We start from the raw sequence: 922746 nt of genomic DNA, 5'->3' as shown, positions 1-922746 counted from the left end.
GGGTAAGGTGATGACTGCTGTTATGCCGAAAGTAAAAGGTAAAACAGACGGATCACTTGTGAATAAGTTGGTTATCCAGCTATTAGCATAAAAAAACGTCTCATTTCGTATGAGACGTTTTTTTATGCTTTTTTTCAGTTTGGACGTGATATTACAAGCTCTTTTTTCATACATATGGGATGAGAGGGGGTCTTTTGAGATGAAAAAATTAGAACAAATGAAGAATTGGTTAACAAAGCAAATAGACCTGCCAGTGGATGTGCTAATGGATCTACCTCGGATCACGCTTGTTGGGCAAGTGCATATCTATATAGAAAATCATCGGGGTTTATTAGTGTTTTCAGATAAAGAAGTAAGATTGTTATTAAAGCACGGTCAATTATTAATTAAAGGGCAATCCTTTATTATTAAAACAATCCTTCCAGAAGAACTTTTGCTTGAAGGAATAATTGAGCAAGTGACATTTTTAGAAAACGAAAAAAAAGAGGAGTGAGGGAAACTTCCATATGTGAAGTTTTTCTTCGTTATTTTCGTGATTCGACCTTACTATTCAGTTTATCTCGCTATTTATGGGTGGTAGAACTCTTTATTTCATTTTCGTACGAGCTATTTTGCTAATTAAAGTGAAAAAAGTAGTGTGTATACTTTTGGAAAGGTAGTGGAGATAGTAGATGAAAAATAAATGGTTTATAAAGTGGCTTGGATATGTAAAAGTACGAATTGAAGGTAGAGGTGCAGAACGGTTCGTTAACGAATGTGTACGTAGAAAATTATTAGTTTGGGATGTTAAGAAAATTGCTGATGAAACGTTAGTTTTTTGTATGTTATTACGAGATGTGAAGAAAATAAAACCAATTTATAGAAAAAATGAATGTAAATTATATTTTATTGGGCGTTACGGTTTTCCTTTTTTGAATAAGCGTTTAATTAAAAATAGTGGATTCTTAATTGGTTTTTTAATTTTCTTTTTTGGCATGATTGCATTATCCAATATGGTTTGGAAAATTGAAATTACAGGAGCGAAACCTGAAACAGAATATATATTGATGAAAGAATTGGACAAAATGGGTATTAAAAAAGGAAAATTACAATTCCAAATGCCTAATGTAGAAGATGTACAACGTCATTTGACAGACAATATTAATGCGATTACTTGGGCGGGATTAGAAATAAGAGGAACGACGTACCATTTTAAAATTGTTGAAAAAAACGAGCCGAAAAAAGAAAAGGAACAAAGACCGCAAAATTTAGTTGCAAAAAAAGAAGCGATTGTGACAAAAACATTTGTTGAAGTAGGAAAACCAGTTGTCTTGAAAAATGACCATGTCGAAAAAGGACAGCTTCTCGTATCAGGGATATACGGTAATGAGGAGAGTCCGACGATTGTTTCGGCGAAAGGTATTGTATATGGAGAAACGTGGTACACATCTGAGGTGAGTGTACCACTAAAGACGCAATTTCAAGTATATACTGGCAATGCGTATAATGAGCATTACCTTACATTTGGGAGTGCGAAAATAAAAATATGGGGATTTCAACATGATAAGTATAAACGCTCTCGTACTGAAAGTGTAAAACACGATGTGAAACTATTTGGTTTTACACTGCCGATCGCGTATGAAAAAGATATTGTACGAGAAGAGGAAGAAGCGAATCGGGAATATACAGAAAAACAGGCAATGAAAGTAGCGAAAGAGATGGCTGAAAAAGAACTAAAGAAAAAATTGGATGAACATGCTATGATTGTAAGTGATAAGATTTTGAGTAAAGAGGTTGAGGCGGATCAACTAAAAGTCACATTGCATTATACTGTGATCGAAAATATTGCAGAGCCACAACCAATATCCGAATCCGATATTCAAGGAGACTGAGTAATGGCAGAACAATTAGTAGAAATGAACCAACAATTGGAAAATGCTAACGAAGCAATCGCTCTTTTTGGAGTCAATGATGCTCATTTGAAAGTAATTGAACGGGAATTGAATGTATCGATTGTAACTAGAGGTGAAACTGTTCATGCATCTGGAGCAGTTGAAACTGTGACACTCGTAGAAAAAATCTTACAGCAATTACTTGTTGTTATTCGAAAAGGTATATCAATTACTGAAAGAGATGTTGCGTATGCAATTCAGCTCGCACAACAAGGGAAAATTGCTCAATTTGAAGAGTTATATGAAGAAGAAATCTTTAAAACGGCAAAAGGTAAATCCATTCGTGTAAAAACAATGGGGCAAAGAAGATATATTCATGCAATGAAGAAGAATGATATTGTATTTGGAATGGGACCTGCTGGGACTGGGAAAACATACTTAGCTGTAGTAATGGCTGTGAGAGCTTTAAAGCAAGGGTATGTAAAGAAAATTATTTTAACGAGACCGGCTGTAGAAGCTGGAGAAAGTTTAGGTTTTTTACCAGGAGATTTGAAAGAGAAGGTAGATCCGTATTTACGTCCATTGTATGATGCTTTGCACGATATTCTTGGACAAGAATATACGCAACGTATGATGGAGCGAGGGGTAATTGAAATTGCACCTCTTGCTTATATGAGAGGGCGTACGCTCGATGATTCATTTGTTATTTTAGATGAAGCGCAAAATACAACGGGTGCACAAATAAAAATGTTTTTAACTAGATTAGGTTTTAGTTCTAAAATGGTTATTACGGGGGACCCTTCACAAGTAGACTTACCAAAAGGGGTAAAATCAGGGCTTTCGCTAGCTTCTAACATTTTATCTGGTGTATCAGGTCTTTCATTCATTACATTAGAACAAACGGACGTTGTGAGGCATCCGCTGGTGCAACGTATTATTGAGGCATATGATAAAATGGAATGATCCTATTTGTCAGGATCATTTCTTTTTGTATTAAGGTTGGCGAACGGCATATTTTTTACTATCATAAAAGATAAGAGAAATAAACTATAGGTGCTGGTGTATCAAAATGTTACTTAAAAGTATTGTTGGCTAGAAGAAATGAAAGCTATAAATAGTTTCACTTTATTTCTGGAGAGGAGAAGGTATTGAAATCATGTTAAGATCTGAAGAAATTTCTAAGTGGTTTCGTAATTTACAACATTCGAAAAAACTAAGTTGGATTTCTTACGTTTTATTAGGAGCAGTGCTGTTTTTTGCACTTATGAATAATGTAAAACCAGAGCAATTAGATGTTGATATGTATTCTATTGCAAAAAAAACAATTCATTCTCCTATTAAAATTGAAGATAAGGTTATAACGGACAGAAAAAAACAAGAGGCCGCTCAAAAAGTTGGAGATCAATATACATATAGAAGTGAATATAAACAAAATAGAGTAGATATTGTAAATGATGTTTTTGCTAAGGTAAATGAAGCAATTCAAGAGATGAAAGCTGCTGGACCTGAAGAGCAAAAAAAGATGACCGATGCAAATAAATTAGAAAAATTGAAGAAGAAGTTGCCATCTAATTTAACAAAGGAATTATCTGATGAGAATTTATTATATTTTATTAATGCAGAACCGGATCAATTAGAATTAGCAAAGAACGCGGCTCTAACGTCTATTAGTGTTATTATGGGTGGAAATATTAAAATGTCCGAAGAAATAGCAGCAAAAGAGCGATTTGTTAATGAAATGAAAAGCCTCAATGTGAATAGTGGATTGAAGGAAGCTGTGAACGCGCTAGGATCATATGCGATTACAGCAAATTATTTTTATGATCCGGCTGTAACGAAAGAGAAGAAGAAAGCGGAAGAAGATTTAATTCCACCTGTTTATATTCTTCAAGGACAAGTTATTGTTAGAGAAGGTGAAACAATTTCAAGTGATATGTATAATCAGTTGAAATTAGTCGGTTTATTAGAGAAAGGTAATAGTTTTCAGCCTTATGTTGGATTAGCAGTGCTCATTGGTGTGTTACTGTACTTTATGCATAAGCAGTTTGAAGTATTTTTACAGCGTAAAAGAGAAGATAGACCGTATATTTTAGCGTATATTACAATTTTATCTATCACGATTGTTTTAATGAAAACGATTAGTTTGTTTCAAAAGCTTGAATATGCAGGAATTGCGTATGTTGTCCCGGTTGCGATGGGAACAATACTTGTAAAACTAATGATTGGCGACCGATTTGTATTTTTAACAAGTATGATTTTTTCTGTGTGCGGAAGTATTATGTTTAATGAAGGGGTAACAAGTACACTGAATTATAGTGTAGGTATTTATGTGTTGTTAAGTTCATTATCAGTAAGCATTTTCTTAAGAGAAAAAAATCGTCGTACGATGATTTTGCAAGCTGGTATACTCGTTTCTATCTTAAATGTGGTCGTCTTAGCGGCGTTATTATTATTACGTAATGGGAATTTTTCACCTCTTGAAATTGGAACGCAATTATTGATGGCTTCCGTTTCAGGAATTATCTCATCCGTTTTGGCTATGGGGATATTACCATATTTAGAGAGTGGACTTGGAATTGTATCAAGCATGAAGCTTATGGAACTATCAAGTCCGAATCATCCGCTTTTACGTAGAATTTTGTTAGAAGCGCCAGGAACGTATCACCACAGTGTAATGGTAGCGAATCTTTCTGAGGCAGCGTGTGAAGCGGTTGGAGCAAATGGTGTATTAGCACGTGTAGGGGCGTATTATCATGATGTAGGAAAAACAGTACAACCGCAATTCTTTATTGAAAACCAGATGGGAATTGAAAATCCACATGATAAATTAGATCCTGTGACGAGTAAAGATATTATCATTGCTCATGTAACAGATGGAGTCAGAATGCTCGAAGAATACCATATTCCGCAAGAAATTATCGATATTGCTGGACAACACCATGGTACAACATTACTTAAATATTTTTATTATAAGGCGATTAAAGAAGATAAAGAAAAATATACAGAAGAGATGTTTCGCTATCCAGGATCAAAAGCAACTTCTAAAGAGTCGGCAATTGTTGGTATTGCTGATAGTGTTGAGGCGGCAGTACGTTCTATGAATCACCCAACGCCAGATCAAATTAATAATTTAGTACAAAGTATTATTAAAGATCGCCTGCAAGATGGGCAATTTAGTGAATGTGATTTGACGTTTAAGGAACTACAAATCGTTGGAAAAACGTTATGTGAAACGTTAAATGGTATTTTCCATTCGCGTATTACATATCCGGAACCACCGGAAGAGAAGGAGAAAGAATGAGTTTATTAATTGATTTCATTGATGAAACAGAAGAAGTGAAAGAAGAATATGTGAATTTAATTCGTGAGATATTAGAAAAAGCAGCTCAAATGGAAAAAATAGAGGATGGTGCGGAGTTATCAGTGACATTTGTAGATAACGAACGCATTCGCGAGATTAATCGTGATTACCGAGATAAGGATCAGCCTACTGATGTCATTTCCTTTGCTATGGAAGAAATGGGAGAAGGAGAAATGGAAATTGTAGGTGCAGAGATGCCTCGTATGTTAGGTGACCTTATTATTTCTATTCCGAGAGCGAGAGAACAAGCTGAAGAGTATGGACATTCTTTTGATCGTGAACTTGGCTTTTTAGCGTTACATGGCTTTTTACATTTACTTGGTTATGACCACATGACAGAAGAGGATGAAAAAGAAATGTTTGGAAGACAAAAAGAAATTTTAGAGGCATTTGGATTAGGTCGATGAAAAAAGGAAAACTTATAAATAGTTTTGGATATGCTATAGCAGGTATATTCTTTTGTCTTCGTCATGAACGCAATATGAAAATTCATTATGTAGCCGCAGTTATTGTTATATGCTGCGGCTTTTATTTCCATATTACGAAAGTAGAGTGGATGGTATTACTTATTGTAATAGGAATTGTAATGAGTTTAGAGATGGTAAATACGGCTGTGGAAAAAACAGTAGATTTAGCGACTACCGATATACATCCGTTTGCGAAAATTGCAAAGGATGTCGCAGCCGGATCGGTTTTATTGTTTGCGATAATAGCCGTTATAATTGGTGCTATTATCTTTTTGCCGTATGTGGTATAGTTGCATTCCAAAGCTTTTATGAAGCTTTGAAAGTGCCGTAAAGGCCTTTAATGAGAGAGTGTATCTATTCACAGCTGTGGACAGGAAGGATGCGGGAATATGAATAGTAAACAATTAATTCAAGAAGCAATCGAAGCGCGTAAACAAGCGTACGTACCATATTCTAAATTTCAAGTAGGTGCAGCATTATTAACACAGGATGGAAAAGTATATCGTGGATGTAATGTTGAGAATGCATCATATGGCTTATGTAACTGTGCAGAAAGAACAGCTTTATTTAAGGCGGTTTCTGAAGGAGATAAAGAGTTTGTAGCTATCGCGATTGTGGCGGATACAAAGCGTCCAGTACCTCCTTGTGGAGCATGTCGACAAGTTATGGTAGAATTATGTAAACAGGATACGAAAGTATACCTATCAAATTTACATGGTGACGTTCAAGAGACGACAGTCGGAGAATTGTTACCAGGAGCATTTTTAGCGGAGGATTTACATGAATAGAAAAGGTTATAAATCAGGTTTTGTCTCTATTATTGGCAGACCGAATGTTGGGAAATCTACATTTTTAAATCGTATTATCGGCCAGAAAATTGCCATTATGAGTGATAAGCCACAAACAACTCGTAATAAAATTCAAGGCGTATATACAGAAAATGATTCACAAGTAATTTTTATTGATACACCAGGAATACATAAACCTAAACATAAATTAGGCGACTTCATGGTGAAGATGGCTCAAACGACATTAAAAGAAGTTGATATTGTTCTGTTTATGGTCAATGCAGTTGAAGGATTTGGTCGCGGTGAGGAATTCATTATTGAGAAATTAAAAGAAACGAAACAACCAGTATTTTTAGTAATTAATAAAATTGACCAACTTCATCCAGAGCAATTATTAGAGTTAATTGATCAATACCGTAAACTATATGAGTTTGCAGAGATTGTACCAATTTCTGCATTAGACGGCAATAATGTGGATGCTTTAATTGGAACAATTAAAAAGTATTTACCAGAAGGACCGCAATACTATCCAGATAATCAAGTAACGGATCATCCAGAGCGATTTATTATTTCAGAGCTTATTCGTGAAAAAGTATTACATTTAACACGTGAAGAAGTGCCGCACTCTGTAGCGGTTGTTATTGATGCAATTCAAAAACGTGAGGGCGGAGCGGTTTATATAAACGCAACGATTGTTGTTGAACGTGCATCACAAAAAGGAATTATTATAGGTAAGCAAGGAAAGATGTTAAAAGAAGTCGGTAAGCGAGCTCGTTTTGACATTGAAGCATTACTTGGTTCTAAAGTATTTTTAGAAGTATGGGTAAAAGTGCAAAAAGATTGGCGTAATAAAATGTCTCAGCTTCGTGACCTTGGTTTCCGCGAAGACGAGTACTAAAATAGAGTAAATCTGTAATCAGCGGATGTTTTGTTCATCCGCTGATTATTGGTTTTTATGAGTTTTGATAAATTAGGAAAAATTTTTCTCACATGAAAATGGACAAAATGGGTCAATTTAATAACAACAAAGGAAATTGGTTTATAGGCTACGCTTATTGAGAAAGGTGGATTCTTATGCTAGATTTTACCTGGAAGTTTTTCTCCAAAACAGGAAGCATTGAAACGTACTTGCTTTTGAAAGAAATGGAAAAAGACGTAAACGATGAGATGGATCAACATGAAGAGGAGCTAGCGCATCTAGACTCTCCAATTTCTTGACCCGTTTTGTTCAAACCTTGGATGGTGACGAACATGTTTCAAAAAGTTGAGGGCATCGTTATCCGTACGACAGATTACGGAGAAACGAACAAGATTGTTACAATATTCTCAAGAGAATTGGGTAAGGTAAGTGCAATGGCAAGAGGAGCGAAAAAACCGAAAAGCCGGTTAGCATCTGTTTCGCAACTTATGACCCATGGTAATTTTCTTATTCAAATGGGATCTGGACTTGGAACTTTGCAACAAGGCGAGATTATTTCAACTATGAAAGAAATTCGCGAGGATATATTTTTAACTGCTTATGCATCATTTATTGTTGAGTTAACTGATAAAGCAACAGAAGATAAAAAACATAATCCATATTTATTTGAAATGTTATATCAAACGTTGCATTATATGTGTGAGGGTGTTGATTCAGAAGTATTATCATTAATTTATCAAACGAAAATGCTTCCGGTATTAGGGATGCGCCCGTACTTTGATACATGTGCGATTTGTCATCAAGAAACAGATTTTGTCGCCTTCTCTGTCCGGGAAGGCGGTTTTCTGTGCTCGCGTCATGCTGAGCAAGACCAGTATCGTATACCAGTGGGGGAAGCTGTTCATAAATTATTACGTCTTTTCTACCACTTCGATTTACATAGACTTGGTAATGTATCGGTGAAGGATAGCACAAAAAAACAAATGCGTTTAGTATTGAATACATATTATGATGAATATTGCGGGATTTATTTGAAGTCAAGACGTTTCTTAGAACAACTTGATAAGTTTCAAATATAATTTGGGGCCGTATACGGTCCTTTTTACATCCTATCTTTTTCAAATAGCATATTTAGTATATAATATTTAAGAGATAGTATAACTTTTTTCGTTGTGCATTAAAGGTGGTGATTATCATAGAGCTGAATAAACGGCAAGAACATATCATTCAGATTGTAAAAGATCACGGTCCTATTACAGGGGAGTCAATTGCTGCGCAATTAGGATTAACACGTGCAACACTAAGACCAGACTTAGCAATTTTAACGATGGCTGGTTATTTAGAAGCGCGTCCACGCGTAGGTTATTTTTATACGGGTAAAACCGGGGGGCAGCTATTATCTGAGGCTGTTAAGAAAATTAAAGTACAAGATTATCAATCTAGACCAGCTGTAATTGATAAAAATGTATCAGTATACGATGCGATTTGTACAATGTTTTTAGAGGACGTAGGTACCTTATTTGTTGTAGATCAGGCGATTCTATTAGTTGGTGTTGTGTCTCGTAAAGATTTATTAAGAGCTAGCCTTGGAAAGCAGGATTTAACCTCTCTTCCGGTTAATATTATCATGACAAGGATGCCAAACATTGCGATGTGTCGTAGAGAGGATTCTTTGTATGATATTGCGATGGAATTAATAGAAAGACAGATTGATGCGATGCCGGTTGTGAAAGATACGAAGCAAGGTTTAGAAGTGATTGGACGAATTACAAAAACAAATATTACACGTGCGTTTGTAAACTTAGTAAATAACGAATAAGTGTAATTTGTTTAAAGTGAGGTAATATAATGGATAATAAAATCGTATATGTCGTATCTGACTCTGTTGGAGAAACGGCTGATTTGGTTGTTCGAGCAGCGATGGGGCAATTCCCATTTGCTCCTGATATTAGACGTGTACCGTATGTAGAAGATACAGGGACATTAAAAGAAGTGATTTCGATTGCTAAGAGCAATCAAGCGCTTATTTGTTTTACGTTAGTAAAGCCTGACATGCGTCAGTATTTAGTGACAGAGGCTGCGAAAGAAGGCGTAGAGGCATATGATATTATCGGGCCTCTTATCGATCAAATTGAAGAAATTACAGGGCAAGTACCAAGATATGAGCCGGGTGTTGTTCGTAGATTAGATGAAGAATACTTTAAAAAGATTGAAGCGATTGAGTTTGCTGTAAAGTATGATGATGGTAGAGACGCGCGTGGTATTTTAAAAGCAGATATCGTGTTGATTGGGATTTCGCGCACATCAAAAACACCACTTTCTCAATATTTAGCTCATAACAAACGTTTGAAAGTTGCTAATGTACCGCTCGTACCAGAAGTAGATCCGCCTGAAGAGTTATATCAAGTGGCTAAAGAAAAATGCTTCGGTTTGAAAATTACGCCAGAGAAGTTGAATCATATTCGAAAAGAGCGATTGAAATCACTTGGACTAAGTGATGGTGCAACATATGCCAATATTAATCGTATTAAAGAAGAAATTGATCACTTTGAGAATGTAGTTGGTAAAATAAATTGTCAAGTAATTGATGTATCGAATAAAGCGATTGAAGAAACAGCCAACATTATTGTGAATGCAGTGCAAAACCAAAAATTGTTTTAGCACATTTACCAAAGGTGAATGTGCTTTTTTCGCTCGTGAGAAACACAATACCTGTTAATTTCGTAATAGATTATAGCGGAGTGGTTATACTTATATTCTTCTGTCTTTTTATTATGCTAAAGGCAGGGTTTCGTTATCCTGAAATAGAAGATGAAAAAATAAAGGGATATGTAGCGTAGTTGAAGAAAATATATTATAATAAAAAATTGTGATAAAAACCTATATTTTACGTTTAGACTTTAATTTTTCAGAATAAACTAGGGATAGGATTTACGAAAAGACATGTAATTACGTTAAATCGACAAAATCTATACAAGAAAACGCACATTATGGAAGGATTCGCAGAAGGGATGTAGAATACAGAAATATGCAAAACATCAATATCGTATTAGTTGATGCAGATGCATAGCCTGTGAATGCTGAAAATTGTGCAAGTTGGAACGAAAGTTCATGTCGAAATTTTGTTTGTCACATCGTATGCTCATCGTTTAAGGAAGTAGCAAGGGAAATTGGATCTACGTAGATACTGAATAAGCTACAGTTGATTTTTTATATGTATCAACATGCAAAAAAAACAGATCTCGTGATCACATAGGATATGGTGCTTGCTAGTCTTCTTGTAAAAAGTGTATATGTATTGTCTCCAGGAGGTACATTTGTAACAGGTGAGCAAATGGATACAATTTTATATAGTAGGTACGTATCTGCGAAATTACGCAGAAAAGGGCCTACAAAATCGTTTGATAACGTGATCGACAACACTTTCTAATAAGTTTAGAAAAAATATTGTCGAATTATAAAGGAATTTTTTAATTTTTATCGAATACAAAATACGACACGGAGATGGATTTATGGGGAACAGAATTCCCGAAGAAGTTGTTGAACAGATTCGGACGTCATCGGATATTGTAGAAGTGATTGGTGAATACGTTCAACTTAGAAAACAGGGGCGTAACTATTTTGGCCTTTGTCCATTTCATGGTGAGAATTCTCCTTCATTCTCTGTTTCATCTGATAAGCAAATTTTTCATTGCTTCGGATGTGGAGAAGGTGGAAATGTATTTTCCTTTCTAATGAAAATGGAAGGATTGGCTTTTACCGAGGCTGTTCAAAAGCTAGGTGAAAGAAATGGAATGGCGGTTGCAGAGTATACATCAGGGCAAGGACAACAAGAAGACATATCTGATGACACTGTCATCATGCAACAGGCTCATGAACTTTTGAAAAAGTACTATCATCATTTATTAGTAAATACAGAAGAAGGAAATGAAGCACTTTCGTATTTGTTAAAACGTGGTATTACGAAAGAGATGATTGAGAAGTTTGAAATTGGTTATGCGTCACCTGCTTGGGATGCAGCAACGAAAATTTTACAAAAAAGAGGTTTATCGCTGTCTAGTATGGAACAAGCTGGTCTTCTCATAAGAAGCGAGAAGGATGGTAGTCATTATGATCGCTTCCGTGGAAGAGTTATGTTTCCAATCTATACGTTACAAGGTAAAGTGATAGCGTTTAGTGGAAGGGCATTAGGAGATGACACTCCAAAATATTTAAATAGCCCTGAAACACCGATTTTTCATAAAAGTAAATTGTTGTATAACTTCCACCAAGCGAGGCCGTTTATTAGAAAGCGTGGGCAAGTGGTCCTTTTTGAAGGGTATGCCGACGTAATGGCTGCGGTAAAAAGTGGTGTGGAAGAAGCTGTCGCGACAATGGGAACAGCTTTAACTGAAGAACAAGCAAAACTTCTGCGACGTAACGTTGAAACTGTTGTTCTTTGCTATGATGGTGATAAAGCAGGGCGAGAAGCAACGATGAAAGCAGGGCAATTATTGCTAAAAGTTGGTTGCCAAGTGAAAGTTACATCCTTGCCAGATAAGCTTGATCCTGATGAATATGTGCAACAATATGGGACAACTGCTTTTGAAAATCTTGTGAAATCAAGTATAAGTTTTGTTGGTTTTAAAATAAATTATTTGCGTTTAGGGAAAAATTTGCAAGATGAGTCTGGCAAAGAAGAATATGTGAAAAGTGTTTTAAAAGAGTTATCGTTGCTACAGGATGCGATGCAGGCAGAATCATATTTGAAGTCATTATCGCAAGAATTTTCGTATTCAATGGAAACTCTTTTGAATCAATTGCACCAATATCGCAAAGAACAAAAGGTACAGCAAAAACAAGTAAAGCAGGTTTCTAAGCCGTCTCAAATTGTTCAAACAAAACCGAAGTTAACAGGTTTTGAAAGGGCAGAAAGAGAAATTATTTATCATATGTTGCAAAGTCCAGAAGTGGCTGTTCGTATGGAATCCCACATAGAAGATTTTCATACAGAAGAACATAAAGGGATTTTATATGAACTATACGCATATTATGAAAAGGGAAATGAACCTTCAGTCGGAACATTTTTAAGTTGGCTCTCTGATGAGAAGTTGAAAAATATTATCACTGATATTTCGACGGATGAATTTATTAATCCAGAATACACAGAAGAAGTGTTACAAGGCCATTTGGAGACGCTCAGCCGTCATCAAGAAAAACTTGAAAAGATGGAAATCATCTTTAAGGTAAAACAAATGGAAAAAACAGATCCTGTAGAGGCTGCTAAATATTATGTAGCATATTTACAAAATCAAAAAGCGAGAAAATAGCTTTTTTGATAAATTTTTAGTATAATGAATGTTTGTATCTCGCGTAAGGAGGGGAACAGATGGCTGACAAACCAGCTCGTTCTAAACAAATTGAAACTGAAATGACCCTTGAGCAAGTGAAAGAACAACTCACTGAGCTCGGAAAAAAACGTGGCGTTCTTACATATGAAGAGATTGCAGAACGCATGAATGGATTTGAAATTGAATCCGATCAAATGGATGAATACTATGAATATTTAGGTGAACAAGGGATTGACTTAGTTGGTGACAATGATAACGACGAAGGTCCTAATAATCGCCAAATTACAAAAGCGGAAGAAGAATTTGACCTTAATGATTTAAGTGTACCACCTGGGGTTAAAATCAATGATCCCGTTCGTATGTATTTAAAAGAAATTGGTCGTGTAGATTTACTATCTGCAGAAGAAGAAATTCGACTTGCAACGCGTATTGAAGAAGGCGATGAAGAAGCGAAACGTCGTCTTGCAGAAGCAAACTTACGTCTTGTAGTAAGTATTGCAAAGCGCTACGTGGGCCGTGGTATGCTTTTCTTAGACTTAATCCAAGAAGGGAATATGGGTCTAATTAAAGCGGTTGAAAAGTTCGATTATCGTAAAGGTTTCAAATTTAGTACGTATGCAACTTGGTGGATTCGCCAAGCGATTACACGTGCGATTGCAGACCAAGCACGAACAATTCGTATCCCAGTTCATATGGTTGAAACGATTAATAAGTTAATTCGTGTACAACGTCAATTACTACAAGATTTAGGACGCGAACCATCTCCTGAAGAGATTGGTGAAGAAATGGATCTTGCTCCAGAAAAAGTACGCGAAATCTTAAAAATTGCACAGGAGCCAGTTTCTCTTGAAACACCGATCGGTGAAGAAGATGACTCCCATTTAGGTGATTTTATTGAAGACCAAGAAGCAACATCGCCTGCGGACCATGCAGCGTATGAATTGCTAAAAGAACAATTAGAAGATGTGTTAGATACACTAACAGATCGTGAAGAAAATGTTCTACGTCTTCGTTTTGGTTTAGATGATGGACGAACTCGTACGCTTGAAGAAGTTGGGAAAGTATTCGGCGTAACGAGAGAACGTATCCGTCAAATTGAAGCAAAAGCACTTCGTAAATTAAGACATCCAAGCCGTAGTAAGCGTCTTAAGGATTTCTTAGAATAGGCTACCTTTAAGTTTACTTCACCTTTGTGAAGTAAACTTTTTTATTTTGTTAACTTTTGTTAAACTTTAGCTATCAGCAACGATTACAATTTCTTGTAATTTATTTTACAGAATTGTCTTTTGATTTGCAAATGCTCATTTTTCGATTTTTCGATTAATTTTGTGTATTCTATACAAAAATATATGTAGAAAAGTGAAAAATATGATGAGAAACGTTAATAATTATCGAAATAATAAGCGATATAACAATAAAAAACAATAAACTGAATGTATGGAATATTTTTAACGATTAGTAGTTTACTCTTTTCTGATAGAGCGTTTTCAAGTACAATGGAAATGACTGAATCATCTAACTATTTAGGGGTATAGAGGGGGGAGAAGAGATATGAAACGTAATCCGCTGATTCCGTTCGCTCTTATTGCAGCATTAGGTATTATCGTTATGTTTGTATTTTCATTTCAGGGGCTAAATAAATCTAAAGAGTTAGCTGATGCAAAAAATGGCGGGAAGCCAGCACAAACAGCATCAAAACCAGAGGATATTGTGAAGCAAAGCTGTACGAGCTGCCACGGTGATCAGTTACAAGGGGCAGTAGGACCTAATTTACAAAAAATTGGTGGAAAACTTTCAAAAGATGAAATTAAAGAAATTCTTTCGAAAGGAAAAGGAAATATGCCTGCCAATATAGTTCCAGCTGATCAAGCCGCTAAAGTAGCTGATTGGTTATCGAAGAAAAAATAAAGTTCCGTATGACAAGCCTTTTGCTTATGCAAAGGGCTTGTTTTTCTATATTTTCTAAAATACGATGAGTGATAGAGAAGTGAATTGTTTTTATAGGCTTGCAACAACGACTATAAATTCATTATCATGGAGACAGACTGACAAGAGAAGGAGTAATGGAAATACATGAATGAAGTAAAGCTTTCAAAACGATTAGAAGAAGTAGTGCGTGAAATACCGGTAGGATCTACAGTAGCTGATATTGGATCGGATCATGCGTATTTACCGTGTTATACAATTATAAATAATATTGCTACAAAAGCAGTTGCTGGAGAGGTTGTAGATGGACCATTTCGCTCTGCACAAGCAACTGTAGCTGAAAGTGGCTTACAAGATAAAGTAGATGTGCGTAAAGGGAATGGATTAGCTGTTATCGCGCCAGGAGAAGTAGATGTAATTACGGTTGCTGGAATGGGCGGAGCGTTAATTCGTGACATTTTAGAAAGTGGTAAAGAAAAATTAGAAGGGGTAACTCGTTTAATTTTACAGCCGAATATTGCAGCGCATCACATTCGTGAATGGTTTATTGAGAATGGATGGGAGCTTATCCATGAAAAAATCGTAAAAGAAGATGGGAAAATTTACGAGATTTTAGTAGGCGAGCGAGGAGACGTTGCGGTGCCTTATTCTGAAAATAAACAAGCGGAATTATTTATGGGACCATTTTTAATAAAAGAAAAAGGTGAAGCTTTCGTTGAAAAATGGGAAGGGGAATTGAAAAACTTCCAAAATATTTTAAAGCAGTTAGAACGTGCGGCTGATTCTGAAGAAACAAAAGCGAAGCGTGCGGAAGTAGAAGCGAAAATGAAAATGATACGGGAGGTTTTATCATGAGTAAAATTCCAAATGGCCATGAAATTATTTCTTTATTTGAAAGTATGTATCCGAAGCATTTGGCGATGGAAGGAGATAAGATTGGCCTGCAAATTGGAGCGCTTAATAAACCCGTACAACACGTATTGATTGCGTTAGATGTAACGGAGGAAGTTGTGGATGAAGCAATTCAATTAGGGGCGAATGTCATTATTGCGCATCACCCTTTAATTTTTAATCCGTTAAAAGCGATTCATACAGATAAAGCGTACGGAAGAATTGTTGAAACGTGTATTAAAAATGATATTGCCATTTATGCAGCACATACAAATGTGGATGTTGCTAAGGGTGGGGTAAATGATTTACTTGCTGAGGCGTTAGGATTGCAAAATACAGAAGTTTTGGCACCGACATATGCAGAAGAAATGAAAAAAGTTGTTGTGTTTGTGCCAGTAACTCATGCAGAAGAAGTACGAAAAGCATTAGGAGACGCAGGTGCTGGTCATATCGGCAATTATAGCCACTGTACGTTTAATAGCGAGGGTACAGGTACGTTTGTACCTCAAGAGGGAACAAATCCTTATATCGGGGAAACTGGGCAGTTAGAACGCGTAGAAGAAGTGCGAATCGAAACGATAATTCCAGCTTCACTACAGCGAAAAGTGATTAAAGCAATGGTAACGGCACATCCATATGAAGAAGTAGCATATGATGTGTATCCACTTGATAACAAAGGTGAAACATTAGGGCTTGGAAAAATAGGATATTTACAAGAAGAAATGACACTTGGACAGTTTGCGGAACATGTAAAGAAATCATTAGATGTAAAGGGTGCACGAGTTGTTGGGGATTTAAATGATAAAGTGCGCAAAGTAGCTGTACTTGGTGGCGATGGTAACAAATACATCAATCAAGCTAAATTTAAAGGAGCGGATGTATATGTAACAGGTGACATGTATTATCATGTTGCTCATGATGCGATGATGCTCGGTTTAAATATAGTTGACCCAGGACATAACGTTGAAAAAGTAATGAAGCAAGGTGTACAAAAGCAATTACAAGAAAAATTGGATGACAAGAAACTCAATGTACACATTCATGCTTCGCAATTACATACAGATCCATTTACATTTGTATAAGAAAAATAAAAACCGTTGCTTATAGGCAACGGTTTTTATTATTGTTCTTTTTTCACTTTTACACGAGGCAATATTTTTTGTAATGGTACTTTTCGAACTCTCTCCCATGTAGCGGGATTCATTGGATCATATTGATCTAAGAAAGCGATAACTTCTTTTGTAATTGGAGTTGGAGTAGAAGCACCTGCTGTAACAGCTACGTTTTCTACACCTTGTAGCCACTCTAATTTAATCTCACTTACGTCTGCAACGCGGTATGCTTTCGTACCAGCGATTTCTTGTGATACTTGTGCTAAACGGTTTGAGTTGTTACTTTTCGGATCACCGACAACAATTGTTAAGTCTGCAACATCAGCTTGTTTAGCGACAGCTTCTTGGCGAACTTGAGTTGCTAAACAAATTTCCTTATGGAATTCTGCTGTTGGGAATTTCTTCTGAATGTCCTCCATTAAATGTTGAACATCCCATTGGCTCATCGTTGTTTGATTTGTAACTAAAATTTTATCTGTTGGAATTTCTAATGTTTTTAAATCATCAGCTCTTTCGATAAGGTGAACGATGTCAGGTGCAATACCAACTGCACCTTCTGGTTCTGGATGATTTTTTTTGCCGATATAAATGACATGGTAACCTTCAGCTTTCTTTGCTTCAATAAGGTCATGTGTTTTTGTAACATCTGGACAAGTGGCATCGATTGTCGTTAAACCTTTTTCTTTTGCACGTTGTTTAACTTCTGGAGAAACACCGTGTGCAGTGAAAATAACAGTACCAGAATCGATTTTATCTAAAATTTCTAATCGACTTGGACCGTCTAATGTAATGATGCCATCTTCTTCGAATGCATCTGTTACATGTTTGTTGTGAACAATCATACCTAAAATATAAATAGGTCTTGGTAATGATGTATCTAATGCGGCGTTACGTGCAATAACCATCGCGTCCACAACACCGTAGCAATAACCACGAGGGGAAATTTTAACAATTTTCATATGAGTAATCCTCTCCTTCTAAACAAGGGATACTTTTGTGCATAGTCTTTTACATTATAAAGGAGGAATGGATAGAAAACAAAGGATTGTTACACATATAGTTTTGGTTTTGTTGCTATTTTTTGAACAGGCTCCTCTCGTAATTCTTTTTCTATGACAGGCTCAATCACTATTTTTTTTCTTTTTCTTTTTTTTTGTGGAGGAGGCGGAGTTGCTACCTCAACCTTTTCTGTTATGTCTTCAGTTGGATTTTTAGTTGGATCTTCTTCCGTACTTTTTCCAGAGGTGAGGATTTTAACAATGCTTGGTAGGTTACGCATAATAGGACCGTACTGTTCGACGACAGGGCTTACAGATTGAACGACTTGGGATACTTTTTCAATATTGTTTATCATATTAGTTGGATTCGAAATTAAATTTGCAAAAAAACTGCCGATGCCGCTACTTGATGCTGCTGTAGTTGCTGCACCGCCGCGCGTTTCATTTGATTCATACATTTGAGGGGGAATCATTTGCTCTGGATGTTGCTGCATGTATGGTTGATATTGTTGTGAGTATTGCTGCGGGTATTGTTGTTGGTATTGGTATTGTTGTTGGTATTGGGGCGGCGGTTGCTGGTGCATCATTGGCGGCGGTCCATCCATTTGTCGATAAGGTGGAACCATTTGCATGAAAGGCTCGGTTGGATCGTGTTTTTTAAAGAGTTTAGCAAGGAACCCTTTCTTTTTTTGTGCCATCGGTGGTAGTTGTGGAATTGGATATGGTGTATAAGGTTGCTGTCCTTGATTCGGATACATTTGCCTTGTGTGGGATTTTGGAAACATGTGAGAAATCCTCCTTTCTTCAGTTAGGTATATACACATACAATATGCAATAAGAGGGAAGAAGGTTAGTTTTTGAAGTAAAAACCTAAACTAAAGATGGATTTTACTTGTAGATTTCGATATAATGTAGACTTGGCTGATTTGTGCGCGCAGTAGAAATTTAGAAAGAAGGTGTAACTTATGACACAACAAACTTTTACACAGTATGATTTTAAACCATTTTTAATAGATGCAGTTCGTGAACTACGCTTTACAGAGCCGACAGGAATTCAAAAGAAAATTTTCCCGGTCGTGAAAAAAGGTGTAAGTGTAATTGGACAATCCCAAACAGGTTCTGGGAAAACACATGCATACTTACTTCCTACATTGAACAGAATTAATGCAAGTCGTGAAGAAGTACAACTTGTTATTACAGCGCCTACTCGTGAGTTAGCACAACAAATTTACGAAGAAATCGTGAAATTAACAAAGTTTTGTGCGGAAGATCAAATGATTACAGCACGTTGTTTAATTGGTGGAACTGATAAACAACGATCAATTGAAAAGTTGAAAAAACAACCTCATATTGTAGTTGGAACACCAGGACGTATTAAAGATTTAGTGGAAGCACAAGCATTATTTGTTCATAAAGCAAATACTATTATTGTCGATGAAGCAGACTTAATGCTTGATATGGGATTCATTCATGATGTAGACAAAATTGCATCACGCATGCCTAGAAACCTGCAAATGCTAGTTTTCTCTGCAACAATTCCTCAAAAACTAAAACCGTTTCTGAAGAAATATATGGAGAATCCAGAGCATATTCATATCAATCCAAAACAAGTTGCGGCTGGGAATATTGAGCATTATTTAGTACCTTCTAAACATCGTAACAAAATCGATTTAGTGAACAAAATGTTGCTACAATTTAAACCGTATTTAGCAGTTGTTTTCACGAATACGAAGAAGATGGCGGATCAGGTTGCTGACGGATTAATGGAACGTGGCTTAAAAGTTGGACGAATTCACGGAGATTTATCACCGCGTGATCGTAAAAAAATGATGAAACAAATTCGTGATCTTGAATTCCAATATATTGTTGCAACTGATTTAGCAGCACGTGGTATTGATATTGAAGGAATTAGTCATGTTATTAACTACGAACTTCCATCAGATTTAGATTTCTTCGTTCACCGCGTTGGAAGAACAGCACGTGCGGGGCATTCAGGTATTGCAGTGACGATTTATGATCCAGCAAACGAAGAAGCGTTAGATAGTTTAGAAAAACAACGTCATATTGAGTTCAAGCATGTAGAGTTACGCGGAGATGAGTGGGCGGATTTAGGTGAACGTCGTCGTCGTAAGAGCCGTAAAAAACCAAATGATGAACTTGATGTTATGGCAACGAAAGTTATTAAAAAGCCGAAAAAAGTAAAACCAAACTATAAACGTAAACTTGCAACAGAACGTGATAAAGTGAAGAAAAAATATAGCAATAAAAAAAGATAAGGGGAGCCCCCTTATCTTTTTTTATCCGGATATTTGCGGGATAATAATCGGTGGGGAATGAAAAAACACTGATTAAAGTTTCGGTGTAGCTAGTTACAATTTGCGTAGTGTTTTAGGAACAAACAATTCGCTACATATTTCTACAAATTATGCTATCATTATATCTATTGTATATTGAAGAGGTGATTGTATGTTAAAGATTGGATCTCATGTTTCTATGAGTGGTAAGAAAATGTTATTAGCAGCAAGTGAAGAGGCTGTTTCATACGGTGCAACGACGTTTATGATTTATACAGGTGCACCGCAAAATACACGAAGAAAACCAATTGAAGAATTGAACATAGAAGCAGGAAGAAAACATATGGAACTAAACGGTATTGAGGAAATTATCGTACATGCGCCATATATTATTAATCTTGGGAATACGACGAAGCCAGAAACATTCCAATTAGGTGTAGACTTCCTTCGCATGGAAATTGAAAGAACATCGGCATTAGGTGTAGCGAAACAAATCGTTCTTCACCCAGGTGCGCACGTTGGTGCAGGAGCGGATGCTGGTATTCAACAAATTATTAAAGGGCTTAATGAAGTATTAATGCCAGAGCAGACGGTTAACATTGCGTTAGAAACGATGGCAGGAAAAGGAACAGAATGCGGTCGTAGCTTTGAAGAAATTGCAAAGATTATTGATGGTGTAAAATATAATGAAAAATTATCAGTATGCTTTGATACGTGTCATACGCACGATGCAGGATATGATATTGTAAATGATTTTGACGGCGTATTAAATAAATTTGATAAGATTGTTGGTATGGATCGTTTGCAAGTACTTCATATTAATGATAGTAAAAATGTATGCGGCGCAGGAAAGGACCGTCATGAAAATATCGGCTTCGGTCATATCGGTTATAAAGCGTTACATCATATTGTGCATCATCCGCAGTTAATGCACGTACCAAAAATTCTTGAAACGCCATATGTAGGTGAAGATAAAAAAGATAAGAAGCCACCATATAAATTAGAAATCGAAATGCTGAAAAATGGTACTTTTGATGAAGGAATTCTTGAGAAAATTAAAGCGCAATAAGCAATAAGGAGGGGATTTTCCCCTCCTTATTTTAGTAGTTGCTGAAATAAAGTATTTACTTGTTGGGCAGTAGCAGGGGAGGTTACTTTTGCTATTTGTTTTAAGAGATCTAGCCGTTCGTCATTATCGTAAATGTTAATATTCTTTCCTTTCATAAGTAAAACAATTTGATCCGCTTGTGCAGTCGTAATAGAAACTTCATATTCTTTACTATATTTCAATAACTCTTTTGTAGAAATATGATTTAATTTTTTATTTACAAGTTGTTTAATGAGGTTCATCGAGTTATCCTCCTTCACACGTTCTTCTATCGAAATATATGAGTACGTAGCTTGTACATATTCGTATAGAGTTTCTTTTTCCATGAGAAAAAGAAGCGTATGTTATAATATAAGGACAAAACTATAGAAAAAGAGTATAAGGAGGACCTATGGAACAAAAGCAACATCGAAAAGAAAGTGTTATCCATCTTATTTATCGTTTAGTTATGATTATTTTTGGGGCAGCATGCGCAGCGGTAGCGATTGAACTATTTTTAATGCCAAATAAAATTATTGATGGTGGAATTATTGGTATTTCTCTTATATTAGATTATCTTACTCCTAATATTTGGTGGTTAAGTTTCTCTACTTTAGTCGTTATTCTCAATATCCCATTTATGTATTCAGGTTATAAGCAAATCGGGAAAACGTTCATGTTATCTTCGGCGTTCGGTATTGTAGCTTTAGCGTTTATTGAATCAACGTTACATGCTGTTCCGCCATTTACAACAGAGCCGATTTTAGCAACAGTGTTTGGTGGTCTTATTTTAGGTATTGGTGTAGGGCTCGTTATTCGCCATGGTGGATCAATGGACGGAACAGAAATTATGGGTATTTTATTAACGAAGAAATTACCTTTCTCTGTTGGCGAATTTGTAATGTTTGTGAACTTATTCATTTTTGCATGGGCAGCATTTGTATTTGGTGTTGAACAAGCTATGTATTCTGTTATGACGTACTATATCGCATTCAAAACAATTGATACAGTCATTCAAGGTTTAGATGAAACGAAAGCAGTTTTAATTGTATCAGATCAATATGAGGAAGTATCAAATGCGATTTTGCATCGTCTTGGTCGTGGAACTACAAAGCTTGTAGCGAAAGGCGGTTACACGGATAAAGAAAAAGAAGTTATTTATGCAGTTGTAACGCGTCTGGAAGTGACGAAGTTAAAATCAATTGTGTATGAAATTGATGCGAATGCGTTTGTTACGATTATGAATACACAAGAGACAAATGGTGGTAAGTTTAAATCGGCTATCCACTAGAAAATTTATCCAGTAAAAACCCTCGCCAATCGTTAGGGGATGGCCTCATCTGATTAAGGTTTCATTTTATAGGAATATTTTTCGGAAGCAGAGAATTTTTCTCTGCTTTTTGTTATAATAGTAAGGTTTCTTGAAAAAATTGATATATTTTAGGCAGATTGGTTTACAACTATAATAAGCTGTACTATAATTCAAATAGATATAAATCGGAATCATTCTGAATTAAAATAGGTGAGATGCTATGAATAATATATTAGAAATAGAAGGATTGTCATTTCGATATGAAGATCGAAATGTGTTAGAAGATATTAATTTGCAAGTTCCGAAGGGAGCTTTTTTAGGTTTAGTTGGGCCAAATGGTTCTGGGAAATCTACTTTGCTAAAATGTTTATTAGGCGTTTTAAAGCCAAAACAGGGAAGTATTCGTTTGTTTGGTGTTGACAGTAAGAAGTTTAAAGAATGGAACAAAGTTGGTTATGTGTCGCAAAAGGCAAATAGCTTTAATTCTGGTTTTCCGGCCACTGTTTTTGAAGTTGTATCAATGGGACTCGTTTCGAAAAAAGGGCTGTTTCGCTTTTTCACGAAAAACGATAAGGAAAAGGTAGAAAAAGCGATTGCTGATGTAGGGATGAGTGCGTTTCAAGGGCGCAATATCGGAGAACTTTCTGGTGGACAACAACAGCGTGTATTTATTGCTCGTGCGCTCGTTAGTGATCCTGAATTACTTATTTTGGACGAGCCCACTGTTGGAATCGATGTGAAGAATGTAGAAAGTTTTTATGAGATATTAGAGGATTTAAACAAAAGGTTAGGAATCACATTAATTCTCGTTACTCATGATATGGGAGCTGTTACAGAGAAGGTAACACATGTTGCATGCTTAAACCAACATCTACATTTCCATGGAAATGTAGAGAAGTTCCGAGAGTTAGAAGATGCAGAAATGTCCGTCTTATATGGACATCATGTTCATCGTTTAGAACACGAGCATGAGCATCACGGGAGGATATAATGATACAAGATTTTTTACAATATGACTTTTTACGGAACTCTTTATATGCAGGGATTTTAATAGGACTTGTTGCGCCGCTTATCGGTGTATTTGTTGTCATTCGCCGAATGTCGCTTATTGCGGATGCTTTAAGTCACGTGACATTATCGGGTATTGCTGCAAGTTTACTACTAGAAAAAACAATTTTCACAGGAGGATTTTTAAATCCGTTATATATGGGAATGATTTTTTCTATTGGTGGGGCGTTACTAATTGAAAAATTACGTACTGTATATAAACATTATCAAGAATTAGCAATTCCGATTATTCTTTCAGCAGGAATGGGGATTGGGGTTATTTTTATATCACTTGCAAATGGATTTAACACTGATTTATTTAGTTATTTATTTGGGAGTGTAAGTGCTGTAACAAGTACGGATTTAATAATCATCGGCATTGTAGCAATTGTTGTTATTGTAACGATCACTTTATTATACAAAGAGTTATTTTTACTATCGTTTGATGAGGAATATGCTGTATCAACCGGTTTGAGTGCAAAGTGGATTCACTTTATTTTCATTATATTGGTTGCTCTTGTTATTGCAGTATCAATGCGTGTAGTAGGGGTTCTTCTCGTATCATCATTAATGACGTTACCAGTTGCAGCAAGTATTCGTATTGCGAATGGATTTAAACAAACAATTTTCTTTTCCATTTTATTTGGTGAAATTGCAGTAATTGGTGGAATGTTTGCTTCATATCAACTTGATCTAGCACCAGGTGGTACAATTGTTATGATAGCAGTTCTTATTTTAATTGGTGCGATTTTATGGAAAAAGAAAAAAACTGCATAAAGTAGGGATAGATATGAATCTAACAGAAGCTTTACGCCTAATGAAAGATAAAGGATACAAACATACGGGGAAAAGGGAAGAAATGCTCAGGTTATTTGCAGCTCACAATCGTTATTTAACGGCGAAAGACGTTTTAGAGCATATGAAGGATGATTATCCAGGTCTTAGCTTTGATACGATTTATCGTAACTTAACGGTGTTTGCTGAAATCGGTGTTTTAGAACAAACGGAATTAAATGGTGAAAAACATTTTCGTTTTACATGTTCTATTATGGAACATCATCATCATTTTATTTGTTTAGATTGCGGGGGAACGAAAGAGATTACTTCCTGCCCGATGGATTTTATGAATAAAGATTTTAACGGTTATGAAGTAACCGGTCATAAGTTTGAAATATATGGCCGTTGTCCAAAATGTGCAAAATAAGAACTCGTCGGTTACATAACTGACGAGCTTTTTTACGTAAAAAAGAAGGTTGCCCACAAATATTGTGGCAACCTTCTTTTTATTGTTCTTGTGTTTCTTTTTCTTTTTCTCGTTCAGCAGCCATTTCAGCAGCAATTACATCAATTTCTTTTTTCAGTTCTTCTACCATTATTTCTTCTGGTACTTTACGAACAACTTGCCCTTTACGGAATAATAATCCTTCTCCACGTGCACCGGCAATACCGATATCAGCTTCACGAGCTTCACCAGGACCGTTTACAGCGCAACCAAGTACTGCAACTTTAATTGGTACTTTTAGTGTAGAGATGTATTCTTCCACCTCGTTAGCGATGCTAATTAAATCAATTTCAATACGACCACAAGTTGGACAAGAAATAAGTGTTGCTGCATTAGATGCAAGACCGAATGACTTTAATAGTTCACGCGCAACTTTTACTTCTTCAACTGGGTCAGCACTTAATGAAATGCGTAGTGTATTTCCGATGCCTTTATTTAAGATTGCGCCAAGACCAGCGGCACTTTTTACAGTTCCGGCAAATAATGTTCCGGATTCTGTAATACCTAAATGTAATGGGTAATCAAAAGCACGAGCAGCTTTTTCATATGCTTCAATTGCTAAGTTAACATCAGAGGCTTTCATAGATACGATAATATCGTGGAAATCTAAATCCTCTAAAATTTTAATGTGATGTAGGGCGCTCTCGACCATACCATCTGCAGTTGGGTATCCGTACTTTTCTAAAATGTGACGTTCTAATGAACCTGCGTTTACACCGATACGGATTGGAATACCGCGTTCTTTTGCTGCATTTACAACAGCTTCTACTTTATGGCGACGACCAATGTTACCTGGATTGATACGTACTTTATCAATGCCACCTTCAATTGCTTTTAAAGCAAGACGATAATCAAAATGAATATCAGCAACAAGTGGAATGTTGATTTGTTTTTTAATATCAGCAATAGCATTTGCTGCGCGTTCGTCTGGAACAGCAACACGGACGACTTGACAGCCAGCTTCTTCTAAACGTTTAATTTCAGCAACTGTTGCTTCAACATCATGTGTTTTTGTTGTTGTCATACTTTGTATAATTAATTCATTATTACCGCCAATTGTTAAATTACCGACTTTAACTGGACGTGTTTTTGTACGATGAGTCATTTCATTCACGAATAGATCGCTCTCCTTATAAAAGAAGTTTCTTATTTAGTCCCTCATATCAATGAAAGTATACGTGATACAGGGCTATAGAAACCGAAGTGCTCGGTTTCACTTTTACTATTGTATCAGCGCCTTTATGTAATTGACAAGGATTAAGTGATTGCTCATTGATATAACGGGAATTTATAAGACTTTCCAATTTGTATTTTTGTAGCAGATGTACTTTTGTTTAGTTGTTTAAAGTCATCAATTACCTTTTCAATGGAAGGGATTTTTTTCTTATTGATTTGTTCGGTAATAGAAAGAACTGTCTCACCTGTTTTGACTTCGATTGTTTTATAAGTTACATCTGTTTCTTTTTCTGCTTTGTTCTCTTTCTTTTGTTTTGTATCTGTATTTTCTTGCTTTATCGTTTGGGCAGCGGTTGTTTTTTTATATGAACTTAACATCGGTAAAGTGCCGATTTTTATATCGTAATAAAATATATAACCAAGAACAAGCACGAATAAGAATATACCTAATCTTTTCATATTCTTCACTCCTTTGCTAGGAATATATGCTTGTCCAAAAAAAAAATGCCTATTTAGGCATTTTTTCGTTTTTATTTTTCTTTCGGTTTTGGAACTTCTTTAATCGTTAAGTAAAGAACAATTAAAACAACTGCGATATAAATGAATGTTGAACCAGGTACAACAATTTTGAATAGATCCATAATCATAAAGAAGATTGTTGGAATTGTGTAGCTGTATGCAGTTAACGTCCATACTTGCTTATAAGATAATTTACGTTGACCGCTCATAGCAGAACCTATAAACGCAAGTAAAGTAATTCCTAAGAAAGTAATAAACAATTGGAATAGATATACTAACACGCCGATAACAGCTAGTAAAATTGGATAAATACTATCGAATACAGAAATGAAATCTTGCAAGTCTTTCTTCTCAAGAGATGTCCCTAATAAATCATTATAGGAGTATGTTTGTGTTTGACCATTTCCTATAGAAACTACTTTATCTTTTAAAATAAATAAACCAGTTTTGTTTTGATATGTTTCTATATCTGTTGTATTGGGATCAAATACGAAAAGAGCATCTCCTTCTTCCTTTAGAATAGGTTGTTCAATATCTGCTTTTAGTTCACCGTTTTCGATTTTAAAATCAGGTAAATCTTTTTCAATTGCTTGATTTACCATGGTAACACTATCTTGAATAAAGCTGCCGTAAAAGAATGTTCTTGGAATAGTAGTGATTAGACAAAGTAGCATAATATACAAAATGGTTTTTCCGATTTTTTGAAAACGGAATAACGCCATATCTTTAGGCGAATATACGCTTTTTGCTAATTGGGTAAATATGGACATAGATTCACTTCCTTTATGTATGTATAAAATCATTGTAACGTAGGAATCTAGAGAATCTCAAGATATATTATATTTACATATAGTGGAGATAACTAAATTTCTTTTTATTAATTTTCTTCTTTTATATGAGAAAAATACAATTGACACTTTTCTTTGCCATATGGTAAATTTATCTTACATTTCTTAAAGGATATATCCGATAGGAATTCCTTTATTTGATATGTTGTTACATACATAATTGTGGACCCTTAGCTCAGCTGGTTAGAGCAGACGGCTCATAACCGTCCGGTCGTAGGTTCGAGTCCTACAGGGTCCATATCCATTTCGCATGTTTATTATGTCAGTGGGAAGCTTCCTTGTAGAAGGGAGCTTTTTTTACGGAATATATGAGCATTTTAATTGAAAAGAAGTGGGATTTTTGCTACGTTAATGATAGCAAGACAATGTGATTTATTTGTTTGCACCCTATGGCAATTAGGGTAGAATGAAGTTGTATGTCACTTAAGTGGCAATACATAAACTGGGAGGAATATAACAATGGCAAAACACGAATTACCAAATTTACCTTATGCGTATGATGCTTTAGAGCCTCACTTTGACAAAGAAACAATGAACATCCATCATACAAAACATCATAACACTTACATTACAAACTTAAACGCTGCTTTAGAAGGTCATGCAGAATTAGCTGACAAAAGCGTAGAAGAATTAGTTGCAAACTTAAACGAAGTACCAGAAGCAATCCGTACAGCAGTACGTAACAATGGTGGCGGACATGCTAACCATACATTCTTCTGGACAATCTTATCTCCAAACGGCGGCGGACAACCAGTAGGCGAACTTGCAACTGCAATTGAAGCGAAATTCGGTAGCTTCGATGCATTCAAAGAAGAATTCGCAAAAGCTGGCGCAACTCGTTTCGGTTCTGGTTGGGCTTGGTTAGTAGTAAACAATGGTGAGCTAGAAGTAACAAGCACGCCAAACCAAGATTCTCCTCTAACTGAAGGTAAAACTCCAGTTGTAGGTTTAGATGTTTGGGAACATGCTTACTACCTAAATTACCAAAACCGTCGTCCTGACTACATCGGTGCATTCTGGAACGTTGTAGATTGGAACGCTGCTGAAAAACGTTACCAAGAAGCAAAATAATTGTAATAACGATAGAAAAAGCTAGGAGAATGCTCCTAGCTTTTTTCTATGCTTCCTTTTACATAATTGGGCTTGTCTTTGGAAGACTAGAACATGAAGTAAAGGAGAGTTGTGTATGAAGTGGAAACATATAATTGGTGACGTTGAAGTGAATCGGGATTTAGTGTTGTTGCTCCTTATTGGAGGTTTATACACGCTCGCAATTTCTTTATCGAATACGTTTGTTAACATTTATTTATGGAAACAAACACAAAATTATGTGAATCTTGGCTTGTATAATTTGGCCAGCGTTGTATTACAGCCTCTCACATTTCTTATAGGTGGGAAATTAGCGAAGCGTATTGATCGCTCAATCTTGTTACGAATAGGCGTAGGCACGTTAGCTATTTTTTTTATCGTTGTTTTAGTAGCGGGAAAAAGCGCTTCTCACTATATTTTATTAATGGGGGCTCTTTTAGGAGTCGGATATGGTTTTTACTGGCTCGCGTTTAACTTATTAACATTTGAGATTACAGAACCAGAAACAAGAGATTTCTTTAATGGGTTTCTTGGACTTCTTACATCCTTCTCTGGCATGATTGGACCGATAGCAGCTGGATACACAATTTCACGTATGGAAAAATGGAGCGGCTATACGGTCATATTCTTTCTTTCGTTAGTGTTATTTGCAATTGCTGTTATTTTAAGCTTTTTTGTATCTAAGAGAGAATGTGAAGGACGGTATGAAATTGTACAAGTATTGAAAGAGCGGCAGATTGATAAAAATTGGGGAAGAATTACACGTGCTCATTTTTTCCAAGGGTTGAGAGAGGGAACGTTTATTTTTGTGATTTCCGTGTACGTGTATTTAGCGACGGATAGCGAACTCGCCTTAGGAAAATATAGCTTAGTAAATTCTGCTGTATCATTTGTATGTTACTACTTAGTCACTCGTATGTTAAAGAAAGAGTGGCGGAAAAAAGCAATTTTGCTTGGAGGCATTATTTTATATGCTGTCGTATTTTTAGTTATATTCGACGTTACATACGCAAAATTACTTATTTATGCAGCGTGTATTGCGGTTGCATACCCTATTTTGCTCGTTCCGTACGGGTCCATGACATATGATGTAATTGGCAGAGCGAAAAATGCGAGAGAGTGGCGTGTAGAGTATGTAGTTGTCCGGGAATTATGGTTAAATGCAGGAAGAATTTGTTCGATTTTAAGTTTTTTATGTGCTGTATTATTCTTTCCGCCTGAAAAAAGTTTACCTTACTTATTATGTATTTTAGGTGCAGGACATTTCCTTATTTATTTTGCAGTTAAAAATGTCAAATATGATGAGGGAAATGCAAGTAAAACAAGTGTTGTAAGGCAAGGGACTGCGCAGAATCAAACAGAACCAGAAGGTTAACTTCTCGGTTGTTTTATGCTAGAATAGAAAAAGATGTAAGACAGCAGTGAGGACACCTGTATGAAGGTGTCCCTTTCACATTACATAGCTGTTGGTAGAGGGGGTTTGTATGAGCAAGAAGCAGAAACAACAAAAGAAAAAGACTCACGTTCCTTTTCGGTTAAACGTGCTGTTTTTCTGCGTGTTTTTAATGTTCTCCGCGGTTATTGTAAGGCTTGGATATGTACAAATTGTTCGCGGTGAGGAATATAAGAATGAAGTGGAGAGGAAAGAGAACTCGACGATAAGTAATCCTGTACCACGTGGGAAAATATTTGACCGTTATGGGCGAGCTGTAGTAGATAATGCAGCTGTACGTACGATTACATTTACAAAAATGAAAGGGTCAACTGCAGAGGCTCGCTTAGAAACAGCGGAAAAGTTAGCAGATTTGATTGAAGTCCCGACAGATAAATTAACAGATCGCGATAAAAAAGACTATTGGCTTGCTACGCACAAAGAGGAAGCTAAAGAAAAAATTACGAATAAAGATCGTCAAGAGTTAAAAGATAAAAAAATTGACGATAAAGAAGTAGATGAGCGTCAACGAAATCGCGTGACAGAAGAAGAAGTGAATCAATTATCCGCAAAAGATTTAGAAGTGCTAGCGATTAAAAGCAAAATGGACGGCGGATATGCGATGACGCCACAAGTCATTAAAAAGGATGCTACAGAAAAAGAATACGCGATTATTAGTGAAAATCTAGCAACATTACCGGGTGTAGATACAAATGTTGATTGGGATCGAAAGTATATTTATGATGATTTATTCCGAAGTGTACTTGGCGGGGTGTCAACGTCTGATGAAGGTTTACCGAGAGAAAGACTAGATTACTATCTTGTTCGTGATTATAATCGAAATGACCGCGTAGGGAAAAGTTATCTTGAGCAGCAATATGAAGATAGTTTGCACGGTAATAAAGCGGAAGTGAGAAATATTACAGATAAAAACGGTAATATTTTAGAAACGATTAATGTATCAAAAGGGCAAAGTGGTAACAATCTGAATTTAACAATTGATATGGAATTACAAAAGCGTGTAGAAGAAATTATCACTAAAAATTTATTGAGATATAAAGGGGGACAACCTCTTTTAGATCGTGCATTTGTTGTAATGATGAATCCGAAAAATGGTGAAGTTTTATCTATGGCAGGGAAACAGTTAGTGGAAGAAAATGGCGAAACGAAAGTGCAAGATTTCGCATTAGGAACGATGACAAGCTCTTATCCGATGGGATCAACTGTAAAAGGTGCGACGGTACTTACAGGATATCAAACAAATGCCATTCAACCAGGTTCCTACCAACTTGATGAACCAATCGTATTGAAAGGAACGCCGAAAAAATCTTCTTGGAAGACGATGGGATCTATTAATGATTTGACAGCATTAAAAATGTCTTCTAACGTTTATATGTTTAAAACGGCGATGAATCTCGCAGGTGTTCAATATGTGAGAGGTGGTACGTTAGATATACCACAAAAAGCATTTGATACGATGCGTTATTATTTCGGACAGTTTGGACTTGGTGTGAAAACAGGTATTGATTTACCGAATGAATCAGCGGGCCAAACAGGTAAAGGAATTCAGCCAGGTTTCTTATTAGATTTATCAATTGGACAGTATGATACGTATACACCACTTCAATTAGCGCAATATGTTTCAACAATTGCAAATGGTGGTTACCGTATGCAGCCGCAAGTTGTGAAAGAAATTCGTCAACCGGCAGTGAAACCAGACGAAGTTGGAAAAGTGGTTCATTCAATGGAACCGAAAGTACTAAATCGTATTGATATGCCTGAATCACAAATTAAACGTGTTCAAGAAGGATTTAGACAAGTATTTAACGATTCTGGTGGTACAGCTACGAAATACTTTACAGGTGCACCATATAAAGCTGCTGGTAAAACAGGTACAGCTCAAACTGTGTATGGCGGAGATAAAGAGATAGGTAGAAAGGCAAACGGTGAGCGTAAAGAAACATATAACTTAACGTTAGTAGGTTATGCGCCACTTGAAGACCCTGAAGTAGCATTTTCTGTTGTTGTACCTTGGGTGGATGATAAATCAGGTATTAACGGATATATTAGTCGTGATATTATGGACGCGTACTTTGATTTGAAAAAAATAGAAAATGGCGAAGCTTCAAAAGAGGAAATAGATAATAAAAAGAAAAAGAAAAATCAAGATCAAGATGACGAATAAAAAAGTTGTAAAAAAAGCACACTATCTGAAAAGATAGTGTGCTTTTTTTTATGGTTCATGCATACGTTTTAATAAAATGGACAAGCATATCATATCGGAAAATTGAGGAATCTCACAAATGATATGTATGTATCTCCTCTGAAGGAGAACGGTTTTATAGACCAATCATCAGTGAAGATGAACGGTGGCTACGGATTCAAGTTTCCCCTTATGTTGATTCTTGTGGAACTTTACAAAACTTTTACAAACAATTAAAACCGAATTAATAGTTTAGCAGTATTCTTATATCTGTAATCCTGTTATTTCCGGTTACTTCTAGGAGGAAGAACACGTGAAATGGATAAGTGCATCGATTAAAGTTTTCATGCTGTCGACATGTTTTCTTTATGTTGGCACGTCTACTGTATTTGCTGTGAATGAAATGGGAGAAGTGAGAGTTGATGGATCCTCAACAGTTTTCCCTATTATAGAAGCAGTAGCGGAGGAATATACAAAGGCGCATCCAAACGTGAAAATTTCTATCAGTGTTTCTGGAACAGGAGGAGGATTTAATCGTTTCAGTAAAGGAGAAGTAGATATAAATAATGCTTCGAGAGCAATGAAACAAGTGGAAGAAAATGAAATGAAGAAAAACTCTATTCAGTTTACACCGTTTGAAGTCGCTTACGATGGTCTTACGATCGTTGTGAGTCGCCAAAATACTTGGGTAAACAATATGAAGGTAGACGAGTTACGTCTATTATGGAGTGAAGATGGAAACGAAAAGCGATGGTCACAAATTCATTCTTCATGGCCACGTGAACAGGTGAAGTTTTATGCGCCAGGTGTAGACTCTGGTACGTATGATTATTTTCAAAATGTCATCTTACAAAATAGTCGCATTGTAAAAAAAGTCTCTTTGTCTGAAGATGATCAAGTTATTATGCAAGGGGTAATGAATGATAAAAATGCCATTGCTTTTGTAGGATATGCTTATTATATGGCCAATCGAGATAAGGTGAGAGCAATAAAAGTGAATGGTGTACTTCCGACGAAAGATACCATTCAATCAGGTAAGTATAAGCCATTATCTAGGCCACTATTTGCTTATGTGAATGATGCATCTATCCGAAATAAAATGAATGTAGCAAATTATATTGAGTTTATGATTCAGCATGTTGGTAATCTCGCTGAAGAGGTTGGATATGTAAAATTACCAAAAGAAAAATATAATGAACAGCTGCGGATGTTAACAGAAATAAAAAGGTAATGTCAGGGTGGAAAGGGGTTTTCATCTTTGGCTCATAATGACAAAAGTCAAATTACATTTTCTGTACAAAATTTGATTGAAAGAAATACAAAACAAAGAAAAAAAACGCAGCGAATCAATCGAATAGTTCCGTTATTACTAAAAATAATTGCTAGCGTGTCTATTGTAACGACACTTGGAATTATTTTTACATTGGCAAATGAAACAATGATGTTTTTTCAAAAAATACCATTACACTCCTTTTTGACGGGAAAAGAATGGTTACCTTTTTTTGAAAATCCTAAATTCGGTATATTACCACTTATATGTGGAACGTTCCTTGTAACAGCAATTGCCATGTTCGTAGCAATTCCTATCGGTTTAGCGTGTGCCGTATTTTTAAGCGAATATGCTTCAAGCAGTGCAAGGAAAGTATTAAAACCGATGTTAGAACTATTAGCAGGTATCCCGACAATTGTATATGGTTTTTTTGCATTAACAGTTGTCACACCACTTTTACAACGGATTATACCAGATTTACAGTTTTTTAATGCGATTAGTCCAGGTATTGTTATTGGCTTTATGATGATACCTACAATTGCATCTCTATCTGAAGACGCGATGAGAGCTGTAGCGAAAGGAACGAAAGAAGCTTCGTTAGCACTTGGAGCAACTCGGTTTGAGATGGTAAAACAAGTCGTGTTTCCTTCGGCTTTTACAGGGATTATCGCAGCAATCCTATTAGCTGCTTCCAGAGCAATTGGCGAAACGATGATAGTTGTAATTGCAGCGGGATCCACGCCGAATGTATCGCTCGATCCGACACACTCTATTCAAACGCTAACAGCCTATATTGTGCAAGTGAGCTTAGGTGATGCTCCGCATGGAACAATTACGTATTACAGCATGTATGCTGTAGGCGCAACGTTATTCTTGTTTACTCTTATAATGAACATCATTTCACACTCTATTATGCGCCGCTTTAGGAGGGTGACATAATATGCGAATGTTGAATCATAAAAAAATACAAGAAAATATGGCATCACGTTTTTTTAAAGACCGAGTTTACAAGTTGTTATTTTATATAGCAATTTTGTTTTCAATAGTAATACTGCTTATTTTGCTTTTTCAAATTTTTGAAAAAGGTATAAGTTACCTTTCGTTAGATTTCTTTACAAACTTCGCTTCGCGTAATCCGAAAGAAGCTGGGATTGCTGCAGCTTTGTCAGGAACAATATTATTTATGAGTATTGTTATACCAGTCTCCTTTATATTTGGAGTTGGAACTGCTCTTTATTTGGAGCAATATGCGAAGGAATCTATATTTAAAAAGGTAATAGAAATTAATAATCAAACGTTAGCAGGAGTACCTTCCGTTGTATTTGGATTACTCGGCTTAACTATTTTTGTATATGCTCTTCATTTAGGAGAGAGTATTATTGCGGCGGCACTGACGATGAGTTTACTCGTTTTACCGACAGTTGTTGTAGCGAGTCAAGAAGCGATACGATCTGTACCAAGTTCATTATTAGAAGCCTCTTACGGATTAGGTGCTACGAAGTGGCAAACGATGTATCAAATTGTATTGCCATCTGCTTTCCCAGGAATTATAACGGGTTGTACGTTAGCGATATCAAGGGCGATTGGAGAAGCGGCACCGCTATTAGTTATCGGGGCACTTGCATTTGCAAATTATGTTCCATTTAGTATGTTTGATAGATTTACAGTTTTACCAATTCAAATTTTTAATTGGATGAGTAGACCGCAAGAAGAATTTCAGTATGTAGCAGCTGCTGGGATGATTGTTTTGTTAGGTTTATTACTCTTTATCAATATATTTGTCTTATGGTTACGAAATCGAAAATAAGTTGGAAATGGATGAAAGGGGAATTCAAATGGTAGCAACAGTAGTAAATGTACAGGTGAAAAACGAGGAGAAAATCGAGACTGCACCAAAGAAAGTAGTATTTGATACGAAAAACTTAAATTTATGGTACGGAGAAGACCATGCTTTAAAAGATATTAACTTAAGCATTCATGAGAATGAAGTTACAGCAATTATCGGGCCAAGTGGTTGTGGTAAATCAACGTACTTAAAAACATTAAATCGTATGGTAGAGTTAGTACCAATCGTGCGAACTACAGGTGTAATTGAATATAGAGAGCGCAATATATTTGAAAAATCATACCCAGTTGAAGAATTAAGAACTCATGTGGGAATGGTGTTCCAAAAGCCAAACCCATTTCCGAAATCTATTTATGAAAATGTAGCATATGGCCCGAAAATCCATGGTATTCGTGATAAAAAAACATTGGATGAAATTGTTGAAAAAAGTTTACGTGGAGCAGCGATTTGGGATGAGTTAAAAGATCGTTTGCATGATAATGCATACGGTTTATCTGGTGGACAGCAACAGCGTCTATGTATCGCACGTTGTTTAGCAATTGAACCAGACGTTATTTTAATGGATGAGCCAACATCGGCACTAGATCCAATTTCAACATTAAAAGTAGAAGAATTAATTCAAGAGTTAAAGAAAGACTTTAGTATTGTGATCGTAACGCATAACATGCAACAAGCGGCACGTATTTCAGATAAAACTGCTTTCTTCTTAAGTGGAGAAGTTGTGGAGTATACAGATACAAATAAATTATTTACGACACCTTCAGATAAGCGTACAGAAGATTATATTACAGGCCGATTCGGTTGATATCGTTGCAAGGCTAAGAGCAAATACCCTCTTAACAGAGGGTATTTCTTATTTTTACCTCATTTAATTAGAGAAGTAATACTTCTCCTATCTTAAGGCTTATTACAAGTAGGCTAGGTAGGAGATCTATATATAATGGCACATAATATTGAGGGGGAAGAAACAATGGTAAGAGAACAGTTTCAATGTGATTTAAAAATGTTACAGCAAAAGGTGATTGAGCTTGGAGAGCTAGCGAGGGAAGCTTTATTGCTTGCTATGGAAGGTCTTCATAAAAGGGATGTAGAGAAAGCGTTAGAGGTAATAGATGGTGATTATCGTATGGATAATTTAGAAGAGGAAATAAATGATCTTGCGCTTATGCTTATTACGAAGCAGCAACCTGTAGCAAGTGATTTAAGAAGGATTTTCATTTCAATTAAAACAGCGACAGATTTAGAGCGTATTGCAGATCATGCTGTTAATATTGCGAAATCAACAATTCGTCTTGGGGAAAAAGAGGTGGTTGTTAGTTTGCACAATCTTGATGAAATGTTTGCAATTGCAAATAAGATGCTACAGTTAGCGCTAGAAGCATATGAGCAAGAAAATTTAACTTTTGCGAAACAAATTGCCGAAATGGATGATTCAGTTGATGAAATATATGGGAAAGCGATTCGTGAATTTATATCTTCAGTTCCAGAACAACCAGAAGCAATTACACAAATTACACAATTATCCTTTGTGGCGAGATATATCGAGCGTGTAGCAGATCATATTACAAATATTGCTGAAAATGTTTTTTATTTAGTAAAAGGAAAGCATTACTTATTAAATGAATAAAGAAAAAAGGCAGGTGAAACATCACCTGCTTTTTTTAGTCAAAACATGACAAAAAAAGCTCGTTGTTTCCTTTAGTTTATGATGATAAGATGTATCATAATATAATGGAAAAAATAGGACATATATGTTGTTCACTTATTAAGGGATATTTTACTAAGTTAATGGTAAGCGCTTTCTTTTGTGGTGTTGAAAAGGTACATGTATATAGGGAGTTTTACTGCCTGTAAAAGCCCGAGTCGAGTGGTCAAGGCTAATAATCAGTGGGAGATGCACAAAATCCCTACTAATTAAAGTTTCATTTTATACTGCTAGTTAATGCGGGGGAGATAATATACATATCGTATATGAAGTTACTGATCATTATATAAGTGGAGGCTGAAGTATATGAAGGGGGTTATTTTAGCTGGAGGAAAAGGACGACGCCTTAGACCATTAACATGTAATACTCCAAAGCCGATGTTACCGTTATTAGAAAAGCCAGTTTTGGAATACAATATTGAATTATTACGTCAGCATGGGATTCGTGAAATTGCAATTACAGTTCAGTATATGAGTACGGCCATTAAGCAATATTTTGGAGACGGTAGCAAATGGGGAGTTAACTTGTACTACTTTGAAGATTCTCCCCCGCTTGGAACCGCAGGGAGTATTAAACAAGCGGAAACATTTTTAGATGAAACGTTTGTTGTGATAAGCGGGGATGCGTTAACTGATTTTCAATTATCAGAAGGAATTACGTTTCATGAACAAAAGAAAAGAATGGTAACTATGTTTGTAAAGGAAGTAGAAAACCCACTCTCATTCGGTTTAGTTGTAATGAACAAAGAACAAGAGGTTACACGATATATAGAAAAACCGAGCTGGAATGAAGTAGTCTCTAATATTGTGAATACAGGTATATATATTATGGAGCCAGAAATTTTTTCTTACATACCGCCCCGAGAGTTTTTTGATTTCAGTCAAGATGTGTTTCCGCTCTTGGCAAATAAGAACGCGTTATTTGCATATTTGTCAGAAGGTTATTGGTTAGATATCGGTACATTTGATCAATATCGACAAGCACAATTTGATTTGTTAACGAAAAAATTGCAAGTACCTATTCCTTACACGGAAGTATTGCCGATGGTATGGATGGGGGAAGGTGTGACGATTGGAAAAGGAACGAAAATTCACGGTCCTTCTTTTATTGGAGAAGGAGCAAAGATTGGTGTTGGAGCTGTAATTGAGCCATACTCTATTATCGGGAAAAATAGTGTTGTTTCAAGTTATTCTCATCTTCAAAAAAGTATTGTTTTTGCAAATGCGCACATTGGTCAGTATTGCGAGCTATTAGAAACGACCATAGGAGAGCATACAATGGTGGAAGATGACGTTACACTGTTTCAAAAAAGCATTGTAGCGGATCATTGTCATATAGGGAAAAGTACGGTAATTAAGCAAAAGGGAAAACTATGGCCATATAAGGCAATTGACAGCTATTCAGTAGTAGGATCGGCTGGTGTTCAAGAAAGTGAAAAGAGTGCAGGATGGTTGCAAAAAAGCCGCATTGTAGGAAGAGGTAATGTTGAAATCACTCCTCAATTTATTGTGAAGGTTGCGATGGCGTATGGATCTCTTTTTGCCAAAGGAGAAAGTATATTAATTGGGAGTCAAGAACATATAGAAACGACTTCTTATAAAAATCTCTTTCTTCATGCGATTCATGGTATCGGGGTTCATACGATGGAATGCAAAGAAATGAACGAATCGCTTTTTCAGTATAGCATTCAGGATTTACAATGTGCTGGTGGGGTTTTCATTCAAGTAGAAAATGAAAAAGAGGTTGTTATAAAGTTATATGGTAAGGATGGGGTACAATTAACGTATAAGCAGCAAAAAGCGATAGAACAAGTATATATGTCTGAGTCGTTTTATTACGTATGTGAGAAAGAAATGGGACGGAATAAGCTAGTCCACGTTTCTTTACATGATTATATAGAGGCTGTATTAGAGCGCGTTGATATTGAGAAAATACAAAAACAAAAGTTTCATCTTCTTATTAATAAGAGGAATGATATGTTACAACATTTATTGATGCTCTTTTTACAAAGGCTCGGATGCACAGTTACATGGATTTATGCGGGCGAACAAAAGGATCATGTGAAAGCTTTGATGAAATCAAGTAAAGCAAATATGGCACTTATGTTTTCAGAGCAAGGAAATTATTTCGAGTTATATGATAATCATAGTAATATTTACCAAGGAACAGATTTTGAAGAGGTGGATATTCCAGATTTATTACTTGAATCGGCAGGAAATATTTACCCGATGTCTTTGAAATTAGGAGAATGTTACCTTCTATTTTATACGCAGGATGAAAAAAAGTCGTTTCAAGCGAGATGGAAGCGAGATATTTTATATCGAATTGGAAAATTATTCGAGTTAATAGCATTGCAGGGGAAAACATTTCTCAGCATAGTAGAGCAATCACCGCCGCTCTATCTACTTTGTGATGAAGTTGTATGTTCATGGAATGAAAAAGGAAAAGTAATGAGGAAATTATTGGCTGATATGGAAAGAAAGGAAGAAGGTATATTTGAAGGAGTACAGTTCAAATATACCGAAAAAGAGTGGTCTTATATCGTTTCTGACACAAAACAACCGAAATTTTTAGTGTATTCGCATGCCAGAAACCCAGTAATAGCAAGGGAAAACATGAAAAATCTTATAGAAAAAATTAGACAATATCAAAAGGTGTAGAATTTTTATTTTAAAAGTGGTATTATAGTATAGTCTGATTTAAGTTATTAGTACTGGAGGGAATAAGAATGCGTGTGAATATTACTCTAGCATGTACAGAATGCGGAGATCGTAACTATATCTCAAAGAAAAACAAACGTAACAACGCTGAGCGTATCGAGCTTAAAAAGTATTGCAAGCGTGACAAGAAGTCTACGTTACACCGTGAAACAAAGTAAGCAGTAGGAATATTTTCCTACTGTTTCTTTTTTTATTCGATTCCTCTGTTAAAAGTGATACACTATCATCGTAGAGCAAAGTATCACTGTGAGGGGGAAAGTGTGTGAGAGAAGAGAAAGTACGTTTACGTAAACAAATAATAGAGCACATGAATTCTTTATCAGAAGAACGGTATACAACTTTATCAGAGCAAATTGCATTTTCGTTGTATGCGCAAAAAGAGTGGGCTGAAGCTAAAACAATTGGAATCACTCTCTCAATGGAAAATGAAGTGAATACATATGCTATTATCGAAAAAGCTTGGGAAGAAGGAAAGAAAGTTGTTGTTCCAAAGTGTAACAAAGGAACACGAACAATGTCTTTCCGGCAAATTAGTAATTTTGATCAATTAGAAATAGTGTATATGAATTTACGTGAACCAATTCCAGCGCGTACGGAAGAAGTGAATGCAGATGACATTGATCTTCAAATCGTGCCAGGCGTAGCTTATACAGAGCGAGGAGAACGGATTGGATATGGCGGTGGGTATTATGATCGTTATCTCGTGCATTATAAAGGGAAAACGCTATCATTAGCTTATAGTTTTCAAATAGTAGAACATATTCCAGTAGAGCCGTTTGATAAAAACGTAGAAAAAATTATTACAGAAAAAGGAACAGTGGTTAAAAATGGGCTTGTATAGACAAATAAAAATTGACGAGACTTTTTCTTCTTGATTATAATAAAATATGTGAACGTTTTCTTATTATAATTTTTTATAGTAAGTGAGCATAGAGGGTGATAAAATGGTATCTATTTATGATATTCAGCAATTGCTAAAGAAATTTGGTACGATTATTTATACGGGTGATCGAATTGCAGATTTACAATTAATGCAAGATGAATTGCGTGAATTAAATCAATCACAGTTAATCGATCCACAAGACTATCAAACAGCTTTATTTTTATTGAAGCAAGAAATTCAAAAAGAGCTAAATAAGAATTAGATAAAGGTAGGTAAGCAACATGGAAGAGAAATGGTTAGTTGGGGTTGACCTTGGTGGTACAACAATTAAATTAGCATTTATTAATGTGTACGGTGAAATTTTACATAAGTGGGAAATCCCTACGAATACAAATGAGCAAGGAAAACATATTACGCTTGATGTAGCGAAAGCTATTGATAAAAAGTTAGAAGAGTTAGGTGAATTGAAAAGCAAGTTAATCGGTATTGGTATGGGAGCTCCTGGTCCTGTACACGTGGCGTCTGGAATGATTTATGAAGCGGTCAATTTAGGATGGAAAAACTATCCGTTAAAAGATTTATTAGAAGTAGAAACAGGATTACCTGTTGTTATTGATAATGATGCAAACTTAGCAGCACTTGGTGAAATGTGGAAAGGTGCTGGTGAAGGAGCAAAAGATTTAATCTGTATGACACTTGGCACTGGTGTTGGTGGTGGTGTAATCGCCAATGGTGAGATTGTACACGGCGTAAGCGGGGCTGCTGGTGAGATTGGACATATTACAGTAGTTACAGAGAATGCTTTCCCATGTAATTGCGGGAAGTCTGGTTGCTTAGAAACTGTAGCATCTGCAACGGGTATTGTGCGTGTTGCTATGCAAAAAATACAAGAGACTAATAAAGAGAGTGTTCTACGTTCTATGTTAGCAGAAGAAGGGCGTATTACATCAAAAGATGTGTTTGAAGCACTTGGACAAGGTGACGAGCTAGCAGGCGAAGTAGTAGAAAAAGTAGCTTCTTATTTAGGGTTAGCTGTAGCGAACCTTGCTAGTACGTTGAACCCAGAGAAAATTGTTATTGGCGGGGGCGTGTCTAAAGCTGGAGATGCACTATTAGAGCCAATTCAACGTTATTTCGAGCAATATGCTTTCTCACGTGCTGTAAAGAGCACAAAGTTAGCGATTGCAATACTTGGTAATGATGCAGGTGTTATCGGAGGAGCTTGGCTTGTAAAAAAGCACAAATACGAAGCGAAGATGGTATAAGTTGTGAAATATGAAAAGAGGAAGGGGAAACCCTTCCTCTTTTTGTGTGAAATCTTGATGAAGAATAACATGTAAATGAATTAAGCTGCTGGTGGGTACCCGTTATATAGAACAGTCATGATCGTAAACCATCCGAAAACGAGTACAGTTGCAATTGCAAAGCCGCCCGCGAATAAGTTTTTTTCGCGAAGAGTTCTAAGCGTAGCGAATACAGCTAACAGAGTGACTAGCGCAAAAATAATAACAAGGCCCATACAATATCCTCCTCTGTCTACCCATTCCTCAATATGAGTTTTTAGAATATTAACTCTTTTATATTGTACATGTTTTAAAAATGATTGTCGAGATAGCATCCTTTCTTTTCCTAAGAGAAAAAAATGTTGTATCATTGAAAGTAAGTTTAATAATTGGAGGAGATTTTCATATGAAATGGATACAAATGCCGTTAGGCCCATTACAAACGAATGCTTATATTTTAACGAATGATCAAAATGAGTGTATTATCTTTGATCCTGGTCACGAAGGAGAGAAGCTCGTTACATATTTACAAGAAGAACAATTAAAGCCACTTGCTGTTTTATTAACACATGCTCACTTTGATCATATTGGTGCTGTTGACGCGGTAAGAGACGCTTTTCATATTCCTGTGTACGTACATAAAGAAGAAGCAGATTGGTTAGGCGATGCAACTGTAAATGGCTCTCAAATTTTTATGATGAATCGCAGTATTACAGCAAAACCAGCAGATCATATTATTGATGCAGAAGGTGCATTAGCAATTGGTTCATTTAATTTTGAGATTTTTGAGACGCCAGGACATTCTCCAGGCAGTATTTCTTATTATTGTAAAGAGGCGAATGCTGTATTTTCTGGTGATGTATTGTTCCAAATGAGCATCGGAAGAACAGATTTACCCGGTGGAAGTTTTGCTGAATTGATTGGAAGTATTGAAGAAAAATTATTTGTATTACCAGATGAAACAGCGGTGCTATGTGGACATGGTCCAGAAACAAGCATTGGTTTTGAAAAAGAAAATAATCCATTTTTACAGTAAGGAGCTAGTATGGAGATGGAGCTCATTTTAAAAGAATGGATGGAGAAAGAGAAGGATTATTCAATTTCATATAGTACGTATATGAACCTCGTATTGTACACAGAGGGACATGGCTATTATATGAAGGAACGTGAAAAAATTGGAAGACAAGGGGATTTTTTTACAAGTAGCAACGTATCCTCTGTTTTTGCAAAAACATTTGTTAAATTTTTTATTCGTCTTGTTGAAAATGGTGAAGTTGCTCCGAATATTTGTGAGATTGGTGGGGGAACAGGAAGGTTTGCCTATGATGTTTTACAAGAGTGGAAGCAAGTATCTCCAGAAACCTTTATTGATTTAAACTATTCAATGATTGAAATGAGCCCTTTTCATAGAAACTTACAGCAGAAAAATCTTTGTTCGTTTTCTAATGTGTCGTATTATACGTCGCATAGTGAAATGGGAGAATCGTTCGAAGGGATTCTTTTTTCGAATGAGTTATTTGATGCATTTCCTGTTGAAGTAATTGAGAAGAGAAATGGAATATTGTATGAAGTACGTGTTACGTACACAGAGGAAGGGAAACTCGCAGAAGTATGTAGACCGCTACAGAAAAGTATTGGTCGATACTTATTGAAATATAATATTCATCTTGCTGAAGGTCAGCGTTTTGAAGTGCCACTTGCGATGGAAGAATATATAGAAGAAATTGCGAAATGGTTTCAACGAGGTGTATGTATTACCGTTGATTATGGATACACAAAAGAAGAATGGATGCATCCTGCACATCAAGAAGGAAGTTTACGAGGATATTACGAGCATAAGTTAATCCGTAATCCTTTAGCGCATCCAGGTGAAATGGATCTTACTACTCATATTCATTGGGACGAGCTGAAAGAGATGTTTAGCCTGCAAGGCATGAATATAGTATGGCATAAGAAGCAATCTGAGTTTTTGTTAGCAGCAGGAATATTAGATCAGCTTACGGGTCACCAAGATCGAAATCCTTTTTCTGAAACTCAAAAACAAAATCGTGCAGTTCGTTCTATGATTTTGAGCGGAGGATTAGGGAGTGCATTTGATGTTGTGATACATACGAAACATATGCAACAGTTACACTTGGATCAGTATTTAAAAATATAAAAAAACAAGACACAGCATATTTCTGTGTCTTGTTTTTTAATACGACTTTTTAATTATGTAGCATCATATATTTTCTCTCATGATATATATTTATATTAAAGATATGAGATGAAAAATATAAAATACGCCCTTTTTCTCTGTTTATGAGCTCTTAACCTAATAATACGCGAACGAGTTGAATGATTGTCTCGTTTTCTACTTTGTAATAAATTTCTAATCCTTTTCTTTCACTGGAAACGATTTTAGCACTTTTTAATTTTGCTAAATGCTGTGAAATTGTAGATTGTGGCATATTTAAGCCAGTGTACATTGTAGAAACGTTGCTTGGACCACGTTCAATTAATCCTTTTACAATACATAAGCGAACAGGATGAGCAAGTACTTTCAATAATTCTGCATTGCTTTCATATAGTTCTATTTCTTTTTGAAAGGTTTCTAACATGTTCTTTTCCACCTCCGTGTGAGCTGTTATACCATACTATACATACCAAAAAATTAAAGAAAAGAAAACAGTTGTTGCAGAAAAAAAGTCCTAAAGTAAAGAAATTGTAAGAAAAGAGACCCTGATGTAAATAAAGTAGATAAATTTGCATGGTTTTGTAAAATGACATTTTTGGGTGAAAATTTTAATGCGTTTTAAAAATTGAAAGATATAGATATATTTGTAACACAATTTTATCATGATTTTCTTATTCTTTCAAATGAATATACAAAATTTTTAAAATAATAAGAAAAAGGAATTATAATGTTATATATAGAATATAAAACAGGTTAAAAGAAAAGAAGCTGAATGTAGTCAGCTTCTTTATGGTGATAACAAAATATTTGAGTATAGCTGATAAATTTTAGAATTACCAAGACATTAGTTATATATTCTAGATTTCATCTTTTATCAGCTTTAAAAATCTGCAGTTCCATATATTTTCATAAAAATCAATTGTCTCTTTTGCGGACATAAATGGATTATTTAACGTAGAGGTTGCTTTCTGTACCATGAAGTTTTCGTATTCTAGTCCATGGGAAAATTTAATCGTAGCATCCATACAGTACTCTGTTTGGGCACCACAAAATTCAATACGGTGTACAGATAATTGTTCTAAAATCTCTTTCAAGTTTGTTTTATAAAATGAATTGGCATGTGTTTTTCTTACAAAAAAATCTTGTTCCTGAACATCTAGATCAGCATGAATAGCCCAAAGTTCTTTTTCGGGTACTAAATCATCATCACAATGTTGAATAAAAATGATTGGTTTATTTGATTTTCTGTATGAAGAAATTCTTTTATTTACTTTTGTAAGTAAATTTTGTAAATCGAATAAATGCTCTTCGCTATAACATACTCCATTTTGTAAATCGATAACGATTAAAACATCTGCACAAGTATCCATTATTTTTGCCCCTTTTTTACTTCTTAATATATCAATTAATTCATTATTTAGAAATAGATGGTGCTCTTTCGTTTTTTTATGAACTATACGAAAAGTAAAAAATATACTTAATGGCATAAAACAGAAGATATGAAAAATTAATTTCATATCTTCTGTTCGTTCTATGCATTGACAGGTTCTTCTACATAAGAAAGGGCATTTTCAAAATCGGATATTAAATCGTCAACATTTTCAAGGCCGACAGATAACCGAAGTAATGAATTAGAAATCCCTCTTTCATCACGAGCTTCTTGCGACAGTGCTGCATGTGACATTTTAGCTGGGTAGGAAAGAATCGATTCGACAGCTCCTAAACTCACTGCAAAGACAGGTAATTTTACTTTTGATAAAAATTGGCGGAGTGCGTCTTCTGATTGTAAAGTGAAAGATAGGACAGCTCCGGCTGATGTAGCTTGAGATTGTTGAATATCAAATCCAAGATGTGTTTGTAAGCCAGGATAATAGACATTTTTAACTTTAGTGTGCTCTTGTAAATAATGTGCAATTTTATTGGCGTTTGCAGCTGAATGCTCAAGACGTACATGCAATGTTTTTAGACCGCGAAGTACTAGAGAACAATCTTGAGGACCTAAAATAGCGCCGAATGCATTTTGTAAAAATCCAAGTTTTTGAGCGAGTTCGGCATCTTTTACAACCGCTAATCCGGCAGTAACATCACTATGACCGGCAATGAATTTTGTGGCACTATGAAGAACGACATCGGCACCAAGATCAAGTGGTTTCTGGAATAGTGGTGTCAAAAATGTATTATCAACAAAAGTAAGGGCGTCAATAGATTTTGCAAGTTTAGAAACAGCACAAATATCTGTCACTTTTAAAAGTGGATTAGAGGGTGTTTCCACATAAAAGAGTTTTGTGTTTGGCTTAATGTTTTGCTTTATTTCTTCTACATTTGTCATATCAACAAATGTATGTGACACACCGTAACGGGAGAGCACTTCAGTTATAATTCGGTAAGTTCCTCCATATACGTCTTCTGAAATGAGTACGTGATCGCCTTGTGAAAGAAGGAGGAATGCAGTAGAAATCGCTGCAATTCCTGATGCGAAGGCAAATCCCTTTGTTCCTCCTTCTAATAAAGCAATGATATCTTCAAGAGCTTCACGAGTTGGATTACCAGAGCGACTATAGTCATATTTTCCGAACGTATCTACATCAAACTGGTGGAATGTTGATGTATTATAGATGGGAACGTTAACAGCTCCTGTTTGTGAGTCATGTTTATATTGGTTGTGCAGTAAGAGTGTATCTATAGAATAACTCATATTCTTACACCTTCTTTTACAAGTTTAATGGCTTGCTTTAAGTCTTGAATTAAATCGTTACTATTTTCAATGCCAACGGAAAATCGCAGAAGACGATTACATACACCGTTTGCTGTTCTGATTTCTTCAGGAATATCAGCGTGTGTTTGCGTTGCTGGATACGTCATTAAACTTTCAACACCACCAAGACTTTCAGCAAATGTAATTAAGGATAAAGATTGTAAGAATGGATTAATCCATGTTTCATCTTTCAGACGAAATGAGATCATGCCACCTCTTCCAGGATAAAATACATCTGTCACCCCGTCTTCATCATTTAAATAAGCAACAACTGCTTTTGCATTTTCTTCATGTTGTCTCATGCGAAGCGCTAACGTTTTCATACCACGAATTAATAGCCATGAGTCAAATGGACTTAAGACCGCACCAGAGGCATTATGATAATGAGCGATTTCCTCACAAAGTTCCTTTCCTTTTGCAACGACAAGTCCGCTTAGGACATCGTTATGTCCCCCTAAATATTTCGTTGCGCTATGAAGTACAATGTTGGCACCTTCTGTTAATGGCTGCTGTATATAAGGCGTATAGAATGTGTTGTCTACAATAAGAAGTAGTCCGTGTCTTTTCGCTACAGTTGCGACAGCGGCAATATCAGTAACTTGCATTAACGGATTAGTTGGAGTTTCTATGAAAATAGCTTTCGTTTCAGTTGTGATAGCTTGCTCAATTTGTTTAATAGATTGTGTATTTACGTATCTACATCGAACATTCCACTTTTTTTCGTGCTCAGAAAATAATCGATAAGTGCCCCCGTATAAATCTTCGGATACAATAAGTTCGTCTCCAGAACGGAATAGGGAGAGGACGAGGAGAACAGCTGCCATCCCTGAACTACAGGCATAACCTTGTTCACCATATTCTAAGTCTGCGATTGCCTGCTCTAAAAGACCACGAGTTGGATTGCCAGTTCGTGAATAGTCAAAGCCAGTAGAGTTACCAATTCCTTCATGACGATAAGCAGTTGAAAAATAAACAGGTGGGTTAACAGTTCCTGTTGTAGTTTCGCTCCGGTTTCCGATTTGTGCTAGTTTTGTTTCAATAGTTGACATGTGAAAATTCCTCCTTTTTAAATTAACAATTAAGTGAATGTAAAGTGAAACTTTAATAAGTGAGGGGGGCATCCCCCACTGATTATCAGCCCTCACCAATCGGGCTTTTACGGGCAGTTGATTCCCACCTAACTTCTTTGTTCCAGCTGAATTTTGAGTTGGGAATCTTACTGCCCTCAAATAGCGGGGTAAAATAAAAAAAGCCTTCTAAAGAAGAAGGCTTTCGGTTTGAATAGAGTCTTCTTCTCATCTGTCAAATCTTTCACAATTTGCTGGAATTAGCACCTTATTAACAAATGTTAATGGTTGCTGAGGCGTCATAGGGCCAGTCCCTCTACCTCTCTAGATAAGAATGTTCGTATGAAATTTTTATTATGTTTTTAACTTTACAACAAAAGATAATTGAATTGCAACTTTATTTTAAATAATTTTTATTTTTCCGCAAGTGTCATTGACTTTTGCATTTGTGCATGCTAAATTTATTAAAAAATTAACAAACATTGTTAAAAGGGGAACGTATTTCCTTTTAGCTACATAAATAAAATAATAAAGACAAACTCTTATTGAGAGCGGTGGAGGGAAAGGCCCTGTGAAACCCAGCAACCTTCAAACGAAATGTTTGAAACGGTGCTAATACCTGCAAAACGAATGTTTTGCATAATAAGAGGAGGAACAATTATGTCCCCCTCTTCAAAGTGAAGAGGGGGTTTTTATATTGATAGAAATGAGGGAGATTTGTGAAATTACTAGATTTATTATCAAAAGGAATTGTAATAGGTGATGGTGCGGTTGGGACGTTATTACATTCACATGGTTTGCAAAGTAGTTTTGAAGAATTGAATATATCTGATCCAGATTTAATTATATCGATTCATAAGCAATATGTAGCTGCTGGGGCTGATGTGATTCAAACAAATACGTACGGAGCAAATGAAGCGAAATTACGTATTTATGGTTTAGAAAATCAAGTTACTGAAATTAATAGAGCCGCAGTAAAACTGGCGAAAGCATCTGTTACAGACAGAAATGCAATTTTAGGAACAATTGGTGGTATGAAACATATCGGAGCTGTTACGACAACTGATATGGAAAGAGAATTTATGTTACTGGAACAGGCAAGTGCATTACTAGAAGAACAGGTTGATGGACTGCTATTAGAAACTTTCTATGATGAGTTTGAATTACTTCATGCTGTTCAGGTGTTACGAAAACAAACGAATATTCCAATTGTAGCTCAATTAGCATTGCATGAGGCAGGTACAACTCAAAATGGAAATGATGTAAATGAAATATTAAAACAGCTTTTAGATTACGGTGCAAATGTCGTTGGATTGAACTGTCAACTAGGGCCACTTCACATGACGGAAGCTTTTAAAATGATATCGATTCCGCAAAATGGCTACTTGTCAGCATATCCGAATGCAGGTCTCCCAAATTATGTGGAGGGACGTTACGTATATGAGGGAAGTCCAGCTTATTTCGAAGCGATGACACCGAAATTTATTGAGCAAGGTATTCGGTTATTAGGTGGTTGTTGTGGCACGACTCCAGAACATATTGAAAGTATGAAACGTGCAATTGCAAATGTTACACCTGTAATAGAAAAGGATACGATTCAAAGACCGAAAGTAGTTCATACACACGAGAAACGTTCAAAAGCTCATGTCACATTAGCAGAGAAAGCAAAAAAACAAACGACAGTAGTAGTGGAATTAGATCCACCGAAAACGTTAGATACGCAGCGATTTTTTGAAGGCGCAAGAGCATTGAAAAGAGCTGGGGCAGATGCTATTACTCTAGCAGATAATTCATTAGCATCGCCTCGCATCTCGAATATGGCAATGGGGGCATTATTAACGAAGCACGATATTCCGGTATTGACGCACTTAACGTGTAGAGACCATAACGTCATCGGACTACAATCTCATTTACTAGGCCTATCAGCGTTAGGTATGGAAGAGGTGTTAGCTTTAACTGGGGATCCAGCACGCGTTGGTGATTTTCCAGGTGCCACTTCTGTATATGATTTGTCCTCTATTGAGCTCATTAAAATGATTAAAGAAATGAACGACGGGCGCTCGATTTTAGGGAAATCAATTGGTCCAGCAACAAGGTTTTCAGTGGGAGGTGCGTTTAATCCGCATGTAAGACATTTAAAAGCAGCGGTTAAGCGAATGGAACGGAAAATAGATGCTGGAGCGGAATATTTCTTAACTCAGCCAATTTATGATATCGCGTTAATTGAAGAAGTGTATGAAGCGACAAAGCATTTGGAACAACCTATTTTTATTGGGATTATGCCATTAATAAGTAAAAGGAATGCAGATTTCCTTCATTTTGAGGTACCGGGTATTACTCTACCTGAAGAAATAAGGGAGAGAATGGATGGACATGAAACGAAAGAGGCAGCAATTGAAGAAGGGATTCGCATTTCACAAGAATTGATCGATGCGGCGATGAAATATTTTAACGGCATTTATCTTATTACACCATTTCTAAAATATGAAATTACAGAACATCTTGTTAAATATGTGAGAGAAAAGCAAGAAGTGAAAGAAGGTATTAATTGATGAAATGTATAGAAGAAAAATTACAAAATAACATCTTAATATTAGATGGTGCAATGGGAACAATGATCCAGCAAGAGGACTTAACTGCGGAAGATTTCGGAGGAGAAGAGTACGAAGGTTGTAATGAATATTTAGTAGAAACAAGGCCTGATGTCATTTTAAAGATTCATAAAGCTTATATTGAAGCTGGAGCAGATATTATTGAAACAAATACATTTGGGGCGACAAACATTGTATTAAGTGATTATGAGTTGTCTCATTTAGATGAGGAATTAAATGAGAAGGCAGCACGTTTAGCGAAGCAAGCGGTCAAAGCAAGCGGGAAGGAAGTATATGTTGCGGGAGCAATGGGACCAACAACGAAAGCGATTAGTGTTACAGGTGGTGTGACGTTTGAAGAATTAATTGAAGCCTATACACGGCAGGCTAGAGGCTTATTGAATGGCGACGTAGATGTATTACTCGTTGAGACGAGTCAAGATATGCGTAACGTGAAGGCTGCTTATATTGGAATTCAAGCAGCTTTTGATGAGCTAAATAAAATTGTACCTATTATGATTTCAGGAACGATTGAACCGATGGGAACGACTCTGGCCGGGCAAACAATTGAGGCTTTTTACTTATCAGTAGAACATATGAAGCCATTATCTGTTGGATTAAACTGTGCGACCGGTCCGGAGTTTATGAGAGACCATATTCGTTCACTATCTGAGTTGTCGGAGTGTTACATTTCTTGTTATCCAAATGCAGGTCTTCCTGATGAAGATGGACATTATCATGAATCTCCATCTTCTCTCGCTGAAAAAGTGAAGCGATTTGCTGAAGAAGGATGGGTTAATATTATCGGTGGTTGTTGTGGCACAACACCAGAACATATAAAAGCAATAAAATCCGCGTTAGCTTCTCTTAATCCACGTGAACACCACGAAAGAGCTGGACACGGGGTTAGTGGATTAGAGGCACTTCAATATGATGACTCTATGAGACCATTATTTGTTGGTGAAAGAACAAACGTTATTGGGTCACGTAAATTTAAACGATTAGTAGCAGAAGGGAAATTTGAAGAGGCTGCTGAAGTCGCAAGAGCGCAAGTGAAGAAAAATGCTCATATTATTGATATTTGTATGGCAGATCCTGATCGCGATGAAATAGAAGATATGGAAAACTTCTTGGCAGAAGTTACGAAAGTGTTAAAAGTACCAATTATGATTGATTCAACAGATGAAAATGTGATGGAGCGAGCTCTTACTTATATTCAAGGAAAAGCTGTTATTAATTCAATTAATTTAGAAGATGGAGAAGAACGATTTAAAAAAGTGACGCCGCTTCTTCGGAAATATGGTGCTGCTATTGTTGTAGGAACAATTGATGAAGATGGTATGGCGGTTAGTGCAGAACGAAAACTCGAAATCGCGAAAAGAAGTTATGAGTTATTGACGACGAAATATGGTATACGCCCGTCAGATATTATTTTTGATGCACTTGTATTTCCTGTAGGTACAGGTGATGAAGAATATATTGGTTCAGCGGCAGCGACGATAGAAGGAATTCGCCTTATTAAAGAAGCCTTGCCAGAGTGTTTAACGATTTTAGGTGTAAGTAACATATCTTTTGGTTTACCACCAGCTGGCCGAGAAGTATTAAATTCCGTCTTTTTATACCATGCAACGAAAGCAGGATTAGATTACGCAATTGTGAATACGGAAAAATTAGAACGGTATGCGTCAATTCCAGAGGAAGAAAAACGTCTTGCTGATGCACTACTTTTTGAAACGACGCAAGAGACGTTAGAAGAATTTACAAATTTTTATCGCGCGGCAAAAAAGAAAGATGTCGTTACCCAAGAAACATTAACTCTTGATGAAAGGCTGGCAAATTACATTGTAGAAGGTACGAAACAAGGACTACAAGAAGATTTAAGCCTTGCACTTACAGAAGGAAGAAAACCTTTGGATATTATTAATGGCCCACTTATGACAGGAATGGATGAGGTGGGACGATTATTTAATAATAATGAGCTTATCGTTGCCGAAGTATTGCAAAGTGCTGAAAGTATGAAAGCTGCCGTAAGCTATTTAGAGCCACATATGGAATCTAGCGAGAGTGCGAAAAAGGGGAAAGTATTATTAGCAACTGTTAAAGGTGACGTACATGATATTGGGAAAAACCTCGTTGAAATTATTTTATCGAATAACGGATATGAGATTATTAATTTAGGAATCAATGTTCGTTCGGATCGAATTGTTCAAGAAGTACAAGAAAAGAAGCCTGACATTATTGGTCTTTCTGGTTTATTAGTAAAATCAGCGCAACAAATGGTAACGACTGCTGAAGATTTAAAAGCTGCAAATATTGATGTTCCAATCGTTGTAGGCGGGGCAGCGTTAACGAGAAAATTTACAGAAAATCGTATTTCACCATCATATAAAGGGCTCGTATGTTATGCGAGTGATGCGATGACTGGTCTTGATATTATTAATAAGCTTCAAAAAGAAGAAGAGCGTGAGAAGATGAAACAAGATAAAAAAGAGCGTCATCTTCATATCGTAAAAAAAGAGGAGAAGAAAGTAGAAATTCCAGCAGTAATTGAGCCATTAGCGAAGGCAGAGGTTATGATACCTGATTCAACAAAACGAATTGTATTACGTGATATTCCAGTTGCACATCTCGCTCCATTTTTAAATAGACAAATGCTACTTGGACATCACCTTGGATTAAAAGGAAATGTGAAGAAGCTTTTGCGAGAGGGAGATAAGAGAGCACACGAATTAAATGATTTAATAGATGAATTATTGCAGGAAGGACAATTTTGGTTAAAACCGAAAGCGGTGTATCAATTTTTCCCAGCGCAAAGTGACGGACAAAACATTGTAATATATGATCCAGAAGATCATACGCGTGTTATAGAGCGTTTCACATTCCCAAGACAAGGAAAAGCACCATATCGTACTTTAGGTGATTATTTACGACCAGTTGGAGATGAGATGGACTATGTTGCTTTCCTATCTGTTACGGTTGGGGAAGGCGTTCGGGACATTGCTGAAGAGTGGAAGGCGAAGGGTGATTATTTACGCAGCCATGCGATCCAATCGTTAGCGCTTGAACTAGCAGAAGGTCTTGCTGAAAAAACACATATGCTCATTCGTGATCGCTGGGGTATTCCAGATTCACTAGAACTGACGATGGAAGAACGTTTCCGTACGAAATATAGAGGGATACGAGTGTCTTTCGGTTATCCAGCATGTCCAGAACTTGCGGATCAAGAAAAGTTATTTCGCCTTATTCATCCAGAAGAAATAGGTATTTCATTAACAGAAGGATTTATGATGGAGCCAGAAGCATCTGTGACGGCTATGGTATTTTCTCACCCTGAGGCAAGATATTTTAGTGTATTATAGTGTAGAAGGGGGAGACGTATGAAGAAAATAGTCTTTACAGGTGGCGGTTCGGCAGGGCATGTAACACCTAATTTAGCCATCATTCCACATTTACAAGAACAGAATTGGGATATCTCGTATATTGGTTCTCATCAAGGGATTGAGAAAACGATTATAGAAAAGGAAGGCATTCCGTACTATAGTATTTCAAGTGGAAAGCTACGTCGTTATTTTGATTTAAAAAATATAAAAGATCCTTTTCTTGTAATGAAGGGTGTTATGGATGCGTATGTAAGGATTCGAAAACTAAAACCGGATGTGATTTTTTCAAAAGGTGGTTTCGTATCTGTACCAGTCGTAATTGGAGGCTGGCTAAATAGAGTCCCTGTTTTATTACATGAATCTGATATGACGCCAGGACTAGCAAACAAAATTGCGCTCCGTTTCGCTTCGAAAATATTTGTTACATTTGAAGAAGCTGCGAAACATTTACCGAAAGAAAAAGTAATCTATACAGGATCTCCTGTACGTGAAGAAGTGCTAAAGGGAAATCGTGAAAAAGGTTTAGTGTTTTTAGGTTTTTCACGTAAAAAGCCAGTTATTACAATTATGGGAGGAAGTTTGGGCGCAAAGAAAATTAATGAAACGGTTCGAGAAGCGTTACCAGAACTTCTGAAAAAATATCAAATTGTTCATCTTTGCGGAAAAGGTAATCTTGATGAAAGCTTACAAAATAAAGAAGGATATAAACAATTTGAATATATACATGGGGAACTGCCAGACATATTAGCGATAACAGATTTTGTTATTTCACGTGCGGGCTCTAATGCCATTTTTGAGTTTTTAACATTGCAAAAGCCGATGGTTTTAATTCCGCTATCGAAATTTGCAAGTCGTGGAGATCAAATACTAAATGCAGAGTCTTTTGAAAGACAAGGATATGCTTCCGTATTGTATGAGGAAGATGTGACTGTGAAATCACTTATAAAGCATGTCGAAGAATTAAATCAAAATAATGAGATGTATAAAACAGCACTAAAAAAATATAATGGAAAAGAAGCAATTCAAACAATCATTCAACATATTTCAGAGGCATGATGAAACAATCATGTCTTTTTTAGTAGGATGAAAGATTCCAAGGATTGATATTTTTATGTTACAATAACAAATGGATTAGTAGGGAAATTCCAATTAATGAAGCGTGAAAATACGAATGGATTAGGAGTGACTGTGTTGGAGCTAAGTCTCTATGAAAATACTGCACTTATTATATGCTTTGTGTTGTACGTTGGTAGTGTTATTGTTTATATTTCAAGGAAATTTTCGCAAGAAAGAGAGCTTGAAAAATCAGAAATAACAGCTGAACTAGAAATGTTAGCTGATGAAAGTTATAAAAAGAAGAAAATAAAAGAAGAGCATGAAGAATCCCATCATTTAAACGCAAATAAGTTTTAAAGATGGGGATTTTTTTTGAAGTCGTTCTTTATTATGTTTATAGCAAGTAACGCTAAAAGGAGTTTCCCGTACATAATGAAGGAGTGTATATAAATGAATTTTTATGTCGCCTCAGGATTCCAAAATAAACATCTTGTACGTTCTATAGCAAATGAACTGAAACATGCAGGATGGCACCATACATATGATTGGACAAGAAACGAAAGAGCAGTGAATCAAGATCAATTAAGAGAAATTGGGCAGGCAGAAAAGAATGCTATTAAAGAAGCGGATGTCTTTTTACTTATATTAGATGGCGGAAACGGGAGCCATACAGAGTTTGGAATGGCGATTGCGCTAGAGAAAAAGATATATGTATATCATGAAAGAAACCCGCTTCAAACAACGTTCTATCATTTGCCAGAAATAAATATTTTTGAAGGAGATGCAACTGAATTTGCATCTTATGTTATGAATCATGTGAAATAATAGTAACGACCTAAAAGGTTATAAAAGTGATCTTTTGGGAACAGTGATGATAAGAAACGTATATAAAGGAGTATATAATATGAAATTAGAAAATGGATGGGAAACGAGCTTTTTAGAAGTTGTACAAAATAGTGAATTTAAGAAAGAGGCCGTTCTTAGTCAATTGCTTTGTGAGGATAGTGAAGAAGTAGAAGAGCTTGTGGATGATTACGGATATGAAGAGATTATTGAACGCGAACATGATGATGAATTAGCAGAAGTTTTAGGTGAAGAACTTTTCGATGAGATGGAACGACACGTATTCTTATCTTCACAGCCAGAAGAAAAACTTATTTCATTCGTAAACGGATTAGGTTTTCATGTGTTAGATTGGATCGTTCTTCTTGAAACAGAATTTGGCATTGATAGTGTACACTTTACGTCGGACGCCGTGAAAATGTTAGAAAAGCGCTTTAGACAATTTCCATACATAGAGGATAAGACGATATTTGATATGACATTTGGAGAAGCAATGGATGTATTAGAATCCATTACAGGATTACAACTGAAGGAAAAGATGAACGTATAATGTAAAAAAAAGAACGTGATATTCTCACGTTCTTTTTTTTACATTATAATAATTTTGTCATCTAGTTTTGTTTGTCCGCTAAGAAGTGCGTTTAAATATTCCACTTTTCTTATACAGGCCTGTATATGTCTTTCAACCTCTTGTAACTCTGCTTGGTGATGTGTTTCAATCGGATGAATTTGTACGTTGAATTTTTCAAATTGACTACTATATGTTATTTCTGCATAGCCGCTCATAATATCCATTTCGTTATGAAATAAAAATTGTTTCGTTTTGTCACAGAATGATACATTCTGAAAGCCATATACTTTTAATGCGTCAATTACTTTTTTAATCATTTTTGTATTCATTTTTTTAACCCTCTTTGCGAAGTTCTACTTATATATTATAACATAAAAAATTACATAGAAAGCGCTTCCAAGTGTATTTTATTATAAACTTTACGTTTCAATCACAAAAATGAAACAAAGAAAAAATAATTGTAAAGAAGGGAGGACTCTTTTATTGTTTCGTCATATATATAGAGAAATAGTGCAAGGAAAGGAAAATTTCCGAATTTGAGTTCGTATTTCAAATTTAAGCGCAATAAAAGAGGTGAGAGACTTGAACTTTGATATTGTAGGACAAAAAGCATATATAAAAGATGGACCGCATCGGAACCGAATTGGAATTGTAAAGAACAGCGAGACAAAATTAGAATCGCAGTTTGCTATTGTAATTGGAGAACAAATCATTGATGTAGAGCTAAAGGATATCGTGTTAGTTGGAGTAGACGTAGGACAATTTCATAAATGGTGCGAACAAAATGGTTATTTGTGAAAAGGACGGGCTGTGAGATAATGAAGTATATTTGAGAAAAGAGAATATGTTATTGTATTCTCTTTTTCTATGTGTAAGGAGATAGAAATGAAGTATAAAGAACGAGATTTTACATAGTGTTTGAAACAATATGTTATGCCTTATGTATAAAAGACAAAGAGGAAGATGAAAAGAACTAAAAAAGGACGCTAACAGTTTTTGTTAGCGTCCTTTTTATTATGAAGCAATTTCACCAGTTTTTGTATCATCTTGATTGTACGTATCTTGATCTAATTCACCAAGCCATTTACTAGAAATAAGACCTGCTGTCATAGAACCACTTACGTTAAGAGCTGTACGACCCATATCGATTAATGGTTCAACTGAGATAACAAGAGCGACAATACCGATTGGTAAGTTCATTGTAGATAGTACGATTAACGCTGCGAATGTTGCACCACCACCAACACCGGCAACACCGAATGAGCTAATCGCAACGACAGCGATTAAAGTTAAAATAAATTGTGGTTGTAATGGATCGATTCCTACAGTTGGAGCGACCATCATTGCAAGCATTGCTGGATAAATACCTGCGCAACCGTTTTGTCCGATAGATACTCCAAATGATGCTGCGAAGTTTGCAATCCCTTCGGAAATACCAAGCTTTTCTTTTTGCGCTTCAATATTTAATGGCATTGCACCAGCACTAGAGCGAGATGTGAATGCAAATGTTAATACAGGGAACACCTTTTTTAAATATTGAATTGGATTTAAACCAGATAGAGCAATTAATAATAAGTGGATAACGAACATTACGATAAGTGCCACGTAAGACGCTAACACGAAGTTACCAAGTTTTAAAATAGCATTAATGTCGCTACCAGCAACTGTTTTTGCCATAAGAGCTAATACGCCGTATGGAGTAAGACGTAAAATTAATGTTACCATACGCATTACGATTGCATATACAGCATCAAGCATTTTCTTAAATAGTTCTGCTTGTTCTGGATATTTTCGTTTTACACCTATAAAGGCGATACCGATAAAGGCTGCAAATATTACAACAGAAATTGTTGATGTTGGACGAGCTCCTGTTAAATCAAGAAACGGATTTGTAGGTAACAGCTCTAATAATTTATCTGGAATTGTTGTTTTTTCAATAGAAGTAAATCTTTCTTCAACTAGTTTCAGACGAGCAGATTCTGCATCACCTTGTTGCAGGCCTGTTGCAGATACATCAAATCCTGCACTTGCGGCGATACCGACAGCTGCAGCGATTCCTGTAGTAAGAATTAAAATTCCGATAATAAGACCACTAATTTTACCAAGGTTTTTCGTTAACTGTAATTTTGTAAAGGCTGAAATAATAGATACTAAAATAAGTGGCATAACGATCATTTGAAGTAATTTCACATAACCGTTACCGATCAAGCTAAACCAAGTATTTGATTCAATAATTACTTTAGAAGTTGGCTCATAAATAAATTGTAATATAAGACCGAATATAATTCCGACTCCTAAAGCAGTAAATACACGTTTATTAAAAGATACATGCTTACGTTGCATATAATATAATACGCCAACTAAGATGAGCATGACTGCAACGTTAATTCCGACAAGCAGTGTATTCATGTTGATTCCCCCTAATTCCAATCTGTTATATAGAATATAAGGTAATAAAACCTATAAGTCAACTAGGGAATTGCGGAATTAAAAAAAAGATGGCAAAATGCCATCTTTAATGTCCAGCTCCAGGGACAAGTAAAAACGTCGTGTAGTATGTAAATCCTATGAAGAAAACAGTTAAATATGCCCCGAATACGTATATATACATACGCTCTGTTAAATTTAAATAGCTTAAAAGTACGAAGAAACCTGTTTGTCCTAAAAATAGTAGTGCGGCCTGTTGCATATCCCCTACGTAAAACATAACCGAGAAAATTCCAGTCCAAAAGCCGAGAACGCGAAACATGCGCTCCATGCCATCTCCCTCCTTTTCTAAAAAAAGTAAACCTCTCCTCATTATAGTTTATTTTTCTTACTATTGTAAATATTCATTCATATAAAAAGAAGCCAATTATAATTGGCTTCTTTTTATATGAGAAATTAAATTGTTAGTTTATAATTACAAGATTTACATCCATCTAGTAGACTATCGTTTCGAGTTAATTCCGTGTTAGGGAATAGGATTTCAAAAATCCCTTTCATCATATCTCCGTGCATATTACAAATTTCAGTTGGGTGATGAACAGCAACTTCTTTAAATGGACAATTGTGCACATCATAGAAAATTTTCGTTCCATCTGCACTTAATTCAAATGCAGGTGATAAACCAGCTGTTGAGAAAGCTTCTTTTGCAATTTGGACTTTTTGCTCTACTGTTAAAGCATCTTCGTTCACATGTAAATGCTGCATATGTTGTTGCATTAACTCGGCCCCGAATTGTTTTCCCGTTTCGTATAGCGCTTTTTCACCAGCGGCGCCAAGGCTAAGTAAAGAATTAAATGCTATTCTTGCTAACAATTGATAATCGCGGAATGGAAATTGTAATTGAATCACATCTTCAGATAATACATATAATCTACTTGGTCTTCCGCCTTTTCCAGTTTTCTTCGTTTCCGATTTCAGCATATGAACATCTTCTAATTTAGATAAATGTAAACGTGCTACGTTTGGATGAATGTCAAACTCATCTGCAATTTCTTGTACAGTTACGTAACTATGTTTTTGAGAAATATATTTATAAATGTAATAACGAGTTGGGTCAGATAATACGCCTGTAATTTTTAAAGCTTGTTCCATGAGGATCTCCACCTTTATCACTTTATCCAAGATAATAACATTATAATACAGATAAACTTCCATATAGGTAATTTCAGACAATAATTCGGAAATTGTTCATAATTTCACAAACATATTTTTCCTTTTTCCTCTATTGAAAATACAAAAATACCGATTTTTCTTATGAATTTTTTCATGCTATATACATAGTGGGGAGGGAAAAATGATGAATGGAATTGAAATTTTTGCGAATACGATTTTGAAAGAGGCGTGCAGGGTACAAGCTTCGGATTTACATATTGTGCCCCGGAAGAAGGATGTAGCGGTTCAACTGCGTATAGGAAAAGATTTAATGACGAAACACTGTATCGAAAAGGAATTTGGAGAAAAACTTGTTTCACACTTTAAATTTTTAGCATCCATGGATATAGGGGAGAGACGGAAGCCACAAAATGGTTCACTGTATTTACAAATGGATGGACAAGAAGTGTATTTACGCCTTTCCACGCTTCCAACCGTATACCAAGAAAGTCTCGTTATTCGTCTTCATTTACAAGCATCTATTCAGCCGTTATCTCATCTTTCGTTATTTCCAAGTACAGTGAAAAAACTACTCTCTTTTTTACACTATTCACATGGGTTACTCGTATTTACTGGACCGACTGGTTCGGGGAAGACAACAACAATGTATGCATTATTAGAGGTAATTAAAAAAAAGAAAACACGTCGCATCGTTACACTTGAAGATCCAGTTGAAAAAAGAAATGACGATGTATTACAAATTCAAATAAATGAAAAAGCAGGTATCACATATGAGGCGGGACTAAAGGCCATTTTACGTCATGATCCAGATATTATTTTAGTCGGTGAAATTCGTGATGAAGAAACAGCGAAAATCGCTATAAGAGCAAGTTTGACTGGACATTTAGTAATGACGACACTGCATACTAGTGATGCGAAAGGGGCGATACTCCGATTTATGGATTTCGGTATAACGAGGCAAGAGATTGAACAATCTTTATTGGCTATAGCTGCACAGCGACTTGTCGAATTGAAATGTCCGTTTTGCCAAAGAAAGTGCTCAACTTTATGTAAATCAATGAGGCAGGTAAGACAAGCGAGTATTTATGAGTTGTTATATGGATATGAGTTAAAACAAGCAATTAAAGAAGCAAACGGGGAGTGTGTCACGTACAAGCACGAAACATTAGAATCTTCGATACGAAAAGGATACGCTTTAGGATTTTTAGAAGAGGATGTGTATGTTTAAGAAAATATGGAGTTTAAGTGATCAAGTAGTATTGCTGAAACGATTAGGAGAACTATTAGAAAAAGGATACTCCCTTTTGCAGGCATTAGAATTTTTACAGTTTCAATTACCTTTAGAAAAGAAAGTACAATTGCAGCGCATGATTGATGGATTAAAAGATGGAAAAAGTCTACATGATTCTTTTCATCAATTAATGTTTCATCAGGAGGTGTTAAGTTATTTATTTTATGCTGAGCAACATGGTGATATTTCTTTTGCGTTGCAACAAGGGAGCGCACTTCTTTATAAAAAGGATAAGTATAGGAAAGATATGATGAAAATAATGCAGTATCCTATGTTTTTGGCGTTCTTTTTAATAATCATGATTTTTGTTTTTAACCGCATTTTATTACCGCAGGTTGACATGGTATATAGTTCATTCGGTTCTACAGCACCGTTACTTACAGAACAAATATTAAGTGCAATTAAGCTGCTACCCAGCCTTATTTTTAGCACTATTTTTATCATTATGATTGGATGTAGTGTATATATGTTTTACTTTCGGAAACTCCCGCATATGAAGCAGGTAAAAATTATGCTTCGTATCCCCCTCGTAAAAACATTTCTTATTTTAAAGCATTCACATTATTTCGCCACTCAATTGAGCGGTTTATTACAAGGTGGACTATCAGTACTTGAGGCCCTAACAATAATGATGGAGCAAAATTATCATCCGTTCTTTCAATATGAAGCGGGTCGAATTGAACGCCAATTAATTGCAGGAGAACCGTTGCAATCTATTATTGCTAAAAGCGGATATTATGAGGAAGAACTTTCTTATATTATTACGCATGGACAAGCAAACGGTAATTTGGCGCTTGAATTAGGTGACTATAGCGATCTTATTATGGAAAAGATGGAGCAAAAAGTTAAACGTATGTTAGTGATCATTCAACCAATTTTATTTACGTGTATTGGAGGAATAGTCGTTCTTATGTATTTAGCGATGATTATGCCAATGTTTCAAATGATGAATTCTATTTAGGAGGCATTTACATGCAGAATGAAGAAGGGTTTACCCTTTTAGAAATGTTATTAGTTATGGTCGTCATAACTGTACTATTACTATTAATTATTCCGAATGTAGTTACACAGCGTTCATCCGTCGAAGGAAAAGGATGTAAAGCCTATGTGAAATCTATAGAAGCTCAAATACAAGCATACCATTTACAACATAATAAAATTCCCTCGCTAAAAGAGCTAAGGGATGAAAAATATATTACAGCTGATGAGTGTCCGAATGGTGAAGCCATTCATATTTCAAATGATGGCACAGTAACAACTGGGAAACTGTGAAACAAAAAGGTTTTACTCTGTTAGAAATGCTACTCGTTCTATTTGCAATTTCTGTACTAAGTATGGTCACGTATTTTAACGTACATTCATTACATGAAAAACAAAAAGTGGAACAATTTTTAAGACAGTTTTCAAACGATATTTTGTATATGCAACAATTAGCGATAAACCGTCAAAAACACTATACATTACGATGGTATAAAGATAGACATACGTATTATATAGGGGAGCTAAGTGAGAATCTTACTATCATTAAAAGAGAATATGATAGCGATATACAAATTGATTTGAATACTTTTCCAAATCCGATGACATATAATCCGAGTGGAAATATTAATAGAGGTGGCACTATTTTACTTTCGTATCGAAGTTATAAATATGAGATTGTATTTCAGCTTGGGAGAGGGAGATTTACGTATCGTGAAATGTCAAAAAGGGTCAGTGATGGCTGAGATGCTTGTAGCATTAAGTATAGTAATGATGGCAGTATCTTTACTACTTCCGCAAACAGTATTCGTTATGCAAGAACGAAAAAACATACAAATTCGTTATAAAGCATTTGTATTATTAAAAAGGGAAGCAGCTTTATATATGTATGAGAATGGGGCGAAACGACCGCAAGAAAAAGTCGTAAACGGAAATGTATATTACACATATTGGGGAGGAAATGAAGTTTGTGCTATGTGGAAAGATGTGAAAGGAAGAATGATGGAACAATGCTTTTATGCAGGAGAAAAAATAAATTAGAAGTTGGGTTTACATTAATAGAAATGATCGTATGTTTTTTTCTGTTATCACTGTTCTTTTTACTCTTGCCACGTTTAAATTTTATTGGAATAGAAAACAACCAATCAAAAGGATTAAATAATTGGGAATGGGATGTGTTTATAGGACAGATACAATTAATTATTTTCCTTGTCTTGATTGTAATTGAATTAAACACTACATGCACTGGTGCATAAGGGTTTTGCGGGTTCGTTTTCAGTTGTTTAGGGAGGGGTAATCTTTTTTTGGAAACTGATTTGCCCCGCTTTTGCCCCGCTTTTTCTAAAAAATAAATTCTTGCCCCACATAAGCCTCATATTTACTTTGTTCATTTTCTATTATTTTAGGTGTGACATGCGAATAAATGTTAGAAGTAATTTCGATACTTTTATGCCCCAATCTTTCTTGGATATATTTCATTTCTACTCCAGCTTCTAAAAGAAGAACAGCATGAGTATGTCTTAATCCATGAACACTGATTTGAGGTAATTCTGCATTTTTTAGAATGCGGTCTAAAACATTTTTCAATGTTGATTTTGGTATTGGTTTACCTGTAGTTGTAAATACAAAATCAAAAGTCTTATCATACCTAGCACCGAGTTTTAGCTTGCGCTCATTTTGATAAGTTTTAAATGTTTTTAGTACAGAGACAAGTCTATCTGAAATAGTAATTGAACGCACAGAATCATAGGTTTTTGTTTTACCTATTAGGTCTTTACTATTCTTCTGTCCTGTAGGAGTATAAGCGTGATAATTTATAGTTCTATCGATGTGAATCATTTTGTTATCTAAATCAATATTTGTGTCCCACTCTAATGCTGTCGCTTCGCCTTTACGCATACCAGTTTCTACTAAAGTATAAAATAATACATAATATATCATTTTGTCTTTGTGGGCCGTATTTAGTAATTTCGATACTTGTTCTTTTGTTAGATAATTTTCTTTTATAGAATGTTGGTTGAAACGATCTGCAGCAATTAGAATCCTGTTTGTGAAATCCTTGTAAACCATTTCTAAATCAATAGCGCGTTTTATCGCATTTGACATTGTTGAATTAACAATTTCTACTGTTCGTTTGGAATAACCTTTGTTTATAAGGTGATTAATAAATTTTTGGTATTCGATTTTATTCATATCCGCTAATTTGATGTTTTTAAAATACGGGATTATGTGATTGTTAATATTGTTTTTATGGAGAATATAAGTGCTTTGCCCCACTTTTCCTTTTTTATAAGTCTCTAGCCACTCAATTAGATATTCACTTAATAGAGTTTTTTTGCTGTCAGCAGCCATTCCATGGAACAATTGACGCTCTCGTTCATTAGCATGAAAGGTAGCTTCTTTTTTTGAATCAAATCCACCTTTACTTATTTCTCGTTTTTTACCAGTAGTTTTATCGACATATCGGATTCGATATTCCCATTTTTTGCCCCGCTTTCTGAAAGTCGCCATAAAAATCCTCCTTTATATCGTGACATAACACTTGATCTGGGATATGTCACTCTCAAACTTAATTAGAATAATACCACGACAACCTAATTAGCGTAAAAGGAAATCTAATTGTAAAACGTACAGACTGTAATATTTATATGTTCTAAAAGTTAGAAGGAAATAGAAACCAGTTTTCTGGATATATATTACTATTTAGAAAGCCAAAGTTTATGATTTGAGTTATAATGTTTATGAACTAATATATATTTTTATAGGGGATGAAAGTGTGAATAAAACGTTCGAATTTAAAGGTTCTGGGAAGTCTATTATTACTATTGATGGTAACTTTATCCGTATAAAGAGAAAAGGTTTTGTTAACTTTATGAATCATGGTTTGGATGGGGAGAAAACTATTGATATTAATAACTTAACAGGCATTCAAGTTAAAAAGGCTGGATTTACAAGTGGTTATATACAATTCATTTTCATGGGAAGTCAAGAAAGTAAAAAAGGTGTGTTTGCAGCAACTCAAGATGAAAATACAGTTATGTTTGTAAAAAAGGAACAAAAAATGGCTGATGAAATTAAAGAATACATAGAAACTTTTCTAGCTAAAAAGAATAATTCGCAAGTGGCAGCAACAATAAGTGGAGCTGATGAAATCTTAAAATACAAAGAATTATTAGATCAAGGTATTATTACGGACGAAGAGTTTCAAGCTAAGAAGAAACAAGTATTAGGCATTTAAAAAAGCACTCATAAGAGTGCTTTTTATTTTTGAATTCAAGAGAGCAAAATAGCTCTCTTGCTCAAATTGTAAAAAGAAGAAATTTGAGCAATTTGAAATTGGAAATGATTTCTTTTATTATGAAATCAAATCATAGTATTTCATTATTCTCACCAAGGAAACGTACATAATAATCTAGTTGCTTACAGAAATTTTTTCTTTGAGTTTCAGATAACACCCCATATGTTTTCTGAACACCAATCAAGGTATTATGTAACATTTCATCATCCGAATTATCAACGCGACCTGTAAGCACATCTAGTGTTACATTGAAATAGGAAGCGAGGCGAAATAATGTAGTAAGATCCGGCTCAGAAAAACCATTTTCGTAATTGTTTATTTGGCTTCTACTAAGGTTTAGTTCATGAGCTAAATCTTCTTGCCTTAACGAACGACTTTTTCTTAACGTTTTTAAAGTTTCACTAAATGTTTTCATAGTACAAGTATAATTATAGACATATTGATATACTATAAATGATAGATTTATTGTCATTTATGTTATATTGATAGTAAATATGTTTTAAATTTAAAACAAAACAGAACAAAAGTTCGGTTTCGTAGTAAAATATGCATAAGAGGTCTTCATCCGTTAAATGCATAATTGCATATTTATTTTTATTTAATTTGAGATACGTTGATATGTAGCACTTTTTCAACTTTCTCAATAGTTATCTGATAACTACACGACTGAATTTTGGGAAAAATGTGATATTATGATAATAATAAAATAAACGGACGTAAAAAAAGACCCACGGTGTAAGTAGTGTTGGACGCACTCTTACACTGCCCCCTACCATCCTAGGGAACATTGTCGCGGATCTCTTACATAATTATAACACATCTTAGATTAATAGTGGCGCGTTTTCCTTTATATGTAATAAAATGGGGTTTACGTGTCTTTTTTGTCCAAAGGGAGGACAAAGATTGTGATTAATACTTTAACAATCAGTAAAGAAGAAAACGAGACTTTGTTGAAAAAGAAAAAAACAACAACTTTAAAAAAACTAATTAGTATATTAGATACAGAGTTGGCATCTCAAAAAATCACTTACACACAGTTATCTAAATTGTGGGGAATTAGCGTTAGTGGTGTATCTTATGTATTTCGAGGAGAAAGAGAAATCAGTCTTTGTTATTTGGCTAAAACTTTGGTTCTTTTATACGAAAACCATAGTACTAGGCGGAATCTATTAGAAATGTATTTAGATGTAGCAAAACCTGAAAACGCTCGTGAAGCTATGGAATATTTATCGCTGAGAGGCGAATTTGATTTGCTAAAAACTTTGGTGGATCGAGAAAAGAATTCAAATACAGAAGAAAATGTGAAATGGGCAGATGTATATGACTTAATATGCCTTGAATCAAAAAAAGAAATCAAGATATTAGATTATCACGAAATGCTTGAAGAAATGAAAGAAAAAAATCAAAATCCAGAAATGCAAATATTAATGAATATTTTACTTTGTTATACCTCTTATAAATTGGGAGATTATAGGTTATTAACGAAACGCATGACAAAATTAGAAAAAAAAGTGTTCAAAATTAAAAATAAGTTTATAAAAAAGTGTCACAATGTTCGTATCAAGGAAGGTTTGGCATCTATTAGACTAACAAGTGATGAACTTTGTGAAGTTAGAAGGATATGTGATGATGTTATTAGTTTATGCGAAAACGAACCACATCTTTTAATTAACAAAGCTAGAGCTCTTTGGCTAAAAGCCGAATCTTTTATATTTGATGATTATAAAAAATCATTGATGTTCTTTAATGAGGCATTAGAAATTTTAAAGGACAATATTAATCCTGAAATTCTTAGGAAGAAACAAGCGATTTTAAAAACAGTGCAGTTCCTGAAAATTTACCATAAACGTGATTTAGATACACTTGGAATCATGGAAGATGGAGAACGAGCGTTTTATGAAGTGAGAATAGGGAATTTAGAACGAGCGATTGAAATATTAAAAAGTATCGAAAAGAGGAACGGCGGACTATCAGCATTTCAATTAGTCTATCTTGGAATGGCAAAGAATGATCGAGAAATCATCAAACAAGGACTAAGGAAATTCGAAGAAAAAAACTCGCTATTTTATGCTAGATTCGCCAAAAAAGAGTTGGGGCTTATTTGAATAAATGGTATAATATACTTATGAGAGGTGAGGTCTAGTGAAAAAGATTTTAGCTGTTATTTCAACTTTAGCAGTAGCTGGAGCATTAATATTTTCTCCTATTGCGGATAAAGACGAAAAGCCGACGGTGGCACCAAAAGAAAATATAGTTATGATGTCTGATCCTGGCGTAGGCTGGTAAGATATATACTAATGGAAATGCGATTATCTTGAAAAAGATGGTCGCATTTCGTGCGTTATAGGGATTTTCTGTTTTTGCTAAAAAAAACAAAAAGAGGAAGAATGTGAAATGTTCACAATCTAACATAGAGAAAGAGGATGGGGGATTTAAAATGGAGGATTGCAAAAGAGGAATTCAATCATTAATTGACATGGTTAAAAATGGGGATGAACAAGCAACTTTAATTTTAAAGGAAATAGATAACATTTTAGATGAATGTGAAATGAATATGCTAAAGAAAAAAGGATGATTGTTAGCAATAGCTATCAATCATCCTTAATATTTATTGTCTTCTATATCTAATCCAGAAATTAATGCTTTTATTTTTTTAATAGCGAATTCTTTCGTTTCATCATCGAATGTTTCCATGCGATCTATATAATACTTTAGTTCTAACATAACGTCTGAAGCCGAAGATTTTTCGTTAGTTTTATTATCAGATAAGCCCATAATGTAGTCAGTTGATACATTTGCCAAATTAGAAATTTTAGAAACAGTTTCTCTGGATGGAGTCTTTTTACCTGATTCGATATAGGATACCATCGGTTTACTGATATCTACACTATCTGCAAATTGTTGCTGTGTATACCCGATTGACATTCTTATCTCTTTTATTCTTTTCCCAATTATATTCTCCATAACGTTCCCCTTTTTATTACCTTAGTATTACCTCATACATAAAATATAACAGAAAAGTTGACTCTAAGACAACTTAGTTTTTGAATTTGATTTTTTTATGAAATGTTGTTGACTTGTAGTTAACAACTTGGTATTATGAAGACATCGAAAGAAACAAGGGTGATGCTAATGACGAAACTTAATACAGATCGTGCTAAAGAATTAAGGATATCACTCGGTTACACACAGCAATTTGTAGCAGAATACCTAAGTTGTTCCAAAAGTGGTTATTGTTATATGGAACAAGGTAAAAGGCAGCCGAGTTTAGAAAAATTAGGAAAGTTATCAACATTATATAATGTGACAACTGATGAACTGTTAGAACAAAGTTAACTATAGGTTGTCATTTTTTTAAAATATCAAGTTAACCTTATGTTAACTTGATGAGGAGGGAAGAAAATGAATCAATTGAAAATTATGCAACATCCAGTAAGTGAATTTGTTTTTATGGAAGGAAATCAAGTGGTTACAGACAGTTTAACAATGGCTCTAATGTTTGGGAAAGAACACAAAAATGTTATTCGAGATATTGAGGTCCAGCTAGAGAAACTGATTGAAGCTAATGAAATGGAATGGGGGCAGCTCAACTTTGAGCATACCCAATACCGGCATTATCAAAATAAGCAATTGTATCCAAAGTTCAATCTTACAGAAGATGCATTTGCGATTGTTGCAATGAGCTACATAACACCAGAGGCAATGAAAATGAAAATTAAGTTCTTACAAGAATTTAAGCGAATGAAAGAACACATACAAAATTTACAGCAACAACCTAAAAGTGTTGAAGATGCAATCATCTACAGTATGACTGAATTAAAACAAATAAAATCACGACAAGATCAAACGGAAGAAGAAATGAACAAAATGAAATTGCTAGTAGATAACGAGCTATGGCTTACTGAGCAACACAAAGGAGCTGTGCAGAGAAAAGTAAAACAGCGTGTTTTTGAACTTAAAAAAGAAGGCTATGACAATGCATCATATCAAGGGATTTATGGCGCGCTAAAAAGACATTTCGGTGTGGCTAAATACGATAAAATCCCGAGAAAATTTTATCAAAATGCTATGCGATTTATCGCGGGATGGTATCCGCCAGAAAGACCAAGTGTATTAGATGATTATATTTCTTAATAGATAAAATAAAAAATCGATAGAAAAGGAGATATGAAAATGATTAGTGTTCAAGTAGATGAAAAAGAAGTAAGAAATCTTTATCTTACAAAAGTTGAAGAAGTAGTTAAAGAAATTGATGCAGAGTTAGTGTATTGGGACGCAAACGAGTTAAAAAGAAGAACTTGTATGGGATGGAATACCATTCAAAAAACATTCTTTTTTGATCCTAGATTTCCGAAACACAAAGTAGGAGGGAAATGGTATTTCCCAGCTCAACAAGTAAAAGAGTTCTTGTTGCAATGGATATCTGAACAATAAGGAGGTGGTATTGTGGAAGATTTAACATCATTAGCTATATTCGGATTTTCAATCACAGGTAGTTTATGGCTGTTTTATATCACTTATGAGCCGATAAGAAAATGGGCTTGGAGTGATGTAGAACAAAATAAAAAGACCCATGGCAGTGGGTCCGTTAGAAAAAACAAATTTCTATAAGTATACCACGGAAAGTAGGGAAATAGCACATTGGATTTACGAAAAGGAGTGAAGGTTATGAACAACAAGGTATTGCAAATAGGACAAATACATTTTCGCGGTAATGTTATAGACCATGGATGGTTTAAAACACTTACGTTAGATAATGGCAAACCTAATATTGTCGCGATTACTATATTAGGAGAAATCGTCTATTGGTATAAGCCGACTGAGGTAAGAAGTGAACAATCTACTCAAATTGAATATAAGCAAAAATTCAAGGCAGACATGCTTCAAAAGAGTTATCAACAATTAGCCGATTCATTTGGATTTACAAAAAGACAAGTAAAGGAAGCTTGTGATTTCTTAAAAGAACGTGGTCTTATAAAAATTGAATTTAGGACAATTGTTGTCAACGGAACTAGGTGCAATAACGTTATGTATGTGGAACCTATACCTAAAATGATTCAACAAATATCTGTTATGTATTGGGGAAATGGCACCCCTCCTACGATGAAACGTAATAGCCCTATTACTTTAGAAAGTAAAGGGGTCGTACATTCTAAAGTAGCACCCTCTTACGATAAAACGGAAGAGACTCTTACATTAGAACGGAAGACAAATACAGAGATTACTACAAATATTACTACAGAGATTACTACAAATATAAATGATGATGATAACGCCGCTTCAACTCTGAAATTAATTGATCAGGAATTTAAAATCAGTTACAACTTTTTACTTAAAAAGGGAATCCCATTAAGTGAAATTGCAATCCAAGAATTAGGTGAGTTTTGCGATAGATTCGGTAATGAATTAATTACTCACGCTGTTAATAAAGCAATTGATGAAAATGTACCAAAGTGGAGATATATCCGCAGTATTTTAAGTAGTTGGGACAAGGCGAAAGTAAAAACATTACATGATGTTGCTGCATTAGATACTCGATTTGAGATGAGTAAGAAAAATAATAAACGTACTGGTAAAGGCTATGCTAATCGAACTGAGGCTGTGCCAGGTTGGTTACATCAACAGGAAGGACCTGAACCAATGCAACAACCGCAGCAATCCCAAAGTGATGATATTGAGGAAAACAAAAAGCGTTTAGATGAGATATTAAACAAATATAAAAATACTAAAGGGGAGTAAGGTATGAAAAACATAGGTGTTGTAATTCCGGTAGAGTTACGCAGAACTTTAGGAATCGCTGAAGGAACAGCATTAGACTTTCATGTTGAGGGGGAAAACATCGTTTTAAGAAAACAAGAAAAGTCATGTTTTGTAACGGGTGCAGTGTCTGAATCAAACATCGAATTGCTAGGCGGGCGAATGTTTTTGAGTAAGACGGGAGCAAATGAATTACTTAATGCTCTTGAAAAGAGCGTGAAGGTACATGCCTAAGCAATTAAATATTTTCGATGTAGAGCCAGCAATTTGTGAGTTCGATGTAATGAAAGCCAATGTAAAAAAAGGAGATGGACGCGTTACATATGCAGATGTACGTGTCCAAGTTCCAAGAAATGCAAAGGGTACGGATGAATTACCACGCACGACTAAACAAGATGATCGTTATGACATCTTTGAACAATATGTAATGGCAATTTGGAGGTTTCAACGAGCTGTAGATAAGTTCTTTAGTTGGGAAACAGCGGAAGAGTTATGTAAGGCAGCAAGAGATAAAAAAGAAATAATTCCGGTACGGATTTACTTAGGAAGTGGATTTAAACCTGATGTTGTCGAGTACATGCGGTAGTAAAAGGGAGAGGAACATATGAAAAAAATAGAAATCGATGTTAGCAGCAACAAGCTTTTAATAGTGAAGGATGGAAATGTAACAGCAGTAAATCCACCAATGAGCGGATTTGGTGAACAAGTTGCAGTTTGGGTAAACGGTAAAGTTGATCGTGTGGATACTAAGTTTACTGAAAAGATAAAATAATCATTTTTAGAAAGTAGGTTCGCTTATGAGTGTAGCAAGAAATCATGAAGCGATGAAAGAATCACGCTTGAAAATATACATTGCTTTAGAAGAAGCTAACTTCATTTGGGATGAAAGAGATGTAATTCGTTTTCGTGAAATGTGGAATCAAGGTATGAGTTTACCAGATATGGCAGAAGCACTAAGGAGACACCAAGCTGAGGTTGCTCTCCTTGTAATAGATCAGGCTGATAAGTATTTGATTGAAAATCGTCCGATAGGATTAGGAATTTGCTAAATAGGAAGGGGAAAACAAAATGAACTTAACTAGAATATTTGGAATGCAAAAGGTGTTAGATACAAGAATCATCAAGGAACACGGATTGGAAGGGCAAAATCTATTTTACAATATGATCCTTGCTTTACAGGTTGAAATTGGAGAACTTGCAAATGAAGCAAGATGCTTTAAGCATTGGAGCAATAAAGGTCCTAGTGAAAGAGAAGTCATTTTAATGGAGTATGTAGACGGGTTGCATTTTATAGCTTCATTAGGAAATGGAATTGGATTTAAACCTGAAAATTATAACTTAGCAATGTTAGAGCTTAAATCAAGAGTTTACGCATCGAATTCGCTAGTCAATCAATTTAATAATGTATATGAAGCTGTATCGGAATTTCGTGCAACTCAAGATATTGAGCTGTATGAAGAGTTACTATACTCATTCTTAGGATTAGGTAGGAAATTAGGATTCACATTTGAAGAAATTGAACAAGGATATTGCAAGAAGAACGAAGTAAATCATCAACGCCAGAATAACGGGTATTAAGAAAGAAAGTAAAAAGTCCTAGCGTTTCACTCTAGGACTCAAGGCAGTAAAGCTGTTGCAATTGTCGATTCCATATTTATGACTGTAAGGAACTTTCATAGTATAACTAATTATTTATTATAAGTATATATAAATTTTAAAAAATTCTACAAAATCGTTGTTTTAGTAGATTGCTATAAAATTTGAATTTTGTAGAAAAGTAGGTGTGGATATGCCTAAAACAAAAGCTGAGTTAATAAGTAAAGCAAGTGAAGCAGCTGAAAAATGGTTAGATGCAGAAGAAGGAGTAGGTGGAGGGTTCGATATACAGCCTATGGACTTTATAAGGTTTGTAAATAGAGAACTTGCCCCACATATGACAAAAGAAGCATTACAAAAATTAATACGTGAGTATGAAGGTTGGCTCAATATTTAAACAAAAGCGTTATTTTAATCGGAAAAGGGAACGCGAATATGAAATAAGACCGTTCCCTTTATAGGAACGGCTGTACAAATATCATGTGCTGGAGGTCGCTCCAAATGGCATAAGACGTTTTCTCTAAACATTATAGACAAGAATTTTTACGATTATACGCAAAAACGGCAGGCAACCGATTAAGTTACCCGCTACGTTCTTGCACATTAAGGAGGAGCGTCTCCGATTGGAAAGAGTACAGCCGGTGGGAAGTCGGCTCAGATGTAGTATGTGTAATACAAAAAAGATTATTCGTAAAGGGGAATGAGAGATGGAATACATTGAAAAAGCAAATGGAGAAATTAGAAAAGGTTGGTTCAAAGATCATGTGGCTGAAATTCAAGGTGAAGAAGGATTGCAGATTATTTACTGGGGCAAGCCTGGGACAGGAATGTATCGCGCTAAATTTGTTCTTTCAGGATATAACGTTTTTGTTTCTGGTGATATTGGCGAAGCAGTGTATAGCCTTACATGTCCAGCAACATTAGAAAACATTAAAGGATTCAATTTAGGGTACTTCACTGAAAAGTTAACAGCATTTTGTGGAAAGCGTTGGGATTTTGATCAAGACAAAGCAAAAGAGGAACTCAATGACTTTTGGGAAGAGTATGAGATGAACGAAATAGAAGGTGGACAAGAAATCTATGATGATATAGTTTCAGCAATTGATGAAAGTTCGTCCATGGAATCTTTTCACTTTTGGGTGGGGAATGTTTACCGCAATAGCTCATTAGAGTCCGACACAATGGAATACATTTGGGATTTCGGAAAAAGGTTACCACGTCGTTTAATAGGTTATTGGTTGGGGCTACAAATGGCAATAGAGCAATTAGAGAAAAGTAAACCTGCAGCAGAAGCAGTGACTTTATAACAAAATAGTTATTTTAATAAAAAACGGGGAAATGAGGGGAGTGAAAGAAAAAGAACCCTTTATATAAAGGGTTCTTCTGGTGATTTAATCTATTAATTACATTCGTGGTAATATTCATCACATGAATCGTTATTATCGTTACAGCAGATACAAAATGTTTTTTGAACAAATAAACTAACTGCACTATTAGGACCTTCCTGCTTTGTAAGAGTAAGACTTTGAAAATCTTCAACTTGAAATATTTTTGTTTGAACGGGTTGTAATGTAGTAGTAATTGGTATGCTAGATCTTCTTGTTAGAATAGTTACTTGAACGGGTGCACTCATACCGACAACGAATAACTGAATTAATGTTTTATTGTGATTGTTGGTGAAATCTTCAAATACTGTTTGTGGAGTGGTATTTAGGAGGTCAATAGATATAGGTATATTTCCATTTAAATTTTCTCCTGAACCACTAATTGTATGAGTCTCAACAAAACAGTTATTTTTTTGGTGGTCCGAATGCGATTGGTTTTTATAATACTTTTTACCATCTTTATAAAAGTAATCAGCCATATGAATTTAAAGCTCCCTTCTTTTAGATGTCTATATAGTCTATTTAATAAAGCGAAGTAGTGCTTGTACAACATAATAAAATCCGCTCTCGTAATTATTTGAAAATGTTATTTGAAAATTAAAGAGCGCCATTCAAGGCGCTCTCGGATAAAAAATAATATTGAAAAAGAATACCACATTATATTTTATGCATGTTCTTAATAAATGTGCAGTTTTTTAACAAAATTCTTATTGTATGACCAAAAATAAAAGAACCCGTTTGTTATAAACGGATTCTTCTCTCAAGGTCTGCAAGAAATTCAAGGTAACTGGACCAGAGCACCATATAGAATTTCTTGTGATATTAATGTATTCAAAGAAATCTAAAAGATGAATGGGAATTAAATAAAATCCTTATTGTAAATAAAAAGAGATAGGGTTCACAACCCCATCTCTTTCAACAAAGCCGAGTGTAATTTTGCTTCTTCACAATTTGGATTAGTACAGTAATGAATAAACGAATGTTCATCGTGTTGTATGAGAGGTTGATCACAAGATACACATGTATATGGTGAAAGCATTTTAAATACCTCCTTACAAATTATGGGTTAATTTTAACACAGTTTTATCTGGTTGAGGAGTAAGACAAAATCGTTATTTAAAAACAAAAAGCCCTAGAGTTAGGGCTCTAGGGCTTCTTGTTTTGGTATTCTCACATGGTTCTTCAAAAAGAATAGAACATACTGAAGATAACATGTGAATGTTTCATAAATGTATCAAAAAAGTGAACAAAATTGCTATTGCAGAAGATGCAGAAATGAAGTTTCTAATACGTAAGTACGTGAAAGGTATTATTTCCAATGGATAAAATGCGCATGGGACACCTAATCATTATTTTATCGGAGGAAAAGAATATGTTATGAACTCGGTTGAATGAAAAAATGACAATTTTACTTTTAGAGTGAAACTGAACAAAATTCTTATTGTATGACCAAAAATAAAAGAACCCGTTTGTTATAAACGGATTCTTCTCTCAAGGTCTGCAAGAAATTCAAGGTAACTGGACCAGAGCACCATATAGAATTTCTTGTGATATTAATGTATTCAAAGAAATCTAAAAGATGAATGGGAATTAAATAAAATCCTTATTTTAAAGTTAAAGAGCGCCTTGTAGAGCGCTCCTTATAGCTAATTATGAATGTTTATGTTCAATCTTAGATTTCTTGCTTGGAGGAATAAAATGCTCTTGAACAAAGTTTTGATAGACAATACCGCCAATAATTACAATATAAAACACCGCACAAAAGAAGATTAAAATGTATTTTAATGCCTTGTTCATATTAGTACCGTCCTAAAAGAGAATTATTTGGATTTTAATATGGTATGTAAAAAAGGTGCATTTATACAAGGGAAGGGTAGCTAGCCAAAGTAAAACAAAATCTTTATTTAAATAAAAAAGAGCGCTTTGTAAGGCGCTCTATGACAAAGATTCATATAGAAAAAAAGGTGAACATGATATTGTATGTATGTTTTTTATGGCTGTGAAACTTTTAAACAAAATCGTTATTTTAATTAAAAGAGCAGCTAGCAAAAGCTAACTGCTTGTTAAAAAAGAATCCACTCTAGGTTATTTACTGCCAGAGTTTCAAGAAATAAATGATTAAATTAATTTAATTTTTCAATTACAATCGAAGCATTTATATTTGTTTGTGTTCCACCTGCTAAAGTCTGCAAAGTAACCGCAGCAGCGGAAGTATGATTATTAAGGGTAATAATATCACCTGCAGCTAAAGCGAGGATTGTTTGGCCGTTGTTTGGTTGAGTCCCTGCACCTGATCCATAAACTGCGCTGGTAACCGGAGCACCATTTAAAAAAAGTGTGAATTGATTAGGCTCAACTCCTGATACAGAAAAAGAAATTTTATAATCTCCTGCATTAAGAACCATTAATTGAGAAGTTCCCAGTGTATGAGTAAAACCAGATGTCATTCTACCATGTGAATTAAAAAGAATAGGTGCTTCTAAAGCAACAACTTGAGCTGCTGTATTGAAAACATAAGCATAATGAGATAACCCGGATACTGTAAGTCCGGTAGGTCCAGTAGGCCCAGTAGCTCCAACAATTCCTGATAATCCGGTAGGCCCAGTAGGCCCCGGAGGTCCAACAGTTCCTGGCAATCCGGTAGGTCCAGTAGGCCCCGGAGGTCCAACAGTTCCTGGCAATCCGGTAGGCCCAGTAGGCCCTGGAGGTCCACCAGAAGGTCCGGTTGCTCCAGTTATGCCGGTAGGTCCAGTAGGCCCTGGAGGTCCACCAGAAGGTCCGGTTGCTCCAGTTATGCCGGTAGGTCCAGTTATGCCGGTAGGTCCAGTAGGCCCCGGAGGTCCACCAGAAGGTCCGGTTGCTCCAGTTATGCCGGTAGGCCCAGTAGGCCCCGGAGGTCCACCAGAAGGTCCGGTTGCTCCAGTTATGCCGGTAGGCCCAGTAGGCCCCGGAGGTCCACCAGAAGGTCCGGTTGCTCCAGTTATGCCAGTAGGCCCAGTAGGCCCCGGAGGTCCACCAGAAGGTCCGGTTGCTCCAGTTATGCCGGAAGGTCCAGTAGGCCCAGTAGGTCCACCAGAAGGTCCGGTTGCTCCAGTTATGCCGGTAGGCCCAGTAGGCCCCGGAGGTCCAACGGTTCCTGGCAATCCGGAAGGTCCAGTAGGCCCAGTAGGCCCTATTTGAGGCAAAGGAAAGGAACATGGAAAGGGTATGTGACATTTCTTTTTAAATTTACTCATTTTTACACCTCCCTTATAAATTAACTAACAATTTATATTTATACTTTAACAACTTATGAGTAAACAGACACACGGGTGTAAGGAAAAACCCTACAATAATTACATAAAAGGTTTTAAGAGCAAGCCTTTATTTCACATTCCATACCAAAAAGAGCACTATATATAAGTGCTCTTCGGATTAAAGCTCTTAGTGTAAAAGAGTACGTGATACCAAATGTAATTTTTTCATGGGCGTGAAGTATTTGAACAAAAAAGCTATTTTAGTAGGGAACAAGTTTAAAAGGCCCTGGTTGACACAGGACCTTTTAAAAGGGAACAACAATTGACATGTTAATAATTATGACTGAAAGTTACTTTCATATTACCATTATTGGGATTTTAATTCTAATAATGGTTGTTGAGAAATAAAAAATTATTTGGCACAACAAAGCAGCTAGCTGAAGTAGCTAACTGCTCCATTGTACGCTTTTAGAAGTAGCATAGGATACAACTATAGTATAAACGGATATCGAAATATTATGCAGGAAAGAAAACTAAACAAAAATTTCATTTTGTAGAAAACCGCCAAAGTAAAAAGAGCACTTGTTCCAGAGTGCTCGCTTAAAAAATATTCTGTGTATTTGAGGTTATGTTTGTGAGTGATGAACCAATGGATGTCGGTAAAGATAAGGTTCAAGATAGTTTATTCATCTTAAAGTAAATGGGTACTTGTACTTCCAAAAAAGAGCAGCTAGCAAAAGCTAACTGCTCCATTACCAAAAAGGTTTCAGGCTGCAATCACTGTTAAGAAAGCAGCTTACAGATAGTATGTACAGAATTGTAATGATTATTCGGATGAATAAAAAAAGAGCACCTTCGAAAAGTGCTCTTTCATGAAGGTTATGCGGAAATACAATGACGAGATCCCCTAGTAGAAAGGAAGGCACAAAATAATATATGAACGTTTATCTAATGGGTGACAGTGAAATAAAAAGAGCAGCTAGCAAAAGCTAACTGCTTCAATCAGGGATGTAATTCTAGATGTATATATATTATTGACGGAATGTTGAGTTTTATTCAGGGGAGGAAAAGAAATGGTTCAAATTTGTCCTATGTGCAACAAGGAAACATGCGATCCAAATGATGAAGGAACCGATGTTGATTTCTGTGATAAATGCATGACAGCAGCAATTGATATGGAGGATGAGAAACAACGCAAACAAATGATAATAGGAATGGATTGGGGTAGTCCTGATGGTTCGTTTAGTGCCACTATTACTATCCCATATAAAAGAAACTCAACAAAATAATCCTTTGTGCGACACGTTTCCTCATAAGTGTGTAAACACGAAAGAGGAGGATTATCAATTTTGATAATAACAACCGATTGACTGAAAGTAGGAATGAAAGCCGTCAGGTTGAGCTGAAACTACTTATCTGATACTCCTACATGCAAGGCGTGGTAGTAGTCACAAATTGTATGAAGCTAGGTGAAGTCGGCTGAACAAAACCTAAGTGAGAAATCATATGGTAATGGATAGGTCGGGGTGCTACAAAATATCTAAGGTGAGAATGTCCTAAATAACGGACTGGCGAACTTGCGAATGTACGGGTCTAAATTATTAATACACAAGAAATGTGTATGTCGTCAATGACGATGCTATCTACCGAAAAGTAAGATTAAAGGATATGAAATTCGGAACATCTAACGATGAGGATGTAAAGATAACAGGCTTAAAGCAAGCACCTAAGGATATATGAATAGCTAGGTCAATCGGAACGTGGTAAGCAAGAAACTGTCACCAACGCCTACTAGCGGACAGGTGCATATAAGGTTCTAACGAACCGAAGTTGCTTCATTCTTGTGAAGGTGGGGACACAGTACCGATGAAGCATGTAACGGATGTGGAGGGATAGTCCCTAGTCTTGTTCTTTGAAAACTAAATCAACTGGATGTAACTCACAGGATCGAGTAAGATGATGTGACTTTTCGTAAGAAAAGGGAATGAATACGTTGGTGAGTACAACATTGTTTGTAATCTAGTTGCTTTAGTATAAAAGGATAAGATGGGGCGCTGTATGCGATGAAAGTCGCACGTACAGTGCTAAGCGGGGGAAAAGATGGAGATAACTTCAAAGTCTTACCTATCGCAACTAAAGCGAGGTTGGGAGAATGAAAGGTTTGAAGAAAAGAAAAATTAGAAAAGCAATCGCTCGTCGCGCGAAGGCAGTAGAGAAACATCAAGTCGATAACGCTTGGAGAAACATTTTTGTTCAAGCTGGAATAATAAAATAACAGTACTGGAGGAATAAAAAATGAATAGTAAACAGTTTTTCGGAATGTATTGGGCTCTTTACTTAATCATTATGTTCGTGACCTTTAGTAATTCAAAAAGCTTCATACAAGTGGGAATCATTATGGCACTTGTAATCTTTATTTCAGAGGTTGATCATCGGTATGGATTTTATAAGGGAAGTAAAAAAGCTAAATTAAAGTGAAAAACAAATACAGTCCGGCTAGAAAACTAGAGGACACCAATTCATTAGAACAGCAATTAAAGCTGTTTTAGGAATAGGTGTCCTTTTTATTTTGAAAAGGGAGATGGGGAAATGAAGGTGCTAAGAGATCAGTTACGCGAGTGGGAAAAGCAATCGAAACAAGCAAAGAAGAAAAATAAGAAAAAACAAAGAGAGAAATTAAGTACTCGTGATATTGAAGATTTAATGGGGATTCGTGGACCACGATATGAACGTAGACGTGGAGCATTAAGACAAAAGTAATTTAAAAATAAAAAGGAGTGGTCTTACATGACTAAACAATTATTTTTCTTACCAAAAATCGATAGAGTAGCGACACAAGAGGAATTAGAAGGTGTGTTGGAAAGCGTACGTATACATAGACAATTTGGGATGATGCGTAAAGAAATGAAAGTCACTCCTTCTTATGAAATACGTGAGCATTGCCCTACATGTTCAGTTGGAAAGCCGTTAGAAGATGTTGCTATATCAAATATCCAACAAAGTAAACGAGAAGAGTGGCTTGAAAGAATGTCAGTACGTATTGATCAGTTTCTAAATCGATTAGGGAACGGACGTGCAGGAAGCATTCAAAGAGATATTATTTATAAACGTTATTTAGAAGAAGAGGACGTATGTGATTACATGGTTTATAACGAAATAGGGATGTCAGAGCGTACTTATCGACGTTGGAAGTCTAAAGCATTTTATAAGCTTGCTTTTGCACTTGGATTAGAAGTTTACGAGACAGAAGAGACTGGAGGTAATGAATAATGAATTTTGTTCAGCCAATACGTGATCCAGAAGAAATACAGCAGCTAAAAGATTATTTTAAGGAGAAGAGCTTACGTAATTACATTCTCTTTATTATGGGAATCAATACAGGTCTAAGAATCTCGGACATTTTGAAATTGAAGGTAGGAGATGTCAAAGGTAGTCATATATCTATGAGAGAAAAGAAAACGGGGAAACAGAAACGAATACAAATTACTGCAGCACTAAAAAGAGAACTTAAATGGTTCATTGAAGAAAGAGAAGATAATGAGTACCTATTGCAAAGTAGACAAGGTAAAAATCGTCCAATCGGTCGTAGCATGGCATATAAGATACTAAGTGGAGCGGCAGCAGAGTTTGGGTTAGATGAAATAGGAACACATACGCTCAGAAAGACGTACGGTTATCATATGTACATGCAAACAAAAAACATAGCATTACTCATGGAGATATTTAATCATTCGTCAGAGAAGGTCACGTTACGTTATATAGGTGTAAACCAAGATGCAATGGATAAAGCAATGACTAGGTTTAAAATATAATCATTGCTTATTTCTTTTTTAGTCTAGGGGTATCGCAGCATTTTGGAAAAAAACTACGCTAAGAGTATGCAAGATTTTATACAGTTCCAGTAACAAACAAGAGCCCTAAAACCGCACTAGGATAGGAATGTATAAAAAAATGCATAGATCCATAGAACAAAAAAAGAAGGTTCCTTGGTGAGCGTACGATTTCCTCTTTTCATTGCTACCGATAATGAGACGTTATGTTAACTTGACGTGAATATGTTATACATCAAAACTCCCCATCCAGCGTTCCCACCACATGGTACAATTAGGAAAAGAAGGAGGAGTTCAAAATGATTTTAGAAGCAGTCATGTTGCAAGTAAAAGACGGTATGGAGACGGAGTATGAATCAGTATTTAAGCAAGCATCCTCAATCATCTCTTCCATGCAAGGATACATAAATCATGAATTACAACGCTGTATGGAGCAGAAAGGAAAGTATTTGCTCCTTGTGCAATGGGAAACTTTAGAAGACCACACGATAGGATTTCGTCAATCTGAACAATATCAAGAGTGGAAAGCATTATTGCATCACTTTTATGATCCATTTCCAACAGTTGAACACTTTGAGCGTGTAGATTTATCACGAAACTGAACTTGACCGTCTATTAATACTTGAAAAGTAACTACCAATAACGATAATTATGTAAATAAGCTGTCCACATGGGCAGCTTATTTTATTTTTGTGCATAGCGTAGGTTATTTTGCAAAATGTTGGTGGTATCCCTATACAGTTACTCATAATTTTCGTACTGTGTAACTCAAAAGAGAAAGTTAAATGAAACCATTGATACCAAGGGATTCAGCGAAGGGGTCAGTTACACACAATATAAGATATGGGTAACTGGTAGTATCAAGGAATTGCATGGTGTATATACATAAATATAAAATATAAGGGGGAGGTAATTGTGATTCATGTTAAATGAAGAGCTATTAGAAGCAATAATTAAATATAAAAGGAATACTGGAAGGAATCCTAATATGTTAAAGCTAAATCCAACTTATTTTAGAAGTATTTTAGAAGAATTGAATTATCCAGAATGGATTATTAAAAAGAAGATGACAGAAATGAAAAAAAGTATCTTCGGTGTACCAGTTGAATTAACGGATGAGGTTAAAGAGTTTGAAATATAAAATAAGTGGCAGAGTCGTGACCGCTTTTTGGCAGTAAATGTGCCGGTTGTTTTGGGATTTACGTGATATATTTGTAATGTGAGAAGTGGCGGAAAACATTTTTCACGTTCCTTTATAATTCAAATGGATCGTTAGGCTATGGGTGATGGTTGAGGTTTGAATGAGATGTTGATTCTTGTTTTTAATGCCAAGGTCAAAATCTGTTGTGTAAACGGGGGAGAGCTTTTGCTCTTCTTCCAGTTACTTAATATTGTTGATGCATATCAGCGGTTCATCATTAGGTGACTGGAAGAAGAATAAAACTTCACGTACCGCAATTAAAGTACAAATTAATAATCTGTAAAAAAGCATCCATTCGGGTGCTTTTTATTTTGGAGGGGGATGAAGGATGGAAGATAAAGATGTTATAAATCATAGGCTTGAAGTCTTAGAAACAACAGCACAACAAATGTATATGGAGAAAATGATCATGCAAGGAAAAATTAACACTTTGAGTGAAACTGTAGATACATTAAGGAAATATGTTGGCGATTTAGAAAAAAGGTTGCTTCAAAGGTAGATGAAGGTGACATTACAGCTATGAGTGAACAAGCATGCGAACATGAGTGGATTCAGATACCACTTGATGGTGATATTTTTGTAGGTTGTCCTAAATGTAAAACTGTTGATAAGGAAGAGACGATGAGGTTAAGTAGAGAGTTAACGGCTCAAAAGGAGGAAGAACAGAATGGCTAATAACAAATTAATTGTTGAGGTAACTGCTGATACAACTGAAGCGTTAGAAAAGATTAAAGAAGTAACAGAAGCTGCTAATGAATGTGCGGAAGCGTTGGAGAAGTTAGAAAAGGTTATGGATAAGTTTACAAATAGAAGTGATACAGTGAGAATCTATTGTGGAGGTAAATTGTTATCAAAGTCTACAGTTAATCATACAGCTGATTCAATCCAATGTCGGGTAATTAAAGGAAGTGAAATAAATGAAGCTAACTAAACAAGAACAAGCAGTTATAATCAGCACATTCATTTCGATGTTAGGAACAGATCTTGTAAATGAGCGTATCGATAAACAAAAATTAGAAAGTGTGCTTCCTATCTTTAATGAGATGGAAGATAATACAACGCCAAAGCAAAAGAGAGAAGCGATGGTTAGTTTACTTGAAAAAACGATGGATGAATTTTTAAAGCAATAGCCATAAAAAAGGAAAAGCAACTCGCATGGGGGCGAATCGCTTTTCCTGATGGCAATGTTAATTTTATTATAGCAATTTGTATTTATTTGTAAATGTATAATCGGAATATTCTTTCTAAAGGAGTGAGGTTAGATGCAAGTCTATTGTTCTAACTGTAATAAAGACTACAATATGCAACCGAAAGTAGTACAGCTACCTAATCGTATTGAGAAGTGTTACTTCACGTGTCCTCATTGTGGCCATGAACATGTTGCTGCATATGTGAACGATAAGATTCGTAAGCATCAAGCTGATATTGCAAAGTGTCATGAGCGTATTAACAAGAGGAACCTAGACATCGAGAATGAAATGAAACGGTTGAGGAAGAAGATGGAGGGAAGTAAATGATAATGATATTAGCCTATCTTATTATTGGTTTACTTTATAGTTCCATTACGATGTATCCAGTTGCGAGAGACGTTGGACAACGGAAGAAACATGATGGTGTATATATAGTGAGTACATTTATTATTTCTATTATATTTGCCATTTGTCTCGCTCCTTTCTGGATTATTCTTCTTGGGTTTAATATAGCGAAGTTGTTTTATAAATGGAAGAATAGAAACCAAATGAACTGTGAATGTTTTAATTGCGGTTATGAATCAACAATAGATATAGTAACAGGTGCTGGTAAACGTTGTTCTAAATGCAATGGTATAACGATACCTAAAGCGTCAGGTGATACACATGCCAAGTAAACCATTCAAGCCCTGCAAGTCGTTAGGTTGCAACGAACTAACACGGGATAAGTATTGTACTAAACATATCGAAAATGAAAATGAAACTGTAAGATATTACGACAAACATATTCGAAACAAAAGCTCACGTTCATTCTACAACTCAAGATTGTGGAAGGATATGCGTGAGTTTATTTATCGTAGAGATCATGGCTTATGTGTTCAATGTAGAAGCAATGACATCATTAAGATAGGTGATGTAGTCGATCATATCATACCTATTAGAGTGGATTGGTCAAAACGATTAGAGACATCTAATTTACAAACACTCTGTCATGCTTGCCACAATAAGAAAACAAAAGAAGATGAGAAGAAAAACGGAAAATGATTCGAAAGAAAAAAATTCACAAACAACCCCCCACTATGAAAAAGCAAAAGGCGACTCCCTGGAGACCGCCGCCTAGCTTTCTGTGCAAAAAGTTCGTTTTATTCCATAAAAGGGGGTTCGCTTGAAGGAGGTGGTTCTCATAGGAAGAAAAGCGAAACCGATTCATCTACATTTGTTAGAAGGAAATACAAATCGATTAACAAAAGAAGAAATCGATCAAAGATTAGCGGCTGAAAAGAAGTTGCAAGCAAAAAAGGATAAAGTAAAACCACCAATATGGTTAGATTCAGCCGCTAAGAAAGAGTTCAAACGAATTGCAGGTGAATTATTGGAATTGGATGTTATTACAAACATAGATGTAAATGCACTAGCAACCTATTGTGATGCTTTTTCTGACTATGTTGAATGCACTAAGATCATTCGAGAAGAAGGACTACTTGTTGAATATACCAATAAGGCAGCTGAAACCAATAAAGTGCCACATCCACTACTCACAAAGAAGAAGCAGTTACATGAGCAAATGAAGGCCCTGGCTGTTGAGTTTGGTCTTACACCAAGTGCAAGAGCAAAAATAGTAATTCCAAATATAAAACAAGGACCGAAAACTAACGTAGAAAAGGAGTTTGACGTATAACGTGATTAGACAATGGATGTTGGACTATTGTGATGATGTATTAAGTGGTGAGGTCGTTGCCTGTCAAAAACATAAACAAGCTTGTAAACGATTTCTAAGAGATATCGATCGTGAAGGTTCTGAAGATTTCCCTTATGTCTTCAATGAAGAAAAGGCACTTCGTTTTTTAAAATGGATGTCTTTATTTAAACATACAAAAGGGAAATTGGCTGGGAAAAGGATTGAACCACATTCTATACAAATCTTTGTATTTAGCAATATTTATGGATGGATGCATAGAAATACGGGATTACGTCGATTTAAAAAAGCTTATTGGCAAGTAGGTCGTAAAAATGCAAAGTCGCAATCTTTAGCGTGCGTTGGTTCATATGAAGCAATGGCCTTTGGTGAGAATATGTCTGAAGTATATGTTGGTGCCACAAAAACAGAGCAAAGTAAAATCGTTTGGAATGAGATTAAAGCACAGATGAATGGATGCGATGATTTAAAAGGAAAATTTAATATCGCTTATGGGAAAATTGAACATTTAAAGACAAACTCTTTTATTTCAGCATTATCAAAAGATGCCGGCAAGTCTGGTGACGGTTTAAATGTTCAATGCGGGATTATTGATGAATATCATGCTCATGCTACTTCTGAGATTTATGATGTCCTTGTATCAGGTTCAGGTGCGCGACCAAATCCTTTAATGATGATTATTACAACGGCAGGATTCAATTTGAATAATCCATGCTATCGTGTGGAATATCAATATGTTTCTAAGATTCTAGATCCGAATATTGATATTGAAAATGAAGAGTATTTTGTAATGGTCAATGAATTAGATAAAAATGATGAAATCACAAATCCAAATGTATGGGAAAAGGCAAACCCTATTTTATGTAGCTATGAAGAAGGGCGCTCTTTTTTAAAAGGGGAGCTACAATCAGCGTTAGATGTACCTGAGAAAATGCGGAATTTCCTTACTAAAAATATGAATCGATGGGTTGATATGAAGGAAAACGGCTACATGGATATGAAAAAGTGGAAAGATTGCGATGGAACGGTTGAATTATCTGAATTAAAAGGTTTGGAATGTACAGTAGGAGTCGACTTATCAGCCAAAATTGATTTAACAAGCATTTCATTTGAGTTTAAGAAAGATGATAAGTACATTGTTTTAAGTCATAGCTTTATGCCGGAAGATACATTAGCTGAGAAGAGACAAACGGATAAAGTTCCTTATGATCTGTGGGTACAACAAAAATGGATTACGACAACTCCTGGTGCGGTAGTTGATTATGAATTTATCAAAACACATATTAGAAACATGGAGAAAGAGAATAAGTTCAAAATTAAAGAAATATGTGCTGATCCATGGAATGCAACACAGTTTATGCAAGACATGGAAGCTGAAGGCTATACGATGATAGAGATACGCCAAGGAATGGCGACTTTATCAGGTCCTACAAAAGATTTTCGAGAACAAGTGTATCTAAATAAAGTTATCCATAATAACAACCCTGTATTAAATTGGGCAACTAGTAATGCTATAACAAGGCAGGATGCTAACGAAAACATTATGTTGGACAAGTCAAAAGCAACAGAAAGAATTGATCCAATTGCGGCTGTAATAAATTCACATGTTCGTTGTATGCTTAATTCTGGTGAGATGAACTTAAATTCATATATATTAAGTCAAGATTTCTCATTCTAGGAGGAATTACATGAGGTTTTTATTGTTTTTTATCAGTATTTTAGATGATATTTTATTCATTTCAGGGTTGTCCATCATTATCGGGACGACCTTTTTTATTAATCCCATTTTTGGATGGTATTTGTTAGGAGTTATTCTCACAATGTTGGGGGTGATAATGATCAGAAGATAGGAAGGAGGTGAAATTTTTGATTTTTCGGCAGTTATTTAGAAACCAGGATACAACAGATTTAAGAAATCCGGCTCCTTGGTTTAAAAGTTTGTTTGGTTATCAAGCCGCAAGCGGTGAAAAAGTAACAGTTGAGTCATCTTTAAGTGTTCCAACAGTTTACCGATGTATTAATATCCTTGCAAATAGTGTTGCAATGCTTCCATTTCAAACATTTAAAAAGACAGCAAAGGGAAGAGAACGAGATAAGATGCATCAGGTTTCCTTTGTTTTAGAAAGAAGACCAAATCCATTTCAAAGCCCATTTAAATTCAAACATTTAATCGAAACACACCGTAATACATGGGGAAATGCTTACATCAATATCCATTGGGGTGTGGATGGCAGACCAAAGGAATTATGGGGATTAAATCCGGCGGTTACAACCCCCACTGTGGACTTAAAGACGAATAAATTATGGTATTTTACGAGTTTGCCAGATGGTACACCTGTAAAAATACCTGATGATGACATAATTCATCTTACTACATTGTCCACTGATGGTTTGAAAGGGAAACCGCCTATTCAGATTGCAAGAGAGTCTATAGGTAGCTCACAAGCAGCACAAAAGTTTAAAGGTAAATTCTTTACGAATGGTGCAGCGCATAGTGGGATATTGAAAACTCAACAAGCCCTTGGAAAAGAAGCAAAGGATGTACTTCGTGATGCTTGGGAAGAGGCAAATACAGGATTAAATAACGCTCAAAGGATTGCAATTTTAGATGCTGGTTTAGAGTTTGAAAAGGTTGGAATGCCTTTGAAAGACGCTCAATTTATTGAAGGTATGAAATTTGATAAAGGCGAGATTGCAAATATCTTTAATATTCCGTTGCACATGATTAATGAGCTAGATCGTGCTACTTTCTCCAATATTGAGCAACAAGCGTTGGATTTTATTCAAAATACATTGAGTCCAATTCTTATTCAGTATGAAGAAGAGTTTTCTTATAAAGCATTTTCATTTAATGAGCAAAAACGATATTACTTAAAGTTTAATCTAACAAGTTTACTCCGTGCTGATTCTAAATCAAGAGCAGAATTCTATAAGATTATGTTAGATGCTGGTGCTTTTTCGATCAATAAAGTATTAGAGCTTGAAGACATAGATGGAATTGGAGAATACGGTGATAAACACCGTGTTGATCTAAATCATGTATCTATTGAAATTGCGGATGAATACCAATTAGCGAAAGCAAGTGGAGGTTTGTCGCTGAAAGGAGGTGAGGACAATTAAAGACGTGTTTACTATTAAAAATCAGACAAATTCTTCAGCCGATCTATTCATTTATGGCGACATCATAAATAATTCCGGATGGAAATGGGACGATTCTGATGTTATGCCTGATGATGTGAAAAACATTTTAGGACAATTAGATGATAAAAGTAACTTAAATATCTATGTAAATAGTGGTGGGGGCTCAGTATTTGCTGGTTTGGCTATTTATAATATGCTCAAGCGCAATAAAGCTCAAAAAACTGTCTATGTGGATGGTGTTGCAGCATCAATTGCTTCTGTAATCGCCCTAGCCGGTGATCGTGTTGTTGTCCCTTCTAACGCTTTCTTGATGATTCATAAACCTTGGACGTATGCAGCTGGAAATGCAATTGATTTCCGAAAGGCAGCAGAAGATTTGGATAACATTGAGTCTGGAATCATGAATGTGTACAAAGAAAATTTGAAAGAAGGCATTGCAATTGAAGAAATTCAACAATTAGTAGATGCTGAGACCTGGTTAAGTGGTGAAGAAGCTGAAAAATACTTCAATATAGAGGTTGTGGAAGCAAAAGACGTTGCAGCATGTACGAGTGATTACTTTGATAAATATCAAAAAACACCAAGTAAAGTAGTAGCAAAAGCTCTTTCTATTCCAAAGAAGGATAATAAAGAACGATTAAAAATTCAAAATGCAATAGACCTGTTAGAACTATAGGTCTATTTTTTGTGCCAATACAAGGAGGAAATACCTAATGGATAAACATGAACAAGAGTTACGTCAAAAAGTTGCTGATTTAAAAGCGAAGGCTGAAGAGTTTAACAATAGCGGTAAATATGAAGATGCAAAAGCAAAAATTGAGGAAGCGAAAAATGCAAAAAACGAACTAGATAACTATCTAGCGATGAAGCAAATTCAAGTTCCTGAACCTGTAAACTCGCAAACGGGTGCATTAGTCCCAGATTCAATTAAAAATGAAGATGCATCATATAAAGAAGTATTTATGAAAGCAATTCGCGGTCAAAATCTAACTCATGAAGAAGCAAGTATCATGCAAGAATATAAAGCGGCACTATCTGAAAATAAAGGTGAAGATGGCGGATACATCGTTCCAGAAGATATCACAACTACAATTAATCAGTTAAAACAAACAACTGATAGCTTAGAACAATATGTAAATGTACAACCAGTTTCAACAAATAAAGGTGCTCGTACATTAGAAAAACGTGCAGCATCTACACCATTTGCTCCATTATCAGAGTATGGAAATCCAAATGCGATGAAAGAAATTCCTTCTCCACAATTTGACCGTATACCTTATGCAATTGATGATTATGCTGGATTCTTACCTGTACCAAATGATTTATTAAGCGATACAGATCAAGCTTTAGAAAATTATTTACGTCAATGGATTGCTAAAAAGTCTGTTGCGACTCGAAATTATCTAATTTTACAAGAAATCAACAAACTTACAAAGGTTGATTTAAAAGATTATAACGGGCTAAAAACAACACTAAACGTTACACTTGATCCAATCTTTGCAGCATCAGCTAACATTATTACAAACCAGGATGGATTCAATTACTTAGATCAACTAGAAGATAAGAATGGTCGTCCGCTTCTACAACCGGATCCAACAAACCCAACTCGTAAATTATTTTCTGGCAAGCCTGTTGTTGTCTTATCAAATAAAACAATCGCAACAGATGGCGCAGGGAAAGCACCATTCATTGTTGGTGATTTAAAAGAAGCGATTGTACTTTGGGATAGACAACAATTGTCTATTGATATGACCAAAGAGGGCGGAAACGCTTGGAGAAGTAATACAACTGAGTTCCGAGCTATTGAGCGTGAGGACGTTACATTATGGGATGCAGAAGCGGTTGTGTATGGACAAATTATCGTTGTACCTAAAACAGGAGCTTAATAAATTAGGGGGTGTCCTTCTTGGCACTTACATTAGAAGAAGCAAAAAAGTATCTTCGTGTGGATGGTGATGAGGAGGACGAGCTCATTACATCTTTCATAGCAGCAGCTGAAATATATATTAAGAATGCCACAAGTAAAAATGTAGATTTGAAGAGCGAGCTTGCTAAATTAGCAGCTCGTATTTTAATTGCTCATTGGTATGAAAATCGGGAAGTGGTTGGAAAAGCTGAACAACTAGCATTTAGTTTGCAGTCAATATTAGTCCAATTGCAATATTGTGTAGGTGATTCCACATGAATCCAGGTAAATTAGATAAACGTCTTACGTTCCAAGTAATAGACGAGGATGCAAAGAGCCCAGATGGTGATCCGATAGAAGGATATAAAGATTCTTTTACTGTGTGGGGCTCTTTTATTTTTTTAAAAGGTAGAAAATACTTTGAAGCAGCAGCGGCTAATAGCGAAGTTCAGGGTGAAACAGAAATCCGCTTACGTTCTGATGTGAATGCTGATATGAGAATTAAGTATAAAAACACGATTTATGACATTGTTTCGGTCATTCCGACTGAAAAACACACGTTGTCAATCATGTGGAAGCGTGGTGGGATGAATGGCTGATGGTGTAGATTTTCTAGGTTTTGATCGTTTAATCACTGAATTAGAGCAAATGGGTTTACGTGGAGAAAAGATTGAAGATAAAGCTCTTGCAGCAGGTGGAGAACCTATTCGAAAAGCCATTTCTGAAATAGCTCCAAGAAGTGATAGTCCTAAAAAAGCAACGAAAAGCGAACCGTGGCGTACAGGACAACATTTGGCTGATAATATACGAGTTACAAAAGCTAAGATGGAAGGCGGCATAAAAACTATTAAAATTGGGATAGACAAAGCGGATCGTTCTCCGTATTTATATGGAAAGTTTGTAGAATGGGGAACATCTAAAATGCCAGCTCAACCATTTATAGAACCGGGTTTTAATTCTTCAAAAGAAGCAGCAATTCGTGCTATGACAGACATTTTGAAGAATGAAATGAGGTTGAATTTATGATAAATTTACGTCCCGAAATTGTACAAGCTCTTGAAAATAATCAGGAGCTTGTTTCTTTATTAGGTGGAAAACGTGTTTATTATCGTAAAGCCAAAAACGCTGAAGAGTTTCCGCGTATTACGTTTTTTGAATTAGACAATAGGCCAGATGGATTTGCAGATAATGATGAAAGCGAAAGTGAAATCACATTCCAAATCGATATTTGGTCAAAAGGTAGTACAACAGCAATTCATCAAAAGGTGAATGAAATCATGAAAAGTATTGGTTTCTCACGTTATGCAGTTGCTGATTTATATGAAGATGATACAAAAATTTTTCATTACGCGATGCGATTCGCGAAAGGAGTGGAGTTATAGATGGCTGGAGAAGTTATTAAAATTAGTTCGACTGTCGGTGTTGATAGCCTAGTTTATGCAAAAACATTAAAAGATGATTCGACAGGTGTTGACTACACTACAGTTAAAAAGATGGAAGGCGCAGTGAAGGTTAAAACGTCTAAAAAAGTAGCTACCGAGATTATGTGGAGTGACAATAAAAAATCGGAAATCGCTGAGTCTGACAGTGAGGTTGAAGTTGAAATTGAAGTTCGAGGTCTTTCGTTATCAACAAAAGCAGACATTGAGGGATTTCCAGAAGTTACAGATGGTGTATTAGATGAAAAACGAGAGGGCGAAAAACCATATTTAGCAATTGGATGGCGCTTTTTAAAGGCTAATGGAAAATATCGATATGTTTGGTTATTAAAAGGGAAACTTTCGCAGGAAGAGGAAGAAGCTGAAACTAAAAAAGATAAGCCAAACTTCCAAACAACGAAACTGAAAGGTTCATTCATAGAACGTGATTTTGATGATAGAACTAAGTTTACAGCGGATGAAGATGAACCTACGTTTACAAAAGTTATTGGAGATAATTGGTTCAAAAAGGTATACGAGAAACCTGTAGTACAACCACCAGCAGGAAAGTAAGAGGGGGCAAAAGCTCTCTCTTTTTTATTAAATTTAGGAGGAAAAAACTATGAAATTAACTTTAATAATTAATAAAGAAAAACAAATCTTTAATATGCCAGAATTTATTCCGGCCCGTCTTATCCGTCAGGCTCCTGAACTTGCTGAAATCCCAAATAATCCTGGTCCAGAAGATATGGATAAAATGGTTCAATTCGTGGTGAAAGTGTATGACGGTCAATTTACATTAGATCAGTATTGGGATGGTGTGGATGCCCGCAAATTCTTATCTACAACTTCAGATGTAATCAATGCAATTATTAGTGAAACTGTCGAAGCGGCTGGTGGTAATCCTGTATCTGGAGAAGAAGAAAACCCAAACGCGTAGAGGGAGGAGGGCTAACGTTCAGTGAATTTATGGACGAGCTTTACCTCTCTTTATTACGTCAGGGATATAAACACCATCATATCGATAACGAAATGGATATTTGGCATTATTTACGGTTGAATCAGAAAAGTCGTGAACAAGGTAATTCAAATGATGGAAGCCAAAATTCAAACGAGATTGAAGTGCCAGCCGAAAATATTATCTAGCAAGGGGGTGAGACATTGGCGAATGAAATGAATAATTTAGTAGTTAGACTTTCGCTTGATAATGTTAATTTCCGTCAAGGCATTGCAAATTCAGGACGTGCAGTAAAGACATTACAGAATGAATTGAAATCTGTAAGTACAGGTATGGGCGGTTTCGCTAGTGCTAGCCAACAAACACAAGCAAAAATGGATACTTTAAGCAGGCTCATTGACGCGCAAAAAGAGAAAGTTAAAGCGTTACGGCAAGCTTATGATCAGAATAAGGCTAAATTAGGTGAAAATGATGCAGCAACACAACGATACGCTTCACAAGTTAATAAGGCTGTTGCAGATTTAAATAGATTTGAAAATGAATTAAAGCAAGTAAATAAGCAAGCTGAACAAAAGGGAATTGATAAGTTAAACAATTCTTTAAAGTCTCTACAAGCTGAATTCCAGTCTATTACATCCGGTATGGGCGGTTTTTCTAATGCAACTGAACAAACCCGCGCTAAAGTAGATGTTTTAACTAGAATGGTAGATAAGCAAAAGGAGAAGATTAGGGAACTTCAACAGGCTTACAATCGTGCCAAAACAGAAGAAGGCGAAGCGAGTCAGTCAGCGCAACGATATGCCGAACAAATTCATCGGGCAACGGCTGAACTTAATCAATTCGAAAATGGATTACAACAGTCAAATCGAGAATTAGAGCAGCAAGGTAATCGTCTATTGAACTTTGGTAATCGTATGGAGACATTAGGTAATCATTTGCAAAATGCCGGAATGCAGATCGGCATGGTATTCGGTGGTATGACTTATGCAATTGGTCGAGGTCTGAAATCAGCTGTGGAAGAATCCATGAACTTTGAACAACAGATGGCTAACATAAAAGCAGTATCTGGTGCAACAGGACAAGAAATGAGTAAACTCTCCGAATTAGCTGTTAAATACGGAGAAGATACGAAATATTCTTCTGTAGAAGCCGGAAAAGGGATTGAAGAATTAATCAAAGCTGGGGTTAGTTTAAAGGATATTATCAATGGTGGATTAGAAGGAGCCCTAAATTTAGCAGCCGCAGGTGAATTAGAACTAGGAGAAGCAGCTGAAATTGCTTCAACCGCCTTAAATGCATTTAAAAAGGATGGTTTAAGCGTTACGGATGCAGCTAACTTACTTGCAGGTGCAGCTAACGCATCAGCGACTGATGTACATGAACTGAAATACGGTTTATCAGCAGTTGCAGCAGTTGCAGCAGGAGCAGGTATGACATTTAAAGATACATCAACAGCTTTAGCGGTATTCGCTCAAAATGGTTTAAAAGGTTCGGATGCAGGTACTTCGTTGAAAACTATGCTTATGAGGTTAAATCCATCAACTAAGGAAGCGTATAACAAAATGAAAGATTTGGGTTTAATCACATACAATGCACAAGCTGGTTTTGATTTCTTGGTTAAAAATGGCATCCAACCAGCCTCCAGAAATGTAGGGGATATAGAAGTTGCTTTAGAAAAATATGTAATGAAAACAGAAGGTGTAACGAAATGGAATGATAAATGTGATACTACATTCCGTGAGTTAGCAACTAGTTCGGCTTTCTTATCATCAAAATTTTACGATCAACAAGGGAAAATCCAAAGTTTAGAGAATATATCAGGAATTCTTCATGAATCCATGAAAGATTTAACAGATCAACAACGAAGCATGGCTTTAGAAACGTTATTCGGTTCGGATGCAGTCCGTGGTGCGACAATTTTGTTTAATGAAAGCGCACAAGGTGTAAATAAAATGTATAGTGAGATGTCTAAAGTAACTGCTTTAGAAACCGCTAATACGAAAATGAACACTTTGAAAGGTCGTATTGAACAATTGAGTGGAGCATTCGATACAATGAAAAAGACAATTGGTGACGCGCTTGCCCCTGTGGTTAGTGCTTTTGTTGCTGGATTACAGAAACTTGTGGATGGCTTTAATGCATTACCTGGTCCAGTACAAAAGGCAATTGCAATTACAGGCGGTATCGTTCTTGCTATAACGGCCATTGTAACAGCTATAGGAATATTTCTTGGAGCAGTTGGAATGGTTGTTTCAGGAATTGGCGCTTTATCTTTAGCATTGGCACCAATTGGTGGGATTGCTGGAATTGCGGCTGGATCAGTTGGATTCCTAGGAAGTGCGCTTGCCGTTTTAACAGGCCCAATCGGTCTAGTAGCAGCCGCTCTTATCGGAACTGGAGTTGTTGCATATAAAGCATATCAAAAAGCAACTGAAGACAGTATCGCTTCAGTAGATCGTTTTGCTACGAATACAGAAGGGAAAGTAAGCTCATCGACAAAGAAAGTTCTTGGCGAGTATTTCAAGTTGTCTGATGGCATTAGACAAAAGTTAACTGAAATTAGATTGAATCATGAAGTGATAACAGAAGAACAGTCACAAAAGTTAATTGGTCAATATGACAAGTTAGGTAACACGATTATAGAAAAAACAAATGCAAGACAACAAAAAGAAGTTGAAGGACTTAAAAAGTTTTTTGCGGATTCTTATGTATTAACCGCGGAAGAAGAAAATAAGCGGATTGAACAAATGAATCAACATTACGAGCAAGAAAAGCTAAAAACACAAGAAAAAGAAAACAAAATTAAAGAAATCCTACAAACGGCAGCTAGGGAAAATAGAGAATTAACAACATCCGAACGTATTTCTTTACAGGCATTACAGGATGAAATGGACAGAGTTGCTGTAGAGCATATGTCTAAAAATCAAATGGAACAAAAGGTTATTCTTGAAAATATGCGAGTGCAAGCTAGTGAGATATCAGCTAGACAAGCAGCTGAAGTTGTTCAACATAGTGCAGAAACTAGAGATAAAGTTATAGCAGATGCTAAGAAAACTCGTGACGATAAAATTGCAGAAGCAATTCGACAACGAGATGAAAATAAAACCATTAACGCTGAAGAAGCCAATGCAATTATTGCAGAAGCAAAACGTCAATATGATAGCACAGTTTCCACAGCAAGAGATAAACATCGAGAAATCGTAAGCGAAGCTCAGGCGCAAGCTGGTGAACATGCTAATCAGGTAGATTGGGAGACTGGTCAAGTAAAGTCAAAATATCAAGTTATGAAAGATGATGTTGTTCGAAAAATGAAAGAAATGGGTTCGGATATTTCCAACAAATATGACGAAATGAAAAATGCAGCCAGCAATAAAGTAGAAGAAATAAAAAATACAGTTTCAAGGAAATTTGAAGAAAAGAAAAAAGCTGTTTTAGATAAGATGTCAGAAATAAAAAGCGGTATTGAAGATAAGTGGAATACAGTTGAAAAATTCTTCAGTACAATCAATCTTTATTCAATAGGCAAGAGTATTCTGGAAGGACTTGGAAGAGGTATCGATGATGCATCTGGTGGTTTATTTAGTAAAGCGGCTGGAATTGCAAGCGAGATAAAAAACACCATTTCAGGGGCTCTTGAAATAAACAGTCCATCGAAAGTAATGATACCCGTTGGTAGTGCGGTTCCAGAAGGTGTTGGAGTTGGTATGGATAAAGGGAAACGGTTTGTTGTCGATGCAGCAAAAAATGTAGTCGGAACCGTTAAGAAGCAGATGGGGAATATGCCATCTGTTTTTGATTTTGGCTTCCAAACAAATCAATATAGTATCCCGCGTAATAACTTTGGCGATTTCAACGGATATGCACAACCGCAATTATCTTATAACAATTCACCTACAGCAAAAACAATATTCCCAAATAGACCAGATGGAGAACAAGAACTGAAGTTAACTGTAAACATGACCAATGTTTTAGATGGAAAAGAGCTTGCAAATGGTAGTTATACTTATACTACAAAGCTTCAAGATCGTGAACAAAAAAGAAAATCGGAATTTTAAGGGGGGAAAGCACGTTGGGGAAACTCAATTTTACTTTTAATAATATTAGAAAAGATTATATTCAAATGCTAGTTGGAAGAAAACGTCCTTCATGGGCTCCATTAAAAAGAAGATTAGTAAGAGTCCCTCATCGCGCAGGGGCTCTTTTACTTAATACAGAAACGGAGGAACGTCGCATTGATGTTCCTCTTGTAATTAAGGCAGCAAAAGATATGGCTGATTTGCAAAAGTTAAAAGAAGATTTAGCGGATTGGTTATATACAGAGCAACCCGCTGAACTTATTTTTGATGATGAGTTAGACAGGACTTATTTAGCATTAATTGATGGTTCTGTCGATTTGGACGAAATAGTCAATAGAGGTAGAGGTGTTATTACTTTTGTTTGTCCAATGCCGTATAAATTAGGGAAAATCAATACTCACAAATTTACGCAAGAGTGGTCTACAGAAACAACTTCTTATTTTACTAATAAAGGAAGTGTAGAAGCTCCAGCGTTAATTGAAATGACGGTGAAAAAACCAAGTACCTTTTTAGATGTATGGTTTGGAGAGTATCCGCATAATCGTGATTATTTCAGAATAGGCTACCCTCTGACTGTGGAAGAAACCACGGTACAAGAACGAGAGAGAGTCATGTGGGATGAAATGGCTACTCCTATAGGATGGACACCTGTTACTGGACAATTCGATGATATGAAAGGGACAGGTAGTTTTAAATCGAGGGGGGGTTATGCACTATATTGCGAAGATTATGGAAAAGAGGTAGGGTTCTACGGTGCTATAGCCAAGAAAAACATTCCGGGCGGCCCATTACAAGACTTTGAAATGGAGGCATGGATGACTTTAAAGTCCAAAAATATAGGTGAAATGGGTCGTGTTGAAGTTCTTCTTCTAGATGAGGCTAGTAATGTGGTATCCCGCATCAATATGAATGATCTATATGCGACTGCTGAAATTACAAGGGCACATATGAAAATTGGAAATAGCGGAACACCCAATAGTTTTCGAAAATTAGTTGATACAAGTGGATATTATTCGACTACATTTAACCAATTCCGTGGGCGTTTGCGTATCGCTAGGCGGGGTAAGGTGTGGTCTGTATATGTGGCTAAGTTTATAGATGGTACAGAAAAAGATGGCGCTTCGCTTGTAGAACGTTGGATTGATGAAACGGGAAATCCAATGACAGAACGTAAAATTGCACAAGTTATGATTGCAATTTGCAAGTGGGATAATCACCAGCCTGTTAACGAAATACAAATTGATGATTTGAAATTTTGGAAGGTAAACAAAGTTCCATCTAATGCACAACCATATATCTTTGATACTGGAGATAAAATTGTTATCGATACTGAGAAAAGTCTTGTCACAATCAACGGGAAGAATGCAATCAATATAAAAGAAATCTTTAGTAATTTTCCTGTCATAATACGTGGTGACAATCGTATCGATATTATGCCGCCAGATGTAAACGCAACAATCAGTTATAGGGAGAGATATAGATGAGAACACCAAGCGGGATTTTGCATGTTGTGGATTTTAAAACGGATCAAATCGTCGCAGCTATCCAGCCAGAGGACTATTGGGATGACAAACGGCATTGGGAACTTAAAAATAATGTTGACACGTTGGATTTCACCGCTTTTGATGGAACAGACCATGCAGTTACGTTACAACAACAGAATCTTGTTTTAAAAGAAGTTCGCGACGGAAGGATTGTCCCATATGTTATTACAGAGATTGAGAACAGTTCTGATAAACGATCTATTACCACATATGCTTCAGGAGCTTGGGTTCAAATTGCTAAATCAGGGATTATAAAACCACAACGGATAGAGAGTAAGACGGTTAATGAGTTTATTGATTTAGCACTCTTAGGTATGAAGTGGCAACGCGGAATTACTGAATATGCTGGATTTCATACAATGACCATCGATGAATATATTGACCCACTCACTTTTTTAAAGAAGATTGCATCTTTATTTAAACTGGAAATTCGATATCGTGTTGAGATTAAAGGTTCAAGAATCATCGGTTGGTATGTAGATATGATCCAAAAACGTGGGCATGATACAGGCAAAGAAATAGAGTTAGGAAAAGATTTAGTCGGTGTTACGCGTATTGAACATACACGTAATATTTGCTCTGCTTTAGTTGGATTTGTAAAAGGTGAAGGTGACAAAGTAATCACTATTGAAAGCATTAATAAAGGTCTACCCTATATCGTAGATGCAGATGCGTTTCAAAGATGGAATGAACACGGACAACATAAATTCGGTTTTTATACACCAGAAACAGAAGAATTAGACATGACTCCAAAACGTTTATTGACGCTTATGGAAATAGAATTGAAAAAACGTGTCAATTCCTCAATCTCTTATGAAGTGGAAGCACAATCGATTGGTCGTATTTTCGGCCTAGAACACGAATTAATTAACGAAGGCGATACAATTAAAATTAAAGATACAGGATTTACACCTAAATTGTACTTAGAAGCTCGTGTTATAGCTGGTGATGAATCATTTACTGATCCTACACAAGATAAATATGTATTTGGTGACTATCGTGAGATAGTTAATCAAAATGAAGAGCTACGAAAGATTTACAATCGTATCCTTAGTTCACTTGGCAATAAACAAGAAATGATAGATCAGCTAGATAAATTAGTTCAAGAAGCTAACGAAACCGCTAGTAATGCAAAGAAGGAGTCAGAAGCAGCAAAAGCACTGGCTGAAAAAGTACAAGAGAATATTAAAAATAATACCGTTGAAATTATAGAATCCAAGAATCCACCGACAACAGGACTGAAACCTTATAAAACGCTTTGGCGTGATATTAGTAACGGAAAGCCCGGTATTTTAAAAATATGGACAGGTACAGCGTGGGAATCGGTTGTACCCGATGTTGAATCTGTAAAAAAAGAAACATTAGATCAGGTTAATAAAGATATCGAAACCACAAAAACAGAGTTAAATCAAAAGGTTCAAGAAGCACAGAATCAAGCAACAGGACAGTTTAACAAAGTACAGGAAGGCTTACAAGGTGTCAGCCGTACAATTTCTAATATCGAAAATAAACAAGGTGAAATCGATAAGAAAGTAACTAAGTTTGAACAAGATTCAAGTGGATTTAAAACTTCTATTGAATCGTTAACGAAAAAAGATACTGAAATTAGTAATAAATTAAATACAGTTGAGTCTACTGTGGAGGGTACGAAAAAGACGATTTCGGATGTACAGCAAACAACAAACGATTTAAAGAAAACAACAACTGAGATCACAGAAAAAGCTGGGGAAATCAGTGAGAAGTTAGAGAGCATAGAACAGAAAAATAATGATGCTAAGGTGGCGGAGCGGAATTTAATTCCCAACTCAAATTTTTATACAGGTAATACGTCAGGATGGACAGTTTGGGATCAGCAGAGTGGCAATGGAATTGTAGAGAAAGCAGTAGATATACCAGAGTTTGAATACATGGCAAAATTAACAAGAAAAAATAACGTAGCTGACCTTTGGTTTTTGCGAGATATTAAAGTTAGCCCTGGTAAGTATATTTTATCTGCATTCTTAAAATCGAGTAATGTAACAATGGCGCTAGGAGTTCGTGATGGTAGCACTTCATCTACTTATAAGATTGTTGATTTACCGAAAAGTTTATCTGATGGGAAATGGCACCATTTTAAACTAGAAGTAGAATTTAAAACTAATGAAGCTCGTATTTATTTTGGAACTGCAAAAAAGAAAGAGAATGAAGGAGAAGTATTCATTACAGGTACGAAATTAGCTGAAGGCACTGTATTTTCTACTTGGTCACCAGCGCCAGAAGAACAAGTTTCCACTGTAGATTTCACTAAGAAAACAACCGAGATTGAAAAAAGTGTGGATGGTGTAAAAACCACTGTAACAAATGTCCAAAATAGCCAAGCTGAATTTGAAAAACGCATGAGTAATGTGGAGCAAACAGCAACTGGATTATCTTCTACCGTAAGTAATTTAAACAATGTAGTATCTGATCAAGGAAAAAAGCTTACTGAAGCAAATACAAAACTTGAACAGCAGGCAACAGCAATCGGGGCAAAAGTTGAACTTAAACAAGTAGAGGATTATGTTGCTGATTTTAAGATACCTGATTTGAAACAAACAGTTGATAAAAATAAACAAGATTTATTAAATGAATTAGCCAATAAGCTTGCAACTGAACAATTTAACCAGAAGATGACTCTGATTGATAACCGTTTCACTATCAATGAACAGGGTATCAATGCCGCAGCAAAAAAGACAGAAGTATATACGAAGACGCAAGCAGATGGGCAATTTGCTGCAGATTCCTATGTAAGAGATATGGAATCACGCCTTCAAATAACAGAAAAGGGCGTTAGCATATCTGTAAAAGAAAATGATGTAATCGCAGCTTTTAACATGAGTAAAGAAAACATTAAGTTAAATGCCGCACGAATAGATTTAGTTGGTAAAGTTAATGCTGAGTGGATTAAAGCGGGAATGCTAAGTGGTTGCCAAATTAGAACATCAAATACAGATAACTACGTAAGCTTAGATGACCAATTTATACGTCTCTATGAAAAAGGGGTTGCTAGATCATTTCTAGGACATTACAGAAGAACAGATGGTTCAGTACAACCAACTTTTATTTTAGGAACAGATGAAAAGACTAGCGCTCCAGCAGGCGCTTTATTTATGTCTCAAGCAGGTGCAGGATGGTCAGGGGCGTATGCGAGCATTGGTATTAGCGATGGCATAGTTGATGGTACAGTCCAAAAATCTGTGTACTGGGAGTTGCAAAGAAACGGACTAAGTGTTCTAAATGCTAATGATTACCATGTTTTTTATGCTGGTAATGGGAGTTGGTATTTTAGACGGGGAAAACCGGGGTTATATCAAACTTCGTTAGTCGTTGAAGATAATAGTACAGATTCTGATTTAAGACTACCTAACATCACTTTACGTAATAGCCGTGCAGCAGGATATACAGGTATCATTCAAGTCAAGTCACCTGTTACTCAGAATGGATGGGGTTCTGTTCAAGGTAATTTTATGAGCCCTTCATTACGGGAATATAAATCTAACATTCGTGATGTTTCTTTTTCCGCCCTAGAAAAAATCAGGAATGTACGAGTGAGACAATTTAACTATAAGAATGCAGTAAACGAGCTTTATAAAATGAGAGAAGAGAGAGATCCTAATGAGCCACCATTGACAACAGAAGATATTAAAACATACTACGGGGCAATTGTAGATGAATGTGATGAATCATTTATTGATGAAAGTGGTAAAGGGATTCACTTATACTCATATTCGTCACTTACAATCAAAGCTTTACAGGAATTGGAAGTTAAGCATGATGAAGAAATTAAAGCATTAGAAGAGAGACACACGACGAATATGGAGCAGATGAACCGTAGAATTGAAGTGTTAGAACAATTATTAGTTCAAAAATTAATAAATGAGAAACCAGAGCAGCAGTTATAAGCTGTTTTTTATTTTCGCAAAATACGGCTTTTATAAGAAAAGAGGGACAAATAGATGTCTCTCTTTTTATTTTGAAATGAGGTGGTCAAAGTGGAAGGGTTACAAGAAGTAAGAAGTGATGTTCAAGAAATAAAGCAAGAAATTAAGGAAATAAGGTTAGAGGTTAAAAGTTTGGAAATGCGTACAACAGGTAACGAGAAAGATATTGATAATATCAACAAGCAACTAGATAAAATCAGCGCAAATACTACCTGGATTTTACGACTTATTGTCGGTGGAATTGTAGGAGCAGCTCTCACCTTCTTCTTGAAGGGGGGTGGTATGTAATGGTTAGTTTAGCTGTAATGATTGGAATTGTTGTTGGTCTTTCACAAATCGCAAAAACAATTGGATTACAAACAAAATATGTTCCGTTATTGAATTTAACGCTTGGCATTGTGCTAGGCGTTTTATTTTTTGGTGGAAATATCAAAACAAATGTATTTCAAGGAATCATCATTGGACTATCAGCAAGTGGATTATTTGACCACACAAAAATTATGAAAAAGGATGTTGATGCTAAATGAAAAAGAAAATGAAACACGTTATCTCATTTCTTATGATTCTAGTACTTGTTGGTTCTTTTGCAACAGGTGCTTTTGCTGATAGAACGCTTATTATTCCTGATTTACCAAAACAACCATACCGTTATGGTGTTGGTGCTTATGAGGGCGTTGTGGCGCATAGTACAGCAACTCCAGAAGCTCCAGCTATTAATATTCAAAAGTATGAAACTCGTACATGGAGAAACGCATTTGTTCACTACGCAGTCGATTGGAACGAAGCAATTCAAATTGCTGATACTAAGTATATTGCTTATGGCGGTGGACCTGCTGCAAATAAACGCTTTGTACACGTAGAATTATGTGAGACATCGGATTACGCGAAATTTAAACGCTCCTATGATAAATACGTGAAGTTATTAGCTAAAATCTTACGTGATCGCGGAATTAGCGTAGAAAAGGGATTGTGGACGCATAGCGATGTAACGCATTATTTAGGCGGTACAGACCACGAAGACCCATTAGACTACTTACGTAGTCACGGTGTTTCTGAGGCGCAGTTTAGAGCGGATGTACAATGTGCCTATAATAACTCTGATATTTCAGTTCCAGAGCAACCTTCTAAACCAGCAGAAGTTCCAACTGCTGTAACAGATGGTATCACTTATATCGAGGGATACAATGTTAATTTACGTAAAGGACCAGGCACAAGTTATTCTAAGATTCGCCAATTAAACAAGCCGGAGGCGTACCAAGTATGGGGAGAAAAAGACGGATGGCTTAACTTAGGTGGAGAACAATGGATTAAAAACGATCCATCTTATGTGAAATTCGATAAGAAAAGCACAGTGGATTCATCGGTAGGTAAACGAGTTGTTTCTAAAGTGAGTAATCTTAGATTTTACAGTGTTCCATCTTGGCAGGATAAAGATGTTGCTGGTACTGTAAATACAGGTGAGGGATTTACAATTGATGAGAAGGTAAATGTAGATGGTTCATTACAATTTAGGGTACACAATAGCAAAGGGAAAACATATTATATAACGATAAATGAAGTTTATGTATATGTAAGGTAACCGTATATATTACTACAATACAGTATACCTATAGGAGGCAGTTATGTGTTTGATAGAATTGAAATACAAAAAATAAATGAGGTACTTCAAGCTAATGCATTAGATCCAAATTTAATTGGACCTACGCTTCCCTCTATTCCACCATTTACTTTACCAACAGGTTCAACGGGCGCAACAGGTCCAACAGGTTCAACAGGTTCAACGGGGATAACCGGTCCAACAGGTTCAACAGGTTCAACGGGGATAACCGGTCCAACAGGTTCAACAGGTCCAACGGGGATAACCGGTCCAACAGGTTCAACAGGTCCAACGGGCGCAACAGGTCCAACAGGTCCAACAGGTCCAACAGGTTCAACAGGTTCAACGGGGATAACCGGTCCAACGGGTTCAACCGGTCCAACGGGCGCAACAGGTTCAACAGGTTCAACAGGTTCAACGGGGATAACCGGTCCAACAGGAGAGACAGGCCCAACAGGAGCAACTGAAGGTTGTCTTTGTGATTGCTGTGTTTCACCTATGCAGAACGTTTTACAACAACTTATTGGGGAAACTGTGATTCTTGGCACAATTGCAGATACACCAAACGTACCCCCTCTTTTCTTTTTATTTACTATCACTTCCGTGAATGATTTTTTAGTTACAGTTACAGATGGCGTCACATCCTTCGTGGTCAATATTTCTGATGTAACAGGGGTAGGTTTTTTACCGCCAGGACCACCTATAACATTACTTCCACCTGCAGATTCAGGATGCGAATGTGATTGTCGTGAACGACCAATTAGACAATTACTAGATACACTTATCGGTTCTACAGTGAATCTTTTAGCAAGTAATGGTTCTATTGCAACAGATTTTAACGTGGAACAAACTGGTCTTGGTATAGTGATAGGTACTTTACCTATAAGTCCAACTACAATCGTTAGGTTTGCTATTTCAACTTGCAAAATTACAGCTGTGAATATAATATAACCCCTGCTACGAAGTAGTTCATTTTTTTAGAAGAAAATTTACTCATAAAGAAAGTGCTAACAAGTTTGCAAAGTGGATTCTTCTATTGTAGGTAAGCGTGTTGTTGGTTCTGTAGATGCAGGTTTAGGGTTTAATATTGATACGAAAGTAAGTGTGAATGGTTCACCGCAATACAAAGTGCACAATAACAAAGAAAAAGCATACTATGTAACAGCAAATGAAGCCTATGTGTATGTGAAGTGTTTTTTTGACAAAAGAATAGTTTTATGAATAAAAATTATTACCTGATTCTATATGTAGATAATTATATCTTGAATTCCGTATTTATAAATGTTAATGTAAATATACACCGGTTCTTATTTATCTATGAATAGTGTCTGTAGAACGAATAGAATAATTTGAAAAAAATCCCCTTCCGCGCCCATATGCAGAAGGGGATTTTTATTTTTATGAAATTTAAAATTTACTTTTAGATAATGCCTTTAGTATTGGATTAACAATCCTCCCGATCAAACGAAATCCTCTAAATATTGACTGGACAATCTTCATATAATAATCCCCCTTAAATTAAGTGAATCATACCAATTTATACAATATTTTAAAAGTGTGATTTGATATAGTTTTTTTGTTCCTCAATTTAATAAAAAAGAGCTGAATGTAAACTCAGCTCTTTTGCCCCTCTTTTTTAGCAATGCCCCACCTTTGCCCCGCTTTATATAAAAAGATAGAAAACATTTGAAAAAGGTCATGAGTAAAAATGCTGATATAACAAGGTATTTGCAATGGTAAAAAAGCAAAGAAAACGGGTGTATCTATTTATAGGACAAGTACAGTTAGAGTTTCGTAAAGTATCTTTTGTAGAAAAAATAGTCCCTGAAAATAAAGATAATCTTTTGCGCTTCCGTCTTCGCACTGGAGATGAAGTGACGTATGAAAAATTGAATAATCATCTTATAAGAAAAGTGAATATGCGCGGAAGAGAAGTTATATTGCAAAATGTTGAAATGGTTTCGTATGAAGTAACACCTCATTTGCTCTTTATAAATGTGAAAGATATGAGTGGGAAAATATATGAAGGTGTAGCTGTCAGGTATAGCGAAATGGAAATAAATATATGAGAAAACAAGATGGATTTACGATGCCAGGAACAATCATTTTTCTTGTATTATTAACTTCGTTCTTTGTATACGAAACGAATATGTTGCTTATAGATAAAAAATTTTATATTGAAATAGAGCAAAAGTTTGTACTGGAGGAACTACTAAATCGATCTATTACAAATATAAAAAAAGACTTACAGCAAAAAGAAAAGGAAGATACTTTTTTCTTTCAATATGAAAAGGGCGAAGCAAGTGGGAATTACGTCTTTGAAAACGATGTTATACTCGTTTCGTTGCAGTGCAAAATAAAACAAGAAGTTTTCTACAAGGTTAGTTTCCGGTATAGAAAAAAGGATGAGAAAATATTCGATTGGATAGAAGGATAGCATGTAAAATATACGGATGAAAACCATAATTTCTTATTTTAAAATAGGTTATTTTTTTATAGGAAATGGATAAATAAAACAATTGAAAGTTTAAATTTTCTCAAAAAAGAGAAAGGTAGAAAGAATATGATATATTCAAGCTATCCAAACATATTTTTTAGGGAGAATAGGGAAATGACAAATAACAATCAAATAGGTGAAAATAAGGAACAAACTATTTTTGATCATAAAGGAAATGCAATTATGACGGAAGATAGGGAAATACACATTATTTCAAAATTCGAAGAACCTCTTATTGTCGTGTTAGGAAATGTATTAAGTGATGAAGAATGCGACGAATTGATTGAATTGTCTAAAAGTAAAATGAAACGTTCTAAAGTTGGTTCATCACGTGATGTAAATGATATTCGAACGAGTAGCGGTGCATTTTTGGAAGACAATGAGCTTACTGTAAAGATTGAAAAACGAATTTCATCTATCATGAATGTTCCTGTAGCGCATGGAGAAGGATTGCACATTTTAAATTATGAAGTGGATCAACAATATAAAGCGCACTATGATTATTTTGCGGAACATAGTAGATCAGCTGCTAATAATCGTATCAGTACGCTTATCATGTACTTAAATGATGTAGAAGAAGGCGGAGAAACGTTCTTCCCGAAATTAAATCTTTCTGTGCACCCTAGAAAGGGAATGGCAGTATACTTTGAGTATTTTTATCAAGATCAATCACTAAATGAGCTTACGTTACATGGAGGGGCACCTGTAACGAAAGGTGAGAAATGGATTGCAACGCAGTGGGTGAGAAGAGGCACTTATAAGTAAAAACGTGTATGTGACGTTTTGTTCTTCATTGTACAAGGAGAACAAAACGTTTTTTTATTAAATAATGTAATCTTTCGTTATAATAACAAATAATAACGGATGATTGAGAGGAACGAACATGAAAACTATATACATAACCGGTTATATGGGAGCTGGGAAAACAACAATTGGAAAAGAATTAAGTAAAGAACTTCATATGGATGTTGTCGATACCGACCAAAAGATTGAAGAGAAGCAAGAGAAGGCAATTCGTGATATTTTTGCCGAAGAAGGGGAAATCGCTTTTCGGGAATATGAAAGTGAAATGTTACGTTCACTACCCAGTTGTAATGTAATTATTACAACTGGTGGTGGAATCATTGAGCGAGAGGAAAACCGAAAGTGGATGAAGGAAAATGGAACTGTCGTGTATTTATATTGTGATCCACATGTAATTGCAGAAAGGCTTCGTGAAGATACGACACGTCCACTATTTCAGAAGAAAGATATAGAGGCATTTGTGGCAAAATTTGAATCGCGCCGAGCTCAATATGAAGAGGCTCATATTCATATCGATACGACGAATAAATCGGTAAAACAAATCATGAATGAATTAAAAGAAAAGATTAATGAATAAAAAAGTGGACATACTAATCAAGTAGAGGTGATGATAATATGTCTACTAATGATTATGTTCGCTTTGTGACACAGCAGTTTGTGTCGTATATGGATGCTCCAAAAGAAGATCGTAAACAAAAGAAAGAACAACGCCGTGCTGAAAAAGAGCCATTTATGAATAAGTGGTTTGGTGTTATGCCGCTTAGTGCTGCTTTGTTTTATCGAAACGTAAAAAATAAAAGAAAAAAATCAAGTTAACGATTTCTTAATATGTGTAGTAAAATGAAAATCCCCTAGTAGTATGATGCTACTAGGGGATTTTCATTTACTGTACAGATTCTTTTTCTTCTGTAACAGCATGTATTTTGTTGTTTACCCAAACAAATCCAATTCCGATACAAATGGAAATGCCCCATCCAACAGCGGTCATAATCGCTCTCATTTCACCATAGCCATCTACACCGAAAACAGAGATGAAATAAATTTTTAAGAAGCTTTTTAATATGAATTGTAGCCCGAAAAATAGCGTTAAATATTTTAGTGCTGGATAGATACGACTATCACGATACAGTTCACGACTTTTATCACGGTCATGGCCTTGCAATGCGGCAATATCTGCTGCGAAATATAACATAAGTGGTTTTTTTATAAAAATGGTACATATAACGATAATACCGAGCACGATGTGATAATACGCATCGTTCCATAACATTCGTTCAGCTGATCCAGATAATAGGTCTACCGTTGTATTAGAAATGAGTGTAATTAAAATAAAGAATCCTGTTACGTTAAACTGTTTTTCTTTTTTAAAGGTATACAGTGTATAAATAATCCCCGGAACAGAGGAAAGTAACATCGCGTAATAAGGATCGATATAAGGTTTTGCAAATTTCCAAATGAGGAATGGGATTACGAGATAAAAGACAAGATCTAATATAGCTTTTTTATTTTGATTCATATAAATCCTCCTTAAGTCATACATATATTTTATAATATAATTTCTGAAAATTGTATAATGTTTAATGGGAAAAGAAAAAATATATCACTTTTTGAGGGATTAGTAGATTGAAAAAATTGCCCCTAGCGTAGTAAGTTTTTTTAGTATATAATAAAGGAAACGCTTTCATTTTTTTGGTTTGTTCACAAAATGGACGGAAAATCACATATTTACTATCGATATGTTGCTTTATAATGAAACTAATTAAATATACATGCATACAATATTGTGAAATAAATAACATAAATAATCTATATAAATGTAAACGTTATCAAAATAGAGAGGTGGAGACAATGAGTAAATTTTTCTTCAATCATAATCCAGCAACAGTAGAGGATGGAAGGCTTGTTAAGTATGCTGAAATTATTTATGGAGAAGGTGGCCGTTCTGTATTAGAAAATTTAATGGTGAAGGCATCTATCAGATTGCGTGATCGTTATCCGAATAAATCTGACGAGCAGATCTCGAACCTCGTAAATAAAGGCATCCATGATATGTTTCAAAAATATGTGAGTGAGTAAGAGTAGCCAATGGCTGCTCTTATTTTTTTGTATAAGGATTGTATCTCTAGCTGAAAATAAGGATGTATTTTGAAAGATATAAAAAGGAGTGATAAAGATGAGTAATGGAATTGGTCGTTCAAAAGAAAATCTTCCAACTGATGCTAATCATGTGAGCGCAAAGGATCGTGCGCATCAAAAACGTATGGCAAAGCAAAAACAACAAGAGCGTAATGGCGATAGAGGATAACTCAAAAAAAGCTCCTTCTAAAACAGAAGGGGCTTTTTAAGAAAGAAAATGATTCGCGGTAACATAAAAGAGTCCGCCGTTAATAATTTGTACTGTAATGCGTGGTTCATATTGCTCTTGCAAGGCTTGTTTTTCAATTTCATAGCTTTCGGGGAGTTCATCACTTTCTTCATAAAAACGATTTAAAAGATCTAAATCGTGATTCCAGCGCACTCTTGCTTCTTTCGCCCACGTATGGTCATCTTCTGCAATAATATTTTTTAAAGCATCCTCTATACGTTGTAAACCGCTTTGCGGTTTAATGATAGGCGAGAGCGTAAAGCAAAAGTCAGGTATTTTCGGTGTAAGTTTAATTTTAGCTAATGTTTCATGAAAGTTTGCAATCATTGTGCCAGAAATGAGATGAATCCCAATGGAGTGAAGGATGTCTTTTTTTCGATCACATTGATAGGAAACTTTAATATTTACACCGAGCCAAGGATGGAGTGGTGTATGTGTCGCTCCGCTATGCCGTACTTCCTCATATAAACGTATGTAAGAGCCTAATTCTTTTGTCGTTTGGAAAATTTGATGAAGACGTGGTGAACCGTAGTGAATAAGCTCACCATCGCTTTCTTCACTTTCTGGATTTGTAAGAAGAGTAAGGCGCATCGGATTCGGTACGCCTCCTGTTTTCTCAAGATAGTGCCAATAAAAAGGACGGTTCATTAATAATTTATCCATCTCAATTGTTAACTGCACATCTAATAGATGAGGGGAGCGCTTTAAAATTTCGCAGTTATTCGCCTCAAAAAAATTGTATAAGTAATTATGAATTTCATGTTGCTGCATAGCCTTGCACCTCAGCTTCATTTCGTTTCGCGAAGTCGATAATAGATGTTAAGTTTTCCATCTTAATTCGGATTTCTCCTTCGCTTTTTGATTGCGCAAATATTTCTTGAATATGTGCGTCGATGTTTTTCATATTAATTCTCGTTAAAATTTCATCAAGTTCACCGATAACACGCTCAAATAAATTGATTTTTTCATATAACAGTTTCAAAATATGTTCTTCAACAGTATGTTTTGTAGCTAAGTTATAAATATGAACATCATTCTTTTGACCAAGACGGTGAATACGTCCGATTCTTTGTTCAAGACGCATTGGATTCCACGGTAAGTCATAATTAATCATATGGCTACAAAACTGTAAGTTAATCCCTTCACCACCAGCTTCGGTTGCAATTAATACTTGTGCGTGGTTTTGGAAAAGCTCCTTCATCCAATCTTTCTTCCCACGTTTAAACCCGCCGCGGAATGGAACGGAAGAAATACCGTGTTGTTGTAAAAACCATTGTAAATACATTTGTGAAGCTCTATATTCAGTGAAAATAATGACTTTATCGTCAATTTCTTTTATAAGTTCTAGTGCTTTATTCGCTTTTGAGTTGAAAGGAATATGATTAATTTTGTCCATTAGCACATCAATATGCGGGTCTTTTATGTAATGCTCATTTTCTTTCTGCCTTTTTTCCACATGTTTTTTTAATGAATAGTAAACAGCTTCACGACTACTACACGCTTCCCGTTTTAAAGTTAACGATGAGAAAGCAGATGTGAAGGCATCTTGTCCTCGCCAATTTTCAATACCATTATACAAAGCTTGCTCTTCTTCATTAAACTCAACAAAAATTGTACGTACATGTCTCTTTGGCCAATCAATTCCGGTATTATGACGTCGATTTCGGACCATCACTTTGTTAATAAGAGATTTTAAATCTTCATCAGATTCGGCGGAACGATTTTTTGAAGCATAATATTCTTCAAAGTTGGATTGATTGCCTAAATGTCCTGGCTTTAATAAAGAAACGAGGTTGAAAATTTCATCAATCTTATTTTGAACAGGCGTAGCGGTTAATAATAAGCAAAATTTCTTTTTTAATCGTTGTGCAAATTCATAGTTTTTTGTTTTATTATTTTTAAGTTTATGTGCTTCATCGATAATAATAAGGTCATATTCTAAATTCAAAACGATATCGCGATGCGGTGAACGTTTTGCAGTATCAATTGATGATACAATCACATCGGCTTGTTCCCACGAGTAGCTTTTCTTTTGGGCTACAGCTGGAATAAAAAACTTTGTATTTAATTCGTATGCCCATTGTGATACGAGAGAGGCAGGGACGAGTATAAGTACTTTTTTCACAAGGCCGCGGACCATATATTCTTTTAAAATCAGCCCAGCTTCAATCGTTTTCCCAAGTCCCACTTCATCTGCTAGTATCGCTTTACCATTCATTTGTTCAATGACATTTTGAGCGACTTCTAATTGATGAGGAAGTGGTGTGAAATGAGATAAATGCTTCGGTGCTTGTAATCCATCGAAAGTAGGAACAAGTAACGATTTTTCTGTTTTATAAGCTAAATGATATAAATCCCAATTTGTCCAAGGACCATCTTCGTTAATTCTATTTAAAAAATTGTTTTGCCACGTTCGATCTACGGAAATATCGACATTCATTACGACTCTCCCACCTTTTATAAACTAAAGTAATTATTAAAAAAATCTTTATTATATAAGCCTTGTAATAAGGCTCTATTACACTTGCTGAAAGTTAAAGAATAGGCAAAGATAAAGGGCTAAATTTTGAAAATTGTATTTAATAAGATTAAGAATGAAAAATTCTAAATTATTTTTTATGCTAGAATATTGATGAAATATAGCGAATAATGTTAGGATAATGGTGTGAAATGTGTGGAATCTTTCGTATTTTATCCAAGAAAGTGATTTTTTATTTACGCTTTCATAAAAAAATATAATGAGATTCCGTATATCCTATCTTTTCAGAGTGAAAATGTTTAGATATGGCGAGCAACTTTTATTGATTTGTCAAAGCATAAGGGGGAGAGAGCATGATTACATTACAACGTACACCGTTATTTGATGTATACGCGAAGTATGGTGGAAAAACAATCGACTTCGGTGGTTGGGAATTACCAGTTCAATTTTCAAGCATTAAAGAAGAACATGAAGCTGTACGTACGGCTGCAGGTTTGTTCGATGTGTCTCATATGGGAGAAGTTGAGGTAAAAGGTGTAGATAGTTTAGCATTTTTACAACGTGTTGTTACAAATGACGTTTCTACCTTAAAGGTAGGAGGCGCACAATATACAGCTATGTGCTACGAAAATGGTGGTACAGTAGATGATTTATTAATCTACAAACGTGGTGAAGAAGACTATTTATTAGTAATCAATGCATCAAATATCGAGAAAGATTACGAATGGTTAGCTAGCCATGTAATTGGCGATGCGACAGTAGTCAATGTTTCTAGTGAAGTTGCACAGCTTGCAATTCAAGGTCCAAAAGCAGAAGGCATTTTACAAAAAGTTGTGTCAGAAGATTTGAAAGAAATTAAGTTCTTTAAATTTAAAAACGATATTCTTGTAGATGGAATTCCAGCACTTGTATCTCGTACAGGTTACACAGGTGAAGATGGATTTGAAATTTACTGTAAGAGTGAAGATGCTGCAAAACTTTGGGAGAAACTTCTTGAAGTTGGAGCAGAAGAAGGCTTAAAAGCATGTGGTTTAGGTGCTCGCGATACACTTCGCTTCGAAGCAACATTACCACTTTATGGTCAAGAATTATCAAAAGATATTACACCGATTGAAGCTGGCATTGGCTTTGCGGTAAAACCAAATAAAGAAGCAGACTTCTATGGAAAAGAAACGTTAAAAGAGCAAAAAGAAAACGGTGCGTCTCGTAAGTTAGTCGGCATTGAAGTAATCGAACGTGGAATTCCTCGTACACATTACCCTGTATTTATTGGAGAAGAAAAAATCGGGGAAGTAACGAGTGGTACACAATCTCCAACGTTAAAGAAAAGCATTGGTTTAGCACTAATTGATGTAAAATACGCAGCAGTTGATACAGAAGTAGAAATTGAAATTCGTAATAAACGCGTCAAAGCAGTAGTTGTTCCAACACCATTTTATAAACGTTCAAAGTAACGGGGAGAGGGGTAGATTTCATGTTGCATCGTTATCTTCCAATGACAGAAGAAGACAAAAAAGAAATGTTACAAACGATCGGCGTTCAAACGATTGATGAGTTATTCTCTGATATTCCAGAGAGTGTTCGTTTTAAAGGGGATTTAAAAATTAAAGAAGCAAAATCAGAGCCGGAGCTTTTAAAAGAGTTAACTCAAATGGCTAGTAAAAATGCTAACTTAAAAGAATACGCTTCTTTCTTAGGAGCAGGTGTATACGATCATTACGCTCCAGTAATTGTAGATCACGTTATCTCTCGCTCAGAATTTTATACAGCTTACACGCCATACCAACCAGAAATTTCACAAGGGGAATTACAAGCGATCTTTGAATTCCAAACAATGATTTGTGAATTAACAGGAATGGATGTAGCAAACTCTTCTATGTACGACGGAGGTACAGCTTTAGCTGAAGCGGCAATGCTAGCAGCTGGCCATACTCGCAAAAAGAAAATCCTTGTATCTAGTGCAGTTCATCCAGAATCAAGAGCAGTACTTGAAACGTATGCAAAAGGTCAACATCTTGAAGTTGTTGAAATTAATCATAAAGATGGTGTAACAGATTTAGACGTATTACAAAGTGAAGTAGATGATACAGTTGCTTGTGTAATCGTTCAATATCCAAACTTCTTCGGACAAGTTGAAAAATTAGCTGATATTGAAAAAATCGTTCATCAACAAAAATCATTATTTATCGTTTCTTCAAATCCATTATCATTAGGCGCATTAACACCACCAGGAAAATTTGGTGCTGATGTTGTAATCGGTGATGCACAACCATTTGGTATTCCAACGCAGTTTGGTGGACCACACTGTGGTTACTTTGCAACAACGAAAGCATTTATGCGTAAAATTCCAGGACGTCTTGTTGGACAAACTGTAGATTCAGATGGTAAACGTGGATTTGTATTAACGTTACAAGCACGTGAACAGCATATTCGCCGTGATAAAGCGACGTCTAACATTTGTTCAAACCAAGCGTTAAATGCATTAGCAGCATCAGTTGCAATGACGGCACTTGGTAAACAAGGTGTGAAAGAAATGGCACGTCAAAACATTTCTAAAGCACAATATGCAAAACGTCAATTTGAAGCGAAAGGCTTCACTGTAACATTTGCTGGACCATTCTTCAATGAGTTTGTTGTAGATTGCAAGCGTCCAGTGAAAGAAGTAAACGATGCATTATTACAAAAGAATATTATCGGCGGTTACGACCTAGGCCGTGATTATAAAGAGCATGAGAACCATATGCTTGTAGCAGTAACTGAGCTTCGTACAAAAGAGGAAATTGACACACTTGTAAACGAAATGGGGGCTATCCAATGAAGAACCAAGACCAAGCACTTATCTTTGAAGTGAGTAAAGAAGGACGCATAGGATATAGCCTACCAAAATTAGATGTAGAAGAAGTGAAACTAGAAGATGTGTTTGAGAGCGATTATATTCGAGTAGAAGATGCAGAGCTACCAGAAGTATCTGAACTTGACATTATGCGCCACTATACAGCACTTTCAAACCGTAACCACGGTGTAGATTCTGGATTCTATCCACTTGGATCTTGTACGATGAAATATAATCCGAAAATTAATGAGAATGTAGCTCGTTTCGCAGGATTTGCAAATATTCATCCATTACAAGATGAAAAGACAGTACAAGGTGCAATGGAATTAATGTACGACTTACAAGAGCACTTAATTGAGATTACAGGTATGGATACTGTTACATTGCAACCAGCAGCGGGTGCACACGGAGAATGGACAGGTTTAATGTTAATTCGTGCATACCATGAAGCAAATGGTGACTTTAACCGTACGAAAGTAATTGTTCCTGACTCTGCTCACGGAACGAATCCAGCATCTGCAACTGTAGCTGGTTTTGAAACAATTACAGTAAAATCAAATGAACATGGTCTTGTTGACTTAGAAGATTTAAAACGTGTTGTAAACGAAGAAACAGCAGCACTTATGTTAACAAATCCTAATACATTAGGTCTATTCGAAGAAAATATTTTAGAAATGGCAGAAATCGTCCATAACGCAGGCGGTAAATTATACTATGATGGTGCAAACTTAAATGCGGTATTAAGCCAAGCGCGCCCAGGAGATATGGGATTTGACGTTGTGCATTTAAACCTTCATAAAACATTTACAGGTCCTCACGGCGGCGGTGGCCCAGGTTCGGGTCCAGTAGGTGTGAAAGCTGATTTAATTCCGTACTTACCAAAACCAATTTTAGAGAAAACGGAAAATGGCTATCACTTTAATTATGATCGTCCAGAAGCAATTGGGCGCGTAAAACCATTCTATGGTAACTTCGGAATTAACGTTCGTGCATACACATACATTCGTTCTATGGGTCCAGATGGACTACGTGCAGTAACGGAGTATGCGGTATTAAATGCGAACTATATGATGAGAAGATTAGCACCATTCTATGATCTTCCGTTCGATAGACATTGTAAGCATGAGTTTGTATTATCAGGTCGTCGCCAAAAGAAACTTGGCGTACGTACATTAGATATCGCAAAGCGCCTGCTTGATTTCGGTTACCATCCACCGACAATTTACTTCCCATTAAATGTGGAAGAATGTATTATGATTGAGCCGACAGAAACAGAATCAAAAGAAACATTAGATGGTTTCATTGATAAGATGATTCAAATTGCTAAAGAAGTAGAAGAAAATCCAGAAGTTGTACAAGAAGCGCCACATACAACGGTAATTAAACGTTTGGATGAAACATTGGCTGCTCGTAAACCAGTTTTACGTTATGAAAAGCTAGCTCCTGTACAAGTTTAATTAGAATAAAAAAGGAAGAACTCGCTATATGCGGGTTCTTTTTTTGTATGGAGAATTTGTCCCGCGATTTGTGGGCGGATAATCAATGGGGATGAACAAAAATCCCCCGCTGATTAAAGTTTCACTTTATGCAGAACTAGTGAAGAAAATGTTAAAATTTTATATTTTTTGTTTCATAATGGTGTAAAGAAGTAGTTTCATAGGTGATTTTGTTGAAAAAGTCAGTTTGATAAAAGTATTTATTTTTGTTAGAATTTTATTGAAATTAAGAAGATGCAATGAGATAGGAATGACTCATTTTTATGTATATGTGAAAAAACGAGCAAGTTGGGGGTGAAAATGTGGGATATCGGTGTTATAGAATGATATACCATTTAGAAAACGGAAAAACGATTAAAGATGTAAAAGAATTTTGTTATCGAGATCAAGGAAAAGTATTAGAAAGAGTAGCACATCGTGTAATGGATAATAGAGAAGTGACGGCAATTGATAAGAAAGGAACAATCATTTCAATAGCATGTGAGGACATTGTAAAGGTGGAACTTGATTACATAACAGAAAGTTAACCTTGAGTCATATCGAATTATTCGATACAATATACTGTTGAATGGTGACGAGAGAAGAGAGGAGTTTATTATGGGTAGTACAAGACACTTTTATATGTTTATCTTAGCGTTTGTTCTTGTTGTAGCATTAACGATTTATTTAATTGTTGATAGCACTTGGTACAACACAGTTCATCCGGCGTTCCTTCTGTTTATGTATGTAGGAATTGCGGTAGTGAGTTTCGGAATGAGAGATGAGATGTTAGATCGCTTTGAAAAGTGATACATATACGAAAGACCAACAGGAAAATGTTGGTCTTTTTTTCTTGCCAAAAATAGGATGGTGTGTATATACTGTGTATATAAGGTATATACAGTATATACACACTGGAGGAAAACATGAATATTATTATTTCGAATTCTTCCCAAGACCCTATTTATGTACAAATAAGAAAACAATTAAGCCAGCTTATTTTAAATGGTGGTTTAAAGGGTGGAGACCAATTACCGTCTATTCGTAGCTTAGCGAAGGAATTACAAATTAGTGTAATTACAACGAAGCGTGCGTACGAGGAGCTTGAAAAAGAAGGATATATAGAAACTGTTGCTGGGAAGGGGACTTATGTTTCACGTAAAAATAATGAACTACTAAAAGAACAAAGGCTTCGTCTATTGGAAAGTAAAGCGGAAGAGATTGTAAATGAAAGTAAAGCGTTGCAGCTTTCACTTGAAGATTTACAGCAGATGATTGCGTGTTTATATGAGGGGGAATAAGAGATGTTAGAGCTAAAAAATGTTTGTAAAAGTTATCAAGATTTTGCAGTGAAAAATATAAGTTTTACGTTACCACGCGGATATATTATGGGATTTGTCGGACCGAATGGCGCAGGGAAAAGTACGACAATCAAAATGATTATGAATTTAATTCGAAAAGATAGCGGCGATATAAAAATTTTTGGCAAAGACAATAAGAAAGCTGAAAAGGAAATAAAACAAAATATTGGTTTTGTATATGATGAAAATCATTACTACGAAGATTTAACGTGTGAACAAATGAAACGTATTATTGCACCATTATATAAAAAGTGGGACGAAGAGCAGTATCAATCGTATATGCACAGATTACAAGTTCCGAAGTATAAAAAAATTAAAGAACTATCAAAAGGGATGAAAATGAAATTTGCGATTGCTATCGCACTTTCACATCACGCAGAGTTTATCATTATGGATGAACCGACAGCAGGATTAGATCCAGTTGTTCGAAGTGAATTACTTGATATTTTGCAAGAAATTGTAATGGAGGATGAAGTATCTGTATTATTCTCAACGCACATTACAACAGATTTAGAGCGCATCGCAGATTATATCACGTTCATCAATGATGGAGAAATTATATTTACTGGTGAGAAAGATGAACTAATGGAGAACTACGTAATCGTAAAAGGAAGTAATGATTTATTAGACCGAGAAGGAAAAGAATTATTTATTGGATTACGAAAAAATAAATTTGGTTTCGAAGGTTTAGCGAAGGATAAACAAGCAATTATCGATTGGTTTGGAAATGAGGTTGTACTAGAAAAGCCTACATTAGATGATATTATCGTTTACACCGCAAAAGGGAGAGGTGCCTGTGCGTCAGCTCATATATAAAGATTTGTTCTTTTTTAGGGTAACGTGGTTAGTGAATCTAATTATGCCTCTTGTATTATTTATGTTAGATCCAAGTGGTGAATTGTTATTTTCGATGAGTTGTCTATTTATAACCCTTTCTTCCGTTATGACGTTAACTTTTATGGATGAAAGGAATAACAGTGACATTATTATAAATAGTTTACCGGTAAGCCGAAAGGATATCATAATTGCTAGATATGTTTCCAGTGCAATATTTATTGTTGTTGGCATACTCTCTACGATGTTAGTTGTTTTTCTTGTAAGAGGCATTGTGGTCATTGGTGATATCGGTGCCTATCATCCGAATCTATACATTGAAATTCCATGGTATGAAGTAATAAATGGAGCTGTTTACGCCGTATTTTTTGTTGTAACATTCTTTCCTAGTTATTATATTACAAGGTCAAAGATAGCACGAAGTATAGTGTCAGGAGCATCAATGGCAGTTGGTGGAATTGCTTGGATATTCATAGGAGATGGATTGGATGAAACAACACCTTCATTCATTGAGTGGATTATGAATCCAGTGCATATCGGTGTACTTATAGTTGGAGGAATGATATTAGCTAGTGTCTATATCGTTTCTATGTTTCTTACAATTAAAATTTATGAAGCACGTGATTTGTAGGGGAGGAATTGTATGCAACAGTTAATTTTGAAAGAGTTTTTCTTACAAAGAAAAATGTTTCTTATCTATTTAATCTTACCAATATACGGAGCATTCCAAAACACTATAGAACCATTTCAATTAGCATATGTTTGTTTTGCTATATGTCTTTTGATGATTTCAATCTCTTTATCAAATGAGGAGAAAAATAGTACGGAAAAAGTGTTAGTAAGTCTACCTTTTACTAGGAAAGATCTTGTCATTGCGAAATACATATCGACACTATTATTTATGGCATTCAGCTTAATCATTACATTCGTTTTCTTTGTACTACCTGTATTTGTATTAAAAGAAAATATAAATATTCCTTGGTATGCAGCATTTATAGCTATTTTCTTTTCTATTCTGTATGCTGTTATGATCCTTCCCATAAAATATAGTGAGGATAAGCGAATGGTTACTATGTTGGGATTAGTTATGCTTTTTCCTATAATAGGCTTACTAGGATTTATGTGCAATATATTTACGGATGAAAGGCTTATGCTAATAATTTTTCGAACTTCCGATGTGCTATTAGTCATAAGTATTTTAAGTATAGGCGCTTGTGTAAGTTATTTAGCTTCAATGTTTGTAGCTATTGTGAGTTTTAAAAAGAAAGAGCTTTAATCCTTCTTATATAAAAATTAATAAGTGATGTTAAGGAATTGGTTTAGTGAGGTGTAATACATGATTAAGCAACTAGTTTTAAAAGATATGATGTTGCAAAGAAAGTTGGGATTTATTAGTTTTATATGTTTGTTTTTCCTTACAATTGTTGATTTTGGTAGCGAAAATCTTCTTTTGAAGCTTAGCATATCTATACCTATCCTTGGAACAATATGGTCGACGAGTTATGAGGCTAGAAGTAAGAGTGAAAAAATATTAAATAGTTTACCGTTTGATCGTAAAGACATTGTCGTAGCAAAATACATATTTGTAAGCATTTTAGTTTTTTTAGGTGTGGTTTTCTCACTTTTAGTTGGTCTAATTCAGTTGCAAAATGAACATATAAATGGATTTATGCTGTGGGGAGCGATTGTTGGCGGAATAACGGGAGGATTGGTTTATAGCACGATCGTACTTCCAATTGAATTTTCGGTAGAATATAGCAGTTCGAAACAGGCTGCTTATTTTATGGGAATTATAGTTGGTGGATTAAGTGGAGTGATTGTAAGTAACGTCTGGTTAGATGTAGAAAATGCTTGGAACACGAGTTTAGTCGTAAATATTTGTTTTATAGCAGGGCTGCTTCTTTTATATGTTATGTCCATGTTTTTCTCAATTCATTTTTATAATGAGCGTGATCTGTGAGGGGGGAATAGCATTGAAACAACTAATTTTAAAAGATTTCATCATTCAATGGAAATTTTTAATTTGGTACATACTGTATCCTGTTTTCTTTTATATGGCCTTAACAGATACGAAAAATCTGTTCATAATTATGTCAGTAATTTTTACAATTGGGGCAACAGTAAAAACATTTGAAGCAGATAGTAAAAATGAGAGTGAAGTTATAGTAAATAGCTTACCAATATGGAGAAAACAAATTGTGTATGCAAAATATATAGTAGCAATGATTATTCTTTTTATAAGCGCAACGGTCGGTTGTTTCACGATGGGAATGAAGAGTGGGGTTAACCTATTTGAATTTATTGAAACGACAATGGTTGCTAGTATTAGCTTTATTTTAATGTATTTAAGTTTTGTTTTACCAATATCGTTTTGGTTAGCGTATAAAAAAACTATTTTTATTGCGATTTTTATATTGATAGCACCTATGGCTGTTTCCTCTATTTTCTTTGGAATCAACCTAGAACAAATTCAACTATATAACAGCATGTTATTCGTTAGTTCAATATGCATGTTCATAATATCTATCTTCGTTTCAGTCAAATTGTATGAGAAAAGAGAATTTTAAAAGGTGCCTTATATAAGGCACCTTCTTCAATAACGACAATATGAAAGTAAAAGTTTATAAACAGAGAGGCTATTCGGTACAACATCTTTTGGAGTATGTAATATAAAGCTGAAAATGATAACGAGAATGAGAAAGAAGAAAAATAAAAATAGGATCTGCTTATGTATAGAATTTTGCATATTATCCACTCCTTTTTTAGGTAGTATGTCCAAAAGAAAGGAGTGTATGAAAAATGTTAGGGGGAGAATGATGAACAAAAGAAAATGGTTATATAGAATAGGGGTACTTTTATTTTCAATCGGTCTCATATTAGCAAATTTCTATTCAGATATACCATCACCAATTCCTAATTTACATAAAGGAATTGGTATAAGTATTGTCATAGTTGGTCTTCTTTGTCTTATCACATCAAACTTCTACAGAAAGTCTGAATGAATGTAAAAAAGGACAGTTACTCTTTTTCAGAAGTACTGTCCTTTTTAAATAATTTATTCCATAGTTTGGCGATACTCCATATAATGACGATTGCAATGGAGGCAATAACTGACCAAGCAATAGATGCAATTTCAAGTGCCATGCTAGGAAGGAAGGTAAGAATGGATACTATTTTATGAAACAACCATTCTATTATATGAAAACTGATTTGCAATAGAATGACACTCCCGAGTGTAATCCATGCTAACATTTGTTTTCCTTTTTCTTTCCACATGACATTCACCTCACGTTAGCTTAATAGTTTTAAGCCAACAGCGCCGCATAGAATGCAACTTAAGAAGGCAAGACGACGCCAATCCGCTGATTCGCGGAAAATAAGAATACCTAGAAGTGCACTTCCCGCAGTTCCGATTCCAGTCCAAATCGCGTAAGCAGTTCCCATCGGTAACGTGTTCATCGCAAGGGATAAGAAGAAGAAACTTACGCCGAAGTTAGCGATTAAAATAACTTTTGGTGCCCAGCCTTTCTTTTCAGTGGCTACTTTCATAAAGAGTACACCAATAATTTCACAAATACCAGCTAGAATTAAAAATACCCAAGCCATTTTATGCGGCCTCCTTCGCTTCTTTTTCTTCTGTTACTCGTTTTAGCCCAATTACTCCGAAGAAGATTAAACCGATTAATAAAACTTTTACAATAGAGAAAGGTTCTCCGAAGACGAAAATCTCTGTAAGAACGATCCCACCAGCTCCAATTCCTGTAAAGACTGCATATACAGTGCCGACAGGTAAATCTTTATAAGCTCTAAATAATAAGACGAAACTAATTGTAATTAATAACGCAACACCAGCCCATTCAAGTGGTGCCTCCGCTTTTTTAAGTCCAATAACCCAAAAGATTTCAATAATACCAGCTATGATTACATAAATCCATGCCATATGTCATTTCTCCTTCCTACCAGTCGTTAGGTAAAGGGCTTAAAAACGACGCATTGCAAAGGAGCAATCCGTCAGTTTGAAAGACCTCGCCAAAATACTTGCCAAGAGGCGTTTAAACGAGTCTCAAAGCGATTTAAACCTGCGAATAGTAGTTCCACCATAAGTCCGTCCAGTAAGCATAGAAAAGCTTCTAGAGCGTCTTTTACTTCAATGTTATGCAGTTCACTTTGCTCGTTTGCCTGTTTAAATATAGGGAATAAAAGTTTTCCGACGTTTTCAATGTGTGCATTCGCTTTTTTGATAATTTGTACGCGGAATGCATCAGGCGGAAAATAAGAAGTTCGTAACCAAAACATTGATTCTTCACTTTCACCAAATCGTTTTGCGTAGCCCTTTAGTAACTGTAAGAGCAATTCTTCAGTAGACGAATTTGAAAATTTTTCGATATCGTCTGTGAAGCTCTGTAAATCTTTTTGAAGAGCAGATTCTAAACATATAAAATATAGCTCTTCTTTTCCTTTAAAGTGTGCGTAAATCGATGGTTTTTTAATCCCAACTTCTTGAGCAATATTTGCCAATGAAGTTCCTTCGTAGCCGTAGCGTGCGAAATGAGAAAGTGCTACAGCTTTAATGCGGTTTGCTGTCATTTTCATCCCCTACCTACCGTTCGTTAGGTTCATTATATGAGATGGAAAATATAAAGTCAATAGGTGAAGAGCTGAAAAAGAGCGCTACAGGTAACGCTCTTTTTTTAGACAGTATCTCGCTCAATTAAATGGAATGAAAGCTCTTCTGCCTTCCCGGCAATTTGCTCGCTTTGGATTTGTTTATGGAATAAAGAAAAAGCATGTGAGCCCATTGCGAGACCGGGGTGTTCAATTGTGGAAATTTCTAACGCCTTTGAAATTTCATGATTATCAAATCCAAGGATAGCAAGTTCTTCAGGGACCCGAATGCCATGTTTTCGCGCCTCTGTTAATAAACCAGCTGCAACTTGATCGTTCGCTGTAAAAATAGCGGTTGGGCGATTTTTCATGTTTAAAATGCGATGAAGTATTTTTGCACCATCCTGCATCGTATAGCATTGATGAAAAATCCAATCTGGATGTACCGTTTTACCTTCGTTATGCAGCGTATCAGCAAATGCTTTTTCGCGCTCCATAGAATTTGCACTCGTTTTTCTTGCTAAACAGATTCCGATTTTTTCATGGCCTTTACTGAGTAAATAGGCAGTGCCGAGACGGAAGCCTTCATAGTGATCTACGTAGACGGATGAAATGAGGGGATGCTTTATCTTTTCACATGAAATAATAGGGGCAAATTTTGCGAAAGGTTCAATTTGTTCCCAAGAACTCGTTCGAGAGCAAATAATCATTCCGTCGAATTGTTTCATTTTCATCATTTCAAGAACACGAATCTCTTCGAGGCTATCGTAATTTGTTTGACATAAATTAATGTGATATCCAGCTGTTAACGCTTCGTTTCCGATTCCTTCAATAATTGTACTGAAGTATGGAAGATTAATGAAAGGGAGCATAACCCCGATTGTATATGTTTTTCCCTTTATTAAATGAATAGCATTTATATTTTTTGCATAGTTCAATTCTTCAACAGCATCTAGAACACGCTTACGTTTTTCTTTTTTTACGTAAGGGTGATTATTAAGGACGCGGGAAACAGTTGATATGGATACACCAGCGGTTTTTGCAATTTGTTTTATATTGGCCATATGTATCACCTCTCTCCCTTATTATAAGGGGAAAATAATAAGAATGAAAAAATCTTGACCTGAAAAGCTTTTCACAAACTATGGTATGAATAAGGCTTCTTTTTATTCGCGTAACCTTTTCACTTGGGCGTAAGAATGATAGGGGTCTTTTTGTTTGCAAAATAGTTTTGTCAAAATGTGTGAGAATAACGTGGAAAGTTTTCAAAGGTGGAGTTTGGTAGCGAAGCGAATATGAAGAGCATATAAACGCTTCGTTCGTTAAGAGGGCGGTATGAAAGGGCGGAAACAAATTGAAAAAAAGAATCATTTGTTTCGTGTTTTCTAGTTTCGTACTAAGTTCATGTTCGTTTCAGCAAACGATGCAAGAAGAAAAACACTTTGTGGGAACAACAGGAGGAACTATGGATCGTGTTACGGATCCAATTCCGCTGAAGGAGCTTCCAAAATATTTTCCAGTGAAATTTAAAGTGCCAGCGTTTTTACCGTATGACATTACGAGTGATGTGAAGGGGGAAGTCAGAACGATTGGAAAAAAGAAGGCTGTTGTCATGATTAAATATAAACAGCAGGAGCCAGGTAGACATGAATATATTGAGTTAAATGTTGCGAACTTTCCTTATAGTTTTCCAAATCTCGTGGAAGAGAAGCGAGTTCAAGAACAAATGAAATTGAATAATGGAGCACTCGCTTATTTTAAAAATAAGGATGATTCTGAGCGAGGGGACGAATTTGCCACGCTTATCTGGAAAGAGAAAGGACTTGAATATCAGATTTTGTATCGTAATGCACAAGAGAATGATAAAGATGTGATTAAGCAAAATTTATTATACATTGCGAATAATATGGAATGAAAAAACTAGCTGAATGATTCAGCTAGTTTTTGTATGTTATTATTTCTTTTTAATTTTTCCAGTCCACGTTTTGAATCCACCTTGTAATTGGTAGAAATCTTTGTAGCCTTGTTTTTTTAAGTATTGAGCTGCACGACCAGTACGGAATCCGCTTTGGCAGTATAAGTAAACTGGTTGATCTTTGCGAAGTTCTTTATGACGAAGGCGAATTTGTGATAACGGAATGTTACGTGCGCCTAAAATATGTCCTGCAGTATATTCGTCTGCTTCGCGAATATCGATAAGCTGTGCTTTACGGTAGCCAGCGCGAAACTCTTCTTCTGAAAGTGTTTTAATTAATTTTCTCTGATAGAAATACATCCATACAGTGTAGCCGATGAACGCTACGATTACGGCTAATAAAATAATCCAAGTTGTTGACACGGTTCTATCGCTCCCTTTTTTCTTATCCTACTTTCAATATTATAATGCCCGTATGTATTTATGCAACAGATTCATTTGCATATAAGAAGAAATTTCGTATTCTTTCACAAATTTTGTCGAATTTGGTAGACTAGAGAATGTGAAAAATAATTGGTTATATGAGGTGCAGGATGGGAAAAGAAAAATGGTGTTATATTAACTCTGGTCAATGTTCACCGGCATTTAATATGGCGTTAGATGAATGTTTATTAAATTGGCAAAGTGAAAAGAAAATGCCACCAACCATTCGTTTTTATGAATGGGAAGTACCAACATTAACAGTTGGGTATTTCCAGCGTGTTGAAAAAGATATTAATATGGATGTAGTTAACGAAAAGAAATATGGATTCGTTCGTCGTCAAACAGGCGGCAGGGGTGTACTACATGATAAAGAATTAACGTACAGTGTTATTGTGTCTGAAGATCATCCAAATATGCCAAAAACAGTTACAGAAGCGTATCGTATTATTTCGCAAGGTTTATTAGACGGTTTTAAGGCATTAGGATTAGAAGCATATTATGCAGTTCCAAAAACAGAAGCAGACCGTGAAAATTTAAAAAATCCACGTTCAGGAGTATGCTTTGATGCACCATCTTGGTATGAAATTGTAGTAGAGGGAAGAAAAATCGCAGGTAGTGCTCAAACACGTCAAAAAGGTGTGATTTTACAGCACGGATCGATTCCGTTAGAAATAGATTTAGATGAATTATACGATCTGTTTTTATTCCCGAATGAACGTGTAAAAGAGCGTATGAAGAGTATGTTCTCTTCTAAAGCGGTAGCAATTAATGAATTAACAGACCGTACGTTTACAATTGAACAGTTAATTAAAGCGTTTGAGGTTGGGTTTGAAAAAGGATTAGATGTAGAGCTTGTTCCGTATGAATTAACAGAAGAACAGTTACATGAAGTGCAAACATTAGCAAAAGAGAAGTATGAGAGTAAGGAATGGAATTATAAAAAATAAGAGGTGGCAATTGCCACCTCTTATTATTTTATAGTAAATTAAGTACTTTTTCTACTTTGATTCCTTTATCTTGTAAAGAACGAAGGCGATTTACAACGTCCATAATTTCTTTGTCAAATGTAACGCTAATACCTTGGCTTTGTAGTTCTTTTTTTAAGCTTTCAATAGAATCATCTATGTCGATGCCAAGCTCGTAATCTTGACAAACTTCAATTGTCTTTTTCACAAGTTTCACATAATTTTCTTGTAGTTTTGTATTTGTTTCAGTCAAAGCAGGTTGCTTCGGTTTTGCAGGAGCGACCGGTGCTGTCTCTTGCTTTGTAACTGGAGTTGGTGCTGCTTTTTTCACAGGTGCTGGAGTAGATAATTCCACAGCTGCTTCTACACTTACTGGCTTCGGTGTCGGTACCGGAGTAGGTTTAGATGCTGCAGGTGTTTCTACTCGCGTAACAGGTTTTGGAGCAGGTGTAACTGCTTTTGGAGCTTCTACAACTACTTCTTTTTTCGGAGTAGCTTCTACAACAGTTTCTTCTTGCTCAGCAGCTTCTTTATTTTCTTTGCTCCACATAACGCGTTCAACTTCTAGAGAAACATTATTTTTGTTCATCGCTGTTAATGTAACTTTACCAACCTCAGCGTTCCCAGTGAAATCAACAATTTTATAAATAACACTCTTGTTCCAATCCACGTTTCCGCTCAAAAATAATTCTTCGTTACATTTCGGCGTTAAGCCCTCGATTTTAATTTCTGCGTTTACACCGTTTTCACTATATACCATAATTAGCGAAGCATTTACATCTTCGTCTGCTAACATTAGTTCACGTACCATTTTGCCGGTGCGTACTTGCGTTTTCTTCTTAACTGACATTTAATTTCTCCTCTCAAAAATTCAGTAATAATAAAAAAATCGTATAACGAAAAATAATTGCTCACGAAGATTTATGATACCGATAATAAAAGCATCACGTCAACAATTAACTTTAATTATTTTGCATTTTTCTTATTTTCTTTATGAAATTTTTCAATTTGTAAAATTAGACAGAAGAAAAACAGCCTTTTGAAAGGCTGTTAAAAATTTGATTTTTTATATAGTAATTTATATAAAACAAAAAATAAGATAGCGATTAAGGCGTTTTGCCAAAAGGTTAGATGATAAATGAGATAAGGTTGTTTTTTAAAATAAATATTTAAGAATATAGCGGAACAAAATGGGATAGCAAATGCGAATCCAGATAGAATTCTTCTTTTCCAATTCATTTTCTGATCAAAGGAGTACCGCTTTAATAAATATAAAATGAATAGTATACCTAGTATAATTATTGAAACCGACAAAGTAGTTCCAAGGATACTAAAAGGTGGACTTATTATTTCGGTGTTCTTTTCAAAAAAGAAAATGAAAAGAGAAGCAATGGTGTCCATTCCAAACTGTATAGCGAGAAGTAAGCTAATAACAAAGCCGATTAAAGAAGTTTTTTCTGACATTGTTTGAACCGGCAAAGCCGATATGAGTTCATCACAATAAGATTGTAAGTCATCACCAAAAATGTCATAAGCATTTTTATTTTCTGTTTGTGCTTCGATGAGATGGTCTAATATTTCTAGTAATAGTTCTTCTACTTGTTGTTCTGGCACGTTAGATAAACTAACATATCGCTATAAACAACTTCATTTTCAGGTGTTAGAAGTTCGCGTTTTTTGTTGTTCAATTTAATCATGTCTTGCGCATTCATCCTCATCACTCTCCCTGTAATAAATTGTTCACCGTTGTTGAAACCATTCCCCAGCTTTGTTTAAATTCTTCAAGCTGTTCTAATCCTTTATCGGTTACGTGATAATATTTACGTTTTGGACCGAGTGAGGAGGCTTTTAATGTTCCTTCAATCAATTTTTCTTTTTGCATACGTAACAATAACGGATATATGCTTCCTTCGCTTACGAATGTAAATCCGTGTTTATTTAATTTTGTACTCAGTTCATATCCGTACACTTCTTCTTGTGAAATGATGTATAGGATGCAACCTTCGAGCACACCTTTTAACATTTGGCTGTGCATGATTTCACCACCTTTTACTCAGGTAACTTGCGTTGCAAGGTAGCTGTTATCCAAATTATAACATTCAGTAACTTGCAACGCAAGTTACTGAAGTGGAAAACTTTAATGAGTGTTAATTTTTCATCGTTTCCCATACTAACGAGAGGAGGGAAGTATATGAAACCATTTATGCCAAAACTCGTTTACTTTGAACCGAAGGCACTCGAATATCCGCTTGGAAAAGAGCTGTATGAGAAGTTTACGAAGATGGGATTAGAAATTCGTGAAACGACATCCCATAATCAAATTAGAAATTTGCCAGGTGAAAATGACTTGCAAAAGTATCGTAATGCAAAGGCAACACTTGTCGTTGGGGTGAGGAAAACATTAAAGTTTGATACGTCAAAACCGTCAGCTGAATATGCAATCCCGCTCGCAACGGGGTGTATGGGACATTGTCATTATTGCTATTTGCAAACAACACTTGGGAGTAAGCCTTACGTTCGCGTGTATGTCAATCTTGATGAAATATTTGAGAAGGCAAAGCAGTATATGGATGAAAGAGCACCAGAAATAACAAGGTTTGAAGCGGCTTGTACATCAGATATTGTTGGAATTGATCATTTAACACATGCATTAAAGCGGGCGATTGAATTCATTGGAGAAAGTGAGCATGGGCGTTTACGTTTCGTTACGAAATATTCGCACGTTGATCATTTATTAGATGCAAAACATAACGGGAAAACTCGTTTTCGATTTAGTATTAATTCACGGTATGTAATCAAAAATTTTGAGCCGGGGACATCACCTTTTGAAGAACGAATTGAAGCAGCTCGTAAAGTAGCGGGCGCGGGTTATCCACTTGGGTTTATAGTTGCGCCACTTTATATGCATGAAGGATGGGAAGAAGGATACCGTGAACTATTTGAGCGACTGTACAATGCGCTAAAAGATTTGTCGATACCGAATTTAACATTTGAATTAATTCAACATCGCTTTACAAAACCAGCAAAAAAGGTCATTCAAGAGCGTTATCCGAATACGAAGCTTGAAATGGATGAAGAGAAGCGCAAATATAAATGGGGACGATATGGCATCGGGAAATACGTATATAAAAAAGATGATGCAGAAGTATTAGAAGAAACGATTAGAGGATATATTCATCACTTTTTTCCTAACGCAGAAATTCAATATTTTACATGAAAAGAACTTGTATTGGAATGCAAGTTCTTTTTTCTTTTAAATATTTAGGCTTGTTTTCAACTTGTCACGTTATTCTTTCTGGTGTATCATTTTATTGATTGCTTCGTACGGAATGAGCAAAATGAAATTGGATGGAGGAAACCGATGCCTACCCCTAGTATGGAAGATTATATTGAACAAATTTATTTGTTGATTGATGAAAAGGGTTATGCCCGCGTATCTGATATTGCTGAAGCGCTGAGTGTACATCCATCCTCTGTAACAAAAATGGTGCAAAAATTAGACAAAGATGAATATCTAATTTATGAAAAATATAGAGGGCTTGTATTAACATCAAAAGGTAAAAAAATCGGAGAGCGTCTCGTATACCGTCATGACTTGCTAGAGCAATTTATGCGTATTATCGGTTTGGATGAAAGTAAAATTTACAATGATGTAGAAGGAATTGAACATCATTTAAGTTGGGAAGCAATTGACCGCATTGGTGATCTAGTGCAATATTTTGAACAAGATGAGATTCGAGTGGAAACACTTCGTGGCGTTCAAAAAGCAAATGAAGAGAAAAGTAATTAAGGGGGAACGTATGTCGTTTCCTTTTTTATTTCAACCGAAAAGGATGGGGAAATTATGAAAGCAATTATTTTTGATTTTGATGGATTAATTGTGGACACAGAAACAATATGGTTTCACTCTTTCAGAGACGCCGTTCGTGAGTACGGTGGGGAGTTACCTTTAGAGGAATTTGCAAAATGTATTGGAACGACAGATGATGTACTATATGCATATTTAAATGAGCAATTAAAAGAGAAGTTTAACAAGGATGCATTAAAAGAAAAAGTGAAAACTTTACATAAAGAGAAAATGAAAATACCAGAAGCTCGTGACGGGGTAAAAGAATATTTAGAGGAAGCGAAAGAAATGGGATTGAAAATCGCATTAGCTTCCAGTTCATCTAGAGAATGGGTTACTTCTTTTTTGGAAGAGCTACAAATTCGAGATTATTTTGAAGTCATTAAAACAAGAGAAGATGTTGAGAAGGTAAAACCGGATCCAGCACTTTATCGAATTGCGATAGAAGATTTAGGGATTGATCCGTCTGAAGCTGTTGTATTTGAAGACTCGTTAAACGGATTAAAAGCAGCGATTGCAGCAGGATTAAAGTGCGTTGTTGTACCTAATGATGTGACACGGAATTTACCATTTGAAAATCATCATCTTCGAATTGAAAGTATGAAAGATAAAAGTTTGAAAGAAGTACTACAAAATATAAAAAAAGACCGTATTTCCTAAAAGGAAGCACGGTCTTTCTTTTTGTTTTTTTTACCTTCAATGACAGTTAAATGAGATTGTTTTCTTTTTCGCTTCAAAGTGGAAGGAGCGCCTTTCTTACCTTTGTCATTAGAAGCGTTTGATTTCAAGAAAGAATTGCTTAGGGGTGCTACATTTTGTTTCCCATGTTTGCGGTTCGATTGTTTCGCTGCACGCTTATAAGAGCTTTGCGAATTTGCAGAACCACTAGAATTTGTAAACATCTTGTATAGCAAATAAAAGATACCGACAACAAGTAACATGTACCCAATATTTCTTAATACACCCATTGGATTTGTAATGACAGATGAGACAAGGCCGAATATTGCTAATCCGATAATAAGCATAACTATAGCGAATGTAAACGAACGACCGTTCATAAGGGACACCTCCTAAAAACATATATTAAAATTAGTATATTAACGATGAGGAAAGGAGTTGAACACCAATTTTAAATAATTATTGTTTGTTTTCTAAACGTAATAATTCTTCAAACGATGCAATGGCTACTTCCACTTGATCATCTGTTGGTTCTTTCGTTGTTAATAGTTGCAGCCATAATCCGGGATATCCAAGTATGCGTAATACTGGAATATCGCGTAATCGATTTGTAAATTGTAACACTTCAAAAGAAATGCCGAGAACGACTGGAATTAATAAAATTCGGTTTACGACTCTGGCCCAAAGTGGATCTGTAGGGACAAGGAAATAAACAAACATTCCAATAATGACTGTAAATATAATAAAGCTACTGCCACAGCGATAATGAAGGCGAGTTTGTTTTTGAACATTTTCTACAGTCATTGGAAGATTATTCTCATAGGCATTAATTACTTTATGCTCCGCACCATGGTACTGAAATACCCGCTTAATAAGTGGGGTTAAAGAAATAAAGTATATATAGCTCAATAATAGCATGAGCTTAATGACACTTTCGACAATGATTTGCCCTGTATGAGAAGGGAAAATCGGTCTCGTTAATTCAGCTAGTAGTGCAGGAACTGCTGTGAAAATGACTTTACCGAATATGAAAGATAAAACGCCAACTGCTGCAACTCCTAATACCATCGTTAATTTCGATTGTTCTTCTTTGTTATTTGCAATTTGTTCGTCTTCTTCTGGGTGGACATCAAATCGTTCTGAAGCAAAGTTTAAATGTTTTGCTCCATTCGCACTTGCATCCACAATAGCGGCAATCCCTCGTAAAAATGGAATTTTTTTCAGGATAGATAATGCTTTATTACGAACGCGTGGTAATCGATAAAATTCAATCGATTTGTCTTTACGACGAACCGCTGTAACAGTATATTCTCTACCGCCAAACATAACTCCTTCTATGACTGCTTGCCCGCCATATATTTGTTTTGACTCTTCTGCCATGTTAACACCAACCTGTATTTGTTTCTCTCTTATGTAGAAAAAGAGGCAATTGTCATACTGGGTTCTGTCATTTTGAAATAAGACAATCACCGAGTTTCCTTTATTTTATCGACAAATACAAGTATATGACAAGGAAAAACGTTACGAGAGTCGGACATTTCTTATTCTTTTTATAGACAAATTTCGCAGTATTTAAACATGGTTCAAAATAGTTTCGGGCATACTATTGAGCGGAGGTGTCGATGTGAGTCAAGAACAATTAGGAACAAGGAATTTTGTACAAATTGGTTTATTTGGTGGAATCTTTTGGGGGGGGATATGGTATTTCCTTCATATATTTTCATTTACGGAAGCAGGACCGAACTATTTACTTTTACCATTTGCCTTTGGAAGCTGGAAAGAAGGGGTATGGGGCAATGTGTCAGGAATTGTTTGTATGGGACTACTTTCGATTTTAATTGCCTTTTTGTATAAAGCGTTTTTGGCAAAGTTTGAAGGAATTATTCCAGGGATGATTTATGGGCTATTTTGGTGGGCGTTACTATTTTTCGGAATGGGATTAATAGCGCCTGCCATTAAAAGTGCACTCCATTTACCGAAAGAAACAATTGTGACGACGATATGTATTTTTATATTGTATGGTGTGTTTATAGCATACTCTGTTTCCTACGCAGTAAATACCAATAAAGCTGAGCGAGAAGGGGAAGAGAAGACAAACTATTCAAATAAGTGACTCCTATGTTAAAATGTTGTATAGATATTTAATATTAAGGAGTTTTAAACATATGAAAAAGGTACTCCTCGTAAACGGTCCTAACCTAAATCGCCTCGGTGTCAGGGAGGTAAATGTATATGGAAAGGGCACGCTAGCGACACTTGAAGCAGATATGAAGCAAGAAGCAGAAACAATGGGAGTGGAGTTAGAATGTTTCCAATCGAATCATGAAGGTGCGATTATCGATCGTATTCATGAGGCGGAAGATATATATGAAGGGATCATTTTAAATCCTGGAGCATTTACGCATTATAGCTATGCGATTCGAGATGCAATTGCGAGCATTTCGATTCCTGTTATTGAAGTACATATTTCTAACATTCACCAGCGTGAGTCGTTCCGTCACGAATCTGTGACGGCAGCTGTTTGTGCGGGACAAATTGTTGGATTTGGTTTTTATGGCTATAAGTTAGCGTTATTTGCATTAATGGAGAAATTGAGGGAGGCATAAAGTAATGGAGAAAATCGAAAGAGTAAGAAGTGCATTTGATGAGGCTGGTATTGACGGTATTTTGTTAACAAATGAACATAGTCGTAGATATATGGCTAACTTCACAGGAACAGCTGGTGTTGTACTGATTTCGAAAAATCGTGCTCAATTTATTACAGATTTCCGTTATGTAGAGCAGGCTAGTAAACAAGCGGTTGGATATGAGATTGTACAGCATGCAGGATTAATCATTGATGAAGTTGCAAAGCAAGTGAAGGAACTGGGAATTCAAAAGCTTGGCTTTGAGCAAGATACTCTTACATATAGTTCTTATTCAGCGCATAAAGAAGTAATCGATGCTGAATTTATCCCAACTTCTGGGCTTGTAGAAAAGTTACGCTTGATAAAGACTGATTCAGAGATTAAGATATTAAAGGAAGCTGCACAGATTGCAGATGCTGCCTTTGAACATATTCTATCATTCATTCGCCCGGGAGTATCTGAAATTGAAGTGTCAAATGAACTTGAATTTTTCATGAGAAAACAAGGAGCAACATCTTCTTCGTTTGATATTATCGTTGCTTCAGGTCTTCGTTCGGCATTACCGCACGGCGTGGCATCTGAAAAAGTGATAGAAACAGGAGATTTCGTTACATTAGACTTCGGCGCTTATTACAAAGGATATTGTTCTGATATTACTCGTACGATTGCAGTTGGTGAACCATCTGATAAATTGAAAGAAATTTATAATATCGTTTTAGAAGCACAATTACGTGGTGTGAACGGTATTAAAGCTGGTTTAACAGGCCGTGAAGCGGATGCGTTAACGCGCGATTACATAACGGAAAAAGGATATGGTGAATACTTTGGACACTCTACTGGTCATGGAATTGGTCTTGAAATCCATGAAGCACCAGGTTTAGCGTTCCGTTCTGATACAGTACTTGAACCAGGAATGGCTGTAACAGTAGAACCAGGTATTTATATTCCAGGTATTGGCGGCGTACGTATTGAAGATGATATCATTGTAACAAGTGAAGGTAATGAAGTAATTACGAAATCACCAAAAGAACTTATTATTTTGTAATATACAGGAGGATTTTTTTACATGATTTCAGTAAACGATTTTCGTACAGGTTTAACAATTTCAGTGGACAATGCCCTTTGGCAAGTAATGGATTTCCAACACGTAAAGCCAGGTAAAGGTGCTGCATTCGTTCGCTCTAAACTACGTAACCTTCGCACAGGATCTGTTCAAGAGAAAACATTCCGTGCAGGTGAAAAAGTAGAAAAAGCACACATCGAAAACCGTCGTATGCAATACTTATACGCGAGCGGTGAGTCTCACGTATTTATGGATAACGGAACTTACGAGCAAATCGAACTTGGTGAAAACCAAATCGAGCGCGAACTTAAATTCCTAAAAGAAAACATGGAAGTATCTATTATGACATACCAAGATGAAGTACTTGGTGTTGAACTTCCGAACACAGTTGAATTAAAAGTGTCAGAAACAGAGCCTGGTATTAAAGGCGATACAGCTTCTAACGTAACAAAACCAGCTACATTAGAAACTGGTCTTGTTGTACAAGTACCAATCTTCATTAACGAAGGCGAAATGCTTATCATCAACACTGGTGAAGGTAAATACGTTTCTCGTGCATAGTAGAAAAGCACTCGTGATCATCACGAGTGCTTTTTTTTATAGGAAATAGGGTAGATAGTAAATAGCAGTGATAATAAAACTAACTAAAATAAGTGAAAGAGTACCCGCCATATATGGAGTGAAAACAATTTGAAATGGTTTTATTTCGCCAGTCTCAACGCCAGTCAGTGTTTTACTTATTGCGTGATCCGTAATGTTGTTTCTATGAGTATTCATAATAATTAACCACATAATTGCAAATATCGCTAAACTACCAAGGAAAAAGGTCTCCATAAATGACCAACCGACCAATTTTGAAAAAAGATAAATAAGAGCTAATTCTACTACGACTGTTAAACTAATTTTTACTACCTTCATATTTTTCCTTCTCCTTTTGTAGGTCTAGCCAATTTAGAAATTTTTCACGTGACACGACATGTAGTACACAAGAAGATTTTACTTCATTCTCTAAGGCAGAATGTTCACCAGGGAATCTATCTTCCACATGCAATGAAATATAAGGCAGTTTTTCTTGTGCTTTTAACGAGCGGACATTATTCGTTTTAGCTCCAGCAAATACGTAGGAAAGTTGTAAGTCCAAAAAAGCAATTTTAAAGATTTCTTTTTTAGCAGCCTCATTATATCCTTTTCCCCAGTATGGATAGCCGAGCCAACTACCAATGTGAGATTGTTTCTTCTCATAATTAATATGTTTAAGTGTGGTGAGACCAATTATTTCGTTTTCTTCATTTACAATCATTCTCGATAAAGACCTCTTTTGGCGCTCTTCTTCTATTGCGAAAAGAAGAAATGCTTTCGTGTCTTCGATCTTTTCTACTTTTATTCCTAATGCATTTTTTATGTGTGGATCACTTGATAGCTTGAAAATCACATTTGCATAGCGTAAATCGAGTGGTACTAAAGTAACGTGTTGCATCGTCTATACCCCTTTTAAATTAAATATACCATAAAATAATAGGAATATTCAGATTTAATAAAAGTGTTAGAGAAAAGTTATGTTTTTAATTCTGAAATAGACAACCCCTGCATATGGTTGTACAAATATATTCTTTTTTGGAATGTAGCAATAGTAACCGTTATGGGAGAAGGTGGGAGAATGAAACAGTGGCTAGCGGCAATGGAAACATCCGTGCTTGTAATGGGGTTACTTCGGTTGTTTTCAGGTAGCGCGGAAATATTCGCCGCTTTGCTTATGCTTTATGTGAATGATGCGAAGAAAGCATTGTTTATAAATGGTATGTTGGCGTTTGTTGGACCGACCGTATTAATTTTAACAATGACAATAGGCATAGCGAGTGTGGCAAGTGAGATTTCTTTCTTGAAACTCTTTTTTCTAGCGCTTGGAATTGGCTGCATTTTTATCGCGTTGTTGAAATAGTAAGTCGAGTATAGTGGGGAGAAGCTGATGAAAGAAGTATTAGAAGTTTTACCGAAAACGATGAAGCAGCTAGTGGAAAGTTGTAAGCAATACGATGCTCTAGAGGAAATTCGTGTTCGAATTGGAAGACCGCTAGAGTGTATTGCTCATGGCGAAGTGTTTTTTTATGACTATATCGTTACAGCAGAGGATGCCATTTACTTATTGAATAAGTTAAGTCAATTCTCAATTTATACGATGGAAGAGGAATTAAAACGTGGGTATGTGACACTTCGAGGAGGACATAGAATCGGCTTAGCTGGAAAAGTCATTACAGAAAAAAGCGCAGTGAAAATGATTCGAGATGTCTCTTCCTTTAATATTCGTATCGCTCGTCAAAAAATAGGAATTGCTGAACCACTTTTGCCGTATTTGTATGAATCACGATGGTTAAACACGATGGTAATTGGCCCACCGCAAACGGGGAAAACAACACTTTTAAGAGATGTAGCACGTTGCATGAGTCAAGGTGTAAGTGCTTCGAAAATTCCTTCTTGTAAAGTGGGGATTGTTGATGAGCGGTCAGAAATTGCAGGCTGCGTGAAAGGTATTCCGCAATATGACTTCGGCACACGAGTAGATGTGTTAGACGCATGTCCAAAAGCTGAAGGAATGATGATGATGATTCGTTCTATGAGTCCAGATGTTTTGATTGTAGATGAAATTGGACGTAAAGAAGATAGTGAAGCAATTATGGAGGCGGTGCATGCTGGGGTTCAGCTTTTTATAAGCGCACATGGATTTTCTTATGATGATGTTGTGAAACGTCCATCACTAAAAGCGGTGCTGGAGCTCGGTATATTTGATAGGTTTGTGGAGCTATCAAAAGCAAGAGGGCCAGGAACAGTTATGCAAGTAAAAGATAAATATGGAAAATCGGTATTACCTCATAGAAAGGCTGAGGGCGTATGGTGAAAATATTTGGTGCAGTGTTAATCGTTGCGGTCAGCACCTTTTTCGGATTTTCATACGCTAAAAGATACAGTGAGAGACCAAGGCAACTTAGATTATTAAAAGCGGCACTTCAATCATTAGAGGCAGAAATTATGTATGGGCACACACCTTTGTCTGAAGCTGCCGAGCGATTAGTGAAACAAATGCCTAAGCCGTTAAATTGGATATTTCAAAGTTTTGCTAGAAGGCTAGAAGGCGGAGAACAAACAGTAAGAGAAGCTTGGATAGATAGTTTGAAAGAAAATTGGAAGCTAACAGCATTTCAACAAACTGAGTACGAAATTTTGCAGCAATTTGGCGAAACGCTCGGACAACATGATCGAGAATCACAACAAAAACATATTCGCTTATGTATTACACATTTAGAGAGAGAAGAAGAGGAAGCGAAAGCATTACAACTGCAATACGAAAAAATGATCAAGAGCTTAGGGGTACTAGCGGGTCTACTTATCGTAATTTTACTGCTATAGGAGGGAGAAAGGCGATGTCCATTGATGTTGGATTAATATTTCAAATCGCCGGAATCGGCATTGTTTTAGCTTTTATTCATACCGTACTAAAAGAATTAAAGCGAGAGGATATTGCAAATTGGGTTATCCTTGTCGGTTTTGTCGTTATTTTATTTCATGTGGCATTTTTAATTAATACGCTATTCGACAAGATTAAGAGTGTCTTTCTCTTCCAGTAAAGGAGGCGGTTCGAATCGAAATTATACAAATTGTCGGATTAGGCCTCGTTGCTACGTTTTTAGCAGCTGTATTGAATCAGCATAAATCTAGCATTACGTCGTTATTTATTGTGTTCGTAGGTAGCGTGATGTTTCTTCTTTTAATTGATCAAATTCACTCTATTTTACAAATGATTGAGAGAGTAGCGAGTGAAGCAAAAGTTAGCAACGTATATGTAGAAACGTTGCTAAAAATTATTGGAATTGCTTATATTGCTGAGTTTGGAGCACAAATTACAAAAGATGCAGGGCAGGGGGCAATCGCTTCGAAAATTGAATTAGCTGGAAAAATCTTAATTTTAGTAATGGCGATTCCTATTTTGACGGTTGTCATTGAAACTATTCTCGGATTTTTACCGACGGGATAAGGGGGAGTGAATGTTGAGGGGGTTTGGAGCTAAGCTGCTATTTGCTTGCTTCCTTTTCTTTTCTTTACCGGTTGTTGTACAAGCTTCTCCTGTAGAAACAAACGTCGTTGATCAACAATTGGATAAGCTCGGAATTGAAGATGTGAAGCAATTTTGGGACGGGCTTGTTACAAAATATGGAGGTTATTTACCAGAGAGTCAAAAAGGTAGTTTTATGGAGTTTGTAAAGGGAGAAAAAGAAATTTCTATAAAAGAGTGGATGCTAGGTTTATTAAAGTATTTATTTCACGAGCTTGTTGCAAATGGGAAGCTGCTGGGAACGCTCATTATGCTTACAATTTTTAGTGCATTGTTGCAATCACTGCAATCTGCATTTTCAAAGAGTAGTGTAAGTAAAATTGCGGATGCAGTTGTATATATGGTACTTATTATTTTCGCTTTAAATAGTTTTTATGTCGTCATGACATATGCAAGAGAAACGATACAAACAATGGTAGATTTCATATTAGCGCTATTGCCAATCTTGCTTGCACTCATAGCAACTGGAGGTGGTGTTGTATCTGTATCGTTTTTTCATCCGATTATCATCTTTTTAATGAACACGAGCGGGCTTTTGATGAATTATATCGTTCTACCACTTTTATTACTTGCAACGATATTAAGTATTGTAAGTACGATGAGTGATCAATATAAAGTTACGAAATTGTCCAAGCTTCTGCAAAATGTTAGCGTTGGGATTATCGGTATTTTTTTAACGATTTTTTTAGGGGTATTATCTGTACAAGGAACAGCGACAGCTGTTGCTGATGGAATAGCTGTGAAAACTGCTAAATTTGTAACAGGGAACTTTATTCCCGTAGTAGGAAGAATGTTTACAGAGGCGGCGGATACTGTTATTAGTGCATCGGGATTATTAAAAAACACAGTCGGAATTATCGGGCTCGTCATTCTATGCTTAATTGTTGCTTTTCCAGCGATTCAAATTTTTTGTATCGCGTTTATTTATAAATTCGCAGCAGCAGTATTACAGCCAGTTGGCAGCGGAGCAATTATTCAATGTTTAGATATTATCGGGCGAAGCATCATTTATGTATTTGCTTGCTTAGCTATCGTATCATTTATGTTCTTTTTAAGTATCACAATTATTATTGCTGCGGGGAACATTACACTTATGATGCGGTAGGAGGTGAAGGGTATGCAATTTGTTACAGAGTGGATTAGAAATATTATCGTTTTTTTACTCTTAGCGACAATGCTTCATCTTATTCTTCCAAATTCAAATTTGCAAAAGTACGTTAAATTCGTTGTAAGTCTATTATTAGTTGTTTTAATCTTAACGCCTCTTTTTAAACTACTGCAAACAGATGTGAATGAAGTAATCGCAAATTTTAATGAAGAGAAGTACGTAGCAGAAGGATCTGTAAAAAATTCAATAGATTCGAAGAAAAAAGAAATACAAGCTCTAACACGTGCATATAGTTTAGAAGAGATGGCTACCAAAATGAAAAAAGAAGTAGGAAAAGAATTCGAGAAAAAGTATGGTATGACAGTCTCTGAAATACAAATAGTCGCAGCGGAAAGTACAGCGGAAGTAAAGTCAGCAAAAGATATTCAAACTGTTGTTGTGACGTTGAAAGAAAAAGAACGTAGTAAAAATGATGCAATCGAAACAGTAAAACCAGTTGAAATTAACACGAAGGAACCTCCGAAAAAGGTAGAAGAAACGAATGTGGAAATGAAAGATTTCTTTTCAAGCAGATGGCAACTAGAGAATAAACAAATCCAAGTTCAAATGGAAGGGAGGACAGGTAGAGTAAATGGACAATAAAGATAAAAATTCGAAGTTCTCATTTTTTCGAAACTTATTGAATGGGGATGAAAAAGAAAGCAATGAGAAGGGAAAAAAGATAACACCTAAGTTTTTACTTGTCCTACTCATACTTGGGATTTTGCTTATGTTTTCTAGTAGTCTTTTTTCAAGTAAAAAAGAAGAAGTACCTGTATTTAAAGAACAAAAAACGCAAAACCAAGAAAAAGACGTACCAACTTTTGGACAAAAAAATAATGATAGTATGTCAAATGTAGAAAAGTATGAAAAAGCGTATGAACAAGAATTAAAAGCAGCTTTAGAAGAAATAGCGGGAGTAAAAAATGTAACGATTAAAGTAAATTTAGATTCATCTGAAGAAAAAATATTAGAAAAAAATACAGTGAAACGTTCACAAACAACAGGTGAAACAGATAAAACAGGCGGTCAGAGGAAAGTAGAAGATGAGTCCCTTGATGAAAAGACCGTCATTATACGTGAAGGGGATAAAGAAACTCCCGTTGTTTTACGAACAGAGAAACCGAAAGTGCGAGGTGTTCTTGTCGTAGCAAAGGGAGTGGATAATATACAAGTTAAAGCGATGGTAAAAGAAGCTGTCATACGGCTGCTAGATGTACCAGCCCATCGCGTTTCAGTTTCACCGAAAAATTGATAGGGAGGAAATAAAGTGTTAAAAAAACAAACGGTTTGGCTATTAACGATGTTAAGTTTAGTTGTTGTACTATCTGTTTATTACGTAACAACTCCTGACAAAATGAATACAGCATCGCCAGCAACAGGTGAAAAGATTGGACAAGAAAAACAAGGTACTGACAAAGCAGTAACAAATGAAGCACCTAAAGAAACGCCAAAAAAAGAAAATACAAGCAAGGAAACATCAAATAAAGAAACAGACAAAAAAGAGAATGCTAACAAAGAAACAAGTAAAAAAGATGCTAACGTAACAGTTCAATCAAGTGATGAAAATTTCACAGCGTTACGTATGCAAATGGAAGATCAGCTAAGTGAACAAAAATCAAGATTACAAGAAGTGATGAATTCAGCAAAATCTTCAGCAACAGAAAAGAGTAAAGCGAAAGATAATTTTGATGCAATTACTACAATGGAAACGAAGCAAGAATTACTTGAGACAGTGATTAAGTCTCAAGGAGGATATAAAGATGCCCTTGTAAGAGCTGATGGAACTGACATTAAAGTAACTGTGAAAGCAGCAAAGCATTCACAAAAAGAAGCGAATAAAATTATACAGCTTGTAAGAAGTGAAGGCGGATCAAAAGATGTAGGTGTGAAATTTGATCCACCAACAAAATAAAAACTAATAATCCGCGGGGGAATCCCTCGCGGATTATTAGTTTTTACGAATCGGATTGTTTGAAAATAGTTATAGAAAAAAAGCTATCATTTTCGATAGCTTTTTTCTGTTTCGTCTTTGTAGTTGTTTTTATTATGTTCAACTCGGAACGGAGAAATACGCTGTGAGTAAAAGATTAGCGGTTCATGGTAATGATGATTACTTTTTCCGGATTTGACGTGGATGAAGAGAACGAATGCCCAGACCATTACGGCAGGTAAGAAGAGAATGAGCCATATCATATGTCCACACCTCGATACGATATATTTTCTACACTTTGAACATACTATTCTTATATGAAGGAATGATGAACGGTGTGTAAACAAAAAAATAATATTTGGTAAAAATATGTTGTTGACTATAGATGAGGTGAAGAGTGGAGCGGTAATGATTTGTTTATTGTGTAGCATTGTGAAAAAAGTAAGGAATGTTTTTTTAGAAGTGGTCTTGCCAATTTTGTGTGAAACTTGGTATTATTACTAGGTAATAAATTTTTATTGGAATAATATTTTTACAGGAGTTTCGATTTATTATAAAGAAATATAAATTGGAATGTTTAAAAAATTTATCGTAAGATGGAAATAGCAATTATTTCTATTAGTAAATGAAATGCATTTTCTAATAGAGTACATCGTATTTTTACAGTCAATCTAGTTTTAGTGACGATAATCTGTAAAAACGGGACAAACAAGAGTATGGGAGTGGATTTTACATGTTTAAAATTCAAGAAGTTCGTGAATTAATTAAATTAATTGATAGCTCTAATATTGATGAATTTGAATACAAAAAAGATGGTACGACAATCAAAATGAAAAAGCGTGGTAATGAAGTTGTTGCGGTGCAAGCACCTGTAGCAAAACAAGTCGTGCAACCAGTAGCACCTGTTGAAGTTGAAACAACAGTAGCGGCAGCACAAGTGGAAGTACCAAAACAAGAAGAGCAAAAAGTGGTTCAAAATGAAAACCTACATAAAATTACATCACCGATGGTAGGTACATTCTATTCTTCATCTTCGCCTGATACACCTGCATATGTAAGTGTAGGAGACAGAGTATCAAAAGATTCTATCGTATGCATTGTTGAGGCTATGAAGTTATTTAATGAAATCGATGCAGATGTAGATGGGGAAATTGTTGAGATTCTTGTTAATAATGGACAGCTTGTTGAGTATGGACAACCGCTATTTCTTGTAAAAGCGTAATAAGGGAGTCTTTGTGATGATAAAAAAAGTATTAATAGCCAATCGTGGGGAAATTGCTGTACGAATTATTCGTGCTTGTAAAGAAATGGATATTGAAACAGTCGCAATTTATTCAGAAGCAGATAAAGAGTCACTTCACGTACAAATTGCTGATGAGGCGTATTGTGTAGGACCAACGATTTCGAAAGAAAGCTATTTAAATTTGACGAACATTATTAGTGTTGCGAAGTTAACAGGCTGCGATGCTATTCATCCAGGATACGGATTTTTAGCAGAGAATGCAGATTTTGCAGAGCTATGCCGTGAATGTAACTTGATTTTTATCGGTCCAAGTCCAGAAGCTATTTCAAAGATGGGCACAAAAGACGTTGCTCGTGATACAATGAAAGAAGCAGGGGTTCCGATTGTACCAGGTTCACAAGGGATTATTAAAAATACCGAAGAAGCGATCGAGCTTGCTAATCAAATTGGATATCCAGTTATTATTAAAGCAACTGCAGGTGGCGGCGGAAAAGGTATTCGTGTTGCACGCCATGAAGAAGAGCTTGTAAAAGGAATTCAAATTACACAGCAAGAAGCTAGTACCGCTTTTGGGAACCCTGGTGTATACTTAGAAAAGTACGTTGAAGATTTCCGCCATGTTGAGATTCAAATAATGGCAGATACACATGGAAATGCCATTCATTTAGGAGAGCGTGATTGTACAATTCAGCGCCGCTTGCAAAAACTACTAGAAGAAAGTCCATCACCTGCACTTGATGAAAATGTTCGCAAGCAGATGGGTGATGCGGCAGTTAAAGCGGCGGTAGCGGTTGATTATACAGGTGCTGGTACGGTTGAGTTTATTTATGAATATAGAACGAAAAGCTTTTATTTCATGGAGATGAATACGAGAATTCAAGTTGAGCATCCAGTTACTGAAATGGTAACAGGGATGGATTTAATTAAAGAACAAATTCGTGTTGCTTCTGGAGAAAAGTTATCGTTACAGCAAGAAGAAGTACAATTTAATGGTTGGGCAATTGAATGCCGAATTAATGCGGAAAACCCTGTCAAAAAATTTATGCCATCCCCAGGTAAAGTAGAAATGTACTTGCCACCAGGCGGATTTGGTATTCGCGTCGATTCAGCTGTATATCCGGGATATTCAATCCCACCTTTCTATGATTCGATGGTTGCTAAATTAATTGTTCACGGAAAAACACGTGAAGAGGCAATTGCAAAAATGAAGCGTGCACTCAGTGAGTTTGTCATTGAAGGCGTACATACAACAATCCCGTTCCATTTGCAATTGCTAGATCATCCTGATTTTGTAAAAGGTGAGTTTAATACGAAGTTTTTGGAAGAGCATGAACTTGTGACGCAGTGATACATTAAAGGAGGTTTTTTTTCATGGCTGAACATATGTTAGATATGGGTCAAGATACAACTCTTGGTAAAGTAGAAATTGCACCAGAAGTAATTGAAGTAATCGCAGGTATTGCAGCTGCTGAAGTAGAAGGTGTAGCGGCAATGCGTGGTAATTTTGCTACAGATGTTGTTGAGAAGTTAGGTAAGAAAAATCATGGTAAAGGTGTAAAGGTTGAATTAGCAAACGAAGATATTATCGTTGACCTTTATGTTGTAATGTATTTTGGCGTAGCAATTCCAGTTGTTGCACAAAAGATTCAAGACAACATTCGCCAGGCACTCTTTACAATGACAGGGCTTGAGCCAAAAGAAGTGAATGTTCACATCGTTGGCGTAACATTCGAAACACAAAAAACAGAAATTGAACCAGTGTAAGAATGAAAAAGGTGCCTAGTAACATAGGCATCTTTTTTATCGTTTCATTTCTTCACAAATTAAAACCCTCTAATTATTATACTATTTCAAAAAATAAGAAATCAAAAAGAAGATGTTTCGTTTTTCCAAAAAACGTACATTGTGATAAGATATGGAACTTGAAGTTAATCTTTTTATTATTTTTCAGCCTTGTAACCCGTGTATGAAACGATAAATTGTGTTATTATCATTGTATTATAAGGTTGGAAAATCAATGAAAACTGTAAGAGTAAGTGAATTGACGGCTTATAAATTATAATAATATAACAAAGCATAAGGAAAGACTTGAAGCATAAAGGAGAGTTACAATGAAACGTAGGACGGCTAGAGAAAGAGCTATGCAAGCATTATACCAAATGGATATTACAGGTGAATTAGAACCGAAAGTGGCGGTGGAAAACACGCTAGATGAAGGTGAAGAAACAAATGATTTTCTAGAATCACTTGTAGTAGGTTTTGTAGAAAATAAAGAAGTAATTGATGAAGCGATTCGTCAAAACTTAAAAAAATGGAAGCTGGAGCGTATTAGTATTGTTGATCGCAGTATTTTACGTGTAGCTGTGTATGAAATGAAATACATGGAAGAAATTCCACACAACGTAACAATTAACGAAGCGATTGAAATTGCTAAAACATTTGGGGATGAGGAATCTCGTCGTTTTATTAACGGCGTTTTATCTAATATAAAAGATACACTGTAATTTCTTTAAGGGGGAATCTTAAAATGGTAGCAGTAATCATCAAAGGAAATGAAGTTGCGGAGAAAAAACGAGCACAATTAACAGAAGAAGTTGTGAAGTTGAAAGAGCAAGGGATTGTACCAGGATTAGCAGTTATTCTAGTTGGAGAAGATCCAGCATCTCGTTCTTATGTAAAAGGAAAAGAAAAGGGCTGTGAACAAGTAGGAATCTATTCAGAGCTAATTGAACTTCCTGAAACAATTACTGAGGAGCGTTTGCTTGCTGAAATCGATCGCTTAAATGGCGATGACCGTATTAATGGCATTTTAGTGCAATTACCTTTACCAAAACATATTGAAGAAAAAGCTATCATTGAAAGAATTTCACCAGAAAAAGATGTAGATGGATTTCACCCAATCAGCGTGGGACGTATGATGACGGGACAAGATACATTCCTTCCATGTACACCGCACGGTATCGTAGAATTAGTAAAAGAAACAAATCTTGATATCTCAGGAAAACATGTTGTAGTAATTGGAAGAAGTAATATTGTCGGCAAGCCAGTGGGGCAATTGTTCTTAAATGAAAATGCAACTGTCACATATTGTCATTCTAAAACGCAAAATATGAAAGAGTTAACGAAGTTAGCTGATATTTTAATCGTAGCTGTTGGACGACCTAAAATGGTAACAGCTGATTATATTAAAGAAGGAGCGGTTGTAATCGACGTTGGTGTGAACCGTTTAGAAACAGGTAAACTTTGTGGTGATGTTGACTTTGACAACGTGTTAGATGTTGCAGGTTACATTACACCTGTGCCAAAGGGTGTTGGTCCAATGACGATCACAATGCTTCTTCATAATACTGTTGAATCTGCTAAGCGTGCAGGTGTCGTTTGTAAATAATTTGAGTCGGCTATGAGGAGAGAGAAATGGAAAAACAATATTTAACCGTTACAGCGTTAACACGCTATATAAAAACAAAAATAGAATATGATCCGCATTTGCAGTCTGTTTGGTTAAAAGGTGAAATTTCCAACTTTAAAAATCATAGTCGTGGCCACATGTACTTTACATTGAAAGATGAAAATGCAAGAATCGCAGCGGTTATGTTTGCGGGTCATAATCGTAATATTAAATTCAGACCTGAAAATGGGATGAAGGTACTTGTGAAAGGGAAAATTTCCGTTTACGAGGCGAGTGGTTCTTATCAAATTTATATTCAAGACATGCAGCCTGACGGAGTCGGAAACCTGCATTTAGCTTACGAACAATTAAAGGTTCGTTTAGAGGAAGAAGGTTTGTTTTCTCAAGTTTATAAAAAAACAATTCCTCCTTACGCTAAAACAATAGGTGTGATTACGTCGCCAACAGGGGCAGCGATTCGTGATGTTATAACAACGATTAAACGTCGTTATCCAATTGGAAATGTTATTGTGTTTCCGGTACTTGTACAGGGGGAGTCAGCAGCTCCCTCAATTGTACAAGCGATTCGTACAGCGAATGAAATGGGAGAGATAGATGTCCTAATCGTTGGGCGAGGGGGAGGCTCTATTGAAGAGTTATGGGCTTTCAATGAAGAAATGGTAGCAAGGGCAATCTTTAAGAGTGAGATCCCTATTATTTCGGCAGTAGGCCATGAAACGGACTTTACAATCGCGGATTTTGTTGCCGATTTACGTGCGCCAACACCGACTGCAGCAGCTGAGCTGGCAGTGCCTAACATTATAGAGTTACAAGAAAAGGTATTACAAAGAACTCTAAGATTGCAAAGAGCAATGAGAGAGTTAGTACATAAAAAAGAAGAAAAACTACAAGTATTGCAAAAATCTTATGCGTTCCGTTATCCAAGACAAGTATATGAGCAAAAAGAAGAGCAATTAGATAGAGCGTTAGAACAGCTTGTTTTAGCGAAAGAGCGCTATATTGATAAAAAGGTAAATCAGTTAAAACAGCTTTCATTTTATTTAGAGAAGCACCACCCAGCTCAAAAAATTATGCAAACGAAGGTAGCGGTTGAAACATTGCAAAAGCAATTGCAACGTGAAATGCAAACATTACTTCAAACGAAAGAATTTGCCTTTGTAAGAGCTGCTCAAAAACTTGAAGCGTTAAGTCCGCTTAAAGTAATGATGAGAGGGTACGGGCTTGTATATGATGAAGAGAAGCAAGTGTTAAAAAGTGTGAAAGATGTCAGCCTTGGAGATGCTGTTTCAGTTCAATTACAAGATGGAATACTAGATTGTAGCGTATCAGGCATAGAGGAGCGTGAATTGAATAATGGAAAATAAATTAAGCTTTGAAGAGGCAATTTCGCAACTTGAGCACCTCGTTTCTAAGCTAGAGCAAGGTGACGTACCTTTAGAAGAAGCAATTTCTTATTTTAAAGAGGGTATGGAATTATCTAAGCTTTGTGATGAGAAATTGAAGAACGTACAAGAACAAATGGCAGTTATTCTTGGGGAAGATGGAGAGCTTGAACCGTTTACTGCTTTAGGAGATGAAGCATAGTGACTATTGCTTTTGATACTTTTTTGAAAGAAAGTAAAACTTTCGTAGAAGAGAAGCTTGTAAGCTATGCAAATGAATTACAATGTCCAAATGTACTTCGTGAAGCGATGGCATATTCTTTGGAAGCGGGTGGAAAGCGTCTCCGCCCGTTACTTTTATTTGCGACATTACAAGCGTTTGGTAAAGAAAGAAATCTTGGAATAGGTGCAGCTTGTGCTCTTGAAATGATACATACATACTCGTTAGTTCATGATGATTTACCTTGTATGGATGATGATGATTTAAGAAGAGGTAAGCCCACAAATCATAAAGTATTTGGTGAAGCGATGGCAGTTTTAGCAGGCGATGGTTTGTTGACGTATGCTTTTCAAGTTATTATGGCATATGAACAAAAGGAAATCTCTGCTGAAAAAAAAGTAAGACTTGTACTTGAGCTTGCAAAAGCGGCAGGACCAGAAGGAATGGTTGGCGGACAAGTGGCAGATATGGAAGCTGAAGGGAAACAGCTTACGATTGATGAGTTGGAGTATATTCATAAGCATAAGACTGGGAAACTACTTGAATTCGCTGTACTTGCAGGATCGATACTTTCTGATGCCACAGAAGAACAAGAAGAGAAGTTACTTGCGTTTGCAAAATATATCGGCCTAGCTTTCCAAATTCGAGATGATATTTTAGATGTGGAAGGAACCGAAGAAGAGATTGGAAAACCGATTGGTAGTGATGTTTCCAACGAAAAGAGCACATATACGACGTTATTTACTGTAGATAGAGCAAAGGATATTTTAGAAGAAACAATTGCAAAAGCAAAAGGTGCTATTGGTTCCTTGCAATTACAAGATGAATATTTACTATCTATTTGCGATTTGATTGCAAAACGTAATAACTAATATAACAGCGTTTCCATTTGTTGAGTCATTCATCATTTTATGATATAAATGTAGGAAAAGGTTTTTCTTTTCTTGTTATTGGCAAAAATATATGTAGATTACATTGCCGTTATCACTTCGTGTTAGCGGCTATTTTTTTCATCGCCTAAAGAAATATGGTTTATAATAGGATTAGGGCGCAATAGACTGGTTAATTGCAGGACAAGGTGAAAAATAAAAAAAGATAATTTCTTGTTTTGTGTAAATGTTTTTTATAATATTTGACATGTTGACAGATTATGAAATGAAAGTGAGTGATCCATGTGGATCTAACGCAAATTCAAAACCCTAGTTTTTTGAAAGATATGTCTATCGGTGAACTAGAGGGATTGAGTGAGGATATTCGTAAGTTTTTAATTGAAGAGCTCTCTCAAACAGGTGGACATATTGCACCTAATTTAGGTGTAGTAGAACTCACAATTGCTCTGCATAAATTATTTGATAGTCCGAAAGATAAATTTTTATGGGACGTAGGACATCAATCCTATGTACATAAAATTTTAACAGGACGTGCAAAGGAATTCGGTACATTAAGGCAATATCAAGGTCTATGTGGTTTCCCAAAACGTTGCGAGAGTGAGCATGATGTATGGGAAACTGGCCATAGCTCAACATCTTTATCTGCTGCAATGGGAATGGCTCTAGCACGTGATTTAAAGAAAACGAAAGAATATGTTATACCAATCATTGGAGATGGTGCTCTAACCGGCGGAATGGCTTTAGAGGCATTGAACCATATTGGACATGAAAAAACAGACATGATTGTTATTTTGAATGATAATGAAATGTCAATTGCACCAAACGTTGGTGCGCTTCATAATGTACTTGGACGTCTACGTACCGCAGGGAAATACCATTGGGTAAAAGATGAACTAGAGTATATATTAAAGAAAATCCCAGCAGTCGGTGGGAAAGTTGCTGCGACAGCAGAGAAAATAAAAGATAGTCTTAAATATTTACTAGTATCCGGTGTCTTTTTCGAAGAATTAGGCTTTACATATTTAGGTCCAGTTGATGGGCACGATTATGAAAAGTTATTCGAAACGTTGCAATATGCAAAGAAAACAAAAGGCCCAGTGCTTGTTCATGTTATTACGAAAAAAGGAAAAGGTTATAAACCAGCTGAGAGTGATGTTATTGGAACTTGGCATGGAACAGGACCTTATAAAATTGAATCAGGTGACTTCGTTAAACCGAAAGAATTTGCACCAGCATGGAGTGCTGTTGTTAGTGATACAGTACTTAAGCTAGCGAGAACGGATGAGCGTATCGTTGCAATTACACCTGCAATGCCTGTTGGATCGAAACTTGAGAAATTCCAAAAAGAATTCCCGGATCGTATGATTGATGTAGGTATTGCAGAACAGCATGCTACAACAATGGCGGCGGGTATGGCAACGCAAGGAATGAAGCCATTCTTAGCGATTTATTCAACATTTTTACAAAGAGCATATGATCAAGTTGTTCATGATATATGTCGCCAAAATTTAAACGTCTTCATCGGAATCGATCGCTCTGGTTTAGTAGGAGCAGATGGTGAAACGCATCAAGGTGTATTTGACATCTCATTCTTACGTCATTTGCCGAATATGGTACTTATGATGCCGAAAGATGAAAATGAAGGGCAACATTTAGTATATACGGCGATGCAATATGAAGATGGACCAATCGCATTACGTTATGCGCGCGGTAATGGACTTGGTGTTCATATGGATGAAGAACTAAAGGCGATTCCAATCGGTACTTGGGAAACGTTAAAAGAAGGTACACAAGCGGCTATTTTAACATTTGGTACGACAATACCAATGGCAATGGAAGCAGCTGAGCGTCTTGAAAAGGCTGGAGTTTCAGTGAAAGTAGTGAACGCTCGCTTTATTAAACCGATGGATGAAGCATATTTACATGATCTCTTAGGGAAAAATATACCGATTTTAACGATTGAAGAAGCTTGCTTAATTGGTGGTTTTGGAACGGGAGTAGTTGAATTTGCATCTGAGAACGGGTACCATAGTGCGTTAATTGAACGAATGGGTATTCCAGACCGTTTCATAGAGCACGGTAGTGTAACAAAATTATTAGAAGAAATTGGTTTAACGACAGATGCTGTTGTAGACCGTATTCATACAATGATTCCATCAAAACAAAAAAGGGCGTAACAAATGAGTGCAAAAAAAGAAAGAGTAGATGTACTATTAGTAGAGCGAGGACTTATAGAAACACGTGAGAAAGCAAAACGCGCCGTTATGGCCGGACTTGTATATGCGAATGAGATGAGACTTGATAAGCCAGGAGAGAAGATCCCACAAGATACAGAGATTACGGTGAAGGGACAAGTTATGCCGTATGTAAGCCGTGGTGGTTATAAACTTGAAAAGGCATTGGAGACATTTCACCTGGATTTACAAGATAAAGTTATGATAGATATTGGTTCATCAACTGGTGGCTTTACAGATTGTGCGCTTCAAAACGGAGCGAAATTATCTTATGCATTAGATGTAGGATACAATCAACTTGCGTGGAAATTGCGTCAAGATGAGCGTGTTGTCGTAATGGAACGGACAAACTTCCGTTACGTGACACCAGCAGACTTAGAACGTGGTTTACCGCAATTTGCTAGTATCGATGTTTCATTTATATCATTAAAGCTTATACTGCCGGTTTTAAAAACAATGCTTATGCCTAATGGGGATGTAGCAGCGTTAATTAAACCACAGTTTGAAGCTGGAAGAGAGCAAGTTGGGAAAAAAGGTATCGTTCGTGATCGAAAAGTACATGAGGCTGTCGTAGAAATGATTGTCGACTTTGCTATAAAAGAAGGATACGACGTAGAAGGTTTAACATTCTCACCAATTACGGGCGGGGATGGTAATATTGAATTTTTAATTCATCTGAAATGGCATGGTGAACGTGAGAATGGCGAAAATCATTCTCCAGTTTCTGTTGAGCAAGTAGTTACAGAGGCGCATGATGTCCTAAAGCAAAAAGGAAAAGGGGAATAACATATGTTGTTCCTCTTTTTGTTGTAATTGTATAATGATTGTAAAAACAATTGTGTACAAGCAACGAATAATAAGTTAACATAAATAAGTGAAGTATACCAATGTTTAAACTATGGTAAGAGATAGTGTGAGGTGCAAATGTATGAATAAAGGTCAGCGCCATATTAAAATCAGGGAAATTATTGCGAACAAAGAAATTGAAACACAAGATGAATTAGTTGATATTTTACGTAATGAGGGATTTAATGTAACGCAAGCAACAGTATCGCGCGATATTAAAGAACTGCACTTAGTGAAAGTGCCATTACATGATGGGCGCTATAAATATAGCTTGCCAGCAGATCAACGATTTAACCCGTTACAAAAATTAAAACGCAATCTAGTGGATTCATTTGTAAAATTAGACACGGCAGGACATATGCTTGTGCTAAAAACATTGCCTGGTAACGCTCATTCACTTGGAGCACTTATTGATCATTTAGAGTGGGATGAGATCATCGGAACCATCTGTGGTGATGATACTTGCTTAATTATTTGCCGTACACCTGAAGATACAGGTGTTGTCTCTGATCGTTTCTTAAATATGTTGTAAAAAAAAATCTTGTTTGCTTTCCTCTGTAAAGTGGAAAGTGAACAGGATTTTTTTATTGGTTAAAAATGTGAATTCTTAATTGTAATATAATATTTTCTTTGAATAAAATTAGAAAATAGGTGGATTGACCCGTAAAACGAATGTTTGGTACAATGGAGCGGTTAGAAAAGTAATTTATACATACAAACATATAGTTTGACTATTTGAATGAAGAACTGAGAAAAGCCCTTAATAGGGGATTAGTTTATAACGAGGTGAATGGGGCATTGTTATCGGAATTATCGATTAGAAACTTTGCTATTATTGAGGCATTAAATATTTCTTTTCAAAAAGGGTTAACGGTTTTAAGTGGTGAAACAGGGGCCGGAAAATCGATTATTATTGATGCGATTAGTTTACTTGTAGGTGGCCGTGGTTCAGCGGAATTTGTTCGATACGGAACAGAAAAAGCTGAGATAGAAGGGCTATTTTATGTAGAAGATGATAAGCATCCGTGTATTGAAAAGGCAGAAGAGTTGGATATAGAAATAGAAGACGGCATGATTATTTTGAAGCGTGATATCGCTGCAAACGGAAAAAGTGTATGTCGTGTAAATGGGAAACTGGTCACCCTTAGTATATTAAAGGAAATTGGAAAAACACTTGTTGATATTCATGGGCAGCACGAAACACAAGATTTAATGAATGAAGAGCGTCATATGTTTATGCTTGATCATTTTGATGGAGATCGCATTGTTAAACAATTGGGTATATATCAAAATGTATACGCTGACTATGAGAAATTAAAAAAACAGTTAAAATCGTTAAGTGAAAATGAACAACAAATGGCGCATCGCTTAGATTTAATTCAATTCCAGCATGAAGAAATCAGTAAGGCGGATTTAAAGATGGATGAAGAAATTGAATTAACTGAAGAACGATTGCAAATTTCTAATTTCGAAAAAATTTACAAAGCATTAGGCGATGCATATCGCTCATTAAGCGCTGACGGACAAGGGTTAGATAATGTACGAAGCGCAATGGGACAAATGGAGAGTATTACACATTTAGATGAAGTTTATCAAGAAAATCATGATTCAATTGCAAATAGCTACTACTTATTAGAAGAAGTTGCATATCAACTTAGAGAAAAGCTCGATATGATGGAATATGATCCGAAGCGTTTAGACGAAATTGAAACGCGTTTAAATGAAATTCGTATGCTAAAGAGAAAATATGGAAATACTGTAGAAGAGATTTTAGCGTATGCTGATAAAATTGAACAAGAAATTTTTACGATTGAAAATAAAGACGTTCATATTGAAACGACGAAGAAGCAATTAAAGGAATTAGAAAGTGTTATTCTGCAAGAAGCAACGTCGTTAAGTAATATGCGTCATGAGCTTGCAGAGCATCTTACAAATGCCATTCATCAGGAATTAAAAGAATTATATATGGAGAAAACAAAATTTGAAGTGAGAATCATGAAGAGAGAAGGAAATGCTGAAGAGCCTCTTGTTGAGGGTGCCCCGGTAAGACTTACGGCGGATGGCTACGATCATGTGGAATTTTATATTTCAACAAATCCAGGTGAGCCGCTAAAACCACTTTCAAAGGTCGCTTCTGGCGGAGAGTTATCTCGTATTATTTTAGCTTTAAAAAGCATTTTTTCTAAGCATCAAGGTGTTGCATCTGTTATTTTTGATGAAGTGGATACTGGTGTAAGTGGTCGGGTTGCACAGGCTATTGCGGAAAAAATTTATCGAGTATCAGTAAACTCGCAAGTACTTTGTATTACGCACTTACCTCAAGTAGCTTCAATGGCGGATTCACATTTATTTATTCGAAAACAAGTAGCGAATGATCGGACAATTACATCAGTTACCGTTTTAACTATGGAGGATAAAGTAACAGAAATAGCTCGAATGATTTCTGGTGTGGAAATTACAGATTTAACGACAGAACATGCGAAAGAATTACTTACGCAAGCGCATCATTTTAAACAGACAGCAGAGGCTATCCAGTAATGGATAGCTTTTTTTCTCAAATAATGATTTCTTAATTCTTCCGGTTATAAATAAAGCACTGCAAGGAGAGATTAAAAAGTGAAGCCAAGAGGCTGAATGTGGGGTAGGAGCGAGGAGAGTGAACAAATTGAGATTAGAAAGATTTCGCAAAATAATAGGTCTTTGTCTCCTTGTTTCTTTAGTTTTTATTGGGTGTTTTAAACCGCTTCGGACGTTTATTTCATCCCCGAAGCAACTTGTTGTTTTTGAAGGGCAACAATCAGAAATAGCTTCATTACCAGTTTTTCACGCTTCATCTACAGATCGTCATGTGTTTACAGTAAGTTCCAATGAACAAAAACAAGGACTTATGGTAAATCCTCATCAAAATGGTGAAGCAGATATGGTGTTTCAGCTTGCTGGTTTTCCAGTGAAAAAAGTAAATGTGAAAGTATTGAAAGATTTTAAAGTTATTCCAGGTGGACAATCAATTGGTGTGAAGTTAAATACAAAAGGGGTACTTGTTGTAGGCCATCATTTAATTCAAACTGAAAAAGGGAAAGTATCTCCTGGTGAAACAGCTGGTGTGCAAATTGGAGATATGATTACTGAAATTAATGGTAAAACAATTGAAAGAATGAGTGATGTAGCACCATTTATTCATAATAGTGGTGAAACAGGTGAACCGCTTAATCTTGTTTTGTTAAGAGATGGAAAACATATCCGCACTAAGTTAACACCACAAAAAGACAGTGGAGAATCGTCTTATCGTATTGGTTTATATATTCGTGATTCGGCAGCTGGAATCGGAACAATGACATTTGTTCATCCTGATTCTATGAAATATGGGGCACTTGGTCATGTCATTTCTGATAACGATACGAAAAAGCCGATTCAAGTCGAAGATGGACAAATTATGCGTTCGACAGTTACATCAATTGAAAGAGGTAGTCATGGGAATCCAGGAGAGAAATTAGCGAGGTTCTCACCAGATCGTGAAGTGATTGGTAATATTACAATAAATAGTCCATTTGGTATATTCGGGAAATTGAATACAAATATACCAAATGGTGTAATGGATAAAGCGATGCCTATTGCACTATCTCATCAAGTAAAAGAGGGACCGGCAAAAATATTAACAGTTATTGATAAAGATAAAGTGGAAGCGTTTGATATTGAAGTTGTAAGTACAGTACCGCAAAAGTTTCCAGCTACAAAAGGCATGGTAATAAAAGTAACAGACAAACGTTTATTAGCGAAAACGGGTGGTATCGTACAAGGCATGAGCGGAAGTCCAATTGTACAAAACGGGAAAGTAATTGGTGCTGTTACACATGTATTTGTAAATGATCCAACGTCAGGATATGGTGTTCATATTGAATGGATGTTACATGAGGCTGGAATTAACATTTATGAACAAGAAAGAAAAGCGAGCTAATTATTAATTAGCTCGCTTTTCTTTTGAAAAATTCGTTGAAATTTTGTAAAAGCTCCGCAAGAGGTGTTTTTTGTTGTAAAATAAAAGAAAAGGGTTGAACGTTTCGTTGTATTTCTATGATGGAATGTGTTGCGAAAGGGAATAAATGAACGATAAACATATTTTTTTGTGATTTTATCGGAAAGTAACAAACTTTAAAAGGGAATTTTCACACAATTGTCGAACAATTCATGTAGCCTAGAAGGATACACATGTCGGAGAATCGATTCGGTAAGGGAGGAAAAGCTGTGGAGAAAATTAAAGTCTGTCTTGTAGATGATAATAAAGAATTAGTATCAATGCTAGAGAGTTACGTAGCTGCTCAAGATGATATGGAAGTAATCGGTACTGCTTATAATGGTCAAGAGTGTTTAAATTTATTAAATGATAAGCAGCCGGATGTACTTGTTTTAGACATTATTATGCCACATTTAGATGGTTTAGCTGTACTAGAGAAAATGCGAAATATTGAAAGGCTAAGACAGCCTAGCGTAATTATGTTGACAGCATTTGGACAAGAAGATGTGACGACAAAAGCTGTTGACTTAGGTGCTTCATATTTCATATTAAAACCATTTGATATGGAGAATTTAACGAGTCATATTCGTCAAGTGAGCGGTAAGGCGAACGCTACCATTAAACGTCCACTTCCATCTTTCCGTTCAGCAACTACAATAGATGGAAAACCGAAAAACTTAGACGCGAGCATTACGAGTATCATTCATGAAATCGGTGTGCCTGCTCATATTAAAGGGTATATGTACTTAAGGGAAGCAATCTCTATGGTGTACAATGATATCGAATTACTTGGATCTATTACGAAAGTATTGTATCCAGATATCGCGAAGAAATATAATACAACAGCAAGCCGCGTCGAGCGTGCAATCCGTCACGCAATTGAAGTAGCATGGAGTCGTGGGAATATTGATTCTATTTCGTCCTTATTCGGTTATACAGTATCCATGTCAAAAGCAAAACCTACGAATTCCGAGTTCATCGCAATGGTTGCGGATAAGCTGAGACTTGAACATAAGGCTAGCTGAGAGTAAAGATAGTAAGGGATTTAAGTTTTAGTAAAGCTTAATCATTCTTTAAATTTATACTCGATATTAAATGTAAAACCAATGAACTTTTTATTTAATGACCAATGAATTTTGGAATTCGTTGGTCTTTTTATTTTATTGAGAACAAGAGATCATTTGATATCATGGAAGATAAATCCTGTTTTTAGTAATATTACATATAAGTGAGTTTTTTTATAAGATAATTAAATAGGTATAGATAGGGAGAAGGGGAATGAAAAATAAAATATTAACTTGGCTAGGAATAGTAGCAGCTATGGGAGTTCTTGCTGTTGCAGTTACATTTGGAAAGTTAGAGATATAGGAGAATGGATGAATGACTTTTAAAAAAATAGTGAATCGAGCTTACCCAATCATTGTTATGACGGTGTTTTTATCTATATTTTCAATGATAGTAAGTAAATTTTTTATCCCCAAAACAATTTTGATGAGTGGTGAATTTCCTTATCCGACTGAGGAGTACACTCCCCAAAAAGTCGGTGCTGTTCTAGCGGCGACGTTGCTTTTATTTGCGCTCTTCTTTATGTATTATAAATGGGTTATTAATAAAATGAAAAGAACGTACACAAATATTATGATTGCTTTAGGTATCGTAATCATTTTGACGACGGAAATAATGATTACTTCTATCGCATTTAACCCTGTTGTAGGAGATTATGCCATCCTTAAACAAGGAATTGTCTCTGTGTTTAATGGAGATAATCAATTTTTAGAAATGGGACAGCTTCTATTTTATCCATATAATACACATATTGTATTATTAGGAGGATATTTTGCTAAATTGGTAGGAAGCGTAGATGTGGCGATAAAAATATTACCAATAGTATGTATAACAGGTAGTATTATTTTAAATGTATTGATTGTAAGGAAAATTACAAACTTTAAAGTTGCTCACATATCGATCGTGTTATCTGTGCTAAACATTTTTATATATTGGCAGGCGCCAGTTTTCTATACGCATACATTAGTAATATTTTTTATTTCAGCAACGATGTATACATATTTATGTTTGAAAACAGCGGAAACAAAAAGGTTGAAGATTATTTTATGGATTTTATTAGGAGTTTTTGCGGCTTGTACTTATATTATAAGACCGACAGCATTGGCGTTAGCGTTAGCGATTTTAATTGAGAATATTTTTAAATTTCGTAAGAAGTATTCTGTAAAGGTGTTAAGTAGTGTTTTATTTTGTTTAATCCTTATTGTAAGTTTTAAAAGTATAACGACAAAGCTAAATCTCAGTACCGATAATGAAATTGAAAAAATTCCATTCACTCATTGGGTGAAAATGGGGTTGAACAAAGATACGTACGGTGTGTGGAATCAGGCAGATGCAGATTATATTGATGATGAAAACATAAAGAATACGAAGGATTTAAATGAACACAATAAAGGAGTTATAGTGCAGCGTTTCAGTGAATTTGGTGTAACGGGTTATGTACACCATTTAAATGAAAAAATAACTAGAGAATGGGTATCAAGTCAGTTCTCCATGTACCGTATTGGACAATGGTTTGAGCAGAAGAACGACACGATAACTAATTACGTATCGAACTATAGTACAACGAAGTATAAAATCGTTACTGTATATTCGTATGTTATCAAATTATTTGTTTATGTAGCTGTTCTGGCGGCTGTTATACTTTATAAAAAGAAAGATGAAAATGAATCGGAAGTTATACGAATTGCGATGATTAGTACGTTAGGGGTGTTTACTTTCTTATTACTATGGGAAACAGCTCCTCATTATACTTATGAAGCATTTGCATTTATGAATATTCCAGCTTCTTTAGGGTTGTATAAATTGTTTATGATTTTTAATAAAGAAAAGAAACATGCATAATTTGAGTAACTGAAATGAGTAGTAAGAAACCCCTCTTTTATTAAAAGAGGGGTTTTAATTTATTGATTATAAATGTTTGAAAAAAAGATTAAATGGAATCATAGTATATCTGTTAAAGGATTTTAGTAGGGAAGTCATCCGTGATATAATAGAAAATAATAAAAAGCCCTGCAAAACAGGACTGTATTATTCCTCGTCTTTATTTTGTTTTTCTAATTCAACTAACTTTTGAATTAGAATGTGCTGCGGCATATGCATAAGTTGTTCAAGTGGAACACCTAATGCTTTTGATAGGCGGACTGCAGTGTCTGGAGAAATTTGTAATGGTCTCATAGAAGTACCTCCTTTTTCGTATAGTATAGCATAAGATTGGGGGAGTGAGGATGACTCTTATATTTGCACATCGTGGTGCAGCGGGAACGTACCCAGAAAATACAATGATTTCATTTGAAGCAGCTGAATCTTTTAGAGCAGATGGAATTGAGCTTGATGTTCAATTAACGAAAGATGGAAAAGTTGTCGTCATTCATGATGAAACAGTGGACCGGACAACAAATGGAAAAGGTGCGGTTCGTAATTATTTATATGAGGATTTATGTAAATTAGATGCGAGCTATAAATTCGGTGATAAAGTAGGCTTTTGTAAAATACCTCTTTTAGAAGAGGTGTTAGAATGGATTGATAAAACAGAGTTGCTACTTAATATTGAACTGAAAAATAATAAAATTCCATACAGAGGTTTAGAGGAAGAAGTTATAACGCTTGTACGGAAATGTAATCTAGAAGATCGTGTTATATTTTCTTCATTTAATCACTACAGTATGAAAAGGTGTCATATGATGGCTCCTGATATTCAAACAGCGATTTTATATCGTGAAGGTTTGCATAGTCCGTGGGCGTATGCGAAAAAAATGGGCGCTACAGCAGTGCACCCTAATTATCGTTATCTTCAAGATGCTGTTGCTGAATTAACGATGGAAAGTGGTGTAGAGGTTCGGCCCTATACAATAAATGAAGAAACGCTTATGCGTAAATATTTTGATATGAATATTTCGGCGATTATTACTGATTACCCCGAAACAGCAAGAATGTTATTGCCAATAAAAAAATGAGACCGCGTGTAACGGTCTCATTTTTTATTTATAAATAGTGGGGCCTTCCTACCTTCTAAAGCGAGCTTGTACTTTATTTCGTTTACGGTCTCGGTGTAAGACGAAGCCTCCGAAGATATAAAACCCGAGCCCGAAGCAGAGAGCGCCGATTAAAAATTGTAACCATAGTATAGAGAGTGGAGGAAATAGAATCCCGAATACAGTATCTCTCATTAACTTAATGCCAAACACAGCTAATGAAATAGGGATGAGTGCTAATGATAGAGCAAGGTAACGCTGCATATAAACGCTCCTTTTCAGATTATTTTGTTTATTTCAATGATGTTATATGAAAAGGGGGTTTGTCAAGAGGGGGCTGAACGAGTAAGATAAGGGTGTGAAAAATTTTGCAGAGATACTTCGAGAGGAAGTGTAATATATGAAACAAAAAGTTTTAATTGTTGGTGCAGGTGAAGGTGGTAGTACACTGCTGAATCTGTTACAAAGTTCAAATATATTTCAAATTATAGGGATTATTGATATAAATCCGATAGCAAAGGGATTACAAATGGCTAAGGAATATGGGGTTACAATTGGAGAGAGTGTAACGCCGTTTCTTTCTATGCATATTGATGTAATGTTTGATATGACGGGTGACGATGATTTACATAAAGATTTAATAAAGAAAAAGCATAAAGATACTCTTCTTATACCAGGTGATATTGCGAAAATTGTTACGAGATTAGCACATGAGAAGGAAAGTTTAATTGGAAAATTAGAAGAACAGACGCAGCAAGGGGATTTAATTTTAAATTCTACGCATGACGGTATGATTGTGATTGATCGAGAGGGACAAGTACGCCTATTTAATAAAAGTGCAGAGCGTATTATCGGATATAAAAAAGAAGATGCGGTAGGGAAATATATTTTAGAAGTTATTCCGACTAGTAAGTTGCTTCGTATTATACGTACGAAACAAATAGAAGTAAATTATGAACTGACATTAGAGAATGAAAAGAAAATTATTACAACCCGTATTCCAATATTAAAAGAGGGAGGAGAGGTACAAGGGGCATTTGCGATTTTTAAAGATATAACAGAGGTTGTAGATCTTGCGGAAGAAGTTACAGATTTAAAGGAGATTCAAACGTTACTTGAGGCGATTATCAACTCGTCTGAGGAAGCAATTTCGGTCGTGGATGAAAAGGGAAGAGGATTAGTAATTAACCCTGCGTATACGAAATTAACAGGTTTAACAGAAGAGGACATTATTGGGAAACCGGCTACAACTGATATTGTAGAAGGTGAAAGTATGCATATGAAAGTACTTCGAACGCGTAGGGCGGTACGCGGAATACATATGAAGATTGGACAAAAGAAGCGTGATGTAATTGTAAACGTAGCGCCAGTTATAGTGGATGGGATATTGAAAGGAAGCGTTGGTGTAATTCGTGACGTATCAGAAATTCAAAAGTTAACAAATGAATTGAATAGAGCAAGGCAAATTATTCGAACGTTAGAAGCGAAATATTCATTTGATGACATTGTCGGAAATTCAGATGAAACAACGGCCGCTATTGAACAGGCGAAACTTGGAGCGAATACACCGGCAACAGTATTACTACGCGGAGAATCTGGAACGGGTAAAGAATTGTTTGCACATGCAATTCATAATGGAAGTAATCGAAAATATAATAAATTCGTCCGGGTAAACTGTGCTGCTATTTCCGAGACTTTATTAGAAAGTGAATTATTCGGTTATGAGGAAGGTGCATTTTCAGGAGCAAAAAGAGGCGGAAAACGAGGTTTTTTTGAGGAAGCGAATAACGGTAGTATCTTTTTAGATGAAATAGGAGAATTGTCTGCAAATACGCAAGCGAAACTCCTTCGCGTGTTGCAAGAAAAAGAAATTGTAAAAGTTGGTGGAACGAAAGCGATACCTATAAATGTCCGGGTAATTGCAGCGACACATGTGAATTTAGAAAAGGGCATTCTAGAAGGAGAGTTTAGAGAGGATTTATATTATCGATTAAATAAAATTCCAATTCAAATTCCGTCTCTTCGTCAGCGAAAAGGAGATATACCGGCAATTGCAGACAGATTGATTCAAAAAATTAACCAAGATTATGGTCGGAATGTAGAGGGGCTCACTGATTCGGCTATTTCATATTTACAATCATATGAATGGCCAGGAAATGTGAGGGAGCTTGAAAACATTTTAGGACGAGCTATTATCTTTATGAATTATAACGAAATATATATTGATGTCCATCATTTACCACCTTTACATACAGAGGAGCAGACTGAGGTAAAACAAAATAACTTATTACCTGAATTAGAAGAAAAGCCACTTGAACAATTAGTGACAGAGTTTGAAGGGCATATCATTCATGAATGTTTAGAGAGGTTTGATGGAAATAAAACAAAAACTGCAAGAGCATTAGGAATTTCGGTTCGAAATTTATATTACAAGCTAGAAAAGTATGAGTGTGCAAAAAATAGCATGCAATAAATTGCGTACCGTGCAATTTATTGCATGGTATACAAAAAGCGACAAAACAAGACAGAATGTTTCGTTATTTTCCAAAGTATTGATTTTACTGCATTTTGAATGCGTTTTCATTATTGGTAAGACCACTTTTGAAAGTTGGCACGGTATTTGCTTTATAAATAGACGAGGGACGACGGAAAGGGTTGATTACAAAATATGAAGTTAGAACACTTAATTGATCAAGCAGCAGGACAGCCTAAAAAAACTGTGGCTGTAGCAGTAGCTGAAGATCATGAAGTAATTGAAGCTGTAGCGAAAGCAATTAAATTACAGCTAGCTCAATTTCGTCTATATGGAAATCAAGAAAAAATAATGGGGATGCTACAAGAACATGGTTTACAAACTTCAGAACACATTGAAGTGATTGCAGCAGCGTCAAGTGCTGAGGCTGCAGAACTTTCTGTTAAAGCTGTAAGAAATGGCGAAGCAGATGTGCTTATGAAGGGAAACATCCCAACAGCAAATATTTTGAAAGCTGTATTAAATAAAGAGTGGGGACTTCGTAAAGGTAGCGCACTTTCACACGTTGCAGCATTTGAAGTTCCAAATTACGATCGTCTTATCTTTGTTACAGATGCAGCGATGAACATTGCACCTGATGTAACACAAAAAGCTGCTATTATACAGAATACTGTAGAAGTTGCCCAGGCAATAGGAATAGATTTGCCAAAGGTAGCACCAATTGCAGCAGTAGAGGTTGTGAATCCTGCGATGCAAGCGACAATTGATGCCGCGATGTTAACTCAAATGAATCGCCGCGGACAAATTAAAAATTGTGTCGTTGATGGACCACTTGCTTTAGATAATGCAGTATCACAAATTGCAGCAGAACATAAAGGCATAGTAAGTGATGTAGCAGGTAAAGCAGACATTTTACTCGTCCCAACGATTGAAGCTGGAAATGTGCTGTACAAATCACTCGTATACTTTGCGGATGCAAAAGTAGGAGCTATGATTGCTGGCGCAAAAGCACCGATTGTTTTAACATCTCGTGCTGATTCAGCAGAAACAAAAGTATATTCATTAGCATTGGCAGTTACGACTGCTTCAAAATAAACCAAACAGGGTAAAACACTAGGGGGAAACGACAATGACATTAGAAATCTTCGAATACTTAGAAAAATATGATTATGAGCAAGTAGTATTTTGTCAAGATAAAGAATCTGGTTTAAAAGCAATCATCGCAATTCATGATACAACACTTGGACCAGCTCTTGGTGGAACAAGAATGTGGACATATGATTCTGAAGAAGCGGCGATTGAAGATGCATTGCGTCTTGCAAAAGGGATGACATACAAAAACGCAGCAGCTGGCTTAAACTTAGGTGGTGCGAAAACAGTAATTATCGGTGATCCACGTAAAGATAAGAGCGAAGCGATGTTCCGTGCATTAGGACGATACATTCAAGGACTAAACGGACGTTACATTACAGCTGAAGATGTTGGTACAACAGTAGATGATATGGATATTATTCACGAAGAAACTGATTTTGTAACAGGTATTTCACCATCATTCGGTTCTTCTGGTAACCCATCTCCAGTAACTGCATACGGTGTTTATCGTGGTATGAAAGCAGCTGCGAAAGAGGCTTTCGGTACTGATAATTTAGAAGGAAAAGTAATTGCTGTTCAAGGTGTTGGTAACGTAGCGTATCACCTATGCAAACATTTACATGCTGAAGGAGCAAAATTAATCGTTACAGATATTAATAAAGAAGCTGTACAACGCGCGGTAGAAGAATTCGGTGCATCAGCAGTTGAGCCAAATGAAATTTACGGTGTTGAATGTGATATTTACGCACCATGTGCATTAGGCGCAACAGTTAATGACGAAACTATTCCACAACTTAAAGCAAAAGTAATCGCAGGTTCTGCAAATAACCAATTAAAAGAAAATCGTCACGGCGACATGATTCATGAAATGGGTATTGTATACGCACCAGACTATGTTATTAATGCTGGTGGTGTAATTAACGTAGCAGACGAATTATATGGATACAATAGAGAACGTGCACTAAAACGTGTTGAGTCTATTTATGACACAATTGCAAAAGTAATCGAAATTTCAAAACGTGATGGCATTGCAACTTATGTAGCAGCAGATCGTTTAGCTGAAGAGCGCATTGCAAGCTTGAAAAACTCTCGTAGCACATACTTACGCAACGGTCACGACATTATTAGCCGTCGCTAATCATTCATATATTACTTTTACAAAAGGTGTGGTTACCTCTTATGAGGTTTCCACCTCCTTTTGAATTTATTAGTGGAGGTAGCAACAGTGTCTTTAAATCGAATTCTTGTTATTAATCCGGGTAGTACATCCACAAAAATTGGTGTTTTTGATAATGAAAGGCCCGTTTTAGAAGAAACTATTCGTCATGACGAAGAACAAATTGGAAAATATAAGAGAATTATCGATCAATATGAGTTTCGCAAAGAAACGATTTTAGAAGTTCTACATTCTCACGGTATTAACATTTCAAAGTTAAACGCAGTTTGTGGGCGTGGGGGATTACTTCGTCCAATCGAAGGCGGAACATACACAGTAAACGATTCGATGTTAGAAGATTTGAAAAATGGGTTTAGCGGTCATCATGCTTCAAACCTTGGAGGTATTTTAGCATATGAAATCGCTTCTGGATTAAATATTCCGGCATTCATAGTAGATCCTGTCGTTGTAGATGAAATGGAGCCGGTTGCTCGTATAAGTGGTATTGCTGGTATGGAACGTAAAAGTATTTTCCATGCATTAAACCAAAAAGCAGTTGCTCGTAAAGTGGCTGAAGAATTAAATCACAAATACGAGGATTTAAATTTATTAGTTACACATATGGGTGGCGGTATTACAGTTGGTGCTCATAAAAAAGGAAAAGTTATTGATGTGAATAACGGCTTAAACGGAGAAGGCCCATTTAGTCCAGAGCGTGCGGGTACAGTACCGGTAGGGCAATTAGTGGAGATGTGTTTCTCTGGTGAGTATTACCGTGACGAAATGGTTAAAAAACTTGTTGGACAAGGTGGACTTGTAAGCCTAATCGGTACAAATGATGCGATCAAAGTAGAACAAATGGTTGAAAAAGGTGATCCGGAAGCAACTCTTATTTATAAAGCAATGGCATATCAAGTTGCAAAAGAGATTGGCGGAGCTAGCGCTGTACTTCACGGGAAAATTGATGCAATCGTTTTAACTGGTGGACTTGCGTACAGTAAAATTCTTGTTGATGAAATAAAAGAACGTGTTGACTGGATTGCAGATGTTATCGTACATCCAGGGGAAGATGAATTACAAGCATTAGCAGAAGGAGCACTTCGTGTATTACGTGAAGAAGAAGCGCCGAAAGAGTATGTTGTACGAGAAAAACAAACAGTAGCTAGGGGTTGAGATAATGGCAAGAGAATATGATTTAGTCATCGTTGGCGGCGGTACTGGTGGATATGTTGCTGCTATTCGAGCATCACAACTAGGTTTAAAAACTGCACTTGTTGAAAAAGAAAATCTTGGTGGTACTTGTTTGCACAAAGGATGTATTCCTAGTAAAGCTCTTTTACGTAGTGCGGAAGTATACGCAACTGCTAAAAAAAGCGAAGAGTTCGGAGTTATTGCAAGTAATGTAGAACTAAACTTTGCGAAAGTGCAAGAGCGTAAAGAGAAGATTGTAACGCAACTTCATAAAGGTGTTCAACACTTAATGAAACAAGGTAAAATTGATGTGTTTGAAGGTATCGGCCGTATTCTTGGCCCATCTATTTTCTCTCCAATGCCAGGGACAATTTCAGTTGAACTTGCAAGTGGAGAAGAGAATGAAATGTTAATTCCAAAAAATGTACTTGTTGCAACAGGTTCTCGTCCGAATTCGTTACCAGGTTTAGAATTAGACGGAGAGTATGTAATGTCTTCCGATCATGCCCTAAAAATGGAAACGCTTCCTAGCTCAATTATTATCGTTGGTGGCGGTGTAATCGGTATTGAGTGGGCATCTATGCTTGCTGACTTCGGTGTAGAAGTTACAGTATTAGAGTATGCGAAAACGATATTACCACTAGAAGATCAGGACGTTTCAAAAGAAATGCAACGTCTATTCAAGAAAAAAGGTATTAAAGTGGTAACTGGTGCAAAAGTATTACCAGAAACATTGGTAAAAGATAACGGAGTAACAATTCAAGCTGAACATAACGGTGAGAATAAAGAATTTAAAGCAGAAAAAATGCTTGTATCTGTAGGAAGACAAGCCAATACGCAAAATATTGGTTTAGAGAATACGGATATCGTTGTGGAAAAAGGATACATTCAAACAAATGAGTTTTATCAAACGAAAGAATCTCATATTTACGCAATCGGAGATGTAATCGGCGGCTTACAACTTGCTCACGTTGCTTCTCATGAAGGAATTGTTGCAGTGGAACATATTGCTGGTAAAGAAGTTACACCAATTGATTACTCTATGGTATCAAAATGCGTATATAGCAGTCCAGAAGTTGCTTCTGTCGGTTTAACAGAACAAGAAGCGAAAGAAAAAGGCTATAAGTTAAAAGTAGGTAAGTTCTCATTCCGTGCAATCGGAAAAGCACTTGTATACGGCGAATCAGATGGTTTCGTAAAACTTGTAGTTGATGAAGAAACAAATGACATTCTTGGTGTTCATATGATTGGACCACATGTAACAGATATGATTTCTGAAGCTGGTCTTGCAAGAGTACTTGATGCAACACCGTGGGAAGTAGCACATACAATTCATCCGCATCCATCATTATCTGAGGCGATTGGTGAAGCAGCATTAGCTGTAGATGGAAAAGCGTTACACGCATAAAAATGTGGATTTAGGAGGTTATGAAAAATGGCAGAAGTAAAAGAAAAGCGCCATGAAGAGCTTGGCTTAAGTGATGAGCAAGTATTAGAAATGTTCCGTACGATGTTACTTGCACGTAAAATCGACGAACGTATGTGGTTATTAAACCGTGCGGGTAAAATTCCATTCGTAATTTCTTGTCAAGGACAAGAGGCTGCACAAGTTGGAGCAGCATTCGCTCTTGATAGAGAGAAAGATTATGCATTACCATACTACCGTGATATGGGTGTTGTACTAGCGTTCGGTATGACAGCTAAAGAGCTTATGTTGTCTGCTTTCGCGAAAGCTGGAGATCCAAACTCTGGTGGTCGTCAAATGCCTGGTCACTTCGGTCAAAAGAAAAATCGTATTGTGACAGGATCATCTCCAGTAACAACGCAAGTACCACATGCAGTTGGTATTGCATTAGCTGGAAAAATGGAAAAGAAAGATTTAGTAACGTTTGTTACATTTGGAGAAGGTTCTTCAAACCAAGGTGACTTCCATGAAGGGGCAAACTTTGCTGGTGTACACAAACTACCTGTTATTTTCATGTGTGAAAATAATAAATACGCAATCTCTATTCCAGTTGAAAAACAATTAGCATGTAAAAACGTATCAGACCGTGCAATTGGTTACGGTATGCCTGGATATACAATAGACGGAAACGATCCACTTGCAGTATATAAAGCTGTAAAAGAGGCAGCAGACCGCGGCCGTCGTGGTGAAGGCCCAACTTTAATTGAAACAGTATCATATCGTTTAACAGCACATTCTAGTGACGACGATGATCGTGTTTATCGTGATAAAGAAGAAGTAGAAGAAGCAAAGAAAAAAGATTCAATCATAACATTTGCAGCTTATTTAAAAGAAGCTGGCGTGTTAACTGAGGAATTTGAAAAACAAATGTTAGACGAAATTATGCATATCGTAAATGAAGCAACAGAATATGCAGAAAATGCTCCGTATGCAGCACCTGAAGATGCATTGAAGCACGTATACGCAGAATAGGGGGGAACGTTTCATGGCTGTAATGTCTTATATTGATGCTATTACATTAGCAATGCGCGAAGAAATGGAACGCGATGAGAAAGTATTTGTTTTAGGTGAAGATGTTGGTAAAAAAGGTGGCGTATTTAAAGCGACACACGGATTATATGATCAATTTGGTGAAGATCGTGCGCTTGATGCACCGCTTGCAGAATCTGCAATTGCTGGGGTAGCAATTGGTGCGGCAATGTATGGTATGCGTCCAATCGCTGAAATGCAGTTTGCTGATTTCATCATGCCAGCAGTAAACCAAATTGTTTCTGAGGCAGCAAAAATTCGTTATCGTTCTAATAACGATTGGACTTGTCCAGTTACAATTCGTGCGCCATTTGGCGGCGGTGTTCACGGTGCATTGTATCATTCACAATCTGTGGAAGCGATGTTTGCGAACCAACCAGGTTTAAAAATTGTCATTCCTTCTACACCGTATGATGCAAAAGGTTTATTAAAAGCAGCAATTCGTGATGAAGATCCAGTATTATTCTTTGAGCATAAGCGTGCATATCGCTTAATTAAAGGTGAAGTGCCAGAGGATGATTACGTATTACCAATCGGAAAAGCAGATGTAAAACGCGAAGGTGATGATATTACTGTTATCACATACGGATTATGTGTTCACTTTGCTCTTCAAGCAGCTGAAAAGTTAGCGCAAGATGGCATCTCTGCACATGTTCTTGATTTACGTACTGTATATCCATTAGATAAAGAAGCAATCATTGAAGCAGCTTCTAAAACAGGTAAAGTTCTTCTTGTAACAGAGGACAATAAAGAAGGAAGTATTATAAGTGAAGTGGCAGCAATTATTGCTGAAAACTGTCTGTTTGATTTAGATGCGCCAATCGCACGTCTTGCAGGTCCAGACGTTCCAGCAATGCCATATGCACCAACAATGGAAAAATTCTTTATGGTAAATCCAGATAAAGTTGAAAAAGCAATGCGTGAACTTGCGGAATTTTAATCGGGGGGACTATACATGGCTGTAGAAAATATCACAATGCCTCAGCTCGGGGAGAGCGTTACAGAGGGTACAATTAGTAAATGGCTCGTTAATGTTGGCGATCATGTAAACAAGTATGATCCACTTGCAGAAGTAATGACTGATAAAGTAAATGCTGAAGTACCATCTTCTTTCACTGGTATTGTGAAAGAATTAATTGCTGGTGAAGGTGAGACGTTAGCTGTAGGTGAAGTAGTTTGTGTTATTCAAGTAGAAGGCGCAGATGAAGTAGCAGCGACAGCTGTTGAGGAAAAAACTAAAGAAGAACCAAAGTTAGAAGTAGCTACGTCTGAAAAAGCACCGAAAGCAAAACAATCAACTGATGGAAAACCACGTTTTTCACCAGCTGTTTTAAAACTTGCAGGTGAGCATAATGTTGATTTAGATTTAGTAGAAGGTACGGGAGCAAATGGCCGTATCACTCGTAAAGATATTTTAAAGCTAGTGGAATCTGGAAATATTCCGCAAGCAGGTGCGAAGAAAGAGGAAGCGGTAGCAGCAGTAGTAGAAGAGCGTCCAGAAGCACCAAAAGCAGCGCCAGTAGCACAAAAAGTAGAAACTGCAAAACCAGTTTCTGTACCAACAATGCCTGGCGATATCGAAATTCCAGTAACAGGTGTGCGTAAAGCAATTGCAGCGAACATGTTACGTAGTAAACACGAAGCGCCACATGCTTGGATGATGATTGAAGTAGATGTGACAAACCTTGTGTCATACCGTAATTCAATTAAAGGTGATTTCAAAAAGAGCGAAGGCTTTAATTTAACGTTCTTTGCTTTCTTCGTAAAAGCAGTAGCGCAAGCGTTAAAAGAGTATCCTCAAATCAATTCAATGTGGGCTGGCGATAAGATCGTTCAGAAGAAAGATATTAACCTTTCTATCGCTGTTGCAACAGAGGACGAACTATTTGTACCAGTAATTAAACACGCGGATGAGAAGACGATTAAAGGTATTGCTCGTGAAATTACAGAGCTTGCAGGAAAAGTACGTACGAAATCGTTAAAAGCGGACGAAATGCAAGGTGGAACATTTACAATTAATAACACAGGATCATTTGGTTCTGTTCAATCTATGGGTATTATTAATCATCCACAAGCGGCTATTTTACAAGTTGAATCAATTGTAAAACGCCCAGTAATTATGGATAATGGTATGTTCGGTGCTCGCGACATGGTTAACTTATGTTTATCACTTGATCACCGTGTACTAGATGGCTTAATTTGTGGTAAGTTCTTAGGACGTGTAAAAGAAATTTTAGAAAATACGTCAGAAAATAATACATCTGTATATTAATAAAAAGCTCGCTTATGCGAGCTTTTTATCATCTTATTTCTTCATCTACATCCTACTATATGTATAATATCTTCCCCAGTAATCTTACAATGAACGATTATGTATTAGGAATTTATGAAAATACATTGCTGATATATGGTATATGGATATAAAATAAGAAAAGAATAATTTTTTTGGCAAATCTTACTGACGAAACTGTAGTATAATATATTGTATTGTATGAAAAAGAGAGTTATTCTATATAAGTGTTTTATAGATAATGTGTAATCAGTCGTCAAAACATGAAGAATGTTGACTCCTGGTTTTTTATTTTGCTGTAACAATGTTTCAGGAGGATGTCATGAAAAGAAGTACCGAGTTTCTAAAAAGTTTAGATGTAAAATTAATATTAATTTTGTTAGCATTATGTGTTACGAGTATAGCTGCTATATATAGCAGTCAGCAAACTGGACAATATGGGGCTGAGAATTTTGCTCTGAAACAAGGTGTTAACTACATAATTGGGATTGTAATGTTACTTCTTGTTGCAAGTGTTGATTCAGATCAGCTACAAAAACTATCTTGGCCATTGTATATTGCTACATTTGCTTCGATTATTTTGTTGAAGATATTACCAGTTTCAAACTTTACACCTGAAATACTTGGGGCGAAAAGATGGTTTAGGTTTCCGGTAATTGGATCTATTCAACCGTCGGAGTTTTTCAAAATTGCACTGGTTATGTTAGTAGCAAATTTAGCAGTAAAACATAATGCACAGTATATGGTTCGAACATTTAAAACAGACCTAATATTAATAGGAAAGGTAATGTTAGTAGCTATTCCTCCTACGGCTGTTGTATATAGCCAACCGGATACAGGTATGGTGTTCTTATATGCTGCTGCAATTGCATGTATTTTATTTATGTCAGGTATTCAGAAGAAATTGATAGCGTTATGTACAATTATTCCGGTGACCATAGTATCGGCGTTAATATTTATTTACGTAAGGTATGAGGATTTCTTCTTTAATAATTTAGTTACTTTACTAAAACCTCACCAACAATCACGTATTTTAGGTTGGTTAGATCCATTTGAACATACAGATCAAGGTTATCAAACACAGCAATCGATCTTAGCTGTAGGTAGTGGCGGTATGGAAGGGAAAGGATTTGGCGAAGGGAACGTCTATATCCCTGAGAAGCATACTGACTTTATTTTTGCTACAATTGCCGAAGAAGGTGGATTTATCGTAGCAGCGTTAGTTGTATTCTTGTTCCTATTACTACTATATCGAACAATTATTATCGGTTATTCTGCTGATAATTTATTCGGTACATTATTATGTGCTGGATCAATCGGAATATTAACGGTTCAAATATTCCAAAACATCGGTATGATCGTTGGATTAATGCCTGTAAAAGGGATTGCATTACCGTTCTTATCGTATGGGGGAAGTTCCTTGTTCTCGAATATGATTATGATGGGTCTCATATTATCGGTACGGAAAACGTATAAAAAGTATATGTTTTCTGTTAAGTAAAAAAGCTGGTTCGTGTAAATACGAACCAGCTTTTTTACATATATGCTCTTAAACGTTGCAAACTAAAACAAAGTAGCAGTTTGAGACGGGTAAGGAGTGCAAAGTGATGCATATGCATATTTTTGAAGGGGCACGGCATCTTTCCAATAGTGAATGGGTTATTCGGGCTATTATAGCATACATATTTTTAATATTAGTTGCGAAAGCGATGGGACAAAGATCCATCGCGCAACTTCGTTTTTTAGATGTCGTATTAGTATTATTGCTTGGTGGAAATATTTCTAACGCATTATCTGATGAAAAAGTAGGATTACTCGGATCAATGATTACAACGTTCATACTCGTTGTACTTCACATTATAAGCTCAGTCTTAATGTTGAAATGGGATAGATGGAGACGCTTTTTAGAGCCAGCACCTATTATTCTTATACACAATGGTTCCATTGATTTTAGCAATTTGAAAAAAGCGAGAATTACGGTGGAATATTTATTTTCGGAACTTCGTATGCGAAATGTGAGTGATATTCAAAAGATTAAATTAGCATTATGGGAAGCGAACGGTGTCGTTTCTATATTTCAGTATCCAGAATATGAAGCAGTTTCGCGGCTTGATCTGAAAGTGGCGGGAAAAAAATCTCCAGTTTCATTTGTATTAGTAAAGGATGGGAGCATTCAGAAAGATGTTCTTGCTTTATTAGGGAAAACAGAAGAATGGGCGAGAGAATTTCTAGAGAAAAACGCAGAAGTTGAATCCATTATGTTAGCTACAGTAGATGAAGCACATAAAATAAATATTTTGTTAAAAAAATGAAAAATATACGCATTTTGTCGTTTCATACATATGATACAATAGTGTGGACAACGAAAAAGGAGGCGATACGATGGGATATGTAGAAGAATTACGAAAAATAGTTGGTCATCGCCCTTTAATTTTAGTTGGTGCTGTTGTACTCGTTATAAATGAAAATGGGGATGTTTTATTACAGCAAAGAACAGAGCCTTACGGAAAATGGGGATTGCCTGGCGGATTAATGGAGCTTGGCGAATCACCAGAAGAAACAGCTTGCCGTGAAGTATATGAAGAGACAGGAATAGAAGTGAAGAACTTGCGATTAATTAATGTATTTTCGGGAGCGAATTATTTTACAAAACTAGCAAATGGTGATGAATTTCAATCCGTAACGACAGCCTATTATACGGATGAATATGAAGGGGAGTTTGTTATGAATAAAGAAGAAGCGGTTCAGCTTACATTCTTCCCACTAACAGAACTACCTGACTATATTGTAGGATCGCATAAAAAAATGATTGGTGAATATATGAAGATTATGGAAAAAGAGATATAATAATAGTGAAAGAAATACAAAAACACAGTTCTGGTCGGTAGTCCAGACGCATGATTTCATGTCAGTAACCTTCCCCTCCGGGATGTCCAGTATTTCTAATTTTTTTAAAGGAGGGGCTGTCAATGGATTTGACAGTATATCACGATGGTCAATTTTTCGTAGGAATTATTACGCATAAAGAAAAAGGAAAATTGTATGGAGCAAGGTATATTTTTGGAATGGAACCTTCAGATGAAGAAGTACTTATATTTGTGAATGGTCCAATGTTAGCATATTTCCAGCATGTTGCAAAATGCGGTGTGGAAGTGGAAGAAAAACAGCGTCCAAAAAATATAAAACGTATCATACGACAAGCGGCAAAAGAAGTAAATGTAAAGCGTTTTACTAAGGCACAAGAAGCGATTAGTTTATCTTATGAATTGTATAAACAAGAAAAGAAAGTGCAGTCTAAAGAGAAGCGAGAAGCTGAAAAACAAAGAAGACGTTTAATTAAAGTACAAAAAGCAAAGCAAAAGCATCGTGGCCATTAAAAAAAAGGTGTTAGAGCAAGGGCTCTAACACCTTTTCTATGCCTAAATACAAGTAAACTTACTTGTATTTCATAAACATTAACTGGTAAGATACAAATAGATAGTTTTAGAGGAGGGAAAAGATTGATTAATTTTAACTTTTTTATGAATGATGTTGTCCGCCAAGCGCGTGAAGAGATTGTCTCTGCTGGATATACAGAATTGACGACGCCGGAAGCAGTAGAAGAAGCGTTTAAAAGAAATGGAACAACACTTGTAATGATAAACTCTGTATGTGGTTGTGCAGGTGGTATTGCTCGTCCTGCTGCTGCGCATTCCGTACATTATGATAAACGTCCTAACCATCTTGTAACGGTGTTTGCAGGTCAAGATAAAGAAGCGACAGCAAAAGCTCGTGAATATTTCGAAGGATATCCACCTTCTTCTCCATCATTCGCTTTATTAAAAGATGGAAAAATTGTAACGATGGTAGAACGTCATGAAATTGAAGGTCATGAACCAATGCAAGTTATTGCAAAACTACAATCTTATTTCGAAGAGAATTGTGAAGAACTATAAATATAAGCGAAAAGGCGGTACGTCCACAATGAAGTGGATGTACCGCCTTTTTTTATTTAGTATTAAAATTTATGGGATATGCATAGTTATGTTGATTTATGCAAAGTTTTATACATAACAAACGTTGTTTGTATTGATATTTTATTTATTTTTATTTTATATATTGCATAAAAATTAAAGTGCTGATACAATACAAACATCGAATAAATATTCTATTAAACTTTTAAATATACATCATTAGGGGGAAGAAAGATGAAGAAGTTATTATCAATATCGTTTGCACTTATTTTAATTGTAAGTATGTTCAGTGCTTGTAGTAATGGGGAAGAAAAGGCTACTGGAAAAAATAAGAAAGTACTGGTTATGGGGACTTCAGCAGATTATAAACCATATGAATACGTAGAAGCTTCAAAAAGTGATGAAATTATCGGCTTTGATGTTGATGTTGCTAAATATATCGGAAAAGAACTTGGTTATGAAGTGAAAGTGAAAGATATGGATTTTGGTGGTTTATTAGCATCCCTTAGCTCAGGAAAAGTTGATTTCGTAATGGCAGGTATGACGCCAACGGCAGAGCGTAAAAATAATGTTGACTTCACAGATATATATTTTGTTGCGAAAAACATGGTCGTTTCTAAAAAGGATTCTAATATTCAATCTGTAGAGGATTTAAAAGGGAAAAAAGTAGGGGTACAAACAGGATCTATCCAAGAAGAGAAAGCAGCAGAATTTAAAAAACAAGTAGATTTCAAAGTTGAGGGACGTGACCGTATACCAGAAATCGTACAAGAAATTAAAGCTGGTCGTTTTGACGCTGCAATTATAGAAGACACAGTTGCTAAAAATTATTTAGAAAAAATGAAAGAATTACAAGGAATTGAAATTAAAGAAGCACCAGAAGAAGTAGGAGCAGCAATTGCCCTTCCGAAAAACAGTGATAAAACAGCAGAATTTAATAAAGTAATTAAAAAAATGCAAGAAAATGGAGAAATGGATAAATTAGTGAAGAAATGGTTTGGCAGCGAAAAATAAGCTGCCTTTCACTTTTCTGTGAGGGGAATGAAAAGAATGAACTTAGATTTTTCGGCGATTACGCCTTCGATACCATATATACTAAAAGGCCTAGAAGTTACTTTAAAAATTGTAGCAGTATCAGCGTTAGTTGGGTTTATTTTAGGAACGTTATTAGCGCTTTGCAAAATTGCTAGAATACGAGCATTAAATATAGCGGCAGATTTTTATACATCAATTTTCCGTGGTACACCACTTGTATTGCAATTAATGATTATTTATTTCGGTGTCCCGCAAATAATTGGTTATGAAATACCAGCATTCGTAGCAGCTGTATTAGCATTTAGCTTAAATTCAGGTGCATATATGTCAGAGGTAATTCGTGCCGGCATTCAAGCGGTTGATAAAGGACAAACAGAAGCAGCGATGGCTTTAGGAATTCCTTACGGGAAAATGATGCGAAATATCATTTTCCCTCAAGCATTAAAAAATATATTACCAGCGCTTGTGAACGAGTTTGCGACACTTACGAAAGAATCGGCTGTAGTAACAGTAATAGGAGCGACCGATTTAATGCGCCGTGCTTACATTGTAGGCGGTGAAACGTTTAAATATCTTGAACCATTACTTTTTGTTGGACTCATTTATTATATGCTAGTCATTATTCTTACATTAGTCGGGAAGGCAATTGAAGGGAGAATGAAGAAAAGTGATTAAAATTGAAAACCTTCATAAATCATTTGGAAAAAACGAAGTATTAAAAGGGATTACAACAACGATTGAAAAAGGGGAAGTAGTAGCAATTATTGGACCGTCTGGATCAGGGAAATCAACATTTTTACGTTGTATGAATGTGCTAGAAGCACCGACAAATGGTCACATTTGGATTGGAACGGAAGAAGTAACGAATCCGAAAACGAATATTATGCACGTTCGTGAAAATGTCGGAATGGTATTTCAGCATTTTCACCTATTTCCTCATATGACTGTATTAGAAAATATTACGTATGCTCCTATCAATGTAAAAGGAGTAACGAAACAAGAAGCTGACAAGAAAGCCGAGAAACTTTTAGAAAAGGTCGGTTTATTAGATAAAAAAGATACGTATCCGAATCGTCTTTCGGGGGGACAAAAGCAACGTGTAGCAATTGCGAGAGCGTTAGCGATGGAACCAGAAGTGATGTTATTTGATGAACCAACATCAGCACTAGATCCAGAGATGGTAAAAGAAGTGTTAGAAGTTATGAAATCATTAGTTACGACAGGAATGACAATGGTGATTGTTACACATGAAATGGGATTTGCAAAAGAAGTAGCAGATCGTGTTCTCTTTTTAGATGGTGGAAAGCTTGTAGAAGATAGCGCGCCAACAGAATTTTTTGTAGCACCGAAAAGTGAACGTGCGCAACAATTTTTACAAAAAATATTGTAATATGTAAAGGTTGCGTGAATAATAAGTAGAAAAGGATGACATTGTGTCATCCTTTTTTTATACTAACTGTAAATACGTTTATACATATAGGAGCAGTGCTATGTTCAAAATTGGATACCGTACAGTAAAAACAGCAATAGGGACAGGCGCAGCCGTTTTTATTGCGCAGTTATTAGGATTAGAATTTTATAGTTCAGCGGGCATTTTAGTTATATTATGTGTACAAAATACGAAACGTAAATCACTTCAAGTGTCGTTACATCGTTTTTTAGCTTGTGTATTATCAATGGTATTCGCTTTTTGTATTTTTGAAACAATTGGATATACACCACTTGCAATTAGTATATTATTACTTACATTTATTCCGACTGCAGTTATGCTTAAAATTCAAGAAGGTATTGTCACGAGTTCAGTTATTGTGATGCATCTATATTCATTGAAACAAATTACATGGCTTATTGTTGGGAATGAAATTGCGATATTAACGATAGGAATTAGCGTGGCTTTATTAGTGAATATGTATATGCCAAGTAGTGAAAATAAGCTAAAAGAGTATCAGGATACAATAGAAAGTAACTTTAAAACAATTTTGTTTGAAATGGTCGTGTATTTACGAAACAGAGAAAGTAGCTGGAGCGGGGCAGAACTTATTGAAACTGAAAATATGCTAAATGAAGCAAGGGATTTATCGTTTAAGAAACTTGAGAATGCATTTATGCGAGAAGATGGCTATTACTATCGTTATTTTAATATGCGCATGCAACAATTCGAAATTTTAGAACGGATGATACCATTAGCAGCTTCTTTATCATGGACATATGAACAAGCTGATATGATTGCGGATGTGGTTGAAAACATTGGAAATGCTATTAGCCCTGAGAGTACTGGGGTTATTTCCTTAAGACAGCTTCAAGAAATGAGAGAATTATTTAGAGACATGCCATTGCCCGTTACACGTGAAGAATTTGAGATACGTGCGAAGCTTGTTCAACTTGTGTATGAAATGGAACAATATTTACTCATTAAAAGCCGTTTTAAGGGAAAGGATAATATAAAAGAACTTATATAGAAGGTAGGAATTATTATGCCGTATCTTCTCTCTTTCATATTATGTCTTTCTTTATCACCTATTTGGCCTCTTGGTGATAATCCACGTGCCGGAGATCCTTTTATTATTGTAAATAAAGCGACGAATAAACTAGCTTATATTGACGATGGAAAGATCCAAAAGGTTTTTCCAGTAGCGACAGGGAAAACAAATGAATTAACTCCAGAGGGAACTTTTGATGTTGTAATGAAAGCGAAGGATCCGTATTATATTGCGAAGGATATTCCAGGTGGGTCACCGAAAAATCCACTTGGGTCAAGGTGGATTGGATTTAATGCAAGAGGAACTGATGGAAGTAAATATGGAATACATGGAACAAACCAACCTAGTTCAATTGGAAAGTATATTTCACAAGGATGTATAAGAATGAAGAAAAACGATGTGGAGTATTTATTTGATCGCATTCCAATTGGAACGAAAGTATGGATTGTGAAGTCGAAAAAATCATTTCAGCAATTGGCAAAACAAAAAGGAGCCATTGCATATGAAAAAGCCAACAAAGGTTGGCTTTTTCTATTGTAATAAGTTGTCTTGACATGTGTACATAACCATGAGTTAATGAGAGTATAGAAAGATAAAGTGAAACTTTAATCAGTGGGATGTTTTTTACCCGCGGATTATCAGCCCTCACCGATCAGGATAAAAAATTAGATAAAGGGGTTGCTCATATGTACTTGAATCCAAAAATTTCGTATATGCAATTTTTTATGGGATTTCTATTTGTTATTACATTCATATTGGCAACTTTTAATATATGTTCTTATCTTGTAGCAATTGTATGTATGGCATTACTCAATCTTACTTTTGTTATTGGAGCATTTCAGCAGAAACAATATACAAGTTTTATAACAGCACTTGTAATGTCATTCTCCTTTAGTATTGTAGCGATTGTGCTTTATATAAAATAAACCATCTCGATATCGAGATGGTTTATTTTATTATGTTATGTGTAAAAAGTAAAAAAAGGACGAACACATCGTCCTTTTTACCAAAACATACTTGCGCCAGCAAGTAATGTTGTTACAAGCATAGAAATTAGCATTACATAAATCATAACTTTTTGAGCTTTTTTATGCATCGTTAAGCCTCCTTGCAAATCAGTACAATATTATTGTAACGAGAAATGATATTGTGGACAAGGGGAGAGAAGTGACAAAATTCGAGAAGTGCGTGTAAAGTATAACAGGAAATTTGTATGTATGTAGAGAATATATAATTAATGATAGAGTATAAGTTTTTTGTTATGCAAGCTGAAGAATGGAGATACGATGATGAAAATATATGAAACAAATCGTTTACATTTAAGGGAAATTGATGAGTCGTATGCTGAAAAAGTTCTTCAATATTACGACAGAAATCGTGAATTTTTAAAAGCTTGGGAAGAGTATAGACCGGATGATTTTTTTACGTTAGATTATCAGAAGAAAAAGTTACAAAAGGATAGAAAAGAGTTTGCAGAAGGTAAAATCATCAGGCTTTGGATTTTTAAAAAGGGTGATGATACGAAAATAATTGGATGTATTTCATTTAATTTAATTGTTCGCGGAATTTATCAATCTTGTGTACTCGGCTATAAATTAGATAAGGCAGAGTTAAACAAAGGTTATACGACAGAAGCGCTTAGAAAAGCGATTCAAGTTGCTTTTGAGGAATTTCAGTTACATCGTATAGAAGCACCGATTATGCCACGAAATTTAGCATCTATACAAGTAGTGACGAAGATAGGCTTTCAATATGAGGGCGTGTCTAGGAAAATGTTAATGGTTAATGGAGTATGGGAAGATCATATGCGCTGGGTATTGTTAAATGAGTAATAGAAAGCAGATGGTTATCTAGACATATAAACCGTCTGTTTTTTGTCTTGTATTTCGAAACTTTTGCGAAATTCTGTTATAATTAATAGTGTTACATACATAATGGTAGTGCAGGAGGCGCAGTCTTATGATTAATCAAGAACGTTTAGTAAATGAATTTATGGAATTAGTACAAGTAGATTCTGAAACGAAATTTGAAGCAGAAATTTGTAAAGTATTAACAAAGAATTTTACAGATTTAGGTGTAGAAGTATTTGAAGATGACACAATGGCTGTTACTGGGCATGGTGCAGGTAATTTAATTTGTACTTTACCAGCAACAAAAGATGGTGTTGATACAATTTACTTTACTTCTCATATGGATACAGTAGTTCCTGGTAATGGAATTAAGCCTTCTATTAAAGATGGATATATCGTATCAGATGGTACTACGATTTTAGGTGCGGATGATAAAGCTGGATTAGCATCAATGTTCGAAGCAATTCGTGTTTTAAAAGAGAAAAACATCCCTCATGGTAAAATTGAATTTATTATTACAGTTGGAGAAGAATCTGGTCTTGTTGGTGCAAAAGCATTAGATCGTGAGCGCATTACAGCGAAATACGGTTACGCATTAGATAGCGATGGAAAAGTTGGTGAAATCGTTGTTGCAGCTCCAACACAAGCGAAAGTGAATGCAATTATTCGTGGGAAAACAGCTCATGCTGGTGTAGCACCAGAAAAAGGTGTATCTGCAATTACTATCGCAGCGAAAGCAATTGCGAAGATGCCACTTGGTCGTATTGATTCTGAAACAACTGCAAATATTGGACGTTTTGAAGGTGGTACACAAACAAATATCGTTTGCGATCATGTACAAATCTTTGCAGAAGCGCGTTCTTTAATCAATGAAAAAATGGAAGCACAAGTTGCGAAAATGAAAGAAGCATTTGAAACAACTGCAAAAGAAATGGGTGGTCATGCAGACGTTGAAGTAAACGTTATGTACCCAGGATTTAAATTTGCTGAGGGCGATCACGTTGTAGAAGTTGCAAAACGTGCAGCTGAAAACATTGGTCGTACACCTTCTCTTCACCAAAGTGGTGGCGGAAGTGATGCAAACGTAATTGCAGGACACGGTATTCCAACAGTTAACTTAGCGGTTGGTTATGAAGAAATTCATACAACAAACGAAAAGATTCCTGTTGAAGAATTAGCGAAAACAGCAGAATTAGTTATAGCAATTATTGAAGAAGTAGCGAAGTAATGTAATAGAAAAAGCGTGTAAATCACAATTGATTTACACGCTTTTTATTTTGATTCGATTGCTTTTACAAGGCGGATCAGCCAATACAAGAAAATCCATGGCAATATATAAGTTGTTGCTATATGTACTAGACGAGGGAAGAATCCAAATGTATTAAAGTTGAAAATAGGAAGCAGTAAATAATTAATGGCTATGATTAATATAATCACAAGGAACGTATAGTTGAGTTTATTAGTTGATTTCATCATAATCACCCCTTTTTGTAATTTGATACATTTTATGTAAATTGTATCAAATGTATGAAAGGAAAAGAACAAGTAATTATTATAACTATTATGCAAAATTTGATATAATGAAAGAACGAACGTTCTGATTAGGGAGTGAGTACTATGCGAGAAATGTATCCGAAAAATGGTCGTGTTATTTTGCATGTAGATATGAATTGTTTTTTCGCATCTGTTGAAATTGCTCATGACCCATCATTACAAGGGAAGCCGTTAGCAGTTGCTGGAAATGAAAAAGAAAGAAAAGGAATTATTATAACATGTAGTTATGAGGCAAGAGACTATGGAATACGTACAACGATGCCTCTTTGGGAAGCAAAAAGGTTATGCCCGCAATTAGTTGTAATGCGTCCTAATTTTACATTATATCGTGAAGCTTCATTTCAAATGTTTCAAATTCTTTCACGTTTTACGGAAAAAATACAACCAGTCTCTATAGATGAGGGGTATTTAGATATTACAGATTGCTACGCACTCGGTTCACCTCTTGAAATAGCAAAGATGATTCAGCAGGCGTTATTAACAGAGTTACAGCTTCCGTGTAGCATCGGAATTGCTCCTAACCTTTTCCTAGCAAAAACAGCTTCTGATATGAAAAAGCCTCTCGGTATTACCGTGCTTCGAAAACGAGATATTCCAGAAATGATTTGGCCACTTCCAGTTGAAGCAATGCATGGAATTGGAGAAAAAACAGCTGAAAAATTAAATGATATTCATATACAAACAATTGAGCAGTTAGCAAAAGGGAACGAACATATCATTCGCGCTAAAATTGGAAAGCATGGCGTTGATTTACAAAGGCGGGCAAAAGGTATGGATGATAGGGAAGTTGACCCGAGTCAAATGGGACAACATAAAAGTGTCGGTAATTCGATGACTTTTTCAAAGGATATGGATGAAGAGAAAGAATTACTTGATATGTTAGAACGGCTATCAAAATCAGTGAGTAAAAGATTACAAAAGCGAACTCTTGTCAGCTATAATATTCAAATTATGATTAAATATCATGATAGGCGGACAGTAACACGGAGTAAGCAATTGAAAAATGCGATTTGGGAAGAACGAGATATTTTTCAGGCAGCATCTCGTTTATGGAAGCAACATTGGGACGGTGATTCTGTTCGTTTACTAGGTGTTACAGCCACTGAAATAGAGTGGAAGACAGAATCGGTGAAACAATTAGATTTGTTTTCATTTGAAGAAGATGCGAAAGAAGAGCCGCTACTTGCTGTCATCGATCAAATTAATGATAAGTATGGAATGCCGATTTTACAACGAGGTAGTCAATTATTACGTAAGCAAGAAAAGTCTTTTCAGCAAAAATTAGAAAATAAGTTTATGTAGAAGGTGTCATGAAGCTGTAAATATCATGACACCTTTTATTTTTACAATTAACTATGAAATTTTTTACTATAAAGTTTTTATAGAAAATAAATTGTTTCTTTTGCACTACAAGCAAAAGAATTATTTAATAAATCAAGTGAAAGGATAAATTTAGATGAGTTTGATCAAAGTATGTATACAAATTTTTTGACGGAATATGACGATTTGCTAAATAAGTATAAATAAAAAAAGCACTGTAACCAGTGCTTTTTATTATAGATTATGAGATTGTAGCATTTTCAAAAATAACAATTTCTGAACTGTTTGTTGTTGAAACGCGTTGTGCGTAATATGTTAAAGCTGAAGAAATATATGTTGGTAATGAATCATTTGTATGTGTTGTTGTATATTCATGGATTAATTCTTTCAAAGTCGTCCATTCTAATTGTGCTGGGTGATCAGAAACGAAAGAACTTACCCAGCGATCAAATGAAGATGAAAAATCAGTTTGTAAACGAAATGCTTCTTTCATAATAAAACGCTCCCTTAAAATGTAGTATAATCATTTTAACATAAAACACGAACGATTACTAAGTTTTTTGAGTATAACGTTCGTGATATATAGTTGTCTAGATGATCGGTTATGTAAATTCGATTTGCCATTTGAAATAACATTCCGTAAGATGAAAGGTAGATTATATAAAGAGCTGGAGGAAAGAAAGTGGAATTTGTATTTTTAGGAACTGGTGCAGGTGTTCCTTCGAAAGGAAGGAACGTTTCGGCAATTGCTTTGCAATTGTTAGAAGAACGAGGACAGACTTGGTTATTTGATTGTGGCGAGGCGACGCAACATCAAATATTACATACATCAGTACGCCCACGCCGCATTGAAAAAATATTTATTACGCATTTACATGGTGATCATATTTTTGGCTTGCCTGGTTTATTAGGAAGCCGTTCATTTCAAGGAGGGACTACACCTTTAACAGTGTATGGACCAAAAGGAATTAAACAATTTATTGAAGTGGCATTATCAGTAAGTACGACACATGTAAAATACCCACTTGAAATTGTGGAGATAATAGAAGAAGGTACTGTATTTGAAGATAATGAATTTCACGTGGAAACGAAAAGATTGTCACATGGTATTGAATGTTTTGGGTATCGTATTGTAGAGAAAGATATACAAGGTGCTCTTTTAGTCGATAAATTACTGGAGATGGGTGTGAAACCTGGCCCGCTCTTTAAACGTTTAAAAGATGGAGAAGTAGTTGAATTAGAAAATGGTACGATACTAAATGGAAAAGACTTTATTGGTCCACCTCAAAAGGGAAGAATTATTACCATTTTAGGTGATACAAGATATTGTGAAGCGAGTAGAGAGCTGGCACAAGACGCTGACGTACTTGTTCATGAAGCCACTTTTGCAGCAGAGGATGAACAACAAGCATATGATTATTTTCATTCTACATCTAAGCAAGCTGCGAGTATTGCACTTCAGGCAAATGCAAAACGATTAATATTGACTCATATTAGTTCTCGTTATCAAGGAGATACATATAAGGAATTATGGAAAGAGGCAAGAGAGCTATTTTCTAATACAGAAATAGCTACGGATTTGAAATCATTTCCAGTAGATAGATAATAATGGTGTGAAAAAATGGTGACGAAAGGTTGCCATTTTTTTATTTCTAAAAAAAAATTAAAATAAAACTGTTATCATTTTATGTTTATATTGGATGAAACAGAAAGTTTTAATGATGTGAAGAAATAGGATAAAAATACATAGTACCGATTGTTTAGAGAAACTGTTATATAAGTCAGACGACATACGAGTGGTACAAATAGCAAAAACGGATCGTTATTCAGAACTTTTAAAATTTATTAAAAGTAAGCGTTTTATTAAAAACAAGATATAATGAGGGCAGATTATAATTTATTGTAGGCTACATGCGTTTTAGCCATTTGTCGTAACAAGTGGAGTTGACTAAATCGTGAGAGGGAAACATGAGAATTACAAATAAGAAGGATATTACTATTATTTGTACTAAGTCTTTTTTCATTTTTTAGCTTTAAAGCACTAAAAGGTATGAAAGCAATGGGAGTTTCACTTGTTTATGCTATGCTTGTAAGGGGTTCTGTGTTAAACTTTGGATTGCTACAAGACTTTATTGTGGATTAGCTTATATGATTAGTAAATGAAGGTAATGCTAAGTTTCTTATTTATTATGATAATTGGTATTATTTCAGGATATATTGTTTCACTGTTATTCAAAAACTATCCAATTCGTATAGTGGAACAAATTCGTCGTACAACTGGAAAAGCAACCGATTCGGTAGCTTAATAGAATAGTAAAAAATTTTTGCACAGAGGTTTAGGGGGAGTTATGATGAAGTATCGCTCAGTATTTGATATTATTGGTCCAGTTATGATTGGTCCATCAAGTTCACATACAGCAGGCGCAGCAAGAATGGGGCAAGTTGCTCGCCAGCTGTTTCGTCATGAACCAGAAAGAGTAAGCATTTCATTATATGGATCATTTGCAAAGACGTATCGTGGGCATGGTACAGATGTAGCGTTAATAGGTGGGATATTAGGGTTTGAAACAGATGACTTACGTATTCCAGAAGCGCTAGACATAGCAAAAGAGCGCAAAATCGAAGTAGAATTTATTGAAGAAGATGCAAATGCACCTCACCCAAATACAGCGAGAATTCGTTTGTATAAAGGTGAAGAAGAAATTGAAGTTGTTGCTTGCTCAATTGGTGGCGGTAAAATTGAAGTTGTAGAATTAAACGGATTCGATCTTCAATTAACAGGCACGAGTCCAGCACTACTTATTGTAAATAACGATCGCTTCGGTGCTATTGCAGCAGTAGCTTCAATCCTTGCGAAACATGAAATTAACATTAGTACAATGAGTGTTTCTCGTAAAGAAAAAGGAAGAAGAGCGCTTATGGTTATCGAAACAGATGAATTATTAGCAGATGAAGTGATTGAAGAAATAAACGCGCAACAAAATATTTGTCAAGTAACTATTATGGAATAATTGCAGGGGGGACACACCATGTTTCGGAACGCAGCGGAACTAGTGGCGCAAGCTAAAGAACAAAATGTAAAAATCGCAGAAATTATGATTCAATGTGAAATGAAAACAAGAAGTATTTCACGTGAAGAAGTAATTGCTGGTATGGAAAAGAACTTAGTCGTGATGGAGCAAGCAGTAGAACGTGGTATTCGCGGAGTGAAATCACCAACTGGTTTAACTGGCGGAGATGCTGTAAAAGTTCAGGCGTATATGAATAGCGGAAAAGGCTTATCTGGAGATACGATTTTGGACGCGGTGAGTAAAGCTGTTGCAACAAATGAAGTAAACGCAGCGATGGGAATTATTTGTGCAACACCAACAGCAGGGTCTGCTGGAACAGTGCCAGGTGTACTGTTTGCACTGCAAGAAAAATTACAGCCGACACGCGAAGAGATGATCGAATTTTTATTTACAGCAGGAGCTTTCGGTATGGTTGTTGCGAATAATGCTTGTATTTCCGGCGCGGCAGGAGGTTGCCAAGCTGAAGTAGGTTCAGCAAGTGGAATGGCAGCAGCAGCAGCAGTTGAGATGGCTGGTGGAACACAAGATCAAGCAGCTACAGCGATGGCGATTTCATTAAAGAATATGCTTGGTTTAGTATGTGATCCTGTTGCAGGGCTTGTAGAAGTACCTTGTGTAAAACGTAATGCAGCAGGAGCTGCGAATGCGATGATTTCAGCTGATTTAGCATTAGCTGGCGTAACGAGTACAATTCCATGTGATGAAGTGATTGAGGCGATGTTTAGAATCGGACAAACGATGCCAGTAGCACTTCGTGAAACAGCTGAAGGTGGACTTGCAGCAACACCAACTGGTCGCCGTCTGCAAGAAGAGATTTTTGGGAAGACTAATAACTAAACAATATATGTTAATAAAAAAATGGAGCTCAAGTAAGATTGAGCTCCATTTTTATTTTTCTTTTGTTAGTTGTTCTAATGTTTTCCCAAGATTATGTGATCGTTGTGTAGCCTGTGTAATACAAGAAATAAGTGCTTGTTGAAATTTATGTTCTTGTAATACTTCAATGCCTGCTTCGGTCGTTCCGCCAGGAGAAGTAATTTCCTTTCGCAAAACAGAAGGGTGTTTTTCACTTGCTTTTAGCATTTCAGCAGCACCAATCATCGTCTGAAGAATAAGTGACTTTGCAACATCTTCTTTTAAACCAATTGTTTTTGCGGCTTCTTCCATCGCTTCCACTACGTAATAAATATAAGCAGGCCCACTTCCAGATAATGCAGTGACAGCATGCATATCTTCTTCCTCTACAACAGAGACGAGACCGATCGTTTCAAATAAAGCTATGGCAGTCTGAATATGTTCCGCTGTTGCATGTTTTGAAGGCGAGATAGCAGTAGCTGATTTTAAAATAGCTGCAGATGTATTTGGCATCGCACGAATAATCGGAACATCTTTTTGAAGTAGGTTTCTAATCGAGTGAGTAGAAACACCTGCTAATAAGGAAATAATAAGCAGGTTATTATGTATATCTTCTTTAAAAGGAGTAAGCGCTTCTGCAACATCCTTTGGTTTCATTGCTAGAAAAAGAATAGTTGTATCAGTAAGTAGCTCTTTTTTATTATGCGTACCTTTTACGCCATATTTTTTATGTAGCTCCTGCAATCTTGTCTCGTTAGAACGATTACTTACAGTAATTTGTTCGCCTTTCACAACATTTGCATGTAACAAGCCACCAATAATAGCTTCAGCAATAGAGCCTGCACCGAGAAAGGAAATGTTTTGAATAGACATGATGTTCCTCCTTTAAATTTGGTTAGAAATTCTTATAAATGTACATACATTCGTTTTTTTACAGGAAACACCTCTTTTTATCTGAAAATAATGACAAATATATATAGAAGTTGTAAACTGAAGAAGTATTCATTTTTGAACCGGAAAGAGACAGGGGGGCTAAGCATGACGGCGATTCACCGAATGGAGATTCCTGTGCCATTTGCAGTTGAAACTGTGAATGTGTTTTTAGTTGAGGGGGAGACATTAACATTAATTGATACAGGGACGAATACAGAAGAGGCAAGAAGTGCTTTAGAAAGGCAATTAGGTACATTAGGATATGCGATAGAAGATATTAAAACAGTAGTCATTACGCATCATCATGCGGATCATTGTGGGCTTTTAAATATATTTTCTGAGAAAACGAACATTATTGGACATCCTTGGAATGAGCCTTGGATCACGCAAAATCCAGAATTTTTAAAGTGGTATCATGAGTTTTTTAGAGAGACAGCTTTGCAATTTGGTGTTCCAGCGGCATTTTTGAAAGACGAGGCGTTATTGACGACGAAGACACTTAAATATTCTTGTAATAGATCGTTAACGCATACTGTGAGAGAGGGAGATCGTATTGATTCTTTACCTGGGTTTACAGTAATCGAAACACCAGGTCATGCTTCCACTCATATTTCATTATATAGAGAATCTGATGGAATATTAATTGGCGGGGATGCTCTCATTAGCCATATTTCTTCGAATCCCATATTAGAACCACCATATGAAGGACAAACAGAAAGGGCGCGCCCGTTATTACAATATAATCAAACATTAAAGCGTTTAAGTGAAATGAATATTTCGCGCATTTTATCAGGACATGGAGAAGATGTTCTAAATGTGAAACAACTTATTGAAACGAGATTACAAAAGCAAGAAACACGTGCGTTTAAAGTGCTTGAGTTATTAAAGGAAAAACCAATGACAGCATTTGAAGTATGTGTAAAACTATTTCCGGTATTATATAAGGAGCAATTGCCGCTTACTATTTCAGAAACTGTTGGACAATTAGACTTTTTAGCATATAATCAACAAGTGATGATTGATGAATCTTCGCAACAATTGATTTATTATGCAAAGTAGGTGACAGCAATGACGGGACGTTTACAAGATAAAGTAATCGTCATTACAGGTGCTTCTAGTGGAATTGGAGAGCAAGTTGCAATGCAAGTTGCAGAGCAGGGGGCGACTCCAGTATTAATGGCTAGAACAGAAGAGAAATTAAAAGTGTTAGCAGAGAAAATTAAAGAAACTTATAATACGCCTTGCTATTATTATGTATTAGATGTAAGTGAAGAGATAGAAGTACAATCTGTTTTTTCAAAGGTATTACAAGAAGTGGGACGTATTGATATATTAGTAAACAATGCGGGATTTGGTATTTTTAAAACATTTGAAGATGCGTCAATGGATGAAGTGAAAGATATGTTCCAAGTAAATGTATTTGGATTAGTAGCTTGTACGAAAGCGGTACTACCCTATATGGTGAAAAGGAACGAAGGACATATTATTAATATTGCTTCACTTGCTGGGAAAATTGCAACTCCAAAATCGAGTGCGTATGCAGCGACGAAACATGCAGTATTAGGATTTACGAATAGTTTACGCATGGAGTTGTCTAGTACAAATATTTTCGTAACAGCGATTAATCCAGGTCCGATAGATACAAACTTTTTTGAAATAGCGGATCAATCCGGTACATATGTGAAAAATATGGGACGGTACATGTTAAAACCAACATATGTAGCAGAGCAGATCGTAAAATCGATGCAAACGAAAAAGCGTGAAGTAAACTTACCGAAGTGGATGGGCATTGGTCCGAAACTTTATGCACTATTCCCAGGTTTATTTGAGCGTGTTGCAGGTAAATCATTAAATAAAAAATAGGAGATTTCCATATGGAAATCTCCTATTTTTTATTTTCCAGTCACATAATCGTAAACGATATCCTCAACTGCCTCGTATACATCAATTTCAGTATTTGAATGAATTATCGTTTGAGTATGTTTAATAAGCATTTCCTGATCCTCATTTGACATAGGATTACATTGATATTGCTGAAAACTTTTTATAATCATTTTCTCAATTAATTTCTCATTCATGTTTTCCCCCGCCTGTATGTATACATGTATTGTTTTACCCGGCATTAACGGGCAGTAAAACCCCACCTTAAAATTCGGCTAGAGCAAAGAAGTTAGGTGGGAGATCGACTGCCCCTAAACGCCCGATTGGTGTGGGCTAATAATCAGGGAGGATGAACAAAACCCCACTGATTATAGTTTCACTTTATTGTACTTGAAGTGAAATGAAAAAACTACTATACACTATTTGTGTATAAAAATTCTATTGTGTATATTGTTTTTCTAGTAAAATTAAGTTTTTTAAGTTTGTAAAATTTATAAATATTTAATTGACTCTATAAATATACAATATTATAATCATACTTAATTTAAAGAATTGATATGAGGAGGAGCATATGAAAGTCGCGATTATTGGAGCAACTGGGTATGGAGGTATTGAGTTAATTCGGTTATTAGAGCAACATCCATATTTTTCGATAGCATCTCTTCATTCTTTTTCGCAAGTTGGCGAGTGTATAACAAATGTATATCCGCATTTTCAAAATGTTCTTGTTCATACGTTACAAGAAATTGATGCGGAAGAAATAGTGAAAGAAGCAGAAATTGTATTTTTGGCAACCCCAGCAGGAGTATCAGCAGAGCTAACTCCAAAATTATTAGCAGTAGGTTTAAAAGTAATTGACCTATCTGGAGACTTTCGTATGAAAGATCCTTTCATATATGAACAGTGGTATAAAAGGACAGCTGCAAAAGAAGCAGTTCTTAGTAAAGCTGTATATGGGTTAAGTGAATGGAAAAGGTCCGAGATTCAAAATGCAAATTTAATTGCAAACCCAGGATGCTTTGCTACAGCTGCATTATTAGCGGTATTGCCGTTAGTTCGTAGCGACATAATTGAAGAAGATTCCATTATTATTGATGCGAAATCAGGAGTATCTGGAGCAGGCAAAACGCCAACGACAATGACTCACTTTCCTGAGTTATACGATAACCTGCGTATTTATAAAGTAAATGAGCATCAACATGTTCCTGAGATTGAGCAAATGCTCGCGGAGTGGAATAGGGAAACGAAGCCAATCACGTTTAGTACACATTTAATACCGATATCACGGGGAATTATGGTTACACTTTATGCGAAAGTAAAACGAGAAATGGAAATAGGGAAACTTCAAAAATTATATGAAGAAACGTATGAACAATCGCCTTTCATTCGAATTCGTACGCAAGGAGAGTTTCCAAGTCCGAAAGAAGTGAGGGGCTCAAATTATTGTGATATGGGGATAGCTTACGATGAAAGAACCGGAAGAGTGACAGTCGTTTCTGTTATAGACAATATGATGAAAGGTGCGGCTGGGCAAGCGATTCAAAATGCAAATATAGTAGCGGGACTAGAAGAAACAACAGGTTTACAGCATATGCCGCTTTATTTATAAGGGGGACATGATGATTAAAGTAGAGTCTATTACAAAATTAGATAATGGTTCAATTGTAACGCCAAAAGGCTTTTCGGCAGTCGGTACTGCAAATGGTTTGAAAAAAGACAAAAAGGATTTAGGTGTAATCATTTGTGAAGTGCCAGCATCATGTGCTGCCGTTTATACAACGAATCAAATACAAGCAGCTCCCCTGCAAGTAACGAAAGACAGTATAACAGCTGAGGGGAAATTGCAGGCAATTATCGTCAATAGTGGAAATGCAAATGCTTGTACAGGAATGAAAGGGTTACAAGATGCTTACGAGATGCGTGCATTAGGAGCGGAACATTTTGGATTGAAAGAAAATTACGTTGCAGTAGCTTCAACAGGTGTAATTGGTGTCCCTTTACCGATGGATATAATCCGAAAGGGAATTGCAACTCTTATCCCGACGAAGGAAGAAAGTGAAGCTCATTCTTTTTCTGAAGCAATCTTAACGACGGATCTTATAACGAAAGAAACTTGCTATGAAATGATGATTGATGGGAAGAAAGTGACGATTGCTGGTGTTGCGAAAGGTTCAGGGATGATTCATCCAAATATGGCGACGATGCTAAGTTTTATTACGACAGACGCTCATATAGAGCATGACGTATTACAAACAGCATTATCACAAATAACGAATCGTACATTTAATCAAATTACGGTAGATGGAGATACTTCTACGAATGATATGGTCATCGTTATGGCAAGTGGATTATCAGAAACGAAACCAATCAATATGGAACATGCAGATTGGGAAACTTTCGTATTTGCTTTACAGAAGGTATGTGAAGATTTAGCGAAAAAAATCGCACAAGATGGTGAGGGCGCTACGAAGTTAATAGAAGTAAATGTGTTAGGAGCTCGAACGAATGAAGAGGCAAAGAAAATTGCAAAGCAAATAGTCGGTTCGAGTCTTGTGAAAACAGCAATACATGGTGAAGATCCAAACTGGGGGCGAATTATTAGCAGTATTGGACAAAGTGAAGTCACGATTAATCCAAATACAATTGATATTACTCTTCAATCTATTACGGTGCTGAAAAATAGTGAACCTCAAATGTTTTCTGAAGAGGAAATGAAAAAGAAATTAAAAGAACATGAAATTATGATTGATGTGTATTTACATTTAGGAGAAGAGACAGGATCAGCTTGGGGCTGTGACTTAAGCTATGAATATGTGAAAATAAACGCTTGTTATCGTACATAAGGAGAGGGAAGATGAGCGATTATATTGTAGTGAAATGCGGCGGTAGTATGTTGGATCAATTAAATGATGTGTTTTTTGATTGCATAAAGAAATTGCAACAGAAGTATAAAGTAGTGATTGTCCATGGTGGTGGCCCAGAAATTGATGCGCAATTAAGAGGTTGTAACATCAAAGTAGAAAAAAGAGATGGGTTACGAGTAACACCAAAAGAAGTTATGGATATTGTTCAAATGGTGCTATGCGGAAGTACGAATAAAAAATTTGTAATGAAGTTGCAAAGGCATAATTTACTTGCGGTAGGTTGTTCAGGGTGTGACGGCAATTTACTTCAAGTTCAACCTGTCAGCGAAGAAATAGGATATGTGGGAGAAGTAAGTTATGTCGAAACAACCTTACTAAAAGGATTGATAAATTTGAATTATATTCCTGTTATTGCTCCGGTCGGGATACATGATAATGAGATTTATAACATAAATGCGGATACAGCTGCAGCTGGAATTGCGGCCGCATTATCCGCAAAAGAACTCATTTTTATTACGGATGTAGATGGGATATTACATGAAGGGAAATTAGTAAAGAAAACGGATGAATCGGAAATTACTACTTTAATAGAAAAAGGAGTTATTACAGGCGGGATGATTCCGAAAGTACAGGCGGCACTAACGTCATTAAAAATGGGAGTGCAAAAGATAAGTATTGTGAACGGTACAAAAGATTTTACTGAAGTTACGGGCGAGTGTATCGGAACGACGGTAACGAAAGGAGTAAGTATCGTATGACAAGTCATCTTTTTCAAACGTATGGGAGAAGAAATATTGAGCTTGTAAAGGGAAGTGGAACGGAAGTTATTGATGAAAATGGTAAGCAATATTTAGATTTCACATCAGGAATTGGCGTATGTAATTTAGGCCATTGTCATCCTAAGGTTATGAAAGCTGTCCAAGAGCAACTTCATGATATATGGCATATATCTAACCTGTTTACAAACAGCTTACAAGAAGAAGTAGCGTCATTATTAACAGAAAATACAGCGTTAGATTCTGTTTTTTTCTGTAATAGCGGGGCAGAGGCGAATGAAGCTGCTTTGAAGCTAGCTCGTAAGCATACTGGAAAATCTCTCGTCATAACATGTCAGCAGTCTTTTCATGGTAGAACATTCGGAACGATGAGTGCGACGGGGCAAAATAAAGTGAAAGAAGGATTTGGTCCGCTCCTTCCGTCTTTTTTACATACCCCGTTTAACGATATAAAGGCATTAGAGGAAGTAATGAATGAAGAAGTAGCGGCGGTAATGGTAGAAGTTGTTCAAGGAGAGGGAGGAGTCATTCCTGCTGATTTATCTTTTTTGAAAGCAATTGAAACATTATGTAATAAGTTCGGTTCCTTATTTATTATAGACGAAGTACAAACAGGGATTGGAAGAACAGGGACATTATTTGCTTACGAACAAATGGGAATAGATCCTCATATCGTTACTGCCGCTAAGGCGCTTGGAAATGGCATTCCCGTTGGAGCGATGATTGGCCGGAAGGAACTTGGAACATCGTTTACTGCAGGATCACATGGTTCAACGTTTGGTGGGAATTATATTGCAATGGCTGCAGCGAAAGAAGTATTGCAAGTAAGTAAGAAACCATCGTTTTTAAAAGAAGTAAAGGAAAAGAGCGAATACGTATTAGAGAAGTTGCGAGAGGAATTACGACATGTTGAATGTATTCAAAATATACGTGGTAAGGGGCTTATGATTGGGATTGAGTGTAAGCATGAAGTTGCAAGTTGTATAGAACAACTAGAGAAAGAAGGACTTCTCGTATTACAAGCAGGACCTAATGTGATTAGACTATTACCACCACTTATTGTAACGAATGAAGAGTTAGAACAGGCAGTATATATGATAAAAAAAGTAGTTTGTACAAAAAACGTATCAATCATATAAGGGGGAAATTCTATGTCAACTGTACAAGTACCGAAATTAAATACGAAAGATTTTTTAACATTAGAAGAACTGACACAAGAAGAAATCATTTCTTTAATTGAGTTCGCTATCTATTTAAAAAAGAATAAGCAAGAGCCTTTATTACAAGGAAAAATATTAGGGCTTATCTTTGATAAACATTCGACTCGTACTCGCGTATCTTTTGAAGCAGGAATGGTACAGCTCGGAGGACATGGTATGTTTTTAAGTGGGAAAGAGATGCAAATTGGAAGAGGGGAGAGCGTTTCAGATACTGCGAAAGTATTATCTCATTATATTGATGGGATCATGATACGTACATTCTCACATGCCGATGTAGAAGAGCTTGCAAAAGAATCGAGCATACCTGTAATTAATGGTTTAACGGACGATCATCATCCTTGTCAAGCACTGGCGGATCTAATGACAATATATGAAGAAATAAATACATTTAAAGGAATAAAATTGGCTTATGTAGGTGATGGAAATAACGTATGTCATTCATTGTTGCTAGCAAGTGCGAAAGTTGGAATGCATATGACTGTTGCAACGCCTGTAGGATATGAACCAAATGAGGAAATTGTAAAAAAAGCGTTAACGATTGCTGAAGAAACAGGAGCGAAAATTGAAATTTTGCATAACCCTGAACTAGCGGTGAGTGAAGCAGATTTCATTTATACTGACGTTTGGATGAGCATGGGGCAAGAGGGAGAAGAAGAGAAATATACTTTATTTCAACCTTACCAAATCAATAAAGAACTTGTTATGCATGCGAAGCAAACATATCGTTTCTTACACTGTTTACCTGCCCATCGTGAAGAGGAAGTAACAGGAGAAATTATAGATGGACCACAGTCTATCGTCTTTGAGCAAGCGGGTAATCGATTGCATGCGCAAAAAGCATTATTAGTAAGTTTATTTAAAAATGTAGAAGAGCTTTCTTAAATGAAGTGCACCTCAATTGTTAGATACGAATAACAATTGGGGTGTTTTTTATGGTTAAATTCTTTTTAGAAGAGAAAGTAAATACAATAAAAAGATATTACTTTGAGTATATACTGAATGTACTTAATTATATGGGTAGAGGGGGGATATCTATTAGAGAAACAGCTACTAAATTTTTTGTATAACCTTTTGTGCCTAGTTTACTAAGAAGACTCTTTACTTCACATACACATAGGCTTCATTTGCTGTTAAGCAGGCTTTATGTTGTATAAAGATTTTTGGATGTTCTAAAATTTCTGTATTTACATTTTTTTCTTTTTATCTCATAATTTTAATTGGGAGAGGGAGGAAAAAAATGGTTCAAATTAAAGTTACACCTGAAATGCTAGAAGAAGTTGCGAATCGTGCAAGCAATACCCGAATCGCATTAGAATCTATACATAATAATTTATGTAATGAAATAGATCAATTGTGTTTTCAGTGGATTGGTGCCTCTAATCAACAGTTCATTCAAATGTTCAATGATGCGAGACTAAAAGCTTTTACATCTATTCATTCACTTGTAAAAGTAGAAGAAGATTTGAAACGAATTGCTGAAAAATTCCGCAATACAGATAATCAAGATGTTACAATGGAACAAGGAGCGATGTGTGGACCACTATCATCAGAAAAAGAGGATTTTGATGGTGAAAAACTTGCTAGGGATATAGTAGGTGAAATAAGTGGTGAGTATGATATTCGTCGTGCTTGGGATGGGATTGATCCATCTACTGGCGAAAAACTATCTACTTTGGATAGAGTATTTGCTGGAGGAATGGCAGTAGCAGGGATTACACCCTTTGGGAAGATAGCTAAAGTAGGCAAAGGAGTTAAAATGACTGCTAAGGCTACTGAGGCTGTGAATAAAGCTAAAAAAGTACCTGTGGAGAAAGTCAATGGAGTTAAGGGGGCCGGTAAAGCTGGGGGACCTGTAGAGGTCAAAGCACCTCCTGGAGCGACAGATGAACAGATAGCGCAAGTTAAGGCTTATGTTGAGGGATCTAATAAAGCCTTAGAAGCTGGTGCTTTATCACCAACAGGAAGGGTATCAACTAAAGGTAAATTAAGACAAGAAGCTTCACGTGCGGCAAGGCTAGAAGGTAAGCGAGCTGCTGATAATGGAGAAGCATACAAGGGACATGTTGGTCATGTTCCTGATACAACTTGGATGGGGAAACCGGAGCCTCATAGTTGGTTAGACCTTGATCCAAAAGTTAATATGAGCATAGGTGGACAGGCTAATAAATATCCAATTGGTTATAAACCTACAAAATTTAAGTTTGTAGAGGAGGAGTAGATGATGAATAATTGGAAAGATAAGATAGCTACAATGATTTTAGTGAAGCAGGAGCTAATGAAACAAGATGTAGAAAAAATATGGCCACACCATTTTCCAGAGGTGGGAGCAAATGAAAAATCTATTCGCATTATTGAACAAGAATTGGGATATAAGCTTGATTTAATGTATCGAGAATTTCTTCAATATGCCAATGGTTGGGCAGGCTTTTATCAAACGGTGGATTTATTTGGTACGGAGCAATTAAAGGAATCATCTATAATGGATTATGCTCAGGTATTATTAGAAGCTATAGATGATGTTGTTTTAGAAGAAAGCGGTGTTTTAAGACAGGAGCTATTACCAATAGCAGTTTCTGAATTTGATAGGGATTTATTTGTTTTATGTTTACCTAATTCTTCTAGACCAGGAGAGATAATTTGGTTTGCGGGTGAAGAAATAGATAGATTTGAGAATTTTGACGAGTACTTTTTAGCAATGATCGACTATAATAGAGAAGAGATATTAGCTTTAAAGGGGTAGTTTATGCAATCGTGTTTTTTAAGTGTATGTTAATGTGCGGCTATAAAAACATAAATACTAATACGGCTAAAGCAAAATATATTTGAAGTGAACAGAAAAGAAAATGAATATTAATCGTCAAGATATACAAGTTTTAAGGTTACGATAAAATCTAGAGCAATTTAAAAACAATATGAACTGAAAGTACTTGATTGTCGATTAAAGGCAACAAGTGCTTTTTTCGTCTTGATATAAAAATAAATGAAATGGGACAAACATTAGGAGAATAAATAAGAACAAAGCTGCTCAATTTGAACTGCACCGCAATTGTTAGACACGAATAACAATTTGAGGTGCACTTTTTATATTGAAATGTCATATGTATATTTAGTTAACCATTTTGATATCATTTATAATAAAAGAGGAAACTAAATTTGTTTTTCAGAGTGTGTAAGGGCATACTACATATAAAAATATAGTTAAAGAGATGATGAGGGATGAAGACAACTAAGAAAACATATTCGTTTTTTCAGCGGATGTGGAGAATATTAAAGTTTCAATATTATAAGTTACTTCGATCGCCAGAAGGAGCAAAGAAAGTATCATTAGGCTTTGCGATAGGTTTTGGTTTAGAGATGCTGGTCTTATATACGGCATCGCTCGTATATGTAATATTTTATCCGATCGTTCGATTGGCAAAGGGATCTTTTCCTGCGGCGGTTATTGGCAATATTATTGGGAAAATATCATTTTTACCAGTATTTTTATTTCCATTTGCATATGCGTTAGGAAAAATGATTTATCCATTTCATGTGAAAAAGATACATCATGAACCATTTACGATCTCTGACTTGTTTTCAAGCCATATTTTCACAATGTTAAAGAGCTTGTTACAGAGTGAAGTGTATGTATTAATTGGTATGACGATAATAGGAGTTGTGTTTGGGGTAATTTCATATTTTGTTGTGCATTATTTATATGAAAAGAACCGTAAGCTACGTTTGAAGAACAGAAAGAAACGAGTGAGAGAACCACTCGTGCAAATATAAAGAGTGTCACATTCATTTTCTCCTTGGAATATGTTTAAGAAAAAGGAGGAGAGAATGAATGTATTATTATTACGTACCGCAAGTATATCCATATGTAAATTATTATCCGGTAAATGATATGAGGCAGCAATTTGGAGTGTATCAGCAGCAGCAATTACCACAAATACCACAACAACAGCCTACGCAAGAACAAAAACCATATTTAACGACATGGCCATATTCAAATGTATACTATGGTAATTATTACGAATCATAAAGCTGCTTCTATGTAGAAGCAGCTTTATGCGTTTGTTTTCAAAATTAAATTTTGAATGGTTTGAAGAGAGTGAATGAGCTTTTCGCGCTCTTCCTCAGATAATGTTTGGAAATTTTCTTTTAATTTGTCTAAAATGAATTGTTGATACTGATTTACTAACAATTTCCCTTCAGCTGTTAGGGAAATTAAAATGACCCGTCGATCTTTTTCGCTATAATGACGCTCTATTAGTTCTTCTTGAATCAGTTTGTTTAATAGAGGTGTCATGTTAGGCCGTGAAATCGCTAGCCGCTTGCCGATTTCGGAAACTGCTAATGTACCATTTTCATGCAGAAGTAGCAATACTTGTGTATGTGATGGCGGCATATGTCTTTGAGAAGAAAATTCTCCAGGAAGCATAAATTTGCGATAAAAAAGAGGCACTAGCGAAAGAAGATGATCAACAATACGTTCCCACTCGCGTGATTCCATATAAAGGCCCCCTTCCACTATCATTGTAACAAAAAAGACATGTTATAAAAATAGAATTGTTTCATGGAAATTTTAATATTTGTAGGCCAACACTTTTTTTGTAAATGAATCGGCAATAATCGCGTAGCCATTATCATTTGGATGCACTTGGTCAAAGAGTAAATCTTTTTTATCATTTGATATTAATTTACGAATTGGTAAAACGATAGATGGTTGATTTGCTTTTGAAATGGAATAAACGGATTCATTCCATCCATCTAAAAACATATCTGCATAACTGGCGATGGAGTCATCGAGTTGTAACGGATTATAGAGTTCTGAGAGAATGAGTAAAGCGTTCGGATTTTGATCTCGAACTGTCTTTACAATATTTTTTATATCCGCTTCAAAATGAGCTTTTTCTTTATTTAACATTTTAATACCATCTATAACACCGACATCACGATTTAAACGGAATAAATTATTTCCTCCAATATTAATTGTAATGATATTTGCTGCTCTAATTTTTTGCTTTACATCTTCTGATTGCACTTTTTTAGCTAGACGATCTGTTGTAAGACCGTTTATCCCAAGGTTTTCTACTGTAATTGGCTTATGAATTTGTGCTTCTATTTGTCTAGAAGCTAATTCAGCAAATCCTCCTTGTGTCGATCCATATCCTTTGGCGAGTGAATCACCTAGTACGAGATGATAAAAGGAATCGTTTGTTTGCTTATCAATCCAACTTGGAGTAGATGTTTTTTCTGTGTTTTCTTCGGGTTCATTTTGTTTTGTCTCATCGTTCTTTTCAAAATAAGAATAAGAAATGATTAGAAGGAGGAGACAAACAATTGTTAAGATGACTTTTTTCATATATTCATCCTCCTTGTAATTGGTAATTGTATCATATTCAGCAGTATTAACAATGTAAGGGCATATTATATGTTTATGAAAAGTTTACAACAACTTTACAGAAAATTTGTAGAAGTATGTCAAAAAATATTGACGATATGAAAGTACATTATATATGATAATGTCAGATAAGGTGAAGTTTTAATGAGTAGGGCTTTATTTCCCACTAATTAAAGTTTCACTAATCAGGCGTTTAAGGGGACTACTCATTAGCGCAGGATGAAATGAAAATCTTGTCTCTAATAGAAGAAAAAAGGTATGTGGTTAGAGGCAAATAGAAGTTTATTTCATTATTTTTGGTAATTGTATAAGGGGGATTTTTTGTGAAAAAGTCAAAAAAAATGCTAGCTGGAGCAACTCTTGCTATAGGTGTAATAGCGCCGCAAGTATTGCCAGCAACAGCTCATGCGGATGAGAACAATGGGGAGAGTACGGTTAACTTACGAATTCTAGAAACATCAGATATTCACGTTAACTTAATGAATTACGATTATTATCAAACGAAAACAGATAATAAAGTAGGTCTCGTGCAAACGGCAACACTTGTTAATAAAGCACGTGAAGAAGCGAAGAACTCTGTCCTATTTGATGATGGGGATGCATTGCAAGGGACACCACTTGGAGATTATGTAGCGAATAAAATAAATGATCCGAAGAAGCCTGTGGATCCTAGTTATACACATCCATTATATCGTTTAATGAATTTAATGAAGTATGACGTCATCTCTCTTGGGAATCATGAATTTAACTACGGTTTAGACTATTTAAACAAAGTAATTAGTAAAACAGAGTTCCCGGTTATTAACTCCAACGTCTATAAAGATGATAAAGATACTAATGAAGAGAACGACCAAAATTACTTTAAACCATATCATGTTTTTGAAAAAGAAGTAGAAGATGAATCAGGACAAAAACAAAAAGTGAAAATTGGCGTAATGGGATTTGTTCCACCTCAAGTTATGAACTGGGATAAAGCAAATTTAGAAGGAAAAGTGAAAGCGAAAGATATAGTTGAAACAGCGAAGAAAATGGTGCCAAAAATGAAAGCAGAAGGTGCAGATGTTATCGTTGCACTAGCGCATTCGGGCGTTGATAAGAGTGGATACAACGTTGGCATGGAAAACGCTTCGTATTATTTAACAGAAGTTCCTGGTGTAGATGCAGTATTAATGGGACATTCACATACTGAAGTGAAGGATGTATTTAATGGTGTTCCAGTTGTAATGCCTGGTGTCTTTGGAAGTAACTTAGGTATTATTGATATGCAATTGAAAAAGGTAAACGGAAAATGGGAAATACAAAAAGAGCAATCGAAGCCGCAACTTCGTCCGATTGCTGATAGTAAAGGGAACCCATTAGTACAATCTGATCAAGAATTAGTTAATGAAATTAAAGATGATCATCAAGCGACAATTGATTATGTGAATACAGCTGTAGGAAAAACGACAGCGCCAATTAATAGTTATTTCTCATTAGTACAAGATGATCCTTCTGTACAACTTGTGACAAATGCACAAAAATGGTATGTAGAAAAGTTATTTGCTGAAAATGGACAGTATAGCAAATATAAAGGAATTCCAGTTTTATCTGCAGGCGCACCATTTAAAGCAGGTGGCCGAAACGGTGCTACATATTATACGGATATTCCAGCTGGAACGTTAGCGATTAAAAACGTTGCAGATTTATACGTATATCCAAATACGTTATATGCTGTAAAAGTAAATGGGGCACAAGTGAAAGAATGGCTTGAAATGTCTGCAGGTCAGTTTAACCAAATTGATCCAAAGAAAACAGAAGAACAGCCGTTAGTAAATATAAGCTATCCTACATATAACTTCGATATTTTAGATGGCTTAAAATACGAAATTGATGTAACACAACCAACGAAATACGATAAAGATGGAAAAGTTGTAAATGCAAATACGAATCGTATTATAAATATGACATATGAAGGTAAGCCAGTAGCTGACAATCAAGAGTTCATCGTCGCTACAAATAACTATCGCGGAAGTAGCCAAACGTTCCCAGGTGTAAGTAAAGGCGAAGTTGTATACCAATCACAAGATGAAACACGTCAAATCATTGTGAAGTATATGCAAGAAACACCAGTTATTAATCCAGCAGCAGATAAAAATTGGACGTTTAAACCGATTGTTGCAGATAAATTACATACAACATTCGATTCTTCACCAAATGCACAAAAGTATATAAAGAAAGATGGGAAAATATCATATGTTGGACCATCTGAAAATGAATTTGCTAAATATGCAATTGATATAACGAAGAAGAACGATGATGATAAGGAAACTGGTGGAGAGAATCCAACGACACCGCCAACAGGTGAAGGGAATAATGGAGGAAATCCAACGACACCACCAACAGGTGAAGGGAATAATGGAGGAAATCCAATGACACCACCAACAGGTGAAGGAAATAATGGAGGAAATCCAACGACACCACCAACAGATGAAGGTAGTAATGGAGAAAATCCAACGACACCACCAACAAATGAAGCAAATAATGCAGGATCTGGACAAACTACAACGGATAATCAAAACTCAAAAGAAACAACAACTGTAAGTGAAAATAAAGAAGACCGTGATTTACCGAAAACAGGTACAAGTGTTGCTTCTACAATTGGAGCAGGCTTGGCGTTTGTTGGAGCGGGATTACTTCTGTTATTTAGAAGAAAGAAAGCAAATAGATAGTGGAGAAATATAAAAAGGATTACCGATTCAGGTAATCCTTTTTAGTATATTATGAAATTGTTACTGCTTTTTCTTTCTTCCATGAAAGACCAAATCCAGTGAAACCAACAATAATTGTTAAGACTGGGCAAGCTAAACAGAAAATTGCGAATGGAAGGTAATCAAATGTCGGAACGCCAAGGACGTTCGATAAGAATACACCACTTACTCCCCATGGTACGAGAGGGTTAATAACTGTACCTGCATCTTCTAGTACTCGTGATAAATTCCGACGTTCTAAACCGACTTCATCGTATTTATTAGCAAATGCTTGTCCTGTTAAAACGATGGATAAGTACTGCTCACCAAGTAAGAAGTTTACACCAATTGCAGTTGAAGCAGTAGAAATAATTAAACGTGTGCTATTTTTTACGAAGCTAGAGATGATATTCATGAGCTGCGTAATAATACCCATTCCTTGTAATAATCCTCCCATACAAAGAGCCAGGAAAATAAGTGCAATCGACATCATCATACTTTGTAGACCACCGCGAGATAGTAAGCTATCAATGTCTTTAATACCAGTTTTAGAAACGTATCCGTCTTGCATAATTTTCATTAAATCAGCTAAAGAAGTGCTAGGTTTAAAAATAAAGAGAATAATAATTCCTACCACAATTCCTGCAAGTAATGTTGGAACTGCTGGAACTTTTTTAAATGCGAATAGGAACAGTAATAAAATTGGAATTAGTGTAACGATAGAAATCGTCGTATTTTTCTCTAAAGTGCTAATAAAGTTTGTGAAGTCAACGTCTCCGCTAGTACCGCCTCCTAAAATGAAAAATGCGATAAAAGCAATAATGAAAGCTGGAACTGTTGTCCAAAGCATGTTACGAATATGCTCAAATAAATCTACACCCGTTACAGCAGGAGCTAAGTTTGTTGTATCAGATAAAGGAGACATTTTATCTCCAAAGAATGCACCAGAAATAATTGCACCAGCGATTAGAGCTGGATCGTATCCGAGAGCACTACCCATACCCATAAAGGCAAGTCCTACAGTTGCGGCAGTTGTAAAGGCACTACCGATACTTGTTCCAACAATTGCACAAACAACAAAAACAGTTGGAACGAAAATCTTTGGAGATACAAGCTGGAAGCCGTATACCATTAAAGTTGGAATTGTTCCAGCAGCGATCCAAACACTAATTAATACGCCTACAAGCAAGAAAATAAAAATAGATGGAATACCAGCTGAAATACTACTGATCATCCCTTTTTCCATAGTAGACCAAGAGATTTTTTTCATAAATCCAAATGCTAATAAAAGAACGATACCAAATAAAATTGGGATGTGTGGTGAAACTTCTAATTGAATAACACTAAAGCCAATACAGAAAAAGATAAATAATGTTAAAAGAACAGATTCAATTTTTGAAACCATTGTTTTCCCCTCCTAAGTAATTTAAAATAGCTCTTTTTTATATAAAATTCGCCAATATTGTGTATTTCCTTCTAAAATTTAGAATTTTGTGACAAATTATCGGTAATTGTTGGTCCTTCAATATGATACGGAAATGATTGGATAAAAAAACGTCCCTGCATATAATTATGCAGGGACGAAGATATCGCGGTACCACCCTAGCTTGTGAAATGAATGTATCACAAAATAAAGGGTCGTATGATATGCGCTAATAAAATAAAAACGCCCCTGCAATATATGCAGGGACGAAAAATTCGCGGTACCACCCTAAATTGTGAAACAGTTTCGTTTCACCACTCTTTAGATATAACGGTCTATAACCGTCTTTCACTACTCCTTACGTTTCGCAAAAGAAGCTCCAGGGGGTAATTCATAATTCGCTCTGTACTGGTTCGCACCGACCACCAGCTCTCTGAAATCAGAAATCGAAATACTACTAAATCCTATCAATGCCGATTCATATGATGTTAGTTAAATTTTTATCACATTTTCATCTTATATGTCAATAAAAATGTTCAATATTTTTTTAGGGAAATAAAGGTTAAATGTTTTTAATGTTCTAAATTTGTACGTTATAATGAATTTGAAAGGGGAGGAAAGAGTGAAGAAAAAAATAATTCTTTTTACCACCTTACTAGTCATTGGCGGAAGTGCTGGAATTTACACAGCTTTTGCAGCTGAATCAGAGCAGGCGAAACAAAAGCAAATACAGCAGTTAGAAGTGAAGAAAGCGAAAGAAACGGAAGAGAAGAAGTCGATGGAAAAAGCAGCTGAGAAACTAGGAGTTTCTACTGAAGGGAAAACAAAAGAAGAGGTTACGAAAGAAGTAAATACCGCAAGATTTGAGAAGCGCCATGATTTATTAATTGAACATGCAAAACAACTTGGAATTGATACAGAAGGAAAAAAAGATGAAGAGATTATTTTAGAAATCGGAAAGGTACAACACGGAAAGTAGAACAACTTATCGTATGATAAGTTGTTCTTTTTTAAGAACTATTTGATTTAAAAATAATTGACAGTCATTTAAATTTAATGTTAACTTTATTTATAAATTAGTTAACATTAGGGGTGACAATTGTGACTGTTAATAGTAATACGACTGAAAAATCGTCTTATACATATGAAGAATTATCGGAGAAAAATAAAGCTTATGTATGGCATCCGTTTACACAAATGAAAGATTATTTAGAAGAAGACCCTGTCATTATTGAACGTGGAGAGGGAAGAAAGCTATACGATGTAAATGGAAATGAATATTGGGATGGTGTTTCATCTATTTGGTTAAATGTTCACGGACATCAAGTACCAGAATTAGATGAAGCAATTCGTGAGCAATTAAATAAAATTGCCCATTCTACTATGTTAGGACTTGCTAACGTTCCATCTATTTTATTAGCAGAAAAAATAATTGAAGTTGTGCCAGAAGGTTTGAAGAAAGTATTCTATTCAGACTCCGGTTCTAGCGCCGTTGAAATTGCAATTAAGATGGCCTTTCAATATTGGCAGCATAAAGGAAAACCGAAGAAACAAAGATTTGTTACATTAAAAGAAGCGTATCACGGTGATACAATTGGAGCTGTTTCAGTAGGAGCGATAGACTTGTTTCACCAAGTGTATAGTTCACTTTTATTTGAGGCAATTAAAATGCCGTATCCATATACATATCGTTCTCCTTATGGAAATAATAAGGAGGAAATTGTGAAAAAACATTTAGAAGAAATGGAAGAGCTGCTGAAAGAAAAGCATGAAGAAATTGCGGCGATTATTGTAGAGCCTTTAATGCAAGGTGCTGGCGGTATGATTACAATGCCAAAAGGATACTTAAGAGGGCTCCGTAATTTATGTACAAAATATAATGTTTTATTTATTACAGATGAGGTAGCGACTGGATTTGGGCGTACCGGGAAAATGTTTGCATGTGAACATGAAAATGTAACGCCGGACATTTTAACAGCCGGAAAAGGTTTAACAGGTGGATATTTACCAGTTGCAATCACCGTAACGACAGATGAAATTTATAATGCCTTTTTAGGAGACTATGAAGAACAAAAAACATTTTTCCACGGTCATAGTTATACAGGGAATCCGTTAGGGTGTGCGGTAGCCATTGCGAATCTAGAGCTATACGAGAAAACAAATTTAATAGAAGAAGTGGCAAGTAAGACAGAATATGTAGCGACGCAATTAGAATCGCTCTTTGCGTATAAACATGTAGGGGATATTCGTCAGTGCGGGTTAATGGTTGGAATTGAACTTGTGAAGAATAAAGTAACGAAAGAAGCGTTTGAATGGACAGAGAGAGTCGGTGTTCAAGTATGTAAACGTTCAAGAGAGCTGGGCATGATTTTGCGACCACTCGGTAATACGATTGTATTTATGCCTCCTCTTGCTTCTACAATTGATGAGATTGATGATATGTTACGTATTTTGTATAAAGCAATCTCGGATGTTACGGAGGGAGAATAATGGGCGGTTTTTTTGTTACAGCAACGGATACTGAAGTGGGGAAAACTGTAGTTGCGGGTGCATTAGCAGGTGTATTTAGAGAATTGGGATATAACATCGGGGTATATAAACCGTTGCAAAGTGGACATGTTGCATCAAATCCAGAGGGAGATGCAGCAAGGTTAAAAGCATTATCGGGTGTACCAACAAAAGAAGATGAAATTTGCCCTTATTCTATTGAAGAACCTCTTGCTCCGAGACTTGCCATGAAAAGAGCTGGAAGAGTAGTACATTTAAAAGACATTATGGATCATTATAATGAACTATTGAAAGAGTTTAATAGCCTATTTGTAGAAGGAGCAGGTGGACTGGCTGTTCCATATACAGAAGACGCTTTAGTAATTGATTTCGCAAAGGAATTACAGCTTCCTCTTATTATAGTCGCACGCCCTACATTAGGAACAGTAAATCATACAGTTTTAACAATTGCTTATGCAAAGGCACAGGGCTTAACAGTAGCAGGTGTAATTTTATCCGGCCGCAAAGAATGTGAAATGGAAAGAGTACAAGAAAATAAAGAAATGATTGAAGAGCTAAGTGGGGTACCGGTTTTAGGTTTATTACCATTCTTTGAAGGTGCGTTTACAAAAGAAGAAGTCTTGGAATCTGCAAAAGAGTATATAATGATTTCAAAATTAGAGGAGTTCATCCGAAATGAATCAAACGTGGCGCACACATCTTCAATCTAAATTGCAACAATTAAATGAACAAGGACAGTATCGCAATTTGCATGTAACAGAACAAGCAGAAGAGACATGGCTTATTCGAGATGAAAAAAGGATGCTAAATTTAGCGTCAAATAATTATTTAGGGTTAGCTGGAGATGAGAGGTTAAAAGAAGCTGCTATTGCATGCACAAGAAAATATGGAACTGGAGCGACAGCATCAAGGCTCGTTGTAGGAAATTATTCACTGTATGAAGAGGTTGAGAGAAGTATATGCGAATGGAAAGGCACTGAAAAAGCCTTAGTTGTAAATAGTGGATATACCGCAAATGTTGGAGTGATTTCTTCATTAGCCTGTCGTCACGATATTGTGTTTAGTGACAAATTAAATCACGCAAGCATCGTTGATGGGATTATATTAAGCGGAGCAGAGCATAAAAGGTATCGTCATAATGATTTAGATCATTTAGAGAAGCTGTTGCAAGCAGCGCCGCCCAAAAAGAAGAAATTAATCGTAACGGATACTGTTTTTAGTATGGATGGTGATACTGCGTATTTGAGAGAGTTAGTGGAGCTGAAAGAGAAATACGGGGCAATCATTATAGTCGATGAAGCACATGCGAGTGGAATATATGGAATTGATGGAGCAGGGTTGTCTCATATAGAAAAAGATATTGCTCAAAAAATTGATATACATATGGGGACGTTTAGCAAAGCTCTAGGGTGTTATGGCGCGTATTTGACAGGTGATGCAATGTATATAGAGTATTTACAAAATATGATGAGAAGCTTTATTTTTACAACAGCTTTACCACCAGGAACGTTAGGAGCAGTGCAAAAAGCAATTGAAATTGTGAAAGAAGATAATGAAAGAAGAGAGAGGCTTATAGAGAATGGAGCATATTTTAGGACACATTTGCAAGAAGCTGGTTTTGATATTGGGAATAGCTCAACTCATATTGTACCGATTGTAGTCGGTTCAAATGAAGCAGCTTTACGGTTTAGTAGAAGGCTGCAAGAGGTAGGTATTGCAGCAATTGCAATTCGTCCACCAACGGTTCCAGTTAATAGTTCACGGGTCCGTTTTGCAGTTACGTCCCAACATACAATAGCTGATTTGAAATGGGCTATTCAGCATATTATACGCATTGGTAAAGAAGAGGGGTTTTTCGTATGAAAGAGCTAAAGGTTATTTTTATTCCTGGATGGGGAATGGAAGAAGGTGTTTGGACTTTAGTTCTGCCGTATTTTAAAGGATATTCTGTTCAATGTATCAATTGGCGTAATGTGAAAGAACAAAGTGAATTTGCGGGGCGAATAATAGATGTAGCAAAAGATGAAAATGTAATTTTAGTTGGATGGTCACTAGGAGCGTTAGCAGCAGTTCAAGCTCATAAAAAGGTTAAGGCAAAAGGTATCGTACTAATTGGTGGTACTGCCAAATTTACAAATACGAGCGATTATACGAGTGGATGGAATACTCTGCATGTAGAACGGCTGAAAAAGAATTTAGCGAGAAAGAAAGAAGATACGCTCAAGCGGTTTTATGAAAATATGTTTACAAAAGATGAGCTGAAAGAGAATAAAAGGTTTGAAGATATGATAAAACGCTTTAAAGGTGATTCTATTCAGTCTTTGCAATTAGGTTTGGAGTATTTAATAGAAGCAGATATGAGAGAAGAACTGAAAGAAATTAAAGTCCCTATACTACTTATTCACGGAGAGCAGGATGTAATTTGTCCATTGTCTGCAGCGCGTAGTATGGCTGAGAATGAGACTGCCACGCTCAAGGTAGTAAGTGAGGCTGGACACGCATTATGCGTAACGAATTTCGAATATTGCGGAAATGAGATAATTCAATTTGTAGAGGGGATACGACATGATCAACAAAACGTTACTTCAAAAACGGTTTAACGCGGCATCTGTATCCTACGATCAATATGCAAATGTACAAAAAAAGATGGCACATTCATTACTTTCTACATTGAATCGGCGATATAGTGCAAATTCATCGATACGTATTTTAGAACTTGGATGCGGAACAGGATATGTTACAGAGCAATTATCAAACTTATTTCCGAAAGCACATATTACAGCCATTGATTTTGCTGAAAGTATGATTGCAGTTGCGAAAACTAGACAAAATGTGAAAAATGTAACGTTTTACTGTGAGGATATCGAAAGATTACGACTAGAAGAAACATATGATGTCATTATTTCAAATGCCACATTTCAATGGCTAAATGATTTAAAACAAGTGATAAGAAATTTATTTCATCATTTGTCTATAGATGGGATATTACTCTTTTCAACGTTTGGACATGAAACATTTCAAGAATTGCATGCTTCGTTCCAGCGGGCGAAAGAAGAAAAAAATATACAAAATGAAACATCGATTGGGCAACTTTTTTATTCGAAAAATCAGTTGCGCCATATGTGTGAAATAGAAACAGGGGATGTGCATGTTTCTGAAACATGTTACATAGAGAGATTTACAGAAGTTAGGGAGTTTCTACACTCTATTCGAAAAGTAGGAGCGACCAATAGTAATGAAGAATCATATTGTCAAAGTCCCTCACTCTTTCGTGCGATGCTTCGCATATACGAAAGAGACTTCACGGAAAATGAAGGGATAATGGCGACGTATCATGCTTTATTTATGCATATAACAAAAGAGGGGAAGAGATGAAATGAAACAAGTACAAACAAAAAGGGATTGGAAAAAACTTGCACATGACGTAGTAGAAGAGAAAATGATTACGAAAGAGGATGCAATTGCAATATTAGAAGCTGATGATACAGAAGTGTTAGAAATTATGAATGCAGCTTACATCATTCGCCATCATCACTTTGGTAAGAAAGTAAAATTGAATATGATTATTAATACGAAATCTGGATTATGTCCTGAAGATTGCGGATATTGTTCACAGTCTATTATTTCAGAGGCGCCGATTGATAAATATGCATGGCTAACGCAGGAAAAGATTGTAGAAGGAGCACACGAAGCAATTCGCCGTAAAGCGGGTACATATTGTATTGTAGCATCTGGTCGTCGCCCGACGGATAAAGAGGTGAATCACGTAATTGGAGCAGTTAAGGAGATTCGTGAAACGACAGATTTGAAGATTTGTTGTTGTTTAGGTTTCTTAAACGAAGATCAAGCAGGACGTTTAGCAGAAGCGGGTGTACATCGTTATAACCACAACTTAAATACACATGCAAATAATTACGAAAGTATTTGCTCCACTCATACGTATGACGATCGTGTTGATACAGTTCAAAAAGCGAAACAAGCAGGCATTTCACCATGCTCTGGGGCAATTTTTGGAATGGGGGAGACAATAGAAGAACGTGCTGAAATTGCATTTGAATTACAACGTATAGATGCAGATTCAATTCCATGTAATTTCCTTGTTGCTGTAAAGGGTACGCCGCTTGAAGGACAAAAAGAATTAACGCCGATAGAATGTTTAAAAGTACTGGCGATGATGCGTTTTGTAAACCCAACGAAAGAAATTCGTATTTCAGGAGGACGTGAAATCAATTTACGCTCTGTGCAGCCAATCGGTTTATTTGCAGCAAATTCTATTTTTGTTGGAGATTACTTAACGACAGCTGGACAAGAACCGACTGCAGACTGGGGTATGATTGAAGATTTAGGGTTTGAGATTGAAGAATGTGCATTATAAGATAGATAAAAAGCAAACTTGTAAAAGAGTTTGCTTTTTTTGTAAATAAAATGTAATAAATAGTTTTGAAAGCTTGATACTATTGGTTTTTGAGCGGAAAAAAGAATTTTGGTGGACGAATTTTCCAAGCCCCAATTGTACATAGTAAATATGTAATTTATATTGGGTTGGAGGATTTTACATGCACAAATATATATTAGCGATTATGACTTGTCTAATTTTACTAAAAGCAATAAGTGCTGATCCAGTTAAGGCTGCCGAAAATCCTGAACAAAAAGAAATGCAACAACGAATTGAACAACATTTTCGAACGAAAGCTGAACATTTTGGATTGAAAACAGAAGGGAAAGATTTAAAGGAAGTGCGAAAAGAAATTACTATTATAGAAGAAGCGAAGAAAAGAGAGAATGTATGGAGAACAGCACAAACGCTTCGTATACAAACAGAAGGAAAAACAATGGATGAATTAATAAAAGATGTACGGAAAAAAGTAAAAAAATAAAAAAGAGGCCGCAGCCTCTTTTTTATTTTTTATGCCCATTGTTTTGATAAATGAGCCATTTCAATCGCAGCAACGGCGGATTCATAGCCTTTATTACCTGCTTTCGTGCCCGCGCGTTCAATCGCTTGCTCGATCGTTTCAGTCGTTAATACACCGAAAATAACTGGGATGTCTGTTTGTAGTGATAAAGATGCAACTCCTTTTGCTACTTCATTACAAACGTAATCGTAATGTGTTGTAGCACCACGAATTACAGTACCTAACGTAATTACAGCATCATACTTTCCGCTATTAGCCATCTTTTTAGCGATTAAAGGAATTTCGAATGCGCCAGGAACCCAAGCAACATCGATATCAGTTTCTTCTACACCGTGACGCTTTAATCCATCTAAAGCTCCGCCGAGTAACTTACTTGTAATAAATTCATTAAAACGTCCAACAACAACCCCAACTTTTAATCCTGTACCAACTAAATGACCTTCGAATACCATAATAAACCTCTCCCTTAATTATAAGTTTAATAAATGTCCTAATTTGTTTACTTTCGTTTGTAAATACGTTTTATTCTCTTCTTTTGTTGGCATTTGCAATGGTACACGCTCGATTACTTCTAAATCGTAACCTTGTAAGCCAGCAATTTTTCGTGGATTATTCGTTAATAATCGTAAATGTTGTAAACCTAAATCTTTTAAAATTTGAGCGCCAATACCGTAATCACGCAAATCAGCTGGGAACCCAAGTTTTTCGTTTGCTTCTACAGTATCGAATCCTTCTTCTTGTAACTTATAAGCGCGAAGCTTATTAAGAAGGCCAATGCCTCGTCCTTCTTGTCTCATATAGAGAAGAACGCCTTTTCCTTCACGCTCAATTTGAGCAAGTGCAGCATGGAGTTGTGGTCCGCAATCACAGCGGCACGAGCCAAATACATCTCCTGTTAAGCACTCTGAATGAACGCGTACAAGTACAGGCTCTCCTGTTGAAATATCACCTTTTACGAGTGCGATATGTTCTTTCGTATCTAATGAATTAGAATAGCCAATTGCATGGAAAGTACCGAAATCTGTAGGCAATGTAATTTCCACTTCTCGCGTCACTAGTGTTTCATGGTGGCGGCGGTAAGCAATTAAATCTTCTATTGTAATCATTTTTATATCAAATTGTTTTGCACACTGTAGTAAATCAGGTACGCGTGCCATCGTACCGTCCTCATTAATAATCTCGCAAATGACTCCAGCTGGTTCTGCTCCGCAAAGTCTGGCTAAATCGACAGCAGCTTCTGTATGACCAGCTCGGCGTAGGACACCGCCTTCTTTCGCGATTAATGGAAAGATATGTCCAGGACGATTGAAATCAGCACCTTTTGATGCAGGGTTTAATAATTCTTGTATCGTAGTTGCCCGTTCGTGAGCGCTAATCCCTGTTGTTGTAGAAACATGATCAATACTCACTGTAAATGCAGTATGATGCGAATCTGTATTATGAGCTACCATTGGTTCTAATTGTAGACGTTCTGCGTATTCTTCCGTAATCGGTACACAAACGAGACCACGCCCATGTGTAATCATAAAGTTAATCGTTTCTGGCGTAATATACTCTGCTAAAGCGATAAAGTCGCCTTCATTTTCACGGTTTTCATCATCGCATACGATAACGACTTTTCCTTGTTTTAAATCTTCTAGAGCTTCTTCAATACGATGAAACATAATGCTTCCCCCTTATAGAAATCCGTTTTCTTGTAAAAAGCTTTCGCTCATTGAACCTGTTCGTTTTACAGGTTTAGAAATAAAGCGTTCGATATATTTACCGATCATGTCACACTCAATGTTTACGATGTCACCGGCATTCTTTGCTCCGATAACAGATTCACTTACTGTGTGCGGGATGAGTGAGATTGTGATGGAAGATTCGTCTATATCAAATATTGTTAAACTCGTTCCATCAACAGCAACGGAACCTTTATGCAAACAATAGCGCAGCAATTCATCAGAAATAGCTATTTTGTAATAGACGGCATTATAGTGCTGTTTTTTGTTTAATATCGTTCCAATGCCATCAATATGTCCTGAAACGAAATGCCCACCGAATCGTCCGTTTGCAGCTATCGCCCGCTCTAAATTTACTTTAGAGTGTTGTTTAAGCATGCGAAGTGATGTTGATTGCATCGTTTCAGGCATTGCATCCACTGTGAATGAAGCTGTTGTGAAACTCGTTACAGTTAAGCAAATACCGTTAACCGCGATACTATCACCTAAGTGAACATCTGATAAAATTTTATTCGCATGGATCGTTAACTTCATCGCTTCTCCGCTTTGTTGCATGTTTGCAATCGTTCCTAATTCTTCTACAATTCCTGTAAACATTCCGTCACCTCACTTCGGGCATTCGCAACGATTTTTATATCATCACCAATTTGTTTCATCTCTTGAATTTCCAAGGAAAGTGCATCTTGCAATGCTGCGAAACCATTTCCACCAAATAAAGTAGGGGCATCATTCCCACCAATTAATATCGGGCTTATATAAGTTATAATTTCATTGAAATGCTTTGTTTGTAAGAAGCTTGCGTGAACTGTTTGACCACCTTCAACGAATAGAGAAAGAATTTGCTTCTCTCCAAGAAAGAAAAGGAGGTCCTTGATTTCTATATGTTTTGTTTTCATTTGGAATATAGCTATATTTTCAGATTCATAAGAAGCTATTTTCTCTTTATTTACATCCTTACCGACAATAATCCATGTCGGTGCTAAACCATCTGTTATGACATGAGAAGATGGTGGCGTTCGTAAATGGGTATCTAAAATAACACGAATAGGATTTTTACCTCCGTTAGGAATTCTTGTCGTTAAATGCGGATTATCAGCTATAACTGTATTCACTCCAACGAGAATCGCATCATGTGTATGACGATATTGGTGAACATCAGCTCGTGCTTCTTCACCTGTAATCCACTTACTTTCACCCGTGACAGTTGCTGTTTTTCCATCTAAGCTCATCGCTGTTTTTATTGTTACAAATGGACGCTTCGTTTTCATGTAGTGAAAAAAGAAACGATTTAGTAAAACTGCTTCCGCTTCAAGAACACCAGTCGTTACTTCGATTCCAGCTTCTTCTAATCTCCTTTTTCCATTACCAGAAACGAGCGGATTACAATCAAGAGTAGCGATTACAACGCGCTTAACTTCTTTTTTGATGAGTAATTCACAGCAAGGTGGTGTTTTTCCAAAATGGCTACACGGTTCAAGTGTTACATACACGGTAGCTCCTTTTGCTTTTTCACCAGCCATATGAAGCGCGTGAACTTCTGCGTGTTCTTCACCAGCACGTAAATGAGCGCCAATACCGACGATGTTTCCTTCTTTTACAACAACAGCACCAACCATAGGGTTTGGACTTGTTTGTCCAGATGTCCCTTCTGCTAACTGTAGGGCAATCCTCATATATTCTTGATCTGTCATTCTCTTCACCTCTCCTGAAAAAATCAAAAAACCCCAAGGATTTTATATCCTTGGGGTTTGGGAGACGTGATTTCTAGAAATATAGTTCGAATACGAAAGTACAGGAAAGAAACCTAACGTTGATTGGTATTTTTGCATAAGGAAAAAACCTAGCAAAAATATCGAATTTTTCAAACGCTAGTCGTATCTTTTTATTTCAGTATAGAAACATAAGTATACAAAATAAAACATATATAAAGATTCAAAACGAAACTTTAAAAATATGCATACTGAAATAAAAGTGTATTCGCTATATAAAATTACTAGAAAACATATCCTTCTCCCATCCAGACTATACTGTCGGCCCTAGAGTTTCACTAGATCCACCGTTTTCGAGTTGAAAACGGGTCACGGACTTAGAAGTTTGCACTTCATCACCGCCGGTTGGGAATTTCACCCGACCCCGAAGGATGTTGTTTGCTCAAATTATAGCACAAAAAAAATAAAAGGCTAGAAAAAAATATTCGAATGTGAAGAATTGTGTGAAAATATATGTAAGTTGGAATGAGGACAAAAGTACGAGGAATGTTGTAAGGAAAAGGGGGACGAGAGTTAATGAAAAGAAAAAACATGCACAAAAAAATGTGCATGTCACATGTAAAATTATTCTGCCTCTGGTGCTCTAACGACAGACTCGAATTTCCCTTTATGCGAAGCATCACAATAAGGCATATTTTTTGATAAACCACAACGGCATAAAGAAAATGCCGGTTTTGCTGGGAATACATTCCCTTGTGAATCGACTAATTCCACGTCCCCTGTAACGCGAAAAGAGCCATTATCATTTACTTTAATTTGTACTTTCGCCAACGCTATCCCTCCTTCCCAAACGCTTAATTTCATCATATAATTAAGAGAAGTACTTGACAATATAAAATGAGCACTTTCTTTGGGAGAGAAGAGAGTGTTATAATGTTTTTTATAACTGACTAGAGTAAGGTGACGAGAGATGGATAAACAATTACATACATTACGAAACATTGCAAATGAGCGCACGTGGGCATCATTTTTGAATGATAATCATCCATATAGTTTGTTACATTGGTCCATTGCAGGTGTAGGGCAAGAGGCAAAGGATGTTTGGTTACTTCAAGATGAAGTAACATTTCAAACGACAGAATTTCCAACGTTAGATGATGCAATGCAATGGATTTCTGTAAATATGGAACAAGTTACAGACGTTTTAGCGCAATAAAAAAACAGGCTTATGCAAGCCTGTTTTTTGTTTCTTTTACATATGAGTTTAAAAATTGATCAACGGCTGCTTCATACTCTTCTTTATTTTCGTTATAAGAGCAAGCGTGTGCACCGCGTTCTGCAATATAAAGTTGTTTATTGTTTTCTTTTGCTTCATATAGTGATTTCGTCATATCAGCTAAAATATAATCATCATCTTTACTATGAATAAAGAGGACGGGATTATTAATATTTTTTATACAATCGATTGGTGAAACTTCGCGAATCGTATAACCGTCACGTACTTTTAAAAAAGCATTTGCTAAAGGTAATAAAGGCCATTTAGGTAAATGGAATTCAACCTTTAAACGGTGTTGTAATTGCCCGTAGAAATCAGAAAAAGGACAATCTGCAATATAGAAATCAGCACCATCTTCTACAAGTCCTGCGTATTGAAGAAGTGTTGCAGCTCCCATAGATTCACCATGAATACCGAGTGTTATATTTGTTCCAAAGCGACTTTTTAGCCAGTCAACTACAGATTTTAAATCATGTTTTTCATAGTATCCATAGCTTGTTGTTTTTCCACCAGTTTTACCATGACGACGATGATCATAAATAACGACATTATACCCTCTGTTTAAAAATAACCTTGCATATTTTACAGAGTTCATTTTATTTACAGTTACGCCGTGACAAAAAATCATAAACTTATTGGAATGACCAGCAGGAATGTAATATCCGTGAAGATCATATCCGAATTGCGAAGGAATATGAATTTCTTCTTTATGAAGAGCATCAAAATCCTCTAAACGAAAATGTTTTTTCGTTTCTCTTTCGAGTACTTCTTCCTCTGTTTTTTTCTTTAAGTACATCACTTTATTTGTAAAGAAAATCCCAAGGGCAGTTATCGCACCTAGTATAGTAAACAATGCTGCAAAAAAACGTTTCATACTTTACCTCATCCTCCAAATACCGTTACATGTGATACACTTACATTGTATCACAATGATAGAAAAGGGGAGAAATAGGAAATGGTGTATATACAAAAAATTACGCCAGCGATGAAAGAAACAATCCGAATGTTCATGTGTGAGAACTGGGGGAGTTCATTGATGGTTTCACGTGGTAAGGGGCATCAGTTAGAAGAGTTGCCAGGATTTGTTGCGCTCTTGGATGACAGAATAATCGGAATTATAACGTATGAAGTGACCGGAAATATTTGTGAAATTGTATCGTTAGATAGCTTTGAAGAAAGAAAAGGAATAGGGACGAAACTTGTAGATTGTGTATTACAATTTGCAGAAGAAGAACGGTGCGGGCGGGTTTGGCTCATAACAACAAATGATAATATGAATGCGTTACGTTTTTACCAAAAACGTAATTTTGTGATGACTAATTTATATGTGAATGCAGTGGAAGAGGCACGAAAAATAAAGAAAGAAATTCCGCGTATCGGATATGATAACATCCCAATTTTACATGAAATACAGTTGGAGTATCGTTTAATAAATTGATGTAACAATTTTCAGAAATATAAGTTATTAACCTTGACGAATATTGTAATTTAGGTTACCGTAAAATTGTAATCTATTACCATATTAAGGGGTGACGATGTGGCAACTATACGTGATGTTGCAAAATTGGCAGGTGTTTCAGTCGCAACCGTTTCACGAGTTATTAATGAAAAAGGATACGTTCATGAGGACACAGTAAAACAAGTAAAGGAAGCAATTGGGGAATTACGTTATAGGCCAAATAATGCAGCAAAGCCATTATTTAAAGAGAATTCAACGATAATTGCATTACTTGTAGATAATCTATATGACCTATCAAACATCCCTTTGCTACATTGTATTGAGGAAATAGCATATAAAGAAGGATATCAAATCATTGTTTGTAATATAGAGAATAAAGATAGATACATATATATGTTGAAGGAAAATAACGTTGCAGGTGTTATTTTAACAAGATCCGTTTTTAAAAGTATAGGAGAAATTCCACTTCCATTTGTTGTGATTGATGAACAAAAATCCCATGCAAATTATTATGAAAGTGGACAAAGAACGGTTTCTTTATTAAAAGAAAAAGGCTGTCAATTTCTTGCTTATTTCGATGAGGGAGAAGATAGTGAAGAAATGGAAGAGCGCATATCAGGATTTTTAGACGCTGTTTGGGAGGAAGGGATCTCTTATCGAGAAGTATGTGTACAAGGGTATACGAATAAACAGTTTATTACATTCTTACAAACTTACCCGTATATAGATGGAATTGTAACTTCAAGTGAAAAGGTTACTTTTGAGTTAATTCAAGCAGCGAAAAATTTCAATATCCGTATACCGGATAAGTTGAAAATTATTGGACCGAACGGGAGCATAGACAGTGAATGGATAGGCTCGTCACTCATGAAAATTGAAAGTTGCGCCGAAGAAAATGGGAAAATAGCTTTACAACAATTAAAAGAAAAAATAAAAAAGTAAAAGGTGCGTATAAAACGCACCTTTTATAATGTAATTGCGGCAATAAAGCCGAATATAAGTAACGGTATATTATAATGCAGAAAAGTTGGTACACATGTATCCCATATATGATGGTGTTGACCATCAGCATTTAAACCGGATGTTGGCCCAAGTGTACTATCTGATGCTGGAGATCCCGCATCGCCTAGCGCTCCAGCTGTACCGATAATTGCAATTGTGGCCATTGGACTAAATCCAAGCTGCATGCAAAGAGGCACAAAAATTGTTGTTAAAATAGGGATGGTTGAAAAGGATGAACCAATTCCCATCGTAACGAGAAGTCCAATCACAAGCATAAGAAATGCAGCGAGTGGTTTGTTATTTCCAATTATATGTGCACTCGTTTGCACAAGAGATTCAACATGTCCTGTTTTTCGAAGAACAGCGCCAAATCCAGCGGCAGCGATCATAACAAAACCGATAAAGGACATCATGCGCATTCCGCTTGTTAATATCGCATCTGCTTCTTTAAGAGGTAGACTACCACTTACTGATAAGACGATAATCCCCGCTAAAGCACCGAAAATCATTGATTCTGTTGCTAATTGAACAGTTAATGTGGCTATGATAGATAACAATCCGAAAGTAATGCTACGTTTTGTATAGGGAACGATTTCATTTGCGGTAGTATGAACTTGTTCTGTTTCATACGTACGAGGTTTCCGGTACGTAATGAATACCGCTACACATAATCCAATAATCATACCGATTGCTGGAATAGTCATTGCTTTTGGAATAAGTGCGACATCAAATGTAAGACCACTTTGCGCAGCATTTGTTTGCAATACGTCATGATAAATTTTTCCGAACCCTGCTGGAATCCACATATAAGGAGTAATCAATCCGAATGTAATAATACATGTAACAAGTCGGCGATCCACTTTCAGCTCATTTAATACTTTTAAAAGTGCTGGAATTAAGATAGGGATGAAAGCGATATGAACAGGAATCACATTTTGTGAGAAACAAGCCATCGTTAAAATGATGAATAAAATAAGTATTTTAGAATAAACTTGTTTTTTCGTGTCTTGTTCATTGCCAATCCATTTTAGTGCAGTTTGAATCATGGCATCTGGAAGTCCTGTTTTGGAAAGGGAAATAGCGAAACCGCCAAGCATTGCATAACTTAAAGCGATTGGAGCACTGTTTCCAAGGCCAGTTGTAAAAGTGTTAATAGTTTCTGAAATACCGAGTCCACCGATAATTCCGCCTGTTAAAGCTCCAACAATGATGGCGACAATGACCTGGACACGTAACAAACTAAGCAATAGCATAACTGCTACTGCGACGAGTACAGCATTCATAATAAATGTAATCTCCCTAAAATTTTATTGTGTTAAGGCAAGTAAATATGAAGCACTTTGCTAGATTTATACATAGTTGCGACATATTATTATAAATTGTTTTCTATGAAATGTAAAAGAGCCTTTTGTTACTAATGTTGAAAAGCTAGCTCTTGTTTAATTGATTGTAAAGAATTGGCGAATAATTCTGGTTCTTCTAAATCAGGAGAATGTGCTGAATTTGGGAACCAAATCATTTTTTTTATGGGGGCTTCTATCACATCACAATATTCCTGAACGAGAGCATAAGGAGTTTGATAATCATAGCGACCAGAACAAAAATAAACCGGAATAGATAAGCTTGAAATAGAAGAAAAGAAATCGATTGTCAACATTTCTTCCCATAAAACGCCAGATTTTAAATTTCCTGCGAGAAACTTGAACCAATCTAATAGCGTATATTCAGGGGAAAAGAAGCCTTTTCGTATGAAAGAAAAGGAAGATCCGTTTTGGATTGCTCCGCCGAATGTGCCAAGCCACTTTCTTTGAATAATAAGGCGTCTTGTATCTAAAAATGGTGGTTTGCCTAATTTCAAAAGGGACGCTAATGCTTTTTTATGATCATGTTTTTTTGCAGAACGAATTAAATGCTGATATAGCAATTCTTCGTTTTGTTTCATATGTACAATCTGCCCAATACCGATGTAAGCCTCGATATACTGTGGATATTGATGTGCTATGTTAAGCCCAATAATGCTTCCCCAAGAATGACCAGCGAGAAATAGTTTCTGTTTATTGAACTTTTTAAGTACATATTGAATCACTTCTTTTGCATCGGAAACGAATTGTTCGATTGTAAAATTTGCTCCGAAATCTTTCATTGAAAAGGATTTACCTGCCCCGCGCTGATCCCAATTAATAACGATGAAGTGTTTCTCCAATTCTTTTTGAAAATGACGAATAAATCCAATTTGTGCCATGCCAGGTCCGCCATGACAGCATAATAAAATTGGCTGCTCTATGTTTTGCCCGCGCATAAGGAGAGTTTGTTTTCGATTATGGATCATAACGCTTTCCATCGTAGCAATACTATTAGGAATGAGTTGTTTATTTTCATTATAAAACTGTGGGGTATAGCTACGAAAAAGCATATGGAAATCCTCCTTTTCTGAAATCGTATGAATCGCACAGGCTATTCGTTTTGCATATACTGTTAGAAAATCATTGTAACATACCATACTAGTGTCATTTCAACACGGGAGGAGGGAAATTGTGACGATTGGAGAAATTATAGATTGCTTAAATAGACGTGAATCCATCGCTATTATAGCAAAACGTCTTGAAATAAGCCCATATACATTATCAAAGAAATTAAGATTGATTGGATACGAATATGATGGAGAACAGAAGAAACGTATTTTTGTAGGAGATGGAGAAGAACCGCGTCACTTACAACTCCAAGAAGCGACAGCCCTTCAATATGCGAAAACGGATTATCAATTATTAATTTATGAGCAATTACAAAGTATTTATGATTTATTAAGAAAGAGAGAAGAAGTAATTGTGCCCATTATGAGTATAAGTACAGAGAAAAAGAAACGTACCTTTACTATTAATAAAGAAATATTAGCAAAACTAGACGTTATATCAGAAGCGAAAGGAATTCAAAAATCTAAACTTGTAGAAGAGGCGTTACAACAATTTTTACAACAATATGATTTTAACAAAACATCACATTTTGATAACTAAAGAAAAGGATACTATGTTCATTGTAAGAACGAGTATCCTTTTTAGGTTTTACTAATATTGTGGATTAAGTATAAGTGCGTATCCTTTACAATAAAAATCTGGATCGCATATGAGGGAAATACTTAATTTATCTTTTGAATTCTTCCATCAATAACTGGCTGAATTGGTTCTTTTAATTGTTTTACATAATCGACTAGCGCTTCAAAGTCGTTTGGACCAGTTTCTGAATTCTTCCCATTTTTAAATGATACGAATCCGTCACCGCCAGAAGCTAAGAAAGCATTCGCAACTACGCTATACGTTTTAGATGGAGATAACTCTTCGCCATTTGTTAAGCGTATATTCGTAACCTTTTCACCGCTTGGTTTATTTGCATCCCACGTATATTGAATACCTGAAATTTGAAGCATTCTTGTTGTTCCTTTTTGCCATTGTTGATTTAAAATGTCGCGAATATCTTGACCTGTTAAATCTACTTTAATCAATTGGTTTCCAAAAGGCTGAATGCCATATAATTCGCCCCAAGTAATATCGCCAGCATCTAAGTCATTACGAATGCCACCAGGATTCATAAGTGCGATTTGAGCTTGCATCGTTTGACGCTGTGCGTCGGCAATTACATTCCCAAGAGTAGATTCACCAGCATCATTTTGTTTACGGTCGATAGGTGCTGTAGATTTTCCTACAACTTCATTTACAAGTGGTGCGATTGTTTCTTTATATTGATCTATTTTTTGTTTTACTTGTTTATCAGGTTCCACACCTTCATGATATGTTGTAATCACTTCAGCTTTTTTCTTTACAATATCTTTTGTTTTACGATCAATTGTTACATCTACGTCTGAGAAAGCTGTTCCATAAGAGTTCGCTTGGACGATTAGTTTATTATTTACAGTACCATTTACATACGTGTGACTATGTCCACCGAAAATAACATCAACTTCCGAGTCTGTTTCATTTGCAATTCGAGTAAGGTCTCCATTTGTCACGCCAGACTCATCAGTTGTTCCGCCGACATGGGCAAGGACGACGATGGATTTAACACCGAGACGCTTTAATTGTTGCGCTGATTTATTAATTGCTTCTACTTCGTCAGTGATCTGTACATTTTTAAGCATAGTAGGCATCACGACATTTGGCGTATCGGTTGTAACAACGCCAATGAATCCTACAGGAACACCATCTACCATTTTTACAGTAAATGGTGGTAAAAATAAGCGGCCAGTTGATTTGTTATAGAAGTTAGCAGCGACATAAGGGAAGTTAGCACCTTTGAAATTACCTGTTTTCTCGTGATATCCACCGTAAATGAGGCGTTTCATTTCATCGATACCTTCATCAAATTCATGGTTTCCGATTGTACCAACATCGAATTTTAAGTCATTTAAAAATTCAATTGTTGGTTCATCTTGTAACAACGCTGAAACTGGTGGACTAGCTCCGACGATATCGCCAGCATGTACGAGAAGTGTATTAGGGTTTTGTTTTTTACGTTCTTTTAAATAAGTAGCTAAGTACTCAGCGCCACCAGCTTCTTTGTTATTAATTTTTTTAACAGTATCTAGTTGTCCATGGAAATCATTAATACCAAGCATTTGTACGTCTACGTAGCGGTTTTGTTCAGCTGGAGTCTGGGATGGGGGAGCGGCAAATACGCTTGAAAAAGTAATGGTGCTTAAAACGGCAACAGCAGGAATGATTTTTTTCCACATAATTTAATTCTCCTTTTTTATAATCTGACATCATACGACATAATTTTAATAGATTCATAGGATTATATCTATATAAAAATTTAGTTTTTTTTGAAAAATCAACATATTTACAAAAAGTGAATAATAGAGTAACGAACCTTTTTTATTGTCGAGTTCATTGTGTATCTACTATAATGGAGAAAAAAGTAAAAGGTGAGTAGCATGAAGAAAAAGAAACAAAGACAAATGCAAAGACAATCGCAAGTGAATAGACCAGAGAAAGAGTCGCTTACATTAGGCGATCAATTAAATGATTCACTCATGCAGCAATTAAAGAATAAGAAGAAAGAATTGCAAGTGAGAGAAGAAGAAAAAGAGGCAGCTGAACTGGAAAGAAAGCGCCGAGAACAAAAAGAACGTGAAAAAAATAAATCATTTGAAGAACTGTTAAGTGAAAGTAGCCTTACTTGGAAAGACTTTAAATAATATAAAAAATGATCAGTGCATACCGCTGATCATTTTTTTGACGAGCTTGTAAGAAAAGGGGAGTTTTAATGAGAAAAATTGTAGTCGTCCCGCATGAAAATCATTGGAATGAAAAATTTCAAATAGAGGCCGAACGATTAAAATCGGCGATGCCAGAAATGGTGAAAGTCCATCATATTGGAAGTACATCAGTGCCAGGACTGGCAGCTAAACCAATTATAGATATGATTATGGAAGTAGAGTGTATCGACAGAGTAGATCATTGGAATGAACGTTTTGAAGAGCTTGGTTATATCGTAAAAGGGGAAAATGGTATTTCAAGACGTCGTTATTTTATTCATGGAACTGAGGAGAAACGCTCGTATCACTTACACGTTTTTGAAAAAGGAAATCCTGAGATAGTAAGGCATTTAGCGTTTCGTGATTATATGATGGCTCATTGTGAAGAAGCAGAGGCATATGCAACCTTAAAGAAAGAATTAGCCGAAAAATATACATATGATGGCACGTTATATACGGAAGGAAAAAATGAGTTTGTGCGTAGTGTTGATGAAAAAGCGAAAGAATGGAGAGAAGGAAATATGAATAATTGAGTTTGCGTTTTAGTGTATAAAATTATTATGTAAACTGTACATATGTTTTGACTTTTTGGTTGAATCTTGTTGAAATAAAGTGGTAGCTTATAAAAAATGTAAGAATGAAAGGGAGACGACTGTGCACATTCCAACAACTACACTTCATAATGGCGTAAAAATGCCGATGATTGGTCTAGGTGTTTATAAAGCGAAAGAAGGCGATGAAGTAAAACAAGCAGTAAAAACAGCGTTAGAAGTTGGATATCGTTCGATTGATACAGCAACTGTATATGAAAATGAAAGCGGTGTCGGAGAAGCGGTTCGTGAATCAGGGATTCCGAGAGAAGACATATTTATTACAACAAAAGTTTGGAACGACGATCAAGGATACGAGGAAACACTTGAGGCGTTTGAAAAAAGCTTAAAGAAATTACAAATGGACTATGTAGATTTATATTTAATACATTGGCCAATAAGAGGGAAGTATGTCGATACGTACCGAGCGCTAGAAAAACTGTATGAAGAAGGTAAAGTGCGCGCAATTGGTGTTTCAAATTTTCATAAACATCATTTAGAACTGTTATTACCAAATTGTAAAGTGAAGCCGATGGTCAACCAAGTGGAACTTCATCCGATGTTAGCGCAATTTGAATTGCGTAATTTCTGTCAAGGTGAGCAAATTCAAATGGAAGCATGGAGCCCATTAATGAGAGGCGGGGAAGTATTCAAGAACCCGATTATTCAGGCCATTGCTACGAAATATGAAAAAACACCTGCGCAAGTTATATTAAGATGGGATATTCAGAGCGGGGTAGTGACGATTCCTAAATCTGTTACACCATCTCGCATTAAGGAGAATTTTTCTATCTTTGATTTTTCATTAACGGAAGAAGAGATGACTCAAATTAATACGTTAAATCGTAATTTACATGTAGGAACGAATCCGGATAAATATGATACGCTATAAAAAGACGCTACCAGTATGGTAGCGTCTTTTTAACGATGTAAAGCGTAAGTATCACATTTAGCAATTTGCTGAAGTTGTATATATTGAGCTGTTGTTAACCGTGTTTGTTTACTAGCCTGGGCATTTTCTTTCAATTGCCCAATAGAGCTTGCACCAGGTATAACAGCTGCAACAGTTTCGTTATGTAAGCAATATTGAATAGCTGTTCCTGTTAAAGAGCTTTCTCCGATTATTTCTTTTACATTCGCAAGTGTCGCATATAATTCATCGTAAGAATAAGAAAGATAATTCTTTTCTTTTACTCTTTCTATCTTTCTTGCATTATTATCAGTTAAAATTCCTTTTGCAAGTGGCCCACGAGCAATAATGCTAATTTGATGTTCACTTAGAAGTGGGAACCATTCTTCAGGGCGACGATTTAAAAGGCTATATTCCATTAGCACACTAACGATATTGGAACGTTTAGCATATTCACGGATAACATTTGGACGTATAGAAGAAATACCGTAATGACGAATAATACCTTCTTTTTTTAATTCTTCAAAGGCTTCAATTGTTTCATCTATTGGATCTTCAATCGTCCCGCCGTGAAGTTGATAAAGATCAATATAATCAGTTTGAAGTCTACGTAAACTTTCTTTCACTTCAGCCTTTATGTAACTTTTAGAAGGATCCCAAGACCACCCGTTTTTTTCTTCTGTCCATCGATTTCCAACTTTTGTTGTAAGAACAATTTGGTCTCGTTTCCCTTTTAAGGCTTTTCCAACAAATTCTTCGTTTAATCCATAATCATATAAATCCGCTGTATCAAAAAAATTGATTCCTAAATCGATTGCTTCATCGATAATACGCATAGCTTCTGTTTCAGATGTACCGAGAGACATACAGCCAAGTCCCATTTCTGTCACAAACAAATCTGAGTTTCCTAATTGACGTTTTTTCATAGGTCAACCTCCTTACCTTTATTGTACGCAAGGGAAAAGAGGTTGACAAACGTTTACTTTTTATTTGCTGTAATCCACTCTTGTACAGTTGTATACTCTTTTCCATATTGTTTTAGCTTATGGCGAATTTGCCATGCTTTTCCGACTAAAGTGACGCGATTTGGTAAAATATAAACTTTCATTTCTATCACGCTCCTTTCAATGTGGTAAAATGTATGAGGAAAGAATAGGAAATAGAACAGGGAGATGAAGTAGAATGAGTAATCTTGCAGAGAGAACAGTAAAAACTGAACCGATTTTTGATGGTAGAGTTATAAAAGTTCGTGTTGATGATGTAGTATTACCAAATGGAGCAATGAGTAAACGTGAAATTGTAAATCACCCTGGTGCAGTTGCTATTATTGCTATTACTGATGAGGGGAAAATTGTGCTTGTCGAGCAGTATCGTAAAGCGCTTGAAAAGGCGATTATAGAAATTCCGGCCGGCAAGTTAGAACCTGGTGAAAAACCTGAGGTGACAGCAGTTCGTGAATTAGAAGAGGAAACAGGATATGTATGTGAAAATATGGAGCTTATTACTTCTTTCTATACATCTCCAGGATTTGCAGATGAAATTTTATATGTATATAAAGCGACAGGTTTGACGAAAAAAGAAAATAAAGCCGAGTTAGATGAAGATGAATTCGTGGAATTGATGGAAGTATCGTTAGAAGAAGCGATTATTCTTATGAAAGATCTTCGTATTCATGATGCGAAGACGATGTTTGCAGTACAATATTTACAACTACAAAAATAAACACTCGCCAAAGGCGAGTGTTTTTTAATTGATTTTTGCGTATACGCGTGCATCACGTAAGCTACCATCTGGTGCTATGAAATCATTTTCCATTGTACCTTCTAGAATAAATTCTAAACGTTCTGCTAGGTTACATGCATTTGCATTTGTTGCATCAGTACGAATTTCAATTCTTCTAGCACTTAGCTTATCAAAGGCAAATTGGATGGCACCTTTAATGGCTTCAGTCATATAGCCTTGTTTTGTATAAGCACTATGCAGCCAGAAGTGAAGTGAAAACTTTGGAATATCCCAGTTTTCAGGCTTGAGCGTTATAGCTCCGATGAATGTACCAGATACTTTATCGTATAAGTGAAAATCAAGTGTTTCACGAAGTAAAAACTGCCCGTGAGCGTTACGAACGATTTCTTCAGCACTTTCTTCTGTTTCAGCGTTAATTGGCATCCACGGTACTAAGTCTTCTAGAGAAGCTTGGATTGCTTCATACACTTCTGCACCATCACCTGGAAATGGCTTACGAACTTGTAAGCGTTCAGTTTGAAATAATGTTGGAAAATCTAATAATAATGGTTTCAAGAGAAATCCCTCCTATTCTCTACTTTTTAGTTTAGCAAAGTAGAGCGGAATTTCAATGTTAATTCGTCATACTTTTTTCTTTCTTTCATACATTTTTAGTAAGAGTGTGAACGGAGGGAAGAAAAATGTGGAGAAAAACTTGGCAAGACCGTGTAATGTCTCACATACAGGAAAACTCTTCATTATATATATTTAACGCTGTTTTATTATTGATGGGAGTAATATTTGGGGCCATTCTTGTAAATAGTTTACAATTAAATCAAAAACAAGATTTATCATTTTATTTACAACGTTTTTTTGGACAAGTTTCTAAAGGAGAATTTGCTATTGCAAGCGAAATGTTTCGAGAAAGTTACTTTTCACAATTAAAATACATTGGATTTATTTGGATTTTAGGGATTTCAATTATTGGATTGCCACTTATTTTTATTTTATTGTTTGTAAAAGGAGTAGTTGTCGGATTTACAGTAGGTTTTTTAGTAAGTCAGCATGGATGGAATGGATTATTATTAGCATTCGTTTCTGTATTGCCGCAAAATCTCATTATCATTCCAGTATTTCTCGTTATGACAACAATTGCTGCAAGCTTTTCCTTACGAATGATTAGACATCAATTTATACGGAAAATAACCGAGCCGCTATTCCCATTATTAATTCGTTATACATGCTTCTTTCTTATCATTGGAGCGGTGCTCGCTCTCGCTTCTAGTGTAGAAGCTTATGCATCACCAGTTTTAATGAAAGAAGTCGTTGAGGCTATTAATAAACAATAAATACTTTTTGAGAATAATTATCAATTTGTTTTTATTGTTTTTCTTTTGACAGAAGCCCTTCTTCTGATATAATGGTGTAAGAGTGGCGAGGAGGGAGTAGTACCGAATGGAAGAAAGAATTGAACGAATTAAGAAGCAATTACATGCAGCGAGCTACAAATTAACACCGCAACGTGAAGCAACAGTTCGTGTGCTGCTAGAAAATGAAGAAGATCATTTAAGCGCAGAAGATGTTTACCTCCTTGTAAAAGAAAAGTCGCCAGAGATCGGATTAGCAACCGTCTATCGAACTTTAGAACTATTATCTGAGTTAAAAGTTGTCGATAAGATTAACTTCGGAGACGGTGTTTCACGCTATGACTTACGCCAAGAAGGTGCGCAGCGTTTCCACCATCATTTGATTTGTACACAATGTGGTGCTGTACAAGAAATACAAGAAGATTTACTTGGTGAAGTGGAAAGGAAAGTAGAACATGACTGGAGCTTTAAGGTGAAGGATCATCGTTTAACATTCCATGGGATTTGTAAAAATTGTCAAGAAAATGAAACGGATGAAAAATAACCTTTTCCTATTTAACTAGGAAGAGGTTTTTTATTTGAATAAGGTATAAATTGGTGAAAGCTTGGCATATGTTGTAATAACTTATATTTTGGAGGAATTTACAATGCGCCGAGCTTTAAAATTAACTTTTGATGGGATAAAAGTATTTTTATTATTTACAAGTTGTACGATTTTGTTTTATTTCGCTATACTATGGATAAATGAAGAATATGAAAGCTATCATCGTTATGAAAAGCCAAAAGAAGAGACTGTAGAAAAAGTATCAGGGAATGAAGAGCCGGCAAAGGATGCTTTCGTAAATAGAATGATGTTTTTCTATGAAAATGGGGAGTAGTGTAGATTGGAAGATCAATTAAAAGATTTTATTCATTATATGGTTGTCGAAAAAGGACTAGCGAAAAATACAGTAGTATCTTATGAACGTGATTTAAAAAGTTATGTAAAGTATTTGCAAAATGTAGAACAGGCGAAAAGCTTTCATGAAGTAACACGCTTGCACATTGTTAATTTTCTGCAGCACTTAAAAGAAAACGGAAAATCTTCGAAAACATTAGCACGTCATATTGCATCGATTCGTTCGTTTCACCAATTTTTACTTCGTGAACGGGCGGTAGAGCACGACCCATCCGTACATATTGAAACGCCGCAAGGAGAACGGAAATTACCGAAAGTACTATCAATCGATGAAGTAGAGGCGTTACTTCAGACACCGAAAATGACGAGTGCTTTTGGGGTTCGTGACAAAGCGATGCTAGAGTTATTGTATGCAACAGGACTTCGTGTTTCGGAATTAATTGCCTTAAATTTAGAAGATGTACATTTAACGATGGGATTTGTTCGTTGCATAGGGAAAGGGAATAAAGAAAGAATTATTCCACTAGGAAGTTTAGCGACGGAAGCGATTCAAAAGTATATTGAAAAGGGAAGAAGAGAATTGATGGGTAAAAAAGTAGTAGATGCACTCTTTTTAAACCATCATGGGAATCGATTATCAAGACAAGGATTTTGGAAAATTTTAAAACGATTGGCGAAAGAAGCAAATATTGAAAAAGAGCTTACACCGCATACGTTGCGCCATTCTTTTGCTACGCATTTATTAGAAAATGGAGCAGACTTGCGTGCTGTGCAAGAAATGCTTGGACATGCAGATATTTCAACGACGCAAATTTATACGCATGTTTCAAAAGCTAGATTAAAAGATGTATATAAACAGTTTCATCCGAGAGCATAGTTACTATGCTCTTTTTTCATAGATTCAAAAGGCTACAGTACTTCACAAAAACTTCACAAACATTTCGTACATTGTTTTCAGCAGAAGACTAGAATATTACAATGTATTTCCTCTATACTAAATAAGGTATGAAGGAGGAAATGATGATGAAAAAACTTATTATGACTTTATTTATCGCGATGCTAGCATTGGCTGGCTGTAATACAAACAAAGAAGAACCGAAAAAAGAACAGAAACTAGAAGCTGTAAAAGTAGCAGTTCAAACAAATCCGAAAGAAATTAAACCTGGTGAAAAAACAGAAGTACAAGCACTTGTTACACAAGGAAAAGAAAAAGTAACAGATGCTGATGATGTAAAGTTTGAAATTTGGAAAGCTGGCGACGAAAAGCACGAGATGTTAGATGGTAAGCATAAAGGAAAAGGTGTTTATGCAGTAGAGAAAACGTTCGAGACGGATGGAGTATACCATATTATCGCTCACACAAATGCACGTGAAATGCATGTTATGCCAGAAGTAAAAGTGGCTGTAGGAAATGCGAAAGTAGAAGATGCGAAAAAAGAAAATAGTCATCACGGTGCAGGGCATGGCGATCATAAAAGCGATACAATGATCCATCTTATGGCTGGTGATATAAAAGCAAATGCTGAATCGACTATGAAAGTTCATTTAAAACAAAAAGAAGAAGCGTTAACTGGTGCTGAAGTACAACTTGAGATTTGGAAAGATGGTGTTGAAAAACACGAATTTATTCCAGCGAAAGAAGGAAATAAAGGAGAGTATGAAACGAAACATACTTTCAAAGAAAATGGTTCTTACAAAGTGAAAGTTCATGTTAAAAAAGGCGAACTACATGAACATAAAGAAGAAACAGTAGAAGTAAAATAAAAAGCAGCTCTTTAGAGCTGCTTTTTATTTTTATTCCGTAAACGTCCAATTGATGAGGGCTTATAATCAGTGGAGAAGAACTAAACTCCTACTAATCAAAGTTTCACTTTATATGAAGAAATAAATCATAAAATAATTAGCACTTATTTGCATAATGGATTACAATAGAAGTGTGAAGAAAATGAGAAATTCTACGAAAATGTATTAAAAAGAAAGCGTAAACATGTTATGATATCTGTATCAGATGTCTGACATCTGACTTAGAAAAAACTAGAAATGTTTTTGAGTCGTTTCGAAGTAAACGAAATAGGTTAGAGAATCAATTAAAGAAGTACTGTTTGACAATGAGAACGAAAGAGAATTCTTATGGAGAACAGTTTCACTTTATAGCGTTTTGAACATACTACAAGAAGTAGAACTGAACTTATAGGAGGTCGCAGTTATGAATAAATATAAACGTATATTCCTAGTCGTAATGGATTCTGTTGGAATCGGTGAAGCACCAGATGCTGAGCAATTTGGTGATTTAGGATCTGACACAATTGGTCACATTGCTGAACATATGAATGGGTTACAAATGCCTAACATGGTGAAATTAGGTCTTGGTAACATTCGTGAAATGAAAGGTATCTCTAAAGTAGAAAAACCACTTGGATATTATACAAAAATGGAAGAGAAATCTACTGGTAAAGATACAATGACAGGTCACTGGGAAATTATGGGTCTTTACATTGATACACCATTCCAAGTTTTCCCTGAAGGCTTCCCGAAAGAATTACTTGATGAATTAGAAGAAAAAACAGGTCGTAAAATCATCGGTAATAAACCAGCTTCTGGAACTGAGATTCTTGATGAGCTTGGTCAAGAGCAAATGGAAACAGGATCTTTAATCGTTTACACTTCTGCTGATAGCGTATTACAAATCGCAGCACACGAAGAAGTAGTGCCGCTTGATGAGTTATATAAAATTTGTAAAATTGCACGTGAATTAACATTAGATGAGAAATACATGGTAGGTCGCGTTATCGCTCGTCCATTCGTTGGTGAGCCTGGAAACTTTACACGTACACCAAACCGTCATGATTATGCATTAAAACCATTCGGCCGTACGGTAATGAATGAATTAAAAGATAGTGACTACGATGTTATTGCTATCGGTAAAATCTCTGACATATATGATGGTGAAGGTGTAACTGAGTCACTTCGTACGAAGTCTAATATGGATGGAATGGATAAGCTTGTAGATACATTAAATATGGACTTTACAGGTCTTAGCTTCTTGAACTTAGTTGACTTTGATGCATTATTTGGACACCGCCGTGATCCACAAGGGTACGGAGAAGCTCTGCAGGAGTATGATGCTCGTCTTCCAGAAGTATTCGAAAAACTAAAAGAAGATGATTTATTATTAATTACAGCAGACCACGGTAATGATCCAGTTCACCACGGTACTGATCATACACGTGAATATGTACCGTTATTAGCATATAGCCCAAGCATGAAAGATGGCGGACAAGAATTATCAATTCGCCAAACATTTGCTGATATTGGTGCAACGGTAGCAGAAAACTTCGGCGTGAAAATGCCAGAACACGGAACAAGCTTCTTAAACGAGCTAAAGAAATAGGGGGATAAACAAATGAATCGTGAACTTATTACAAAATCAGCTTCATACTTAAAAGAGAAATTTCAAGAAACGCCACAAGTAGGACTAATCCTTGGATCTGGACTAGGTGTATTAGCAGATGAAATCGAGAACGCAGTAACAGTACCTTACAGTGAAATCCCTGAATTCCCAGTATCAACTGTAGAAGGTCATGCAGGTCAACTAGTATTCGGTACACTTCAAGGTGTAACAGTAGTAGCAATGCAAGGACGTTTCCACTTCTATGAAGGATACGACATGCAAAAAGTAACATTCCCAGTTCGTGTTATGAAAGAACTAGGTGTAGAAACAGTTGTTGTAACAAATGCAGCTGGTGGTGTAAATACATCATTTGAGCCAGGCGATCTTATGTTAATTTCAGACCACATTAACTTCATGGGTACAAATCCATTAATCGGACCGAATGATTCTGAAATGGGCGTACGTTTCCCTGATATGTCTACATCATATACGACAGAACTTCGTGAAATAGCGAAACAAGTTGCAGCGGACTTAAATATTAAAGTACAAGAAGGTGTATACGTTGGAATGACAGGTCCTGTATATGAAACACCTGCTGAAATTCGTATGCTTCGTACACTTGGCGGAGATGCAGTTGGTATGTCAACAGTACCTGAAGTAATTGTAGCGCGTCATGCTGGTATGAAAGTACTTGGTATTTCTTGTATTTCAAATATGGCAGCTGGTATTTTAGATCAGCCACTTCATCACGATGAAGTAATCGAAACGACAGAACGTGTTAAAGCTAACTTCTTAGCATTAGTAAAAGCAATCGTAAAACAAATGAAGGGGTGACCTCACAATGAGAATGGTGGACCTAATTGCAAAAAAACGTGACGGACATGCATTAACGACAGAAGAAATTAACTTTATTGTTGAAGGATATACGAATGGTGATATTCCTGATTACCAAGTAAGTTCACTTGCAATGGCAATTTTCTTCCAAGATATGAACGATCAAGAACGTGCTGATTTAACTATGGCAATGGTAAATAGCGGTGATACAATCGACTTATCAGCTATTGAAGGGGTAAAAGTAGATAAGCACTCAACAGGTGGTGTTGGTGATACAACAACACTTGTGTTAGGTCCATTAGTAGCCGCTTTAGGTGTACCGGTTGCAAAAATGTCTGGACGTGGGTTAGGACATACTGGTGGTACAATTGATAAATTAGAAGCAGTTCCAGGATTCCATGTTGAAATCGAAAATGATGAATTCATGCGACTTGTAAATGAAAACAAAATCGCAGTTATTGGTCAAAGTGGAAACTTAACACCTGCGGATAAAAAGTTATATGCACTTCGTGATGTAACGGCAACAGTAAACTCAATTCCGCTTATTGCAAGTTCGATTATGAGTAAAAAAATTGCTGCTGGTGCAGATGCAATTGTTCTTGATGTAAAAACTGGAGCAGGTGCATTTATGAAAACAGATGAAGATGCAAAACGTTTAGCAGAAGCAATGGTGCGCATTGGTAATAACGTTGGTCGTAATACGATGGCTGTTATTTCTGATATGAGTCAACCACTTGGTGAGGCGATTGGTAACGCACTTGAAGTACAAGAAGCAATTGATACATTACAAGGTAAGGGGCCGAAAGATTTAGAAGAGTTATGTTTAACACTTGGAAGTCAAATGGTATACCTTGCTGGACAAGCTTCATCTTTAGAAGATGCACGTGAGAAATTAATTGAAGTAATGAACAACGGTAAAGCGCTAGAATCATTTAAAACGTTCTTATCAGCGCAAGGCGGCGATGCTTCTGTTGTTGATGATCCTTCTAAATTACCACAAGCACAGTTTAAAATTGAAGTAGAAGCGAAGGAAGACGGTTATGTATCAGAAATCGTTGCAGATGAAATCGGAACAGCAGCAATGCTTTTAGGAGCAGGACGTGCGACGAAGGAATCTGAAATTGATTTAGCAGTTGGCTTAATGCTTCGCAAAAAAGTAGGGGACAGCGTGAAAAAAGGTGAATCCCTTGTTACAATTTACGCAAACCGTGAAAATGTGGACGATGTAAAAGCAAAAATTTATGAGAACATGAAGATTGCTAACGAACATGTAGATGCACCAACATTAGTGCACGGCATCGTTACCGAATAATAAAAAAGGGCCAAGGAGTATTTCTCCTTGGCTTTTTTTGCTATTTTTTGTTTATAATAATAATGGGTGAAATTATGATTAGAATTTGTGCAATAACAAAAACAGATGAAGTATTATATGATGTTTCGCTAGAAGAAACAACGAAAGACCATATTGTATGGTATTGGCTAGATTTATATAAGCCAACGAAAGAAGAGTATACATACATTTTGCAAGATCATTTTAAGTTCCATCCCCTTGCAATTGAAGACTGTATAGAATATGTACAGAGACCAAAAGTTGATTTTTATGATGGATATAACTTTTTAGTTCTTCATGCATTTGGTGAGGATGGATTAGAACCGCACGAGATTGATTTATTTATTAGTGATCGTTTTATTGTTTCTTTCCACTTCTCTCATAACAATGCAATCGAAAGAGTATGGAAAACACTTGGGGAAAAGAAGCGTATTAAAAATAGTCCTTTACACGTAGCGCATACAATTATCGACCAAATTGTAGATGACTATTTTGCGCCTGTATATTACATTGAGGATCATTTAAATGCAATTGATGATAATTTAACGGGTGAGACAGCAGGAAGTGTATTAGAAGAAGTATTTGATATACGTACAGATTTATCGAAGCTAAGGCGCACAATCATTCCGATGCGTGATTTATTGTATCGTATTTTAAATTCGACTCGTTTTTACGGTATAAGTGATCATGAGATTTACTTTAAAGATATACATGACCATTTGCTTAAACTGACAGAAATGATTGAAGCAAGCCGCGAGTTAACGGCAGATATTCGGGATAGCTATTTTTCATTAAACTCACATCATATGAATAACATTATGAAAACATTAACTGTATTCTCGACTATTTTCATGCCATTAACATTTATTGCGGGAGTATACGGAATGAACTTTACGCATATGCCAGAGCTTGGTGGACAATATAGTTATTTTATTTGTCTACTTCTAATGGCGCTAATTGGCGGTGGGATGATGGCTTGGTTTTATAAAAAAGGATGGTTTAAGTAAAAAAACACCGAGGAAAATTCCTCGGTGTTTTTACTTAACCAATAGCATGTAATACGAACATGGCTAAGAATAAGCATGTAACGATATACATAGACGGTGCGACTTCTTTACGCTTTCCAAGAGCAACTTTTAAGATAGGATAAGCAATAAATCCGAACGCAATGCCATCAGCGATACTATATGTGAGCGGGATCATGACGATAATTAAGAACGCTGGAAATCCTTCTGAAAAATCGTTCAGAGGAATTTGCTGAATGCTTGTAATCATCAGGCCGCCAATAATAATTAAGATTGGTGCAATGGCACTATCAGGAATTAGTTTCACAAACGGAAGTGCAAACAGTGATGCGAAGAATAACAACCCTGTAACGATAGACGTCAGACCTGTCTTTCCGCCTGCAGTAATACCTGCAGCACTCTCTACTGTTGATACGGTAGGGCTTGTGCCAAATAGACCACATGTCATTGCTGAAATTGCATTGGCTTGGTAAGCACGTGGGAATTTACGGTCATCTTCTAATAAACCGTGCAGAAGTCCCATGTTCTCAAAAATAAGCACCATGCTTAAGGAGAATGTTGCAATCCAAAACGGTAAGGAAGAAAGTTTGCCAAATGACATAGCTCCAAACACATCGCCGTAATTAGCGAATGAGAATGAACTATTTCCGATTTGACTTGTATCAACAAGACCAAATAGCCATGCAATACCAGTTCCTATTGCAATCGTCCATAAAAAGCTTCCACGTACGTTACGAATAAATAGTACAAGTGCAACGATAAGAGTAAGTAGTGTCGCAAGAACGACAGGGTTACTTAATTTACCCATTGCAACAGCAGTATTTGGATTCGAAACGACTAAACCACCTTTTTGCAATCCGATAAATGCTAAAAATAATCCGATGCCGACAGTAATAGCTTCCTTTAATGACTTTGGAATCGATACTGAAAGCAAGCGAGCGATTGGTGTAAACGCAGCAATTGCAAAAATAATACCAGAGATGAAGACAGCTGCTAATGCTTCCTGCCAAGCTAATCCGAGCGTATGCACAGCAGTGTACGTGAAGAATGCATTTACGCCCATACCAGGGACAAGAATAGCAGGTGCATTTGCCCAAAATGCCATGAGCAGACATCCGACAAATGAACTGAAAACAGTTGCTAAAATTCCAGCTTCAAGAGGAATGCCAGCATCCGATAAAATTGATGCATTTACAATCATAATATATACGATTGTGAAAAATGACGTAACTCCAGCTAAAACTTCTTGTTTTGGTGATGTTTCGTGTAAACCTAATTTAAATGTTCTTTCAAGTATTCCTTTCATGTTAAACCTTCTTTTTCATATCCCTCTCCCACCCGTGATATCTCTTTTGTAAGAGCTCACCGTCCTTTATTATATCAGAACATCATGTTTTTACAACAAGGAAAATGATAACGTTTACTTATAAAAGAAATTATTTATAAATACGTAAAAATGGCTCGTATTGTTGAAATGATTTCTAATTCTCCTGATTGAATGGGCGGAGCTGCTTGCGCATGTAAAGTAGCATAGGACGTCACTTCCCGTGGTAATTGGGCGGATTCTTCAACGAATGAGAGTGGAACTGGATTAATGTTTAAATTGTATGTACTCGCAATAGCACGAGCTTTTTCTACCGCTTGTTGCAGAGCTTGAATAAGAGCTTGCTCATAATATTTATTTGGATGAGATATTCGAAAACGTAACCCTTTTGCTAAGTTTGCTCCATTTGAAACGGCTATATCATATACTTCCCCTGCTTTTTGTACATTTAAAACGGTAATTTCATACAAATGTTCCACACGATATCCTTGTAGTAATGCTTTATCATTTACATATTCGTACTGGGGCGTAATCGTATATGAAATGGTTTCTATATTTTTTTCGGCAATACCTAGTTGTTTTAGTGCATCCAATAATTGTTTTGATTGCACTGCATTCTCTTCTTGTGCCTGTTTTACATTTTTATGATCTGTACGAATACCAATCGTTAATATAACAACATTTGGTTTTGCTTTTACAACGCCTTCACCTTGCACCGTAATGGTAGCTTCTTTACCAGTATTAGCTGTACGTACGTTGTGTAAATAAGGATTCATTCCACCTTGCATCTTCCATCACCATCCTTATTTATATGTATATGTGTGAACAAAAAAGAAATTTGTATGAAAAAGTTACATAAATGAGAATGTTAAAGAAAGAAAGCATATACAATAAGGGTATTTATAGATTATAATATGTGTAAATATGATAAAAAAGGGACGAGGCTAGTGAACGAAAAAAGAGAAACACTGATTTTAGAGTTATCCGGATCATTTCGAAAGATGATACGTTTATTACAAAATGATATTAATACACGTTTTGCAGAACATATGCCATACAATGAATTTTCTGTATTACGCGCGTTATTTTTAAAGAGTCCACAGATGGCTTCGCAAATTGCGAGTGAAGTAAACGTAACCTCTAGTCATATTACAGCTGTTACTGATCGTCTCGTACGAAAAGGGTTTGTAGAAAGAAAGCGTTCAAATTCAGACCGTCGTATCGTGTACCTAGAAATTACAGAACACGGAAGAGAAGTAACTGAAAAACTTGAAGCTGTGCGTAAAGAATATTATAAAGAGAAATTTAAAGGTTGGAGCGACCAAGAAATCGAAATGGTGTTAGAGCTATTTGGCCGCGTATTATAATAAATGAGGATAGGAAGCGAAAGCTTTCCTATCCTTTTTCTTTTGAATAAAAACATTTTGAAACTCCAATACTTTAATTAAAAAGAATCGGAGTGAAAGATTATGAAACGTATTTGTATGCTTTTCATTATGATTGGAAGTTTTTTCTGCTTTAATCAATTCGTGGACGCTGCAACGCCTCTTCAAGTCGTTCAGAAAGAATTACAACATATTTCAAATAAGCAACCTGTTTTATATTCAAAACTATGGATTCGTTCTATGCAGAATGCTATTTTATTTCATCATAGTGATAACATTCGGCATGAAGATACGATAAGCAATGTGACAAAGTCTTCTCTTATAAAAGTAAAACAACTTCCACTTCAGAAAGCATCACAGTACATCCCGAGATTATCGCAATATATTTCTAAGTTTCAAGCTGAGAATGTGCAAGTGTATTATGTTGCAGCTCGTTATGAAGTGAAAAAAGAAAATCCGTATCAGTTAAATGGCATGAATTATTTTATGCAAGTGTTTATTCAACAAGGAGGAGAATGGAGAATTGCTGAAAGCATAGTTGCTCCAACAGATCAAATCGTCGCAAATGGTGACGGGTTTGGAACGAAGCAAGAAAAAGAGTATGGGAAAAGAAGAGAGAATGTGAAATAACCTCTTTATTTAGATCGGGATATATATAATAAAAAAAGCATTGCTCTTGTGCAATGCCTTTTTTATTTAGTTCATATAAGAGTTAAATAATTCCTAACATCTTTCTTTTGTCATTGTATGACTTTTTTCGTCAGCTTCTATTAATGCCATTGTTCCGTGTTTATAGTTTCACATCTATAATGCTTTTTGAAACATGTATCCACCACCTTAATGCATATTTATTTCCCTACAAAAGCAAACTTCAATTTTAATAGACGTGTAAAAATGAAGTAACTTATGATAGCGAATAGGAAAAATCCAACATAATAAGACAGTAGTGCATCTCGTCCGCCTAATATTCTACCGCCAAGCAGTCCGAAGCATAGAACAGTGCAAATCATGAACCATTTTTGCAAGTTAGGAAACAATAGTATTTTTCCGTTTTGTTCGTTAGGTGTACGTGTGTATAGAAAGGTTGCCATTGATAAAAAGATAATGATGTAAGCAAATGGTGTTAATAGTGTCCAAGGAGAAGGTACAGAAGTATGCTCCATTGGATTGTCCTGTGGTACACTAGAAAGTTTATTGCCATAGTCATCAAATGTTTCTATTGGGTGGTAATCATAAGTAATAGAAAAAGATTCTAATGGTGAAATGATACCTATATGTTGTAAGTACTCATGAGTATGGTTCTCTATTTCTCCCATTGCATCTAAAGACCATTGTGTATGGGAATAAATGAATCCGGAAATTAACAATCCCAAACCGTATGGTAAAAATAATAGAATGATAGTTAAACTACTTTGAGAGAATATATGTCCAGTAATGGTTCCGATAAATAAGGTGAATGTATAAATAGCGATAAGTACAACCGTAGCATATAGAAAGTAACTATAGAACGGAGTAAAGATTTGATGCTCATTGTGAAACGACATGTTCTTTATTCCGTACATGCTAATCCAGCAAACAATTTGCACTGTAATAATATTCAAAACACCAAGCAACCATTTTGTTAAAAAAATATCTTTTCGTTTAAAAGGCATCGAGAATAGAAAATCAGTTGATTGATTGTTACGTTCCCATCCAATTAAAAGACAAGCAAGTGCAATAAGAGTAGCTCCTTGAAAGAAGACGGCACCATCAGATGTCTGAAAATAGTAGGAGTAGTAATATGCATAGTCACCAAACTTCATTTGTGATTGTTTTAGCTGCATTTGCGCTTCTTGATAATATTTATAAGGTAGTTGATATAAACTAATTAACCAAAATAATAGAATTATATATTTTCCTTGCTTCCATTGCCTCATCCATAAAGCTTTATGAAACATGCGAATCCTCCTCAAACGTTGTGATAAAAATATCTTCGAGCGACATGGTTAATTCCTCAATGAGCAGTGGCTGTTCTTTATAAAACTTCTCCAATGTTGCAGCCACATTTCCCTCAATTAAGATTGTAAATACTTTTCCTGTTTGATTTAATATTTTAATATTGCTTAAGTTTTCTAGTTTTTGAGGTAATGAACGTTCGTAAGCTACTTGTATTTTTGCAAATCGTGATTTGGCATCGTCTAGTGATGTAATAGACGAGATAGTATGGCCTTTTAATATAATAATTGTATCTGCAATTTGTTCCACTTCATCTAAATGGTGAGTTGAGATGAAAATGGTAATATCTTTTTCTGCCACTTCTCCAACGAGAAACTGTAAAATCTGCCTTTTAACGATAGGATCAAGTCCGTTTGTCGGTTCATCCAAAATGATATATTCTGCTTTTGTAGAAACGGCTAAAATGATGGCAAGCAATGCTTTCATCCCTTTTGAATAATTACGAATTCGTTTGTTTGGTAAGTTAAAACGTTCTAACAGTTCATAGAAATATGCTTCATCAAATGCGTTATAAACTTCTTTATAAAACTTTACAATTTCTTTTACCGTATATCCGTTCAATATGTTAGTAGAATCCGGAACATATACGATTTTTTGCTTTATTTCAGGACAATGATGAATGTTTGTATCCTCATATGTAACAGTCCCTGCATCAGGGTCTAAAATGCCGACCATCGTTCGTAATAAAGTTGTTTTGCCCGCACCGTTTCTTCCAAGTAATCCGATGATACTTCCTTTTTGTAATGTGAAAGAAACATCGTCTAAAATTGTTTGATTATCAATTGTTTTCTTGAGGCTTGTCACTTTCAGCATCCGTATTTCCTCCAATCTCTTTATAGTATGAATCTATCCAATCATGAATTTTATCTTTCGTAATACCAAGATAAGAGGCTTCTAATAGTAATTGATGAAATTGCTTTTCAACCATAGCGATTTTCCTTTCGTCTAATGTTGGGGTAATCGATTGGGATACAAATGTTCCTTTTCCTCGTAATGTTTCAATAATCCCTTGTCGCTCTAACTCTTGATACGCTTTACTCACTGTATTTGGATTTATAACGAGTAAAGAAGCGAGTTCGCGTACAGAAGGAAGTTTATCACTTGGAGCTAACATGTTTTTCAATACGAGTTCTTTTATATTTTGAACAATTTGTTCCCATATCGGAGTGTTGCTTCTTGGATCAAGTTGAATATGCAAGAGCAATGTCTCCTTTCTGACTTGTATTAAGTGTACTACTGTATGTAGTACACTTAATACAATATAGGTGATGAATATATTTGTCAACTGAAAATATTAGAAAAATATGGTATTAAAAAATAATAAATTGGAAAAAATAGGTTTGATATAGAATGGAGGGTTAGTCATGAAGCGAGTTTTTGGAATACTTGTTTGTTTCATGTTATTGCTTTCTGGTACTTCAGTTAGTTTCGCACAATCTGAGAAGACGAAGCAGGAAAAAACAGAAGAAACAACGCCGAAGTTAGCGGAACAAGCGTCATCAGCAATTGTAATTGAACAAGATACAGGTAAAGTTTTGTTTGATAAAAATCCAAATGAGAAGTTACCACCTGCTAGTATGACGAAGATTATGACAATGCTATTAATTATGGAACAAGTTGAAAAAGGAAAACTAAAACTGACCGATAAAGTTAGAGCAAGTGAGCATGCAGCTTCAATGGGTGGATCACAAATCTTTTTAGAGCCTGGAGAAGAGATGACTGTAAATGAAATGCTAAAAGGTATTGCTATTGCATCTGGAAATGATGCGTCTGTTGCAGTAGCGGAGCATATCGCGGGTTCAGAAGAAGGTTTTGTAAATATGATGAACAAAAAAGCGAAAGATTTAGGACTGAAAAATACTCATTTTCAAAATCCAACAGGTCTTCCGGCTAAAGACCATTATTCCACAGCAAATGATATGGCTATAATGGCAAAAGAATTGATGAAGTACCCACTTATTCGCAAATATACAGGTAAATACGAAGACTATTTACGAGAAGATACGGATAAGAAGTTTTGGCTCGTGAATACGAATAAGTTAGTACGTTTTTATCCTGGAGTAGATGGTGTGAAAACGGGCTTTACGACAGAAGCAAAATATTGTTTAACAGCATCGGCTGAAAAAAATGGCATGCGTGTTATTTCAGTTGTTATGGGAGCACCTACATCGAAAGAACGGAATAATCAAGTAACAAAGCTTCTTGACTATGCATTTGGACAATATATGACAAAGAAATTGTATACACGTGGGGAAAAAATTAAGACTGTACAAGTAGGAAAAGGGAAAAAAGAAAAAGTAGATTTAGTTGCGTCAGACAATGTGTCTCTTCTTATGAAGAAGGGCGAAAATATGGACAAAGTAAAGCAAGAAGTAATTGCTGAAAAGAAAGTGAAAGCGCCGATTAAAAAAGGTGACGCGCTTGGTACACTTGTTATTAAAAAAGATAAAGATGTTTTATTAAAACAAACAATTGTAGCAAAAGAAGATGTTGCTGCAGCGAGCTGGTGGGAGTTATTTAAAAGAAGTTTTGGGATGTTTTCAACATCAAAATAGCGGCAAACATTTTGCCGCTTTTCTATTCGTATGAAAGTAAATAATTGCCGAATGTTTTCACTTTATGGCGAAATAGTTCTTCTTTTGTCAGCAGGAAGGATTCTTATGTTGTATCACGAAAATCTTTATGTATGTAAATGAGTAAAGTTTGAGCATAAGGAGGAAATCGTGTGAGTCTTTCCATGCAATTAGAAGTAAAGCGTGACGTCCTATGTGTGAGACTAGCGGGTGAATTAGATCATCATACTGCTGAAGAGTTGCGAACGAAAGTAACAGATATGATTGAGACACATGGTGTTCATCATATTGTTTTGAGCCTAGAGAACTTATCGTTTATGGATAGTTCTGGTTTAGGTGTTATATTAGGCCGATATAAGCATGTAAAGGGATTAGGTGGAGAAATGGTTGTTTGTGCAATTTCACCGCCTGTTAAGCGTTTATTTGAAATGTCGGGCTTATTTAAAATTGTTCGCTTAGAAGAAAGTGAAGCGCATGCGCTCGCGACGTTGGGGGTGGCATAAATGAGAAATGAAATGAACCTTCAATTTTCAGCATTAAGTCAAAATGAATCATTCGCTCGCGTTACAGTAGCTGCTTTCATTGCGCAACTAGATCCAACGATGGAAGAACTTACGGAGATTAAAACAGTTGTGTCAGAAGCAGTTACGAATGCAATTATTCATGGATACGATGGAAATGCAGAAGGTGTTGTTTATATTTCTGTAATTTTGGAAGAAGCAATGGTGAAACTCACGATTCGAGATGAAGGGATTGGCATCTTTGATTTAGATGAAGCAAGACAACCCCTTTTTACAACTAAACCTGAATTAGAGCGTTCCGGAATGGGATTTACTATCATGGAAAATTTTATGGATGAAGTAGAAGTTATTTCAAACGAATCTTTCGGGACAACAATCCATTTGACAAAATACTTATCAAATAGTAACGCTCTATGCAATTAAGGAGAATAGCCTATGGACATAGAGGTCAAAAATGAGAAGAAGAAACCTCAGTTAAAGGACCACGAGCTAAAAGCGTTAATTCAACAAAGTCAAGATGGAGATCAACAAGCGAGAGATACAATCGTTCAAAGTAATATGCGTCTCGTATGGTCGGTTGTGCAGCGTTTTCTTAATCGAGGATACGAACCAGACGATTTATTTCAAATTGGATGTATTGGGCTCTTAAAATCGGTAGATAAATTTGATTTATCTTTCGACGTGAAATTTTCAACATATGCAGTTCCAATGATTATTGGAGAAATACAACGATTTTTACGTGATGATGGATCAGTGAAAGTAAGTAGATCTTTAAAAGAAACAGGAAATAAAATTCGAAAGATGAGAGACGAGCTTTCGAAAGAATTCGGAAGGGCACCAACGATTAACGAAGTAGCCGAAGCGTTAGAACTAACGCCAGAAGAAGTGGTTCTGGCGCAAGAAGCGAGTCGTGCTCCTTCATCCATACATGAAACGGTGTATGAAAACGATGGAGATCCAATCACTATTTTAGATCAAATTGCTGATCAATCTGAAACGAAATGGTTTGATAAAATTGCTTTAAAAGAAGCAATTAGAGAATTAGATGATCGAGAACGTTTAATTGTATATTTACGCTACTATAAAGACCAAACCCAATCAGAAGTAGCGGAGCGCATAGGTATTTCGCAAGTACAAGTTTCAAGACTTGAAAAGAAAATATTAAAACAGATGAAAGATCGAATAGATGAGTAGCTATCTATTCGATTTTTTTTATGACTTTAATTTAGTAGGGATTGTAAACTTTCGTAAAAATTAACAGAATTTATTGATAATTTAGTAAATTTAAAATATAATCCAAGTATGAACTTGTCACAAAGGGGGAAGGAAATATGGAAACGAGGCAACAATGGGGAACGAGGGCCGGATTCATTTTCGCAGCGGTCGGCTCTGCCGTTGGATTAGGAAACATATGGCGTTTTCCTTATACAGCGTATGAAAATGGGGGAGGCGCATTCTTTTTACCGTACTTATTCGCATTATTAACGACTGGTATTTCATTATTGGCGTTTGAATTTGCTCTTGGGCATCGTCATCGTGGTTCAGCGCCACTTACATTCTTCCGTATTAGTCCGCGTGCTGAATTTATCGGATGGTGGCAAATGTGTGTAACGTTTATCGTTTCAACATATTATGCAGTAATTATTGCTTGGTCTATTTCCTATACGTACTTTGCAATTACTGGAGCATGGGGGAAAGACACGCAATCATTTTTATTTAAAGAGTATTTGCATGTTGCAGATAAGCCTGGACAGTTTGGAGGGCTCGTACCGGAAGTATTAATTCCATTAGCTCTCGTTTGGATTATCGTGCTCGGTGTAGCATTTAAAGGAGTTAAAAAAGGAATCGAAGTTGTTAATCGTATTTTCATCCCTTTATTAGTTGTTATGTTCCTTATTATCGTAGTTCGTGCAGTGACGATGGAAGGTGCAATGCAAGGGTTGGATGCATTCTTCAAACCAGATTGGAGTCGTATTTTTGATGGGAAAGTATGGCTTGCTGCTTATGGTCAAATTTTCTTTAGCTTATCTTTAGCATTTGGAATTATGATTACGTATTCTAGTTATTTACCGAAAAACTCAGATACAACAAATAATGCCTTTATTACTGGCTTTGCAAACTCAGGATTTGAATTGTTAGCTGGGATTGGGGTCTTTGCAGCTCTTGGATTTATGGCAAATAATATGGGAGTACCAGTTGATAAAGTAGCAAGTGCTGGTGTAGGACTTGCGTTCGTAGTATTCCCGCAAATCATTAATGAGTTACCGATGTCACCGTTATTTGGCGTATTATTTTTCTTATCATTAACGGTTGCTGGAATTACATCCCTCATTTCACTTGCGGAAGTATGTTTTGCTGCCGTATCTGAAAAGTTCAGCTTAAGTCGCCAAAAAACAATTGGAATTATGGGGACGCTTCTCGTACTAGTTTCTCTTGTTTTTGCAACACGTGGCGGGCTTATGTTCCTAGATGTTGTTGATTATTTCGCTAATAACTTCGGATTAATTTCAATTGCATTAGCGGAAGTGGTTACGATAGGGCTCATTCTACGCCGTTTACCAGTTTACCAAAATCATGCAAACTTCGTATCTGATATTAAGTTAGGGACGTTTTGGAGAGTAAGTTTACTCGTTATTACCCCGCTTATGTTAGGGTACATGTTAATTGATGGCACAATCCAAAATATTAAAAAGAACTACGGAGATTATCCAACGGAGTTTGTCGTAACATATGGTTGGTCAATTGCAGCAGCCTTCCTTATCGTTGCACTAATCATTAGTATAAAGAAATGGAATGCACAAATACATTCAGATTCTGCTAAGCTTGAAAAAGAATGGAAAGATCGGGGTGTTTCATAATGAGCGGATCAGCGATTATGATGATGGTGATTGGTATGGTAGTCATTTGGGGAGGACTCGCATTAAGTATTGCAAATTTATTTAAGAAAAAGGCATAAACTAAAAAACATCTGTACCGAAACGGTACAGATGTTTTTTTATGAAAAAATTGTATTAGAAAAAAATTCAATAACCATACTACAACTACGAGGAAGAGTGAAGAGGTGAATAGAAATTGGAACAAACAATTTATATTAAAATGCGTAATCGATTAAAAGTTTCTCCTACGTATGAAGTGAAACTACGTGATGTCGCTCAACTTGCCGGAGATACTGAGGTAGTTGAGTCGTTACAGGATGAGGTAGTTTACAAAATAACAGCGCATGATAAGACACATGTTGTAATTGATGTTATGAAAATTATTGAGATTATTAGGCGAAAAGCGGCTCATATACAAATTAATTTACTCGGTTCTGGACAAACTCTTGTTGAAATTATATATGAAAAAAAGAAAGTACATCCGGTTTTCTTCGGACTTGTATGGTTGTTACTTTTTATTGGAGCGGCTCTTGCGATCATTTATTTCCATGAAGATGTAAGCATGCAACAAGTGCACCAGCGGTTATATTACATGATTACGGGAGAATTTAAGGCGCAGCCACTGCTATTTCAAATTCCTTATTCAGTAGGTCTTGGGTTAGGTATGGTCTTATTTTTTAATCATGTATTTCAAAAGCGAATTAATGAAGAGCCGAGTCCGTTAGAAGTGGAGATGTTCCAATATCAGCAGTCACTTGACCAATATGTAATTGTTCATGAAAACAAGGACAATATGAAACAACTTGCCGATGATTGAGTCTGGGCTTGTTATTTTAATTGGTTTAGCGGGAGGAATTGCAGTGGGTAGCGGATATGTCGCATTTTTAGCTGTACTTGGTATAATCCCCCGTCTAGCTCAATTAACGAGAAGTGGAAAGCACATTCAATATTTTGAGTGGGCAGTTATTGCAGGTACGTTAACAGGAGCTTGGTGTAGTTTGAAAAACATTACATTTCAAACGTCGCAATATTGGCTTGTTATATTAGGAATATTTTGTGGCACATTCATTGGAATGCTTGCAGCCGCATTAACAGAAGTGTTAAATGTTTTACCTATTTTAGCGAAACGAGTAGGGGTAGAAGGGAAAATCGTTGTTTTACTCGTTGCTCTTGTACTTGGCAAAGTAATAGGCTCATTGTTTCACTGGATTTATTTCGTAAAGTAGGAGGCAGTATATAAATGACAGGGCGAAAACTAAAGGATGATTACATAAATAAAGTGAAGGAGTACCATCCAAAACCAAACTATTTCCTAAATTGTGTCAAGGCATTTCTTGTAGGTGGATTCATTTGTACTGTCGGAGAAGTATTGATGAAATTTTATATACATTATTTTCATTTCAGTGAACAAGAGGCAGGAAATCCGACAGTTGCAACGCTTGTATTATTATCGGCGATTTTAACAGGTTGTGGTGTATATGATAAAATCGGTCAATTTGCTGGAGCGGGATCGGCCGTACCTGTTACGGGATTTGCGAATTCTATGGCGAGCGCTGCGCTAGAACATAAGAGTGAAGGAATCGTGCTTGGGGTTGCTACAAATATGTTTAAGCTAGCGGGAAGTGTTATCGTTTTTGGGGTCGTTGGTGCATACGTTATTGGATTAATAAGATATACTTTTAACATTTTTATGTCTTAAAGGAGGGGCTAGTATGAGGTTGACCGGAAAACAAACGTGGGTATTTCAAAATGATATTTATGTGAATGCAACCGGTACTGCTGTCGGTCCAAAAGAAGCTGAGGGCCCTCTTTGGAAGGATTTTGATATTTCATATGATGATTTACATTGCGGAGAGGAAAACTGGGAACTTGCTGAACGAAGATTAATGTCAGATTCAATTCAACAAGTCTTGCAAAAAGGAAATGTAAAAACATCACAAATTGATTTCTTTTTAGCGGGTGATTTATTAAATCAGACAGTGACAGCAAATTATGTTGCGCGTAAGTGGGGGATTCCCTTTTTAGGGATGTTTAGCGCTTGTGCAACCTCGATGGAGACTTTAGCGGTTGGATCAGCCTTTATAGATGGTGGATTCGCAAATCGTGTTTTAGCGACGGTAAGTAGTCATAATGCAACGGCTGAAAGACAGTTCCGTTATCCAACAGAGTATGGGGGACAAAAACCAGGAACAGCAAATTCCACTGTTACAGGTGCGGGATCCATATTAATTAGTAAAGAAAAAAGTGCTATTAAAATTACGGCAGCTACGATTGGAAAAGTGCAAGATTTAGGGATTGCGAATCCTTTAGATATGGGGTCGGCGATGGCACCTGCTGCTGCTCATACAATTCAACAACACTTTGAAGATTTGAAGAGAAGTGCAGCAGATTATGATTTGATTGTTACCGGTGATTTATCAGCTATTGGGACACCAATAGCAAAACAACTGTTACTGGAAGAAGGTTATGATCTTGGGCATATATATAATGATTGCGGATTAATGATTTATGATCCCGGTCAAGAAGAAGTATTTGCCGGTGGTAGTGGTTGTGCTTGTTCAGCTGTTGTCACATATGGTCATTTATTAAGCGAGATGCAAAAAGGGAATTTACAACGAATTTTTGTCGTTGCTACTGGTGCGTTATTAAGTCCGATGATGATGCAGCAGAAAGAAACCATTCCAACAATTGCACACGGTGTCGTATTTGAGAGAGTGAAGGGAGAGTGAATTGTGGATTTTATATATGCATTTCTTGTAGGAGGCGCCATTTGTGTAATTGGACAGGTATTGTTAGATTTCGCAAAGTTAACACCAGCCCATTTAATGGCTACCTTTGTAGTTATAGGAGCAGTTTTAGATGGATTCGGATTGTACGATAAGCTTATAAAGTTTGCTGGTGCTGGGGCGACAGTTCCTATTACAAGTTTTGGACATTCACTATTACATGGGGCAATGCATGCGGCAGAAAAACACGGATATATTGGGATTGGTATGGGTATGTTTAGTTTAACGTCTGCAGGCATTTCTGCAGCGATATTATTTTCATTTTTTGTAGCACTTATATGTAAACCGAAAGGATAAATCAAATGAGACGAAGGGTTGTTTTGGTCACAGATGGAGATGAATATGCAAAGCGAACAATTGAGCTTTTAACGAAGGAATTTGGGGGAAGGTGTATTTCAGCATCACAAAGTAATCCAACCAAATTGACAGGGAAGAAAGTTGTTGAGCTTATTATGCAAACGCCATATGACCCTGTATTTGTCATGTTTGATGACAGTGGATTTATTGGAGAAGGATCTGGTGAAAAGGCTTTAAAATATGTAGCCACACATAAACAAATTGATGTACTGGGGATTTTGGCAGTAGCGTCTAATACACATCATTGGGAATGGGCACGTGTAGATGTCAGTGTAGATCGAAACGGGAATTTAACCGAATACGGTGTTGATAAATTTGGACTTCCAGATGGTGAAATTGGCAGAATTAGCGGAGATACAATTTATTGTTTAGATGATCTGAATGTTCCTGTCATTGTGGGAGTTGGTGATATTGGTAAGATGTGTGGAAACGATGAATGGGAGAGAGGATCACCTATTACTAGAAAAGCGATTCAATTAATTTTGGAAAGGAGTGGTTTTTATGACGAAGCCTAAAAAAGTGGATATCCCTATTTCATCTTTCATAAGTGATAATGAAAATTACTTAAAGCAAACAGCTGGACTGGGTGTTACATACGACGTTGGCATTCGTAAATTTCAAATTTTAAATAAAGAAATTGGTGTGTTATTTGTAAACGGACTTTGTGATACAAATTATATTATCCCTATTTTAGAAGAAGCGGTGGATACAAATGAGATAAGGGATGTAGAAGAAGATACAGTGAAGCTTTTAGAGAATCGTTTAATCCATCAACAAGTAAGCAAAGTGAAAACGATGGATGAGGTAATGCTCCAAGTATTATCAGGACTTATCGTTATATTTGTGGAAGGTAAAACGGAAGCGTTCGCAATAGATGTTCGCAGCTATCCAGGACGAACACCGACAGAACCTGATACTGAAAAAGTAGTACGCGGTGCGAGGGATGGATTTGTTGAAAATATCGTTGTAAATACAGCGTTAATTCGTAGGAGAATTCGAGATCCACGTCTTCGAAATGAAATGATTCGAGTAGGAGATAGATCCCAAACTGATATTTGTATTACATATGTTCAAGATGTTGCAAATCCAGATTTAGTAAAGATTATAAAGCAAGAATTAAATAACATTGATGTCGATGGAATTACGATGGCGGATAAAACAGTGGAAGAATTTGTTGTAAAGCAAAGCTATAATCCATTCCCGCTTATTCGATATACAGAAAGACCGGATGTAGCGGCGAATCATTTATTAGAAGGACATGTGTTAGTACTAGTTGATACATCACCGAGTGCTATGATTACTCCAACAACATATTTCCACCATTTACAGCATGCGGAAGAGTTTAGACAAAATCCAGCTGTCGGTACATTTTTACGTTGGGTACGCTTTTTAGGTGTCTTATTCTCCTTATTTTTACTACCATTTTGGTTAGTGTTTGTATTTGATCCAACTCTTTTACCAGAAAAACTTGCTTTCATTGGACCGACTAAGATGACACATTTACCAATTCTATTACAGGTGTTGATGGCCGAAATCGGACTTGAGTTTTTAAGGATGGCAGCCATTCATACGCCAACGCCGTTATCTTCTGCTGCAGGGTTAATTTCCGCCATATTAATTGGTCAAATAGCAATCGATGTAGGTTTGTTTGTACCAGAAGTTATTTTGTATGTAGCAGTTTCTATGATCGGTGCATATGCAACACCGAGTTATGAATTAGGATTAGGAAATAAAGTTGGAAAATTGTTTGTTATTATTTTAACAGGTCTCTTCCATGAGATGGGATTTGTAATTGGTATGACGATATTGATTTTATTTTTAACGTCTATAAAAAGTTTACAAACGCCTTATTTATGGCCGTTTTTACCATTTGATTGGGGTGCATTAACAAAAATTCTACTTCGCCCGACGATGTCTAGTTTAAAAGTACGACCAAGTATTGTAAGACCTCAAAATGTAAAAAGACAAAAATAAACGGGATTATACACCCGTTTATTTTTTTAGCAAAAATTTATTGTTTTTTAACAAAAATCAAACATTTTTTGTGTACACTTAGAGTAGATATTGTGTATGGAAGGGGAAGAGGACATGATTAAATTATTTGTAAGTGATTTAGATGATACGCTCGTTTACAATGTGAATCATATGCAAAAAGAAGATGAACGTGCACTTTGTTGGTTAGCTGAAAAAGGGACAAATATTTGTTTTGCCTCTGGCCGCTTTACTCATCGAATTGATGAAGTCGTAAATAGGTTTGCATTCCCGTATTACACCACTAGTTTAAATGGAGCAACGATGTTACTGCCGGATGGAAAAATATTTCATGAATCAAGTTTTGAAGATGGGATTGCCCAGGAAATATATCGATATATCCATAAAAAGGGACTAGCAGATATTGTTTGTGCAAATGAGCAACGGTATACAAAAAGAAAGAATGAACATCATCATACTTTTGAAACGTATATGGGCGTGCATATTGCTGAGATAGAAGCATTAGAAGAGGAATTTGGTAAGACTGTACATCCTGCGAAATTGTTTGTTTTTGGGGAAGAAGAGACAATTGCAGCATTAGATCAAGAGTTACGAGATACATTTCAGAGCGAAGCGGAAGTTTTTATGTCTGGTAAACGCTATGTTGACATTATGCCAAGGGGAGTAAGTAAAGGGAGTGCTTTAAGGCGACTAATGGAACATTTACAAATTGAAGCAAATGAAGTTGCATGCATTGGAGATTCTTTCAATGATATTTCTATGTTTGAAGTAACTCCGCATTCATTTACTCTACATCATGCTCATCCATATGTGAAGAATAAGGCAAATCATATTGTTCGTTCGGTCGAAGAAGCTGTTATGAAATTGCCATTACTTGTATAAAAAAAGAAGCTCGTCACTGACGAGCTTCTTTTTACTTGAATAACGATTTAACAAAATCAATGATACTTGAGAAGAAATCTTTAACTTTATCTAGGAAACCTTGCCCTTCTTCAGATCCTAAAAAGGCAGAAACGTGTTCTTTTGCTTTATTTAACTGACTGCCAACTTGATTCCAATCGATATTAAGATTTTTCATTTTATCAAATAGCGCAACTAAGTTATCTAACTGTTCATCCGTTAATGTAATACCAAGTTGATCCGCAATTTTTTTAATTAATGAACGTAAATCTTCAGTCGTTTTTGGCTGTTCTTTGGCAATTTCTTCTTTAATTTTTGCAACAAGTTGAACTGCTTTTTCTTCACCAATTTTATCGCCGAGCTGGGCTGTTTGCACCATTTCTTCATTGGCTACTTTTTTTACTTCCTCAGGAATTGCTTTGTTCGATGTTGTTTCATAGGCTTTCATTAAACCGGTTAAAGCAGCAGTTCCTGAAACTTTAAATGGTGCAGTAATTTGAATTTCTGCATCTTTCACACCTGCTGTAATAAGTGCGTTTGTGTACATTGCATCTGTTATCGAATTAATGTTTTTTGAACGTACAATGAGACCAGAACCTGGCTTTGTGTATGTAATCATAGAAGAGGAAATTGCTCTCGTACCAATTTGGGCTTTTGGAACAATCCCTTCTAGAAATTTATGTTCTTCCGCATTAGACACAGTAATGATTGTAGCATCTTTTGGTGCTTTCATTTCTTTTAACAGATCTTGTTTTTGTTGTTCAGACAAGTTTTCTCCTAGTGTAACAATTGATTCTCCTTCGATGATGTCTGCAAACGAAGCTGTTGGCATCATAAATACCGTTACAGCCAATAGCAGAGCTAGTAATTTCGTTTTCACGAAAAATCGCTCCCTTTCTCTTTCTAAAATTTTCGGGCAACACAGTTATTATAGTATATATTTCTTATTTGTCACCTAGCTTTTTCCACATTTCGAAAAAGAAGTATCTAGATTGTCGGATTCTTTTTGTTTCTAGTCATGAATGTGGTAATATAGTGCTGAGATAGTTGAAAGGAGACATATACGTATGAAAACTTTAGGATACATATTAATGGAAAATGGTGAAAAAATCGAGTTAGAATTTTTCCCAGAAGAGGCACCAAAAACAGTAGAAAACTTTAAAAAACTAGCAGAGCAAGGATTTTATGATGGTGTGACATTCCACCGCGTTATTCCTGGCTTCGTAAGCCAAGGTGGAGATCCAACAGGAACAGGTGCAGGTGGCCCAGGTTACTCTATCCCATGTGAAACTGATGGAAATCCTCATAGACACCTTGTAGGTTCACTTTCTATGGCTCATGCTGGCCGTAATACAGGCGGTAGCCAATTCTTTGTTGTTCATGAGCCACAACCGCATTTAGATGGTGTACATACTGTATTCGGTAAAGCAACAAGCGGTATTGAAACAGTATTAAACATGCGTCAAGGCGATGTAATGAAAGAAGTTAAAGTTTGGGAAGAATAAGTTAATGGAAAAGAGAGCTATGGCTCTCTTTTTTGTTTTTTAATAGGAACGGGTATTTCGTTTGCAGTACATGATACAAGTAGTACTGTTATTGTAGCGAAAATATGGCGCTTATAAGAACAAAATTTTAACAAATTACATAGAATACATTAGATTTCATGTTTCAATAAATATTTTTATTACATTAATTTTGCTAGAATTCATTTGCTCTCAGGTGATGAATATTGGAGTGGTAATGAGCGGTGGATGTTTCTTTTTACTTTCATATAACAGCGTTTCTTTGTTAATCTACTTAGAAAAAATAGTACTGAAACATATATTTGACTTTCTTCTTTTTGCTTTGTATGATTATCAAGTTGTTTTAGGCCCTTCTCACTCTGTTGAAAATATTGTAAAATGAATGTGATATGAAAAGAGTGGTTGAGGGGATTAATAGTTTGTAACTTTTGTAAGAAGGGATAAGGGTTATGTTAATTCGTTTTAAAAAAAGTTATGAAAAGATTGCAATGGGGCTTCTTTCATTTATGCCAACTGAAAAAGATGTGAAAACATTACAATTGACTATGAAAGATTATGAGGCAAAGGATGATTGGCAATTGTATTTGTGGAAACAAAACGAAGATTTTGTTGGGATAATGGGGATTGTAAAAAAAGAGAATCAAGTGATGGAAATTCAGCATTTGAGTGTGAACCCGTCTCATCGTCATATGGGTATTGGAACGAAGATGGTTCAAGAGTTAAAGAGTAAATTTCTTGAGTTTACAATTTGCGGAAATGAGCAAACAGCAAGTTTTTGCAAAAAGTGTAAAGGGCTAGAACAAAATATACATTCGTAAAAGCAGAGATAAGTGGTTTATTATCTCTGCTTTCTTTTTTGTAATTGTTCGTTTCGTTCAGCGATGACCTCTGTTCGATCACGTAATGTGTGCTTATGTATTATATATTCATTAGAAGTAGCATTCACGTCTTTCCAAGGAAGGTTTTGTTTCTGACATAATTCCATGCAGTGCTTTTCTAATGCTGTATCCGATAACGGTAAAAATAACGGTGTAAAACTCTCTTCTTTCTGTATAGATTGCAATCTATCCTGGAGTAAGCATATAAGTTGTGTCTGATTTATTCCTAAACGTAGTAAAGGTGCACTGTTTTTTTCTAAAATCGTTATGGCGCTTTTCATCATCTTCTCTGAGCCATTCCAGTTAGAGCGTCTTTGATGGTATAAAGAAACTGCAATTTGAATAAGTCCGACTAAATAATTATCACGACTTCCTCTCGGTTTTGTTTTCCAATATTCTTCCAGTGTTTCGTGGCATTCAAAATAATCATAATCTCCGTGAAAATGAATTAAAAATTGTATGTATTCGGTAGGATACATTTTCTTCACCCCTGTTTAACGGTTATAAATACAAGTGTATCATAGAAATATAAACAATAAACGACTAGGGAATTGTCCCTAGTCGTTATTGTTCATATTAGCAGAAGCAAGCTGCCCCTACAATAATTAGTAAAATAAACAATACAACAAGTAATGCGAACCCACCGCTAAAACCGCAATCAACGTGACCCATAGTTTTTTGACCTCCTACATTGTTCTTACTACACTGTTATCATATGAAGCGGTGGGCATGATGATATAGGCATAGGTCTATTTTTAATTAAATTTCTTAAAAAGGTTGGATAGAACATGAGTATGCTCTATACTTATGTTGTTATAGAAAAAATGTGGTGGGATGCTTTGTGCAGTATAATTTTAAAGTAGAGGCTTTTGAAGGGCCTTTAGATTTATTGTTACATTTAATACATCGTTATGAAATTGACATATATAATATTCCTGTAGCGGAAATTACAGAGCAATATTTATCTTATGTTCATACGATGAAAGAACTACAATTAGATGTTGCAAGTGAGTATTTAGTAATGGCTGCGACTTTATTACAAATTAAAAGTAAAATGTTGTTGCCGAAACATGAAGAAGATGTACTTGATAACGGTGATGACTTTATAGATGATCCTCGTCAAGAATTGATGGAGAGGTTAATTGAATATAAGAAATATAAGCAAGTTGCTACTGAGCTAAAAGAAAGAGAACAAGAAAGAGCACAGCTATATACACGTCCGCCAATTGATTTTACATCGTTACAACAAGAAGAGGAGACAAACTTGCCTCTTGATGTTACGTTATATGATATGCTAGCGGCATTTCAAAAATTAATGCGCCGTAAAAAAGCAAAGAAACCTGTAACAACACGTATTACTCGTCAAGAAATACCAATTGAAAAGCGCATGATTGATATTTTAAAACAGTTAGAAATACAAGGTGGTCGTCAAAGTTTTTATGATTTGTTTGTTGATGATGAACGGGAGATAATGGTTGTAACATTTTTAGCGGTTCTTGAGCTTATGAAAAATCAACAAATCATAATTGAACAAGAACATAATTTTGATGAAATTTTCGTATCAAGCTCTACTAAATCTGCATAGATTTAGTATGGAAAATGGGATGGAAATAATATATCTCATGCTAGGTTTGAATGTATCGTTTGGAACAAGAGAAAAAATATTGAACCGAACGCATTGATTGTGATTCGGTTTTTTGATGTGTATTTTTATGGAGAAAATTGGAGGAAGGAGCTCGTAAAATGGATAGAAAAGAACAGAAATCAATCATTGAAGGGCTTTTATTTGTTTCTGGTGATGAAGGGATTTATCCAGAACAAATAGCGAAAGTGCTTGAAATTGAAGGAAATGAAGTAATCGATATTTTAGAAGAAATGCAAAAAGAATGTGAAGGTGCACACCGCGGTTTGCAAATTGTACAGTATGCAAAAGTATATCGTTTTGCTACAAAGAAAGAACATGCTTCGTACTATCAAAAATTAATAGATATCCCAACAGCTGCTTCACTTTCTCAGGCTGCTTTAGAAACGTTAGCGATTGTGGCATATCGTCAACCTATTACAAGGACTGAAATGGAAGAGATTAGAGGGGTGAAAACCGATAAGGCGTTACAAACGTTAGTTTCACACTTACTTATAAAAGAAATGGGAAGAGCAGAAGGGCCAGGGCGTCCTATTTTATATGGAACAACGAAAGAATTTTTGGATACATTTGGATTGAAAACATTAGATGATTTACCGGCACTTTCTGAAGAGAATGAACAAATGAATGAAGCAGATTTATTCTTTGGTTCTTTACAGGAGATATCGAAATAAAAGCTTAGCATTTTGAAGTGAACCCCGAAAACGGGACACCTATCAAAACACCTAAACCACTTGTTCCCTAAATTCTTTAGGGGATAGGTGGTTTAATTTTTCTTGAATTCGCACACAATTGTAGTAATGAATGTATTCTAGCACAATCTTTCGCACAGTTGTGTTGGATACTTTTGTTATCTATTGTGAATAGAAAGCTTCACTTTTCAAATGACCAAAGAAGCTTTCCATGACGGCATTATCATGGCAATTTCCTCTCCGGGACATGCTGGTGATAATGCCGTTTTCTTTGGCATACGCTTGAAATTCTTTTGCTGTATAAATACTTCCTTGATCCGAGTGAAGAAGGACATCTTTTACTCTTCGCCCTCTCATTGCTTGTTTCAATGTCTTCATCGCTAATGTCAGTGTTTGTGATTCGCTGATGACACAACTAATAATTTCACGATTAAAGGCATCCATGATCGTTGATAAATACAAGGTACGCTCTCCAAATAAGAGATACGTCACATCTGTAAACCACTTTTCATTTGGTCTGGATGCATCGAATTCACGCTCCAATCGATGAGGGGCTACCATTGGTTCCGCACCATTGATATATTTCTTTTTCTTTCGACGTACTTTTGAAAGAATGTGATTTCGTCTCATGATTCGTAATACTTTTTTATGATTCACACACAGCCCCATTTTCCGAAGAGTTGCGGTCACTCTTCGATATCCATATCGTAATTTATGCCGAAGACAAACATCCTTTATTTTCTCTTCTATCTCATCTCTCAGGTCCACTGTTCGTTGTAACCAACGATAAAATGTAGACCGGGGTAATTCTAATACATTACACAATTCTTTTACCGTTAGTTTTGTTTTTAAATCGGTCCATAAAGTAACTACAGTTTCTGGTTTCAGCCCCTTTCGATTTCCAGATACTTTCCCCATACAAGTAATTTTGTTTTTAGATGCTTATTTTCTAAACGTAGTTGTTCTAATTCACTGAGCTCTTTTGGTCCTTTTCCATAAGAATATTGTTTTCCTACAGGTTGTTGAAAACGATACGTTTGATCTGTACGATACCATTTCATCCATGTCTTAATTTGGGAAACATTTTTAATTCCGAGTTTCTCCATAATTGTACGATTTGAATAACCATCTTTCTTCATTTCAATTACTTTCCACTTTGTTTCTTCTGGGTAATGAACTCTTGTCGTCATACGAAAAAACACCTCCATTGAATTTGCATACTTAGTATGCGAATTCAGGAGGTGTTTTTTTCATGTACCACTATTCGGGTTCACTTCATTTTGCTAAGCTTTTTTTGTATATCAATTATATACCGTGCCATACTAATTGAAAAAAGGAGACGAGTTATGAGAAGTATGCGAGGTATTTTATTGTTAGTTTCTGTTTTGTTATGCTTTTCTTTAAATAGTGCATCGGCTAAAAGATATATGATGTCTATTCATACCGCGTCTCCTTTACATATGCAGCGGCAACATTTTGGTAAAATGAAAGTGAGTTTTTTAAAAGTTGGACAAGGTGATGCGACACTTATCACATTGCCAAATGGACAAACGATGTTAATTGACGGGGGACCTTATGAAGCCGGAGAGGTTATCATTCAAAAACTAATCGAAAAAGGGATTAACCATTTAGATGCTATCGTCAGTACGCATCCTGATATGGATCACATTGGAGGACTTATTCCGATTGTAGAGCAAATGCCGGTATCGCTTATATTAGATAGTGGAAAAACATATAGTTCTTTTACGTATCATACATACCGGAATCATATTAAAAAAAGAGGAATTCCTTTCGTTTCAGTAAAAGAGGGACAATACATACCGCTAGATCCGCATGTTTCCATACAAGTATTAAACAATGGGAAATCAAAAGATGAAAATAATGAATCTTCAATTGTGTTGAAGGTACGATACGGAAAAGCGGATTTTTTACTAATGGGTGATGCTGATGTGCGGACGGAAACTGAAATATTAAAGCAGTTTGATGTACATGCAGATGTGTTAAAGGTGGGACATCATGGCTCCTATACTTCAACAAGTGAAATGTTTATAAAAAAAGTAGAACCACAGTTTGCGATTCTTTCATATGGAAGCAGAAATCCATATGGACATCCGCATCAAAGTGTAGTGAGACGCTTAAAACAGCATGGTATAATGATATATGGAACAAATAAACGTACAGTAGAAATGGAAACAGACGGCGAGCATATTACAATAGGCTCTAGTGGATTAATGCCATTACTTAAGTGAGTAATATGATAGGGGATATTCTCCCTTTTTGGAAAACTGAATAACATATATTATAATTGCAAGAGACGTACTAAGTTTCCTTTTTGTTAAACAAAGAGGAAATTTCATTCGAATGTCTAGACAACTACTCGTGCATATATTAAGATGGAATTAGGCGAATAAGGTAATAATAACAAGTAGGTATTTCATGGGAAAGGATCGATGAAAATGAAAACGCAAGTTGTCATCAATGCCAAAATTTATACAGGTCAAGAAGTAGTGGAAAACGGATTTATTCGTTACGCAGAAACAATTAAAGAAATTGGTTTGATGGCTCAATATGTATCACAAGAAAATGAAGCGGTTTTAGATGCAGCAGGGAAGATTGTGATTCCAGGTATGATTGATGTTCATATTCATGGTGGATACGATATTGATGCGATGGATGCAAATAGCGATGGATTAGTAACTCTAGGTAAAGAAATGTTAAAAGAAGGAGTTACAACTTACTTTCCAACAACAATGACACAAGCTCCAGAAGCAATCGAAGCGGCACTACATGCTGCGAAGGAAGCAAAAGAAAAAGGAGCACATTTCGAATATATTCACTTAGAAGGACCGTATGTTTCAAAAAAACGTGCAGGTGCACAACCACTTGAACATATTGTTCCTGCGAATATTGAACAATTTAAACAATGGCAGGAAGCAAGCGGGAATCTAATTAAATTAGTAACATATGCACCTGAAGAAGAAGGTGCGTTAGAGTTTGAGCAGTATCTTGCTGAAACTGGTGTTGTTGGCACAATGGGGCATACAGATGCAATTGATGCGCAACTAAAAAATAGAAACATTACACATGCAACGCATTTATACAATCAAATGCGTGGATTACATCACCGAGAACCAGGAGTTGTTGGTCATGTGTTATTAAATCCAGATGTAATGGTTGAAGTAATTACAGATGGTATTCATATTCACCCTGATATGGTGAAATTAGCATATAAATTAAAAGGACCGAAAAAAGTAAGTGTTATTACTGACGCAATGCGTGCAAAAGGTCTTGAAGATGGATTATATGAGCTTGGCGGACAGCCAGTACATGTAAAAGATGGTAGTGCTCGATTAGAAGATGGAACGTTAGCTGGTAGTATTCTAAAAATGGATCAAGCTTTTCGAAATGTAATTGAATTTACAGGTTGTTCAATCGAAGATGCAGTACTGATGACATCAGTTAACCAAGCAGAAGAGTTTGGATTAAATCATAAAGGTGCATTAGCGGTAGGAAAAGATGCAGACTTTGTTGTGATGAATGAAGATTTACATGTATATGATACGGTTCGTTTAGGAATTCATATGAAGGAAGGGAAGTAATTAAATGAATATTCTTGTTGTAAAAACTCCAGAAGAACTAGCAGAAGCAGGATATAAATTAATTGAAGAAGTTGTAAAAACAAAAGAAAATCCAACATTAGGAATGGCTACAGGAAGCTCTCCATTAGGTATTTATGCAGAAATGCGAAAAAATAAACTTGATACAAGCCGTGTAACCACTGTAAACTTAGATGAGTACGTAAATTTACCACATGAAGATAAAAACAGCTATCACTATTTCATGCAAGAACAGTTGTTTGATCATCTTCCATTTAAACAAACTTATGTACCAAACGGGATGGCAAGTGATTTAGAGGAAGAGTGCAAACGTTACGAGGGCATTCTAGCTGCTAACCCAGTTGACCTACAGATTCTTGGAATCGGTGAAAACGGTCACATCGGATTTAACGAACCAGGAACACTGTTTAATTCTCCAACAAACATTGTTGAATTAACAGAATCTACACGCCAAGCAAACCTTCGCTTCTTCGAAAAAGAAGAAGATGTGCCAACGCATGCGATTACAATGGGAATTGGAAGCATTATGAAAGCGAAACAAATTCTACTTGTTGCTATGGGTTCTAAAAAGGCAGAAGCTGTGAAAGAATTATTGCAAGGTGAATATAGCGAAGCGTGTCCTGCTACAGTTTTACAACGTCATCCGAATGTAACCGTAATCGCTGATCAAGAAGCTCTATCTTTATGCAGTGAGGCGATTGCTGATGAACATCGACAAGTATTCACCATTTCCGATCTATTATCAGATTCAAGAGTGGGTGAAACAGCTAATTGAGGACGGCGAATGGAAGCCGGGAGATAAAATCCCATCTGAGAATGAACTTTGCGATAAGTTCGAAGTGAGTCGTATGACAATCAGACAGGCGATTAATAATTTAGTGGAACAAGGTTATTTATATCGGAAACGTGGAATCGGTACGTTTGTCCAACTTCCGAAAGTGGAACAAAAATTGCAAGGAATGACGGGATTCACAGAAGATATGATTTCTCGTGGGATGAACCCAAGTAGTCAATTACTTAGTTTCCGCCTAGTTCCAGCTACTGCGAAAATAGCAGACCGGTTGAGAATACAGGAGGGAGAGTCGGTTTATGAAGTGAGGCGTATACGTTTAGCTGATGATGAACCGATTGCTTTTGAGACGACATATTTGTCGCCAGCTCTTGTAAAAGATATTAACGAAGAAATATTGCAACAATCTTTATATGAACATTTAGAGAAAAAACTGGGCTTTAAACTTGTTAGCGCTACTCAATCAATTGAAGCTTCAATTGCAACGGATAATGAAGCTGAACATCTGCATATTCCTAAAAAGGCGCCAGTGCTTGTAATGCGTCAATGGTCATATTCAGAAGGTGAAGTACCGTTAGAGTATGTGAAATGTATTTATCGTGGGGATCGTTATAAGTTTATTACAAACATCGCACGTAACAAATAATATATTTCAGTTCGTGAAGTACAGTTAATGTCAAATTGTTTAACATGTAAAGAAAAAATACGACTCATCCTTACAAGGAGTGAGTCGTATTTTTATTATGAGTAATTACGTGGTTAACAGCATCTTTAACTGTATTTACTACATAGTGAGCGTGTTCTTTTACTGCTTCATCTGCTTGAGACATAGCAAAACTGTGAGGAGTTAAAGAAAACATCGGGATATCATTATAAGAATCCCCTATGCAAGCAACTTCCTCTGGTTGTAGTTGAAACTCTTTTAATAAAACAGAAATAGCAGCCCCTTTACTAATATTAGGTGGCATTACATCTAAACATTGTTCTGCTGAAATGAATGTACTAACTTTTCCGTGGAATTTTTCATCAATTTTTTTCTGAAGGAGTTGTAAGCTTTCCTTTGTTCCACCGACAGAGATTTTATTTGGGAAAATTGTATCATCAATTTTCTGTAATAGATGCGGTTCTTCAACAGAAGTCATCGTTACTTGTTGTTCAAGCTCTTGAATGAACGGTGTTTTCTCTTCAATGTAATAATTATGCTCATCACTTACATAACGAAAATAAGGATCTTCATTTGTCATTGCTAACAGATCAGGTAGAATACTCGAATCGAATGTTGCGGATAATAGTTGCTTGTTTTCATGTGTGTACACGAAAACACCATTTACACTAATACGATGGAAATTTGTATTTACAGCTTTCATTAAGTCTGCAATTTCATTATCCAATCGGCCAGAAGCGAAACAAAGAATAACATTTTGCTCAGCAAGACTACGAAGTGCTACAATATCTTGTTCGTCAATTAACCCTCCGTGTTGCATCATTGTACCATCGATATCACTTACAAACATTTTAATCATGTTGTTATCTCCTTTCTATGTACAGTTGCTCTTACATTATACGCATCATATATAAACATGTCTAAAAAATGAATTTTTATAAAATGGTAGATGTTTTACATTGACGACAAAGAAGAATGTTCTGTAACATAAAAGCAGGCTATTTAAGTACGAGGGTGGTGTTATATGAATAATTATCTAGAAATTAAAAAAGTTTTAAATAATAATGTCATCATTGCTAGCCATCCTGAACATGAGGAAGTAGTAGTGATTGGTAAAGGAATTGGATTTGGGAAAAAAGCGAAAGATGTATTGGAGCAAGAACAAATTGAAAAAATGTTTGTTTTAAAAAATGAACGTGATCGTGAACAATACAAACTGTTAGTGCCGCATGTGAGTGAAAAACTAATTGAATTAATGAATGATATTATGTTCTACATTCAAGAAAAAGCAAAATCACCATTGAATGAACATATTCATATCGCTTTAACAGATCATATTTCTTTTGCGATTAAGCGGTTAAAACAAGGACTTACAATTGATAATCCTTTTTTAGTTGAAACGAAAATGCTCTATCCAGAGGAATATGAAATTGCTGAAGGTGTTGTAGACCTTTTAAATTCTCGTTTACAAATTACATTGCCAGAAGGAGAAATTGGTTTTATTGCACTCCATATTTACAGTTCGCTTACAAATTCAGATTTATCTTCAGTTAATCAAAACTCCCGTCTCATTGCACAGCTCGTATCTTTAATTGAGACAAACTTACAAATTACATTAGACCAAGAAAGTATCCACTATTTACGCCTTATCCGTCATTTACAATACGCAATTGAACGGGTAAAAAAAGGGGAAAAAGTAGAGGAATCACAAAGTTTTGCTGATTTATTAAAGGCAGAATATCCTGTCTGTTATAATTTAGCTTGGAAGCTAGTTAAGGTCATGCAAAAAGAATTGCAACTTCCTGTGTATGAAGCAGAGAGCATATATTTAACGATGCACCTGCAGCGCTTAGTGAAAGCAGAGCATGTGTAAAAAGACATATATTTTTGTCTAAAATGAAAACGTTAAAAAAAATCATTGAATCGCTTACAATAGTTATGTATAATAACTATTGCAAAGTTATACAAATTTCGACAAACACATTAAGGTAAGTAACGAAAACGTTTGCCTTAATTATAGTGAACTTATACGTAAACCTATTTTTGACACGTGTTACTGATTCGATCAGGCATGAGTGGAGAAAAGCAAGGAATGTAAGCTTGAGAAAGGGATATACTACCCTTTGTATAGCTATCGTTCTATCTTTTTTTCCTCATGTCTTTTTGGCGTTTGTCGGAAGGTATCAATATAGATAAGAGAGGAAGGGTTTCCATGTTTAAGAAGATCTTTGGTGTTCTTCAAAAAGTCGGAAAAGCGTTAATGCTTCCAGTAGCGATTTTACCGGCAGCAGGTATTTTACTTGGATTTGGTAATGCATTTCAAAATCCACAGTTAACAAATGTTATTCCTGCTTTAAAAGCAGATTGGTTCGTAATGGTAGCAAAAATTATGGAACAATCTGGTGATATTATTTTCGCGAACCTTGCATTATTATTCGCAGTTGGGGTAGCAATTGGTTTAGCTGGTGGAGACGGAGTAGCTGGATTAGCAGCGTTCGTCGGCTACTTAATTATGAACAAAACGATGAGTGTGTTCTTAGAAGTAGATAAGCTAGTGAAAGTAACAAGCTCTGGAGCAGACCCAGTAAAAATTGGATTTACAGATCCAGCATATGCAAATGTATTAGGAATTCCAACGCTACAAACGGGAGTGTTTGGTGGTATTATCGTCGGTATAGTAGCGGCATATTGCTACAATAAATACTTCAACATTGAATTACCATCATACTTAGGTTTCTTCGCAGGTAAGCGTTTCGTACCGATCGCAACTGCAACATTCTCTTTAGTAGTAGGTATAATCATGTGTTTCATTTGGCCATACATTCAAGGTGGCTTAAATACGTTCTCACATCAAATGATTGATGCAAATAGAACATTAGCAGCATTCATATTCGGTTTAATTGAACGTTCATTAATTCCATTTGGATTACATCATATTTTCTATTCACCGTTCTGGTTCGAATTCGGTCAGTATACAAATGCAGCTGGCGAATTAATCCGTGGTGACCAAAAAATCTTTATGGCACAGTTAAAAGACGGTGTAGAATTAACAGCAGGTACATTTACAACTGGTAAGTATCCGTTCATGATGTTCGGTCTTCCAGCAGCAGCATTAGCAATGTACCATGAAGCACGTCCAGAAAATAAAAAATTAGCAGCTGGTATTTTAGGTTCTGCTGCATTAACATCTTTCTTAACAGGTATTACAGAACCACTTGAATTTTCATTCTTATTCGTAGCACCAGTACTATTCGGAATTCACGCAGTATTCGCTGGTCTATCATTTATGACAATGCAAATTTTAGGTGTTAAAATTGGTATGACATTCTCTGGTGGTTTAATCGACTTTATGTTATTCGGTGTACTGCCAGGCCGTACAGCATGGTGGTGGGTAATTATTGTTGGTCTTGTACTAGCAGTTATTTACTACTTCGGATTCCGCTTTGCAATCCGTAAATGGGATTTAAAAACACCTGGTCGTGAAGTAGCAAATGCAAATGACGGCGCAGGTAAAACAGAAGCAGGAGAACTTCCACGTGAAGTATTAGTAGCACTTGGTGGTAAAGAAAACATTGCTTCTTTAGACGCTTGTATTACTCGTTTACGTGTTCAAGTTAACGAACAAAAGAATGTAAACAAAGATCGCTTAAAAGAGCTTGGAGCAGCTGGTGTACTTGAAGTTGGAAATAACATTCAAGCTATTTTTGGACCGAAATCTGACACATTAAAATCACAAATTCATGATATTATGTCAGGTCGTACACCTCATGTTGAAAAAGAAGAGCCTGTAAAGGTAGAAGAAACTCCTAAACAAGTTGATGAAAACGAAACAATCGTATCACCAATTGAAGGGAAAATCTTACCGATTACAGAAGTACCTGATCAAGTATTCTCAGGAAAAATGATGGGAGACGGATTTGCAATCGAGCCAACAGAAGGAACAGTAGTTTCTCCAGTTAACGGTGAGATCGTCAACGTATTCCCTACAAAGCATGCGATTGGTATTCAATCTGAAGGCGGAAAAGAAATTTTAATCCACTTCGGTATTGATACTGTAAAATTAAATGGTGAAGGTTTTGAAGCACTTGTAGCACAAGGCGACAAAGTGAAACAAGGACAACCATTATTAAAAGTAGATCTTGCATTTGTAAAAGAAAATGCACCATCTATCATTACACCAATTGTCTTTACGAATTTACAACAAGGACAACAAGTCGAATTGAAAAAAGATGGAAATGTTAAGAAGGGCGAAAACGCTATTATTGACATTCAGTAGGAATTTGACGCAAAATGTTTATAATTATAATAGGCGATGTGGTTGACCGAACATCGCCTATTATATACAATAGATGATGTAGTACTCACGTCTATACAACTAAAAAAATACTGTAATTTAAAGGAGATAAATTATCATGGAAAAAATCTTTAAAGTAACTAGCGACTCAGGAATTCATGCTCGTCCAGCAACTCTACTTGTAAACACTGCAAGCAAATTTGGTTCTGACATTAACTTAGAGTATAACGGAAAAAACGTTAACTTAAAATCAATCATGGGCGTTATGTCTTTAGGCATTCAACAAAACGCAGAAATTAAAATCACTGCAAATGGTGATGATGCAGCTCAAGCACTAGCAGCTATCGAAGAAACTATGAAAAACGAAGGATTAGGAGAATAATGACTCTTAACATTCAAGGGATCGCTGCATCAAGTGGGATTGCTATTGCAAAGGCTTTCAGACTTGAGAATCCTGAATTTAACATCGAAAAGAAATCAATTACAAACGAAGCTGCTGAAATTGCACGCTTAGACGCTGCGCTTGAGAAAGCAAAAACTGAATTAGAAGCAATTAAGGACCATGCTTTTGCTGAGCTGGGTGCCGATAAAGCTGCGATCTTTGAAGCACATTTATTAGTGTTAAATGATCCAGAACTAGTAAACCCAGTAAAAGATAAAGTAAATAGTGAAAAAGTAAATGCTGAATTTGCAATGGATGAAGTTGCATCAATGTTTATTTCTATGTTTGAAAACATGGATAACGAATATATGAAAGAACGTGCTGCGGACATTCGTGACGTAACAAAACGCGTTCTTGCACATTTACTAGGAATTAACTTCTCAAACCCTGGTACAATTTCTGAAGAAGTAATCATCATTGCTGAAGATTTAACACCATCTGATACAGCTCAGTTAAACCGTAAGTATGCAAAAGGTTTTACAACTGATATCGGTGGACGTACATCTCACTCTGCAATTATGGCTCGTTCTATGGAAATTCCTGCAGTTGTTGGTACGAAAGTTGTTATGGAGAAAATCCAAAACGGCGATATCGTAATCATCGACGGTTTAGATGGAGAAGTAATTGTAAATCCATCAGAAGAAACTCTTCGTTCTTTTGAAGAAAAGAAAGCGAAATTTGAAGAGCAAAAAACTGAATGGGCAAAATTAAAAGACCAAGCTACTGTAACAAGTGATGGACATCACGTTGAGCTTGTTGCAAATATCGGAACACCAAATGATGTACAAGGTATTATCGATAATGGCGGAGAAGGCGTTGGTTTATACCGTACAGAATTCTTATACATGGGCCGTGACAATCTTCCAACAGAAGAAGAGCAGTTCGAAGCGTATAAAGCAGTTCTTGAAGGTGTAAAAGAAGGTCAACCTGTTGTTGTTCGTACACTTGACATCGGTGGAGATAAAGAGCTTCCATACTTACATTTACCAAAAGAAATGAACCCATTCTTAGGATACCGTGCAATTCGCTTATGTCTTGATGAGCAAGATGTGTTCCGCACACAACTTCGTGCATTACTTCGTGCTAGCGTATACGGTAACTTAAAAATTATGTTCCCAATGATTGCAACTCTTGATGAGTTCCGTCAAGCGAAAGCAATCTTATTAGAAGAGAAAGCGAAACTTGTAGAAGCGGGTACAACTGTTTCTGATTCTATTGAAGTCGGTATGATGGTTGAAATCCCAGCTTCAGCAGTATTAGCAGATCAATTCGCAAAAGAAGTTGATTTCTTCTCTATCGGAACAAATGACTTAATCCAATACACAATGGCTGCAGACCGTATGAACGAACAAGTAGCTTACTTATACCAACCATATAACCCATCTATTTTACGTCTTGTAAAAATGGTTATCGATGCGGCTCATAAAGAAGGCAAATGGGCTGGTATGTGTGGTGAGATGGCGGGAGATTCACTTGCTATCCCATTATTATTAGGATTAGGTTTAGATGAGTTCAGTATGAGTGCAACATCTATTCTTCCTGCAAGAACACAACTAAGCAAGTTGTCAAAAGCAGAAATGGAAACATTAGCAGAAAAAGCATTAATGATGTCAACTGCAGAAGAAGTTGTTGAACTAGTTAAAAGCATATAATCAATAAAAAAACCTGAGTCGATTTGAAATCGGTCTCAGGTTTTTTCTATGAGAAAAGTAAATCTTATTTTCTTACTATAGAGGATAAGGAACGGAATTAGATAGCGATAGCAACGATATCAGTTGGGCATACACGTAAAATACCAGTAAAAGTATTTCGATTTTGATTGTTCTTATCGTCTTTATTATTATCTTTATCGTCTTTGTTATTACGAGCTAAAGCAGAGAAAAGAGCAACGCCGTTAGCGAAACCTTCAAAAATTACATTGTTGAATGTTCCGTTACCTCTAATGCTTAAAAGAGAAAGTTCTGTTCCAACTGAAATGTTAGCAAGCACGTTACATACAGCAGGTCGTTGTGGTCTAACTTCCTCTCTCTCTTTCTCGCGATGGTCACGATGGTCGCACTCTCTTTCACGATGATGACAGTCTCTAAAGTTATCACAGCATCCAAATGATCCAAACATAATCCTCATCACCCCCTTCACACTTATAATCTATGTAAGTTCGGTAGTGAGTGACTGGACAGAGAGTGGAATTTTTTCTGGGGGATTTTCTCATTTTAAAAGACTAGCTGGGTGTTTAGTACGGAATGATGTTTAAAATAGGGGAAATATCACAAAAAAGTGTAAAGACCACCGAAATGAATGAAATAGGTAGGCTTTACACTTTTTTACTTTTATATAAAACGATGATATATACAGGGAGAGCTAAGAGTAGTGGTGCAATGGATCTTGCAGTATATTTTTCTGCGTCTAATTTGAACGCTTCTTCTTTTGGGAATTGTAACACTGATATGTTTGTAGCATCGCCAATAAAATATAACAGCAGTACAGTTACTATGTAACTTAAAAGTGCGATAAAGCTTCCGTATGAACTCAATGAAAATCCCTCTCTTGTTATCTATTTGTTATCATTGTATCATAATTGTAACAAAAACACACGGTTATATTTCGATACTTTAACAAAATTCGACACGAAACGCCATTTATGTGTATGGGAATAGCATGAAGTTTACTGTTTTTTTATGTATAGATGTCGAATAATACATTGTAATATTACGGATGTGTGACAGGATAAAAAAGAAACGAAGGTAATGAAATTACCTTCGTTTCTTTTTTATTCTGTATTAAAGAGCAGTAAGCCCCCCACCTCAAAATTCAGCGAAAGCAAAGAAGTTAGGCGGAGGATTAACTGTCCATAAAAACCGATTATAGTTTCACTTTATTATTTTGCCCATTCACTCACTTGTTCTACGCTCATTCGTGGTGCAGGATGACCTTTTAAAGTTGATTCACCAATTGTAATAAGCATAATTGGTACGTAACGGGATGAAACATTGAATTCTTCTGTAAGTGCTTGTGGGTTGAAACCACCAATAGCACAAGTATCCCAGCCAGTTGCTTTAGCCGCAAGCATAAGTTGCATTGCTGCTAAAGATGCATTTGAAAAGGCTGCATCTCTTGGAAATTGCTCACGAGCATATGCAGACTCAATATTTTTAGCTAAGCGTTCTTTTGCTTCTTCTTTCATAAATCCTTGTTCTACAATTGGACCATAAACTGGTTCAACGTTTTTATAAGCTTCTAAATCACCTAAAATAGCGACTACAGCAGAAGCATCAAGTATTTGTTGCTGGTTATAAGCAATTGGATGCAATCGTTTCTGTACATCTTCACCTTGGAATACAAGGAATTTCCAGTGCTGCAAGTTCCAAGCAGAAGGTGCTTGAGCAGCTCCCTTTAAAATCTCGTGTAACTCTGTAGATGAAATTTCTTTCTCTGGGTTGAATGCACGTGTAGATGTGCGTTCGTATAGAACATTAAAAAAGTTGTCGTTTGTCATTATATATCCTCCAAGTAACATATCAAATTATAAAAAAATACATGTAATATATTCTACTTACATTTTGTAAGTTGTCGAATTTAAGAATATAATATCTTTATTTTAATTGTCAAGTTTTAAAGAGGAAGCTAGGGCATTCATACAAACGATACAATTCCTATAATCATACACTAGAAAAGGAATTTATAGAGAAAAAGCGAAGAGAGCATTCTCAATTAGCTTGTTAATATGTATCCCTCACTCATTAAAGTATTTAGAGAACAGTCTTTTTATAAAATGTTTGTGAGGAATGCAGTAGAACAAGATATATGAAGTGAGTGAAGACTAGTGATGAACATACTACATTTTTTATTAGAGAATACGGTTTTCCAAAATGTATTACAAGATCTTCAGTTAAATGTCCTTTATATAGAAAATGGATGTACACATCAACAAACGATAGAAAATATTCATCCAAAATGTATGTTTATAGCAAATAGTTTTGAAGAAGGAGAATTATTGTTTCAGAGAACAAAACCACATATTGTAATTATGTATGTAACAGAGTTTTCTCAAATAAAATATATAAAGAATATGTATAATCCACAGAGTACATTTATTGTCATTTGGGATCAACAGATAACAAGCGAGTTTGCAGAGGTGCTTACGTTAGGAATACGTAATATTGTGATAGCTCCTGTGACTCCACAAATGGTGTTAGAGGAAGTGAATAAGAGTTTGTATCAGCTTTCTTTAGTGCGGCAAGTAAGTTTGCAACAAGAATTACTTCAAACGATGTTTGATTTTCAAAATGATCTATTATTTATAGTAGAAGACGATGAGATTGTTGATTGTAATACAAATTTTTTAGAGTTTTTCGGATATGAAAATTTATTTGCCTATCGTGAGCAACATTTAGTATTTGCTGAACATTTTATTAGAGAAAACGGATACTATTCAACAACTCACGATATAACATGGTTAGATGATACATTATCATATGATAGAAGAATTAAGATGTCCAATTATGAAGGGGAAGTGTCAACTTTTTTATTGCGCGCGACACCACTGCCAGAAGATTTATCAAGATTTATTGTGAAGTGTACAGAGATTACAGAATTAGATGAAATCTATCAAGAACAAGAAAGGCTTGCTATGATAGATTCGTTAACAGAGATTTATAATCGTTTGAAGTTCCAACAAATACTAGAGGCAGAATGGGATAATGCAATGCGTAACGATGAAAAAATAGCACTTATTTTATTTGACATAGATAATTTTAAAATAGTAAATGACACGTATGGCCATGATTTTGGTGACTTAGCATTAATTCAGCTTGCAGAGCTTATGAAATCTAAAGTGGAGCAGCAACATGTATTTGCAAGGTGGGGAGGAGAAGAATTTATTATATTAGTAACTAACACAGTAGAAAAAGAAGCATTTCAGGTTGCGGAATCATTACGATTTTTCATTGAAACAAAGCAGTTCTCCGGAATTTCGAAATTAACAGCGAGTTTTGGAGTTGCGTTATATGAACAAGGGATTACAAGAGAAGAATTAATGCAACGAGCGGATATTGCATTATATGAAGCGAAAAAAAATGGAAAAAATCAAGTGTGTGTATATAGAAAAGAAAAAATGTAATTTTTCGCAACAAATTGTTGCGATTTTTTTTTATTGTTTGATAATAGAATAGGGGGACAATTTTTAGCGAAGGAATTATGGAGGATTAATATGATAAAAAAAGTAATGGTCATGGCTTCACTGTCTGCTATAGTTGGCGGCGGAGTATACTATTTTCTTGTTAACCCCAATATAAAGGAAAACACTGTATTAACAACTAAAGTGAATCCTACTATTGAAACGGAAGTACAAGGGAATATAGAAGAAAAAGAAGAGCAACAAATTGATTATGTTAGCATATCTCAAAAATTAGATCAATATTTAGTCGGAAAGCAATTCAATGGAACAGTTTTGGTAACAGATAAAGAGCATGTTATATTGAATAAAGGATATGGGTATGCTGATGTTCAAAATAAAATAGAAAATACGCCTCACACAAAATATCGTATCGGTTCTATTACGAAAACAGTTGTTGCCACATCTATTTTACAGCTGCAAGAACAAGGGAAATTGAATATTCAAGATAATGTAAATAAATATATTCCTTCATTTCCGGAGAATAAAAATATTACGCTGTATCATTTATTAACGCATACCTCTGGTTTACCTGAACATGCAAAAGGCAATGTTAATGCTGCTTCCCGTTTACAGTTAATTAATTGGATTGGACGTCAAAATTTAGAATTTCCTGCAGGAACAGGTTGGAGATATACAGATTATAATTATATGGTGCTTGCTTATATAATAGAACATATATCGAAAAAACCTTTAGGAGATTACATAAAAGAAAACATATTTGTAAAAGCAGATATGTATGAATCTGGTATGGGAAATATGGTACCTGGAGATAAAAATTTTACAAAGGGTTATGTGAAAAAAAATCAAGAGCTTGTACCAGCGCAGAAGTTAGGCATGGATTGGCTATATGGTTGTGGTGAGATGTATACGACAGTTGGAGATATGAAGAAATTAGACGAAGCAATTATAAATGGAAAACTTCTTTCTGAACAAAGTATACAAGCAATGTTTTCACCTTCAGCAGAACGGAAATATGCATTTAGTTTTTATATATATCCAGATTATTTTCATAATCATGGTGTATTATCTGGTTGGAACACTTTCAATAATTTTAATAAAGAAAAAGGAACTTTTGTTATGTTATTTTCAAATGTGAAAAATAGTATGGATGATGACTTTAATAAAGAGTTCCGAAAGATGGTAAATGATTTATTAGAACAAAGGGGATGAGAAAATGGAACATAAAACTTTATCAATAGGTTTCATTGGTATTGGCGTAATGGGAAAAAGTATGGTTTATCACTTAATGCAAGATGGTCATAAAGTATATGTATATAATAGAACGAAAGCAAAAACAGATTCTTTAGTGCAAGATGGTGCACATTGGTGTGATACACCGAAAGAGTTAGTGAAGCAAGTTGATGTTGTAATGACGATGGTTGGGTATCCACATGATGTAGAAGAAGTATACTTTGGGATAGATGGAATTTTGGAGAATGCAAATGAAGGCACGATAGCAATTGATTTCACGACATCTACACCAACATTGGCAAAACGTATTAACGAAACCGGTAAAAGTAAGAATGTATATACGTTAGATGCGCCTGTATCTGGAGGAGACGTTGGTGCGAAAGAAGCAAGGCTCGCAATTATGGTCGGTGGCGAAAAAGAAATATATGAAAAATGTTTACCGTTATTTGAAAAACTAGGGACAAATATTCAGTTGCAAGGACCAGCTGGAAGTGGACAACATACAAAAATGTGCAATCAAATTGCGATTGCTTCTAACATGATTGGAGTATGTGAAGCTGTTGCTTATGCGAAAAAAGCTGGACTAGACCCAGATAAAGTATTAGAGAGTATTTCAACGGGAGCAGCAGGTAGCTGGTCATTGAGTAACTTAGCTCCCCGAATGTTAAAGGGAGATTTTGAACCAGGGTTTTATGTAAAGCATTTTATGAAAGATATGAAGATAGCTTTAGATGAGGCTGAAAAATTGCAATTGCCAGTGCCAGGTTTAAGTTTGGCGAAGGAATTGTATGAGGAGTTAATGAAAGATGGGGAAGAGAATAGCGGAACACAAGTTTTATACAAAAAATACATAAGGGGGTAAATGAGATGGATCTTCAAAAATTTGATGAGATGATTGATACTGTTCAGCGAACAACTTGTATACAAATTAGTGCAAAACAAAAAGAAGCTTTTAAACAAAAATATGATTTTGAGCCGGAATTCGAATATGGAAGAGATGAGAAGGGGCATTATGTTATTCGAGCTTCAAAAAAGATGTTAGAAGAAATGGATTTTTATTTGGCATTGAAATATGATCGAGATGGGGTTGATCTTTATATGCAAGCAGAGATTGACGGTATATGTCACGTATCTGTTAGCTATAGTGAAGATGTCCTACATTTACAAGAATTGTTTCAATTTCTAGAAGAAAATAAATAAAAGTCCTCATTTGAGGACTTTTATTTATTTAGGTATATTTAATTTTTATAATTATAAGCTAGAAGCTCGGCGGCATCGTTCAATTGGGAATGGAATAACTTGCGCGATGTGATTAGGACCAAATTGTTTTGCACGAGCATGGCGTACTATATAAAATGCACACAGAATTGAAACAGGAATAGCGCCGAATAAACCGAAAAATAAAGCGCTTACACAAGATGCGACAAAACCTAAAACACCAACTTCTAACTCTTCCATAATAGCTCCTAGAATAACAGGAAGTGCTCCACACGTAACCCCTAGTATAAGTGCGATAAGTAAACTCATGATTATCCCCCTCTGTTTGCGATATTCTTTTCCTTTTTATTTAATAGTAGTATACCATACGTAAAACAGAATTTTCAGAAAAAATTCAAAAAAAGTTCAATAAATGTTCAAAAAGTGTTCAGAAATACACTTAAAAAATAGAAGGGGGAGGTTGTTTTTTTTGAACGAAAGGAATCGTATAGTTAGGTACATAAAAAATCAGGCTTATTTCATTTTTTGAAATAAGCCTGTTCCATAGGAGGATGTATATATGTAGAGTGAATAAAAGGTTGGAAAAGGGGATCCAAGTCCTTTTATTCAACTAACTACCTTAATAAATTGGAACCCAGCCTTCAGTTGTAACAAAAATACGAATAGCTACAACTTGACGATCATCTTGCAAGGTAAAATAGTGTCTTGCATTTTCTGGAACAGATATGAGATCGCCTGGCTCAAGTTCAACGTCAAAGAATTTGCCATCTTTTCCTTCAATGGCAAAGATGCCATGTCCACTAACAATAAAGCGAACTTCATCATCGGTATGATGGTGTTCTTTTTGGAAATTAATTAATAATTCGTCAAGGTTAGGTGTGCTATTTGAAAGTGAAATTACATCATGTGCTTTATAACCTCGGCGCGCTGAAACATCAGCGATTTCTTTTGAAAACACAGCTAATATTTCAGCCTTGTTTTCATCTGTTAACGAATAATTTTCATTTAAATAAGTAGGAAGTTTAGAGATGTTCCATTTCTCATATAAAACGCCTTCCTCTTGTAGAAATTTAGATACTTCTACTTCATTTTCTATGCGAGTATTTACTTCATGAATACGAATTTGCACCATTAGAAACGCCTCCTTGAATTGATAATAGTTTTATATGAAATTGGAATAAAAACTCATAAGCTTCTAATCTTTTCTTTGCATCAAAGCTATCTCGGCCCCATACGGTAATACCGTGGTTACGAATTAATACTGCTCCCGAATCTCCTTGTATGTGCTTTCGGAAGTTTTCTCCAAGCGTTGGGATATGGGCATGGTTTTCGATAATAGGAATGTGAATTGTTGCACCTTCTTCCCAAATATCGAGAGCTTTAATAATTTCTTGATTTTGAAGGGTGACTGCATCACTATATAAATTTGTGATGACATTATTATCAGTTGTATGAACATGAAGTACGCACCCAGCATTCGTATTGTTATAAATATGTGTATGCAATATTGTTTCTGCTGAAGGGCGTAATTCAGTCTCTAATACGGGAACCCCTAGATGATCTACTAATAGAAAATCATCTGGAGTAGTTTTTGTTTTATCTTTACCACTTGCTGTAATAAGAAAAGTAAGTGGCTCATGACTAACCTTTATAGAAATATTACCACTCGTTGCTGGAAACCAATTTCGTGTTGTTAATTCTTTTTTTATCTCGCTTAAGTCATACCATTGACGAAAAAGTTGTTTCATGATTTCACCTCCAACAAATGTTTTAATTGGGTTTGAACATCGTGAAATGTTTCAAACGGTGTATAAGCAATATAATTCTCTTCACACTTTGTAATAAGGAAGTCGCGAGCGAATACTTTATCTGCTTGTTTCGCAGCTTGTAAATCAGTAATTGAATCACCAATCACAATATGGAAGTCATTCGTATCACTTAACTTACGGATTAAAGATGATTTGCATAATCCGCAATGATTTTGACAATGATGATCACAAGGATGAGGCCACTTAACTGTAATGAATTCACTTGAAAAGTCTGTTTCATTACAGTAAATTTGCTCTTTTGGAATGATTCCTTGTAAGAGTGGATAGACGAAGAAATCCATTCCACCTGATATAACGTAAAAAGAAATGTTATTTTCATTTACAAATTGTATAAATTCATGAAAACCACTACGGATTTCAGCAGTTTTTATTAAAAATTGAATCATATCATCGTGTAGACTAGTAGGTATTAATTGAAATAATTGAGAAACACCTTCTTGAATAGACAGCTCTTGTGATAAAATTCTATTCTTTACTTCTTCGGCTTCTGGTGGTGCGAATTTTTCCATAATGGACATAATGTTATCATTATTTGTAATCGTGCCATCGAAATCACAAAATATTTGAATACTCATAATTTCACCCCATGAGAGGGATTTCCCCATATTTGTAGTGCACTATGCAAATTTATGTCATCTACTTCATGGAGTGGTGTATTTTGCAAAGTAGCATTAATTGCAGTACGGAAAGCTTTACCGCCCCCTTGCGCCCCACTTGGATGTCCATGTATCCCGCCGCCAGCATTAATAACAACATCTTTACCGAAATCTCGTAGAATAAAGGGAACGAAACCAGGGTGAATACCAGCAGACGGAACAGAAAAACTCTTCTTGAAAAATGCATCGTCTTCAGTTAAATGTTTTGAGATGGCAAGAGCCTCCTCTTTTTCTAGTGCAACACTTCCGTATGGAGATGGGAATAATGAAAAGTCAGCCCCAGCATAACGTAGTAGCTTTCCTAGTAATAATGGAGAGGAAACTCCATATAACTTGGATGATGAATAAGCACCACTTACAGCAGGGTGTGCCATAATAGGAACTGGGATTTCATCATCTTCTGCAAGTGATTGTAGTACATCTAGTCCGTAAGCAAATACATTAAATAATAGAATATCTGCCCCAGCTTGCACTGCGCGTTTCGCATTTTCTTTTAAATCAAAAGTTCGTCCTGTTAAATTTACGGCATATAACGTTTTATGTCCGTATGTTTCATATACGGATTGTAAAACTTCTTTTCCAGATACAATGCGTTTCGTAAGTGGTGTTAATGTATTCTCAAATAATATTTCATCATCTTTTACTATATCTACACCACCAATTGCTTGATCGCGTAATTGCGTTTTTAAATACCCAATATTTCGTCCAATCATTCCTTTAAAAATACTCATTAAAAGGGGACGCTCATGCACTTGTAAAAGATTTCGAATACCATCTATCCCGAATTTTGGACCAGGGAAATATTGTTTTAACTCGTCTGAAAATGTTAAGTCGATTAATTTCACTTCACCATCAAGTGATAGCTTTCCGAATGTAGTTGTTAAAATTGCTGGTAAGTCCGGACTGAAGTTTAATAACGGATATTCGATTTTAATAATCCCGCGTTTAACTTTTTTACGTAAATAAGAATTGGTATGTTCTTGTTCAGCTAGTTCCTCAACATGAATGACGTTGCCTTTATGCTGTTTTAATTGTTCTTGCAATAAGTGTGGCAAATGAGTCCAAGAGCCAATTGTTAAACCGAGTGCAATTTGCTCGGCTTTTTTTTCTAAGTTATGTGAATCATCATGGATTAAATACGTTGCTATAATTCCGCTCATTGTTAAAACCTCCTAGTTAAATAAAAAAACCTCTCAGCTAAGGAGAGGTTTTTTTACAACCAGCTCCTTATCTGTCAGCATAATGCTGCGAGAATTAGCACCGTGTCTACAATTGTAGATCGGTTGCCGGGTTTCGTCGGGCTCGTCCCTCCACCTGCTCTTGATAAGAAGTATTTAGAAATGTTTAAATTTTTAAGATAACTGAATTTTGTCAGATATTTTTCATGTTGTCAATTACTTTTTGAAAAAATTTAATTTATCAATTCGATTAATGGCTTCTCTTAATCTATCTTCTGTATGCAAGAGACCAACACGGACATACCCTTCGCCATGTTCACCAAATCCAACACCAGGAGCAACTGCAACGTGTGCTTTTTCTAGTAAAATATTAGAAAATTGCTCAGATGTATATCCTTTCGGAACAGGAAGCCATGCAAAGAATGAGCCTGTTGGAATGTCTACATTCCAACCAATTGAGTGACAAGCTGAAACAAGAGCGTTTCTTCGAGATTCGTAACTATTTACAAGGTCTATTACGCAAGACTGTGAACTTAATAGTGCTTCGCGGGCAGCATCTTGAACTGCACCAAAAATACTAACATACATATGATCTTGTAATAAGTTAATTGTCTCAATCACACTTTCATTCCCCACAGCAAAAGCGATGCGCCATCCAGCCATATTGAAAGTTTTCGATAGAGTGTAAATTTCAATACCTGTATTTTTAGCACCGTCTGCTTGCAAGAAACTAACAGGTTTTTGACCATCGAATCCAATAGCACCGTAAGCAAAATCATGAACGACTAATATATTATGTTCATTAGCAAAATGAATGGTTTCATCAAAGAAACCTTTTGATGCAGTAGCACCGGTAGGATTATTTGGATAGTTTAAAAACATTAACTTTGCACGCTTAGCGGTAGTGGCATCAATTTTTGTATAATCTGGTAAAAAATTATTTTCTGTAATAAGCGGCATTGTTTCAAATTGTGCTTTTGCTAAAGCAACTCCTGATAAATAATCTGGATAGCCTGGATCTGGAACGAGAATAGTATCACCAGGGTTTGTAAAACAAAGTGGTAATTCTACTAATCCAGCTTTTCCACCAAACAAAATAGCAACTTCTGTTTTTGGATTTACTACTACATCATATTCGCGTTGATAGAATGTTGCCACGGCTTCTTTTAAACTTTCGTGTCCGCGAAATGGTGGGTATTTATGATGAATGGTCTTTTCAGCAGCATCTTGTAAAGCTTTTACGATATGCTGCGGTGTTGGTTGATCTGGATTACCTTGACCTAGATTAATAACATCGTGACCATCTGCAACGACTTTGTTAACTTTTGCAACAAGTGAAGCAAAAAATTGTGTAGGCAATGATGTTACTATCTCAGAAGGTTGAAATAATTTCATACTTTCCACCTCTTTTGAAAGTTGTTACAATTCTAGTGACAAATGATATAATCTTTCCAGTATTTTGTAAAGAAAAAATTAAGAATGGGGCTGACAAAATGAAAGTCGCATGTATTCAAATGGATATTGTCTTTGGAGATGTAGAAAAAAATATTGAGAATGCTAAAAATAAAATAAGCGAAGCGATGAAGGAAAGACCAGATGTGATTGTCTTACCAGAACTATGGACAACGGGATATGATTTAACGAGGCTTACTGAAATTGCAGATAGGGATGGATTGCAAACGAAAGAAAAGCTGAAAGAATGGTCGAAGCAATATGGTGTACATATTGTCGGTGGGTCTATAGCGAAGCAAACAGAGCAAGGTGTTACAAATACAATGTATGTGGTAAACAAGGAAGGAGAACTGGTCAATGAATATAGTAAAGTGCATTTATTTCAGCTTATGGATGAACATAAATATTTAATCGCTGGAAATAGTACAGGTGAATTTAAGTTAGATGATGTAGAGTGCGCCGGCACAATTTGTTATGATATTCGTTTTCCAGAGTGGATGCGCGTTCATACTGCGAAAGGTGCAAAAGTTTTATTTGTTGTAGCAGAATGGCCATTGGTTCGTTTAGCGCATTGGCGTTTGTTATTGCAAGCAAGAGCAGTTGAAAATCAGTGTTATGTTGTTGCATGTAATAGGGCAGGAAAGGATCCGAATAATGAGTTTGCCGGTCATTCTTTAATTGTCGATCCTTGGGGCGAATTTGTTGTAGAAGCGAATGAAGAAGAATCAATTTTATTTGGAGAGCTTCATTTTGAGAAAATTAAAGAAGTACGCAAAGGAATTCCAGTTTTTGCAGATCGTCGTCCAGAATTATACAAATAAAATGTTGACAAGTGATTTTTATTCTTGGTATAGTCTTCAACATAAAGTTAAAAATTCAAAAAATTATACAACTCTTATCAAGAGCAGGTGGAGGGATTTGGCCCGATGAAGCCCAGCAACCGACCGTAATACCATTGTGAAATGGGGCGTTTATTTACGCCAAAAGGCACGGTGCTAATTCCAGCAGAAAGTAAATCTTTCTGGCAGATAAGAGGGGAGAAGATAAACTTCAAACCTCTTTCTTTGTGGAAAGAGGTTTTTCTACGTCAGAAAAACCTCTGAATTAAAAAAAGGGGGAGAAGACGATGGGATATTATTCATTAACTGAAACGACAGTTATACAATATGCGAAAGAACACGGTTATTTTGAAAAGAAAGCAAATGTAGTTTGTCATGAAATTGGAGATGGAAATTTAAATTACGTGTTCAAATTAGATGATGGAGAGAAGTCTATTATAATAAAACAAGCACTGCCATATGCGAAAGTAGTTGGTGAGAGCTGGCCACTGTCTATAAAAAGAGCGACGATTGAAAGTAAAGCATTACAAATTTTTGCGAAGTATGTGCCGGAATATGTGCCGGTAGTGTACAGTCATGATGAAGAGTTAGCAGTAACAGTCATAGAAGATCTATCAAGGCTAACAATTACAAGAAAAGGATTAATAGATGGAGAGGAGTACCCGCTTTTATCCCAACATATTGGTCGCTTTCTAGCACATGTGTTGTTTTATACTTCAGATTTCGGTTTACAATCAGAAGAGAAAAGAGTGTTAGATAGTGAATTTGTTAATCCAGATCTTAGTAAAATCACGGAAGATTTAGTGTTTACAGATCCGTTTAGTCATTATGATACGAATGATTATGAACCAGAGTTACAACTAGCGGTGGATGAACTGTGGAGTGACAAAAATTTGAAATTAAAAGTAGCACAGTATAAATATAAATTTTTAACGAGAAAAGAAGCGCTTATTCATGGTGATTTACATACTGGTAGTATTTTTTCATCACCTGCTGAAACGAAAGTAATTGATCCAGAATTTGCAACATATGGTCCATTTGGATTTGATCTTGGCCAATTTATTGCAAATTTATTATTAAATGCACTATCCCGTGAAGAGGAAAAAAGAAGTGTGCTATTTTTCCATATTGAGAAAACATGGAGTTATTTTGTAGAAGCTTTTACGAAGTTATGGATTGGAGAAGGTGTAGAAGCATATACGAAAGAGAAACAATGGTTGCCAATTATTTTGCAAAATATTTTTACGGATGCCGTTGGATTTGCCGGATGTGAGCTTATCCGTAGAACAATTGGCTTAGCGCATGTAGCTGATTTAGATGGAATAGCAAATAAAGAAACGAGGATTCAAGCTAAGAAACAAGCGTTATCCTTAGGTAAAGAACTAATAAAATATGAATCTAAGAGTGCTGATATTCAACTGTTCCGAACATTATTTCAACAGACAGTTTCTGGAGGGATAAAAGCATGAGTACAATTGTTACTGTTCCGAGATCTGTCAGTTGGAAAGGTGATGCCATTGCAGTATTAAATCAAACAAAGTTGCCGCATAGTACAGAATACAAAACATTAACGACGATTGAAGAGGTATGGAAAAGTATTGTCATGCTAGAAGTACGAGGAGCACCTGCAATTGGAATTTTAGCTGCATTTAGCTTGGCACTTGCATCAAAAAAATATAATACTGTACATATGGAAGAATTTCAAAAGAAGTTTAATAGAGATTGTAATTATTTAGGAACGTCACGCCCGACAGCAGTCAATTTATTTTGGGCAATCGATCGTATGAGAGAATCCATTCGAGAAATTACTACAATAAAAGAAGCACAAAAAATATTAGAAGAAGAAGCGCTTCTCATTCAGAAAGAAGATGAAGCGGTATGCCGGAGTATTGGAGAACATGCATTAACATGCTTTAAAGACGGTGATAACATCTTAACAATTTGTAACGCTGGAAGTATTGCAACTGCTAGATATGGTACTGCATTAGCACCGTTTTATATTGGGAAAGAAAAAGGTGTACGTTTACATGCGTATGCGTGTGAAACGAGACCGGTTTTACAAGGCGGGCGTTTAACGACCTGGGAATTAAAACAGGCAAATATTGATGTAACACTTATTACCGATAATACGGCAGCTCATGCTATTCAAACGAAAGAAATAAACGCGATTATTGTAGGAGCGGACCGAATTGTCGCAAATGGAGATACAGCAAATAAAATCGGAACAATGAATTTAGCTATATTAGCAAATTATTTCGATATTCCATTTTACGTTGCAGCTCCGTTATCTACGTTTGATATTACGAAACAAACAGGTACAGAAATTGTTATTGAAGAAAGAGATGAAACCGAAGTTACGAAAATTTTTGGAAAACAAGTGGCGCCAATTGGAACTGATGTTTATAATCCTGCATTTGACGTAACACCGAATGAATTAATTACAGGTATTATTACTGAAAAAGGCATCATATACGGAGATTATAAACGGGAAATTGCATCATTATTTGAAAGACAAGCTAATACATAATAGCTTGTTTTTTTATGCCTAAATGTTTTCTTTTCTCTTATTTATATAATGGAAGGAGGCGGAAAAGATGGAAGAGTGGATCAGGATGGTAGGTAATGTAGGGTTTCCGATTGTTGTAACATTATATTTACTCCATCGTATTGAAAGTAAATTAGATGGGGTAATTGTTGCAATCGAGAAACTCCCTAAACAATTACTAAAGTAGGAAGGTCCTCGCGATAGAAAGTAAAATAAAGTTTGCTCTTCGTGAGCAAACTTTATTTTTTACCCCGCATTAATGGGCAGTAAAAGCCTTCACTTTATTGAGCAGTATAACCACCATCGATAACAACGGCTTGTCCAGTTATACCTCTTGCTTTTTCACTCGCTAAAAACATAGCATAATCAGAGATTTCTTGTACTTGCAATAAGCGTTTTTGTGGTACAAGTGGATAAATAACATCTTCTAAAACATTTTCAAGTGGTACATTTCGTGTAGTAGCTAAATCTTGTAGTTGATTACGTACAAGTGGGGTATCGACATAACCAGGACAAAGCGCATTAACGGTAATTCCGTGAGTAGCGCCTTCTAAAGCGGCAACTTTTGTTAATCCGATTACGCCATGCTTCGCGCTATTGTAGGCGGATTTTCCTGCAAATCCAACGAGGCCATTAATGGAGGCTACATTAATAATTCGGCCATACTTTTGTTTTTTCATGATTGGGAAGGCATGCTTAATTGCGATAAAAGGAGCGATTTGCATAATTTTAATAAGTAGTTCAAACTTTTCAGTTGGAAAATCTTCAATTGGTGAAACGTGCTGCATTCCTGCGTTGTTAATTAATATATGTAATGAACCGAAATGAGTAACGGTTTGAGAAATTGCAGCGGTAATTTCTTCTTCAGATGTAACATCACATTTTAAACCGATAGCTTGATAGCCTTCTTTTTGTAATTGTTCAGCAGCTTCTTTTGCACGTTCTTCAAGACGATCGGTAATGACAACTTTTGCACCTTCTTTTGCGAAAGCGTTTCCCATTTCATAACCAATACCGCTTGCAGCACCTGTTAAAAAGACAACTCGATTTGTAACCATGGTGAAAAACATCCCTTCGTAATAAAGTTCTCATATTGCTCTATTTAGAGAGTAGATAATAAAAATCCTGCAAAGATTTGGAAAAATATTGTTAGCTATCTTGTTTTGCAAAATAGCCTCTGCTATACTATTTTGTAAAGCAAGATACTTACGCTTATCTATCTTGTAAAACAAGATAGTGGGAGGATTTGAATTATGTCGACAAGTCAAATGCTGAAAGGGATTTTAGAAGGATGCTTACTTGCTATTATTTCTGAAGGTGAAATATACGGTTATGAAATGAGTGAAAAGCTAGCGAAGTATGGCTTTACTATGGCGAGTGAGGGAAGTATTTATCCGCTATTAATACGAATGCAAAAGGAAGGATTAATAACAAGTGTAATGAAGGAATCTCCATCTGGTCCAAAGCGGAAATATTATACATTAACAGAAAAAGGCGAGGAAGCACTTAATGAATTTATGGATCGCTGGGAAACGATGCAAAGTAGTGTAGAGCGTCTACTTGAGGGGAAGGGGAGAAAAAAATAATGTTATCAAGTGAAGCACGAAAGTTTTTATTAGATATGAGATTATTTTTAGTAGCAAAGGGTGTGAAAGAAAGCGATATTGAAAATTTTATAGAAGATGCAGAACTTCATTTAATCGAGGGTGAGAGTGATGGGAAAAGTGTAGAAGATATTTTCGGAAGCTCACCGAAAGAATATGCAAATGAACTTGTAAAAGTAATGGAAAGAGATAGACAGGAAACGTGGAGACAAATTGGTTTTACAGTAATGAATATCGTATCGTTTTGGATTATTGCTTCTATCCTAATAGTGAATAACGGATTATTACAGATCTCACTTATTCAGTGCGTTGGGTATAGTTTGTCATTGATTTTAGTTGTTATAGGTCCTAATTTTTTACTTCGCAAAATGACCTTCGTAACAAGCTTTACAAAAACGTGGTTTTCTATGTGGTTTTTAGTTATGGTAGCGCCAATGTTTTTAATGGGGGCTGTTACGATATTAGATGTAATCTATCCTACCAAAACGTTTACATTCACCCAAACGCAAAGTTATATATTAGCTGGAGCTATTTTTATGATCACAGTAGCGATAAATATATATTTTGAAGAATGGTTTAAAAACTTATATTTAATTATTCCACTTTCGATTATGTTACTGTTTAAAACATTTACATCAGAAGATCTCGTGCCAATGTTATTTCAAATTATATGTTTATACGGAAGTTTGTTTATTTTAATTTTCCTTGAAATTATGATGAAGACGAATAGAAGAGAAACGGTTAAATAAGGGAGGGGTTATCATGCAGATTTCTAAAGAAGGAGAAAAGTTTTTAATCGATACGAAAGTGTATTTAATAACAAAAGGAATGAAAGAAGAAGATGTGGACGCTTTTATAGAAGATGCAGAGCTTCATTTAATAGAAGGTGAGAAAGAGGGAAAGACGGTAACGGATATATTTGGTGATTCACCAAAAGAGTATGCGGAAGAATTGGCGAAAGAGATGGAGAAGGATAAAGGTGGGAGTATAAAGAGTATTCTTGCGATGATAATTGGTATTGGCGGGTATTGGATATTAACTCATATTTTATTTAATAATCCAAATCAGCAATTTACACTAACGAATATACAGTTAATTGGCTATCCTATCGTCTTAATCATTACGATTATTGGAACCATTGTTGCGTTTAGAATGTCTTCTTTTAAAAATAAATTTGTAGAGTTCGGAATTATTTACATAATAGTAATGGTTCCCATTTTATTATTAGTATTATTGATGTTTGTTGATAAATGGTACGGTACACCTATTTTGCAATTATCGACAATGCAAACATATATATTAGCAGCAAGTATCTTTTTATTACTTTTCGTTGGAGAAGTGTATGTCCTTGGTTGGATGGGTGTTTTGGTGCTAATTGTTCCTTTAGCGATTATGTTTATATTTAAAGGATTAGAAGAAAAAAATGTATTTTGGGGAATTGCAAAGATATTACTTATGTATGGAGGTATATATGGGTTAATGAGATGGTCTTTAAAAATTGAAGAGAGAAAAAGTGTAAACTAGTATTTCAAAAAAGTGGCTGCTCTGGATATACAAAAAATTATTTCCAAAGAAATACTATATTTTGATTTTTAGAGGGATTCGTTTTAGGTGTATAGTGTATCCTTTGCAGCCGGTATATCGTTTATTAATTGGAATAAATTGTTTTAAACAGTAACATGACAGTTACTGTTTTTTTCTTTGTAATAAAGAACTTTGTAAAGAGAGTGCTTTTTGTTCGTTTGTTAATAAGGATTGAATATGGACGTTTTCAGGACGAGGTACGATAGGGTACATAAGATTTGTTGGAGAAGGATGGTGCTCCGAGCCGGTTAGGGAATGAGGATCTGCGTGAGTAAGTTTTCCGTGAACACGTCTTGTAAATAAAATATGACCGACTTCGTGAGCGAGCGTATATATATTTTTCATGGGAGCAGCCGAATTTGTTAAAACGATATAACCAGTAAGTTGCTGTTGTTTGGCTAAAGAGTACGCGCAGGCAATTACGGCTGTTTCTTTGAAATAATCACTGCCAATATAACAAATGTAAAGGTCGCATTCAGGAGCTTCATTTACACATGTTTGGAAAAAGGATGCTAATTTTTCCTGACTTTGAATAGAATTTTTATAACTAATTTCACGGTCAGAAAAACGAAAAAGTTCATTTAAAATAATTACGTCTTTAATTTGAAATGTAATGGGGTGCCAAATTGATTCTGCAACTGCTAAATCTTTTGCGATACGGTCATCAGAAATATCGGCGCCTGGAGTAATGCAAATACATATATTGACGTATGGATCCATAAGGAACACCTCAACTGAAAAAATTCTTTCTATAATATATGTTGGGAAAAGACCCTATGTATGGATAAAAACCTTGTTTATTACAAGTCGAAAAAATTTCATAGTTCTATAACATGGTGTGGTCATCTTTTTGATATAGTAAAGAAAAGGGGGAGAATATATGTATACATTAAAAATCGTTTCAGACAGAGAAGCACTTTATCAATTTGCGAGTTATGTAAGAGTTGTACAAGGGGTTGAAGATGTATATGTAGAGGTGGGAGAACCTTTATATGAACATCCATTAATGAAGTTTTATGTACATATTAAGCTGGAGGAAACATATGAGCAACATAAAGCGTTACAAGAAATAGCAAGATTAGTAGAATTAGGGCGTTTTACATACGTTCATTATCGTAATGATGAAATTGAAGAAGCTTTTGAAGCTGTAAAATATGAAAGTTTTAAGAAATAAAAATGGAAAAAAGGAAGCGAAAGCTTCCTTTTTTTTCTTGGAAATTACATCAACAAAAGGAGAAGAATTTTGTTATGATAAGGGAGGGTGAGGAAAGGAGAATTTACATAATGGGGTATATTGAAGAGTTACGCAAAGTTGTTGGGACAAGACCACTTATTCTCGTTGGATCAGCAATAATTATACTAAATGATAATCAGGAAGTATTGCTTCAATATCGTTCAGATACATATGATTGGGGTGTACCTGGCGGCGCGATGGAACTAGGAGAAACGACGGAAGAAACTGCTCGCCGAGAATTATTCGAGGAGACGGGATTAACTGCAAAAATAATGCAATTTCTAGGTGTCTTATCAGGAAAGGAAGTATATTTCCGTTATCCTAATGGGGATGAAATTTTTAATGTTATTCATCTGTATCAGGGGCATCATGTGAGTGGAGAATTAAGGCTTGATCATGAGGGATTGAAGCTTCAATATTTTCCGGTAGATAAGTTACCAAAATTGAATGAAACGACAGAGAAAATTTTACAAAAATTTTTATATGCATTAACAGAATAGAAGGTTAATTCCTTCTATTTTTATTATATTAAATATTTTGATTTTTTAGTATGTTTATAGTATGATAGATGCAGACATACATCTTATGGAATTTCACCTAAAAACTGACTAGGGTACATAAGAGAGGGGCAAGTGCAAAATGCATAATGTTGTTATTACAGCTGCAGTTCGTTCGCCAATTGGAACTTTTGGAGGAGCGCTAAAAAATGTAACGCCAGTAGAATTAGCGGTTCCTGTACTTCAGGAAGCTGTAAAACGAGGCGGGGTAGAACCACACGAAGTTGATGAAGTAATTTTAGGTCATTGTATTCAAAGAACTGATGAAGCAAATACTGCAAGAACAGCTGCATTAGCGGCAGGATTTCCTGACACAGTTACGGGTTATACAATCCAACGCCAATGTTCTTCAGGTATGCAAGCAATTATGTCAGCTGCAATGCAAATTCAATTAGGTGTAAGTGATGTTGTTATTGCAGGTGGAGTAGAAGCAATGAGTTCAAGCCCTTATGCATTAAAACAGCACCGCTGGGGACAACGTCTACAGCACGGAGAAATTCGTGATACGGTGTGGGAAGTACTAGAAGATCCGATTCATCATATTATGATGGGTGAAACGGCTGAAAATTTAGTTGACCAATATGAAATTACAAGAGAGGAACAAGATGAAGTTGCGCTTCGTAGTCATACATTGGCACTGCAAGCCATCGAGTCTGGATATTTTGACGAGCAAATTGTTCCTATTACGATAAAAGAACGTAGAAAAGAAATAGTATTTTCGAAGGATGAACATCCACGTGCAGATATTACAGCGGAAAAATTAGCAGGATTAAAACCAGCTTTCCGTAAAGATGGATCTGTAACGGCAGGGAATGCATCTGGCCTTAATGATGGAAGTGCGGTTCTAGTATTAATGAGCGAAGAAAAAGCGAAAGAAAAAGGCTTACAACCGTTAGCTAGAATTGTTGGATATTCAGTAGCTGGAGTAGATCCGAAAATTATGGGTATTGGACCAGCACCAGCAATTCGTAAAGGGTTAGAAAAAGTAGATTGGTCATTAGAAGATGCTGATTTACTGGAAATTAATGAAGCTTTCGCGGCTCAATACCTAGCTGTAGAGAAAGAATTAGGTTTAGACCGTGAAAAAGTGAATGTAAACGGTAGCGGTGTAGGACTTGGACATCCAATCGGTTGTACAGGAGCTCGTATTACTGTAAGTTTAATTCATGAATTGAAGAGACGCGGTTTAGAAAAAGGAATTGCTTCTCTATGCGTCGGTGGCGGTATTGGGGTAGCATTATTTATAGAAGCACTATAAAAAAGAAGCAGCAATCGCTGCTTCTTTTTTATTAAGAATCAAATAAATGATGAAATAATCGATCACGATTTTCAAAGAAAAGTTTTGTCGTTTGGTAATGCTCGGTTTCTTCTAATGTGGATTCATGAATCCCTTCTTGTGTTAAAGAATATATAGTGGATTCAGGATAAGCCATTAAAATAGGAGAGTGCGTCGCGATAACAAATTGTGAACCTTGTTCCGCTAGTTCGTGCATTCGAATAAGCATGGAAAGTTGCCTCATTGGTGATAGAGCGGCCTCAGGCTCATCTAAAATGTATAAACCTTGTCCTGAAAAACGGTTCATAAATAAGGAAAAGAATGATTCACCATGGGATTGTTCGTGAAGTGAAACACCGCCATAAGATTTTATAGCGTCTATCTCATCAATATAAGAAGCAACGTTATAAAATGATTCAGCACGAAGAAAGAAACCGTCGTTTGGTGTATTGAAACTTTTAGAAATTCGAAGGTATTCATGTAAAGATGAATGTGAATCGTTTGTGCTAAAGCGGAAATTCTTCGTTCCACCTTCTGCATTAAATCCTAAAGCGATTGCAATTGCTTCGAGTAATGTTGATTTTCCCGTTCCGTTTTCTCCAATAATGAATGTTACATTTGGATGGAAGGCAAGTGATTGTAAAGTTCGGATAGCGGGTAGACAGTAAGGATATGCGGAAAAACTAGGGATATTTTCTTTTTTTAATGTGACATTTTTTAAAAAGGGTACGTCAATCAATATATAAACCTCAATTCATAACGGATTTTGATTCTAAAAAAGCAGCAAATACAAGGGTAAGACAGCTTGCAAATAGTATTGTATATTGAAGTGCGCCAAAGCCAAGACCTTCCCAGCCTAAAGTCATTCTCTTCCATATGAAAATAAAAAAAACGCTTATAAAACCAACGAGAGCAGGCATATATTTTATAATTTTTAAGTGCTTCCACAGAAAAAAGCCGATGTATGTAAGTACAAAGAAGATAAGCAGAATGAGAAAAAAGGCAAGTGTTAATGACACGTGAACCTCTCCTTATTTTCTGAATATTTCATGTGGATTATAACATGTAAACTATCATATTCCAATGTGAAAATAAATATTGCATCAAGATCAATTCTCTCGTTATGATAGATGGTATTCTATTGAAGATATGAAAAGGAGTTAAAACATGCCGTTTACATTTGCGCATCCAGCAGCAGTTCTTCCTTTTGTGAAAAAGCGTTCTCAATATATTTCAGTAACGGCTCTTATATTAGGCAGTATGGCGCCTGATTTTGAATATTTTTTACACTTTAGACCGTATGGTGTTATTGGGCATACATGGCTTGGATTCTTATATTTAAATTTACCACTTGTATTTCTGTTAGCATATATGTATCATTACATTTTAAAAAAGCCGTTTATAACACATTTACCTAAACCATTTGCTGGCTATTTTGCATATGCAGTAGATGAGAGGTGGGGGCTTCATACATGGAAGGATTTCTTTGTATTTTGCTATTCTGCTTTATTTGGTATGCTCACGCATGTCGTTTGGGATGCATTTACTCATAATACAGGCTATTTTGTTACGAAGATACCATTGTTACAAAGAGGATTACATAGTATCCCGGTGTATAAATATATGCAACACGGGAGTACATGTGTTGGTTTCTTATTACTATTATACGTACTATGGAAGTATAAAGATGAAACAGGGAAAGATTTTATGATAGCTTCAGAAAAAAGGAAGTATTGGGTTTCGGCAATCATTTTCGCAGCTCTAGTATTTATCGTTCACGCATTAGTAGATCCCTATTTTCATATTTTCCAAATAGGGGGTATAATAGTATCTGGACTGACAAGTTCCTTTTGTGGAATTCTCATTGTTTCTATAGTCTACAAAGCAAAGGACTAATTTATATTAATGAATGATAGTGTTAGGAGAAATTATATGATGAAAGCATGGAAAAATATTTTTGTTTTATGTAGTTTTCTTCTTATGTTAAGTGGTTGCTTCCATCAAGAAGAAAAGAAAGTTGAACCGAAGAAGAAAGAATCTATTCCTGAAACAAAAGAATATGGTGGGCGTGAGCTGAAAAAAGTAGGACAAAAAGTGAAAGAAACAGGGTGGGGTACTTTTAAGTTAGAACAGATTCAATCTGTAAATCAAACATTTGAAGTAGCACCAATGAAAATTCACATACAAGATGTAAAAGTAATCTCTTTATCGCAGATGAGTAAAGATGCAAAAAATGCATTAAAAGTATTTACGGCATTAACTCCTGAAGAAGTAAAGCGTAGATTAGGAGATAAAGTAAGTCAAGAAGATGCGGAGTTATATGCATCGATAAGTGGTACAGAGATTAGTGATACGATTCGTTACGTTGAAATTACATATAAGGTGGAAAATAGCGGGAATAAAAATATGCAATTTTTCTCTATGAATGATGTTACGATTAATGATAAGCAACATTTTAAAGTAGCAACTCAAAACTTTTTATATGATGAAGATACGCTCGTTGGTACAAAAAATGTATCAAGGGAAGACTATAAGCCTGGTGAAACAAGAGATGGTATTATCGGCTTAATACTTGATGATGGAAAAGAAAAGGTAAAGGATATTAAGTTTACAACAGATAATGTAGTCGCAGCAGATACAGAAACGCAAGATGTTGTAAAAGAGGCACAAACTTTTAATATCTCACTTTCTGAGTAGGGGATTTTTAAAAACATAAAAGAAAAAACAGTCAGCGTTAAAAATATTATGCTGACTGTTTTTTCTTTTCTTTTATGTATGAATCTACATTTTGAAAAGGTACCTTAATTTTAAATGCATCTTTTTGTTCATTAAATTGCTTTTCATTATAAGGACCAAAACGTTTATTATGCTTTACGTCAATAATCCAATAATGCTCACTTTTTTTATTTGCAATTGCTCCGTCAGGGTTATTCGGATCTGACTTTTCCTCAATTTGTTTTGCAATAATGTATTTATCATCCCAAGCTATGTCTGTAATTTTTGCAGGAATGTATTGTGTGGCATATACAGCATCTTGCGATGGGAAAAGTTCAAATGCATTTCCAGAAGTACGTATGAGTTCGTATTCATCGTTAATCGTATAAGTTATATGATTTGTATTTCCAGCACAACCGGCTAATAGGAATGCGACGAATAGGATTATCCATTTTTTCAATATGGGAACCTCCTTTACAATGCTGTTGTAACACATTGTACAAGAAAAGTAAGAGAAACGCTAGTTTACAATGTTTTTTAGAAGTGGTACGATGAGACGGGTAAAGAAGGATATGAAGGAGTCGACATAAAATGAAGTTAAAGATGCATCGTCCAGCGCTTGTAATGAATCGCATAGGTGCTTCCCTAATTGACATGTTTTTAATCTCGGTTATGTATGGTGCAGTAGTAGCTATTATGACCGGAAATTATAGTGCTATTTTTAATCGCTTTAATATTAGTTTTGGTGATTATAGATATGATCTCGCAGTAGTTTTTATATTAATGGCGATATATTTTATTTTGGTACCCTTTATTTGGAACGGTGTTACACTTGGTAAAAAGGTAACGAGAATAAAATTAATTTCATTGAAGAGTGAAAAGTTAACATTACAAACATTAATTATAAGATTTTTTGTATTGTTATTACCGAACATATTGCTACTTGGAATTCCGATATTATGTAACGTATATATGATGTTATTCCGCAAAGATAATTGTGGTTTTCAAGATTTAATTACAAAAACAAAAGTGATAAGTCTTGTATAATAAAACAGAGACCTTTTTATACATAAAATAAGAAGGTCTTTTTTAATTATATAAATATATTTTAAAGGATATATAATAAGAAAAAGTTAATCCATATCATTTTTGATTTCAATAGATTGAAAATTAAGAAAATGTTATAATGATTAAAATAATATCTTTATATAATAAGGGGGAAATTGAAATGACTAGGGGTAGCGTAATCTTTTGGGGGATTTTAATTTTCATCGGTTTAGTTTTCGATCAGCGTAATAGTAAGAAAAAAGAAGGAGTAAAAAAGTAATCGCTTACAAATTAATAAGCAACTTTTCTTGCTTGCAGACTAATCTCATAAAGGAGTATACTGAATGACGGTAAGACTTACAGAAGGGGTAATGAAAATGAAGCTTGCAGGAAAAGTTGCTATCGTAACTGGCGGTGGCATCGGTATTGGACGTAATACAGCTCTTTTGTTGGCTAAACAAGGCGCAAAAGTAATTGTGACGGACATTGATCAAGAAAGTGGACAAGCAACAGTGGAGGAAATTACGAATCTAGGCGGAGAAGCACTTTTTGTATCCTATGATATGGGAAAGCAAGGAGATTGGCAACGCGTTATCAGTATTACTTTGAATGCATTTAGTCGCATTGATATGCTTTTTCAAAATGCTGGTTTATATAAAATAGATTCTATTTTTTCTCGCCAACAAGAGAACGATTCCAATGTACTTTGTATTAATGACGTTTGGATAGAGATAAAACAATTAACGTCATCTTTTATGAAAAAGCAAGAAGAAGTGGTGCTGAGTGACTTACCGATTTTCGGTATTATTGGCACGAAAGGACAATCATTTCATACAGTAGAAGCCCTCGTATAATAATGAAAACCGCCCTCAAAGTATGTGGACGGTTTTTTTGTATGTTATACAGAGGAAAATTATTTTTTAACGAATACGTTGTTCAGTTTGATTATCAAAGAAATGTGCTTTATTCATATCAAATGCTAGTTTAATTTGATCTCCAGGTGAAAATGTATGTCTTGCATCAACACGTGCTGCAAAATCTTGATCTCCAAGTTTCATATATAAAATAGATTCAGCACCTAGTAACTCAGCAACTTCGATTTTTGTTGTGAAGGCAGTAGATTGTGAAGCTTCTAAAAATAATAGTTCATCATGAATGTCTTCAGGACGAATCCCTAAAACAATTTCCTTATTTACATAGCCTTGTTCACGTAACATCTTCATTTTTCCTTCAGTTACTTTGACTTTTAATGAATTATCTATAACGAAATCGGTTTCAGTCAATTTACCACGGAAGAAATTCATTGCTGGAGAGCCAATAAATCCACCAACGAAAATATTTTCAGGTGTTTCATATACTTCTTTTGGAGTTCCGATTTGTTGAATTTTTCCGTCTTTCATAACAACGAGACGTGAAGCCATTGTCATTGCTTCTGTTTGATCATGTGTTACGTAAATTGTTGTCGTTCCAAGACGGTGATGTAATTTAGAAATTTCTGAGCGCATTGCAACACGTAATTTAGCGTCTAAGTTGGATAAAGGCTCATCCATTAAGAATACTTTCGCGTCTCGAACAATCGCTCTCCCTAACGCAACACGTTGACGTTGTCCACCAGATAACGCTTTCGGTTTTCTATCTAAATATTGTTCCAGGCCTAAAATTTTTGCTGCATCTTTCACACGACGATCGATTTCATCTTTTGGTATTTTTCTAAGTTTTAATCCAAATGCCATATTATCATACACACTCATATGTGGATATAAAGCATAGTTTTGGAAGACCATTGCGATATCGCGATCTTTTGGAGGGACATCATTCATTAGCTTACCATCAATTGAAAACTCTCCTTTTGAAATATCTTCAAGTCCAGCCACCATTCGTAATGTTGTAGATTTTCCGCATCCAGAAGGACCGACAAATACGATAAACTCTTTATCTTGAATGTGTAAATTAAAATCTGTTACAGCTGTTACATTATTATCATATATTTTATAAATGTTTTCTAATTTCAATTCTGCCATGGTATTGCCCCCTAGAAAAAATTATGCAAACGTTTTCTTTGAGTTCATTATAAACTAATAGATTCAAAAAATAAACAAAAAAATAAAACGTTTTCATTTGTTAGAGGAATATTAGTAATTTGCGTATGTTTTCTTAGAAAAATAAGAATAAAAGTTGTAAGCGCTATTTTAAATTAAGAGAGAATCTGTTATCATTCATTAATGAAAACGTTTGCGCCTTAAAAAACAGAGAAAATCGAATTATTAATGAAATGGGGTAGCATAATGGAAAAACAGTGGTGGAAAGAAAGTGTAGTATATCAAATTTATCCTCGTAGCTTTATGGATAGTAACGGTGATGGTATTGGGGATCTTCGTGGGATTATTTCAAAGCTAGATTACTTAAAAGAATTAGGGATTGATGTCATTTGGTTATCACCGGTCTATGAATCTCCAAATGATGATAATGGTTATGATATAAGTGATTATTGTAAAATTATGAATGAGTTCGGAACAATGGAAGATTGGGATGAGCTATTACATGAAATGCATGAACGTAATATGAAACTTATGATGGACTTAGTTGTTAACCATACTTCTGATGAACATAATTGGTTTATTGAATCACGTAAATCAAAAGATAATAAATATAGAGATTACTATATATGGCGTCCTGGAAAAGAAGGAAAAGAGCCGAACAACTGGGGAGCAGCTTTTAGTGGATCTGCATGGAAGTATGATGAAATGACAGATGAATATTATTTGCATCTGTTTTCTAAAAAACAGCCGGATTTAAATTGGGATAATGAAAAGGTAAGACAAGATGTTTATGAAATGATGAAGTTTTGGTTAGAAAAAGGAATTGATGGCTTCCGTATGGATGTTATTAATTTTATTTCTAAAGAAGAGGGATTACCAGCTGTTGAAACCGAAGAAGAGGGGTATGTTTCAGGTCATAAGCATTTTATGAACGGTCCAAACATTCATAAATATTTACATGAAATGAATGAAGAAGTATTGTCTCATTATGATATTATGACGGTTGGTGAAATGCCTGGTGTAACGACAGAAGAAGCGAAAATGTATACTGGAGAAGAACGAAAAGAACTGCAGATGGTATTCCAATTTGAACATATGGATTTAGATTCGGGAGAAGGCGGAAAATGGGATGTAAAACCATGCTCACTTCTTACTTTAAAAGAGAATTTAACGAAGTGGCAAAAAGCATTAGAGCATACAGGGTGGAATAGCCTGTATTGGAATAACCATGATCAGCCACGCGTTGTATCTCGTTTTGGTAATGATGGAATGTATCGCATTGAATCTGCGAAAATGTTAGCGACGGTGCTTCATATGATGAAAGGAACACCGTATATTTATCAAGGAGAAGAAATCGGAATGACGAACGTTCGATTTGAGTCGATTGATGAATATCGAGATATTGAAACGTTAAATATGTATAAGGAAAAAGTGATAGAGTGCGGTGAAGATATAGATAAAGTGATGCAGTCTATCTATATAAAAGGCCGAGATAATGCTAGAACACCGATGCAGTGGAATGATAAAGATCATGCTGGATTCACAACAGGTGAGCCTTGGATTACGGTAAACCCTAACTACAAAGAAATCAATGTGAAACAAGCGATCCAAAATAAAGATTCAATTTTTTATTACTATAAAAAATTAATTGACCTACGCAAAAATAATGAAATAGTTGTGTACGGATCATATGATTTAATATTAGATAATAATCCTTCTATTTTTGCATATGTAAGAACATATGAAGAAGAAAAACTTCTTGTTATTGCAAACTTTACGGCGGAAGAATGTGTATTTGAATTGCCTAAGGACATTAGTTATAGTGAATCAGAGTTATTAATACACAATTACGACGTAGAGAGTGGATCGATAGACAACATTGTATTACGTCCATATGAAGCGATGGTATTTAAATTAAAATAAGAAAAATCCTTATGCCACATCTTGGCATAAGGATTTTTTATTACCATTTTAAGATTGAGAATCCGTATGGAGGAAGTGTAACTTGTAATACACTTGCTTCCGCTGAAAATTCTTCGTTTGTATAAATGTTAATAATTTTCTTTCCAGTAACATGGAGAGGGAGTGAAGCTGTAACATCACTATTAGTCGGATTTAAAACGAAAAAGATAGTTTCATCTTCATATGTTTTCGTATAAGAAATATAATTATGTTCATCATTTGCTTCGATGAATTGGAAAGTACCATGTCCTCCAAATGCTTTATATTGCTTTCGTAATGAAATTAATGTTTGTATATGTGTAAATAATAGATGATCTTGTTCTTTCGTATCCCAAACCATACATTTGCGACAATCTGGGTCCATACCACCGTCCATACCAATTTCGTCTCCATAATAAATACAAGGAGAGCCGATGAAGGAAAGATGGAATACATAAAGTAACAGTAACTTATTTTTATCTCCGTTACATGTTGTCAATATTCTTGGTGTATCATGACTGTCTAATAAATGAAACGCTGCTTCATTTACATTCATAGAGTAGGAATGTAGAGATTCTGTAATTTGTTTCATAAATTCATTTGCTTTAATGGAATCATTAGCAAAGTAAGACAGTAGAGCGTTTGTAACAGGGTAGCTCATTACAGCATCAAATTGATCTCCTTGTAGCCATGGAAGTGCATCGTGCCAAATTTCTCCTAAAATATATACTTCAGGATTTAATGCCTTTATCTCACTTCGGAATTCTCTCCAAAAGCTGTGGTCTACTTCATTTGCTACATCAAGGCGCCAACCATCTATATTGAATTCTCTTACCCAATAACGCCCTACTTCAAGTAAGTATTCTTTTACATCTGGGTGTGCTGTATTTAATTTAGGCATATACGGTGTAAACGCGAAAGTATCATAATTCGGGAGTGGCTCCGTTACAATTGGAAATTCATGAATATGGAACCACTCTTTATAAGCAGACTTCTCACCGTTTTCTAGTACGTCTTGGAATTTATCGAAAAAGTATCCACTATGATTAAACACGGCATCGAGCATTACTTTTATACCGTGTGTATGACATGCCTGAACGAGTTCTTTGAACGTTTCTTTCGTCCCGAATTGCGGATCGATTTCCATGTAGTCAATTGTGTCATATTTATGGTTTGAATGTGCTTTGAAAATAGGTGTGAAGTATATTCCCGAAATTCCAAGCTTAACAAGATAATCGAGGTTTTGAATAATACCAGCAAAATCTCCGCCGAAAAAATTAGTTGGAGTTGGCTCAGCGCTTCCCCAAGGAAGAGTGTTTTCTGGATTTAGTGCACGATCTCCATTAGCGAACCGTTCTGGGAAAATTTGATACCAAACGGTGTCTTTAATCCAAGAAGGTGCTTGAAACACATCATTTGCATGAATAAATGGCAAACAGAAAAAGTTACCAACGTCATCATTTGGAATACTGGAAAAAAATCCTCGCTCTGCATAAATAAGCGTTTCTGTATCATTTTTTAATTCGAATCCATAACGTAAGCGCTTAAATTTAGGCTCGATGGAAATGGACCAATAATCAAACAATGCAGTAGAACCAGTTTTTTTCATCGGTGTGCTTGATGTAATCCATTTCCCGTCTTTCCATTCATAAGGATCACCGTAAATAAGAGTGGCGCTTTGAACATCTTCTCTTTTAGTACGTATTCGGATATGAATCGTTTTTTCATCATAAGCGTATGCGTAATTATCTTTTGGCCTATGATAAATAGCTTCTTTAAGCATATAGAAAATCCCCCTTTAATATCTCCATGCATATTGTTCCCTTAAGTATAATAATAAAGTATATGTTGCAAACGATTGCTTTTTGCATAGCTTTAATATTGCTTATAAGAGTAGTATTCATTTCATATAAAGTCAATGTATAAGGAGTGTAGTAATAATATTTTAAAATTAATATTTGCAAAATGAATAAAAGAATGTATAATGAGAGACAAATAGCGCAAACGTTTTCATAGATTGAGATATTGTTTGTGCTTCTATTAAACCATTTAATGCAAACGTTTTCAATTAGTAAGGTACATATACAATTTAGGGAGGTTTTTGGGATGAAGAAAGCATTATCATTATTAACGGTTTCAGCATTATCAATTGGTATGTTATCTGCATGTGGGCCGAAAGATTCAGGGAAGAAAGAAGAAAGTAAAGCGAAGAAAGATTACGATCTTCTCGTTTGGGAAGATGATAAAAAAGGTGTTGGTTTAGAACCAGCAGTGAAAAGTTTTGAGGAAAAATATAAAGTAAAAGTAAAAGTCGTTGAAATGCAAATGACAGATCAAGTGAAGAAGTTACGCCTTGATGGACCAGCGGGGACGGGACCAGATGTTGTAACATTGCCACATGATCAAATTGGAAACGCAGTAACAGAAGGTTTACTTTCTGAAGTGAAAGCTGATGATGCTGTGAAGAGTAGATTTACTGAATCATCAATAGAAGCACAGACATATAACGGGAAATTATATGGTTTACCAAAAGCAATTGAGACACCAGTCTTTATTTACAATAAAAAATTAATGCCAAAGGCACCAGAAACGATGGACGAGCTGTTTAACTTCTCAAAAGAATTTACGAAGGATGGCAAGTATGGATTTTTAACACTAGGAGATAACTTCTACTTTGCTAATGCATTCATGGCAGGTATGGGTGGTTATGTGTTTGGTGAAAAAGATGGAAAGCCAAATGCAAGTGATGTTGGATTAAATAATAGTGGGGCAGTACAAGGTGCTGAATATCTTCAAAAATGGTACAAAGAAAAGTTATTCCCGAAAGGTATTATCGGTGAATCTGGTGGACCTGCTGCTGATGGACTATTTAACGAAGGAAAAGCAGCATCTATCATGAATGGTCCATGGGCGTTCCAAGCAATGGAAAAGAACGGAATTGATTATGGCGTTGCTCCAATGCCGAAATTACCAAACGGTCAACCAATGAAAACATTTGTTGGGGTTAAAGGGTGGCATGTAACAAGTTTCTCTAAACAAAATGATTTAGCTACAAAGTTCACTGAATGGGTAACAAATGAAGAGAACGCAAAAATTCGATTTGAGAAAACAAAAGAAATTCCTCCAGTAAAAGCAGTAATGGAAGATCCAATCATTAAAGATAATGAAGCTGCAAAAGCAGTTGCAACACAATCTGAAAATGGAATTCCAATGCCGAACATTCCAGAAATGCAAGAAGTATGGAAACCAGCTGGAGATGCGCTTCAATTAGTTGTTACGGAAAAAGAGGCACCAAAAGCAGCACTTGACAATGCAGTGAAGCAAATTAAAGGTAATATTGAGGCAAATCATAGTAAGAAAAAATAAGGTGAAATTCGTGCCTCTCATATGAGGGGCATGAATTCTCTCCCAGAAAAAAGGGGGAAGGAACATGCAAACATCTATGGAACCAGCAAACGGTTTAAACGGTTCAAAGCATAGGAAAATGGCAACCATGTTATCTATCATTCCAGGCGTGGGCCAAATGTATAATAAGCAATTTGTAAAAGGGCTTATTTTTCTAGTATTAACAGGTTCATTTATTGTAGCCTTTGCTGATTTATTAAATATGGGATTATGGGGAATTGTAACGCTAGGTACAGAAGTTCCACGTGATCATTCTGTCTTTCTATTAGTAGAAGGAATCTTGGCACTCATCGTCATCGTTTTTGGACTCGGAATATATGCATTTAATTTATATGATGCATACCAAAATGGGAAGAAACGTGATATAGGAACACCTTTAAACTCTGTAAAAGAGCAATACCGTAATTTACTAGATCAAGGTTTTCCATATTTAATGGTTTCACCAGGTTTTCTATTACTTATCTTTGTAGTTGTATTTCCAATCATCTTCGTAATTTTAATTGGATTTACGAATTATGATTTATACCACTCTCCTCCAGCTAAATTAGTAGATTGGGTGGGCTTCAAAAACTTTATTGATATCTTTACATTACCGATGTGGAGAGAGACATTTTTAAGCGTATTTTCTTGGACTGTCATTTGGACATTCGTTGCAACGACATTACAAGTTGCGCTTGGTATTTTCTTAGCGATTATCGTAAATCAGCCTGGTATTAAAGGGAAGGCAATTATTCGAACAATCTTCATTTTACCGTGGGCGGTTCCAGCATTCGTATCTATTCTTGTTTTCTCTGGTATGTTTAATGAGACATTTGGAGCAATTAACAATCAAGTATTAGTTTTATTTGGAATCGAAAAGATTGCTTGGATGACAGATCCATTTTGGGCAAAAATTGCTTTAATTATGATTCAAACGTGGCTTGGATTCCCGTTCGTCTTTGCAATGACAACAGGTATACTGCAATCGATTCCAGGGGAGTTATATGAAGCTGCTACAGTAGATGGAGCTACAGCTTGGCAACAGTTTCGTAAAATTACATTGCCACTTGTTCTATATGCAACAGCACCAATATTAATTACGCAATATACGTTTAACTTTAACAACTTTAGTATCATCTATCTATTTAACGGCGGAGGTCCTGCTGTAGCTGGACAAGACGCAGGTGGAACAGATATTTTAATTTCATGGATTTATAAGTTAACGATGACTTCGGCGCAGTACGGGAAAGCGGCAGCTCTTACAATGATCTTATCGTTAATCGTTATTACAGTTGCGTTATGGCAATTTAAGAGAACAAAATCATTCCAAGAAGAGGATATGATGTAAATGAATATTAAAAGACAAAAGATGTTACGTCTCTCATTAAGTTATCTCGTTATTTTCGTAATGTGTGCCATCATTTTCTATCCATTATTATGGATTATTGGCTCATCGTTTAATCCGGGTGATAGTTTATCTGGATCAAGTATTATTCCGCAAAATGCAACGTTAGATCATTATCGTAAGTTATTAGATTTAGAGAATAGTAATTATTTACTATGGTATAAAAACACATTAAAAGTAAGTGTTATAACGATGATTTTCTCAGTGTTAGCAATTAGTTTTACTGCTTATGCATTTTCAAGATACCGTTTTGTTGGAAGAAAAAATGGTTTATTAACATTTTTAATTCTGCAAATGATTCCAAACTTTGCGGCGCTAATCGCTCTATACGTATTAGCACAGTTAACAGGGTTAATCGATACGCACCTCGCATTAATTTTAATTTATGTAGGCGGAGCAATTCCAATGAATACATGGCTTATGAAAGGATATTTTGATACGATTCCGAAAGAATTGGATGAGTCAGCTCGTATGGATGGGGCAGGACATTTCCGTATTTTTTGGCAAATCATTATGCCACTTGCAAAGCCAATCGTAGCGGTTGTGGCGTTATTCACTTTCATCGGTCCATTTACAGATTTCATTTTAGCGAGTGTTATTTTGCGCACACCAGAAAATTATACGTTAGCAGTTGGGTTATATGAAATGGTAGCGAAGAAATTTGGTAATGAATTCACAACGTTCGCAGCGGGTTCAGTATTGATTGCAATCCCAATTTCAATTTTATTCCTATCACTACAAAAATACTTTATCTCTGGTTTAACTGCTGGAGGTACGAAAGGATGAAAAATGGGACATTATGTCCCATTTTTCTTTTCATCTCCCTATAAAAAGCTTTATAGGGAGATGAAAAGAGATTTGACATCACATATGAAAAGAAGTGAAATAAATAGTATATTATAGTATAGGAAAAAAGAGCTATATCCCTTACAATACATGGAGAGGGAGAATATGATAGGTATTACAAGATAGAATCAATGAAAGTTTATGATTGCTCCTATTACTTGCAACGGGTGCAAGATTAAAATATATAACAAAATGGCAGAGAAGTGAGAGGAGGGGGATTTTTATGACAGTTACAATTAAAGATGTGGCGAAGAAGGCGAATGTAGCACCATCTACCGTTTCTCGTGTAATTGCTGATAATCCAAGTATAAGTGAAAAAACAAAGCGTCGTGTTCGGAAAGTAATGAGTGAACTAGGGTATCATCCCAATTTAAACGCAAGAAACCTAGCTAACCAAACAACAAAAACACTTGGTCTTGTTATGCCAAGTTCTGCAAGTAAAGCTTTTCAAAATCCGTTTTTCCCAGAAGTTATAAGAGGGATTAGTTCATTTGCACATGTGGAAGGGTATGCGCTTTATATGTCGACAGGTGAGACGGAAGATGAAATTTTTAATGGTGTTGTAAAGATGGTACAGGGGCGCCAAATTGGTGGCATTATTCTTTTATATTCAAGAGAGAATGATCGGATTATTCAATATTTGCATAAACAAAATTTCCCGTTTGTTTTAATTGGGAAACCGTATGATCGAAAAGATGAAATTACATATGTAGATAATGACAATTATACAGCTGCAAGAGAAGTAGCAGAATATTTGATTTCATTAGGTCATAAACAAATCGCGTTCATCGGCGGTGGATCAGATTTACTTGTAACGAGAGATCGTTTGGCTGGTATGAGTGATGCTTTAAAATTAGCGGACATTGTATTACCAAAAGAGTATATTTTACATTTTGATTTTTCGAGGGAAAGTGGTCAACAAGCCGTTGAGGAGTTAATGGGACTACAGCAACCACCGACAGCAATTGTGGCAACGGATGATTTAATTGGACTTGGTGTGTTAAGTGCTCTTTCTAAAAAAGGATTCGTTGTACCAAAGGATGTTTCCATTATAAGCTTTAACAATGCTTTATTATCAGAAATTGCGAGTCCGCCACTTTCGACAGTTGATGTGAATATTTATCAACTAGGATATGAGGCAGCAAAAGCTTTAGTGGATAAAGTAGAGAATGCAGAGTCTACTGCAAAGTGTATTATTATTCCTCATAAATTACTAAAGCGCCAAACTTGCGATCATTATGCAACAAAAAGCTGAGAGTTTAACTCTTAGCTTTTTGTTGCAGAAAGGCCTCTAATCGATCACAGCCTTCTTTTAAAGTTTCAATACTATACGCATAGGACAAGCGAAGATAGCCTTCACCATATTCAGAAAATGCAGTTCCAGGAACGACAGCTAGTCCAGCTTCTTTGACAAGGTCAAGTGCAAAATCAAATGATGAAGATGTTAAATGACCAACATATGGGAATAAGTAAAATGCACCTGTTGGCTTTTCAACTGTTAAGCCCATTTGAATGAGTCGATTATATACATAATCGCGGCGTTTCTTGTATTGATGACGCATCATTTTTGGTGCATCTTTAGCAGCTGTTAATGCTTCAATTGCAGCATATTGAGCGATTGAAGTAGCACACGTTACGTTGTATTGATGAACTTTTAGTATATGTCCTGCTAAATAGCTTGGTGCGAATAATAGACCGATACGCCAGCCAGTCATAGAATGAGATTTTGATAAACCGTTAATGACGATAGTCTTTTCACGCATTTCTGGGAAATGAGCGATAGATGTATGCTTTTGTTCATATACAAGTTCGCTATAAATTTCATCAGAAAGGACGAAAATATTTTTATCTTTTAAAACAGTTACAATACCCTGTAATTCTTCTTTTGATAAAGTTACACCAGTTGGATTAGAAGGATATGGCAGTACGACGCATCTTGTTTTTTCTGTAATAGCATTTTCTAGCGCTTCGGCTGTTAAACGGAAGCCAGTTTCACGAACATCGATAAAAATAGGTGTAGCACCGCATAATCGAATAATTGGTTCGTATCCTGGATAAATAGGGGCAGGTAAAATAACTTCTGTTCCTGGCTCTAAAATCGTTCGGAATGCAATATCAATTGCTTCACTAGCACCGATTGTAACGATGGTTTCGTTTTCAGGTGAATACTGTAAATCGTAGTTATCTTTTACAAAGTTACAAGCTGCCTTGCGTAATTCTAGTAAACCAGCGTTATGTGTATAGCTTGTATAATTTTCTGTAATAGCCCGTTTTGCCGCTTCTTTTACGAGAGAAGGCGTAGGGAAATCGGGTTGTCCAATTGTTAAAGAGATAAGATTATCATAGTTTTGAATCATGTTAGAGAATTGACGGATTCCAGAAATTTGGATGTCTTTCACTCTAGGATTAATGAATTGTTCCATTGTATCTCCCTTTCTTCCGTTTGAAAATTAAGTTCATTTTAACATATTTTCTATGATTTCGCTTGCGTATATGTTATGTAGAAAGAGAGGGATAATAGAAAAAAAGCCGCTGTAAGCGACTTTTTAATATCCGTACTCCCAATCTATTTCATCTTCATTCCAAAGTACAGAGGATACTTTGCCAAGGTGAACAACTGATTCATTCACAGCACATGTGCAATTTTCTTCTCCGGTTTTATGCTGTAACTCTTCATATACTGATTTTTCAACATTTTCTAGAACGACCAAATTTTCTTCTTTTAAAACAAGCGTAGTACCCGCCATATTTATCTTCCTCCTACTAAAATAATGATCACTTATTTGTAAACATAGATAGTATGGATTATATGCTGTATTTTGCTATAGTTGTCCGTCTCATGAAGTATTTTTTATTTTCTTTGTAATCCGTATTCATTGTATACTGTCAGGCAGAAATTTGGTACAGGGTTTACATTCATTTCGAAAATCTGTAACAATTATTATGTGCTGTTAACAAAGAATTAACAAATATGTTAAGAAAAATCAAAATTTTAAAACAAATAAACCCGTAAAATGATATAATCATATCAAAATACATATAGGGGATGAGAGGCTATGGAGCTGATCCGTGATTTAATGATCCAAATTGCCATCATTATTTTGCCACTATTTTTATATGAAGCGATTCGTTTAAATCGTTATCAAGAAATGCCTCCGAAGCCGAACCGCTACTTTATTATGTTTTTATCCAGCATTACACTCATTCTCTCCATGACATACTCTATTTGTTTTGGTGACATTTGTGGGTATAATTTTCACCCAATCCCGATTGTTAGTGGTTTTTTATATGGTGGGATTGTTGGTTTAATCCCGGCCGTTATTTTTGTTGCATATGAATGGGCGCTAAAGGGAATGAGCCTTCTTCCGGTCATAGAAGTAATATTTCTATTGATAGTTCCATTATTTTTATCAAAGAAATGGTCTCTATTTTCAAGGGATAAGAAGCTAATTTTAGCATTTATGATTTCATCATTGTACGTACTTGTTTCTTTAGTGATTGGTATGATTAACGTTCTGTTAGAAACGGGGTTTACACCACACATTTCACACTTATATAGCGGATATATATTTGCTTCGCTTATTATGGTTATGACTATGGTATTTCAAGTGTACTTAACAGAATATTTAAACGAAAATGCAATATTACGTACAGAGATGCAAAAGTCAGAAAAGCTTAATATTGTAAGTGAGTTGGCAGCAAGTGTTGCACATGAGGTTCGAAATCCGCTCACTGTTGTTCGTGGTTTTATTCAATTGTTAGAAAGTACGGAAGATGTGAAGAATAAGGATTATATGCGTCTCGTATTAGCCGAATTGGATCGGGCAGAACAAATTATTTCAGATTATTTGAATTTAGCAAGGCCGCAAATTGAGAAAAAAGAACACATTTGCTTATCCGCTCAATTAATTGAAATGACAACTCTTATGTCATCATTTGCAGCGATGCAAGGTGTATATTTGCAAGTTGAGATTTCTGAAAGTCTTTATACGATCGGTGATAAGACGAAATTGAAGCAAGCTATTATGAATGTTGTTAAAAATGGTATTGAAGCAATCCAAGGAAATAAAGGATATTTAAAAGTAACGGCTATGCAAAAAGATGAAACGATAGTAATAAGAGTTAAAGATAGTGGTGTTGGAATGACGAAAGAACAGTTAGTAAGACTGGGACAACCGTATTATTCTTTAAAAGAAAAAGGGACAGGATTAGGACTTATGGTAACATTTAGTATTTTACAAGCGCATAATGGTACGCTGGAATATAAAAGCGAAAGTGGGAAAGGAACTGAAGCGATTATTATATTGCCAGCTGTAAGAAATAAGGAATAAAAGTTACCGATGGAAGGTAACTTTTTATTTTATATAGGAAAAAAATATTATTTTATTCAGATGTTTTTTCTTGTTTTGATCGGCTAAATAAACTTCTAAATGATTGAAAAAAACTTTGTTCTTTCGAAGCTGCGACTAATCTTTTTGTTTCTTGAATTTCGCGAATCACTTGCATAAGTTGTGCATCCCGATTGCTGTCTTTATTATAAATTTGATTTACGAGTTTATTCATTTTTTCCTCTTGCTTGGATTCTCGTTTATACATATGATTCATTAATAAGTCCATCTTTTCTTTTTGCAGGGCATCTGTTTGAGCGGCATGATCTACTAACTCTTGTAGCATTTTTTCTTGAGAGCCTTCTTTTACATAAACTTGTTGCATCAATTCATCTAGCTTTTCATCTTTTAAACGATTTTGGGTAATAAGGGTAGAATTTTGATGAATAATTGCTTCATTTAATTGAGCGAGCATTTCAAGTTTTAACATGAACTCCTCAAAGTTACGCCCATCTTCTTTTTCTTTCGTTTGTATTTCTTGCTTATCTTGTATAGCGGGTACAGGCGGGGCCTCTTTTTCTTTTAAAATAATAGGTATCGTTTCTGAAATATCTTCTTGCAGTTTAGCAGCTCTTTCATGTATAGATTTCAATAGTTTTAAATCATCCAGTTTATAAATACGAGCATCAGCTGTTTTTGAAATGATATAACCATGTTCCTCTAACAGTTGGCTATATTTACGGACTATATGTTTTGGGATGCCTGTTTTATTCGTGACATCTTTCGTTTTATAGATAGCTTCCATGTTATTTCCTCCCCAAAAAGTATCGTATATATCATTTCAATCTTTTATGAGGACTTCCTTTAAAAAAGAATGTCGGAAGGTTATTAGTTTTCTACAGCATTAGTGAAAAGATGAAGAAAAATGAGAGTTTTTGGCGGAATGGCGAAGAAGAGCTAAAATAATGTCTGAAAACATATACAGGAGAAGTTTGTTATAATAACTGAGGAAAAGAAACTGGTAGAAGCATGGAGGTATACATGAAGCAATTAAAAGGTATTATCATTTCAATTATTGCAATTCTTTCTATTGTAGTAGCGGTTTATGAAGTACTTGTTCCAGAGGAAACAAGTATCAAAAAAACGAATGCATATGATCAAGTTCTAGAATTTCCGAAAGAGCGATATCCAGAGACAGGGAAACATATTACGGATGCTATAAAAGAAGGACATTCAGAAGTTTGTACAATCGACCGTGGTGGTGCTGCGGATAGAAGAAAATTATCGTTAGCTCCATACCCATCAAAAAAAGGGTATGATCGTGATGAATGGCCAATGGCGATGTGTAAAGAAGGCGGAAAAGGAGCACATATTGAATATATAAGTCCAGCAGATAACCGCGGAGCAGGGTCTTGGGTAGGAAATAAGTTAGATAAATACCCAGATGGTACGCGTGTGAAATTTGACGTAAAGTAGTAGTTGCATATTTCATAATGAAGGAGAAGGGGAACGATGGAGTTAACAATTTCTTATTCGCAATTAATGTTGATGAACTATGACGGTGATCAGCCTTACGTAGACTGGACGGATGAAGATTTTGAAAGAGGTTATGCGAAGGTGGATGGAACTGTTATTTTTGAAGCACTCTCTGATTATACTTGTGAAGTAAAAGTGACCCCTGGGAAACATATTGAGAAAGAAGAGGTGATTAGAACGGTTACAGTTCCTTTTACAGTTAAAAATGAATGTATCGTTGTAACAAGTATTCTTTCGAATAAATTCCAAATCCCTATTCCGAATGGTGAGTATACGGTTGTATTACAGGCAACTCCTCTTGAAGAACCAACGGATGATGAATTATATAAAATACAATACGAATTCTTTTTTGAAAGTAAAGAATAAAAAATGGGTTATCCTCAAAAAGGATAACCCATTTTTGTTATGCGTTTGTTTTTAGCAGGGAACGAGCATCTTTTGCTGCTTGCACCATGTGTTCTAAAGCCGGGATAACTTCTTTCGTTCTTCTCGTTTTTAAACCACAATCAGGATTAATCCAGAAATATTTAGGATCACATACTTCTAAAGATTGTTCTACGATTTTATACATTTCATCTTTACTCGGTACACGTGGGCTATGAATATCATATACACCTAGACCGATGCCTTTTTCGTATGTTGTATGTTTTAATGTGTCAATAAATTCACCGTGACTTCTTGATGTTTCGATAGAAATCACATCTGCATCTAATGCGCGAATCGCATCAACAATATCTTCGAAGTTACTGTAACACATATGCGTATGAATTTGTGTTTCATTTGCTACAGAAGAAGTTGCTAAAAGGAAGGATTGTACTGCCCATGTAATATAAGCATCCCAATCTTTTTCTTTTAGTGGCATTCCTTCACGAAGTGCTGGCTCATCGACTTGGATTACTCGAATTCCGGAAGATTCAAGTAGTTCAATTTCGTGACGAAGAGCTAATGCAATTTGATACGAAACTTCTTTTCTTGGAATGTCATTTCGAACGAAGGACCAATTTAAAATCGTAACAGGTCCAGTTAACATTCCTTTTACAACTTTCTCTGTTAAGCTTTGTGCATAAACTGTTTCCTTAATAGTCATTCCGTTAATAAAGGCAACATCGCCATAAATAACAGGTGGTTTTACGCAGCGAGAACCGTATGATTGTACCCAACCGTTTTTAGTGAATGAGAAACCAGCAAGGCGCTCACCAAAATATTCGACCATGTCAGTTCTTTCGAATTCACCATGTACAAGAACATCAAGACCAATTTCTTCTTGGTAACGAATCCATTTTTCTGTCTCTTTTTCAATAAATTGTTCATATTGTTCATTTGAAATAACACCGTTACGCCATTCTTTTCGAGTTTGACGAACTTCAGTTGTTTGCGGGAAGCTACCAATAGTCGTTGTTGGTAATAACGGTAACTCCAGGGCAACTTGTTGTAATTCGTATCGTTTTTCAAATGGAAGAGGACGTGAAAAATCTTCTTCTTTTAGTGCTGTTCGTGCTGCTTTAACATCTTCTCGGTTACGTGCAGCAGATGAACGAATTGTATGATGTACATTTCGGTATGTTTCCAGCTCATTACTAATGCTTTCTGTACCTTGAGTAAGAGCGGAATGAATAAGAACTAACTCTTCTAATTTTTGATTTGCAAATGCTAACGCATCGAATAGCTCAGTTGATAAGTGAGTTTCTTCTGTTTTATCAATTGGCGTATGCAATAAGCTACAAGAAGGCTGAACGATGAAATCTTTCGTTTGGACTTGTTTTTGTAACGTTGTAAATAACGTAAGAACTTCATCAAGGTCAGCTCTCCAAATGTTACGGCCATCTATACAACCGACAGCTAAAGTTTTATCAGCTGGGAATCCATATTTTGAAATAGCATTTAGATTACCTTCTTTACCATGAACGAAATCTAATCCAATACCGGATACAGGGAATGTAATAATTTCTTCATAGTTTTCTTCTACACTATCAAAATATGTTTGTAAAAGAAGATTCGCATTTGGAACTTCTTTACGAATAGCTTCATAAATTTCTTTTGCTTGTTGAACTTCTTCTTTCGTTAAAGAAGCAAAAATCGGTTCATCAACTTGAATGACTTGTGCACCAGCTGCATGTAGTTCTGAAATCAGTTGTACGTAAGGTGCAACTAACTGTTTTAAAATCGTAGCAAATTGCTCTTGTGTGTAGCCTTTAGCTAATTTTAAGAAAGTATATGGTCCTAAAATAACAGGTTTTCCATCTACTCCTAATTCTTGTTTTGCCTCTTCGTATAAGCGAAGTGGACGATTATCTTTTAAAGAGATTTGTAATCCCTCTTCATATTCAGGAACGATATAATGATAGTTTGTGTTAAACCATTTTGTCATTTCAGAAGCTACGTGATCTTTAGAGCCACGCGCCATTGCGAAATATACATCAAGGTAAGATGTAAACTCAGAAAAACGTGATGGGATAAATCCTAGCATATAAGCAGTATCCAAAACGTGATCATAATATGTAAAGTCGCCAATTGGAATGAGTTCAATCCCTTTTTCTTGCTGTACTTTTACGTGTTGAAGGCGAATTGTTTTCATCTTTGTTAAAAATTGTTCTTCATCGATTTTATTGGACCAAAAAGCTTCCAATGTCTTTTTCCACTCTCGTTGTAGTCCGATACGTGGATAACCTAAGTTACTTGTTTGAATTGCCATTTTAAATTCCTCCCTAATTGAAAGTAAGCATTTCCGTTTACTAGGAAATACCTATAACAAAAAGCATAAAGGCATAGAAAATAAGCCTTCCTTTTTGTTTTAACACCTCATCATCATCCGTGAATCTATCAGTGTTGTTAAAACAGGCAGGTCTCCTGACTTATGCTTCATATAATCTCTTTTACCTTCCCGTTTTCACAGTGGCATAGAAAAGAAATCTCAGCATTTACAGTGGCGGGACCGTGTTGGAGTTTCACCAAGCTTCCCTTTTAAACACGAAACAAAATTTTCGTGTACCTATTTTCCTTTTGAAAGGAAGTTAACAAGCGATATGATATTGAAACAAATTCTAACACAATTTTTGGAATTTTGTCTACTGTTTTAAAATAAGAAAATTCTAAAGTTTTTTATTTTTATTATTCGGATTATTCTGGTTTTTATAAGGCGAAGAAAAGTAAGAGGAATTGAAAGTAAGTACGATTAAACATACAAAAAAGTATGTACTTGTACAGAGCTAAGATGCTAGTTATGTTATTTGAAAATTAATCCATATTCTGGAATGAGGAAGGGGATTGAATGGTTCATTTTGAAATAGTAAGTTATCACAAGAAAGAAAAAGGTTTCTGTATAAAGATACATATACTAAGTTTATAGAAATGGGGAATTTCAATTGGAACAAAGTACACAAAATATTTATTCACCACCAAAACATATAGTTTCAGCAGCGACAATTGTAATTAATGAACAAAAAGAAATCTTATTAATTAAGGGACCTAGAAGAGGATGGGAAATGCCAGGTGGACAAGTTGAAGAAGGAGAGTCTTTGAAGGATGCTGCAATAAGGGAGACTAAAGAGGAGACAGGTGTTGATATTGAAGTTTTAAAATTTTGTGGAGTATTCCAAAATGTGAACCATTCAATATGTAATACGTTGTTTTTAGCTAGACCAGTTGGAGGTAAATTAACGACTACACCAGAAAGTTTGGAAGTAGGGTTCTATCCTATTGAGCAGGCGTTAGAGATGGTGAATTTTATGAATTTCAGACAAAGAATTGAATACAGTTTGGATGAAAATCAACAACCTTTTTATATAGAATTTTAAGAAATAATCTTCTATTATGGGATGCCGGTGATAAATAAATCTTTGTTATATTTTTGAGTGCAGTGAAATAAGTATCTTATAGCGAAAATAAAACAAGCATCCCCGTCCTAAATTAGAACGGGGCTATGCTTGTTTTAGGGTGTAAAAAGAAATAACTTTATTGTCTTTTTACAGTTTCTTCTTTATAAGTTTAATTTGTATCTATATCAATTTCCGACAGTCGCCCTGCAACTGCATCTGTAAGGAGGGTGTTTAACCATTGCAATTCAACTGTAATATGTTCAATAACGCTTTGTAAAATATATAGTTGTGCACGTGGAATTTGTCCTTTACTACAATCATATATAGTTTGCATTTTATGTAAATATTGAACGGTATCATTTTTCTTTTTTTCTAAAATAGGAATTAACTCTTGATCATCACCAAAATGAGCGAAAGAGAGTGCTGAATAAATTGGTTTATATATTTGATTTTTTGCCTCGAATTGTTTTAATAGTAACGTGTGAAATAACCGTTTACCTTCTTCTGTTATATGAAAGATTGTTTTATCGGGTCTATTCGTATCCCGAACAATCGTGGTAATACGAATTGCACCCTGCTTTTCTAATTGCTCGAAGGCGTAGTAAAGTGATCCTTTTGCATATTTAATATAACAATCCATTTGTCGTTCTTTCATGATGTGCTGCACTTCATATGGATGTTTATCCCCTTCGAGTAGCAAGCCGAGAATGACTAGTTTCATGCTCATGCTGTCTCAACTCCTATAAATAAAAACTTTATACATAGTATAAACGGCATATCCGTTTTCATAAAGGGATATGCCGTTTCTTTTCTCTATATTAACTTACTTGCTTTTGTTTTTGTTTCGTTTTTGGACCTGTAAAGAGGCGTTCATTTCCCATAAGTAAAATACAAATAACACTTAGTACAGCCGGGATCAGTGCCCAGAAGAATGTACTGGCAATAGAGGTAGCGAGAGCATCTTTAATACCAGTTAATATTTCAGCTGGAATCTTCTCGGTAGCACCTTGTGATAATAAGAAACTTGTGTCTCCGCCTTTTGGAGCTAATTTAGCTAGTTCTGGAGGGAACACAGTGTTTAATTTAGTAGTAAAAATATGGTTTTGAATTGTACCAAAAATCGTTACACCAAGAGTCATACCGAGTGAACGGAAGAATGAGTTTGTTGATGTAGCAGAACCACGGTCTCGCATTTCTAACTTGTGGATAGAAGACATACTTAAAACTGAGAACGAGAAACCAACTCCAAGTCCAGTGAGAACCATAAATAGCGTTACAAGTAGACGAGGTGTATCCATTGTTAAAGTGCTTAGTAAATAAATACCAATTACGAAGAAAATGCCAGATACCATCATGATGTTACGATAGCTTGTTCGAGAAGCTAACTGTCCACCTGTTTGACTTCCAATTACAGAGCCAACCATCATAGGTGTTAAAATTAATCCAGCATTGGAGGCTGAACCACCGAGAACGCCTTGAACGAAGATTGGGATATAAACTGTACAGATAATAAAAGCGGCACCATAGAAAAAGGCAACGCCTTGGCTAGCTGCGAATAAAGGTTTTTTAAATAGATGGAAAGAAATGATAGGCTCAGTTGCTTTTCGTTCTACGAAGAAGAAAATAATAAGCATAATAACAACTGTTGTAAATAAACCGATAATTACAGTGGAATTCCATGCGTATTCTTTACCACCAAGTTCTAAGGCGAACATTAAGCAAACGATACTAATAACAAGTGTAATAGCGCCAGCCCAATCAATTTTTTGTTTTCTAAATTCTAGAGATTCACTGTAGTATTTAGTAATGAAGAAGAAGGAGATAATTCCTAATGGAATATTAATATAGAAGACCCAATGCCAACTTATATAGTCTGTAATATAAGCACCTAATAAAGGGCCAAATACACTAGATGTCCCGAAAACCGCACCAAATAGCCCTGTCATTTTTCCTCGCTTTTCTGGTGGGAATATATCGTACATAATCGTGAAGGCGATAGGCATAAGAGCACCGCCACCGATCCCTTGAATTGCTCTATAAATACTTAGTTGCTCAATACTAGATGCTGTCCCGCAAAGTGCAGAACCGAATAAGAAAAGAATGAGACCACCAATATAAAAGCGTTTCCGTCCGTACATATCAGAAAGTTTTCCGAAGATAGGCATCCCTGCCATTGTTGCTACCATATATGCAGACGTGACCCAAACAAACTTGTCAAATCCTCCTAGGTCTCCAACAATCGTTGCCATTGCTGTTGCAACGATTGTATTATCCATTGCCGCCATTAAAATACCAAGTAATAAACCTGCAACAACAAATTTTGTATTGTTAGAGTCTTTTTTTGATAATTGAGATTCCAAATATAACCCTCCTTTAATAATAAGTAAACTATATGAAGTTTTGAGTGCAGCGCATAAAAATTTGAAATATAGTTTTTAAAATTAATTTACATAAGTGCACTGACAAAGCCATAAAGAATATTATAGTCAAATTTGACTAAAAGGCAAACTTTTTCTTCCGCCAAAATATTCTGTTGTATGGACAGAGAAAGAGTGAGCAATACTTAGTATTGGTTTAAAGTCAATGAAGGAAATTGTAAAAAAATATTTCAGTAAGAATACCTTCTGTTAACAGAGGAAAAATGGTTTTTTCTTTATATTGTCGAATAGGATAAAAGAAAGAGTAATAACTATATATCGTTTGTAACAAGCTTTATTAATATTGTGTGGAGAGGCAGAATAAGGTCGTATGGATATGATGCATCTGAAATGGGGTGAATATTATTATGAAAATATGGAAACGAATTTCAGATCAAGGTAGGCGTTCAATGCCGCTACAACCGGTGTTATGGATTGATGGCTCAAAAAAAGAAAACGAATGTCCTAATGTAGCAGTTACATTGCAAATCCGTAGTATGTATAAAGAAAAATTTGCATATGAACTGACCTATGATGTAAATGACATACTTATTATTCGAATTGAAGTTGAAAATAAAGGAATGGAAATGATTTCACGAGTTGTAGTAAGTCATATGATTCGAGATTATTTTGCCTATATTCCAAACTCATTAAAGGCTGATAAGGGGATGAGTGAGTTCCTGTTCCAGCTTGTAAGGTGGCGGATTGATAATTTATTACCGAATGAGAAGGTAGAACTAATTTGTAAAATAAAAGCAAATAAAGATAAAGCACTTAAAAACGCATTATTTCAGGCTACATATACATTTCAATATAAAGGAGTATCATATGGTCCACTGCAAACAAATGAAGTTGTTGTGCGGCAATGATAAAAAGGAACCTGTAAGAAAGGTTCCTTTTTTAATGAAGATTGTGTTTTTTGAGTACTTTTTTTTGCTCGATTCCTTTTTTTCCTACATAATTATTTTTATAACCAAAATATAAAATGAAAAGAAAGGAAGCAACATTTACAATAGCATCAATTTGATCGTTTGTAATAAAGTTCACTCCGAAAGAATTAAACAGTAATTTTAATGATAATAGAAAACCTGCTAGTAAACGTATAATATCTGATAGATTCTCTTTTTGTAGCATATAAGTCACCTCTTTCTAAAACGATATATAGTATATATATGAAATAGAATAGAAATGGTAGACAAGCTTAAGCGGAAATGTACACTCAATATGTACATTTTTTATTTTGTAGAAAAACATAATTGTTATAGAAACATATATTGGTATAGAAAGGAGGGGAAGTATGAAACATAAAGGGAAAATTAGTGGGTTATTACTTGGGAATACAGTGGCAGTTACAGAATGGATTGCGCTTCAGGATGTAATTACAAAACTGGATTCGCGATCATTTTATACCGTCTTTATTATTTATATATTGCAAATGATACTCAGCTATTATTTTGGACATTGGTATGATAAAAGAGCGAGTGGGCGTATGGATACGGAAGTAGGGGGAATGGCAAGTAATGATTTTGTAGTTGATTTCTTTGAGAAAGTAGCTGCTTTATCAGAACGGGATTCTCATAATATTACAGTGTACATTCTTTCTGTGAAAGAATGGAAAGAACTAAAAGAAACAGTGCAAGAAAAAAAATTGGAGGTGTTAGTACAAAAATTGGAGAGTACGATTGTAAAGACAATTCGTAAAGGAGATGTCGTTACTAGGTGGGATGAAAATAAGTATGTTATTGTGGCGATTGATAACGGACATGAAAAGTCGACAATAACAAATCGATTAATGAAAAATATTGAAAGTGAAATAGAAAATGGTTTGTTAAGTATGACGCTATTATTTGGAGCTGCTAGTTATCCAATAGGAGGAAAAACTTTTGAAGAATTGTTAAGAAAGGCACAAAATCAATTGTACCAGCATAGGGATTTGTAAGAAAATGAGTGAAACTTTGATTTAAAGAAATATGATATGAAGAAGTTTTTAATGTAACATTTTTTTGACTTTTATTACAAAAAGAACTTTTATTGTAATAAAAGTCTTTAAAAATATATGGAATAAGCATATAATTATGATGGATGTGTCAATGCATTTTGCACAATGTGTTTCATTTTAAAAGTGTAGAGGGAAGCATGCTCTACACTTTTCCTTTTTAGGGAATGACAAGAATAATTGTAAGTTGTTGCAAGTTAGCATTTAAACTGTGTAAAATGAACAAAGAAATTATTTGATAGAAAGCGGAAAGGGAATGATAGAATGATAGACGTGAGAGAACAACGAACATCTTTTATCAGGTGAATTATTACTGTTGTTCTTCAAATTATTATGGCTGTGATGAATTCCGTTGTACTTTTATGTAATACATAGTATGAACAAGTTTTAAAAAGTACCAAGTAAAAGTATATGTAAAGATGGATACGAAACTGCTATTGAGTTCAAAGACGTAAAATGTAATTTCAAGTAATACAATTTGACAAGTATAATAAATAATATCAATGATTTTCGTAAAAAAGGTGCGAGTGTGGAGTTTATAGAAGGGTATATAATTTTCATAGCTTTTTACACGATGATCGTATATAAGTAGGAGGAAAAAGATGTTGAAGTATAGTAAATTAGCAATTGTAACTGCATTATCAATGACTTTATTAGCTGGTTGTTTCGGGCCGAAACCAGAAGAGGAATTATATGTTGCGTTTGAAAATGCTGCAAAGCAAGAAAAAACAATGTTTGAAGATGCAAAGAAACTTGAAACTTTAGAGAAAGAAGGACAAGAATTATATAACCAGATTGTTCAAGAAGGAAAAGATAATAATCAAACTGTTAAGGAAAAACTGAACCAAGCAGTGAAAAATACAGATGAACGAGAAAAAGTGCTAAAAAAAGAAAAAGAATCTTTAAATAAGGCACAAGAAGAAGTGAAATCAGTAGATAAATATGTGAAGAAAATTGAAGATAAGAAATTGAAAGATCAAGCAGGTAAAGTGAAAAGCGCATATGAGAAACGACAAGATTCATTTAACAAGATGTATGATAGCTATAATAAATCGTTAAAACAAGAAAAAGAATTATATACAATGTTACAAGATAAAGGTACAAAATTAAAAGATATTAGTGAAAAGGTAAAAGTAGTAAATCAATCTTATAAGGATATTGAATCAGAAAAAGACAAGTTTAATGAATTTACGAAATCTTATAATACAGAAAAAATAGCTTTTTATAAACAAGCAAATATTAAAATTAAAGAAGAGAAAAAATAAAACAGTTTGGCCTACAATTGGCCAAACTGTTTTATTTTTTTGTATAAGTACGACTATACCATGGAACAGGTTCACTTAATTTTTTTTCTTGTTTCAATGCTTCAGGACCAATATAATCTTGAAGTGTTTTTTTTGCTACTGTTAAAGATAAGGTTGTTTTCGGATTTCGATAGGAGGATTCAAGATGACCAAGATGTGGTAGGATTCGAAAATCTTCTTTGGTAGGAGGAATATGGAAAAAATAATCACCTAAACGTATAAGAACATCAGATTGTTGTTGGCTAAAACGTGGATTTCTAGAAAAATGTAATCCTTCTTTAATAGCTTTTTTCTCAGCAATTAAGCGTTCTAAAGCCGTCTTTTTTAACCAGTATAAATACTTCGGATTAGTTGCAGCTTTAGCATGACGATTCACAACGAAAATAGATTGAGCTAGTCGATTAATAGAATGTTGGTTTTGTAATTGAGATTGTGGTTGTGAAGGCTTCATATTGAATCTCCTTTCAATTTTTCATTATTATAACATAAATAAAAGAGGTTTTTATTATATGCAAAAAGTGATTGTATATATTTTCAATATTAAAGCAATATTGTTACAAAAAACAACTATTTTGTATAATAGTAATAGAACGTGTTTTAGAAATTTGATAATGAAAGAGTGAGAAGTTTGAAAGAAATATTAAAACAGCAATATGCCATTATAGATATTGGATCTAATACAATGCGTTTAGTTATTTATGAAAAGCAAAACGGAGGTTTTTATAAGGAGATTGAAAATACGAAAGTGGTTGCTCGGCTAAGGAATTACTTAATTGATGGTGTGTTAAATGAAGAAGGAATAGAGGTATTGTTACAAACGTTATTTCAATTTCAAGAAAGTACACGATTCCACCAGTTGCATCATGTACTTTGTGTTGCAACAGCAACAATTAGACAGGCTGAGAATCAAGAGGCAATTAAAAAACTGGTTGAAGGACAAACAGACTTTACTCTTAGAGTCTTATCAGAATATGAAGAAGCACGTTACGGCTATTTAGCGGTTATGAATTCAACTTCGTTCTCTGAAGGAATTACAGTAGATATTGGTGGAGGAAGTACAGAAGTTACATATTTTCGAAATAGAGAGATTCTAGAGTACCATAGCTTTCCCTTTGGAGCACTTTCTTTAAAGCAACAATTTATTAAAGAGGATATACCTACTGAAGACGAGTTGGAAAAGATTCAAACGTACTTAGAATATCAATTTCGAACATTACCATGGTTAATTGATAAGAAATTGCCTCTTATTGCAATTGGTGGTAGTGCGAGGAACTTAGTGAAAATCCATCAAAATTTAATTTGTTATCCTATAGCAGGGGTACATTTATATAAAATGAAAGAAGAAGATATTAAAAATGTGAAAGAAGAATTGGAAGCATTGTCGTTCATAGAACTTCAAAAATTGGAAGGATTGGCAAAAGATCGAGCAGATACAATTATTCCAGCAGTCGAAGTTTTTCATACGCTTGTTAATGTTATAGAGGCACCAGCATTTGTGTTAAGTAGAAAAGGGTTACGAGAAGGTGTTTTCTATGAAGAGTTGACAAAAGATTTGGGGATTTCATATTATCCGAACGTAGTCGAAGAAAGTTTGTATTTATTATCACATGAATATGAAATGGATATGGAATTTGTAATGCAGCTTATTAAACATGGAAGACTCATTTGTCAACAACTTGAAGAAACAGGGCTGATTTCTATGTCAGTAAAAGACTGGGAAGTATTCCATCAAGCAGCGAAAGTATTTAATATAGGTAAATATATAGACGAAGAAGCGAGCCGCTTACATACGTTTTATTTATTAGCGAATAAAACAATTGATGGGATGATGCATAAAGAGCGAGTTAGATTAGCGCTTATTGCGTCTTATAAATCAAAAATGTTATTCAAACAACATTTGTCCCCATTTGAAGGATGGTTTGATAAAAATGAACAAAAAAAAATCCGCCTATTAGGGGCTGTTTTACAGTTTTCAGCAGCTCTGAATATAAGACAAAGATCGCTTGTTGAATCGATATCTATAACAGAAAGTAAAGAAGGATTAACATTTAAAATTGTATGTGAGCAATCGGCATTAGCGGAAAAAGTGCAAGCTGAAAAACAAAAAAAGCAGCTGGAAAGAGTGTTGAAAACGACTATTAATTTATCCTTCGAATCAAAACGTTAAGTTGTACGGATGTCTTTACAAAAAATTAACACCTTGGAATATTGTAATTTGCTAAAATAAAAGTAACTAAATTATAGTAAAAAAGTTTCAGGGGAAGTGTGAAGAGGATGGAAATGTTGATGGGGAATATAGTGAATTTAAATGATACAGCTTATTACAATAATCGAGAATTAAGTTGGTTAGCATTTAATGAACGTGTACTACAAGAAGCGCAGGATGAAACAAATCCGCTCTTGGAAAGGTTAAAGTTTATTAGCATTTTCGGTTCCAATTTAGATGAATTCTTTATGGTACGCGTAGCAGGATTGAAAGATCAAGTGAGTGCTGGGTTTAACCAACCAGAAAATAAGGCTGGCTTAACACCAAAAAAGCAATTAAATAAAATTGCGATAAAGGCCCATGAATTAATGACTGTACAATATGATACGTTTAAAAATTATGTGTTGCCAGCGCTGGAGTTAGAGGGGATTGAACGTTTAACATTCCACGATTTGACGAAAGAACAGAGGGAATTTATAGAAGAGTATTTTGATGAGCAGATTTTTCCAGTCTTAACACCTGTAGCTATTGATGCATATCGTCCATTTCCGATGTTATTAAATAAAAGTTTGAATTTAGCTACTCTTTTATATGATGAGAAACAAGTGGAGGAAGAAAACCGCACGAAGTTAGGAATTGTACAAGTTCCTTCATTACTTGAACGTTTCATATTTTTACCGAGTGAGGGGCAAAAGCATAAATTTATTTTATTAGAAGATGTAATTAGTGGTTTTACTCATAAATTATTTACAGGATATAAAGTATCGTCTGTTACTCGTTTCCGTATTACACGCAATGCGGATTTAACGATTCATGAAGAAGGTGCGAGGGATTTATTAAAGGTAATTGAAAAAGAATTAAAAAAGCGTAAGTGGGGAGCTGCTGTACGTTTAGAAGTTGGCAAAGAGCATATTGATGAAAGAGTATTAGCATTATTATATGAGGTGTTGGAAGTAAAAGATGAAGATGTGTATATAATGGATGGACCATTAGATTTAACATGTCTATTTTCTTTATATAAAAAACTAGCTCCTTTATATGAACATCTAGTATATCCGGCTCTTATTCCGCAACGGCCTCAAGACTTGGGGGATGCGGAAGATGTATTCGAAAAAGCAATTGAGCATGATATTTTATTACATCATCCTTTTGAATCATTTCAGCCAGTAGTTGATTTTGTCCGTGATGCGGCAGACGATCCGAATGTACTTGCAATCAAACAAACATTATATCGAGTAAGTGGGGATTCACCGATTATTCAGGCGCTAAAGGTAGCAGCTGAAAAAGGGAAGCAAGTTACGGTATTAGTTGAATTGAAGGCAAGATTTGATGAAGAAAATAATGTGCATTGGGCTAAAGAATTAGAAAAGGCAGGCTGTCACGTTATTTACGGTGTAAGTCATTTAAAAACACATAGTAAAATTACGCTAGTTGTAAGAAGAAAAAACGGAAAAATCGAAAGGTTCGTACATCTCGGGACTGGAAATTATAATGACGCAACAGCAAAGTTATATACTGATTTTGGGTATATTACATCACGAAAAGACTTTGGGGTCGATGCAACAAATTTCTTTAATTATTTGAGTGGTTATACAACCAAGCCACATTTTCATCATTTATCGGTTGCACCATTTGATATAAGAGAGCAATTTATGGATTTAATAGATGAAGAAATCCGTTATCATAGGCAATATGGAAATGGATATATTATCGCTAAGATGAATTCATTAACAGATAAACCATTAATCAAAAAAATGTATGAAGCATCACAAGCTGGAGTAAAGGTAGAGCTCATCGTTCGAGGAACTTGTTGTTTAAGGCCTGGTATTCCAAATGTAAGTGAAAATATTCGGGTAGTTAGTGTTGTCGGGAGATATTTAGAACATAGCCGAATTTATTATTTCCATCATAATGGAGAAGAGAAAATATACTTATCTTCAGCTGACTGGATGACGCGGAATATGGAGAAGAGAGTAGAAATATCTTTCCCGATATTAGATATTGAAATGAAGGCGAGAATTAAGGCGATTTTACAACTTATATTAGCTGATAATGTGAAAACACGTGAACAGAATAAATCTGGTGAGTACTACTATGTTATTAATAGTAGTACAGAAGAAATTGATAGCCAAGTGAAGTTGTTTAAGATGGCGTATCAAAACACGGATGCTGAATAATGAGAACAAAGTAAAAAAACCTCTTTTTTTAAGAGGTTTTTTTACTTTGTTCTCTACTTATTATACATTCTCTAAATAGAAGGATGCGTAGAGAGAATAGTTTTTATTGTAAGCATGTTAATGGATCAGTTAAGAGAGGGAATAACATTGGTAGGATTGTTGGAGTACATTAATAATAGAATGGTTGTTGACAAGGTCCGCCATAACAAGGATAAGGTGTTGGCGGTGGGAAAGGTGGTGGATATGGTGGGTAATACGGTCTAGGACCGAAAGCTAATGCTCCACCGAGCAGTCCACCAGCAATCCCAGCTAGAAATGGAACACCAAAAAACGGAAAGAAGCGTGAGTCGCCTACTGGACCAATAGGTGCTGAACGGACTGGGATTGGTTGATAATATGGATACATGAACAAACCTCCTTTATTGGACTCATTTTTATCATATGGTAAATGAAACGTGGATGAGCGCGTACAAGAAAGGATATGTAAGAAAATAGGCGAATTATTACGAATGTTGGAGCGTAAAAATTGTAATTTCAGGTTTTGCCATAAATCGGAATGGGACGCGTGTTCTGCCAAGACCTCGATTGACATAGAGAGCTAAATCTTGAATCGTATAGAAACCTTCAACATAGTTTTTAGCAAGTGATGGGGTAATAATAGCACCTAAAAAGGGAATTTGTACTTGTCCGCCATGGCTATGACCAGAAAGTTGTAAGTTAACTGGATATTTAGCGATTTGTGGTGCAATATCTGGCTCGTGAACAAGAACAATGTTATAAGTGTTTTGCCTCGCGTGCTGTAGTGTTTTCTCTATTTTGGGTTTGCCTAGTAGTATATCATCAAGACCGAAAATTGAAATTTCACTATTATCCAGTAGACGAATTCTCTTTTCGCTATTTAGTAGTAGTTCAAATCCAGATTCACGCATGATGTGCTCGTAGTATTCCGTTCCATATCCGCCGTGATCATGGTTACCATAAATAGAAAATTTACCGAAGGGTGCTTGTATATTTTTTAAAATAGATGGAACGAAAGGAGTGTCAGTATATGTTTGATAATTATCAATGAGATCACCAGTGAAAAGAACAATGTCAGGTTTTACAGCATTAATTTTAGAAACGATTTGAGATAAATGTTGGAGAGAGAAATAGTATCCGAGATGTAAATCGCTAAATTGAAGAATCTTCATACCATGAAAACTTTTGGGTATGAGTTGTGATTTAAGTGTATGCTCTGTAAAAGAGAGTAAATGAGGCTCAATATATTTAGCGTAATAGTATCCGATGCTAGTGGTTATAAATGAATATAGACAAGTGCGCATTCCAGCTTTAAAAAAATCTCTTCTTGTAATTTTCTTCATAAAAATATGAGTATACCTATTTAACTTATATCACATGTTTTCGTTACATTTATAGGTTACTCAAATCTCCTTTCAGTTTATTTAAAATATATTTTAAATAATAAAAAAGTAGTATAGATTACGAAAAAAACGAATAAAAAGAAACCTCTTTACGTTAAAATATCAGAAAAGTTTAAAAATATAAAGATTTCTATTAAATAAAATGATAAAATGAATGTGTATTCATTTTTGGGAGGGGATGTATGTGAAAGAAAAGGTAGTTATTATAACAGGTGGATCGAGCGGAATGGGAAAAGGAATGGCGACCCGTTTTGCAAAAGAAGGGGCACGAGTTGTTATTACAGGACGTACAAAGGAAAAACTAGAGGAAACAAAGTTGGAAATTGAACAATTTCCGGGGCAAGTATTACCCGTACAAATGGATGTAAGAAATACTGATGACATTCAGAAAATGATTGAAGAGATTGATGAGAAGTTTGGTCGAATTGATGTTTTAATAAACAATGCAGCTGGAAACTTTATTTGTCCAGCAGAAGATTTATCCGTGAATGGCTGGAATTCAGTCATTAATATTGTATTAAACGGTACATTTTACTGCAGCCATGCTGTCGGAAAATATTGGATTGAAAAAGGCATAAAAGGGAATATCATTAACATGGTAGCAACATATGCATGGGATGCAGGTCCGGGAGTTATTCATTCGGCTGCTGCGAAGGCTGGAGTATTAGCAATGACGAAGACACTCGCTGTTGAGTGGGGCCGTAAATATGGAATACGAGTTAATGCTATCGCGCCAGGACCAATTGAACGTACGGGCGGTGCTGATAAATTATGGATTTCAGAAGAAATGGCTAAGCGTACGATACAAAGTGTTCCGCTTGGAAGACTGGGCACGCCAGAAGAAATTGCAGGTCTAGCTTATTATTTATGTTCAGATGAAGCTGCGTACATAAATGGAACTTGCATGACAATGGATGGAGGACAACATTTACATCAATATCCATTTTAAAAGGGATAAGAAAATGAATGTTTGATTCATATTCTCACGGTTAAATGTGACGGAATTGTGACATGTGAAAGAAAAGTGTTTACAAGAGGTCATATATACGTTATATTTAAGACCTCTTTTTTCTTCATAGTAGAATTGCTAATTCCCCTTAGCATTTTACCCCTCTAATCCCTTCAGGAAAACTGAAGGGATTTTTTATTATTTTTCCGTAAATATCATGTTATAATTTTTGAAAAGTAAAGGGAGGGAAGTACATTGATAGATGCATTAGATGTAATGAGTAACTTGGATAAAGTCCTTCCTTATTATCAAGCTATTTTTAGTGCTGATGAGCATACTGTAATTGGATATGAGGTAGTAGGACGTATTCAAACAGAAGAGGGCATACAAAGTTTAGCTTCTTTCTTTCATGATGATTCTATTCCGAGTGAGTTTCAACTGGAAGCGGATAACATTATAGTAGAAAAAGCTTTAAATCGTTATTTAGAAAGTGATCAAAAACTATTATTATTCATACATCGGAATGCTAACGTATTAATGAACGATGATGATGAAAGTTTACTTCAACTTTTATTGATGTATGAAGAGCAAGGTTTAAATTTGAAACACATTGTTTTAGAAATTACAGAACATGAATGTAAAGAAGATATAGAGCAATTTAATCATTTGCTTATGTATTATCGTACATATGGTATTCAAATTTCGATTAATAAAGTCGGAACGGGTACAAGTAATTTAGAACGTATTAGCGTGTTAGCACCGGATATTTTAAAAGTAGATTTAACAAACTTAAGGCAAACTGCACTTTTACAATCTTATCAAGATATTTTATATTCTTTATCATTACTTGCTAGAAGAATTGGTGCAACATTGTTATATGAAGAAATAGATGCTTTTTATCAACTACAATATGCTTGGAAAAACGGTGGTAGATATTATCAAGGGAATTATTTGAAAGAGTGCTTACCTGATTTTATTGAAACGAATGTTTTGAAAGAACGACTTGGTAATGAGTGTCATCAATTTATTCAACATGAGAAGAAGAAATTACAAAAAATTTATAATTTAACAGAAATGTTACGTGATCGAATTGGTGATGTTCTAGCCAAACAGAAAAAGAATGAAGATATAAATGATTGGTTATTACAATTTAGCCAAAGTGTATCACAGTGTAGTTTCCGCATATTTATTTGTAACGAAGATGGTTTCCAACAATCAGGAAACGTTATGAAAAAAGATGGGGAATGGATTGTGATGCCTGAGTATTATATGAAGAACTGGAGTTGGCGTCCGTATTTTCTAGAAAATATTATGAAAATGCGTTTTGAGAATAAGGCAAGACTTTCAGATTTATATGCTGATATTGAAACCGGTGAGATGGTACGAACATTTTCCTTCCCAATTGATGATGAAAACTTTTTATTTATAGATTTATCGTATGAATATTTATATGAAGAAGATGTTTTATTTTAATGCACGAAGAGATTCGTGCATTTTTTGTTTGTTTTTATCATAAATTGGTAATAGTGAAAATGGTGATGAAAATGCTGTCTATCGTTGTAAAGATTTTACGAACGAAACCACCCCTGTCTTTGCATAATCATTGTTACAATGAATACTACAAAGACAAGTTTTCTTAAAAGGAAGGTGAAAAAATGAGGAAATATGGAATATGGTTAGTTCTATTTGTATGCGTTGCCTTTCTAGTTGGTTATAGTGTCACAACTGTTTTAGGAAAAGAGGAAGTGAAAGTCGATCGGGAAGAAGTGTTTACAACGATACAAAAGGGCTATGAAACCCAATTTTCAATTCGTGGGAAGCATTTGCCGATGAATAAGATGATAGAAACGTTATCACCATATTTTACAGAGAATTTCCTTCAAGTATTTACAGATGAAAATAGTAGAAGTGATAAACAAAGTGGTGAATATTTACTTCCAGCAAAAGAAGCGCCGTTTTCTTTTCATTCAGAAACGAAAATGTCATATGATGAAGAGCATAAAATTTTATATGTATATGAGCGGGCGAAAAGTGGACAATATCAAATTGTAACATTGCAAAGAGATCAAGGGAAATGGAAATTGGCCGGATATCATGAAAGCCAAGAACTTTTAACTGAAATAAAACGATTACAACAATTATAAAGTGAAACTGTAATTGGTGGGGGATGTTTATCTCTCACTGATTAATAGCTCGCACCAATCGGGCTATTACTGCCCACAAATAGTGGGATAAAAATAAGAATAGGTCTTTACCTATTCTTATTCAATATTGAGTAGCTGTTGTAATTTTTCAATTTGAAAACCAGCAACAACTTCTCCATCAATTACAACTGTTGGAGTTGAATACGAATCATAGTCGTATAAAAGACGATTGCGTGCAGCAGCGTCTTTTTTTACGTCAAATTCTTCATATACAACGTTATTATGCTTTAAAAATTCTTTCACAATGACACATGGCGGACAATCAGGTTGTGTGTAAACCTCAATTTTTCTCATTGTAATTCCTCCTTTTTTCTGTTTTTTATTATATTCTTCCAGTATAAAAATCGCAATAAAGAAGGGAAAAGATGTTCTTTCTGTTTTTTCCTTCGCATTTCGACAAATTTTTAGTTGAGTTTCTGGCCAATAACCTTTATCCTAGACTGTGGAACATTTTTTCTGTTATGACGGATAGAATGAGTATAGCTGTAAAACCTATTGGTAGGAAGATCAGAGAAAGGAGAGATTTCATGTCTCTACTCCAAGGAATTTTAACTCGACTTGTTAGTCTACAAGAACAAGCTGAAAGCGGTGAAGTAGCACAACGCTATTTTGAAGTGAACGGTGAGCGCAAATGTAGCGTGAAATTTTTCGATAAAAGTGAAATGTATGAGTTAGAAGTGTATCAACAAGGTGAAAAACCTCAAGTGTATCAATTCGATAATATCGATATGGTTGCAATTGAGATTTACGATATCATTTCTTGATACATATAAAAAAGGTGTTGCCATATGGCAACACCTTTTTTAGTTCTATTACTTTTTAGCATATATGTATAGGGAGTTTTCATTTTTCCTACAATGGTAATAAAGTGAAATTGTAATCAGTGGGGCTTCTTCGTCCTATACTGAATATTAGTCATCACCAATTGGTTGTTTACAGATAGCAAAAGCGAGATAAAAATAACGAGGAGGTGTGTTGTATGGAACGTTTACCAGTTGTGCTTTGTCCTAAATGTCACAATTCTGCTGAGATTATTCATGTATTAACAGCTCAATCGAATCAAAATGTAATTTATACGTGCCAAGTTTGCCATTATGTAATTCGAAATATTGAAACGAATAAAGGATAGGAAGTTATAATTTTTATTTTTGTCCCATACAATGAGAATACGAAAAGTCTGTCTAATTGAAAGGACGTGACTATGTGGCCGGTGAACATACATTTTATAATGTTTCAGAGAGACATTTAAATTTTGATATGGTCTTTAGCCGTATTTGTAGTTTTATTGAAAAGGATCCACGAAATTTATATCGCTTATCCATTGGGACAGACTCACAAGCACATCAAAAGGATACGAGGTTTATTACGGCAATTCATATTCATCGCGTTGGAAAAGGTGCCTGGGGGTGTTTACACCATAAATCAGTGAAAGATAAGCCAGCAACTTTACGTGAGAAAATATATTTAGAAACGCAGTTTAGCCAAGAGATCGCATGCCTATTTACTCCAAATCATATACAAACAATATGGGATTTATTGCATCCATATGCTCAAGAGGGAGCTGGATTTATAATGGAAATTCACTTGGATATCGGAAATGATGGTTTAACAAAAGAATTTATTCTAGATATGACAGCGAAAATTCAAGCGATGGGATTAACTGCAAAAATTAAGCCAGATGCTTATGCGGCGTTTAGTTATGCAAATCGATATACGAAATAAAAAACAATTTTTATATATCCTTTGCTAAAAACTGAATATTACATCTATTAAATAGGTTGGAAATTATATATAATAAGAGTAACGATGCGAGTATAAGGAGAGGGGTATATGAAAAGGGAATTTGTTTTAACAGAAGAAGAAGAGAGTTTGTTACTAGATATTCTATTTCAGCAAAATTATGCGAGTGAAATTTTAGCTGTGGAAATTACAGATATTGAGAATGGTTTAAAACAGACAGATGTGACACAATATAAAAAAATCACAAGGTTATTTTACAGATTAAAAAATAAGGGGTATTAAGCGCTACCGGGATGGTAGTCTTTTTTTTGTGTTGTATGCTAAAATAGCTGTGTAATTTTGTTTTTATTGAAATAAAGTAAGGACAAAATAATAATATGAAAACGCTGTCATAAAATATGAATAGATTCGGTGATTAAAAGTAGGAAAATGGGGGATGTAATATGATTAGTATTCCGAAAGACGAGTTTCAACAAATTTTTGTGAAAGATTTAATGATTTCATCAGAAAAAGTAGCACATGTCCAAATGGGGAATGGTTTAGAGCATGCTTTACTCGTTCTTGTGAAATCTGGATATTCGGCGATACCTGTTTTGGACCCGATGTATAAATTGCATGGGTTAATTAGTACTGCTATGATTTTAGATGGTATGTTAGGGTTAGAACGTATTGAGTTTGAAAGACTTGACGAAATGAAAGTAGAACAGGTGATGAAGGAAGACATTCCGGTTCTTAAGTTAGAAGATTCGTTTGCAAAAGCTTTAGAAATGACAATTGATCATCCTTTTATTTGCGCTGTCAATGAAGATGGGTATTTTGAGGGGATTTTAACACGTCGGGCTATTTTAAAATTGTTGAATAAAAAAGTAAGGCAACATAATCGATAATGTGAGAAAAGTGACTTCATAGAAGCGGAGAAGTCACTTTTTTTTCGTGCATATCAGTTGTGTATGTATTATATTTAAAAAGATAAAAAATATAAGAGTATATAGTTAAATTAAGGATGAAAAGCTTATTGAGATAAGGTGTATGGAAGCTAAGGAAAGAGGGAGAAAGTTGCAAATTGATGATTTTCAAATGATGGTTGTGTTAGCTCAGGAATCAAATATGAGAAAAGCGGCGGAACGTTTATTTGTTTCACAACCTGCGCTTAGTCAACGATTACAATCTATGGAGAAACAATGGGGAATGAAGTTTTTTATTCGCTCACAAAAAGGATTGACAATTACACCTGAAGGGGAAAAAGTCGCAAATTATGCAAAAGAAATGCTGCAAAAGGAAGAGGATATTAAAAGTGAGCTAGCTGTTTTTAGAACAGAAACTCACGGAACGTTAAAAATAGCTGTTGCATCAGTTATTGGTCAATATTGGCTTCCTCCTGTTTTGAAGAAGTTTGTACATAAATACCCTTCTGTGAAAATATCGCTGTTTACTGGCTGGAGTAGTGAAGTACAAAAGCAATTTTATGAAGGGGACGTTCATGTTGCTATATTGAGAGGAACACAAGAATATAAAGGTCAGAAGCAACAATTATTTGAAGATGAACTTTATTTAGTGGATAAAGAAATAAAAGATATTACGATGTTAAAAGAAACAAATAGACCATTTATTCAATTTAAAAGTGATTCGACTTATTATGGACAAATACAAAATTGGTGGTATGGTTTATTTTCTAATCCACCTAAGAGAACAATTGTGGTTGATCAAATTGAGACTTGCAAGCAACTCGTTTTAAATGGTATAGGTTATGCTCTTTTACCTTCTACTGTTTTAAAAGAAGTACAGGAAAATATGTATAAAACACCTGTTCAATTAACGAGAGAAACATGGTTATTGACGAGTGAATCGGCCAGACAATTGAAGCAAGTAAGGGCATTTTTAGAAATTATAGAAGAAATTCAAATGGAAAAATAGGATTATTATCTTGCTACTCGCTCTATCGTTTGGTAGAGTAACATTATAAATGGATTTAGGAGGCAACAAGAATGAAAATGATGGACGCTAACGAAATTATTTCGTTTATTCAAAAAAGTGAAAAGAAAACTCCTGTAAAGGTATACATAAAAGGGGATTTAAAAGAAGTAACATTCCCTGAAACGGTACAAGCATTTGTAAATAAAAAGTCTGGTGTATTATTTGGAGAATGGTCTGAAATTAAGACAATTCTTGATGAAAATAGCAAGCACATCGTTGATTACGTTGTTGAAAATGACCGTCGTAATTCTGCAATTCCAATGCTTGATTTAAAAGGTATTAAAGCTCGTATTGAGCCAGGCGCGATTATTCGTGATCACGTTGAAATCGGCGACAACGCTGTTATTATGATGAATGCAACAATTAATATCGGTGCTGTAATTGGTGAAGGTACTATGATTGACATGAACGCGGTACTTGGTGGACGTGCAACTGTTGGTAAGAACTGTCACGTAGGTGCAGGTGCAGTACTTGCAGGTGTTATTGAGCCGCCTTCAGCAAAACCAGTTATCGTTGAAGATGATGTTGTAATTGGTGCAAACGTAGTTGTGTTAGAGGGAGTTACAGTAGGTAAGGGTGCAGTTGTAGCAGCAGGAGCTGTTGTAACAGAAGATGTACCTCCATATACAGTTGTTGCCGGTACTCCAGCACGTGTAATTAAAGAGATTGATGAGAAGACAAAAGCAAAAACTGAAATTAAACAAGAGCTTCGTCAATTAAACCCAGAGAAATAAACACAAAAAAAGCGTAAGAGCATAACAGGCTCTTGCGCTTTTTATAGATAGAGGTGCAAAAATGGCAGTAAGCAAATTCGTTCAAATTCGTAGAGACTTACACAAAATACCGGAAATTGGATTTAAAGAGTGGAAAACACAACAGTATATTTTAGATTACATAGGAACGCTTTCGAATGAATATGTGGAAGTGAAAGTATGGAAAACGGGTGTCATTGTTAAAGTAAATGGAAAAAATCCAGAAAAAATTATCGGTTATCGCGCAGATATAGACGGTTTACCAATTACCGAAGAAACTGGATATGAGTTTGCTTCTATTCATGAAGGAATGATGCATGCATGTGGACACGATTTGCATACAACAATCGGTTTAGGCCTTCTAACAGCAGCTGTAACAGAAAGAATAGATGATGACCTTGTGTTTCTATTCCAACCAGCTGAAGAAGGGCCAGGAGGGGCTCTTCCTATGTTAGAGAGTGAAGAGTTAAAAGAATGGAAGCCGAATATAATTCTTGGTCTTCATATTGCACCTGAATACGCTGTAGGAACAATTGCCACAAAAGAGGGGCTATTATTTGCAAATACATCAGAGTTATATGTTGATTTGAAAGGGAAAGGTGGACATGCAGCCTACCCGCATACTGCAAATGATATGATTGTAGCGGCAAGTCACCTTGTTACACAACTTCAATCCGTTATTAGTCGTAATGTGAATCCTCTTGATAGTGCAGTGATTACAATCGGAAAAATAACAGGTGGTACAGTTCAAAATATCATAGCAGAAAAGTCTCGGTTAGAAGGAACGATTCGAACTTTATCAGTGGAATCAATGAGGCGTGTTAAAAGTAGGATTGAGGCAATTGTTGCAGGTATAGAAGCTTCCTTCCAATGTGAAGCTGTTATTGACTATGGAGCGATGTATCATCAAGTATATAACCATGAAGTATTAACGAGAGAGTTTATGCAGTTTGTAAGTGAACAAACTGATATGAATGTAATTACATGTACTGAGGCAATGACAGGGGAAGATTTTGGTTATATGCTTCAAGAGATTCCTGGATTTATGTTTTGGCTTGGGGTAAATTCAGAATATGGTTTACATCATGCAAAATTAAAACCAGATGAAGAGGTTATTGAGAAAGCTATCGCATTTTTAGATCAATATGTAAAGTGGAAAGGAACTAGAAAGTAAACTCGCTCGCCAACTTTGAAAAAACTTACAGTGGGTACTTGTTAGTTCCAAGACGAAAACATCTTTCATATTTGTTTTGGATACACATGGGCATACAAATGGATAAAGTAATGAGCAGCGGTTTTGAGCCGCTGCTCATTATTCATTATCGCTTATTGAGAAGATGATTAGTTAACTAGCTTATATATGTTTACATTTCGTGTAGAAAGTGTGTAAAATCAAGGTGAAACATAGAAAAAAGGGTGGGGAATTACGTGCAAATTAGCAGTGCAATGTTGTGTTTCGTCTTATATGCGTATGTTATTATTGCGGCGGTGTATTTTGGGATAAGTTTTTATGCCTACCGTTTAGTAGATAATCACGAATATGACGAAACATATAAATGGGTGAAAAGATATTTATCACCTGTATTAGAAATTATGAATGGGTTTGTGCTCTTTTTATTTATTGGATTAATTGCTTTCTCGACGAGTTTAGTAGGGAATAAAACGACATTATTTGTACTAGGTATCATTATTTTTATGTTGTTAGGGATACGGATTGGTAACACAGTGTTTTGGAATGAAAGAAAAGTAGATGGTTGGACTGGAATGTTAATCCCGTGTATGTTAGCGGCTATCGTGACAAACATAGAGCATGAGTATTATCAATTACATTTTTGGCTTATTATCGTTTTAACAATTCTTTCAGTTTTGTACATAAGTACGGTAGTACTCACATACATTGCACATGAAAAAGGTGATGTTAAAGGAACACGCTTCTTTAGAGGGCGAGCATTATTTTGGAGTGTGCCAACGATGGCTGTTATAGGAATTATTGCGATATTAGTAAATGGATATCAATTTACTAATTGGCAACTGTTTTTAGAAAATTGGTGGATTTTCATTATTTCGTTTATCGCTTTTTTAGGTGCAACACATTATTTATTCCATCAACATCATTATATATTGGCATTGCTATTCGCATTTACACAACTATTATTTGCTTTCTTCGGACAAGAAACGTTATTATTCGTTTTTGAAACATTTAGTTCATTTGGAAATATATTTGTATTTGGTATGTTAATTTTCAGTATCGCATTTTATTTACAACAGTATTTTTATATGCAAAAACAAAAATAAGAATGATATACAGGTTTTTGTAGCAAATCTAAAGTATGTTACAATAAAAATACATAGTATTCGATGTTATTGGAGGAATTCCTGTGGGTGAAAAAGAGAAAGAATTTGCTGTCATTGGCCTTGGACGTTTTGGTGGAAGCATTTGCCGAGAACTCGCTCAATTAGGTATGGAAGTAATGGCAATTGATTCAGATGAAGATAAAATTAATGAGTTTGCAAATATAGCTTCACATGCTGTAATTGCAGATTCAACAGATGAGATGGTATTAAAAAGTCTTGGTATTCGTAATTTTGATCATGTAGTCGTTGCTATTGGAGACAATTTAAATTCAAGTATTTTAACAACATTAATTTTAAAAGAGTTAGGTGTAAAAAATATTACTGTAAAAGCTCAAAATGATTACCATGAAAAAGTGTTAAGTAAAATAGGGGCAGATCACATTGTGCACCCCGAGCGTGATATGGGAAAAAGGATTGCTAATAATATTGCATCAAGTAATGTATTAGACTATCTTGAGCTTTCAGATGAGCATAGTATTGTAGAGATTATTGCAAATAAAAAAATTGATGGTCATTCTTTAATCGAATTAGATATTCGTGCGAAGTTTGGATTGAATATTGTAGCGATTAAACGTGGTAAAGAAGTTATTGTATCTCCTCGAGCTACGGAAAATATTCAAGCGGGAGATATATTAATTGTAATTGGTCATGACGATGAAGTAGATCGTTTTAAACACTTTTTAAGATAAGAGAAAAGGACAATACCATGAAGGTATTGTCCTTTTTCTTATATTTCCATAATGATTGGTAAAATCATTGGGCGACGTTTCGTTTTCTCATATAGGAATGGTGCTAATGTATCTGTAATTTCATTTTTAATTTCAGACCATTGTGTTGTTTTACGCTCCATTACTTTTTCTAAATGAGTTGTAATTAATGTTTGAGCATCATTAATTAAATCACTACTTTCGCGCATATACACAAAACCACGTGAGATAATATCAGGTCCTGCTGCAACTTTAAACTCTTTCATATCAATGCTTACAACTACAATAACAAGTCCTTCTTCAGAAAGAATACGACGATCGCGTAACACGATATTACCGATATCTCCAATACCATTTCCGTCAATATAGACAGATCCAGATGGTATTTTACCAGCTACGCTTGCTTCATCAGAACGAAGAGCAAGAACATCTCCATTATCCATGATGAAACAGTTTTCTTCTGGAATACCACAATCGTTTGCTAACTTCATATGCATACGTTGCATGCGGTATTCACCATGAATTGGCATGAAATACTTCGGTTTAATTAGACGAAGCATTAGTTTTTGTTCTTCTTGTCCACCGTGTCCACTCGTATGAATGTTTGACAGTTTTCCGTGGATTACATCAGCACCAGCACGATACAACATGTTAATTGTACGGCTTACACTAATTGTATTACCAGGGATTGGTGAAGAAGAGAAAACAACTGTGTCGCCAGGAATGATTTGAATTTGACGATGAGTACCGTTAGCAATACGTGAAAGTGCTGCCATTGGCTCACCTTGACTACCTGTACATAAAATAACAACTTTATTAGCCGGTAGGCGGTTTAGTTGAGCTGTATCTATGAATGTATCCTTCGGACAGCGAATATAACCAAGGTTTTGTCCGATTTCAATCGCCGCTTCCATACTGCGACCGAACACAGCCACTTTACGATTGTTTTCAACAGCCGCTTCAACAACTTGTTGTAGACGATGGATATTTGATGCAAAGGTTGCAAAGATAATACGACCTTCTACTTTGCGGAAAATATCTTGAATACTATCACCAACACGGCGCTCAGACATTGTAAAGTTTGGAACTTCACTGTTTGTACTGTCAGATAAGAGACAAAGTACGCCGTCTTTTCCGATTTCAGCCATTTTTGTTAAGTCCGCTGGTTCACCGACTGGTGTGAAATCAAATTTGAAATCGCCAGTATGAACAACTTGTCCTTGAGGTGTTTTCACAACAACTCCGTATGAATCTGGGATACTGTGAGTTGTACGGAAGAAGGAAACAGATGTCTTTTTAAATTTAATAACATCATCTTCTTGAATTTCATAAAGTTTTGCTTTACGAAGTAATCCGTGCTCTTCTAATTTGTTTTTGATTAGTGCAATTGCTAATTTTCCGCCATAAATCGGGATGTTTACTTGACGTAATAAGTAAGGAATTCCACCGATATGATCTTCGTGACCATGTGTAATGAATAATCCTTTAATTTTATCTTCGTTTCGCACAAAATAAGTGTAATCTGGTATTACATAATCGATTCCGAGGAGTTCGTCTTCTGGAAATTTAATTCCAGCATCAATAATAATAATTTCATCTTGAAATTGAACAGCATATGTATTTTTACCGATTTCACCAAGTCCACCTAAAGCAAAAACGGCAGCTTGATCATTCTTTAGAAATTTCATATGACTATACGATTTCCGCTAATATTAAATCAGCGTTTTCTTTTTCATATTCAAGATGAGCACCAGTAACAGACTGAACGAACTCGATATTATATGCGAACTTATTTAATTTCTTACGAACATCCTTTTCAGACGTAGCCTCTAAATATAAAACTTTTGTATTTTCACGTACTGGAACCTCAGTCAATTTTACTTGATAAAATACTTTAAAAATCATTTGGAAAACCTCTCCTTGTCTATGTTTTGCATTATCTGTTACTTATTATAAAGCAAACAGTCACGATTTTCATGTTTTTTCGAATGAGAATGAAGAAAAAGCCCGAAATGGGCACAATTTAAGCGATTGTCTTTTTACGGACTAGATCTTTTAAATAACGCTTGAGCTTTTTCTTCAGCTTCTTCAGCATGATTACTCCTTCCTTTCCTTATTTAAAACATGCATATTACTAGTGAAAACTCCGTCTCTGATATAAGAAAGAAGACAAAAGTGAATGTTGAATCTTGTCCTTTCGCATACAGGGAAAGTTATTCTATAGTAACGATTAGTAGCCGTTAGTTATAGGTATAGTATGAGAAAGAATAGAAAAGAAAATTCATACGAACAAGTATCCACATTTTTTACTAATATATATATGCAGGTTTCATAAATAAGGTCAGAAAGTGAACGCTTTCTTCACAGATGTTTAATATGTTATACTTTTTTTTAGAATTTGAAAAGCGATAATCAAAATAGGAATATAGAGTAACAGAAAGGATTTTGACAAATGAATGATAAAATTGTCTTTTTTGATATTGATGGAACATTATTAGATCATGATAAGAAGATTCCACAATCTACACGAGATGCAGTAAGACATTTACAAGAGAAAGGTGTGCATGTAGCAATTGCGACAGGACGTGCGCCATTTATGTTTGAAGATATTCGTGAGGAACTCAATATACATAATTATGTTAGCTTTAATGGACAGTACGTTGTATTTGAAGATGAGGTAATATTTAATAACCCGTTACATCCAGCTGCCTTACATAAGTTTACTCAGTTTGCAAAACAAGAAGGATATCCACTTGTATATCTTGATCATCAAGAAATGAGAGCATCGGTGGAATATCATGATTATGTGAAGGAAGGTTTTGGAAGCTTAAATTTTGAGCATCCGGCATATGAACCTGATTTCTATGAGAAACGTAATATTTATCAAACACTTCTTTTCTGTGAAGTGAATGAAGAAGAAAAGTTTATTAATCATTATCCAGACTTTCATTTTATTCGCTGGCATGCATATTCAATGGATATTATTCCGAATGGTGGTTCGAAGGCAAAAGGAATTGAGAAATTCATTGAAAAATTAGGATTTAACCGTGAACAAGTGTATGCATTTGGAGATGGTTTAAATGATTTAGAAATGATCGAAGCAGTTGGGACAGGTATTGTGATGGGTAATGGTCATGAAGACTTGAAAAAACTTGCAAATCACGTGACAAAGGATGTTAGTGAAGACGGCATATATCATGGATTAAAATGGGCTGGATTGCTATAAGTGAATATGGAACCCATTTCATATAAAAAAAGGCGGAAGATTAACTTCCGCCTTTTTTTATTATCGCTCTAAAGGTTTTGAATCGTCAGGAGCAGCAAATGGATTTTCTTTATTAATGTGATCATAGAACATAACACCATTTAAATGGTCAATCTCATGCTGAAATACGATTGCTGGTAAACCTTTTAAACGTAATTTTACTTCTTCGCCGTTGATAGATGTTGCTTTCACTGTAATTCTTGTGTAACGAGGGACATAACCAGGTACTTCGCGGTCTACTGATAGACAGCCTTCTCCACTTTGTAAATATGTACGTTCAACAGAATGACTAATGATTTTTGGGTTGAATAATGCATGACTATATAACGTACCGTCCGTATCAGTTACATGAACCGCAATCATTTTCTTCGAAATACCGATTTGTGGAGCCGCTAATCCGATTCCAGGGCGCAAACTATATTTTTCAGCCATTTCAGGATCTTGGCTATTTATTACAAATTCAATCATTTCTTTAAGGGTAGTTGTATCTTCTTCGCTCGCCGGCATTGATACCTCTTCTGCAACGTTTCGCAAAATAGAATCTCCTTCGCGAATTACATCTTTCATTGTAAGCATATGTAATCTCTCCTTTCTTCTTTAGTCTACCAAAGGAGGTGGAAAAAGTCATCGACAAGTAGGGAAGCACTTTGGAAAGTGTTTTACTATAGAATATTTATGTATGTAATAAAAAGAAAAGACGGCAAAGCCGTCTGTTTCTTTCCATAGTTGTTTCATTTTACATTAGCGAATGCAAGCAGCACCAACGATAATTAAAAGAATAAACAACACAACGATTAAGGCGAAGCCGCGTCCAGACCCGCCACAAGAACCGCCATAACCGTAGGATGGATTTGAACAAGTTGGATAGCAATATGAGTATCCGTACATGAGATGACCTCCTTTATCATTTCCCGCTAACACTGCGGTTACTATAATGTATGGAGGGAAGGATAGAAATGTATGGGTAATTACCTATAAAAGGAAGAAGAGTTTGTATATTTTTGCTAAGAAGAGAGAAAAACTAAAGAGAATTAAATCGTTTACATATTATTCTAAGAGAAAAAATAAGTTGAAAAGGGAATAATATAACAGTAGGTTAATGCTTACTAATACAGATGTGAAAAATAAAAACACGTTTGTGTAGAAGAAACCTGCAGATTATTTATAAAAAAACGTATCCAAAGTAATTGACATCGTAATTAGAATAGTTGTAAACTAAAAAACGTGATCAAGATTGTATTAATATGTTTCTGAAAAAACATTAGTACAGATTGTTAGGTACACAAAATTATTCTCAACCGACAGATAAATTTGTTGGTTTACATTGTTGCGTTTTCAGTCTAGCTAATAGATAGTGAAAGCGTTTCAGAATATGGTTCAAGAGAGGAAGAGGTGAACGGAATGGGTACTAAAACAAAAAAGACCCTATTTAATGTTGATGAGCAAATGAAAGCTATCGCAGCTCAATTTGAGACATTACAAATTTTAAATGAAAAAGGCGAAGTTGTGAATGAAGCGGCTATGCCTGAATTATCTGATGATCAATTAAAAGAATTAATGCGCCGTATGGTGTATACTCGCGTACTAGATCAACGTTCTATTTCTTTAAACCGTCAAGGACGTTTAGGTTTCTACGCACCAACAGCTGGACAAGAGGCTTCTCAATTAGCAAGTCATTTCGCACTTGAAGCAGAAGATTTCATCTTACCAGGATATCGTGATGTGCCACAATTAGTATGGCACGGTTTACCATTATACCAAGCATTCTTATTCTCTCGTGGACATTTCATGGGTAACCAAATGCCTGAGAATGTAAATGCACTTGCTCCACAAATCATTATCGGTGCGCAAATCATCCAAACTGCTGGTGTTGCGTTAGGTATGAAACTACGTGGGAAAAAATCTGTTGCAATTACTTACACTGGTGACGGTGGTGCTTCACAAGGTGACTTCTACGAAGGTATGAACTTTGCGGGTGCATTCAAAGCTCCAGCAATCTTCGTTGTACAAAACAACCGTTATGCAATCTCTACTCCAGTAGAAAAGCAATCTGCAGCTAAAACTGTAGCACAAAAAGCAGTAGCAGCAGGTATTTACGGAATTCAAGTAGACGGTATGGATCCATTAGCTGTATACGCAGCAACTGCTTTCGCTCGTGAGCGTGCAGTAAACGGAGAAGGCCCTACTTTAATCGAGACTTTAACATTCCGTTACGGTCCACATACAATGGCTGGTGATGACCCAACTCGTTACCGTACAAAAGATATCGAGAACGAATGGGAACAAAAAGATCCAATCGTACGCTTCCGTGCATTCTTAGAAAACAAAGGCCTATGGTCTCAAGAAGTTGAAGAGAAAGTAATCGAAGAAGCAAAAGAAGATATCAAACAAGCAATTGCTAAGGCTGACCAAGCTCCAAAACAAAAAGTTACTGATTTAATGGAAATCATGTACGAAAAAATGCCTTACAACTTAGCTGAACAATATGAAATTTACAAAGAAAAGGAGTCGAAGTAAGCCATGGCTCAAATGACAATGATTCAAGCAATCACTGATGCTTTACGCGTTGAAATGAAAAATGACCCTAACGTACTTGTGTTTGGTGAAGACGTTGGTGTAAACGGCGGTGTATTCCGTGCTACTGAAGGTTTACAAGCTGAATTCGGTGAAGATCGTGTAATGGATACTCCACTTGCAGAGTCTGGTATTGGTGGACTTGCAGTTGGACTTGCATTAGAAGGCTTCCGTCCAGTTCCAGAAATCCAATTCTTCGGTTTCATTTATGAAGTAATGGATTCAGTTTCTGGTCAATTAGCTCGTATGCGTTACCGTTCTGGTGGACGTTGGACTGCTCCAGTAACAATTCGTTCTCCATTCGGTGGCGGTGTTCATACTCCTGAACTACATGCTGATAGCTTAGAAGGATTAGTGGCTCAACAACCTGGTCTAAAAGTTGTTATTCCATCTACTCCATACGATGCAAAAGGTCTTTTAATCTCTGCGATTCGTGACAACGATCCAGTTATCTACTTAGAGCATATGAAATTGTACCGTTCATTCCGTCAAGATGTACCAGAAGGCGATTACACAATTGATTTAGGTAAAGCTGATATCAAACGTGAAGGTACAGATGTATCTGTTATCGCTTACGGTGCTATGGTTCATGCTGCATTAAAAGCTGCTGAAGAACTTGAAAAAGAAGGTATCTCTTTAGAGGTAGTTGACTTACGTACAGTTCAACCATTAGATATCGAAACAATCATCGCTTCTGTTGAAAAAACAGGCCGCGTAGTTGTAGTTCAAGAAGCACAAAAACAAGCTGGTATTGCAGCTAACGTTGTAGCGGAAATTAACGACCGTGCAATCTTAAACTTAGAAGCTCCAGTTGTACGTGTTGCAGCTGCTGATACAGTATTCCCATTCTCTCAAGCTGAGAGCGTATGGTTACCAAACCATAAAGATATTGTTGAAGCTGTTAACAAAGTAATGAACTTCTAATTTTTAGCTTTTCATGTGCAAAAGAAATCAGCACATGCTGGTTTCTTTTGTACATATTCCATAATAATGAAATGAATCAGGGGGCTGAATTCCGTGGCATTTGAATTTAAACTACCAGATATCGGTGAAGGTATCCACGAAGGTGAAATCGTAAAATGGTTTATTAAACCAGGCGATGAAGTAAACGAAGACGATGTACTTCTTGAAGTACAAAATGATAAAGCAGTAGTAGAAATCCCTTCTCCTGTTAAAGGTAAAGTACTTGAAGTACTTGTAGAAGAAGGAACAGTTGCAATTGTAGGAGATACATTAATTAAATTTGATGCTCCTGGATACGAAAACCTTAAATTTAAAGGTGACGATCATGATGCAGCTCCAAAAGCTGAAGAAGCAGCAGTAGAAGCTCCAGCAGCGGAAGCTACTCCAGCAGCAACTGCAGAAGTAGTAAATGAGCGCGTAATCGCTATGCCATCTGTTCGTAAATATGCTCGTGAGAACGGCGTAGACATTCATAAAGTAGCTGGTTCTGGTAAGAACGGCCGTATCGTAAAAGCTGACATCGATGCATTTGCAAATGGTGGACAAGCAGTAGCAGCAACTGAGGCTCCAGCAGCAGTAGAAGCTACTCCAGCAGCAGCGAAAGAAGAAGCACCAAAAGCACAACCAATCCCAGCTGGTGAATATCCAGAAACTCGTGAGAAAATGAGTGGTATCCGTAAAGCGATTGCTAAAGCAATGGTTAACTCTAAGCATACAGCTCCTCACGTAACATTAATGGATGAAGTAGATGTAACAGAACTTGTTGCTCACCGTAAGAAGTTCAAAGCTGTTGCAGCTGACAAAGGTATTAAATTAACTTACCTTCCATACGTTGTTAAAGCTTTAACATCTGCATTACGTGAATACCCAATGTTAAACACTTCTTTAGATGATGCTTCTCAAGAAGTAGTTCATAAACATTACTTCAACATCGGTATCGCAGCTGATACAGACAAAGGTCTATTAGTACCAGTTGTTAAAGATACAGATCGCAAGTCTATCTTCACTATTTCTAACGAGATCAATGATCTTGCTGGTAAAGCACGTGATGGTCGTTTAGCTCCGGCTGAAATGAAAGGTGCTTCTTGCACAATCACAAACATTGGTTCTGCAGGTGGACAATGGTTCACTCCAGTTATCAATCACCCAGAAGTAGCAATCCTTGGTATCGGCCGTATCGCTGAGAAGCCAGTTGTGAAAAACGGTGAAATCGTTGCAGCTCCAGTATTAGCATTATCTCTAAGCTTTGACCATCGTTTAATTGACGGCGCAACTGCTCAAAAAGCATTAAACCAAATTAAACGTCTATTGAATGACCCACAATTATTAGTAATGGAGGCGTAATAACAATGGTAGTAGGAGATTTCCCAATTGAATTAGATACAGTCGTTGTTGGTGCAGGTCCTGGTGGATACGTTGCGGCAATTCGTGCAGCACAATTAGGTCAAAAGGTAGCAATTATCGAAAAAGCTAACCTTGGTGGCGTATGCTTAAACGTTGGATGTATTCCTTCAAAAGCGTTAATCAATGCAGGTCATCGTTATGAGAATGCAATGCATTCTGATGACATGGGTATCACTGCAGAGAACGTAAAAGTTGACTTTACAAAAGTTCAAGAATGGAAAAACGGCGTAGTTAAGAAATTAACTGGCGGTGTTGAAGGCCTTCTTAAAGGTAACAAAGTTGAAATCATTCGCGGTGAAGCTTACTTCGTAGATGCTAACACATTACGCGTAATGACTGAAGATGCAGCACAAACGTATACGTTTAAAAATGCTGTTCTTGCAACTGGTTCTACACCAATCGAAATTCCAGGATTCAAATACTCTAAACGTGTTATCAACTCTACAGGTGCTTTAAGCTTACCTGAAATTCCTAAAAAACTTGTTGTAATCGGCGGCGGTTACATCGGTATGGAATTAGGAACTGCATATGCTAACTTCGGTACAGAAGTTACTGTAGTAGAAGCTGGCGACGAAATCTTAGCTGGTTTCGAAAAAGCTATGAGCTCTGTTGTTAAACGTGCTCTTCAAAAGAAAGGTAACGTAAATATCCATACAAAAGCTATGGCTAAAGGCGTTGAAGAAACAGAAACTGGCGTAAAAGTTAGCTTTGAAGTTAAAGGTGAAATCCAAACTGTAGAAGCAGATTACGTATTAGTAACTGTAGGTCGTCGTCCAAACACTCAAGAAATTGGTCTTGAGCAAGTTGGAGTTAAAATGACTGACCGCGGCATCATCGAAATCGATGAGCAATGTCGTACAAACGTATCAAACATCTATGCAATCGGTGATATCGTTCCTGGACCACCATTAGCTCACAAAGCTTCTTACGAAGGTAAAGTAGCTGTTGAAGCAATTAGTGGCCATGCATCAGCAATCGATTATATCGGAATTCCTGCAGTATGCTTCACTGATCCTGAATTAGCATCTGTTGGTTACACTAAGAAACAAGCTGAAGAAGCAGGAATGACAGTAGCTGTATCTAAGTTCCCATTCGCTGCTAACGGTCGTGCATTATCATTAAACAGCACTGACGGTTTCCTACAACTTGTAACACGTAAAGAAGATGGTCTTCTTGTAGGTGCTCAAGTTGCAGGTGCAGGCGCTTCTGATATTATCTCTGAGATTGGTTTAGCTATCGAAGCTGGAATGACAGCAGAAGATATCGCTCAAACAATCCACGCTCACCCAACATTAGGTGAGATCACAATGGAAGCAGCTGAAGTTGCTCTTGGAATGCCAATTCACATTGTAAAATAATTATAAAAAAACGTCTTCTAAATTTAGAAGACGTTTTTTTTATTCTTTATTTTCAAATTGATACATTTTTTATTTGTACTAGTGTCATTATAAAGGAATAACACGATATCAGCATTTAGTTTTTCGAGTTCTTGTTTTACATTTTTGCTTGCCGCAAATCGTGGATCAATAAATGTTGTTTGTTCAAACTCTTGTGCAAATAAAGGATAAGTTGCATCTGCATAAGAATCTTTAATAATGACAGCATGTAGTTTGGTTTTTGCATCTGGATTTAAAATATTTATCTGTGCATAGTCTGTTTTGTAAACGGAACTATAGTCTGGTGAAAGCTTATTTTTGTCCACTGCAAAGAATTCCTTCATCGGCATTTTCATCGATTCTTCTGATTTTGGACCGAGATATACAGTGTAATTATCCCACATATTTGGGTTTTGCTTTAATTGTACATATGGGATTGTTTCAGGTGTTGCTATTAAATTATACAGTTGTTTATTCCAACTACCGATAAAGTGTCCATTCGGTTTTTCTATAGTTATTTTATAATCATCTCGATTAACAGCATTACCTTTAAATGTTTTAGATTCATTAGCAATGTGCTTCATTGTTTGCTCGTATGCATAAAATGCACCTTTCATATTCCAATGATGATCGGTCTTAAAGTATAGATCTTCTAATTGTTCATGAGTAAATTCCTTTAGTGAAATTTTTCATAGTTAGCCCTCCTTTAGAAGCGGAAGTAAATAAATGGATTGTAAGTTGCATTCGTTAAATACATCATAGTTATGATTAAGACACTCAAGTAATAAAGTGGAGATAAAATGACTACCTTTTTATTTGCTAATTGATTCTTGATCCAAGAGAAAAATGGAGCGGATGTAATAATAGCAAGTATTAAAGATTCCCCAATAATTCATCACATAGAAATAACTCGTAATGTCAGTCAACGATCTATTTAATCCGAACATTGCTTGTGAAAATTTAGAACAGTAGCTAAAATTATCAGCGCGGAAGAACATCCAACCAATAATCACTAAAAACATAACGTATACGTGTTGAATCGGCCAACATAATTTTTGTAATAATTTTTCGAAACCAGCCTTTTCTAAAGCGATTAAACATCCGTAATAAATACCCCAAATCATAAATGTCCAACTAGCTCCATGCCAAAATCCGGTTAACGCCCATACAATGAAGAGATTACGATAGATTTTCCAAGTGGATACGCGATTCCAACCTAATGGAATATAAACATAATCACGGAACCAAGAACGAAGTGAAATGTGCCAATGACACCAAAATTCAGAGATGGATTTTGAAATATATGGGTAATTGAAATTTTTTAAGAAATCAAATCCGAACATTTTTCCTAATCCGATTGTTATATCACTGTAACCTGAAAAATCGAAATAAATTTGTAATGTGTAAGCGATCGCACCAATCCAAGCGGTAGATACGCTCATTGTTGCTGGATCCATCGCAAATATTTCATCGGCAATAGCTCCTAATTGATTCGCAATTAAAACCTTCTTTCCTAATCCAATGATAAAATGACGAATTCCTTCTGAAAACTTATCAGCAGTAACTGTTCTAACATGTAATTGAAAAGCGATTGTATTATATCGAACAATGGGTCCTGCTACTAATTGTGGGAAAATAGTAAAGTATAGTGCAAGGTCAAATAGATTTCGCTGAGCTTCTACTTTTTTCTTATATATGTCAATAATATAACTCATTGCATGGAAAGTGAAAAATGAAATCCCAATTGTAAGGGGATTTTTTCTAGTACAATGTTTGTATGAAAAATGTCATTTATATTATCTACTAAGAAATTAGCGTATTTAAAATATCCGAGTATAGCAGTATTGACAACGATTGCTATAGTCAGAATAACTGTTCTATTTGTACTAGACAGTCGGTCTTTATTAAGCCATATTTCGAACCAATAGTTGATGAAAATAGAAAAAAGCATTAGGAAGACATATATTGGTTCTCCCCAAGCATAAAATAATAAACTAAATAATAGAAGAACTATGTTTTGTAATTCTTTCCGTACTGAGTAGTACACGAAAAGAATTGCAGGTGAAAAAAGGAATAAGAAAAACAAATTGCTAAATAACATGTATCATTAAATCCTTTCTATCTTTTCTCTTTAAGGAGTATGCCATGCGATGAATGAATAATCTATCTTATAGGAGATATGAGAGAATGTATTGTTAAAAACGAGGAATATTCGCATTAGAATAGTTGGAGAATTTGAAAAAGAAAAATACAACGATGAATTAGGTGGGATTTGGAAAAGTCTACCTTCAAAATGTTAAGAGGGAAGAGCTGAAGCATATAATAGGAAGAAAAAGGAGGTAACGCTATGAAAATTACACTAGCTTCATTTTTTCATCTAGTTTTATGGAGTGGATTTTCAGTAGTGTTATTATTGTCAAGTCGTGATAAACTTCATTATAAAATTTTTCTTTTTCTTATATTTTTGTACTTAGCGTATGTAATAGCGTATGTCATACTAAGTGCAAGGAGAAAAGCGATGCTTCTTACTTGCACAAATAGTATGATCTTTCTAATCATTTATTTTTGTTTTTAAATTAACGTTTATAGAAATACATTGTTCTTCCATTAAATAATTGTAATTCTCCTTCTAATTTCTTCGCTAGAAAACGGCAAAATTCATTTGCTTTTCCTTTATCACCGAATGTTGCATTAGGTGGTAAAGAAATCTGAATAAAAGATTGTTCCTTTTCTATACCAACACCAACATATATGGAGTCATATCGATCGTGAGTAGCTTGTAGTTTTAATGTTGTTGCTGATGTATCTAAAATTTCATAAGGAAAAGCGGTATTTGTATAAGCGTAATTAATTTGAACACCAGTTTTGGAAGTAACTGTTTTATAGTACTGAAAAAGTTGTTTTATATCATCTGTTGAAACAGTTTGTTGATTGGATTTAGGTACAAGCGTAATAAAGGCATGTTGCATATAAGTTCCTCCTAACTTAGTAGAATACTATCATTCTACATCCTACTGAATTTTTTGACAATTAAAAGGAGTATTCCTTTTTTTGTTTAATATACTAATGAAAGGTGATGTAGAAAGGTGGAAACCGATGTTTGAAAAATTGTATGATGAGCATGAAAGTGTGAAGGTACGATTTTTGGGGTTTATGACACATGATACTCGTTATGATTTTGGTGTTATTTATACAAATATGTTTTTTGGAAAGCTGCTCATTGTTTGTATGCAAACAGGAAGGTCTACTTTACTTGGAAGAGATGATGTAGAGAATGTGCAACATATACAGGAAGTTTTTAAATTAGGGTCAGAAGAGGAAGCAGCAGAGTTAGCTCAGTTTTTTAAATTTTTAGTCCCATCTACTTCTTTGCATGCGGAATATGAAGAATAATTAATGTAAAACAGTCGTACGTATAAATATGGCTGTTTTTTTGTTCGAATATCGCATACTAATTTAAATTAAAAATATTTAATGTGTTATACTAAAAACCTATTGACGTAAAAAGTATAACATATTAAAATAAAGACAGAAAGTTAAGCGGTTACAAAAGTTTTTGGGATTATAAACTTAGGGGGAAATGAAAAATGGGAACGATCGTATGTCAAGATTGTGAAGGTACAATTGCACACTTCGAGGATGAGAAAGTAACGGTACTTTACGGGAAATGTGGATCTTGCGGATGTGATCACACAGAGCATACAAAAGCCCAATAATTGATAGGAAATGGACAGCTAAAAGTTTTTAGGACCATAAACTTAGGGGGAAATGAAAAATGGGAACAATCGTATGCCAAGTATGTGAAGGAACAATCGGACATTTTGAAGATGAAAAAACGACAGTGCTTTACGGAAAATGTGGTACAAATTGTGACTGTGCTAATAGAGACAAGGCGAAAGCTTAATTATAAATAAGTAGATTATTATTAAAACTCAGGGGGAAATGAAAAGTGGGAACAATCGTATGCCAAGTATGTGAAGGAACAATCGGACATTTTGAAGATGAAAAATCAACAGTACTATACGGAAAATGTGGATCTCATTGCGAATGTGACCATAAAGAACATACAAAAGCTTAAATAAGAAGAAGCGCCTACATATGTAGGCGCTTTTTTTAATAAATTGTAGTTGTATGGCCAACTGTTGCAACGATTGCATCATCTCTAATCGGAATAAATCCTATCGATGTCTGTGGAGTGCTAGGAGAGGCGTAGTGGCTCATGAGACGGCTATCAATACGGGTAATAGTATCGGTCAAGAAAGCTGAAATAAAAGCGTAAGGGACTCGTCGTTCATTTAATGAGTATATAATTTCCTCTTTTGTTTTTACACCTACGCCATGTCCGTAAAAAAAGAAATTTCCTAGATAGATTGTATTTTCTCCTTGCCACTCGATCGTAGCTGGATTCACTTGTGGATTTTTAAAATAAACGAGATCACCTGGAACAAGATCGCCACCCGTTTTTGTTATGAGCTTTAAATCTTGATCGTAGTCCCACGTATAAAGTAAAAGGTTTGCAAAGAGACGGTTGAAAGTTTCTTCCTCATATAATGATAGTAAAGCTTTGTAAAAAATAATGATCATAGCGGTGGCGCATTCAGTTCCATATAGTTTTCCGTTTTTGAAAATATCTTGTATGGCAATGGAAGGGGGTATGTTTGGTAGTAGCTCGAATCCTCCAAGTGGTGTTCTTTTCCAATACTGGGGGTTGCAAAAGGATTGTTGAAATGTGCGAAACTGGAATCCACTTTGAAAAAGTTCTAATGCAGAAGTAATAATATTCACTCGCAAATTTAGATCAAAGCTGAGTTCATCAGATGTTCGGAAGGAATAAATTTCTTGATTTCCTGCCATTATCGATAAAATTTGTTGTTTCTCAGCTGCAAATGGCTCATATTCATTTGTGATATAAGGATGTACAATAGAACGGCCTATTACAATCATAATAGTATCCCCACCTATACGTTACATTACTTAATATCGTATGGGAAAAGAGAAAAAAGGTGAAAGAAAAGCCTATCAACTGATAGGCTTGTACTCTTTAATCACACGTAATGTTTGTAATGTCATATCTTCAGGACCTTGTACAGGCAAACCCGCTTCTAAGTTTTTACGAATATACTCTAAGTTATCTTGTGTAATAATTTCCCCCGGAGTAAAGATTGGAATCCCTGGCGGATAAACCATAACGAAATCAGCTATAATACGACCTGCTGCATTTTCAAACGGAATGACTTCTGTTTCCGAATAAAAAGCATCTCGAGGAGAAAGTGCTAGCACTGGTATTTCTGGAATTTCTACTTGTATTTGAACACCTTTATCGGCTTTATTTCTAAATGTTGCTGCTAAATCTTGTAATGCTGCAATAAGTGTATTTGTCTCACTTTCTGTATCCCCAAAAGTGACAAGACATAGTATGTTGTATAAATCCGAGAGTTCTACTTCAATGTTATATTGCTCTCTAAGCCATACTTCAGCCTGATGGCCTGTAATACCTAAATCTTTTACAGATACAATTATCTTTGTAGGATCGTAGTTAAAAGTAGCATCTGTACCTAGCATTTCTTTCCCAGGACAGTAAAGATCCTCAACAGCATTAATAGCATCACGAACTTGTTCCGCTAATTGAATTGTTTGTTCTATGAGTGCTGTTCCTTCTGTAGCAAGACGTTTTCTAGCAACATCTAGGGATGCTAACAAGATGTAAGAAGTTGATGTAGTCGTAAGCATGCTAATAATAGATTGAACATGTTTAACGTTCACAAGGCCTTCCTTCACGTTAAGAATAGAACTTTGCGTTAAAGATCCTCCTAATTTGTGAACACTTGTTGCTGCCATATCTGCACCGGCTTGCATCGCTGACATCGGCAATTCATCGTGAAAATGAATATGAACACCATGAGCCTCATCAACTAGTACAGGGATATCATAAGAATGGGCTAATTGGACAATCTGTTCTAAGTCCGCAGCAAAGCCAAAGTATGTTGGATTAATAACAAGTAAGCCTTTCGCATCTGAATGCTCTTCAAGTGCCTTTTTGACAGATTGAATTGTGATTCCGTGTGAAATACCAAGTTTTGGATCGATTTCAGGATGCATGAAAATCGGTTTTGCACCTGAGAAAATAATAGCTGACATTACTGATTTATGCACGTTTCGTGGCACTAGGATTTTGTCACCAGGACCGCACACGCTCATCACCATTGTCATTATTGCACCACTTGTACCTTGAATAGAAAAGAAAGTATGATCTGCACCAAATGCAGCGGCTGCTAAATCTTGTGCTTCTTTAATCATACCTTTTGGATGATGTAAATCATCGAGCGGCGCAATATTAATTAAATCAATTGCTAATGCATTATGCCCAATAAATTCGCGAAATGTAGGATCCATGCCCTGTCCTTTTTTGTGACCAGGAATATGGAATTGAATTGGATTTCGCTTACTGTGCTCAACTAAAGCGGTAAACAATGGTGTTTCGTATTGGGACAATCTATACACCCCTTCTTTTTCATAATATTTATTAGAGTTTGTTTTATATAATCTTGTTCTAAAAAAGTTAAGTGCTTTTTAGAATGAGACTTGTTTTTCTGCCAATCACAAAAGCATTTTTGAGATGGTAGGTTCACTTTATTTTCTATAAAACAAAAGCATTATATCACCAATAATTATAGATGTATAGAAAAAAATATTTTTACAGTGAGCATGTTAAATAGTTATTTCCAATTAACTTATAGAGGAAGACAATTCCATCACAATGAATAAATAGTGTATAATGCAAAGTGGCTATAGTGAAGAAGAAAAAAATCCCTTTAAGATAGCATATTGAAATAAGAAGAAATGATAAATGAGGTGCGAAATGGAATATCAATATCCGTTAGATTATAATTGGTCAAATGAGGAAATGGTTGTAATTGTGAAGTTTTATGAAGCAATTGAGAAAGCATATGAAAAAGGAATTATAAGAGAAGAATTAATGGGATTATATCGTCGTTTTAAAGAGATTGTTCCATCTAAAGCAGAAGAGAAGAAAATTGATAAAGAGTTTCAAGAAGTAAGTGGATATTCTATATACCGTGCGATTCAAAGGGCGAAAGAAACTGAAGAACAAAAGCTTGTGAAAATGTAAAAAAATTTTGAAAAATGAAAACTGAAGTGATATAATGTGATAACAACTAAAAACGGACAATATAAATTGTCCGTTTTCTACTATCGATTACAAAGTGCATATAAAGGAAGGAGTGATTGCATCGTAGATTCAATCTTAGCAAGGAATTGTTCGTTGGTCATTGCTGAAAACTCCTCTGGTGATATATGAATACCAACTAATAATTCTGCTTTTTTCACAGTAGCTAGACGTTCAATCATCTTTTGTAAGTCTTCTGTTTCAAGTGTTTTATGTAATTTTACACTTGGTTTAGTATGGTCAATGGACCAAACGAAGTCATTTGGAATATTTGTTTTTAAATCATTTAAATGTTCTAAGAAGGCGTGAGCCGTCTCCACTTTTTGTGGACACTCATAGATTAAACCAAAGTATATGAAGGCATGAGTACCCCATAATCCAATTTGGAAATGTGGCAGCATTTTATAACCGCGTTTATTTGTTGAAAAAGCAACCCAAGTATCGTTTGGTGGATTGACTTTGCGGCGTGCATGTTTTGCTACATGATAAAAAAAGTTCTCATCAGTTTGTTTGGATAAATACGTTGCAAACTGTTCCCCTAAAGCTTCAAGCTTAGGATGAATGTTCGTTTTAATTGCACTCATTCGTTCTTCGAGACCATCAACTGTAAAGACCTCAAAATCAGTTGACTTGAATGTTTGTAGTGTCATGATTGTTCCTCCAACTCCTATTTTGCTTTTATTTTAGCATAGCTTGTACTATTCATAAAAAAAACAGCACAAAAAAATTTAAATAAAAAAATATAATTTTGTTGCATAGATGATTTATCCAACATAGTATAGTATAAAACAAAAAATCAGAAAATTGAATCAATTCTAGTCCGAGGGCAGACGAATATTGGGAGGAGGCAAATAATATGAGACAGGTGATTAATGCGTTAAAGAGAACAGATGCTGAAAAGAGAATACCGGTGCTACGTTTGGAGCTAGATTATGAATTAGCAACTTTATATGATGCGATGATGGAAAATGATAAACTGAAAAAAGAAGAGTGTGTACAAAAGTTAGAAGTGTTAAGACTTGAAATGATTCGTTTAGAAGCGTAATAATAGTATATGTATAAAAAATTAGTTGGTGCGAACCTTATAAAGGGTTCGTTTTTTCTGTGAACAGTATAGATCGGAGTGTTTAAACATGCAAGAAGTATGGAAAGACATCGATGCACACGCCAAACAGTGGATTCGAGATGCAGGAGAGTTTTTAATGGCATCAATGGAAAAAGCACTTATTATAGAAACGAAATCCAATGCAGCTGATTTAGTAACAAATATGGACCGAGAAATAGAACAGTTTTTAATTGGGAAAATTAAAGAAACATTCCCGAACCATAATATTTTAGGAGAAGAAGGTTATGGAGATGAGGTAACTTCTTCTGATGGGGTTGTTTGGTTAATTGATCCAATTGATGGCACGATGAACTTTGTTCATCAAAAAAGAAATTTCGCAATTTCAATTGGAATTTATGAGAACGGTATCGGAAAGGTTGGACTCATTTATGATCCAGTTCATGATGAATTATACCATTCGGTAAAGGGAGCTGGAGCATTTTGTAATGAAGTACCAATACCTTTATTGGAAAAAGGAACTGTAGAGCAAGGTATTGTAGCTTTAAATGCGATATGGCTTACTGACAATCCAATGCTTAATAAGGAAAGTATGATGGCACTGGTTAAGAAAGCAAGAGGCACGAGATCATATGGCTGTGCAGCGTTAGAGATGGTATACGTTGCAACAGGAAGAATAGATGCATATGTAACGCCGAGATTATCACCATGGGATTTTGGTGGGGGACAGATAATTGTAGAGGAAGTTGGAGGCAAGGTGACAACTTTTTCTGGATCCCCGCTTTCTATCGTAGAGAAGAGCAGCGTATTAGTTGCAAAACCAGGAGTGTATGAAGAGTTGTTACGATTTATAGCGGAGTAACAAAAAAAGTAAGAGGCTGTATAAGCGCTTCTTACTTTTTGACGTTATTTCGATTTACGCATTTTTCTTTTTGTTACAAAACCGTATCCAACTGTAACAAATGTGCCGATAATGCAAATAATAATACCGATGGGACTATTTTCAGCAACCATAATGCCGATACCGATTAAGAAAATAACACCGATAATTGCAGTTAATAAAAAGCGATATTGAATGTGTTCCATTTCTTCACCCTCCAATCTCATTTTACTTTCACAAAAGTAAGAATACAACTATATTTTCATTCTTGATTTTATTTTGATTGCCATTGTATCCCCTTCGCTCTTATAATAGAGAAGGATTAAAAAGACATTAGGAGTTGGACATGTTGAAAAAACGACAAGATTTACGAAATATAGCAATTATTGCCCACGTTGACCATGGTAAAACAACACTTGTTGACCAGTTATTACGTCAAGCGGGGACGTTCCGTGCGAATGAACATATTGAAGAACGCGCAATGGACTCAAACGATCTAGAAAGAGAACGTGGTATTACAATTTTAGCGAAGAATACTGCGATTCACTATGAAGATAAAAGAATTAACATTTTAGATACACCTGGTCACGCTGACTTCGGTGGAGAAGTAGAACGTATCATGAAAATGGTTGATGGTGTTCTACTTGTTGTTGATGCATATGAAGGTTGTATGCCACAAACACGATTTGTTTTAAAGAAAGCTCTTGAGCAAAACTTAACTCCAATCGTTGTTGTAAACAAAATTGACCGTGACTTCGCTCGCCCTGATGAAGTAGTTGATGAAGTAGTTGACTTATTCATCGAACTTGGTGCAAACGAAGATCAATTAGAGTTCCCAGTTGTATTTGCATCAGCAATGAACGGAACAGCAAGCTTAGATTCAAATCCAGCAAATCAAGAAGAGAATATGAAATCATTGTTTGACACAATTATTGAACATATTCCAGCACCAGTTGATAACAGCGAAGAGCCACTTCAATTCCAAGTAGCACTTCTTGATTACAATGACTATGTTGGTCGTATCGGGGTTGGACGCGTATTCCGTGGTACAATGAAAGTAGGACAACAAGTTGCATTAATGAAAGTTGATGGAACTGTAAAACAATTCCGTGTAACGAAATTATTTGGTTACATTGGATTAAAACGTCAAGAAATTGAAGAAGCAAAAGCTGGAGATTTAGTAGCTGTTTCGGGTATGGAAGACATTAACGTAGGTGAAACGGTATGTCCGGTTGAGCATGAAGAGGCTTTACCATTATTACGTATTGATGAGCCAACACTACAAATGACATTCCTTGTAAATAACAGCCCATTTGCAGGTCGTGAAGGTAAATTCATTACATCTCGTAAAATTGAAGAGCGTCTTCGTTCACAATTAGAAACAGATGTAAGTTTACGTGTAGATAATACAGATTCTCCTGATGCGTGGATCGTATCTGGACGCGGGGAATTACATTTATCTATCCTAATTGAAAACATGCGTCGTGAAGGTTATGAACTACAAGTATCTAAGCCTGAAGTAATTATTAAAGAAGTTGATGGCGTAAGATGTGAGCCTGTAGAGCGCGTGCAAATCGATGTACCTGAAGAATACACTGGTTCTATTATGGAATCTATGGGTGCACGTAAAGGTGAAATGTTAGATATGGTGAATAACGGAAACGGTCAAGTTCGCCTTACTTTCATGGTTCCAGCACGTGGTTTAATTGGTTACACAACAGAATTCTTAACATTAACTCGTGGTTACGGTATTTTAAACCATACATTCGATTGCTACCAACCAGTACACGCTGGACAAGTTGGTGGACGTCGCCAAGGTGTTCTAGTTTCACTTGAAACAGGAAAAGCATCACAATACGGTATTATGCAAGTTGAAGACCGTGGTGTAATCTTCGTTGAACCAGGTACAGAAGTATATGCTGGTATGATTGTTGGAGAACATACTCGTGAGAATGACTTAACAGTTAACGTTGTAAAAATGAAACAACAAACTAATATTCGTTCTGCGACGAAAGATCAAACTTCAACAATGAAAAAACCACGCTTAATGACTTTAGAAGAGTCATTAGAGTACTTAAACGATGACGAGTTCTGTGAAGTAACTCCAGAATCAATTCGTCTACGTAAAAAGATTCTTGATAAGAGCGAGCGCGAAAGAGCTGCTAAGAAAAAGAAATCTGTAGAAGCGTAAAATAATAGAACAGCTACCTTTGAGGGGTGGCTGTTTTTTATTGTATTTATTTTTGGAATATTTACTCTTTTTTGTGGACAGTATTTTTTTTGCGGGTTACTCTTGTATTAAGTACATAAATAAAATTTGTTTCTTGTGAGAAAGGGGGATGAATGATGTTAGAAAGAATGTCGTTTTTTGCGAAATTATGTAAAGTTGATGAAAATCCGGAACTAGGGATGTGGTTGCTGTATGGCATCATTATTATATTAAGTGCACTTGTGTATAATTTAGGTTTTGCAAGAAAACTATCAATAATAAAAAATATAGTGATATATATATCGTTAGCGATTGGATGTACAGTTTTAACTTTCTTTGCAGTTTTTTTACCTGTTGGAGAGGGCCTTGTTGTAGCGGCAATTGTACTTGGGATTTATAGGTTGCGTTTACGTCAAGCGAGACAACAAAAAGCAGGGTGAGGGGGCAAATTTTTATGCGTTCAGTACAAGATGCGTTATATAATTGGTTAACAATTAAAACAGTTGCCGAAGCACGTCCAGATGATCGTGCTGCACAAGAAACGTATTTGTTATTTGAAAATATGATATATGAAGAACATAAATTAAAGAATGTGGAAGTTAAAAAGAATGAAGAAATGTATTTGATTACATATGAAATGAATGGAGAAAGAAAATCTGCAAGGTTTCCGTTAGAAGCTATTGATTGTTTTGTGGATCAAATGAATCGTGAACCTGAAAAATATAAATAAGTCCTTATCTATATGATTAAGGACTTATTTACATTTTACCAATCGTCTTCGACTTTTTTATCACGGTATAATCGGAAATTACCACTTGCATGACGTTCCATCGTACGTTCTGCAATTCGTTCCGAACATTCCATGCACATATATGTATGAATAGGGCGGTTACGTAGTTTTTTTGCCATAGGATTTTCATCATCTAACATATCTTTTTTATCACAAATCATACACTTGACTCTCATTTCGTCACCTCAATACGAATTCTATCAGTATAAGTATATCATGGAAGTGTAATATTTTTGAATAATAGCGGGAAAAAATAATATTTTCGCAATTCGAAAAATAAGTTATGATAAGGATATAGTAAGTATATTTGGAGGTGGAAATATGGCGAATGTAGTAGATCCTACATTAACAGATGATTTAGTACAAACGTTACGTAAAGAATGTATTGTTATGGTAGCAACAACAGACTTCGAAAAACAAGTTCCTAACGTAAGTGCTATTTCTTGGGTGTATGCAGTGAGTAAAACTAGTATTCGATTTGCAGTAGATCAACGTTCACGTATTGTGGAAAATATACGGCATAGTACTGGGCTAGTATTGACTATAATGGCGAATGAATCCGTATTTTCCATAAGTGGTGCAGGTGAAATTTTGACTGATAGAATGGAAGGCATTCCTCTAAAATTAACTGTAATAGAAGTAAATGTACAAGAAGTACGTGATGTTATGTTTTATGGAGCGAAGCTTGCAACTGAGCCAACCTATGAAAAAACATATGATATTCGCGCAGCGAAAAAGCTGGATAACCAAGTGTTAGTAGGAATAAAAGAATTATAAATGTGATAAATAAGAAAATAAGTTATTAACTTTTGTAATCAGTTATTGTGATTTTATGTTAATAATTATAATTAAAAGTAATATATTGAATAGAAATGAATAAAAAATAAATAAAAGGTTTCATGGTTATGAATTTCGATTCTACCTCGTTTATACGGTACATATAATTATAACAATGGTTCGTCCATATTTTATGGATGAAACCCTTGTTCTACAAATTTAAAAGTGGAGTCAGGGGGTAACAGGTTGGATAAAATTTATGTGTTAGATACGAATGTACTTTTGCAGGATCCTTTATCTATTTTTTCATTTGAAACAAATGAAGTAGTGATTCCAGCAGTTGTATTAGAAGAGGTTGATTCGAAAAAACGTTATATGGATGAAGTAGGACGAAACGCTCGTTATGTATCTAAGTTAATAGACAAATTTCGTGAAATAGGAAAGCTGCATGAAAGTATTCCGTTAGAAAACGGCGGTACATTTCGTATTGAATTAAATCATCGTTCATTTGTTCAACTACAAGATATTTTTGTAGAAAAAACAAATGATAATCGAATTTTAGCTGTAGCAAAAAATCTATCTTTAGAAGAACAAGAAAAAGAGGACGGGAAGTCTGTTATTTTAGTAAGTAAAGACGTGCTCGTAAGGGTAAAAGCTGATGCAATTGGTTTGAAGGCGGAAGATTATTTAAGTGATCGTGTAATTGAAGTAGATAATATATATTCAGGATTTTTAGAAGGGTATATATCAAAAGAGCAATTAGATTATTTTTATGAAAAAGGTGAATTGCCTTTATCCGAAATTGCAAATCACCCTTTTTATCCAAATCAGTTTGTAGTAATGAAAGATGCATTAGGGGGATCTAGTTCAGCACTTGGCATTGTGGATCATTTAGGTAAGAAGGTAAAGAAACTTATTTTTCACAATGAACAAGTATGGGGGATACGACCACGAAATGTGCAGCAAATTATGGGGTTAGAATTGTTGCTTCGTGAAGATATTCCGCTAGTAACGTTAACGGGGAAAGCTGGTACAGGAAAAACATTACTCGCGTTGGCTTCAGGACTCATGCAAACGGAAGATTTAGGACTATATAAAAAACTACTCGTTGCAAGGCCAATTGTTCCAGTCGGAAAAGATATCGGTTATTTACCAGGAGAAAAAGAAGAAAAGTTAAGACCATGGATGCAACCGATTTTTGATAATCTAGAGTACTTATTTAATACGAAAAAGCCAGGAGAGTTAGATGCTATTTTAGCTGGAATGGGTTCGATTGAAGTAGAGGCCCTTACCTATATACGTGGGAGAAGTATTCCAGATCAGTTCATTATAATTGATGAAGCACAAAATTTAACGAAGCATGAAGTGAAAACGATATTAACAAGGGTAGGAGAAAAAAGTAAAATTGTATTAATGGGGGATCCTCAGCAAATTGATCACCCGTATTTGGATGAATATAATAATGGTTTAACATATGTTGTAGAGAAGTTTAAAGAGCAACGTATTAGTGGTCATGTAAAGTTTGTTAAAGGGGAGCGGTCTAATTTAGCTCAACTTGCAGCGGATTTATTATAAAAGGAGTGAGCTGAGGCTCACTCCTTTTTCTTCCAAGTATACACTTTAAATAATTGTAAATTTACGGATGTTACGGATTGGATTTTGTCTATTAGATCCATCATTGTAATATAGATGAACAGGTCCATCCTCTTTTAATGGCTTTCCTTCTTTTGAAAAACCAAGAATAGCATTTTCTACAGTTTCTAATGGAAGTATTATTGTTTGATCTACTGTTTCAATTTCGACTTGCGTAGCGTCCTCTGAAATTTCGGCGTTAGCAAGAAATGGATGAAATGGTATACCGAACGTTCCAGTAATTAGTTGTTCTTTTTTATATTTCTTTACACTTTGTTGTATCGGTGGAAACGCAGCACCATCACGGATTTCGCGATCCCAATGCTCTGAAGTGTTTTTTAAATAAGCTTCTAGTTCTGAAGTGTTTTCTCTTGTTTCATCAAAGTAAGTTGTCAAATCTACTTTTCGATCATCAAAGATCCAAACAGTTGGATCGATAGTGATTGGAAAACGAACTTTTCCATTAATAAATAAAATTTCGCTCATTGTTGTTCCCCCATTTGTGTTATACTCCCACTTTTCAGTATAATAGCATTAGACACGGTTGTCACAAAAAATGTTTCTATTGCAATTTACTAAAACTATCGCTAATATTAATAGATAGGAGAGAGTAGGACGGAAACGGAGGGAATCAATTTGGCGTCTGAGACAGTATCAAATCATCAGGAAAAGGCACTAGCCCTTCTACAAGCGGATGCGGAGAAGATTTTAAGACTTATTAAGGTGCAAATGGACAATCTTACAATGCCGCAATGTCCATTATATGAAGAAGTGTTAGACACACAAATGTTTGGACTATCCCGCGAGGTCGATTTTGCAGTTCGCCTTGGTCTTATTGCAGAAGAACAAGGGAAAGCAATGTTAGGAGAGCTTGAACGTGAGTTATCTGCACTTCATGAAGCATTTACGAACAAACAACAATAACGGGTTCAAATAGGGGGGCTCAAACTGAAATAGTTTGGGCTTTTTATTTGTATAATAAAGCAGGAAGAATCAATGTACATATGGAATACAACAATAATTAAATTGAAACAGAAAGAGGAAATGAAATGAAAAGAGTATGGAAATCAATGGATTATTCATTATTACTTCCTCTTGTTATCTTATGTGTGTTGGGAGTTATAATGGTATATAGTTCTAGTTCCATTGTCGCGATTTCGTCGAAATATAACTGGCCAGCAGATCACTTTTTTAAAAAACAATTAGTTGCTCTTGCTATTGGAACCGTAATACTTGTGATTGCCGTTATAATCCCTTACAAATTGTGGAGGAAAAAAATAGTTCTTGCAGCGATGGGGTTAGGGAGTATTGGATTACTAACAGCAGCTTTCCTTTTCGGTAAGGTAATCAATGGTGCAAAAGGATGGATACTAGGTATACAACCAGCTGAGTTTGTAAAAATAGCAGTTATTATTACGTTAGCAAGTTTTTTTGCTAAGAAACAAGAGAGGCAAACCCCTTTTTTCCAAGGGATAATACCTCCCTTATTTGTTGTCGGTGGATCGATGGTGTTAATTTTATTACAAAATGACTTAGGAACTGACATATTAATAGGTGGAACAGTGTTAATTATGTTCTTCTGTTCAGGAGTTAATGTTAACTTGTGGATAAAAAGATTTTTATTAACATCTGTCGTGTGGATACCGGCGTTGTATTTTATTGGGGACTATAAATTAAGTAAATACCAAAAAGCTCGATTTTCAGTTTTTCTTGATCCATTTAGTGATCCTCAAAATGATGGATTTCAATTAGTTAATTCCTTTATTGGAATAGCTTCAGGTGGGTTAAATGGTAGAGGATTGGGAAATAGTATACAAAAGTATGGCTACTTACCAGAGCCGCAAACGGATTTTATTATGGCGATTATATCTGAAGAACTAGGTTTTATAGGTGTAGCTATCATTTTAATCTGTTTACTACTTATTATCATTCGTTCGTTTAGAGTAGCGCAAAAATGTAAAGATCCATTTGGAAGTTTAATTGCAATCGGAATTGCAAGTTTAATTGGGATACAAACTTTTGTTAATGTTGGTGGTATGTCTGGATTAATACCACTTACAGGAGTACCTTTACCGTTTATTAGTTATGGTGGTAGTTCTTTATTGGCTAATCTAATTGCGATGGGTATATTATTAAATGTTGCTAGTCATGTAAAACGACAAGAGAAACAACAAAATGAGATAATGAAAGAAAGAGAGCAAGATGGACCGCGTCTTGTTGTAGTAAAATAAAAAACACATTGCACTTTAGAGCGCGATGTGTTTTTTTATGTGCAAGAAACATTAAATAGGATACATTAATTGGTATATACACTAAAAAATATATCACATTAAATTAAATGTGATATACAATTAAGTTGTTAGAAAAGGAAGAGGTATGCTATACTATTTTTGTGAAACAAATTGATCAGAAAACTTATCATTTGTTAAAAAATAAGGTATGATGGATAAAAATAAAGTGAAGCTTTCTAAGTATAATATAATGTAGAAAGTGAAGAACTTCACGCTCTTTAGGGTGTGTATATATTTTATCTCTAGAGTGGTAGGAAAGTAGAGGGGGAAAATCATGACAAAGCTGCAACGTATTCAAAAAGTATTGGTAGCTAACCGTGGAGAGATTGCAATTCGTGTGTTTCGAGCTTGTTCGGAACTTGGATTAAAAACAGTTGCAATCTATTCTAAAGAGGATAGTGGTTCTTATCATCGTTATAAAGCCGATGAGTCCTATTTAGTTGGGGAAGGGAAAAAGCCAATTGATGCTTATCTAGATATTGAGGGCATTATTGAGATTGCGAAAAGTAATCATGTAGATGCAATCCACCCTGGATATGGTTTCTTGTCAGAAAATATTCAATTCGCAAAACGTTGTGAAGAAGAAGGGATTATCTTTATTGGTCCAAAGAGTAAGCATTTAGATATGTTTGGAGATAAAGTGAAAGCAAGAACACAAGCGCAGCTAGCACAAATTCCAGTTATTCCTGGTAGTGATGGGCCGGTAAATTCAGTAGAAGAAGTTGGAGAATTTGCTGAAAAGTATGATTACCCGATTATTATTAAAGCTTCCCTTGGTGGTGGCGGTCGTGGTATGCGTATTGTACGTAGTAGTGAAGAATTAAGAGAATCGTATAATCGAGCGAAGTCAGAAGCGAAAGCAGCCTTTGGTAATGATGAAGTATACGTTGAAAAATTCGTTGAAAAACCTAAACATATAGAAGTTCAAATTTTAGCAGATGAAGAGGGCAATGTTGTTCATTTATACGAGCGTGACTGTTCTGTACAACGTCGTCACCAAAAAGTGGTAGAAATCGCACCTAGTGTGTCGCTTTCAGATGATTTGCGTCAGCGTATTTGTGATGCTGCTGTGAAATTAACGAAAAATGTAAATTATTTAAACGCAGGAACAGTAGAATTTCTTGTAAAAGGTGATGAGTTTTACTTTATTGAAGTAAATCCGCGTGTTCAAGTTGAACATACAATTACAGAAATGATCACAGGGGTAGATATCGTTCAATCGCAAATTTTAATAGCTGATGGACATGCATTACATAGTAAAATGGTAGGTGTTCCGAAGCAAGAGGAAGTAGTTGTTCATGGATTTGCGATCCAATCTCGTGTAACGACTGAGGACCCACTAAATAATTTCATGCCGGATACAGGGAAAATTATGGCATACCGATCAGGCGGTGGTTTCGGTGTTCGTCTTGATACAGGTAATAGTTTCCAAGGTGCTGTTATTACACCGTACTATGATTCTTTACTCGTAAAAGTTACAACATGGGCACTTACTTTTGAACAAGCTGCTGCGAAAATGGAACGTAACTTAAAAGAATTCCGTATTCGTGGTATTAAAACAAATATTCCATTCCTAGAGAATGTAGTAAAACATAAAAACTTCTTATCAGGAGAATATGACACTTCATTTATTGATGCGTCACCTGAACTATTCCTGTTCCCGAAACGTAAAGACCGCGGAACAAAAATGTTAAATTACATTGGGTCAGTAACAGTAAATGGCTTCCCAGGAGTAGGGAAAAAAGAGAAACCAATTTTCCCGGATGCTCGTATACCGAATGTATTACACTCAGAGCCGGTTCAAAATGGAACGAAACAAATTTTGGATGAGCGTGGAGCGGACGGATTAGTAAAATGGGTACAAGATCAAAAGCGTGTACTTTTAACGGATACAACATTCCGTGATGCGCATCAGTCATTACTGGCGACGCGTATTCGTACAAAAGATTTACATCAAATTGCAGAGCCGACAGCGAGAATGTTACCGAACCTATTCTCAGCGGAAATGTGGGGTGGTGCAACGTTTGATGTTGCATATCGTTTCTTAAAGGAAGATCCATGGGAACGATTACTAGATCTTCGTGAAAAAATGCCAAACGTTTTATTCCAAATGTTACTTCGTTCTTCAAACGCAGTTGGTTATAAAAACTATCCGGATAATTTAATTCAAAAATTTGTGGAATGTTCTGCTCAAGCTGGAATTGATGTGTTCCGTATTTTTGATAGCTTAAACTGGGTAGAAGGTATGAGAGTTGCGATTGATGCTGTACGAGATACTGGTAAAATTGCAGAAGCAACAATGTGCTACACAGGAGATATTCATGATCCGTTACGTAGTAAATATGATTTAAATTACTATAAAAACTTAGCAAAAGAGTTAGAAGCATCAGGAGCACATATATTAGGAATTAAAGATATGGCAGGCTTATTAAAACCTAATGCGGCATATGATTTAGTTTCTGCATTAAAAGAGACGGTATCGATTCCGATTCACTTGCATACACACGATACGAGTGGAAATGGTATATTAACGTATACAAAGGCAATTGAAGCAGGTGTTGACATTGTCGATGTAGCAGTAAGTTCTATGGCTGGTCAAACGTCACAACCAAGTGCGAACACGCTATACTATGCATTAGGTGGAAACGAAAGACAGCCAGACGTTAATATAGATTCATTAGAAAAACTATCTCATTATTGGGAAGATGTACGTAAATACTACGCACCGTTTGAAAGTGGTATGAATGCACCTCATACAGAGGTATATATGCACGAAATGCCAGGCGGACAGTATAGTAATCTACAACAACAAGCGAAAGCGGTTGGTTTAGGAGATCGCTTCGATGAAGTGAAAGTAATGTACCGCCGTGTGAATGACATGTTTGGCGATATTGTTAAAGTAACGCCATCATCTAAAGTTGTCGGTGATATGGCATTATTTATGGTTCAAAATCACTTAACAGAACAAGATGTTTTAGAGCGTGGGCATTCTATGGACTTCCCAGGATCTGTTGTTGAAATGTTCTCAGGAGATTTAGGACAGCCATATGGTGGTTTCCCGAAAAAGTTGCAAGAAATTATTTTAAAAGGGAAAGAGCCATTAACAGTAAGACCGGGTGAATTATTAGAGCCAGTAGATTTCGACGCGTTAAAAGAAGAGCTATTCCATAAGCTTGGACGCGAAGTGACGATTTTTGATGTAGTTGCATATGCATTATATCCAAAAGTATTTATGGATTACGAAAAAGTTGCTGAGCTTTATGGAAGTGTATCTGTGCTTGATACACCGACATTCTTCTATGGTATGAGACTTGGTGAAGAAATCAATGTGGAAATCGAACAAGGTAAAACATTGATGGTTAAACTAGTATCAATCGGAGAGCCTCAGCCAGATGGAAATCGTGTTCTTTACTTGGAGTTTAACGGTCAACCACGTGAGATAGTTGTGAAAGACGAAAGTGTGAAAGCAACAGTGGCACAACGTGTGAAAGGAAACCGTGAAAACCCAAACCACATTAGTGCAACAATGCCAGGAACGGTTATTAAAGTAGTTGTTAAAGAAGGCGATGAAGTGAAAAAAGGCGATTCTATGGCAATTACAGAAGCGATGAAAATGGAAACGACAGTTCAAGCGCCGTTCAATGGTAAAGTGAAAAAAGTATATGTTAACGATGGAGATGCAATTCAAACGGGTGACTTACTGATTGAATTAGATCACTAAAAAAGAAAAAGAGCTGTGTAAATGCAGCTCTTTTTCTTTATCCCGCTATTCGCCGGGCAGTAAGACACCCGCCTCAAAATTCAGCGAAAACAAAGAAGTTAGATGGGGGATCAACTGCCCATAAAAGCCTGATTGGTGCGGGCTAATAATCAGTGGGGGATGAAGACCCCCACTGATTAAAGTTTCACTTTATTGCAAAAAATACCTTGCCAATTCAGCAAGGTATTTTAATTTAAATTTATTTTGTTTGTTTAGAAGTTGATTCAGCTTCTTTTGCATTCACTTTACTTCGTGTACCTAACATAACTAAATAGCATAGTACAGCAAACAAGCAAGAAATGAATAGTGAATGTAGTAATGCCATTACTAAATTAGCATTTGTAAATACGACTAAAATTCCTACGATAGCTTGAAGTGTAACAAGGATAAATGAAATGATCCATCCCCAGTATACGACAGGCTGCTGCTTGTAATGGCGAATAGCGAGAATCATCGCGTATAGTATCCAAGCGAAAATTAACATCGCTGCAACTCTATGTCCCATTTGAACCCATTCATGTAGTTGAGTTGGCATAGGTCTATTTTTGCTACATAAAGGAAAGTCTGGACAGGCTAAGCTAGCTCGTTCGTGACGTACTAAAGCACCTGTGTAGACGACAATATAACTGTAAATTGTTACACCATAAATATGAAATTTCATTTTTTTGTCCATAATAAGTGAACGTGCATCAAATTTCTGATCAATTTCAAAGATAAGACACGTTAATAAAATGACAGAAGCAAATGAAATTAAGGAAATACCGAAATGGATAGCAAGTACAGCTGGCATTTGTCCCCAAACAACTGCTGCCGCTCCCATTAATGCTTGCGCAACTAAAAATACGAAGGATAAAATTGCTAACGTTTTTGTTTCGCGCACATGTTTATAATATTTCCAGGACAAAATACAAAGGAGAGTGACAAGAATTCCTGCTGATCCTGATGTAAGGCGGTGACTTAGTTCAATAATAGTTTCCATTGATAAATTAGATGGAACAAATTCACCGTTACAAAGTGGCCATGATTTACCGCACCCTTGGCCAGAACCTGTTTTTGTAACTAAGGCGCCTCCTAGTAAAACTATTAATAAATCAAGACTCGTAATGACTGCTAACCATTTAATAAAGCGTTGCAATCTATTTCACCATCTTTCTGCTATGAAGTTATTGCGAAATATTTTCATTCCATTATGTATAGAATAAAAAGCGCTAGTTCCTATGATATATAAAAAATAATAAAATAGCAAAGAAATGGCGGGGGCAGACAGGGGAGAGAAAATGGGTGTGGAAATAGGATATATAAGGGAATTTTTAGGTGGAAAACAGGCTATTTTGAAAAGATATGGGGAGAATACGTGTTAAATATGACAAAAAAGTTTATTATAGAAGGTAACATCATGTTATGATAAGGACAAGTAAGAATTAAGTTTTTATATTCGACACAAAAAGTTCATGTTTTCTTCACAAAATGTTCGGGAAATATGATTTAATATATTGGAGTATGGGCGTAGATTAGTAGTAGAATGGATTAACAATATTTCTACTGTAATAATATTGCTATATAGAAGCGAAATATTTCATTCGAAATAGGCGCAAAAAGAAAGATGAAAGTTTTAAGAGGGGGTTAAAGTGATGAGCCATGCAACAAGTGAGCTGCATGATGAGTCAGCTGTTACAAGTGTACCGGAAACAACTCGGCTACAAGATTTATCAGCGCTCGTTAAAATGGGGATTGTAAACTCAAATACACTTACTGTATTTACAGGATTTTGGTTGGCATTACATTTTAATGGATTAAGTGTGATGGACAATCTGGATAAGTTATTCTTTACAATCGTTGGTTCTGGATTAATTATGGCAGGGGTATGTTGTTTAAATAACTACATTGATCGAGACATCGACCCGTTAATGGAAAGAACAAAAACCCGTCCAACAGTTACTGGGAAGTATAAACCGGGATTTGCACTTACATTTGGACTAGTTATATTACTTCTTGGATTTGTATTTTTATTATTAACAACACCAATGGCAGTATTAATGGGATTTATTGGTGCTTTCACATATGTTGTCTTATATACGTTATGGACAAAGAGAAAGTATACACTAAATACTGTTGTAGGTAGTATATCTGGAGCAGTTCCACCTTTAATTGGATGGGCAGCAATCGATCCATCTTTAGGCCATCCAATTGCTTGGATGTTATTTTTAATTATGTTTATTTGGCAAATCCCACATTTCCTCGCATTAGCGATGAAACGTGTTGATGAATATCGAAATGCAGGAATTCCAATGCTTCCTGTAGTTCATGGATTTGAAATTACGAAACGCCAAATTATGATTTGGACAGTATGTTTATTACCACTACCATTTTATATGAGTGGACTAGGGATAACATTTATGGTAATTGCAACATTGTTAAACATCGGATGGATCGTTTTAGGATTTTATGGCTTCCGTAAGCAAGATGACATCAAATGGTCCGTACAAATGTTTGTTTATTCCCTAAATTATTTAACAATCTTATTTGTATCAATGATTGTAGTTACATTCTTCTAAGACAACGACATAATTGGATTTCTTTACGTTGAGATTTACTTTACTTAACTATAAAGTACAATCTAATTCACAAGGAAAGTGGGGGTTGTTTGTATGAAGAAACAGTGGCGACTGCTTTCGTTCGTTTCACTGCTGGCTTTACTGTTAGGGGGATGCGGTAAAGCCTTTCAATCTACTTTAATTCCGCAAGGAGAAGTAGCAAAAATGCAATATGATTTGCTCTTACTAGCAACTGCGATTATGGTAGGAGTAGTACTAGTAGTTACTATTATTTTCTTATATGTAATTGTGCGTTTCCGACAAAAGAAAGGTCAGGAAGATTATATTCCAGAGCAAGTTGAAGGGAATCACAAACTAGAAATTATTTGGACAGTTATTCCGATTATTCTTTTGTTAATCTTAGCTGTTCCGACGGTTACATATACATTCAAACTTGCTGATGTAAGTGCGATGGAGAAAAAGAATATTGATAAAGATACTATCGTTGTTGATGTAACAGCGAATCTTTATTGGTGGGAATTTTCTTATAAATCAGAAAAAATAGTGACTTCTCAAGATTTAGTCATCCCCACAGGTAAGAAAGTGTATTTGAATTTGAAGGGTGCCGATATTAAACATTCGTTTTGGGTTCCATCTTTAGCTGGGAAAATGGATACAAATACAGACAATGTGAACAAAATGTGGTTAAAGGCAGATAAATCGGGCACTTATAATGGTTTTTGTACAGAATTTTGCGGCCCATCACATTCTTTAATGCAATTCAAAGTGAAAGCTTTAGATGAAAGCGAGTACAAAAAGTGGCTTGCTGATATGAAGAAGATTGATGGGAAGAAAGAAGTAGCTTCAACAAAGGCGCAAGAGGGCCAAGAAATATTTAATAAAAGCTGTATTGGTTGTCACGCAGTTGGATCTAATGATAGTAGACCACCTTCCGCTCGTATCGCACCAAACTTAGCAAACTTTGCGGATCGCGATATGGTTGCCGGTATTGCCGAAAACAATGAAGAAAACTTAAAAAAATGGCTGAAAGATCCTGAAAATATGAAACCAGGAAATAAAATGACTGGTAAATATGGCAACTTAACGGATGATCAAATTGATGCATTAAATGCATACTTACAAACGTTAAAAGTTGAAAAGTAAAGAGGGATTATTCGCGAAGGGGAGGTTGAAAACGTGAGTTCTGTAGCAAAAAAACAGGGGATGGGTGCTGTCATATGGGATTATTTAACGACAGTAGACCATAAAAAGATTGCCATTCTCTATTTAATTGCAGGTGGATTGTTTTTTATAATAGGCGGAATAGAAGCTCTATTTATTCGCCTTCAATTAGCGATTCCTAACAACGCTTTTCTTGTTGGGGATGCTTATAATCAAGTATTAACGATGCACGGTACAACAATGATTTTCCTCGCAGCTATGCCACTCGTGTTTGCATTTATGAACGCCGCTGTACCACTTCAAATTGGTGCACGTGATGTAGCGTTCCCGTTTTTGAATTCACTCGGATTTTGGTTATTTTTCTTTGGTGGAGTATTTTTAAATTTAAGTTGGTTTTTAGGTGGAGCACCTGATGCAGGCTGGACATCTTATGCATCTTTAGCTTTAGCCTCTAAAGGCCATGGTGTTGATTTTTATGTACTCGGCTTGCAAATTTCCGGTATTGGTACATTAATTGGAGGTATTAACTTCCTTGTAACCATTATTAATATGCGTGCGCCAGGAATGACGTATATGCGTATGCCGATGTTTACATGGACGACATTTGTAACATCTTCTCTAATATTATTCGCTTTTCCACCGTTAACTGTAGGATTAGGACTTTTAATGTTAGATCGTTTATTTGGAACAAGTTTCTTTAATCCAGCATTGGGCGGGAATACAATTATATGGGAGCATTTATTCTGGATTTTCGGTCATCCAGAAGTATACATTCTTATACTCCCAGCTTTCGGAATATTCTCAGAAATCTTCGCGACATTTTCGAAAAAACGATTATTTGGTTATTCGTCGATGGTGTTCGCGACAGTATTAATTGGATTCTTAGGATTTATGGTATGGGCGCATCATATGTTTACTGTTGGACTTGGTCCAGTTGCAAATGCTATTTTCTCAGTTGCAACAATGGCGATTGCAGTACCGACCGGTATTAAAATATTCAACTGGCTCTTTACGATGTGGGGAGGAAGTATTCGTTTTACGACACCGATGATGTGGGCAGTAGCTTTCATTCCATCATTCGTAATGGGTGGAGTTACAGGTGTTATGCTAGCATCTGCACCAGCGGATTATCAATTTCATGATAACTATTTCGTAGTAGCTCACTTTCATTATGTAATTGTCGGCGGTGTTGTATTTGGTTTACTTGCAGGAGCTCATTATTATTGGCCACTGATGTTTAATAAAGTATTGAATGAAACGTTAGGAAAGATAACATTTTGGCTATTCTTTATCGGTTTCCATTTAACGTTCTTCATACAGCATTTCCTTGGTTTAATTGGTATGCCACGTCGTTACTACACATATCTTGAAGGCCAAGGGCTGGAAATGGGGAATATGATTAGTTCTATTGGAGCGGTATTTATGGCTCTTGGAACGATTGTTCTTCTATTCAATGTAATTAAAACGACAGTTTCAAAAGAAAAGGCTGGTCGTGATCCATGGGATGCACGTACATTAGAATGGACAATGCCAGCACCAACACCAGAATATAACTTTAAACAATTGCCATTTGTTCGCGGGTTAGATCCGTTTTGGATTGAAAAACGTGAAGGGAATAAAGAGATGACAGCGGCGGAACCAATTGGTGATATTCATATGCCAAATCCATCGTTTTCACCATTTATCATTTCTTTAGGATTGTTTATAGCGGCATTCGGTGCAATGTATATGCAGGGTGGAAAAGATAAGTTTTGGTTATTAGTAGCAATTATCGGTTTAATCATTACATTTGGTACAATGTTCCTACGTTCAGTAATCGATGATCATGGATATCATATTCATAAGGAAGATTTAGAAGATAAGGGGGGCAAGGCATAATGCATGTAGATGAAAAATTAACGAATGAAACATTTCCAGCAGAGCCTGAAAAAGCAACCCTTGAGGGAAAAAATAAGTTTGTCGGTTTTTGGTTATTTCTTGGAGGCGAAACAGTATTGTTCGCTTCCTTGTTTGGCACATATTTAGCGTTAAAGAATTCTACAAATGGTGGACCAACATCTCAAGAGATGTTCCAAATGCCACTCGTTTTCATTATGACGATGCTTTTATTAACGAGTAGCTTAACGAGCGTATATGCGATGTATCATATGAAAAACTTTAACTTTAAGAAAATGCAACTTTGGCTATTAGTAACAGTGTTGCTAGGTTTAGGGTTTTTAGCATTTGAGATATATGAGTTTTATCATTATACGCATGAATTTAAGCATACTATGAGAAGTAGTGCATTTGGTTCCGCGTTTTATGCTCTTGTTGGTACACATGGTCTCCACGTATTGTTTGGATTATGTTGGATTTTAACATTAATCTTTAGAAATGCGAAGAGAGGTCTAAATTTATACAATGCACCGAAGTTTTATGTTGCATCGATTTATTGGCACTTTATTGACGTAGTTTGGGTGTTTATTTTCACTGTAGTATATTTGATGGGAATGGTGGGATAAACAATGGCGATAAAGCAAATGAATAATCCTAAAGTTGATCTTGTTTATCGGAAGAGAAAAAGTGCGGAGGAAATGAAGCATCAAGTTATTACATTTGCATTAATGATTTTTTTAACATTAGTTGCATTTGCAGCAGTCGCATATCCGAAAACTTTTAGTCCGACTTTCTCAGTACCATTTATTTTACTATTAGCAGTGGTACAAGTAATTTTTCAATTGTATTATTTTATGCATATGAGTCATAAAGGACATGAAGCGGCAAGTTTCTTTCTTTATTCTGGTCTGTTGATCGGGTTAATTACAATTTTAGCTTTTATGACAATTGTGTGGATTTGAAAAGTGAAGAATAAGGGAGCTTGTGTCGTCACAGCTCCCTCTTCATGTTATGTGAAAGGATAACCTTAAGAAGGTAGGTGTGACAATGAGTAACTTGTGGATATTTGGTTTTCAAGCTCTATGGAGTCCAATCTTTTTACTATTTATGCTTTCGATCCTTATCGGGTACTTTTTAATTATTGGGCCATATAGAATGCGATTTGAACATGCGAAAAAGGTAAGTAAGAAGCAAGTTTTTTATTTTACGACCGGGATTGTTCTTTTGTATTTTGTAAAGGGAGGGCCTATTGATTTAATTGGTCATATTATATTTAGTGCACATATGTTTGAAATGGCAGTTATGTATATTGCAGTTCCACCGTTATTGTTGCTTGGTATACCAGTTTGGTTATATCGTTATATTACTTCTTTTAAGTTCGTTCAAATTATATTGAAGATATTTGCTAAGCCACTTATTGCATTGTTTGTATTTAATGGCCTGTTTTCTTTTTATCATTTACCAGTTGTTTTTGATACAGTAAAACAAAGTCAAATTGCTCATCCTATTTGTCTCGCTATATTGTTCTTTACGGCAATCATGATGTGGTGGCCGATGCTAAATCCATTACCAGAATATCAAACGTTAAGTGATATAAAGAAACTGGGTTATATGTTTGCTAACGGTATATTATTAACGCCAGCTTGCGCGTTAATCATTTTTGCGACGGCGCCATTATTTGCAACGTATACGGATCCGGCTGCTTGGATGAAGGCGATGGAACTATGTGTACCAGCGGGAACTTTATCTGATTTAAATATAACTGGACCAGAATTTTTACACTGGATGCCAGTCGTACAAGATCAACAAACAGGTGGCATCATTATGAAAATTGTCCAGGAAATAGTGTACGGTACGATTATTGGTTATGTATTTTTTAGGTGGGCACGTAGAGAGCGTGAAAAAGATAAAGAGCAGTTGCAACAATTACCGCCATATTTACAGACTAAGTAAAAAAGTGTATGGGTTTCCATACACTTTTATAGTTTTAGTAAACTATAAAAGATTGAATTTTCAATTTATTCATGTTAAGTTAGTGTAGGCATGTACTAAAAGTGGATATAAGATTTACTACTAGCTTTAATACGTAATGATTCCATGTGTAGTGCAAGTTTTTTAGAGAGTTACAAATTTATATTGTTATCTTTAATAAACAAGAACTATTTTAAGGGGGAATTTAAATGGGTAGTAGTGGAAGTATGGTAAAGCCAATTAGTGGTTTTTTAACAGCATTAATACAATATCCAGTACCGGTAGTAGAGTCACGTGCAGACATTGATAAACAAATTAAACAGATCATAAAAACAATTCATTCAACTAAATCAGGGTATCCTGGATTGGAATTGATAGTGTTTCCAGAATATAGTACACAAGGGCTTAATACAAAAAAATGGACTACAGAAGAGTTTTTATGTACAGTTCCTGGGCCAGAAACAGACTTGTTTGCTGAGGCATGTAAAGAGTCTGAGGTATATGGTGTTTTTTCTATAATGGAAAGAAACCCTGATGGTGGAGAACCGTATAATACAGCAATAATTATTGATCCACAAGGTGAAATGATTTTGAAGTATCGTAAGCTAAATCCTTGGGTGCCAGTCGAACCTTGGAAAGCTGGAGATTTAGGCTTACCTGTTTGTGATGGACCTGGAGGAAGTAAATTAGCTGTTTGTATTTGTCATGATGGTATGTTTCCTGAAGTAGCTCGTGAAGCAGCTTATAAAGGTGCAAATGTCTTGATTCGTATTTCTGGATATAGCACACAAGTTAGTGAACAATGGATGTTAACTAATCGTTCGAATGCATGGCAAAACTTAATGTATACATTGTCAGTGAACTTAGCGGGTTATGATGGGGTATTTTATTACTTTGGTGAAGGACAAGTTTGTAATTTTGATGGGACTACTTTAGTGCAGGGACACCGAAATCCTTGGGAGATTGTTACTGCCGAAGTATATCCAGAGCTAGCAGATCAGGCTAGATTAGGATGGGGTCTCGAAAATAATATATATAATTTAGGTTCAAGGGGATATGTAGCGACTCCTGGAGGGGTGAAAGAAAACCCGTATACGTTTGTAAAAGATTTAGCTGAAGGTAAATATAAGGTTCCTTGGGAAGATGAGATTAAAGTAAAGGATGGAACTATTTATGGGTATCCAGTCAAAAAGACGATTCATTCTTAAGTAAGATAAATAGAAAAAGCGCATCAATATGATGCGCTTTTTCTATTTACTCAATGATTTGGAACTCTTTTAACTCTTTTTCGATATTTTGTAGGAGTTGTTCGCTTTTTTGAAGTACATTCGTTGGGAAAGTTTCACCATCACCATATTCAACGCCGTGAGGATAATAATGTTTTCCTAATAAGGGAGGAAGTAGCTTTATTTCAGCGTGTCTGCTACCAACATCACCTTCAACAGCCAAACCTTGTACGCGCAAATAATAAATATCATTTAATATTTCAAATTTATAATCGTATGTAACTCGTTCATAATCCCACTGTCCAGCAAGTACAAAATGGTTCTTTTCCATAATCTCTGTTAATAGTGTTAAATCAACGACTGCCCCATTAAATTTCGTATTTGTAAATTGCATATAATACCTCCTCTTTTCATGTTACATCATTATTTTTATAATAGTATGAATAATAAGAAAGTGCAATTCATATTGAGAGAAAAGGTAGAATCCAGACTTTTTTTGCGAAAATATGATATAGTGAAAAGAGTACGGTACACACAAAAAAGGAAAGAAAAGGATTTGTGTATATCTCAATTTTATGTTTTGTGCAGGAGGTATATCGATTGAAGAAATTATTGCGTATCGTAATGATTACATTTTTAATTTTAGCTGTTGATTTATACGGGAAATTACTCGTTTCACAATATATATTAACCCCATCTCAATCAAAGCAAGAAAATAAAATTGTGAAAAAGAAAAAACAAGTAAATGAAGACTCTTCCGATACTGTTTTAAATATGATTGGTGGGGACTCTGAAAATTTATTAGCAAAATGGGGCGAACCATCTCGAATAGAGCCATCTGCTTACGGATATGAATGGTGGGTATATAATCAAGATTTAACTAAGTATGTTCAATTTGGAGTTGCAGAACGAAAAGTTGTAACGGCGTATGTTGCTGGTGAGCAGGTTAAGGTGCCGCCTTATTATATAAATGAAAAGTATGAAGAAGTGTATAAAAAGAATCCACTCTCGCATGAGATTTCGTTAAAAAGAGGGAAAAATAGTTATCAATTTGAGTTATCTGACACGGAAGTGATGGAACAACCATTAATACCTGTAGAAGATGGCTGGGCACAATTATATTTTGATCATTTTACACATGAGCTTGTTGGTGTTCGTTATATGGATGATGAAACGTTATTACGCCAAAGACCGTATCAGCTTGTTTATTCGGGTGAATTACTAGCTGAACAACCATTGACTCCAGATAAAATGAAACAAATAGAGAATGGGAATATGCAACAAATTTTTGATTTAACAAATATTATTCGAAGTCGCCATAAGTTACCGCTGTTAGCTTGGGATCAACAAACAGCAGAGGTGGCTATAGGGCATAGTAAAGATATGAAGGATAATAATTACTTTTCACACGATTCACCTACACTAGGTACGTTAGGAGATCGTTTACAGCGCGGGAAAGTAGGGTTTCAACTTGCTGGTGAGAACATAGCGGCGCAACATAGTGATGGAATTGCGGCGGTGCAAGGTTGGTTAAATAGTGAAGGGCATAGAAAGAATGTATTAAATGAACAATTTACAGGATTAGGTGTTGGGGTATACGATAAGTTTTATACACAAAACTTTATTCGAAAATAAAGTGAAATTTTAAGTTGTGTAGGGGAAACCTCACGTTTAAGTACTTCGTATTCACTGAAGTGTAGGTCGGAATCTTACCGTATGCAAATAGCAGGATAAAAAGGTGCATGAATCGTCTAAAAATAGGCGAACCATGTGCCTTTTTTTTCTTACTATATAGTAGATATACATGAAGAGGTGAGGATTATGCCAACAACAAAAGGACCGTTACATCCATCGGTTCAACAGTTTAAAGAGTTTGTAAACCATCACCCTAAAATGGTTCATGAGGTTAGAAGTGGTCACAAAACTTGGCAACAGTTTTATGAAGAATGGTACTTACTTGGTGAAGAAGATCCGATATGGGCAACTTTTAGGCCTGATGGAGCGCCAGCTTTTTCTTCGGTAAAAGAAAATAAACAAGAAAAAGAAAAAGAAAAAGATAATCGAACTGAAGAGGAAAAAACTGCTGATGTGATGGGACAAATGCTTTCTTTCTTTAAAAAGCTAGATGTGGAACAGATGCAACACCATTTAGCTAATGTGACGAGTGCTATTGGTAGTGTGCAACAAGTTTTTCAACAATTTCAAGGGAAGCCCGCGCGGCAAGAAGAAAGTACTTCCGAAAATAATCCATTTTTCTTTCAGAAGGATTAGGGGGAAAGCGGATGAGAGCAGAAATTATGGAGTTTATAAAGGCTGATGAGGATTTATCTCGCTATATTAGGGAGCAACCGTACTGGTATAGAAAACTAACGCGAAACCCTGAAGAAAAAGAGGCATTTGAGTTAGCGGCTATGCAGCATTTCAAAAAAACGATACCAGATAAAGTTGAGAAATTTCAAAACCAATTGGCAGTTGCCTCCATTATGATCGATATGTTTCAGTATATGAAGCAGCAAAATACAACATAATTGGAAGGGAAAACTATGTCCGTCATGCAGAACTTTTGATACAATAGAAGCGGATTATTTAAAAAGGAGTTGCAGCATGAGCATGACGGAAATTTGTTTAGTACGACATGGACAAACTGATTGGAATTTTCAAGAGATTATTCAGGGACGTGAAGATATTCCACTTAATGAAGTGGGAAAGAAGCAAGCAAGTCAAAGTGCAGTTGCTTTGCAAGCGGAAGCATGGGATGTAATTATAAGTAGCCCATTAATTAGAGCGCACGAAACAGCTAAGGAAATTGCAGGGGCTGCAGGATTGCAATCGATTTTATTAGATGAGCGATTTGTTGAACGTAATTTTGGTGAAGCTTCTGGGAAGCCGGTTGCGACTGTTAGGGAGCTAATTGCAGAAGGTAAAGTAGAAGGTATGGAGCAAGATGAAGAGATTGTAACCCGTTGCTTTGCTGCTATAAAAGATGTTGCAGAAACCCATTCTGGCAAACGTATTATCATTGTAGCTCATTCACATGCGATAAAAGCAATTTTACATGCAATTGCACCGGAAGATATTTCGTTTAAGACACCATTAAAAAATGCATGTATTAGTTATGTGAAAGAAAATAGTGGGAAATGGGATGTTCTGAAATATAATATTGCGGAACATATTAATGTATAAGTATGTGCTGGGATTATACGGAAAATAGTTAGAGTGATATCTTTCTGTTTAGTGAGACACTTCAATTAGTAGTTCTATTCTAAATGTGGTATGATGAATACTCGGAGGTGTCTCTCATGATTGTAGCGACGCTGGAAAGCGTATTGATATTAGATAAGGCAGAGCAGCTTGCAAAAGCGATTATCTGTTCAGATATAGCAGAAGACTATCGTAAGTGTTATAAAGAATTGCATGAAGATATGGAAGTTCAGACGTTAATTCAGCAATTTACAGCGATGAAAGAACGATATGAAGAAGTGCAACGTTTCGGTAAATACCATCCTGATTATACTTTCGTTTCGACGAAAATGAGGGAGTTAAAGCGTTCTGTAGACTTACATGATAAGGTTGCAGCTTTTAAACGAGTAGAAACAGCTTTGCAAAAGTTGTTAGATGAAGTTAGTGTAGCAATCGGTTCTGAGGTGTCTTCTTCCATCAAAGTTCCAACAGGAAATCCATTTTTTGATGCTGGTGGCTGTGGTGGCGGTTGTGGTACCGGCGGAGGTTGTGGCTGTAAAACGGGGTAAATTACCCCGTTTTTTAGAAGATAGAAGAAAACGTATACAGAGTTTGTCCTGTAATGTCATAAATTTCTGATTGGTTTTCATAAAATATAAAATATATGTTTTTAAAAGGAGAAGATGGAGAAGATTATGTTCGGGCAACGACAAAGTATGATTGTTTATTTACATTCATTGAAACATGCCAAGATTTTAAGGAAATATGGTAACATACATTACATATCAAAACGCTTAAAATACGCAGTAGTATATTGTGATATGGAACAAATTGAGCATATGATGCAAAAGTTGAACAAACTTCCTTTTGTGAAGAAGATAGAACAGTCGTACCGCCCGTATTTAAAAACGGAATTTGAAAATTCACGTCCTGATCGGGCAAAAGAATACGATTATAGTTAATAGAAAAAATCCCCTGCTAATTTTAGTAGGGGATTTTTTTACTTGAAATAACACTTTATTTCATTGGAGGAATGAAATTATTCATTCGTAAAATACCAATTAAATGATTGAAAAACAGTTCTTTTTCTGGGAAAGTTGTGGATGGTTTTACCGTAAAGGTAGTCACTTTTCTTCCTAGTTGTTCTGCCGTTTCTTCAAATAAAATGACGCGTTTACTTTTTTTATTTTCAAGTACAGGAATGCCTTCACGACATATGTATAATGGTTGGAAATCACCAGTAGTAGTTGGTTTTAATATTACAACAAGTGAGCACACTTTTTTTTCATTTTTAATCGTTTCAAATTGTAACATATGTGTTATACGTTCTTGATTTGCTTTGGCAATTTCAAGTAATTCATATAAATCAGAGTAGCCTTCTCCGAGTTCTATAAAGCGTTGAATCATATTTTTTCCTCCTCTTTCTTTTACTTACTGTACCATCTCACTTTTTAAATGAAAAGTAGACAAAGAAAAAAAACCCTGCAAAGCAGGGCCCTTCTTATACTAGCATGTACTAGTAAGAAGGCAAAGGGAGAGGAGAAACCGGAGGAAGAACTTATGGGGAAACGTAAGTCTTCTCCGCGGTTGGCAACAACATCGAAGGTGATGTTGTTATAATTATTTATGTCCAATCTAAATGAAGATATACATCATGAAATTAAATTTTATGTTTGGCTTTTTATTTTTCTTTTTTTTATTTTATGATAGGATAAAAAAGATAAAGTGAAACGAATATACATATTGGGTTCGTGTTAGCGCATGGTGAGATGAATACATAAAAATGCAGAGCGGTTATTTTAAGCCAAAGTTCTCCTATTGTTCGTTGAGAAATGAATGGAAAATTTCATGGAATAGTATAGTTTGGTAGCGGTTACCGAATGGAGAAAGGTTTTCTATAATTGCTCGATAGATTGAAATAAAGGTAGTGACAACAGATGAGAGTAGTTTCAGGAAAATGTAAAGGGCATCCACTAAAAGCGGTGCCAGGTAATACAACACGTCCAACGACAGATAAAGTAAAAGAATCAATCTTTAATATGATAGGTCCTTATTTTGATGGTGGTATCGCTCTTGATTTATTTGGCGGTAGTGGTGGTCTTGGAATCGAGGCTATAAGTAGAGGGATTGATAAAGCAATTTTTGTTGATCGAGATAATAAAGCGATAAAAGTAATCCATCAAAATTTAGAAAGTTGTCGAATACAGGAACAAGCTGAAGTATATCGAAATGATGCAGAACGTGCGGTAAAGGCTCTTATAAAACGTGAAATATCATTCGATCTTATACTAATTGATCCTCCATATAAAGATCAAAAAATTGTATCTTTAATTAGTGTGATGGATCAACATGGATTGCTACATAGAGATGGATTAATTATGTCAGAGCATGGTAATGATGTGGTTTTACCTGATTCTATAGGGAGTCTTGTAAAAGTAAGAGCTGAAAATTATGGGATTACAGCAATATCGATTTATAAGTATGAAGGTGAGGGGACGGAATGACTAGTATAGCTATTTCTTCGGGAAGTTTTGATCCAATTACCCTTGGGCATCTGGATATTATTAAAAGGGGAGCAAAAGTATTTGATGAGGTATACGTAGTAGTTTTAAACAACTCGTCAAAAAAACCGTTCTTTTCAGTTGAAGAGCGCTTAGATTTAATTCGAGAAGCAACAAAGGATATCCCGAATGTAAAAGTAGATTCACATAGTGGACTACTAGTGGAGTATGCGAAAATGCGTAATGCAAACGCGATTTTGCGTGGGTTACGAGCGGTTTCTGATTTTGAATATGAGATGCAAATTACTTCTATGAATCGAAAATTAGATGAAAATATTGAAACCTTTTTTATTATGACAAATAACCAATATTCATTTTTAAGCTCGAGCATTGTAAAAGAAGTTGCGAGATATGGAGGAAGCGTAGTAGATCTTGTACCTCCTGTTGTAGAACGTGCTTTAAAAGAAAAGTTTCAAACCCCGTTAAAGTGAACGGGGTTTTTCTTTGTTGCTACGAAAAAATAATAAGATAACATATACATATAAACAAAATAAAGTAAAGATCGGTCCATAGTGTACAAAAGATGTCCAAATTTCTTGCAGTATAGAAGAATGATTCGATAAAAATACGGGGATATCTTTTTGCATAGGTGAAAAAGAGCTTACTTTTTCATAAAATGGTTTCCAAAATATAAAAGTAAAAATAGGAGCCAGAATACTTTGGATAATTCGTGCGAAAAAATAGGGCTTAAATCGGATGTCTGTTTCAGCTAATATGCTAGCAACTTGTGCCTGAATAGAAAGGCCGCTAAACGCTAAAATAAAGCTTGTTACCATAGCTTGCTGCAGGAGGGGTGTTTCATTTATTTGACTAATCATTTGGCTACCGAGTGTCATTTCAAAAATGCCTGATAAGATTGGAATACTAAATTCTGTAGTTAGTTGGAAGAATGATAAAATATGTTGCATAATAAAAGAAAGTGCTGCTGTAATATGAAATACAGTAATCATTTTATTTAAAACAGAGAATAAAATAATAAATCCACCAATCATAAGTAACGTTTGAATAGAAGAAACGATAGCGTCCCCAAGTAATTTTCCTAATGGTCTTTTTTCTTGCATGCGCGTCTCGTGTAGGACTGAAAAAGGGTTTTGAAAAGGACGTTTTTTAGTAGGATGTTGATCCTTCGTGGAAATATTGTTATTGCCGTAAAAACGCATCAATAACCCGACGGCAAAGTTACTTAAATAATGTGCAGCAGCTAATACGATTCCTAATTTCGGATTATTGAAAAAACCGATAGAAACAGCTCCAAAAATAAAAAGTGGATTAGATGAGTTTGTAAAAGATACGAGGCGTTCTGCTTCGATTTGTGTTAGCTGATTACTTTTACGTAGTCTAGCGCTTAATTTGGCGCCAGCAGGGAATCCAGAAGCCATTCCCATTGCCCAAACAAATCCGCCTATCCCTGGAACGCGAAAAAGTGGTCGCATGAGTGGTTCTAATATAACACCTATAAATTTTACAACACCAATACTAATTAGAAGTTCCGCAATGATGAAAAACGGTAAAAGTGAAGGGAATACAACTTCCCACCATATATTTAACCCTCGAATGGAAGCTTGCAAAGCAGCTTGGGGGTGAAGTACAAGAGAAAAGGTTAAAAATAGTGTTGATAGGGTAAGAAAAGCCGTTTTCCATTTTTCATACATGTAAGTAAATCCCCCTTTGTCCCAAAAAACGTTCATTTCAGTATACGTGGATACGTAGTGCATTTAGACCATAAGTATGAAAAAGGAATGAAAAAAATTAAAGGGTGAGAAAAATGAAAGAACCGAAAATTGGTTTAGCTCTTGGATCTGGGGGCGCAAAAGGGTTTGCGCATATTGGTGTTATAAAAGTTTTAAGAGAAAATGGTATACCGATTCATATGATTGCAGGAAGTAGTATGGGGGCTTTAGTAGGTACGTTTTATGCAGCTAGCTCAAACGTTGAAAGGTTGTATAAACTGGCAAATGTTTTTAAGAGGAAATATTATTTAGATTTTACAGTTCCGAAAATGGGATTTATTGCTGGAAAACGTGTCAAAGATATGATTAAAATGTTTACATATAATAAAAATTTAGAAGAGTTAGATATCCCGACGGCTGTTGTGGCTACTGACATCTTGAAGGGGGAAAAAGTAGTTTTTACAAGTGGTCCTGTTGCAGAGGCTGTGAGAGCTAGCATATCTGTACCTGGAGTGTTTGTACCAGAAAAGATAGATGGACGATTATTGGTGGATGGCGGAGTGATTGATCGCATTCCAGTATCGGTTGTGAAAGAGTTAGGTGCCGATATTGTTATTGCTGTTGATGTATCGCCGATTAAAGTGAATGGAGAGGTTACGTCTATTTATGATGTAATTATGCAGAGTATTGAAATTATGCAACATGAGCTGGTGATGAATCGACAAATTGCATCGGATTTAATGATGCGACCAGCTGTAGAACAATTTAGTTCACGTGCTTTTACAAACATTGAAGACATTATTCGAGTTGGAGAAGTAGAGGCGGAAAAACATGTTGCAAATATTTATTTATTAATTGAGCAGTGGAAGGAGAAACATAATGTTTAAGCGTTTTCGGTTTATATATGCAATTTTAATAGGGGTTATATTGGCGATGTTACTTGTTTACGTACGTTTACCGTATTATGTAACAAAACCAGGAATGGCGGCCAAATTAGAGCCTTACGTTCAAGTTGAGGGTGGAACGAAAGAATCCGGTGATTTTATGCTTGTTACGGTTTCAATGGGACCAGCAAATGTGGTGAATTTAATAGCGGCACAGTTTAATAAATATACACATATTTCGAAAGCGGAAGAAATATTGCAAAAAGGTGAGAGTGATGAAGAATATCAATTTCGCCAAAATTATGCGATGAAAGATTCGCAAAATGCAGCAATCTATAATGCGTATAAACGTGCAAACCGTACTGTTTCTTTTGAAAATAAAGGTGTATTGGTTGCAGGAGTAGCGAAAGGGATGCCGTCAGAAGGAAAGCTTAAGCTTGGAGATGTCATCATAGCTGTCGACGGAAAAACATTTGAAAAGACGGAGCAATTTATTGAATATATGACAGGGAAAAAAGAAGGGGAAGCAGTAAATATTGAGTACAAGAGAAATGGAAAACAGTTAAAAGAAAATTTAAATGTAAAGACCATTCCGAATGGAAATGGGCGTGTTGGTATAGGGGTTTCTATCGTTACTGAAAGAGAATTAATGGTAGATCCGAAAGTGAAAATTGATTCTCATGAAATAGGCGGACCATCGGCAGGCCTAATGTTTACATTAGAAATATATAATCAACTTGTGGAAGATGATTTAACAAGAGGGCATGAAATAGCTGGAACAGGGACGATAAATGAAAAGGGAGAAATTGGTCCGATTGGTGGTATTCAGCAAAAAGTGGTTGCTGCAAGTGATGCTGGTGCTGAAGTGTTCTTTGCGCCAAATGAAAAAGGTGCGGAGAAATCGAATTATAAAGATGCGCTTGAGGCTGCGAAAGATATTAAAACAAAAATGAAAGTTGTACCAGTTGATACGCTGGATGATGCATTGCTGTATTTGGAAAAAATGGGCGAGAAAAAATAAACCTCTCTGAAAAAGAGAGGTTTTTTATAGAAATTTTGCAGTTGTTTCATCATAACGAATTGGATGGTGTGTTGCATCTTGTTTTAGTAGTTGTGTTCGTAATGGTTCTTGCATGATGGAGAAATATACAGAATTGGCTTTTCGCTCTATATGTAAAGTAGGATGGTCAAATGTTTTTGTATGGGTAAGGATGGGAAGCTCTATTTTTTTCTTGTTTTTTGAAAGGTAAGTTTGTCCTTTTTGTGACATGCCTAGTAGACGAATGTACGGTGCATGCTGCTCTATATTTGCGCTATGTATTTCTTGTTTTGTTGTATTTGTTAAAATGTGTGTACAAGCTCTTTGTAATCTAGTCCATGTATAACGCTTCGTTTTTAATGCTTCCATGAATGAATGGAAGGAGGAACTGTTTTGTATTTTTGATAAAATACGATGCTCTAAACCTTCTTCTATTTCATATATATGTCGTAAGTCTTCTGGAGACATCGTCATGAGTTTGTATTTGAAAAATGAAAAGTATTGTTCCCAATTATGTAATATCCCGTAGTTTTGTTTGTAACTTGCTAAAAGAGAAGCAGTCGCTTTTGGGATAAAAGGCTCAATTTCTGTAAAAGAACTATTTTCGCTAAAAAGTTTTTTACGAATACTAGTTGCGCTTGCAATATGTTGGTCGCTAAATGTTTCATCATGATAATGAGATGCGAATCTTTTTATCGTTTGTGCTTGCATAGAACTATTTTGTAAGAAAATTGATTTCATGTATTGGAATCCTAATATGTTATTCGGTTGTGACATGTCTATGTTTTTTTCGGATGGTAAAATGTGTAGGAAGGCTTCAGATGTAGCTTTTGCGTAACTGTTACCTGCATTCATAAATTGCTTTACAAGACGATTAAAAGTATCTTCTTCATTTTTTTGCACAGAGATGGTGTTATGAAAATTTTCAATCTGCCCATCTTCACTACCGAAACAAATTTCAGAAACACGCAGGGCGTTTAAAATAGAAATAGCGCCATTTGCAAAGGTTTCAGCCTTTTGTGTTGAGAAGGCGTATGGAAGCTCTACAACAAGGTCTACACCGCATGATAAGGCCATTTTGGTACGATACCATTTGGATATGAGTGCTGGCTCACCACGCTGTAAAAAAGGGCCACTCATAACAGCGATTGTAATATCGGCGTGTGTTAACTTTTTTGTTTGTTGCACATGATAATCATGACCGTTATGAAAAGGGTTATATTCAACAACAATACCACTGGCTTTTATGGTAATCTCTCCTTTCGATGTAGCATCTTTTTCAAAAACGTGATACTCTATATATTATTTACTATGATGACTTCATTATAGTGTAAAGAAAAAACATTGACAAATATAAAATGGCTAGCTATAATTTTGTTTGTTGCCTTGAGGTGATATGATATGAAATGGTCCATCCATCAATTGAATAAATTGAGAAATAAAGGATTGACATTGGATGAGATGGTAGATGTAAGTGAGCTACAAGAGGTCGAGAAAGATATTCGTGAAATTAATCCTGCTCATGTAACAGGAAGAGTTGATTTTGGCTCCGGTAAGTTTACGTTCCATCTACATATAACTGGAAGCATGGTTTTACCATGTTCTCGCTCTTTAGTAGATGTGACATTACCATTTGACATTAAAACAACTGAGGTGTTCCAAACTTCACAAGAAGAATTTGAAACTGAAGCTGAAATTCATTGTTTAGAAGGAGAAGTACTTGACTTACTGCCCGTAATCAAGGAAAATATACTTTTGGAGATTCCAATGCAAATTTTCAGTGATGATGTTTCTGGTGGAGCACCGATGCAAGGTCAAGACTGGCAAGTGATTTCGGAAGAAAACAAAGAAAAGACTGTTGATCCACGATTAGCAGGACTTGCAAAGTTTTTTGACAAATAATCGGAAGACTGGTTTAGGCCTTCATATGAAAATAACTATTTCTTTTAAGGAGGTGGGAAGAATGGCTGTACCTTTTAGAAGAACTTCTAAAACAGTAAAAAGAAAGCGTCGTACGCATTTCAAATTATCAGTACCTGGTATGGTAGAGTGCCCAAGCTGTGGTGAAGCGAAATTAGCTCACCGTGTATGTAAAGCATGCGGTACTTACAAAGGTAAAGAAGTAATCAGCAAGTAATTGCGGGAAAATAAACGTAGAAGATATCTTCTGCGTTTATTTTTTTTGTCTTATTCTTTATTTGTTGTATTCTATCTTTTCTAGTAACTGCATATGCTTAATAAAAAATGCATAGGGAGGACTAGAGAGATGGCGACAACAAGACAAGATGCTTGGACTGATGATGAAGATTTGCTTCTGGCAGAAGTAGTACTCCGGCATATTCGAGAAGGTGGAACGCAATTATCTGCCTTTAAAGAAGTGGGAAGACATTTATCTCGTACACCAGCAGCATGTGGCTTTAGATGGAATTCTTACGTTAGAAAGCAATACAAAGAACGTATTGAAGAAGCGAAGCAACTACGTAAAGTAGAAAATTATGAAGTAAAAGAGACAAAGGTAGTAGAGCCTACGTCAATTACATTGAATGATGTTATTGATTTCTTGCAAAATTATAAAGATGAAAACTCTTTAATGGTGTTGCAACAGCAAATTGAATCGTTACAAACAGAGAGAGAGAGTCTTTTGGAGCGATTATCAGTATATGAGGAAGAGTATAGAACATTGCTTGATTATATCGATCAAAAAAGAAGTGTAATGGTAGCGGAAAGAAATAGCGCTCGTTCGAATGGGAAATTAGAAAAGTTAAAGAAATAAAAAAACAGCTGCTATGTAGCTGTTTTTTTATTTTTTATGCAGACTCTTCGTTTGTAACCGTATTCAAATTTGTTTCTGGGTTCCAAACATAAAAATCACCATCAGGTACTGATACAGGCTGGAAATTTAATTTATCCCAAAAACCAGCTGAATGGATACGTGCGATCGTTTTAATTGGGAACTGTAGCCCCTTCGCATAATTTACAAGCATTTCTCCGAATCCTTGTTTTTGGAAAGTTGGTAACACTTCAAGTTTATAGAGTTCTAGGTAAGTACCTGTAATTTCGAATGGTTCTCCGCCGTTCCTTTTCATATATAGACTCATACGTGCAATTAGTGATCCGCCATAATAAATACCGTAAAATGGAGATTCACTATCGTTTTCAATAATGTTTGCCTGTAATTCTTCTAACATGGATAGTTCTTGAGCTCCGCAACCTTTAAATTTTTTAAATTCGTCTAATGTTTTATAATTGATGAGCAAGCGCTCAACTTTTGGGAATCCCATAACATCACATCCTTTTCTTGTCTCGTTGAATGCAGAAAAGTAAAAATATTTACAATAATATTATAACTCATTTTTTTATTTTTATGAAGAAGATAGTATATTTCTTTTATTATTTTTTTGAGGATTTGCTAAACTAAGAGTAGAAACATATTAATAGGTAGTATATACATATTGAAAGTAGAGGTTGCATTTGTTTGTTAAAGAGTAATGAAATTGTAAACTATGTTCATGGAATTGAGAAAGGTAAAGTGAAACTGTAATCAGTGGGATTTGTTCACCTTTAGTTAATTATGATTCCGCACCAATCAGGCGTTTGCGGGATAAAAAGGGGGAGGGAAAAGGGACTTGTGTAACGTATTTATATGAGTTCCTTGTGTGAAAATGAAAATCGGAGTTGTGGGACCAGGAGCTATCGGTCTGTTATATGCATTTTATTTACAAAAAAGTAATCAAGATGTTACGTTGTTTACAAGGACAGCTAAACAGGCTGAGGAATTGAATAGAACGGGTGTAACTTGTATGAGGGAGGAAAAACGTGAAACCGTATTCCCACCTGCTTTACCAATAGAAAGTATGCTAGACCAGAAGCTAGACTATATATTTATTGCTGTTAAGCAATATCATATAACTGACATACTACCTTTTGTGCGAGGGGAATCCTCATTAATCTTTTTGCAAAACGGAATGTCGCACCTTCATGCTATGCAGCAAATAAGAAATGAAAATATTGCGGTTGGGATTGTAGAGCATGGTGCAAAAAAAGAAGAAAGACATATCGTTTATCATACGGGGATAGGTGTAACGAAGTTTGGAATCGTGTACGGCCAGTCTATACATTTTGAAAAAATATTTAATTGCTTTCCATTTCCTCATTTTCCGATTCAAATAGAAGATGATTGGAAGGATGTCATGCACAAAAAATTAGTAGTTAATGTATGTATCAATCCATTGACAGCATTATTACAAGTCCAGAACGGAGAGTTGATTACGAACCCGTTTTTTTATCGATTGATGGAGCAAGTTTTTCAGGAAGTCGTTTTTCTTGTTAAAGAAGAAAAAGAAATGGTATGGAAAATGGTACGCCACGTATGTGAAAGAACGTCTCGTAATACATCATCTATGCTGGCAGATGTAAGGGCAAATAGACAAACGGAAATCGGTGCGATTGTTGGATATGTATTAGAAGAAGCTAAGAAACAGCAACGATCTGTTCCGACACTGCAATTTTTGTTCGATGCAATAAAAGGATTAGAAGTAAAAGAATAAGTGTAATTCTTTGCTTTTACGTGCAACATTGACTACAATGTGGATTGGTGAGAGAACAGGATACGAAAGGAAGAATTATATGGAGATAAAAGAAATCTCTGTTCCGCAACAAGGTGTTGTAGCGGACTATATGAACGGTAAAAAAGAGATACAGTCGTGTTTTGACTATATGTTAACAGAAGATGCTTTTAAACAGCGTGTACATGATTTGCGTGAGAGGGAGTTTTTCCGCCAAGGTTTAGTAGCGCATTTATTAGAATATAATACAAAATTACAAGCGGGAGAAGCTACGATTCAAAATGTAAAAGCGCTTGGAGATGAAAATACATATGTTGTTATAGCTGGACAACAAGCTGGGTTATTAACTGGACCACTTTATACAATTCATAAAATTATTTCAGTTTTACAGCTTGCGAGGGAAAAGGAAGAAAGTTTAGGTGTTAAAGTCGTTCCTGTTTTCTGGATTGCTGGTGAAGACCATGATATGGATGAAATTAATCATACTTTTGTAACGAAGAATAAAAAAATAAAAAAGACTATTTTTCATGACCGTAATCCGAAAGTGGCGAGTGCTTCAGAGTCCGAGCTTTCTTTGGAAGACTGTAGAAAGTGGATTGAAGAAATTTTCAAAACATACCCTGAAACGAATTTTACAAAGGATGTACTGCAATTTATTGATGATTCTTTGGGGAAATCGAATACGTATGTAGATTTCTTTGCCCATCTTATTATGAAAATGTTCGTTAATTCTGGTTTAATTCTTGTTGATTCGCATCATCCTGAATTAAGAAAATTAGAAGTGCCGTTTTTTAAGCAAATTATAGGTAAGTATAAAGAAGTGCAAGAGGGGCTTCATAACCAACAGGAAATAATTAAAGAATTAGGATATAAACCGATTATTGAAACAAAGTATAATGCAGTACATATATTCATGGAAATTGATAATGAGCGAGTATTACTTGAAGACGATCAAGGGAAGTTTGTAGGGAAGGATGGAGCGTATTCCTTTTCATATGAGGAATTGATGGAAGAGATGGAAAGAAGTCCAGAACGCTTTAGTAATAATGTTGTAACGCGCCCTCTTATGCAAGAGTATCTATTTCCTACGCTCGCGTTTATTGGAGGACCAGGGGAATTAGCTTACTGGAGTGAATTGCAACAAGTTTTCCATACGATTGGTTTCCAAATGCCGCCTGTCGTTCCTCGTATTACAATCACTTATGTAGAGAGGGATATAGCGACAGATTTATACGATTTGCAATTGCAAGACAGTGATCCTTTTTTAAATAACGTAGATAAGTTGCGTGAAAACTGGTTATCTAATCAAATAGAGGAACCGATAGATGATCGATTTGTAGAGGCGAAAAAAGAAATAATTGATATCCATACGTCATTACAACAGTTTGTGAAGAAAATAGATCCTGGATTAAGTGCGTTTGCAGGGAAAAATGAATTCAAAATTAATGAACAAATTGAACTGTTGGAAAGAATGTTGAAAAGAAATGTTGAGAAAAAACATGAAGTACAGCTAAATAAATTCCGTCGTATACAATTTGCACTTCGTCCATTAGGGGCGCCGCAAGAGCGTGTGTGGAATGTATGTTACTATTTAAATCAGTTTGGTTTGGATTTCGTTGATCGTGTAATGGAAAAATCGTTTTCTTGGGACGGAAAACATCATGTTATAAAACTATAGAATCTTGCTCTTAGGAGCAGGATTTTATTTTTGTCTTGTTGAATTTACTGTGAAGTGAAATTTTTCTGAATTATCAATTTTAAAAAAGTGAATATCGTAATTATGCAGGGTACTTAAATATATGACAAAATAGCACAAAATGTAAACGTATTATCATCTTTTTCGACAGTTTTTTATTTAAATTCCCGCAAAAGATGATAAAATTTAGTATATAATAAAAGAAAATAGCGATTTGTATAGTATGCTGCCTTTGTAGGCAAGTTAAATGAGTCGTTCTTTCATAGTATTTCGTTCTCTAATCGTGAAATATGCGTTTGGAGGAGGAGATGCATTCAACATAATTAATTGGAAAAAGAGTAGGTGCAACAATGTTTAAACACGTAACAGTGCTTTTGAAGGAAACAGTAGACGGCTTAGATATAAAGCCAGGTGGTACATATGTAGATTGTACACTGGGGGGAGGAGGACATAGTTCTTATTTATTATCCCAATTAACTGAAGGTGGAAGATTAATCGCGTTTGATCAAGATGAGATAGCGATTCAAAATGCGAAAGAAAGATTCTCTTCATACGGTGAGCAGTTCATAACAGTAAAAAGTAATTTCCGTTATTTATCTGAAAAACTACAGGAATTAGGTATAACAGAAGTAGATGGTATTTTATTTGATTTAGGTGTTTCATCCCCACAATTAGATACACCAGAGCGTGGCTTTAGTTATCATCATGATGCACCGTTAGATATGCGGATGGATCAAGATGCCCCATTAACAGCATATGATGTTGTAAATAGCTGGTCATATGAGCAACTTGTAAGAATTTTCTTCCAGTATGGTGAAGAGAAATTTTCAAAACAAATAGTAAGGAAAATTGAAGCGTATCGTGAGAATAAAGCTATTGAAACGACAGGAGAATTAGTAGAACTAATTAAAGAGGGTATTCCAGCTCCTGCTCGTAGAACGGGTGGACACCCTGCGAAGCGAGTGTTCCAAGCAATCCGTATTGCGGTAAATGATGAATTGAAAGTATTTGAAGAAGCGTTGGAATCTGCAATTGAGATGGTCAAGCCGGGCGGAAGAGTTAGTGTTATAACATTCCATTCTTTAGAAGACCGTATTTGTAAAACGACGTTTAAACGAAATAGCACAACGCCACAATTGCCACCAGGATTACCGATTATTCCTGATGAATTTAAGCCAAAATTAAAGCTTATTACGAGAAAACCGATTTTACCTTCTGATATAGAGTTAGAAGAAAATAATCGAGCGCGTTCTGCGAAATTGAGAATCGCTGAAAAACGATAAAAAGGGGAGAGAGGTATGAGTAACTTAGCTGTAAAGTACAAACAACAAGCGCAAGAAGAGATACAGATTCAAACGCCCCCACAGCAGATGGTTCAGCCAAAAGCTAAAGCGAAGATTACAAGAATCGAAAAACTGTTGTATGTAGCATTTATTGGCTTTTTATTGTATGCCTGTGTAGCGTTTATTGGAAATAAAGCAGGCCTTTATCAAGTTAATGTAGAAGCAGCGACGATAGAACAAAAAATTGTACAGAAGCAAAAAGAAAATCAAGAGTTACAGGCTGAAGTAGAGAAGTTAAGTCGCTATGAACGAATCGCTGAAGTTGCAAAAAAACACGGGCTAGAAATTAATGCGAATAATGTGAAGGGCCTCAAATAAGGCAATAGGTGTGAAGGGAAAATGAAGAGAAATATGACTAAATTTCATACCAATAAGGGAGCAGGGTATTTTATGATTTTATTCCTCCTGCTCTTTTTGCTATTATTAGCCCGATTTTTTTACATACAAGCAACAGGAACAGTGCATAATCAAGATTTGGATAAACTCGCTCAGCAAAAACATAGTAAAGCAGGAGTTCTCGAAGCAAATCGAGGAACGATTTATGACCAAAATGGTCATGTATTAGCGCAAGATGCAAACTCTTATAAACTTGTAGCGGAATTAAAAGGTGCGAAGCCGGTTGAGAATAAAGAGGACACTGCAAAGAAAATTGCAGGAGTACTTGGAAAAGGCGAAGAGGATATTTTAGCTGCGTTAAATAAAGATAAAAGTCAAGTGGAATTCGGGAAATTAGGTAAGGGCTTGACGAAAGAACAGAAAGATCAAATAGAAGCATTAAAATTGCCAGGTATATCTTTTATTACTGAAAATGCCAGAGTATATCCAAACGGTGATTTCGCATCTTATGTCGTAGGTCATGCGAGACCTGATGATAAGGGGATTGCTATAGGACAATTTGGTTTAGAAAAGAGTTTGGATAAGTATTTAGGAGCTTCTAACGGAGAAGTAGCTTATACAGGCGATCGTAGAGGCGTATCTCTTGACGGCGGAAAAGTGAATGTAAAGGCACCTAAAAATGGAGATAATGTATATTTAACGCTTGACCAGCGTATTCAAAGTTTTTTAGAAGACGCAATGAAAGAAGCGAGTAAACATTATGAACCAGAAAGCTTAATAGGGATTGTTGCGGATCCAAAAACAGGGAAAATATTAGGAATGTCTACTAAACCTAGTTATGATCCGAACCGAGAGGATATTAAATATTTTTATAATGACGCAATTGCAAATGCATTTGAACCTGGATCAACAATGAAAATTTTCACGCTAGCAGCAGCTATTAATGAAGGTGTGTACAAAGGACAAGATTATTATCAGTCTGGTACATATCAAGTCGGAAACCGAAAAATAAAAGATCATAACGGTGGCGCTGGATGGGGATCTATCACATTTGATGAAGGGGTAGAGCGCTCTTCCAACGTAGCGTTTGCAATTTTAGGGGATCAAAAACTTGGACCAGAACGATTCCGAAAATATATTCATAGTTTTGGATTAGATGAAAAAACGAAGATTGATTTACCTGGTGAAGGTTCAAATACAATTATATTCGATCAGCAAATACAGCAAGTAACAACAGCTTTTGGACAAGGTTCTACTGTAACACCAATTCAGCTTGTGCAAGCTGCAACTGCTATTGCAAATGACGGAAAAATGATGAAGCCTTATACAGTTGATAAAATTGTAAATCCAATAACAGGGGAAGTAAAATTAGAACATAAGCCAGAAGAAGTGGGAAAACCTGTTACAAAAGAAACAGCAGCGCAAGTAAGACAGTTATTAGAACGTGTTGTTACATCGCCGAAAGGAACAGGAACCGCTTATAAAGTCGATGGTTATTCAGTTGGTGGTAAAACAGGAACAGCCCAAATTCCGGATGGAAAAGGTGGCTATATGACAGGGAGAGAGAATTATATATTCTCGTTCTTAGGTATGGCACCTATGGATGATCCGCAACTTGTTGTATATGTAGCTGTTAAACAACCGAAATTGAAAGATGATGAGAGTGGCGCACAACCTTTAGCTGATATTTTTAAATATGTAACGAAGAATAGTTTAGAGTATTTAAAGATTAAGCCTAATGAAGTGAAAGATCCGAAGAAATATGTGAAAGAGCAGCAAACTGCTGTTCCAGATGTAACCGGAAAAACGATGGAAGAAGCGAAAAAAGCTATTGATAAAGCAAAACTTCGTCCAATCGTATTAGGTGAAGGGAAAGTACAGCAGCAAGTACCGAAAGCGACTGAACAAACATTGAAGGGTGACCGAGTCTTCTTAGTGGGAGATAAACCTACAATGCCAAATATACAAGGCTGGGCGCTTCGTGATGTTATGAATTTAGCAAAAACATTAAAGCTTAACCTAAAACCTACTGGTACCGGATACGTAACCGAACAAAGTGTGGCAGAAGGAACATTGTTACAACCTGGTACAGAGTTAGGTGTAACGCTTGTACCGCCACTTGAACCACAACAAGAAGCAGAAGAACAGTAATGGTAAAAGAGAAGAAGTTCTAATTAAATAAGTACAAGCATATATTGGAACAAGCTAGGCGTAAGGGAGGCTTGTTCCAATATGCGTGTATCAAATGTAACGGTTAGAAAACGACTTATTTTTATACTCATATCAGGTATACTTATTTTCACTATCATCGATATTCGTCTTGGATATGTGCAATTTTTTCTTGGCAATATGTTAACGGATCGTGCGAAGGATTCATGGAGTCGAAATATTACTTTTGAACCTGAACGTGGGAAAATTTTAGACCGGAATGGTGTGGAACTTGCTACGAATAAAAGTGCCCCAACTGTCTTTGTTGTACCGAGGCAAATTGAAAAACCAGCAGAGACTGCAGAGAAGTTAGCTGCAGTATTAGGTGTGGAAAAAGATGAGATTTATAAGAGAATTACAAAAAAAGAATCAATTGTAAGGTTAGATAAAGGCGGAAGGAAAATATCACATGATAAAGCGAAAGAGGTACGAGGATTAAGTTTGAAAGGTGTTTATATCGCAGAGGACTCTATCCGGTACTATCCATTTGGCAACTTTTTATCACACGTATTAGGGTTTGCAGGTAGTGATAACCAAGGTCTTATGGGACTGGAAAAATATTATGATAAAGAGCTAAATGGTGATGAAGGTCATGTGCGTTTTTTTGCAGATGCAAAAGGACAAAGGATGCCTAATGTTGGCGATGATTTCAAAAAACCAGAAGCTGGTTTGAATTTAGGTTTAACAATTGATGCACGTATTAATAGAATTATGGAAAGAGAAATGAATATTGCAGAGTCGACATATAATCCAGATGGTATGATTGCGATTGCAATGAATCCGAAAAATGGTGAAATTTTAGGTATGTCGAGTCGGCCGAGTTTTGATCCAGCAGATTTTCAAAGTGTTTCTCCAGAAGTGTATAATAGAAATTTACCAGTATGGAGTACGTATGAGCCTGGTTCAACATTTAAGATCATTACGTTAGCAGCAGCCTTGAATGAAAATTTAGTAGACTTAGAGAAAGATACGTTTTATGATGATGGAGCAGCTGAAGTGGGTGGAGCTAGATTGAAATGCTGGAAAGCGGGAGGCCATGGTAGCCAAACGTTTTTAGAAGTAGTTCAAAACTCATGTAACCCAGGATTTATTGAACTTGGTGATCGTCTTGGTAAAGACCGATTGTTTAAATACATTCGTAATTTTGGCTTTGGACAGAAAACCGGAATTGATTTGCAAGGTGAAGGTAGTGGGATTTTATTTAATTTAGATAAAGTCGGTCCAGTCGAGCAAGCAACTACTTCATTTGGTCAAGGAGTTTCTGTAACACCAATTCAACAAGTAGCAGCAGTAGCAGCGGCTGTAAATGGTGGGACATTGTATCAACCGTATATAGCTAAGGAATTTATTGATCCGAAAAATAATCAAATTGTAAGTAAAAAGACACCTGTGGAAAAAAGAAAAGTTATTTCCAAGGAAACTTCAGAAAAAGTTCGGTATGCATTAGAGAATGTTGTAGCAAAGGGATCTGGTAAAGGTGCTTTCATTGATGGGTATCGTGTAGGTGGAAAAACAGGTACGGCTCAAAAGGTGAAAGATGGTAAATATTTAGAGAATAATTATATAGTATCTTTTATCGGTTTTGCTCCAGCGGATGATCCGGAAATTGTTGTCTATGTTGCTGTTGATAATCCGAAAGGTGTAACGCAATTTGGTGGAGTAGTAGCAGCTCCAATTGTTGGGAATATTCTTCGGGATGCACTTCCTGTTATGGGAGTGAAACCGAGAAAAGAACAAGTTGAGAGAGAATATAAATGGGGCGATACACCAACTGTGGAAGTTCCGAATTTAATTGGTATGAAAAAGAAAGACTTACAGACACAACTCGTCGATTTGAAGCTTGATATAAGTGGAGACGGAGAGAAAGTAATTAAACAATCCCCAGAAGCAGGAGCTAAAGTGAAAGAAGGCTCAAAAATTAGAATTTACTTCGGGAATTAAAGGTAACCTAGTACGTTTTATGGTACAATTGGTGGAAGTGAGTTCTTTATAGAAGAGTTACTTAATTTGAGGCTGTAAGAGCCCCAATTATAAATAAGTCTATTTATTAGACACAGTAGCACTTACCTCCTATTTTACATATTTAGGAGGTAACGTGTTGCTTATTAAAAAAGAGATAAATACACAATGTAGAGAGGGTTTAGTGAAATGAAGTTGCATACACTTTTATCATGTTTGCATGATTTTCCAGTTGTTCCAAAAGAAAATCCAGAAATCACATCTATAGAAGCTGATTCACGTAAAGTGAAAGAGGGAAGCTTATTTGTATGTATGAAAGGATATACGGTTGATAGCCATGATTTTGCTAAGCAAGCAGCGGCACAAGGAGCGGCTGCTATTGTTGCGGAAAGACCAATTGATGTTGACGTTCCAGTTGTACTTGTGAAAAACACTTTTCGTTCGTTAGCGGTTTTAGCTGATTATTTTTATGGTCAACCAACACACAAGTTACATTTAATCGGAATTACAGGTACAAATGGAAAGACAACAACATCGCATATTATGGATGAGATTATGCGCGCACATGGTCATAAAACGGGGCTAATTGGAACGATTAATATGAAAATCGGTGATGAAACATTTGAGGTGAAAAATACAACACCAGATGCACTAACACTTCAACAGACATTTTTAAAAATGGTTGAGCACGGTGTAGATAGTACAGTAATGGAAGTTTCGTCACATGCTTTAGATCTTGGTCGTGTACACGGATGTGATTACGATGTAGCAGTGTTTACAAATTTAACACAAGATCATTTAGACTATCATAAAACGATGGAAGAATATAAACATGCAAAAGGGTTGCTATTTGCACAACTTGGCAATAGTTATAACCATGATCGTGAAAAGTACGCGGTACTGAATAACGATGATGCTGTAACTGCGGAATATATGAGAAGTACTGCGGCAACTGTTGTAACGTATGGAATTGATACAACAAGTGATATTATGGCCAAAGATATCGTTATGACGAGTGCTGGAACTACATTTACGCTTGTAACACCGTATGAAAGTGTAAATGTTACGATGAAATTGATTGGGAAATTTAATGTATATAACGTACTAGCGGCAACAGCGGCAGGACTTGTTTCTGGTGTAAGTTTAGAAACGGTTATTGATGTAATAAAGCAACTAGCTGGAGTTCCAGGACGTTTTGAAGTAGTTGATGGTGGACAAAATTATACAGTTATTGTTGATTATGCACATACACCAGATAGCTTAGAGAATGTATTAAAAACAGCAAAACAGTTTGCAAAAGGCGATGTATATTGCATCGTCGGTTGTGGTGGAGATAGAGATCGAACAAAGAGACCAATCATGGCAAGTGTTGCAACAAAATATGCAACTCATGCAATTTACACTTCAGATAATCCAAGAAGTGAAGAGCCAGGAGCTATTTTAGATGATATGGTGCAGGGTGCAAATGGGAATAATTATGAAGTAATTATTGATAGAAAAGAAGCAATATACCATGCAATTGCTAACGCGAAAGCTGAAGATATCATCATTATTGCTGGTAAGGGTCATGAAACGTATCAAATTATTGGTAAAGACGTTCATCATTTTGACGATCGTGAAGTCGCTAAAGAAGCAATTACAGAGCGTTTAAACAACGAAGAGTAACAACGTGAGAGGAGGACTACATGTGCTTGAGCAAGGTTTATTAGTAACGGCTGGGGTAGCATTCTTAATTTCTGTTGCCCTTTCGCCATTGTTTATTCCATTTTTAAGGAAATTAAAGTTCGGACAGAGTATTCGTGATGAGGGACCAAAGTCACATCAAAAAAAATCAGGGACACCTACAATGGGTGGTATTGTCATATATGTATCTATGATGGTAACTTCACTTATTATGGCGATTAAGTTTAATCATTTAGGTGCAGAGGTTTCGTTATTATTATTAGTGACATTTGGCTACGGATTAATTGGATTTTTAGATGACTACATAAAGGTAGTTAAGAAGAGAAATCTTGGTTTAACATCAAAACAAAAATTAGTAGGTCAGCTTGTTATTGCTATTGCGTTCTTTTTAATTGGAAAAGGGCAAGCGCTCCACACATACATCATGATTCCGGGAACAGATGTTAAGTTTGAACTAGGTTGGGCGTATTTTGTACTTGTACTATTTATGCTTATTGGTGGATCAAATGCAGTTAACTTAACTGACGGTTTAGATGGTTTATTATCGGGAACAGCAGCTATTGCATTTGGAGCTTTTAGTATTATTGCAGTAGCGCAAGAGCAATTTGGAGTAGCGATATTCTGTATGGCAGTTGTAGGAGCTGTACTTGGATTTTTAGTATTCAATGCAAATCCAGCGAAAGTGTTTATGGGAGATACAGGTTCCTTAGCTTTAGGTGGAGCCATTGCAGCTGTAGCGATTTTATTAAAACAAGAATTACTACTTGTAATCATTGGTGGAGTATTCGTAATGGAAACTTTATCTGTTATTATTCAGGTCATTTCTTTTAAAACAACAGGAAAACGTGTCTTTAAAATGAGTCCATTACACCATCATTATGAATTATGTGGTTGGTCAGAGTGGCGTGTTGTTGTGACATTTTGGTCTGTAGGATTTTTATTAGCTGTGTTAGGAATTTATATCGGGGTGTGGATGTAATTGAAAACTGTAACTGAATTTCAAAATAAAAATATTCTTGTATTAGGCATTGCAAAAAGTGGTTATGCAGCAGCTACGTTGTTACAAAAATTAGGGGCAAATGTTATTGTAAATGACGGAAAGCCTTTAGCAGATAATGTACTTGCTGCAGAATTACAAGCAAAAGGAATGGACGTTGTATGCGGTGGTCATCCTTTAGAATTGTTAGAGAGAAATATTTCTCTTGTAGTAAAAAATCCAGGAATCCCGTATTCTAATCTAATATTAGTTGCTGCGAAAGAAAAGCAAATTCCAATTGTTACGGAAGTTGAATTAGCATATCGTATTTCAGAAGCGCCATTTGTTGGGATTACGGGGTCTAACGGTAAAACGACGACGACAATGCTTGCATTTGAAATGCTAAAAGAAGGACAAAAGCATCCTATAATTGCAGGGAACATAGGAACTGTAGCGTGTGAAGTAGCACAGGATGCAAAAGAAAATGAAGTTGTAGTTACAGAGCTTTCATCGTTCCAACTGATGGGAGTAGAATTGTTCCAACCTAAAATTGCTGCGTTTTTAAATTTATTTGAGGCCCACTTAGATTATCACGGGACGAAGAAGGAATATGGTTTAGCAAAAGCAAATATTTTTAAAAACCAAACAGAAAATGATTATAGTGTAATAAATGCAGATGATGCAGATGTGATGGCTTTATCTGCTTATAGTAAAGGGCAAAAAGTACTATTCTCGACAAAGAAAGAAATTGAAGATGGTGCGTGTATAAAAGAGAATGCTCTTTGTTTTAAAGGTGAAAAAGTTGTTGAAGTAGGCGATATCGTTTTACCTGGTCAACATAATTTAGAAAATATTTTAGCAGCGATGAGTATCGCAAAATTATTGGGTGTTTCTAATGAAGCGATTACGGTGGTATTAAAACGTTTTACAGGTGTAAAACATCGTTTAGAATATGTAACAACTATTAACAATCGTAAGGTTTATAATGACTCAAAAGCAACGAATATGTTAGCGACTGAGAAAGCTTTATCTGCGTTTACACAACCGATTGTGTTATTAGCAGGTGGGCTTGATCGTGGAAATGAATTCGATGATTTAATTCCATATTTCAAAAATGTAAAAGCAATTGTAACATTTGGACAAACAGCTCCAAAACTAGTAAGAGCTGCAGAAAAAGCGGGATTAGATACAATTGAAAGTGTCGATACTTTAGATGAAGCGGTAGTGAAAGCTTATGCTCATTCTACAGATGGCGATGTAATTCTTCTTTCTCCAGCATGTGCAAGCTGGGATCAATTTAAAACATTTGAAGAAAGAGGAGACATTTTTATACAAGCTGTGCATAAACTTATATAAAGTAAATCAAAACATCAGTAGGCTAACACCTACTGATGTTTTGTTACATAGGGCAAAAGTTTCTGCCTAAAGAGGTGGTGTTTATGGGTAATGAAGAAAACGCCTGATTTTATTCTCATCATCGTTACACTTGCGTTGTTAACAATCGGAATGGTTATGGTGTATAGTGCGAGTGCGGTTTGGGCCTCTTATAAAATGGGGGACTCATTCTTTTTTGCAAAAAGGCAATTGCTATTTGCAAGTATTGGTGTAGTGGCTATGTTTTTAATTATGAAAATTGATTATTGGGTGTGGCGTACGTATTCAAAAGTAATTTTGCTAGTTTGCTTCATTCTTCTTATTCTTGTTCTTATTCCTGGGGTAGGACTTGTTCGAGGAGGGGCGCGAAGTTGGATTGGAATCGGGGCATTTTCCATTCAACCGTCAGAATTTATGAAGTTTGCGATGATTATTTTCTTAGCAAAATTTTTAGCGGAACGACAAAAATTAATTACCTCTTTTAAACGTGGTTTACTACCAGCTCTTAGTTTTGTATTTCTTGCTTTTGGGATGATTATGTTACAGCCAGATCTTGGCACAGGAACCGTAATGGTTGGGACATGTATTATTATGATATTTATCTCGGGGGCAAGGGTCTTTCACTTTGCAATGTTTGGTTTGCTTGGTGTAGCAGGATTTGTAGGGCTAATTGCATCAGCACCGTATCGAATGAAACGTATTACATCATATTTAGATCCGTGGTCAGATCCGCTTGGAAGTGGATTTCAAATTATTCAATCGTTACTCGCAATTGGACCTGGTGGATTATTCGGGCTTGGACTTGGACAAAGTAGACAAAAGTTTCTTTATTTACCTGAACCGCAAACAGACTTTATATTTGCGATCTTATCGGAGGAATTAGGTTTTATTGGTGGTTCATTTGTGTTATTATTATTTAGTCTATTATTATGGCGTGGGATTCGTATAGCTTTAGGAGCGCCAGATTTATATGGTACGTTTTTAGCAGTAGGTATTGTGGCGATGATTGCGATTCAAGTAATGATTAATGTTGGTGTTGTAACAGGATTGATGCCTGTAACAGGTATTACTTTGCCGTTTTTAAGTTATGGTGGATCAAGTTTGACATTAATGTTAATGGCAGTAGGTGTATTATTAAATATAAGTCGCCATTCTCGCTACTAAACCCTGTTTTATAAGACAGGGTTTTTCGTATGTGCGCGAAGAAACATGATGTATATAGAAATAAATACGACTGAAATAAGAAAAGAGAAGCGGAGGAGTTAGTAGTGCGTGTATTAGTAAGTGGTGGGGGCACTGGAGGTCATATTTATCCGGCTCTTGCTCTAATAAGAGAAATAAAAAAATTAAATCCGGAAGCAAGGTTTTTATATATTGGTACGGAGAGTGGATTAGAGAGCACGATCGTTCCAAAAGCAGGCATACCGTTTCAATCTATTGTTATAAGTGGATTTAAGCGTAAAATATCGTTAGATAACGTGAAAACGGTGATGCGTTTCCTAAAGGGTGTACAAGATAGTAAACGATATATTCGTCGTTTTAATCCAGATATTGTGATTGGAACGGGTGGATATGTATGTGGACCAGTTGTATATGCTGCAGCAAAATTAGGTATTCCAACCATTGTACATGAACAAAATAGTGTACCTGGTGTAACGAATAAATTTTTAAGCCGCTATGTTGATAAAGTTGCGGTTTGTTTTGAAGCGGCTGCAGAACATTTTCCACAGTCAAAAGTGGTGATGACAGGAAATCCAAGAGCATCAGAAGTAATGGATCAGAATGGAATGAAAGGAAAACGTTCAGTAGGTTTATCTCTTCCTAAAAAATCGGTACTTATTTTTGGTGGAAGTCGTGGGGCTAGACCGATTAACGATGCTTTCGTAGAGGCGATTGAACAGTTTGGAAATAAAAGTTACGAAATATTGTATGTAACAGGTGAAGTTCATTATGACAAAGTGATGGAAGCAGTGAAGCAAAAAGGGAATCCGAATAATGTTATTATTAAACCTTTCATTCATAATATGCCAGAGGTACTTACAGGTGTAGATCTTGTTGTTTCAAGAGCGGGGGCAACAACACTTGCAGAATTAACCGCGTTAGGTAAGCCAAGTGTGTTAATACCGAGTCCTTACGTAACAAATAACCATCAGGAAAAGAATGCACGTTCCGTTGTCGATAAAGGAGCAGCAAAAATGTTGCTTGAAAAAGATTTAACAGCAGAAACGCTTATTCGTGATATTGATGAGATTTTATTGGATGCACAAACATTACAAAATATGAAGCTGGCTGCGGGGCAATTAGGTATTCCAGATGCAGCAAATAAGCTGTATGAAGTAATGAATAAGCTTGTAAAAAAATAACGTTAGGTGAACGCCCTGCATACTACTGTAATAAGGATACTTAGTATGGGGGAGATTGTTTATGGAGCAATTAGTAAATGAGCTTATAGAAGCAAATGTTGGTCGCGTGTTAGTGAATGAAGCGTTAGCGCGTTATACCACTATGAAAATAGGTGGACCAGCTGATATTTTAATTGTGCCAAAGCATGTTGCCAGTATTGAAAAAACGTTGCAGTTAGTAAAAAAATATAAAACAAAGTGGACTGTAATTGGTCGAGGTTCGAACCTTCTTGTATCTGATCTAGGTATAGAAGGTGTCGTTATTCGTTTAGGAGAAGGATTAGACCACTTAGAAGTCGAAAAACATAGAGTAAGAGTTGGTGGTGGGTATCCCCTTATTAAATTATCAACTTTACTTAGTCGTCAAGGGTTATCCGGCCTGGAATTTGCCAGTGGTATTCCAGGAAGTGTTGGTGGTGCAGTGTATATGAATGCAGGAGCACATAAATCGGATATATCAAACATATTATCAAAAGCTCTTATTTTGTTTGAAAACGGAACAATTGATTGGTTAACACATGAAGAAATGGAGTTTTCCTATCGTACTTCTGTATTGCAAACGAAACGTCCTGGTATTGTTTTGGAAGCTGAGTTTCAATTGCAGGTAGGGGAGCGTGAGGGAATCGTAAGCGTCATGCAAAAGAATAAAGACTACCGTCGTGAAACACAGCCGTGGAATCATCCTTGTGCAGGAAGCATATTTCGGAATCCAATCCCATACTTTGCAGGAGACTTAATAGAAAAGGCGGGACTTCGTGGTTATCAAATAGGCGGAGCTCAAATTTCTGAAATGCATGGGAATTTTATTATTAACACTGGGGGAGCCAGTGCGCAAGATGTCTTATCTTTAATTGCATTAATAAAACAAACAATCGAGGATAAATTTGGCGTAGAAATGCATACAGAAGTAGAAATCATTGGAAGATAACGGTTATTCGTTCCGCTCATTATCATTTATGTTATAATAAGAAGATAAGAACGGCATGAGGAACATGCCGTTTTTTATGTTACGTAGGGGGATCGTACATGAAAAATAGTAAAGTGATTAAACTACAGGATCGTGTACCAAAGTTAAAAAATCAACAGAAGAAAAACAAGAAAAATGTTAATCATCGGTTGATTTTATACATATCAATTTTATTTTTATTAGTGCTCTTTTTAATTTATTTTCGGTCTCCGCTAAGCAATATCAAAAAGATAAGTGTGTTTGGAAATCATTATATGACAGATGAACAAGTGATGAAGAAATCAGGTGTGACGTATGATACAAGTTATTTCCGAGTGACAGCACATAAAGCAGAAGAAAACCTAACGAAACGAAAAGAAATTAAAGCAGTAAATGTAAAAAAACGTTTTCCAAATAAAATTGATGTTCATATTGAAGAATATTTAACGATTGGTTATATAAACAAAGATGGGAAATTACAACCGTTACTAGAGAACGGGAAAACACTTGATGTACTTCCGAACGGAAAACTTCCTGTTGCAGCACCAATTTTTGAACCTTTTAAAGAGGAAAAAATGAAGGAGTTAATTGCTGAGCTTGAAAAATTAACACCAACTATTTTAAGGTCTATTTCTGAAATTCGTTATTCACCGACGAATGCGAATGAAGATCATCTTACTTTATATATGAACGAAGGGTACGAAGTGAGCACTACGATTCAAAATTTCGCAAAGCGTATGGAAGCTTATCCGCTTATCTTAAAAACAATTGAGCCGGGTAAAAAGGTATTAATTGATTTAGAAGTAGGGGCATATACGAAAGAATTAGGAGCGGAAGAAAAAAAAGAATAGAACGATAGTTTTTACTACGTTCCTGTAGAAAAAACGAAACGAACGTTCTATTGAATGCATCTGAATTTACAAGAATGGTTCATTTGATGAAAAAGATGTAAAAATTCTTAGATTCATACTAGGATTGGTACAAGTTTCACTTTTCTATGAGTACATCTTAGTGTAGACTTATACTTGGCGGTAATCTTTACACTTGAAATAGAATTATTTCAAGATAAGCAGTTATTCACAGTTTACTGCGATATTCTTAAATGAATGTTAAATAAAAATAAGAAAAATATAGGGTTAAAAAAGGGAAACGTATAAAGACGTTGAATATTTTTCTTATAAATAGTAAAGTTGCGATTGTTGTTCCATATATTGAGTTGTATGGTATAAATAAAGAAGGAGGTGCCAAAGAATGAACAGCAATGAAATATATGTTAGTCTTGACATCGGTACATCCAATGTTAAAGTCATCATTGGTGAAATGGTTAATGACAGCTTAAACATTATTGGTGTTGGAAATGTAAAATCAAATGGTTTAAAGAAGGGATCGATAGTTGATATAGACGAGACTGTTCGATCAATTAAAAAAGCAATTGAACAAGCTGAGCGCATGGTGGGAATCCATATTGAGCAAGTTGTAGTAGGTGTCAATGCAAACCAGGTACAGCTACTTCCTTGTCACGGAGTAGTCGCTGTTTCAAATGAAGATCGTGAAATCGGGAATGAAGATGTCTTACGCGTTCTAGATGCAGCACAAGTTGTGTCAATTGCTCCAGAGCGTGAGTTTATTGATGTGGTACCTCGACAGTTCATCGTAGACGGTCTTGACGAGATTAACGATCCACGCGGGATGATCGGTGTAAGATTAGAAATGGAAGGTACACTTATAACAGGCTCGAGAACTTTACTACATAACCTACTTCGTTGTGTAGAAAAAGCAGGTCTTGAAATAGTTGATATTTGTCTTCAACCTTTAGCGGCTGCAACAGTTGCTATATCTTCAGATGAAAAAAATAGAGGAGTAGCCCTTGTTGATATGGGGGGAGGATCTACAACTTTATCTATTTTTAAAGATGGAGAGTTACAAGCGACGAGCGTATTACCGTTAGGTGGAGACCATATAACGAAGGATATTGCGATTGGGTTGAAAACTTCAACAGACAATGCAGATCAAATAAAGTTGAAATATGGACATGCTTTTTATGATACAGCATCTGAAGAAGAGATGTTTACGGTTCCTATTATGGGAAGCGATCAAACAGAACAATATTCTCAGTTGGAATTATCGGATATAATAGAGGCTCGTGTAGAGGAAATTTTAATGTTTGTTCAAGATGAAGTGCGTAAGTTAGGAGTAAAGCAAGTAGCTTCTGGCTATGTACTAACTGGTGGAATTGCTTCTATGCCGGGTGTTCTTGATCTTGCATATGATATTTTACATGAAAATGTTCGTATAGCGACTCCTGATTATATTGGTGTGCGTGAGCCCCAATATACAAGTGGAGTAGGATTAATTAAACATTCTTATCAAAAAGCTAAATTACGTGGAAAAAATGTGCAGGAAAAGCAAGAACATTTTGAACCAGTACCAGCACCAGCACCAACGCCGGTACAACAGCAACCTGCGAAACAAAAAACTCGTAATCAAAACAATAATAATCAAAATGATGAACGTATGATGTCAAAAGTAAAACGTGTATTCCGTTATTTATGGGATTAAAATTGGACACGAAAAATGAGGTTCTAGGGGGATTTCGACATGTTAGAGTTTGATACTACTCAAGATCAATTAGCGAATATAAAAGTTATCGGTGTCGGCGGTGGCGGAAACAATGCTGTAAACCGTATGATTGAACACGGTGTACAAGGTGTAGACTTTATCGCTGTGAATACTGATGCACAAGCATTAAATCTATCAAAAGCTGAAACAAAAATGCAAATTGGTGGAAAATTAACACGTGGACTTGGTGCAGGTGCAAACCCTGAAGTAGGGAAAAAAGCTGCAGAAGAAAGTAAAGAACAGATCCAAGAAGCACTTCGTGGTGCGGATATGGTCTTCGTAACTGCTGGTATGGGCGGCGGAACTGGAACTGGTGCAGCTCCAGTTGTTGCTCAAGTTGCAAAAGAATTAGGTGCATTAACAGTTGGTGTTGTGACACGTCCATTTACATTTGAAGGACGTAAACGTGCAACGCAAGCAGCATCTGGTATTGCGGCATTTAAAGAAAATGTAGATACACTTATTGTAATTCCAAACGATCGCTTATTAGAGATTGTTGATAAAAATACGCCGATGTTAGAAGCATTCCGTGAAGCAGATAACGTATTACGTCAAGGTGTTCAAGGTATTTCTGATTTAATTGCAACACCAGGTTTAATTAACTTAGACTTCGCAGACGTAAAGACAATTATGTCTAATAGAGGTTCTGCTTTAATGGGTATTGGTTCTGGTAATGGAGAAAATCGTGCTGCTGAAGCTGCGAAAAAAGCGATTTCTAGTCCATTATTAGAAACATCTATTGATGGAGCTCAAGGTGTTATCATGAACATTACGGGTGGAGCTAACTTAAGCTTATATGAAGTACAAGAAGCGGCAGACATTGTAGCTTCAGCTTCAGATCCAGAAGTAAATATGATCTTCGGTTCTGTTATTAATGAAGGATTAAAAGATGATATCGTTGTAACTGTAATTGCAACTGGTTTTGATGATAGTGCTTCGACGCAGCCACCAAAACCAATTATCCGTCCGACTGCGAATCACACGCAACAACAGCAACAGCAAGTAGCTCAACCTTCAAAACAACGTGAAGTTAAGCGTGAAATGAAACGTGAAGAGCCGGTTGTGCATGAGCGTCATACAGATTCAGATGACATCGATATTCCAGCATTCTTACGTAACCGTCGTAGACGATAAAAGAAAAGGAGCTTTTATGCTCCTTTTTTGTTTTATACAGGGAAAAGATCTGCTAAGCAGGTCTTTTTTTATTTTATATATTTCGATTTAGCCCGCTATTTGCTGGGCAGCCTGATTGGTGCGGGGTGATTAAAGTTTCACTTAATATATAAGTAAAAAGATATAGTATTCTATGAAACATATACTTTTATTTTTTACCGACAGATTTTGTCTAGAAAGCACAAAATAACAAAAAAACACCTCCGCAAATTGACACACTTTCCTATTGGATATGCATTATACTAGTCTCAACTTAAAAAAAGAGGTGAATTGTTTGGTTGTTTACGCCGACGTTGTTTGGTTGTTAAACGCCTGCATTGATTTTCTTTTACTTTTATTAACAGCAACCGTGTTAAAAAAGAAGATCAAAAGATGGAGGCTTGTGTTAGGGGCATTTATAGGTTCAACCATTGTTATTTTTGCCTTTACTCCTTTTGCTTCTATGATGACACATCCAATTATGAAACTACTGTACTCGTTACTTATTGTGTATACAGCATTTGGGTTTACAACGTTTAGAAACTATGCACAAACTGTTTTTACTTTTTACTTTGTAACCTTTATGGTTGGCGGAGGGTTAATTGGGACTCATTTCTTTTTGCAAACGAATGAAATGGTAAATGGATTGGTTCAATCTCAATCAATTTCTTACGGTGATCCAATTAGCTGGCTGTTTGTTGTTTTTGGTTTTCCAGTAATTTATTATTTTTCTAAAAAGCGTATTGAAAGCGTAGAGGTTACAAAAATACACTATGACCAAATTGTGAAATTGAAAATTCAATTAGCTGAAGAGGAACTAGAACTCGCAGGTTTAATTGATAGTGGGAACCAACTTTACGACCCGTTAACAAAAACACCCGTTATGATTATGCATATTTCATCATTAGAGCATTGCTTGCCAGCTTGGTTAACAGAACAAATTTATTCCAAAACAGAGATTCCTCAAATACCAGAAAATGATTCTGGCTGGGCGACAAAATTACGCTTAATTCCTTTCAGAGCAGTAGGAGTAGAGAATCAATTTTTATGGGCAATTAAGCCAGACAGTGTGCAAATTTATCATGAAGGTAGTTCTATTGTAGTCAGCAAAGTATTGATTGGATTAAATACACAACAGTTGTCAACCAATGGAGAGTATCAATGTATTGTGCATCCGAAAATGTTAATTTCGCAAAAAATGGTAATTGCTTAATAATGGGAGGCGGGATAATATGATGAAATTAAAATTTTATTTAGTATACCTTTGGTATAAAGTATTGTTGAAATTAGGAATTAAGACCGATGAAATTTATTATATCGGTGGAAGTGAAGCGTTGCCACCACCGTTAACGAAAGAAGAAGAGGAAGTTCTTTTGAATAAATTGCCAAAAGGAGATCAGGCAGCAAGATCGTTACTGATTGAACGCAACTTACGGTTAGTTGTATATATAGCAAGAAAGTTTGAAAATACAGGGATAAATATTGAAGATTTGATTAGTATAGGAACAATCGGCCTTATTAAAGCAGTGAATACATTTAATCCGGAAAAGAAAATAAAATTAGCGACATATGCCTCACGTTGTATAGAAAATGAAATTTTAATGCATTTGCGTCGGAATAATAAAAATCGTTCAGAAGTTTCTTTTGACGAACCGCTTAACATCGATTGGGATGGGAATGAACTTTTGTTATCAGATGTATTAGGTACAGATGATGATATTATTACAAAAGATTTAGAAGCTACTGTAGATCGTCATCTTCTAATGAAAGCATTGCATCAATTAAATGATCGTGAAAAACAAATTATGGAACTTCGGTTTGGGCTTGCTGGAGAAGAGGAAAAGACGCAAAAAGATGTGGCGGATATGCTTGGGATTTCACAGTCATACATTTCGCGTTTAGAAAAAAGAATCATAAAAAGATTACGAAAAGAATTTAATAAAATGGTGTAAAGAATAAGACCAGCCGTTATCTAGGCTGGTCTTATTCTCTTTCGTTGTATGAGAAGAGACAACGAAAATGAAAAATGAAGAGAAAACCGCATGCATAAAATCCCCTTCAAAGGAAATACTTTACACTGTACAGCAACTCCCGATAGGAGGGAACACTTTGACGAGAAACAAAGTAGAAATTTGCGGTGTTGATACAGCTAAACTTCCCGTACTAAAAAATGATGAAATGCGTAAATTATTTCGTGAAATGCAAAGTGGAGAGATAAGCGCAAGAGAGAAATTAGTGAATGGAAACTTACGTCTTGTACTGAGCGTCATCCAAAGATTTAATAACAGAGGAGAATATGTTGACGATTTATTTCAAGTTGGTTGCATCGGACTTATGAAATCCATTGATAACTTTGATTTAGGCCAAAATGTAAAATTTTCAACGTATGCTGTGCCGATGATTATTGGGGAAATACGCAGATATTTGCGTGATAATAATCCGATTCGCGTATCTCGATCATTACGAGATATTGCGTATAAAGCGTTACAAGTAAGAGAGAAATTGATTGCAGAAAATTCAAAAGAACCAACAGCAATGGATATTGCAAAAGTGCTTGAAGTGACTCATGAAGAAATTGTTTTTGCATTAGATGCGATTCAAGATCCAGTTTCATTATTTGAACCGATTTATAACGATGGGGGAGATCCTATCTTTGTTATGGATCAGTTAAGTGATGAAAAACAAAAGGACGAGCAGTGGGTTGAAGAGTTAGCACTGAAAGAAGGGATGAAGCGTTTAAATGATCGTGAGAAAATGATTATTCGAAAACGTTTCTTTCAAGGAAAGACACAAATGGAAGTTGCAGAAGAAATTGGGATTTCTCAAGCACAAGTGTCACGTTTAGAGAAATCAGCTATTAAACAAATGAATAAGACGATTCAAGGATAAGGTTTCACCATTTATGGTGAAACCTTTTTATATGTAATATAGTTTGTCTTCGCTCATAGTAGGGAAGCTGTGTTCATATAATGAAAATAATATGGGATTAGTAGAGGGTGCTTCCTGTTAATTTGAGAAACAGTGTTTTTTCAATTCGTCATATATAAGGGAGAGGATGAAAATGATAAGAATTTCGGAGTTGCAGATGAAAGAGATAATAAATGTTTCAGATGGAAAAAGGCTTGGGAATATTGGAGATATTGAAATTGATATGAACACAGGGGAGATCGGGTCTATTATTATTTCCAAACAGGCACGTATGTTAGGGATCTTTGGGAAGGATGTAGAAATTGTAATTCCTTGGGAGGAAATTATGAAAATTGGGGAAGATGTCATACTTGTTAGAGTAAATCCTGTTAATTCTGTAACAGAATCAATACAAACACCGACAATTTCATAAAGAATATTACAAATTCCTCTTTTTTTTCTGTTGGCATTATGAAAAAATAAAAGTATGGTAAAATAGACAGGAAGTACCATGCTTTTTTATGTTATTTTAATTAAAAGGAGTCACTTTATGAGACAACCATTTAAATATGTGGACGGTATACTGTATTTACAAGCGTGGAAAGAACTTGGAAACATTACTGCTGGATTTACGACAAAAGATGGTGGGGTAAGTACGGGCTCCTTTCATGCGATGAATTTAGGATTACATGTGAATGATATCGTGGAGAACGTTCATGAAAACAGACGCATTTTAGCAAATAAGTTACAAAAACCATTAGAAAACTGGATTTGCTCTGAACAAGTTCATGATCATCATGTTGAAAAAGTAGGACAACAGGAAAAAGGAAGTGGCGTCTATTCATATGAAGACGGCATTTCAAAAACAGATGGCATTTATACGACTAATAATGATGTTCTTCTAACATCATGTTACGCGGATTGTGTTCCACTCTATTTTTATGCACCATCACATGGTATGATAGGACTTGCGCATGCTGGATGGAAAGGGACTGTAAAAGAGATTGCAAAGGAAATGATTCAAAAATGGAATGCAGAAGGGATTTCAAGTGATGAAATTCATGTTGCAATTGGACCAGCAATTGGATCTTGTTGTTACGTTGTTGATGATCGAGTGTTAACAGCAGCAGAGCAAGTAGTAAACGGCTCTGTCCCTTATAAAAAAATTTCTGATGGGCAGTACGCAATTAATTTAAAAGAAATTAATCGTATATTATGTGTACAATCAGGCATAAAAGAAGAGAATATTGTAATGTCATCTCTTTGTACAAGCTGTGAAGAACAACTATTTTTCTCTCATCGTCGTGATCAAGGTAAGACAGGAAGAATGTTGAGTTTCATAGGTTTTAAGGAGGAAGAAAGCAAGTGACAGTACAAAAAAATTTAACAACTGTAAATGAAGCAATTAAACAATCTTGCGTACGAGCGGGACGTTCGTTGCAAGATATTAAACTCGTTGCGGTTACAAAAACGGTAGGAATTGAAAAAACAAACGAAGTAATTGAAGCTGGAATTATCGATTTAGGTGAAAATAGAAATGAAAGTTTCTTACAGAAGTACGAACATTTCGGTTCAAAAGTGAATTGGCATTTTATTGGATCATTACAAACGAGAAAAGTAAAAGAAATCATTAATGAAATTGATTATTTACATTCGTTAGATCGTCTTTCACTTGCAAAAGAAATTCAAAAACGTGCTGATAAGAAAGTGAAATGTTTTATTCAAGTGAAAACATCATCTGAAGAATCAAAGCAAGGATTGGCAATAGAAGAAACCGTTTCTTTTATTCAAAGTTTGCAAGAATTGGATAAGATTGAAGTGGTGGGACTAATGACAATGGCTCCGTTTACAGAAGAAGAGGAAGAAATCAGACGCTGTTTTAAGGAGTTGTGTATGCTACAAACAGAGGTGCAGGAGCTAGAATTATTACATGCGCCATGTAAAGAATTATCAATGGGAATGTCTAATGATTACACGATTGCAATTGAAGAAGGTGCTACATATATTCGTTTGGGGACGATTTTAGTAGGAAAAGCGTAAAAGGAAGGAGAATCTTATTATGAGTTGGTCAAAAGTAAAATACTTCTTTTTTGATACACCGGAAGAAAAAGAAGCAGCTCAATATAGTTATGAAAAGGAGCAAACAGACATGAAGAAGCAGCAAGATCCGCCAGAACAACAAGATGTTGCGTTTCCAAAAGCGCAACCGAAACAAAATGTTGTGAGCATTGAAACGGCAAAGCAATCTTCAAAAGTTGTTTTATTAGAACCACGCACATATTCGGAAGCACAAGGGATTTCGGACCATTTAAAAGGTAGACGAGCTGTTGTGATTAATTTACAACGAATGTCTACTGATCAAGCTGTACGTATCGTTGACTTTTTAAGTGGTACTGTATACGCTATAGGCGGGGACATTCAAAAAATAGGACCGAAAACATTTATGTGTACCCCTGAAAATGTAGATATTGTTGGTGCAATTTCAGAGTTATTCGGTGAAGAAGAAGACACAAATATAAAGAGGTGGTAATACGCCATGGTAACAGTTTTAAACGTTTTAATTACTGCTATCGAGATCTACTCGTGGGCACTTATTATTTACATTCTTCTATCATGGTTCCCTGGTGCAAAGGAATCAACTTTTGGAGAAATTCTTGCGCGTATTTGTGAACCGTATTTAGAACCATTTCGCAGATTTATTCCGCCGCTTGGTATGATTGATATCTCTCCACTCGTTGCGATTTTCACGTTAAAGCTTGCTACGAATGGTTTAATAAGTATATTCAACTATTTCTTATAGTAAGAGGTTAAATACATGAGCATCTATGAACATTTCAGACCCGATGAAGAGGTCTTTGTGGATAAGGTGTTAGAGTGGAAGCGAGCAGCGGAGTACCATCAAGTGAAGTTAACAGACTTCCTTGATCCAAGACAACAACAAATTGTCACTATGGTAATAGGACAAGGGGATGTTGCTGTACAGTTTGATGGTGCAACGCCTCATGCAGAGCGTAAGAGAGCACTCATTTATCCGGACTATCTAGTAGTGAATGAAGAGGAATTTCAAGTAGAAGTATTGGAAATTGACTATCCTTCCAAGTTTTATACGCTAGAACATAGGCAAATATTAGGTACATTTATGTCTCTTGGTCTAACGAGAGAAAAATGTGGTGATATTTTGCTTCAAGAAGATCGTGCCCAAATTGTAGTCGCGAAAGAAGTTGTATCTTATATTGAGATGAACTTACAATCTATAGGGAAAGTGAAAGTCTCCTTATCACCAGTGCAAGGAGAAAAAATTCTACAGATGCAAGAAACGTGGGGAGAGAAATCTGGAACGGTTTCTTCACTTCGTTTAGATGTTATGTTAGCTGAAATGTTACATATATCCAGACAAAAAGTACAACCTTTCATAAAAAATGGTTTAGTAAAAGTTAATTGGAAAACAGTGGAGCAAACTTCTTATGAATGTTATCCAGGAGATGTTTTTTCAGTGAGAGGATATGGACGAAGTAAATTGTTTTCTGTAGAAGGTAGAACAAAGCGCGACAAATGGAGAATTTTGTATGGTATACTAAAATGATTGGTTTTTTAGAAGGAAATCCTCCTATTTTGTCGAAGAAAAGATATAATTGAAATAGGAAATTTAGATAACTACTTGGAGGTGGCGTTGTGCCGTTAACACCATTAGATATTCATAACAAAGAATTTGGTCGCGGATTCCGTGGCTATGATGAAGATCAAGTAAATGAGTTTCTTGATCAAATTATCAAAGATTATGAATTAGTCATTCGTGAGAAAAAAGCTCTAGAAGAAAAAGTTGCGCAATTAGAAGGGAAGTTAGATCATTTCTCTAATATTGAAGATACGTTAAACAAATCTATCATCGTTGCACAAGAAGCAGCGGAAGAAGTAAAACGTAATGCGCAAAAAGAAGCAAAATTAATCGTACGTGAAGCTGAAAAGAATGCAGACCGTATTATTAACGAAGCGTTAGTAAAATCAAGAAAAGTTGCCTTTGATATTGAAGAGCTAAAGAAACAAGCGAAAGTATTCCGCACTCGTTTCCGTATGTTATTAGAAACACAGCTTGAAATGTTAAACAACGATGATTGGGATAAACTAATTGAGTTAGAAGACGAAGTAGATGAACTGTTGAAAAAAGAAGAAACAGTGTAAGCTTGACGTTTTTCTCATTATTACATATAATTTTAAACAACATATTTATTAAGAAAAACGAAGATAGGGATAAGTACCTTTTTCATACCTTATATAGCGAACTGAGGATGGTGTAAGCTCAGGATAAGGAGATAATGGGAATATCACCCTGGAGTTCCGCGCTGAACAAATAGAGTAAGCGTAGGCGTATATTCGCGTTAAGAATATAAAGAGGATTGTATACATACGTATAGGATCTACTAGGGTGGTACCGCGGGAGACTTTCTCGTCCCTTTTTGGGATGAGAAGGTCTCTTTTTTATTCCGTTTTTTAAGTGTTTCTTTTATACATGTAAGGAGGAATTGAGCATGGAGTACAAAAATACATTACTAATGCCAAAAACAGAGTTCCCAATGCGTGGGAATTTACCAAAACGTGAGCCTGCAATGCAAGAACAGTGGGCTGAAATGAATATTTATGAAAAGGTACAAGAACATACGAAAGGTCGTCCTTTATTTGTACTGCATGATGGACCTCCATATGCGAATGGTGACATTCATATGGGACATGCATTAAATAAAGTGTTAAAAGACTTTATTGTTCGTTATAAATCAATGACTGGTTACTGCGCACCATATGTACCGGGTTGGGATACACACGGTTTACCAATTGAGCAAGCTTTAACAAATAAAGGTGTAAAGCGTAAAGAAATGACAGTTGCTGAGTTCCGTAAGTTATGTGCAGAGTATGCATATGAACAAGTAGAACGTCAACGTGAACAATTTAAGCGTTTAGGTGTACGTGCAGATTGGGATAACCCATATATTACTTTAGAGCCGGCTTATGAAGCGCAACAAATTAAAGTGTTCGGTGATATGGCGAAAAAAGGTTATATCTATAAAGGGCAGAAACCAGTTTACTGGTCTCCAACGAGTGAATCAGCTTTAGCAGAAGCTGAAATTGAATACCAAGATAAAAAATCAGCATCTATTTACGTAGCATTCCCTGTAAAAGACGGAAAGAACGTATTAGAAGGTGATGAGAAATTCATTATCTGGACAACAACACCTTGGACGTTACCTGCAAACTTAGGTATTTCTGTTCACCCAGAACTTGAATACGCTATTGTAAAAGTAAATGCTGAAAAATATATTATTGCTTCTGAACTATTTGAGACAGTTGCAAAAACGTTAGAGTGGGAAAATGCTGAAGTTGTGAAAACGGTAAAAGGTAGCGAACTTGAGTATACAGTTGCAAAACATCCATTCTACGATCGTGATTCATTAGTTATGCTAGGAGATCACGTAACAACAGATGCAGGTACAGGTTGTGTTCATACAGCACCAGGACACGGGGAAGATGACTTCGTTGTTGGTAAAAAGTATGGATTAGAAGTACTTTGCCCAGTTGATGATAAAGGTGTATTAACAAATGAAGCACCTGGATTTGAAGGCTTATTCTATGATAAAGCTAACAAGCCAATTACAGAAAAATTAGAAGAAGTAGGCGCGTTACTGAAGCTAACATTCATTACGCATTCATACCCACATGATTGGAGAACGAAAAAACCAATTATTTTCCGTGCGACAGCACAGTGGTTTGCATCTATTGAAGCGTTCCGTAAAGAATTATTAGAAGCTGTTGCGGAAACAAAATGGGTACCAGCATGGGGAGAAACTCGTCTTCATAATATGGTTCGTGACCGTGGTGACTGGTGTATTTCTCGTCAGCGTGCATGGGGTGTGCCAATCCCTGTATTCTATGCAGAGAATGGTGATCCAATTATTACAGATGAAACAATTAACCATGTAGCAGATTTATTCCGTGAGCACGGTTCTAACGTATGGTTTGAGCGTGAAGCGAAAGATCTATTACCAGAAGGATTTACACATACAGGTAGCCCAAATGGTGAATTCCGTAAAGAAACAGACATCATGGATGTATGGTTCGATTCAGGTTCTTCTCACCAAGCAGTATTAGAAGAGCGCGAAGACTTACAACGTCCAGCTGATTTATATTTAGAAGGATCTGACCAGTATCGTGGTTGGTTTAACTCTTCATTATCAACAGCAGTTGCTGTAACAGGTAAAGCTCCATATAAAGGCGTACTAAGCCATGGTTTCGTATTAGATGGTGAAGGTCGTAAAATGAGTAAGTCGATTGGAAACATCGTCGTACCGAAGAAAATTATGGATCAATTAGGTGGAGATATTTTACGCTTATGGGTATCTTCTGTTGACTATCAATCTGATGTACGTATTTCAGATGATATTTTAAAACAAGTAGCAGAAGTGTATCGTAAAATCCGTAACACATTCCGTTTCTTATTAGGAAACTTAGATGACTTTAAGCCAAGTGAAAATACAGTAGCTGTAGCTGAACTTCGTGAAGTAGATCGTTACATGTTAGTGAAATTAAATGACTTAATTACAAAAGTAAAAGAAGCATATGAAACATACGACTTCGCTGCTGTGTATCATGCAATTCATAACTTCTGTACAATTGATTTAAGTTCATTCTACTTAGACTTTGCAAAAGACATTTTATACATTGAAGGTGCAAACCATGAAGATCGTCGTGCAATTCAAACTGTATTATATGATGTTCTTGTTGCATTGACGAAACTTGTAACACCAATCTTACCGCATACAGCTGATGAAGTATGGCCATACATTCCGGGTGTAACAGAAGAAAGTGTACAATTAACTAATATGCCAGAAGCTGTACAATTAGATGGTGCGGAAGCATTAAAAACAAAATGGGATGCATTTATGACGCTGCGTGATGACGTATTAAAAGCGTTAGAAGTAGCTCGTAATGAGAAAGTAATCGGTAAGTCATTAAATGCAAGTATTACGCTATATCCGACTGTAGAAATGAAAACTATGTTAGAGTCTATTAGCGAAGACTTAAAGCAATTATTCATCGTTTCTGAGTATAAACTTGGTGGTATGATGGAAGAAGCGCCAGCAGATGCGCCGAAGTATGAGCATACAGCGGTTGTTGTTGCTCAAGCAACTGGTGAAACATGTGAACGTTGTTGGGTAGTTTCAGAAACAATTGGTAAAGACGCTGAACATGAAACGTTATGTGAGCGTTGTGCAACAGTTGTTAAAGAAAACTATGTAAAATAATAAAAAAACTGACTGTGCGTAAGTACAGTCAGTTTTTTTTGTTGATGATATATTAAAATAACTTTCACTCTCTTTCCTATGAAGGAAAAATGTGTGTGAGGTAAGCATAGAAATTTCGGACACACTAATCGTACATTGCAGCTGGGAGGAATGTACACGTGAATGAAATGTATATGGAAATCAAAGAAGAATTGCAATTGATGCGAAAAGAGTTACAAGAGAGGCTAGCTAAAGAGGTCATGCACAAATATGATACAGAGTTTAGCGAAGAGCTTGGATATGAAATTAAGGAAGAGATAAAGAAAAAACTCCTATTACATGATATAAAAGAGGACTTAAAAGATGTAGAACGTGCATTATTTAAAATGGAAATAGATATGTATGGTATTTGTGAAGAAACGGGGAGAGCCATTTCGGTAAAACAAATGAAGACGATGCCGACTGCCCGTACCATTCATGAATTTTTCTATGAAAAAGTAAATGTATGAATGCGCACAACGATATTATATTACCTTTTTTTAATTTATTTTATTCTTCTATAAAGGTTCATTGTGAAAAGGTTGCAGCTATGCTAAAATTTTGAGGTACACTGTCTTTGTGGGGGAAATGAAAATGATATATTATGTAATAGCGTTATTTGTCATTGCCATCGATCAAATATCGAAATGGCTAATTGTAAAGAACATGGAATTGGGTACGAGCATTCCGATTATCGATAATGTATTATACATAACATCACATCGAAATAGAGGAGCTGCCTGGGGGATTTTAGAAAATAAAATGTGGTTTTTCTACATTATTACAGTCGTTTTTGTAGTATTTATCGTAATTTATATGCAAAAATATGCGAAAACAGACAAACTTCTAGGGATTTCATTAGGTCTAATATTAGGCGGAGCAATTGGTAATTTCATTGATCGTGTATTTAGACAAGAAGTAGTGGATTTCATTCACGTGTATATTTTCTCGTACAACTATCCAGTATTCAATATAGCTGATTCAGCATTATGTATTGGTGTTGTATTAATTATTATTCAAACATTATTAGAAGGCAAGAAAACGAAGGAGTAATTGAATGAGTGAAGTAGTACAAGTAACAGTTGCAGAAGAACAAAAAAGTGAGCGAATTGATAAATTCGTTGCAGAAATAAACAGTGAATGGTCACGTTCACAAGTACAACAATGGATTAAAGATGATGTCGTTACAGTTAATGGAAAATCGGTAAAAGTGAATTATAAAGTTAAAGAAAACGATGAAATTACAGTAACGATTCCTGATCCAGAAGAGTTAGATATCCAAGCAGAAGATATGGGCTTAGAAATTTATTATGAAGATGCAGATGTACTCGTTGTAAATAAGCCACGTGGTATGGTTGTACATCCAGCTCCAGGGCATACAAGCGGTACGCTTGTAAACGGACTTATGCACCATTGTACAGACCTGTCAGGTATTAACGGTGTAATGCGTCCTGGTATTGTGCATCGTATTGATAAAGATACATCTGGACTATTAATGGTTGCTAAAAATGATGTGGCGCATGAGTCACTTGTAAATCAACTTGTAGCAAAAACAGTAACAAGACGTTACAAAGCGATTGTACACGGTGTGATTCCGCATGATAAAGGAACGATCGATGCGCCAATTGGTCGCGATAAGAAAGAACGTCAAAGCATGACAGTTGATGAAAATGGTAAGAATGCTGTTACACACTTCCAGGTGTTAGAACGCTTTAAAGATTTTACACTTGTAGAATGTCGCTTAGAAACGGGACGTACGCACCAAATTCGTGTTCATATGAAATATATTGGCTATCCACTTGCAGGAGATCCGAAGTATGGTCCGAAGAAAACATTAGACATGAATGGACAAGCACTTCACGCAGGTATTTTAGGGTTTGACCATCCTCGTACTGGTGAATATATTCAGTTTGAGGCACCGATTCCAGAAGTGTTTGAAGACGCATTAAATATTTTACGGAAATAGTATTGACAAATCATAAGAAAACTGAGATACTGACAACAGTTAAATAATGATCCTTTAACACAGCCCCGTGAGGTTGAGAAGGTAACGGTTTGAAATATATAGGGTATGCTGTACCCTTTTTTCAAAAGTCCTCTCGCACACGCTGAGAGGACTTTTTTTATACCATTACTCTCACGCAAGAAAAAAGCTTGGAGGTGTAGAGCATGCAAGAGAAAGCTGTCGTTTTAGATGACCAAATGATTCGCCGCGCTTTAACACGAATTAGTCATGAAATCGTGGAACGAAATAAAGGTGTCGATAATTGTGTTCTTGTCGGAATTAAAACTCGTGGAATTTTTATTGCACAACGTTTGGCAGAACGAATTGGTCAAATTGAAGGAAAAGAAATGGAAGTTGGAGAGCTAGATATTACGTTATATCGTGATGATCTAACACTACAATCGAAAAATGAAGAACCACTTGTAAAAGGTTCTGATATCCCTGTAGATATTACGAAGAAAAAAGTTATCCTTGTGGATGATGTATTATATACAGGAAGAACAGTTCGAGCAGCAATGGATGCTCTTATGGATTTAGGTAGACCATCACAAATCCAACTGGCGGTTCTTGTTGATAGAGGTCATCGTGAACTACCAATTCGCGCTGATTATGTAGGAAAGAACATTCCAACATCAAGTGAAGAGCGTATCGAAGTTGATTTGCAAGAGACAGATCAACAAGATCGAGTAAGCATATACGATAAGTAAAGCCCTTTTAAATGTAGTCCTGTGAGGCTGCCAAAGGGTCTTGGCTTTCATATGTCAAATTTGGCATACGAAAGTGTAGGACTCTTTGTGCACAGGCACAAAGAGTTTTTTTATTGCAAAGATTTAAACTGAAGGAGGATGTAACAATGGAACAAAAGCCAGTGTTAGACGTTAATGAAGTACCGAAACCGGGAAAATGGTTATTTTTAAGTATACAACATTTGTTCGCGATGTTTGGATCAACAGTGCTTGTTCCGTTTTTAACAGGATTGAATCCGTCAGTAGCATTAATATCAAGTGGATTAGGAACGCTAGCGTTTCTTCTTATAACGAAAGGTCAAGTACCTGCCTATCTAGGATCATCATTCGCCTTTATCGCACCGATTATAACAGCGAAAACAGCAGGTGGACCTGGAGCAGCAATGCTTGGTGGTTTGTTTGCAGGACTTGTGTACATCTTAATCTCACTCGGAATTAAGAAGTCAGGATCAGAGTGGATTATGAAATTACTTCCGCCAATCGTAGTTGGTCCAGTCGTAATGGTAATCGGTCTAGCTTTAGCACATACAGCAGTTAACATGGCGATGAACGGTGCGGATGGCAAATATAGCTTTACACACTTTTCAGTAGCATTAGTAACATTAGCAATTACAATTATCTGCTCTATATTCGGAAGAGGGTTTTTCAGTATCATACCAGTGTTACTGGGCATTATCGGCGGATATATCTTTGCTTACTTCCAAGGGCTAGTAAACTTAAAGCCGGTAGCTGAGGCAAAATGGTTTGTTGTACCAGATTTCACAGTACCATTTGTAACATATACTCCGGAGTTTTCGTGGAAGATTGTACTCTTGATGGTACCAGTAGCATTAGTAACAATTTCAGAACATATCGGACATCAAATTGTACTAGGAAATGTTATTAAAAGAGATTTAATTGAAAAACCAGGTTTACATCGCTCAATCTTCGGTGATGGAATAGCAACATTGATTGCATCACTAATAGGTGGACCACCGAATACAACGTATGGTGAAAACATCGGTGTGTTAGCAATTACGAGAGCATACAGTGTATACTTATTCATCGGCTCAGCAGTGTTTGCAATCATGTTCGGATTTATCGGTAAGATTTCTGCACTGATTCATTCGATCCCAACACCAGTTATGGGTGGTGTATCAATCTTACTATTCGGTGTAATTGCATCAAGCGGATTACGCATGATGGTAGATGATAAAACAGACCTAAGTGACAAACGAAACTTAATGATTGCATCAGTAATACTAGTAATCGGTATTGGTGGAGCGGTACTCCACGTAGGAGAATCGTTCCAAGTAGAAGGAATGGCACTAGCAGCAATTGTGGGTGTACTATTAAATCTACTACTACCAGAAACGAAACAAATAAAACAATCTAAGCAGATTGCTTCATAATAATAACCTTTTAATTCAGTCCTGTGAGACCGGAAAGGGTGGCTTCTTCCTTGCACCCTAGTCTCAAATGACTAGGGTATTTTTATGCAAAAGTTGTTATAAAAATACAAAAGTGGTAACATAAAAATCAGAAAGATGAGGGATGACGATGAGCCATTTGTTAACGATGAGTGAATTATCGGAAGTAGAAATTTCAGAAATCCTAAAAGACGCAGAAGATTTCGCGAATGGAAAAGAGAGCAAAACGACAGAGCAAACTTTTGTTGCGAACTTGTTCTTTGAGAATAGTACGAGAACGAGATTTAGCTTTGAAGTTGCTGAGAAGAGATTAGGACTTGAAGTTTTAAACTTTTCAGCGGATGCATCAAGCGTACAAAAAGGAGAAACTTTATACGATACGATAAGAACACTGGAATCAATCGGAACAAAAGCGGTGATCGTCCGCCATGAGCAAGATCGCTACTTCGATGAACTAAAAGAACAGGTAAATATCCCAATCTTAAACGCTGGAGATGGATGTGGAAACCATCCAACGCAGTGCCTACTCGATCTTCTTACAATTAAACAAGAGTTTGGAAGATTTGAAGGATTAAAGATTGCGATAGTAGGAGATATTCGTCATAGCCGAGTAGCACGTTCTAATGCAGAAGCATTAACGAAACTGGGTGCAACAATTTACTTTGCAAGTCCAGAAGAGTGGAAAGATGAAGACAGCACGTTTGGAACATACAAACCATTAGATGAACTTGTTCCAGAAGTGGATGTAATGATGTTACTTCGTGTACAACATGAGCGTCATGATCATTATGAAACAGACATTATGAAAGAGTATCATGAGAAACACGGATTAACAGTGGAAAGAGAAAAGCGTATGAAAGAAGGAAGCATTATTATGCATCCAGCTCCTGTAAACCGTGATGTTGAAATTGCAAGTGAACTTGTTGAGTGTGAGCGTTCACGCATATTTAAACAAATGGAAAATGGAGTTTACGTAAGAATGGCTGTACTAAAACGCGCCTTACCAAATGTATTAGGAGGAATGAAACATGAATTACTTGTTTAAAAATGGTCGTTATATGAATGAAGAAGGAAAAATCGTAGCAACAGATCTTCTCGTACAAGACGGTAAAATCGCTAAGGTAGCAGAAAATATTACGGCAGATAATGCTGAAGTAATCGATGTGAACGGAAAGTTAATCGCACCTGGATTAGTAGATGTACACGTACACCTTCGTGAACCAGGTGGTGAACATAAAGAAACAATTGAAACAGGTACACTAGCAGCGGCAAAAGGTGGATTCACTACAATTTGTGCAATGCCAAATACACGCCCAGTACCAGATTGCAGAGAACATATGGAAGACTTGCAAAATCGTATTAAAGAAAAAGCGCATGTCAACGTACTACCATACGGAGCAATTACAGTACGCCAAGCTGGTTCTGAAATGACAGATTTCGAAACATTAAAAGAACTTGGAGCATTTGCTTTCACTGATGACGGTGTAGGCGTACAAGATGCTAGCATGATGTTAGCTGCTATGAAGCGTGCAGCGAAATTAAATATGGCAGTAGTTGCGCATTGTGAAGAGAATACTCTTATTAATAAAGGTTGTGTACATGAAGGGAAGTTTTCTGAGAAACACGGATTAAACGGTATCCCATCAGTATGTGAATCTGTACATATTGCAAGGGATATACTGCTTGCTGAAGCGGCAGATTGTCACTATCACGTATGTCACGTAAGTACGAAAGGTTCTGTACGCGTAATTCGAGATGCGAAACGCGCTGGAATTAAAGTAACAGCAGAAGTAACACCTCATCACTTAGTGTTATGTGAAGATGATATCCCATCAGCTGATCCTAACTTTAAAATGAACCCGCCGCTTCGTGGAAAAGAAGATCACGCAGCACTAATTGAAGGTTTATTAGATGGAACAATTGATATGATCGCAACTGATCATGCACCGCATACAGCGGAAGAGAAAGCGCAAGGAATTGAAAGAGCACCATTCGGAATTACTGGTTTTGAAACAGCATTCCCACTTCTATACACAAACCTTGTGAAAAAAGGAATTATTACATTAGAGCAGTTAATTCAATTCTTAACAGAAAAACCAGCTGATACATTCGGCTTAGAAGCAGGTCGCCTGAAAGAAGGTAGAACAGCTGATATTACAATCATTGATTTAGAACAAGAAGAAGAGATTGACCCAACAACATTCTTATCAAAAGGAAAAAATACACCATTCGCAGGTTGGAAATGCCAAGGATGGCCGGTAATGACAATCGTTGGTGGTAAGATCGCATGGCAAAAGGAGAGTGCATTAGTATGAAAAGACAACTTATCTTAGAAGATGGAACAGTATTAATTGGAAAAGGTTTCGGAGGAGAAATCGAAAAGTCAGGTGAGGTTGTATTTACAACAGGAATGACTGGATATCAAGAAACATTATCTGATCCATCATATTGCGGTCAAATCGTAACATTCACGTACCCATTAATCGGAAACTACGGCATCAACCGTGACGATTTTGAATCAATTCACCCATCTGTAAATGGTTTAATCGTAAACGAAATTTGTGATCATCCATCAAACTTCCGTAATGAAATTTCGTTAAATGATTACTTAAAAGAAAGAAATATCCCAGGGTTAGCAGGAATTGATACAAGAAAATTAACGAGAAAAATTCGTCAATACGGTACATTACGTGGACGTCTATGTAACATGGATGCAGATGTGGAATACATCGTGAGCCAATTAAAAGCGACAGTATTTACAGATCACGTGAAACGCGTATCAACGAAAGATCCATACCCAAGCCCAGGCCGTGGACACCGAGTTGTACTTGTAGACTTTGGAATGAAACATGGTATTTTACGAGAATTAAATAAACGTGACTGTGATGTAATTGTAGTACCTTACAATACAACAGCAGAAGAAATTTTACGTCTTAGCCCAGATGGAATTATGTTAAGTAACGGACCTGGAGATCCAAAAGATGTACCAGAAGCAATTGAAATGTTAAAAGACATTATCGGTAAAGTTCCTTTATTCGGAATTTGCTTAGGACATCAACTATTCGCTCTAGCATCTGGTGCGAATACAAGTAAGTTAAAATTCGGTCACCGTGGTTTAAACCATCCGGTAAAACATCTTGCAACTGGAAAAGTAGCAATTACATCTCAAAATCATGGTTACGCAGTAGAAGAAGAATCAGTTAAAAATACAGAACTTGAAATTACACATGTTGCTTTAAATGATGGAACAGTAGAAGGTCTTCGTCATACGAAGTTCCCAGCATTTACAGTACAATACCATCCAGAAGCTTCTGCAGGACCAGAAGATGCAAACGATTTGTTCGAAGATTTCTTAGCAATGATTGAAAACTTCAAGAAAGAAGGGGAAGAGTTATGCCAAAACGCCTAGACATTAACACAATTTTAGTAATCGGATCAGGACCAATTGTAATTGGGCAAGCAGCAGAGTTTGACTACTCTGGTACACAAGCTTGTCAATCTCTTAGAGAAGAAGGTTACAAAGTAATCCTTGTTAACTCTAACCCAGCAACAATTATGACAGATACTGCAACGGCAGATAAAGTATATATAGAACCATTAACACTAGAATTCGTAAGCCGTATCATTCGTAAAGAACGTCCAGATGCAATCTTACCAACATTAGGTGGTCAAACAGGCCTGAATATGGCTGTTGAACTTGCGAAATCAGGCATACTTGAAGAGTGCGGAGTTGAAATTTTAGGAACAAAATTATCAGCAATCGAGCAAGCGGAGGATCGTGATTTATTCCGTACCTTAATGCAGGAATTAAATGAACCAATTCCATCTAGTACCATTATTCATACGCTAGAAGAAGCACATGAATTTGTAAAAGAAATTGGATATCCAGTTATTGTTCGCCCAGCATTTACAATGGGGGGAACAGGTGGCGGAATCTGTAGTAATGAAGAAGAACTAATTGAAATCGTATCAGGTGGATTAAAACATAGTCCGGTAACACAATGTTTATTAGAAAAGAGCATTGCTGGTTGTAAGGAAATTGAATATGAAGTAATGCGTGATTCAAATGATAACGCGATTGTAGTATGTAACATGGAAAATATCGATCCAGTTGGGGTTCACACAGGTGATTCTATCGTTGTAGCACCGAGCCAAACATTAAGTGACCGTGAATATCAAATGTTACGAAACACTTCATTACGAATTATTCGTGCATTAGGAATTGAAGGTGGATGTAACGTTCAGCTTGCACTTGATCCACATAGCTTCCAATATTATGTAATCGAAGTAAACCCGCGTGTAAGTCGTTCATCTGCACTAGCATCTAAAGCAACTGGATATCCAATTGCGAAGCTAGCGGCAAAAATTGCAGTCGGTTTAACATTAGATGAAATTATAAATCCAGTAACACAAAAAACATATGCTTGTTTCGAACCAGCATTAGACTATGTTGTTTCAAAAATTCCACGCTGGCCATTTGATAAGTTTGAATCAGCAAACAGAACACTGGGTACACAAATGAAGGCAACTGGTGAAGTTATGTCAATCGGACGTAACTTAGAGCAATCATTATTAAAAGCGATTCGTTCTTTAGAACTTGGTGTTTATCACTTAGAGTTAGAGCATTTAAAAGAGCTTGATAAAGAGACAATGAAAAAACGCATTATAAAAGCTGATGATGAGCGACTGTTTATTGTAGCAGAAGCAATTCGTCAAGGTGTAACGAAAGAAGAAATCAACAATTGGTGTGAAATGGACTTCTTCTTCTTACAAAAAGTTGAAAATATCGTAAACATGGAACGCGAAGTAAAAGCAAATGTAGGAAATATGGAAGTATTACAATCAGCGAAGGAAATGGGCTTCAGTGACCATTACATCGCCAATGCTTGGAACAAAACAGAGCGTGAAATTTACGATATGCGTAAAGAAAGCAACATAACTCCTGTTTATAAAATGGTAGATACTTGTGCGGCAGAGTTTGAATCTGCAACACCATACTACTACAGCACATATGGTGACGAGAATGAATCAGTTAGAACAGATCGTAAGAGTGTAGTAGTTCTAGGATCTGGTCCAATCCGTATCGGTCAAGGTGTTGAGTTTGACTATGCAACAGTTCACTCTGTATGGGCAATTAAAGAAGCGGGATATGAGGCAATCATTGTTAATAACAATCCAGAAACAGTTTCAACAGACTTCAGTATTTCTGACAAATTATACTTTGAACCATTAACAATCGAAGATGTAATGCACATTATCGATTTAGAAAAACCAGAAGGTGTTATCGTCCAATTCGGTGGACAAACGGCAATTAACTTAGCTGCTAAATTAGAGGCTCACGGTGTGAAAATCTTAGGAACATCACTTGAAGATTTAGACCGTGCAGAAGATCGTGATAAGTTTGAAGCAGCTCTAACACAACTTGGTATTCCGCAACCAGTTGGTAAAACAGCAACGACTGTAGAGCAAGCGGTAGCAATCGCTGACAAAATTGGTTACCCAGTATTAGTAAGACCATCTTACGTACTAGGTGGACGCGCGATGGAAATCGTATATCGTCAAGAAGAACTGCTGCACTACATGAAAAATGCGGTTAAAGTTCACGCAGATCACCCAGTATTAATCGATCGTTACATGGTTGGTAAAGAAATTGAAGTAGATGCAATTTCAGACGGTAAGAATGTATTCATTCCAGGTATTATGGAACATATTGAACGCGCTGGAGTTCACTCTGGTGACTCAATCGGAGTATATCCACCGCAAAGCTTATCTGCAAAACTGAAAGAACAAATTATTGAACATACAATTGCACTTGGAAAAGGTTTAAACATTGTTGGATTACTAAACATTCAGTTTGTAGTATTCAAAGATGAAGTGTATGTAATTGAAGTAAATCCACGTGCGAGTCGTACAGTACCATTCTTAAGTAAAATTACAGGCGTACCGATGGCGAATGTTGCAACGAAAGTTATTTTAGGTCAAGATCTTGTAGAACAAGGATATGGAACTGGTTATCACCCAGAAGAGAAAGAAGTGTATGTAAAAGCACCGGTATTCTCATTTGCGAAGCTACGTTCAGTTGATACAACATTAGGACCTGAAATGAAATCAACAGGGGAAGTAATGGGTAAAGACTTAACACTTGAAAAAGCATTATACAAAGGGTTAGTTGCTTCAGGAATTAACATCCCAACGCACGGATCAGTAATCATCACTGTAGCGGATAAAGATAAAGAAGAAGCAATGGAAATTGCAAAACGTTTCCACGAAATCGGCTATAACTTATTAGCAACAGCTGGAACAGCACAATCGTTAGCAGAGCAAAACATTCCAGTGCAAGTTGTAAATAAAATTGATTCTGAAGAATACAACTTACTTGATATTATCCGTCAAGGAAAAGCACAGTTTGTAATCAATACATTAACAAAAGGCAAACAACCAGCGCGTGATGGTTTCCGCATTCGCCGTGAATCAGTAGAAAATGGTGTGGCTTGCTTAACATCACTTGATACAACGAGAGCAATCTTACGAGTACTAGAATCTATGACATTCTCAGCTCATTCAATGAAAGAAATTACGCAAACGAAGCGTCACGAGGTGGTACATGCATGATGCAAAAGCAAAATATGATCGTCGTTAACCAAAAAGAAATCGCAAAAAACATTTACGAATTAGTGCTTCAAGGGGATCTAGTGCAGCAAATGAACGATCCAGGGCAGTTTGTACACATTAAGGTAGCAGAGGGCATTACGCCCCTTCTGCGCCGTCCAATTAGTATTTGTAATGTCGATCAAGACAAGAACGAATTTACAATGCTATATCGTGCGGAAGGACAAGGAACAAAAACATTAGCGAAAAGAAAACAAGGCGAACTTGTAGATGTGTTAGGACCACTTGGACATGGTTTTCCTGTAGAAGAAGCGGAAGCTGGACAAACGGCTCTATTAGTTGGAGGGGGAATTGGTGTACCACCACTATATGAATTGTCACAGCGTCTTGTAGCAAAGGGAGTACGCGTTATTCACATCTTAGGTTTCCAAACGAAAGATGTTGTCTTCTATGAAGAGAAATTCGCAGAGCTTGGTGATACGTATGTTGCAACAGTTGATGGTACGCATGGTACAGAAGGCTTTGTAACAGATGTAATTGATAGCTATGGAATTGACTTTGACATTCTATACTCATGTGGACCTTTAGCGATGCTTCGTGCATTAGAAGGACGCTATAAAGAGAGAAAAGCCTACATTTCATTAGAAGAGCGTATGGGCTGTGGCATTGGAGCATGTTTCGCATGTGTATGTCATTTACAAGCAGATCCGAGTGGACATTCTTACAAGAAGGTGTGTAGCGACGGACCAGTATTTCCAATCGGGGAGGTTGTACTATGAACAGATTGCAAGTTGAATTACCAGGGTTATCATTAAAAAATCCAATCATCCCAGCATCTGGTTGCTTCGGATTTGGTCGTGAGTATGCACAGTTCTATGATTTAAGTGTACTTGGATCAATTATGATTAAAGCGACAACAGAACAGCCTCGTTACGGAAACCCAACGCCTCGTGTTGCGGAAACACCAGGCGGAATGCTAAATGCAATCGGGCTTCAAAATCCTGGATTAGAAAAGGTAATGAATTCTGAATTACCTTTTCTCGAGCAATTTGATCTTCCGATTATTGCGAATGTTGCTGGCTCACAAGCTGAGGATTATGTAGCAGTTGCGAAAGAAATTTCAAAGGCACCTAATGTTCATGCGCTAGAATTAAATATTTCTTGTCCAAACGTAAAAACGGGTGGTATCGCTTTTGGTACGAATCCTGAAATTGCTGCTGATTTAACGAAGCGAGTAAAAGAGGTTTCTGAAGTACCGGTATATGTGAAATTGTCACCGAACGTGGCAAACATTGTGGAGATTGCAAAAGCAATTGAAAATGCGGGTGCGGACGGTTTAACGATGATTAATACATTGCTTGGTATGCGTCTAGATTTAAAAACAGCTAAACCAATTTTAGCAAACCGTACAGGCGGATTATCAGGTCCTGCGATTAAGCCAGTAGCAATTCGTATGGTACATGAAGTAAGTCAAGCGGTTAACATTCCGATTATCGGAATGGGTGGTATTGAAACTGCGGAAGATGTAATTGAATTCTTCTATGCTGGCGCAAGCGCGGTTGCAGTTGGAACAGCGAACTTTATCGATCCGTTCGTATGTCCGACAATTATTGAAGAATTACCAGCATTACTAGATGAATTAGGATTTGATCATATTTCGGAATGTCAAGGAAGGAGCTGGAAACAAACATGTCACAGTCGTTAATCGTTGCACTAGATTTTCCAGGGAAACAAGATGTAGAACAATTCTTACACCACTTTGAAGGGGAAGAGTTATTTGTCAAAGTGGGTATGGAGTTATTTTACAAAGAAGGCCCTGCGATTATTACGTACTTAAAAGAAAAAGGGCATAAGATCTTCCTAGATTTAAAACTTCATGATATTCCGAATACAGTAAAAAGCGCTATGCGTAGCCTAGCTAGTCTAGATGTTGATATGGTAAATGTTCATGCTGCTGGGGGAAGCAGTATGATGAAAGCTGCGATTGAGGGATTAGAGGAAGGTAAGCAAGAAGGAAAAGAGAGACCGATTTGTATTGCAGTTACACAACTAACAAGCACTTCGGAAGCTATGATGAAAAAAGAGATTGGCATTGAGAAAACGTTAGAAGAAGCGGTTGCTCATTATGCAAAACTAACGAAAGAAAGTGGACTTGATGGTGTTGTTTGTTCAACACTTGAAGTTCCGAAATTACGTGAAGTATGCGGAAATGAATTTGTAACAGTAACACCGGGGATTCGTCTTGCAAGCGATGATGTAAATGACCAGGTGCGCGTAGCAACACCGAAACGTGCGAGGGAACTTGGCTCAAGCTACATCGTAGTTGGACGTAGTATTACAAAAGCGGGAAATCCGCTTGAAGCGTATAAAACAGTAAAACAACAGTGGGAAGGTGTAACAGTATGAAAAAAGAAATCGCATCGCATTTATTAGAAATTGGAGCAGTATTTTTACAACCGAATGATCCATTCACTTGGTCTTCAGGTATGAAATCACCAATTTATTGTGATAATCGTTTAACTTTATCTTATCCAAAAGTACGTCAAGCGATTGCAGCTGGATTAGAAGAGTTAATTAAAGAGCACTTCCCAACTGTAGAAGTTATTGCAGGAACAGCAACTGCTGGTATTGCGCACGCTGCATGGGTAAGCGATCGTATGGATTTACCAATGTGCTACGTGCGTAGTAAAGCAAAAGGTCACGGTAAAGGGAACCAAATCGAAGGAAAAGCTGAAAAAGGTCAAAAAGTAGTAGTAGTAGAAGACTTAATTTCAACTGGCGGTAGTGCAATTACATGTGTAGAAGCACTTCGCGAAGCTGGCTGTGAAGTATTAGGAATCGTATCAATCTTCACATACGAGCTTGAGTCAGGAAAAGAGAAACTAGAAGTAGCAAACGTAGCATCATATTCTTTAAGTGATTACAGTGCATTAACTGAAGTTGCAGCAGAAAAAGGTATGATCGGACAAGCTGAAACGAAAAAATTACAAGAGTGGCGTAAAAATCCAGCTAATGAAGCTTGGATCACAGCGTAACACGAAAAAAGACGACCGCGGGGGAACGCGGTCGTCTTTTTATATTATTGTTAAAACTTCATGTAAAGAACAGATAGTAGGAACATCAAACTTGAGTTGCAAGTTATCCCGATTTAACCATATCCCATGCATTCCAGCTGCTGTACTACTAATTGCATCTGTTTCTAATCGATCGCCAATATAATAGCAATCTTTCATTTCAAGATTTGATTGTAATACAGTTCTTTGAAAAATTTTAGGGTCTGGTTTCGATATCCCAATTTCACTAGAAGTAAATATGTATTTGAAATATTGTAGAATGTTTAGAGTAGTTAACTTTTCGACTTGTTGCTCATATTCACCATTACTAATGATACCTAATGAGTGCCCTTTTTCCTGCAAGGTCTGTAATGTATAGTTTACATCTTCAAACGCGGTCCAGTTGTTCTTATATAGTTCTATATATTGATTGAATTTATGCTGAGATTCCTCGGGAGATAAGTTTACTCCATATGCTTTAAATAAATGATACATTCGCATACTTTGTTGTTCTTGAAAAGATAATTCTTTGGATAAAAATTTGTTGAAATATTCTTCTGATAATTCATGCCAGACTTTCGTTGCCTCTAATTCATTGCCTCTAATTCATTGCCTGAAAAAATAGTATTATATATTTGAAAAAAATCTATAATACCATTTCTTTCAGCGGCCTCATAATCAAGTAAAGTTCCATCAATATCAAAGAAAACCATATTCCTGTCTCCTTGCTAACAACTATTTAGCATTTTCCGCAACTTCATATCCTCTTACAAACAATAGCGTCATATAAGAAACAATAAATGAGAAAATGCTATACATGCCAACCCAAAAGAAAAATTTTGGAGTAAAGGCGATAACACCTATTATTAAAAAACTAGCAAACGTTACAATCGGCATTACGTAATACGTTTTCGTCTTGCGCGTTCCAATAACAGAAACGATAAAGATAAGTAATGGACAAATTAATAAGACGAAAATCAATTCATTCATAGTTATGTCCCCTTTTCTAATGGAAGTAATCTGTTTCTCGTAAACGTTTTGGAATAAATACTCTCTTAATATAATTTCGCTAACATATACATAACTCCTTTTGAAAGCCAGTAATTCATGATGAATTTTACAATAAAAAAACATAAGCAAGAGAACACTTGCTTATGTTATAGGATAAACATCGCAACGATTGTGGTGACAATTAAGCCAATCACAACCGGTAAAAAATTTCGTCTTGCAAGTTCAAATGGATCCACTTTACAAATGGCAGCGGCAGGAATAAGCGCCCAAGGAATTAAAGTCCCGCCTCCGGTCCAGATTGCAGCAATTTGCCCGAGTGCTGTTAATGTAGCTGTTCCATGCCCAAGTGCTGTTCCGAAAAGATTGGCAATTGAACCAGCAAGTGATATACCGGAAAAACCAGACCCATCTAAGCCTGTTATGACACCAACGATAGTTAATGTTCCCGCCGATACATATTGGTTTAAAGGAACAGTTTGAGATAAGGCGATCCCTAAGTCGTTAATGATTCCATGTGAACCTTTCGGTAAATAGTCTCCGATAATTTTTACAAAACCGCTATCTCCTAAATAAAAGAGTGCAGCAATTGGAATAACTGGGCCGAAAATTTTAAATCCAAATTGGAGCCCTTCTATAAAATAATCGGTCGTTTTATTCAGTCCATTTCCTTTGTAAGCGATGAGGGAAATAATGATAATCATAATAACAGTCGTCCCGCCGATAAGTGCAGTTGCGTCGCTTCCTTGTAGTTTAAATTGAATCATGCAAAGGATATCGATGGCATATACGATCGGAATACAAATAGCGAGCCATTTTTTTGTCCGAGGAGATAATGAAGTGAGCGTTTTAGAAGACTCAGTTGATGGGATAGATTCTTGTATAGATAAGCCTGTATGGAATTCTTTTCGTAAGAAGAAAAATGCGACGGAAGTTGTCACAATACCCATAACGATAACGAGGGGAACACTGGCAGAAACAACGCTGGAAACAGGAAAACCAGCAGCATCCGCTGTTAATTTCGGTGCACCTTGAATAACGAAGTCACCAGATAAGGCGATGCCGTGTCCGAACAAGTTCATAGCAATGGCAACTCCAATTGGTGGAAGGCCGACGCGTACAGCGACGGGTAATAAAATAGCTCCCATTAAAGCGACAGCTGGAGAAGGCCAAAAGAAGAAAGAAATTGTCATCATTAAAAGGCCGATAATCCAGTAGGCGAGGGTAGGGGTACGAATCATCTTTGTAAATGGTGAAATCATCGTATCATTTATGCCAGTATGAACGAGTAGATTGCTCATTGATACGATAATGGAGATGATTAATATAGTTGGTAATAGTTCAGTAATAGCGTAAATGAAACTTTGAAAAATACCGCTAACGGCAAGAGGGATAGAACTTGTAGCGGTTAATGCTAATAAAAAGATAAAAACGATACAAATAATCGTCGTATCTTTCCGGAGAATAAAAAAAGTAATAATAGTGAGTAAACAAAGAATATAGAGAGCATGCAACAGCGTTAATTCAACTCCCATAACATTCACATCCTTTAGGCATTCGTGTAGTTTATTGTATGAAAGCAGTAAAAGTATGTGAGTATAGGAAAAAGAAAAAAGTGAAATTTCATGTACTGTAATGGTAAGAAGTAGAAATGGATGTTACAATACAATTAATCCTAAAAATGGAATTTAAGGAGGGTTTATGCGCAAAAAAATTGGGTTTTGGGGATTCATCCTTTCTTGTAGTCTATTAATCATTTTGAATCTGTTTACAAGTAATGAATGGATCAGTATTATACCTGTTTTCGGGTTTGTATTTATACTTTTATATAACTGGGAAGATATGAAACAATATAGTAAGAAAAGTATCGGAATGATGATAGGTATCATTGTTATTTGCTCATTTTTCGTAGGGTTTATTTTAATAGAAGGGCAGAAGCAAATGGAGAAAATGTCTATTTTTCAAGAATGGATGTCTTCTGCAAAAGGTCTTTATCTTGTAATTGTCGTTGTTGTTTTTCTAAGAATTGTTATAAGCGTAGTAAGTTACATATTAAAGGAGAAGTAGAATGGGGGAGTACGAATGAGAGAGAAAATAGGTTATTATGGTGTGCTCGTTTGTTTACTATTATCAGTTGTTTCAGGGCATATGTATAGGAGTATTGATTTTTGCACCTATGTATCGCTGGAAAGAATGGAAGGCATATAGCCGAAAAAAGAAAATTGTTTTCAGCATCGAGTTTGTCATTGTAATAAGCACGATTCCATTTTTGTTATTGAAAGGAAATGAGATAATAGATGGAATTGTAATGTTTCAAGGCTGGTTATTTATTGCGAAATCGATATATTTAATATGCATTTTAATGTTGGTAGCGGTAGTCGCTAAAAAAGTAAATGAAAAGCTATTCGCTAATGAATAAAAGAAAATGCCACCTTATTCGGTGGCATTTTTTTCTATGATTTCAACAAGGGATAACAATTAGTTCCCGATTTGATTTTGTAATAACTTCATATCCGTCTTTTGTGATGACAATATCATCTTCAATTCTACAACCGCCCCAGTTTGGTATGTAAATACCAGGTTCAACGGTAACAACCATACCTTCTTCTAAAGTAGCCTTACTTTCTTGGGATAGACGAAGAGGTTCATGTATTTCTAATCCAAGACCATGACCAGTAGAGTGTCCAAAATATTGACCGTATCCATGTTCTGTAATGTAATCTCTCGTTATATCATCGATACTTTTCGCAGTTTCTCCAGGCTTAATTGCTTCAGTCCCACGTTTTAACGCTTCTCGTACAACATTGTATATCTTTTTGAATTCTTCGGATGGTTCTCCGATTGCTACAGTACGAGTTATATCGGAACAATATCCATCGTAAAGTGCACCGAAATCTAATGTAACAACGTCGCCTCGTTCGATTATTTTATTTGATGCAACTCCATGAGGAAGTGAAGAACGAACGCCAGAAGCTACAATGATTTGGAATGAAGAGGATGTAGCTCCTTTTTTTCTCATGAAAAATTCTAACTCATCTCGTACATCATTTTCACTTATTCCTGGTTTTAGAAACGTAAGGATGTGGTGAAATGCTTCGTCAGCAATATTAGCTGCGATTTTCATTGTTTCTATTTCAGGCATGTCTTTAATAATACGAATATTTTCGATGATTTCGCACACTTGAACCATTTCTACATGTACGTATTTTTGTAAGTTTTTATATTGTTGCAATGTCATGTTGTTCTCTTCAATTCCGAGTTTTTGAATGTTTAATTTTGATACTTGATTTGCAATTTCTTTTTCTAAATTTCCTTTATGCATAATAATTTCAGCATCTTTTATTTGTGATTTTGCTTGATCTACATAGCGAAAATCAGTTATAAAAACAGCTTTATCCGCAGAGATTAAGACGACGCCAGCACTACCTGTAAAGCCTGTTGCATATTGGCGATTTTCTTTTTTTGTAATAAGCAATCCGTCAATTTCATAATTTTGTAGTTGATTTTGGATTTTATTAATTTTTAAAGTCATGTTAATTCCCCCTATTCACAGTATTGAATAAAGCAAATAGCGTGCCAAAAAATATTGTTAGAGAAAAGATAACAGAAATTGCATATCTTTTAGGTAGGGAATTTATCCCGCTTTAATGGGCAGTAAGACCCACACCTCAAAATTCAGCGAAAGCAAAGGAGTTAGGTGGGGGATGAAGAAAACCCCCACTGATTAAAGTTTCACTTTATCCCGCTATTTATGGGTGGTGGGCTGCTCGTGAAATACAGATTATTTCAATTATCAGTGGGAGAATGAGAAAAATATCGATCACAATTTCAGTTTCTTTACAAGGTGTCAAAAATTTTATACAAATTCGAAAGAGCGCTGTCAATTTTTTTGACAATATGGAAGAAAAGGATAAGAGGTTTTTAGTATATATTTTGAAAGTATGTCCTTTGTTTCGTTCTGATATAAAATTTAATATATAAATAAACAACTGTTATTGATATAATAGGTAATTGTTGGATTTCTCTCGGAAATAGGGAAACGTAACGAATATGAAGGAATAAGGATTGTGAGTACATGAAGAAATTAAGTAAAGTAATATCATTTTGCTTGGCTGCTAGTATGCTAGTTGTAACAGGTTGTGAAAAAGGTGAAAACAAAGTTCAAGTAAATGAAACGATTGAACAGCTTGATGAAGCGCCAGAAGTGAAAGAAAAAGAAGCGAAAAAGATTGTAAGAAAGAGTGTAGATGCAATAGCAAATGCATTTAGTGAGATGGAAAAAGAAAATGGATGGAGCCGAAATAATCCTGGAGATTTAGCTACAGCTAAAAAAGGCGTTGAGGGGCTAGTTTCAGATAAGTTTGTGGAGAAGGAGCTTCCAGGATTGCTTGATACATTTAATAGATCAAGGGAAACAGATATGTTACCATTTCCGATTCATATTGAGCCGGACGTGAGGACAACTTATTCACAGAAAAATGATGTCTTAAAGATTGAGACGCTTACTCTTGCAAATGATATGGGTAATGAAGCGGAGATGTGGGAATTTGTCTTAGTGTATACCGATGGAAAATGGTTAATGGATAGATGGTCATCAAATACGTCAGTAGATTTAAAGTTAACTAAAGAAGAAGCTAAAGAACTTCTTAGAGTACAAGGTTTCAAGAATGTCTCTTTCGTTAGAGAAGAGAATAGTGGAAATAAAAAATATATTTTTAAAGAAAGTAACGGAGTAGTTGCTGTCGACGCAAAAAACTCGGTTATTACTCACAATGTAGATGATGAAGAGCAAGAAAAGGTAACGAAAAAAGATTTTGTTCAAGAGCAAGAAACAGTTAAGGGGAATGATTCTAGTACGTCTACTAGTTCAAAAAAAGAAACTTCGTCAGCGGTGGGGAAAACTAAGGTTTTAAATGAGTTAGCAGCTCTAGAAAACCAAGAAAAACATACAAATGTTATGTCAACAAATGACATAGTAAATGAAATAGAAGGAAATTATCAACTGTGGGATAATAAACTAAATGAAATTTACAGCACATTAAAAAATACGATGTCAGCTGATGCGTTTCAGTCGTTGAAAAAGAAACAAGTTGCATGGGTTAAAGAAAAGGAAAGTAAGGTTAAAGCAATTGCTATGGATGAAAATAATGGAACGATGAAATATATTGAAGCAGCAGATGAAAAATACAAGATGACAAAAGAAAGATGTTATGAATTAGTGAATGGGTATATGAACTAGTGTGAACGAATGTAAAAAATGCGTTGCTTATAAGCAACGCATTTTTTATTTACGCTTTTAATTTCATTACAGTATCAGCATCAGGTGTTACATATACGGTTTGCTGATTGTCGTACGTAACAAAACCAAGTTTTGCACCACTCGGTTTTTTGACATGGCGTATTTTGGTGAAATCTACAGGAACAGAACTAGAATCTTTTGCTTTACTGAAATAGGCAGCGATTTTAGCAGCTTCTAACACGGTTTCTTCGGTAGGTTCAAGAGAACGAATGACAACATGAGACCCAGGGATATCTTTCGTATGTAACCAAATTTCATCACGACGGGCAAACTTCGTTGTTAAATAATCATTTTGCTTGTTGTTTTTACCGACGAAAATTTCTGTTCCGTCACTAGCTAAATATTTGTCTAATACCGGTTTAGTTGGTTTCTTCTTAGCATTTTTTGCTTTACGATTGCGCATATAACCTTCTTCAGCTAATTCCTCGCGAATTTCTTCAATATCTTTTGAAGAAGCAGCTTCCATTTGTTGAAGTAAGCTATCAAAATAAATAATTTCTTCATTTGTTTTTTCGATTTGTTCTTCTACAACAACAACTGAATTTTTCGCTTTTTGGTACTTTTGGAAATAGCGTTGCGCATTGTCAGATGGTGTTTTTAAAGGATCTAATGTAATTTTTACAGTTCCGCCATTTTCGTCGTAATAGTTAACGACTTCAATATCTTTATCACCTTTTTTCAAAGCGTACATATTGGCTGTAAGTAGTTCTCCGAATAGTTGATATTTATCTGCTTTTCCGGCATCTTGTAATGTTTTTTCTAGTTTAATGAGTTTCTTCTCATTTTTATTTTTTTCGTTTTGCATAAAGCGCTCTAAATCATAAGCTTGTTGTTTTACACGGTCGCGCTCTGCTTTTCCGAAAAAGAAACGGTCTAGCAATTCACTAACAGATGAGAATGTCTTGTCTTCTCCTTGCAAGTGTGCAAGAGGGAAAAGATAAAAGAATTCTTTCCCATTTGAAGTAGTCATTGTTGGTGAATATGTATGAGTTAGTAATGGTTTTTGTATGGAGAAAAATGCGTCCGCTAATGCTTTTTCATTTACCATACCTGCTTTTTTCACTACTTCTTTTGCGAATAACGGCGAAATTCCCGTGAAGGTGCCGACAAGCTGTTTATCCATATTTCCAGATAGAAAGTCTAGCGGTCTAATAAATTCATCATTTGTTTCAATCTGGAGTGGGTTAATTTTATGTTGTGCTGGTGGTGCAATGTACTCCGCTCCAGCATATACAGTTCGATGTCTGTTTACCGCTAAAGAAACGTGTTTTAAGCTATCTAAAATATTGTTTGTTTTTGTGTCTACTAAAATGATGTTACTATGTCGTCCCATTATTTCAATTACTAATGTTTTTAGCGATTCGTCACCAATTTCATTTCTGCTACGAACGGTAATTTGAATAATGCGCTCTAAATCAATTTGTTCAATTTTTTCAATGAACCCACCTTCTAAATGCTTACGAAGAAGCATACAAAACATTGGCGGAAGTGCAGGTGAATCGTAATTTTGATTTGTTAAGTGTAAACGTGCATATGTCGGATGAGCGGAAAGAATTAGTTTTTGATTTTTTCCGTTTGCTCGAATATGTAATAAAATCTCGTATTTTGAAGGTTGATATATTTTGGAAATTCTTCCTGTGTAAAGAGAATTTGCAATTTCATGTGTAATTGCTCTTGTAAATAATCCATCGAATGCCATAAATGAACACTCCTTTCTAACTAAAAGTTAATTATAGCATTTTTTTGGACGAGGCTGAATAAGCTTTCAATAGAGTATGTCTGGAATCAGGAGGTCGATAGCGGGATGAACTGGTATGGAATGCGCGCACACGAAGTGGAAGAAAGAACGAATACGAATGTGAAGGTTGGGCTTACAGAGAAGGAAGCAGAAGGGCGAATAAAAAAATTTGGTACAAATGAATTAGATGAAGCCAAAAGGCCTTCTGCACTGATGGTATTTTTGGCGCAGTTTAAAGATTTTATGGTACTTGTTTTATTTGGTGCAACAATAGTTTCAGCTTTTTTAGGTGAATACATTGATTCTATTGCGATTGTTGCGATTGTTATTATCAATGGTATTCTTGGCTTTTTTCAAGAAAGAAAGGCTGAAAAGTCACTGGAAGCTTTAAAAGAGCTAGCCGCCCCGCAAGTTACTGTAATGCGGAATGGAAATTGGGTAAAAGCACCGTCTAAAGCACTTGTTTTAGGTGATATCATTAAATTTTCTAGTGGTGATCGTATTGGGGCGGATGTACGTCTTGTTGAGGCATCAAGTTTATATATCGAAGAATCAGCTTTGACAGGAGAGTCAGTACCGGTGCAGAAGAAGGTAGAAGCTCTGCAGGGGCAAGATGTTTCAATTGGTGATCAAAAAAATATGGCTTTTATGGGTACGATGATTACACGAGGAGCTGGAACAGGGGTCGTTGTAGCAACTGGTATGAATACAGCGATGGGCCAAATTGCAAATATGTTACAAAATGCAGAGCAAATGGAAACACCACTGCAAAGAAGATTAGAGCAACTCGGGAAAATATTAATTATTGTGGCTCTTATTTTGACAGCGCTTGTCGTATTAGCCGGTGTGTATCAAGGGAATGAAGTGTATCATATGTTTTTAGCAGGCGTGTCGCTAGCTGTTGCTGCTATTCCTGAAGGATTACCAGCAATTGTTACAGTAGCTTTATCGCTTGGTGTACAGCGTATGATTAAAAAGAGAGCAATTGTAAGGAAGTTACCAGCGGTAGAAACGTTAGGATGCGCTTCTGTTATATGCTCTGATAAAACAGGAACAATGACGCAAAACAAAATGATGGTAACACATATGTGGTCAGGTGGGGAATTATGGAAAGTTACGGGTCAAGGATATGAACCTAATGGCTCTTTTTTGAAAGGTGAAAAAGAATGCGATCCAGCTAAAACAAAAGCACTGTATCAACTACTAACATTTGGTTCACTTTGTAATAACGCAAATATTATTCAAAAGAAAAAGGCGTATGTATTAGATGGAGATCCAACTGAGGGAGCACTTGTAGCTGCAGCAATGAAAGCAGGGATAACGCGTGAGGCACTGAAAGGGAAATTTGAAATTATTCGTGAATTTCCATTCGATTCAACTCGAAAAATGATGAGTGTTATTGTGCGAGATAGAGAGGGGAAAAAGTTTCTTGTTACGAAGGGAGCACCAGATGTCCTCCTGCAAATGAGTCAAACGATTTTATGGGGGGATAAGCAACAACCGTTAAGTGAGTTGTATAGAAAAGAAGTACAGGCGGCTATTCATAGTTTAGGTAGTCAAGCGCTCCGAACAATTGCAGTTGCATTTAAGCCATTAAAAGTAACAGATTCTATTGAACATGAAAGAGACGTTGAAAAAGATTTTATGTTGGTCGGGATACAGGGAATGATTGATCCGCCAAGACCAGAGGTAGAACAGGCTGTAAAAGAGTGCAGAGAAGCTGGTATTCGAACAGTGATGATTACAGGAGATCATAAAGTGACAGCAATGGCAATTGCGGAACAATTAGGGGTTTTACCACCTGGTGGACGTGTTGTTGAAGGAGTAGAACTCGCGAATATGGATGTAGAGGAACTAGAAAGTGTTGTAGAAGATACGTATGTATTTGCTCGAGTATCACCTGAACATAAATTGAAGATTGTTAAGGCGTTGCAAAATAAAGGGCATATAGTAGCGATGACAGGTGATGGAGTAAACGATGCTCCGGCTATAAAAACAGCGGATATTGGGATAGCGATGGGAATTACAGGGACAGACGTTGCGAAAGAAGCTTCTTCTCTTGTTTTGCTAGATGATAATTTTGCTACGATTAAATCAGCAATTAAAGAAGGTAGAAATATATACGAGAATATACGTAAGTTTATTCGTTATTTATTAGCATCGAACGTAGGAGAAATTTTAGTCATGTTATTTGCAATGTTACTTGCATTACCGCTGCCGATGGTTCCCATTCAAATTTTATGGGTGAACTTAGTGACTGACGGATTACCGGCGATGGCATTAGGATTGGATAAGGCGGAAGGAGACGTTATGAAGAGAACGCCGCGTCATCCGAAAGAAGGGGTATTTGCTAGAGGGCTTGCCTGGAAAATTATAAGCCGTGGCTTTCTAATTGGAGCAGTGACGTTAGTGGCGTTTATTATTGCATATAATCAACATCCAAATGAACTGAAATATGCACAAACTGTGGCGTTTGCGACGTTGGTACTTGCACAACTTATTCATGTATTTGATTGCCGGAGTGAACATTCTATCTTCCACCGTAATCCGTTTGGGAACGTGTATTTAGTAGGAGCGGTTATTATTTCTTTACTGTTAATGTTAGTGGTTATATATTACCCACCGCTACAACCGATCTTTAGTACAATGCCAATACAAGCGAGAGATTGGTTGTTAATTGGAGGTTTGTCATCAATTCCGACCTTCTTGTTAGTAGGTTCTTTATTAACAGGGAAAAAGGGGAAGAAGGAAAAGCCAGTATTATATAAGAAGGGATTAAACTTGAAATAGTCAATGATATGAAAATGTGATATAATTTACAGAAGGTAGTAGAGCCTTGTCTCTATTACCTTTTTCATTGAGTTATTTCATGGCTTGGATGTGATAAAAATGATTTGTAGTATGACAGGATTTGGAAGATCGAAAGTAGAAAATGATACTTTTCAAATTACAGTAGAAATGAAATCGGTGAACCACCGTTTCCTAGAGATGAGTATTCGACTTCCGAAGCAAATGATGATATTTGAAGAAAAAATTCGTAAAATAATTGCAGAACAAGTTCGGCGTGGACGCATTGAAGTGTCTATTAGTATAACGGGTGAAGGGCTTGTTGAAAGAAAATTAAGTGTGAATTGGTCGCTTCTTGAGCAGTACCAATCGATTATGGAAGATATAAAAGGAAAATTTCAATTACAAGATTCTATTACACTTCAGCAATTAATGGAAATGCCAGAAGTAACAGCGATTGAAGAAGTAGAAAATGTAAATGAACAATTTGAGAACGGTTTATATGAGGCTGTTCGCCAAGCTGCTCATATGTTAAAAACGATGAGAGATGGCGAAGGAGAACGATTACATAAAGATATAGCGTATCGTTTACAAGAGATTCACAATTGTGTAAATGCAATTATTCCGCATGTACCGATTGTTACACAAAAATATCGTGAACGATTAGAAAATCGCTTAAAAGAATTACATAATCAAGATCTAGATGAACAAAGATTGTTAACAGAAGTCGCAATCTTTGCAGAGCGTTGTGATATTCACGAAGAGTTAGTTCGTTTGCAAAGTCATTTAGAGCAATTTCGTGAAACACTGCAGATTGAAGAGCCTGTTGGAAGGAAAATGGATTTCATCGTGCAAGAGATGCATAGAGAAATTAATACGATTGGTTCTAAGGCAAATGACTTAACAATTTCAAAATATGTTGTAGAAATGAAAAATAACCTTGAAAAAATTCGTGAACAAGTACAAAATATTGAGTAGCTTTCAAAAAATATATAAAGTTATACGTGGTGGAGAAATCGGATAGACTTACTAGGAGGCGCAAACTATGGCCATGCGGTTTTTAAATATTGGATACGGAAATATTGTATCTGCTCATCGAATTATTGCTATTGTAAGTCCGGAGTCAGCTCCTATTAAACGAACAGTACAGGAAGCACGCGAACATAATGCTTTGCTTGATGCTACGTATGGGAGAAAAACAAGGGCGGTTATTGTTATGGATGATGGGCATGTGGTATTAAGTCCAATTCAGCCAGAGACGATTGCACATCGTTTGAATAATAAAGAAGATTTAAGTGAGGAAGGGTAGGTTTTACATATTTATGAGAAGTAGAAGAGGATTGCTCATCGTTCTTTCAGGACCTTCTGGGGTTGGTAAAGGAACGGTTCGAAAAGAGCTGTTTAGTCATGAGGATACACGTTTTCAGTACTCCATTTCAGTAACGACACGTAAGCCACGTGAAGGTGAAGTAGATGGTGTGGATTATTTCTTTAAAGAGAGAGAAGAATTTGAGGAAATGATTCGTAATGAAAAATTACTTGAGTGGGCTGAGTTTGTAGGTAATTATTACGGAACACCGATTGACTATGTTGAAAAAACATTACAAGAAGGAAAAGATGTATTCTTAGAAATTGAAGTGCAAGGAGCAATTCAAGTTAAGAAAGCTTTCCCAGAAGGTGTATTTATTTTCTTAGCACCTCCAAGTTTATCTGAACTAAAGAACCGTATTGTCGGCCGTGGTACAGAAACTGAAGATGTTATTGAAAATCGTTTAACGGTAGCGAAAGAAGAAATCGAAATGATGGACGCTTACGACTATGTTGTAGAAAACGATCAAGTTGAATTAGCTTGTGAAAGAATTAAAGCAATTGTGGTTGGTGAACATTGCCGCCGCGAAAGAGTAGCAAAATATTATAAAGAAATGACGGAGGGTCTATAATTATGTTAAATCCATCAATTGATTCATTATTAACAAAAATCGATTCTAAATATACACTTGTAACAGTAGCTGCAAAACGTGCGCGTGAAATGCAACTTGCTGATAACTGTGTTATCGAGCAACCTGTTTCTCATAAATGTGTAGGTAAATCATTAGAAGAAATCGATGCAGAAGTATTAAAATATGTACCAAGCGAAGGCAAAATCATCGATTAAGACATTCTTTTCGACAAATTAAAACATAGACTTTATAATTTTCTATGTAACGGTAACAACCTATTTACAAGTAGGTTGTTATTTTTTTACGATAGGGAAGAAATATTGGTACTGATGAGCTGGGAATTCTGTTTCAGTATTATAAGTTTGAAAAAGAAAGAGGACGAGCCATATGCTAAAAGGGAAAAAGATACTTCTATGTGTAACAGGAGGCATTGCGGTCTTTAAAGCGGCTGCGTTAACTAGTAAATTGACACAAGCTGGTGCTATTGTAAAAGTAATGATGAGTGGGTCGGCAATGAAGTTTGTTACGCCTCTTACATTTCAAGCACTTTCTCGCCATGATGTATATACAGATACATTCGATGAGAAAGACTCGGCTGTTATTGCACATATCGATTTAGCAGATTGGGCAGATGTAGTACTTGTTGCACCTGCTACTGCCAATTGTATTGGGAAGTTAGCTGGTGGTATTGCAGACGATATGATTACAACTACTTTGTTAGCTACTACAGCCCCAGTGTGGATTGCACCTGCTATGAATGTGCATATGTATGAAAACAAAATTGTACAAAAAAATATGATGACGTTGAAAACGTTAGGATATACATTTATTGAGCCTGGAGAAGGTTTTTTAGCGTGTGGTTATGTTGCGAAGGGAAGACTAGAAGAACCGGAAGCAATTATTGCACGGTTAGAAGAGGCTTTTTCCGAACAAAAACCGTTGCAAGGAAAAAAAATATTAATAACTGCTGGCCCAACTCGTGAAAAGATTGATCCAGTGCGTTTTATGACCAATTTTTCTTCTGGGAAAATGGGATATGCAATTGCGGAAGTGGCAGCGAACTTAGGTGCTGATGTCATACTTGTTTCGGGACCGACAGCATTAAACCCACCATTACATGTAAATACGGTACAAGTGGAATCTGCACAAGATATGTTAGAAGTAGTTCTGCAACAGTATCAAAACGTAGATGTTGTCATTAAAACAGCAGCAGTTGCAGATTATCGCCCGAAATATGTTCATGATAATAAAATGAAAAAGAAAAATGGAGATGCTGTAATCGAACTCGAGAGAACAGTAGATATTTTAAAAACGTTAGGTGAGATGAAGGATCAACAGTTACTTATCGGTTTTGCGGCTGAAACGACAAAGGTAGAAGAATACGCAACAAAAAAATTACGTGAGAAAAATGCGAATATGATTGTTGCGAACGATGTAAAGGCACAAGGAGCTGGATTTGGTACAGATACAAACATTGTAACAATGTATAGAAAAGATGGAGAAGTCATCGAGTTACCACTTTTAACGAAGAAAGAGGTTGCTCGTGAAATATTAAAGCAAATTGAAATGATGTTAGAAGATGATCGTCTATGAAATTTGCAAGTGTAATTGTTGATGTACCTGCACGTCAGACAGATCGACCATTTGATTATATTATCCCTAAAAAGTGGGAAGATATTGTCCAGACAGGCATGCGTGTAGTAGTTCCATTTGGCCCAAGGAAATTGCAAGGCTTTATTATTGGGATCAAAGATTCGGCTGAAGTAGAAAGTAAGAAGCTAAAGACAATCCATGAAATATTAGATGTAACACCAGTTTTAAACGAGGAATTATTAAAGCTTGGATATTGGCTTACAAGCGAAACGTTATGTTATATGATTTCAGCCTTTCAAGTCATGCTTCCAACGGCGATAAAAGCTACGTATAAAAAGCGTCTACAACTTCGTAAACAAGAAGTAGTAGCACCTGAACTACTGTTTTTATTTCAGGACAAAGAAGCGATAGATTGGGAAGCTATTGAGACGCAGCCGCATCTATACCGCACGATTCAACAAGAAATTAAAAATGGCACGATTGAAGTTGTTTATCAGGTAAAAGATAAAGTGCAAAAGAAGAAACAAAGAGTCGTTCAACCGGAGTTGTCAGAAGATAAATTGGAATTAGCAGCATTTGAACTGAAAAGTAAAAAACAACAAGATGTACTCTATTATTTTGTGGAAAATTATAAAAGTGTGCCGTTGAAAGTGATAACAGAAGAGTTGCAAATAACAGACGCTCCGATTAAAGCACTTGTTAAAAAGGGGCTAATTTCAGAAAAGTATGTGGAAGTGTACCGAAATCCGTATGACGATGATGATTTTGAACAAACGAAACCATTCCCACTTACGGAGGAACAAAAGCAAGTTATTGCACCGATTTTATCATCAATTACAAATGAAACTTACAATCCATTTTTACTATATGGTGTTACAGGAAGCGGAAAAACAGAAGTATATTTACAATCTATAGCAGCGGTGCTCGCGAAAGGGAAAGAAGCTATTGTACTTGTTCCTGAAATTGCACTAACGCCTCAAATGGTAGATCGTTTTAAAGGCAGATTTGGCTCGCAAGTTGCGGTTCTTCATAGTGCGCTGTCTGTTGGAGAAAAATATGATGAATGGCGTAAGATTTTAAGAAAAGAAGTGAAAGTTGTAGTTGGTGCACGTTCAGCTGTATTTGCTCCTTTTGAAAATTTAGGGATTATTATTATTGATGAGGAGCATGAATCGAGCTATAAGCAAGAAGATAATCCGAGGTATCATGCAAGGGATGTAGCTGTCTGGAGGGGGCAATATCATAAATGTCCTATCGTTCTTGGTAGTGCAACACCGACACTTGAATCGTTTGCAAGAGCGAAAAAAGGTGTGTATGAATTACTAACGATGGAAAAACGTATGAATAAACAAGCGTTACCAACAGTAGAGATTGTTGATATGCGTGAGGAACTTCGTGACGGGAATCGTTCCATGTTTTCGAAGGCATTGCATGAAAAAATAGCAGATCGATTAGAAAAGAAAGAACAGATGGTGCTCTTTTTAAATAGAAGAGGTCATTCTACATTTGTTATGTGCCGTGATTGTGGGTATGTTGTACAATGTCCGCATTGTGATATCTCGCTGACATATCATAAAATGAACCATCGTTTAAAATGTCATTACTGCAGTCACGAAGAGAATATGCCGACTGCGTGTCCTGCTTGTCAAAGTACATATATTCGTTTCTTTGGTACAGGTACACAAAAGGTAGAAGAAGAAATTACAAAACTATTTCCAGAGGCACGAGTTATTCGAATGGATGTAGATACGACAAGTCGCAAAGGAATGCATGAAAAATTATTAAAGGCGTTCGGGGAAGAAAAAGCAGATATACTACTTGGAACACAAATGATTGCGAAAGGATTAGATTTTCCTAAAGTAACGCTTGTCGGGGTTTTAACTGCAGATACGATGCTTCACTTGCCTGATTTTCGAGCGAGTGAAAAGACGTATCAGTTATTGACGCAAGTAAGTGGAAGAGCAGGCAGACATGAATTGCCAGGGGAAGTTATAATTCAAACGTATACGCCAGAACATTATAGTATAGAGTTAGCAAAGAACCAACAATATGATGTGTTTTTTGATCAAGAAATGCAAATGAGACGAACAAGACAATATCCACCTTATTACTATGTTGTACTTGTAACAGTATCTCATCCAGAATTATTAAAGGCAGTGCAAGTGACGGAAAAAATTGTCGGTCATTTACGGGCGCACTGCACAGAGCAAACGATGGTGTTAGGACCGGTTGCTTCAGCAATTCCAAGGATAAAAGATAGATATCGTTATCAATGCATGATAAAATACAAACGGGAACCAAACTTAAAGAACGTGCTCAAAATGGTAAATGAACATTATCAGGCAGAAATGCAAAAAGAGCTACAAATCTCAATTGATTTTAATCCAACAATGTTAATGTAGCGGAGGGAAATATGGCAGTTTTAGAAATAGTAAAGCATCCAAATGAAGTGTTAGAAACACCATGCGAAAGAGTAATTAACTTTGATAAAAAGTTAGTGAAATTGTTGAAAGATATGCATGAAACAATGTTAATTGCGGACGGAGTCGGTTTAGCTGCGCCTCAAGTAGGTGTAAGCTTGCAAGTTGCGGTAGTTGATATCGGTGATGATACGGGGAAAATCGAGTTAATCAATCCATCGATACTAGAAAAACGTGGTGAACAAGTAGGTCCCGAAGGCTGTCTAAGCTTCCCGGGACTTTATGGTGAAGTGGAACGTGCGGATTATATTAAAGTACGTGCTCAAAATCGCCGAGGTAAAGTATTTTTACTAGAAGCAGAAGGATTTTTAGCACGTGCAATTCAACATGAAATCGATCATTTACACGGTGTGTTATTTACATCGAAAGTGACAAGATATTATGAGGAAAACGAATTAGAATAGGTATTAAAAGGAGCGGTTTTTGAATGATAAAAGTAGTATTTATGGGAACACCGGACTTTTCAGTGCCGGTGCTTCGTCGTCTTATCGAAGATGGCTATGATGTAATAGGTGTTGTGACGCAGCCTGATCGTCCGGTAGGTAGAAAAAAAGTATTAACACCTACGCCTGTTAAAGTTGAAGCAGAAAAACATGGTATTCCGGTGTTACAACCGTTAAGAATTCGTGAAAAAGACGAATATGAACAAGTCTTGGCATTAGAGCCTGATTTAATTGTAACAGCTGCTTTCGGTCAGATTGTACCAAATGAAATTTTAGAAGCACCGAAGTATGGATGTATTAACGTCCACGCGTCTTTACTACCTGAACTTCGTGGTGGTGCACCAATCCATTATGCAATTATGGAAGGTAAAGAAAAAACGGGTATTACAATTATGTATATGGTAGAGAAATTGGATGCTGGTGATATCTTAACACAAGTAGAAGTCGAGATTGAAGAGCGTGAAACGACAGGCTCTTTATTCGATAAGTTAAGTGAAGCAGGGGCACACCTTCTATCTAAAACAGTACCTTTATTAATTCAAGGTAAGTTAGAACCAATTAAACAAAACGAAGAAGAAGTAACGTTTGCATATAATATAAAACGTGAGCAAGAGAAAATTGATTGGACAAAAACAGGTGAAGAAGTATACAATCACATTCGCGGATTGAATCCATGGCCAGTCGCTTATACGACTTTGGCAGGACAAGTTATTAAAGTATGGTGGGGAGAGAAGGTCTCTATTACAGAGAAAGCTGAACCAGGTACAATAGTAGCTCTTGAAGAAGATGGATTTGTTGTTGCAACAGGGAATGAGACAGGTGTTAAAATCACTGAATTGCAACCTTCTGGTAAAAAACGTATGAGTTGTTCGCAATTTTTACGTGGCACAAAACCTGAAATTGGAACGAAGTTAGGAGAAAATGCATGAGACAAAATGTTCGTGAGTTAGCTCTTGATGGCTTAATTCAAGTAGAAAAAAGTGGTGCATACAGTAACTTACTTTTAAATAATCTAATTGAAAAAAATGCAATTGATAGAAAAGATATTGGTTTGTTAACTGAAATTGTATATGGAACGATTCAACGTCGTGACACATTAGATTATTATTTACAGCCTTTTTTAAAAAAGAAGGTTGAGGCGTGGGTAAGAGTATTACTTCGCTTATCTTTATATCAAATGATTTATTTAGACCGAGTGCCAGAAAGAGCGGCTATTCATGAAGCAGTTGAAATTGCAAAGCGTCGCGGGCATAAAGGGATTGCTGGTATGGTAAACGGGGTATTACGTTCGATTCAGAGAGAAGGGGTACCTTCTGTAGATGAAATCAAGGATCCAATAGAACGTTTGGCAATTGCAACAAGTCATCCAATGTGGCTTGTGCAAGACTGGGCTTCTGAATATGGTTTAGAGACAGCAGAGAAAATGTGTGAAGTGAACATGTTACCCCCGGTACCAACAGCGCGTGTAAATGTTGATAAAATAACAGTAGAAGAAGCAATAGAGTTGTTGGCTGGTGAAGGTATAGAAGCGAAGCGCGGCGATTTATCAGAGGATGCAATTCAAATTGAAAGAGGGAATGTAGCGCATACAGATGCGTTCAAAAAAGGTTTTCTTTCTATTCAAGATGAAAGTTCTATGCTTGTAGCACGCGCTTTAGAACCGAATGAGGGAGATGAAGTTCTTGATAGTTGTGCTGCTCCGGGCGGAAAGACAACGCACATTGCAGAGCGATTAAAAGGAACAGGTCAAGTTATGTCTCTTGATTTACATGCACACAAAGTACGTTTAATTAAACAACAAGCGGAGAGACTTGGTCTAGAAAATGTCGAAACAAAAGCACTAGATGCTAGAAAAGTGCAAGAACACTTTGCGAATGAAACATTTGATAAAATATTAGTAGATGCACCATGTTCTGGATTTGGTGTGATTAGACGTAAACCTGATATTAAGTTAGGTAAAAATAAAGGCGATAGTGAAAGATTATCGACGATTCAACTTGCAATACTAGGAAAAATAGCACCGTTATTAAAACAAGGTGGTCGCCTTGTTTATAGTACGTGCACAATAGAAAAAATAGAAAATGAACAAGTAATAAAGCAATTTTTACAAGAGCATCCTGAATTTGAATGGGATACTACGATAAAAGATCGCATGCCAGAAAAGTTAAATCCGTATATTGATGAAGGTCAAGTGCGAATTTTACCGCATTATTTTGCAACAGATGGCTTTTATATTGCTTGTTTAAGGAAGAAGGTGTAGCATCGTGGAAACGACTGTGAGAAAACAAAAGAAAAATCTAGAAACGAAGAAACCATCAATTTATTCTTTACAACTTCATGAAATGCAAGATTGGTTAAAGGAACAAGGAGAACCTAAATTCCGTGCAGGACAAATCTTTGATTGGCTATATAAAAAACGTGTAAAAAATTATGACGACATGTCGAATCTTTCTAAAGGATTACGCGATAAATTGTCGAATTCCTTTGATATTACTACTTTAAATACATTAGTAAAACAAACATCTTCTGATGGAACAATTAAATTTTTATTCCAATTATATGATGGTTATTCTATTGAAACAGTGTTAATGCGACACGAATATGGAAATTCTATTTGTGTAACAACACAGGTTGGATGCCGTATTGGTTGTACGTTCTGTGCATCTACACTTGGTGGGTTAAAACGAAACTTAGAGGCTGGAGAGATTGTAGCGCAAGTAGTAGAAGTGCAACGTGCACTTGATGAAACAGAAGAACGTGTAAGTTCGCTTGTTGTTATGGGAATTGGAGAGCCGTTTGATAATTACGACAACTTAATGTCATTCTTACGCATTGTAAACCATGAAAAAGGAATTCATATTGGTGCAAGACATATGACAGTTTCAACAAGTGGAATTGTTCCAAAAATTTATAAGTTCGCTGAAGAAGATATGCAAATTAATTTTGCGATTTCATTGCATTCTGCAAATACAGAGTTACGTTCAAAATTAATGCCGATTAACCGTGCTTATAAGCTACCAGACTTAATGGAAGCTGTTAAATACTATGTAAATAGAACAGGGCGTCGTATTACGTTTGAATATGGCTTATTTGGAGGAGAAAATGACCAAGTTGAGCAAGCTGAAGAACTTGCTGCGCTTTTAAAAGGTGTAAAATGTCATGTAAACTTAATTCCGGTAAACTACGTACCTGAACGTGATTATGTACGTACGCCACGTGAACAAATTTTCTTATTTGAAAAAACGTTAAAAGATCGTGGAGTGAATGTAACAATTCGCCGTGAACAAGGTCATGATATTGATGCAGCCTGCGGTCAGTTACGTGCGAAGGAGCGTAAAGAAGAGACGAGGTGACGAGATGAAAGCCGTGTTTCTATCAGATAAAGGAAAAGTTCGTCAACATAATGAAGATAGTGCGGGAGTTTTTCACAATTTAGATGGAAATATTTTAGCGGTAGTAGCAGATGGAATGGGAGGTCATCGAGCTGGTGATGTAGCTAGCTCGATGACCATTCAATTATTTCATGATTATTGGAAGCAAACGCATAATATGAATGAACCAAAAAAAGTAGAAGAGTGGTTACATACGAGTGTTGGGATTATTAATGAGCGTATATATGAGTACTCTAAGCAACATGTAGAATGTAATGGTATGGGAACAACACTTATAATAGCGATTTGTACGCCAAACTTTGTGACAATAGGTCATATAGGAGATAGTCGTTGTTATATGGTATCAGAGGGAGAAATCTCGCTTGTAACGGAAGATCACTCACTTGTAAATGAACTTGTAAGACATGGTGAAATTTCAAAAGAAGACGCAGAATATCACCCGAAAAAGAATGTTTTGTTAAGGGCATTAGGAACAGAAGAAAAAGTCGGATTAGATGTTAAAACATTGGTGCTTGAGGAAGATGATCAGTTACTTCTTTGCTCGGATGGGTTATCTAACAAAGTTTCTATTGCTGATATGCAACAAATTTTACAGTTAAATGAACAGCTTGAAACTAAGGGACAACGTCTCATTCAATTGGCGAATGATCGTGGCGGGGAAGATAATATCACCCTTGTTCTTATTGATTATGCGGGTTCGACAAACGAAAGTAGGTGAGTGCAACGTGCTGATTGGAAAACGCTTAAATGACCGTTATAAGCTGCTGAAAATGATTGGTGGTGGTGGAATGGCCAATGTGTATTTAGCTCATGATGATATACTTGGCCGAGATGTAGCGGTAAAAATATTAAGACTCGACTATTCAAATAATGAAGAGTTTATTAAACGTTTCCATCGAGAAGCGCAGTCTGTTACAACGTTGTCGCATCCAAATATTGTGAATATGTATGATGTCGGAGAAGAAGATGGTATATATTATCTTGTAATGGAGTATGTACCAGGACAAACATTGAAGCAATACATAATTGAGCGAGGGATGTTACCTATAGGAGAAGCTCTTGATATTATGGAGCAGTTAACATCCGCCATGGCACATGCCCATCATTTTGAAATTGTGCACCGTGATATTAAACCGCACAATATTTTAATTCGAGCTGATGGAGTAATAAAAGTAACAGATTTTGGAATTGCGACAGCTACAAGTGCAACAACAATTACACATACAAATTCGGTACTCGGTTCGGTACATTACTTATCACCAGAACAAGCACGCGGCGGGATAGCAAATAAACAATCAGATATTTATTCCCTAGGAATCGTTATGTTTGAGTTGTTAACAGGAAGACAACCGTTTTCTGGCGAATCTGCTGTTGCTATAGCTTTAAAACATTTACAAAGTGAAATTCCGTCTCCAAAGAGATGGAATGAAAATATTCCGCAAAGTGTTGAAAATATTATATTAAAGGCAACTGCGAAAGATCCGTTTCACCGATATCAATCTGCCAATGCGATGAAACGAGATATTGAAACTGCGCTATATCCAGAGAGGATAAATGAGCAGCCATTTTACATACCGGAAGATATGGAAGCGACAAAAGCGATTCCGATTATTCAACAAGAACAATTATTCGAAAATGTAACTGATGAAACAATTGTTTTAAAAGGAAGTAAAGTGGATGAACAGAAAAGAAAAGAAGAAACGGAATTATATAAGAAGGAAAAACGAAGTAATAAATGGATTAAAGTTTTAATTACTACATTTTTACTTTTAGCAATTGGAATAACGTTAGCGCTTACTGTTATTCCGGGATTCTTTATTCCAAAAGATGTAAAAGTCCCTGATGTGGCTGGTATGAAGTATACGACAGCAGTAAATACATTAGTTGAAAAGGGTTTTGAGGTTACGGAACCTAATATTGTATATACAGATGATGTTGAAACCGGTGATGTGATAAAAACAGACCCTGTGGCAGGTAGAGTCGTGAAAGAAAACTCTAAAATTACTATCTATCAATCAGGTGGAAAAAAGAAAAGTAAGATGAGTGATCTCACAGGAAAAGATTTTGAGAGTATAAGGAATGAATTAGAAGAAAAATATAAGCAAGTTACAATAAATTATATTGAAAATGATAGGCCAAAAGGTGAAATCGTAGAGCAAATTCCGACGCCTGATCAAATGGTAGTAGAGGCGGAACAAGAACTGAAAATTTGGGTAAGTAAAGGTCCTTATCAAATTAGACCAGGTGATTTTTCAGGATGGACTGAAAATAGCGTAAATGGTTATTTGAATGAGAGAAAACTAACTCCAGATATAAAACGAGAGTATTCCGATACTGTTGATAAAGGACTTGTAATTTCGCAATCTCCAAAACCAGGAACGCCGTTAAAAGAAGGAGATAAAGTGACGATTATCATCTCAGAGGGGCCTAAGCCGAAAGTAACGAAAACAGTGAAAGTGGATAATATTTCTATTCCGTATGAGTCTTCTATAATTGGTGAGAAAAAACCGCAAACAATAGAAATTTATAAAGAAGATATGCAACAAAAAATGGATAGACCAATTGAAACTAGAACAATTTCAGAGTCGGCAACTATTTCTTTAGAATTTGTAATTCAAGAAGGTACAAAAGGACACTATAAAATTGTACGAGATGGTGTAACAATTATCGACAAAGAAGTACCATACCCAACTCAATAATAATGACTTCCATTTTCTTTCTAGAGGGGATGGAATGTATTACTCTTGCCTGTTATGCTGTCTACATATAGTGGACTGTATAACAGGCAAAAATATATGATTCAAAAAGCTATAAAAGTGATACTGTTATAAATAATATTTTAAATTTGATGGTAGATTAAATATATTAACTTGTATATATGACGGGTTTTGAAATAAGTATTTAAAGAATTTTAAACCATTTAATATTAATGACAGCTTCACTTTATACAAAATAAAGGAGAATTATATGCCAGAAGGAAAAATTGTAAAAGCTCTAAGTGGATTTTATTATGTGCAGCATGAAGAAGGGATTACACAATGCCGTGGGCGTGGTGTGTTCAGAAAAAATAAAATTACGCCACTGGTAGGAGACCAAGTTGTCTTTCAAGCAGATAATCCAACTGAAGGATATGTGCTTGAAGTATTTGATCGGAAAAATGAACTTGTTAGGCCTCCTATTGCTAATGTTGATCAAGCGATTCTCGTTTTCTCTGCAGTAGAACCAGATTTTAATCCGGGACTATTAGATCGATTTTTAGTGCTGATTGAATATCATAACATTAAGCCGATTATTTGCATTAGTAAGATGGATTTAGTGGATGAAAAAATGAGAGAGACTGTTGAATCTTATGCAAATGACTATCGTGAGATGGGATATGATGTATTATTTACTTCTATAAATACATCGGAAAGTATTGATATTTTAAAACCATTCTTAGAAGGGTGTATTTCTGTCGTTGCAGGGCAATCTGGTGTTGGGAAATCTTCTATGCTTAACGTTTTACGTCCAGAGTTAGAACTGAAAACGAATGATATTTCCTCGCATTTAGGACGCGGGAAACATACGACAAGACACGTGGAATTAATTGCGGTTGGAAGCGGACTAGTTGCAGATACACCTGGTTTTAGTTCACTGGATTTCATAGATATAGAGGTAGAAGATCTTACATATTGTTTTCCAGAGTTGAAAGAAGCGAGCCAATACTGTAAATTTAGAGGGTGTACACATCTTTCTGAACCGAAATGTGCTGTGAAGACAGCAGTTGAAGAAGGGAAGATTACAGAATATCGTTATAAAAATTACAAACAATTCGTAGAAGAAATTAGAGAGAGAAAGCCGAGGTATTAGTTATGATTAAAATTGCACCATCGATCTTATCAGCAGATTTTTCAAAATTAGGGGAAGAGATTAAAGATGTAGAAAAAGGTGGAGCGGATTACATTCACGTCGATGTAATGGATGGACATTTCGTACCAAATATTACGATTGGACCATTAATTGTAGAAGCTATCCGTCCAATTACATCTTTACCATTAGATGTACATTTAATGATTGAAAATCCTGATAACTATATCCCGACTTTCGCAAAAGCGGGAGCAGATATTATTACTGTTCATGTAGAGGCGTGCCCTCATTTGCATCGTACAATTCAGCTAATTAAGTCTCATGGCATTAAAGCGGGAGTTGTATTAAATCCGCATACGCCAGTTTCGACGATTGAGCATGTATTAGAAGATATCGATATGGTATTGCTTATGACAGTAAACCCTGGATTTGGTGGACAGAAATTTATCCATTCTGTATTACCGAAAATTAAACAAGTGGCAGAAATGGTTAAAGAGCGCAATCTAGAAGTAGAAATTGAAGTTGATGGTGGTGTAAACACTGAAACAGCACGACTTTGTGCTGAAGCAGGAGCAAATGTACTTGTAGCTGGATCAGCAGTATACAATCAAAAAGACCGTGGTGAAGCAATTCGTGTCATTCGTGGATAATGAATGAACGAGTCTTTATCCTAGTGAAACTGCTAGTGTAGTAAGTTTTCACTATTTATAAAGGATAGAGAAAAAATATGTAAAAAGGCAATCTACCGAATGGCAGATTGCCTTTTTACAATAGAAGGGGAAGGAAACATGATTATTCATATTTTAGCGGGTGGACCTGCGGAATATTGTGCAGATTTTTCTCGATATGAAAATGAGAAAGTAGTGTGGGCGGCAGTTGATAGAGGAGTATATCGTCTATTAAAAGGAGGGATTACTCCAGCTGTTGCATTTGGAGATTACGATTCAGTTACTGAAGAGGAATTAGTATGGATGGGCCAGCAAACAAATGACTTACATATTGTTCCTCGTGAAAAAGATCAAACAGATTTAGAAATTGCGATTAACTGGGCGTTAGAACAAAATCCGACATTGATTCGTATTTTTGGTGCCACCGGTGGAAGGCTGGATCACGGTTTAGCAAATATACAGATGCTTTTAAGAGGGTTAGAAGTAGGGATAGAAATGTGTATTGTAGACAATAAAAATGAAATAAGCGTGAAAAAAGTGGGTACACATATAATTGAAGAAAATAAAAATTTCCCTTATGTATCTTTTGTGCCGGTTACTGAAATAGTAGAAGGGATTACATTACTTGGTTTTAAGTATCCTCTAACTAATAAAACAATAGAATGGGGATCAACACTTTGTATTAGTAATGAACTCGTTGAGGAAAAAGGTACTTTTTCATTTACTTCTGGCATATTAATGGTGATAAGAAGCACTGATTAAAGAAACAATTTTGCTCCTTACATCATATAGTGAACAAGTGGAGTAATGGGGATTAGGAGGGAAACCATGAGATTTTATACAATTAAGTTACCTAAATTTCTTGGTGGAATTGTTCGTGCCATGTTAAATACCTTCAAAAAAGATTAAAAAAAGCACCTATTACCGGTGCTTTTTCCAATGTCATAGTAAAAAAAGAGCCTAGCGGCTCTTTTTTTTATTATTAAACACGTTCGATTTTGCCAGATTTTAATGCTCTAGCAGAAACGTAAACACGTTGAACTTTTCCGTCGATGCGTACGCGAACTTTTTGAAGGTTAGCGCCCCATTTACGTTTTGTAGCGTTCATTGCGTGAGAACGAGAGTTACCAGAACGAGCTTTTCTTCCAGTGATAGCACAAACACGAGCCATTTATATTTCCCTCCCTTGATACCTTACCATACGTAATTTTTCAATGTTAGTCTTTTTTGCGATGCTAAAAACACTACTATAATTTAACACAACTAAAAAGAGAATGCAACACCGTAGAAAAAAGAAATCAAGAAAAATTACTTGACACCATATGTCGATGATGAAAAGTTGAAATCAAGAAAAATTGCTTGACATATTATAGTGGTACATGTTGTATAATAACAATGGACTATTTTGCTCATCATAAAAAATGTGATTTAAAACATAAAATATGAGAGTGAAAAGAAAGAACGATGGAATTTTCTTTAAAAAGATTATATGATAGTAACTAAAGTAGTCTAGCTCACTTTCACCATTTATGAAGGGGGAAACGAGATGTCAATTGAAATTAAAACGAAGTATGGTCAAATTGATATTAGTACAGATGTAATTGCAACAATTGCTGGAGGTGCCGCAGTAGATTGCTACGGTATCGTAGGTATGGCATCAAAAAATCAGTTAAAAGATGGTTTAACAGACATTTTACGAAAAGAAAACTTCACTAGAGGTGTTATTGTTCGTAAAGATGAAGATGAAGTACATATTGATATGTATATTATTGTGAGCTATGGTACGAAAATTTCAGAAGTAGCACATAACGTGCAGACGAAAGTGAAATATACATTAGATCAAACTGTAGGACTAGCAGTAGATTCTGTAAACATCTACGTACAAGGAGTTAAAGTAATAAACTTGTAATGTGCATTAAGGAGGAAAATCTGTGTCAATTCAAAAAATTGATGGGAAACGTTTATCACAAATGATCATGCAAGGAGCGAATAATTTAACAAATAATGTTCAGCTTGTTGATGCATTAAACGTATTTCCGGTTCCAGATGGCGATACCGGTACAAACATGAACTTATCAATGACTTCAGGCGCACGTGAAGTGAAAGCAAATCCTTCACAGCATGCTGGTAAAGTCGGCGTAAGTTTAGCCAAAGGATTATTAATGGGAGCACGTGGTAACTCTGGAGTTATTTTATCTCAGTTGTTCCGTGGTTTCTCTAAATCCATTGAACAAAAAGAAGAATTAACAACAGTTGATTTTGCTGCAGCTTTAGATGCTGGGGTAGAAGCGGCTTACAAAGCGGTTATGAAACCGATTGAAGGAACGATTTTAACGGTTGCAAGAGAAACGGGTAAATATGCAGTGACAGTTGCGAAAAAACAGCGCGACTTTGTTTTGTTTATGGAAGACGTTGTGAAAGAAGCGAATGCATCGTTAAATCGTACGCCGGATTTATTACCTGTATTAAAACAAGTTGGCGTTGTAGATAGCGGTGGTAAAGGTCTTGTTGTTGTATACGAAGGATTTTTAGCTGACTTAAAAGGAGAAACGATTTCTTCTAATGTGTCTGCCCAACCATCTATGAATGACATGGTACGCGCAGAACATCACCGTAGTGTACAAAGCCAATTGAGTACAGAAGATATTAAGTATGGATATTGTACGGAATTCATGGTGAAATTAGAGCCTGAAAAAATGAAAGAACATAATTTCTCTGAACAAAAATTCCGTGAAGATATTAGTGTGTACGGAGATTCACTACTTGTTGTATCAGATGATGAGGTTGTTAAGGTTCATATTCATGCGGAACATCCTGGAGATCCTATGAATTATGGACAACGCTATGGTAGTTTAATTAAGATTAAAGTAGAAAATATGCGTGAACAGCATACTGCTTTATTAGATGAGCCTACTATGATGCCTGAGCCAACTAGCCAGTCTAAAGAGAAACAACCGTACGGTATCGTAACTGTTGCTATGGGATCTGGTATCAAAACTTTATTTGAGAGCATTGGCGCGACGAAAGTTATCGAAGGTGGCCAAACGATGAATCCAAGTACGGAGGATATTGTGAAGGCGATTGAAGAAGCGAATGCTGAAAAAATCATTATTTTACCGAACAACGGAAATATCGTGATGGCAGCAGAACAAGCAGCGTCAGTTGTGGATCAAGAAGTGATTGTAATTCGTTCAAAAACAGTTCCTCAAGGTATGGCTGCAATGTTAGCATTTAATCCAGTTGGAACGTTAGAAGAGAACGAAGAAAACATGAAAGAAGCTTTATCTCATGTGAAAACCGGTCAAATTACGTATGCTGTACGTGATACGGAAATTGATGGTGTAGCGATTCAAAAAGATGATTTCATGTGTATTGCAGATGGAAAAATTGTATCAACAAATGCTGCAAAAGTAGGAGCTGCAAAGCAATTACTAGAAGCACTTATTGATGAAGATTCTGAAATTGTAACGATTCTACAAGGTGAAGATGCAACTGACGAAGAAGTAGCTGAGTTAGTTGCATTTGTAGAAGAGAATTTTGAAGATGCAGAAGTAGAAGTACATGCTGGAAACCAACCGGTGTATTCGTTCATCTTCTCTGTAGAATAAGAAGAAATTCGTTTTGAAAATAAATGGATTACTTACTTGCTAATGGATAAGAAGTAGTAATATGAAGTTTATTACTAGTTTTTATTCAAAAGGCTAGCATATTGAAGATAAAAAAGAGCCTTGCTGCTAATAGTGAGGCTCTTTTCTTTCGTATTGTTTATGAGGGATTTGAGTAGTTTCTCTAAGAATGCCTATGATAGAATATATAGGGTGAAAGAGAGCGATTACAGATGTCAATAGTATGAATGAATCAAAGAAAATAATGTGACGGAGCGTGAGAATCTTGAATGAAGTTGTACAAGTTCCTGTTACGGATGTAAAGGGAATCGGAGGAGAAACATCTGAATTACTACACGAGATGGGGATTTATACAGTTTCTCATCTATTAGAACATTTTCCGTACCGTTATGAAGATTATGCGATGAAAGATCTTGCTGAAGTAAAGCACGATGAACGTGTAACAGTTGAGGGAAAGGTTCATAGTGCTCCTTTACTGCAATATTATGGGAAGAAGAAGTCGCGTCTTACGGTTCGTGTCCTCGTCGGTCGTTATTTAATTACAGCTGTATGCTTTAATAGGCCGTACTATAAGCAGAAGTTAAATTTAAATGAAACAGTAACGATTACTGGTAAATGGGATCAGCACCGTCAAACTATTGCGGTATCAGAGCTTCATTTTGGACCAGTTGTACGTCAACAAGAAGTAGAGCCTGTATACTCAGTGAAAGGGAAACTTACAGTAAAACAGATGCGCCGTTTTATTGCCCAAGCGTTCAAGGAGTATGGAGAATCTATAGTTGAAGTGTTACCTGATGGATTGCTAAGTCGATATAAATTATTGCCGCGTTATGAAGCGCTTCGGGCGTTGCATTTTCCAGCAGGACAGGAAGATTTAAAACAAGCACGTCGCCGTTTTGTATATGAGGAGTTTTTCTTATTTCAGCTAAAAATGCAAACATTACGGAAAATGGAGAGGGAAAATTCGAAAGGGACGAAAAAAGAAATTCCTTCAGCAGAATTGCAAGAGTTTATTGATGCACTTCCGTTTCCATTAACTGGTGCACAGCGTCGGGTAGTAGATGAAATTATGAAAGATATGACATCTCCTTATCGGATGAATCGTCTGTTGCAAGGTGATGTAGGTTCTGGGAAAACAGTCGTTGCAGCGATTGGCCTTTATGCAGCGAAGTTAGCACATTATCAAGGTGCTTTAATGGTTCCTACAGAAATTTTAGCAGAGCAACATTATCAATCGCTTGCAGAGACGTTCTCGCACTTTGGTATGAATGTTGAATTGTTAACCAGTTCTGTTAAAGGTGTAAGGCGTCGAGAGATTTTGGCAAAATTAGAACAAGGAGAAATAGATATCCTTGTTGGAACACATGCTTTAATTCAAGATGAAGTTATCTTTCATAGGTTAGGTCTCGTTATTACTGATGAACAACATCGATTTGGTGTAGCGCAGCGACGAGTTTTAAGGGAGAAAGGTGAAAGTCCGGATGTTTTATTTATGACGGCGACGCCAATTCCGCGTACGTTAGCAATTACTGCATTTGGAGAGATGGATGTTTCTATAATCGATGAGATGCCAGCTGGTAGAAAGGTAATTGAAACATACTGGGCAAAACATGATATGTTAGATCGAGTTCTCGGTTTTGTGGAGAAGGAGATAAAAAAAGGAAGACAAGCATATGTTATTTGTCCCCTTATTGAAGAATCTGAGAAACTTGATGTACAAAATGCGATTGACTTACATAGTATGCTGACTCATCATTATCAAGGGAAATGTCAAGTCGGATTAATGCATGGCAGACTCTCATCTCAAGAAAAAGAAGACATAATGGGACAATTTAGTGAAAATAAAGTGCAAATTCTTGTGTCGACAACAGTTGTTGAAGTAGGTGTGAACGTACCGAATGCGACTGTAATGGTTATTTATGATGCAGAGCGTTTCGGTTTATCGCAGCTCCATCAGCTCAGGGGACGTGTTGGGCGTGGTAGTGAACAATCATATTGTTTATTAATCGCGGATCCAAAATCGGAAACGGGAAAAGAGCGAATGCGTATTATGACCGAAACGAATGATGGATTTGTATTGTCAGAAAAAGATTTAGAGTTAAGAGGTCCTGGAGATTTCTTTGGAAGTAAGCAAAGTGGTTTACCAGAATTCAAGGTTGCTGATATGGTACATGATTATCGAGCGTTAGAAACAGCTAGACAAGATGCGGCGTTACTAGTAGAATCAGAAGCGTTTTGGCATAATGATCAGTATGCTTCGCTGCGTACTTATCTTGACGGGACAGGTGTGTTCCAAGGAGAGAAGCTCGATTAAAGGGAGGCAACGAAAGTTTTTGTTGCATTCTACTTTTAATGATTATATACTACTGTTAGTACCTAGTCATAAAAATGGATGGTGCGGTATGAAAAAAAGAAGAAGTAAAAAAGAAAGACAACAATTATTACAACAAACAATAGAAACGAATCCTTTTATTACGGATGAAGATTTAGCAGAAAAATTTCAAGTGAGTATACAAACCGTACGTCTTGACCGTATGGAATTATCTATTCCTGAATTAAGAGAAAGAATTAAACATGTAGCTACAAAGCAACATGAAGAGGATGTGAAATCTTTACCGTTAGAAGAGGTTGTCGGAGAAATTATCGATATAGAATTAGATAGACATGCGATTTCTATCTTTGAAGTGAAGGTAGAACACGTATTTAAAAGAAATCAGATTGCCCGTGGGCATCATTTGTTTGCACAAGCAAACTCACTAGCTGTTGCGGTTATTGATGAAGAATTAGCTTTAACTGCAAAGTCTACCATTCGATACATTCGTCCTGTAAAATTAGGAGAGCGTGTTGTTGCAAAAGCGCGCGTTGAAGATGTAGAGAATGATAAAGGACGGACCGTTGTCAAAGTGCGTAGCTTTGTTGGAGAAGAACTTGTTTTTACAGGCACTTTTGAAATGTATCGATCTAGTAATTATAGTGAGGAAGGTAACAACTTATGAAAATCGCAATAGATGCAATGGGCGGCGATCATGCTCCAAAGGCTGTCGTATTAGGAGCAATGAAAGCTATTAAGGAATATTCTGATTTACATATTACGTTAGTAGGGAAAGAAGAGGAAATTCGTCAATACTTAACGAGTGAAGAACGAATTACTATACTTCATACAGATGAAAAAATAGAATCGACAGATGAACCAGTAAGAGCCGTTCGTCGAAAAAAACAAGCCTCAATGGTACTAGCAGCGCAGCAAGTGAAAGACGGCGTAGCGGATGCTTGTATATCAGCTGGTAGTACAGGAGCTTTAATGGCGGCTGGATTGTTCGTTGTAGGTCGTATGGAAGGAATTGAGCGACCAGCTTTATCCCCTACAATGCCGACGGTTGATGGAGAAGGTTTTGTTATGTTAGATGTTGGAGCGAACGTTGATGCAAAACCAATTCATTTATATCAATATGCAGTAATGGGATCTGTATACGCTGAGAAAGTAAGAGGAATTAAAAATCCTCGCGTTGGACTTTTGAACGTTGGAACAGAGGATGGCAAAGGGAACGAGCTTTCAAAACAAGTCTTTGCAATGCTTAAGGATGCCCCAATTAATTTCGTTGGGAACGTTGAATCAAGAGATTTATTGCAAGGTGTAGCAGATGTTGTTGTATGTGATGGTTTTACAGGGAATGTAGCGCTAAAATCATTAGAAGGAACAGCACTTGCGTTATTTTCTATGTTAAAAGAGCAGTTAATGAGTTCGTTTACGAGCAAATTAGCAGCAGCGGTATTAAAGCCAAAACTTATGGTATTAAAAGATAAAATGGATTATTCGGAGTATGGAGGAGCGGCATTATTTGGATTGAAAGCTCCAGTCATTAAGGCTCACGGTTCTTCCAATGACCAATCAATATTTAGTGCGATTCGTCAAACGAGAGAAATGGTAGCGAAAGAAGTTATTCCTACTATTTCAAGCGTAATGGAGAAAGAGCCACTCCAATAAGAGGAGGATTTGAAATGGGAAAACTAGCATTTCTTTTTCCAGGCCAAGGTTCACAGGCAGTTGGAATGGGTAAACAGTTAGCGGAGAATAATAAAGAGGTTGCAAATGTGTTTGCGAAAGCAGATGAGGTGTTGCAAGATTCACTTTCAGAAGTGATTTTTGAAGGGCCGCAGGAAAAGCTTACGTTAACGACAAATGCGCAGCCGGCCTTATTAACAACGAGTTTTGCTATTTTGACAGCTTTGAAAGAGTATGATATTACACCAGACTTTGTTGCAGGGCATAGTTTAGGTGAATATAGCGCTCTTGTAGCAGCGGGTGCAATAACTTTTGAAGACGCTGTATATGCTGTAAGAAAACGTGGGGAATATATGGAAGAAGCTGTTCCTGGTGGAGAAGGTGCAATGGCGGCTATTTTAGGTGCTGATCCACATATGCTGAAACAAGTTACAGAAGAAGTAACAAGTGAAGGATATGCAGTGCAAATCGCTAATATGAATAGTACGAAGCAAATTGTGATTTCTGGAACAAAGCAAGGAGTTGAGATTGCTTCTCAAAGAGTGAAAGAAAATGGTGCAAAGAGAGCAATTCCGCTTAAGGTAAGTGGACCGTTCCACTCTTCGCTTATGAAGCCAGCAGCGGAGAAGTTCCAAAGTGTCTTAAAAGAAATTACAATTCAAGATACGAATATTCCTGTTATCGCAAATGTAACAGCAGACGTTATTACAAGTGGTGCACTTATTCAAGAAAAGCTAATTGAACAGCTCTATTCGCCTGTCTTATGGTACCCGTCCATTGAAAACATGGTGAATCAAGGGGTAGATACATTTATTGAGATTGGACCTGGGAAAGTACTTGCTGGGCTTATGAAGTCAATTGATTCATCAGTGAAAGCATATGCGATATACGATGAAGAGACATTAAAAGATACCATTTCAAATTTGAGAGGAGAAAACTGATGTTAAAAGGGAAAGTAGCATTAGTAACTGGCGCTTCACGTGGAATTGGTCGTGCGATTGCGATTGATTTAGCGAAACAAGGGGCAAATGTTGTAGTAAATTATGCTGGTAATGAGCAAAAGGCGAATGAAGTAGTTGATGAAATAAAGAAATTAGGTTCGGATGCAATTGCAGTAAGAGCAGATGTTGCAAATGCTGAAGACGTTACAAATATGGTGAAACAAACTGTAGATACATTTGGACAAGTTGATATTCTTGTAAATAATGCAGGTGTAACAAAAGATAATTTATTAATGCGTATGAAAGAAGAAGAATGGGATACAGTTATTAATACAAACCTAAAAGGTGTATTCTTATGTACGAAGGCAGTATCTCGATACATGATGCGCCAGCGTCATGGACGTATTATTAATATCGCTTCTGTTGTTGGAGTGACAGGTAATCCAGGACAAGCAAACTATGTTGCTGCTAAAGCGGGTGTAATTGGATTAACAAAAACATCAGCAAAAGAATTAGCGAGCCGTAATATTACTGTAAATGCAATTGCTCCAGGTTTTATTGCGACTGATATGACGGATATATTAGATGAAAATATAAAAGCCGAAATGTTAAAGTTAATTCCTGCAGCTCAGTTTGGTGAAGCGCAAGATATCGCAAATACTGTAACGTTTTTTGCTTCTGATCAAAGCAAATATATTACAGGGCAAACGTTAAATGTTGATGGCGGAATGGTAATGTAATAAAAGAATTGATTTCAACTAGTTTTTTTGGCCAATATTTAATATAATATTTGAGGGGAGGTGAATGGAATGGCAGATGTTTTAGAGCGTGTAACAAAAATCATCGTTGATCGTTTAGGTGTAGAAGAAACTGAAGTAGTACCAGCTGCGAGCTTTAAAGAAGATTTAGGCGCAGACTCCCTAGATGTAGTAGAACTTGTAATGCAATTGGAAGATGAATTCGAAATGGAAATTTCTGATGAAGATGCTGAAAAGATTGCTACTGTTGGCGATGCTGTGACTTACATAGAGAGTCATCTATAATGCTTAAGTGAAGTCCCGTTTTTTAGCGGGGCTTCTCGGCTTATATCTGGAGGGACTTATGCCGTACCGAAAACATAGAGAAAAAAAATACGAAACAAAATATCGTGAAGCGTTTAAAGTATTTCAAGAAGAGATAGGTATTACGTTTTCAGATGAAAAATTATTGATTCAAGCATTTACGCATTCATCGTATGTGAATGAGCATCGAAAAAAACCGCATGAAGACAATGAGCGTCTCGAATTCCTTGGAGATGCAGTATTGGAACTTACTGTGTCACAGTATCTGTTTCAAAAATATCCGACAATGAGCGAAGGAGAGTTAACGAAACTACGTGCAGCTATTGTATGTGAACCATCTCTTGTTCGTTTTGCAAACGAGTTGTCATTTGGTAGCCTTGTTTTATTAGGAAAAGGTGAGGAAATGACAGGTGGACGTGAACGACCAGCTTTATTAGCGGATGTCTTTGAAGCGTTTATTGGTGCCCTTTATCTTGATCAAGGGTTAGAAACAGTATGGGGCTTCTTAAAAGAAATTGTATACCCTAAAATTAATGAAGGTGCTTTTTCTCATGTGATGGATTATAAGAGTCAATTACAAGAGTTGATTCAGCGTGATGGTAGTGGCAATATTGAGTATCAAATTTTGCAGGAAAAAGGACCGGCCCACAATCGAGAATTTGTGTCACGTGTTACGTTAAATAACGTGGCTTTAGGTCTTGGTAGTGGCAAGTCGAAAAAAGAAGCAGAGCAACAAGCTGCTGCAGAAGCATTGAAAAAATTAAAAGAACAACTATAAGGAATCCCCCTTTGAATGAGGGGGATTCCTTATGCATAGAATGAAACTTTCTTTTTGTTTGTGAATAAAGGGAAGGGAAATCCGTATAATAGCTTGTTTTTGTATAGACAACAGTTATAACAACGGAGAATAGGAGGAAGGCCTTTCGTGTTTTTAAAAAGATTAGAAATAGCAGGGTTTAAGTCTTTTGCTGAGCGTGTATCTGTTGATTTTGTCCCAGGTGTAACTTCCGTAGTAGGACCTAATGGAAGTGGGAAAAGTAATATTACTGATGCGATTCGCTGGGTACTTGGTGAACAATCTGCAAAATCATTACGTGGTGCAAAGATGGAGGATATTATTTTTGCAGGCAGTGATACGAGAAGAGCAGTTAATGTTGCTGAAGTAACAATAACTTTAAATAATGAAGATCAACGTTTACCGATTGAATATAATGAGGTGTGTGTAACGCGTCGTGTATCTCGTTCTGGTGATAGTGATTTTTATATTAATAAACAATCATGTAGATTGAAAGATATTATCGATTTATTTATGGACTCTGGTATGGGAAGAGAAGCTTTTTCGATTATTAGCCAGGGGAAAGTTGAAGAGATTTTAAGTAGTAAATCAGAAGAACGTCGTGGTGTATTTGAAGAAGCTGCGGGAGTGCTGAAATACAAACTTCGTAAAAAGAAAGCTGAAGTGAAATTAGCAGACACACAAGAAAACTTAAATCGTGTACAAGATATCATTCACGAATTAAGTAGTCAAGTAGAACCTTTAGAAAGACAAGCTTCTATTGCGAAAGATTATCTCGAGAAAAAAGAAGAATTAGAGAAAGTAGAAGCGGCGCTTATTGTACATGAAATTGAAGAATTACATGAGAAATGGGAAGCGCTTCGAAATCAGTTTGGGCATAATAAAAACGAAGAAGCTAAAATGTCAACGCATTTACAAAAAGGTGAAGAAGAGCTTGAGGAATTACGAGGACAATTACAAGCAGTAGATGAGTCTGTAGATTCCTTACAAGAAGTGCTGCTTCTTTCTAGTAAAGAGCTAGAAAAGTTAGAAGGACAGCGTGAGTTATTAAAAGAGAGAAAACAAAATGCAACGACGCATTGTGCACAACTCGAACAGTTAATTGTTGAATTAACAGAGAAAGCTACAAGTTATGATGGTGAAATTGAATCCAGTACAGAAGTGTTGATGCAATTTGTAAATCAAGTAAAAGAGTTGGAGACGAAATTGCATGATAATGAGCTACTGCTTGCAACTTTTGCTGACAATTTAGAGGAACAAATTGAGAATTTAAAAGGTGACTATATTGAACTTTTAAATCAACAAGCTAGTCATCGTAATGAGTTATCTATGATTGAAGAACAATCTAAACAACAAAACTCAAAAAATGAACGCCTCGATGAAGAAAATGCGAAATATGTAGAAATACGCATGGAAATTACAGCGAAAAAGACGAAACTTGTGGAAAGTTATGAACAAGTAAAAGAAAAAGTAGCTGGTATCCTTTCGAATATACAAAAGACAGAAGCGGCACTTGGGAAATGCAAGACGCAGTATAGTGAAAATGAAACAAAACTGTATCAAGCGTATCAATTTGTACAACAGGCACGTTCTCGAAAAGAAATGCTAGAAGAGATGCAAGAGGATTACTCTGGTTTCTATCAAGGGGTACGTGAAGTATTAAAAGCTAGAGAAGATAGGTTGCAAGGTATCGAGGGTGCTGTTGCAGAACTGCTAACGGTACCGAAAGAATATGAAATTGCAATGGAAATTGCTCTAGGTGCAGCGATGCAGCATATTGTCGTACAAAAAGAAGAACATGCTCGTAATGCAATTACGTTTTTAAAACAAAATAAACATGGACGAGCAACGTTTTTACCACAAGCTGTTATTAAAAGTAGATCGTTATCATTTGAACAATTACGTATTGTAAATCAACACCCATCGTTTGTAGGTGTGGCGGCAGAACTTGTGCAATATAACAATAAATATGAAAATGTAGTTTCAAATTTATTAGGTACTGTTATTGTTGCGAAAGATTTACGTGGGGCGAATGAGCTGGCGAAACAATTGCAATACCGTTATCGCATTGTAACAATCGAAGGTGATGTAGTGAACCCTGGTGGTTCTATGACTGGTGGAGCGGTAAAACAGGCGAAATCTTCTTTATTAGGACGTCAACGTGAGCTAGAAGAGTGGACGAACAAGTTAACTGATATGGAAGAAAAAACGACAAAGTTAGAAAACTTTGTTAAAGCAGTAAAGCAAGAGATTCAAGAAAAAGAAGTGAAAATACGGGAACTAAGGCAAAGTGTAGAAGCAGAGCGTGTAGATGAACAGAAATTAAGAGAAGAAATTAGTCGCTTAGAATTAGAAGAACATCGTATTAATGATCGTTTATCTATTTACGATTTAGAGATTGAAGGATTCTTACAAGATCAAGTGAAAATACAAGGACGTAAAGAAGAGCTAGAAAAGATTTTAGCAACGCTTCAAGCGGAGATTACGGAATTAGATAGCAAAATTGTCGCTTTAACAAAACAAAAAAGTGAGCAGCATTCTTCGAAGGAAAAAGTGCAAAAAGAAATGACTGAGTTAAAAGTGTTGGCGGCTGAAAAGCAACAACGCTTATCTAATCAAAAAGAAAAAGTTGAACGATTGACGAAGGAAAAAGAAGAAACGGATGCAACGCTTGTCAAAACGAAAGAGGATTTAGCATTCTTAAAACAAGAAATGACATCTAATTCAAGTGGTGAAGAACAGATTACGAATATGATTGAGAAGAAAGCATATGATCGTAATCAAACTTCAGAGTTAATTCGCTCTCGTCGTGAACAACGCGTATCGTTACAAGAGAGAGTAGAACATTTAGAACGTAATCTGAAAGAAACAACAGGTAAACATAAATACATTCTTGAGATGCTGAAAAATCAAGAAGTAAAAATAAACCGACTTGATGTAGAGTTAGAAAATAGATTACAACATTTACGTGAAACATATACGATTTCATTTGAAGCAGCAAAACTGAAGTATACAATGATGATGCCTGCAGAGGATGCACGTAAAAAGGTGAAACTAATTAAATTATCCATCGAAGAGCTAGGCACAGTGAACTTAGGGGCAATTGAAGAGTATGAGCGTGTAGCAGAGCGTCATACATTCTTACTAGAGCAAAAAGATGACCTAGAAGAAGCGAAAGCGACATTGCACCAACTTATTACCGAAATGGATGAAGAAATGAAAAAACGTTTTTCTACTACGTTTGAAGGAATTCGAATGGAGTTTCAATCGGTATTCTCTGAATTATTTGGAGGCGGTAGAGCGGATTTAGTCATGACGAATCCAGAGGACTTATTAAATACTGGTATTGATATTGTAGCGCAACCGCCAGGGAAGAAACTGCAAAACTTAGGTTTACTTTCTGGTGGGGAGCGTGCTTTAACAGCAATTGCGCTGTTATTCGGTATTTTAAAAGTGCGCCCAGTCCCATTCTGTGTATTAGATGAGGTAGAGGCGGCTCTTGATGAGGCGAATGTTGCCCGTTTTGCGCAGTATTTAAAGAGATTTAGTGATGAGACACAGTTTATTGTTATTACACATAGAAAAGGTACAATGGAAGAGTCTGACGTATTGTACGGTGTAACAATGCAAGAGTCAGGGGTATCTAAACTTGTTTCGGTTCGTTTGGATGATGGAGAAGAACTAGTTGCAAGTAATTAGGAAGGATGGGACAGTATGAGTTTTTTTAAAAAATTAAAAGAAAAAATTTCAAAACAAACAGATACGGTAACAGAGAAATTTAAACATGGATTAGAAAAAACGAGAAATTCGTTTGCAGATAAAGTAAATGATTTAGTTTATCGTTATCGTAAAGTAGATGAAGATTTCTTTGAGGAATTAGAAGAAATTTTAATTGGTGCAGATGTCGGAGTTTCGACGGTAATGGAATTAATTGATCAATTGAAAGAAGAAGTGCAACGTCGTAACATCCAAGATCCAAAAGAAGTACAAGCTGTTATTTCAGAAAAGTTAGTAGGAATTTACAAAGGCGACAGTGAGTTTAGTAACGAAATTAATATGCAAGAGGATCAATTAACAGTTGTTTTATTTGTCGGTGTTAACGGCGTAGGGAAAACGACGACGATTGGTAAACTAGCACATAAATTCAAATCAGAAGGTAAGTCTGTCCTATTGGCGGCAGGAGATACATTCCGCGCAGGAGCGATTGAACAATTAGAAGTATGGGGCGATCGCGTTGGTGTAGAAGTGATTAAACAAGGGTCAGGATCTGATCCAGCGGCGGTTATGTATGACGCTGTACAAGCCGCGAAAGCACGTAAAGTAGACGTATTACTATGTGACACAGCAGGACGCTTACAAAATAAAGTAAACTTAATGAAAGAGTTAGAGAAAGTGAAGCGTGTAATTGAGCGTGAAGTACCGGGGGCTCCTCACGAAGTATTACTTGTTATTGATGCAACAACAGGACAAAACGGTTTAAGTCAAGCGAAGACATTCCGTGAAGCAACGAATGTTACTGGTATTGTTTTAACGAAGTTAGATGGAACTGCTAAAGGTGGTATTGTATTAGCGATTCGTAACGAAATGGATGTACCGGTGAAATTCGTTGGATTAGGAGAGCAAATGGATGACTTGCAGCAGTTTGATCCAGAACAATATGTGTATGGTTTATTTGCGAACTTAGTAGAAACAGAAGAAGTGTAAGTGAAAGAAGCGGTATTTTCCGCTTCTTTTTCTATAAAAATATGTGATGTTAAGAAAAAAACTTGACACTCTTTTGTACTCCATGTAAACTAATTCATGTAAAGGGAAATCACTTAACAAAGGATGATCCAACATGCTCGAGAAAACAACGAGAATGAACTATTTATTTGATTTTTATCAATCGTTGTTAACGCAAAAACAAAGAAGTTATATGTCGCTTTATTATCTAGATGATTTATCTCTTGGTGAAATTGCGGAAGAATTTGATGTAAGTCGCCAAGCCGTGTATGATAACATTAAACGGACTGAAGCGATGCTTGAAGAATATGAAGATAAATTAGTATTACTTCAAAAGTTTCAAGAGCGACAGCGACTTGTTGCAAAGCTAAAACAGCTAATCAGCGAAGAAGAGCATGTGAATGAAGAAATGAAACAAGTTGTTGAAGCTATCGAAAAATTAGATTAGGAGGGCGGCAATATGGCATTTGAAGGATTAGCCGACCGACTTCAACAGACAATGCAAAAAATCCGCGGCAAAGGAAAAGTTTCTGAAGCCGATGTGAAAGAAATGATGAGAGAAGTTCGTCTAGCTCTTTTAGAAGCGGACGTTAACTTTAAAGTAGTAAAAGATTTTGTAAAGCGTGTGTCTGAACGTGCTGTCGGACAAGATGTAATGACAAGTTTGACACCTGGACAACAAGTAATTAAAGTCGTACAGGAAGAACTTACAGAACTTATGGGCGGAGAGCAAAGCAAAATTGCTGTTGCTAATAGGCCACCGACTGTTATAATGATGGTTGGTCTGCAAGGTGCGGGTAAAACAACGACGACAGGTAAGCTTGCGAATTTGCTTCGTAAAAAGCATAATCGTAAACCAATGCTTGTTGCAGCGGATATTTACCGTCCAGCAGCGATTAAACAGCTTGAAACATTAGGGAAGCAATTGGACATGCCTGTATTCTCTTTAGGAGATCAAGTAAGTCCTGTTGAAATTGCGAAACAAGCGATTGCAAAAGCAAAAGAAGATCATCACGATTATGTTTTAATTGATACAGCAGGTCGCCTGCATATTGATGAAGAACTAATGGATGAATTAGCGAAAGTGAAAGAAGTTGCGAAACCGGATGAAATTTTCCTTGTTGTCGATGCGATGACGGGACAAGACGCGGTAAATGTTGCACAAAGTTTCCATGAACAGTTAGGTTTAACAGGTGTTGTATTAACGAAATTAGATGGTGATACGCGCGGTGGTGCGGCATTATCTATTAAGGCGGTAACAAATACACCGATTAAATTTGCTGGTATGGGTGAAAAACTAGATGCGATTGAAGCGTTCCATCCAGAGCGTATGGCATCCCGTATTTTAGGGATGGGAGACGTCTTAACATTAATTGAAAAAGCGCAAGCTACAGTTGATGAAGAGAAAGCAAAAGAACTTGAGCAAAAAATGCGTACGCTTTCGTTTACGCTTGACGATTTCCTAGAACAACTTGGACAAGTGCGTCAACTTGGACCGCTTGATGAATTGTTAGGAATGCTTCCTGGTGCAAATAAAATTAAAGGGCTGAAAAATGCGCAAGTTGATGAAAAACAAATTGGGCATATTGAGGCAATTATTCGTTCTATGACTAAATTAGAGCGAGAACAACCGGAAATAATCAATGCTAGTCGCAAAAAGCGCATTGCCAAAGGTAGCGGTACAACGGTACAAGAAATCAATCGTTTAATCAAGCAATTTGATGATATGAAAAAGATGATGAAAACGATGACGGGAATGCAAAAAGGTAAGAAAAAAGGACTAGGTGGATTGAAGTTTCCATTCATGTAAGGAAAAAAGATGGCTCTGTTAAGAAAAAATACTTTACAAAGCAATAGTCTTTTTGCTAATATAATTATCTGTGTGAAATAAATTCGGAGGTGCTTTATAAATGGCAGTTAAAATTCGTTTAAAACGTATGGGAGCTAAAAAAACTCCTTTCTATCGTGTAGTTGTTGCAGATTCTCGTTCTCCTCGTGACGGACGTTTCATTGAGGAAATCGGTACTTACAATCCGGTTGCTCAACCAGCTGAAGTTAAGATCAACGAAGAAGCAGCATTAAAATGGTTAGGAAATGGTGCTAAACCATCTGATACAGTTCGTAACTTATTCTCTAACCAAGGTATCATGGAGAAATTCCACTTATCTAAACAAGGTAAGTAATTGAGGCAATGACTATGAAGAAGTTAGTCGAGACGATTGTCAAGCCTCTTGTCGATCATCCTGAAGATGTAAAAGTTACACAGGAACTTTACAACGGAGAGATGAAGTATCGATTAACTGTACATCCTGAGGATGTTGGAAAAGTCATTGGAAAGCAAGGGAAAGTTGCGAAAGCAATTCGAATGCTCTTGTATTCAGTGGGACATCATAATGATGAAAAAGTAACACTGGAAATTCAATAAACGTAAAAAGGGCGAGGAGTTATTTCCTCTCCCTTTTTTAACATTTAAAGAGAAGTTGCATGTTCCATATGTGAAATGGAGATGCTTAATTTATATAGAAACCAGGGGTGACATACTATTTATGACAAAATGGTTTAACGTAGGGAAAATTGTAAATACTCATGGCGTAAGAGGAGAAATACGTGTTATTTCTCGTACTGATTTTCCAGAAGAGCGATATAAAGTAGGAAACACGTTATACATAAGTAATGAGAAAAGTACAGACTACCTTCCAGTGAAAGTAACTTCTCATCGTCAACATAAGACATTTGATCTATTAACATTTGAAGGATACAACAATGTAGATGAAGCAGAGAAGTTTAAAGGTTCTTTAATAAAAGTACCAGAAGAGCAGTTAGGTGAACTAGCTGAAGGCGAATACTACTACCATGAAATTATTGGTTGCAGTGTTGTAACGGAAGAAGGAGAAGCGTTAGGAACAATAAAAGAAATTTTATCTCCTGGTGCAAATGATGTTTGGGTAATTAAACGTCCAAAAGGTCAAGATCTATTAATTCCTTATATTGATGATGTTGTACTTCAAGTTAACATTGAGAATAAATTAGTAACCATTCATGTAATGGAAGGGCTATTATAATGAAAATTGACATTTTAACATTGTTTCCAGATATGTTTACGGGTGTGTTTGGATCTTCAATTTTAAAGAAAGCGCAAGAAAAAGAAGCGGTAGAGCTTCGTGTTGTCAATTTCCGCGATTATACAACGAGTAAGCATAATAGCGTAGATGATTATCCGTATGGTGGTGGCGCTGGGATGGTATTAACCCCCCAGCCTATCTTTGATGCAGTGGAAGAGTTAACGAAGGAAACAGACCGTAAACCGAGAGTTGTCCTAATGTGTCCACAAGGAGAGCGTTTTACGCAGAAGAAGGCAGAAGAACTTGCTGAAGAAGAGCATGTTATTTTTGTGTGTGGTCATTATGAAGGGTACGATGAACGAATTCGTGAGCATCTCGTAACGGATGAAATTTCTATCGGTGACTACGTATTAACCGGCGGAGAGTTAGCCTCTATGGTTATTACGGATAGTGTCGTGCGTCTCCTCCCGGGAGTGCTAGGAAATCATGCTTCACAAGTCGAGGATTCGTTTAGTACAGGTTTATTAGAACATCCTCATTATACACGTCCAGCTGATTTTCGTGGTATGAAGGTACCGGATGTACTAATGTCAGGAAATCATAAAAATATTGATGAATGGCGACACAAAGAATCACTACGTCGTACGTACACGCGTAGACCGGATTTACTGGAAGAACGAAAATTATCTAAGCAAGAAGCGAAATGGCTAGAACAAATTAAAGAAGACAAGTAAGGGCTTGATATATTTTCTATTGCAACAGTCCTAGCAATATGCTATTATAACACTTGTGCTACTGAAATCAGTGGCCGTATTAACGATGTTCCGCTGTAATTTATTAAGACTTTATAAGAGCATCTGTTTAAAGGAGAGAATTTAATATGCAACAATTAATCGCAGAAATTACTCAAGGCCAATTAAAAACTGACCTTCCTTCATTCCGTCCTGGAGACACTTTACGTGTACACGTAAAAGTAGTTGAGGGAACTCGTGAAAGAATTCAGCTTTTCGAAGGTGTTGTAATTAAACGTCGTGGTGGCGGAATCAGTGAAACATTCACAGTTCGTAAGATTTCTTACGGTGTAGGTGTTGAGCGTACATTCCCAGTTCACACGCCAAGAATCGCGAAACTTGAAGTACTTCGTCGTGGTAAAGTACGTCGTGCTAAGTTATACTACTTACGTAACCTTCGCGGTAAAAAAGCACGTATTAAAGAAATTCGATAAGACATGTATGGGAGCTTGTAAATACACAAGCTCCCTTTTTCCAATCTATATAAAATTTTGATATAATACGAGCAGCTTACATAATCGTGGAGGGGAAATGCATGAAAAAAGAAAAGAGTTCACTTTGGGAATGGATCAAAGCAATTTTGATTGCTGTTGTATTAGCGGGTGTTATTAGACAGTTTTTCTTTGCTCCAATTCTCGTAGATGGAGTATCGATGGCGTCTACTTTACATGATCGCGATCGAATGATTGTCAATAAAATTGGTTATCACATAGGAGATCCGAAACGATTTGATATTATCGTATTCCGAGCAACGGAAGATAAAGATTATATTAAGCGCATTATCGGCCTGCCAGGCGATGAAATAGAGTATCGTAATGATAAACTATATGTTAACGGAAAGGCTTATGAGGAGCCGTATTTAGACAAGCAAAAAAAACAAATTGCTGACGGACCGCTTACATATGATTTTACTCTTGAAGAAATGACAGGGAAGAAAACTGTTCCAGAAGGTCAATTATTTGTTTTAGGCGATAATCGTCGTTTTAGTAAAGATAGCCGTTCGATTGGTACAATTGCAATGGACCAAGTGATTGGAAAAGCAAATATACTATATTGGCCGTTAAAAGATGCTCGTATTGTGAAATAAAAGAAAAAGAAGGTGGCAACATGGTAATTCAATGGTTCCCGGGACATATGGCAAAGGCTAGACGCCAAGTAACAGAAAAATTAAAGTTAATTGATGTTGTAATTGAGCTTGTAGATGCTCGATTACCTTTATCTTCTCGAAATCCAATGATCGATGAGATTATTACACATAAGCCGAGGCTTGTTGTTTTAAATAAAGCGGATATGGCAGATGATCGTTTAACAAAGCAGTGGATTGCATATTTTAAAGAAAAAGGCCAAATGGCAATTTCAATTAACGCACAAGCTGGACAAGGTATGAAGGAAATTGCAGCGGCTTGTAAAGTGTTGGTGAAAGAAAAATTTGATAAAATGGTTGCAAAAGGTATTAGACCGAGAGCAATTCGTGCATTAATTGTAGGTATACCGAATGTTGGTAAATCTACGTTAATTAATAAGTTGGCGAAGAAAAATATTGCTAAAACAGGAGATCGTCCTGGTGTAACAACAGCTCAACAATGGATTAAAGTTGGGAAGGAAATGGAACTGTTAGATACACCGGGTATTTTATGGCCTAAATTTGAAGATCAATTAGTGGGTCTTCGTTTAGCGACAACAGGCGCAATTAAAGATTCAATTTTAAATTTACAAGATGTTGCTGTTTACGCTTTACGTTTTATGGAAAAACATTATCCAGAACGTTTGAAAGATCGATATAATTTAAATGAAATTCCAGAAGATATTGTGGAGTTATTCGATGCAATTGGAAAAAATAGAGGCTGTTTAATGGGCGGCGGAATGATTGATTATGATAAAACATCTGAGCTTATACTTCGTGAGCTTCGTGGTGGGAAACTTGGGAAAATGACGTTTGAAACACCAGAAGAGTTTGCGGAGCAAGTAGAAGGTGTTGAAAAAGTAGAAGAAGTATAAGACGTGCGTTTGTACGTCTTTTCTTTTTTGTATATAAAAGGAGTGTGCGTGAATGCAAAAAGTGACTATTCAAGAAGCGGAACATTTACTGCAAAAAATTATGAGTGAAGAGGACGACCGCTTTCAAATATTAATGAAAGATGAGCGAAAAGGGGTACAAAAGCTCATTTTGAAGTGGCATAAACAAAAAGAGTTAGCGCAGAAAGAAAAAGAAAAGTTTTTCGAAATGTCCAAGTATGAGATTGCATTACGTGAAAAAGGGCTCACATTTATTGCAGGTATAGATGAAGTAGGGCGTGGGCCGCTAGCTGGGCCTGTCGTGACGGCAGCTGTTGTCCTTCCGGAAGATTTTTATATTCCAGGGTTAAATGACTCGAAAAAGCTGAGTGAGGCGAAGCGAGAGCGTTTTTATGATGAAATTAAAGCACAAGCAATTGCAATTGGAGTTGGAATTGTATCACCACAAGTTATTGATGAGATAAATATTTATCAAGCGACGAAACAAGCGATGTTAGATGCTGTTGCGAATTTATCTTGTGCACCAGAACATTTATTAATTGATGCGATGAAACTTCCTACACCAATTCCGCAAACATCCATTATTAAAGGTGATGCGAAAAGTATTTCTATTTCAGCTGCATCCATTATTGCGAAAGTAACGAGAGATCGTATGATGAAAGAGCTTGGAGAAAAGTATCCTGCATATGGATTTGAACAACATATGGGATATGGCACAAAACAACATTTAGAAGCGATTGAAGCGCATGGAGTATTAGAAGAACATCGCAAATCGTTTGCACCAATTAAAGATACGATTCACAAATAAGCTGCGAATATGCAGCTTATTTTTTTATTTTGGTATATGAACATTATTATTTTTAAAAAAGAATAAAGCGATTTCAGTTTTCTGACACTTTATTGTAGACAGCGTGCCAATCATCTTATACAATGGCAATGTAATGTTTTTTAAACATTTAAAAACTTTTCGAGTAAAACAGGAAAACAGGGGAGGATGGGACCATGAATATCCATGAGTACCAAGGTAAGGCAGTCCTTAAAAGCTATGGGGTTAGCGTTCCGAACGGGAAGGTTGCATTTACAGTAGAAGAAGCTGTAGAAGCAGCGAAAGAATTAGGAACGGATGTATGTGTAGTAAAAGCACAAATTCACGCTGGTGGACGCGGCAAAGCTGGCGGAGTAAAAGTTGCAAAAAATTTAGATGAAGTTCGTACATATGCAGAGAGCATTTTAGGAACTACACTTGTGACACATCAAACAGGTCCTGAAGGTAAGGAAGTAAAACGCTTACTTATCGAAGAAGGTTGCGATATTAAAAAAGAATATTATGTTGGTCTAGTTTTAGATCGTGCAACTTCTCAAGTTGTTTTAATGGCATCTGAAGAAGGTGGAACAGAAATTGAAGAAGTAGCAGAGCAAACACCTGAAAAGATCTTTAAAGAATATATTGATCCAGCAGTAGGCTTACAAGGCTTCCAAGCGCGCCGAATCGCGTTTAACATCAATATTCCAAAAGAGCTTGTAGGACAAGCTGTGAAGTTTATGATGGGCTTATACCGTGCGTTTATCGAAAAAGATTGCTCTATCGCGGAGATCAATCCACTTGTTACAACAGGTGACGGTAAAGTTATGGCATTAGATGCGAAATTAAACTTTGATTCTAATGCTTTATATCGCAATAAAGACATTTTAGAACTTCGTGATCTTGATGAAGAAGATTCAAAAGAAATTGAAGCTTCTAAATATGACCTAAACTACATTCCTTTAGATGGAAATATCGGTTGTATGGTTAATGGTGCAGGTTTAGCGATGGCTACAATGGATATCATTAAACATTACCATGGCGATCCAGCTAACTTCTTAGATGTTGGTGGCGGTGCAACAGCTGAAAAAGTTACAGAAGCATTCAAAATTATCCTTTCTGACAAAAATGTAAAAGGTATCTTCGTTAACATTTTTGGTGGCATTATGAAGTGTGATGTTATCGCAGAAGGTGTTATTGAAGCGACGAAACAAGTAGGTCTTGAATTGCCTTTAGTTGTACGTCTTGAAGGTACAAACGTAGAGTTAGGTAAGAAAATTTTAAATGAGTCTGGCTTAAATATTGTTGCAGCAGAATCTATGGCAGACGGTGCACAAAAAATTGTTTCACTAGTGGGCTAATAGAAAGCGGGGGAGAAAAATGAGCGTATTAGTTAATAAAGATACAAAAGTTATTGTTCAAGGTATTACAGGTTCTCAAGGTTTATTCCACACAAAACAAATGATTGAATACGGTACGAAAATTGTCGGTGGTGTAACGCCAGGTAAAGGTGGCACTGATATTGAAGGTGTACCAGTATTTGATACTGTAGAAGATGCAGTGAAAGCAACAGGCGCAAACGCTTCAGTTGTATACGTTCCACCCGCTTTTGCGGCTGATGCAATTATGGAAGCAGTTGATGCAGAAATCGATTTAGTAGTATGTATTACTGAAGGTATTCCTGTATTAGATATGGTAAATGTAAAGAGATATATGGCAGGTAAACATACACGTTTACTTGGACCAAACTGTCCTGGTGTTATTACGCCTGATGAATGTAAAATTGGTATTATGCCAGGGTACATTCATAAAAAAGGCCATGTAGGTATCGTATCTCGCTCTGGTACATTAACGTATGAGGCTGTACATCAGTTAACACAAGAAGGTATTGGCCAATCTACTGCTGTAGGTATCGGCGGGGACCCAGTTAACGGTACGGACTTTATAGATGCGTTAAAAGCATTTAATGAAGATGAAGAAACACATGCTGTAATTATGATTGGTGAAATTGGTGGTACAGCGGAAGAAGAGGCGGCTGAATGGGTGAAAGCTAATATGACAAAACCTGTTGTAGGCTTCATTGGTGGCCAAACAGCGCCTGCTGGCAAACGTATGGGCCATGCTGGTGCAATCATTTCTGGTGGTAAAGGAACTGCTGCAGAAAAGATTAAAACGATGGAAGCTTGTGGTATTAAAGTAGCGGAAACTCCAGCGGTTATGGGCGAAACGCTAATCTCTGTCTTAAAAGAAAAAGGGCTATTTGAGACTTGTAAAAACTACTAATCTGTTGAAAGACACCTTCTTGCTTGAAGGTGTCTTTTTACGCAATTCTTGTTTACATAATAAAAATTATGGGTAAGGAGAATTAAGATGAAAAGAGAACGATTATTACATCTTCATTATTTTTTAGCAGATCATTGGAAGGCGATGGAAAGACTACTATATGTCGATCCTGAATTGAAGGGAATATACACTTTTAATACGAAACAAATGGAATACTACACTGGAATATCCTCGAAAAAATCTTCAGAATTAGTAAATTTTCTTCAAAGTTCAAATCTCTCGCAATATATATCTTATTTAGAGAAAAATCGAATTTTTTATATGACTATATGGGATGAAGATTATCCACAATTATTACGTGAAATACAAGATCCTCCATTTGTATTATATGGAAAAGGAGAGAAGTATTTTCTCAATAAATCGAATAAATTGGCGGTTATTGGAACGAGAGAACCGACTTTATATGGACATGAGAGTTTAAAATTTATTTTACACCCATTATTAGAAAGGGAATGGCTTATTGTCAGTGGGTTTGCAAGAGGGATAGATACAATGTCTCATGAAATTACAGTAAGACGGCATTGCCCGACTATTGCAATACTAGGACATGGATTATCGTATATGTATCCAAAAGAGAATAGACATTTATATGAAACGTGGAATGAATATATATTGTTATTAACAGAGTATCCGCCGCACTATGCACCGAAAAAATGGTATTTTCCAAAAAGGAACCGGATTATTAGTGGTATAAGTAAGGGTGTTTTAGTTGTAGAAGCGAAATCAAGAAGTGGAACACTTATTACTGCGGACCTTGCTTTAGAGCAAAATAGAGAGGTATTTGCACTTCCTGGACCTATATTTATAGATAGTGCATCAGGAACGAATCATCTGATTCAACAAGGAGCAAAACTAGTAAGAAATGCAGAAGATATCTTGGAAGAAGTTTTAAATTAACTTTATATTTTTATGTTTTTATTAAACAATTATTGACAAATGGTAGATAGGCACTGTATGGTATATTCATTCTTGATTGACAAAAACAAGAGAAATCAATAAGATTGATGAAGACTTGAATCCACCTCTTAAGGAGGCACTAGCATGTCAGATTACCTCGTAATCGTGGAGTCGCCTTCTAAGGCGAAGACCATTGAGAAATATTTAGGGAAAAAATACAAAGTTGTCGCGTCTATGGGACACGTTCGCGATTTACCTAAAAGCCAAATGGGGATAGAAGTAAAGAACAACTTCACCCCGAAGTATATTACCATTCGTGGTAAAGGTCCCGTCTTAAAAGATTTAAAATCAGCGGCCAAAAAAGCAAAGAAAGTCTATCTCGCGGCCGATCCAGACCGCGAAGGGGAAGCGATTGCTTGGCATTTAGCCAATACGTTAAATGTGGACGTTGAATCAGATTGCCGAGTTGTGTTTAATGAGATTACAAAAGATGCAATAAAAGAATCATTTAAACATCCTCGTGCGATTAATATGGATTTAGTAGATGCACAGCAAGCAAGGCGTATACTAGATCGTCTTGTTGGTTACAATATTAGTCCTTTATTATGGAAGAAAGTAAAAAAAGGATTAAGTGCAGGACGCGTACAATCTGTAGCAGTTCGTTTAATTATCGAACGTGAAAAAGAAATTCAAATCTTTGAGCCTGAAGAATTCTGGACAATTAAGACAGAATTTGTGAAAGGGAAAGACACATTTGAAGCAAGTTTTTACGGTGTAGATGGTGAAAAAGTTCAATTAACGAATGAAACGCAAGTGAATGAAATAATTGAACAGATGAAAGATAATGCGTTTTCAGTTGAAAATGTAACGCGAAAAGAGCGAAAACGTAATCCTGCATTACCGTTTACAACATCTTCCTTGCAACAAGAGGCAGCTCGTAAGTTAAACATGCGAGCAAAGAAAACAATGATGCTCGCGCAGCAATTGTATGAAGGGATAGATCTTGGAAAGCAAGGGACTGTAGGTCTTATTACGTATATGAGAACTGACTCAACACGTATCTCAGAAACAGCTCAAACAGAGGCGCGTACTTACATTACTGAGGCGTTTGGTGCGGAATACATAGGGACAGAAAAGAAGAAAGAAACGAAAAAGTCGAACGCGCAAGATGCGCATGAGGCAATTCGTCCTACTTCGGTAATGAGAAGGCCAGAGGAACTAAAGAGTTTCTTAAGTCGTGATCAACTTCGGTTGTATAAACTGATTTGGGAGCGATTTGTTGCAAGTCAAATGGCGTCTGCTATAATGGATACTGTGACAGCTAGACTCATTAATAACAATGTTCAGTTCCGTGCAAGTGGATCGGTTGTAAAGTTTCCAGGATTTATGAAAGTGTATGTAGAGTCGAAAGATGACGGGGCTGAAGAAAAGGATAAAATGTTGCCACCTTTAGAAGTAGGGGAAACGGTATTTTCGAAGGATTTAGAACCGAAGCAACACTTTACACAACCTCCGCCGCGCTATACAGAGGCTCGTCTAGTAAGAACACTTGAAGAGCTTGGAATTGGAAGACCGTCGACTTACGTACCGACACTTGAAACGATTCAAAAACGTGGATACGTAGGTTTGGATAATAAACGCTTCGTTCCAACTGAACTTGGTGAAATAGTAATTGAACTTATTTTAGAGTTTTTCCCAGAAATTATTAACATTGAATTTACTGCTAACATGGAGCAAAGTCTTGATGAAGTAGAAGAAGGAAATGCGAATTGGGTAAAAATTGTTGATGATTTCTACGTAGGCTTTGAACCGCGTTTAGAAAAAGCGGAAAAAGAAATGCGTGAAGTGGAAATTAAAGATGAACCAGCTGGGGAAGACTGTGAATTGTGTGATCACCCAATGGTCTTTAAAATGGGTAAATACGGGAAATTTATGGCTTGTTCGAATTTCCCAGATTGTCGTAATACAAAACCGATTGTGAAAGAAATCGGTGTTACTTGTCCGAAGTGTGATAAAGGTCAAATTATTGAACGCCGTAGTAATAAAAAGAAACGTCTTTTCTATGGATGCGGTACGTATCCAGAGTGTGACTTTGTATCTTGGGATAAACCAATTGGTCGTAAATGTCCGAAGTGCGAAGGTATGCTTGTAGAGAAGAAGTTGAAAAAAGGCGTGCAAGTACAATGTATTTCGTGTGATTATGAAGAAGAACAACAAATGTGAGCGTAACTGCTCACATTTTTTTCGGGAAGAAAAGGAAAGGTGATAAATATGACAACACAAGTAGTAAACGTCATTGGCGCAGGTCTTGCAGGAAGTGAAGCAGCTTACCAAATTGCAAAACGTGGTGTCCAAGTGAAATTATATGAAATGAGACCAGTAAGGCAAACGCCAGCTCATCACACAGATAAATTTGCAGAGTTAGTATGCAGTAACTCGCTTCGCGCAAACACATTAACAAACGCTGTTGGTGTTATTAAAGAAGAAATGCGTTTAATGGACTCTGTTATTATTCGTGCAGCTGATGAGTGCTCTGTACCAGCAGGAGGAGCTTTAGCTGTAGATCGTCATGAATTTGCGGCAAAGGTAACAGAGTATGTGAAAAAACATCCGAACGTAACTGTGATGAATGAAGAAATTACTGAAATTCCAGAAGGGCCTACTGTTATCGCGACAGGTCCACTTACGTCTCCTGATCTTGCTGCACAATTAAAAGAATTAACAGGTGAAGATTATTTTTATTTCTATGATGCTGCAGCACCGATTGTTGAGAAAGATAGCATTGATATGAATAAAGTATATTTAAAGTCTCGTTACGATAAAGGGGAAGCTGCATATTTAAACTGCCCAATGACGGAAGAGGAATTTGACCGTTTTTACGAGGCATTAATTGCTGCTGAAACAGTACCTTTAAAAGAATTTGAAAAAGAAATTTTCTTTGAAGGTTGTATGCCGGTAGAAGTTATGGCAAGTAGAGGAAGACAGACGCTAGTATTTGGACCGATGAAACCTGTTGGATTAGAAGATCCGAAAACAGGAAAAACGCCATATGCTGTTGTTCAGTTACGTCAAGATGATGCAGCAGGAACGTTATACAATATCGTAGGTTTCCAAACGCATTTAAAGTGGGGACCACAAAAAGAAGTGTTACAGTTGATTCCAGGACTGGAAAATGCAGAGATTGTACGTTATGGTGTAATGCATCGTAATACGTTTATTAATTCACCTAACTTGCTTCGTCCAACATATCAATATAAACAACGTGATGATTTATTCTTCGCTGGCCAAATGACTGGAGTAGAGGGATATGTTGAATCGGCGGCATCAGGATTACTAGCGGGTATTAACGCTGCTCGACTTGTGAAAGGTGAAGAGCCGGTTGTATTACCGCCTGTAACTGCAATGGGAAGTATGGCGAATTATATTACTGCGACAAACGCGAAAAACTTCCAGCCAATGAATGCAAACTTCGGTTTGTTTGCACCGTTAGAGAAGAAAATTAAGAGGAAAGCAGAACGAAATGAAGCATATGCAACACGCGCTTTAGAAACAATTCAAAATTTTGTAAATATTTAGTTAAATTTCTTGCAAAGGCTACTAAGTTGTGATACGATTTAGTAGCCTTTATTGAGGTGAATTGTGTGAATGTGAAGAAATTGTTACAATTATTCGTTGGATATTTACAAATTGAAAGAAATTATTCAAAATATACAATTGCAAGTTATCAAAATGATTTAGAACATTTTGTGCAATTTATGGAGCGAGAAGGCATATCCTCTTTTTTAGATGTTACATACGCGGATGTTCGTTTGTACTTAACGACGTTGCACGATGAAAAGTTAGCCCGTAAATCTGTCGCAAGAAAAGTATCAAGCTTACGAAGTTTATATCGTTTTTTGATGCGTGAAGGTTATCGGAAAGATAATCCGTTTGCACTTGCGTCACTCCCCAAAAAAGAATTGTCAATCCCAAAGTTTTTATATGCTGAAGAATTAGAGGAATTATTTGAAGTTGCTGATACGGAAACACCGCTAGGTCAAAGGAATCAAGCTTTATTAGAGTTGATGTATGCGACTGGAATCCGTGTGAGTGAATGTGTCAATTTACAACTTACCGATATTGACTTCGCGGTGGGAACAATTTTAGTAATGGGAAAAGGAAAAAAACAAAGGTATATTCCGTTCGGAAGCTATGCGCAAGATGCTTTAATTACTTATATAGAGAACGGGAGAAAACAGTTGGCTCACAAAACTGAAGAACACTCTCATATGGTATTTTTAAATGCGAAAGGCACGCCGCTAACAAGTCGAGGGGTACGCTATGTATTAAACGAACTCATTAAGAAGGCTTCACTGACAATGCGGATAAGTCCCCATATGTTAAGGCATACATTTGCTACACATATGTTAGATGAAGGGGCAGATTTACGTACTGTACAGGAGCTACTCGGTCATGAGAATTTGTCGACGACACAAATTTATACGCATGTCTCTAAAGAAAGATTGCGTTCGGTCTACATGAAGCATCACCCGCGGGCATAAATTGCTTTTAAAGCTATAAAAACATATAAAGGAGTTTTTTCTATGGGAAATTTCCACGCTACAACGATATTTGCAGTTCATCATAATGGAGAATGTGCAATGGCTGGAGATGGTCAGGTGACAATGGGAAATGCAGTTGTAATGAAACATACAGCTCGTAAAGTCCGTAAACTTTTCCAAGGGAAAGTTTTAGCTGGCTTTGCAGGTTCCGTTGCTGACGCATTTACTCTTTTTGAAATGTTTGAAGGGAAATTAGAAGAGTACAATGGGAACTTGCAGCGTGCTGCAGTTGAGATGGCAAAACAATGGCGTGGCGACAAAATGTTACGTCAGCTAGAAGCGATGCTCATTGTCATGGATAAAACAACTATGCTTCTTGTTTCAGGTACAGGAGAAGTGATTGAACCAGATGATGGGATTTTAGCGATTGGATCTGGTGGGAATTATGCGCTTTCTGCAGGTCGTGCTTTAAAGCAATATGCAAGTGAACATTTAACAGCGAAGCAAATTGCGAAAGCGAGTTTAGACATTGCTGGCGATATTTGTGTTTATACAAACCACAATATAATTGTGGAAGAATTGTAGAATCGTAAGGGAGGCATTTTATATGCATTTACATTTTACTCCGCGTCAAATTGTGGAAAAATTAGATCAATACATTATCGGTCAAAAAGATGCGAAGAAAGCGGTTGCTGTAGCTTTAAGAAATCGATATCGTCGAAGTAAATTAGCTGAAAATCTACGTGATGAAATTGCGCCTAAAAATATTTTAATGATTGGACCGACAGGTGTTGGTAAAACAGAGGTAGCACGACGAATGGCGAAACTCGTTGGAGCACCTTTTATTAAGGTTGAAGCTACCAAATTTACAGAAGTTGGATATGTAGGTAGAGATGTAGAATCGATGGTACGTGACCTTGTGGAAACGTCAGTTCGTATCGTGAAAGAAGAAATGGTAATTAAAGTACAAGACAAAGCAGAAGAACAAGCGAACCAACGTCTTGTTGAAATTTTAGTGCCGAGTCCGGAGAAACAATCTGGATTTAAAAACCCATTAGAAATGCTATTTGGCGGTGCTCAAAATTCGAATCAAACATCTGATGCACAGGAAGATGGTGAAATCGAAAAGAAACGTCAAGATGTGGAAAGAAAGCTTGCTGCAGGACTTCTTGAAGATGAAATTGTATCGATTGAAGTGACTGAGCAACAGTCTTCCATGTTCGATATGTTACAAGGAACTGGTATGGAACAAATGGGAATGAATTTCCAGGATGCATTAGGAAGTTTTATGCCGAAAAAAACAAAAAAACGTAAACTTTCTGTGAAAGAAGCAAGAAAACTCTTGACAAATGAGGAAGCACAGCGCTTAATTGATATGGATGAAGTTACACAAGAGGCTGTTTATCGTGCTGAACAGCTCGGGATTATTTTTATCGATGAAATTGACAAAATTGCTGGTAAGCAGTCGAATAGCGTAGATGTATCACGTGAAGGTGTGCAACGTGACATTTTACCAATTGTAGAAGGATCGAATGTTGCGACAAAATACGGATCAGTAAAAACGGATTATATTTTATTCGTTGCAGCTGGAGCGTTTCATATGTCTAAACCGTCGGATTTAATTCCGGAACTGCAAGGGAGATTTCCGATTCGAGTAGAATTAACAAAATTATCGACAGATGATTTTGTTAAAATATTAATCGAGCCTGACAATGCGTTAATTAAACAATATATGGCTTTATTAGCGACTGAAGGTATAGAAATTGAATTTTCAGACGAAGCTATTCGTAAGATTGCTGAGATTGCTTATCAAGTTAATCAGGATACAGATAATATTGGAGCAAGAAGACTTCATACGATTATGGAGAAACTCCTTGAAGATTTATCGTTTGAAGCATCTGAAATTACGTTAGAGAAAATAACGATAACACCTCAATACGTTGAGGAGAAATTAGCAACGATTGCTAAAAATAAAGATGTGAGCCAGTTTATTTTGTAATAGTGTCATCAGGTGACTCGCCCTAGTTTCCAAGTGATGAAAAAATATGTAAGTAACATGTAGGAGGAACTTTTGAAATGGAATTATTAGCAAAAACAAGAAAATTAAATGCGTTATTACAGAGCGCAGCAGGAAAGCCTGTAAACTTTAGAGAAATGTCTGACACAATGTGTGAAGTAATTGAAGCGAACGTATTCGTAGTAAGTCGTCGTGGTAAATTACTAGGTTATGCAATTCACCAACAAATTGAGAATGAGCGTATGAAACAAATGCTTGCAGAGCGTCAATTCCCGGAAGAGTACACGCAAAGCTTATTCAACATTACAGAAACGTCTTCAAACTTAGATGTAAACAGTGCTTACACAGCATTCCCAGTAGAAAATAGAGAATTATTCGGTCAAGGTTTAACTACAATCGTACCAATCGTTGGTGGTGGTGAGCGTCTAGGCACATTAGTGTTAGCTCGTCTTGGTCAAGAGTTCTTAGACGATGATTTAATCCTTGCTGAATACAGTTCAACTGTAGTAGGTATGGAAATCTTACGTGAAAAAGCAGAAGAAATCGAAGAGGAAGCACGTAGTAAAGCTGTTGTTCAAATGGCGATTAGCTCATTATCTTACAGTGAGTTAGAAGCAATCGAGCATATCTTCGAAGAATTAAATGGAACAGAAGGTTTACTTGTTGCAAGTAAAATTGCTGATCGCGTAGGAATTACTCGCTCTGTAATCGTAAATGCACTACGTAAATTAGAAAGTGCTGGTGTTATTGAGTCTCGCTCTTTAGGTATGAAAGGAACATACATTAAAGTGCTAAACGACAAGTTTCTACAGGAACTTGCTAAATTAAAAACAAACTAATTTATAAAACTCTCCTCGTTTTTTGAGGAGAGTTTTTTGTGTGTAAAAGATTAATGGTGTCTGTAAAAAGCGTCATAATCGTGTTCTTTGGAAAAGCTATGAGTTGAATTTCACTTTTTTGCTTAAAAGAAATGCAGGTTGGTAATACTAGAATTCGAGTGTGAACAAAGAAAGTTTTACATTGTTCGCATTTTCGACTTGATTGTAATATTTCAGTATGATATAGTAAGCAGTGGTGTCAGTACAAAGTACACACGTTTGCTGATTTAAGTGTTGGTGCTACGTTTGTAGTTTCGCTTAGAGATGAAGTAAACGGAGGATATCAAAAACCATTTAGGAGGAACTATATTATGTCAGTAATTTCTATGAAGCAATTGCTTGAAGCTGGTGTTCATTTCGGACATCAAACTCGTCGTTGGAACCCAAAAATGAAGCGTTACATTTTCACAGAGCGTAACGGTATCTACATCATCGACTTACAAAAAACTGTGAAAAAAGTTGAGGAAGCTTACAGAACGATGCGCGACATCGCTGCTGAAGGTGGAGACATTTTATTCGTAGGTACTAAAAAACAAGCACAAGAAGCTATTAAAGAAGAAGCAACTCGTGCTGGTATGTACTTCGTTAACCAACGTTGGTTAGGTGGAACTTTAACAAACTTCCAAACAATCCAAAAGCGTATCAAGCGTCTTAAAGACATCGAAAGAATGCAAGAAGATGGTACTTTCGAAGTACTTCCTAAGAAAGAAGTTGTTCAACTTAAAAAAGAGTTAGAGCGTCTTGAGAAATTCTTAGGCGGTATTAAAGATATGAAAGGTCTTCCAAGTGCATTATTCATAGTAGACCCTCGTAAAGAGCGTATTGCAGTTGCTGAAGCACGCAAATTACACATTCCAATCATCGGTATCGTTGATACAAACTGTGATCCAGACGAAATCGATCACGTTATCCCAGCAAACGATGATGCAATTCGTGCTGTAAAACTTCTTACATCTAAAATGGCAGACGCGATCCTTGAAGCAAAACAAGGTGAAGAAACTGTTACTGCGTAACAAATTTGGAAAGGTGATAAGGGGTTCGGCCTTTTATCACCTTTTTTAAGGTATAAACACCTTTATAAAAGGTATAAATACATATTTTAGGAGGATGAAAAATATGGCAATCACTGCACAAATGGTAAAAGAACTTCGTGAAAAAACAGGCGCAGGTATGATGGACTGCAAAAAAGCTTTAACTGAGACTAATGGCGACATGGAGAAAGCAATTGACTTCTTACGTGAAAAAGGTATTGCAAAAGCTGCTAAAAAAGCAGACCGCATCGCTGCTGAAGGCTTAACTTTCATCGAAACAAACGGTAACGAAGGTTTAATCTTAGAATTAAACTCTGAAACTGATTTCGTTGCGAAAAACGAAGGTTTCCAAGCATTAATTAAAGAATTAGCTGCACACTTATTAACTAACAAACCAGCTAACATTGAAGAAGCTATGGCTCAAACAATCGAAGGCGGCAAAACAGTAGAAGAGCACATCAACGAAGCAATCGCTAAAATTGGTGAAAAACTTACACTTCGTCGTTTCGAAATCGTATCAAAAACTGATGCTGATGCATTCGGCGCTTACCTACACATGGGTGGACGTATTGGTGTATTAACAGTTCTTGAAGGTTCTACTGACGAAGCTGCTGCTAAAGATGTAGCAATGCACATCGCAGCAGTTAACCCTAAATACATCGACCGCGATGCTGTAACAGCTGAAGAAGTTGAGCATGAGCGTCAAGTATTGACACAACAAGCTTTAAACGAAGGCAAGCCTGAAAAAATCGTTGCAAAAATGGTTGAAGGCCGTCTAGGCAAATTCTTCGAAGAAATTTGCTTACTTGACCAAGCATTCGTTAAAAACCCTGATATGAAAGTTCGCCAGTTCGTTGAGTCTAAAGGCGGAACATTAAAAGGATTCGTTCGCTACGCTGTTGGTGAAGGTATCGAAAAACGCGAAGACAACTTTGCTGAAGAAGTAATGAACCAAGTAAAAGGTAGCAACTAATAAAGATTAGGGAACACATTGTGTTCCCTTTTTTAAAATAAAGATGTAAGCAATTGGAGGTTCATTATGAGTAAACCGAAATATAATCGTGTCGTATTAAAGCTAAGCGGAGAAGCGTTAGCTGGCGAACAAGGATTTGGAATTAACCCGTCTGTTATTAAATCAGTTGCGGAACAAGTGAAAGAAATTGCAGAACTTGATGTAGAGGTTGCTGTTGTTGTTGGTGGCGGAAACATTTGGCGTGGAAAAATCGGAAGTGAAATGGGAATGGATCGTGCTGGAGCAGATTACATGGGTATGTTAGCAACAGTTATGAACTCATTAGCTCTTCAAGATAGCCTAGAGAACATTGGAATTCAAACTCGTGTTCAAACTTCAATCGAAATGCGTCAAGTAGCAGAGCCTTACATTCGTCGTAAAGCAATTCGTCATCTAGAGAAAAAACGTGTTGTGATCTTTGCAGCAGGTACAGGTAACCCATATTTCTCTACAGATACAACGGCAGCACTACGTGCAGCGGAAATCGAAGCAGACGTTATCTTAATGGCGAAAAATAATGTAGATGGCGTATATAATGCAGATCCATCTCTTGACCCAACAGCTACGAAATACGAAACACTTACTTACTTAGATGTATTAAAAGAAGGTTTAGGTGTAATGGATTCAACAGCTTCTTCTTTATGTATGGACAATGATATTCCATTAATTGTATTCTCGGTTATGGAAAAAGGTAACATTAAACGTGCCGTTTTAGGCGAAAATATCGGAACAGTTGTAAGGGGGAAATAAATATGGGACAACAAGTATTGAAGTCTTCAAATGAAAAAATGGAAAAAGCAGTTGCTGCTTACTCTCGTGAATTGGCAACAGTTCGCGCAGGTCGTGCAAGCTCGTCTGTATTAGATAAGGTACAAGTTGATTACTATGGTGCACCAACACCTGTTGTGCAATTAGCGAACATTACAGTTCCAGAAGCACGTTTACTTGTAATTCAACCTTATGATAAAACTTCTATCGGTGATATTGAAAAAGCAATCTTAAAAGCAGATTTAGGCTTAAATCCTTCTAATGATGGAACTGTAATTCGTATTGCATTCCCTGCATTAACAGAAGAGCGTCGTCGCGATCTTGTAAAAGTTGTGAAAAAATATGCTGAAGAAGCAAAAGTTGCTGTTCGTAACGTACGTCGTGACAGTAACGATGATCTTAAGAAGCTTGAAAAAGCTGGCGATATTACAGAAGATGATTTAAGAGGATATACTGAAGATATCCAAAAAGAAACAGATAAATATATTGCAAAAGTTGACGAAATCGCAAAAAACAAAGAAAAAGAAATCATGGAAGTGTAATAGCGATACCTTCGCAAATATGACCCTCTTCTTAAGGGGGTCTTTTTACACTTTTAGGCATACGTCTGCTTGCTGGAGGGTATGAATGATGTTTAAAAACTTTCCTTTTTTTAAAAGTAAAAAGGTCGCATCGTTTGATCATCTCGTTGAAAAAGTGAAAAAAGGATACATCCCAGAACATATTGCCATCATTATGGATGGTAATGGAAGATGGGCAAAGAGGAGAGCGATGCCTCGTATTGCGGGACATCATGAAGGCATGCAAGTTGTAAAGAAAATCACAAAATTTGCAAGCAAACTTAATGTGAAAGTGTTAACTCTTTATGCTTTTTCAACTGAGAACTGGAAAAGACCGAAAAAGGAAGTTGACTATTTAATGAGGCTTCCAGAAGAATTTCTAGGTACATTTTTACCAGAATTGATTGAAGAGAACGTACAAGTCCGAGTGATAGGACAACAAGATCGTCTTCCTACGCATACACGCAGAGCGATGGAAAAGGCCATGGAAGATACGAAAGAGAATACGGGATTAATTCTTAATTTCGCGTTAAACTATGGAAGTCGAGATGAGATCGTTTCTGCTGTGCAACATATGGTGAAAGATAGTGAGGAAGGAAAAATTCGTGTTGAAGATGTAAGTGAAGAAATGCTTTCTTCCTACTTAATGACGAGTTCTTTACCTGATCCAGAGTTGTTAATTCGTACGAGCGGAGAGCTACGTATTAGTAATTTCATGTTATGGCAAATTGCATATTCGGAGTTTTGGTTTACAGATGTGTATTGGCCAGATTTTACCGAGGAACATTTGCTAAATGCGATTACAGACTTTCAACATAGAGGGCGCAGATTCGGAGGCGTGTAGAAAGAGAGGGTTTGGTAGTGAAACAGAGAATTATTACTGGAGTGGTTGCTGCCGCGCTATTCATTCCCATCGTAATTTACGGTGGCGTGCCTTTTACGGTTTTAGTGTATGCACTTGCTTCTATAGGTTTATATGAATTAATTCGTATGAATAAGCTTACGCTTATTTCAATACCAACAGTTTTAGCTGCAGTATTATTATGGGTTATTTTAATTCCAAGCAGTGCATCAGAACTGTTTACTTGGATTGGATTAGGTAAATTAGAAATCACATTTGTGATTGTTTTATTACTTTTATCATATACAGTCCTTTCTAAGAATACATTTACTTTTGACCATGCTTCCTTTTTACTAATGGCAACAACATATGTTGCAATGGGATTCTTATATTTGAATGAAACGAGAATTTTAGGAATTAAATATGTGTTTTGCGCATTATTTGTTATATGGGCTACCGATTCAGGCGCATATTTCGTAGGGAAAGCATTAGGAAAAAGAAAATTATGGCCAGAAATTAGTCCGAATAAAACGATTGAAGGTTCATTAGGCGGCATCGTTTGTGGGATTGTTGTGGCACTTGTTTACAATATGTTCTTCCCAGTTGAGGCTAATGTAGGGATTTTAATTGTGTTGACAATTATCATTTCTATTTTTGGACAAATTGGTGATTTAGTACAATCTGCATTTAAACGTCATTATGGCGTAAAAGATTCAGGTACAATTTTACCTGGACATGGTGGTATATTAGATCGAACAGATAGTTGGTTATTTGTTTTACCAATTCTCTACTTCTTATTACAATACAATTAATAAATGAACGAGGGGTTGGAGTCATGAAAAACATTAGTTTATTAGGTGCAAGCGGATCAATTGGTACACAAACTTTAGATGTATTACGCTCGCACCCAGACCAATTCCGTCTCGTTGCTTTTTCTGTAGGGAAAAATATTGACTACGCAGTAAAGGTAATTCAAGAATTTTCTCCGCAAATTGTCTCTGTGCAAAGAGAGGAAGATGTTTTAAAATTACAAGCTGTCTCTGGTAATACAAAAATTGTATATGGTAGTGAAGGGCTTTTAGAAGTAGCATTACATCCAGATGCAGAGATTGTAGTAAATGCTGTTGTAGGTAGCGTAGGGTTGTTACCAACACTTCGTGCAATTGAGGCGAAAAAAACAATCGGAATTGCAAACAAAGAAACGTTAGTAACCGCAGGGCATCTTGTAATGGAAGCAGCACGAAAACATAATGTTTCGTTACTTCCAGTAGACAGTGAACATTCAGCTATTTTTCAATGCTTGAATGGTGAAAATGAAAAAAGAATTTCTCGACTAATTATTACGGCTTCTGGTGGAAGTTTCCGTGATAAAACGAGAGATGAATTGCATCATGTGACCGTAGAAGATGCGCTTCGACATCCAAACTGGTCAATGGGTTCGAAAATTACAATTGATTCTGCTACAATGATGAATAAGGGGCTAGAAGTAATTGAAGCACATTGGCTTTTTGGTATCCCTTATGAGCAAATCGATGTTGTTTTACATAAAGAAAGTATTATTCATTCTATGGTTGAATTTGAAGATCGTAGTGTGATGGCACAGCTTGGTTCACCTGATATGCGAGTACCAATTCAATACGCACTTACATATCCTGATCGATTACCTCTTTCAGACACAAAGCAGTTAAATTTATGGGAAATGGGAACATTGCATTTTGAGAAAATGAACCAAGAACGTTTCCGTTGTTTGCGTTTTGCGTATGAAGCTGGAAAAACAGGTGGAAGTATGCCAGCTGTAATGAATGCAGCGAATGAAGTAGCTGTTGAAGCGTTTTTACAAAAGAGAATTGGTTTCTTAACAGTGGAAGACCTCATTGAAAAAGCAATGAACCATCACAATGTCATTGCACGTCCGAGCTTAGAGGAAATTCTGGAAATTGATGCAACCACAAGACGGTTTGTGATGGAACAAATTTAGCAAAGGTGGTATGGAATTGAATACAGCGATTGCCTTTATATTAATTTTCGGTGCACTCGTATTTTTCCATGAGCTAGGGCATCTATATTTCGCAAAAAGAGCAGGTATTTTATGCCGTGAGTTTGCGATTGGTTTTGGTCCGAAAATATTCTCATTTGAAAAGAATGAAACGGTGTATACGATTCGATTACTGCCCCTTGGTGGCTATGTAAGAATGGCTGGCGAGGATGCAGACACAGTTGAGTTAAAGCCTGGAAAAAAGGTTGGCCTTGTATTAAATGAAAAAGACGAAGTTGCGAAATTAGTTTTTGATGGATATGAAAAGTATCCAAATGTTCGTGTCATTGAAGTCGAACAAGCTGATTTAGAGCATAATTTAACAATTTCGGGCTATGAAGAGTACGAGGAAGAGCTTCAAACATTCCGAGTGAATGAAAAGGCTCGTATTATTACTGCTGGTGAAGAAATACAAATTGCTCCGTATAATAGGCAATTCGGCTCCAAGAAATTGGGTCAACGTGCCTTAACAATCTTTGCAGGTCCTGCAATGAACTTCATTTTAGCATTTGTTATTTTTGTGATTCTTGGATTTGTACAAGGTGTTCCTGTTGACAAGCCAATGGTCGGAAAAGTAATGGAGAATAGTGCAGCCGAGCAAGCCGGATTAAAAGAAAATGATACAATTCAAGCAATCGATGGGAAAAACACAAGTACATGGAAAGATGTTGTTACCATTGTACGTGGAAACCCAAATAAAGAAATTACGTTACAAGTAAAGCGTGATAATGAACAGTTTAATGTAAAAGTAACGCCAACACTCGATAAAGAAGGAAAAGACGAAGTAGGTAGAATTGGTGTTTACTCTCCAGTAGAGAAAACAGTAATGGGTTCTATTAAATCAGGATTTGAACAAACATACCAATGGACAAAACTAATTTTTGATTCACTTGTGAAATTAGTAACTGGTCAATTCTCTATTAATGAGTTGTCAGGTCCAGTAGGAATTTATAATCTAACAGATCAAGTCGTAGATTATGGATTTACGCGTGTATTAAGTTTAGCAGCAGTTTTAAGTATTAACCTTGGTTTATTTAATTTACTACCAGTCCCTGCTTTAGACGGTGGACGTTTGTTCTTCTTCTTAATTGAAGCGTTACGAGGGAAACCAATTGACCGCCAAAAAGAAGGAATGGTTCACTTTATTGGTTTTGCATTATTAATGTTACTTATGTTAGTTGTAACTTGGAATGACATTCGTAAGTTTTTCTTGTAAAATAAAGTGAAACTTATAATGAAATAGAGCTCGTAGAATAAAATCCCTCACCTAACTCGAGGTGAGGGGTTTTACTGCGTGTAAGAGTAAAATGAAGAGGTGCGAATAAATGAAACAAAGTATGGTATTCAGTCCTACATTACGTGAAGTTCCAGCTGATGCGGAGATTAAGAGTCATCAGTTATTACTTCGTGCAGGTTTTATGCGTCAAAATGCTTCTGGTATTTATAGTTTTCTACCATTTGGATTAAAAGTACTACACAAAGTAGAACGTATCGTTCGAGAAGAAATGGAGCGCGCAGGAGCTGTAGAATTATTAATGCCAGCGATGCAAGCTGCAGAATTATGGCAAGAATCAGGCCGTTGGTATTCTTACGGATCTGAATTAATGCGTATGAAAGATCGTAACGCTCGTGAATTCGCATTAGGAGCGACACATGAAGAAGTAATTACTGATCTTGTACGTGATGAAGTGAAATCATATAAAAAATTACCGTTAACATTGTACCAAATTCAAACGAAATTCCGTGATGAACAAAGACCTCGTTTCGGTTTATTACGTGGAAGAGAGTTTCTAATGAAAGATGCATACTCTTTCCATGCTACACAAGAGAGTTTAGATGAAGTATACGATCGCTTATACAAAGCATACTCTAACATTTTTGCTCGTTGTGGCTTGAATTTCCGTGCAGTTATTGCTGACTCTGGAGCAATGGGCGGAAAAGATACGCATGAATTTATGGTATTATCTGAAGTTGGTGAAGATACAATTGCATACTCTGATACATCTAATTATGCAGCAAACATCGAAATGGCTCCTGTGGTAGCTACGTATACGAAGAGTGATGAAGCAGAAAAGGCACTTGAAAAAGTAGCAACATCAGATCAAAAAGCAATTGAAGAAGTATCTGCATTCTTAAACATTGAAGCTGACAAGTGCATTAAGTCTATGGTATTTAAAGTAGATGAGAAATTAGTAGTTGTACTTGTTCGTGGTGATCATGAAGTAAACGATGTAAAAGTGAAAAATGTATACGGCGCTTCAGTTGTTGAGCTTGCTTCTCATGAAGAAGTGAAAGAGTTATTAAACTGTGAAGTTGGTTCTTTAGGACCGATTGGTGTAACAGGTGATATCGAAATTATCGCAGACCATGCTGTAGCATCAATTGTTAACGGATGTTCAGGAGCGAACGAAGAAGGGTTCCATTATGTAAATGTAAATCCAGAACGTGACTTTAAAGTAAGTCAATATACAGATTTACGCTTTATTCAAGAAGGAGACCAGTCTCCAGATGGAAATGGAACAATTCTTTTCGCACGCGGAATTGAAGTTGGCCATGTATTCAAATTAGGAACTCGTTATAGTGAAGCAATGAACGCAACATTCCTAGATGAAAACGGAAAAACACAACCACTTATTATGGGTTGTTACGGTATCGGTGTATCTCGTACAGTGGCAGCAATCGCAGAGCAGTTTAATGATGAGAACGGTTTAGTTTGGCCAAAAGCTGTTGCACCGTTCCATGTGCATGTAATTCCAGTAAATATGAAATCTGATGCGCAACGTGAAATGGGTGAAAACATCTACAACTCATTACAAGAGCAAGGGTACGAAGTATTACTAGATGATCGTGCAGAACGTGCAGGTGTTAAATTTGCAGATGCAGATTTATTCGGCCTTCCAGTTCGCGTGACAGTTGGTAAAAAAGCAGACGAAGGTATTGTAGAAGTGAAAGTACGTGCTACAGGCGAGTCTGAAGAAGTGAAAGTAGAAGAACTTCAAACATATATTGCAAATATTTTAAAATAAGAAGAGGTACCTCGTAATGAGGTACCTTCTCTTTCTTTGTAAACGTATTTTGTAAAAGAAGAAGGGAGAAATCTTTCTTTGTAGTACGTTTCAATTTATAATAGCAAATGGAAGGAGAGTGCTTATGTCTTTAACAAATGAACAACAAGAGCGATTTCAAATTTTGCTCCAGCATTTGCAAATACCAGACGACCTTATAAATCAATATTTACAAGGTGGTGGCATTGAAAGGCTCGTTATTGATAAAACGAATAAAAGTTGGCATTTTGATTTACAAGTGCCACGAATTTTGCCTACAGAATTATATGAATTGCTAGAAACAAAGCTTAAGCAATCATTTTCTCATATTGCAAGAACAACATTTGCATTAGAAACAGAGAATAAACAATTTACAGAAGAAGAAGTGAGGGCGTATTGGCCACTTTGTACGGAACGAATTACATTTTCACCTATGTTTGCTTACTTAAAAAAGCAGCTTCCGCAGGTGAATGGAGTGAAGTTGCTAATAAATGTGAATAATGAGCTGGAATCTACTGCTTTAAAGAAAAACGTTGCGAAACCAGTAGGGGATCAATACGAAACTTTTGGATTCCCGCGTTTTCAGTTAGACACACATATACAGCAAAATACAGAAGAAATGCAAAAGTTTCGTGAGCAAACGCAGCAAGAAGATCGTGAACGTGTTATACAAGCTATGGAAGAAATGGCAAAGAAGCAAGCTGAAGAAAGTAGCGTTGTGCATGAAGGACCGGTTGTACTCGGATATCTTATTAAGCCGGATGAAGAGATTACACCGATGCGAGAAATTCAAGATGAAGAAAGAAGAAAAACAGTTCAAGGGTATGTCTTCCATGTAGAAACGAAAGAGCTACGTAGTGGCCGTACGTTATTAACTTTAAAAATAACAGACTATACGGATTCAATTATGATCAAAATGTTCTCGCGTGACAAAGAAGATATTCCAATGCTGCAATCCTTGAAAAAAGGAATGTGGGTGAAAGCGCGTGGTTCTGTTCAAAATGATACATTCGTTCGAGATTTAGTAATGATTGCAAATGATATAAATGAAATAACAGGACCGTCTCGTAAAGATAAAGCGCCAGAAGGTGAAAAACGTGTAGAGCTGCATCTTCACACACCGATGAGCCAAATGGACGCTGTTACTCCTGTTTCTAGACTTGTTGCCCAAGCAGGTAAATGGGGACATGAGGCAATCGCTGTTACAGACCATGCTGTTGCGCAGTCTTTCCCAGAGGCATATTCTGCGGGTAAAAAGGCTGGGGTTAAAGTTATATATGGTGTAGAGGCGAATTTAGTTAATGATGGTGTACCGATTGCATATAACGAAGCGCATCGTTTACTTGCAGAGGAAACTTATGTTGTTTTCGACGTTGAGACGACAGGTTTATCAGCTGTATATGATACTGTTATCGAGTTAGCGGCTGTAAAAGTAAAAGGTGGCGAAATTATTGACCGCTTTGAATCTTTCGCAAATCCACATCAACCATTATCTGCGACGATTATTGAATTAACAGGTATTACAGATGATATGTTAACGGATGCACCAGAAGTGGACGAAGTGTTTAAAAAGTTTGAAGAATGGATGGGCGACCATACACTTGTTGCTCATAACGCAAGTTTTGATATGGGCTTTATTAACGTAGGTTTTAAAAAGGCTGGACTAGAAAAAACGAATAATCCTGTTATTGATACGTTAGAACTTGCAAGATTCTTATTCCCGGAAATGAAAAACCATCGATTAAATACGATGTGTAAAAAGCTTGATATTGAATTAACGCAACATCACCGTGCGATTTATGATACAGAAGCAACAGGGTACTTACTTGTGAAAATGTTAAAAGATGTGATTGAAAAGGGATTTGAATATCACGATCAATTAAATGATAGCATGGGGCAAGGGGATGCGTATAAGCGTGGACGTCCAAGTCATATGACGTTACTTGCGACATCAGATGTAGGGTTGAAAAATTTATATAAACTTGTTTCCTATTCTCACCTAAATTACTTTTACCGTGTACCACGAGTACCAAGGTCACTATTAAAAAAATATCGTGAAGGAATTTTAGTAGGAACGGCTTGTGATAAAGGTGAAGTGTTTGAGGCGATGATGCAAAAAGCTCCTGAAGAGGTAGAAGAAATTGCGCAGTTCTATGATTACATTGAAGTAATGCCTCCAGAGGTGTTACGTCATTTAGTAGAGCGTGAACTTGTTCGAGATGAGGGACAATTAAAAACAATTATTTCTAACTTAGTAAAACTAGGTGAGACGTTAGATAAACCAGTTGTTGCTACAGGAAACGTGCATTATATAGATCCAGAGGATGCAATGTATCGCAAGATTTTAGTCAGTTCGCAGGGCGGAGCCAATCCGTTAAACCGACATTCATTACCACCTGTACATTTCCGTACAACGGATGAAATGTTAGAGTGTTTTTCATTCTTAGGTGAAGACGTAGCGAAAGAAATTGTTGTAACGAATACACAAAAGATTGCATCATTAATTGGTGATGTTCATCCAGTGAAAGATGATCTATATACACCGAAAATTGAAGGTGCAGATGATGAGACGCGTGATATGAGTTATAAAATGGCGCGTAGCATTTATGGTGAAGAGTTACCTGAAATTGTAGAAGCGCGTTTAGAAAAAGAATTAAAAAGTATTATTGGGCATGGATTTGCCGTAATTTATTTAATTTCACATAAGCTTGTGAAAAAATCGTTAGTAGACGGATATTTAGTAGGTTCGCGTGGATCGGTAGGTTCATCATTCGTTGCAACGATGATGGAAATTACAGAAGTAAACCCATTACCACCACACTATGTATGTCCGAAGTGTAAGCAATCAGAATTCTTTAATGATGGTTCTGTAGGTTCTGGTTTTGACTTGCCGGATAAAGAATGTCCTGCATGTAATGTTCCATACGTGAAAGATGGACATGATATTCCGTTCGAAACGTTCCTTGGATTTAAAGGAGATAAGGTACCCGATATCGATCTGAACTTCTCCGGGGAATACCAACCACGTGCCCATAACTATACGAAAGTACTGTTCGGTGAAGATTATGTATACCGTGCGGGTACAATAGGTACAGTTGCGGAAAAAACGGCTTATGGATATGTAAAAGGTTATGCAAATGATCATAATTTAACGATTCGAAATGCAGAGATTGACCGCTTAGTAGCAGGATGTACGGGCGTAAAACGTACAACCGGACAGCATCCAGGTGGTATTATCGTTGTGCCAGATTACATGGATATCTTTGATTTCTCACCAATTCAGTTTCCGGCAGATTCAATAGGGGCTGAGTGGAGAACGACACACTTTGATTTCCACTCCATTCATGATAATTTATTGAAACTTGATATACTAGGACACGATGATCCTACTGTTATTCGTATGTTACAAGATTTAAGTGGTATTGATCCGAAAACAATCCCAACAGACGATCCGGAAGTAATGAAAATTTTCTCAGGCCCGGAATCGTTAGGGGTAACGGAAGAACAAATTAACTGTAAAACAGGTACACTTGGTATACCAGAGTTTGGTACGAAATTCGTAAGGCAGATGTTAGAAGAGACGAAACCTACGACATTCTCTGAGTTAGTCCAAATCTCTGGACTATCACATGGTACAGACGTATGGCTTGGTAATGCAAACGAGTTAATTTATAACGGTACATGTACGCTGAGTGAAGTTATCGGTTGTCGTGATGACATCATGGTATATTTAATCTATCAAGGTTTAGACCCATCATTAGCCTTCAAAATCATGGAGTCAGTTCGTAAAGGTAAAGGTGTACCGGAAGAATGGGAAGATGACATGAAAAGTAATAATGTACCAGGTTGGTATATTGATTCATGTAAGAAAATAAAGTACATGTTCCCTAAAGCCCATGCGGCTGCTTACGTACTTATGGCTGTACGTATTGCATACTTTAAAGTACATTTCGCGCTTCTATTCTATGCGGCATACTTTACAGTTCGTGCAGATGACTTTGATGTAGAGGCGATGGCGAAAGGTTCAGCATCTATACGTGTAAGAATTGATGAAATTGCGCAAAAAGGTTTGGATGCAGCGCCGAAAGAGAAAAGTTTATTAACAGTACTAGAAATGACACTTGAAATGTGTGAGCGTGGATACTCATTCCAAAAGGTTGATTTATACCGTTCACATGCAACAGAATTTATTATTGATGGGGATACTTTAATTCCTCCATTTAATGCAGTGCCTGGACTTGGTACAAATGCAGCTTTAAGTATTGTAGAAGCACGCAAAAATGGAGATTTCTTATCAAAAGAAGATTTACAGCAGCGCAGTAAGGTTTCGAAAACAATTATTGAGTATTTAGATAGTCAAGGTTGCTTAGGCGATCTACCTGATCAAAACCAGTTATCACTGTTCTAATAGGTAGGAAAATTCTTTGCAAATCAACATTTGCTATGGTATACTATTAACCGAGATAACCATGTCATGTATATTGTGTAAAAAAAAGAGTGGGGAAACCCACTCTTTCGTGTTACTATCTACGTTTTATTGATGTGGAGAGGTAAGAAATTTCTGTCGTATATACATATTTTGTTACAAGTTTTACTTCTTAAATTTGGTAATACTAAGACAGATATTCCCTGCTTAACGGCAGGGGCTTTTGTTAGCTAACGAGAAAGAATAAGATGGACCGTTTTTATGGACGGGGTCTTTTCTTGTAAATGGTACATGGCGGCAGGAAGGAGGCTGTTTATGGATAAGAAAGTCACAGAAGTTGTAGAAGCATTTGCGCAGCCAATCGTTGAAGAGTTAAATCTTGAACTTGTAGATGTAGAGTATGTGCAAGAAGGACAAGACTGGTTCTTACGCGTATTCATCGATTCTGAAAAGGGAGTCGACATTGAAGAATGCGGTGCGGTAAGTGAACGTTTAAGCGAAGCTTTAGATAAAGAGGATCCAATTCCTCATCTTTACTTTTTGGATGTATCATCTCCTGGAGCGGAACGCCCATTAAAGAAAGAGAAAGACTTCCAGCAAGCGGTAGGAAAACAAGTGGCAATTAAAACATATGAGCCGATTGATGGTGAAAAAATGTTTGAAGGAAAGCTACTTTCCTACGATGGTACTACAATTACATTATTATTAACAATTAAAACACGTAAAAAAGAAATCCAAATTTCAATGGATAAAGTTGCAAATGCGCGACTTGCTGTTACGTTTTAGTTAGAAGGGGGATCTTCATGAGCACTGAGTTGTTAGATGCCTTGCTCGTATTAGAGTCAGAAAAAGGAATTAGCAAAGATATTATTATTGATGCGATTGAAGCAGCGTTAATCTCTGCTTATAAACGCAATTTTAACCAAGCACAAAACGTTCGTGTGAGCTTTAACCCAGAAGTGGGAACAATTCAAGTTTTAGCACGTAAAGACGTTGTTGATAATGTGTTTGATCCACGTCTTGAAATTTCTGTTGAAGAAGCAAGACAAATTAATCCAAACTATCAAGATGGTGACGTACTAGAGATTGAAGTAACACCAAAAGATTTCGGTCGTATTGCAGCACAAACTGCAAAACAGGTTGTAACACAACGAGTGCGCGAAGCAGAGCGTGGTGTTATTTACTCTGAGTTTAGTGACCGTGAAGAAGATATCATGGTGGGTATCGTACAACGTCAAGATGCTCGTTTCATCTATGTAAGCTTAGGGAAAGTAGAAGCTTTATTACCTGTAAGTGAGCAAATGCCAAACGAACAGTACAAACCACATGATCGTATTCGCGTATTCATTACGAAAGTAGAAAAAACAACGAAAGGACCACAAATTTACGTATCACGTACACATCCTGGTCTTTTAAAACGTTTATTCGAAATGGAAGTTCCTGAAATTTATGATGGAACTGTTGAAATTCGTTCTGTAGCACGCGAAGCAGGCGATCGCTCTAAAATTTCTGTACATGCAGAGAACATTGATGTTGATCCAGTAGGTTCTTGTGTAGGACCGAAAGGACAACGTGTACAACGCATTGTAGACGAACTAAAAGGCGAAAAGATTGACATCGTTCGCTGGTCAAATGATCCAGTAGAATATGTTGCAAATGCTTTAAGCCCATCACAAGTTGTTAAAGTGCTTGTAGATGAAGAAGAAAAAGCAACAACAGTTGTTGTTCCAGACCACCAACTGTCATTAGCTATTGGTAAGCGTGGACAAAATGCACGTCTTGCAGCTAAATTAACAGGTTGGAAAATTGATATTAAGAGTGAGTCTGATGCGAAACAACTTGGTATTGTAACAGAAGAAGATAGCGTAATCGCATTCGGATTCGATTCAGTTGAAGACGAAATCGAATAGAGGTGATGAGTATGAGCAATCGAAAAGTTCCGTTACGAAAATGTGTTGCAACGCAAGAAATGAAATCAAAACGAGAGCTCGTTCGCATTGTTCGTTCCAAAGAGGGAGAAGTGTCCATTGATTTAACTGGAAAGAAATCAGGACGAGGTGCTTATTTATCAAAAGATAAAGAAAGTATTCTTCAAGCCCAAAAGAAAAATGTTTTGGAACATCATCTAAAAGCGAAAATCGACGGTTCTCTATACGAAGAGCTTCTTGAGCTTGTTGAGAAGGAGTCGAAATAAGTGTCCGATTGGAAATCGTTTTTAGGACTAGCAAACCGGGCTCGGAAAATTATTTCGGGTGAAGAACTTGTTTTAAAAGAAGTACGAAGTGGCAAAGCAAAACTTGTATTGCTATCTGAAGATGCGTCAGCAAATACTACAAAACGCATCACGGATAAAGCGACGTATTACAACGTACCAATGAGAAAGGTCGAAAATCGACAACAATTAGGGCATGCGATTGGGAGAGACGAGCGAGTCGTTGTAGCTGTGTTAGATGAGGGCTTTGCGAAAAAGCTGCGTAGCATGCTCGATACAAATTACCGGGGGTGAAGGTATGAGTAAAATTCGAGTGCATGAATATGCAAAACAACATAATATCTCAAGTAAAGATCTTATGACAAAACTAAAAGAAATGAATATCGAGGTTTCGAATCATATGACAATGTTAGAAGATGAAGTAGTAAATAAATTAGATAATGCGTATCAAACTGAAAAACCTTCTGTTGCAGATGAGTTTGAAGTAGAAGAAAAAGTTGTTCGTAGTAAAAAGAACAGCAATAAGAAAAAGAAAAAAGGCAAAGGAAATGAAGACAAACGTCAAGATAACTTTGCTGGAAGACAACAAACACAAACTGTAGAAACACCAGATAAAGTTACTTTCTCTGGAAGTCTTACAGTAGGTGAGCTTGCTAAAAAATTAAGCAAAGAGCCATCTGAAATTATTAAGAAGCTCTTTATGCTTGGGATTATGGCAACAATTAACCAAGACTTAGATAAAGATACAATTGAGTTAATTGCTACTGATTATGGTATTGAAGTAGAAGAAGAAGTAGTTGTAAGTGAAACTGAATTTGAAACATTCATCGATGAGCAAGATGATGAAGAGAACTTAAAAGAGCGTCCAGCTGTAGTTACAATTATGGGGCACGTTGACCATGGTAAAACAACTTTACTTGACTCTATCCGTAATTCAAAAGTAACTGCAGGCGAAGCAGGTGGAATTACTCAGCATATTGGTGCATACCAAGTTGAAGTAAATGACAAGAAGATTACATTCTTAGATACGCCTGGTCACGCGGCATTTACAACGATGCGTGCTCGTGGTGCGCAAGTAACGGATATTACAATCCTTGTTGTTGCAGCTGATGACGGTGTTATGCCACAAACAGTTGAAGCAATTAGCCATGCGAAAGCAGCTGGAGTACCAATTATTGTAGCTGTGAATAAAATGGATAAACCAGCGGCAAATCCTGATCGTGTAATGCAAGAATTAACAGAATATGAATTAGTTCCAGAAGCTTGGGGCGGAGATACAATTTTCGTACCAATTTCTGCAATTCAAGGTGAAGGAATTGACAACTTATTAGAAATGATTCTTCTTGTAAGTGAAGTAGAAGAATATAAAGCAAATCCAAACCGCTATGCAACTGGTACTGTAATCGAAGCACAGCTTGATAAAGGTAAAGGAACTATCGCGACATTACTTGTTCAAAACGGTACACTTCGAGTTGGAGATCCAATCGTTGTTGGTACTTCATTCGGACGTGTTCGTGCAATGGTAAGTGATATTGGTCGTCGTGTAAAAGTTGCTGGTCCATCAACTCCTGTTGAAATTACAGGTTTAAACGAAGTACCACAAGCGGGAGATCGTTTCATGGCATTCGCTGATGAGAAGAAAGCTCGTCAAATCGGTGAATCACGTGCACAAGAAGCGTTACTTGCTCAGCGTGGTGAAAAATCTAAATTAAGCCTTGAAGATTTATTCCAACAAATCCAAGAAGGCGATGTAAAAGAAATTAACTTAATTGTGAAAGCAGACGTACAAGGTTCTGTAGAAGCAATGGCAGCGTCACTTCGTAAAATTGATGTTGAAGGTGTTAAAGTTAAAATTATCCATACAGGCGTAGGTGCGATTACAGAATCTGATGTTATTTTAGCTTCTGCATCTAATGCAATTGTAATTGGATTTAACGTACGCCCTGATGTGAATGCGAAGCGTACAGCTGAATTAGAGAATGTTGATGTTCGTTTACACCGTATTATCTATAAAGTAATCGAAGAAATCGAATCAGCAATGCAAGGTATGCTGGATCCAGAATTCGAAGAAAAAGTAATCGGTCAAGCGGAAGTACGCCAAACATTCAAAGTAACAAAAGTTGGAACAATCGCAGGTTGTTACGTAATTGACGGTAAAATTACACGTGATAGTGGCGTGCGTATTATCCGTGATGGCGTAGTAATTTTCGAAGGACAACTTGATACGTTAAAACGTTTCAAAGATGACGTAAAAGAAGTTGCACAAAACTATGAGTGTGGTATTACAATTGAGAGATATAATGATCTTAAAGAAGGGGACATCATTGAAGCGTACATTATGGAAGAAGTGAAGCGATGATTATCGCTTCACTCTCATTCGAGTGTATGATTTACGATGTGCATTCTTTAAAAGAGAAACGAGCAATTTTGCAACGGGTGCTAACTCGTGTGAAGCAGCGTTATAATGTAGCTGTTTCAGAAGTAGGGCATCAAGATGTATGGCAACGTACAGAAATTGCAATTGTTTCTGTATCCTCTAATCGTGTTATTTGTGAAAAAGAAATGAATCGTGTACTCGAGTACATCGATTCATTTCCTGAAATTGAACGTACAATAACACAATTGGAATGGTATTGAATGAGGTGAAGAGTTATGAAATTACGTGCAAACCGTGTAGGCGAGCAAATGAAAAAAGAATTAGGCGACATCATCAGTCGTAAAATTAAAGATCCACGTGTTGGATTTGTTACAGTAACAGATGTACAAGTGAGTGGAGATTTACAAATTGCTACAGTATATATTTCTGTTTTAGGTGATGAGGAACAGAAAGAAAGTACATTAAAAGGTTTAGCGAAGGCAAAAGGTTTCATTCGTTCAGAAATTGGCCAGCGTATTCGTCTTCGTAAAACACCGGAAATTTCCTTTGAGTTTGATGAGTCTATCGGATATGGTCATCGAATTGATACACTTTTACATCAAATTAATAAAGACGGTAAACGTGAAGAATAATGGATAGACATTTGTCTATCCATTTTTTCAATGCAAAATTAATTTTGGATAATTACTATGAAAGAATTATGATGAGGTGAACATATATGGAAGGTGTAGTATTATTACATAAGCCAAAAGGCATGACATCACATGATTGTGTATTTAAATTAAGAAAGATATTGCGTGAGAAACGAATTGGTCATACAGGAACATTAGATCCAGATGTAACAGGAGTATTACCTATTTGTGTAGGACGAGCAACGAAGATTGCACAATTTTTAACAAGTGAGACGAAAACATATGAAGGTGAAGTAACACTTGGATTTTCAACGACAACTGAAGATGCTTCTGGTGAAGTTGTTGAAAGGAAAAATGTAGATCGTGTTATTACTCGTAAGGAAGTAGAAGGGGCTCTTGCTGCATTAACAGGTACGATTGAACAAATGCCTCCGATGTTTTCAGCTGTAAAAGTTAACGGAAAAAAATTATATGAATATGCAAGAGCAGGACAAGAAGTTGAACGTCCAGTTCGTACAATTACAATTCATGAATTTGTATTACTAGATGACCGTGAAGTGTTTGAGGGAGAAAATATTTCATTCCGTTTCCGTGTAACGTGTAGTAAAGGGACATATGTAAGAACGTTAGCAGTAATGATTGGTGAAAAACTTGGTTTCCCATCACATATGTCTCACCTTGTAAGAACAGCTTCTGGTGAGTTTTTATTAGAAGATTGCATATCATTTGAAGAAATTGAAGAAAACGTGCAAAATGGAACAGTAGAGTCTATCTTCATTTCAATTGATGAAGCATTAAGTAAGTTTCCGAAAATGGTTGTAGATGAAAAGCAAGCAGAGAAAATAAAGAATGGTATGTTCTTAAAAAATGAATTGCAAATAACGGCGCCATTTATAACAGTGTTTGATACAAATAATCGTTGCCTTGCAATTTATGAGCACCATCCAAAACACCCTGGTATGCTAAAGCCGATGAAAGTACTTGTGAATAATCAAGAACTAAAGCTATAATGAATTATTGGAAGGATTATTACAGAAAAAGGTGAATTCAAGCGTGAAACTTATTCATTTAACTCATCCACATGAACAAAATAAATTAGAATTACCACCTACTGTAATGGCATTAGGATTTTTTGATGGCATTCATTTAGGACATCAATGTGTGATTCGAACTGCGAAACAAATAGCTGATGAACGAGGATATAAAAGTGCAGTTATGACATTTTATCCGCACCCATCTGTTGTTTTAGGAAAAAAGGAAGCGCATGCGGAGTATATTACACCAATGTGTGATAAAGAAAAAATAGTCGAAAACTTAGGGATCGATATATTATATGTTATTAAATTTGATGAATCGTTTGCAGGCTTATTGCCACAACAATTTGTAGATGATTATATTATTGGTTTGAATGTAAAGCATGTAGTAGCAGGGTTTGATTATTCATATGGACGTTTAGGAAAAGGAAAGATGGAGACTTTACCATTTCATGCAAGAGGGGAGTTTACACAGACTGTGATTGAAAAAGTTGAATTTCAAGAAGAGAAAGTAAGTTCTACAGCATTACGAAAGTTAATTCGAAATGGCGAAATGGAACAAATTCCATCTATTTTAGGTAGAGCATATACAGTAGGGGGAACAGTTGTACACGGTGATAAGCGTGGACGTCAAATTGGTTTTCCCACAGCTAATATAGGTTTAAGTGATGAGTATCTATTACCACCTGTAGGTGTTTATGCAGTGAGATTAAAAGTTCACGATGAATGGTACGATGGTGTATGTAATATTGGATATAAACCAACTTTTAAAGAAGATGAGCGTCAATTATCTATTGAAGTGCACTTATTTGAATTTAACAAAGACATATATGATCAAAATGTTACAGTAGAGTGGCATATGCGTATAAGAGAAGAAAAGAAATTCAATGGCATCGATGAGTTAGTTGAACAAATTGCAAAAGATAAGAAAATAGCACAAGAATATTTTGCGAACGAAAAGAATATACTTGCTTTTTCAAATGAAAAGTAGTATTCTATGTTATGTACTTTATGACAACCATTGCTTGGCATTGCGACTCACCGACGCTTGCTAGGTAATTGGGGGTTTAATTAATAGGAGGTGAAATAGGATGGCTTTAACACAAGAGCGTAAAAATGAAATCATTGCACAATTTAGAACTCATGAGACTGATACTGGTTCTCCAGAGGTTCAAATTGCTGTCCTAACGGAGCAAATTAACACTCTAAACGAGCACTTACGTACTCACAAGAAAGATCATCATTCACGTCGTGGTCTATTAAAGATGGTTGGTAAACGTCGTAACTTACTAACTTACCTTCGTAATAGCGATATCACACGTTACCGTGAATTAATCACAAAGCTTGGCTTACGTCGATAGTCAAAGAAGCGGGAATATTCCCGCTTTTTTGTTAGGTAAAAATATATCTTCTACCCTTTATAGCTTACTTCATTTTCGGTAATACTAGAGGTAGAATATTGTGATATACTATCCATTTACATAGAAGAATTGAATACTTTAAATTGAGAGGGGTACTTAAATGAGTCAAGAAAAGCAAGTCTTCTCGATAGATTTAGCTGGTCGCCAGCTAACAGTTGAAACAAGTCAGCTTGCGAAGCAAGCGAACGGAGCAGTATTAGTAAGATATGGCGATACAGCGGTTCTATCTACAGCAACTGCATCAAAAGAACCAAAAAATGTAGATTTCTTCCCACTTACAGTAAATTATGAAGAGCGTTTATATGCAGTCGGAAAAATTCCTGGCGGTTTCATTAAACGTGAAGGTCGTCCGAGTGAAAAAGCAATTTTGGCAAGTCGTTTAATCGACCGTCCAATTCGTCCGCTTTTCGCAGATGGTTTCCGTAACGAAGTACAAGTTGTCAGCATAGTAATGAGTGTTGATCAAGATTGTTCTTCTGAAATGGCAGCTATGCTAGGTTCTTCATTAGCGTTATCGATTTCAGATATTCCATTTGAAGGCCCAATCGCGGGTGCAACAGTTGGTCGTATTAACGGCGAATTCGTTATTAATCCAACAGTAGAACAGCAAGAACAAAGTGATATTCACCTTGTTGTAGCTGGTACGAAAGATGCAATTAACATGGTTGAAGCAGGAGCAGATCAAGTGCCTGAAGAAACAATGTTAGAAGCAATTATGTTTGGACATGACGAAATTAAACGTCTAATTGCATTCCAAGAAGAGATTGTACAAGCTGTAGGTAAAGAGAAATCAGAAGTGAAACTTTATGAAGTTGACGCTGATCTTAATCAAGCTGTACGTGAAATGTCTGAGAAGGATATGCATTCTGCAATTCAAGTACATGAGAAACATGCACGTGAAGATGCAATTAACGAAGTGAAAAAGCGTGTAATTGAGCATTACGAAGCGCAGGAAGCTGACGCTGATACATTAGGACAAGTAAGTGAGATTTTATATAAAATTGTAAAAGAAGAAGTACGTCGTCTTATTACAGTTGAAAAAATCCGCCCAGATGGCCGTAAAGGTGACGAAATCCGTCCATTAGCATCAGAGGTTGGTATTTTATCTCGTACACACGGTTCTGGTTTATTCACACGTGGACAAACACAAGCATTAAGTATTTGTACATTAGGTGCATTAGGCGATGTACAAATTTTAGATGGTCTTGGTGTAGAAGAATCAAAACGTTTTATGCACCATTACAATTTCCCATCATTTAGTGTTGGTGAAACAAGACCGATGCGTGGACCAGGTCGTCGTGAAATTGGTCACGGTGCACTAGGAGAACGTGCTCTTGAGCCTGTAATTCCATCTGAAAAAGATTTCCCATATACAGTACGTCTTGTATCTGAAGTTTTAGAATCAAATGGTTCTACTTCACAAGCAAGTATTTGTGGTAGTACTTTAGCAATGATGGATGCTGGTGTTCCGCTTAAAGCTCCAGTTGCAGGTATTGCAATGGGTCTAGTTAAAACTGGTGAGCATTACACAATTTTATCTGATATTCAAGGTATGGAAGATCATTTAGGTGATATGGACTTTAAAGTAGCAGGTACAGCAAAAGGTGTAACTGCACTGCAAATGGACATTAAAATAGATGGTCTATCTCGTGAAATTTTAGAAGAGGCATTACAACAAGCGAAAGTTGGTCGTGTGCACATTCTAAATCATATGTTATCTGTTATTGCAGAGCCACGTACTGAATTATCAGCTTATGCTCCAAAGATTATTACAATGACAATTAACCCAGATAAAATCCGTGACGTTATTGGGCCGAGCGGTAAACAAATCAATAAAATTATTGAAGAAACTGGCGTTAAAATTGACATCGAGCAAGATGGTACAGTATTCATTTCTTCAATAAATCAAGAAATGAATGACAAAGCTAAGAAAATTATCGAAGATATCGTTCGCGAAGTACAAGTAGGTGAAATCTACGAAGGAAAAGTGAAACGTGTTGAGAAATTCGGTGCTTTCGTTGAATTATTCAGCGGTAAAGACGGATTAGTTCACATTTCTGAACTTGCACTTGAGCGTGTAGGTAAAGTAGAAGACGTTGTGAAAATCGGTGATGTAATTACAGTTAAAGTTATCGAGATTGACAAGCAAGGTCGCGTGAATCTATCTAGAAAAGTATTGCTAAAAGAAGAGCAAGAAAAAGAAGCTGCTAAAGAAGAAAACAAACAAGAGCAGCAATAAGTAAAAGCCAGTTAAACTGGCTTTTTTTGTTATATAAAAAATATGATTTACATATATTTTTATGTCAGTATAGGTATAGTTTTCATTATAACGCTCAAATTAACAAAGATAAGAAGAAAAAAGGTTTTTATATAGTTAATGGGAGGGTTTATATGAAAGCTCGTGTATTGGCATACATATGTATATTCTTTTTATATGTCAGTGTAGGCTCTTATTCCGTTTTTGCACAGGATAACTTATATGAAGAAATTCAAAAACATGCAAAACAATATGAGATTGCACCTCAAAATGCGATGATTGATAAGATATGGAAATCAACACCAGGATATAATGGAAGACAAGTTGATATCGAAGCATCCTATAATAATATGAAGAAACTAAAGAAATTTGATCAAAGAAATCTTGAATTCAAGGAAGTATCACCGAGTGTCCACTTAGAAGATTTATCACCAGCCCCAATTTATAGGGGACATCCAAATAAAAAGATGGTGGGATTAACAATAAATGTGGCGTGGGGAAACGAGTATTTGCCTCGTATATTAGAAATATTGAAAAAACATGATGTGAAAGCGACTTTCTTTTTAGAAGGACGTTGGGTGAAGGAAAATTTGCGATTTGCCAAAATGATTGTTGATGCAAATCAAGAAGTCGGAAATCATTCTTACACACACCCTAATATGAAAACGCTATCTTCTGATGAAATCCGAGATCAGTTACAAAAAACAAATCGAATGATCGAAGCAGCTACGAATCAAAAGGTAAGATGGTTTGCTCCGCCGAGTGGAAGTTTTCGGGATGAAGTCGTGAAAATTGCAGATGATTTCCAAATGGGAACGATTATGTGGACTGTAGATACAATTGATTGGAAGCGACCTGAGCCAGAGGTACTATTGCAGAGAGTGATGAGAAAAATACATCCAGGTGCTATCGTATTAATGCATCCAACGTCATCTACAGCAGAAGCATTAGATACAATGATTACAAAATTGAAGGAACAAGGATATAAAGTAGGGAATATAACAGAATTACTGGATGAAAAACGTGTGGATTAAATACATTTGCATGACATTCATCCTTAAACTTGTTATCATTAAATAATAGCACTTATTTAGAGAAACTGGCAGTAGGAGGAAAGTTTTTGATTAAAAAATATACTTGTAAAAATGGTGTAAGAATTGTTATGGAGAATATACCAACTGTAAGATCGGTTGCGATTGGTATTTGGATCCATGCGGGATCAAGAAATGAAAATGAAAAAAATAACGGGGTTTCCCACTTTTTAGAGCATATGTTCTTTAAAGGAACAGAAACACGTAGTGCACGCGAAATTGCAGAATCATTTGATAGCATTGGTGGGCAAGTGAATGCTTTTACTTCAAAAGAATACACTTGTTATTATGCAAAAGTGCTAGATGAGCATGCTAAATATGCTTTAGATGTATTAGCAGATATGTTCTTTAATTCAACATTTGATGAGGAAGAACTGAAAAAAGAGAAGAATGTCGTATGTGAAGAAATTAAAATGTACGAAGATGCTCCAGATGATATTGTGCATGATATGTTAACGAAAGCAACATATGAAACGCATCCGCTTGGATATCCTATTTTAGGAACAGAAGAAACGCTTGATACGTTTACAGGTGATACGCTACGCCAATATATCAAGGATCATTACACACCTGAAAATGTCGTTGTTTCAGTTGCAGGAAATATTGATGAAGCCTTTTTACAAACAGTAGAGCAATATTTCGGTAGTTATGAAGGAACAACAAATCGTGAACAAGTACATAGCCCAATTTTCCATTTTAATAAGGTAGCACGTAAAAAGGAAACAGAACAAGCTCATTTATGTTTAGGATATAAAGGCTTACAAATGGGACACGAAGATATTTATAACTTAATTGTATTAAATAACGTTTTAGGCGGTAGTATGAGTAGCCGTTTATTCCAAGAAGTACGTGAGCAACGCGGGTTAGCCTATTCAGTATTTTCTTACCATTCTTCTTATGAAGATACAGGTATGTTAACGCTGTATGGTGGAACAGGTAGCCAACAATTAGATACACTGTATGAAACAATGCAAGAAACATTAGAAACATTGAAAAATACAGGTATTACAGAAAAAGAGCTTATTAATAGTAAAGAGCAATTAAAAGGAAACTTAATGTTAAGTTTAGAAAGTACGAATAGCCGTATGAGCCGTAATGGTAAAAATGAATTGCTACTTCGTAAGCATCGTTCACTTGATGAGATTATTGAAAGTGTAAACACAGTAACAAAAGAAAATGTTGATGAGTTAATTCGTAACATGTTTACAGATGAATTCTCTGCAGCATTAATTAGTCCAGATGGAAAACTTCCAAAAGGAATAAAACTATAATTGCTTTATATGAAGTATGTAAAAATAACCGTATCTCTTTTAAATGAGATACGGTTATTTTTTTTGGATATACAGAATAGGTACTAATTATAGATAACTTAAATTCATAATTCGGTAGGGGGAGAGTGTATGCGATTAAGTGAATTAAGTGGCAAAGAGATTGTAAATTTAGAAAGAGCAGAAAAAATGGGAGTTTTAGGTTATGTTGATTTAGAGATTGATGAGAAGGATGGCCAAATACAGGCTCTTATCATACCGGCTGGGAAATGGGGAGGTTTTAAAAAGGAACCACAAGAAGTAAGAGTCACGTGGAGCCAAATTAAGAAAGTAGGGCACGATATGATCCTTTGTGATATTACGGATCATTCAAATTCGAAGTGAAAGGTGGCCATTTTGGTCATCTTTTTTTGTTCATTCTCCTCTGAGTAAAAGCTCACATGAATCGAGCGTTTACCGGAAATCAATTTCCCGTATAATGTCCTCTCATATGTCGAATGTTGAGATGGAAGTCTAACTGCATACAAATAGCGGGATAAATCATACGTGCTTTTGTTTTTCAATCACCTAAAACTCGTACATTACATATGATGTGGAGGAAAAAGAAAAAGTAGGCACTTTTCTTATAAATGACAGAAAAAGAAGGTGAATTAGGGAATGTTGACTGAGATGCATATTGCTGTCATAGGAGGAGATGCAAGACAGCTAGAAGTAATTCGCAAGCTAGTTGAATTGGATGCGAAACTTTCATTGATAGGGTTTGATCAGTTAGATCATGGCTTCACAGGGGCAGCAAAAGAAAGTATACAAAATTTAGATTTCACTTCTGTAGATGCAATTATTTTGCCAGTTGCAGGTACAAATGCCAAGGGAGAAGTAGATACTATTTTTTCAAACGAAAAAGTTTCTATAACGAAAGAACAAATTGAAAATACACCAGAACACTTTACTATATATTCAGGTATTGGTACGCCTTACTTGGAAAATCTCGTATCTACTACAAACCGCAAACTTGTTAAATTATTTGATCGTGATGATGTGGCAATCTACAATTCTATACCAACTGTAGAAGGTACATTAATGATGGTAATTCAACATACCGACTATACAATTCATGGTTCCAATGTAATGGTTTTAGGATTTGGTAGAACAGGGATGAGTGTTGCCAGAGCATTTCAATCATTAGGAGCCCATGTCAAAGTTGGAGCAAGACGATCGGAACATATTGCACGTATTACAGAAATGATGTTTTCTCCTTTTCATATGCAAAATATTGAGAAAGAAGTAGGAAATATCGATATTGTCATTAATACAATTCCGCATCTCGTCGTGACAGCGAATGTTATTTCGAAAATGCCGGCTCATACGTTAGTAATTGATTTAGCTTCTAAACCAGGCGGTACCGACTTTAGATATGCGGAAAAAAGAGGAGTCAAAGCGCTGTTAGCACCTGGATTACCAGGTATTGTTGCTCCAAAAACAGCAGGACAAATTTTAGCGAACGTTCTTTCTCAGTTACTAGCAGAAGACGTAATAGCAAGAAAGGAGAATGGGGAATGAATTTAAAAGGGAAAAGAATAGGGTTTGGTTTTACTGGTTCACATTGTACGTACGAAGAAGTAATGCCTCATTTAGAAAAATTAATTGCTGAGGGAGCAGAAGTACGCCCCGTTGTTTCTTACACTGTTCAATCAACAAACACGAGATTTGGAGAAGGAGCAGAGTGGATTAAAAAGATTGAAGAAGTAACAGGATTTAAAGCAATTAATTCAATCGTTGGCGCAGAACCACTAGGACCTAAAATTCCACTAGATTGTATGGTAATTGCACCACTAACAGGAAATTCTATGAGTAAATTTGCAAATGCAATGACAGACTCTCCAGTACTAATGGCAGCGAAAGCGACGTTAAGAAATGGCAAGCCTGTCGTATTGGCTGTTTCGACGAATGATGCTTTAGGGCTGAATGGAGTAAACCTCATGCGCCTAATGGCAACAAAAAACATCTACTTCGTCCCATTCGGTCAAGATGCACCAGAGAAAAAACCAAACTCAATGGTAGCTCGCATGGAGCTGCTGGAAGATACAGTATTAGAAGCGCTGCAAGGGAAGCAATTGCAGCCGGTTGTCGTAGAAAAATTCAGATATATGAATTAAAAAACGAAAAAAAACGGACAATTTTTGATGAAACCATCATTCTTACTGTAGAATATGATAAAATTAACGTTATTAAGATTAGAAGGGGTATTGTATACTCCTTCTAATTCTAAGTTATAGAAGGATTGGTATCTAGAAAGGGGCATAGTGATGGAAAAGCAAAAAACTTTTCATGTCGCTGTAGTTGGAGCAACCGGCGCAGTTGGTGAACAAATGTTAAATACTTTAGAGAAACGAGAATTTCCAATCGGGAAGTTAACGTTACTTTCATCTAAACGATCTGCAGGTAAGAAACTTGTATTTAAAGGCGAAGAATTTACAGTTCAAGAGGCAACTCCTGAAAGTTTTGAAGGAGTAGATATCGCACTATTTAGTGCTGGTGGATCTGTATCAAAACAATTAGCGCCAGAAGCAGCAAAGCGCGGTGCGATTGTTGTTGATAATACAAGTGCATTCCGTATGACAGAAAACGTGCCACTTGTTGTACCTGAAGTAAATGAAAACGACTTAAAAGAACATAATGGTATTATTGCAAATCCAAACTGTTCTACAATTCAAATGGTAGTAGCTCTTGAGCCAGTTCGTCAGCAATATGGTTTAAAACGAGTAATCGTTTCCACATATCAAGCTGTATCAGGTGCTGGTGCGGCAGCGATTGAAGAACTTCATGAACAATCACAAGCAATCTTAAATGGTGAAGAAGTGAAGGCGAATGTTTTACCTGTATCAGGTGATAAGAAACATTTCCAAATTGCTTTCAACGCGATTCCACAGATTGATAAATTCCAAGATAATGGATTTACGTTTGAAGAAATGAAAATGATTAATGAAACGAAAAAAATTATGCATATGCCTGAATTAGAAGTAGCGGCAACATGTGTACGTTTACCAGTTGTATCAGGTCACTCTGAGTCTGTTTACATCGAAGTAGAAAAAGAAGGTGTAACAGTAGAAGAATTCAAGAGCTTACTTGCAAATGCGGAAGGTATCGTTCTGCAAGATAATCCAGAAGAGCAGTTATATCCAATGCCAGCTACTGCAGTAGGTAAAAACGAAGTATTCGTTGGAAGAATCCGTAAAGATTTAAATAACGATAAAGGATTCCATCTTTGGGTCGTATCTGATAACTTATTAAAAGGCGCTGCATGGAATTCTGTTCAAATTGCAGAGCGCTTAGTAAAATTACAATTAGTGTAAACGGCTAAGAGAAGGTGCAAAATATGAAAATTATTGTTCAAAAATTTGGTGGCACATCCGTACGTGATGAAAATGGACGTAAGCATGCGCTTCATCATATAAAAAAATCGCTAGATGCGGGTTATAAAGTAGTTACTGTCGTATCTGCTATGGGCCGTAAAGGTGAACCATATGCAACTGATACTTTGTTAAGTCTTGTAAATCAAGAGGAATCTCGTATTTCTAATCGTGAGCAAGATTTATTATTATCATGCGGAGAATTAATCTCAGCAATCGTCTTCTCTAACATGTTAAATGAGAACGGTATAAAAGCAGCGGCATTAAATGGTGCACAAGCTGGTTTTGTAACAAATGATGATTTTACAAATGCTAAGATTATTGAAATGAACTGCGATCGTATACATGAAGAGCTAGAAAATCTAGATGTAATCGTCGTTACAGGATTCCAAGGACAAACGAAAAAAGGTGATACGACAACACTTGGACGCGGAGGTAGCGATACTTCAGCTTCTGCATTAGGTGTTGCGCTTCATGCTGAATTTATTGATATCTTTACAGATGTAGAAGGTGTTATGACTGCGGATCCTCGCATTGTAAAAGATGCACGTCATCTTCAAACGGTAACATACAATGAAATTTGTAACATGGCATATCAAGGTGCAAAAGTCGTTCATCCACGTGCAGTTGAAATTGCGATGCATGCCAAAGTACCACTTCGTGTACGTTCTACGTATTCTGATAGTGAAGGTACGCTTATTTCAGCATCGGACGGTGCGACAAAAGGCCGTGATGTAGAAGAACGTCCTGTTACAGGTATCGCTCATGTATCAAATGTGACGCAAATTAAAGTGCTTGCAAAAGAAACAGCATATGATTTGCAACAGCATGTGTTTAAAGAAATGGCGAATGAAGGAATCAGTGTCGATTTAATTAACATTTCACCTACTGGGGTAGCTTATACGGTGAGTGATAATGTATCAAGTCGTGCAGTTGAATTATTAAAAAACCTTGGATATGAGCCAATTGTGACAGAGCATTGTGCAAAAGTATCTATTGTAGGAGCTGGAATGGCAGGGTACCCAGGGGTTACTGCGAAAATCGTTACAGCTTTAGCGGAAAAAGGTATTCAAATTTTGCAATCGGCAGATAGTCATACGACAATTTGGGTTCTTGTAAAAGAAACTGATTTAGTGGAGGCTGTAAATGCATTACATAGTGCGTTTGAGCTTTCAAAAGAAAAGCAACTGGAACAATAAGGAGTGAGACCATGATAGATTTTGGGACAATTGCAACCGCGATGGTAACTCCGTTTGATAAAAACGGAAATATCGATTTTGCGAAGACAACGAAATTGGTAAATTATTTAATAGATAACGGTACAACAGCAATCGTGGTAGGAGGAACGACAGGAGAATCTCCTACATTAACTTCAGAAGAAAAAGTAGCGTTATATCGCCATGTCGTATCTGTTGTCGATAAAAGGGTGCCCGTAATCGCTGGAACAGGTAGTAATAATACGCATGCTTCTATTGACTTAACTAAAAAGGCAACAGAGGTTGGTGTTGATGCAGTAATGCTAGTAGCACCGTATTATAACAAACCGAGTCAAGAAGGAATGTATCAGCACTTTAAAGCAATTGCTGAAAGCACGCCGCTTCCGGTTATGCTATATAACGTTCCAGGACGATCTATTGTACAAATCTCCGTTGATACAGTTGTTCGTTTATCAGAAATAGAAAACATTGTTGCGATTAAAGATGCAGGCGGCGATGTGTTAACAATGACAGAAATCATTGAAAAAACAGCGGACGACTTTGCAGTATACAGCGGTGATGATGGTTTAACGTTACCAGCTATGGCAGTTGGAGCGAAAGGTATCGTTTCTGTAGCATCTCATGTGATTGGAAATGAAATGCAAGAAATGATTGCAGCATTCCAAGCAGGAGAATTTAAAAAGGCGCAAAAATTACATCAATTACTTGTAAGAGTAACGGATTCATTATTTATGGCGCCAAGCCCAACGCCAGTAAAAACAGCGTTACAAATGGTTGGGTTAGATGTAGGTTCTGTACGTTTACCACTTCTTCCATTAACAGAAGAAGAAAGAGTAACGTTACAATCTGTTATGCAATCTATCCCTCGTTAATAAAAAATGACCTAGTGTAGAACTAGGTCATTTTTTTATGGTATGAAAATCTTTGCCGCTCTTTTTTACCTACCATAATACTCCACGTGTTTGATCGCTTTTTCATTATGTATTGCAACATGTACAAGAAAATAATTGTACCCCTTTAAATGAATCAAAAAAACATAGTTATTATAGAATAAACATTTGTATAAACGTAATAAACTATCGATTCTGTTTTTCAGAGGAATTGCCTCAAATGTGACGTGATTCATAAAAAAGCTTCATTTTATAAGTGTTTTTGTTCGATTCTAGAAAAATAAGTCTTGAAAATCCATATAATGAAATAAATTTAGCGTATTTATGGCTATTTCTTCAAAATAATATGGAGTATAAAATCGGAGTAAATATAAAGGAAATACGTTCGATATTTTTGTTGTAATTCCGTTCTTTTACTTTCTCTTTCGCACGATTTAACTTGTGTTCTATTTCTTGTATCAGGTATAATATGGCTAAGTAGCTTAGTACGGGTATGCTTAGCAAAATTGGTAAAAATTATAATTTGATTACATTTTCATATCATATCGAATAAGATATTTGATTTATATAATGAAAGAGAGGTGAAACCTGGTTTAAAAAATAAACAAGGACATGATATCGCATAACGGTAAGGACATTCGTCTTGGACGGTGAATATATGGTGGTTGTAGAGTTTCCCCTGGTGTCTCTGCAATTTTAGTGAAATCAGTGTTTGAAAGATTTTTAAACCAGGCAACAACATGAAGAGAAAAGAGAATGAGTCTGTTAAAGTATTTGCTCTTGGTGGAGTAGGTGAAATCGGGAAAAACATGTACTGTGTTGAAATTGATTCTGAAATCTTTATTGTAGATGCAGGATTAATGTTCCCAGGAGATGAAATGTTTGGAATTGATATCGTTATTCCTGATATTACATATTTAGTGGAAAACCAAGAGCGAGTAAAAGGTTTATTTATTACTCACGGTCATGAAGATCATATTGGTGGAATTGTTTACGTACTTCGTAAATTATCAATTCCAGTGTATGCAACGAAATTAACAGTAGGACTTATACAAGAAAAACTTGGCGAAGCGGGTATGTTAGGCCGTGTAGACTTAAAAACAATCGATTCAAATTCAACAGTAGAGTTTAATACTACAACGGTGTCATTCTTTGGAACGACACATAGTATTCCAGATTCTGTTGGTGTTTGTTTCCATACATCAAAAGGTGCTATCGTATACACGGGAGACTTTAAATTCGATCAAACTCCAATTGGAAATAGTGGAGCAGACCTTGGAAAAATGGCACAAATCGGAAATGAAGGCGTACTGTGCTTATTATCTGATAGTACAAATGCTGAGCGTCCAGGCTATACAGGTTCTGAAAAAGAAGTTGGTGTAGAAATTTCTAAAGTGTTCTACGGCGCAGAAGGACGTATTATCGTTGCTTCATTTGCATCGAATGTACATCGTATTCAACAAGTATTTGATGCAGCTGCTGAAACAGGACGAAAAGTAGCGGTTGTAGGACGTAGTATGGTGAAAGTGGTAGATATCGCAAGACGTCTTGGTTATTTAGATGTTCCAGAAGGTATGGTTATTTCACTACAAGAAGTAGACAATTTCCCAGAGAAAAAGGTAGCTATTTTAACGACAGGTAGCCAAGGTGAACCGATGGCGGCCCTTTCTAGAATGGCGAAGCAAGCTCATAAACAAATTTCAATTCGTAAAGGCGATACGGTTATTATTGCGGCTTCTCCAATTCCGGGTAATGAAATATCTGTATCGAAAATTATTGACTTGTTATTTAGAGCTGGAGCTGATGTTATTTATTACGGTGAAAGAAAAGTTCACGTTTCAGGTCACGGTAGCCAAGAAGAATTAAAGTTAATGTTAAATTTAATGAAACCGAAATATTTTGTACCCGTACATGGTGAGTTCCGTATGCAAAAAGCACATGCATATTTAGCTGAAGATGTAGGTATTGCAAGAGAGAATATCTTTATCGTAGAAAAAGGTGATGTGATTGCTTTTGGTGACGATGACGCAAACTTAGCTGGCAAAGTACAAGCTGGTAATGTGTTAATTGATGGATTAGGTGTAGGTGACGTTGGTAATATCGTTCTTCGAGATAGAAAAATGTTATCTCAAGATGGAATATTAGTAGTTGTTGTAACACTTGGTAAAGATGAAAAGAAAATTATCTCTGGTCCAGAAATCATTTCACGTGGTTTTGTGTATGTTCGTGAATCAGAAGCGTTAATTGACCGCTCTACAGAGATTGTACGTATGATTGTTGAGCAATCGATTAAAGAGTATTCAATTGAATGGTCTATGTTAAAACAAAATATTCGTGAATTATTAGGGCAGTTCTTGTACGAAGAGACAAAGAGAAAACCTATGATTTTACCGATTATTATGGAAGTATAAAAAAGATCACCTTTACGGGTGATCTTTTTTTCTTTTTAAACTCTATCGAATGAAATTTATAACTTAAGAAATAATAGTTATATACGAGTGAAAGGGGATGCGATATGACAGAACGTGATCGTTATACAAATGAAGGGAAAGAGGCTGAGCCGAAAGAAACTGGGAAAGAAGCTTCGATAGTGGAAAAAATTCAACAGCTAGGGCAAACGAATGTACCACAAATGAATGAATCAAGTATTCATTGTTTAACAATCATCGGGCAGGTGGAAGGTCATGTTCAGTTGCCGCCGCAAAATAAAACAACAAAATATGAGCATATTATTCCGCAAATTGTTGCGATAGAACAAAATCCGAAAATTGAAGGTTTGCTTTTAATATTAAACACGGTCGGAGGTGACGTTGAAGCAGGGTTAGCAATTTCTGAGATGGTAGCTTCGCTTTCAAAGCCAACGGTATCACTTGTTCTGGGCGGAGGGCATTCTATCGGTGTACCAATCGCCGTCTCTACGGATTATTCATTTATTGCGGAAACTGCGACGATGACAATTCATCCCATTCGTCTAACAGGTCTTGTTATAGGTGTGCCGCAAACATTTGAGTATTTAGATAAAATGCAAGAAAGAGTCATTCGATTTGTGACGAAGCATTCGAAAGTAACCGAAGATCGTTTTAAAGAACTTATGTTTGCGAAAGGGAATTTGACGCGAGATATTGGGACGAATGTAATTGGTGGCGATGCAGTGAAATATGGTCTTATAGATGATGTCGGTGGTATTGGGAATGCGATTCGAAAACTGAATGAATTAATAGATGCTCGCATGGATAATAGTGCAGAAGGGACAATGTTACAATGATTTTATACACAATTATGCCAGAGCAACTTGTATATCCAGCTGATTATTCGCAATGTGAAAGCCAAAAAGTTGTAAATATAAACGGTGTTGAATTAATGGTTTCTGAAGAAGAACATGGGTGTTATTCTATTGTACGTGTGTTAAGTACGGATCCGCTACACTACTTAGAGTTTGAGCCTGGCCAGAAAATAACCTTTTAGCAAAAAGAAGGATTTTGTTTAGAAGCTATGGTATAATATAAAAAACAAGACGGTTGAGCAGCCATGAGAGGGCTGCTTTCTTCTGTTTATTTAACAATTTACAAGAAGTGTAAAAATAGAAGATATAAGACCTGAAAAAATAGAGAAAACAGACATATAAGTAGTGCTTTTTTAAGGAAGCCCTACTTACATGTAGAACACGAGGTGAAGAAATGGCAAAACAAAAGCAAAGAGGGACGAAGGCAAAAGCAAGACGCACGATAAAGCCAACTTTGTATTATGAAATCGTCGGTTTAACTCTTTTTGCACTTTCAATCATTACGATTTTACAGCTAGGTGTTGTAGGGAAATCGTTTGTGTTATTTTTTCGCTTCTTCTTTGGTGAGTGGTACATAATTGGTGTGTTAGGTGTAATAGCTTTATCGGTTTCGTTTGTTATCAAACGTGGATGGCCGAACCTTTTAAATAAACGGTTAATTGGTTTTTATTTAATAGTATTGGCGATATTAATGTTTAGTCATATTACATTATTTAACCTTCTTACGAAAGATGGAGCAGTGCAAAATACTTCTGTTATTGTGAGTACGAAAGATAACTTCTTTCTTGAAATGAAAAAGGGGCCAGATAGCGTTCATTTAGGCGGTGGTATGTTTGGTGCGCTTATGTTCGCGACGTGTTACTTTTTATTTGATGAAGTAGGAGCTTATATCATTGGTATTATTTTAGTGATTCTCGGCATACTTTGTATAACAAATAAGCATATTGGAGAAGTACTTGCACCTGTAGGAAGGATCCTTAGAAGTCAATTTGAAGTAATGCAAGGGGATTATAAAGATTGGAGATCCAAAAGGACGGCTGAACAAACAGAAAAGAAAAAAACAACGAGAAGCACAAGGAGCAAACGTGCTGCAGAACAAGAAGAGATTATTGAGCCGATGGAAGAAATCTCAATTGATCCTCCAATTATTTCGAATTTCACTGAGAATTATCCTGTAAATGAAGAAGAGAATAAACGAATTAGCGAAGAACAGGAAGCAGAGTTAATAACTTCACCGTCTATTGAAGAGGCTCCGTCTGTTGAAGAATCTAAGAAAAAGCGTGGAGAAAAGATTGTAGAATCTTTAGAGGCGGAAACAAGTGCCCCGCCAATGCAATTTTCAAATGTAGAAAATAAAGATTACAAGCTTCCTGCACTTGATATATTGAAATTTCCTAAGAATAAACAAGTTACAAATGAAAATGCAGAAATTTATGAGAATGCTCGTAAATTAGAACGTACATTCCAAAGTTTTGGAGTGAAAGCGAAAGTAACAAAAGTACATAGAGGTCCTGCAGTTACAAAATATGAAGTGTATCCTGATATGGGAGTAAAGGTAAGCAAAATCGTTAGTTTAAGTGATGATTTAGCACTTGCTTTAGCTGCGAAAGACATTCGTATTGAAGCACCTATTCCCGGGAAATCAGCTGTAGGGATTGAAGTTCCGAACTCAGAAGTATCTATGGTAACGCTAAGAGAAGTTCTTGATTCTAAGGCTAATAATCATCCGGAAGAGAAGTTGTTAATTGGTCTTGGACGAGATATTACAGGTGAAGCTGTATTAGCCCGTTTAAATAAAATGCCCCATTTACTGGTAGCTGGTGCGACAGGTAGCGGGAAAAGTGTATGTATTAATGGTATTATTGTTAGTATTTTAATGCGTGCAAAACCACATGAAGTAAAATTAATGATGATTGATCCGAAAATGGTAGAGTTAAATGTATATAACGGTGTTCCGCATTTATTAACACCAGTTGTAACTGATCCGAAAAAAGCATCACAAGCTTTGAAAAAAGTCGTGAGTGAAATGGAACGACGTTATGAATTATTTGCTCATAGTGGCACGCGTAACATTGAAGGATATAATGATCATATTAAAGAACATAATAGTCAATCAGAAGCGAAACAACCGGAATTACCTTATATTGTAGTAATAGTGGACGAGTTAGCCGATTTAATGATGGTTGCTTCATCAGATGTAGAGGATGCGATTATGCGTTTAGCACAAATGGCTCGTGCGGCTGGTATTCATTTAATTATTGCGACGCAGCGTCCATCGGTTGATGTTATTACGGGAGTTATTAAAGCGAATATTCCATCACGTATTGCATTCGCGGTATCTTCTCAAACGGACTCTCGTACAATTCTTGACGGTGGTGGTGCAGAGAAACTGCTAGGTCGTGGAGATATGCTGTTTATACCAATTGGTGCATCGAAGCCTGTACGTGTACAAGGTGCATTTTTATCCGATGATGAAGTTGAGAGAGTTGTAGAGTATGTTATTGGTCAGCAAAAAGCGCAATATCAAGAAGATATGATTCCACAAGATGTTCCTGATACGAAGCAGGAAGTAGAAGATGAATTATATGATGAAGCAGTTCAGCTTGTAGTGGAAATGCAAACAGCATCTGTTTCTATGTTGCAACGTAGGTTTAGAGTAGGTTATACGCGAGCTGCCCGTTTAATTGATGCAATGGAAATGAATGGTGTAGTAGGTCCGTATGAAGGTAGTAAACCACGAGAAGTACTCATTAATGATGTACAAGAAAAAAGTTCATAAAAAAAGCCTAATTGTTTTTACAATTAGGCTTTTTTATATGCTATTTTTGTTATATACTATATTCAGCGATAAAGAAAGGGCTTACATCTAAAGCGATTCTTTAGAATACGAATACTTTGATTATGTTTTTAATGAATGTTCGATATTTAATGTAGAAAAATGTTAAATTTTGTTGACACGTATGGGAGCAAGTGGTAAGATTACTTCGAAAAGAATCACTGCCTCATATAATCTTGGAGATAAGGTCCATAAGTTTCTACCCGGCAACCATGAATTGCTGGACTATGAGGGGAAAAGTGTGTAACAAAGGATGTAAGAGATCTTTGTGCCGAACTTTTTCTCGAAATGAGGAATGTTTATGGTGCGAAGTTTTTTTTATGCAGTAAAGAGTGAAAATTTCATCTTGAAAAATTATTAATATTTATTCGACAATTAAGCTTGTTTTTAGTATTTAGCAATTTTTATTATGTTGTAAGTTGAAAAAAGAGAAAAGAAGTCTTACATCAGAGGTCGAATAATTGAAATGCGGGGGAGTCTTATGTCAGTAAAATCCGATAGTCGTCACCTATATTTACGGGTGATTGATCACATCAAAGAAAAAATTAAAGATGGAGCTTACAAAGAAAGACAGAAGTTACCATCAGAGTTTGATTTAGCGAAAGAACTTGGTGTAAGTAGGGCGACTTTAAGGGAAGCACTGCGTATTTTAGAAGAAGAAAATGTTGTCATTCGTAGACATGGTGTAGGAACATTTGTAAATGCAAAGCCGTTATTTTCTTCTGGGATTGAACAACTTTCTAGTATTACAGATATGATTTCTAGTGTGGGGAAAACACCAGGAACTATCTTTTTATCATCATCTACAACAAGTTTAACAGAAGAAGAAAAAGAGAAGTTTAATAGTGAAGACGGTTTTAATGCCGTAATGATTGAGCGTGTGCGTACAGCAGATGGGGAACCTGTTGTATATTGTATCGATAAACTTGCAAAAGAAATCTTGCCAGATTTATCGGGATACAACGAAGAATCGTTACTTACAGTGATACATAACAATACGCACAAACGTATCACATACGCAGTTGCTCACATTGAGCCAATTGGCTATCATCCGAAAATCTCACCGATTTTAGAATGTGAACCGGAAACGGCACTGCTAGTTTTAAAACAAATGCACTATGATCAAAATGATGAGCCAATCTTATATTCTATCAATTACTTTAGAGCTGATAAGTTTAGCTTCCACGTATTAAGAAAACGTATGTAGGTAAGTTCCATTTTAGGGAGGTGACAGCAAGAAGTTAGGGACAGCAGCGTAAGAATAAAGAGATATATATAATTTTAGGAGGGGTTTCTAGTATGAAGAAAAAAACAGGTCTTTTATTATCATTAACATTAGCAGCAAGCGCGATTTTAGGTGCATGTGGTAACTCGGATAAGGCGAGCAGTGACAAGAAAGAAGATAAAGAATTCAAAGTTGGTATGGTAACGGATGTTGGGGGTGTTGATGATAAATCATTCAACCAATCTTCTTGGGAAGGTTTGAAAAAGTTTGGTAAAGATAATGGATTAAAGGAAAAGACAAATTATCGTTACCTACAGTCTGAAAAAGAAGCAGATTATATTCCAAACTTAAAGAAATTTTCAAAAGATAAGTATGATTTATCTTTCGGAATCGGTTATAAATTAGAAGGTGCAATTAAAGAAGTAGCAAAAGAAGCTCCAAAACAACAATTCGCAATTGTGGATACTGTTGTAGATGCACCGAACGTAACAAGTATCACATTTAAAGATCATGAAGGTTCATTCCTTGTAGGTGCGGTAGCGGCTATGTCAACAAAATCTAATAAAGTAGGATTTGTTGGTGGAATGAAGAGTGATTTAATTAGTAAATTTGAAAATGGATTTAAAGCGGGTGCAAAGGCAGTAAATCCAAATATTGAAATCGTATCTGAATATGCGGAAGCATTTGATAAACCGGAAAAAGGTACAGTTCTTGCATCAGCAATGTATGGACAGGGTGTAGATGTAATTTATCATGCTGCTGGTGGTACAGGTAACGGCGTGTTCACTGAAGCGAAAAACCGTAAGAAAAAAGGTGAAAATGTTTGGGTAATCGGTGTGGACCGTGACCAAAACCAAGAAGGTATGCCTGAAAACGTAACATTAACTTCAATGGTAAAACGTGTAGATATCGCTGTTGAAAAAGTAGCACAAGAAGCGAAAGATGGTAAATTAAAAGGCGGTAAAATAGAAGCGTTTGGCTTAAAAGATGACGGTGTTGGTATTGCAAAAACAACTGACAACGTGAAAAAAGTTAACCCTGAAATTTTAACAAAAGTAGAAGAGTTTGAAAAGAAAATTACAGATGGTGAAATTAAAGTACCAGCTACAGATAAAGAGTATAAAGAATATGAAGCTTCTCTAAAAAAATAAATAGAGAAATAGCAAAGGTTAGTTCATAGAACTAACCTTTGTATGTATAAAACTTCCAAATTGCTTAATAAGTTAATAGTGTAATAGGGGAATGTTCCCTGTTAAAAGGAGGAACGAAATGGAATACGTAATTGAGATGAATAACATTACGAAAGTATTCCCAGGCATTGTAGCGAATGATGATATTACGCTGCAAGTAAAGCAAGGAGAAATACATGCTTTACTTGGAGAAAATGGTGCAGGGAAATCCACATTGATGAATGTACTATTTGGTTTGTATCAACCAGAACAAGGTGAAATTAAAATTAAAGGAAAGTCTGTAAACATTACCAATCCGAATGTGGCAAATGACCTTGGTATTGGAATGGTTCATCAGCACTTTATGCTTGTTCATAATTTTACAGTTACAGAGAATATTATTCTCGGAAATGAACCGAAGAAAAACGGGAAAATTGCTGTTGAGGAAGCTGCTAAAGAAATTCAAAAACTGTCTGAACAATACGGATTAGCTGTAGATCCATATGCGAAAATACAGGATATTTCAGTTGGTATGCAGCAGCGTGTTGAGATTTTAAAAACACTTTACCGTGGGGCAGAAATTTTAATATTTGATGAACCGACAGCTGTGTTAACACCGCAAGAAATTCATGAGCTAATTCAAATTATGAAAAAGCTTGTACAAGAAGGAAAATCTATTGTTCTTATTACACATAAGTTGAAAGAAATTATGGAAGTTTGCGATCGTTGTACGATTATTCGTAAAGGAAAAGGGATTGGAACGGTTGACGTTGCAAATACGGATGAAAATAAACTTGCAGAATTAATGGTCGGACGTCAAGTGAATTTTAAAACAGAAAAAATAGACGCGAAGCCAAAAGAAGAGGTACTTTCAATTGCAAATCTTGTTGCTCACGATGCACGTCAACTACCTGCTGTAAAAGGCCTTGACTTAACTGTTCGTGCGGGGGAAATTGTTGGAATTGCAGGGATTGATGGAAACGGACAAAGTGAATTGATAGAAGCAATTACTGGTTTACGAAAAGTTGAGTCAGGTTCTATTGCAATTAAAGGAAAAGAAATAACAAATTGGCCTGTTAGAAGGATAACAGAAGAAGGAATTGGTCATATTCCAGAAGATCGTCATAAACACGGCCTTGTTCTTGATTTTTCTGTTAGAGATAATATAGTTCTGCAAACGTACTATAAAAATCCGTTTTCAAAGAAAGGGATTTTAAATTTTAGTAAAATTACAGAAAAAGCAAAGGCACTTATTGAACAGTTTGATGTACGTACACCTAGTGAGCAAACGTTAGCGCGCGCTTTATCTGGGGGGAATCAACAAAAAGCAATTATTGCACGTGAAGTAGACCGTGATCCAGATTTATTAATCGCGGCACAGCCAACACGTGGTTTAGATGTAGGAGCAATTGAATTTATTCATAAGAGATTAATAGAGCAAAGGGATAAAGGAAAAGGTGTATTACTTTTATCTTTAGAGTTAGATGAAATCTTAAATGTTAGTGACCGAATTGCTGTTATTTATGAAGGGAAAATTGTAGCAATTGTTGATGCGAAAGAAACGAATGAACAACAGCTTGGATTGTTAATGGCTGGAGGAACAAAGAAGGAGCAGGTGGGTACAAATGGCTAAAAAACTTTTAACAGAACGAACGATAAATATTTTAGTCCCAGTACTATCCGTTATTTTTGGCTTACTTGTCGGAGCAATTGTAATGCTAGTTAGTGGCTATGATCCAATTGTTGGTTATAGTGCACTTTGGACAGGAATGTTCGGTAGCCCAAGTGCAATAGGTGAAACGCTTCGTACAATGATCCCGCTTATTCTTGCCGGCTTATCAGTGGCGTTTGCATTTCGTACAGGTTTATTTAATATCGGGGTAGAGGGGCAATTACTAGTTGGTTGGCTTGCAGCAGTTTGGTTCGGTTATGCAGTTTCGCTACCAGCTGTTCTTCACATTCCGTTATCTATTTTATTTGCAGCATTGGTAGGTGGAATTTGGGGTTTCATCCCTGGATATTTAAAGGGGAAATTTCAAGTTAATGAAGTTATTGTAACGATTATGATGAACTACATTGCGTTATACGTAACATATGACATTATTAAGCGTTTCTTGCACGAGGGTAATGATAAAACGTACGACATCAAAGCGAGTGCGTCATTATCTTCAGACTGGCTTGCTGCCATCACTGACGGTTCGCGCCTTCACTGGGGAATTGTTGTAGCAATTTTAATCGCTATTTTAATGTGGTTCTTATTAGATCGAACAACTTTAGGGTATGAATTAAAGTCGGTAGGATTTAATCAACATGCCTCCCAATATGCTGGTATGAAAGTTTCTCGCAATGTAGTATTCTCTATGACAATTGCTGGTGCATTTGCAGGGATTGGTGGTGCGATGGAAGGGTTAGGAACATTCCAAAGTATGACAGCAATGTCTTCGTTTACAGGAGTAGGATTTGACGGGATTGCCGTAGCTTTACTTGGGGGGAATAATCCGTTTGGTATTATCCTTTCAGCTTTATTATTTGGTGGTTTGAAAAGTGCTTCCCCTCAAATGAACTTTGAGGCAGATGTACCATCAGAGCTTATTAATGTGATTATTGCATGTATCATCTTCTTTGTTGCATGTAGTTATGTGTTAAGATGGGCGCTTACACGCATGAGCAAGGAGGGGAAATAAATGAGCTTTTTAGATATATTAGCCATTCTTGTGACGGGTACGTTATATACATCAGCACCTATAATTTTTACAGCACTAGGTGGTGTATTTAGTGAACGATCAGGTGTTGTAAATATTGGATTAGAAGGACTAATGCTATTTGGTGCATTTATTGGAGTTGTTACAAACTTATTAATGGGTGATACATGGGGAACGATGACTCCGTGGATTGCGTTATTATTTGCGGCAATCGGTAGTGGGTTATTTGCATTACTTCATGCGGTAGCATCTATTACATTCCGAGCGGATCAAGTTGTAAGTGGTGTAGCGATTAACTTCTTATCTCTTGGATTAACGGTATTTGCAATTAAGAAGATTTTTGATAAAGGACAGACTGACTTTATTCAGTACCGTATTGAAAAGATTGATATTCCAGGCCTTTCGGATATTCCGGTTTTAGGGAAAATATTCTTCTCTAACGTACCGATAACGTCGTATATTGCTATTATTTTAGCATTCGTTGTTTGGTATGTTATTTATAAAACACCGTTCGGTCTTCGTCTTCGTGCGGTTGGTGAGCATCCAATGGCAGCTGATACGATGGGAATTAACGTATATAAAATGCGCTATATTGGTGTTTGTATATCAGGTGTGTTTGCTGGAATTGGTGGAGCAATTTTTGCAATGTCAATTTCTAATAACTTCTCAGGGGCAACTATTACTGGACAAGGTTTCTTAGCGTTAGCTGCCATGATCTTTGGGAAGTGGAATCCATTAGGTGCATTAGGTGCAGCGCTATTCTTTGGTTTTGCACAATCGTTAAGTGTAACAGGTGGAACAATTCCTGTATTAGATCAAATTCCGAGTGTTTTATTAACGATATTACCGTATGTATTCACAATATTAGCACTTGTTGGTTTTGTAGGTCGTTCTGAAGCTCCGAAAGCGTTAGGAACGCCGTATGAAAAAGGAAAACGATAAGTATAAAAAAGCTCGCACATTAGTGCGGGCTTTTTTACATAGAATATATGTAATACGGAATTTTACTATGTTCCTTACATATGAAAGTTTTTAGAAAGAGCCTCATGTAAGTATAGTGAGGAAGAAAAGTTGATTTTTCATTTCTAAAAACTGTATATTGAAGAGGAATATTCCTATATACGTAAAGGAGGGCTATAAATGAAACTAATGGAACAACAGTTACATGAGTTAGGTGGTTTGCGAGTACATATTATTCCGACTGATAAATATAAAACAAATACTTTTGTATTTCGTTTTAAAGCACCTTTAAATGAGGAGACGGTGACAGAGCGTGCCCTATTGCCATACGTATTGCAAAGTGCGACAGAAAAGCTTCCTTCTGTAATTCGTCTTCGTCAATATTTAGAAGAATTATACGGATCTTCTTTGGCAGTAGATGTAAGTAAAAAAGGAGAAGACCATATTATCTCTATTTATGTAGACATTGCAAATGAAGTATATTTACATGATGCACCACCGCTATTTGAAAAAGCGCTTTCTATGTTATCGGATATCGTTTTACATCCAGCAACAGAGGGGAATGGTTTTTTACCTTCTATCGTAGAAAGTGAAAAGAGAGCGCTCTTGCAACGAATTGAAGCTACGTACGATGATAAAATGCGCTATGCAAACGAGCGTTTAATTGAAGAAATGTGCAAAGTAGAACCGTATCGTTTAAGTGCACATGGGAAAAAAGAGATTGTTTCTTCTATTACAAATGAAAGTTTGTATCAATATTATCAAAAAGTGTTAGCAGAAGATGAAATGGATCTATACATTATTGGTGATATTTCAGAAAACGCAGTGGATCTTGTAAGTAAGTATTTTTCTATTTCAGCGCGTCCTGCGAGAGAAAGAAATGTACTTCTTCATAAGAGAAATAATGAAGAAAAAGAAGTTGTTGAAAAACAAGAATTAAAACAAAGTAAATTACACATTGGTTATCGTACGTTTATTACGTATAAAGACGAAGATTATTTTGCGCTACAATTGTTCAATGGATTGTTTGGAGGATTTTCTCATTCGAAGTTATTCGTTAACGTTCGTGAAAAAAATAGTTTAGCGTACTATGCGGCATCCCGCTTTGAAAGTCATAAAGGCTTATTGTTTGTCATGTCAGGGATCGAAGCGAAAAATTATGAAAAAGCTGTTGAGATTATTAAAGAACAAATGTTAGCGATGCAAAATGGTGATTTTTCTGAAGAAGAGATGCATCAAACGAAAAGTGTTATTCAAAATCAAATATTAGAGGCGATTGATACACCACGCGGATTTGTGGAGATGCTGTATCATGGTATTATTTCAGATCGTACGCGTCCGGTTGAAGAATGGCTTACAGGCATTGAAAGTGTGACGAAAGAAGAGATTGTGAAAGTTGCTAAAAATATTGAACTAGATACAATTTACTTTTTACAAGGAACGGAGGGAGAATAAATGGAGAAAATTGTTTATGAGCAATTAAAAGAGACACTCTATTATGAAAAACTTCCTAATGGATTAGATGTATATATTTTACCGAAGCAAGGATTTAATAAAACATTTGCAACGTTTACGACAAAATATGGTTCTATGGATAATACATTCGTACCACTAGGTAAAGAAGAAATGGTTCGTGTGCCTGATGGAATTGCTCATTTTCTTGAACATAAATTATTTGAAAAAGAAGATCACGATGCTTTCCAATTGTTTAGTAAACAAGGAGCATCAGCAAATGCTTTCACATCTTTCACAAGAACAGCTTACCTGTTTTCATGTACATCAAATGTAGAACAAAATTTAAATACATTGTTAAACTTCGTACAAGAGCCTTACTTCTCTGAAAAAACAGTTGAAAAAGAGAAGGGGATTATTGGGCAAGAAATTCAAATGTATCAAGATAATCCAGATTGGCGCTTATACTTTGGATTAATTGATAGCTTGTTTGTAAAGCACCCAATTAAAATTGATATTGCAGGGACAATCGAGTCTATTAGTAAAATTACGAAAGACTTATTATATGAATGTTATGAAACATTTTATCATCCGAGCAATATGTTATTGTTCGTTGTGGGGGCAATTGATCCAGAGAAAACAATGGATTTAGTACGTGAAAATCAAGCGAAAAAAGATTATAAAAACCAGCCAGAAATTGTACGTTCATTTGAAGAAGAACCAGATGAGGTAAATGAAAAGAAGAAAATTATTTCCATGCCTGTACAAACACCGAAATGTTTAGTTGGTATTAAAGCGACAAATTTAAAAGAAAAAGGGAAAGACCTTTTAAAACAAGAAATTGCGCTTACGTTACTTTTAGATTATTTATTTGGGAAAAGCTCCGTTCATTACGAATCTTTATATAATGAAGGTCTTATTGATGATTCGTTCTCGTATGATTATACGGAAGAGAATAACTTCGGTTTTGCAATGGTTGGCGGCGATACGAAGCAACCTGATGAGCTGGAAGAGCGTTTGAAAAGCATTTTACTAAATACAAATTATGATCAATTAGATGAGGTGGCATTAGAACGAGTAAAGAAAAAGAAAATAGGTGGCTTTTTACGCTCGTTGAATTCGCCGGAATATATTGCAAATCAATTTACACGATATGCGTTTAATGAATCTAGTCTGTTTGAGGCATTGACTGTATTAGAAAGTTTAACTGTTCAAGATTTACAAGAAGTAGCCAAATTATTATTATCAGAAGAGAAAATGAGTGTTTGTCAAGTTTTACCGAAAAAATAAAAGATTTCATAATAATACCCTCATCTTATCATTGATAAATTGTAAGATGAGGGTATTATTTATAAGAGAAAGATTTTGTTGAGATAAGAGAGGAATTGTATGAAAAAGTATGCATTAGTAACTGGAGGAAGCGGAGGGATTGGCTCTGCTATTTCAAAACAATTAATTCAAGATGGATATACAGTATATGTTCATTATAATAACGGTGAAGAGAAAGTGAACGAATTGCAGAAAGAATGGGGTGAAGTGATTCCTGTTCAAGCGAATTTAGCTTCTACTGATGGGGCAGAGCAGTTGTGGGAACAAATTGAACATCCTCTTGATGTTATCGTATATGCAGCTGGGAAGAGTATCTTTGGACTCGTAACAGATGTAACGAACGATGAATTGAATTATATGGTAGAACTTCAAGTGAAGAGTATCTATAAATTATTATCAAGGGCGCTGCCATCTATGATTCAGCGGAGAAGTGGTAATATTGTACTTGTTTCTTCTATATGGGGCCAAATCGGCGCATCATGTGAAGTGCTTTACTCGATGGTAAAAGGTGCACAGAATTCATATGTGAAAGCTTTAGCGAAAGAAGTTTCATTAAGTGGATTAAGGGTTAACGCGGTGGCGCCAGGTGCAATTGAAACGGAAATGTTACAAGTATTTTCAGAAGAGGATAAGAATGAAATTGCTGAAGAGATCCCGTTAGGCAGGTTGGGACTACCAGAAGAGGTAGCGAAAACAGTGTCATTCCTAGTATCACCAGGAGCATCTTACATAACTGGACAAATTATCGGAGTAAATGGTGGTTGGCATTGCTAAAAATTTCTTACATAAAAAATGAAAAACTGTACAAATTAAGCATGATTCTATTACTAAGTAGCGAGGTGCTTACACATGTCAGTTTTAGATAATTTTGATCAATGGAAGAGCTTTTTAGGAGAACGTTTAGAACAGGCATCAGGAAAAGGTCTTGATGGTGGTGCTGTATCAGATATGGCATTTCGTGTTGGAGATTATTTAGCAAATGAAGTAGAAGCGCGCAACGATCAAGAGAAATTATTGTCTGAGCTTTGGAAAGTTGCTGATGAACAAGAGCAACATACAATCGCAAACTTAATGGTGAAGTTTGTACAGCATAAGTAAAAAATAGAGAGGAGATTCTCCTCTCTATTTTTTTTGTATAATAATTGAACGGGATAGATTATACATTTAGCTTCCCTATTAAGGTGAAATCATATAATATAGTACGTAGGTGTAAAGTAAGCAAGGGGAGTGATCTTGGATGATTGAATGGTATTTTGAATATGAAATACATAAAAACCGACCTGGCTTGCTTGGTGACGTTTCTTCGTTAATCGGTATGCTCGGCATTAATATTGTCACAATTAATGGTGTAGATAATGCACGACGTGGATTACTCCTTATGTGTGATAATCAAGAGCAAATCTCTAGACTTGAATCAATTTTAAATACGATGGATAACATAACGGTAACGAAATATCGTCCGCCAAAGCTAAGAGATAAGCTAGCGGTTAGACATGGTAGGTACATACAACGAGATGCAGATGATAAGAAGACATTTCGATTTGTACGTGATGAATTAGGGTTACTTGTAGACTTTATGGCTGAAATAATGAAAAAAGAAGGTCATAAACTAATCGGGATACGAGGAATGCCTCGTGTCGGAAAAACAGAATCCATTGTTGCCGCAAGTGTTTGTGCAAATAAAAGATGGTTATTTGTATCATCTACTCTTATTAAGCAAACTGTTCGTAGTCAATTGATTGAAGATGAGTATAGCGACGACAATATTTTTATCTTAGATGGAATCGTGTCAACAAAGCGTGCTAACGAAAGGCATTGGCAGCTTGTTCGTGAAATTATGAGATTACCTGCAACGAAAGTTGTGGAACATCCTGACGTATTTGTGAGTCAGTCAGAATACACATTGGATGATTTTGATTATATTATCGAGTTGCGTAACGATTATGATGAAGAAATTCAATATAATTTAGTAGATGAAATTGAGCAAGGTACGCAAAATAATTTCTCTATGTTTGACTTTTAAAGAAATATTGAGGTGTTAGTAGTGACAGAATTAGGACAAAAGCTGAAAGAAGCAAGAGGAACGAAGGGCTTGTCTATGGATCAGCTGCATGAGATTACAAAAATTCAAAAACGCCATTTAGTAGCGATTGAGGAAGGCAATTATGATGTATTGCCCGGAGCTTTTTATGCGCGTGCATTCATTAAACAATACGCAGATGCGGTTGGGTTAAATGGAGAGGAACTGCTTGTAGAATATCAGAGTACGATACCACAATCTGAAAAACGCGACGTTCCGCAAGTATCAACAGGACAGAAAACACAAGAAACAATGCAAAAATCTTCATCATGGCCAATTGCAGATCATATGCCGAAAGTTTTAGTTGCGCTATTAGTAATTGCATTTGGAGTGGTAATTTGGTTTGTTTTCCAAGCGTTAACTGGAAAAGGTGATGAGAAAGTTCCGAATGCTCAAAGTGAGAAAATTGAAGTTAAAAAAGCAGAAAACTCTCCGTTAGATACGAAGAAAGATGAAGTGAAAGCGGAAGAGCCGAAAAAAGAGGAACCAAAGAAAGAAGAGCCAAAGAAAGAGGAACAACCAGCACAACCAACGGGACAAGAAGAAGTAAAAGTAGTTGGTACAACTGGTAAAGTATCTACTTTGGAAATTCATAACAATAAAACATTAGAACTGGAAATATCGGGTAAAGGTGCGAGTTATGTAGATGTTAAAGATGATGCGGGGAATGTGATTCTAAACGCTACAGTACAAGAGGGCCAAATAGAAAAACGTGATGTATCAACATTAAAAGAAGTGCGACTTAATATTGGGAATGCAACGAATGTTGAAGTTAAACTGAATGGCCAAGTGGTCGCTTATCCATTGGATCCAGAAAAAGAACTTCACCAAAGATTGGTGATAAAAAACCAAGGGATAGGGCAACCTGCACAATAATAGTCATCGCCTCGATGACTTTTTTCAATGAACAAATGTTTTTGATATGATGGAGGAATAGCTGTGAATTTACCAAATAAAATTACAATATCTAGAATCTTCTTAATTCCAATTTTTATGGTAATTATGTTAGCGCCCTTTGATTGGGGTTCATACACAATTGGTGATGTTGATTTACCAATTCAACATTTAGTAGGGGCACTTATCTTTATTATTGCTTCGGCTACAGATTGGATTGATGGACATTACGCAAGAAAGTATAATCTTGTAACGAATTTAGGGAAGTTTCTTGACCCGTTAGCTGATAAATTACTTGTTTCAGCAGCGCTTATTACATTAGTTGAGATGCAATACGTACCTGCTTGGATCGTTATTGTAATTATCAGCCGTGAGTTTGCAGTAACTGGTTTACGCCTTGTACTTGCTGGAACAGGAGAAGTAGTGGCAGCAAATCAGTTAGGGAAAATTAAGACGTGGACACAAATTATTGCAATTGCGGCGTATTTATTACACGATGTACCTTTAAATTTAATCCATATCCCAGTTGCTGATATTTTCATATGGATTGCATTAATCTTTACTGTTATTTCAGGGTGGGATTATTTCTGGAAAAATAGAGCTGCTTTTGTAAACTCAAAATAGAAGTTTATGGGGGTATTGGGATGAATGCTGAAATTATTGCGGTTGGAACTGAATTATTACTTGGACAAATTGCAAATACAAATGCCCAGTTTTTATCTGAAAAGTTAGCTTCAATCGGAATTAATGTGTACTACCATACTGTAGTTGGAGATAATAACAAGCGATTACAGCAGGCGATTGAAGTTGCGGAAGAACGTGCTGACATACTTATTTTCACAGGTGGATTAGGCCCGACAAAAGATGATTTGACGAAAGAAACGATATCTTCTAGGTTGGGTGAAGAGCTTGTATATGATGAAAAGGCATTAGCATCGATAAGCGAGTACTTTAAGCGTACAGGTCGCGAGTTCACAGAGAATAATAAAAAGCAAGCGCTCGTTTTGAATGGAGCAACTGTATTTGCGAATGATCACGGCATGGCACCTGGTATGGGGCTAAATAAGAACAGGAAAGTTTATATTTTATTACCAGGACCACCGAAAGAGATGAAGCCGATGTATATAAGTTATGTAGAGCCTTTTTTACGTAACTTTACAACAGGAGAAAACATTTATTCTCGTGTGCTTCGCTTTTTCGGGATTGGGGAATCTCAATTAGAAGTGAAAGTTCAAGATTTAATTGATGGACAAACGAACCCGACAATCGCCCCCCTTGCGAATGATGGAGAAGTGACACTACGTTTAACTGCCAAACATCAAAATGCTGATGAAGCTGCGAAACGCATTCAGCATATGGAAGATTTGATTTTAGAAAGAGTAGGAAAATTTTTCTACGGGTATGATCAAGAGTTTCTGCATGATAAGGCGATAGAGTTATTGAAGAAAAAAGGATTAACTTTAGCGTGTGCAGAAAGTTTAACCGGTGGTCTCTTTGGCAATCAAGTAACAGAAAGTGCTGGTGTGTCTTCAGTATTTAAAGGCGGTATCATTTGTTATCATAATGATGTGAAGCAACATGTTTTACATGTACCTGCGGAAGTGTTGTCTACTGATGGTGCAGTTAGTAAAGAATGTGCTCGTTATCTTGCTGAAAATGTTAAGGGCTTATTAAAAGCGGATATCGGAATTAGTTTCACTGGGGTAGCAGGACCGGATGCTTCAGAACATAAAGAGCCGGGAACAGTATTCGTTGGATTGGCGATTAAGGATGAACCAACTGTAGTCTTTCCTCTTATTTTAAGTGGAAGTCGTCAACAAATTAGGGAACGTTCGGTGAAATATGGATTTTATCATTTATATAAAAAGCTAGAAGAGATATAAGTTTCTTCTAGCTTTTTTTATGGTTAAACTCATTTTTATTTAATGGAAAATAAAAAAATCGAATAAATGTTCGATTTTGTTGGCAAATTGAATTGAAAATAGGTATAATAAGATTAGCAATTGAGTTAAGGAGGAATTTTGAATGAGTGATCGTCAAGCGGCGTTAGATATGGCGTTAAAACAAATAGAGAAGCAATTCGGTAAAGGTTCAATTATGAAATTAGGAGAACAAGCGGAGCGTAGAATTTCTACAATTTCAAGTGGTTCTTTAGCACTTGATGTGGCATTAGGGGTAGGCGGATACCCACGTGGCCGTATTATCGAAATTTATGGACCAGAAAGTTCAGGTAAAACAACAGTTTCATTACACGCAATCGCGGAAGTACAGCGTCAAGGTGGACAAGCAGCGTTTATTGATGCGGAGCATGCAATGGATCCTGTATATGCACAAAAATTAGGCGTTAACATAGATGAATTACTATTATCACAACCTGATACAGGGGAGCAAGGACTAGAAATCGCAGAAGCACTTGTACGAAGTGGCGCGGTTGATATTATCGTAATTGACTCTGTAGCAGCTCTTGTACCGAAAGCTGAGATTGAAGGAGACATGGGTGACTCACACGTAGGTCTACAAGCTCGTTTAATGTCTCAAGCACTTCGTAAGCTGTCAGGTGCAATCAATAAATCAAAAACAATCGCAATCTTTATTAACCAAATTCGTGAAAAAGTTGGGGTTATGTTCGGGAACCCAGAAACAACTCCAGGTGGTCGTGCGTTGAAATTCTATTCAACAGTTCGTCTTGAAGTGCGTCGTGCGGAGCAATTAAAGCAAGGTAACGACATCGTTGGTAATAAAACAAAAGTAAAAGTAGTTAAAAATAAAGTGGCACCACCATTCCGTGTTGCTGAAGTTGATATTATGTACGGAGAAGGTATTTCAAGAGAAGGTGAAATCTTAGATATGGCTTCTGAACTTGATATCGTTCAAAAGAGTGGTGCTTGGTACTCTTATAATGAAGAGCGTTTAGGGCAAGGTCGTGAAAATTCGAAGCAATTCTTAAAAGAGAATACGGATTTAAGAGAGGAAATTGCCTTCTTTGTTCGTGACCATCACGGAATTGGTGAAGACTCTGGTGCTGAAGAAACGGAAGATTCAAATCTTCAAGATTAAAAAATAAAAGACACGGTTCCGTGTCTTTTATTTTTAATTATTATGAAAGCGTTGTATATCGTTGGAGATAAAATATTTAATTTGCCTAAAAGGCTATGTATAAAGAGGGATATATGCATGTTTTGTATGCATAAACTGGAATTCACTAAGGTTTTCCAGGATAATATGCTGTCTTCTTTTTAAATTCATATATGAATTAGAGCTGAAGGTAAAGAAAGTAAAAGTAGACAACGCTTGACAATGAAAATTGCGATAGATACAATGAGAATGTATATTTTTTCTTATATACGAAACACTCTTCTCAAGAAGAGAAGTAATATTCGGAGTAAGACTTAAATCTTGCCGAAATAATAATATGACATTTTAATTGTGAAATGAAGAAAGTCCCTTAAAAAAGCGGGACGACGGTCTTTGCTGTATGTTGGTATTCAATGTACATGCCGACAGTCTTTTTTCATTCATAGCAAGGGGAGGTGAAATCATGAGTAGTACAGTTTGGATACTCATCTCCATTTTGCTTGCAACAGTCGGTGCAGTTGTTGGCTTTTTTGTTCGAAAGTCTATTGCTGAAGCGAAGATTAATGGTGCAGCTAACGAAGCGAAACGTATTCTAGACGAAGCGAATCGTGAGGCTGAAGCACTTAAGAAAGAGGCGCTTTTAGAAGCAAAGGATGAAATTCATACACTTCGTACAGAAGCTGAATTAGAAATTCGTGACCGTAGAAGCGAATTACAAAAACAAGAAAATCGTTTAATGCAAAAAGAAGAGAACCTTGATCGTAAAGACGAAACGCTCGATAAACGCGAGCGACAGTTAGAAAAGAAAGAGGAATCTCTTGTAGCGAGACAACAACAGATTGAAGAGTTGGAAAGCAAAGTGGGAGAGTTAGTTCAAAAGCAACAAACAGAATTAGAGCGCATTTCCAATCTGACACGCGAACAAGCGAAAGCAATTATTCTTGGTAAAGTAGAAAGTGAAGTTTCTCATGAAATTGCCGTAATGGTAAAAGAAAGTGAAGTTCGTGCGAAAGAAGAAGCGGATAAGAAAGCAAAAGAGATTTTATCTCTTGCAATGCAAAGGTGTGCAGCTGATCATGTTGCTGAAACAACCGTTTCGGTTGTAAATCTTCCAAATGACGAAATGAAGGGACGTATTATCGGACGTGAAGGTCGAAATATTCGTACGTTAGAAACGTTAACAGGTATTGACCTAATTATCGATGATACACCAGAAGCGGTTATCCTTTCTGGATTCGACCCAATTCGTCGTGAAACAGCTCGTATCGCTCTTGATAAACTAGTACAGGACGGACGTATTCACCCAGCGCGTATTGAAGAGATGGTCGAAAAATCAAGACGTGAAGTGGACGAGTATATTCGCGAAGTCGGAGAGCAAACAACGTTTGAAGTGGGTGTTCACGGATTACATCCAGATTTAATTAAGATTTTAGGTCGTTTAAAATACCGTACAAGTTACGGACAAAACGTCTTAAAACACTCTATGGAAGTTGCATATTTAACTGGACTTATGGCAGCGGAGCTTGGTGAGGATGAAAAACTAGCAAGACGTGCTGGTCTATTACATGATATCGGTAAAGCAATTGATCATGAAGTAGAAGGTAGCCACGTTGAAATTGGTGTCGAACTCGCAACGAAGTATAAAGAGCATCCTGTAGTTATAAACAGTATTGCATCTCACCATGGGGACACAGAACCAACTTCTATCATTGCAGTTTTAGTTGCAGCAGCAGATGCATTATCAGCTGCAAGACCTGGAGCTCGTAGTGAAACACTTGAGAACTATATTCGTCGTCTTGAAAAGTTGGAAGAGATTTCAGAGTCTTATGAAGGCGTAGAAAAATCTTTCGCAATTCAAGCAGGACGAGAAGTTCGTATTCTGGTAAAACCAGATACAATTGATGATTTAGAAGCTCATCGTTTAGCTCGTGATATTCGAAAACGTATTGAGAATGAACTGGATTACCCAGGACATATTAAAGTAACTGTTATTCGTGAAACACGTGCAGTGGAATACGCAAAATAAAGTGGTGAAACACCACTTTATTTTTTTGTGTTGGAATTGGTTAAAATAAAGGGAATTAGTATACAAGTGAAACAAACTTATAATAAATATATTGTAAGGAAATCACTTGAAGCTATAGTAATAAAAAATGTAGTACATAGGAAGGGTAAGACATATGAGAATATTATTTGTTGGGGATGTAGTAGGATCTCCTGGTAGAGGTATGATTCAACAATACGTACCGGCATTAAAGAAGAAATATACACCTACAGTAACCATTATTAATGGAGAAAATGCAGCAGGTGGACGTGGAATTACGGAAAAAATATATCGAAACTTTTTAGAATGCGGGGCACAAGCGGTTACACTTGGAAACCACGCTTGGGATAACCGTGAAGTATTTGAATTTATTGATGACGCAAAATATCTTGCAAGACCAGCTAACTTCCCAGAAGGAACTCCAGGAAAAGGACTTATCTTTGTGAACTGCAATGGAACAGAAGTGGCAGTTATTAACTTACAAGGACGTACATTCCTTCCTCCAATTGATTGTCCATTCCGTAAAGTGGATGAATTAATTAACATTGCAAAAAAACGTACGAATATTATCTTTATTGATTTTCATGCGGAAACTACAAGTGAAAAACAAGCGTTAGGTTGGTATGTAGATGGTCGTGCTACAGCAGTAGTGGGTACACATACACATGTTCCTACAGCAGATAATCGTATTTTACCAAGCGGAACTGCATATATCACAGATGTTGGTATGACAGGTCCTTATGATGGGATTTTAGGTATGGATCGAGAAGCGGTATTGAAGAAGTTTTTAACAAACTTACCAGTACGATTTGAAGTGACAAGTGGTAGAACACAATTAAGTGCAGTGCTAGTTGATGTGGATCCTAATACAGGAAAAGCTAAGAAAATCCAGCGTATCTTAATTAATGATGATCAGCCATTTTTTGAGTAATTTCTGGGTAAGATTTAGAAAAGTTATTATTTTTTAATTTTTTAGAAAAATTACAGAAATTTAGCAGGAATACGCGTCATTCCTCGTGAATATAAGTTAAAGTGAAATAATTGCTAATACTTTTTATAGAAACGAGGAGGAAACGCGGAATGGAAATATTAAAAGTTAAAGCAACGTCGGTCCCTAATTCTGTAGCTGGTGCACTTGCAGGTGTTATTCGCGAACGCGGAACAGCAGAAATTCAAGCCATTGGTGCAGGTGCATTGAACCAAGCGGTAAAGGCAGTAGCAATTGCAAGAGGATTTGTAGCGCCTAGTGGTTTGGACCTGATTTGTATCCCAGCGTTTACGGATATTATGATTGATGGGGAAGAACGTACAGCAATAAAATTAATTGTAGAACCTCGTTAAGCTTAAACAACCTGTTTGCAGTATGCAAACAGGTTGTTTTTATAATGGAGGAATGAAAATGAAAATTTTTGATGCTCATTGTGATGTGCTTCTTCAGTTATGGAGTGCACAAGGGAAAAAGAATTTTAAACATGATCCGCAATTACATATTACATTTGAACAATTAAAGAGAAGAAAAGGAAGTATACAATGTTTTGCTATATATGTGCCAGAAACAGTGGCATATGAAAACCGATTTGAAGTAGCATTACAAATGGTAGATATTTTTTATAATGAAATTTTATCCCTACCAGGTGTGAAGTTTATTCAGACAAAAGATGATATTAACATGTTAAAACAGGACGAGATTGGAGCGATATTAACACTAGAAGGATGCGAAGCAATTGGAAGAGATGCAATGAAATTACGGTTGTTGTATCGCCTAGGGGTACGTTCTTTTGGACTAACATGGAATTATGCCAATCTATTAGCTGACGGTGCGCTAGAGACACGTGGGGCAGGTTTAACGACTTTCGGTAAAGAAGTTGTACAAGAGCTTAATACGTTACATGCATGGACTGATGTGTCTCATCTGAATGAAAGAAGTTTTTGGGATGTTGTAGAAAGTGCAAAAAATCTTATTGCTTCCCACTCAAACTGTATGAAAATTTGTCAGCATCCACGTAATTTAAACGATGAACAACTTAAAGCTCTTATAAAGCGAAATGGCATGATAGGTGTCACTTTTGTACCGCAGTTTCTAACAAATGAAAAACAAGCGAATATAGCAGATATAGTAAAACATATCGAATATATTTGTTCATTAGGTGGAGAGAACAATATAGGATTTGGTTCAGATTTTGATGGGATTTTAGAAACGGTTGTAAATGTATCAGCGTATCGAGATTATGAAAATGTAATGAATGAGCTTTGTAAACACTATGCTGCATCTACTGTAGAGCGATTTTTATATGATAATTTTGTTGAACATATAAGTTTTTGAGATTTTTGTTTTAAAAATCCAGAAAAATTAGAATGAATTCATTTGATATTATTGCTTTTTTTAAGACCTAATACTAGAATGAAAAACAAAATAGCTTTATACTAAAGATTCAGGGAAATCAGAAGAGGCATAATTTGCGTCCGTTGTAGTTTATTTATATAAAAAATGCTAAACTATTACTGTAAAAAAATACACTACAATGAATGCAGCCAAAAGGGGTGTAGGAGATGATTAGTCAACTTTCATGGAAAGTTGGAGGCCAACAAGGTGAAGGAATTGAAAGTACAGGAGAAATCTTCTGTATTGCATTAAACCGATTAGGATATTACCTATACGGTTACCGCCACTTCTCATCACGTATTAAAGGCGGCCATACAAATAATAAAATTCGTGTAAGTACAACAGAAGTACGCGCGATCTCAGATGATTTAGATATTTTAATTGCTTTTGATCAAGAAACAATTGATTTTAACTTCCACGAACTACGTCCAGGTGGAATTGTAGTTGCGGATGCGAAGTTTAATCCAACAATACCTGATAATACAGATGTAAATCTATATGTGATACCGTTTACAGATATTGCTTCAGAATTAGGCACATCATTAATGAAAAACATGGTTGCTGTTGGGGCATCAAGTGCGGTATTAGGATTAGATGAAACAGCTTATTTAAATGTTGTTGAAGAGATCTTTGGTCGTAAAGGAGAGCAAGTTGTTCAAAAGAATATGGACGCAATTAAGCGCGGCTCTCAATATATGAAAGAATTGCTAGGTGAGAAAGTAAACATGATGCAGCTTGAAAAAGCTGATGGTAAGAAACGTATGTTTATGATTGGAAACGATGCAATCGCATTTGGTGCGGTAGCTGGTGGTGCTCGCTTTATGTCTGCATATCCAATTACACCTGCATCTGAAATTATGGAATACTTAATTAAAAAATTGCCGAAAGTTGGCGGGACAGTAATCCAAACTGAGGATGAAATCGCAGCTTGTACAATGGCAATCGGTGCAAACTATGCTGGTGTTCGTACATTAACTGCATCTGCTGGTCCGGGTCTATCTTTAATGATGGAGGCGATTGGTTTAGCGGGTATTACAGAAACGCCATTAGTAATTGTTGATACACAACGTGGTGGTCCAAGTACAGGATTACCAACGAAACAAGAGCAGTCTGATTTAATGGCGATGATTTACGGTACGCACGGTGAGATTCCAAAAATCGTAATGGCGCCAAGTACAGTTGAAGAAGCGTTCTATGATATTGTAGAAGCATTTAACCTAGCTGAAGAATATCAAGTTCCTGTTATTTTCTTAACAGATTTACAGCTTTCTTTAGGAAAACAAACGGTAGAACCGCTTACGTTAGATAAAGTGGAGATTCGTCGCGGTAAGCTTGATTTAGAAGCGGAATTACCAGAACGTGAAAATAAAGCATACTTCAAGCGTTATGAAGTAACAGAAGATGGCGTTTCACCACGTGTTTTACCTGGTATGAAAAATGGTGTTCACCATGTTACAGGTGTAGAACATGATGAAACTGGTAAGCCATCTGAATCAGCAATAAACCGTAAAGATCAAATGGACAAACGTTTCCGTAAAATGGAGAACTTGAAGTTTAATACCCCTGTTTATAAAAATGTTAAGCATGAAGAAGCAGACGTATTACTTGTTGGATTTAACTCAACTCGCGGTGCGATCGAAGAAGCAATGGAGCGCTTAGAACAAGAGGGTATGAAAGTAAACCATGCTCATGTGCGTTTAATTCACCCATTCCCAACAGCTGAAATCGATCCACTTGTGAAAAATGCGAAGCGTGTTGTAGTGGTAGAAAACAACGCAACAGGTCAGCTTGCTAACATTATGAAAATGAATCTTGGTAACGGTGAGAAAATTTCTAGTCTTTTAAAATATGATGGGAACCCATTCTTGCCGAAAGAGATTTACAACGAATGTAAAAAAGGGGTTGTATTAAATGGCAACATTTAAGGACTTTCGTAACAGTGTAAAACCAAACTGGTGCCCAGGTTGCGGAGACTTCTCGGTGCAAGCTGCAATTCAACGTGCGGCAGCTAACGTTGGCTTAAATCCAGATGAACTTGCTGTTATTTCTGGTATCGGCTGTTCAGGTCGTATTTCAGGTTATATTAATTCATATGGTGTGCATAGTATTCATGGTCGTGCCCTTCCAATTGCACAAGGTGTAAAAATGGCAAATCGTGATTTAACAGTTATCGCATCAGGTGGTGACGGTGATGGATTTGCGATTGGTATGGGACATACAATCCATTCTATTCGTCGTAACATCGACATTACGTACATCGTAATGGATAACCAAATTTACGGATTAACAAAAGGGCAAACTTCACCACGTAGTGAAGCTGGATTTAAAACGAAGAGCACACCACAAGGTTCAATTGAGCCATCACTAAATGTTATGGAAATGGCTTTAACAGCTGGTGCGACATTTGTGGCGCAAAGCTTTTCAAGTGATTTAAAAGAATTAACACAAATTATTGAAGCTGGTATTAACCATAAAGGATTTTCATTAATTAACGTATACAGCCCATGTGTTACTTACAATAAAGTAAATACTTACGATTGGTTTAAAGAGAATTTAACAAAACTAAGTACAGTAGAGGGATATGATCCGTCTAATCGCATGATGGCTATGCAAACGTTAATGGAAAATAACGGATTAGTAACAGGTTTAATTTATCAAAATACAGCGCAACCTTCATACCAAGAACTTGTAAAAGGCTATAGTGAGAAACCTTTAGTGCAATCTGATTTAAATATGGATCAGAAAATGTTTGATGAACTTGTTGCTGAATTTATGTAATATAAGAAGAGGAGGTTGCCATGTGGCAACCTTTTTTTATGAGAAAATATAGGATAGTCTTATTTACTTAGAAAATTCAGAATGGTAAAATAATATATAAATCGTTGTATGAAAATGGTGAGTTCATTGCATATGAAATGTAAGATCCAAACAGAGCCTCTTTCTTGTTAAAATTGGCGAAACGCTTCATACTATGGTAATGTTTATAAGGATAAAGCAATATGCTTTTGGGTAGGACAAAAAGAAGTATGAAAAGGGAATGTCTATTTGTGTGTGGGGAAGACTTCATTCTTATGAATGATTAGATTGATTACTCAAGTTTCAAAGGACAAGTTATCTCTCAAGCTATCTAACCATTTTTGAGGTGAGTCAAAGCGCATTAAAATGGACTATAGAGTGTGTATAGTTAAGGGTGAAAGGAGATTACCGATGAACGAGCAACAACGATTAGCAAGTCAACAAGCAAATTCCTCTACGAAAAAAGAAGAGAAAGATTATAGTAAATACTTTGAAAGTGTATACCAACCACCTTCCTTAAAAGACGCGAAAAAACGAGGGAAAGAAGAAGTTAAAATTGAACGGGATTTTGGCTTACCTGAAGAGTTTCGCAATTTTGGTACAGGAAGAAAGTTCTATATTCGTACATATGGTTGTCAAATGAATGAGCATGATACAGAAGTAATGGCGGGTATTTTCACCGCACTTGGGTATGAACCAACCTTTTCAACTGAAGATGCAGATGTAGTATTATTAAATACTTGTGCCATTCGTGAAAATGCTGAAAATAAAGTGTTCGGTGAACTAGGTCATTTAAAGTCATTAAAACGAAGAAATCCGGACCTTTTAATTGGTGTATGTGGTTGTATGTCGCAAGAAGAATCTGTTGTAAATAAAATTATGCAAAAAAATCAGCATGTAGATATGGTGTTTGGAACGCATAATATTCATAGATTACCGTACATTCTAAAGGATGCAATGTTCTCGAAGGAGACGGTAGTTGAAGTTTGGTCAAAAGAAGGGGATGTAATTGAAAACCTTCCGAAAGTACGCCGTGGCGATATTAAAGCTTGGGTAAATATTATGTATGGCTGTGACAAGTTCTGTACATATTGTATCGTACCGTATACACGTGGAAAAGAGCGAAGCAGACGTCCAGAAGACATTATCCAAGAAATCCGTCATTTAGCTGCGAATGGTTATAAAGAAATTACGTTACTTGGACAGAACGTAAATGCATATGGTAAAGACTTTGAAGATTTTGAATACGGACTTGGCGATTTAATGGACGAACTCCGTAAAGTTGATATTGCCCGTATTCGTTTTACAACGAGTCATCCACGTGATTTCGATGATCACCTAATTGAAGTGCTTGGAAAAGGTGGAAACTTAGTAGAACATATTCACTTACCGGTGCAATCTGGAAGCACAGAGATGTTAAAAATTATGGCGCGTAAATATTCACGTGAGCATTATTTAGAACTTGTAAGAAAAATTAAAGAAGCAATTCCAAATGCAGTATTCACAACTGATATTATCGTTGGTTTCCCAAATGAAACAAATGAGCAATTTGAAGAAACGATGTCGTTATATCGTGAAGTAGGATTTGATACTGCCTTTACCTTTATTTATTCACCGCGCGAAGGTACACCAGCTGCAAAAATGAAAGATAATGTACCGATGGAAGTGAAAAAAGAACGTCTTCAACGCTTAAATACACTAGTAAATACGTTGGCAATTGAAAAGAATAATCGTTACAAAGGTCAAATTGTAGAAGTGTTAGTTGATGGGGAAAGTAAAAATAATCCAGAAGTACTCGCAGGTTATACTCGTACGAATAAACTTGTAAACTTCGTCGCTTCAAAATCTTTAATTGGTCAGCTTGTGAAAGTAAAAGTAACGGAAGCAAAAACTTGGTCTCTTAACGGGGAATTAGTTGAAGAGCCGATTGAGGTGGAATAATAGATGAAAGTATATTCGAAAGATGAAATTGTTGAACAAGCGAAAGAATTAGCAAAAATGATTTCTGAAACAGAAGAAGTTGATTTCTTTAAGAAAGCAGAGGCGCAAATTCATAAAAATGAAAATGTAAAGCGTGCAATTGATGAAATTAAAGCACTGCAAAAACAAGCAGTAAACTTGCAGCATTACGGGAAATGGGAAGCTTTGAAAAAAGTAGAAGCTGACATTGATGCATTGCAAGATAAGTTGGATAGTATCCCAGTTGTGCAAGAATTTAAATCTTCACAAACATATGTAAATGACTTACTCCAGCTAGTTGCAAGTACGATTTCTAACAACGTAACAGATGAAATATTAATTTCAACTAATGGCGATGTATTGAAGGGTGAAACGGGCGCAGCGGTAGAAAGTAAAAAAGGAAATTGTGGTTGTTAAAGAGATGTCGAATTGACATCTCTTTTTTTTATGGGTTAAACGTAAGTTCTTCTCGAAAAAAGAATGACACATTCCGCTATTGTCACGCATATGATTAAGTGAATAGTGATTGAGGAGGGTTACGAATGTCCGAATTTAGAGAGATTATTACAAAAGCAGTGGTTGGAAAAGGACGTAAGTATACAAAGTCAACGCATACATGTGAATCGAATAATGAGCCAACAAGTATTTTAGGGTGCTGGGTAATTAACCACTCGTACGAAGCAAGAAAGAATGGAAAGCATGTGGAAATTGAAGGTTTCTATGATGTGAACACTTGGTATTCATTTGATGGTAATACAAAGACAGAAGTTGTAACAGAACGTGTGAACTACACTGATGAAGTGAGTATTGGGTATCGTGATAAAAACTTTTCTGGTGATGATTTAGAAATTATTGCTCGTGTCATTCAGCCACCAAATTGTTTAGAAGCTCTTGTATCACCAAATGGTAATAAAATTGTTGTAACTGTAGAACGTGAATTTGTAACAGAAGTAGTTGGGGAAACGAAAATTTGTGTAAGTGTAAATCCTGAAGGTTGCGTAGAATCAGACGAGGATTTCCAAGTCGATGATGATGAGTTTGAAGAATTAGATCCGAACTTTATCGTCGATGCAGAAGAAGAGTAATAGAAAGCTAGGGAGAAGTTCTTCCTAGCTTTTTACTTTACATAAGTGATGCTTGAATGAACATGATTCCTTATGAAATGTGCTATAATGAGGAAAGACTCCTGAAATAGGAGATATGGATGTCCGTGAAGTGTGACATATATGAAAATCGATTACTATGTAAGAATTATGGAGGAAAAGTATGACTCAATATACCCCTATGATACAGCAATATTTAAAGGTTAAGGCAGACTATCAAGATGCCTTTTTATTTTTCCGATTAGGTGATTTTTATGAAATGTTCTTTGAAGATGCGATTAAAGCAGCTCATGAACTTGAAATTACATTAACGAGCCGAGATGGTGGTAGTAGTGATCGTATACCGATGTGCGGTGTACCACATCATGCAGCTAAAAATTATATTGAACAACTTGTTGAAAAAGGATATAAAGTAGCTGTTTGTGAGCAAGTGGAAGATCCAAAAACAGCTAAAGGTGTAGTACGCCGTGAAGTAGTACAACTAATTACGCCAGGAACGATGATGGAAGGGCGTACTATTGATGAGAAAGAAAATAACTTCTTAGCAGCATTAACACATTTTGAAGATGGATCGTATGCTTTAGCTTGTAATGATTTAACGACTGGACAAAATACAGTAACGTTGTTAACAGGTTCAGTAGAAGATATTTTATTAGAAGTGTATGCAACTGGTTCAAAAGAAATTGTTGTAGATTCTACATTTTCAAAAGATGAATTAAATAAATTAACTGCAACATTAAAAATGACGATTTCGTATGAAGATGCAACAACGATTCCGGAAGGGTTAGAACATCTTGTGAAAAACGTTTCGCAAGCAAAGTTAATTAAAGCAGTTGGACGTTTATTTAACTATGTAATAAGAACGCAAAAACGTTCGTTAGACCATTTACAACCAGTGGAAATTTATTATACGAATCAATTTATGAAAATTGATGTGCATTCAAAGCGAAATTTAGAGCTGACAGAAACACTTCGAACGAAAGAAAAAACAGGATCATTATTATGGCTATTAGATAAAACGAAAACAGCTATGGGTGGTCGTATGTTAAAACAGTGGATGGAACGTCCGCTGATCCAGAAAGAAAAAGTAGAAGAGCGTTTAGAAATGGTTGAAACATTTGTAAATGATTACTTCTTACGTGAAGATTTAAAAGAAAAATTAAAAGAAGTATATGATTTAGAACGTTTAGCAGGGAAAGTTGCATTTGGTAATGTGAATGCACGGGACTTATTACAGTTAAGACGATCTTTACTTCAAGTACCGGCTATTTTAGAAGCGATTAGTCTGTTAGATAATGCTTATGCAGCAAGGTTAATTCAAGGTGCGGATCCATGTGAGAGCTTAACTGAATTACTAGGAAGAAGTATTCAAGAAAACCCACCGCTTTCTATTAAAGATGGAGATATTATTAAAGACGGTTATAATGATAAGCTTGATCAATATCGTTACGTTAGTAAAAACGGGAAAACGTGGATCGCTGAGCTTGAAAAACGAGAGCGTGATATTACAGGAGTTAAATCGTTAAAAATCGGGTACAACCGTATTTTCGGCTACTACATTGAAGTGACGAAGGCGAATCTTGCAGCGCTTCCAGAAGGCCGCTATGAGCGTAAACAAACGCTTGCTAATGCGGAACGTTTCATTACAGATGAATTGAAAGAAAAAGAAACATTAATCTTAGAAGCAGAAGAGAAAATTGTACAATTAGAATACGATTTATTTACAGCGCTTCGTGAAGAAGTAAAAGTATTTATTCCGAAATTACAACATTTAGCGAAAGTAATTAGTGAATTAGACGTACTGCAAAGTTTCGCGACAGTTAGTGAAGAAGAACAGTTTGTAAAACCTGTTTTAACAACTAAGCGCGAAATCTTTATTAAAGATGGTCGTCATCCTGTCGTTGAAAAAGTATTGAACGGGAAATTGTATGTACCGAATGATTGTATTATGCCGGAGAAAATGGATGTCTTTTTAATTACAGGACCGAACATGTCTGGTAAAAGTACGTATATGAGACAATTAGCACTTGTAACTGTTATGTCACAGATTGGTTGTTTCGTACCAGCAACAGAAGCGGTATTACCTGTATTCGATCAAATCTTTACGAGAATTGGTGCAGCGGATGATTTAATTTCGGGTCAAAGTACATTTATGGTCGAAATGTTAGAAGCGAAAAATGCAATTGCAAATGCATCAGAAAGAAGTTTAATTTTATTCGATGAAATTGGACGCGGTACATCTACGTATGATGGTATGGCACTTGCACAAGCAATCATTGAACATATTCATGACCAAATTGGTGCGAAAACGTTATTCTCTACGCATTATCATGAATTGACGGTGCTAGAAGAAAGTTTAGGACAATTGAAGAATGTACACGTTTCAGCTATTGAAGAGAATGGAAAAGTAGTATTCCTTCATAAAATCCAAGATGGAGCAGCTGATAAAAGTTACGGAATTCACGTTGCGCAACTTGCGGAGCTTCCAGATAGCTTAATCGCTCGTGCGAAAGAAGTGTTAGCGCAACTAGAAGGACAAGAAGAAATTATTATTCCAAAGCGTACAGAAGTGAAAGTACAAGAAGTGGCTCCAGAACCAGCTGTTGTAAAAGAAGAACCAGCAGAAATACAAGAGACGAAAGTAGAGACTGAGGAAGAATCGCAATTATCATTCTTTGGTGGAGAACAGTCTTCGAAAAAACAAGACAAGTCAGTTCTAGATGCAAAAGAAACGGCAGTACTTGCGCAAATTAAAAAAATTGATTTACTTGATATGACACCTTTAGAGGCGATGAACGAACTGTATCGCTTGCAGAAAAAGTTAAAGAAAGGATGAGTAAGTAGATGGGGAAAATTCGCAAACTCGATGACCAACTCTCTAACTTAATTGCGGCAGGGGAAGTAGTAGAGCGCCCTGCCTCAGTCGTAAAAGAACTTGTGGAAAATTCTATCGATGCGAATAGTACATCTATTGAAATCCACTTAGAAGAAGCTGGTTTATCAAAAATTCGCATCATTGATAATGGGGACGGCATTGCAGAAGAAGATTGTATTGTCGCTTTTGAACGACATGCGACGAGCAAAATTAAAGATGAAAACGATCTGTTTCGTATTAGAACACTCGGTTTCCGTGGTGAGGCGTTGCCGAGTATTGCTTCAGTTAGTGAATTAGAGTTAATTACTAGCACAGGTGATGCACCTGGTACACACCTTATGATTAAAGGTGGAGACATTATAAAGCAGGAGAAAACAGCGAGCCGAAAAGGAACAGATATTACAGTACAAAACTTATTCTTTAATACACCAGCGCGTCTTAAATATATGAAAACCATTCATACAGAGCTTGGGAATATTACAGATATCGTGTATCGTATTGCAATGTCACATCCAGAAGTATCATTAAAGCTGTTTCATAATGAAAAGAAATTGCTTCATACATCAGGAAATGGTGATGTAAGACAAGTACTTGCATCAATTTATAGCATTCAAGTTGCGAAGAAGCTTGTTCCAATTGAAGCTGAATCTTTAGATTTTACAATTAAAGGCTATGTCACATTACCAGAAGTAACGAGAGCATCTCGAAATTATATGTCAACGATCGTAAATGGTCGTTACGTTCGAAATTTCGTATTAATGAAAGCCATTCAGCAAGGATACCATACATTACTGCCAGTCGGACGATATCCAATCGGCTTCTTATCGATTGAAATGGATCCAATGCTTGTTGACGTTAACGTACATCCAGCGAAATTAGAAGTTCGTTTTAGTAAAGAACAAGAATTACTAAAGCTTATCGAAGAAACATTGCAATCGGCATTCAAAAAAATACAGCTCATTCCAGATGCAGGTGTAACAACGAAGAAAAAAGAAAAAGATGAAAGTGTGCAAGAACAGTTCCAGTTTGAGCATGCGAAGCCGAAAGAGCCATCTATGCCAGACATTGTTTTACCGACTGGCATGGATGAAAAACAAGAAGAACAACTGACTGTGAAACAGCCAGCACAACTGTGGCAACCGCCGAAACAAGAATGGCAACCACCACAGTCGCTCGTAAGGGAAGAACAAAGTTGGCAGCCATCTACTAAACCGATAATGGAAGAACCAATTCAAAAAGAGAAATCGTGGAACAGTAACGATGAAGACTTTGAATTAGAGGAATTGGAAGAAGAAGTTCAGGAAATAGAAGAGATTGAAATGAACGGTAATGACTTACCACCGCTTTATCCAATTGGACAAATGCACGGAACATATATTTTCGCTCAAAATGATAAAGGCTTATATATGATTGACCAACATGCCGCGCAGGAACGTATTAATTATGAATACTTCCGGGATAAGGTAGGAAGGGTAGCGCAAGAAGTACAAGAACTACTTGTACCATACCGTATTGACCTATCTCTTACTGAATTTTTACGTGTCGAAGAGCAACTAGAAGAACTGAAAAAAGTTGGACTATTCTTGGAGCAATTCGGCCATCAATCCTTTATCGTCCGCTCGCATCCAACGTGGTTCCCAAAAGGTCAAGAAACAGAAATTATCGACGAAATGATGGAACAAGTTGTCAAACTAAAAAAAGTGGATATTAAAAAGTTACGTGAAGAAGCAGCCATCATGATGAGCTGTAAAGCATCCATTAAAGCAAATCAATATTTAACGAACGATCAAATATTTGCTTTACTGGAAGAACTACGTACAACAACAAACCCATACACATGCCCGCACGGAAGACCGATTCTTGTGCATCATTCTACTTATGAGTTGGAGAAGATGTTTAAGAGGGTTATGTAGGGATACTGTTCATAGAGAAAAAATGGTTTCTTGTTATTTTAATAAAATATAGAGTGAAATAAAAAGGAGCGATAGTAATAAGTCGCTCCTTTTTAATATAATTCTTTTCCAACTATATTTTTAAAAAACATTTATAAACTAGAGATAACCAGATAAGCTCAACCTATTTGTACTTTATATGTGCTTTCTCATTTTTTGTAAGGGAAGAGTTTTTAATTTACAGACTTATCGGAATTATGTAAAGTGTAGATAAAACCATAAAATGGGGTGTTCTTTATGTGTACGAGTTTGACATTACAGACAAAAAACGGTCAGCACCTTTTTGCAAGAACGATGGACTTCACATTAGATATGAATCAAGAAGTAATAATTATTCCTCGACATTACCAGTGGAATAATATAACTGGTGAAATTATTAATACGAAACATGCTACGGTTGGAATGGGTATTAATCATCAAGGAAGGATCATTATGGCGGACGGAGTAAATGAAGCAGGTATGACATGTGCAACACTCTATTTTCCAGGATTCGCTACTTATAGTCAAAGCATAGATGACAACAATACAAATTTGGCTCCATTTGATTTTGTGACTTGGAGTCTGACACAATTCAATTCTGTCAAAGAGTTAAAGAAATCTGTAGATAGCCTTACCTTTTTGGATATACCATTACCGGATTTAGGACTTACGCCACCGCTACATTGGATTTTAGCGGATAAATGGGGAGATTGCATTGTACTGGAGCCGACAAATGAAGGGTTAAAAATGTATGATAACCCACTAGGAGTGATGACGAATAGTCCGGAGTTTAATTGGCATTTGCAAAATTTAAGACAATATATTGGCCTTAAATCGCAGCCATTCGCGCCAACTGAGTGGAGTAACTTACCATTAAGTGCTTTTGGTCAGGGCTCAGGTTCAATGGGACTTCCAGGGGATTTCACCCCGCCATCAAGGTTTGTGCGAGCAGCATATGGCAAACAAAACATTCAAGGTATAGATAGTGAAGAAGAGGGAGTATCGGCCCTATTTCATATTTTATCAAATTGCGAGGTTCCTAAAGGCGGAGTAATAACAGAAGAAGGTGCATTAGATAATACCATATATACAAGCGTAATGTGTATGGAGTCCGGAACATATTATTATCATACCTACGATTGTAGACAAATTATAGCCATTCATTTATTTCATGAAAATTTAGATACAGATGAGATTAAAGCTTATCCGTTCCAACGGAAACAAAAAATATTTTATGAAAACTAAGTAGCTTTGAAACAACTTTTAGTAAATTTTTAAATATATATAATAGAGCAATAATGGCCAATATAATTGTTGGGTGCTTCTTTAACTTTGTGATTTATCATAAATTTACTCCTTTCTTCAATTACGCCAACGATTAAATTTATGCTGGTAGGAGCATTGGCTAAGAAATTTATTTTTAATTAAACTAGTTTTTATTTTTTCTAGAGGGGCCATTAAAGTGCTACTAGGTAAAATAAATATGGGCGTACTTTATTTATAAATAGTAAAGAACAAAAAGGGTATGGAAACTATCCATACCCTTTTTTGTTCTTTTATTATCTATGTATAAAAAAGCGCTGTATATCAGCACTTTTTAAAAGTACATGAGTTGTATAAGAAAAATTTATTTATTACCTATAACTATGCAAGGTCTAATATAGATTCTTATATATTTAGTGCTATAAGGGCCTATAAGGTTATTTGTTTTTATTATTATTAATTTTTTCCGTATATAACACCTGTTCTTTATAGTGTTTTTTAATTGGGAAAGTATGTGTACCAGAGCCGTTTTTGAAAGTTTTATTGATGGGGTTTTTTAGCGGGATTGTTGTAGTTTCAGTAAATTCATATGGGTAGTTTATTTTAGATTTATCTTCAAACATGAAAATGCCTCCTTTTAGGATTTCCTGAATTCTTTACTATAACATGATATGCATATAGATTTTTTTGGGACTAGTTATTTATAGAGGTTAATGGAATTAAATTACGTAACTACTGAAATATTTCAAAGGAAAACAATGTGAGAAATATATGATAATGCTTCTTTTATTTATTAGGGAAGGGAATAATGCATATATATTCGTTATAAATTGTTTTTATAATATGGGTTTATATAGACTTTTCCTGATAATATAATGCGGGAGATTATAGTGTTATTAGGTTATTAGGAACATTTAATGCTGTTTCATAACTGAAAGGAAATTGAAAAAAAACTGAAACTTTTCTCATAAAAATTCAATCTAACTTGAAAAATGAAAGGAAAATGAAATTTCCCAAAAGATATTCTTTGTTAAGATAAAAAGCATACATACAAAAAGTATTGACATATCTTAAAAATGTATTTTCAAGATATAGTGGGGGAAAAGATGAGAGTAGAAAAACAATTAATAAAAAAGATGTATTATGAAACATTCCTAATGGAGAATGAAACAAAACCACCTATTGATGTACTTGGAGAAGCTTATGTAAACGAAGAAAGAAATGAGATTTCTGATGGATCTTACATTCGTTTTGCACAAGGTGAATTTTATTATCGCCATCAAGATTTTGAAGCGGCTATTTTTAAATGGAAAAAAGTTAGTAATGAATTAGCACCATGGGCACAAAAAAATATTGCCGATGCTTATTTCGAGCTTAATCAATTACCAGTTGCTGAAAATGTTTATACGTCCATTACTACTGATAATATAATATTGATGACGGAGATTAGATTACAATTACTTTCTCTTTACATAGAGCAAAATAATTTTGACTCTGCTTTCGCTGTTATTAAAGAAGCAGTTTCTTTAAATCCAGATTATCCAAATGTCACAAAAATTGCCCGTTCCTTTTATGAGGAGCAGCAAGATTTTGATAGTGCAGTAGAGCTTGCTGTGAATGAGTTAATTCGAACAGAATCTTATCCGTGGTTTGAGGTTTTAAAAGGATATATCGATAAAAGATTTACTAAACATATTTCACCAGATTATTTTTATGAAGTATTAGTTACGTTAAATAATGTAGATCAAGTACAATTTACGCAAATGGTTTCATCACTTTGGAATAGTTATAAAAACGAACAAAATTACTTATCATGGCTTAACACAATAAATGAATTTTTCTTACATATTGAAATACATTCGTCCGATATATGGGACAAAATTTCTTCTCTTTACGAAGGAACGTACTTTGAATTAATTCAAGGTCAATATATCCTTAAACAATTGCACGATATCATTCCAAACTTGTTAACAAATTGGTTAAAGGTTGTTAATCCATCTTATGCTGTATTTCCATCTGCAGCTGTATTGGCATGGGATGAGATTTTCCCTTCCGAAATAGATTCAGCAAATATAAAACATGCTGAAAACCTGTTGTTATATTCTATTAATCATGTGGATGGCTTAGAGTATAGTTTGCATCTTTTTGAATCTATTACAGAGTGGGCACAAAAACATAATATAGAAATGGGTCACCGATTTAGATGGTTAGTTGGCGAGCTCGCAGATTTAAGTACAAATCGCATTTTAGTAACGGGAACTTCAGGAAACGGAAAAACTACATTTATTAACTCTATAATAGGAGAAAATATATTAGAAAAATCAATTTCAAATGTAGTAGTTTTAAAAAATGATGCGCATACAGAAATTAACGCCATAACAGACTTAGCAATTACAACAACTGAAGATGTCTCGGATTACCATAATATGATGTCTCAGCACCATCAAACATATAGAGATAGAGCATGTGTTGAATTTAAATTACCATGCAGATTTTTAAGTGAAAATAAACTTACATTTGTAGTTACACCTGGATTTAATAGGAATAACGATACTAGAGATGAGGTATTCGAATATTTAAATTCTGTAGACGAATTACTATTCGTATTGAATGCGGATTCACCTTTTACTGACAAAGAACGTGATATTCTATTAAGCATTCAAGAACATACACCAAATTTACAAATTCATTTCTTATTAAATAAAATCGATAACATTTACAGTGATGCAGAAGTGAAAAGAGTATTACATGATACGCAAGCGAGAATAAACACATATTTCCCGCATGCGAGAATTTTCCCTTACTCTTCGTTATATACAAGTAGTCAACAATTAAATGATTTAACTGAGTTTATTCATTTTAACTTTAATCATAAAAATGTCGATGCAGAACGTACGGAAAAGCTATTGTTTTTCATTCGAAAAACAATTACATATCTATTGGATAAACGCGTTGAGAAAGAAAACAATTTAGTGGATTCTATTCATTGGAATGAAGATATGCTAGTGAAACTAAATGGTAGCAGTAATAATCTTACTACTTTTGAGAAGGAAAAAATTCATTTCATTACACAGTCATATCGTACAATGAAAACGGAAATTACGAATGAACTTACTGAAAATATTCCGAAGATATTACAGAGTTGTTCAGATTTAATTAGTGAAGAAAGCGATTTCGGGCACATTGATACGGAACTAAATAAAGCGATGAATGAAAGAGTACATAAATATTTAGAACAAACTGTATTACCTAATTTTGCTCTTTCTATGAAAAATTGGATTGCGATTTCTAATAATGAGCTCCTTCAAAGTCAATCGTACTTAGAAGAACTTAGTGAAGGACTTAATTCTTTATTTGGAGAAAATCGAATACAGTTAGAATGTGATTTTAAAGTGCTTGATGACTGGCGCAGAGATACTGACAGAATGACGACTAGAATACAAATGGATGAAGTAAATATTTTACGTCGCTTTACGCCAGCACAATTTTTACTGAAAAGTGCCGGTAAATTATTTGGAGTTCTTCCTAAAAACAAAGGTATGCTATATAACAAATACAAACAGTATGTAGAAAATGAAGATTATACTGAGGTAACGGCTTCTATTATGAAGAAATTTTTCTTGCAATTTGAGCTATTTGAAAACACGCAAGAGCGGGATATTAACATATTCTTTAGGAATCCATTTAACTCCTTGAAACAAGCTGTAGAAAATACTCATTTAGAAATACAAGAAAAACAAGAGATGTTACATAAGATGAAATCACAACCTGAAGTTTATCATGATTCTATCATGCTCTTTGAATTGAGATTACGTCAATGTGAAGTAATTTTAAATATAGGTGATGATCATACCTATACAGATGTAACTTTAGAAACAAGCGTAGAATAAAAGTAAAATATACGAGGTTTTTATATGACATTGCATCATATGTTATACGATAGTAAAAGGGAGCAACTTATTACAGTTGCTCCCTTTCATATTTAGATTATTTTTCAGTCTCTTTAATTTTAGTTTGTACTTCGCCAGTTTTAATTTTATTACTTTCTGAGAAACGTAATAAATCGCCTTCAATAATTTTGTCAGACATTCGTAATTCATTTTGTGCACGGTTAATGAGTGCTCGTGCTTCTTTTTTTGGTAAATCTACAATTTCACCTGTTATGCGGTCATAGAAAGTGTTGTTTGTGTATGCATACTTGTTTGTAATAAAGCTACCATCACGTAAAACAACAAAACCGGTATATTCATCTGAAAACATATCATGACCAAAACGAATATCGTTCGTAGTATCAATCCCAAGTAAGTTTAGAATAGTAGGTTTTATATCGATTTGTCCCGTAGGTTTTGAAATCGTTTGACCTTCTGTTTGGCCAGGCATATGAATATATAAAGGTGTGCGTTGTAAATTTAAAGTATCAAATTCTGTTATTTGATCTTTTTCTAAAAACTGTGCCATTGCACGATTGTGTTTTTCAGAAATACCATAATGATCACCATACAACACAATAATAGAATCATCATACATTCCCTCGGCTTTTAAACGCTCAATAAATTTTTTAATTGATTCGTCTAAGTAACGTGCTGTTACGATATAACGATCAAATACACCATTACCAGAGTTGTATGGTTCAATGAATTTTGTATCTTCATCATAAGTAAATGGATAATGGTTCGTTAAAGTAAGGAAACGAGCGTAAAATGGTTGGTCAACAGTTTTTAATATATCTACTGATTGATCAAAGTATTCGATATCTTTTAATCCCCAATTTAAATTTGTTTCGGGCGTAATTTTGTAATCAAGTTCATTATAGTAACGATCATAACCGAGAGCAGAGTACATAATGTTACGATTCCAAAATGTTGCGTTATTCGCATGGAATACAGAAGTGAAATAACCTTGCTGACGTAAAATCTCTGGAGTCGCAGTATAATCATTGTTACCGTGCGTGAAAAATACAGCTCCTCGATTTAATGGATACAGCGACGTATCGATTAGAAATTCAGAATCGGACGTTTTTCCTTGCCCAGTTTGGTGGAAAAAGTTATCGAAGTAATAGCTTTCATTGATGAATTCATTCAAGAATGGTGTAACTTCTTGACCGTTAACTGATGCGCCTATTAAAAAGGTTTGCAGGGATTCAAGAGTGACAACAATTACGTTTTTTCCTTTCGCTGCACCAAACATGTTAGGGTTTGGCTCACTTTGGTTTGCCTTTACGTAGTTTTCAGTTTCTTGTAATTTACTACTATCAGCAAGTGCTTTTTGTGATCCTGCTTTTACTTGCAGTGTTAAATCATATATTTGATGAGTGTATAGTCCTAAATTTTTAACAAGCATGACTCGGTCGAATGATCTCGTTAATAGTTCAGGGCGCTCTTTTTCTGCAAGGTGTAGATTCGCAAAAAATACACCAATCGTTAAGAGAAAATATACGAAGCGTGCCGGATGAGTTACACGTCCGGTTTGGAAGACTAGTGCCTTCTTCTTTAACAAAATAAAGAAGAAAATAATGTCTACGAATGCGAGAATAATTTTGTAGTTCAATATTTCTATAATACTGCCGCCTACTTGGCCAAAGTTTGATGTTTGTCCAAGTACTGGTAACGTAACGAAATCACTATAAAAATCATAGAACATTACATTCCCAACAAGTACGATTGTTAATAAGAGATTAATACATAGAGCTATATAATTTCGCTTTTCACCGGTTGCAAATAATGCTAATCCGACAAAAGCTAATGATGCAGCGAGAGGGCTAATAAACAAAATAAGCTCTTGTGTAGAAGACTCAATTTTTAAATCAAAACTGAATCTTGTAATAAGATATGTTTTTAACCATACTACTAACGCAATTATTAAAACAAAGCTTATATTTTGCATTTGTAAATTAATTTTATTTTTCATTTTTACACCTTCTTTATACGATTTATTTAACTTGTGTTATATATTATATTTTCATAACTATTAGAGTGTAATGAACCATTTAATGGTTTCTAAAGGTAACAATATGAAGTATTCATATACGTACAATAGGGAATTTTAAAGCGCAAATCTATTTTTGGAAATAGAACAGAAATAGTCATAGTTGTAGTAAAAAATACTTATAGACATCCTAACATATTAAACACTATGATGATGTTACAAAATATCGAACAAATGAAAGTGGAAATGAATAGAGGCTTTTAAAACTGTTGACATTCAATTTGTTAGAATTGAATGTCGATAGTTTTACCATACATAGTTATGTTAAATATGTATCTCGTAAAATCCCGATTTTTGGTGGGATAATCATTAGCGGGGGAAGGACAAGGTACATAAATAAAGCGTTATGGAAGTTAAAATATTTGATTGCTATCTTCATGAAAGAAATTAAATATGAGATAAATATTTTCCAACATACAACCCACTTGCAGCAGCTTGAGATAATGAATGAGTGACGCCTGAACAATCTCCAACTAAAAATAGTCCATGCACACTTGTTTCAAAATGGTTATTGATTTTTATCGTAGGAGCATAGAATTTTCCGTCAATTCCATATAATAAAGTATCTTTATCGATCGGTTCTTGGATGAATTGTTCTAAACGTAATAAAAATTCTTTAAGCCCTTCAATATATAATGGAGGAATTTCTGTATGCAAATCGCCATAATCTCCTTGTAGTGTAGGCTGTATACGGTTATGTTTCATGCCTTTCTCTGTTGTAGGTTGTTTATTTAGTAAGTCCTCTAAGCGCTGTATAACAATTCGATCTCGTCCTTGGTTAATGCTTTTAATAATTGAACTTGCGTATACATTTGCTTCTTTGAGAGTTGAAAAATAGCGTGGGATAAATAAAGTGAAATTTAAGTTAGGTGTGCCAGTTCCTTCCTCTCGAAAATTTTGACCGTCAGGCATAACTAAACCTTCTTCGTACTTTCTAATGATGCGTCCTTTCGGATTCATACAGTACGTAGTTGCTGTGAATTGTTCATGCTCATAAGAAAGTTTTGTCTCAAATGTATCTTTTAATATAGAACGTAATTGGTGTTCATTCATCTCTACTCTAATACCTAAATCTACACGAGTTTGTTCCTGAGAAATATTTAGAGAAGTGCACATTTCTTTTAACCAATCCGCTCCGGAACGCCCAGTTGCAAACACTAGTTGCTTAGATTGAACTATTCCTTCATTTGTCTCTATTGTAAAATGATCTTTCTGTTTCATAATATGTTGTACATCTATATGAAATTGAATATTTATTTTCGTAAGTAAAAATTCATAGAGCTGCTGAAAAATGTCACTTGAAAGGGTAGTACCAAGATGTCTTACTTCTGTTGTTAGCATTTGTAAACCACACGTTTCAGCTCTCTTATTGAGATTTGGATTTTCTGTAGAGTATTTTGAAACAGAACTTCCTCCGAACTGACATAGAATTTCATCTACTTCAGCCATGAGTTGAATAAAGCTTTCTTTACCGACTTTTTGCTCAAGTTCTCCGCCAAATCCGTTTGTATAATTAAATTTCCCTTCAGATTTTCCTAAACCACCAAATCCGAAATATTTATCACATGTAGTACAAGTACACACTTTTCCTTCGTCTAAAGGACAATGGCGATCTTCTAGCGTTTTACCTTTATCAAGAATTAAAACCTTTTTGTTACTTTTAGTCAGTGAATAAGCCATAAAAATGCTACTTACTCCAGCACCGATAATTGTAACATCATACATATTTTTTCACCTGCTAACGAATAGTTTGTTTTTATTTTTCTAGTGTATAACAATTTTATGAAGTTAAGAAATAGCTTTTATTAATAAAAAGGGAGTTTTTGAACTCGATGCTTCTTTAATTTTTCGGAGTGATGAAGTAAATATAAATGTCTTTATTTAAAAGAAGAAATAGTTTTCAAAGATCACTATGTCATATGATAAATAAATTCTTACATATAAAAAAACAGACCTTTTAAGTGAGAAGGTCTGTTTTTTATATGTTATTTAGCGAAGACGTGGTTACCAATTACTGCTACTGTTTGACGTGTCGTAATCCATTTGTCTGTTGATGTTTTTGGATTGTAAAAATAAAGCCAATCAGAATGTATGCCATTTGTGGAGATAGCTTCTTCTACTGCCATCTTTGCTTCTGGGCTTGCATGCTGGTTAATTCTTCCATCTGTAACGGGAGTAAAGGCATATCCGTATTTAATAGGTTCATAAATAACGCCTGTTATTGTATTTGGAAAACCTTTTGCATTTACACGATTTAGTATAACTTTTGCTACAGCTACTTTACCTTTATAAGATTCGCCACCTGCTTCAGCGGTAACTAAGCGTGCCATTAAGTCTTTTTCTTTTTCTGAAATGCTTGAGTTAATTTTTAAATGTTGTCCTGTATAAAGCTTGTTTCCGGCTGTATTGTTAATTTGTTTTATAGATTGAACGGTAACGTTGTAACGCTTTGCTATCGTTTCTAATGAATCTCCCTGTTGTACTTGATAAATAATTTGTCTAGAAATGTTCGCAGGTTTGGGTTTGGCATTTTGACGAACGGTGATTTCATTTGAATTCATGGACCCTGGAATATTTAACTGCTCACCAATAAAGGTTTGATCGTTTCCTTTATTGTTAGCCTGTTTAATGGATTGTATTGAAACCCCATATTGTTTACTAATGCCCCAAAGTGTATCATTCTTTTTTACTGTATGAATGGTAGATGCTTCAGCTGTACTTTGATGACATACGAATGTAATTGCAGCTGCAGATATAGGGATTATATGTTTTATTTTTAATAATTTCATTGTAAATCCTCCTAGCAAAAATAAGGTGAAATTGTTAAGTAATATAGTTCAGAATGTCTATACATAATATTTTGATATAAGTATATTAGCACGTATAAAATAAATAATCATCATAAGTTTCTTATTTATGTAGTGTAGAGTCCGAATATGAAATATTGCATATGAAAATACATTGAAGTTCATATTGCTGATTACTATAATCTATTTAGTAGAAAGGGAATATGTTATATAATTAAAATCATTATAGATTAATATAATGATTACATATTATTAATAGGAGGAGTGATGTAATGAATATATTTAAAAGAATATCTGTTTCAGCTGTAATTATTTCAATATTTTTAGGAATAGGGGAAGGGGACACGGTCAATAGTGTAAAGGCTGATTCTGTAGAACAGCAGAGTAAATTAGGGATAGAACAAGAAACAGATAAGCAAATCATTGTAAAATTCAGAGCGGATTTGAAATTGCCATATGAAGATGGTATTGAAAAACAAATACAATCTCAAACGAACGATAAAGTACTAGAAGATTTTTTTGCAGAATATCCAGATGTAACATTTAATCGTTTATTCACATCTGTAAGCCCGGAACAAATACAAAACCTTGAAGTGAAAGCACCCAATAATATATCTACAAGTTTATTAAACTACTATATTCTTCAAACTCAAAATGGTGAGCAGGAAGAAGAACTAGTAGATAAGTTAAAGACATCTTCTTTAATAGAAGATGTGTATGTGAAGAAACAAGAAAAAATAACGCCACCGGAAGTACAACCATTAAGTGTATCTTTTAATCCTAATAACAATCCTAGATATAAAAAACAAGGTTACCTTGATGCGGCACCATACGGTATTAATGCGCCCTTCGCCTGGGGAGTTCAAGGCGGTAATGGAAATGGTATAACTTTTGTTGATATGGAATATGGATGGCTATTAAATCATGAGGATTTAGTACATCAAAATATTAAATTAATGTCTGGAAGAAATATAGATCAGCATGTTGGACATGGAACGTCAGTACTAGGAATTGTATCCTCTGAAGATAATGCAGTGGGGAATATTGGGATTGCGCCAAAAGCGAAAGCGAAAGTGATTTCTCAAATAAGAGATAACGGGCAGTATAATACAGCTGATGCAATATTAAGTGCTGTAAATCAGTTAGAAGCTGGGGATGTTTTATTATTAGAGGCACAAGCTTCCTTTGATGGATATGGTGATAAATATTTACCTGTTGAAATACAACCAGATATCTTTGATGCGATTCGTGCTGGTACAGATAAAGGTGTTGTCATTATAGAAGCTGGAGCAAATGGATGGAATGATTTAGATCAATTTAAAGATAGAAATGGTAAACAAGTCTTAAATCGTAATAGTAAAGATTTTAAAGATTCAGGTGCAATTATGGTAGGAGCGGGCTCTTCATCTTTCCCTCATGAGCGTATGTGGTTTTCAAATTATGGAAGTCGGATTGATGTGTACGGGTGGGGAGAAAATGTAGATACAACTACAGCCGAGCAAAGTCGAAGTGCTGTAAATCTTTATACTTCAAGCTTTAGTGGAACATCTAGTGCTTCACCCATTATCGCAGGAGCAGCGACTTTAGTACAAAGTATTGCTAAAGAAAATTTAGGACAACCGTATAGACCAAGTGAATTAAGAACGATATTAAGTAACCGTAACACTGGAACGAAATCTAAAGATCCATCTTCAGATAAAATTGGTGTTTTACCAGATTTGAAGTCTATACTAGTAGATTTAGGGTATGAACGAAGAGAACTGAACGGTGGGAATGAGTTACAAGTAACAGAAAATGAACCAAATAATGAACGTAGACAGGCAAATAAAGTTAACTTTCATACACCAATAAAAGGAACACTACATAATCGTGATAAGGTAGATGTATTTACTTTCCAAATTGACTCACCAGAAAATATTAATATTTCTCTACTAAATGAACAAAACATTGGAATGACATGGGTACTTCATCATGAATCAGATTTAAACAACTATGTAGCATATGGTGAAAATGAAGGGAATGTAGTTAAAGGAACTTATAATGCAAAGCCAGGTAAATATTATTTATATGTTTATAAGTATGAGAATAAAGATGGTTCATATATATTGAATATAAAATAAACGAAAGGAACTTCAGATGAAGTTCCTTTAAATTTTTCTAATTCAGTATATGTGAATGATTTTTTAACTTTACTTCTATGCAATATTTCATATTGATGAAATGTTATTTATTTTTTACTCACCAGATTATATTATATTCAATAAGTTTGATATAAAACAGAAAAGGGAGGAATAATAATGAGCAATAAGAAGTTTATTTTGAAATTATTCATATGTAGTATGATATTTATCACATCTGTATTTGCTTTACACGATAAGCAAGTCGTTGCAGCTAGCTCTGTTATTGAACTTGAAAATTGGTCAAAATGGATGCAACCTATACCTGATAACATCCCGTTAGCACGAATTTCAATTCCAGGAACACATGATAGTGGTACGTTTAAATTACAAAATCCAATAAAGCAAGTATGGGGAATGACGCAAGAGTATGATTTTCGTTATCAAATGGATCATGGAGCTCGCATTTTTGATATAAGAGGCCGTTTAACAGATGATAATACGATAGTTCTTCATCATGGGCCATTATATCTTTATGTAACACTGCATGAATTCATAAACGAAGCGAAACAATTTTTAAAAGATAACCCAAGTGAAACAATTATTATGTCTTTAAAAAAAGAGTATGAGGATATGAAAGGGGCAGAAGGTTCATTTAGTAATACGTTTGAAAAAAATTATTTTGTTGATCCTATCTTTTTAAAAACAGAAGGAAATATAAAACTTGGAGATGCTCGAGGGAAAATTGTACTACTAAAAAGATATAGTGGTAGTAATGAATCTGGAGGATATAATAATTTTTATTGGCCAGATAATGAGACGTTTACGACAACTGTAAATCAAAATGTAAATGTAACAGTACAAGATAAATATAAAGTGAGTTATGATGTGAAAGTAAAATCTATTAAAGATACGATCAAGGAAACGATGAACAATAGTGAGGATTTAAATCATCTATATGTTAATTTTACAAGCTTGTCTTCTGGTGGTACAGCATGGAATAGCCCATATTATTATGCCTCTTATATAAATCCCGAAATTGCGGCATATATTAAACAAGAGAATCCAAAAAGAGTTGGTTGGGTGATCCAAGATTATGTTAGTGATAAGTGGTCACCGATTCTCTATCAAGAAGTTATAAGAACTAATAAGTCACTTTAATTTTCACCATAATTTCATAGAAACAATGTAACGCTATTAAAAGTCTTGTGGAATTCCCATAAGACTTTTTAGTATTGGATATTATGAGAATCAAAGTTCTTTGAATAGGTTTATATAGTTAATATAATAATTTAATGCAGTTATAAAATCGACACAAAAAATGTCGATAAATGTCGAATATTATTGTAATATAAAACATATAAGTATAATATACAGATGAGGTGGAATTGTTGTCTTTTATTAAAAATAGTAAAATTGGAACGAAATTAAATGTGTTAGTCATTATATCGAGTTTGGCTTGTATCATGTTATCTTCTCTAGGGTTTTTAGGGCTTCAAAAAGGTGAAAATACATCTTCTAGTATGTATGACGAAAGGCTATTACCAATTGAATGGATAGGAACTGTAGAATCAAATTTTTACCATGTTAATATGAATTTTATGGAGATTATGATATCGAAAGATGAAAAAAGAATGAAAGAACTAATAACAGAAATGGATAAGACTAGGAAAGAAAATGATGAGTTATTAAAACAATTTGAAACTAGAATTAGTTCTCATAAAGAAAAGGGCTTGTATAATGCATTTCAAAGTCAATTCAAAGATTTAAGAATACAAATGAAGAAAGCACAGGATTTGGGACTGACTAATAATGAAGAAGCTTATAGCTATTATTTAAAAGAAATTGAGCCTAATATGGGAAAAACAATTCAGTCTATCCGTGAACTTATTTTATATAATAATACCGCGGCTGAACAACTACAAAAAGAGAATATCAATAGTGTGAAAAATACAATAATAACATTTGTAATTATTTCATGTGTTGGAATCATAATAATTATTTTTATTGGTTTTATAATAAAAAATACTATAAAAAAACCAATTGTATTATTACAAAAAGATATGGAACGAGTATCTGCTGGAGATTTAACAATTCGAACTTCTTATAAATCCGAGAACGAATTAGGCCATATTGTACAATCCTTTAATAGTATGTTAGATAACTTGCAACAATTAGTCGGTCAGGTGAAGGTTACAGCAAAAGAAGTGATTATTTCAACTGAAAATATGTTACAAGAGACAAAAACGGCAGCACATATATCAAACGAGGTTGTTCGAACTACTTCTGAAATAAATAAAGAAATAGAGGGACAGGTGACTAGTATTCAAGAAAGTTCAACTGCGATGGAAGAAATTGCAACTGGAGTTCAAACAGTAGCTGAATCTTCAGCGATGGTTGCTGAAGTTGCTGTTGCAACAATAGACCAAGCAAATTCTGGTAGTGAAGTTATAAAACAATCTATTCGTCAAATGAATAGTGTGAATGAAGTTGTCGAAGAAACTTCTAAGGTCATTGATAGACTTGTTACACGTACACAACAAATTGAAGAAGCGCTAGATATTATTACTAATATTGCAGAACAAACGAATTTACTGGCCTTAAATGCTGCAATTGAGGCGGCACGCGCCGGAGAAAATGGAAAAGGATTTGCAGTAGTTGCAGCTGAAGTAAGAGGTCTGGCTGAGAAATCTAAAACGTCTGTAAATGATATAAATAATTTATTACATTTTATACATCAAGATACACAGGATACAGTTCATGTAATGAAAAAAGGTCAACAACAGGCTAGTGGTGGTAAAGAAGCAGCATATAAGGCAGAACTCGCATTTTCATCTATTATGCAAGATATTAATAGAATAACGTCCCAAATTCAAGAAGTGTCTGCTGCCACAGAAGAAATGTCTGCTGGGACAGAAGAAGTGAATGCCTCTTTATCAATAGTCTCTGAAACTGCAACACAAGTCTCGCAAGAAACGAATCGAACGGTACAATCAATTCAAGCACAAGCCACATTGATTCAAGAAATAACGACGAAATCTAATGAAATGAAAAAGAAAGTCGAAAATTTAGAAATGCTAATTTCACAATTCATTATTGAAGAATAAGTTTGTTAACATTTATCAGTAGTATAAACTTTAAGATACTCAATATAGTGCTGCGTTGCACAATTTGAAAAAGGACCTTTATAGGTTCTTTTTTTGTAAATGGTGTGAATGCTATGTTTAATTATAGTGAAAAACAGAAATTTGTTATATAATAATCATTTAAATTTGTACCTACAAATTTTATATGTAATAATGAATTTGATTTATTCTAATGAAATGGAGGTATATACTATGAAGTTTCCACATGATTTTTTATTCGGAGCTGCTTCAGCTTCTTATCAAGTAGAAGGTGCATGGAATGAGGATGGAAAAGGTGTTACGAATTGGGATGAGTTTTCAAAAATTCCTGGCAAAACATACAATGGAACAAATGGTGATGTAGCGGTTGATCATTATCATCGATATAAGGAAGATGTTCGTTTAATGGCTGAGATGGGATTGGAATCGTATCGTTTTTCGATTTCTTGGGCGAGAATATTGCCGAATGGAGATGGAGAGGTAAATGAAAAAGGCATTAAATTTTATAACAATTTAATTGATGAATGTTTAAAGTACGGGATTGTACCGTTTGTCACTTTATATCATTGGGATCTACCATTACCGTTAGAAAAGGATGGTGGGTGGACGAATAAACGAACAGCAGATGCTTTTGTAAAGTATGCCGAAATTTGCTTTAAAGCATTTGGTGATAGAGTGAAACATTGGATTACTTTTAATGAAACAGTAATGTTTTGTGGATTAGGCTATTTAAAAGGTGCACATCCACCAGGGATAAAAAATGATGTTCCAAAGTATTTTCAAGCGACTCATTATGTATTTTATGCACATGCGAAAACAGTTGCGGTGTACAAGCAGCTGAAACAATATGGGGAGATTGGGATTACACATGTTTTCTTACCTGCTTATAGTGTGGATGATGAAAAAGAAAATATACTAGCAGCAAATCATGCGAATGAATATGAAACGTATTGGTATTATGATCCAGTTTTAAAAGGTGAGTATCCACCTTATGTTGTTCAACAATTAAAGGAAAAAGGGTGGACTCCTAATTGGACGGTTGAAGAATTAGAAATCATTAAACAAAATGCCGAAAAGAATGATTTTATTGGCTTGAATTATTATCAACCAATACGAGTAGAAAGATACGATATGGATATAAAGAGCGATGAGCATTCTCGAGAAAACTCAACACTTGCTCCAGGTAATCCTTCTTTTGATGGTTTTTATCGCACAGTAAAAATGGATGATAAAACATATACAAAATGGGGATGGGAAATATCTCCCGAAGGTTTCTTAGATGGATTGCATATGTTGAAAGAGCGTTACGGTGACATAAAGATGTATGTAACGGAAAATGGACTTGGTGATGAAGATCCAATCATTGAAGGAGAAGTTGTAGATGTTCCGAGAATTAAATTTATTGAAGAGCATTTAAAAGTAATAAAGCGTGCAATTGAAGAGGGAATCAATTTAAAAGGTTATTATGCATGGTCAGTGATTGATTTATTAAGTTGGTTAAATGGGTATAAAAAGCAATATGGCTTTATTTTTGTCGATCATAATGATAACTTAAAACGTAAGAAAAAACTTTCGTTTCATTGGTATAAACATGTGATCGAAACGAGAGGAGAAGAGTTATAACAGATAAAAGAGTATTTTAGGAGAAAGTGTATGAGTGCAAAGTATAAACAAATTGCAGATGTGTTAGAGCAAAACATTAGAGATGGGCTTTTTAATGAAACGAAAAAACTACCTACAGAAGAAGCTTTGATGAATCGGTTTGAAGTAAGCCGTAATACGATACGTAAAGTAATTAGTCAGCTTGTAAATAGAGGTTATATTTTTCAAGTGCAAGGTAGTGGTATGTTTTTACGTGAAACTTCTGTAACAGATTACATTAATTTAGGAAGTTTACGTGGATTAACGAAAAATCTCGTTTCGCAAAATATTGAAACGAAAGTGTTAGAGCTTGAAGTAATAGATGCGGACGAAGATATAGCAAAGCGGATGCAATGCGAAGCTGGAACTAGGATATATTTTTTGAAGCGTTTAAGAATTGTAGATGGTAAACCATTCTCTATTGAAGTAAGTTATTTCAAAAAGGATATTATTCCATATTTGAATAAAGAAATAGCATTAAGCTCTGTATACAGTTATTTCATTGAAGATTTACGATTAAATATTGGCTTTGCCGATAAATTTATTAGTTGTGAAAAAGTAAATAAAGAAAACGCGCAGCTGTTAGAATTAAATGAAGGTGATCCGGCGCTTCTTATTGAAAATACAGTATGTCTTGTAAACGGGACAATTTTCGAGTTATCTCAATCGATGTTTCATTATGAAAAGACTAAACTTTTAAATCGAATTAATTTCAAATAAAAATAGAAAATAATTTATCGTGTGAAAAGCAACTGAGTCCAAAGTGATCAGTTGCTTTTTATTTTTTAAAGTGGATGAGCAAAAAAACACAAAAGTGGTTGGTCCGTTTTTTGTAAACATCTATTATGATAAGAGAAGAAAGGTAGTATGTTATTAAAGTTTTAAAGAGGAAGTTCTTTATTAAAATAGATTGTCTTTAGAGAGGTGAAAATACAATGATTTTTGCAATTTCACTAGTGGTTATTATTGTAATTGGATCCCTGTTTGGGACCGTGTTAGTTGCACGAAATGTGGAGGAGAATTACGGCAAGTCTACAAAGAGAAATGTGAAAAACTTATCAACTATTTATATTCTTCTTCTTTTCGTACTACTTGTTGGGGTAACGTGGTATGCGGTAGTGATTTAATAGTTTTGAAAGAAAAAAGTTAATATTGTATATGATGGAGGAGTATGATTTTGATAAAAAATGAACGCCACGTTTTAATTGTTTTTCCGCATCCAGATGATGAGTCATATTGCGTGGCAGGTACAATTTTAGCTTATGCGCAGCGAAATGTTCCTCTTACTTATGTTTGCTTAACGTTAGGTGAAATGGGGAGAACGATGGGGAATCCTCCTTTTGCAACACGTGAATCATTAAATGTTATAAGAGAGACGGAACTAAAGAGGGCTACAAATATTTTAGGGATTAAAGATTTACGTATGATGGGATATCGTGATAAAACTCTTGAATTTGAAACTCCCGGAGAGTTAAGACGTGTATTACAAAAATGTGTAGAAGAAGTGAATCCTTCGCTAGTTATTTCTTTTTATCCGGGATATGCGGTTCATCCAGATCATGATGCAACAGGAGAAGCGGTAGCAGAGGCGTTAGCTAATATTCCGGAATATAAAAGGCCAACATTTTATGCGGTAGCTTTTTCGAAGAATCATGAAGCGGAAATAGGTCCTCCGCATTTTAAAAACGAAGTGAAAGAATATGTTCCCAAAAAATTAGAGGCATTGCAAGCACATGCATCACAATTTGCGACGAAAGTAACGGAACTAAAAAGAGAGTATGAAGAAGGTGTACCGGAAACAGTAGAGTGGTTAGAAAAGGAACCATTTTGGATATATTCATTCAAAGATAAGAGTAAGTGACGTTATAGCTGAAGGTGATGAATATGTATTTTGAATATAAGAATCGGAAAATTTCTTACAATATAGAAGGATCGGGCCCTGTTATATTGTTATTACACGGTCTTGGTGGGAACGCAAACAATTGGTTATATCAAAGGCAATATTTCAAAGAGAATTGGACGGTGATTTCTCTTGATTTACCGGGGCATGGGAAATCGGAAGGGCTGGAAATTCTTTTTAAAGAATATGCAAATGTATTGTATGAGTTATGCAGTTATTTAAAGATACAAAAAGTAGTTATGTGTGGTCTTTCAAAAGGAGCTAGAGTCGGTATCGATTTTGCTATTCAATATCCAGGCTTTGTTTCTAGTTTAATTGTTGTAAATGCATTTCCCTATTTGGAGCCTGAAGATCGAAAAGAACGAATTGAAGTATATGATTTACTTAGCTTACACGATAATGGAAAAACATGGGCGGATACATTATTGAAGGCGATGGGAGTAGCAGATAATGAAGTAATTGTTAGGGGATTTTATCAATCTTTACAGTCTATTAATTCGGTGCATATTCAAAGATTATTTGCTGAATTAGTAGATTATGATCAAAGACTGTTTCTTTCAAATATTTCATGTCCTACTTTAATTATAAGAGGGGAAAATGATGATTTCGTTCCCGAGAAATATGTAAGAGAGTTTGAAAGACGTTTGAAAAATACAACTTTTATTGAGTTTAAAAATAGTGGACACTTACCTTATTTAGAACAGCCGACTAGCTTTAATATGACGGTAGAAAGATTTTTAAATCATGTAATTAATTAATACTATTATTAAAGTTAATACTGTTATTAGGGAATCAAGGATAGTTCGTTTTGAGAGGGGGCAACAAGGTGGAATGGAAACCAAATCGTGCAGATAAGACGCCTGTATATAAACAAATAGCGGATTATATGGAAAGGGGTATTTCTTCAGGTGAGTTTCCTTCTGACAGCAAGTTACCTTCTGAGCGTACGTTAGCGAAAGAATTACAGGTGAACCGGAGTACAATAGTAGCTGCGTATGAAGAATTAAAATCACTTGGAGTAGTAGAACGGCAAAAGGGAAGCGGAACAAGGGTCAATACAGATATATGGGGTGTCTCACATAAACGAATACCGAACTGGGGTAGGTACGTGGAGGATGGATCGTTCTTACCTAACGTACCACTCGTTCAACAAATTAGAACGGAAACACAAAAAGACGACTTAATTAATTTAGCGAGTGGTGAATTGTCACCAGAATTGATTCCGAGCGATAGATTCCGAACGATTTTGTCGGAGAAAACATTTATGGAAAACCTCGGTTATGACCATCCGCTTGGAAATGAAATGTTGAGAAAAACAATTGCAGCACATGTTCAGCAATATAAACAAATTGAAGCAGATTCGAATTCTATCCTTATTACATCTGGCGCACAACAGGCACTTAACCTTATCGTGCAATGCTTATTAAAACCAGGAGACGCGATTGCAATTGAAGATCCGTCGTATTGTTTTTCATTGCCGATGTTTAAATCTGCTGGCTTAAAAATATTCCATCTACCTGTTGATCAGCATGGAATGAATCCAGATGACTTAATTGATTTGCATAAAAAGCATCGTATTCGCATGGTATTTTTGAATCCAGATTATCAAAATCCAACGGGAACTGTGTTGTCATTAGCAAGGCGTAAAAAGGTTTTAGAGCTGTCTTCTGAATTTGGTATACCGATTGTAGAAGATGATCCGTATAGTTTAACTTCATTTAATGGAGAAGTGAATCCTACATTAAAGTCAATGGATCAAAACGGGAATGTTCTTTATATAAGTTCATTATCAAAAATTGTTGCATCAGGATTACGTATTGGCTGGGTAATTGGCCCTACGCGTGTAATAGAACGTTTAGCGGATGCAAAACAGCAAGTTGATTTTGGCCATAGTGTATTTACGCAGTGGGTGGCAAATCAATTTTTAGAATCAGAAGATTTTCATGCACATATTACAATGCTTCGTGAGCAATTGAAAGACAGAAGAGATGTGTTAATTAGAAAGCTTGAAGAAATATTAGGGGACCAGGTTGAATTTTTTGTTCCAGAGGGTGGAATACATTTATGGTGCAAAGTGCAAGGAACATTTGATGAATATCATTTATTAGGCGAATCTATACGAAATGGTGTAGCGTTTGTCCCGGGAAGTGTTTTAGGTACTAAAAATGAATATATTCGTTTTACTTTTGGGAGAGTAGATGTCGAACAAATTCAACTGGGAATTACGAGGTTTGCGGAAACGTTAAATGAGATCTCATAATAGTGATGCGTAATATTGAAATGAGGGAAAGAAATGAAGTACGTGGCGCTTTTACTGCAAGTAGGCGTGCTATATGTATTTAGCTTAGTTGGTACGTGGATTCAGGAAGTATTCCATTTATCAATGCCAGGAAGTTTAATTGGGATGTTAATGCTGTTTCTGCTCCTTTCTACTCGTATTTTACCATTAAAGTGGTTTGAGGAAGGTGCGGAAAAGTTACTCGTATTTTTACCGTTATTTCTAATTCCTTCGACAACAGGGCTGATGGAATTCGGGTCTTTTCTTTTCGGTAAGGGGAGTATTATATTCCTGTTAGTAGTTGCAAGTACGGTAGTAACTTTAATTGTTTCAGGATATATAAGTCAATTATTAGTAACATCAAAAAAATAAAATCGACAAGGTGCACGATGCAAATGGTCTTAATTATTATTACTGTAGTAATGTATGTATTGGCGACAAAGTTATATAAAAAAATTCCGTTTCCATTTACGTTACCGGTGTTAACAGTTACAGCGAGTATGATTTGCTTATTTTTAATTTTTGATATTTCTCATCATGAATATAGGGAAAATGGGGGAGATATTCTTTCCGGCTTATTAAGTCCTGCAATTGTAGCGTTAGCGATACCTTTATTTAAAGAGCGAAACATACTTATGAAAAACTTTTTGTCGATACTTATCGGTGTAGCGGTAGGTATAGTGGTTTTAACGAGTATGAATGTAGTGATTGGCGGGATGTTAAATATAGATAAGGAACTCATATTAACAACACTGCCGCAATTAGCGACGATGCCTATTGCTATTTCATTAGCGGATCAAATTGGCGGTATTCCATCTATGACTTCTAGTTTTGTAGTTGTTGCAGGGATAACAGGTGCTATTATCGGACCAACAGTACTTAAGTTTTTCCGAATAACAAGTACGATTGGAAAAGGAGTGGGGATGGGCTGCGCATCACATATTATCGGTGTGAGCCGTCTCGTGAAGGAAGGCGAAAAAGAAGCGACAATCGGTTCGGTAACGATGATTGTAACGGGAATACTCATTAGTATATTCATACCGTATGGAACGAAATTTATATTTTAAAATGTAATGGAGATGAGAAAATGACAACATGGTTTATAGTTACTTTATTTATTTTTGGCGCTGTTAAAGTGCTAGTTTCTAGTATGCCAACTTCTGTTGTAGAATCAATTATTAGTAGATTTGAATTGCATCAAAAACTTGAGGAAGAGAATACCTCTATATCGATAGATGGAAAGAATATAGAGGGAGAAATGAAACGACAAGTTATTCATGAATTTAATGAAGCTTTATTTTTAGATAAACATTATTTCCCGCCACATGGAGAAGGAACACCACTTGTTATTGATACGAAGAAAGGGAATAAAGAGATTAGATTTTCTCTATATAGCCATGAGGAACATGTTGATGTAATCAAGCAATATAAGAAGAAAATCGTTGCTTATCGTTTACGTTCAAAAAGTCTTCAAACTCTTGCACCATTAGCAATAACCGAAGATTATGCTTAAGAAGAGATCGATTATGGTCTCTTCATTTTTGTATGAAATGATATACTTTCCAAATAAAAGAAAAGAAAATCATATAGCCAAATAAAGAATATGTATGATTCCAATCCAAGCTATGAATAAAGAAACCGAATCTTTCAGCAACTTGTTCAAAAATGCTGGCAAAAATACCTATTGAAATAATAAGTAGAATTCTAGAAATTGTAGATAATGTTTTGGAAATTTGTATAAAAACAGCTGTTAAAATCGGTAGTACAAACAAAGTAAAGCCAATGTTAACTGAAAATATGGATGAGAATGGTCTAACGGGAAAGGAATACATTTGGTTCGCAACAAAGAAAGCATCTAAGCAAGTTCCGATAATAGAAGAGAGTAAGATTGTAACTGCTAATGCTAGAAAATCATTCTTCTTCTCGAAGGAGGACGTTTTTCTTTGCAAGAATTGCCAACTCAATTGTTTCGAGTGTTTTACAGTAGTCTTCTGTAATTTGTCCATTTATATTTTCCTCCTTATCTACTAAGTAATTTACAACTTGCCAGTCCGTAAACCAATCTTCATTGTCAACTTCTTCATGCTTCATATCTCGCCATGCATAGATGAGTGCAGGACTGTATATACGATAAGCGCCACTACGCAACTGGCATTTCTTTATTCGACGCTTATAAAACTCACGGGAAAAAGATTCATTGACACTTGAAAATAAATGAGGCCAGTAATCTTTCCTTGATCCTGTATGCGGATGGTGCTGGGCCCAGCTTATTATTTGAGATAAAACATGTGTGTCTCGAAATAATAATGAATACAACCTTTTTCCAATTAAGATTCGTTCGTGTAAGGAAGTGAAATGTTTCATTGTATCACCAAATAGTAATACTTTGAGTTTCTTATCATTTTCGTAGAATGGGAAAAGAATATGATTAAATTGAAAGAAATCAAAGAGTTTAAATCCAATACTATTAAGTACAGTCTTTTTAAATTGTATATTTTGAATCACTCTTTTTTCTAAGTAGTGTTGCTCATTAATAATAGTTGCAATGGCTAATGTTTTTTTGTTACCTGTTTTCCAAAAATCGTTCCACATCGTTTCCATAAATGTAGAAACATTTAGGTGAGGGAGAAGGTGAAATAGCTTTTGTGCTCTTTTCACACTTTGTTCATAAAGCAGAAATTGAGGATATACATCTTGGAAAATAAGCCAATTCCCTCTTTCTAAAAAAGAAAAAAATGTGATTTGATCTTTCTCTGATAAAATTTTCGTATATAAATCGCCCTTTAAATCAGTCATATTCCAACCGCCGTTACGTGATACCATATGCCCAAGTAGTGCCCAATGTATTTCTGGATATTGAGTGTAAAATTGGTAGTATGCTCGTGTTCTTGTCACATTATTTTTATTTAGCTGTTCAGTTTGTATTTTTATGTTGTTGATGATGAGTTGCTCTTCTTTCGTTAATTTATACATCGAGCCAGAATGTATGAGTTTGCTTTTTTGTTTTAATTCATTTTTTACATCAAATAGGGAGAGAGGCAGTGCTTTGGAAGGTCCGTTATATGTATGATTTGAATTGCTTCGGTACATTCCGTTACCTCCATTTTTCATAAATTTAAACATGATTATTGGCTATGAATCGTTCTATTTATTTTATTACGAGTATAAGAAATAAATGAGCGGTGTTTTTTATAAGGGTTTAGTTATCATGCAAAAAGTATAAAAAATCTTACTGTTGTGAGGTGAAATAAAAAACAGAAACTATTTTTAATAGTTTCTGTTTTTTTATTTTGTCAATTAAATGTAACAAACGACAATTATGATTTAAATCAATTGAAAATAATTCAATAAATTTTATAAATACAATTTTAATTGAAATGTGTGGTAGGAGGAAAAGAAATGCTAAATAAAATAATTTTAATTACTGGTGGTACAGGTTCGTGGGGACAGGAACTTATAAAACAATTATTAGAAAAATCACCGAAAGAAATTAGAGTTTTTTCAAGAAATGAAACGGTTCAGTTTGAAATGCAGCAACAGTTTATAAATGATGATAGATTAAAATTTATTATTGGAGATATTCGTGATAAAGATCAACTAGTCTATGCATGCCAAGGTGTCCATTATGTATTCCATCTTGCAGCTTTAAAACATGTTCCAGTATGTGAGTATTATCCTTATGAAGCTATAAAAACAAATATACATGGTACACAAAATGTAATTGAAGCATCTATACAGATGCAAGTTGAGAAAGTTATATATGTTTCAACGGATAAAGCGGCCGATCCATCAAATACGTATGGGATGACAAAAGCAATTGGTGAGAAGTTAATGGTGCATGCGAATATGCAAACGAAGAAAACAAAATTCATTTGTGTTCGTGGTGGAAATGTTTTGGGGACGAGCGGAAGTGTGGTACCACTCTTTAAAAAACAAATTAAAAAATCTTTACAAGTAGGGATTACCGATGCAAATATGACTAGATTTTTCTTAACGATTGAAGATGCTGTTGGATTGTTATTTAAAGCCGTATATCAAGGTAGAGGTGGGGAAATCTTTGTTATGAAAATGCCGGCATGTAAAATAACAGATTTAGCAGAAGTGTTAATTGAAGATTCGAAAAAGGAAAACGTGAAGGTAAAAGAAGTAGGGATAAGACCGGGTGAAAAATTAAGTGAAATGCTTTTATCTGAGGTAGAGAGTAAAACAAGTATAAGTTTTGATCAAAATTATTTTGTGGTACTACCGACTATTCCTATAGAAGGACTGCAAGAATATTATGCTAGCTATCCGCTTGTGGATGTGAAGAGTTTTAGTTCTCAACAAGACTTACTTACAAAACACGAGGTGAAACAAATGTTATTAAAAGGAGGGTTTTTACGATGAAAAAAAATGCGAGTCTTTTAATAACTGGTGCAAATGGTTTCACAGGACGCCATGCTTGCCAATATTTTTTAGAGCAGGGCTTTCATGTAATTCCTATGTTTCAAAATCGTGCACATAGAGAAATAATTGGGAATGGTATTACTTGTAATTTAACTAATAAGAGCGAAGTAATGAAGGTAATGAAACAAATAAAGCCAGATTATGTATTGCATTTAGCAGGAAAGAATTCGGTCATAGAGTCTTGGACAGCTGCTCTTGAATATGTAGAGGTTAATGTAATAGGGACGTTATATTTATTAGAAGCAATTAAGCAAGAAGTACCTCACTGTAGAACATTGGTTATAGGATCTGCTTTGCAAGCAGATAGTATGAGCAATATAAAAATTTCAAATCCATATAGTTTAAGTAAAACGATGCAAGTCATTATTGCAGAGGCGTGGAGTGAATTAATGAATTCAAATATTATCATTGCAAAGCCCTCGAATTTAATTGGTCCAGGAGTATCGAATGGTATTTGTTCTATTCTTGCAAAAAAAATGATAACTATAGAGTCGAATAAAAGTGAAGCAATTATTGAAGTAAACAGTTTGAAAGATAGTAGGGATTTTCTAGATGTACGTGATGCGGTTAAAGCGTATCATGTGTTATTGCGCGATGGAATAAATGGAAAACAATATAATATTGGATCAGGGATAAAACGGTCTTTATTAGATGTAATAGAACAATACAAAGAATTAACACAGCTGAGTTTTTCCATAAAAGAAGCAGAGCATAGTGGAAGCGAATCAAATGAGAGTTTAGTAATAGAGGATATAAAAAGGTTAGGTTGGGTCCCAGAAATTCAATTCCATCAATCATTAAAAGATGTACTCGAGTATGCGAAGTGTAGTGAAATCTGCATTCAATGAAAAATGAAAAGGGTGTAAGAAATATATGAATGGCTATAAAACAATGGATAATCAAAATACGCTATTTCTTTTAATTGTTGATACGCTGGACTGGAAAGATGAGGAAGAGCATGTTTTGTGTATCTATGAGGCGATAAATAAATGTCAAGCCTATGTGGAAGGTAAAAAGGGTGATAGGAAAAATCCAGTAATAGGTACAGGAACTAGGCCTGTAATTCAAGTCTTTGCTCAGTATGAATGTAGTGAGTATGGAAATGATTTTTATGATCTTATTAAAGATTTTTTGCAAGATATAGGGTTTGAGCTAAATGTTTATATAAATAATAGTAAGTTTACTTACATTTAATAGATTAGTATAAAACAAGATTTTTAATGATAAAGGTGGATATAAATTATGAATAAAAAGATTCTCTTTACTGGGGGCGGTACAGCCGGACACGTAATGATTAATATGGTATTGATTCCTAAATTTATGGAAAAAGGATGGGGAATTGAGTATATTGGATCTCAAAATGGAATTGAAAAACTATTAGTTCAAAATGTGAAATACAATAGTATTTCAACGGGGAAGCTTAGGAGATATTGGGATTGGGAGAACTTTAAAGATCCTTTTAAAATAATAAAAGGTTGCATACAAAGTTATAAATTGATGAAACGAATAAAACCAGATGTTGTTTTTTCGGCAGGAGGATTTGTGTCCGTTCCTGTAGTAATAGGAGCGTGGATGAATAAAGTACCTGTAATAATACGTGAACCAGATAGTACGTTAGGATTAGCAAATAAAATAGCATTACCTTTTACTACAAAACTATGCACAACATTTCCTCAGACAGGAGAAAATGTAAGTAATGAGAAGAAGGTTTATGTAGGACCAATTGTAAGGGAAGAAATTGAGAGGGGCAATGTATTGCGGGGAAGAAGCTATTGTAAATTTCAGCAAGATAAACCAGTATTGTTAATTATGGGTGGGAGTCAAGGTGCTCAATGGATAAATGATATGGTAAGGGGAAGTTTGGAAAAATTACTATTAAATTTTAATATTGTTCATATGTGCGGTAAAGGGAAGGTGGATTCATCTATTGGTATGGAAGGTTATATGCAATTTGAGTATATAGGGGACGAGTTGCCGCATATACTAAATATGGCGAGTGTTGTAGTTTCTAGAGCAGGTTCTACTGCTATTTCTGAATTGCTATTTTTGAAGAAACCGATGTTGCTTATCCCGTTAACTAACAGTTCTAGTAGGGGAGATCAAGTTTTAAATGCTGAATATTTTTCTCGGCAAGGATATGCGGAAGTTATAATCCAGGACAGAATAAGTACGAATGTATTCATACATGCAGTAAATAAGTTGTATACAAATAAGGAGAGATATATTCAAAACATGAATGGATATAAGAAAACAAATGATGAGGGGATTCATCAATTAATAAATATAATAAATGAAGTGGTGAAGGAATAGAAATTTAAATAAAAAAACAAAAGGAAAGAAGATATCTTCTTTCCTTTTTACTATAGTTGTTCAAATTCATTATTACTTATCCATATTAGCAATATACTATAGGTGAATACCGATTTCTAATAGCTCAGTAAATGCATGAGTATGGATAGGTTTACTATAATAGTAACCTTGAATAAACTGACATTTATTTTTTTGAAGGAAATTCACATGTTCTTTCGTTTCTACACCTTCTGCAATGACAGACATTTCTAATGTATGTGCTAATGTGATAATCGTTTTAATAATTTCCATTCCATCTTCACACGTTTCAGACATTGTAATAAATTCTCTTGGGATTTTTAACGTATCTATTGGATATAAAGGTAAATACGCTAGTGAAGAATAACCTGTACCAAAGTCGTCGATTGAAATGTGAACTCCTAAACCCTTTAGTGTGCGGAGCTTTATCAATGTTTCTCGCTCATCCATCATTGCAATGCGCTCTGTTAATTCAAGGTCGAGAGAACTTGCCGGTAAGCCTGTAGTTGCTAATGTAGAAGAAATAGACTTTACAAAATCTTCTTGTTCAAATTCTTTAGCAGATAAGTTTACACCAATTTTTAAATGAGAATATCCGAGTGTGTGCCAACGTTTCATTTGCTCACAAGCCTGCTGCAATGTCCATTTTCCTATTGGAATAATTTGTAGTGTTTCTTCAGCAATCGGAATAAATTCATATGGAGAAATAACGCCTAATTCAGGATGATTCCACCTGATTAGAGCTTCTGCACCGATAATTTTATTAGATTCACTATCAACTTGAGGTTGATACAAAAGGAACAATTCTTCATTTTGTATTGCGTTTGGTAAATCTTTTTCTAATCGTAATCGTCTTTCAATTTTTTTAGCGATTACATCGTCATAAATAGAGACAGAGTTAAGCTCTTTTGCCTTTGCATCATACATTGCAACATTAGCGTTTTTCAAAAGTGTAGCGGTATCGATTCCGGAATGTGGATAAATAGCGATGCCGATACTAAGTGATAAAGTTAATGTATGCTCATGTATGACAAACGGTTTTTCCATGCATTCAAATAACTGGTTGCATAAATCGAATAAGGAATCTTCGTCAGTATAGTTTTCAATTAAGATTGTAAATTCATCGCCACCGATTCTTGACAGATGAGTATGTGATGGAAGACATGATTGGAATCGCTTCGCTACTTCTTCTAATATGTGATCTCCTGCCGAATGTCCAAGTGTATCGTTAATTGCTTTAAAGCGATCTAAATCTAAGTATAATAATGCGAACTCACTGTCTGTTGTTTTAGCATTTTTTATAACTCTTTTTAATTTCTTATGGAAAAAGGCACGGTTCCCAATTTTCGTTACCGTATCATGGAATGCTAAATACTTTATTTCTTCTTGTTGCTTTTTTAGTGCGGTAATATCTTTTACCATAATATAACTTCCTGAAATTTGTCCGTCTATTATAATAGGGACGATGGTAACGTATAAAAAATAAGTAAAACCATCTTTATATTTAGAACTTAGTTGTAAGTATGCCGATTCTTGTTGTTTCACCTTTTCTAATGCAGATGTTAGTTTATGTTTGTCTTCATCTAAAATAATCGAAAAACAAGTTTCACCGAGTAACTCATCTGTTGGTGCTCCAAGTAGTATACTTCCGGCTTGATTTACATTTAAGAATACGCCATGTAAATCAATTGTAAAAATAGGATCAGGGTGATATTCATATAACGATTTAAACTTTTGTTGTTTTTGAGATAGAGCCTCTGATTTATGAACTAAATCAGAAGTCCGTAAAGTCACCTTTTCTTCTAGTTGTGCATTGAATGCCTGTAAACGTTTTGTTAGGGAATTGTTTTGCATACGTACAATAGAATGACGAATGAGTACGAAAATAAAAGTAATACAATTTCCTGTAATGAGAGTTGAGGATGATGTTTGTTCTTTTAATGTAAACCCGATTAGTATTGCAACAGCAAGATAGGGAAATACAACTAAAGCCTTTTTTCCTATTATAGGGTTAACAATGAAATAATTTTTATGGCTATTACGATCTGCTGAAATAGATCCAGCTATTGCAATAAATAATATAGGTATTCTATATAAAAGACGTAATAATGTTATCGTTTCAGTTGCTAAATGGTTATTTAAGTAAAAATAAATATAGTTAAAAGTTGCAGAACTTATCAATACAAAAATAAAGATATAAATCTTCCGTTTAGAATTAAAAATTGTCGGACGGAAAAAGAGACTAACGCCTAGTAGAAGAAACAATAAATCTGCAATTGGATATAGAAATGAAAGGAAAACATCGCCTAGTGAAAGAGAGAATATATTTAAATTTGGTTGATTAAATAAATACCACTCTAATGTGAATATGGAAGTAAGTACTATACATATATCACAAATAAAGAACGTTTTTTCCCATTTATCGCATTCTTTTAAAATTTTATAACTGAAAGCGATAAGACAAAAGAGTAGAAAAAACATGTAAAATACATCAGAAATAGTAAAACGATGTATTGGAATTTCGAAGAAACTATCTTGATATGTATATACTATTTTACCTAATAAAAAACTCCCAATTGCTATCGTGATACATATCCAAAACGGATTTGAACTGACTTTTTTAGAATATATAGAATAAATTAGTGATACAAATGTAATGGCTTCAACAATAAGTGAAGCGAAGCGTACATCCGAATTTGAAAAATGAGTAGGGAACAGATAAAAAAATATAAAATAGATTGAATAGCATATTAATGTTCCGATTAATATACATAGTTGTAAATTTTTATTTAATTTCAATAAAATCACCTTCTTTAATTATGCACTATATTCGTAATATCTATACATAATAATATTACTTAAAAATTGTATCAGATTTCCTTGTAAAAATCTTGTTTATAAGGAAAGTATTGAAGAGTTTAATACTTCTTAAAATTAAAAAAACATTGCGTTTGATAGTATGTATTGCATCAAGATTTTAAATAGAAATTGTATATTTAGTCATCCTTTGAATTGTAAAGGTTTTTTAGTGATTTGCAAGCGGAGATGCAAAATTGCATATAAAATGATGAGAATCCTCTTTCTAGCTGATCTTTTGATTGTTATAGGCTATTTTAAGTAAGATTTTCATTTTTAATCTGAAAATTAACATTTGTAAAAATGTTACAAAAGGATATAAAATAAGAACGTGTATTCTTACAGAGTGGATAGTATTTTCACTAAATAGGGAGGACTTTTTATGTTATGGCGAATTAAAGATGCGGAAATATACTATGAAATTGTTGGAGAGGGTAAGCCAGTCATTATTATACATGGCTGTGCGCCGGATCATAGGTTAATGATGAAATGTATGGAATCAGTATTTCAAAAATATGAAGGTTATCAACGAATATATATTGATTTACCTGGAATGGGAAAGTCGAACGCTCCAGATTGGGTAAATAGTTCAGATCATATATTAGAAGTGTTAACTATATTTATTGAAGAAATCATTCCAAAGAAAGATTTTTTACTAGTAGGAGAGTCTTTCGGCGGATATTTAGCTAGAGGGATACTTTCAAAAATGTTTGAGAGAGTCAATGGATTATTATTAATATGTCCTGTGGTTGTTGCACTGCAAAAAGAAAGACGTTTACCGGATAAACAGATAATTGTACAAGATAAGGAGTTTTTAAATACGTTAACTTCTACCGAAAGAAAAGAATTTAGCGAGTTAGCAGTGGTAGCAAATGAATATACATATAAGCGATTTAAAGAAGAAATTAAGCCGGGGTTAGATGTTGCTAATTATGAATTTATTGAAAGATTGCAAAAAAAATATTCTCTTACTATGGAGTTTCACCGAAAGAAATATGAGAAACCCGTTCTTTTATTAGCAGGAAGACAAGATATATCGGTAGGTTATCGAGATATTATAGAAATTATTGAAGATTATCCAAGAGCAACATTAGCGGTGCTTGATATGGCGGGACATAATTTGCAAATTGAACAGCCTGAACTATTCGAGAGTTTAGTAGGAGAATGGATTACACGAACAAAACAACAAAATTTATAAAAAACGAATGAATATTTTCAAGGAGGAAGTATGAATACATATATTTATATGGTTAGGCACGGTGAATCATCAAAATTAGAAGGGAGTGAAAGAACACGTGGTTTAACTGAAAAGGGAAGTTTAGACGCTCATAGAATAACAGACATATTAAAAACAGAGGGAATCGATACTTTCATTTCAAGTCCATATAAGAGGGCTGTGTTAACGATAGAAAAAACAGCCAATTTCTATGAAAAAGAAATATTAATATATGAAAACCTTAAAGAGTGTATGTTTTCCAGTGGGGATCAAGTTATATTAGATAAAGAGGTATATCCGCTTGTAAAGAAGATGTTCTCTGATCCGGATTTTGCACTAACAGAAGGAGAGTCATATAAGGATTGTCAGAGACGGGTAGTGAAAGTGTTAAAGGAAATATTAATGGATTTTCAAGGACAAAAAATTGTAATTGGCACACATGGGCTTGTAATGACACTCATGATGAATTATTTTGATAAGCAATACGGGTTTGAATTTCTAATACATACATCAAAGCCTGACATATATAAGCTGGAATTTAATGATGAACAATTATTGAATGTAAAAAAATTATGGATAGGAGAATGAAACTGAATATATGGAGTGTGTTTTAATTCGTACTTATAAAATATACTTTTTTTATAGAAAGCATTTTTATCAACTATTTTTAGAATCTTAAATCAATAAGTAATTATTCAATTTCTGAATAATATAAATGGAAGTTGGGTTAAGGAAACAATTTAAAATGTGACAAAACTCCAAACGTTGGATTTCTATTCAATTGGAAAAAAAGATGTAGAATTTTGTCTTACGGTCCCCGTTTACTTTTCATTTCATTACATATAGGCTTTGTGGTGTAAAGGGGAAAATCACCTTTATACAAAATTTATAAGGAGGACAATGTGATGAAAAAGATTAAAAAGTTTGCGGGAGTAGCTTTAGCAGGTACGGTTGGATTAAGTGGACTACTGTTTTTAGAACCAAGTGTAAGCGCTGCGGAAACAAAGCAGGTGAAAGAAGGAAATTTCAATGCGATTGATGTAACGATGAATCAAAGTGAATTTTATGTATTGAGTGGTAGAAGTATTGATATTCTTTCTGGAGATAAAGAAGCAATTCAGTTAAATAATTACACAATTCGTTTTAGTAAACCAGGGAAGTATGTAATTAAAGTAAATGGTTGTATTTATGACGATGTATATACTTTTATTGTAAATGAGTAGTATATATTCTGAAATTGTGAGATGAAAAAAGAAACACCCTATTTGCGGTGAGAATCGTAAATAGGGTGAATACTTTGTATTAAGTTGTAGTTTAAATATGTTCATTAACTTTCTCTTTGTTATGTAAAGTATGTAAGAGGGTTTGAAACATCTTAAATGATTGCTGAAAGATTGGACTTTGAATAAAGGTGTAAAGAAAAGTTACGATGAAAACAGGACCTCCTAGCATAAATCCAATAACTAGTACAACACATTCTACTATGATTCTAGCACGGCTAATAGATAGCCCTGTTTTGTCGGAAATAGTAAGCATGAATCCATCTCGAGGGCCAGCACCAATCCCAGCCGCAACATACATCCCTCCCCCAATACCTGTAATTGCAATCCCAGCAAATAAAATGAGTAAGTTTATCCATAAATAATCACTAGCGTTTGGAAGAATGTTTGATTGTAAGAAAAAGTCCATAATGGGACCGATAAGTAGTGCATTTAAAAATGTGCCCACATTTATATATTTTCGATCTACTAATAAAGAAATGAGAACGAGACATAATCCACATATGACACTCCACGTACCAATGGTCCATCCAAATCTTTGGTAGAGAGCCATATTTAAAACTTCCCAAGGATGTAAACCGAGAAATTTCACTTTGACTGCAAGAGCATTTCCAAGGCCAAAAAAAATTAACCCTAAGAAAAAAAGAAAATAGCGAAAGAGAGTTAGCCTCATCTTTAATACCTCCTATATTTTATAATTATGTATATTACATGTAAGATTTTTAATGTACAAATATTAAGACTTTTTAGTTGTTATTTAAAATTGCTAAAATACAAATGAAATATATATTCGCAGTCAAAAAAGTTAAAATATTTCGTTTTAAGGATTATAATAGAGGGAGAAACATAAAAGGGAGTGAATGAGTTTGCAACAAGAACTTATTGAAAGATTTACGAGATATGTAAAGATTGATACACAATCGAATGAAGAAAGTCATACAGTACCAACAACATCTGGACAAATTGAGTTTGGTAAGTTATTAGTGGAAGAGTTAAAAGAGATTGGCTTAACAGAAGTAACAATGGATGATAATGGGTATGTAATGGCAACACTTCCTGCTAATACGAATAAGGATGTTCCAGTAATCGGCTTTTTAGCACATTTAGATACGGCAACAGACTTTACAGGGAAAAACGTAAAACCACAAATTCATGAAAATTTTGATGGCAATGCAATTACGTTAAATGAAGAGCTAAATGTTGTGTTAACGCCAGAACAGTTTCCAGAATTACCATCATATAAAGGACATACGATTATTACAACGGATGGTACGACACTTCTAGGAGCAGATGATAAAGCTGGTCTAACTGAAATTATGGTTGCAATGAACTATTTAATACATAATCCGCAAATTAAACATGGGAAAATAAGAGTAGCATTTACGCCGGATGAAGAAATTGGTCGTGGGCCAGCGCATTTTGATGTAGAAGCATTTGGTGCATCATGTGCTTATACGATGGATGGAGGTCCATTAGGTGGTTTAGAGTATGAAAGCTTTAATGCTGCAGGTGCTAAGTTAACGTTTAACGGAACGAATACACATCCCGGAACAGCGAAAAATAAAATGCGTAATGCAACTAAACTTGCTATGGAGTTTAATGGGCACTTACCAGTAGAAGAGGCACCAGAATATACAGAAGGCTATGAAGGATTCTATCATTTACTTTCATTAAATGGTGATGTTGAGCAAAGTAAAGCGTATTATATTATTCGAGATTTTGATCGTGAAAATTTTGAGGCGCGTAAACATAACGTTGAAAATATTGTGAAGCAAATGCAAGAGAAGTATGGACAAAATGCAGTCGTTTTAGAAATGAATGATCAATACTATAACATGCTTGAAAAAATCGAACCAGTGAGAGAAATTGTTGATATTGCATATGAAGCGATGAAAAGTTTAAATATCGAACCAAACATTCACCCGATTCGTGGTGGAACAGATGGATCACAATTATCGTATATGGGATTACCAACGCCGAATATTTTCACAGGTGGTGAAAACTATCACGGTAAATTTGAATATGTTTCGGTGGATACGATGGAAAAAGCTGTTCAAGTTATTGTGGAAATCGCAAGACGCTTCGAAGAACAAGCTTAAAAAAAACCAAGTAGTGCGGATGCGCTACTTGGTTTTTTAGTATAATACTCGCCACAAATAAAAAGTTGCGTAAGACTCCCAGTTGGTCCAATTTGCCGCAAAATCTTTTATTTCCTGTTTAGTCGGTTTACTTTCAGAACCTGTTATATATTTAATTGCATTGTGCAAGCCAACATCGTCAATGGGAAAAGCGGAAGGAAATCGTAAGCAGCGCATTAAAACATAGTTGGCAGTCCACGGTCCTATACCATGTATAGCAGTTAATTGTTTTTCAGCTTGTTGCACATCTTGTATTTGCAGTAAAGATTCTTTTGATAATTTTCCTTCTGTAATAAGCTTTGCAATACCTATTACATATTCGCATTTTCTAGTCGTCATTTTTAAGTTTTTGAGATCCTCTACATGTAAATTGGCAATCGTTTCAGGAGAAGGGAATATCCAATGTTTACTATCGTTCCATTCTACATAATTTCCAAAGTGTTCGACTAATCTTCTTTTTAGTGTATAAGCATATGTGAGATTAATTTGCTGACCGATAATTCCCCAGGAAAGTGCTTCAAATAAGTCTGGAATACCTAAAGTACGAAGCCCATAATATTGTTCAATTGGTCCTTGAAGGAGTACATCATGTTTAGCTAATGTATAAAAGGGAGCTAAATCAGTAGTTAAATCAAACCACTCTTTTACATAGTGAGCTACAGCTTCGCATATCGATTCTTCAGACGTATATGATTCTTCTAAAAAACGTATTTGAATATTATCATCCGAGTTCATACTAATTTCAACTAAAGGATGTACATCCTGAACAGGGATAACTTTATAAATTTTGTTATCTTCAATGTGGAACATACATTCATTGTTAGAACGTGATAGATAGCGTAAATTTTCTTGGAAACTAAATTCTGTTGGAACTGCTAAAGTTAATGTGCTAGTATATTTTGCTGTCATATGCATTCTACCGGAGACTTTTCTAATGTAAGCAACACTTTCTTCATTTCTAATCCACCTCTAAAACCGGTTAGTTTACCATTCTTTCCAATAACACGATGGCAAGGAATTGTAATGAGAAGAGGGTTGGCAGCAATAGCAGTAGCAACGGCACGCACAGCAGTAGGTTTTTGCATTCTTTCGGCAATTTCTGAATAAGAATATGTCTCCCCATAAGGAATTTCACGTACCGTATTCCAAACAGATAATTGAAAATCAGTTCCGTAAGCATCGATAGGGAATGTAAAAGTTTCTCGTTTACTTTCTAAATACTCGATAACTTCTTTCGTATATGATTGTAGGTAATCTGGATTACATGCCAATATATGTTGTGGCAATTTCTTTCTAGCCCATATATTTAGTTCTTCAAATTTTTCATCTTGTGATCCAATGAAGCATAGTCCATTTTCAGTTGCAGCAATATGAAACTGCCAATTTTCATGTGTAAGTAGCGTCCAATATATAAATTTATTTTTGGAGGAATTCATTATTTTATCCTTCTTTCATTTCGTTCTTTTTTCGATATTCAGTAGGAGTGAATCCGGTTTTCTTTTTAAATAAAGTTGCGAAATACTCTGGGTTTTCTATCCCGACAGCAGTACTAATTTCTTTAATGGATTGATTTGTGTGTAAAAGGTGTTCTGCCGCTTTAACAATCCTAAACTGCTGTATATATTCTATTGGACTTATTCCTGTTACTTTTTTGAAAGTGCGTTGCAAATGAAATGGGCTACCATGACATATTTCAGCAAGTATGTTGAGAGTTAATAATTCGTCAAAGTGCTTTTTGATATAATCTTTAATTTGTTCTACCCACTCTTCATTAGGTAAAGTGAGCCCATTTGGTTTACAACGTTTGCAAGGGCGGAATTTTTCGCTTAATGCTTGCTCTGCATGATGAAAAATTCGTACATTGTTTCTATTCGGTATTCTTAATTTGCATGACGGTCGGCAAAAGATTCCGGTTGATTTCACAGCATAAAAGAATTTACTATCATAGGAAGAATCATTATGAATAATTGCTTGCCAATGCTCATTTGTTAACGTAATCCCTTCATTGTGCAAAGAACATCACCTCTGAAATTAGTATAACCTGAATAAAGTGCGTATGTATGTATTCACAAATGTAAGAGCAAGATTACAAAGGTGAAAATATGATTGTTTTTCTATTTTGTGATAGCATGAAATTTGAAAGTGAACATCAAGAGGAGGACTATAGGTGAAGTTAATTTCGTGGAATGTAAATGGTTTGCGAGCAGTTATCGCAAAAGGTGGATTTTTAGAATATCTTGAGGAATCAAATGCTGATATATTTTGTTTACAAGAGATTAAATTACAAGATGGGCAAATTGATTTGAATCCAGAGGGATATTATACATACTGGAATTATGCTGTGAAAAAAGGTTATTCAGGAACGGCTATTTTTTCGAAAAAAGAACCGCTATCTGTAACATACGGTTTAGGAATTGAAGAGCATGATCAAGAAGGACGAGTTATTACTTTAGAATTCGAAGATTTTTACATGATAACGTTATATACACCAAACTCAAAACGAGGATTAGAACGATTAGATTACAGAATGAAATGGGAAGATGATTTCAGGGCTTATATTAAGCAATTAGATGAAAAAAAGCCCGTTGTTTTTTGCGGTGATTTAAACGTTGCTCACAAAGAAATCGATTTAAAAAATCCAAAAAGTAATCGTAAAAACCCTGGATTCTCTGATGAGGAACGAGAGAAATTCACATGTATTTTAGAAGAAGGATTTATTGATACGTATCGTTATCTGTATCCTGATCAGGAAGGTGCATATTCGTGGTGGTCGTATCGTATGGGAGCGAGAGCAAAAAATATTGGATGGCGTTTAGATTATTTTGTTGTTTCGGAAAGAATGAAAGACAAAATAACAGAGGCGAAAATTAATAGTGAAGTGATGGGATCAGACCATTGCCCAGTTGAATTACATATAAATTTCTAAAAAAAGAAGTATCTTCCTAAGATTAGGCGGATACTTCTTTTTTATTCAGTTTGTTAAAATTTTTCAAATCTTTCTTGAAATAATTGCATATTAAATATATACTTAGTAACGATAATCATTATCAATGAAAAGTGTTATCAATAGATGAGGTGTAAAAGAATTATAGTTTAGGGGAAGTGAACGAGAATGAGTTCTGGATAGAATTATTAATCTAATGAAATATATATGTGAGACAAGTTTCATATAGTTAAATTTTATTGAGAATATAGTTTGAGAATTCGAGAGGAGTTATATAAAGATGAACAAGAAGTTATTTACTTTAGGGATGGTTACAGTTTTAAGTGTAGGACTAGCAGCATGCAATAGTACGGATAAAACTTCAGGAGAACAAAAGCAACAGACAAAAGCTACGGAAACGAAAAAAGACGAAAAAAGAAAAATTACATATTTAGGTAAAGAATATACAGTACCAGCAAAAGTAGATAAAATTGCGACAGCTAGTTTAGAGTCAATGGAAGATGCAGCGGTACTTGGTATTAAGCCAGTAGGTGCCATTACTGTTGGTGGTAAATTACCGAAGTATCTTGAGAAAGATTTAGAGGGTGCGAAATCTGTTGGCGAGAAAATGCAACCAAATTTTGAAACATTACTACAATTAAAGCCAGACGTTATTACATCAAGTACGAAATTCCCAGCAGAAACAGCTGAAAAGTTTACGAAAGTAGCTCCTACATTCCCGGTATCACACGTTTCAACAAATTGGGAAGATAACTTAAAGTTAATGGGAGAATTAACTGGTAAAAAAGATAAAGCAGAAAAAATTATTAAAGATTACAATTCAGACGCTGAAAAGGCAAAAGCAAAACTAGGAGATAAGTTAAAAGACAAAAAAGTACTTGTCATTAGACTAAGAGCAAACGAATTATTCCTATATCCAGAAGGAGTATACTTCAACCCTGTCATTTATAAAGATCTTGGATTAACTGCTCCAGAACAATTGAAAACTGTAAAAGCACAAGAGAAAATTTCATTTGAAAAACTTGCTGAACTTAATCCGGATTATATTTTCTTACAATATGAGACAACTGAAAATAAAAATCCGAAAGTGCTAGAAGAAATTGAAAGTAATCCAATTTGGCAAAGTATGAATGCTGCGAAGGAAAAGAAAGTATTTGTAAACGTTGTAGACCCAATGGCACAAGGTGGTACTGCTTGGAGTAAAACAGCATTCTTAAAAGAAGCAGTGAAAAATTTATCTAAATAATACAATAAGTAAGGTGCGTTGAATGATATGCAGAAAACAAATGCAGTACCAGTGACTATATTATGTATAGCACCCATACTCATCTTATTTACAGTTATATTTTCTATTTTGTATGGGGCGAAGAGTATTGATGCTGAAATAGTGTGGAACGCATTATTTCATTTTGATTCAAGCGATGTAAATCATAATATTATTATTACTTCACGTTTACCAAGGGTAGTTGCAGCTCTTTTAGTTGGAGCATTTCTAGCCATATCAGGAGCACTTATGCAGGGGATGACAAGAAACTATCTTGCATCCCCTTCTATTATGGGTGTGACGGATGGGGCAGCCTTTGTTATTACACTTTGTATGATTTTTCTTCCGGGAATGTCATCAATTGGTATGGTTTTATGTTCAATGATTGGTTCTGCACTAGGAGCCGGTATCGTGTTTGGTTTTGGCTCGCTCCTTCAAAATGGCTTATCACCAGTTAGGTTAGCGATTATCGGAACAGTTATTGGAACATTTTTAAGTAGTGTATCGGCCGCGATGGCATCATATTTCCAAATCTCTCAAAATGTTAGTTTTTGGTTTAATGCAAAGTTAGACCAAGTGGATCCTAATATCATTAAAATCACGATACCGTTTGGGATAATCGGAATAATTTTAGCGTTGTTAATATCAAAATCTATTACCATTCTTTCTTTAGGAGAAGAAGTTTCTATTAATCTAGGGCAGCGTACAAAACTAGTTAAAGCGATGGCAATTTTATCAGTTATCTTTTTAACAGGAACAGCAGTTGCTTTAGTAGGAAAAGTTGGTTTTGTAGGTTTAATTATTCCGCACATTACTCGCTTTATAATTGGGGTAGATTATAAGTGGATTTTGCCATGTGCAGGCGTTATTGGTGGAGTTTTCTTAGCGTTATGTGATGTTTTAAGTAGATTTGTAAACTATCCATTTGAAACACCTATTGGGGTCGTTACCTCCTTAATTGGAATTCCTTTCTTCCTTTATTTAATTCGTACAAGAGGAGGAGAGAGACATGCTTAAAAGTTCAAGTCAACGTTTTGGAATGACGATGGGGATTATTATATTTTTAATACTATGTGCTATTTATATTAGTTTAACGAATGGTACGTTTGATATTACAATTACAGATGTATTTAAAACACTCTTTAGAATAGATCCAGTACCAGACCATGATTTAGTTATTTTTGAGTTTCGTCTTCCTCGTATCGTAATTGCTGGGCTAGTAGGATTAGGCCTAGGCGTTGCAGGTGCTGTTATTCAAGGGATTACGAGAAATGGATTGGCAGACCCAGGTATTTTAGGAGTGAATGCTGGGGCCGGCACAGCAATCGTTATTTTTATGTTTTTCTTTCAAGGGCAATTAAAGAGCACAGACTGGATGTCTATTATGATGATGCCAATGTTTGGTTTAGTCGGCGGATTAGGTGCAGCTATCATCATTTATCTGTTTTCATGGAAAAACGGTAAGCTAGACTCCCAACGTCTTTTATTAACAGGGATTGCGATTGGGTCAGGATTTGGAGCATTTTCTATGTACTTATCACTCAAAATGAAGTCAACTGATTTCGAGATGGCTGCAGTTTGGGTGTCAGGAAGTATATATAGTGCAAACTGGAAGTATATTATTGCTATGTTGCCGTGGCTTATCATATTAATTCCGCTTATACAAAAGAAAGCTTATTTATTAGATTTATTTCAATTGGAAGAAACGAGTATTACAAGTTTAGGTGTTTCAGTAGAAAGAGAGAAATCTATTTTACTATTAAGTAGTATCGGACTTGTAAGTGCATGTGTTGCAGTTTCAGGAAGTATTGGTTTCATTGGATTAATGGCACCGCATATAGCAAAAAGGCTTGTCGGTATTCAGCATAAGCATATCATTCCTACGTGCGGAGTAATCGGAATGTTCCTTGTAATAGCTTCAGACTTTATTGCAAAAACAGTTTTCACCCCTGTAGAGTTACCTGTTGGAATCGTTATTTCTATTGTCGGTGTACCGTATTTCTTATATTTACTTTATAAGGCGAAAGCGTAAGAGGAGGAATAAAAGTGAGTATTTTAAGTGCAAAAAATTTAGAAACGAGTTATGAAAAGCTTACAGTGTTTCGCGATTTAAATGTGGAAATACAAGAAGGAAAAGTAACGACAATTATAGGGCCAAACGGGTGCGGGAAATCAACACTGTTAAAAACAATGGGAAGAATTTTAAAGCAAAAGAGCGGTAAAGTATATTTGCAAGGACAGGATTTAAATACGATTCCAACAAAAGAAATTGCGAAGCAGTTAGCTTTACTCCCGCAAACTCCAATTGCACCAGGAGAACTTAAAGTGGAAGAATTAATTTCCTATGGACGCTATCCACATCGAAATAATGTAAATAAGTTAACTTCAAAAGATAAAGAGATGATTGATTGGGCATTAGATATAACGAAAACTTCTGAATTTCGAACGAGACAAATTGCAAATTTATCAGGCGGTCAAAGACAAAAGGTATGGCTAGCGATGGCTTTAGCACAAGAGACAGAAGTGTTACTACTAGATGAACCAACTACATATCTCGATATGTCTCATCAATTAGATGTATTACAAATTGTGGAGAAGTTAAATAAAGAACATAATTGTACGGTTGTTATGGTACTACATGATATTAACCATGCAGCAAGGTTTTCAGATGAAATTATTGCGATGAAGGAAGGGGAAATCGTTACAACTGGTAGCCCAGAAGAAATCATTACAAATGAAGTGTTAAAAGAAGTATTTCATATTGATGCGCGTGTCATGATTGATCCGTATAATGGGTCTCCTGTTTGTTTTGGATACGATAGCGTTGCACTTCAAGAAGAGAAAGTAGAGATATATGTAACGAGTTAAGAAGGGGGGAATATAAGATGAATACTACTATTGAAAAACAGCAGATTATTACATCTAATACAGAACAGTGGAAACTGTATTCAAAATTAGACTGTAAGGAATATCAAATTCATATTTCAAAGCCGAGGCGGCCAGCACCAGAGTCAGGATATCCTGTTATATACGTATTAGATGGCAATGCCTTTTTTCAAACATTCCATGAAGCGGTTAAAATACAATCAGTTAGAGCGGAAAAAACAGGTGTTTCACCAGCCATTATAATAGGTATTGGTTATCCAATTGAAGAGGCATTTTCAGGAGAAGAAAGATGTTATGATTTTACGCCAAGTGTAATTTCAAAAGATGCGCCTTTAAAACCAGATGGCAAACCGTGGCCTAAAACAGGAGGAGCACATAACTTCTTTACTTTTATGGAAGAAGAACTGAAACCTCAAATTGAAAATAATTATAAGATTGATAAAGGAAAGCAAACATTATTTGGGCATTCGTTAGGTGGCTTATTTGCTTTACATATATTATTTACAAACGTAAATGCCTTTCAAAATTATTTTATTAGTAGTCCATCAATCTGGTGGAATAACCAATCTGTGCTTGAAAAAGAAGCGAATCTTATAAATGAATTAAACAGTGCCAAGTTTCAAACGGGAGTGTTCCTTACAGTTGGGTCACTAGAACGGGAGCATATGGTTATAGGGGCAAATGAATTATCAGAGCGCCTTCTCCGAGTAGAACACGGTCAGTTTCGATTTACGTTTTATGAAGCTGAAGGGGAGAATCACGCATCTGTTGTGCCGACTTCTTTAAGTAAAGGGTTAAGGTTTATTAGTTACGTATAAATTGAAATGAATATCTAATAAAATGCAAACAAAAGGCTATGGTAAATTTTCCATAGCCTTTTGTTTGTGCAAGTAGAATTGTCCTTTTTGAACGTTTTGTTTCAACTTTTCGTCTAAAGAGACAAAAAGTTGTCACAATTCGGTCACAATTAGCATAAACATAAAATAGACGAAATGAACTTATTTCCAAAAAGGCTTGATTCATTCCATTCATGATTAGAAGAGCTGAAACAGCATGGATTAAAAGTTCACTATATTCTCAAGGAGGTAGATCGTATGAAAACTATTCTTGCTATCGCTGGGCTTATTTGGGTTTTATCACATGGCATTCCAATTTATGAAGGAGAACAAATTCGCAGTGCTCTGAATAAAAATTTTAATGAATATCACGTTATTGATCGGCAAGATAATGTCGTGACAGTTCGTGTAAATGATTGTTTTCATACGGTAACCGTTGAAGGAACTTCAGTAGTGAATGATACAAAAGTATGTGATCAGCAATAATTATATATAGGAAGAAAAAAGTCTCAATTTAAACGTGTGAAAATTGAGACTTTTATATTTGTGGATGAATAATAAGCGGGGATGGATAATCCCTGCTTATTATTGTTTTTTGAAAAAAAGGCAAGGGTATCATAATAATTGAGTCTGAGAAGCTAATAAGTTGTTAAGAATAAGCATAGAGCGGAAATATACTCATATGGGGTATCATACGTAGATAATTAATGCTATAATTGGTATACTCGTAAAAGCAATTGTTTTATTGGATGAAGAGAAACTTTAAGAAGGTGATAATTATGGATCATAAAGAGCATGAAGCGGTAACACATAGATCAGAAAAAGAAAAAGAGCAGATTATAAATAGATTAAAGAGAATTGAAGGACAGGTCCGCGGTATTCAAAATATGATTGAAAATGATCGTTATTGCGTGGATATTTTAGTGCAAATTTCAGCGATTAATGCAGCGATGAAAAAAGTAGGAATGGGTGTATTAAAAAACCATACAAGTCATTGTGTTTCAGGTGCTATTAAAGATGGCAATGGTGACGAAGCAATTGAAGAATTAATGACTGTATTTGAACGTTTTTCAAAAGCGTAAAAACAAGCTAGTATGTAACTGGCTTGTTTTTTGTTTACCTTCATATAAGATTTCGGGGTATTGATGTGAAAAAGTGTATGTAAAATAAACTTTTAGAAAATAATTGAAAAATCATGATACAAAACCATTGATTACCTTAGGGGGGTATGGTAAGATGTAATTGTGATTAACAAACAATGAAGAAACAAGAGGAGGATTTTAAATGGAACAGTTAACATTAAAAGTTGAAGGTATGTCTTGTGGACATTGTGTAAATTCTATTGAAAGCAGTGTGAAAGAACTAAACGGTGTTGAACAAGTGAAGGTTCAATTAGCAGAAGGAACTGTTGAAGTTACTATCGACTCGTCTGCTGTAACACTAAAAGATATCGTTGCTGTAATTGAAGATCAAGGATACGATGTTCAATAATTATTTTTAGATATGGAAATAAATCGTACTTTATAGGAAGTACGATTTATTTTGTTAATAATTATACCTTATGAGGGTATATAGAGGTGAGAGACATGAATGAACAGAAAGAGGCTAATCTTCAAATATCAGGAATGACATGTGCGGCATGTGCGAATAGAATTGAAAAAGGTCTGAAAAAAGTAGAAGGTGTTCATGATGCAAATGTAAATTTTGCACTTGAAAAAACAAAAATAATGTATGATCCCCAAAAAACAAATCCGCAACAGTTTAAGGAAAAAGTTGAATCGTTAGGATATGGAATTGTAAGTGATAAAGCTGAGTTTACTGTTTCAGGGATGACATGCGCAGCATGTGCGAATAGAGTAGAAAAGCGTTTAAATAAGTTAGAAGGTGTGAACGGAGCGACAGTAAATTTCGCTTTGGAATCAGCTACAGTAGATTTTAACCCTGATGAAATTAATGTAAATGAAATGAAGAGTGCAATTACGAAATTAGGATATAAATTGGAAGTGAAATCAGATGAGCAAGATGGGTCAACTGATCATCGCTTACAAGAAATTGAGCGACAAAAGAAGAAATTTATCATTTCATTTATTTTATCATTCCCGTTACTGTGGGCAATGGTAAGTCATTTCTCATTTACATCGTTTATTTATTTACCTGATATGCTTATGAACCCTTGGGTGCAGCTAGCTCTTGCAACTCCAGTTCAGTTTATCATTGGTGGGCAGTTTTATGTTGGAGCTTATAAAGCGTTACGAAATAAAAGTGCCAATATGGATGTTCTCGTGGCACTTGGAACGTCGGCAGCGTATTTTTACAGTGTGTATTTAAGTATTAGGTCGATTGGTTCTTCGGAACATATGACAGACTTGTATTTTGAAACGAGTGCAGTACTTATTACATTAATTATTTTAGGTAAATTATTTGAAGCAAAGGCAAAGGGACGCTCGTCAGAAGCAATTAAAAAATTAATGGGATTACAGGCGAAAACCGCTACTGTTCTACGAGACGGAACAGAAATGAAAATTTTAATCGAAGAAGTAGTAGCTGGTGATATCGTTTATGTAAAACCTGGTGAAAAAATCCCGGTAGATGGAGAAATTGTAGAAGGAAAATCAGCAATAGATGAATCGATGTTAACAGGTGAGAGTATTCCAGTTGATAAAACAATTGGGGATGTAGTAATCGGTTCTACAATGAATAAAAATGGATTTTTAAAAGTGAAAGCAACTAAGGTAGGAAGAGATACTGCATTAGCTCAAATTATTAAAGTAGTAGAAGAGGCGCAAGGGTCAAAAGCTCCTATTCAAAGAGTAGCTGATCAAATTTCAGGTATTTTCGTACCCGTTGTAGTTGTGATTGCTATTATCACATTTGCAGTGTGGATGCTATTTGTTACACCTGGTGATTTTGGCGGAGCACTTGAGAAAATGATAGCCGTACTTGTTATCGCTTGTCCATGTGCATTAGGTCTTGCGACACCTACATCTATTATGGCTGGATCAGGAAGATCAGCTGAGTATGGTATTTTATTTAAAGGTGGAGAGCATTTAGAAGCAACGCACCGATTAGATACAGTTATTCTAGATAAAACAGGTACTGTGACAAACGGAAAGCCTGTTTTAACAGATGTAATTGTAGCAGATGGATTCCATGAAGAAGAAATACTACGTTTAGTCGCTGCGGCAGAAAAAAATTCTGAACATCCACTTGCAGAAGCGATTGTAGAAGGAATTAAAGAAAAGAAAATTGATATCCCAAGTTCAGAAACGTTTGAAGCGATTCCAGGATTCGGTATCGAATCAGTTGTAGAAGGGAAACAATTATTAATTGGTACACGTCGATTAATGAAGAAATTCGATATTGATATTGAAGAAGTTTCTAAATCGATGGAAGAGCTAGAACGAGAAGGAAAAACAGCAATGCTTATTGCGATCAATAAAGAATATGCTGGTATAGTGGCCGTTGCAGATACTGTAAAAGATACTTCAAAAGCAGCTATCGCAAGACTTAAGAAAATGGGTCTAGACGTTGTTATGATTACAGGAGATAACACACAAACTGCTCAGGCAATCGCTAAGCAAGTTGGTATTGATCACGTAATTGCAGAAGTATTACCAGAAGGAAAAGCAGAAGAAGTGAAAAAACTCCAAGCACAAGGTAAGAAAGTAGCAATGGTTGGAGATGGAATAAATGATGCTCCTGCTCTTGCTACGGCGGATATCGGTATGGCAATTGGAACAGGAACGGATGTAGCGATGGAAGCGGCAGATATTACGTTAATCCGTGGGGATTTAAATAGTATTGCTGATGCAATCTTTATGAGTAAGATGACGATAAGAAATATTAAGCAAAATTTATTCTGGGCACTAGCTTATAACGGATTAGGAATCCCGATTGCAGCGTTCGGTTTCTTAGCACCTTGGGTTGCAGGAGCGGCTATGGCATTTAGTTCTGTATCCGTTGTATTAAATGCATTACGCTTACAAAGAGTGAAATTAAAAAAATAAAAATCTAGAGAGTAATTGCATATGCTTTTAAACGAAAAATAATACTTTGAAATAAGTATTGTTTTTTGTTTATATAGAAAGAAAAAAGATATAATAAAGCAGAAATATTGAATACTAGATGGTAGACAAGTTAAATGATAGTTTAGTAAGGAGGTTCATATATGTTAAAAGATACGATCATTAGAATATTCCATAAGGAGGATTTAGAACAAGTATTACAGTTGTTCTATGAAACAGTTCATACAATTAATGCAAAAGATTATAACGTGTTACAGCTACAGGCATGGGCACCAGATCAACTAGATAGGGAAAGTTGGTTACAGTCTTTAGAGAAGAATATTAGTTATGTAGCGGATCATAACGGTATGATAGTGGGATTTGGGGATTATAATGATGATCATTACGTAGATCGCTTATTTACGCATAAAGATTATCAAGGGAAAAGGATAGCCTCATACATACTAAAGAAGCTAGAAAAAGAAGCAGTGAACTTGGGGCATAGGGAGATTTATACAGAAGCAAGTATTACAGCAAAACCTTTCTTTGAAAGTAAAGGCTTTATTTGCATAAAGGAACAAAAGAAACAGCATAATGGTCAGATTTTTATTAATTATGTAATGAAAAAAATAGCCCTCTCGTAAACGAGAAGGCTATTTTTTCATTATTTTACAGCTTCTTTAAGTTCTTTACCAGCTTTGAAAGCAGGTACTTTAGAAGCTGCGATTTGCATTTCTTCACCAGTTTGTGGGTTACGGCCTGTACGAGCAGCTCTTTCGCGTACTTCGAATGTACCGAATCCGATAAGTTGTACTTTTTCACCAGCAGCTAAAGTGTTAGTGATTGATTCTACTACAGTTTGTACAACTACAGTAGCTTCTTTTTGAGAAATCTCAGCATTTTGTGCTACGTTTTTAATTAATTCTGTTTTGTTCATGTTTTTCACCTCATATGTAAATAATGCTATTTAAGTTGTTATTATAACTTATAAAACATTCGAGAACAAGTGTACGCACATATATTCGTAAAAAAAATGAAATTTGTAATATTTTTTAGAGCCACTGTATAGACTTTCAATTTAAGCGGATACAGATTTTTTCTTTAATGCAGTTTGCTCTTTATTGGAAGGGAGTTCCTTATTATAGGATATGAAATAAGGTAATGCTACAAATAACATACCTCCTACTAAGTTTCCGAAGAAAACAAAAATGAAGTTTGGAAAATATTCAATCCAAGTTAAATGACCGGCAAAAATTGCAGCTGGGATGACAAACATATTGGCTACAACGTGTTGAAATCCAATCGCAACAAAAGTCATAACTGGGAACCAAATACCGATAATCTTCCCGATAAATTCTTTACTTCCCATACTGAGCCAAACAGCTAAACAAACGAGCCAATTACATCCGATTGCAGAAATGAAGGCTTGTAGTGGTGTATCTTGTAGTTTAGCTTGCGCAATAGAAACTGTTTTCGCTAAAAAAGCTCCCTCTGTTAATCCGACGATATGACCGAAAAAATAAGCAACGAATACAGCACCTATGAAGTTGCTAAACGTAACAATAACTAAATTTCGAATGAAGTGAAATAATTCGATTTTTTTGTGAAGCCACGCCATTGAAACGGTCATCATATTGCCAGTTACTAACTCACCGCCTGCAAGAATAACGAGTATAAGACCGATAGGGAATACAGCGGCACCTAGAAAACTAGTAAATGATCCCCAAGACTTTGGCATTGTTCCAATAACATGAATATCGAGTAAATACCCTAATGCTATGAAAGCACCACCAAAAAAACCGAGAATTAGCATAGGGAGTAATGATAAATGAGCTTTTTTTCTTCCGGAATTCGCAGCAAGTTCCGTAATTTCTTCTGGTGTAAATACAGACATGAATAATCTCTCCTTAATAAAATGATAGAATGAATAGAAGGAACATTTTTAAGAATCTATGTATTATAAAAATATGTTATGACTTCTGTATAAATTTGTCAAAGTGAATGAGGATAGAATTGGATATAGCTAACATTGTTCATGTTGTCACATTAATGTAACAATAAGGCTTTAAAGTACTTCTAGAGGTGAGAACATGAATACGAATCATGTAAAAAAAGAACAAAAAAAATCAATCGTCAAGATATGTATAATCAGTTTCATAAGTATAGTAATGATTTCAATAAGTTTGTATTTCTATGCGACAGAAATAGAACGAAAACTAGTAACAGTTACGTGGAATGAAATAGAAGCTTCTACAATTCCTAAAGAGTTTAATAACAAAAAGATATTACAATTCTCAGATGTGCATTTAGGGCCAGAATTTACATTGAAACAACTAGAAAATTTGGTAGAGAAGATGAATACGTTACATCCAGATATAGTAGTTTTTACAGGGGATTTAATAGATAAGTTTGGATCGTATAAGGCAGAAAGAGAAGAAGCGCAAAGCATTTTGCAGAAAATACATGCGCCCTTAGGGAAATATGTAGTGTTTGGGAATCATGATAGGGGCGGGGGAGGTAGTTTATTTTATAAAAAGTATATGGAGGAAGCTGGTTTCTCTGTGTTAGTAAATGAAGTGCATAAAATTAATGCGGAAAATGGCAAATATATTACAATATCAGGTTTGGATGATTTTTTATTAGGGAAGCCGCAAATAGACGCGACTTTAAAACAAGTAAGGCAACAAGATTTTAATATGCTCTTAGTACATGAGCCGGATGTTGTAGACAAAGTAGCTCGTTACCCAGTTGATTTTCAAATGTCAGGACATAGTCACGGAGGACAAGTTCAAATTCCTTTTATAGGTCCATTAATTACTACAAAATTAGCTGAGAGTCATGTTGAAGGTATGTATGAATTAGAAGGGAAGAATAAGCCGTTACATTTATACGTAAATCGTGGTATTGGGACAACCCGAATGCCTGTTAGATTTTGGAGTGTACCTGAACTTTCAGTATTTGTGTTAAAGCAAAATAGCAACTAGACTATTTTAGAGTAGTAACAGGACTTTCAGAGAAAGTTCTCTTTTTTTATTGGATAAATACAGAATGTTATGTGATTTTTATTTAAAGTGTTAAAAAGGAAAGGGGAATTTCTATGGTAGAAACATGGCATAAAGAATTGGAAAGTTTATATAACGAAATGGTTTCGTGGCAAATTACTTTTAAGTATTGTAAATAGTTATGTAGAGATGGAAAAGAATCTTTTCATCATGTAGAAGTGAAAAAGTAATTTACATAAATAAAAAACAACAATAGGTTATGTAACCTATTGTTGTTTTTTATTATTTTTCCAAGGGAATAGCATCAAAATATGTTCTATAGTTATTAGAGAATTCAAAGTTGTTTTTTGCATCCCAATTAATAGACCAAGACATTAGGCCGCGGAATGCAGGGTAGCCACTCTGATTTGAAAGTTTATACTTTCCTCCGAAAGGAATTCCTTTAATGATATAATCTAAAGCTTTTTTCATTTCAGTTGGAGAAATATATCCGCCACTTGGAGCGGCCGCTGGTGCTGCAGGAAGTCCAATCATGACTTGATCCGAACGAAGAGCTGGGAAAATGTTAGTTGCATTACCACCTACAGGAAAACCATGTAAGAGCATATCTGCCATAGCGACTTCGTAGTCTGCAGTGCCTTGATTGTAGTTATTACCGTCCATTCCAATCCCGCTACCAGCGTTGTAGTGTTGAACGTGAATGTATGTTAGTTTGTCTTTTACTCCGTAAATAATCGGTAAATAAGCACCCCAGATGCTTCCGTATGCGCTATAACCACCTTGAACATAAGCTGTTTCAGGAGCCATGCTTAATAGAAAATCTGGACCGTAATGATCTGAGATTGTTCGAATAGCTGAGATAAGATTTACGATTTGAGGAGTAGTTGGGTTTTTAAAATTAGTGTCATTTCCGTTTAAGTAAATACCTGATTCAAGGTCAATATCTATTCCATCAAAACCGTATTTATCGATCAGAGATTGTAGGGAATTAATAAAACGTTGCTTAGCCGCATTGTCAGGAAGTAAAACGACCCCATTTTGTCCACCTATTGAAAGAACTATTTTCTTACCTTTACTTTTTAAATAAGAAATATCTGATTTAAACTCTGCATCTGTACCATACACAGGAGAAAATTCAACAGTGGAACGATCACCACCAGTTTCACCGAAAGATACATTGATTACATCCCATTTTGGTGAAACGTCCCTTAATTTAATAATACCAGTACCGTTATCGAAGTTATGCCAGTATCCAACGAGTAATTTTGATCCTAAATTGTTTGCAGCTTGTGCTTGGAAGGGAGCTAGCGGTAGCAGTAAGAAAATTACTAAAGTACAACAAATAAATTTGAACTTGTTTAACATATCAACACTCCTATACAAAAAGTTGTCTAGATGTATAATCTTGTTTATTTCATGATATCTGAAAATTTGAACTTTTGTAAGGTGACTATAATTTTCTCAACAATTGTGTATGGAAAATTATTAAACCTAATGTAATAATTTTTGGAGGAGGTCGAATTACGATTGTTAAATTCAGAATATTTTGATATGTTTTAAAGTATAGGACAAGATTTTTCGCATAATACTCTTACATAAAGTGAAACTTTAATCAGTGGGGCTTTGTTCATCCCCCGCTGATTATCAGCCCTCACCAATCGGGCTTTTACGGGCAGTAGATTCCCACCTAACTTCTTTGCTTCCGCTGAATTTTGAGGTGGGGGTCTTACTGCCCGTTAATGCGGGGGAAATTTCAAAATTAAGTTTGGAAGGGGATGTACAAGAGTTGGATAAAAATCTTAAGAAAGACCTCAAAATACGCCACATTACAATGATTTCCATTGGTGGCGTAATAGGAGCTGGTTTGTTTGTTGGAAGCGGTGCGGTTGTGCATTCAGCAGGGCCAGGTTCTATCGTTTCATATGCATTAGCAGGACTTCTAGTCATTTTCGTTATGAGAATGCTAGGGGAAATGGCAGCTATTAACCCGACAAGTGGTTCATTTGCAACATATGCAAGAGAAGCAATTGGTCCATGGGCGGGTTATACAATTGGGTGGCTATATTGGTTTTTCTGGGTAATTGTTATTGCGATAGAAGCTACAGCAGGTGCTGGTATTATTCAATATTGGATTCCAGAAATCCCGCTCTGGTTATTAAGCTTAATATTAACGATTTTATTAACATTGACGAATGTTTTTTCGGTGAAATCATTTGGAGAGTTTGAATATTGGTTTTCATTTATTAAAGTAATAAGTATCGTTTTGTTCCTTTGTCTTGGACTCGCTGTTATTTTAGGATTTGTACCAGGAACGGAAGCACCTGGCACTTCGAATTTAGTAGGGCAAGGAGGATTTATGCCAAATGGTATAAGTTCGGTGCTACTTGGAATTACCGTCGTTATATTTTCATTTATGGGATCAGAGATTGTCGCAGTAGCCGCTGGAGAGTCTGCCGAACCTGTAAAAGCAGTAAAAACAGCAACAAATAGTGTAATTTGGCGTATTCTCGTATTTTTCATTGGATCGATTGCTGTAGTTGTTACACTCCTTCCGTGGAATTCAGCGAACATACTAAAAAGCCCGTTTGTGGCGGTGCTGGAACATATAGGGATACCAGCGGCAGCACAAATTATGAACTTTATCGTTTTAACAGCTGTACTTTCTTGTTTAAATTCGGGTTTATATACGAACTCAAGAATGCTTTTTTCAATGGCAGAAAGAGGAGACGCGCCAAAGGCATTTTTGAAATTGAATAGTAGTGGTGTTCCAGTTCGGGCGGTTTTATTTGGAACTTTCTTTGCTTACATTGGAGTTGTTTTTAGTTACATATCTCCAGATAAAGTATTTTTATTTTTAGTGAATGCATCTGGCGGGATTGCGTTACTCGTTTATCTCGTTATAGCAGTTTCACATTTCAAGATACGTAAAAAAATGGGGAAAGCGGAACAACAAAATTTGAAAGTCAAAATGTGGCTTTTTCCATATGTAACATATGTTACAATTACTGCGATTATAGCAGTTTTAGTTGCCATGCTCGCAATTGAATCTTTACGTTCACAAGCGCTTTTAACAATGCTTGTTACTGTTCTTATAATAATTTCTTATTTTATTTTTAATAGAAATAAAAATAGTACATTGTTGAATCCTAAAAGCAAGAATGAGGAATCTGTTCGATTCTAATTTCTTGTTTTAGAAGAGAGTTACACCCAATCATTGCTATAAAAGAATCATATATAATCATAGAAACAAGTAATTACTATTGTCATAGTGAATATAAACTTTTTTCTTGACTTTTTATATGAAGGCGAGCAAAATGGTAAAAAAGGAAGGGGGGATGACGATGGAAGAGTACGTACTAGAGCTGTATAACTTGTTATATACGACAGAATGGCAAGATATTGTTTCATTTTTAGGAATAATGTTTTGTATGAAAATTGTAATTGTATATATGGAAGAGCAAGGTATGTTCTATTCCTTCTCATCTCCGTTCGATGTGCAGCGCGAGCCGTTGCCAAACTATGCCAAGGTAAATTACGAACAATTTCCTTTTGTGATTTTCTTTATGATTCGATTTATAACAGCAATTGTAAAGAAAAAGGAAAGTGACGATGAAGAGTGCCATTCAACTTGTAATATAGCGACTGCTTTTTAAGCTAAATACAAGGAGGAGATTTATATGTGGTTTCGATTTCTTATGATTGGTTTCTTTTCATTAACAGCAATTTCTTTAATGGGATATCAAGTGTCTGAAATTTATCAAGCATATAGCAATACATTTTTTAACAAAAACTAATTACATTGCTATTTAAATAATAAAGCGATAAAATCCTTCTTAAGAAGTTTTATTAAGAAGGATTTTTTTCTTTGCGCTGTCTTACTGTGTCAAACTATTGTCACATTTACACTGTGAATAATATGTTAAAATAGTGAGGTTACGTATACATATTTGAAGGAAGAGGAGTGACCATTTTGGTGGATCAATCAACTAATCAGAAAAGCTATGCTCCTATTGTGATAACGCTTTCTGTAATTGTAAATGCGATTATTTTATTTTTGTTCTTTGGACCTGTTGGCTATGAAGGAGAAGTACATTTTGATGTAACAATTTTACCAATGTTAAATGCAATTTTTAATAGCTTTACGTTCGTATTCTTATTAGCAGCTTTATACTCTATTATTAAGAAGAATGTGAAAATGCACCGTGGTTTCATCTTAGCAGCATTTACAACGACGTTGCTATTTTGTGTTTCTTATTTATCGTATCATTACTTGGCGCCAGCAACACATTTTGGCGGAGAAGGATTCATTAAATATGTGTATTTCATCATTTTAATTACACATATTATCCTGGCAGCAATTATTGTACCACTTGCATTGTTTGCACTTGTATTTGGTTTTACAAATCAATTAACACGTCATCGTAAAATTGTACGTTGGACGATGCCAATTTGGTTATATGTAAGTTTATCTGGTGTTATTGTTTACTTAATGATCTCACCTTATTATCAATAAAAAATCTCAGCCTTTAGGCTGGGATTTTTTTTGTTAGGCAAATATTTTTGTGAAATGAAAAAAATATGGTATACAAAAGTATAGTTGCTTTTCATATAGAAGGGATGGTAAAGGGATATGCAAAATTTTGTATTTCGTAATCCAACGAAACTTATTTTCGGTAAAGGTCAATTGGAACAGTTAAAAACTGAAATTCCACAGTTCGGTAAAAAAGTTCTTCTCGTATACGGGGGAGGCAGCATTAAAAGAAACGGTATTTATGATAATGTAATTTCTATTTTAAAAGATATAAATGCGGAAATATTTGAATTGACAGGTGTTGAACCGAATCCTCGTGTATCAACTGTAAAGAAAGGGATTCAAATTTGTAAAGATAATGGTGTCGAATTCATATTAGCGGTTGGCGGAGGAAGTGTAATCGACTGTACGAAAGCAATTGCTGCTGGTAGCAAATATGATGGAGATGTATGGGATATTGTAACGAAAAAAGCATTTGCTAGTGAGGCGTTACCATTTGGTACGGTACTTACGCTTGCGGCAACAGGATCTGAAATGAATGCTGGTTCTGTAATTACAAACTGGGAAACGAATGAAAAATATGGCTGGGGTAGCCCAGTTACTTTCCCGCAGTTTTCGATTTTAGATCCAGTTCATACTGCGTCTGTGCCGAGGGATCAAACAATTTACGGTATGGTAGATATTATGTCACATGTATTAGAGCAATATTTCCATCATGGAACAAATACAGAATTACAAGATCGTTATTGTGAATCTGTTTTAAAAACAGTAATTGAAACTGCTCCTAAGCTTTTAAGTGATTTAGAAAATTATGAGCATAGAGAAACCATTTTATATTGCGGTACTATGGCGTTAAACGGTATTTTAGCGATGGGAGTAAAAGGAGATTGGGCGACTCATAATATTGAACATGCAGTTTCTGCAGTTCATGATATACCACACGGGGGTGGCCTTGCGATTTTATTCCCGAACTGGATGAAGCGTGTTGTAGATGAAAATGTAAGTCGTTTTAAACAGTTCGCTATTCGCGTATTCGATGTAGAAACAGATGAAAAGACTGATCGAGAAATTGCGTTAGAAGGAATTGAGGCGTTACGTCAATTTTGGACTTCAATTGAGGCACCAGTAACGTTAGCGGATTACGGTATTGGGGAAAATGAAATTGATTTAATGGCTGATAAAGCGATGGCTTATGGTGAATTTGGTAACTTTAAAAAATTAAATAAAGACGATGTTTTAAGTATATATAAAGCTTCTTTATAAGTGAATCGAAAAAAGAAACCCATTTGATATAACAATCAAATGGGTTTCTTTTTTGTTGTTTATAACTGTTTATAACTGTTTGTGACTGTTTCTGGTTATTTGTGAATGTTTATGGTTGATTTTTGTGATCGTTTTCATTATACTGTAATCAAAGAAGAGGTGAATAAAATGTTAACTCCTGAACGTCATCAAATGATATTGCAACTTGTAAAAGAGCAGAAGGTTGTTAAATTACAGCAATTAGTGGAAAGGACAGAAAGCTCTGAATCAACAATTCGTCGTGATTTAGCGCAATTGGAAAAGCAAAGGTTATTAAAAAGAGTTCATGGTGGTGCTGCTGTTTTAACAGGAAAAGGACAAGAGCCAACGATGGTTGAAAAATCATCCAAAAACATTCAAATAAAACAACAAATTGCTAACTATGCGGCTAGCATTGTTGAACAAGGTGATTGCATTTATTTAGATGCAGGAAGTACAACATTTGAAATGATTCCATTTTTAATAAATAAAGATGTTACTGTCGTTACGAATGGACTTATGCATATTGAAGCTTTAGTTGAAAATAATATTCGTGCGTATTTACTAGGCGGAATGATGAAAAGTAGGACGAAAGCTTTAATTGGTGCTATGGCACAGGAAAGCATGCAGAAGTACCGTTTTGATAAATGTTTCTTAGGAGCGAATGGTGTGCATGAACAGCTTGGTTTTACAACTCCAGATCCAGAAGAGGCACTTTTAAAACAAATGGCATTAACATTAGCAAACGAAGGATATTTCTTAATTGATGAAAGTAAGTTTTCAGAAGTTGCGTTTGCGAAAATTGCCAATGTTGAAGAAGCAAATATTATTACAAACTATTTAGAAATTGATTTAGAAAAATATAAAAGACAAACCAATGTAATTGAGGCTGATAAACAATGATCTATACAGTTACTTTAAACCCATCTATTGATTATGTAGTACAAGTTAATTCCTTCGATTTAGGAGCAGTAAATCGAGCAGAGAAAGATATGAAATTTCCTGGAGGGAAAGGCATTAACGTTTCTCGTGTTCTTCATCGTTTAGGTGTTGAAAATGTAGCGCTTGGATTTACTGGTGGATTTACCGGTCGATTTATTAAAGATGTATTACAGGCGGAAGGTGTAACAACAAACTTCGTCCAAGTAGACGGTGATTCCCGAATTAATGTGAAAATAAAAGGGCAAGAAGAGACAGAATTAAATGGGCAAGGTCCTAATGTGACAAATGAACAATTTGAACAATTAATGAAACAAATTGAAAGTATGAGGCAGGGAGATTGTGTTGTACTAGCTGGAAGTGTACCGGCGTCTATCTCAACTACTTTTTATGAATCAATCGCAGCGCTCGGAGCTGAGAAAGGTATTCGCGTAGTAGTTGATGCAAGTGGAAGTGCGCTGCAGCATGTAATTAAAAATAAACCATTTTTACTAAAGCCTAATCATCATGAACTTGGTGAGTTATTCGGAGTAGAGATTTCAACAGTAGAAGATGTTTTACCGTTTGGAAGAAAATTAGTTGAACAAGGTGTAGAGCACGTTATCGTATCAATGGCTGGAGATGGGGCTTTATTATTTACGGCAGAAGGTATATATGAAGCAACTGTTCCAAAAGGTGTTGTAATTAATTCGGTCGGGGCCGGAGATTCTCTCGTTGCAGGATTTGTAGGTAAATATGAACAGACAAAAGATATTGAAAAGGCATTTCAATATGGCGTTGCAACAGGGAGTGCAACAGCATTTTCAGCTGATTTATGTGAAAAAGAAAAAGTAGAAGAATTATTGTCGCAAGTAATTGTAACTAAGCGATAGGGGGAAGTAACATATGAAAATTACAGAACTATTAAAAAGGGATACAGTTATTATGAACTTGACAGCTTCAAATAAAGAAGCTGTCATAGATGAATTAGTTGAGAAATTAGACGGAGCAAATCGTTTAAATAGTAAAGCTGAATTTAAAGAAGCTATTTTAAAGCGAGAGTCACAAAGTACGACTGGTATAGGGGAAGGGATTGCAATACCTCATGCGAAAACAAAAGCTGTTAAGCAACCAGCGATTTGTTTTGGTAGAAGTGTAAGCGGTATCAACTATGAATCGCTTGATGGGCAGCCTGCACATTTATTCTTTATGATTGCTGCGAGCGAAGGGGCGAATAATACTCATTTAGAAACGTTATCGCGCCTATCTACATTATTAATGGATGAAGGATTTCGTAAGCAATTGTTAGAAGCGAAGGATGAAGAGGAACTTCTTCGTTTATTTGATGAAAAAGAGAATGAAAAAGAAGAAGAAGACATTGAAGTTGCAAAACCAGAAGGAAATGAACCATACGTACTAGCAGTTACGGCTTGCCCAACTGGAATCGCTCACACCTATATGGCAGCGGATAGCTTGAAAGCAAAAGCAGCAGAGCTAGGAATAGCGATTAAAGTTGAAACGAATGGATCAACAGGTATAAAAAACGCTTTAACGAAAGAGGACATTGAACGAGCAACAGCTATTATCGTTGCCGCAGATAAACAAGTAGAAATGAACCGTTTTGCTGGGAAGCATGTTATTCAAGTGCCAGTCGCTGATGGGATTAGAAAAACGGAAACACTTCTTAATCGAGCTGTAAAACAAGACGCGCCAATCTTTAATGGAATAAAGGAAGATGGGAAGACAGAAAGTACAGAGAAAGAAAAAGGTTTAGGAATTTATAAGCACTTAATGAACGGTGTAAGTAATATGCTTCCATTCGTTGTGGGTGGAGGAATTTTAATTGCACTAGCATTTTGGATTGGTGGTATAAAAGCAGAAGGACCATTGGCTGAATTGTTAATGTCTATTGGTGGAGGCAAAACAGGTGCGTTTTTATTCCTCGTACCAATTTTAGCTGGATTTATTGCGAGTTCTATTGCTGATCGTCCAGGATTTATGCCTGGTGTTGTCGGTGGATTTTTAGCAGCACATGCGAATGCTGGATTTTTAGGGGGATTAATTGCTGGTTTCTTAGCTGGGTATGTTGTTTTAGGATTGAAAAGATTATTTTCAGGATTACCAGCACAGTTAGAAGGAATTAAACCTGTATTGTTATATCCGGTCTTTGGATTGTTGATTACAGGAGTTGTTATGCAAAAAGTAGTAATTCCGCCTGTAGTAGCATTGAATGAAATGTTAACAGGATGGTTAAATGGTTTGAACGGTACAAATGCTATATTACTAGGTCTTATATTAGGTGGTATGATGGCAATTGATATGGGTGGTCCAATTAATAAAGCTGCATTTACATTTGGTATTGCTGCAATAGAAGCGCAGAACTTTGGCGTACACTCTGCTGTTATGGCCGGTGGTATGGTACCACCATTAGCGATTGCATTCGCAACTACTTTCTTTAAATCAAAATTTACTGAAGCAGAGCGTAAATCTGGTTTAACAAATTATATTATGGGAGCATCGTTTATTACAGAAGGTGCGATTCCATTTGCAGCTGCAGATCCGATTCGAGTAATAGTAAGTTGTGTTGTTGGTTCAAGTATTGCGGGTGCATTATCTATGTTATTCCAAATTACATTACCAGCACCGCATGGTGGATTGTTTGTTATCGCATTAGTAAATAAACCGGTGCTATATATTTTCTCGATATTCATAGGGACAGTTATTTCAGCTCTTATGATGGGGATTTGGAAAAAGAAAGTTAAATAACACATGAAAAAGGAGTAGCTTTTATTAGCTGCTCTTTTTTATTACAAAAAAGGAGTTAATAATTGGAGAATGATGAATTTTGGTAAAAGATGTAATGAAATATGGTTTTTTTGTAACAAAAAAGTAATACTGTAATTTTTTTTGGAAAAAAATTCTGGGCTAGTATGTGGAAAATATATGAAAACTATTGGGGATTCTATTAGAAATGGAATTCATTAATATGGAAATTTATGTTACAACTCATTAATCGTGTATTACGAATGGTTTGTAATTGTGTGATTTCTAAAAATCCTAAAAATCTGTTGCTATAATGAAAATACGAAAACAAAGCAAATGGAGGCTATTCATGAAAAAATTATTAGGTATAGCAACGGCGGCAGTTTTTGGTCTTGGGATTTTTGCAGGTTCTGCGAAAGCAGAAACGATTGTAACAACAGACGTATTAAATGTTAGAGAAAACCCAACTGTAGAGTCAAAGCTTGTAGGTAAAATGTTAAGTGGAAATAAATTAGATGTTATAAATACAGAAAACGGATGGGCAAAAATTAAATTAAATGGTAAAGAAGCGTTTGTAAGTGCTGAATTTACAAAAAGTACATATTATGTAACGCCGGGCGTGTTAAATGTTCGTGCTGGAGCGAATACTGACTCTGAAATTCTTGGTAAACTGAATAAAGATGATGTAATTGAAACGACAAATCAAGTTCAAAATGAATGGTTACAATTTGACTATAATGGAAAAACGGGATATGTTCACATGCCATTTTTAACAGGGACGGCACCTGTAATTGAAAAGAAAGAAGTTGTAACGCAAGAAGAGGCGCCAGTAAGAGTAAATACGCCAGTTAAAAATAATAAAGTAGTTAAGAGCAAAGAGTCTGTTAAAAATGTAGAATCAAGTAAACCTGTAGCAAAACAGCAGTCAACTACGAAACAAGTTACGAAATCTACTGAAACAAGTGCACCTGCTGGTGGACGTGAAATAACAGTAGAAGCGACAGCGTATACAGCACATCCAAGTGAGAATGGTACGTATGGTGGTCGTGTATTAACTGCAATGGGGCATGATTTAACAGCAAATCCGAATATGAAAGTAATTGCTGTTGATCCTAAAGTAATTCCGCTTGGATCAAAAGTATGGGTAGAAGGATATGGAGAAGCGATTGCTGGAGATACTGGCGGTGCGATTAAAGGGAATCGTATTGATGTATTAGTCGGTTCAGATGGTAGTGCCGATAGCTGGGGGCGCAAATCTGTAAAAGTAAAAGTTATAGAGTAGTGTATATGTATTAATATAAAAGGCGGTTGCTTGAACGTGTGTAAGCAACCGCCTTTTATGGATCATTGAAAAGGATAAATAGTTTTACCTGTAATAATTTTATATGCACTGCAAAATTGATTTTGTATATACTCTGTATTTTTATTTTCTGGATGTAATGTTGTTTCTTGGAGAGTAGAATGAAAAGAACGTAGCAAACAATTTAAGGCGAAATATAATTCTTCTTGTGAACAATTTTGTTCTTTTGTAGCAGTAGCTAAAATAAGGTCTTTTGTTAAAGATGAAAAATTGATGGTGGATTGTTTCATAGTCAACTCATCCTCTCGAAGGTATTTTTAATCATGTATATGCGGAATTGGACAAACTATGTTCTTTTTTATTTATAATTTCATGTACCGAAATGAAAGAACTTGCAATCATGCCGTTAAAATTGGTAAGATTGGATATAATCAATAGATGGAGTACATTACATAAAGAGAGTTGAATGATATGGGAGAAGTGCAACGTGAAAAAGTTGCTGTCATCATTGGACCAACTGCTGTTGGAAAGACGAAGTTAAGTATTGATCTTGCCAAAGCGTTGAATGGTGAAATTATAAGTGGAGATTCCATGCAGATTTATCGTACGATGGATATTGGAACTGCAAAGGTGACAAAAGAAGAGATGGATGGAATTCCGCATTATATGGTCGATATAAAAAATCCGGAAGACTCATTTTCTGTTGCCGAATTTCAAGAACGTGTTCATAAGCATATTCGAGAGATTACAGAGCGTGGTAAATTGCCAATTATCGTTGGTGGAACTGGTCTGTATATACAATCTGTTTTATTCGATTATCAGTTTACGGATGATGCTGGCGATACTATATACCGAGAACAAATGGAAAAGTTAGCATTAGAACGTGGTGTGGAATATGTACATAAGAAATTACAAGAAGTAGACCCAGAAAGTGCTGAGCGTATTCATGCAAATAATGTACGTCGTGTCATTAGAGCGTTAGAAATTTTCCACACGACGGGTGAAAAGATGAGTGATCAACTTGAAAAACAAGAAAACGAGTTATTATACGATGTTTCCTTGATTGGCTTGACAATGGATCGAGAAATGCTATACGATCGCATTAACTTACGAGTTGATATAATGATGGACCAAGGGTTATTAGAAGAAGTAGAAGGATTGTATAATAGAGGGATACGAGATTGTCAATCTATTCAAGCGATTGGGTATAAAGAGATATATGATTATTTTGAGGATCGTGTCTCTTTAGAAGAAGCGGTATCACAATTAAAGACGAATTCACGTCGTTATGCAAAGCGTCAATTAACGTGGTTCCGTAATAAGATGGATGTCACGTGGTTTGATGTTACAGGCGGTGAAAAAACGTCAGAAATTTTACGATACATAGAAGGAAAGTTACAACTAAAGTCGAATAATAGTAAGTAGAGAAAAAGAGGAGGATTCGACATGAAGCAATCAATCAATATTCAAGATCAGTTTTTAAATCAACTCCGTAAAGAAAATACGTTTGTTACGCTGTACTTATTAAATGGTTTCCAGCTTCGTGGATTAATTAAAGGATTTGATAATTTTACAGTCCTACTGGAAACAGAAGGTAAGCAACAGCTTATTTATAAACATGCAATTTCTACATTTGTACCACAAAAAAATGTTTCAATTGAATTAGAGTAGTAATGAATTATTGTACATAACAAAAAAAGAGCGAATTTCTCGCTCTTTTTTTATTTGCCATAAACGATACATAGTGAAATTTAAGCGATTCTAAATACAGTAAGGCGAATGTTAGTGTTTCCTGTTTCAGGAATTGTAATTTCGCTAAGGGTAGGTTTGACGGAAATGTTTGCGCCGGCAGCTAATGTTTCGATCGTAGTGAATGAAAGTGAGTCGCCTATTAGATTTGAAGAGAAGTTGTCAGTTGCGACTGCTCCATTTATTGAAATTCCTACTCCAAGTGGGGCGCATCCTGGTGCAGTTGTAGAGATGGATACGCTAATGACATAAATACCAGCGTTGATAACAGTAACTGTATCTGTGCCATTGAAGATAATGTTGTTTACGTTGATTGCAGTATTAAAAATGAAGTTGTTAAATTGGAGTACTGTTTGTTGAATGTTGTTTGTAACAACAATTGTTGCTACAGGGAAGCTAGGTCCAGTAGGCCCGGTTGGTCCAGTAGGTCCACCAGAAGGTCCAGTAGGTCCAGTAGCTCCTATACCAGTGGCGCCAGTAGCACCTGTTGGTCCTTGAACGCCTTGAGGTCCCGTGGCACCGGTAGCGCCCGTGTTACCTTGAACGCCTTGAGGTCCGGTAGCACCCGTGTTACCTTGAACGCCTTGAGGTCCGGTAGCACCCGTGTTACCTTGAACGCCTTGAGGTCCAGTAGCACCCGTGTTACCTTGGGCCCCTTGAGGTCCCGTGGCACCAGTAGCACCCGTGTTACCTTGAACGCCTTGAGGTCCAGTAGCACCCGTGTTACCTTGAACGCCTTGAGGTCCCGTGGCACCAGTAGCACCCGTGTTACCTTGAACACCTTGAGGACCAGTGGCACCAGTGGTACCAGTGGCACCAGTAGCACCTGTATTACCTTGAACACCTTGAGGTCCAGTAGCACCAGTAGCGCCTGTGTTACCTTGAACACCTTGAGGTCCAGTAGCACCAGTGTTACCTTGAACACCTTGAGGTCCAGTAGCACCAGTAGCGCCTGTGTTACCTTGAACGCCTTGAGGTCCAGTAGCACCCGTAGCACCAGTGTTACCTTGAACACCTTGAGGTCCCGTGGCACCGGTAGCGCCTGTGTTACCTTGAACGCCTTGAGGTCCAGTAGCACCAGTGGCACCAGTGTTACCTTGAACACCTTGAGGTCCCGTGGCACCAGTAGCACCCGTGTTACCTTGAGTACCTTGAGGACCAGTGGCACCAGTAGCACCCGTGTTACCTTGAGTACCTTGAGGACCAGTGGCACCAGTAGCACCCGTGTTACCTTGAACGCCTTGAGGTCCAGTAGCACCCGTGTTACCTTGAACACCTTGAGGTCCAGTAGCACCAGTGGCACCAGTGTTACCTTGAACGCCTTGAGGTCCAGTAGCACCCGTGTTACCTTGAACACCCTGAGGACCAGTGGCACCAGTGTTACCTTGAACACCTTGAGGACCAGTGGCACCAGTAGCACCTGTATTACCTTGAACACCTTGAGGTCCAGTAGCACCAGTAGCGCCTGTGTTACCTTGAACGCCTTGAGGTCCAGTAGCACCAGTAGCACCAGTGTTACCTTGAACACCTTGAGGTCCAGTGGCACCGGTAGCGCCTGTGTTACCTTGAACGCCTTGAGGTCCAGTAGCACCAGTGGCACCCGTGTTACCTTGAACACCTTGAGGACCAGTGGCACCAGTAGCACCCGTGTTACCTTGAGTACCTTGAGGACCAGTGGCACCAGTAGCACCAGTGTTACCTTGAACGCCTTGAGGTCCAGTAGCACCAGTGGCACCCGTGTTACCTTGAACACCTTGAGGTCCAGTAGCACCAGTGGCACCCGTGTTACCTTGAGCCCCTTGAGGTCCAGTAGCACCAGTAGCGCCTGTGTTACCTTGAACGCCTTGAGGTCCAGTAGCACCAGTAGCGCCTGTGTTACCTTGAACACCTTGAGGACCAGTGGCACCAGTAGCACCCGTGTTACCTTGAGTACCTTGAGGACCAGTGGCACCAGTAGCACCCGTGTTACCTTGAACACCTTGAGGTCCAGTAGCACCAGTAGCGCCCGTGTTACCTTGAACGCCTTGAGGTCCAGTAGCACCAGTGGCACCCGTGTTACCTTGAACACCTTGAGGTCCAGTAGCGCCAGTAGCGCCCGTGTTACCTTGAACACCTTGAGGTCCAGTAGCACCAGTGGCGCCCGTGTTACCTTGAACACCTTGAGGTCCAGTAGCACCAGTAGCGCCCGTGTTACCTTGAGGTCCTTGAGGACCAGTAGGTCCAGGAGGCCCACCAGAAGGTCCGGTAGGTCCGGTAACTCCTATACCAGTGGCACCGGTAGCACCAGTGTTACCTTGAGGCCCAGTAGCACCCGTGTTACCTTGAATACCTTGAGGTCCCGTGGCACCAGTAGCGCCTGTGTTACCTTGAACGCCTTGAGGTCCCGTGGCACCGGTAGCACCAGTAGCACCTGTGTTACCTTGAACGCCTTGAGGCCCAGTGGCACCCGTAGCACCTGTGTTACCTTGAGGTCCCGTGGCACCCGTAGCACCCGTGTTACCTCGAGGCCCAGTGGCACCCGTAGCACCCGTGTTACCTTGAGGTCCCGTGGCACCCGTAGCACCCGTGTTACCTCGAGGTCCCGTGGCACCCGTAGCACCCGTGTTACCCTGAGGCCCAGTGGCACCAGTAGCGCCTGTGTTCCCTCGAGGCCCAGTGGCACCAGTAGCGCCCGTGTTACCTTGAACGCCTTGAGGTCCCGTGGCACCAGTAGCGCCCGTGTTACCTTGAGGCCCAGTGGCACCGGTAGCACCGGTAGCACCCGTAGCACCCGTGTTACCTCGAGGTCCCGTGGCACCAGTAGCGCCCGTGTTACCTTGAGGCCCAGTGGCACCGGTAGCACCCGTGTTCCCTCGAGGCCCAGTGGCACCCGTAGCACCCGTGTTACCTTGAGGACCGGTAGCACCAGTAGCGCCCGTGTTACCTCGAGGACCGGTAGCACCAGTAGCGCCTGTGTTACCTCGAGGCCCAGTGGCACCAGTAGCGCCCGTGTTACCTTGAGGCCCAGTGGCACCGGTAGCACCTGTGTTACCTTGAACGCCTTGAGGCCCAGTGGCACCAGTAGCGCCCGTGTTACCTTGAGGTCCGGTAGCACCAGTAGCGCCCGTGTTACCTCGAGGACCGGTAGCACCAGTAGCGCCCGTGTTACCTCGAGGACCGGTAGCACCAGTAGCGCCCGTATTACCTCGAGGTCCGGTAGCGCCAGTAGCGCCTGCTGGCCCAGTAGGCCCGGTAGGTCCTTTAATGAATGAAGCAGAATTAACTAGAGCGGTTTGTAATGCTGCTATTAATTTAAGAAGCTCTTGAAGTGTGCAAGGGTCGATTCGGAATAGTTTTGTAATGTATAGTAAATAATTAATTAGATTTTGAAGCTCGATAAATACAGCGCTTGCTACGAAGGTTGGATTTTTTAATATAGTTATTAAGTTTTTAATAATAGCTAACCCTTGTGCTTTCAGGGAGGAAGTAGCGTCTAGTGAACAAATAAATTTACTTAGTAGGTTCAATGTATCGATTAGATCTTCAATGTTTTGAGGAGATGGATTTGCGAAAAGTTTTGGGATTATTTTTGTTAAATCAATAATGATTGCACGGAATGTTCTAAGTTGTACCTTAGTAACTGGGATTGATGGGGTATTTGGGATTCGTCCGGCGCTACTTGGAAAGCATGGTTTGGAGAATTTGTTCTGACTGTCGTTAAAATGAGACATTAAATCTCTCCTTTCTCATGAGGATATGAACGAAACTCATCATAGTAGATGCAAAAATTAGTTAAATGGTCATAGTAAAATCGTTTGTTTAAAGAAAAAATAGAAAAAACGCCTTATCATAAGGCGTTTTTTCTATTTTCTGCGTATTGATAATATCGTTTTAGTGAAACTTTTGATTTGAATCCAGCTAGTTTTATAATTTCTGACTCCGGAGTTTCTTTTTTTATTAAGTTTAAAATATAGGTGTTACGAAAGTGTTGTCCTGAGATTCCTTTGCGTAAATTAGCTCTAGATACTTCAAGGCGAATCATTTTTTGGATAGCGATTTCTGTTAATCCCTTCGGTGCATCATTTTCGTATACCCATCTGTATGTTCCACGATTAAAATCAAATGCGATAAATAATGGGTCATGGCTATGATATTTTGGACGAACGGGTTCAGGGATGCTTTTGTAATAAGCATATAGTTGTTTTTTGTCTTCGTTAGTTAATGTAATTGTTCTTTCTACCCCTGCGGTTGCTGGGATAGATAATGTGTTAGTTTCAAAGTGGACGTGATGCAGAGTTAATGCTGTAAGTTCCTGTAAGGATAATCCATAGTCGATTAATAAGTTTAAAATAACGATATTACGATCTATCAATAAAGGGCGCACAGGACGTTGTTTTTCTGAAAGTCCTTCCAATGAAGAGACTATATGTTTTAATCTTTTTTCCTCATCAGATGAAATGAAATCTTCATCGCGAAGCCTGCGGTCTGGTTGGATAGAAATTTCCATATTCTTTAATGGATTAGGGATGTTTAGAAAGTGATGCATTCTATTTAATACAATAAATACACGGTGCATCGTTTTCTCTGAGTAATGTCGATTCTTTTTTAAGTCGAAAAAATAATCTTCATAGTCTTTTGTACAAAGTGTAGCCCATATATTACTGGAAGGGAGCTTTTTGTTTTTTTTTAACCAATGTCCGAAATCTTCAATGTCATAAACATAACGTTTAATGGTTGAAGGTTTTCGGCCTTTATTCAATAAAAAAATAGAAAAGGCTTGTATTGTATCATGGAATTCCGTTGTCTCCATAGTCCCACCACCTTCATTATTTCTTATATTATAGCAAACTTTTCTGAAAATAGTCATTTGCAAGGGAGACAGGAATAATAATATTTGGTGAGTGGATAAAGCGAAATTTTAATCAGTGGGATTTTGTTAATCCATCGCTGATCATTAGCCTGCACCAATCGGGCATTTACGGGCAATTATCTGCCGCCTAACTTCCTAATATTTGCTGAATTTTGAGGTGGGAGTCTTACTGCTCGCAAATAGCGGGATAAAATGAGGTGATTGTATGGAACAATCGATGCGAAAGAAAAATAATAATCAAATTAATATTGTGTTAAATCATCGAAAGAAAATTTCTTTACCAGCCGCAGAAAATAAAACAGTAATTTCAAATGAAACTACTACGAAACATGAGATGCTGCAAAGAATTGAAGAAGAAATGGGAAAGCTTATTGGGATGGATGATATAAAAAAGATAATAAAAGAAATATATGCTTGGATTTATGTAAATAAAAAAAGACAAGAAATAGGGTTAAAGTCTGAGAAGCAAGTACTCCATATGTTGTTTAAAGGGAATCCAGGTACAGGGAAGACAACTGTTGCTAGAATGATAGGGAAATTGTTGTTTGAGATGAATATTCTATCAAAAGGGCACTTAGTTGAAGCTGAACGTGCGGATCTTGTAGGAGAGTACATCGGTCATACAGCTCAAAAAACAAGAGATTTAATAAAAAAAGCAATGGGAGGTATTTTGTTTATTGATGAGGCGTATTCATTAGCCCGAGGGGGAGAAAAAGATTTTGGGAAAGAAGCAATTGATACACTCGTAAAGCATATGGAAGATAAACAACACGGTTTTGTATTGATATTAGCCGGATATTCAAGAGAAATGAATCACTTTCTTTCATTAAATCCAGGTCTGCAATCACGTTTTCCGTTTATAATTGAATTTGCGGATTACTCAGTAAATCAGCTGTTAGAAATAGGGAAGAGGATGTATGAAGAACGTGAATACCAGTTATCGAAAGAGGCTGAATGGAAATTTAGAGATCATTTACATGCCGTAAAGTACTCATCGCAAATTACATCGTTTAGTAATGGAAGATATGTACGGAATATTGTTGAAAAATCGATTCGTACACAGGCTATGCGGTTGTTGCAAGAGGATACGTATGATAAATATGATTTAATTGGGATATCAAGTTGTGATTTGATGCTTGAAGAGGAGACGCACAGTACGTAAACTGTGCGTCTGTTTTTTGTATAAGTGCTTTTACTCTTTTTTTGCTTTTTCTTGATAAGATTTATGGAAGTGTTCCATTTTAGCGCTTTTTTCGTGTGCAGAATTAGGATCGTGTCCAATTTGACCTACTGAGCTTTTTTGAGCGCCTTTATTAACATGGTTTGTCATTTGTATTCACCTCGCTTTGAGGATTAGTATAAACATTATGTAAAGAAAAACTCATTAGAAAAGAAAAACCTCTTTACGATATGTAAAGAGGTTAGATTGCTATTTATGCATTGAACGTTCTTTTGTATCGATACGTCTATGCGGTAAATGCCATTTGTAATGAATAGAAACCATGCGGAAGCAAACAATTAAAATGAATAAGGTATATAGAGCCCAATCGCTAACAATAATTTGAGCGCCGATTAAGAAACCTGCTAGAATCGTCCAAAAGGCATATACTTCAGCTCGAAGGACGAGAGGTTTTCTGCGGGCTAAAAGATCGCGGATGATACCACCGCCAATACCAGTTAAAACAGCTGCTACGATTGTAGCGCTAATTGGTAAATTTAATTTTTGAGCATATAATGCTCCTTGTACGGCGAATGCTGATAAGCCAATAGCATCAGTGATATTTTCCCACTTTTTCCAATGTCTAATTAATTTATTAGGAAAAAGAAAAATAATCGTCATTGATAGTAGTGCGATTTGGAATAACATGTCTTGTTGCCAAAACGCGACAATCGGATAACCGATTAATAAATTACGAAGGGCACCTCCCCCAAATGCGGTTGCCATTCCTAAAATATACACCCCGAAAATATCATAATCCTCTTCCATTGCAACAATGGCTCCGCTTAGTGCGAAAGCGATTGTGCCTATGATGCTAAAAATCTCCCATGCCATGAATTTTCTCCCCCGCTAACTAGATGAAATGTGCTTCCTCTGCTATTATATTAGAAGGTTTAAATTTCGAAAAGGATGAGTGAACATATTTGATGGAAGAAAAAGAAAAAGTCATATTAGTAGGCTGTCAATTGCCACAAGATGATGATGAAAAGTTTATGTATTCCATGAAAGAGCTTGCATCGCTAGCGAAGACTGCACGAGCAGAATTGTTAGTGTCTACAACGCAAAAACGACCGAAGTTTCATCCGGCGACCTATATAGGTAAAGGTAAATTAGAAGAGCTTACAATGTTAACGGAAGAATTAGAACCGGATGTTATCGTATTTAATAACGAATTAACGCCGAGTCAAATTCGGAATTTATCCTCAGTATTAGATGCGAGGGTGATTGATCGAACGCAACTAATATTAGATATTTTTGCGCAACGTGCGAAGTCGAGGGAAGGTAAGCTTCAAGTAGAATTAGCTCAGTTGCAATATACAATGCCACGTCTTATGGGGCAAGGATTGTCTTTATCACGTCTTGGTGGTGGTATTGGAACGAGAGGGCCGGGTGAGACGAAACTTGAGACGGATCGTCGTCATATTCGATCACGCGTTGATGAAATAAAGAAACAACTTGCAGTTGTTGTGGAGCATCGAAAAAGATATCGTGAGAGAAGAAAAGATAATAAAGTATTTCAAGTTTCATTAATAGGGTATACGAATGCGGGAAAATCTACACTGTTTAATAGATTGACGGAAGCAGATACGTTTGAAGAAAACTTGTTGTTTGCAACGCTAGACCCGACGACAAGGAAGATGCCGTTACCTTCAGGTTATACAGTATTACTAACTGATACGGTGGGCTTTATACAAGATTTACCTACGTCATTAATTGCTGCTTTTCGTTCGACATTAGAAGAAGCTGGTGAAGCGGATGTTATTTTACATGTAGTTGATTCAGCGGATCCTAATTATGTAGGGCATGAGAAAACAGTAAAACAATTATTGTCAGAACTTGAAATTAATCATATTCCTATTATTACGTTATATAATAAAAAAGATGAATTACATCAAAACTTTATTCCGTTTCCGAAAAGTGACTTCTTAATGACTAGTGCCTTTGAACAAAGTGATTTATTGCATATAAAAGAAGCGATAGAAACGAAAATGAAGGAAGAAATGAATCGTTATCAAGTGGAAATTCCACCGAGTGAAGGTAAGTTGTTAACGCTATTAAAGACGGAGACGCTATTAACAAAGATGGAGTTTCTGGAAGATAAATTTGTATATAATTGCGTGGGGTATATTTTTGCTCATTCATCGCTTAATGTGCAATTAAAGAGATTTTTAGTGGAAGAAGGAGAAAATAAAAATGTTTGATCGTTTGAAAAATGGAGAAAAAATTGCTCCAATCGTAAAAGAAGTAGAGAGCCAGATTACAGAAGTACATAAACGCGCGGATGAAGTAATTGAAAGCAATCAGTTTCGAGTGTTAGAAAGTTTCCGTAAACATAAAATTAGTGACTCGCATTTTATTCCGACGACAGGTTACGGTTATGATGATATTGGCCGTGATACGTTAGAAAAAGTGTATGCGGATGTATTTGGAGCGGAAGCGGGTCTTGTTCGTCCGCAAATTATTTCAGGTACTCATGCTATTTCTACAGCGTTATTCGGTGTTTTACGTCCGGGAGATGAGTTATTGTACATCACTGGCAAACCGTATGATACATTAGAAGAAATCGTTGGTGTACGCGGAAAAGGTGTAGGTTCATTTAAAGAATATAATATTGGTTATAATGCAGTTCCGCTTACTGAAGAGGGGCTTGTTGATTTTGGAGCTGTTGCGACTGCAATTCATAGTAATACGAAGATGATTGGGATTCAGCGCTCAAAAGGTTATGCTACTCGTCCATCGTTTACTATTTCTCAAATTAAAGAGATGATAGCATTCGTTAAAGAAATTAAACCTGATGTTGTTGTGTTTGTAGATAACTGTTATGGTGAGTTTATTGAAGAGCAAGAACCATGTCATGTAGGTGCAGATTTAATGGCAGGTTCGCTTATTAAAAACCCTGGTGGTGGAATTGTTAAAACTGGTGGTTACATTGTTGGTAAAGAACAGTATGTTGAAGCGTGTGCATATCGTTTAACATCTCCGGGAATCGGTGCGGAAGCAGGGGCATCTTTATACAGTCTGCAAGAAATGTATCAAGGTTTCTTCTTAGCGCCGCATGTAGCGGGACAAGCGCTAAAAGGTGCGATTTTTACAGCTGCATTTTTAGAGAAGTTAGGAATGAATACATCACCAGCATGGAATGCACCAAGAACAGATTTAATTCAGTCTGTTCAATTTGATGATAAAGATCGTATGATTGCATTCTGCCAAGCGATTCAATATGCATCTCCAATTAATTCTCACTTCACTCCATATGCCAACTATATGCCGGGTTATGAAGATGATGTAATTATGGCTGCGGGAACGTTTATTCAAGGTGCAAGTATTGAATTGTCAGCTGATGGTCCAATTCGTCCGCCTTATGTTGCTTACGTGCAAGGTGGATTAACTTATTCACATGTGAAGATTGCGATTTGTTCTGCAATTGATGCGTTAATTGAAAAAGAATTATTAACAATTTCTTAAGGGGAAGCTGTCGATTTCGACAGCTTTTTTCGTGTGAAAGTAATGATTAATCTCATTAGAAAAAAGAATGAAAAAATTTATAAAAAAATCATGTAAGAAAAGCTAACATCTATTGACACTAAACATAACATGGTATAAAATGAGAAGCAGTTAAGGCGAAGGAGGAACTGAAACAATGAAAGAAGATAGACGTTCTGCCCCGCTGTTTCCTATTGGTATTGTTATGGATTTAACACAATTATCTGCACGTCAAATTCGCTACTATGAAGAGCATAATCTTGTTTCTCCAACCCGTACAAAGGGGAATCGTAGATTATTTTCATTTAACGATGTAGATAAGTTGTTAGAGATTAAAGATTTATTAGATCAAGGCTTGAATATGGCTGGTATTAAACAAGTGTTACTAATGAAAGTAAATCAAACAGAAACAGTGAAAGTAAAAGAAGAAACGAAAGAAATTTCAAAAACTGAGCTTCGCAAAATACTTCGAGATGAACTACAACATACAGGTAGATTTAATCGGACTTCATTGCGACAAGGTGACATTTCAAGGTTTTTTCACTAAAGATAACTGATTCTGAAGGTGTTTAGAGGGACTAAGGAGGAATTTATAATGGCTAGGTACACAAGAGAAGATATTTTCCGTTTGGCGAAAGAAGAGAATGTAAAGTATATCCGCTTACAATTTACGGACCTTTTAGGAGTAATTAAAAACGTAGAAATTCCAGTGAGCCAATTAACAAAAGCTCTTGATAACAAAATGATGTTTGATGGATCTTCTATTGAAGGTTTCGTACGTATTGAAGAATCTGATATGTACTTATATCCAGATTTAGATACTTGGGTAATTTTCCCTTGGACAGCTGAAAAAGGAAAAGTAGCTCGATTAATCTGTGATATTTACAATGCAGATGGCACTCCGTTTGATGGCGATCCACGTAACAACTTAAAGCGTGTATTAAAAGAAATGGAAGCATTGGGATTCTCAGATTTCAATCTTGGACCAGAGCCAGAATTCTTCCTATTTAAAGTAGATGAAAAAGGAAATCCAACATTAGAATTAAACGATAACGGTGGATACTTCGACCTTGCGCCGATGGATCTAGGGGAAAACTGTCGTCGTGATATCGTTCTTGAACTTGAAGAAATGGGCTTTGAAATTGAAGCGTCTCACCATGAGGTTGCTCCAGGGCAACACGAAATTGACTTTAAATATGCAAATGCAATTCGCTCATGTGATGACATTCAAACATTCAAACTTGTTGTAAAAACAATTGCTCGTAAACACGGTTTACACGCAACATTTATGCCAAAACCATTATATGGTGTGAACGGTTCAGGTATGCACTGTAACTTATCACTATTCAAAAATGGTGAGAACGTATTCTTCGATCAAAACGGTGACTTACAATTAAGTGATGATGCTCGTCACTTCATCGCAGGTATTTTAAAACATGCACCAGCATTTACAGCGGTAGCAAATCCAACTGTAAACTCTTACAAGCGTTTAGTACCTGGATACGAAGCTCCTTGTTACGTAGCATGGTCTGCACAAAACCGTAGCCCATTAGTACGTATCCCTGCATCTCGTGGTATTAGTACACGCGTAGAAGTACGTAGTGTTGACCCAGCTGCAAACCCGTATTTAGTAATGGCTACATTATTAGCAGCAGGTCTTGATGGAATTAAAAACAAATTAACTCCACCAGCTGCAGTAGACCGTAACATCTATGTAATGACAAAAGAAGAGCGCGAAGAAGCAGGTATCGTTGACTTACCAGCAACATTAGCGCAAGCATTAGTTACATTACAATCTAATGAAGTAGTATGCGGTGCACTAGGAGAACATTTACTTGAGCACTTCATCGAAGCAAAAGAGATTGAGTGGGACATCTTCCGCACGCAAGTTCACCAATGGGAACGCGATCAATATATGTCTCTATACTAAGAGAGAAAAAAGCCTTGATACTACGGTATCAGGGCTTTTTTTTATTTGTGGGCAAATATAAAGGCTTGTGAAATGAATTAGATGGGTGCCCGCAAAGTGCTCGAAAAAAGTCATGTGGATTATTTAAAATGCGTGCTAGCTATGAATGAAAATGTGGAAGTTGAAATATGGTGTGGATGTATTTAATTCGAAAATTAAGTATTGAAAAATATAGTACCTTGCAATGAATAATACTAAGTGGTATATTATGGATATAACGGGTACCGTGTATTGAATAGTACTGAAATGAGAAAGGGGGATTGACCTTGAACGTTCAGTTTAAAAAAGGCGTGTTAGAACTGTGTGTTTTAGCACTTGTGAAACGTAAAGATTGTTACGGCTATGAACTTGTTCAGCAAATCTCAAATAAATTTTTAATATCGGAAGGGTCAGTGTATCCTTTATTACGTCGTTTAACGAAAGAAGGATATTTTCAAACGTATTTAAAAGAATCTACAGAGGGACCGCCTCGTAAATATTATCAACTAACTGAGCAAGGGGAAACGCAACTGAATTTGTTAGTAACGGAGTGGCGTGATTTTGCAAAAGGCGTACAAGAAATTATTGAAGGGGTGGAATGGGATGAGTAAAGAACAGTTTCTTAAAGAATTATCAAGTCATCTTAGAAAGTTACCGGAAGAAGAGAGGAAAGATATTTTATTTGATTATGAAGAGCATTTTCAGTTTGGAATAGAAAAAGGAAAAACTGAATCGGAAATAATAAAGGGCCTTGGCTCTCCGAAAGTAATTGCAAAAGACTTACTTGCTTTGTATCGCTTTGACGAAATGAAAAAGGACCCATCAACTACCAATATAACAAGGGCTGTTATGGCAGCGATTGGACTTAGTTTGTTTAATTTTATTATTGTGTTAGGCCCGTTAGTTGCAATTATTGCTTTTATATTTTCCTTCTGGCTCGGTGGAATTGCTAGTGTAGTGACACCATTTTTCGTTATTGGAAAAGTATTTATGGGTACTTTTATATGGTTGGATTTATTCGTTAGTATAACGTTTGTTGGAGTAGGTTTGTTGTTATGTATTATCGCTTATTATAGTACGAAGTGGTTTAAAAAGTTATGCGTACGTTATGTAATATGGAACTTCAAAATGATAAAAGGGGAGTAGATGATGAAGAAAATATTGTTAGTAGCTATCGCTTGTATCATTATTGGAGTAATAGGGATTTCACAAACATATGAAAAAGCAGTGCAAACTGCAGAAGAAGGAAATAAAGAAGACGTAATTAAAAACGAAACACTAAAAAATATAGAAGTTAAGTTAGATGCTGGGGATATTGTTGTCCAAAAATCTCCCGACTCTTCTTTTTATGTAAAGCAATCAGGAGATGTACGTAAACACGAGGTTCGTATTGCCGAAGATGGTGACACATTAAAAATTATTGGGGAAAGAGAAAAAGGTGCTTCATTTGATTTTTCTTTTTACGATTTTAGATTTCAAACGTCTACAATAACTCTCCTTGTGCCTGAACGTTCATACCAAGAGATAAAAATAAATTCATCAGCTGGACAAATAGAAATAAGTGATGTGAAAAGTGATTGTGTAAGTGTTGGGACACTCGCTGGAGAAGTAGATTTGAAAAATGTCACAGCAAAAAGTGTGGAAGGATCTTCAAAAGCTGGTGAGGTGAGCTTTAAGAAGGTAATAGGAAAAGTAACTGCGAAGTCGGCTAGCGGGGAAGTGCATATTATGGATCATGATCCTAAATATGATGTAGAGGCAAGTTCAACCGCTGGGGATGTAGATATTACTTTATTAGAAAAACCACAAGATGCAGTTATAACTGGGCAAAGTGCTGCTGGCGAAGTAATGATTTTTAATGAAGAAAATAAAAATATAACAATTGGCAATGGTAGTAAAAAGATTAGTGGTAAAACAGCTGCTGGCGATGTGACGATTGAAACTCGTTCATAAGAAATAAAATGTATGAAAATCTATCAAAATACAAAAAAAGAAGATAATTACCGTATATAAATAAGGTAATTATCTTCTTTTATTATTCTTAATGTAAATCACGATATACGCCAATTACTTTTCCAATAACTGACACTTGTTTTAAAATGATAGGTTCTAATGAAGAGTTTTCCGGTTGTAGACGGAAATGGTCTTTTTCTTTATAGAAACGTTTTACAGTTGCTTCGTTATCTTCTGTTAAAGCGACTACAATTTCACCGTTGTATGCAGACTGTTGTTGGCGAACAACAACTAAATCTCCATCGAAAATACCAGCTTCAATCATACTATCTCCGGAAATACGTAACATAAATACTTGGTCTGCTCCAGCAACAATGCTAGCTGGAAGTGGGAAATGATCTTCTACACTTTCAACTGCTGTAATAGGTAATCCAGCAGTAACTTTTCCGACAATTGGAACTTGAATAACAGATTGTGTCTCTGTATCCATTCGGTTGTCACCTAAAATTTCAATTGCTCGTGGTTTTGTTGGATCGCGTCGAATATATCCTTTTTCTTCTAGTCGTGATAAATGTCCGTGCACTGTAGAACTAGAAGCGAGGCCGACTGCTTGACCGATTTCACGTACGGAAGGTGGATATCCTTTTTCTTGTACTTTTAGCTTAATAAAGTCGAGAATGTCTTGCTGGCGTTTCGTTAACTTTTCCATGTTTTCTAACACCTCGTTTTCTTTCATTTTTCTTATTAATAAGTATAACATGCGAAAAAACATTCTACAAACATAAGTTCGAACGAAAGACGAATTTATGATACACTATAAGGAAAATATAGTGAGAAAGAAGGGTTCAATATGAATGCAATTATTTATGCACGTGTGAGCACAACAAAAGAAGAACAGGAAACATCATTATTGCGTCAAAAAGATGAATTATTGCATTTAGCTGAGCGCTATCAAATGAATGTTGTAAAGGTGATTGAGGAGCAGGCTAGTGGTTATACAATTGAACGTGATGGCATATTAGAAGTGCTAGATACAATTCGCGATGAACAAGTTGATGTACTTCTCATACAAGATGAAACGCGCCTTGGTAGAGGGAATGCAAAGATTGCATTAATGCACTGTTTACATAAAGAGGGAATAAAAGTATATACGCATACGCATAATGGAGAATTAGAACTCTCTGACTCTGATTCGATGGTACTAGATATAATTGGGATTGTTGAAGAGTATCAAAGAAAGATCCACAATTTAAAAATTAAACGTGGCATGCAAAGAGCGGTAGAGAAAGGATTTCGTCCAGAGAATAATTTGAAAAATCGTCATTTAAGTATAGGACGTGAGAAAAAAGAAGTGCCAATTGAGGAAATTGTACGTTTACGCCGGAATGAATTAACTTTTGAAGAAATTGCAGCAACACTTCGTGGTTTTGGTCATGATGTTTCAAAAGCAACTGTACATCGAAGATATGTAGAATATACAAAGCAATTGCTTGATAAAGAGGACTAACTATTGTATGATAATAATCAGTTTTGAGTAAAAGGGGGATTCGAGATGCAAAGTCACGAACTCATTGAACGCATTAACTTCTTAGCGAAAAAAGCAAAAGCTGAAGGTTTAACTGAAGAAGAACAACGTGAGCGCCAATCGCTACGTGAACAATATTTAAAAGGATTTCGTCAAAATATGTTAAACGAACTTAAAGGAATTAAAGTTGTTAACGAAGAAGGTACTGATGTTACACCGGCGAAATTAAAAGCTTTAAAAAAGCAAGATAATGCAAAATTAAACTAAAAGATGGGCGAAGCCCATCTTTTTTATTTATTATATCCGTTATTTAATAACTTTCCAGTTGTTATTGACTGTTGCTTCTATCTTTTTGTGCTTCAATATATAGTTAGCGATAAGTTCAGACATATCTGTTGGTATGTCTTTTATTACGGGCTTATTTTGAAACATAAAGAAGTTCCCTCCGCCACTTGCGCGATAATTATTCATAACGACGTCATATTCTTCATTCATATGAAGTGGAGCGCCTTTATACTGTAAGGATTCTACTCTCTCGCCAATTGGTTTGGAAATGTTTAATACGTACGAAATTCCTTCCCACATATCGTAATTATAGTGTTGCGGCTTTGGTTCTATGTAGGTGGGGTTTACGATGATAGTTCCATCTGCTTTTAATATGAAATAAGAAGCAGAGAGTTCAAGGGCATCTTTTATATCCGCTCCAGTTATTCTAATTACTTTTAATGTATTTGGATAAATATAATTAGAAACGATGTCACGCATTGTTACATATTTCGGGAAACCTGGAGATGTATTATGGAATAAGCTTGTACAAGAAATGGAAACATTAGCTATATCCATCTGTATTTTATTTATGAATTCAATAAAAGGATGGTCTTGCAAACGAGTTTGCATAGCATCTGAAATTTGCATGTTCCCATAGATTACTCCAATAGGTTGATCGAGCCAATTTTGTGTTTTTTCTTCATAATCGGCAACCAAGGAAAGAATATGTTGGTCAGCCTCAATTCCTTGTACGGGCAATAATTGTGAATCACTCTCTTTTTTTACCCATTTTTTTTCTGTTTTTTCGAATGTTACTGTTACTTTTCCAACGGAGTGTCCATTGCATCCAGTCTGTAAAATTGTTACACCATTCATTACGGTGTGAGCGATTTCCCGGTGTTGGTGGCCTGTTAGTAAAATGTCTATGCCTTCAATTTCATGGCACATTGCATATCCTTGGTTTTCACCTGTTAAAACTTCAGTCGGTACCCCAGTTTGTAAATCGCGTTCAAATCCCCCATGGTAGGCTACGACTAATAAATCGGGTTTCTCGTGTTCGCGAATGTAAGAAACCCATCTTTTTGTTGTTTCTAATGCATCTTCAAATTGTAAATCTTGAATGTGATGGGGTTGTTCCCAATTGGGAATGTAATGCGTTGTCATCCCTAAAATAGCAATTTTTATATTTGATTCAATATGTTTTATTATATATGGTTTCCCGAAATAAGGTTCTTTTCTGTTTTTATCTAAAATATTTGCTGATAGATACGGAAAGTTTGCAGTAGAAATAGCATTATTTAATATGTCCATTCCATAATTAAATTCATGATTCCCAATAACTGCAGCATCATAACGTAAATAGTTCGCTAATAAAGACATTGGATTTTTCTTATCTTCTTCATATGTAGCGTAATGATAAGTAAAGGGTGTTCCTTGTATGAAGTCACCGTTATCAATTAAAAGAACGTTTCTATTTTGGGAACGTTCTTTTTTTATAAGAGTAGAAATTTTGGCTAAACCAATTTCAGCTTGGGAGTTATCTTGGTAGTGAATTGGATAAACAGTGCCATGTATATCACTTGTTAATAAAATGTTTAAAGTTACAATTTGATTTGGATTCAATATCATTCACCTTTTCTATTGTTATCTACTAATTAAGCATATCAAATATATGAAGAGAATTTTAATGAGAATGTATAGAATGTGTAAAGATTCTGTAAATAAGAAAATATACGTGAAAATGTGTGATATATTTCTTCATGTTTACGGAAGGCAATTTTATAACAACAAAATTGGAGGCATTAATATGTTGAAAAAAGTTTTTGCAATGAGTACGACAGTTGTACTAGCGGCGGGATTATTAAGTGGTTGTGGAACGAAAGAATCAAGTGCAAGTAAAACTGAAGATACGAAAAAAGGTTATGTACCGAAGACTTTAAATGTTCAATTTGTTCCTTCTCAAAATGCAGATACGTTAGAGGCAAAGGCAAAACCATTGGAAAAGTTATTAAGTGATAAATTAAATGTTCCGGTAAAAGTTAGTATTTCAACGAATTACAATACAATTGTAGAAGCGATGGCGTCTAAGCAAGTAGATGTAGGGTTTTTACCTCCAACAGCGTATGTGCTAGCGCATGAGAAAAAGGCTGCAAACGTAATTTTACAAGCACAACGTTTTGGAGTAGATGATGAAACGGGAGCTCCTACAAAGGATTTAGTAGACTTTTATAAATCTGAGTTTGTAGTTAAGAAAGATTCAAATATTAACAGTGTAAAAGATTTAAAAGGTAAAAAAATTGGTTATCAAGATGTAACGTCATCAGCGGGGTATGTATGGCCTGCGGCTGTATTGTTAAAAGAGGGAATTGATCCGCTAAAGGATGTGAAACCTGTTACATTAAAAGGTCACGATCAGTCGCTGATTGCTCTTTTAAATGGTGATGTAGATGTATCTGTTGTATTCCAAGATGCTCGTAATATTGTGAAAAAAGATTATCCGAATATATTCGATCAAACGAAAATAGTGAAATTTACGGAAAAAATTCCTAACGATACGATTTCGGTACGTTCTGATTTAGATGCAGAGTGGAGTAAGAAATTACAGGACGCTTTCATTGAAATAGGAAAGAATGAGGAAGGTCACAAAATCATTAAAGAAGTATATTCACATGAAGGATATGTTAAATCTGATGATAGTAAATTTGATATCGTTCGTGAATATGGAAAGAAAGTAAAAACGCAATAATACATATGGAAATGGCAGCTAACTGGAAGGTGTATGTTTCCAGTTAGTTTGCCATTTTGAATACATAGAAGGTAGGTAAGATGTGTGATAGAATTTCGAAATGTTTCCAAAATGTATCCGAATGGTACAAAAGGATTAAATAATATAAACTTGAACATTCAAAAAGGTGAGTTTGTTGTAATGGTAGGGCTGTCGGGGGCTGGAAAGTCTACACTTCTTAGATCGGTAAATCGCCTTCATGAGATTACAGAAGGAGAAATCTTGATTGAAGGTGAGTCTATTACTGCTGCGAAAGGAAAAGAATTACGACGCATGCGCCGGGATATTGGTATGATTTTTCAAAGTTTTAACCTTGTAAAACGATCAACAGTTTTGAAGAATGTATTAGCTGGGCGTGTTGGATACCATTCGACTTTTCGTACAACGTTAGGTCTATTTCCAAAAGAAGATTTGGAGCTTGCCTTTCAATCGTTAAAAAGGGTGAATATTTTAGAAAAAACATATGCGCGAGCTGATGAATTATCAGGAGGACAACAGCAACGTGTATCGATTGCTAGAGCGTTGGCACAAGAAGCAAAAATCATATTGGCAGATGAACCTGTTGCGTCGTTAGATCCGCTAACAACAAAGCAAGTATTAGATGATTTGAAAAAAATTAATGAAGATTTTGGGATTACAACAATTGTAAACTTACATTCTATTGATTTAGCTAGGCAATATGCGACACGCATTATTGGATTACATGCAGGCGAAATTGTTTTTGATGGTTCAGTAGAAGAGGCAACGGATGAAAAATTTGCTGAAATTTATGGAGACGTAGCGCAGAAAAGTGAATTATTAGAGGTGGCAGTTAAATGAATGACGCGACGATATATTCGAAATCGATACCGAAGCCGCCGAGTAAGTTGAAACATATGTTAACGGCTATTCTAGTCATTTTACTGTTGTGGGGAAGTAGTGTACAGGTTGACGCATCATTTTCAAAACTAGTAGTTGGTTTTCCCAATATGATTGATTTGTTAAAAGAGATGGTGCCGCCTGATTGGAGTTATTTTCAAGTTATTACAACAGCGATGTTAGATACAATACGTATGGCGATTATTGGGACGACTTTAGGAGCGATTTTAGCTATTCCACTGGCACTATTTGCGGCAAGTAATGTGTTTACTAGTACATTTTTGTACGGTCCAGCTCGATTGGTTTTAAATTTTATCCGAACGATACCAGATTTATTATTAGCAGCAATTTTCGTAGCTATTTTTGGAATAGGACCACTTCCAGGTATTTTAGCTCTTACTTTTTTCTCAATTGGGCTCGTGGCGAAATTGTTGTATGAGTCAATGGAATCGATTGATCCAGGTCCATTAGAGGCGATGACAGCAGTAGGAGCAAATAAAGTGCAATGGATTGTGTATGGGGTAATTCCGCAAGTGAAAGCACATTTTGTCTCCTATGTTCTTTATACATTTGAGGTGAATGTACGTGCAGCAGCTGTTTTAGGTTTAGTAGGAGCGGGTGGTATTGGGTTGTATTATGACCGTACACTTGGATTTTTACAATATCAACAAACTGCATCTATTATTATTTATACTCTTGTTGTTGTATTGTTAATTGATTATGTAAGTACATTGTTGCGGGAGAAATTATAATGAGTAAAACGACGATAATTGTACCAAAACCGAAGAAACCGAGTGTGTATCGCTGGTTTATTTTTATAGCACTTGCATTTGTTTATGTATGGGCTTTTTCAGGAGTCCCGCTAGAGGGAATAAAGGATACGGCAGGAGAAATTACAAAAGCAATTATGACAGGTGTATTGAATCCAGATTGGTCGTATGTATCTTTGCCAGATGGTGAAGATTTATTACATGGCTTAATTGATACGTTGGCAATTGCGATATTAGGTACATTTATTTCTGCCTTTTTATCTGTTCCATTCGCTTTTTGGGCGGCAACGAATATGAGCAGTGGAAAATTAACGGCAGGAACTGGGAAATTTGTACTTAGTTTTGTTCGTACATTTCCTGAATTAGTTATGGCTCTTTTATTTATAAAAGCTGTTGGACCAGGATCCTTTGCCGGAGTTCTAGCTTTAGGATTACACTCTATCGGAATGTTAGGGAAATTATATTCAGAAGGAATTGAAAATATAGATAAAGGACCGACGGAAGCGTTAATGGCTACAGGTGCGAATCGCTTTCAAATACTTTGGTATGCAGTATTGCCACAAGTATTACCGGATTTTCTATCTTATACGTTATACAGGTTCGAAATTAATGTACGATCCGCTGCCATTTTAGGTGTTATTGGAGCAGGTGGGATTGGTACGCCTCTAATTTTTGCACTGAGTTCACGCAATTGGTCTCGTGTGGGGATTATTTTATTGGGTATTATTTTAATGGTAATTATTATTGATTTTATTTCAAGTTCGATACGGAAGAAAATTGTATAATTTATTTTAAGCACCTATAAAAGGTGCTTTTTTATATAATAAGAATAATAAATGTGAGCAATAGGGGGGATAATTTGGCTTTACAGCACGAGTTTGTATTTGTTTCGAATGAAAAAAAAGGGTTGGATTTTATAGGTATAGATTGGATTGAACTTTGTTTTCTATATAAAGAAGAGGCAACGATAGATGAGTGTGTTGTATTAAGTGATGAGCTAATCGTATATCTATTAGATTTTACCCATTGGATTCCGACCTATTATCCAGCGAAAAGAGCAGAAGGATTTGGAATTCACTATTATGGTATTACGAAAATAGAACAGCAAGGGGCAGTGATAGCAGAACAGTTATTTTGTTCGCTAGTTAACATGTTTTCTCTAGCGCCAGAAACAATCGAACTGACAGGGCAGTTTCAATGGGAAAATGATAATAATACTGATGGAGAATATGAAAGATACGTATTTGATCGAGATAAATTATGCCAAGATTTAAATTCTTTTATTCGTTTGCTTTGCAGAGTGAAAAATGGGGAAGGATATATTTTGCATTATGGAATTTGAAAATGATGAATAAATATACAGATAATTCCCTTTCTTTTTAAAATAAAAATAATGAAAAAGTATGTCATATTGAATACCCATACATTCCCGAAATCATTGATTTTTTTATGAAAAACCAAAAAAATATCAACATATTTGTCGATACATGTTGTATAATCTTGCGTGGGAAGCTATCATATAAATGTATAAAACGTTTACTAATATAAGCGAAGGGAAGAATAGCATGTCACATTCAATCGAACAACTTTCTATCAACACGATTCGCACATTATCCATCGATGCGATTGAAAAAGCAAACTCTGGTCACCCAGGAATGCCAATGGGTGCAGCACCAATGGCTTATACATTATGGACTCAATTTATGAAACACAATCCAAATAACCCAACGTGGTTTAACCGTGATCGTTTCGTATTATCTGCAGGTCATGGTTCAATGTTACTATACAGCCTACTTCACCTATCTGGTTATGATGTAACAATGGATGACTTAAAGAACTTCCGTCAATGGGGAAGCAAAACTCCAGGACATCCTGAGTACGGTCATACAGCAGGTGTAGACGCAACTACTGGTCCACTTGGACAAGGTATTGCAACTGCTGTAGGTATGGCAATGGCTGAAAGACATTTAGCGGCTAAATATAACCGTGATGCGTATAATGTAGTAGATCATCATACATACGCTATTTGTGGTGATGGAGATTTAATGGAAGGCGTTTCTGCTGAAGCATCTTCATTAGCTGCTCATTTACAATTAGGTCGTCTTGTTGTGCTTTATGATTCAAACGATATTTCATTAGATGGCGATTTAAATCGTTCATTCTCTGAAAGTGTAGAAGATCGTTACAAAGCATACGGATGGCAAGTAATCCGTGTTGAGGATGGAAACGATATTGAAGCTATCGCGAAAGCAATCGAAGAAGCGAAAGCTGACGAAAAACGCCCAACGCTAATTGAAGTAAGAACGACAATTGGTTTCGGTTCTCCAAACAAATCAGGAAAATCAGCTTCACATGGTTCTCCACTTGGTGTAGACGAAACAAAATTAACGAAAGAAGCATATGCTTGGACTGCTGAGCAAGACTTCCATGTAGCAGAAGAAGTATATGACAACTTCCGTAAAACTGTACAAGATGTTGGTGAAACTGCGCAAGCAGCGTGGAACACTATGCTAGGTGAATATGCACAAGCATACCCAGAATTAGCAAACGAATTACAAGCGGCAATGAATGGTCTTCTTCCAGAAGGTTGGGAGCAAAACTTACCAACTTATGAATTAGGATCAAAAGCAGCAACTCGTAATTCTTCAGGTGCTGTAATTAATGCAATTGCAGAGTCTGTACCATCATTCTTCGGTGGATCTGCTGACCTTGCTGGTTCTAACAAAACATACATGAATAACGAAAAAGACTTTACAAGAGATGATTACAGCGGAAAAAACATTTGGTACGGTGTACGTGAGTTCGCAATGGGTGCAGCAATGAACGGTATTGCACTACATGGCGGTTTAAAAACTTACGGTGGTACGTTCTTCGTATTCTCTGACTACTTACGTCCAGCAATTCGTCTTGCAGCATTAATGCAATTGCCAGTAACGTATGTATTCACACACGACAGTATCGCTGTTGGTGAAGATGGTCCAACACATGAACCAATCGAGCAATTAGCAGCGCTACGTGCAATGCCAAATGTATCTGTTATTCGTCCAGCTGATGGTAACGAATCTGTTGCAGCTTGGAGACTAGCTCTAGAATCTACAAACAAACCAACTGCTTTAGTATTAACTCGTCAAGACCTTCCAACATTAGAAGGTGCAAAAGAAGATACGTATGAAAAAGTAGCAAAAGGTGCATATGTAGTTTCTGCAAGCAAGAAAGAAACAGCTGATGTAATCTTACTTGCATCTGGATCTGAAGTAAGTCTAGCTGTTGAAGCGCAAAAAGCGTTAGCAGTAGACGGCGTTGACGCAGCTGTTGTCAGCATGCCATCTATGGATCGCTTTGAAGCTCAAACAGCTGAGTACAAAGAATCTGTATTACCAAAAGCAGTAACAAAACGTTTCGCAATCGAAATGGGTGCTACATTCGGATGGCACCGTTACGTAGGTCTTGACGGAGATGTGTTAGGTATCGATACATTCGGTGCTTCTGCTCCTGGTGAGAAGATTATGGAAGAGTATGGATTTACTGTAGAGAACGTTGTTCGTAAAGTAAAAGAAATGCTTTAATGATTTTAGAAAAATCTCTCCGGCATGGAGAGATTTTTCTATGTAAATGAGTTTTTTCGACAGAAAAAGTTTTTTATCTCTCCGCAGTCAGACAATCATTGCAAAATTTCTTCTATATAATGAAGGGAAAAGGTTGTCCAGATTGGGAGGCGAAAGATGAAAACGTATGAATTGTATTTAATTCAAGAGGATATTGCGAAAGCTTACTTTGGTCGTGAATATTTGTTTTTTGATTTATTTGCTAGATTTTCAGAATCTGGGTCCCTTTCGGAGAGAAAAGTGTTATATAAACAAATGATGTATATAACGATGCCATTACAAGTAATGAAAATTCACCATAAATTAGAACAAGCTTTGCGCGTTCTTGGTAAATATGATCGAACACATCATACACATACACTTTATACAGGAGCGGAATACGGCGAAATAATGGTGAAACCGCACTATATTCGCATGAATACCTCTGGAAACGTTTCTATGGAAACGACTTTCTTTGAGGTGTTAAGAAAGTGTGAATTAACATTTTTAGCTATGGATTATGAAAATACAAAGTACGGATGGCTGAATCCTCTAAAACAAGTACGAACATATGTGTAAAAAATGTCGAATTGTATCTTGTCTTATTGAAAAGGTTTTAGTACACTGTAAGGTAGACAACATGAAGGAGGAAAATATATGCCAATTTGGTTAGGTATTCTAGTGGGCGTAGTAGCACTAGTAGCAGGCGTGGCGTTAGGATTTTTCATTGCCCGCAAATACATGATGAACTACTTAGAAAAAAATCCACCAATTAATGAACAAATGTTAAAAATGATGATGATGCAAATGGGACAAAAACCTTCCCAAAAGAAAATCAATCAAATGATGAGCGCGATGAATAAGCAACAAACGAAATAAGCACTAAAAGACACTCGCTAAGAGTGTCTTTTCTTTTTGTTAGTTATGTAGTTTAAAACTTTTAAAAATTCAGTATTTTTGGTAAACTGAAAACATCGCTCATTTTAAGGGAGGAGGATAAAAATGAAGGTATTTATTAATTTAGCGTGGTTTTTTAAACAAGAAAAACGAGCGTACATAATCGGAATTATTATGTTATTTGGTGTCGCGCTTCTTGAACTTGTAGCTCCGAAAGTACTAGGTATTGTAGTAGATGAAATTAATAATGGAACATTAACATCTGAAAAATTGTTGAAGTGGGTTATTCTGTTAGTAGTTGTAGGGATTACTATGTACATATTACGTTATTTATGGCGTATTATGATTTTTGGATCTTCGTTAAAACTAGCCCGTCAATTACGAAAGAATTTATATGAACATTTTACAAGGATGAGCCCATCTTTCTATCAATCACGTCGTACGGGTGATTTGATGGCGCATGCGACTAATGATATTCAGGCGATTCAACAAACTGCTGGATCGGGCGTTTTAACACTTGTTGACTCATTAGCGGTTGGGGGATGTGTACTCGTAGCGATGGGTTTTACAATTAGTTGGAAGTTAACATTGTTAAGCTTAATTCCAATGCCGATTGTAGCGATTTCGACAAATTATTATGGAACGTTATTACATAAAAGGTTTCATAAAGCGCAGCAATCGTTTTCAGAAATCAATGATAAAGTGCAAGAGAGTATGAGTGGGATGAAGGTAATTCGATCACTTGGACAAGAGAAAGAAGATTTACAAGCATTTCGAAAAAAATCAGAAGATGTTGTACATAAAAATATGTTAGTCGCACGTATTGATTCGTTGTTTGATCCAACAATCTCTCTTATCGTTGGATTTTCTTTTTTAATTGCAGTGTGTTACGGGTCAGTATTAGTTGTGAGGGGTGAATTAACTGTAGGTGATCTCGTTACATTTACAACGTATTTAGGTACCCTCGTTTGGCCAATGTTAGCCTTTGGATGGTTGTTTAATATTATGGAGCGTGGGCGTGCTTCGTATGACCGTGTAGAAAAAATTCTCTCGCAAAAATCAGATGTAGTAAATAGAGAAGATGCTGTACATAAAGTAGCAAGCGGTGATGTTACATTTGCGGTCGATTCATTTTCATATAAGAAAAATGAACTGTTACAGCTAATAGATGTTCACTTTGATTTGAAGAAGGGTGAAACACTAGGAGTTGTCGGACGTACAGGAGCAGGGAAAACGACTTTATTAAAATGTTTAATCCGTGAGTATGATCATTTTAGTGGTGAATTAAAAGTTGGGGAGCGGGATATTCGCGATGTAACACTTTACGGTGTCCGTTCTGCCATTTCATACGTGCCGCAAGATCATTTTTTATTTTCAGCGAGTATTGGGGAGAATATTGCCTTCGGAAAGGCGGATGCTACATATAATGAAATAACCCGCGCTGCAGAGATTGCTTGTATTCATAATGACATCCTCCAATTTTCAGAAGGGTATGAAACGGTAGTAGGAGAAAGAGGCGTTTCGTTATCTGGAGGTCAAAAACAGAGAATCTCTATTGCACGTGCTTTATTAACGAATGCGGAAATTTTAATTTTAGATGATTGTTTATCAGCGGTAGATGCAAAAACAGAAGAAACGATTTTAAATGCATTAAAGAGGGAAAGAGCAGGAAAAACAACGATTATTACTGCTCATCGTTTAAGTGCAATTCAACATGCCAATCTTATACTTGTTGTGGATGAAGGCAGAATTGTGCAACGAGGTACACATGAACAATTAATGAAAGAAAACGGTTGGTATAAAGAAATGTACGAGAGCCAGCAGTTAGAAGCATTAGTCGAGAAAGGAGGCGTATGATGACCGGGAAGAAGCGGAGTGATTTAAGTAGATTACTTTCTTATATGAAGCCATATAAAAGGTTACTATCTTTAGCATTTATCTTTTTAGTTGGTGCAACTGTAACTGAAATGATGGGTCCTTTTTTAATTAAACAATTTCTTGATGAACATTTAGTACCACGTAACTTTGATCAATCAGCACTTGTTACTCTATTTGTAGTGTATCTTATTGCTCACTTATTAAAAGTATTATTTACTTATTTAGACTTATTGTATTTTCAAAATATCGCTTTTAAAATTGTTCAAGATATGCGTGTTGAAGTATATAATCATGTTCAAAAGTTGTCATTAAGTTTCTTTGATCGTACGCCGATTGGTACGCTTGTATCGCGCATAACGAATGATACGGAAGCAATTAAAGATTTTTATGTCAGTGTATTATCCACATTTGTCAAAAATGTAGTCTTTTTAATAGGTATTTTAGTAGCAATGTTTTTATTAAATGTAAAACTAGCTCTATTTTCTCTCGTATTAATTCCGATAATGTTTGCAATTATGGTGCTATATCGCCGGAAGAGTGCAGCCTTTTATTTAGAAGTACGTAATCAATTAAGCGTGTTAAATGCAAAGTTGAATGAGTCCATTCAAGGAATGAATATTGTTCAAGTGTTCAGGCAAGAAAAGCGTATGAGAAAAGAGTTTGAAGAAGTGAATAATAAACATTATAGTGCAGGGCGACGGACGTTAAAGTTAGACGCGTTACTTTTACGTCCAGCAACTGATTTAGTTCATATTGTGGCTATTGCGTTAGTACTTGGTTTATTTGGAATTGATGCTTTGAAGAGTCCTGTTGAAGTAGGTGTCTTATATGCGTTTGTTAACTATATACATCGTTTCTTCCAGCCTGTAAATGAGATGATGATGAAATTATCATTTTTCCAACAGGCACTTGTTTCATCATCACGGGTATTTCATTTAATGGATGAGAAAGATTTAGCTCCAGTTCAAAAAGGGGATGGAAATCCTCAAGTTGTTAATGGAGAAATTGAATTTAAAAATGTTACTTTTTCGTATGATGGAAAACGTGATGTTTTAAAAAATGTATCTTTTCACGTGAAACAAGGGCAAACAGTTGCTTTCGTTGGGCACACTGGTAGCGGAAAAAGTACTATTATGAATTTGTTAATGCGATTTTATAATATTAAGTCCGGAAATATTGTAATAGATGGTGTAGATTTAGAGAGATTTGAAGAAAGAGAAATTAGAAAGAAAATAGGACTCGTATTGCAAGATGCATTTTTATTTGCGGGAAATGTAAAACAAAATATTCGTATGTACAATGAAGAAATTACGGATGAAGAAGTAAAAGAAGCGGCACAATTTGTGCAAGCGAATACGTTTATTGAAAAATTACCAGAGCAGTATGAAACAGAAGTAGTAGAAAGAGGAGCTGCATTTTCTAGTGGTCAACGACAATTAATTGCTTTTGCTAGAACGATAGCAACGAATCCGAAAGTATTAGTATTAGATGAAGCAACAGCTAATATTGATACAGAAACAGAAGATGCGATCCAAACAGCATTACAGCAAATGCGAAAAGGGAGAACGACTATAGCAATTGCACACAGATTATCTACAATTCAAGATGCAGATCAAATTTTTGTTATGCATGATGGAGAAATAGTAGAAAGAGGAACACATCAAGAATTACTGAGTGAGCAAGGGTTGTATTATAATATGTATTTACTACAAAATAAAGGGATTTTACAAAAGGCCTTGTAATTATAAGGCCTTTTTACTTTGTTTATAAAATATGTTTGCTCTCAATTTCTATAGTATAAACGTCGTGACCCTTTATTAAAGTTGTACATATTGTATGTATACGAAATGAAAAAAATTGATAGGAGCTTTTATATGCAAGATAGATCTAGTTCAAATATTACGTTTATCGATGTGTCTCATTGGGAAGGGAACATTGATTGGAATGCAGTGAAGGGATCGGGTATTTCAGCGGCGTATGCAAAAGCGACAGAAGGTGTGAATAATCTTGATCCTACTTTGGTTCAAAATGTACAAGCAGCACGAAATGCGAATGTATTAATCGGTGCATACCATTTTGCACATCCAGAACTAAATGATGCAATTTCAGAAGCGAAACATTTTGTGAATATATTACAAAGCAATCAGACAGACTTAATGCCAGTTTTAGATTTAGAATCACCGATAGATCCGAGTAATAGTAATTTAACTGGTACTGCTATATCTAATTGGGCAAGAAGTTTCATAAATTATGTGAAACAGGCTACTGGAAAAGATGTCATGTTATATACAGGAGTTTGGTATATTAATGAGTTTGGAATTAACGGATTAAGCGATATTCCACTTTGGATTTCTAAATACTCTAGTACGCCGCCTGCTGATGCTGGTGGATGGACAGAGTGGACAGCATGGCAATACACAGATTCTGGTCAAATTTCAGGTGTAGTAGGAAATTGTGACGTATCAGCAGCGGTTTCATTAGAAGCTTTGCAAGGAAATGGAACAAATGGTGGTGGAAATGTTTCTCCACCTAGTACTGCTACTGCAGTCTACGGCGTTGCTGTAATTAAAGGCGATAATGTAAATTTACGGAGTGGACCATCTTTACAATCTAGTGTAATTCGCCAGCTAAATAGAGGAGAATCATATGAAGTTTTGAATGAACAAGATGGTTGGCTTGCTTTAGGTGGAAACGAATGGATATACTATGATCCAAGTTACATTCAGTATAAACATTATGTGGCGACTATTACTGGTGATAATGTGAATCTGCGGGATGCTCCATCATTAAATGGAAATGTTATAAGACAGTTACATCGCGGTGAGGCTTATAGAGTATGGTGTAAGCAAGATGGCTGGCTTGGTTTAGGTGGAAATGGCTGGATATACTATGATTCAAGTTATATTCAGTATGGTGTACAATAAAATGCACGTAAAAGGTATCTCGCCTGAGATTCCTTTTATTCTGCTATTTGCGAGCAACCTGAAACAATCAGTAGGGAATGAGAAAAATCGCTTATTAAAGTCTCTCTTCATTAAAAATATGTGATTTTTACAAAGTGTATATTGAAAGCATAGTATAATATAATGGATGTTTATAAAAATAAATGAAAATGGAATAAAGGAGTAAAGATATGGATTATGTGCTAATAGGTGTGATTTTATTATTATTAGCTGTAGTATTCGTGCTGTTCTATAAAAATAAACAGCTAGAATCAGAGAGTCAGCAAGTAGAATTTGAAAAGAAACAAGCAATTGAAACGTATGAAACTGAAATTGCAGCTACGGTTACAGAGCATAAAGAACAACAAAATACATTGAAAAATATGGAACAGAAGAAATACAATGATTTACAAATAAGTGCAGCTAGAGAACTTGAAAATATGCGTATGATGAAAAATCAATTAGCTATGCAACATAGTAAAGAACGAAGTGAAATACAAGAAAAACATAGTAACGAAATACACATGTTTCAAAAGTTAATTGCAAATTTGCGAGAGTATACGAAAAATGGAGCTGAAGTGAATACACACGAAACATTACATTATATGAAGCGTGGCTTCGTAGAGCAAGGCATAATACTAGACACTGAATTGCATATTATGCCAAATGTTTTTATTAGAAATCAGCATGGAGGAAATGATTGTCGCATTCATCATCTTGTCTTAAGTAAAACGGGTATGTATCTACTTGAGACGAAAGAATGGACAGGGAAATTAATTCATGGCTTAACGAAAGAAAATGCTAGTATATATTCATTTATGATTGATGAAATTGGCAAGTATCAACAAGAAGTAGAGAAAGAAGAGACATTTGAATGCGTTACAGGTGAAGATTCATTAACGATACAAGTGAAAAATGAAGGGAATCCAGTATATAGAGCGAAGAAATTATCTCATATTCTATACAATTGTTTAAAAGAAATACAAGTTGATATTGTAAAGGAAAAAGTAAAACCGATTGTATATTTTTATAATGAGAGTGGGAAAGAAGTGCTAGATCTGTCTGAAGAAAAAACGCCGAGATTAAAAGATAGAGAGCAAATTGTAACGTTCTTCAGAAATGAGATCTTAACAGGGAAAGTAATATATACAGATCAAGAGTTAGAAAAACTTCGAGAAATCATTAGCCGGATGAATTATAAAATAAATTAAAAAGAGGTGGGCTTTTTGAGTGCTATATTAAGGGGTATTTTGTATGTTTATGTTTGTTTGTATATACTAATGTATCTTGCGTTTATGTTTGTTATTGATGTGGTTCATATGTCAGTAAGTGTAAAAAGTATGTTTGTAGTAGTCATGCCATTTGCTATATTAGTCGTAATTCAAAAGTTCGTCTTACGTACTTCTGTAAATCATAATACAGAAAAAAAGCAAATGCTAGGTGTAATGATAGTAGGTTGTATTCTATTGATAGTGTGCACTGCGCAATTAAGTATGAATACATACACCTCTAAGTTTAATCAAGATCGGTGGTTACATGCTGAAGAGAAACGGGTACATATGGTAGATGATCTAATGCAAAAATATAAATTAACAGGGAAGTCAAATGAAGAAATCACAAAATTATTAGGAACGCCTACTGAAACGAGAAATGGAGAAGAAGGGATTACCACTTCGTACTATCTTGGAAATGAACGTGGCTTTATTTCAATAGATAGTGAACAGCTTGTTTTACAATTTGATAGAGATGGTAGAGTTATGGAATATAAGGTGCATAGAGGTTAAAGAAATGTAGAGGGAAGCTATATATTATAGCTTCTTTTTATATTCCAATATAGTAAATGTAGGCAAATAGTAGTCATTCCTATCTATACGAATCGGAATGAGTCTGTTATATTGTAAATGGTTATGTAGTTTAATAGTTTACTAGATGTCCTATATTTTGGTTGAGGAGGGGGAAATTAACACGAATTTAATTATGGCGTGTTAAGTATTATGATGAAAAAAAGATTTTATAATGTTTTAGCTGCATCGATTGTATTTAGCGTGGTAACGATTCCGAATTATTCCTATGCTAATGAGTTGGAAAAAACTGTAGCGGTTTCACCTGATGAACAAGCTTTAAAAAGTATTGAAAACCATATGAAAGAGGAAGATGGTCGAGGAGAAGATAAAGGAGTAAAAAATGAAGTGCAAGGCGAATTTCTTGTACAAATAGTGAAAGAAGTACCTTTATATGATTCTAGTAATTTTCAAAAAGAGACAGGGGTTCACATTTCGAATCAAGTTGTAAAAGCTGAGAAGAGAAAAGGAAACGCTTACTATGTTCGGACTTCATCTGGAACTGGATGGATAGAAAATAGTGAGGGGAATGTAGAGGTTAAAGAATTTCACCCTTTATTAAGTGAAAAGTTGGTTATTAATGAAGTAACCTCTACTTACTCTGAACCATTTACTTCATACAAAGAAGAAAATGTATTGGAGCCACAAAATATTCAAGCAATTGGACAGGCCGGAGAATGGTTCCAAGTAAAAATAAATGATGAGATAAAATGGATTTATTCACCTTCAGCAAAATTTGAAGGAACAAAAGCTTCAATTATTCAAGAGGCAACACCAGCACGTACAAAACGTGCAGCAGTTATGTATGCTGCACCAATAGAAGAGAAAACAACGGATATTTATGGTGTAACTTTAAAAGAAATGATTGTACCGAAAGGAAATGAAAATATCCGTCCCGGTTATGCGATGAAGCCGAAGTATATTACGATTCATGAGACAGATAATTACAGTGTTGGGGCAAATGCTAAAAACCATGCAATATATTTATATAACCAAGCAACGGGAACGGAAGATCGTTCAGCGTCATGGCACTTTACGGTAGACGATAAAGAAATTTACCAACATCTTCCATTAAACGAAAATGCTTGGCATGCAGGAGATGGAGCAGAAGGAACTGGAAATCGAGAATCAATTGCGATTGAAATTGCTGTAAACGAAGATGGTGATTATAATAAAGCTGTTGAAAATGCTCGTAAATTAACAGCTTACTTAATGGGAGAATTACATATTCCTTTAGAAAATGTGAAGAAACATCAATTCTGGAGTGGAAAGAATTGTCCGGCTATTATGATTAAAAATAATGCGTGGGAACCATTCTTACAAGGAACAAAGGTTTATTATGATGCGAACCATAAAGATGATATAACAGGTGGTTGGTACGAAGCAGACATTCGTGAATTAGATAAACGAGGCATTATGATTGGGGATGGGAAAGGTTCTTATTGGCCAGAGCGTCTTGTCACACGTGGCGAATTTGCGAATTTAATTTCAAGATCATTACAGTTACCTGAAGGATCATCGAATTTTAATGATTTAAATACAGCACATCCATCGCTAATAGATGGTATTAATCGTGCAGCAACTGCCGGGATAATAAGTGGTAGAGGAAATGGGACGTTTGCTCCAAATGATACGATTAAACGAGATGAAGCTGTTATCATGATTGATCGTGCACTGCAATATAAAAAAATTAAAGGTAACTTAGTTCCGTTACCATTCTCGGATCAAGATTTAGCATATGATAAACAAGCTGTACAACGTGTTTATGGATTAGGTATTGTAAAAGGAAATGAAAATAATGAATTTATGCCGAAAGGTTCTGCAACGCGTGGAGAATCGGCAGCATTTATTAATAGAATGTTAAAAGTAATAGAAAGTAAAAAATAAAAAAGCACTCGCTTTTGCGAGTGCTTTTTTATTTTTCAATATATTACGGAAGGGAGAGAAGGATTTTGAGTGGAATAAGGAATGAAAGCGGAGGTGATGCATATATATGGATGCATTGGGTTGTTTTTATCTCGCTATTTGCGGGCAATAAGACTCCCACTTCAAAGTTTCACTTTATCATATTGTATAAATGAAAAGGAGGTAAGACGGTGAAAGCAATCCCGACTGATGTCCTGAGTAAAGAATTAATGGAAAGAGAAGGAGTTATATCTATTACAGTAAAGGAATTTGAAAAGATAGAAGTAGCTGGAGTAGTAGTCGCTGGTCCGGCAGTTATTTTGATTAATCAAGATTAAGTACATATTATTGAAATAAAAAGCATCCATCTAGGATGCTTTTTATTTGTATACAAGGAAGAATATGATGGATAATTGCTTTACTGGAGGGAAAGTCTGTGGCAATTATTATAACGATGTTAGTAATGGGAGTTTTATTAGGATTTGTTGGAGCAGGGGGAGCTGGTTTTATTATCGCAATACTCACTTTAGTATTCCACATTCCTATTCATGTTGCGCTTGCAACGTCTTTAACTGCAATGGCATTTACGACATTATCTGGGGTTATAAGTCATTATCGTGAAGGAAATGTTGTAGTTACTATAGGAGGGATTGTTGGTGGATGTGGAGCACTTGGTTCTTATATTGGTGCAAAGCTTGGTTCACTTATACCACCGCATCTTCTTCATTGGTTTACAGCTGGGATGTTATTTTTATCTGCAATTTTTATGTTTGTTAAATTAATTAAGTTTCAAAATAGGGAAGAACTACTTTTAGCAGAAATTAAAGATTTTTCGAAAGACAATATAATGAAATGTATATGTCTCGGATTAGTCACTGGAATGATGGCTGGTTCATTTGGGATTGGTTCTGCACCATTTATTCAACTTGGATTAATGGCTCTATTAGGATTAACAATCCAGCAATCTGTAGGAACAACAATGCTTGTCATATTGCCGATTGCGATTGGAGGTGGGCTAGGATATAGTTCAGAAGGCTACCTAGATTATATACTGTTATTGCAAGTATTAATGGGCACGATGTTAGGAGCGTATATCGGGGCGAAGTTTACAAATTATGCACCACGTATGCTTTTGAAGCTTTCAATGATTATGACACCAGTTGTAGCTGGATGTATGTTATTGATGGAATAAAAATAATATAGCAAACTAATATGTTTTACGAATGAATTATGTAAGTAATTCATATTTCCCATATAAAAGGATTTACTTTAATATAATGAGTGTAAAGTTCGAGTATTCGAAGTACTACTTGAATTATATCCCTATCCCTTTTCTAAAAATGCGAACAAGTTTTGCCCTATTCTATTCAATAATTAATTGCATAGAAATATATTGTTCGATGACCATTATGGAACGTACATAATGGGAAAATCCCGATCCTTAAAGAGGATGCCCCTAATCTTCATGTGAAAATATGATCGGATAAGAAAGCTGACCAATTTATGGTCGGCTTTCTTTTTGTTCAAAAGTTATTTCTTCTTTAATTTCTGTTTGCAATAATAAAGCTTTTCCGAAACGACGTTTACATTCCGCACGCACTTTTTCAATGGCTAGTAGCTGAGTAGTGGCGGGAACTGTTACGATAGCTTGGCGTGGTTTTCGATTTTCTTCACAAAAGACACATTCCACAACATATTTAGAAATCATATTTTCATCCTTCCGTTTTTAATTTCTAAGAAGGGATTGTCTATGAAGTTAATGTGATTTTTCGTCATTAGTTTACTTTTTTCCTCTTTTTTCAAGGAGAAAATGATAAAAAAGGTGAATTTTTGTAGGGGAGGGATGTATATGGAAAGATGGATAGGTTGTGCAGCAGTATGTATAAATGAAAAAAATGAAGTTTTAATGGTGTTGCAAGGGCAAAAGGGTGAAGAAAAAAGGTGGTCTGTTCCAAGTGGAGGGCTTGAAAAGGGAGAGACACTAGAAGAATGTTGTATTCGAGAAGTTTGGGAAGAAACAGGTTACAATGTGGAAGTTGTAAAGAAAATATACGAAAAAGAAGGTATTACATACGGGGTTCCTGTATACATTCATTATTATGTCGTTAAAAAAATAGGCGGTAGTATGAAAATCCAAGATCCTGATGAGTTAATACATGAAATTGCTTGGAAGAGGATAGATGAAATGAAGGAATTAACGCTATCTTTCCCGGAGGATTATGAGGTTTTAAATAAATATATAAATAAAAAAGCGAGTGTTTAAACACTTGCTTTTTCAATGTATCCACGACAAGAAAAGCGGAACGATAACTAAACTAGCTCCTGCTGTTAAAAGCATAGATAAACTTGCAATGGTTCCTTCTACAGGGCCGATTTCGAATGCTTTTGATGTACCGGTTCCATTTGCGCTAGTGCCTAACATAATGCCTTTTGCGAGCGCTGTTTTAATACGGCATATACGTATGAGAGCAGGTCCGAGCAATGCTCCTGTTAACGCAGTTAAAACAACAAATACAGCTGTTAATTGTGACATACCACCGATCATTTCTGAAATGGCCATTGCAATTGGTGTCGTTACAATATGAGGCGCTAAACTATGTTCTAACGATGAATCAATTTGAAAATAATTAGCTAGTAGTGCTGAAGTAATAACTGATAAAAATGAGCCGACAATGACATTAAGTAAAATAGCTATTCCATGTTTCTTGAGTAAATCAAAGTATTTATAGATTGGCCATGCGAAAGCAACTGTTGCAGGCTTTAATAATTCTGTTAACCATTGACCACCTGTTTCATATGTTTCATAAGTTGTGTCTAGTCCGAGTAATAAAGCAATTAAAATAATAGGGCAGACGAGAAGAGGAGAAAGTAAGCTCCAATTCCAGCGTTGATACATTTTCTTCGATATCCAATATGTGAATAGTGTTAATAGTAAACAAAGAAAGCCGATCATTGTGTTGATCCTTTCCGCTTTAGTAGCAATTCTGTTAGGAGTCCTGTAGCGAGAGTGACACAAAGTGTACTAATCATAATAATTAAAATGAGATCGATTCCATATTGTGATAGTGTATCTTTGTAGCGTATGACAGCGACTGCAGAAGGAATGAAAAATAAAATAAGTTCTTTTAATAAAAAGTCTGCTCCGTCCTGTACCCACTCTTTTTTCACTAGGTTAAATTTTAATGAAATTAACAATAAAAAAATACCGAGTATACTTCCTGGAACTGGGAGGTGTGCCTGTTTTGCAATCCATTCACCTGTCCAAGCGAAACAAAATAATAATAAAATTTGTCCGCTTAATTTCCACCATTTCATACAGTACCCACCTCTTTCTTTTTTTACATAAAAATTGTAAAAAAGAATTAACAATTTCTACTATACGTTCATTCGAAAAATTTGTCTAATATATAAATTATATGTTATTAATATATTAGATGTATTAATTGAAAGTGAAAAGGGTGTCCAAAATGGAATTACGGCATTTGCAATATTTTGTTGTAGTGGCAGAGGAGTTACACTTTGGACGAGCAGCTGCTCGTTTACAAATGACACAACCACCGCTTAGTCAACAAATTCAGCAATTAGAAAAAGAAATGGGAGTTATGTTATTTTCAAGAACGAAGAGAAAAGTTGAATTAACAGAAGCTGGAGAAATGTTTTTAAAAGAAGTAAAAAAAGCGTTCGAACAAATTGATAAAGCAGTAGAAGTTGCACAAAGTGCCCAAAGGGGAGAAGTGGGATCACTTTCAATTGGTTTTGTAGGTGCAGCGATATATGATATTTTACCATCTATCGTAAGGGAGTATAGAAAGAAATTTCCGAGAGTGTCTGTTGCATTACATGAACTGTCAACACCGGATCAGGTGCATGCACTTCACGATAACCGTATTGATATTGGCTTTTTGCGTCCGCCAATTCCAACACAATTACTAGAGTTAGAACCAATTCAAAAGCTTTCTTGTACGTTATGTTTACCGAAGGCACATCCACTTGCTGAAAAGGATGAAATACATATTGAAGATTTAAGAGACGAACCGTTCGTATTTATTACGAGACCGGTATGGCCAGCGTTATACGATACAATTTTATCACTTTGCCGCGACGTAGGATTTAGTCCACACATTGTACAAGAAGCAACGGAATATCAAACAGTTATGGGACTTGTAGCGGCAGGAATCGGAATTACGGTAATACCTGTATCGGCGAATAAATTGTATAAAACCGAAGTCGTATATAAAGAGTTATGTGATTCTAATTTTGTTGCAGAAATGTCAGTAGCGTACAAAAAAATGAATACTAATCCAGAACTTTTAGAGTTTTTGAAAATTGCAAGAGAGAAGAAAAGAATAGAAGTTGAGGATGAGATTAATTAATTTGTTAAAAAGTACACCTCGTTAAACACTAAAGCGGAAATGCAATATAATTGCATTTCCGCTTTAGTGTTCTTTTTTTAGTTCTATACTAAAGAGATAAACATGTTCGTTTTCTTGTAATAGTTGGTCAATAGCAGTTTTTTCCTCAAGCATTGGAATTCTTACGGTTTCTTTATTCGTTTTTATTATAGCCGCTAAAGTCGTCTTTTGATTGTATGTTAAGTTTATAGCAGATTGAAGAGTAGTAGAGGTAGAGCTATTTATGATTGGAGGTGCTTCTTCAGGAGCGAGCATGGAACTACCTTCAATATTAACATACCAATGTTTTTGCACTTGTACATCTTTATCGAGTTGGGATTGAGGTGGTAAAAAAGAAAGCTTTACTTTCTTTTTTTGAAAATGGGAGGTAGCTATATTCGCAATTACGTTTGTTTTTTTACCATTTTGATAATAATCAATTGTAGCATGTATTTCATCTTTTTCATTTTTTAGGGTAACGTTATAAAACATGCTGTCTCCTTCTTGAAAAGGAGTCATTTGTAAAATAGAAGATTGCTCTTCTGTTAATTTGTATGGCTCAACAATGGCGATCTCATTGTTTTTAAGTGAGCTACAACTTGTGAGAAATAATAAAAATAAGATTGATATTAATTTTATGCGCATGCAACCCCCTCCTTTTTACGATTATATTCTGAATATAATTTATTTTCAGCTTTATTTTCTAGGACTAAAGACTTAGAAAAAATTCAGATTGTAGTGCGATGTTTAAAATGTCATATTTTTATACACTAGTAGTATAGAATGAGTATGGTATGAAGTAAGGTAGGGGAAGAACATATGTCTTTATGTCAGTTAGTGAGAAAAAATATAAGAACATTTGCTGCCAAAAGGATGAAGCAATTCATGTGGGTTGCTATGAGTACTATGATTTTATTTTTTATGATATCGCTCCAATTTAATGAAGGAGCTATTGGGAAATTAGAGACTACACTTTTATTTCAAATGAGCTTTTACATGCTGTTTATTGTATTCATTTTTATTTGTATTTTTACTACATATAAAATAACGTTTTCTCTTCTGCAAGTGAGGAAAGAGGAAATTAAATCTTATGTAGCAGAGAGTAGGAAGAGAAATGGCGTACTATGTTTATTATGTCAGGAGCAATTATTTATTTATGGAGCAGCGTTTGTTTTTGGATTAGTGAATGGGATGTTATTTTTGAAATTATTTACGATTATCTTTATGAAAATAGCAGGAATACAAGGGATAAATAGTGCACCGATTACAATATATGCAATAGTAGTTGTTAGTATAATTATGATTGTGGTCGTCCTATTATCGATGATGCAATGTTTTCGATTTGTTCAAAGTTTACAAGATGAAAATTCGTTTTAATTTAAGGAAAAGGCATGAGAAATCATGCCTTTTCTTATTTTACACATAAAAATAATCATGTTACAGTGTAAAGACCTGACAAAGAATGGGAAGGAAAGGTTGTATAGTATGACAAATGAACAATCAATTGTAAAGGTTGAGCGGTTAACGAAGCGAATCGGTTCAAAGACACTTGTAGAAAATATTAGTTTCGAAGTTAAAAAGGGTGAAGTAGTTGGCTTGCTCGGACCAAATGGTGCTGGAAAAACGACTTTAATGAGAATGATGGTCGGCATGATTCGTATGACAGAGGGTGAAGTTTGGATTGACGGTCAATCTGTAAAACAGCAATTTGAAAGTACTGCTGCGAAAATTGGAGCAGTAATTGAGACACCGGAATTTTATCCTTTTTTGAGCGGCTATGAAAATTTAACATATTTCGGACGAATGAATGGTAACGTGACGGAAGAACGTATCGATGAAGTAGTGAAATTGTTAGGGATGGGACAAGTAATTGACCGAAAAGTAAAAGCATATTCACTCGGCATGAGACAACGTTTAGGAATTGCTCAAGCGCTTATTCACGATCCAGATGTATTAATATTAGATGAACCAACGAATGGATTAGATCCTAGTGGAATACATGAAATGAGAATGTACATAAAGAAAATTGCACATGAACAAGGGAAAGCGGTACTTGTATCTAGTCACTTACTTTCAGAAGTTGAATTAATGTGTGATAGAGTTATCATTATTCAGCATGGAGAATATGTGGCGACGCAAAATATTCAGCATAATCAAAGAGAAGAGATGGAGACAATCCGTATACGTGTAGATGATGCGAATAAAGCAGCAGAAATGTTAGACCAAGATGTTTTAATAAAAGGTAATGATCTACTTATTCATGTAAAAGATGAAGAAATCCCAAATGTTATTCGTATATTGCTTGAGAAAAATATTCAAGTGTATCGTGTATATGAAGAAAGAAAAACGTTAGAAGAGCAATTTTTAGAATTAACAGGGGGAAAAGATATTGTTTAATTTAGTGTATAACGAACTGTATAAAATATTTAAGCGAAAGCGAACGATTATTCCCTTTGCAGTTATTGCAGTATTAATAATGGGATTAGGGTGGGTTACGGTAAAGTATTTAGAACCGGAAACAAAAGGATGGAAAGCCGATTATACAGAACGAACTGTAGAAATAGAGAAAAAGCTAGGTATGAAAAAAGAAGCTATATTAGCAGAACGATCTGGGGACGAGCTTGTAAAGGAATATCAGCTTAAGATGAAGCATTTAGATACAGATACAGCACCGGCAAGCAGTTCTCCGCTTTCTTTCATGAGAGATACAGGTTTTATCGTATTTCCAATATTGCTCCCATTTATCCTCGTGTATGCAAGTACAATTTTTGCGAATGAATATAGCTGGGGAACATATAAATTTTTAACGATACGACCAGCGAGTCGATTTAAAATTTTGACATCTAAATTTTTAGCAATTGTGATATTTGCAGCGTTATTGTTTATATTTAATATGATTTTCTCCACTTTATGTGGACTTGTTATTTATAAATTCCAACAGCCTGCATGGAGCGAGCTTATTTTCCAAGATGGAAATATTATAAAACAAAATATTTTTGTGGAAGCTAGTAAGTATTATATTTTATCGTGGTTGCCGACGATTGTGTACGCAGCGTTTGCATTTATGATTTCTGTATTAACAAGATCTAGTGGAGGTGCGATTGGTATTTCACTATTTCTTGCTTTATCAGGAAATATTGCATTATTAGCAGCGACTAGATATGATTGGGCGAAATATTTATTGCCAGCAAACACAGATTTATACAGTATTTCAAAGAATGGAAGTTTTATTGATGGAGTAACATTCCCGTTTGCTTCATGTATGTTATTACTATATTTATTTGTATTTTTAAGCATTTCCTATACAGTATTTTTAAAACGCGATTTAACTTAAAAAAAGGAGCCGTTAAGTATTTCTTAACGGCTCCTTTTTTATGCAAATTGTTTAAGTGCTTTTTCAGCTAACAAAGCGAAGTATTCTGCACTTATAGGTAATGCTTGCTCATCTACTGTAAAAGCTGGATGATGCCATTCATGTGTACCACTCGTTCCCATAAAAACGAATGAACCAGGTATTTCTTGTTGATAAAAAGAAAAATCTTCTCCGGCCATTGACGGGGTAGGAGAGATGATATTTAAATTCATTTTTTCAGCAACTTGAGAGGATAAGTTTGTTAAAGATGTATCGTTATGAACAGCAGGAGGACCTGCATAAAAACGAAATTCTGTTTTTACACCTAATGCATCAGAAACCCCTTGAATAATACGTTTCATTAGTGCAGGAATCTTTTCACGTGTTTCAGTTTGGAATGTACGTACAGTTCCTTCCAGCGTTGCTTTTTCAGGAATTACGTTCCACGTATTTCCTGAATGGATGTTTGTGACACTGACGACGGCATTATGTGAAGAGCTTATATTTCGGCTTACAATTGTTTGGAGTGCCATCACGATTTGAGAGGACGCGACAATAGGGTCTACCCCAGCATCTGGTACAGCTGCATGTGTACCAACTCCGTGAATTTCAATTTCAAATCGATCGACCCCGGCCATCAGTGGACCATCTTTAATACCGATTGTACCTACTGGTAAATCAGGTTTATTATGCATACCGAAAATAGCTTGCACGCCATGTAAATGCCCGGCTTCAATTACTTTGCGAGCACCATTGCTACTTTCTTCAGCTGGTTGGAATATAAAGCGTACAGTTCCGCTAAGAGAAGATTCTTTTTCTTTTAATAAATAAGCGGCACCTATAATAGCAGCTGTATGAAAATCATGCCCACAAGCATGCATTTTACCGGGACTTTTTGAAGCGTACGGTAAATGTGTTTCTTCTTGAATAGGAAGGGCATCAATATCAGCACGGATTGCTATAATTGGTCCGCTATTATTCCCTGAAATTTCAGCAATAACGCCTGTTTCTAAACTAGAATTTATAATCGTAATGTTTTTCTCTTCTAACCAATTTTTTATAGTCTTCGTCGTTTCAAATTCTTCGTATGATAATTCTGGATGCTCATGTAAATTTCGACGAATAGAAATTAGCATCTCAGTTAATTGCTCTAGATTTGCTGCCACGTATAATGCCTTCTTTCTTAATTAATGTATTTACATTAATTATACAATAAGAAAAGAGAGGATTCTCAAATGAAAATCCTCTCTCGTTTTATGCTGCCAATTTTTTGTGTGTATGATGTTTATGATAACGTCCACGCATTGCATAGGCAATTTGCGGGATTGCAATACCGATTAAAATAAGTGATACACCGATCCATTGTGAAGATAGCACCGCTTCTTTTAAAACGAATACAGACATAATTGTTGTAACTGGTAGTTCTGCTGCACCAAGAATAGTCGCTAAGCCAGAACCGATCTTTGGAATACCGATTGTAAAGGCGATAGAAGGAATGACGATACTAAATGTTCCTAATCCTAAACCGTATTTCCAAAGTCCTTCAGAAATTGCACCGCTAAAAATAAATGTTGGCGGGAATACGATCATTACTAAAGTTAAAGCGCCAGTCATTAAGAGAACACCGCGCGGTAATGAAGGTACTTCAACAGCAACTTTTCCGCTCACGAAAATGTATGTTGCGAATGTAACAGCAGATAATAAACCTAGTATGATTCCAGTCATATCGAAATCACCTGCTGATTTTTCTAGTAAACCACTTGATAAAAATGTACCTGCAAGTAAGAAAATAACGGAAATAACCTTTTCTCTTGAAGGTAATGTTTTTGTTGCGACTGCTTCAATAATAATTCCGACCCAAACGAATTGGAATAAAAGTATAATTGCAATAGATGCTGGTACAGTTTTTAATGAAGCATAATAAAAAATTCCAGTAAAACTTGCAGATGTACCTGCAACGAATAAAATTAACGCTTGTTTTAATGGAACACGATGTCTAGAAAATAGAAGAGTAATAGCAAGCAAAATAATCCAACCGAACAAATATTGGCTGCCAATTACCTCTCCAAGTGAAAATCCTTCTGCATAGGCAAGTTTAACGAAAATAGCTAAAATCCCATAACTACACGCTCCTAATAAAACTAAAAGAGAATAACGAAGCATGAAAAATTCCTCCCATCTATATGAAATTGTTCCTAACGGACATATATAACTAGAGGGAAGTATACAAAATTAAAAATAAAGGGTCAAATAAAAGAAAAGTGTGACATTTTATAGAATAATAATAAAAGTATGATATTTATGCATAATCTTGAAATTAGTAATAATAAAAGTATTGTAAAATCAGCTTCGTATTGTATAAAGACAGCATTTGAAAAAAATATTTTTTAGGGATATAGAAGGGTAGTCCATTATAGTGTGCTAATCATTTGAGAAACTATGTTACCTTTGTTATGTTAATAACAATTAGAGAAGTTTCTTAGTCCAATTAAGATTGTTCTATATAATAGAAGGAAATGAAAACGTTTTATTAGAAACTGTTTGTAAGGGTAGTTTTTCTTATTATCACGTTGTTAAAGTGAGTTCACGAATTGTTCATAGTATTTTTATGTGTTTTTGCTACAATATGTAAGGAGAGGAGTGGAATCATGCAAGATATTAGTATTTTTTTAGCGTTTGGCGCTGGATTTTTATCATTTATTTCCCCATGTTGCTTACCGCTTTATCCGGCATTTTTATCGTACATAACAGGTATGTCGGTTTCTGAGTTGAAAGAAGAAAATGCAATGCTTCGCAAAAGAAGTATGATACATACAGCGTTTTTCTTACTTGGATTTTCAATTATATTTATTGCAATTGGATTTGGTACAAGTTTTATTGGAGGCATCTTTACAAATTATAAAGATTTAATTAGACAGTTAGGTGGTATATTTATCATCGTGTTCGGTCTTATTATTGTCGGTGTGTTTAAGCCAAAGTTTTTAATGCAAGACCGTAAATTTACGTTTAAAAATCGTCCGAGTGGCTATTTGGGATCCGTTCTAATTGGGTTGGCCTTTGCTGCAGGGTGGACACCATGTACTGGACCTATTTTAGTGTCTGTAATTGGATTAGCTGCAACAAATCCAGAATCAGCAATGATTTATATGATAGCATACATACTTGGGTTTGCTATCCCATTTTTCGTACTATCATTCTTTATTACGAAAATGTCTTGGATTAAAAGAAATAGTATGAAATTCATGAAGATTGGAGGATATGTTATGATTGTCATGGGTATCTTCCTATATTTCAACTGGATGACGAAAATTATCGTATATTTCTCAAGTTTATTTGGTGGTTTTACCGGTTTTTAGTATTATTCTGTGAAAATGTTGGAAATACTAACGGAAAAGCATATAATGAAAGTATATTTTGCATATAGCCACAAAAAAGGATGAGAAAATATGAACATAGTTGTTTTATCCAGTATCGTTGCTGTTTGTATGGCTGTTGGTGCGATGTTTATTCGTTTAAAAGCAGCTAAGAAACCGGCAACATTGAAAAAAATTATACTTCCACCATTTTTTATGAGCACGGGAGCGTTGATGTTTGTTTTTCCTGAATTTCGATTAACTCCAGCAGAAATGTTAGAAGCAATTGGCGTCGGTTTGTTTTTCTCTATTTTTCTTATTAAAACATCTAAATTTGAAATTAGAGGACAAGAGATTTATTTGAAGCGTTCAAAAGCATTTGTTTTTATATTAATTGGATTACTTGTCGTGCGGATTGTATTTAAAACATACTTAAGTCAATCTCTTGATTTAGGACAACTTAGTGGCATGTTCTTCTTACTGGCGTTCGCGATGATTGTGTCATGGAGAATTGCTATGTACCGTTCCTTTACGAAATTACAGAAGGAAATGGAAAAAGAAGATGGTTTTTATAATGAAAAAGATATGAAATTAACTTAAAAACTGTATATGTATAAAATAAAAAGACAGCGTCAAAGGCGCTGTCTTTTTTATTGAAAATAATGTGAAGTTATTTTGCGAGTAAAGACTTATAGTTTGAATAATCAATCTCTTTTTCTTGTAGTTTTTTTACTAAAAATTTATGATCACGCTTCGGTGTAGCAATAATATATCCTTTGATAATTAAATCTTGTGTAATTTGAGAGGCTTTTTCTTGTAATGCCAGTTCTCCGATTTTGCCAGCAATTTTTGATTTAGCAACATCGCGAAATAGTTCTGGAACAGGACTTACGAGCTCTTCTAACAATTGTTTTTGTTCTTCATCCCATAAATGTCTAGTTTTATTAATATAGTGCTCTTCCCAATCTAAAATGGACATACCATCTTCTTTAGGTAATCGTTTTAGGAATTTTCTGAACATAAAGTATCCACCGATAGACATAAGTCCTAATAAAATAACAGTCCATAGCACTATGAACCAACTGAACCATCCTTCGAGCAAGCTTATCCCCCCTTAATGATTGCGGTTTTCTTTTATTCATATTATAAACAGTGATATTCATAGAAAGCAAGAACGCCTGGTCAATTTGACCAAGCGTTATCATTTAAACAAAGTATAGTTGTTCAACACATAAATTATTATTATCATCTTCTACATATTCAATGATTAATGTGCCAACTTTACGATCTTTATCTTCAGTTGTGAAAATAGAGTAAGAAGTAAAACGTGCTGTTGATAGGCCGCTTATATGTGTAGGTAAAGAAATGTAGTCGTTATCGCGGAAGAATTCCATCAGTTCAATATCTTCAAATTCTTTTCGATCAACTTGTTTGTTTGTATAGCGGCGTTGAAGTTGTTTTAAAGACTCATTCCAAGAAATTGCTTTTGTATCGTATACCATTGTTCTATCTCCTTACTGTATGTAATCATTAAGAACATACGTTCTAAATTAGTATACTCTTTTTATTAGAAAAGGGAAAGCAAAAAATAATGTAAGCTTGGATTTCCAAGCTTACATTATTGATGCGTCCGTCATAATCTCTATTTTTATTATAAGTTAGATAAGATTAAGAAACAAGGTGATATATATTCTGTTTATAGTTTTCAAAATTCTGTATATTATAGGTGTACTAAAGTGCAAGGGAATGAGAGGAATGGCATATGTAATTTCACTCCAAGGACCGATGGCAAGTGGGAAAACAACATTGGCTATAAGGTTAGAGCGATGTGGATTTTCAATTATATATGAAAATCCATATCCAATTGTAGAAAAGAGAAAACAATTAAATTTGGATATGAATTCAAAAGAAGGGTTTATTATAAATCAAAAAATGTTCATGGAAGCAAAAATAAAGGAGTTTCAAAATGTGAAAGATTCAGTCGTGATTTTTGATCGCGGACCAGAAGATATTGAATTTTATACACTCTTTTATCCGAAAATGATAGGGAAAGAGTGGGATATAGAAACAGAATTAAAAGATGAATTGTATAAATTAAGAGAATGCTGTTCGGATGCAATTTTTTATTTAGATGTTACGAAAAAGAATGTATATGATAGAAAAAATAATGATAGGACAAGAAACCGCAGTACATTTGAAGAACTATTTAAATTAGTAGAAACTGAAAAAGAATGGTATAAACAATTTCCTGTAACTTATGTGGACACGAATACATTAACAGTGGATGAGTTAGAAGCATATTTTATGGGCTGGTTAAAGGAGAAAGGACTATGAAAAAAATATTATTATTCGTATACCCAACATTTGCGGAGTTTGAAATTACAGTAGCAACAGCATTGTTGAAAAAGAAATATGAAATCATTACTGCGGGCTTAACAAAAGAGTTGATTATAAGTGAAACAGGATTGCAAGTACAACCGCATATAGAATTAAGTGAAGTGCGTGTAGATGAATATGAGGGGATTATGATTCCAGGGGGAGACGCAGTACATATGAAAGACGCAGATATTCTCTTTTCAGTCATTCGCCAATTTTCTGAAAAAGTAAAATTAGTAGCTGCGATTTGTGCTGGACCGTATGCGATAGCAAAAGCAGGCTTATTCAAAGACATCTCGTATACAGTGACTATGGATTATAAAAAATTAGATTGTTTTCCAGTAGAAAATTTTGTGTATGAAGAAGTTGTGCGACACTCAAATATTATTACAGCACAGGGGCATGCTTTCGTACCATTCGGAATAGCAGTTGCTTCTTATTTTGGAGTAGCGAACGAACATAATATAAATTTTTATGGCGGAAAGGGCAATATGATGATGGACAAACTTTTACATGAGAATGTATAAAAGCTAGCTAATGCTAGCTTTTTTCTTTTTGACATCGATAAATGGCTAACGTTTTCGGATCGCGCCATATACCGTTATGAAGTGACAATTCATTTTCTACTTCTTCTATTAGCCATTCCTTCATTTCCTCGTGAAGAAGTGTATTATCAGGTATATTTAGCGACGGAAACATGCTAGAAATATAGCTTGCAATCGGAGTAGCATGATGAAAAACGAGAGCATTATGAATAACTGTTTCTTCAACAGTTGGAAAAACAGACTGTAATATCTCTTTACCATTTTCTAAACAAAATGGAGTGACTGATGATGTTGTTTTCGGTAAATCAAATGCGTCTAACATGCGGTTACACATTTCAACTATATGAGGTAATGTAACGTTAGAATTTGTTGTAGCTAAAAGTGAGCCTCCGGGACGAATTACTTTATGGAATCCTTGCACTGTTTTTTCGACATCTTTCATGTGATATAACATATGTCTTGCGATGACCCAGTCATAGCAATTAGCTTCAAAAGGGAGTTTACCAGCATCACCTAGTTTCCATTCAATTATGCTATTCTTTATTGCAGCTTCAGAAAGCATCGTTTTTGATTGATCAAAACCGGTTAGTTGGCCTTTATGACCGTTAGTTTGTAAAAGGGAAAGAAAATTTCCATTAGCACACCCAACCTCTAATATTTTTTCTTCTCCTTGAAGTTGTAAATGTTCCATGACGAGTTCATCTAAATTTACTTGTTTTTCTTCGTAATGTTTATGCGTATCGATACGTGTTTGTAAATGGTTGCTTACGTTGTATTGGCGTTTTACATCATTCATCTTTTCGCATTCCACTTTCGTACAAAATTGCTGAATCGCGTGTGTTAATACGTCGGTTTTCTTTAAACCTTCGTAATGGAGTGCAGATTCAAACCTTTCAAGTAATTTTTCTTCAATTCGAAAATGAATATCTTTTCGCTTCGTCATTGAAATATCGCCCCTTTGCATCTGTTAGTGAGACTATAGCACGCCTGAAAAATTCGTGTAAATCATTTGTGTACACAAATGGAGGGGATGAAAAAATTGTTCGAATGTGAGTTTAAACTATTGACGATTTAACCGTTTTCATATATTCTTAAATTAAGAAATATTCAAATAATTAAAAGAAATGAGAGAGTCACATGCTTCTTCAAGGAACACATCGAATTGGTCGTATGGCCATGTTGTTGGCACTTGCGGATGAGAATGAAAGCCCTGTATTATCTATTCCAAAAGGTTGGAAGTATTGTACGGGGAAAGTGGGTTCGATGAATTCGCAAAAAGTTGTAGCAGCAATGGAAACAGCGGCTAAGAGCACCCAAGTTATTGAAACAGATGTTTACAGAGAAACACATGCACTTTATCATGCAATTATGGAAGCTTTGTACGGAGTGACGAGAGGTCAAATTCAGTTAGCAGACGTTCTTCGTACAGTAGGACTTCGCTTTGCAATTGTGCGCGGTAGACCATACGACGGAAAAAAAGAAGGCGAATGGGTTGCTGTTGCATTATATGGAACGATTGGTGCACCTGTAAAAGGATCTGAGCATGAGGCGATTGGTTTAGGAATTAATCACATATGATTTGCCCATAGTCTATTAGTTAGAAGGGGGCCTTACTTTTTTAGGACAGAAGTCTGTCTTAAAAAGATAAGGTCCCCTTTTGCCTTTTTAAGGAGGAAAAAGAATGATTACGTTAACAGGACACACATTGACAATTGAAGAAATGAAGAGGTTGTTACTTGAAGGGGAAGGTGTAACAGCTTGTCCAAATAGTATGCAAAAGGTGGCGGAGTGCCGCGAAGTTGTTGAGAAAATTGTAGAGGACGGAAAAGTCGTTTACGGTATTACAACTGGATTTGGAAAGTTCAGTGATGTGCTTATTCAAAAAGATGATGTAAAGGCACTTCAACACAATTTAATTCAGTCACATGCATGCGGTATAGGTGATCCATTCCCTGAAGAAGTATCACGCGGTATGTTAATTTTACGAGCGAACACAATGCTTAAAGGAGTATCTGGTGTTAGACCACTTGTTGTAAATATGCTTCTTGAGTTTGTAAATCGTAAAATTCACCCAGTCGTTCCGCAACAAGGGTCACTTGGTGCGAGTGGCGATTTAGCACCTTTATCTCATCTTGCGCTTGTATTATTAGGCGAAGGTGAAGTGTTCTATAAGGGGAAACGCGTTCATGCGATGGTTGCTCTTACAGAAGAAGGGCTTGAACCGATTGAACTTGAAGCGAAAGAAGGGCTTGCATTAATCAATGGTACGCAGGCGATGACAGCGCAAGGAGTTCTTTCTTATATAGAAGCAGAAGCAATGGCGTATCAAGCTGAATTCATTGCTTCGATGACAATTGAAGGATTACAAGGCATTATTGATGCATTTGATGAAAATGTTCATAAGGCACGTGGTTATAAAGAGCAAGTGGAAGTAGCGAGCAGAATTCGTGACATCCTTCATGATAGTAAATTAACAACAAAACAAGGAGAACTACGAGTACAGGATGCATATTCACTTCGTTGTATCCCGCAAGTACACGGTGCTTCTTGGCAAGTTTTAAATTATGTGAAAGAAAAATTAGAAATTGAAATGAATGCAGCAACAGATAATCCGCTAATCTTTGATGGCGGAGAAAAAGTAATTTCGGGTGGGAATTTCCATGGTCAACCGATTGCGTTTGCGATGGACTTCTTAAAAGTAGGAATGGCGGAACTTGCAAATATTTCAGAGCGTCGTATCGAGCGTTTAGTAAATCCGCAATTAAATGATTTACCTCCATTTTTAAGTCCAGAACCAGGACTTCAGTCTGGTGCAATGATTATGCAATACGCTGCAGCGTCACTTGTTTCTGAAAATAAAACGTTAGCACATCCAGCGAGTGTTGATTCAATCCCGTCATCAGCTAACCAAGAAGATCACGTAAGTATGGGAACAATCGCTTCACGCCATGCACATCAAATTATTCAAAATGTAAGACGTGTTCTTTCAATTGAGATGATTTGTGCGATGCAAGCAGCAGAATATCGCGGTATTGAAAACATGAGTACAGTGACGAAGAGCTTCTACCATCAAGGCCGTCAACAAGTACCTTCTATTACAAATGATCGCATATTCTCAACGGATATTGAAAATATTACGCACTGGTTAAAAACGAATTATTCGATAAAAGAAAGATTAGATGTAAACGCGGCACTATAAAATGAGAAAAGGGAGAGATTGAAATGGAAAAAGTTAAACAAACAATTCGCGCGCCAAGAGGTACTGAATTACAAACGAAAGGGTGGGTTCAAGAAGCTGCACTTCGTATGTTAATGAACAATTTAGATCCTGAAGTTGCTGAAAAACCAGAAGAATTAGTTGTATATGGCGGAATTGGCCGTGCAGCTCGTAACTGGGAAAGCTACCATGCGATTGTAGATTCATTAAAAACGTTAGAAAGCGATGAAACATTACTTGTTCAATCAGGAAAACCAGTTGCAATTTTTAAATCGCATGAAGATGCACCTCGCGTTCTTTTAGCGAACTCAAACTTAGTACCAAAATGGGCGAACTGGGATCACTTCCGTGAACTAGAGAAAAAAGGTCTTATGATGTACGGACAAATGACAGCAGGTAGCTGGATTTACATTGGAACACAAGGTATTTTACAAGGAACATATGAAACGTTTGGCGAAGCGGCACGTCAACATTTCGATGGTTCATTAAAAGGTACATTAACACTTACTGCCGGCTTAGGTGGTATGGGTGGTGCACAACCTCTTGCTGTAACGATGAACGGCGGTGTTGTCATTGCTATTGATGTTGATAAGCGCAGCATCGATCGTCGTATTGAAAAGAGATACTGTGATATGTATACAGAATCATTAGAAGAAGCATTAACGGTTGCGAACGAGTATAAAGAGAAGAAAGAACCAATTTCAATTGGTTTATTAGGAAATGCGGCAGAGATTTTACCAGAACTAGTGAAGCGCAATATTACGCCAGATTTAGTTACGGATCAAACATCTGCTCATGATCCATTAAACGGTTATATTCCAGTAGGTTTCACATTAGAAGAAGCAGCGAAACTTCGTGAAGAAGATCCAGAACGTTACGTACAATTATCAAAAGAAAGCATGACAAAACATGTAGAAGCAATGCTTGCTATGCAAGAAAAAGGCGCAATTACATTTGATTACGGAAATAACATTCGCCAAGTTGCTTTCGATGAAGGTTTGAAAAATGCATTCGATTTCCCAGGATTCGTTCCAGCATTTATCCGTCCATTATTCTGCGAAGGAAAAGGACCATTCCGCTGGGTAGCACTTTCTGGTGATCCAGAAGATATTTATAAAACAGACGAAGTAATATTACGTGAGTTTGCGGATAATGAGCATTTATGTAACTGGATTCGTATGGCTCGTCAGCAAGTTGAGTTCCAAGGTCTTCCATCTCGTATTTGTTGGTTAGGTTACGGTGAGCGCGCGAAATTTGGTCGCATTATTAATGAAATGGTGGCAAATGGTGAATTATCAGCACCAATCGTTATCGGTCGTGACCATTTAGATTGCGGATCAGTAGCATCTCCAAACCGTGAAACAGAAGCGATGAAAGACGGTAGTGATGCAGTAGCAGACTGGCCAATTTTAAATGCATTAATTAATAGTGTAAACGGTGCGAGCTGGGTATCTGTTCACCACGGTGGTGGCGTTGGTATGGGTTATTCACTTCACGCTGGAATGGTTATCGTTGCAGATGGAACAGAAGCAGCAGCAAAACGTATTGAGCGCGTATTAACTTCTGACCCTGGTATGGGTGTTGTTCGTCACGTTGATGCAGGGTATGACTTAGCTGTAGAAACTGCGAAAGAAAAAGGCGTTAACATTCCGATGATGAAATAAGGAGGAGAAAACATGCTGGACACTTTACTAATAAATATCGGTCAATTACTAACAATGGATCAAGAAGATGGTTTGTTAAGACGGGAAGCGATGAACACGCTTCCTGTTATCGAAAATGGTGTGGTTGGAATTGAAAACGGCGTAATTACTTTCGTTGGAACAGTGGAAGAAGCTAAAGGATTACAAGCGAAAGAAGTTATTGATTGCGGCGGGAAAATGGTTTCTCCTGGTCTTGTTGATCCGCATACTCACCTTGTATTTGGTGGATCTCGTGAAAATGAAATCGCACTAAAATTACAAGGAGTTCCGTACTTAGAAATTTTAGAAAAAGGCGGAGGTATTCTTTCAACTGTAAATGCAACGAAAAAGGCGTCGAAAGAAGAACTTGTTCAAAAAGCGAAATTCCATTTAGACCGTATGCTATCTTTCGGAGTTACAACTGTAGAAGCGAAGAGTGGTTACGGATTAGATGATGAGACGGAATGGAAACAATTAGAGGCAACTGCACAATTACAAAAAGAGCACTCGATTGATTTAGTTTCCACATTTTTAGGTGCTCATGCAGTTCCGAAAGAGTATAAAGGTAGATCAAAAGAATTTTTACAATGGATGTTAGACCTACTGCCAGAAATGAAAGAGAAGCAATTAGCTGAATTCGTTGATATTTTCTGTGAAACAGGTGTGTTCTCTGTTGAAGAGTCAAAAGAGTTTTTATTAAAAGCGAAAGAGCTTGGGTTTGATGTGAAAATTCATGCAGATGAAATTGACCCTCTTGGTGGCGCGGAAGCAGCGGCTGAAATTGGTGCAGCATCAGCGGACCATTTAGTTGGCGCTTCTGATAAAGGAATTGAAATGCTTGCAAACTCTAATACAGTAGCGACTTTATTACCAGGAACAACTTTCTATTTAAATAAAGAAAGCTTTGCTCGTGGACGTAAAATGATTGATGAAGGTGTTGCAGTTGCTTTGGCTACAGACTTTAACCCAGGTAGTTGTCCAACTGAGAACATTCAGCTTATTATGAGCATTGCAATGCTCAAGCTGAAAATGACACCAGAAGAAGTTTGGAATGCAGTAACAGTTAACTCTTCTTACGCAATTAATCGTGGCGATGTAGCTGGGAAAATTAGAGTTGGTCGCAAGGCAGATTTAGTTCTATGGGATGCTTACAATTATGCTTACGTACCGTATCATTACGGCGTAAGTCATGTAAATACAGTATGGAAAAATGGTAATATCGCATATACAAGAGGTGAACAATCGTGGAGCACGGCCACTATTTAAAGAAAAATGCAAAGTTTATCGATCGTGAAGTGACAAAATGGAGTGAGATGATTAAAGATTGGGAGGAAGGCTTGGAAATATTCGGTGCTGCCTTAATTGGAGCACCCCTTTCTAAACCATCTATTAGTCATTCAGGAGCAAGTTTTGCACCAAAAACAATTCGTGCAATGTTAGATGCATATAGCACGTACGCAATTACAGAAGAACATGATATGAAAGAAAGTGTCTTATATGATTGCGGCGATATTACGATGCATGTGACGGATATAAAAGAAAGTCATAAGCGAATTGCGAAAACAGTTGGTCATGTAACGAAAGTAAATCCGAACATGATACCAATCGTTCTTGGTGGTGACCATTCGATTAGTTTTCCGAGTATAACAGGGTTTGCAAATAGTAAAGGGAAGGTCGGCGTTATTCAATTTGATGCCCATCATGATTTACGTAATTTAGATGATGGTGGCCCATCAAATGGGACACCGTTCCGTAGTTTACTAGAAAATGATGTCATTACAGGAAAACAACTCGTTCAAATCGGAATTCGTAATTTTTCAAATGCACGAGCGTACCATGAATATGCAAAAGAACATGGCGTGACAGTGTATACAATGAAAGATGTACGAGAGCGACAAATCAAAGATATTATCACAGAAAGTATTGAAGTATTAAGAAAGCAAGGCGTGACTTCTATTTACATTTCTCTTGATATGGATGTACTAGATCAAGCATTTGCACCAGGTTGTCCAGCAATTGGTCCTGGCGGTATGGATAGTACGACTTTACTTGATGCGATTGAATTTCTTGGTAAAGAACCGCTCGTTCAAGGGATGGATATAGTAGAAATTGATCCAACCCTTGATTTCAGAGATATGACGAGTCGAGTAGCTGCACAAGTGATTATGAGTTTTCTTTTAGCGAGAGAGACAGTACGTAAGCAGGTAAGTGTATAGGCGTGAAATTAATAGGGAATGTTTAACGATTCCGTATAAAAAACACATTACTATTTATATGTAGTAATGTGTTTTTATGTAAAAAGAGAAGGTGAAATTAGAATGTATATATGTGAGGAAAAGTTAATAAGATTGCGGGTTTTTAATGATATTTTACGAAATTATTTTCTTAGTTCGAAAGGATTGACATTAAAAATAATTTTATGATAAAATAAAAATTTTGCTAAAAAATTGATTGTGTGTTAAGATTGAGAAGGTTACCATATATGGAGGTGGATTATTTGTTTCAAATTGGCGATAACATTGTTTATCCAATGCAGGGAGCAGGTATAATTAAAGCCATAGAAGAGAAGGAAATCACAGGAGAAAAACAACAATATTATGTTATAAAAATGTCGGGTAGTAATATGGAAGTAATGATTCCGGCAGGGAGAATATTGAGCTCAAATATACGACCAGTCACGGATATAACGGCAATAGCACACATATTGGATATTTTTCAACATGGAGAATCTGATAGATTACTTACGTGGAAACAAAGGTATAAATTGAACACTGATAAAATAAAGACGGGTAAAATACAAGAAGGTGCTGAAGTTGTACGTGATTTATTACGTATGCAGAAAGAAAAAGCACTTAATGCAAGCGAAAAGAAAATGTTAGATAACGCACACGAATTTTTGATTAGTGAACTGGGATTAATTGAAGGTATCACAGAAAGTCAAATAAAAAGCTTTTGTTAAGATTCATTACAAATAATGTATTAGATCCCAAAAAAGGTTTTGAATTTTTTGGGAACATAATTATAGAGAATTAATCATTTCAAAGACATTCAATTCTTTCAAACCACTTTTAGAGCATTAACCTCTTTTGTTATTACTACAATCAAATCCATTTTTATTTTTTAAATTCTTTACGAATATTCGAAGTTTAATTAAACACTTCGATAGAATAGTTACTTGATTTTTGCAATCCTGATTCACACTGGCACGGACGAGGAGCCGTAAGGATGAAAGAGAGGTAGGGCTTTCATTGTTTTAGGTTTATAAGTTATTATTTTTAGAAGAATACTGAACCATTCTCACTTCTACTGCTAAGGAATTTTTTATATGTGAAGAGATAATAATTGTTTATATTCTTTATATTAAAGAGATAAATGAATTTTTAGCCATATACGGTCAACTAAAAAGGAGTGTCATATAGTCGATAATTCGACTATGTGACAGCTCCTTTTTTCATGGGGATGAACGGATAAATAGAAAAAACAATGTGTTAGATATGCAATTATTATCGTAATGCTTGTTGTTTGCATGTTGGAAACGAATTTGTTCCCTATCTTCTTTAGAGCAATGACAGAGATGGAGACTAGGCGATGTGGACTAAGAAATCAATCGCGAAAGAATATAAATGGCGAGGCTGATGTACGTATATGGGGAAAAACCCGTGCTTTTGCACGGCTTTTTTTATGTTAGTTATCAAGAGAAAGCAAACAGATGTTACTCCATTACGATAATCGGCTTAATCGTTTTCACTGTTTTAGAATCTTCAAATGCTTGAGCGATTTCTTCAAAAGAATAGAATTGTACAAATGTATCGAATGGGAATAATCCTTTTTGATAGAAATTAATTAATTTTGGAATGAATAGTTGTGGCACTGCATCACCTTCAACTACTCCTTTAATTGTAATAGCTTTTACGACAATTTCATTTGTTACGTTTATAGTTAAATCTTTTTTACCGACAGCAACAGTTGCCATAGTCCCTTTTACTCGTAAACATTGAATGGATTGAAGTGTAACAGTATTTACGCCAGTTGTTTCAAATGAGTAATGAGCTCCACCGTTTGTAATTTCTTTAATTTTGGCAACTGGATCTTCGATTAAGCTATTAATCGTGTGTGTAGCCCCTAATTCTTTTGCTAATTCTAAACGACTATCATGAATATCAACGGCAATGATTGTGGTACATCCAGCAATTTTAGCTGTCATTAAGCCACTAAGACCAACAGCGCCAGTTCCAAATACAACTAGGCTACTACCTGGTTTTGCTTGTAGTGAATGTAAGATTGTACCGCTACCAGTCATAATTCCGCAACCAAGTGGACCTAACAAACGTATATCAACATCTTTTGTTACTTTTACAACATTATTTTCATCAACTACGGCATGGTATGCGAATGAAGATTGGCCGAAGAATTGAGAAATATCATTATTGCTAAGATCGTGTATAGGTGTTACATGGCGTTTGTTTTTTCCAGAGAAGTTTAACTCAATCATATTTTCGCAAGCAGCAGCATTACCATCTAAGCAACTTTCACAATGACCACAGTAAGAGAATCCGAGTACTACATGGTCACCAGGTGTAACGGATGTTACATTACTTCCCACTTTTTCCACAATACCAGAACCTTCATGTCCTAAAACAACTGGTTTTGGTGTGGGCATTGTCCCATCTAAAACTGTTGCATCTGTATGACATATACCAGAAGCGATAATTTTTACTAGTACTTCATCGTCTTTAATCTCGTCTAAGTATACTTCTTGCATATTAAAATCTTTTTCGGGTTTAGAAACGATAGCTTTTGTTTTCATTGTTATCCTTCTTACTAAAAGTTAAATAAGAAAAAATACGTTCAACTATGTAGGAGTCTTTTATTCGTTCCTAAAATTTTGTTTGTACAATAAAAAACAAATGAATGATTGAAGCCTCGTTACTGTAAGTTTGAATATAGTACAATGGAAATCGTTTTTTTAGTAAATAGTTTGAAAAACAATTACCAATATATTCTATAGTAATAAAACTAGAAGAAAAGAAAACATCCACTTAACAAGTATTTTCCTCATCCACTTACTGAACATAAAAATAGACAGTAGTGTCTTGAATACCAGAACCCTTAAAGTTAAAAAACAGTTAGTTTTATTATGCGAATATTTCTACATAAGAGCGTATAAATTGACGTTACTATCTAAAAGTAAGTATGATGCGATTATAGTAAGAATTTTTTAGGGGGAAGAAAAATGACAAGTTCAAATAATAAAGCAGCAAGTATTTATGAAGGAACAAATATAAATGATTGGGGTTCTTTTGAAAATATTGAAGAAACGAAGTTATTTGACTCGATTCAAATTGGATCTTGGTCTCTTCGTAATCGCATAGCAATGGCACCGATGACGAGATGTTTCGCGAATCATGAAACAGGAATCGTTGGTACTGATGTAGTCGAGTACTATAGAAAACGTGCAGCTGATGGAGTTGGCTTAATTATTACAGAGGGAATCGTCATTAGCCCAAGAGCAAAAGGAAATCCAGGAGTACCAGGGATTTATACACAAGAGCAAATCGATTCGTGGAAGCCTGTTACAGAGGCAGTACATAAAGAAGGTGGAACGATTATTGCTCAAATATGGCATGTTGGCCGTATGAGCCATCACGAGATAATTGGTGGGCAAATGCCACAAGCACCGTCTGCTATCGCTGCAGAGGGAAATGTTCCGCGTTTTCGTAAACCGTTCGACACGCCAGAAGCAATGACGTTAGAAGAAATACAAGAGGTGATTGGTCAATACGCACAAGCTGCGAAAAACGCGATCGAAGCTGGATTTGATGGAGTAGAAATACACGGTGCACACGGATATTTAATCGATCAATTTACTTATGAGTTCGCAAATAAGCGTACTGATAAATACGGCGGAGATTTAAAGCAAAGGCTAACGTTTATGAAAGAAGTAACAAAGGCTGTAATAGAAGCTGTTGGGGCTGATAAAACACTTCTTCGTTTCTCTGCTTTCAAAGGTGATAATCCAACTTATATGTGGGAAAACCCTGAGCTTGCAATTGAAACGTTTGTAAATATGTTCAACGAAGTTGGATTAACGATGATTCACCCTTCAACGATGAATTATACAGCAGTTATTGCTGACGGAAAGAATTTTCATCAATTAGTAAGAAAATATTGGGAGGGTACGATTGTAGGAGTAGGGAATTTAAATCGGAAAGAGGCTGAAGAAGCGTTGCAAGAAGGAACAATTGATGTAGTGGCATTCGGAAGACCTTTAATAGCTAATCCAGATTTTGTTCATCGAATTAAAAATGCTGAAAGTTTAGTTGAATATGATGCGAAAGAGCATCTTGCTACGTTAATTTGAATAAAGATAAAAGGAGAACACATCAGGTGTTCTCCTTTTATTATGGATTTTCATAGGAGGAAGCGGGATGAGTGAAACGCTACTCGTTATTATTAGTATATTGCTCTTATTGATGTTACTATTAATCATTTTTTTTATTATTACATTTTTTATTAAAAAACGGACGCATCATTCTATATTAAAGCTGCATCCATACTTAGGAAGGATGCGTTATTTACTTGAAAAGATAGGACCGGAATTTAGGCAATATTGGTTTGATCATGATACGGATGGAAAGCCCTTTTCACGTTATGATTTTCAAAGTGTAATGTTTCTAGCGAAATACCGTTCAGAAATACTCGGTTTTGGATCAAAACGAGATTTTGATGCATCTGGATATTATATTGCTAATACATTATTTCCGATATTAACAGATGAATTAAGTGTGAATGTAACGCAAGAACGTGAAGGGAAAAAGTATGTGATTCATAAAGAAGGGTTATTTTCACGAAGAGAAAAATTGACAGCGGATACAACGAATCTTTGGTTATATGAAGAAGACGATGCAATTATCGTCGGTGAAAACCGCAAATATCCGTGGAAACTACATGGCATGTTTGGGGCATCTGCGACTTCTTACGGTGCGATTGGCGAAAATTATATTTTAGCGAGCGGATTTGGTGCGAAGATGGCTGGCGGATCGTGGATTAATACTGGCGAAGGTGGCGTTATTCCAGAACATTTACATACAGGTGCGAATATCGTTGCGCAAATTGGTCCGGGTTTATTTGGGTACCGTGATGAGGGTGGTAATTTTTCAATGGAGAAATTTATGGAGAAAGCAAAAGAAAGCAATATTAAAGCATTTGAATTGAAATTTGGGCAAGGTGCGAAAATACGTGGTGGTCATCTAGAGGGACAAAAAGTAAATGAGAAAATTGCTTCTGTTCGGAATGTGCGAAAAGGAGAAACGATTAATTCACCGAATCGATTTCCACTTTTAAAGAATGCAGCAGATACACTTTATTTTATTCAACGTTTGCAAGAAAACGGCGGTAAACCAGTCGGGATGAAGATTGTAATTGGACAGCAGGAGCCGTTGGAAGATTTATTCAAAAGGATGAAAGAGTTAAGCATCTATCCAGATTTCATTACAATTGATGGTTCAGAAGGTGGATCAGGAGCAACGTATAAATCGATGGCAGATAGTATGGGGATGCCGCTTATTCCAGCGTTACTGACATGTATTGATACAGCGAATCATTATGATGTTCGGGACAAATTCAAAGTGTTTGCCTCGGGGAAATTAATTACACCAGATAAAGTGGCAATTGCTTTAGCTATTGGTGCAGATGCTGTAAATTCAGCACGCGGATTTATGATGGCGAGTGGCTGCATAATGGCACTTCAATGTAATTCCGGACAATGTCCATCTGGAGTTGCCACGACGAATCCGCACTATCAAAAAGCGCTAGATCCGTATGAGAAGAAATGGCGAGTAATGAATTATGTTGTTAGCATGAGATATAGTTTGTTCTCACTTGCGGCCGCAGCGGGAGTAAAGAGCCCGCGTCATTTAACGAGAGAGCATATTGTGTTTAAAGATGAGGTAGGGCGGATAGTTCCTCTTTCAGAATTGTTTCCTACTAGTAAATAGAAGATAAGCTATGTTTAATAGATTAAAAGTCATATATTCGTATGGCTTTTTTCTTTTAAAATTTGTCTGATAAGTGAATGAAAATAAGGTGTGAAAAACGGTATTATATTTTCTGAATATTTTTACTTTAATTTATTTTAAAACCGGGGTAATCCACTGGGATAAAGGCGTTTATAAAGGTTTTCACATGTAGTGAAAAGGGCTTGTTCACTTGAAAGAACAAAAAATGTTTGTTAAGGTAGGGAACCATAAGCGAAAACAAGAAAATAGAAAAAGTCATTTTTCGAAATTTTGAATGGCTTATGTAACTAAGGGAGAGATTTGGTGAAGATTGAGATTATGGTTTCGCTTGCTATTTATATGGCAGGTATGTTGTATATCGGTTATTGGTCTTATAAGAAGACATCCGATTTATCAGATTATATGTTAGGAGGAAGGGGACTCGGTCCAGCAGTTACAGCTTTATCAGCGGGTGCTTCTGACATGAGTGGTTGGATGCTAATGGGATTACCTGGTGCGATGTACGCAACAGGATTATCTAGTGTATGGATTGCGATAGGGTTATTAATAGGTGCTTATGCAAACTATTTAATTCTTGCCCCGCGTTTGCGAACGTATACAGAAGTGGCAAATGATTCAATTACGATTCCAGACTTTTTAGAGAATCGATTTAAAGATCGTACGAAAATACTTCGTTTTGTCTCCGCTATCGTCATTTTAGTATTTTTCACATTTTATGCGTCGGCTGGTTTAGTATCAGGTGGGCGTTTGTTTGAAAACTCTTTCAACCTTGATTACAAAATTGGTTTATTTGTAACTGTCGGTGTCGTAGTTGCTTATACACTATTCGGTGGCTTTTTAGCAGTAAGTTGGACCGACTTTGTGCAAGGATGTATTATGTTTATTGCGCTTGTATTAGTACCAATTGTTGCTTTTACAGATGTGGGCGGTGTAACAGAAACATTCAATACAATTAAGCAAGTTGATGCATCGCGTTTAGATATGTTTAAAGGGACTACAATTCTTGGTATTATTTCATTTTTAGCATGGGGTCTTGGGTATTTTGGGCAACCGCATATTATTGTTCGCTTTATGGCAATTACCTCTATTAAAGATTTAAAAACTTCTCGTAGAATCGGTATCGGTTGGATGACGATTTCAATTATAGGTGCAATGCTTACTGGTCTAATTGGTATTGCTTATTACGCTAAAAATAATGAGACATTACAAGACCCGGAAATGGTCTTTGTAACATTCTCAAATATTTTATTCCATCCGTACATTACTGGGTTTTTACTATCAGCTATTTTGGCTTCGATTATGAGTAGTATTTCCTCGCAATTACTTGTTATTTCAAGTGCAGTAACGGAAGATTTCTATAAAACATTTTTCCGTCGGGACGCTAGTGATAAAGAACTTGTATTTATCGGTAGACTGTCAGTATTAGTAGTAGCTATGATTGCAGTTGTTTTAGCATATCATCCAAGTGATACAATTTTAACACTTGTCGGTTATGCTTGGGCAGGATTTGGTTCAGCATTCGGACCCGCTATTTTATTAAGTTTATATTGGAAGAGAACGAACAAATGGGGCGTTCTTGCTGGGATGATTGTAGGTGCAGTAGTTGTTATTACTTGGGTACAAATTCCAAGTTTAAAAGCCACTATGTATGAAATGGTACCTGGATTCTTCTGTAGCTTATTAGCTGTTATTGTTGTAAGTTTATTAACGAAAGAACCAGTGAAAGCAATTCATCGTGAATTTAATGAGATGGAAGCAGTGTTGGAAGAGGAAACGAAATAATTAGCGAAGAGAGTAAATGATAACTAGCATTTACTCTCTTTTGATTTAAAATGAAAATAAGCACCTTGTTGACAACCAAAAGTAAGTAACTTATAATAAATATTAAGTTCGAGATAATTTATTTCCGAATAAAGATTTCAGATGGAGTAAATATTTTTTGGGGATTATCTCGAATTCGAGATGAATTCAGTGATATAGAAGATAATGCGTAATTTCACAGCTTATATCTCGAATTAAAGATAAAATCATAACGATGGATTTTACTTTGCAGTATGGACAAAATGAATAATGAATTTTAATGTATACAAGTTTTTAAAATGAAATAAAAAGGGGCGGAGAAAATGGAAAAGAAAACGATGGGAATTCATCACATTACAGCAATCGTAGGACACCCACAAGAAAATGTAGATTTTTATGCTGGTGTGTTAGGTTTACGTTTAGTGAAACAAACAGTGAATTTTGATGATCCAGGCACGTACCATCTTTATTTTGGTAATGAAGGAGGAAAGCCTGGAACAATTATTACGTTTTTCCCATGGGCAGGTGCTCGTCAAGGAATTATTGGTGACGGTCAAGTAGGCATTACGTCTTATGTCGTACCAAAGGGCGCAATGGAGTTTTGGGAAAATAGATTAGAAAAATTTGATATTTCGTATACAAAAATGACTCGATTTGGAGAGCAGTATTTAGAATTTGATGATCCACATGGTTTGCATATAGAATTAGTAGAAAGAGAAGAAGGCGAATTAAATAATTGGACTTTTGGAGAAGTTACGCCAGAAGTAGCAATTAAAGGATTTGGCGGTGCTGTTCTTTTATCTGCACAACCTCAAAAAACAGCTGAATTGTTAGAGCATGTTATGGGTCTTGAGAAAATTGGAGAAGAAGGTGAATTCGTTCGATTCCGTTCTTCTGCTGATATTGGGAATATTATTGACTTGAGGCTATCGACAATCGGGCGTGGCCAAATGGGTGTTGGTACAGTCCACCATATTGCTTGGAGAGCGACTAACGATGATGATCAACTAGACTGGAAAGAGCATGTGTCTCGTTTTGGATATCACGTAACTCCTGTACAAGATCGAAATTATTTTAACGCAATTTATTTTAGAGAACACGGGGAAATCTTATTCGAAATTGCAACAGACCCTCCTGGTTTCGCTCATGACGAATCGTTAGAGACGATGGGTGAGGAATTAAAGTTACCGGAGCAATATGAACCACATAGAAAACAAATTGAACAAACACTTTTACCATTTGAAGTGAGAAATTTAGACGAAAAGTGATTGAAAGGGGAAAAGGATTATGATGAAACATATTTTTCAAAAAGGAAAAGATACGTCAAAACCAGTGTTGTTATTACTTCATGGTACAGGAGGTAATGAATTAGATTTATTACCACTTGCAGAAATAATTGATCGGGAAGCATCTGTATTAAGTGTTAGGGGGAATGTATTAGAAAATGGCATGCCACGTTTCTTCCGCCGATTGGCAGAAGGCATTTTTGATGAAGAGGATTTAATTTTCCGTACGAAGGAATTAAATGAATTTTTAGATGAAGCTGCAAAAACATATGAATTTGATAGAAATAACATTGTAGCTATCGGTTATTCAAATGGAGCAAACATTGCTGCAAGCTTATTATTCCATTACGAAAATGCATTAAAAGGTGCTGTGCTTCATCACCCAATGGTGCCTAGAAGAGGAACACAATTGCCTAATTTAGCAGGGAAATCCGTGTTTATCGCTGCTGGGACAAATGACCCGATTTGTTCATCAGGAGAGTCAGAGGAATTAAAGGTACTATTAGAAAATGCAAACGCTAATGTAACAATGCATTGGGAAAATAGAGGGCATCAATTAACAATGAGTGAAGTAGAAAAAGCAAAAGAATGGTATGACAAAGCATTTTAAAAAAGAAGCATCTGCTAACAACTAGTAGATGCTTCTTTTTTTATTTACGGCTGAATTGCAAGATGAGACGAAGAAAGTGGTAGCTGAATATCAACGATCGTACCTTTATTTAATTCGCTTGAAATGTGTAATTTACCATGATGTTCTTCAATTATTTTGTAACACATCATTAATCCTAGTCCTGTTCCCTTTTCTTTTAAACTATAAAATGGTTCACCTAAACGAGAGATACGATCTTCTGGGATACCGCAACCTTCATCGATAATACGTATTAAGATGAAAGTATCCTCTAATGGCTTTGTTTGGATGTAAATATTTCCGCCATTTGGCATTGCTTCTATCGCATTTTTTAATATATTTATAAAAACTTGTTTTAATTGGTTACCATCACATTGAATATCATGTTTGTAATCAAAATGATCCATAATGATATGAACACTATGCATAATAGCAGTTGGTAAAATAAATGTAACTACCTCTTCAATTAAAGCTTGTATGTTACAAGTTTGGATAGATAATACTTGTGGTTTAGACATCGCCATAAATTGGCTCGTGATAGATTCCATCTGTGAAATCTCACTTAACATAACATCGATATACCATTTCTGCTCCTCATTTATTTCAGGGAGTAGCAATGTTAGAAAACCTTTTAGAGAAGTGAGTGGATTTCGAATTTCATGTGCAATTCCAGCTGTCAGTTGTCCGACTACTGCGAGCTTTTCTGATTTTCGTAATAACTTTTCCGTTTCTTTTAGCTCGGTAACATCTCTTCCCATTACGATAAGACCTTTACGGGAGCCGTCAGAATGATAAAGTGGAACTTTCGATATACTTAAGATTAGATCGAAATCATCTCTATGAATAATAAATTCCTCGCCATGAAGAATTTGTCTTTGTTGCCATGCTAGTTCGTCGACTTCTTCACAATGTAAAAAAGCCTCTCGGTACGCTTCGTTATATTGAATGAGTTCACTATCTTTTTTCCCGTGGTAAGGTACATGATGGAAATTGAAACAAGAAAGTGCGTAGTCATTTGCCTCAAGCCAGCGCCCCTCATGATCCTTAAATATAACAAACGCAGGCATGGAGTTCACTAATGTACGTAACCTCTTCTCACTTTCTTTTAGCATATTCTCAATTCTTTCTGATTTTTCAAGAGGCTTCATAATGGCATATACGCCAGTTAGACGATTTTGGACAAAAATAGGAACTAGTTTTGTCACGACGTCTAATAAGAATCCATTTTTATGATAAATTGATAAGATATACTCTTGTTGATTATCCGCTCCAGTATTCTTTATATTTTGTAATACTTGCTCAGAAATACGAGCTTCTAAAATAGAGGTAATATTTTTCTGTTCTAATTCTAAAGAAGTGTAACCTAATATTTTTTCGGCAGAAGGATTTATATGTAGTATAACTCCCTCTAAATTTAATGAAATAATACTATCAGGATTGTGTTCGAACAGAGATGCGTACATTTCTGTTAATGAACGATTTTGTATATGGTTTCGCAAACGTCTAGAAATGTTCGGATGACGTTTTCTTTGAGTTGATGAATATTTTTTACGACTCATAATAGTTCCTCCGTACAAATAGCATCTAAAAAGATTTGTCTATTCATAACTATAATATAGATGTAATGTGTATTTCTATAAAAAATGGAAGTTATATAATAAATTTTGTTTTCTTTATTTTTTGCAAAGTGAGTACAAGGTGGTAATAAGGGGAGCTTATATTGTTTTATAACTCTTTTGTAAGTTACAAAAGTAGGTTTTCTTTATAACATTAGGGTAGAAGAGGGGGGAGAGAAAATGAGAAATTATATTCAAGGTATCGATCATGTGCAAGTAGCTGCGCCTGTAGGATGTGAAGAAGAAGCAAGAGAGTTTTACGGTAATAAAATAGGTATGGAGGAAATACCGAAGCCGGAGGAATTAAAGAAGCGTGGTGGGAGCTGGTTTAAGTGTGGAAATCAAGAGATTCATATCGGAGTTGAGAAAAACTTCAATCCAGCTAAAAAGGCGCATCCAGCTTTTTATGTTTTAAAAATTGATGAATTTAAACAAGAGTTAATAAAGCAAGGCATTGAAGTAATAGATGATCATGCACGGCCAGATGTAATTAGATTTTATGTGTCAGATCCGTTCGGAAATCGAATTGAATTTATGGAAAATAAAAACTAGGTGGAAATCCACCTAGTTTTTTAACCTTTTCTAAACAATCCTAATACTTCAACCGTTTCGGTAATGTTAACGAATGCATGAGGGTCAATTTCGGAAATTGTTAATTTCATACTTGCTAATTCTTCACGAGAAACGACGGTCATAAGTACACGTTTTTTTTCGCTGGAATAAGCACCTTCGCCATCAAGTAATGTAATTCCACGTACAACAGTTGAAAGGAGTTGTTTTTTCATTTTTTCTGCTTCATTTGTTACAATCATAAGTGTAACCTTTCGATGTTTCGTATGAATAGCATCGATCACTTTACCAGTTACATAAATTGAAAGTAAGCTTGTAAGAGCAACATCCCAAGTGAAGAAGAATCCTGCAATTATTACAACGACTGCATTTAAAATAATAAGGAATCCACCAAGTTTAATGTCTCTTTTTCGAGACAATAGCATACCGATAATATCAAATCCACCAGTTGATCCATTACAGTTAAAAACAAGGCCGATACCAGCTCCGGCAATGACACCACCAAAGATAGATGATAAAAGTGGGTCTGTTGCTACGACTTTTACTGGAACGTAGTATAATGCAACAGATAATACAATAACAGAGATAACAGTGTTAAAAATCACTTTTTTTCCAAGACCTATGTAACCTAAAATAAGGATAGGTAAGTTTAATACAAAGTTAATAATACCCGTGTTTACAGGAGTTACAATCCCTAAAATAATAGCAATTCCGCCAATTCCACTACTTAAAATTTTGTGGGGGATAAGGAAAAGATTAAATGCAATCGCAATAATAATAGAACCGATAATAACACCAAGAAATCTGACCATTTCTTTCCCGTCCTTCACTAAAAAATTCATATTATTTCAAGATTATATATGATATTGAAAGTTTTGGGTAAAAACAGTTTATTTCGGAAAATTAGATTAATCAAAAGAATTCGAGTATTTTCTCATTTGAAAGGGGATACAGATATGAGGATAAAAACGTATCAACAGAAAAGCCCGTTGAAGCAAGAATGTGAGGATTCTTATTTTTGTAATGAAGAAAAAAAGATGTATGGTGTATGTGATGGTGCAACACCGCTCGTCCCGTTTCGTGATGAAAAGGGACATAATGGAGCATACATCGCTTCGCATTTATTTGCAAGTTATTTTGCTTCATTACGTGAAAATCATAGTTTGCAAGTTGCCGTTGCAAAAGCAAATGAAGCATTGCAAAGCAAAATGTTAGAGTATGAAGTAGATACGAGAAAGAAAGAGCATTTGTGGTGTACATGTATTGCGGCAGTTCAAATAGATGGTGAGAAAATTGAATACGCACAGTTAGGGGACTGTATGATTGTCGCAATACTTCAAAATGGAACGATGCAAGTATTAACGCAAGACACGGTTGAAGGAATTAGTAAACGAGCAAAAAAAAAGAGGGAAGAAGACCGTAATAAAGGGTTAACTGTACCAGAAGAACATGTTTTTCAAGATGTGCGAGAACAGTTAAAATATAATCGTTATCTTGCAAATATGCAGGACGGGTATTCTGTTGCAAATGGAATGAAAGAAGCGATACATTATTTACAACATGGTGAACTACATATAGATGAAGTGAGTGGGATTTTTATTTGTTCAGACGGATTATTCCACCCAGATTGGCCACTTGAACAAACTGTTGCATATATAAGAAAGAATAGTATAAGTGAATATGTAGCAATCATTGAAGAGCTAGAAGGGGAAAAGAGAATAAGACCAGATGATAAAACAATTATGATCATTGATTTTTAAGGGGAGGATGTTCAAATGGAAATTAAATGTGTTAATTTAACATTTCAAGATGAATTAGTTCCTTTAGAGAAAGTTAATAAACTGATTATCCACCATACATCCGAAGATGGATGGGATGTGTATAAAACACATGAATTTCATCAAAAAGTAAGAGGGTGGAGCGGGATCGGTTACAATTATTTTATTGAAGAAGATGGAACTGTAGTCGAAGGGCGAGGTTTACATATTGGAGCACATGCGAAAGATAATAATAGGGATACAATTGGAATATGTATGACGGGTAATTTTGATAAATATGATCCAACTACCGCACAAATGAATGCATTATATTCTTTATGTAAAATGTTTATGAAGCAGTTTGCTATAAAGAAAGAAAATATACTTGGTCATAGGGAGCTAGAAGGCGTTACAAAAAGTTGTCCTGGAAAGCATTTTTCTATGGTAGAGTTAAGAAACGGACTAACTTAAATATAGAGGAGTAACAAATGATGATGAATATAAAAATACCTAATGATAAAAAAGAAGAGCTTGTGGCACAAATTCAGCAATTTTTCGTTGAAGAAGATTTAGATGAAATTGGACGTTTCCAAGCAGAGCGATTAATAGAAGAAATGATTAAATTAGTAGGACCGTTTGCATACAATCAAGCAATTGGAGATGCTAGAAAGCTTGTAACAGAGAAACTATCTAATATTGAAGAAGATTTGTATGTGTTAGAGAAGAATGAAGGGAAGTAAAAAGAGCCATTTTGGCCGTATTCCGTCAATTATAAAATAAGTATTATGCCACGGCTTTTTCCGATGTTCTGTTTGGAAAAGGCCGTGAAGTTGTTTTTGGGCATATAAAATAAAGTTTCATTTCTTTTGTCAAAAAGAACCCTAGAACTAAAAACGTTATTCTTTCTTAACAAGCTAGATGAGAAAGAATAACGTTTTTTAGATTGAGATTAAAAATATATTATCTTAATTTTATCTTTTTTTAATAATTTATTTATAGGCAATTTATAGTTGCTATTTATAATTCCTATATATAGCAGCTATGGATACTACAAAGAAGAAATTTGGATGTGTAACCCTTTGTATCCAATTAGCTGTAATCAAAATTTAAAACATGAATTGCTCACATAGAATCTTCTTTTGGAAGATAAGTGGTGTAATTCTTTGTTAAATGAAGGAAGGGATTGGGAAGCTATGAATAAAACAATTTTAAAAACATGTATCATATCAACAGTTTTAGGTGGAAGTTTATTAAGTGAAACGAGTGGAGAGGTGAAAGCAGAAGAGGTTACACCAAACACGAATCATACTGGTGTATTCAAAGATGTTCCAAAGGGGCACTGGGCATATGAGGCGATTCAGCAATTAGCAGGTGAGAAAATCATTTTTGGCTATGATGATGGAAGATTTGGTTTTGGAGATAACGTAACACGTGAACAAGTTGCAGCTTTAATGTATCGTTATTTTAATATGGAAGAAAACAAAAATTATCAAAACCCATACGGTGACGTAAGTGAAGATTCAACAAGCTATATAAAGGAAATTTTATCTTTAACAGAAATGGGTGTTTTTAAGGGGGATGAGCATGGAAACTTTAGACCGAAGGCATCCTTAACACGCGCAGAAATGGCACAGGTTCTTACAAATGCTTTTCATTTAAAGGCAAAGAGTGATCATACTTTTAATGACGTTGCAACGAACTCATGGGCAAGAAATGCAATTAGTGCTGTTCAAACAAATAATATTGCAAAAGGAGTAGGAGGAGGGAAATTTGCTCCAAGTATGGATGTGACGCGTGAACAGTACGCACAATTTTTATACAATGCAATACAAGAAACCGAGCAAATTCAACAAACGAAAGGGCAACTACTAGCTAGCATACTTGGTGAAACAAACTGGAAAGGGACAAAAGTCTATGACAAAGATCATAATGATGTAACGAAAGAAAATCAAAATTTCATCGGGCTTGCAAAATATGATGCTAAAACTGCAAGGTATGAATTTTTTAATGCAAGTACAGGAGAGAGTCGTAATGATAGCGGTACCTTTTTTATAACGAATGATGGAAAGAAAAGGGTGTTAATTTCTGAAACGCAAAATTATCAAGCAGTTGTTGAATTAACGCAATTAGACAAGGAGAAATTTACATATAAAAGAATGGGAAAAGATGCAAAAGGGAACGATGTAGAAGTGTTTGTTGAACATGTTCCTTACCATGGAAAAGAACTTTCTTTCACGCGACCTGATAAAAAGTTGGAAAGCTCGACGGGGAAAATAGTTACAGACGTTGATGGAGATGAAATTTTATCTAGTACACTATGGAATGGAACGGTGGTATTAGACGAACAGGGTAATGATGTAACAAAATACAACTCAAACTTAATCAGTCTAGCAAAATACGATAAAAATACAAATAAATACGAGTTTTTCAATGCGAATACAGGAGAAAGTCGTGGAGACTATGGTTTCTTTGATGTTGTACATGGTAATAAAATAAGGGCTCACGTTTCGTTAGGAAATAATAAATATGGTGCGGTCCTTGAACTGACTGAGCTAAATAAAGAGAAATTTACGTATACAAGAATCGGGAAAGATGCGAATGGAAAAGATATAAAAATCTTTGTTGAGCATGAACCGTATACAGGTGACCTAAAACCAAATTTCACAAAGTAATCTTTTACTCTAGCAAATGCACTATGTTAGTAAGAGAAAGCCTGAGCTATTAGGTAATTATACAGTAGAAGTAAAATAGTTATTTAAAGACAAATAGATGCCTTGAGGCATCTATTTGTCTTTAAAATGATTTTATGGGTAAATATAAAATACAAATTCTTTTTTCTAGGATCTAGTAACTCCCTACTTGCACAACCATATATCCTAGTTCTTTTTTATTTATTCTCTTTATGCTCTTTATATTCATGTACTTTCTCTTTTACATTACCAACCGTATCTTTAGCAGTGCCTTTCACTTTATCCCATTTTCCTTCAGCTTGTAATTTCTTATTGTCAGTTACTTCCCCGACAACTTCTTTTACTTCACCTTTTACTTTATCAATGGCACCTTCTACTTTTTCCTTTAAACCATGATCATTCTTAGTCATACATTTCTCCTCCTTGTAGTTTGATTAGAATTCTCTTTTCATGTTGCAAGTTGAATGATGTATCTAGTAATAGCGTAACAAATCTAGTTTGAATATTCAAATGATTAATAGGATAGAAAAGGAATTGTCATGAAATGTATAAAATTGTAATGAGAAGAGAAAGCATGTAAATTACATGTCTTTTGCAGTCCATATTGATTTTGTATAAGCAATTTTCATATGGGCACGTTCCATATTATTTTGACTTCCGGTACCGAACCTTGCTTGTCCGACTATTAAATGACAGTTTTTCGCTAGGGCTTTTTCTATTCGTTTTTGAATTAAGGCAGTATGACAGCCTTTACGCTGAAATTCTGGCAAAGTAGCAGAAGCAGCTAATGAAGCAATCCCATTATTTATATACAGGACACCAATGCCTGCAGGAGTATTTTGAACTTCGGCTATGAAAAAATGCCAGCCAGGTTTATTGTAGAGAATTTCGTTATTTTGGCGTACGCCATCTTTTGTAAAGGGTGGCATGTTAAATCCACGTACATATATGTCTGCAAAAATATGAAATTCATTTTCTTTTAGTTGGCGTACTGAAATGTTAGAAGTAAGTAGGGATGGATCTTCTCTCGGTATACTATATAAAGCGGTATGGAAGCTGGATTGGTAAAATCCTTTTTGAGACAAGTATTGAAATAATTCAGCTGTACCTTGAGCGGGTGTAATTTCAAAACGACAAGGGATTTGTAGCGATTGATAATAAGAGATGATTTCATCTATCTCATCTGTATTTGTAAAGGTAACGCCTTTTACTGTGTTAAAAGCAGGACCAAAAATTATTTTTGATGAAAAGGCAGTGGCATTCCCGAACTTTTTCATTTGTATTTGCATTGGATTTTCAGCTAACGCTTGTATTGCTTGTAGTCTAGAAGAGAGCATATGTATTTCTGCGTTTTCAATTTCTTGAGCTGCATTGAGTGTCATAATTGTACTCATAATATTCCTCCGTCAATAAATATATTTCATAGTACATATACGATGTTCGTTCGGAGATTCCTGTTGAAATGTAAGAGAATAAGAGGTTTTTTGGAAGGGAAATGGAAGTAAACTGTCGAAGGGAGTGGAAACAGATTAAAGGTGGTGCTCTCATGAAACAGGAAGACGTGCAGACATGCTCTAATTGTGGTTCTCATAACATAGGAGAAGGGGAGTTTGTCGGTTATGCACAAATACGGAAAAAGGAGACGATGTTCACATCTTCACCAGTAGATGCTTATATTTGTACAGATTGTGGGAATATCCTTTTATTAAAAGTACGACATTATGAAAAGTTTAAGCAGAAGCCGTTATGATTATGGAGAAGTGTTTTTATTAGGGAAGTTAGAGGAGTAATATTTTACATATATATATGAGTATGTCTTTATATAAAGAGATGACAACATATACTGTGTGGGATGCTTATTAATCGTTGCACGACATACAAAAATGTATAGAAGAAATTGTGAATCAATATGGGGAAGACAAATTAACCCTTATTGGAATACTTCATATCGAAAACTCCTTTAAATGAATAAGGGAGTTTTTGGTTTTTTGTTACAGTAATTACCTTTAATTGTTATAATTGGTTATTGGGAGAGGGTATTTTATTAACGCCATAATCATAGAAGAAAACTAGCTAAATCGTATAGAAAACGGCTATATAACACAATCGCAACCATAAGTTTGATAAACGTGTTACCGAGGTAGAGAAGACAGCAAATGGAATCACTCAAAATGTTTCTAGATTACAAGAGACACAAACGCAGCAAGGGAAAACATTAACTCAAGCTACTACAACGTTAGAGCAACATTCTGAGGCACTGAATCTAACAATGAAAAAGAAAGATGTTGAGGATTATGTTGGCGGTCTTGGATCTATTAACGAGATTAGAAACGCTGGTCTTGATCCTAAGAAAATGAATTTTTGGGGATTAGCGGCAGGAACTGTACTTCAAACTAATTCTATTTACAGGGGTTATCCTACTTTTTGGAGTGACTATTCAGGAAATACAGAATCTAAATGGCAAGGCGTTATGTCAGGATTTATCAAAGTTACAAATGTTGAGGATTTAGTGGCAAGTGGTTATTTCGCTACCGATAACATAGCTTCACTTGATAGCAAAGCTTGGTTGGAAGTTGAGTTCTTTAACGCTAGTCAAATTCGCGTAAGAACACAACGTGTAGAAATAACTTGGGCAAAACAAGGCGATTGGAATAGAGTGACTTTAGTAGCTAAAGTTCAAGCGAATGAAGAGTCCATGAGATGGCGTTATTATGTTGAAAAAAACGGTCGTTTACGTGCCACTATGCCTATGTTACAACGCGGTAAAGTAGCTACAGAATTTTGGTTACATCCTAAAGACGTAACTGACTATGATCAGTTAATGGGTGATATCGCTAATAGAGTAGCAACTGAGCAATACAATCAGAAAATGACTCAAATCGATAACCGTTTTAGTGTTAATGAGAAAGGCATTGATTTAGCAGCAAAAAAGACGGAAGTATATACGAAGATACAAGCGGATGGACAATTTGCTAAGGATTCCTATGTAAGGGATTTAGAAGGACGTATCCAAATTACTGAGAGAAATATTCTTAGTACCGTTAAAAAAGGCGACATCATTTCATCTATCAATCAAACAGCGGAAGCAGTGAAAATTAATGCGGGTAGAATAGAGTTAGATGGAACAACTATAGCAAAGTATTTAGAAGCGCAGGAGCTTAAGGGGACTACAATACGAACAGATAATGGTGTTAATTATGTCCATATTCAAAAGCAATTTATCCGTTTAATGGAGTCAAATATAAGCAGAGTTTACCTTGGATACTATAACGACAGCACAGGTCAAATCCAATCAACAGCTGTATTGGGAGGGGGATTCTAATTTCCAAGACGGTTCTGTTGTCTTAAGTAAACAACCAACGCAAGGATTCTTAGGAATAATTAACGGGAAAGATTCTAACGGAGACCCTTATTTTGTAAGCTCAGTTATGTTTAGAAGATCAGGTGATTTGATTCTAAAGGGGGGCATGAATAGGACTGTAAGTGTTAACTCAGGTAAAGGTATAAATCATTACGCAAATGGTGGATCGTATTGGGTAGAAGCTACTGATGGCATCGGATTAAAAGGTGGAAATAAAAACGTATCGATAGACAGTCGGACCGCTATTGTTTTCAGTTTAAAAGATAAAAATATGCTCGATGTGGTGGACAGTAATGGAGAAACGGACTTACGGTTCCAAACATTAACGCTTAGAAATGGAACAGCATCTGGATATGCGGGTAAATTACAGGTTAAATCTGGTTCAGGCACTTCTTATTCTCCTGTAGTGGCAAGTAATTTTGAAACATCATCGCAACGTAAGTATAAAACAAACATTCGAGATGTACAGTTTAGCGCTTTAGAAAAAATTATGGCGTTCAGCGTTTGTTCATTATGCAGTCGATTGGGACGAAACAATCCAAATTGCTGATACAAAATACATTGCTTATGGTGGCGGTCCTGCTGCTAATAAACGTTTTGTACATGTAGAGTTATGCGAAACAGCGGACTATACAAAATTCAAACGCAGCTATGACAAATACGTTAAGTTACTAGCTAAAATCTTACGTGACCGTGGATTATCAGTAGAAAAAGGATTATGGACTCACTACGATGTAACGAAATACCTTGGTGGAACAGATCATGAAGATCCACTTGATTACTTAAAGTCTCATGGCATTTCAGAAGCTCAATTTAGAACGGATGTACAACGAGCATACAATAATTCTAGTGTTGAAGTTTCTGTTCCTGAGAAGCCATCTAAACCAGCGGAGGTTCCAACAGCTGTAACAGACGGTATTGCTTATATTGAAGGCTACAACGTTAATTTACGTAAAGGACCAGATACAAGCTATTCTAAGATGCGTCAACTAAATAAACCGGAATCTTATGTTGTATGGGCTGAAAAGGATGGTTGGTTAAATCTTGGTGGAGAACAATGGATTAAGAACGATCCGTCTTATGTGAAGTTTAATAAGAAAAGTACAGTAGATTCTTCTATTGTAGGAAAACGCGTTGTATCTAAAGTTAACAATCTACGTTTCTATGATGCTCCATCTTGGCAGGATAAAGATGTTGTTGGGTCTGTAGATGCAGGTTTAGGATTTACGATTGATGCGAAAGTAAGTGTCAATGGTTCATCACAATATAAAGTACATAATAGCAAAGGGAAAACATACTATGTAACAACAAATGAAGCTTATGTATATGTAAAGTAATATGAAAAGCCGGTCCCTATTAAAGGAGCCGGCCTTATTTACTTTCGTATTTTAAACTGTTGTTATTCCCCACATACTAAATTCATAATGATACTCTGTTCTTTCAACACATAATCCGAATTCTAAATCGTCACCAACTAATACAAAGTCGCCATTTCCATTTAGAAATCCTGATTCGATTGATAAATTTTCTAGGTTATCAAACACTTCGTTGATATTCAGTTTAATTGCCTCAAGGTCATATTCCGTAAAGAAAAATAATCTTCCTTGGTTAACCGGGAAATCAATATTTTTAACGGTTTCCTTCAACAGTTCTATTGATAGAGTGATATTTTGTTCATAATTTGAATCACCAAATATTTTTTTGTCCGAAACCTTTTCTAACTTACTAAATAATTCTTTACAAAATAAATCATTTGATTCTGCGTCCATAAATGATTCTTTAGAAATAGTAACAAGATTAGAAAGTTCATTTATAAGTCCTTTTCTTCGATTGTTCCTTTTAAGAATCTCCATGCGATTTTTATCTAGAGTACTCAAAATTTTTAACTCCTTTAATCACTTATTTTTTACCTGACTTGTTGTATCCCTCGAGATTTTCAGGATAATGTCCTTTAAGTTGATCATATCTTCCTTTTTCTAGTGGATTTCCTTTTTTATCAGTTGCAAGGTGGAAATGAGGACCCCTACCCATTTTATCTTCCCGGTGCTCAATGATAAATCTTTTTTGGCCCTTAAAATTAGTATATTCCTCTACCAATCTATTTTCACTTGTTCCATCAAACACATGAATAGGTTTTTGGTGTGGAGTGGAGTTAGGAATTCCAGCGTCCCGTCTTGCCTTTCGATATGCACCGTTACGAGTTAATAATTTGTCTTGTCTCTCCAGGTGAGCTTTATAATTTTCAGTGGCCTTAGCAGCTTTAGCGGCCTCAGCGCTTTCAACAGCCTTAGCTGTCATCTTAACACCTTTACCAACTTTAGCGAGTTTTCCGACTGGTGTAAGGCCAGCTACAGCCATGACACCTGCCCCAGTACGTTCCCACCACGAAAGTTTTTCGCCAGTAGATGGATCAATACCATCCCAAACACGACGAACATCATATTCACCACTTATTTCACCAGCAATATCTCTAGCTAATTTTTTACCATCAAAGCCATTCTCTTCAGAAGAAGGTTTACCACACATTGCACCTTCTTCTATTGTAACATCTTGATTATCTGTGTTACGGAATTTTTCAGCGATTCGTTTCAAATCTTCTTCTACTTGTACAAGTGAATTGATAGATGTAAAAGCTTTTGGTCGCGCATCATTGAACATTCGAATGAACTGTTGATTAGAGGCACCAATCCATTGAAAACACAAATGATCAATTTCATTACATAAATTATTATGTATAGATTCTAATGCGATTCTGGTATTATTTGCACGATTAGCAACTTCTTCTAGCATTTCAGGTGTTACTTTGATTTGAACCATTTCTTTCCTCCCTTTCCCCAATTAAAATTATGAGATAAAAAGAAAAAAAGTAAATACAGAAACTTTAGATTAGTATAATAATATTATGTAATATAAAATCTGCTTAATTGTAAATAAAGACTATGTATATGTTAAATGTTTTCTTACAAAAGAATAGTTTTATGAACAAAAATAAGAGCCGTCTTTTGACGGCTTTTTTATTTCTATGTAATTAAAATTTACTTTTAGATAATGCTTTTAATATAGGATTAATGATTTTGCTTAATAAACGAAATGCGTTGAAGATTGAACGAGTGACCTTCATAAAGTTAGAGTTCTTTTTCATTCGATATGTACCGTCCTTTACATCTGATTATAGATCAGATATCTTCTTAACTTCTTTTTCTTTGGCTTTAAAGTCTTTTTTATATTGTTTAAAGTCCTTACGATCCACTCTAAACTTCTCACCAGTAGCTACATTAACTACTTCACTTTCTTAGCTTTTAATATGTTTTCTTTTACATCCTCCATTTGAAAAACGTCATTTTTAAATGACTGTATAGTGTACTCTATACTAGAGTTAAGAGTGTCTTTATCCTCTTCCTTACCATCTTGCACATATTTATCAATTGCAAGATTAAGCTTTTTAGTGTCTGAATCGTATGTCCATTTTCCTTTTATATAGTTTTTCTTATGGTCTTTTGTGTCTCTACTTTCATATATAGTGTATGAACCGTCTTTCTTCATGTCTAAACCTAAAGAAAATCTGTTATAACTATAAATACCCCAGTAACCTACTAACTCTTTACCGTTTGGAGATAACTCAATAACTCCATCAGTAAGGTCTGTAAAGTATGAGTCTGAAAGAAAACCTTCGATGTTATCATCGTTTGACTCACTTACTTCTGACTCAGATACTTCTATTTCTACTTCATCTTTACTCTCTTCTTTTTCAGAATTTATATTTGCTAATGCACCTCTTAGTTGTCTTTCAATTTCTTCATCACTATAGTGCATTTGCTTCATGTGTTCTACCATTTCATCTGCTTTAAACTCTTTATCCACCTGTCTATACTCTGATTGAGTAAGTCCGTATGTTTCTAGCGTACAACCTGCTAATAACATAACAGGTAAAGCTAACGTTAGTAGTTTCTTTGCTTTCATTATGTATACTCCTTTTTGAAATAATTGTAATTAATATATGGGAAATATAACATAAATTACGTAAATAAGATATACGAATATTTCATCCTTAAGAGGGGTTTTGAGCGTTTTAACAATATGGAAACATGTATTACGGTTGGAGAGAATCCCGCTCCGTATGCTTTTTGAAAAATTCCCCTTATTGGTTTCTTAGCGTTTTGGAGTTTTTTATGCTCCCATAAACTCTTTATCAAAGTAGAACTTGTCCATTAAGTTATTTACAATCCCATTGAAATAAGGGAATTTAACCTTATTCATTTTTGCCCCTCTTTTTCTTAGTAACGCCCCACCTTTGCCCCGCTTTTTAGAACAGAATAGAAAACAACTGAAAAAGCGTATCACTAAAAACCTTGATATAATAAGAAATCTGAAAGGACAGAAAAACAAATAAAAGGGGTGTACCTATTTATAGGACAAGGGCAATAGAAGAAATAAAAAAGTGCTAACAAGTTTGCAAACGAACTTGCTAACACCTATACAAACTAGACATAAATTATCGCTGATATGTCATTAATAAAAATAAACATAACCAAGTAGATAGTACTAATATGAAATACTCATAAAAATAACAATGATATTATCCGTACTGTGTTGTACTTATTGCGATTGGAGTCTATCTTTTTGTTCGTGTTGTAGGAGTGTGGGAGATATATCGAATTTTAGTAGAGAATAAAGAATATAGCAATCGTATTATTTTTAAAATGAAAAAGAAAGTAAGAAAAAAGGTAGATAGTTTATAAAAAATAAAAAACATGTTTCGAATCAATGTATTCAAAACATGTTTTTTATCGTTCTGAATTATTTCCAAAGAAATAATTCAGAAAATACGGAAAAATGTCGTAATCACTTGTAGAAGTCTGTTATAATGAACGAAATGAAAACGCTTTAAAGGGGGATATAACCAATATGATGATGAATGTACCGTTAACAATTAGTTCTATGATGGAAAGAGCAGAAAAACTGTTTTCAAAGAAAGAAATTGTTTCACGGACACATGATACAGTTACGACGTTAACGTATAAGCAGTTAGGTGAAAGGACGAGAAGGCTTTCTAGTGCGTTACAAAAGCTTGGGATTAAAGAAGGCGAGCGTATAGGAACGTTAGCGTGGAATCATCATCGACATGTGGAAGCGTATTTTGCTATTCCTGGTATTGCTTCCGTTTTACACACAATTAATATTCGTTTATCTCCTCAACATATTTCATACATTATTCAGCACGCAGAAGATCGAATTCTACTTATAGATGAAGATCTCGTACCACTTGTTGAAAATATTCAATCACAATTATCAACTGTACAAGCCTACATTATTATGACTGATAAAGATGAACTTCCCAATACTACGCTAGAACCTGTATATCATTATGAAAAGCTATTAGAAGAAGGCGATCCAACTTTCCAATTTGTAAAAGATATTGATGAAAATACACCTGCTGGTATGTGTTATACGTCAGCGACTACAGGAAACCCAAAAGGTGTTGTATATACGCATCGTAGTACTGTATTGCATTGTATGGCACTCGGTTTAGCGGATACAGCTGCTTTATCGGAAAGTGATGCGGCGATGGCAATTGTACCGATGTTCCATGTGAACGCTTGGGGGCTTCCTTTTGCAGCTACTTGGTTTGGAACTAAACAAGTACTGCCAGGACCAATGTTTACTCCAAAAATTTTATTAGAGATGATTCAAGCTGAAAAAGTAACGATAGCAGCAGGTGTGCCGACAATTTGGCTCGGTGTATTACAAGAGTTAGAAAATAATAGTTACGATTTATCTAGTGTAACGAGAATATTATGCGGTGGTGCTGCTGCACCGAAAAGCGTTATTAAAGCATTTGAGCAAAAATATAATGTTCCTTTCGTACATGCATATGGTATGACTGAAACAAGCCCACTCGTAACACTTGCACGTTTAAAAAGTTATGAAACAGAATTATCATATGAAGAGCAATTAGAAATCCGCTCAAAACAAGGGTATCTTGTCCCTGGTGTAGAGATGAAAGTAGTCGGTACAAATAGTGAAGTGAAGTGGGATGGTACGGAAATGGGAGAACTATGTTTACGAGCACCATGGATCGCTGAAAGTTATTATAACGATGAACGTACTGTCGAAGGTTTTCGTGATGGTTGGTTATATACAGGAGATGTCGTTACGGTTGACGAGGAAGGCTGCGTGAAAATTGTTGACCGTACGAAAGATGTTATTAAAAGCGGAGGTGAGTGGATTTCTTCAGTTGACCTTGAAAATGCATTAATGGCACATGATGCTATATTTGAAGCAGCTGTCGTTGCCGTTCCTCATCCGCAGTGGCAAGAGCGACCAATTGCCTGCGTCGTTCAAAAGAAAAATAGTACAGTAACAAAAGAAGAAATATATGAGTTTTTAAAACCACAGTTTGCGAAGTGGTGGTTACCAGATGATATTGTATTTATGGAAGAAATACCGAAAACATCTGTTGGGAAGTTTTTAAAACAGGCGCTTCGTAAAGAACTTGAGCATTTGCATAAAGAGAAATAATTGAAAAAATATTTGTAAACCTATATTTAAAACAAGTTGACAAAGACTAAATAGAAAGATAATATAACTCCTATAATATGTTATCTGAAAATCATTTTAAGTTTACAAATAGGAGAAGCAAATATGAATACAAAAAACTTAGTTTTCGTCGCTTTATTTAGTTCTATTATGGGAGTGTTAGGGTTAATACCTCCAATTGCTCTTGCTATTACACCAGTTCCGATTACATTACAATCACTCGGTGTTATGCTTGCTGGTGGATTGTTAGGATCACGTCTTGGTGCGTTAAGTCAGCTTATTTTCTTACTTATAGTTGGAGTTGGAGCACCATTACTTGCTGGTGGACGCGGTGGTCCAGGCGTATTTGTTGGGCCAAGTGCAGGATATTTACTTGGTTATATCGTTGGAGCGTTTGTCATTGGTTATTTAATTGAGCGTTTACGTGAAGTTTCTATAATAAAGGTATTATGTATTAATATAATTGGTGGTATTTTCGTAGTTTATGTATTTGGTATTATTGTACAAGCTTTCTTTATGGATGTTTCTATATGGCAGACGATGAAAGTAAGTGCCGTATTTTTACCAGGTGATTGCATAAAAGCGATTATAGCAGCAATTCTTGTAACGAAATTACATCGTTCATTGAAACATATTATTACGCCTGCTCTCAAGAGTGGGAAATATACAAATGCGGGATAAGAAAGAGAAGAAACACGTTCATTGCGTGTTTCTTTTTATTATTTTGTAAAGAAAGGACGTCTCAAATGGGGATTACAAAAGAATATAAAAAGTATGCCTCTTTACAAACAAATAAAATAGCAATAAAGGAAAATGATCGAGTATTAACATTTAAAGAATGGTTTGAGTCAGTATGTAAAGTAGCAAACTGGTTGAATGAAAAAGAATCGCAGAATAAAACAATAGCAATTCTATTAGAAAATAGTATGGAGTTTTTACAACTATTTGCTGGTGCTGCTATGGCCGGATGGGTTTGTGTGCCGTTAGATATAAAGTGGAAACAGGATGAGCTCAAAGAAAGAATTGCGATCAGTAATCCGGCTATGATTGTGACAGAGCGATATAAGGTAAAGGATTTACTGGATGAAGAAGGAAGAGTAATTGAAATTGATGAGTGGAAAAGAATGATAGAGAACTCTCTGCCTGCATATGCCCCTGTAAAAGATGTACAACATGCTCCGTTTTATATGGGATTTACATCAGGATCGACTGGGAAGGCAAAAGCATTTTTACGTGCACAACAATCGTGGGTTCATAGTTTTGATTGCAATATACATGACTTTCATATGAAAAAAGAAGATTCTATTTTAATAGCTGGGACGCTCGTTCATTCTCTTTTTTTATACGGCGCAATAAGTGCATTATATGTAGGGCAAACGGTGCATATTATGAGAAAGTTTATTCCAGATCAAGTACTGGAAAAGTTAGAAACAGAAAATATTTCGGTCATGTATACAGTTCCGACAATGCTAGAATCTTTATATAAAGAAAATAGAGTAATAGAAAATGGGATGAAAATTATTTCGTCAGGAGCGAAATGGGAAGCTGAAGCGAAAGAAAAAATAAAGAGTATATTTCCTTATGCACAAAAATATGAATTTTACGGTGCATCGGAACTAAGTTTTGTAACAGCACTTGTTGATGAAGAGAGCGATAGAAGGCCAAATTCAGTAGGAAAACCTTGTCACAATGTTCAAGTTCGAATATGTAACGAAGCAGGAGAAGGAGTACAGAAAGGCGAGATAGGAACTGTTTATGTGAAAAGTGATCAGTTTTTTATGGGCTACATATTGGATAAGGTTTTAGTTCCAGAGTTGACTACGGATGGCTGGATGACAGTGCGAGATGTAGGTTATGAAGATGAAGAAGGCTTTATATACATAGTGGGTAGAGAGAAGAACATGATTTTATTTGGAGGAATTAATATTTTTCCAGAAGAAATAGAAAGTGTATTACATGAACACCCAGCTGTTGATGAAATAGTTGTAATTGGTGTGAAAGATAGTTACTGGGGTGAAAAACCTGTCGCCATTGTAAAAGGAAGTGCTACGAGGCAACAATTAAAAAGTTTTTGCTTACAACGATTATCCTCGTTTAAAATACCGAAAGAATGGCATTTTGTAGATGAAATACCGTATACAGATAGTGGGAAAATCGCTCGTATTGCAGCAAAAAATATGATTGAAAACCGGGAGAAGATATATGAATAGAGCGGTTATTGTAGAAGCGAAAAGGACACCTATTGGTAAGAAAAATGGGATGTTGAAAGATTATGAAGTTCAGCAATTAGTAACGCCGCTTCTTACGTTTTTAAGTAAAGGGATTGAGAGAGAAATAGCCGATGTCATATTAGGGAATATTGTGGGGCCGGGAGGGAATGTTGCAAGATTATCTGCTTTAGCGGCAGGACTTGGTTATCATATTCCTGGTGTAACGATTGATCGGCAATGTGGTGCCGGATTGGAAGCGATTCGCACCGCATGTCATTTCATTCAAGGCGGCGCAGGTAATTGTTATATTGCAGGAGGAGTAGAGAGTACAAGTACATCAACTTTTCAAAATAGAGCACGATTTTCACCAGAAACAATTGGTGATCCTAATATGGGAGTGGCGGCTGAATATGTTGCAGAGCGTTATAATGTAACGAGAGAAATGCAAGACGAGTATGCTTGCCTTAGTTATAAACGGACACTGCAAGCATTAGAAAATGGATATTTACAAGATGAAATACTTTCTTTTAATGGACCTTTAGATGAGGCTATAAAACGAGAAATGAATTATGAAAGAATGATTAAAAGAACTAAGCCCGCATTTTTACAAAATGGTACAGTAACGGCAGGTAATTCGTGCGGTGTAAATGACGGAGCATGTGCTGTTCTTGTAATGGAAGAGGGGCAAGCCCGAAAACTAGGATACAAGCCTGTTCTTCGTTTCGTCCGCAGTGCTGTAGTTGGAGTGGATCCAAATCTTCCGGGGACTGGTCCGATATTTGCGGTGAACAAATTATTAAACGAAATGAATATGAAAGTAGAGGACATTGATTATTTTGAAATAAATGAAGCATTTGCTTCAAAGGTTGTTGCTTGTGCAAAGGAGTTACAAATTCCTTTCGAAAAGTTAAATGTAAATGGTGGTGCAATTGCGCTCGGTCATCCGTACGGTGCATCTGGAGCTATGCTTGTGACACGTTTGTTTTATCAAGCGAAAAGAGAGCATATGAAATATGGAATTGCGACGTTAGGAATTGGTGGTGGAATAGGGCTTGCGCTATTATTTGAGAAAGTAGAAAACTAGAAAGGGACTAGTTTTCTACTTTTTGAGGAACATAAGCATTGCTACCAGGTTTTGCTTTTATTTCATTCCAAGCAGCGATAGCATCAGCTTTTGATTTCCCTTTGTTATTTGGATCTTCGAAAAAGTCGCGAGTGAAACGATTGTATTCAAACTGCGCGCTAATAGTTGTTTTGTATGTAGGATCTTTTTTTCGTTCGTTTTCTTCATACCAAAACGTTAGCGCGTCTTCATATGTTTTTCCGACATTCTCTTTAAAAAACTTTTGAAGAGCTACTGTAAAGCGGAAGTTTGCTCCGATTTTTTCTTTGAAAAAAGCACGAACTTCTTCGCTGCAGCGGTGATTGTTAGTAATAATCGTTTGAAGAGAAAGTTCTTTATAAGAGAGGGAAGCTTTACTCACCTTTTGACGAGAGTTGTTTTTTAATATTTTACCAGTATGTAAATAATGTGAGATACGCTCGGTTATTTCAATCTTAGAGCCACTAGCTGGCAAACCATGCTCACGACAAAATGTTTGGAGTTCTGCTTTTAACCAATAAAAGTTTTGGAAATCTTCAAGTGATATAGACTTTGTTAAAGGTGGACGCATAGATGTAACAACTTCTTTCTTCCATAATTTTCTTTAATTATAAAACGTATGTTCTTTTTGTGGAAGGATTAATTTGTAAATATAACGGGAAGAGGAGATTACATATGGAAAGTGTAATGCAAGTTCGTGTTACGGGAATTTTAATTGAAGATGAAAAAGTATTGCTAGTAAAGCAAAAAGTTGCTAATCGCAATTGGTCTTTACCTGGGGGAAGGGTAGAGAATGGTGAAACGTTAGAAGAAGCGATGATTCGAGAAATGAGAGAAGAAACAGGATTAGAAGTTAAAATTAAGAAGCTACTCTATGTTTGTGATAAACCAGATGCTAGTCCATCTTTATTACATATTACGTTTCTGCTTGAAAGGATTGAAGGTGAAATTACGCTACCTTCTAATGAGTTTGATCATAATCCAATTCAAGATGTGCAAATGGTACCGATTAAAGATTTAAGTCAATATGGTTTTTCGGAAACTTTTATAACTCTTATAAGTGAAGGTTTTGCAAGTGCAGGGAGTTATCAAGGCTTGAAACAAAATATAGGCTTGTAAATATAGTTGAAGGATAGCAGTTAGCTATCCTTCATAAACATGTTTTACACTTCTGACTGTAAAGAAGAAACAAGTTGATTTAAAAATTCGTCCCCGGTCATAACCGCTTTTCCGCCGCCGCGAGCACTCTTTTTATTTCCGCCACCTTTTCCTTCAATTGTAGGAAGTGCCTCTTTTAAAAGAGCATTCATATCGAGCGTGACTGTTTTTCCACAAGCGAGGATGCATTGTAGTTTGTCCTCATTTTCAATAACGAAATATGTAATGGCATGCTCTTGTTGTTCTGTAATAATGGCAGAAAGCTTTGCGATTTCTTGCATAGAACGATTTGTAAATACTTTAGAAATAAGTATGCCGGCATGTATTTCCGTAGGCTGTTGAACTAGTTCATTTGCCTCTGCAAATAATAATTTTTCATTCATTGTTTGTATTGCTTTTTCATTTTCTTTTTGAGAAGTAAGAAGTTGTGCTACTTTTGCTGGGATATCACTCTCGCTACTGTTTAATTGTTTAGAAACATCTTTCATAATTTGTAGTTGTTGGCCCATTAAATTTAGTGTGCGCCAACCAGCGATAAACGTTAATCGTATGCCACCTTTATTGCGCTCCCACCCTAGTACTTGAATAGGACCTACTTCACCTGTACGTTTCGGATGCGTTCCGCCACAGCCGTTGTAGTCGAAGTTCTCAATTATAACAACACGTATATTTTCTGTTATAGTCGGTTCTTTACGAAGAGGTAACGTTTTCGCTTCTTCTAAATTCATCCACAGGGTACGGATTGGATGGTTTTCAAAAACAATTTTGTTTGCAATTTGTATTGCCTTTTCAACTATCTCTGCATGAAGATTTTCTGTTTCTAAATCAATTGTTACCGTTTCTTTACCAAGGTGGAATCCAATCGTAGGTATGTTAAAATGGTCCCAAAAAGCAGCAGATAAAATGTGTTGAGCCGCATGTTGCTGCATATGATCAAAACGGCGCTCCCAATCAATTTTACCTTCTACTTCTTCTGTATGTAATTGTTCGGTAATGAAGTGGCGGATTTCGTCATTGACTTCTTTAACATCGAGTACAGCAATTCCATTTAAAGTTCCAGTATCATGGGGCTGCCCGCCACCTGTCGGATAAAATGCTGTTTCATTTAAAACAACGTATAAGTTACCGTCTTTATCATAATCTTGCTTTATGACTTTCGTAGTAAAGTCTTTTTTATAAGCGTCAGTGTAATATAATTTTTGCTCCAATTTTCTTTCCCCTTTCGTGTTCACTAGTTTCATTGTAAAGCAATCGAAATTAGTTTCCTAATATTTCAGAAGAAAGAAACTATTTTTAGAATTTTCTTGCTATAATAAGAAGAAAATGCGGGGGTGGAATGAATATGTTATATGAAAACGGCGTAGATAAACTGCTTAGTTTAAGCAAAAATATTTCTGAATTGTATCGAGAATTAAATGAAATGACCCGGATTTTAACGGATTGTAATCGAGAAAGTGTGAAGTTTGATCGGTTATATGTAAAAGAGGTACTGTGGAAGAAAGAAGATGTAATAGAGAAATATGATCAGCTGCTTGTGCAACTTTGTATAAATGAATGCTTTGATTTAAAAAGTGTCATTACAGGGGAGTATAAGTATACATATGAAGAAGTAGAAAATATCGTTTTACAATTTAATGAGAAGTATAATGTTGCAATTTTAATTAAAGATGTTTGTAAAGAATTACAGTTTACATATGGCATAGATATGGATATAACGAGAACAGCTCGGGTATCAACAGCTCAAGTATAAAAAGGGAAAAGAAAGCAGATCCTTTGCTTTCTTTTTTTTGTAAGAACAGGGAGAGTAGGTTTAACGATGAAAGGGAAGTTACAAAATATTCATCCGTTAGGAATGACAATTATAATAGGGACTTTATTTGCGAGGTTCGCCACGTCAATGAGTATTCCTTTTTTAGCAATTTATTTAACGACTGTTAAAGGTGTATCAGCTGGAATGACGGGTGCTATTATCGGAACGAGTGCACTTGTTGGAGTGTTTGCTAGTTTTATCGGAGGGAATTTATCGGATCGATTCGGCCGAAACATGATTATAATATGGTCCATGATCGTTTGGGTGTTTGTATTTATAGGTTTTTCATTTGCAAATCATGTTTTAAGTTTCTTTTTATTAAATGCTTTGAATGGATTATGTCGGTCTTTTTTTGAGCCGACGTCAAGAGCATTATTATCAGAGTAAACGAAACCAGAGTATCGTTTACTCGTATATAATTTGCGTTACGGTGCAATAAATGTTGGAGTAGCGATTGGCCCACTTGTCGGATTACAGATTGGAAGTGCAAAATCTACAATTCCTTTTTTAGTAGCAGCTGGAGTATATATTCTATATACAGCTATATTAGCATTCCAATTTAAGAAGTATCCAATTGAAAAAAAGAAAGTAAATACAGAAAAGCCTGTCACAATGTTAAATGCAGTTCGTATATTGCGAAAGGATGTCGTATTTTTAGTTGCTTTAGTCGGTATTATTTTGAGTAATTGTGGCTTTTCACACTTAACGACAACAGTATCTCAATATTTTGCGAATTCACATATATTTCAGGATGGAGTGACATTGTTTTCGTATATGTTAGCTTTAAATGCGATTGTTGTAGTCGTAATTCAATACCCTGTTATTCAAATATGTAAAAAGTATACACCGTTAACATCAATTATGGTTGGAACTTTATTTGTGAGCGGGGGGTTGTTTGGATTTGGAATAGCAGAATCTATGCTAGGTGCTGCTATTTGTACAATTATTTTTACAGTTGGAGAAGTTTTAATGTTTTCCATGACGGATGTATTTATTGATGATATAGCTGTTTCACATTTAAAAGGAACATATTTTGGAGCAATGGGATTTTCAGGGATTGGAGCAGTAATTGGTCCATGGTTTGGAGGAGTGCTTCTCGATTACTACGGGTATCAAAATGGGTTTGTAGTATTTTCAGCACTAGCTATATTTTCAACTGTAGCATTTCCTGTACTTGTAGTTACAAAAGGTTTATTGAAAAAAAGATATGATAGAAATTGTAATTTAGAATTAGATGCGAAATAAAATAAGCCCCAGCAGATGACTGGGGCTTATTTTTGTATTTATCCCGCTATTTGCGGGCAGTAAGAACCCATTGATTAAAGCTTTACTTTATTTTAATTCTCAATTTGAAAAAGAACTTTTTCTTCATGTTTATTAGCAACTTCATTTTTGGAAATATGAATGGCTAAATATCCATTCTCTAAGCAGGCTAGCATCTTTTTATAAATAATAGTAGCGGGTAAAGGGATGATCCGCTGCAAAGAAATATTTTTATGAAGTATGCAAATATTTAGGCCTGTCTCCATCTTTTTAATAACTACATTTTGTTCGGATACATTTGGTACATCTGTTTCCAAAATGTATTCTTGTTCAGTTTCACAAAGGTCAATATGAATTTGATTTGGGAAACTAAAGTTACTACAAGAATCAGAACAAAATTGATCCATCCATTCTTCGAAACCATCAACATGAAAAAGACAATCCTTCTTTTTCTTGCCCATGTAAGACACCCTCCGTAAAATCTCAATTCATACTATGTTATGCATGAATGAAGTAGGGGTGAAGAATAAATGGAAAAATATAAACATTGTATGTGGCAAAGGTAGCTAGTGTGAGCCTTTTGTTTTACATATCATGATGTGCATGATTTTTTTGGCGTGAATGGTTACGGTTTTTTACTTTATGAGATCCGCTTAATGGTTCAGGTTGTCCCTTTTTTTCTTTCGCTTCACGATTGTTTTTTCCCATTGTATGTGACACCTCCTCTTTCTCTTTAGAATGAGAGAAGTTTGCAAATTTATACGAGAATGTTTTTAGAAAAAAAGGTAAAGATAAATGGGACTAACTATTATGGAAAGGGGATTATATAATGCCATATCATAAAGATAAACAACAAGCTTTTCAAGCAGCGCAGCAAGGAGTTACACAAGCAGAAAACGCATTTAATAACATTGTAAAAAATGATCCAAACTACGGTCATGATTTAAAAGAGTTACGCCAAGAGGTTCAGGAAGCGTATGAACAAATTCAAAATGCGTTAGAGGTAGCTTCAGAAACACAACGCCCACAACTTGAGCAATACGAAAATAATCTCCAAAACATTATGCGAAATGTAGATCAATTAGAAAAGTAAATGAGATTGTTGTGTATTCGACAACCTTATTACTTTGACGAACGTTATGCTAAAACAGAAGATTTTTCTATTCGTTTTTTGTTTATTATGCGCATTACATATATTTCAAGTTGAAAAAGTGGAAGCGAAAATGTTGCTCAGAAAAGAGCTAGAACCAACTGGCTATGTAACGTGGGAAGTACCTAATAATGAAAAGATTATTGCCATTACATTTGATGATGGCCCAGATCCAACTTATACACCGCAAGTTTTACATTTATTACGTCAATATAAAGCAGAAGCAACATTTTTTATGATTGGATTTCGAGTTCAGCGTAATCCATATTTAGTGAAACAAGTGTTAAAAGAGGGACATGAAATTGGAAATCATACGATGAATCATTTATATGCGAGTAATTCATCGGATGAAAAATTAGAAAATGATATTTTAGATGGAAAGAAATTTTTCGAAAAATGGGTGAAAGAACCTTTACTATTCCGTCCACCTGGCGGATATATTAACGATGTTGTATTTAAAACAGCGAAAGAAGCAGGTTATCAAACTGTTCTATGGTCGTGGCATCAAGACCCGCGTGATTGGGCAAATCCAGGGGTTGAATCCATTGTAAATCATGTAGTAAAAAATGCTAAAAGTGGAGATATCGTATTGTTACATGATGGAGGAAATGATCGTAGTCAAACAGTAGCAGCATTAGCAAAAATTTTACCTGAGCTGAAAAAACAAGGATATCGATTTGTAACGGTTTCAGAATTACTACGTTATAAACATTAGAAAAAATCCCAAAAGGAAATGGACCTTTTGGGATTTTTCGTTACTGGTTCTTTTTACGTTTTTTATTATTTTGTCGCTCTGCTGGAGTTAAAGGCTCGTTTGCAAATTCTTCATTATAACCAGCACCTTGTCCTTGTGCAGATGCCGCATTCATTCCTGAAATAGTATGATTTGCTTTTCTTTTACCCATTTTATTTCACCTCTATAACTTTTTTTGTATGTTGAATGATGAGCAGTTCATAGTATGTATGAACTGTAAGTAAAGCACTAATAGAGCACTTTACTTTATGGTAATAGTATTCATAAGGAGCGTGAACACTATTCAAATTTAGAAACATAAAGAAAACTTATGATAATCTATAAGTTTCTTATTATTTACTTATTTAGAAAGTTGTAATAAGATATTATCGTAAGGTATTGAAAAGTTTGTCTACATTTTATATTCAGACAACTTAGTCACGTTTAACAGGGGGGAAACATAATGGTCAAACATAATCCATTTCAATCACGTGCAACTTTTGAATTAGATGGAAAAACGTATCATTATTATGATTTGAAAGCGCTTGAAAACGCAGGGGTTGGCAACGTATCTCAATTACCATATTCCGTGAAAGTTTTACTTGAATCAGTACTTCGTCAAGTAGACGGACGTGTAATTACAGAAGAGCATGTTACAAATTTAGCGAAATGGGGAACGAAAGATGTGCAAGATATCGATGTTCCATTTAAACCATCTCGTGTAATTTTACAAGATTTCACTGGTGTACCAGCTGTTGTAGATTTGGCTTCGCTTCGTAAAGCAATGGCAGATATGGGCGGGGATCCTGATAAAATTAATCCAGAAATTACTGTAGACCTTGTAATTGACCACTCTGTACAGGTTGATAGAGCGGGTACGGCAGACGCGCTTGCATTCAACATGGACTTAGAGTTTAAACGTAATGAAGAACGTTATAAATTTTTAAGCTGGGCACAAAAATCATTTGATAACTATCGCGCAGTGCCACCAGCTACAGGTATTGTACACCAAGTAAACCTTGAATATTTAGCACCAGTTGTTCATGCTGTGAAAAATGCTGAAGGTGACTTAGTTGCATACCCAGATTCATTAGTTGGAACAGACTCACATACAACAATGATTAACGGTATCGGGGTTCTTGGATGGGGCGTTGGTGGTATAGAAGCGGAAGCAGGAATGCTTGGACAGCCTTCATACTTCCCAGTACCTGAAGTAATCGGTGTGAAATTAACTGGTACACTTCCAAGTGGTACTACAGCAACTGACGTTGCATTAAAAGTAACACAAGTATTACGTCAAAAAGGTGTAGTTGGTAAATTCGTTGAGTTCTTCGGTAATGGACTAAAGAGCATGCCTTTAGCTGACCGTGCAACAATTTCAAACATGGCACCAGAATACGGTGCAACTTGTGGATTCTTCCCAATTGACGATATTTCATTAGAATACTTACGTTTAACAGGTAGAGATGAAGAGCAAATTCGCATTGTTGAAGAATACTGTAAAGCAAATGGTTTATTCTATACAGCAGACAGCAAAGATCCAATTTACACTGATCTTGTTGAAATTGATTTAAATACAATCGAATCTAACCTTTCTGGACCGAAACGCCCACAAGATTTAATTCCACTTTCAGATATGAAAGATGCGTTCCATAAAGCTGTTGTAGCACCAGTTGGAACACAAGGACTTGGATTTAATGAGCAAGAGTTCGATAAAGAAGTGAAGGTTACATTAGAAGATAAAGAAGTAACGATGAAAACAGGTGCAATTGCAATCGCTGCAATTACAAGCTGTACAAATACATCCAACCCATACGTATTAATTGGGGCAGGTCTAGTTGCGAAGAAAGCAATTGAAAAAGGGCTTGTAGTACCTGAGTACGTAAAAACATCATTAGCACCAGGATCTAAAGTTGTTACTGAATACTTAGATAAATCAGGTTTAACAACATATTTAGATCAATTAGGTTTCCAAACAGTTGGTTACGGTTGTACGACTTGTATCGGTAACTCTGGTCCGTTAGCAGAGGAATTAGAAGAAGCAATCGCAGCAAACGATTTATTAGTAACATCTGTTTTATCTGGTAACCGTAACTTTGAAGGTCGTATTCATCCACTTGTAAAAGCAAACTACTTAGCATCACCACCACTTGTTGTGGCATATGCACTTGCAGGTACTGTTGATATTGACCTGAAAAATGATGCAATCGGTAAAGATGCAAATGGCAATGCTGTTTACTTCAACGACATTTGGCCATCAGCTAAAGAAATTGAAGATGTAGTTCAAAACGTTGTTACATCTGAACTGTTCAAGAAAGAATATGCACAAGTATTTAACAGCAATGAGCGCTGGAATGAAATCCAAACTTCAAATGAAGCTTTATATACTTGGGATAATGATTCAACTTATATTCAAAACCCACCGTTCTTTGAAGGATTATCTAAAGAGCCAGGTGAAGTTGAAACGTTATCAGATTTACGCATAGTTGGTAAATTTGGAGACTCTGTAACGACAGACCATATTTCACCAGCAGGTTCAATTGGTAAGCATACACCAGCAGGACGCTACTTATTAGAAAACGGCGTACAACCTGTTGACTTTAACTCTTACGGTTCTCGTCGTGGTAACCACGAAGTTATGATGCGTGGTACATTCGCGAACATCCGTATTAAAAACCAAATCGCACCAGGAACAGAAGGCGGATACACAACATATTGGCCAACTGGTGAAGTAACATCAATCTATGATGCTGCTATGAAATATAAAGAAGATGGCACAGGCCTTCTAGTTATTGCTGGTAAAGATTACGGTATGGGAAGTTCTCGTGACTGGGCTGCGAAAGGTACAAACTTATTAGGTATTAAAGCGGTAATCGCAGAAAGCTTCGAACGTATTCACCGTAGTAACTTAGTATTAATGGGTGTATTACCACTTCAATTTAAAGATGGCGAAAGCGCTGAAACGTTAGGTCTTGTTGGTAACGAGTCATTTGAAATTCAAATTGACAAAACAGTTAGACCACGCGATCTTGTAAAAGTAGTTGCAACTGATGCAGATGGCAACGAAAAACAATTTGAAGTAGTAGCTCGTTTCGATAGTGAAGTAGAAATTGACTACTACCGTCACGGTGGTATTCTGCAAATGGTTCTTCGTGAGAAAATTGAAGAGTCTAAAGTGTCGAACTAAAAGATTCAACGATACTTGTTGAATGTATATATTAAAAAGGGATGAGAGTTTCTCATCCCTTTTTAATATGAAAAAATAACGGCATATTTAAAGACCTTCGAGTGGAAAAGTTATTGCTAGTTAATGTGAGATAGACGAAAGTGTTTTGTGAAATTAAGGGAGAATTAAAGTTACATATCTCATGTTGATGGTAAAATTAAATAGAAGGAATATTCAGGTGATAAGATGTTTTTTAAATAAAAAAAGAAATTAAAAATAATAGTTGCTGCAAAAGAGGTGGGATATGAACAAAAGGTATTGGGGATTCATAATTACTTACATATTGCTTTACTTGTCCATTTATTTATTCGAACCGATATTTATAAATTTATTTAATTTAACAATGGAAGCGGCCGATGCTTATGGTAGGATCTTAGGTTATTTTTTAGCTTGTATTGTAATATTAATATTGATGAAACCTGATATTAAAAGAGTTTCTTCTAATGCTTATCCCCCTAAAAAAACGATATTATGGTGTATCTACGGTGTTCTTATTTATTTTTTAGTCCAGGCTATTTATGGAATAATAACTATTGCTGTATTTAATATGAATCCTAACTCAGAACACTCAGAAGTGATAAAAACTAAATTTATATCATTTCCATTTCTAATAGTGAACATTGCAATCTTCGCTCCAATAATGGAAGAGATTTTAACCAAAAAAATCATTCTTGATACGTTACGAAAACGAACAAATGTCTACATTGCTTGCTTAATTACATCTCTTGTATTTGCATTGCTTCATATGGAGCTAGCAAGTGTTATTCCCTATACTTTAGCAGGGTTGGTATATGCTTTTTTATATGTGAAAACGGATAGATTAATTGTTCCTATTGTTGTTCATATGACAATAAATACACTTGCGATTTTAATGAAAATTATATAAGAAAAGAAATGAAAATCGGCATTTAATAGATCATTTGTAGAAGCATTACAGATAAAATTTTAAAAATTAATAGGAGCAAACAAAAAGGAAAGGGATGAAACCATTTGGTTTCATCCCTTTCCTTTTCTTTTCTTATAAAAAAATTGGAGGAATAACAATGAATGAGTATAGAAGAATCATGTTGCCGTTATTAAAAGAAAAGCTATTGCTAATTAGTGCGATTTGTAGCGGGATAGTCGCTGCTATTTTGAATTTATCTAGACCGCTTTTAATGGGATTAATTGTAGATAACCTTATTCAACGAGAGTTAAAGGAGGTGTATCTTTACATTACTTTGTTTGCAGCTAGCCGCTTGTTGATGTGGGTGAACAATCTTTCATTTGATTATGTAAGTTCAAAAGCTAGTCAGCGAATATTACGAGAGAAGCGTATAGATGTATTGCGTCATTTCTTCTCATTACCGTTTGAAGAGAGTGAGAAGATTAAGGGAGGAGAGTTAGAGACATTAGTTGTGTCTGATATTCCGAACTGGGTCAGATTATATGGATCTATATTAATAGAATATATACATGCTATTGCCCAATTTATTGGCGCAATCATAGCACTACAACATATAGATATAAAGTTCATATTGTGGGTAGCTCCGTTTTTATTTTTAAGTGCAACGGTTCCGATGTTGATGGGGAAAAAGGTAAGAAATATCGCCAGCATTGCTCAAAGAAATCAATCAAGTGTTGTAGAGATGGTGTCACAGTTTGTAAAAGGAGCACAAGATTTACGTAGTTTGCAAAAAGAAAAATGGGCCATTCGCTTATTTAAGGGAGTAGCGGCACAATCTTATAAAACAGAAGTAAAGAAGACGATGATGCAACATTGCATTGGAGTAGTTGGAACCGTGATTGAAACAGGGGCATATATCGTTGTTCTCATTATAGGCGTGCAGAAAATAATGAAGGGGGAAATGGAAGTTGGTTCAATTGTTGCCGTGTTAGCCACAATTGAAATGCTCTTTTTTCCAGTCCGCTACGTTGGCGATTTATTAATGATGACACAAGTTGCAGTTGCTTCGGCAAATAGAGTTTTTTCCTTTTTAGATAAACGAGTGGCAAATAGTAAGGTGGAAAAAGCGATGGGGATAACGGTAACAAATGTTTCATTTCAGGAGAGTAATGAAGAGAAATGCAGAATTCATAATATTGATTTGCAAATTAATCCTGGTGAACTCGTTATGATTGTAGGAGAAAGTGGTGCAGGAAAGACGACACTTTTAAAATTAATGATAGGGTTGTATAAACCATCTAACGGTAACATTGTTTATTATGGTAATGTGGCTCGTATGACGACAGTGTGGCAAGAACCTCGTTTCTTTCGGACGACAGTAAAAGAGAATATGTATTTCGGGGGAAAGTATCTAGAAAATCAGTTAGAAAAAAATATGGAACTTGTAAATGTGAAACCGATTATTAGTGATTTACCTAGGGGGATTGAAACTGTACTACATAAAAGCGGGGAAGAGTTTTCTGGAGGGGAAAGAAAACGTCTTGCATTATTACGCGCTATTGGTTCAAATCCGAATCTTATTATTTTAGATGAACCGACTGCGGGATTAGATCCGGGCAATCAAGAAACTGTTTGGAATATGATAGAAGGATTAGGAAGAGGGGTCACGAGAATTGTGGCAACACATGATGTAGAGAAAGCGATACTAGCAGATCGTGTTGTTATAATGAGAGAAGGAAGTATTGTTGCATGTGGAAGTCCTGAAAAATTAATAAATAGTCATTCGTTTTTACAGAGATATGAATAAAGATAAGAGCACTGCTCTTATCTTTATTCAGCATCATTTATTTGATACTCGATAGATTCGGAGTGATTCAGATCAACGTTAAAAGTAGCAGTCATAAGGAAAGTTGCAATTCCGAGAATTAAGAAAAGGACGAATGAGACTAGAGAGACGTAGAGACAAATACGCCCTACTTTCTTTTTTTCAAGATCTTTACTAAAGAGTGAAATGATCCATGTAATAATGCCGATTGGGTATAAAAGAAAACTAAGAATATATAATGTTGTTTTTTCGAATGAATTCATAAACAATCCCCCTTTTGTTGAAGGTTATATAACTACGAGAGTAAATAGGTAAGTGGGTCAATAAGAAGATAAAACACCTCATCTGTTTTTCTAATTATATGATAAAAAGGAAAAAAACTTCACTTTAAATAAGAATATTCTAATTATTTTGACTGTGAATATTTCCAAGCTTGTCCGTATAAGCTAAAATAAGGTATATAGTATTTGGGTAATTAGGTTAATAAGAAGATAAATACGTTAGGGTGATATAAAATGTGGCGGAAGCTTACGATTATTGTAGTGTTACTTTGTTTAGCGGGATATGCAGCTTATGAACAGTTTGGTAAAAAAGACCAGGCGGTACAAGGGGAGCAAGAAAAAAGTGAAGCTGCTATGAAAGAGATGATTGCAAGTAATGGTATTGAAATAGGGAAGAGTGCGCCAAACTTTGAATTAACGAAGTTAGATGGAACGAATGTAAAGTTATCAGATTTGAAAGGAAAGAAAGTGATTTTAAACTTTTGGGCAACTTGGTGTGGACCTTGCCAGCAAGAAATGCCGGATATGGAGGCTTTCTATAAAGAACATAAAGAAAATGTAGAAATTTTAGCAATAAATTATACGCCTTCAGAAAAGGGCGGGGGAGTAGAAAAGGTAAGCAATTTTGCAAAAGAAAAAGGAATTACTTTTCCTATTTTATTGGACAAGAACATTGATGTGACAACAGCGTATAAAGTAATTACGATTCCAACTTCGTATTTTATAGATACGAAAGGTGTCATTCAAGATAAGTTTATTGGACCGATGACGCAAAAAGAGATGGAGAAACGGATTGCTAAATTAAAATAATGGTGAAAAGGTAGAGGTGGAAAGTTACCATTTCTGCCTTTTCTTTTTCACGTAGTGATAGCAGCATGTTATGATAAAAGAAATATAAACGTTTAGAGGTAAAGGAGTGTTTGGAGTGGGGAATATATCCTTACCGTTAGATTATGTTGTAATTGATTTTGAAACAACAGGATTTAACCCTTATAATGATAAAATTATTCAAGTAGCAGCAGTGAAATATCGTAATCATGAACTAGTAGATCAATTTGTTTCCTATGTGAATCCAGAGCGTTCAATTCCGGACCGAATAACGAGTTTAACAGGTATTACAAATTATCGTGTTTCAGATGCACCGACGATTGAAGAAGTATTACCTTTATTTTTAGCATTTTTACATACAAATGTTATTGTCGCTCATAATGCATCTTTTGATATGCGTTTTTTAAAAAGTAATGTAAATATGCTTGGGCTGTCTGAACCTCAAAATAAAGTAATTGATACTGTGTTTTTAGCGAAGAAATATATGAAGCACGCACCTAATCATAAACTTGAAACGTTAAAGCGAATGCTTGGCATTCGTTTAAGTTCTCATAATGCATTTGATGATTGTATTACTTGTGCAGCTGTTTACCAAAAATGTGCATCTATTGAAGAAGAAACAAACAGGAAATCGAATACAGAAGTACTTGATGAAACAGTAGTATATGAAGCAGTAAAAAAGATACTTGTACGAAATAAACGTGATATCGAATGGATTCGTTGTATGAATGTAGGAAGCTATTTAGATATAAAAGCTTTTTATCCAGTTATGAGAGTAAAAGTAAAAGGGCGAAAGAAATACGTATTAACAGAGATATTAGAAGATGATGTGAAAGAAATATGTACGAGTTTAAATTGTGAACCCGCGTTAAAAAGTGAAGTTGGTAATACGAGAATTATGCTTAATAGCTTAGAGGATGTCCTGAAATTAGAAAGTTATATTTTAGGACATTATGATTTCGTACTGCAAGCGCTAAGTGAGTATAAACAAAGTGAAATGAATGCAGATGAAAAGCTAAAAGAATATTTAAATATAATGGTATAAAAAACTCCGTGTACAAGAAGTTGTGCACGGAGTTTTTTTAGGAGTACTAAAACATAAAATTTTCTTACAAATCTGATTAAAGAGTTTTTCATTTGCTCATACTATGTATAGTAAGAATGCGAAGGAGAGAGGGTGAACAGCATGAGAAGAAGTCGCCGTAAATCATTTGACGAACTTGTGAAAGAAAATAAACAACAATTATTAAGTGATCGTGATGCAATCGATCGCATTGAAGAGCGTATTGAAAAACGTTATGAAATGCAACTTTTTAAGCAAGCTGAATAATTCTTAACACTAGTACGATACTAGTGTTAAGGAGGCGATAGTAATGGGTAATCCGAAAAAGAATTCAAAAGACTTTGCACCGAATCATATTGGAACACAATCAAAAAAAGCTGGTGGCAATAAAGGAAAGCAAATGCAAGACCAAACAGGCAAACAACCGATTGTTGATAACGGTTAAAAAAGAGAGAATGTTGTCATTCTTCTTTTTGTGACGGCTTTTTAATAGTCAAAAAGGGCTGACTTATGTCAGCCCTTTTTCGTAATCGTAAAATTTTCAACGAGTAAACGCCAATTTTGCGGGAATGGTAAGCCAATCTTCCAGTAACTAATACCGCCTATACCTTGTTCTTTCATTAAATTGAATTTGCTTTGAACAGACCGTGAATCTTCAAACCAAACTTCGTGTTGAACACCATTTGCATCAAAATAATTAAAATGAGGAGCTTGAGCTGTGAAATCATAGCGGATGGGGACATTGTATTTACGAGCTAGTGCGACAGCTGCGACAGAGCTAATTGCTTTTGCAGGCGGATTGCCTTGTTTGAACGGAAGTTTCCAATCGAATCCGTATAAGTTTTGCCCCATCATAATTTTTTGGGGAGGCATTTGAGATTTTGCATATTGAAGTACTTCTTTTACAGGACCGATAGGAGAAATAGCCATCGGTGGCCCGCCTTGCCAACCCCAGTCATATGTCATAATGACGACGAAATCAACAATTTGCCCTTGTGCTTTATAATCGTGAGCTTCGAAAAATTTTCCCTTTTGATTTGAACTTGTTTTCGGTACAAGCGTTGTACTCAATGTGTATCCGTTAGGTAAGCGTGTTTTTACATTTCGTAAAAAACGATTATACGCTTCGCGATCTTCAGGTGCTATACTCTCGAAATCAAAATGAATGTCTCGCATACCGTACTTCTCAGCTGTTTGTAAAATGTTAGTAATAAATTTGTTTTGAATCGATGCATCGCGTAAAATAACCGATGTTAGATCGGCACTGAAATTTCCATTTTCAATATTTGTAATAACGAGCATCGGGATGGTTTTGCCTTGCGTTGCAATATTAGCGATTTTAGCTGTTTCAGTTGGTTCTTTTAACGTACCATCTCTTTTTGCCTCGAAACTGAAGTAAGCCAAATATGTTAAAAATGGATTAATGGCACGCGTAGCGTTAACCAAACTTTCTTTTATTGGTATTGTTGAAGGTTGTAAATAAGCGATGGATTCTACTGCGCGTTTTGTCCCTTTTGGTATATATAATTGCTGTCCAACATGGAGAATGGATTTTAAAGATAAGTTATTAACCTTAGCTAAACTAGCGAGAGGTACGTTATATGTTTGAGAGATGCGATATAGGCTATCGCCAGGCTGTACATAATAATTATTCCCTTTCGTATTAACGATTAGTGCCTGACCTACAACGAGTGTTTCAGCTGGATTTAGTCCATTGTCCTTTACTATTTCGTCAGGTGTTGATCCGTACTTTGATGCCAAGCTATATACGCTATCACCGCTACGAACAGTTACAATTTGAATCATATGCTTGCTCCTTTCAGTAAAAGATTCACTGTTTTTATTTTATTTTTGATGTCACTGTATTATGATTAAATGTATGCAAGGTAGCAGAAGTGAAAGAAGGCGAATACATATGTTTGTAGCAGAACATGAAGTTGAAATCCGTTATGCGGAAACAGATCAAATGGGTGTTGTTTACCATTCAAACTATTTGGTGTGGCTTGAACTAGGTCGCACGAAACTTATACAAGATTTAGGATTTTCATATGTTGAAATGGAGAAAGAGGGAATTATTTCTCCTGTGTTAGATTTGCAAATTTCATATCGTAAAGCGATGCGTTACGGAGAAAAAGCAATTGTGAAAACGTGGATTGATACTGTTAGTCCGCTTCGCGTTGTATATGGTTATGAAATATATAACGGTGAAGGTGAACTTTGCATTACTGCAAGCACGACGAATATTTGCGTGAAAAAAGAAGGGTTCAGGCCTGTATCATTTAAAAAGTTATATCCAGAGTGGTATGCGAAATATGAGGAAATTAAGAAAAAATAAAAAAGCGTGGCAGAAGCCACGCTTTTTTATTTTTCATAATTAAATTGCGGGAAATCATCACCGTCGTTAAATGTAACAGCTAAATTATGTCCATCGAAGAACCACTCATCATCGCCTTCAATAAAGAAGTTAATACCTTCTTCTTGAGTTTGAACAGCAGGATGTGCAGGATCATCTTTACGAATACCTAAAGAAAGTCCTTTTTGCACAGTACTGCAACCGCCGTATTGTACGAAAAGGCGTAGTGTTTCACCCGATTGTAAGTTTAATTCGTTTTTATACCATTGTGCTGCTTCTTTTGTTACGGAAAGATTCATGTATAGTTCCTCCAAATTATGTTGCTTTTTCTTTAGTATAAAAAATAACGCAAAAAGACGCTATTAATATGCTTCACGTTTTCTTTTTGCGTTATGTGGGTTACGATCTTATTTTTGCTTTTTTGAAAAGTTTGCTTTCGGTTCAGTTTTATTTATAATTCGTCCGATATTTGCACGGTGTTTATAAATAACCATACCTGCTAATAAACACATCGCAATAATGAAGATTTTATCCCCGCTAACAATGGATGCAATAACAGCAACGATGGCTGTTACCATAGAAGAAAGTGATACGTATCTTGTTGTAAATAAAAGGCTGAAAAAGACAACAGCTAATATTGCAAAAACAACTGGAGAGTAGCATAATAGCACGCCAGCAGAAGTTGCAACAGCTTTACCACCACGGAATTTCGCGAAAATCGGATAAACATGTCCAAGAACAGCTGCTAATCCGAACCATAGTGGGTGAACATCTAAACCGAAAATAATCGGTAGACTTGTTGCTAATGTACCTTTTAAAATGTCAGCAATTGTAACGATAAAACCTGCTTTTTTCCCTAGTGTGCGGAATGTATTTGTTCCGCCTAGATTACCGCTTCCGTGCTCACGAATATCGATTCCGTAGCCGATTTTTCCAACGACTAGTGCGAATGGAATCGAGCCAAGTAAGTAGGCAACGATAAATAAAAGATATGTAATAACCATAAGTTCAGTCTCCTTTATTCAAATGTGTTGATAAAGGGTAAAAAGAGTTTTTCCCGTATATTGTACCATACATTTGTAAAGAGCACATTTCTTTTTTGTAAATGAAAAATTCATTATTTCGTGAAAAAAATTTCACAGGAATGTTACATTTCTCACAGAAACACCAAGACTATATGTAGTAACATTTTAATCAAAAGACAACAACATATTGGTGGAGGGTTATAAATGTTACAACGAAATGTACGTGGAGAAGAATTAATGAGAGTGTTTGAGACGATTGTCCACGGTAGTGAGCAAGATTTAATGCAAGAAAATGCAAATGTAGATGGTCGCTCTCCAATGGGAGTAATGGGAACGTTCGCATCAGAGAGTGCGAAATATTATGCAGTTGAAAATTTATTGTCAGATCAAGTGAAAAAAGCGATAAATCAAAATATATTATATCCACATGACTTAGATTTTTATGCGACAGGAACGACGACTTGTTCGCAAATTCCGTTAGCGCAAATGCTTGCGGACGGTTTTCATACCGGACATGGGCATATGAGACAACCGCAGGATATTAAAAGTGCATTGGCTCTTTCGTCTATTATTTTTCAGGCGAATCAAAATATGCAGCACGGTGGTCAATCATTTGCACTCTTTGATATTGATTTAGCTCCATATGTGAGAAAAACAGTAGCGAGACATAAGAAACGATTACAGTCATATCCGCTTACGAAAGAACAAATAGAAGAATTTGCATGGAAAGAAACAGAAAATGATACGTATCAGGCGTGTGAAGCTTTCGTTCATAATTCAAATAGTATGCACAGTAGGGGCGGGGGACAAGTACCGTTTATTTCTATTAATTATGGAACAGACACATCAAAAGAGGGACGGTTATTAGTTAGACAACTTTTAAAAGCGACACAAGCTGGTCTTGGTAAAGGAGAAACACCAATTTTTCCGATTCAAATTTTTAAAATGAAAAAAGGTGTGAACTTTGAAGAATGTGATCCGAACTATGATTTATTTGAATTAGCGTTAGAGACAACGGCTGAACGATTATTCCCTAACTTTTCATTTTTAGATGCGCCATTTAATGCAGTGCATTATGACGGACGACCGGAAAGTGAAGTATGTTATATGGGATGTCGTACCCGTGTCATGTCTAACATACATGGAGAAGAAACAGCGATTGGAAGAGGCAATTTATCATTTACGTCTATCAACTTAGTGAAATTAGCGTTAATTAGTGGTTCAAAAGAAGCATTTTTTGAAGCGTTAAATTATTACTTAGATTTAGGGATTAAGCAATTATTAGAGAGATTTGAGTATCAATGTACGAAGCGAGCAAGAGATTTTCGATTTTTATATTCACAAGGTGTATGGCGCGGTGGAGAGAAGTTACAGCCTGAAGATTCTGTAGCATCCATTTTAAAGCAAGGGACGTTAAGTCTTGGTTTTATCGGTCTTGCGGAGTGTTTAGTAGCTTTAACAGGAAAGCATCATGGAGAAGATGAAGAATCATGGAAACTCGGATATGAAATCATTTCCTTTATGAGAGATAGAATGGATAAAGCAACGGAAGAACATGAACTGAATTTCTCAGTAATTGCAACTCCTGCAGAAGGGTTATCAGGGAAGTTTGTGAAAAAAGATAGAGAAGAATTTGGTGTGATTAGCGGTATAACGAACCATAATTATTATACGAATTCATTCCATATCCCAGTTTACTATAGCATTCAAGCGATAAATAAAATTCGTTTAGAAGGACCTTTCCATGCTCTATGTAACGGGGGACATATTACGTATATTGAGCTAGACGGAGCAGCTATGCATAACAAACAGGCGTTAAAACAAATTGTACGAGCGATGGCAAATCATGGCGTTGGATACGGTTCAATTAATCATCCTGTTGACCGTTGTAAGTGCTGCAGTTATCACGGAGTTATTGGAAATGAATGCCCAAGTTGCGGAAATGAAGACGAAGCTAATATAGAAAGAATTCGCCGTATAACAGGTTATCTTGTAGGAGATATGTCGAAGTGGAATAGTGCGAAACGTAGTGAAGAGATGGATCGGGTGAAGCATAAATGAAAGTGATGAACATCATTCATGATAGTGTAGTAGATGGGGAAGGGTTGCGGACAGTCGTGTTTTTTGCGGGCTGTCCGCATCGTTGTTTCGGTTGCCATAATCCAAAATCGTGGAATATTTGTAATGGAACTGAAATGACAGTAGAAGAAATTGTGAACGAGATTGCAAGTAATTCATTAACTGATGTAACATTTTCAGGTGGAGATCCATTCTTCCAAGCTGCTGAAGTGAAAAAGGTAGCAAAAGCTGTGAAAGACTTGAAAAAAAATCTATGGATGTATACAGGTTATACGTTAGAAGAGATACAGAGTTCTCAAAATAATGATATGATAGAGTTGTTACATTATGGGGATGTTTTAGTCGATGGAAGGTTTGAAATCGAGAAAAAAGATTTAACACTTCCATTTCGCGGAAGCTCCAATCAACGTATTATTCGATTGAAAGAGTAAAAAGGCGGGATAGATTATATGAATAAAACAGTATTACTTGTTGAAGATGAAAGAAGATTACGTGAAATCGTTAGTGATTATTTTCGTAATGAAGGCTTTGAAGTAATCGAAGCAGAAGACGGAAAAATAGCGTTAGAATTATTTGCAGAGCATGAAATTGATTTAATTATGTTAGATATTATGTTACCAGAAATAGATGGATGGTCTGTTTGTAGACGAATTAGAAAAGAATCAGCAGTACCGATCATTATGTTGACAGCACGTTCAGATGAGGATGATACCCTACTAGGGTTCGAATTAGGTGCAGATGAGTATGTAACGAAACCTTTCAGCCCGAAAGTGTTAGTAGCTCGTGCGAAGACGTTATTAAAACGCGCGGATGGTGTGGTAGGAGTAGCGGAAGAAAATGCTATGTCTTTAGCTGGAATAGAAGTGAATCGTCTATCTAGAACCGTTTTAGTAGATGGAGAAGAAATTATATTGACACATAAGGAATTTGAACTTCTTGTCTATTTAATGGAGAACAAAGGAATTGTGTTGTCACGTCAACATTTATTAGATCAGTTATGGGGATATGATTACTACGGTGATGACCGAACGGTTGATACTCATATTAAAAAACTACGAAATAAGCTAGGAGATAAAGCGAAGCATATCGGTACTGTTATTCGAGTGGGTTACAAATTTGAAGAATAACCTTTAAATTACTATGCGCTTTGGCTTTGGGATATAGCAAATTTATACTCTCTTTTGTAGGTGGAATGTACAAAAAATACTTTTCTTGTCTACAATGTTAGATAAGAGTATTTTTTTAATTGGATTTCACGATGAGTTCACAAGAAGGACACAAAACGTGACTATACTGAAAATACGAATTCACCAGAGAGGGGAAGTAAACATGGGATATTACGACGGACCAAATTTAAATGAAGAGCATAGTGAAACGAGAGAAGTGAGAAAATCAGGTAGTAAAAAAGGTTATTTTTTCACAGGTTTAGTCGGAGCTGTAGTTGGGGCTGTCACAATTAGTTTTGCGGCACCATATATGCCATGGGCTCAAAATAATGGAGCGGCTGTATCATCATTCAGTTCGGATTCAAAAGTTGAAGGTACTGTAGTTCCTGTTGTCAATAAAGCAAAAAATGAAACTGATTTACCTGGTATGATTGAAGGCGCGAAAGATGTTGTTGTAGGTGTTATTAATATGCAACAAAGTGTTGATCCATTTGCAATGCAACCGACAGGCCAAGAGCAACAAGCTGGCTCAGGATCAGGTGTTATTTATAAAAAAGCAGGAAATAAAGCGTATATTGTAACGAACAACCATGTAGTAGATGGAGCGAATAAACTTGCTGTAAAACTAAGTGATGGTAAAAAGGTAGATGCAAAACTTGTAGGGAAAGACCCTTGGTTAGATTTAGCGGTTGTAGAAATTGATGGATCTAATGTAAATAAAGTTGCCACTTTAGGTGATTCAAGTAAACTTCGTGCGGGTGAAAAAGCGATTGCAATTGGTAACCCACTAGGGTTTGATGGAAGTGTAACGGAAGGTATTATTAGTAGCAAAGAACGTGAAATTCCAGTAGATATCGATGGCGATAAGCGTGCAGATTGGAATGCTCAAGTTATTCAAACAGATGCAGCAATTAACCCAGGTAATAGTGGTGGTGCGTTGTTTAACCAAAATGGTGAAATAATTGGGATTAATTCAAGTAAAATTGCACAACAAGAAGTTGAAGGAATTGGATTTGCTATTCCAATTAATATTGCAAAGCCAGTTATTGAATCACTTGAAAAAGACGGAGTAGTGAAACGTCCAGCTCTTGGAGTAGGTGTCGTTTCATTAGAAGATGTGCAAGCTTATGCAGTAAATCAATTGAAAGTACCGAAAGAAGTAACAAACGGCGTTGTATTAGGTAAAATTTACCCAATATCACCTGCAGAAAAAGCTGGTTTAGAGCAATATGATATTGTAGTATCATTAGATGATCAAAAAGTAGAAAATTCACTTCAATTCCGTAAATATTTATATGAAAAGAAAAAAGTAGGCGAGAAAGTAGAAGTTACATTCTATCGTAACGGTCAAAAAATGACGAAAACAGCTACTTTAGCAGATAATTCAGCTACAAAGAATCAATAATTGAAATAAAAGAAAGTCTCTTTCATATTGAAAGAGACTTTCTTTATCGGCTATACTAAAGGAATAGGAGGGATAAATTATGACAATTGAAAACCCAACTCGTACGGAAATTGGTGAAGTATTAAAGAAAAGCAAAACGATTGCAGTTGTTGGATTATCGGATAAGCCAGAACGTACATCGTATATGGTTTCAAAAGCAATGCAAGATGCTGGGTATCGCATTATTCCAGTAAACCCAACAGTAGATGAGGTGCTTGGAGAAAAAGCAGTTTCTTCACTAAAGGATATTAAGGAACATGTTGATATTGTAAATGTATTCCGTCGTTCAGAATTTTTAATGGATGTTGCGAAAGAGTTTGTAGAGATTGATGCAGATGTTTTTTGGGCACAATTAGGAGTACAAGATGAAGATACATATAAACTTTTGCAAGAAAAAGGCTATACTGTAATAATGGATCGTTGCATTAAAGTAGAACATGCGATGACAAAATAGTATAGGTTTTAAAGAGAGAAAGATTGATTCAGCCCTCTTTATAAATAAGTAGGGCCGATGAACGAGGTGTTCATCATGAGATTTTTTAAAGGCTGTTTTTGGGGATTGTTACTTGTTATCCCATTTTGGATATTGATCATTTGGATCATGATAAAGGTTTGGAATGTATAATCTTGGCATACATATCCATTTCTCGTTGACAAACGATTATTTTTCTGAAATAGTAGCCTAGAGGAATCCTTGTGAAAAAACAAGGATTTTTCTATTGAAAATGGTATATAAAAGAGATAAGATAACTTGCCAAAACTATAGTCGAGGCGTTATTCTATAATAGAAACATATGTTCTGATTTGATTAGGAAAGGGGCAAGGAGTTTGGCAAAGCATCAGTTCCAATATAATGAAGATGCAATTCAAGTGCTAGAAGGACTTGAAGCCGTTCGAAAACGCCCGGGTATGTATATCGGGAGTACGGATAGCCGTGGATTGCATCATTTAGTATATGAAATAGTAGATAACTCCGTTGATGAAGCGTTAGCGGGATTTGGCGACGAAATTTCTGTCGTAATACATAAAGATAATAGTATTAGCGTTATTGATAAAGGGCGAGGAATGCCTACGGGAATGCATAAACTTGGGAAACCTACACCTGAAGTTATTTTAACTGTACTTCATGCCGGTGGTAAGTTTGGTCAAGGTGGCTATAAAACAAGTGGTGGTTTACACGGTGTTGGGGCATCAGTTGTAAATGCCTTGTCAGAATGGTTAGTAGTGACGATTAAACGTGACGGAAATATTTATGAACAACGCTTTGAAAATGGTGGTATTCCTGCAACGACACTGGAAAAGATCGGGAAGACGAAAGAGTCTGGTACGACAATACATTTTAAACCAGATACAACGATTTTCAGCACAACAAATTACAATTACGAAACATTATGTGAAAGATTACGTGAATCTGCATTCTTATTAAAAGGGATGAAAATCTCAATAAAAGATGAGAGAAATGATTTAGAAGATGTCTTTCATTATGAAACAGGAATCGAAGCTTTCGTTTCATACTTAAATGAAGAAAAAGATTCAATCCATCCGGTTGTATATTTTACTGGTGAACAAAATGGAATTGAGGCAGAGCTAGCTTTTCAATTTAACGATGGCTACTCAGAAAATATTCTTTCGTTTGTAAATAATGTACGTACAAAAGATGGTGGAACACACGAAGCTGGGTTTAAGACAGCAATGACTCGTGTGTTCAATGAGTATGCTCGTAAAGTATCGTTATTAAAAGAAAAAGATAAAAACTTAGAAGGTACAGATATTCGTGAAGGTGTAGCGGCTATCGTTTCTGTACGTGTACCAGAAGAAGTACTTCAGTTTGAAGGGCAAACGAAAGGGAAACTTGGTACAAGTGAAGCTCGTTCTTCAATTGATGCAATTGTATCTGAGCATTTAGCTTACTTTTTAGAAGAAAACCCGGATGTTGCTACACTTCTTGTGAGAAAGGCAGTTAAAGCAGCGCAGGCACGTGAGGCTGCTCGTAAAGCGAGAGAAGAAGCGCGTACTGGTAAAAAGAAAAAGAAATCAGAAGGTACATTAAGTGGTAAGTTAACACCAGCACAATCACGTAACCCGCAAAAAAATGAACTGTACCTAGTAGAGGGTGACTCTGCGGGTGGTTCCGCGAAACAAGGTCGAGACCGACGTTTCCAAGCGGTATTACCGTTACGTGGTAAAGTAATCAATACAGAAAAAGCAAAACTTGCTGATATCTTTAAAAATGAAGAGATTAATACAATTATTTACGCTATTGGCGGTGGTGTAGGGAATGAATTCGCTGTTGAAGATATTAACTACGATAAAATTGTAATTATGACCGATGCTGATACAGATGGTGCGCACATTCAAGTATTGTTACTAACGTTCTTCTACAGATATATGAAACCACTTATCGAAGCTGGCAAAGTATTTATTGCACTTCCTCCTTTATACAAAGTAAGTAAAGGAAAAGGTAAGAGTGAAGTGATTGAGTATGCATGGTCTGATGAAGAATTAGATGGTGTAACAAAAAAGGTCGGTAAAGGCTACATGCTGCAGCGCTATAAAGGACTTGGCGAAATGAATGCAGACCAATTATGGGAGACGACGATGAATCCTGAAACACGTACGTTGATTCGTGTGAAAATTGACGATGCATCAAGAGCGGAGCGCCGAGTTACGACATTGATGGGTGATAAAGTAGAACCTCGCCGTAAATGGATCGAACGAAATGTACAATTTGGTATGCAAGAAGAAGGAAACATTTTAGAAAATGAAATGATTATGGAGACGGAGGTGGAATAACATGCAGGCAGAGAAGTTTCATGACCTCCCGCTTGAAGACGTGTTAGGTGACCGCTTTGCACGTTATAGTAAATATATTATTCAAGATCGCGCGCTTCCAGATGCGCGTGACGGTTTAAAACCGGTACAAAGACGTATTTTATATTCTATGTATGTAGAAGGAAATGTACATGATAAAGCATTTCGTAAATCAGCTAAAACAGTTGGTAATGTTATCGGTAACTACCATCCACACGGTGATTCCTCTGTATATGAGGCGATGGTACGTTTAAGTCAAACTTGGAAAGTACGTAATGTTTTAGTTGAAATGCATGGTAATAATGGTAGTGTGGATGGCGATCCAGCAGCGGCAATGCGTTATACGGAAGCACGATTATCACCAATCGCATCTGAGTTATTGCGTGATCTCGATAAAGAAACAGTAGAATTCGTGTCAAATTTCGATGATACGAGTGAAGAACCTGTTGTACTTCCAGCGATGTTCCCGAACTTATTAGTGAACGGATCGACAGGAATTTCAGCTGGTTATGCAACAGAAATTCCTCCGCATCACCTTGGGGAAGTAATTGATGCGACGATGATGCGTATTGATAAGCCGAATAGTACTGTTGATGATTTATTAACAGTTATGAAAGGACCAGATTTCCCGACAGGTGGTATTATTCAGGGGATTGATGGTATCAAAAAAGCGTATGAAACAGGAAAAGGTAAAATTATTATTCGCGGAAAAGCTGAAGTTGAAACGATCCGTGGTGGGAAGCAACAAATCGTTATTACAGAAATTCCGTATGAAGTAAATAAAGCGAACCTTGTTAAAAAAATGGATGAATTACGTCTAGATAAAAAACTAGATGGAATTGCTGAAGTACGTGATGAGACAGATCGTACAGGTCTTCGCATCGTTGTAGAGTTAAAAAAAGAAGTAAATGCTGAAGGTATTTTAAATTATTTATATAAGAACACAGATTTACAAATTCCATATAACTTTAATATGGTAGCGATAAATAATCGTCGTCCGACACTTATGACATTACCTAAGATTTTGGATGCGTATATTGGGCATCAAAAAGAAGTTGTTACGAGACGCTCACAATATGAATTAAGAAAAGCAGAAAACCGTCAACATATTGTAGAAGGTTTAAAGAAAGCATTATCGATTTTAGATGAAGTGATTGAAACAATCCGTGCTTCTAAGGATAAACGTAATGCAAAAGATAATTTAAGTACGAAATTTGGATTTACAGAAGCGCAATCAGAAGCAATTGTTTCGCTGCAACTATATCGTTTAACGAATACAGATATTACGGCGCTAGAACAAGAAGCAGACGAGCTTAATAAGAAGATTATAGAGTTACAGTCAATTTTACAAAGTGAAAAAAGACTTCTTCAAGTTATTAAAACAGATTTGAAGAGAGTCAAGAAAACATATAGTGATGATCGCCGTGCTATTATTGAAGAACAAATTGAGGAAATTAAAATCGATGTGGAAGTTATGATTCCGCAGGAAGATGTCATCGTTACTGTAACGAAAGAAGGATATGTGAAACGAACAGGTTGGCGTTCACATAATGCATCGAACGGAAAAGACTTCGGTATGAAAGAGGGTGACATCTTACTGGAGCGATTCGATACGAATACGACAGAGACAGTCCTCTTATTTACGAATAAAGGAAACTATATATATCTGCCAGTATATGAAATGCCAGAAATTCGTTGGAAAGATTTAGGTCAACACGTTGCGAATCTCGTTTCACTCGAGCGGGATGAAATGATTATTTGGGCGACCGTCGTACCGAATTTTGAAGAAGAAAAACGATTTATCGTATTTGTTACACGAAATGGTATGATTAAGAAAACAGAATTAAACCAATATAAAGTTCAGCGTTATTCAAGAGCGTTCGTCGCTGTGAATTTGAAAAAAGATGATTATGTTGTAGATATATTTGCAACAGATGGAACGAGTGATATTGTTCTTGCAACCTATGGTGCATATGCACTTATTTTCCATGAAGATGAAGTAAGTCCAGTCGGTGTAAGGGCCGCTGGTGTAAAAGCAATTAACTTAAAAGAAGATGATTATGTCGCTTCGGGTAAACCGTTACATGGTGACAAAGATCAACTTATTCTTGTTACGCAGCGAGGTGCTGTAAAACGTCTAAAAGCATCAGAAATTGAGAAATCAACGAGAGCGAAGCGAGGTCTGGTTATTTTTAAAGAGTTAAAACGTAATCCATACCGTATTGTCGGTATTGAAATTGTTCGAGATGATGAACTAGTATATATGAAGACTGAGAGACATATTGTAGAAGAAATTGATCCGAAAGCGTATCGAAATAAAGACCGGTATAGTAACGGTAGTTTAGTACTAGATGTTAATGATACTGGTGAAGTTATTGAAACGTGGACAAAAAAACGACCGGAGTAAAAAAGCATCTTGCTATGAATAATGGCAAGATGCTTTTTTCTAGGCAAATTATTATGTAAATAAATAATAATCTTGTTATAATAACTGAATGAAATCGTTCTCATAAAGTGGAACTTTAATCAATCGGACTTTTACGAGCAGTTGATTCCTCAACTAATTTCTTTGCTTTCGCTGAATTTTGAGGTAGGAATCTTACTGTCCGTTAAAGCGGGACAGATGGAGGGGCAACATGGAAAAAATAGGTGTAGGCATTGTAGGATTTGGATTTTCTAGTACAACATTTCACATCCCATTATTACAAACGATAGAAGAATATGATATTCGTGCTATTTTATCTTCAAAAGAAGAACTAGTGAAGCAAGCATTACCAAATGCTGAAGTTGTTGGCACAATTGAGGAATTAGTAAATCGTGCTGATATTGACTTAGTGGTCATTACTTCACCGAATACAACTCATTTTCCATATGTAAAAGAAGCAATTTTACATGGTAAGCATGTAGTTGTGGAGAAGCCATTCGTTGTTTCAATTGAAGAAGGCGAAGAACTAATTTCATTAGCAAAACAGCATAATGTGGTGTTAAGCGTGTATCATAATCGCCGTTTTGATAATGATTTCTTAACGATAAAGAAATTGTTAGAAGAAAATAGAGTAGGGAATCTATACGCATATGAAGCGCATTTCGATCGTTTTCGCCCGAATGTACGTGATCGCTGGAGAGAAAAGAATTTACCAGGATCAGGTATACTGTATGATTTAGGATCGCATTTAATTGACCAAGCATTATCATTATTTGGGAAACCAGATGCGATAAGTGCAGATGTAATCAAACAACGACCAGGTGCAGAAATTGATGATTACTTCCATGTTATACTTCACTACGGTGTTAAACGTGTCACTTTACATAGTAGCAGTTACGTAAAGCAAGAAGGTCCACACTTTACACTGCATGGAGATAAAGGTTCTATCGTGAAATACGGTATGGATTCACAGGAAGAACAATTAAAAAATGGAATGAAGCCAGGCGATAACGGTTATGGATTAGATGCTGAAGAGAATTTTGCTACTTTACATACGGAAGAAAAGCTAGAGCGTATTCCAACAGAAGTTGGCTGTTATGACATGTATTATAAAGGTGTAAGAGATAGTATAGTAAATGGTGAGAAACCACCTGTAACAGCACAAGAAGGCTTAGAAGTTATTCGACTTATTCAATTAGCGATTGAAAGTAGTGAAACCGGTAGAGTCATCACTATAAAGTAAAAAAGACACGAATTTCGTGTCTTTTTTATTAGGAATATGTGAATATGGATAATTATTTAGTTTAATCGTTTGTCATACATTAACTGGATTTGTATGCCGTAAGGATCTTCAATAATCCCATATGCTTCACTAAATATATTTTTTTCTAGCGGAGAGATTATCTTCACATGCTTATCGGAAATTAAATTATTATAAAACCTTTGTATTTCTTCTAAATTAGCGCTTTGAATGCAAAGTGACATGTTATTTCCAACGTTATAACGTTCATTAGGTTTCATTGTATCTTCTGCTATCATTAGCTTTGTATTCCCAATTTGTAAAACAGAGTGAGCAATATGATCTTTATTTTCACTTGTAATTTTAAAAGAACTATCTCTTTTGGCCAGTTCTCCATACGTAACAATCATTAACTGCGTAGCTTCTAAATTACGTGTGTAAAAATTAATTGCCTCCTTTGCTTGCCCATTCATTGAAAGAAAAATAGCTATTTCTAATGTCATAAATATATAACTCCTTTATTAGTTAATAATTATAATATAGACTAAAAAGGTTCCAATACATGACACCTTTTTGGGAGGGAAATATGAAAAAAACGGAACGAATAAATGATATGCTTATTTTCTTAAATAATAAAAGATATTTTAATTTAAAAGATTTAATGGCTAGATATGATATTTCTAAAAGTACCGCGTTGCGAGATATTCAATCATTGGAAGAAATAGGTGTACCAATATATTCTGAACTGGGTAGAAATGGAAGTTATAAAATTATAGAAAATAGTGTGTTATCGCCAATTTATTTTAGTGTGGATGAAATGTATGCGTTATACTTTTCGATTCTTACGCTAAATGGATACAAGACAAAACCATTTAATGTAGAAAGTATTGCGCTTGAAAATAAATTTAAACATGTATTACCTGATAATGTGAGTGAAAATATTTCAATCATGGAAAGAACGCTTTCTTTTGAAGTAACAAATCATAGTAATTTTAGTCCGTTCTTAAAAGAAATTTTACAGGGGATTTTTGCTGAGCGAGTTTATCATTTAACATATTTAAAAAAAGATGAGGAAAAAGTATTGGTCGCCCAATTTATTCGAATAGAATCTAAATTTGGCCAGTGGTATGCTAAAATCTTTAATTTTGAGACAAATAATGTTCAAATAATTAGATGTGATAAAATTCTTTCTATTGAGGAAACAAGCAATACGAATCCAAAAAATCTTGAAGAGTTGTTAAGTTATCTTACAACTTTTCACAGAAAGCCGGATGCAATTGATTTTCGTGTCATTGTTAATCAAAAAGGAAAAGATATTTTTGATAAAGAGAATTATCCTTCCATGAGGATACAAAAAGAAAATGAAAATTATAGTATAACAGGCTATTTTAACAAACAAGAAGTTGAGTTTATTTCAAGTTACTTTCTGAATTTCGGTGAAACAATTATCTCAATTCAGCCAGTTATGCTAAAAGAGTTAATCTATAATAAGGTATTATCTATAAAGCAGCATTTAACTGCTTTAAGATAAAGTTAGTTTTAATCATTTTATTGACATGAAAAAGCCCTTGAGATTTAAATATCCAAAGGGCTTTTTTGTGATGGTATTTGTTCTTTAGAAACATTATTTTTCTGGGACGGACAGTCCATAAAAGAACATCGTAACGATATCTTGTATATGTTTTTCGCGATCTCCTTCAAGAAGCTGAGCCCCGAAATCATCACCTAGTTTAGTGAACATTTGAATGTATAGTAACATCATTTCTTTAGTAAGGTGAGGGTTAATTTCATTTTTTTGCTGTGCTTGTTCTAGTATTTCTAAATACCAAGGCAGGATTTTTTCGTTTTGATAACTATAAATAAACTCTCGGAGCTCTTCATCTCTTTGCATCATTTGTAGTAACATATCCGGCTGAAATAACCCACCAGTATTCATTTTTCTTACAATCATTTTTTGCATCATCTCATGAAAAGGTAATTTTTCCTCTGCAAGATCTTTATAATATTGAAATTCAGATATGATAAAGTCTTGTATAAGCTCTCTAAATAATGCATCTTTACTTCCGAAATGATTATAAATGGTAACTTGAGAAACATTTGCTTTTTTTGCAATATGTTCTATTTTCACTTCATTAAATCCACGTTCTGAAAATAATAAGAAAGCCGCCTCTTTAATAGCGTGTTTTTTCTTTTCTTTCACTCTTTCAAAGCCGTTCAATGCAATCACCTCAATTAAAATATACAAGAAAAAATAATGGAAAACAATAATTTTGAAATATGGACATATAAATATTTCAAAAAGTTGTTGCGAATATGAAAGATGAGGAGTACAATAATTTTGAAATATCACATATTAAATATTTCAAAAAATGAGGTGGAATTATGATTTCAGTTCAAAATGTCACAAAACAGTTTTCAAATGGAAAAGGTTTGTTTCATATTACATTTGATGTAAAAGAAGGGGAAGTATTCGGTTACTTAGGACCAAATGGTGCTGGGAAATCCACAACAATTCGCAATTTAATGGGATTTATAAAACCGACAGCTGGTAAAGCGACAATTTTTGGATTAGATTGTTGGAATGAAGCGGCGAAAATCCAAAGGAAAGTTGGGTATCTGCCAGGTGAAATTTCTTTTATTGAAGGAATGAACGGATTAGATTTTTTAAAGTTAATGCAAGGAATGCGCGGGTTAAAGGATACGAAAAGACGAGATGAATTAATAGAACGTCTACAATTTGATGTGAAAACACCGATTCGAAAAATGTCTAAAGGAATGAAGCAAAAAGTAGGAATTGTTGCTGCTTTTATGCATGATCCGGAAGTGTTAATTTTAGATGAACCAACATCAGGACTCGATCCACTTATGCAGCAAGTGTTTATCGATTTAATATTAGAAGAAAAGCAAAGAGGGAAAACAATCCTTATGTCATCGCACATTTTTACTGAGATTGAGAGAACTTGTGACAGAGTGGCTATAATTAAAGATGGTCGCCTTGTAACGGTTGAAAATATTCATGATTTACAAAGCTTGAGACGACAGGTAATAGATGTAACCGTATCATCGCAAGAAGAGATTGAATCTCTTACACAATGTAATTTGCAATTTGAAGCGGTGAAAGGTAGAGAAGCATCGATTATTGTGCAAGGAAACTATCAAACTGTTTTACAAACACTTTCAAACTATAATGTAACGGCGCTTCAAACGAGAGCAATGGATTTAGAACATTTATTTATGCATTATTACGATAAGAAAGAAGGGGTAAAGCATGAATAAGCAATTGTTTTTAGCTAGTTTGAAAGAAACACAAAAAAGTATTTTGAGTTATGCAACTGGTGCAGCTCTATATTTATGGTTATTAATTTGGATCTTCCCTTCAATGGTATCAGCGAAAGGGTTAAATGAATTAATAAGTGCTATGCCTGATAGTGTGAAAAAAATTGTTGGAATGGAAAGTCCGATTCAAAACGTAATGGATTTTTTAGCTGGCGAATATTATAGTCTATTGTTTATTATCATATTAACAATTTTTTGTGTAACAGTTGCAACGCATTTAATTGCTCGTCATGTAGATAAAGGAGCGATGGCATACTTGCTAACAACACCTGTATCTAGAGTGCAAATTGCAATCACGCAAGCGGCTATTCTCGTATTAGGGCTACTAATCATAGTAACTGTTACGTATGTAGCGGGTATAGTAGGTGCAGAGTGGTTTCTACAAGATAATAACTTAAATAAAGAATTATTCCTGAAGATAAATATAGTCGGTGGGTTAATATTTTTAGTCGTTAGTGCGTATTCATTTTTCTTTTCTTGTATATGTAATGACGAAAGAAAGGCACTTAGCTACTCAGCAAGTTTAACTATTTTATTTTTCGTAACGGACATGGTAGGTAAATTAAGCGATAAGTTAGAGTGGATGAGAAATATATCATTATTTACGCTATTTCGTCCGAAAGAAATTGCTGAGGAAACATATAATATATGGCCAGTGAGTATAGGTTTAACTGCTGGAGCACTTTGTATTTTCATAGTAGCAATTGTAGTGTTTAGGAAAAGGGATTTACCGTTGTAAAGTAGAAAGTCCACGGATAGAGTGGGCTTTTTTTGATGAGGAGGAAATGAATGAATCATTTGTTCCGGGTTAAACTATATGTAAATGATATTGAGAAGTCATTATTGTTTTATGAAGAAGTAATTGGTTTACAGTTGTATAAAAGAAGTATGCATGCAGCACGCTTTAATCACGATCAGTTTTTTCTGTTACTAGCTACTGATTCAACATTGAGTGAAAATCACTATTTTTACAATCGAAAAGACATGAAGGGGAATGGCTTTGAACTAATTATTGTTGTCAATCGGATTGAAGAAGTATATGAACGTTGTAAAGAGAAGCGATGCACAATACAAGAAGAAATTCAAACTTATCCGTGGGAGATGCGGGGATTTAAAGTTGTCGATCCAAATGGATATGTCCTCAGAGTTACGTATAAAAAAGGTAAACATGAAGAATGTTTACCTTTTTTATGGAAATATTCAAAAAAATGAACCTTTTTCTAGGCTCATCCGTCTAATACATGTAAAGTTAAATTTGAAGTGAGGATGAAACAGGAGGAGCAATTGTGAAAGTAATCCCTTTATATAAAATGATTGTAAAAGAAGAAACCGATGTTTCCTTAGCGAAAAAAGGTGATCATGAAGCGTTTATGGCGCTTATACATACAGAAAAAATGAAGATGTATCGTATTGCAAAGGCTATGTTACGTGATGAGACAAATATAGAGGATGCGATACAGGCAACAATTTTAAAAGCCTATGAAAATATAAAAAAATTAAAAAAAGAAGAGTTTTTTCAAACTTGGTTAATTCGAATTTTAATGAATGAGTGTAACAATATTATTAGAGCGTATAAAAAGGTAATTGTGACAGAAGAGAATGATTACAATATGAGTGCTTGTGATCAGTATGAAGATATAGATTTGTGTAATGCGATTCAATCGTTACATGAAGAATTAAGAGCTGTTACGGTTCTTTATTATTATGAAGATATGAATCAAGAGAGTATAGCAAAGCTTTTAGAAATACCAAAAGGAACAGTGAAATCGAGATTGTCACGTGCGAGGGAACAACTGCAAAAACGATTAAAGATGGAATAGGAGGTGTAAAGAGTGGATAATGAAAAATTATTTGATGAGAAATTAAAAAAGAGAATAAAAGACGAGAATGTTATAGTACCGCCAGAGTTAAATGAAAAGATTAATCGTACACTACATAATCTTCCGGTAAAAAAGAAAGGTTACAAAGTTTATATGATGGCTATAAGTGCTGCGGTTCTAACACTGTCCATTGTGTCTATGTCGGAGTTTTCTGATCAAATTTTTGCTCAAAATGGTGGGGTATTTGAATATGTAAAGAAAAAGGCGTTTTCTGATTATGAAAATGAAGAAGAAATAAAATCGAACGTAAATTATCCAGATAAAGAAAAGATTCATGAAAAGATGTTGGATTCTATTGATCATTTTAAAAATATTTCAGGACAATTTGAGGAATATTCTAGTTCGTCAAGAATCGCTACAACATACAAATATGCGATTGATACGGAGCAACAAAGAGGTATCTCTTCGAAAGAAGATAAGCTAACGAAAAAACGAACAATTATATATAACGAGGGCAAGAAAAAAGAATTTGATGATGAGAAGTATACATATAGAGAGAAGAAATGGAGCCCGAAGGAAAGAAACTATGAACTATTAAAATTAAATCCTACGGAAAGATTATTGAGAAAATCAGGTGAAAAGAAACGATATGATGACGAATATGTGGGATTTGCGAAGTATAGTATGCAATCAGAATTTGCTGAGCTATTAATCCGATATAAAGATTGGAATTATAAAGAAACGAAGTATCTTGGACTTGATTGCTACAAAATAGAAGGGACAATAAACATAGAAATGCCTGTAAGTACATCTGAAGATTTAAGAGGGAAATTTGAAATGGTTGTAGAGAAAAATACGGGGATTATGCTAAAGTTCCTTAGTTTCCACGAAGGTATGATTCAATATTCGATTACAACTGAATGGATACAAATAAACAAAGGGTTGAAAGAGAATGTATTTCAAAAGGATAGTACTAATTATGAAAAATTGAAAAATATATTAGATGAATAGAAAACGGAGGGAACGATATGGAGAATACCTCTTCTTCAAGAGAAAAGAAAAATAAAAGAAAATATAACAAGACAACGATAATAAGTGTCTTGTTAGTAGTATTACTATTTGGCGGAGTTGGATATGGTACTTATGTATATATGAAAACTTCTAATCTCGTACAAAAGTCTAGTTTAAATTTAGCGCGTGGTGAAAAATCACATTTACGTGAGGAAACTGTAAAGCCAATTGCAAACAATGTTTCACTTTTAATTATGGGAATTGATGAAAATCAAGAACGACAAAAGGAGTATAATGGTGCTTTCCATACAGATGCACTACTGTTAGCTACTTTTAATAAAGATGATAAGACAGTGAAATTAACGAGCATACCACGTGATACATATACATATGTTCCAGTTGAAAAGAAAAAAGATAAAATAACGCATGCATATGGAAGTGGTTTCGTTAAAAATGGTAAAGATGGAGGACCGCAAGCTTCAGTGGAAGCAGTAGAAAAGTTGTTACAAGTGCCTGTTGATTATTTTGTGAAGTTTAATTTTAATTCATTTACTAAAATTGTTGATGGATTAGATGGAATTGAAGTAAATGTCCCAGTTGAATTTACGGAGCAAAATAGTAAAGATGAACCTGACGCAATCCATTTGAAAAAAGGACTACAAAAATTAACAGGGGAAGAAGCACTTGCACTGGCAAGAACGCGTCATATTGATAGTGATGCAATGAGAGGTCAGCGCCAACAACTTGTTATTGAAGCGATGTTAAGTAAATTAAAAAGTGTAGGCTCGATTACGAAGCTAGAAAAAATAGTTGAGGCGATTGACGGCGATTTTAAAACAAATTTAGTAATGGATGATATTTTATCTTTTTATAAATACGGTTTAAATGGTTCAGTTGAAAAGATTCAATTAGGCGGAGATGATTTATATTTACCTAACGGTCCAAATGGGCAACGTGTATATTATTATAACCCTAATAAAAAAGATCTACAGAGTTTGAGTAATACGCTTAGAACACATCTAGGATTAAGTGAAAAGCAGATTGAGGAGAATTAAAGCAGGCATAATGTCTGCTTTTTTATTACGTTTAATAGTATGACATTTAAAATCAAATATTATATACTATTTTAAAATTATTGATAATAGTGTAACATAATGATGTGGTTTAAGTTAAATAGCAGGGGGGCTATTACATAAAATACATCATTAGCAATTATTGAAATCGTATGGGAGAAATGAACGAAACAGGGGAGTATTAAAAATGAGAATTGTAAAGAATTTAACATTCCAAGTTATTGTGGCAATTATTTGTGGTATTGCAGTAGGGGCAATTTGGCCTAGTGTTGGACAAGAGATGAAGCCAATTGGTGAAACATTCATCAATATGATTAAAATGGTTATTGCACCGATAATCTTTTTAACGATTGTGCTTGGTATTGCAAGTATGGGAAGTATGAAAAAGGTAGGTCGTGTTGGTGGGAAGGCACTATTATATTTTGAAATCGTTACAACAGCGGCTTTACTTATTGGTATCATCGTAGCGAATGTTGTACGTCCCGGAGATGGATTAGATCCTTCGAAACTAAAGGGTGGAGATGTTTCACAATATGTACAAAGCGGGCAAGAAATGCAGTGGATGGATTTCTTTTTACATATTGTGCCGTCTAACATGTTTGAAGCATTTGCAAAAGGTGATATTTTACAAGTTCTGTTCTTCTCCATTTTATTCGGTGCAGGGTTAACGATGCTCGGGAAAAATGGACAACCTGTTATCGACTTTTTTGAAAGATTATCGAAAGTATTTTTTAATATTTTATCTATTGTTATGAAGTTAGCGCCAGTTGGAGCATTCGGTGGAATGTCGTTTACAATTGGTAAATATGGTTTAAGTACGTTAATACCACTTGGTAAACTAATGATTTGTGTATATACGACAATGGCATTATTTGTTTTTATTGTTTTAAATTTTATTTGTAAACTGTACAAATTTAGTTTGTGGAAATATTTAGCACATATTAAAGAAGAATTACTTATTGTTCTAGGGACATCATCATCAGAATCAGTACTGCCGCGAATGATGACAAAGATGGAAGACTTCGGGTGTTCTAAGCCAGTAGTAGGTTTAGTCATTCCGACAGGTTACTCTTTTAATTTAGATGGAACGACGATTTATTTATCGATGGCAACTATATTTTTAGCTCAAGTTTTTCACGTCGATCTTTCACTAGGTCAACAATTAACTATAATAGCTATTTTATTAGTTACATCTAAAGGGGCAGCAGCAGTAACAGGTGGAGGTTTTATAGTACTAGCATCTACTTTATCTGCAATGAATGTTATCCCGTTAGAAGGGTTAGCGCTATTACTTGGTGTAGATCGTTTCATGTCAGAAGCACGTGCTATCGTGAATTTAATTGGTAACGGTATTGCGACTGTAGTTGTTGCAAAAAGTGAAAATGAATTTGATGAAGAGAAGTATACGAGAGTAATAGAGGAAATGAAAAAAAAGAAAATGGCCGGATAAAAAAGTCAGCAAAGCTGACTTTTTTATTTTTGTAGAAAAGAGGTTTGTTACGATATACATTATTTATTAACAATAATTTACAAGTGTTTTATAGCGAAGGGATATAAAGACTATTAAATCAATACATAGAATTCAATGAGGTATAGTGTTTTAAAAGATTATGGAATTTTTATGAATATTACTGTAAAAAAATAATTTTTTAAAAATTTTCAATAATAACACTTTACAAAACTCAAAAAATTAGTAGAATAATAGTTAATAAGAATCTTCTGATAAGTATATAAAGAAAAACAGAATTATCAGAAAATTCTTAAACGAGAGCGTTTAGAATTAGGGAGGGTACAGAAAGTGAAAAAGAAAAAAATGAAAAAACTAACAGCAGTTGTAGCACCAGTTTTAGCAATGAGTATGGCATTAACAGCATGTTCTACATCAGGTGGAGATAAGAAGACAAGCACAAATTCTAGCTCTGGCGGGGATAGCAAATCAGAAGAAAAATTAGCAGCGAAACAAGTATTAAATCGTACTGAAACAAATGAAATTCCAACGATGGATACTTCTAAAAATACAGATACATTAGGTTCTCAAATTTTGGGGAACACAATGGAAGGTTTATACCGTTTAGATAAAGATAACAAACCAATCCCAGCTGCGGCAGAATCAAGCACGAAGAGTGAGGATGGTAAAAAATATACATTCAAATTACGTAAAGATGCAAAATGGTCAAATGGTGATCCAGTAACAGCAAAAGATTTCGTATTTGCATGGCAACGTTTATTAGATCCAAAAACAGCTGCTGAGTATGCATTTATTGCATTCCCAGTCAAAAATGCAGAAGCGGTTAATAAAGGTGAAAAACCTGTAACGGAACTAGGAGTAAAAGCAGTAGATGACCTTACTTTAGAAGTTGAATTAGAACAAGCAGTACCATACTTCTTAAACTTAGTAGCATTTCCATCGTACTATCCATTAAATGAGAAGTTCGTGAAGGAAAAAGGAGATAAATACGGTTTAGAGTCTGATACAACAGTCTATAATGGACCGTTCGTTCTTACTGATTGGAAGCATGAGCAAGGATGGAAACTAAAGAAAAATGATCAATATTGGGATAAAAAGACTGTAAAACTAGATGAAATCAACTATAGTGTAGTAAAAGAAGTAGCTACAAAAGTAAATTTATATGATACAAATGCAATTGATTTTGCACTTCTATCAGGTGAATTCGTTGATAAGTATAGAAACAATAAAGAAGAGTTTGGGACTTATTCACAAGTAAGTACTTACTTTATTCGTATGAACCAAAAACGTGGTGGACAAGATACACCATTAAAGAGTCAAAAATTACGTGAAGCAATTGCCTACTCTATTGATAAGAAAAATTTAGCAAATGTTATTTTAAATGATGGATCTAAACCTGCGGACTTCTTAGTGCCGAAAGGATTAGCAACTGGACCAGACGGTAAAGATTTCCAAGAAACATTTAAAAACGGTATTAAACCAGATGCGAAAAAAGCAGCTGCTGCATGGGAAGCAGCGAAAAAAGAACTTGGAAAAGATCAAGTTACAATTGAGCTATTAAACTATGATACTGGTAATGCGAAAAAAGTTGGAGAATATGTTAAAGATCAAATCGAGAAGAATTTAAAAGGTGTAACAGTTAATATTAAACTTCAGCCGTTCAAGCAAAAACTAAAATTAGAAACAGAGCAAGATTATGATATTTCATATGGCGGTTGGAATCCAGATTATGCGGATCCAATGACATTCTTAGATATGTTTGAGTCTAAGCATTCTCATAACCAAATGAGCTTCTCTGATCAGAAGTATGATGAAATGATTAAAAAAGCTGGCGGAGAATTAATGGGCGATGCGAAGAAACGTTGGGAAGAGCTAGGACAAGCTGAGAAATTGCTTCTTGAGAAAGATGTAGCAATTGTACCTTTATACCAACGTGGTGATGCATATGTTCAAAAACCAAATGCAAAAGGTATTGTTCACCATAACATTAGCCCAGAGTATAGCTTCAAGTGGGCATATATGACTGAAAAGGATGGAAAATAATTTTAAACAGTAATACTATCTTTAAGTGGATGTATACAAGTTTCTTAGCTTATTTTGTAGTGAGAATCTCAATGTCCACAATAGAAAGATAAAATGATAGAGCATTCCAAAGGTAGATTCTTTACTTTTGGAATGCTTTTTATTATGAGATTAAATGTAAAAAATAATGGATATAAGGTTTCTATTGTGAAAGGAATAATTTTTAGAATATTTTAAAAATAACTTTACAAAACCAGAAAAAATAGTAGAATATTAATTAATAAGAATTTTCTGATAACTAATTATTAGGAAATTACTCAAATCTAGTTTCGTACATATAATTGGGGAGGGTACAAAAATGAAGAAAAAGATGAAAAAGTTCACGGCGGTTGTAGCGCCAGTTTTAGCGATGAGTATGGCGTTGACAGCGTGTTCTGGATCAGGTGGGGAGAAGAAAACAACTACGACGTCTAATGGTGGTGGGGAAGAGAACAAATCCGAAATTAAATACGCAGCAAAACAAGTATTAAATCGTACAGAGAATCAAGAAATTCCGACGATGGATACGTCTAAATCTACTGATACGTTAGGGTCACAAATTTTAGGGAACACGATGGAAGGATTATATCGTCTTGATAAAGATAATAAGCCAATCCCAGCTGCTGCAGAATCTAGTACGAAAAGCGAGGATGGCAAAAAATATACATTTAAATTACGGAAAGATGCAAAATGGTCGAATGGTGATCCTGTAACAGCGAAAGATTTCGTATTTGCATGGCAGCGCTTACTCGATAAAAATACAGCGTCAGAATACGCATTTATTGCTTACTATATTAAAAACGCAGAAGCAATTAATAAGGGTGAAAAACCTCTAACAGATTTGGGGGCAAAAGCGGTAGATGATTATACACTAGAAGTAGAATTAGAAAAGCCAGTACCATATTTCTTGAATTTACTAGCATTCCCGTCATACTATCCGTTAAATGAAAAATTCGTAAAAGAAAAAGGCGATAAGTACGGTTTAGAAGCAGATACAACTGTGTATAACGGGCCGTTCGTGATGTCTTCATGGAAACATGAACAAGGATGGCAGCTAAAGAAAAATGATAAGTATTGGGATAAGAAGACTGTGAAATTGGAAGAAATTAACTATAGTGTAGTAAAAGAAGTTGCGACGAAAGTAAACTTATATGATACAGGATCAATTGATTTTACATTACTATCAGGAGAATTTGTAGATAAATATAAATCGAACAAAGATGAGTACGGTGAGTATTCAGAAGCAAGTACATTCTTCTTACGTTTAAATCAAAAGCGTAACGGACAAGATACACCGTTAAAGAGCAAAAAGCTTCGTGAAGCAATCGCATTATCGGTTGATAAAAAAGGGCTGGCAAACGTTATTTTAAATAATGGTTCAAAAGCAACGGATCAATTGGTTCCAAAAGGGCTGGCGACAGGACCAGACGGTAAAGATTTCCAAGATACATTTAAAAATGGTCTGAAATATGATCCGAAAAAAGGTGCAGCAGCATGGGAAGCAGCGAAAAAAGAACTTGGAAAAGATCAAGTTACAATTGAATTACTAAGTTATGATGATGGAACTGCGAAAAAGATTGCTGATTATGTAAAAGATCAAATTGAGAAAAATTTAAAAGGTGTAACGATTAATACAAAAATTCAGCCGTTCAAACAAAAACTAAAATTAGAGACTGCACAAGATTATGAAATTTCTTATGCAGGTTGGAGTCCAGACTATGCGGATCCAATGACATTTATTGATATGTTTGAATCGAAGAGCCCATATAACCAAATGAGTTATTCAAATGCAAAATACGACGAAATGGTACAAAAATCAGGGAATGAATTAATGAGTGATGCGAAGAAACGTTGGGAGACGTTAGGGAAAGCAGAAAAATTATTCCTTGAAGAAGATGCAGGGTTAGTTCCTTTATATCAAACAGGAAGAGCGTATGTAATGAAACCGAATGTAAAAGGAATTGTGAAACATAACATTAGTCCAGAATATAGCTTTAAGTGGGCTTATGTAACGGAAGGGAAATAGGAAAAAAGAGCGTTAAAAAAATATATTATTTATTTTTTTAACGCTCTTTTACTATTCAATTAAATTTAAATAAATAGAGAAGAATAAGAAAAGTGGTACTTACATATAGTAGATGGGGGAGAATTCGTATAGTAGTAATAGATTGTTATTGATTTAAATAAATTAATTATTATGAATATTCTTTAAAAATACTTTACAAATCGCGAAAAATTAGTAGAATGATAATTAGTAATAATTTTCTGATAATTTAAATTTGAAATCTCTCAAAGTTAGTTTCGTACATATAAATTGGGGAGGGTACAAGAATGAAGAAAAAGATGAAAAAGTTTACGGCGGTTGTAGTGCCAGTTTTAGCGATGAGTATGGCGTTAACAGCGTGTTCTGGATCTTCTGGTGGGGAGAAGAAAACGACAACGACATCTAATAATGGTGGAGAAGAGAAGAAATCTGATATTAAATATGCGGCAAAGCAAGTGTTAAATCGTACAGAAACGAATGAAATTCCGACGATGGACACTTCAAAAAGTACGGATACACTTGGGGCACAAATTTTAGGGAATACAATGGAAGGTTTATATCGCCTTGATAAAGATAATAAGCCAATCCCTGCTGTGGCAGAATCTAGCACAAAAAGCGAGGATGGTAAAAAATATACATTTAAATTACGGAAAGATGCAAAATGGTCGAACGGTGATCCTGTAACAGCGAAAGATTTCGTATTTGCATGGCAACGTCTAGTAGATCCAAAAACAGCTGCTGAGTATGCATTTATTGCTTACTATCTTAAAAATGCAGAAACAATTAATCAAGGAAAAGCAGAAGTAGCTACATTAGGTGTAAAAGCGGTAGATGATCATACGCTTGAAGTTGAACTAGAAAGACCAGTACCATATTTCTTGAATTTAATGGCATTTGCGTCATACTATCCATTAAATGAAAAATTCGTAAAAGAAAAAGGAAATAAATTCGGTTTAGAGTCTGATACAACAGTATATAACGGACCTTTTGTTCTTACTGATTGGAAGCATGAGCAAGGTTGGAAATTGAAGAAGAATGAGCAGTATTGGGATAAAAAGACTGTAAAACTAGATGAAATTAACTATAGTGTAGTAAAAGAACCAGCTACTAGAGTGAATTTATATGATACAGGTGCAATTGATTTCGCAATTTTATCAGGAGAATTTGTTGATAAGTATAGAAATAATAAAGAGGAATTTGGAGCATATTCAGAAACAAGTACGTTTTACTTGCGTCTAAATCAAAAGCGTGGTGGGCAAGATACACCGTTAAAGAGCAAAAAGCTACGTGAAGCAATCGCATTATCCATTGATAAGAAAGCTTTAACGAATGTTATTTTAAATGATGGTTCAAAACCAGTGGATTACTTAGTACCAAAAGGTTTAGCGAGTGGACCAGACGGTAAAGATTTCGCAGAAACGTTCAAGAATGGTTTAAAACAAGATTCTAAAAAGGCAGCAGCAGCATGGGAAGAAGCGAAAAAAGAGCTTGGAAAAGATCAAGTAACAATTGAATTGTTAAATTATGATACTGGTAATGCAAAAAAAGTTGGGGAGTATGTAAAAGATCAAGTTGAAAAGAATTTAAAAGGCGTGACAGTAAATATTAAACTGCAACCATTTAAGCAAAAACTAAAATTAGAATCAGACCAAGATTATGATTTTTCATATGGTGGCTGGAATCCAGATTATGCGGATCCAATGACGTACCTTGATATGTTTGAAACGAAAAATTCTCAAAACCAGATGAGCTACTCAAATTCAACATATGATGATATTATTACTAAAGGTAAGACAGAATGGATGGCTGATGCAAAAAAACGTTGGACAGAGCTAGGGAAGGCAGAGAAATTGTTACTTGAGGAAGATGTAGCACTTGTACCTTTATATCAAAGTGCTAAATCATATGTTATGAAACCGAATGTAAAGGGAATTGTGAAACATAATATTAGTCCGGAATATAGTTTCAAATGGGCGTATGTAGAAGAGAAATAAAAAAGAGAAGAGCATTTTCAAGTTGCGGTATAGCACTTGGAAATGCTTTTTTTATGTGCACGATTTATTGATAGGTGAATATATGTATTATAGAAAATTTAAAGGAGAATTCTATGAAACGAAATACTTACATCGATTTCCTAGCTTATTACGGAATAGGAAGTGCTCATCCTGGTGGTTTTACGTTAACGAAACAATTGTTAGCACAATTGCCTTTTAGATATGGAGCAAATGTCCTTGAGATAGGCTGTGGTACGGGGAAAACAGCGGCATATATGAAGAAAGAATATGGTTATAAAGTAACGGCGGTTGAAAAGAATGAGATTATGATTCAAAAGGCGAAAGATAGATGGTCGTTTGAAGGAATAGACATTCAATTAATTGAAGGAAATGTAGAGCAATTACCTTGTTTGCATGACTCATTTGAGTTCGTACTCGGAGAATCGATACTCGCTTTTACAGAGAAAGAAAGGGTTATCCCGGAGTGCTATCGTGTACTACAGAAAGACGGTAAACTTGTTGTCATTGAAATGATTATTGATAGGCACATTGAGAAGAGTGAGGAAGGAAAAATTGCCCGACTATACGGGATGAAAGAACTATTAACTGAGAGTGAATGGGTACAATTATTTCAGAAAGCAAATTTTAAAAGAATTACAATTGCTGGCGGTGGTACAATTGCAGAAACAATCTCGGGCTATATAGAAGAGCCAGAATGGAATGTATCCTCGCATATTCCAAATGAATTATATGAGGCATGGGTACAGCATGAAAATGTACGACTTATGTACCAACATATTTTAGGACATCGTATTTTTATATGTGAAAAATAAAGAAAGAGAGTTGACTAAAGCTAGTCAACTCTTTACTATGTTAAATGAAAAATAATGCAGCTAATGTAATTCCGAAGATGAAACCAAATCCGAGTTCAACGCCCCAGCCGCCGCCACCCCAGCCACCACAACTACCGCAACCACGACCGCCACATCCACAGCCGCTGAATCCACCACCACAACCAAATCCGCAACTATCACATCTGCTAAGGCCCCCACAAAGGTCACAGCCACCGTTTGCATATGCGTCATAGTATCCAAATCCTGTATCAAAAGATGAGCGCTGTTGCACTGGTTCAATCCATACAGAGCTGTTTGTCACATCAATTATTTTTCCTAAATGAATGCGACCATCACGATCTTCAATTCGAACGACTTTACCGAAATAACGTTGGCACGTATCGTAACATTTTTGTCTATGCATGTTCTTTCCTCCTTCCCCATTACAGTAATACGATATGTAATGGGGACAAGTGCGGCTTGTACGAATGCCCTATCTATCATAATTGTTATAGGAAAGGGGAAATATAGGAAGAGGATATATAAGGAGGCAAAAGGCATGAAATCTACAGATCAGTTTCAGACATACGAAGTACCGTGGGAAGAATTTATTGAAGCATTGCGAGAGGAAATGAAGAAGCAAGTAGGGGCAGATATAATTGATACAGTAGTTTGCAATTTAGAAGATGGCTTTGAAGTGTATACATATGTGCAGGGGGATTTGGAGTTTGAATACAAGGAAGCACTTGAAAGAAAATACGGAAGCGATGCAAAAACTCCTAATGTGCTAACGATTATGTTATTAGCTAGTATTTATAGTACAAGTGAAGAGAATTTACGCTTGCATGCGGATCATAAAGATAATCCAATTGTTGAAGTGTATGTGAAGAAATGAAACACGCTGTGAAAGGCGTGTTTTTTAATTGTCCCGCTATTTGTGGGCAGTAAGACCCTCACCTCAAAATTCAGCGGAAGCAAAGAAGTTAGGTAGAGGATTAACTGCCCGTAAAAGCCCGATTGGTGAGGGCTAATAATCAGTGGGAAATGAACAAAACTCCCACTGATTCAAGTTTCACTTTATATGATAAAATATTAGAAAATTGAGAAAGAAGGTGAAGGTTTGAAAATTAAACATCTTAATTTAACAGTTTCAGATGTAGCAGCTACTAGAGAGTTTTTAGAAAAATATTTTGGTTTAACTTGTAGTGGGGCAAGGGGAAATGGCTTTGCGGTTATGCGTGATAACGATGGGTTTATATTAACGTTAATGAAAGGGAAAGACGTACATTATCCGAAAACATTTCATGTAGGGTTTCCTCAAGAAAGTGAAGACCAAGTAAATAAGATGAATCAAAGGTTGAAGGAGGATGGATTTTTGGTCGAACCTCCTAAGCATGCACATGCGTATACGTTTTATGTGCAAGCACCTGGTGGATTTACAATTGAAGTGATGTGTTAATTTAAAATCAAACTTTTTGATGCTTGTTTTCAATATAAAAAGTAGGAAAAGTCTGTTTTAAGTGTAGAGCTTAAACAGGCTTTTTTACTTATAGTATCGGATAGAAAACGCTAGAAGGAATAATATTCAGTTTTTATAACTGTTTACATAATAAAGTTATGATGCGCTAGTTGTCCTAAAATACAAGTCATATATCTTGTATCCTCTCATAAATTTAAACATAGGAATTTGTCTACAAAGGTGGCGAAGCCTCATCATGAAAATTCGAATTTGTGCCACATTCATGTTGTTTCTATTTATATGGTTACATCCTTTTTGGACTTTTGCAAAAGGAGAGGAGGCAAAGGAAAGGGTCGTTTCACTTGTATATGATGATTCGGGCAGCATGAGAAATAACGATCGCTGGAAATATGCCAATTACGCTTTGCAAAGTTTAGTTGCGCTATTAGATGAAAAAGATAAATTTTCTTACGTTCCAATGAGCAAGCCGAATGATCCATTAAACATTTCGTTAACGAAGGATAAGAGACAAACAGAAATTGAGGGAATTGGAGCATGGAAAACGTATTTAAATACTCCGTTTAGCGCAGTAGAGACGGCGATGCAATCTATAAAAAAGGAAGCAGATATAGATGGAAAACGTGAATTTTGGCTTATTGTCTTAACTGACGGGGCATTTAATGATTTAGAGAAAGATAAGGTTGGCGGAAAAGAACAGATTACACAGAAGCTAGCGCAGTTTAAGAAAGAAATGGATGCAAAAAAGATATCGTTACATCCAATTTTAATTACGATGGAAGAGGATTTAGGGCAGCAAGAAAAGGCACAACTAAATACGTTTAAAGAAATATGGAAGAAAGAGATAAATGGCGTTACGATGCCATCTAGTGGAGAGGATGGTATTGTAAAAAGCGTCAATCAAGTGGCAGCATTAGTTGCAAATCGTGATCCGTTCTCCTCGGTTGAATCGATTGTAAAAACGAAAGTAGTAGGAAAGAAAGTAGAGATTACAACACCATTCCCGTTAAAGCGTATGACGCTTGTACGGCAATCGCCTTCTTTGTCTAATTATCAGGTCACACAAATTTCTAAACCATTACAATTACAATCTTCTTATTCCATACATGCACCAGGAGAAGCGAAATTATTCGGAAATATAGTTCATATAAGTACGGAAAATCACGAGGTTATTAAACCAGGAACGTATACGATAGAAGTGGATCGAGATATTGAGAAAGAAGGATTACAAGTACTAGTTGAACCGGCGCTTAACTATACTGTTTCTACTTATGACAAAGACGATAGTAGTCAAAAAAATGTGGAGAAAATGTACGAAGGTGTTACTGCTGTTATTGAAGCGAAGCCTACGGAATTACCAATTCAGTCTTCATATTTTCAGTCAGAAGTAGAAATAGACGGAAAACAGTACCCGATGAAGTGGGACGATAAAAAACATGTATTTTACTACGAAACGAAGATTGATAAAGGGTTAGTGCGCGGGAAAGTTCATATGAACATAAAGGGGTTTTACAGACAGACGAAGGAATTTAAAATCGAAGTAACTGAAAAACCAAAATTATCATTGCAAACTATTACGAAAGATTATGAGGAAAAAGTAACGAATTTAGAGAATAGTAAACCGTTTATTATACAACCACAGTTAGATGGTAAGCCGATGACAGAAGAAGCTGTAAAGAAACTATTAAAATCTACTGGTGTCACATCTAAACAATCAATCAACTATGAAATAAAACAACAGGATAATCAAATTTATATTTATCCTCGCCCTCATTACTCCGACACATTCAATTTTACAGATACCGGCACCGTAGAAGCTACCATCGTAGTGCAAGATTCAAAATTACAAGAAGTAAAGAAAAATATATCACTTCATATTCAAAATGCACCGTTCTATGAAAAATATGCGCTTATTTTTAAGTTTGTTATTCCTATTACTTTATTATTGTTAGTAGTAGGAATAATTGTTTTAGGATGGATTGTTCGTCCAAGATTTCACCGAAAAGCACTATTGTATTACGAATGGGATCAAGAGGTAGCGAAAGATTGGTTATATCAATCTGAGCCAGAATTACTTAAAAATAAATGGTGGAAGCACTATTTTGGTATTCCATTCCGAGCAGAAAGAAAGACTGTGCAATCCGTTACGTTTATAGCAAAGAAAGGATCGAAATCAATATTTGTAGCGAAAGAGTCACAAGTAGTAGGAATGATTATTGATGGGATGTTTATAACAGAAGATGAGGTTGGAATGGAACATAAGACGTTATATCCAAATGAACTTTTAGTAATTGATAGAGGGTATGGTAAAGAAATTTACAAATATGAGTGTGAATAGTAGATAGGGAAAAGGAGGGAGTCTTATCTTTCTCCCCTCTTTTCAAACAAGCAAGAATAGGAAGGTGGTTCACATGACGTTACAAGTTCCAACGATATTAATTGGTTTAGGTGGAATCGGTAGTACTGTGACACATCAAATATATGAAAGGCTACCTGAGGAGCGCCGAAAAAAGGTAGCAATGCACGTATTTGATACAGATGTGAATACATTGAGTAAATTTGATCATATTCGAAAGTTTAAGACGCAAACGAGTTCTAGTAAAACGCCAAGAGAGTATATTGCAGGAGATCCAACGATTCCAGAGTGGTTTCCGATGGACCCGACTATACTTGATAAACCACTGACAGAAGGGGCAGGACAGTTACGCGTCATTTCCCGTTTAGCGTTACTTGCTGCGATGAAAGAAGATAAATTGACTTCCTTTTGGCAAGAAATCGAGAAAATTTTTCCGGTTACAAGCGATCAAACGGAATATGGAGTGCGTGTCATTATCGTAACATCACTAGCGGGCGGAACAGGTTCAGGGATGTTTCTACAAATTGCATTATATTTACGTGAAATGCTTCGGAAAAAACTGCAGCATCACAACATTTTAATACGTGGTGCGTTTTTAATGCCGGATGTTTTAGTTAAGACGAGAACGGTCAGTGCGAAAGAGTTTGAAACGGTGCAAGCAAACGGCTATGCTTCGTTAAAAGAATTACATGCCATTACACTCGGTTCTACTGGAGAATTATCAAAACGCGGTGGTGTTACAATTGAATTAGAATATCGACCTGATCAAGTAGATGAAGACGGAAGAACGAATCATACGATTAAACAACATCATTTACCGTACAATTATTGTTTCTTATACGATTACGAAAATCTACATGGACACCATCTGCACAATTTATCAGATTATATGGAGCAAATGGCAAATACGATTTATTTACAGTTATTTAGTCCGATGTCTGCCAATCATTTTGCACAGGAAGATAATCAAATTCAGCAATTAGCAGAATCAAGTGGGAAAGGACGATATTGCGGGGCAGGAACGGCAAAGATTATTTATCCGTATGAGCACGTGTTAAAATATTGTGCTTTAAAATGGGCTGTGCAAGGTTTAGATGAGTCTTGGCTGCATTTAGATCAACTGTTTCAAGAGAAGAAGCAAAGATATGACCAAGACGTCAAACGCGGGATGCAACGTGAAAAGCCAGAGCGTGGGAAAAGTTATTTAGAAGACTTAGAACATCTTGCTACCCGTCCAGAACAGGCTCATATTTTTTATAGACAAATGTACAATGAAACGCGTGAAGGAGCAGAGGGCGGTAAGGTCGGTGTTGCGAAATCTAAACTGTTTTTAGAGGCTGTAGAAAGTTATGTACAGCGTACGGTGCAAAAAGATGAGGAATTAAACCGACTGCAGCACGAGTGTAAAATTTCGGCTGCGAAACTGAAAATGATGGAGCAAATGAAAGGTGAAGTAGCAAGGGTGGATCATGCGGTTCGTTTATATGCGTATGCGATTCCGAGCCGCGTACATGAGCATGTAACGACACTATTGTATGACATGATTGAATCAGACCGTTTTTCACCAAGTGGTTCTGAAGGGCAGTCCTATCAATTAAATACATGGTTTTTAAAGAAAACGGATCCTGTTCATCCAGTATCAGCTCGTTTTATGTTGTATGAAATTCGAAAGCAGTTAGTCGAGAAAATGAATCGACTACATGAAAATAATGAACAAAAGCGTAATTTAATTCAAAACTACGATAAGAAATTTAATGTAAGTAATATTGATGGAACGGTAACAGCTGTTCGCCGAGTAGAAATCGCGCAGCAACAAGGCTGGTTTGGAAAAATGATTAATAATCAGCAGCGTTTGTTTAAAAAAGAATTTGAAGATATTGTAACGCAGTATGTACACAAATTAAACGAGTATCGCAAAGAAATGCTATTAGAACTCGTTTATCAATCGCTTTATCAAGCAGTTAATAAAATGATTCAATATTGGGAAAGGTTTTTTGATAATTTACACGAAACGCGTGAAAATTTATTGTTTGAAATTCAAAAGCGAAGCAAGGAATTTGAAGGGAAAACAAACCCAACGAATGTATACGTATTAGCTGAAGAGAAGTTGCAAGAAAAGATATGGCAAGATATGCAGCAACATTTAAATTTGGGAGTATTACCGAAAGATATATCTGCGGAAATTTATATGAGTTTATACGGGGAATATTGCCGGGATGCAAAAACGGAAGAGATTCAATCGAAAAAAGTAGAAGATTTTTATCGTGAGCACATACTAAGTTATTGCTACGATGAATTACAAATACGCTATCGTGATAAATTAGAGCTGAATATCGTTGAGGCGTTACGAAAAGAGGCGGATTATAAGAAGCGTGATCGTGATGAATACGTCCGTGAAAAAATTGAAGACTTGTTCCATTTAGCAAGTCCATTCGTTCCGAAAGTTTCCCATCATAGGGAATTACAATATTGGGGTATACATCCATCTTTAAAGAAAGAATTGCAAGAAGAATTAATTCAAGAAATGTTTAAAGAAAAAGATACAGTACATGAAGCTTTTTCGCCATTTGAAGTCATTTGTTATCGTGCGCATTATGGTTTATCATTACAAGACTTTCCTAAGCTGTCGTCTGGACATATTGCAAATGGATTTATGAATGATAAAGGTGATTATTTTCAGTCATACTATCGCCGTGTGAACAAGTTGAATAGTAAAAAATCTAGTTTAACGCCGCATTTAGATAAGTATTGGCACTTACCAGCATTCATGCCAGACTTAAATGCAACGCAAACGAAACTGGATTACGATAAATGTAATCGCGCTCTTCTATACGCGTATATGTATCGCTGGATTAGTTTAGTTGCTGTTGATGGTCAGTTCGTGTATCAATATAACGGTGTTGGACGTAGCTTCTTAATTCAGTCGATGGGAAAAAATATTTCAAGTGAAAGTTATAAATTACACAGAGCATTGCTTCATAATCCGTTTATTTATGAAAACATCTTGTCCAGATTTGAAGAAGAACAAGAAAAAGCTATGATACAGGGCGGACATTTATATACACATCCGTTCGTATTAGGTGCTCAAGATATTAGATGGCTTCGTAAAGAGCATGTCCATAATATTTTAGATATGATTTTAATGTATGACCGTGAAGCAAAATATGATCCAACGTTAGAAGAAACTTCTGATGAATTATTAAGATTATTCCTTGACGAAATTGAGTTATATTTCCAAAACTATTACGGTACAGGTGCCGATATGGTTGCAAAGAAAGAGAAAGAAATGTTTATTAAACAATTGTGGGATCGTTCGTACGCGAAAGGTTATGTAGATCCAAATAGTGCTCCTTATAAAAAGTGGCAAAATTTATTAAGCGTTCATGATGAAGAAGAAACGCCAAAAACGAATGTATAATGAATGAAAAGGGAATCCTTAAAAGTGGCAATACAACTTTAGAAAAGAGGGATTCCGATGCCGTTTTTAGGAAGTGTATATCAAATATTTGGATTGTATCCAGAAATTTATTATGGAATGATTTCAGCCGAACTTGCGGAGCAGCAAAGATTGGAACAGGCGGAAAACGAAGAACCAGAAACAGAAGCGTAACTGTATAGGAAGCTTCAAAATAAAAATGATAACACGCTACTTACTCTTTACACGTATAAGAGCAAGTAGCGTGTTTTTTTTATTTAATAATCCCGTTCTCTAAAATTTTAATAGTAGGTGCTACTTTCACATTAGACTTTGAAAAGGCACTCGGCCAATCGTCTTCAACCGTTTTCCATTCTTTATATTGAAATGCTCTCGCATAATCACCAAACCCGAATGGATCAAGTTGCTGTTTTTGAATTTTGTGGATTAAATCGTTTAAATCTTTGTTTAGTTGTTTTGTAATAAGTGAAGTTAATTTCTTTCTACCTTTGTCTATATCCATGTTGAATGTAAGTTCAGATACGGAAACTTTAAAATTCATTGCAATATTAAATTTGAAGTGGTTATCGTTATAGCCTGTGTGAATGTCACGATTCATGCTAAGAACATTTATTGTTACGAAGTCGTCGCCGTCTGTATCTTTTAGATGACTATTACTTTCAACTGAATGAGAAGGGATTTTCAGTGTAAGTGAAACGGGTATATTCGCTTTCTTTTGTAATAGAAGAAGAAGGGCACTTTCATATCGATTTAAAGACATTTTATAGATTCCGCGAGAAGTTAATAATGCAGAGCCGGTAACGAGAATATCTTTTTTACCTTTTTTTATTTCTGAGATAGCAGGTGTTATACCTTTATTAAAAGTTTGCCTATGGAATTCATGGAATGTCGTAAACGCGGTTCGATTGTATAGTTTGTTCGTATTAATTAAATCTGTTAAATATTCAGGAAGTGCAGGCTTATCTTTAAAATTATTATATATAACTGAAGAGATTGGACCGTCTACTGCAACCATGCGCATATTTCCAGTATTTTTAGGGTCGCGATACCAAACATCAAGGTAAGGCATAGCTCCTTCTTGTTTTAAAAATTTCGTACTAAATAAAATGAGTTGTAACTTTTCTGTAGATACTACACCGCTACTTGAACTATTAAATGTTGCTTTTGCTTCTCGAGGAGTATGTACTGTCGCTTCATGAGTTTCGTATTTTTTCTCCACATCTTCATTAAAAATAGGGTTTACGTGGTATACAATTAATTTTCCTTTTGCTTTTGCATCAAACCAGTAAATTAATGAAATGGATTGTTTTTCTAAGTCGAGCCGATCTCCTCCACATCCTGTTAAAAAGGTTATGAGAAAGCAAAATATAGTGAAAATAAAGCGTCTCATTTAAATTTTTCTCCTTTTCCAATGCTGATAAAGTGTCATGTATAAGAGAAATACGACTGGGAATAGAAAAACGATAAAATAACTTGCAGTTCCCCAAAATTCCCGCAATGCACTTATTTGATACGAGGATGGGATATAAAAAAATAAAACGAAAACACACCCGAATAATAAAAACCAAATAGGTAATGAACTCCCTTTTTTGTTAAGTAACTGATTGATTCCATCTGAGGCAGTAAAAATATAAGGAATGCAAGAATCAAAAATAATGAAGAGATAAAATGACAAAAAGATAATTTCAAACCGTTCCAGAAATGAAAAGTGAAATGGTGTAACAAGAGAAAGAGTGGGCCATAAAAACTTAGTTATACCATCTGGGCTAAAATAAACGAAAGAAACGAACGTAACTTGCAGGTAAACGAATAAAGTAATCATATTTGCAATAACGATTCCTTTTTTTGCAGATGATTTATTACTGAGATAAGGATAAAGGACAAATGCAAACTCAAATCCGAGAAAGGCAATAATAGTTGATTTTACTGTGTTGAAAACTGGTAGCCATCCCTCTTTAAGGAGAGGAAGAAGATAAACCCAATGCCCGTCTTTAAGTGGGATAAATAATAGCAATGGCATCCAGAGTGTAAATAAGACAGTAAAAACAGCATAGCGGCTAATAATAAGAACACCTTTACATGCGAGCATAACCATTGGGATAGATAATAACATCATGATTAAAAACATTGGAGATCTAGGTAAAATCCAAATGTGAATAACGTATAAGAGGGAAAAAATTAAGGATACAGCTGCAAGAACAGCATATAAAATCCAAAAAATCATTCCTACTCTTCCTAGCCACTTCCCAAGATAACGAGTTAGCACATCAAGTAAAGTATACCCGGGATGTTTTTCCATAATTTTTACAATACATAGACTGACTAAAGTAGTGATAGCGCATCCTATTATAATAGACATCCAGCCATCTGTATTCGCCCCTTGCGCAACTTCACGTGGCAGTGTAAGTACACCGAACCCTACTTGAACACCACTAATCGTTAAAATGTATTGAAATAAACTAATCTCCCTCTTTGCACGCTTTGTCACTTATCTTCCTCCGTTTCTTCTATATCGCGTTGTCGATTCTCTTGTTTTAAGTTAAGGGATAGTGGTCGTTTCTTCATTAGTTTCCATGGTAAACGTACAAGAATGTCTTTTAAATCTGAAGCAAATGACGGAGAAAAAGGACTACCATAAGGAATACCAAGTGATTCCATAGAAAGAATATGGATGATGATAACTGCCATCCCGACCATAATTCCAATGACCCCAAACAAAGAAGCGGTTATCATCATTGGAAAGCGAAGAAGCCGAATTCCTGCTGACATTTCCATGTTAGGGATGATAAAAGAAGCGACTGCAGTAATAGATACGACGATAACCATAACATTACTTACTATTCCTGCTTGGACAGCAGCTTGTCCAATGACAATCCCTCCTACGACTCCAATCGTTTGTCCAACGGGACCAGGAAGGCGAACCGCAGCTTCGCGGAGCATTTCAAGTACTAGTTCCATCAAAAGTGCTTCTAATATAGGGGGGAAAGGAATTTTAGCTCGAGATTCTCCAATTGTTAACAATAATTTAAGTGGAATCACTTCATAATGAAAGGAAATCATAGCAATATAAAGAGCTGGAGCAAATATTGCAATAAATAGTCCGGTAAAACGAAGTAGTCGTATGAAAGATGGAATCATTGGCCGGAAGCTGTAATCATCTATCGTCTGAAAAAAAGATGAAAAGGTCATAGGTCCAATTAATACGCCGGGTGAGCGGTCTACAACAACAGCAATTCGTCCATCCAAAATGTGATGGGCCGTTGTATCAGGGCGTTCGGTTATTGATAATTGCGGAAAGAGAGTATAGGAATTATCTTCAACAAACCCTTCTAATTCTCCAGTAGTAATAATGGCATCCACTTTGATTGATTCGATACGGCATGCCATTTCTTGTACAACGTCTTCGTTTGCAACGTCTGCTAAGTACAGCAAAAAAACCTTTGAAGTAGCTCGTTCACCAACAGTGAATTCCTTCACTTTCAATTCGCGATTTGGAATATATCGACGAATAAGTGCAAGACTGTCGCTCGCTACTTCATTAAATCCTTCGTGGGAGCTTTTTATAGCAGTTTCTGTTGTAGGTTCTTCAATACTTCTTTTTGGCGCCGATTGCGTATCTAGTTCTAATGCTGTAAGTTGTCCATTTATAAATAAAATGCTTTTACCATGTAAAAGGGAATGTTCAATGTCGGACCACTGCTGAACTTTCTTTATATTCCCGACTGTAACTGAGGATTCCCAACAATCAACTTCATTCCACTCTTTAAATAGGAGAGGTCGAAGAATATCAATGTTAATAACGGTTTTGTCTACAAGTCCTTCCATATATATAATTGTAGCTACTTTTCCGTTTTTTAACGGAAAAGTACGTGTAATTAATTCTGGAATACCGCTAAAAAGTTTGGACAAGTGCTTTAGATTAAGGGAAAGAGAGGAAGAGATAGATTTATTTAAAAGGTGATCAGCTTGTTCTTGTGCAGAGAAAGATTTTTCACCACGTATCCATTTATTAAAAGACCCCATTTGTTCGCTTACTCCTTGTTATGTTTTATATGGGTTATTATGGATAGTTCCGTGCTGACATATGCGTAGTTTAAATTTTATATTGTATATTTCCATCTTTAACGCTATAATTATAGTGTTAAAGATGGAATCGTGATATGACCTGTTATGAATCTATCGTTTTATTTATGAATAAATGGATTGGTATTTTAGCAAGATGTGCTAATAAACTACTCCACCATGATAATAACGTGCCGAAATGTGGTGCGTATATTTTCGTGGTGGAGTTTTTTTATTCTCAAAAAGGGGGAAAGACCATGAATAACAACATGGTTCATATTACAATTGACGGAAAAAAGTATACAGCGGAGCCTGGTTCAACGATATTGGGTGTTATTAATGAGAACGGGATTGAACATCCGCAAATTTGTTACGTGCCAGAAGTAGATCCTATTCAAACATGTGACACTTGTATTGTAGAGGTTGACGGAAAGTTAGTGCGCTCTTGTTCGGCAGTAGTGACAGAAGGTATGAACATTGAACGTAATTCTGCTCATGCCAAAGAAGCACAAACAGAGGCAATGGATAGGTTACTAGAAAATCATTTATTATACTGTACAGTATGTGACAACAACAATGGGAACTGTAAACTGCATAATACAGCAGAATTAATGGAGATTGAACATCAAAAATATCCTTATGAACCAAAAGTAGATGCAAGTGAAGTTGATATGACGCATCCGTTTTATCGCTACGATCCTAATCAATGTATTGCATGCGGTCAATGTGTTGAGGTTTGTCAAAACTTACAAGTAAATGAAACGTTATCAATAGACTGGGAAGCGGAACGTCCACGAGTTATTTGGGATGAAGGAGTAAATATTAATGATTCTTCATGCGTGAGCTGTGGTCAATGTGTAACCATTTGTCCTTGTAATGCTTTAATGGAGAAAACGATGCTCGGTGAAGCTGGATTTATGACGGGATTAAAACCAGATATTCTTGAACCGATGGTAGATTTAATTAAAGAAGTTGAGCCTGGATATAGCGGCATTTTTGCGGTATCAGAAGTGGAAGCGGCTATGCGTGATACTCGTACGAAGAAAACGAAAACAGTATGTACATTTTGTGGTGTAGGTTGTTCATTTGAAGTGTGGACGAAAGGGCGTAAAATCCTTAAAGTACAACCTTCTTCTGATGCGCCAGTTAACGCAATTTCTACTTGTGTAAAAGGAAAATTCGGTTGGGATTTCGTAAATTCTAAAGAAAGAATTACGAAACCTTTAATTCGTAAAAATGGAACGTTTGTTGAATCTACATGGGAAGAAGCACTAAATGTAGTTGCAAGTAAATTAGGATCTATTAAAGAAGAATACGGTAAAGATGCTGTCGGCTTTATTTCTTCATCTAAAATTACGAATGAAGACAATTATGTAATTCAGAAATTAGCTCGACAAGTATTTGAAACGAATAATATTGATAACTGCTCACGTTATTGTCAATCGCCAGCGACAGACGGATTATTCCGTACAATTGGTATGGGCGGAGATGCTGGAACGATTAAAGATATCGCAAAATCCGGTCTTGTTATTATTGTAGGTTGTAATCCGACAGAAGGTCATCCTGTTTTAGCTACACGTATTAAACGTGCGCATAAATTACACGGACAAAAATTAATTGTGGCTGATCTTCGTAAAACAGAAATGGCAGAGCGTTCAGACGTTTTTATTAGTCCAAAACAAGGAACAGATCAAGTATGGTTAATGGCTGTTACGAAATATATGATTGACCAAGGCTGGCACGATCAACGATTTATTGATGAGAATGTAAACTTCTTTGAAGATTTTAAAGAGAGTCTTACAGAATATACACTTGATTATGCAGAAGAAATGACTGGTATTTCAAAAGAAATACTTATTCAAATGGCTGAAATGATTCGTGATGCAGATGGTACATGTATCCTTTGGGGTATGGGAGTAACGCAAAATACAGGTGGATCGGATACTTCCGCTGCGATTTCAAACTTACTGCTTGCAACAGGTAATTATCGTCGTCCAGGTGCTGGTGCATATCCACTTCGAGGTCATAATAACGTACAAGGTGCTTGTGATATGGGTACTTTACCAGGATGGCTTCCTGGATATCAGCACGTTACTAACGATATGGAACGTGCGAAATTTGAAATGGCTTACGGAGTGAAAATTAATAGTGAACCAGGTCTTAATAATATTGAAATGCTTCACGCAATTGATGAAGGGAAAATGAAAGCTATGTATCTTGTCGGAGAGGATATGGCTCTTGTAGACTCTAATGCGAACCACGTACATGAAGTGTTATCAAGCCTTGATTTCTTCGTTGTACAAGACGTTTTCTTATCTAAAACTGCTCAATATGCAGATGTTGTATTACCGGCAGCACCGTCTCTTGAGAAAGAAGGTACTTTCACAAATACAGAGCGTCGTGTACAAAGATTGTATCAAGTTCTTCCTACGCTTGGAGATGCGAAGCCAGATTGGTGGATTGTGCAGGAGATTGCGAATAAATTAGGTGCAAACTGGAATTATAGCCATCCAAGTGAAATTTTTGCTGAAATGGCAAGTTTATCACCACTATTCTCACAAGCAAACTATGAAGTACTTGAAGGGTGGAATAGTTTCCATTGGGGAAGTTTTGATGGAACGAATACACCACTTCTGTTCCAAGATGGATTTAACTTCCCAGATAAAAGAGCTCGTTTTGCGATTGCTGACTGGGTACGTCCAGCTGAATTCCCAGCGGAGTTCGATCTTCACATTAATAACGGTCGTATGCTTGAGCATTTCCATGAAGGGAATATGACAAATAAATCAACAGGTATTCAAACGAAAGTACCTGGTGTGTTTGTAGAAGTTTCTCCAGCACTTGCAAAAGAACGTGGAGTGAAAACAGGTTCATTAGTTCGTCTTGTTTCTCCTTTTGGAGCATTAAAATTACGTGCACTTGTAACAGACCGTGTAAAAGAAAATGAGTTATATTTACCGATGAACTCTACAGATAATGAAACAGCAATTAATTTCTTAACAGGTCCTGCTGTGGACGTACGTACGAACACACCTGCTTATAAACAGACGAAAGTGCGTATGGAAGTGCTAGAAGTTGATGGCGCAAATCCGATGCCAAAAGCGAACCCGCGTAACAAAAAACGTCATCCTCAAGCTGGTATTGAGGTAAATCGTAAGTGGGCACGTCCAGGGTATGTGCATTTAACGGATAAGTAGGAGGAGAAAAATATGGCTGCACCTATAAAAGTGATTCAAAAACAAGAATTAACTGAGGAAGAAATAAAACAGCAAAAATTAGATGATTTAAAAGAGCTTCTAGCTAATAATGAAGAGGCTTTAAATCAAATGTTTAATATTGTTGGGGAATTAAATGACATCGGAATGCTAGAAGCTGCAAATTCTATGTTAAAGGCGAAAGAACCGATCGCAAAGATTGTACTTGGCCAAGTGACTCGTGAGCCTGTTACGAATTTAATTAATAATATGATGGGTGCTGCGGGTGCTTTAACAGAACTTGATCCAGAACTTACGAAAAAGCTAATAGGTAGCTTATTAGTAGGGTTAGAAGAAGGTAATGAACATCTAGAGAGTAATAAAAAAGTAGGGGTATTTGACCTTATGAAAGTATTGAAAGACCCAGATATTAACCGTGCTATAGGGTTTGGGCTTCATTTCTTAAAAGGTATGGGTAAAGGGTTAAAAGACGAATAATCTTCATGAAGTGAATCTTTTCGCCCAAATGTTTGTACGAAATATTTTGGGCGGAAGGGTCATTTTGGTAAAATATATAATAAAGTAAAATGAGGATTTTTGGGAGGTATAATTGTATGTCAAAAAAAGTACATGAATTTAATGATATGATACGAAAACTTCGAAAGGAACTTTTCGGAAAAGGACCAGAACGAATTCATACTGTTTTTGCTGAAAATATGGCGATTGCGACCCTTTACGGAAACTTAACACCTACTGAAAAATTCATTTCAAGTACGATGGACGGTGCGGAAATGGTTCATATGGCTAGAACGAAAATGATTCAAGAAGTGTATGCTGCGAATTCCCGTGAACATTTGGAGGAACTTGTTGGAGCGAAATTAGTGAATTTATTTTCAGATATGAAAGTAGAAGAAGATATTGCAGTTTCGGTATTTGTTTTTGATAAAAATATAACGTGAGAGAAGGATACTGATCGTGAAACCGATACAGGTAGAAAGAGAAATCTTTCGTTATGAACAAGGGGCGTTTAAACATATAGAGGACAGTATTGTAACAGAGTTTCCTGTCACGATTAAAATGAACGGACAGGAGTTTGTTACAATGGTTAGTACTCCAGAATATATAGAAGATATGGTAATAGGCTTTTTAGCATCTGAAGGAATCATTCGGAAGTATGAAGATATTGATGACATATGGGTACAAGAGAAAGAAGGATTTGTGCATGTCACAACGAAAAAAGTGAATCCGTATTACGAACAAATGCAAAATAAACGTTATATTACTTCATGCTGTGGTATGAGTAGACAAGGGTTTGTTTTTGCAAATGATGCACTAAGCGCTAAAAAAATGAATGGTGTCCATGTACAGGTTGCTGCAGAAGACTGCTTTCGATTAATGAAAGAAATGCAGCAATCTGCGGAGACGTTTCAACATACAGGTGGCGTTCATAATGCATCTTTGTGTGATGTGAATGGCATTATTTTAAGCCGAATGGATATCGGTAGACATAATGCATTAGATAAAATTTACGGTTATTGCTTAAAAAATAATATTTCTATAAAAGATAAAGTCATTGTATTTAGTGGTCGTATTTCTTCGGAAATATTATTGAAAGTTGCAAAAATCGGTTGTGAAATTATATTGTCAAAATCAGCTCCAACCGAATTGGCTTTGCAGCTAGCAGAAGAATTAGGTATTACTACGATAGGGTTTATTCGGAATCAATCCTTAAATGTATATACGCATCCAGAGCGTGTTATAAATATAAAATAAGTAAAAGTGAGGCAATAAATATGAAATCTGTCACATTAGACAAACTACAACGTCCTTTAAAGGATTTACGTATTTCTGTTACTGATCGCTGTAATTTCCGCTGTCGTTATTGTATGCCAGAAGAAATATTTGGTCCTGATTATTCGTTTTTGTCTAATGATAAAATTTTATCTTTTGATGAGATTGAAAGGATAACACGTATTTTTGTTTCTTTAGGTGTAAGAAAGTTACGAATTACGGGCGGAGAACCGTTACTTCGAAGAGGTCTTCCGCAGCTTATTGAGCGCCTTAATAAAATAGATGGTGTGGAGGATATCGGTTTAACAACCAATGGATCACTACTGAAAAAGTTTGCTCCTGATTTATATAAGGCGGGTTTATCACGTGTGACAGTTAGTTTAGATTCCTTAGAAGAAGATCGGTTTTTCTATTTGAATGGTAATAGAAGCAAAGTGCAAAGGGTCCTGGAAGGCATACAGGCTGCAGCTGAAGTTGGTATGAAAATTAAAATTAACATGGTCGTTCAAAAAGGGAAAAATGAACAAGATATTTTGCAGATGGCGCAATACTTTAAGGAAAATAAGCATATTCTTCGTTTTATTGAGTATATGGACGTTGGAAATTATAACGGTTGGGAATTAAGAGAGGTCGTCTCGAAACAAGAGATAGTAGATGCCATTCATCAAGTTATGCCATTAGAACGGATAGAAGCAAATTATGCAGGTGAAGTTGCGACTCGCTATCGTTATATTGGAAATGAAGAAGAGATAGGTATTATTTCATCAGTAACAGATTCCTTCTGTTCATCATGTACGAGAGCACGTATTTCTGCAGAAGGAAAATTATATACTTGTTTGTTCGCTTCTAAAGGAAATGACTTGAGGGAACTACTTCGATCTGGATACAGTGACGAGGAAATAACAGATATCGTACGTGATATATGGAACAACCGAGAAGATCGTTATTCAGATGAACGCTTAAGTCATACAAGTAAAAAAAGATCGCCTAAAATTGAAATGTCACATATTGGTGGTTGATATATAAGAGTGACGCTTTGAGGAAGTATATACAAAATGGAAAGTATGCAACGTTTGTAGATTTTCTATTTTATAGTAAAAGTGATGATTGATATCTCTGTAAAAGATGTGCAGAGAAATTAAGCAGCATTCAAAAACCTTTATTTTGAGGAGGTTTTTTGAAGCTGCTTTTTTATTTGGAGAAAATGGAGGAATTAGTAATGGCATTTCATAAACCGGAACAAATTGCTGAGCTTGTAATTGAGGCCGGTGTTCAAAAAGTAAGTCAGACGTTGCCAGCAATGCTTATTCTCGGTTTTTTAGGAGGAGCGTTTATTTCGTTAGGTTTTTTGCTTAATATTCGTGTTTTAGGTAATTTACCTGAGCGCTGGGGTAGTTTAGTCAATGTTTTAGGAGGAGCGGTTTTCCCTGTTGGATTAATGCTCGTCGTATTAGCAGGAGGAGAATTAATTACCGGAAATATGATGTCACTTTCTATGGCGCTTTATGCAAAGAAAATTACATTGGTAAGTGTACTAAATAATTGGGTTTGGATTACTTTCATGAATTTCGTGGGAGCTATTTTTGTTGCGTATTGTTTCGGTCATCTTGGCGGATTAACAGAGGGAGATTATTTAAATAAAACGGTAGCGATAGCGGAAGGGAAATTACATGAATCATTTGGGAGAACTTTAATTTTAGCAATTGGTTGTAATTGGCTCGTTTGTCTTGCGCTTTGGCTCGCTTATGGGACGAGTGATTTTGTCGGGAAAATAATCGGAATTTGGATTCCGATTATGGCATTTGTAGTGATTGGATTTCAGCAAGTGGTAGCAAATATGTTTGTTATTTCAGCAGTTATTTTTGCAGGTCATCTGACGTGGATGGATCTTGCTAGAAATTTTGTTCCTGTTTTTATCGGAAATGTAATTGGGGGAGCTGGATTTGTTGGATTTGCTTATTTTGCTTGTTATCAAAAACAACATTCTAATATGAAATAGAGTTCGTGAGAGGAAGGATATGTAATGGATGAGCGGTATTCACGACAACAGTTGTTCAAACCAATTGGGAGTAGAGGGCAAGAAAAAATTCGGAATAAACATGTGTTAATTGTAGGAGCAGGCGCATTAGGAAGTGCAAGTGCCGAAAGTTTCGTACGTGCAGGTATTGGCAAATTGACGATTATTGATCGTGATTACGTTGAATGGAGTAATTTACAAAGGCAACAACTGTACTCTGAACAAGATGTGAGAGAGAAAATGCCGAAAGCAATCGCTGCTAAAAATCGGCTAGAACAAATTAATTCGGAAGTACAAATACATGCTTTCGTAATGGATGCAGTTGCAGAAAATATGGAGGACCTATTAAAAAATGTAGATGTAATAATTGATGCAACAGATAATTTTGATATTCGATTTATAATAAATGACTTATCACAAAAACATAATATCCCGTGGGTATATGGTTCTTGCGTTGGATCGTACGGTATGAGTTATACGGTTATTCCGCAAGAAACACCGTGTTTACATTGTGTGCTGAAGAACGTTCCTGTTACAGGTGTGACATGTGATACCGCTGGAATTATTAGCCCGACTGTTCAAATCGTCGCAGCATATCAAGTGGCGGAAGCACTCAAAATTTTAGTCGGAGATTTCTCAGCAATTAGAAAAACATTTTTCATGTTTGATATATGGAGTAATCAAAACCATTTTATAAGACTAGGGAAAATCAAAACAGAAGATTGCCCCTCGTGCGGTTTGAATCGAACTTATCCTTATTTATCATACGAAAACCAAACGAAGGTGGCTGTTTTATGCGGAAGAAATACAGTGCAAATTAGGCCGGTAGAAAATAGGAAGTACGATTTTGACGATATAGAAAAAGTATTAAAAAAATTGGGGGAAGTAGATCGGAATCCGTATTTACTATCTTGCCAACTAGATGATTACCGCGTCGTTATTTTTCGAGATGGTCGTGTTTTCATTCATGGTACAAATGATATTTCGAAAGCGAAACAATTATATTATCGCGTATTCGGTTAATAGAAAGGGTTGTCAATAATGGAAAGAAGAGTGCCAATTACGGTTGAAGAAGCTGTTCGTAAAGTAATGGGATTTGCTAATGAGGGATTAAAGGAGTTACTACCTATTGAATTAGCTTACGGACGTATATTAGCGGAGGATTTAATAGCTGACCATGACGTACCTTCATTCAATCGTTCACCGTATGATGGATTTGCTATTAGAGCAGAAGATACGAATGTAGCAAGTTATGAAACACCAATTGTGTTTGAAGTAATTGGTGAAATTGATGCGGGATCAATATTTCACGAGAAAGTAGGGCCGTTTCAAGCGGTTCGAATTATGACGGGAGCGCAAATTCCGAATGGGTGTGATGCGGTTGTTATGTTAGAGCTGACTCGTCAATATGAGGAAGCTGGCAACAATTATATGGAAGTGAAGCGATCATTCAAAACGGGTGACAATATTTCTTTTCAAGGTGAAGATGCTCGTAAAGGAACGGTTCTTGCAAAAAAAGGATCATACATTCATCCAGGTATTTCAGCTCTTCTTGCTACGTTTGGATATAGTGAGGTACCAGTGGCAAGAAAGCCTGTAATTGGATTGTTAGCGACTGGTAGTGAATTACTGGATGTAAATGATTCATTACAGCCAGGGAAAATCCGAAATAGTAATACGTATATGATATTGTCTCAAATTCGAAGAGCGGGCGGAAGAGTAAAATATTTTGGGAAGTTTAGCGATGAGTTTCATACATGCTTCACAGCTGTAAAAGAAGCGTTAAGCCAAGTGGATATGCTCATTACAACAGGTGGTGTATCAGTAGGGGATTACGATTATTTACCAGCTATTTACGAAAAGTTAGGTGCATCGGTTCTTTTCAATAAAGTTGCAATGCGGCCAGGTAGTGTTACGACTGTAGCACAATTAAATGGCAAGTTATTATTTGGTTTATCAGGAAATCCATCTGCTTGTTACGTAGGATTTGAATTATTTGTAAGACCTTGTATTCGGACGTATATGTTTAGTGAAAAAGCACATGTAAAAAGAGAAAAAGCGTTATTAGGAGAAGATTTTCTAAAACCAAATCCATTTACCAGATTTGTGCGAGCAAAACTGACATATAACGAAGGGCAATTAATCGCTTATCCGTCAGGGTTTGATAAATCTAGCTCGGTTTCTTCTCTAGCAGAGACAAATATATTTATTGTACTTCCAGGTGGTACGAGAGGTTATAAAAAAGATATGTTCGTAGATGTTCTTTTGCTGGAAGATAACGAAGGTAGTGAATGGCCTTGGGCATTTTATAAAGTGAGAGGTGTTTCTAATGGGACAAGCGCTATTTGAGATTGTAGATATACCGATTGTAGTTGAAGAAGTAACGAATAAAGTCGCAAGAAGAGAAGCAGGTGCAATTACAACATTTATTGGTACGGTGAGAGAATTAACAAAAGGAAAACGAACGTTACATTTAGAGTATGAAGCATATAAACCGATGGCAGTAAAACAACTTACAAAAATTGGTGAAGAAATTAACGGAAAATGGCCGGACGCAAAAGTAGCAATTAAGCACCGTGTAGGGCGGCTAGAAATCATGGATATTGCGGTCGTTATTGCAGTTTCATCACCGCATCGTAAAGTAGCGTATGAAGCGAATGAATACGCGATTGAACGTATAAAACAAATCGTCCCAATTTGGAAAAAAGAATTTTGGGAAGATGGGACGATGTGGATTGGAGATCAACTTGAAAATACGGCATATCCAGAAGGAAAACCGAAGAAGGAAGAATGAGAAGATGATTACAATTTTATTGTTCGCAAATTTGCGTGAGGAAATCGGATCGGATCAATTAATAATTTCAGAAAAACAAGAAATGACAGTGCAGCAATTAAAAGAATGGCTCAAAGCAAGCTATTGCTTACAATCGCTTGATAGAGTGATGGTGGCTGTTAATGAAGAATTTGTAACGGATGAAGAGATGATAAAAGCTGGAGATATAGTCGCATTAATCCCGCCCGTTAGTGGGGGATAATAAGCTTTTTCGCCAAGAAGATGTTGTATATAAATTCGAATACGAGAAGGGATGAGTTCTATGATTACTCAAGAACAAATAATGAACGCATTAAAACATGTAGAGGATCCGGAGTTACACAAAAGTATTGTAGAATTAAATATGGTTAGAAATATACAAATGAATGGAACAGAGGTTAAACTTGAAGTAGTGCTAACGATTCAAGGTTGTCCATTAAAGGCAAAAATTCAACAAGATGTGGAAGAGTCTCTTCAGGCAATTGGTGCATCTAAAGTAGATTTGACATTTGGTTCTATGACACAAGAAGAACGAGCTGCGCTAACAGAGAAGTTAAAGAAAAATAGTAGAACAGAAACTGGAATGCCGAGCATGCTTCGCCTTGATTCAGGGGTACGATTTATTACTGTAACGAGCGGTAAAGGTGGAGTTGGAAAATCAACAGTGACAATTAACCTTGCAACTGCTTTAGCTCGTATGGGAAAAAAAGTGGGGATATTAGATGCAGATATATATGGTTTTAGCATTCCGGCTATGATGGAAACGAATCAAAAACCGACGATGATTGATCAAACGGCAATTCCGGTTGTAAGTCACGGTGTTAAAATTATGTCGATGGGATTTTTTGCAGAAGGAAATAACCCGGTTATGTGGCGCGGACCGATGTTAAATAAATGGATTCAAAATTTCCTTGCGAATACGCACTGGGGAGAATTAGATTATTTACTTCTTGATTTACCACCTGGCACAGGAGATGTAGCTATTGATGTTGCAGCAATGATCCCGCAGGCGCAAGAAATTATCGTTACAACACCACACAACGTAGCTTCATTCGTAGCATCTAGAGTAGGTGTTATGGCAAAACATACGAAACACGAGATTTTAGGAATTGTAGAAAATATGGCTTATTATGAAGAACAAGATGGATCGAAAAATTATCTCTTCGGAAAAGGAGGCGGCGAAATGCTTGCAGAACAATTGCAAACAGAAGTGATTGCACAAATACCTTTTGCAAGACGAGAAGAAAATAACGGTTCATCTGTATATGATGAAGAGTCTCTTGTAGGAGAAGTGTTTACATCGTTAGCGGAGGATATTATTTATAGAGGATAGAGGGGGAAGTTTAGTATGGCGTGTAATATCGATCATTCTATGGAAGATGTAATGAGTAAACTTGAAAGTCAAAAGAGTTTTTTACCGGAAGTGATTTTTAAAGAGTTAAAGGTATTTTCGCGAGGGAATCATTCACAGGAAATATTAAATGATATCTTTCATCTTTTAAAAAAGTATGATTTGGTTAGTGAAGAAGAACGAGAGATGAGAAATACTCAATTATTGCTGATTATAAAATAAATACGCTTTGGCTTTTGTTTTTTTGCAGAAGGGGTGAATGTAATGAATATGAAAAAGATGATTGAAACGATAGAAGCAACTAAAGTGACTAACGAAGAATTATCGATTTCTACTTTACATCAAAAGCTTGTGAAGTTGTATAGTCAAAAAGATAGTGCGGAGTATAAGGAGATATTAAAATATATTTTATCATTATCCGTGCAGCTGAACCTACATTTCGTATTGAAATATTTTGGTGTGCGCCCGGTTGTTGTTGCAGATGAACGTATGCAATTTCAAGAGATATTTAAATGTTTAGCTAAGAAAGATGATAATGGGGAATGGTTTCTAAATTTCGTTTCTTTATATGTAGGACTAATTGTAGTTCTTCATTTCGATGAAAAAGAGATTGAGAGAAGTTTTTTCGATGATATGGTAGTGGATGAAGGGAATGCAATATAAGATTCTGCTCATAATATCTTTCTATTTAATTGCTGTAACTGCGATTTTAGTTGGTTATTTAAATATAAAGGTAACTAATTAATAAAAAGTGTTCTTCAGTTGTTTCCATCGTTTTTTCATGTTACCATTAAGCGAATTTTTCATAGGGAGAGAAAGCGATGAAATGGATTTATTTTATTATTATTAACGTTATAGCTTTTAGCCTTATGGGGCTTGATAAACGAAAAGCGAAGAAGAAACAGTGGAGAACGCCAGAAAGTACGTTGTTTTTATCAGCGGTAGCTGGAGGCGCAGTTGGTGCTTGGATTGGTATGTATATGTTTCACCATAAAACACATAAAAAGAAATTTGTTTTCGGTATACCGTTACTTGTCGTTATAACAGTATGTTTACTTTTTGCTGTATGAGAAATGTCGAAAGAATTGCAGATTGATTATTGGTAAAGTGAGCATGCGGGACCGTATAATGGAGAAAAATGAGAAGAGGAGAAAAGGGAAGATGGGGAGTCAATCAGCACAGCAAAAAAAAGGAATTATATATGCGGCTGGTGCTTATACGATGTGGGGAATCCTACCAATCTATTGGAAATGGGTTGAGGAAGTTCCAGCAGATGAAATATTAGCACACCGCATCGTTTGGGCGTTCGTTTTTATGTTACTTGTGTTAGGTGTTACGAAGAGGTTTCGTCAGTTTATTGGGGAGTTCGTGAATCTTTTTAAACGACCTAAATTATTAATGTCATTAACAATAGCTTCAGTCTTGATTAGCGGAAACTGGTTTGTCTACATATGGGCCGTTAATCATAATCATGTCATTGAAGCAAGTCTTGGATATTATATTAATCCGCTTATTAGTATTTTACTTGGTACAGTCGTTTTAAAGGAAAAGTTAAACTTTTGGCAATATGTTGCAGTTGGTTTAGCTGGAATAGGGGTTATCATTTTAACAGTCCGTTTCGGATCTATTCCGTGGGTTTCTTTATCACTTGCCTTTTCATTTGGATTATACGGATTAACAAAAAAATTGTTAAACTATGATGCGACAATTGGTCTTACGATGGAAACGATGTTAGTGACGCCGTTTGCGATTATCTATCTCGTTATGACAGGAGCGCATGGATTCGGTTCATTTGGATCTATTTCCATGTCATCGACGTTACTATTAATAGGAGCGGGCATTGTTACAGCTTTACCACTTTTTTATTTTGCAAAAGGAGCACAACTTATTCCGCTTTATATGGTAGGATTTTTACAATATATTGCACCAACGATTAGTTTAATTTTAGGTGTATTCGTATTTGGTGAACATTTCACATCTACTCATATGATGGCATTTTTCTGTATATGGGTTGCATTATTTGTGTTTTCAATAGCGAAAACAAAGTTTTTAGTGCAGAAACAACCGAAATTTATAAAAAATAAATCAGCAAAAGTATCATAATGCGTAGTATTTTCTACGCATTTTTCTTTATACTGATACTATATAGATTTCCATTATAGTCAGTAGGGAGCTGAGAACGTGGAAACAATTTTACATAATGATCCGCTTATGGCCGCTGTAATTTCATGGTTTCTAGCACAATTAACGAAAGTAGTCTTTAAATTATTCAAAACGGGTGAATTTGATTTTGCAAAGTTTTTCGCTTCAGGTGGGATGCCGAGTTCTCATGCTTCAACTGTTACAGCACTTGCGACAGGTGTTGGCGTTGTAGAAGGTGTGGAAAGTACCTTATTTGCTATTGCTGCTATCTTTGCAATAATTGTTATGTATGATGCTTCAGGAGTAAGACTTGCAGTTAGTAAACAAGCGAAAATATTGAATGAGTTCTTTCACGGTAGACAAACAGAATATAAGAAGTTAAATGAACTTGTCGGGCATACACCGTATGAAGTAGTAGTCGGTGCTTTAGTAGGGATTATTGTCGGAGTGGGATATTGCTTATGAGCAGAACATTTTATATGTTCTGTTTTTCTTTGTTTTCATACATATTTAGCTACCTTTTTGAATATCGTTATACGGATTTCGAAAGGGTGGGTGAGTAACTTGTTATTATATGAAAAAGTGCATGAAGAAATAGCGAGAAGAACAACTGCACTTCAAACGATGCAACGGCAAGATGGTACGTGGCAGTTTTGCTTTGAAGGAGCACCATTAACAGATTGCCATATGATTTTTTTATTAAAATTATTAGGTAGAGATAAAGAGATAGAACCGTTTGTAAAAAGATTAGCATCACTTCAAACAAATGAAGGAACATGGAAATTGTATGAAGATGAAGTGGGTGGCAATTTATCTGCTACAATTCAATCTTATGCTGCCTTACTAGCTTCAAAAAAATATACAAAAGAAGATGCGAATATGAGGCGAGCCGAAATGTTTATTAAGGAACGTGGAGGCGTGGCGCGTGCTCATTTTATGACGAAGTTTTTATTAGCAATTCATGGAGAATATGAATACCCTTCGCTCTTTCATTTGCCAACACCGATTATGTTTCTGCAAAATGATTCACCCCTCAGTATATTTGAATTGAGTAGCTCAGCGCGTATCCATTTAATTCCGATGATGGTGTGTTTAAATAAAAGATTTCGAGTAGGAAAAAAGTTACTGCCAAATTTAAATCATATCGCAGGCGGGGGCGGGAAATGGTTTCGGGAGGAGCGGTCTCCGTTGTTTCAAACGTTATTAAGTGATGTAAAACAAATCATATCGTATCCACTTTCTTTACACCATAAAGGATATGAGGAAGTCGAACGTTTTATGAAAGAGCGTATCGATGAAAATGGAACGTTATATAGTTACGCAACTGCCTCATTTTATATGATTTATGCTTTACTCGCGTTAGGACATTCTCTTCAATCATCAATGATTCAAAAAGCTATAGCAGGGATAACATCTTATATATGGAAGATGGAAAGAGGGAATCATTTGCAAAATTCTCCTTCAACTGTATGGGATACGGCTTTACTCAGCTATACGTTACAAGAGGCCCACGCTTCGAAAGATAATAAGATGATTCAACATGCAGCAGCGTATGTATTAAAAAAACAGCATACAAAAAAAGCTGATTGGAGCGTACATGCTCCGGCGCTGACTCCAGGCGGTTGGGGTTTTTCGGATGTGAATACGACAATTCCAGATGTCGATGATACAACAGCTGTGCTAAGAGCGTTGGCAAGAAGTAGAGGGAACGAAAATGTAGAGAATGCTTGGAAGAAAGGGGTCAATTGGGTTAAAGGATTACAAAATAATGATGGTGGCTGGGGAGCGTTTGAAAAAGGTGTGACGAGCAATTTATTAGCAAATTTACCAATCGAAAATGCAAGCGATATGATTACAGATCCTTCCACACCAGATATTACAGGAAGAGTGTTAGAGCTTTTCGGGACATACGCGCAAAATGAATTGCCTGAGAAACAAAAACAAAGTGCGATAAATTGGTTAATGAATGTGCAAGAGGAAAATGGATCATGGTATGGGAAATGGGGGATTTGTTATATATATGGTACGTGGGCTGTTATGACTGGTTTACGGTCACTCGGAATTCCATCTAGCAATCCATCAATGAAAAGAGCAGCTTTATGGCTGGAACATATACAGCATGAAGATGGTGGGTGGGGGGAATCGTGCCACAGTAGCGTGGAAAAAAGGTTCGTTACTTTACCATTTAGTACACCATCCCAAACAGCATGGGCGTTAGATGCTCTCATTTCTTACCATGATGAAGAAACACCAGCTATTCGAAAAGGTATTTCATATTTGCTTGCGAATCCTGATGATAATGAACACTATCCTACCGGAACAGGTTTACCAGGTGGGTTTTATATTCGTTATCATAGCTATGCATATATATATCCGCTACTTACTTTGGCACATTATATAAAAAAATATAGAAAATAAACCGAGAGGATATCTCTCGGTTTATTTTATTGGGTAGTAGGTCCCTGTTGAAAAGAATAAGGTTGTGCGTTCCTTATTTCTCTATTGACTGGCGTTTTTGACGTGCATCAGCGGCATTTGCACGTGCGTTCGCTTCTAAGTCATTGTGGTCAGCGAGTTCACGAGAGAACTCAACATCAATGCCATCAGCAGCTTTGTTTTGCTTGAAATTTTTTTTGTTCATTCGACACAATCTCCTTGTGTTTTATGCGACGTTGCAAAGTTAGTTTGACACAAATAGACTTTTTTATACAAAGAGGAATTGGGAAGCAAAGAGCCGAAATATACAGTATAAGTAATAGAAATGGGGGATAGGGATGGAGTTTTTAAATGGGAAAACAGCTGTAGTAACAGGAGCTGCACAGGGAATTGGAAAAGAGATTGCAAGGGTTTATGCAAAACTAGGGGCTAAAGTATTAATTAGCGATGTAAATGAAGAGAAGCTACAAAAAACGACACGTGAGTTATCAGATGAAGGATATGAAGTGAAGCAGTATCGTTGTGATGTGAGTAATCAAAATGATGCGAAGTCCTTAATTGAATACGCTGTCCAAACATTTGGTACACTGCACATTTTAGTAAATAATGCAGGAATTACGCGAGATGCTATGTTACATAAAATGGAGAAACCGGAATGGGAACAAGTACTGCAAGTAAATTTAACAGGTGTTTTTTATTGTATGCAGCCAGCACTTCTTTACATGAGACAACAAGGGTATGGACGCATTATTAATATATCTTCAATTAGTAGAGAAGGAAACATAGGTCAAGCGAATTATGCGGCTACGAAGGCAGGCGTTGTAGGTTTAACGAAAACGGCAGCGAAAGAAGTTGGAAGTTTCGGCATTACGTGTAACGCGATTTGCCCAGGATTTATGGATACAGATATGACAAAAACGATACCAGATAAAGTGAAAGAAAAGATGGTTGGCGCGATTCCGGTTGGTAGAATTGGAACGCCAGAAGATATTGCGAACGCAGCGGCCTTTTTAGCATCAGAGTACGCATCCTATATTACAGGAGAAGTATTAAATGTGAGCGGGGGATTGCAAGTTTAAATGAATACATAATGAAAAGAACCTGACCGGATAGGCCAGGTTCTTTTTTCGTTAATTTAAGTTGAGCCAAACACTCTTCACTTCTGTATAGTTATTTAATGCGTAAGATCCCATTTCACGACCAAGACCAGATTGTTTAAATCCTCCGAATGGAGATGCTGCATCAAAGACGTTATAACAGTTTACCCATACTGTACCAGCACGTACTTTACTTGCAACATAATGTGCTGTTTTAACATTTTCTGTCCACACACCAGCCGCTAAGCCGAATTGTGATTTATTTGCACGTTCAATTACTTCATCAATATCGTTAAAAGGTATTGCAGAAATAACTGGACCGAAAATTTCTTCTTTTGCGATGGTCATTTCGTCATTTACGTCAGCGAATACTGTAGGAGAAACGAAGTAGCCTTGATCGAATGGATTGCCTCCTCCGCAAAGTACTTCAGCGCCTTCTTCAATCCCTTTTTCAATGTAGCCCATTACACGTTTTTGTTGTTCTTCGGAAACGAGAGGACCGATTGTTGTTTCAGGGTTAAGACCGACACCTTGATTTAGTTTTTTAGAATAGAGGACGAGATCAGCCATGACATTATCATACATTTTCTTCGGAACAAATAAGCGTGATCCAGCAGAGCATACTTGTCCTTGGTTAAACATAACACCAGAAAGTGCACCAGGAATCGCGCGAGATAAATCAGCATCTGGCAAGATGATATTTGGTGATTTACCGCCTAACTCAAGTGTAACGCGTTTTAATGATTCAGATGCTTGTCGCATAATTTGTTTACCGACTGGAGTAGAACCAGTAAATGCAATTTTATCAACGAGTGGATGATTAACGAGAGCTTGTCCAGCTGATTCACCGAATCCAGGAACGATATTAATAACACCTTTCGGGAATCCAGCTTCTTCAATTAATTCAGCTAAGTATAGAGCGGATAGTGGAGTTTGCTCTGCAGGTTTTAAAACGATTGTACATCCTGTAGCAAGCGCTGCTCCCATTTTCCACATTGCCATAAGAAGTGGGAAGTTCCAAGGAATAATTTGACCGACGACACCAACAGCCTCATGGCGTGTATAGTTAAAGTAATTACCAGAAACAGGAATTGTTTGACCAACGATTTTCGTAGCCCAGCCAGCATAATAGCGCATATGTTCAATTGCAAGTGGTATGTCTGCTGCCATTGTTTCACGGATTGGCTTTCCGTTATCTAATGTTTCGAGCTGTGCAAGCTCTTCTTTATGTTCTTCCATTAAATCAGCTAACTTGTACATAAGACGGCTTCGCTCAGCAGTGCTCATGCGAGACCAAGGACCTTCGTCGAAAGCCATGCGAGCTGCAACGACAGCTTTATGAATATCTTCTCGACCAGCCTCAGAAACGACGGCAAGTGTTTCGCTGGTTGCTGGGTTAGGTGTTTTAAATGTTTTTCCGGAAGCGCTTTCAATGAAAGATCCATTCACATATAACTTTTTTGTACCTTGAAGAAACTTTTCTACCTTTTCATGAAGATTTACAGCTAGTTGACTCATTGTATAACCCCCTTGAAAATATAATGTAAACGCAGTACGAGACGGCGTTTATTCCGAAATCAAGGATGTGGGAACTAGATGGAAAGCCTCTAATTTTAATCATAATTAACAAATACTGAAAATTCAAATTTCATTTGTGTTACAATTGTAAAAAATATGTAATGTAAGAGAAGCTTCTATATGATTATAAAAAATCCTGCTTGTTTTTGCTTTCTAGTAGGAAAAACTAGAAGAACAATGGTACAATAATACATCGTGAGAGGAGGGAGAAAATGAAGAATTATCATGATGATCCACGCTTTCGAATTGCCCATAGAGAAGCGTTAATTGGTCTTGGACTTGCTATTATCAATTTTATAATATGGTACGGATTTGCTTATGGGCTTGGTAGTAAAAATCCAAGTGAATATACATATGTATTCGGTTTTCCAGCATGGTTTTTTTATAGCTGTATCGTTGGATTTATCGTTATGGTTATTTTACTTAGTTTAGTTGTTCGTTTTGTATTTCAAGATATTTCACTCGATGAGGAAGAAAAAAGTGAGGAATAATAGATGAATTGGTATGTAATCATTCCAATGATAATTTCGTTTATCGTTGTATTTTTAATTGGTGTATATGCTTCAAGACGCGTACAAGCGACTGCTAATAATAAATTTTTACAAGAATATTTTCTTGGTGGGCGTGAACTTGGCGGTTTATTATTAGCGATGACAATGATTGCTACGTACGGTAGTGCTAGTAGCTTTATTGGTGGTCCAGGTATTGCGTACAATATGGGCCTCGGATGGGTATTATTATCTGCGATTCAAGTTGTAACAGGGTATATCGTTTTAACGGTTATCGGTAAAAAGTTTGCAATTATCGCTAGGAAGATGGAAGCCATTACTCTTATCGATTATTTAAAGGGAAGATACAATAATAAAGCAGTTGTTATACTTTCTGCGTTATGTATTATTATCTTCTTATTTTCAGCAACAGTAGCTCAATGGGTCGGTGGTGGCCGATTAATTGAATCACTAACGGGTCTATCTTATACAACAGCACTATTTTTATTTACTTTTTCTGTACTTGTGTACGTATTAATTGGTGGATTTCGTGCAGTTGCTTTATCAGATACGTTATTAGGAATCATTATGTTAGTTGGAACGACAATCATTTTAATTGCTACTGTCATTGCTGGTGGTGGAATTGAAAAGATTATGCAGGAGCTTATTCAAATCAATCCAAATTTAATTACACCATTCGGAGCGGATGGTAGTTTAACGAAATCATATGTGACATCATTTTGGATTTTAATTGGAATTGGTGTTGTTGGGTTACCGCAAATTAGCGTGCGTGCCATGTCTTATAAAAATTCAAAAGCTATGCACCAAGCGTTAATAATTGGAACGGTTGTTGTAGGTACAATTATGATTGGTATGCATTTAACAGGTGTATTTGCGCGAGTCGTACTTCCGGGTATAACGGTACCGGATAAAGTCATGCCGCTACTCGCGATGGAAGTGTTGCCACCTTGGCTAGCTGGAGTTTTCTTAGCTGCGCCAATGGCAGCAATTATGTCTACAGTAAACTCGTTATTGTTACTTGTAAGTTCATCAATTATTAAAGACATATACGTAAATTACATAAATAAAGATGCAGCAGACAGTACGATTAGAAAAGGAAGTTTGTGGATTACTGGTATCGTAGGGCTGCTCGTTTATGCAGCAGCAATTAAACCACCAGATTTTTTAATATGGTTAAATTTATTTTCTTTCGGTGGGTTAGAAGCAGCATTCATTTGGCCAATCGTATTAGGGTTATATTGGAGAAAAGGAAATGCAACAGGAGCGCTTGCCTCTATTTTAGTTGGGGTAGGCTCATATATGTGTATTCATCTTTTCTATCCAAATCCGTTCGGTATACATACAGTTGTCTTCCCAATTTGTTTTGCGTTTATAGCTTATATCATTGGAAGTATGAGTGCTGTGAAGAAAAACAGTATAGGTTAGAGGAAGAACGTAGTCCTTATAGAGGACTACGTTTTTTTGTGTGAATTTATTCTTTTTTATTCTGTATATGTAAGGTTATTCATAAATTAATAACAATTGAGGGGATGGAGTTGAGGTCGATGAAAAAAGTATTATTTTTGGGAGACCCAGGAATTGATGACTCTTTAGCCATCATGTACGGAATTATGCATCCTGATATTGATATTGTTGGTGTTGTAACCGGATATGGAAATGTAACACAAGAAAAGGCGACAAGTAATGCAGCATATTTGCTACAAATGGCAGGACGGGAAGATATACCTGTTATTAATGGTGCGAAAATTCCTTTATCCGGAGATGTTACAACGTATTATCCAGAAATTCATGGGGCAGACGGTTTAGGGCCAATTAAACCTCCAAAAGCTTTTTCACCAAATATAAAACCTTTTTGTGCTTTTTTTGATATTCTTGAAAAATATAAAGGAGAATTAATCATTGTCGATGCAGGCAGGTCAACGACACTAGCGACAGCATTTATTTTAGAAAAGCCGATGATGAAGTATGTGAAAGAATATTATATAATGGGTGGTTCTTTCTTAATGCCTGGAAATGTTACACCAGTTGCAGAGGCGAATTTTCATGGTGATCCGATTGCGTCACAATTAGTTATGCAAAACGCCAAGAATGTGACATTAGTGCCACTTAACGTTACATCTGAAGCAATTATTACGCCAGAGATGGTGAATTACATTACGAAACATTCTAAAACGAATTTTAATAAATTAATTGAACCGATTTTTACGTATTATTATAAAGCTTATAGAAAGCTAAATCCGAAAATAAAAGGAAGTCCAGTGCATGACGTTGTCACAATGATGGTTGCGGCAAATCCGTCTATTTTGGACTATGTATACCGCCGTGTCGATGTAGATACAGTAGGGATTGCAAAAGGAGAAAGTATTGCTGATTTTCGTCCTCAACCTGATGCAAAATCCTTAAAGAATTGGGTGCGAATTGGTTGGTCATTACATTATAAAAAATTTCTCGAAGACTTCGTGAAAATTATGACGTAGACATAATAGGAGAATACAAGTTAAAATAATGGAGATGATTACTAAAATAATCATCTCCATTATTTTGTTTGAAAGAGATAGATAGAGAAGAGTTATACAATAGGAGAGGAATTTTACTTGAAAAAAACTATAGTATGCGCAGTGATTGTGGGTATTTTCGTTTTGCTAATATCGGGTAATTTTTTAGTGAAAAAAGTGTGGAGTTCAAATAATGATGATGCACAGTATATCGCATCCTTTATTGAAGAACATAAAGATGAAAAAAATAGTGCCCTTCTCGTGAAGAGAAATGATAAAGTTGTTTATTCTGTAAATCCAAATGTTGTATTGCCAGTTGCTAGTACGATGAAGTTAATTGTGGCGCTTGAATATACGAAACAAGTTACGGAAGGGAAAATTGATCCGTCTAGTTTCGTTTCCATTAATGATATAAATCGTTATTATGTGCCGAATACAGATGGCGGTGCACAAGATAGATGGCAAAGGTATTTGCAAAAGACAGAAAAGATAACAGAAGGGGCAGTTTCTTTAGAAGAAGTGGCAAAAGGAATGGTTAAGTTTAGTTCGAATGCGAATGCTGAATATTTGATGGAAGTGTTAGGATTAGATAATATTAATCGTAATTTACAAAGTTTATCGCTTCCAGCACATCAGCCGCTATTTCCGATTGTTTCATCTTTATACATCCCTGGATATTTGCATAAAGAATTACATGTTCCGAAATATAAAATAGAGAAAAAGTTAAAAGAGATGTCTCAAGAGCAATATCGTGAATATGCGATGATTATACATGAACGCTTAAAGAAGAAGGGGCCATTATTACAGAAGGAAATTCCTCTTTATTTAGAGGAACGTTACGATAAAATTTGGTCAGATCGATTACCAGCAGCTTCTGCAAACGATTATATGGTACTGCTTCAAAAGGCAAATCATAAAGGTGGCCTAACAGAAGCCGAAGAAAAAGTGTGGGCGAATATCGTTGAAACAGATATGAGTGCTAAAAAATATCGTAAAACATTTAGACATGCAGGGCAAAAAAATGGCTATACGCCATGGACAGTTACAAAAGCAGTTTATGCGATGGATAAACGCGGGAATTGTACAGAAATAGTGTTTTTAGCAAATAATTTAAATGAGGACGACAGTGCAGAAATACGGAAACATTTAGCGAACTTACATTTCCAAGTGCTGCAAAGTGATAAGTATGATGCGACTTTTATTAAGTAAACTCGGTGCAGAGAGCACCGAGTTTATTTTTATCCCGCTTTAATGGGCAGTAAGACCCCCACCTCAAAATTCAGCGAAAGCAAAGAAGTTAGGTGGGGGATCAACTGCCCCTAAAAGTCCGATTGGTTCAACTAATAATCAGTGGGGGATGAAGAAAACCCCCACTGATTAAAGTTTCACTTTATGTACAAGCACTTTTTTCCTATCTCTGGGTATGATGGGTAGTAATACTTAGGTGAGAGGGGAAAAGGTGATGAAACAAAGTAAAGAAGAGTTTATAAAGAGTGAAGGCGCTGATTTCCCTGGAAAAACATATGTAGATTGCGTATTACAACATGTATTTCATTTTCAGCGAAATTACTTATTGAAAGATATGTTTCAAGTGCATAAAGCGCATATCACGATGCTGACTGAAGAAAATTTAATGAAAAAGGAAGAAGCTAAAGTTATACTACACGCATTAAAAAAGGTAGAGGGAATTCCAGAAGAGCAATTGCTCTATACAGAGCGGCATGAAGATCTCTTTTTTTTAGTGGAACATTTAATTTCTCAAGAAGCGAAAAGCGATTTTGTAAGTAATATGCATATTGGTAGAAGTAGAAATGATATGGGTGTAACGATGTATCGCATGAGTTTAAGAAGATATGTATTACGATTAATGGAACATCATTTATTATTGCAAGAAAGTATATTACAACTTGCCGATGATCATAAGGAAACGATTATGCCAGCTTATACACATACACAACCAGCACAGCCCACAACATTTGGTCATTATACGTTAGCGATTTATGATACGATGCAAAGAGATTTAGAACGAATGAAACGAACGTACAAACTTTTAAACCAATCTCCAATGGGAGCTGCCGCTCTTTCTACAACAAGTTTCCCAATTAAACGAGAGCGAGTTGCCAATTTACTTGGGTTTACAAATGTAATTGAGAACTCATATGATGCTGTTGCTGGAGCGGATTATTTATTAGAAGTTAGCTCGTTACTTATGGTAATTATGACGAATACGAGTAGATGGATCCATGATTTCTTACTATTAGCGACGAAAGAATATGATGGTATTACTGTCGCAAAGCCATATGTACAAATAAGTAGCATTATGCCGCAAAAGCGAAATCCAGTTTCCATTGAACACGCCCGTGCGATTACGAGTAGTGCTTTAGGAGAAGCATTTACAGTATTTCAAATGATTCATAATACTCCATTTGGTGATATTGTCGATACGGAAGATGACCTGCAGCCGTATTTATATAAAGGGATTGAAAAGACCATTCGTGTTTTTTGTATTATGAATGCAGTTATTCGAACGATGAAAGTAGAAGAAGAAACGTTGAAGAGTCGTTCTTATAAACATGCAATTACGATAACTGATTTCGCAGATGTTTTAACAAAAAACTATAGCATTCCATTTCGGCATGCGCATCATGCAGCGAGTGTTATTGCGAATATGTCATTGGAGCAAAAAAAAGAGCTGCATGAATTACATGTAAAAGATGTAAATATATACTTACAAGAAAAATTTAAAATAAAATTATTAGAAAAAGAGTGGGAAGAAATTGTATCACCAGAAGCTTTTATACAAAAAAGAAATGTATACGGTGGACCGAGTAAAAAAGAAATGGAGCGCATGATTAACAATCGAAAAGAGTCATTTCAAAAAGAAGAAGAGGTATTTGAAAAGGAAAAACAGAGAATTTTACAAGCGGAAAATGATTTAAATACGTTAGTTTCGAATATTATTGAATCGTAAAAGAGGAATTTAATGAATTAATCGCCAATACTTAATGAAACTATAAATAGAGAGAAGAGATTGTCGATGATTCAATTACATGTATATGAAGAGATTCTTACTTTTAAAAAAGAGGTTACACCATTTTTAGAAAAGAATGAGCAGGAAAATAATCTCATATTAGGTGTATTACAAATGGTTCAACAACCGATATTTATGGGAGTAGCAAAACAAAGAGAAGAAATTAAAGTTGTATTTCTTCAAACAGAAGAGAAGAAACAAATCATTGTTGCTACGTCTGAAATGATGGAAGAGGAAATTGTGGAACTTGCAAAAAGATTAGCAGAAGTATATCCAAATGTTCCTGGATTGATTGGTAATAAGAAAATGGTACAGAGATTAGCGGAAGAGATTGCAGTGTTAGAAAATAAGAAAACTACTGTTGCAATGGAGCAAGGTATATATGAATTAAAACAAGTGAAGAAAAAGTGGAACGGAGATGGAGTATTTCGAGAAGTAAGTAGTGATGAGCTACCATTAATAGAACAGTGGATATATCAATTTTGCGAAGATGTGAATTTGCCTACTACGAAAGAAGAAGCGACCCAAACCGCTCATACATTAATTACGAACCGTCGTCTATTTGGTTTAGAAGTAGATGGGAAGCTTGTATCTGTAGCTGCAAAAACGAGACCGACTACAAACAATATAACAGTTAATTTCGTATATACGCCGAAAGAAGAACGGAAAAAAGGATATGCATCTAGTTGTGTCGGTGCACTTAGTCAACGTATGTTAGATGAAGGGTATAAGACGACTACGTTATATACTGATCTAGCGAATCCTACGTCTAATAAAATTTATCAAGAAATTGGTTATGAACAAATTGCGGAGTCTATACTTATATTTTTAGAGAAATAAAATGAAAAGGCACGCTATTAGAGCATGCCTTTTTGTTATTCATCAATTCGAATGACTTCACCTTGCGGGAAATTCTCAGTTTCTAGTAAGTTACGAATTGCTTTCGCAACGTATTCAGGTGACAATAGTTTTCCTTCTTCTTTTAGTGCGATGAAGCGGTCTAAATTTATGAAATCTTCTTTATTTGTTTCACGAATTTGTGCTTGCATACTTGTGTCAACAACACCAGGTGCAAAAGAGACGATTTTTACTGGATATTCTTTTTCTGCTTCTTCGGTTGCTACGCACTGTGTAAACATATTTACACCAGCTTTCGTCGTGCAATAAGCGCCCCATCCGAAATAAGGATTTTTCCCTGCACCAGATGAAATGTTTATAACACGTTTATCTACTTTCCAGTCTTTCGTATGTTTCATGAAAGTGGAGGTAAGGATCATCGGTGCAAGTAAATTAATTTGAACATTCGTAATGAGTAGTTCGCTTTCAGCTTTTTCTATTGGTCTCATTGGTGCGAGTGTACCAGCGTTATTAATTAAATGAATAGATGATACAGTGTCTTCTTGAATGGATGAAATGATTTCGTTAAAGTTCGTTTCTAAATTATGTACATCTTGAAGATCTAAGGAGTGGAAAACACAATTGCTGTTATATTGCTGTGCAAGTTTCGTAAGCTCTTTATTTTCTCTTCTAGAAATAGAGATGATACTCGTGTTTTCTTCTAACAATTGTGCGGCAATTGCCTCACCTAAACCTTGTGAAGTTCCTGTTACGATAACATAGCGCATAGTGTAGTAAGCTCCTCTCGTATGTGCGGAATTTTGTTGGACAAAGTACATTGCATAGTTTGTCTACATTTTATAGTATAGAGCACTTTTTACTATAATTGAAATGAGATGATTGTGTGCCTTTTATAAATCGTTTTACAACAACAGTACCTGGTGCCGTCACGTTCACTGGGAATACGTTAGGGCTTAGCCCTACATCACCTGCACCAGGTAATATTTTTGGTACACTTGCTGTGTTTACGACAGTAAATACAGCGCTACAAGTACCAGGATTCCCGGTAGGGACAACAGATGAATGGCAATTGAATTCTTCAAGTGCAATTTTAAATCTTCCAGCGGGAAGTAGTGTGTTATATGCAGAATTAGTTTGGGCTGGTACTTTCCGGACTGATACGGAAGATGTTTTACCGTTTTTAAATGATAATATTACATTTACAACACCGGCTGGGACTTTTTCTGTTACGCCAGATCCTGCTACTGCGCAGCAAGGTTCAGTAGGGAATCAGTTTTATTATGCGCGCTCTGCCAATGTAACGAATCTTGTTAGTGCGGGTGGGGCAGGCACATATACAACCGGGGCTGTGCCAGCTGCAAGAACTTCATCTGATCCAACTATTAGTCGTTCGGCTGGATGGACGATTGAGGTTGTGTATCAAAATGCTAGTTTGCCACTTCGGAATTTATCAGTTTATGCAGGTCAAGAAATTATCGATGCTTCATCACCACCAGTGGATGCTACTATTTCAGGATTTGCTACTCCAGCCACAGGAGCTGTAACAGGACGGGTGCTCGTAACTGCTCAAGAAGGTGATTCTAACATTGTTGGAGATCAACTTCGTTTTGGACCGAATGCAAATACTACAGTTGCATTATCCGGCCCGAGAAACCCCGCAAATAATTTTTTTCAGTCACAAATTTGTAACGATATTGGAGAGTTAGATACAACTGGAACGTTTGGAGATTTGAATCAGCCTTTAGGGATAGCTTTAGCCGTCCGAAGACAAGGGTGGGATATTACAAATGTAAATGCCTCTGCATCATTAGTAAATAATCAAACGTCAGCAACGGTTCGATTCGTTACTAATGGAGATGGATATGCTGCAGCTGGTTTTGGGGTTCAAATTGATGCAACGGGGCCAATTATTAATCCTGTTAAATCGGTCAATAGAACAGTTGCAGGAGTTGGAGATATTCTTACCTACACAATTACAGTTCCTAATACAGGTACGGGAAGTGCAGAAAATGTTATATTACAAGATAGTATTCCGAACGGAACGACGTTTGTTACAGGTAGTGTAACGGTAGGTGGAGTAACACAGCCGAATGCGAACCCTGCTAATGGAATTAATTTAGGCACAATCCCAACTAACGCGCAAAGAGTTGTTACATTTCAAGTGCGAATAACATCGTTTCCGAACCCAAATCCTATTCCGAATCGCGCAATGGTGTCATATCAATTCCGTCCTTTCGTCGGTAGTCCACCAATTACAAGTATGTCTTCTTCAAATTCAGTACAAACGACAGTGAATCAAGCAACTATAAGTATGCAAAAATCTGTAGATTTACAGACAGCAACCCTTAATGATGTATTAACATACACAGTTAATGTGACGAATAATGGAAATGTCACTGCAAATAATGTTGTTTTTGTTGATAGTATCCCTGGTGGCACAACATTTGTTCCAAATAGTGTCACGGTAAATGGGGTAGCACGTCCAGGAGCAAATCCAGCAAGTAGTATTAATCTAGGAAGTATTAATGCTTCGCAAACGACGGTAGTGCGTTTTCAAGTTCGAGTAACATCTAATCCGCTTGTAAATCCAATTCCAAATCGTGCGAGTGTAACATTTAACTTTACTCCAGTACCTGGTCAACAACCAATTTCAGGACAGGCGACAAGTAACACTGTATTTACTACAATTAATGTAGCTGATATAAGAACGAGAAAAGCAGTGGATAGAGCTTTTGCGACAGTGAATGACGTTCTTACGTACACTATTACAATTGAGAATGCCGGAAATGTACTTGCGACAAATGTTATTTTTCAAGATCCAATTCCAATTGGAACAACTTTTATCGCAAATAGTGTAACTGTAGATGGGGTTTCACAACCAGGAGCAAATCCTTCGACTGGGTTTGCGGTAGCAAATATTTCTCCAGGTGGAAGTAGGACAGTGCGTTTTCAAGTCCGAGTGACATCTACGCCATCAGGAGGTACGATTGCGAATCGTGGAAATGTATCTGCTAATTTCGTCGTTATTCCGAATCAACCACCAGTGACGATTAATAGACAAACGAATACAGTTGTGACACAAGTTAATACAGGCGGTTTAAATGTAATAAAAGAAGTGAATACAACGCAAGCGGCAGTAGGGGATACTTTAACATACACAATTGCCGTTCAAAATACAGGAAACGTTCCGTTAACAAATGTATTTTTCCAAGACATTATCTCTTCAGCGGTTTCTTTCGTTGCAAATTCTGTAACCGTTAATGGAGTATCGCAAAGTGGTTTGAATCCGAATACAGGATTCTCTCTTCCGAATATTCCTGCGGCTCAAACAGTTGTAGTCACATTTGACGTATTAATTGTACAGGATCCAGAAAATGAAGATATTTTAAATCAAGCAAATGTAACAGCGAGTTTTCAAGTGAACCCGAGTGAACCACCAGTAACAATCAATGTTCCGAGTAACATTGTGAATACAACAGTACAATCAGGGAACTTTGAAGTTGTGAAATCAGTGAATACGAATGTTGCAACGGTAGGGGATGTTTTAGTATATACAATTGAAATCATAAATGCAGGTAGTGTACCAGCTACAAATGTATTTTTTCAAGATTCAATTCCACAAGGGACATTATTTATTGAAAACAGTGTAGTTGTTAATGGTGTTTTACAAGAAGGGGCAGATCCAGAACTTGGATTCTTATTAAATAATTTGCCTACTGGCGCGAGTGTAATTGTTACGTTTGAAGTATTAATTGATGAAATTCCTCAAGGAAATAATGTTGTAAATAATGCGAATGTAACTGGAGATTTTCTTGTAAATCCAACAGAGCCACCAATTACTGTAACGGTGCCAAGTAATACTGTTAATACAGTGGTGAATTCTTCAGGGCTAAATGTAATAAAAAGTGTAAGTGCTACTGAAGCAGGTGTAGGAGATACGCTAACGTATACAATTCGTATACAAAATAGTGGAACAGTAGCAGCGACAAATGTATCATTCGTTGATCCAATTCCATCTGGAACAACGTTTGTAGCAAATAGTGTAACGATAAATGGAACGCCTCAACCAGGTTTAAGCCCAATAATTGGATTTCCACTTGCTAACATTCCGGTAGGAGGGATGGTAACAGTTACTTTTCAAGTGACGATTACGAGTGTACCACCAAATAGAGTTCTTCCGAATAATGCGAATGTAACTGCTGATTTCCAAGTAAGTCCTCTCCAGCCACCAGTTACAATTGTAACGATTAGTAACATTGTTGTGACGCGAGTGAATGTAGGATCACTTAATGTAATGAAGAGTGTAAATACACCACAAGCAGGAGTAGGAGATACGTTAACGTATACGATTCTTATTCAAAATACAGGAACTGTTCCTGCAACGAATATTATTTTTCAAGATCCAATTCCGTCTGGTACTGCGTTTGTAGCAAATAGTGTGACGATAAATGGAGTTGTTCAGCAAGGCGCGAATCCTATGGTAGGTTTCCCAGTACCAAATATTCCGGTCGGGCAAACATCTACGATTACGTTTCAAGTTACAGTGACGAGTGTTCCGAGCGGTGGAAATATAAGAAACCAATCGAACGTTACTGCAAGTTTTCTTATAAATCCAGCAAACCCTCCAATAACGACTGTTACGAATAGTAATTTCGTTGTGACGCAAGTAAACACTGCTCGATTAAATATACAAAAATCTTCATCTGTACAACAAGCTGCACTTGGAGAGACTTACACGTATTCTGTAGTCATTCGAAATAACGGCACAGTAACAGCAACGAATGTTTCCTTCATTGATTCAATTGCTCCAGAAACAACATTTGTAGCAAATAGCGTAACGATAAATGGAACGCCTCAACCTGGATTTGATCCAAATATAGGTTTTACGCTTCCTAATATTGCTGCTGGAACATCATTGACTGTAACGTTCCAAGTAACAGTAGTTGCGCCATCCACGCGCGGAGCCGTATTAAACACGGCATCTGCAACAGCTACTTTTTTATTAAATCCTTTACAGCCCCCTGTAACAACAACCAATTCAAGTAATACGACAGTAGTTACGATACCGTTACCTCCTCCTGGTGAAGTAACAGCAACAAAAACAGTTGATGTTGCTGCTGGAGCGGTTGGGGATGTATTAACGTATACTGTGCTAATTTCAAACGTAGGAATTATACCAGTTACAGATGTGTTCTTTCAAGATGTCATACCAGAAGGAACGATATTTGTAGCAAATAGTGTAACGATAGGTGGGGCGCAGCAACTTGGCTTAAATCCAGAAACAGGATTTCCAGTTAGTCCGTTATTAAATGCAGGTGCAAATATTGCTGTGACGTTCCAAGTGACGATTACGGAGATTCCAGATAATGAAGTCATATTAAATGATGCAGATGTTACATTTACTTCACAACCAAATCCGCAGGAACCACCAATTACGGAAACGATATTAACGAATTTAGTCGTTACGACAATTAATATAGCGTCTATATTTCCATTAAAACTAGTCGATAAAGAGGTAGCGACGGTTGGAGAAATATTAACGTATGATGTATTAATCTTTAATTTCGGTACAGTGGCAGCAACGAATGTTAAATTTATAGATACAACTTCCGCCGGTGTAGCATTTGTACCGGGAAGTGTGAGCATAAATGGGGTGCCGGCACCAGGATTAGATCCTTTCATTGGCTTTACAGTTCCAGATATCCCTGTAGATGATTTTGTACTTGTCACATATCAGGAAGTGGTTACGAGCATACCTGAGGGGGGAACGATTGTTAACTTTGTAGACGTTACAGCTACATTTGCTGTAAGTGAAACAGAGCCGCCTATTACAGAAACAACAACAAGTAATACGACATTAACAGAAATTAATGAACCCGGTTTAAATGTTTTAAAATCAGTAAGTCAGCCGGTTGTTGCAGTAGGTGATACAATCACATATACAACAATAGTTCAAAATACAGGTACAGTGGTAGCGACAAATGTTCAATATAGTGATGTATTACCGTCCTCGATCACATTTATACCAGATAGTGTAACGATAGATGGTGTGCTACAACCTGGATTCAATCCTAATAATGGATTCCCGCTTCCAGATATAAGCCCAGGTGAAAGTGTAGAAGTTACGTTCCAAGTAACAGTTGTCAGTGTTCCATCAAACGGAACAATTGCTAATACTGCAAATATTACGGGAAGCTTTATATTAGTACCAGGAGAACCACCAGTTGTAGTAAACCAACCGAGCAATACAACACTTACAACTGTAAATAGAGGACGATTTAATGTTATTAAACAAGTAAATAGGGCTGCTACTCTCGTTGGAGATGTATTAACGTATACAGTTCAAATAACGAATACAGGAACAGTAACAGCTAATGATGTTCAGTTTATTGATACGATTTCAGCAGGAGCGTCATTTGTACCAAGTAGTGTAACGATAAATGGAGCCCCGCAACCAAACTTAAATCCGATTACTGGCTTTGGAGTTGGAGATATACCAGTTGGAGAAACAGTTATCGTGACGTTTCAAGCGACAGTTACAAACATCCCGTCATCAGGAACCATTACGAACGTTGCAAATATAACAGGAAGCTTTACTTTAGTACCAGGAGAGCCGCCGGTTGTAGTAACTGAACCGAGTAATACGACAATAACAAGGGTAAATAGAGGGAGATTTAATGTTATAAAAACCGTAAATAAGCAAGCAACACGATTAGGGGATACGTTAACTTATAGTGTGCAAGTTACAAATACGGGAACGGTATTAGCGACGAATGTTCAGTTTATCGATGTTCCGTCACCTAGTTTAGAATTCATTCCTGGAAGTGTACAAATAAATGGAATTTCGCAAGTAGGTTTAGATCCATTTGTAGGCTTTTCATTACCAGATCTTGCAGTAGGGGACAGTATATTAATTACATTTGAAGTAAATGTAATCGCAATTCCGCCTTCTAGTAGCATTATGAATACAGCGAGAGTAACTGGTGATTTCGAATTGATTCCAGGAGAACCACCGTTTACAATTACGAACTCAAGTAATACGACAGTCACACCAGTAAATCGAGGTAGTTTAGATATGCTGAAAGAAGTAGATCATCCGATTGTTGGAGTGGGAGAAACGGTAACGTATACTGTTCGTATATTAAATACTGGTACGGCTGATGCGATGAATGTTCAATTTATAGACGTGTTATCTCAGGAAGCTGAGTTTGTTCCAAATAGTGTAACGATAAATGGAGTTCCGCAACCAGGGTTAAATCCACAGGCTGGATTTACGATACCAGACATCCCAGTGGGTGAGACGGCACTTGTAACATATGAAGCTACGATTACAAGTTTTCCAGATGGTGGTACAGTAGTGAACCTTGCTGGGGCGTTAGCAGAATATATTTTAGTACCAGGAGAACCGCCAGTTACAGTGATGGATACGAGCAATACAGTTATAGTGACGGTAAATACGGCAATCTTATTTGTTGCAAAAGGAGCGGATTTTGAAGTAGCGATGGTAGGAGATGTTGTCACTTACGGAATTGCTGTTATAAATGATAGTACAGTTCCTGTGACGAATATTGTTTTAACAGATATCATTGATCCGAATACGTTATTTATAAATGGCTCGGTAACGGTAAATGATGTACCTTTTCCATTTGCCAACCCGAATACAGGTATTCCGTTAGGTAATTTTCAGCCAAATGATGCAGCAATTATTAATTTCCAAGTTGTAATAACAGGAGGGCAAATAAATAACTTAGTTACAAATACAGCTACGGCGAGTGGGCTTGCAATTGTGAATCCAAATGAACCGGCTGTAGTAGTTGAAGGCGATAGCAATACAGTTGTTATCCCGTTTATTCCTCAAAATGTCTCAACGACTGTTGTAAAAGTGGCAGACCATCAAACAGCAACAATAGGAGATGTTATTACGTTTACGACAGTTATTACAAATACGGGAGATACAGCGATACAAAATATTCGTTTTCAAGATATGTTAGATAGTAGTGTTCAATTTGTCCTTGGAAGTGTAACGGTTGATAATACGCCAGTGCCAAATGTAAACCCAATATCAGGATTTCTTATAGGAAGTTTAAATCCAGGTGAAGCACGCACAGTCTCGTTCCAAGTAGTAGTTCAGAGCGCGCCAAGTGGTTCAGGAAATTATATAAATCAAGCGAGTATTCGCTTCGAACATCAAGTAGGTACAGTGTTACCGCCTGTTACACAAATAATAGAAAGTAATATTGTGGTCATACCGTTCGTCCCAACGATCGAACAAATTTGTGAAACAAACTTTAATTGCTTAGATAAAATTCCATTTCAATGTTCTCCGTGTAATCATTTGCACGAACATAAGAAATAAAAACAAAAAGAGCATCCTGAAAGAATAGGATGCTCTTTTTGTATTAATCACATAGATTCATTTTCCGGTGAGGTAAAAAACTCGTTGATTTTGTTGGAAAGTAGAAATGGAATGGCTCCTTTTATAACAGAAATATCCCAATCCCACCATGCGAGTTTTTCTAGCTTGTCAATCGTTTCTTGCGGGAAACGATATCGAACAAATTTTGCAGGATTACCAGCTACAATTGCATATGGAGGTACGTCTTTTGTAACAACACTCTTTGCCCCAATAATGGCTCCGTTACCAATTGTAACACCAGATAAAATGCAGGATTGATAACCAATCCATACATCGTTGCCGACTACGATGTCACCTTTTGAAGAAGGATGACCAGTAATATGTGCTCCTTCATTAAAAAATGCATTAAATGGGTATGTCGTTATCCAGTCTGCGCGATGTTCACCGCCAAGTATAAAAACGACTTCTTCTCCTAATGAACAAAACTTACCTATTTTTAATTTTGTTTCATCATTCCAAGAAAAAATGGTTGGACCTACTTTACTATAAGTATAATCACCAATATCATATTTATTATATTCAGGTTTTTGATTTAAAAATAACATAACAAATTTAGCATCCTCTCTAAAGCAAGTAATGGATATGGAACATTATATGCAACTTGGAATAAGTCGAACTGTGTTGTATGAATTGGTAATGCACAAAAATAGTAGTAGGCGTAATGCATAAAAAAGGAGTGGAATGAATGATATACGAAATGGGATTATATAATAAACCTTTTCAATCAATTCAATTAGGAAAAAAAGTATATGAAGTACGTTTATACGATGCAAAACGTCAACTTATAAAACAAGGCGATCATATTGTATTTACGCACCTTACGACAGAGGAAACGATGACTGCCAAAGTAACGGAAATAAAACGATACGAAAGCTTTAAAGCGATGTACGAACAAATTGATCACAAATTATTGGATTGTGAAAATGATAGTTTAGAGGAAATGCTAGAAAGTACATACAAAATATATACGAAAGAACAAGAAGAAAAGTGGGGAACAGTTGCGATTCGTATTGAGGTAATAAAATGATAAGAAATCGCGGCGCGGCTATCATTGTGCAGGAAGGGAAAATCGTACTTATAAAACGTATCCGAGAAGGAGAAATATATTATGTTTTTCCGGGAGGAGGAATTGAAGAAGGAGAAACACCTGAAGAGGCAACGAAGCGAGAGGCTTATGAAGAGTTAGGGGTACATATAAAAGTGGAGCATCTCATTGCAAAGGTGGAGTATAAGGGAACGGAGTATTATTTTAATGCCCATATTGTAGGTGGAGTTTTCGGAAGTGGTAAAGCTGAAGAATTCGAAATGAAAGATAGAGGGAGTTATATTCCATTATGGTTGCCGATACACGAGTTGGAGAAAGTGAATATAAAACCGTATGAAGTGGTCGGAAGTATATGTAATCATTATAAAAAGTAAGGTCTGACAACATACAAAAAAAACCATTGACATAGCCTTCTGATTTAAGTATTGTATTCGAGTATGTTTATAATCAGGAGGTTTATATGAGCAATCAAACAACTACACATCATGTGAAAATGACAACAGCAGATCCATCTGGAATTGGTCTATTTGGATTAGCGATGGTAACACTTGTAGCATCATCTCAAAAGTTAGGCTTAACAGATGGCGTTTCACTTGTATTACCGTGGGCAATCTTTTTAGGAGGATTTGCACAAATCTTTGCGTGCATTCACGATGCAAAGCATAACAATACGTTCGGTACAACAGCATTCGGTGCATACGGCCTATTTTGGTTAGGTGTTGGAATGACTTGGTTAATTCAACTTGGAGTATTTGGCGAAAAATTAGCACAAGCTGCAGATTCAAAACAGCTGGGTGTAGCCTTTATTGGATATTTGATTTTCACAATCTTTATGACAATTGGTGCAATGGAAACACATAAAGTATTATTTATGATTTTCGTCCTTATTGATTTCTTATTTATTGGTCTTTCATTAAGTACTTTAGGTGTTATGCCACATGCAATGCATAATTTAGCAGCGTATTCTGAACTATGTATTTCATTATTATCTTTCTATGGTTCAGCAGCAGCAGTGTTAAATACACACTTCGGTAAAGTTGTATTACCAGTTGGAAAGCCGTTTGGTATTTTTAAAAAGTAATAAAAAAGCACAGGTGATTGTATAGTCATCTGTGCTTTTTTATATGGAATAAATAAAAATGAAAAATACAATTGAAATTGATTATCATTATTAATATAATGAGAATGAGAATCATTTATTATGAGAGGGGGATGCCGAAGTGGCAAAAATTTTAATAGCTTATGCAAGTATGTCAGGAAATACAGAGAGTATTGCTGATTTAATAAAAGTTAGTTTAGATGCTTTTGATCATGAAGTAGTATTGCAAGAAATGGAAGGCATGGATGCTGAAGAATTATTAGCCTATGATGGAATCATTTTAGGATCTTATACGTGGGGCGATGGTGAATTACCGTTTGAGGCGGAAGATTTCCATGAGGACTTAGAAAATATAGATTTATCAGGAAAGAAAGTAGCGGTATTCGGATCAGGTGATACGGCGTATGAACTATTTTGTGAAGCGGTAACGATATTTGAAGAAAGACTTGTAGAACGCGGTGCAGAGCTTGTACAAGAAGGATTGAAAATCGAACTAGCTCCAGAAGATGAAGAGGATGTTGAAAAATGCAGTAATTTTGCAATTGCATTTGCTGAGAAGTTCTAAGAATGGGAGTGTCAACGTGGAGACAATGTTAAGTGCGACCGCTATTACAAAGTTAAGAGATGGAAAACTTATGTTAGCTACTACATATAATGGCTTATTTATTGAACGAGACGGAGAATGGAAACAAATATTAAAAGGTTTTCAAAAACGAATTAGGGATTTACATAGCGAAGATAATGTAGTGTATGGTGTAGGTGACGAAGGGATTTTTATTCGTAGTATGAATGGTGGAGAGAACTGGACGGTTCAGCGTTTTCCAACAAAAGCAACGAGTTGGAATGTGTGTAGTAATGTACAAGGAACAGTCATTGCTCATGGAGATAAAACGTTGTATCGTTCTAATGATTTTGGTTCGACATGGGAAACCATTCATCCATTTCTTGAGTATGGTGGCGGGGCACCATCTATTCGATCGTTATTTTTATATAAACATTACTTATTTATCGGTACGAAAATACATGCTAAATATGGTGGGGTTTGGCTCTTTAATTTGGAGACACGTAAATTAAAGAGGATTAAAATCGTGATGAATCAGATGATCTCAGCGTTGACTGTACACAATTCTTATATAGTAGCAGCGAGTGGATCGTGCAAGGGGATTAGCGGGAATATTTCTTTTTGTAAAATAGATGAAAGTATTGAGAGTGAAAAAACATATTGGCACACATGTCAAAGTGAGCAGAAAGCAAGTAGCTATTTAGCCTTGAGTGTAGATCAACATGTGCTATATACAACGTCAACGCAAAATAAGGCGGGGATTAGTACGGTTTGTCGTGTACTTTTAGAAGAAGGACTTGTTACAGTATGTGACTCAGTTAAAGGGCATGGCTGGCGCATCGTTAACCAAAAAGAGGGTTATGTTGTAGCTGGATCAGGTGAATCAAAAGCGATGCAGTGGAAGAAAAAAATTATATAGCAAAAAAAACTTTACTTTTATTATATTGATATGATATAGTTACTTTAAACCATTTTACTTTTAATAATATAGAGATTTAAATGAGCTGTAACTTCCGAGGAGGATAGCAATGTTAAATCTCCTCTGGGGTTGCAGTTTTTTAATGTTTGAAGTATTATTGTAAAGTGGTTGAAAATGAATATGTACATATAGGTACATTGTAGGAGGATTTTTTAAATGCAAAACGGTAAAGTAAAATGGTTTAACGCAGAAAAAGGTTTCGGTTTCATCGAGGTTGAAGGCGGAGAAGACGTATTCGTTCATTTCTCAGCTATCCAAGGCGACGGCTTCAAATCTTTAGAAGAAGGTCAAGAAGTTACTTTCGAAGTAGAACAAGGTAACCGTGGACCTCAAGCTACAAACGTTAACAAGAAGTAATTACGGAAAAAAGAAGGGCTTGCCCTTCTTTTTTTTGCATTTTTATTGAATAACCTCCTATGTACATATAATAATGAGATTAAATTTTCGTTTATTAGACGAAGTATTTCATGCATAAAGTGTATGAATAAATAAATACTGAAAATAGAGTATGTGTGTGAAAAGGAATTTAGAAAGAGGTAAATAAATTGGAAAACGCTACACATTTTATTGTGTTCGATATAGAGAGAAATTTCAGGCCGTATAAATCAGAAGATCCGTCAGAGATAGTTGATATCGGAGCTGTAAAAATAGAAGCAAGTACAATGAAGGTAATTGGAGAATTTTCGGAGTTAGTAAAGCCGAGTGCACGACTCACTCGTCATACGACAAAATTAACGGGAATTACAAAGGAAGATTTAATTGGTGTGGAGAAATTTCCGCAAATTATAGAGAAATTTATTCAATTTATCGGAGAAGACTCTGTATTTGTTTCATGGGGAAGAGAAGATTATCGTTTTTTATCTCATGATTGTACGTTACACGGTGTAGAATGCCCATGTATGGAAAAAGAGAGCAAATTTGATTTGCAGAAGTTTGTTTTCCAAGCGTATGAAGAGTTATTTGAGCATACACCAAGTTTACAATTTGCAGTAGAACAGCTCGGTTTAACGTGGGAAGGGAAGCAGCACCGAGCTTTAGCGGATGCTGAGAATACAGTGAATATACTTCTTAAAGTATATAGCGAGAGAGACATTCATAAACGGTACAAAAGACATGGTGAGCTTGAACTTGTAGAGAACGGAAAACTAACAGAAAAAGCGAAAAAAAAGATGCGAAAATGGGTATTTAAAGAAATGAGAAAAAATACAGAGCGTCCTTTCGTTTGGAGTGCATTTGAAAATAGTGACACGTGGGAAAGTATAACGGAAAGATATTATATAAGTGAAGCTACAATAGCACTTCTGAAAAAGCATTTTCCTACGGCGGTGAGAAAAGCGGAAAGGCAGATTAGGTATTTGGCTGAGATGGAGGAGAATGTAGAGGTTAAATGACATTCTCCTCTATTTCTAGCTACATAAATTTAACGTCATTGTACTGATGGATGAATAAAGTATTCATATTAAATAGGAATTGATTTGTTGTGATTGGGCCATTATAATTGCTTTGAAAATTAAGGTGTGGTAAGAATTTTTAAATACATTCATAAAATTAGAGCCCATAGAAATGAAAGAGGGTAGAGTTAAATGGAAGCAATCTTTAACATTGTAACAGTTTTAGTTTTTGGGATAATATTTACCACGCTATTAGCAGTAATTACACTTCCTTTCATAGCAAAGAAGAAAAATTGGAAAACGCTTAATATATCTTTAAATCATGGTGTATTAAAGGTTAAAATCGAAGAGTAAAATATGAGTTTTATACAAGGGAGGTGTGATGGTGATAGACTTGGATATTAAAGACGTCGCCGTAAAGATGGAATTAAACGGAGTCTTTTGGAATGAGGATGGGATTGCTGAAATGACCGTGACTACAAAAGAAGAGCATTCTCTTCTTCTTCGTCTAGTAGTTGACTTAGAAAGTAAAACTATTAGGGCGAAGAGTGCCGAAATAGTGAATGGCTTCTGCCCTCTGTGCAAACAGAAAAGGGACGAATGTAGTGAACTTAATGACTTACAAAACAAAATGGATATTTTAGAAGAAGCTTACGATTGGGTGAGAGAGCATCCAGAATATCGTTTTCAATTATCTTTTTACGAGTACAATAAATTTGAGGTAGTGAAGTGAAATTTTCATTTTACCAATATACATAGTGACTACTCTAATGGAACTACACTTGTACAACAAGGAAGGAATCTACTGGATTCTGCAACAATTGTTATCTTGGATTAAAAATAAGCATATTTTGTTTTAAAGCAGAAAAACCGATTCTTAGAAGAATCGGTTTTTTTATATAACTGTCAATTATGTCCCAAATAAAAGAGCGTTTGTTAACAGCGCTCAGTAAAAATAGTTATATGGAAGGATTTATCCCGCATTAACGGGCAGTAAGACCCCCCACCTTAAAATTCAGCTGAAGCAACGAAGTTAGGTGGGGGATCAACTGCCCGTAAAAGCCCGATTGGTGAGGGCTGATAATCAGTGGGGATGAACAAAACCCCCACTGATTAAAGTTTCACTTTATTCAATCCCGTTCGGATCGTAAGAATACTGTTGCTTATTCTCAATCCGCTCAATCACATCTTGCAATTCATCTGGCTTCAGAAATTCAATCGGAGAGAAGCCTTTCTCAAACGTAAGTGTATCAGCTTCAATCATTAATACGTATCGGTCATTTACCTTTGCGATATGTATTTGATCCCCGAAATCAGCAAGCAGGGCCTTTACGGAGATGTGGTCTGCTTTTAGCTTTAATTCCACTTCAGGAGCGTGCTCGACGATTTGAGCGGTAGCTTCCATTACTTCTTCGGTTGAAAATTGTTCCATAATTTCGCGTTTCGGACTGGCAGCCCATACTTCCATTGCTTGGTCGAATTGTTCGCGTTCTTCCGTACCTTCTTCAAATACATCTTCAATTTGGTCGTATACCATGTCCATTACTTGTGTTTTCATAATTTCAGGCATAGAGCGTTCGTACTCGACGAATTTTAAGAAGTCCTCAAAATAACGGGCGTGAGATGCTTGATGAATTTTTAGTTCGCCTACTTCGACCATACCTTCTTCAGGCATGTACGGATATTGGATAGATTTCATGTTTTTTGTTGTGATGGCCATTTCAACGTTACGAATCAGTGTGGATTCATCTGAAATAGAAGCGACTTTCGGTTCGAAGTCACATTTCATAACGAAAACGAATGGATCATCAAAGTATTTGCGTAGTTTTGCTTGCGCAATTAAAAATACACCACCGCGTACAGCGCTTGTGTCCAGATATGTATAAACGAGAGGTTCACTCATATCTTTGAAGTTTTCTTTTGTTTCCGCAAAGCGAATGCGATTAAAGAGGTTGTAATGGGGGTTTGAATCAAGTTCGTGCCCTTCTTCTACAATGAAGCGACCGATCTTTGTCGGAGCTTGTTCTGTTTTCGCATGACGTTCTACTTTTCGCTTTGAAATTTTTAATAATTCACCATTCAAAAATTCTTTTAAGGAGCTATCTTCATACTCTTCAGCGTCTAACGTTTGAAAATGTTTGTAGCGTTTATCAACAGCTTCACCTTTTCCTTCTACTTGTACAACATAAAAGGAAAGATAATTTATTTCAAAATCCATATTTATCACCTTGTTTCATTTCATTAACTCTTATCAGTATAGAGATGGAAAAAACTTTCGTCAATTTATATAAAGGAAGGGGGAGCCCCTTCCTTTATATATTTTTTACTTTCGAAATTAAAATCCGTCTTCTAATGCTGAAAATGGAATGTTTAGTCTGTTTTCTATTGTACGTAAACGCTGGTTTAATCGGTTTAATCTACGTGTATGACGCTCAACCGTGTTTTCTAATTGACGTACTCTTTGTTCAAGCTCATTTACTCGTCTTTCTAGTTGACGGTTTCCAGTACCAGGAAAAGAGATGGGAAGTTGGAATTGTCGATTTTGATCATATGGATTAACTTGTTCTGCTGGATCTATATATTGTTGGTATTGTGCTTGTAAATCATATTGAGGTTGATAACCATTTTGGTTATATGGATCGTATGGATTGTAGGGGTACATAAAAACATCCTCCATTTCTTTAAAATAGGTTAATTCACCATAATGTATGTGTAAAAGCGGAGTGTGGCACGGCAAATACCTATTTATGTTCACAAGGTGTTCCTTTATAAATAAGAATATGGAGTTTTACATTTGTATTTCTTTTGTTTTATGGTATATACTGGATAAAAAGGTGAGGTTACATAAAGGTTACAATTCTATCGGACTCAAACTTTTATATAAATATGTATAGACATTTAGAAAAGAAAAGAGTAATTTATATAGAGTAAAAAATAACTTGTAACATTTTATAAATATATTGTAAAATGATTGTAACAAAACATACATAAAAATGAAATAATACATAAAAGTAATATTGGGAAAAAGGGGAGAGTATATTGTTCCGTAAAGTAAAGGGTATATTAGTTGGGGTGTTATGTGTAGCTATAGTGAGTGGTTGTGGTGCAAAAGTAAGTGATGTTGCATTAGTAAGTGACATTGGTGGCCACACGGTAGAGGCTAAAGCAGAGGTACAGGATTCTATTAGTTTAGTAGATGGTCGTACTGGTACGGAAGTGAAAAAGCTAGATTTATCGAGTCTAGGTTATTTTGAAGACGAAGCAAAATTTAAAAAATCGGTAACGAAGGTTGCTAGCGAGGTTGGAAAAAGCGTTGACAAAAAGATGGTCCCTTCACGTGTAGCACCTGATGGAAGTTGGCAAGAAGGAAAACCTTCTTATGAATTAATGGAAAAAGAATTAGTAGATAAATTATTAAACGTTGGCATGTGGGATTCTTCATATCAATTACCTATTGTTGAGAAAAAGCCTATCGCAACATTAAGTGATGCGCAAGGAAGTGGTACGGTAATTGGTAGATATGAAACGAATTTAGGTGGCTCAGCAGGTGGCCGTATTGAGAATATTCGCTTGTCAGCAGCGAGCATAAATGGAGTTGTATTAGCAAAGGGAGACAGTTTCTCTTTCAATGCATTAATTGGTGATACAACGCCAGATAAAGGATATCAACTAGGAAAAGAAATTGTAGATGGTAAATTAGTAGATGGATACGGCGGTGGTGTTTGTCAAACATCATCAACATTATACAATGCAGCAGATCAAGCTGGTTTGAAAATGGTAGAGAGAACGACACATTCTAAAACGGTAGGTTATGTTCCACAAGGAAGAGATGCTACAATTGCATATCCATACTTAGACTTAGTGTTTGAAAACACGAATGATGCACCTGTGAAACTTTATATGGGCATTCAGGGTGGAAAGTTAGTTGCCGAAGTACATAAAATGAAATAAGAGTTACAGCATACTGTTTTTGTAAAGTCACCTTTTCTGAAAGTTAGAAGAGGTGACTTTTTTATTATGAAAATAAAAATGTGTGTAAATTCTGACTTTTCATATTTACATAGGATGATTTTAGTTGTATCCTTCATAGTAACGGTTATATGAAATAGGAAAATATCGGGATAAGGAGATGGAGTAATTCATGGTACAAATTCATCCGAAAACACGTATTGGTCATGTTGAATTTAAAGTGCAAGATTTAGAGCGCCAAATTGTATTTTATGAGAATGTAGTAGGCTTAGAAGTAATTAAGCAAGAGGAGAATAAAGCATATTTATCAGGAAAAGGTGGAAAGAACACGTTACTTGTTCTTGAAAAATTAGAGGACGGGGTACTGCAAGAACCGCGTACGACTGGTATATATCATGTAGCCTTTTTAGTTCCGACTCGTGAGGCTTTTGCTTCGGCATTATTTGGTGTAATTCGTAATAAGAATGTAATTGATAGTCCGGCTGAGCAAGAAGGACGTTATACATATTCAAATGAAATTTTACCGATCTCAAGGTTTAATAGTGCAAGTGATCATACATATAGCGAAGCGTTTTATTTACAAGATTTAGAGGGGAATGGCATAGAAATTTATGCAGACCGCCCGCGTGATCAATGGAGAGAAGGACCAGGAGGAAGTACGCCGCTAGATTTAAAAGAACTGGCAACGCTCGTTGATTATGAGGTTGATGGATTACCTGCTAATACTGTCGTTGGGCACGTACATTTACGAATAGCAGATGTAGAGAAGTCACACGAGTTTTATGTAGAGACAGTAGGATTTGAAGTGCAACAGCGTGAAGATGACTGCTTATTCATTTCTGCAGGAGGATATCATCACCATATAGGTGCAAATACGTGGAACGGAGTAAATAATCCACACCCACCCGCACATGCAACTGGACTTAAAGTGTATACAATTGTATTACCACATAAAGAAGCGTTAGATGAAGTGAAAGAAAGATTAATAGAAAAACAACATAAAGTAAACGAAGGTACAAACGGATTTACAGTAGTAGATCCTAGTGGTATTACAGTGCAGTTTGAAATAGAGAAAGCATAAAAGAAGTCGGAAGGTGTATAATCACTTTCCGACTTCTTTTTGGTACGTAATCCAAGTAGCACAAGGGTTAAAAGGAAAGGATTTTAATAATTCCATTGCATATATACTCGTTGAATCGAATTCACCTTGAATGAAAGAATAACCGTGTTTACTTGCATACATAGCTTGTTTGAAAACGAGAAGTTTCAGTAAGGATAAATTTTCTGTAGTGTGAGTCCCACACCATCCTAGTTCTACCGTATTATCCTTTTCTGATGTATGGAGGAAAGAGTACGCAATAATTTTATTCTCTTCATCTATCATTACAAAGCTCCCATCTAGTAACACATCATCAGTTAAGATCTGTTCTTTCCAAGTTTCGAGCGGGTATGAGGCAACGGGATTTGCTAAGTGAGTATCCTCATAATTCGTTTTTACTAAGTGAGCTAGCTTTTCAAAGGAGCTATTATTGGATAGGATGATTGATAAGCTTTGTACATCATAATTTGAATGAAGCTTTGTATCGATAGCTATGATTTTGCGTACTTCTAATATCGGCATATATGTTCTTCGGATTTCCATAAAATTATGTTCTTCATAATAGGCTTTTAAATGAGCCGATGTTCCCCATATAGAGGTTTGTAATGGTAGTTTGAAGTTTTCTCGTTTTTGAATCTCGTTTAATAAAAATTGTTCAATGTGTACCTCTGAATAGAACGGATTTGTATACATTCGAAAGTATGTGCAGTATGGATGGAAGTTACTGTTCCACGTGAAAAAGACGCCTACTACATCTTTTTTATAGTAGGCAATATACACACATTTTGTTTTATTATCTCGTAATAAGTTAAATAGATAAGAGTCTTCATTGTATAAATCAATAAGTTGTTTTACTTTTAGCTCATTACTTCTACTATATTTCTCTATAACAAGATTATTTTCATCGGATGACTTCTTCATAGCTCAATCCAAAATCTTCTTACTACATTTCCATCTTCCTCAATGAAATCATCATCACGAAGCCCGCCGTTATGTAAAATTGTTTTTTCTGAAGCTGTATTCACTTCGTCGCAAACGACAAGTGCTTTCGTAATGTTTAATTCCTTCGTTTTTTCTAGCGATAATTCTAATAACTTCGTAGCATAACCTTTTCTTCTTTCAGAAGGGCGAATGCCATAACCGATATGACCTCCAGCGTTAAATAAATGCTCGGTTAAACTATGACGTATATTAACAGCTCCTACAATTTTATTTTCATCTGTAACGAGCCAATACGTAGAGTCTGGTACCCAAGATTCAGGGAGGTTTATTCCGTTATGCGCATCGAGCAATTCTTGAATCATAGCCGAAAAGTTAGAAGGGTCCTTTGAAATAACCCACGGAATCATCGTTTCACCGCTATCTTTCCATTCGTTATAAAAATCTAAGTATTCTTCTTGTAAATCGATAGTAGGTGTAAGTAAAGAGACGTTCATTGTTAGTAAGCTCCTTTATTTATTTAGTATGTATAAAAAAATACGGTATAAAATGTAAGCGTTTTCTTAACTTTCTCAACCTCGTTTCATGTAATCCACCTTTGTTTTTTAAGAAAATTAGTGGAGTTTTAAAATTAGAAGTTATTTATTTTATGTTAATATTTAAAATATTAACATAAAACGGTCGGAGTATTAAGTGTATTTTAGCAAAATTCCTTCATATCGATAAAAGGATGTGTGTGATAATTTTTGTTTTATCTATCTATAATGAATGAAAGGGGGAAGGGCTCGTGAGTGTAAATTTTGATTTGATTATACGAATCGGTGTTGCGGGTTTGTTAGGAGCAATAATCGGTATTGAAAGGGAAATTCGATCAAAAGAAGCGGGATTAAAAACACATTTCCTAGTAGCGGTAGGAAGTGCATTAATAATGGTCGTTTCGAAATATGCTTTTTCAGATATTATGAATGAGGAACATATGGCTCTTGATCCGAGCCGTATTGCAGCACAAGTTGTAAGTGGAGTAGGGTTTTTAGGTGCAGGTACAATTATTATTCAAAAACAGGCAGTGAAAGGATTAACGACAGCGGCTGGTTTATGGGCTACAGCAGGAATTGGATTAGCAATTGGGGCTGGCATGTATGTAGTAGGCATTGGAGCGACGATTCTAGTTTTAATTGGTTTAGAGATTGTGAGTCGTATTTTTAAGGTGCAATTTTTATTTCCGCAAAATATAACAGTGCAAATGTGTATAAATAAACATGAGGCGGTACAACAAATAGTAGAAACGCTACAAGTGAAAGGTATTCCAATACTGTCATATGAAGTGGAAGCTTTGCAGCGAGGTACAGAAATAGTTTATAAGGTAGGGATGCAGCTGAAAAATATATCGTCAGAAGAAAAGAATGAATTTATTCAGCATATGCAAGCATTACCGGAAGTTACGTTTATAAAGTTAAAATCATAGCGTTGAAAACGAGGATAGATATAGCAGGAATTTCGCTATTATCTATCTTTTTTGATATAAAATTCACATAAAGTCAAGTGTTAATTTTGCGCGGTATGAATACATATGTGAACGTTCCCTTATTTTTTCTCAATACAGAATAAAAAGTAAGAATAGTAAAATAATGGTGCGGGACACTAAAAAATGTAAGGTAGGGGAGAGCATGAGAGGCTATTCAAAAAAAGTGTTAGTAGGGGTAAGTTTTGCTAGTTTAATGTTAGGGAGTTTTCAAGGGAGCACATTGGCAGAAAGTAAAAAGGGAGAGCAAGTTTCTTATCGGAATGTGCTCAAAATGGAGCCAGTTGGTGTACAACTGCCAATGCAAGAATTAGCTCATCCATCAAAAGTGCTTGAAAATAAGTCTTTTGAGAAAAGGCTACAATTTGCTGATTTGTCGCAAAGGCCACCTGAAGTAAAAAAAGAAAGTAAGCAATTAGCTGCAGCGAAAACTTATACAATTGCTGAATTAAATCAATTAAACAATCAGCAATTAGTAGATCTACTCGTAACAATTGATTGGGAGCAAATTACGGGTCTATTTCAATTTAATAAGGATAGCCTTGCATTCTATCAAAATGATAGTAGAATGCAGGCAATTATTGATAAATTGAAGCAGCAAGGACAAGCTTATACGAAAGATGATTCCAAAGGGATTGAGACTTTAGTAGAGGTATTACGCTCAGGATTTTATTTAGGATTTTATCATGCGGAATTAAGTAAACTAAATGAGCGGAGCTATCATGATAAATGCTTACCTGCATTACAAACGATTGCGAATAACCCGAATTTCAAACTCGGTACGTTAGAACAAAATAGAGTAGTATCATCATACGGAAAATTAATAGGAAATGCTTCGAGTGATGTGGAAACGATAACATCAGCTGCAAAGATTTTTAAACAATATAACGATAATTTTTCTACATTGGTAGACAATCTTTCAGCTGGAAATGCGATTTACGATATTATGCAAGGTGTTGATTACGACATTCAATCGTATTTGTACGATACGAGAAAAGCACCGAAAGATACAGTATGGTACCAAAAAATTGATAGCTATATTAATGAATTAAGTCGTTTTGCTTTAATTGGAACGGTGACAGAGAAGAATGGTTGGTTAATTAATAATGGTATTTATTATACAGGTAGACTTGGTACGTTCCATAGTACAGGAACGAAAGGATTGCAAGTTGTAACGGACGCAATGAAAATGTATCCGTATTTAGGAGAGCAATATTTCGTAGCGGCTGAGCAAATTGCGACGAACTATGGCGGGAAAGATGCAAATGGAAATGTTGTGAATTTAGATCAAATACGAGAAGACGGGAAGAAAAAGTATTTGCCGAAAACGTATACGTTTGATGATGGGGCAATTGTTTTAAAGGCTGGAGATAAAGTGACAGAAGAAAAAGTAAAACGTCTATATTGGGCGGCAAAAGAAGTGAAGGCACAATTCCATCGTACAGTTGAAAGTGATCAACCTTTAGAAAAAGGAAATCCTGATGATGTATTAACGATGGTTATTTATAATAGTCCAGCTGAATATCAATTTAATCGTCAATTGTACGGATATGAAACGAATAACGGTGGCCTTTATATAGAAGGAACAGGTACGTTCTTTACTTATGAACGTACGCCAGAAGAAAGTATTTATAGTTTAGAAGAATTGTTCCGACATGAGTTTACTCATTACTTACAAGGTAGATATGAAGTACCAGGGCTTTGGGGACAAGGTAAGATGTATGAGAATGAGAGATTATCTTGGTTTGAAGAAGGGAATGCGGAGTTTTTTGCGGGGGCAACGAGAACGGATAATGTTGTACCGAGAAAGAGCATTATAGGAGGAATATCTTCAAATCCAGCAGAACGTTATACGGCAGAGCGAACGTTAAATGCAAAGTATGGAACGTGGGATTTCTATAATTATTCATTCGCTTTACAATCGTATATGTACAATAAGAGATATGATATGTTTGACAAAGTTCATGATCTTATTAGAAAAAATGATGTAACAGCATATGATGCATACCGCTCTGCATTAAGTAAAGATGCGAATTTAAATAAAGAGTATCAAGACTATATGCAAATGTTAGTCGATAACCGAGAGAAATATAATGTTCCATTAGTATCAGATGATTATTTAGCAACTCACGCACCAAAACCAGTTTCAGATATTGCGGCAGAAATTACAGCAGAAGCAAAATTAAGTAATGTATCAGTTAAGAAAAATAAATCACAGTTCTTTAATACATTTACACTGCAAGGAACGTATACAGGTACTACTGCAAAAGGGGAATATGAAGACTGGAAAACAATTACACAAAACGTAAATGATACGTTAAAACGTTTAAGTGCAAAAGAATGGACAGGCTATAAAACAGTAACAGCTTACTTTGTAAATTATCGTGTGAATGCATCAGGACAATTTGAATATGATGTTGTATTCCATGGTATGAATACAGAAGAAGGTGCTGTGAATAAAGCACCAGTTGCGGTTATAAATGGTCCATATAACGGAAATTTAAATGAAATAATTTCGTTTAAAAGCGATGGATCAAAAGATGAAGATGGAAAAATTGTTGCTTATAAATGGGAGTTTGGTGATGGTACTGTAAGCAATGAACAAAATCCAACTCACGTGTATACAAAAGAAGGAACGTACACGGCAAAATTGACAGTAACAGACGACAAAGGATTAACGAATACTGTTACAACGAATGTAACGGTTCAAAAGAAAGAAGATAACAGTGTAGAAAAAGAGCCAAATAATTCATTCCAAACAGCAAATAAACTGCAATTAAATCAAGTTTTACGTGCTAGTTTAGGAAATGGTGATACGAGTGATTACTTTGAAATAAATGTGGAAACTGCGAAAAACCTACAAATTAATGTAACGAAGGAAAATAATATCGGAGTAAACTGGGTTCTTTATTCAGAAGCGGATTTAAATAATTATGTTACGTATGCCCAGCAAGAAGGGAATAAGTTAGTAGGAAGTTACTACACATATCCAGGAAAATATTATTTACATGTGTATCAGTATGGCGGGGGAACAGGGAATTATACAGTAGAAGTGAAATAGCAAAAGAGAAATTGTCTTTCAATGAATGGAAATTAATTTAAGTCTATATCAAGTAATACAGGTTACAATATCAGTTATGAAGATAAAAATTGGTATCTTTATGAATGTTAAAAATTTAATATTTAAAATAAAAAAATAACTATAGGTAATGTATCTAATGATATTAAGAAATCAAGTATCAAGAGATCTTATCTTGAAGTTAAGTAGACCTAATCAGTAAATGAGATACAATCGATGAATTATGATTTCATAGAGATGTGAGCAAAGTAATAAAATTCAAGTATATTTGATTTAATTAAAGGACTAGAGTATATCCGTAAAAACAGATATACTCTAGTCCTTATTACGTTTAATTTATTCACGAAATCAAGATGATTAATGAGTTAAGTAGCGGCATTTTTGAAATTTATTTTATAAGTTAAATAGAAAAAATTTTATTTGAATAATTCCTTCATATTAGCAAGGGATACTAATGGAAAATCGTGTACCTTGGCCTAATTTACTCTCTATTTCTATATCACCGTTTAATTCTTTAATAATACTATAAGCAATCATAGTACCAAGCCCAGTTCCTTTTTCTGTTGTTGAATAGAATGGTAAAGCAATCCGCTTTATTTGTTGAGAGGACATTCCAACCCCTGAATCAATAATATCGATTATAATATTACCTTTAATTTTCTGTATATTTATTTGTAATACTCCACCATTTATCATGGCCTCAATTCCGTTTTGTATGATGTTGTTTAGACAGATCCTGAATTTTTCGGGGTCTCCATTTATATAAAAGGAATTTGTACTATTTTGTATTATTTCAACTTTGTATGATAGAGCGAGTGGTGAAATAGTGTCTTTCACTTGATTTAAAATATGATTAATATCTATTTTCTCTTTTAGGGTGTTCTGTGGTTTTGTTAAAGATAAATAGTTATTAATAGTAGATTGTATATGTTGCATTTCAATTAACATGATTTCTAAGTACTGATTCTGAGGTAGCTTAGAGGCATGTTTTTCATTTAACAATTGAGTGAATCCATGTACTGTGGTTAGTGGATTGTGGATTTCGTGTGCAATGGACGCGGCTAGTTCGCTAGCTATATAAAATTTTTCAGCCCGTTGCAGCTTTTCTTTCATTTTATATTTCTCAATCATTCCCTCAATTAAATACACTGATAATAATACTGTAAATATATTAATGATTATATAATTTAATAAAAATTCTATGAGAGTAGAGTCAATTTTACCACCTGTATTTATTTGAGTTACAATACCGCAGATAGAAAGTGAAGTTGTACATACTAAAATAAGAAGCAAGCTTAATAATATCTTTTTTTCTTTAACATACATTGGTAATAAGTAACGAAAGAGCATTGTTATAACAGAAATAATAGTAAAGATAATAAATGATGGAAGAACTCCATTTCCGCCTAAGAAAAATCGATAAGAAAGATATAAAATTCCTATAAAAACAATGTTTTTTGTATTTCCATATAGAAAAACTAATATGATAGGAATAAAACGTAAATCATAAATAAATCCAGCATGTAAATGAAAAGGAAAAGTCATGCAAAAAATAATAGCAATGGAGGAAAGGATAGAAATCAATATATTATTACATGTTTTTTTTTCTTTAAATTCTAGCCAAAATACGTGGTAGCTAAGGATACAAATTATTATTATAAAGGTATTTAATAAAAGAGTAGATATTCCCATAGGTTTGCATCTCCGATAGTTTGTATATTGGATTATGTATGAGTTAAACTTAGATGTTTAGTTATCAGTAGACTTTCTATCTAAAAAAGGAAGAGCGCTTGAAAAAGTACTATAATATTACTTTTATCCCGCATTAACGGGCAGTAAGACCCCCACCTCAAAATTAAGCGGAAGCAAAGAAGTTAGGTAGGGGATCAACTGCCTGTAAAAGCCCGATTGGTTCAACTAATAATCAGTGGGGGATGAACAAAACCCCACTGATTAAAGTTTCGCTTTATTAGAATTGATAAGGACGTTAGGAAAAATAATAGATAAAAAAATCTACTTAGATATTTATACATATGAAACTAGAAATTGACTTTTGTATAAGGAAAACTAGGATTGAGTTACTAATAAAATAATAGGATTTTAAGTATGAATATTCTATGAAAAAATATATTTTGTGGATTCTATTTGTAGCCTTCGTTATATTAACATGGAATATACCAAATTATAAAGTGTAAATTTCAAAATTTTTCATTAGTATATTTTATCTAAAATGGAAACGCTATTTATTTGAGTGCTTGGTACTTAATTGTATGAATTCTCGTTAAAAAGATTTTGAAATTTACATGTTTTTTATGAATCATAATACTGTAGCTTTATCAATGTGAGTTTTTCAGTAACTATTAAGGTGTAAAGTTAAAATATATAGGTTTAAAGATATGAATTATTACATAAAAACGCACCTGAAAAAGAATGTATGATGGTAATAGATTACAAACATCAAGGGGGAACTTAAAATGAAGTTAAATAAACTAGTGCTTAGTTGTGGAGTAATTTCAGCATTAACACTTGGTGTGTTAGGAAATAATACTTATGCTGAAGAAATACACAAAACGAATGATACAATTCATATAGTCGAACATGTTCCTGTAGACTTATTATTAACTCAAACAATGGATTATAGTGGAGAGGCTGTAACTTCTTTTGTATATAATGGGAGTGGAAATTTAAGCTTCTTTATGAAAAATAATGGCCAAAATACAATGGGATATAGTGTGAAAGGTCCAAATATGGAGCTAATTGTTGGTGGTTATATAAAACCTGGAGAACAAAAAATTAATGTTACAAATGTACGGAATGCTTTATCTCCATTACCAATTGGAACATATAAAATTTACGTTTCAAATGATGGTTCTAAGGGACAATTCCAAGTTGCAGTAAGATCTATGAATTAAATTTAAAACGCTTTGTTTATAAGTTAATTTAGTTTTTACTTACTAGAAAGTAACTATATTAAATCGAGAATTACACATAAAAATAAAAACGAGCACCTTATGTAATTACGAGAGGGTGCTCGCTTTTTACTATTAAACAGAAGAGAATTGTTTTCAACAATTTATAAATACATTTTGATATTTTTATAGCTAAATTACATAGGAAGCTAGAAAAAACCCCTTATATAAGTGGTTTTTTCTAGCTTTAGGCTATACATTTAAAATTAGGCTAAGTTAAAGTAATAAGCATTTTATTTGTTTTGATTATTTTGGTTCTGGATAATGATTGTAGTACGAAATTCTAATAAATTCTTGGTATACATTTGTTAATTTAGCAGCTCTAAGGGCATCATTGAATTTTTGCATACGGACACTACCTTGAGCATAGCCTCCACCAGGAACATAAGGGTTTCTAGCTTCAAAGTCATCCATAAAGTCTTTTAATTTTTTATAGTCCTGAGATTGATAAAAAGCAGCAGCTTCTTCGGGAGTGACATCAAAGTAAGAAGCTGCTTGAGCAGTAGGTGTTTCTAGCATAGTTGCAGCCCCACCCAACATAGTAAGCGCCATAGAAGATACAATAATTTTTTTAAACATAATAAAACCTCCACGTAGAGTATTTGGATTAATAGTAATCCTGTAACCATTATAGTTACAACGAAAACGATTATCAAATGCAATATTGCATAATTCATTATTTGAACGAGAAGTCTCCTTTATCTCTACATGGAGAAGTCTAGTAGGAGATTAATAGATTAAAAGAAGTTTACATAGCATTGAGGTTAAACAGAAAATGAAATAAAAAGGATATTTTAATTGAGGAAAGTTAAAAGGATCTGTTATTAAAGACAGTGATTTTTTAAAAAGGTATGACAGTTACCAGCTAGAGAGACCATTATAGGGGAGCTAGCTACGTTTATTGGTGTTGAGAAATACATAATATATGCTGTCTGTATAAGATAAAATGAAGAAACATTTCTTTTGGATTTTACAATATGTGTAAGGGGAATCAAGATTTTGATTTGTACTTAAACAAGGGAGAAAAGTATTACTATTTAAGTAACAAAGAATGTTAAGTCTCATTCAAAATCATGTAATAGACTATAAAATAATCCTTTTAAAACAAAATATAGTTTGGCTAAAAATTAGAGGGCATCAATTCATTGGAACAGTAAAAGCTGTTTATTGGATTGGTGTCTTTTTTTGTTTAAGAACGAGAATACATTTTCTCAACAGGACAAATGGTAAATATCTATAAGTACTACTTATAAGGATAATTGGAAAATAGAAATTAATAATAAAGGGGAATGCGAAATGACAACATTAATATCTAATAGAGATCTAGCTAAAATCCGAGAGGAAGATGTAGATGTATTAAAGGTAATGGCACATCCCGTTCGATTAAAAATTGTAAATGAATTAATGCACCATAAACTGTGTAATGTTACACAGTTGACAGAAATATTAGGACTCCCACAATCCACTGTTTCACAGCATCTATCAAAATTAAGGGGAACTGTGCTCCGTGTAGAAAGACGAGGATTAGAGATGCATTATTATATTGATAATGTTAAGGCTCGCCGGATTGTAGGAATTCTAGGTTTGTAGCTTCATAATTCTTAAAAAGAGCACTTTTCAAAAGTGCTCTTTTTAAGATGGACATTAGGAATTGAAAGAGGCATCAATGATAATTTAGAAGGAGTGTGCTTTTTCTTAAAATAAAAGATAATTATTTACATTGTTTAATAATTACTTGATATATTATTAATTTGGTTACCTTACAAAAATGTAAGATTGTTTTAATTGACACTCATATATATAAGTAACTATACTAGTTACACAATGTTGGTGAATATATGTAATAGTCTCAATCTATAAGTGTATGCCGAAGGGTTCTTTTCGGAATGATAATTCTATACTAGATTCTTTATCTTATAATAGTGATGACGCCAACTTAATCTATACTTTATTCGAATTCATATTATTTAAAGATTAACTATATTTTACATAATTTACCGACTTGTAATAATTTTTTAGAGGTGCTAAATTTTGAAGAACAAATTAATTGCTACAGGAATTCTTGCTGGAAGTTTACTATCTTATTCTACTAGTATTTTTGCAGATACTCACAAATTTCCAGATGTTCCTGCATGGGCTGACAAATCCGTTAATTATTTAGTTGATAAACAAGTATTGAGTGGTTATCCAGATGGAACTTTTGGTTCAAGTGATACACTAGATAGAGCTTCTGCAGCAACCATTATGACAAGGGCTCTTGGTATACACATTGATTTAAATGCAAAACCATCTTTTAAAGATTCACAAAACCACTGGGGAACCCCTTATATCGCCGCAGCTGAAAAGGCAGGAATAATTAAAGGTGAAGGAAATGGAATATTTAATCCTTCTGGAAAAGTTACTCGTGCTGCTATGGCTACTATGCTAGTGAATGCATATAAACTACAAAATAAAAACACTAGCAATGGACAAAGTAAATTTGAAGATTTAAAGGGACATTGGGGTGAAAAGTTCGCAAATACTTTAATTGATTTAAAAATTTCAGTTGGTACAGATAATGGTTGGCAACCAAATAGGTTCATAACACGCGCTGAAGCTGCACAACTAACCGCAAAAACAGATATGCTTCAATATAGTCAAAGTAATCCTTTAGAAAATAAGACAATAATTATTGATCCCGGACATGGTGGCGCAGATCCTGGAAAAGACACAAAGGGATTACCTGAAAGTAAGATTGTACTTGACACTTCTTTACGTCTACAACAATTGCTTGAAAAACATACACCATTTACAGTTTTACTAACTCGTGAATCTGATACTAGACCTGGACATGATCAAAAAAGCTCTTTACAGGAACGTGTTAAATTTGCTAAACAAAATCAGGGGGATATCTTTATAAGTGTTCATGCAAATGCTTATAATGGTAATGCAAAAGGGACAGAAACATACTACTATAAATCTTCTAAATCTGAAAAAACAAATCCTCATGTGGAAGAAAGTCGTGTTTTAGCTGAAAAAATTCAAACCCGATTAGTAGACGCTCTTCAAACACGTGATAGAGGCGTTAAACATGGCGATCTTCATGTTATAAGAGAAAATGAAATGCCAGCTGTGTTAACGGAACTTGCTTTTATAGATAATGGTATTGATTACAGTAAGTTATCTACAGAAAACGGAAGGCAGGTTGCAGCAGAAGCCATTTATGAGGGGATTTTAGATTATTATGAATGGAAAGGGAATAATGTATCTGAATATAGGTTGCAATAAGTAAATGAAAATATAGTAATTCTCGAAATAAAGAATTCTATAATTTTTTTGCATTTTTTTAAACAACAATTTTAAATATTTATTTAAAATTGTTGTTTAAATCGTTATTATGTGTTTTAATAATATTGATAATAGTTATCAGTAAAAAAAGAGATGGAAATTAGAAAAACAAGTGTTGATAGTTATTGTCATAAAGATTAATAAATTTCTACATTGTAAAGTTATGAACCTATCTCTAGTATTGAGAGCTAAAAGTAATATGTTTATACCTTTTAAATGTTTAAGAAGGAGAGGCTGTCTGTATGAAAAAAACAAATGGAATAGCTAAAAGTGTTGCGGTAGCGTCCGTTATTATGTCTGGATCACTTGGTTTACAAGCAACATCTGTATTTGCAGATTCTAAAGGAACTGTAGAAAATCTTCAAAATGGTGGAAAAGTCTATAATAGTTTTAAAACTACTTATGACATGAAGCAAAATATTAAAAATTCAATAAAGGTTTCTTTTATTGAGGATCCTTACGCAGATAAAAAGATTGCAATTGTTACTACTGATGGTAGTAATATAGATGCTAAATATACAATTAATGGCGGATACTATAACGCAGGTTTAAAGTGGCCATCGGCTTATCATACTGAAGCAGAAATAACAAGTGGTGATAGCGCTCAATTCCATAAAGCTGCCCCAGTTAATACAATGACTTCAGCAAAGGTTACTTCTGAAGTAGGGTATACACTTGGCGGAAGTGTTAAAGTTGGGGTAAATGATAAAGGCCCAAATGCTGATGCAAGTATTACAGGTAGCTTTGCTTGGAAAGAAAGTGTATCTTATGATCAAGTAGACTATAAAACGGTATTAGAGACTCACACAGATAAAAAATTAAATTGGAAAGTAGGATTCCAATCATTTAATTACCCGGAGTGGGGAATTTATAATCGTGATTCATTTAATACTTTCTACGGTAATCAACTATTTATGAAATCACGTAGTTACAATGAAGGAACGAATAATTTTGTTTCAAAAGATACAGTACCAGCTTTAACAGGATATGGTTTTTCTCCTAATGTAGTAGCAGTTATTACTGCAGATAAAACAGAATCTACATCTGATTTAAAAATAACAAATCGTAGAATATCAGATCAGTACAATATCGAATGGGTAAGTTCGAAATGGTGGGGAACAAATAATAAAGATACATATAATGAGTTCTTTACAAACAACTATAAGTTAGACTGGAAAAACCATCAAGTTACTCTTGATAACCAAAAAGCCCTTGAAGAACAAATGAGTAGTATCAACAATGTGAATAACCAACTTAACAAAGGCAAAGGGAAATTATCTTTTTCAATGAATGGAAATCAGCTCAAAGCGACATCTAGCAATGCTGGTTATGGTATTAGTTACGAGGATAAAAATTGGGGTATCTTTGTGAATGGTGAAAAGATCTATACGTTTAATGAAAAAACAACTGTAGGTAATATTTCGAATGACATTAACAAATTAAACATCAAAGGACCTTATATTGAGATTAAACAAATCTAATCAGTAAATGAATTGCAAATGAAAGGGCCAGAGTTTATCTGTAAAGATAGATAAACTCTGGCCCTTATTATTTTTTTCATTCTTATACGCAATTAGAAAAGAACGTGAGGTATTTGAAAGCTATTCATGCCACGCAGGGAGATATTGTTTTAAGTAGGGTGTTTATTTTTATTTCATTTTTAAATGAATTCTTTGTATGATCACATAGGGTAGGCGATGTTCAGGAGATGTTTCTTTTTGAGGAGTATGTTGTGTGGCGAATAGTTTAAAGTAAGCAAGTCTTCATCGGTTGTTAAGTTATTACTTTAAATATATAATTAAACTTCATTAAAAAGATACTCTATTCAAAGTCCTTAGTGGATTTTTGAAGTGAAATATATATTATTTGAGGTGTGTGAAATGGGGAAATCTCGAGAGCAGACGATGGAAAATATTTTGAAGGCTGCTAAGAAAAAATTTGGAGAGCGTGGTTATGAAGGTACGAGCATACAAGAAATTGCAAAAGAAGCGAAAGTGAATGTTGCTATGGCTTCTTACTATTTTAATGGGAAAGAAAACCTATATTATGAGGTGTTTAAGAAATATGGTCTTGCTAATGAGTTACCTAATTTTCTTGAGAAGAATCAATTTAATCCTATTAATGCTCTAAGAGAATATTTAACAGTCTTTATTACACATATAAAAGAAAATCCTGAAATTGGCACATTGGCATATGAGGAGATTATTAAGGAAAGTGCAAGATTAGAAAAGATTAAACCGTATTTTGTAGGTAGTTTTGAACAGTTAAAAGAAATATTGCAGGAGGGGGAGAAACAAGGAGTATTTCATTTCTTCTCTATAAATCATACGATACATTGGATCACTTCTATTGTTTTATTTCCAAAGTTTAAAAAGTTCATTGATTCTTTAGGACCAAATGAATCGAATGATACAAATTATGAATGGATGCCAGAAGATTTGGTGAGCAGAATTATTTCTGCTTTAACAGATAAGCCCAATATGTAAATTACTCATTGTTTATGAATCCTAATTTTCCTGTTAAAAAGCCTAATTTCTCAATGGATTGTAGAGAAATTAGGCTTTTTTGGACACTTCATTCAAATACTTTATAGACTAATGGCTTGATTTATTAATGATTCGAGTGGAGTTACATAGATATAGTTTTCGTTGCAACGGTTTGTTGAAATGCCTTATCATGCTCAACAATAATCATTGTGGGATTAAATTGTTGAATCAGCTCTTCAATTTGCATACGTGAATAAATATCTATAAAGTTTAATGGTTCATCCCATATATACATATGGGCTTTTTCACATAAACTTTTAGCGATATGCAGTTTTTTCTTTTGTCCACCAGAATAATGAAATATATCTTTCTCAAATTGAATTCGGTCAAAATCCATCTTTCGTAGGATGGATTTAAATAATGTCTCATCAATCTTGTGCTCTTCAATAAAATTTGATAGCGATCCTTTCAAATGAGAAGTATCTTGTTGGACATAGGAGATGGTGAGTCCTGTACCTAAAGTAACTGAACCTGTATGCTGTATCGGATACCCTAGAATTAGTTTTAGGATACTGCTTTTCCCGCTCCCATTTTTGCCATCAAGCACAATTCGGTCACCTTGTTCAACTACGAAGTTAATTGGCTCATTCACGACTTGTTCATCGTACGTAACAGACACGTCAGCCAAAGTAACTAATTCATTTGACTTGAACTTTAATGCTTCTAATTTTAATGACTCAGTTTTCTCCACATTTTTTAGTAATTTTGACTTTTCTTCAATAGCTTTTTGTTGCCTTGATTCTAGGTTTTTTGCCCTTTTCATCATCTTGGCTGCTTTATGTCCTACAAATCCCTTATCCAACTTAGAACCTGAATTTCTTGTTCCATTTTTTGAAGCTTCTACATCATGAGACCAACTTGCTGAACGCTTGGAAGACTGTTTTAATCTTCCTATGTCTTTTTGTAGACGATCATTTGTAGCCTCTTCGTGCTCTTGCTGTCTATCGAAATTTAATTTCCAAGAAGAATAGTTCCCGCTTTGAACTTCAATATTTGCTCTATTTATAGATAAGATATGGTCAACGCATCCATCTAAAAAGACTCTGTCATGTGAAATTAAAATAAACCCTTTTTTCTTCCTTAGATAATCAGAGACTATTTTTCGTGCATCCGTGTCTAGGTGGTTTGTTGGTTCGTCAATTAATAGGAATTGGCCCTCATTTAAAAACAGTGCAGCAAGCAACACCTTTGTTTGTTCTCCATTTGATAAAGTTTTAAACGGTCTGTACATGACCTCGGCATCAACATTTAAATAGGATATTTCACGTAGAAATTCCCAATCTTCTGCTTGGGGACAAATTTCTTCAAGGATTTCATGAGTGAATTTGTTCTTATCTGCAACAGTGTAGGGGAAGTAATTGAATTCTACCGAAGCAAGGATTTTTCCACTATACTCGTAATTTCCTAATAATAAATTAAAGAATGTCGTTTTACCTCGTCCGTTTCTACCGATAAATCCTAGTTTCCAATCCGTATCTATTTGAAAGTTTACATCTTCAAAAATATTATCAAAGCTACCTGGGTATGAAAAAGTTAAGTCTTGAACTTTTATCATTGACATAATAATTCCTCCTTTATATATCGAAACGTTTCATATAAAGTCGGAACATCCATCCATTTTTTAATTTCTCTATATAAGTTTGATGGATATTAACGACTTATATAGAGCATTACATGTGTAACAATAGTATCTGAATTAGCCATTTTTTTCGCTCCTTTATTTGTTAGGTAAATTTAGCGATTAATAAATTTTAACTTACATAAAAGGGAATAAAAAAATCCCCCGATTTTTAATCGGAAGGATTAGTCTGTCGCTTAAGTAAGTACTTATTAATCATTTGAATCATGACAAATAAAGTATGAAATGAATTATAAAAATGGATAGACTAACCCTATATTTTGTAGTTTGAAGTTATAAAATTCAACTTAAAATATAAATTAGTTAATCATTATTCATCCATCATTCCTTTCATCATTCTATTTTTAGAGTAACATTCTTTTTTGGGAGATGCAATATCATCTTCACTTAATGCTAGATCATTTATATTTCTTTGGTTAGGTCGATATAACATTACATCTTTCTTATAAACATCTTATTTTTGTTCAAAATGTCACGTCTTTTGTCCATTAAAAGGGGAGGTATTTGAAATTGACAGCACCCTTCACTGTAACTATAATAGTTACAGTGAGTTCGGTCATTTAATTCGAATTTCTAAATTAATGATAGTATATTACCCTTCTTTCTAAGTGTGACAATAAGCGAATAACTATGTTGCTATGGAAGTTTAGATTCTATCTCATATTCAAAGAACAGCTAAGTTGTATTATTCAAATTTACGATGAGTAAATACCGAAAAATAACATTTTCCATCGTATTCTTTTTGGAATGCTTAGTTAAAAAAGAAGAAATATCTGCAGAAAGTAAATCAGGCTGTGGTATGTAGAAAGAAATCCTATAAAAAGTTCATAATATGGAATAATAAGTAAGTTCATTTTGATGAATACGAGCAGTGCAGCATCAGGTCATTTTTAATAAAAATCTAGAAAAAATTAAGAAGGTGAGTCCGTTGCGTAAACATTCACATGTGCAATTTTATGTATTGATATTAGCTCTACTAGCTTATTTAAGCTTTTGTTTTATATTTTTATTTGTTTTTCCGAATCATTATTTTGTATCAGATTTTAATATACGACTATCATCCTTAGTTGTTGAAACTACTGTATTTATCTCATTACTTTACTCTATGGTATCAAGAAAAATTAAACTAGGAGTCTTTTGGGTTTGTATTACTATTGCAATAGGGTGTTTCTTGATAGGGAATTTTATATCTGCTTTTCAAGTACTTAATGTAGAATTACCAATAGAAAATTTTAATATCTCTGATGTATTTTTGTTGTTTTTCTTATTCTTCTTTCTCCTTGCGTTCTTTTATAAAATCATTATGGAATGTAACAAGTGGGAAAAAGCGTATTTAATTTGTGATTTATGTATTGTTGTTACTGCTATTTTTACCTTAGAATGGTACCTATTTAATAAACCTTCTGCAAATATCTTATTCTTATCAATTGGAGATGTTTTTCTTTCATTTATTTTCCCAATTATAGATCTATTGCTTCTATTACTAGGAGTTAGCCTTATTTTTCGACCAGCAATTTTTAATGCGAAAAGTAAATTATTTATTTTTATCTTAGTATTAACTGGCTTGTCTATTACGGACTATTTATATTTCTATTTACAAGATGATTTATCACATCGTTCACTTATATTATTAAGGTGTTTGTATAGAGTTTTTCTATTATTTATTGCTATTGCTGCTACTATTCCAAGGAGTACATCTTCTAGAAGAGATTACTTTATTATTAATCCGACATTTGGAAAGAAACTTCTTGTCATATTTCCTTATCTTTCAGTTGCAATTTTAATTGGTTTTACTTTCAAAGAGCAAACTTCTTCCTCTACACTGATTACGGGAAATTGTATTGCCTTTGTATTTGTACTGATTCGTCATACAATTGTACGAATGCAAAACAAAGATTTAACCGAAACATTAAAAGTGTTTAATAATCAATTAGAGCAAAAAGTATCTAAAAGAACAGCAGATTTAATAAAAAAATCTAATGATTTGGTGAAAAATCAAGAGAGGTTTAAGTCTTTATATGAGTACCATCCAGATCCTATATTAACAATTGATTCAAATGGTACCGTATTAAATATAAACCAGTCTGGAAGTATGTTATTAGGAAAAGACAGTGCAGCATTAATAGGAAAAGAGTGCTTTTCTATTTTTTTAGATGAAGATAAACCTGAATTGGAAGTAGCTCTAAAGATGGGGAAACGATGTAGTTCGTCTGCGTTACAGTTACGTGTGAAAAATAATAATGAGAAGGATATACATTTTTGGTACGTTACTATTGTTCCTATCATGATAGAAGGACAAACTTTTGGGAGTTATATAATGGTAAAAGACATAACGAGGATGAAGCAACAACAGGATGAGATAAACTATCTAGCATTTCATGATACAGTGACGGGGATTGGAAATCGAATATTCTTCCAACAAGAATTAGACAGATCTATTGAGCGTGTACAAAAAACACAGGATAAGTTTGGACTTCTGTATATAGATTTAAACCGCTTTAAGACCATTAATGATACACTGGGGCATGCAATTGGTGACAGTGTTTTAAAAGAAGTTGCCAAACGTTTTAGGACATGTCTGTCACCAGCTATTCCTTTAGCAAGAATAGGGGGAGATGAGTTTGCAATCATTGTCCATAACAAAACAGAGCAACAGCTATTAGATTTGTGCGAAATATTATTTCGTATAACTGAAGAACCATTTGTAATAAATCAACACAGCTTTTATTTATCCCTTAGTATAGGAATAGCGTTGTATCCATTTGGAGGAACAAATGCCACAACACTTTTACAACATGCTGATATTGCTATGTATAGTGCAAAGGAAGAAGGTAGCAATGCTGTTTGTATATACGACGAGACATTATCTCTAAAAATAACAAGACGATTACAATTAGAGCAAGATTTACCGAATGCAATTGAAAATAATGAGTTGTTTTTATTGTACCAACCACAAGTTGATAGTAAGGCAGGAAAGGTTATTGGTGCAGAGGCATTAATACGTTGGCAACATCCAGAGCTGGGGCTAATTTCACCTTTTGAGTTTATACCTATCGCGGAAGAAACATCACAGATTATTACAATTGGGAAATGGACGCTACAGCAAGCGTGTTCACAACTGAAAGAATGGCATTCTGCAGGTTATACAAATCTAAAAATGGGGATAAATTTATCAGCTATAGAGTTTGAACAGAAAGATTTTGTTCAAACGATTATATCTACCATAGAAGAAATAAGAGTACCAGCTAATTTGATTGATTTGGAATTAACAGAGCGAATTGCCATGGTAGATGAAAAAGAAACTTTATTGAAGTTAAAAGCATTAAAATCATATGGTGTACATTTATCAATTGATGATTTTGGTACAGGATATTCTTCATTAGCATATCTACCTTTATATCCAATTGATACTTTGAAAATTCCAAGAGAATTTGTGAATAGGATTGGAACTTCGAATGATGGAGATGAAATTATACAAACTATTATTTCGCTAGCTCATACTTTAAATATGAAAGTGATTGCGGAAGGAGTAGAAACGAAGAAACAATTAACAGTGTTACAACAAAATGCATGCTATTTAATTCAAGGCTATTATTACAGTAAACCTGTAAATGAAGATGAGTTTCTCAAGTTTTTAAGCAGGGAATAAGTGAGAACTATGTACTTGTGAAGTAAAGGGAAAAGAAGTTCTACCTATATTAAGTAGAACTTCTTTTTTAGTTAACTAGCAGTTAGGTTTCCAAAATATTTTGCATTAAGATGTATCATTACTCAAGCTGTTATCTTGTTCTTAAGTGATTCCTTTTTCATGACTTGTCTTCTCGTCAAGAAATTTGAAGGGATCGTATTAAAGGTGCAGGTCATACTGTCTAAAGTTATTTTATTATTTATCGTTTATTACATTTGAAATGACTTTTAAGGTGTATATAAGCATGTGATAAGTAAATTAAATAAACAAAAGGCCCTGTAAAAAATACAGGGCCGGATACAGGGTTAAGGGAACGCATAGTTTCTTATTAATATATTAGCATAAACTTTTCATGTAGCTACATAAGAGTTTTGACAACTTTAAGAACAAAATAGAGTGTTTGTAAGAATAAATACACTAATTTAAATTAGAATTGTGATTTAAATTAGTGTGGTTATAATGTGAAAAAACAGATGAGTATTTTAATCATAATAACTTTTAGGAATGTATATGTAAGAAATATTTTTTGATTAGATTAAAAGTGAACTCTGACTAGTTATTATATGTTATACCCAAATAACTTTAAGTTTTCTCCAGAGTCTGAAATTATCTCTTCGAACTGAAATCCTACTTTTTCTAAAAGATTTCCTGAATTGATGTTATCAATAGTAGTAATTGCTACAATTCGTTTCAGCGCGAGCTTTTGTACACCGTAGTCGATTACAGCAGAAGCTGATTCAAAGCCATACCCCTTCGAACGGAATTTCTCTAAAAAGGCAAAACCGATATCGACATCTTCTAATGAATCTCTTTTAATAAGTCCGCACATACCAAGTGGAGTGAAATCTTCTTTTCGTTCAACTAAGTAAAGACCAAATCCCATTTTATTATACATATCAACTGGTCCGTTTAAGATGTATTTTTTTGCATCTTCTAAGTTTTTAATCCTTTTATCACCAATAAACTGAATCCAGGCAGGATCGTTTACTAATTCAAGAATAAATGGAGCGTCTTTTATATGAAACCAGCGAAGAACGAGTCGTTCAGTTTCAAGAACTATCAAGCTATTGCACCACCTTTAACATTTATAATAATTAGTATGGAGTGTATAATACGAAATCGCAACATATTTTAAAATAGTCCTGCTTGTTCACATAAAGTTCGTTTGTTTTGTATAAAGGGATATCCTATAATTGAAATTGATTGTAAAGAGTGAGATGCTTATACAATGACTCCTAGGTGACTAGGAGTTTTTACTATATAACTATCATTATTACTAAATATGACACACTACACATTCTACTCAAGGAGGTACATAATGAAGAAATTATATAATGCATCGTTTACGTATTTGATTATCGGTTTATTATCAGGAATTTTCGCCAGGGAGTATGGAAAGTATAAGGGGATTTTAGGTTCTACTTTGTTAAATTTATTGCATACACATACACTTGTACTTGGCTTTTTCTTCTTTTTAATTGCTTTAGGATTAGCAAAAGTATTCGCGTTTCATGAAGCGAGAAGTTTTAATAAGTGGTTTGTTGTACATAATATCGCATTAATTTTAATGTTAGGTTCATTGGCCGCAAGAGGGCTTCTTCAGTTAAATGGAGCGGACTTTAAAGGATTAACTTATATTGTTGGGTTTTCTCATTCGCTGATGGCAGGTACTTTAATTTGGTTTATGTTGTTAATAAAGAAGTCATTTAAAATGTAGTTTTATAGTAAAGAACTTGCGATAGGTATTGCAAGTTCTTTTTGTTTATTCGACAGTATGAAACTTGCATATGTATAAAACTTGAATTATTTAATTTTTCGGATTATTATGTATAAAATAGTTAACATATTTTGTAATTCAAATTTATAGAAAGTAGGAGAGTGTACGATGGAAATAACGGTAGAGCGTTTAGTAAATGAATTAAAGGGTGTACTTCCCGAAGATCGAGTAGTTGTAAATACGACAGTAAGAGAGTTACATAGTAAAGATGAATCTTATCATACTAGTAGTTTACCTGATGTAGTAGTTTTTCCAAAAACGACTGAAGAGGTTAGTAAATTAATGAAAGTAGCGAGTGAGCATAAAAAACCTGTCGTTCCTTTCGGTGTAGGCTCTAGCTTAGAAGGCCACGTTATTCCATATGAAAAAGGAATTACAATGGACTTTTCGCTCATGAATAAAATACTCGAAATAAGAGAGAAAGATTTCCTTGTAAGAGTACAGCCGGGAGTGACTCGCTCTCAGCTTAATAAAGAATTGAAAAAGTATGGATTGTTTTTTAGTGTGGATCCAGGAGCAGATGCAACGTTAGGTGGAATGGCTGCTACAAATGCGAGCGGAACGACAGCAGTTAAGTATGGGGTAATGCGTGATCAAGTTCGTGATTTAGAAGTCGTTCTTGCTGATGGGGAAGTAATACATACTGGAAATTTAGCGGCGAAGTCATCATCAGGTTACCATTTAAATGGTGTTTTCGTAGGATCAGAAGGTACGCTTGGATGCTTTACAGAGTTAACGTTAAAAGTATACGGCATACCAGAACATGTTATGGCTGCGAGAGCATCGTTTCCAACTATAAATAATGCAGTAGAAGCTGTTATTAATATACTACAAGCGGGTATTCCAATTGCAAGAATTGAACTTGTAGATGAATTGTCTATGAAACAAGTAAATCATTATAATGAAACAAGTTACAGAGAAGAACCTACACTGTTTTTAGAGTTTCACGGTAATGAAGCAGGGCTAAAGCAAGATATTGAATTCACGAAGGAAATTGTTTTTGATCATAAATGTAAAGAAGTTGCTTTTGAAACGGAAACTGCGGCGAGAAATAAATTATGGGATGCGCGGCATAATCTAGCATATTCTTACGTTCATAGCTATCCTGGTAAAAAGCTTATGAGTACAGACGTATGTGTACCAATTTCAGAATTAGCTGGTGCAATCCAACATGCGAAAGAGACATTAGATAAAGTAGGTCTTATCGGTGGTATTCTTGGGCATGTGGGAGACGGGAATTTCCACGTGCTCTTAATGGTTGATCCAAACGATAAAGAAGAAGTGGAAAAGGCGGACGAAATAAATGAAAGTATCGTTTTATATGCTCTTAAACGAGGTGGAACGTGTACGGGAGAACATGGCGTTGGAATCGGAAAACGAAAGTATCAAGAAGAAGAACATGGGGCGGCATTACTCGTAATGGAAAAAATAAAGAAAGCTCTTGACCCACAAAACATTTTGAATCCGAATAAAGTTTTTCAGTTGAAGGATAGGGGATGATTGGGTGAAAGTACTAGAAGCGATAAGTAATATAGCTGGAAAGTATTTTGCATTTTGGGTTATTTGTATGGCAGCTATTGCATATTTCATTCCTGGACCATTTCTCGGGTTAACTAGTTATATAACAATTTTACTCGGGATTGTAATGTTTGGGATGGGATTAACATTAAAGGCTGTTGATTTTAAAATCATTGCTACAAAACCATTGCCAGTTATTATCGGTGTATGTGCTCAGTTTATTATTATGCCACTTGTCGCATACGTACTAGCCTACGTTATGAAGTTACCAGCCGAATTAGCAGCTGGATTAGTGTTGCTCGGTTCAGTACCGGGTGGCACTGCATCAAATGTTATGGTTTATTTAGCAAAAGGGAACTTAGCGTTGTCTATTGCAATGACTTCATTATCAACGTTACTAGCACCAATTGCTACACCTCTTATTTTATTATTACTTGCGGGACAATGGATGCCAGTAAATGCTATGTCTATGTTTCTTTCTATCGTACAAGTCATTATCCTACCTATTATTTTAGGATTAGTAGTGAAGAAGTTTTTCCCTACAACTGTTACGAAAGGAATGACTGTTATTCCTTTAATATCAGTTGTAGCAATTATTATTATTGTTTCTGCAGTTGTTTCAGCGAATGTAAGTAGCATTACTTCTTCAGGCCTGCTTATCTTTATTGCAGTAATGCTTCATAATGCATTTGGTTTTTTACTCGGATATATAACAGCGTTCGTACTTGGACTAGACGAAGGAACAAGAAGGGCTATTTCAATAGAAGTAGGAATGCAAAATTCAGGCTTAGGTGTTGCGCTGGCAACAGCACATTTTGGAGCAGCAGCTGCACTTCCAAGTGTATTAGCAGCAGTATGGCATAATATTGCAGGGCCGATATTAGCAACCATCTGGTCAAAAAATGCAAAGAATACTTTTAGTGATGAAAATTTATCGGTAAATATAGAAAAATAGGAATGATAAAGAATGCAAAAACGTATTGTACATTTTGAAGGACTGGTTGTTTTCGTAGCCACGATTTATGCGTATTCAATATATGAATTTAGTTGGATTATATTTTGGGTATTCCTTTTAGCACCGGATTTATCAATGTTAGCGTACGGTATAAATAATCGTGTTGGTGCTAAAATTTATAATATATGTCACACATATATTATATCTATATTAATAGTTATCATAGGTGTCTATTTTAAGATAGATACCGTTATAATGATTGGGCTAATATGGACAGCACATATTGGGATGGATCGAATGTTTGGATATGGATTGAAATATGAGACGGATTTTAAAGATACTCATATTCAGAGGTTATAAAAGGGGGGTGTAATGTGAACAAATAATTAATTGAGGAATTGAATTTCAAACAATTGTTGAGAAATATATATAAATATGGATATAGATAATTGAATTGTGTTACTTTTAGAATACTTAAATAGATGAGGAGGGGTTTCAATGAATATACAAATCACGGGCAATAAATTAATTACTAAGATGCTGAATGATTGGTACCAAAACATCAGAGCACAACGAGTAAGTGAAGCCAATAAATTAAAGGAAGAGATTGATAAAAAGCTACATATTATCGAAGGAGATATAAATGTTTTATTTCACTATTATCTTTTAGATTTTCGATATAAAGTGCTAATTGATGGTATAGGCATTTCAAAAAATTCTTTTGATAAACTAGATTCGCTGCCTAAACCGAAGGATGAATTTTTAGAATATTATTATTATTTTTTCAAATCTATACATTCTACAATTCTCTCAAATTATAGTGAAGCGAGTAACTATTTTGATAAAGCGGAAAGTTTACTAAAGAATATTCCAGATGAAGTTGAACAAGCAGAGTTTAACTACAGAGTTTCTACATTAAAATATCAAATGTATCAAGCGTATTCAGCTATTGAATATGCTTCGAAAGCAAGGGATATCTTTGCAAAACATGCAGGGCATGAAATGAATGTAGCACTATGTGAAAATGTTTTGGGGTTATCTTTTTCAAAATTAAAACAGCATGAAAGAGCAGAGGAGTATATTGTTTCAGCGTTAAATACTTTGCAAAAAAATGATGCTGAAACACTAGTTTTAAGAATAAGACATAATTTAGGATTATTGTATGCAAGTCAAAACCTTTCGGTCTTGGCTATTAGACACTTATCAGAGGTTTCTAAAAAAATGCCGAATCATTATAAAGCTATTTTTATAGAGGCAGGAGAATATTATAAAATAGGAGAAATAGAAAAGGCAAAAGAATTAATTGAAATTGGATTGGAAGTTTGCAAAGAATTAAAAAATGATGAATATAAGTATCATTTTTTAATTCTAAATGAATTTTGTCAATGTTTGAAAGCAGAAAACGTAGAAAAAATTATGCTCGAAAGTTTTTCTTACTTTGAAAGAGAAAATTTAACCGAATATATCTGCGAATATGCTGAAAAGCTGGCGATAGAGTTTCATAAAGAAGGCAATATAGAACAGGCTGAAAAGTATTTTTATAAGGCTTATGAAACGAGAAAAAGAATATTTGACAAAGGAGCGTTGAAATAATGAGAAAAATTGGATTAACTATTATGGGGTTAACGGCTGCTGGTGTTGTATTTTTGAGTATTGGTGGCATTTTAGCTGAACCAAAACAAGCGACACAAGAAAATTTTTCGGTATTAAATTTTGATACTAAACAATATGCTGCTCATGGAGATACGCCTGCACCTGCAAAACCAGATTTTTTAGTAGTAGAACGTGGATAAATATAGAATGAAGTACTTTTGATTTGAAGTCGGCATTTTTAGTTGATTTTAAAAATGGACATTAAATAAGTTAACTTAAAAGGTGTTTTCAATATTGAAAACACCTTTTAAGTTTGTTGTTAACAGTTAATATAACTAGAAACATTCTTTAAATTGCAATCAAGTCCCACAAAAAGTACGATAAGGACGATTCGTCGGTGCAGGCGGAACGCAGTATTCTTCTTGATCTGTAGAATACGCATAAGGGTTTGATAAGGCTTCAAGAAGTTTCTCCATTACACTATAGTCGTCATTTGTAACAGCTGCTTCTAGTGCTTCTTCTACACGGTGGTTCCTAGGGATGATTGATGGGTTATTATTTTTCATCATTTCGTAGGCGTTTTCTTTCGATTCTTCTTGTTTTTCTAATCGAGATTGCCATAGTTTGTACCATTCGTTAAATTCAGGACTTTCAAATAGAGCTGTATTTTCGAGCGTATTAAGAGTTAATGAACGGAATGTATTTGTATAATCGGCTTTATGTTTCTCCATCATTTTTAAAAGTTGCTCAATAAGTGATTGATCTTGTTCCTCGTTGCTAAATAGTCCTAATTTCTTTTTCATTCCAAGGAACCAATTGTTTTCATATTGTACGCTAAATTTTGAAATTTCGTCTTGAGCAATCTTTAATGCTTCTTCTTCATCTTCATGTAGGATGGGTATTAAAGATTCTGCTAGTCGCGCGAGGTCCCACGCGGCCATATATGGCTGATTTCCATATGAGTAGCGACCTTGTGTATCAATAGAGCTAAATACGGTTCCTTGATCGTAATTGTCCATAAATGCACAAGGGCCGTAATCAATCGTTTCTCCACTAATCGTTATATTGTCAGTATTCATTACACCATGTATAAATCCAACAAGTTGCCATTTAGCGATGAGACTTGCTTGTTTCTTTATGACTTCTTGTAGTAATGCAGTATATCGGTTTTCATGAGCTTCAATTTCTGGATAATGTCTTTTTATCGTATAGTCAGCTAGTGATTGAAGATCCTCGATAGAACCACGAGCTGCAGCATATTGAAATGTGCCGACACGTATATGACTGCTAGCGACTCTAGTTAAAATTGCTCCAGGTAACTTTGTTTCACGATATGTTGGTTCGCCAGTTGTAACAACTGCTAAACTACGAGTAGTTGGAATATCAAGAGCGTACATTGCTTCACTAATAATATACTCGCGTAGCATCGGACCGAGTGCAGCGCGACCATCACCACGGCGTGAATACGGAGTAGGGCCAGAACCTTTCAGTTGAATGTCAAAACGTTTACCTGAAGGAGTAATTTGTTCACCTATTAAAAGCGCACGACCGTCGCCTAACATATTAAAATGTCCGAATTGATGACCGGCATACGCTTGTGCTAAGGGGTGAGCTCCTTCTGGGAGTGCATTACCAGCAAAAACAGCAATTTCAACTTCTTTTTTCAATTCTTCAGGATTAAAGCCAAGAGATATTGCGAGTGAATGATTTAGTTTAACTAGCTCCGGTGAACTTACGGGAGTAGGGGGGATTTCTGTATAAAATGATTGTGGTAAAGTTGTATAACTATGATCTAAATTCCAACCAGCTTCATTATTTTTAGTCATTTTATCTCCTCCTTGTTTATTTTTTTATAATGTATTTGTACGTATGTATTCTTTGTAAAATTAGCTGAAAGTATAATATGATATTTCCCCTTGCAATCTATTGTAAGGACTTCACTGCACTATGTCTATTTAACAGTAAATATAAAAACTCCATTTTTTTAATGGAGTTTTTATGATTACTTAATTTTTACAATTATTTTTCCTTTTGCTCTTCCAGCCTCTGAATATTCCATTGCTTTTTGAGCATCTTCAAAAGGGAAAACTCGATCGATTACCGGTTTGATTTCACCAGCTTCAATATATTTTGCGATAGTACGTAATTGATCTCCGCTTGGCTTCATAAATAAAAATGAATATTGCGCATTATGCTTCTTTTCAAGTGCAGTAAGTTTTCTACTTGCTAATGAAAATAAGAGCGTTTTAAAAAATCCGGAACCAAATTCTTTACCGAAACGAGCATTTGGCATTCCTGAAACGGAAACAATGTTGCCGCCGCTTTTTATAATATCAAATGATTTTTCAAGTGTTGTACCGCCGATTGTATCAAATACTGCATCATAATCTTTTAGTATTTCTTCAAATTTTTCTGTTTTGTAATCAATAATCTCATCTGCGCCAAGAGACTTTACTAAATCGGAACCAGCTTCACTAGCAGTTGTTGTAACGGTAGCGCCCATTATTTTTGCTAACTGAATTGCGAAAGTACCAACACCACCAGACCCAGCGTGAATTAATATTTTTTGTCCTTTTTGTAAATGCATAATGTCATGTAGTGCTTGATAGGATGTTAAGCCAACGAGTGGAATCGACGCCGCTTCCTCGAAACTTAAATTTTTTGGTTTTAAAGCTATATCATCTTCATGAACGGCTATATATTCCGCGAAAGTACCGATCTTATTTTTTCTTGGACGTGCATATATTTCATCGCCGACTTCAAAACGAGTCACTTTTGATCCAACCTTTACAATAACACCGGAAAAATCATTACCAAGGATTAGGGGCATTTCATATTTAAGTAACATCTTTACTTTTCCATCGCGTATTTTAAAGTCAATGGGGTTAATACTAGCTGCATGAATTTCTGCGAGCACTTCATACTCGTTTATTTCAGGAGTAGGTACCTCTGCCATACGCATTGGAACTTTCCCGTACTTATCAATTATCATTGCTTTCATTTCTTATACCTCCAAATCTCAATAAAAGTTGTGCAATAGCTTTTCAATATCTAATACAAGATTTTTTAATAAGCCTAATTTTGTACGTATATCAATATAATAAAAGTTTTTTGTACCTTCTTTTCGCATTAAAATAATACCGGCTTCTCGTAAAATCCTTAGGTGATGTGATACCGCTGGACGAGAAAGGTGTGTTTGTTTCGTAATTTCTCCTACACGTAATCCGGTTTGACATTCCGTTTCCATGAGAACTAACAAAATAGCTTGACGTGTTTCATCGCCAATTGCCAATAATACTTTTTGGGAATCAATAAAATCTTTTTTTATAACATTTAATTGTTCTTGTTTATTCATTTCAATCACTTTACCTCCTGGTAATTAGTCGAAAGGTTTAAAATGATGAACCATTACATCAATACGGTAATGCTACATCATTGTTGAATGAGCTGCAATATTGGGAAAGAAAATCGAGACGAATGGAATTTTATGAGTTGAAAATGGTAGGGGATAGAAAAGGCTTTAATGATATGTTGTTTACAGATGAGAAAGGATAAGGATTTAAAAAAAATAAGCGGTCGTACCCTGAATAACTTATAGGGTTACGACCGCTTATCATGTTTTTATTATGTTAGTGTCTACTAAAGTGAAATGTTTCGTTGTACTCTTTCATACCTGCATAATTCAAGCAGATTATAGATGTATGAAAAAGTAAAAGTAATTTGGGGCGTAATCTATCTATATGATAATTCAAAATGAAATATAAGTCTATATCTTTGTTGTTTTTTTGATTATATTTATATCACTGAGCTCAGAACAATGATGGGAGGGTAAATATATGAAATCGAATTACGTACCAGTTTTAATTATTGGAGGAGGATTATCAGGGTTAGCATCTGCGCTATTCCTTGCAAAACATAACGTTGATTATTCGCTGGTTGAAAGGCACCCGTCTACTGCAATTCATCCAAAAGCAGGTGGAATCACTTTTCGTACGATGGAGTTATTTCGAGAATTGGGTTTAGAACAAAGAATTAGATCGGCGGGTAAAGCATTAGAAAATTGCCGAGGAAGAATAGCAGTTCATACAATAGCTGAGGCGAATAAGGAAGAATTGGCACAAATGCGGGCGACTCAGTATGGAAATGATGAAAAGTTACTTCAAAAAATAGAAGAGATTAGTCCATCAAAACAAACGGCTTGTTATCAAATTATTTTAGAAGAGATCATGTTACAAGAAGCGAGAACACTAGGCGGAGAATTATCTTTTTATCATGAATTAGTTTCTTATGAACAAAATGAGCATGGAGTAATCGCAACGATTCGGAATCGTGAAACGGAAGAAGAAAGTATTATTCATTGTGATTATGTAATTGCAGCAGATGGAGCGAAAAGTAAAATACGTGAGCAGCTAGGGATACGTACCGAGGGAAGAGGTACAATCGGTGGCTATTATATGAATATTTATTTTGAAGCGGATTTAAGTGAGTTTATACAGGGAGATGCATTTGGTTTTACTATGGTACTTCATTCGGAAGTTCTTGGTGCGCTTATTCCAGTTGATAACGAAAGAAGATGGATTTACCATGTATCCTACGATCCATTAAAAGGAGAGCGACCAGAGGATTTCACTATAGGACGTTGTAAACAAATTATGCAAACTGCAATTGGAAGCACAAATGTTGAACCAGAAATAGTAAGTGTTTTACCGTGGGAAGCGACTGAAAGTACTGCTACAAAATTTCAAGATAATCGCATTTTTTTAGTTGGTGATTCTGCACATATTATGCCACCAACTGGAGGATTTGGTTCAAATACAGGCATACAAGATGCGCATAACTTAGCTTGGAAATTAGCGGCTGTTATAAAAGGGAAAGCAGATCCAAAATTGTTAGAAACATATCATAAAGAGAGATATCCTGTTGCAAAATTAACGACAGAGTATGCGAGTAGTTTATTGTTCCGTGCTGCAAGTAGAGAAGAAGGCAGTTTGAATAATATGGATGGATTAGCTGTAACTGTTGGGTATCACTATTGTTCAGAGGCGATAGTAGATGACTCAGCTACTCCACATAGAATGGATATCGTAGAGTTGAACGGAAGACCTGGAACGCGAGCACCACATTTTTTTGGAATGTATGAAGGGGAGAAGGTTTCTATATTAGACTTATTCGGTAACAATTTTGTATTACTTACTGAAGTAGAAAATAGTTCTTGGGCTGAAGCTGTATTTGATGTTTCATCTAAATTAGGAATAATTATTAAAATGTATCGAGTAGGGGTAAACGGAGACTTTATTGCTCAAGAAAATGTTTTTCGTGAATTATATGGGATAGAGAATGAAGGAGTTGTACTAATTAGACCAGATGGATTTATTGGATGGCGTTCGGAAAAAGCGGTGGTAAATCCAGCTGTAATGCTGGAGGAGGTAATGAATAAATTATTATGTGATTTTTAAGTAACTGCGGAAGTATTGTCTTATATGCTTCATTTTACTGAAAAAATAATATTCACAAATTTTAATAGGTTTGGTATGATTAATTTCGACAAGTTAATCGAGGCCGGAGATATTTGAGATAAGCCATAAATTTATTTAGGGATACAATAGTGTCCTCTAAATAATTTATGGCTTTTTTTTATTGGTGAACTGTAATCAATAGGAAGTTCCATGTGAATAGGAGGGATATAGAAAATAAATAGTATAGTAATAACATAGGGGAATTGTATTTGTAAGATTGGAATTTTCATATAAGCTTATAAAAATAATGAAAGTATATCTTCTATATCGTGTAAATCTCATTAACTTGTTGAAATTTGCAACGTAGGAAGGGTTAGAAGGATGAGAAAAATTATTAGCGCGTTCGTTATTTTCTTTATGACGGGAAGTATCTTTGCTGGGGGAGCTGTTCATGCGAAATCAGAAGGGAAGTATGAATGGAATACGAATAAATTTTTAAACATTGCACATCGTGGAGCAAGTGGACATGCACCTGAGCATACTTTTGCTTCTTATGATCTTGTGAAAAAAATGAAAGCGGATTATTTGGAATTAGATATTCAGTTAACTAAGGACGGCCAGTTGATTGCAATGCATGATACAGCAGTTGACCGCACTACAAATGGTACAGGTGAAGTACGAGATAAAACATTAAGTGAAATAAAGAGCTTAGATGCAGGATCTTGGTTCAATAAAGCTTATCCAGAAAAGGCTAAGCAAGAGTATGTTGGTCAAAAAGTTCCGACTCTTGAAGAAATCTTCCAAAAGTATGGAAGAAGCATGAAGTATTACATTGAAACAAAATCACCAGATGTGTATCCAGGAATGGAAGAGAAGTTATTAGCTTTATTAAAAAAATATAATTTAGTAGGTCAAAACATGTCTTCTAGCCGTGTTATGATTCAATCATTTAGTAAAGATAGTTTAACAAAGATTCATAGTATGAATAAAAATATTCCGTTAGTTCAACTGCTTTGGTATTATCCAAATGAAAACAATGAGATTGTTGAATGGTCTGGCATTACACATGAACCGAAAAGTGTAACAAATGAAGATTTTCAAGAAATCAAAAAGTATGCAGTTGGTATTGGACCGAACTTACGTAATGATGACGGAGAACTAATTATTGATGAGTCATATATGAAAATGGCTAGGAAAAATGGACTGCTAATTCATCCTTATACAATTAATGAAAAACCAGATATGAGATTGTTAATGAAATGGGGTGCTACAGGAATGTTTACAAATTATCCTGATCGATTACATAGTGTGTTAAAAGAAAAATAAAGTGAAACTTTAATCAGCGGGGGTTTTCTTCATCCCCCACTGATTATTAGTTGAACCAATCGGACTTTAATGGGCAGCCCGACCCCCACCTAACTTCTTTGCTTTCGCTGAATTTTGAGGTGTGGGTCTTACTGCCCATTAAATCGGGATAAATAGGAGAAAAGGTATACCGAAGTTTTGGTATACCTTTTCTATTATGCTAGATGATAGAAGTAAAGTTCCCCTTTTAAGATAATTCTCCAACAAACCAAATCTCTTTTTCATCGATTGTATCCTCATCATAAATGACTTCTTGAAAGTGCAATGTTTGGACAGTAGGACAAATTGAAATTCCCCATGTCTTCCAAAAATCAGATTCATTTGAAAGAGGAATCCATTTTTGAAATTCACTATTTCTATTAAAGAAATTATGAAAGTACCCCTCATTTTTAAATATAATAATTTGCGAATCCCACAAACTTTCTATAGAAATCAAAACAACAACTCGATATGTATGTGTATCGCTCGGTTTTATTTTTATTAAATGGTTTGCTTGATTTAATAAGGTTTGTATACACGATCGTTTTACTTTTCTAGGTGTTTTATACGAATCGATAAAAGCTTGGGAAACTGGTAAAGGCATATAACAATATTCATCGTTATAGAAAGCAGAAGGGAACGTTTTTGTATGTTCTTCAATTCGCTTTATCATCGTGTTTGTTTTACGCTTCACCCCACGTATTTTCTTTTCACGCATTGTTAAATCATCTCCATAAATTTTTGTAATGCAGCTGAGTGATATATATCTTTTCTAGTAATAAAAGTAGTAGGAACCTTTTTGAATCTATTTGGTAAAGGGTTGAATGATAAGTTATGTGCATGACCATTTAAAATAGATTTCATCATAATTGCTACGCCCATATTTGATTTTACACAGGCGAGTATTGCTTCAATTGTTCCGAACTCTAATATTCGTTTAGGCGAGATGCCTTCTTCTTGAAGCCAGTCTTCTAATAAACTTCTATAATAGCAACCTTGACTAAAAGCGAGTAAATTCATATCTTCTATGTCTGTAAGAGAGGGTAAAGGTTTTTTACTAATGAGAACTAATTCTTCTTCACGAAATACACTTGTATGAAGTTCAGCGTGCTGAGTAGAGCCAGCTATAAACGCTCCGTCTAGTTTTCTTTCTAACACTAGCCTGATTAGTTGTTCGGTCGTATTTGTTTCTAAAATCAATTCGACTTTTGGGTGTTTCTCATAGTAGGCCGTTAATATTGAGGGAAGCCTTACCGCAGTTGTAGATTCTGTACATCCGATTTTCAACGTGCCCTTTGGCTCAGTTCCATTACTTTGAACCGCTTTTATAGATTGATCCATTAAGTGGATAATTTGTTTAGCGTATGTTAATAAAATCTCACCGTTAGAAGTTAAAGTTACACCTTTTCCGTTACGGTAAAATAAAGGCACACCTAATTCATTTTCTAGTTGTTTCATACGCATTGTTACGCCTGATTGTACATAGTTCAAATTTTTAGCTGCGTGAGAAATATTATGTTCCTTCGCAACTTCGTAAAATACAGTTAAATCTTTTATGTCCACGTATCATCCCTCCGAAAAGGTATCAATTTTTTTGATGGATTATATGATGAATATTTATTTTATATGATATCAGAACTTTCATACAATGGAAGGGGGGGGAGGGATGATTATGTTAATCGAAGAAAGGATGAAAAGTACTTATAAGTGGATGATGTTAATTGTTGCGACGATTGCTCAAACAACAGCGACGCTTATAACGTATGGTGTTGGAGTTTTGGCGTTATTTTGGAAAGAAGAATATGCGCTTACGAATATGGAGAGTGGATTGTTAGTAAGTTTTGTAAATGTTGGACCATTATTTTGTATGCTTTTTGTTGGGCGGCTACTTGATCAATATGATGAAAAGTTGTTAATTTCTATAAGTTCATTTTTGCTAGGAGGTTCGCTTTTACTAACTAATATAGTAAATGGATTTAATGGACTGTTATTTGTACTTTTATTAGTAGGAATGTTTTATAGTGTTTCCCAGCCAGGAGGAAGTAAAGTGATTTTAAAATGGTTTCCAAAAGAAAATCGTGGATTAGCGATGGGAATAAGGCAAGCTGGTATACCGATTGGTGGCGCGTTAGCGGGAGTTTTAATCCCGTTTCTTACAATACAATATAATGTGACTTATGCGATAAATAGTATGGCATGCATTTGTATAATTGGAGGTTTATTATTTTTTATGTTTTATAAAGAGCCATATGTCCAAGAGGATGTAAGGAAAGAATATATTAAAAATTCTTTATGGATGCAGCTAAAAGTAGTGATATGTAAAAAAGAGTTGTATCCAATTTATATAACAGGTATTTGCATGATTTCATTACAAATGGTGTTAGTTGGACACTTTATGAAATTTTTAGTAAGGGAACAATCCATTACATCTATTGTAGCCGGAACAGTATTTTCAGTTATGTTCTTTTCTGGAATGATTGGCCGTGTTACATTAGCAGCTATTAGTGATGTGTTTTATAAGGGGAATCGGCGCATACCTTTATTTATAACTGTCTGTGCTTCTATCGGTTTGATTCTATTGTTAGTAATGAGCATACATACAGTAACGAGTGGAGTATTGTATGGTGTCAGCGCATTGTTAGGCTTCTTTTCAATTGGTTGGTTTAGTCTTTTTATCGTCGAAGTTGCTGAATTGGCAAGTGAAGAATCTGTTGGAATAACAGTTAGTTTGGCGCTGACATTCAATCAAATTGCTATTATTGTTGCACCTGTTTTATTTGGGTATATTGTCGATGAGAAAGGGTATACGTGTGCGTGGTTGTGTATAGTGGTATTACTAAGTATTTCGGCAGTGAGTTTATATAGTAAAAGCAAAAATAAAAGAAAGTTAGTAATGTAAATTTTATATGAAGAAATTCTAAAGAAATGCCGAATGTGCGACATTTCTATTTTATATGTTGTATAATCAAAAAATAAATGAGATTCGTTTTCAATGACGTTCATTGCCTCTTTTGAAATTACCTGTTACTTTAGCCATAATGAGTTGTTTTTCTGTATCGTTATGTTATGTGCATGATTTATTTTGTTTAAAAATTTTTCAGCATCATTTCCTTTTAATATTTTAATTTATTTTCCGTAATATTCAATTAAAAATATGTTATTTTTTGTTACTCTGTAATGGAACATCATATCATTTAAACGATTGTGTTTATCGGTATTTTTCATCGTAACAACTCCATTTCTTATTATGTGTAACAAATGTTACATAAGCTGTTGAAATTATAGTAGGGTGTATCCGATTGTAAGGTGGAAATTTTGCAAGAAAGAAATACAATAGAGAGTAGCCAAAAACTGAATATGAGAAAAAGGAATCTAGTTTAAATAGGTGAATAATAGATAGATAATATTATGAAATATTTGAAAATTAAAAGATATAGAATAGAATGGATGCATGTTAAGTGAAACTAGATAAAAGAGGGTTCCTATTATGCTAAAGAAATGGTTAATTGTTTTCTTTATTTTTGCTATTTTTTGTGGGAGTGTCGTTACACTAATACATGCAAATAAAGGTAAGAAATATGATATAAAGGCATTTTCTAATGTAAATAGTAAGAAAAAGGGCGATATGCAAGAAGTTGATGCGAATGAGAAAAAGCGCTATGAAGTTGCAGCTGGAAAACTAGATCAATATTTAAAAGATAAAGGATTTAATGGGAGTGTTCTTGTAGCTAGTAAAGATCATGTAATTTTACGCAAAGGTTATGGGTATGCGAATGTGAAAGATAAAGTAGTAACAACGCCAAGAACGAAATATCGCATTGGTTCTATTACGAAAACAGTCGTTGCAATATCTATTATGCAGCTAAAAGAAAAAGGGAAATTAAATATTGAAGACAATGTAAATAAGTATATTCCATCATTTCCGGCAGATAAAAACATTACGTTACGAAATTTGTTAACCCATACGTCTGGGTTGCCAGATCAGGGACAAGGTAGGGTTGATGCGGCGTCACGATTAAAGTTAGTAACGTGGATTGGTGCACAAAAATTGCAATTTCCTGCAGGGACTGGTTGGAAATATACAGATTATAATTATATGGTGCTTGCGTATATTGTAGAAAAGATATCGAATAAACCGCTCGCTGAATATGTGAAAGAAAATATTTTTACGCCTGTTGAAATGCATGAATCTGGAATGGGTGCAACTCTCCCTGAAGATATTTTTTTAGCAGAAGGTTATACGAAAAAAGATAACGAGTTAATAGCTGCGCCTCGGTTAAAAATGAATTGGCTGTATGGGTGTGGTGAAATGTATACGACTATTGAAGATATGAAAAGATTAGATGAGGCTATTATGGATGGAAAGTTGATTTCTAAACAAAGTGTATCAGATATGTTTACTGCATCATCTGTAAGAAAATATGGGTTTAGTTTCTATACTAATCCAGATTATTATCATAATCATGGTGTATTAGCTGGTTGGAATACATTTAATAATTTTAACCGGGATAAACGAACGTTTGTAATATTATTCTCTAACGTACAAAATGGTATGAATGATTCGTTTAATCAGGAGTTTAGGAAAATGGCGAATGATTTAATAGAAGGAAAATAATAATTTTAAAAGTCGGTATTGATATGTAATTATCAATACCGATTTTTTTTATTTAGTCATGTTCTATTTGCTGACTAAGTAGGTGAGAAAGGTGGTTGATATTTGAATAAATCTATATAGGTAGTTAAATGATATGAATGTAAAGGATAATTGGTAATTTTTACATTGATGAAAAAGCTTGAGCTTCACACTATGTGAAGCTTTACATTATTGGAGGTAAGAACAGGAGGATGAAAAGGTGAAAAAAGTAGTAAAGTTTTGTTTAATAGCTGCATTATCTACAACGATTATTAGTGGTTGTTCTTTTGAAGGTGGTAAAGAAAATGTAAAAGGGAAAGAGAATGGAAAAGTAGAGGTACAGAAAAAAGTTGGGAAATATACGATGCCAGATGAAAAAGATAAGCATGAAGGTACATGGTTGCAATGGCCTCATGAATACACATATGGTCAAGAATATAAGCAGGAAGTTGAACCGATTTGGGTTAAGATGGCAAGCGCTTTAACTGAGGGTGAAAAAGTTCATATTGTTGCATACGATGAGGAAGAGAAAGAGCGCATCAATAATCTTTTAATAGATAAAGGACTGAATATGGATAAAATTGATTTCTTTATCGCTCCTACTGATGATGTATGGGCAAGAGATAGTGGACCGATTTTTGTTTATGACAATAATAAAAATCTCAAAATATTAGATCCAGCATTTAATGGTTGGGGAAAGAAAACACCTTATAAAAATGATGCTCGTATACGTGAAAATGTTAGTAAACAATTAGGGGTTGAAAGGATTGATTGGGGGAACTTTGTCCTTGAAGGCGGCGCAATTGAATTAGACAGTAATGGGACTGCTTTATTAACTCGAAGTGCAGTAACAAATAAAAATAGAAATCCAAATTTATCAGAAAAGGAAATTGAAAAATATATAAGTGACCTAGGAGTATCAAACTTTATTTGGTTAGATGGAGTACCTAATTTAGATATTACTGATTTTCATATCGATGGATTTGCTAAATTCCATGGTAAATCTACCATTGTAACGATGAAAGAAGATGACCTAGCCGAATGGGGGTTGTCAAACAAGGATATGGATACATTGTTAGATGCAAAAAATGCTTCAGGACAGAAGTATAAGTATGAATACTTACCCCTTAGTAAAGATAAAGTTACTTTAGAAAATGGAAAAGCTCTCGATAAAGGCTCGTATATCAATTATTATATTGGGAATGCTGTGGTATTGGTTCCTAATTATAATGATCCGAATGATAAAATCGCAAACGATACGATTCAGAAGTTATATCCAGATCGTAAAGTAGTTGGTATTGATGTGAGAGAGCTTTATAAAAATGGCGGCATGATTCATTGTGTTACACAGCAACAACCGATTCAATTGAAAGAATCGATTGAAATTCAGCAACCTACCGACAAAATAGGTACATTGTTACCTTTATCTATTTTGTCATGTTTTATTTTTCGCAAAAAGGAGCAAGGGCATTGAAAGGAATAATATTAACTAGTTTCCTAATGATAGGGCTTATGATTCTATTATTAAATTTCATACTTTCATATAAATTTTTATTATTGTATTTTAAAACCCTGTCAAGAGTCAATTTTTCGCTCAACCACGGCTATATATTTTTTATATAAATATATAATATTTCTCCGTGCTATAATCCATTCATGAAATGTGCACGTTTCGAACATTGTTATGAAAAGAGAAATAGTTGGCATAGTGAAATTAGTTATTCAACCATTATTAAAAAGCGAGGTAAATAATATGGAACAAAAACATAATGGAATTATTTTTACTGCAATACCAGATAAATCAAATGCATATTATCGTCCATTTTATGAAGACCTGATTTATTTTAATGAATACGTAAATGAAAATAAATCATTTACTGATCAACTAGTTTCTTTATCCATTGAAGAGCAAGACTTTCATACAAGCTTTTTTGAGTATGATGATATTTGGCTAAGAGATGTTGCACCAGTTGTTACAAATCATTTAGTTAAATTTAAATATCAACCAAATTACTTACCGAAAGATCAATGGAGATATTTAGATCAACAATTTAATAAATGGTTAAAAAAGAACGATTTTGAATATGTGAAGTCTCCATTGATATTAGACGGTGGAAATCTTATTTGGAATAAAAAAGATACTGTTATATTAACGGAACGCATATTTGATGATAATGATGATTGGACGGAAGAAGAAATTATAGAGCAACTGGAATGGGATTTGGATGTGAGCCGCGTTATTATTATTCCTGTTGAAGAAGGGGACGTACTTGCACATGCAGACGGAATGGTTAAATTTATTGATGAACATACGATGTTTATTAGTGATTTTTTAGGGGATCATGAATTTAGATATAATGTTCAAGAAATTATTCAAGAGCAAATGCCAGAAGCTGAATTTATAGTTGTTCCATCATCATATACAGAAAAAGGACAATATGATCAAGAAATAGCATCGGCAAAAGGGTTGTATATAAATATGTTAGAAACATGTGATGCGATTTACGTTCCTAAGTTTGGACTACCTAAAGATCGGGAAGTTTTACAATATATTCAACAACATACGGAGAAACAAGCTATTCAAATTCATGTAGGAGAAATATCAACAATGGGAGGCGCAATAAATTGTTTAACGTGGTATTGTCCTGATCATTTGTTACCTTCAAAAATGAAAAGATTGCACAATCAGAATGAAGAATTTTCAGTTAGGGAGATTTTTGATTGGTTTTAAAATAAGCGTATAAGAAAATGTATTCAAGGGGTAAGTATATGTATACAATTACTGAGTTTTCGCGGATTTGTAAAATGAGTACACGGATGCTAAGGCATTATGACAAAGAGGATATATTAAAACCAACATATGTGAACCCTGAAAATGGGTATAGATATTATGAGCAAGGGCAGTTAGAAATAGCGTTGAAAATAAAAAAGTTAAGGGAGTATAAGTTCCCGCTACCGAAAATTAAAATTATTCTTCAGTCGTCAGATCAAGATTCATTTATTAAACACATGCAAGCACAAATTATAGAGTTATCTCATGAGGTAAAACAAAATTTACAGGTTATTTCAGAAATGAATGAAATGGTAAATATGAATCATGCTTTAAATACTGCTTGTCATAGAAATTACGATATATTTATTGGAATGAGAAATGAAATAACAGTAATTGCTCAAAGACTGCAAATAAATATAGATGATATGGATGATTATTTTTATGACTTATATGAAAAAGTACAAAAGCATAACTTACCAATAGTTGGTTCGCCCTCTACGGTCTTTTATGATGAAGAGTATATCCCAAATGAAAGTGATGTTGAATTAAGGATTCCGGTCATTCATGAGAACAATAAAGATGTAGTACAAGAATATGAAATAAAAAAATTAAATCCACATCAAGTCGTTACTACTATGCATTATGGAAGTTATGACTATATAGGCTACGCTTATATTGCGTTAGAAAAATGGATTGAAAGAAATGGTTATGTAATAGATGGTTCACCATATGAGGTCTACATAAAGGGACCTGAATGTGATTGTTTAGTAGAGGAGTATGTGACACAAATTTGTTTTTTAGTTATGAAAATAGACTGAGGATAAAGTATCCGAAATGAAAAAAGCATGCAGAGTATATACTCTGCATGCTTTTTATAATGCTGAAAACTCTTCAACAAGTGAGCTAAAACGATTTAGTGCACTTTCAATCGGTTCTGGCGTAGTTAAATCAACTCCAGCTTTCTTCAGTAAGTTTAATGGATAGTCAGAACTTCCGCCTTTAAGGAATTCAATATAATGTTTTTGAGTATTTGGATCGCCGCTCAATAACTTATCAGCAATTTGGATTGCAGAAGCAAAACAAGTTGCGTATTTGTACACGTAAAATGGACGATAGAAATGCGGTATTCTAGCCCAGCCGTATTTTACTTCTTCGTCAAATACGAGGGAGTCGCCATTATACGCTCTAAACAAGTTTTCATAAACTTCGCTAAAGACTTGGGCATTTAATGGTTTACCTTGCTGCGCCATTTCATGTGTGATTTTTTCAAACTCAGCGAACATAATTTGTGTAAAGAAAGTGCCTTTAAATTTGTCGATGAAATGATTTACTAAATGGTTACGTACATTAGCATCTTTTGCTTCTTTTAATAAATGATGAATTAATAGCACTTCATTTACTGTAGAAGCGACTTCTGCAACAAAAATAGTATAGTGTGCAGAAATTCTTGGTTGGTATCCGTGTGAGTAGTGCGTATGCATACCGTGTCCACATTCATGAGTGAGAGTGAAAAGGCTATTTAAATCATCGTGATGATTTAAAAGAATGAAAGGATGAACACCGTATACACCAAAATTATAAGCGCCGGAACGTTTTCCTGGCGTTTCTCTCACGTCAATATAACGTTTATCTTTAAAGCTTTTTAATGTTTCAATATATTCTTCACCTAATGGAGCTAGTGATTCGATCATGATGTCAAACGCTTTGTCATATGGAATGTCTTGTTTTACACCCGCTACTAAATCAACGCTCAAGTCATACTGGCGTAGTTCATCTACATGTAATTTTTCTTTTCGAAGTTCATTATAAGTATGTAGTGATTGAATGTTTTTTTTCGTCGTATCAATTAAATTTTCATATACTTCTTTCGGAACCATGTCGCCAAATAATGATTTTTCTAAAGCAGATGGATAGTTTCTTAGCTTTGAAACAGTAACATTATTTTTAATAGCAGCAGATAAAGTAGAAGCGATAGAATTTTTTAATTGAACGTATGGTTTGTAATAAGCTTTATAGGCTTCTTTACGTTTCTCGCGATTTTCATCTTCTATTAACTTTGCATACATTCCGCGCGTTAAAGTAACTTTTTCTCCCTCATCAGTAGTCACTTCACCAAATAGTATATCTGCATTATTTAACATGCCGTATGTATGCTGCGGGGAGGAAAGTGCTTCACCCATTTGTGATAAAATCTCTTCTTGGTCTTTATTCAATACGTGTTTTTTATAACGGTATAATTCAAATAAGTCTTCTTTATAATATTGTAAACCTTCTGCTTCTTCTATGTAAGAATGTAATGTGTTTTCATCTACGCTAAGTAAGAATGGGGAAAAGAAAGATTTAGCCGCACTTACTTTCACGTGTAATTGTGATACTTTATCGACAAGAGATTGAGCGTCAGTATCGCGCGTATCAAGATCAGATTGTAATCGTGCATAAGCGAACATTAAAGATATTATGCTAGAAATTTCTTCGCTCTTTGTTAAATAGGCTAATAAACTATTGCCATCGTGAATATGTCCATTAAACTCATGTAATTCTTTCGTTAATACTTCAATTTTATGAAAATCGCTTTCCCAATCTTCAATTGTATGATAAATATCCGTTAAATCCCATTTCTCTTTATCATCTACTTGTAGTCGATCTTTAAGTTCTGTCATAATCATTTCCTTTCTAAATATGTAGTTATATTCCTATATAACTATGAAATACAACAAATTGCAAAAAATCCCTGCTGGAAAATGAAAAGCCTTGCTAAAATGGCAAGGCTTAAAAAATTATAATGTAATTCCGAATTTTGAATGTAAAAGATTTTTATATTGCGCATTTGTAACATTTTTTTTCGTTTTTTTACCGTTTTTCGCTATTGTGAGACTATCCTTTGTTAAAGATGCATGCCCATCTTCAGTTAGTTTTACAATAAGAGGTACTTTATTAAATGGTGAGCCCTCATGTTCAACGATAATTTCTTGTGCTGCATTTGCTTTTTCTTCATCCACTTCTTCTATATAAAATGCATAGCCTAACGTCCAATCATCAGCAGAAGATTGATCCAAAAACTCATTGTTTTTACGCATCTCTAACATGTAATTTCCCTTTTCAGTCATTTCTTTACGAATACGATAATCTCCTGTAATGGAGTGAATGACTTCACCTGAGAAAGGAATAGGTGTAAGAGGTAAGTATGATCCGAATCCTACTTCAATTAAATAAAGTTCATTATGATGTGCTAAAACAGTTGCGATGTGTCCAGAATCAACAGCCCATATAGAATTTGCAGCATTGTACACTGTTCCTGAAACGAGATGAACATCAAATCCAGCGTCTTTAAGGAAGTAGTACATAGTAGGATTGAGTTCATAACAAAGACCGCCACGGTTGTTTACTAAAATTTTTTCTTTTAGATTTTCTTTTGATATTTCTGTAAAGTTGTTTTCGAGTATATTTAAGTTTTCAAAAGGGACAGTTTGTGCCATCGCGTACATAATGTTAGGTAAATCTTCAAATGAAACTTTTTGTTTTTCTTCTATATGTAATCGTGCGAAAAATTGTTTTTGAAAGTCGGTCATAGAAATCCCTCCGTCATGCTTTTATAGATAAATTGTAAACAATCTTGAATAAGATGTGAAATGAAAACTACTTTGAAGTATTTGTTGAATATGTGAAGTTAGACTAAAAAATAATGTGGGAGAGTGAGAGATTGCTACTTTACTAATTGTAGAACGAATATTATAATAATTTCGATAAACTATGCAAACGTTTTCTTGAAAGGGGATGATGTAAATATGTTGAAAAGAATAACAGTAGTCAGCTTGTCGGTTGTTTTGTATTTACCTAGTATATATGGGGGGAGTAAAGTTTATGCAGATACGGTTAACAATGGAACGTTAATGCAGTATTTTGAGTGGTATGCTCCGAATGATGGGAATCATTGGAATCGTTTGCGTTCGGATGCTGGAAATTTAGCTCAGAAAGGAATTACATCTGTCTGGATACCGCCTGCATATAAAGGAACTACGCAAAATGACGTAGGATATGGAGCGTATGATTTATATGATTTGGGAGAATTCAATCAAAAAGGAACGGTGCGGACGAAATATGGGACAAAAGCACAGCTGAAATCTGCAATTGAAGCTTTACATAAGCAAAACATTGATGTATATGGTGATGTAGTTATGAATCACAAAGGTGGAGCGGATTATACTGAAACTGTAACAGCTGTTGAGGTAGACCGTAACAATCGAAATATTGAAGTATCAGGTGATTATGAAATTAATGCATGGACAGGGTTTAACTTTCCAGGGCGTGGAGATGCTTATTCTAATTTCAAATGGAAATGGTATCATTTTGACGGAACGGATTGGGATGAAGGAAGGAAATTAAATCGAATTTATAAATTTAGGGGGATAGGTAAAGCATGGGACTGGGAAGTGTCTAGCGAGAATGGAAATTATGATTATTTGATGTATGCAGATCTTGATTTTGATCATCCAGATGTTGCGAATGAGATGAAAAATTGGGGAAAGTGGTATGCGAATGAATTAAATTTAGATGGCTTTCGTTTAGATGCTGTTAAACATATTGATCATGAATATTTACGCGATTGGGTAAATCATGTCAGACAGCAAACGGGGAAAGAAATGTTTACAGTAGCTGAATATTGGCAAAATGATATTCGAACTTTAAATAATTATTTAGCGAAGGTCAATTATAATCAATCTGTATTTGATGCACCACTGCATTACAATTTTCATTATGCTTCAAAAGGAAATGGGAATTATGATATGAGAAATATTTTAAATGGAACAGTAATGCAAAATCACCCTGCACTTGCAGTTACTCTCGTTGAGAATCATGATTCTCAGCCTGGACAGTCATTAGAATCTGTAGTAAGTCCGTGGTTTAAACCGTTGGCATATGCATTTATTTTAACTCGTGCAGAGGGCTATCCTTCAGTTTTCTATGGTGATTACTATGGGACAAACGGAAATAGTAGTTATGAAATTCCAGCATTAAAAGATAAAATTGATCCGATTTTGACGGCACGAAAAAACTTTGCATATGGTACGCAGCGTGATTATTTAGACCATCCAGATGTGATTGGATGGACAAGAGAAGGTGATAGTGTACATGCTAATTCTGGTTTAGCGACATTAATCTCTGATGGAACGGGAGGATCAAAGTGGATGGATGTTGGAAAGAATAATGCAGGGGAAGTATGGCACGATATGACGGGTAATCAAACAAATACTGTAACAATTAATAAGGATGGATGGGGGCAGTTCCATGTAAGTGGAGGATCAGTTTCCATATATGTTCAGCAGTGAATTGTTAATAGAAAAGAAGAGGTAGACTGAAATATAAGTTTTCCTCTTCTTTTTATATTATTATCATTCCTAAATCTTTATTTTAATAAATGAACTAGTCGACTTTTGAGACAACAAGAGATGCGTTGGAATAAATAATGTCACCTGTGGCTTCTCTTATTCGTACTCGAAGAATATCTCCTTACTGTGATTGCTATAGAACTAAATATTAGTATGTTTTTAACGTGATTTTAATAGATATTATATTTGCTTTACGGTAAAATGAACATAGTGTAAAATTACACAATAAGTGTAAAGTGATAATAAATGGGTGTTTTTACACTTGTGACTATTGAAAGAAGTTCTTTATATAAATCGTAATTTAAAATCGATAAGGACATTTCTATATAGGTAGTAGTAGCAAAAGGAGAGGCAATATGAAAAGAACAATAATGAAATATAGCATAATGTTTAGTTTATTCCTATTAACATCATGTGATATATCGGATAAAGAAATTGAACAAAAAGCACAAAGTTATACAAAATTGGAGCATGGTATTTCTGTGAAACTAGATCGAATTGAAATACCCGAACAAGGTAAGGATTTTTTAGGCCCAAACAAACGGACAGCTTATGTACAGCAAGTAGATGAACCATATTTACAATTTCAAATAGGGTTCGATGGACGAACCTCTCCAAAGGTAAATAATGATAACTATAAAATAAAAAAAGAAGCGAATGATTTACGAGAAAGATTCAATACATATTATGAAGAAAAAGGGACTAATACTATACTTACTTTCGAGAAAATGCAAACAGGGGACGCTGTTTTCGGTAAGAATGAAGAGAAAAAAGTAGCGAAGCAACATCCGAAGCATTATGTTACTGCGGTTTTCAAAAGTAATATCTTTTTAGATGTAAACAACCGTGCGCATATGGAGACATTAGCGGAGGTTGCGAGAAGTATTCAGGAATTTAATAAAACGATTGAAGATAGTAAGAGTAGTGTGGATGATATAACAATTCAGTTGCCAAATGATAATAAGGATGTATTACTACATATTGCGATAGATTATATAGTAACGGCTGAAGATGCGAAAAAGACCCTTGAGAAAAAGGTTGATTATATGAAAGCTTTACAATCTGCAAGGGAATAGTCTGACACCTTTACTTCTCACAAAACATATAGTATGATGATTTCAGTAAATTAGATTTCAATGACTATAATATAAATTAATGAGAGGTGCTTTTTTGTGAGTGCGGTAGGTACTAAATAGGAAAAATTTAATGAAATAAATCGGATAAGACCAGGGGATTTTTATGTATATCATACCCCTAATTTGGTCATGGATTTATTTCGATACCTATGAAGATACCTACAATACTTTATAAAGCGTGTAATAAGGGGAGTGCCATCCGTTTTTTATGGCTTATTTCCTCATATGTTATTACACATGCCTTGTAAATGTAAAAGCTGCGGTATCCCCGCAGCTTTTTTGTATATTTTTTTAATGTATAAAAATGGTAAATGAATCATGTAGAACTCATTGGAATCTAATGAGTAGGTATCTTCATTTATGATAAAAATCAATCATAGTGAGGAGAAACAAAATGAATACGATGACTTTTGAAAAGTTACAATATAATGAATTGAAGGATATAGTGAAATCTTATTGTGTAAGTGGGTTAGGTAAAGAATTATTAAATAAATTAGAGCCGAGTACGAGTATAAAAGTAGTGAGGAATCGTTTGAATGAAACGACAGAAGCACGAGCTATAGTAGATGCAGAGGGGCATGTTCCTTTCTTTGGCATTTCAAATATTGCTAGTACAATTCAAAAATTAGAAAAAGGGATGATTTTAGATCCTGAAGAGTTAGTAAGTGTTTCTGACTTTTTACGCGGCTGTAGAAAGATTAAAAAATTTATGTTAGATAAAGAATTTTTTGCGCCAGTATTAGCTTCTTATGCGAATTCAATGACTGAATATAAAAGTATTGAAGAGGAAATCAACTTTTCCATTAAAGGTAATAGTATTGATGCAGCTGCGAGTAAGGAATTAAAACGAATTCGCAATAACATTGATTCGGTAGACGGAAAAATAAAAGAGCGCTTAACGAAGTTTTTAAATAGTAGTGCAAATAAGAAGTATATTCAAGAGTTCTTTATTAGTAAGAAGGATGATAGGTATACGATTCCAATTAAATCTTCTTATAAAAATCAAGTTGCGGGAAGTATAGTTGAAGCGTCCGCTAAAGGTTCTACTGTATTTGTAGAACCGCATACGGTTACAAAGTTAAACGTGGAACTCACAAGTTTGAAAGCAGAAGAAGCGATGGAAGAGTATCAAATTTTAGCGACTTTATCAGGCATGGTAGTAGAAAATATTTATCATATAAAAATTAACATGGAATTGATTAGTCAATATGATATGGTATTTGCGAAAGCGAAGTTTAGTAAATCGATCGATGGAATAGAGCCGAAGTTAAATGATCATGGCTACATTCATTTAGTGAATTGTAAGCATCCGCTTTTAAGTGGAAAAGTAGTACCGTTACACTTTGAAATCGGTCAAAGTTACCGTAGTTTAATTATTACAGGACCGAATGCGGGCGGGAAGACAATTGTATTAAAAACAATTGGACTACTAACATTAGCGACAATGTCAGGCCTGCACATCGCTGGAGATAAAGAAACAGAAATTGCTATTTTCGAAAATGTATTTGTAGATATTGGTGATAATCAAAGTATTGAAAATGCACTAAGTACATTTTCATCTCATATGAAAAATCTATCTGAAATTATGAGGATGTCAAATAATAATACGCTACTATTATTTGATGAGATAGGAAGCGGGACTGAACCGAATGAAGGGGCAGCACTTGCAATTTCTATTTTAGAGGAGTTTTATCTTGCGGGATGTATTACAGTTGCGAGTACTCATTATGGTGAAATTAAACGATTCTCAGAAATGCATGATGATTTTATGAATGCAGCGATGCAATTTAATAGTGAGACACTAGAACCACTTTATAAATTAGTAATCGGAAAATCAGGTGAAAGTAATGCACTTTGGATTGCAAATAAAATGAACGTAAGAGAACATGTACTGAAAAGAGCGAAAGAGTACATGGAAAATAAAGAATATCGTTTTGAAAAACTGAATGAAAGCAAAATTAGAAAACCGAAATTTGTGCAAGAAAAAAGAGAAAATCATTACGAGTACAAAATCGGCGATCGTGTAAATGTATTAGATTATGATGATTTTGGTATCATCTATAAGGAAATAGATAATTTCTATAACGTCGTTGTATATTATAACGGTGAATTCGTTGAAGTGAATGTAAAACGTATTACGTTAGAGGTAGCAGCAAAAGAATTATACCCAGAGGGATACGATTTAAATACACTATTTGTCGATTATAAAGAAAGAAAAATGCAACATGATATTGAGCGTGGATCGAAAAAAGCGCTTCGTAAAATCCAAAAAGAAATAAGAAAGAATAGAGAATAAGTTAAAATGGTAACGATTAGACAAGAACAACAAAGTGATTATAAAAAAACAGAAGAAGTTGTACAACAAGCATTTTTAAAAGAAGAATTCAGTGATAAAACAGAACGTGAACTTGTGAGTCGTATTAGAAAATGTGACGCGTTTATTCCTGAATTATCAATCGTTGCGGTAAATGAAGAAATTGTTGGGCACATTCTGTTATCAAAAATAAAGATAGAACAAGGTGCAACTTCTGTAGAATCATTAGCACTTGCACCGGTTTCAGTTGCTAGGGGCTATCAGAAAAAAGGAATTGGTGGAAAACTTATTGGAGCTGCGTTAGAAAAAGCGAAAGAACTTGGATACGGGTCAGTTGTAGTATTAGGACACTCAGAATACTATCCGAAATTTGGCTTTAAGAAAGCAAGGGAGTGGAATATAAAAGCACCATTTGAAGTGCCAGATGAAGTATTTATGGTGATGGAGTTAAGTGAGAACGCTCTGCAAGGTGTAGAAGGAATTGTACAGTATTCGAGTGCTTTTGCTGAGTAGGAATATCAGTTAAGAAATGTAATCATAAAAGATGCTATCTTTTTGTAGAGATATACAGAAAGATAGCTTTTTTTATTGAGCAAATTCACTTACGTATATTTTGCTCAATGAATAATTAAGATGGTAAAATTGATATAGAAATGTAAAGGGAGAGAAAAGAATGAAGAATCGAGATACAGATAGCAATGAGAATGTAGTTACGTTATATGTTACAAGACACGGTAAAACAATATTAAATACGAATCATCGCGCGCAAGGTTGGGCAGACTCTCCATTAGTAGAGAAAGGGGTGGAAGTTGCCTCTAATTTAGGAACGGGATTAAAAGATGTTCATTTTATGAGTGCATATAGTAGTGATAGTGGACGAGCGATTGAAACTGCTAATTTAGTATTAAAATATAGTGAGCAATCAAAGTTAAAACTTGAGAAAAGAAAAAAATTACGAGAATTAAATTTTGGTATTTTTGAAGGTGAAAAACTTGAAAATATGTGGGATGTAGTTGGAAAAGCTGCAGGTGTTGCATCACCAGAAGAACTTATGAAGTTTTCTATTCAAGAAGTGATTAATCTTATTAGAGCAGCAGACCCTACGAAACAGGCGGAAGATTGGGAACTATTTTCTACTCGTATAAAAGAAGAGATTGATAAAATTAGTGAAGAATCTGCTGCAAATGGTGGCGGTAACGTTTTAGTTGTTGTTCATGGGCTTTTGATTACTACATTAATCGAAATGTTAGACAGTAGTAAAACAAAACTTGGAGTGGAAAATGCTAGTGTGACGAAGATTGTATATCAAGACGGAACATACACAGTCGAGTCGGTTGGAGATATGAGCTATGTTGCAAAAGGGAAAGAAAGTGTGGAAATATAAAAATAAGAAAAGGAAGATAGAGAAATCTAGCTTCCTTTTTATTTTTCAGTATATCATTCATTAATTTTTAAACGGAATATTCTGTTAAAAACAAACTGTGAAAATTATTGTAATGGTATAATTAGAGAGTAGGAACAACAAATTAGTTTGCAGTGTATTGGAGGGACATTAGTCTAGCCTTACATTTCATCTCGGAATGTAAAGTAAGTATACGAGAAATAAAACAAAGTAAGGAATGTGTGAATATGGGTGGTACATGGTATGTGATGTATGTTCAGTTATAAGAAGAAAAGAATATTAACAATTATATGGAGAAGTGATTATGTTGATTAAATTCGTTCATTTGTTATTTGGAAAACCGTGTGAAAAAGGTGATTCGTTCCAAACTAAGTTTCCACGTTTTATTTATTGGAGTGCAGTTGTATTTTATTTTTTTGGAATGCTATTATTTGGGGTTTTTTCTTTTATTGATACTGTATTTATTGGATCGTTGATATCAGGAGGTTTGTTCTTTCCTTTAATATTTAGATTCGTTTATTATATAAACTTAAAAATGAGGGGCCTAGAAAGAGAAGCCTAGACAGAAAAAATATAAATAACAGGGTTATTGAAAAGAAGCGAAATTGAACATAAATGACATTTAAAAAGGAAGCAAAGAAATACATTCTAGCTTCCTTTTTTATTGGAACGATTATGGGATTAATAAAATCTTCCCTGTACTTTTTCTGCTCTCTAATAATTCATGAGCACGGGCACCATCTTGTAAGGGGAATGTAGTAGGGCTCGTAATGTTTAATTTGCCAGTAGCGATCCAATCAAATAATTGAGTAGATCGCTTTTTACGTTCTTCATACGTAGTAAGTACATTCCAAAGATCTCCGCCAGTTAAAGTTTTTGAAGTATCCATAAGCATACGCGGATCAACGGGCGCAGGATTACCACCGGCCATTCCGTAAAATACGACAGTACCACCAGTTTTAGTTGCGCTAAAACTTTCCTCTAATGTAGAACCTACTGATTCATATACAACATTTACTCCATCACCGTTTGTTGTTTCAAGTACTTTCGCAGGCCATGCTTCAGTATATAAAAATACGTGATCAGCACCAGCTAATGTAGCTATCTGTGCTTTTCCTTTTGATGACGTTAGGCCGATCACTTTTCCGCCTAGTAGTTTAATGATTTGAATAAGTAGTTGCCCAACACCACCAGCTGCAGCGTGTACTAAAGCTATATCACCTTGTTTTATTTGATAGCTATCTTTCGTTAAATAATGTGCCGTTAGACCTTGCAATAAGACAGAAGCGGCTGTTTCAAAAGAGATAGAATCTGGAAGGTTAATTGCTTTCTCCGATGGAACGGCAACTAGTTCTGCATTTGCAAATGGAACGTCAGCAAATGAAATACGATCTCCAGGATTAATATTAGTAACGTCAGCTCCTACTTTTTCAACAATACCAGCGCCTTCATAACCTAATATATAAGGCGGATTGCCAGCGAGATGATAATCACCGCGGCGTCTATAAATATCGGCGAAATTTAATCCGATTGCTTTCGTACGGACAAGAATTTCATTTGGATTTATGATTGGATCATGTATTTCTTTATATTGTAGTACATCCGGACTTCCAAATTGTTCGAAACAAAGTACTTTCATATGGAATACCTCCATTTTTATTGTTTGTCGATGCTCTTTATCATACAATACAAATATCGATAGACAAAGAGGATTATTTCGATGAAATCAATCGGAAATATCGATTTAAAAGAGGGACGATAAATGGAGATAAAACAATTAATTACATTTAAAGTGGCGGCAGATAGTTTGAACTTTACACAAACTGCGAAGAAATTAAACTTTGCTCAATCGAGCGTAACGGCGCAAATTAAAACGTTAGAAGCTGAGCTAGGTACGCCGTTATTTGAAAGATTAGGAAAACGTCTTTTTTTAACTGAAGCAGGTAGGAAGTTTCAACTATATGCGGACAAGATGATTGCACTCAGCAACGAAGCGAAAATGGCTGTGAAAGATGATGAGGAAATAGCAGGTACGTTAATAATCGGAGCGCAAGAGAGTCAATGTACATATAGGCTCCCATCTATATTAAAGAGGTTTAAAGCACAATTTCCTCAAATAAAGCTTATATTTAAACCTGCGCATTCCAATAAAGATGCGAAGGAACAATTGATGGAAGGGAAAGTCGATCTTGCATTTATTTTGGACGAATGTAAAACAGAAGATGCTTTACATGTGGAGCCGCTTATGAAAGAAGAATTAAAAATAGTAGCTGCTTCAGGGCATCGTTTACTTGAACAACGTTTCATTACTACAAAAGATTTAGAAAGTGAGACACTTTTACTAACGGAGCTTGGTTGCTCGTATCGAACTTTATTTGAAGAGCTATTTCGTACAGAAGAGGTGTATCCAGCAAATAAGATTGAGTTCGTTAGTGTAGAGGCAATTAAACAATGTGTTATTGCAGATTTAGGAATAGCCGTTTTACCAGCGATAGTAGTAGAAAAAGATATAAGAGAAGGGACGATAAAAGAGTTACATGTAGAAAATGCAATCTCAGCGATTTATACACAAATTGCTTGGCATAAAGATAAATGGATGACAGCGCCGCTGCAGCAATTTATTGATGTGACGAGGGAGTTTTTTACGACGGATTAAGTGGAGAAATATTTGATTTATATAAAAGAAAAAATGACAATTTTGTATAAAGAACCGATGCTTGAGTGAAATAAGTATCGGTTCTTTTATGTTTTAAATAGGGATGCAATAAAATGTGTATTTCTCAACTTTTTTTCTTAGACGGATAAGTAAATTTCTTCGTATATTCCAATAACTATAAGGGAATTTACAACGTTTATTCGTTTCTGTAAGATGCCTCTAGGAAGCATGAAAGGAGGGCTTACATAGGGGATAGATTGTCTTTATGATACGTACTTATTTTGAAGGAGGAGATTTACAATGTTTAAAAAGTTAATGAAAGTATGTGTATTAAGTGTGGCAAGTATAGGTGTATTATTTAGTTTTCAAGGAAGTACATTTGCAGCTACTGATTTAAGTAGTTACTATGACGGAAAAAATCCGGCTACAACAAAAGTATACGGAGGCAGTACAACATGTGATGCAGATGGATTTAATGCAAAGTCTACAGCGGTGTATGAGGGTAGTAAAAAAGTAGGGACAGTGTATTTACGTTACAGTAATAAATGTCACGCAGCATGGTCTAAGCTTGTTTTAGATCAACCAGCACCTTCCGTTTCTGGAGGGATATATGCTTACGCTGTTATTAATAAATATAAAAACGGTGTATTCCAAAAATCAGTAGATTCTAATAATGGTAATGGAGCAATTAAAACAGGTCAAACGAGTACGTATACAGGAATGGTATTTGATTTAACTGCGGATTTTGGTTATACAGCTGATGCTGAAGCCGTTACAATTAATAACGGTTACGGGAAAACTGGACGCTATTAAAAAGGAGTGGAGTGCTATGAAACTTTTAAAAAAGCTGAGCGCATGTTTTTACCTATCTTTTCTCGTTTTAACTAGTGTGTTTAGTACGACGAATAATGATAAAGCATATGCAGAAGATCATTCGTATGATGGGAAAAGTCCGTATTACAATAGTTGTGATCAATCAGCAGTAACGAAAGAAAAGAAGTGGATTGATTCCAATTCTTATGTGGAATTAAAATTTAGCACAACGTGTAAGACAGCATGGGCAAAAGTTACAGTAACTCGTGCAGCAGTATATAATAACGAAGCTGATGCAAGGATTGTTAGAAAAACAGATGGAAAGGCATACACTTGCGGGAGTGCTGGAGGAAATGGTGTTGTGAATAAAGGGCAAACATCATGCTATACGCCAATGGTATATGATTTAGATCCAAGGAAGGCACAAGCGCAAGGGAAACATGCCATTCCGAATAGTGATGCATATAATTATGCGGAGACAATTTGGTATTAATATAACACATGAGTTAAGAGTTGTTATTTGATATAAAAATGAAAGAGCCTTACTGCATTTTATTGTGGTAAGGTTCTTTCAAGTTGTTAATAGTTTAAGAACAGTTATTTACAATGACATATCTTTATAATCACTTTCAAGTATTGCCATAATAATTTCATCCGAGTATGTATCGTTATAAAATAAAGATTGACGTAGGGTTCCTTCTTTTACAAAACCAACCTTTGCATAAGCTCTAATCCCGCGTAAATTATGACTAAATACTTCTAACTGTAAACGATTTAATATGAGTTGTTCAAAAACAAATCTTAAAACGATTTTAATAGCTTCAGTTCCATATCCTTGTCCTGTTAACGCTATTGAAAGCAATGATATTCGGAACCCTGCTCTTTTGTTCTCCTCATCGATATCTAAAATCGACAACTCTCCAATCATTTCGTCAGTGCTTTTTAAACAAATAGCGAAATCATAGCGACTTGAATCATTATTTATATGATCTATGTGTGTCTTAATTTGCTCCAATGAAAAAGTAGACTTGGTTCCAGTCATATATCTTATTTCATCATCCATTGTACTTTCTAATATAATAGGCGCATCTAGCTGACAAAGAGGCCTTAAATAAATTCTTTCACTCTCTAATCTCATTATAAATTTCTCCTTAAGGTTGATGATAGAGTATATAAATATTTTCGATCTACATGGAAGAAGAGTTTTGTTTTTTGTATTGTTTGAAAAGTATGAGTCTTAATTTTATGTTACATGAATTTTATAATGATATGGTATACCTAAAACAAATGATAAAAGTTTTATACACAACAAAATATATCAACAAGTTTTTTTATAATCGAATTAACTAAGGTCTGTATCAGGAGGATTGTATCCAAGGTGACGAGCCATTGATACAATTTGTCCTTTATGATGAAACTCATGTGTCTCTGTATGAGTTAAAAGCCATAGCGGAGTTGTACTCCAAGGTTCTTTTTGCCATTTTACTTCATTTGCTATATTTTCGAGCCAGCGGTCATTGTATTCATCTAAAAAACGTTGTACAGTCTCGTCTACTAACTTAAATCTAGCACGGACTTTTGCGATATCTGCATGCTCAATTTCATAATCACTAGCAAATGAAAAATCTGCTCGCTTTTGCTTGAATGCGAATGATCCAAGCCAGTATCGATAGCAATCGGCTACATGAATATGCGTCTTTATAATGCTACCGCTCCCGAAATTTGGAACAGTACTATGTAATTTTTCTAGTGGGATTTCTTCCAAAAACGAAAATAGAGTTTCTCTTGTAGAGCTAATAAGATTATATTGTTGTTTTAAAACATGTAACATGTAATTGACACTCCTCTATTATTTACTAAACTAACTTTGTAGTAAGTAATTCTATATTTATTAGGGGTGAACCTTTTAAATATTTTGACTAAGCATATTAGATGTTTTTCTTAATCGTTTCTGATAGATTAAACAAGGTAAAACTTTAATGTGTTGAACATTCTTAGTTCATAATAAATGGTACATGAAGAAGGGGAACGATCAAATGAATAGACTAGTTGGCTTAAAACAATTTGAAATAACGCGTGGGGAATTGCTTAAATTTATGGAGACGCTAGACGATAAAACTGTGGATACGCAGCCAGAAGGTTTTAACAATACAATTCGCTGGCATATCGGTCATGTGTTAACGGCAGCAGAAGTTTTCATGTTTGGAAAAGAATTCAAACAATTACCAACTGAATATCCAGGTATGTTTGGGTATGGATCAAGACCGTCTAAATGGAAAACAGAAGGACCATCGTTAGAAGTGTTAACGGCTCAATTAAAAGAACAAGCAAAACGTATTAACGAAATTCCAGCAGAAGCATTTGAAAATAAACTGCCAGAGCCATTCCTAGGATTGGAAACAGTAGGGGAGCTTTACGGTATGATGCTTTATCATGAAGCTGATCATATTGGACAAATAAAGGCGATGGAACGTATTATTAAGGCTCTTTAGTTGTAATTGCATGTAAAAAACGAAATTACACCTGTATTGTGAAATAATATAACGACAAAAAGGATAGATAATTTATTATCTATCCTTTTTGTCGTTGAGCTTAAAGAATTATGAACGCTTGCCATCGTGATACTGATAAAGTAGGTATAGTTATTATATTTGTTTTACATAATAGAAAAATATTGAAGGAAATACAGAATTAAGGTTGCAAAAGCCGTATGAAATATAAGTATAATAATAGAGAAGAAATAGAAGTAGGGGTGAATACTATGATTACATTAGAACAAAAGTTGGAGCAATACACACATACATATGGACAATTAAAGGGAGAGCTAAAATGGAAAACGAGTGATTCTCGAACAGGAATGATGATTGCAGCTATGTATGCAGGTAGTGATAAATTGTTTGATCTTGGACGTTTTTTAGAAATTAGTAGTTATATTAAGAATCAGGTAGGGATGTTTTCATACTTGAAGTCTTATCATCGCTTTGTGGTGGCCGCAACTTTAGATATTCACTTTACAGATTATAAGAAAGCTTTTCAGAAGTTTTTAGATTTATATGAACAATTGGTTGCTGGTGGTTTTAGCCGAAGTATATTTACTTATCTCGCAGCAGCCGTGCTTTTAACAGAAGAAAATGAACAGCCTAGCATGCACATTCAGCGTTCGATGCAAGTATATAAACGTATGAAAGAGGATCACCTTTTTCTTACAAGTACAAATGATTATCCACTTGCAGTTTTACTAGCAGGACAATCAGAGAATGTAGAAACACTTATGGACCGTGTAGAACGTCTGTATCAGAAACTAGCGAAAGCTGGTTTGCGTAAAGGGAATGATCTTCAGTTTTTAAGTCATATCCTCTCACTAAAGAAGGATGTTCGTGAAGAAATGTTAGTTGCAACATGTACAAACATATGGAATTCGTTAAAAAAAGAAAAGGTAAAAGTGAAACAGATGCATTACCCAGCCATAGGGCTACTAGCGTTACTTGAGGATGGAGAAAAAGAGATTCATTCTATTAAAGCATTGATTGAAAAATTGCAGGGGGAGAAATTATTCCGTTGGCATACAGATGCGAATATTCTTATTGCTATTCAACTGTTCGTAAGTCAGAAAGGTGAGGAAAGTAAAACTACCAACACAGGTTTACAAACAATGATAGAAGTCCTCATACAGGCACAACAGGCAGCTATGATGGCAACGATTGCTGCTTCATCTGCAGCAACATCTTCTGCTAGTAGTAGCTCATAATGTGTAACTCCTTTAATAAGGAAGGTAAAAAAGCCCATCACTCTCTAATGAGTGATGGGCTAACTATTTTTTACATAATCAGCATTATCTTTTTGACTCCTTCAAATGTTTGAGTTGTGTAACAATTATAATGCTAATAACAACGAGTAAAAACCACGAGCTAATTTTACTTAAGTGAACGAGATTCCATGCTTCCCGTTGATTTGGATATTGCCATGCTCCGAAAAATGTTGCGATGTTCTCTGCAATCCAAATAAAGAAACCAATAAGGAAAAAGGAGAGAACGAGTGGTATTTTATATGTAACGCCTCGTAATGAAAATTCTACAAATGTCCGAAAGAAAACGATGAATAAAAGTACAGTTAATACCCATCTAAAGTCATATAGAAAATGATGTGTAAAAAAATTAAAGTAAATCATTGCTCCTAGAGGTATTGCAAAAATAGCTTTTGGCCAATGATGCATTTGCAAATGTAATCTTCTCCACGCCTGGCATATGTAACTGGCAACACTTGCATACATAAAGCCACTGTAAAGCGGAACTCCAAAAACTTTTGAATATGCCTCTTCCGGATAACTCCATGAACCGAAATGTACTTTATATATTTCTAGTAGAAGGCCGATGAGGTGGAAGACAGTAATTACTTTTAATTCATCTTTCGTCTCAAGTCCAGTCTTGTACATGATCCACTGCATAAGAAGACATACGATGAGTATGAAATCGTAGCGGTATAACCCTGGGATAGAAATGATTTTTGATAGGGCTAGCGTTAAGAAAATAACGACTGGGAATAAACAAGATAATGCTTGCTCGTAAGTGAAGTGTAGTAGTTGTTTTATATAGAACATTGTGTCACCTTCAATGTTTTTGTTGGAAAACTCAAAATAATGACTAAGTATACTACAATTTAAAAAATAAGCCAGTAGTTTATTTTTCATGTATTTGTAAGTTTTAGAAAGGAATTGTAATAAGTATTTTAATATTTAACGAAGTAAAAAAATAGTTTGCTATTTAAAAAAAGTGGGGATATAATATCTAAATGAAAATGATAATTATTATCAGTAATGATTATAAATTAAAAATAATTATAAAAAACAACTGCATATAAAGGATGAAATGAAACATGTTACATAAGTTTGCTGTACATGCTGGCAATAATCGCTGGATACATATTAAGTTCATATGTTTCATGAGCTTAACAATTTTATGTTTAATCGGATCTATATTTTTAGCTATTGCATTCGGTGCAAAGGATATCCATTTGCAAACCGTATGGGCAGCGGTTTTTGATTATAATCCGAAATTAACGCAGCACCAAATTATTTATGAATTAAGGCTCCCAAGGGTAATTGGCGCAGCAGTTGTAGGAGCAGCTTTTGCAGTCGCTGGTGCTGTAATGCAAGGGGTAACACGAAATCCTTTAGCTGATGCAGGTGTGCTTGGTATAAATGCAGGTGCGATGTTTGTAGTAGCACTTAGTTTTGCCTTTTTCCCGCATATGCCGTATTCCTATTTAATGATTGTTTCCTTTATTGGAGCGGTTTTAAGTACAGTACTCATTTTTATTATCGGATCAGCAACATCAGGTGGATTAACACCAATGAGGTTAACGATTGCAGGGGCAGTTATGGCCGCGCTATTGCATTCGTTGAGTTCAGGTATCGCGATTTATTATGACTTAAGTCAAGATTTAGCGTTTTGGTACGCTGGTGGTGTTGCAGGGGTTAAGTGGGAACATTTGAAGTTTTTAGTTCCGATTATTCTTATAACGGTTCTTTTTGCGATAGTGATAGGGCGATCTATTTCACTCATATCAATGGGGGATGACGTCGCTACGAATTTAGGAGTAAAAACGAACCGAACGAGAATACTAGGGATGATTATAGTAGTCATTCTTGCAGGTGTATCTGTTTCAGCTGTTGGTTCTATCGGATTTGTAGGACTCGTTATTCCGCATATTGCTAGAAAATTAGTTGGTGTGAATTATCGACTCATTATTCCTATGTCAGCGTTATTAGGAGCTATGTTATTAGTTTTAGCTGACTTAGGGGCAAGAACAGTAAACCCTCCTAAAGAACTCGCGATAGGAATTATGGTAGCTCTTGTTGGAGTTCCGTTCTTCCTCTATATAGCACGTAAAGTTGGGAGGGAGCTATAAGTGAAGGATCTTTTGAACACAGATAAAAAGAGAGCTATTACTGTAACTACAATTTTTGGTTGTATTAGTATCGCTGTCATTTTAATTAGTTTAAATACAGGGACACTGAGCCTAGCGCCACTTAAAGTAATTCAAACACTTTTCGGTTATGGTGATTTTGAGAGCGCAACAGTGCTATACGATTATCGTATGCCAAGAATTATTATTACAATGTTAGCTGGTATTGGCCTTGGGATTTCCGGTGCGATTTTGCAAGGGTTATCACGTAATGCACTTGCAGACCCTGGTATTTTAGGATTACATGCAGGTGCATCTTTCGGGCTAATTATATTTGTTACTTTCTTTCATTCTATTAATGAGAATGCATCGATTTTAATACCGTTATTTACATTTGGTGGGGGAATACTAGCTGCATTTTTAATTATTATACTTGCGAGTGATCGATCAAAAGGTTTACTTCCTATTAGACTTATTCTCGTTGGTATTGCTGTTTCAGCTGGATTTAGTGCAATTTCGTTATTTTTCTCTCTCAAGTTAAATGATGAGACATATACATTCGCTTCTAGATGGTTAGTTGGTAACGTGTGGGGAAGGGATTGGATTCATGTCCTTGCATTATTACCTTGGATTTTCATACTAACCCCGTATGCATGGCTAAAATCTAAAACGTTAAATGCATTGTCACTAGGTGATAGTGTGGCAGCAGGACTTGGTGTTTCTGTTCAAAAAGAACGGTTACTCCTTTTAGCTACAGCGGTTGGATTATCTTGCGCGAGTGTATCGATGGCAGGAGGGATTGGTTTTATCGGTTTAGTTGCTCCGCATATTGCAAGAAAGTTAGTAGGTACTACGTATCAACATTTCCTTCCACTAGCTGGCATTATCGGAATGATTGTTTTAGTACTAGCAGATACGATAGGTCGTTCTATATTCGAGCCAAATTCTATTCCAGCTGGTGTAGTAGTGGCAGCTTTAGGAGCACCGTATTTTCTTTATTTACTTACAAAAACAAAATAAATACTTCAAAGAGGAGAACATATGAAAAAGAAACTTACTATTTTATTTAGCATGATGTGTATTTTAGTATTAGCAGCATGTGGTCAAACGAAATCTAATGAAGAGGCAACGAAAAAAACGGAAAAAAGTAATGAGCCGAAAATCGCTTCTATGTCCATTCATTTAACGAATAATTTACTGGCATTAGGAATTACACCTGTAGGCTCCGTTATTGGTGGAGATTTAAAAGATTTCTTACCGCATGCAAAAGAGCAGTTGAAAGATACGAAGAAACTTGGTGTTGTAACGGATCCGAATATGGAAGCATTACTTCAATTGAAGCCAACTGACATTTATGTGGATGAAAAATACGCGGGCAAAGATTTAGCGAAATACGAAAAAATTGCAAAAACACATTCTTTCAATTTAGATGAAGGTACGTGGAGAGATCAGTTAAAACAGGTTGGTAAACTTGTAAACCGTGAGAAAGAAGCGGATACATATATTCAAGATTACGAAGAGCAATCAAAACGAGTAAAAAGTTTAATAGATAAAGAATTAGGTAATAACGAAAAAGTAATGGCAATTCGTGTTACTGCAAAAGAATTACGTGTATTTAGTACGAAAAGACCGATGGGACCAATTTTATTCCAAGACTTAGGATTACAACCTGCAAATGGTGTAGAGAAAATTGATGGAAATCGTCCTTTCGAAGTCATTTCACAAGAAGTATTACCTGACTTTGATGCAGATGCTATTTTCGTTGTTGTAAATAGAGACGATAAGGCAAAAGCTGCATTTAAACAACTTCAAGAAACACCAATTTGGAAAGACTTAAAAGCTGTTAAAGGAAAGCACGTATACATTATTAATGACCAACCATGGCTTGACTATTCTGCTTTAGGTAACAAGATGGCAATGGATGAAGCAGAGAAAATGTTTACGAAATAATATCGATTCGTCGTTAGGAAGATCCTCTAAATTTTGAGGGTCTTTTATTATTGTTAGAATAAATGAAAAATTATACAATGAATGTAATTTAATGTAGAGGAGATGTGCCAATGTCAGCGCTTATTGTAAGTATCCCGTGTATAAAGCAGTTTATAGAATAAGGGGATAAATAGGCTAAAATAAGTATCCCCGTTATTAAAAAAGTGGGAGTTTGAAATGACAATGAATCTTTTTCAAAATAAAACGATTAAATTATCAGTTATGAGAGAAAACGACGCTGAAGTAATGGCTAAATGGCAAGAAGATAGTGAGTATTTAAGAAACGTCGATACAGATATAGCATTTCCGCAATCGTTACATGAAATAGCGAGTGATGGGCTATTAAAGGGACGAAGATCGAATAGTGTTTCTTTTATGGTAAGGACAGTTCAAGATGATCGCTTAATTGGTTTTGTTGCAATTCATGGCATAGAGTGGAATAACAGAATGGGTTTATTAGCCATTGGTATAGGAGATGCAAATGATAGAGGGAAGGGATATGGAAGAGAAGCGATCCATCTTATCTTAAAATATGCTTTCTATGAATTGAATTTGCACCGCGTTGGTCTTGATGTTATTTCTTATAACAAAGCTGCTATTGAGTTGTATAAAAAGATGGGGTTTCAGATGGAAGGTTGTATGAGAGAAGCGGTTCAAAGAGATGGGAAGTGTTTTGATCGTATCATTATGGGGATATTAAGGGATGAATGGATGGAGCTGCAAGGTTAGAAAGTACATTCGAAATTATATATGTAGTATGCAGGAGATATAATGATAATTGGCGAAAATTTACAGTGTGTTGATTGAATTTATAAGGAGTATGAAAAATGAATTTAGAAAAAAGTAAACCAGTAAATGAAGAGGTCGCTGAATTGAAGGAACTAATTAAAGAATTACACGGAAGTGTACATCAACTTCAAAGTGAAGTGCAGCAACTAAGGCACGAAAGACCAGTTGTTGAAGTGCGAAAGGGTGTTCAACTATCACCAACAATCGTTGGACAAATTGGTGGTATGATTTTAGGTGGTTTAGCAATTATCGGTATATTTTGGTGATGAAAAAAAGGTTTGAAGCATAGTGCTGCAAACCTTTTTTATTTGACGATATAATTTCATGCAATACAACTTTTACATTAAATAACGTAAATATATGTAAGCATGCAATACAACTTTTACATTAAATAACGTAAATATATGTAAGCATGTGATAACAATAGCGCAATGATTGTTAACGGTAAACCAATTTTTAAGAAGTCCATATACGAGAAAGCATGTCCTTCACGTTTTGCAATACCAGCAACGACTACGTTTGCGGATGCTCCGATTAATGTTCCGTTTCCTCCTAAGCAAGCTCCAAGTGATAACGCCCACCAGAGTACTTCAATTTGCGGAGAATCAACAGATAATCCGAGTCCTGTAGCTAAGTCTTGAATAAGCGGGATCATCGTTGCGACAAAGGGGATATTGTCAATTGTCGCAGATGCGATGCCTGATACCCACAAGATAAGTATCGCAGCGAAACCGATATCGCCATTTGTTACGTCGAGTACTTCTTTTGCTAGTGAAGAAATAAGTCCGATATCAATTAACCCGCCAACGAGAACGAATAGTCCAGCGAAGAAGAAAATGGTTACCCATTCAACGTGGGCAAATACATCTTCAATATCGTGTTCTTTTACTCCAATTAGCATAAGAAGTGTAGCGCCTGTCATCGCGATAACCGCAGCGTCTACATGAATAATCGAATGAAGTACAAAGCCTAAAATAGTTAGTCCTAAAATTGAAATGGATTTTAAAAGGAGGCTTTGATCTTTAATATAATCTTTTTCGTTCAATGCCATTAATATTTTAATTTGCTCAGGTGTTGTTTTTAGTTTGTTGCGATACATGAAGTAAATAATACCAAGTGTAACGATAGAGATAATGATTACGATTGGAGCTAAGTTTAGTAAAAAGGCATTAAAGTCTAAATGCTTATTTGCTGATCCGATCATAATGTTCGGTGGGTCACCGATTAATGTTGCTGTTCCACCTATATTTGAAAATAGTACTTCTGAAATCAAATAAGGAACAGGGTTTACTTTTAAAATACGTGTAATGGACAGTGTAACAGGAACGATTAGTAGAACGGTCGTTACGTTGTCCAAAAAGGCAGAACCGACAGCAGTTAATAGGGATAGTAATAATAAAATGCGGATTGGTTTTCCACCAGCTGCCTTCGCTGCTTTAATGGCCACAAATTCAAATACGCCTGATTGACTCGTAATATGTACGAGAATCATCATCCCAATTAAAAGGGTAATCGTTTCCCATTGAATATGTGATGTGAAAGCAGTATGTAAATCTACAACTCCAAAAATAATCATAATAGCAGCGCCGAATAGTGCGATTACAGCACGATTCAATTTCTCAGAAATAATAAATCCGTACGTGATTAAAAATACGGCAATTGCAAAATAATATTGCCAATTTGCTACTTCATGTGCTGATTGTTCCAATCATGTCACCTTCTTTAAAGTATATATTCAATTGTCAAAATGTATCTCGCTGCATAAATACGGGATAAAATATATTGTAGCAAATTCAAAAAAGAAAGAAAACTATTTAACAAAGTGAAGGAAAAAATATATTTTTTACATATCATATAAAAAATATAAAAAACACAGTGCAAATTATTAGGAAAAGTGGGCGTTGTCCTCTAATATAGAGATAGCAATTTACATTATTTTTGCGTAAAATGGTTTAAAGAGGTGAATTCCGATGGAAATAGTAAAAGATAGTTCTCTTATTCAAAATGAAATTGAACGTTTTGTAAATAAAGATGTATATATTCATTTAGAAACAACGAACGGAGCGTATGCGTCACACTTTAACGAAAAGATGATGACAGTTGGAGCATTCATTCGAAATGCAATTATTCGCTTTGAACGTGGGAAGATTACTGGAACAAATCCATACCGAGTTGGTTTGAAAATGGATCATGGCTGGGTATATGCAGAAGGTATTACGCACTGGGAAGTAGACGATAAAGAGCGTTTATTACTTGCAGGGCATGATAACCAAGGCCGCTTAGCAGTTGCACTTGAGTTAAGCTTAACGCCATTTAAGTAAGAAGGAGGGAAACTTATGGAGAGACATGTACTTGTTGTATTTCCGCATCCAGATGACGAAGCATTTGCTGCTGGAGGAACAATTCGCTTATTAACAGATCAAGGAGTACCTGTAACGTATGCATGTGGTACTTTAGGACAAATGGGACGTAACATGGGGAAAAACGTATTCGCTAACCGTGAAACGATTCCAAATATCCGTGAAAAAGAATTAAAAGATGCATGTGAAGCGATGGGAATTCAAGATTTAAGAATGCTTGGTTTCCATGATAAAACGTTAGAATTTGAAGATGTTGATTTCGTTGCAGATAAAATTGAAGCAATCATTCAAGAAGTAAATCCATCTCGAATTATTACATTTTATCCAGAGCACGGCGTACATCCAGATCATGATGCATTTGGCCGCGCAGTTGTTCGCGCTGTATCACGTATGCAAAAAGAAGAGCGTCCAGTCATTCATGCCGTTGCGATTACGAGAAATCGCGAAGCTGTATTAGGTGAGCCGGATGTTGTAAATAATATTAGTGAAGTATTCGAGCATAAATTAGCTGCACTAGGTGCGCATCGTTCACAAACAGAAGCGATGTTAGAAGAAACACACGTAAAAATCAAAAACAAAGATGCAGCAACATTAAAATGGCTGCAACTGGAACAATTTTGGACTTATAAATGGGAGTAGGCTAGAAGGGGACCTTCTAGTAGCTCTTACATAGAAAAAGCACCGTCATTTGGACGGTGCTTTTTTAGTGAATAACTTTTAATTTCCGCTATTTGCGAGCAGATTTCACTTTATCCCGCATTAACGGGCAGTAAGCCTACCACCTGGAAATTCAGAAAAAGCAAAGAAGGTAGGTGGAGGCGGACTGCCCGTAAAAGCCCGATTGGTTCAACTAATAATCAGTGGGGATGAACAAAACCCACACTGATTAAAGTTTCACTTTATCTTGTACTCCATTCTTTTGTAAATTCATCATGGTATGCTTCGCTCCAATGGTATGGCTGCAACTCTTTTAACGGTTTGAAAATGATATCTTGTTTAGAATTTGTAATGGCGCATAGTACTTCTGGTCCCCAATAAAATAAACGTTCTTGGCATACACCACAAGGTGATAATACTTTTAATTCAGAATGCTCATTTTCCCTTGCAAGACAAATAGAATGTGTAACTTTCTTATGAAATTTATGTGCTTCTAAAATTGCACCTGTTTCCATACAAAGTTCTGTTGAAGCGTTTATTACGTCAGGGGCCACACTTGTATAAATGGATCTATCTTCTACACGGATTGCTGCAGCTCCGCCCCAATTATGTGGATATCTTTGGTCAATTAAATTTTTCACTGCATCATATAATTGTTGTTCAATGCTCAATTGTATGTCCTCATTTCTGTTTAATTTTCGATTCAATGACTGTTATTTTTTTAGTAATACCGTTAAAAAAGAATAGTCACTCAATTTTAAACTATAAATGCAAGAATTACTTTTCATCTGCATACTTTTCCTCTAAGGCAATTAATAGAGGAATTGATATAGTTACAAGAATGATTAAAGTGGTTATAAAAGATTTAGAAAGAGCAAAAGAACCTTCGATTAAAGGTGATAAAAACTTGAATGAAAGTATACTTGTTATTAAGGAAACTACTAAAAAGCTAAAAAGAGACACATTTTTATTTTTGATAGATGTTTCTATAAAATCTTTAAGACAGCTTATGACGACAAATATAGTTAATATAATAAGAGAAATAAAATAATGTGTTAAATTTGTCATACTAATAGTAGGACCGTCTATTATGTAAGCAAGTAACTTAGATACTAACATACCTCCAAATAATAAAATAATAAAAGCAAGTAATCCTTCCGATGTATAAGTGCTGAAATTATCTTTCTTGTTAAAGAGTTTATAATTCAGAGTAGATTGGCTTATTTGCATTAGGAATAGGATAATAATCCACACATAATATACAATTGGTAATTCTCCTGAGAATAGAGCGATCAGGAAATTTATTACTGTCCTTAAAATTTCAATCATTACGAAAGGCCTCCTGTTTGCAAGCTTTACGACATTAAAAATGCTGGTCTATCGCTTGATAATTAGAACTATTAATTCAAACTATTTCTAATTATTCCATAAAAAGGTGGTAGCTTCAAGTTATCTTTTTAACAAAGCTTCCAAGGCTCAACACTAGAAAAAGAAACGCAATATGTAATATAATTGAAAAAGTATATATTAAAATTAATGTTAATATTACCCTCCTATAAGTATTAACATACGTAATTGAGGTGTTTTCTTTGTTGTTTTATGATCGAATTTCTATAATGGCCCCTCCTGTTCCGTAGCTAAGGAAAGTCTTTTTATTTCTGAGATTTTCAAAGTTATAGGAGGGTATGAAAAATGAAAAAAGTCTCAGTACCATCACTTTTGTTAATGATCATTCTTGTCGCATTTCCGCAAATTAGTGAAACGATTTACACACCGTCTTTACCTGACATTTCAAAGGAGTTACACGTAAGTAATAATGAGGTACAGTTAACACTTAGTGTGTATTTTGCTGGATTTGCTTTAGGTGTATTTTTTATTGGATGGTTATCAGATATAATTGGCCGTCGCCCGGCAATGTTATTTGGAATTGTCGTATATGGCGTTGGGAGTTTCTTATGCTTTATTGCAAATTCCATTGAAGTTTTATTGCTAAGTCGTTTTATTCAAGCGTTTGGAGCAAGTGCTGGCTCTGTTGTTACACAAACGATTCTTCGTGAAAGTGTAGAAGGGCATAAGAGGCATGTTATGTTTGCTCAAATCTCGGCAGTCATTGCTTTTACACCAGCGATAGGGCCGTTAATTGGTGGTTTTCTTGATCAAATGTTTGGATTTAAAACCGTATTTTTAAGTTTAGTAGTTATGAGTATCGGGATTTTTCTGTATACGTTTGTTTCCCTTCCCGAAACAAAAACGGACTCAGTAACGAATAAAATAAATGTATTTTCTGTTTTAAAACGGTTAATTACAAATCCGAAAGTAGTAACATATGGGTTATTAATTGGAGGAGCGAATGGTGTTTTATTTAGCTATTATGCAGAAGCGCCGTTTATCTTTATTGAATACTTTCAGTTATCGCCTAGTATGTATGGACTTCTAGGAATTGTTGTTGCTTCCGCTTCTATTATTGGAGCCAAAGTTTCTAAACGATTGCTTGCCACGTATAAACCAGAGAAAATTATATATATCGGTTGTCTTGTAATGACAGGAGGAGCTATCCTTTTATCTGTTATTACGTTTGTTGGATCAAATCCGAATGTAATATATATGATTGTATTTTTAGTAGCGATGTTTATATTGCTATTAGGAATTGGGATAGCGTTACCTAACTGTTTAAGTTTAGCGTTAGTAGATTTTCAAGATGTCATTGGTACAGCCGGAGCTTTGTTTAGCTTAGGGTACTATGTAATTGTAACGATGACAGTTTGGGGAATGAGTCAACTTCATACGGGCTCGTTACTGGTGTTGCCACTTTATTTTCTGGCTATTGTAGTTATCATGATGGTGTTTACTAAAGTGTTTATTTTAGGTAAACAAACTTCAAAAATGATTTAAATATGAAATGGTAAAAGAGTCTCGTTTTTTAATGAGACTCTTTTATATTTTATCCTGCTGTTTTGAGGCAGTAAGATTCCTACCTCAAAATTGGGCTGGACTAAAGAAATCAGTAGTTTATTAATATATTAAATTTCTGGTTAGTATATGAATCGGACGTGTGGGAAATTACGTTATCAACTATAAAGATTGAAGTACATGAGATGTGAAACCTAGGAAGAAATACTCTCCTCGGTTATTTATACTGTAATAATATTCATGCCGGAATCATATTGAATAGATGTATTTTATTGTTAATTTAGTTAAAAATTAATCAGACTTATGTATAATAATTTATTGAAAAAATAATTGAACTTTTCAGATAAATGAATTAATATAAGGTAAGTAATTTTAAGATTTATAGAATATTGGAAGATGAAAGGTTTTGAGAATTTTGCAAGAGGCAAAAAACGATTTTAGGATAGCTTTAAAGCTAGTGTAAAATGACGTTTGCTTCATCATTTTCAGGGCCGAAAGGAATTAGGGGAAAGCATCTTGTTTTAAAATGCGGCTATGAATCATCTAAGAGGGGGAAGTGAAGTGGCAAACAAGGAATTGAAAAGGGGCTTAGAAGCACGTCATATTCAAATGATCGCTTTAGGCGGAACGATTGGTGTTGGTTTGTTTATGGGGTCGGCCAGCACGATTAAATGGACAGGTCCGTCAGTAATGCTTGCTTATGCAATTGCAGGTATTTTTATTTTCTTCATTATGCGTGCAATGGGTGAAATGTTGTATATGGAGCCGAGTACAGGTTCATTTGCGACGTTCGGTCATAAGTATATTCATCCGTTAGCTGGTTATATGACAGCGTGGAGTAACTGGTTCCAGTGGGTTATCGTTGGGATGTCAGAAATTATTGCGGTTGGGGCATATATGCAATATTGGTTCCCGGACTTACCAGCTTGGATACCAGGTGTAATCGCAATGGTTATTCTTGGCGCAGCTAACTTAATTTCTGTTAAGTCATTTGGCGAATTTGAATTTTGGTTTGCGATGATTAAAATCGTTACGATTCTATTAATGATTATTGCGGGATTTGGACTTATTTTCTTTGGAATTGGTAACGGCGGAGAAGCAATTGGTATATCAAATCTTTGGTCAAATGGTGGTTTCTTTACAGGTGGTTTTTCAGGGTTCTTCTTTGCATTATCACTTGTAGTTGGTGCATACCAAGGTGTGGAATTAATCGGTATTACTGCTGGTGAAGCGAAGGATCCGAAGAAGACACTTACAAGAGCAATTCAAAGTACAATTTGGCGTATTTTAATTTTCTATATTGGTGCTATTTTCGTTATTGTAACTGTGTATCCGTGGGATCAATTAAGTACAATTGGTAGTCCGTTCGTAGCAACTTTTGCGAAGGTTGGTATTACGGCAGCAGCTGGACTTATTAACTTCGTTGTTATTACAGCGGCAATGTCGGGTTGTAATAGTGGTATTTATAGTGCGGGCCGTATGCTTTATACGTTAGGTGTAAATGGACAAGCGCCGAAATATTTCACGAAACTTTCTGGAAATGGTGTACCTTTATTCGGTACAGTTGGGGTAATTATCGGTTTAGCGGTTGGTGTTGTTTTAAGTTATATCGCACCGAAAAACTTATTCGTATATGTATATAGTGCGAGCGTACTTCCTGGTATGGTACCATGGTTCGTCATTTTAATTAGTCAAATTAATTTTAGAAAAGAAAAGGGAGCAGAGATGAAAGATCATCCGTTCAAAATGCCATTTGCTCCTGTTACAAACTATTTGACAATTGCCTTTTTAATTATGGTATTAATCGGAATGTGGTTTAACGATGATACACGTATTTCATTAGTTGTAGGTATTGTTTTCTTAGCTATCGTCACAATTAGTTTCTATGCTTTCGGAATAGGGAAACGACGTCCGTTAGATGTTCCAAATGATCAGGAGATTTCAAGTAAATAAAGATAGTAAAAAGTCCGATTTCTTATATGGAAATCGGACTTTTTATTATTAAAATTTCTCTAAAACGATTTTCCCAATTGTACTTCCGCTTTCAAGCAGTGCATGTGCTTTCTTTACGTTTTCAGCGTTAATTGGTGCGAATGTTTCATTTAGAGTAGTCTTTAAAATGCCTTCATCTAATAGTTCGCTTACTTTATTTAATAGTTCGTGCTGCGTGATCATATCGCCAGTTTCGTACATCGCTTTTGTAAACATAAACTCCCAAACGAATGTAGCACTTTTACTTTTTAAAATACCCATCTCAAGAGGGTGTTCATTTTCTACGATAGAGCAAATTTTTCCTTGTGGTTTAATGAGGTCACAAATTGCTTGCCAATGTTCATCTGTATTGTTTAAGCAGAAAATATAATCTACATCTTTTAGCCCAAACTCTAATATTTGATCTTGTAAAGGTTGGTGATGGTTAATGATATAATCGGCACCAAATTTTTCAACCCAGTGTATCGTTTCATTACGGGATGCAGTTGTGATTACATTCAGTCCAGCCCATTTCGCCAGTTGAATGGCAATTGAACCTACACCACCAGCTCCGCCGATAATTAAAATGTTTTTGAATGTATTCTCATCTTTCTTATTATAATCAATGCTTAAACGTTCAAATAAACCTTCCCATGCTGTAATAGCTGTTAAAGGAAGTGCTGCAGCTTCAGCATCATTTAACGTTTTAGGTTTCTTGCCAACGATTCTTTCATCAACTAGGTGGTATTCACTATATGTACCTTGTCTCGTAATACTTCCAGCGTAAAATACTTCGTCGCCTTCTTTAAATAACGTACAACCTTCGCCCGTTTGTACGACGACACCACTAGCATCCCAGCCAAGTATTTTCGCTACATCTTCTTTTTTATCTTTCGGAGAGCGAACTTTTGTATCAACTGGATTAACGGAAATAGCGTTAATTTTAACAAGTATATCTCTTCCTGTAGCAACAGGTCTTTCAACTTCAATATCAATTAAACTGTTTTCTTCTTCAATAGGTAAGTATTCATGTAAACCAATTGCTTTCATTTCTATTCCCTCCATTAAAGTAAGAGTTTTTCTCTTTTATTATAGTAGGTAAAGCGTCATTATGTAAAAAAGTTGAGTTCTTTCCATTTTGTAAAAGAGCTGTTTCAACTTCATTTAGAACTTTGTAACTGGCGAGCAACATCCATCACTCTGATTTTATAAGCGTCGGATGAGAGGTATACTTATTTTTCCAGTGTACCTTGCAATGAACAATACCAAGTGTTATATTATACTTGTAGTTATTAGTTATAAAACAGTACTAAATAATAAACAGTAGTGGATATCAATTAGAATAGGGTGAATGAATATTGAATGTACAATTTAAAAAAGGAGTTTTAGAACTTTGTGTTCTTGTCTTACTGGATAAGCAAGACCGTTATGGATATGAATTAGTTCGAAATATTTCCAATCGAATTGAAATATCAGAAGGGTCTGTTTATCCTCTTCTTCGAAGGCTAACTAAGGAAGAATATTTTACAACGTATTTACAGGAGTCTTCAGAAGGCCCTTCAAGAAAGTATTATACACTGACGGATAAAGGTAGAACGTATTTGTATCAACTTTTGGAGGAATGGAATGAGTTTTCACAAGGTGTCAATCAATTAATTAAAGAAGGTGTAGGTAATGACGAAAGATAAATTTTTACAACAATTAAATGTATCTCTAAAAAGGTTATCTGATAAAGAGCGTGCAGATATTTTAAAAGATTATGAAGAACATTTTACTTTCGGATTAGAGGAAGGGAAAAGTGAAGAAGAAATTGCAACTTCATTAGGCTCTCCAGCTCAAATCGCCAAAGAGTTATTAGCAGATTATCATATTGAGAAAGTAACAGCAAGTGCAACAACAGGAAATGTTTTTCGGGCAATTTGGGCAGTAATTGGATTAGGTTTTTTTAATTTGTTAATCGTGCTTGGACCTGCAATTACATTAGTGGCATTAATTTTTTCAGGATGGGTTCTAGGTATCTCATTTTTAGGCGCACCATTACTTGTTTTAGTTGATACGATTATACATCCAAATACATTCTTGCTATTTAATCTTTTTGTTTCTTTAGCGCTTTGTGGACTTGGATATTTCATTGTTATTGCTATGTTATTTTTAACGAAGCTAGCAAAGAATGGATTTGTTCGTTATTTAAAGTTCAATATAGCATTAGTAAAAGGTGGTTTAAAGCATGATAAATAAAAAGAGTCTTTCAATCATTGCAGGTATTATTTTCATTATTGGTATTATCGGAAGTTTATTCACTTATCGTTCAATTGCTGCAGTACCAATTTCAGAAGAAAAGGTCGTTAATAATAATAATAATAATGTGTCAAGCGTCATTATTGATACAAATAACGTTCGTGTTAATATCAATCCTACAAAAGATAGTAACGTGAAAGTAAAATTAGATGGCGAGGTTAATCCAAACGTAAAAAGAACATTAGCTACGGATGAGGAAGATTCAACGCTTCTCATTTCTTATAAAGAAAAACAACAGAGCTGGTTCAACTTTAATATTCCTGAAGTATTGGCTCCATTAACATTAAATGTGTATCTACCCGAAAAACAATATGATTCATTAAAAGTTTCCAATAATAATGGCTACGTTTCTGCTAAAAAACTAAACGCAACACATTTTAATATAAATACAAGCAATGGACATGTTGAATTAAGAGAAATCAATTCGCCAAAAATTATCGCAGAAGCAAACAATGGAATTATGGATTTCAAAGATGTATTGGCACAAAATATTCATGTGAAATCGAACAACGGACGAATAATGCTAGACCATGTTGAAGGTGAAATAGAGGGGCAAACTAAAAATGGAAGTCTTACTCTTAAAACGAATGAACTGGATCGAAATCTCAATTTTATGACTCATAATGGGAAAATTAATATTGAAACCGAAAAAGAACCAACTAATGTTCAATTTAATGTTTCTGTCGACAACGGCAGCGCGAATATCCTGAATAAATATAACGGGAATACGGTTATTGGAAAGGGAGAAAATATAATTAAATTAAACACACATAACGGAAATATTACAGTGAAAAACCAATAGCATATTACCTTTTATAATCTCAGCTCGTCGCACATAAAGAGCAATAATAAATAAAAAAGAACCGACTCCTTTTTTCAACATATGGGTAGTCGGTTTTTTTTTATGTAACCTTCGTTTAAGTGTGTATCCTTTTCGTATTTCAAAATACAAACAGTTGATTTATTACCCTGGATTCTTAGAAAAATAACGAATAATAATTAATAGTGTAAGGAGAATTTGTGAATGACTCAAAAATAATAGCTGAAACAATGAAAAGTGAGAAGGAGTTTATTTCTAGCAAGAGGAATTCTTTACTGTATTGTTTTATTCAAAACTAAATTTAAAGGTGGATACATAATGACAGTAAAGAAGCTTTATTTCGTCCCAGCAGGTCGTTGTATGTTGGATCATTCGTCTGTTAATAGTACATTAACACCAGGAGAATTATTAGACTTACCGGTTTGGTGTTATCTTTTGGAGACTGAAGAAGGACCTATTTTAGTAGATACAGGTATGCCAGAAAGTGCAGTTAATAATGAAGGTCTTTTTAACGGTACATTTGTCGAAGGGCAGGTTTTACCGAAAATGACTGAAGAAGATAGAATCGTGAATATTTTAAAACGGGTTGGTTATGAGCCGGAAGACCTTCTTTATATTATTAGTTCTCACTTGCATTTTGATCATGCAGGAGGAAATGGCGCTTTTATAAATACACCAATCATTGTACAGCGTGCTGAATATGAGGCGGCACAGCATAGCGAAGAATATTTGAAAGAATGTATATTGCCGAATTTAAACTACAAAATCATTGAAGGTGATTATGAAGTCGTACCAGGAGTTCAATTATTGCATACACCAGGCCATACTCCAGGGCATCAATCGCTATTAATTGAGACAGAAAAATCCGGTCCTGTATTATTAACGATTGATGCATCGTATACGAAAGAGAATTTTGAAAATGAAGTGCCATTTGCGGGATTTGATTCAGAATTAGCTTTATCTTCAATTAAACGTTTAAAAGAAGTGGTGATGAAAGAGAAGCCGATTGTTTTCTTTGGACATGATATAGAACAGGAAAGGGGATGTAAAGTGTTCCCAGAATATATATAGTACAAAAAGTCATGAGCTTATTCGCTCATGACTTTTTCGTTTAAATGATTTTTTTAAATAAGTTATAAACTTTTTTAGAACTATCTTCATTTAATTGATAGTACGTAAGGTTTACATCATTAGGAGTATCTTGTTGAGCAATCATCACTTCGTTACTGTGATGGTCAACTACCCATATGAAATATTTTTTATAAGTCCCATCCTCGAAAGTAATCCACATATCACAGTCTATTAAATCTGATCCTTCTTCATCTAATGTTAATTTTCCTTTTTTGGCGGTATCCATACTGTTAATGAATGTTTTTAATTCATCTGTTTTTGTGAGAAAGATATCTTTTTTTGTTTTAATTGACTCGACATGTATATCTTTTATTTCCTGTTTCCCTAAAAAGACAGGGGGCCCATTTGGATCTCTTTGAGTTGAAATGATAGTAGCTTTCTTCTTTGGTTTATTTGCTGTATAGAAATCTTGAATAGATTTCCCAGAGTTGAAAAACCATGCGATTCCAAAAATAATCAATGCACTACCTAGCAGTAAAATGATTTTTTTAATAGAATATTCTCCTCTCTATCACTTCGTATGAAGAGCTTTTCTATTAATATATGATAGGGAAGCGTAAAGTATTATAATTGAACTTGGTTATTCTGCACAGTTTTAACAGGGCGATCTACGAGTAAATTGTAAGTGAGTCCGATTAGTACGAAAATGCCACCGACAACCTTTCCTATAGAGAGTTCGTGTGACAAGATGAAATCAATGATAGTCCCCGCAAATAATTGTCCGATAAAGATGAGTAACGTTAAATAAAATGCTGATATTTTAGGTGTAATATAGTTCGATAACGAGATGACGATAACGCCTACTAATCCGCCTAAGTAAACAGCGATAGGAATAGATTGCAACGTATGACTAGGAATGTACATTGAATCTGAACTGAAAATTAAAAATAACATAGAGAAAAATAATCCAGTAATATAATTAAAAAACGTACCTTCCCAATTACCGATTTTCGCTGCTAAATTTGCGTTAATAATTCTAGCAACAACGATAGAAACACCAGCTAAAATAGCGATAGTAATATATAACATTTTCTTGCCCCCATTAATAAATTGTCATGATTATAATTCCGGAAGAGATGAAACATAATCCAATTAGTTTTTTCTTTTCAAACTTTGCAACTTTCATTCCTAATAAGCCGAAATGATCAATAACGATGGAAGCAATGGATTGACCAAGTAAACTTAATGCGATCGTAATAGAAGCACCAAGGACGGAGAAACTTATATTATTAAAAAGGACAGTGAATACCCCAATCGCTCCAGCGCTATATAAAAAAAGTGGAATGCTTTTATCAAAATAAATTTTATTTTTGTTTATGATTAAAACGAAAATAACTGCAATTAAACCGACAAGGTGAATGACAACGCTTGCTGTATACTTGCCAATTAATTCAGATAAAATCCCATTCAATGGAAGCATAACGGCGATGAGCACACCAATAAAGACAGAAAGAAAGTTGTACAATGTAATATCCCCTTTAATTTTCATATTTGTAATGACTGTATCATGCTGAAATTGTGAATTACTATGACATATGTCATAGTGGAAGGGGGAAATTTTGATTACAATGGGGAGTAGTTGTAAAGGCGGGGGAACTATGAAGAAAATATGTAATTCTATTAAATTAACAAATTATATGAAAGAAAATAATATTGACTCCTTTTTTAGTAATGATATGAAACCATATATGGAACTAATATTTTTTAAAAAGAATGAGTTTATTTGTAGAGAGAATGAAGAGATAGATTATTTATTTTTCTTCGTTGAAGGAAAAGCGAAAGCGTTTAATACATTAAGTAACGGGAAATCTGTATTGTTATGCTTTTATGATAGCTTGCAGCTGTTAGGAGATGTGGAGTTAATTCATTCTCAAAAGACAGCTTCAAACGTACAAGTGATGGCAGATTCATATTGTGTTGGTTTGCCTTTAGGGAAAGTGAGAAATCAACTATTTCATGATGCGAAATTTTTACGATGTATTTGCGGATCGTTAGCACATAAGTTAAATCGGCTTTCAAAAAATAGTACAATTAATTTACTATATCCACTTGAAAATAGACTTGCGAGTTACATGTTAGCAGCAGGGGAACGAGCGGTGCAGCATGGAAATAGAATTGTATTTAGTGGGAATTTAACGGAAACAGCGGAATTGTTAGGAACGAGTTATCGTCATCTATTACGTACATTAAATATTTTTTGTGATAAAGAGATAATAAAAAAGAACAATGGTTGCTTCGAAGTAGTAAATGTGGATGTTCTGAGGGAATTGGCAGCAGATGTTTATAAATAATATATTAAAGTGGGGATTTAGATGAAAATAGCAATTATTTCAGATGTTCATGGAAATAGTCACGCTTTGAAATCCGTATTAGAAGATATTGAACGTCGCAAGGTCGAAATGATAATTAATTTAGGTGATAGCGTCTATGGGCCGTTAGATCCTTTAGGTACAATTGAAATATTAATGAATAACGAGATGATACATATTAAGGGAAACTGTGATCGCATGCTTTGGGAACCTATACAAGAGCAGTCTGCTACACTAACTTTTGTCCGAAATCAATTAGCAGAAAATCATATAGATTGGTTAAAACAACATCCTTTCCAATTCATTGTTGACGATATTTTATTTTGTCATGGTACACTAACTTCAGATGAGGTGTATTTACTAGAAGAAATGGACGAAAATGGTGCAGTATTAAAGAGTGAAAAAAATATAATGGATCAACTCAAAAATATAGAACAAAAAATAATAGTATGTGGTCATACACATATTCCTAGAGTTGTTTATTTAGCGAACGGAAAAATCATAATAAATCCAGGGAGTATAGGGCTTCCAGCGTACAAAGATGAATTACCCATTGTGCATAAAATGGAATCAGGAACTCCGCATGCAAAATATGTAGTGATAGAAAAGGTTTTGGGAGAATGGGTAATTGAACAAATTTCAGTTCCTTATAATTGGGAGGAAGCTGCTGAGTTAGCTGTTCAACAGGAAAGACATGACTGGGCACAGGCACTAAAGACTGGGAAGATAGAATGAAAGGGAGTTTACCCCTTTTTTTATTTTGAGTAAATATTGAATGATGTAAAAATAAAATGTTATGATTATGGAAACGTATGAATATATGAACAAGTATTCATACGTTTAGTGGAAGGAGGGATTAGAATGAAAGACTTAATTATTATTGGAGCTGGTCAAGCTGGATTAGCAATGGGATATTACTTGAAGCAAGAAGGATATAATTTTTTATTACTTGAGGCAGGAAACCGAATTGGGGATTCATGGAGAAACAGATATAATTTTTTACAGCTCTTCACACCGAGAGAATATAGTAGTTTACCAGGTATGGTAGTAAAAGGAGAAGGAAATGGATTTCCATGTAAAGATGAAATGGCAACATATTTAGAAGAATATGCAAGGCACTTTACATTACCGGTCCAATTGCAAACTGAAGTTTTTAAAATAAAGAAAGAAAAAGATATATTCGAATTACATACTCCTACAGAAATTTTACAATCAAAAAAGGTTGTTATCGCAACAGGTGGTTTTCAGCAACCGTACATCCCTTCATTTTCACAACATCTTTCATCGCATGTTTTTCAAATACATTCATCACAATATAAATCACCATCACAAATTCCTGAGGGGAAAGTATTAGTAGTAGGTGGCGGGAATTCAGGAATGCAAATTGCAGTAGAACTTGCAAAAACTCATGGAGTTACAATGTCTATTAGTCATCCTCTAACATTTTTACCGTTACGTCTTTTTAGAAAAAGCATTTTTAGTTGGTTAGAAAAATTGGGTTTACTGTATGCTGAATTAAATACAAAGAGGGGAAAGTGGTTTCAGAAGAGAAAGGATCCTATGTTTGGTTTTGAAGGCAAAGAACTTATTCGTAGTGGGGCAATTAAACTAGAGGGAAAAGTGGTTCATGCATCAGAAAATAGCATTATGTTTCAAAATGGTGGCACGTATAGTGCAGAAAGCATTATATGGTCAACTGGTTTTATTCAAAACTATAAATGGATTGAAATAGAAAAGGCAGTGAATGAGAAAGGATTTCCTAATCATGTAAAGGGAATAAGTCCCGTGAGAGGATTATATTATATCGGTTTGCCGTGGCAATCTCAAAGAGGCTCTGCACTTATTTGTGGTGTAGGAAAGGATGCATCATATTTACTTTCTGAGATCAAAAAAATAGATCAGTAGCAGCGACTACTGATCATCCATATGTACATGAATTAGGAGAGGTCAAACATTTATTAACTTTATTATAATTGATTTTCATAAGAATAAAAACTGAAAATTCTAATTTTATGTTGAGAAAGTTTTTTGTATCGAAATATATAAAAGAATAGGGGTTTTTAGTAAAAAGAAATATGATATTTATATTTTAATAAATTGTGATATAGTTTATAAAGAACAGATTACATAAAATGTTATTTTATTACATATAAAGTAAGGGGGAATGGTTGTGAAGTTTGATGATCAACGCCTACTAGGAGTACGATTAGGTTCTATACTTGTAACAGAGGAAAATCAATATTTAGTAATTAAGAAAAAAGATCATTATGCACTTTTAAATATACATAATTTAGAATGCACACATGTTGAAGTGCAGCTAGAACATATTGAAGAAATGTTGCAGGAAGATTTCCAAGAAAGTATAACGGAGATTATCGCACCAGAACATATAAAAATTGTTGCGAAAAATATAATATAAGTAAAGAAGCTGGAAGGAACAGCTTCTTTCTTTTCATTATAAGGATAACGTTTTTAACACTTCACCAATAATCCCTTCCATTTGATGAACACCTAAGTCAGCGTTAGTCATTATAACAGCACCATTACCTCGGTATGGATAGCATATCATCATACATTGAAATCCCACGCCCCATCCAAGTGAATGCATTTGTAAGTCTTCGTTAGAATCATCTAGAAAGATACCTAATCCAGTCCATTTTGAGCAACCTTGAGGAGAAAGCATATCTTGTACTAATTTTTGAGAAAGTTTTAGTTTGCCCTTTCCTTGTAAGGAATGAATGATTTCGATAACTAAAGCTGATAAGTCTGTTGGTGTTGTCCAAATACCTGAAGCGGCTGCGAATGGATAAAATGGATACTTCTCATTTGTAACGGTGCCATCTTTATTATGCCCACAAGCAAAGGCCTCCATTTTATTTATATCTTCAGGAGGGAATAGCATACTATTTTTCAGTTGCAGTGGCTGAAAGATATATTCTTCAAGTAAAAGGTTAAATGGTTTTCCAGTTATATCTTCAAGTAGTAATTCGATAATACAAAAGTTTGCATCAGAGTAGTGAAATTCACTTTCTGGTTTATAAGTTATTTCTATCGGTACTGAACAATATGATGTTTTACCAGCAAGGATTTCGGACATGTTTGGTCGCCCTTGTGCAAGTGTATAATGCTCAAAACTATTAGGAGGATCAATAATTCCAGATTGGTGACTTAATAAATTTCGCAGGGTGACTTTTTTCTGTGAGGTAAATAGACTGGTAGGTATGTTCCAAGATGTGAGTCTATCATTTACGTCTTCATCTAAATGCACGATCTTTTGATCTGATAACGTTAGTACGAGCATTGTAGTGAAGAATTTACTAATAGAACAAGAATTGAATATGGAATTCGTAGTGACAGTTTTAGTTGTTCCAGATTCAAGTGTTCCGCAGGCAGTTGCTTCATCTAGTTTACCATCACGTATAACAGCAAGGCTTAAACCTGCAACGGAATATTGGTTCATTTTCTCGTATATAGTGTTACTTTTTAAGTTCATAGTGACTCCTTTCTTATGAAAGACAGAATATTAGTTCTATTATACAGTAGTTAATAGAGAGAATGAGAGAAAAAGAAAAAACTTCATCTTTTATCGATGAAGTTCTTTTAGTTAATTCGAAGTGAATGCTTTAAAAAATTTATCTCGGTACATGTACATTAGCCATGAGGTTGTTAGTAAAGAAATAATGATTTGTTTGTTTTGAATTGGCGCATTGAAAACAAGCCAGCCAACGATATCAAATAATAAATGTAGTGCAATTGAAAGAACTACAAATTGTAGTAACGTCTTAAAAAATCTTTTCATAAAGTATCCCCCTAAAATAAAAGGTTTTATCAACAGTGTTGTATATTACTATTATACATTAAATGTGTTTCATGGTAAAATTTACATAAGTTAGTGAAATAAAACAAATGAAAGCTAATGAGGAGGAATAGTCATGGAATTTTGGATGATCATACCGATAGCGGTCTTTGGGTTTATTTATATTGCTGAAAAATTAAATAGAATCGAAAAGAAAACGGATGCACGTTTAAAGAGGATGGAAGATAGATTACAGCTAATTACGAAAGAAATGGGAATTATAGATAGAGAACCTGAAATTAATAAAGAGTTACGCCAGCTTATGGAAGAAGGAAAAACAGTTACAGCAGTTAAGAGAGTAAGAGAGGCTTTTGGGTTTTCTTTACTAGAAGCGAAGCAATATGTTGATAAATTATAAAAAAGATCATCCATTTGGTTGATCTTTTTTCAATGCACCATGCGTGTATTTACATAAGCAGCGATTATAACGTGGCCAATTATAATGATAGGAAATAAGATTTTGACATTAGGAGTAGTGAAGACACTACCAATTGTGGCAATAGCACCGGCAGTTAAATTATAAAGACCAACTATTTTTGATAACTTACCTTTATCTGGCACACGGCGTTCATTGAATCCTGATAAGAGCCAAGTGTATTGTTTAACTCCGATGAAATAGGCTAGTGCAAATGAAATAATTGCTAGTATGAATAATGATGGGGAAGCGAAGAGAGTCATTGAAAACACCTCCGTTAAAGGGTTATAAATAAATTATAGTATGAATGTTATAATTTAACAAAATATAAGTGTAATAGAAAACGGAGTATTTATCATGAAGGGAGATTAAGTATGAATATTGTGGAATTCCAGAGATATGTATTAAATTTCAGTAAAGAAAAAGGATTTCAAGAGACAACGATTGAAGAGCGAACGATGTATGCGATGGCGGAATTGGGTGAATTAGCGGAAGCTATATTAAAACGTGAATGGTAAGTGGAATATTAATGTGTAAAGATGGGGGATACGAATGAAAAAGAAGCTTATTATAGGAGGAGTCTTTACCTTAATTAGTGTAATGAGTGTTTTCGCTTATTTAGTCTTTCAAGGCATATTTATTCCGAATCAAATAAGTGCGGATAAGTATGAAATAAAAGGTGTAGATGTTGCGTCATACCAAGGAGATATAGATTGGAGAGAGTTGGAAAAGCAAAATATGAAGTTTGCGTTTATAAAGGCTACTGAAGGAAGCTCGTTTGTAGATAAGTACTTTTCGGAAAATTGGACGAATGCGAATAAGACAGGTATGCGCGTCGGAGCGTATCATTTTTTTAGTTTTGATAGTAAGGGTGAAACACAAGCAGAGCAATATATACGAACTGTTCCAAAGTATAAACAAGCATTGCCACCCGTAATTGATGTTGAGTTTTATGCTAACAAAAAAGATAATCCCCCTAAGCGTGAAGATGTTGTGAAAGAGTTGTCGGTCATGATAAAAATGCTAGAAAAACATTACGGTAAGAAAGTAATATTGTATGCAACTCAAGAGGCATATGATTTGTATATAAAGAATGCGTATCCTCAATGTGATATATGGATTCGTAGTGTCTTTACAAAACCGAGTTTATCTGACGAGAGAAAATGGACGTTTTGGCAATACACGAACCGTGGGAGATTAAATGGTTATAATGGAAAAGAGAAGTATATTGATTTGAATGTATTTTATGGTAACGAGGAAGAGTTTGAGAATTATGGAATAAAAGGTTAAGTTTTAAAGCGTACAAAATTTTGTACGCTTTTTTGTTACTTACATAAAAATATACAAGTAAAGATGGAACAAACATTTAAGATGAATTGTCTATTATAGGTAATAACTATTCCATTTGAAAGAAAGGGTGGAGAAAATGAAAAATACATTATTAAAAGTAGGGGTATGTGTTAGTTTATTAGGAACAATGCAATTTGTTAGTACAATTTTTTCTGTGAAAGCGGAACAAAAGCTAGAGCAAAAAGTAATAAAAAATGAGACAGGAACTATTTCAATTTCTCAGTTAAATAAAAATGTATGGGTTCATACGGAGTTAGGTTACTTTAACGGAGAAGCAGTTCCTTCGAACGGGCTAGTTCTTACTACTTCTAAAGGGCTAGTACTTGTCGATTCTTCTTGGGATGATAAGTTAACGAAGGAATTAATAGAGATGGTAGAAAAGAAATTTAAGAAGCGAGTAACGGATGTCATCATTACACATGCGCACGCTGATCGAATTGGCGGAATAAAAACGTTGAAAGAAAGAGGCATTAAGGCGCATAGTACAGCACTAACTGCAGAACTAGCAAAGAAAAGTGGATATGAAGAACCGCTTGGAGACTTACAATCCATTACAAATTTGAGTTTTGGAAATATGAAAGTAGAAACATTTTACCCAGGGAAAGGACATACAGAAGATAATATCGTCGTATGGTTACCGCAATACAACATTTTAGCTGGAGGCTGTTTAGTGAAATCTGCGGAAGCTAAAGATTTAGGGAACGTTGCTGATGCCTATGTAAATGAATGGTCCGCATCGATTGAGAATGTGCTGAAGCGATATGGAAACATCAATTCAGTAGTGCCTGGTCATGGGGAAGTAGGGGACAAAGGATTGCTTTTACATACATTGGATTTGTTGAAATAAGAAACTGTGGGAATATAAAAGCGAGGAGAAACAATTTTCTCCTCGCTTTCTTCTAGCTATATTTAAATGCGAAGCCATCAATTATGCCTGCATACGTTACTGAGATTTTAATTCCAAGTATACAAATACCAGTACCGTCATAATTGCTATAACAACATAAGTAATATCGAGCATTATAAGTGTTTTTAAAGTTTCAGTCATCCTAATTCACCCCTGGTATGAAAATATAACATAATCTCTTATCAATCAGATTAGAGATTATAGAGATAACAATGTATATGAAATTTATTAAGTAGTGTCTATATAAATATATCATATAAATAATGTAAGTAATGTTAAGGTAGTGTAAATGTATTGTAAATAAAGTGATTTTTCATAAAATATTTAATCAAAAAATTGATAGTTCTTCAAAATGAAAAGAAGCTATTCTTTCTGTTGCATAATAAAAAGAAAGAATAGCGTTTTTGTATGTCTATTTCTGTTTGCTTAAGAGATTTATAGTACGAAATTGTTCTTTCGTACTATGAACTAGAAAGTTAAATATGTGATTCAGCAATAGTCTAGCTATTTGAAAACTTGAACAACAGGGGTATGTAATGTTTTTTTTGTGTCAATAAAAATATTATGTAAACAATATAAGTTGTCACAAATTTATACATATTATTGTGATTGATATCACATCTCTTTTCCTCAATGGGTATTATGCTTAGGTTGTAAGGAATGATTGGGAGAGGGTGGGATGATCATGTTTTGTTATCAATGTGAACAAACGCCAACAGGTGGATGTAAAGTGATGGGTGTTTGCGGTAAAAATGAAACAATTGCAAGTTTACAAGATACGATTGTGTTTGGGCTAAAAGGAATTGCAGCTTATCGTACGCATGCTGCTCAGCTAGGGTATACTGATGCATTTGTAGATGCTACGACGCAAGAAGCACTGTATATGACATTAACAAATTCCAACTTTAATGAACAAGAACATATTGATATGGCTATGAAAGTAGGAAAATCGGCTTTACGAGTAATGGAGTTATTAGATGAGGCGCATACGAATCACTTTGGTGTTCCAGAGCCTGTTCAAATTACGCAAAACCATGTAGAAGGTAAGGCAATTGTAGTTACTGGACATAACTTATTTGCGTTAGAAGAATTATTAAAACAAACAGAAGGAAAAGAAATTAATATTTATACGCATTCTGAAATGTTACCAGCACACGGTTATCCGCAGCTGAAAAAATATAAACATTTAAAAGGAAACATCGGTAAGGCATGGTATGATCAACGACGTCTTTTTGAAAAATTTACAGGTGCTATATTAGCGACAACGAACTGTGTTATGCCAATTAAAGGGTCGTACTCTGATCGATTCTTTTCATATGATATTGCAGGTTTAGAAGGTGTACAAAAAATTGAAAATGATGATTTTGCACCATTGATTCAAAAAGCGCTAGAACTTCCAGAAGTACATATGGAGTCGGATGAACAGTTAGTAACAGGGTTCCATCATAATACAGTATTATCATTAGCTCCTGAAATTATTGAGGCAGTAAAAGAAGGAAAGATTAAGCGTTTCTTTGTCATCGCAGGTTGTGATGCACCAGGAAAAGGCGGAGAATATTATCGTGAATTAGCAACGTCACTTCCGCCAGAAACAGTTATTTTAACGACTTCGTGCGGGAAATTCCGCTTTAATGATGTGGATTACGGTGTTGTACCTGGTACAGAGATTCCGCGTTATATTGACTTAGGACAATGTAATAATTCAATTTCTACTGTAAAAATAGCAGCCGCTTTAGCAGATGCTTTCCAATGCGAAGTGAACGAATTGCCAGTTAGTATTGTCCTATCATGGTTTGAACAAAAAGCGGTTGCCATTTTACTTGGGCTATTTAGTCTTGGTATTCAAGATATTCGTATAGGTCCAAAGGCGCCTGAATTTATTTCACCTGGCGTACTTGATGTATTAAAAGAAACATTCGGTTTAAAACTGATTACAACTGCAGCAGAAGATATGGAAATGATTTTATCGTAACAAAAGGATGATCTGTCTTATTAAGAAGAAGAGCTAGCCAATAATGCCTCAAAACAAAAATGTAGAATTTTTGTTTTGGGGTATTTTCTTTTCTTGGCGGGATAGGTAATAGTTGATTTTAGAAAAATATAAAAATCGAGTTGACATTTACAACTACTCAGTCATACAATGTAGTTGTAATAGGTGATACAGAGTAGTGTTATTTCTCGAAATATTTTTAGTAAACAATAGGTAATAGCGAATTTTAGAAAAGTTTTGAAAATCAGTTGACATTCATAACTACTTAGTCATACAATGTAGTTGTAATAAGTAATACTGAATAGTATGGTTTTACTCAAAAGCTATTCAGTAAAAATTCGCCTTAGTACTCTGTGATACTGAATATAAGTCAGACAGAATAGGGGGTAAAGGAGGATCATAACATGGAAAATTTAACTGAAATGCTGAAAGGTTCACTGGAAGGGTGTGTGCTGGAAATCATTAGTCGCCGTGAAACGTATGGCTATGAGATTACCCGCCACCTGAATGATCTTGGGTTTACTGAAGTTGTGGAAGGGACAGTTTATACTATCCTCGTACGATTAGAAAAGAAAAAGCTTGTGAATATTGAAAAGAAACCATCAGATATGGGACCGCCTCGTAAGTTTTATTCATTAAATGAGGATGGTCGTCAGGAGCTTGAATTGTTTTGGAAAAAATGGGATTTTGTATCTTCAAAAATTAACGTCTTGAAGTCAAACTAGCCTCATAATATAAAATGTTCCGGCTCATATTTGGAGAGTTTCTTGTTCTGCTTTATAAAAAAGGAGGAAAATAAGATGTTGGAAATGTTTAAAAAATTAATTGGTGATAAAAAAGAGTACAAAATGATGATGGCACGTGTTGGAGCACTACCGGAAGATTATCAGTTTGTGTTTAAGAAAATTCAAAACTACATGTGGAATTTTTCGGCCGGCAACGGGATGGATATGCTGCACATACAGTATGAATTAATCGATTTGTTTGAAGCTGGTGCAGCGGAAGGGAGACAAGTGCTTGACATTACTGGGGAGGACGTGGCATCCTTTGCTGACGAACTAGTGGCAAACGCTAAAACGTATGTCTCCAAGTATCGTGAAGATTTGAATGAAAGCATCATGAAGAAATTGAGAAAAAAATAAATGCAATTAGTAATACCGACTGATTAGCTGGTTACCAACGTGAACTGCCGCCATCGCTATTCAGTTATATTTTTAAACTGGTACTAAGTAATACAGATTATCAGTGATACTAAATAGAGGGTGTATGTAATCTAATTTTATAAGGGGGAAAAAGTATGAGCAATGCAGCGATTTCTATAAAAGGGTTAAAAAAATCTTTTAAAGATAAAGAAGTCTTAAAGGGAGTGGATTTTGAGGTGCAGCGTGGTGAAATTTTCGCGCTGCTAGGCTCAAATGGAGCTGGAAAGACGACAACGGTCAATATTCTTTCGACGTTAATGAAACAAGATGATGGTGAAGTGAGTATTTGCGGTTTTGACGTCCAGCGACAACCAGATCATGTTCGTCAAAGCATCAGTTTGACAGGACAGTTCGCAGCTTTAGACGGCATGCTTACTGGAAGGGAAAACTTGATAATGATCGCTAAGTTACGTGGTGTTTCCAATCCGGCACAAGTTGCTGATAATCTACTTGCAAGATTTAGCCTGACTGATGCGGCCAACCAGAGGGCAGACCAGTATTCAGGCGGGATGAAGCGCCGACTTGATATCGCGATGAGTTTGATTGGGGCGCCAGCAGTTATTTTTCTAGACGAACCAACGACTGGACTTGATCCGGAAGCACGGATCGAAGTGTGGGATACAGTCAAGGAACTTGCCGGCAGCGGCACAACGATTTTGCTCACGACTCAGTACTTGGAGGAAGCAGAACAACTGGCGGACCGTATCGCTATTTTGCATGGCGGAAAAATTATTACGACAGGTACTCTTACTGAACTGAAAGAGATGTTCCCGCCAGCAAAAGTAGAGTATATCGAGAAGCAGCCGACGTTGGAAGAAATTTTCCTTGCGATTATCGGTAAAAAGGAGGAGATGTAAATGAAAAGCAAAACAGGGGTATTACTAGGGCGCTTAATGCGTAATATTATGCGTAGTCCGGATACAATTATTACAGTAACGATTACACCGATTATGATGATGCTATTATTTGTTTACGTATTTGGCGGGGCTATAAAGACAGGAACGGATAACTACGTTAATTATTTATTGCCGGGAATTTTGTTAATGGCTATCGCATCCGGTGTAGCGTATACTTCTGTACGATTATTTACGGATGTAAAGAGTGGGCTGATGGCACGTTTCATTACGATGCCTATTAAGCGCTCATCAATATTGTGGGCTCACGTTTTAACTTCTCTTGTTGCTAATGTACTTACTATCGTGGTGGTTATTCTTGTTGCGCTCTTAATGGGATTCCGTTCCAGTGCTAATATGTTAGAATGGCTTGCAGTAGCTGGGGTTCTAGGAACGTTTACGCTAGCGCTAACATGGCTAGCTATCATTCCAGGACTGAAAGCGAAGTCAATGGAAGGGGCGACAGCGTACTCGTATCCACTAATTTTCCTTCCATTTATTAGTTCAGCTTTTGTACCTACCGAAACGATGCCAAAAATTGTCCGTGCATTTGCAGAGAATCAGCCTGTAACTTCAATCGTGAATGCGATTCGTGCCCTTTTATATGAAGGAACTGTTGGCAACGATATTTGGATTGCACTCGCTTGGTGCGTAGGTATCATGATCATCTCTTACTTTTTCGCAAGTAAAACATTTAAACGTCAGTTAGGGTAAGTGAATTTAGTCATCCGAAATTATATATATTTTTGAAAAAGCACGGAAGGTTTTCTGTGCTTTTATTATTTATTGTGCTCTCATGGTAAAAAATATAGGAAACTGGTAACGAATAAACCTCAATATTTTGAGGTTTAACCGATCACTGCTTATGGAGAATATAAACATAACCGCTCTTGTAAATCGTTTAATATTTCTTCAGGCATTTCCTTGATTGTAATATCTTTCCCTAGGAAAAGTAGCCAATTTGTTATCTCTGTCACTTCATCGGAATTGTTAACATCGATAAATGTTTTTAAAATGGCTGTAGATTGGTAAGGGTTTGTATAAGAAATTGAAATTTTTAAAGGATGGTATTTTTTGTACTGGGCAATCGCTTTTGGACCAAGTTCAAGTACAAGGTTAATTTCTTCGTCCTTCTTATTGAGTTTTTCTAAAATCTGTTTCGTATTTAACCTCTTTTTCGTCGTGTACGGTTCGATATTGACGAGGTCATCGACAGGAAACAGCAGTTTCTTTTCTTCTTTTAAGTCAAACCCTTCAATGATCCAACGGCTTTTTTCTTGATAAAGGTGTAATAGATAAATTGGGTAAGACTTGATTTCCTCTTCTTCTTTGACGGTAATCAATAAATGTCTATCCAAAAGAAGGATTTGGATGAGTTTTTCTAACATAGGGTGGGGGAGGTCAGAAAGCTCAAGTAGATCGGGATTATAAGGGTTAGTCCCTTCAAAAAGCAAGAGTTGATTTAAAAGAACGAGGTCATCTTGCTGGGTTTCTGAGATGAGTCCTAGTAGTTTTTCAGCTAAAGACTGGCGACTTTTTAGATAGGGAAGTTGTTGATTGCTTGTAGCCATAAAGGCAATAAAAAGAGCTTTGACTTCATTATCAGTAAAGCGAACAACGGGCAGGATAGAATTATGCATGACAAAATATCCACCAGTTCTCCCAACTTCAGCGACAAGTGGCATGCCCATAGCTTCAATTTCTCTAATGTCTCTAATAGCTGTCGATCGTGATACGTTAAATTCTCGTATGATTTCAGTAATTGTAAAGTGGGAGCGATTGTTGATATACCGCATAATTGTATTAATCCGTTCAACTTTTTTCATTGGAATCTCCTAAACAGTATCATTTTTTGACATGATTTAAAGATATTATAAACGTATCAGATGAAAAGTTAAATCGTTTGATTCATTTTAAAAAAGGAAGGTTTTGAATATGAAAAATTATACTATAGAAGAAAAAGATAGCTTTATTGTGTTAGGTATTGGAACTGAAATTAAGAGTGACTATACAGACTTTGCTGGAATCAATAAAGAAAAGGAAGACTTTTGGTCGGCTGTTAAAGAAGATGGAAGGTTGGATACTTTAAAAGCTTTAGCTACAAACGAATATATTTTTTCTGTGAGCGAAGCGGTGAATAACAAGATGATGTATTATGCTGGTGTCATGACAGAAGCACAAATAGAAGAAGAATCTAGAGTGATCCAGTTTCCGAAGGGAGAATACTTAGTAGTGGAAGGGGAAGACAAAACGGCTGAAGAGCTAAGTAATAAACTGACTGGCATCGCCTTCGGTCAAGCTTTACCAGAAGCAACAGATTTTGCTTATGTTGGTGGACCGAATACAACGGTTGAGATGGGACAGAGAGACGGCTTAGTATTTGGTGAAATGTGGATTCCAGTTGTAAGGAAGTAAAGTGATAAAAGGTACGAATATGGAAAGTAGAGGCTAACGATCTTGAATTGTTAGCTTTTGCAATTGTTTCACTTAGCATGGTTTGTTCACCGGGGCCTAATATGATTTATCTCATTTCTCGTTCCATTACGCAAGGGCGTATGACAGGATTTATTTCTCTCTTAGGCATTATGCTCGGAATTGAAGATTTTTTAATGATACGGTAGGAATACCGTCTTTTTTTATTTTAAGGGAATTTTGACTTGTTATCTTGATAGTCATGTGGCAAAAGCCCTATTACGTCTAAACTAAAATATGGTCATATTGTTTTCGGTACTTTTTTTATAATATAACCATATTATAAAAAGGAGGGGGAGATGAATGCCTAAAATAGTTGATCAAATACAAAGGAAGAATGAGATAGCCACCGCTACTTGGCGTGTAATATTAGAAAAAGGTATCGATAAAGCTTCCATACAGCAAATCGCTGATGAAGCAAACATGTCAGTTGGCCTTGTTCAGCATCATTTTTCGTCTAAAAATGCATTGATTTACTATGCAATGAATTTAGTATTGAATCGAATGGAAGGACGGGCGAAAACTCGTACAAGTGATTTTAAGGGAACGAAAGAAGAAGCGCTTAGAAGATTAATGAAATTTATTATTCCTATTAATAAGGAAGAAATGTTGGAAGGGAAGGTTTGGATTACATTCTTAGGAATCTCTTTTAGTTCCCCAGAGCTTATTGAACTTCGGAAGAAAATGGATGAGCATACGAGGTACCTAATGGGAATGATCCTAGATTTAATGGAGGAGTTAGGATACTTTACATCAGGATACAATAGAGAGTGTGAATTGGAGATACTGTACGGATTTATCGATGGGCTAGTAATTCATGTCCTTCAAACACCAGAATCATATCCAAAAGAAAAAGTGAATCAACTTATTGAGTATTATTTAGTAGAAAAAAAGAGGGATTGATCGCATGAATAAAGTTTTCATTATTATTCTTGTAGTTGTTATCGTATTGATCATTAGGCAGCTTATCCCTAAGAAAGTAGATAGTTTTGATCTTCTTGGTATACCCATCATGGCTATAATTAGAACTTATATCGGTCTTCCAAATAAATTGGACTTTATTATTACAATTGAATTAATTAGCTTGCTTATATTAGGAGCAATAGTTGGTTATTGGCAAGCTAAGAGGGTGAAAGTTTTTCATCATAACAATCAATTATGTAGTGTTGGGGGCTATTCGTATATTATCGGATGGATTATTATGCTTTTGGGAAGGCTGGTTATTTTATTGTTGTTCAACCTTACTTCTCTCATATCAGCATTTCATGCGGGACAGGAACAGTTTACGAGTGAAGTAATTAAAGTTCTTTCGCATACTGGAGATTGGTTAATATGGTCTACTATTCTTGCATCTTCCATCATGTATACTGTTACCTTATATAAGAATCACCCGGATATCAAAAAAATTATACATGCTCGTTTTAAAGAAATAAAACAGCGGATAAAATATTAATTTAACTAATACGAATTGTAAAAGCATGTATTTGTTATAGAGCTGCCGACTATACCTATCAACTTAATAAATAAATATTTTATAAAAAAATATTTTTTGACCCCCATAAAATTATATATTCCTCCGAATATGTATATTGAAGAAAATAAATAGAAGAAAAATGGTCATGAAAGAACATTGAAGTGTTAATAAAATTACTAGATTAAGTGTGGAATCCGAAATCAAAGGATGAAATTACCAATGGTAAAGAGAAGAGTTATTCAAGGATTGCAGATAAAATAGAAAAAGAGCAAGCAAAACAAGCGGAAGAAAACAAGAAAGTACATTAAAATACAAACTTAACTTTAGTGACGAGACAAAAGGAAATTCGTTAAGAAAACAGTGGGAAAAAGTTAGTCTCAAAAAATATAAGTAACAGCAAGAGGACAAACCAAAGGGAAAACACTTACAAAATATGGTTAAATGGTCACTTCTTTAGTGGCCTTTTTGCTATTTGAAGGAGGCTGGAAGATTACTAGTGTTGAGTTTAGTAATGAAGATCCTAAGAAAACCGAAAATAGAAGATATCGTATATAACATACAAAACAACGGAGGAGATAGGGAAGTATTTATCGTACAGTATCAGCCTTTTATTAGAAAATCCATATCGTCTGTCTGTCGCCGATATATTACAGAACAGGATGATGAATATAGTATTGGACTGTTTGCGTTTAACGAAGCAATTGAACAGTATTCATATAAAAAAGGGAAATCTTTTCTAGCGTTTGCTGATCTTCTTATAAAAAGAGATGTAATTGACTATATACGCAAGGAGTCTAAGCATAACTTTGTCTTTTTAAAAGAAGATGAGCAAGAGAAAATGTTAGAAATGCAAGTATCGCTTACGGAGTATATGAAAGAGATCGAAAATAGTAACCGTAAGGAGGAAATTCTTCATTTTCAAAGTGTGTTAGCTGAGTTTAAAATCACATTTTCAGAGCTTGCTAAAGAATCTCCTAAACATCGTGATACGCGTGAACATCTAATAGAAATTGTGAAGATTATTATAAAAGAAGAGGAAATGATGGAAGAGTTGTTCCGAAAGAAAAAATTACCACTAAAACATATTGAACCACGTGTTAGGGTAAGTCGTAAAACGTTGGAACGACATAGAAAATACATTATTGCAATGTGCATTATTTTTGCAAACAACTATACATATATTCTTGATTACATAAGAGGGGAAAAGCATGATGAATAAAGGAATTGTGATGGATATAAAAAAGCATAACGTAGTTGTTTTAACTCCAAATGGAGAGTTTATTACATTTAAAAGAAAAGCGCACCCATACATGATAGGAGAGGAAATCTCGTTTAACAAACAGGAACAAAGAGCGCCGCGTTTTTCCATACCACCTTTCTTAAAGCCTACAACAGTAATTGTTGCTGGTTTTCTATGCGTATTGCTGTTTTTTTACAATCAACCAGAAGAAAAAGTGTTTGCTTATGTCTCAGTTGATATAAATCCAAGTTTAGAGGCGAGCGTAACGGAGGATCTTCGTGTTATAGATTTGCGGGCTTGTAATGATGACGGAAGGCGTATTTTAAAAGAAATGAAAGGGTGGGAAAATAAGCATCTGCAAGACGTAATACGTACGATTATAAAGCAGAGTCAAGAGGATAAGTACTTAACAAATGATAAGAAAGTTATGCTAACGGCTGTTGCAAAGGATAAATCGTTAGAACCACAGTTGGAAAAGGCTTTGCAGGAATTAAAGAAAGAGTATGAGATAAAACATATTACAGTTGAATATCAAAGCAGTACGATGGAAATACGGGAGGATGCCAAGAAAGCAGGAGTTGGAACGGGCGTTTATATAAAACAAGAGAATGAGAAGAAAAAATCGCTCACTCCATCTCATCAAGAGCAACCAAAGTCGCCATCTGACATATCACCAGATGCAACTCATGTAAATGAAGAAAGATATGAGAAAAAAGAGTATATAGAACAAAAGCAATCTAAGCAAATAAAAGAAAATCATGGGAACCAGCAAGAGAACAATGGTAGAGGATCCCAAGGGAATAGTGGAAATCAGGAAGGGAACAACGGAAGAGGATCCCAAGGAAATAATGGGCGCCAGCAAGAGAACAACGGAAGAGGGTCGCAAGGGAATAATGGAAATCAGGAAGGGAAAAATGGCAGAGGGTCCCAAGGAAATAGTGGACATCAACAAGAGAACAACGGAAGAGGGTCCCAAGGAAATAATGGGAACCAGCAAGAGAACAACGGAAGAGGGTCCCAAGGAAATAATGGAAATCAGCAAGGGAACAACGGAAGAGGGTCCCAAGGAAATAATGGGAACCAGCAAGAGAACAACGGAAGAGGGTCCCAAGGAAATAATGGAAATCAGCAAGGGAACAACGGAAGAGGGTCCCAAGGAAATAATGGGAATCAGCAAGGAAACAATGGAAGAGAATCGCAAGGAAATAATGGGAATGGTCAAGGAAACAACGGAAGAGGGTCGCAAGGGAATAATGGGAACCAGCAAGAGAACAATGGTAGAGGTTCCCAAGGGAATAATGGAAATCAGGAAGGGAAAAATGGCAGAGGGTCTCAGTAAGGAAAGCTCCTACCACATAATATTTAGTGGAAGAAAAATCTATAGAATATTGAACGGAGGGGAGATTCCTTCCATCTGAAGATATTTTTTAACATTTTTTTAAAATGACGGACATAAAATCGTATATCCTTTCGAATTATATATATGGATATCATTAATGTTTATATAAAAGGGGAGAAAAAATATGAAAGAAATGTATGAAGAAATCACTGAAGTATTGAAGGTATTAGCACATCCTGTCCGTTTATCATTAGTAAAAATAATGCTTGCAAAAGGCCCAATTAACGTAACGACAATGTATGAAACGTTACAAATGCCTCAAAGTACAATTAGTCAACATTTATCTAAACTAAAAGCTACGAAAGTCGTTACAGGTACTCGGAAAGGGTTAGAAATTTATTATGAGGTAACGGACCATCGCACAAAATCAATATTAGCATGTTTAGTTTAAATACTGATTGTCTAGACATTAAGAAGAGGATGCTAAAGTAATTGTGTGACTACAATTTTTAAGATTTTATACAAAAGTAATATGTATAAGTGTATGTGATTTTCTTACTTACATAAGTTGTATGTAGACTGGTTATTAATTTGTTATACATCTTAGTTAGATTATTTTATTTATTTAATAATATTGTATGATCTTCACCTTGTTAAATTTAACAAAGTGAAGGATTATTTATGTACACATGAAATATTTTATAAAGAGTACGACTTTACTCCAAAGTTACATTTTTAGTTTTTTATCTATAGATCTAATACTAAAGGGAAAATAACTGAAATATAAATGTAATTGAAAGGAGTGGAGTAACAATGGAGGTAAGCCTTTTTTTAGGATTTTTTTGGGGGTGGATAACGGTTATCATCTCAGGAATACTTTTTGTGCGACCATCTATACTACGTGAACTGAAAAAATTAGTGGTAGAAGACAGAGGATTTGGAATTATGTATGGCTTTCTATCAATTTTCCTAGGATTAGGTACTGTTATTCTACATAATGTTTGGGAACTTAATTGGCAGGGACTCATTACACTTATTGCATGGCTCGCACTATTAAAAGGGATTTATGTAATTGCATATCCTGAACCATCCAAGAAAACCGATTTCGAAGTAAGGGTACTATCTACTCGTATAGTGCTTGCTATCCTTGGTGCTTTATCTTTATGGATGCTTATCATACTTTATATGAAATAGAGACAAATATTTTTGATCATGGGAGTATGTAGGTGGGGAGTTTTGGGTAGTCCTTTGGAACGGGATTTTATAGTTAACTGTAAATGTAGTGTTTCTTCCGTTGTAGATATGTTTTTATAAATAGTGAGATGGGCAAAACGAAGAGAGTCCTAAATAAATAGGATTCTTTTCGTTTTATAAAAGTGAATTTATCTTGTATCACTAATACAATTGATAATCATTTTTCTAGACTATTCGTAGTTATTTACCTTGTTATACTCAATGTCGGCTATGTGACCATCCGGTCGAATCAAAACGGTATCTATATTTTTTAACTTGGAATCTTGTATTTCTCCTATTATCACTTTTATGTGTGAATCAATATTTATTTTATTTATCTTATCTATATAAGAAGGGTGTATTAATAAGATAAATTTACCATCCTGCATTAATTCAAAGAGTTTATAACTTTTCTTATTTAGAGAAGAAATAGTGAGATTTGTACATCTTTTTCCTATCAATGGATGCCTTTCTGTATCGTGCATCGATGAATACATTATTCCTAAGCCACTTACTCTTTCAGATAAATCGTGATTTATCTCGGGGTATGTAAGTAGGTGCGAAAATAAACCCCTTAATTCCATTCCTGCGTTTGAAAAGTTTATCATTAATTGTTCTTGCGCTTGTACTTCCTTGAAAAATTGTTTTCCCACAGCATGTCTTTCAATATGATAACTTTCTAATAGGCGTTCATATTTTTTTTGTTTTATTGCGAGTCCTAATTTCCAGCCTATATTAAAAGCATCTTGTAGACCTACATTCAAACCTTGTCCTCCAGCAGGGAAATGAATATGTGCTGCATCCCCTGCTAAGAATACACGCTTATGTTGATAAGTATTTGCTAGTTTGGTTGCATTGCCAAAACGAGAAAGCCATATTGTGCTCTTAATTTGAAGATGTTCACCTGTAATACTATAAATACTATCTATAAACTCTTTTTCTGTAACAGCAACATGAACAGGTATTGTCTGATTCTTAGGATCAACAATTGCAAAACGAAATACATCAGTTGTAATAGGTACCATCATTAATATCCCATTTATATTAGAAGTAGATAAAAATGGAGTATCTGGTATATCTTCTAAAATAACATCACCTAATATAGCAGTAGTTGTTGTGTTTGTTCCATTAAACGGTATATTTGATAACTCACGAACTATACTTCTTGCTCCATCAGCTCCTATTACATATGGAACTTCTATTTTATATATTGTTTCTCTTTGTTCTATTTCTAGTTGTACAAATGTTTCATATTGTTTTAAGTCTTTCACAGTATGCCCGCGTTTAATGACTACACCTAATTCTAATGCACGTTCTTCTAATATTTCTTCTGTAATAGATTGGGGAATAAAAAGTGTATACGGAAAATCAGTATTTAAATTTTTAAAGTTTAATCTTGTATCTAAGGCAGCAAAATGACTTGTATTTAATTTCTTTCCTCTAGCTAAAAATCGATCTGCAATACCTCTCATAGCCATCAATTCTAAGGAGCGGGGGTGTAGTGTGAGTGCTCTAGAATTTCGTACCCGGTCTAATCTTCTCTCTAAAACAACAACTTTTACGCCTTGGATAGCTAATTCACATGCTGCCATAAGTCCAACTGGACCACCACCAACTACCGCTACATCATAATAATTGTCCATATCATGCCCTCCATTTATTTAATTGTTTAAGAGCTAATGTGAAAAATTGTAAATAGATTTATAAATGTTATCTATTGTACATATATAATTATACTTCATTTTGGTTTCCTGGGAAACTAAAATGAAGTTCCTAGGAGAAGTTTACTTAGTAAGTGTGTAGTTAAAGCTATATAGCGTGTCTGCAGCTTCTTCTGCTTGTGATATTTTTGCTAAAAATGCTACTACTGTAGTTCCATATGGGAGTTGTAAAGGTCTTTCTGCTATTCGCAGTTTTAATGAAGAAGTAGTGGTTGTAACTCGACTTCAAATAATTCGCTTTCAATTTCATTAAGTGCATACATTGATACAGGATGTGGAGAGGTATTAGATAAGACTTGTGATGAAAGAAGTTCTCCTGATGATGAGTAAAATGTAACAAACACTTGAGAAAATGGAGGGACCATAATGATTACACGGTCAGTTTTTTGTAACGTATTAACCAACTCCAAAATAATATAGTTTTATAAAAATCAAAAAACAATAGATAAATATAAAGATATTATTATGGGTACTTTTCCGATAGTGAATTAAGCAAATTAATAAACTCTTTATTTTATTGTAAATAGTTTAAGAGCACACAAATATGCGTGCTCTTAGAATAGAAAGGTAGTTTTCTATGAGTAGGGAGTCCCCATACAATAAAATATGCTTGTCCAATTTAAATGTGAGAAGTTTTTTATAAAAATTCTATTTGGTAAGTCTATGTGAAAAATCACCTTGTACAGGAACTCTTTGCAAAGTATTTTGTCTGCAGTCATGATTATTAAAGTTGATGAGAGCTGTTATCCGAATAATAAAACCACATCTCAAATTGTTGACTATATGTCTAACAACTAGGATGCGGTTCAATGAATAAAAAGTGTCCGAATAAAATATAAGGTAAAAAGTATAGGATACTTTTGTTATAAAGAGTATTTGTAGATGAATGTTATTGTTTTTTACTTTTGAAAGATTTGGGCTTCTAAATTACGAGTTGTTGGAGTACCTCTAATATAAAATTTCAGTAGAAATATTGAACTACTAATATGAATGTAGAAGATTTAATAAAGACGATAATGTTCTTTTAGTCATGTAATCTTTTCATTTGATGATCTTTTCCCCATTCACATAGTTCATCCATAATTTGCATTAAAGATTTCCCGTATTCGCTTATTGTGTACTCAACCTTTGGTGGTACTTCTTGATATACAGTACGATGGATAATCCTATCAGCTTCAAGTTGGCGAAGTTGTTGAGTTAGAACTTTTTGCGTAATGTTTGGGATTTCTCGTCGGATTTCGTTTGTTCGCATTTTTCCATCCATCAACACACATAAAATATGAACTTTCCATTTTCCGCCGATTACATCGAGTGTCGTTGCAATTGGGCAGTCTTCATTTTGATTCATATAACACCTCCACAGGTACTTTAAGGTTCCTATAGCACTTTAAAGTACGTACTTTTCAATTATATGTGACTCACTCATACTAATACGTAAAGGATTGAATAATTTAAAAAGGGGATGGAAGATGATGAGAACACTTGTAATTGTAGCACACCCTGATATTGAAAAATCAAAAATTAATAAAAGATGGATCGAAGAACTTGAGAAACATTCGGATGAAATAACGGTGCATGAATTATATAAAGCGGCACCGAATTGGGAGTTTAATATTGAGGAAGAGCAAAAGCTATTAGTAGAACATGACAGATATATATTTCAATTTCCGCTTTATTGGTACAGTTCACCACCATTATTAAAAAAATGGTTTGACGATGTATTAACATATGGATTTGCGTACGGATCAAAAGGAGATAAAGTGAAAGGGAAAGAATTTGGTCTAGCTATTTCTATAGGTGGATTAGAAAAAGACTATAAAAATAGCGGAATTACAATGGATGAGTTAACGAAACCATTTCAAGCTACGTGCTTATATACAGACATGAAATTTATACCTTCATTTTATTTATATGGTGCCGAATATAAATTAAGTGATGAAGAGATTAATAAAAGTGCACCGGAGTATGTGCGCTATGTGATGAATAAGGAGTATTCTAATATATAAGAGGAAATAGCCATTTACTTGTTAAGTAGATGGCTATTTTTATTGATTTTATATTCACTAAGTGTAATCTTTAGTAAATTAATAGTTAATCTGGTAAAATAAAAAACCTAACATATATAAAGGGGAGTTTTACTTGAGAACGATGCAAAAATTATTACAAAAAAGAGCAATGCAATCACCAAATTTGGAAGCGCTTGTAGGGGGAGAGAAAAGGTATTCGTTTCAGCAGTATAATGAACGAGTAAATCAGCTTGCACACTATTTGCTACATAACGGTGTACAAAGAGGGGATCGTATTGGAATACTATGCAAAAATAATCATCCGTTTCCAAGCGTTATGATGGCAAGTTTAAAAATTGGAGCTGTATGTATTCCGCTAAATCATCAGCTTACCGCTTTTGAATTAGAAACGATTGTAAAAGAAGCAAAATTAAAAGTGTTAGTTATTGATGAAGAATTTCATGAAGCTTTAAAGATTGATGCTGTTAAAGAAATTCCTTATGTAATTAAAACGACTGAAGAAGGATTTGGTTCATTTGAATTAACATTACAAGAACAGCCAATGACAGAACCGAATGTAGAAGTTCATGAAGAGGATGATGCGATTTACTTATTTACTTCAGGAACGACCGGACAGGCGAAAGCATGCGTAATTGGACATAAAAACTTACATCATTATTTTGCTGAGATTGCGGGCCAAAGAGAAATTCCTGCAGGTGAGCGCTTTTTATCCGTACATCCATTATTTCATATGAGTGGAGTGCTTTCTATTTTAAATTGTATTTATCATGGTGTTACGATGATCTTTTTAGCTGATTCGAATCCTGCTCTTATTTGGGATAAGATTGAAGAAGAGAAAATTACTACGATGCTTGCGTTCCCAGCTGTTTATAGCTACATGCTTGAGGAGCTAAATAAAAAAGAACGTAACATTTCAACTTTTAAAGTAGCACAAAGTGGTGGTACAAAAGTGCCAGAAACACTTATTCAAAAATATATGGAAAAAGGAATATATATGGTGCAAGGATATGGGAGTACAGAAGGTTGGGTTGTAACTTCATGGCATCCAATGATGGGAAAAGAAAAGATGTCTTCTGTAGGGAAAACTTTGAAACATGTAGAGTTAAAAATTGTTCATCCAGAAACAGGTGATGAACTAACAACAAATGAAGTTGGCGAGATTCATGTAAGAAGTCCATACATGTTTAAAGGGTATTGGAATAATGAAAAGGCGACAAAAAAGGTAGTAAAAGATAATTGGTTTAACATGGGCGATGCTGGCATGATAGATGATGACGGATTCCTGCATATTATGGGAAGATATAAAGACGTTATTATACGCGGTGGTGACAACGTATATCCAGATCAAGTAGAAGATGTTATTCATGAAATACATGGTGTTTTAGAAGTTGCAGTAGTTGGAGTTCCAGATGACTTTTGGGGAGAGATTCCGACAGCGTATATTGTAAAAGATATGCAAACGTCTTTAACCGAAGAAGAAATTATACGGCATTGTAAAGAGAAACTAGCAAGTTATAAAATACCATACGTTGTATTTATGGACAAATTACCGAAAAATGCTTTAGGGAAAGTGTTGAAGAGGGAATTAAGAGAAGGTGTACTTGTAAAATAAAAAACGATTAGATGATGAGGAATCCAGTTATGTACAAAGCATAACTGGATTTTTGTTTGTAAAGAACATAATAATTTACTAGATTTTGTATTTTGTGTAAGATAATAAAGAATATTCAATCATTAATAAAAGGAAGAGATATAAATGAAGCTACCGTTATTACAAGTAGAGACAGGGAGGCTCATAATCCGTCCGTTCCAAAATGATGATTATGAAAGTTGGTTAGATGGATTTCATAAGAGGCTACCATCGCAGTATAAATATGACGATGGCCATCAAGTTATGGCATCATCAACAAAAGAATGGTTCACGGAATGGATAAGAGGTTTTGATGAAGCAGCAAATCGAGATGAGATGTATGTATTAGGTATTTTTCGTAAAGAAGATGGGGCTAATATTGGGAAGCTAGAGCTTATAAAAATTTTACGTATGGACTATCAATGGGCGATGATGGGGTATTCCATACATAATCAATACTGGAAAAATGGATATGGTATTGAAAGTGTGAAAGCTGCGTTATCGTTATTTTTTAATAGTCTTCATTTCCATAGAATTGAATTACATATACATGTTGATAATGAGCCATCCGTTCGTCTTGCGGAAAGAACAGGTTTTTCACTTGAATGCAAGAGAGAGGCATTTTCTTTAGAGAATGGTAAATGGATGGACTTTCTTATTTATTTTAAAAATAAGGAGATGGATATATGAGAGTTCTAATTACAGGGGGAAATCGCGGGTTAGGGTTACAGTTAGTAAAAGTATTTCATGAAAATGGGCATATCGTTTATCCGTTAGTTAGAACTGAGGTTGCGGTAACGCAATTGAAGCAAATGTTTAGTTGTAGATGTTTTCCTATATTGGCAGACTTATCACTTGATGATAGTACGGAGCAGATTAAGAACCAGCTCGAGGGATATACAGAGTATATGGATCTAGTTATAAATAACGCTGGAATTACTGGAAAGGAGACTGAGATTTTACATACAAATTCAGAAGAGTTAACGGACTTATTTAATATTCACTGCTTAGGCGTAATTCGAGCTGTAAAAGGTACATATGTGGCTTTAGCTAAATCGGATCAGCCGAGAATAATAAATATGTCCTCTCGGTTAGGATCACTACATAAAATGGCGAACAAAGAATTTCCGCAAGGTCAGTTCTCATATTCCTATCGAATTGCTAAAGCTGCGCAAAATATGCTAACACTTTGTTTACAACAAGAGTTTGAGAATAAAGGAATTCGTGTAACGGCAATTCACCCAGGAAAATTAAAGACTGATATTGGTGCCTTTGATGCGAATATGACTCCGGCTGAAGGAGCGCAAAATATATATGATTGGGTAATTGATTCAAATGAGGACGTTTCAGGGAAGTTTATTGAGCCAGGTGTGGGGGAATTGAAGTGGTGATATGCGATCTTACAATCATTCAGAATTTATTTGGCCCTTCTAAAAAAGTATTAAATGGCTTGCCAAATGCAGTAACGATTGAAGAGATAGAAGAAGATTTCTTTTATAACGTACAAACATATAAAGAAAAGATAAGTAGATTTGAAGAGATTTGTTTTGACTGGGAGTTAAAAAGAGCGAGTATTGTATTAAATAAAAGGTTTAGTAGTTATAACTCAAGTGTGAGGGTGTTACTTGATGCGGATTTTTCTTTACATGCAGCAAAGATAGAAGTGTGTAGAGAGTTAGACGATGTAGAGGCACTTGAAAAACAATTTACATACCGTTCAATAGAAGAAACTTTATCGGCAAAAGATTTTAAATCCATTTGGGAGCAATGTATGTTGAACTCAGGAAACCAAACTTCAATTTTAAATATTGATGAGCATTTTTATTCAGTGCAAACAGAGTTAGGTAAAGGCTGGGAGAAGTCATGCATTGTTTTTTATGATAAAAATGATCCGATTGGTTTGTCCATACCGCATATAGAGTCTGGAACGGAAAATGAAGGACGATTATTTTACTTTGGGGTAATGCCTCATTATCGCGGGAAAGGAATCTCTTCCCAAATGCATCTTCAATCGTTACATATGTTAAAGGAAATGGGTGCTACTTATTACATCGGAAGTACACATACTTCAAATGAAAAGATGCAGAGGGTATTTTGGAGAAATCGTTGTTCGGTGAAAACGGAGATAGAGCTTTATTATAAAATTTTTAAAGAAGGTTAGGAGAAAAGAAAATGAAGACTATAAAGGTATTTCATTACGAGGCATTTACGAATAAACCAAATATGGGGAATCCAGCAGGTGTTGTATTAGAGGCGGATGGATTAACAGCAGGGGAAATGCAGCGTATTGCTGAAAAAGTTGGATTTAACGAAACGTCTTTCGTTCTTTCTTCAAAAGTAGCAGATTTAAAGGTTCGCTATTTTACCCCTCGTTTTGAAATGGATTTATGTGGTCATGGAACAGTTGGAACAATATTTGCCTTGTGTGAAAGAGGTTTATTAGAAGAGAAAACAAGTTTTACGATTGAAACGAAGGCAGGGGTTTTAGCAATACAAATAGATGTAAATGAAAAGGGAGAAACCTTTATTAAAATGAGGCAGGCTACACCTCAGTTTAAAGAATTTGCATGTTCAAAAGAAGAATTAGCTCATAGCATTGGTTTGGACGTAAATGATTTAGATGTAAGTTTACCGATTGTATATGGAAGTACAGGAAACTGGACTGTAATTGTACCGGTTAAAAATCTAGATATATGTGAGAGAATGAAGCCTAACAATGAGATGTTTCCATCGGTATTAAAAGAAATACCTAACGCTTCTATTCATCCAGTTTGCTTAGAAACTTATGATGAACAGGCACAAATGCATGGGCGTCATTTCTCATCGGCTTATGCTGGAACGATTGAAGATCCAGTGACAGGAACAGCTTCAGGTGTAATGGGAGCGTACTATGCGATGTATTTGGAGAAAGGTTTTGACCATAAAATGGAATTAATCGTTGAACAAGGACAGGAAATGAATAAAGATGGCCGTGTAACGGTATATGTAACGAAAGATGTAGAAAATGAGAAATTACAAATAGATATTGCTGGAACAGCGGTGTATGTGAAAGAGTTTAAAGTTTCAATATAAAGTGAAACTTTAATCAGTGGGGGTCTTACTGCCCGTTAATGTGGGATAAAAAAAGAAAGCCCGGAATACATCCAGACTTTCATTATCTGTTCAACACTTCAATATACGAAGCATCTCCAGTTGTTCTTAAAGCAGAGCGGAAATTGTTGTTTTCTAACGTTTTAGCGACTTGTTGTAATTGCTGTGCATCATCATGATGGATAAGTAAGCTGTCAGCACCGCTTTCTTCTATATGAATGTGTTCGACACTTCCAATGGCATCATGTACTGCTTTTAAAAATTCAGGTTTCATATTGTCCTCCTAATATGTATGTAACGTTGTTGTTAGTATTTCCTTATTTTTGAAATATAAAAGTAAATGAATTTTTGTTATATTAAGATTTTGGAAGGGGTTTCCTATTCGTTTGTCAAATAATAGTAAAGTTGTCTTTTGAATTGGGGGGATCTTCGAAATTAAAGGGTGAGAGAATGGACATTTCAATAATTGCTGCACAACTAGTTAAAGAGAAAGTTATTTCACATGCTCCAAATAGCGTAAAAGCGTTGAACGGAGGAACGACAAGTACTGTATATTTGTTGGACGAAAAATATGTAGTAAAGCTGAATGAAGCGGAAGTAATACGTGAAGAAGCTAATTTTCTTTCTTTTTATGAGGGGAATACTTTATTTTCAAAGCTTTTGTATAAGGAACCTTTACATACATATTTCGTGTATTCTTTCCTGGAAGGTAATACTTCGTGTAAACAAGGATATAAACGAAGTACGCTTCGTACACTTGTAAAAGAAGTTATCAATAAGTATAAAATGGTTCCAGAGGCAGAAGGCTGGGGATGGAAAGAAGGTCCGGTTCAATCTTGGAATGAATTTTTAACTGCAAATGTGATGGAAGCTTATGAAAATGTAAGATGTTACATAAGTGAAGAAGAATATAGAACGGTTCTTAAACTAGCAAATAGGGAAGCCGGAGTAAATCAACCCTTTTTATTACATGGTGATTTCGGATTTCATAATTTTATATTCCGGCAGAATAAGTTACATGGAGTAATTGATCCGTTACCAGTCCTTGGAGATCCTTTATATGACTTAATTTACGCATTCTGTTCAACTCCGGAAGATTTAACGAAAGAAACGATTGATTATGCGATGAAGCAATGTGTATTCCTTAAAAAAGATCGAGATTTATACGAGGAAATAGTCATAGGATTATATTTGCGTATAGACACATGTTTAAGACACCACCCCAAAGATTTAGAAGATTATTTACTAGCTTGGCGTTATTGGATAGGCAAAATTAAGCCGGCTTTATAGTACAAATAGTTTGGGGAGATAGTGAAATGAACATAGCAGAAGCAAAACGAGATTTAGCACAAAGAACGAAAAGAGGATTTCCAGTTATAATAGCTGGTATTTTATTTTGGATTGTAGCAAGTGTAACGGGTGTTCTTCTTTCAGAAAAGCAAGTTGTGTGGGTGTATTTAATTGGTATGGGTTGTGTATTTCCTTTTGGCTTAATGATAGCTGCTATATTGAAAATTGATATGTTTGCGAAAGGAAATCCGCTAGGAACTTTAGCTGGATTAATTGGCGGGATAAATGTATTAAATATTCCGTTTGTATTACTTGCCTATTTTCAATTTCTAGAGTGGCTACCTTTTGTAGTAGCGATGTTAATAGGGGTTCATTTTGTACCGTACGTATGGATTTATGAAAGTAAAAGTTATGGTGTATTGTCAGTAGGGACTGTGCTCGTAACGTCAGTTTGCGGGATTCTTTTTGCAGACAATGGATTTACTGCCATTCCATTGGCAGTTACAGTTGTCTACTTACTGACTCTAATCGGTTTATTAATTGAAAATAAAAAATTAGATCATTATCAACAAAAATCAGCTTCATAAAAATATAGGGATAGGGGGAATTATTATGAAAAATTTCGTTTGTACAACGTGCGGCGTACAGTATGCAGCGAGTGTCGAAGAACCGGTAAGTTGTGTTATTTGTGATGAGGAGAGACAATATGTGAATCCGAAAGGACAGTCTTGGACGACTTTAGAAAACTTGCAATCGAGTGGTACATATAAAAATGAAATGATAGAAGAAGAAAATGGGCTTTATAGTATTACGACAAAACCGACATTTGCAATTGGTCAAACAGGATATGTAGTAAAAACGGAAGCGTATCGATTACTATGGGATTGTATTACTTATTTAGATGAAACGACAATTGAGAAGATAAAGGAGTGGGGCGGGTTAGATGCGATAGCACTATCTCATCCTCATTATTATTCAACGCAAGTAGAATGGGCAGAAACGTTTGATGTACCAATCTATATACATGAAGACGATAAAGAGTGGGTAGTACGCCCGAGTAGTCGTATTATTTATTGGTCTGGCGAGTCTTTACAATTAGCGGACGGAATTACTATTCATCGTCTCGGAGGACATTTTAGCGGCGGTTCTGTATTACATTGGGAAGAAGGAAATGGTGGGAAAGGTATTTTATTAACAGGTGATATTATTCAAGTCGTAGCGGATCAGCAATGGGTGAGCTTCATGTACAGCTATCCAAACTTAATTCCATTACCGGCGAGAAAAGTGGAGGAAATGGCGAATCGAGTGAAGCCGTTACAATTTAATCGTTTATATAATGCTTTTCACCGAGTAGTGAAAGAGAATGCAAATGAGGCAGTGGAACGTTCTGCTGAAAGATATATAAAGGCGGTAGAAGGAAAGTTATTTCATACGTAAAAGGAGATTTAGTTTTTATTAATACGTTAGTATGCTTTGGTGATAGTATTACAGCTGATGAAACGTTTTTTGATGAAACGCCGAGGTTAACACCGCGTTTGCGGGAGATGTTTCCAAAATGGAAGGTGGTAAATGCGGGGGTTCCGGGTGATAATACGTTCGATGCGTTACATAGGATTGAAGATGATGTACTATCACATAAACCAGACTTCGTAACAGTTTTTCTTGGTACGAATGATTCGGTATTATTTGATCCAGTACCATTGCAAGTATACAAAGACAATTTAGCGAAAATTGTAAGTATGATTTCACCGGAAAAAGTATTACTTATTAGTCCTGCACCAGTTGATGAAGAACGCCAGCATAATAGAACAAATAAAGTACTTGGTCAGTATGCAGACGTAGTAGAGGAAGTGGCGAAGGAAACAGGAAGTTATTTTCTAAATTTATATGCTGAAATGATTCAAGAGCCTCATTATAAAAGATTAGTAGAAGATGATGAAAAAGACGGTTTACATTTTGGCCGACAAGGTTATGAATATGTAGCGGAGTTAATTGGTAAAAAGTTAAAAGGGATTTTGTAAGAAGCAAAGTGTACGCGCTTTGCTTTTTTTGTCCGCGTATTTCTTCCTACAATGCTGCTGTGCTCAATGCAGTAGCTTTTATTATGCTAAACATGTCGGGAAGAAATGAATAAAGTGGAATATAATTTATTTCGCTAATGGAATGCATCCAAGACTTAACAGTTGATTAATAGAACTGTAAAGTTTAAAATTACAGTATAGTTTTTAGAAGTGAGTTGCTATTGTTTGTAAAAAACAGATAAATTAAATATTCTCGAATAAAAAATATAACGTGTATTTCATTCTAAACTGTAATTTTTTTTAATACATTTCAATAATCTATATAATAATTTAAAAAGTAAAGGAGTGTGTGTAAAATATGGTGATTTTATATACGACAGCAAGCTGTAGTTCGTGCCGAAAAGCAAAAGCATGGCTTGAAGAACATCAAATTGATTATACCGAAAAAAATATCGTATCAAATTCGCTTACAGTTGATGAACTTAAATCCATTCTTCGTTTAACTGAAGATGGTGCTACCGAAATTATTTCAACTAGATCTAAAACTTTTCAGGAATTAAATATAAATATTGAGGCGCTTTCGCTTAATGAGTTTTATAAATTAATAATTGAGTATCCTCAAATGTTACGTCGTCCAATTATGCTGGACGAAAAAAGATTACAGGTTGGTTTTAACGAGGAAGAAATTCGCAAATTTTTACCGCGTAGCGTTCGAACATTTTTGAATATTGAATTGCAAAAAATGGCTAATTAATAAGTAATATTTTGAAAGGAGGAAATAGAAGTGATTGAAGTATGTGTTACAGTTAATTATAAAGATAGAAACTATCACACAAATGTTATTGTGAGTAAAGATACGATTTGGACAAAAATTAAACAATTGGCAGAAGAACAAGTTAAGAAACAGTGGACTGTTTAAATTTATTTGCAACTTAAAAAGCTACATGAAGTTAGGAGATATAGGGGAGTTCTGATAGAATATAAAGGGATTTATTTTTTCATGCTAAGCATGATTCTTATATATTTTAACGTTTGACTAACCTATCTGTAATATTTATGGTTACAGTATGTTACTAAGCGAGAAATCATATTTTTTATCGTAGGAGGACAACGATGAACAGCGACTTTACCTTGGCCATTCACAGTTTAACTTATTTAGCTTTACAGCCAGATCGGATGTCAACAAGTAATGCTATTTCAGAAAGTGCAGGTGTTCATCCAGTACGCATTCGCAAAGTGCTAAGTTTGTTAAAAAAACATAAGTTTATACAATCAAAAGAGGGAACTGGTGGAGGTTTTATTTTTGCCCGTGATTTAAGTGAAATTAATCTTTGGAATATGTATCAAATAACCTCTGAAGGTGCATTGCAGCCGAAGTGTCCAGAATCAAATGATCAGTGTATTGTAGGTTCGAACATGCGGAAAGTTCTTTTTGCTATTTTCTTAGGTGCGGAAGAACATCTAGGTGAATATTTAAAGAATTATACAATGAAAGAAGTTGTTGACCTTATTAATCAAGAACGTTAAGCGGCTTAATTATTATGTAGCCGTGAGTTCTTAAAAAACAACTGTAATAAAAAGAATTACAGTTAAAGTTAGTTTTTATATCTTTTTTATCGTTACAAAAAATATTTATAAGAAGGTGAAAAGTATGATGTCAAATAATAATCATGTTTTAAAAGTGGGAGATTGGGTTCGTGGAATATCAAATGAGGGTGAATTCATAGTTGGTTACATTGTATCACTTGATGAAGTGGAAGATGTAGTTACAGTTAGCATTGTGAAACGTGACGACAAGTACACAATGAACGAAGCGATTTTACTCTTTAGTAAACACGTTAACAAACTCCCTGAATCAAAAGTAATAAATAAGGAGCAAATCCTTTATCTTATAGACCTTGCATTATTAACAGGGGATGAAGAATGGTTTATTGAGCTCTCTGCAAAATTAAACTTGATAAAAGAGCTAGTTAATGAGGGGTTTTAAAGATTACATTATTCGTATTTAATAGGTTTAATGGTGTAATAATCAATAATATCATCTCTTTTGTTGCATTTTAATAAAAGAGGTGATTGATGGTATGAAAATAAAAATAATTAGCATCATATATCTTCTGAGTTTTTTATTACCCTGTATTTCTGCTCAAGCAATTGGAAAAAGTGAAAATGAAATCAACGAATATTTTGACATAGATTTAACTGGTTATGAACTTTATTCGTTTGGTGACTTTAATCAAATAGGTTATAAGATAACGCCGCTTACTCAACTGTTTTTAGGTATAGTTCAAACAGAAGGTGAATGGATTGATGAACCACGATTATATATTAAGGGGACTAAAGGTTATTTTCATCTTTGGAAAGAGGATGGTACGAATGTTCTTTATACCGTTGAACAGAAAAGTGGTTTTTGGAAAATTATAAATGTAAATAGAAAAAGGATTAACAGAATACCTGTACCAAAAAAAATTTAAAAGAAGTAGTAATTAATCTTTTATTAGAACCAATAAGTAAAGAAGTTGAAAAATATTATAAGGAACCGAAGCTTTGGTACCGAGGTTCTGAAAAAATTGTTGAAATAACAAAAGACGAAGCAAATTATATTTTCTATGTAACTGTGCAAATTCAAACTTTTGAAGGGGCACACAATCCGCCTTATGGAGAGGACACAATTACTTTTCGTATAAAAGGAAATGAAATAAAACCCATTCAATACAAACATAGAAATATCCCTGAAGAAGATTTGAAAAAACTAAAATTAAGATGACATTGAAGTGATTCGTTTGCCTACACCTAACAATGATAATGATGTAAATAAGCTGTCCATATATGGGCAGCTTATTTTATTTTTTCGTTTAGCGAAGATTTTTGCGAAATGTTAGCGGTTCTCTTATTGTCATCAAGTTAAAATATGTATTTTCCTAAAAATGTATATGAATGCAATATTGATAATATATAACCTAAAAATTGGTTTATGCATTTAAAAAGAAATTTCTTTTTAACCACGTTAATTATTTATTAGAATATCTTTTTTAAATCAAAATAAAATTTTTAGATAAAGAAGAATATAAAAATTTTTAAAATGAGTATCTTGAATAAACAATATTTTACTGTGTTTTTTGCTGATTAATTCCGTTATAAGCGATAGGAACAAGGGTTGCATGCTAACTGTAAATTATTATCCATGTAAAATTATATCCATTGAATATTTCTGAAAATATAAAAATATTAATTTTATAAATATACACGTTATAATGAGGGCGTCGAGAGAAATTTTATGATCTCTGGAGAAAATATAAAAAATGCGATTAATAGAAAGAAAGGCGTGTGATTAGAGGCGAAATGTATGTAAAGTGCTTCAGTGGCTTGTGTAATCAATACCATAAATGCTGCCGAAGTTATGAAAGTGATGTATAGAATTGAGAAAGAAATGCCTCATAAATGAAGAGAGGCCGGTTTATCTAAAATTACTGTTACAAGTAAGTAAGAGAAACCATTAAAGTAACACACTGTTATTAGAAATGTTGCAACGTATTTATGAAGTCTATTCAATATTGTTCTCTTAAGCGGTCTTTATATAAAGAGCGGATAGTACGAGTAAACTTTTTTGTGAACGCTAACATTTATGTTAGGACGCTAACTAGCGAATGTTTCAATTTGGATTCATTATGATGAAGGACATACAATGTGGGGCAACTTGTAAGGAATTTATTTTCCGAAAAAAGGGAATGTTCGTTAGCTATAAAGAGATACGCAAGAATAGGATACAAGGGGGAGTTATTATATGAACGGGAATACTGCAAAGAAAATAGAAGTTCAAGCTGAAAATATCGCACTAGAAAATGAGCAATATGCAGATCCGAAAAAGTGGCATAAGCAGGATACTACATGGGCATTGAGCCTATTTGGAACTGCAATTGGAGCAGGGGTGCTCTTTTTACCGATTAATGCAGGTTCAGGTGGTTTATTATCATTACTACTAATTACATTGCTTGCATATCCAGTTATGTATTACTCACATAGGGCACTTGCTAAAATGATATACGCTTCTAATTCTGCTGATGAGGGGATCACAGGTACAATTAGAGAGTATTTCGGAAATAAAGCAAGTATCATTTTTAACATCGTATATTTCGGTTCAATTTATACAATCGTGCTAATGTATTCGGTTGCGCTTACAAATACTGCAAGTAGTTTTATCGTGCATCAATTGCACATGCCAGAGCCTCCAAGGGCTATTTTATCACTTGTATTAGTTCTTGGTCTTATCGCTATACTGAATTTTGGTCAAGATATTACTGTAAAGATCATGAGTATGCTAGTGTATCCTTTCATAGCTTCTCTACTGTTTATCGCAATATCTTTAATTCCACAGTGGAATACGTCAATGCTTAGCTTTTCAGCTGTTTCTACTGCTTCAACAGGAACAGGATATTTTGGAACGATACTGTTGATTCTACCAATCATCGTATTCTCATTTAACCATTCACCTATGATTTCATCATTTGTTGTGAAACAGAGAGCTACGTATGGAATAGAAGCTACTGATGCTAAATGTGCGCAAATACAAAAAGTTTGTTATATCATGACATTCGCTGTAGTTATGTTCTTCGTTTGGAGTAGTACATTAAGCTTGACTCCAGAGGATTTAAAAATGGCAAAAGAGCAAAACTTATCAATCCTTTCATATCTTGCTAATGAGCTTAATTCACCTGTAATTACGATTGCAGCTCCAATCATTGCTTTTGTGGCTATTACAAAATCTTTCCTTGGCCATTATATCGGAGCATTTGAAGTAATGCGTGACATGATTATTAAGTTCGGTAAATCACGTGGAAAAGTTATTGAAGAAAAAACAATTAAAACAATCGTCCTTACTTTTGTTGTATTATCATGCTGGTTTGTTGCTTATACAAATCCAAGTATTCTTGGACTTATTGATTCTCTAAGCGGTCCATTAGTTGCTGCTATCTTATGTCTATTACCGATGTATGCGATTCAAAAAGTACCAGTACTAGCTAAATACAAAGGGAAAATGAGTAACGTATTTGTTATTATTGTAGGTGTACTTACTGTTTTAGCAAGTATTAAATCATTATTCTAATTCACGATTGTTAGTTCTAATGCAAAATAGAACGATTTTGGGACAGGTTTCTCCGTTTGGAGAGTCTGTCCCTTTTTAATGCGTTACAGTTTGATCTTATTGATTTTATGAGGGATTCACGCATAATTGTAACTAAGGGAGATGATTTCAGATTGAGTAAACTGAATATTAGTACAACGGTTTCCGGAGATATAATTGTTACTCGTCTTATAGGCAAGATTAAAACAGATGATGTTTATGAATGGTTTAATGGCTTCGAGCGAGTTTGTCAGCAATTCATTTCCGAAGGGCGGAAATACAAATTGTTGATCGATAGAAAAGGATACATACCAGATCACTTTTCTGTTCAAAAAGCATGGAAAGAGAAGTTTTTCAATGAAACGATTTTGAAACACAGTAAGGCAATGGCTTTTCTTCTTGAAGAAGGAGAGATACTGAATTATTTACAACAATCTAATACAAAAAAATCTGTAAAATTTTTCGATGATTATGAACAAGCATTCCTTTGGTTGAATGAATATCCTAGATAAAACTTTTAGTGAACCAGTTGCTTAAGCAACTGGTTTTTTTATGCTTGTAAGTAGTAGCTGGAAGAAAACTTCTATACGAAATGTTTAGCGCTAGAGGACATACATTTTTAGTGCGTTAAATATAATTCATAATAGCAACAAGAAGAAAAGAATACGCTTTACGTTATTAGTTATATGGAAAGTCCGTACGGTAGGGTCGCATAATTTTAAAAATAGCAATGTGGCATAAAGTGAGTAAGGGGGATAAACATATGAGTACTTCAAATTTGAATGAAATAAGTAAACAAATTTTAATAGAGGAGGAAACACTTCAATTTTCCTCTTTTACAAATGAAGATGCACTGCAGATAGGTTTATTTATCGTTGAAACAGCGAAAAAGGAAGGGAAATTGATTGCTGTTGATATAGCGAAAAATGGTGTGCAATTATTTCATTTCAAGATGACGGGGACAACTGAGGAAAATACGAAATGGATTGAGCGTAAAAAACGAGTTGTTTCTTTGCACAATCATAGCTCGTATTATATGCAAATACAAAGTGAAATAACGGGTGTTCCATATAATGAAAAGTATCTTTTAGATAGGTCGGATTATGGTGCGTTTGGTGGTTGCGTTCCTGTGCAAATAAAAGATGTAGGAGTTATTGGAATGATAACAGTTTCAGGGTTACCACCAGAAGAAGATCATGAATTAGTTATAAGGGCAGTTAAAAATCATTTAAAGCAATAATAAAAAGGAAAAACCGAACAAGAATATGTTCGGTTTTTCCTTTTTATTATTCAGTTCATGAACATATTTTTAATAAGATGTTACGAAATGAAAAATCTTTAATTCAAGACACTTTCCTTGACGATAATAATCTATGTAGTTAATATGATAGACATAAAATAACTTAATTACTTTTTGTAATCTAGTTATTTTATGTAAGTATAACTGAGTAAGTAGGATGTGGGGAAAATGCTTTGAATTGCCACTATTAATATTGGGGACAATTAGAAAGCGACAAATATAAAAAATTAGAAGTTAAGAAGTAAGATTGGATCAACAATAATAGTAGCTTCTGTACAATGCATTCTTACTATATTGGCAATGACTATACATCACGAGGAGGACTGAAATTGGAATCGATGACCTTTGTTTTATTTGGAGCGACAGGGGATTTAGCGAAAAGGAAAATTTACCCCGCGCTATATAACTTATATAGAGATCAAAAGCTTCCAAAGCCAATATCTGTTATCGGGCTTGGAAGACGTGAAGTATCTCATTTAGATTTTCAAAAAAGAGTAAAAGAATCCATAGAAACTTTTTCTCGTCGCAGAGAAGAAGGTACTCCGAAAATAGAAGATTTTTTAGAGTATTTTCGTTATTGTCCGTTAGATGTGAATAAGCCAGAAGATTATAAAAGGTTATTACAAGTAGTTCATGAAAGGGAAGAAGAACAAAATATACAAGGGAATAGAATGTTCTACCTTTCAGTTACTCCTGACTTCTTTGAGACCATTGCTTTAAATATTAAAGAAAGTGGACTTGATAAAACAGATGGATGGAAGCGTCTAATGATTGAGAAACCGTTTGGTCATGATCTTACATCTGCCCGAGAGCTGAATGATAAGCTTAGTCGAACGTTTGAAGAAGACGAAATATACCGTATTGATCATTATTTAGGTAAACCGATGGTTCAAAATATTGAAGCACTTGAATTTGCAAATCCTGTTCTTCAATCGATTTGGAATAAAGAACATATAGCGAATGTACAAATAACAGCTAGTGAAACGGTTGGGGTAGAAGAAAGGGCAGCATATTATGATCATGCAGGAGCCATTCGCGATATGGTTCAAAATCATATGCTGCAAATATTAATGATGACTGCTATGAATCTGCCGGAAAAGATTAATGCATGTGAAATTCGTGAGGAAAAACGAAAAGTGATGGAGACTCTTCGTAAAGTGAAAAAAGAAGACGTTCAGAACCATATCATTCGCGGACAATATGCTTCAGGGGAGATAAAAGGACAACAAGTTGTGGCGTATAGAGAGGAGCCAGGAGTAAATCCTTCTTCTCAAACAGATACATTTGTTGCGGCTCGCTTATGGATTGATAACCCATTTTGGACTGATGTTCCTTTTTACATACGAACAGGAAAAAGAATGAAAGAAAAGTCTACTCGTATTGTAATTGAGTTTAAAAATACATTAAAACAGCAGTATCAAGATAGTAATCCAAATGCAGCGCCTAATTTGTTAATCATTGAAATTAGCCCAAATGAAAATGTTTCACTCCAATTAAATAGTAAAAATCCATTGAACAATGGAGAGCTTGAACCGATCCGTATTCATTTTACTTGTGAGCAAACAGGTGTGGGAATACCTGAAGCTTACGAAAGGCTTATCTATGATGCTGTATGTGGAGATTCTACATTCTTTGCACACTGGAGAGAAGTTGAATTGTCATGGGAATGGGTGCAGCCAATACTTGAAGCATTCGAAGAAAACTTGTTACCACTTCATGAATATAAGTCGGGTTCGTATGGTCCAGATGCTGCGAATGCTCTATTACAAGAAAGTGAGTTTAAATGGTGGTTAGATGAGGAATTGAAAAAATAAGTACATTCTTACATGAAGGTATTTCATACGTTTCTTTATATGTAAAACAATATGACAAAAAGATATTCATCATTTTATTAACATGTATTTATGATGAAAGGTAATTCAAGGAGGAATTATATTATGAGAGTAGGATTAATTGGTTTAGGTAAAATGGGATTAAATTTAGGGAAGAATTTAATGGATCATAAACATGAAGTAGCTGCATTCGATTTAAATACGAGTGCGGTGGAAGAAATGAAAGAGTATGGTGCTACAGGTACGTCTAGTTTAAACGAACTTGTGCAATCATTGGAATCACCAAGAATTCTTTGGGTAATGGTTCCGCACGCTGTTGTTGATTCTGTTATTAATGAGATCACTCCGCTTTTATCAAAAGGAGATATTTTAATTGAAGCTGGTAATTCACATTATAAAGAGTCTATTCGCCGATATGAGCAACTAAAGAAAGATGGCATTCACTTTATGGATGCAGGAACTTCTGGCGGAATGGAAGGTGCGCGTAATGGAGCTTGTTACATGATCGGAGGAGATCAAGAAGCTTGGGACATCGTTGAACCTATCTTCCGTGATACAGCTGTAGAAAATGGATTCTTATATGCAGGAAAAGCTGGTAGCGGTCACTTCTTAAAAATGATTCATAACGGAATTGAATACGGAATGATGGCTGCTATTGGTGAAGGGTTTGAGGTTTTAGAGAAGAGTGAATTTGATTACGATTATGAAAAAGTATCAAGAGTATGGAACAACGGTTCAGTCATTCGTTCATGGTTAATGGAATTGACTGAAAACGCATTTTCTAAAGATGCAAAATTGGATGAAATTAAGGGCGTTATGCATTCTTCTGGTGAAGGAAAATGGACAGTAGAAACAGCATTAGACCTTCAAACAGCAACTCCTGTTATCGCAATGTCTCTATTAATGCGCTACCGCTCATTAGACAATGATACATTTACAGGAAAAGTTGTAGCAGCACTGCGTAATGAGTTTGGTGGACATGCAGTAGAAAAGAAATAAACATTTTAAAAGTATAACTCGTTAATGTTTAAAAAATGGAGGGAATGAATTATGAAGTTTTTTATTGATACTGCAAATCTTGAGGACATAAAAAAAGCATATAAACTTGGAGTTTTAGCCGGCGTTACAACGAATCCTTCTTTAGTAGCGAAAGAGGGCATTAAGTTTGAAGACCGTATTGCAGAAATTTGTCAGGCAGTGCCTAAAGTTGAATCTGTTTCGGCAGAAGTAACTCCAGATGTTGTAGAAGCTGAAGAAATGATCTCTCAAGCAGAAGAACTGATTAAAATTAACGGTGGTGATAAAAACATCACGATAAAACTTCCAATGACGCTAGCAGGATTAGAAGCTTGTCGCTACCTTACTGAAAAAGGTGTGAAAACGAACGTTACACTTATTTTCACTGTGAACCAAGCCCTTTTAGCTGCTAGAGCAGGTGCAACGTATGTTTCACCATTTTTAGGTCGCCTAGATGATATTTCTGAAGATGGCGTACTATTAGTTGCTAAAATAGCTGAATTGTTCGATATTCATCAATTAGATACACAAATTATTGCGGCTTCTGTTAGACATCCAGACCATGTCACTCGTGTAGCAATGGCAGGTGCTCACATTGCAACAATTCCTTATAAAGTAATTGAACAACTTGCTATGCACCCATTAACAGACCAAGGTATTGAGAAGTTTGCTGCGGATTGGGCGAAGGCGCCTAAGTTATAAGGAAGTAAAGTTTACACAAATTGCTTTTTCACGAGAGGACCAATCTCTATGTAACTTCATCCTTTAAAATAAATCTCGAGTTTGGTACCTTATTACGTAAAAGCAGCGATATGAAAAGACACCATGCATTTTCAAAACAGCACAATGGTTATAAAAAGGATCCCCTTATGAGAGTGAAGTTTATGAAAACGTAGCTCTCATAAGGGAGCGTCTTTTTGTAGACACCATGGTGCTCTTTTGTTATAGGAATGATTTGAAAGGGGTTACATAGTGAGTTCGAAATATATGATTGGTGTAGATATTGGGACAACTAGTACAAAAGCAGTTTTGTTTTCGATCGATGGATCTGTAATTGCAAGCTATGGGATTGAATATCCTTTATATTCGCCCGCACCAGAAATAGCAGAACAAGATCCAGAAGAGATTTTTCAAGCAGTCATACATACGATTAAAGAGACTATACAATCAAGTAATGTACAGCCAGTTGATATTCTTTGTGTTTCTTTTAGTTCGGCAATGCATAGTGTCATTGTTGTAGACGAAGCAGGGAAGCCGTTAACGAGATGCATTACTTGGGCAGATAATAGAAGTGCAAGTTGGGCAGAAAAAATAAAGAATGATATGAATGGTCATGAAATTTACCTTCGTACTGGAACACCAACCCATCCTATGTCACCACTTTCGAAATTAGTTTGGCTTAAAAATGAACATGCTGATTTATTTGCAAATAGCTATAAATTCATTTCTATTAAAGAATATGTTTTCTATAAGTTATTTAAGGAATATGTAATTGATTATTCTATAGCATCAGCAACAGGAATGTTCAATTTGAAATCTTTAAAATGGGATGAAGAAGCTCTTCGTGTTGCAGGAATTTCGGAGGGAAAGCTTTCTAAACTCGTTCCAACTACGCACACCTTAATAGGATTAGATGAAGAATTTGCAAGAGAGATGAATGTACTTGTTACTACTCCTTTTATAATAGGAGCGAGTGATGGAGTACTATCGAATTTAGGTGTGAATGCAATAAAACCTGGAGTAGTTGCTATTACAATTGGTACGAGCGGTGCAGTGCGAGTTGTCACAAATCATCCTGTAACGGATCCGAAGGGTAGGACTTTTTGTTATGCGTTAACTGAGGACCTTTGGGTAATTGGTGGACCGGTGAATAATGGTGGTATGATTTTTAGGTGGGTTCGTGACCAATTATGTGCGTTAGAAGTTGAGCATGGGAAGCGCTTAGGAAAAGATCCTTATGAATTGCTTACTGAAATAGCAGCAAAAGTTAATCCTGGATCTGATGGTTTATTATTTCATCCGTATTTAGCAGGAGAAAGAGCTCCTTTATGGAATGCGAATGCGCGGGGGTCTTTCTTTGGGCTTGGACTACATCATAAGAAAGAGCATCTTATCCGTGCTGTTTTAGAGGGAATCATTTATAACTTGTATACAGTTCTTCTTGCTTTAAAAGAGCTAATTGGCGAACCGAAAAAAATTCAAGCGACAGGTGGCTTTGCAAGATCGGAACTTTGGAGACAGATGATGGCAGATATTTTTCATCAAGACGTATATGTTCCTGAAAGTTTCGAAAGCTCTTGTCTAGGAGCAGCTATCCTTGGTTTATATAGTTTAGGTGAAATAAATACATTACATGTAGTTTCTAATATGGTAGGTGCCAATTTTTATCATGAGCCAAACATGGAAAGTGTGGAGAAATATAAAGAATTAATACCGATCTATATTCGTTTGGCCCGTCACTTGGAAGAAGAATATGAAAGTATAGCAGCTTTTCAGAAAAAATGGGTTTAGAGGTTATTTGGCAGAAAAATATGGTAACTTATAAAGAGGTACTCCGATTTTTTAGGATATTCTTTCAATCAAAAATAGTTTTATGAACTTGGTAAGAAGTATGATGAACAAAAACTATAGGGAGAGGGTTATGAAAATGACGGATAACAAAGAGTTTATTGGATATGTTGGAACGTACACGAAAGAAAATAGTGAAGGGATATATACTTTTACTTTAAATACAGAAGCACAAAAAGTTAGTAATGTAACGCTTGCGGCTAAGCTGGATAACCCTACATATGTAACGATTAGCAAAAATAATCAATATCTCTATTCTGTTGTTAAGGAAGGCGAAGCTGGTGGTGTAGCTGCTTATTCGATTAACAGTTATACAGGAGAGCTAACGGAACAAAACAGACAAGTAGTAGAAGGGGCTTCTCCTTGTCATATTAGTGTGGATAGTGAAAACGGTACGGTAGTTACAGCAAATTACCATAAAGGAACAATTGAGTCTTTCGTAGTTAATGAAGAAGATGGAACTGTAAATCCTGTTACATCGATTATGGCAAATGAAGGTTCTGGTCCAAATAAAGAAAGACAAGAAAAACCACATGCGCATTACGCGGGATATACTCCTGATGAAAAATATGTGGTAGGCGTTGATTTAGGAATTGATAAAATCATTACGTATGAAATAAAAGATAGTAAGTTAAAGGAAGTGAATAGCTTGTCTGTGAACCCAGGAAGTGGTCCTAGACATATTACTTTTCACCCGAACGGAAAGTATGCGTATGTAATGACTGAACTTAGTTCGGAAGTTATTGCATTATCATATAATCCGGAAGAAGGGTCCTTTACAGAGTTGCAGTATATTTCTACCGTTCCAAAAGAATTTGATGACAATAGTCAAGGAAGTGCGATTCATATTTCTTCTGACGGCCGTTTTGTGTATGCGGCGAATCGCGGTCATAATAGTATTGCTGTTTTCAGTATGGATCAAAATTCAGGCCAGCTTACATTTGTTGCACATACATCTACAGAAGGAAATTGGCCGAGGGACTTTGTATTAGACCCGACTGAAAAGTTTCTTATTGCTACAAATGAAAAGTCACATAACCTTGTGCTATTTTCAAGAAATGAAACGACAGGAAAATTAACACTGCTACAGTCTGATGTTGTTGTACCAGAGCCTGTTTGTGTGAAGTTTTTGAACGTTTAATTTGTGATTGGTAGAATTTCTATATATCCCAAAAACAGTAAAAAAGCAAAGCGATATCGCTTTGCTTTTTATTGTTTCTTTTTCGGTCTACGTACTAATTCGCCGCCGCAGTTTGGGCAAACGTTGTGTCTTTCTTCTGTACACGGTGCACAAAATGTACATTCATACACGCAAATGTAGGCTTCGGAATTTGATTCGAGAGATTGATCGCAAATTTGACAGTTTGTTTTCATTTCGAGTGCCATAGTAAGTCTCCTTTTAGTTTGAATATTTATAATTTAATTATAATTCATTAGATAGAAGCTGTCTTTTTCAATTGAAAGGAAATCGAATGATAAAGTTATGATTTGAAATGAAAGAAGCTCATTTATTTTTAAATTGATTATTTAATAAGGTTGGAATATTATGAAATAGTCAAAAGACAACAGGGGGTATATATTTTGACTAATCATAACGATCATTTAAAAGCAGACTGCGAAAAATGCTTCGGTTTATGTTGCGTGGCGTTACCGTTCGCAGCATCGGTAGATTTTGCGGTGAATAAAGATGGCGGGAAGCCATGTTCTAACTTACAAACAGATTTTAAATGTAGCATACATAAAAATCTTAGAGGAAAAGGTTATAAAGGTTGTACAGTGTTTGAGTGTTTTGGTGCTGGGCAGAAGATTTCGCAAGTTACGTTTAACGGGATTGATTGGCGGAAAGATGCTAAGCATGCGAGAAAAATGTACGATGCTTTTCCAGTTATGCATCAGCTTCATGAAATACTGTGGTATTTGAATGAGGCGATTCTTTTACAGGCGACACAATCGATTCATAAAGAACTAAGTAAAGCAATTGGAGAGACAGAGCGCTTATCAAATTTAAATGCGGACGAGTTAATGAAAGTAAATATTCCATTACACCGTGCGGAAGTAAATGTGTTACTTTTAGAAACGAGTGAGCTAGTTTGGAAGGAAATGAATGCCGCGCGTAAGAAACGAATTAGTCACCGCGGAGCAGACCTTATGGGAGCAAATTTGAAGAATAAAGATTTACAAGGAGCGAATTTAAGAGGAGCTTATTTAATTGCGGCTAACTTAAATGGAGCAGATTTAAGAGGAGCAGATCTTATCGGAGCAGATTTGCGAGATGCAGATATTCGCGGGGCGGATTTCACAAATAGTATTTTTCTGACGCAAGTTCAAATTAATGCAGCGAAAGGGGATAAACATACGAAATTACCGAAAGTGTTGTCCCGTCCATCGCATTGGAGTGCGTAAAGAATGTGGAACAGGCAGAGATTAAGAATCTCTGCCTGTTTTTTCATTTCTTTTCAAAAGTAGTAATGAAAACACTACATATAATAAGAATACCACCAATAAAAAAGTTAATATTTAATGTCTCATTTAAGAGTAACCAACCAAGCAATGATCCGACGATAGGTTGGAAGAAGAAAAATAAGGAACCGATGCTTGCGTCCATTAATTCTAACCCTTTATTCCAAAGGAAAAAGGCACCTGCCGTTGAGACGACTCCTAAATATACTACGCCTAATATTACGTACGTGTTTACTGTTTCGATAGAGGTTGATTGTAGTTCCCATATCATAAAAGGTGTAATGAAAAAGAGTGAAAAGAATATGGCG

Annotated in this window: 948 protein-coding genes, 1 tRNA gene, 23 pseudogenes, 7 riboswitches and 2 other annotated features (2 of these 981 only partly in view); of the genes and pseudogenes, 754 read left to right on the top strand and 218 right to left on the bottom strand. The window is 35.6% G+C overall.

Annotated features, from left to right (window positions below):
• The 19 genes from ACU8YW_RS21510 to ACU8YW_RS21420 all read left to right on the top strand — a co-directional run.
• A protein-coding gene (locus ACU8YW_RS21510; protein WP_000054579.1) for a GatB/YqeY domain-containing protein crosses the window boundary here: on the top strand, nt 1-91 show its 3' portion. The gene continues 353 nt to the left of window position 1, outside the view; the window shows 91 of its 444 coding nt (coding positions 354-444); the start codon falls outside the window, past its left edge; it ends in the stop codon at nt 89-91.
• A 108-nt stretch (nt 92-199) separates the two neighbouring features.
• Nucleotides 200-493: a sporulation protein YqfC gene (yqfC, locus tag ACU8YW_RS21505; protein ID WP_000732264.1), complete on the top strand. Its 294-nt coding sequence runs from the start codon at nt 200-202 to the stop codon at nt 491-493.
• A gap of 178 nt (nt 494-671) precedes the next feature.
• Nucleotides 672-1871 (top strand): sporulation protein YqfD, encoded by a 1200-nt coding sequence (gene yqfD / locus ACU8YW_RS21500; protein WP_000792473.1) that lies wholly within the window; start codon nt 672-674, stop codon nt 1869-1871.
• Between the two features lie 3 nt (nt 1872-1874).
• Entirely contained in the window at nt 1875-2834 is a 960-nt protein-coding gene (locus ACU8YW_RS21495; RefSeq protein ID WP_000840500.1) for a PhoH family protein, read from the top strand.
• 193 nt (nt 2835-3027) lie between these two features.
• The gene (locus ACU8YW_RS21490; RefSeq protein ID WP_048541521.1) at nt 3028-5172 is read left to right on the top strand and encodes an HD family phosphohydrolase; all 2145 of its coding nucleotides are present in this window, start codon (nt 3028-3030) and stop codon (nt 5170-5172) included.
• On the top strand, nt 5169-5639 hold the full coding sequence (ybeY, locus tag ACU8YW_RS21485) for an rRNA maturation RNase YbeY (RefSeq protein ID WP_088064428.1): 471 nt from the start codon (nt 5169-5171) through the stop codon (nt 5637-5639). Before ACU8YW_RS21490 ends, ybeY begins: the two co-directional genes overlap by 4 nt.
• Nucleotides 5636-5989, top strand: coding sequence for a diacylglycerol kinase family protein (locus ACU8YW_RS21480; protein ID WP_000715485.1), 354 nt, complete (start codon nt 5636-5638; stop codon nt 5987-5989). Before ybeY ends, ACU8YW_RS21480 begins: the two co-directional genes overlap by 4 nt.
• 99 nt (nt 5990-6088) lie before the next feature.
• Nucleotides 6089-6487, top strand: coding sequence for a cytidine deaminase (locus ACU8YW_RS21475; protein ID WP_001086294.1), 399 nt, complete (start codon nt 6089-6091; stop codon nt 6485-6487).
• Nucleotides 6480-7385 carry a GTPase Era gene (gene era / locus ACU8YW_RS21470; RefSeq protein ID WP_001080239.1) on the top strand — a complete coding sequence of 302 codons (906 nt, stop codon included), beginning with the start codon at nt 6480-6482 and terminating at the stop codon, nt 7383-7385. The genes ACU8YW_RS21475 and era overlap by 8 nt, the downstream gene beginning before the upstream one ends.
• 176 nt (nt 7386-7561) lie before the next feature.
• The gene (locus tag ACU8YW_RS21465; protein WP_000883924.1) at nt 7562-7705 is read left to right on the top strand and encodes a YqzL family protein; all 144 of its coding nucleotides are present in this window, start codon (nt 7562-7564) and stop codon (nt 7703-7705) included.
• 33 nt (nt 7706-7738) lie between these two features.
• Nucleotides 7739-8485, top strand: coding sequence for a DNA repair protein RecO (gene recO / locus ACU8YW_RS21460; protein WP_000487012.1), 747 nt, complete (start codon nt 7739-7741; stop codon nt 8483-8485).
• A gap of 107 nt (nt 8486-8592) precedes the next feature.
• On the top strand, nt 8593-9225 hold the full coding sequence (gene ccpN / locus ACU8YW_RS21455) for a transcriptional regulator CcpN (RefSeq protein ID WP_002077328.1): 633 nt from the start codon (nt 8593-8595) through the stop codon (nt 9223-9225).
• 29 nt (nt 9226-9254) lie between these two features.
• Nucleotides 9255-10067, top strand: a complete 813-nt coding sequence (locus ACU8YW_RS21450; RefSeq protein ID WP_000368941.1) for a pyruvate, water dikinase regulatory protein — start codon at nt 9255-9257, stop codon at nt 10065-10067.
• A gap of 598 nt (nt 10068-10665) precedes the next feature.
• Nucleotides 10666-10836: a DUF188 domain-containing protein gene (locus tag ACU8YW_RS21445; RefSeq protein WP_179862445.1), complete on the top strand. Its 171-nt coding sequence runs from the start codon at nt 10666-10668 to the stop codon at nt 10834-10836.
• A gap of 82 nt (nt 10837-10918) precedes the next feature.
• Nucleotides 10919-12715: a DNA primase gene (gene dnaG, locus ACU8YW_RS21440; RefSeq protein ID WP_000528234.1), complete on the top strand. Its 1797-nt coding sequence runs from the start codon at nt 10919-10921 to the stop codon at nt 12713-12715.
• A gap of 59 nt (nt 12716-12774) precedes the next feature.
• On the top strand, nt 12775-13902 hold the full coding sequence (gene rpoD, locus ACU8YW_RS21435; protein ID WP_000764061.1) for an RNA polymerase sigma factor RpoD: 1128 nt from the start codon (nt 12775-12777) through the stop codon (nt 13900-13902).
• 385 nt (nt 13903-14287) lie between these two features.
• Entirely contained in the window at nt 14288-14644 is a 357-nt protein-coding gene (cccA, locus tag ACU8YW_RS21430; RefSeq protein WP_000828141.1) for a cytochrome c550, read from the top strand.
• Nucleotides 14645-14809: 165 nt separating this feature from the next.
• Nucleotides 14810-15517, top strand: a complete 708-nt coding sequence (locus tag ACU8YW_RS21425) for a tRNA (adenine(22)-N(1))-methyltransferase (protein WP_088608156.1) — start codon at nt 14810-14812, stop codon at nt 15515-15517.
• Entirely contained in the window at nt 15514-16635 is a 1122-nt protein-coding gene (locus ACU8YW_RS21420) for a Nif3-like dinuclear metal center hexameric protein (RefSeq protein WP_088064425.1), read from the top strand. Before ACU8YW_RS21425 ends, ACU8YW_RS21420 begins: the two co-directional genes overlap by 4 nt.
• 38 nt (nt 16636-16673) lie before the next feature.
• Here the strand turns inward: ACU8YW_RS21420 and ACU8YW_RS21415 are convergent, their stop codons facing one another.
• Together ACU8YW_RS21415 and vrrA are read right to left on the bottom strand one after the other, a co-directional pair.
• The gene (locus ACU8YW_RS21415) at nt 16674-17624 is read right to left on the bottom strand and encodes a 4-hydroxy-3-methylbut-2-enyl diphosphate reductase (RefSeq protein ID WP_087985254.1); all 951 of its coding nucleotides are present in this window, start codon (nt 17622-17624) and stop codon (nt 16674-16676) included.
• An 89-nt stretch (nt 17625-17713) separates the two neighbouring features.
• On the bottom strand, nt 17714-18448 hold the full coding sequence (gene vrrA / locus ACU8YW_RS21410; RefSeq protein WP_097907663.1) for a VrrA/YqfQ family protein: 735 nt from the start codon (nt 18446-18448) through the stop codon (nt 17714-17716).
• A 180-nt stretch (nt 18449-18628) separates the two neighbouring features.
• Here vrrA and ACU8YW_RS21405 point away from each other — a divergent pair, with 180 nt between their 5' ends.
• Together ACU8YW_RS21405 and ACU8YW_RS21400 are read left to right on the top strand one after the other, a co-directional pair.
• Complete coding sequence (locus ACU8YW_RS21405) at nt 18629-19939, top strand: DEAD/DEAH box helicase (RefSeq protein WP_000194012.1); 1311 nt, start codon at nt 18629-18631, stop codon at nt 19937-19939.
• A gap of 190 nt (nt 19940-20129) precedes the next feature.
• Nucleotides 20130-21026, top strand: a complete 897-nt coding sequence (locus ACU8YW_RS21400) for a deoxyribonuclease IV (protein WP_088064422.1) — start codon at nt 20130-20132, stop codon at nt 21024-21026.
• 26 nt (nt 21027-21052) lie between these two features.
• Here the strand turns inward: ACU8YW_RS21400 and ACU8YW_RS21395 are convergent, their stop codons facing one another.
• The gene (locus tag ACU8YW_RS21395) at nt 21053-21307 is read right to left on the bottom strand and encodes a DUF2624 domain-containing protein (RefSeq protein WP_446893999.1); all 255 of its coding nucleotides are present in this window, start codon (nt 21305-21307) and stop codon (nt 21053-21055) included.
• A gap of 149 nt (nt 21308-21456) precedes the next feature.
• Here ACU8YW_RS21395 and ACU8YW_RS21390 point away from each other — a divergent pair, with 149 nt between their 5' ends.
• From ACU8YW_RS21390 to ACU8YW_RS21375, 4 genes are all read left to right on the top strand, one after another.
• Nucleotides 21457-22335: a YitT family protein gene (locus ACU8YW_RS21390; protein WP_000435955.1), complete on the top strand. Its 879-nt coding sequence runs from the start codon at nt 21457-21459 to the stop codon at nt 22333-22335.
• 241 nt (nt 22336-22576) lie between these two features.
• A complete protein-coding gene (locus tag ACU8YW_RS21385; RefSeq protein WP_001059648.1) occupies nt 22577-23347 on the top strand; it encodes a metal ABC transporter ATP-binding protein in 771 nt (256 codons plus the stop codon).
• Nucleotides 23347-24180 carry a metal ABC transporter permease gene (locus ACU8YW_RS21380; RefSeq protein WP_000613823.1) on the top strand — a complete coding sequence of 278 codons (834 nt, stop codon included), beginning with the start codon at nt 23347-23349 and terminating at the stop codon, nt 24178-24180. The genes ACU8YW_RS21385 and ACU8YW_RS21380 overlap by 1 nt, the downstream gene beginning before the upstream one ends.
• 13 nt (nt 24181-24193) lie before the next feature.
• Nucleotides 24194-24607: a Fur family transcriptional regulator gene (locus ACU8YW_RS21375; RefSeq protein ID WP_001054512.1), complete on the top strand. Its 414-nt coding sequence runs from the start codon at nt 24194-24196 to the stop codon at nt 24605-24607.
• 79 nt (nt 24608-24686) lie between these two features.
• Here the strand turns inward: ACU8YW_RS21375 and ispG are convergent, their stop codons facing one another.
• From ispG to ACU8YW_RS21360, 3 genes are all read right to left on the bottom strand, one after another.
• Nucleotides 24687-25790 carry a flavodoxin-dependent (E)-4-hydroxy-3-methylbut-2-enyl-diphosphate synthase gene (gene ispG / locus ACU8YW_RS21370; protein WP_075308387.1) on the bottom strand — a complete coding sequence of 368 codons (1104 nt, stop codon included), beginning with the start codon at nt 25788-25790 and terminating at the stop codon, nt 24687-24689.
• Between the two features lie 164 nt (nt 25791-25954).
• Nucleotides 25955-26320, bottom strand: coding sequence for a protein YqfZ (gene yqfZ / locus ACU8YW_RS21365; RefSeq protein ID WP_048541536.1), 366 nt, complete (start codon nt 26318-26320; stop codon nt 25955-25957).
• A gap of 71 nt (nt 26321-26391) precedes the next feature.
• Nucleotides 26392-27150 (bottom strand): DUF1189 domain-containing protein, encoded by a 759-nt coding sequence (locus ACU8YW_RS21360; RefSeq protein ID WP_000021902.1) that lies wholly within the window; start codon nt 27148-27150, stop codon nt 26392-26394.
• Nucleotides 27151-27392: 242 nt separating this feature from the next.
• Between ACU8YW_RS21360 and ACU8YW_RS21355 the strand changes: the two genes are divergently transcribed.
• The 14 genes from ACU8YW_RS21355 (at nt 27393) to glcK (ending at nt 41642) form a co-directional block, all read left to right on the top strand.
• Nucleotides 27393-27466, top strand: a tRNA-Ile gene (locus tag ACU8YW_RS21355).
• Between the two features lie 221 nt (nt 27467-27687).
• Nucleotides 27688-28299, top strand: coding sequence for a superoxide dismutase [Mn] (gene sodA / locus ACU8YW_RS21350; protein WP_001052034.1), 612 nt, complete (start codon nt 27688-27690; stop codon nt 28297-28299).
• A gap of 115 nt (nt 28300-28414) precedes the next feature.
• A complete protein-coding gene (locus ACU8YW_RS21345) occupies nt 28415-29692 on the top strand; it encodes an MFS transporter (RefSeq protein WP_088064421.1) in 1278 nt (425 codons plus the stop codon).
• A gap of 109 nt (nt 29693-29801) precedes the next feature.
• Nucleotides 29802-31934 (top strand): peptidoglycan D,D-transpeptidase FtsI family protein, encoded by a 2133-nt coding sequence (locus ACU8YW_RS21340; protein ID WP_088064420.1) that lies wholly within the window; start codon nt 29802-29804, stop codon nt 31932-31934.
• Between the two features lie 331 nt (nt 31935-32265).
• Nucleotides 32266-33183, top strand: coding sequence for a phosphate ABC transporter substrate-binding protein PhoX (phoX, locus tag ACU8YW_RS21335; protein ID WP_088064419.1), 918 nt, complete (start codon nt 32266-32268; stop codon nt 33181-33183).
• Between the two features lie 27 nt (nt 33184-33210).
• Nucleotides 33211-34161, top strand: coding sequence for a phosphate ABC transporter permease subunit PstC (gene pstC / locus ACU8YW_RS21330; RefSeq protein ID WP_426933890.1), 951 nt, complete (start codon nt 33211-33213; stop codon nt 34159-34161).
• Between the two features lies 1 nt (nt 34162).
• Entirely contained in the window at nt 34163-35029 is an 867-nt protein-coding gene (pstA, locus tag ACU8YW_RS21325) for a phosphate ABC transporter permease PstA (protein ID WP_088064417.1), read from the top strand.
• A gap of 28 nt (nt 35030-35057) precedes the next feature.
• Nucleotides 35058-35873, top strand: a complete 816-nt coding sequence (gene pstB, locus ACU8YW_RS21320) for a phosphate ABC transporter ATP-binding protein (protein ID WP_000226689.1) — start codon at nt 35058-35060, stop codon at nt 35871-35873.
• A 165-nt stretch (nt 35874-36038) separates the two neighbouring features.
• Nucleotides 36039-36695: a phosphate signaling complex protein PhoU gene (gene phoU, locus ACU8YW_RS21315; RefSeq protein WP_033657724.1), complete on the top strand. Its 657-nt coding sequence runs from the start codon at nt 36039-36041 to the stop codon at nt 36693-36695.
• 384 nt (nt 36696-37079) lie between these two features.
• Nucleotides 37080-39434, top strand: a complete 2355-nt coding sequence (locus ACU8YW_RS21310) for a sugar phosphate nucleotidyltransferase (protein WP_087985250.1) — start codon at nt 37080-37082, stop codon at nt 39432-39434.
• Nucleotides 39435-39502: 68 nt separating this feature from the next.
• Nucleotides 39503-39652 carry a 50S ribosomal protein L33 gene (gene rpmG, locus ACU8YW_RS21305; protein WP_001265616.1) on the top strand — a complete coding sequence of 50 codons (150 nt, stop codon included), beginning with the start codon at nt 39503-39505 and terminating at the stop codon, nt 39650-39652.
• 104 nt (nt 39653-39756) lie between these two features.
• Nucleotides 39757-40335: a 5-formyltetrahydrofolate cyclo-ligase gene (locus ACU8YW_RS21300; RefSeq protein ID WP_088064416.1), complete on the top strand. Its 579-nt coding sequence runs from the start codon at nt 39757-39759 to the stop codon at nt 40333-40335.
• A gap of 103 nt (nt 40336-40438) precedes the next feature.
• Entirely contained in the window at nt 40439-40639 is a 201-nt protein-coding gene (locus tag ACU8YW_RS21295) for a YqgQ family protein (RefSeq protein WP_000253699.1), read from the top strand.
• Between the two features lie 19 nt (nt 40640-40658).
• Complete coding sequence (gene glcK, locus ACU8YW_RS21290) at nt 40659-41642, top strand: glucokinase (RefSeq protein ID WP_000391711.1); 984 nt, start codon at nt 40659-40661, stop codon at nt 41640-41642.
• An 80-nt stretch (nt 41643-41722) separates the two neighbouring features.
• Here the strand turns inward: glcK and ACU8YW_RS21285 are convergent, their stop codons facing one another.
• Nucleotides 41723-41896: a DUF2759 domain-containing protein gene (locus ACU8YW_RS21285; protein WP_000524847.1), complete on the bottom strand. Its 174-nt coding sequence runs from the start codon at nt 41894-41896 to the stop codon at nt 41723-41725.
• Nucleotides 41897-42066: 170 nt separating this feature from the next.
• Here ACU8YW_RS21285 and ACU8YW_RS21280 point away from each other — a divergent pair, with 170 nt between their 5' ends.
• Entirely contained in the window at nt 42067-42696 is a 630-nt protein-coding gene (locus ACU8YW_RS21280) for an MBL fold metallo-hydrolase (RefSeq protein WP_000871244.1), read from the top strand.
• A gap of 9 nt (nt 42697-42705) precedes the next feature.
• A complete protein-coding gene (locus ACU8YW_RS21275) occupies nt 42706-43818 on the top strand; it encodes a class I SAM-dependent methyltransferase (protein ID WP_088064414.1) in 1113 nt (370 codons plus the stop codon).
• Nucleotides 43819-43969: 151 nt separating this feature from the next.
• Here the strand turns inward: ACU8YW_RS21275 and ACU8YW_RS21270 are convergent, their stop codons facing one another.
• The 4 genes from ACU8YW_RS21270 to metI form a co-directional block, all read right to left on the bottom strand.
• Nucleotides 43970-44260, bottom strand: a complete 291-nt coding sequence (locus tag ACU8YW_RS21270; protein WP_000894375.1) for an ArsR/SmtB family transcription factor — start codon at nt 44258-44260, stop codon at nt 43970-43972.
• Nucleotides 44261-44693: 433 nt separating this feature from the next.
• Nucleotides 44694-45206 carry a cysteine hydrolase family protein gene (locus tag ACU8YW_RS21265; protein WP_088064413.1) on the bottom strand — a complete coding sequence of 171 codons (513 nt, stop codon included), beginning with the start codon at nt 45204-45206 and terminating at the stop codon, nt 44694-44696.
• 161 nt (nt 45207-45367) lie between these two features.
• Nucleotides 45368-46531, bottom strand: a complete 1164-nt coding sequence (gene metC / locus ACU8YW_RS21260; RefSeq protein ID WP_088064412.1) for a cystathionine beta-lyase — start codon at nt 46529-46531, stop codon at nt 45368-45370.
• The gene (gene metI, locus ACU8YW_RS21255) at nt 46528-47640 is read right to left on the bottom strand and encodes a cystathionine gamma-synthase/O-acetylhomoserine thiolyase (RefSeq protein WP_088064411.1); all 1113 of its coding nucleotides are present in this window, start codon (nt 47638-47640) and stop codon (nt 46528-46530) included. The genes metC and metI overlap by 4 nt, the downstream gene beginning before the upstream one ends.
• Before the next feature lie 243 nt (nt 47641-47883).
• A riboswitch (SAM riboswitch) is annotated at nt 47884-47993 on the bottom strand.
• Nucleotides 47994-48197: 204 nt separating this feature from the next.
• Nucleotides 48198-48307: riboswitch (SAM riboswitch) on the top strand.
• A gap of 70 nt (nt 48308-48377) precedes the next feature.
• On the opposite strand from metI, the gene ACU8YW_RS21250 reads away from it, so the two are divergent.
• The 6 genes from ACU8YW_RS21250 to ACU8YW_RS21225 all read left to right on the top strand — a co-directional run bounded on the left by ACU8YW_RS21250 (nt 48378) and on the right by ACU8YW_RS21225 (nt 56078).
• Nucleotides 48378-50210 (top strand): bifunctional homocysteine S-methyltransferase/methylenetetrahydrofolate reductase, encoded by a 1833-nt coding sequence (locus ACU8YW_RS21250; RefSeq protein WP_088064410.1) that lies wholly within the window; start codon nt 48378-48380, stop codon nt 50208-50210.
• The gene (gene metH / locus ACU8YW_RS21245; RefSeq protein ID WP_426933889.1) at nt 50210-53608 is read left to right on the top strand and encodes a methionine synthase; all 3399 of its coding nucleotides are present in this window, start codon (nt 50210-50212) and stop codon (nt 53606-53608) included. The genes ACU8YW_RS21250 and metH overlap by 1 nt, the downstream gene beginning before the upstream one ends.
• Nucleotides 53609-53626: 18 nt before the next feature.
• Nucleotides 53627-54685 carry an undecaprenyldiphospho-muramoylpentapeptide beta-N-acetylglucosaminyltransferase gene (gene murG, locus ACU8YW_RS21240; RefSeq protein ID WP_088064408.1) on the top strand — a complete coding sequence of 353 codons (1059 nt, stop codon included), beginning with the start codon at nt 53627-53629 and terminating at the stop codon, nt 54683-54685.
• 96 nt (nt 54686-54781) lie between these two features.
• The gene (locus ACU8YW_RS21235; RefSeq protein WP_000817963.1) at nt 54782-55042 is read left to right on the top strand and encodes a DUF3966 domain-containing protein; all 261 of its coding nucleotides are present in this window, start codon (nt 54782-54784) and stop codon (nt 55040-55042) included.
• A 93-nt stretch (nt 55043-55135) separates the two neighbouring features.
• Nucleotides 55136-55510: a nucleoside 2-deoxyribosyltransferase gene (locus ACU8YW_RS21230; protein WP_001012499.1), complete on the top strand. Its 375-nt coding sequence runs from the start codon at nt 55136-55138 to the stop codon at nt 55508-55510.
• A 79-nt stretch (nt 55511-55589) separates the two neighbouring features.
• Entirely contained in the window at nt 55590-56078 is a 489-nt protein-coding gene (locus ACU8YW_RS21225; RefSeq protein ID WP_000764275.1) for a hypothetical protein, read from the top strand.
• Nucleotides 56079-56116: 38 nt separating this feature from the next.
• On the opposite strand, the gene ACU8YW_RS21220 is transcribed toward ACU8YW_RS21225, so the two are convergent.
• Nucleotides 56117-56428 carry a hypothetical protein gene (locus ACU8YW_RS21220; RefSeq protein WP_001093232.1) on the bottom strand — a complete coding sequence of 104 codons (312 nt, stop codon included), beginning with the start codon at nt 56426-56428 and terminating at the stop codon, nt 56117-56119.
• A gap of 253 nt (nt 56429-56681) precedes the next feature.
• On the opposite strand from ACU8YW_RS21220, the gene ACU8YW_RS21215 reads away from it, so the two are divergent.
• Nucleotides 56682-56897 (top strand): DUF3912 family protein, encoded by a 216-nt coding sequence (locus tag ACU8YW_RS21215; RefSeq protein WP_001008334.1) that lies wholly within the window; start codon nt 56682-56684, stop codon nt 56895-56897.
• A 216-nt stretch (nt 56898-57113) separates the two neighbouring features.
• Here the strand turns inward: ACU8YW_RS21215 and ACU8YW_RS21210 are convergent, their stop codons facing one another.
• From ACU8YW_RS21210 to ACU8YW_RS21200, 3 genes are all read right to left on the bottom strand, one after another.
• On the bottom strand, nt 57114-58508 hold the full coding sequence (locus ACU8YW_RS21210) for an L-cystine transporter (RefSeq protein ID WP_048562307.1): 1395 nt from the start codon (nt 58506-58508) through the stop codon (nt 57114-57116).
• A 106-nt stretch (nt 58509-58614) separates the two neighbouring features.
• Nucleotides 58615-58857: a DUF2626 domain-containing protein gene (locus tag ACU8YW_RS21205; RefSeq protein WP_000440719.1), complete on the bottom strand. Its 243-nt coding sequence runs from the start codon at nt 58855-58857 to the stop codon at nt 58615-58617.
• 125 nt (nt 58858-58982) lie between these two features.
• The gene (locus tag ACU8YW_RS21200) at nt 58983-59678 is read right to left on the bottom strand and encodes a helix-turn-helix transcriptional regulator (protein WP_262719691.1); all 696 of its coding nucleotides are present in this window, start codon (nt 59676-59678) and stop codon (nt 58983-58985) included.
• Nucleotides 59679-59883: 205 nt separating this feature from the next.
• Between ACU8YW_RS21200 and comGA the strand changes: the two genes are divergently transcribed.
• From comGA to ACU8YW_RS21170, 6 genes and pseudogenes are all read left to right on the top strand, one after another.
• The gene (gene comGA, locus ACU8YW_RS21195; RefSeq protein WP_088064407.1) at nt 59884-60927 is read left to right on the top strand and encodes a competence protein ComGA; all 1044 of its coding nucleotides are present in this window, start codon (nt 59884-59886) and stop codon (nt 60925-60927) included.
• Complete coding sequence (gene comGB / locus ACU8YW_RS21190; RefSeq protein ID WP_137010973.1) at nt 60920-61951, top strand: competence type IV pilus assembly protein ComGB; 1032 nt, start codon at nt 60920-60922, stop codon at nt 61949-61951. The genes comGA and comGB overlap by 8 nt, the downstream gene beginning before the upstream one ends.
• Before the next feature lie 11 nt (nt 61952-61962).
• Nucleotides 61963-62262, top strand: coding sequence for a competence type IV pilus major pilin ComGC (gene comGC / locus ACU8YW_RS21185; protein ID WP_088064405.1), 300 nt, complete (start codon nt 61963-61965; stop codon nt 62260-62262).
• Nucleotides 62259-62714: a comG operon protein ComGD gene (comGD, locus tag ACU8YW_RS21180; protein WP_000810391.1), complete on the top strand. Its 456-nt coding sequence runs from the start codon at nt 62259-62261 to the stop codon at nt 62712-62714. Before comGC ends, comGD begins: the two co-directional genes overlap by 4 nt.
• Nucleotides 62707-63009, top strand: a complete 303-nt coding sequence (locus ACU8YW_RS21175) for a competence protein ComG (protein WP_097889617.1) — start codon at nt 62707-62709, stop codon at nt 63007-63009. The genes comGD and ACU8YW_RS21175 overlap by 8 nt, the downstream gene beginning before the upstream one ends.
• Nucleotides 62979-63167, top strand: a pseudogene (locus ACU8YW_RS21170) (pilus assembly FimT family protein); the annotation flags it as partial. The gene ACU8YW_RS21175 and the pseudogene ACU8YW_RS21170, both read left to right, overlap by 31 nt.
• A gap of 142 nt (nt 63168-63309) precedes the next feature.
• Here ACU8YW_RS21170 and ACU8YW_RS21165 read toward each other — a convergent pair.
• Nucleotides 63310-64479, bottom strand: coding sequence for a site-specific integrase (locus ACU8YW_RS21165; RefSeq protein ID WP_426933888.1), 1170 nt, complete (start codon nt 64477-64479; stop codon nt 63310-63312).
• 265 nt (nt 64480-64744) lie between these two features.
• Here ACU8YW_RS21165 and ACU8YW_RS21160 point away from each other — a divergent pair, with 265 nt between their 5' ends.
• Complete coding sequence (locus ACU8YW_RS21160) at nt 64745-65206, top strand: DUF4429 domain-containing protein (protein ID WP_426933887.1); 462 nt, start codon at nt 64745-64747, stop codon at nt 65204-65206.
• A 130-nt stretch (nt 65207-65336) separates the two neighbouring features.
• Here the strand turns inward: ACU8YW_RS21160 and relB are convergent, their stop codons facing one another.
• Nucleotides 65337-65681: a type II toxin-antitoxin system RelB family anti-toxin gene (gene relB, locus ACU8YW_RS21155; RefSeq protein ID WP_426933886.1), complete on the bottom strand. Its 345-nt coding sequence runs from the start codon at nt 65679-65681 to the stop codon at nt 65337-65339.
• A gap of 490 nt (nt 65682-66171) precedes the next feature.
• Between relB and ACU8YW_RS21150 the strand changes: the two genes are divergently transcribed.
• The 3 genes from ACU8YW_RS21150 to ACU8YW_RS21140 all read left to right on the top strand — a co-directional run bounded on the left by ACU8YW_RS21150 (nt 66172) and on the right by ACU8YW_RS21140 (nt 67841).
• Nucleotides 66172-67371, top strand: a complete 1200-nt coding sequence (locus ACU8YW_RS21150) for an AimR family lysis-lysogeny pheromone receptor (RefSeq protein ID WP_426933885.1) — start codon at nt 66172-66174, stop codon at nt 67369-67371.
• A gap of 37 nt (nt 67372-67408) precedes the next feature.
• Nucleotides 67409-67552: a hypothetical protein gene (locus ACU8YW_RS21145; RefSeq protein ID WP_426933884.1), complete on the top strand. Its 144-nt coding sequence runs from the start codon at nt 67409-67411 to the stop codon at nt 67550-67552.
• Nucleotides 67553-67655: 103 nt separating this feature from the next.
• Nucleotides 67656-67841, top strand: coding sequence for a hypothetical protein (locus ACU8YW_RS21140; RefSeq protein WP_000650298.1), 186 nt, complete (start codon nt 67656-67658; stop codon nt 67839-67841).
• Between the two features lie 26 nt (nt 67842-67867).
• On the opposite strand, the gene ACU8YW_RS21135 is transcribed toward ACU8YW_RS21140, so the two are convergent.
• Nucleotides 67868-68230 (bottom strand): helix-turn-helix domain-containing protein, encoded by a 363-nt coding sequence (locus tag ACU8YW_RS21135; RefSeq protein ID WP_000427703.1) that lies wholly within the window; start codon nt 68228-68230, stop codon nt 67868-67870.
• Between the two features lie 168 nt (nt 68231-68398).
• Here ACU8YW_RS21135 and ACU8YW_RS21130 point away from each other — a divergent pair, with 168 nt between their 5' ends.
• The 12 genes from ACU8YW_RS21130 (at nt 68399) to ACU8YW_RS21075 (ending at nt 73926) form a co-directional block, all read left to right on the top strand.
• Nucleotides 68399-68602 carry a helix-turn-helix domain-containing protein gene (locus ACU8YW_RS21130; protein ID WP_000163953.1) on the top strand — a complete coding sequence of 68 codons (204 nt, stop codon included), beginning with the start codon at nt 68399-68401 and terminating at the stop codon, nt 68600-68602.
• A gap of 66 nt (nt 68603-68668) precedes the next feature.
• Entirely contained in the window at nt 68669-69400 is a 732-nt protein-coding gene (locus ACU8YW_RS21125; protein WP_426933883.1) for an ORF6C domain-containing protein, read from the top strand.
• A gap of 39 nt (nt 69401-69439) precedes the next feature.
• Nucleotides 69440-69700, top strand: a complete 261-nt coding sequence (locus ACU8YW_RS21120; protein WP_426933882.1) for a group-specific protein — start codon at nt 69440-69442, stop codon at nt 69698-69700.
• 12 nt (nt 69701-69712) lie between these two features.
• Nucleotides 69713-69877: a hypothetical protein gene (locus ACU8YW_RS21115; RefSeq protein ID WP_098257764.1), complete on the top strand. Its 165-nt coding sequence runs from the start codon at nt 69713-69715 to the stop codon at nt 69875-69877.
• Between the two features lie 57 nt (nt 69878-69934).
• The gene (locus ACU8YW_RS21110; RefSeq protein WP_446893998.1) at nt 69935-71005 is read left to right on the top strand and encodes a DnaD domain-containing protein; all 1071 of its coding nucleotides are present in this window, start codon (nt 69935-69937) and stop codon (nt 71003-71005) included.
• Nucleotides 71006-71008: 3 nt separating this feature from the next.
• Nucleotides 71009-71257 (top strand): AbrB/MazE/SpoVT family DNA-binding domain-containing protein, encoded by a 249-nt coding sequence (locus tag ACU8YW_RS21105; RefSeq protein ID WP_426933880.1) that lies wholly within the window; start codon nt 71009-71011, stop codon nt 71255-71257.
• Complete coding sequence (locus tag ACU8YW_RS21100) at nt 71250-71609, top strand: cell division protein SepF (RefSeq protein WP_426933879.1); 360 nt, start codon at nt 71250-71252, stop codon at nt 71607-71609. Before ACU8YW_RS21105 ends, ACU8YW_RS21100 begins: the two co-directional genes overlap by 8 nt.
• 18 nt (nt 71610-71627) lie before the next feature.
• The gene (locus ACU8YW_RS21095; RefSeq protein WP_000717826.1) at nt 71628-71795 is read left to right on the top strand and encodes a DUF3954 domain-containing protein; all 168 of its coding nucleotides are present in this window, start codon (nt 71628-71630) and stop codon (nt 71793-71795) included.
• A 25-nt stretch (nt 71796-71820) separates the two neighbouring features.
• Nucleotides 71821-72072: a hypothetical protein gene (locus tag ACU8YW_RS21090; protein WP_000109485.1), complete on the top strand. Its 252-nt coding sequence runs from the start codon at nt 71821-71823 to the stop codon at nt 72070-72072.
• A 19-nt stretch (nt 72073-72091) separates the two neighbouring features.
• Nucleotides 72092-72601, top strand: coding sequence for a dUTP diphosphatase (locus ACU8YW_RS21085; RefSeq protein WP_426933878.1), 510 nt, complete (start codon nt 72092-72094; stop codon nt 72599-72601).
• 211 nt (nt 72602-72812) lie between these two features.
• A complete protein-coding gene (locus ACU8YW_RS21080) occupies nt 72813-73016 on the top strand; it encodes a hypothetical protein (protein WP_330938810.1) in 204 nt (67 codons plus the stop codon).
• 310 nt (nt 73017-73326) lie between these two features.
• A complete protein-coding gene (locus tag ACU8YW_RS21075) occupies nt 73327-73926 on the top strand; it encodes a hypothetical protein (RefSeq protein ID WP_330938809.1) in 600 nt (199 codons plus the stop codon).
• Between the two features lie 92 nt (nt 73927-74018).
• On the opposite strand, the gene ACU8YW_RS21070 is transcribed toward ACU8YW_RS21075, so the two are convergent.
• The 3 genes from ACU8YW_RS21070 to ACU8YW_RS21060 all read right to left on the bottom strand — a co-directional run bounded on the left by ACU8YW_RS21070 (nt 74019) and on the right by ACU8YW_RS21060 (nt 77240).
• Nucleotides 74019-74483: an exosporium protein D gene (locus ACU8YW_RS21070; RefSeq protein WP_426933877.1), complete on the bottom strand. Its 465-nt coding sequence runs from the start codon at nt 74481-74483 to the stop codon at nt 74019-74021.
• Nucleotides 74484-74902: 419 nt separating this feature from the next.
• Entirely contained in the window at nt 74903-75043 is a 141-nt protein-coding gene (locus ACU8YW_RS21065) for a hypothetical protein (RefSeq protein ID WP_426933876.1), read from the bottom strand.
• Nucleotides 75044-76127: 1084 nt separating this feature from the next.
• Nucleotides 76128-77240: a BclA C-terminal domain-containing protein gene (locus tag ACU8YW_RS21060; RefSeq protein WP_446893997.1), complete on the bottom strand. Its 1113-nt coding sequence runs from the start codon at nt 77238-77240 to the stop codon at nt 76128-76130.
• Nucleotides 77241-78313: 1073 nt separating this feature from the next.
• Here ACU8YW_RS21060 and ACU8YW_RS21055 point away from each other — a divergent pair.
• The 39 genes and pseudogenes from ACU8YW_RS21055 (at nt 78314) to ACU8YW_RS20865 (ending at nt 107873) form a co-directional block, all read left to right on the top strand.
• The gene (locus ACU8YW_RS21055; RefSeq protein WP_142334632.1) at nt 78314-78529 is read left to right on the top strand and encodes a hypothetical protein; all 216 of its coding nucleotides are present in this window, start codon (nt 78314-78316) and stop codon (nt 78527-78529) included.
• 863 nt (nt 78530-79392) lie between these two features.
• Nucleotides 79393-79515, top strand: a complete 123-nt coding sequence (locus tag ACU8YW_RS21050) for a DUF3983 domain-containing protein (RefSeq protein ID WP_098649489.1) — start codon at nt 79393-79395, stop codon at nt 79513-79515.
• Nucleotides 79516-79535: 20 nt separating this feature from the next.
• Entirely contained in the window at nt 79536-79718 is a 183-nt protein-coding gene (locus tag ACU8YW_RS21045) for a hypothetical protein (protein ID WP_426933874.1), read from the top strand.
• Nucleotides 79719-79829: 111 nt separating this feature from the next.
• Nucleotides 79830-80000 (top strand): hypothetical protein, encoded by a 171-nt coding sequence (locus ACU8YW_RS21040; RefSeq protein WP_098649488.1) that lies wholly within the window; start codon nt 79830-79832, stop codon nt 79998-80000.
• Nucleotides 80001-80027: 27 nt separating this feature from the next.
• Nucleotides 80028-80510, top strand: a complete 483-nt coding sequence (locus ACU8YW_RS21035; protein WP_426933873.1) for an ArpU family phage packaging/lysis transcriptional regulator — start codon at nt 80028-80030, stop codon at nt 80508-80510.
• Complete coding sequence (locus ACU8YW_RS21030; protein WP_016090282.1) at nt 80510-81052, top strand: site-specific integrase; 543 nt, start codon at nt 80510-80512, stop codon at nt 81050-81052. Before ACU8YW_RS21035 ends, ACU8YW_RS21030 begins: the two co-directional genes overlap by 1 nt.
• A gap of 317 nt (nt 81053-81369) precedes the next feature.
• A complete protein-coding gene (locus ACU8YW_RS21025; RefSeq protein WP_098649148.1) occupies nt 81370-81672 on the top strand; it encodes an antibiotic biosynthesis monooxygenase family protein in 303 nt (100 codons plus the stop codon).
• 320 nt (nt 81673-81992) lie between these two features.
• Nucleotides 81993-82211 (top strand): hypothetical protein, encoded by a 219-nt coding sequence (locus ACU8YW_RS21020; RefSeq protein ID WP_088311744.1) that lies wholly within the window; start codon nt 81993-81995, stop codon nt 82209-82211.
• Nucleotides 82212-82599: 388 nt separating this feature from the next.
• Complete coding sequence (locus ACU8YW_RS21015) at nt 82600-82770, top strand: hypothetical protein (protein ID WP_426933872.1); 171 nt, start codon at nt 82600-82602, stop codon at nt 82768-82770.
• A 20-nt stretch (nt 82771-82790) separates the two neighbouring features.
• Complete coding sequence (locus ACU8YW_RS21010; protein WP_426933871.1) at nt 82791-82946, top strand: hypothetical protein; 156 nt, start codon at nt 82791-82793, stop codon at nt 82944-82946.
• Nucleotides 82939-83202 (top strand): hypothetical protein, encoded by a 264-nt coding sequence (locus ACU8YW_RS21005; protein ID WP_426933870.1) that lies wholly within the window; start codon nt 82939-82941, stop codon nt 83200-83202. Before ACU8YW_RS21010 ends, ACU8YW_RS21005 begins: the two co-directional genes overlap by 8 nt.
• A complete protein-coding gene (locus tag ACU8YW_RS21000) occupies nt 83189-83401 on the top strand; it encodes a hypothetical protein (RefSeq protein WP_426933869.1) in 213 nt (70 codons plus the stop codon). Before ACU8YW_RS21005 ends, ACU8YW_RS21000 begins: the two co-directional genes overlap by 14 nt.
• 132 nt (nt 83402-83533) lie before the next feature.
• Nucleotides 83534-83788 (top strand): hypothetical protein, encoded by a 255-nt coding sequence (locus tag ACU8YW_RS20995; protein WP_426933868.1) that lies wholly within the window; start codon nt 83534-83536, stop codon nt 83786-83788.
• Entirely contained in the window at nt 83785-84138 is a 354-nt protein-coding gene (locus ACU8YW_RS20990) for a hypothetical protein (protein WP_340438954.1), read from the top strand. Before ACU8YW_RS20995 ends, ACU8YW_RS20990 begins: the two co-directional genes overlap by 4 nt.
• Nucleotides 84128-84505 carry an HNH endonuclease gene (locus ACU8YW_RS20985; RefSeq protein WP_426933866.1) on the top strand — a complete coding sequence of 126 codons (378 nt, stop codon included), beginning with the start codon at nt 84128-84130 and terminating at the stop codon, nt 84503-84505. Before ACU8YW_RS20990 ends, ACU8YW_RS20985 begins: the two co-directional genes overlap by 11 nt.
• Before the next feature lie 130 nt (nt 84506-84635).
• Nucleotides 84636-85139 (top strand): phage terminase small subunit P27 family, encoded by a 504-nt coding sequence (locus ACU8YW_RS20980; protein ID WP_426933898.1) that lies wholly within the window; start codon nt 84636-84638, stop codon nt 85137-85139.
• A gap of 1 nt (nt 85140) precedes the next feature.
• The gene (locus ACU8YW_RS20975; protein ID WP_426933865.1) at nt 85141-86835 is read left to right on the top strand and encodes a terminase large subunit; all 1695 of its coding nucleotides are present in this window, start codon (nt 85141-85143) and stop codon (nt 86833-86835) included.
• A gap of 188 nt (nt 86836-87023) precedes the next feature.
• Nucleotides 87024-88277, top strand: coding sequence for a phage portal protein (locus ACU8YW_RS20970; RefSeq protein WP_426933864.1), 1254 nt, complete (start codon nt 87024-87026; stop codon nt 88275-88277).
• Entirely contained in the window at nt 88264-88974 is a 711-nt protein-coding gene (locus ACU8YW_RS20965) for a head maturation protease, ClpP-related (RefSeq protein ID WP_426933863.1), read from the top strand. The genes ACU8YW_RS20970 and ACU8YW_RS20965 overlap by 14 nt, the downstream gene beginning before the upstream one ends.
• 37 nt (nt 88975-89011) lie before the next feature.
• Complete coding sequence (locus ACU8YW_RS20960) at nt 89012-90184, top strand: phage major capsid protein (RefSeq protein WP_426933862.1); 1173 nt, start codon at nt 89012-89014, stop codon at nt 90182-90184.
• A 20-nt stretch (nt 90185-90204) separates the two neighbouring features.
• On the top strand, nt 90205-90483 hold the full coding sequence (locus ACU8YW_RS20955; protein ID WP_426933861.1) for a head-tail connector protein: 279 nt from the start codon (nt 90205-90207) through the stop codon (nt 90481-90483).
• Nucleotides 90480-90803, top strand: a complete 324-nt coding sequence (locus ACU8YW_RS20950; protein ID WP_098720651.1) for a phage head closure protein — start codon at nt 90480-90482, stop codon at nt 90801-90803. The genes ACU8YW_RS20955 and ACU8YW_RS20950 overlap by 4 nt, the downstream gene beginning before the upstream one ends.
• Entirely contained in the window at nt 90796-91230 is a 435-nt protein-coding gene (locus ACU8YW_RS20945; RefSeq protein WP_426933860.1) for an HK97-gp10 family putative phage morphogenesis protein, read from the top strand. The genes ACU8YW_RS20950 and ACU8YW_RS20945 overlap by 8 nt, the downstream gene beginning before the upstream one ends.
• A complete protein-coding gene (gene gp17, locus ACU8YW_RS20940; RefSeq protein WP_330938797.1) occupies nt 91227-91586 on the top strand; it encodes a tail completion protein gp17 in 360 nt (119 codons plus the stop codon). The genes ACU8YW_RS20945 and gp17 overlap by 4 nt, the downstream gene beginning before the upstream one ends.
• Nucleotides 91587-92195, top strand: a complete 609-nt coding sequence (locus ACU8YW_RS20935; protein ID WP_426933858.1) for a major tail protein — start codon at nt 91587-91589, stop codon at nt 92193-92195. It abuts the gene before it with no gap.
• A 49-nt stretch (nt 92196-92244) separates the two neighbouring features.
• Nucleotides 92245-92562 carry a phage tail assembly chaperone G gene (gene gpG, locus ACU8YW_RS20930; protein WP_137012070.1) on the top strand — a complete coding sequence of 106 codons (318 nt, stop codon included), beginning with the start codon at nt 92245-92247 and terminating at the stop codon, nt 92560-92562.
• A 221-nt stretch (nt 92563-92783) separates the two neighbouring features.
• Entirely contained in the window at nt 92784-96635 is a 3852-nt protein-coding gene (locus ACU8YW_RS20925; protein WP_446893996.1) for a phage tail tape measure protein, read from the top strand.
• Between the two features lie 14 nt (nt 96636-96649).
• Entirely contained in the window at nt 96650-98140 is a 1491-nt protein-coding gene (locus ACU8YW_RS20920) for a distal tail protein Dit (protein ID WP_137012066.1), read from the top strand.
• A complete protein-coding gene (locus ACU8YW_RS20915) occupies nt 98137-102120 on the top strand; it encodes a phage tail spike protein (protein WP_426933857.1) in 3984 nt (1327 codons plus the stop codon). Before ACU8YW_RS20920 ends, ACU8YW_RS20915 begins: the two co-directional genes overlap by 4 nt.
• A gap of 90 nt (nt 102121-102210) precedes the next feature.
• Nucleotides 102211-102447: a hemolysin XhlA family protein gene (locus tag ACU8YW_RS20910; RefSeq protein WP_073516187.1), complete on the top strand. Its 237-nt coding sequence runs from the start codon at nt 102211-102213 to the stop codon at nt 102445-102447.
• On the top strand, nt 102447-102686 hold the full coding sequence (locus ACU8YW_RS20905) for a holin (RefSeq protein WP_098649165.1): 240 nt from the start codon (nt 102447-102449) through the stop codon (nt 102684-102686). The genes ACU8YW_RS20910 and ACU8YW_RS20905 overlap by 1 nt, the downstream gene beginning before the upstream one ends.
• Nucleotides 102683-103738 (top strand): N-acetylmuramoyl-L-alanine amidase, encoded by a 1056-nt coding sequence (locus ACU8YW_RS20900; protein ID WP_426933856.1) that lies wholly within the window; start codon nt 102683-102685, stop codon nt 103736-103738. The genes ACU8YW_RS20905 and ACU8YW_RS20900 overlap by 4 nt, the downstream gene beginning before the upstream one ends.
• A 45-nt stretch (nt 103739-103783) precedes the next feature.
• A complete protein-coding gene (locus ACU8YW_RS20895; RefSeq protein WP_426933855.1) occupies nt 103784-104707 on the top strand; it encodes a collagen-like triple helix repeat-containing protein in 924 nt (307 codons plus the stop codon).
• A 72-nt stretch (nt 104708-104779) separates the two neighbouring features.
• Nucleotides 104780-104977 (top strand): annotated as a pseudogene (locus ACU8YW_RS20890) (hypothetical protein); the annotation flags it as partial.
• A 512-nt stretch (nt 104978-105489) separates the two neighbouring features.
• Nucleotides 105490-105825 carry a ComGF family competence protein gene (locus tag ACU8YW_RS20885; protein WP_098857146.1) on the top strand — a complete coding sequence of 112 codons (336 nt, stop codon included), beginning with the start codon at nt 105490-105492 and terminating at the stop codon, nt 105823-105825.
• Nucleotides 105822-106193, top strand: a complete 372-nt coding sequence (comGG, locus tag ACU8YW_RS20880; protein WP_046956345.1) for a competence type IV pilus minor pilin ComGG — start codon at nt 105822-105824, stop codon at nt 106191-106193. The genes ACU8YW_RS20885 and comGG overlap by 4 nt, the downstream gene beginning before the upstream one ends.
• A gap of 174 nt (nt 106194-106367) precedes the next feature.
• The gene (locus ACU8YW_RS20875) at nt 106368-107018 is read left to right on the top strand and encodes a 2OG-Fe(II) oxygenase (protein ID WP_046957539.1); all 651 of its coding nucleotides are present in this window, start codon (nt 106368-106370) and stop codon (nt 107016-107018) included.
• Between the two features lie 118 nt (nt 107019-107136).
• On the top strand, nt 107137-107634 hold the full coding sequence (locus ACU8YW_RS20870; protein ID WP_137010971.1) for a shikimate kinase: 498 nt from the start codon (nt 107137-107139) through the stop codon (nt 107632-107634).
• A 38-nt stretch (nt 107635-107672) separates the two neighbouring features.
• Entirely contained in the window at nt 107673-107873 is a 201-nt protein-coding gene (locus ACU8YW_RS20865; protein ID WP_000106081.1) for a YqzE family protein, read from the top strand.
• 67 nt (nt 107874-107940) lie between these two features.
• Here the strand turns inward: ACU8YW_RS20865 and ACU8YW_RS20860 are convergent, their stop codons facing one another.
• Both ACU8YW_RS20860 and ACU8YW_RS20855 read right to left on the bottom strand, forming a co-directional pair.
• Nucleotides 107941-108573, bottom strand: a complete 633-nt coding sequence (locus ACU8YW_RS20860; protein WP_088064402.1) for a VC0807 family protein — start codon at nt 108571-108573, stop codon at nt 107941-107943.
• Nucleotides 108574-108713: 140 nt separating this feature from the next.
• Nucleotides 108714-108832 (bottom strand): annotated as a pseudogene (locus ACU8YW_RS20855) (GTP pyrophosphokinase).
• A 73-nt stretch (nt 108833-108905) separates the two neighbouring features.
• Here ACU8YW_RS20855 and ACU8YW_RS20850 point away from each other — a divergent pair.
• Together ACU8YW_RS20850 and ACU8YW_RS20845 are read left to right on the top strand one after the other, a co-directional pair.
• The gene (locus ACU8YW_RS20850; RefSeq protein WP_000032702.1) at nt 108906-109133 is read left to right on the top strand and encodes a hypothetical protein; all 228 of its coding nucleotides are present in this window, start codon (nt 108906-108908) and stop codon (nt 109131-109133) included.
• A 97-nt stretch (nt 109134-109230) separates the two neighbouring features.
• Nucleotides 109231-109362 carry a hypothetical protein gene (locus ACU8YW_RS20845; protein ID WP_000064661.1) on the top strand — a complete coding sequence of 44 codons (132 nt, stop codon included), beginning with the start codon at nt 109231-109233 and terminating at the stop codon, nt 109360-109362.
• A gap of 36 nt (nt 109363-109398) precedes the next feature.
• Here the strand turns inward: ACU8YW_RS20845 and ACU8YW_RS20840 are convergent, their stop codons facing one another.
• Together ACU8YW_RS20840 and ACU8YW_RS20835 are read right to left on the bottom strand one after the other, a co-directional pair.
• A complete protein-coding gene (locus tag ACU8YW_RS20840) occupies nt 109399-110193 on the bottom strand; it encodes a YqhG family protein (RefSeq protein WP_001183978.1) in 795 nt (264 codons plus the stop codon).
• The gene (locus ACU8YW_RS20835; RefSeq protein ID WP_046956347.1) at nt 110180-111862 is read right to left on the bottom strand and encodes a DEAD/DEAH box helicase; all 1683 of its coding nucleotides are present in this window, start codon (nt 111860-111862) and stop codon (nt 110180-110182) included. Before ACU8YW_RS20835 ends, ACU8YW_RS20840 begins: the two co-directional genes overlap by 14 nt.
• A 392-nt stretch (nt 111863-112254) precedes the next feature.
• Here ACU8YW_RS20835 and gcvT point away from each other — a divergent pair, with 392 nt between their 5' ends.
• The 12 genes from gcvT (at nt 112255) to ACU8YW_RS20775 (ending at nt 121406) form a co-directional block, all read left to right on the top strand.
• Complete coding sequence (gcvT, locus tag ACU8YW_RS20830; protein ID WP_046956348.1) at nt 112255-113355, top strand: glycine cleavage system aminomethyltransferase GcvT; 1101 nt, start codon at nt 112255-112257, stop codon at nt 113353-113355.
• A 20-nt stretch (nt 113356-113375) separates the two neighbouring features.
• Complete coding sequence (gcvPA, locus tag ACU8YW_RS20825; protein ID WP_000903246.1) at nt 113376-114719, top strand: aminomethyl-transferring glycine dehydrogenase subunit 1; 1344 nt, start codon at nt 113376-113378, stop codon at nt 114717-114719.
• Complete coding sequence (gene gcvPB, locus ACU8YW_RS20820) at nt 114716-116191, top strand: aminomethyl-transferring glycine dehydrogenase subunit 2 (RefSeq protein WP_000795689.1); 1476 nt, start codon at nt 114716-114718, stop codon at nt 116189-116191. Before gcvPA ends, gcvPB begins: the two co-directional genes overlap by 4 nt.
• A 362-nt stretch (nt 116192-116553) precedes the next feature.
• Nucleotides 116554-116757: a DUF3929 family protein gene (locus tag ACU8YW_RS20815; protein WP_000639158.1), complete on the top strand. Its 204-nt coding sequence runs from the start codon at nt 116554-116556 to the stop codon at nt 116755-116757.
• A 70-nt stretch (nt 116758-116827) separates the two neighbouring features.
• Nucleotides 116828-117019, top strand: coding sequence for a hypothetical protein (locus tag ACU8YW_RS20810; RefSeq protein WP_000535935.1), 192 nt, complete (start codon nt 116828-116830; stop codon nt 117017-117019).
• A gap of 116 nt (nt 117020-117135) precedes the next feature.
• Nucleotides 117136-117510 carry a GntR family transcriptional regulator gene (locus ACU8YW_RS20805; RefSeq protein ID WP_001021351.1) on the top strand — a complete coding sequence of 125 codons (375 nt, stop codon included), beginning with the start codon at nt 117136-117138 and terminating at the stop codon, nt 117508-117510.
• 3 nt (nt 117511-117513) lie between these two features.
• A complete protein-coding gene (locus ACU8YW_RS20800; protein WP_426933854.1) occupies nt 117514-118386 on the top strand; it encodes an ABC transporter ATP-binding protein in 873 nt (290 codons plus the stop codon).
• On the top strand, nt 118367-119035 hold the full coding sequence (locus ACU8YW_RS20795) for an ABC-2 transporter permease (protein ID WP_088064400.1): 669 nt from the start codon (nt 118367-118369) through the stop codon (nt 119033-119035). Before ACU8YW_RS20800 ends, ACU8YW_RS20795 begins: the two co-directional genes overlap by 20 nt.
• A gap of 12 nt (nt 119036-119047) precedes the next feature.
• On the top strand, nt 119048-119680 hold the full coding sequence (locus tag ACU8YW_RS20790; protein ID WP_088064399.1) for an ABC-2 transporter permease: 633 nt from the start codon (nt 119048-119050) through the stop codon (nt 119678-119680).
• 60 nt (nt 119681-119740) lie between these two features.
• Nucleotides 119741-120364, top strand: coding sequence for an ABC-2 transporter permease (locus ACU8YW_RS20785; protein WP_426933853.1), 624 nt, complete (start codon nt 119741-119743; stop codon nt 120362-120364).
• Nucleotides 120348-120971, top strand: a complete 624-nt coding sequence (locus ACU8YW_RS20780) for an ABC-2 transporter permease (RefSeq protein ID WP_033662759.1) — start codon at nt 120348-120350, stop codon at nt 120969-120971. Before ACU8YW_RS20785 ends, ACU8YW_RS20780 begins: the two co-directional genes overlap by 17 nt.
• A 249-nt stretch (nt 120972-121220) precedes the next feature.
• A complete protein-coding gene (locus ACU8YW_RS20775; RefSeq protein WP_141542702.1) occupies nt 121221-121406 on the top strand; it encodes a hypothetical protein in 186 nt (61 codons plus the stop codon).
• 16 nt (nt 121407-121422) lie between these two features.
• On the opposite strand, the gene ACU8YW_RS20770 is transcribed toward ACU8YW_RS20775, so the two are convergent.
• The 5 genes from ACU8YW_RS20770 to ACU8YW_RS20750 form a co-directional block, all read right to left on the bottom strand.
• Nucleotides 121423-121680 (bottom strand): DUF3975 family protein, encoded by a 258-nt coding sequence (locus tag ACU8YW_RS20770; RefSeq protein ID WP_087985176.1) that lies wholly within the window; start codon nt 121678-121680, stop codon nt 121423-121425.
• A gap of 15 nt (nt 121681-121695) precedes the next feature.
• Entirely contained in the window at nt 121696-122010 is a 315-nt protein-coding gene (locus tag ACU8YW_RS20765; protein ID WP_000312623.1) for a DMT family transporter, read from the bottom strand.
• 1 nt (nt 122011) lies between these two features.
• Nucleotides 122012-122344 carry a DMT family transporter gene (locus ACU8YW_RS20760; protein WP_000312344.1) on the bottom strand — a complete coding sequence of 111 codons (333 nt, stop codon included), beginning with the start codon at nt 122342-122344 and terminating at the stop codon, nt 122012-122014.
• A gap of 71 nt (nt 122345-122415) precedes the next feature.
• Nucleotides 122416-122997: a TetR/AcrR family transcriptional regulator gene (locus ACU8YW_RS20755; protein WP_141474868.1), complete on the bottom strand. Its 582-nt coding sequence runs from the start codon at nt 122995-122997 to the stop codon at nt 122416-122418.
• Between the two features lie 98 nt (nt 122998-123095).
• Nucleotides 123096-124073, bottom strand: coding sequence for a LacI family DNA-binding transcriptional regulator (locus ACU8YW_RS20750; protein ID WP_426933852.1), 978 nt, complete (start codon nt 124071-124073; stop codon nt 123096-123098).
• Between the two features lie 314 nt (nt 124074-124387).
• Here ACU8YW_RS20750 and ACU8YW_RS20745 point away from each other — a divergent pair, with 314 nt between their 5' ends.
• Complete coding sequence (locus ACU8YW_RS20745) at nt 124388-124924, top strand: DNA polymerase III subunit delta (protein WP_141555585.1); 537 nt, start codon at nt 124388-124390, stop codon at nt 124922-124924.
• A gap of 39 nt (nt 124925-124963) precedes the next feature.
• Here ACU8YW_RS20745 and ACU8YW_RS20740 read toward each other — a convergent pair whose 3' ends face one another.
• The gene (locus ACU8YW_RS20740) at nt 124964-125347 is read right to left on the bottom strand and encodes a rhodanese-like domain-containing protein (protein ID WP_000108656.1); all 384 of its coding nucleotides are present in this window, start codon (nt 125345-125347) and stop codon (nt 124964-124966) included.
• A gap of 170 nt (nt 125348-125517) precedes the next feature.
• Here ACU8YW_RS20740 and lipM point away from each other — a divergent pair, with 170 nt between their 5' ends.
• Entirely contained in the window at nt 125518-126354 is an 837-nt protein-coding gene (lipM, locus tag ACU8YW_RS20735; RefSeq protein WP_000514071.1) for an octanoyltransferase LipM, read from the top strand.
• A 28-nt stretch (nt 126355-126382) separates the two neighbouring features.
• Here the strand turns inward: lipM and ACU8YW_RS20730 are convergent, their stop codons facing one another.
• The 3 genes and pseudogenes from ACU8YW_RS20730 to ACU8YW_RS20720 form a co-directional block, all read right to left on the bottom strand.
• A complete protein-coding gene (locus ACU8YW_RS20730; RefSeq protein WP_000111931.1) occupies nt 126383-127222 on the bottom strand; it encodes a hypothetical protein in 840 nt (279 codons plus the stop codon).
• A gap of 200 nt (nt 127223-127422) precedes the next feature.
• Nucleotides 127423-128084, bottom strand: a pseudogene (locus ACU8YW_RS20725) (DUF1129 domain-containing protein).
• A gap of 5 nt (nt 128085-128089) precedes the next feature.
• Nucleotides 128090-128407: a PadR family transcriptional regulator gene (locus ACU8YW_RS20720; protein ID WP_000556083.1), complete on the bottom strand. Its 318-nt coding sequence runs from the start codon at nt 128405-128407 to the stop codon at nt 128090-128092.
• 156 nt (nt 128408-128563) lie between these two features.
• Between ACU8YW_RS20720 and splB the strand changes: the two genes are divergently transcribed.
• The 3 genes from splB to ACU8YW_RS20705 all read left to right on the top strand — a co-directional run bounded on the left by splB (nt 128564) and on the right by ACU8YW_RS20705 (nt 130879).
• Nucleotides 128564-129589 (top strand): spore photoproduct lyase, encoded by a 1026-nt coding sequence (gene splB / locus ACU8YW_RS20715; RefSeq protein WP_000802100.1) that lies wholly within the window; start codon nt 128564-128566, stop codon nt 129587-129589.
• A 144-nt stretch (nt 129590-129733) separates the two neighbouring features.
• Nucleotides 129734-130162 (top strand): transcriptional regulator MntR, encoded by a 429-nt coding sequence (mntR, locus tag ACU8YW_RS20710; RefSeq protein ID WP_001143070.1) that lies wholly within the window; start codon nt 129734-129736, stop codon nt 130160-130162.
• 54 nt (nt 130163-130216) lie between these two features.
• Complete coding sequence (locus ACU8YW_RS20705) at nt 130217-130879, top strand: HAD family hydrolase (RefSeq protein WP_048546402.1); 663 nt, start codon at nt 130217-130219, stop codon at nt 130877-130879.
• Here the strand turns inward: ACU8YW_RS20705 and ACU8YW_RS20700 are convergent.
• Nucleotides 130876-131277, bottom strand: coding sequence for an SA1362 family protein (locus ACU8YW_RS20700; RefSeq protein WP_001014467.1), 402 nt, complete (start codon nt 131275-131277; stop codon nt 130876-130878). The genes ACU8YW_RS20705 and ACU8YW_RS20700 overlap by 4 nt on opposite strands.
• 79 nt (nt 131278-131356) lie before the next feature.
• On the bottom strand, nt 131357-132277 hold the full coding sequence (locus ACU8YW_RS20695; RefSeq protein ID WP_000807116.1) for a DUF1385 domain-containing protein: 921 nt from the start codon (nt 132275-132277) through the stop codon (nt 131357-131359).
• A gap of 244 nt (nt 132278-132521) precedes the next feature.
• Here ACU8YW_RS20695 and ACU8YW_RS20690 point away from each other — a divergent pair, with 244 nt between their 5' ends.
• The 4 genes from ACU8YW_RS20690 to efp are packed head-to-tail and all read left to right on the top strand — an operon-like array spanning nt 132522 to nt 135148.
• Nucleotides 132522-133010: a YqhR family membrane protein gene (locus ACU8YW_RS20690; RefSeq protein ID WP_000076890.1), complete on the top strand. Its 489-nt coding sequence runs from the start codon at nt 132522-132524 to the stop codon at nt 133008-133010.
• 52 nt (nt 133011-133062) lie between these two features.
• A complete protein-coding gene (aroQ, locus tag ACU8YW_RS20685; protein ID WP_000757087.1) occupies nt 133063-133503 on the top strand; it encodes a type II 3-dehydroquinate dehydratase in 441 nt (146 codons plus the stop codon).
• 4 nt (nt 133504-133507) lie between these two features.
• A complete protein-coding gene (gene pepQ, locus ACU8YW_RS20680; protein ID WP_048562330.1) occupies nt 133508-134569 on the top strand; it encodes a Xaa-Pro dipeptidase in 1062 nt (353 codons plus the stop codon).
• 21 nt (nt 134570-134590) lie between these two features.
• Nucleotides 134591-135148: an elongation factor P gene (gene efp / locus ACU8YW_RS20675; protein WP_000626521.1), complete on the top strand. Its 558-nt coding sequence runs from the start codon at nt 134591-134593 to the stop codon at nt 135146-135148.
• A gap of 36 nt (nt 135149-135184) precedes the next feature.
• Here the strand turns inward: efp and ACU8YW_RS20670 are convergent, their stop codons facing one another.
• Together ACU8YW_RS20670 and ACU8YW_RS20665 are read right to left on the bottom strand one after the other, a co-directional pair.
• Nucleotides 135185-135505, bottom strand: coding sequence for a hypothetical protein (locus tag ACU8YW_RS20670; RefSeq protein ID WP_097889622.1), 321 nt, complete (start codon nt 135503-135505; stop codon nt 135185-135187).
• Nucleotides 135486-136064 (bottom strand): GNAT family N-acetyltransferase, encoded by a 579-nt coding sequence (locus ACU8YW_RS20665; protein WP_097889623.1) that lies wholly within the window; start codon nt 136062-136064, stop codon nt 135486-135488. Before ACU8YW_RS20665 ends, ACU8YW_RS20670 begins: the two co-directional genes overlap by 20 nt.
• 180 nt (nt 136065-136244) lie before the next feature.
• On the opposite strand from ACU8YW_RS20665, the gene ACU8YW_RS20660 reads away from it, so the two are divergent.
• Genes ACU8YW_RS20660 through ACU8YW_RS20620 form a run of 9 tightly spaced genes read left to right on the top strand, consistent with a single transcriptional unit; the run spans nt 136245 to nt 141754 of the window.
• The gene (locus ACU8YW_RS20660; protein ID WP_000816054.1) at nt 136245-136526 is read left to right on the top strand and encodes a YqhV family protein; all 282 of its coding nucleotides are present in this window, start codon (nt 136245-136247) and stop codon (nt 136524-136526) included.
• Between the two features lie 27 nt (nt 136527-136553).
• Nucleotides 136554-137480, top strand: coding sequence for a stage III sporulation protein AA (spoIIIAA, locus tag ACU8YW_RS20655; RefSeq protein WP_088064391.1), 927 nt, complete (start codon nt 136554-136556; stop codon nt 137478-137480).
• Nucleotides 137474-137989, top strand: a complete 516-nt coding sequence (gene spoIIIAB / locus ACU8YW_RS20650; RefSeq protein ID WP_000238693.1) for a stage III sporulation protein SpoIIIAB — start codon at nt 137474-137476, stop codon at nt 137987-137989. The genes spoIIIAA and spoIIIAB overlap by 7 nt, the downstream gene beginning before the upstream one ends.
• Before the next feature lie 14 nt (nt 137990-138003).
• On the top strand, nt 138004-138207 hold the full coding sequence (gene spoIIIAC / locus ACU8YW_RS20645; RefSeq protein WP_000020914.1) for a stage III sporulation protein AC: 204 nt from the start codon (nt 138004-138006) through the stop codon (nt 138205-138207).
• 23 nt (nt 138208-138230) lie between these two features.
• The gene (gene spoIIIAD, locus ACU8YW_RS20640) at nt 138231-138614 is read left to right on the top strand and encodes a stage III sporulation protein AD (RefSeq protein ID WP_079998460.1); all 384 of its coding nucleotides are present in this window, start codon (nt 138231-138233) and stop codon (nt 138612-138614) included.
• A 10-nt stretch (nt 138615-138624) separates the two neighbouring features.
• Entirely contained in the window at nt 138625-139797 is a 1173-nt protein-coding gene (gene spoIIIAE, locus ACU8YW_RS20635; RefSeq protein WP_000943696.1) for a stage III sporulation protein AE, read from the top strand.
• Nucleotides 139798-139809: 12 nt separating this feature from the next.
• Complete coding sequence (gene spoIIIAF, locus ACU8YW_RS20630; RefSeq protein ID WP_001161039.1) at nt 139810-140442, top strand: stage III sporulation protein AF; 633 nt, start codon at nt 139810-139812, stop codon at nt 140440-140442.
• Nucleotides 140432-141094 carry a stage III sporulation protein AG gene (gene spoIIIAG, locus ACU8YW_RS20625; protein ID WP_087985167.1) on the top strand — a complete coding sequence of 221 codons (663 nt, stop codon included), beginning with the start codon at nt 140432-140434 and terminating at the stop codon, nt 141092-141094. The genes spoIIIAF and spoIIIAG overlap by 11 nt, the downstream gene beginning before the upstream one ends.
• A 15-nt stretch (nt 141095-141109) precedes the next feature.
• On the top strand, nt 141110-141754 hold the full coding sequence (locus tag ACU8YW_RS20620) for a SpoIIIAH-like family protein (protein ID WP_098082026.1): 645 nt from the start codon (nt 141110-141112) through the stop codon (nt 141752-141754).
• Between the two features lie 86 nt (nt 141755-141840).
• Here ACU8YW_RS20620 and ACU8YW_RS20615 read toward each other — a convergent pair whose 3' ends face one another.
• Nucleotides 141841-142035 (bottom strand): hypothetical protein, encoded by a 195-nt coding sequence (locus tag ACU8YW_RS20615; protein WP_002107729.1) that lies wholly within the window; start codon nt 142033-142035, stop codon nt 141841-141843.
• A gap of 470 nt (nt 142036-142505) precedes the next feature.
• Here ACU8YW_RS20615 and accB point away from each other — a divergent pair, with 470 nt between their 5' ends.
• The 15 genes from accB (at nt 142506) to ACU8YW_RS20540 (ending at nt 158915) form a co-directional block, all read left to right on the top strand.
• Entirely contained in the window at nt 142506-142994 is a 489-nt protein-coding gene (gene accB / locus ACU8YW_RS20610; protein WP_000472875.1) for an acetyl-CoA carboxylase biotin carboxyl carrier protein, read from the top strand.
• 16 nt (nt 142995-143010) lie between these two features.
• Nucleotides 143011-144363 (top strand): acetyl-CoA carboxylase biotin carboxylase subunit, encoded by a 1353-nt coding sequence (gene accC, locus ACU8YW_RS20605; protein ID WP_426933851.1) that lies wholly within the window; start codon nt 143011-143013, stop codon nt 144361-144363.
• Between the two features lie 23 nt (nt 144364-144386).
• Nucleotides 144387-144779 carry an Asp23/Gls24 family envelope stress response protein gene (locus tag ACU8YW_RS20600; RefSeq protein WP_000807630.1) on the top strand — a complete coding sequence of 131 codons (393 nt, stop codon included), beginning with the start codon at nt 144387-144389 and terminating at the stop codon, nt 144777-144779.
• A 347-nt stretch (nt 144780-145126) separates the two neighbouring features.
• Nucleotides 145127-145519 (top strand): N utilization substance protein NusB, encoded by a 393-nt coding sequence (nusB, locus tag ACU8YW_RS20595; RefSeq protein WP_000830244.1) that lies wholly within the window; start codon nt 145127-145129, stop codon nt 145517-145519.
• A 23-nt stretch (nt 145520-145542) separates the two neighbouring features.
• Complete coding sequence (folD, locus tag ACU8YW_RS20590) at nt 145543-146403, top strand: bifunctional methylenetetrahydrofolate dehydrogenase/methenyltetrahydrofolate cyclohydrolase FolD (protein ID WP_000226735.1); 861 nt, start codon at nt 145543-145545, stop codon at nt 146401-146403.
• A 26-nt stretch (nt 146404-146429) separates the two neighbouring features.
• Nucleotides 146430-147788, top strand: a complete 1359-nt coding sequence (xseA, locus tag ACU8YW_RS20585; protein ID WP_078182749.1) for an exodeoxyribonuclease VII large subunit — start codon at nt 146430-146432, stop codon at nt 147786-147788.
• Nucleotides 147778-148008: an exodeoxyribonuclease VII small subunit gene (gene xseB / locus ACU8YW_RS20580; RefSeq protein ID WP_000428423.1), complete on the top strand. Its 231-nt coding sequence runs from the start codon at nt 147778-147780 to the stop codon at nt 148006-148008. Before xseA ends, xseB begins: the two co-directional genes overlap by 11 nt.
• Entirely contained in the window at nt 148008-148898 is an 891-nt protein-coding gene (gene ispA, locus ACU8YW_RS20575; RefSeq protein ID WP_000150365.1) for a (2E,6E)-farnesyl diphosphate synthase, read from the top strand. The genes xseB and ispA overlap by 1 nt, the downstream gene beginning before the upstream one ends.
• 302 nt (nt 148899-149200) lie before the next feature.
• Nucleotides 149201-151093: a 1-deoxy-D-xylulose-5-phosphate synthase gene (dxs, locus tag ACU8YW_RS20570; protein WP_446893995.1), complete on the top strand. Its 1893-nt coding sequence runs from the start codon at nt 149201-149203 to the stop codon at nt 151091-151093.
• Between the two features lie 3 nt (nt 151094-151096).
• Nucleotides 151097-151936: a TlyA family RNA methyltransferase gene (locus tag ACU8YW_RS20565; protein ID WP_001274751.1), complete on the top strand. Its 840-nt coding sequence runs from the start codon at nt 151097-151099 to the stop codon at nt 151934-151936.
• A 142-nt stretch (nt 151937-152078) separates the two neighbouring features.
• On the top strand, nt 152079-152528 hold the full coding sequence (gene argR / locus ACU8YW_RS20560) for an arginine repressor ArgR (protein WP_001032581.1): 450 nt from the start codon (nt 152079-152081) through the stop codon (nt 152526-152528).
• A 266-nt stretch (nt 152529-152794) separates the two neighbouring features.
• The gene (gene recN, locus ACU8YW_RS20555) at nt 152795-154534 is read left to right on the top strand and encodes a DNA repair protein RecN (protein ID WP_000947743.1); all 1740 of its coding nucleotides are present in this window, start codon (nt 152795-152797) and stop codon (nt 154532-154534) included.
• A 118-nt stretch (nt 154535-154652) separates the two neighbouring features.
• Nucleotides 154653-155951 (top strand): SpoIVB peptidase, encoded by a 1299-nt coding sequence (spoIVB, locus tag ACU8YW_RS20550; RefSeq protein WP_048546381.1) that lies wholly within the window; start codon nt 154653-154655, stop codon nt 155949-155951.
• Between the two features lie 287 nt (nt 155952-156238).
• A complete protein-coding gene (gene spo0A / locus ACU8YW_RS20545) occupies nt 156239-157033 on the top strand; it encodes a sporulation transcription factor Spo0A (protein ID WP_033658812.1) in 795 nt (264 codons plus the stop codon).
• A 355-nt stretch (nt 157034-157388) separates the two neighbouring features.
• Nucleotides 157389-158915, top strand: coding sequence for a glycosyltransferase-like membrane protein (locus tag ACU8YW_RS20540; protein ID WP_088064385.1), 1527 nt, complete (start codon nt 157389-157391; stop codon nt 158913-158915).
• A gap of 186 nt (nt 158916-159101) precedes the next feature.
• On the opposite strand, the gene ACU8YW_RS20535 is transcribed toward ACU8YW_RS20540, so the two are convergent.
• Nucleotides 159102-159248 carry a YycC family protein gene (locus tag ACU8YW_RS20535; RefSeq protein WP_001247671.1) on the bottom strand — a complete coding sequence of 49 codons (147 nt, stop codon included), beginning with the start codon at nt 159246-159248 and terminating at the stop codon, nt 159102-159104.
• A gap of 50 nt (nt 159249-159298) precedes the next feature.
• On the opposite strand from ACU8YW_RS20535, the gene ACU8YW_RS20530 reads away from it, so the two are divergent.
• Entirely contained in the window at nt 159299-160027 is a 729-nt protein-coding gene (locus ACU8YW_RS20530; protein WP_048546379.1) for a glycerophosphodiester phosphodiesterase, read from the top strand.
• Between the two features lie 48 nt (nt 160028-160075).
• On the opposite strand, the gene ACU8YW_RS20525 is transcribed toward ACU8YW_RS20530, so the two are convergent.
• Nucleotides 160076-160309: a DUF2627 domain-containing protein gene (locus tag ACU8YW_RS20525; RefSeq protein ID WP_001190198.1), complete on the bottom strand. Its 234-nt coding sequence runs from the start codon at nt 160307-160309 to the stop codon at nt 160076-160078.
• A gap of 136 nt (nt 160310-160445) precedes the next feature.
• Here ACU8YW_RS20525 and ACU8YW_RS20520 point away from each other — a divergent pair, with 136 nt between their 5' ends.
• The 19 genes from ACU8YW_RS20520 (at nt 160446) to ACU8YW_RS20430 (ending at nt 179135) form a co-directional block, all read left to right on the top strand.
• Nucleotides 160446-162518, top strand: a complete 2073-nt coding sequence (locus ACU8YW_RS20520; protein WP_048546377.1) for a sigma-54 interaction domain-containing protein — start codon at nt 160446-160448, stop codon at nt 162516-162518.
• 195 nt (nt 162519-162713) lie between these two features.
• Nucleotides 162714-163613 carry a phosphate butyryltransferase gene (gene yqiS, locus ACU8YW_RS20515; RefSeq protein ID WP_000763066.1) on the top strand — a complete coding sequence of 300 codons (900 nt, stop codon included), beginning with the start codon at nt 162714-162716 and terminating at the stop codon, nt 163611-163613.
• 34 nt (nt 163614-163647) lie between these two features.
• Nucleotides 163648-164748, top strand: coding sequence for a leucine dehydrogenase (locus ACU8YW_RS20510; RefSeq protein WP_000171359.1), 1101 nt, complete (start codon nt 163648-163650; stop codon nt 164746-164748).
• Nucleotides 164749-164835: 87 nt separating this feature from the next.
• The gene (buk, locus tag ACU8YW_RS20505) at nt 164836-165939 is read left to right on the top strand and encodes a butyrate kinase (protein WP_000056197.1); all 1104 of its coding nucleotides are present in this window, start codon (nt 164836-164838) and stop codon (nt 165937-165939) included.
• A gap of 4 nt (nt 165940-165943) precedes the next feature.
• Nucleotides 165944-167365 carry a dihydrolipoyl dehydrogenase gene (gene lpdA, locus ACU8YW_RS20500; protein WP_000090438.1) on the top strand — a complete coding sequence of 474 codons (1422 nt, stop codon included), beginning with the start codon at nt 165944-165946 and terminating at the stop codon, nt 167363-167365.
• 27 nt (nt 167366-167392) lie between these two features.
• On the top strand, nt 167393-168394 hold the full coding sequence (gene bfmBAA / locus ACU8YW_RS20495) for a 3-methyl-2-oxobutanoate dehydrogenase subunit alpha (protein ID WP_000852549.1): 1002 nt from the start codon (nt 167393-167395) through the stop codon (nt 168392-168394).
• A 13-nt stretch (nt 168395-168407) separates the two neighbouring features.
• A complete protein-coding gene (gene bfmBAB / locus ACU8YW_RS20490; protein ID WP_000290073.1) occupies nt 168408-169391 on the top strand; it encodes a 3-methyl-2-oxobutanoate dehydrogenase subunit beta in 984 nt (327 codons plus the stop codon).
• A gap of 15 nt (nt 169392-169406) precedes the next feature.
• Nucleotides 169407-170723 carry a dihydrolipoamide acetyltransferase family protein gene (locus ACU8YW_RS20485; RefSeq protein WP_446893994.1) on the top strand — a complete coding sequence of 439 codons (1317 nt, stop codon included), beginning with the start codon at nt 169407-169409 and terminating at the stop codon, nt 170721-170723.
• Between the two features lie 340 nt (nt 170724-171063).
• Nucleotides 171064-172242 carry an FtsW/RodA/SpoVE family cell cycle protein gene (locus ACU8YW_RS20480; RefSeq protein ID WP_088123370.1) on the top strand — a complete coding sequence of 393 codons (1179 nt, stop codon included), beginning with the start codon at nt 171064-171066 and terminating at the stop codon, nt 172240-172242.
• Between the two features lie 106 nt (nt 172243-172348).
• Nucleotides 172349-173053: a DUF421 domain-containing protein gene (locus ACU8YW_RS20475; protein ID WP_048546371.1), complete on the top strand. Its 705-nt coding sequence runs from the start codon at nt 172349-172351 to the stop codon at nt 173051-173053.
• 70 nt (nt 173054-173123) lie between these two features.
• Nucleotides 173124-173588 (top strand): NUDIX hydrolase, encoded by a 465-nt coding sequence (locus ACU8YW_RS20470; RefSeq protein WP_087985159.1) that lies wholly within the window; start codon nt 173124-173126, stop codon nt 173586-173588.
• A gap of 122 nt (nt 173589-173710) precedes the next feature.
• Nucleotides 173711-174118 (top strand): YjdF family protein, encoded by a 408-nt coding sequence (locus ACU8YW_RS20465; protein WP_073516449.1) that lies wholly within the window; start codon nt 173711-173713, stop codon nt 174116-174118.
• 144 nt (nt 174119-174262) lie between these two features.
• Nucleotides 174263-174676, top strand: a complete 414-nt coding sequence (locus tag ACU8YW_RS20460) for a BrxA/BrxB family bacilliredoxin (RefSeq protein WP_170968331.1) — start codon at nt 174263-174265, stop codon at nt 174674-174676.
• A gap of 252 nt (nt 174677-174928) precedes the next feature.
• On the top strand, nt 174929-175708 hold the full coding sequence (locus ACU8YW_RS20455) for a transporter substrate-binding domain-containing protein (RefSeq protein ID WP_000735475.1): 780 nt from the start codon (nt 174929-174931) through the stop codon (nt 175706-175708).
• A 36-nt stretch (nt 175709-175744) separates the two neighbouring features.
• On the top strand, nt 175745-176404 hold the full coding sequence (locus ACU8YW_RS20450) for an amino acid ABC transporter permease (protein WP_001046922.1): 660 nt from the start codon (nt 175745-175747) through the stop codon (nt 176402-176404).
• Nucleotides 176397-177119 carry an amino acid ABC transporter ATP-binding protein gene (locus ACU8YW_RS20445; protein ID WP_087985156.1) on the top strand — a complete coding sequence of 241 codons (723 nt, stop codon included), beginning with the start codon at nt 176397-176399 and terminating at the stop codon, nt 177117-177119. The genes ACU8YW_RS20450 and ACU8YW_RS20445 overlap by 8 nt, the downstream gene beginning before the upstream one ends.
• A 100-nt stretch (nt 177120-177219) precedes the next feature.
• The gene (locus ACU8YW_RS20440; protein WP_000472675.1) at nt 177220-178188 is read left to right on the top strand and encodes an aromatic acid exporter family protein; all 969 of its coding nucleotides are present in this window, start codon (nt 177220-177222) and stop codon (nt 178186-178188) included.
• 15 nt (nt 178189-178203) lie between these two features.
• The gene (locus tag ACU8YW_RS20435) at nt 178204-178749 is read left to right on the top strand and encodes a L,D-transpeptidase (RefSeq protein ID WP_106382652.1); all 546 of its coding nucleotides are present in this window, start codon (nt 178204-178206) and stop codon (nt 178747-178749) included.
• A gap of 146 nt (nt 178750-178895) precedes the next feature.
• Nucleotides 178896-179135 (top strand): DUF3894 domain-containing protein, encoded by a 240-nt coding sequence (locus ACU8YW_RS20430; RefSeq protein ID WP_000281162.1) that lies wholly within the window; start codon nt 178896-178898, stop codon nt 179133-179135.
• A gap of 77 nt (nt 179136-179212) precedes the next feature.
• Here ACU8YW_RS20430 and prli42 read toward each other — a convergent pair whose 3' ends face one another.
• Nucleotides 179213-179305: a stressosome-associated protein Prli42 gene (prli42, locus tag ACU8YW_RS20425; protein WP_000549038.1), complete on the bottom strand. Its 93-nt coding sequence runs from the start codon at nt 179303-179305 to the stop codon at nt 179213-179215.
• 190 nt (nt 179306-179495) lie between these two features.
• Between prli42 and ACU8YW_RS20420 the strand changes: the two genes are divergently transcribed.
• Both ACU8YW_RS20420 and ACU8YW_RS20415 read left to right on the top strand, forming a co-directional pair.
• A complete protein-coding gene (locus ACU8YW_RS20420) occupies nt 179496-180041 on the top strand; it encodes a GNAT family N-acetyltransferase (protein WP_002008488.1) in 546 nt (181 codons plus the stop codon).
• Nucleotides 180042-180168: 127 nt separating this feature from the next.
• Nucleotides 180169-181287 carry a tripeptidase T gene (locus tag ACU8YW_RS20415; RefSeq protein ID WP_426933848.1) on the top strand — a complete coding sequence of 373 codons (1119 nt, stop codon included), beginning with the start codon at nt 180169-180171 and terminating at the stop codon, nt 181285-181287.
• A 44-nt stretch (nt 181288-181331) separates the two neighbouring features.
• Here ACU8YW_RS20415 and ACU8YW_RS20410 read toward each other — a convergent pair whose 3' ends face one another.
• Entirely contained in the window at nt 181332-181532 is a 201-nt protein-coding gene (locus ACU8YW_RS20410) for a hypothetical protein (protein ID WP_046956380.1), read from the bottom strand.
• A 144-nt stretch (nt 181533-181676) separates the two neighbouring features.
• Between ACU8YW_RS20410 and ACU8YW_RS20405 the strand changes: the two genes are divergently transcribed.
• Together ACU8YW_RS20405 and ACU8YW_RS20400 are read left to right on the top strand one after the other, a co-directional pair.
• On the top strand, nt 181677-182915 hold the full coding sequence (locus ACU8YW_RS20405; RefSeq protein WP_088064378.1) for a DNA polymerase IV: 1239 nt from the start codon (nt 181677-181679) through the stop codon (nt 182913-182915).
• Nucleotides 182916-183005: 90 nt separating this feature from the next.
• Nucleotides 183006-183140, top strand: a pseudogene (locus ACU8YW_RS20400) (DNA polymerase IV); the annotation flags it as partial.
• A gap of 34 nt (nt 183141-183174) precedes the next feature.
• Here the strand turns inward: ACU8YW_RS20400 and ACU8YW_RS20395 are convergent.
• Complete coding sequence (locus ACU8YW_RS20395; protein ID WP_000656495.1) at nt 183175-183426, bottom strand: DUF3932 family protein; 252 nt, start codon at nt 183424-183426, stop codon at nt 183175-183177.
• A 189-nt stretch (nt 183427-183615) separates the two neighbouring features.
• On the opposite strand from ACU8YW_RS20395, the gene rnz reads away from it, so the two are divergent.
• The 4 genes from rnz (at nt 183616) to sdaAA (ending at nt 186841) form a co-directional block, all read left to right on the top strand.
• Nucleotides 183616-184539 (top strand): ribonuclease Z, encoded by a 924-nt coding sequence (rnz, locus tag ACU8YW_RS20390; protein ID WP_088064377.1) that lies wholly within the window; start codon nt 183616-183618, stop codon nt 184537-184539.
• A 553-nt stretch (nt 184540-185092) separates the two neighbouring features.
• Complete coding sequence (locus ACU8YW_RS20385) at nt 185093-185239, top strand: hypothetical protein (protein ID WP_262719676.1); 147 nt, start codon at nt 185093-185095, stop codon at nt 185237-185239.
• A 45-nt stretch (nt 185240-185284) separates the two neighbouring features.
• Nucleotides 185285-185944 carry an L-serine ammonia-lyase, iron-sulfur-dependent subunit beta gene (gene sdaAB / locus ACU8YW_RS20380; protein WP_000877441.1) on the top strand — a complete coding sequence of 220 codons (660 nt, stop codon included), beginning with the start codon at nt 185285-185287 and terminating at the stop codon, nt 185942-185944.
• 18 nt (nt 185945-185962) lie between these two features.
• Nucleotides 185963-186841 carry an L-serine ammonia-lyase, iron-sulfur-dependent, subunit alpha gene (gene sdaAA, locus ACU8YW_RS20375; RefSeq protein WP_000489470.1) on the top strand — a complete coding sequence of 293 codons (879 nt, stop codon included), beginning with the start codon at nt 185963-185965 and terminating at the stop codon, nt 186839-186841.
• A gap of 51 nt (nt 186842-186892) precedes the next feature.
• Here the strand turns inward: sdaAA and proI are convergent, their stop codons facing one another.
• Nucleotides 186893-187732, bottom strand: coding sequence for a pyrroline-5-carboxylate reductase ProI (proI, locus tag ACU8YW_RS20370; protein ID WP_000027261.1), 840 nt, complete (start codon nt 187730-187732; stop codon nt 186893-186895).
• A gap of 165 nt (nt 187733-187897) precedes the next feature.
• On the opposite strand from proI, the gene ACU8YW_RS20365 reads away from it, so the two are divergent.
• Complete coding sequence (locus ACU8YW_RS20365) at nt 187898-188851, top strand: MBL fold metallo-hydrolase (protein ID WP_064474854.1); 954 nt, start codon at nt 187898-187900, stop codon at nt 188849-188851.
• A gap of 9 nt (nt 188852-188860) precedes the next feature.
• Complete coding sequence (locus tag ACU8YW_RS20360; RefSeq protein WP_097857878.1) at nt 188861-189655, top strand: SDR family NAD(P)-dependent oxidoreductase; 795 nt, start codon at nt 188861-188863, stop codon at nt 189653-189655.
• Between the two features lie 29 nt (nt 189656-189684).
• Here the strand turns inward: ACU8YW_RS20360 and ACU8YW_RS20355 are convergent, their stop codons facing one another.
• Nucleotides 189685-189870: a YqzH family protein gene (locus ACU8YW_RS20355; protein WP_097889701.1), complete on the bottom strand. Its 186-nt coding sequence runs from the start codon at nt 189868-189870 to the stop codon at nt 189685-189687.
• 374 nt (nt 189871-190244) lie between these two features.
• Here ACU8YW_RS20355 and argC point away from each other — a divergent pair, with 374 nt between their 5' ends.
• From argC to ACU8YW_RS20310, 9 genes are all read left to right on the top strand, one after another.
• Nucleotides 190245-191282 (top strand): N-acetyl-gamma-glutamyl-phosphate reductase, encoded by a 1038-nt coding sequence (gene argC / locus ACU8YW_RS20350; RefSeq protein WP_088064375.1) that lies wholly within the window; start codon nt 190245-190247, stop codon nt 191280-191282.
• Between the two features lie 10 nt (nt 191283-191292).
• Entirely contained in the window at nt 191293-192516 is a 1224-nt protein-coding gene (gene argJ / locus ACU8YW_RS20345) for a bifunctional glutamate N-acetyltransferase/amino-acid acetyltransferase ArgJ (RefSeq protein WP_142306217.1), read from the top strand.
• An 11-nt stretch (nt 192517-192527) separates the two neighbouring features.
• Nucleotides 192528-193295 carry an acetylglutamate kinase gene (gene argB / locus ACU8YW_RS20340; protein ID WP_097889628.1) on the top strand — a complete coding sequence of 256 codons (768 nt, stop codon included), beginning with the start codon at nt 192528-192530 and terminating at the stop codon, nt 193293-193295.
• Entirely contained in the window at nt 193292-194452 is a 1161-nt protein-coding gene (gene argD / locus ACU8YW_RS20335) for an acetylornithine transaminase (protein ID WP_073516430.1), read from the top strand. Before argB ends, argD begins: the two co-directional genes overlap by 4 nt.
• A gap of 12 nt (nt 194453-194464) precedes the next feature.
• Nucleotides 194465-195415 (top strand): ornithine carbamoyltransferase, encoded by a 951-nt coding sequence (gene argF / locus ACU8YW_RS20330; RefSeq protein ID WP_088608125.1) that lies wholly within the window; start codon nt 194465-194467, stop codon nt 195413-195415.
• Nucleotides 195416-195770: 355 nt separating this feature from the next.
• Nucleotides 195771-196751, top strand: a complete 981-nt coding sequence (locus ACU8YW_RS20325) for a WXG100 family type VII secretion target (protein WP_097889629.1) — start codon at nt 195771-195773, stop codon at nt 196749-196751.
• 3 nt (nt 196752-196754) lie between these two features.
• Complete coding sequence (locus ACU8YW_RS20320; RefSeq protein ID WP_088064500.1) at nt 196755-197273, top strand: SMI1/KNR4 family protein; 519 nt, start codon at nt 196755-196757, stop codon at nt 197271-197273.
• A 476-nt stretch (nt 197274-197749) separates the two neighbouring features.
• Nucleotides 197750-198301, top strand: coding sequence for a DUF2062 domain-containing protein (locus tag ACU8YW_RS20315; protein WP_060488331.1), 552 nt, complete (start codon nt 197750-197752; stop codon nt 198299-198301).
• Between the two features lie 58 nt (nt 198302-198359).
• Nucleotides 198360-198557 carry a hypothetical protein gene (locus tag ACU8YW_RS20310; RefSeq protein WP_060488332.1) on the top strand — a complete coding sequence of 66 codons (198 nt, stop codon included), beginning with the start codon at nt 198360-198362 and terminating at the stop codon, nt 198555-198557.
• A gap of 24 nt (nt 198558-198581) precedes the next feature.
• Here the strand turns inward: ACU8YW_RS20310 and ACU8YW_RS20305 are convergent, their stop codons facing one another.
• Both ACU8YW_RS20305 and ACU8YW_RS20300 read right to left on the bottom strand, forming a co-directional pair.
• Nucleotides 198582-199028, bottom strand: coding sequence for a MarR family winged helix-turn-helix transcriptional regulator (locus ACU8YW_RS20305; protein ID WP_000445817.1), 447 nt, complete (start codon nt 199026-199028; stop codon nt 198582-198584).
• Nucleotides 199029-199100: 72 nt separating this feature from the next.
• Nucleotides 199101-199880: a GDSL-type esterase/lipase family protein gene (locus tag ACU8YW_RS20300; protein ID WP_087985149.1), complete on the bottom strand. Its 780-nt coding sequence runs from the start codon at nt 199878-199880 to the stop codon at nt 199101-199103.
• Between the two features lie 362 nt (nt 199881-200242).
• Here ACU8YW_RS20300 and cpdB point away from each other — a divergent pair, with 362 nt between their 5' ends.
• Entirely contained in the window at nt 200243-202627 is a 2385-nt protein-coding gene (gene cpdB / locus ACU8YW_RS20295; protein WP_426933847.1) for a bifunctional 2',3'-cyclic-nucleotide 2'-phosphodiesterase/3'-nucleotidase, read from the top strand.
• Nucleotides 202628-202676: 49 nt separating this feature from the next.
• Here the strand turns inward: cpdB and nhaC are convergent, their stop codons facing one another.
• Entirely contained in the window at nt 202677-204050 is a 1374-nt protein-coding gene (nhaC, locus tag ACU8YW_RS20290; RefSeq protein ID WP_048546316.1) for a Na+/H+ antiporter NhaC, read from the bottom strand.
• Between the two features lie 277 nt (nt 204051-204327).
• Nucleotides 204328-204548: a binding site (T-box leader), on the bottom strand.
• 142 nt (nt 204549-204690) lie between these two features.
• Here nhaC and ACU8YW_RS20285 point away from each other — a divergent pair.
• From ACU8YW_RS20285 to ACU8YW_RS20250, 8 genes are all read left to right on the top strand, one after another.
• The gene (locus tag ACU8YW_RS20285) at nt 204691-205047 is read left to right on the top strand and encodes a hypothetical protein (RefSeq protein ID WP_137011333.1); all 357 of its coding nucleotides are present in this window, start codon (nt 204691-204693) and stop codon (nt 205045-205047) included.
• A 122-nt stretch (nt 205048-205169) separates the two neighbouring features.
• Complete coding sequence (gene bioA, locus ACU8YW_RS20280) at nt 205170-206558, top strand: adenosylmethionine--8-amino-7-oxononanoate transaminase (RefSeq protein WP_088064365.1); 1389 nt, start codon at nt 205170-205172, stop codon at nt 206556-206558.
• The gene (gene bioD, locus ACU8YW_RS20275) at nt 206558-207286 is read left to right on the top strand and encodes a dethiobiotin synthase (protein ID WP_262719672.1); all 729 of its coding nucleotides are present in this window, start codon (nt 206558-206560) and stop codon (nt 207284-207286) included. The genes bioA and bioD overlap by 1 nt, the downstream gene beginning before the upstream one ends.
• Nucleotides 207252-208439, top strand: a complete 1188-nt coding sequence (bioF, locus tag ACU8YW_RS20270; protein ID WP_097889633.1) for an 8-amino-7-oxononanoate synthase — start codon at nt 207252-207254, stop codon at nt 208437-208439. Before bioD ends, bioF begins: the two co-directional genes overlap by 35 nt.
• The gene (locus ACU8YW_RS20265; RefSeq protein WP_087985143.1) at nt 208436-209176 is read left to right on the top strand and encodes an alpha/beta fold hydrolase; all 741 of its coding nucleotides are present in this window, start codon (nt 208436-208438) and stop codon (nt 209174-209176) included. Before bioF ends, ACU8YW_RS20265 begins: the two co-directional genes overlap by 4 nt.
• Nucleotides 209142-209951: a malonyl-ACP O-methyltransferase BioC gene (gene bioC / locus ACU8YW_RS20260; RefSeq protein WP_087985142.1), complete on the top strand. Its 810-nt coding sequence runs from the start codon at nt 209142-209144 to the stop codon at nt 209949-209951. The genes ACU8YW_RS20265 and bioC overlap by 35 nt, the downstream gene beginning before the upstream one ends.
• Nucleotide 209952: 1 nt before the next feature.
• Entirely contained in the window at nt 209953-210951 is a 999-nt protein-coding gene (bioB, locus tag ACU8YW_RS20255) for a biotin synthase (protein ID WP_000815838.1), read from the top strand.
• A gap of 181 nt (nt 210952-211132) precedes the next feature.
• Nucleotides 211133-211453 carry a hypothetical protein gene (locus tag ACU8YW_RS20250; protein ID WP_000549778.1) on the top strand — a complete coding sequence of 107 codons (321 nt, stop codon included), beginning with the start codon at nt 211133-211135 and terminating at the stop codon, nt 211451-211453.
• 29 nt (nt 211454-211482) lie between these two features.
• On the opposite strand, the gene ribH is transcribed toward ACU8YW_RS20250, so the two are convergent.
• From ribH to ACU8YW_RS20225, 5 genes are all read right to left on the bottom strand, one after another.
• Nucleotides 211483-211944 carry a 6,7-dimethyl-8-ribityllumazine synthase gene (gene ribH / locus ACU8YW_RS20245; RefSeq protein ID WP_000230900.1) on the bottom strand — a complete coding sequence of 154 codons (462 nt, stop codon included), beginning with the start codon at nt 211942-211944 and terminating at the stop codon, nt 211483-211485.
• Between the two features lie 18 nt (nt 211945-211962).
• Nucleotides 211963-213156: a bifunctional 3,4-dihydroxy-2-butanone 4-phosphate synthase/GTP cyclohydrolase II gene (ribBA, locus tag ACU8YW_RS20240; protein ID WP_060488339.1), complete on the bottom strand. Its 1194-nt coding sequence runs from the start codon at nt 213154-213156 to the stop codon at nt 211963-211965.
• A gap of 12 nt (nt 213157-213168) precedes the next feature.
• Nucleotides 213169-213813 carry a riboflavin synthase subunit alpha gene (gene ribE / locus ACU8YW_RS20235; protein WP_097907243.1) on the bottom strand — a complete coding sequence of 215 codons (645 nt, stop codon included), beginning with the start codon at nt 213811-213813 and terminating at the stop codon, nt 213169-213171.
• Nucleotides 213795-214907, bottom strand: a complete 1113-nt coding sequence (gene ribD / locus ACU8YW_RS20230) for a bifunctional diaminohydroxyphosphoribosylaminopyrimidine deaminase/5-amino-6-(5-phosphoribosylamino)uracil reductase RibD (RefSeq protein WP_060488341.1) — start codon at nt 214905-214907, stop codon at nt 213795-213797. Before ribD ends, ribE begins: the two co-directional genes overlap by 19 nt.
• Before the next feature lie 310 nt (nt 214908-215217).
• A riboswitch (FMN riboswitch) is annotated at nt 215218-215361 on the bottom strand.
• 188 nt (nt 215362-215549) lie between these two features.
• Entirely contained in the window at nt 215550-215756 is a 207-nt protein-coding gene (locus ACU8YW_RS20225; RefSeq protein WP_001151582.1) for a CDGSH iron-sulfur domain-containing protein, read from the bottom strand.
• 139 nt (nt 215757-215895) lie between these two features.
• Between ACU8YW_RS20225 and ACU8YW_RS20220 the strand changes: the two genes are divergently transcribed.
• Nucleotides 215896-216141: a DUF2552 family protein gene (locus ACU8YW_RS20220; RefSeq protein ID WP_000360794.1), complete on the top strand. Its 246-nt coding sequence runs from the start codon at nt 215896-215898 to the stop codon at nt 216139-216141.
• 10 nt (nt 216142-216151) lie between these two features.
• Here the strand turns inward: ACU8YW_RS20220 and ACU8YW_RS20215 are convergent, their stop codons facing one another.
• The gene (locus ACU8YW_RS20215; protein ID WP_000819238.1) at nt 216152-217075 is read right to left on the bottom strand and encodes an alpha/beta hydrolase; all 924 of its coding nucleotides are present in this window, start codon (nt 217073-217075) and stop codon (nt 216152-216154) included.
• Nucleotides 217076-217156: 81 nt separating this feature from the next.
• Here ACU8YW_RS20215 and ACU8YW_RS20210 point away from each other — a divergent pair, with 81 nt between their 5' ends.
• Entirely contained in the window at nt 217157-217639 is a 483-nt protein-coding gene (locus ACU8YW_RS20210; RefSeq protein WP_060488342.1) for a GNAT family N-acetyltransferase, read from the top strand.
• Nucleotides 217640-217738: 99 nt separating this feature from the next.
• Nucleotides 217739-218602 carry a LacI family DNA-binding transcriptional regulator gene (locus ACU8YW_RS20205; protein WP_060488343.1) on the top strand — a complete coding sequence of 288 codons (864 nt, stop codon included), beginning with the start codon at nt 217739-217741 and terminating at the stop codon, nt 218600-218602.
• Between the two features lie 23 nt (nt 218603-218625).
• Here the strand turns inward: ACU8YW_RS20205 and ACU8YW_RS20200 are convergent, their stop codons facing one another.
• Together ACU8YW_RS20200 and ACU8YW_RS20195 are read right to left on the bottom strand one after the other, a co-directional pair.
• Nucleotides 218626-219945, bottom strand: a complete 1320-nt coding sequence (locus ACU8YW_RS20200) for a Na+/H+ antiporter family protein (protein ID WP_000994830.1) — start codon at nt 219943-219945, stop codon at nt 218626-218628.
• A 131-nt stretch (nt 219946-220076) separates the two neighbouring features.
• Nucleotides 220077-221075: an alpha/beta fold hydrolase gene (locus ACU8YW_RS20195; RefSeq protein WP_048546285.1), complete on the bottom strand. Its 999-nt coding sequence runs from the start codon at nt 221073-221075 to the stop codon at nt 220077-220079.
• Between the two features lie 121 nt (nt 221076-221196).
• Between ACU8YW_RS20195 and ACU8YW_RS20190 the strand changes: the two genes are divergently transcribed.
• Nucleotides 221197-221673: a ribbon-helix-helix domain-containing protein gene (locus ACU8YW_RS20190; RefSeq protein ID WP_088123357.1), complete on the top strand. Its 477-nt coding sequence runs from the start codon at nt 221197-221199 to the stop codon at nt 221671-221673.
• Nucleotides 221674-221795: 122 nt separating this feature from the next.
• Here ACU8YW_RS20190 and ACU8YW_RS20185 read toward each other — a convergent pair whose 3' ends face one another.
• Complete coding sequence (locus tag ACU8YW_RS20185; protein ID WP_088123356.1) at nt 221796-223385, bottom strand: bifunctional metallophosphatase/5'-nucleotidase; 1590 nt, start codon at nt 223383-223385, stop codon at nt 221796-221798.
• 201 nt (nt 223386-223586) lie between these two features.
• On the opposite strand from ACU8YW_RS20185, the gene ACU8YW_RS20180 reads away from it, so the two are divergent.
• The 3 genes from ACU8YW_RS20180 to ACU8YW_RS20170 all read left to right on the top strand — a co-directional run bounded on the left by ACU8YW_RS20180 (nt 223587) and on the right by ACU8YW_RS20170 (nt 225392).
• Complete coding sequence (locus tag ACU8YW_RS20180; RefSeq protein ID WP_000727564.1) at nt 223587-223850, top strand: YqkE family protein; 264 nt, start codon at nt 223587-223589, stop codon at nt 223848-223850.
• A 68-nt stretch (nt 223851-223918) separates the two neighbouring features.
• Nucleotides 223919-224443 (top strand): GrpB family protein, encoded by a 525-nt coding sequence (locus ACU8YW_RS20175; RefSeq protein ID WP_001227178.1) that lies wholly within the window; start codon nt 223919-223921, stop codon nt 224441-224443.
• Between the two features lie 121 nt (nt 224444-224564).
• A complete protein-coding gene (locus ACU8YW_RS20170; RefSeq protein WP_262719671.1) occupies nt 224565-225392 on the top strand; it encodes an aldo/keto reductase in 828 nt (275 codons plus the stop codon).
• Nucleotides 225393-225421: 29 nt separating this feature from the next.
• On the opposite strand, the gene lolS is transcribed toward ACU8YW_RS20170, so the two are convergent.
• Both lolS and mciZ read right to left on the bottom strand, forming a co-directional pair.
• Nucleotides 225422-226336 (bottom strand): aldo/keto reductase, encoded by a 915-nt coding sequence (gene lolS, locus ACU8YW_RS20165; RefSeq protein ID WP_097907164.1) that lies wholly within the window; start codon nt 226334-226336, stop codon nt 225422-225424.
• Between the two features lie 53 nt (nt 226337-226389).
• Complete coding sequence (gene mciZ / locus ACU8YW_RS20160; RefSeq protein WP_000870295.1) at nt 226390-226518, bottom strand: Z-ring formation inhibitor MciZ; 129 nt, start codon at nt 226516-226518, stop codon at nt 226390-226392.
• A gap of 74 nt (nt 226519-226592) precedes the next feature.
• On the opposite strand from mciZ, the gene ACU8YW_RS20155 reads away from it, so the two are divergent.
• On the top strand, nt 226593-227132 hold the full coding sequence (locus ACU8YW_RS20155; RefSeq protein WP_000067040.1) for an NUDIX domain-containing protein: 540 nt from the start codon (nt 226593-226595) through the stop codon (nt 227130-227132).
• A gap of 24 nt (nt 227133-227156) precedes the next feature.
• On the opposite strand, the gene ACU8YW_RS20150 is transcribed toward ACU8YW_RS20155, so the two are convergent.
• Nucleotides 227157-227708 carry a GNAT family N-acetyltransferase gene (locus ACU8YW_RS20150; protein WP_000803489.1) on the bottom strand — a complete coding sequence of 184 codons (552 nt, stop codon included), beginning with the start codon at nt 227706-227708 and terminating at the stop codon, nt 227157-227159.
• Between the two features lie 155 nt (nt 227709-227863).
• Between ACU8YW_RS20150 and spoIIM the strand changes: the two genes are divergently transcribed.
• The 9 genes from spoIIM (at nt 227864) to corA (ending at nt 235959) form a co-directional block, all read left to right on the top strand.
• Nucleotides 227864-228481 carry a stage II sporulation protein M gene (gene spoIIM / locus ACU8YW_RS20145; protein WP_242475614.1) on the top strand — a complete coding sequence of 206 codons (618 nt, stop codon included), beginning with the start codon at nt 227864-227866 and terminating at the stop codon, nt 228479-228481.
• A 106-nt stretch (nt 228482-228587) separates the two neighbouring features.
• Nucleotides 228588-229043 carry a ferric iron uptake transcriptional regulator gene (gene fur, locus ACU8YW_RS20140; RefSeq protein ID WP_000392655.1) on the top strand — a complete coding sequence of 152 codons (456 nt, stop codon included), beginning with the start codon at nt 228588-228590 and terminating at the stop codon, nt 229041-229043.
• Nucleotides 229044-229146: 103 nt separating this feature from the next.
• The gene (locus ACU8YW_RS20135) at nt 229147-229377 is read left to right on the top strand and encodes a YqzK family protein (protein WP_001250432.1); all 231 of its coding nucleotides are present in this window, start codon (nt 229147-229149) and stop codon (nt 229375-229377) included.
• A 6-nt stretch (nt 229378-229383) separates the two neighbouring features.
• The gene (xerD, locus tag ACU8YW_RS20130) at nt 229384-230274 is read left to right on the top strand and encodes a site-specific tyrosine recombinase XerD (protein ID WP_000390083.1); all 891 of its coding nucleotides are present in this window, start codon (nt 229384-229386) and stop codon (nt 230272-230274) included.
• Between the two features lie 143 nt (nt 230275-230417).
• Nucleotides 230418-231161, top strand: coding sequence for a FixH family protein (locus ACU8YW_RS20125; protein WP_137013664.1), 744 nt, complete (start codon nt 230418-230420; stop codon nt 231159-231161).
• Nucleotides 231162-231603: 442 nt separating this feature from the next.
• A complete protein-coding gene (deoB, locus tag ACU8YW_RS20120) occupies nt 231604-232788 on the top strand; it encodes a phosphopentomutase (RefSeq protein WP_048546267.1) in 1185 nt (394 codons plus the stop codon).
• Between the two features lie 12 nt (nt 232789-232800).
• Nucleotides 232801-233622 (top strand): purine-nucleoside phosphorylase, encoded by an 822-nt coding sequence (locus ACU8YW_RS20115; RefSeq protein WP_426933845.1) that lies wholly within the window; start codon nt 232801-232803, stop codon nt 233620-233622.
• Between the two features lie 7 nt (nt 233623-233629).
• Nucleotides 233630-234934, top strand: coding sequence for a pyrimidine-nucleoside phosphorylase (locus ACU8YW_RS20110; protein ID WP_087985129.1), 1305 nt, complete (start codon nt 233630-233632; stop codon nt 234932-234934).
• 62 nt (nt 234935-234996) lie between these two features.
• Nucleotides 234997-235959, top strand: coding sequence for a magnesium/cobalt transporter CorA (gene corA, locus ACU8YW_RS20105; RefSeq protein WP_060488448.1), 963 nt, complete (start codon nt 234997-234999; stop codon nt 235957-235959).
• A 34-nt stretch (nt 235960-235993) separates the two neighbouring features.
• Here corA and ACU8YW_RS20100 read toward each other — a convergent pair whose 3' ends face one another.
• Both ACU8YW_RS20100 and ACU8YW_RS20095 read right to left on the bottom strand, forming a co-directional pair.
• A complete protein-coding gene (locus ACU8YW_RS20100) occupies nt 235994-237283 on the bottom strand; it encodes an NCS2 family permease (RefSeq protein WP_060488352.1) in 1290 nt (429 codons plus the stop codon).
• A 134-nt stretch (nt 237284-237417) separates the two neighbouring features.
• Nucleotides 237418-238089, bottom strand: a complete 672-nt coding sequence (locus ACU8YW_RS20095; RefSeq protein ID WP_001161447.1) for an SIMPL domain-containing protein — start codon at nt 238087-238089, stop codon at nt 237418-237420.
• A 159-nt stretch (nt 238090-238248) separates the two neighbouring features.
• On the opposite strand from ACU8YW_RS20095, the gene ACU8YW_RS20090 reads away from it, so the two are divergent.
• Entirely contained in the window at nt 238249-238668 is a 420-nt protein-coding gene (locus ACU8YW_RS20090; RefSeq protein ID WP_001003308.1) for a MarR family winged helix-turn-helix transcriptional regulator, read from the top strand.
• 102 nt (nt 238669-238770) lie between these two features.
• Nucleotides 238771-239316: a hypothetical protein gene (locus tag ACU8YW_RS20085; protein ID WP_088123352.1), complete on the top strand. Its 546-nt coding sequence runs from the start codon at nt 238771-238773 to the stop codon at nt 239314-239316.
• 218 nt (nt 239317-239534) lie between these two features.
• On the opposite strand, the gene ACU8YW_RS20080 is transcribed toward ACU8YW_RS20085, so the two are convergent.
• From ACU8YW_RS20080 to ACU8YW_RS20070, 3 genes are read right to left on the bottom strand one after another with little or no spacing between them, the layout of a single operon-like run.
• Nucleotides 239535-240623: an ABC-2 transporter permease gene (locus ACU8YW_RS20080; RefSeq protein ID WP_088123351.1), complete on the bottom strand. Its 1089-nt coding sequence runs from the start codon at nt 240621-240623 to the stop codon at nt 239535-239537.
• Nucleotides 240613-241494, bottom strand: a complete 882-nt coding sequence (locus tag ACU8YW_RS20075) for an ABC transporter ATP-binding protein (protein WP_088123350.1) — start codon at nt 241492-241494, stop codon at nt 240613-240615. Before ACU8YW_RS20075 ends, ACU8YW_RS20080 begins: the two co-directional genes overlap by 11 nt.
• Nucleotides 241460-241879, bottom strand: coding sequence for a GntR family transcriptional regulator (locus ACU8YW_RS20070; protein WP_046957464.1), 420 nt, complete (start codon nt 241877-241879; stop codon nt 241460-241462). Before ACU8YW_RS20070 ends, ACU8YW_RS20075 begins: the two co-directional genes overlap by 35 nt.
• A gap of 166 nt (nt 241880-242045) precedes the next feature.
• On the opposite strand from ACU8YW_RS20070, the gene dacF reads away from it, so the two are divergent.
• The 14 genes from dacF to ACU8YW_RS20000 all read left to right on the top strand — a co-directional run bounded on the left by dacF (nt 242046) and on the right by ACU8YW_RS20000 (nt 252668).
• Entirely contained in the window at nt 242046-243236 is a 1191-nt protein-coding gene (dacF, locus tag ACU8YW_RS20065) for a serine-type D-Ala-D-Ala carboxypeptidase DacF (protein WP_000831992.1), read from the top strand.
• A 170-nt stretch (nt 243237-243406) separates the two neighbouring features.
• Nucleotides 243407-243757 (top strand): anti-sigma F factor antagonist, encoded by a 351-nt coding sequence (gene spoIIAA / locus ACU8YW_RS20060; protein WP_000059133.1) that lies wholly within the window; start codon nt 243407-243409, stop codon nt 243755-243757.
• Nucleotides 243758-244198, top strand: a complete 441-nt coding sequence (gene spoIIAB / locus ACU8YW_RS20055; protein ID WP_048546248.1) for an anti-sigma F factor — start codon at nt 243758-243760, stop codon at nt 244196-244198.
• A gap of 12 nt (nt 244199-244210) precedes the next feature.
• Nucleotides 244211-244969, top strand: a complete 759-nt coding sequence (gene sigF / locus ACU8YW_RS20050; protein ID WP_000350733.1) for an RNA polymerase sporulation sigma factor SigF — start codon at nt 244211-244213, stop codon at nt 244967-244969.
• Nucleotides 244970-245106: 137 nt separating this feature from the next.
• The gene (locus ACU8YW_RS20045) at nt 245107-246633 is read left to right on the top strand and encodes a sodium-dependent transporter (RefSeq protein WP_000450092.1); all 1527 of its coding nucleotides are present in this window, start codon (nt 245107-245109) and stop codon (nt 246631-246633) included.
• Nucleotides 246633-246731 (top strand): methionine/alanine import family NSS transporter small subunit, encoded by a 99-nt coding sequence (locus ACU8YW_RS20040; protein WP_000016829.1) that lies wholly within the window; start codon nt 246633-246635, stop codon nt 246729-246731. Before ACU8YW_RS20045 ends, ACU8YW_RS20040 begins: the two co-directional genes overlap by 1 nt.
• 116 nt (nt 246732-246847) lie before the next feature.
• Entirely contained in the window at nt 246848-247468 is a 621-nt protein-coding gene (gene spoVAA, locus ACU8YW_RS20035; RefSeq protein WP_087985124.1) for a stage V sporulation protein SpoVAA, read from the top strand.
• On the top strand, nt 247461-247877 hold the full coding sequence (spoVAB, locus tag ACU8YW_RS20030) for a stage V sporulation protein SpoVAB (RefSeq protein ID WP_000572948.1): 417 nt from the start codon (nt 247461-247463) through the stop codon (nt 247875-247877). The genes spoVAA and spoVAB overlap by 8 nt, the downstream gene beginning before the upstream one ends.
• 14 nt (nt 247878-247891) lie before the next feature.
• Nucleotides 247892-248350 (top strand): stage V sporulation protein AC, encoded by a 459-nt coding sequence (gene spoVAC / locus ACU8YW_RS20025; RefSeq protein ID WP_000147730.1) that lies wholly within the window; start codon nt 247892-247894, stop codon nt 248348-248350.
• A gap of 13 nt (nt 248351-248363) precedes the next feature.
• A complete protein-coding gene (gene spoVAD, locus ACU8YW_RS20020) occupies nt 248364-249380 on the top strand; it encodes a stage V sporulation protein AD (RefSeq protein ID WP_088123347.1) in 1017 nt (338 codons plus the stop codon).
• 3 nt (nt 249381-249383) lie between these two features.
• A complete protein-coding gene (gene spoVAE / locus ACU8YW_RS20015; protein WP_000345909.1) occupies nt 249384-249734 on the top strand; it encodes a stage V sporulation protein AE in 351 nt (116 codons plus the stop codon).
• A gap of 5 nt (nt 249735-249739) precedes the next feature.
• On the top strand, nt 249740-250309 hold the full coding sequence (gene spoVAEA, locus ACU8YW_RS20010) for a stage V sporulation protein SpoVABEA (protein WP_001254416.1): 570 nt from the start codon (nt 249740-249742) through the stop codon (nt 250307-250309).
• Nucleotides 250296-251768 carry a spore germination protein SpoVAF gene (gene spoVAF, locus ACU8YW_RS20005; RefSeq protein ID WP_426933844.1) on the top strand — a complete coding sequence of 491 codons (1473 nt, stop codon included), beginning with the start codon at nt 250296-250298 and terminating at the stop codon, nt 251766-251768. The genes spoVAEA and spoVAF overlap by 14 nt, the downstream gene beginning before the upstream one ends.
• 96 nt (nt 251769-251864) lie before the next feature.
• Nucleotides 251865-252668: a Cof-type HAD-IIB family hydrolase gene (locus ACU8YW_RS20000; RefSeq protein ID WP_002008448.1), complete on the top strand. Its 804-nt coding sequence runs from the start codon at nt 251865-251867 to the stop codon at nt 252666-252668.
• Nucleotides 252669-252699: 31 nt separating this feature from the next.
• Here ACU8YW_RS20000 and ACU8YW_RS19995 read toward each other — a convergent pair whose 3' ends face one another.
• Nucleotides 252700-253566 carry a DUF1002 domain-containing protein gene (locus ACU8YW_RS19995; protein ID WP_000850509.1) on the bottom strand — a complete coding sequence of 289 codons (867 nt, stop codon included), beginning with the start codon at nt 253564-253566 and terminating at the stop codon, nt 252700-252702.
• Between the two features lie 187 nt (nt 253567-253753).
• Between ACU8YW_RS19995 and ACU8YW_RS19990 the strand changes: the two genes are divergently transcribed.
• Nucleotides 253754-254191, top strand: coding sequence for a peptidylprolyl isomerase (locus ACU8YW_RS19990; RefSeq protein WP_000853789.1), 438 nt, complete (start codon nt 253754-253756; stop codon nt 254189-254191).
• 467 nt (nt 254192-254658) lie between these two features.
• A complete protein-coding gene (gene ribT / locus ACU8YW_RS19985; RefSeq protein WP_088064345.1) occupies nt 254659-255027 on the top strand; it encodes a GNAT family N-acetyltransferase RibT in 369 nt (122 codons plus the stop codon).
• A gap of 20 nt (nt 255028-255047) precedes the next feature.
• Here ribT and ACU8YW_RS19980 read toward each other — a convergent pair whose 3' ends face one another.
• Both ACU8YW_RS19980 and ACU8YW_RS19975 read right to left on the bottom strand, forming a co-directional pair.
• Nucleotides 255048-255566, bottom strand: a complete 519-nt coding sequence (locus tag ACU8YW_RS19980) for a DUF309 domain-containing protein (RefSeq protein ID WP_088123345.1) — start codon at nt 255564-255566, stop codon at nt 255048-255050.
• A 97-nt stretch (nt 255567-255663) separates the two neighbouring features.
• A complete protein-coding gene (locus ACU8YW_RS19975; RefSeq protein WP_000510194.1) occupies nt 255664-255759 on the bottom strand; it encodes a YjcZ family sporulation protein in 96 nt (31 codons plus the stop codon).
• A 169-nt stretch (nt 255760-255928) separates the two neighbouring features.
• Here ACU8YW_RS19975 and ACU8YW_RS19970 point away from each other — a divergent pair, with 169 nt between their 5' ends.
• Complete coding sequence (locus tag ACU8YW_RS19970; protein WP_001199757.1) at nt 255929-256672, top strand: segregation/condensation protein A; 744 nt, start codon at nt 255929-255931, stop codon at nt 256670-256672.
• Between the two features lie 158 nt (nt 256673-256830).
• Nucleotides 256831-257403, top strand: coding sequence for a segregation/condensation protein ScpB (scpB, locus tag ACU8YW_RS19965; protein ID WP_000375162.1), 573 nt, complete (start codon nt 256831-256833; stop codon nt 257401-257403).
• A gap of 51 nt (nt 257404-257454) precedes the next feature.
• Here the strand turns inward: scpB and ACU8YW_RS19960 are convergent.
• A pseudogene (locus ACU8YW_RS19960) lies at nt 257455-258611 on the bottom strand (IS3 family transposase).
• Nucleotides 258612-258767: 156 nt separating this feature from the next.
• Here ACU8YW_RS19960 and ACU8YW_RS19955 point away from each other — a divergent pair.
• The 4 genes from ACU8YW_RS19955 (at nt 258768) to phnF (ending at nt 262474) form a co-directional block, all read left to right on the top strand.
• The gene (locus ACU8YW_RS19955; protein WP_001257286.1) at nt 258768-259670 is read left to right on the top strand and encodes a ComEC/Rec2 family competence protein; all 903 of its coding nucleotides are present in this window, start codon (nt 258768-258770) and stop codon (nt 259668-259670) included.
• A gap of 207 nt (nt 259671-259877) precedes the next feature.
• The gene (gene nagA, locus ACU8YW_RS19950; protein ID WP_002107769.1) at nt 259878-261020 is read left to right on the top strand and encodes an N-acetylglucosamine-6-phosphate deacetylase; all 1143 of its coding nucleotides are present in this window, start codon (nt 259878-259880) and stop codon (nt 261018-261020) included.
• Between the two features lie 4 nt (nt 261021-261024).
• Nucleotides 261025-261813: a glucosamine-6-phosphate deaminase gene (gene nagB, locus ACU8YW_RS19945; RefSeq protein WP_001024205.1), complete on the top strand. Its 789-nt coding sequence runs from the start codon at nt 261025-261027 to the stop codon at nt 261811-261813.
• Nucleotides 261743-262474, top strand: coding sequence for a phosphonate metabolism transcriptional regulator PhnF (gene phnF / locus ACU8YW_RS19940; protein WP_002194085.1), 732 nt, complete (start codon nt 261743-261745; stop codon nt 262472-262474). Before nagB ends, phnF begins: the two co-directional genes overlap by 71 nt.
• Before the next feature lie 70 nt (nt 262475-262544).
• Here phnF and ACU8YW_RS19935 read toward each other — a convergent pair whose 3' ends face one another.
• Nucleotides 262545-263351, bottom strand: a complete 807-nt coding sequence (locus ACU8YW_RS19935) for a Cof-type HAD-IIB family hydrolase (protein WP_088123344.1) — start codon at nt 263349-263351, stop codon at nt 262545-262547.
• A 165-nt stretch (nt 263352-263516) separates the two neighbouring features.
• On the opposite strand from ACU8YW_RS19935, the gene glcT reads away from it, so the two are divergent.
• The 4 genes from glcT to ptsP all read left to right on the top strand — a co-directional run bounded on the left by glcT (nt 263517) and on the right by ptsP (nt 268880).
• The gene (glcT, locus tag ACU8YW_RS19930; protein WP_001067321.1) at nt 263517-264365 is read left to right on the top strand and encodes a glucose PTS transporter transcription antiterminator GlcT; all 849 of its coding nucleotides are present in this window, start codon (nt 263517-263519) and stop codon (nt 264363-264365) included.
• A gap of 339 nt (nt 264366-264704) precedes the next feature.
• Entirely contained in the window at nt 264705-266768 is a 2064-nt protein-coding gene (gene ptsG, locus ACU8YW_RS19925) for a PTS glucose transporter subunit IIABC (RefSeq protein ID WP_000473194.1), read from the top strand.
• A 136-nt stretch (nt 266769-266904) separates the two neighbouring features.
• A complete protein-coding gene (gene ptsH / locus ACU8YW_RS19920) occupies nt 266905-267168 on the top strand; it encodes a phosphocarrier protein HPr (RefSeq protein ID WP_000411080.1) in 264 nt (87 codons plus the stop codon).
• Nucleotides 267168-268880 (top strand): phosphoenolpyruvate--protein phosphotransferase, encoded by a 1713-nt coding sequence (gene ptsP, locus ACU8YW_RS19915; RefSeq protein ID WP_000174214.1) that lies wholly within the window; start codon nt 267168-267170, stop codon nt 268878-268880. The genes ptsH and ptsP overlap by 1 nt, the downstream gene beginning before the upstream one ends.
• Nucleotides 268881-268977: 97 nt before the next feature.
• On the opposite strand, the gene ACU8YW_RS19910 is transcribed toward ptsP, so the two are convergent.
• From ACU8YW_RS19910 to ACU8YW_RS19900, 3 genes are all read right to left on the bottom strand, one after another.
• Nucleotides 268978-269346 (bottom strand): DUF3915 domain-containing protein, encoded by a 369-nt coding sequence (locus ACU8YW_RS19910; protein ID WP_088064341.1) that lies wholly within the window; start codon nt 269344-269346, stop codon nt 268978-268980.
• 196 nt (nt 269347-269542) lie between these two features.
• Nucleotides 269543-269761: a hypothetical protein gene (locus ACU8YW_RS19905; protein ID WP_098857187.1), complete on the bottom strand. Its 219-nt coding sequence runs from the start codon at nt 269759-269761 to the stop codon at nt 269543-269545.
• A 345-nt stretch (nt 269762-270106) separates the two neighbouring features.
• Nucleotides 270107-270724, bottom strand: a complete 618-nt coding sequence (locus ACU8YW_RS19900) for a nitroreductase family protein (protein WP_000180385.1) — start codon at nt 270722-270724, stop codon at nt 270107-270109.
• A gap of 330 nt (nt 270725-271054) precedes the next feature.
• Here ACU8YW_RS19900 and ACU8YW_RS19895 point away from each other — a divergent pair, with 330 nt between their 5' ends.
• The 4 genes from ACU8YW_RS19895 to ACU8YW_RS19880 all read left to right on the top strand — a co-directional run bounded on the left by ACU8YW_RS19895 (nt 271055) and on the right by ACU8YW_RS19880 (nt 274795).
• Nucleotides 271055-272347: a GGDEF domain-containing protein gene (locus ACU8YW_RS19895; RefSeq protein WP_142291805.1), complete on the top strand. Its 1293-nt coding sequence runs from the start codon at nt 271055-271057 to the stop codon at nt 272345-272347.
• A gap of 90 nt (nt 272348-272437) precedes the next feature.
• Nucleotides 272438-273574 (top strand): serine hydrolase domain-containing protein, encoded by a 1137-nt coding sequence (locus ACU8YW_RS19890; protein ID WP_141542696.1) that lies wholly within the window; start codon nt 272438-272440, stop codon nt 273572-273574.
• Between the two features lie 4 nt (nt 273575-273578).
• On the top strand, nt 273579-274457 hold the full coding sequence (locus ACU8YW_RS19885) for an NAD(P)-dependent oxidoreductase (protein WP_088064338.1): 879 nt from the start codon (nt 273579-273581) through the stop codon (nt 274455-274457).
• A gap of 5 nt (nt 274458-274462) precedes the next feature.
• The gene (locus ACU8YW_RS19880; protein WP_087985115.1) at nt 274463-274795 is read left to right on the top strand and encodes a DUF3909 family protein; all 333 of its coding nucleotides are present in this window, start codon (nt 274463-274465) and stop codon (nt 274793-274795) included.
• A 51-nt stretch (nt 274796-274846) separates the two neighbouring features.
• Here ACU8YW_RS19880 and ACU8YW_RS19875 read toward each other — a convergent pair whose 3' ends face one another.
• From ACU8YW_RS19875 to ACU8YW_RS19850, 6 genes are all read right to left on the bottom strand, one after another.
• Complete coding sequence (locus ACU8YW_RS19875) at nt 274847-275122, bottom strand: hypothetical protein (protein ID WP_000054671.1); 276 nt, start codon at nt 275120-275122, stop codon at nt 274847-274849.
• Nucleotides 275123-275432: 310 nt separating this feature from the next.
• A complete protein-coding gene (gene mtnD / locus ACU8YW_RS19870) occupies nt 275433-275945 on the bottom strand; it encodes an acireductone dioxygenase (protein WP_088064337.1) in 513 nt (170 codons plus the stop codon).
• On the bottom strand, nt 275923-276561 hold the full coding sequence (locus tag ACU8YW_RS19865; protein WP_000811328.1) for a methylthioribulose 1-phosphate dehydratase: 639 nt from the start codon (nt 276559-276561) through the stop codon (nt 275923-275925). Before ACU8YW_RS19865 ends, mtnD begins: the two co-directional genes overlap by 23 nt.
• Nucleotides 276558-277217, bottom strand: a complete 660-nt coding sequence (locus tag ACU8YW_RS19860) for a 2-hydroxy-3-keto-5-methylthiopentenyl-1-phosphate phosphatase (RefSeq protein ID WP_426933843.1) — start codon at nt 277215-277217, stop codon at nt 276558-276560. The genes ACU8YW_RS19865 and ACU8YW_RS19860 overlap by 4 nt, the downstream gene beginning before the upstream one ends.
• Nucleotides 277214-278458 carry a 2,3-diketo-5-methylthiopentyl-1-phosphate enolase gene (mtnW, locus tag ACU8YW_RS19855; protein WP_048546215.1) on the bottom strand — a complete coding sequence of 415 codons (1245 nt, stop codon included), beginning with the start codon at nt 278456-278458 and terminating at the stop codon, nt 277214-277216. Before mtnW ends, ACU8YW_RS19860 begins: the two co-directional genes overlap by 4 nt.
• Before the next feature lie 64 nt (nt 278459-278522).
• A riboswitch (SAM riboswitch) is annotated at nt 278523-278628 on the bottom strand.
• Nucleotides 278629-278692: 64 nt separating this feature from the next.
• Entirely contained in the window at nt 278693-279871 is a 1179-nt protein-coding gene (locus ACU8YW_RS19850) for a pyridoxal phosphate-dependent aminotransferase (protein ID WP_426933842.1), read from the bottom strand.
• Between the two features lie 14 nt (nt 279872-279885).
• On the opposite strand from ACU8YW_RS19850, the gene ACU8YW_RS19845 reads away from it, so the two are divergent.
• From ACU8YW_RS19845 to ACU8YW_RS19830, 4 genes are all read left to right on the top strand, one after another.
• A complete protein-coding gene (locus tag ACU8YW_RS19845) occupies nt 279886-280749 on the top strand; it encodes a carbon-nitrogen family hydrolase (protein ID WP_141555581.1) in 864 nt (287 codons plus the stop codon).
• A 71-nt stretch (nt 280750-280820) separates the two neighbouring features.
• A riboswitch (SAM riboswitch) is annotated at nt 280821-280963 on the top strand.
• Between the two features lie 91 nt (nt 280964-281054).
• Nucleotides 281055-282236 carry an S-methyl-5-thioribose kinase gene (mtnK, locus tag ACU8YW_RS19840; RefSeq protein WP_098115114.1) on the top strand — a complete coding sequence of 394 codons (1182 nt, stop codon included), beginning with the start codon at nt 281055-281057 and terminating at the stop codon, nt 282234-282236.
• The gene (gene mtnA / locus ACU8YW_RS19835) at nt 282233-283294 is read left to right on the top strand and encodes an S-methyl-5-thioribose-1-phosphate isomerase (protein WP_426933841.1); all 1062 of its coding nucleotides are present in this window, start codon (nt 282233-282235) and stop codon (nt 283292-283294) included. The genes mtnK and mtnA overlap by 4 nt, the downstream gene beginning before the upstream one ends.
• 67 nt (nt 283295-283361) lie before the next feature.
• Nucleotides 283362-283499: a YvrJ family protein gene (locus ACU8YW_RS19830; RefSeq protein ID WP_000393345.1), complete on the top strand. Its 138-nt coding sequence runs from the start codon at nt 283362-283364 to the stop codon at nt 283497-283499.
• Nucleotides 283500-283593: 94 nt separating this feature from the next.
• Here the strand turns inward: ACU8YW_RS19830 and ACU8YW_RS19825 are convergent, their stop codons facing one another.
• Nucleotides 283594-284370, bottom strand: a complete 777-nt coding sequence (locus ACU8YW_RS19825; RefSeq protein WP_000258444.1) for a 3-hydroxybutyrate dehydrogenase — start codon at nt 284368-284370, stop codon at nt 283594-283596.
• A 195-nt stretch (nt 284371-284565) separates the two neighbouring features.
• Between ACU8YW_RS19825 and ACU8YW_RS19820 the strand changes: the two genes are divergently transcribed.
• From ACU8YW_RS19820 to ACU8YW_RS19805, 4 genes and pseudogenes are all read left to right on the top strand, one after another.
• Complete coding sequence (locus ACU8YW_RS19820) at nt 284566-284898, top strand: PadR family transcriptional regulator (RefSeq protein WP_097889645.1); 333 nt, start codon at nt 284566-284568, stop codon at nt 284896-284898.
• Nucleotides 284898-285665: a DUF1129 domain-containing protein gene (locus ACU8YW_RS19815; protein WP_426933840.1), complete on the top strand. Its 768-nt coding sequence runs from the start codon at nt 284898-284900 to the stop codon at nt 285663-285665. Before ACU8YW_RS19820 ends, ACU8YW_RS19815 begins: the two co-directional genes overlap by 1 nt.
• A 13-nt stretch (nt 285666-285678) precedes the next feature.
• The gene (locus ACU8YW_RS19810) at nt 285679-286440 is read left to right on the top strand and encodes a DUF1129 domain-containing protein (protein WP_426933839.1); all 762 of its coding nucleotides are present in this window, start codon (nt 285679-285681) and stop codon (nt 286438-286440) included.
• 10 nt (nt 286441-286450) lie between these two features.
• Nucleotides 286451-286587 (top strand): annotated as a pseudogene (locus ACU8YW_RS19805) (DNA-binding protein); the annotation flags it as partial.
• A 15-nt stretch (nt 286588-286602) separates the two neighbouring features.
• Here the strand turns inward: ACU8YW_RS19805 and ACU8YW_RS19800 are convergent.
• Nucleotides 286603-287220 (bottom strand): hypothetical protein, encoded by a 618-nt coding sequence (locus ACU8YW_RS19800; protein WP_048546188.1) that lies wholly within the window; start codon nt 287218-287220, stop codon nt 286603-286605.
• A gap of 160 nt (nt 287221-287380) precedes the next feature.
• On the opposite strand from ACU8YW_RS19800, the gene ACU8YW_RS19795 reads away from it, so the two are divergent.
• From ACU8YW_RS19795 to ACU8YW_RS19785, 3 genes are all read left to right on the top strand, one after another.
• Nucleotides 287381-287674 carry a DUF3928 family protein gene (locus ACU8YW_RS19795; protein ID WP_000288327.1) on the top strand — a complete coding sequence of 98 codons (294 nt, stop codon included), beginning with the start codon at nt 287381-287383 and terminating at the stop codon, nt 287672-287674.
• A gap of 110 nt (nt 287675-287784) precedes the next feature.
• Nucleotides 287785-288234 carry an NUDIX hydrolase gene (locus ACU8YW_RS19790; protein WP_000540530.1) on the top strand — a complete coding sequence of 150 codons (450 nt, stop codon included), beginning with the start codon at nt 287785-287787 and terminating at the stop codon, nt 288232-288234.
• Nucleotides 288235-288373: 139 nt separating this feature from the next.
• Nucleotides 288374-289549 carry an acetyl-CoA C-acetyltransferase gene (locus tag ACU8YW_RS19785; protein ID WP_000552069.1) on the top strand — a complete coding sequence of 392 codons (1176 nt, stop codon included), beginning with the start codon at nt 288374-288376 and terminating at the stop codon, nt 289547-289549.
• Between the two features lie 31 nt (nt 289550-289580).
• Here ACU8YW_RS19785 and ACU8YW_RS19780 read toward each other — a convergent pair whose 3' ends face one another.
• Both ACU8YW_RS19780 and ACU8YW_RS19775 read right to left on the bottom strand, forming a co-directional pair.
• Complete coding sequence (locus ACU8YW_RS19780) at nt 289581-290306, bottom strand: AAA family ATPase (protein ID WP_000567976.1); 726 nt, start codon at nt 290304-290306, stop codon at nt 289581-289583.
• Between the two features lie 10 nt (nt 290307-290316).
• The gene (locus ACU8YW_RS19775) at nt 290317-290586 is read right to left on the bottom strand and encodes a hypothetical protein (RefSeq protein WP_088064331.1); all 270 of its coding nucleotides are present in this window, start codon (nt 290584-290586) and stop codon (nt 290317-290319) included.
• Between the two features lie 148 nt (nt 290587-290734).
• Between ACU8YW_RS19775 and ACU8YW_RS19770 the strand changes: the two genes are divergently transcribed.
• A complete protein-coding gene (locus ACU8YW_RS19770; RefSeq protein ID WP_088064330.1) occupies nt 290735-291463 on the top strand; it encodes a DUF4184 family protein in 729 nt (242 codons plus the stop codon).
• 36 nt (nt 291464-291499) lie between these two features.
• Nucleotides 291500-292264 carry a CREC-EF hand family protein gene (locus ACU8YW_RS19765; protein ID WP_048546181.1) on the top strand — a complete coding sequence of 255 codons (765 nt, stop codon included), beginning with the start codon at nt 291500-291502 and terminating at the stop codon, nt 292262-292264.
• 46 nt (nt 292265-292310) lie between these two features.
• Here ACU8YW_RS19765 and ACU8YW_RS19760 read toward each other — a convergent pair whose 3' ends face one another.
• On the bottom strand, nt 292311-292742 hold the full coding sequence (locus ACU8YW_RS19760) for a DUF3997 domain-containing protein (RefSeq protein WP_000758773.1): 432 nt from the start codon (nt 292740-292742) through the stop codon (nt 292311-292313).
• 131 nt (nt 292743-292873) lie between these two features.
• Between ACU8YW_RS19760 and ACU8YW_RS19755 the strand changes: the two genes are divergently transcribed.
• The 3 genes from ACU8YW_RS19755 to ACU8YW_RS19745 all read left to right on the top strand — a co-directional run bounded on the left by ACU8YW_RS19755 (nt 292874) and on the right by ACU8YW_RS19745 (nt 294183).
• Entirely contained in the window at nt 292874-293329 is a 456-nt protein-coding gene (locus tag ACU8YW_RS19755) for an RDD family protein (RefSeq protein WP_000769076.1), read from the top strand.
• A gap of 181 nt (nt 293330-293510) precedes the next feature.
• Entirely contained in the window at nt 293511-293609 is a 99-nt protein-coding gene (locus ACU8YW_RS19750) for a flagellar motor protein (RefSeq protein ID WP_330938843.1), read from the top strand.
• Between the two features lie 64 nt (nt 293610-293673).
• Complete coding sequence (locus ACU8YW_RS19745; RefSeq protein WP_426933838.1) at nt 293674-294183, top strand: SDR family NAD(P)-dependent oxidoreductase; 510 nt, start codon at nt 293674-293676, stop codon at nt 294181-294183.
• A 66-nt stretch (nt 294184-294249) separates the two neighbouring features.
• Here ACU8YW_RS19745 and msmX read toward each other — a convergent pair whose 3' ends face one another.
• The gene (gene msmX / locus ACU8YW_RS19740) at nt 294250-295350 is read right to left on the bottom strand and encodes an oligosaccharide ABC transporter ATP-binding protein MsmX (RefSeq protein WP_087985102.1); all 1101 of its coding nucleotides are present in this window, start codon (nt 295348-295350) and stop codon (nt 294250-294252) included.
• 264 nt (nt 295351-295614) lie between these two features.
• On the opposite strand from msmX, the gene malL reads away from it, so the two are divergent.
• The gene (malL, locus tag ACU8YW_RS19735; protein ID WP_088064329.1) at nt 295615-297291 is read left to right on the top strand and encodes an oligo-1,6-glucosidase; all 1677 of its coding nucleotides are present in this window, start codon (nt 295615-295617) and stop codon (nt 297289-297291) included.
• A gap of 40 nt (nt 297292-297331) precedes the next feature.
• Here the strand turns inward: malL and ACU8YW_RS19730 are convergent, their stop codons facing one another.
• Nucleotides 297332-299092, bottom strand: coding sequence for an alpha-glycosidase (locus ACU8YW_RS19730; RefSeq protein ID WP_426933837.1), 1761 nt, complete (start codon nt 299090-299092; stop codon nt 297332-297334).
• A gap of 323 nt (nt 299093-299415) precedes the next feature.
• Between ACU8YW_RS19730 and ACU8YW_RS19725 the strand changes: the two genes are divergently transcribed.
• From ACU8YW_RS19725 to malR, 4 genes are all read left to right on the top strand, one after another.
• Nucleotides 299416-300675, top strand: coding sequence for an extracellular solute-binding protein (locus ACU8YW_RS19725; RefSeq protein ID WP_000709925.1), 1260 nt, complete (start codon nt 299416-299418; stop codon nt 300673-300675).
• A gap of 64 nt (nt 300676-300739) precedes the next feature.
• Nucleotides 300740-302041, top strand: coding sequence for a maltosaccharide ABC transporter permease MalC (gene malC / locus ACU8YW_RS19720; protein ID WP_426933836.1), 1302 nt, complete (start codon nt 300740-300742; stop codon nt 302039-302041).
• A complete protein-coding gene (gene malD / locus ACU8YW_RS19715) occupies nt 302042-302884 on the top strand; it encodes a maltosaccharide ABC transporter permease MalD (protein ID WP_001022607.1) in 843 nt (280 codons plus the stop codon).
• 283 nt (nt 302885-303167) lie between these two features.
• A complete protein-coding gene (malR, locus tag ACU8YW_RS19710; protein ID WP_048546170.1) occupies nt 303168-304199 on the top strand; it encodes a maltose operon transcriptional repressor MalR in 1032 nt (343 codons plus the stop codon).
• A gap of 4 nt (nt 304200-304203) precedes the next feature.
• Here malR and ACU8YW_RS19705 read toward each other — a convergent pair whose 3' ends face one another.
• Together ACU8YW_RS19705 and ACU8YW_RS19700 are read right to left on the bottom strand one after the other, a co-directional pair.
• Nucleotides 304204-305367 carry an aminotransferase A gene (locus tag ACU8YW_RS19705; RefSeq protein WP_088608087.1) on the bottom strand — a complete coding sequence of 388 codons (1164 nt, stop codon included), beginning with the start codon at nt 305365-305367 and terminating at the stop codon, nt 304204-304206.
• A 123-nt stretch (nt 305368-305490) separates the two neighbouring features.
• Entirely contained in the window at nt 305491-305691 is a 201-nt protein-coding gene (locus tag ACU8YW_RS19700) for a protein YkzT (protein ID WP_000929285.1), read from the bottom strand.
• Nucleotides 305692-306000: 309 nt separating this feature from the next.
• Here ACU8YW_RS19700 and kinB point away from each other — a divergent pair, with 309 nt between their 5' ends.
• The gene (gene kinB, locus ACU8YW_RS19695; protein ID WP_000420378.1) at nt 306001-307275 is read left to right on the top strand and encodes a sporulation sensor histidine kinase KinB; all 1275 of its coding nucleotides are present in this window, start codon (nt 306001-306003) and stop codon (nt 307273-307275) included.
• Between the two features lie 52 nt (nt 307276-307327).
• On the opposite strand, the gene ACU8YW_RS19690 is transcribed toward kinB, so the two are convergent.
• The gene (locus tag ACU8YW_RS19690; RefSeq protein ID WP_000387495.1) at nt 307328-308077 is read right to left on the bottom strand and encodes a DUF3967 domain-containing protein; all 750 of its coding nucleotides are present in this window, start codon (nt 308075-308077) and stop codon (nt 307328-307330) included.
• Nucleotides 308078-308313: 236 nt separating this feature from the next.
• Between ACU8YW_RS19690 and nucA the strand changes: the two genes are divergently transcribed.
• Nucleotides 308314-308748 carry a DNA-entry nuclease gene (gene nucA, locus ACU8YW_RS19685; protein WP_000811502.1) on the top strand — a complete coding sequence of 145 codons (435 nt, stop codon included), beginning with the start codon at nt 308314-308316 and terminating at the stop codon, nt 308746-308748.
• Nucleotides 308749-308784: 36 nt separating this feature from the next.
• Nucleotides 308785-309174, top strand: a complete 390-nt coding sequence (gene comJ, locus ACU8YW_RS19680) for a competence protein ComJ (RefSeq protein ID WP_048546163.1) — start codon at nt 308785-308787, stop codon at nt 309172-309174.
• Between the two features lie 37 nt (nt 309175-309211).
• Here comJ and metE read toward each other — a convergent pair whose 3' ends face one another.
• The gene (metE, locus tag ACU8YW_RS19675; RefSeq protein WP_426933835.1) at nt 309212-311500 is read right to left on the bottom strand and encodes a 5-methyltetrahydropteroyltriglutamate--homocysteine S-methyltransferase; all 2289 of its coding nucleotides are present in this window, start codon (nt 311498-311500) and stop codon (nt 309212-309214) included.
• A 128-nt stretch (nt 311501-311628) separates the two neighbouring features.
• A riboswitch (cobalamin riboswitch) is annotated at nt 311629-311816 on the bottom strand.
• A 354-nt stretch (nt 311817-312170) separates the two neighbouring features.
• Here metE and ACU8YW_RS19670 point away from each other — a divergent pair.
• On the top strand, nt 312171-312602 hold the full coding sequence (locus ACU8YW_RS19670) for an NUDIX hydrolase (protein ID WP_046957439.1): 432 nt from the start codon (nt 312171-312173) through the stop codon (nt 312600-312602).
• Between the two features lie 190 nt (nt 312603-312792).
• Here the strand turns inward: ACU8YW_RS19670 and ACU8YW_RS19665 are convergent, their stop codons facing one another.
• Both ACU8YW_RS19665 and ACU8YW_RS19660 read right to left on the bottom strand, forming a co-directional pair.
• On the bottom strand, nt 312793-313350 hold the full coding sequence (locus tag ACU8YW_RS19665; RefSeq protein WP_060488391.1) for a PadR family transcriptional regulator: 558 nt from the start codon (nt 313348-313350) through the stop codon (nt 312793-312795).
• A 91-nt stretch (nt 313351-313441) separates the two neighbouring features.
• On the bottom strand, nt 313442-314983 hold the full coding sequence (locus ACU8YW_RS19660) for an MDR family MFS transporter (RefSeq protein ID WP_088064325.1): 1542 nt from the start codon (nt 314981-314983) through the stop codon (nt 313442-313444).
• A gap of 425 nt (nt 314984-315408) precedes the next feature.
• Between ACU8YW_RS19660 and ACU8YW_RS19655 the strand changes: the two genes are divergently transcribed.
• The gene (locus ACU8YW_RS19655; protein ID WP_088064324.1) at nt 315409-315909 is read left to right on the top strand and encodes a hypothetical protein; all 501 of its coding nucleotides are present in this window, start codon (nt 315409-315411) and stop codon (nt 315907-315909) included.
• A gap of 31 nt (nt 315910-315940) precedes the next feature.
• Here the strand turns inward: ACU8YW_RS19655 and ACU8YW_RS19650 are convergent, their stop codons facing one another.
• On the bottom strand, nt 315941-316174 hold the full coding sequence (locus ACU8YW_RS19650) for an SPP1 phage holin family protein (RefSeq protein WP_000939452.1): 234 nt from the start codon (nt 316172-316174) through the stop codon (nt 315941-315943).
• Nucleotides 316175-316337: 163 nt separating this feature from the next.
• Between ACU8YW_RS19650 and ACU8YW_RS19645 the strand changes: the two genes are divergently transcribed.
• Nucleotides 316338-316979 (top strand): diguanylate cyclase domain-containing protein, encoded by a 642-nt coding sequence (locus ACU8YW_RS19645; RefSeq protein WP_087985096.1) that lies wholly within the window; start codon nt 316338-316340, stop codon nt 316977-316979.
• Between the two features lie 659 nt (nt 316980-317638).
• Entirely contained in the window at nt 317639-318301 is a 663-nt protein-coding gene (locus tag ACU8YW_RS19640) for a YkyA family protein (RefSeq protein ID WP_088064323.1), read from the top strand.
• Between the two features lie 31 nt (nt 318302-318332).
• On the opposite strand, the gene ACU8YW_RS19635 is transcribed toward ACU8YW_RS19640, so the two are convergent.
• Entirely contained in the window at nt 318333-318791 is a 459-nt protein-coding gene (locus ACU8YW_RS19635; protein WP_000804864.1) for a YkyB family protein, read from the bottom strand.
• 177 nt (nt 318792-318968) lie between these two features.
• On the opposite strand from ACU8YW_RS19635, the gene ppx reads away from it, so the two are divergent.
• Nucleotides 318969-320507, top strand: a complete 1539-nt coding sequence (gene ppx / locus ACU8YW_RS19630) for an exopolyphosphatase (protein WP_046956440.1) — start codon at nt 318969-318971, stop codon at nt 320505-320507.
• 107 nt (nt 320508-320614) lie between these two features.
• Nucleotides 320615-322723, top strand: a complete 2109-nt coding sequence (locus ACU8YW_RS19625; RefSeq protein ID WP_088064322.1) for a polyphosphate kinase — start codon at nt 320615-320617, stop codon at nt 322721-322723.
• A 169-nt stretch (nt 322724-322892) separates the two neighbouring features.
• Here the strand turns inward: ACU8YW_RS19625 and ACU8YW_RS19620 are convergent, their stop codons facing one another.
• Both ACU8YW_RS19620 and ACU8YW_RS19615 read right to left on the bottom strand, forming a co-directional pair.
• A complete protein-coding gene (locus ACU8YW_RS19620; RefSeq protein ID WP_000283744.1) occupies nt 322893-323129 on the bottom strand; it encodes a hypothetical protein in 237 nt (78 codons plus the stop codon).
• Nucleotides 323130-323226: 97 nt separating this feature from the next.
• Nucleotides 323227-324084: a metallophosphoesterase gene (locus tag ACU8YW_RS19615; protein ID WP_048546146.1), complete on the bottom strand. Its 858-nt coding sequence runs from the start codon at nt 324082-324084 to the stop codon at nt 323227-323229.
• A 244-nt stretch (nt 324085-324328) separates the two neighbouring features.
• On the opposite strand from ACU8YW_RS19615, the gene fadH reads away from it, so the two are divergent.
• From fadH to ACU8YW_RS19600, 3 genes are all read left to right on the top strand, one after another.
• On the top strand, nt 324329-325093 hold the full coding sequence (fadH, locus tag ACU8YW_RS19610; protein WP_000660912.1) for a 2,4-dienoyl-CoA reductase: 765 nt from the start codon (nt 324329-324331) through the stop codon (nt 325091-325093).
• Between the two features lie 255 nt (nt 325094-325348).
• Nucleotides 325349-326566 carry an EAL domain-containing protein gene (locus ACU8YW_RS19605; RefSeq protein ID WP_000564300.1) on the top strand — a complete coding sequence of 406 codons (1218 nt, stop codon included), beginning with the start codon at nt 325349-325351 and terminating at the stop codon, nt 326564-326566.
• A 182-nt stretch (nt 326567-326748) separates the two neighbouring features.
• The gene (locus ACU8YW_RS19600; protein ID WP_001233813.1) at nt 326749-327237 is read left to right on the top strand and encodes a DUF3993 domain-containing protein; all 489 of its coding nucleotides are present in this window, start codon (nt 326749-326751) and stop codon (nt 327235-327237) included.
• Nucleotides 327238-327354: 117 nt separating this feature from the next.
• Here the strand turns inward: ACU8YW_RS19600 and ACU8YW_RS19595 are convergent, their stop codons facing one another.
• Nucleotides 327355-327591, bottom strand: coding sequence for a glutaredoxin family protein (locus ACU8YW_RS19595; RefSeq protein WP_001225788.1), 237 nt, complete (start codon nt 327589-327591; stop codon nt 327355-327357).
• A 233-nt stretch (nt 327592-327824) separates the two neighbouring features.
• Between ACU8YW_RS19595 and ACU8YW_RS19590 the strand changes: the two genes are divergently transcribed.
• From ACU8YW_RS19590 to ACU8YW_RS19545, 10 genes are all read left to right on the top strand, one after another.
• Nucleotides 327825-328061 (top strand): YkuJ family protein, encoded by a 237-nt coding sequence (locus ACU8YW_RS19590; RefSeq protein WP_000055151.1) that lies wholly within the window; start codon nt 327825-327827, stop codon nt 328059-328061.
• A gap of 215 nt (nt 328062-328276) precedes the next feature.
• Complete coding sequence (locus tag ACU8YW_RS19585) at nt 328277-328426, top strand: hypothetical protein (RefSeq protein ID WP_087985092.1); 150 nt, start codon at nt 328277-328279, stop codon at nt 328424-328426.
• 74 nt (nt 328427-328500) lie between these two features.
• Entirely contained in the window at nt 328501-329019 is a 519-nt protein-coding gene (locus ACU8YW_RS19580) for a ribonuclease H-like YkuK family protein (protein WP_000896655.1), read from the top strand.
• Between the two features lie 108 nt (nt 329020-329127).
• The gene (gene abbA, locus ACU8YW_RS19575; protein ID WP_048546142.1) at nt 329128-329319 is read left to right on the top strand and encodes an antirepressor AbbA; all 192 of its coding nucleotides are present in this window, start codon (nt 329128-329130) and stop codon (nt 329317-329319) included.
• A 161-nt stretch (nt 329320-329480) separates the two neighbouring features.
• Nucleotides 329481-329924 carry a cyclic-di-AMP-binding protein CbpB gene (gene cbpB, locus ACU8YW_RS19570; RefSeq protein ID WP_000623572.1) on the top strand — a complete coding sequence of 148 codons (444 nt, stop codon included), beginning with the start codon at nt 329481-329483 and terminating at the stop codon, nt 329922-329924.
• A 142-nt stretch (nt 329925-330066) separates the two neighbouring features.
• Entirely contained in the window at nt 330067-330951 is an 885-nt protein-coding gene (gene ccpC, locus ACU8YW_RS19565) for a transcriptional regulator CcpC (protein ID WP_002008407.1), read from the top strand.
• Nucleotides 330952-331022: 71 nt separating this feature from the next.
• Nucleotides 331023-331745 carry a 2,3,4,5-tetrahydropyridine-2,6-dicarboxylate N-acetyltransferase gene (dapD, locus tag ACU8YW_RS19560; RefSeq protein ID WP_000783245.1) on the top strand — a complete coding sequence of 241 codons (723 nt, stop codon included), beginning with the start codon at nt 331023-331025 and terminating at the stop codon, nt 331743-331745.
• 61 nt (nt 331746-331806) lie between these two features.
• Nucleotides 331807-332937, top strand: a complete 1131-nt coding sequence (locus ACU8YW_RS19555; RefSeq protein WP_000301171.1) for an N-acetyldiaminopimelate deacetylase — start codon at nt 331807-331809, stop codon at nt 332935-332937.
• 254 nt (nt 332938-333191) lie between these two features.
• Complete coding sequence (locus tag ACU8YW_RS19550; RefSeq protein WP_046956446.1) at nt 333192-334058, top strand: hypothetical protein; 867 nt, start codon at nt 333192-333194, stop codon at nt 334056-334058.
• Nucleotides 334059-334141: 83 nt separating this feature from the next.
• On the top strand, nt 334142-334807 hold the full coding sequence (locus ACU8YW_RS19545; protein WP_000504032.1) for a potassium channel family protein: 666 nt from the start codon (nt 334142-334144) through the stop codon (nt 334805-334807).
• A 38-nt stretch (nt 334808-334845) separates the two neighbouring features.
• Here the strand turns inward: ACU8YW_RS19545 and rnjA are convergent, their stop codons facing one another.
• Nucleotides 334846-336513: a ribonuclease J1 gene (gene rnjA, locus ACU8YW_RS19540; protein ID WP_000670370.1), complete on the bottom strand. Its 1668-nt coding sequence runs from the start codon at nt 336511-336513 to the stop codon at nt 334846-334848.
• Nucleotides 336514-336517: 4 nt separating this feature from the next.
• Nucleotides 336518-336730 (bottom strand): DNA-directed RNA polymerase subunit epsilon, encoded by a 213-nt coding sequence (gene rpoY / locus ACU8YW_RS19535; protein WP_048546139.1) that lies wholly within the window; start codon nt 336728-336730, stop codon nt 336518-336520.
• Between the two features lie 547 nt (nt 336731-337277).
• Between rpoY and ACU8YW_RS19530 the strand changes: the two genes are divergently transcribed.
• On the top strand, nt 337278-338051 hold the full coding sequence (locus ACU8YW_RS19530) for a Cof-type HAD-IIB family hydrolase (RefSeq protein ID WP_000998280.1): 774 nt from the start codon (nt 337278-337280) through the stop codon (nt 338049-338051).
• A gap of 60 nt (nt 338052-338111) precedes the next feature.
• Here ACU8YW_RS19530 and def (ACU8YW_RS19525) read toward each other — a convergent pair whose 3' ends face one another.
• On the bottom strand, nt 338112-338666 hold the full coding sequence (def, locus tag ACU8YW_RS19525; RefSeq protein ID WP_076539891.1) for a peptide deformylase: 555 nt from the start codon (nt 338664-338666) through the stop codon (nt 338112-338114).
• 165 nt (nt 338667-338831) lie between these two features.
• Nucleotides 338832-338978, bottom strand: a complete 147-nt coding sequence (locus ACU8YW_RS19520; RefSeq protein WP_000274561.1) for a YjcZ family sporulation protein — start codon at nt 338976-338978, stop codon at nt 338832-338834.
• Nucleotides 338979-339491: 513 nt separating this feature from the next.
• Here ACU8YW_RS19520 and pdhA point away from each other — a divergent pair.
• From pdhA to lpdA (ACU8YW_RS19500), 4 genes are all read left to right on the top strand, one after another.
• Complete coding sequence (gene pdhA, locus ACU8YW_RS19515; protein ID WP_000536893.1) at nt 339492-340607, top strand: pyruvate dehydrogenase E1 component subunit alpha; 1116 nt, start codon at nt 339492-339494, stop codon at nt 340605-340607.
• Nucleotides 340608-340610: 3 nt separating this feature from the next.
• Entirely contained in the window at nt 340611-341588 is a 978-nt protein-coding gene (gene pdhB / locus ACU8YW_RS19510; protein WP_000068162.1) for a pyruvate dehydrogenase complex E1 component subunit beta, read from the top strand.
• Between the two features lie 93 nt (nt 341589-341681).
• The gene (pdhC, locus tag ACU8YW_RS19505) at nt 341682-342971 is read left to right on the top strand and encodes a pyruvate dehydrogenase complex dihydrolipoyllysine-residue acetyltransferase (RefSeq protein ID WP_000863412.1); all 1290 of its coding nucleotides are present in this window, start codon (nt 341682-341684) and stop codon (nt 342969-342971) included.
• 5 nt (nt 342972-342976) lie between these two features.
• A complete protein-coding gene (gene lpdA, locus ACU8YW_RS19500) occupies nt 342977-344389 on the top strand; it encodes a dihydrolipoyl dehydrogenase (protein ID WP_000260106.1) in 1413 nt (470 codons plus the stop codon).
• Nucleotides 344390-344428: 39 nt separating this feature from the next.
• Here the strand turns inward: lpdA (ACU8YW_RS19500) and ACU8YW_RS19495 are convergent.
• Nucleotides 344429-345084: pseudogene (locus ACU8YW_RS19495) on the bottom strand (DHHW family protein); the annotation flags it as partial.
• 29 nt (nt 345085-345113) lie between these two features.
• Nucleotides 345114-346508 (bottom strand): annotated as a pseudogene (locus tag ACU8YW_RS19490) (MBOAT family O-acyltransferase).
• A gap of 246 nt (nt 346509-346754) precedes the next feature.
• Between ACU8YW_RS19490 and ACU8YW_RS19485 the strand changes: the two are divergent.
• Nucleotides 346755-346982, top strand: coding sequence for a hypothetical protein (locus ACU8YW_RS19485; protein WP_048546134.1), 228 nt, complete (start codon nt 346755-346757; stop codon nt 346980-346982).
• Between the two features lies 1 nt (nt 346983).
• Here the strand turns inward: ACU8YW_RS19485 and ACU8YW_RS19480 are convergent, their stop codons facing one another.
• Nucleotides 346984-347376, bottom strand: a complete 393-nt coding sequence (locus ACU8YW_RS19480) for a DUF1885 family protein (RefSeq protein ID WP_001163318.1) — start codon at nt 347374-347376, stop codon at nt 346984-346986.
• Nucleotides 347377-347503: 127 nt separating this feature from the next.
• Here ACU8YW_RS19480 and ACU8YW_RS19475 point away from each other — a divergent pair, with 127 nt between their 5' ends.
• The 4 genes from ACU8YW_RS19475 to ACU8YW_RS19460 all read left to right on the top strand — a co-directional run bounded on the left by ACU8YW_RS19475 (nt 347504) and on the right by ACU8YW_RS19460 (nt 348485).
• Nucleotides 347504-347800 (top strand): DUF3055 domain-containing protein, encoded by a 297-nt coding sequence (locus tag ACU8YW_RS19475; protein ID WP_088064496.1) that lies wholly within the window; start codon nt 347504-347506, stop codon nt 347798-347800.
• Nucleotides 347801-347994: 194 nt separating this feature from the next.
• Entirely contained in the window at nt 347995-348123 is a 129-nt protein-coding gene (locus tag ACU8YW_RS19470) for a GapA-binding peptide SR1P (protein WP_000536778.1), read from the top strand.
• A 59-nt stretch (nt 348124-348182) separates the two neighbouring features.
• Nucleotides 348183-348311 carry a GapA-binding peptide SR1P gene (locus tag ACU8YW_RS19465; protein WP_000536801.1) on the top strand — a complete coding sequence of 43 codons (129 nt, stop codon included), beginning with the start codon at nt 348183-348185 and terminating at the stop codon, nt 348309-348311.
• A 45-nt stretch (nt 348312-348356) separates the two neighbouring features.
• Complete coding sequence (locus ACU8YW_RS19460; RefSeq protein WP_000536796.1) at nt 348357-348485, top strand: GapA-binding peptide SR1P; 129 nt, start codon at nt 348357-348359, stop codon at nt 348483-348485.
• Nucleotides 348486-348520: 35 nt separating this feature from the next.
• Here the strand turns inward: ACU8YW_RS19460 and ACU8YW_RS19455 are convergent, their stop codons facing one another.
• Together ACU8YW_RS19455 and speA are read right to left on the bottom strand one after the other, a co-directional pair.
• Nucleotides 348521-349351, bottom strand: coding sequence for a protein-glutamine gamma-glutamyltransferase (locus ACU8YW_RS19455; protein WP_000635322.1), 831 nt, complete (start codon nt 349349-349351; stop codon nt 348521-348523).
• Nucleotides 349352-349426: 75 nt separating this feature from the next.
• Nucleotides 349427-350899: an arginine decarboxylase gene (gene speA / locus ACU8YW_RS19450; RefSeq protein WP_000084901.1), complete on the bottom strand. Its 1473-nt coding sequence runs from the start codon at nt 350897-350899 to the stop codon at nt 349427-349429.
• Nucleotides 350900-351266: 367 nt separating this feature from the next.
• Here speA and ACU8YW_RS19445 point away from each other — a divergent pair, with 367 nt between their 5' ends.
• On the top strand, nt 351267-351536 hold the full coding sequence (locus ACU8YW_RS19445) for a UPF0223 family protein (protein WP_000456567.1): 270 nt from the start codon (nt 351267-351269) through the stop codon (nt 351534-351536).
• An 80-nt stretch (nt 351537-351616) separates the two neighbouring features.
• On the opposite strand, the gene ACU8YW_RS19440 is transcribed toward ACU8YW_RS19445, so the two are convergent.
• Nucleotides 351617-352243, bottom strand: a complete 627-nt coding sequence (locus tag ACU8YW_RS19440) for a YktB family protein (protein WP_000175087.1) — start codon at nt 352241-352243, stop codon at nt 351617-351619.
• 206 nt (nt 352244-352449) lie between these two features.
• Between ACU8YW_RS19440 and ACU8YW_RS19435 the strand changes: the two genes are divergently transcribed.
• Together ACU8YW_RS19435 and ACU8YW_RS19430 are read left to right on the top strand one after the other, a co-directional pair.
• Nucleotides 352450-352638 (top strand): YkzI domain-containing protein, encoded by a 189-nt coding sequence (locus ACU8YW_RS19435; protein WP_001250166.1) that lies wholly within the window; start codon nt 352450-352452, stop codon nt 352636-352638.
• 88 nt (nt 352639-352726) lie between these two features.
• The gene (locus ACU8YW_RS19430; RefSeq protein ID WP_087985084.1) at nt 352727-353518 is read left to right on the top strand and encodes an inositol monophosphatase family protein; all 792 of its coding nucleotides are present in this window, start codon (nt 352727-352729) and stop codon (nt 353516-353518) included.
• A 44-nt stretch (nt 353519-353562) separates the two neighbouring features.
• Here ACU8YW_RS19430 and ACU8YW_RS19425 read toward each other — a convergent pair whose 3' ends face one another.
• The gene (locus ACU8YW_RS19425) at nt 353563-353742 is read right to left on the bottom strand and encodes a DUF5325 family protein (RefSeq protein WP_000400128.1); all 180 of its coding nucleotides are present in this window, start codon (nt 353740-353742) and stop codon (nt 353563-353565) included.
• Between the two features lie 140 nt (nt 353743-353882).
• On the opposite strand from ACU8YW_RS19425, the gene typA reads away from it, so the two are divergent.
• From typA to ACU8YW_RS19410, 3 genes are all read left to right on the top strand, one after another.
• The gene (typA, locus tag ACU8YW_RS19420; protein ID WP_000914755.1) at nt 353883-355727 is read left to right on the top strand and encodes a translational GTPase TypA; all 1845 of its coding nucleotides are present in this window, start codon (nt 353883-353885) and stop codon (nt 355725-355727) included.
• A gap of 155 nt (nt 355728-355882) precedes the next feature.
• Entirely contained in the window at nt 355883-356185 is a 303-nt protein-coding gene (locus ACU8YW_RS19415; protein ID WP_000893656.1) for a YlaH-like family protein, read from the top strand.
• Between the two features lie 14 nt (nt 356186-356199).
• Nucleotides 356200-356475, top strand: coding sequence for a hypothetical protein (locus tag ACU8YW_RS19410; protein WP_088064318.1), 276 nt, complete (start codon nt 356200-356202; stop codon nt 356473-356475).
• 35 nt (nt 356476-356510) lie between these two features.
• Here the strand turns inward: ACU8YW_RS19410 and ACU8YW_RS19405 are convergent, their stop codons facing one another.
• Complete coding sequence (locus ACU8YW_RS19405) at nt 356511-356711, bottom strand: YlaI family protein (protein WP_001995040.1); 201 nt, start codon at nt 356709-356711, stop codon at nt 356511-356513.
• A gap of 145 nt (nt 356712-356856) precedes the next feature.
• On the opposite strand from ACU8YW_RS19405, the gene ACU8YW_RS19400 reads away from it, so the two are divergent.
• Both ACU8YW_RS19400 and ACU8YW_RS19395 read left to right on the top strand, forming a co-directional pair.
• Nucleotides 356857-357312: a PNPOx family protein gene (locus ACU8YW_RS19400; protein WP_000024571.1), complete on the top strand. Its 456-nt coding sequence runs from the start codon at nt 356857-356859 to the stop codon at nt 357310-357312.
• Nucleotides 357313-357558: 246 nt separating this feature from the next.
• On the top strand, nt 357559-358887 hold the full coding sequence (locus ACU8YW_RS19395) for a PhoH family protein (protein ID WP_000358079.1): 1329 nt from the start codon (nt 357559-357561) through the stop codon (nt 358885-358887).
• Between the two features lie 45 nt (nt 358888-358932).
• On the opposite strand, the gene ACU8YW_RS19390 is transcribed toward ACU8YW_RS19395, so the two are convergent.
• A complete protein-coding gene (locus tag ACU8YW_RS19390; protein ID WP_088123318.1) occupies nt 358933-359430 on the bottom strand; it encodes a molybdopterin-binding protein in 498 nt (165 codons plus the stop codon).
• Nucleotides 359431-359580: 150 nt separating this feature from the next.
• Here ACU8YW_RS19390 and ACU8YW_RS19385 point away from each other — a divergent pair, with 150 nt between their 5' ends.
• The 3 genes from ACU8YW_RS19385 to pyc all read left to right on the top strand — a co-directional run bounded on the left by ACU8YW_RS19385 (nt 359581) and on the right by pyc (nt 364956).
• Nucleotides 359581-359868, top strand: coding sequence for an Fpa/YlaN family protein (locus tag ACU8YW_RS19385; protein WP_000135698.1), 288 nt, complete (start codon nt 359581-359583; stop codon nt 359866-359868).
• A 125-nt stretch (nt 359869-359993) separates the two neighbouring features.
• Nucleotides 359994-361175 (top strand): putative lipid II flippase FtsW, encoded by a 1182-nt coding sequence (gene ftsW / locus ACU8YW_RS19380; protein WP_147787103.1) that lies wholly within the window; start codon nt 359994-359996, stop codon nt 361173-361175.
• A 334-nt stretch (nt 361176-361509) separates the two neighbouring features.
• Complete coding sequence (gene pyc / locus ACU8YW_RS19375) at nt 361510-364956, top strand: pyruvate carboxylase (RefSeq protein WP_048546114.1); 3447 nt, start codon at nt 361510-361512, stop codon at nt 364954-364956.
• A 238-nt stretch (nt 364957-365194) separates the two neighbouring features.
• Here the strand turns inward: pyc and ctaA are convergent, their stop codons facing one another.
• Nucleotides 365195-366130, bottom strand: a complete 936-nt coding sequence (gene ctaA / locus ACU8YW_RS19370) for a heme A synthase (RefSeq protein ID WP_001188735.1) — start codon at nt 366128-366130, stop codon at nt 365195-365197.
• A gap of 496 nt (nt 366131-366626) precedes the next feature.
• On the opposite strand from ctaA, the gene ctaB reads away from it, so the two are divergent.
• The 7 genes from ctaB to ACU8YW_RS19335 all read left to right on the top strand — a co-directional run bounded on the left by ctaB (nt 366627) and on the right by ACU8YW_RS19335 (nt 373765).
• Nucleotides 366627-367550, top strand: a complete 924-nt coding sequence (gene ctaB, locus ACU8YW_RS19365; RefSeq protein WP_000017546.1) for a protoheme IX farnesyltransferase — start codon at nt 366627-366629, stop codon at nt 367548-367550.
• 93 nt (nt 367551-367643) lie between these two features.
• Complete coding sequence (coxB, locus tag ACU8YW_RS19360; protein ID WP_000745278.1) at nt 367644-368693, top strand: cytochrome c oxidase subunit II; 1050 nt, start codon at nt 367644-367646, stop codon at nt 368691-368693.
• 60 nt (nt 368694-368753) lie between these two features.
• Nucleotides 368754-370589: a cytochrome c oxidase subunit I gene (gene ctaD, locus ACU8YW_RS19355; protein WP_170956742.1), complete on the top strand. Its 1836-nt coding sequence runs from the start codon at nt 368754-368756 to the stop codon at nt 370587-370589.
• A complete protein-coding gene (ctaE, locus tag ACU8YW_RS19350; protein ID WP_000557858.1) occupies nt 370589-371212 on the top strand; it encodes a cytochrome c oxidase subunit III in 624 nt (207 codons plus the stop codon). Before ctaD ends, ctaE begins: the two co-directional genes overlap by 1 nt.
• Nucleotides 371213-371215: 3 nt before the next feature.
• On the top strand, nt 371216-371548 hold the full coding sequence (gene ctaF, locus ACU8YW_RS19345; protein WP_000985692.1) for a cytochrome c oxidase subunit IVB: 333 nt from the start codon (nt 371216-371218) through the stop codon (nt 371546-371548).
• A gap of 85 nt (nt 371549-371633) precedes the next feature.
• Nucleotides 371634-372539, top strand: a complete 906-nt coding sequence (gene ctaG, locus ACU8YW_RS19340; protein WP_000069010.1) for a cytochrome c oxidase assembly factor CtaG — start codon at nt 371634-371636, stop codon at nt 372537-372539.
• A gap of 227 nt (nt 372540-372766) precedes the next feature.
• Nucleotides 372767-373765 carry a formamidase gene (locus ACU8YW_RS19335; RefSeq protein WP_000535797.1) on the top strand — a complete coding sequence of 333 codons (999 nt, stop codon included), beginning with the start codon at nt 372767-372769 and terminating at the stop codon, nt 373763-373765.
• A 46-nt stretch (nt 373766-373811) separates the two neighbouring features.
• Here the strand turns inward: ACU8YW_RS19335 and ACU8YW_RS19330 are convergent, their stop codons facing one another.
• The gene (locus ACU8YW_RS19330) at nt 373812-374177 is read right to left on the bottom strand and encodes a YugN family protein (RefSeq protein WP_001160938.1); all 366 of its coding nucleotides are present in this window, start codon (nt 374175-374177) and stop codon (nt 373812-373814) included.
• A 206-nt stretch (nt 374178-374383) separates the two neighbouring features.
• On the opposite strand from ACU8YW_RS19330, the gene ACU8YW_RS19325 reads away from it, so the two are divergent.
• The 6 genes from ACU8YW_RS19325 to ACU8YW_RS19300 all read left to right on the top strand — a co-directional run bounded on the left by ACU8YW_RS19325 (nt 374384) and on the right by ACU8YW_RS19300 (nt 377925).
• Nucleotides 374384-375418: a CAP domain-containing protein gene (locus ACU8YW_RS19325; protein ID WP_000735384.1), complete on the top strand. Its 1035-nt coding sequence runs from the start codon at nt 374384-374386 to the stop codon at nt 375416-375418.
• A gap of 186 nt (nt 375419-375604) precedes the next feature.
• Nucleotides 375605-376054 (top strand): YlbD family protein, encoded by a 450-nt coding sequence (locus tag ACU8YW_RS19320; RefSeq protein WP_001143337.1) that lies wholly within the window; start codon nt 375605-375607, stop codon nt 376052-376054.
• 11 nt (nt 376055-376065) lie between these two features.
• A complete protein-coding gene (locus tag ACU8YW_RS19315; protein ID WP_001200991.1) occupies nt 376066-376311 on the top strand; it encodes a YlbE-like family protein in 246 nt (81 codons plus the stop codon).
• An 82-nt stretch (nt 376312-376393) separates the two neighbouring features.
• Nucleotides 376394-376966, top strand: coding sequence for a histidine phosphatase family protein (locus ACU8YW_RS19310; protein WP_033657734.1), 573 nt, complete (start codon nt 376394-376396; stop codon nt 376964-376966).
• Nucleotides 376967-377082: 116 nt separating this feature from the next.
• Nucleotides 377083-377532, top strand: a complete 450-nt coding sequence (locus ACU8YW_RS19305) for a YlbF/YmcA family competence regulator (protein WP_000634355.1) — start codon at nt 377083-377085, stop codon at nt 377530-377532.
• A 126-nt stretch (nt 377533-377658) separates the two neighbouring features.
• Nucleotides 377659-377925 (top strand): YlbG family protein, encoded by a 267-nt coding sequence (locus ACU8YW_RS19300; RefSeq protein WP_002080814.1) that lies wholly within the window; start codon nt 377659-377661, stop codon nt 377923-377925.
• A gap of 55 nt (nt 377926-377980) precedes the next feature.
• Here the strand turns inward: ACU8YW_RS19300 and ACU8YW_RS19295 are convergent, their stop codons facing one another.
• Nucleotides 377981-378370 (bottom strand): DUF7147 family protein, encoded by a 390-nt coding sequence (locus tag ACU8YW_RS19295; protein WP_000616012.1) that lies wholly within the window; start codon nt 378368-378370, stop codon nt 377981-377983.
• Between the two features lie 530 nt (nt 378371-378900).
• Between ACU8YW_RS19295 and rsmD the strand changes: the two genes are divergently transcribed.
• Together rsmD and coaD are read left to right on the top strand one after the other, a co-directional pair.
• Nucleotides 378901-379467 carry a 16S rRNA (guanine(966)-N(2))-methyltransferase RsmD gene (rsmD, locus tag ACU8YW_RS19290; RefSeq protein WP_001266975.1) on the top strand — a complete coding sequence of 189 codons (567 nt, stop codon included), beginning with the start codon at nt 378901-378903 and terminating at the stop codon, nt 379465-379467.
• Entirely contained in the window at nt 379464-379955 is a 492-nt protein-coding gene (coaD, locus tag ACU8YW_RS19285; RefSeq protein WP_000200598.1) for a pantetheine-phosphate adenylyltransferase, read from the top strand. Before rsmD ends, coaD begins: the two co-directional genes overlap by 4 nt.
• Here the strand turns inward: coaD and spoVV are convergent.
• Nucleotides 379947-381176 carry a dipicolinic acid transporter SpoVV gene (gene spoVV / locus ACU8YW_RS19280; RefSeq protein WP_088064314.1) on the bottom strand — a complete coding sequence of 410 codons (1230 nt, stop codon included), beginning with the start codon at nt 381174-381176 and terminating at the stop codon, nt 379947-379949. The genes coaD and spoVV overlap by 9 nt on opposite strands.
• A 113-nt stretch (nt 381177-381289) precedes the next feature.
• Between spoVV and ACU8YW_RS19275 the strand changes: the two genes are divergently transcribed.
• Nucleotides 381290-382081, top strand: coding sequence for a patatin-like phospholipase family protein (locus ACU8YW_RS19275; protein WP_000662602.1), 792 nt, complete (start codon nt 381290-381292; stop codon nt 382079-382081).
• Nucleotides 382074-383099: a SepM family pheromone-processing serine protease gene (locus tag ACU8YW_RS19270; RefSeq protein WP_000476311.1), complete on the top strand. Its 1026-nt coding sequence runs from the start codon at nt 382074-382076 to the stop codon at nt 383097-383099. The genes ACU8YW_RS19275 and ACU8YW_RS19270 overlap by 8 nt, the downstream gene beginning before the upstream one ends.
• Before the next feature lie 24 nt (nt 383100-383123).
• On the opposite strand, the gene ACU8YW_RS19265 is transcribed toward ACU8YW_RS19270, so the two are convergent.
• Nucleotides 383124-384365 (bottom strand): nucleotidyltransferase, encoded by a 1242-nt coding sequence (locus tag ACU8YW_RS19265; RefSeq protein WP_176546123.1) that lies wholly within the window; start codon nt 384363-384365, stop codon nt 383124-383126.
• Between the two features lie 153 nt (nt 384366-384518).
• On the opposite strand from ACU8YW_RS19265, the gene ACU8YW_RS19260 reads away from it, so the two are divergent.
• The 3 genes from ACU8YW_RS19260 to ACU8YW_RS19250 all read left to right on the top strand — a co-directional run bounded on the left by ACU8YW_RS19260 (nt 384519) and on the right by ACU8YW_RS19250 (nt 385890).
• A complete protein-coding gene (locus ACU8YW_RS19260) occupies nt 384519-385019 on the top strand; it encodes a YceD family protein (RefSeq protein ID WP_000872150.1) in 501 nt (166 codons plus the stop codon).
• Nucleotides 385020-385080: 61 nt separating this feature from the next.
• Nucleotides 385081-385254 carry a 50S ribosomal protein L32 gene (gene rpmF, locus ACU8YW_RS19255; RefSeq protein ID WP_001984764.1) on the top strand — a complete coding sequence of 58 codons (174 nt, stop codon included), beginning with the start codon at nt 385081-385083 and terminating at the stop codon, nt 385252-385254.
• A 129-nt stretch (nt 385255-385383) separates the two neighbouring features.
• Entirely contained in the window at nt 385384-385890 is a 507-nt protein-coding gene (locus ACU8YW_RS19250) for an RsfA family transcriptional regulator (protein WP_000246481.1), read from the top strand.
• 34 nt (nt 385891-385924) lie between these two features.
• Here ACU8YW_RS19250 and ACU8YW_RS19245 read toward each other — a convergent pair whose 3' ends face one another.
• The gene (locus ACU8YW_RS19245; protein WP_000506704.1) at nt 385925-386398 is read right to left on the bottom strand and encodes an N-acetyltransferase; all 474 of its coding nucleotides are present in this window, start codon (nt 386396-386398) and stop codon (nt 385925-385927) included.
• A gap of 375 nt (nt 386399-386773) precedes the next feature.
• Here ACU8YW_RS19245 and panE point away from each other — a divergent pair, with 375 nt between their 5' ends.
• From panE to pyrE, 39 genes are all read left to right on the top strand, one after another.
• On the top strand, nt 386774-387664 hold the full coding sequence (panE, locus tag ACU8YW_RS19240; RefSeq protein WP_426933834.1) for a 2-dehydropantoate 2-reductase: 891 nt from the start codon (nt 386774-386776) through the stop codon (nt 387662-387664).
• A 79-nt stretch (nt 387665-387743) separates the two neighbouring features.
• Nucleotides 387744-389360 carry a bacillithiol biosynthesis cysteine-adding enzyme BshC gene (bshC, locus tag ACU8YW_RS19235; RefSeq protein ID WP_088064311.1) on the top strand — a complete coding sequence of 539 codons (1617 nt, stop codon included), beginning with the start codon at nt 387744-387746 and terminating at the stop codon, nt 389358-389360.
• A 368-nt stretch (nt 389361-389728) separates the two neighbouring features.
• Nucleotides 389729-390661 (top strand): 16S rRNA (cytosine(1402)-N(4))-methyltransferase RsmH, encoded by a 933-nt coding sequence (gene rsmH / locus ACU8YW_RS19230; protein ID WP_000472512.1) that lies wholly within the window; start codon nt 389729-389731, stop codon nt 390659-390661.
• 15 nt (nt 390662-390676) lie between these two features.
• Nucleotides 390677-391039 carry a cell division protein FtsL gene (gene ftsL, locus ACU8YW_RS19225; RefSeq protein ID WP_000067078.1) on the top strand — a complete coding sequence of 121 codons (363 nt, stop codon included), beginning with the start codon at nt 390677-390679 and terminating at the stop codon, nt 391037-391039.
• 21 nt (nt 391040-391060) lie between these two features.
• On the top strand, nt 391061-393208 hold the full coding sequence (locus ACU8YW_RS19220; protein ID WP_079998456.1) for a penicillin-binding protein: 2148 nt from the start codon (nt 391061-391063) through the stop codon (nt 393206-393208).
• Nucleotides 393209-393289: 81 nt separating this feature from the next.
• On the top strand, nt 393290-395206 hold the full coding sequence (locus ACU8YW_RS19215) for a stage V sporulation protein D (protein ID WP_088064309.1): 1917 nt from the start codon (nt 393290-393292) through the stop codon (nt 395204-395206).
• Nucleotides 395207-395413: 207 nt separating this feature from the next.
• A complete protein-coding gene (murE, locus tag ACU8YW_RS19210; protein ID WP_048546093.1) occupies nt 395414-396889 on the top strand; it encodes a UDP-N-acetylmuramoyl-L-alanyl-D-glutamate--2,6-diaminopimelate ligase in 1476 nt (491 codons plus the stop codon).
• A 22-nt stretch (nt 396890-396911) separates the two neighbouring features.
• Nucleotides 396912-397886, top strand: coding sequence for a phospho-N-acetylmuramoyl-pentapeptide-transferase (gene mraY / locus ACU8YW_RS19205; protein ID WP_088064308.1), 975 nt, complete (start codon nt 396912-396914; stop codon nt 397884-397886).
• Complete coding sequence (murD, locus tag ACU8YW_RS19200; protein WP_426933833.1) at nt 397887-399239, top strand: UDP-N-acetylmuramoyl-L-alanine--D-glutamate ligase; 1353 nt, start codon at nt 397887-397889, stop codon at nt 399237-399239. It begins immediately after the preceding gene.
• Nucleotides 399240-399329: 90 nt separating this feature from the next.
• Entirely contained in the window at nt 399330-400421 is a 1092-nt protein-coding gene (gene spoVE, locus ACU8YW_RS19195; RefSeq protein WP_000753516.1) for a stage V sporulation protein E, read from the top strand.
• A gap of 104 nt (nt 400422-400525) precedes the next feature.
• Nucleotides 400526-401620 carry an undecaprenyldiphospho-muramoylpentapeptide beta-N-acetylglucosaminyltransferase gene (gene murG / locus ACU8YW_RS19190; RefSeq protein WP_001265424.1) on the top strand — a complete coding sequence of 365 codons (1095 nt, stop codon included), beginning with the start codon at nt 400526-400528 and terminating at the stop codon, nt 401618-401620.
• A 61-nt stretch (nt 401621-401681) separates the two neighbouring features.
• Entirely contained in the window at nt 401682-402587 is a 906-nt protein-coding gene (gene murB / locus ACU8YW_RS19185; protein WP_048546089.1) for a UDP-N-acetylmuramate dehydrogenase, read from the top strand.
• 98 nt (nt 402588-402685) lie between these two features.
• Entirely contained in the window at nt 402686-403456 is a 771-nt protein-coding gene (divIB, locus tag ACU8YW_RS19180; RefSeq protein ID WP_426933832.1) for a cell division protein DivIB, read from the top strand.
• Nucleotides 403457-403856: 400 nt separating this feature from the next.
• Nucleotides 403857-405164: a cell division protein FtsA gene (ftsA, locus tag ACU8YW_RS19175; RefSeq protein WP_048546087.1), complete on the top strand. Its 1308-nt coding sequence runs from the start codon at nt 403857-403859 to the stop codon at nt 405162-405164.
• 39 nt (nt 405165-405203) lie between these two features.
• Nucleotides 405204-406358, top strand: coding sequence for a cell division protein FtsZ (gene ftsZ, locus ACU8YW_RS19170; RefSeq protein ID WP_000888983.1), 1155 nt, complete (start codon nt 405204-405206; stop codon nt 406356-406358).
• A gap of 313 nt (nt 406359-406671) precedes the next feature.
• Nucleotides 406672-407589 (top strand): sigma-E processing peptidase SpoIIGA, encoded by a 918-nt coding sequence (spoIIGA, locus tag ACU8YW_RS19165; protein ID WP_000261976.1) that lies wholly within the window; start codon nt 406672-406674, stop codon nt 407587-407589.
• Between the two features lie 19 nt (nt 407590-407608).
• Entirely contained in the window at nt 407609-408328 is a 720-nt protein-coding gene (gene sigE / locus ACU8YW_RS19160; RefSeq protein WP_000976947.1) for an RNA polymerase sporulation sigma factor SigE, read from the top strand.
• 157 nt (nt 408329-408485) lie between these two features.
• On the top strand, nt 408486-409265 hold the full coding sequence (sigG, locus tag ACU8YW_RS19155) for an RNA polymerase sporulation sigma factor SigG (RefSeq protein ID WP_000197753.1): 780 nt from the start codon (nt 408486-408488) through the stop codon (nt 409263-409265).
• A gap of 172 nt (nt 409266-409437) precedes the next feature.
• Entirely contained in the window at nt 409438-409716 is a 279-nt protein-coding gene (locus ACU8YW_RS19150; RefSeq protein WP_426933831.1) for a YlmC/YmxH family sporulation protein, read from the top strand.
• 117 nt (nt 409717-409833) lie between these two features.
• Nucleotides 409834-410652 carry a peptidoglycan editing factor PgeF gene (gene pgeF / locus ACU8YW_RS19145; RefSeq protein ID WP_046956465.1) on the top strand — a complete coding sequence of 273 codons (819 nt, stop codon included), beginning with the start codon at nt 409834-409836 and terminating at the stop codon, nt 410650-410652.
• Nucleotides 410649-411323: a YggS family pyridoxal phosphate-dependent enzyme gene (locus ACU8YW_RS19140; RefSeq protein WP_000218035.1), complete on the top strand. Its 675-nt coding sequence runs from the start codon at nt 410649-410651 to the stop codon at nt 411321-411323. Before pgeF ends, ACU8YW_RS19140 begins: the two co-directional genes overlap by 4 nt.
• Nucleotides 411324-411342: 19 nt before the next feature.
• Nucleotides 411343-411813 (top strand): cell division protein SepF, encoded by a 471-nt coding sequence (locus ACU8YW_RS19135; protein WP_000119131.1) that lies wholly within the window; start codon nt 411343-411345, stop codon nt 411811-411813.
• 6 nt (nt 411814-411819) lie between these two features.
• Nucleotides 411820-412083, top strand: coding sequence for a YggT family protein (locus ACU8YW_RS19130; RefSeq protein WP_000259082.1), 264 nt, complete (start codon nt 411820-411822; stop codon nt 412081-412083).
• 15 nt (nt 412084-412098) lie between these two features.
• Nucleotides 412099-412866, top strand: a complete 768-nt coding sequence (locus ACU8YW_RS19125; RefSeq protein ID WP_000029706.1) for a YlmH family RNA-binding protein — start codon at nt 412099-412101, stop codon at nt 412864-412866.
• Between the two features lie 89 nt (nt 412867-412955).
• Nucleotides 412956-413462: a septum site-determining protein DivIVA gene (divIVA, locus tag ACU8YW_RS19120; RefSeq protein WP_001131609.1), complete on the top strand. Its 507-nt coding sequence runs from the start codon at nt 412956-412958 to the stop codon at nt 413460-413462.
• Between the two features lie 51 nt (nt 413463-413513).
• Nucleotides 413514-413738, top strand: a binding site (T-box leader).
• Nucleotides 413739-413809: 71 nt separating this feature from the next.
• Complete coding sequence (ileS2, locus tag ACU8YW_RS19115) at nt 413810-416575, top strand: isoleucine--tRNA ligase (RefSeq protein WP_088064304.1); 2766 nt, start codon at nt 413810-413812, stop codon at nt 416573-416575.
• A gap of 158 nt (nt 416576-416733) precedes the next feature.
• Entirely contained in the window at nt 416734-417063 is a 330-nt protein-coding gene (locus tag ACU8YW_RS19110) for a TraR/DksA C4-type zinc finger protein (protein WP_001004658.1), read from the top strand.
• A gap of 124 nt (nt 417064-417187) precedes the next feature.
• Nucleotides 417188-417646: a lipoprotein signal peptidase LspA gene (gene lspA / locus ACU8YW_RS19105; RefSeq protein WP_000642186.1), complete on the top strand. Its 459-nt coding sequence runs from the start codon at nt 417188-417190 to the stop codon at nt 417644-417646.
• Nucleotides 417647-417650: 4 nt separating this feature from the next.
• Complete coding sequence (locus tag ACU8YW_RS19100) at nt 417651-418559, top strand: RluA family pseudouridine synthase (protein WP_000005846.1); 909 nt, start codon at nt 417651-417653, stop codon at nt 418557-418559.
• A 203-nt stretch (nt 418560-418762) separates the two neighbouring features.
• Complete coding sequence (gene pyrR / locus ACU8YW_RS19095) at nt 418763-419305, top strand: bifunctional pyrimidine operon transcriptional regulator/uracil phosphoribosyltransferase (protein WP_001156490.1); 543 nt, start codon at nt 418763-418765, stop codon at nt 419303-419305.
• A 146-nt stretch (nt 419306-419451) separates the two neighbouring features.
• Nucleotides 419452-420735 (top strand): uracil permease, encoded by a 1284-nt coding sequence (uraA, locus tag ACU8YW_RS19090; protein ID WP_000435919.1) that lies wholly within the window; start codon nt 419452-419454, stop codon nt 420733-420735.
• Nucleotides 420736-420883: 148 nt separating this feature from the next.
• On the top strand, nt 420884-421798 hold the full coding sequence (gene pyrB / locus ACU8YW_RS19085) for an aspartate carbamoyltransferase (RefSeq protein WP_048546070.1): 915 nt from the start codon (nt 420884-420886) through the stop codon (nt 421796-421798).
• A complete protein-coding gene (pyrC, locus tag ACU8YW_RS19080; protein WP_001108374.1) occupies nt 421782-423068 on the top strand; it encodes a dihydroorotase in 1287 nt (428 codons plus the stop codon). Before pyrB ends, pyrC begins: the two co-directional genes overlap by 17 nt.
• Nucleotides 423065-424162, top strand: a complete 1098-nt coding sequence (locus ACU8YW_RS19075; RefSeq protein ID WP_000828668.1) for a carbamoyl phosphate synthase small subunit — start codon at nt 423065-423067, stop codon at nt 424160-424162. The genes pyrC and ACU8YW_RS19075 overlap by 4 nt, the downstream gene beginning before the upstream one ends.
• On the top strand, nt 424147-427365 hold the full coding sequence (gene carB / locus ACU8YW_RS19070) for a carbamoyl-phosphate synthase large subunit (protein WP_088064302.1): 3219 nt from the start codon (nt 424147-424149) through the stop codon (nt 427363-427365). The genes ACU8YW_RS19075 and carB overlap by 16 nt, the downstream gene beginning before the upstream one ends.
• Nucleotides 427362-428141: a dihydroorotate oxidase B electron transfer subunit gene (gene pyrK, locus ACU8YW_RS19065; RefSeq protein ID WP_000983346.1), complete on the top strand. Its 780-nt coding sequence runs from the start codon at nt 427362-427364 to the stop codon at nt 428139-428141. The genes carB and pyrK overlap by 4 nt, the downstream gene beginning before the upstream one ends.
• The gene (gene pyrD, locus ACU8YW_RS19060) at nt 428138-429067 is read left to right on the top strand and encodes a dihydroorotate oxidase B catalytic subunit (protein WP_001081053.1); all 930 of its coding nucleotides are present in this window, start codon (nt 428138-428140) and stop codon (nt 429065-429067) included. The genes pyrK and pyrD overlap by 4 nt, the downstream gene beginning before the upstream one ends.
• Entirely contained in the window at nt 429052-429768 is a 717-nt protein-coding gene (gene pyrF / locus ACU8YW_RS19055; RefSeq protein ID WP_097889662.1) for an orotidine-5'-phosphate decarboxylase, read from the top strand. Before pyrD ends, pyrF begins: the two co-directional genes overlap by 16 nt.
• Nucleotides 429765-430397 carry an orotate phosphoribosyltransferase gene (gene pyrE / locus ACU8YW_RS19050; RefSeq protein ID WP_097889663.1) on the top strand — a complete coding sequence of 211 codons (633 nt, stop codon included), beginning with the start codon at nt 429765-429767 and terminating at the stop codon, nt 430395-430397. The genes pyrF and pyrE overlap by 4 nt, the downstream gene beginning before the upstream one ends.
• 39 nt (nt 430398-430436) lie before the next feature.
• On the opposite strand, the pseudogene ACU8YW_RS19045 reads toward pyrE, so the two are convergent.
• The 3 genes and pseudogenes from ACU8YW_RS19045 to ACU8YW_RS19035 form a co-directional block, all read right to left on the bottom strand.
• Nucleotides 430437-431128, bottom strand: a pseudogene (locus ACU8YW_RS19045) (HAD family hydrolase).
• A 22-nt stretch (nt 431129-431150) separates the two neighbouring features.
• Nucleotides 431151-431405 carry a YbeF family protein gene (locus ACU8YW_RS19040; protein WP_001003934.1) on the bottom strand — a complete coding sequence of 85 codons (255 nt, stop codon included), beginning with the start codon at nt 431403-431405 and terminating at the stop codon, nt 431151-431153.
• Between the two features lie 167 nt (nt 431406-431572).
• Nucleotides 431573-432958: a hypothetical protein gene (locus ACU8YW_RS19035; RefSeq protein ID WP_088064300.1), complete on the bottom strand. Its 1386-nt coding sequence runs from the start codon at nt 432956-432958 to the stop codon at nt 431573-431575.
• A 166-nt stretch (nt 432959-433124) separates the two neighbouring features.
• Here ACU8YW_RS19035 and ACU8YW_RS19030 point away from each other — a divergent pair, with 166 nt between their 5' ends.
• Both ACU8YW_RS19030 and ACU8YW_RS19025 read left to right on the top strand, forming a co-directional pair.
• Nucleotides 433125-433490, top strand: coding sequence for a YoqO family protein (locus ACU8YW_RS19030; RefSeq protein ID WP_088064299.1), 366 nt, complete (start codon nt 433125-433127; stop codon nt 433488-433490).
• 15 nt (nt 433491-433505) lie between these two features.
• Nucleotides 433506-433842: pseudogene (locus ACU8YW_RS19025) on the top strand (YoqO family protein).
• Nucleotides 433843-433884: 42 nt separating this feature from the next.
• Here ACU8YW_RS19025 and ACU8YW_RS19020 read toward each other — a convergent pair.
• Nucleotides 433885-434955 (bottom strand): M24 family metallopeptidase, encoded by a 1071-nt coding sequence (locus tag ACU8YW_RS19020; protein WP_088064298.1) that lies wholly within the window; start codon nt 434953-434955, stop codon nt 433885-433887.
• A 543-nt stretch (nt 434956-435498) separates the two neighbouring features.
• Between ACU8YW_RS19020 and ACU8YW_RS19015 the strand changes: the two genes are divergently transcribed.
• Nucleotides 435499-436662: a lysozyme inhibitor LprI family protein gene (locus ACU8YW_RS19015; RefSeq protein WP_097889665.1), complete on the top strand. Its 1164-nt coding sequence runs from the start codon at nt 435499-435501 to the stop codon at nt 436660-436662.
• 49 nt (nt 436663-436711) lie between these two features.
• On the opposite strand, the gene ACU8YW_RS19010 is transcribed toward ACU8YW_RS19015, so the two are convergent.
• Nucleotides 436712-438421, bottom strand: a complete 1710-nt coding sequence (locus tag ACU8YW_RS19010) for an Rqc2 family fibronectin-binding protein (RefSeq protein WP_087985060.1) — start codon at nt 438419-438421, stop codon at nt 436712-436714.
• Between the two features lie 105 nt (nt 438422-438526).
• On the opposite strand from ACU8YW_RS19010, the gene ACU8YW_RS19005 reads away from it, so the two are divergent.
• From ACU8YW_RS19005 to spoVM, 17 genes are all read left to right on the top strand, one after another.
• Nucleotides 438527-441250 (top strand): calcium-translocating P-type ATPase, SERCA-type, encoded by a 2724-nt coding sequence (locus ACU8YW_RS19005; protein ID WP_048546043.1) that lies wholly within the window; start codon nt 438527-438529, stop codon nt 441248-441250.
• A 99-nt stretch (nt 441251-441349) separates the two neighbouring features.
• A complete protein-coding gene (locus ACU8YW_RS19000; RefSeq protein WP_000563111.1) occupies nt 441350-442225 on the top strand; it encodes a YicC/YloC family endoribonuclease in 876 nt (291 codons plus the stop codon).
• A 67-nt stretch (nt 442226-442292) separates the two neighbouring features.
• On the top strand, nt 442293-442556 hold the full coding sequence (gene remA / locus ACU8YW_RS18995; protein WP_001251456.1) for an extracellular matrix/biofilm regulator RemA: 264 nt from the start codon (nt 442293-442295) through the stop codon (nt 442554-442556).
• Between the two features lie 13 nt (nt 442557-442569).
• Entirely contained in the window at nt 442570-443187 is a 618-nt protein-coding gene (gene gmk / locus ACU8YW_RS18990) for a guanylate kinase (protein ID WP_001257740.1), read from the top strand.
• A gap of 2 nt (nt 443188-443189) precedes the next feature.
• Complete coding sequence (gene rpoZ / locus ACU8YW_RS18985; protein ID WP_000933965.1) at nt 443190-443402, top strand: DNA-directed RNA polymerase subunit omega; 213 nt, start codon at nt 443190-443192, stop codon at nt 443400-443402.
• Between the two features lie 172 nt (nt 443403-443574).
• The gene (coaBC, locus tag ACU8YW_RS18980; protein WP_088064294.1) at nt 443575-444780 is read left to right on the top strand and encodes a bifunctional phosphopantothenoylcysteine decarboxylase/phosphopantothenate--cysteine ligase CoaBC; all 1206 of its coding nucleotides are present in this window, start codon (nt 443575-443577) and stop codon (nt 444778-444780) included.
• Complete coding sequence (priA, locus tag ACU8YW_RS18975; protein WP_088064293.1) at nt 444777-447182, top strand: primosomal protein N'; 2406 nt, start codon at nt 444777-444779, stop codon at nt 447180-447182. The genes coaBC and priA overlap by 4 nt, the downstream gene beginning before the upstream one ends.
• 11 nt (nt 447183-447193) lie before the next feature.
• Entirely contained in the window at nt 447194-447664 is a 471-nt protein-coding gene (gene def, locus ACU8YW_RS18970; protein ID WP_000279468.1) for a peptide deformylase, read from the top strand.
• 23 nt (nt 447665-447687) lie between these two features.
• Nucleotides 447688-448632 (top strand): methionyl-tRNA formyltransferase, encoded by a 945-nt coding sequence (gene fmt / locus ACU8YW_RS18965; RefSeq protein ID WP_000598793.1) that lies wholly within the window; start codon nt 447688-447690, stop codon nt 448630-448632.
• Entirely contained in the window at nt 448629-449963 is a 1335-nt protein-coding gene (gene rsmB / locus ACU8YW_RS18960; RefSeq protein WP_446893993.1) for a 16S rRNA (cytosine(967)-C(5))-methyltransferase RsmB, read from the top strand. Before fmt ends, rsmB begins: the two co-directional genes overlap by 4 nt.
• 4 nt (nt 449964-449967) lie before the next feature.
• Nucleotides 449968-451056 (top strand): dual-specificity RNA methyltransferase RlmN, encoded by a 1089-nt coding sequence (gene rlmN, locus ACU8YW_RS18955; protein WP_000450539.1) that lies wholly within the window; start codon nt 449968-449970, stop codon nt 451054-451056.
• A gap of 4 nt (nt 451057-451060) precedes the next feature.
• Complete coding sequence (locus ACU8YW_RS18950; RefSeq protein ID WP_000648694.1) at nt 451061-451813, top strand: Stp1/IreP family PP2C-type Ser/Thr phosphatase; 753 nt, start codon at nt 451061-451063, stop codon at nt 451811-451813.
• 7 nt (nt 451814-451820) lie between these two features.
• Nucleotides 451821-453794, top strand: a complete 1974-nt coding sequence (prkC, locus tag ACU8YW_RS18945; RefSeq protein ID WP_426933830.1) for a serine/threonine protein kinase PrkC — start codon at nt 451821-451823, stop codon at nt 453792-453794.
• A 268-nt stretch (nt 453795-454062) separates the two neighbouring features.
• The gene (gene rsgA, locus ACU8YW_RS18940; RefSeq protein ID WP_001113945.1) at nt 454063-454944 is read left to right on the top strand and encodes a ribosome small subunit-dependent GTPase A; all 882 of its coding nucleotides are present in this window, start codon (nt 454063-454065) and stop codon (nt 454942-454944) included.
• Nucleotides 454945-454946: 2 nt separating this feature from the next.
• Nucleotides 454947-455591: a ribulose-phosphate 3-epimerase gene (rpe, locus tag ACU8YW_RS18935; protein ID WP_097889669.1), complete on the top strand. Its 645-nt coding sequence runs from the start codon at nt 454947-454949 to the stop codon at nt 455589-455591.
• Between the two features lie 99 nt (nt 455592-455690).
• A complete protein-coding gene (locus ACU8YW_RS18930; RefSeq protein WP_060488423.1) occupies nt 455691-456371 on the top strand; it encodes a thiamine diphosphokinase in 681 nt (226 codons plus the stop codon).
• Between the two features lie 66 nt (nt 456372-456437).
• On the top strand, nt 456438-456518 hold the full coding sequence (gene spoVM / locus ACU8YW_RS18925; RefSeq protein WP_001213599.1) for a stage V sporulation protein SpoVM: 81 nt from the start codon (nt 456438-456440) through the stop codon (nt 456516-456518).
• A 73-nt stretch (nt 456519-456591) separates the two neighbouring features.
• Here the strand turns inward: spoVM and rpmB are convergent, their stop codons facing one another.
• Nucleotides 456592-456780 carry a 50S ribosomal protein L28 gene (gene rpmB / locus ACU8YW_RS18920; RefSeq protein WP_000124776.1) on the bottom strand — a complete coding sequence of 63 codons (189 nt, stop codon included), beginning with the start codon at nt 456778-456780 and terminating at the stop codon, nt 456592-456594.
• Nucleotides 456781-457155: 375 nt separating this feature from the next.
• Here rpmB and ACU8YW_RS18915 point away from each other — a divergent pair, with 375 nt between their 5' ends.
• The 89 genes from ACU8YW_RS18915 (at nt 457156) to ACU8YW_RS18475 (ending at nt 556972) form a co-directional block, all read left to right on the top strand.
• Nucleotides 457156-457518 (top strand): Asp23/Gls24 family envelope stress response protein, encoded by a 363-nt coding sequence (locus tag ACU8YW_RS18915; protein ID WP_000021109.1) that lies wholly within the window; start codon nt 457156-457158, stop codon nt 457516-457518.
• 22 nt (nt 457519-457540) lie between these two features.
• Complete coding sequence (gene fakA / locus ACU8YW_RS18910) at nt 457541-459217, top strand: fatty acid kinase ATP-binding subunit FakA (protein WP_000027123.1); 1677 nt, start codon at nt 457541-457543, stop codon at nt 459215-459217.
• A 283-nt stretch (nt 459218-459500) separates the two neighbouring features.
• A complete protein-coding gene (gene recG / locus ACU8YW_RS18905) occupies nt 459501-461549 on the top strand; it encodes an ATP-dependent DNA helicase RecG (protein WP_097889670.1) in 2049 nt (682 codons plus the stop codon).
• An 88-nt stretch (nt 461550-461637) separates the two neighbouring features.
• A complete protein-coding gene (gene fapR, locus ACU8YW_RS18900) occupies nt 461638-462231 on the top strand; it encodes a transcription factor FapR (protein WP_048546022.1) in 594 nt (197 codons plus the stop codon).
• Nucleotides 462228-463220 carry a phosphate acyltransferase PlsX gene (plsX, locus tag ACU8YW_RS18895; protein WP_000684108.1) on the top strand — a complete coding sequence of 331 codons (993 nt, stop codon included), beginning with the start codon at nt 462228-462230 and terminating at the stop codon, nt 463218-463220. Before fapR ends, plsX begins: the two co-directional genes overlap by 4 nt.
• Nucleotides 463221-463234: 14 nt before the next feature.
• The gene (gene fabD, locus ACU8YW_RS18890; protein ID WP_098201614.1) at nt 463235-464179 is read left to right on the top strand and encodes an ACP S-malonyltransferase; all 945 of its coding nucleotides are present in this window, start codon (nt 463235-463237) and stop codon (nt 464177-464179) included.
• Complete coding sequence (gene fabG, locus ACU8YW_RS18885; protein WP_000911777.1) at nt 464179-464919, top strand: 3-oxoacyl-[acyl-carrier-protein] reductase; 741 nt, start codon at nt 464179-464181, stop codon at nt 464917-464919. The genes fabD and fabG (ACU8YW_RS18885) overlap by 1 nt, the downstream gene beginning before the upstream one ends.
• A gap of 69 nt (nt 464920-464988) precedes the next feature.
• Nucleotides 464989-465222 (top strand): acyl carrier protein, encoded by a 234-nt coding sequence (gene acpP / locus ACU8YW_RS18880; RefSeq protein ID WP_000786062.1) that lies wholly within the window; start codon nt 464989-464991, stop codon nt 465220-465222.
• A gap of 58 nt (nt 465223-465280) precedes the next feature.
• Nucleotides 465281-466018, top strand: coding sequence for a ribonuclease III (gene rncS / locus ACU8YW_RS18875; protein WP_001146867.1), 738 nt, complete (start codon nt 465281-465283; stop codon nt 466016-466018).
• 147 nt (nt 466019-466165) lie between these two features.
• A complete protein-coding gene (gene smc / locus ACU8YW_RS18870) occupies nt 466166-469735 on the top strand; it encodes a chromosome segregation protein SMC (RefSeq protein ID WP_000478993.1) in 3570 nt (1189 codons plus the stop codon).
• A gap of 15 nt (nt 469736-469750) precedes the next feature.
• Nucleotides 469751-470740: a signal recognition particle-docking protein FtsY gene (gene ftsY, locus ACU8YW_RS18865; protein ID WP_000007644.1), complete on the top strand. Its 990-nt coding sequence runs from the start codon at nt 469751-469753 to the stop codon at nt 470738-470740.
• 133 nt (nt 470741-470873) lie between these two features.
• Nucleotides 470874-471206: a putative DNA-binding protein gene (locus tag ACU8YW_RS18860; protein WP_000891061.1), complete on the top strand. Its 333-nt coding sequence runs from the start codon at nt 470874-470876 to the stop codon at nt 471204-471206.
• 12 nt (nt 471207-471218) lie between these two features.
• Entirely contained in the window at nt 471219-472568 is a 1350-nt protein-coding gene (ffh, locus tag ACU8YW_RS18855) for a signal recognition particle protein (RefSeq protein ID WP_000863466.1), read from the top strand.
• A gap of 100 nt (nt 472569-472668) precedes the next feature.
• Complete coding sequence (rpsP, locus tag ACU8YW_RS18850; RefSeq protein WP_000268750.1) at nt 472669-472941, top strand: 30S ribosomal protein S16; 273 nt, start codon at nt 472669-472671, stop codon at nt 472939-472941.
• Between the two features lie 14 nt (nt 472942-472955).
• A complete protein-coding gene (locus ACU8YW_RS18845; RefSeq protein ID WP_137050972.1) occupies nt 472956-473183 on the top strand; it encodes a KH domain-containing protein in 228 nt (75 codons plus the stop codon).
• 121 nt (nt 473184-473304) lie between these two features.
• The gene (gene rimM, locus ACU8YW_RS18840; RefSeq protein ID WP_000170282.1) at nt 473305-473820 is read left to right on the top strand and encodes a ribosome maturation factor RimM; all 516 of its coding nucleotides are present in this window, start codon (nt 473305-473307) and stop codon (nt 473818-473820) included.
• A complete protein-coding gene (trmD, locus tag ACU8YW_RS18835; protein WP_097889673.1) occupies nt 473820-474554 on the top strand; it encodes a tRNA (guanosine(37)-N1)-methyltransferase TrmD in 735 nt (244 codons plus the stop codon). The genes rimM and trmD overlap by 1 nt, the downstream gene beginning before the upstream one ends.
• A gap of 146 nt (nt 474555-474700) precedes the next feature.
• The gene (rplS, locus tag ACU8YW_RS18830) at nt 474701-475045 is read left to right on the top strand and encodes a 50S ribosomal protein L19 (protein WP_001186518.1); all 345 of its coding nucleotides are present in this window, start codon (nt 474701-474703) and stop codon (nt 475043-475045) included.
• Nucleotides 475046-475146: 101 nt separating this feature from the next.
• Nucleotides 475147-475698, top strand: coding sequence for a signal peptidase I (gene lepB, locus ACU8YW_RS18825; RefSeq protein WP_087981660.1), 552 nt, complete (start codon nt 475147-475149; stop codon nt 475696-475698).
• A gap of 20 nt (nt 475699-475718) precedes the next feature.
• On the top strand, nt 475719-476609 hold the full coding sequence (gene ylqF / locus ACU8YW_RS18820; RefSeq protein ID WP_048546006.1) for a ribosome biogenesis GTPase YlqF: 891 nt from the start codon (nt 475719-475721) through the stop codon (nt 476607-476609).
• Between the two features lie 52 nt (nt 476610-476661).
• The gene (rnhB, locus tag ACU8YW_RS18815) at nt 476662-477435 is read left to right on the top strand and encodes a ribonuclease HII (protein ID WP_088064287.1); all 774 of its coding nucleotides are present in this window, start codon (nt 476662-476664) and stop codon (nt 477433-477435) included.
• A gap of 194 nt (nt 477436-477629) precedes the next feature.
• On the top strand, nt 477630-478790 hold the full coding sequence (gene sucC, locus ACU8YW_RS18810) for an ADP-forming succinate--CoA ligase subunit beta (RefSeq protein WP_001020778.1): 1161 nt from the start codon (nt 477630-477632) through the stop codon (nt 478788-478790).
• A 19-nt stretch (nt 478791-478809) separates the two neighbouring features.
• Nucleotides 478810-479712 (top strand): succinate--CoA ligase subunit alpha, encoded by a 903-nt coding sequence (gene sucD / locus ACU8YW_RS18805; RefSeq protein ID WP_000115178.1) that lies wholly within the window; start codon nt 478810-478812, stop codon nt 479710-479712.
• Between the two features lie 87 nt (nt 479713-479799).
• Nucleotides 479800-480669, top strand: a complete 870-nt coding sequence (gene dprA / locus ACU8YW_RS18800; protein ID WP_088064286.1) for a DNA-processing protein DprA — start codon at nt 479800-479802, stop codon at nt 480667-480669.
• Between the two features lie 144 nt (nt 480670-480813).
• Complete coding sequence (gene topA / locus ACU8YW_RS18795; protein ID WP_001286953.1) at nt 480814-482892, top strand: type I DNA topoisomerase; 2079 nt, start codon at nt 480814-480816, stop codon at nt 482890-482892.
• Between the two features lie 48 nt (nt 482893-482940).
• Nucleotides 482941-484245, top strand: coding sequence for an FADH(2)-oxidizing methylenetetrahydrofolate--tRNA-(uracil(54)-C(5))-methyltransferase TrmFO (gene trmFO, locus ACU8YW_RS18790; RefSeq protein WP_060488428.1), 1305 nt, complete (start codon nt 482941-482943; stop codon nt 484243-484245).
• 65 nt (nt 484246-484310) lie between these two features.
• Entirely contained in the window at nt 484311-485210 is a 900-nt protein-coding gene (gene xerC, locus ACU8YW_RS18785; protein ID WP_001101235.1) for a tyrosine recombinase XerC, read from the top strand.
• Nucleotides 485211-485252: 42 nt separating this feature from the next.
• Nucleotides 485253-485795, top strand: coding sequence for an ATP-dependent protease proteolytic subunit HslV (hslV, locus tag ACU8YW_RS18780; RefSeq protein ID WP_000526271.1), 543 nt, complete (start codon nt 485253-485255; stop codon nt 485793-485795).
• A 22-nt stretch (nt 485796-485817) separates the two neighbouring features.
• Nucleotides 485818-487209: an ATP-dependent protease ATPase subunit HslU gene (gene hslU, locus ACU8YW_RS18775; RefSeq protein WP_060488429.1), complete on the top strand. Its 1392-nt coding sequence runs from the start codon at nt 485818-485820 to the stop codon at nt 487207-487209.
• A gap of 77 nt (nt 487210-487286) precedes the next feature.
• Nucleotides 487287-488066: a GTP-sensing pleiotropic transcriptional regulator CodY gene (gene codY, locus ACU8YW_RS18770; RefSeq protein ID WP_000421290.1), complete on the top strand. Its 780-nt coding sequence runs from the start codon at nt 487287-487289 to the stop codon at nt 488064-488066.
• 350 nt (nt 488067-488416) lie between these two features.
• Nucleotides 488417-489118, top strand: coding sequence for a 30S ribosomal protein S2 (rpsB, locus tag ACU8YW_RS18765; protein WP_048546000.1), 702 nt, complete (start codon nt 488417-488419; stop codon nt 489116-489118).
• A gap of 103 nt (nt 489119-489221) precedes the next feature.
• Complete coding sequence (gene tsf, locus ACU8YW_RS18760) at nt 489222-490109, top strand: translation elongation factor Ts (protein WP_048545999.1); 888 nt, start codon at nt 489222-489224, stop codon at nt 490107-490109.
• Between the two features lie 66 nt (nt 490110-490175).
• Nucleotides 490176-490898, top strand: a complete 723-nt coding sequence (gene pyrH, locus ACU8YW_RS18755) for a UMP kinase (RefSeq protein ID WP_000042666.1) — start codon at nt 490176-490178, stop codon at nt 490896-490898.
• A gap of 2 nt (nt 490899-490900) precedes the next feature.
• Nucleotides 490901-491458 carry a ribosome recycling factor gene (frr, locus tag ACU8YW_RS18750; RefSeq protein WP_000531506.1) on the top strand — a complete coding sequence of 186 codons (558 nt, stop codon included), beginning with the start codon at nt 490901-490903 and terminating at the stop codon, nt 491456-491458.
• An 85-nt stretch (nt 491459-491543) separates the two neighbouring features.
• The gene (gene uppS / locus ACU8YW_RS18745; protein WP_000971311.1) at nt 491544-492320 is read left to right on the top strand and encodes an undecaprenyl pyrophosphate synthase; all 777 of its coding nucleotides are present in this window, start codon (nt 491544-491546) and stop codon (nt 492318-492320) included.
• Between the two features lie 17 nt (nt 492321-492337).
• On the top strand, nt 492338-493129 hold the full coding sequence (gene cdsA / locus ACU8YW_RS18740) for a phosphatidate cytidylyltransferase (protein WP_048545995.1): 792 nt from the start codon (nt 492338-492340) through the stop codon (nt 493127-493129).
• 23 nt (nt 493130-493152) lie between these two features.
• Nucleotides 493153-494295, top strand: coding sequence for a 1-deoxy-D-xylulose-5-phosphate reductoisomerase (dxr, locus tag ACU8YW_RS18735; protein WP_000790363.1), 1143 nt, complete (start codon nt 493153-493155; stop codon nt 494293-494295).
• A gap of 16 nt (nt 494296-494311) precedes the next feature.
• On the top strand, nt 494312-495568 hold the full coding sequence (gene rseP, locus ACU8YW_RS18730; protein WP_060488431.1) for an RIP metalloprotease RseP: 1257 nt from the start codon (nt 494312-494314) through the stop codon (nt 495566-495568).
• A 109-nt stretch (nt 495569-495677) separates the two neighbouring features.
• Complete coding sequence (locus ACU8YW_RS18725; protein WP_060488432.1) at nt 495678-497378, top strand: proline--tRNA ligase; 1701 nt, start codon at nt 495678-495680, stop codon at nt 497376-497378.
• Between the two features lie 124 nt (nt 497379-497502).
• On the top strand, nt 497503-501804 hold the full coding sequence (locus ACU8YW_RS18720; RefSeq protein ID WP_426933828.1) for a PolC-type DNA polymerase III: 4302 nt from the start codon (nt 497503-497505) through the stop codon (nt 501802-501804).
• A gap of 333 nt (nt 501805-502137) precedes the next feature.
• Complete coding sequence (gene rimP, locus ACU8YW_RS18715; RefSeq protein WP_000359099.1) at nt 502138-502608, top strand: ribosome maturation factor RimP; 471 nt, start codon at nt 502138-502140, stop codon at nt 502606-502608.
• Nucleotides 502609-502625: 17 nt separating this feature from the next.
• On the top strand, nt 502626-503732 hold the full coding sequence (nusA, locus tag ACU8YW_RS18710) for a transcription termination factor NusA (protein ID WP_000102596.1): 1107 nt from the start codon (nt 502626-502628) through the stop codon (nt 503730-503732).
• A gap of 11 nt (nt 503733-503743) precedes the next feature.
• Nucleotides 503744-504016, top strand: coding sequence for an RNase P modulator RnpM (gene rnpM / locus ACU8YW_RS18705; RefSeq protein WP_000071127.1), 273 nt, complete (start codon nt 503744-503746; stop codon nt 504014-504016).
• Nucleotides 504017-504328, top strand: a complete 312-nt coding sequence (locus tag ACU8YW_RS18700) for a YlxQ family RNA-binding protein (RefSeq protein WP_001286521.1) — start codon at nt 504017-504019, stop codon at nt 504326-504328.
• Nucleotides 504329-504332: 4 nt separating this feature from the next.
• Nucleotides 504333-506393 carry a translation initiation factor IF-2 gene (gene infB / locus ACU8YW_RS18695; RefSeq protein ID WP_000036353.1) on the top strand — a complete coding sequence of 687 codons (2061 nt, stop codon included), beginning with the start codon at nt 504333-504335 and terminating at the stop codon, nt 506391-506393.
• Entirely contained in the window at nt 506390-506671 is a 282-nt protein-coding gene (locus ACU8YW_RS18690) for a DUF503 domain-containing protein (RefSeq protein ID WP_000582364.1), read from the top strand. The genes infB and ACU8YW_RS18690 overlap by 4 nt, the downstream gene beginning before the upstream one ends.
• 15 nt (nt 506672-506686) lie before the next feature.
• Complete coding sequence (gene rbfA / locus ACU8YW_RS18685) at nt 506687-507043, top strand: 30S ribosome-binding factor RbfA (RefSeq protein ID WP_000776445.1); 357 nt, start codon at nt 506687-506689, stop codon at nt 507041-507043.
• Between the two features lie 86 nt (nt 507044-507129).
• Entirely contained in the window at nt 507130-508053 is a 924-nt protein-coding gene (gene truB / locus ACU8YW_RS18680) for a tRNA pseudouridine(55) synthase TruB (RefSeq protein WP_046957399.1), read from the top strand.
• A 43-nt stretch (nt 508054-508096) separates the two neighbouring features.
• Nucleotides 508097-509068 carry a bifunctional riboflavin kinase/FAD synthetase gene (ribF, locus tag ACU8YW_RS18675; protein ID WP_088123292.1) on the top strand — a complete coding sequence of 324 codons (972 nt, stop codon included), beginning with the start codon at nt 508097-508099 and terminating at the stop codon, nt 509066-509068.
• A 100-nt stretch (nt 509069-509168) separates the two neighbouring features.
• Nucleotides 509169-509438 carry a 30S ribosomal protein S15 gene (gene rpsO, locus ACU8YW_RS18670; protein ID WP_001229392.1) on the top strand — a complete coding sequence of 90 codons (270 nt, stop codon included), beginning with the start codon at nt 509169-509171 and terminating at the stop codon, nt 509436-509438.
• 160 nt (nt 509439-509598) lie between these two features.
• Complete coding sequence (pnp, locus tag ACU8YW_RS18665) at nt 509599-511737, top strand: polyribonucleotide nucleotidyltransferase (RefSeq protein WP_046957398.1); 2139 nt, start codon at nt 509599-509601, stop codon at nt 511735-511737.
• A gap of 152 nt (nt 511738-511889) precedes the next feature.
• Nucleotides 511890-512789, top strand: coding sequence for a polysaccharide deacetylase family protein (locus ACU8YW_RS18660; protein WP_088064282.1), 900 nt, complete (start codon nt 511890-511892; stop codon nt 512787-512789).
• Nucleotides 512790-512875: 86 nt separating this feature from the next.
• The gene (locus ACU8YW_RS18655; RefSeq protein ID WP_000593006.1) at nt 512876-514117 is read left to right on the top strand and encodes a M16 family metallopeptidase; all 1242 of its coding nucleotides are present in this window, start codon (nt 512876-512878) and stop codon (nt 514115-514117) included.
• A gap of 129 nt (nt 514118-514246) precedes the next feature.
• Nucleotides 514247-514498 carry a YlmC/YmxH family sporulation protein gene (locus tag ACU8YW_RS18650; RefSeq protein ID WP_001239751.1) on the top strand — a complete coding sequence of 84 codons (252 nt, stop codon included), beginning with the start codon at nt 514247-514249 and terminating at the stop codon, nt 514496-514498.
• A 273-nt stretch (nt 514499-514771) separates the two neighbouring features.
• A complete protein-coding gene (dpaA, locus tag ACU8YW_RS18645; RefSeq protein ID WP_000954740.1) occupies nt 514772-515674 on the top strand; it encodes a dipicolinic acid synthetase subunit A in 903 nt (300 codons plus the stop codon).
• Entirely contained in the window at nt 515671-516270 is a 600-nt protein-coding gene (gene dpaB / locus ACU8YW_RS18640; RefSeq protein ID WP_001049480.1) for a dipicolinate synthase subunit B, read from the top strand. Before dpaA ends, dpaB begins: the two co-directional genes overlap by 4 nt.
• Before the next feature lie 150 nt (nt 516271-516420).
• Nucleotides 516421-517467 carry an aspartate-semialdehyde dehydrogenase gene (asd, locus tag ACU8YW_RS18635; RefSeq protein WP_000414854.1) on the top strand — a complete coding sequence of 349 codons (1047 nt, stop codon included), beginning with the start codon at nt 516421-516423 and terminating at the stop codon, nt 517465-517467.
• Between the two features lie 23 nt (nt 517468-517490).
• Nucleotides 517491-518723 carry an aspartate kinase gene (gene dapG, locus ACU8YW_RS18630; RefSeq protein ID WP_087985046.1) on the top strand — a complete coding sequence of 411 codons (1233 nt, stop codon included), beginning with the start codon at nt 517491-517493 and terminating at the stop codon, nt 518721-518723.
• Between the two features lie 11 nt (nt 518724-518734).
• Complete coding sequence (gene dapA, locus ACU8YW_RS18625) at nt 518735-519613, top strand: 4-hydroxy-tetrahydrodipicolinate synthase (RefSeq protein WP_000564777.1); 879 nt, start codon at nt 518735-518737, stop codon at nt 519611-519613.
• A gap of 758 nt (nt 519614-520371) precedes the next feature.
• Nucleotides 520372-522042, top strand: coding sequence for a ribonuclease J (locus ACU8YW_RS18620; RefSeq protein ID WP_262719647.1), 1671 nt, complete (start codon nt 520372-520374; stop codon nt 522040-522042).
• A 104-nt stretch (nt 522043-522146) separates the two neighbouring features.
• Nucleotides 522147-522896, top strand: coding sequence for a translocation-enhancing protein TepA (gene tepA, locus ACU8YW_RS18615; RefSeq protein ID WP_000139829.1), 750 nt, complete (start codon nt 522147-522149; stop codon nt 522894-522896).
• Nucleotides 522893-523096, top strand: coding sequence for a YlzJ-like family protein (locus ACU8YW_RS18610; RefSeq protein WP_000605020.1), 204 nt, complete (start codon nt 522893-522895; stop codon nt 523094-523096). Before tepA ends, ACU8YW_RS18610 begins: the two co-directional genes overlap by 4 nt.
• A gap of 212 nt (nt 523097-523308) precedes the next feature.
• Complete coding sequence (locus ACU8YW_RS18605) at nt 523309-525693, top strand: DNA translocase FtsK (protein WP_088610160.1); 2385 nt, start codon at nt 523309-523311, stop codon at nt 525691-525693.
• A 203-nt stretch (nt 525694-525896) separates the two neighbouring features.
• Nucleotides 525897-525998, top strand: a riboswitch (purine riboswitch).
• Between the two features lie 233 nt (nt 525999-526231).
• Nucleotides 526232-526957 carry a GntR family transcriptional regulator gene (locus ACU8YW_RS18600; protein ID WP_000114176.1) on the top strand — a complete coding sequence of 242 codons (726 nt, stop codon included), beginning with the start codon at nt 526232-526234 and terminating at the stop codon, nt 526955-526957.
• Between the two features lie 92 nt (nt 526958-527049).
• Nucleotides 527050-528126 (top strand): BMP family lipoprotein, encoded by a 1077-nt coding sequence (locus ACU8YW_RS18595; protein WP_088610159.1) that lies wholly within the window; start codon nt 527050-527052, stop codon nt 528124-528126.
• Between the two features lie 118 nt (nt 528127-528244).
• A complete protein-coding gene (locus tag ACU8YW_RS18590; protein WP_064475025.1) occupies nt 528245-529777 on the top strand; it encodes an ABC transporter ATP-binding protein in 1533 nt (510 codons plus the stop codon).
• On the top strand, nt 529770-530828 hold the full coding sequence (locus tag ACU8YW_RS18585) for an ABC transporter permease (protein ID WP_001085261.1): 1059 nt from the start codon (nt 529770-529772) through the stop codon (nt 530826-530828). The genes ACU8YW_RS18590 and ACU8YW_RS18585 overlap by 8 nt, the downstream gene beginning before the upstream one ends.
• Nucleotides 530829-531788 (top strand): ABC transporter permease, encoded by a 960-nt coding sequence (locus ACU8YW_RS18580; RefSeq protein WP_000008857.1) that lies wholly within the window; start codon nt 530829-530831, stop codon nt 531786-531788.
• Between the two features lie 198 nt (nt 531789-531986).
• Nucleotides 531987-533261: an EF-P 5-aminopentanol modification-associated protein YfmF gene (gene yfmF / locus ACU8YW_RS18575; RefSeq protein WP_048545971.1), complete on the top strand. Its 1275-nt coding sequence runs from the start codon at nt 531987-531989 to the stop codon at nt 533259-533261.
• Nucleotides 533262-534548 (top strand): EF-P 5-aminopentanol modification-associated protein YfmH, encoded by a 1287-nt coding sequence (gene yfmH, locus ACU8YW_RS18570; protein WP_446893992.1) that lies wholly within the window; start codon nt 533262-533264, stop codon nt 534546-534548.
• Between the two features lie 99 nt (nt 534549-534647).
• Nucleotides 534648-535361: an elongation factor P 5-aminopentanone reductase gene (gene ymfI, locus ACU8YW_RS18565; protein WP_000759593.1), complete on the top strand. Its 714-nt coding sequence runs from the start codon at nt 534648-534650 to the stop codon at nt 535359-535361.
• Between the two features lie 75 nt (nt 535362-535436).
• Nucleotides 535437-535685 (top strand): DUF3243 domain-containing protein, encoded by a 249-nt coding sequence (locus tag ACU8YW_RS18560; RefSeq protein WP_000114455.1) that lies wholly within the window; start codon nt 535437-535439, stop codon nt 535683-535685.
• Nucleotides 535686-535824: 139 nt separating this feature from the next.
• Complete coding sequence (locus ACU8YW_RS18555; RefSeq protein ID WP_000574107.1) at nt 535825-536610, top strand: DUF3388 domain-containing protein; 786 nt, start codon at nt 535825-535827, stop codon at nt 536608-536610.
• A gap of 21 nt (nt 536611-536631) precedes the next feature.
• Entirely contained in the window at nt 536632-537543 is a 912-nt protein-coding gene (locus ACU8YW_RS18550) for a helix-turn-helix domain-containing protein (RefSeq protein ID WP_000137490.1), read from the top strand.
• Between the two features lie 63 nt (nt 537544-537606).
• Nucleotides 537607-538185 carry a CDP-diacylglycerol--glycerol-3-phosphate 3-phosphatidyltransferase gene (gene pgsA, locus ACU8YW_RS18545; protein WP_046956497.1) on the top strand — a complete coding sequence of 193 codons (579 nt, stop codon included), beginning with the start codon at nt 537607-537609 and terminating at the stop codon, nt 538183-538185.
• Nucleotides 538186-538205: 20 nt separating this feature from the next.
• On the top strand, nt 538206-539444 hold the full coding sequence (cinA, locus tag ACU8YW_RS18540) for a competence/damage-inducible protein CinA (protein ID WP_046956498.1): 1239 nt from the start codon (nt 538206-538208) through the stop codon (nt 539442-539444).
• 142 nt (nt 539445-539586) lie between these two features.
• Nucleotides 539587-540618 (top strand): recombinase RecA, encoded by a 1032-nt coding sequence (recA, locus tag ACU8YW_RS18535; RefSeq protein WP_048545964.1) that lies wholly within the window; start codon nt 539587-539589, stop codon nt 540616-540618.
• A 481-nt stretch (nt 540619-541099) separates the two neighbouring features.
• On the top strand, nt 541100-542662 hold the full coding sequence (gene rny, locus ACU8YW_RS18530; protein ID WP_048545962.1) for a ribonuclease Y: 1563 nt from the start codon (nt 541100-541102) through the stop codon (nt 542660-542662).
• Nucleotides 542663-542816: 154 nt separating this feature from the next.
• On the top strand, nt 542817-543611 hold the full coding sequence (gene ymdB / locus ACU8YW_RS18525; RefSeq protein WP_001221093.1) for a 2',3'-cyclic-nucleotide 2'-phosphodiesterase: 795 nt from the start codon (nt 542817-542819) through the stop codon (nt 543609-543611).
• Nucleotides 543612-543760: 149 nt separating this feature from the next.
• Nucleotides 543761-544021 carry a stage V sporulation protein SpoVS gene (gene spoVS / locus ACU8YW_RS18520; protein ID WP_000404341.1) on the top strand — a complete coding sequence of 87 codons (261 nt, stop codon included), beginning with the start codon at nt 543761-543763 and terminating at the stop codon, nt 544019-544021.
• A gap of 58 nt (nt 544022-544079) precedes the next feature.
• Nucleotides 544080-545003, top strand: coding sequence for a dipeptidase (locus ACU8YW_RS18515; protein ID WP_097889678.1), 924 nt, complete (start codon nt 544080-544082; stop codon nt 545001-545003).
• Between the two features lie 227 nt (nt 545004-545230).
• Nucleotides 545231-546988: a 2-oxoacid:acceptor oxidoreductase subunit alpha gene (locus tag ACU8YW_RS18510; RefSeq protein WP_000625432.1), complete on the top strand. Its 1758-nt coding sequence runs from the start codon at nt 545231-545233 to the stop codon at nt 546986-546988.
• Complete coding sequence (locus ACU8YW_RS18505; protein WP_073516060.1) at nt 546975-547841, top strand: 2-oxoacid:ferredoxin oxidoreductase subunit beta; 867 nt, start codon at nt 546975-546977, stop codon at nt 547839-547841. Before ACU8YW_RS18510 ends, ACU8YW_RS18505 begins: the two co-directional genes overlap by 14 nt.
• A 429-nt stretch (nt 547842-548270) precedes the next feature.
• On the top strand, nt 548271-549800 hold the full coding sequence (gene miaB / locus ACU8YW_RS18500; protein WP_073516059.1) for a tRNA (N6-isopentenyl adenosine(37)-C2)-methylthiotransferase MiaB: 1530 nt from the start codon (nt 548271-548273) through the stop codon (nt 549798-549800).
• Nucleotides 549801-549803: 3 nt separating this feature from the next.
• Nucleotides 549804-550235, top strand: coding sequence for a YlbF/YmcA family competence regulator (locus ACU8YW_RS18495; RefSeq protein WP_073516058.1), 432 nt, complete (start codon nt 549804-549806; stop codon nt 550233-550235).
• Between the two features lie 125 nt (nt 550236-550360).
• A complete protein-coding gene (cotE, locus tag ACU8YW_RS18490; protein WP_001288802.1) occupies nt 550361-550903 on the top strand; it encodes an outer spore coat protein CotE in 543 nt (180 codons plus the stop codon).
• A 181-nt stretch (nt 550904-551084) separates the two neighbouring features.
• Nucleotides 551085-553757 (top strand): DNA mismatch repair protein MutS, encoded by a 2673-nt coding sequence (gene mutS, locus ACU8YW_RS18485; protein WP_098133893.1) that lies wholly within the window; start codon nt 551085-551087, stop codon nt 553755-553757.
• 8 nt (nt 553758-553765) lie between these two features.
• On the top strand, nt 553766-555709 hold the full coding sequence (gene mutL / locus ACU8YW_RS18480; protein WP_098133892.1) for a DNA mismatch repair endonuclease MutL: 1944 nt from the start codon (nt 553766-553768) through the stop codon (nt 555707-555709).
• 276 nt (nt 555710-555985) lie between these two features.
• The gene (locus ACU8YW_RS18475; protein ID WP_097889682.1) at nt 555986-556972 is read left to right on the top strand and encodes a choloylglycine hydrolase family protein; all 987 of its coding nucleotides are present in this window, start codon (nt 555986-555988) and stop codon (nt 556970-556972) included.
• Nucleotides 556973-557427: 455 nt separating this feature from the next.
• Here ACU8YW_RS18475 and ACU8YW_RS18470 read toward each other — a convergent pair whose 3' ends face one another.
• A complete protein-coding gene (locus ACU8YW_RS18470) occupies nt 557428-557613 on the bottom strand; it encodes a hypothetical protein (protein WP_000461129.1) in 186 nt (61 codons plus the stop codon).
• Nucleotides 557614-558096: 483 nt separating this feature from the next.
• Here ACU8YW_RS18470 and ACU8YW_RS18465 point away from each other — a divergent pair, with 483 nt between their 5' ends.
• Nucleotides 558097-560880 carry a dynamin family protein gene (locus tag ACU8YW_RS18465; RefSeq protein WP_426933827.1) on the top strand — a complete coding sequence of 928 codons (2784 nt, stop codon included), beginning with the start codon at nt 558097-558099 and terminating at the stop codon, nt 560878-560880.
• Nucleotides 560881-560977: 97 nt separating this feature from the next.
• Here ACU8YW_RS18465 and ACU8YW_RS18460 read toward each other — a convergent pair whose 3' ends face one another.
• The 3 genes from ACU8YW_RS18460 to ACU8YW_RS18450 form a co-directional block, all read right to left on the bottom strand.
• On the bottom strand, nt 560978-562897 hold the full coding sequence (locus tag ACU8YW_RS18460) for an LTA synthase family protein (protein ID WP_426933826.1): 1920 nt from the start codon (nt 562895-562897) through the stop codon (nt 560978-560980).
• A 465-nt stretch (nt 562898-563362) separates the two neighbouring features.
• Nucleotides 563363-564700 (bottom strand): NAD(P)/FAD-dependent oxidoreductase, encoded by a 1338-nt coding sequence (locus ACU8YW_RS18455; protein ID WP_426933825.1) that lies wholly within the window; start codon nt 564698-564700, stop codon nt 563363-563365.
• 260 nt (nt 564701-564960) lie between these two features.
• Nucleotides 564961-565764: a cell wall hydrolase gene (locus ACU8YW_RS18450; RefSeq protein ID WP_426933824.1), complete on the bottom strand. Its 804-nt coding sequence runs from the start codon at nt 565762-565764 to the stop codon at nt 564961-564963.
• Between the two features lie 290 nt (nt 565765-566054).
• Between ACU8YW_RS18450 and ACU8YW_RS18445 the strand changes: the two genes are divergently transcribed.
• The 12 genes from ACU8YW_RS18445 to ACU8YW_RS18390 all read left to right on the top strand — a co-directional run bounded on the left by ACU8YW_RS18445 (nt 566055) and on the right by ACU8YW_RS18390 (nt 578356).
• Complete coding sequence (locus tag ACU8YW_RS18445) at nt 566055-567902, top strand: S8 family peptidase (protein WP_426933823.1); 1848 nt, start codon at nt 566055-566057, stop codon at nt 567900-567902.
• A 177-nt stretch (nt 567903-568079) separates the two neighbouring features.
• Nucleotides 568080-569060, top strand: a complete 981-nt coding sequence (locus tag ACU8YW_RS18440) for a phosphatidylinositol-specific phospholipase C (RefSeq protein WP_088064265.1) — start codon at nt 568080-568082, stop codon at nt 569058-569060.
• A gap of 230 nt (nt 569061-569290) precedes the next feature.
• Nucleotides 569291-571006 (top strand): methyl-accepting chemotaxis protein, encoded by a 1716-nt coding sequence (locus ACU8YW_RS18435; protein ID WP_088064264.1) that lies wholly within the window; start codon nt 569291-569293, stop codon nt 571004-571006.
• A 231-nt stretch (nt 571007-571237) separates the two neighbouring features.
• Nucleotides 571238-572647: a GH1 family beta-glucosidase gene (locus tag ACU8YW_RS18430; protein ID WP_088064263.1), complete on the top strand. Its 1410-nt coding sequence runs from the start codon at nt 571238-571240 to the stop codon at nt 572645-572647.
• A 30-nt stretch (nt 572648-572677) separates the two neighbouring features.
• Nucleotides 572678-573385 (top strand): GntR family transcriptional regulator, encoded by a 708-nt coding sequence (locus ACU8YW_RS18425; protein WP_088122945.1) that lies wholly within the window; start codon nt 572678-572680, stop codon nt 573383-573385.
• Nucleotides 573386-573600: 215 nt separating this feature from the next.
• A complete protein-coding gene (locus ACU8YW_RS18420) occupies nt 573601-573792 on the top strand; it encodes a hypothetical protein (protein WP_000575326.1) in 192 nt (63 codons plus the stop codon).
• A gap of 53 nt (nt 573793-573845) precedes the next feature.
• On the top strand, nt 573846-574526 hold the full coding sequence (bshB2, locus tag ACU8YW_RS18415) for a bacillithiol biosynthesis deacetylase BshB2 (protein ID WP_088609511.1): 681 nt from the start codon (nt 573846-573848) through the stop codon (nt 574524-574526).
• Nucleotides 574527-574549: 23 nt separating this feature from the next.
• Nucleotides 574550-575323, top strand: coding sequence for an alpha/beta fold hydrolase (locus ACU8YW_RS18410; protein ID WP_088609500.1), 774 nt, complete (start codon nt 574550-574552; stop codon nt 575321-575323).
• Between the two features lie 68 nt (nt 575324-575391).
• Nucleotides 575392-576825: a MocR-like pyridoxine biosynthesis transcription factor PdxR gene (gene pdxR, locus ACU8YW_RS18405; RefSeq protein WP_048545917.1), complete on the top strand. Its 1434-nt coding sequence runs from the start codon at nt 575392-575394 to the stop codon at nt 576823-576825.
• Between the two features lie 33 nt (nt 576826-576858).
• Complete coding sequence (locus ACU8YW_RS18400) at nt 576859-577215, top strand: CidA/LrgA family holin-like protein (protein WP_060487518.1); 357 nt, start codon at nt 576859-576861, stop codon at nt 577213-577215.
• 23 nt (nt 577216-577238) lie between these two features.
• On the top strand, nt 577239-577910 hold the full coding sequence (locus ACU8YW_RS18395) for an LrgB family protein (RefSeq protein ID WP_060487517.1): 672 nt from the start codon (nt 577239-577241) through the stop codon (nt 577908-577910).
• Nucleotides 577911-577930: 20 nt separating this feature from the next.
• Entirely contained in the window at nt 577931-578356 is a 426-nt protein-coding gene (locus ACU8YW_RS18390; protein WP_088064260.1) for a YfmQ family protein, read from the top strand.
• 22 nt (nt 578357-578378) lie between these two features.
• On the opposite strand, the gene ACU8YW_RS18385 is transcribed toward ACU8YW_RS18390, so the two are convergent.
• Together ACU8YW_RS18385 and ACU8YW_RS18380 are read right to left on the bottom strand one after the other, a co-directional pair.
• Nucleotides 578379-578792: a CBO0543 family protein gene (locus ACU8YW_RS18385; RefSeq protein ID WP_141542695.1), complete on the bottom strand. Its 414-nt coding sequence runs from the start codon at nt 578790-578792 to the stop codon at nt 578379-578381.
• Nucleotides 578755-579933, bottom strand: coding sequence for a DUF2515 domain-containing protein (locus tag ACU8YW_RS18380; protein ID WP_087985011.1), 1179 nt, complete (start codon nt 579931-579933; stop codon nt 578755-578757). The genes ACU8YW_RS18385 and ACU8YW_RS18380 overlap by 38 nt, the downstream gene beginning before the upstream one ends.
• A 309-nt stretch (nt 579934-580242) precedes the next feature.
• Between ACU8YW_RS18380 and ACU8YW_RS18375 the strand changes: the two genes are divergently transcribed.
• Genes ACU8YW_RS18375 through murG (ACU8YW_RS18360) form a run of 4 tightly spaced genes read left to right on the top strand, consistent with a single transcriptional unit; the run spans nt 580243 to nt 583599 of the window.
• On the top strand, nt 580243-581229 hold the full coding sequence (locus tag ACU8YW_RS18375; RefSeq protein WP_088064259.1) for a UDP-N-acetylglucosamine 4,6-dehydratase family protein: 987 nt from the start codon (nt 580243-580245) through the stop codon (nt 581227-581229).
• Entirely contained in the window at nt 581226-582137 is a 912-nt protein-coding gene (locus ACU8YW_RS18370; protein ID WP_060487513.1) for an SDR family oxidoreductase, read from the top strand. Before ACU8YW_RS18375 ends, ACU8YW_RS18370 begins: the two co-directional genes overlap by 4 nt.
• Before the next feature lie 25 nt (nt 582138-582162).
• Entirely contained in the window at nt 582163-582483 is a 321-nt protein-coding gene (locus ACU8YW_RS18365) for a DUF6572 domain-containing protein (RefSeq protein WP_060487512.1), read from the top strand.
• Nucleotides 582484-582531: 48 nt separating this feature from the next.
• On the top strand, nt 582532-583599 hold the full coding sequence (gene murG, locus ACU8YW_RS18360; protein ID WP_088609498.1) for an undecaprenyldiphospho-muramoylpentapeptide beta-N-acetylglucosaminyltransferase: 1068 nt from the start codon (nt 582532-582534) through the stop codon (nt 583597-583599).
• A gap of 96 nt (nt 583600-583695) precedes the next feature.
• On the opposite strand, the gene ACU8YW_RS18355 is transcribed toward murG (ACU8YW_RS18360), so the two are convergent.
• Nucleotides 583696-586416, bottom strand: a complete 2721-nt coding sequence (locus ACU8YW_RS18355; protein WP_137014260.1) for a sensor domain-containing phosphodiesterase — start codon at nt 586414-586416, stop codon at nt 583696-583698.
• Between the two features lie 439 nt (nt 586417-586855).
• On the opposite strand from ACU8YW_RS18355, the gene ACU8YW_RS18350 reads away from it, so the two are divergent.
• The 3 genes from ACU8YW_RS18350 to ACU8YW_RS18340 all read left to right on the top strand — a co-directional run bounded on the left by ACU8YW_RS18350 (nt 586856) and on the right by ACU8YW_RS18340 (nt 588912).
• Entirely contained in the window at nt 586856-587671 is an 816-nt protein-coding gene (locus tag ACU8YW_RS18350; RefSeq protein ID WP_097889691.1) for an alpha/beta fold hydrolase, read from the top strand.
• Between the two features lie 30 nt (nt 587672-587701).
• Entirely contained in the window at nt 587702-588277 is a 576-nt protein-coding gene (locus ACU8YW_RS18345; protein WP_088609497.1) for a histidine phosphatase family protein, read from the top strand.
• 317 nt (nt 588278-588594) lie between these two features.
• A complete protein-coding gene (locus tag ACU8YW_RS18340) occupies nt 588595-588912 on the top strand; it encodes a hypothetical protein (RefSeq protein WP_060487508.1) in 318 nt (105 codons plus the stop codon).
• 91 nt (nt 588913-589003) lie between these two features.
• Here ACU8YW_RS18340 and ACU8YW_RS18335 read toward each other — a convergent pair whose 3' ends face one another.
• The gene (locus tag ACU8YW_RS18335) at nt 589004-589642 is read right to left on the bottom strand and encodes a YczE/YyaS/YitT family protein (protein ID WP_097889693.1); all 639 of its coding nucleotides are present in this window, start codon (nt 589640-589642) and stop codon (nt 589004-589006) included.
• 193 nt (nt 589643-589835) lie between these two features.
• Between ACU8YW_RS18335 and pepT the strand changes: the two genes are divergently transcribed.
• Complete coding sequence (gene pepT, locus ACU8YW_RS18330; protein WP_097889694.1) at nt 589836-591068, top strand: peptidase T; 1233 nt, start codon at nt 589836-589838, stop codon at nt 591066-591068.
• A gap of 36 nt (nt 591069-591104) precedes the next feature.
• Here the strand turns inward: pepT and ACU8YW_RS18325 are convergent, their stop codons facing one another.
• Genes ACU8YW_RS18325 through ACU8YW_RS18315 form a run of 3 tightly spaced genes read right to left on the bottom strand, consistent with a single transcriptional unit; the run spans nt 591105 to nt 593120 of the window.
• The gene (locus ACU8YW_RS18325; protein WP_087985002.1) at nt 591105-592016 is read right to left on the bottom strand and encodes a DNA-3-methyladenine glycosylase family protein; all 912 of its coding nucleotides are present in this window, start codon (nt 592014-592016) and stop codon (nt 591105-591107) included.
• Nucleotides 592013-592543 carry a methylated-DNA--[protein]-cysteine S-methyltransferase gene (locus tag ACU8YW_RS18320; RefSeq protein ID WP_088064252.1) on the bottom strand — a complete coding sequence of 177 codons (531 nt, stop codon included), beginning with the start codon at nt 592541-592543 and terminating at the stop codon, nt 592013-592015. Before ACU8YW_RS18320 ends, ACU8YW_RS18325 begins: the two co-directional genes overlap by 4 nt.
• Nucleotides 592544-592547: 4 nt before the next feature.
• Nucleotides 592548-593120: a bifunctional transcriptional activator/DNA repair enzyme AdaA gene (locus ACU8YW_RS18315; RefSeq protein ID WP_446893991.1), complete on the bottom strand. Its 573-nt coding sequence runs from the start codon at nt 593118-593120 to the stop codon at nt 592548-592550.
• A gap of 154 nt (nt 593121-593274) precedes the next feature.
• Here ACU8YW_RS18315 and ACU8YW_RS18310 point away from each other — a divergent pair, with 154 nt between their 5' ends.
• The 11 genes from ACU8YW_RS18310 to ACU8YW_RS18260 all read left to right on the top strand — a co-directional run bounded on the left by ACU8YW_RS18310 (nt 593275) and on the right by ACU8YW_RS18260 (nt 603685).
• The gene (locus ACU8YW_RS18310) at nt 593275-594033 is read left to right on the top strand and encodes an exodeoxyribonuclease III (protein WP_048545879.1); all 759 of its coding nucleotides are present in this window, start codon (nt 593275-593277) and stop codon (nt 594031-594033) included.
• A gap of 298 nt (nt 594034-594331) precedes the next feature.
• Complete coding sequence (locus tag ACU8YW_RS18305) at nt 594332-595297, top strand: iron-hydroxamate ABC transporter substrate-binding protein (protein WP_060487502.1); 966 nt, start codon at nt 594332-594334, stop codon at nt 595295-595297.
• A 27-nt stretch (nt 595298-595324) separates the two neighbouring features.
• On the top strand, nt 595325-596332 hold the full coding sequence (locus tag ACU8YW_RS18300) for a FecCD family ABC transporter permease (RefSeq protein ID WP_088122939.1): 1008 nt from the start codon (nt 595325-595327) through the stop codon (nt 596330-596332).
• A complete protein-coding gene (locus tag ACU8YW_RS18295) occupies nt 596325-597347 on the top strand; it encodes a FecCD family ABC transporter permease (RefSeq protein ID WP_088609494.1) in 1023 nt (340 codons plus the stop codon). The genes ACU8YW_RS18300 and ACU8YW_RS18295 overlap by 8 nt, the downstream gene beginning before the upstream one ends.
• A 14-nt stretch (nt 597348-597361) precedes the next feature.
• The gene (locus ACU8YW_RS18290) at nt 597362-598183 is read left to right on the top strand and encodes an ABC transporter ATP-binding protein (protein ID WP_046956533.1); all 822 of its coding nucleotides are present in this window, start codon (nt 597362-597364) and stop codon (nt 598181-598183) included.
• Nucleotides 598184-598200: 17 nt separating this feature from the next.
• Nucleotides 598201-599019 carry an alpha/beta hydrolase gene (locus ACU8YW_RS18285; protein WP_426933822.1) on the top strand — a complete coding sequence of 273 codons (819 nt, stop codon included), beginning with the start codon at nt 598201-598203 and terminating at the stop codon, nt 599017-599019.
• A 276-nt stretch (nt 599020-599295) separates the two neighbouring features.
• On the top strand, nt 599296-599523 hold the full coding sequence (locus ACU8YW_RS18280; protein ID WP_000849106.1) for a hypothetical protein: 228 nt from the start codon (nt 599296-599298) through the stop codon (nt 599521-599523).
• Between the two features lie 293 nt (nt 599524-599816).
• Nucleotides 599817-600119 (top strand): metal-sensing transcriptional repressor, encoded by a 303-nt coding sequence (locus ACU8YW_RS18275; RefSeq protein ID WP_000349636.1) that lies wholly within the window; start codon nt 599817-599819, stop codon nt 600117-600119.
• 202 nt (nt 600120-600321) lie between these two features.
• Entirely contained in the window at nt 600322-600528 is a 207-nt protein-coding gene (gene copZ / locus ACU8YW_RS18270) for a copper chaperone CopZ (protein ID WP_002014669.1), read from the top strand.
• A gap of 95 nt (nt 600529-600623) precedes the next feature.
• Nucleotides 600624-603044, top strand: coding sequence for a heavy metal translocating P-type ATPase (locus tag ACU8YW_RS18265; RefSeq protein WP_097889696.1), 2421 nt, complete (start codon nt 600624-600626; stop codon nt 603042-603044).
• A 161-nt stretch (nt 603045-603205) separates the two neighbouring features.
• Nucleotides 603206-603685, top strand: coding sequence for a GNAT family N-acetyltransferase (locus ACU8YW_RS18260; RefSeq protein ID WP_098133876.1), 480 nt, complete (start codon nt 603206-603208; stop codon nt 603683-603685).
• Nucleotides 603686-603705: 20 nt separating this feature from the next.
• Here the strand turns inward: ACU8YW_RS18260 and hbs are convergent, their stop codons facing one another.
• Nucleotides 603706-603978 (bottom strand): non-specific DNA-binding protein Hbs, encoded by a 273-nt coding sequence (gene hbs / locus ACU8YW_RS18255; protein ID WP_001043904.1) that lies wholly within the window; start codon nt 603976-603978, stop codon nt 603706-603708.
• Between the two features lie 141 nt (nt 603979-604119).
• A complete protein-coding gene (locus ACU8YW_RS18250) occupies nt 604120-604935 on the bottom strand; it encodes a formate/nitrite transporter family protein (RefSeq protein ID WP_087984993.1) in 816 nt (271 codons plus the stop codon).
• Between the two features lie 196 nt (nt 604936-605131).
• Here ACU8YW_RS18250 and ACU8YW_RS18245 point away from each other — a divergent pair, with 196 nt between their 5' ends.
• Nucleotides 605132-606025 (top strand): metallophosphoesterase, encoded by an 894-nt coding sequence (locus ACU8YW_RS18245; RefSeq protein WP_426933821.1) that lies wholly within the window; start codon nt 605132-605134, stop codon nt 606023-606025.
• A 168-nt stretch (nt 606026-606193) separates the two neighbouring features.
• A pseudogene (locus tag ACU8YW_RS18240) lies at nt 606194-606273 on the top strand (N-acyl-L-amino acid amidohydrolase); the annotation flags it as partial.
• Nucleotides 606274-606325: 52 nt separating this feature from the next.
• Here ACU8YW_RS18240 and ACU8YW_RS18235 read toward each other — a convergent pair.
• The gene (locus ACU8YW_RS18235) at nt 606326-607408 is read right to left on the bottom strand and encodes a chitinase (protein ID WP_088064244.1); all 1083 of its coding nucleotides are present in this window, start codon (nt 607406-607408) and stop codon (nt 606326-606328) included.
• 421 nt (nt 607409-607829) lie between these two features.
• On the opposite strand from ACU8YW_RS18235, the gene gabP reads away from it, so the two are divergent.
• The 8 genes from gabP to entD all read left to right on the top strand — a co-directional run bounded on the left by gabP (nt 607830) and on the right by entD (nt 616818).
• Nucleotides 607830-609224 (top strand): GABA permease, encoded by a 1395-nt coding sequence (gabP, locus tag ACU8YW_RS18230; protein WP_000360103.1) that lies wholly within the window; start codon nt 607830-607832, stop codon nt 609222-609224.
• 133 nt (nt 609225-609357) lie between these two features.
• Entirely contained in the window at nt 609358-609696 is a 339-nt protein-coding gene (locus tag ACU8YW_RS18225) for a hypothetical protein (RefSeq protein WP_113732328.1), read from the top strand.
• A gap of 317 nt (nt 609697-610013) precedes the next feature.
• On the top strand, nt 610014-610556 hold the full coding sequence (locus ACU8YW_RS18220) for a DUF420 domain-containing protein (RefSeq protein WP_000228316.1): 543 nt from the start codon (nt 610014-610016) through the stop codon (nt 610554-610556).
• A 117-nt stretch (nt 610557-610673) separates the two neighbouring features.
• A complete protein-coding gene (locus tag ACU8YW_RS18215; protein WP_046956536.1) occupies nt 610674-611837 on the top strand; it encodes an iron-containing alcohol dehydrogenase in 1164 nt (387 codons plus the stop codon).
• Nucleotides 611838-612005: 168 nt separating this feature from the next.
• On the top strand, nt 612006-612758 hold the full coding sequence (locus tag ACU8YW_RS18210) for a DeoR/GlpR family DNA-binding transcription regulator (RefSeq protein ID WP_088064242.1): 753 nt from the start codon (nt 612006-612008) through the stop codon (nt 612756-612758).
• Nucleotides 612755-613666 (top strand): 1-phosphofructokinase, encoded by a 912-nt coding sequence (pfkB, locus tag ACU8YW_RS18205; RefSeq protein WP_060487493.1) that lies wholly within the window; start codon nt 612755-612757, stop codon nt 613664-613666. The genes ACU8YW_RS18210 and pfkB overlap by 4 nt, the downstream gene beginning before the upstream one ends.
• A 13-nt stretch (nt 613667-613679) precedes the next feature.
• Nucleotides 613680-615539, top strand: a complete 1860-nt coding sequence (locus ACU8YW_RS18200; protein ID WP_087984988.1) for a PTS fructose transporter subunit IIABC — start codon at nt 613680-613682, stop codon at nt 615537-615539.
• Nucleotides 615540-615885: 346 nt separating this feature from the next.
• A complete protein-coding gene (gene entD / locus ACU8YW_RS18195; RefSeq protein ID WP_088064240.1) occupies nt 615886-616818 on the top strand; it encodes a cell wall-binding protein EntD in 933 nt (310 codons plus the stop codon).
• Between the two features lie 62 nt (nt 616819-616880).
• Here the strand turns inward: entD and ACU8YW_RS18190 are convergent, their stop codons facing one another.
• Complete coding sequence (locus tag ACU8YW_RS18190) at nt 616881-617126, bottom strand: hypothetical protein (protein WP_000814419.1); 246 nt, start codon at nt 617124-617126, stop codon at nt 616881-616883.
• Between the two features lie 181 nt (nt 617127-617307).
• Here ACU8YW_RS18190 and miaA point away from each other — a divergent pair, with 181 nt between their 5' ends.
• Nucleotides 617308-618261 carry a tRNA (adenosine(37)-N6)-dimethylallyltransferase MiaA gene (gene miaA, locus ACU8YW_RS18185; RefSeq protein WP_426933819.1) on the top strand — a complete coding sequence of 318 codons (954 nt, stop codon included), beginning with the start codon at nt 617308-617310 and terminating at the stop codon, nt 618259-618261.
• Nucleotides 618262-618282: 21 nt separating this feature from the next.
• Nucleotides 618283-618507 carry an RNA chaperone Hfq gene (gene hfq, locus ACU8YW_RS18180; RefSeq protein WP_000813896.1) on the top strand — a complete coding sequence of 75 codons (225 nt, stop codon included), beginning with the start codon at nt 618283-618285 and terminating at the stop codon, nt 618505-618507.
• Nucleotides 618508-618587: 80 nt separating this feature from the next.
• Here the strand turns inward: hfq and ACU8YW_RS18175 are convergent, their stop codons facing one another.
• Together ACU8YW_RS18175 and ACU8YW_RS18170 are read right to left on the bottom strand one after the other, a co-directional pair.
• Nucleotides 618588-622295, bottom strand: coding sequence for a Gly-Xaa-Xaa repeat protein (locus tag ACU8YW_RS18175; protein ID WP_446893990.1), 3708 nt, complete (start codon nt 622293-622295; stop codon nt 618588-618590).
• A 116-nt stretch (nt 622296-622411) separates the two neighbouring features.
• Nucleotides 622412-623374: a tyrosine-type recombinase/integrase gene (locus ACU8YW_RS18170; RefSeq protein ID WP_088064237.1), complete on the bottom strand. Its 963-nt coding sequence runs from the start codon at nt 623372-623374 to the stop codon at nt 622412-622414.
• A gap of 265 nt (nt 623375-623639) precedes the next feature.
• Here ACU8YW_RS18170 and spoVK point away from each other — a divergent pair, with 265 nt between their 5' ends.
• Nucleotides 623640-624596, top strand: coding sequence for a stage V sporulation protein K (gene spoVK / locus ACU8YW_RS18165; protein WP_087982006.1), 957 nt, complete (start codon nt 623640-623642; stop codon nt 624594-624596).
• A gap of 30 nt (nt 624597-624626) precedes the next feature.
• On the opposite strand, the gene ACU8YW_RS18160 is transcribed toward spoVK, so the two are convergent.
• Nucleotides 624627-624764 (bottom strand): hypothetical protein, encoded by a 138-nt coding sequence (locus ACU8YW_RS18160; protein ID WP_165775587.1) that lies wholly within the window; start codon nt 624762-624764, stop codon nt 624627-624629.
• A 99-nt stretch (nt 624765-624863) separates the two neighbouring features.
• Complete coding sequence (locus tag ACU8YW_RS18155; RefSeq protein ID WP_000312270.1) at nt 624864-625487, bottom strand: trimeric intracellular cation channel family protein; 624 nt, start codon at nt 625485-625487, stop codon at nt 624864-624866.
• Nucleotides 625488-625579: 92 nt separating this feature from the next.
• Between ACU8YW_RS18155 and hflX the strand changes: the two genes are divergently transcribed.
• The 7 genes from hflX (at nt 625580) to ACU8YW_RS18120 (ending at nt 632037) form a co-directional block, all read left to right on the top strand.
• Nucleotides 625580-626854 carry a GTPase HflX gene (hflX, locus tag ACU8YW_RS18150; protein WP_446894116.1) on the top strand — a complete coding sequence of 425 codons (1275 nt, stop codon included), beginning with the start codon at nt 625580-625582 and terminating at the stop codon, nt 626852-626854.
• On the top strand, nt 626847-628118 hold the full coding sequence (locus tag ACU8YW_RS18145) for a methionine gamma-lyase family protein (RefSeq protein WP_000460307.1): 1272 nt from the start codon (nt 626847-626849) through the stop codon (nt 628116-628118). Before hflX ends, ACU8YW_RS18145 begins: the two co-directional genes overlap by 8 nt.
• Nucleotides 628119-628293: 175 nt before the next feature.
• Nucleotides 628294-628683, top strand: a complete 390-nt coding sequence (gene glnR / locus ACU8YW_RS18140; protein WP_000656785.1) for a transcriptional repressor GlnR — start codon at nt 628294-628296, stop codon at nt 628681-628683.
• 48 nt (nt 628684-628731) lie between these two features.
• Nucleotides 628732-630066: a type I glutamate--ammonia ligase gene (gene glnA, locus ACU8YW_RS18135; RefSeq protein ID WP_000135338.1), complete on the top strand. Its 1335-nt coding sequence runs from the start codon at nt 628732-628734 to the stop codon at nt 630064-630066.
• A gap of 305 nt (nt 630067-630371) precedes the next feature.
• Nucleotides 630372-630695, top strand: coding sequence for a PadR family transcriptional regulator (locus ACU8YW_RS18130; RefSeq protein WP_001102620.1), 324 nt, complete (start codon nt 630372-630374; stop codon nt 630693-630695).
• Nucleotides 630688-631230, top strand: a complete 543-nt coding sequence (locus tag ACU8YW_RS18125; protein ID WP_097889939.1) for a DUF1700 domain-containing protein — start codon at nt 630688-630690, stop codon at nt 631228-631230. Before ACU8YW_RS18130 ends, ACU8YW_RS18125 begins: the two co-directional genes overlap by 8 nt.
• On the top strand, nt 631231-632037 hold the full coding sequence (locus ACU8YW_RS18120) for a DUF4097 family beta strand repeat-containing protein (protein ID WP_088064234.1): 807 nt from the start codon (nt 631231-631233) through the stop codon (nt 632035-632037).
• A gap of 88 nt (nt 632038-632125) precedes the next feature.
• On the opposite strand, the gene lexA is transcribed toward ACU8YW_RS18120, so the two are convergent.
• Entirely contained in the window at nt 632126-632746 is a 621-nt protein-coding gene (gene lexA, locus ACU8YW_RS18115; protein WP_000413737.1) for a transcriptional repressor LexA, read from the bottom strand.
• 141 nt (nt 632747-632887) lie between these two features.
• Here lexA and ACU8YW_RS18110 point away from each other — a divergent pair, with 141 nt between their 5' ends.
• Complete coding sequence (locus ACU8YW_RS18110; RefSeq protein WP_046956545.1) at nt 632888-633544, top strand: YneB family resolvase-like protein; 657 nt, start codon at nt 632888-632890, stop codon at nt 633542-633544.
• A gap of 45 nt (nt 633545-633589) precedes the next feature.
• On the top strand, nt 633590-633829 hold the full coding sequence (locus ACU8YW_RS18105; RefSeq protein WP_001190582.1) for a DUF896 domain-containing protein: 240 nt from the start codon (nt 633590-633592) through the stop codon (nt 633827-633829).
• A gap of 39 nt (nt 633830-633868) precedes the next feature.
• Here the strand turns inward: ACU8YW_RS18105 and ACU8YW_RS18100 are convergent, their stop codons facing one another.
• Nucleotides 633869-635452, bottom strand: coding sequence for a bifunctional metallophosphatase/5'-nucleotidase (locus ACU8YW_RS18100; protein ID WP_097889938.1), 1584 nt, complete (start codon nt 635450-635452; stop codon nt 633869-633871).
• A gap of 184 nt (nt 635453-635636) precedes the next feature.
• Here ACU8YW_RS18100 and ACU8YW_RS18095 point away from each other — a divergent pair, with 184 nt between their 5' ends.
• The 16 genes from ACU8YW_RS18095 (at nt 635637) to ACU8YW_RS18020 (ending at nt 652481) form a co-directional block, all read left to right on the top strand.
• The gene (locus ACU8YW_RS18095) at nt 635637-636575 is read left to right on the top strand and encodes a phosphate/phosphite/phosphonate ABC transporter substrate-binding protein (protein WP_088064232.1); all 939 of its coding nucleotides are present in this window, start codon (nt 635637-635639) and stop codon (nt 636573-636575) included.
• Between the two features lie 84 nt (nt 636576-636659).
• A complete protein-coding gene (gene phnC, locus ACU8YW_RS18090; protein WP_087982021.1) occupies nt 636660-637433 on the top strand; it encodes a phosphonate ABC transporter ATP-binding protein in 774 nt (257 codons plus the stop codon).
• Nucleotides 637430-638224, top strand: coding sequence for a phosphonate ABC transporter, permease protein PhnE (gene phnE, locus ACU8YW_RS18085; protein ID WP_000996079.1), 795 nt, complete (start codon nt 637430-637432; stop codon nt 638222-638224). Before phnC ends, phnE (ACU8YW_RS18085) begins: the two co-directional genes overlap by 4 nt.
• Nucleotides 638224-639027 (top strand): phosphonate ABC transporter, permease protein PhnE, encoded by an 804-nt coding sequence (gene phnE / locus ACU8YW_RS18080; RefSeq protein WP_087982025.1) that lies wholly within the window; start codon nt 638224-638226, stop codon nt 639025-639027. The genes phnE (ACU8YW_RS18085) and phnE (ACU8YW_RS18080) overlap by 1 nt, the downstream gene beginning before the upstream one ends.
• A gap of 74 nt (nt 639028-639101) precedes the next feature.
• On the top strand, nt 639102-639584 hold the full coding sequence (locus ACU8YW_RS18075) for a coproporphyrinogen III oxidase (RefSeq protein ID WP_087982027.1): 483 nt from the start codon (nt 639102-639104) through the stop codon (nt 639582-639584).
• Nucleotides 639585-639807: 223 nt separating this feature from the next.
• Complete coding sequence (tkt, locus tag ACU8YW_RS18070; RefSeq protein ID WP_060487429.1) at nt 639808-641808, top strand: transketolase; 2001 nt, start codon at nt 639808-639810, stop codon at nt 641806-641808.
• 156 nt (nt 641809-641964) lie between these two features.
• Entirely contained in the window at nt 641965-642405 is a 441-nt protein-coding gene (sirA, locus tag ACU8YW_RS18065; RefSeq protein WP_048527522.1) for a sporulation inhibitor of replication protein SirA, read from the top strand.
• A 78-nt stretch (nt 642406-642483) separates the two neighbouring features.
• Nucleotides 642484-642705, top strand: a complete 222-nt coding sequence (locus ACU8YW_RS18060; RefSeq protein ID WP_001123315.1) for a YneF family protein — start codon at nt 642484-642486, stop codon at nt 642703-642705.
• Nucleotides 642706-642828: 123 nt separating this feature from the next.
• Nucleotides 642829-644580 (top strand): ABC transporter ATP-binding protein, encoded by a 1752-nt coding sequence (locus ACU8YW_RS18055; RefSeq protein WP_048544175.1) that lies wholly within the window; start codon nt 642829-642831, stop codon nt 644578-644580.
• Entirely contained in the window at nt 644580-646343 is a 1764-nt protein-coding gene (locus ACU8YW_RS18050; protein WP_060487428.1) for an ABC transporter ATP-binding protein, read from the top strand. Before ACU8YW_RS18055 ends, ACU8YW_RS18050 begins: the two co-directional genes overlap by 1 nt.
• A 132-nt stretch (nt 646344-646475) precedes the next feature.
• Nucleotides 646476-647525, top strand: a complete 1050-nt coding sequence (locus ACU8YW_RS18045) for a GH25 family lysozyme (RefSeq protein WP_088608933.1) — start codon at nt 646476-646478, stop codon at nt 647523-647525.
• A gap of 209 nt (nt 647526-647734) precedes the next feature.
• Entirely contained in the window at nt 647735-648754 is a 1020-nt protein-coding gene (locus ACU8YW_RS18040; RefSeq protein ID WP_088064227.1) for a nuclease-related domain-containing protein, read from the top strand.
• A gap of 6 nt (nt 648755-648760) precedes the next feature.
• Entirely contained in the window at nt 648761-649327 is a 567-nt protein-coding gene (locus tag ACU8YW_RS18035; protein WP_088064226.1) for a hypothetical protein, read from the top strand.
• Between the two features lie 213 nt (nt 649328-649540).
• Nucleotides 649541-651271, top strand: coding sequence for an S-layer homology domain-containing protein (locus tag ACU8YW_RS18030; protein WP_446894115.1), 1731 nt, complete (start codon nt 649541-649543; stop codon nt 651269-651271).
• A 209-nt stretch (nt 651272-651480) separates the two neighbouring features.
• The gene (locus ACU8YW_RS18025; protein WP_000644411.1) at nt 651481-651627 is read left to right on the top strand and encodes a BC1881 family protein; all 147 of its coding nucleotides are present in this window, start codon (nt 651481-651483) and stop codon (nt 651625-651627) included.
• A gap of 98 nt (nt 651628-651725) precedes the next feature.
• On the top strand, nt 651726-652481 hold the full coding sequence (locus ACU8YW_RS18020; RefSeq protein WP_088064225.1) for a sulfite exporter TauE/SafE family protein: 756 nt from the start codon (nt 651726-651728) through the stop codon (nt 652479-652481).
• Nucleotides 652482-652790: 309 nt separating this feature from the next.
• Here the strand turns inward: ACU8YW_RS18020 and ACU8YW_RS18015 are convergent, their stop codons facing one another.
• Nucleotides 652791-652997 (bottom strand): DUF3903 domain-containing protein, encoded by a 207-nt coding sequence (locus ACU8YW_RS18015; protein WP_000624203.1) that lies wholly within the window; start codon nt 652995-652997, stop codon nt 652791-652793.
• A gap of 141 nt (nt 652998-653138) precedes the next feature.
• Here ACU8YW_RS18015 and ACU8YW_RS18010 point away from each other — a divergent pair, with 141 nt between their 5' ends.
• Nucleotides 653139-653552 (top strand): NUDIX hydrolase, encoded by a 414-nt coding sequence (locus ACU8YW_RS18010; RefSeq protein WP_088064224.1) that lies wholly within the window; start codon nt 653139-653141, stop codon nt 653550-653552.
• 12 nt (nt 653553-653564) lie between these two features.
• Here the strand turns inward: ACU8YW_RS18010 and ACU8YW_RS18005 are convergent, their stop codons facing one another.
• Both ACU8YW_RS18005 and ACU8YW_RS18000 read right to left on the bottom strand, forming a co-directional pair.
• A complete protein-coding gene (locus ACU8YW_RS18005; RefSeq protein WP_088064223.1) occupies nt 653565-654242 on the bottom strand; it encodes an LrgB family protein in 678 nt (225 codons plus the stop codon).
• Nucleotides 654239-654604, bottom strand: coding sequence for a CidA/LrgA family holin-like protein (locus tag ACU8YW_RS18000; protein WP_088608932.1), 366 nt, complete (start codon nt 654602-654604; stop codon nt 654239-654241). Before ACU8YW_RS18000 ends, ACU8YW_RS18005 begins: the two co-directional genes overlap by 4 nt.
• A gap of 152 nt (nt 654605-654756) precedes the next feature.
• On the opposite strand from ACU8YW_RS18000, the gene alsR reads away from it, so the two are divergent.
• On the top strand, nt 654757-655662 hold the full coding sequence (gene alsR, locus ACU8YW_RS17995; protein ID WP_000423221.1) for an acetoin biosynthesis transcriptional regulator AlsR: 906 nt from the start codon (nt 654757-654759) through the stop codon (nt 655660-655662).
• A 63-nt stretch (nt 655663-655725) separates the two neighbouring features.
• Here alsR and ACU8YW_RS17990 read toward each other — a convergent pair whose 3' ends face one another.
• On the bottom strand, nt 655726-656325 hold the full coding sequence (locus tag ACU8YW_RS17990; RefSeq protein ID WP_137012036.1) for a YgaN family protein: 600 nt from the start codon (nt 656323-656325) through the stop codon (nt 655726-655728).
• 174 nt (nt 656326-656499) lie between these two features.
• On the opposite strand from ACU8YW_RS17990, the gene ACU8YW_RS17985 reads away from it, so the two are divergent.
• From ACU8YW_RS17985 to ACU8YW_RS17975, 3 genes are all read left to right on the top strand, one after another.
• Nucleotides 656500-657057, top strand: coding sequence for an ABC transporter permease (locus ACU8YW_RS17985; protein WP_087982051.1), 558 nt, complete (start codon nt 656500-656502; stop codon nt 657055-657057).
• Nucleotides 657058-657165: 108 nt separating this feature from the next.
• Nucleotides 657166-658077, top strand: a complete 912-nt coding sequence (locus tag ACU8YW_RS17980) for an ABC transporter ATP-binding protein (protein WP_000180637.1) — start codon at nt 657166-657168, stop codon at nt 658075-658077.
• A complete protein-coding gene (locus tag ACU8YW_RS17975) occupies nt 658070-659014 on the top strand; it encodes an ABC transporter permease (RefSeq protein WP_262749942.1) in 945 nt (314 codons plus the stop codon). Before ACU8YW_RS17980 ends, ACU8YW_RS17975 begins: the two co-directional genes overlap by 8 nt.
• A 38-nt stretch (nt 659015-659052) precedes the next feature.
• Here the strand turns inward: ACU8YW_RS17975 and ACU8YW_RS17970 are convergent, their stop codons facing one another.
• Both ACU8YW_RS17970 and ACU8YW_RS17965 read right to left on the bottom strand, forming a co-directional pair.
• Nucleotides 659053-660198: a M20 peptidase aminoacylase family protein gene (locus tag ACU8YW_RS17970; protein ID WP_446893989.1), complete on the bottom strand. Its 1146-nt coding sequence runs from the start codon at nt 660196-660198 to the stop codon at nt 659053-659055.
• 88 nt (nt 660199-660286) lie between these two features.
• On the bottom strand, nt 660287-661195 hold the full coding sequence (locus ACU8YW_RS17965; protein ID WP_087982059.1) for an EamA family transporter: 909 nt from the start codon (nt 661193-661195) through the stop codon (nt 660287-660289).
• Nucleotides 661196-661526: 331 nt separating this feature from the next.
• On the opposite strand from ACU8YW_RS17965, the gene ACU8YW_RS17960 reads away from it, so the two are divergent.
• The 3 genes from ACU8YW_RS17960 to ACU8YW_RS17950 all read left to right on the top strand — a co-directional run bounded on the left by ACU8YW_RS17960 (nt 661527) and on the right by ACU8YW_RS17950 (nt 662985).
• Nucleotides 661527-661664, top strand: a complete 138-nt coding sequence (locus ACU8YW_RS17960; protein WP_079999649.1) for a peptidase T — start codon at nt 661527-661529, stop codon at nt 661662-661664.
• Nucleotides 661665-661680: 16 nt separating this feature from the next.
• A complete protein-coding gene (ccdA, locus tag ACU8YW_RS17955) occupies nt 661681-662388 on the top strand; it encodes a cytochrome c-type biogenesis protein CcdA (protein WP_001152685.1) in 708 nt (235 codons plus the stop codon).
• A gap of 90 nt (nt 662389-662478) precedes the next feature.
• Nucleotides 662479-662985, top strand: a complete 507-nt coding sequence (locus ACU8YW_RS17950) for a CcdC family protein (RefSeq protein WP_001028637.1) — start codon at nt 662479-662481, stop codon at nt 662983-662985.
• Between the two features lie 70 nt (nt 662986-663055).
• Here the strand turns inward: ACU8YW_RS17950 and ACU8YW_RS17945 are convergent, their stop codons facing one another.
• Both ACU8YW_RS17945 and ACU8YW_RS17940 read right to left on the bottom strand, forming a co-directional pair.
• Complete coding sequence (locus ACU8YW_RS17945) at nt 663056-663487, bottom strand: DUF2621 domain-containing protein (RefSeq protein WP_000889390.1); 432 nt, start codon at nt 663485-663487, stop codon at nt 663056-663058.
• Between the two features lie 103 nt (nt 663488-663590).
• Complete coding sequence (locus ACU8YW_RS17940) at nt 663591-663887, bottom strand: hypothetical protein (RefSeq protein WP_000262403.1); 297 nt, start codon at nt 663885-663887, stop codon at nt 663591-663593.
• Between the two features lie 253 nt (nt 663888-664140).
• On the opposite strand from ACU8YW_RS17940, the gene ACU8YW_RS17935 reads away from it, so the two are divergent.
• Nucleotides 664141-664719: an AAA family ATPase gene (locus tag ACU8YW_RS17935; protein ID WP_097889932.1), complete on the top strand. Its 579-nt coding sequence runs from the start codon at nt 664141-664143 to the stop codon at nt 664717-664719.
• On the top strand, nt 664716-665288 hold the full coding sequence (locus ACU8YW_RS17930) for a DJ-1/PfpI family protein (protein WP_106383387.1): 573 nt from the start codon (nt 664716-664718) through the stop codon (nt 665286-665288). Before ACU8YW_RS17935 ends, ACU8YW_RS17930 begins: the two co-directional genes overlap by 4 nt.
• Nucleotides 665289-665301: 13 nt before the next feature.
• Here ACU8YW_RS17930 and ACU8YW_RS17925 read toward each other — a convergent pair whose 3' ends face one another.
• Nucleotides 665302-666249 carry a class I SAM-dependent methyltransferase gene (locus ACU8YW_RS17925; RefSeq protein ID WP_426934067.1) on the bottom strand — a complete coding sequence of 316 codons (948 nt, stop codon included), beginning with the start codon at nt 666247-666249 and terminating at the stop codon, nt 665302-665304.
• A 194-nt stretch (nt 666250-666443) separates the two neighbouring features.
• Between ACU8YW_RS17925 and hutP the strand changes: the two genes are divergently transcribed.
• The 6 genes from hutP to ACU8YW_RS17895 all read left to right on the top strand — a co-directional run bounded on the left by hutP (nt 666444) and on the right by ACU8YW_RS17895 (nt 673164).
• Complete coding sequence (hutP, locus tag ACU8YW_RS17920; protein WP_000926520.1) at nt 666444-666884, top strand: histidine utilization transcription antiterminator HutP; 441 nt, start codon at nt 666444-666446, stop codon at nt 666882-666884.
• 103 nt (nt 666885-666987) lie between these two features.
• The gene (hutH, locus tag ACU8YW_RS17915; RefSeq protein WP_000631835.1) at nt 666988-668505 is read left to right on the top strand and encodes a histidine ammonia-lyase; all 1518 of its coding nucleotides are present in this window, start codon (nt 666988-666990) and stop codon (nt 668503-668505) included.
• Nucleotides 668506-668528: 23 nt separating this feature from the next.
• A complete protein-coding gene (gene hutU / locus ACU8YW_RS17910) occupies nt 668529-670187 on the top strand; it encodes a urocanate hydratase (RefSeq protein ID WP_000416700.1) in 1659 nt (552 codons plus the stop codon).
• 12 nt (nt 670188-670199) lie between these two features.
• Complete coding sequence (hutI, locus tag ACU8YW_RS17905; RefSeq protein WP_075312265.1) at nt 670200-671471, top strand: imidazolonepropionase; 1272 nt, start codon at nt 670200-670202, stop codon at nt 671469-671471.
• Nucleotides 671450-672421 (top strand): formimidoylglutamase, encoded by a 972-nt coding sequence (hutG, locus tag ACU8YW_RS17900; protein WP_088122894.1) that lies wholly within the window; start codon nt 671450-671452, stop codon nt 672419-672421. Before hutI ends, hutG begins: the two co-directional genes overlap by 22 nt.
• A 281-nt stretch (nt 672422-672702) precedes the next feature.
• Nucleotides 672703-673164, top strand: coding sequence for a CarD family transcriptional regulator (locus ACU8YW_RS17895; protein WP_170771247.1), 462 nt, complete (start codon nt 672703-672705; stop codon nt 673162-673164).
• 753 nt (nt 673165-673917) lie between these two features.
• Here the strand turns inward: ACU8YW_RS17895 and ACU8YW_RS17890 are convergent.
• Entirely contained in the window at nt 673918-675012 is a 1095-nt protein-coding gene (locus ACU8YW_RS17890) for an NAD(P)-dependent alcohol dehydrogenase (protein ID WP_426934066.1), read from the bottom strand.
• 426 nt (nt 675013-675438) lie between these two features.
• On the opposite strand from ACU8YW_RS17890, the gene ACU8YW_RS17885 reads away from it, so the two are divergent.
• The 5 genes from ACU8YW_RS17885 (at nt 675439) to ACU8YW_RS17865 (ending at nt 681919) form a co-directional block, all read left to right on the top strand.
• A complete protein-coding gene (locus ACU8YW_RS17885) occupies nt 675439-676566 on the top strand; it encodes an alkene reductase (protein WP_426934065.1) in 1128 nt (375 codons plus the stop codon).
• Nucleotides 676567-676633: 67 nt separating this feature from the next.
• Nucleotides 676634-678202: a glutamate synthase-related protein gene (locus ACU8YW_RS17880; RefSeq protein ID WP_426934064.1), complete on the top strand. Its 1569-nt coding sequence runs from the start codon at nt 676634-676636 to the stop codon at nt 678200-678202.
• 324 nt (nt 678203-678526) lie between these two features.
• Complete coding sequence (gene putP, locus ACU8YW_RS17875; RefSeq protein WP_048544125.1) at nt 678527-680005, top strand: sodium/proline symporter PutP; 1479 nt, start codon at nt 678527-678529, stop codon at nt 680003-680005.
• A gap of 341 nt (nt 680006-680346) precedes the next feature.
• Nucleotides 680347-681291 (top strand): ring-cleaving dioxygenase, encoded by a 945-nt coding sequence (locus tag ACU8YW_RS17870; RefSeq protein WP_098857923.1) that lies wholly within the window; start codon nt 680347-680349, stop codon nt 681289-681291.
• Between the two features lie 19 nt (nt 681292-681310).
• Nucleotides 681311-681919, top strand: coding sequence for an alpha/beta hydrolase (locus ACU8YW_RS17865; RefSeq protein WP_088064204.1), 609 nt, complete (start codon nt 681311-681313; stop codon nt 681917-681919).
• 44 nt (nt 681920-681963) lie between these two features.
• On the opposite strand, the gene ACU8YW_RS17860 is transcribed toward ACU8YW_RS17865, so the two are convergent.
• Nucleotides 681964-683496, bottom strand: coding sequence for a BA3702 family sensor histidine kinase (locus tag ACU8YW_RS17860; RefSeq protein ID WP_262719980.1), 1533 nt, complete (start codon nt 683494-683496; stop codon nt 681964-681966).
• Between the two features lie 237 nt (nt 683497-683733).
• Here ACU8YW_RS17860 and ACU8YW_RS17855 point away from each other — a divergent pair, with 237 nt between their 5' ends.
• Entirely contained in the window at nt 683734-684105 is a 372-nt protein-coding gene (locus ACU8YW_RS17855) for a VOC family protein (protein ID WP_426934063.1), read from the top strand.
• Between the two features lie 20 nt (nt 684106-684125).
• Here the strand turns inward: ACU8YW_RS17855 and ACU8YW_RS17850 are convergent, their stop codons facing one another.
• On the bottom strand, nt 684126-684935 hold the full coding sequence (locus ACU8YW_RS17850; protein ID WP_000251342.1) for a YitT family protein: 810 nt from the start codon (nt 684933-684935) through the stop codon (nt 684126-684128).
• A 144-nt stretch (nt 684936-685079) separates the two neighbouring features.
• Between ACU8YW_RS17850 and ACU8YW_RS17845 the strand changes: the two genes are divergently transcribed.
• The 4 genes from ACU8YW_RS17845 (at nt 685080) to ACU8YW_RS17830 (ending at nt 688552) form a co-directional block, all read left to right on the top strand.
• Nucleotides 685080-685883 (top strand): protein phosphatase 2C domain-containing protein, encoded by an 804-nt coding sequence (locus ACU8YW_RS17845; RefSeq protein ID WP_088064202.1) that lies wholly within the window; start codon nt 685080-685082, stop codon nt 685881-685883.
• A gap of 15 nt (nt 685884-685898) precedes the next feature.
• The gene (locus tag ACU8YW_RS17840) at nt 685899-686351 is read left to right on the top strand and encodes a peptidoglycan recognition protein family protein (protein ID WP_098857919.1); all 453 of its coding nucleotides are present in this window, start codon (nt 685899-685901) and stop codon (nt 686349-686351) included.
• A gap of 17 nt (nt 686352-686368) precedes the next feature.
• Complete coding sequence (locus ACU8YW_RS17835) at nt 686369-686620, top strand: DUF2164 domain-containing protein (RefSeq protein WP_001994665.1); 252 nt, start codon at nt 686369-686371, stop codon at nt 686618-686620.
• A gap of 453 nt (nt 686621-687073) precedes the next feature.
• Nucleotides 687074-688552 (top strand): DUF4822 domain-containing protein, encoded by a 1479-nt coding sequence (locus ACU8YW_RS17830; protein WP_426934062.1) that lies wholly within the window; start codon nt 687074-687076, stop codon nt 688550-688552.
• 215 nt (nt 688553-688767) lie between these two features.
• On the opposite strand, the gene ACU8YW_RS17825 is transcribed toward ACU8YW_RS17830, so the two are convergent.
• Together ACU8YW_RS17825 and ACU8YW_RS17820 are read right to left on the bottom strand one after the other, a co-directional pair.
• On the bottom strand, nt 688768-688980 hold the full coding sequence (locus ACU8YW_RS17825) for a CsbD family protein (protein WP_426934061.1): 213 nt from the start codon (nt 688978-688980) through the stop codon (nt 688768-688770).
• A gap of 171 nt (nt 688981-689151) precedes the next feature.
• The gene (locus ACU8YW_RS17820) at nt 689152-689964 is read right to left on the bottom strand and encodes a GNAT family N-acetyltransferase (protein ID WP_426934060.1); all 813 of its coding nucleotides are present in this window, start codon (nt 689962-689964) and stop codon (nt 689152-689154) included.
• 152 nt (nt 689965-690116) lie between these two features.
• On the opposite strand from ACU8YW_RS17820, the gene ACU8YW_RS17815 reads away from it, so the two are divergent.
• The 4 genes and pseudogenes from ACU8YW_RS17815 to ACU8YW_RS17800 form a co-directional block, all read left to right on the top strand.
• Nucleotides 690117-690320, top strand: a complete 204-nt coding sequence (locus ACU8YW_RS17815; RefSeq protein ID WP_048544090.1) for a hypothetical protein — start codon at nt 690117-690119, stop codon at nt 690318-690320.
• Between the two features lie 519 nt (nt 690321-690839).
• Complete coding sequence (locus ACU8YW_RS17810; RefSeq protein WP_446893988.1) at nt 690840-691892, top strand: hypothetical protein; 1053 nt, start codon at nt 690840-690842, stop codon at nt 691890-691892.
• Nucleotides 691828-692481 (top strand): hypothetical protein, encoded by a 654-nt coding sequence (locus ACU8YW_RS17805; RefSeq protein ID WP_446893987.1) that lies wholly within the window; start codon nt 691828-691830, stop codon nt 692479-692481. Before ACU8YW_RS17810 ends, ACU8YW_RS17805 begins: the two co-directional genes overlap by 65 nt.
• Nucleotides 692417-693268: pseudogene (locus tag ACU8YW_RS17800) on the top strand (N-acetylmuramoyl-L-alanine amidase); the annotation flags it as partial. The gene ACU8YW_RS17805 and the pseudogene ACU8YW_RS17800, both read left to right, overlap by 65 nt.
• A gap of 51 nt (nt 693269-693319) precedes the next feature.
• Here the strand turns inward: ACU8YW_RS17800 and ACU8YW_RS17795 are convergent.
• The 3 genes from ACU8YW_RS17795 to ACU8YW_RS17785 all read right to left on the bottom strand — a co-directional run bounded on the left by ACU8YW_RS17795 (nt 693320) and on the right by ACU8YW_RS17785 (nt 695891).
• The gene (locus ACU8YW_RS17795; RefSeq protein ID WP_137035228.1) at nt 693320-693808 is read right to left on the bottom strand and encodes a YxiF family protein; all 489 of its coding nucleotides are present in this window, start codon (nt 693806-693808) and stop codon (nt 693320-693322) included.
• Nucleotides 693809-693830: 22 nt separating this feature from the next.
• Nucleotides 693831-694748 (bottom strand): WXG100 family type VII secretion target, encoded by a 918-nt coding sequence (locus ACU8YW_RS17790; protein WP_106383427.1) that lies wholly within the window; start codon nt 694746-694748, stop codon nt 693831-693833.
• Nucleotides 694749-695210: 462 nt separating this feature from the next.
• Nucleotides 695211-695891, bottom strand: coding sequence for a DUF3994 domain-containing protein (locus ACU8YW_RS17785; protein WP_426934058.1), 681 nt, complete (start codon nt 695889-695891; stop codon nt 695211-695213).
• 614 nt (nt 695892-696505) lie between these two features.
• Here ACU8YW_RS17785 and ACU8YW_RS17780 point away from each other — a divergent pair.
• From ACU8YW_RS17780 to ACU8YW_RS17760, 5 genes and pseudogenes are all read left to right on the top strand, one after another.
• A pseudogene (locus ACU8YW_RS17780) lies at nt 696506-696670 on the top strand (helix-turn-helix domain-containing protein); the annotation flags it as partial.
• Nucleotides 696671-696836: 166 nt separating this feature from the next.
• Nucleotides 696837-698450, top strand: a complete 1614-nt coding sequence (locus ACU8YW_RS17775) for a long-chain fatty acid--CoA ligase (RefSeq protein ID WP_097908054.1) — start codon at nt 696837-696839, stop codon at nt 698448-698450.
• 123 nt (nt 698451-698573) lie between these two features.
• On the top strand, nt 698574-699149 hold the full coding sequence (locus ACU8YW_RS17770; protein ID WP_001093321.1) for a biotin transporter BioY: 576 nt from the start codon (nt 698574-698576) through the stop codon (nt 699147-699149).
• A gap of 65 nt (nt 699150-699214) precedes the next feature.
• Complete coding sequence (locus ACU8YW_RS17765) at nt 699215-700678, top strand: acyl-CoA synthetase (RefSeq protein WP_097908055.1); 1464 nt, start codon at nt 699215-699217, stop codon at nt 700676-700678.
• Nucleotides 700671-701762 (top strand): acetyl-CoA C-acyltransferase, encoded by a 1092-nt coding sequence (locus tag ACU8YW_RS17760; protein WP_097908056.1) that lies wholly within the window; start codon nt 700671-700673, stop codon nt 701760-701762. Before ACU8YW_RS17765 ends, ACU8YW_RS17760 begins: the two co-directional genes overlap by 8 nt.
• 7 nt (nt 701763-701769) lie before the next feature.
• Here ACU8YW_RS17760 and ACU8YW_RS17755 read toward each other — a convergent pair whose 3' ends face one another.
• On the bottom strand, nt 701770-702351 hold the full coding sequence (locus tag ACU8YW_RS17755; RefSeq protein ID WP_097908057.1) for a DUF6434 domain-containing protein: 582 nt from the start codon (nt 702349-702351) through the stop codon (nt 701770-701772).
• Nucleotides 702352-702455: 104 nt separating this feature from the next.
• On the opposite strand from ACU8YW_RS17755, the gene ACU8YW_RS17750 reads away from it, so the two are divergent.
• Nucleotides 702456-702899 (top strand): NUDIX hydrolase, encoded by a 444-nt coding sequence (locus ACU8YW_RS17750; protein WP_088064192.1) that lies wholly within the window; start codon nt 702456-702458, stop codon nt 702897-702899.
• 44 nt (nt 702900-702943) lie between these two features.
• Here ACU8YW_RS17750 and ACU8YW_RS17745 read toward each other — a convergent pair whose 3' ends face one another.
• Nucleotides 702944-704146, bottom strand: a complete 1203-nt coding sequence (locus ACU8YW_RS17745) for an alanyl-tRNA editing protein (protein WP_179861945.1) — start codon at nt 704144-704146, stop codon at nt 702944-702946.
• Between the two features lie 134 nt (nt 704147-704280).
• On the opposite strand from ACU8YW_RS17745, the gene ACU8YW_RS17740 reads away from it, so the two are divergent.
• Complete coding sequence (locus ACU8YW_RS17740; protein ID WP_000965140.1) at nt 704281-704688, top strand: hypothetical protein; 408 nt, start codon at nt 704281-704283, stop codon at nt 704686-704688.
• Nucleotides 704689-704754: 66 nt separating this feature from the next.
• A pseudogene (locus tag ACU8YW_RS17735) lies at nt 704755-705993 on the top strand (MDR family MFS transporter).
• 92 nt (nt 705994-706085) lie between these two features.
• Here the strand turns inward: ACU8YW_RS17735 and ACU8YW_RS17730 are convergent.
• Complete coding sequence (locus ACU8YW_RS17730; RefSeq protein ID WP_048544065.1) at nt 706086-706472, bottom strand: Hsp20/alpha crystallin family protein; 387 nt, start codon at nt 706470-706472, stop codon at nt 706086-706088.
• Nucleotides 706473-706596: 124 nt separating this feature from the next.
• Nucleotides 706597-706719 (bottom strand): small acid-soluble spore protein P, encoded by a 123-nt coding sequence (locus tag ACU8YW_RS17725; protein WP_000517650.1) that lies wholly within the window; start codon nt 706717-706719, stop codon nt 706597-706599.
• Between the two features lie 121 nt (nt 706720-706840).
• Between ACU8YW_RS17725 and ACU8YW_RS17720 the strand changes: the two genes are divergently transcribed.
• Nucleotides 706841-707104: a hypothetical protein gene (locus tag ACU8YW_RS17720; RefSeq protein WP_001146295.1), complete on the top strand. Its 264-nt coding sequence runs from the start codon at nt 706841-706843 to the stop codon at nt 707102-707104.
• A gap of 46 nt (nt 707105-707150) precedes the next feature.
• Nucleotides 707151-707876 (top strand): polysaccharide deacetylase family sporulation protein PdaB, encoded by a 726-nt coding sequence (gene pdaB, locus ACU8YW_RS17715; protein WP_097908063.1) that lies wholly within the window; start codon nt 707151-707153, stop codon nt 707874-707876.
• A 40-nt stretch (nt 707877-707916) separates the two neighbouring features.
• Here the strand turns inward: pdaB and sspO are convergent, their stop codons facing one another.
• Nucleotides 707917-708066 (bottom strand): small acid-soluble spore protein SspO, encoded by a 150-nt coding sequence (gene sspO / locus ACU8YW_RS17710; protein ID WP_000518053.1) that lies wholly within the window; start codon nt 708064-708066, stop codon nt 707917-707919.
• Between the two features lie 291 nt (nt 708067-708357).
• Here sspO and acnA point away from each other — a divergent pair, with 291 nt between their 5' ends.
• From acnA to ACU8YW_RS17695, 3 genes are all read left to right on the top strand, one after another.
• The gene (gene acnA / locus ACU8YW_RS17705) at nt 708358-711081 is read left to right on the top strand and encodes an aconitate hydratase AcnA (RefSeq protein ID WP_048544062.1); all 2724 of its coding nucleotides are present in this window, start codon (nt 708358-708360) and stop codon (nt 711079-711081) included.
• A 283-nt stretch (nt 711082-711364) separates the two neighbouring features.
• On the top strand, nt 711365-712006 hold the full coding sequence (locus tag ACU8YW_RS17700; RefSeq protein WP_426934057.1) for a CPBP family intramembrane glutamic endopeptidase: 642 nt from the start codon (nt 711365-711367) through the stop codon (nt 712004-712006).
• Between the two features lie 94 nt (nt 712007-712100).
• Entirely contained in the window at nt 712101-713813 is a 1713-nt protein-coding gene (locus ACU8YW_RS17695) for an ABC transporter ATP-binding protein (RefSeq protein ID WP_446893986.1), read from the top strand.
• Between the two features lie 23 nt (nt 713814-713836).
• On the opposite strand, the gene ACU8YW_RS17690 is transcribed toward ACU8YW_RS17695, so the two are convergent.
• Complete coding sequence (locus ACU8YW_RS17690) at nt 713837-714094, bottom strand: hypothetical protein (protein WP_046954569.1); 258 nt, start codon at nt 714092-714094, stop codon at nt 713837-713839.
• Between the two features lie 252 nt (nt 714095-714346).
• Here ACU8YW_RS17690 and ACU8YW_RS17685 point away from each other — a divergent pair, with 252 nt between their 5' ends.
• The 4 genes from ACU8YW_RS17685 (at nt 714347) to sspN (ending at nt 716448) form a co-directional block, all read left to right on the top strand.
• Nucleotides 714347-714922 (top strand): TlpA family protein disulfide reductase, encoded by a 576-nt coding sequence (locus ACU8YW_RS17685; RefSeq protein WP_000269060.1) that lies wholly within the window; start codon nt 714347-714349, stop codon nt 714920-714922.
• 115 nt (nt 714923-715037) lie between these two features.
• Nucleotides 715038-715985 (top strand): 3'-5' exonuclease, encoded by a 948-nt coding sequence (locus ACU8YW_RS17680; RefSeq protein WP_426934055.1) that lies wholly within the window; start codon nt 715038-715040, stop codon nt 715983-715985.
• Nucleotides 715986-716126: 141 nt separating this feature from the next.
• The gene (locus tag ACU8YW_RS17675) at nt 716127-716270 is read left to right on the top strand and encodes an FbpB family small basic protein (RefSeq protein ID WP_001254698.1); all 144 of its coding nucleotides are present in this window, start codon (nt 716127-716129) and stop codon (nt 716268-716270) included.
• Nucleotides 716271-716313: 43 nt separating this feature from the next.
• Entirely contained in the window at nt 716314-716448 is a 135-nt protein-coding gene (gene sspN / locus ACU8YW_RS17670) for an acid-soluble spore protein SspN (protein WP_000527987.1), read from the top strand.
• 68 nt (nt 716449-716516) lie between these two features.
• On the opposite strand, the gene ACU8YW_RS17665 is transcribed toward sspN, so the two are convergent.
• Nucleotides 716517-717809: a glycoside hydrolase family 18 protein gene (locus ACU8YW_RS17665; protein WP_426934054.1), complete on the bottom strand. Its 1293-nt coding sequence runs from the start codon at nt 717807-717809 to the stop codon at nt 716517-716519.
• Between the two features lie 109 nt (nt 717810-717918).
• On the opposite strand from ACU8YW_RS17665, the gene ACU8YW_RS17660 reads away from it, so the two are divergent.
• Nucleotides 717919-718338 (top strand): acyl-CoA thioesterase, encoded by a 420-nt coding sequence (locus tag ACU8YW_RS17660; protein ID WP_446893985.1) that lies wholly within the window; start codon nt 717919-717921, stop codon nt 718336-718338.
• A 26-nt stretch (nt 718339-718364) separates the two neighbouring features.
• On the opposite strand, the gene ACU8YW_RS17655 is transcribed toward ACU8YW_RS17660, so the two are convergent.
• Complete coding sequence (locus ACU8YW_RS17655; protein ID WP_001054448.1) at nt 718365-718655, bottom strand: HesB/YadR/YfhF family protein; 291 nt, start codon at nt 718653-718655, stop codon at nt 718365-718367.
• A gap of 108 nt (nt 718656-718763) precedes the next feature.
• Complete coding sequence (gene plsY, locus ACU8YW_RS17650; RefSeq protein ID WP_088122826.1) at nt 718764-719360, bottom strand: glycerol-3-phosphate 1-O-acyltransferase PlsY; 597 nt, start codon at nt 719358-719360, stop codon at nt 718764-718766.
• Nucleotides 719361-719585: 225 nt separating this feature from the next.
• On the opposite strand from plsY, the gene ACU8YW_RS17645 reads away from it, so the two are divergent.
• From ACU8YW_RS17645 to ACU8YW_RS17610, 8 genes are all read left to right on the top strand, one after another.
• The gene (locus ACU8YW_RS17645) at nt 719586-721442 is read left to right on the top strand and encodes an anaerobic ribonucleoside triphosphate reductase (protein WP_087982126.1); all 1857 of its coding nucleotides are present in this window, start codon (nt 719586-719588) and stop codon (nt 721440-721442) included.
• On the top strand, nt 721439-721891 hold the full coding sequence (gene nrdG, locus ACU8YW_RS17640) for an anaerobic ribonucleoside-triphosphate reductase activating protein (RefSeq protein WP_000867068.1): 453 nt from the start codon (nt 721439-721441) through the stop codon (nt 721889-721891). Before ACU8YW_RS17645 ends, nrdG begins: the two co-directional genes overlap by 4 nt.
• Nucleotides 721892-721909: 18 nt before the next feature.
• Nucleotides 721910-722587, top strand: a complete 678-nt coding sequence (locus tag ACU8YW_RS17635) for a response regulator transcription factor (RefSeq protein ID WP_001044675.1) — start codon at nt 721910-721912, stop codon at nt 722585-722587.
• A 202-nt stretch (nt 722588-722789) separates the two neighbouring features.
• Nucleotides 722790-724031, top strand: a complete 1242-nt coding sequence (locus tag ACU8YW_RS17630) for a S1C family serine protease (RefSeq protein ID WP_046957742.1) — start codon at nt 722790-722792, stop codon at nt 724029-724031.
• A 79-nt stretch (nt 724032-724110) separates the two neighbouring features.
• Nucleotides 724111-724524, top strand: coding sequence for a CoA-binding protein (locus ACU8YW_RS17625; protein ID WP_048565897.1), 414 nt, complete (start codon nt 724111-724113; stop codon nt 724522-724524).
• A gap of 374 nt (nt 724525-724898) precedes the next feature.
• Nucleotides 724899-726863, top strand: coding sequence for a DNA topoisomerase IV subunit B (parE, locus tag ACU8YW_RS17620; RefSeq protein ID WP_001062189.1), 1965 nt, complete (start codon nt 724899-724901; stop codon nt 726861-726863).
• Between the two features lies 1 nt (nt 726864).
• Nucleotides 726865-729288 (top strand): DNA topoisomerase IV subunit A, encoded by a 2424-nt coding sequence (gene parC, locus ACU8YW_RS17615; protein WP_097908436.1) that lies wholly within the window; start codon nt 726865-726867, stop codon nt 729286-729288.
• 229 nt (nt 729289-729517) lie between these two features.
• Nucleotides 729518-730549 carry an oxidoreductase gene (locus ACU8YW_RS17610; RefSeq protein WP_097908437.1) on the top strand — a complete coding sequence of 344 codons (1032 nt, stop codon included), beginning with the start codon at nt 729518-729520 and terminating at the stop codon, nt 730547-730549.
• 56 nt (nt 730550-730605) lie between these two features.
• On the opposite strand, the gene ACU8YW_RS17605 is transcribed toward ACU8YW_RS17610, so the two are convergent.
• Nucleotides 730606-731049, bottom strand: a complete 444-nt coding sequence (locus ACU8YW_RS17605; protein WP_087982129.1) for a VOC family protein — start codon at nt 731047-731049, stop codon at nt 730606-730608.
• A 59-nt stretch (nt 731050-731108) separates the two neighbouring features.
• On the opposite strand from ACU8YW_RS17605, the gene ACU8YW_RS17600 reads away from it, so the two are divergent.
• Nucleotides 731109-732077: a helix-turn-helix transcriptional regulator gene (locus ACU8YW_RS17600; RefSeq protein WP_088122823.1), complete on the top strand. Its 969-nt coding sequence runs from the start codon at nt 731109-731111 to the stop codon at nt 732075-732077.
• A gap of 93 nt (nt 732078-732170) precedes the next feature.
• Here ACU8YW_RS17600 and ACU8YW_RS17595 read toward each other — a convergent pair whose 3' ends face one another.
• Entirely contained in the window at nt 732171-732791 is a 621-nt protein-coding gene (locus ACU8YW_RS17595; RefSeq protein WP_137035840.1) for a TetR/AcrR family transcriptional regulator, read from the bottom strand.
• Nucleotides 732792-732928: 137 nt separating this feature from the next.
• On the opposite strand from ACU8YW_RS17595, the gene ACU8YW_RS17590 reads away from it, so the two are divergent.
• The 4 genes and pseudogenes from ACU8YW_RS17590 to ACU8YW_RS17575 all read left to right on the top strand — a co-directional run.
• On the top strand, nt 732929-733822 hold the full coding sequence (locus ACU8YW_RS17590) for an ABC transporter ATP-binding protein (protein WP_060487381.1): 894 nt from the start codon (nt 732929-732931) through the stop codon (nt 733820-733822).
• On the top strand, nt 733815-734621 hold the full coding sequence (locus tag ACU8YW_RS17585) for an ABC transporter permease subunit (RefSeq protein WP_426934053.1): 807 nt from the start codon (nt 733815-733817) through the stop codon (nt 734619-734621). The genes ACU8YW_RS17590 and ACU8YW_RS17585 overlap by 8 nt, the downstream gene beginning before the upstream one ends.
• 50 nt (nt 734622-734671) lie before the next feature.
• Entirely contained in the window at nt 734672-735094 is a 423-nt protein-coding gene (locus ACU8YW_RS17580; RefSeq protein WP_426934052.1) for a VOC family protein, read from the top strand.
• 98 nt (nt 735095-735192) lie between these two features.
• Nucleotides 735193-735678: pseudogene (locus ACU8YW_RS17575) on the top strand (sigma-70 family RNA polymerase sigma factor); the annotation flags it as partial.
• Here the strand turns inward: ACU8YW_RS17575 and ACU8YW_RS29215 are convergent.
• A pseudogene (locus ACU8YW_RS29215) lies at nt 735650-735730 on the bottom strand (hypothetical protein); the annotation flags it as partial. The pseudogenes ACU8YW_RS17575 and ACU8YW_RS29215 overlap by 29 nt on opposite strands.
• On the opposite strand from ACU8YW_RS29215, the gene ACU8YW_RS17570 reads away from it, so the two are divergent.
• From ACU8YW_RS17570 to ACU8YW_RS17540, 7 genes are all read left to right on the top strand, one after another.
• The gene (locus tag ACU8YW_RS17570) at nt 735715-736713 is read left to right on the top strand and encodes an anti-sigma factor (RefSeq protein ID WP_426934051.1); all 999 of its coding nucleotides are present in this window, start codon (nt 735715-735717) and stop codon (nt 736711-736713) included. The pseudogene ACU8YW_RS29215 and the gene ACU8YW_RS17570 sit on opposite strands and share 16 nt — an antisense overlap.
• Nucleotides 736714-736730: 17 nt before the next feature.
• Nucleotides 736731-737768, top strand: coding sequence for an LCP family protein (locus ACU8YW_RS17565; RefSeq protein ID WP_327971480.1), 1038 nt, complete (start codon nt 736731-736733; stop codon nt 737766-737768).
• Between the two features lie 205 nt (nt 737769-737973).
• Nucleotides 737974-739236 carry a dicarboxylate/amino acid:cation symporter gene (locus ACU8YW_RS17560; RefSeq protein WP_060487376.1) on the top strand — a complete coding sequence of 421 codons (1263 nt, stop codon included), beginning with the start codon at nt 737974-737976 and terminating at the stop codon, nt 739234-739236.
• Between the two features lie 348 nt (nt 739237-739584).
• Complete coding sequence (locus ACU8YW_RS17555) at nt 739585-741297, top strand: peptide ABC transporter substrate-binding protein (RefSeq protein ID WP_262719525.1); 1713 nt, start codon at nt 739585-739587, stop codon at nt 741295-741297.
• A 337-nt stretch (nt 741298-741634) separates the two neighbouring features.
• Nucleotides 741635-743341: a peptide ABC transporter substrate-binding protein gene (locus ACU8YW_RS17550; RefSeq protein ID WP_088064175.1), complete on the top strand. Its 1707-nt coding sequence runs from the start codon at nt 741635-741637 to the stop codon at nt 743339-743341.
• A gap of 305 nt (nt 743342-743646) precedes the next feature.
• Nucleotides 743647-745353 carry a peptide ABC transporter substrate-binding protein gene (locus ACU8YW_RS17545; protein WP_426934050.1) on the top strand — a complete coding sequence of 569 codons (1707 nt, stop codon included), beginning with the start codon at nt 743647-743649 and terminating at the stop codon, nt 745351-745353.
• A gap of 113 nt (nt 745354-745466) precedes the next feature.
• Nucleotides 745467-746186 (top strand): class I SAM-dependent methyltransferase, encoded by a 720-nt coding sequence (locus tag ACU8YW_RS17540; RefSeq protein WP_048565907.1) that lies wholly within the window; start codon nt 745467-745469, stop codon nt 746184-746186.
• A 40-nt stretch (nt 746187-746226) separates the two neighbouring features.
• On the opposite strand, the gene ACU8YW_RS17535 is transcribed toward ACU8YW_RS17540, so the two are convergent.
• Nucleotides 746227-746610, bottom strand: coding sequence for a hypothetical protein (locus ACU8YW_RS17535; protein WP_048544012.1), 384 nt, complete (start codon nt 746608-746610; stop codon nt 746227-746229).
• A 135-nt stretch (nt 746611-746745) separates the two neighbouring features.
• On the opposite strand from ACU8YW_RS17535, the gene ACU8YW_RS17530 reads away from it, so the two are divergent.
• The 5 genes from ACU8YW_RS17530 (at nt 746746) to ACU8YW_RS17510 (ending at nt 753629) form a co-directional block, all read left to right on the top strand.
• Nucleotides 746746-747081, top strand: coding sequence for a hypothetical protein (locus ACU8YW_RS17530; protein ID WP_088080257.1), 336 nt, complete (start codon nt 746746-746748; stop codon nt 747079-747081).
• Nucleotides 747082-747306: 225 nt separating this feature from the next.
• Nucleotides 747307-747645 (top strand): VOC family protein, encoded by a 339-nt coding sequence (locus tag ACU8YW_RS17525; RefSeq protein ID WP_060487372.1) that lies wholly within the window; start codon nt 747307-747309, stop codon nt 747643-747645.
• A 256-nt stretch (nt 747646-747901) separates the two neighbouring features.
• Entirely contained in the window at nt 747902-750001 is a 2100-nt protein-coding gene (locus ACU8YW_RS17520; protein ID WP_087982149.1) for a vWA domain-containing protein, read from the top strand.
• A 73-nt stretch (nt 750002-750074) separates the two neighbouring features.
• The gene (locus tag ACU8YW_RS17515; protein WP_426934049.1) at nt 750075-753437 is read left to right on the top strand and encodes a tubulin-like doman-containing protein; all 3363 of its coding nucleotides are present in this window, start codon (nt 750075-750077) and stop codon (nt 753435-753437) included.
• 57 nt (nt 753438-753494) lie between these two features.
• Nucleotides 753495-753629, top strand: coding sequence for a hypothetical protein (locus tag ACU8YW_RS17510; protein WP_001116178.1), 135 nt, complete (start codon nt 753495-753497; stop codon nt 753627-753629).
• A gap of 79 nt (nt 753630-753708) precedes the next feature.
• Here ACU8YW_RS17510 and ACU8YW_RS17505 read toward each other — a convergent pair whose 3' ends face one another.
• Genes ACU8YW_RS17505 through ACU8YW_RS17495 form a run of 3 tightly spaced genes read right to left on the bottom strand, consistent with a single transcriptional unit; the run spans nt 753709 to nt 757478 of the window.
• Complete coding sequence (locus ACU8YW_RS17505; protein WP_446893984.1) at nt 753709-754845, bottom strand: Ger(x)C family spore germination protein; 1137 nt, start codon at nt 754843-754845, stop codon at nt 753709-753711.
• A complete protein-coding gene (locus ACU8YW_RS17500) occupies nt 754846-755943 on the bottom strand; it encodes an endospore germination permease (RefSeq protein WP_000166511.1) in 1098 nt (365 codons plus the stop codon).
• On the bottom strand, nt 755940-757478 hold the full coding sequence (locus tag ACU8YW_RS17495; protein ID WP_426934048.1) for a spore germination protein: 1539 nt from the start codon (nt 757476-757478) through the stop codon (nt 755940-755942). Before ACU8YW_RS17495 ends, ACU8YW_RS17500 begins: the two co-directional genes overlap by 4 nt.
• A 296-nt stretch (nt 757479-757774) precedes the next feature.
• On the opposite strand from ACU8YW_RS17495, the gene fdhF reads away from it, so the two are divergent.
• The 17 genes from fdhF (at nt 757775) to ACU8YW_RS17410 (ending at nt 773242) form a co-directional block, all read left to right on the top strand.
• Nucleotides 757775-760714: a formate dehydrogenase subunit alpha gene (fdhF, locus tag ACU8YW_RS17490; RefSeq protein ID WP_097907362.1), complete on the top strand. Its 2940-nt coding sequence runs from the start codon at nt 757775-757777 to the stop codon at nt 760712-760714.
• A gap of 12 nt (nt 760715-760726) precedes the next feature.
• Nucleotides 760727-761209 (top strand): helical membrane plugin domain-containing protein, encoded by a 483-nt coding sequence (locus tag ACU8YW_RS17485; RefSeq protein ID WP_087981472.1) that lies wholly within the window; start codon nt 760727-760729, stop codon nt 761207-761209.
• 116 nt (nt 761210-761325) lie between these two features.
• On the top strand, nt 761326-761670 hold the full coding sequence (locus ACU8YW_RS17480) for a Na-translocating system protein MpsC family protein (protein ID WP_000039582.1): 345 nt from the start codon (nt 761326-761328) through the stop codon (nt 761668-761670).
• Between the two features lie 16 nt (nt 761671-761686).
• The gene (gene fdhD, locus ACU8YW_RS17475) at nt 761687-762484 is read left to right on the top strand and encodes a formate dehydrogenase accessory sulfurtransferase FdhD (protein WP_075311558.1); all 798 of its coding nucleotides are present in this window, start codon (nt 761687-761689) and stop codon (nt 762482-762484) included.
• 20 nt (nt 762485-762504) lie between these two features.
• Nucleotides 762505-763521 (top strand): GTP 3',8-cyclase MoaA, encoded by a 1017-nt coding sequence (gene moaA, locus ACU8YW_RS17470; protein ID WP_206773118.1) that lies wholly within the window; start codon nt 762505-762507, stop codon nt 763519-763521.
• A gap of 200 nt (nt 763522-763721) precedes the next feature.
• On the top strand, nt 763722-764501 hold the full coding sequence (locus ACU8YW_RS17465) for a formate channel (protein WP_033656377.1): 780 nt from the start codon (nt 763722-763724) through the stop codon (nt 764499-764501).
• 24 nt (nt 764502-764525) lie between these two features.
• Nucleotides 764526-765542: a molybdopterin-synthase adenylyltransferase MoeB gene (locus tag ACU8YW_RS17460; protein WP_106383409.1), complete on the top strand. Its 1017-nt coding sequence runs from the start codon at nt 764526-764528 to the stop codon at nt 765540-765542.
• Between the two features lie 18 nt (nt 765543-765560).
• Nucleotides 765561-766868: a molybdopterin molybdotransferase MoeA gene (gene moeA / locus ACU8YW_RS17455; RefSeq protein WP_446893983.1), complete on the top strand. Its 1308-nt coding sequence runs from the start codon at nt 765561-765563 to the stop codon at nt 766866-766868.
• The gene (gene moaE / locus ACU8YW_RS17450; RefSeq protein WP_088608890.1) at nt 766849-767313 is read left to right on the top strand and encodes a molybdopterin synthase catalytic subunit MoaE; all 465 of its coding nucleotides are present in this window, start codon (nt 766849-766851) and stop codon (nt 767311-767313) included. Before moeA ends, moaE begins: the two co-directional genes overlap by 20 nt.
• 4 nt (nt 767314-767317) lie before the next feature.
• Nucleotides 767318-767554: a molybdopterin converting factor subunit 1 gene (gene moaD / locus ACU8YW_RS17445; RefSeq protein WP_087982170.1), complete on the top strand. Its 237-nt coding sequence runs from the start codon at nt 767318-767320 to the stop codon at nt 767552-767554.
• A gap of 60 nt (nt 767555-767614) precedes the next feature.
• On the top strand, nt 767615-768664 hold the full coding sequence (locus ACU8YW_RS17440; RefSeq protein ID WP_087982172.1) for a P-loop NTPase: 1050 nt from the start codon (nt 767615-767617) through the stop codon (nt 768662-768664).
• Between the two features lie 15 nt (nt 768665-768679).
• Nucleotides 768680-768904, top strand: coding sequence for a group-specific protein (locus tag ACU8YW_RS17435; protein WP_097889897.1), 225 nt, complete (start codon nt 768680-768682; stop codon nt 768902-768904).
• A 42-nt stretch (nt 768905-768946) separates the two neighbouring features.
• Nucleotides 768947-769345, top strand: a complete 399-nt coding sequence (locus tag ACU8YW_RS17430; protein ID WP_075311544.1) for a hypothetical protein — start codon at nt 768947-768949, stop codon at nt 769343-769345.
• Between the two features lie 158 nt (nt 769346-769503).
• Nucleotides 769504-769752: a DUF1294 domain-containing protein gene (locus ACU8YW_RS17425; RefSeq protein ID WP_000871331.1), complete on the top strand. Its 249-nt coding sequence runs from the start codon at nt 769504-769506 to the stop codon at nt 769750-769752.
• A gap of 91 nt (nt 769753-769843) precedes the next feature.
• Nucleotides 769844-770785 carry an EamA family transporter RarD gene (rarD, locus tag ACU8YW_RS17420; RefSeq protein ID WP_000535553.1) on the top strand — a complete coding sequence of 314 codons (942 nt, stop codon included), beginning with the start codon at nt 769844-769846 and terminating at the stop codon, nt 770783-770785.
• 78 nt (nt 770786-770863) lie between these two features.
• Nucleotides 770864-771289, top strand: a complete 426-nt coding sequence (locus ACU8YW_RS17415) for a divergent PAP2 family protein (protein ID WP_000447816.1) — start codon at nt 770864-770866, stop codon at nt 771287-771289.
• A 99-nt stretch (nt 771290-771388) separates the two neighbouring features.
• A complete protein-coding gene (locus ACU8YW_RS17410; protein ID WP_098134788.1) occupies nt 771389-773242 on the top strand; it encodes a terpene cyclase/mutase family protein in 1854 nt (617 codons plus the stop codon).
• A gap of 73 nt (nt 773243-773315) precedes the next feature.
• On the opposite strand, the gene ACU8YW_RS17405 is transcribed toward ACU8YW_RS17410, so the two are convergent.
• Complete coding sequence (locus ACU8YW_RS17405) at nt 773316-773465, bottom strand: YfhD family protein (protein WP_060487356.1); 150 nt, start codon at nt 773463-773465, stop codon at nt 773316-773318.
• A 133-nt stretch (nt 773466-773598) separates the two neighbouring features.
• Here ACU8YW_RS17405 and fabG (ACU8YW_RS17400) point away from each other — a divergent pair, with 133 nt between their 5' ends.
• Complete coding sequence (gene fabG, locus ACU8YW_RS17400) at nt 773599-774339, top strand: 3-oxoacyl-ACP reductase FabG (protein ID WP_000395032.1); 741 nt, start codon at nt 773599-773601, stop codon at nt 774337-774339.
• A 51-nt stretch (nt 774340-774390) separates the two neighbouring features.
• Here the strand turns inward: fabG (ACU8YW_RS17400) and dhaS are convergent, their stop codons facing one another.
• On the bottom strand, nt 774391-775875 hold the full coding sequence (gene dhaS / locus ACU8YW_RS17395) for an aldehyde dehydrogenase DhaS (protein ID WP_426934047.1): 1485 nt from the start codon (nt 775873-775875) through the stop codon (nt 774391-774393).
• A gap of 272 nt (nt 775876-776147) precedes the next feature.
• Between dhaS and ACU8YW_RS17390 the strand changes: the two genes are divergently transcribed.
• The 6 genes from ACU8YW_RS17390 (at nt 776148) to ACU8YW_RS17365 (ending at nt 782810) form a co-directional block, all read left to right on the top strand.
• Nucleotides 776148-776426 carry a YhdT family protein gene (locus tag ACU8YW_RS17390; RefSeq protein WP_000800722.1) on the top strand — a complete coding sequence of 93 codons (279 nt, stop codon included), beginning with the start codon at nt 776148-776150 and terminating at the stop codon, nt 776424-776426.
• Nucleotides 776427-776429: 3 nt separating this feature from the next.
• Complete coding sequence (gene panF, locus ACU8YW_RS17385) at nt 776430-777869, top strand: sodium/pantothenate symporter (protein ID WP_001104842.1); 1440 nt, start codon at nt 776430-776432, stop codon at nt 777867-777869.
• Nucleotides 777870-777988: 119 nt separating this feature from the next.
• Nucleotides 777989-778921: a nucleoside hydrolase gene (locus tag ACU8YW_RS17380; RefSeq protein ID WP_097889895.1), complete on the top strand. Its 933-nt coding sequence runs from the start codon at nt 777989-777991 to the stop codon at nt 778919-778921.
• A 117-nt stretch (nt 778922-779038) separates the two neighbouring features.
• Nucleotides 779039-780148 (top strand): serine hydrolase, encoded by a 1110-nt coding sequence (locus ACU8YW_RS17375; RefSeq protein ID WP_097889894.1) that lies wholly within the window; start codon nt 779039-779041, stop codon nt 780146-780148.
• 235 nt (nt 780149-780383) lie between these two features.
• A complete protein-coding gene (gene argH / locus ACU8YW_RS17370) occupies nt 780384-781910 on the top strand; it encodes an argininosuccinate lyase (RefSeq protein WP_097889893.1) in 1527 nt (508 codons plus the stop codon).
• Between the two features lie 66 nt (nt 781911-781976).
• Nucleotides 781977-782810: a GNAT family N-acetyltransferase gene (locus ACU8YW_RS17365; RefSeq protein ID WP_046954603.1), complete on the top strand. Its 834-nt coding sequence runs from the start codon at nt 781977-781979 to the stop codon at nt 782808-782810.
• Between the two features lie 35 nt (nt 782811-782845).
• Here the strand turns inward: ACU8YW_RS17365 and ACU8YW_RS17360 are convergent, their stop codons facing one another.
• Nucleotides 782846-783595, bottom strand: coding sequence for a (S)-benzoin forming benzil reductase (locus ACU8YW_RS17360; protein WP_088064154.1), 750 nt, complete (start codon nt 783593-783595; stop codon nt 782846-782848).
• A 116-nt stretch (nt 783596-783711) separates the two neighbouring features.
• On the opposite strand from ACU8YW_RS17360, the gene ACU8YW_RS17355 reads away from it, so the two are divergent.
• Nucleotides 783712-791184, top strand: coding sequence for a CLIPPER-2 domain-containing protein (locus ACU8YW_RS17355; RefSeq protein ID WP_446893982.1), 7473 nt, complete (start codon nt 783712-783714; stop codon nt 791182-791184).
• A gap of 47 nt (nt 791185-791231) precedes the next feature.
• Here the strand turns inward: ACU8YW_RS17355 and ACU8YW_RS17350 are convergent, their stop codons facing one another.
• Nucleotides 791232-791789: a CatB-related O-acetyltransferase gene (locus tag ACU8YW_RS17350; protein ID WP_097908199.1), complete on the bottom strand. Its 558-nt coding sequence runs from the start codon at nt 791787-791789 to the stop codon at nt 791232-791234.
• A gap of 140 nt (nt 791790-791929) precedes the next feature.
• On the opposite strand from ACU8YW_RS17350, the gene ACU8YW_RS17345 reads away from it, so the two are divergent.
• From ACU8YW_RS17345 to ACU8YW_RS17305, 9 genes are all read left to right on the top strand, one after another.
• Nucleotides 791930-792271 carry an ASCH domain-containing protein gene (locus ACU8YW_RS17345; RefSeq protein WP_097889890.1) on the top strand — a complete coding sequence of 114 codons (342 nt, stop codon included), beginning with the start codon at nt 791930-791932 and terminating at the stop codon, nt 792269-792271.
• Nucleotides 792268-792663 carry an NUDIX hydrolase gene (locus ACU8YW_RS17340; protein ID WP_088064151.1) on the top strand — a complete coding sequence of 132 codons (396 nt, stop codon included), beginning with the start codon at nt 792268-792270 and terminating at the stop codon, nt 792661-792663. Before ACU8YW_RS17345 ends, ACU8YW_RS17340 begins: the two co-directional genes overlap by 4 nt.
• A gap of 86 nt (nt 792664-792749) precedes the next feature.
• Entirely contained in the window at nt 792750-793370 is a 621-nt protein-coding gene (locus tag ACU8YW_RS17335) for an acetate uptake transporter (RefSeq protein WP_000070936.1), read from the top strand.
• Between the two features lie 139 nt (nt 793371-793509).
• A complete protein-coding gene (locus tag ACU8YW_RS17330; protein ID WP_001062763.1) occupies nt 793510-793953 on the top strand; it encodes a flavodoxin in 444 nt (147 codons plus the stop codon).
• A 16-nt stretch (nt 793954-793969) separates the two neighbouring features.
• Entirely contained in the window at nt 793970-794869 is a 900-nt protein-coding gene (locus ACU8YW_RS17325; RefSeq protein ID WP_088064150.1) for a WD40/YVTN/BNR-like repeat-containing protein, read from the top strand.
• Nucleotides 794870-795085: 216 nt separating this feature from the next.
• Nucleotides 795086-795286 carry a cold shock-like protein CspB gene (cspB, locus tag ACU8YW_RS17320; protein WP_001179147.1) on the top strand — a complete coding sequence of 67 codons (201 nt, stop codon included), beginning with the start codon at nt 795086-795088 and terminating at the stop codon, nt 795284-795286.
• A gap of 188 nt (nt 795287-795474) precedes the next feature.
• Complete coding sequence (locus ACU8YW_RS17315) at nt 795475-796320, top strand: exonuclease (RefSeq protein ID WP_097889889.1); 846 nt, start codon at nt 795475-795477, stop codon at nt 796318-796320.
• A 192-nt stretch (nt 796321-796512) separates the two neighbouring features.
• Entirely contained in the window at nt 796513-796674 is a 162-nt protein-coding gene (locus tag ACU8YW_RS17310; protein WP_088064148.1) for a hypothetical protein, read from the top strand.
• Nucleotides 796675-796705: 31 nt separating this feature from the next.
• Nucleotides 796706-797053 (top strand): hypothetical protein, encoded by a 348-nt coding sequence (locus ACU8YW_RS17305; RefSeq protein ID WP_137014375.1) that lies wholly within the window; start codon nt 796706-796708, stop codon nt 797051-797053.
• Nucleotides 797054-797446: 393 nt separating this feature from the next.
• Here ACU8YW_RS17305 and ACU8YW_RS17300 read toward each other — a convergent pair whose 3' ends face one another.
• A complete protein-coding gene (locus ACU8YW_RS17300) occupies nt 797447-798538 on the bottom strand; it encodes a DUF3900 domain-containing protein (RefSeq protein ID WP_000345047.1) in 1092 nt (363 codons plus the stop codon).
• A 117-nt stretch (nt 798539-798655) separates the two neighbouring features.
• Complete coding sequence (locus ACU8YW_RS17295) at nt 798656-798997, bottom strand: hypothetical protein (RefSeq protein WP_116480664.1); 342 nt, start codon at nt 798995-798997, stop codon at nt 798656-798658.
• Nucleotides 798998-799359: 362 nt separating this feature from the next.
• Here ACU8YW_RS17295 and ACU8YW_RS17290 point away from each other — a divergent pair, with 362 nt between their 5' ends.
• Nucleotides 799360-800271 carry a VanW family protein gene (locus ACU8YW_RS17290; RefSeq protein ID WP_000488977.1) on the top strand — a complete coding sequence of 304 codons (912 nt, stop codon included), beginning with the start codon at nt 799360-799362 and terminating at the stop codon, nt 800269-800271.
• A gap of 190 nt (nt 800272-800461) precedes the next feature.
• Nucleotides 800462-801370: a VOC family protein gene (locus tag ACU8YW_RS17285; protein WP_426934045.1), complete on the top strand. Its 909-nt coding sequence runs from the start codon at nt 800462-800464 to the stop codon at nt 801368-801370.
• A gap of 21 nt (nt 801371-801391) precedes the next feature.
• Here the strand turns inward: ACU8YW_RS17285 and ACU8YW_RS17280 are convergent, their stop codons facing one another.
• Both ACU8YW_RS17280 and ACU8YW_RS17275 read right to left on the bottom strand, forming a co-directional pair.
• Nucleotides 801392-802309, bottom strand: coding sequence for a GNAT family acetyltransferase (locus ACU8YW_RS17280; RefSeq protein ID WP_088064144.1), 918 nt, complete (start codon nt 802307-802309; stop codon nt 801392-801394).
• Entirely contained in the window at nt 802306-802824 is a 519-nt protein-coding gene (locus ACU8YW_RS17275; protein ID WP_088064143.1) for a GNAT family N-acetyltransferase, read from the bottom strand. The genes ACU8YW_RS17280 and ACU8YW_RS17275 overlap by 4 nt, the downstream gene beginning before the upstream one ends.
• A gap of 290 nt (nt 802825-803114) precedes the next feature.
• Between ACU8YW_RS17275 and ACU8YW_RS17270 the strand changes: the two genes are divergently transcribed.
• Both ACU8YW_RS17270 and colA read left to right on the top strand, forming a co-directional pair.
• Nucleotides 803115-803792 (top strand): MgtC/SapB family protein, encoded by a 678-nt coding sequence (locus ACU8YW_RS17270; protein WP_088064142.1) that lies wholly within the window; start codon nt 803115-803117, stop codon nt 803790-803792.
• 202 nt (nt 803793-803994) lie between these two features.
• Nucleotides 803995-806910: a collagenase ColA gene (gene colA, locus ACU8YW_RS17265; protein WP_088064141.1), complete on the top strand. Its 2916-nt coding sequence runs from the start codon at nt 803995-803997 to the stop codon at nt 806908-806910.
• A gap of 456 nt (nt 806911-807366) precedes the next feature.
• On the opposite strand, the gene ACU8YW_RS17260 is transcribed toward colA, so the two are convergent.
• Nucleotides 807367-808620 carry an ATP-binding protein gene (locus ACU8YW_RS17260; protein WP_088064140.1) on the bottom strand — a complete coding sequence of 418 codons (1254 nt, stop codon included), beginning with the start codon at nt 808618-808620 and terminating at the stop codon, nt 807367-807369.
• Nucleotides 808621-809402: 782 nt separating this feature from the next.
• Between ACU8YW_RS17260 and ACU8YW_RS17255 the strand changes: the two genes are divergently transcribed.
• Nucleotides 809403-809840, top strand: coding sequence for a hypothetical protein (locus ACU8YW_RS17255; protein ID WP_088064139.1), 438 nt, complete (start codon nt 809403-809405; stop codon nt 809838-809840).
• 303 nt (nt 809841-810143) lie between these two features.
• Here ACU8YW_RS17255 and ACU8YW_RS17250 read toward each other — a convergent pair whose 3' ends face one another.
• Nucleotides 810144-810476 (bottom strand): hypothetical protein, encoded by a 333-nt coding sequence (locus tag ACU8YW_RS17250; RefSeq protein ID WP_098722143.1) that lies wholly within the window; start codon nt 810474-810476, stop codon nt 810144-810146.
• A gap of 717 nt (nt 810477-811193) precedes the next feature.
• Between ACU8YW_RS17250 and ACU8YW_RS17245 the strand changes: the two genes are divergently transcribed.
• From ACU8YW_RS17245 to hlyIIR, 4 genes are all read left to right on the top strand, one after another.
• Nucleotides 811194-811487, top strand: coding sequence for an ArsR/SmtB family transcription factor (locus ACU8YW_RS17245; RefSeq protein ID WP_046954619.1), 294 nt, complete (start codon nt 811194-811196; stop codon nt 811485-811487).
• A gap of 441 nt (nt 811488-811928) precedes the next feature.
• Nucleotides 811929-813164, top strand: coding sequence for an N-acetylmuramoyl-L-alanine amidase (locus ACU8YW_RS17240; protein ID WP_087981432.1), 1236 nt, complete (start codon nt 811929-811931; stop codon nt 813162-813164).
• Nucleotides 813165-813466: 302 nt separating this feature from the next.
• Nucleotides 813467-814705, top strand: coding sequence for a hemolysin II HlyII (gene hlyII, locus ACU8YW_RS17235; protein WP_088608871.1), 1239 nt, complete (start codon nt 813467-813469; stop codon nt 814703-814705).
• A 399-nt stretch (nt 814706-815104) separates the two neighbouring features.
• Nucleotides 815105-815710, top strand: a complete 606-nt coding sequence (hlyIIR, locus tag ACU8YW_RS17230; protein WP_000520491.1) for a hemolysin II regulator HlyIIR — start codon at nt 815105-815107, stop codon at nt 815708-815710.
• A 142-nt stretch (nt 815711-815852) separates the two neighbouring features.
• Here the strand turns inward: hlyIIR and ACU8YW_RS17225 are convergent, their stop codons facing one another.
• Complete coding sequence (locus ACU8YW_RS17225) at nt 815853-817331, bottom strand: Lsa family ABC-F type ribosomal protection protein (RefSeq protein WP_446893981.1); 1479 nt, start codon at nt 817329-817331, stop codon at nt 815853-815855.
• Nucleotides 817332-818337: 1006 nt separating this feature from the next.
• On the opposite strand from ACU8YW_RS17225, the gene ACU8YW_RS17220 reads away from it, so the two are divergent.
• The gene (locus tag ACU8YW_RS17220) at nt 818338-821058 is read left to right on the top strand and encodes a sensor domain-containing protein (RefSeq protein WP_141543191.1); all 2721 of its coding nucleotides are present in this window, start codon (nt 818338-818340) and stop codon (nt 821056-821058) included.
• A gap of 598 nt (nt 821059-821656) precedes the next feature.
• Here the strand turns inward: ACU8YW_RS17220 and ACU8YW_RS17215 are convergent.
• Nucleotides 821657-822160, bottom strand: coding sequence for a GNAT family N-acetyltransferase (locus ACU8YW_RS17215; RefSeq protein ID WP_087984039.1), 504 nt, complete (start codon nt 822158-822160; stop codon nt 821657-821659).
• Between the two features lie 255 nt (nt 822161-822415).
• Here ACU8YW_RS17215 and ACU8YW_RS17210 point away from each other — a divergent pair, with 255 nt between their 5' ends.
• The 6 genes from ACU8YW_RS17210 to ACU8YW_RS17185 all read left to right on the top strand — a co-directional run bounded on the left by ACU8YW_RS17210 (nt 822416) and on the right by ACU8YW_RS17185 (nt 827140).
• Nucleotides 822416-822814, top strand: a complete 399-nt coding sequence (locus ACU8YW_RS17210) for a DUF2871 family protein (protein WP_088064137.1) — start codon at nt 822416-822418, stop codon at nt 822812-822814.
• A 168-nt stretch (nt 822815-822982) separates the two neighbouring features.
• The gene (locus tag ACU8YW_RS17205) at nt 822983-824374 is read left to right on the top strand and encodes an FAD-binding oxidoreductase (RefSeq protein ID WP_088064136.1); all 1392 of its coding nucleotides are present in this window, start codon (nt 822983-822985) and stop codon (nt 824372-824374) included.
• A gap of 4 nt (nt 824375-824378) precedes the next feature.
• Nucleotides 824379-825347, top strand: a complete 969-nt coding sequence (locus ACU8YW_RS17200) for a bile acid:sodium symporter family protein (protein WP_088064135.1) — start codon at nt 824379-824381, stop codon at nt 825345-825347.
• A gap of 12 nt (nt 825348-825359) precedes the next feature.
• Nucleotides 825360-825707 (top strand): DUF4260 domain-containing protein, encoded by a 348-nt coding sequence (locus ACU8YW_RS17195; protein ID WP_426934044.1) that lies wholly within the window; start codon nt 825360-825362, stop codon nt 825705-825707.
• Between the two features lie 138 nt (nt 825708-825845).
• Nucleotides 825846-826940, top strand: coding sequence for a response regulator aspartate phosphatase (locus ACU8YW_RS17190; protein ID WP_426934043.1), 1095 nt, complete (start codon nt 825846-825848; stop codon nt 826938-826940).
• The gene (locus ACU8YW_RS17185) at nt 826940-827140 is read left to right on the top strand and encodes a hypothetical protein (protein ID WP_001226066.1); all 201 of its coding nucleotides are present in this window, start codon (nt 826940-826942) and stop codon (nt 827138-827140) included. Before ACU8YW_RS17190 ends, ACU8YW_RS17185 begins: the two co-directional genes overlap by 1 nt.
• 159 nt (nt 827141-827299) lie before the next feature.
• Here ACU8YW_RS17185 and ACU8YW_RS17180 read toward each other — a convergent pair whose 3' ends face one another.
• The 3 genes from ACU8YW_RS17180 to ACU8YW_RS17170 all read right to left on the bottom strand — a co-directional run bounded on the left by ACU8YW_RS17180 (nt 827300) and on the right by ACU8YW_RS17170 (nt 830304).
• Entirely contained in the window at nt 827300-828766 is a 1467-nt protein-coding gene (locus ACU8YW_RS17180; protein ID WP_426934042.1) for a protein adenylyltransferase SelO, read from the bottom strand.
• Nucleotides 828767-828942: 176 nt separating this feature from the next.
• On the bottom strand, nt 828943-829941 hold the full coding sequence (locus ACU8YW_RS17175) for an NADP-dependent oxidoreductase (protein WP_426934041.1): 999 nt from the start codon (nt 829939-829941) through the stop codon (nt 828943-828945).
• A gap of 18 nt (nt 829942-829959) precedes the next feature.
• Nucleotides 829960-830304, bottom strand: coding sequence for an ArsR/SmtB family transcription factor (locus tag ACU8YW_RS17170; protein WP_088610277.1), 345 nt, complete (start codon nt 830302-830304; stop codon nt 829960-829962).
• A gap of 472 nt (nt 830305-830776) precedes the next feature.
• On the opposite strand from ACU8YW_RS17170, the gene ACU8YW_RS17165 reads away from it, so the two are divergent.
• Together ACU8YW_RS17165 and ACU8YW_RS17160 are read left to right on the top strand one after the other, a co-directional pair.
• Nucleotides 830777-832396, top strand: a complete 1620-nt coding sequence (locus ACU8YW_RS17165; protein WP_088610276.1) for an FAD-dependent oxidoreductase — start codon at nt 830777-830779, stop codon at nt 832394-832396.
• Nucleotides 832397-832777: 381 nt separating this feature from the next.
• Nucleotides 832778-833722, top strand: a complete 945-nt coding sequence (locus tag ACU8YW_RS17160; RefSeq protein ID WP_088610275.1) for a glycerophosphodiester phosphodiesterase — start codon at nt 832778-832780, stop codon at nt 833720-833722.
• A gap of 226 nt (nt 833723-833948) precedes the next feature.
• Here ACU8YW_RS17160 and ACU8YW_RS17155 read toward each other — a convergent pair whose 3' ends face one another.
• Nucleotides 833949-834458, bottom strand: coding sequence for a DUF3916 domain-containing protein (locus tag ACU8YW_RS17155; protein ID WP_088609605.1), 510 nt, complete (start codon nt 834456-834458; stop codon nt 833949-833951).
• 2 nt (nt 834459-834460) lie between these two features.
• Complete coding sequence (locus tag ACU8YW_RS17150) at nt 834461-835303, bottom strand: LysR family transcriptional regulator (RefSeq protein ID WP_426934040.1); 843 nt, start codon at nt 835301-835303, stop codon at nt 834461-834463.
• An 85-nt stretch (nt 835304-835388) separates the two neighbouring features.
• Between ACU8YW_RS17150 and ACU8YW_RS17145 the strand changes: the two genes are divergently transcribed.
• Nucleotides 835389-836639 carry an MFS transporter gene (locus ACU8YW_RS17145; RefSeq protein ID WP_426934039.1) on the top strand — a complete coding sequence of 417 codons (1251 nt, stop codon included), beginning with the start codon at nt 835389-835391 and terminating at the stop codon, nt 836637-836639.
• 90 nt (nt 836640-836729) lie between these two features.
• Here ACU8YW_RS17145 and ACU8YW_RS17140 read toward each other — a convergent pair.
• Nucleotides 836730-836965: pseudogene (locus tag ACU8YW_RS17140) on the bottom strand (hypothetical protein).
• Nucleotides 836966-837227: 262 nt separating this feature from the next.
• Here ACU8YW_RS17140 and ACU8YW_RS17135 point away from each other — a divergent pair.
• The 4 genes and pseudogenes from ACU8YW_RS17135 (at nt 837228) to ACU8YW_RS17120 (ending at nt 841964) form a co-directional block, all read left to right on the top strand.
• Complete coding sequence (locus ACU8YW_RS17135; protein WP_088064124.1) at nt 837228-838355, top strand: serine hydrolase domain-containing protein; 1128 nt, start codon at nt 837228-837230, stop codon at nt 838353-838355.
• Between the two features lie 238 nt (nt 838356-838593).
• A pseudogene (locus tag ACU8YW_RS17130) lies at nt 838594-839745 on the top strand (agmatine deiminase family protein); the annotation flags it as partial.
• Nucleotides 839746-840126: 381 nt separating this feature from the next.
• The gene (locus ACU8YW_RS17125; protein ID WP_088609607.1) at nt 840127-841104 is read left to right on the top strand and encodes an agmatine deiminase family protein; all 978 of its coding nucleotides are present in this window, start codon (nt 840127-840129) and stop codon (nt 841102-841104) included.
• 38 nt (nt 841105-841142) lie between these two features.
• Nucleotides 841143-841964: a MerR family transcriptional regulator gene (locus ACU8YW_RS17120; protein ID WP_426934038.1), complete on the top strand. Its 822-nt coding sequence runs from the start codon at nt 841143-841145 to the stop codon at nt 841962-841964.
• Nucleotides 841965-842018: 54 nt separating this feature from the next.
• Here the strand turns inward: ACU8YW_RS17120 and pepF are convergent, their stop codons facing one another.
• Both pepF and ACU8YW_RS17110 read right to left on the bottom strand, forming a co-directional pair.
• The gene (gene pepF, locus ACU8YW_RS17115; protein ID WP_446893980.1) at nt 842019-843806 is read right to left on the bottom strand and encodes an oligoendopeptidase F; all 1788 of its coding nucleotides are present in this window, start codon (nt 843804-843806) and stop codon (nt 842019-842021) included.
• Between the two features lie 117 nt (nt 843807-843923).
• Nucleotides 843924-844715 carry an arylamine N-acetyltransferase family protein gene (locus ACU8YW_RS17110; protein WP_149212392.1) on the bottom strand — a complete coding sequence of 264 codons (792 nt, stop codon included), beginning with the start codon at nt 844713-844715 and terminating at the stop codon, nt 843924-843926.
• A gap of 216 nt (nt 844716-844931) precedes the next feature.
• On the opposite strand from ACU8YW_RS17110, the gene amyS reads away from it, so the two are divergent.
• Nucleotides 844932-846473 carry an alpha-amylase gene (gene amyS, locus ACU8YW_RS17105; protein WP_262719500.1) on the top strand — a complete coding sequence of 514 codons (1542 nt, stop codon included), beginning with the start codon at nt 844932-844934 and terminating at the stop codon, nt 846471-846473.
• A gap of 94 nt (nt 846474-846567) precedes the next feature.
• On the opposite strand, the pseudogene ACU8YW_RS17100 reads toward amyS, so the two are convergent.
• A pseudogene (locus ACU8YW_RS17100) lies at nt 846568-846654 on the bottom strand (exosporium leader peptide); the annotation flags it as partial.
• A 235-nt stretch (nt 846655-846889) separates the two neighbouring features.
• Between ACU8YW_RS17100 and ACU8YW_RS17095 the strand changes: the two are divergent.
• The 5 genes from ACU8YW_RS17095 to ACU8YW_RS17075 all read left to right on the top strand — a co-directional run bounded on the left by ACU8YW_RS17095 (nt 846890) and on the right by ACU8YW_RS17075 (nt 851947).
• Nucleotides 846890-847609 (top strand): hypothetical protein, encoded by a 720-nt coding sequence (locus ACU8YW_RS17095; RefSeq protein ID WP_106382877.1) that lies wholly within the window; start codon nt 846890-846892, stop codon nt 847607-847609.
• A 454-nt stretch (nt 847610-848063) separates the two neighbouring features.
• Entirely contained in the window at nt 848064-849965 is a 1902-nt protein-coding gene (locus ACU8YW_RS17090; protein WP_088122755.1) for an endonuclease MutS2, read from the top strand.
• A 6-nt stretch (nt 849966-849971) separates the two neighbouring features.
• Nucleotides 849972-850496, top strand: a complete 525-nt coding sequence (locus ACU8YW_RS17085; protein WP_426934037.1) for a GNAT family N-acetyltransferase — start codon at nt 849972-849974, stop codon at nt 850494-850496.
• 160 nt (nt 850497-850656) lie between these two features.
• Entirely contained in the window at nt 850657-851367 is a 711-nt protein-coding gene (locus ACU8YW_RS17080; protein WP_097889783.1) for a histidine phosphatase family protein, read from the top strand.
• 322 nt (nt 851368-851689) lie between these two features.
• Complete coding sequence (locus tag ACU8YW_RS17075) at nt 851690-851947, top strand: hypothetical protein (protein WP_097907080.1); 258 nt, start codon at nt 851690-851692, stop codon at nt 851945-851947.
• Nucleotides 851948-852058: 111 nt separating this feature from the next.
• Here the strand turns inward: ACU8YW_RS17075 and ACU8YW_RS17070 are convergent, their stop codons facing one another.
• Entirely contained in the window at nt 852059-853024 is a 966-nt protein-coding gene (locus ACU8YW_RS17070) for a quinone oxidoreductase family protein (protein ID WP_097889784.1), read from the bottom strand.
• A gap of 123 nt (nt 853025-853147) precedes the next feature.
• Between ACU8YW_RS17070 and ACU8YW_RS17065 the strand changes: the two genes are divergently transcribed.
• The 3 genes from ACU8YW_RS17065 to ACU8YW_RS17055 all read left to right on the top strand — a co-directional run bounded on the left by ACU8YW_RS17065 (nt 853148) and on the right by ACU8YW_RS17055 (nt 855347).
• Complete coding sequence (locus ACU8YW_RS17065) at nt 853148-854041, top strand: LysR family transcriptional regulator (protein ID WP_088064111.1); 894 nt, start codon at nt 853148-853150, stop codon at nt 854039-854041.
• Nucleotides 854042-854341: 300 nt separating this feature from the next.
• Nucleotides 854342-854854 carry a DUF2690 domain-containing protein gene (locus ACU8YW_RS17060; RefSeq protein WP_088064110.1) on the top strand — a complete coding sequence of 171 codons (513 nt, stop codon included), beginning with the start codon at nt 854342-854344 and terminating at the stop codon, nt 854852-854854.
• A 16-nt stretch (nt 854855-854870) separates the two neighbouring features.
• The gene (locus tag ACU8YW_RS17055; protein ID WP_262719497.1) at nt 854871-855347 is read left to right on the top strand and encodes a DUF2690 domain-containing protein; all 477 of its coding nucleotides are present in this window, start codon (nt 854871-854873) and stop codon (nt 855345-855347) included.
• Between the two features lie 108 nt (nt 855348-855455).
• Here ACU8YW_RS17055 and ACU8YW_RS17050 read toward each other — a convergent pair whose 3' ends face one another.
• Both ACU8YW_RS17050 and ACU8YW_RS17045 read right to left on the bottom strand, forming a co-directional pair.
• Nucleotides 855456-855992: a GNAT family N-acetyltransferase gene (locus ACU8YW_RS17050; protein ID WP_060487833.1), complete on the bottom strand. Its 537-nt coding sequence runs from the start codon at nt 855990-855992 to the stop codon at nt 855456-855458.
• Nucleotides 855993-856196: 204 nt separating this feature from the next.
• Nucleotides 856197-856685: a DinB family protein gene (locus ACU8YW_RS17045; protein WP_060487832.1), complete on the bottom strand. Its 489-nt coding sequence runs from the start codon at nt 856683-856685 to the stop codon at nt 856197-856199.
• A gap of 184 nt (nt 856686-856869) precedes the next feature.
• On the opposite strand from ACU8YW_RS17045, the gene ACU8YW_RS17040 reads away from it, so the two are divergent.
• Both ACU8YW_RS17040 and ACU8YW_RS17035 read left to right on the top strand, forming a co-directional pair.
• Complete coding sequence (locus ACU8YW_RS17040) at nt 856870-857346, top strand: DinB family protein (protein ID WP_446893979.1); 477 nt, start codon at nt 856870-856872, stop codon at nt 857344-857346.
• A 218-nt stretch (nt 857347-857564) separates the two neighbouring features.
• Nucleotides 857565-858602 (top strand): DUF4003 domain-containing protein, encoded by a 1038-nt coding sequence (locus tag ACU8YW_RS17035; protein WP_106382882.1) that lies wholly within the window; start codon nt 857565-857567, stop codon nt 858600-858602.
• A gap of 84 nt (nt 858603-858686) precedes the next feature.
• Here ACU8YW_RS17035 and ACU8YW_RS17030 read toward each other — a convergent pair whose 3' ends face one another.
• A complete protein-coding gene (locus ACU8YW_RS17030; protein ID WP_106382883.1) occupies nt 858687-859451 on the bottom strand; it encodes a DUF817 domain-containing protein in 765 nt (254 codons plus the stop codon).
• A 275-nt stretch (nt 859452-859726) separates the two neighbouring features.
• Here ACU8YW_RS17030 and ACU8YW_RS17025 point away from each other — a divergent pair, with 275 nt between their 5' ends.
• The 5 genes from ACU8YW_RS17025 (at nt 859727) to ACU8YW_RS17005 (ending at nt 863802) form a co-directional block, all read left to right on the top strand.
• Nucleotides 859727-860761: a FecCD family ABC transporter permease gene (locus ACU8YW_RS17025; RefSeq protein WP_048543839.1), complete on the top strand. Its 1035-nt coding sequence runs from the start codon at nt 859727-859729 to the stop codon at nt 860759-860761.
• On the top strand, nt 860762-861778 hold the full coding sequence (locus ACU8YW_RS17020; protein ID WP_106382885.1) for a FecCD family ABC transporter permease: 1017 nt from the start codon (nt 860762-860764) through the stop codon (nt 861776-861778).
• Between the two features lie 21 nt (nt 861779-861799).
• Nucleotides 861800-862708 (top strand): iron-hydroxamate ABC transporter substrate-binding protein, encoded by a 909-nt coding sequence (locus ACU8YW_RS17015; RefSeq protein ID WP_060487827.1) that lies wholly within the window; start codon nt 861800-861802, stop codon nt 862706-862708.
• A 216-nt stretch (nt 862709-862924) separates the two neighbouring features.
• The gene (locus tag ACU8YW_RS17010; protein ID WP_088064105.1) at nt 862925-863476 is read left to right on the top strand and encodes a GNAT family N-acetyltransferase; all 552 of its coding nucleotides are present in this window, start codon (nt 862925-862927) and stop codon (nt 863474-863476) included.
• Between the two features lie 98 nt (nt 863477-863574).
• Complete coding sequence (locus ACU8YW_RS17005) at nt 863575-863802, top strand: coiled-coil domain-containing protein (RefSeq protein ID WP_001047525.1); 228 nt, start codon at nt 863575-863577, stop codon at nt 863800-863802.
• A gap of 116 nt (nt 863803-863918) precedes the next feature.
• Here ACU8YW_RS17005 and ACU8YW_RS17000 read toward each other — a convergent pair whose 3' ends face one another.
• Nucleotides 863919-865244 (bottom strand): ArsB/NhaD family transporter, encoded by a 1326-nt coding sequence (locus ACU8YW_RS17000; protein WP_088064104.1) that lies wholly within the window; start codon nt 865242-865244, stop codon nt 863919-863921.
• 262 nt (nt 865245-865506) lie between these two features.
• Between ACU8YW_RS17000 and ACU8YW_RS16995 the strand changes: the two genes are divergently transcribed.
• Nucleotides 865507-865857 (top strand): YojF family protein, encoded by a 351-nt coding sequence (locus tag ACU8YW_RS16995; protein WP_000407039.1) that lies wholly within the window; start codon nt 865507-865509, stop codon nt 865855-865857.
• A 15-nt stretch (nt 865858-865872) separates the two neighbouring features.
• The gene (bshB2, locus tag ACU8YW_RS16990) at nt 865873-866535 is read left to right on the top strand and encodes a bacillithiol biosynthesis deacetylase BshB2 (RefSeq protein ID WP_088064103.1); all 663 of its coding nucleotides are present in this window, start codon (nt 865873-865875) and stop codon (nt 866533-866535) included.
• Nucleotides 866536-866795: 260 nt separating this feature from the next.
• Here the strand turns inward: bshB2 (ACU8YW_RS16990) and ACU8YW_RS16985 are convergent, their stop codons facing one another.
• Nucleotides 866796-867224: a cytidine deaminase gene (locus ACU8YW_RS16985; RefSeq protein WP_446893978.1), complete on the bottom strand. Its 429-nt coding sequence runs from the start codon at nt 867222-867224 to the stop codon at nt 866796-866798.
• A gap of 106 nt (nt 867225-867330) precedes the next feature.
• Complete coding sequence (locus tag ACU8YW_RS16980; RefSeq protein WP_088064102.1) at nt 867331-867882, bottom strand: DUF5823 family protein; 552 nt, start codon at nt 867880-867882, stop codon at nt 867331-867333.
• A gap of 363 nt (nt 867883-868245) precedes the next feature.
• On the opposite strand from ACU8YW_RS16980, the gene ACU8YW_RS16975 reads away from it, so the two are divergent.
• Both ACU8YW_RS16975 and ACU8YW_RS16970 read left to right on the top strand, forming a co-directional pair.
• Complete coding sequence (locus tag ACU8YW_RS16975; protein WP_088064101.1) at nt 868246-869445, top strand: multidrug effflux MFS transporter; 1200 nt, start codon at nt 868246-868248, stop codon at nt 869443-869445.
• Between the two features lie 579 nt (nt 869446-870024).
• Nucleotides 870025-871416: an amino acid permease gene (locus ACU8YW_RS16970; RefSeq protein ID WP_142291789.1), complete on the top strand. Its 1392-nt coding sequence runs from the start codon at nt 870025-870027 to the stop codon at nt 871414-871416.
• Nucleotides 871417-871464: 48 nt separating this feature from the next.
• On the opposite strand, the gene ACU8YW_RS16965 is transcribed toward ACU8YW_RS16970, so the two are convergent.
• Nucleotides 871465-872484: a zinc-binding alcohol dehydrogenase family protein gene (locus ACU8YW_RS16965; RefSeq protein WP_088064099.1), complete on the bottom strand. Its 1020-nt coding sequence runs from the start codon at nt 872482-872484 to the stop codon at nt 871465-871467.
• Between the two features lie 308 nt (nt 872485-872792).
• On the opposite strand from ACU8YW_RS16965, the gene ACU8YW_RS16960 reads away from it, so the two are divergent.
• From ACU8YW_RS16960 to aiiA, 4 genes are all read left to right on the top strand, one after another.
• Nucleotides 872793-873122 (top strand): PadR family transcriptional regulator, encoded by a 330-nt coding sequence (locus tag ACU8YW_RS16960; protein WP_001102638.1) that lies wholly within the window; start codon nt 872793-872795, stop codon nt 873120-873122.
• Nucleotides 873109-873672, top strand: coding sequence for an HAAS signaling domain-containing protein (locus ACU8YW_RS16955; protein ID WP_088064098.1), 564 nt, complete (start codon nt 873109-873111; stop codon nt 873670-873672). The genes ACU8YW_RS16960 and ACU8YW_RS16955 overlap by 14 nt, the downstream gene beginning before the upstream one ends.
• Nucleotides 873662-874534 carry a DUF4097 family beta strand repeat-containing protein gene (locus tag ACU8YW_RS16950; protein WP_446893977.1) on the top strand — a complete coding sequence of 291 codons (873 nt, stop codon included), beginning with the start codon at nt 873662-873664 and terminating at the stop codon, nt 874532-874534. Before ACU8YW_RS16955 ends, ACU8YW_RS16950 begins: the two co-directional genes overlap by 11 nt.
• 336 nt (nt 874535-874870) lie before the next feature.
• On the top strand, nt 874871-875623 hold the full coding sequence (gene aiiA / locus ACU8YW_RS16945; RefSeq protein ID WP_046954672.1) for a quorum-quenching N-acyl homoserine lactonase AiiA: 753 nt from the start codon (nt 874871-874873) through the stop codon (nt 875621-875623).
• Nucleotides 875624-875663: 40 nt separating this feature from the next.
• On the opposite strand, the gene ACU8YW_RS16940 is transcribed toward aiiA, so the two are convergent.
• The 3 genes from ACU8YW_RS16940 to ACU8YW_RS16930 all read right to left on the bottom strand — a co-directional run bounded on the left by ACU8YW_RS16940 (nt 875664) and on the right by ACU8YW_RS16930 (nt 877172).
• Nucleotides 875664-876158, bottom strand: coding sequence for a hypothetical protein (locus ACU8YW_RS16940; protein ID WP_142291788.1), 495 nt, complete (start codon nt 876156-876158; stop codon nt 875664-875666).
• Between the two features lie 89 nt (nt 876159-876247).
• Nucleotides 876248-876712, bottom strand: a complete 465-nt coding sequence (locus ACU8YW_RS16935) for a DMT family transporter (RefSeq protein ID WP_000965807.1) — start codon at nt 876710-876712, stop codon at nt 876248-876250.
• A gap of 13 nt (nt 876713-876725) precedes the next feature.
• Entirely contained in the window at nt 876726-877172 is a 447-nt protein-coding gene (locus ACU8YW_RS16930; RefSeq protein ID WP_070168987.1) for a DMT family transporter, read from the bottom strand.
• A gap of 109 nt (nt 877173-877281) precedes the next feature.
• On the opposite strand from ACU8YW_RS16930, the gene yeiL reads away from it, so the two are divergent.
• From yeiL to ACU8YW_RS16910, 4 genes are all read left to right on the top strand, one after another.
• Complete coding sequence (gene yeiL, locus ACU8YW_RS16925; RefSeq protein WP_048544259.1) at nt 877282-877974, top strand: transcriptional regulator YeiL; 693 nt, start codon at nt 877282-877284, stop codon at nt 877972-877974.
• 21 nt (nt 877975-877995) lie between these two features.
• On the top strand, nt 877996-878727 hold the full coding sequence (locus tag ACU8YW_RS16920) for a metallophosphoesterase family protein (RefSeq protein WP_426934034.1): 732 nt from the start codon (nt 877996-877998) through the stop codon (nt 878725-878727).
• 126 nt (nt 878728-878853) lie between these two features.
• On the top strand, nt 878854-879897 hold the full coding sequence (locus tag ACU8YW_RS16915; RefSeq protein ID WP_426934033.1) for a flavin-containing monooxygenase: 1044 nt from the start codon (nt 878854-878856) through the stop codon (nt 879895-879897).
• Nucleotides 879898-880162: 265 nt separating this feature from the next.
• Nucleotides 880163-880411 carry a hypothetical protein gene (locus ACU8YW_RS16910; RefSeq protein ID WP_000666937.1) on the top strand — a complete coding sequence of 83 codons (249 nt, stop codon included), beginning with the start codon at nt 880163-880165 and terminating at the stop codon, nt 880409-880411.
• Between the two features lie 36 nt (nt 880412-880447).
• Here ACU8YW_RS16910 and ACU8YW_RS16905 read toward each other — a convergent pair whose 3' ends face one another.
• Nucleotides 880448-881485 (bottom strand): serine hydrolase domain-containing protein, encoded by a 1038-nt coding sequence (locus tag ACU8YW_RS16905; RefSeq protein WP_426934032.1) that lies wholly within the window; start codon nt 881483-881485, stop codon nt 880448-880450.
• 111 nt (nt 881486-881596) lie between these two features.
• The gene (locus ACU8YW_RS16900; protein ID WP_088609569.1) at nt 881597-881791 is read right to left on the bottom strand and encodes a hypothetical protein; all 195 of its coding nucleotides are present in this window, start codon (nt 881789-881791) and stop codon (nt 881597-881599) included.
• Between the two features lie 133 nt (nt 881792-881924).
• Between ACU8YW_RS16900 and ACU8YW_RS16895 the strand changes: the two genes are divergently transcribed.
• A complete protein-coding gene (locus tag ACU8YW_RS16895) occupies nt 881925-882206 on the top strand; it encodes a hypothetical protein (RefSeq protein ID WP_061677629.1) in 282 nt (93 codons plus the stop codon).
• A gap of 29 nt (nt 882207-882235) precedes the next feature.
• On the opposite strand, the gene ACU8YW_RS16890 is transcribed toward ACU8YW_RS16895, so the two are convergent.
• Nucleotides 882236-882526 carry a DUF3784 domain-containing protein gene (locus ACU8YW_RS16890; RefSeq protein ID WP_048543795.1) on the bottom strand — a complete coding sequence of 97 codons (291 nt, stop codon included), beginning with the start codon at nt 882524-882526 and terminating at the stop codon, nt 882236-882238.
• Between the two features lie 111 nt (nt 882527-882637).
• Between ACU8YW_RS16890 and ACU8YW_RS16885 the strand changes: the two are divergent.
• The 8 genes and pseudogenes from ACU8YW_RS16885 to ACU8YW_RS16850 form a co-directional block, all read left to right on the top strand.
• Nucleotides 882638-882775, top strand: a pseudogene (locus ACU8YW_RS16885) (nucleoside triphosphate pyrophosphohydrolase family protein); the annotation flags it as partial.
• 40 nt (nt 882776-882815) lie between these two features.
• A complete protein-coding gene (locus ACU8YW_RS16880; RefSeq protein WP_088064092.1) occupies nt 882816-883553 on the top strand; it encodes a glycoside hydrolase family 25 protein in 738 nt (245 codons plus the stop codon).
• 136 nt (nt 883554-883689) lie between these two features.
• Nucleotides 883690-884460, top strand: a complete 771-nt coding sequence (gene bla2 / locus ACU8YW_RS16875; RefSeq protein WP_088064091.1) for a BcII family subclass B1 metallo-beta-lactamase — start codon at nt 883690-883692, stop codon at nt 884458-884460.
• A 745-nt stretch (nt 884461-885205) separates the two neighbouring features.
• Nucleotides 885206-886492: a hydroxylamine reductase gene (gene hcp, locus ACU8YW_RS16870; RefSeq protein ID WP_426934031.1), complete on the top strand. Its 1287-nt coding sequence runs from the start codon at nt 885206-885208 to the stop codon at nt 886490-886492.
• 422 nt (nt 886493-886914) lie between these two features.
• Nucleotides 886915-887235: a PadR family transcriptional regulator gene (locus ACU8YW_RS16865; protein ID WP_000429486.1), complete on the top strand. Its 321-nt coding sequence runs from the start codon at nt 886915-886917 to the stop codon at nt 887233-887235.
• Between the two features lie 75 nt (nt 887236-887310).
• Nucleotides 887311-887652 carry a DUF1048 domain-containing protein gene (locus tag ACU8YW_RS16860; RefSeq protein ID WP_000891990.1) on the top strand — a complete coding sequence of 114 codons (342 nt, stop codon included), beginning with the start codon at nt 887311-887313 and terminating at the stop codon, nt 887650-887652.
• Between the two features lie 155 nt (nt 887653-887807).
• Complete coding sequence (locus tag ACU8YW_RS16855) at nt 887808-888569, top strand: ABC transporter ATP-binding protein (RefSeq protein ID WP_046954684.1); 762 nt, start codon at nt 887808-887810, stop codon at nt 888567-888569.
• Nucleotides 888570-889319: an ABC transporter permease gene (locus ACU8YW_RS16850; RefSeq protein ID WP_446893976.1), complete on the top strand. Its 750-nt coding sequence runs from the start codon at nt 888570-888572 to the stop codon at nt 889317-889319.
• Between the two features lie 149 nt (nt 889320-889468).
• On the opposite strand, the gene ACU8YW_RS16845 is transcribed toward ACU8YW_RS16850, so the two are convergent.
• Nucleotides 889469-890431, bottom strand: coding sequence for a helix-turn-helix transcriptional regulator (locus ACU8YW_RS16845; RefSeq protein ID WP_088064089.1), 963 nt, complete (start codon nt 890429-890431; stop codon nt 889469-889471).
• Nucleotides 890432-890540: 109 nt separating this feature from the next.
• Here ACU8YW_RS16845 and ACU8YW_RS16840 point away from each other — a divergent pair, with 109 nt between their 5' ends.
• From ACU8YW_RS16840 to ACU8YW_RS16805, 8 genes and pseudogenes are all read left to right on the top strand, one after another.
• Nucleotides 890541-891020: a GyrI-like domain-containing protein gene (locus ACU8YW_RS16840; RefSeq protein WP_088064088.1), complete on the top strand. Its 480-nt coding sequence runs from the start codon at nt 890541-890543 to the stop codon at nt 891018-891020.
• Between the two features lie 77 nt (nt 891021-891097).
• A pseudogene (locus tag ACU8YW_RS16835) lies at nt 891098-891217 on the top strand (LysE family translocator); the annotation flags it as partial.
• Between the two features lie 163 nt (nt 891218-891380).
• Nucleotides 891381-891980: a TetR/AcrR family transcriptional regulator gene (locus ACU8YW_RS16830; RefSeq protein WP_088064087.1), complete on the top strand. Its 600-nt coding sequence runs from the start codon at nt 891381-891383 to the stop codon at nt 891978-891980.
• Between the two features lie 4 nt (nt 891981-891984).
• The gene (locus ACU8YW_RS16825; protein ID WP_088064086.1) at nt 891985-892530 is read left to right on the top strand and encodes a hypothetical protein; all 546 of its coding nucleotides are present in this window, start codon (nt 891985-891987) and stop codon (nt 892528-892530) included.
• Between the two features lie 517 nt (nt 892531-893047).
• Nucleotides 893048-893770 (top strand): RNA polymerase sigma factor SigI, encoded by a 723-nt coding sequence (sigI, locus tag ACU8YW_RS16820; RefSeq protein ID WP_088609564.1) that lies wholly within the window; start codon nt 893048-893050, stop codon nt 893768-893770.
• Nucleotides 893763-895130: an anti-sigma factor domain-containing protein gene (locus tag ACU8YW_RS16815; protein WP_446893975.1), complete on the top strand. Its 1368-nt coding sequence runs from the start codon at nt 893763-893765 to the stop codon at nt 895128-895130. The genes sigI and ACU8YW_RS16815 overlap by 8 nt, the downstream gene beginning before the upstream one ends.
• A 184-nt stretch (nt 895131-895314) precedes the next feature.
• Nucleotides 895315-895581, top strand: a complete 267-nt coding sequence (locus tag ACU8YW_RS16810; RefSeq protein ID WP_087984108.1) for an ArsR/SmtB family transcription factor — start codon at nt 895315-895317, stop codon at nt 895579-895581.
• Nucleotides 895582-895943: 362 nt separating this feature from the next.
• Complete coding sequence (locus ACU8YW_RS16805) at nt 895944-896324, top strand: hypothetical protein (RefSeq protein WP_088064083.1); 381 nt, start codon at nt 895944-895946, stop codon at nt 896322-896324.
• 230 nt (nt 896325-896554) lie between these two features.
• On the opposite strand, the gene ACU8YW_RS16800 is transcribed toward ACU8YW_RS16805, so the two are convergent.
• Nucleotides 896555-898006 carry an FAD-dependent oxidoreductase gene (locus ACU8YW_RS16800; RefSeq protein ID WP_306007694.1) on the bottom strand — a complete coding sequence of 484 codons (1452 nt, stop codon included), beginning with the start codon at nt 898004-898006 and terminating at the stop codon, nt 896555-896557.
• A 1102-nt stretch (nt 898007-899108) separates the two neighbouring features.
• Nucleotides 899109-899432, bottom strand: coding sequence for a winged helix-turn-helix transcriptional regulator (locus ACU8YW_RS16795; protein ID WP_001072997.1), 324 nt, complete (start codon nt 899430-899432; stop codon nt 899109-899111).
• A gap of 124 nt (nt 899433-899556) precedes the next feature.
• Here ACU8YW_RS16795 and ACU8YW_RS16790 point away from each other — a divergent pair, with 124 nt between their 5' ends.
• The 6 genes from ACU8YW_RS16790 (at nt 899557) to ACU8YW_RS16765 (ending at nt 904813) form a co-directional block, all read left to right on the top strand.
• The gene (locus ACU8YW_RS16790) at nt 899557-900090 is read left to right on the top strand and encodes an NAD(P)H-dependent oxidoreductase (RefSeq protein WP_141499217.1); all 534 of its coding nucleotides are present in this window, start codon (nt 899557-899559) and stop codon (nt 900088-900090) included.
• Nucleotides 900091-900223: 133 nt separating this feature from the next.
• Entirely contained in the window at nt 900224-901723 is a 1500-nt protein-coding gene (locus tag ACU8YW_RS16785; RefSeq protein ID WP_106382893.1) for a class I adenylate-forming enzyme family protein, read from the top strand.
• A 144-nt stretch (nt 901724-901867) separates the two neighbouring features.
• Nucleotides 901868-902431: a GNAT family N-acetyltransferase gene (locus ACU8YW_RS16780; RefSeq protein ID WP_088609552.1), complete on the top strand. Its 564-nt coding sequence runs from the start codon at nt 901868-901870 to the stop codon at nt 902429-902431.
• Entirely contained in the window at nt 902428-903132 is a 705-nt protein-coding gene (locus tag ACU8YW_RS16775) for an SDR family NAD(P)-dependent oxidoreductase (RefSeq protein ID WP_426934029.1), read from the top strand. The genes ACU8YW_RS16780 and ACU8YW_RS16775 overlap by 4 nt, the downstream gene beginning before the upstream one ends.
• On the top strand, nt 903129-903902 hold the full coding sequence (locus ACU8YW_RS16770; RefSeq protein WP_142310832.1) for a GNAT family N-acetyltransferase: 774 nt from the start codon (nt 903129-903131) through the stop codon (nt 903900-903902). Before ACU8YW_RS16775 ends, ACU8YW_RS16770 begins: the two co-directional genes overlap by 4 nt.
• A gap of 11 nt (nt 903903-903913) precedes the next feature.
• Nucleotides 903914-904813 carry a PhzF family phenazine biosynthesis isomerase gene (locus ACU8YW_RS16765; RefSeq protein WP_426934028.1) on the top strand — a complete coding sequence of 300 codons (900 nt, stop codon included), beginning with the start codon at nt 903914-903916 and terminating at the stop codon, nt 904811-904813.
• An 82-nt stretch (nt 904814-904895) separates the two neighbouring features.
• Here the strand turns inward: ACU8YW_RS16765 and ACU8YW_RS16760 are convergent, their stop codons facing one another.
• Nucleotides 904896-905105, bottom strand: a complete 210-nt coding sequence (locus tag ACU8YW_RS16760; protein WP_044443258.1) for a hypothetical protein — start codon at nt 905103-905105, stop codon at nt 904896-904898.
• 176 nt (nt 905106-905281) lie between these two features.
• Here ACU8YW_RS16760 and ACU8YW_RS16755 point away from each other — a divergent pair, with 176 nt between their 5' ends.
• From ACU8YW_RS16755 to ACU8YW_RS16675, 17 genes and pseudogenes are all read left to right on the top strand, one after another.
• Nucleotides 905282-906121, top strand: coding sequence for a phosphotransferase family protein (locus ACU8YW_RS16755; protein ID WP_088064078.1), 840 nt, complete (start codon nt 905282-905284; stop codon nt 906119-906121).
• A 26-nt stretch (nt 906122-906147) separates the two neighbouring features.
• Nucleotides 906148-906708 (top strand): DUF7010 family protein, encoded by a 561-nt coding sequence (locus ACU8YW_RS16750; protein WP_426934027.1) that lies wholly within the window; start codon nt 906148-906150, stop codon nt 906706-906708.
• A 25-nt stretch (nt 906709-906733) separates the two neighbouring features.
• Nucleotides 906734-907558, top strand: a complete 825-nt coding sequence (locus ACU8YW_RS16745) for an MBL fold metallo-hydrolase (protein ID WP_087984118.1) — start codon at nt 906734-906736, stop codon at nt 907556-907558.
• Between the two features lie 17 nt (nt 907559-907575).
• Entirely contained in the window at nt 907576-908142 is a 567-nt protein-coding gene (locus ACU8YW_RS16740; RefSeq protein WP_088064076.1) for an SGNH/GDSL hydrolase family protein, read from the top strand.
• A gap of 358 nt (nt 908143-908500) precedes the next feature.
• Nucleotides 908501-908896 carry a transcriptional regulator SpxA gene (gene spxA / locus ACU8YW_RS16735; RefSeq protein ID WP_000236196.1) on the top strand — a complete coding sequence of 132 codons (396 nt, stop codon included), beginning with the start codon at nt 908501-908503 and terminating at the stop codon, nt 908894-908896.
• 30 nt (nt 908897-908926) lie between these two features.
• Entirely contained in the window at nt 908927-909061 is a 135-nt protein-coding gene (locus ACU8YW_RS16730; RefSeq protein ID WP_000573513.1) for a BA3454 family stress response protein, read from the top strand.
• A 194-nt stretch (nt 909062-909255) separates the two neighbouring features.
• A complete protein-coding gene (gene saiR, locus ACU8YW_RS16725; RefSeq protein WP_001083471.1) occupies nt 909256-909669 on the top strand; it encodes an Rrf2-family transcriptional regulator SaiR in 414 nt (137 codons plus the stop codon).
• A 124-nt stretch (nt 909670-909793) separates the two neighbouring features.
• Entirely contained in the window at nt 909794-910129 is a 336-nt protein-coding gene (locus tag ACU8YW_RS16720) for an IDEAL domain-containing protein (RefSeq protein WP_000987459.1), read from the top strand.
• A 94-nt stretch (nt 910130-910223) separates the two neighbouring features.
• Nucleotides 910224-910906, top strand: a pseudogene (locus tag ACU8YW_RS16715) (DUF3888 domain-containing protein).
• A 1017-nt stretch (nt 910907-911923) separates the two neighbouring features.
• Nucleotides 911924-913243: an aromatic amino acid transport family protein gene (locus ACU8YW_RS16710; protein ID WP_046954708.1), complete on the top strand. Its 1320-nt coding sequence runs from the start codon at nt 911924-911926 to the stop codon at nt 913241-913243.
• A 107-nt stretch (nt 913244-913350) separates the two neighbouring features.
• Nucleotides 913351-913773, top strand: a complete 423-nt coding sequence (locus tag ACU8YW_RS16705) for an STAS/SEC14 domain-containing protein (protein ID WP_426934070.1) — start codon at nt 913351-913353, stop codon at nt 913771-913773.
• 218 nt (nt 913774-913991) lie between these two features.
• Nucleotides 913992-914501, top strand: a complete 510-nt coding sequence (locus ACU8YW_RS16700; RefSeq protein WP_426934026.1) for a heme-degrading domain-containing protein — start codon at nt 913992-913994, stop codon at nt 914499-914501.
• Between the two features lie 389 nt (nt 914502-914890).
• Entirely contained in the window at nt 914891-916375 is a 1485-nt protein-coding gene (gene zwf / locus ACU8YW_RS16695; RefSeq protein ID WP_060487784.1) for a glucose-6-phosphate dehydrogenase, read from the top strand.
• A 123-nt stretch (nt 916376-916498) separates the two neighbouring features.
• Nucleotides 916499-917392, top strand: coding sequence for a phosphogluconate dehydrogenase (NAD(+)-dependent, decarboxylating) (gene gnd / locus ACU8YW_RS16690; RefSeq protein WP_088609547.1), 894 nt, complete (start codon nt 916499-916501; stop codon nt 917390-917392).
• A 51-nt stretch (nt 917393-917443) separates the two neighbouring features.
• Nucleotides 917444-918112 (top strand): fructose-6-phosphate aldolase, encoded by a 669-nt coding sequence (gene fsa, locus ACU8YW_RS16685; protein ID WP_087984123.1) that lies wholly within the window; start codon nt 917444-917446, stop codon nt 918110-918112.
• A gap of 267 nt (nt 918113-918379) precedes the next feature.
• On the top strand, nt 918380-919921 hold the full coding sequence (gene gntK / locus ACU8YW_RS16680) for a gluconokinase (RefSeq protein ID WP_088064069.1): 1542 nt from the start codon (nt 918380-918382) through the stop codon (nt 919919-919921).
• A gap of 136 nt (nt 919922-920057) precedes the next feature.
• Nucleotides 920058-921119, top strand: a complete 1062-nt coding sequence (locus tag ACU8YW_RS16675) for a lactonase family protein (protein WP_142291807.1) — start codon at nt 920058-920060, stop codon at nt 921117-921119.
• Nucleotides 921120-921187: 68 nt separating this feature from the next.
• On the opposite strand, the gene ACU8YW_RS16670 is transcribed toward ACU8YW_RS16675, so the two are convergent.
• Nucleotides 921188-921364 carry a DUF1272 domain-containing protein gene (locus ACU8YW_RS16670; protein WP_060487780.1) on the bottom strand — a complete coding sequence of 59 codons (177 nt, stop codon included), beginning with the start codon at nt 921362-921364 and terminating at the stop codon, nt 921188-921190.
• Nucleotides 921365-921559: 195 nt separating this feature from the next.
• Here ACU8YW_RS16670 and ACU8YW_RS16665 point away from each other — a divergent pair, with 195 nt between their 5' ends.
• Nucleotides 921560-922381 (top strand): pentapeptide repeat-containing protein, encoded by an 822-nt coding sequence (locus tag ACU8YW_RS16665; protein WP_088064067.1) that lies wholly within the window; start codon nt 921560-921562, stop codon nt 922379-922381.
• Nucleotides 922382-922424: 43 nt separating this feature from the next.
• Here the strand turns inward: ACU8YW_RS16665 and ACU8YW_RS16660 are convergent, their stop codons facing one another.
• Nucleotides 922425-922746: the 3' portion of a DMT family transporter gene (locus ACU8YW_RS16660; protein ID WP_088064066.1), read on the bottom strand. It continues 563 nt past the right edge of the window; 322 of the gene's 885 nt are visible here — the last part of the coding sequence; its start codon lies beyond the right edge, outside the window; it ends in the stop codon at nt 922425-922427.

Source organism: Bacillus pretiosus, assembly GCF_052947655.1.
The sequence above is the reverse complement of the archived record's forward strand: the minus strand, read 5'-3'. Positions and strand labels throughout refer to the sequence as shown.

What these genes read in the sequence shown, in the direction of transcription:
- ACU8YW_RS17280 (WP_088064144.1), bottom strand. Translation starts at nt 802,309, where the DNA reads ATGAAGAAGTCATCCGATGAAAATAATCTTGTTATAGAGAAATATAGT.
- ACU8YW_RS18325 (WP_087985002.1), bottom strand. Translation starts at nt 592,016, where the DNA reads ATGACAGCAAAATATACTAGCACATTAACTTTAGCAGTTCCAACAGAA.
- ACU8YW_RS21280 (WP_000871244.1), top strand. Translation starts at nt 42,067, where the DNA reads ATGAAATGGATACAAATGCCGTTAGGCCCATTACAAACGAATGCTTAT.
- ACU8YW_RS18375 (WP_088064259.1), top strand. Translation starts at nt 580,243, where the DNA reads ATGCTAAATAAAATAATTTTAATTACTGGTGGTACAGGTTCGTGGGGA.
- remA (WP_001251456.1), top strand. Translation starts at nt 442,293, where the DNA reads ATGGCCATGCGGTTTTTAAATATTGGATACGGAAATATTGTATCTGCT.
- spoVAF (WP_426933844.1), top strand. Translation starts at nt 250,296, where the DNA reads ATGACGAAGCCTAAAAAAGTGGATATCCCTATTTCATCTTTCATAAGT.
- nagB (WP_001024205.1), top strand. Translation starts at nt 261,025, where the DNA reads ATGAATATTCTTGTTGTAAAAACTCCAGAAGAACTAGCAGAAGCAGGA.
- hutP (WP_000926520.1), top strand. Translation starts at nt 666,444, where the DNA reads ATGCTTCTTCAAGGAACACATCGAATTGGTCGTATGGCCATGTTGTTG.
- ACU8YW_RS21205 (WP_000440719.1), bottom strand. Translation starts at nt 58,857, where the DNA reads ATGGAGCGCATGTTTCGCGTTCTCGGCTTTTGGACTGGAATTTTCTCG.
- ACU8YW_RS19470 (WP_000536778.1), top strand. Translation starts at nt 347,995, where the DNA reads ATGGGAACGATCGTATGTCAAGATTGTGAAGGTACAATTGCACACTTC.
- ACU8YW_RS19135 (WP_000119131.1), top strand. Translation starts at nt 411,343, where the DNA reads ATGAGTTGGTCAAAAGTAAAATACTTCTTTTTTGATACACCGGAAGAA.
- ACU8YW_RS20865 (WP_000106081.1), top strand. Translation starts at nt 107,673, where the DNA reads ATGTCTACTAATGATTATGTTCGCTTTGTGACACAGCAGTTTGTGTCG.
- glnA (WP_000135338.1), top strand. Translation starts at nt 628,732, where the DNA reads ATGGCTAGGTACACAAGAGAAGATATTTTCCGTTTGGCGAAAGAAGAG.
- yfmF (WP_048545971.1), top strand. Translation starts at nt 531,987, where the DNA reads ATGAAACTAATGGAACAACAGTTACATGAGTTAGGTGGTTTGCGAGTA.
- ACU8YW_RS17430 (WP_075311544.1), top strand. Translation starts at nt 768,947, where the DNA reads ATGAATATGAAAAAGATGATTGAAACGATAGAAGCAACTAAAGTGACT.
- ACU8YW_RS16855 (WP_046954684.1), top strand. Translation starts at nt 887,808, where the DNA reads ATGAGCAATGCAGCGATTTCTATAAAAGGGTTAAAAAAATCTTTTAAA.
- pdhB (WP_000068162.1), top strand. Translation starts at nt 340,611, where the DNA reads ATGGCTCAAATGACAATGATTCAAGCAATCACTGATGCTTTACGCGTT.
- ACU8YW_RS18555 (WP_000574107.1), top strand. Translation starts at nt 535,825, where the DNA reads ATGATTGAATGGTATTTTGAATATGAAATACATAAAAACCGACCTGGC.
- ACU8YW_RS19275 (WP_000662602.1), top strand. Translation starts at nt 381,290, where the DNA reads ATGAAAGAACCGAAAATTGGTTTAGCTCTTGGATCTGGGGGCGCAAAA.
- ACU8YW_RS21220 (WP_001093232.1), bottom strand. Translation starts at nt 56,428, where the DNA reads ATGAATACAAAAATGATTAAAAAAGTAATTGACGCATTAAAAGTATAT.
- ACU8YW_RS21175 (WP_097889617.1), top strand. Translation starts at nt 62,707, where the DNA reads ATGGCTGAGATGCTTGTAGCATTAAGTATAGTAATGATGGCAGTATCT.
- abbA (WP_048546142.1), top strand. Translation starts at nt 329,128, where the DNA reads ATGAAAAGGGAATTTGTTTTAACAGAAGAAGAAGAGAGTTTGTTACTA.
- ACU8YW_RS21225 (WP_000764275.1), top strand. Translation starts at nt 55,590, where the DNA reads ATGAAATTAGAAAATGGATGGGAAACGAGCTTTTTAGAAGTTGTACAA.
- ACU8YW_RS17730 (WP_048544065.1), bottom strand. Translation starts at nt 706,472, where the DNA reads ATGGGCAAGAAAAAGAAGGATTGTCTTTTTCATGTTGATGGTTTCGAA.
- ACU8YW_RS20760 (WP_000312344.1), bottom strand. Translation starts at nt 122,344, where the DNA reads ATGGCATGGATTTATGTAATCATAGCTGGTATTATTGAAATCTTTTGG.
- ribD (WP_060488341.1), bottom strand. Translation starts at nt 214,907, where the DNA reads ATGACAGATCAAGAATATATGAGGATTGCCCTACAGTTAGCAGAAGGG.
- ACU8YW_RS17015 (WP_060487827.1), top strand. Translation starts at nt 861,800, where the DNA reads ATGAAAAAGAAACTTACTATTTTATTTAGCATGATGTGTATTTTAGTA.
- ACU8YW_RS20660 (WP_000816054.1), top strand. Translation starts at nt 136,245, where the DNA reads ATGAAACAGTGGCTAGCGGCAATGGAAACATCCGTGCTTGTAATGGGG.
- ACU8YW_RS18155 (WP_000312270.1), bottom strand. Translation starts at nt 625,487, where the DNA reads ATGGCATGGGAGATTTTTAGCATCATAGGCACAATCGCTTTCGCACTA.
- pgeF (WP_046956465.1), top strand. Translation starts at nt 409,834, where the DNA reads ATGAGACAACCATTTAAATATGTGGACGGTATACTGTATTTACAAGCG.
- ACU8YW_RS18495 (WP_073516058.1), top strand. Translation starts at nt 549,804, where the DNA reads ATGAAAGTATATTCGAAAGATGAAATTGTTGAACAAGCGAAAGAATTA.
- ACU8YW_RS19455 (WP_000635322.1), bottom strand. Translation starts at nt 349,351, where the DNA reads ATGATTGTAATAGGCCGTTCTATTGTACATCCTTATATCACAAATGAA.
- panF (WP_001104842.1), top strand. Translation starts at nt 776,430, where the DNA reads ATGAATTGGTATGTAATCATTCCAATGATAATTTCGTTTATCGTTGTA.
- ACU8YW_RS17685 (WP_000269060.1), top strand. Translation starts at nt 714,347, where the DNA reads ATGTGGCGGAAGCTTACGATTATTGTAGTGTTACTTTGTTTAGCGGGA.
- ACU8YW_RS19635 (WP_000804864.1), bottom strand. Translation starts at nt 318,791, where the DNA reads ATGAAGCCTTCACAACCACAATCTCAATTACAAAACCAACATTCTATT.
- ACU8YW_RS19555 (WP_000301171.1), top strand. Translation starts at nt 331,807, where the DNA reads ATGGCAGTAAGCAAATTCGTTCAAATTCGTAGAGACTTACACAAAATA.
- ACU8YW_RS20535 (WP_001247671.1), bottom strand. Translation starts at nt 159,248, where the DNA reads ATGAGACCATTACAAATTTCTCCAGACACTGCAGTCCGCCTATCAAAA.
- ACU8YW_RS20840 (WP_001183978.1), bottom strand. Translation starts at nt 110,193, where the DNA reads ATGCAGCAACATGAAATTCATAATTACTTATACAATTTTTTTGAGGCG.
- ACU8YW_RS20945 (WP_426933860.1), top strand. Translation starts at nt 90,796, where the DNA reads ATGGCTGATGGTGTAGATTTTCTAGGTTTTGATCGTTTAATCACTGAA.
- ACU8YW_RS20705 (WP_048546402.1), top strand. Translation starts at nt 130,217, where the DNA reads ATGAAAGCAATTATTTTTGATTTTGATGGATTAATTGTGGACACAGAA.
- ACU8YW_RS17065 (WP_088064111.1), top strand. Translation starts at nt 853,148, where the DNA reads ATGGAGATAAAACAATTAATTACATTTAAAGTGGCGGCAGATAGTTTG.
- ACU8YW_RS18465 (WP_426933827.1), top strand. Translation starts at nt 558,097, where the DNA reads ATGAGAGTAGAAAAACAATTAATAAAAAAGATGTATTATGAAACATTC.
- ACU8YW_RS17590 (WP_060487381.1), top strand. Translation starts at nt 732,929, where the DNA reads ATGATTTCAGTTCAAAATGTCACAAAACAGTTTTCAAATGGAAAAGGT.
- sdaAB (WP_000877441.1), top strand. Translation starts at nt 185,285, where the DNA reads ATGAAGTATCGCTCAGTATTTGATATTATTGGTCCAGTTATGATTGGT.
- ACU8YW_RS17820 (WP_426934060.1), bottom strand. Translation starts at nt 689,964, where the DNA reads ATGAGTACAATTATGACACTCAATGCAGCTCAAGAAATTGAAAACGCA.
- ccpC (WP_002008407.1), top strand. Translation starts at nt 330,067, where the DNA reads ATGGAAGCTAAGGAAAGAGGGAGAAAGTTGCAAATTGATGATTTTCAA.
- ACU8YW_RS18055 (WP_048544175.1), top strand. Translation starts at nt 642,829, where the DNA reads ATGAAGGTATTTATTAATTTAGCGTGGTTTTTTAAACAAGAAAAACGA.
- ACU8YW_RS17700 (WP_426934057.1), top strand. Translation starts at nt 711,365, where the DNA reads ATGAACAAAAGGTATTGGGGATTCATAATTACTTACATATTGCTTTAC.
- spoVAC (WP_000147730.1), top strand. Translation starts at nt 247,892, where the DNA reads ATGACAGGGCGAAAACTAAAGGATGATTACATAAATAAAGTGAAGGAG.
- ACU8YW_RS20985 (WP_426933866.1), top strand. Translation starts at nt 84,128, where the DNA reads ATGCCAAGTAAACCATTCAAGCCCTGCAAGTCGTTAGGTTGCAACGAA.
- pepQ (WP_048562330.1), top strand. Translation starts at nt 133,508, where the DNA reads ATGGAGAAAATCGAAAGAGTAAGAAGTGCATTTGATGAGGCTGGTATT.
- ACU8YW_RS19830 (WP_000393345.1), top strand. Translation starts at nt 283,362, where the DNA reads ATGGAAGAGTGGATCAGGATGGTAGGTAATGTAGGGTTTCCGATTGTT.
- ACU8YW_RS17760 (WP_097908056.1), top strand. Translation starts at nt 700,671, where the DNA reads ATGAATAGAGCGGTTATTGTAGAAGCGAAAAGGACACCTATTGGTAAG.
- pyrR (WP_001156490.1), top strand. Translation starts at nt 418,763, where the DNA reads ATGCAAGAGAAAGCTGTCGTTTTAGATGACCAAATGATTCGCCGCGCT.
- ACU8YW_RS16950 (WP_446893977.1), top strand. Translation starts at nt 873,662, where the DNA reads ATGATAAATAAAAAGAGTCTTTCAATCATTGCAGGTATTATTTTCATT.
- ACU8YW_RS19655 (WP_088064324.1), top strand. Translation starts at nt 315,409, where the DNA reads ATGAAAATATGGAAACGAATTTCAGATCAAGGTAGGCGTTCAATGCCG.
- ACU8YW_RS20310 (WP_060488332.1), top strand. Translation starts at nt 198,360, where the DNA reads ATGTATTATTATTACGTACCGCAAGTATATCCATATGTAAATTATTAT.
- ACU8YW_RS18200 (WP_087984988.1), top strand. Translation starts at nt 613,680, where the DNA reads ATGAAAATTACAGAACTATTAAAAAGGGATACAGTTATTATGAACTTG.
- ylqF (WP_048546006.1), top strand. Translation starts at nt 475,719, where the DNA reads ATGGTAATTCAATGGTTCCCGGGACATATGGCAAAGGCTAGACGCCAA.
- rncS (WP_001146867.1), top strand. Translation starts at nt 465,281, where the DNA reads ATGCCGTACCGAAAACATAGAGAAAAAAAATACGAAACAAAATATCGT.
- ACU8YW_RS20905 (WP_098649165.1), top strand. Translation starts at nt 102,447, where the DNA reads ATGGTTAGTTTAGCTGTAATGATTGGAATTGTTGTTGGTCTTTCACAA.
- fabD (WP_098201614.1), top strand. Translation starts at nt 463,235, where the DNA reads ATGGGAAAACTAGCATTTCTTTTTCCAGGCCAAGGTTCACAGGCAGTT.
- ACU8YW_RS21415 (WP_087985254.1), bottom strand. Translation starts at nt 17,624, where the DNA reads ATGAAAATTGTTAAAATTTCCCCTCGTGGTTATTGCTACGGTGTTGTG.
- yqfD (WP_000792473.1), top strand. Translation starts at nt 672, where the DNA reads ATGAAAAATAAATGGTTTATAAAGTGGCTTGGATATGTAAAAGTACGA.
- ACU8YW_RS17520 (WP_087982149.1), top strand. Translation starts at nt 747,902, where the DNA reads ATGAAAATTCGAATTTGTGCCACATTCATGTTGTTTCTATTTATATGG.
- ACU8YW_RS16760 (WP_044443258.1), bottom strand. Translation starts at nt 905,105, where the DNA reads ATGAAACCTGAATTTTTAAAAGCAGTACATGATGCCATTGGAAGTGTC.
- ACU8YW_RS21000 (WP_426933869.1), top strand. Translation starts at nt 83,189, where the DNA reads ATGAAGCTAACTAAACAAGAACAAGCAGTTATAATCAGCACATTCATT.
- fsa (WP_087984123.1), top strand. Translation starts at nt 917,444, where the DNA reads ATGAAGTTTTTTATTGATACTGCAAATCTTGAGGACATAAAAAAAGCA.
- ACU8YW_RS17855 (WP_426934063.1), top strand. Translation starts at nt 683,734, where the DNA reads ATGAGAAATTATATTCAAGGTATCGATCATGTGCAAGTAGCTGCGCCT.
- pyrC (WP_001108374.1), top strand. Translation starts at nt 421,782, where the DNA reads ATGAATTACTTGTTTAAAAATGGTCGTTATATGAATGAAGAAGGAAAA.
- ACU8YW_RS18175 (WP_446893990.1), bottom strand. Translation starts at nt 622,295, where the DNA reads ATGTCTCATTTTAACGACAGTCAGAACAAATTCTCCAAACCATGCTTT.
- ACU8YW_RS21275 (WP_088064414.1), top strand. Translation starts at nt 42,706, where the DNA reads ATGGAGATGGAGCTCATTTTAAAAGAATGGATGGAGAAAGAGAAGGAT.
- ACU8YW_RS20755 (WP_141474868.1), bottom strand. Translation starts at nt 122,997, where the DNA reads ATGAAAATGACAGCAAACCGCATTAAAGCTGTAGCACTTTCTCATTTC.
- ACU8YW_RS17360 (WP_088064154.1), bottom strand. Translation starts at nt 783,595, where the DNA reads ATGCGCTATGTTATCGTAACAGGAACTTCACAAGGTTTAGGTGAGGCA.
- ACU8YW_RS17460 (WP_106383409.1), top strand. Translation starts at nt 764,526, where the DNA reads ATGGATGAGCGGTATTCACGACAACAGTTGTTCAAACCAATTGGGAGT.
- ACU8YW_RS17380 (WP_097889895.1), top strand. Translation starts at nt 777,989, where the DNA reads ATGAAAAAAGTATTATTTTTGGGAGACCCAGGAATTGATGACTCTTTA.
- mntR (WP_001143070.1), top strand. Translation starts at nt 129,734, where the DNA reads ATGCCTACCCCTAGTATGGAAGATTATATTGAACAAATTTATTTGTTG.
- ACU8YW_RS20615 (WP_002107729.1), bottom strand. Translation starts at nt 142,035, where the DNA reads ATGATATGGCTCATTCTCTTCTTACCTGCCGTAATGGTCTGGGCATTC.
- ptsH (WP_000411080.1), top strand. Translation starts at nt 266,905, where the DNA reads ATGGAAAAAATCTTTAAAGTAACTAGCGACTCAGGAATTCATGCTCGT.
- rpmG (WP_001265616.1), top strand. Translation starts at nt 39,503, where the DNA reads ATGCGTGTGAATATTACTCTAGCATGTACAGAATGCGGAGATCGTAAC.
- ACU8YW_RS17565 (WP_327971480.1), top strand. Translation starts at nt 736,731, where the DNA reads ATGGAGAATACCTCTTCTTCAAGAGAAAAGAAAAATAAAAGAAAATAT.
- pnp (WP_046957398.1), top strand. Translation starts at nt 509,599, where the DNA reads ATGAGTCAAGAAAAGCAAGTCTTCTCGATAGATTTAGCTGGTCGCCAG.
- ACU8YW_RS17055 (WP_262719497.1), top strand. Translation starts at nt 854,871, where the DNA reads ATGAAACTTTTAAAAAAGCTGAGCGCATGTTTTTACCTATCTTTTCTC.
- ACU8YW_RS17825 (WP_426934061.1), bottom strand. Translation starts at nt 688,980, where the DNA reads ATGACTAAGAATGATCATGGTTTAAAGGAAAAAGTAGAAGGTGCCATT.
- pyrK (WP_000983346.1), top strand. Translation starts at nt 427,362, where the DNA reads ATGATGCAAAAGCAAAATATGATCGTCGTTAACCAAAAAGAAATCGCA.
- cspB (WP_001179147.1), top strand. Translation starts at nt 795,086, where the DNA reads ATGCAAAACGGTAAAGTAAAATGGTTTAACGCAGAAAAAGGTTTCGGT.
- ACU8YW_RS18105 (WP_001190582.1), top strand. Translation starts at nt 633,590, where the DNA reads ATGCAAAGTCACGAACTCATTGAACGCATTAACTTCTTAGCGAAAAAA.
- ACU8YW_RS21340 (WP_088064420.1), top strand. Translation starts at nt 29,802, where the DNA reads ATGAGCAAGAAGCAGAAACAACAAAAGAAAAAGACTCACGTTCCTTTT.
- ACU8YW_RS20995 (WP_426933868.1), top strand. Translation starts at nt 83,534, where the DNA reads ATGCAAGTCTATTGTTCTAACTGTAATAAAGACTACAATATGCAACCG.
- ACU8YW_RS17880 (WP_426934064.1), top strand. Translation starts at nt 676,634, where the DNA reads ATGAGTGAAACGCTACTCGTTATTATTAGTATATTGCTCTTATTGATG.
- gp17 (WP_330938797.1), top strand. Translation starts at nt 91,227, where the DNA reads ATGATAAATTTACGTCCCGAAATTGTACAAGCTCTTGAAAATAATCAG.
- argJ (WP_142306217.1), top strand. Translation starts at nt 191,293, where the DNA reads ATGATTAAAGTAGAGTCTATTACAAAATTAGATAATGGTTCAATTGTA.
- ACU8YW_RS19645 (WP_087985096.1), top strand. Translation starts at nt 316,338, where the DNA reads ATGAAACATAAAGGGAAAATTAGTGGGTTATTACTTGGGAATACAGTG.
- cbpB (WP_000623572.1), top strand. Translation starts at nt 329,481, where the DNA reads ATGATTAGTATTCCGAAAGACGAGTTTCAACAAATTTTTGTGAAAGAT.
- ACU8YW_RS20885 (WP_098857146.1), top strand. Translation starts at nt 105,490, where the DNA reads ATGGTAAAAAAGCAAAGAAAACGGGTGTATCTATTTATAGGACAAGTA.
- ACU8YW_RS19885 (WP_088064338.1), top strand. Translation starts at nt 273,579, where the DNA reads ATGGAACATAAAACTTTATCAATAGGTTTCATTGGTATTGGCGTAATG.
- ACU8YW_RS18045 (WP_088608933.1), top strand. Translation starts at nt 646,476, where the DNA reads ATGCAAGATAGATCTAGTTCAAATATTACGTTTATCGATGTGTCTCAT.
- ACU8YW_RS17350 (WP_097908199.1), bottom strand. Translation starts at nt 791,789, where the DNA reads ATGTTATTTTTAAATCAAAAACCTGAATATAATAAATATGATATTGGT.
- ACU8YW_RS16795 (WP_001072997.1), bottom strand. Translation starts at nt 899,432, where the DNA reads ATGAATCAAAATGAAGACTGCCCAATTGCAACGACACTCGATGTAATC.
- ACU8YW_RS17245 (WP_046954619.1), top strand. Translation starts at nt 811,194, where the DNA reads ATGACAACATTAATATCTAATAGAGATCTAGCTAAAATCCGAGAGGAA.
- ACU8YW_RS20085 (WP_088123352.1), top strand. Translation starts at nt 238,771, where the DNA reads ATGAAACGTATTTGTATGCTTTTCATTATGATTGGAAGTTTTTTCTGC.
- recO (WP_000487012.1), top strand. Translation starts at nt 7,739, where the DNA reads ATGTTTCAAAAAGTTGAGGGCATCGTTATCCGTACGACAGATTACGGA.
- dpaB (WP_001049480.1), top strand. Translation starts at nt 515,671, where the DNA reads ATGAATTTAAAAGGGAAAAGAATAGGGTTTGGTTTTACTGGTTCACAT.
- hcp (WP_426934031.1), top strand. Translation starts at nt 885,206, where the DNA reads ATGTTTTGTTATCAATGTGAACAAACGCCAACAGGTGGATGTAAAGTG.
- bfmBAB (WP_000290073.1), top strand. Translation starts at nt 168,408, where the DNA reads ATGGCTGTAATGTCTTATATTGATGCTATTACATTAGCAATGCGCGAA.
- codY (WP_000421290.1), top strand. Translation starts at nt 487,287, where the DNA reads ATGGAATTATTAGCAAAAACAAGAAAATTAAATGCGTTATTACAGAGC.
- ACU8YW_RS21130 (WP_000163953.1), top strand. Translation starts at nt 68,399, where the DNA reads ATGACGAAACTTAATACAGATCGTGCTAAAGAATTAAGGATATCACTC.
- ACU8YW_RS21295 (WP_000253699.1), top strand. Translation starts at nt 40,439, where the DNA reads ATGGTATCTATTTATGATATTCAGCAATTGCTAAAGAAATTTGGTACG.
- ACU8YW_RS20565 (WP_001274751.1), top strand. Translation starts at nt 151,097, where the DNA reads ATGAGTGCAAAAAAAGAAAGAGTAGATGTACTATTAGTAGAGCGAGGA.
- ACU8YW_RS21135 (WP_000427703.1), bottom strand. Translation starts at nt 68,230, where the DNA reads ATGGAGAATATAATTGGGAAAAGAATAAAAGAGATAAGAATGTCAATC.
- aiiA (WP_046954672.1), top strand. Translation starts at nt 874,871, where the DNA reads ATGACAGTAAAGAAGCTTTATTTCGTCCCAGCAGGTCGTTGTATGTTG.
- fapR (WP_048546022.1), top strand. Translation starts at nt 461,638, where the DNA reads ATGAAAAAAAGAAGAAGTAAAAAAGAAAGACAACAATTATTACAACAA.
- ACU8YW_RS19585 (WP_087985092.1), top strand. Translation starts at nt 328,277, where the DNA reads ATGGAACGTTTACCAGTTGTGCTTTGTCCTAAATGTCACAATTCTGCT.
- ACU8YW_RS19415 (WP_000893656.1), top strand. Translation starts at nt 355,883, where the DNA reads ATGTTAGAAAGAATGTCGTTTTTTGCGAAATTATGTAAAGTTGATGAA.
- rpoY (WP_048546139.1), bottom strand. Translation starts at nt 336,730, where the DNA reads ATGATTTTTAAAGTATTTTATCAAGTAAAATTGACTGAGGTTCCAGTA.
- mtnD (WP_088064337.1), bottom strand. Translation starts at nt 275,945, where the DNA reads ATGGTGCAAATTCGTATTCATGAAGTAAATACTCGCATAGAAAATGAA.
- dapG (WP_087985046.1), top strand. Translation starts at nt 517,491, where the DNA reads ATGAAAATTATTGTTCAAAAATTTGGTGGCACATCCGTACGTGATGAA.
- ACU8YW_RS20185 (WP_088123356.1), bottom strand. Translation starts at nt 223,385, where the DNA reads ATGTGGAAAAAAATCATTCCTGCTGTTGCCGTTTTAAGCACCATTACT.
- ACU8YW_RS21375 (WP_001054512.1), top strand. Translation starts at nt 24,194, where the DNA reads ATGAATCTAACAGAAGCTTTACGCCTAATGAAAGATAAAGGATACAAA.
- ACU8YW_RS18595 (WP_088610159.1), top strand. Translation starts at nt 527,050, where the DNA reads ATGAAGAAAAAAACAGGTCTTTTATTATCATTAACATTAGCAGCAAGC.
- phoU (WP_033657724.1), top strand. Translation starts at nt 36,039, where the DNA reads ATGGTAAGAGAACAGTTTCAATGTGATTTAAAAATGTTACAGCAAAAG.
- ACU8YW_RS18015 (WP_000624203.1), bottom strand. Translation starts at nt 652,997, where the DNA reads ATGATTTCTAAATATGTTGTGGAATGTGTCTTTTGTGAAGAAAATCGA.
- ctaF (WP_000985692.1), top strand. Translation starts at nt 371,216, where the DNA reads ATGGCGATAAAGCAAATGAATAATCCTAAAGTTGATCTTGTTTATCGG.
- ACU8YW_RS19665 (WP_060488391.1), bottom strand. Translation starts at nt 313,350, where the DNA reads ATGAGCATGAAACTAGTCATTCTCGGCTTGCTACTCGAAGGGGATAAA.
- ACU8YW_RS19435 (WP_001250166.1), top strand. Translation starts at nt 352,450, where the DNA reads ATGAGACAGGTGATTAATGCGTTAAAGAGAACAGATGCTGAAAAGAGA.
- ACU8YW_RS17390 (WP_000800722.1), top strand. Translation starts at nt 776,148, where the DNA reads ATGAAGAATTATCATGATGATCCACGCTTTCGAATTGCCCATAGAGAA.
- spoVM (WP_001213599.1), top strand. Translation starts at nt 456,438, where the DNA reads ATGAGATTTTATACAATTAAGTTACCTAAATTTCTTGGTGGAATTGTT.
- yfmH (WP_446893992.1), top strand. Translation starts at nt 533,262, where the DNA reads ATGGAGAAAATTGTTTATGAGCAATTAAAAGAGACACTCTATTATGAA.
- ACU8YW_RS18260 (WP_098133876.1), top strand. Translation starts at nt 603,206, where the DNA reads ATGTTAAAAGATACGATCATTAGAATATTCCATAAGGAGGATTTAGAA.
- ACU8YW_RS17075 (WP_097907080.1), top strand. Translation starts at nt 851,690, where the DNA reads ATGTTGATTAAATTCGTTCATTTGTTATTTGGAAAACCGTGTGAAAAA.
- ACU8YW_RS20600 (WP_000807630.1), top strand. Translation starts at nt 144,387, where the DNA reads ATGGCTGAACATATGTTAGATATGGGTCAAGATACAACTCTTGGTAAA.
- ACU8YW_RS19335 (WP_000535797.1), top strand. Translation starts at nt 372,767, where the DNA reads ATGGGTAGTAGTGGAAGTATGGTAAAGCCAATTAGTGGTTTTTTAACA.
- gpG (WP_137012070.1), top strand. Translation starts at nt 92,245, where the DNA reads ATGAAATTAACTTTAATAATTAATAAAGAAAAACAAATCTTTAATATG.
- ACU8YW_RS19410 (WP_088064318.1), top strand. Translation starts at nt 356,200, where the DNA reads ATGCGTTCAGTACAAGATGCGTTATATAATTGGTTAACAATTAAAACA.
- fabG (WP_000911777.1), top strand. Translation starts at nt 464,179, where the DNA reads ATGTTAAAAGGGAAAGTAGCATTAGTAACTGGCGCTTCACGTGGAATT.
- ACU8YW_RS18250 (WP_087984993.1), bottom strand. Translation starts at nt 604,935, where the DNA reads ATGTCTGTATTTACACCAGAAGAAATTACGGAACTTGCTGCGAATTCC.
- ACU8YW_RS17095 (WP_106382877.1), top strand. Translation starts at nt 846,890, where the DNA reads ATGAAAAGAACAATAATGAAATATAGCATAATGTTTAGTTTATTCCTA.
- rsmD (WP_001266975.1), top strand. Translation starts at nt 378,901, where the DNA reads ATGAGAGTAGTTTCAGGAAAATGTAAAGGGCATCCACTAAAAGCGGTG.
- ACU8YW_RS17185 (WP_001226066.1), top strand. Translation starts at nt 826,940, where the DNA reads ATGAGAAAAATTGGATTAACTATTATGGGGTTAACGGCTGCTGGTGTT.
- dacF (WP_000831992.1), top strand. Translation starts at nt 242,046, where the DNA reads ATGAAGCGAGTTTTTGGAATACTTGTTTGTTTCATGTTATTGCTTTCT.
- gcvPA (WP_000903246.1), top strand. Translation starts at nt 113,376, where the DNA reads ATGTTGCATCGTTATCTTCCAATGACAGAAGAAGACAAAAAAGAAATG.
- ACU8YW_RS20360 (WP_097857878.1), top strand. Translation starts at nt 188,861, where the DNA reads ATGACGGGACGTTTACAAGATAAAGTAATCGTCATTACAGGTGCTTCT.
- ACU8YW_RS17775 (WP_097908054.1), top strand. Translation starts at nt 696,837, where the DNA reads ATGATGATGAATGTACCGTTAACAATTAGTTCTATGATGGAAAGAGCA.
- ACU8YW_RS17485 (WP_087981472.1), top strand. Translation starts at nt 760,727, where the DNA reads ATGGCTGCACCTATAAAAGTGATTCAAAAACAAGAATTAACTGAGGAA.
- ACU8YW_RS20135 (WP_001250432.1), top strand. Translation starts at nt 229,147, where the DNA reads ATGCGCCGAGCTTTAAAATTAACTTTTGATGGGATAAAAGTATTTTTA.
- ACU8YW_RS18365 (WP_060487512.1), top strand. Translation starts at nt 582,163, where the DNA reads ATGAATGGCTATAAAACAATGGATAATCAAAATACGCTATTTCTTTTA.
- pepF (WP_446893980.1), bottom strand. Translation starts at nt 843,806, where the DNA reads ATGACAGAACTTAAAGATCGACTACAAGTAGATGATAAAGAGAAATGG.
- ACU8YW_RS16850 (WP_446893976.1), top strand. Translation starts at nt 888,570, where the DNA reads ATGAAAAGCAAAACAGGGGTATTACTAGGGCGCTTAATGCGTAATATT.
- ACU8YW_RS18335 (WP_097889693.1), bottom strand. Translation starts at nt 589,642, where the DNA reads ATGAGGCTAACTCTCTTTCGCTATTTTCTTTTTTTCTTAGGGTTAATT.
- ACU8YW_RS18725 (WP_060488432.1), top strand. Translation starts at nt 495,678, where the DNA reads ATGAAACAAAGTATGGTATTCAGTCCTACATTACGTGAAGTTCCAGCT.
- coaBC (WP_088064294.1), top strand. Translation starts at nt 443,575, where the DNA reads ATGCTAAAAGGGAAAAAGATACTTCTATGTGTAACAGGAGGCATTGCG.
- coaD (WP_000200598.1), top strand. Translation starts at nt 379,464, where the DNA reads ATGACTAGTATAGCTATTTCTTCGGGAAGTTTTGATCCAATTACCCTT.
- era (WP_001080239.1), top strand. Translation starts at nt 6,480, where the DNA reads ATGAATAGAAAAGGTTATAAATCAGGTTTTGTCTCTATTATTGGCAGA.
- ACU8YW_RS17530 (WP_088080257.1), top strand. Translation starts at nt 746,746, where the DNA reads ATGAAATCTACAGATCAGTTTCAGACATACGAAGTACCGTGGGAAGAA.
- ACU8YW_RS16905 (WP_426934032.1), bottom strand. Translation starts at nt 881,485, where the DNA reads ATGAACTTAAAAAGTAACACTATATACGAGAAAATGAACCAATATTCC.
- coxB (WP_000745278.1), top strand. Translation starts at nt 367,644, where the DNA reads ATGAAGAAACAGTGGCGACTGCTTTCGTTCGTTTCACTGCTGGCTTTA.
- rnpM (WP_000071127.1), top strand. Translation starts at nt 503,744, where the DNA reads ATGAGCAATCGAAAAGTTCCGTTACGAAAATGTGTTGCAACGCAAGAA.
- ACU8YW_RS19475 (WP_088064496.1), top strand. Translation starts at nt 347,504, where the DNA reads ATGTTTGAAAAATTGTATGATGAGCATGAAAGTGTGAAGGTACGATTT.
- ACU8YW_RS17885 (WP_426934065.1), top strand. Translation starts at nt 675,439, where the DNA reads ATGACAAGTTCAAATAATAAAGCAGCAAGTATTTATGAAGGAACAAAT.
- ACU8YW_RS18210 (WP_088064242.1), top strand. Translation starts at nt 612,006, where the DNA reads ATGTTAACTCCTGAACGTCATCAAATGATATTGCAACTTGTAAAAGAG.
- ACU8YW_RS20040 (WP_000016829.1), top strand. Translation starts at nt 246,633, where the DNA reads ATGAGCGGATCAGCGATTATGATGATGGTGATTGGTATGGTAGTCATT.
- ACU8YW_RS20450 (WP_001046922.1), top strand. Translation starts at nt 175,745, where the DNA reads ATGAACTTAGATTTTTCGGCGATTACGCCTTCGATACCATATATACTA.
- ACU8YW_RS20960 (WP_426933862.1), top strand. Translation starts at nt 89,012, where the DNA reads ATGGATAAACATGAACAAGAGTTACGTCAAAAAGTTGCTGATTTAAAA.
- ACU8YW_RS21490 (WP_048541521.1), top strand. Translation starts at nt 3,028, where the DNA reads ATGTTAAGATCTGAAGAAATTTCTAAGTGGTTTCGTAATTTACAACAT.
- ACU8YW_RS21055 (WP_142334632.1), top strand. Translation starts at nt 78,314, where the DNA reads ATGGTTCAAATTTGTCCTATGTGCAACAAGGAAACATGCGATCCAAAT.
- ACU8YW_RS17870 (WP_098857923.1), top strand. Translation starts at nt 680,347, where the DNA reads ATGGAAAAGAAAACGATGGGAATTCATCACATTACAGCAATCGTAGGA.
- ACU8YW_RS18245 (WP_426933821.1), top strand. Translation starts at nt 605,132, where the DNA reads ATGAATACGAATCATGTAAAAAAAGAACAAAAAAAATCAATCGTCAAG.
- rnjA (WP_000670370.1), bottom strand. Translation starts at nt 336,513, where the DNA reads ATGAAATTTCTAAAGAATGATCAAGCTGCCGTTTTTGCTTTAGGTGGA.
- priA (WP_088064293.1), top strand. Translation starts at nt 444,777, where the DNA reads ATGAAATTTGCAAGTGTAATTGTTGATGTACCTGCACGTCAGACAGAT.
- ACU8YW_RS16755 (WP_088064078.1), top strand. Translation starts at nt 905,282, where the DNA reads ATGGACATTTCAATAATTGCTGCACAACTAGTTAAAGAGAAAGTTATT.
- ACU8YW_RS19485 (WP_048546134.1), top strand. Translation starts at nt 346,755, where the DNA reads ATGAAAATTACACTAGCTTCATTTTTTCATCTAGTTTTATGGAGTGGA.
- argC (WP_088064375.1), top strand. Translation starts at nt 190,245, where the DNA reads ATGAAAGTCGCGATTATTGGAGCAACTGGGTATGGAGGTATTGAGTTA.
- sdaAA (WP_000489470.1), top strand. Translation starts at nt 185,963, where the DNA reads ATGTTTCGGAACGCAGCGGAACTAGTGGCGCAAGCTAAAGAACAAAAT.
- ACU8YW_RS19755 (WP_000769076.1), top strand. Translation starts at nt 292,874, where the DNA reads ATGAAGTTAAAGATGCATCGTCCAGCGCTTGTAATGAATCGCATAGGT.
- ACU8YW_RS18000 (WP_088608932.1), bottom strand. Translation starts at nt 654,604, where the DNA reads ATGAAATGGTGGAAATTAAGCGGACAAATTTTATTATTATTTTGTTTC.
- acpP (WP_000786062.1), top strand. Translation starts at nt 464,989, where the DNA reads ATGGCAGATGTTTTAGAGCGTGTAACAAAAATCATCGTTGATCGTTTA.
- ACU8YW_RS19010 (WP_087985060.1), bottom strand. Translation starts at nt 438,421, where the DNA reads ATGGCATTCGATGGATTATTTACAAGAGCAATTACACATGAAATTGCA.
- ACU8YW_RS16955 (WP_088064098.1), top strand. Translation starts at nt 873,109, where the DNA reads ATGACGAAAGATAAATTTTTACAACAATTAAATGTATCTCTAAAAAGG.
- ACU8YW_RS21005 (WP_426933870.1), top strand. Translation starts at nt 82,939, where the DNA reads ATGGCTAATAACAAATTAATTGTTGAGGTAACTGCTGATACAACTGAA.
- ACU8YW_RS20520 (WP_048546377.1), top strand. Translation starts at nt 160,446, where the DNA reads ATGAAACAAAAAGTTTTAATTGTTGGTGCAGGTGAAGGTGGTAGTACA.
- ACU8YW_RS21040 (WP_098649488.1), top strand. Translation starts at nt 79,830, where the DNA reads ATGAAGGTGCTAAGAGATCAGTTACGCGAGTGGGAAAAGCAATCGAAA.
- ACU8YW_RS18445 (WP_426933823.1), top strand. Translation starts at nt 566,055, where the DNA reads ATGAATATATTTAAAAGAATATCTGTTTCAGCTGTAATTATTTCAATA.
- phnE (WP_087982025.1), top strand. Translation starts at nt 638,224, where the DNA reads ATGAGTAAAACGACGATAATTGTACCAAAACCGAAGAAACCGAGTGTG.
- ACU8YW_RS20665 (WP_097889623.1), bottom strand. Translation starts at nt 136,064, where the DNA reads ATGCAACACGTTACTTTAGTACCACTCGATTTACGCTATGCAAATGTG.
- ACU8YW_RS18285 (WP_426933822.1), top strand. Translation starts at nt 598,201, where the DNA reads ATGAATACTACTATTGAAAAACAGCAGATTATTACATCTAATACAGAA.
- spoIIIAC (WP_000020914.1), top strand. Translation starts at nt 138,004, where the DNA reads ATGTCCATTGATGTTGGATTAATATTTCAAATCGCCGGAATCGGCATT.
- ACU8YW_RS17040 (WP_446893979.1), top strand. Translation starts at nt 856,870, where the DNA reads ATGAAGAAGGGGAACGATCAAATGAATAGACTAGTTGGCTTAAAACAA.
- plsX (WP_000684108.1), top strand. Translation starts at nt 462,228, where the DNA reads ATGAAAATCGCAATAGATGCAATGGGCGGCGATCATGCTCCAAAGGCT.
- ACU8YW_RS18390 (WP_088064260.1), top strand. Translation starts at nt 577,931, where the DNA reads ATGACAACATGGTTTATAGTTACTTTATTTATTTTTGGCGCTGTTAAA.
- ACU8YW_RS18225 (WP_113732328.1), top strand. Translation starts at nt 609,358, where the DNA reads ATGGTAAAAAAGGAAGGGGGGATGACGATGGAAGAGTACGTACTAGAG.
- ACU8YW_RS19150 (WP_426933831.1), top strand. Translation starts at nt 409,438, where the DNA reads ATGATAAGAATTTCGGAGTTGCAGATGAAAGAGATAATAAATGTTTCA.
- ACU8YW_RS17295 (WP_116480664.1), bottom strand. Translation starts at nt 798,997, where the DNA reads ATGGAGGATGTTTTTATGTACCCCTACAATCCATACGATCCATATAAC.
- ACU8YW_RS19075 (WP_000828668.1), top strand. Translation starts at nt 423,065, where the DNA reads ATGAAAAGACAACTTATCTTAGAAGATGGAACAGTATTAATTGGAAAA.
- ACU8YW_RS20355 (WP_097889701.1), bottom strand. Translation starts at nt 189,870, where the DNA reads ATGAATGAGAAATTAATTGAGAAAATGATTATAAAAAGTTTTCAGCAA.
- rsgA (WP_001113945.1), top strand. Translation starts at nt 454,063, where the DNA reads ATGCCAGAAGGAAAAATTGTAAAAGCTCTAAGTGGATTTTATTATGTG.
- ACU8YW_RS20325 (WP_097889629.1), top strand. Translation starts at nt 195,771, where the DNA reads ATGGTTCAAATTAAAGTTACACCTGAAATGCTAGAAGAAGTTGCGAAT.
- mutL (WP_098133892.1), top strand. Translation starts at nt 553,766, where the DNA reads ATGGGGAAAATTCGCAAACTCGATGACCAACTCTCTAACTTAATTGCG.
- ribT (WP_088064345.1), top strand. Translation starts at nt 254,659, where the DNA reads ATGTTAATTCGTTTTAAAAAAAGTTATGAAAAGATTGCAATGGGGCTT.
- ACU8YW_RS17195 (WP_426934044.1), top strand. Translation starts at nt 825,360, where the DNA reads ATGCAAAAACGTATTGTACATTTTGAAGGACTGGTTGTTTTCGTAGCC.
- ACU8YW_RS16845 (WP_088064089.1), bottom strand. Translation starts at nt 890,431, where the DNA reads ATGAAAAAAGTTGAACGGATTAATACAATTATGCGGTATATCAACAAT.
- ACU8YW_RS20510 (WP_000171359.1), top strand. Translation starts at nt 163,648, where the DNA reads ATGACATTAGAAATCTTCGAATACTTAGAAAAATATGATTATGAGCAA.
- typA (WP_000914755.1), top strand. Translation starts at nt 353,883, where the DNA reads ATGTTGAAAAAACGACAAGATTTACGAAATATAGCAATTATTGCCCAC.
- ACU8YW_RS18450 (WP_426933824.1), bottom strand. Translation starts at nt 565,764, where the DNA reads ATGAAATTATTAAAAATAAAACATATAATCCCTATATCTGCAGCTGCA.
- spoVK (WP_087982006.1), top strand. Translation starts at nt 623,640, where the DNA reads ATGGAACAATCGATGCGAAAGAAAAATAATAATCAAATTAATATTGTG.
- ACU8YW_RS19480 (WP_001163318.1), bottom strand. Translation starts at nt 347,376, where the DNA reads ATGCAACATGCCTTTATTACGCTTGTACCTAAATCCAATCAACAAACT.
- hutH (WP_000631835.1), top strand. Translation starts at nt 666,988, where the DNA reads ATGATTACGTTAACAGGACACACATTGACAATTGAAGAAATGAAGAGG.
- ACU8YW_RS18370 (WP_060487513.1), top strand. Translation starts at nt 581,226, where the DNA reads ATGAAAAAAAATGCGAGTCTTTTAATAACTGGTGCAAATGGTTTCACA.
- ACU8YW_RS17550 (WP_088064175.1), top strand. Translation starts at nt 741,635, where the DNA reads ATGAAGAAAAAGATGAAAAAGTTCACGGCGGTTGTAGCGCCAGTTTTA.
- ACU8YW_RS20385 (WP_262719676.1), top strand. Translation starts at nt 185,093, where the DNA reads ATGAAGGTAATGCTAAGTTTCTTATTTATTATGATAATTGGTATTATT.
- ACU8YW_RS18620 (WP_262719647.1), top strand. Translation starts at nt 520,372, where the DNA reads ATGAAGAGAAAAGAGAATGAGTCTGTTAAAGTATTTGCTCTTGGTGGA.
- pyrE (WP_097889663.1), top strand. Translation starts at nt 429,765, where the DNA reads ATGAAAAAAGAAATCGCATCGCATTTATTAGAAATTGGAGCAGTATTT.
- ACU8YW_RS20850 (WP_000032702.1), top strand. Translation starts at nt 108,906, where the DNA reads ATGAGTAAATTTTTCTTCAATCATAATCCAGCAACAGTAGAGGATGGA.
- nhaC (WP_048546316.1), bottom strand. Translation starts at nt 204,050, where the DNA reads ATGGTTTCAAAAATTGAATCTGTTCTTTTAACATTATTTATCTTTTTC.
- ACU8YW_RS18605 (WP_088610160.1), top strand. Translation starts at nt 523,309, where the DNA reads ATGGCAAAACAAAAGCAAAGAGGGACGAAGGCAAAAGCAAGACGCACG.
- glnR (WP_000656785.1), top strand. Translation starts at nt 628,294, where the DNA reads ATGAAAGAAGATAGACGTTCTGCCCCGCTGTTTCCTATTGGTATTGTT.
- ACU8YW_RS20435 (WP_106382652.1), top strand. Translation starts at nt 178,204, where the DNA reads ATGCCGTATCTTCTCTCTTTCATATTATGTCTTTCTTTATCACCTATT.
- rimP (WP_000359099.1), top strand. Translation starts at nt 502,138, where the DNA reads ATGGATAAGAAAGTCACAGAAGTTGTAGAAGCATTTGCGCAGCCAATC.
- ACU8YW_RS16800 (WP_306007694.1), bottom strand. Translation starts at nt 898,006, where the DNA reads ATGGACAATTATTATGATGTAGCGGTAGTTGGTGGTGGTCCAGTTGGA.
- rnhB (WP_088064287.1), top strand. Translation starts at nt 476,662, where the DNA reads ATGCAAAAAGTGACTATTCAAGAAGCGGAACATTTACTGCAAAAAATT.
- lexA (WP_000413737.1), bottom strand. Translation starts at nt 632,746, where the DNA reads ATGGAAAAGTTAACGAAACGCCAGCAAGACATTCTCGACTTTATTAAG.
- ACU8YW_RS17560 (WP_060487376.1), top strand. Translation starts at nt 737,974, where the DNA reads ATGAGAATTGTAAAGAATTTAACATTCCAAGTTATTGTGGCAATTATT.
- ACU8YW_RS17645 (WP_087982126.1), top strand. Translation starts at nt 719,586, where the DNA reads ATGTTACAACGAAATGTACGTGGAGAAGAATTAATGAGAGTGTTTGAG.
- rpmF (WP_001984764.1), top strand. Translation starts at nt 385,081, where the DNA reads ATGGCTGTACCTTTTAGAAGAACTTCTAAAACAGTAAAAAGAAAGCGT.
- hflX (WP_446894116.1), top strand. Translation starts at nt 625,580, where the DNA reads ATGGAAGAAAAAGAAAAAGTCATATTAGTAGGCTGTCAATTGCCACAA.
- ACU8YW_RS18930 (WP_060488423.1), top strand. Translation starts at nt 455,691, where the DNA reads ATGGCAGATTGCCTTTTTACAATAGAAGGGGAAGGAAACATGATTATT.
- ptsP (WP_000174214.1), top strand. Translation starts at nt 267,168, where the DNA reads ATGACTCTTAACATTCAAGGGATCGCTGCATCAAGTGGGATTGCTATT.
- ACU8YW_RS19745 (WP_426933838.1), top strand. Translation starts at nt 293,674, where the DNA reads ATGACGGTAAGACTTACAGAAGGGGTAATGAAAATGAAGCTTGCAGGA.
- ACU8YW_RS19530 (WP_000998280.1), top strand. Translation starts at nt 337,278, where the DNA reads ATGAATGATAAAATTGTCTTTTTTGATATTGATGGAACATTATTAGAT.
- ACU8YW_RS18410 (WP_088609500.1), top strand. Translation starts at nt 574,550, where the DNA reads ATGTATTTTGAATATAAGAATCGGAAAATTTCTTACAATATAGAAGGA.
- plsY (WP_088122826.1), bottom strand. Translation starts at nt 719,360, where the DNA reads ATGGTTATTACATATCTTTTATTTATCGTTGCCTACTTACTTGGCTCG.
- ACU8YW_RS18460 (WP_426933826.1), bottom strand. Translation starts at nt 562,897, where the DNA reads ATGAAAAATAAAATTAATTTACAAATGCAAAATATAAGCTTTGTTTTA.
- miaB (WP_073516059.1), top strand. Translation starts at nt 548,271, where the DNA reads ATGAACGAGCAACAACGATTAGCAAGTCAACAAGCAAATTCCTCTACG.
- ACU8YW_RS17425 (WP_000871331.1), top strand. Translation starts at nt 769,504, where the DNA reads ATGAAATGGATTTATTTTATTATTATTAACGTTATAGCTTTTAGCCTT.
- rpoZ (WP_000933965.1), top strand. Translation starts at nt 443,190, where the DNA reads ATGTTAAATCCATCAATTGATTCATTATTAACAAAAATCGATTCTAAA.
- ACU8YW_RS16775 (WP_426934029.1), top strand. Translation starts at nt 902,428, where the DNA reads ATGAGAGTTCTAATTACAGGGGGAAATCGCGGGTTAGGGTTACAGTTA.
- ACU8YW_RS19785 (WP_000552069.1), top strand. Translation starts at nt 288,374, where the DNA reads ATGCATAATGTTGTTATTACAGCTGCAGTTCGTTCGCCAATTGGAACT.
- ACU8YW_RS17580 (WP_426934052.1), top strand. Translation starts at nt 734,672, where the DNA reads ATGAATCATTTGTTCCGGGTTAAACTATATGTAAATGATATTGAGAAG.
- spoIIIAE (WP_000943696.1), top strand. Translation starts at nt 138,625, where the DNA reads ATGTTGAGGGGGTTTGGAGCTAAGCTGCTATTTGCTTGCTTCCTTTTC.
- ACU8YW_RS17835 (WP_001994665.1), top strand. Translation starts at nt 686,369, where the DNA reads ATGATGATGAATATAAAAATACCTAATGATAAAAAAGAAGAGCTTGTG.
- spoVAD (WP_088123347.1), top strand. Translation starts at nt 248,364, where the DNA reads ATGAGGTTGACCGGAAAACAAACGTGGGTATTTCAAAATGATATTTAT.
- ACU8YW_RS19890 (WP_141542696.1), top strand. Translation starts at nt 272,438, where the DNA reads ATGATAAAAAAAGTAATGGTCATGGCTTCACTGTCTGCTATAGTTGGC.
- pyrH (WP_000042666.1), top strand. Translation starts at nt 490,176, where the DNA reads ATGAGTAAACCGAAATATAATCGTGTCGTATTAAAGCTAAGCGGAGAA.
- ACU8YW_RS16920 (WP_426934034.1), top strand. Translation starts at nt 877,996, where the DNA reads ATGAAAATAGCAATTATTTCAGATGTTCATGGAAATAGTCACGCTTTG.
- ACU8YW_RS17300 (WP_000345047.1), bottom strand. Translation starts at nt 798,538, where the DNA reads ATGGATTTTGAAATAAATTATCTTTCCTTTTATGTTGTACAAGTAGAA.
- ACU8YW_RS17810 (WP_446893988.1), top strand. Translation starts at nt 690,840, where the DNA reads ATGAAAAAGAAAGATGTTGAGGATTATGTTGGCGGTCTTGGATCTATT.
- truB (WP_046957399.1), top strand. Translation starts at nt 507,130, where the DNA reads ATGGAAGGTGTAGTATTATTACATAAGCCAAAAGGCATGACATCACAT.
- ACU8YW_RS18470 (WP_000461129.1), bottom strand. Translation starts at nt 557,613, where the DNA reads ATGTTTGAAGATAAATCTAAAATAAACTACCCATATGAATTTACTGAA.
- uraA (WP_000435919.1), top strand. Translation starts at nt 419,452, where the DNA reads ATGGAACAAAAGCCAGTGTTAGACGTTAATGAAGTACCGAAACCGGGA.
- mutS (WP_098133893.1), top strand. Translation starts at nt 551,085, where the DNA reads ATGACTCAATATACCCCTATGATACAGCAATATTTAAAGGTTAAGGCA.
- ACU8YW_RS20525 (WP_001190198.1), bottom strand. Translation starts at nt 160,309, where the DNA reads ATGCAGCGTTACCTTGCTCTATCATTAGCACTCATCCCTATTTCATTA.
- mciZ (WP_000870295.1), bottom strand. Translation starts at nt 226,518, where the DNA reads ATGAAAGTTTATATTTTACCAAATCGCGTCACTTTAGTCGGAAAAGCA.
- ACU8YW_RS17725 (WP_000517650.1), bottom strand. Translation starts at nt 706,719, where the DNA reads ATGGGAAAAAACAATCGTGAAGCGAAAGAAAAAAAGGGACAACCTGAA.
- ACU8YW_RS16700 (WP_426934026.1), top strand. Translation starts at nt 913,992, where the DNA reads ATGTGGCATAAAGTGAGTAAGGGGGATAAACATATGAGTACTTCAAAT.
- ACU8YW_RS17255 (WP_088064139.1), top strand. Translation starts at nt 809,403, where the DNA reads ATGAAGTTAAATAAACTAGTGCTTAGTTGTGGAGTAATTTCAGCATTA.
- ACU8YW_RS18610 (WP_000605020.1), top strand. Translation starts at nt 522,893, where the DNA reads ATGATTTTATACACAATTATGCCAGAGCAACTTGTATATCCAGCTGAT.
- spoIIIAG (WP_087985167.1), top strand. Translation starts at nt 140,432, where the DNA reads ATGGACAATAAAGATAAAAATTCGAAGTTCTCATTTTTTCGAAACTTA.
- bla2 (WP_088064091.1), top strand. Translation starts at nt 883,690, where the DNA reads ATGAAAAATACATTATTAAAAGTAGGGGTATGTGTTAGTTTATTAGGA.
- rpsP (WP_000268750.1), top strand. Translation starts at nt 472,669, where the DNA reads ATGGCAGTTAAAATTCGTTTAAAACGTATGGGAGCTAAAAAAACTCCT.
- ACU8YW_RS19725 (WP_000709925.1), top strand. Translation starts at nt 299,416, where the DNA reads ATGAAGAAAGCATTATCATTATTAACGGTTTCAGCATTATCAATTGGT.
- moaA (WP_206773118.1), top strand. Translation starts at nt 762,505, where the DNA reads ATGAAATCTGTCACATTAGACAAACTACAACGTCCTTTAAAGGATTTA.
- pstB (WP_000226689.1), top strand. Translation starts at nt 35,058, where the DNA reads ATGGTAGCAACAGTAGTAAATGTACAGGTGAAAAACGAGGAGAAAATC.
- scpB (WP_000375162.1), top strand. Translation starts at nt 256,831, where the DNA reads ATGGATAGAAAAGAACAGAAATCAATCATTGAAGGGCTTTTATTTGTT.
- ACU8YW_RS17965 (WP_087982059.1), bottom strand. Translation starts at nt 661,195, where the DNA reads ATGCTTCGTTATTCTCTTTTAGTTTTATTAGGAGCGTGTAGTTATGGG.
- ACU8YW_RS17625 (WP_048565897.1), top strand. Translation starts at nt 724,111, where the DNA reads ATGACAATTGAAAACCCAACTCGTACGGAAATTGGTGAAGTATTAAAG.
- ACU8YW_RS18010 (WP_088064224.1), top strand. Translation starts at nt 653,139, where the DNA reads ATGGAAAGATGGATAGGTTGTGCAGCAGTATGTATAAATGAAAAAAAT.
- rimM (WP_000170282.1), top strand. Translation starts at nt 473,305, where the DNA reads ATGACAAAATGGTTTAACGTAGGGAAAATTGTAAATACTCATGGCGTA.
- ACU8YW_RS19220 (WP_079998456.1), top strand. Translation starts at nt 391,061, where the DNA reads ATGAAGAGAAATATGACTAAATTTCATACCAATAAGGGAGCAGGGTAT.
- mtnK (WP_098115114.1), top strand. Translation starts at nt 281,055, where the DNA reads ATGGGATATTATTCATTAACTGAAACGACAGTTATACAATATGCGAAA.
- ACU8YW_RS20805 (WP_001021351.1), top strand. Translation starts at nt 117,136, where the DNA reads ATGAATATTATTATTTCGAATTCTTCCCAAGACCCTATTTATGTACAA.
- ACU8YW_RS20900 (WP_426933856.1), top strand. Translation starts at nt 102,683, where the DNA reads ATGAAAAAGAAAATGAAACACGTTATCTCATTTCTTATGATTCTAGTA.
- ACU8YW_RS17630 (WP_046957742.1), top strand. Translation starts at nt 722,790, where the DNA reads ATGGGATATTACGACGGACCAAATTTAAATGAAGAGCATAGTGAAACG.
- cinA (WP_046956498.1), top strand. Translation starts at nt 538,206, where the DNA reads ATGAATGCTGAAATTATTGCGGTTGGAACTGAATTATTACTTGGACAA.
- ACU8YW_RS16675 (WP_142291807.1), top strand. Translation starts at nt 920,058, where the DNA reads ATGACGGATAACAAAGAGTTTATTGGATATGTTGGAACGTACACGAAA.
- ACU8YW_RS20415 (WP_426933848.1), top strand. Translation starts at nt 180,169, where the DNA reads ATGATTAATCAAGAACGTTTAGTAAATGAATTTATGGAATTAGTACAA.
- ACU8YW_RS17125 (WP_088609607.1), top strand. Translation starts at nt 840,127, where the DNA reads ATGGAACAAAAACATAATGGAATTATTTTTACTGCAATACCAGATAAA.
- sucC (WP_001020778.1), top strand. Translation starts at nt 477,630, where the DNA reads ATGAATATCCATGAGTACCAAGGTAAGGCAGTCCTTAAAAGCTATGGG.
- ACU8YW_RS21210 (WP_048562307.1), bottom strand. Translation starts at nt 58,508, where the DNA reads ATGAATACACTGCTTGTCGGAATTAACGTTGCAGTCATGCTCATCTTA.
- ACU8YW_RS19130 (WP_000259082.1), top strand. Translation starts at nt 411,820, where the DNA reads ATGGTAACAGTTTTAAACGTTTTAATTACTGCTATCGAGATCTACTCG.
- ACU8YW_RS16880 (WP_088064092.1), top strand. Translation starts at nt 882,816, where the DNA reads ATGAAAAAGAAGCTTATTATAGGAGGAGTCTTTACCTTAATTAGTGTA.
- ACU8YW_RS21015 (WP_426933872.1), top strand. Translation starts at nt 82,600, where the DNA reads ATGGAAGATAAAGATGTTATAAATCATAGGCTTGAAGTCTTAGAAACA.
- phnF (WP_002194085.1), top strand. Translation starts at nt 261,743, where the DNA reads ATGAACATCGACAAGTATTCACCATTTCCGATCTATTATCAGATTCAA.
- pyc (WP_048546114.1), top strand. Translation starts at nt 361,510, where the DNA reads ATGACAAAGCTGCAACGTATTCAAAAAGTATTGGTAGCTAACCGTGGA.
- ACU8YW_RS19880 (WP_087985115.1), top strand. Translation starts at nt 274,463, where the DNA reads ATGGATCTTCAAAAATTTGATGAGATGATTGATACTGTTCAGCGAACA.
- ACU8YW_RS19250 (WP_000246481.1), top strand. Translation starts at nt 385,384, where the DNA reads ATGGCGACAACAAGACAAGATGCTTGGACTGATGATGAAGATTTGCTT.
- ACU8YW_RS16865 (WP_000429486.1), top strand. Translation starts at nt 886,915, where the DNA reads ATGGAAAATTTAACTGAAATGCTGAAAGGTTCACTGGAAGGGTGTGTG.
- hutI (WP_075312265.1), top strand. Translation starts at nt 670,200, where the DNA reads ATGCTGGACACTTTACTAATAAATATCGGTCAATTACTAACAATGGAT.
- miaA (WP_426933819.1), top strand. Translation starts at nt 617,308, where the DNA reads ATGGGAGAAGTGCAACGTGAAAAAGTTGCTGTCATCATTGGACCAACT.
- colA (WP_088064141.1), top strand. Translation starts at nt 803,995, where the DNA reads ATGAGAGGCTATTCAAAAAAAGTGTTAGTAGGGGTAAGTTTTGCTAGT.
- ACU8YW_RS20125 (WP_137013664.1), top strand. Translation starts at nt 230,418, where the DNA reads ATGATGAAAAAACTTATTATGACTTTATTTATCGCGATGCTAGCATTG.
- ACU8YW_RS20950 (WP_098720651.1), top strand. Translation starts at nt 90,480, where the DNA reads ATGAATCCAGGTAAATTAGATAAACGTCTTACGTTCCAAGTAATAGAC.
- ctaG (WP_000069010.1), top strand. Translation starts at nt 371,634, where the DNA reads ATGAGTAACTTGTGGATATTTGGTTTTCAAGCTCTATGGAGTCCAATC.
- ACU8YW_RS16860 (WP_000891990.1), top strand. Translation starts at nt 887,311, where the DNA reads ATGTTGGAAATGTTTAAAAAATTAATTGGTGATAAAAAAGAGTACAAA.
- ACU8YW_RS19865 (WP_000811328.1), bottom strand. Translation starts at nt 276,561, where the DNA reads ATGAAACAACTTTTTCGTCAATGGTATGACTTAAGCGAGATAAAAAAA.
- ribH (WP_000230900.1), bottom strand. Translation starts at nt 211,944, where the DNA reads ATGGTATTCGAAGGTCATTTAGTTGGTACAGGATTAAAAGTTGGGGTT.
- ACU8YW_RS21425 (WP_088608156.1), top strand. Translation starts at nt 14,810, where the DNA reads ATGAATGAAGTAAAGCTTTCAAAACGATTAGAAGAAGTAGTGCGTGAA.
- ACU8YW_RS19035 (WP_088064300.1), bottom strand. Translation starts at nt 432,958, where the DNA reads ATGGGAGTTGAATTAACGCTGTTGCATGCTCTCTATATTCTTTGTTTA.
- ACU8YW_RS16995 (WP_000407039.1), top strand. Translation starts at nt 865,507, where the DNA reads ATGGAAATAGTAAAAGATAGTTCTCTTATTCAAAATGAAATTGAACGT.
- pyrF (WP_097889662.1), top strand. Translation starts at nt 429,052, where the DNA reads ATGTCACAGTCGTTAATCGTTGCACTAGATTTTCCAGGGAAACAAGAT.
- ileS2 (WP_088064304.1), top strand. Translation starts at nt 413,810, where the DNA reads ATGGAGTACAAAAATACATTACTAATGCCAAAAACAGAGTTCCCAATG.
- ACU8YW_RS17770 (WP_001093321.1), top strand. Translation starts at nt 698,574, where the DNA reads ATGAATACAAAAAACTTAGTTTTCGTCGCTTTATTTAGTTCTATTATG.
- ACU8YW_RS19875 (WP_000054671.1), bottom strand. Translation starts at nt 275,122, where the DNA reads ATGAGTTTACTTATCGCACTTATACTAGGGGTTACGTGTGGAGCACTT.
- ffh (WP_000863466.1), top strand. Translation starts at nt 471,219, where the DNA reads ATGGCATTTGAAGGATTAGCCGACCGACTTCAACAGACAATGCAAAAA.
- ACU8YW_RS21060 (WP_446893997.1), bottom strand. Translation starts at nt 77,240, where the DNA reads ATGAGTAAATTTAAAAAGAAATGTCACATACCCTTTCCATGTTCCTTT.
- ACU8YW_RS20100 (WP_060488352.1), bottom strand. Translation starts at nt 237,283, where the DNA reads ATGAAAGGAATACTTGAAAGAACATTTAAATTAGGTTTACACGAAACA.
- ACU8YW_RS19215 (WP_088064309.1), top strand. Translation starts at nt 393,290, where the DNA reads ATGCGTGTATCAAATGTAACGGTTAGAAAACGACTTATTTTTATACTC.
- ACU8YW_RS19750 (WP_330938843.1), top strand. Translation starts at nt 293,511, where the DNA reads ATGACTAGGGGTAGCGTAATCTTTTGGGGGATTTTAATTTTCATCGGT.
- ACU8YW_RS19125 (WP_000029706.1), top strand. Translation starts at nt 412,099, where the DNA reads ATGAGCATCTATGAACATTTCAGACCCGATGAAGAGGTCTTTGTGGAT.
- dhaS (WP_426934047.1), bottom strand. Translation starts at nt 775,875, where the DNA reads ATGAGTCAACTAGCTGTAAATCTTCATGAAAAGGTAGAAAAGTTTCTT.
- ACU8YW_RS21465 (WP_000883924.1), top strand. Translation starts at nt 7,562, where the DNA reads ATGCTAGATTTTACCTGGAAGTTTTTCTCCAAAACAGGAAGCATTGAA.
- ACU8YW_RS19040 (WP_001003934.1), bottom strand. Translation starts at nt 431,405, where the DNA reads ATGAATGAATTGATTTTCGTCTTATTAATTTGTCCATTACTTATCTTT.
- ACU8YW_RS18320 (WP_088064252.1), bottom strand. Translation starts at nt 592,543, where the DNA reads ATGAATTCCTCCAAAAATAAATTTATATATTGGACGCTACTTACACAT.
- ACU8YW_RS21050 (WP_098649489.1), top strand. Translation starts at nt 79,393, where the DNA reads ATGAAAGGTTTGAAGAAAAGAAAAATTAGAAAAGCAATCGCTCGTCGC.
- ACU8YW_RS17090 (WP_088122755.1), top strand. Translation starts at nt 848,064, where the DNA reads ATGAATACGATGACTTTTGAAAAGTTACAATATAATGAATTGAAGGAT.
- ACU8YW_RS20875 (WP_046957539.1), top strand. Translation starts at nt 106,368, where the DNA reads ATGACAAATAACAATCAAATAGGTGAAAATAAGGAACAAACTATTTTT.
- bioC (WP_087985142.1), top strand. Translation starts at nt 209,142, where the DNA reads ATGATCAACAAAACGTTACTTCAAAAACGGTTTAACGCGGCATCTGTA.
- fmt (WP_000598793.1), top strand. Translation starts at nt 447,688, where the DNA reads ATGATAAAAGTAGTATTTATGGGAACACCGGACTTTTCAGTGCCGGTG.
- ribE (WP_097907243.1), bottom strand. Translation starts at nt 213,813, where the DNA reads ATGTTTACAGGAATTGTAGAAGAATTAGGAACGATTGCAAACATGCAA.
- ACU8YW_RS17405 (WP_060487356.1), bottom strand. Translation starts at nt 773,465, where the DNA reads ATGAACAAAAAAAATTTCAAGCAAAACAAAGCTGCTGATGGCATTGAT.
- msmX (WP_087985102.1), bottom strand. Translation starts at nt 295,350, where the DNA reads ATGGCAGAATTGAAATTAGAAAACATTTATAAAATATATGATAATAAT.
- ACU8YW_RS21310 (WP_087985250.1), top strand. Translation starts at nt 37,080, where the DNA reads ATGAAGGGGGTTATTTTAGCTGGAGGAAAAGGACGACGCCTTAGACCA.
- ACU8YW_RS17740 (WP_000965140.1), top strand. Translation starts at nt 704,281, where the DNA reads ATGTTATATGAAAACGGCGTAGATAAACTGCTTAGTTTAAGCAAAAAT.
- ACU8YW_RS21385 (WP_001059648.1), top strand. Translation starts at nt 22,577, where the DNA reads ATGAATAATATATTAGAAATAGAAGGATTGTCATTTCGATATGAAGAT.
- bshB2 (WP_088064103.1), top strand. Translation starts at nt 865,873, where the DNA reads ATGGAGAGACATGTACTTGTTGTATTTCCGCATCCAGATGACGAAGCA.
- moaE (WP_088608890.1), top strand. Translation starts at nt 766,849, where the DNA reads ATGGGACAAGCGCTATTTGAGATTGTAGATATACCGATTGTAGTTGAA.
- ACU8YW_RS18585 (WP_001085261.1), top strand. Translation starts at nt 529,770, where the DNA reads ATGGCTAAAAAACTTTTAACAGAACGAACGATAAATATTTTAGTCCCA.
- cccA (WP_000828141.1), top strand. Translation starts at nt 14,288, where the DNA reads ATGAAACGTAATCCGCTGATTCCGTTCGCTCTTATTGCAGCATTAGGT.
- rpoD (WP_000764061.1), top strand. Translation starts at nt 12,775, where the DNA reads ATGGCTGACAAACCAGCTCGTTCTAAACAAATTGAAACTGAAATGACC.
- xseA (WP_078182749.1), top strand. Translation starts at nt 146,430, where the DNA reads ATGGAAAAACAATATTTAACCGTTACAGCGTTAACACGCTATATAAAA.
- ACU8YW_RS17160 (WP_088610275.1), top strand. Translation starts at nt 832,778, where the DNA reads ATGAGAAAAATTATTAGCGCGTTCGTTATTTTCTTTATGACGGGAAGT.
- prli42 (WP_000549038.1), bottom strand. Translation starts at nt 179,305, where the DNA reads ATGCATAAAAAAGCTCAAAAAGTTATGATTTATGTAATGCTAATTTCT.
- ACU8YW_RS21475 (WP_001086294.1), top strand. Translation starts at nt 6,089, where the DNA reads ATGAATAGTAAACAATTAATTCAAGAAGCAATCGAAGCGCGTAAACAA.
- ACU8YW_RS20320 (WP_088064500.1), top strand. Translation starts at nt 196,755, where the DNA reads ATGAATAATTGGAAAGATAAGATAGCTACAATGATTTTAGTGAAGCAG.
- nrdG (WP_000867068.1), top strand. Translation starts at nt 721,439, where the DNA reads ATGAAAGTGATGAACATCATTCATGATAGTGTAGTAGATGGGGAAGGG.
- ACU8YW_RS21380 (WP_000613823.1), top strand. Translation starts at nt 23,347, where the DNA reads ATGATACAAGATTTTTTACAATATGACTTTTTACGGAACTCTTTATAT.
- ACU8YW_RS20470 (WP_087985159.1), top strand. Translation starts at nt 173,124, where the DNA reads ATGGGATATGTAGAAGAATTACGAAAAATAGTTGGTCATCGCCCTTTA.
- ACU8YW_RS21090 (WP_000109485.1), top strand. Translation starts at nt 71,821, where the DNA reads ATGAGTGTAGCAAGAAATCATGAAGCGATGAAAGAATCACGCTTGAAA.
- ACU8YW_RS19900 (WP_000180385.1), bottom strand. Translation starts at nt 270,724, where the DNA reads ATGACAAACGACAACTTTTTTAATGTTCTATACGAACGCACATCTACA.
- yeiL (WP_048544259.1), top strand. Translation starts at nt 877,282, where the DNA reads ATGAAGAAAATATGTAATTCTATTAAATTAACAAATTATATGAAAGAA.
- murG (WP_088064408.1), top strand. Translation starts at nt 53,627, where the DNA reads ATGAAGAAAATAGTCTTTACAGGTGGCGGTTCGGCAGGGCATGTAACA.
- ACU8YW_RS17515 (WP_426934049.1), top strand. Translation starts at nt 750,075, where the DNA reads ATGACGTTACAAGTTCCAACGATATTAATTGGTTTAGGTGGAATCGGT.
- spoIIAB (WP_048546248.1), top strand. Translation starts at nt 243,758, where the DNA reads ATGAGAAATGAAATGAACCTTCAATTTTCAGCATTAAGTCAAAATGAA.
- ACU8YW_RS20175 (WP_001227178.1), top strand. Translation starts at nt 223,919, where the DNA reads ATGAGAAAAATTGTAGTCGTCCCGCATGAAAATCATTGGAATGAAAAA.
- ACU8YW_RS19820 (WP_097889645.1), top strand. Translation starts at nt 284,566, where the DNA reads ATGTCGACAAGTCAAATGCTGAAAGGGATTTTAGAAGGATGCTTACTT.
- rpmB (WP_000124776.1), bottom strand. Translation starts at nt 456,780, where the DNA reads ATGGCTCGTGTTTGTGCTATCACTGGAAGAAAAGCTCGTTCTGGTAAC.
- ACU8YW_RS16980 (WP_088064102.1), bottom strand. Translation starts at nt 867,882, where the DNA reads ATGATTGAAATTTTAAGGACAGTAATAAATTTCCTGATCGCTCTATTC.
- lolS (WP_097907164.1), bottom strand. Translation starts at nt 226,336, where the DNA reads ATGAAAAAACGTCAATTAGGAAACTCAGATTTGTTTGTGACAGAAATG.
- ACU8YW_RS16965 (WP_088064099.1), bottom strand. Translation starts at nt 872,484, where the DNA reads ATGAAAGCAATTGGTTTACATGAATACTTACCTATTGAAGAAGAAAAC.
- ACU8YW_RS20080 (WP_088123351.1), bottom strand. Translation starts at nt 240,623, where the DNA reads ATGTTTCATAAAGCTTTATGGATGAGGCAATGGAAGCAAGGAAAATAT.
- ACU8YW_RS18160 (WP_165775587.1), bottom strand. Translation starts at nt 624,764, where the DNA reads ATGACAAACCATGTTAATAAAGGCGCTCAAAAAAGCTCAGTAGGTCAA.
- ACU8YW_RS20935 (WP_426933858.1), top strand. Translation starts at nt 91,587, where the DNA reads ATGGCTGGAGAAGTTATTAAAATTAGTTCGACTGTCGGTGTTGATAGC.
- ACU8YW_RS21420 (WP_088064425.1), top strand. Translation starts at nt 15,514, where the DNA reads ATGAGTAAAATTCCAAATGGCCATGAAATTATTTCTTTATTTGAAAGT.
- ACU8YW_RS19625 (WP_088064322.1), top strand. Translation starts at nt 320,615, where the DNA reads ATGGAAATGTTGATGGGGAATATAGTGAATTTAAATGATACAGCTTAT.
- spoIIIAB (WP_000238693.1), top strand. Translation starts at nt 137,474, where the DNA reads ATGGTGAAAATATTTGGTGCAGTGTTAATCGTTGCGGTCAGCACCTTT.
- ACU8YW_RS17980 (WP_000180637.1), top strand. Translation starts at nt 657,166, where the DNA reads ATGACAAATGAACAATCAATTGTAAAGGTTGAGCGGTTAACGAAGCGA.
- malL (WP_088064329.1), top strand. Translation starts at nt 295,615, where the DNA reads ATGGAAAAACAGTGGTGGAAAGAAAGTGTAGTATATCAAATTTATCCT.
- ACU8YW_RS17190 (WP_426934043.1), top strand. Translation starts at nt 825,846, where the DNA reads ATGAATATACAAATCACGGGCAATAAATTAATTACTAAGATGCTGAAT.
- hbs (WP_001043904.1), bottom strand. Translation starts at nt 603,978, where the DNA reads ATGAACAAAACAGAATTAATTAAAAACGTAGCACAAAATGCTGAGATT.
- pdaB (WP_097908063.1), top strand. Translation starts at nt 707,151, where the DNA reads ATGCTAAAACAGAAGATTTTTCTATTCGTTTTTTGTTTATTATGCGCA.
- ACU8YW_RS20785 (WP_426933853.1), top strand. Translation starts at nt 119,741, where the DNA reads ATGATTAAGCAACTAGTTTTAAAAGATATGATGTTGCAAAGAAAGTTG.
- ACU8YW_RS17655 (WP_001054448.1), bottom strand. Translation starts at nt 718,655, where the DNA reads ATGAATCTTTCCGTAACAAAAGAAGCAGCACAATGGTATAAAAACGAA.
- ACU8YW_RS17830 (WP_426934062.1), top strand. Translation starts at nt 687,074, where the DNA reads ATGAATAAAACAATTTTAAAAACATGTATCATATCAACAGTTTTAGGT.
- ACU8YW_RS20475 (WP_048546371.1), top strand. Translation starts at nt 172,349, where the DNA reads ATGCATATGCATATTTTTGAAGGGGCACGGCATCTTTCCAATAGTGAA.
- malR (WP_048546170.1), top strand. Translation starts at nt 303,168, where the DNA reads ATGACAGTTACAATTAAAGATGTGGCGAAGAAGGCGAATGTAGCACCA.
- hlyII (WP_088608871.1), top strand. Translation starts at nt 813,467, where the DNA reads ATGAAAAAAACAAATGGAATAGCTAAAAGTGTTGCGGTAGCGTCCGTT.
- ACU8YW_RS18845 (WP_137050972.1), top strand. Translation starts at nt 472,956, where the DNA reads ATGAAGAAGTTAGTCGAGACGATTGTCAAGCCTCTTGTCGATCATCCT.
- ACU8YW_RS20845 (WP_000064661.1), top strand. Translation starts at nt 109,231, where the DNA reads ATGAGTAATGGAATTGGTCGTTCAAAAGAAAATCTTCCAACTGATGCT.
- ACU8YW_RS21285 (WP_000524847.1), bottom strand. Translation starts at nt 41,896, where the DNA reads ATGGGCCTTGTTATTATTTTTGCGCTAGTCACTCTGTTAGCTGTATTC.
- ACU8YW_RS20990 (WP_340438954.1), top strand. Translation starts at nt 83,785, where the DNA reads ATGATAATGATATTAGCCTATCTTATTATTGGTTTACTTTATAGTTCC.
- ACU8YW_RS19795 (WP_000288327.1), top strand. Translation starts at nt 287,381, where the DNA reads ATGTATACATTAAAAATCGTTTCAGACAGAGAAGCACTTTATCAATTT.
- ACU8YW_RS19015 (WP_097889665.1), top strand. Translation starts at nt 435,499, where the DNA reads ATGAAGAAATTAAGTAAAGTAATATCATTTTGCTTGGCTGCTAGTATG.
- ACU8YW_RS20480 (WP_088123370.1), top strand. Translation starts at nt 171,064, where the DNA reads ATGAAAAGAAGTACCGAGTTTCTAAAAAGTTTAGATGTAAAATTAATA.
- ACU8YW_RS17480 (WP_000039582.1), top strand. Translation starts at nt 761,326, where the DNA reads ATGTCAAAAAAAGTACATGAATTTAATGATATGATACGAAAACTTCGA.
- ACU8YW_RS18030 (WP_446894115.1), top strand. Translation starts at nt 649,541, where the DNA reads ATGAAAAAAAGATTTTATAATGTTTTAGCTGCATCGATTGTATTTAGC.
- dprA (WP_088064286.1), top strand. Translation starts at nt 479,800, where the DNA reads ATGAAAAGAGAACGATTATTACATCTTCATTATTTTTTAGCAGATCAT.
- ACU8YW_RS21405 (WP_000194012.1), top strand. Translation starts at nt 18,629, where the DNA reads ATGACACAACAAACTTTTACACAGTATGATTTTAAACCATTTTTAATA.
- mtnW (WP_048546215.1), bottom strand. Translation starts at nt 278,458, where the DNA reads ATGAGCGGAATTATAGCAACGTATTTAATCCATGATGATTCACATAAC.
- ACU8YW_RS18600 (WP_000114176.1), top strand. Translation starts at nt 526,232, where the DNA reads ATGTCAGTAAAATCCGATAGTCGTCACCTATATTTACGGGTGATTGAT.
- ACU8YW_RS17340 (WP_088064151.1), top strand. Translation starts at nt 792,268, where the DNA reads ATGATAAGAAATCGCGGCGCGGCTATCATTGTGCAGGAAGGGAAAATC.
- spoVAEA (WP_001254416.1), top strand. Translation starts at nt 249,740, where the DNA reads ATGAGACGAAGGGTTGTTTTGGTCACAGATGGAGATGAATATGCAAAG.
- fabG (WP_000395032.1), top strand. Translation starts at nt 773,599, where the DNA reads ATGGAGTTTTTAAATGGGAAAACAGCTGTAGTAACAGGAGCTGCACAG.
- ACU8YW_RS20860 (WP_088064402.1), bottom strand. Translation starts at nt 108,573, where the DNA reads ATGAATCAAAATAAAAAAGCTATATTAGATCTTGTCTTTTATCTCGTA.
- ACU8YW_RS18560 (WP_000114455.1), top strand. Translation starts at nt 535,437, where the DNA reads ATGTCAGTTTTAGATAATTTTGATCAATGGAAGAGCTTTTTAGGAGAA.
- ACU8YW_RS17085 (WP_426934037.1), top strand. Translation starts at nt 849,972, where the DNA reads ATGGTAACGATTAGACAAGAACAACAAAGTGATTATAAAAAAACAGAA.
- ACU8YW_RS17135 (WP_088064124.1), top strand. Translation starts at nt 837,228, where the DNA reads ATGCTAAAGAAATGGTTAATTGTTTTCTTTATTTTTGCTATTTTTTGT.
- nusA (WP_000102596.1), top strand. Translation starts at nt 502,626, where the DNA reads ATGAGCACTGAGTTGTTAGATGCCTTGCTCGTATTAGAGTCAGAAAAA.
- ACU8YW_RS20720 (WP_000556083.1), bottom strand. Translation starts at nt 128,407, where the DNA reads ATGCACAGCCAAATGTTAAAAGGTGTGCTCGAAGGTTGCATCCTATAC.
- ACU8YW_RS17635 (WP_001044675.1), top strand. Translation starts at nt 721,910, where the DNA reads ATGAATAAAACAGTATTACTTGTTGAAGATGAAAGAAGATTACGTGAA.
- ctaB (WP_000017546.1), top strand. Translation starts at nt 366,627, where the DNA reads ATGAGCCATGCAACAAGTGAGCTGCATGATGAGTCAGCTGTTACAAGT.
- gcvT (WP_046956348.1), top strand. Translation starts at nt 112,255, where the DNA reads ATGATTACATTACAACGTACACCGTTATTTGATGTATACGCGAAGTAT.
- ACU8YW_RS16900 (WP_088609569.1), bottom strand. Translation starts at nt 881,791, where the DNA reads ATGAAAAGATTTTTTAAGACGTTACTACAATTTGTAGTTCTTTCAATT.
- ACU8YW_RS17060 (WP_088064110.1), top strand. Translation starts at nt 854,342, where the DNA reads ATGTTTAAAAAGTTAATGAAAGTATGTGTATTAAGTGTGGCAAGTATA.
- ACU8YW_RS18170 (WP_088064237.1), bottom strand. Translation starts at nt 623,374, where the DNA reads ATGGAGACAACGGAATTCCATGATACAATACAAGCCTTTTCTATTTTT.
- ispG (WP_075308387.1), bottom strand. Translation starts at nt 25,790, where the DNA reads ATGACTCATCGTACAAAAACACGTCCAGTTAAAGTCGGTAATTTAACA.
- ACU8YW_RS17990 (WP_137012036.1), bottom strand. Translation starts at nt 656,325, where the DNA reads ATGCGCATAAAATTAATATCAATCTTATTTTTATTATTTCTCACAAGT.
- kinB (WP_000420378.1), top strand. Translation starts at nt 306,001, where the DNA reads ATGGAGCTGATCCGTGATTTAATGATCCAAATTGCCATCATTATTTTG.
- ACU8YW_RS21120 (WP_426933882.1), top strand. Translation starts at nt 69,440, where the DNA reads ATGATTAGTGTTCAAGTAGATGAAAAAGAAGTAAGAAATCTTTATCTT.
- metI (WP_088064411.1), bottom strand. Translation starts at nt 47,640, where the DNA reads ATGTCAACTATTGAAACAAAACTAGCACAAATCGGAAACCGGAGCGAA.
- argR (WP_001032581.1), top strand. Translation starts at nt 152,079, where the DNA reads ATGAATAAAGGTCAGCGCCATATTAAAATCAGGGAAATTATTGCGAAC.
- ACU8YW_RS20775 (WP_141542702.1), top strand. Translation starts at nt 121,221, where the DNA reads ATGAACAAAAGAAAATGGTTATATAGAATAGGGGTACTTTTATTTTCA.
- lspA (WP_000642186.1), top strand. Translation starts at nt 417,188, where the DNA reads ATGATATATTATGTAATAGCGTTATTTGTCATTGCCATCGATCAAATA.
- ACU8YW_RS21045 (WP_426933874.1), top strand. Translation starts at nt 79,536, where the DNA reads ATGAATAGTAAACAGTTTTTCGGAATGTATTGGGCTCTTTACTTAATC.
- ACU8YW_RS17940 (WP_000262403.1), bottom strand. Translation starts at nt 663,887, where the DNA reads ATGGTATACGATACAAAAGCAATTTCTTGGAATGAGTCTTTAAAACAA.
- argF (WP_088608125.1), top strand. Translation starts at nt 194,465, where the DNA reads ATGTCAACTGTACAAGTACCGAAATTAAATACGAAAGATTTTTTAACA.
- ACU8YW_RS20195 (WP_048546285.1), bottom strand. Translation starts at nt 221,075, where the DNA reads ATGCTTTTTCGTAGCTATACCCCACAGTTTTATAATGAAAATAAACAA.
- ACU8YW_RS18515 (WP_097889678.1), top strand. Translation starts at nt 544,080, where the DNA reads ATGAAAATTTTTGATGCTCATTGTGATGTGCTTCTTCAGTTATGGAGT.
- ACU8YW_RS17010 (WP_088064105.1), top strand. Translation starts at nt 862,925, where the DNA reads ATGACAATGAATCTTTTTCAAAATAAAACGATTAAATTATCAGTTATG.
- yqiS (WP_000763066.1), top strand. Translation starts at nt 162,714, where the DNA reads ATGAAGTTAGAACACTTAATTGATCAAGCAGCAGGACAGCCTAAAAAA.
- ACU8YW_RS18505 (WP_073516060.1), top strand. Translation starts at nt 546,975, where the DNA reads ATGGCAACATTTAAGGACTTTCGTAACAGTGTAAAACCAAACTGGTGC.
- ACU8YW_RS17765 (WP_097908055.1), top strand. Translation starts at nt 699,215, where the DNA reads ATGGGGATTACAAAAGAATATAAAAAGTATGCCTCTTTACAAACAAAT.
- rplS (WP_001186518.1), top strand. Translation starts at nt 474,701, where the DNA reads ATGCAACAATTAATCGCAGAAATTACTCAAGGCCAATTAAAAACTGAC.
- ACU8YW_RS18400 (WP_060487518.1), top strand. Translation starts at nt 576,859, where the DNA reads ATGAAGTACGTGGCGCTTTTACTGCAAGTAGGCGTGCTATATGTATTT.
- ACU8YW_RS19020 (WP_088064298.1), bottom strand. Translation starts at nt 434,955, where the DNA reads ATGACTTTAAAAATTAATAAAATCCAAAATCAACTACAAAATTATGAA.
- ybeY (WP_088064428.1), top strand. Translation starts at nt 5,169, where the DNA reads ATGAGTTTATTAATTGATTTCATTGATGAAACAGAAGAAGTGAAAGAA.
- ACU8YW_RS17935 (WP_097889932.1), top strand. Translation starts at nt 664,141, where the DNA reads ATGGCATATGTAATTTCACTCCAAGGACCGATGGCAAGTGGGAAAACA.
- pyrB (WP_048546070.1), top strand. Translation starts at nt 420,884, where the DNA reads ATGAGCCATTTGTTAACGATGAGTGAATTATCGGAAGTAGAAATTTCA.
- ACU8YW_RS17845 (WP_088064202.1), top strand. Translation starts at nt 685,080, where the DNA reads ATGAGGATAAAAACGTATCAACAGAAAAGCCCGTTGAAGCAAGAATGT.
- ACU8YW_RS16720 (WP_000987459.1), top strand. Translation starts at nt 909,794, where the DNA reads ATGATGTCAAATAATAATCATGTTTTAAAAGTGGGAGATTGGGTTCGT.
- dapA (WP_000564777.1), top strand. Translation starts at nt 518,735, where the DNA reads ATGATAGATTTTGGGACAATTGCAACCGCGATGGTAACTCCGTTTGAT.
- corA (WP_060488448.1), top strand. Translation starts at nt 234,997, where the DNA reads ATGGGTGAAATTATGATTAGAATTTGTGCAATAACAAAAACAGATGAA.
- ACU8YW_RS19615 (WP_048546146.1), bottom strand. Translation starts at nt 324,084, where the DNA reads ATGAAGAAAATTACAAGAAGAGATTTTTTTAAAGCTGGAATGCGCACT.
- ACU8YW_RS17205 (WP_088064136.1), top strand. Translation starts at nt 822,983, where the DNA reads ATGGAAATAACGGTAGAGCGTTTAGTAAATGAATTAAAGGGTGTACTT.
- ACU8YW_RS19445 (WP_000456567.1), top strand. Translation starts at nt 351,267, where the DNA reads ATGGAATATCAATATCCGTTAGATTATAATTGGTCAAATGAGGAAATG.
- spoIIM (WP_242475614.1), top strand. Translation starts at nt 227,864, where the DNA reads ATGTCTCACATACAGGAAAACTCTTCATTATATATATTTAACGCTGTT.
- ftsL (WP_000067078.1), top strand. Translation starts at nt 390,677, where the DNA reads ATGAGTAACTTAGCTGTAAAGTACAAACAACAAGCGCAAGAAGAGATA.
- ACU8YW_RS20750 (WP_426933852.1), bottom strand. Translation starts at nt 124,073, where the DNA reads ATGGCCAATATAAAACAAATTGCAAAAACCGCTGGTGTATCCATATCA.
- ftsW (WP_147787103.1), top strand. Translation starts at nt 359,994, where the DNA reads ATGAAAAGAGTATGGAAATCAATGGATTATTCATTATTACTTCCTCTT.
- ACU8YW_RS19990 (WP_000853789.1), top strand. Translation starts at nt 253,754, where the DNA reads ATGAAAACTTTAGGATACATATTAATGGAAAATGGTGAAAAAATCGAG.
- ftsZ (WP_000888983.1), top strand. Translation starts at nt 405,204, where the DNA reads ATGTTAGAGTTTGATACTACTCAAGATCAATTAGCGAATATAAAAGTT.
- ACU8YW_RS20695 (WP_000807116.1), bottom strand. Translation starts at nt 132,277, where the DNA reads ATGGCAGAAGAGTCAAAACAAATATATGGCGGGCAAGCAGTCATAGAA.
- ACU8YW_RS19895 (WP_142291805.1), top strand. Translation starts at nt 271,055, where the DNA reads ATGAACATACTACATTTTTTATTAGAGAATACGGTTTTCCAAAATGTA.
- ACU8YW_RS17035 (WP_106382882.1), top strand. Translation starts at nt 857,565, where the DNA reads ATGAAATATAAGTATAATAATAGAGAAGAAATAGAAGTAGGGGTGAAT.
- comGC (WP_088064405.1), top strand. Translation starts at nt 61,963, where the DNA reads ATGCAGAATGAAGAAGGGTTTACCCTTTTAGAAATGTTATTAGTTATG.
- sirA (WP_048527522.1), top strand. Translation starts at nt 641,965, where the DNA reads ATGAAAACGTATGAATTGTATTTAATTCAAGAGGATATTGCGAAAGCT.
- ACU8YW_RS18300 (WP_088122939.1), top strand. Translation starts at nt 595,325, where the DNA reads ATGCAGAAAACAAATGCAGTACCAGTGACTATATTATGTATAGCACCC.
- ACU8YW_RS18120 (WP_088064234.1), top strand. Translation starts at nt 631,231, where the DNA reads ATGATGAAGAAAATATTGTTAGTAGCTATCGCTTGTATCATTATTGGA.
- ACU8YW_RS17510 (WP_001116178.1), top strand. Translation starts at nt 753,495, where the DNA reads ATGCCGTTTTTAGGAAGTGTATATCAAATATTTGGATTGTATCCAGAA.
- ACU8YW_RS20110 (WP_087985129.1), top strand. Translation starts at nt 233,630, where the DNA reads ATGAGAATGGTGGACCTAATTGCAAAAAAACGTGACGGACATGCATTA.
- ACU8YW_RS19765 (WP_048546181.1), top strand. Translation starts at nt 291,500, where the DNA reads ATGATGAAAGCATGGAAAAATATTTTTGTTTTATGTAGTTTTCTTCTT.
- ACU8YW_RS20365 (WP_064474854.1), top strand. Translation starts at nt 187,898, where the DNA reads ATGACGGCGATTCACCGAATGGAGATTCCTGTGCCATTTGCAGTTGAA.
- topA (WP_001286953.1), top strand. Translation starts at nt 480,814, where the DNA reads ATGTCAGATTACCTCGTAATCGTGGAGTCGCCTTCTAAGGCGAAGACC.
- ACU8YW_RS19390 (WP_088123318.1), bottom strand. Translation starts at nt 359,430, where the DNA reads ATGAGCGAAATTTTATTTATTAATGGAAAAGTTCGTTTTCCAATCACT.
- ACU8YW_RS17285 (WP_426934045.1), top strand. Translation starts at nt 800,462, where the DNA reads ATGGTACAAATTCATCCGAAAACACGTATTGGTCATGTTGAATTTAAA.
- ACU8YW_RS16895 (WP_061677629.1), top strand. Translation starts at nt 881,925, where the DNA reads ATGGAATTTTGGATGATCATACCGATAGCGGTCTTTGGGTTTATTTAT.
- lpdA (WP_000090438.1), top strand. Translation starts at nt 165,944, where the DNA reads ATGGCAAGAGAATATGATTTAGTCATCGTTGGCGGCGGTACTGGTGGA.
- hslV (WP_000526271.1), top strand. Translation starts at nt 485,253, where the DNA reads ATGGGAAATTTCCACGCTACAACGATATTTGCAGTTCATCATAATGGA.
- ACU8YW_RS21165 (WP_426933888.1), bottom strand. Translation starts at nt 64,479, where the DNA reads ATGGCGACTTTCAGAAAGCGGGGCAAAAAATGGGAATATCGAATCCGA.
- tepA (WP_000139829.1), top strand. Translation starts at nt 522,147, where the DNA reads ATGACAGAACGTGATCGTTATACAAATGAAGGGAAAGAGGCTGAGCCG.
- ACU8YW_RS20200 (WP_000994830.1), bottom strand. Translation starts at nt 219,945, where the DNA reads ATGAATGCTGTACTCGTCGCAGTAGCAGTTATGCTATTGCTTAGTTTG.
- ACU8YW_RS20800 (WP_426933854.1), top strand. Translation starts at nt 117,514, where the DNA reads ATGTTAGAGCTAAAAAATGTTTGTAAAAGTTATCAAGATTTTGCAGTG.
- ACU8YW_RS18305 (WP_060487502.1), top strand. Translation starts at nt 594,332, where the DNA reads ATGAACAAGAAGTTATTTACTTTAGGGATGGTTACAGTTTTAAGTGTA.
- rbfA (WP_000776445.1), top strand. Translation starts at nt 506,687, where the DNA reads ATGAAATTACGTGCAAACCGTGTAGGCGAGCAAATGAAAAAAGAATTA.
- ACU8YW_RS17585 (WP_426934053.1), top strand. Translation starts at nt 733,815, where the DNA reads ATGAATAAGCAATTGTTTTTAGCTAGTTTGAAAGAAACACAAAAAAGT.
- dnaG (WP_000528234.1), top strand. Translation starts at nt 10,919, where the DNA reads ATGGGGAACAGAATTCCCGAAGAAGTTGTTGAACAGATTCGGACGTCA.
- ACU8YW_RS18440 (WP_088064265.1), top strand. Translation starts at nt 568,080, where the DNA reads ATGAGCAATAAGAAGTTTATTTTGAAATTATTCATATGTAGTATGATA.
- ACU8YW_RS19595 (WP_001225788.1), bottom strand. Translation starts at nt 327,591, where the DNA reads ATGAGAAAAATTGAGGTTTACACACAACCTGATTGTCCGCCATGTGTC.
- ACU8YW_RS17495 (WP_426934048.1), bottom strand. Translation starts at nt 757,478, where the DNA reads ATGGGGTCTTTTAATAAATGGATACGTGGTGAAAAATCTTTCTCTGCA.
- uppS (WP_000971311.1), top strand. Translation starts at nt 491,544, where the DNA reads ATGATGTTTAAAAACTTTCCTTTTTTTAAAAGTAAAAAGGTCGCATCG.
- ymdB (WP_001221093.1), top strand. Translation starts at nt 542,817, where the DNA reads ATGAGAATATTATTTGTTGGGGATGTAGTAGGATCTCCTGGTAGAGGT.
- yqfZ (WP_048541536.1), bottom strand. Translation starts at nt 26,320, where the DNA reads ATGAAAAGATTAGGTATATTCTTATTCGTGCTTGTTCTTGGTTATATA.
- rsmB (WP_446893993.1), top strand. Translation starts at nt 448,629, where the DNA reads ATGAGACAAAATGTTCGTGAGTTAGCTCTTGATGGCTTAATTCAAGTA.
- pstA (WP_088064417.1), top strand. Translation starts at nt 34,163, where the DNA reads ATGCGAATGTTGAATCATAAAAAAATACAAGAAAATATGGCATCACGT.
- ACU8YW_RS17030 (WP_106382883.1), bottom strand. Translation starts at nt 859,451, where the DNA reads ATGTTCTATATAAAACAACTACTACACTTCACTTACGAGCAAGCATTA.
- ACU8YW_RS16815 (WP_446893975.1), top strand. Translation starts at nt 893,763, where the DNA reads ATGAATAAAGGAATTGTGATGGATATAAAAAAGCATAACGTAGTTGTT.
- ACU8YW_RS19245 (WP_000506704.1), bottom strand. Translation starts at nt 386,398, where the DNA reads ATGGGATTCCCAAAAGTTGAGCGCTTGCTCATCAATTATAAAACATTA.
- murB (WP_048546089.1), top strand. Translation starts at nt 401,682, where the DNA reads ATGGAGCAATTAGTAAATGAGCTTATAGAAGCAAATGTTGGTCGCGTG.
- ACU8YW_RS16825 (WP_088064086.1), top strand. Translation starts at nt 891,985, where the DNA reads ATGAATAAAGTTTTCATTATTATTCTTGTAGTTGTTATCGTATTGATC.
- ACU8YW_RS17985 (WP_087982051.1), top strand. Translation starts at nt 656,500, where the DNA reads ATGTCTTTATGTCAGTTAGTGAGAAAAAATATAAGAACATTTGCTGCC.
- ACU8YW_RS21080 (WP_330938810.1), top strand. Translation starts at nt 72,813, where the DNA reads ATGCCTAAAACAAAAGCTGAGTTAATAAGTAAAGCAAGTGAAGCAGCT.
- ACU8YW_RS18145 (WP_000460307.1), top strand. Translation starts at nt 626,847, where the DNA reads ATGTTTGATCGTTTGAAAAATGGAGAAAAAATTGCTCCAATCGTAAAA.
- ACU8YW_RS19030 (WP_088064299.1), top strand. Translation starts at nt 433,125, where the DNA reads ATGCGCAAAAAAATTGGGTTTTGGGGATTCATCCTTTCTTGTAGTCTA.
- ACU8YW_RS21025 (WP_098649148.1), top strand. Translation starts at nt 81,370, where the DNA reads ATGATTTTAGAAGCAGTCATGTTGCAAGTAAAAGACGGTATGGAGACG.
- ACU8YW_RS19590 (WP_000055151.1), top strand. Translation starts at nt 327,825, where the DNA reads ATGTCTCTACTCCAAGGAATTTTAACTCGACTTGTTAGTCTACAAGAA.
- ACU8YW_RS20430 (WP_000281162.1), top strand. Translation starts at nt 178,896, where the DNA reads ATGTACTTGAATCCAAAAATTTCGTATATGCAATTTTTTATGGGATTT.
- ACU8YW_RS20765 (WP_000312623.1), bottom strand. Translation starts at nt 122,010, where the DNA reads ATGGCTTGGGTATTTTTAATTCTAGCTGGTATTTGTGAAATTATTGGT.
- ACU8YW_RS21085 (WP_426933878.1), top strand. Translation starts at nt 72,092, where the DNA reads ATGAACTTAACTAGAATATTTGGAATGCAAAAGGTGTTAGATACAAGA.
- ACU8YW_RS16810 (WP_087984108.1), top strand. Translation starts at nt 895,315, where the DNA reads ATGAAAGAAATGTATGAAGAAATCACTGAAGTATTGAAGGTATTAGCA.
- cotE (WP_001288802.1), top strand. Translation starts at nt 550,361, where the DNA reads ATGTCCGAATTTAGAGAGATTATTACAAAAGCAGTGGTTGGAAAAGGA.
- ACU8YW_RS19800 (WP_048546188.1), bottom strand. Translation starts at nt 287,220, where the DNA reads ATGGATCCATACGTCAATATATGTATTTGCATTACTCCAGGCGCCGAT.
- ftsY (WP_000007644.1), top strand. Translation starts at nt 469,751, where the DNA reads ATGAGTTTTTTTAAAAAATTAAAAGAAAAAATTTCAAAACAAACAGAT.
- ACU8YW_RS17865 (WP_088064204.1), top strand. Translation starts at nt 681,311, where the DNA reads ATGATGAAACATATTTTTCAAAAAGGAAAAGATACGTCAAAACCAGTG.
- ACU8YW_RS20215 (WP_000819238.1), bottom strand. Translation starts at nt 217,075, where the DNA reads ATGAAACGTTTTTTTGCAGCATTGTTTACTATACTAGGTGCGATAACT.
- ACU8YW_RS17335 (WP_000070936.1), top strand. Translation starts at nt 792,750, where the DNA reads ATGAGCAATCAAACAACTACACATCATGTGAAAATGACAACAGCAGAT.
- ACU8YW_RS19005 (WP_048546043.1), top strand. Translation starts at nt 438,527, where the DNA reads ATGAACTGGTATGGAATGCGCGCACACGAAGTGGAAGAAAGAACGAAT.
- ACU8YW_RS17545 (WP_426934050.1), top strand. Translation starts at nt 743,647, where the DNA reads ATGAAGAAAAAGATGAAAAAGTTTACGGCGGTTGTAGTGCCAGTTTTA.
- ACU8YW_RS19400 (WP_000024571.1), top strand. Translation starts at nt 356,857, where the DNA reads ATGGCGAATGTAGTAGATCCTACATTAACAGATGATTTAGTACAAACG.
- spoIIIAF (WP_001161039.1), top strand. Translation starts at nt 139,810, where the DNA reads ATGCAATTTGTTACAGAGTGGATTAGAAATATTATCGTTTTTTTACTC.
- sspO (WP_000518053.1), bottom strand. Translation starts at nt 708,066, where the DNA reads ATGGGTAAAAGAAAAGCAAATCATACTATTTCAGGAATGAATGCGGCA.
- ACU8YW_RS17005 (WP_001047525.1), top strand. Translation starts at nt 863,575, where the DNA reads ATGAATTTAGAAAAAAGTAAACCAGTAAATGAAGAGGTCGCTGAATTG.
- ACU8YW_RS21105 (WP_426933880.1), top strand. Translation starts at nt 71,009, where the DNA reads ATGAAAAACATAGGTGTTGTAATTCCGGTAGAGTTACGCAGAACTTTA.
- pyrD (WP_001081053.1), top strand. Translation starts at nt 428,138, where the DNA reads ATGAACAGATTGCAAGTTGAATTACCAGGGTTATCATTAAAAAATCCA.
- spoIIIAA (WP_088064391.1), top strand. Translation starts at nt 136,554, where the DNA reads ATGAAAGAAGTATTAGAAGTTTTACCGAAAACGATGAAGCAGCTAGTG.
- ACU8YW_RS20915 (WP_426933857.1), top strand. Translation starts at nt 98,137, where the DNA reads ATGAGAACACCAAGCGGGATTTTGCATGTTGTGGATTTTAAAACGGAT.
- bfmBAA (WP_000852549.1), top strand. Translation starts at nt 167,393, where the DNA reads ATGGCAGAAGTAAAAGAAAAGCGCCATGAAGAGCTTGGCTTAAGTGAT.
- ACU8YW_RS21075 (WP_330938809.1), top strand. Translation starts at nt 73,327, where the DNA reads ATGGAATACATTGAAAAAGCAAATGGAGAAATTAGAAAAGGTTGGTTC.
- ACU8YW_RS17755 (WP_097908057.1), bottom strand. Translation starts at nt 702,351, where the DNA reads ATGCGTCCACCTTTAACAAAGTCTATATCACTTGAAGATTTCCAAAAC.
- ACU8YW_RS18110 (WP_046956545.1), top strand. Translation starts at nt 632,888, where the DNA reads ATGAATGCAATTATTTATGCACGTGTGAGCACAACAAAAGAAGAACAG.
- ACU8YW_RS21065 (WP_426933876.1), bottom strand. Translation starts at nt 75,043, where the DNA reads ATGCTTTCACCATATACATGTGTATCTTGTGATCAACCTCTCATACAA.
- ACU8YW_RS18215 (WP_046956536.1), top strand. Translation starts at nt 610,674, where the DNA reads ATGCAAAATTTTGTATTTCGTAATCCAACGAAACTTATTTTCGGTAAA.
- ACU8YW_RS17840 (WP_098857919.1), top strand. Translation starts at nt 685,899, where the DNA reads ATGGAAATTAAATGTGTTAATTTAACATTTCAAGATGAATTAGTTCCT.
- sucD (WP_000115178.1), top strand. Translation starts at nt 478,810, where the DNA reads ATGAGCGTATTAGTTAATAAAGATACAAAAGTTATTGTTCAAGGTATT.
- ACU8YW_RS20095 (WP_001161447.1), bottom strand. Translation starts at nt 238,089, where the DNA reads ATGCAAGGTGGAATGAATCCTTATTTACACAACGTACGTACAGCTAAT.
- pfkB (WP_060487493.1), top strand. Translation starts at nt 612,755, where the DNA reads ATGATCTATACAGTTACTTTAAACCCATCTATTGATTATGTAGTACAA.
- ACU8YW_RS18860 (WP_000891061.1), top strand. Translation starts at nt 470,874, where the DNA reads ATGCTCGAGAAAACAACGAGAATGAACTATTTATTTGATTTTTATCAA.
- divIB (WP_426933832.1), top strand. Translation starts at nt 402,686, where the DNA reads ATGAAAAATAGTAAAGTGATTAAACTACAGGATCGTGTACCAAAGTTA.
- ACU8YW_RS19825 (WP_000258444.1), bottom strand. Translation starts at nt 284,370, where the DNA reads ATGGTTACAAATCGAGTTGTCTTTTTAACAGGTGCTGCAAGCGGTATT.
- ACU8YW_RS19850 (WP_426933842.1), bottom strand. Translation starts at nt 279,871, where the DNA reads ATGAAATTATTTCAACCTTCTGAGATAGTAACATCATTGCCTACACAA.
- ACU8YW_RS17815 (WP_048544090.1), top strand. Translation starts at nt 690,117, where the DNA reads ATGAAACAGGAAGACGTGCAGACATGCTCTAATTGTGGTTCTCATAAC.
- ACU8YW_RS19330 (WP_001160938.1), bottom strand. Translation starts at nt 374,177, where the DNA reads ATGCAATTTACAAATACGAAATTTAATGGGGCAGTCGTTGATTTAACA.
- ACU8YW_RS20155 (WP_000067040.1), top strand. Translation starts at nt 226,593, where the DNA reads ATGAGTAATCTTGCAGAGAGAACAGTAAAAACTGAACCGATTTTTGAT.
- ACU8YW_RS19270 (WP_000476311.1), top strand. Translation starts at nt 382,074, where the DNA reads ATGTTTAAGCGTTTTCGGTTTATATATGCAATTTTAATAGGGGTTATA.
- metC (WP_088064412.1), bottom strand. Translation starts at nt 46,531, where the DNA reads ATGAGTTATTCTATAGATACACTCTTACTGCACAACCAATATAAACAT.
- ACU8YW_RS17250 (WP_098722143.1), bottom strand. Translation starts at nt 810,476, where the DNA reads ATGTTTAAAAAAATTATTGTATCTTCTATGGCGCTTACTATGTTGGGT.
- ACU8YW_RS19405 (WP_001995040.1), bottom strand. Translation starts at nt 356,711, where the DNA reads ATGAGAGTCAAGTGTATGATTTGTGATAAAAAAGATATGTTAGATGAT.
- rpsB (WP_048546000.1), top strand. Translation starts at nt 488,417, where the DNA reads ATGTCAGTAATTTCTATGAAGCAATTGCTTGAAGCTGGTGTTCATTTC.
- spoVAB (WP_000572948.1), top strand. Translation starts at nt 247,461, where the DNA reads ATGATTGAGTCTGGGCTTGTTATTTTAATTGGTTTAGCGGGAGGAATT.
- pdhA (WP_000536893.1), top strand. Translation starts at nt 339,492, where the DNA reads ATGGGTACTAAAACAAAAAAGACCCTATTTAATGTTGATGAGCAAATG.
- tkt (WP_060487429.1), top strand. Translation starts at nt 639,808, where the DNA reads ATGTCACATTCAATCGAACAACTTTCTATCAACACGATTCGCACATTA.
- ACU8YW_RS20075 (WP_088123350.1), bottom strand. Translation starts at nt 241,494, where the DNA reads ATGCTGAAAGTGACAAGCCTCAAGAAAACAATTGATAATCAAACAATT.
- sigE (WP_000976947.1), top strand. Translation starts at nt 407,609, where the DNA reads ATGATGAAATTAAAATTTTATTTAGTATACCTTTGGTATAAAGTATTG.
- ACU8YW_RS17345 (WP_097889890.1), top strand. Translation starts at nt 791,930, where the DNA reads ATGATATACGAAATGGGATTATATAATAAACCTTTTCAATCAATTCAA.
- folD (WP_000226735.1), top strand. Translation starts at nt 145,543, where the DNA reads ATGGTAGCAGTAATCATCAAAGGAAATGAAGTTGCGGAGAAAAAACGA.
- ACU8YW_RS18690 (WP_000582364.1), top strand. Translation starts at nt 506,390, where the DNA reads ATGATTATCGCTTCACTCTCATTCGAGTGTATGATTTACGATGTGCAT.
- ACU8YW_RS19910 (WP_088064341.1), bottom strand. Translation starts at nt 269,346, where the DNA reads ATGTTTGGATCATTTGGATGCTGTGATAACTTTAGAGACTGTCATCAT.
- gcvPB (WP_000795689.1), top strand. Translation starts at nt 114,716, where the DNA reads ATGAAGAACCAAGACCAAGCACTTATCTTTGAAGTGAGTAAAGAAGGA.
- ACU8YW_RS18475 (WP_097889682.1), top strand. Translation starts at nt 555,986, where the DNA reads ATGTGTACGAGTTTGACATTACAGACAAAAAACGGTCAGCACCTTTTT.
- ACU8YW_RS21010 (WP_426933871.1), top strand. Translation starts at nt 82,791, where the DNA reads ATGAGTGAACAAGCATGCGAACATGAGTGGATTCAGATACCACTTGAT.
- ACU8YW_RS19815 (WP_426933840.1), top strand. Translation starts at nt 284,898, where the DNA reads ATGTTATCAAGTGAAGCACGAAAGTTTTTATTAGATATGAGATTATTT.
- moaD (WP_087982170.1), top strand. Translation starts at nt 767,318, where the DNA reads ATGATTACAATTTTATTGTTCGCAAATTTGCGTGAGGAAATCGGATCG.
- ACU8YW_RS19520 (WP_000274561.1), bottom strand. Translation starts at nt 338,978, where the DNA reads ATGTACGGATACTCATATTGCTATCCAACTTGTTCAAATCCATCCTAC.
- ACU8YW_RS16935 (WP_000965807.1), bottom strand. Translation starts at nt 876,712, where the DNA reads ATGTTATATATTACTATCGCTATTTTAGCTGGTGTTTCTATCGTTGTT.
- ACU8YW_RS17175 (WP_426934041.1), bottom strand. Translation starts at nt 829,941, where the DNA reads ATGAAAGCAATGATAATTGATAAGTACGGGAAAGTTCCAATGCGTATG.
- glcK (WP_000391711.1), top strand. Translation starts at nt 40,659, where the DNA reads ATGGAAGAGAAATGGTTAGTTGGGGTTGACCTTGGTGGTACAACAATT.
- ACU8YW_RS16745 (WP_087984118.1), top strand. Translation starts at nt 906,734, where the DNA reads ATGAAAAATTTCGTTTGTACAACGTGCGGCGTACAGTATGCAGCGAGT.
- ACU8YW_RS17145 (WP_426934039.1), top strand. Translation starts at nt 835,389, where the DNA reads ATGGAAGGGGGGGGAGGGATGATTATGTTAATCGAAGAAAGGATGAAA.
- ACU8YW_RS20835 (WP_046956347.1), bottom strand. Translation starts at nt 111,862, where the DNA reads ATGAATGTCGATATTTCCGTAGATCGAACGTGGCAAAACAATTTTTTA.
- ACU8YW_RS18650 (WP_001239751.1), top strand. Translation starts at nt 514,247, where the DNA reads ATGCGATTAAGTGAATTAAGTGGCAAAGAGATTGTAAATTTAGAAAGA.
- spoVE (WP_000753516.1), top strand. Translation starts at nt 399,330, where the DNA reads ATGAAGAAAACGCCTGATTTTATTCTCATCATCGTTACACTTGCGTTG.
- ACU8YW_RS20790 (WP_088064399.1), top strand. Translation starts at nt 119,048, where the DNA reads ATGCAACAGTTAATTTTGAAAGAGTTTTTCTTACAAAGAAAAATGTTT.
- ACU8YW_RS21030 (WP_016090282.1), top strand. Translation starts at nt 80,510, where the DNA reads ATGAATTTTGTTCAGCCAATACGTGATCCAGAAGAAATACAGCAGCTA.
- rpsO (WP_001229392.1), top strand. Translation starts at nt 509,169, where the DNA reads ATGGCTTTAACACAAGAGCGTAAAAATGAAATCATTGCACAATTTAGA.
- phnE (WP_000996079.1), top strand. Translation starts at nt 637,430, where the DNA reads ATGAATGACGCGACGATATATTCGAAATCGATACCGAAGCCGCCGAGT.
- ACU8YW_RS20870 (WP_137010971.1), top strand. Translation starts at nt 107,137, where the DNA reads ATGAAAACTATATACATAACCGGTTATATGGGAGCTGGGAAAACAACA.
- metH (WP_426933889.1), top strand. Translation starts at nt 50,210, where the DNA reads ATGAAATGTATAGAAGAAAAATTACAAAATAACATCTTAATATTAGAT.
- ACU8YW_RS17535 (WP_048544012.1), bottom strand. Translation starts at nt 746,610, where the DNA reads ATGCATAGACAAAAATGTTACGATACGTGCCAACGTTATTTCGGTAAA.
- ACU8YW_RS18190 (WP_000814419.1), bottom strand. Translation starts at nt 617,126, where the DNA reads ATGAAACAATCCACCATCAATTTTTCATCTTTAACAAAAGACCTTATT.
- ACU8YW_RS16765 (WP_426934028.1), top strand. Translation starts at nt 903,914, where the DNA reads ATGAAGACTATAAAGGTATTTCATTACGAGGCATTTACGAATAAACCA.
- trmFO (WP_060488428.1), top strand. Translation starts at nt 482,941, where the DNA reads ATGACAACACAAGTAGTAAACGTCATTGGCGCAGGTCTTGCAGGAAGT.
- asd (WP_000414854.1), top strand. Translation starts at nt 516,421, where the DNA reads ATGGAAAAGCAAAAAACTTTTCATGTCGCTGTAGTTGGAGCAACCGGC.
- rny (WP_048545962.1), top strand. Translation starts at nt 541,100, where the DNA reads ATGAGTAGTACAGTTTGGATACTCATCTCCATTTTGCTTGCAACAGTC.
- ftsA (WP_048546087.1), top strand. Translation starts at nt 403,857, where the DNA reads ATGAACAGCAATGAAATATATGTTAGTCTTGACATCGGTACATCCAAT.
- ACU8YW_RS16805 (WP_088064083.1), top strand. Translation starts at nt 895,944, where the DNA reads ATGGAGGTAAGCCTTTTTTTAGGATTTTTTTGGGGGTGGATAACGGTT.
- ACU8YW_RS18380 (WP_087985011.1), bottom strand. Translation starts at nt 579,933, where the DNA reads ATGTACCGAAGCAATTCAAATCATACATATAACGGACCTTCCAAAGCA.
- ACU8YW_RS17675 (WP_001254698.1), top strand. Translation starts at nt 716,127, where the DNA reads ATGAGAAGAAGTCGCCGTAAATCATTTGACGAACTTGTGAAAGAAAAT.
- ccdA (WP_001152685.1), top strand. Translation starts at nt 661,681, where the DNA reads ATGCAAGATATTAGTATTTTTTTAGCGTTTGGCGCTGGATTTTTATCA.
- copZ (WP_002014669.1), top strand. Translation starts at nt 600,322, where the DNA reads ATGGAACAGTTAACATTAAAAGTTGAAGGTATGTCTTGTGGACATTGT.
- ACU8YW_RS16890 (WP_048543795.1), bottom strand. Translation starts at nt 882,526, where the DNA reads ATGACTCTCTTCGCTTCCCCATCATTATTCATACTAGCAATTATTTCA.
- sspN (WP_000527987.1), top strand. Translation starts at nt 716,314, where the DNA reads ATGGGTAATCCGAAAAAGAATTCAAAAGACTTTGCACCGAATCATATT.
- ACU8YW_RS18950 (WP_000648694.1), top strand. Translation starts at nt 451,061, where the DNA reads ATGAAAGCCGTGTTTCTATCAGATAAAGGAAAAGTTCGTCAACATAAT.
- ACU8YW_RS17720 (WP_001146295.1), top strand. Translation starts at nt 706,841, where the DNA reads ATGCCATATCATAAAGATAAACAACAAGCTTTTCAAGCAGCGCAGCAA.
- frr (WP_000531506.1), top strand. Translation starts at nt 490,901, where the DNA reads ATGGGACAACAAGTATTGAAGTCTTCAAATGAAAAAATGGAAAAAGCA.
- ACU8YW_RS17605 (WP_087982129.1), bottom strand. Translation starts at nt 731,049, where the DNA reads ATGACATTAGAAATAGCTATTTTTCTTTCAATGAATGGGCAAGCAAAG.
- ACU8YW_RS21125 (WP_426933883.1), top strand. Translation starts at nt 68,669, where the DNA reads ATGAATCAATTGAAAATTATGCAACATCCAGTAAGTGAATTTGTTTTT.
- murE (WP_048546093.1), top strand. Translation starts at nt 395,414, where the DNA reads ATGAAGTTGCATACACTTTTATCATGTTTGCATGATTTTCCAGTTGTT.
- accC (WP_426933851.1), top strand. Translation starts at nt 143,011, where the DNA reads ATGATAAAAAAAGTATTAATAGCCAATCGTGGGGAAATTGCTGTACGA.
- ACU8YW_RS19650 (WP_000939452.1), bottom strand. Translation starts at nt 316,174, where the DNA reads ATGCTACAAAAAGAGAATCTATCAGATATTATACGTTTACTAGCAGGT.
- ACU8YW_RS21230 (WP_001012499.1), top strand. Translation starts at nt 55,136, where the DNA reads ATGAATTTTTATGTCGCCTCAGGATTCCAAAATAAACATCTTGTACGT.
- ACU8YW_RS18660 (WP_088064282.1), top strand. Translation starts at nt 511,890, where the DNA reads ATGAAAGCTCGTGTATTGGCATACATATGTATATTCTTTTTATATGTC.
- ACU8YW_RS18095 (WP_088064232.1), top strand. Translation starts at nt 635,637, where the DNA reads ATGTTGAAAAAAGTTTTTGCAATGAGTACGACAGTTGTACTAGCGGCG.
- ACU8YW_RS19705 (WP_088608087.1), bottom strand. Translation starts at nt 305,367, where the DNA reads ATGGAACAATTCATTAATCCTAGAGTGAAAGACATCCAAATTTCTGGA.
- ACU8YW_RS17750 (WP_088064192.1), top strand. Translation starts at nt 702,456, where the DNA reads ATGGAAAGTGTAATGCAAGTTCGTGTTACGGGAATTTTAATTGAAGAT.
- recA (WP_048545964.1), top strand. Translation starts at nt 539,587, where the DNA reads ATGAGTGATCGTCAAGCGGCGTTAGATATGGCGTTAAAACAAATAGAG.
- ACU8YW_RS20770 (WP_087985176.1), bottom strand. Translation starts at nt 121,680, where the DNA reads ATGTGGAAAGAAAAAGGAAAACAAATGTTAGCATGGATTACACTCGGG.
- ACU8YW_RS18430 (WP_088064263.1), top strand. Translation starts at nt 571,238, where the DNA reads ATGAAGTTTCCACATGATTTTTTATTCGGAGCTGCTTCAGCTTCTTAT.
- ACU8YW_RS17050 (WP_060487833.1), bottom strand. Translation starts at nt 855,992, where the DNA reads ATGAGATTAGAGAGTGAAAGAATTTATTTAAGGCCTCTTTGTCAGCTA.
- ACU8YW_RS18395 (WP_060487517.1), top strand. Translation starts at nt 577,239, where the DNA reads ATGGTCTTAATTATTATTACTGTAGTAATGTATGTATTGGCGACAAAG.
- moeA (WP_446893983.1), top strand. Translation starts at nt 765,561, where the DNA reads ATGGAAAGAAGAGTGCCAATTACGGTTGAAGAAGCTGTTCGTAAAGTA.
- ACU8YW_RS16670 (WP_060487780.1), bottom strand. Translation starts at nt 921,364, where the DNA reads ATGGCACTCGAAATGAAAACAAACTGTCAAATTTGCGATCAATCTCTC.
- ACU8YW_RS20540 (WP_088064385.1), top strand. Translation starts at nt 157,389, where the DNA reads ATGACTTTTAAAAAAATAGTGAATCGAGCTTACCCAATCATTGTTATG.
- ACU8YW_RS18455 (WP_426933825.1), bottom strand. Translation starts at nt 564,700, where the DNA reads ATGTATGATGTTACAATTATCGGTGCTGGAGTAAGTAGCATTTTTATG.
- spoVV (WP_088064314.1), bottom strand. Translation starts at nt 381,176, where the DNA reads ATGTATGAAAAATGGAAAACGGCTTTTCTTACCCTATCAACACTATTT.
- ACU8YW_RS19730 (WP_426933837.1), bottom strand. Translation starts at nt 299,092, where the DNA reads ATGCTTAAAGAAGCTATTTATCATAGGCCAAAAGATAATTACGCATAC.
- ACU8YW_RS18510 (WP_000625432.1), top strand. Translation starts at nt 545,231, where the DNA reads ATGATTAGTCAACTTTCATGGAAAGTTGGAGGCCAACAAGGTGAAGGA.
- bioD (WP_262719672.1), top strand. Translation starts at nt 206,558, where the DNA reads ATGGGCGGTTTTTTTGTTACAGCAACGGATACTGAAGTGGGGAAAACT.
- ACU8YW_RS16705 (WP_426934070.1), top strand. Translation starts at nt 913,351, where the DNA reads ATGAGGGATTCACGCATAATTGTAACTAAGGGAGATGATTTCAGATTG.
- ACU8YW_RS18060 (WP_001123315.1), top strand. Translation starts at nt 642,484, where the DNA reads ATGCCAATTTGGTTAGGTATTCTAGTGGGCGTAGTAGCACTAGTAGCA.
- gmk (WP_001257740.1), top strand. Translation starts at nt 442,570, where the DNA reads ATGAGAAGTAGAAGAGGATTGCTCATCGTTCTTTCAGGACCTTCTGGG.
- ACU8YW_RS20000 (WP_002008448.1), top strand. Translation starts at nt 251,865, where the DNA reads ATGGAAGGGGAAGAGGACATGATTAAATTATTTGTAAGTGATTTAGAT.
- ctaD (WP_170956742.1), top strand. Translation starts at nt 368,754, where the DNA reads ATGGGTGCTGTCATATGGGATTATTTAACGACAGTAGACCATAAAAAG.
- ACU8YW_RS19430 (WP_087985084.1), top strand. Translation starts at nt 352,727, where the DNA reads ATGCAAGAAGTATGGAAAGACATCGATGCACACGCCAAACAGTGGATT.
- ACU8YW_RS21445 (WP_179862445.1), top strand. Translation starts at nt 10,666, where the DNA reads ATGGTGCTTGCTAGTCTTCTTGTAAAAAGTGTATATGTATTGTCTCCA.
- ACU8YW_RS20465 (WP_073516449.1), top strand. Translation starts at nt 173,711, where the DNA reads ATGGATTTGACAGTATATCACGATGGTCAATTTTTCGTAGGAATTATT.
- ACU8YW_RS17225 (WP_446893981.1), bottom strand. Translation starts at nt 817,331, where the DNA reads ATGTCAATGATAAAAGTTCAAGACTTAACTTTTTCATACCCAGGTAGC.
- proI (WP_000027261.1), bottom strand. Translation starts at nt 187,732, where the DNA reads ATGTCTATTCAAAACATTTCCTTTCTCGGTGCAGGCTCTATTGCTGAA.
- argB (WP_097889628.1), top strand. Translation starts at nt 192,528, where the DNA reads ATGAGCGATTATATTGTAGTGAAATGCGGCGGTAGTATGTTGGATCAA.
- ACU8YW_RS17610 (WP_097908437.1), top strand. Translation starts at nt 729,518, where the DNA reads ATGGAAAAAATAGGTGTAGGCATTGTAGGATTTGGATTTTCTAGTACA.
- ACU8YW_RS17275 (WP_088064143.1), bottom strand. Translation starts at nt 802,824, where the DNA reads ATGAACGTCTCTTTACTTACACCTACTATCGATTTACAAGAAGAATAC.
- sodA (WP_001052034.1), top strand. Translation starts at nt 27,688, where the DNA reads ATGGCAAAACACGAATTACCAAATTTACCTTATGCGTATGATGCTTTA.
- ACU8YW_RS17660 (WP_446893985.1), top strand. Translation starts at nt 717,919, where the DNA reads ATGTTTGTAGCAGAACATGAAGTTGAAATCCGTTATGCGGAAACAGAT.
- ACU8YW_RS17260 (WP_088064140.1), bottom strand. Translation starts at nt 808,620, where the DNA reads ATGGGAATATCTACTCTTTTATTAAATACCTTTATAATAATAATTTGT.
- infB (WP_000036353.1), top strand. Translation starts at nt 504,333, where the DNA reads ATGAGTAAAATTCGAGTGCATGAATATGCAAAACAACATAATATCTCA.
- ACU8YW_RS21480 (WP_000715485.1), top strand. Translation starts at nt 5,636, where the DNA reads ATGAAAAAAGGAAAACTTATAAATAGTTTTGGATATGCTATAGCAGGT.
- ACU8YW_RS19295 (WP_000616012.1), bottom strand. Translation starts at nt 378,370, where the DNA reads ATGATTCAACGCTTTATAGAACTCGGAGAAGGCTACTCTGATTTATAT.
- comGG (WP_046956345.1), top strand. Translation starts at nt 105,822, where the DNA reads ATGAGAAAACAAGATGGATTTACGATGCCAGGAACAATCATTTTTCTT.
- ACU8YW_RS19700 (WP_000929285.1), bottom strand. Translation starts at nt 305,691, where the DNA reads ATGGCGGGTACTACGCTTGTTTTAAAAGAAGAAAATTTGGTCGTTCTA.
- murG (WP_088609498.1), top strand. Translation starts at nt 582,532, where the DNA reads ATGAATAAAAAGATTCTCTTTACTGGGGGCGGTACAGCCGGACACGTA.
- trmD (WP_097889673.1), top strand. Translation starts at nt 473,820, where the DNA reads ATGAAAATTGACATTTTAACATTGTTTCCAGATATGTTTACGGGTGTG.
- ACU8YW_RS20730 (WP_000111931.1), bottom strand. Translation starts at nt 127,222, where the DNA reads ATGTCAGTTAAGAAGAAAACGCAAGTACGCACCGGCAAAATGGTACGT.
- ACU8YW_RS16930 (WP_070168987.1), bottom strand. Translation starts at nt 877,172, where the DNA reads ATGAAAATTAAAGGGGATATTACATTGTACAACTTTCTTTCTGTCTTT.
- rpe (WP_097889669.1), top strand. Translation starts at nt 454,947, where the DNA reads ATGATTAAAATTGCACCATCGATCTTATCAGCAGATTTTTCAAAATTA.
- def (WP_076539891.1), bottom strand. Translation starts at nt 338,666, where the DNA reads ATGCTTACAATGAAAGATGTAATTCGCGAAGGAGATTCTATTTTGCGA.
- hfq (WP_000813896.1), top strand. Translation starts at nt 618,283, where the DNA reads ATGAAGCAATCAATCAATATTCAAGATCAGTTTTTAAATCAACTCCGT.
- ACU8YW_RS20530 (WP_048546379.1), top strand. Translation starts at nt 159,299, where the DNA reads ATGACTCTTATATTTGCACATCGTGGTGCAGCGGGAACGTACCCAGAA.
- ACU8YW_RS18345 (WP_088609497.1), top strand. Translation starts at nt 587,702, where the DNA reads ATGAATACATATATTTATATGGTTAGGCACGGTGAATCATCAAAATTA.
- lipM (WP_000514071.1), top strand. Translation starts at nt 125,518, where the DNA reads ATGGGAAAAGAAAAATGGTGTTATATTAACTCTGGTCAATGTTCACCG.
- ACU8YW_RS20405 (WP_088064378.1), top strand. Translation starts at nt 181,677, where the DNA reads ATGCGAGAAATGTATCCGAAAAATGGTCGTGTTATTTTGCATGTAGAT.
- ACU8YW_RS21035 (WP_426933873.1), top strand. Translation starts at nt 80,028, where the DNA reads ATGACTAAACAATTATTTTTCTTACCAAAAATCGATAGAGTAGCGACA.
- ACU8YW_RS20810 (WP_000535935.1), top strand. Translation starts at nt 116,828, where the DNA reads ATGGGTAGTACAAGACACTTTTATATGTTTATCTTAGCGTTTGTTCTT.
- ACU8YW_RS19810 (WP_426933839.1), top strand. Translation starts at nt 285,679, where the DNA reads ATGCAGATTTCTAAAGAAGGAGAAAAGTTTTTAATCGATACGAAAGTG.
- rarD (WP_000535553.1), top strand. Translation starts at nt 769,844, where the DNA reads ATGGGGAGTCAATCAGCACAGCAAAAAAAAGGAATTATATATGCGGCT.
- ACU8YW_RS17540 (WP_048565907.1), top strand. Translation starts at nt 745,467, where the DNA reads ATGAAACGAAATACTTACATCGATTTCCTAGCTTATTACGGAATAGGA.
- ACU8YW_RS19260 (WP_000872150.1), top strand. Translation starts at nt 384,519, where the DNA reads ATGAAATGGTCCATCCATCAATTGAATAAATTGAGAAATAAAGGATTG.
- ACU8YW_RS20300 (WP_087985149.1), bottom strand. Translation starts at nt 199,880, where the DNA reads ATGAAAAAAGTCATCTTAACAATTGTTTGTCTCCTCCTTCTAATCATT.
- rsmH (WP_000472512.1), top strand. Translation starts at nt 389,729, where the DNA reads ATGTTTAAACACGTAACAGTGCTTTTGAAGGAAACAGTAGACGGCTTA.
- ACU8YW_RS20250 (WP_000549778.1), top strand. Translation starts at nt 211,133, where the DNA reads ATGCACAAATATATATTAGCGATTATGACTTGTCTAATTTTACTAAAA.
- ACU8YW_RS19440 (WP_000175087.1), bottom strand. Translation starts at nt 352,243, where the DNA reads ATGACACTACAAACATTCAAGTCAACTGATTTTGAGGTCTTTACAGTT.
- ACU8YW_RS20265 (WP_087985143.1), top strand. Translation starts at nt 208,436, where the DNA reads ATGAAAGAGCTAAAGGTTATTTTTATTCCTGGATGGGGAATGGAAGAA.
- ACU8YW_RS18340 (WP_060487508.1), top strand. Translation starts at nt 588,595, where the DNA reads ATGAAAAAGATTAAAAAGTTTGCGGGAGTAGCTTTAGCAGGTACGGTT.
- ACU8YW_RS17120 (WP_426934038.1), top strand. Translation starts at nt 841,143, where the DNA reads ATGTATACAATTACTGAGTTTTCGCGGATTTGTAAAATGAGTACACGG.
- ACU8YW_RS19320 (WP_001143337.1), top strand. Translation starts at nt 375,605, where the DNA reads ATGCCAACAACAAAAGGACCGTTACATCCATCGGTTCAACAGTTTAAA.
- ACU8YW_RS20455 (WP_000735475.1), top strand. Translation starts at nt 174,929, where the DNA reads ATGAAGAAGTTATTATCAATATCGTTTGCACTTATTTTAATTGTAAGT.
- lepB (WP_087981660.1), top strand. Translation starts at nt 475,147, where the DNA reads ATGAAAAAAGAAAAGAGTTCACTTTGGGAATGGATCAAAGCAATTTTG.
- ACU8YW_RS19770 (WP_088064330.1), top strand. Translation starts at nt 290,735, where the DNA reads ATGCCGTTTACATTTGCGCATCCAGCAGCAGTTCTTCCTTTTGTGAAA.
- ACU8YW_RS21395 (WP_446893999.1), bottom strand. Translation starts at nt 21,307, where the DNA reads ATGAACCTCATTAAACAACTTGTAAATAAAAAATTAAATCATATTTCT.
- comGA (WP_088064407.1), top strand. Translation starts at nt 59,884, where the DNA reads ATGAATGGAATTGAAATTTTTGCGAATACGATTTTGAAAGAGGCGTGC.
- ACU8YW_RS21235 (WP_000817963.1), top strand. Translation starts at nt 54,782, where the DNA reads ATGAAGCGTGAAAATACGAATGGATTAGGAGTGACTGTGTTGGAGCTA.
- ACU8YW_RS20670 (WP_097889622.1), bottom strand. Translation starts at nt 135,505, where the DNA reads ATGAAGGTAGTAAAAATTAGTTTAACAGTCGTAGTAGAATTAGCTCTT.
- ptsG (WP_000473194.1), top strand. Translation starts at nt 264,705, where the DNA reads ATGTTTAAGAAGATCTTTGGTGTTCTTCAAAAAGTCGGAAAAGCGTTA.
- amyS (WP_262719500.1), top strand. Translation starts at nt 844,932, where the DNA reads ATGTTGAAAAGAATAACAGTAGTCAGCTTGTCGGTTGTTTTGTATTTA.
- ACU8YW_RS19310 (WP_033657734.1), top strand. Translation starts at nt 376,394, where the DNA reads ATGACGGAAATTTGTTTAGTACGACATGGACAAACTGATTGGAATTTT.
- ACU8YW_RS21495 (WP_000840500.1), top strand. Translation starts at nt 1,875, where the DNA reads ATGGCAGAACAATTAGTAGAAATGAACCAACAATTGGAAAATGCTAAC.
- glcT (WP_001067321.1), top strand. Translation starts at nt 263,517, where the DNA reads ATGAATAATTATCTAGAAATTAAAAAAGTTTTAAATAATAATGTCATC.
- hlyIIR (WP_000520491.1), top strand. Translation starts at nt 815,105, where the DNA reads ATGGGGAAATCTCGAGAGCAGACGATGGAAAATATTTTGAAGGCTGCT.
- tsf (WP_048545999.1), top strand. Translation starts at nt 489,222, where the DNA reads ATGGCAATCACTGCACAAATGGTAAAAGAACTTCGTGAAAAAACAGGC.
- ACU8YW_RS17690 (WP_046954569.1), bottom strand. Translation starts at nt 714,094, where the DNA reads ATGAATTCATTCGAAAAAACAACATTATATATTCTTAGTTTTCTTTTA.
- ACU8YW_RS20485 (WP_446893994.1), top strand. Translation starts at nt 169,407, where the DNA reads ATGGCTGTAGAAAATATCACAATGCCTCAGCTCGGGGAGAGCGTTACA.
- ACU8YW_RS21110 (WP_446893998.1), top strand. Translation starts at nt 69,935, where the DNA reads ATGAACAACAAGGTATTGCAAATAGGACAAATACATTTTCGCGGTAAT.
- ACU8YW_RS18265 (WP_097889696.1), top strand. Translation starts at nt 600,624, where the DNA reads ATGAATGAACAGAAAGAGGCTAATCTTCAAATATCAGGAATGACATGT.
- ACU8YW_RS17600 (WP_088122823.1), top strand. Translation starts at nt 731,109, where the DNA reads ATGACACCTTTTTGGGAGGGAAATATGAAAAAAACGGAACGAATAAAT.
- accB (WP_000472875.1), top strand. Translation starts at nt 142,506, where the DNA reads ATGTTTAAAATTCAAGAAGTTCGTGAATTAATTAAATTAATTGATAGC.
- yqfC (WP_000732264.1), top strand. Translation starts at nt 200, where the DNA reads ATGAAAAAATTAGAACAAATGAAGAATTGGTTAACAAAGCAAATAGAC.
- malC (WP_426933836.1), top strand. Translation starts at nt 300,740, where the DNA reads ATGCAAACATCTATGGAACCAGCAAACGGTTTAAACGGTTCAAAGCAT.
- ACU8YW_RS19640 (WP_088064323.1), top strand. Translation starts at nt 317,639, where the DNA reads ATGTTGAAGTATAGTAAATTAGCAATTGTAACTGCATTATCAATGACT.
- dpaA (WP_000954740.1), top strand. Translation starts at nt 514,772, where the DNA reads ATGTTGACTGAGATGCATATTGCTGTCATAGGAGGAGATGCAAGACAG.
- ymfI (WP_000759593.1), top strand. Translation starts at nt 534,648, where the DNA reads ATGAAAAAGTATGCATTAGTAACTGGAGGAAGCGGAGGGATTGGCTCT.
- metE (WP_426933835.1), bottom strand. Translation starts at nt 311,500, where the DNA reads ATGGCAATTCAAACAAGTAACTTAGGTTATCCACGTATCGGACTACAA.
- ACU8YW_RS17110 (WP_149212392.1), bottom strand. Translation starts at nt 844,715, where the DNA reads ATGACCGACTTTCAAAAACAATTTTTCGCACGATTACATATAGAAGAA.
- fdhF (WP_097907362.1), top strand. Translation starts at nt 757,775, where the DNA reads ATGAATAACAACATGGTTCATATTACAATTGACGGAAAAAAGTATACA.
- ACU8YW_RS17695 (WP_446893986.1), top strand. Translation starts at nt 712,101, where the DNA reads ATGAAACCATTTGGTTTCATCCCTTTCCTTTTCTTTTCTTATAAAAAA.
- splB (WP_000802100.1), top strand. Translation starts at nt 128,564, where the DNA reads ATGAAACCATTTATGCCAAAACTCGTTTACTTTGAACCGAAGGCACTC.
- ACU8YW_RS18720 (WP_426933828.1), top strand. Translation starts at nt 497,503, where the DNA reads ATGTCTTTAACAAATGAACAACAAGAGCGATTTCAAATTTTGCTCCAG.
- ACU8YW_RS20315 (WP_060488331.1), top strand. Translation starts at nt 197,750, where the DNA reads ATGAAGACAACTAAGAAAACATATTCGTTTTTTCAGCGGATGTGGAGA.
- ACU8YW_RS18350 (WP_097889691.1), top strand. Translation starts at nt 586,856, where the DNA reads ATGTTATGGCGAATTAAAGATGCGGAAATATACTATGAAATTGTTGGA.
- ACU8YW_RS16840 (WP_088064088.1), top strand. Translation starts at nt 890,541, where the DNA reads ATGAAAAATTATACTATAGAAGAAAAAGATAGCTTTATTGTGTTAGGT.
- ACU8YW_RS19935 (WP_088123344.1), bottom strand. Translation starts at nt 263,351, where the DNA reads ATGATTAAAATGTTTGTAAGTGATATCGATGGTACAATGATGCAACAC.
- ACU8YW_RS16780 (WP_088609552.1), top strand. Translation starts at nt 901,868, where the DNA reads ATGAAGCTACCGTTATTACAAGTAGAGACAGGGAGGCTCATAATCCGT.
- xseB (WP_000428423.1), top strand. Translation starts at nt 147,778, where the DNA reads ATGGAAAATAAATTAAGCTTTGAAGAGGCAATTTCGCAACTTGAGCAC.
- ACU8YW_RS18005 (WP_088064223.1), bottom strand. Translation starts at nt 654,242, where the DNA reads ATGATCGGCTTTCTTTGTTTACTATTAACACTATTCACATATTGGATA.
- deoB (WP_048546267.1), top strand. Translation starts at nt 231,604, where the DNA reads ATGAATAAATATAAACGTATATTCCTAGTCGTAATGGATTCTGTTGGA.
- ACU8YW_RS19690 (WP_000387495.1), bottom strand. Translation starts at nt 308,077, where the DNA reads ATGGAAGCTATCTATAAAACGAAAGATGTCACGAATAAAACAGGCATC.
- hutU (WP_000416700.1), top strand. Translation starts at nt 668,529, where the DNA reads ATGGAAAAAGTTAAACAAACAATTCGCGCGCCAAGAGGTACTGAATTA.
- nusB (WP_000830244.1), top strand. Translation starts at nt 145,127, where the DNA reads ATGAAACGTAGGACGGCTAGAGAAAGAGCTATGCAAGCATTATACCAA.
- ACU8YW_RS19600 (WP_001233813.1), top strand. Translation starts at nt 326,749, where the DNA reads ATGAGGAAATATGGAATATGGTTAGTTCTATTTGTATGCGTTGCCTTT.
- hslU (WP_060488429.1), top strand. Translation starts at nt 485,818, where the DNA reads ATGCATTTACATTTTACTCCGCGTCAAATTGTGGAAAAATTAGATCAA.
- bshC (WP_088064311.1), top strand. Translation starts at nt 387,744, where the DNA reads ATGGAGATAAAAGAAATCTCTGTTCCGCAACAAGGTGTTGTAGCGGAC.
- gnd (WP_088609547.1), top strand. Translation starts at nt 916,499, where the DNA reads ATGAGAGTAGGATTAATTGGTTTAGGTAAAATGGGATTAAATTTAGGG.
- dapD (WP_000783245.1), top strand. Translation starts at nt 331,023, where the DNA reads ATGAAAATGATGGACGCTAACGAAATTATTTCGTTTATTCAAAAAAGT.
- ACU8YW_RS19620 (WP_000283744.1), bottom strand. Translation starts at nt 323,129, where the DNA reads ATGTATCCATATTATCAACCAATCCCAGTCCGTTCAGCACCTATTGGT.
- spoVS (WP_000404341.1), top strand. Translation starts at nt 543,761, where the DNA reads ATGGAAATATTAAAAGTTAAAGCAACGTCGGTCCCTAATTCTGTAGCT.
- malD (WP_001022607.1), top strand. Translation starts at nt 302,042, where the DNA reads ATGAATATTAAAAGACAAAAGATGTTACGTCTCTCATTAAGTTATCTC.
- ACU8YW_RS18425 (WP_088122945.1), top strand. Translation starts at nt 572,678, where the DNA reads ATGAGTGCAAAGTATAAACAAATTGCAGATGTGTTAGAGCAAAACATT.
- ACU8YW_RS16830 (WP_088064087.1), top strand. Translation starts at nt 891,381, where the DNA reads ATGCCTAAAATAGTTGATCAAATACAAAGGAAGAATGAGATAGCCACC.
- ACU8YW_RS21070 (WP_426933877.1), bottom strand. Translation starts at nt 74,483, where the DNA reads ATGGCTGATTACTTTTATAAAGATGGTAAAAAGTATTATAAAAACCAA.
- ACU8YW_RS21095 (WP_000717826.1), top strand. Translation starts at nt 71,628, where the DNA reads ATGAAAAAAATAGAAATCGATGTTAGCAGCAACAAGCTTTTAATAGTG.
- parC (WP_097908436.1), top strand. Translation starts at nt 726,865, where the DNA reads ATGCAGGCAGAGAAGTTTCATGACCTCCCGCTTGAAGACGTGTTAGGT.
- ribBA (WP_060488339.1), bottom strand. Translation starts at nt 213,156, where the DNA reads ATGTTTCATCGTATTGAAGAAGCTCTAGAAGATTTAAAACAAGGAAAA.
- ACU8YW_RS17155 (WP_088609605.1), bottom strand. Translation starts at nt 834,458, where the DNA reads ATGCGTGAAAAGAAAATACGTGGGGTGAAGCGTAAAACAAACACGATG.
- alsR (WP_000423221.1), top strand. Translation starts at nt 654,757, where the DNA reads ATGGAATTACGGCATTTGCAATATTTTGTTGTAGTGGCAGAGGAGTTA.
- lpdA (WP_000260106.1), top strand. Translation starts at nt 342,977, where the DNA reads ATGGTAGTAGGAGATTTCCCAATTGAATTAGATACAGTCGTTGTTGGT.
- ACU8YW_RS17045 (WP_060487832.1), bottom strand. Translation starts at nt 856,685, where the DNA reads ATGTTACATGTTTTAAAACAACAATATAATCTTATTAGCTCTACAAGA.
- argD (WP_073516430.1), top strand. Translation starts at nt 193,292, where the DNA reads ATGACAAGTCATCTTTTTCAAACGTATGGGAGAAGAAATATTGAGCTT.
- ACU8YW_RS21270 (WP_000894375.1), bottom strand. Translation starts at nt 44,260, where the DNA reads ATGTTAGAAACCTTTCAAAAAGAAATAGAACTATATGAAAGCAATGCA.
- ACU8YW_RS20700 (WP_001014467.1), bottom strand. Translation starts at nt 131,277, where the DNA reads ATGAACGGTCGTTCGTTTACATTCGCTATAGTTATGCTTATTATCGGA.
- ACU8YW_RS18050 (WP_060487428.1), top strand. Translation starts at nt 644,580, where the DNA reads ATGACCGGGAAGAAGCGGAGTGATTTAAGTAGATTACTTTCTTATATG.
- ACU8YW_RS20815 (WP_000639158.1), top strand. Translation starts at nt 116,554, where the DNA reads ATGATATACCATTTAGAAAACGGAAAAACGATTAAAGATGTAAAAGAA.
- ACU8YW_RS20045 (WP_000450092.1), top strand. Translation starts at nt 245,107, where the DNA reads ATGGAAACGAGGCAACAATGGGGAACGAGGGCCGGATTCATTTTCGCA.
- ACU8YW_RS21200 (WP_262719691.1), bottom strand. Translation starts at nt 59,678, where the DNA reads ATGGAACAAGCTTTAAAAATTACAGGCGTATTATCTGACCCAACTCGT.
- bioF (WP_097889633.1), top strand. Translation starts at nt 207,252, where the DNA reads ATGAATCAAACGTGGCGCACACATCTTCAATCTAAATTGCAACAATTA.
- ACU8YW_RS17435 (WP_097889897.1), top strand. Translation starts at nt 768,680, where the DNA reads ATGGCGTGTAATATCGATCATTCTATGGAAGATGTAATGAGTAAACTT.
- efp (WP_000626521.1), top strand. Translation starts at nt 134,591, where the DNA reads ATGATTTCAGTAAACGATTTTCGTACAGGTTTAACAATTTCAGTGGAC.
- sigF (WP_000350733.1), top strand. Translation starts at nt 244,211, where the DNA reads ATGGACATAGAGGTCAAAAATGAGAAGAAGAAACCTCAGTTAAAGGAC.
- ACU8YW_RS19000 (WP_000563111.1), top strand. Translation starts at nt 441,350, where the DNA reads ATGATTTGTAGTATGACAGGATTTGGAAGATCGAAAGTAGAAAATGAT.
- comJ (WP_048546163.1), top strand. Translation starts at nt 308,785, where the DNA reads ATGGAGTTAACAATTTCTTATTCGCAATTAATGTTGATGAACTATGAC.
- nucA (WP_000811502.1), top strand. Translation starts at nt 308,314, where the DNA reads ATGAAGCAATTAAAAGGTATTATCATTTCAATTATTGCAATTCTTTCT.
- ACU8YW_RS17850 (WP_000251342.1), bottom strand. Translation starts at nt 684,935, where the DNA reads ATGGTCAGATTTCTTGGTGTTATTATCGGTTCTATTATTATTGCGATT.
- dxr (WP_000790363.1), top strand. Translation starts at nt 493,153, where the DNA reads ATGAAAAACATTAGTTTATTAGGTGCAAGCGGATCAATTGGTACACAA.
- ACU8YW_RS21265 (WP_088064413.1), bottom strand. Translation starts at nt 45,206, where the DNA reads ATGGATACTTGTGCAGATGTTTTAATCGTTATCGATTTACAAAATGGA.
- ACU8YW_RS20220 (WP_000360794.1), top strand. Translation starts at nt 215,896, where the DNA reads ATGGATAAACAATTACATACATTACGAAACATTGCAAATGAGCGCACG.
- ACU8YW_RS19860 (WP_426933843.1), bottom strand. Translation starts at nt 277,217, where the DNA reads ATGAGTATTCAAATATTTTGTGATTTCGATGGCACGATTACAAATAAT.
- def (WP_000279468.1), top strand. Translation starts at nt 447,194, where the DNA reads ATGGCAGTTTTAGAAATAGTAAAGCATCCAAATGAAGTGTTAGAAACA.
- ACU8YW_RS16750 (WP_426934027.1), top strand. Translation starts at nt 906,148, where the DNA reads ATGAACATAGCAGAAGCAAAACGAGATTTAGCACAAAGAACGAAAAGA.
- ACU8YW_RS21390 (WP_000435955.1), top strand. Translation starts at nt 21,457, where the DNA reads ATGGAACAAAAGCAACATCGAAAAGAAAGTGTTATCCATCTTATTTAT.
- fur (WP_000392655.1), top strand. Translation starts at nt 228,588, where the DNA reads ATGGAAGAAAGAATTGAACGAATTAAGAAGCAATTACATGCAGCGAGC.
- ACU8YW_RS17950 (WP_001028637.1), top strand. Translation starts at nt 662,479, where the DNA reads ATGAACATAGTTGTTTTATCCAGTATCGTTGCTGTTTGTATGGCTGTT.
- ACU8YW_RS17210 (WP_088064137.1), top strand. Translation starts at nt 822,416, where the DNA reads ATGAAGAAATTATATAATGCATCGTTTACGTATTTGATTATCGGTTTA.
- ACU8YW_RS17080 (WP_097889783.1), top strand. Translation starts at nt 850,657, where the DNA reads ATGAAGAATCGAGATACAGATAGCAATGAGAATGTAGTTACGTTATAT.
- ACU8YW_RS17310 (WP_088064148.1), top strand. Translation starts at nt 796,513, where the DNA reads ATGGAAGCAATCTTTAACATTGTAACAGTTTTAGTTTTTGGGATAATA.
- ACU8YW_RS19315 (WP_001200991.1), top strand. Translation starts at nt 376,066, where the DNA reads ATGAGAGCAGAAATTATGGAGTTTATAAAGGCTGATGAGGATTTATCT.
- ACU8YW_RS16915 (WP_426934033.1), top strand. Translation starts at nt 878,854, where the DNA reads ATGAAAGACTTAATTATTATTGGAGCTGGTCAAGCTGGATTAGCAATG.
- ACU8YW_RS20420 (WP_002008488.1), top strand. Translation starts at nt 179,496, where the DNA reads ATGATGAAAATATATGAAACAAATCGTTTACATTTAAGGGAAATTGAT.
- ACU8YW_RS17440 (WP_087982172.1), top strand. Translation starts at nt 767,615, where the DNA reads ATGATTACTCAAGAACAAATAATGAACGCATTAAAACATGTAGAGGAT.
- comGB (WP_137010973.1), top strand. Translation starts at nt 60,920, where the DNA reads ATGTTTAAGAAAATATGGAGTTTAAGTGATCAAGTAGTATTGCTGAAA.
- bioB (WP_000815838.1), top strand. Translation starts at nt 209,953, where the DNA reads ATGAAACAAGTACAAACAAAAAGGGATTGGAAAAAACTTGCACATGAC.
- ACU8YW_RS21100 (WP_426933879.1), top strand. Translation starts at nt 71,250, where the DNA reads ATGCCTAAGCAATTAAATATTTTCGATGTAGAGCCAGCAATTTGTGAG.
- ACU8YW_RS18590 (WP_064475025.1), top strand. Translation starts at nt 528,245, where the DNA reads ATGGAATACGTAATTGAGATGAATAACATTACGAAAGTATTCCCAGGC.
- ACU8YW_RS17025 (WP_048543839.1), top strand. Translation starts at nt 859,727, where the DNA reads ATGTTACATAAGTTTGCTGTACATGCTGGCAATAATCGCTGGATACAT.
- mtnA (WP_426933841.1), top strand. Translation starts at nt 282,233, where the DNA reads ATGAGTACAATTGTTACTGTTCCGAGATCTGTCAGTTGGAAAGGTGAT.
- ACU8YW_RS17890 (WP_426934066.1), bottom strand. Translation starts at nt 675,012, where the DNA reads ATGAAAACAAAAGCTATCGTTTCTAAACCCGAAAAAGATTTTAATATG.
- ACU8YW_RS20305 (WP_000445817.1), bottom strand. Translation starts at nt 199,028, where the DNA reads ATGGAATCACGCGAGTGGGAACGTATTGTTGATCATCTTCTTTCGCTA.
- ACU8YW_RS20780 (WP_033662759.1), top strand. Translation starts at nt 120,348, where the DNA reads ATGAGCGTGATCTGTGAGGGGGGAATAGCATTGAAACAACTAATTTTA.
- ACU8YW_RS20115 (WP_426933845.1), top strand. Translation starts at nt 232,801, where the DNA reads ATGAATCGTGAACTTATTACAAAATCAGCTTCATACTTAAAAGAGAAA.
- ACU8YW_RS17180 (WP_426934042.1), bottom strand. Translation starts at nt 828,766, where the DNA reads ATGACTAAAAATAATGAAGCTGGTTGGAATTTAGATCATAGTTATACA.
- ACU8YW_RS17665 (WP_426934054.1), bottom strand. Translation starts at nt 717,809, where the DNA reads ATGATTCAAATTGTAACTGTTCGTAGCGGTGATAGCGTATATAGCTTG.
- ACU8YW_RS18040 (WP_088064227.1), top strand. Translation starts at nt 647,735, where the DNA reads ATGGATTATGTGCTAATAGGTGTGATTTTATTATTATTAGCTGTAGTA.
- ACU8YW_RS21020 (WP_088311744.1), top strand. Translation starts at nt 81,993, where the DNA reads ATGTTAAATGAAGAGCTATTAGAAGCAATAATTAAATATAAAAGGAAT.
- ACU8YW_RS20395 (WP_000656495.1), bottom strand. Translation starts at nt 183,426, where the DNA reads ATGAAAGAAGCATTTCGTTTACAAACTGATTTTTCATCTTCATTTGAT.
- acnA (WP_048544062.1), top strand. Translation starts at nt 708,358, where the DNA reads ATGGTCAAACATAATCCATTTCAATCACGTGCAACTTTTGAATTAGAT.
- ACU8YW_RS19100 (WP_000005846.1), top strand. Translation starts at nt 417,651, where the DNA reads ATGAGTGAAGTAGTACAAGTAACAGTTGCAGAAGAACAAAAAAGTGAG.
- ACU8YW_RS19300 (WP_002080814.1), top strand. Translation starts at nt 377,659, where the DNA reads ATGTTCGGGCAACGACAAAGTATGATTGTTTATTTACATTCATTGAAA.
- ACU8YW_RS18280 (WP_000849106.1), top strand. Translation starts at nt 599,296, where the DNA reads ATGAAAACTATTCTTGCTATCGCTGGGCTTATTTGGGTTTTATCACAT.
- ACU8YW_RS16975 (WP_088064101.1), top strand. Translation starts at nt 868,246, where the DNA reads ATGAAAAAAGTCTCAGTACCATCACTTTTGTTAATGATCATTCTTGTC.
- ACU8YW_RS17925 (WP_426934067.1), bottom strand. Translation starts at nt 666,249, where the DNA reads ATGACGAAGCGAAAAGATATTCATTTTCGAATTGAAGAAAAATTACTT.
- ACU8YW_RS19425 (WP_000400128.1), bottom strand. Translation starts at nt 353,742, where the DNA reads ATGGAACACATTCAATATCGCTTTTTATTAACTGCAATTATCGGTGTT.
- ACU8YW_RS18580 (WP_000008857.1), top strand. Translation starts at nt 530,829, where the DNA reads ATGAGCTTTTTAGATATATTAGCCATTCTTGTGACGGGTACGTTATAT.
- ACU8YW_RS19305 (WP_000634355.1), top strand. Translation starts at nt 377,083, where the DNA reads ATGATTGTAGCGACGCTGGAAAGCGTATTGATATTAGATAAGGCAGAG.
- ACU8YW_RS20410 (WP_046956380.1), bottom strand. Translation starts at nt 181,532, where the DNA reads ATGAAATCAACTAATAAACTCAACTATACGTTCCTTGTGATTATATTA.
- ACU8YW_RS21345 (WP_088064421.1), top strand. Translation starts at nt 28,415, where the DNA reads ATGAAGTGGAAACATATAATTGGTGACGTTGAAGTGAATCGGGATTTA.
- ACU8YW_RS17070 (WP_097889784.1), bottom strand. Translation starts at nt 853,024, where the DNA reads ATGAAAGTACTTTGTTTCGAACAATTTGGAAGTCCGGATGTACTACAA.
- ACU8YW_RS20210 (WP_060488342.1), top strand. Translation starts at nt 217,157, where the DNA reads ATGGTGTATATACAAAAAATTACGCCAGCGATGAAAGAAACAATCCGA.
- ACU8YW_RS18235 (WP_088064244.1), bottom strand. Translation starts at nt 607,408, where the DNA reads ATGTTAAACAAGTTCAAATTTATTTGTTGTACTTTAGTAATTTTCTTA.
- ACU8YW_RS17165 (WP_088610276.1), top strand. Translation starts at nt 830,777, where the DNA reads ATGAAATCGAATTACGTACCAGTTTTAATTATTGGAGGAGGATTATCA.
- ACU8YW_RS18275 (WP_000349636.1), top strand. Translation starts at nt 599,817, where the DNA reads ATGGATCATAAAGAGCATGAAGCGGTAACACATAGATCAGAAAAAGAA.
- ACU8YW_RS19955 (WP_001257286.1), top strand. Translation starts at nt 258,768, where the DNA reads ATGAGAAGTATGCGAGGTATTTTATTGTTAGTTTCTGTTTTGTTATGC.
- ACU8YW_RS20440 (WP_000472675.1), top strand. Translation starts at nt 177,220, where the DNA reads ATGTTCAAAATTGGATACCGTACAGTAAAAACAGCAATAGGGACAGGC.
- ACU8YW_RS21400 (WP_088064422.1), top strand. Translation starts at nt 20,130, where the DNA reads ATGTTAAAGATTGGATCTCATGTTTCTATGAGTGGTAAGAAAATGTTA.
- ACU8YW_RS19975 (WP_000510194.1), bottom strand. Translation starts at nt 255,759, where the DNA reads ATGGGTCACGTTGATTGCGGTTTTAGCGGTGGGTTCGCATTACTTGTT.
- ACU8YW_RS17930 (WP_106383387.1), top strand. Translation starts at nt 664,716, where the DNA reads ATGAAAAAAATATTATTATTCGTATACCCAACATTTGCGGAGTTTGAA.
- ACU8YW_RS17365 (WP_046954603.1), top strand. Translation starts at nt 781,977, where the DNA reads ATGATTCAATTACATGTATATGAAGAGATTCTTACTTTTAAAAAAGAG.
- ACU8YW_RS18915 (WP_000021109.1), top strand. Translation starts at nt 457,156, where the DNA reads ATGTCAATTGAAATTAAAACGAAGTATGGTCAAATTGATATTAGTACA.
- saiR (WP_001083471.1), top strand. Translation starts at nt 909,256, where the DNA reads ATGAACAGCGACTTTACCTTGGCCATTCACAGTTTAACTTATTTAGCT.
- relB (WP_426933886.1), bottom strand. Translation starts at nt 65,681, where the DNA reads ATGAAAACATTTAGTGAAACTTTAAAAACGTTAAGAAAAAGTCGTTCG.
- vrrA (WP_097907663.1), bottom strand. Translation starts at nt 18,448, where the DNA reads ATGTTTCCAAAATCCCACACAAGGCAAATGTATCCGAATCAAGGACAG.
- ACU8YW_RS19465 (WP_000536801.1), top strand. Translation starts at nt 348,183, where the DNA reads ATGGGAACAATCGTATGCCAAGTATGTGAAGGAACAATCGGACATTTT.
- ACU8YW_RS18295 (WP_088609494.1), top strand. Translation starts at nt 596,325, where the DNA reads ATGCTTAAAAGTTCAAGTCAACGTTTTGGAATGACGATGGGGATTATT.
- ACU8YW_RS20460 (WP_170968331.1), top strand. Translation starts at nt 174,263, where the DNA reads ATGAATGATGTTGTCCGCCAAGCGCGTGAAGAGATTGTCTCTGCTGGA.
- carB (WP_088064302.1), top strand. Translation starts at nt 424,147, where the DNA reads ATGCCAAAACGCCTAGACATTAACACAATTTTAGTAATCGGATCAGGA.
- ACU8YW_RS19980 (WP_088123345.1), bottom strand. Translation starts at nt 255,566, where the DNA reads ATGTATCCTACCGAATACATACAATTTTTAATTCATTTTCACGGAGAT.
- ACU8YW_RS21450 (WP_000368941.1), top strand. Translation starts at nt 9,255, where the DNA reads ATGGATAATAAAATCGTATATGTCGTATCTGACTCTGTTGGAGAAACG.
- ACU8YW_RS16710 (WP_046954708.1), top strand. Translation starts at nt 911,924, where the DNA reads ATGAACGGGAATACTGCAAAGAAAATAGAAGTTCAAGCTGAAAATATC.
- ACU8YW_RS17790 (WP_106383427.1), bottom strand. Translation starts at nt 694,748, where the DNA reads ATGGTTCAAATCAAAGTAACACCTGAAATGCTAGAAGAAGTTGCTAAT.
- ACU8YW_RS21360 (WP_000021902.1), bottom strand. Translation starts at nt 27,150, where the DNA reads ATGTCCATATTTACCCAATTAGCAAAAAGCGTATATTCGCCTAAAGAT.
- ACU8YW_RS17785 (WP_426934058.1), bottom strand. Translation starts at nt 695,891, where the DNA reads ATGAAAGCAAAGAAACTACTAACGTTAGCTTTACCTGTTATGTTATTA.
- ACU8YW_RS17505 (WP_446893984.1), bottom strand. Translation starts at nt 754,845, where the DNA reads ATGAGACGCTTTATTTTCACTATATTTTGCTTTCTCATAACCTTTTTA.
- nagA (WP_002107769.1), top strand. Translation starts at nt 259,878, where the DNA reads ATGAAAACGCAAGTTGTCATCAATGCCAAAATTTATACAGGTCAAGAA.
- spxA (WP_000236196.1), top strand. Translation starts at nt 908,501, where the DNA reads ATGGTGATTTTATATACGACAGCAAGCTGTAGTTCGTGCCGAAAAGCA.
- ctaE (WP_000557858.1), top strand. Translation starts at nt 370,589, where the DNA reads ATGCATGTAGATGAAAAATTAACGAATGAAACATTTCCAGCAGAGCCT.
- ACU8YW_RS17465 (WP_033656377.1), top strand. Translation starts at nt 763,722, where the DNA reads ATGGCATTTCATAAACCGGAACAAATTGCTGAGCTTGTAATTGAGGCC.
- ACU8YW_RS18125 (WP_097889939.1), top strand. Translation starts at nt 630,688, where the DNA reads ATGAGTAAAGAACAGTTTCTTAAAGAATTATCAAGTCATCTTAGAAAG.
- ACU8YW_RS18420 (WP_000575326.1), top strand. Translation starts at nt 573,601, where the DNA reads ATGATTTTTGCAATTTCACTAGTGGTTATTATTGTAATTGGATCCCTG.
- ACU8YW_RS17860 (WP_262719980.1), bottom strand. Translation starts at nt 683,496, where the DNA reads ATGAGTCGTAAAAAATATTCATCAACTCAAAGAAAACGTCATCCGAAC.
- ACU8YW_RS19790 (WP_000540530.1), top strand. Translation starts at nt 287,785, where the DNA reads ATGGGGTATATTGAAGAGTTACGCAAAGTTGTTGGGACAAGACCACTT.
- ACU8YW_RS20180 (WP_000727564.1), top strand. Translation starts at nt 223,587, where the DNA reads ATGAAGAAAAAGAAACAAAGACAAATGCAAAGACAATCGCAAGTGAAT.
- entD (WP_088064240.1), top strand. Translation starts at nt 615,886, where the DNA reads ATGAAAAAATTATTAGGTATAGCAACGGCGGCAGTTTTTGGTCTTGGG.
- ACU8YW_RS16790 (WP_141499217.1), top strand. Translation starts at nt 899,557, where the DNA reads ATGAGAACACTTGTAATTGTAGCACACCCTGATATTGAAAAATCAAAA.
- aroQ (WP_000757087.1), top strand. Translation starts at nt 133,063, where the DNA reads ATGAAAAAGGTACTCCTCGTAAACGGTCCTAACCTAAATCGCCTCGGT.